This is a genomic window from Serratia sp. AXJ-M, from assembly GCF_046531865.1.
GTDB lineage: Bacteria > Pseudomonadota > Gammaproteobacteria > Enterobacterales > Enterobacteriaceae > Serratia > Serratia liquefaciens.
In genome coordinates this window covers 1610568-2533313 of record NZ_CP059394.1, presented here as the reverse complement: position 1 = coordinate 2533313, position 922746 = coordinate 1610568, and the positions used below count along the sequence as shown (strand labels likewise).

Genomic DNA, 922746 nt, shown 5'->3' with positions numbered 1-922746 from the left:
TCGCGCTGGGCAATGCGGCGCCCCCCTTTACCTATCACCACGGCCAGCTCGCCTTCATAGTCAAATTGAGACGACTCCGGCGGTGCCAGCAGCGGCTGCTGATGTCCGACCTGTGAAGAAGGCAGCCGCAAAAACAGCGTTGGCCGATCGGGTTCCTCCCGGCCGGTTTCCAGCAGGTGCGGGCGGTAATTCAGCCCCACGCAAATAATTTTGTCCGGGTTGGGCACCGGCGGCAACCAACTGACCTCGCTGGCTTTCAGGGTGGCAGGCGCATTCACAAACGGCAGGAACACGTTAAAACTGCCGGCGGTTAACGCGCTGCGCACGTCCGGATAGGGCAATGACTGGCTGCAGTCGACAATCTCGTCGTCACCGCGCAGCAGGCCATAACCTGCACGCCCCTGGCTAATAAAACTGACGATCTTCATTTGGCCTCCGGGGACGCAGCCGTGCCGTTGAATATGGTGCTGTCGACCTGGTTGATAATTCGCTGCACGGTGCTTTGATAATGCTGGCTAAGCAGCTCGACGGCGCGGTCGGCATCGCGCGCCAGCACCGCATCCATGATGGCCTGATGCTCACCGTCGACATCGCGTGGTGAATCCATCCCTTCCAGCTCATAACCGAACCGCAGGCGGCGATAGCGCTCCGACTGATCGAACAGCAAGTCGGAAAAGCGCAGCATCCACGGTGAATTGCAGGCCATCAGCAGGCTGCGATGAAAGCTGTAATGGAGCTGGCTCCAGTTTGCCGAGTGATCTTCGTCATCCATGCGCGGGCAGCGCGTCAGTCGGTGAAAGGCGGCGATAATCCCCGCTTCCCATTCGGCATCACCGTTGGCAATCGCTAACCGTAAAGCATGGGTTTCGATCAGTTGTCGATTGGCGGTAATGTCTTTCAGTTCGCTGAGTGATACCTCACTGGCACGAAAACCGCGTTGCTCGTGGGCGGTCACCAGCCCTTCCGTCACCAACCGCGACAGCGCCTCACGCACCAGCCCTGGGCTGATGTCCAATTCACCGGCGATATTGCCGATCACCAGTTTGCTGCCCGGCGAGTATTCACCGTTGATAATCCGACGGCGGATCAGCGCCACGGCGGCGCCGCTCAGGCTTTTGAAAGTCCCGTTCTGCAATTGCAGGTTTTCTGTTTGTTTGCTGTTCATTCGCTGTTTTATCTCGCTGTACGGTTATAACAACGCTGGATAGGCGCCGCCGTCCAGGTGCATGTTTTGCCCGGTAATAAATCCGCTCAGGTCGCTGCACAGGTAAACACAGGCCGCGCCGAATTCGGCAGGCTGGCCCATGCGACCGGCGGGGATCGAGTCAATCTGTCGTTGGCGCGCCTGTTCGAAGGTAATGCCGCTCTGTTTCATCGCCACCTGCGCCATCTGCTGCTGGCGAGGCGTATCAAAACGTTCCGGCAGCAAATTGTTAATGGTGACGTTATCGACAATGCATTCGCGGGACAACCCTTTACAGGCGGCCGTCAGACCGGCGCGCGACGCAGCGGAAAGCGTCATGTGCGCACGCGGCGTACTGACCATCGCCGAGGTGATATTGATGATGCGGCCAAATTTCCGCTCGCGCATCCCCGGTATCAAGGCGCGGATCAACATCAGCGGTGCCAGCAAATTCCCTTGCAGCGCCGACAGCCAGGTCTGCTCGTCAAAATCAAAGAAATTCCCCGGCGGTGGCCCGGCGTTATTATTGACCAGAATATCGGCATCCGGGCAGGCAGCCAGTAAGGCTTCGCGCCCTTGTAGGGTGGTTATGTCACCGGCGACAGTAAAAACGCGCCCGCCGGTCTCAGCCTTAAGCCGCTGCTGCGCGGCCAGCAGGCGCTCTTCGTCGCGGCCATTAATCCAGACGCTGACCCCTTCTCTAAGCAGGGCTGCGGCACAGGCATAACCCAAACCACTGCTGGAAGCGCATACCAGGGCGCGTTTATCAGCCAGTCTCACATCCATAACCGTTCTCTCCTTCTAGCGAGGCAGCTCATGACTGAGCCGTGCGATGTTGCATAAATGTCATGCTATCGACAAAAAATAGTGACATCAACAAAAAATATTCTTTATATTAAAAAATATATTTTTTCTTCCATCGCAAATTTTCCACCCTCATCTGCACGGAGAGAGCATGAAAGAGAATGAAAGGTACGACTACATTGTGGTCGGCGGTGGTTCTGCCGGTTGCGTGGTTGCCGGTTTGTTGGCGGAAAGAACCTCGGCGCGCATTTTGCTGCTGGAGGCCGGGCCAGAAGACAAAGGGATCTTCATCCGCATGCCGGCCGGATTTCCGGAAATTGTCGGCAAGCTGGTCTGGCCCTATCAAAGCGATGCCGAACCCCATATGGACAATCGGTCGATGAGCGTACCGCAGGGCCGTGTGCTGGGCGGTGGCAGCTCGGTGAATGGACAGCTCTACGTGCGTGGCAATGCCAGGGATTATGACGATTGGGAAACCCAGGACGGCTGTACCGGCTGGGGCTATCGCGATGTGCTGCCCTATTTTATCCGGTCGGAATGCAACCAAAGCCTGCACGACGACTATCACGGCGATAGCGGCCACCTGAAAGTCAGCGACTCCGGTTATCGCCATCCGCTCAGCTACGCCATCGTAAAAGCCGGTCAGGAGCTGGGTTATCCCTATCTCAATGACTTTAACGGCGCCAGCCAGCAAGGCATAGGCTTCTATCAAACTACCACCTATCAGGGGCACCGTTGCAGCACCTCGGTGGCCTATCTGGCACCGGTGCGCCAACACGCGAATCTCCAGGTGATGACCGGCGTGCTGGTTGAGCGCCTGTTGCTGGAGCAGGATCGTGCTACCGGCGTGGTATTTACCGACGCCGAGGGGAAACGCCAACAGGCGCTGGCCAGCCGGGAAGTGGTGTTATGCGCCGGCGCCATCGGAACCCCAAAACTGTTAATGCTGTCCGGCATCGGTCCAGCAGAGCATCTGCGCGAAGTCGGCATCAAACTCCAGGTTGACAGCCCTCTGGTCGGCCAACGCCTGCAGGATCATCTGCATTTTTCGCTGATTGCCAGCCTGCGAAAGCCGATTAGCCTGCTCGGGCAAGACAAAGGCCTGAAGGCGTTGGCGAACGGTCTGGAATGGCTGCTGTTCAAACGCGGTATCTGCGCCTCCAACCTGCTGGAGTGCGGCGGTTTTTTCGCCACCGGCGACGACGATCGGCCAGATGTGCAACTGATGGGGCTGGCGGCGTCGGATAACGTCGACGACAAGGGAAAACAGGCGCAAAACCAACATGCCCTATCCCTCAAGTTGGCGCACCTGCGGCCACAGGCCAGGGGTGAAGTCCGGTTGCGCGACGGTAATCCACGTTCATTACCGCGCATCAGCCTCAACTATATGGGGACAGCGGAAGATGTCGCTGCGCAGGTCAGAGCGGTACGTCTGGGCTTGCAGCTGTTCCAGGCCCCGGCGTTGGCGTCACTGATTGATCAGGTTCTGTTGCCCGCGCCAAATTTGAACAGCGATGAACAGTTGGCGTCGTTCGTGCGCGAGCATGGCAAAACGGAGTATCACCCTACCGGTACCTGCCGCATGGGGGCAGATCCCGCGACTTCCGTGGTGGATCTGGAACTTCGCCTGCGTGGCCTGGCGGGAGTGCGCATCGCTGATGCGTCGATTTTCCCGCGCATCCCGGCAGGCAATACCAATGCACCGACTATCATGGTGGCAGAGCGCGCAGTTGATTTGATGCTGGCCACTTCTCAGGAGCAGGAACATGCATAAAAAACTCACTTTGACCTTTGATAACGGTCCCCATCCCCAGGGAACCCCGCTGGTGCTGAAGACGCTGCAGGAGTTCCGCATTCTGGCCAACTTCTTCCCTATCGGCGAGAAGATCTCCGCGCCTGGCGGTGAAGCTCTGGTTAAATCGGTGAAAGACGCCGGTCACCGGGTCGGCATTCATACCCTGACCCACTCTCTGCCGCTGGGGCTGGGGGCTCCGGGTTTTGCCCGTCACGAAATTACCGAAGGCCAGGCCCGACTGGGTCAATACGCCGAGTCGCCGCCGCTGTTTCGCCCCTATGCCGGTAAAGGGATCCTCGGACCGCACGTGTTGAATCAAGAGGCGGTTGAGGTGCTGCAACAGCAAGGATTCAGTCTGGTGTTGTGGAACTCGGTACCGCGGGATTGGGAACTGCCGACCGACGCCTGGGTGGCGCGTGCGCTGGAAGATATCGCCAATCAGCCCTGGACGGTGATGGTGTTGCACGATGCCCGGCCCGAAGCGATGGAGCATCTGGCGCATTTTATTGAAAAAGCGGTGTTGATGGACGTGGAAATCACGCAGCAACTTCCCGATTGGGTAATGCCGATGCAGGCGGGCCAGATCCGGCATCCCTTTTCTGAGTTGATCGCCCCTGTGGCGGAGTAACCGGCAACGACAAGGAGAATCTTTATGCAACAAGAAAACGTGATTGGTGAATTCCGCTATCAACAATATGCGGTCAAGCTACCGTCGCTGCACGATAACCGCGAACAGCGTCGGCATCGGGTGGTGATTGTCGGCGGTGGACCGGTGGGCTTATCGCTGGCGCTGGCATTGGCGAAACAAGGCATCGCTTCGTTGATAGTGGAGAATGATACCCAGGTATGCACCGGCAGCCGGGCGGCGTGCATCTCCCGCCGCAGCCTGGAGATCCTCGACAAACTGGGGCTGGCAGACACCTTTGTCGGCAAGGGTCTCGCCTGGACCCGTGGACGCAGCTTTTATCAGGGCGAGATGGTGATGCAGTTCGACATGCTGGTGGATGATAACCAGCAGTTTCCGGCGATGATCAACCTGCAGCAGTATTATATCGAGCAATTTTTGCTGGACGAGGTGCTGCGCCATGAGGGTTTGATCGAACTGCGTTGGGGTACCGAGCTCCAGAGCCTGGTGCATCATGACGAAGGTGTGACATTGTCACTGAATGCTGTCGGGGTCGATTACCAGTTAGAAGCCGACTGGGTGATTGCCTGCGACGGCGGCCGCAGCCGGGTGCGGGAACAAATGGGCCTGCATCTGCAGGGGGACGTGCATCATGGACGCTTCGCCATCATAGATATTGAATTGGAAAGCGAGACCCCGGCAGAACGGCGCGTGTGGTTCGAAACCGCCCTGCGCCCTGGCCCAATGTGGATGCACCGCCAACCGGACAACATCTGGCGCATTGATTACCTGCTGGAAGACGGCGTCAGCGACGAAGAAGGACTGAAGCCGGAAAACGTGCTGCCGGTCGTCGAGAGTTTTCTCGATATGGTCGGTGAAAAAGGGAAATGGCGCCCGATTTGGATCAGCATGTACAACGCCAAAGCGCTGTCGCTGGACAACTATCATCACGACCGGGTGCTGTTCGTCGGCGATGCGGCGCACGTAGTGCCGATTTTCGGCGTACGTGGGCTTAACGGCGGGCTGGACGATGCCTATAACCTCGGCTGGAAGCTGGCCTACGTGCTGAAAGGATTGGCGCCACCGTCGCTATTGGCCAGTTACTCCAGCGAACGTCAGAAAGCCTGGCGTGAAAATGCCGGACAAGCCAGCCGCAGCGCCGAGTTTATGTGCCCGGCGACCCCGGCCGGCAGCACGCTGCGTAATGCGGTGCTGTCGCTGGCGGCTCGCCACCCGCAGTTTTCCGCGCTGATCAATCCCCGTCAGACCCACAGCATTTGTTACGCGGATTCGCCTTTGAATACCCCGTCGGTGACGGCCCCCGCGGCTGTAGGCCCCAAGCTCGGCGCGGTATTGCCGGAGTTCCCTCTGTTACTGAATGGTGAGCCAACCCACCTGACCCGATTGCTGGATGCGCGACTCTTCACCCTGCTGCGCTTCCCGGCGCAGGACGCTACCAGCGCTGTGGAAATCGGCGACCATCCGTTGCTGCGCGTGGTCACTCTGGGGCGGCCTGGACAACCGCAGGCCGGTGCTGCCGGGTGGGTGGAAGATCCAGATGGACAGGTGCACGCGGCCTACAGCGGGCCCGCCGGCGCGCTCTATCTGATCCGACCGGACGGGCACGTCTGCTGGCGCTGGACGCAGAGTGATGATGTGGACTTTGCCGTCATCGAACAGGCCATCTTGCGGTCCAGCGGCTGGCAGAACGATAACCAAGGAGCAAAAGATGCAGGCTAAATTGACCGAACAGCAGCTCGATGAGCTGTACAGCCAGTTCTATCTGGCCGCCGAGCCGTTTACCGGCGAACCTCTGGCGCTATTTTTGACTCGCCTTAATCTGCTGTTGCTGGACGCGTTGGCGAATGAAACGCTGGCGCGGGAACTGATAGCCGAAGCCGCGCGCTTTAAGTTCGACGCAGAGTAGCCCTGCGTTCAGGCCGCCGGCGGGGTGTCCGTGAGTTTCTGCCCCGGCGGTAACCTGGATTGCCGATAATACTCCGCGACAAAATCGACAAAACTGCGAATGTTAACCGGCAGATAACGCCGGTTAACATAGACCACGTACAGCGATCGATGGCTCCAGGTGTAATCCCTCATTAACCTGATCAACGCGCCGCTGGCCAACGCTTCTCTGACCACGAACTCCGGCTCAAGAATAATGCCTCTGCCCTCCAGCGCGCTGGCCAACAAGGCATCGCCACTGTTGGCTCGCAGCGATCCGCATACCGGCACCTCGATCAGACGCCCCTCCTCATCCAGATATTCCCATTGTTCCGCACGGGGCAACAGTGAGTAGACCAGACAATTGTGCTCACGCAACGCCTGTGGGTTGTCCGGGGTCCCGTGGTGCTTTAAATAATCGGGAGACGCACAAAGTATTCGGGGTATTTCACACAGCTTGCGCGCCACCAGAGACGAATCCGACAGATTGGCCACGCGGATCGCCACATCAATCCCCTGGTCGATCAGGTTGATCAACTGGTCGCTGAGGCAGAACTCCACCGACACCCGCGGATAACGACGCTGATAACCGGCCACTATGGTTGCCAGTTCAGCCCGACAATAGGGGTGTGGCGCACTGATACGCAAGGTGCCTGCGGGCTGCCCCTGGTTGCCCATATAGGCTTCCAACGCTTGGCATTCGCCGGCAATGCGCTGGCTGTATTCGTAACATTCCCGCCCGGCCTCCGTCAGCGTCATCGACCGCGTGGTACGGTGCAGCAAGCGCACGCCAAAATGCTGTTCCAACTCGGCAATACTCTTGCTCACACGCGGTCGGGAAAGGTCAAGCGCCTCTGAAGCCGCCGTAAAATTGCCGCCTTTTACCACCGCATTGAATATGCGTAATGCATTCATCATGTCCACATTCACGTCCTTTCAGCACGCTCGTCATTAGCACAATATACGTCATCCATTGGTGCCTGTTCGGCACCAGTGTGATACGGCAAGCCCTCTGGTTGTTCAGCCTGACCACAGCTAGTTTAGCTTTATCCCTCGAAAGAGGATCCCCACAGACTGAAACAAGGACTCCCTATGAGTAGCCAGACGAAAACCTTTAAACAATGGCAGCAGCAGGCAAACGCACTGCAGATCGAAGGGCGTGCCTATATCGACGGTCAGTATCAGGACTCTGCCGACGGTGCCACTTTTGCCGATATCAGCCCGATCGACGGTCGGCTGCTAGCGGCGGTTGCCGACTGCGACGCCGCCACCGTGGATCGAGCCGTTGCGGCGGCGGCCCGAACATTTGCATCCGGAATTTGGCGCGACCAATCGCCGGTACAGCGCAAAAACGCCCTGCTGCGCCTGGCCGATTTGGTCGGTCAGCATCAAGAGGAACTGGCGCTGCTGGAAAGCCTGGACACCGGCAAAACCATCCATGAGTCGCTGGATATGGATATGCAGGACGTGCAGATCGCTCTGCGTTATTACGCCGAAGCGATCGACAAGATTGCCGGTGAAATCGCCCCTACCAGCGACAGCTTCCACGGCATGATCACCTACCAGGCCTTGGGTGTGGTAGCGGTGATGACGCCGTGGAACAACCCGCTGATGATTGCCTGCTGGAAGATTGCGCCGGCGCTGGCGATGGGTAACTCGGTGGTGTTCAAACCTTCTGAAAAAGCGCCGTTAACCGGTATCCGCCTGGCGCAGCTGGCGCAACAGGCCGGTATCCCCGATGGCGTATTCAACGTGGTGACCGGCGGGGCTCAGGTCGGACAGGCACTGGCGCTGCACCCCACCGTGCGGGTGATGGCCTTTACCGGTTCCACCCAGGTGGCCAAACAGCTGCTGATTTATGCCGGCCAGTCAAACATGAAACGCACCTACCTCGAAGGCGGCGGTAAGAACGCGCATATCATTTTTGCCGACACGCCAGATCTGGCACGCGCAGCGCGTTTTGCCGCCTTGGGTTTTTGCGCCAACCAGGGTGCGGTCTGTGCCTCTGGGACTCGCCTGCTGGTGCAGTCATCCATCAAGGAGGAGTTTGTCGCGCTGCTGATTGAAGAAGTGAACCGCTGGCAGCCGGGGCATCCACTCGATCCCGCAACCATGATGGGGCCAATGATTGATGCCAGGCATCAGGCCAATGTCCTGCGTTATGTCGACTCCGCGCGTGATGAAGGCGCCAGCATCGTCTGTGGTGGCCATGCGGACGACAGCATCGTACCGGGTGGACATTTCTTCTGGCCAACGGTTATCGACAACGCCACCCCGACCATGACCGCCTCGCAAAACGAAATCTTCGGCCCGGTCGCTTCGGTCATCGCGTTTGAAGACGAAGCAGACGCCATCCGGTTGGCAAATGACAGCGAATACGGCTTAACCGCCGGCTTCTGGACGCCGGATATCGCCAAAGTTCACCGCGTTGCCCGCCAACTGGAGGCAGGAACCGTCTGGGTCAATCACTTCCTGACCCGCGATATTCTCTCGCCTTTCGGCGGTTTCAAACAGTCAGGCATCGGCCGCGACCTGTCGTTACATGCGATGCGGCAATACGGCGAAATGAAAGCCACCTGGATTGCACTGAAAGATGTCGACGCTCACTAAGCCCGCGCGTCCAAACCAATAAAAAGGGATCGTCATGAAACAAGATAAACTACAGACTGACGCCGGCCGCCGTCGGTTCATTGCCGCCAGTCTGGCAATGAGCGCTGCAGCCGCACTGCCTTTCTCCGGCTATGCCCGCCAGCCGGCCCCTCGCAGCACCGGGACCGGAAGCGACGACAAAAAATACGACTACATTATTATCGGCGCCGGTTCGGCCGGCTCGGTGGTGACCCGTCGGCTGGTTGATGCCGGATTAAAGGTCCTGCTGCTGGAAGCCGGGCCACGCGACGATATGCCGGCCATTCATAACCCGCCGGAGGCCATGGCGCTGTGGCATTCCGCCGTTGACTGGGGTTTTTCGACTCAACCGCAGATTTACGCCGGCAAACAGGATATTTACTGGCCACGCGGCAAGACCCTGGGCGGTTCCAGCGCTATTAACGGCATGATGTACGTTCGTGGCCTGCCCTCCGATTACGACAACTGGGCGGCGATGGGGGCCACCGGCTGGAGCTGGAAGGACGTGCTGCCTTATTTCCGCAAAGCGGAAAACTGCAATATCGATGGCTTGTCTAACCTGCATGCTACCGGAGGGCTGCTGCAGGTATCTCGTCCCGCCATGACGCCATTGGCCCACGCCTTTGTTGAGGCCGGACAACAGGCCGGATTGCGGCTGGTGCAGGATTACAACAACGGCCAGGATTCCACCGGCGTCAGTTTCCCGCAGTACACCATGACGCCAGACGGCAAACGGGCCAGCGCCTGGGTCTGTTACGGCGATGCCATCCGCGGAGCGGATAACCTGTCGGTGATCACCGAAGCTCGGGTATTGAAGCTGCTGAACCAGGGCGATCACATTACCGGCGTGCACTTTGTGCATCGTGGCACCGATTATCGCATCGAGGCGCGCCATGAGGTGCTGCTGTGCGCCGGTTCACTGATGAGCCCTTCCATTCTGCTGCACTCCGGTATCGGCCCGGCCGAGCAGCTGGAGAAAATGGGCATTAAGACCCTGGTCAACCTGCCAGGCGTGGGTGAAAACCTGCACGATCATCTGGTGTGTCCTATGGTTTGGTCTTCGCCGCAGCCGGTGGCTGTCGGTCTGGCCTCCGGCATCGAAGCGCAGATTTTCCATAAGTCAGCCCCGGAGCTTTCCGCGCCGGACACCCAGTCCCTGCTGTTCACCATGCCGTTCATGCCGGGCGTCACCCAGGGTTACACTGTCACTCCCGGTCTGGTCGCACCGAAAAGTCGTGGCCGTCTCTGGCTCAACTCACGTGACCCGCTGCAAGCCCCACTGATGGATCCGCGAGTCTATTCTGAAAACGAAGATCTTGAGGTCATGACCGACAAGGCCCTGCTGTTGCGCGAAGTGATGAAGCAAACCGCATTGGCACCGTGGCGCGGCAAAGAGATGGGCATGGAGGGTGTGAATAACCGCGATAAAATGCGCGATTACATTCGCCGAATGACGGCTTCCTACCACCATCAGGTCGGTACGGCGCGCATGGGGACCGACAACATGGCAGTGGTTGATCCGCAATTGCGCGTGCACGGTCTGTCTGGTCTGCGCGTGATCGACGCCTCGGTGATGCCGGTTATTCCTACCGGCAACACCAATGCTCCCAGCATTATGATCGGTGAAAAAGCCGCAGACATGATTTTGTCGAGCAAGGCATAACCATGACAACCACCGTATTGATTACGGGTGCCAACAGGGGCCTGGGTCATGAAACCGCCCGGCGTCTTGCCGGGTGCGGGTGGCACGTAGTCCTCGGCGCGCGGGATCCCCTGCGCGGCGAACAGGCCATTCAAGAGCTGGCGCAGCAGGGCCTGCATGCAGAATTGCTGATCATCGATGTGATTTCCGAGGAGTCAGTGCGTCAGGCGGCGGCGGATTTCAGCAAGGTGCACGATCGCCTTGATGTTCTGATCAATAACGCCGGCGTTTCTGGCCCCTGGGGACACCCAAGAGAAACCTGCGCCGTAGCCCTGACGGAAATCTACCAAACCCAGGTTTTTGGCGTAGTTCGCATGATGCAGGCCTTTCTCCCCCTGCTGCAAGCCGCCGCCAACCCCAGAGTGGTGATGGTGTCCAGCTCGCTGGGCTCGTTTCATACCATGACCGGCAAAAGCGGCACCTTCGAGTCCAGAATATTGCAACTGGCCTATCCCTCTTCAAAAGCGGCGCTCAACATGCTGGTAACGCAATACGCCAAGGCGTTGCCGAAAATCAAGATTAACGCCGTTAACCCGGGCTTTACCCAAACCGATCTCAACCCTCTGGGTTGCCAGACGATAACCGAGGGTACTGATGCGATCGTGGCCCTGGCCTCCATCGCAAACGATGGCCCAACGGGAGGATTTTTTGATCGTTATGGCGAAATTCCCTGGTAATGCGCCAATGGCACCCTTTTCCGCTAAAGTCCGTTAATGTCTAAGCAATGCCTTATTTATATTAAGACATTGTTTCAAAATTCCTTCCTCATGTTGCTGGCCTTTGTTTGAAAATTACCTTCAAAATAAACGTATTGGGCCGGTACCCTTACTTTTCTTGAGGAGGTTTTTTGTGCCGTGTCAAGCCCGCAATCGCCCTTAAATCGTGCCATTATTGGCCACAAAACAAGCAATTTATTGATTTTTATTAAAAAAACCATAAATCTCCCCCGGCCAAATAACTATTGAGCCGGGGGGTAAAAAGCCATATATTGGGCCCGTTTTTCTCACGGTAGTTAATTGTTCAATTCAATAATTCAACTAGGGCGTCATTGTTACCCCCAGTTGTAGGAGAGATATGATGACGGATAAAGTCCGTATTGATAATTTCGGTGTGAATTTAGAAAATGTAAATAACGAAACATATTTGGCGCGACAAGCTGAATTTGAATCGAATGTCAGGAGTTACCCCCGTAAATTGCCGTTGGCAATTGCGAAAGCCCAAGGCGTTTGGATCACTGATGTTGAGAATAATCAATATCTTGATTGCCTGGCTGGTGCGGGTACGCTGGCTCTGGGTCATAACCATCCTGACGTCCTCCAAAGCATCCAAAATGTCATTACCAGCGGCTTGCCGTTACATACCCTCGATCTTACAACACCGTTGAAAGATGAGTTTTCTGCCTATTTACTCTCTTTATTACCAGGTCAAGGCCAGGAATACTGCCTGCAGTTCTGTGGCCCTTCGGGCGCAGATGCGGTAGAAGCCGCACTGAAACTGGCGAAAAAGCATACCGGCCGTACCGGCGTGATCAGCTTCTCCGGCGGTTACCACGGCATGACCCATGGCGCACTGGCGGTCACGGGCAACCTGTCGCCAAAAGAAGCCATTAACGGCATGATGACGGAAGTCCAGTTTATGCCTTACCCGCACGAATACCGCTGCCCGCTCGGCATCGGTGGCGAAGCCGGGGTCAAGGCGCTGACTTACTATTTCGAAAACCTGATCAATGACGTCGAAAGCGGCGTGCGCAAACCTGCGGCGGTCATTCTGGAAGCCGTTCAGGGCGAAGGCGGCGTTAACCCGGCCCCGGTCGAGTGGCTGCAGCGTATTCGCAAAGTCACGCAGGAACACGGCATTTTGCTGATCATCGACGAAGTTCAGGCTGGTTTTGCCCGTACCGGCAAACTGTTCGCCTTTGAACACGCCGGTATTGAGCCGGATATCATCGTGATGTCCAAAGCGGTTGGCGGCGGTTTGCCTCTGGCAGTATTGGGTATCAAGAAACAGTTCGACGCCTGGGAACCTGGCCACCATACCGGTACTTTCCGCGGCAACCAACTGGCGATGGCTACCGGCCTGACCACCCTGCAACACCTCAAAGATAACCAGGTGGCCGAAAAGGTTGCCGCGCAAGGCGAATGGCTGAAAGCCAAGCTGGCCGAGCTGCAAAAACGTTATCCGGTGATTGGTCACGTGCGTGGTCTGGGTCTGATGATCGGTTTGGAAATTGTGAAACCGAACGAAGCGCAGGATCACATGGGCTGCTACCCGGCTGACGGCCAGCTCTCTGCCCTGCTGCAGAAGAAATGCTTCGAAGCCGGTCTGATCCTGGAGCGCGGCGGCCGTAACGGCTGCGTGCTGCGTCTGCTGCCTTCCCTGCTGATCACTAACGACGAACTGGCTATCTTCCTGGATAAATTTGAACAGGCCCTGTTAGCTGCCGGCATCAAGCCGGTGGATGTGGAGTGAAGTCGATGTCCCGGTTAAACCCGATTCTGGCCGCTTCTGCGCAAAGCACAGAGGCGTACCAGCAAGCGATCGAACAGAGCAGTCAGGCCGTGGTGCAGTGGCTGCAACAACCCGAGATGTATCAGGGGAAAACCGTTGCCGAGTTGCGTGAACGCATCAAGCTTGATTTTACCCCTCAGGGCCTGGGCAACCAGGTCGCTATCGAACGCGCCATTGAGTATTTTTTAAAAGACAGCCTGTCGGTGCATCATCCGCAGTGCGTCGCACATTTGCATTGCCCTAGCCTGGTGATCAGCCAGGCTGCCGAAGTGTTGATCAACGCCACTAACCAAAGCATGGACTCTTGGGATCAAAGCCCGTCAGCGACCCTCATCGAGATGAAGCTGATTGAATGGTTGCGTACCCAGGTAGGTTACCAGCCTGGCGACGCCGGGGTGTTCACCAGTGGCGGTACCCAGAGCAACCTGATGGGGCTGATGTTGGCGCGTGACGCCTTCTTCGCCAAACAGGGCCACTCTGTGCAGCAGGATGGTCTGGTTGGTAATCTGAGAAAGATTAAAGTGTTATGTTCTGAAAATGCCCACTTCTCGGTGCAAAAGAACATGGCTTTACTCGGCCTGGGTTACCAATCCGTGACGCTGGTGAAAACCGATCAATTCGCACGTATGGAACTGAACGATTTGGCCGAAAAACTGGCGCAGGCCAAGGCCAATGGCGAGCAGATCCTGGCGATCGTCGCCACCGCAGGTACCACGGATGCCGGGGCTATCGACCCGCTGCGCGGCATTGCGCAGTTGGCGGCGGAACATCAGATCTGGGTGCATGTCGATGCGGCCTGGGGCGGCGCCTTGCTGCTTTCCGAGAAGTACCGCGACTATCTGGATGGCATTGAATTGGTGGACTCCGTCACGCTGGACTTCCACAAACAATTCTTCCAGACCATCAGCTGCGGTGCTTTCTTGCTGAAAGAAGCCCGTCACTATGAACTGATGCGTTATCAGGCGGCCTACCTGAACTCCGAGTTCGATGAAGCTCAGGGCGTGCCTAACCTGGTGTCCAAATCCTTGCAGACCACCCGCCGTTTTGATGCGTTGAAACTGTGGATGGGCCTGGAAGCTTTGGGGCAGGAGCAATATGCGGCGATCATCGATCATGGCGTAACGCTGGCGCAACAGGTGGCTCACTACATCGGCGATCGGCCGGCGCTGGAACTGGTCATGCAGCCGCAGCTGGCCAGCGTGCTGTTCCGCTACCGTCCGCAGCAGTTAGCCGCCGCCGGCGATGCCGCCGTGGCACTGCTGAACCAACGGATCGGCGATGCGTTGCTGGAATCTGGCCGCGCCAACGTCGGGGTCACCGAGTTTAACGGCGTGACCTGCCTGAAAATGACGTTGTTGAACCCGACGGTCAGCCTGGACGATATCAAAGTCCTGCTGGCGCTGGTGGAAGAAACCGCGCAGCAGTTGCCTGCCGCCTAATCCGCGCGCTCTGCCCTAACTGGCAGCCAAAAGCCGATAACATTAGCTTGTTATCGGCTTTTTTGTTGGCAGAAGCAGCATTACCATCGTCCGCAGGAAAAGCACCTTCATGTCACCATCTCAACACGAACGGTGTCCGGCCAAAACCCATTAATGGCGCAGCGCATCGATCAACAAGGCAAACGCCGGGGGATGTTGCCTCCTGCTGGGATAATAGAGGTAGTAACCGGGAAATGTCGGACACCATTCATCCAGGATCTGGATAAGCTCCCCTGATTTGACTTCGTTTTGGATCATATCTTCGGGCACGCAGGCGATACCAAACCCTGACGACGCAGCGTCGATCCTCTCTGCCAACAGATTAAATGTCAGCTGCCCTTCCACTTTCACGCGCAACGGCTTACCGTCTTTCTCAAACTCCCAGTGGTATAGACCGCCGGCGGTAGGAAGCCGCATGTTGATGCAACGATGTTGCTGCAACTCGTGGGGCGTCTGCGGGATCCCGTGCTCTGCAAAGTAACTCGGCGCCCCCACAACCACCATTCGCATGTCCGGTCCGATTTTTACAGCAATCATGTCCTTATCTACGCTTTCCCCAAGGCGAATACCTGCATCGAAACGCCCTTCCACGATGTCAACGAAGCCATTATCCACCACCAGTTCGATATTGATTTCAGGGTATTCCCGGAGAAAAGGTTTTAGCTTCGGCCACAGCAGGCACCGCGCGGCATGCTCCCCGGCGGAAAGTCTGATATTGCCCGAAGCGGTGCCATTTGGTTGGAGCAGGATTCCAAGTTCATGCTCAAGCTCGGCAAGCCGTGGCTCGAGACAGGCGATTAACTTCTCCCCAACCTCCGTTGGGGCGACGCTGCGGGTGGTTCGGGTCAGAAGACGCGTATTTAAACGTTGTTCTAATGCCTTCACCGCATGGCTCAATGCCGACTGAGAAACCCCCAGCTTAGCCGCCGCTTTGGTAAAGCTTTTCTCTCTGGCAACCACCAGGAAAATTTGCAGCTCATTGAAGTTTTCTTTCAGCATGAGATATTTCCTTAACGCATTGAGTAATGGCAGATAAAACTAATGATAACGCGCGATCTACGCAATCATTTTAGCCCGAAATATCCAGCCAATTACCGGCAAGATGCGTGAGTCATCGCAACACCCAATCCCCGGTATGCGCCAATGAGCAGCATGGTCTGTTGCTGTTTTGGTGGTGTTTGCATGCATGAAAGTATTCCACTGTGTTTCCGTTGTCATGTGCGGTAAAAAATATAACTATGCTGAATAGATTGCGGAAGACGCAGCATTTGTACTAATCACCTGCATCGGACGCCGCTCCTATCAATAAACCAGGATCCCCGACATGTCAGAACCCGATCTCAATTTACTGATTGCGCTCGATGCGTTGCTTACGCTCGGCAGCGTGGCCGAAGCTGCACGCCGCCTAAACCTCAGCGCTTCGGCCATGAGCCGCACGCTTGGCCGCTTGCGGGCAGTCACCGGAGATCCTTTACTGGTAAGGGCCGGCCGCAATATGGTGCTCACTCCCTTTGCCGAAGAGATTCGTGAACGTACGCAAAACACCGTATTTGAGGCGCGTTCGATACTGCGCCCCTCGGTTTCAGAACTGAGTTTATCAACGTTGGAACGCACATTTACCCTGCGCGCCAACGAGGGATTTGTCGAAGCATTCGGCGCCGCACTGATCTCCGCCGTGGCAACGGCAGCCCCGTTGGTGAGACTCTGTTTTGCGCCCAAACCGGAAAAAAGCTCCCGCCATTTGCGTGAGGGACGGGTTGATTTGGAAATCGGCGTTTTGGGGGATATGGGGCCGGAAATTCGCTTGCAGGCGCTGTTCCGCGACCGATTTGTCGCGGTGGTCAGAAAGGGCCATCCGTTGGAGCAGAAAGCCGACATCACCGCGCGGGCCTATGCTGACTGTGGCCATGTGGTCGCATCACGCCGTGGGCTGGTCACCGGCCCGGTAGATCAGGGATTGGCTGAATTGGGGTTGGAACGAAAAATAGCCGCCGTGGTGCCGAGTTTTCCCGCCGCGCTGGCGGTGGCTCAGGCGTCCGATCTGGTGGCATTGGTCCCTGCTTCTTTCCTGATCAATCAACCGCTGGGCACTGCGCTTTATATGTTTGAACTGCCGGTAAAAACCCAAAGCATCACCGTTTCGCAGATGTGGCACCCGCGTTTGGAGGCCGATGCTGCCCACCGTTGGCTGCGGCAATGGGTGTTGAAGGTGGTTCAACAACGTTTTGCCACGCTAAATACCTGAAAGCACTGTGCCGGCAGATATTCCAGCCTTAATTTTCATCGCGTCGGAAGTTTGAGTCAGGTATCACGATAACCGCCCCCTTTCTTATGTATTCTTTGATAAGGAATCTATTTTATCGGGAGATTAGGTGACATGAAAAAAACAGTTATATTCACCATGATGGCGCTGGGCAGCCTTATCGCCAACGCGCAGGCGAGCGACAAACTAGCTGGTAATGAAATACTTGCCGTTCAAAAAGGCGGCGTGCCAGACAAGGTTTTCACGCAGGATAAACCGCATTTGAAGATAGCCACCTATAACATCGGTAAAAATGAAGCCTCCTCTGCCGTCTCCGATTTCACTGCACTTAATTCGGCCATTAAAAGAATAGATGCGGATATCATCGCCATCCAGGAAGTGGACAATAAGACCCAGCGCAGTCAAAAACTCGATCAGCTTAAAAAAATCGCTGATGCCAATAAAATGCATTATGCCTTTGGCAAAGCGCTTGATTTCGATGGCGGCGAGTATGGGGTAGGACTGCTTTCCAAATATAAAATTCTACATTCACAGGTGGTGAAATTACCCTCGGGTGATGCCGAACAGCGCGTCACATTACTGGCGCAAGTTGAGGTTCCCGGATTTGATTCAGCGCCAATCATCATGGTCACCCATCTCGACTGGCAAAAAGATCCGGCAATACGCACTGAACAAGCACGCTACCTGTTGGATTTGAGTATTGGCGATGCCGCATCTGATTTCAAAGATATGGCTTCCTCGATCAAGATCCTCGCCGGCGATTTCAACTCGACTCAAGATGAACAGCCATTGAAAGAAATACGCTATTTTTTCAATGAAGTTGCGAAAGATGGAGCCGATACTCGCAGTTGGCCAGCGGTTAATCCCGCTATTGATATAGACCATATCTTCACATTTAAGGGGCAAAAGTGGAACGTGAAGAATCTGGATATCCCACATAATTCGCCTGAATTTACCTGGTCAACGGCAAGTGATCACCTGCCGGTTATTGCCGAGCTTGAGCTTTCAGAACAGTAAGGCCAATGAGGAAGCCAGTCACAGGCTTCCTCACTGTTTTTTACCCATCATGGTCCTTGCTGGCCTCAGACGCGAACCACCAGTTTGCCTTGCGCACGGTCATTCTCGATCATGCGGTGAGCGTTGGCGACATCGTCAAAGTCGAAGGTTTTCACCCGCAGCGACGGCATGGTCTGGTCCGCTACCTGTTGAGCAATCCACTTCAGCGGCGAGTCGGCCAAAGGCAGCGCTGGGGTGCCAAGCAACCCGCTGCCAAAGAAGGCCAAGCGTGTTGCATTGGGAAGATCGTTCATCAGATGCAGATTATCCAACACCGGTGCCCCGCCCAGCAGGCCTATTACCACTGCGGTACCAAAAGGTTTGAGCGCATTGAGGCTATCGCGCACCGTGGCGGCGCCAACCACCTCAAGGGCCACATCTACGCCTTCCGGCGCTACACCCCGTATTTGTTCTGCAATTTCACCGGTATCAATCACCACCGCATCTGCGCCAATGGCGGTCAGCCGGGCTGCGTTACTGGCCGAGCGGGTGGTGGCGATAACCCGCTGTCCACGCGCCTTGGCATAGGCCACGGCAGCCTGCCCCACCGAAGAGGTCGCGCCGCGCACCAGCACCGTCTGCCCCGGTACGTTGTCAATTAAGCGGCCCAGAGCCCCCCATACGGTAAGATAGCTCTCCGGCAGTGCGGCAAGTTCTTCCCATGAAAGGCTGATGCCGTCCAAATCGATGACGTTGCTGCGTAACACCGTGACCTCCTCGGCGTAGCTGCCGTTGCGGGTGAACTGCAATCCCCCCATGGCAGTGGCCACATGCTGCCCTACGCGAAACAGGCCTGAAGCATCCTCAATCACTTCGCCTACGGCTTCAATCCCAGGCACAACCTGTCCGGCGATCGGGCCCATTTTACCGGCACGTCGGTAAATTTCGGCGCGGTTAAGACCAAACGCCCGTACCCGAATGCGAACTTCATCCGCCTTTGGCGCGACAGAAGGAATATCGCGCAGTTGCAAAACGTCCGGGCCGCCAACTTGTTCAATCACATAAGCTTTCATAACCGTTCTCCAGTTCAACAGTGAGTTAATCAACGAGCTATCTCGCCGATAGGTTGAACTGTATAGATTCCAATATTGATGTGGAATACACGAAAATGGTAACGTCAATCTCATAAATGATAGGGGTGTCGTATGGACTTTAACGCAACCAAAATGTTTGTCTCAGTAGTACAAGCAGGCAGTCTTTCGGCCGCCGCCGACAAGACCCATGTGCCGCTCCCTACCCTGAGCCGGCGCATACGTGAGCTGGAGCGCGAACTTGACGTGCAGTTGCTGGAGCGTTCGCCGCGCGGTATCAAGCTGACTGAAGCCGGCAGCCGTTTATATGAACATGCCAGCCGCGGGGTGGAAGCTCTGAATGAAGCTCAGCAGGCCGTGATGAACGATGAAACCCGGCTTAAAGGCCGCCTGCGTCTGTCGATGCCCCCCAACTTTGAGCCCTGGTGGGACTTGCTGGGGGCTTTCCAGCAACGGTTTCCCGAAATCAGCGTTAGCGTATTTTCAACGGAACGGCGGATCGATCTGGTACAGGATGGCATTGACGTTTCGCTCCGCGTCGGCACCATCGTGCATGAGTCTATGGTGGCACGACAAATGCTGAAGTATCGGCATCTACTGGTTGCTGCGCCGTCATTACTGGCGCAGTTTGGCCAACCTGCCAGCGTGGAGGATTTGCATCGCTACCCTTGCGCGAGCTGGGCGGCGGACTCCAGCGCCCGTGGCCTCTGGCGGCTGGGCCATCAGGTGTTTGAGCCGAAGTCGGTACTGGTGGCGAACGATTACGCACTTTTACGCAGCAGAGCCGTCGCGGGTCAGGCGGTCACTGAGTTACCGCCCTTTATGGCGAACAAGGAGATCGCCGCCGGCCGTTTGTGCGCAGTCTTACCTTCTCACCCGTTGCCAGAACAAACGCTTAGCTTGCTCTATCCATCACAACGGCATCCCTCGCGACTGGTGCGGGCGTATCTCGATTTCTGTCAGGAACAGCTGAAAACCTACCTGAGTGCGAATGTTGAATAAGCCAGATAACGGCGAGGTGGGACGATAAAATTCACAGGTGATTGATAGCGGGAAATTTAGCAGAGGACGGCGTTTTTTGGGATTTTCCGCTTTAAGATTAATAATGCTTTAATAGTGCCCACTATGCAGTACAGTAAAACGATGACGCCCAATCAATCGAAGCACTGCATAGTGGAATACTAATGTTAACGTAATGAATTAATTTCTATAACCTTATGTAACTAAAGAAACTGAAAAGTAACCTGATAATCCTTCACCGTAGGCTGGGCAAAAAATATAAAAGCGACTGGGTATATTCTCTCTGTATAACACTCGTCCTTTTTACTTCCAGCAAACGCCTCAGGATTTATCAATTAGTCAATAACCGCATCATTAACGCACAGCTTTGATCCAGAAAACGCGAGCGTATGCCCCACCCCATTCAACAATGATGCAGGGGCTATTAAAGGCTTTCGCCATTGCTTCTGTGTAAGGCGGTGCCTCATCTTCACGCAATAAATAATAACTGCGGCAGTTCACAGATACGGCTGGCGTATGTGGCTGCTACCTTCCTTTAAATAACCAGGCATCACAAATTTTGCGCGGGGGTACCTTGCGGGCTTGGGGAGTTGCTGGACGCCTAAGCCGCGTTCTCTCCAGAATGGAGCACGCTGCCCTGCAGTTGTTGCAATTCGGGCTAAGAATTTAGTTAGCAGGCAACATATCCTTAACTTTATAATGAATCAAATGGTACAATATCGACATTCCATCGTTTGATTTACGCTCTGCTTTCACTCCACCAGGGAACGGCATGGACGCGATCATTCGAGGTAAACATGAAGAAAAACATTATCTTGGAGTCTTTCAGACATGCCTGAATCAAATGCCCGTCCGGGTATAAAACTTAAACTATGGTGTTGTTTATTAGGGATAATCCTTACCGTTGTCGGCCTATTCTTCGCCATTGCCGGCGGTAAGCTGGTTTCGCTGGGGGGCAGCAGCTACTTTCTGATTGCCGGTATCGTTACCCTGCTTTCCGCCGTGCAATTCTTCCGTCGCAAATCTTCGGCCGTGCAGCTGTTCCTGCTGGTGTTTGTCGGCACGCTGGTTTGGTCGGTGGTTGATGCCGGTTTCGATTTCTGGCCATTGGTTTCGCGGCTGATGGTCCCTGCCGGTTTGATGCTGTTGGCCTTCCTGAGCTGGCCGGCACTGCGTAAGCCAGAAGGCAAAACGCCGTTGGCTAAATTGTCTTACCTGCTAAGTGCGGTATTGGCCGTTGGCATGGTCGGCACCTTTGTGCAGATGTTCCAGCCACACCCTACCGTGGCTTTCAGCGGTGAGCCGTTGCCGCTGATCCCAGTGGACAAAAGCAAACAACAAAAAGATTGGGATAACTACGGCAATACCCCGGGTGGCAGCCGCTTCGTGGCGCTGGACCAAATCACTCGCGACAACGTGAAAGACCTGAAGGTCGCCTGGACCTTCCACACCGGCGATACTCCGTTGAGTCCGGATGGCAACGGCGCTGAAGATCAGCAAACGCCGTTGCAAATCGGCAACCGTATCTTCCTGTGTACGCCGCATAACAACGTGATTGCCGTCGATGCCGACAGCGGTAAAGAGATCTGGAAACGTGAAATCAACGCGAAATCCCAGGTCTGGAACCGTTGCCGCGGCCTGGCCTACTTTGATGTTGCCAAGCCCCTGCAACAACCGACCGTACCCGGCTCTACGCCCGCTACACCGGTCACCCTGGCAGCGGGCGACAGTTGCCAGCGCCGTATTCTGATGAATACCATCGATGCGCGCCTGGTGGCAATCAACGCCGATAACGGTGAATTCTGTCAGAACTTTGGCAACCAGGGCGTGGTAGATCTGAAAGTCGGTCTGGGCGATGCGGCCGATCCGAAATATCAGCTGACTTCCGCACCCACCCTGGCGGGCACCACCGTTGTCGTCGGCGGCCGCGTAGCCGATAACGTACAAACGGATATGCCTGGCGGCGTGCTGCGCGGTTTCGACGTGATCACCGGCGCGATGCGCTGGGCGTTCGACCCGGGTAATCAGGATCCAAACTCGGCCTTAAAACCCGGCCAGACCTTTGTACGCAGCACCCCAAATTCCTGGGCACCGATGTCCTACGACCCGGCGATGAACACCGTGTTCCTGCCAATGGGCAGCTCCTCGGTGGATCTGTGGGGCGCTAACCGTAACGCGTTGGATCACAAATACGGCGCTTCCATCCTGGCGTTGGACGCCACCACCGGTAAAGAGAAATGGGTTTATCAGACCGTTCATAACGACCTGTGGGATTTCGACCTGCCGATGCAGCCTAGCCTGATCGACTTCCCAATGAAGGACGGTACCACCAAACCGGCCCTGGTCATTGGTGCCAAAACCGGTCAGATCTTCGTGTTGGATCGCCATACCGGTAAGCCTTTGACCGAAGTGAAAGAACTGCCGGTGAAAACCCGCACCATCCCCGGTGAGCAATACTCCGCCACTCAACCTTTCTCTGTCGGCATGCCACAAATTGGCGCTGAAAAACTGACTGAGTCCGACATGTGGGGTGCTACGCCGTTTGATCAGTTGATGTGTCGCATCAGCTTTAAATCCATGCGCTATGACGGCCTGTTTACCGCACCGGACACCGATATTTCACTCAGTTTCCCTGGCTCTCTGGGCGGCATGAACTGGGGTGGCCTGTCGACCGATCCGAATAATCATTACATCTTCGCCAACGACATGCGTTTGGGCCTGTGGGTACAGATGATCCCGCAAAAAACCGATGCCAATACCCCGGCCAGCAATGGTGGTGAATCGGTCAATGCCGGTATGGGTGCGGTGCCGTTAAAAGGCACGCCTTACGGCGTTAACAAAAATCGTTTCATGTCACCTCTGGGCATTCCTTGCCAGAAACCACCGTTTGGTACCCTGTCGGCGATCGACCTGAAAACGCAGAAAGTGGTGTGGCAAGTGCCGGCCGGTACGGTTCAGGATACCGGGCCTTTCGGTATCAAAATGCGCGCGCCAATGCCGGTAGGCATGCCGACGCTCGGCGGCACGCTGGCGACTCAGGGCGGCCTGGTATTCATTGCCGGTACTCAGGATTACTACCTGCGGGCCTTTGACTCCTCCACCGGTAAAGAAGTGTGGAAAGCGCGCTTGCCTGTCGGCAGCGGCGGCACGCCAATGAGTTATGTTTCACCGACAACCGGCAAACAGTACATCGTGATTTCCGCCGGTGGCGCTCGTCAGTCGCCGGACCGTGGCGATTACGTCATTGCCTATGCACTTGATAAATAAATCTAACCACAGGTTATGATCGCAGCCCCCGCCTCACCGCGGGGGCTTTTTTATATTCCCAGGCAACGGTCTAATAGCCGAGACTTCATTAAGCTGGCCCATTAAAAGGCGGAAATACGAGAGTATTCCTAATGTGTTAACCGACTTTATATCTCATTCTCTCTGGCGGCTTTTTATTGCGCAGAAACGGCTATTGAATATTTCCACCCGCAGGCTTTTTATTGGCTAGCATAAAAGACAGGTGGTTTTCAGAGGAAATGACGAATGAGTGTTCTACCCGAGCGCAGTGATGAAAAACCGCCTGTGGATATGGCTAATGAAATTTTTAATGGTTTACCTAATCTCATTGGCATGGGTAATAGCCTCGGGGGACATTTCAATAAGCTTTGGTGTGAATATACCGGCCTCTCCTCATTTGATAACCCAGGCGCTTGCTGGTTGAAAGCCCTGCACCCTGCCGAATATCCTCTTATCGAACCGCTATGGCAGCAGGCGATTGCCACGGCGACCTCTTTCGTTAATGAAGTTCGCCTGCGACAGTACAACGGCGAATACCGCTGGTTTTTACTGTCTTTCGGCGCGAAGAAAAAGCCTGATAGCGAAGAAACAGATTGGTATCTGAGCGGCACCGATATCCATGATTCCGTATTGGAAAAACAGCGAATTACCACCACGCTGGCCGCGCAGAAAAACATGCTTGATGCCAGCGTCGACTGCATCAAGGTCATCAATAATGACGGGACGCTGCTGCACATCAACAGAGCCGGCAGCGTCGCGCTGGGCATCGATGAGCACCAACCGCAATTTGGCATGCCCTGGCTGAATCTGCTGCAACCCGAAGTGCGCTCGCGCGGCAAAAAAGCGCTGCGTAAAGTGCTAACCGGTAAAAACGCCCGCTTCGCCGGCCTTAGCGCCACGCCTGACGGCAAGCTGCAGCACTGGGACAATATTCTCAGTCCGGTCTTCGATAACAAGGATCGAATAGAAAATATATTGTGCGTCTCGCGCGACGTTAGCTCTCAGCGAATAGCTGAAAAACGTTTGCTGATCGCCAGTCAGTATGACGAACTGACCGGTTTGCCCAACAGACGCTTATTCAAGAAAAGATTAAAGCAGGAAATGAAGCGAGCCCTGAGCACCCATAACTCGCTCGGGTTGATTTTGCTGGACCTGGACCATTTTAAGCTGGTTAACGACACCCTAGGGCACGCTGCCGGCGATCATCTGCTGCGCGTGTTGTCCCGCCGGCTGACGGCTTATTTAAATCCGAACTCGTTCGTTTCCCGCCTGGGCGGCGATGAGTTTGCGATTGTGATCGGCGACGTTGAAAACGAGCAGGATATTTACAAAATCGCCAATAACTTTCTGTTGCAGCTGGAGTCACCCATTACCCATGGCGGCAAGGCGTTGCATTGCGGCATGAGTATCGGCTGCGCCCTCTATCCTCAGGATGCCCGCGACGCCTCGGAATTGATGAAATGCGCCGATACCGCGTTGTACGAACTCAAGGACGGCGGCCGGGGCGGAGTGTACATGTTTAATCCACAGATGATGGATAAGGCCAAAGAGCGTGCCGCGCAGCTTAATCACGCACGGCAGATAGTTCGCGATAATCAAATCCGCCCCAGTTACCAACCCAAGGTCAGCCTGGCAACCGGTGCCATTGTGGGCTTTGAGGCGCTGCTGCGCTGGTATTGTCCGCATCATGGTATGAAGATGCCAGATACCGTCGTCGAAGCATTCAACGATTACGAATTGGCAACCAAGATCAGCGAAACCATGCAGATGAAGGTTTTTGCCGATATCGCCACTTGGATCGCGTCTGGCGTGGAGGTGTTGCCGGTGTCTTTGAACGCCGCACCTATCGAATTTTTACGTGATAACTACGCCGAAACTTTCCTGCGGCGTCTGCAAATGTTTCGCATCCCCCACCATCTTATCGAGCTGGAGGTCACTGAGCATGCCTTCAACAAACACGGGTCGAAGTATGTGCTGCGAGCCTTGCAAATGCTTAAGGAAATGGGGATCAGGATCGCGCTTGATGACTTTGGCACCGGCCATTCCTCCTTTACGCACCTGATGGACTACCCTCTGGACTGCATCAAGTTGGATCGGGATTTCATCCGCCGCATGAATAATGAACCGGCGATTTTGGGCATCGTGGAAAGCATGGGGATTTTGGGGCAGAAATTATCCATTGATATTATTGCGGAAGGCATTGAAACCGAGCTGCAGCGGCAAACGCTGCGTGATTCCGGCTATCACCTGGGGCAAGGGTTTCTGTTCAGCCAGGCCGTCGAAGCGACCCAAGTCATCAATATGCTACGAGAAAACGTCCCTTCAAACACCTGAACCGGTACAATACTTTCCGGGACTTCTTAAGGAAAGGCATGATGATTCGACAGTTCATCAAAGGCGATGAAATTGCGCTGTTTCGCGTTTTTTTCTCTGCGGTGCATGAGGTCGCATCACGCGACTACACCACTGAGCAGGTCAATGCCTGGGCTCCCGCCGATACTGATCCCCAGCTTTGGGCGGCTCGCATGAGAGATTTGCATCCCTTTGTCGTTGAGATTGATAAACAGATTGTCGGCTATGCCGATCTCCAGCCTGACGGCTATATCGACCATTTCTATGTATCCGGCGCCTGTCCCCGACAAGGCATTGGGACCTTATTGATGAATCGAATCCATGAAGAGGCCAGACTGTTAGGGCTTAAAGAGCTGACCTCAGACGTCAGTAAAACCGCAGAACCCTTCTTTATGCGCCAGGGATTTCAGGTCGTTGAGCGGAAAAGTCCGGTCCTGCGCGGCATCGTGCTGCAAAATGCTTTCATGCGTAAAAATCTCGACGTTTAAGCCCCTCACGCTCACCGAGCGCTCCCCCTTCTTTGCAACCTGACCGTTTGTAAAATTAGTTAGCCAATTTTGTTCGTTCACAGATTTAGCGGCTTGAAGGATAGTGAGTTGACCGCCTCAACAACATAATAATGCAGGTAATAATAATGATATATCGCGCAAAACTCACCGCAGCGGCGGCTCTTCTGAGCCTTTCCGCCCTGGCCCATGCCGCACCGGGGCTGGACCTGATCGCCAACGAAACCCCTATTCATACCCAGAAGGATCCCGAGGCTGCGGCCAAAATCCCCGCCGGGTTCAAATTCGTTGAACCGGGGACGCTGACCGTAGCCGTCGCGATCTTGGGCAGCGGCCCACCATTCGGTCTGTACGCGCGCGACAATAAAACGGTGATTGGCAGCGAGTCGGATATTGCCAGGCTGGTTGCCGACGGCCTGGGGTTGAAACTGAAACTGGTTCCGACCTCATGGGAAGACTGGCCGTTAGGCGTCACCTCGGGTAAATACGACGCCGCGGTTTACAACATTACCGTCACTCAGGAACGTAAAACCAAATTCGACTTCGCCACCTATCGCCAGGATACGTTGGGCTTCTACGTGAAATCCGACAGTAAGATCACCTCGATCAAATCGGCGCCGGACATTGCCGGCAAAAAGATCATCGTAGACTCCGGCACCAATCAGGAAGCCGTGCTGCTGGCCTGGGATAAAGAGAACCAGGCCAAAGGGTTACCGGCCCTTCAGCCGATTTATGTCACTGACAAGGCGGCGTCGACGCTGGCCATCCAGTCCGGCCGTGCGGATGCGACCTTCGGGCCGAACGTGTCCGGCGCTTATCAGGCAAAATTGACCGGTAAAACCCGGTTGGTCGGCATCGTGCCGGGCGGTTGGCCGCGCAGCGCCAACATTGCCGTTACGCTGAAGAAAGGCAATGGCTTGGTGGAAGCGGTGCAGGCGTCGCTCAATAGCGCTATTGCCAACGGCAGTTATCTGAAAGTGTTGGATCGCTGGGCGGAAAGCGACGAGAAAATCGAACGATCCGAAATCAACCCACAGGGATTGGGCGATAAATAATAACCACGCGGGGCCCTGAATGGGCCCCCGCTTTGTCAGCTCTCGGCGCGATGTTTCTCCATCTTGCGGTAAAGCGTGCTGCGCGAGATCCCTAATCGTTTTGCCGCCAGGCTGATATTGCCCTTGGCGTTTCGAATAGCCGTCAACATGTCTACCGATACGCTCTGCGGCGCTACGGGGCGAGCAAGCAGATGAAACTGCTCCGGCAGATCCTCAAGCCTGATCAGGTTACCGTCATCGGCCAACGCCAGCAGCACTTTCAAGGTGCTCAACAACTGCCGCACATTACCGGGCCAGGAATAACCGGCCAAGGCGGTGATAGCGTCCGGTGCCAGTCTGATGCCCCGCGCATCCCCCCCCAATTCGCTCCAGAGATTGAGGATAAAACGATCAACGTGTGCGCGCTGCCGCAGCGGCAAGATGCGCAGGCTGAATTCCTGAATGCGATACAGCAAATCTTCGCGGAATGCCCCTGCCGCGACCCGCTGTTCCAGATCCTGATGGGTGGCACAGATAAGCGAGAAATCGACCGCATAGCTGACGCGGCTGCCGAGCGGCGTGACCGTCTTTTCCTGCAGCACCCGCAATAAACGGGTCTGCAAACTCAATGGCATATCGCCAATCTCATCAAGGAACAGCACCCCGCCGTCGGCCTCTCTGATCTTGCCGACGTACCCTTTGGTGCTGGCGCCGGTAAACGCCCCTGGCGCATAGCCAAAAAGTTCGGACTCGATCAGACTTTCCGGCAGGGCTGCACAGTTGATAGCCACAAAATTGCCCTGTCGCCGGTGGCTTTCCTCGAACAAACGCTGGCTGAAATACTCTTTACCGCAGCCGGTTTCCCCGCTAATGCATAGCGCCAGCCCGGCATTAAGAATACGCAGGGCCTTCTGTCGGTCTGCTCCGTCACGATCATAAGGCTGCAGCTGCGGCCTGACGTGCTGCGATGGGCGTTCCGGCATCTGCAACAGTGAATAATAGTGACGATTATTCACCGCCAGAGTCTGTCGCGGCGCATTCATTGTCTGGAGGGACATTTCCGGAAACAGCGTGGCAAAGTCCATCGACCCAAAGGCCGCCGCGCTGAGATTGAATTCTTGCATCGCTAATCGGTTGGCCGCGGTGAGGATCTCATCGCGAAACACCAATATCATCTCATGGGCGCTGCCGAGAACCCGCGCATCGCTGTGCAGGCGCAGTGTCCAATGTCGGTCGGTGACACAGCTTTTCACCCATTGATGTTCAATGTGCCGGACAGCCTGCAGAATCAACGAACCTGCTTCGCTGTAAGGATGTTGGGCCGGCGTCGAGATATCCAATACGCCGGCGATCAGGCCGTCGGGGCGATAAATCGGCGCTGCGGAGCAGTAAAGCCCGGCATTCTGATTGAGAAAGTGCTCGTCGCCATTGACTTCGCACAGCGCCCCCATTGCCAAAGCGGTACCGATGGCATTGGTGCCACGCTCCTGCTCGCCCCACAGATTGCCCGGAGCCAGAGAAACCCGCGATGCCTTACGCAAAAAGTGCGTGTTGCCACAGGTTTCCAGCACCAGTCCACCGGCGTCGGACACCACTACAATGGAAGGTTGGCGGTTGATCTCACCACCCAAGCGCTCGATCAGCGGCCGCGCGAGCTGCGCAACCCAACCGTTTTGCCCCCGCACTTCTTTCAACAGGGTCGGCCGGATAAAAGGAACATGGTCGTCGCTTCGATTGAGGCCATAGTGCCGGCTGCGTAACCAGGATTCGGAAAGTGGGCCGGAGAGTGACAGGCGATCGTCGTCAGAGATACACCCGGTCTGGGTGGTCTGGTCTTTATGCAGCATACCCAACTCCCGCCAATTAAAGTGTTGCATTTTTGTATCATGAATGTGTCTCATACGTTGCGACATGGAACACAAAAAACAATAGAAATGAATAGTAAGCCAGGGGCTTTATTGGCATTGATAGCTATTATTATTTTTTAATTAGTTGATATTTTTATATTATTTATTTATGTGGCACAGCTTTCCATCAATGTGGCATGGGCAATGCTTAAGTGTCTGTAGAGTGCCGGCAATCAGGCACCACCCTTACAGTCTCCGTTCCCATGAGAGGTGTTACATGAAATACGTTCATCCCGGTTTGCCTGGTTCGTTGGTTTCTTTCAAACAGCGCTACGGCAACTACATTGGCGGCAAATTTGTCGAACCCGTTTCAGGCAACTACTTCACCGACACCTCCCCGATGACAGGTCAGACTGTCGCCGAATTCCCGCGCTCCGACGCGAAAGATATCGAACAAGCGCTGGATGCGGCGCATGCGGCAGCCGAAACCTGGGGGAAAGCCAGCGTTCAGGAAAGGTCTAATGTGCTGCTGGCGATCGCCGATCGTATGGAGTCAAAGCTCGAATTGCTGGCACTGACCGAAAGCTGGGATAACGGCAAACCGATCCGCGAAACGCTGAACGCGGACATTCCGCTGGCGATCGACCACTTCCGCTATTTCGCCGGCTGTTTGCGTGCGCAGGAAGGCACCGCCGCTGAGATCGATCAAAACACCGTGGCCTACCATATCTATGAGCCACTGGGCGTGGTTGGGCAGATTATTCCCTGGAACTTCCCGCTGTTGATGGCCGCATGGAAACTAGCCCCGGCGCTGGCCGCCGGCAACTGCGTGGTGCTTAAACCGGCGGAGCAAACCCCGCTCAGCATCTGCGTGCTGCTGGAAATGATTGGTGACTTGCTGCCGCCGGGCGTGCTCAATGTGGTTCACGGTTTCGGTAAAGAAGCCGGTGAGGCATTGGCAACCAGCAAGCGTATCGACAAAATCGCCTTTACCGGTTCAACCCCGGTAGGCCGCCATATTCTGGCCTGTGCGGCGGAAAATATCATTCCCAGCACCGTGGAGCTGGGCGGTAAATCGCCTAACATCTTCTTTGAAGACATCATGCAGGCGGAACCCGAATTCATCGACAAGGCGGTTGAGGGGCTGATTCTTGGCTTCTTCAACCAGGGTGAAGTCTGTACCTGCCCTTCGCGCGCCCTGATTCAGGAATCGATTTACCCGCAATTTATGGAAAAAGTGCTGGCGCGCATCACCACCATTCGCCAGGGTGACCCCTTTGACACCGACACCATGATCGGTGCTCAGGCGTCTCAGCAGCAGTTCGACAAGATCCTGTCTTACATCGAGATCGCTAAAAACGAAGGCGGCAAAATCATTGCCGGCGGCGAGCGCGCCAGCCATGAGCAAACTTTGCAAAGCGGTTTTTATCTGCAGCCCACCTTAATCACCGGCAATAACAGCATGCGTTTCTTCCGTGAAGAGATCTTCGGACCGGTGATCGGCGTGACCACCTTCAAAGACGAAGCCGAAGCACTGGCATTGGCCAACGACAGTGAGTTTGGGCTGGGTGCCGGTTTGTGGACTCGCGACGTAAATCGCGCCTATCGCATGGGGCGCGCCATCAAGGCCGGACGCGTGTGGACCAACTGTTATCACCTGTATCCGGCGCATGCTGCCTTCGGCGGCTACAAGAACTCCGGCGTCGGCCGCGAGACCCACAAGGTAGCGCTGTCGCATTACCAGCAGGTCAAAAACCTGTTGGTCAGTTACGACAGTAAACCGCTCGGGCTGTTTTGATTTTTAGCGTTACTGCAAACTAAGGCCACCTCGGTGGCCTTAGTTATTTGCGCGGGATTATGATGCGGAGAGATCGATAACCATGCGGCCACGGATAGTGCCCGACTTCATCTCTTCGAAGATCGCGTTGATGTCGCCCAACGGACGCTTGGTCACTTTCGGCGTCACTTTGCCTTCGGCGGCAAACTGGAAAGCTTCTTTAAGGTCTTCACGGGTTCCCACCAACGAGCCCACAACCTGAATACCGTCCAATACCAAGCGTGGAATGCTCAGATCCATACTCTCTGGCGGTAGCCCCACGGCGACCACTTTGCCCCCTGCGCGAACCGCATTGACCGCAGAATTAAAGGCTGAACGCGCCACCGCGGTGACTACGGCAGCATGCGCGCCACCGACTTTTTGCTGAATGATTTCTTCGGCGTTTTCAGTTTTGGAGTTGATGACCAGATCGGCGCCGATTTCTTTGGCGAAATCCAACTGCCCCTGATTGACGTCAATGGCGATCACTTTGGCGTTGAACACATTCTTGGCATACTGCAATGCCAGGTTGCCCAAGCCGCCCAGGCCGTAAATCGCGATCCACTGCCCCGGTTTGATGTCGGAAATTTTCACCGCCTTATAGGTAGTGACGCCGGCACAGGTAATGCTGCTGGCTGCAAAGGAGTCCAGGCCATCCGGCACCTTGACCGCATAGTCCGCCACTACGATGCACTCTTCCGCCATACCGCCGTCGACACTGTAACCGGCATTTTTCACCGAGCGGCACAGCGTTTCGTTACCATTAACGCAATATTCGCAATGGCCACATCCCTGATAGAACCAGGCGACGCTGGTGCGATCCCCGACTTTCAACGAAGTGACACCTTCACCTACGGCGGTGACTACCCCAATCCCTTCGTGCCCCAGGGTGATGCCGGGCACTTCGCCAAAATCGCCATTCTTGACGTGAAGATCGGTATGGCAAACGCCACAACACTCCATTTTCAGCGCGGCCTCACCGTGTTTCAGTGGACGAAGCTGTTTATCCTGAATATCGACACTGTGGTCTTTAGTCACTACGGCTGCTTTCATAGGATATTTCTCCTCAGGTGAGTTGAAGTACAGTTGTTAATGTAGTTACTCATAACCCTGAGGGCAAGAAATGTGGGGTTTTGTTTAAAAACAAATATTTAATATCAACCAGCACGATTACGGTTGTGAAACGAAAATAATGATTAACGCTTGGTTTTAGTGATTTTTGTCGCTTTGGCGGGGTTACCGGCAACGAACTCCAGCGTTGGCGAATAGTAAAAAGGCAACCAGGCATGGTAACTGCTTTCCCACTCCCATTTTACCGGGCAGGGCCACAGAATATCTTCATGCAGAATGTAGTAGACCCATCGGCCATGCGGGCGGCGTGGTTTGGTGGTGCGCATAGCGTCTGACTTCTTCGGGGCGGATCGGTTATCGCTGATATTCAATGGCCCGCAGTCGCAGAGCCACGTTGCAGGCCTTGGGGGCAACATCCTTCGTGATGGGATAAAAATGGCCGATCTTCATGTTAAATTCTCTTTGTCATCAGGGATACAGAGTTACCTGGCACAAATTTAACATGGACCGCGGTCCGCAAGCCATCTTTCCCGCCAGCATGCTCACTGCCTGAGACCGGTGGCTGCGGACTTGCTCGTGCTCTGCCTCAGCTGGCTTGCTTTAACGCCTCTTGCCGCAGAATCGATTGAATATAGGTATTATTGTTTTTTAACGTCACAAAGTCACCGCTGGCGACGATACCAATTCACGAATAAATCGACTCAGGACGCCAACTCACCACCACCCGCATAGGCAGTTTTACCGGCAATCTTCATCACTTCGGCTCCCAGGGTGACAAAAGGCGCTTGCCGACAGGCATAAATCAGCCCGCCTGCCTTGGCACGCACCGCTTTTACCGTATCGGTGATCGGGTCGATAATTTCGGCCACCGCCTCGTCGGCTTCCACCCATTCCCCCGGCTGGCGCAACAACAGCAGAATACCGCTGGCGGATGCGGTAACGATCTCCCCGGCGGCGAACGGCAGCATCGCCACTTCACATTGCGGTATCGCCGGAGAGGGTCCGGCCACGGCGCCTCGGTGCTGTAAATAACGGTACAAGCGTTCTGCGTCACCGCTGGCCAATTCATGGCTGACATCCCGCTGTCCGCGTAACTCCAGCGTAACCGCCATGCAGCCCGGTTTGAGCTGGCTTAGGTCAGGATGCTGTTGCGCCAGCCGAAGCCAGGGCAAACCGCAGGCTTCATCAAATGAGCCGCCACCGCTGTCTTGCGAAAGCAGTACCGCCGCTATGTTCATAAAGCGCGCCAGAATTTCGGCCTGCCGTTCCCAAGCCGGATCGGCGTACATATGCAAGATCGCCCGATCGTCACAGTGCAGATCCAGCACTACATCGGCATCACAGGCCAGTAGCAGCAATTGCCGCCGCAGCGCCGTGACTTCACTGCCCTCGGTCATGGCTTGCAAAACGGTACGCATGGCGGCCCGGACTTGCGGCTGAAGAGGTTCCGAGGCGGTAAAATCGTGGTTTTGCAGCAGACGCGCCAGGTCGGGAAAATCGCGGTTGAAGTTGCGACCGCTAACCAGGTCGAAGCGCCCTACGCCGCCGTTGAGCAGTACCTGCGCCAGCCCTGGAGGATTAGCCAGCGGCACCAGAATTATTTCGCTTTGCAGCTCACCACGCCGTTCCGCCTGGCTGAGTAATCTTTTAAGATAATGCAGCACCAGCATGCCGGGCAGTTCGTCGGCATGCAGACCGGCCTGCAGGTAAATTTTTTCGCCTTTGCCCGGCTGGCCGAAATGAAAACTGGTGAATTGGCGCTGCCCCCCCAGGGCATGTTCAGGTAACTTATGATGTTTACTTTTCATTGGACGCCCTATCTGTGGAAAAGAAAGCCCGGCTTGATCGCATCGACAAAAAAATCCTTGAAATACTGTGCCGGGATGGCCGCATTTCCTATCAAAAGCTGTCCGAGCAGGTCAATCTGACCGCACGCCCCTGTCTGGAGCGGGTACGTGGGCTGGAGCGCGACGGCATCATCCGCGGCTACAGTGCCATCATCGAGCTGCCGGAGCCGGAGCATGCGTTCGTGATCCAGGCTCAGATTGCGCTGGCCGACCACGGTCATTCTCAACCGGCGTTTGAGCAGGAGATGCGTAATACCCCGGAGGTGCTGGATTGCTGGCTGGTCAGCGGCAACTTCGATTTTCTGGTGCGCATTGGCTGTCGCAGCATGGAAAACTACCGGTTGCTGGCCGACAGCTGGCTGACCAGCAAGAAATTCCGGGTGGATAAAATCGTCACCCTGACCGAACTGCAATCCATCAAACGTTCCTGAACGGTCTCAATCACGACGTATAAAGCCCAACCAGCGTCGCTCTGCCCGCGAAAACAGGAATATCAGCAGGAAGGTACACAGCAGGTAGAGCGCCGCAGCCATCAAAAACGGGATAAATGGCGAATAGGTGGCGGCATAAAGTGCCCGTGCCACGCCGGTGATATCCAATAGCGTTACCGTGCTGGCCAGCGAAGTGGCATGCAGCAAAAACACCATCTCGTTGTTGAGTGCTGGAATGCCGCGTCGTAGCGTGGCCGGCAGCACCAGCCGGCGAATGATCTGCCGCTGGCTCATGCCATAGGCTTCACCGGCAATCCACTCCTGGCGCGGGAAGGTCTCCATCATGCCGGCCAGCAACTGCGCGACGTAGGCACTGGTATTGAGCACCAGCGCCAGCGTGGCGCAGAAGGTCGCGTCGCGAAACAGCAGCCAGAAAGGTTGGTCGTTCTGCCAACCCAACTGCACCACGTCAAACTGCGACAGGCCGTAATAAATCAGCATCAATTGCAGGTACAGCGGCGTACTGCGGAAAAAGTAGGTCACGCTGCGGATCAGATAAGACAGCGGACGCGGGCCGTAAACCTGACCGATCGCCATCAGCATCGCCAGCACTAAACCGGGGACGACCGACAACAAAAACAGTTTGGCAGTCATCGCTAGCCCGGTGACGTCGGACCCGTCACTCCACAGAAAACTCGGTGCGGCTTCCAGCATATTTTGCAGGTTCATCAGCGGGCTCCTGCATTTGAGGAAGCCAAGGCGTATCGCCGCGACAACCGGCTAAAGCCCCAACTGGAAATCGCCGTGATCGCCATATAGATCAGCGCCACCAGGAAATAAAACAGGAAAGGCTTTTGCGTTGCCCGCCCGGCCTGCTCGGCCAGCCAGACCATATCCTCCAGCCCGAGGATCGACACCAGCGCCGAGGCCTTCATCAGCCCAAGCCAGTTGTTGTTGATGCCGGGGATGGCAAAGCTCAGCATTTGGGGTAACAAAACACGGCGAAATACCTGGCCAGGGCTCATCCCATAGGCCATCGCGGCCTCCAGCTGGCCACGCTCCACGGTAAGAAACGCGCCACGGAAGGTTTCGGTATAGTAAGCGCCAAACACGAAGCCAATCGCCAACACCCCAGAGATAAAGGTGTTGAACCGAAGCGGCCCCAGCCCCAGCAGACCCAAGGCTCCGTTAACCAGCATCTCACCGCCAAAGAACAACAGCAGCATAATCACCAGTTCGGGGATACCGCGCACCAGCGTGGTGTAGCCGGTTGAAACCCAGCGCAGCCAGCGCGGACCAAAGAGTTTGATCAGCGCATTGACCAGTCCAAGCGCCAGCGCCACCGCCAGTGACACCAGCATGACGCACAGCGACAGCGCCGCCCCCTGCGCCAGCAACGGTAAATACTCTGTAACCATACCCGGCCTCCCATACTTGACAGATTGCCGGGCCAGCCGGCATTAGCGCGCCGGTTTAGTTACCGTAAATATCGAAGCTGAAATATTTTTTCTGGATGGCTTCGTAAGTGCCGTCGGCACGAATGGCCTTGATCGCACCGTTTAGCGCATCGCGCAGCGCCGGGTTGTCTTTGCCTACCGCGATGCCGACGTCGGAGGAAATGCTGCTGTCTTCAATCACCGGGCCAGCAAAGGCAAATTTCTGCCCGCGCGGGGTATCGATAAAGCTGCTGGCGGCCTGAGTATTGTCCTGCAACGACGCATTAATGCGGCCGGACATCAGATCCAGATAGACATTATCCTGGTTGGCGTAAGAAACAATTTTCACCCCTTTTCCGCCCCAATGTTGTTTCGCGTAGGCTTCATGTATCGAGCCGGTCTGCACGCCGACGGTTTTGCCTTTCAGGCTGGCAACGTCGGGCAGTAAAGCGCTGCCTTTACGCGCCACCAACTGGGCGGAACTGCGGTAATAGCGATCGGTGAAATCCACTTCCTTTTTGCGCTCATCGGTAATGGTCAGCGAAGCGATAATGGCGTCGAACTTATGGGCATTGAGCGCGGCAATCATGCTTTCGAAGGGTTGTTTGACGAACACGCATTTGGCATGCAGCTGCGTACACAGCGCATTGGCGATATCGATATCAAAACCGGTGATCTCACCGTTGGGCGCGAGCACGTCAAACGGCGGATAGCCACCGTCAACGCCAAAACTGATGGTGTCGAAGGCCTGAGCCGCCGCAGGACCGCCCAACGCCAGGCTGGTCAGTAAAACCGCTAATGTTTTTTTCATCGCTGAGATCCCCGGTAAAAGAAAAGATTAGAAACGAAGTGACAGGCAGGTCAGGCCGCCGTCCATTTTTTTAAATTCACTGGTGTCGAGCTGAACGATGGGCATGCCCAGCTTTTCGATTTGCGCAAGCGTGTACGGATAGCCCTGTGGCGTAATCAGCGTATCGTTGATCCACAGCGTATTGCCGGCGTAGGACTCCGCTTCGGGAATGACGATCGAACTGAAACCGCTAAAGGCAGGATGGTGCTGATAGTCTTCAGTCAGCAACAAGGTATTGCGGCCAACGTAATTAACAATGGACTTCAGGTGCAGACCGGCGCTGACTTCAATCGCCGTCACCCGATAGCCATAGGGTTCCACCGCCGCGGCGAACTCGCCAATACCAGCCTCATCGGTACGGGCCGTCAGGCCGACGAAAAACTGGCGATCGACCAGCAGCACATCCCCCCCGTCCAGATGACCGCGCTCGCTCATGCGCACCACTGGCCGTTCGCCTTCAAACAAGGGCGCAATGGTGGCCACCTCGCCCTGACGGCTGGGTGCGCCCGGATGGCTGATCACCGCCAGCTCAGGCATCACCACCGCCGTGTCTTCAACAAAGTGTGCATCCGGGAATGCGGGTGCTGCCGGTAACACGGTCACTTTTAGCCCCAGACGGAGCAAGGTGTCCACATAGGCCAAAAACTGACGGCCGGTGGCCGCGATATCGGGCGCGCCCAATTGGGCGGTAGTTTGTCCGCTGCCGCAGCTGTCGGCAGGGAGTCTGGCAATGGCTTGAGTAAAGTGCATGGCGATTCTCTCGATTGAAAGGGACGGTCACTGTTGCTTCGATTATCAAACAGATACCGCCGCCAATCAGGTTGAATCCGCGCGCCGACACTCTAGATTTGCGCTGTATATCGCTCCGCTAACGACAAATTCCGCTGTACGCGTTTTTAGGTCGTTGGCGCATTTGCGCCGGTGATGCGCGGCATCACCTCTTTCATCAGCTCGAGGAATTTTCGCAGCCGGGCGGGATAATAGCTGGCGTACGGATAAAGCAGATAAATCGGCAAGGGCGCGGCACACCAGGTTGGCATTAAAGGAATCAGAGCGCCCTGCTCCAGATCCTGTTTGACCACCCAGGAGGACAACATCGCCACCCCTACGCCGTTCAACGCGGCTTTACGCACCGCATAAAGACTGTCGGTGCTTAATCTGGGAGCAATGTCAAAACGATAGGCTTCACCGTTATCCCTGTGAGTCAGGGTGACTTCGTTACGGTAAAAGCTATTCAACGCCAGCCAGGGCAACTGCGCTAAATCACCGATCTGCTTCAGAGGATCATGACCTGCTAATAAGCTCGGTGCTGCCACCACAATGCGCGGCACTTCCGCCAGCAATACCGCCACCACCGTAGGATCGGTTACGGCCCCCACGTGGATCGCGCAGTCCACGCCTTCGGGGATAAAATCCGGAGAGTGGTCGTTAAGCGTCCACTCCACGCTGGTCTGGCGATAGCGTTGCAAATAGTCACCCAGCGGCCCAATCAGCTGATCCTGGCCGAAGGCATGCGGCGCACGTACCCGTAATACGCCGACCGGCTCATCGCGCACGCCGCGCAGCTCATCCTCCATGATTTGCCACTGCTCTATCAGCTTGCGCGCATGCTGATAACAACGTTCTCCGTCATCCGTCAGCTTCATACTGTGGGTGGTACGCTGGATTAATTTAACGCCCAGCAGTTGTTCCAGCACCTGCAGGCGCCGGCTAACGGTGGGTTGTGAGGTCTGCATTTGCGCCGCAGCGGCAGAAAGACTGCCGCTGTCTACGATGCGCACCAGCGTTTGCATCATGGCTATGCGATCGCCATTGGGAAATGAGTTTTTATTCATACGTATTACGTATAACAGTTCTACCCGTTCGGGGGCTACAGTTTGCGGCAAATACTGGCAAAAATAAGCGCACTTTACCTCTACGGGATAATTACCATGACCCTGATTTCACCAGCCAATCATACCGGCACCACACCGGCCCATGCGCTTTCCGCCAAAGTTGTCTTTCTGCTGGCGACCGGTGCCGGTCTTAGCGTGGCGTCCATTTACTATAGCCAGCCGATGCTGGGGATTATGGCGGATGCGTTCCATGCCGGAGTAAGTGACGCCGGCTGGGTCCCTACGCTCACCCAGGCAGGCTACGCGCTTGGGATCCTGCTGTTGGCCCCGCTGGGCGATCGTCACGATCGTCGCCAGATCATCCGTATAAAAGGCTTGCTGCTGGCTGTTACCCTGTTGTTCTGTGGTTTTTCATCCTCATTCCCGCTGTTGCTGCTCAGCAGCCTGGCGATCGGCCTAGCCGCTACGGTGGCGCAGGACATTATCCCGGCGGCTGCAACGCTGGCAACCGACGCCAATCGGGGCAAAACGGTGGGAACCGTGATGACCGGGCTACTGGCGGGGATTTTGCTTTCACGGGTGTTCAGCGGCGTGGTGGCGGAATATTTCGGCTGGCGCAGCGTTTACCTGCTGGCGGCCGTGGCGGTGTTGGCGATCAGTTTTGCCATCGGGGCCGTATTGCCCCGTTTAAAACCCAATACTTCCCTCAGCTACCCGGCGTTGTTGCGTTCATTGGGCCAATTGTGGGTCGATTACCCGGAGCTGCGGCGTGCAGCGCTGGCGCAAGGCTTGCTGTCGATCGCGTTCAGCGCTTTCTGGTCTACGCTGGCAGTGATGTTGGCGGAACGGTATCAGTTGGGTAGCGCCGTCGCCGGGGCTTTTGGTTTGGCCGGTGCGGCAGGCGCATTGGCTGCCCCCTTGGCAGGCATGCTGGCCGATCGTCACGGGCCGGACTATGTCACTAAGATTGGCGCTGCCATGGTGGTGGTTTCTTTTGCCCTGATGTTCCTGCTGCCGTTGCTGTCGCTCCCCGCGCAACTGGCGTTGATTGCCCTGAGCGCGGTAGGTTTTGATCTCGGCATTCAGGCCACGCTGGTCGCCCATCAAACCATTATTTACGCTATCAATCCGGCCGCCCGCAGCCGCCTCAACGCCATCATGTTTACGCTGGTGTTTATCGGCATGGCAGGCGGGGCCGCGCTGGGCAGCAAGATCCTGGAAGCTGCCGGCTGGCCTGGCGTAGTGACATTGGCCACGCTGACGGCTGCTGGTGGTCTGGCAATGAGGTTGTTCGGAAAAACCGCCCCGCGCGTGACGGCCTGAAAAGTACATCAACGATAGCCGCAGTCACTGCGGCTATGATGCCATCGCCTCACGGCCACCAAGGGCACTATATCTACTTCTGATTAACCGCCTGGAATTCTGCCAAATTCTGCTGTGTGATGGTTTTGTAAGGTATCCAGTTATAAGGCTCGACCTTTTGTTTTTCCAACAGCGCCTTGGTTACCTGCACCGCCCCGATGGCCTGCCCTTTGGCATCCTGGAAAATGGTCAACGTCATGCCGCCGTTTTTAATGAACTGCTGACCGTCCGGCGTGCCGTCGATGCCCGCCACCAGAATGGTTTTGTTTTTGGCCTGATTCAGCGCCATGATGGCACCAATCGCCATTTCATCGTTGTTAGCGGCAATCGCGTCAATCGGCCGGCCGTTCAGCAGCCAATCGGACACCACGTCCACCGCCTCGTTGCGCTGCCATTTGGCGGTCTGCTTCTCCAGCACCTTCATGTCTTTGTATTTGGCGATCACCGCTTCCACGGCGCGGGTGCGTTCGCGTGCTTCTTCATTGGACAACGCCCCCATCAGGATCGCCACGTTCCCACGGTAGTTCATCTTTTTCGCCAAGGCTTCCATCTGCATTTCACCGCCCACCGCAGAGTCAGAGCCTACGTAGGCCATGTCCTTGCCCAGTTTCACCTCCGGTTTGCGGTTGACGAAAATCAACGGAATATTGGCGCGTTCGGCGGCGTCCATCATCGGTTTCACCCCCTGAGTGTCAACCGGGTTGAGGATAATGGCGTCCACCCCGAGGTTGATAAAATCGTCCACCTGCTGCACCTGCAACGCCACGTCCCCTTTGGCATCGACAAACTGGCCGTCCATCCCCAACTGCTTAAGTTCGCTCACCATCTGTGAACGCAAAATAGAGACAAAGTTAAGGTCGAAATTGGCCAGCGCCACGCCGACCTTGTAGGTTTTCGCCTGGGCGCTGAAGCTCATGACGATGCTCAGCAGTATCAGTAGCAAGCTTTTGGTTTTCATGATGACATCCTGTAGGTTGAGGTTTATTTATTATTAAAATCAACGCATCATTTTGAATGCCGGGCAGCGGCCCTGCCCGGATGTGTTCAGGCTATCGGGTAAAATGGTCGCGGAACTGTAACAGCGCCTCGGTGCTGTCACCGGATGCCCACCCTTCCATCGCCACCACGCCCTGATAATCGATGTCTTCTAACGTGCGTGCGATGGCGCGGTAATTGATTTCACCGGTACCAGGCTGTTGCCGCCCCGGCACGTCCGCCACCTGGATTTCCCCTATTGCCGTGCCACAGCGACGGATCAGTTCGATAAGATCCCCTTCGCCAATCTGCGCATGGTAAAGATCGAGATTCATCTTCAGGCCCGGACGGTTTACCGCCTCCACCAGAGCCAGGGTGTCGCAGGCTTTGGCGAAGGGTGTGCCAGGGTGGTCGCGTGGCAAATTGAGGTTTTCCAGCGTGAAGACTTTCCCGGCCTGCTCCGCCATGTGCGCCAGCCGGCTTAGCGTATCGGCCGCCTTGAGCCACATCGCACCGGTTACCACCGCCACCGGTTTCACCGGTAATCCCTGAGGATCCAACCCGGTACCGTGAAGATTCAGGCTCGGGCAGTTCAAGCGTTGGGCAACGGCCAATGACTGCTCCGCGCTGTGCAACAGTTGGGCAATGTCTTCGTCGTCGGTCAGGTTGCCGGTCAGATAGCCGGTCATTGATGTAAAGCACGCCCCGCTGGCGGCCAAAGCATCAAGGTCTTTATTGGCCCAGTTCCACATTTCAACGCCAAAACCCAGCGCATCGATACGCGCCACGCGTTCGATAAACGGCAGATCGAGAAATACCATTTCTGCGCATACAGAGAGCTGATAACTGGCCATTATTGCCCCCCTAATTTGACCGGTTTGCCCTGCTGCACCGACTCGATACAGGCCAAGGCTATCGCCAGCGCATTGCGCGCATCTTGTCCGGTAGCACGCGGGCTGCAACCCTGCCGGATGCTCTGGGCGAATTCGGTCAACTCCGCCACGTAAGCGTCACGCAGCAGATCGGTGTCCTGCCGCGAGGTTTCTATGGCGATGCCTCCGGCGTGATAACGCACGCAGTTGTTCAGGTTGATATTGCCCGCCTGCAACATGCCTTTGCTGCCAAACACCTCACCGCGCACGTCGTAACCGTACACCGCCTGGAAATTGGCTTCGGCGGTGGCGATAGCCCCGTTGTCAAAGCGAATGGTGACCACTGCGGTGTCCAGCAGCCCTTTGTCTTTGAAGTCCGGCCGCACCAGGGCGTCCGCCAACGCATAAACCTCTACCGGCCTGGCGCCAGGGTTGAAATGCAGCAAGGTGTCGAAATCATGAATCAAGGTTTCAAGAAAGATGGTCCACGCCGGGATAGGCGCCGGATCCCGTAGCAAGGGATCGCGCGTCACCGAACGGGATAACTGCGTAGTGCCATTCTCACCCGCCTTTACGGCGGCGATAGCGGCGGCAAATCCGCTGACAAAACGGCGATTAAATCCGACCTGCAGAACCACGCCCGCCCGTTTTGCGGCGGCAATTGCGCTGTCTGCCTCATCCAGCGTGATGGCCATCGGCTTTTCGCAGAACACATGCTTACCGGCCTGTGCCGCTGCAATCACCCACTCCGCATGGGTGCGGGCCGGAGATGCTATTACCACCGCATCAATAGCCGGGTTGTCCAGCATCACCTGCAAATCGCTGTAGGCTTCAACGTCCAAACGTTCCGCCAGCCGTTGCGCCGCACCCGGCAGAGGATCGGCCACCGCCGCCAGCACCGCACCCGGCACGCGCCGTGCCAACGACTCCGCATGGAAAGTGCCCATTCTGCCAGCACCGATCAGACCAACACGCAGGGGTTGGGATGAATGACTCATAGTGATTCCTTATGTGAGGTAACGCCCTATTGGGCAACGGAGTTCACCTTGGGTATTGCAAAGGGGATGCCAGCTCAAAACACGCGGAATTTGTGAGACGTTGCACAGATAGGCATAACAAAGTGACAACTAAATTGACATGTCAATTTCACATGTCAATAAAATGAACATTACATTCCAAACAGCGGAGCGCACCATGCAGACAGCCGCCGGCCTGATGCCGATCAAAGACGAGAGCGATCCGATCTTCAGCCTGCCTGAAGGGGCGGAATCCGGTGAATGGGACAGCCTGTTTTGGCAAGGGTGGCAGGCGTTTAATGAAGGCGGCCAGCCCGGTTGGATACGCAAGTCGATCCTGCAATCCTGGCGACGCTCGCGTGAATACGGCATCGATCCCGATGAGTTTGTCTATCACGCGCCACCGCCTGACCAACTGCTGGCGATTCTGGCACACAATGCCGAGCTGATTGCCGTGGCGCGCAGCATCATGGAAAATTTGCTGGCCTATAATCCCGACGGTCACATCAACCTGACCGATGCCCATGGCGTCACCCTTCACTACTGTGGCGCGGACATGACGCCGATCGGCAGCATCTTGCGTGAAGAGGTTCAGGGCACTAACTGCACCGCACGCTGCCTGCTTGAACAGCGGCTGGTATATGTGCTCAGCGGTGAAAACTGGAAGATGGGCCTGCGGCAACGGCATCGCCAATGCGCCGCCGCGCCGGTGCGCAACGCCGAAGGTGTCATGATTGGCGTGCTGACGCTCACCGCCACGCCGGACAATTTCAATGCCCACACTCTGGGTACCGTGCAGGCGGCTGCGGAGGCCATCGGTCAACAGCTCAAGCTGCACCGGCTGTTGGCCGAGCAGCAGTCGATTTTGGAAACCCTGAATGAAGGCGTGATGGTCTGCGATAGGCACGGCCGGCTGAAAACGGTCAACCGCTATGCTCGCCAAATTTTTGGCGGGCTGGAACCCGGTGATACGCCGATCGATGAGCTGTTGTGCCCCCAATCCGGATCGTTGTTAACCATGCCGTTTTGCAACGATCGTGAAATGGTGTTTATGCCCGTCGGCAAGCCAGCCCTCTCCTGCGTGATTTCGCTGATGCCTGCGCCGGATAATGGCCGGGTGCTCTCCCTGCGCGAAAATCAGCGCATCCGTGCCATCACCCGACGAGTCATGGGCGTGAGCGCCAGCTACACCTTCGAGATGATTTTCGGTCATTCCAGCCGCATGCGGGAGGCGATCATGCAGGCGCGCACCTGCAGCCGCAGTGACAGCACGGTCTTGCTGACGGGGGAAAGCGGCACCGGCAAGGAGCTGTTCGCTCAGGCAATCCACAACGGCGGTGAGCGCTGCAACGAACCCTTTGTCGCGGTCAACTGCGGCGCCCTGCCGCGCGATCTGGTGCAAAGCGAGCTGTTTGGCTACGTCGATGGCGCCTTTACCGGATCGCGTCGCGGCGGTTCGGCAGGCAAATTCGAACTGGCAGACGGCGGCACGCTGTTGCTCGACGAAATCGGTGAAATGCCGTTGGATGCACAAACCAGCCTGCTGCGCGTATTGCAGGAAGGCGAAGTGTTGCGGATTGGCGCGGCGCATCCGGTCAAAGTGAATGTGCGAATTATTGCGGCTACCCATTGCGATTTGCTGCAGGCCGTGGAGAACGGCGCGTTTCGTCGTGACCTTTATTACCGCCTGAACGTCCTTTCCCTCCCCGTTCCGCCCCTGCGTGAACGTCGGGAAGATATCGCCGGACTGGTCAACGGCTTTATTCACAAGCTGAGTACGCGGATGAAAAAGATCCCGCCGCAGGTCTCACCGCAGGCCATGGTTTGCCTTAACGCCTGGCACTGGCCCGGCAACGTGCGCGAATTGGAAAACCTGGTGGAGCGGATGGTGAACCTGTGCGAAGGGTTGCTGATCGACGTGGATGATTTGCCCAGGGAGATCGCCCAGGCTTTTCCTGAACAGGAAGCCGTCCCCTCAAGCCGCCTGGAGGACAATGAGCGCGCCCATATCATTCAGATCATTGAATCCAGTAACGGTAATCTGCGACAGGCGGCTCGTCTGCTCGGGCTTTCGCGCACCACCTTGTACAATAAAATCAACAGGTGGCAGATTGATTTGACCTTGCTGCGTCCCTGAGGAAGTCGGCTTGACAGCACGACGGCGGCGTTCGATGATGCAGGCTCTCTCTCGCCGCTATGGTTCTGCCCATGAAAACATCCCCTGCTGTCACCATTCACTATTGTTCGCAATGCAACTGGCTGCTGCGTGCGGCGTGGATGGCGCAAGAGTTGCTCCACACCTTCAGCACCGATTTAGCCGCCGTCACCCTGGTACCCGGTACCGGCGGCATCTATGAAATCACCGTCGACGGCGTGGTACTTTGGGATCGTAAAATCGAGGGCGGCTTTCCGGATGCGGCGGCATTGAAACAGCGCTTACGCGATCGTTGTTTCCCCGAGCGCTCATTAGGGCACGTAGACAATAAAGGCACGAAAGCTTAAGGGGTTACGGCTTGAGCCGCCTGACGCAGTTGGCCAATGGCCGCCGGCATGGCCAGGCCAAAACTCAGCAGTGCATTATCATCAATCACCAACAGACGCCGTTGTTGACCCGCCGGGGTAAAAGCCAATCCCGGCAGCGCCCAGATATTCGCCTCACCGCCCATCCGTCGCAAACTGCCTTTGCCTATCACCAGCAGCTGGGGCGCAGCGGCCACCAGCCCCTCCTGGGTTAACGATTGATAACGTGCTACGCCGCCCATGGCATTTTGCAGCCCGGCGCTGCGAATGGCGCCATCGGCGGCGGTGCCGCTGCCGGCCCCCATGGCCGTGATCCCGGTGTGCGCCATGATAAACAGCACCCTGACCGGCAGAGGGTTCGTCGGCACCGCGGCGAGCTGGCGATCCAACTCTGCCTGCAGGGCTTTCCCTTCTTTTTCGCGGCCCAGGATAGCGGCGATCGCGGTTATTTTTTCGTCGATCGCGTTCAGTTCGGGTTTGCCTGTCACGGTGACGACTTTTACCCCGGCCTGTTCGACCTGCTGCAACGCCAACGAGGGTTGTGACAGCATGCTGGCGATCACCAGCGTGGGTTTCATCGCCAGCATCCCTTCGGCATTGAGCTGTCGCATATAACCGACATTGGGCAGCGCCGTGGCTTGCGGCGGTTGCAGGCTGGTGCTGTCGCGTGCGACCAACGTTTGCTGGGCGCCAAGCGCATAAACAATCTCCGTGACGTCTCCGCCAATCGAGATCACGCGTTCGGTGGCGAAGAGCGAAAACGGCAATGCCAGCAAGCCGATAATCCAAAGTTTCATGGGGTGTCTCCTTCAGCGGGCGATGGATGACCAAGCCGCCTTTCACTGGCGAAGGGCGGCATAAGGAACGTTATGGGTTCATCCACCGGATGAGCTTAGAAATCCACGTTTACGCCTAACTGGAAAGTTCTTCCCGGCATAACGGCCAACGCATTATCGTAAGCATCCTGTTGAGTCGAGTCCGTGAGTTCGCGGCTGCTCAGGTAGTCACGGTATTTTCTGTCGGTGATGTTATACACACCGCCACTAAGCTTCACATTGCGAGCCACCTGCCAGTACGCGGACATATCCACCAGGCCATAACCCGGCACGCGCAAATATTCCGTGGTTGCGTCGGTGAGCGTACTGCCGCTGGCGTTGTTGTAGCTTTCACGGTTGGTGGCCGTTGCCTGCTTGCCTTTAACGAAGGTCGCCGTCACCGCAGCGCCGTAGCGTTTTGCCGGATCGTCCCACGCCACGCCGACAATGGCCTTCATTGGCGCAACGCTGTCGATATCGACATATTTATCGCCGGAGTAACTGGACTTGGACTTGCCCTGGTTATACCCCAGGGCAAAGTTCGCGCTCAGGCCGTTAACCTGCTCAAACCAGGTGCCAAAATTCAGCCGGGTGCTGATTTCACCCCCGTAGATGTAGGCCTTGTCGCGGTTTTCCGCCTGATAAATGGTGTAGATATTGGACGGCACGTTAGCAAACTTGTCCGGACTGCTGGCGCGCTGGTAGCGGGTATAGGCAATGAAGTTTTTATAGGTGTTGTAGAACAGCGAGGTGCGCAGGGTCACGCCTTCGACAACCTCTCCCTTCACGCCCCATTCCAGGTTGTTGCTGGTCTCGGTATTCAGATCGGCGTTGCCGATCAACGCATACTGCGCGGTGCCTGCGTAGCTGGAGCCGAGGTTCCATGAGCCATAAAGTTGGCTGGCGTTCGGGAACTGCGCACCGCGTTTGTACTGGAGATAAGTCATCAACGTCGGCGTCAGATTGTACTGGAAGCTGAGTGACGGCAGGACCTGGGTATCGGTGTTGCTTTTGCCGTACAGCGTTTCCAACTCGGACTCCGTCAGCACCGTGCTGCCGGTAGTCAGGCTGCTCAGATTCTGCGGCTTGGTGCTTTGGTGAGCCACGCGCACGCCCGGCACCACGGCAAAGCCGTGCCCGTCGAGATCAAACTGGATCCTGTCCTGCACATAACCGCCCAGCACATAGCTGCGACTGTCGGACTCCGGCTGCATGATGGCGGTAAATGCACTGGGTGCAGGCTCTTCACGGAACGGTCGCTCGGTATCGGTCAACCTTGCATTGAGTCCCCCGCTCAGCGTGTGCCGTCCCCATGTTTTGGCTATCTGGGTTTCAAAACCATAGGTGTTGACGTTGTAGTCGGAATAAACCCGTTCCATGCTGCCAGTGCTGGTGGGCATATAGGTGTTGTCATGCGCCTGAGTCTGTTGGTAATAGACTTTTGAGGTCAGGGTATCGACAAAATCGTTGTACGGCGTCCATTCATCTTTCAGGCTCACTCCCCAACGGCGCGTATTGCTTTGCTGTTGGGCGGTCCCCAGAATGGCGCTGCCGGCCGAGTTCCAACTGTCGTAATGGGTGTGGTTGGTTTTGTCATAGTAATCCACCGTGCCCGTGAGTTTGTGTTCGTCGTTCGGTTGCCAGATACCGGAGGCCATCAGCGCATTGGTGTGCCAGTTGGCCGGATAGGCCTGGTGGGTGCCGCTGTTATTGCGCGTTTCCTGGCCGTCACGGCGACTGTAAACAAACACCCCGCGCAGTTGTTCATCGCCCGCAGCGGCGGTAATGCCATTGTGCCAGCTGCGATTGGATGAATCGTAATCGCTCTGGTAACCAAAGTAGGTCTGTTTGGTGGGGGAAAGGTACTGATCGGCTGATTTCGGTAAAAACGAAACGGCGCCGCCAATAGAAGTATTACTGCGTTCAATCGAGGTTGCGCCCGATTCGATCTCCACCTGGCCGTACATGTAAGGGTCGATATAGTCCCTGCCGATGCCAAAGGTATTGAGCCCGGCGCGGCTGACGTAGCTGCGTCCGGTGGCATCAGGCTGTGGAATGCCGTCGACGTCCAATCCGACGCGATTGCTCTCCAGGCCACGGATGTTATAACCGGTATACCCGCTGCGATCGAAACCGCTTTTCCCCGATGATGAGCCCCCGCTGACACCGGTGGCACTGATCAAGGGTTCGTAGCGCATAATCGAGCCGAAATCATTGCCCCCTTTTTTCTGCATGTCTTGCGCGGTAATAGTGGTGATTGTCCCCGATTTGTTTTCAATAACCGGCGCCACTACCGTTATTTCTTCTTCACTTTGCGTGGTCTTTTCTAATGATATTTTCTTAACTTCCGCATTGGCGTTAAAGGCACTGGCGATTAACGCACCCCATAAGGCGGAATGCCCGATAATTCCCCGGCAATTAAAAGTTCTGCACATGTGTTAGCCCTGCATTAATTATTAGTATTCGCTCGCAGTTGCTTCGCCACTCGGGTTTAACCGAGTTAAAGAGATTAAAGGAAATTAATAATGCTAAAATAAAGGTCTTTCTTCGCAGACTCAGTAAATTGATAATAATGACAATGCTTACCATAAGCAACGTCGTTATAACCTTATTAAATACATTGATGAGATACTTCCAAACCGCTTACGAAATCCTTACAAAGCGGCGACGGCAGCCGACGTGGCGAAGAGACATTGTGGGGCGCAGGGGAATAAAACCGTAATAAAACGGTGGGCATAACCCACCGTGACAGAATTAAACAATAAAATCAGTGGCGGTATTTGCCTGGCCTACGATATTCACCAGGAAGTCCGGTGTCACATGACCACTTATATTCAATGCCAATTCACTAAAATCACTTTGTGAATTATACGTCAACGTGGCCTCACCTGCCTGACCGCTGAAGCTGTCAACGAAATGAATAAAGTCGGTACCGTTATCGCCCTGATTAAAGAAAGACAGGTCAATCTTGTCGATACCGGTTTCAAAGTCGAGGATCTTATCCGGCGATTTGAACGGTGAATCGCTCACGGCGGAGAAAACAAAAATATCACTGCCGCTGCCACCGGATAACTGATCCTGCCCACCGCCACCGTAAATAACGTCGTTCCCCGCGCCGCCCTGAAGAATATTGGCGGCGTCGTTGCCGACAATGACATCATTCCCCGAACCGCCAATGGCGTTTTCGATGACAGCGCCTACGGCGATGGAAATATTGCCCTTCAACCCGCCAACGTCAGAGAACGAGCCTTCGGTCAGATTAATACGCTGGTCTTGCGAGTACCCTGAGAAATCAAGGGTGTCGTTACCGCCCGCATCCCAGACGGAGAAAATCAGTTTCTGGCTGCTGTCCGTCGCGGTGTAGAAATCTCTGCCGGAATTAGAGTTGAATCCATATACCGTGTCACCGGTGCGCGTGGTGGTATTGGCACCATATAAATACTGAATGGCAGCAATATCATCGACCAGCGGAGCCGCGGAATAATAACCGCCGTGATCGCCGCCGGTGACAGATTCATCCCAATAGCTCATCACGCTGAACTGGCGAGTATCTTCGGCGTAGGTAGCCTTGGCATAACTCGGGCTTTGTCCGGCATTGTAAACCCCTGGGTGATCCAACCCCAAAGTGTGCCCCAATTCATGGGTGATGCTCAGGCGGCCATAGTTGCCCAATTCAGGATGTAAATTGGCATAAACACCATCACGGGGATCTGCATAGTCGTAATTAATATTGAACCAGCTTTGACCGTCGGTATTATGCCCGCGATAATCCGTACCTGCGCCGGTAAAAGGTTTAATCGCATAAGCCTGACCGTCGCCCTCATAATTACCAAAGGTAATGTTGGACTTTTGCCCTGGGGCTACCTCGACGAAATTAAGGTTCGCCACATCGGCCCAAGACTGCAGGGAAAGCTTGGCCTGCGCTTTTTGATCGGCGGTAAAGGCGCTAAGGCCGGTGTCTTGGCTGGCAAAGCGACCATTTAAATTGCTTTGATTATAATCCCAATCCGGGAAGGAGTAAGTGACGGTGGCGCCTTGGCCGAGGACGTGAGTTCCATTCCAGGTTTGTTCACTGCGCGCTATTTGCTTGCCTGCCGCTGCTATATCAAAAGAAGGCTTATTATTAATGGTTAAACCATTTCCTCTATTATGGTAATTCAGCAAATCATTAACACTATCCCAACCGTTGGTTTTTCCATTTAGGGAATTATCCATATCCATCTCCATTAGGTTAATTCATTTCCGTTATATATAATTCGCTCGCAATATAAAAACCCACTGCGATGTCATTATGCAGCATTTAAAGGCTAGTCTGATTTTCGGATAGCTCAATATATATTGATAAAATATTTTTTTGCGGAGTAAATAGCTTAAAAACACGCAGTGATTAAAGGGGCTTATTTCTTTCGCATGGCATTCCCTCATCCCGGCGAAATCCCCTTTCAATCCTCGCGGGCTCTCTTGCCTTTTGACGGGCCTCTTGCGTTATACTGTATCCCACTTTTTGTAACGAACTCAGATGACTATGGAACGCTTTCTAGAAAATGCCATGTATGCCTCCCGTTGGCTACTTGCCCCGGTTTACTTCGGCCTGTCCCTGGCCTTGCTGGCGCTGTCGATTAAATTTTTCCAGGAGATATTCCATGTTCTGCCGAACATTTTCTCCATAGCCGAAGCGGATCTGGTTCTGACGCTGCTCTCGCTGGTCGATATGGCGCTGGTTGGCGGCCTGCTGGTGATGGTGATGTTCTCGGGCTATGAAAATTTTGTTTCGCAGCTGGATATCAGCGAAAACAAAGAGAAACTGAGCTGGCTGGGCAAGATGGATGCCACCTCTCTAAAGAACAAGGTGGCCGCTTCAATTGTCGCCATTTCCTCCATTCACCTGCTGCGGGTGTTTATGGACGCCAAAAACGTGCCGGACAACAAACTGATGTGGTATGTGATCATCCACCTGACCTTTGTCCTTTCGGCTTTTGTGATGGGCTACCTCGATAAGCTGACGCGCTACAAAAACTGATCCCCCTTAGCCGCCGCTCTCCTGCTGGCGGCTAACTTCCTCCCCCTCGAAACACGCAATATCTTCAACAAGTTGTAATTACTGGCGTTTGAATCGGCTGACGTTATTCGCTGTTTTTCAACCCAGAAGGCTTTCATTTGGTGCATCTGATGATAATAACATTATAATGTCATTACACTTCGACCGGCACAGAGGCCCACGCAAGCTGAGCTTTGCCCGCTGACAGGATCCGAAACACACATGCCGCTAAATGGTAATCCACTGCAGTACCAGGATGTTCAATCTATCCTGCCACACCGTTTTCCCTGTCTGCTGGTTGACCGCATCCTGCCTGCCGGCACTTGCATTGCCGAAGGCCGCCTTAGCGCCATCAAAAATATCACCGCCAACGAACCGACATTCTGGACCGGCCATCATCAGATGACGGTGTTTCCCGGCGTATTGATGGTGGAAGCGTTGGCGCAAACCACCGGTCTGTTGGCACATTATTTTCTCAGCCCGTTGCTGCCAGGCGAGCATTACTATTTTGCGGCCATCCATCGCGCCCGTTTCTATCGTTCGGCACGGCCCGGTGACCAACTCTGTATGGAAGTGACATTTGTCCGACAGCGCTCCGGCATTGCCCGATTCTCTGGCCGTGCGTCGGTCAATGGCCGCAGGATCTGTACCGCAGAATTTATGTGCGCCCGTAAGTAAGGCTGCCTTTTTAGGATGGAGGCTCGACGAAACTACTATGTCATTGGTTGATAAGCTGCTAAATAGCCTGGATTTCTCCCCTCGCGGTCAGGTGATTGCACGGGAGTTGGATCACTGCGGCGAAATTATCGTCTCCGATCACAAGGGTTACCGCACCCTGCGTTTTGACGGTATCTGCGAACAGAGCAAAATGTGCATCAGCGCGCCGCAGGTGCCGGTTCATAACTACATCAAAACCATGCTGATGGCGGTAGCCTGGCAGCCCCCCGCCTCGGCACTGATCCTGGGGCTGGGCGGCGGTGGCCTGGTGCGAGCGCTGCACGCCTATGATGCCAATATGCTGTTGGAAGTGGTGGAATTACGCCAGGCGGTGGTGTCCGTCGCCCGCCGATACTTCACTTTGCCTGCCGTTCATAACATCACCATGCACATCGCCGATGCCGCGGATTTCTTGCGAGCCCCCGCCCAGCGGCGCTATGACCTGATTTTTTCCGACCTCTACAGCGCCTTTACCATGGATCCGCAACAGGGCACACAGGCCTTTTTGGCGCAGTGCGCCGAGCGGCTTTCGGATCCGGGCTGGTTAGTACTGAACTACCATGAAGTGCCGGATGAGGGCTCACTGCTGTATCACAGCTTACACCGGGTGTTTAACACGGTTCTGTACTGCGTGGCACCCAGCGGCAACGTGATTATCTACGCTGCGCTTGCCAATACCGAAACGCCACTCAGCCTGCTGCGCCGCCTTTCCGCTGAGGTCGGGCCAAGCTTTAGCTGCGATCTTCGCTACCTGTCACGCAAAATTGAACGGCTGCACTTTAGCTGAGGCGGTATTGCCGCCCTGCTATTATCATTTGATTATCATCCTCTGGAGCAATCACCATGGAAAAGAAAACGGCGCGTCTGACCGTCCTCATCGACCCAGACAAGAAAAAAGCCCTGGAAGAACTCTGTCTGCAACAGGACGTGACCCCCTCTCAGGTGATCCGTCAGTTGATACGTGACTATCTGCACAAGCACCAGGTGGAGTATCCCAGCCAGCCGACCCACTCCAATCCTCGGGTGGACAACGCCTGACGTCAGATGACGCACACCCAGCGCCATCCGTACCCCTCAACGATGCTGTGACTCCACAAAGCTAAGCGCAGCGCGCAAGCTGGAATCGTCGATCGTGATCGGCAGCAGGTGAATCGACTCGCCCTGCTGCAGGGTGCGTTCGATCAGCCGTTTGATTTGCGCTTCATCGTGGATATCCACCTGCAGCGCTGCCAGACTGACCGGTAAATCCAATCGCCGGTAAAGCGCAATCAGTTGCGCCACGGTTTCCGGTTGCCCCAGCAGTGCGCTCTGCACCAGAATGCCGTACGCCACCTTGGTGCCATGCAAGAAGGCATCGGTTTGCGGTAGCGCGGTCAACCCGTTATGCACCGAATGCGCAGCGGCGATGCGGGTATAGCGATCGCCCAGTCCCCCCACCAAACCACCACCGGCGATAATCGCCTCCAGCACATTAAGGAAGTCCTGACTCAATTGTCCTTGCGCCTGTGCCTGCAACGCCGCCTCGCTTTGGTTGAGCAATACGTCGCGCAGCGTCAGTGCGGTATTGAGGCCCAGTTGTACGGTTAGCGGCAAACGTTCCGGCTGCGGGCTCAGCACCACCGCTTCATACCATTTCGCCAGGGTGTCGCCGATCCCAGCCAGCAAGTACTCCTTTGGAGCACGCAGGATAATTTCCGGCTCGACCAACACCAGATGGTTGGCATCATTGAAAATCTCATAGCGCAATGCTTGCCCCTGGTCGTTGTACCACACCGAGAGCGGCGTCCAGGCGGCACAGGTGGCGGCAATGGTCGGGATCGCCACCAGCGGCAGCCCTAAGCGACGGGCCACCACTTTGGCCGTGTCCAATACTGCACCGCCGCCAACGCCGATCACCACCTGCCGATCCGCGCCGGCCTGGCGCACGATATCCTGCACGGTGCTCTCGCTGCAGTGGCTGTTAAACAGCACCCGACGAGCATCGGCATCGTCGAATACCGCCGGTAACCAGGGTTTTGCCGCCGCCAATGCGCGCTCACCATACACCCAGAGCGCCTTGCTCAGCTGTTGCGGGGAATAAAACTGCGCCAGTTGGTCAATGGATCCGGGGAATGCAAAATAGTTGGCGGGGCCGGCGACCACGCGGATGGAGTTATCACTCATGCTCAAGTCCTTATTTTATCAGCTATTACCATCATAGGGGCGAGGACGCCAATCACTAATACTCTTTTGCATTAGCTTATGTTTTTTCGTTCATTGTCATCCGCCGGTCGGCCATGGAAACTGGCTGCCTCAATTCATCCTTTCAATAAAAAGCCATCCCAATGGTGACGATGAATTGTCCTCTCGCTTTTTAATGATGCTTAACCATGCAGGGTAAAACTCAATGAAATTGTTCAACACCTCACTTCTGGCGCTCAGCCTGTTCGCCGTGTTTCCGGCACTATCCGCCCCCACTGCCGCCCCAATCCCGGCAGCGATAGCGAATCATCAGGGACCGATCCGCATTGCGGTGATCCGCAATTTGGGTTCTGACGACAATACCACGCAGTTCGTATCCGGGGCGGTGCAGGAAGGCCGCAAGCTCGGCTTTCAGGTCAATACCTTCCTGACCAACGGCGACGACGCCAAATTCCAGGACTTCGTCAATCAGGCCATCAGCCAGAAGTACGACGGCATTATTCTGTCTCAGGGGCGCGATCCTTACTCAACCGCCCTGCTCAAACGCATCGCCGACAGCGGCATCGCGGTGGCCGCCTTTGATACCGCCGTGCAGGGCGAAATCCCGGGCGTGACCATTACCCAGCAGGACGACGCTTCGTTGACCGATCTTTCGTTTGGCCAACTGGTAAAAGATTTCAACGGTCAGGCGAATATCATCAAGCTATGGGTCGCGGGGTTCCCGCCCATGGAGCGACGTCAGGCGCAGTACCAGAAACTGCTTAAACAACAGCCCGGCATCAAAGAGCTGGAATCCATCGGTGCGGTGTCCTCCGACGTTCAGGGCGATACGGCCAACAAAATTGGCGCGATCCTGGCCAAATACCCGAAAGGCAAAATCGATGCCATCTGGGGTACCTGGGATGCGTTTAGCCAGGGGGCCTACAAGGCCCTGCAGGAGAATGGCCGTACCGAAATCAAACTCTACAGTATCGATATCTCCAACCAGGATCTGGCGCTGATGCGCGCTAAAGACAGCGCCTGGAAGCTCAGCGTGGCGGTGGATCCCAAGCTGATCGGCGCCGTTAACCTGCGCCTGGTGGCCAATAAAATTGGCGGCGAGAAAACCCCGGCAACCTATGAATTTAAAGCTGCGGCAATCCCGCAGGCCCTGCTGCTCAGCCATCCGGCGGCCACCAACGTCGCCTCGCTGGCGAAAGTGATCCCGAACTGGGGTAAATCAGACGATTTCATCGCCCCCTGGTTCGCCACGCTTGAAGCGCAACAGGCTAAGAAATAAGGAGCGGTGATGGCAACGCAACCCCTTGTGCAGCCCGAATACAGCCGCAATATGCGGCTGATCGGTCACAGCGATCAGGGCGGCAGGCCGGACGGCGTACAGGTGATGGTTCATCGGGGCTATGCCTATATCGGCCATATGGTTTCGCAGGGCTTTTCCATCGTCGACGTACGCGATGCGAAGGATCCGAAACCCGCCGGCTTTGTCCCTGCGCCACCCGGCACCTGGAATGTGCATTTACAGGCGCATGACGATTTGCTGCTGGTGATTAACGCCCGGGATTTATTTGCCGACGTCCGCTTTGCCGATGAAAAAGTCTATTACACCCGCGCCATCAGCCAGACGGTATCGAGCAGCGATCTCCGCGGCTGGAGCGCCGGGATGCGTATTTTCGATATTTCCACCCCGGACCGGCCACGGGAGATTGGTTTTCTGGCGCTGGAAGGGATCGGCGTACACCGCATCTGGTACGTGGGCGGCCGCTGGGCTTACGTTTCGGCGCTGATCGACGGCTACAGCGACTACATTTTTTTGACCGTCGATCTGGCCGACCCTCGTCATCCGCAAATCGCCGGGCGTTGGTGGCTACCGGGTATGCACAGCGCCGGGGGTGAAACGCCCAACTGGCCGGAGGGCAAGCGCTACGCTTTGCACCATGCGATCATCAGCGGCGATACCGCCTATGCCAGTTGGCGCGACGGGGGGCTAACCCTGTTGGATATCAAGGACCGCAGTCAACCGCAGTTAATTGCCCATCGCAACTGGAGCCCGCCGTTTGGCGGCGGCACCCACACCGCACTGCCGCTACCGGATCGGGACCTGCTGGTAGTATTGGATGAGGCGGTGCTCGACAACCAGCAGGACGGCGAAAAGTTGATCTGGCTGTTTGATATTCGCCAACAGACCAACCCGGTGAGCATCGCGACCTTCCCACAGCCGGATGAACGCGATTACGTCAGCAAAGGCGCACACTTCGGCCCCCATAATCTGCATGAGAACCGTCCGGGCAGCTTTATCAGTTCGACGCTGATTTTCGCCACTTACCAAAATGCCGGTGTTCGCGCTTACGACATCAGCAACCCTTATCAACCGAAGGAAACCGGCGCTTTGGTTCCCGCTGCGCCGCAGAGGATGATGGACACACGCCCCGATCGTCCGCAGGTTATTCAGTCGTGCGACGTATTTGTCGACGCTCAGGGGATCATTTACAGCACGGATTACAACGGCGGTTTATCGATCATTGAATATCTGGGCTGAAAATTCAGCGCCGCGTCGTTCCTTTTGGGGCTATTAGGCCTAAGCTGAAGGAACGTGTAAGCAGGGACAAATAAGGGAAACTATGTTTAGTCATATCACCGTAGGCGTCAGCGATCTGGACAAAGCCGCCGCATTTTACGATGCGATTTTGCTGCCACTGGGACTCAAGCAACGCCCGGTCACGCCCGATGGCGGCCCCGGGGCTCGTTGCTGGGTATTGCCTGACCGGACATTGCCGCGTTTTTACGCCTACCAACCTTATAACCGACAGCCGGCCAGTGCCGGTAACGGCAGTATGGTGGCGTTCACCGCCCAGAATGAACAACAGGTTCGGCAAGCTTATGCCGCCGGGCTGGCTGCGGGCGGCACATCGGAAGGTGAAGCCGGCGAGCGGACCCATTACGGCAAGGGATATTTTGGCGCTTATCTACGCGATCCGGACGGCAACAAAATTCATATCGCCTACCGGGGCGACCTGCTGTAATCATCCTCGTGCGGGCGGACGCCACCGTTTCTGGCAGCCATCACCAGCGCAAACGCCGCCAGCGCACCGGCGACCAGGTAGGTTATCTGCATGCCATTTGCAACGGCGTGCGACGAAGCCAACTTGATATCGCCGGTGTGGGTTGCCAGCATAAATAACGCCCCCATGGCCGAAGCGCCGGTGATCAACCCAAGGTTGCGCGAGAGGTTGATCATGCCCGAGATCACCCCACGCTGCTCGGGGGCGGCATGCTTCATCAAGGCCGTATTGTTGGCGACCTGAAAGAGCGCATAACCCAGCGTCATCAGGCACAGCGGTGCCACGTAGCCGAACACGCCCTGATTCAGCGACATCATCGACATGATGCCTGCCCCAACAGCCATGGTCGTCAGCCCCATCAAAGTGATCCTTTGCGCCCCGAAGCGATCCACCCACCGACCGGCCGGTACCCCGAGCAACGCGGCCACTATCGGCCCCGCCGACATCGCCAGTCCCGCTTGCCCAACCGCCAAACCCAGCCCATGCGTCAGATAATATGGCCCTACCACCAGCGTCGTCATCATGATGGTCATGACCAGCGCACTCATCGCCAACCCGACGCTCAGACCCGGTTGGCGGAACAACGCCAACTGGATCAGGGGAAGCGCCGTGCGCTTTTGCAACCGGACAAATAACCCCATCCCCAGCGCCGCGCCCAACAACAACGTCAGGTTAACGACGCCAAAGTCACCGCGCCCCAACGTCATCGACAGCGCATAGCAGGCCAGCGTTACCCCAAGCAGTAAGGTCCCTGCCCAGTCAAACCGACCGCGTTCTTTTTGCCGTTGCCGCTGTTCCTGCGGCAGGGAGCAATAAACCAGCAGAAAAGCCACTACGCCCACCGGTATGTTGACCAGAAACATCGCCCGCCAGCCGAAACCCAATATCAGTGCGCCCCCCAGCGAAGGGCCAAGCGCCGTGCCGATGGCCGACATGCTGCCCAGCAATCCCATGGCACGGCCGGTATTTTCTTTACCCACCGTCTCACCAACCAGCGCCATGGTCATTGCCATCATGACGGCCGCTCCCAAACCTTGCGCAACGCGCGCCACCAACAATAGCCAGATACCCGGCGCAATAGCACACAATCCGGACGCAAACGTGAACAGAGCAATCCCCGTCAGCAACAGGCGGCGGCGACCCATCCTGTCCCCCAAGCGGCCCATGGCAATAATCGACGTGGTAACGGCCAGCAGGTAGACGATAACTACCCATTGTACCGCCTGAAAAGAGCTGTTGAACGCCTGCGCCAGCGTCGGCAAGCCCACGTTGGCAATGCTGGCGCCCAGCGAGGAAACCAGCATCGACAAACAAAGGCTGGCAAGGATCCCACGCAAATTGACCGGCGGGCTGGCGTGTTGGGTTATTGACTTCATATTGCTGACTCCTGAAAGAACCTGTCAGTAGCCTATGCCGTCCAGAGAGCAGGCGGAAGGCGCAGCAAATGCAGTTTATTAGTGCATCAGACGCCATGTCACGGCGGACCTGTACCCGCATTAAGAAGCAAACGTCAAAACGGCTTCAGGTAGATGATGAGGGCACCCCCTCAAGGAGAGATAGATAATGAAAATCGACCTGCTGTTTGACGATCTGTCGATGCGCGCCGTGCAGTACAACGCCCGTGCCTCGGTAGAAGATTTTGACGCCTGTATGGCGCAATATGAACAACTGGCCGCGCAGGCCAAAGCGCAGACGCCGGGGATATACGATATCCACTACGGAATGGGCGTTGCCGAGCGCCTGGACTTGTTCCCTGCAGCCCGCCAGCCTTCCCCGCTGTTGGTGTTTATTCACGGCGGTTATTGGCACTCCCAGCGTAAGGAAGAAGCCTGTTCGATGGCGGCAAATTTCACCCAGCATGGCGTAGCGGTCGCTACGTTGGAATACACCTTGCAACCTGAAGCCACGCTGGCAGAAATCGTCCGCGAGGTTCGTAGCGCAATAGCCTGGCTTTACCACCACGCCGGCCAGTACGGCATCGACCCAGAACGCATCTTCGTCAGCGGCAGCTCGGCCGGCGGCCACCTGTGTGGCATGCTGATTGCCGATGACTGGCAGCACCGGTATCAGGTGCCCGTCAACGTGATCAAAGGGGCGCTGGCGCTGAGCGGCCTGTACGACATACGACCGCTGTGCGATATCTACATCAATGACTGGATGCGCCTGTCGCCTGAGCAGGCGGCAACCCTCAGCCCGCTGTTTATGCTGCCGGAAAAGGCACATGCGCCGCAGATCCTGCTCGACGTCGGCGCCAAAGAAACCCAGGGGTTCAGAAACCAGACGCTGGCTTACTTCGCCGCCTGCCGAGAAAAAGGGCTGAATGTGGCGCTGCTGGAAGATCGGCACAACAACCATTTCACGCTGGTTAACGAGTTGGCCAACCCCGACAGCATCCTGTTCCAACGCGTTATGGCAATGATTAAGTGACGCCGTGAGTCACTGCGGCGCCGATTCGAGGGTAGAGCCTGATTTTAAACGCGATCGTCACCGTCGCCAGCGCCGCGAACACCCCACCGGAGAGCATGATGCCCTGCAGCCCCACGGCATCAATAAAGCCGCCGCTGACCACCGAACCCAACGCCACCCCCAGATTGATAAAGGCAATATACAGCCCGGTGGCGAATTCCGGTGCCTGCGTCGCTTCGGCCGTCAGCCACATTTGTGTCACTATCAAACCGCTGGTATGCGCCGCCCCCCAAAACAGGCAAAGAACGATCATCGTGCCCAGATGGGTGCTGCCGTACAGATACAGCAACCCATAAGCCAGCGCCAGCACCACTGGGTGCAATAAGGTGGCCGCGAACCGGTGACGGTTTAGTAATTTCCCCGCCAGCAGATTGCCGGACACGCCGCCCAAGCCAAAAATCACCAGTAGCAAGCCAACCCTTGGTCCACTGATGCCGATTTCACCACTCAGGTATTCGGTGGCATAGGCATAAACGGAAAACATCGCAGCGAAGATCAGCACACAGGCAAGAATATTCAGCCACAGCGCACCGCTGCGCAATATTGCCAACTGCTTGCCATATCCCATTCGCTGGGGTGCACTATCAGGCAGGCAGAAAAATAAGCCGATACCCGCCAGCAGGTTAACCAGGGCACAAAACAGGAAAGAGGCCTCATAGCTGAACTGCCCGGCGATCCAATGCGTCAAGGGGATCCCCAGCACCATGCCCATACTGGTGCCGACAAAAGCATAAGCCGTTGCCCGCGTCACCTGCTGTTGGGGATACAACGAAGCCGCCGCCACCATCGCCAACGCGAAATATATCGGGTGGAACAGCGCCGGTAAAATGCGCAACACCAGCAGGGAGCCGAAACTGGCCGCATAAGCCGAGAGCACACTGGTCACGACAAATACGGCCAGTGAAATCAGCAGCATGCGCTTACGGTTAAACCGTGAGGCCAACAGCACCAACAGTGGCCCCAGCAAAGCAATCGTTATCGCGAAAACCCCCACCAGCCACCCTGCCTGCGAGGCTGAAATTGCGTAACGTTCCATGATCAGCGGTAATATGCCCACCACGCCAAATTCGATGCAGTACACACCGAACAGCCCCAGGGCAATGAAAAAAATCGGCGACAGGATTTTCATCATCATTGGTCTCCTGCGAGAAGCGGTAATCCGTCATATACCGCCTGGCAGAGATCCCCGACAAATGCTCCCGCCATCCCTTCCAGCGCGGTATTGGTAAAAGCCACGACGCTGAGCTGCCGGGCCGGATCGACAAACCAGGAATGGCCGTACGTCCCGCCCATACGCCAGGTACCTACCGATTCCGGCGTCTGGGCCGCCCGCGGATCTTTCAATACGGTGATCCCCAGCCCAAAACCGCGCCCCGGCCAGAATGGCATCGGCAAATCGCCGATCTGGTTGCTGGCCATGGCCGTTACCCACTCTTCGGGCAGCAATGGTGCGCCGCCCCGACGCAGGGTTTCCAGCAAACGCAGAAAATCTTCCGCCGAACCTACCATGCCGGCCCCGCCTGACGCATAGGCGCTGGCATCCAGCGCCCTGGCAGGTGAAAGCTTAAAACCGTCGGTGCCGTCAATAAACTCGATGCGATCCGGTTGTTGCAGAGGCCGGGGCTCGGGGTAATGGTTAGCGTAAGCCACTGTCAGCCGCTGCGCATCGTGGGTACTGAACCCGGTATCTCGCATCGCCATCGGTCCGGTCACCAGATGTGCCACCGCTTGTGCCAACGGCAAACCACTGGCTTGTTCAATCACCGCACCCAGCACATCGGTGGCAATCGAGTAGCGCCATTCGGTTCCTGGTGCTGCCTGCAGAGGAGCCGAGGCAATACGACGCACATTTTCCGCCAGGCTAAGCGGATCGTCATCCATACCGTCGGAAACTCCCGCCTGCGCATAGGATCCATGCTCTGGTTGGAAAAAACGGTAACTCAGCCCAGCGGTATGGGTCATCAGATGACGTACGGTCACTATGGGTTGCTGGCCGTCCGGCGTACGCGGCCGGAACGACGGCAGCCAGCGCACCACCGGGTCTTCAAGCCGTAAACGCCCTTGAGCCATCAGCACCAGCGCCGCCGTGGACAGGATCGGTTTGGAGACCGAAGCCAAGCGAAACAGCGCATCGATGCGCATCGGCTTGCCCGCCTCTCGATCCGCCATACCGGCCGCACGACGATAGACCTGCTCGCCGCCCAACGCCACCAACACCACTGCACCTACCAGCCGTTTTTGTTCCAGCGCCAGATCGATAGCCTTATCAATAGCCTTGGCATCAAGTTTGTATTTATTCATTAGCCATACCTCAGGTTGACAGCGAATTCTGTCAACCCCGAGGATAGGTTGTGGCGAAAAGAAGAAAAACAGGCTAGATTTCCTTTCATAACGGACATTAACGTCCGCAATAGGGGGCGCGAATGGATAATCTGGCCGGGGTCTCCGCCTTCGTTCAGGCGGCAGAAGCGCTCAGTTTTGTCGAGGCCGGACGCCTGTTGGGCGTATCCGCTTCGGCAATCGGTAAAAGCGTTGCCCGTTTGGAGGCCCGTCTGGGCGTGCGATTGTTCCATCGCAGTACCCGCAGCATGACTTTGACGGCCGAAGGTCGGCTTTTCTTGCAGCGTTGCCAGCGGATACTCGGAGAAATGGCAGCGGCGGAACAGGAACTCAGCGACACTCGCAGCGCCCCGCGTGGCAAACTTCGCGTCAGCTTGCCCCTGGTCGGCGGACTGCTCAACCCGGTGCTGGCGACGTTTATTCGTCGATATCCCGAAATTGAACTTGAACTGGACTTTTCCGACCGTCGTGTAGAGGTAATCGAGGAAGGATTCGACGCGGTGATCCGCGTTGGGGAAACGGAAGATTCAAGATTAATGAGCCGCCAACTGGGCAGTTTTCATCTGCAACTGGTCGCTTCGCCCGCCTATTTGCGTCAGGCCGGCACACCACAATGCCCGGACGATCTGCGTCAACACGCCTGCTTGCTGTACAAATTCCCCACCACCGGCAAAGTCGAAGCCTGGCCGGTAATGGACTGGGATAAAATGCTCGGCGACGGTCTGCATGCAAGCGCAGTGTGCAACAGCGTCGATACGCTGATCTATTTGGCAGAACAGGGCCAGGGCATTGCCTGCCTGCCCGACTTTGCGGTAAAGCAGTCGCTGGCTGAGCAACGCCTTCAGCAACTGCTCGGTGCGCATTGCCGGCACACTGGCAGCTTTAAAATTCTCTGGCCCTCCAGCAAACACCTGACGCCCCGACTGCGGGTGTTTATCGATCTGCTGAGTGAACAACTGTTCCCGCTTTAGCGCCCTTTTTTCTTAAGCCAAATGGCGACTTTGCTTTGCCTTAAAATGACTAAGCCCGATGCCATGCGGTATTGGGCCAGCTTTATTGCCGGAATCGGCATCCACCATATTCCATTTTGAAATATGAAATTTCCGTTCGTTCTTTCGGGGCTAATGAAATCGCCACACAATGAAATCTGAATCGCAGGCCGGCGCATAACCGCATAAAAAATCAGGTTTTATATCTTGTCATCGCTCATAACCGCTCAATTTGCCCATTTGGTGCTGGATAGCCGGCCCGAAGCATCAGCCCTGTCGGCCGCCCGCCTGGGGCTGATAGATTATTTTGCCTGCGCGTTGCCGATCGCCCAGGGCGTACTCACCGACAGCGGCCTGGCAGCGGTAAAAAAAGTGTTCCCGCCTGCCAGTGCCGAGAACCGTGCGCTCTATTTCGGCTATATCAGCCATTCGCTGGATTTTGACGATTATCACCCCGCGCTGCGCGGGCACCCCAGCACGGTGGTGCTCTCTGCGCTGCTGGCATTGACCGACGATAACCCCGACGTTGACGCGCTACTGGCCGCCTATGTCATTGGCGTAGAGGCAGCCGGGCGACTGGGGCTGGCTGCCGGTACTCAGCACTATCAGTTGGGATTTCACAGCACTGCCACCCTTGGCGCCGTTGCCGCCACTGCGGCGGCAGCACGCTATTTACACCTCACGCTGCACCAAACGCAGATCGCCCTTGGGCTGGCGGCCACCCAGGCTGCTGGGCTGCGCAGTCAGTTCGGGTCAGCCGCCAAGCCGTTGCACGCAGGGATCGCCGCTCGGGCGGCAGTCAATGCCGTGCTGCTGGCGCAGCTGGGTTTTGCCGGGCAGCCGGAAGGCGTGATAGACAGCCTGTTGAGCTCGCATGGCGACGGACGGCAGCGGCCCGAATTGTTGACGGCCGACTGGGGGGCGCCGTGGCGTATCCTGCAACCGGGGCTGGAATTTAAACGCTATCCCACCTGCGGCGGTACCCACAGCGCTGCGGAGGCCGCATTTATCCTGCGCGAACGCCTGCTCGAACAAGGCATTGCCGTCGAGGATATTTCCGCTGCCATCGCCAAGATCCAGGTCAGTTTTCCACCCGGTGCCGATACCGCTCCCTATATTCGCCGCCCGTCAAACGGCGTTGAGGCGCGTTTTAGCCTGGAATACGTCATCGCCGATGCGTTGTACAGCGGCAGCGTGCCGCTAATGCACTACGGTGAGGCCCCCGTTGACCCAAATATTTCAGCCCTGGCGGCACGGGTTGAACGCCATGCCGACCTGACGGCACCGCCAGACGAGCTGGATGCGGAGTTACGCTTCCACCGCGTCACGCTAACGCTGCACGACGGCCGTCAATTAAGTGACATCGTCACAAGAAAGCAAACCGCCGCCCGACAGACCGACGTCGGTGCGAAACTGCGCAGCATCCTGCTATTGCTGCCGCATTTGAACGGTGACCGCGTGATCGAGGACTGCGCGCTAACGCAGCCCGCCGCGCTGAGCCGTTTAATCGAATTATTAAACCAATAATAAATATAGGAATAATTATGAGTACTTCACCTTCAACACCATCGCGTCAATTACGTCTCGGCCTGTTTGTTCAGGCTCTGGGCCATCACGTCGGCGGCTGGCGTGCCGAAGGGGCCAGCGGCTCGCCTACGGACATTGACTGGTTCACCTGGATCGCCCAAAAGGCCGAAGAAGGCACCTTTGATATGTTCTTCGTCGGCGATGCGCTGGCGACCAGCGTGCACCGTCTGCCTTCCACCCTGTCCCGCCTGGAGCCTCTGACGCTGCTGGCGGCGCTGGCGGTCAGAACTCGACACATCGGCCTGGCGGCCACCGCCTCCACCACTTTCGACCAGCCTTTCCACCTGGCGCGCGCCATGGCCTCTATCGATCACATCAGCCACGGCCGCGCCGCCTGGAACGTGGTGACGTCATTCTCCAGTGACGCGGCACGTAACTTCAGCCGTGACGATCTGCCTTCGCACGCCGAGCGTTATGAAGTGGCACGAGAGTTTCTCGAAGCCAGCTACAAGCTGTGGGACGGCTGGGAGGAAGGGGCTATCGTACGTGACAAGCAAAGTGGCGTGTATGCCATTGACGAGAAAATCCACGCGGCCAACCACCAAGGCAAGCACTTCTCGGTGCAAGGCCCGCTGAACATTGCCCGTTCGCCACAGGGGCGCCCGGTGATCATCGAAGCCGGTTCTTCGCCGGCCGGACAACAGCTGGCCGCAGAAACCGCCGAGGTGGTGTTTACCGCCGCCGCCACGCTGGAAGAAGGCCAGGCCTTCTATCGCAGCCAGAAGAAATTTGTCGCCGATGCCGGCCGCAACCCGGATCACCTGCTGATCCTGCCGGGCGTGATGCCGATCGTGGGACGCACCAAAGCCGAGGCGCAGGAAACCTGGTATCAGCTCAATCAACTGGTGGATATCGATAACGGCATCGAACAGCTTTCCGCCCGCTTCGGCTTCGATCTTAGCGGCTTCCCGCTCGATGGCCCGGTACCGGACGTCGGCGCGACCGAAGGCGGCCAAAGCCGGGTGAAGCTGCTGACCGATCTTGCGGCACGCGAAAACCTGACGCTGCGTGAACTGGCGGCGGTTGCTGCCGGTTCGCGCGGGCATCGCGTGGTGGTGGGAACTGCCGAAGAGATCGCCGATGACTTCCAGCTGTGGCTGGAACAGCAAGGTGCCGACGGCTTTAACATCATGCCTGCGGTATTGCCGAATCAGTTGGAACTGTTCGTCGAACTGGTGATCCCGGAGCTACGCCGTCGCGGCCTGTTCCGCGAGGAATATCAGTATTCAACCCTGCGTGAAAACCTGGGCCTGCCGCAACCGGCAATCAACTTCGCTAACGTAAAATCGGCTTAATTCGCAGGGGAACATGATGAAAACCAACCTCAAACGCACCGTACTCTCCCTGCTGCTGGCTGGCGCTACCTTGGCTCCGCTGGCCGTCGGTTATGCCGCTGAAGGCGATGTGCCCTTCCGCGCCGCGGTAAAAGCCAGCGCCGATCCCGCACTGCACGACAGCCTGCCGGAAGCAATAAAAAAAGCCGGTTACATCGTGGCGGGCACCAACCCCAATACGCCCCCGACCACCTTCTATGAAGCGGACAACAAAACGCTGGCCGGGCGTGAAATCGACGTGATGAGCGCCATCGCCGATCGCCTCGGCGTGGCAATCCACTGGAAGGATACCGGCGGCTTCGACAATATCATCCCCGGCCTGAAATCCGGCCGTTATGACGTTGCCCTGGCCAATATCGACGCCAACAAGAAGCGCTTCCAACAGGTCGATTTTGTCGGCTATTACAACGCATCCAAGCTGGCGCTGATCGCCCGTAAAGATGCCGCCCTCGGCCCTTACACCGAGCTGGCGCAGCTTTGTGGACAAACCGTCGGCGCCGGGGCGGGCACTTCACAAATTACCCGCTTGCAGCAGGCCAGCGACAGCTGCGTCAGCGGCGGAAAACCGGCGATCACCATTCCGATTTTCCCCGACCGTCCGGCCGGTGTTCAGGCCGTAATCAGCGGACGCGTGCCGATGTTCTTTGGTCCGTATGAAGGCCTGCGTTATCAGGCTACCCACGTTAAACCGCTGGCGCTGGCAGGCGACATCAACATTGAAGGCACCACGGTCGCCATCGCCTTGCCGAAAGGTTCCGACCTGGTGAAACCGGTGCAGGCGGCGCTTAACTCGCTGATTGCCGACGGCAGCTACCAGAAAATCCTCGACGGTTGGGATATCGGCTTCGGCGCGGTGAAAACCGCCGGCATCAATGAAGAGATTGCAAAATGAATGGGCCACAAGCGACCGGTGATGCCGAACTGCGCATCGTCGGTCATCGGCATTATGGGCGCTGGTTCAGCGCCCTGTTGGTGCTGCTGATCGTCGGCATTATCGCCAATTCGATGCTGCATAACCCGCGCTTCGAATGGGCGGTGGTGGCAGAAAACTTTACCGAAGCGTCGATTATCAATGGCGTGATCATGACGCTGAAGCTCACCGTGATTTCGGTGATCTTCGGCTTCGCCGGGGGCGTGCTGCTGGCGTTGATGCGTCTGTCGGCCAACCCGGTGCTGGTGGCGGTGAGCTGGTTTTATACCTGGTTCTTCCGCGCGGTGCCGATGCTGGTGCAGCTTTTCCTGTGGTACAACATCGCCGCGCTTTACCCGCGCATCAGTCTGTGGATCCCCTTCCTGGGTGAAGTGGCCAGCGCCCCGACCAACACCATCATCAGTACCTTCAGCGCGGCGGTGATCGCCCTGGTGATGCATCAGTCGGCTTATGCGGCGGAGATTGTACGCGCCGGTATCCAAAGCGTCGGCAGTGGCCAGTTGGAGGCCGCCAAGGCCTTGGGGTATCGCCGTGGACAAATCCTGTGGCGCGTAGTTTTGCCGCAGGCCATGCGCACCATTTTGCCCCCTGCCGGCAATGAGGTGATCGGGCAGCTTAAAACCACCGCGGTGGTGTCGGTGATCGCCCTGCAGGACGTGCTCTATTCGGCGCAGATCATCTATCAGCGCACCTACGAGGTGATCCCGCTGCTGTTGGTCGCCACGTTGTGGTATCTGGTGATGACCTCGATTTTGTCGATCGGCCAGTACTATGTTGAGCGCTATTTTGGTCGAGGTAGCCAGGCGGTGCGCAGCAACTGGCTGTTCCGTCCCCGCAAAGCCGCATCCAGTCCGTCACAGGAGGCACAATCATGAGCGCCGCCATTCAGATCAACCAGGTGCGCAAGTCATTTTCCGGCACCGAAGTGTTGAAAAATATCAGCCTGCAGATCCCGGCAGGCTCGGTAACGGTGATCCTCGGCCCTTCCGGTTCGGGGAAGTCGACCTTGTTGCGCTGCATCAATCACCTGGAAAAACTCGACGGTGGAACCATTCGGGTGGGCGAGCAACTCATCGGTTACCGTCAAAAAGGCAACCAGCTGTATGAACTGAAGGAACGCGAAGTGGCCGAACAGCGTAAAAGCATCGGTATGGTGTTCCAACAGTTCAATTTATTCCCGCACCGCACAGTGCTGGAGAACGTCACTGAAGCCCCGCTGCTGGTCAAAAAGGAAAAGAAAAGTCTGGTGGTGGAACGGGCAAAAGCGCTGCTGGCCCGCGTCGGGCTGGAACATCGCATTCACGCCTGGCCACGCGAGCTTTCTGGTGGACAGCAACAGCGAGTGGCGATCGCCCGCGCCCTGGCGATGACGCCAGAGGTGCTACTGTTCGATGAGCCCACTTCTGCGCTCGATCCCGAATTGGTTGGCGAAGTGCTGCAGGTGATGAAAGGCCTGGCGCACTCTGGCATGACCATGGTGGTGGTGACGCATGAAATCGGTTTTGCCCGCGAAGTGGCGGACCAAATCATCTTTATGGATCAAGGAAAAGTGGTAGAAACGGGGACGGCAAAACAGGTGCTGGATGAACCGGTACATCAAAGAACGCGTGATTTCCTGGCAACGGTACTTTAAACCTGCATCGGGGGGCATTGCGCCCCTCGAACATTATTTCAGCGTCAGCTCTTTTTCCCGCCCACGGCAGAAAACAGATTAAACAGCTCACCCAAGCCATAAATCGAGCCAAGCAACAAGGCAATCATTACCGGCACCATGATCACCACGGTGGCCAAACTCTCTAGTATTTCTAACATCGTTGTCTCCTGGTTTTTAAGCAGCAAAAAGCCTGCCCAGAAAGGAAAATTTCCCTGGAATTTCTTAAGGTTATTTTTGCTTGATTTCAATCTGTGATGCAGATCACAACTCAATATCGCTAATGTAACTTACACAGTTGCATTACCGCAATGCAAAAAAATGCTCTCTGTCAGGGACAACCCGCACCAGAAGCAGTGGCGCCAACACCCAGCGGTATCCGTACGCCAATGCAGGCCGGAACGCGTCATAGCCCATAACCCTCGGCCTTAGGATTTTTAACGCGTTTTAAGGATTATCCAACCTGCCCCAAGAGATAACAGGCTGGCGATTTAATCATCACCCAAAAGTAAAATGGCGATTAAATAAAATCCGATGGCACAAAATTAAGAATATTTACCTGTTCTATTTTCTTTCGGCAGAATACATTCATCTCAACTTCTACCGGCCGATTAATCAGTGCTTTCTTTGTCTGTTAATTAGGCAATTTATCAGGAAACTCTTATGAACCTTAAACGTGCCGCAGGCGTGATGGTTATCATCATGGCAACACTTTCTGTCACCGCATGTGGGAATATGTCTCACCGTGATCGCAACACCGCTATCGGTGCCGGCGTTGGCGCCCTGGGTGGCGCAGTATTGACCGACGGCAGTACGCTGGGTACCTTGGGCGGCGCAGCGCTGGGCGGTATCATCGGCCACCAAACCAGCCGTTAATATTTTTAGGCCGGGTTGTTTTCAATTGAAAATACCCGGCCGAATTTATTTTATTCGCCACGCATTGGTGCGTCAGATTCTTTTTATTTTATAGAATTAATCAGATTGTCTTATCTATAAATATTCCCGCCCATACAAAGTATCGACGCTTAAAAAATATTCCCCTTTTTAATAAAACCGCCAGATTTATCTTAACTTCACTCGTGATGTCGAATGGGCACAGGCCCACCTTGCGACGTTGAAAAAGTGACTGGTTCCCCCTCCACAGAGGGGGAACATCAGGTTAGCCTTTAACCTGCGAAACGACGTTCAACGGCTGGGCATCAGGCAAGATATTCATATGTTCCAATACCTGCGCCATGATCTTGCCGAACACCGGGCCAGCCACCGAACCACCGAAGTGCTTGCCGGCTTTCGGGTTGTTGACCATCACCACCAGCGCCACCTGCGGATCGCTGGCGGGCGCCACGCCGGCGGTGTAGTTAATGTAACCACCGTCGTATTTGCCGTTGGTGCCCATTTTCTCTGCGGTACCGGTTTTAATCGCCAAACGGTAACCTGGTACCGCAGCGCTGACCCCGCTGCCCCCCGGTAAGGCATCGCTTTCCATCATATGCACCACGGTTTTTACCGTATCTTCCGGCAGAATGCGCTGCCCCATCACCGGTGGCGTCACTCGGGTGATCGACAATGGCCGATAAACGCCATAGGAACCGATAGCCGCGTATTCACGCGCCATCTGTAACGGGGTCACACGCAAACCATAACCAAAGGAGAAGGTTGCGCGTTCGATATCAGCCCAGCGTTCGCGGTGCTGCGGCAAATAACCGCTGCTTTCGTTGCCGATGCCCAGGTCGGTCGGTCTGCCCAAGCCAAAGCTCTTGTAAACCGCAGGCAGTACGGTGGCGGGCAGCGCCAGCGCAATATGTGAAACGGCAATGTCGCTGGATTTTTGCAGCACGCCGGTAATGGTCAATTTCGACCAGTGGCCTACGTCCTTGATCAAATGACCATTGACCCGGTAAGGCGTGGTGTCCAGTACGGTATCCGGCTTAATCAACCGGTGTTCCAGCCCGACCATCACCACCACCGGCTTCACGGTAGAACCCGGTTCGAAACTGTCGCTGCTGCACACGTTGCGGATATCTTTGGCCGGGGTATTGGCGTAGTTGTTCGGGTTGAATGACGGGTAGCTGGCCATCCCCAGCACTTCACCGGTATTCACTTTTACCAGCACCGCACAGCCGGAATCGGCCTGGTTTGCCACCACGCCGTCGCGAATTTGCGCGTACAGCACGTACTGGATGAATTTATCAATACTCAGCGTGACATTCGGCGGCGGCACGGGATCGACGTTCTTGATCACGCCAATCACCGCCCCGCTGCCGTCCTTCTGGTAAACCCGCAGGCCGTTCTTGCCTTGCAGCAGGTGGTTAAAGCCCAACTCGATACCTTCAAGACCCTGATTGTCCTGCCCGACAATACCGATCAGCCCGGCGGCATCCTGGCTCATCGGGTAGAAACGGCTGAAGTCCTGCAGGGTACTGACGCCGGTCAAACGCAGCTTGCTGATGTAATCGGCATTATCATCTTCGACTTTGCGCGCCAGATAGACAAAACGCTTGTGAGCATTAGCCTGGATCAGCTTTTGCACCTCGGGTAGCGGCATTTTCAGCACGTTGGCCAGGCTCTGCCAGCGTTCATTGCCGATATCGGTATGGGTGTCGAGAATATGCTTGGGATCCAACACAATATCTTTCGATGACACGCTGACGGCCAAGGCCTCGCCGTTACGGTCGGTGATCATCCCCCGGTTGGTGGGCAGCACCTGGGTGCGAATCGAACGCTGATCCGCCTGATCCGCCAACTGCTGATGCTCCAGCAACTGCAAATAGCCGACCCGAAAGGCCAGCAGGAAAAAGCAAACCAGGATCCCGCCGCAAATCCAGCCAAAGCGAAGGGTCGAATAATTTTTACCGCTTTTTTTTGTTAATGGTGCCACTGTTAACCCTGCGTTTTTATTAAAGTTATGTGATTATTTCAGTCTACCCTGACAGAAATAGTTAGAAGATTGCAGTTTGTAAGAAAGTAAAAACAAACGCGTTTACTGTTGCACATCCGCGCTGTCGTTTAACTCCGGTTTAACTTTCTGGTTATCCTCGGGCTGCGGGGCGTTGGCCGGGTCAAAAATATGGTCGAGGATCGCCCGGGCCGTCGGCCCCGCGACCACACCGTCACCACCGCCGTTTTCCAGAATTAATGCCATCGCCACCCGCGGATTTTTATAAGGCGCGAACAACGTATAGAAAATATGGTCGCGCAGCCGTACCGGGATCATTTTGGCGTTATAAGTCTGATTCTCTTTCAGACCAAACACCTGTGAAGTCCCGGACTTGGCGGCAATCTGATACGGCGCGGTATGGAACAGCTTATAACCGGTGCCGTTTGGCAGATTGGCCATGCCGTACATGCCATTGCGAACGATGCCCCAGTACGGCGATTTGGCATCACCAATCTGTGCACTCTCTACCGGTGGCTGGTAGCGACTCACCAGGTTGCCCTGCCGCATGGAGTACAACAAATGGGGCGTTTTCACCTTGCCGTTGTTGATCAGCGTCGTTAACGCCTTCACCATCTGGATCGGCGTAGCCACCCAATATCCCTGGCCGATGCCTACCGAGATGGTGTCCCCCTGATACCAGGCTTTTTTATGCACCCGCTGTTTCCATTCGCGGCTTGGCAGCACGCCGCGATACTCCTCGTTAAGGTCAATCCCGGTCGCCTGACCGTAACCAAACTGGCTTAGCCAGCTGTGAATACGGTCAATGCCCATTTCAAACGCCACCTGATAAAAGAAGGTATCGGCCGATTCTTCTATCGCCTTGGTCACGTTCAGCATGCCATGCCCGGTTTTAAGCCAGTCACGATAACGGCGCTGGGTGCCCGGTAAGGTCCAGGTCGGCGCGCCAAAGAAGGTGGTGTTGGGGGTGATCACTCCTGCAAACAGCGCGGAGGTGGCCATGTAAGGCTTAACCGTGGATGCCGGTGGGTAGAGCCCTTGCGTGACGCGGTTAATCAGCGGCAAATCGGGGTTGCTCAGCAGAGCTTTATACGCGGGGTAGCTGATGCCCTTCACAAAAGGGTTGGGATCGTAACTGGGGCTGGAGACCATGGCCAAAATGCCACCGTCGCGCGGGTCTTCCACCACCACTGCCGCCCGCTGCCCTTTAAGCACCGATTCGATATATTGCTGCAGCGGCAGATCGAGGGTCAGGTAAATGTTTTTGCCCGCCTGTGGCGGTTGTTCTTTCAGCAGGCGTATCACGCGACCGTGGTTATCCACTTCGACTTCCTGATAACCGGTGGTGCCATGCAACTCTGACTCATAATAAGCCTCGATGCCCTGCTTGCCGATATTGTGGTCGGCGGCATAGTTCTCGCTGAGGCCCGCCTTGTCCAGCCGCTTCAAATCGCCATCGTTGATTTTAGACACGTAACCCACCACGTGGGCCAGTTCGGCACCGTAGGGATATTCCCGCTGCTGATAGGTGTCAATCGTCACCCCGTCAAAACGGTATTGATTGACCGCGAAGCGCGCCACCTCGGTTTCCGTCAGTCCGCTTTTCAAGGTGACCGGCTTATAGCGGCCATTGTGGTGCATGTCATCGCGAAAAGCGGCGATGTCTTCGGGGGTCAGATCGACAATCGGCGTCAGCGCCTGCAGCAGCGCGGTCATATTGTCGATTTTGCTGGGGATAATCTGGATCTGATACAGCGTAATGTTACGCACCAGCGGAATGCCGTTGCGGTCGAAAATCAGCCCGCGACTGGGGGCAATCGGCACCATCTTGATGTCGTTTTGATTGGATCGCGTCTGGTAGAACGCATGCTGTTTTACCTGCAGGCGGTACAGGTTGAGGATCAACGCGCCAAAACAGGCGACAACCAACACCATTGCCACGCCGGCGCGGCGTATAAACAACATTTCTTCGGCGGAATGGTCTCGAATTTTATCTTTTAATAGGGCCATACGTGGCGAGTTACCTGTCAGACGTCACATTTTCCCAAGATAAATCAGGGCAGTGAAAAGTCGGCAAGCATAGCGTTATTGGTTTGCGCTCCCCATTAAAAGGTTGCTAATGAAATGGCATAAATGTTTCAGCATGTTGGAATGTTACCAAATGCCGATTTTTCTCCCGCTCAGGGATTGAGCAGCGATTTATCCCAGTGCTACAATGTGACACAGATCACACTATTTCACCCATTACCCTGACCTTCCGGCCGCTCGCCGGGAGCAGCTTTATCACCAAGGATCCCGTTCGATGAGTGCCATTGCCACAGGTTTTATTATGATGCGCTGGGAGTTGCTTAGCGCCGTTATGATGTTTATGGCCAGCCAGCTAAACGTCGTTTGCCGTAAGACCAGCCGCAACGGCATGGCATTTATGTTCAGCAGCCTCGGGTTGTTCACCACCTGCTGGTTCGTGATGGGCCTGATGGGCATTAGCTTCAGTCAGGAAGGCTTTACGCAATTCTGGTCCCACGCCTGGGACATGTATGTCGAGGTCGTCAGTAACACCCCTACCGATTGGCCACTGCCCTGAGTTATGGCATTCGCTGGCGACGGAATTGACCGTTGTCAGCCTGACCATTTTCAGCCCTGCAGAGCAAAGGGTTGAAATCGCCGGTGGTAACATCCCGTTATTACCCAAAGGTTCACAAAATAAATAAAATATAAGGTAGCGGTCTGAGGCAAATACCGGCTTATGCTGGCCGCAGACAAACCTTGTCACACCGACCGGAAGGCAAACTTCCTGCCCACGCGTCCCTGTTTCCCCCAATTAATCCAGAATCCGGCTTAATAATTAACCGATGACTGGCCTGGCTGATGGATAGCCACGCGCCGCCATCAGGAAACGTGATGATTTCTCCCTCTGCCCTTATTGCAGACAACAGCCTGATCGCGCCCGGCGCGATGATCGGTGCGCACGTGCGTATCGGGCCTTTTTGCGTCATCTCCGCCGGGGTTGAGATAGGCGAAGGCACCACTGTTGCCTCGCACTCGGTAATTAACGGCCTGACCCATATCGGCCGCGACAACGTTTTCGGCTCGTTTTCTTCGATCGGCGAAGCCGGCCAGGATTTGAAGTATGCCGATGAACCGACCTCGTTAATCATTGGCGATCGTAACCGTATAGGCCATTACGCCACCCTACATCGCGGCACGGTACAGGGGCGCCAGCGCACCGTCATCGGTAACGACAATCACCTGCGGGATAATGTGCATGTTGCCCACGACTGCGTCATCGGAAACGGTGCTTACGTCGGCGAGCACAGCGGCCTGGCCGGGCATGTTGAGATGGGCGATGCTGCATGGGTCGGCTCCCGGTGCGCGGTACACCAATTTTGCATTATCGGTGCCCATGCAAAAGTTGCCGACGGTGCCCTGCTGGTGCAGGATCTGCCGCCCTTTGTTCAGGCCGGCGGCCATCGCGCCAAACCTGACGGCCTGCATCTGGCAGCGCCGGCTTTTCTGGCCGCCGATCCGCAACAACAGCGAGTTATTCACGCTCTCTACGATATGCTGTATCACCGGTCGATGGCGTTGGAGGATGTACGGCAAGAGGTTATCCACCTGAGCGTGGAATACCCATTGCTACGCCTGTTCCTCGACTTCTTCACACGCTCGACGCGCGGCATTATCCGCTGAGCGTATCGCCGTCATCCTACCTTATGGCAACGCACCGCCGTGCCGCCCAAGTTGACTCTCAAACTTTGCGGTCGCTGGCACCCCTCGCCGGCGTAAGGGCAACGTTCGCGAAAAAAGCAGCCCTGCGGCAACTGACGGTTGCCCGGTAATTCCCCTTTGCGGTCTTCAATTGCGCTGTCGCTCAGTGAACGGCCGGTACGGGGCACCGAATCCAGCAGCAACCGGGTGTAAGGGTGCTGAGGCTGGCGCAACACCTGTGCGGTCGGCCCCAATTCGACAATCTGCCCCAGATACATCACCGCTACCCGATCGCTCATGTGCTGGATCACCGAGACGTTATGCGAGATCAGCACATAAGTCAGGTTGCGCTGGCGTTGCAGTTCCACCAGTAAATTGAGGATCTGCGCCTGCACCGAAATATCCAGCGCCGAAGTAGGTTCGTCCAGCACGATGATGTCAGGCTGCGACGACAGTGCGCGTGCAATGGAAATACGCTGTCGCTGTCCGCCGGAGAACTCGTGCGGCAACCGGTCAATCGCCTCCGGCCGCAGTCCCACCTGCTGAGCCAACTCCGCCGCCTGCGCCCGTCGTTCCGCCACGCTGTTGTGTTGCTGCACGTACACCGGCTCGGTGATAATTCGCCATACCGGCAGGCGCGGATCGAGCGATGACTGCGGATCCTGAAACACCATTTGCATGCCGCTACCAAACCAGGAGCCGGCATTGCGCGCCCGCAGCAGCTCGCCGCTGCTGGGCTTCAACAACCCCATCAGCAACTGCGCCAGGGTGCTTTTGCCGCAGCCGGACTCGCCAACGATGCCCAAGGTTTCGCCGCGCATAATGTTCAGATCCAACCCATTGAGCGCATGAACATACTCTCGCGGCTTGCCGCGCCAGTTATAGCTGGCGGGGAAACGTAATCGCACGTCGCGCAGTTCCAGCAGTGCCTCAACGTTCATTTTGCACCTCCAAATCGACAGACTGCGGATGCCAACAGGCTACCCTTTGACTCGGCTCTGCCACCAATGGCGTAAGTCTTGGCGTATGCCGACACTGAGCGTCAGCATGGCGGCAACGGTTGCTAAAAGCGCAGCCTGGCGGTAACGCACTCAGGTTGGGCACCGTACCGGGGATAGCCTGCAGCAGGCTGCGCGGTTCGGCGCGCTCCGGCGCCGCCAGCAATAACCCAATGGAATACGGATGACTGGGATGCTCAATCACCTTGGCGGTTGCGCCACTCTCAATCACGTGTCCTGCGTACATCACATACACCCGGTCGCAAAGTTGCGACACCACAGCCATATCGTGAGTGATAAATAGCACCGCCGTGCCGCTGGCTCGCGCCTTCTGCTGTAGCAAACGCAACACCTGACGCTGGACCGTGACGTCCAGCGCAGTGGTGGGTTCGTCAGCGATGATCAGTTCCGGTTCGCAGGAAAACGCCATGGCAATCAGCACCCGTTGGCGCATACCGCCGGACAGCTCAAACGGATAACGCTCCATCACCCGCTGTGCATCGGCAATCTGCATTTCCTGTAACAGCTGAATCGCCTTGTCGCGAGCCGCCGAGGCGGAAAGTCGCTGGTGCAGGCGGATCACCTCGCACATCTGGCGGCCGATCTTGCGCGTTGGATTAAGCGCGCTCATGGGCTCCTGAAAAATCATCGACACCCGCGCACCGCGCAACTGGCGCATTTGCCGCTCGCTGGCGTTAAGCACGTCGGTGCCCAGCATCTCCAGCGAACCGCCGGTCACGCGGTAACCCTCTTCCGCCAGCAGCCGTAACGTCATCATCGCAGTGACCGACTTGCCGGAGCCGGACTCGCCCACCACGCCGACGATTTCACCCGCCTTGACCTGCAACGAAACGCGATTGAGCGCCTTGACGCTGCCGCCGTAAACCGGAAACTCCAGCTGTAATTCATCGATTGATAAAACGGTGGTTTCACTCATCAGCGCCCCCGGGTTTTAGGATCCAGCAGGTCGCGCAGACCGTCGCCGAACAGGTTGAAACCGGTGGCGGTGATCAGGATCGCCGTGCCGGGAAAGGCCGAATACCACCATTGGTCGAGCACATAGTTGCGTCCATTGGCCACCATAGCGCCCCATTCGGCGGTCGGTTGCTGGGCACCCAGGCCGATGAAGCCCAGCGTAGCCGCCATCAGGATTGCGGTACCGATATCCAGCGACGCTTGCACCACCAACGGCGGCATCACATTGCGCAGCACGTGCCAGCCAATCAGATGCCAGCGCGAAGCGCCAAAGGTGCGCGCCGCTTGCATATACGCCTGATGACGCAGCGTTAACGTTTGGCCGCGCGCCAGCCGCACGTAGAAAGGAATGCGCACCACGGCAATCGCCAACATGGCGTTGAACAAACTGGGGCCCAACGCCGCCGCCAGCGCCATGGTCAACACCAGCGACGGCACCGACAGCATGATATCCATGCAGCGCATAATTAACGCATCAACCGTACCGCCCATCACGCCGGAGAAACAGCCGAGCAGCGAGCCAATGCTCCCCGCCAAGACCACCACCGCCAGCCCGGCGGCCACCGATTGACGGCTGCCAACCAGGACTCGGCTGAACAGGTCCCTGCCCACTTCGTCGGTACCGAACCAGTGCTCGGGCGAAGGCGGCAGTAAGCGGGCGGTTAGGTCAATGGCGTCCGGATTATGCGGCACCAGCCACGGCGAGAACAGCATCAGGAACAGCACGGCTATCATGATGGCAGCACCCAGCAGCGTCAGCGGACTCCGCCGAACCCGGTACCAGGCGCGGCGCAGGCTGAGATAGCGCAATACGGGTTCCGCGATCGGCGGTTGTTCGATTTGAGTCATTGTCATTATCCCTCGCGCCCCATTCTTGGGTCGATCCACAGGTAGAGCAGATCGACGATCAAATTAACCATCACGTAGGCAAAAGAGACCACCACGGCAAACCCCATCACCGCTGGAAAGTCCAGCGCCTGAATGGAATCCACCACGTAAGCGCCCATGCCCGGCCAAGCGAAGACCGTTTCGGTCAGCACCGCGCCATAGAGTAAGTCCCCCAAAGCCAGCCCCAACACCGTCACCGAGGGGATCAACGCGTTGGGCAACGCATGCCCAAGCACCACTCGCCAGTGCGAAAGGCCGTTGGCACGGGCCGTGCGGATATAGTCTTCCCCCAATTGTTCCAGCATCGCCGAGCGGATTTGGCGCGCCACTACCCCAAGATGAACAAAGGCTAACGTCAGCGCCGGCAGGATCAGGTGTTGCAGGCTGTTCCAGAACGCCTCGCCGTTGCCGGTCAGCAAGGAGTCCAGCAGGTAAAACCCGGTGATGTGGGTGGGAGGATCCAGCCAGTCGTCCAGTCTGCCGCCGCCGGGCAATAGATTCAGTTGCCCGTAGAACAGGATAATCACCCCCAACCCCAGCCAGAACGCCGGGGTGGAGATGCCGGTCACCGACAACAGCCGCACCAGATGATCGGGCCATTTATTACGATACACTGCCGACACCACCCCAAGCGGGACGCCAAACGCGATCGCCAACAGTAAAGCGCAAAAAGCCAGCTCCAGCGTGGCGGGAAAGAAGGCGCGCAGATCGTCCAGCACCGGCCGTCCGGTGCGAATGGAAGTCCCCAAATCGCCATGCAGCAAATCCAGCACGTAGCGACCAAATTGCACATACAGCGGCTGGTCCAGCCCCAGCTGTTGGCGAATATGCTGGACGATTTCCTCGCTGGCGCGGTCACCGGCCAGCAAGCGCGCCGGATCGCCGGGGATCAGGTGCGAGATGGTAAAGGTGATCACGCACACCCCGAACATCACCAGCACCAACCCCCAGCAGCGCTGACGGATAAGGCTCCAAACGTTCATAGCGGTTTCCCATGGTGCAGGGGCAGCCAAACGGCTGCCCGAAAAAAATTACTTGCTCATCTGCCCAACGTTGAACACCTGCTCCAGCATCGGGTTATACACAAAGCCCTTCACCTCTTTGTTCATCGCCACCTGATAGTTTTTTTGGAACAGATAGACGTAGGCCGCTTGGTCGATGACGATTTTCTGCGCCGCCTGGTAATCCGCGGTGCGAACCTGCTGATCGGACACCGATACCGCTTTCTTCAACAGGGCATCCACCTGCGGATCGCTGTAGAACGACCGGTTGCCCGGCAGCCCTTTCTTGTCGGATTCAAACCAGTAGTTCATGAACATATAGGGGTCGGCGAAATCCGGGCTCCAGTTGCCGATGGCGATATCGTAATTACCCTGACCGATGCGATCCCGCATGGTAGCGTTGGCCAGCTTCTCCAGTTTGACGTTGAGGCCGACCGTCGCCAGGCTGGCCTGCACCGACAGCGCAATCGCCTCCCAGTTAGGGTCACTGATCGAATACAGGAAGTTCAGCGAAGCGGGTTTGTCTTTCACCGCCGCCAGTGCTGCCTTGGCCTTGTCCGCATCCTGACTGTACTGCTGGGCATTGGCGTCATAACCCCACATGCCCTCCGGGATCGGGCCGCGCATCTGTTTGCCGTTCCCCCCGAGAATGCCCTTCACCATGCCCTGATAATCCACGGCGTAAGAAATGGCGCGACGCAGATCCACCTGGTTAAGCGGCGCTTTGCCGTTGTTAAGGTACAAATAGGTCACCCGTAGCGACGGGTACTCGTTGACCGCAACCTTGTTTTCACTTTTCAGCGCCGTGAGCTGGTCAATCGGCAGTGATTCGGCAATATCCAGGTCGCCTCGGGTCAGTTGCAGACGGCGGGTGGCGCTTTCGCCGATGATTTTCACCGTGACGCGTTTAAACGCCGGTTTGGCACCGCTGTAATGCGGGTTAGGCACCAACACCAACTGCTGGCCCTTCTGCCAGCGATCCAGTTTGTACGCCCCAGATCCGGCGCTATGGTTCGCCAACCAGGCCTTGCCCTCGTCCGCCGGATTCGCCTTGGCAATCGCCGGGTTAACGATGCCGGCACCGTCATTGGCCAGGGTGTACAGGAACGGCGCAAACGGCGTTTTCAGAGTGAAACGCACCGTCAGCGGATCCACCACCGTGACCTGCAGGTCTTTCGGGAAGGCCTCTGACGGCCCCTGACCAATCTTCATCAGACGCTCGAACGACCATTTGACCGCCTCGGCGTTCACGTCCGAACCGTCATCAAACTTGTTGCCGGGTTTTAGCTTAAAGGTCCAGACCAGTTGGTCGTCTGAACTGGTCCAGCTGTCGGCCAGCTCACCCTCCACCTGGGTCGAACCTTTTCCGCCTTCGGTCTTGTACTGCACCAGTCGCTGATAGGCCGGGTAGGTCACCGTCCAGTCGTTGTTATCGATAGTCACCGCCGGATCCAGCGTTTGCGGATCGGCCGCTTTGCCAATCACCAGCATGTCTTTGGGCACCGCCGCCTGTACCGGCCCGGTTACCGTCAGGCCCAACGTCACTGCAGCCGCCAGAGCGGCGTATTTGATCTGATTCATAAACAAAGCTCCTGATGCGTTGAATGTGTGTTGTTTTAGTCGTAAGAAAAACAGCCGAAGCGATCGGCCAGCAGCGGATAATCCCCGGCGTTGGGCAGTTCGAAGTGCCACCATTCGCTGGCGATCCCGCGAAAACCTCCGGCGGCCATCACCGCATTCAGCAGCAGCCGGTTGCGCTGCACCTCCGGAGGGAAATCGGGATAAAACGGGTGCGATTTTTCGCTCATTTCATCAAAGCCGGTGCCCATATCCAGAGCGATACCCTCGGCGTCCAACAGCGTCACGTCGATCGCGACACCCCGGCTATGATGCGATCCGGTCAAGGTGCTCGTGACATACTGCGGATCCGGACAGGCTTGCCACAGCAACGCCTGCGCCTGCTGCGGTCGATAAGCGTCAAATACCAGCAGGGAAAAACCGGCCAGCCGCGCCGCCAGCAGGCAACGCGTCAGCCCCTGCACCGCATCAGGATGCAGCAGGCAGCGGCTCTCGCGATAAATCGCCCGGCCCGTCAGGTTGTCGGCGCCGGCATATTTCAACTCAATCGGCAGACCAGGAAAGGCCTCGGCCAGATCGGTTAATGTTACATTGTCACTCATTGCGTTTTCCCATACGGTTAAGATTCAAATTGCCCCAGCTCTTTTTGCAGCATTCGGTTGCTTGCCAGCCGTTGCTCGACCGCTGTACCGCCCTGTTCCAGCACCGAAGACAGCAGCAGGTTGAACAGGCAACTGAGCGGGGCCAGCGAATCCCAAAACTGACCGGTGTCGGTTTTTACCTGCAGCAGGTCGATCGGGTAATCCCGAGCCCAGGGGCAGTAAATATCGGTAATCAGCGCCAGCCGCAGCCCACGCGCACAGGCCGCCTGGCAGTATTTTTGTGCGATGGTCGAATACGCGCGCGTGTCCGTCAGCACCAGATATGGCGCACTGAATTCCGAATTTAGCGACTCCACATAGGTGCCGGATAACCCGTCCGCGTAATAGACCTTGGGCCGCAGATATTCCAGATGGCTGTAAAAGGCATTGGCAATGCCGCGCGTAGACTGAATGCCCACGACAAACACCGCTTCCGCCTGCGCCAACTGACGGCTGACCTGCGCAAAGGCTTCGCCGCTGGCCAATTGGTAAACGTGTTCGATCGCTTCCAGCTCCAGCGTTAATGACTGACGTAATTTTTGGGGTTGCGGCTGTTCGCGCCGACGGCGGTAAGCCCCCAGGCGATCGGTCACGCCCCAGGGTTGATGCAAAGCCGTACCCTGCTCGCGCAAGGTCCGCTTTAAGTCCTCAAGGTTGCGGTAACCCAGGCTGCGCAGGTAGCGCCCGACCGAAATACCGCTGGTGGCGGTGCTACGAGCAATACTGTCGGCGGTCTCAAACGGCACCTGCGGCAAATTGGCCAGCAGATATCCGGCAATGCGTTTCCCGGTGGGGGTTTGCACCGCAAATGACGCTTCTATTTGTGCCATCACATCTGGATGCTCTGCCATAGTTCGCCCGCTGTTGTTGAGTTGTCACCAAACCCCACTTTGTTACTCAGATAACAAAGCGAGATGATGACAATGCATGGCCTGTGCCAATTGCGGATTACTGGGGAAATTTCACGCGCGACGGCGTACGGCGGCGCAGGAACGACAAAAACCTGCGGTTACAACATAGTCATCAGTTGATAACTATTGCACAACATTTGGGCAATGCATCGGGCGATGCACCACCCTGAACCCTTAATTTCAATTTTATGACCAGGCTTGCGAAACCAGTGAAAATGTCAGTGCAACGTCGCAATCCGGTCTATGGGGCACGCCACGCACCATAATGGTCGGCGTATCGACGCAGGGTAAACCGCGCTCGGCCAGCCAAGGGCTGAGGCCGCTGTCCAGGGGAGTATCCACCCGCACAAACTCGCCCTGACAAGGCAGGCATAAGGCGTCAACCATGGCAATGGCCCCCGTTAGCTCAGGCGCAACCACCGGGCCAATCATGTTGCCGTGACCAAAACGACGTCGGAAGGCAAATCCGACGGCAATCCCCTGCTGCTCCAGCACCAAAGCCTGTTCGGCGCTTGCCAACATTGCGGCCAACAGGGGTTGGCGGCTGAGGCCGCTGGCGGCCAAATCCAGCTCAACCAGGGTGGCAAGATCCTGCGGCAAGGCCGGCCGTAAACTTGCCCCCTTGGGCAAAGGTGCGGTATGGCCTGCCGGCATCTCCCGGCATTGGTGCTGCGCCAGTAATCCCTGATCGATAAACCCCAATTTTTGGTACAGCGGTTTGCCTTGATCGGTCGCTACCAGATGAAGCTGATAGTCGGGCAAAGGCGCTATCATCTGCTGCAACATGGCTCTGGCGATACCTTGCCCACGACATTGCTCTGCAACTATCACCAACCCTAGCGTGGCCCGTTGGTCGCCCCATAGCCAGCGCAGGGCGCAGCCAACCACGTCTCCCTCGACTTCAGCGATCACCCCGCCACCCAATGACCACGCTTGCTGCCAATCTTCCAGCCGATGCGGCCACTGTATTTTTTGCGACAGCACATGCGCGGGCGCTACATCGGCCGCCCCCATCTCTCGCAGCGTAAACGTCATTTTCCGCGTCTCCTGAACAATGCTGATTCCTTGCTATAGCACCATGACGGCATCGCCGATGGCAACCGGCAATCTTGCGTTACCGGTGATCATTTTACAGCAGCATTACGGCGCCATAGCGCGGAATACCGCCGTTACAGCCATCCGCCAACCGGCAGGTTTTACTTTTGTTCACTTATTTCATCCGGCAGGCCCTGGTAACCGGTGTTATTATTATCTTGCTCAATAATTCCCTCCTAATTCAAAGTGGTACGACAAGCTGATGGAAGCGTGGAAACTCAATCTGATTTCGGTCTGGCTCGGCTGTTTCTTCACCGGGCTGGCAATGAGCCAAATCCTCCCTTTTCTGCCGCTGTACGTCGAACAGCTCGGCGTCAGCGGTCACCAGTCGCTCAGCATTTGGTCGGGCCTGGTGTTCAGCGGCACTTTTTTGGTGTCTGCACTGGTGTCGCCGCTGTGGGGCAGCCTGGCGGACCGCAAAGGCCGCAAGCTGATGCTGTTGCGCGCCTCGCTGGGCATGGCTATTGTCATTGCACTGCAGGGCATGGTCACTAACGTTTATCAGCTGTTTGCGCTGCGTGCGTTGATGGGCCTGACCTCCGGCTATATCCCCAATGCAATGGCGCTGGTTGCCTCGCAGGTGCCGCGTGATAAAAGCGGTTGGGCGCTGGGCACCTTATCCACCGGTCAAATTTCCGGAGTGATCGCCGGCCCGCTGCTCGGCGGGCTGATGGCAGACCACTTGGGGTTGCGCGTGGTGTTTTTCGTTACCGCTGGGCTGATGTTCATCAGCTTTTTGATTACCTTGTTCCTGATAAAAGAGCGGCGTGTCGAGGTAAAAAAAGCCGACCGATTGAGCGGCAAGGCCGTTTTCCAGTCGCTGCCCTATCCTGCGCTGATTGTAACGCTGTTTATCAGCACTCTGATGATCCAACTTGCCAACTCCTCCATCAGCCCGATACTGACGCTGTTTATAAAAGAGTTGTCAGGTGATAGCGGTAATATCGCCTTTATTAGCGGCATGATTGCCGCCGTGCCTGGGGTGGCGGCGTTGATTTCCGCACCACGCCTCGGCCGGCTGGGCGATCGTATTGGCACCGCACGCATTCTGCTGGCGGCGCTGGGGCTAACCACCCTGCTGTTCGCCATCATGGCCTGGGTGGAAACACCGCTCCAGTTGGGGATCCTGCGTTTTCTGCTGGGCTTTGCCGACGGTGCCCTGATGCCTGCGGTACAGACGTTGTTGTTGAAGTACTCTTCCGATCAGGTCACCGGCCGTATCTTCGGTTACAACCAGTCGTTTATGTATCTTGGCAACGTGGTTGGTCCGTTGATTGGTTCTGGGGTTTCGGCGCTGATGGGGTTCCGCTGGGTGTTTGCCGTCACGGCGGTATTGGTGCTGCTCAATTGCTTACAGGTACGCAGGCAGTTCAAACAGGTCGAGAATGGGCGCAGATGAGTAACAGGGCCGCCAGAGCGGCCCTGTAGCGTTAGAACATGGTGTTGTCGTTGGCCGATTTCGCCGGCACTTCCTGATTGACGTCCCAGTGTTCGGTGATTTTTCCATGATTGTTCACCCGATAAATATCCACGCTGGCGGTACCGCGGTCTTGTGGATTGTTTTTATACAATACGTGGACATACACCAGGTCGCCGCTCACTGCACTGCGGTATATTTTCGCGCTGAACTGTGGATTATCTTTAAAATTCTGGCTGAAGAAATCCAGGAACGGTTTAATGCCATCGCCAACAAACGGATTATGTTGCTTGTAGTTTTCCACAATCAGCCGCTGCGCCACGCTGATATCATGCTTATTAAAGAAACCGGCGTACAGATCTTCCACTACCTTTAATTTCTTTTGATCCTGAATGTTTTTATTTCCAGCGACTTTATGAGGCTCGCTGTTTTTAACCGCCAATGCAGGGTAATTGGCCAGCATACTGCCGACGATAACCAAAGGGATAAATACCTTTTTCATTGTAGCTCCTTTATTTTCCTGAGTGACCTATGATTTTCAATTGCCCTTTCAGATGGGTGAAAGTCCCATCCTTGCTGGCGATATTGGTGTAGACCTCACCCCGCTGAAAATCCTCGACATGAGTGACATTATCGCCGGACTTGGGTTCGCTCCAGTAAACCATGTAGACCTTGGGACGTATCTCAACCGCCGTATACTGGACGGTGTCGGTAACGCCCTGAGAGGCCGCGCCAACCCCCGTAAAAGTCATGGTTTTGTCGTCGGTGAAATCCAGTTTGAAGGCAAAATCGCCGAAAGTAACCTGCACAACTTTTCCGGCCGCGATAAACGACGGCTGCGTTTGCTGGGCCGTAACATCCTTATTTGGCATATTGATATTCTCCGCCATTGCCGTAGGTAATATCATCGTCATTCCCAGGGATATTAATGCTGTCATCCCTACCCTTGCTAATTTACCCATAGTTCCCTCTTCCTTTCCTTGGTTGAAAACGAGAATCATTATTATTTTAGCGATGGGTATGGAATATAAGAATTATCTCTATTTAATTTTCCTTGGCGTGTAATTATGAGCACCCTAATTTTATTTTGGCTTCTAAAGAAAGGAAATAACGATCTATGGATGATGTTTTTATCTAACTGACAGGAATAACTATCACCAATCAAATGAAGAGCTCGAGAACAATAGGTTTATCAGTTGAGGTTTTGAATAAGCTAATAATCAATTTTTCTAAAAAACGATATATCCCCCACCAGCGGCGAGGGAATTAGACCAGTGAAAATCAATCACGCAACCAAGGGGTAAAGGTAACGCCAATCAATAGCCCTTCAGGGCTGAGCAACCGTGTGACACTCTGGCCCCAAGGCTCTTCGCGATTGGCAACCAGCAGACGGTAGCCACGGTCAATCAACCCCTGAGTTGCCAGCGCCATATCAGCGACGTCAAATTCCATCCAGGCTTGCGGCACCGGCAGGTCTGTCGGCCATTGATCGCTGCCAAAACACGACTGTGCGGCCTGCGCCAGCGGCCAGAGAGCAAAGTGCTTCACGCCTTCCAGCGCGCCGTGCTCGCTCAGCAGATAATCGGCATTGCCTTCCATCGGCTTCAACGGCAGCCCCAGGGCATCGACGTAAAATGCCTTGCTATGCTCTGTTTGTTGGGTAATAGGCCCAAATCCGGCGACAAACAACACGCCCAGTCCTGCGAACTGCTGTTCCATGTTCTCTCCTGTTGAGGTTAACGCCCCTGACGCCGCTGCGTTGGGGAACATCCATAGGCCACTTTGAAGCGATTGCTGAAATGACTGGCGGAGCTGAAACCGCACTCCAGCGCTATCTGCGTCAGCGGCAACTGACTGTGGCAAAGCAACTGCTCTGCCTGCTGTAGCCGTGCGCGCATGACAAACTGATGCGGCGCCAGACCGGTGTCATGTTTGAACATACGGGCGAAGTGGAACTCGCTCAGCCCCGCCTGCGCGGCCAAATCGGCCAATACCAGCGGCAGATCCAGATGCTGCTCGATATACTCTTTCACCCGTTTGGCAACGGCCGGAGCCAGACCGCCACGGACCTGCGGCAGCGTCCATTGCAGTTCACTGTAGCGCTGAACCAGACAGGTCATCAGCAGCGTTGTGGCACTGCTGAGGGACAGCTGATTGGCCCGTTCCTGCCAGTTGCAACTGAGTAGAAACTGGCGATACAGCAAGGTGATTTGCGGGTCTTCGGCAAACGCGTTGGGCACCAGATTTATCGACGCCGGGCTGCGATCCCAGATTTGTTCCGCCACCTGACGCAGGTGCTTATCGGTACAGTAAAGGTGGACGAAAGACAGATCGCTGCGCACGTCCCAGGTGGACTCATACTGGCGCGGCATAATGCAGAAACGGTCAGGTCCGCCGCCGTTTCTCCACCCTCCGGGCACTTTTTGATAGCACTCGTAACCGTCGGCGACGTACAGGCTCAGAGTATGGTGCTCCGCGCTTTCCTGGGTAATACGGTCGTCACAGTTGGACCAGGCGGCCAGCTCTACGCCGCAGCTTAATCGCACACTGTCGTGCAACTGCGCTTTATGTTCCCGCAGCGTTTCAAACGCCTTGTATCTGGACATTACCGACCCCGCTTTGCTCAATCTTTCCAGTTTAGAGAGTGGCGCGATGCCATACCAGCCATCAGCACGCGCTTTTGCCAAAAAAAGCGCAAGAATATGCAATTGCTCGCAAAGCGCTGAAAGCGCGGCGCCGTGCAGCGGCGGATACTGAGCCTATCCATTTTGCCGGAGTTAATTATGAACGTGCTGTTGTACCTTGCCGTGGTGCTGATTTGGGGCACCACCTGGATTGCCATTACCCTGCAGCAGGAAGGCCCGGTGGCCATTCCCGTTTCCATCAGTTACCGTTTTGTGGTTTCCGCAGTAGTGATGCTCGTCATTCTTTTATTGGCACGACGCCTGCGCCGTATCGCCCTGCGCGACCATCTGTTTTGCGTCCTGCAAGGCTGCTGCGTTTTCGGTTTTAACTTCTACTGTTTTTACCATGCCGCAGCCTACATCAGCAGCGGGCTGGAATCGGTGATTTTCTCGATGGCAGTGCTGTTCAATGCCGTTAACGGCATTATTTTCTTTCGCCAGCGCCCTAGCCCCAATCTGTTACCGGCTGCGGTGCTGGGCCTGACCGGGATCGTCGCCCTGTTCTGGCAAGATCTGGTGGCAACGCAAATGGCGCCGGACCTGTTGAAAGGCATCGGGCTGAGCGCTCTTGGCACCTACGGCTTCTCTTTGGGGAATATGATCAGCTCCCGCCACCAGCGGCATGGGCTGGACATTCTTTCCACCAATACCTATGCCATGAGCTACGGCGCAATCCTGATGGCGCTGATTGCGTTGGCCCAGGGTGCCTCATTCCAGATTGAGTTCAGCACCCGTTACATCGGCTCGTTGCTGTATCTGGCGATTTTCGGCTCGGTGATTGCCTTTGCGGCCTATTTCAGCCTGCTGGGGCGGATCGGCGCCGGGGCGGCTGCCTACAGCACCCTGCTGTTTCCTCTGGTGGCACTGACCATTTCAACCCTGTATGAAGGCTATCAGTGGCACACCAATGCGGTGATAGGCCTGTGCCTGATCCTGCTTGGCAATCTGGTGATGTTTGCCAAACCGGGCCGGTTTGCTGGGTTATGGCGGCGCCCGGTGGCATAAACATACGTCAAAAGCGCCTGAACCCAAGGCGCTTTATCCCAAAACTCCCCAATCTGACTCCGCCATTTACATCCCACTAAAAATTAACAATTAATGCTGAACGACAGACATAACCGTTGACATTAGCGGCTGCAGATCAATACATTGAATACTAAACCGTTACAGTATTTTTGTATCTTAACGCTATATATCACCATTTTGGTTTGGAAAACAAAGATGAGTAATAAAAAAACTCATTGGAGTATAAAGAGGCTGACCCGTTTCCTGGTCGTCGTGATGCCTTTATATTCTTCATTGAGTTACGCGCAAACTGCTGACGCAGAGAGTGATTTTGCACAGCACAAAGGCCGTTATTTAGCCATTGCTTCAGACTGTGTGGCCTGCCATACCGCGTCGGGTGGCAAGCCTTTTAGCGGGGGGTTGGCTATGCCATTGCCCATGGGCAATATTTACTCCACCAACATCACGCCAGATAAAACCTACGGCATTGGCGAATATACATTGGAAGATTTTAAGAAGGTATTACGGGAAGGGATTAGACGTGATGGTTCAAATCTTTATCCGGCAATGCCATTCCCCTCTTACACCAAGTTAACGGACGAAGACATTGCCAACCTGTATGCCTATTTTATGCATGGCGTTGAGCCTGTTAACCAACCGAATAAAAAGCCTGACTTCTCTTGGCCCCTTACCCTGCGCTGGCCGCTGATGGCCTGGAATACTCTATTTCTGGAGAAAGGGGCTTATCAATACAAATCAGACCGCAGCCCAGAGTGGAACCGTGGCGCTTATTTGGTGCAAGGCGCCGCACACTGCGGCTCTTGCCACACCCCCCGCGGATTGGGCATGCAAGAAAAAGCCTATGACGAAAGCCAGAAAGGCTTCCTGGCCGGCGCCAAGATTGGCGGCTGGGAGGCGTTTAACATCACCAGCGACAAAGCATCAGGTATCGGTAGCTGGACACAGCAAGAGATCGTTCAATATCTGAAAACAGGCAATGTCCCCTTTAAAGCTCAGGCAGCCGGTTCCATGGCGGAAGCCATTACCCACAGCTTCAGCAAAATGAATGATGCGGACCTGAACGCCATTGCAGGGTATTTGAAAGACATACAGGCCGTAGGTGATGAACAGACCCGACCGCGCTCATCTCAGGTGCAGCCGAGGCCGAACGACGAAATGCCGGGCGCCAACATTTATCTGAACAATTGTGCAAGCTGCCATGGCAGAGAAGGTGCCGGCACAACGGACGGTTATTACCCTTCAATGCTCGGCAACAGCGTGATCGGCGCGAACGACGCCAACAACCTGATTCAGGTCATTCTACACGGCGCCAACGTGAACAACGGTAAGGACCACTACTTTATGCCCGCGTTCTCAGATCAGTTGAGCAATCAACAAATCGCTCAACTGGCTGAATATCTGGTGGAAAGCTTCGGCGGACATGCACTCAACGTCACCCCCGATCAGGTTGAAAAACTGCGTGGTTCCAGCAATGAGGACGTCGTGCAATGAAAAAAGAGAGCAAAAGTAAAGCGAGCTACGGCTTTTCTCGTCGCCATCTGCTGAAAAGCACCCTCATCGCGGGGGCTGCCTTTCTGTCGGTCAATGCCGTTTCAACCCCGCTAAAACGGCTCGATGACAAACACACAGAGGGGCTTTTTAATCAGTTGGCTCAGTGGCTGACCCTCCGACAGAACCTCGATCCGGCATTTACCGCTGCCATGTATTCAACCATGGCGTCCCATACCGAGAAGTTTGGCGACAGGCTCGGCATGTTGGAAAAAAGGATAAGCGATAGTGGTGCACCCGATGTTCAATCCTTTATTTCTGCCCTGCCCGCAGAGGATGAAAATCGGAAATTAGCACTGCTAATTATAGAGAGCTTTTATACCGGTAATGTAGGGCGTGGCCGCCAGGCCGTAGTAGTGAATTACGAGAAAGCCTTGATGTTCCAGGCAACGAGTGATGTGACCGTGATCCCTACCTATATTCGCGCGCGACCCAATTACTGGATAGCCACGCCAAATTTAGAAAATTGAAGATCATTAGTGAGCAAATATGGCCATTGAATATGATTGCGACATTATCGTCGTGGGTGCCGGTATTTTAGGCGGTGCTATTGCGAACAGCCTTGCCAGGCAAGGAAGATCCGTCATCATTTTAGAAGCGGGCCCCCGCGTTAAGCGTGCGGAAATCCTTGAAGCATTTCGCCAATATGGGAATAAATCAGATTATAACGGCCCTTACCCAGACCTGCCCTGGGCGCCCAAATCGGCGACCGGCAAGTATTCTGACGACTATATTGAGAGCGTGGGCAATATTACCCAAAAGCCTTCTTTCTTGCGTCTGGTTGGGGGAACCACCTGGCACTGGGGCGGGGCAACCTGGCGTAATCTGCCTGCAGACTTCAAATTAAAAACGCTCTATGGGCACGGTCGTGACTGGCCTATTGACTACGACACGCTGGAACCCTGGTACCAATTGGCCGAAGAAGAAATTGGCGTGAGCGGCTCCGATACCGATGACCAGCGTGGCCATGGTGAACAACCCTATCCCCCACGCTCCAAACCTTATCCCATGGCGATGCAACCCTGGACCTATCTGACCCAGCAGGTAGCGGAAAAAGTCTCCAGTGCACATCACCACTTCGTCGATGAACCCAATGCACGTGCGACCCGCCCCTATCAAGGGCGACCAATATGCGCGGGTAACAACAACTGTGCCCCTATCTGCCCGATCGGTGCGCAGTTCTCTGGCGATAAGCCGGTCGTTTGGGCAGAGCATCGGGGGGCAAAGCTGCGGGTGAATGCGGTGGTTTACCGTATCGAAAAAGGCCCGGACAACAAAATCGTTGCCGTGCACTATAAAAATCCGCAGGGGGAAAGTACGCGCCTCACGGCTCGCTATTTCGTGCTGGCTGCCCATGGGGTAGAAACACCGAAATTGATGCTGATGTCGGACATAGGCAACTCGTCGGATCAGGTCGGACGTAACATGATGGGGCATACTGGGCGGGCTATCGCCATGCTGGCGAAAGATCCCGTTTGGGCAGGTCGTGGTCCGACGCAGCAGGGAAGCATCAACACCTGGCGCGACACGCCGCTGCGACACCAGCATGCGGCAATCCGCCACTTTCTCGATAATACCGTCCCTAACGAGTTGATCACCAAGCGTTTGCTGGACCAGGGTATCGTCGGCCCTGAGCTGGATCGTCTTATTCGTCACAATAGCGCACGCTACCTGAAAATTGCGTCCTACGTCGAGGTATTACCCGATCCCGCGAACCGCGTCACTTTGAGCAATAAGCGCGATGCGCTTAATTTGCCGACGCCGCGTATCAATTACGACATCGCACATGAATACACCCTGAACGCCATGGGCCAACTTTATAAAGACTATGAGCAGTTCAAGGCGTTATTTGGCGCCACTGAAGTGCTAAATGACATCCAGGCATGGGTACCCAGTTCCCATATCATGGGCACCACTATTATGGGCAGTGATCCACGGGACTCGGTGGTCAACCACGAGTGCCGCTCCTTCGATCATGCCAATCTCTTTATCACCAGCACCAGCGTCCACCCCAGCTCTACCGTGGTGAATCCAACCTTAACCGGCTATGCCATTGCCCTGCGCGTTGCCGATATCATCAATAAAGAGATTTAATAACCTATTGCCGTTAAAAAGAGCCCGTCACCAGGCTGATTTCCCCCCTTCGCCACCGGTTCGCCGGTGGCAAAAACCTTCGGCGTTAAACACCGGCAGAGGGTTCGTCGACCATTGAAAGATTAAACGGCGTCACCACGCTAACCCTTGAAAAGGCATGCGTGATGATATTGCCGGGAACAAAGCCGTGGTGTTGCAAAATGGCCTGGAAGGCATTGCGCGCGTCCCGTTGTAAATCGTGGTCGATCACCGCATCAATCCGCTCTTGTGCCAGCAGTTGGCGATTCTCCTGATCCAAATCGTGGCCGATAAACGCCGCCAGCGGCCGCTGTTGCCGGCTGAACGCCTCAACAATCGCGGAGTTCCCGCCACCGACGCTGTAAACCGCGTGAATGTCCGGATGACAGCGCAACGTTTCTGTCACTCGTGCCAGAGTCGGTGCATACACCCCCAGGCCGCCGCTAATGTCCACCACGCTCAGGTGCGGTGCCCTTTCCCGCAGCCATTGACGGAATCCACTCTCTCTTTCTTCTTCGCCGCGAAAACCCTGGCTGCTGATCACCACTGCCACCCGCTGTGGCTGGGGCGGTAACCAGCGTGCCATCAGATAAGCCGCTGTACGACCGGCGGCTCGGTTATCCATGCCGATATAGCTGATGCGCCGACTTTGTGGCAGATCGGTCACTATGGTCACCACCGGTATGCCCTGCTGCTGCAACAAACCGACGCTGTCATTGAGCAATTGCTCATCGCTCACCTTCAGGATCACCCCGTAGGAGCCCTGGCTACGGCAGCGCTCGAGCACCTGCTGCAGTTCAGCGGGACCGATCTGTTCGAAAATATGAAAGCGCAGCGTAATGCGAAACGGCACAAAAGCACTCAACTGGCTACACAGTGCATCCGTAACCAACTGACTGAAACGCTGCGGCGTGTGCATCACCACGTCAATCGGCAGCGTACGGCCGCTGGCCAGGCCGCTGCGCTGCTGATTTTCCAAATCCTGCAGCGCCTGCTCAATACGCCGCAAGGTTTGTTGATGCACCTTGCCCCGCTGATGCAGCGCGCGATCGACCGTTGCCTTGCTGACGCCCGCCTGCGCGGCAATTTGCTTGATAGAGAATTTCATGACGCCACCAAATTGAGGTCTTTTTGAGGTTTCAGTGAGGTTTTGTTAACAAAATGTAGATGCTAGGGTTAGCAATAGCAAGATGAAGATAAAAACAACCGATTGATTTTCAATATCAAAAATTATCTGAGGCTGACGCAATGCACGAGAATGTAAACACTATGTTTTCCGGAAACTATTACGTGGTCACAGGGGCAACCCAGGGTTTGGGCGCTGCGGTGGCGCAACTGCTGGCCGAGCGCGGAGCCGCCGGGCTGATGCTTTGCGGCCGCAATCAGAAAGCGGGGGCCACTCAGGCAGAGAAGTTACGCGCTACCGGCTGCGATGCCCGATTCGTCACCGCTGACATTGCCGATCCGGCAGCCTGCCGCAACGTCATTGCCGAAGCGGAAAACGCTTTCGGTACCCTGCATGGGTTGGTTAACTGCGCCGGCATGTCCGACCGCGGTACCATAATCGACACCACGCCAGAGCTGTTTGACGCCATTTTCGCCGTCAATATTCGCGCGCCCTTCTTCCTGATGCAGGAAGCCATCAAAGTGATGATCAAGCATCAGGTTGCGGGTTCCATCGTTAACATCATTACCATTACTGCGCACGGGGGTCAGTCGTTTCTCGCGCCTTATGCCGCGTCAAAAGGCGCACTGATCACCCTGACCAAAAACGTCGCCTTCAGCGCCATGCGCAACCGCATCCGGGTAAACGGCCTGAATATCGGTTGGATGGACACGCCACATGAGCATGAAATTCAGCGCCAGTATCACGACGCCGATGATAATTGGTTAGCGCAGGCGGAACGGCAACAGCCGTTTGGGCGCTTGTTGAAACCACGGGAAGTGGCGCGTGCGGTGGCGTTCTTGCTGTCTGAGGAGTCCGGAATGATGACCGGCGCGGTTGTCGACTTCGATCAGGGGGTGATTGGCTGCGGCGATGGCGGCTCACCTAAACCGGACCACCCGCTGAGCCTGAACTCGGGAGCACATCATGACTGAAACTCTTTTTTTACAGCCTGACCGGCTTTCGGTTGATGACTTTGGCCAGACATGTGAGCAGTCGCTCACATTGAGTGACTATCCACTGGCGGCCGACGCGCAAAAAAACGTGCTGATTTATCACGCCGCCACGCTGATTGAGTGTGCGCAAACCGATAAAACCTCGGTATTGAGTGAGCTGCACCGGGCACTTTCCACCGGCCCCGGCGTGCTGGTGATTAAAAATACCTATCCCGACAAGAGCATCATAGAGCGCCATAACCGGGTTTTCGAAGCCATTTTCCAGGAGGAGGCCGCCAGAGGGAACGCAGGCGATCACTTCTCTGCCGCCGGCAATAACGGCCGCATCTGGAATTCGCTGCAAAAGGCCGCCCAGCACGATCCCGATGCTTTTATTGATTACTACGCCAACCCTGTGCTGGCGTTGGTCAGCGAAGCCTGGCTCGGCCCCTGGTATCAAATGACGGCGCAGGTCAACGTAGTGCGCCCTGGGGGCAAAGCACAGCAACCGCACCGTGACTACCATCTGGGCTTTCAGGAAAATCAGGACGTACAACGTTTTCCGTTGCCGTTGCAACTGCTGTCCCAGTATCTGACGTTGCAAGGTGCGGTGGCGCATTCTGCGATGCCGCTGGAGTCCGGCCCAACCCAATTACTGCCGTTCTCACACCAGTATCCCGGCGGGTACCTGGCCTGGCGACGTCCGGAGTTTATCGACTATTTCCAGCAACATGCCGTACAGCTGCCGCTGGAGCTGGGAGACACGCTGTTCTTTAACCCGGCGCTGTTCCATGCTGCGGGCAACAATGTCACCCGCGACCATGTGCGCATCGCCAATCTGTTGCAGGTCTCATCGGCATTCGGCAAGCCGATGGAAACCGTGAACCGCTTGCGCCTGCTGCAGCAGATCTATCCGGCGTTGCTGCGGCGCTATCAAGCAGGAGAACTGCTGGGTGCGGAGTTGGCGGCGACCGTCGCGGCGGCGGCAGACGGCTACTCTTTCCCCACCAATCTGGACAGCGATCCGCCGCTGGCCGGACTGGCTCCGCAGACCCAGCAGCAGTTGCTGATGCAGGCGCTGCAGGCGGATTGGGCCCCCGCGCATTTCAACCAGCAGCTTGAGCGCCAACAACAGTTGCGCAGCGCCTAGCGTTTCATGCCTCCTTTTCATCAGGGAGGCATGGTCTTTACGGCTATACTCAGACTCTTGCCGATTTTCATAAGGACATCAGGATGCTGAGATTGACCCGTCGAGTCGCGCTGGCCGCTGCTCTGGCCGCCTTTTCTGCCAGCGTGGCTGCCGAAACACCCAAATACGGTCAGGAGCTACAGGGCTTTCACTACCCTTACCCGCTGCAACAATTCAGCTTCAGCTCTCAGGGGCAGCAGTTAAGCATGGGCTATATGGACGTGCCGCCAGAGGGCGATGCCAACGGCCATACTGTGGTGCTGATGCACGGCAAAAATTTCTGTGCCGCCACCTGGCAAGACACCATCAAAGCGCTAAGCAAGGCCGGTTATCGGGTGATCGCGCCCGATCAAATCGGCTTTTGCAGCTCCACCAAACCGCAGCACTACCAATACAGCTTTCAGCAGTTGGCGAACAATACCCACGCGCTATTGAATAACCTGAAAATCGCTAAAGCGGTGATCGTCGGCCATTCTACCGGTGGCATGCTGGCAACCCGCTATAGTCTGATGTACCCGCAGGCGGTGGAACGGCTGGTGATGGTCAATCCGATTGGGCTGGAAGACTGGAAAGCCAAAGGCGTGCCGTGGCGCAGCGTCGATCGGTGGTTCGAGCGTGAATTGAAAACCTCCGCTGCCGGTATTCGACAGTACGAACTGCAGACCTATTATGTTGGCCGCTGGAAGCCGGAATATGACCGCTGGGTCGATATGCTGGCCGGGCTGAACAATGGGCCTGGCCATCGCCTGGTGGCCTGGAACTCGGCGCTGATTTACGACATGATTTTCACCCAGCCGGTGTTCTACGAGTTCAAGGATCTGCAAACGCCGACCACCTTGATGATTGGCACCGCCGACACCACCGCCATCGGCAGCGATATCGCTCCCCCCGCCGTCAAGGCTCAGCTCGGGCACTATAATCTGCTGGGGAAACAGGTGGCGAAAATGATCCCGCACGCCAACCTGATCGAATTCCCTGGCCTGGGGCATGCGCCGCAAATGGAAGAGCCCGAACGGTTCAATCAGGCGCTGATCAGGGCTCTGCGCCCTTAAAGACCGGAGATGGCAGCTTGAGAAAAAGGGCCCTCGGGCCCTTATCAAGCGCGGCACTCAGGCAAACAGAATATCGCTTTGCTCCACCTGGCCTACGACCTGGATTTTGAAATCCGCCGCATAGCTGTCGTTATGGGTATTCAGCAATAAATCGGTCGTGCCGTTAAAGGTATCGAAGTTAAGTTTGAACTCGCCTTTCTGTCCGCTGAAGCTGTCGGCACTGTCGATCAACCGCAGTTCACTCAGGCTGTTGTTGAAACGCAGCCCGGAAAGGTCGATTTTGTCGACGCCGTGCTCGAAATCTTCGATCACATCGAATGCCGTCGTGGTGGACTCATTAGCATTGAGGTAAACGAAATAATCGGCGAAGTTATTGGCGTCTTTGCCGCCCCACAGATGATCCGCCCCCAACCCGCCATACAACATGTCCGAACCGGCATTGCCGGCCAGTAAATTGTCCTGTTCGTTGCCGATGAGCACATCACGACCACTGCCACCAATGGCGTTCTCGATCACCGCATTATTGGCGATCGATACGTTCTGCGTGCCACCGCCGACGCTGGAAAAGGCGCCGTCATTGAGATTAATCAACTGCTGCTGGCTGTAGCCGGAAAAATCAAGCGTGTCGTTGCCGCCCGCGTCCCACACCGCAAAGTTAACCGGCTTGCCGTTATCCGCCGTTGCGGTCAGGAAGTCACGCCCGGTATTGGAATTAAAGCCGTACACCGAATCCCCGGTGCGCGTTTCCATATTGGCACCGTACAGTTTCTGCATCGCGGCGATGTCGTCAATCATCGGGCCATAACCGTTGACCCCTTTGGTATCGGAGCCGGTGTTATTGCCGCTGAAGTAGCTCATTATCGAATATTGTACCGAATCCTGATAATACACGGCGTCATCGATATAAGTGGGGTCCTTGTCGTCGGAAGCATCATAATCGCCAGGGTGCATCAAGCCCAATGCATGGCCAATTTCATGGGTGAAGGTCTGGCTGCTGAAATCCCCCGGTACCGGCGCTTGATGAGTAAGAAAACCTTTATTAAACCAGACCGTACCGGCGTAGCTGTTATCATCCGCAGGATCAGAGGTGGCGGGATAGTAACCAAAGGCATTGTCATCCGCAGCGCTGCCATCGGCTTTCTGGGTGTAATAAGCGAAGGTGATGTCTGCCCGGTGGTTCAGATCCGTGGACTGCGCTTCGGTAAAGGTGACATTTGCCACGTCTGCCCAGGCCTGCATCGATTTTAACGCCTGACTTTTAGCCGCTTCGGTCAACGGCTCCAGCCCTTTATTGGCGTTGTTACCCGTTCCGGTTCTGCCGATAACATCCAACGCTTCCTGGGTCAGGAAGGAAAAGGTCAGATCTGCCGGCTGATGGAAAACGTTGTCGCCGTTGTGCGTATACCCGCTGCGAGTCAGCTGATCGGCAGCGCGCTCGGAGCTGTAGTTTTCGCGGGTCTTACCCCAGGTAGTCAGCGGGCCGGTGCCTCGCTGGTTGCTGTAGAGATTGGCATTATCCAACGTCAGATAAGCGCCATAGCCCAGTCCATTGTAGATGCTGCCGGTTTGGTGATAGTAGAATTGATAGTTGGGATCGTGGGGGGATGTGGCCGCCAGGCCGGTAAACGCTTCGTCATCTTGCAAAATTTCATTGTGATTGCGGTTCATCGCATTCTCCTTTACACAATAGGAATTCAGTCAATTGGTGAGGCATTCAATCAAAATAACTAATGGGAACATTCCAGTTCCGCAATCCAGCATAGGGAATTAGTCTGACGGCGCAACCATACAACAGTGGAATAATAAGCAGGCATTTCAAATCAAATAAAATCATTAAAGCAATTAAAAACAAATAATTGAAAAATATAGACCACAATAACATGAAGACTACTGGCTTTAATTGCTCGTCATTTATACTGCGGGTTATTCATTGATTCAGAATAAACGAGTATTAAAATCACTTATCCTTGGATCACCCAGTAACAAGGATCGTGCTATGGTATTAACGGATTTCAGTAAGGAGTGGCCGATGTCGAGATTTCTCTCTTTGCGCGCACTCAGGCGCGTTGCCCTGACAGGAGTTGTTATGAGCCTTATGTTAAGCAGCACTACCTTTGCCAGTTCACTGCCCCTGCTGGCCCCCTCTGCGCTGAAGGGGCACTGGCAGTTGAACGATGCCGAAGGCAAAGCCCCAGCCTGCAACGTTGAATTAAGCGATGAACTGATCGAAGGGACTAACGCCTACCGTTTCACCGCTTCAGAGCAGTGTCTGCAACCCTTGTCGCTCACCGAACTGCCGGTGGCCTGGCGCCCGACGCCGGACGGCATGACGCTGACCAATGCCGACGGCAGCATGGTAGCGTTTCTGGCGCTGACGGCCCCCAAACGCTATGAAGTGATGAACCATAACGGCAAGCCCCGCTTTTCGCTGACGCCGCGCCAGTAAATCACTCTGGCGGCAGCAGCCCCTGCCGCCAATATCGATTACGCCACCAACAGCCCCAGTATCGCCCCGCCCGCCAACACCCATAATGGGTGAATACGTTTGCTCATGCTCAGCACCGTTGCCAGCAGGATAATCATCGCCAACGGCCAATTCGGTGCGGAAGCTTCGGCAATCAGCACGCCACTGGCCGCCACCAAACCAACGGTCACCGGCACCAATCCACTTTGCACCCGACGCCGCCAGGGCTTGTCCTTGAAGCGTCGCCAGACGCCCATCACCAGCAGGGTAACAATCGACGACGGGCCGAACTTGGCGATGGAGGACACCAACAGCCCGGCCCACCCGGCCACGTGCCACCCCACCAGCGGCACAATCATCATATTCGGCCCCGGCGCGGCCTGCGCCATGGCGAACAGCGCACTGAACTCCTGCGCGCTCATCCATTGGTGAACTTCCACCACCTGACGCTGCATTTCCGGCAGAATGGTCATGCCGCCGCCAAAGGCCAGCAGTGACAGCTCGGTGAATATGATCGCCAGCGAGATCAATACCGCCATCATGAGCGATCCCTCCACCACATCAGCAGGATGCTCAGCGGCGCCAATGTCAGCATGGTCGGCAGTAAGGGCAAGCGTAGCCAGGCGATGGCGATCAGACACAGCGCCACAATGCCCAGTGCCAGCCATTTACCGCGCAGCGGCAGCAGCATCTTCACCCCGGTAGACAGCAACAAACCGGCCGCCGCGGCAGCCAGACCGGCAAATACGTGTTGTACATGCGCGTCATTTTGGAAGCGGGCATAAACCATACCCAAACCGACTACGATGGCCGTCGGTGCGCTGATCAGCCCCAGCAGGGCGCAAAAAGCCCCGCGCAGGCCGCGAAACTCCATGCCAACCGCTACCGAAAGGTTAATCACGTTGCCACCCGGCAAAAACTGGCACAGCCCCAGCAGCTCGGTAAACTGCTGACCACTGAGCCAGCGGCGGTCTTCCACCAGCATATTGCGCGCCAACGGCAGTACGCCGCCAAAGCCAATCAGCCCGAGCATCAGAAAGCCCAAAAACAACTCGCCGTTGCCCGGCGGTGCTGCCTGCGGGTCATTTTTTACCGCATCAGATTCCGACATTGTCCGTTCCACATCGCTTATTTTGATGGCTGGTATGATGCGCGTCGCCATGCCATGATGTCTAATGCATTTCACAAGCAACAAGGATACCTTCAAGGTATGTCAATGATCGAACTTCGCCGCCTGCGGGCTTTCGTTACCGTGGTGGAAGAAGGCAATATCACCCGCGCCGCCGAACGACTGTTTATACAACAACCGCCGTTGACCCGCCTGTTACAGGGGCTGGAAGAGGAATTGGGGGTAAAACTGCTGCAGCGCCTGCCCCGTGGCGTACGCGTTACCGAAGCCGGCAGCGTGTTGTTCAATGAAGCGCGGGCGCTACTGACGCGGGCAGAGCATCTGACCGAAGCGGTGCACCGCGCCGCGCGGGGTGAACAAGGGCATATCGCTATCGGCTTCACCAGCTCCGCCGCCTTGCATCCCTTCGTGCCCAATCTGCTGCGCCGCTACCGTGAGATCCTGCCTGGCATTACCACTCAGTTGGAAGAAGCAGGCAGCGGCGAACTGTTGGATGCCTTGGTGGATGAGCGGCTCGACGTGGCCTTTGTCCGCTCGCCGGTGGGCGCTATTCCCGGTTTGACAATTGAGCCGGTGCTGCGCGAACCGATGCTGATCGCCCTGCCCATCGGTCACCCGCTGGCCACCCATGACGACCAGCCGCTACCGCTGACTGCGTTAACCCAGGAGGCCTTTATTCTTTATCGTCGCCCGGCGGGCCAGGGCTTGTATGATGCGATTCTGGCGGCCTGCCACGGTGCCGGGTTCAGCCCACGCGTTATTCAGGAAGCCCCGCGCCTGCCCGCAACCCTTAGCCTGGTAGGTGCCGGTCTGGGGTTGTCGATCGTACCGGCCTCCATGCGGCGGTTGGGCGGGGACGGCATCGTTTACCGAACCATTGCCGAACAGGCCCAGCTCAGCGCGCCGCTTTATCTGGCGCTGCGCAGCAACCGGACGTCGGCCATCATCCAACGCTTTCGCGATCTGGTGGCCGAAGCCGTCAGCGAGCAGTCGCCCGGCTAATCAGACCGGTCGGCGATACGCGTCAGATGGATCACCAGATACAGCAGTTCATCGTTCGACATCTCCATCTGCAGCAGATTCTTCACGTAGTCGCGGATCAGCAGTGCGCCGCGATAGGCATGCGGATACTCCCTGGTCACCTGCGCAAAGATAAAGTCGTCTTTCGACGCCATTTGCTGCCCCTCGATCATTCGCTGAATAAAAAACTGCATATGCACCAAAAAACGCGAGTAGTTGAGCGAGTCAGTGTCGATCGTGATGCGAAAATGGTATTTGATGATATTGAAAATGTCTTTCAGCATCTTCACCGACAGCAGCGTGTGCTCCATGTTCTGCACGTCGGTTTGACCATTAACCAGATGAAAAGCGATATTGCCCGCCTCTTCTTCCGGCAGCGCAATGTTCAACCGCCGGTTGATGTGCGCCAGTGCCTGGGTCGCCACTGCGAACTCCTGCGGGTAAAAGCGCTTCACCTCGAACAACAGGCGATTTTGGATTGCGATACCCTTGTGATAGCGCTCAATGGCGAAACTGATGTGGTCCGCCAGGGTGAAGAAAATCTGCTCGTTAATTCGCCCGTTAAGCTGCCGATTAGCCTCCGCCAGGATCATCTGCACAATCTCGATGTGCTCTTCCGGCGTGGTTTCAATCAGCCGCAGATAATCGCGGCCCTTTTGACTGTTCTGCACCACATACACTTTCTCTATCGCGGCCGGGTCGAGAACGTCACCCACTTTGCTGTTAAAGCCAATACCCTTGCCCATCACGATAGCTTCATTGTTATCGTCATCCGCCGATAGCACCAGGCTATTATTGAGTACCTTAATGACTTTCATCGTCGCGGCCACACCCTCTGTTTTTATTATCGTTGCCGGCCATTGGAGACAATCAGCCGTTGGTACCAGTCAAAACTGCGCTTTTTGATCCGCCGCAGATCCTTCAGATCCTGCTCACCCCGGTTTACATAGATAAACCCGTAGCGCTTGGCATAGCCCTGATGGGTGCTGACCACGTCTATTGCCGCCCAAGGGCAATAGCCGATCAGTTCGACGCCGTCGTTGATGGCCAACTGCATCTGTTCGACGTGTTGTCGCATAAACTCGATGCGGTAATCGTCGTTGATTGTATCATCGGCCTGTAGCTGGTCCGGGGCGCCAATGCCGTTTTCAGTAATTAATATCGGTAAATGGTAACGCTCCGCGGTTTTACGTAGCGTCAGCCGCAATCCGACAGGATCGATCACCCAACCGTAGCGGGTTTTACCGACGAACGGGTTCTCCGCCGCACGATACACGCCCGGTTCCCCCAGCATGATTTGCTGATCGCCGGCCCGTGCGCTGATGTCCGACGCATCGCCTCGGCTGGCGGCAATGGTGGCGGTCGAGTAATAATTTATCGCCACGAAGTCCGGTTTGCCCTGCAGCAACAGCGCCGCATCACCGGGTTCCATCCGTGGCGCCAATTGACGATCCAGCAGGTAACGCCAGGCCAGCGGGTTATAACGACCCTGCACGGCCACGTCGAGGAAGCTCCAGCAACGCAGCGTTTCCCAGTTATGGGCGGCGATGGCATCCAGCGGATTGCAGGTTTCCTGATACATCGAGGTGGTATTAATCGCCGGGCCGATCTTCCCGGCCGGGCAGCGCTGATGATACAACGCCATCACCCTGGCCTGAGCCACCAACATATGGTGGCTTTGCTGATACAGCACTCGCCTGGATGGCAGTTCACCGCCCTTCGGCGTGCCAATGGCGCCCGGATGCAGGATCATGGTGTTCTGCTCGTTGATGGTCAGCCAATACTTTACCCGGTCACCGAATGCGTCAAACAACACTTCGGCATAATCGACAAAGGCATCGATGGTGGCGCGATTCGACCAACCGCCCTGCAGCTCAAGCACATAAGGCAGATCGAAGTGATAGAGCGTTACCACAGGCTCTATGCCATGGCTCAGCAATTCATCAATCAACTGGCGATAAAAATCCAGCCCTGCGGCGTTGACCTCACCGGTCCCCTGCGGCAGCACTCGCGTCCAGGCAATCGAGAAACGGTAGGCCTTTAATCCCAGCTCGGCAAACAGCTGCACATCCTCTCGGAAGCGGTGATAGTGATCGCTGGCGACCTTAAAATCAGCGGTTTCTGCCGGGTGATCAAGCATATCCACAATCGATGGACTTTTGCCGTCTTCGTTCCAGGCCCCCTCCACCTGATAGGCAGAGGTGGAAGCCCCCCACAGAAAATCTGCGGGGAAATCGTTCAGTCGTTGGTAAATCATGCCTGCTCCTGCTGCGCATTATTAAGGGTGATGATGGGCTGCCCAAAATCCACGGCTCCCGGTTGGCGGCAATTCAGCTGAGGAAAAGCTTCGCTGTTAACCACCAGTACCGGCGTGGTGATGTCGTAACCCAGCCCGACGATCGCCGCCAGATCAAAGCGCACCAGTTCATCTCCCACCTGGACGCGGTCGCCCACTTTAAGCTCGGAAGTAAAATGCTGTCCCGCCAGATTGACCGTATCAATGCCGATATGCACCAGCAGCTCGACGCCGTTGTCACCTTTGATACCGACCGCATGCATGGATGGCAGGAACGTCACTACTTCCCCCGTCAGCGGCGCGCGCAACACGCCTTCCTGCGGCCGTATTGCGACACCCTGACCCAATAGCCCCTGCGAGAACACGTCGTCGTTAACCTGCGCCAATGCCACCAGTTGACCGTTGAGCGGACTGACAATTTGCTGTTCGTCGCCACTGACGGCCTCCGAGACCCCAGATCCCGTTTCTTCAACCGGATCGTCGAACCCCAGCATCCAGGTCAGTGCAAAAGTCACCACAATAGCAATGGCGCAGGTGATCAGCGCATGGACAATGTTCATTGGGTTTTCGCCGATAAACGCCGGCAGCGCCGCTAATCCGGGAGAAACGAAGGCATAGCGCACCAGCCCACTCAGCCCGGCGTAAATACCGGCACAGCCGCCGCCGATCATTGCTGCAATCAGCGGTTTACGCAGTTTGAGCGTCACGCCGTACAACGAAGGCTCGGTGATACCCAGCAGCGCGGTGAAACCCGCAGAGGACGCCAGCTGGCGCAGATTTTTGTTTTTGGTGCGAAAGGCCACGCACAGCGTCGCAGCGCCCTGTGCAATGTTGGAAGCCAACATGCCTGGGCCGTTAATCATTTCGAAACCATTTTTACTCAGTTGACCGGTAGCAATCGGCGTCATTGCCCAGGCCGTACCGGTGATCACCAGAAACGGCTGGAGGCCGCCCATCAGCATCGGGATCAGCCAACTGGCTTTACCGTCGACGATAGCGGCACCGGCGGCCACTAGATCGTTGAGGAAAATACCGAACGGCCCTACCACCACCAACGCCAACGGGGCGGTCACCAACAGGATAATCATAGGTTTGGTGAAGAACTTGATCATCGTCGGCGACACTTTCTCGGCAAACCGTTCGATATAGGACATTAACCAGACGGTGAAAATGATCGGCAACACCGAGCCGGCGTAATCCGCCAGGCGCACCGGTATGCCGACGAAATCAATCACCGTGCCCGCCGCCAGCATTTGTGCCAAATTGGGGTGCAGCAACGCGCCGGCAAGGGTCATTGCCAGGATCGGGTTACATTCGAATTTGATTGCCGCGCCATAAGCCAGCAGCACCGGGAGGAAGAAAAAGGCCGCATCGGCGATGGTGTCCAGCAGATGGTAGGTCGGGCTGGCGGCATCTATCACTCCGGTCAGTTTGAGGATCGCCAGCAGCGCCTTAATCATCCCCGCACCGGTGATAGCAGGGATCACCGGTGTGAAAGTGGTTGAAATAACGCTGATAATCTGTGAAATCACCCCGCCCCGCGCCTGGGAATTTTTCTCACTCTGACGGCCACTGAGATCGCCGATTTCTTTTTGCATCGCGCGGAAGGTTTGCTGCACGTTGTTGCCGACCACGATCTGAAACTGGCCACCACGTTCCACCACGCTGATCACCCCAGGCAAGGACTCGATCGCTTTCGCTTGTACCTTGCTATCATCGTTAAACTCCATCCGCAGACGGGTGGCACAGTGCGTCAGTTTGCTGACGTTGTCCTTGCCCCCGACCTGCAGCAAAATTTCCAGGCCCAACTGTTTGTAATCCATCGAATATCCCCGGTAAAAAAGCAAAAAAAAAAGACCAAAATCAAAATGCGCCTCATCACAAGGAGAGGTGCATTCCTATTTTGGTCTTGCCTGCCTGAGCAGTAACACGCCGTAATAAAAATGTCTGGCGATCGCTAAGATCGCGGCGAAAGTATCGTCATAGTTGCCATTTTTCGGCAATAGTCTTAGTTACGCTTTGTGATTCACATCACTCTTTACCGAAAACGCACTTCAACGTTGCCCGCCGTACCCTGCCATGCCTTTTTTACTGATACCCATTTACTCAACCGCATAAAATAGCACCTGAAACACATTATCCACTTTAATTAAACTCACTTTGTTTACCTTTTATTTAATAATGGAATACATTTATTTGATACCGGTAGATAACTATTTTAAAGCGGATTTAAAAATCACAGCCGCACTCAATTAGTAACATAAATTAATATATTATTCGCGGCATCCTGTTTTTAACCCACTATGCTTTAACCGTTGCCGAATGCTTCCATTTCAGCAATAAACCCCCTGCACACAATAAAACAAAAGAATAAACCCAGTCAGCCGTATTCGCTGTGGGCCACTTTTATTTGGAGAAAGCCCTATGTTATCGCGTCGAGATATATTGAAAGTTTCCGCAGTCAGCGCCGCAGCCGCCGGTGTTATGGGCGGCATGATTAAATCCGCCAGCGCCGATGAACATCGAAATATAGTTCCCCCCAGCAATTTCCAACCCGCTGCCGATGCAAAAAATCTGTATAAATACGTCTTTAGCCACAGTAAGAAACGCAGTTTACCCAACGGCTGGGCCAGGGAGGCTACCGTTGAACAATTCCCGATTTCCGAGGGGGTTGCCGGGGTGGATATGACGCTGGAGCCGGGTGGCGTACGTGAACTGCACTGGCACGCCATCGCTGCCGAATGGGCATTTATGCTGGAGGGGCATGCCCGCATTACCATCATTGATCCTGAAGGCAAATGTGAGGTGGCAGATTTCGGCCCCGGCGACGTCTGGTATTTCCCCAAGGGTTACGGCCACTCGATTCAGGCGTTGGCAGACGGCGCACATTTTGTTCTGACCTTTGATAATGGTCACTTTTCCGAGTTCGGCACCTTCAGCATTACCGACTGGGTAACCCATATGCCCAAAGAAGTGTTGGAAAAAAGCGTGAATATGCCGGCGGCGGTATTTTCCAAGGCAAAACAAGGTGAGGCTTATATTGTCGGCGGCGCCATTCCGCCCGCACTGCCCTTACCAGCCCACGATGGCGGTTTAAATAATGCACCTTTGGCTCATCGCTATGAATTAATGAAACAAAAGCCTTTCTTCGAAAATGATGCCGGCAGCGTGCACTTGGTCTCTTCAAAAGAATTCCCTATTTCCACTACCATGACCGGCATTATAGAAATCGTTAAGCCTGGGGCGGTGCGGGAATTACACTGGCATCCCAATGCCAATGAGTGGCAATACTATATTTCCGGCAAGGGGCGCATGACGGTGTTCAGTTCGCACGGCCATGTGCAGACTGAAGAATATTCTCCTACCGACGTTGGCTATGTTCCACAGGGTTTTGGTCACTATATCGAAAATATGGGGGATGACGATCTTAAGGTATTAATCGTGTTGGATAATGGCATCTATCAGGACATTTCGCTGTCTGACTGGTTGGCGAAAACTCCAGCCTACCTGTTAGCGGATAACTTCAATAACGAGGTTGCCGATTGGCTGGATCGCCCCAAAGACAAACTGGTAATGTCCCGGCGCAGAAAATGACAGGTAGCGAGGGGGGCAGCCCCCCTCGCCGCCTCTTACTGTTTGCGTTGTTCAGCGACTTGTTTGGCCGTTACCTTGCCCTGTTTTTCGCCAAATTGGCCGACAACATAATTGGCAACCGCCGCCACTTCCTCGTCCGAGTATTGAGCACCGAAGTCCGGCATGAATTCATGCTGTTCGCCGATGCTGATGCGCGTCCCCTTCAGGATCGCCTGCACCACGCTGCGGCCCTGCGGATCGTTAACCGCCGTGCTGCCGACCAAGGAAGCATATTTGCTCTGGCGTCCCGTTCCGTTCCACTGGTGGCAACCGCTGCAGTCTCCGGCGAACAGTCGCCGTCCCAACGAGTCTTCCTGCCCGCCCGGCAATATCGCGCTGGACGACGTTGCCCCCTTCGGCTGCAGATTGACCGCGCTGGCACTGTCCGTGGCGATAGGCTCGATATTGCGCAGGTATTTCACCAGCGCCTGATTATCCTCCGGCGTCAGATACTGCAGGCTGTTTTCCACCGCCTCTGCCATCGGACCGGCTGCGCTGCTGCGCCCTTCTGCGTGGCCGGTCGCCAGATACTGCGACAGCTGTTGTTCGCTCCAGGCACCGATACCGGTCTGCGGATCGGGAGTAATGTTGGCTGCAAACCACCCCTGGATCACCTCACCGCTGAGGTTTTTACTCTGATTAATGCCAAACCCCAAATTGCGCGGCGTGTGGCATTCGCTGCAGTGTCCCAGCGCGGTGGCCAGATATGCGCCTCGGTTCCATTGCTCATCCTGATTCAGGTTCGGCTCGAAGCGTTTTTCGTTGAAGAACGCCAGGTTCCAAAACTTCATGCCCCAGCGCTGGTTAAACGGGAACGACAGCCCATTTTCCGGATTGGCCTGCTTCACCGGCGGCAGGCTGAACAGATACTCTTTGATCGCCAACACGTCGTCACGGCTCATGGCCGTGTATGAGGTGTACGGCATTGCCGGGTAAAGATTACCCTGCGGCCCAACGCCTTCACGCACCGCGCGCACAAACTGATCGTCACTCCAATTACCGATACCGGTGTCGGGATCGGCGGTTATATTGGTGCCGTAAATGGTGCCGAAAGGCAGTTTAAAGGCAAAACCGCCGGCGAAAGGTTTACCGCCGGGCGCAGTGTGGCAGGCCACGCAGTCCGCAGCCCGCGCCAGATATTCGCCACGCGCCAATTTATCGCTGATCCCGGCAGGGGCACCGGCGATCGGCGCAGCAGGTTCCGGGCCGACCGGCCGCAGCAGCGTATAGATCGCATAACCGCCGGCCAGCACCACGATTGCCACGATCAACCAAAATAGCCATCTCAGGGCGTTGCTCATGAGTTTCTCCCTTAATCCAACGCCTTGGCGGCCTGGTGGATGGCAGCGCGAATGCGCACATAGGTGGCGCAGCGACAGACGTTGCCGCTCATTGCCGCATCGATATCCGCATCGCTCGGATTTTTACTCTGGGCCAGCAGTGCACTGGCACTCATGATCTGACCGGACTGGCAGTAGCCGCATTGCACTACGTCCAGATTGACCCAGGCCGCCTGCACCGCTTTGCCCGCCGGCGTTTCGCCGATCGCTTCAATGGTGGTGATTTTCTTGCCTTCGGCGGCAGAGACCGGCGTCATGCAAGAACGCACCGGCACCCCATCCAGGTGGACGGTACAGGCCCCGCACATCGCGATGCCGCAGCCGAATTTGGTGCCGGTCAATCCGGCCTCATCACGCAAGAACCACAGCAGCGGCATATGGGGATCGCCATCAAACGTCAGCGGTTGGTCGTTTACAGTTAAAGTTATCATGCTGTTCTCCTTGCTCAGACGCTGGCGTCACGGTTGGGACGGTGTAAAGGCAGGCTAAGTGAACTGCGAGGTCTCCCGAGCAGTGCCAGTGCATTGCCGACGGCCGGAGCGATGGTCGGCACCCCCAACTCGCCAACGCCGGTAGGCGCTTCGCTTGAAGGTACGATAATCACCTCTATCTCCGGCATTTCGTCGATGCGCAGCGGACGGAAATTATTGAAGTTGGACTGCTCAACCACCCCGTCTTTCAGCGTAATGTTGCCGTACAGCGCAATACTCAGGCCATAACCTATGCCGCCCTCAATCTGCGCGCGGATCACATCCGGATTGACCGCCACACCACAATCCACCGCGCACCACACCTTGTGCACGCGCGGAATGCCACCTTCGCCGATTGACACCTCGGCTATCTGCGCCACCCGAGTATTAAACGCCTTGGCGACGCCTACGCCGCGTGCTCGTCCATCCACCACCTTCGCGCCCTGCCAGTTGGCGGCTTTGGCCACCGCCCGCAGCACGCCGGCCTCACTCGGTGCATCACCCATCAATGCCAGACGCCCCTCGACCGGATCCTGCCCGGTCTCCTGCAACAGCTGGTCAATAAAACTTTCGACGGCGTGACCGGTATGAGTACTGGCGACCGATCTTAATGAGGTGGTCGGCACTTTACCCGCGACGATATGCGCGTCGCAGAGGAAGTTTTCGAAGGTGTACGGCACTTCGCTGGCACCTTCGACCATCATCTGGTCGAGACCGTTAACCACCAGCGCCGTCATCGCGCTGTTAAGCGTCCAGGAATGACCAACGACGGTATCGCTCCAGCCCACGACTTTACCGTCGCGGATCGCCCCTCTCATCCGGTGGAGGATCATCGGACGATACCAGCCGTTGCGAATATCATCCTCTCGCGTCCACACCACTTTGACCCCGTGACCAGGACCAATAGCTTTGGCCGCCGCGGCCATGTCCGCCGCCAGGTCAGGCCCGAGCTTCGGGTTGCCCAGATCGATGCGGCGGCCAAAGCTGCCGCCGGCCAAAATGGTGTCGATTTGCACTTTTTCCGGCGGTAGCTGGAACAGATCGCACAGCTGTTTATGGTCGAGGGTTTGGATTTGGCAGCCATAGCGTGCCTTAACGCTCTCGCCATCCCAAAACAGATAGCCATCCAACGGCTCCATCGGCGCATGGGCCACATAGGGGAAGGTGTATTCCGCTTCGATCACCTTATCCGCCTTATCGAAAATCTCGCCCGGCTTGCCCTGGCTTTTCGCCACTACGCCGGGCTTTTGCGCCACCTGACGGAATTCGGCAAATATCTGCTCGGTGTCGCGCCGCTCTGCCTGCGAGTCGTCCCACTCCACCTGTAATTTTTCACGGCCCTGGATCGCCGCCCAGGTATTTTTGGCATATACCGCCACGCCGGTATCGGTCTGTTTCACATCCACCACGCCCGGCACCTTCAGCGCCCGGCTGGCGTCGAACGAGGCCACCTTGCCGCCAAAACGCGGCGGTTTTTTAATGGTAACGGTCAGCATATCCGGCTCATGAATATCCTGAGTGAACTGCGCCGACCCGTTGGTCTTCGCCAACGAGTCTACGCGGTGCAAGCCACTGACCTTACCGATCAGGGTGAAATGGCTCGGATCCTTCAGGGTCAGGCTGGCGGGGTCAGGCGGCGGCAGTTGGCTGGCCAGCGCCGCAAACTCACCGAACCCTGCTTCGCGGCCGCTTGCGGCATGGCGGATCTTGCCCGCCTGCACGGTGATTTCTTCCGCTGAGGTTTTCCAACTTTGGGCAGCGGCCTGAACCAGCATGGCGCGCGCCATCGCGCCCATGCGACGCATCTGCTCGTAGGCGTTGGCCACCGAGCTGGAGCCGCCGGTGCCCTGAAAACCGAACGCCAGATTCTTATAGACATTGGTATCCACCGGAGCGGCAACCACCCGCACCTGCGACCAGTCGGCATCCAGCTCTTCAGCGACCAGCGTTGCCATGCCGGTATAAACGCCCTGGCCCACTTCGGTGTGTTTACTGAGGACGGTGACAATGCCATTTTCGTCGATCTGCACGAAAGCATTGGCTTCATAAGCGGTGTTTTCTGGCGCCGTGGTCGTCGTTGTACGCGCCAGTGCGCCGGTTGACGGCAGATAGGCGCCGATCACCAATGCACTGGCGCCAACGATAAACCGCCGCCGGGTAAGCGGGACTTGAGGTAGTTTCATTGCTCATCGCTCCAAAATGCCGATCAACCTTAATCAATGCGGCGACATCGTTCTTTTTATCTGCGCCGTCTGCCTGCACTGACGCGACGGGCTAATAGTTAGCGTAGTCTATTATTTTGTCTGTTTAACATTTCATCAGGATTTTCCGTTACGGATTCGTGCTGTGCATTGAGCCGCTATTGCAACCCCTATGCTATAAATTAGACCTTTGTTTCATGACATTAATGAGTGTAAAAGCCATGCCGCAGCCCCATAAAAAGTTCCGTTTCTACCGTCCGTTGAAAAGCTTCACCCACACCTTTGGTGACGAATGGTTTGCGCTAAAAGCCGAAGCCTTCGCCCGTTTTTTCGGCACGCCAACCTTTCTGGTCGGCCAAACGGTGGTGGTCGCCGTCTGGATCTACCTTAACCTGGCGGGTTTCGCCAAATTTGACCCCTATCCCTTTATACTGCTGAATTTGGCGTTCAGCCTGCAGGCTGCTTATGCCGCCCCGCTGATTCTGCTGGCCCAAACTCGCCAGGCCGAACGCGATCAGGCACATGCCTTGACCGACGCTCAGCACCGCGAAGATTTGGATGAAGCCATGGCCCAACGCCAAACCCTCGCCGCGCAGTAATCTGAACAGTTACTGGAACTACTGAAGCAGAACACCGAATTAACCAACTTGACGAAACAAATGGCTGAACGCATCGAAAGTCTGGCCATCCAGTTGGCTAATCGCGATCGTGCCTGAGAAAGGATCTAGTCGTGAAAATATGCCCCGTCGCAGACCAGTGATTGCACCAAATTGCATCATAACGCTCCTGATAGCGCTCTGACCGCGTTGCCCGCTGAGCATACGCAGACTGGTACGGAAATTGCTTCTCCCCATCGTGGCTATGGAGGAGAAAAACATGAAAGCAATTATCATTGGCGGTGGTATTGGTGGGCTGTGTAGCGCCATCGCATTGCAGCGTTGCGGTATCGAAACCGAGGTTTTTGAAGCGGTCAAGGCGATCAAACCGGTTGGCGCGGCAATCTCGATCTGGCCTAACGGCGTCAAATGCCTCAACTATCTGGGGATGAAAGAACAACTGCGGGCGCTCGGGGGGCCGATGCATTTCATGGCCTATCAGGAATACCTGCACGGACAAACGCTGACGCGTTTTAGTCTGGATCCGTTAATCACCAGCGTCGGCGAACGCCCTTACCCGGTAGCGCGTGCCGAGCTGCAGGCCATGTTGCTGGACACCTACGGCCGCGACCAGGTGCGCTTCGGCAAACGGGTTAGCGGTATTGAAGAAACCCCGCAGGGCGTTACCGCCTGGTTTGAAGACGGCAGCCAGGCCAGCGGGGATTTTCTGATCGCCGCCGACGGCACCCATTCCGCTATTCGCCCTTATGTGCTGGGCCATGGCGTGGAGCGGCGCTATGCCGGATACGTCAACTGGAACGGGCTGGTCACCATCGATGAGTCCATCGCACCGGCCGACCAGTGGACCACCTTTGTCGGCGAAGGTAAGCGCGTGTCGCTGATGCCGGTCTCCGGCAACCGCTTCTACTTTTTCTTCGACGTTCCCTTGCCGACCGGGCTGGCGGAAGACCGCAGCACCGCGCGAGCCGACCTGCAACGTTACTTTGCCGGCTGGGCCGAACCGGTACAGAAACTGATTGCCGCAATTGATGCGGAAAGCGTCAACCGCATTGAGATCCACGATATCGAACCTTTCGAGCAATTGGTGCGGGGCCGCGTAGCCTTACTGGGCGATGCCGGGCACAGCACCACTCCGGACATCGGTCAGGGCGGCTGCGCGGCAATGGAGGACGCGGTGGTGCTGGCGATTGCCTTGCAGACCAATTCACTGGGTATTGAAGATGCGCTGCTACGCTATCAGGAAAAACGCAGCTATCGGGTGAAAGATTTGGTGCTGAAGGCACGTAAGCGCTGTGATGTCACACACGGCAAAGAGATGGACGTCACCCGCAGTTGGTACGAGGAGCTGAAAACCGAAACCGGTGAACGCATTCTTTCAGGCATGAAAGAAACGATTCTGGGTGGGCCGCTGGCCTGATCCGCCCCCTCTTCGAGTCGAAGAGGGTTGATTCACCCTTTGCGCCGGTGAAGACGCCCGGCCGCCAGTTCGACGACCCGATCCGCCGAGGCGATGGTTTCCGGGCGATGGGCAATCAGTAAAATCGGCAGGCCAAGCTGGCGCAGGGTATGGCTAATCAGCATTTCATTATTCACGTCCAAATGGCTGGTCGCCTCATCCAGGATCAACAGTCGTGGTTTTTTGTAAAGTGCCCGCGCCAACAACAAGCGCTGTTTTTGCCCGGCAGACAGGGTGCCTCCCATTTCACCGATTAACGTCTGGTAGCCCATCGGCAGGTTATCGATATCCTGATCCAACTGTGCCAGCCGCGCGCATTCAACGAGCTTGTCCTGATCAACCCGTGGCGTGAAAAATGACAGATTCTCGGCGATAGAACCGCGAAACAGCTGATCCTCCTGCAAGACTACGCCGATATGCTGACGTACCTGCGAATAATCCCCCTGTCGATGCTCAATGCCCAGCGTACGTATCACGCCGGCCGTGGGCGAATACAGCCCCAATACCAGTTTAGCCAATGTGGTTTTGCCGCTGCCGGACGCCCCTACCAGCGCCACTACCTCACCGGGCATAATGTCCAGCGAGACCTGCGACAGGATTTCGGATTCGGTGCCGGCATAGTGAAAACTGACCTGCTCCAAACTCAGCGCCGGCCGATCTTGGGGCCAGGCGCTGGCGGACAATAACAGCGTTGAGTTGCCCGCCGCCTGCGCCGCTGCGTCTTCACGCGCCGTCAGCACGATATCCGCCAGCCGTTGGTTATAAACATCCAGCATTTTGTAGGCAACGGCCTTGTCGATCAGGCCGCTGATACTGGCGGAAAACCGGCCCTGAAAAGACATGTAGGCCACCAGCATGCCGACTGAAAACTGCCCGGCCAACACCGCCCCGGCCCCCAGCCACAGCACCGCCGCCCCAACCAGACTGCCAATGACGGTTTGCATAATGCCGTAAACCATCATCAGCTTGCTTTCGCGCAGTTCAGCATTGCGCCGTGCGACATTGAGGTTACGCCAAACCGTTTCCCGCGGCGTAAGCGCCCCGTTGACCCGCAGGCTCAGCACGCCGCGCAGGCTTTCAAGAAAATGACTGGATTCCTGGGTGCCGGCAACCCAGGAGTCATCCGCCGCTTTACGCAACGTACTGAACCAAAACAGGCGCAACAGCCCATACACCATCGCGGCGGCCAAAGCGACCAGGGTTAACTTCACGCTGTAGAAAAACATCATGGTCAAGGTACCAAGGACCAAAAGCACATCCAAAAAGGCTTCAAGCAACGTGGTGGTGAGGGTGTCCTGAATGGTGTCGACGGCATCAAATTTCGCGCTGATATCGCCCATGTTGCGCGATTCGAACCAGTTGATAGGCAGCCGCAACAGGTGGTGAAAAACATTCGCCGTCCACTGCATATTGAAGTTGACCGCCATGGTGAGCGTCGCCCACTGGCGGGCCAGCTCCAGCAGCGTCTGGGTGGCGGCCATCAGCAGCATGGCAATGACGATCAACGTCAATAAGCTGGCGTCCAACGCCACCAGCACCTCATCAATCACCAGTTGGTTGATTAATGGGCCGATCAACGCAAACACTTCCAGCGCCAGCGCGAAACAGAAGATCCGGGCCAATGCCGTCTTCAGCCCCTGAGTTTTACCGATCAGCTCCCGCAGGCGGATCTTTTTTCGCCGATCTTTGACGACAAACTGATGGGTTGGCGTCAATTCCATCGCCACGCCGGTAAAGTGACGATTTGCCTCCTGCAGACTCATTTTAACCAGGCCCCGCGCAGGATCATGCAGCTCCAGAGTTTGCCCTCGCACCCGCTTGAGCACGGTAAAATTATTCATGTCCCAGTACAAAATACAGGGCAGCGACAACAGGTGCAGCTCTTCAAGCTCCAGCTGCACCGCTCGGCCGCTCAGGTGCAGCCGTTCGGCGCAGGCAATCAGCTGCGAGAAGGTCATGCCGAGCAGCGAAACTTTAAACTGCGCACGCAGCGTAGGCAGATCTACGCGATGCCCATACCAACCGGCAATCATCGCCAGGCACGCCACGCCGCATTCTGCGGACTCCGTTTGGCGTATCAACGGCAGGCGCTTTCGCCAGCCCCAGTTGAGCCCTTCTGTAACGTCCATGTTTATATCCTTCCTTGCAGACTCCATAACGGCTCCAGCAGCCACTCGTACAGGCGGCGGCGATCCAACTCCACGTCTGCGGACACGGTCATCCCGACGCGCAATGGTTCCTGGCGCCCATAGGCGGTAATGGTGGTTTTCTCCAGCGCAACGATGACGCGGTAATGCCCTTCGTTTTCCTTCCAGGTCATCGGATTTTGCTGCATGACGTCATTGGCGCTCAGGCTGGCATCGGTGATGGCGCGGGTGGCGCCATACTGCACGCCAAACTTTTCATAGGGGAAGGAGGCAAAGCGCAACCCGACCCGTTGGTGAGGTTTGATAAAGCCCACCGCTTTGCTGGGCGCAAAGAGTTCAACCTGCAGCTCGGCACCGTCAGCGACCATCATCAGTAAAGGATCGTTTTGCTTGACCGTCTGCCCCGCCCGGGCCAACACCACCGCGATGTGGCCGTTCACCGGCGCAGTGAGCGTGTGGTCACGCTGGGCAACCAGTTCTATTTCCTGTTGCCTGATGCCCTGCAACTGGCGTTCAAGTTCGGCGTCACGCCCTTGTTGCTGTTGCGCCAGCGTCCGCAGTTCCGAGGCCGCCGCGGCAAGCTCACGCTTTAACCGCAACTGCGCCTGACGCTGCATTTCTACTTTTTCCCGCGCCGTCGACAACGTCATTTTCTGCTGCTGAAACTCAAGTTCGGAAACGTAACCTTTGCCGATCAGCTTGCGGTAGCGCACCATCAGCGAATGCGATAATTCCGCCTGTTGCTTTACCTCCACCATTGCCGCCTCTGCGCTGGTCAGTTCATCCTGAAGTTGCGTCATGCGCTGGCGCACACCGGTTTGCTGTAAAATTCGAGTGGCCAGTTCTTGAGCGCGTTGGCGCTCCAGCATGTGATATTGCCGTTTTAACGAGTCGGAAACCGACGCCAGCGTCGCGATACCCTGACCATTGAAATATTCGCCGCTGAGCCGATAAAGTGCCTGGCCGGCTTTGACGGTCGCCCCCTCCGTCACTAAACGTTCTGTAACCTGTCCGGCGCCGCGGGCAACTACCTTGATCAAACCGCTGGATGGCATCACCACACCGTCCAAACGCGCTTTACGGGTATATTCACCCAGGATCAGAAATAGCCCGATAACCAACACCAGCAAGATGCTGGCCCAGGCATAGGCGGTCAGACTGAGGCTGGCAGGAATAATTACCTCACCCTCCGCTTTATTGACCTGCGCAGCGAAATAACCCTCACGATAAATCTGGGGAGAACGTTCTGACATGGGGGTTACACCTTTATCGGGATCTTGGGTCAATAATTATCTTACCGACCGCGACGCTTCCATTTGCGGACAAATTTTCGTGCCGAGGTATATATTAACCTCATAAAAGTCATTGTCCCTAGCAGCACAAGGAAATAAATCATCCATTTAGCCATTTCACAAGGGATGTTAAATCTAAATATACCGCTATATTGGCTAAGCCCCACAATAAAAAGCAAATTACGAGATAGCCCGACAGAAAGAGCGACCATAATAAAAGCCGACAAAAACGTCTTCATAAAAGATACCAGTTCAACATTAGCATGCGACCATGCCAATATCTGGCACAGTCGCATCACACTGGGTAATATATATTACTACCAGTTGCAGGTGCCGCCATTATAAGAGCCAGAGTTGCTTCTTGAAGCATTTTGTGAACCATTCCCACTACCAAAACAAGCACTCAACGAACCAATCGATGAACCGACCACACTGCCAAAAACAGCTCTAGCCCCTCGAGCAATGAGGCCACCCGCCAATCATCATAATTTCAGCTTTCGTTAGGGTCTTCATAATATTTCCTTATTTTTATAATATTCACATTTAAAATCCATTCTTGATCTGAACTCATAGATATAAACATACGCCGCCGCCATGTCAATATATAAAACCATTTCCGCCGATAGAGTCAAGTCAACTAAATAGAATGAATTATACGGAATATTTAATTTAACTTCTAATACAAACCAATTACTTCGCAACTGGGTGAAACATTATTTACTCGCATTTAATTAATGCCATTCCACACTATTTCAATTCCCAAAACTAACAGACCGATAAAAAAACAGCGACGAAATACCGCAGGGCGACAATGCCGGCGCAGCACACTCCCCAACCACATCCCCACCAGCGCAGGAAGCAATGCCAATAATGAGGTGCCTAGCAACGCGCCCGGCAATGCATGTTGCCACGCCAGGCCGGCGGCTAATGCCAACGTCGAAACGGTGAATGACAGCCCCAACGCCTGCACCAGATCGTCACGCGCCAATCCCAATGCATTTAAATAAGGAACCGCCGGGATCACGAATACCCCGGTAGCACCGGTAATCAGCCCGGTAAGTACACCGCATAGAGGGCCCAACCTGCGTTCAGCCCTGGGTGAAAGCCGCCACTGAAAACGGCTAAAACCCAACAGCGCGTAAACGACCAAACAGACCCCCAACGCTATCGGTGCCAACCGGTTTTGACCGGTGGTCAAGGTGCCCGTGGTCAGCATTGTGCCCATGGCGACACAGGCCATCATCGGCCACAACCTGCGGCAAAGTGCACGGACGTCCGGCCCGGTGAACAACTGCCAGAAGTTGGTCACCAGCGACGGCATCAGCAACAGCGCCGCAGCCTGTGCCGGAGACATCAGCAGGCTGAGTAACCCCATAGACACCGTGGGCAGCCCCAGGCCAATCACTCCCTTTACCGTGCCCGCCAGCATAAAGATGCCCAGCAGGGCTAAAATTTCAGGTAGCGTCAACGTCATAGGTCTATCCTTCCTCATTATCCCTTGGTGCATGGATTGTCCGCAGCCCTTGCCTGCCGCACAATGCGGCAATCACTGAGCCAACCTGAGGCAAATACGTAGGAGAAGCCGATGCATTTCGATTTTACCGACCTGCGGCTGTTTATCGCCGTGGCAGAGGCGGGCAGCATCACCGCCGGGGCCGATCGTGCCTGCCTGTCGCTGGCATCGGCCAGTGCCCGCATTCGCGGATTGGAGCAACAGGCTGGTATTCAGCTTTTGGCCCGCGGCGCGCGGGGAGTACAAACCACTCAGGCCGGTGAACGCCTGTTGGGCCATGCTCGTCTGTTGTTACAGCAAAGCGAACGGCTACGGGGGGATATGGCAGAGTTTTCCCCGGGCAATGCCTGCCATTTGCGTATTCTGGCCAATACCGTCGCCGCCAGCGCTTTTCTCCCGGAGCTGCTGGCCGACTATCTGCTGCTTAACCCACAGACGGACATTGCGTTGGAAGAGTTGCCCAGCACGGCGATCAGCCAGTCGATCCTCGATCAAACTGCGGATATCGGCATTGTCGCCAACCACGCCGACCTGCGCGGGCTGGAAAGCTACCCGTTCCGCCAGGATCGCCTGGTGCTGGCGCTACCGGTCGATCATCCGTTAGCCGGCCGCGCCAGCGTCAGCTTTAGCGAAACGCTGGCATATGACTTTATTGGCTTAAGCGACGACAGCGCGCTGCAGCAACATTTGGCGCAACACGCCCTACGCAACGGCGGCCCAATGCGTTTACGCGCCCGTGCAGGAAGCTTTGAAGTGGTGTGTCGGATGGTGACGCGTGGTGCCGGTATCGCCGTGGTACCGGAGGAGATCGCCCGGCAATGGCCGGGCATGCAAGTCAGAATTCTTGCGCTGGACGATACCTGGGCCACACGCCAGCTGTCTATCGTAGTGCGTCAGTTGGCCCAGTTACCGCTACCGGCGCAGCGGCTTATCGCTTTCCTGCAACCGCAATAGCGCCGTTTTTTAACCACAGTTAATGGCTGCCCGGATTGGCACGTAGCCTGGCAACCTGCGTTTCGACATCGCGCCATGCCGGTTTGTCCCCGGCATAATGCTGCCGTAGATAATTCACCAGATCAGCCACTTGGCGATCGGAAAAACTGTCTTTGAATCCAGGCATAAAGCCCAAATCAGCGGTAGCCGGTTTGGAAATCCCCTGCAAAATCACGTTAATCAGGTTATCCGGCCGCTCGCTGAATATATTGGTGTTATTCGCCAAGTCCGGGCTGACGCCAAACAGCTGCGGCCCGCCGCTGGCGGCGCTGTGACAGGCTTGGCAAGCGCCCTGAAACAGACGTTCTCCGCCCAATTGCCCTACGGCGGTCGAAAGAGTGGTAGCCGGTTTGGCCTGCGGTTCCAGGTTCAATCCGGTCGGGTTGCTCAATGAAATCAGGTAATTGGCCATCGCTCGAACGTCGGTTTCCGGCAGTGTGGCCAGTTCGGCGACCACCGGCCCCATCGGGCCGGCCGCGACGCCATGCTCGGCAGAATGACCGCTACGCAAATACTGGAATAGCTGCTCTTCGGTCCAGGATTTGTCCGCATTGGCCAATTGGTTTAATGCCGGCGCTTCCCAGCCATCCACCATCGCCCCCGCCAAAAAGTTGCTGCCGCCCTTTTCAGCGCCCATTAGATTGCGCGGGGAATGGCAGGCGGCACAATGGCCCAACCCGTTAACCAGGTAAGCGCCACGGTTCCACTGCGCGCTTTGCGTCGGATTTGACTGAAACTCGCCCTGGCGGAGAAACAGCGCATTCCAGCCGGCCATTAACGAGCGCATATTGAACGGGAAACGCATCTGATTAGCCGGGGTACTTTGCACCACCGCCGGTTGCGACATCATATAGGCATACAGCGCTTGCATGTCACCCTCGGTCATCTTACTGAACGCCGTATAGGGAAATGCCGGATACAAATGCCTGCCATCGCGGCTGATGCCCTGACGCATCGCCCGGTCGAACGCGGTAAACGACCAGTTGCCGATACCGGTTTCCACATCTGGGGTGATATTGGTGCTGTACAGGGTTCCAAACGGAGTTTCCATCGCCCGCCCCCCGGCATTGGTTAGCCCTTCCGAGGCGGTATGGCATACCGCGCAATCCCCGGCAGCGGCCAACTGACGCCCCCTTTCCAGGGTCGCGGCAGACCAGGTACCTGAGCCAGGGGTAGCCACCGGCGCAATTTCGGCACGCCATGGCAGTGCCGTCGTCGCAACACCCAGCGCGGCCCCTAAAATCCCGGCCACGCCACCAAACCACCATTTACTGCGTTTAGTTTTGACTGGCTGCGTTGACGGCTGCCGCTGACTATCCGGACCGTTCAACGCCTCGCGCAGTCGATCAGAGGTAATCGGCAACTCGCGAAACCGAATACCGGTGGCGTCAAACACCGCATTGGCGATGGCTGCCGCGCTGGGCACCGAGGCAGACTCACCGGCCCCCAATGGCGGATCGTAAGGGCGTGGCATCATCACGACATCCACCTCCGGCACCTCCGGGAAAGTCAGGATCGGGTAAGCCCCCCATTCTTTGCTGGAGATCGTGGATTCTTCGAAGGTCACTCGCTCTTTTAGCACCCGGCTGGTCGACTGGATAACGTTGCCGTGGATCTGGTGACGTACGCCGTCCGGATTGACCATCATGCCGGCGTCGTGCCCGACCACAATCCGCGTGACCGCCACTTCGCCACTGACTTTGTCGATGGCAACGTCGGCGACCCAGGCTGCCCACGCGGCACCGAAACCGGGAAACTTACTGTGAATATAACGCGCATAGGCAAAGCCTCGTCCACGCAGTACGCCGTCTTCCGCCGGGGTTTGCATAGGTTCGGTATGCGGCGTCCAGCCGGCACGTTCGGCGGTACTGCGCATCAGTTCGGTGGCACGTTGATCCTTGATATAACGCAGTCGATATTCAAGCGGATCGACGCCGGCGGCGATAGCCAGTTCATCAATATAGGACTCGTGCGCGAAGGTATTCGGCAGTGCCGATACGCCCCGCATCCAGGAAGCGCGGACAATCGGTGCCATATCCTCAATGCTGACGCGCAACGCCGGATATTCATAGGGCGGTACCGAAGTGCGATCCCCCATCTCATAAGCCACCGGCACCGGCTCCACCCTTCCGGTCAGCAACAGCGCCAGGGTGGGCGCACCGTTGGAAGGATAATAGGTGCGAAAATCATAGGCGACCGGATCACCGGCGGCGTCCAACCCACCGTCAACCTCCATCAGTTGCGCAGTGCCCTTCGGTTCCCACAGGTGTTCCTGCTCACGGGTTAGCTGCACCCGTACCGGACGGCCTACCGCTCGCGACAGCAGCGCCGCATCCGCACAGACATCATCGGCGCAGTTACGACCATAACAGCCGGCGGCCTCCATGCGGATGATTTCAATCTGATTTTCCGGGTACTCCAGCAGCCAGGCAAGATCGGCGCGCAACAAGTGCGGGTTCTGGCTGCCCGACCACACCCGCAGTTGCTGTGGTTGGTAATCTGCCAATGCGCAGGACGGGCCAATCGACGCATGCAGTTGATATGGCCAAAGATAACTGCGGGTAAAGCGTCGGTCGGCGGCAGCCAACGCTGTATCCACGTTGCCGGTATCATGCACCACCCGCGTCGAATGGGGATTATCGCGCAGCGCCTGAGCCACATCGGTCATCTGCGGCAGGTTACGCCGCCAGTCTTTCCAGCTCACCTGCAGCGCCTGTGCCGCCTTGATCGCCTGCTCCTCGCGCTCGGCAACAATGCCGATAAAGTCTTCTATCACCACCAGCTTGACGATGCCGGGAATATGGGCAATCGATCGTTCGTCCACCGCCAGCAGGCTGGTGCCGACAAACTCACCGCTGTCGTAGCCCGCATACGGCGGTCGCACCACCCGCCCGTGTAACATGTTCGGCAGCCGCATATCGTGCACATAGGTGGATTCGCCTGTGGCCTTGGCCGGGATATCGACACGTGCGGTGCTGGTACCCACCAAACGGTACTCGGCCTGCGGCTTAAGCGGCGCATCACCGCTTATCGTTAATGCAATATGTACACCAGCCACCAGTTCGCCATAGCTCAGCCTTTGCCCGTCAGGGCTAACAACGATGCCGTCGTCCAGCGTCAGTTGCTCTACTCTGAAGTCAAAACGTTGTGCCGCCTGCTGCAGCAACCAGCGGCGCGCTTCGGCGGCGGCATTACGCAGGGGTACCGCCGAAATCTGCAGGGTGGCACTGGCGATAGTCGCCCCCTGATTCGGCGTGCTTTCAGTGTCGCCCAGCACCATGCGCACCTGATCCATGCGCAGGTAAAGCTCTTCGGCGACAATCTGACCTAATGCGGTGCGCACGCCAGTGCCCAGATCGACATGGCCGTTGAAGGCATAAACCTCACCGCTGTCGCAAATGGCAATAAACAACCCTTGTTCTTTGGGTTTCAGGCTCGGCGTCTGACCTTTCGGTACCAGCCCTGGCGGCGGTTGGATCTGATCGACAATCAGCAATGTGCCCTGGCGCTGCAATAGCTCCGCCTGACTCGGCAATGAGGAATGGGTATCAGTCATGGGACGAGGTTTCCTCGTTGCGATACAGAGTGATAGCGCGCTGAACCGCACGCAGGATTTCGATATGGGTGCCGCAACGACACAGATTGCCGGACAGTGCCTGACGGATTTCTGTGTCGCTGGGCGAGGGATTTCGATCCAACAGGGCTTTGGTGGTCATGATCATGCCGTTCAGGCAATAACCGCACTGCGCCGCCTGTTCTTCAATAAAAGCGCGCTGCACCGGATGCAGATGTTGGCGATCGCCCAGCCCTTCCAGCGTGGTGACCTCACGGCCGGTCACACCCAGAGCCGGGATCACGCAGGAGCGTGCGGCAATGCCGTCAACCAATACGGTGCATGCGCCGCACTCTCCGAGGCCGCAGCCGTACTTTGGGCCATTGAGCGCCAAATCGTTGCGTAACACCAACAACAGAGGCGTATCCGCCATCACCCAGGTATGAATATTTTCGCCATTTACCGACAGCATCAATGGATGCTCCGTCAGCGTTTTTACCGCGCCTTCCCTGGGCGATTGCACTTCAGATATCGCCATTCTCGCGTCTCCGCCTGCGCTCTGGTGATACCCGTCATCTTTCACGCCGCTGCGTCGTTGCCGCACTTGCTCATCCCAGTTACTGACTTGAGAGTGGGCAAGCTGCCAGCCTGGCTGCAACTTGAAAGCTATAGGGTATGAATTGTGGGCCGTGACCTCGCCGCCACCGCACTCACCAGACAACAGCAGTTGCGCGGGGCGAATCAGCCGGGTGGCTGGTCTTCCAGCATTTTATTGAGCAGGAACATCAGTGCTATACGTTCGGCCGGATTGAGCGCGCCGAAGGTTAATTCTGTGATCTTCGCCGCATGCGGCACCGTTTCCCTCAACAGATCGGCACCGGTATCAGTCAGCCCGACCACCACTTTGCGCCGGTCGACAGGATCCGGCATAACGGTGATCAGTTCACGCGCTTTGAGGCGCTCGACAATGCCGCGAATGGTGGCCTGATCGACCGCCGTCACCTGCACCAGCTCAGTTAGCGAACTCGGGCCCATGTCACGCACCGCGCACAGGGTAATAAACTGCACCGCAGTCAGCTGCGAATCGCCAACGTTCTGCTGAAAGATGGCCACATGGCGCTGGTAAACCTTACGAAGCAGGTGCCCGACTTGTTCAGTAAAATGATAATTTTCGGTCTTGCCGTTTTCTGCAGCCGGGTATTCGGGGGGCGTCATTGCGTTACTCTCACCATCTATGGAAACCACCGAGAATAGTACAAACCCCCGCGTTTAGCAGCAAGGTTAGCCCTGGCTTACTCGGGACGCCGCAGGAGCCACCACTTCGCCATCCGCCACTACCGTCGTGCCATCCAGGCTAATGTCGCAATGGCGCAGCGCGATATCCATGTGGCACGGCGTTTTACGCGTACCACCGACTTCGGTATTCGGCCCGGTGGAAAAAAGGAAGTTGCCGTAGAAAGCACGTGCATCCATACACATCCCGTCGTTTTTGTCGTGCAGCCCCATCGCCGTCCACTGTGCACGTGGCTGTAAGCCCCAGCCGATGTGCGAGATGCCGTACACTTCCGGATCGTTGAAATATTTCATGTACTCCCGAAGATATTCCGCCTCAAACCCCCCGTGAATACACGTCACAAAGCCCTTGTCTATCTCCAGAGTGATCCGTTCCCGCGCATAGCTCTTGAACGGCAGCAGGATATCGCCCACATCCAGCACCAGTACCCCTTCGGCCTGTTCCTCATTCGGCCAGGTGAACAGGAAGCCGCTTGGCCAGTGATCCCAACGTCCCGGTTCGTCGGCGTAACCGTATTCGGTTACCGTGGGGTATTGCCCCAGCGGGGCGCGAAAATCGCTGCCGGCGACAGATTTCACCTGCATTAATTTTGCCTGTTCCAGCACGGCAGCCGCCGCCAACACTCGCGCTTTGTCTTCCGCATTAGGCAACATCCGTGCCAACACCTCCGGCGGCTCGACCGCCAGCAAAATACGCGTGCCGGTCTTAAGGATTTGCTCCTGCTCCGGCGAGTGCAGCAACATCATGGTGTCGACCACCAGATCGGCGGCTTCCAACGCGCGCTGAGCCGCATGGTTGCCGGTCAATGCCGTATCACCGCAATAAGCAGTCATGTCGTTGCCCATGGCGCGCGGATGGTTAAACGAGGGCAACTCCACCGCATAAACCTTAGCGCCCAATCGCAGTGCAGCATCGGTAGCTGCGCGTACCGTGCGCGTATCGGAATAGTGACTTTTCAGGATCGCCACGCTTTGCGAAGCATCAACCTTCGACAGCGTAAGCACCTGCTCGAACAGCTGAACCAACTGACTATCATTGACCGCCATGCGGTATCTCCTGTTTTGCCTAAAGGGGTCGACGCACCCGGCGTCAACGAGGTTATTTTGTACAAATTACAGTGAATACACTCTTTTAATTATCTAAGACTAAAAAACCACCGGAAGCAAGAAGCCCGAGACACCTATAAGCAAATCCTATTTTAAGCCCTCCCCATCCTGTGATTAACATAAGGTTAACAGAAACAGGCGGCCTATTAGCGTGAGCCAAGTCAAAATTAACACTTATGCAACTTTGCGTTATTTAGCGTATACACTATAAATCGATTATCCGTTATCGCAGCGGATAGCAGGTAAAAAAACCAACAGTCAGGGGAAAAATGATGAGCAAACAACAACGCATTGCCGTAGTCGGCGCCGGTTTGGGTGGCGCCGCCGCCGCCGGTCTGCTGCAAAAAGCGGGCTTTACCGTCGACCTGTACGAACAGAGTCCGGTGTTTTCACGATTGGGTGCCGGTATCCATATGGGGCCAAACGTATTGAAGATTTTCCGCCGTCTCGGCATTGAACAACCCTTGGAGCAAATGGCGTCTCACCCGGACTTCTGGTTCAGCCGCGACGCCGAAACGGGTGATTATCTATCTCGCATCGAACTGGGGGCATTTGCCCGCAAAGAATACGGTGCCGCTTACGTGACGGTACACCGCGGCGATCTGCAGGCCTTGCAGATGGCGGCACTGCAACCGGGCAGCGTGCATTTTGGCAAGCACCTGAGCAAGATTGAAGAGCGCGAAAACCATGTGGTGCTGAATTTTGCCGACGGTACTCAGGCCAGTGCAGACATCGTGATTGGCGCCGACGGCATCAATTCCCGCATTCGCGAACACCTGCTGGGCACTGAAGCCCCAACCTACAGTGGTTGGGTGGCGCACCGGGCGTTGATTCGCGGCGATAAACTGGCCAAATACAACCTGAGTTTTGAAGACTGCGTTAAATGGTGGTCGGCCGATCGTCACTTGATGGTCTATTACACCACCCAAAAGCGCGACGAATACTACTACGTCAGCGGCGTGCCGCACCCGGCATGGGATTTCCAGGGCAGCTTTATCGACAGCAGCCGCGAGGAAATGTACGAAACCTTCGCCGGTTATCACCCGATTGTGCAGGCATTGATCGAGTCCAGCGAACAGGTCACCAAATGGCCGTTGCTGAACCGTAAACCGCTGCCGTTGTGGAGCGAAGGCCGCATGGTACTGCTTGGCGATGCCTGCCACCCGATGAAGCCGCACATGGCTCAGGGCGCAGCCATGGCGATCGAAGACGCCGCCATGCTGGCGCGTTGTCTGCAGGAAACCGGCCTGACCGACTATCGCACCGCTTTCCAACTGTATGAAGCCAACCGCAAAGAGCGGGCTTCTCGCGTGCAGGCGGTATCCAATGCCAATACCTTCCTGCGCACGCAGGAAGATCCCGCCTGGGTTTACGGCTATGACCTGTACGCGCAAGCACTGAAATCGGAGAACGCCGCATGAGCCACTTTCTGTATGGCGCCAACGTGCAGGCCAACGGCATTCGCCAGCACTATCTGCGCTACGGCGGGCAAGGCCCGGTGGTGATCCTGATCCCCGGCATCACCAGCCCGGCGATCACCTGGGGCTTCGTCGCCGAACGACTGGCTGAAAAGTACGACACCTACGTGCTGGACGTGCGTGGGCGCGGTCTATCCGCCAGCGGACCGGACCTGGCTTATGACGCCGAAACCTGTGCCCAGGACATAACCTCTTTCGCTGGCGCTTTGCAATTGGAAAACTACGCCCTGCTCGGTCATTCAATGGGGGCGCGCTTTGCCTTACGCGCTGCCGCGCTCCATCCGGCAGGGGTGCGACGGCTGGTGCTGATCGACCCGCCAGTTTCCGGTCCCGGTCGTCGTGAATATCCGGGCAAGTGGCCCTGGTATGTCGATTCGATCCGTCAGTCACTGTTGGGCATGAACGCCGAACAGATGCGCACTTACTGCCCCAACTGGAGCGAATCGCAGCGCCAACTGCGTGCCGAATGGCTGCACACCTGCTATGAACCGGCCATCCAACGCGCCTATGAAGATTTCCATCAGGTCGATAGTCATCGCGATTATCCCGCGTTGAGCATGCCGACATTACTGATGGTCGCGGGCCTTGGCGGCGTGATCCAGCAGGAAGACGAGGCGGAGATCCGCGCATTGCAGCCAGAGATAACTCTCGCGCACGTTGAAAATGCCGGACATATGATCCCGTGGGACGACTTTGACGGTTTCTTCCGTGCTCTGGGCAATTTTCTGGATTAATTAAGGAGTGGTGTCATGACTAAAAATTACCGTATCGGCCAAATCGTCCCCAGCTCCAACACCACGATGGAAACCGAAATTCCGGCGATGCTGAACGCTCGTCAGCTAATCCGCCCGGAGCGTTTCACCTTTCACTCCAGCCGCATGCGCATGAAACACGTCAGCAAGGCGGAGTTGGCGGCGATGGACGCCGAATCCGACCGTTGTGCTCTGGAACTTTCCGACGCACAAGTCGACGTGCTCGGTTATGCCTGCCTGGTGGCAATCATGTCGATGGGGCTGGGCTATCACCGTGAGTCACAGGCCCGACTGGCACAGGTGACGCAAGATAATAACGCTGGCGCTCCGGTCATCAGCAGCGCCGGAGCGCTGGTCAACGGTCTGAAAGTGCTGGGGGCCAAACGCATTGCGTTAGTCGCCCCCTACATGAAACCCCTGACCCAAATGGTGGTGGACTATATCGAGCACGAGGGTATTGAGGTCAAGGTATGGCGGGCACTGGAGATTGCCGACAATCTGGCCGTGGGACGCCATGACCCGGCCAAACTGTCGGGCATTGTCGCCGAGATGGATCTGAGCGACGTTGACGCCATCGTGCTGTCCGCCTGCGTGCAAATGCCGTCCTTACCGGCGGTGGCTACCGTTGAAGCACAAACCGGCAAACCGGTATTGACCGCCGCCATCGCAACCACTTACGCCATGCTGACCGCGCTGGAGCTGGAGCCGATCGTTCCCGGCGCAGGTGCCCTGCTGTCCGGCGCCTATTAAGGAGCAACTATGGCATCCGCAGCCGATAACTCACTCACCGAGAATTACAGCGGCGTCTGGGGCAACCGCATCGGCTTCGGCCGACATCCGGCCCTGCTGATGATCGACTTTATGCAGGGCTACACAACCGAGGGTGCACCACTGTTCGCTCCCGGCGTGGTCAGCGCGGTCGACGAGAGCGTGGCGCTGTTGGCCACCGCTCGCCAAACGGGAATTCCGGTGATTCACACCAATATCCGCTATCATGCGGGGCATTTTGCCGATGGCGGCATTTGGGTGAAAAAAGCTCCGGTTATGAAGGACATGGTGGAAGGCAACCCGCTGGCGGCTTTTTGCACGCAGGTAACTCCTCTGGCCGCAGAAGTGGTATTAACCAAACAGTATGCCAGCGCCTTTTTCGGCACCTCTTTGGCCCCGATGTTGGTGGCGCTGGGCGTCGATACCCTGCTGTTGGCCGGTTGCTCCACTAGCGGCTGTATCCGTGCCAGCGCAGTGGACGCGGTACAGCACGGGTTCCGCACCATCGTCGTGCGGGAATGCGTAGGCGATCGTCACCCCGGGCCGCATGAGGCCAATCTGTTCGACATCGACAGTAAATACGGTGACGTCGTGACTAAAAAGGAGGCCCTCGATTATCTGAACCGGCTGTAACCCAGAGCTTCACCTGCACGGAGAGCTGAACAATAAAGAAGGCGCGGAAAGCGCCTCAAAAGCAAACACACAACGCTCCTCCTCCGGAGGCCACCATGCACCACCTGGAGACATCATCATGGCCATTGTTGAAACCCCGTTAACCGGGAAAGCGGGAGCAGAATCGCTTCTGTACCGCAAAATCACCTGGAAGCTGATCCCGTTCCTCTGTTTGTGCTATCTGGCCGCCTATCTCGACCGCATCAACGTCGGTTTGGCCAAGTTGCAGATGGCCGACCAATTGCAACTGAGCGAGGCCGCCTTCGGGCTGGGCGCCGGGCTGTTCTTTGTCGGCTATATCCTGTTTGAAGTGCCGAGTAACCTGATCCTGCAGCGCGTCGGCGCCAAGGTGTGGATTGCCCGCATCATGATCACCTGGGGCCTGCTTTCCGCCTGTACGATGTTTGTCACTACCCCCAACCAGTTTTACATCATCCGCTTTTTACTTGGCGTAGCGGAAGCCGGCTTCCTGCCAGGAGTACTGTATTATCTGACGCTGTGGTTCCCGACTTACCGTCGCGGCCGCATCATTGCGCTGTTCATGATCGGCCTGCCCCTGTCTAGCGTGCTTGGCGGCCCGCTGTCTGGCTGGATCATGGGACATTTTGATATGCGCCACGGGCTGCACGGCTGGCAATGGCTGTTTCTGCTGGAAGGCATTCCCAGCGTATTGTTGGGCGTACTCACGTTCTGGGTGCTGCCGAACAACTATCGACAGGCCAAATGGCTGTCCGAGGACGAAAAACAACGCATTGCAGACGATCTGGCCCAGGACGACGCCGAAGCCAGCCACAGCAAGCACAGTTTTCGCGACGGTTTCTTTAACCTCAAAGTGTGGATGTTGGGTGGCATTGACTTCTCGATCCTGCTTAGCGCCTATGCCATGGGCTTTTGGATGCCAACCTTTATCAAGACTGCCGGCGTGACCAACATCACTACCATCGGCCTGCTGACTGCGTTACCGAGCGTTGCTGCCCTGCTGGGGATGTTGCTGATCGGTACCAGTTCCGACCGCATGCGTGAGCGTCGCTGGCACATCATCGTGCCCTTTATTGTCGGCGCGATGGCGATGGCCGGCAGCACGTTCTTCACCCATAACGTGATCGCCACGGTGTTGCTGTTCTCTGTTGCGCAGGCCGCAATCATCGGTGCGGTACCGGTGTTTTTCAGCCTGCCGGCCACCTTTCTGCGCGGCACAGCAGCGGCAACCGGCTTCGCGCTGGCCTGTTCGCTGGCAAACATTGCCGGGTTAGTGAGTAACTCGCTGATGGGGCTGGCATTGGACCTGACCGGTAAAAGCGGCGGCGCTCTGTGGGCATTCGCCGGGTGTCTGCTGATCAGTTCATTGCTGGTAGTTGCATTGCCTGCCAAGGTGGTTAACCGCTGAGGACGTTGGGCCCCGCTCGCGGGGCCTGACTTATTGGCAACCACAGGATCGGTCTGCCATCTTTGTGCTTGATTGCTCACGGGCCAAAAATATCCGGCGCATGATAAATCCTCGTTTCGGCTATGTCCCGACGAAAAAAAGGACGCAAGAAACTTGCGCCCTTCTGGGAGTTTTGGGTTATGCCGCGAACTGTTATTCGTCTTTAAGACCGCGGTTGATCAACATCGGCTCGATACTCGGTTCTTTACCGCGCCACTCGACGTACAACTTCTCCAGATCCTGGCTGTTGCCGCGCGACAGCACCATATCGCGGAAACGCTGGCCGTTCTCCGCCGTCAGCCCACCGTGCTCGCTGAACCACTGGAAGGCGTCATCCGCCAGCATTTCAGTCCACAGATAGGCATAATAACCGGCGGCATAGCCGTTACCCCAGATGTGTTTGAAGTAGCTTGAGCGATAGCGTGGCGGCACGTAGCTGAGATCGATCTTGTCTTTCATCAGCGATTCGGCTTCGAATTTATCCACGTCCTGCTGCGGCTGATCGGCGCTCAGCATATGCCAGTGCATATCCAACAGTGCCGCAGACAGCAGCTCGGTCATGTCGTAGCCCTTGTTGAACTTGTCGGCTTTTTTGATTTTATCGACCAGTTCCTGCGGCATGGCTTCACCGGTTTTGTAGTGTTTGGCGTAATGCGCAAAGACTTTAGGATCGCTGGCCCAGTGCTCGTTGAACTGCGAGGGGAATTCGACAAAATCACGTGCGGTATTGGTACCTGAAAGGCTTGGGTATTCCTGATCGGCGAACATACCGTGCAACGCATGACCAAACTCGTGGAACATGGTGATCACGTCGTCGTAAGACAGCAATGCAGGCTGACCTGCTGCCGGTTTGGTAAAGTTGGCAACGTTGTAAATCACCGGTTTGGTGCCTTTCAACTTCGACTGTTCGACGAAGTTGCTCATCCAGGCGCCGCCGCCTTTGTTGTCGCGTTTAAAGAAGTCGGTATAGAACAGCGCCATCGATTTGCCGTCTTTATCGAACACCTCATACACGCGCACGTCCGACTGGTAAACCGGGATATCCTTACGTTCTTTGAAGCTGATGCCGTACAGCAGGTTGGCGGCATAGAACACGCCGTTGTTCAGCACGTTATCCAATTCGAAGTAAGGTTTGATCTGCGATTCATCCAGATCGTACTTCGCCTTGCGCACCTGTTCGGCATAGAACTGCCAATCCCAGGCGGCAACCTTGAAATCGCCTTTCTGCTGGTCGGAAGCCGCCTGAATGTCTTTGGCTTCTCGTTCGGCACGCGCAGTGGCTGCCGGGACGATATTACGCATAAAGCTCAGCGCCGCATCCGGCGTTTTGGCCATCTGGTTTTGCAGCTTCCAGGCGGCATAGTTCGGGAAGCCCAAGAGTTTGGCCTGTTCGGCACGAACTTTGGCCAGGCGGGCAATCGTCTGGCGAGTGTCGTTGCCGTCACCCTTTTCTGCCCGGTTCCACGAAGCGTCAAACAGCGCCTTGCGGGTGTCTCGATTTTTCAGGCTTTGCAAATCCGGCTGCTGGGTGGTGTTTTGCAATACCAGTAACCACTGCTTGTCCAGCTTACGCTCACCGGCGGCCTGAGCGGCAGCGGCCAGTTCGCTCTCAGACAATCCGTCCAACTTACCCTTGTCGGCGATAGCCAGCGCACCATCTTTGGTCGCCGCCAGCAGCTTGTTGGAGAACTGGGTACTCAGCGTCGCCGCTTCCTGGTTCAGCGCCTTCAGCTTGGTTTTATCGGCGTCGGAGAGATTGGCCCCCGCCAGCTCGAAGTTTTTGTAAGTCACTTCCACCAGGCGGCGAGATTCCGCATCCAGCTTCAGCGCATCACGCTGCTGATAAATCGTCTTGATACGCGCGAACAGTTTGCTGTTGAGCATGATGGCGTCGTCCAGCGCCGCCAGCTTCGGTGAGCTTTCTTCATCCAACTTTTGCAGCGCGTCGCTGGTGTTGGCCGAGGTCATGGCACCAAACACGTTCATCACGCGTGACAGCAACGCCCCAGACTGTTCCAGCGCCACGAAGGTATTTTTAAAATCAGGCTTGGCCGGGTTGTTGGCAATCTTCTCCACTTCCTCCAGCTTTTGCTTGATACCGGCATCAATTGCCGGGGCGTAGTCGCTCTCTTTAATCAAATTGAACGGCGGCGCCTGGAACGGCAGGCGACTTTGGTAGAAGAACGGGTTCTGGTTCTTTTTATTGTTGTGCTGGTTGGCTTCACCGGTCACGTTAGCCTCCTTCGCCTGACCACTCGGCAACGCGGTGTGGTCAGCGTGCGGGTTAGTTTCTGCTGCCTGTGCCTGCGAGCTCAGCGCCATGCCGATCGCCAACACCAATGTAGATAAACGCATCAAATCGAAACTCCTCCATGTTCACAGAATAAATTGCGCGGGAACCCCAGTTCCCAGGCCACATCCTAGCTTAGGCGCAGTTGGCAGTTTGAGCAAAAACAAGTGATTAGAATGTTGAGTTGGCCTAAGCATCAGGCTTTTTGGCCTTCGGTTGAATGAAAACCTTTTCAGCGTAAACCTTGTCCGTAGCAGGCAATAACCTCCCCGGCCACCGCCACCGCGATCTCCGCCGGCAGTTTGCCCTTCACGTCCGGCAGGCCCAGGGGGCAGCGCATGGCGGCGATCGCCGCTTCGCTGATGCCGCGTTGGCCGAGCTTGTATTCGAAGCGTTTGCGTTTGGTCAGCGATCCGATCAGGCCGAAGTACCCTGCGTCGCCGCGACGTAAAATACGCTCCGCCAGCGCCAGATCCAGCGCGTGATCGTGGGTCATGACGATAAAGAAACTGCCCGGCGGCATGGCGTCGACGATCTCCAGTGGCTCATCGCTGATTTCTTGCTGCACCCCGGCGGGAATAACCAGCGGGAATTCCGCCGCGCGGCCGTCCACCCAGCGCACCCGGCACGGCAGCGTGGCGAGGATATTCACCAGTGCGCGCCCGACGTGGCCGGCACCAAACAGAGCGATCTGCGGGCGCGGCGATATCATCGGCTCAAACAGCACGCTGGTGGTACCGCCGCAGCACTGGCCCAGTCGCGCCGCCAGCGGGAAACGTTCCAGCCGTAACTGGGGCGCAGCCTGTTGCAGCATTTCGCGGGCAATCGCCAATGCCTGAAACTCCAGATGGCCGCCGCCAATGGTATTCACCGCACGTTCGACGGTTACCAGCATTTTGCTACCCCGGTTGCGCGGCGTGGAGCCTCGTTCATCGACCAGCGTCACCAGCACGCAGGGCTCGCCGCGCCTGCGTGCCTCTGCCAGCGCCTCAATCCATTCGTCCATCGCCGTTCTCCCGCGTCAATTCAGTGACAATGTCACTTGCCAGCATCTGTTGCACGCCCCACAGCACCCGTTCCGGCGTGGCCGGTGCGTCAATGTTGGGTTGCAGGCGGTAATCCGCCAGGCTGGCGACCGCGTCTTTGATTGCGCACCATACCGAAATGCCCAGCATAAACGGCGGCTCGCCCACCGCTTTGGAATGAAACACCGTATCCTCGGGGTTTTTGCGGTTTTCCAGCAGCCTGACGCGCAAATCGGCAGGCACATCGCCGATAGCCGGGATTTTGTAGCTGGCAGGCCCGTTAGTCAGCAACTTCCCTTGTTCGTCCCACACCAGCTCTTCGCTGGTCAGCCAGCCCATGCCCTGCACAAAGCCCCCCTCGACCTGACCGACGTCGATTGCCGGGTTCAGCGAGTCGCCCACGTCGTGCAGGATGTCGGCGCGCAGCAGTTTGTACTCGCCGGTCAGGGTGTCGATCACCACCTCCGCGCAGGCCGCGCCGTAGGCGAAGTAATAGAACGGGTGGCCGCGGGCCTGGTCGCGATCGTAGAAAATTTTCGGCGTGCGGTAATAGCCGGTGCTGGCGAGCGAAACCTGATTGAAATAGGCCTGTTCGACCACCTGCTCGAAGCTGAAATAACGCTCGGCCACTTTGACCTGGCCGTTATTGAAAATAATCTGCTCCGCACTGACCTGATACTGTTTGCTCAGCATCTCGATCAGCCGCTGTTTAATGATCAGCGCGGCATTCTCCGCCGCCTTGCCGTTGAGATCCGTGCCGGATGACGCCGCCGTCGGCGAGGTATTCGGCACCTTGCCGGTATCGGTAGCGGTGATTTGAATACGTTCGATGTCCACCTGGAACACTTCGGCGACAATCTGCGCCACCTTGGTGTTTAGCCCCTGGCCCATTTCGGTGCCGCCGTGGTTAAGTTGAATGCTGCCGTCGGTGTACACCAGCACCAACGCACCGGCCTGGTTAAGGAAGCCGGCGGTGAAGGAAATACCAAACTTCACCGGCGTCAGCGCCAGCCCTTTTTTCAGGATTGGATTTTGCACGTTGAACTGCCGGATCGCCTGACGGCGGGCCTGATAATCGGCACTTTGCTCCAGCTCTGCGGTGATTTCCTGCAGCAGGTTCTGCTCCACCGGCTGGTGATAATGCGTAACGTTGCGTTGATCCTTGCCGTAATAGTTGGTTTTTCGCACCGCCAACGGATCGAGCGCCAGATAGCGTGCAATATGATCCATGACCTGCTCAATCGCCATCATGCCCTGCGGCCCGCCAAAGCCCCGGTAAGCAGTATTGGAAGCGGTATGCGTCTTACAGCGGTGGCCGGTAATCAGCACATCTTCCAGAAAATAGGCATTATCAGCGTGGAACATGGCGCGATCGACGATAGAACCCGAAAGGTCGAGCGAATAACCACAGTTGCCTGCCAGGCTGATTTTCACCCCGTGCAGCAGCCCGCTGTCGTCGAAACCTACGTCATATTGAATATAAAACGGGTGGCGCTTGCCAGTGATCAACATGTCATCGCGGCGGTTAAGGCGCATTTTGACCGGTCGCCCGGTGAGATACGCCATCACGGCGCACAAACACGCAGGACCGGCAGCCTGCGTTTCCTTACCGCCAAAACCACCGCCCATGCGCCGCGTATCAATTGTCACTCTGTGCATTGGCAGGTTGAGCACCGAGGCCACCAGCTTTTGGATCTCGGTTGGGTTCTGAGTCGAGGAATACACCAGCATGCCGCCGTCCTCGGCCGGCATCACCGACGCAATCTGGGTTTCCAGATAAAAGTGTTCCTGACCGCCGACATGCAGCTCCCCCTGAATGCGGTGTTTCGCCTGCGCCAACGCGCGGTCGGCGTCACCCCGTTGATGACGATGCGCCTCCTGCACCAGGAAGCCTTCCCGTAAAGATTGAGTGACGTCCAACCGTGCCGGTAAATCCTGATAGGTCACTTTAATCGCCTGAGCGGCACGCCAGGCAATTTCCGGATCTTCCGCCGCCACTACCGCAATGACCTGTCCGACGTATTCCACCTTATCTTTCGCCAGCAGCGGATCGCCGTGCGTTAAAGGGGCGATATCCAGTTCGCCCGGTACGTCCTGCCAGCTGATCACCCTTACCACGCCGGGAAAGTCGTAACATGCTGACAGGTCCAGCTTTTCGATCTGCGCATGTGCCCGTTCGCTCAGCCTGGCCGCCAGATGCAATTGGTTCGGAAACTCAAGCCTGTCGTCGATGTATTGCGCTTCACCGCTGACGTGCTTGTCGGCACTCTCGTGCTTGCGGCTGCGGCCTACGCCGCTGGTTAACGACTGGCGGAAACGTTCTGCCAGGTGTTCCTGGGTGTGTTCGGTCCCTTTGCGATTACTCATGAGCGGTCACCTCTATTGCCAGCTGCGGCGCTGTCAGCGCAATGAAGTAGCGGCGCAGCAGGTTTTGCGCCACCAGCAAACGGTAAGCGCTGCTGGCGCGGAAATCGCTCAGCGGCGTAAAGTCCTGCGCCAACGCCTGTGCCGCTTGCTCAAGGGTTTCTCGCCGCCAGGGCTGCCCCACCAGTTGCTGCTCACAGAGTTCGGCGCGTTTCGGGGTCGCCGCCATGCCGCCGAACGCCACGCGGGCGCTGCGGATAACGCCTTGATCAAAGGTCAAATTGAAAGCGCCGCACACGGCCGAAATGTCGTCTTCCAGGCGTTTGGAGACTTTCCAGGCACGAAAGTCCGCCGGTGCACTGGCAGGCAGTACGATACTTTCAATAAATTCCCCCGGCTGCAGTGCGGTTTGGCGGTAGCCAAGGAAGAAGTCGTTCAACGGCAGTTCACGCTGGGTAGCACCACAGCGCAGGATCAGCAGCGCGTCCAGCGCCAGCAATAAGGGCGCACCGTCGCCAATCGGTGAAGCATTGGCAATATTGCCCCCCAACGTGCCCTGATTGCGGATCTGCTGGGAAGCAAAACGCGCCAGCAGTTCACCAAAGGCCGGATGATAGTTGGCCAACATCGGATACAAATCACTCAACGCGGCGCCGGCGCCAATCACCAGACGATCGCCCTGCCAGCTTACCTGCCTGAGCGCCTCGATTTGGCCAATAGCGATGATCAGCGGGATATCCTGATGCCGCTGGGTGATTTCCAGCGCCAGATCGGTCCCGCCAGCCAGCAGTTTGGCCTGCGGGTGCTGTTGATAGAGCTGCGCCAGCTCATCGAGGCTCTGCGGCAGCAAACAGCGCTTGCCCTCAGCCTCCAGCGGCGTTGCGGCACGGATGGCCTGCAGCCGTTGCAGCGTTTGTGGCTGGTGGTGGTCGAAGCTGTCCGGCTTAGGGTTATCGCACGCCTGCTGCGCCGCCGCCAAAATCGGGCGATAGCCGGTACAGCGGCACAGGTTGCCAGCCAGTGCCTGCTGCGCCTGTTCGCGTTGATAGGACGCTGTGTTTTTTTGCAGGCAGAACAGCGACATCACGAAACCCGGTGTACAAAAACCGCACTGTGAGCCGTGGCAGTCGACCATAGCCTGCTGCACGCCGTGCAATTCCCCCTGCTGTTTCAGATCCTCTACGGTGATCAACTGTTTGCCGTGCAACGCGCTGACGAAGGTCAGACAGGCATTAACGCTGCGATAACGCAGCCGATCGCCTTCCGGCTCGGCCAACACCACGGTACAAGCGCCGCAATCGCCGGAGGCACAGCCCTCTTTGGTGCCGCAGCGGCCAAGGTCACGCCGCAGGTAGTTCAGCACCGTGGTGTTGGGATCGAGTGCGGTTTCTGTTTTCAGGGTTTGATTAATCAGAAACTGGATCATGCCGCCTCCTGGCACTTGGCCGCTCGGTACACCACTTTGCCGTCGACGTAAGTACGATAAACATTGCGATCGTCACCCAGGGTCATCAACACAAACAGTTGCTCCGCCAGTTCGCGGCTGTTTTCATGTCGCAACTTTTGCAGCGGTGACACGGCCGGATCCAGCACCACAAAATCCGCCTCTTTGCCCACGTCGAAGTTGCCGATTTTGTCGTCGAGCGACAGGGCTCGAGCTCCGCCCAGCGTCGCGTGGTAGAAGGCTTCACAGGCGGAAAGCTGATAGCGCTGCAGCTGAGCGACCTTGTAAGCCTCACCCAGCGTTTCCAGCATATTAAAGGTGGTCCCGGCCCCGACGTCGGTGCCGATACCCAGCCTGACCTGCTTCTGCCAGGCCTTTTGCAGGTTGAACAAACCGCTGCCCAGAAACAGATTCGAGGTTGGGCAAAAGGCGATCGCCGAACGGGTTTGGCACAGACAATCCCACTCTTGTTCTTCCAGATGCAAACAGTGGGCGAACACGCTTTTCTCTCCGGTCAGCCCGTACTGGTGGTAAACGTCCAGATAGCTGCGGCTGTCGGGGAACAACTCTTTTACCCAGGCCACTTCATCAAGATTTTCGCTCAGATGGGTGTGCAGGTAGGCGTCCGGAAATTCCTGGCGCAGGCGCTGCACCTGCTCAAGCAGCGCCGGGGTGCTGGTGGGCGCAAAGCGTGGCGTAATGGCGTAACTCAGCCGCTGTTTGCCGTGCCAGCGCTCAATCAGCGCTCGCGTTTGGCGGTAGCTCTGTTCCGGGCTTTCCAGCAAGGCTTCCGGCGCATGGCGATCCATCATCACCTTACCGGCAATCAAGCGCATGTTCAGCGCCGCCGCCTGGCGGAACAGCGCTTCAACCGACTGAGGATGCACGGTGCCAAATACCAGCGCCGTAGTGGTGCCGTTGCTTAACAGCTGCTGCAGAAAGAATGCCGACATTTTGTCTGAGTGCCGTTCGCAGCAAAATTGGCTTTCTGTCGGGAAGGTATAGTTTTTCAGCCAGGTCAGCAGTTGCTCGCCATAGGCGCCGATCATTTCGGTTTGCGGGTAGTGAATATGGGTGTCGATAAAACCCGGCACGATCAGTTTGTCCGGATAATGAGCGACCTCAAACCCCGGCGGCAACAGCGATTCGCCCTGCTGCCAGCTGCCGAACCAGGCAATCGCGCCTTCATGGAGCAGCATTAACCCGTCAGGAATATGTCGCAGCTGCTGACCTAATTGCTGCGGATGATCCACGCAGGCCGCGATGTCGAAAAAATTGCCACGGATCGCCGTGGTGAATGGCATGTTCATTTTGCTTTCCTTCTCTACCGACCAGCGCACAGCACCCGGCTGAGTCAATTCAGCCTGGAGAGCGATGGCGGTCTTTTTATCGATCGCAGATGTTGATTTAAGAATAGCAAGCCGCGTGCCAGATGGTTTTTTATTGACTATTTATGTTTAAAAACAGAAGGATAAAATTCACCGAACAATATTCCGAGCCAACGAAAAATAAGCAGAATATAAGCAAACGGTTGCCCTTAAATAGCAACCGTTTGCTTATATTGGATTAATGATTAGCCTGCACCATTATTGGGCAAGAATATAAATCGGAGGATGGGTTTTATGACTTCAATAACACTTCATAACGGGGATTGAATTCATCAAACAGCGGCAGAGCCGCCGCCCCCAATGCAGCGGTATCCGCACCGGTGGTGCCCAGCCGCACCCGCAGGCCGTCGAGGTATTTGCTGCGCACCGAGCGATGCAGCGGCGCCAACCGTTTAATCAGTTGCGCCACGAGGCTTTCCGGCATCAGGCCGCCGATAATCACGGCTTCAGCGTCAAACATGCATTCAACGATGTTGATCGCCTGACGTAACGCAGGCACCGCCGAATCCAGCCAGGTGTCAATCTGCGACTGCGGTAATGCCAGCAAGTCTTGTGGTCTGGCGCTCATCGGATCCAGCCCGCAGCTCTCGTAGGCCGCCTGCAGAGAGACATAACGCTCCAGGCAGCCCTGGTTACCGCAGTAGCAGGCTCGCCCGCCCGGTTGCACAATCATGTGGCCGACTTCACCAGCATTGTGCGCATGGCCGGTATAAATTCGGCCATCGGTGAAAATCCCCGCGCCAAGCCCGGTACCGAGATACAAATAAATAAACGAATTCAGCTGTCTGGCTACGCCGTGCAAACGCTCGCCGATGGCGGCGACGGTGGCATCGTTCTCCAGCGTCACCGGCAGGCCGCTTTGCGCGTTAAGTTCAGCCACCACATCGATATTTTCCCAACCGTTGAGCGTGGTCGGCCCCACCGATGAAATCCCTTCCACGCCAAACGGCCCCGGCATTACCACGCCGATCCCCAGCATTTTCCCCCAGGCCAGATCCGGCTGCTGGCGCATTTCTTGCAGTACATCACAAATCAGTTTCAAGGTCGCAGCAGGTTGCGGCTTTTGCACCATAATCAGCCGGTGGAAACGTACGCTGCCTGACAGATCAACCACGATCATCAGCAGGGACTGGTGATCCAGATGGATGCCGATGGAATACGCACTGTCTGGGTTAAGGGTCAACGGCGTGGCCGGCTGACCTCGCCCGCCGGCACGACGCGGCAGGTGCGAGGAGAGAATGCCGGCCTGTTCCAGCTCGGTTGCGATGTTTGAAACGGTTTGCGGCGTCAGTGAGGTCAGCCGGGCAATTTCGGCACGGGTCAGTTCTCCGTGCAGACGGATAGCCTCTATCACTACGCGCCGGTTGTGTGCGCGAGCATGTTCAAGGTTAGTGCCGGAAGTCGTCATAACTGCCTATGCAGAAAGGGAAATCGTCTTTGCAGTATGGTGCCCTCCAATAAAGCAATCAAATTGATTTAAAAATCTTTTTAACACCGGAGAACGCACAATGAAAAGCCATACCCTTGCCGCTACGGCAGTCTGTACTTTGTCTGCCCTGGCGCTCAGTCTCTCATCCGCCTATGCCGCCCCCACGCAAATTAGCGCGTTGTTTATGACCCAGGCGGCCTACAGTGAAAACGATATCCGCGCCATGACCGCGGACTTCAGCAAACAACACCCGGATATCACCGTTAATCTGGAGTTTGTCCCTTACGAGGCGCTGCACGATAAAATCGTCGCGGCACGCGGTGCCGGCAGCAATGGCTACGACGTGGTGCTGTTCGACGCCATCTGGCCGGCGGAATTCACCAAGTTCGGTCTGCTGCAAGACGTCACCGCGCGCATCAGCGCCGACGACAGCGCCAAAATCTTTGCCGGCGCCATGACCACCGTCACCTACAAAGACAAGCGCTGGGGCATGCCGTGGATCCTCGACACCAAATACCTGTATTACAACAAGGCCATGCTGGCCAAGGCCGGTATTGCCGCCCCGCCGAAAACCTGGCAGGAGCTGGAACAGCAGGCGGAAATTTTGAAGCAGAAAAACGTGGTCAAGTACCCGCTGGTGTGGAGCTGGTCACAGGCCGAAGCGCTGGTTTGCGACTACACCACGCTGGTGTCGGCCTTCAAGGGCCAGTTCATCCAGCAGGGCAAAATCACCTTCTCCAGCCCGGGTTCGCTGCAGGCCGCCAGCTACATGAAAGCGTCACTGGATAAGGGGCTCACCAACCCGAATTCTCGCGAGTATCTTGAGGAGGACGTGCGCAAGGCCTTCTCCAACGGGGATGCAGCCTTCGCACTGAACTGGACCTATATGTACAACATGGCCAACGATCCGAAGCAAAGCAAGGTGGCCGGCGACGTCGGTATCGTGCCTGCACCGGGCTCCGAGGCCGGTCAGGTTTCTGCGGTGAATGGCTCCATGGGTCTCGGCATTGCCAAGGCCAGCGCCCACCCCGATCAGGCCTGGCAGTACATCAGTTACATGACCTCGCAGCCGGTGCAGGACAAGTACGCCAAGCTTAGTCTGCCGATCTGGAAATCCTCCTATGAGGATCCCGCGGTGCAGAAAGGTCAGGAACCGCTGATCGCTGCCGCCAAACAGTCGTTGAACGTGATGCTTTCGCGCCCCGAAACCGCGGATTACTCACGGCTGTCCAACGGATTGCAGCAGGACCTGCAGCAAATCCTGCAGGGTAAAGTCACGCCGCAGGCCGGGCTGGATGCCGCGACCCAAAGCGCAGCACGGTTGCGTTAAGCGATGACGATGCTCACTCTGCCCCAACGTGAGCGTCGTCAGGCATGGGTGCTGCTGGCACCCATGCTGCTGATGATGCTGCTGCTCACCGCCTGGCCGCTGGGTCGTACCCTGTGGCTGAGTTTTACCGATGCGGCGCTGGTTGGCGACGGCGTAGCGCCGGCCTGGGTCGGTGCGGATAACTTTCTTTATGCCCTGACCGACCCGGATTTTCAGGCGGCTCTGGGGCGTACGCTGTATTTCACCCTGGTTTCGGTGGCGTTTGAAGGGGTGATTGGCGTGCTGGTGGCGCTGTTGCTCAATCAAAAATTCCACGGTCGCAATCTGCTGCGGGTGTTGGTGATTTTACCCTGGGCGCTACCGACCATCGTCAACGCCACGATGTGGCGACTGAATTTCAACCCGGATTACGGCAGCATCAACGCGCTGCTGACTCAGCTCGGCGTGATCGACCACTATCGCAGTTGGCTGGGAGACCCGGCTTCGGCACTCAACGCGGTAATGCTCGCGGACATTTGGAAGAACTATCCGCTGATCACCCTGCTGACGCTGGCGGCATTGCAAACCATCCCGGACGATTTGTACGAGGCGGCTCGGCTGGACGGCGCCTCTGCCTGGCGACGATTCCGCGCCATCACCCTGCCCGCCATTCTGGCGCCGCTGGCCGTGGCGTTGGTGCTGCGTACCATCGACGCGTTCAAAGTGTTCGACATCATTTACGTGATGACGCGCGGCGGGCCAATGGACAGCACCAAAACCCTGAGTTTCTTTGTCTATCAGGAATCGTTCAGCTATCTGCGCGCCGGCAGCGGTGCCGCCTACGCCGTGCTGATGACCTTGCTGTGCGGCGTGCTGATTGCGCTGTACATGCTGATGCTGTTCCGCCAGCGCAGAAGGAGCCTCGCCGATGAAGCCTAAACTCCGCCTGCTCTTGCGCTACGGCGCCGCGCTGCTGCTGGCAGTGTCGATCCTCGCACCGATGCTATGGCTGTTTCTGATGAGCGTCAGCTCTTCGGCCGATCTGACCCGCGTGCCGCTGGAATGGCTGCCGCGTCACTGGGATTTTTCGCGTTACGTCAGCCTGCTGTCGTTGCAACCCGGCCAACCCGGTGCGTTGTTTCTGCATGCGTTGTTCAACAGCCTGCTGGTTGCCTGCGGCGCGACGCTGATTTCGTTATTGCTGGCCATTCCTGCGGCGTTCAGCTTTTCCCGCTACCCCGGCCGCGACGGCTGGCTGTTTGCCAGCCTGGCGATCTACATGGTGCCGCCGGTGGCTTTCGTGCTGCCGCTGTACTTTATCCTGCAACAGTTGGCGCTGTTGAACACCCATATCGGTCTGGTGCTGGTCTACTGCTCGCTGATCCTGCCGTTTCTCACCTGGATGCTGAAAAACCAGTTTGATGCCCTGCCGATCGACATCGAGCAGGCCGCCCGGCTGGACGGGTTACGCCAGTGGCAAGTGCTGTTGCGCATTACCCTGCCGCTGGCCAAACCGGCATTGGGTGCCTCGGCGCTGTTCGGCTGGTTGCTGGCCTGGGACGAATTTTTCTACGCGCTGCTGTTTACCAGCAATATTCAGGCGCAGACCTTACCGGTGACCATAGCCGGTTTTACCGCCGGGCGCGCCACCGATGACGGGCTGATCGCCGCCGTCGGCATTCTGGCTGCCATTCCACCGCTGTTCATTGCCCTGTGGCTGCAAAAAACCCTGGTTAGCGGCTTAACCAGCGGCGGCAGCAAGGGCTAATTTATTCAGGGAAAATAGACATGATGAAGACCAACACCAAACCCACGCTGTACGTGGTGGGCAATATCAACGTCGATGTGATCATGAGCACCTTGCAGCAATGGCCGCAGAAAGGAACTGAAGCGATGCTCGATCACAGTGAACTGCGCCCCGGCGGTTCAGCAGGCAACTGCGCACTGGCGCTGGCGGCGCTGGAAACCCCTTACCGGCTGGTGGCCAATCAGGGCAATGACTATTTCAGCCCCTGGCTGGCGCAGCTGTTTCCGGACAGTTCGCCGTATTGGCCGATCTACAGCTGCGAAACTTCGCTGACTTTCGGCGTCACCCACCCCGACAATGAACGCACGTTTTTTAGCAATCAGGGGCATATTACCCGCCTCAGCCAGGACGATGTGCTGCATCAGATCCCGGTGTTGGCCGGCAGCGGCGACACCGTTTTGTTGTGCGGCACCTTCCTGTGCACCACCTTGTTGGCGGACTACCCGGCGTTGCTGAAGACCCTGCGCCAGCGCGGCTATCGCATTGCGGTTGATACCGGTTGGCCCCCACAGGGCTGGAGCGAACCGTTACGCACGCAAATCGCCGACTGGCTGCCGTTCTGTGATGTTTTGCTGCTCAATGAAGTGGAAACCTGTGGCATGGCGGGCAGTGAGGATCTGTACACCGCCGCTCGTACCCTGAATCGTCAACAGCCTGCCGACGCCGCCTGCGTGGTGAAATGTGGCCCGGACGGTGCGCGCATGTGGTGCGGCGAACGGTTATTGCAGGCGGCGGCACATCCGATCAAGGTGGTCGACACCATTGGTGCCGGCGACAGTTTCAATGCCGGTTTCCTGACCGCCTGCCTGCATGGCCACTCGTCAGCAGTGGCGCTGCGCTGGGGTATTCGTGCTGCCAGCCACGCTATCAGCAGCTCGCCGCGCCAATACCTGGACTGGAATACCCTGAAAACCTGCGCCGGAGAAATGGTCTGATGGCAAGTGTAGAACTGGTAAAAGTGGCCAAATACTATGGCAAACAGCGGGTATTGAACCCCCTGGATCTGGTGATCCCCGACGGCAGTTTTACCGTGCTGGTCGGCCCGTCAGGCTGCGGCAAGTCCACGCTGCTGCGCCTGTTGGCCGGGCTGGACAGCCTGACGGAAGGCACGATCCTGCTGGATAAAAAGAAGATCAACGATCTGGATCCTGCCGACCGCGACATCGCCATGGTGTTCCAGAGCTATGCGCTCTATCCGCACCTGACGGTGGCGGAAAACATGGCTTTTCACATGCAGGTGATGAAGGTAACCAAGGCTGAGCAGCAGGCCAAGGTTCAGCAAGCAGCGCGCATTTTGGCGATCGATCATCTTTTGCAGCGCTATCCAAAAGAACTCTCCGGCGGCCAACGGCAGCGGGTAGCGATGGGCCGCGCCATGGTGCGTAATCCCAAGGTATTTTTATTCGACGAACCGCTGTCCAATCTCGATGCCCAACTGCGTATGGAGCTGCGTGCCGAGATCAAGGCCCTGCATCAGCAGTTCAAAACCACCACGGTGTATGTCACCCACGATCAGATTGAAGCCATGACGCTGGCGGACCAAATCGTGGTGATGAAAGACGGCAATATCGTGCAGCAAGGCAAACCGTTGGAGATCTACGACGCTCCCGCCGATACCTTTGTGGCGCGCTTTATCGGCTCACCGCCAATGAACCTGTTGGACGGCGTCGTCACGCCGCGCGACGACCGGCCTGGCGTCGCCTGTGGCGAACTCTGGCTGCCATTGCCCGCGAAATGGCGGCATGTTGTGGCAGGCAGCAAGGTGATCCTCGGGCTGCGTCCCCATGACTTCCACCTGGTCGACACCAGCGAGCAACCTGCCGCCCAACTGCGACTGATGGAGATCACCGGCGATGTCAGCCTGCTGCATATCAACTGGGGCGGTTATCGCCTGCACGTACAGTTCAACGGACGAATTAACGCACAAAGCGACCAGCCGCTGTGGTTAGCGCCCAACCGTGACGCGATCCACCTGTTCGATGCCGCGACGGGACTGCGCTTGAGTGAAAGTTGAAAGTTCGCGTGGCCAGGGATGGCGTCAAACTTGAAACGATAACCATTCTCAATTATCATCCGCGCATCTTTTTTGACCGGCAGCGCGGAACCCATGTCAGCCACAGCCCCTACTTCCTCAGATGCGCTTACACACCTCTACGCAACCCATCACGGTTGGCTGCGGGGCTGGCTGCAACGTCGACTCGGTTGCGCTTTTGACGCCGACGACCTGGCACAGGACACCTTCATGCGGGTCCTGAAAAACGACTCCGCCGCCGCTATTCGCGAACCCAAAGATTTTTTGGTTACCCTCGCCAAGCGGGTGATGGTCGATTTCTTCCGCCGCAAAACGCTGGAGCGCGCTTATCTGGATATGCTGGCGCTGATGCCGGAGGCGCAGGCGCCCTCACCCGAACAGCGCCACAGCCTGCTTGAAAGTCTGCAACACATCGACAGCATGCTCGACGGGCTGGGGCCGAAGATCAAACAGGCCTTTTTGCTGTCGCAGCTCGAAGGACTGGGCTATGCCGAGATTGCACAACGCCTCGGCGTTTCGGTCAGTTCAGTAAAAAAATACATGGCCAAAGCCGCCGAGCACTGCCTGCTGTTCAGCCTGGAAACAGAATACCCGTAATGAGCCACACCCTCACCCCAGAGCAGCGCCAGGCGCTGAAAATGGCCGCCCAATGGTTTGCCCTGTTATGCGACGAAAACGTCACCGAGCACCAACGGCAACAGTGGCAGGCCTGGCACCAACAAAACGAAGATCACCGCTGGGCCTGGCAACGCGTTGAAGCACTGCAAAGTCAGTTGCAGGGCGTACCTGGAAAATTCAGCTATCGCACGCTCGACCAGGCCGGCCGCCAGTCCACGCTGGATCGCCGCACCCTGCTGAAAAGTCTGTTGCTGTTGCTGGGCGTCGGTGGCAGTTGGTTGGGCTTTCAGTCCCCGTTGGGTCGCGAGCTGCGCGCCGACTACCGCACCGCTACCGGTGAAATTAAACCCATCGTCCTCAGCGACGGCAGCCAGTTGGTACTCAATACCGCCAGCGCTGTCGATGTTCGCTACAGCGCTGAAAAACGGCTGATCCTGCTGCACAGCGGAGAAATCAGTTTGATTACCGGCCGCGACGACCGGCCGTTTTGGGTCGAAAGCCGGCAAGGTGCCATGCGCGCACTCGGCACCCATTTCCTGGTGCGAGAAAACGACGATCAAACGCAACTGACGGTGCTTGAACACGCCGTGGAAGCCCAACTGGCACAGTTCCCACAGGAAAAACGACGGGTCAACGCCGGGGAACAAATCAGCTTCAGCGCTGTGGCATTCGGCCAACAACAGGCTGCCAGCAACGGCGACAGCTGGACCCGCGGCGTGCTGAGCGTCAGTCAATGGCGCCTGGAACAGGTGCTTGCCGAACTGGCGCGTTACCGTCACGGCCGTTTGGATTGCGATCCGGCCATTGCCGGCCTACGCGTGAGCGGCAGTTTCCCACTGAAGGAGCCCGATCGCGCACTCCTGCTGCTCAGCCAAACGCTGCCGATCCGGCTGCAAAGCTTTACCCGTTATTGGTTAAAAGTGGTCCCCGCCTGATTTATTTAAATGAAAATGATAAAAAATCGCATTCTTGATTGTCCCTTTTTCGTTTTCATCCGACTCCAGTTAAAACACTGCAGCAAAAAATAGAATAATCAGGAGAAGGTATGAACAATTTTTGGGGAAAACCGCTTCAACCACTGGCGGTCGCCGTGGGTCTGGCATTCGCTTCACCCTTGCTGGCAGCGCAGACAGCACCGGTTGCCGCTACCGCTTATCAGATCCCCGCAGGCGATCTGGATGGCGCGTTAAATGCCTTTGCCGCCCATGCCGGCATTGCGCTGTCCGTTGACGGAAGTTTGACCGCCGGCAAGCGTTCACCAGGGTTGAAAGGCAACTACGACGTTAATCAGGGGCTGAACGCACTGCTGGCAGGCAGCGGCTTGCAGGCCAAGGCGTTGGGGGCTAATGGCTTTACGCTGGTCCAACAGCCGACGGTGCAGCAAGAACAAGACATCACCGTGGTCGGTGACTGGCTGGCTGAAGGCCGTCAGATTGACGTATTCGAACACGCCGGCGCGCGTGACGTGGTGCGCCGAGAAGAGTTCGCCAAAACCGGCGCCACCACCTTGCGAGAAGCGCTGAATCGCGTGCCGGGCGTGGTTGCTCCGGAAAATAACGGCACCGGCAGCCACGATATGGCACTCAATTTCGGCATTCGTGGTTTAAACCCACGCCTGGCCAGCCGTTCGACCGTGCTGATGGATGGCATTCCGGTGCCCTTTGCCCCTTATGGCCAGCCGCAGCTGTCGCTGGCGCCGGTATCCCTCGGCAATATGGATGCGGTAGACGTGGTCCGCGGCGGCGGTGCCGTACGTTACGGGCCGCAAAGCGTCGGTGGCGTAGTGAACTTTGTCACCAAGGCCATCCCGAAAACCTTCGGCATGGAAGCCGGCATGCAGGGCCAACTTAGCCCGACCTCCCGTCAGGATCACCCCAAAGGCACCGGCAACCTGATGATCGGTGGTACCGCCGACAACGGCTTTGGCAGCGCGTTGCTTTATTCCGGCACCCGCGGCAGCGACTGGCGCGAACACAGTTCGACCAAAATCGACGACGTGATGTTGAAAAGCCGCTATGCGCCAAACGAGGTGCACACCTTTAATAGCTTATTGCAATATTACGAAGGCCAGGCCGATATGCCGGGTGGATTAAGCCGGGCGGATTACAACGCCAATCCATTCCAGTCTACGCGTCCTTATGACAAATTCTGGGGCCGTCGCCAGTTGGCCAACTTCGGCTATCAATATCAGCCGGATCAGCAACACAAATTCGACGTGCAGAGTTTCTATACCTATACCCTGCGCAGCGGCTATCTCGATCAGGGCAAGAACCTGACGCTTTCGCCGCGCGAATATTGGGTACGCGGCGTGGAGCCACGCTACAGCCAAAGCTTCCGTTGGGGCCAGTCGGCGCATGAAGTCGGCGTAGGTTATCGCTACGTCAGTGAATCGACCCATGAGCTACGCTACTACAGCAAGGCCAGCAGCGGCGTATTACCTTCAACCAGCAGCCCTTACGATCGCGATACTCAGTCCGGCACTGACGCCCACGCCTTTTACATTGATGACCGCATAGATATCGGCGATTGGACCATCACGCCGGGCATGCGCTATGAGCATATCTCTTCCTATCAGAATAATTACATCAAGAATAATCGCCTCGACGTCAGCTACAACGCCCCGCTGCCTGCGCTGAATGTCATGTATCATCTGAACGAATATTGGAACCTGTACGCCAATACCGAAGGCTCGTTCGGCACGGTGCAATACAGCCAGATGGGTAAAGCGGTCGACAGCGGCAATATCGAACCGGAAAAAGCGCGAACCTGGGAACTGGGCACCCGCTATGAAGGCGATGCGCTGCAAGGTGAGATTGGCCTGTTCCTGATCAACTTCAATAATCAGTATGATTCGAACCAGGTCACCGACAGCGTCACCGCACGTGGCAAAACTCGACACGCCGGGCTGGAGGGCAACCTGCGTTACGATCTGTCGCAGTTGACTCCCAAACTGGACGACGTGACGGTTTACGCCAGCTATGCCTATGTCAACGCCACCATCCGTGAGGAAGGCGCCTACAAAGGCAACCAGGTGCCGTTCTCACCGAAGCATAAAGGTACGCTGGGGCTGGATTACACGCCGGGCAGTTGGACGTTCAACCTCAACAGTGAATTCCAGTCCAGCCAGTTCGCCGACAATGCCAACACCGTGGCGGAAAGTGCCGACGGCAGTACCGGCCGCATTCCTGGCTATATGCTGTGGGGCCTGCGCGCCGCCTATGATTTTGGACCGGAAATGGCCGGACTGAATCTGGGCGTCGGGGTTAAAAACCTGTTTAACCATGAATATTTCACCCGCGCTTACGACGACAACAACAAGGGGCTATACATCGGTCAGCCACGAACCCTGTATTTGCAAGGTTCGGTGAAGTTCTGATTTCCCTGTGCGGGCGCAAGCGCTGCGCCCGCTAATTATCACCCGCTCAACCTCTTTTTAACCTTGGCGCAATGAGTTATCCTCAAAAACTCTTCCGGCGTTAACATTTTTGAAACGGGGTTTCTGCCATGTCCGCATCCTGTCTGCGCTTCGCCCGGCGTGCTTTGCCATGAGTTTCTTTTCACGCGCCAGTGCGCTGCCACTGCTGGTGGCGGGTGCCTTTTTTATGGAAAACCTCGACGGGACAGTGATCGTCACCGCCATGCCGCAGATGGCGGCGGCTTTCGGCGTGCGACCGGTGGACATGAACATCGGTATTTCGGCCTATATTCTGACGCTGACGGTATTTATTCCTGCCAGCGGCTGGATTGCCAACCGCTTTGGCGCGCGCAATATCTTCGCGGCGGCAGTGCTGATTTTTACCCTGGCATCGGTGCTCTGTGCCGCCAGCGTTAACCTGCCGACGTTTACTGCTGCCCGAATTCTGCAGGGTTTCGGCGGAGCGTTGATGGTGCCGGTCGGGCGCCTGGTGGTACTGCGCAATACCGCCAAACCCGATTTGATCAAAGCCATCGCCACCATTACCTGGCCGGGCCTGGTGGCCCCGATCCTCGGCCCGCCGGTCGGGGGATTTATTACCACTTACGCCTCGTGGCACTGGATTTTTATTCTGAACGTGCCGCTGGGCATCGCCGCACTGTGGCTGGCCTGGCGACTGATCCCTCAGGAAGCGCCGCAGAAAGGCGTTCCCTTTGACGCCCTCGGCTTCGTGCTGACCGGCATTGCCTGCTTCGGCCTGATGTTCGGTTTGGATCTGATCAACCATCCGCAATTGTCCTGGCTGGTACCCGCGTTGTGCATTTTTGGCAGCCTGGCACTGGGTGCACTGGCGGTTCGCCATGCCAAGCGTACGGCACATCCTTTAATCAACCTGTGGGCGATGCGGATAAAAAGTTACGCCGTCACGATTTTGGGCGGTACGCTGTTCCGTATCGCCATCGGCGCCGTGCCCTTCTTGCTGCCGCTATTGTTCCAGATTGGGTTTGGCCTTAACGCCTTCGATGCCGGGCTGTTGGTGCTGGCGGTGTTCGCCGGCAACCTGGTGATGAAGCCCTTTACCTCGGCGGTGCTGTACCGTTTTCGCTTCCGTACTACGCTGGTGGTGAACGGTTTGCTCAATGCCGCTACCATTTTCGCCTGCGCGTTGTTGACGCCGCAGACGCCGACCTGGCTGATTCTGGGGCTGCTGTTCGTCAGTGGACTGACGCGCTCCATGCAGTTCACTGCGCTCAACACGTTAGCGTTTTCCGAAGTGCCGCAGCCGCAAATGAACGGCGCCAATACGTTGTTTAATGTCTCGCAGCAAATGGGCAGCGGGCTGGGTATCGCCATCGGCGCGTTGGCACTGCGCCTGGCGGAAATGCTGATGCCGCAGTCCACAGCGCGCATTCCATTGGTCGATTTCCAACTGGCGTTTGTGGTCATCGGCGTTATCGCGCTGCTGGCGGTGATTGACAGCTTTACCCTGGATCCGAACGCCGGCAGTGAGGTACGCCAGCGAAAACCGGCGGCCGAACCTTTGCCGCTCTCGCCTCAGCGATTGCAGAAATAAGTCGCATCTGTCGCCAATCAACGTAATATCGATGATCCGCCCCGTTTCACCGGTGCGGATTTTTTGCCGTTTTGGCCTGAAAAGCGAGGTAATAATAATGATCCACAGTGACCTTTCTCAGTGCCGCGTGAACACCGACCGGTTGTTGATTGCCCCTTTTACCGCAGCAGATGCCGACGATGTTTACCAGGCGATTACCCCTACACTGACGCGCTTTATGAATTTTGAGCCTGAAGAGTCGCCGGAGGCCTTCGCCAACGTTTGGCAAACCTGGCTGCCGCTGATCCGCGAAGGTGAGGAGCTGATTTTCGTCGCTCGCCTGCGCGACAGCAAAGAGTTTGTCGGCATGGGCGGCCTGCATGACTTGCACAACACCACCCCGGAGCTGGGTATCTGGGTAAAAGAGAGCCTGCACGGTAACGGCTACGGCCGCGAAATCGTTCATGCCATGGCGGTGTGGGCCAGCGAGCGCTACCGGCCGCGTCACTTTATCTATCCGGTGGCAGAACAAAACACCCCCAGCCGACGCATCGCCGAATCTCTGGGCGGCGTAGTGGCAGGCCGACGCGAAAATACCAAATATGACTGCGTGGTGTACCACGTACCGCCTCAGCTGTAGCAACATTGCAGAACGGGCACTTTCAGCCCGGCTTGCATAACCCTCTGACCAAAAAACCGCCCGTCTGGCAGCAGCGATGGCGGTTTTTTTATGTCGACGCCGATAACCACTGCCACTTAAACCGGGATTATGCTAATGCTATTAGCATGTGGTTAAAAACAGTTGAGGAACAGTAGCATGATCATTTTTGTCACGGGCGCCACCTCAGGGTTTGGTGAGTCCATCACACGACGTTTTATCCGCGAAGGCCATCAGGTGATCGCCTCCGGCCGCCGTATTGAACGTCTGGAAGAGTTGAAAGACGAATTGGGCGAGGCGCTGCATATCGTCCGTCTGGACGTACGTAATCGCGCGGCAATTCAGCAGGTGATTGATGAGCTGCCTGCGGCACTGCGCCAGATTGACGTGCTGGTGAACAACGCCGGCCTGGCGTTAGGTTTGGAGCCTGCACACAAGGCCAACGCCGATGATTGGGAAACCATGATCGACACCAATGCCAAAGGCCTGGTGAACATGACCCGCGCCCTGCTGCCGGCAATGGTTGAACGCAACGTCGGCCATGTGATCAATATCGGCTCCGTTGCTGCCAACTGGCCCTATGCCGGCGGTAACGTCTACGGCGCGACCAAGGCCTTCGTCAAGCAATTCAGCCTCGGCCTGCGCGCCGACCTACACGGCACCCGCATCCGCGTAACCGACATTGAGCCAGGCCTGGTGGGCGGCACGGAATTCTCTAACGTGCGCTTCAAAGGCGATGACGGCAAGGTGGATAAGGTCTACGACGGCGCCAATGCGTTGACGCCGGAAGATATTGCCGAGTCGGTGTTCTGGGTGGCGACTCTGCCGCCCCACGTTAACATCAACTCGCTGGAGATCATGCCGGTCAGCCAATCCTTTGCCGGATTGAATATCCACCGCGAAGCGTGATTTTATGCGGCAGGGCCAGCCCCTGCCGCCGCTTGTCAGGCCGCTCGCCAGCCCGAAACAATAATCAGCATCCCCGCCAGCGCCACCCCGGCGCCCAGCCAGTCCAACGCCGACAGTTTCACCCCGTCAACCACCCGTAGCCACAACAGTGCCGTCGCAACGTAGACTCCGCCATACGCCGCATATACACGCCCGCTGGCTGCAGGATGCAGCGTCAATAACCAAACAAACAGCATCAGGCTGGCCGCCGCCGGCAGCAGCAGCCAGGCGCTGGCGCCCTTTTTCAACCACAGATAAGGTAAGAAACAGCCGACGATCTCAGCCAGCGCAGTGGCGAAAAATAACAGGGTGGTCTTTAACATGGTGAAAGCTTTCTCTCTGTAAAGTAAACGATGCGGCGCTTAATTGGTGCACTCCAAGAGCAGGATGGTATATTTATCAGCACGCCCGAGGGCGCGTTAAAGCCAGTGCTGCCGCTATCAGGCAACACTAACTCATAAGGATGAAACGATGAAAACACTTTCTACTCAACGACTGCTGCGCGGGATGCTGCCGGTCGCCATGCTGATGCTAATGGGCGCCTGGCAGGCACCGGCACTGGCCGCCAGTTGCACTCAGGGCAGCACCTGCGTGACCGTCGACGGCAGTAACAGCGGCGCCATGAGTACCGAAGCGGCTCGTCAGAGCAAAGAACAGTTCAACGACACCAAATCCCTGCGCCATAAGGTCAACACCCGCGTGGAGAAAGAGTTCGACAAGGTAGACAAGGCGATTGATAACGAAGACCGCTGCAACGACAGCCTGAACGTTAATGCATATTGGGAACCCAATACTCGCAAGTGTCTGGATCGTCAGACCGGTCGTCAGATTAATCCTTAATCTTGCGGCAGCACGCGGCGGCCGTTACTCTCCGCCGCCGTTGCTGCTATTCTGACTAAGGAAGCCCATTCTCAAAAAGGACGAATTGATGAAAAAAGCGCTTATCTTGGGTGCAGTGCTGATGGCCGCAGCCCCCCTGGCCGCCCTGGCCTCGTGCGAGAGCGTGAAGGCGGACATTTCGCAGAAAATTATCAACAACGGCGTGCCGGAATCCGGCTTCAAGCTGGATATCGTGCCTAACGATCAGGCCCAACAGGCCGGCGGGCTGGTGGTTGGCCACTGCGAGAACGACACCCAAAAGATTGTATATACTCGCCTGAGCAACGGCGACGACAGCGGTGACGCGGCCCAGACCGGCACCAGTCAAGATACCAAAACCGCACAGTAATTCTGATCCAGGGCGCTATCGGCGCCCTTTCCTTTAGGCTTGTTCCGCCTCTTCTCCCTCACCCTGCGGCCGATGCCGGGCGGGGATCAACATCGCAGCCGCCAATGCCAACAGTGAAATGATGGCGGAGACCAAAAATACCCAATGCAGTGAGGCGGCAACCTGCTGCGTCATCTCTGCCAGCATTTCCGACCCCATTGCGCCACGCGTAGCCGGCTCCATCAACTGTTGGACCGGATCGGTCGTTTGCGGCAGACGCACCTGAAGGTTAATGTTCAGCGTGGCCCCCAAGATCGCGGTACCGATCGCCGAGCCCATCATACGGGTAAACACCGTGCAAGCAGTGGCGATGCCACGGATGCTGTGGTGCGCGGCGTTCTGCACCGAAACCAAAAACGTGGTGTTGCACAGCCCCATACCGGCGCCGATCATAAAGGCGGCCACTCTGCCCCACAGCAAACCGCCGCTCGGTTGCATCAGCAATAAGATCAGCCCGCCGGCCACCAGCAACAGCGCGCCCAGCAGCGCCGTCGTACGGTAGGACGTCATCAGCATCAGCCGTCCGCTGAAGGTGCTGGCCAGCGGCCAGCCAATCGACATCAGCGCCAGCGTGGTACCGGCTTCCAGCGGTGTCCCGCCCATCACGCCCTGAATAAAGGTCGGCAGGAAAGCGCTGATCCCCATCATCGCCGCACCAATCACCAGACCGCCAATATTGCCGGCCACAATCACCCGGCTTTGCCACAGCGCCAGCGGGAACAATGGCTCCGGCGCACGGCGTTCCTGTCGAACCAACAACATCAGCGCAACGGCCGCCACCCCTAACAGCGGCAGCACCCACCACCCGAGGTTTTCGGCCTGCAGCAGCGATAACAACAGCGCCGAAACAAACAGCGTCAGCCAAGCCGTGCCCGCCAGATCCAACGCATGCTTACGTAGCTGTTGGTGAGAAGGCAAATAGCGGCCAAGGAAAAACATCGCCAACAGGCCAATGGGTAAATTAACCCAGAACACCAACGCCCAAGGCAGATGCTGGACGATAAACGCGCCCAGCAGCGGGCCAACGATCGCCGAAACACCCCAGACGCTGGACAGATAACCCATTACCTTCGGCCGTTCGGTGGCGCTGTAAACATCCCCGATGATGGTGGTGGCTATCGGCATAATCGCCCCGGCCCCCAGGCCCTGCAGCAGCCGAAAACCGATCAGCCAGTACATATTGGGTGAGAAACCGCACAGTACCGAGCCCAGCAAAAACAGCGTGGCGCCAAAGAAAAATACCCGCTTGCGCCCGAGGAAGTCCGCCAGCCGGCCATAAATCGGAATGGTAATGGCCTGCGCCAATAAATACACTGCAAACACCCAGCCCAGCAGAGAAAACCCGCCCAGATCGCCGATAATTGTGGGCATCGCCGTGGCGACAATCGTCGCCTCAATGGCTGACATAAACATCGCCAACATGCAGGCAATCAGGATCAACGGACGATGAGGGAGTGGCGCTGGGGCTTCGTTATTTGTCATAGCGTGAATACAAACCTTGGATTCTCATTTTCATCCCATTATATCAGCCCGACGAGTCGCTGCCGTTACCGCTGTCTAGTTAGCTGTTTTCGCTGGCGAAAAACGCACCATTTGAACTTCAAGTGACATCGTCACAAAAATCAGGGTGAATCCCTGCCACCCCGCTAAACCATGAGCCCTCCGCCAATTCTGCAAAGATTCACTGGCCTTCGGCTGACACGGCAAGCACAATACTCCGCTGAACCTTTCATTTTTCTCCTGATTTTACTGACGCATGAAACGATGGGTCCACCTGCACCACTATCGCGCCCTGCTGCGCCGCCTGTTTATTGCCATCTTTCTTGGTATCGCCGCCGCGTTGGTGGTTTGGCTGTTTCACCGTGCGATGCTGGGCCTGGAATGGCTGTTGCTCGACCATGAGAGCGGCAGCCTTGTCGCTGCCGCCTCAGCTTTACCGGCCTGGCGAAGGGCGCTGACCCCGGCGTTAGGCGGCCTGGCGGCGGGCACGCTGCTGTGGGTTTACCAACGCTATCAACATCAACGACAGATAGCGCCAACCGATTATATGGAAGCGATCGAAACCGGCGACGGGCGGCTGGACGTCAGTGCCAGTCTGGTGAAATGCCTGGCTTCGCTGCTGGTGGTCTCCAGCGGCAGCGCCATCGGTCGCGAAGGTGCGATGATCCTGCTGGCCGCGCTGGTGGGTTCCGTGTTTGCTCAACGCTTCACCCACGAGAAAGAATGGAAACTGTGGGTCGCCTGCGCCGCGGCTGCCGGGATGGCCAGCGCTTACCACGCCCCGTTGGCAGGCAGCCTGTTTATTGCGGAAATCCTGTTTGGCACGCTGATGCTGGCCTCGCTGGGCCCGGTGGTGATTGCCGCCGTTTGCGCACTGTTGATGACCAACTTGCTTAACGGTGGCCAGGCGCCGCTGTATCTGGTTGAGCCTCTGCCCGCCCCCTGGCCGGTGCAATATCTGCTGATGGCGCTACTGGGCGTATTGGCCGGCATTTGCGGCCCGCTATTTTTATGGGCGATGCAGGCCACCGGCCATGCTTTCCGTTCGCTGCGCCTGAAGCCCCCTTTGCAATTGGCGCTCGGCGGGTTGATCGTGGGGTTGCTTTCGCTGCTGTTTCCTGAGGTGTGGGGCAATGGCTACAGCGTGGTGCAGTCACTGCTCAGTGCGCCGCCCGGCGTATTGCTGGTTGGTGCCATTCTGATTTGTAAACTGTTGGCGGTGCTCGCCAGCAGCGGTTCCGGAGCGCCCGGCGGCGTATTCACGCCAACGTTGTTTGTCGGGGCCGCTCTGGGTTCGGTGGTTGGGCAACTGTGCGCCACCTGGCCGGAACTGGGCAGCGCGGTGCCGCTGCTGATGGCGCTGACCGGTATGGCCACGCTGCTGGCCGCAACCACCCACGCGCCGATCATGGCTGCGTTGATGGTGTTCGAAATGACCGGTGAATACACCCTGCTGCCGGGCATTTTGCTGGCCTGCGTGATCGCCACTACCGTTTCACGGGGTTTGCGCTCGGTGTCGGTCTATCACAACGCCTAGCGGTTCAGCAGCGGTGAGATATCCAGGTAATGCGCCAATTCACGCTGCTCAGCCCGCGGCAGATAAGGAATTTCACCCAGCAACGGCGCAGGAATGCGCTGCTGCAACGCATCGATGGTTTCGGCATAGTGTGCCAGCCCCGGGTTAATGCGGTTTGCCACCCAGCCCAGCAAAGGTAAGCCGTCATTAATGATCGACTGAGCCGTTAACAACGCATGGCTGACACAGCCCAATTTAATCCCCACCACTAAAACTACCGGCAGCTGCTCCTGCACCACCCATTCGGCATAAGGCCGCATGTCGTTCATCAGCACGCGCCAGCCACCACTGCCCTCGACCACCACGGTATCGGCCTTGGCGGATAGATGCTGCAGTCCGCTGCTCATCACACCATAGTTGATATCGTCGGTAGGTTGCGCGTGAAACACTTCTTCCAGACAGGTGATGGGATTAATTTCCTGATATGACAGCGGCAGAGTTGAAGAGGCCTGCAGAACCAAAGCGTCTTTATTGCGAAGGCCTTCACTGGTTTCCTGACAGCGTGCAGCAACCGGCTTGTAGCCGGCCACTGAGCGGCCCTGTGCGGCAAAGGCCTGCAACAAAGCGCGAGAAACCACGGTTTTACCGACATCGGTATCCGTTCCTGTTACAAATAAACGCGTTAACATGACTTAATTGCCCCGAGATACACCGTTAACCAAAATATCGCCGGGTTTACGGCGAAAGAGTAGAACGGGGAAAAGTCTAGAGGATGCCGACAGGCACGAGCTTGAGGTAGCGCAACATTTTGGCGTTAAACGATAAGTATTACTGATTGGTGTTAGCCTTGCAGCAACTGAACCAATAGCGAACCGTTATATAACGCTTCTTTCACCAAAGCCGCACCGGGCATGGTGCCTTTGTTGAAGAACTGGGTGGACTCCACCTTAATATGCTCGCTGTAAGCCGGCAAAGATTGCTGACGAATGCAGGAGGCAATGGCCGGGTGCAGAATTTCCGCCGCGCGGTTTAGCGGGGAGCCGACCAGGATTTTTTCCGGATTGAACAGGTTGACCATGATAGCCAGGATACGGCCTACGCTGTGGCCCACGCCAAGGATGATATCTTTGGCCAGTTGGTCGCCTGCCAGCGCTGCATCACACAGCGATTCGACCGTCAGCGGCATGCCGTGCAGGCTGGAACTCATCGAGGTCCCGAGCCGCGTGCGGGCGATTTCCAACATATTCTCGATACTGGCTACGGTTTCCAGGCAGCCGTGGTTGCCGCAGTAACAGCGTTTGCCGTAAGGGTCGACCTGGGTATGACCAATCTCTACCACACTGCGGCTACCGGCATGCAGCACCCGACCACCGGTGATGACGCCGGCGCCGACGTTATGATCGATCACCACCTGAATGACGTTTTGACTGCCGCGTGAAGCGCCGTATAAGGCTTCGGCCATGGTCCAGGCGCTGATGTCGTGCTGCAGATACACCGGCAGACCGGTGCGCGTTTCCAACGCCGGCCCCAAGGGCATATCTTCCACGTCGTAAAACGGCATGCGATGCACCACGCCGGAAATCGCATCCACCATCCCCGGTAAGGTAATGGCAATGGCCGTCAACCGCTCCAGTTTGCTTTGATGGCGGATAAAGAACTGATCGACTTCGGTCAGAATGCGTTTCAGCAGCGGATCGGGGTGTTCGGCGGCCAGGGGGAGGATTTCCTCAACTACCAGCTTGCTGCTGATATCACGCAGCGCCAGCGTGATGGTGCCACGGCTGATGCGGGCGGAAAGGTAATGCCAGGCTTCGGTGTCCAACACCAGACCCACCGCCGGGCGGCCGCGGCTGCCCACTTCCTGATATTCGGTTTCTTTAACCAGATGGGCTTCCAACAGCTCCCGCACGATTTTGGTGATGCTGGCGGGCGCCAGCTGTGCTCGCTTTGACAGTTCGATGCGCGAAATTGGGCCCAGTTGATCGATTAACCGATAAACTGCCCCTGCATTTGTTTGCTTGATTTGATCAATATGCCCAGGCTGCCCAACAGCAATCACAAACCTGCTCCTACTATTTTTCGCGCTTCTAAATAAAGACTATCGGCTATGGTGGGGCTTTTGGAATACAGCGTCAACTATTTGATTCGTTATGTGATTTGCTGCACAAATTCACCCTGCTTTCGCTACGGATTGTGTTTTATTTACCCAGTTGCTCCGTCAGGGCAACAGTAACGCCATCAAGGATTTTGCTGCCGCCGTCAACGGCCGTTGACGATGGTGCACCAGCCAAACTTCAGTCATCGCCTCCGGCTCCGCCAGCGGCAAATATTGTACTCCGTCGATTTTAACCCGGGCGAAAGACGCCGGAAGTATAGAGATACCCAGGCCAGAAGACACCAGGCCAATGATGGTCATCGCCTCACCAACCTCCTGAGTGATATAGGGCGTGATCCCCGCCTTGGCCAGCAGCGACAAAATTTCGTCATGCAACGCGGTTCCCACCTCACGCGAGAAAAACACAAAGGGTTCTTCCGCCAAATGTTGGAAACGCAAGGTACCGGAAGCCACCTGGGTTAGCGGATGCCCTTCCGGCACCACCGCCACCAGAGGCTCACATAGCAGAAGTTGATGTTTCAACACGTCCGGCAAGCGGGTGTTACGCATCACGCCCAGATCGAGCTCGCCATTGAGCAAGGGTTCGATCTGCTGCTTGGTGTTCACTTCTCGCATCTTGATGTGCACCTGCGGGTGTTTCTGACGGAAAGCCCGCAGGCTGCGCGACACTACGCTGATAAAGGGTGCCGAAGAGGTGAAACCAATGGTCAGTTCGCCAAGTTCGCCGCGTTCCAATCGCGCTGCCTTTTCCGCCGCACGACTGACCTGATCGAGCACCTGATAGGCTTCTTTCAGGAACATCTCCCCCGCCTGAGTCAGGCTGACATTGCGGTTATTCCGCGCCAAAAGGCGAGCGCCAACCATTTCCTCCAGCGCCTGGATTTGTTGGCTGAGCGGCGGTTGTGAAATACGCAGCCGTTCCGCTGCACGGCCAAAATGCAACTCTTCCGCCACGGCGATAAAATAACGCAGATGCCTCAACTCAATATTCATACTTTAAACGTCTTAATTTTAATTATTAATATATTAGACAAAAAACTGACCTCTCCCTATCATTTTGTTAACTCATCAAGTGCTGTGTAAGGAAAGACTGTGACAACCCCTGTGCGTTCTGCGGCCGGTATGCCGTCGACGCTGGCCGCTAACGACGACGCGGCTGCTGCGCCAAAAACCCAACGTTCCACCCTTAACAAACTTCCCTACATCGAGCGCGGTACGCCGCAGTTTATGCGCGTGACCCTGGCGCTGTTTTCCGCCGGACTGGCTACCTTCGCCTTGCTGTATTGCGTGCAACCGATTCTGCCGGTTTTGTCGCAAGACTTTGGCATATCCCCGGCGGAAAGCAGCCTGTCGCTGTCGGTGTCTACCGGATTGCTGGCCCTGGGCCTGATGTTTACCGGCCCGCTGTCTGATGCCATCGGCCGTAAACCGGTGATGGTTGTGGCGCTGCTTCTGGCGGCAATTTGTACCCTGATTTGCGCCTTTATGACCAGTTGGCAAGGCATTCTGCTAATGCGTGCGCTGATCGGGCTTTCCCTGAGCGGAGTCGCCGCCGTTGGCATGACCTATTTGAGCGAAGAGATCCACCCCAGTTTTGTCGCTTTTTCCATGGGGCTGTATATCAGCGGGAATTCCATCGGCGGCATGAGCGGCCGATTGGTGACCGGGGTGCTGACCGACTTCTTCTCCTGGCGTGTGTCACTGGCGGTGATCGGGCTATTCGCTCTGGCCGCCGCCTGCATGTTCTGGCGTATTTTGCCCGCTTCAAAACATTTTCGCGCCAGTTCGTTGCGCCCACGTACCCTGCTGATCAACTTCCGTCTGCACTGGCACGATAAAGGCCTGCCGCTGCTGTTTGCCGAAGGCTTTCTGCTGATGGGCAGCTTTGTCACCATGTTCAACTATATTGGCTACCGCCTGCTGGCTGATCCTTACCACCTGAGCCAGGCGATTGTCGGCCTGTTGTCGGTGGTCTATCTGACAGGTTCATACAGTTCGCCGAAGGCCGGTGCCATGACGTCCCGCTTCGGCCGCGGGCCAGTGTTATTGGCTTCGACCCTGATTATGCTGATCGGGATACTGATTACTGCCCTGGCCCCGGTCGCGGTGATTTTTATCGGCATGATGCTGTTCACCGCCGGTTTCTTTGCCGCCCATTCGGTTGCCAGCAGTTGGATCGGACGTCGCGCCCGCCGCGCCAAAGGACAAGCATCCTCGCTGTATTTATTCTGCTATTACGTTGGCTCCAGCGTCGCCGGGACCCTCGGCGGTGTTTTCTGGCACAGCTTCGGTTGGAATGGCGTCGTGGCATTTATCAGCGTGATGTTGCTACTCGCCCTGCTGGTCGGGCATTACCTGAAAAAACTGCCGGAAGCAGCTCGCGTTTAACCCTCCCCCCTGTACCCACGGGTGCGGGGGGCCTTAACCCCTCTGGTTAGCCTGGACCACTCGGTGTCTCATTCCTCACCTTAGCCGATGCTGCCCTTCCGTTTGTTGCCCCCTTAATGTATGTTGTAACTAAAATGAGAGGTGCCAGATGGATAAATACGATTTAATTGGCAGGATGAATGGTTGTTTTAACCAACTGGAACAGGCGCTGACAGCCCTCCACCAGCAGGTCTTACCGTTACGTTTGTTAGCCGGCAGGGTGTTCAGCCTGCCGGAAATCGAGAAAGGCAAAGAGCATGCGACGGTAGAACAGATTGCCGTCGAGCAGCATGTCGGCCAGGCCGCACGCGACCTGGCGCTGGAGCATTATCAGCGGTTATTTATCCATCACAATAAACACAACGTCAGCAGCAAGGCTGCGGTACGCCTGCCCGGCGTTATTTGCCTGGCGGTAGAGCAGCCGGAATACCTGCAGATCCAGACGCAAATTGGCCTGATAAACCGGCTGAAAGCCGAGCTGGAACAGATTATTACCGTCGATTCCGGCCTGGCGCCGGAGCAACGCTTTGACTTCGTTCATACTCATCTGCACGGCCTGATTACTCTTAGCGCCTACCGTAGTTTGACCGTTGTGACGGATCCGGATTCGGTGCGTTTCGGTTGGGCCAACAAGCATATTATCAAGAACGTAAAGCGCGACGATATTCTGGCGCAACTGGAAAAGAGCCTGAAAGCCGGCAGAGCGGTACCGCCACATAACCGTGAACAGTGGGCAGAACTGGTCAGCCGTGAAATCGATGATGTCAGTCGCCTGCCCCAGCAGGCGGCGCTAAAAATCAAGCGGCCAGTGAAAGTTCAACCCATTGCCCGGGTATGGTATCAGCCGCAGCAAAAACAGGTACAGCACCCCTGCCCGCTGCCGCTGATTGCGCTATGCCAGGTGGAAAATGGCGCCCAGGTGCCGAAGATTGGCGAGTTGCTCAATTACGACGCGGCGACGGTCAAACATAAATATAAGCCGGACGCCAAGCCGTTGAGGTTGCTGATCAAACGGCTCCACCTGTATACCGACGCCCCTACTCGCTGAGGCTGTAAACCCGCAGACGGTGGCCGTCAGGATCGGTGGCGACGAAGCTATGACCGAAGTCCAGCGTCACCGGCGGCTGAATGATATTCAGCCCCCGATCGCGCCACTGCTGATAAAGCGCGTCCACCTGCTGCGGCAATTCGCACAGAAAACCGAGTTCACCACCGCCACCGGTCACCGTCGCGCCAGGTTGCACGGTATGCTTCGACCACATCGCCAATTTGAGGCCGTTACTCAACACAAACAGCGCAAAAGTGGGCGAAAGCTCCACCGGCTCCTGCCCCAGTAACTGACGGTAGAAGATGGCGCTTTTTTCTGGGTTATCGACATAGAGAAGGGTCATATTTGGGGTTGTCATCGCATTAACCTTTGGGTGAGGGAACCGGCTGGCTCCCGAGACCTTAAGACTAAGCGCCCCTACTGACAGTTTTTGGCAGCAGTGTGGGATTACTGCGTAGGGATGCCCTGCGATTGATGCCACTCTTTCATCAGCAGGCGGCGTCCTCGTGGATAGCGTTGCGCCAGCGGCGTAGCCAGCCGGATACGATCGAGACGAAAATGGCGGAATGACTGACGCAGTTCGCACCAGGCCACCAGCATCCTCGCCTGCTCAAAATAACCGAGGGCAAAAGGCCAGAGGATACGCTCGCTTTCATTGCCGTTGTTATCGCAGTAATGCACCTCGAGCTTGCGTTCCTGGCGAATGACTTCGCGGATCAACACCAGGGTTTCGTCCGCCACCTTGACCAAATCCAAGGGGCCAATCAACAACGTGCTGGCCTCTAGCTCGTCGCGTAAAGCTGCAGGCAGCACGTCGGCAATTTTTACCAGTGCATTATTGGCCGCTTCGGCTAACTGACTGTCGCCCCGGCGGCCTACCCAGCGCATGCCCAACACCAGTGCTTCAATTTCCTGCTGTGAAAACATCATCGGCGGCAGCATAAACCCCGGCCGCAGCACATATCCCACGCCCGCCTCCCCAACAATTTCGGCTCCCTGCTGCTGCAAGGTGGCAATATCGCGATACAGCGTGCGCATGCTGATATTCATTTCCTGCGCCAACGCGTGGCCGGCAACCGGGTAGCGATGCCGTCGCAAGATTTGCATCAGCTCGAGTAGACGCTCGGTGCGTGACATGCATTTTCTCCATAAAAAAGGCTTACCTCAGTAAGCCTTTTACAAGCCGAGCAATCAATTACTTCTTCATACTGCCAACCATGTCTTCCGGACGTACCCACAGGTCGAACTGCTCTTCGGTCAGGTAGCCCAGCTTCAGCGCGGAGGCTTTCAGCGTCAGGCCTTCCTTATGCGCTTTCTTGGCAATTTCGGCCGCCTTGTCATAGCCGATATGCGTGTTCAGCGCGGTAACCAGCATCAGCGACTCATTCAGCAACTGGCTGATGCGATCGCGATTAGGTTCAATGCCCACAGCACAATGCTCATTAAAGCCCTGCATGCCGTCAGCCAGCAGGCGGATCGACTGCAGATAGTTGTGGATCACCATAGGCCGGAACACGTTTAGCTCAAAGTTACCGGAGGCGCCGCCAATATTGACCGCCACATCATTACCCAGCACCTGAGCACACAGCATGGTCATCGCTTCACACTGGGTCGGGTTGACCTTGCCCGGCATAATGGAACTGCCCGGTTCGTTTTCGGGGATCGCGATCTCGCCAATGCCGCAACGTGGGCCAGAAGATAGCCAGCGCACGTCATTGGCAATTTTCATCAGCGAAGCCGCCAGCCCTTTCAACGCGCCGTGGCCGTGCACCAGTGCATCGCAGGTAGCCAGCGCTTCAAATTTGTTAGGGGCGGTGACAAACGGCTGCCGGGTCAGATCAGCCAGGGCCTTGGCTACGCGAACCGCGTATTCCGGATGAGTATTCAAGCCGGTGCCCACAGCGGTGCCGCCCAGCGCCAGTTCGCAAATATGTGGAATGCTGGCTTCAATATGCTGCAGGTTGTGCGCCAACATCGCCGCCCAGCCGGAAATCTCCTGCCCCAGGGTCAGCGGCGTGGCATCCTGTAAATGGGTGCGGCCAATTTTGACGATATCGCGATAGGCTTCCGCTTTGTCGCTCAGCGTTTTATGCAGCACTTTCAGTTCGGGAATCAGGTGTTCACGCACGGCGATCACCGCCGCCACGTGCATCGCCGTCGGAAACACGTCGTTGGAGCTTTGGCTCTTGTTAACGTCGTCGTTCGGATGGACTCGGCGCTCTTCCCCACGCACGCCACCCAACAGTTCACTGGCGCGGTTGGCCAGCACTTCATTCATATTCATGTTGGTCTGGGTGCCGGAGCCGGTTTGCCAGATAGACAGCGGGAACTCGTTCGTATGCTGGTCCGCCAGCACTTCATCGGCGGCGCTGATAATGGCGTTGGCCCGCTCCGCAGGCAGCAGCCCCAGGTCCATGTTCACGCTGGCAGCGGCGCGTTTGGTCAATGCCAGCGCATGAATCAACGCGGTCGGCATCTTTTCGGAAGAAATGCGGAAGTGCTCCAGGGAACGCTGCGTTTGTGCGCCCCATAGCCGGTCGGCCGGCACTTCGATGGGTCCCATAGAGTCTTTTTCAATACGAACGGCTGCCATCACTATCTCCTTAGTACAATTCCTAAAAATGTACGATTACGCCAGCGCGCGCGAGGCCGCCGGCACACCCATCCAGTATAGTGACATAATAACTATTCGCATTAAGAGAGTTGCCTCACAGCATTTTTCCTCCATTGTCATGGTTATTGTGCGGGTTTTATTTTCTAGCAACACGTCCTTGCCGTTTTCATCGGCCAATTGAATATCGACAATAGAAAAAGCGCCGTCTGGCGCTCTCTTTATTAATTTCTCACGAAGGAATTAATGGTGATGTTGATTATAAGCATTAATTCTTTGGTCCTGCAGATGGTTGATTTCATCGTAGGCATCCTGACGTTCATTATGGCGGTAAACGCCCATCCCCACCGCACCGGCCGCGGCGGCAACCGGGTGGGCGACCGGTGCTGTAGTTACTACGGGCGCCGTTGTCACCACCACCGGAGCCGGCGCAACAACCACCGGGCGAGGTACGACTACCACCGGGCGAGGTGCGACGACAACCGGGCGGACACCGTAGCCGTAAGCATGGGTCACCACCACGGCCGCATTGGCACCGGAAGTACACATCAGAAGAACCAGCAAAATTTTTTTCATTAGCGCCTCGGCGTTAGGAATAATCGGAGAATCATTTTATTGGCCTGCACTGTATAGCGGTGCTACAGGTTAATTTAAGCCATTTGTGTGGTTGGCAATTTAAACGGAGTCATTATGGTGATAGAGATATTCAGCAGGTAATAATTTGCGTCAAAAAACACAGCTTGAAATATAACGAACAAATAAAGCCAAAAATAACATTTATTTTTGCGCTTACGCCGTCTGAAATTTTGTTATTGCCACCGTCAACTTGCCCACAAACGAAAATGGCGTTTTTTAAGCCGTTCAGGCCAATGTTCAATGATATCTGGAGGGTGACAGAGGTCGTTATCTCGTTATACTTTACCCACCCTGAGCTGCGGCCCGGCGCGAATACCTTATACCGCCGACCACTGCGCCACTTGTTTGATCGCGCACCACTTTTTCGCCCTCTTTCGGGTGTAGGATAAGACGCACAAAATTTGTTTGTTTTACAGTCAGCCAATTACCGTCACCTGGCGGCGAATGCAAAGGACGTTTATCAAAATGCAAAAAATGACCAACGCAGTGCAAAACTATGCATGGGGCAGCCACGACGCGTTAACCCAGCTGTATGGCATTGCCAACCCACAAGGACTGCCGATGGCGGAACTGTGGATGGGGGCTCACCCGAAGAGCAGCTCTCGCGTAGCCGGTACCGACGGTAATTTGCGCTCGCTGCGCGATGTTATTGATGAAGATCAGCCTAAGCAGCTGGGTGCCGAAGTCGCACGTCGTTTCGGCGAGCTGCCGTTCTTGTTCAAAGTGCTGTGCGCCGATCAGCCGTTGTCGATTCAGGTGCATCCAAGCAAATCCGCCGCCGTAGCGGGCTTCGCCAAAGAGAACGCGGCCGGCATTCCGTTGGATGCTGCCGAGCGTAATTACAAGGATCCCAATCATAAGCCGGAACTTGTATTTGCCCTGACGCCTTTCCTGGCGATGAATGGCTTCCGCGAACTGTCCGACATTGTTTCCCTGCTGCAGCCGATCGCCGGTGCACACCACGATATCGCCGCCTTCCTGCAGCAACCGGATGTCAGCCATCTGTCCGCTCTGTTTGCCAGCCTGCTGGCGATGAGCGGCGAGCAGAAATCGCTGGCGCTGGGGGTGTTGAAAGCCGCGCTGAATAACCAACAGGGGGAAACCTGGGACACGGTGCGCTTCATTGCCGGTTTCTATCCGGATGACAGCGGTCTGTTCTCGCCGCTGCTGCTGAACGTCGTGCAGTTGCAACCTGGCGAAGCGATGTTCCTGTATGCCGAAACGCCACACGCTTACCTGAAAGGGGTGGCGCTGGAAGTGATGGCCAACTCGGACAACGTGCTGCGCGCCGGTCTGACGCCAAAATTCATCGATATCCCAGAACTGCTGGCCAACCTGCAGTTCCGCCCGCAACCAGCCTCAGGGCTGCTGACCCAGCCGCAAAAGCGCGGTGACGAACTGTTCTTCCCGATCCCGGTAGAGGACTTCGCCTTCTCGCTGCACGATCTTTCCGCCGCTCCACAGGCATTGGCGCAAGATAGCGCGGCCATTGTTTTCTGCGTTGAGGGTGAAGCGGTACTGAGTAAACAGGATCAGCAACTGGTGCTTAAGCCCGGTGAATCCTGCTTTATCGGCGCTTTCGAATCGCCGGTCAGCGTTAGCGGCACCGGTCGAATCGCGCGTGTTTATAATCTGTTGGCGTAAACACTCGGTAAATTTCCGCAAATTAGTTGCTGAAAGAGTAGCTTACCTTCACAATTAAACGCCTGCGGGCGTTTTTTTGTTGGCCCAAATTTGCCCATCCATCTGCGAGAGACAGATGGCTCAATAAGGATGAACAGAACTATGAAAAAATCGTTAGTCGCTGTTAGCGTCATTGTGGTTCTTGGCGCGGCATGGACCGGGGCTTCCTGGTACACCGGCAAACTGATCGAACAACGGATGGGTGAAGTGGTTGAGAACGCCAACAGCCAGCTGAAAGCCTACCTGCCGAAAGCCGGCGTTAAACTGGGTTATGAGAATTACCAACGCGGTATTTTCAGCAGTAAAATTCGCTATGTGCTGCGCGCCGACGGCAGCGTCACTACCGACGACGCTCCGCTGAAGCCGGGTGACGAAGTGGCGTTCCAGGAAACCATCGACCATGGTCCGTTCCCGTTTGCCCAGTTGAAGAAATTCAACCTGCTGCCAAGCATGGCATCGGTGCACACCGAGCTCGAAAACACCGCAGCGACCAAAGGCCTGTTTGATATCACCAAGGGCAAGTCTCTGTTTACCGCGGAATCGCGTATTTCCTACAGTGGCGACACCTCCTCCGCCATTGACGTGATCCCGCTGGATTACCAAAAGGACAAGTCGGCGCTGAAGTTTAGCGGTGCGACCATCAATGCCGATGTGTCACGCGACATGAAAGCCATCACCCTGGACGCCAACAGCGACAGCGCGGTGATCAGCGGCCCGAACCAGTTTGGTCAGACCGAGCAGGTTCAGTTGCTGGGTGTATCACTGAAGAGCCAGACCCATGCCGGGCAGTTCGATCTCAGCCTGGGTAATCAGAACCTGGTGTTGAAACAGATTAAGGTTGCCGTTGACGGCAAAGACACCCTGTTGTTGGACGGCTTTAAGCTGGCGAGCCAATTTGGCGAAAAAGACAGCAACCTGAACGGTCAAATTGATTACACCATCGATTCGCTGAAGGTGCAGAACAGCGACTTCGGCTCCGGCAAGCTGTTGCTGAAAATCGACAAACTGGATGCCAAATCACTGAAAGAGTTCGCCGACCGGTACAACCAGCAGGCGATGGCCATGCTGCAACAGGCGCAAACTATGGATCCGGTGGCTTACCAACAGCAGACCACCGACATCCTGCTGCAGAACCTGCCGCTGTTGTTGAAGGGCAATCCGTCCATCAGCATCGCGCCACTGAGCTGGAAAAACAGCAAGGGTGAAAGCACCTTTACGCTGAATCTGGATCTGACCGATCCAGCGCAGGCCGGCTCCCCGGCAGAATCTCCGGACCAGTTGATTGCTCGCTCGGTGAAAAAGATCGACGCCAACCTGAGTATTCCGGTGGCGATGGCGACGGAAACCACTTCGCAAACGGCCTTACTGCAAGGCTACAGTGCCGAAGAGTCGCAAAAACTGGCGGAACAACAGGTGCAAGGGTTAGCAGCCATGGGCCAGATGTTCAAACTGACCACCCTGAAAGAGGGTGTGATCGGCAGTAGCTTCCACTACGCTGATAACCAGGTTGATCTGAACGGCAACAAAATGTCGCTGCAGGAATTCATCGGCATGTTTGGCCTGTTGGGCGCCCCGGCCGAAGACAGCGCACCGGCACAGGACGCGGTACCCGCCCCTGCACAGTAAAAGCTAATTCACGCTCAAGAGGCCCGACGTTCGGGCCTCTTTTTTATCCCCCGCCCGCTATTTCCTGCTTTGCCTTTCTTTCCTGCCTGGCGTTAATCGTCATCTTGGTCAGGCCATATCGTTTTATACACGCTCAGCGCTGGTCGATCGCGCCAAAGCCGCAACCTTCCTTCATCGGCTTAAGCAGGAGATGCTTAGCGAGTGGGTGCGTTTGTCCCGTAGACGGCATCGCGGATTTGTTGCGGGTAAAGTCCGCTCATGCCTTCAAAGGCCGTATTGGTCAAGGCTACCACGCTGATCGCCGCTTGCGGATCGTAAAACCAACTGTGGCCATAGACACCGCCCCACTGCAAAGTGCCGTTATGCTGAGGCGTTGCCGCCAACTGCGCGTCCTCCAGTACCGCCCCGCCGAAACCAAACCCCCAGCCAGGCCCCTGAGTCTCGGCGTGCGACCCGACATGCGCTTGACGCATCAGCGCTGCGGTGGCCGGCTGTAAAATGCCTTCCTTGCCAGTGCGCAAGGTTTCCACCAACTGCAACACATCGTCTGCATCGCCGACCATGCCAGCGCCGCCAGAAGGATAGGCCTGAGCGTCCAGCGCACGCGAGGGTGCCATTTCAATCTCGAAGCCGAACCCTTCCGGCAGGGTGAGCAACATGCCATCTCGTATAGGTTCCGGCTGCGCGGCAGTGTCGTGATACGCCGTTGCCAGATTATCGGCATCGGCGGTGTAAAAACCGGTATTACGCAACCCCAAAGGTTGGGCAACCCAGTGGTTGAACACCTGCGGCAAGGGCTCGCCCGCCACCTGTTCCAGCACCGCCCCCAGCACATCGATTGCCAGTGAATAGCGAAACTCGCTGCCCGGCTCGGCCAACAGATCGGCCTGCGCCAACAGGCGCAGATTCTGCTCCAGCGTTAACGACGACAGTTCCATACCGTCTTTAATGCCGAGTCGATGATACGGTCCTTCCGCAGGCTGACTCAGACCATAATCCAGCCCGGCAGTATGGCTCAGCAAATGACGGATTTTAATTGGCGGGCGAACCCCATCGGCCAGCGCCGGAGTAAACCACGGCAACCAACGGCTGACGGTATCATCCAGCCCCAGCTTTTGCTGTTCGACCATGCGCATGGCCGCCAGCGTAATGTAAGGCTTGGACACCGACGACAGCCGAAATTGGGTCTCACGCCTCATAGGCTTCTTCTGTTCACGATCGGCATAGCCGCTGGCATTGGCGTAAACCACGCGACCGTGCCGAGCGACCAGCACCACGCTGCCAACGATACGCCCTTCATCAATCGCCCGTTGGCTAACGCCCTGCACTCTTTTTGCTAATGACTGATCCGCTATCGACATGTTTTGTTGCTCTCTGAGGATGATGAAATCAGTCTAAAGCGATTATTATAAAATTAAATGCCGCATTTCTTAACGGATCATTAAGCAGGAATTACTGATAGATGAGCTCACTGTTGCAGCTGCTGCCGTTTTTCGAGGCCGTCGCCCGATTGGGCAGTTTTACTCAGGCAGCCAATCAATTGGGCGTCACGCCTCCGGCTGTCTCGCAAAACATTCAGGCGTTGGAAACCCGCCTGGGCGTACGGTTGTTCAACCGCACCAGCCGCTCCGTGCGGCTAAGCGATGAAGGCCGCTTGTTTTATCAACGGGTGGCTCCGGCTATGGGTCAGATTGACGTGGCAGCCGAAGATCTGCGAACTTTGCGCGGCCGCCCTTCCGGGCTGTTACGCATCACTCTGCCACAGCTGGCGGCTTCGCTGCTGGTTATCCCGCATTTGGCCGAGTTTCAGGCGCGTTACCCCGAGATCCAACTTGAACTGTTTACTGACGACCATTTCTCCGATCTGGTGTTGGACAGCTTTGATGCCGGTATCCGTATGCACGCCATGCTGCAAAAAGACATGATTGCGGTTCCCATCGACAACGGTCAGAAACGGGTGGTGATCGCCGCCCCCGGCTATTTGGCGCAGCACGGTACGCCGCAAACACCGCAAGCGCTGAGCGATCACGACTGTCTGCGCTACCGCTTTCCCGGCAGCGGTAAATTCGAACCCTGGTACTTCAAGCAGGATGGTGCGCAGCTGACGCTGGAGGTCGGCGGCAGCCTAATATTTAACGAAGACAGACTGATTAAAGATGCCGCGCTGGCGGGATTGGGCATCACCCAGCGGTTTAGCGGCACGGTACACCGTGAACTGAGCAGTGGGCAACTGGTGGAAGTTCTGGCCGATTACGGCAGCGATGCTCCCGGGTTTTTCCTCTATTTTCCCGCCAGTCGACATATGCCGCTCAAGCTGCGCGTGTTTATTGATTTTATGCGCGAAAAACGAGCGCAACAGTCTCCTTTCGAAAACAGCCTTAGCGCGCCCTGAGTCTTTTTTGGCTGCACCGTGACCGGAAGTATCGTAATTAATTGATAAATATAAATATATTTTATTAGGCCATTCGATAAATAACCGAGGGGAAATTATTTGACTGATCGTTCCACAATCAATACTATACGGCCTCAACTCATTTAAAGCCCCCCAATCCGCCATGAGTGCTGAAAAACCTATCTATCCAGGTCGTCCGAGACAGTTCGAAGATGAGGATGTCATTGATGCCGCCGTGGCCGTTTTTAGCGTCAATGGCTATGCAGGCACCTCTGCGCAAGATTTATGCAACGGTACCGGGTTGGGGAGAGGAAGCCTATATAATGCCTTTGGTAGCAAGCAAGCTCTGTACGAGCAAGCGTTGTTGCGCAGCCATGAACACACCATGTCGGCGCAATTAGCCATTCTCACCCAGCCTGGCCTGGTGAAGGAGCGACTACGTACCCTGCTGCTGTGGGGAATTGCCGAAGATCTCTCGCAACCCGAGCAACATGACGCCATGGTCTTGTTCTCGGCACTGGAGCGAGGCAGCAAAGACCAGGCGGTCGCCAGTCTGAATCAGGAATATCGGCAACGTTTAGAACAAACCCTGGTCGCGGTGTTTACCGAAGGCCAACAAACAGGAGAACTCGGTAGCAAAGCATCCGCGATGGAAATGGCCAGAGGCTTTTTAGCCGGTTATTACGGTTTGCGCGTGCTGAATAAAAACATTTCAGATAGAAACACCCTCGAAGACGTCGTCGCAGGTCTGTTAATCAACTTATAAAACAAAGAAAAAATCTCACGCAGAGTATTAAATATTTTTGTAACGATCATTCAAAATCCAGGAGAGCAGTAAAGCTATGCCGTTAGCAGTGTATATATTGGGGTTGGCCATTTTTTCAATTGGCACAGCTGAATTAATGGTGGCGGGCATGATGTCTACTTTGTCCGAAGCCTTTAGCATCACCGTCGGGGAAGTTGGCCATTTAATTTCTTATTATGCCTTTGGCGTAATGTTGGGTGGCCCGGTATTAACCTATTTTTTCTTAAAATTTAAAGCCCCCTACCGAACCACCTTATTGTGGCTATTAGCTCTGTATGTGGTGGTACAAGGTTTGAGTGCCTTTATTTCCGACTATTCTATTCTGGTTGCTATCCGAATTGTGACGGGCATTTTATGCGCTGGATGTTTGAGCCTCTCGCTGGCAACCAGCATGGCGCTGGTTCCGATACAACACCGCCCGCGCGCCGCTTCAATAGTCATCGGCGGTTTCATGGTCTCTAACGTATTCGGCGTCCCTCTTGCGACTATCATCGATCAACACTGGGGCTGGCGCATCACCTTCGGTCTGGTCGCCGTGTTGGTCTTTATCTGTTTGCTTGCGCTGGTGCGCCTGTTACCCGCTATCGCCGCAGGCAGGACGCTCAAAATGGCAGAGGAAATCAAGGCGTTTAAAAACAAGGCCTATTGGAAAGCCTGCACCACCAGCTGCTTAATTCTGGGTGCCAGCTTCGCAGCCTTCAGCTATTTCGTTCCCGTTTTGGTCGACGTCAGCGGCTTTAGCATGCAGGCCGTGCCCTTTATTTTGATGCTTTACGGCCTGGCCAATATTGTCGGTAACATGATCACCGGGCGCTTGGCCTATCACCACAGTCTGGCGATTATGGTGGTGGGGCTGTCTATTCTCAGCCTGTCGTTGTTCGGCATGGCGTTATTTGCCGAATACCCGTTAATCGCCATTTGCGCGGTAATACTGATTGGCCTATCCGGTGTGCCAATGAACCCTGCCATGATGGCGAGAATTGTTAGCGTGGCGCATCCAGGGCCTATGGTTAATGCGGTTCATACCTCAGTGATTAATATTGGTTTAGGTGGCGGTTCTTATTTGGGGGGAATGGCGATCGCCTCCGGTTATGGCTTGCGTTCGGCGTTGTGGATCGGGATGGCATTGGCAGTATTGGCGCTGTTGTCAATTTTACCCTATTTGCGTCGCGGTCAGCAGGGCTGGCGTTAATTTATAACGAGTGAAGTCAGGGGCGCCGCAGCGCCCCTATTGGTATCAGCGTTTGTCCAGCGCCTGAACAATACGGTAAGTGGCTGCAACCCGGTCATCGTTCGGGAACCATTTATTGGCCAGCATCACCACCGCAATTTTTTGCGAAGGGATAAATACCGCATAAGTGGAGAAGCCGCCGGTCGAACCGGTTTTGTTGTACCAGGCCGCGCCCTGATCCTGTTTCGGCGGCGTTATCGCCGTGGCCGGCGCCCCGTTCATGATCATCCCGGCATTGTTGCCTTCCGTCAGCGTCGCCAACTTCTCTGGATACGCATAGCTTTCCCACATCAGATCCTGAGTAAACACCCCGGTGCGGTAATAACCGGTATGGGTGGCCGCCAGCGCCTTGCGCCACGGATCCCCGACCTTGACCACCTGCATGTTGGCGTCGAGGTAGCGGATCAGATCCTGGGCGTTGGATTTGATGCCGTAGGCTTCGGCATCCAATGGCCCCGGCGTGACGCGCACCGGTTGGTCTTTTTTATTGTAACCCTGGGCGTAATTCGCCATTTCTTCGGCCGGCACCTTAATATAAGTGTGATTCATCCCCAGAGCCGGCAGCAGCTGTTTTTCCATCGCCTGGGTAAAGGGCTGGTTCAGGCTCTTGGCGGTAATCATCCCCAGCATACCGATGCCCAGGTTGGAATAAACGCGGTAGCTGCCCACCGCATGCGGCGGCTGCCATTGTTGGTAATAGGCCATCAACTGCGCATCGTTGGTCACGTCATCCGGGACAAACAGCGGCAAACCGGAGGTGTGGGTCGCCAAATTCAACAAGGTGACATGGTCAAAGGCACTGCCGCGCAACGCCGGCAAATATCGACTGGCCGGATCGGCAAACGACATTTTGCCTTCACTGACCGCGTAGGTGGCCAAGGTCGCAGTGAAGGTTTTGCTCAATGAACCAATTTCAAACAGCGTCTGGTTGGTGATTGGTTTGCCGGTCTGCCTGGACGCCACGCCATAGTGATAAAACTGCTGTTTCCCCTCTACCGATACCGCAATTGCCATGCCTGGAACGGCATATTTCTGCATCAGCGGCTGAATAATGGCGTCAATGTCGGCTTTGTCGGCGGCATGGCCTGCCGGCAGGATCAGTGCGGCGAACAACGCGGCCGCCAAGCGATTTATTTTCGTCATAATGAAGCTCTTGAGTTTTAGGGTATCGGCCGAGGCTAAAAGATTTTGTTGTCATTCGACACAAAGACATCCCTGGTTGATGAAGGTATTCCTTTTCTGACTGCGTGATATCCGCACCAGCTGCGCAAAATATCGGGGTTTAGACATAGATTGACAAGCGATAATAATTTCAGCCAGCATAAAGAAAAACTTATGGCTTAGCTTATGCGCAATCGACTTCCTCTGAATGCTCTGCGGGCGTTTGAATCCTCCGCCCGCCACCTGAATTTTACCCGCGCCGGATTGGAACTGAGCGTTACCCAGGCCGCCGTCAGCCAACAGGTGCGAACGCTAGAACAACAGTTGGGTATTCAACTGTTCCGGCGGCTGCCACGTGGTCTGGATCTTACCGAAGAAGGACAGGCGTTGCTGCCAATATTGACCGACGCCTTCGACCGCATTGAATCGGTGCTACAGCAGTTCGAAGGCGGGCATTTCCATGAGGTGCTGACGGTGGCGGTGGTTGGTACCTTTGCCGTTGGGTGGCTAATGCCGCGTCTGGCGGCCTTCAGAGCATCGCATCCGTTTATCGATCTGCGTGTCTTGACCAACAATAACCTGGTTAACCTGTCCGCCGACGGAATGGATTTTGCTATCCGCTTTGGCGAAGGACGCTGGCCCGCTACCCACAACCTTAAATTGTTTGACGCCCCGCTGACGGTGCTGTGCCCGCCGGAAATCGCCCAACGCCTGCGCACGCCGCAGGATCTACAACACGAACTTCTGATGCGCAGCTATCGCAAAGACGAATGGGAGCGTTGGTTCACCGCGGCACAGGTCACGCCATGGCGGATAAACGGCCCGGTATTCGACTCTTCGCGGCTGATGGTGGAAGGTGCCATTCACAGCGGCGGCGTCGCCCTGGCACCGGCCCGCATGTTTGCTCGCGAATTACGCGAGGGGGTATTGCAGCGCCCCTTTGCCGCCGAAGCCAATCTTGGTGCTTACTGGCTCACCCACCTGAAATCACGCGATATGACACCCGCGATGAAGGTGTTTGTCGGGTGGATACAGCAACAGGCCAATGAAGAGTCGGCGTAAATTCAGGCAGAACCGCGTTTAATCAACATTGGTGGCAGGATAACGTTTTGCGGCGGCAACCCGGTATCAGCAATCCGCTGTAGCAAGCGTGAGGCCGCGCTGCGGCCCACTTCACGCGCAGAACTGGAAACCAGCGTCAAGGGCGGCTCGGTCAGTTCGGCTTCCGGAACGTCGCCAAAACCGATCAGGGCCACCTGCTGACCGTAATAGGTATCCACGCCTTCCGAGCCAATACTGCGCCCACTACGTACGATGCCAAAATAAGCCCCCAGCGCCACCGACGCCTTGTGGCACACCAGTGCGCTGATGTTCGGATACTGGCGCAGCAGATTTTCTGCCGCTTCCGCCGCCGCCCGTTGCTGACAGTCGCACTCGACAATCCATTCGGTGCGAAAAGGCAGGCCGTACTGTACCAACGTGGCGCAAAAGCCCCCCAGGCGCTCGGCGCGGGTCAACGAGCTGCTTTGCCCGCCGAGATAGGCGATTTGGCTGTGACCGCGTTTGATCAGAAATTCAGTGGCCAGTTTGGCGGCCTGCATATTGTCCGGCCGCACCACGTCTACCCCGTCCAAACCGTTGGAACGTGCCGCACAGACCAGCGGAACCCCCTGCTCTGCGGCTTTTTCCTTCAGCCCCTCGGCCATACGCACGCCGCCCGCCAGCACCATGCCGTCAACGCCGTGCTCCAGCAGGGTATCAAAACAACGCATCAACCCTTTGCCATCGCGACCGCTTTGGGTCAGGAACAGCACTTTGCCGTGTTCCTCCAGCACTTCACTCAGCCCGGCGGTCATTTCCGCATAAAACGGTTCGCAAATATCACGCAGGATCAGCCCAATCACGCCCGACTCTCCGCCACGCAGCGTCGCCGCCTGACGGTTACGCACGTAGCCCAGGCTTTCAATCGCCTGATTCACCCGCGTTACGGTGGTCGATGAAATGCGCCCTTTGCCACTCAGCACCAGCGAAACCGTGGTGACGGAGACGCCGGCCTGCTGCGCAACATCAGTGATGGTGATCTTTTTGATGGTCATGACCTCGGCGAGCCCGATCCTGGGCATTCTGTCCCCTGGCCACTCAAGGGTAGCAAGCCAGAGGGATGTCTCTTGAAGCAAATGGTATACCGAATCTGTTTGATCAGTAAAACGTTTTACTGGCTCATCCATTCTCACCGCAAAGCAGGCTTTGAAATTGTGATTAGCGGCGCATTTTTGCTAGGTAAAACGTTTTATCTTATTTTTACCTAACAGGGGTACACACCACTTTTGCACGCTTTTTCGCCAGGAGCCGCCGGTTATGCCAGCACCTAAAAAACAAAAAATTACGCTCTGGGAGTTTTTCCAGAGCCTGGGCAAAACATTCATGCTGCCCGTCGCCCTGCTGTCGTTCTGCGGCATCATGCTGGGGATCGGCAGTTCGCTAAGCAGCCGCGACGTCATCACCCTGATGCCGTTTATCGGCCACCCTGCCTTCCAGTTGTTGTTCACCTGGATGAGCAAGATTGGCTCATTCGCCTTCAGCTTCCTGCCGGTGATGTTTGCCATCGCCATTCCGCTGGGCATGGCGCGTGAAAACAAGGGTGTCGCCGCGTTCTCGGGCTTTGTCGGTTTTGCGGTGCTGAACCTGGCCACCAACTTCTATCTGACCACCGCTGGCATTTTGCCCACCACCGATCCGCTGGTGCTGAAAGCCAATAACATCCAGAACATCCTCGGCATTCAGTCGATCGATACCGGCATTCTGGGGGCGGTGATCGTCGGCATTATCGTTTACCTGCTGCATGAGCGTTTTAATACCATTCGACTGCCGGATGCGCTGGCGTTCTTTGGCGGCACCCGCTTCGTGCCGATCGTCACTACCCTGGTACTGGGCCTGTGTGGGCTGGTGATTCCTCTGATCTGGCCGTGGTTTGCCGCCGGCATCAACGGCCTGGGCTGGGTGATTAATGGTGCCGGTGCCTTTGGGCCGATGATTTTCGGTACCGGCGAACGCCTGCTGTTGCCGTTCGGCCTGCACCATATTCTGGTGGCGCTAATTCGCTTTACCGAGGCGGGCGGCACGCTGGACGTATGCGGCCATAGCGTCAGCGGCGCACTGACCATCTTCCAGGCTCAACTCTCCTGCCCGACCACCACCGGCTTTGCCGAAAGCGCCACCCGCTTCCTGTCACAGGGTAAAATGCCGGCATTCCTCGGCGGTCTGCCGGGAGCGGCGTTGGCAATGTATCACTGCGCCAAACCGGAAAACCGCCATAAGATTAAGGGCCTGCTGATCTCCGGCGTCGTGGCCTGCGTGGTCGGCGGGACTACCGAACCGATCGAGTTCCTGTTCCTGTTCGTCGCACCTTTCCTGTACTTCATTCACGCCATCCTGACCGGGCTGGGCTTCACCGTGATGGCGCTGCTGGGTGTGACCATCGGCAACACCGACGGCAACATCATCGACTTCGTGGTGTTCGGCATCCTGCACGGCACCGCCACCAAGTGGTATCTGGTGCCGATCGTTGCCGCCATCTGGTTCGCGGCCTACTACGCTATTTTCCGTTTCTCCATTCAGCGCTTTAATATCAAAACGCCGGGCCGTGAAAGCGAGACTGCCGGCAGCCAAAGCGCCCCTGTCGGTGCGGTAGGCAAATCCGGTTATAACGTGCCGGCAATCCTGGCGGCGCTGGGCGGTAGCGAGAACATCGTCTCATTGGATAACTGCATCACCCGTTTACGCTTGTCCGTTGATGATATGAGCAAAGTGGACGATGCCGCGCTGAAAGCCAACCGCGCGATTGGCGTGGTGCACCTTAACGAGCATAACCTGCAGGTGGTGATCGGCCCGCAGGTGCAATCGGTGAAAGATGAATTAGACTCACTGATAGCCGCCGCGCAACCTGCTGCGGCCCTGCAGGGAGCGTCTCATGTTTGATTTTTCTACCCCGGTCGATCGGCACGGTACCTGGTGCACGCAGTGGGATTACATTGCCGATCGCTTTGGCCATGACGATTTATTGCCTTTTACCATCTCCGATATGGATTTCGCCACCGCCCCCTGCATCCTCGAGGCGCTGCAACAGCGCCTGCAGCATGGCGTACTGGGTTACAGCCGCTGGCAGCATGAAGATTTTCTCGGAGCGGTACGCCACTGGTATCAACAGCGGTTTGCGACCGCCGTCGACACCAACATGGCCGTGTATGGCCCGTCGGTAATTTATATGGTGGCGCAACTGATTCGCCTGTGGTCGGCACCGGGTGAATACGTGGTCACCCATACCCCGGCCTATGACGCCTTTTATAAGGTGATCCTCGGTAATCAGCGCCAACTGTTGGCCTGCCCGCTGCATAAGCAGGGTAACGACTGGCTGTGCGATATGGCGCACCTGGAAGCCTTGCTGGCACGGCCACAGACCAAAATTCTGCTGCTGTGCAGCCCGCAGAACCCGACCGGCAAGGTATGGCGCGCGGAAGAATTACAGCAGATGGCCGAGCTGTGCGAACGCCACGACGTACGGGTGATCAGCGATGAGATCCACATGGATATGGTCTGGGGGGAAAACCGCCACACGCCGTGGAGCCAAGTCGCCACCACGCCCTGGGCATTGCTGACTTCAGGTTCGAAAACCTTCAATATCCCGGCGTTGACCGGCGCCTACGGTTTTATCAGTGACGATGCCAGCCGCGAGGCTTATTTCCAGCAGTTGAAAGCGCGCGACGGCTTATCTTCCCCGGCGGTGCTGGCGGTGGCGGCGCATATTGCCGCTTATCGCCATGGCGAACCCTGGTTGGATGCGCTGCGTGATTACCTGCAGGACAACCTGACGTACGTTGCCGAGCGGCTGAATCAGGCCTTTCCCGCCCTGGCCTGGCAGCCGCCGCAGTCTACCTATCTGGCCTGGATCGATCTGCGCCCACTGGGCATAGACGATCGCCAGCTACAGCAGGTTCTGATCGAACGCGAAAAGGTAGCGATTATGCCCGGTTTCACCTACGGCGAAGAAGGCCGTGGCTTCCTGCGGCTGAACGTAGGTTGCCCGCGCAGCAAGCTTGAGGCGGGCATGGACAAGCTGATAAATGGGTTGAAGTTTGTGTTGGACGAGGTTTGAACTGAGGGGCTGGAAGGCAGGCGAAAGCCTGCCTTTTTTCATTCTTACGGTGTCAACTGTGGGATATCATCCAGACGATAATACACCGGTATTCCCCACTCATTAGCCAAGCGCACGTCGTTATCCGCGCCGGCCGACGCCCCTTCGATGCGATAAATAGCCTGGCACTGGGCTATCAGTCGGTGGGCCACCGGATAGAGAAACGCTTCACTCACCGCATCCCCCAACTGGGTCGAACCGGCCGCCGCCGCCAGGGGCAGCGCCAACCATTCGCCGATCACCGGCACATGCCCACGCTGATAGACCGCCAGCGCGGCCTGCTCCAACCGGTGCAAGTTGTCGGCAATGCATTGTGCATCGCCATCGGTGCCGCTACGGTACGGGCCGGCAATCAGGATCAGTTGGGCGCTCATAAACGCTTCTCCAGAGTGTGGTTTAGGGCAACAAACTGCAGCAGCATGATGGTTTTGGCATCGACAATGGTGCCCTGGCTGACAGCGCGCAGTGCGTCTGCCAACGGCAGTTCCAGCACTTCGAGATCTTCACCTTCCGCTTCCACCCCACCGCCATTGCTGACCCGCTCATCGGCCTGATATTCTCCGACAAAAAAGTGCAGTTTCTCCGTCACCGAACCGGGGCTCATGTAAGCTTCAAACACCTTTTGCACATTTTGCACGATATAGCCGGTTTCTTCTTCCGCTTCGGCCCGGATGCGTTCTTCCGGCGACGCATTGTCCAGCAACCCGGCGGCAGCCTCTATCAGCATGCCGTCGTGCCCATTGACGAACGCCGGGAAGCGGAACTGACGCGTCAGCACTACCTTTTGCCTTTGCCGGTTAAACAGCAAAATGGTGGCTCCATCGCCGCGGTCGTAGGTTTCACGGCTTTGTCGCTGCCATACGCCATCGCGACGCAAAAAATCAAAGGTGGTTTTTTTCAGCAAATACCAGTCATCAGACAATACCCGGGTTTCGACAATGCGAACCCGATCTTGGGTAGCGATCATGGTGCTCAACTCCACAAGCAGGAAAGGAAATTGATACTATCGTGCATTTTCGTGTATGATCAAGATATTTCGTGCAGTGCAAATTTAACGGGAAAACGCCATGCTCACCAGCCAACGTAAAAAAATCATTCTGGAAAAACTGGCTCAGGACGGACAGGTTCTGGCCAAACAGCTCAGCGAGATGTTCGGGTTGTCCGAAGATACCCTGCGGCGCGATCTGCGCGAATTGGACAGTGAAGGCCTATTGCAACGAGTGCACGGCGGTGCGCTGCCGGTTTCCCCGGCCATTGCCACCTTTGCCGAAAGAAACGGGCAGGAATCAGCCGCCAAACGTGCGATTGCCAAAGCCGCGGCGGCAATGATTACCCCTGGGCAAGTGGTAATTCTGGATGGCGGCACGACTTCTGCCGAATTGGTCAGGCAGCTCCCGCCCACGCTGGAAGCCACCGTCGTCACCCACAGCCCCAGCGTGGCTGTCGGTCTGGTAGACCACCCGAAAGTCGAAGTGATCCTGATCGGCGGGCGTTTATATAAACATTCGATCGTCAGCGTTGGCGCAGCCGCAGTGGAAGCCATGTCTCATATTCGCGCCGATATTTATTTTATGGGCGTGACTGGCGTGCACCCTACCGCCGGCCTGAGCACCGGCGATCTCGAAGAGGCTTACATCAAGCGGGCACTGGCCGCACGGGCGGCAGAAACCGTGGTATTGGCCTCGGCCGCCAAGCTCAATGCCGCCTCGCAATATGCCATTGGCGATATTTCCATGGCGCAGAGTATTATCGTCGAGCGCTCCACCGATGCTGCACTGACGGGCCCGCTGGAACAGGCCGGTTTGACCGTGGTTAGAGCCTGAATAACCTCAATCATTAAATAACTTAATAAATACGTGGCTATTTCTTTTATCCGCGTATTTATTAACGTCACACTCAGCGTATCGAATAAAAATGCGAGAGTTATCACACTTCATTAAACTTATTTCTATGCTCCTCCTCATTGATGGCGGTAAAACCGGCCTTAACGCGACGTAAACGCAACTCGTTGATTATTAATAATCATCATCTAAAAATCTCGAAGCCGCCAAAAATAAAATGAGATCTCCTTCGCAAAATTAATCCTGCCGGCAAGCCTGTCAAGGTCATCTATAAAAATATTTGTGATAGTTTTGTGATGTCGCCTGCAAATTTTACCGATGCCAAAAATGACAATGAGCTCCACGGAATTGGCTGGAGACAGGTATATGAAGATTGGCGTAGTAATAAGCGGCGGCGATGTCACCGGGATCAATAACTTTATTTTCCAGGTCGCCAGGTTGGCGCAGGCAGATATCATTCTGTTTAACGGCGGCATCCCCGGATTATTGGCTAATCAGCACCATCCTATTGCCCAACGCGATTTGGTTGATTTCTCCATTTCATCAATGCCGATAATCTCTTCCGGTCGCACGGCCAAGAAATTGACGGCCGGAGAATATGAAACCATCAGCAAACAGCTTAAGGCCTTGCACATAGACGTGCTTATTATGGCCGGTGGTGACGGGTCGCTGCAGTTTTTAAATACGCTCAGTGAATTCGGTATTAACTGTTTTGGCGTGGGGATGACTATCGACAATGACGTTTTCGGCAGTCATTACAGCATTGGCTTTTCCACCGCCTGCGAACAGGTGATAAAAGAAGTTTCAAAACTGAGAAACACCGGACGCGCCCTGCCCGGACGCGTGTTCATGATTGAGCTGCTGGGCGGTTACTGCGGGGAGTTGACGCTGCAATCGGCCATCAAATCCAATGCGGATTTTGCCCTGATCCCGGAATGCCAATATGCCTTGAATCAGCTGGCAGAGAAAATAACTCAACGACTTGAGCAGCAAAATAGCGTGATTATTTTGTGCTCAGAGGGTTATACCAAAGAATACTCGCCCGGTTTTCAAGGCGCTATCGACACCATGATAAAACAATTGGAGCCAAAAATTGGCGTGCGTATTCGTAAAACGATTATGGGCTACGGTCTGCGCAATGGTGAACCGACCGGCGAAGAGATTTATCAGGGGACCATTATGGCCAGCGAAGTGGTTCGCTGTATTTATTCAGGAATGAAGAACAAGGCAATCATTATTAATGCCGGCAACCAACCTATTCCCATCGATTTAATCAGCATGCAGAAACGTTTGGTTGATACCGAAGGACACCATTACAAACTCGCCAGGCAATTAAATATAATCTGAGGAGATACCCATGCTTAAAATACTGTGCGTATGTGGCTGTGGCCTCGGCTCCAGCTTTGCCATCGAAATGAGCGCAAGAGCGGTGCTGAAGAAATTAGAGATTGAGGCAGATATTGATCATACTACTATCTCTGAGGCCAGCGCCTTTAAATCAGATATTATTCTTACCCAGAAAACCTTCGCCGATATTTTAAATGCCGACGCCAGCGAAGAGGAAAAGAAGCGGGTCATTATTCTGCATCGGCTTACCGATAAAGTGGAAATTGAGCAAAAGATCGTGGCCTTCCTGAAAGAACGTGACATGAAGGAAACCCGCCATGAATAGCCTGATTGACTTTATCGTCAAAGATCTGTTGGGCCAGGCTTCCATTCTGGTCGCTTTTATCGCCATGCTGGGGCTATTGCTGCAGAAGAAATCGATCGGCAAAGTGGCCGAAGGCACCTTCAAAACCCTGCTGGGTTTCCTGATCATGATGGCGGGCATCAACATTATTGTCGGTGCTTTGACCTATCTGAACAGTATATTCACCCAAGGGTTCGGCATGACCGGTTATATCACCGACGTCGCCGCCATCGCCGGCCTGGCCAACCGCGAGTTGGGTTCAGAAGTGGCGCTGACCCTGATGGTAATTTTCGCGGTGAATATCATCATTGCGCGCATTACTCCGTTCAAATACATCTTCCTGACCGGCCAGGCATTGCTGTGGATGGCCACCATAGGGGCGGTGATCGGCTACAAGGCCGGGCTGACCGGCATGCCGCTGATTCTGACCGGCGGCATATTCGGCGGCGTGATGGCGGTCTTGATGCCTGCACTGGCCCAGCCGGTGGTGCGCAAAATTACTGGTTCGGACGATGTGGCCCTGGGGCACTTCTGCACCATCGGCTATCTGGTACAGGCTGCCGTCGCTAAGGTGGTCGGTAAGGGCTCCCGCTCCACCGAAGACCTGGAGCTGCCCGATAACTTCAAGTTCCTGCAGGACACCTACCTGTCGATGGCGGTGGTGATGATCCCGATGTATCTGATCCCGGCGCTGGCTGCCAGTCCGCAGTACATCGCCCAGTATGCCGGCGGCATGAACTACCTGATGTATTCCTTTATGCAGGCCATCCAGTTTGTCGCCGGCGTATTTATCCTCTACAGCGGCGTACGCCTGCTACTCAATGAGCTGGTACCCGCCTTCCGCGGTATCGCCCTGCGCGTCGTGCCGGATGCCAAACCGGCGCTGGACTGCCCGGTGCTATTCCCTTACGCCCCCAACGCGGTGATCGTCGGCTTCCTCGCCACCACCCTTGGCTCAATCATCGGCATGATCGTTTTCCCAATGTTCGGTCTGGCGATGATCCTGCCCGGTCTGCTGACCAACTTCTTCGCCGGCGGCACCGCTGGCATCTTCGGTAATGCGCTCGGTGGCCGTCGCGGCGCCATGATTGGCGGGGTGGTTCACGGCCTGTTTATCACCTTCCTGCCGGCCATTCTGGTACCGATGCTGGAAAGTTACGGCTTTGTCGGGGTGACCTTCAGCGACTCCGACGTCATCAGCAGTGGGCTGGTGATGGGACATGCTTTCCAGGGCAACTGGCTGTTCATCGCCCTGTTCATCGCCTTCGTCACGCTGATTGCGTGGTTTGTTAACGGTAAATCAACCAAGCACCATGAGGAAAAAGTCCATGAAACTCTATAATTTCAACGAGCTGTTATCAGTGGCTAAAGCCCGAGATTTCAAGGCGATAGGTTCATTCAATCTCCACTGTCTGGAAATGTTACCGGCCTTTTTCAAAGCGGCCAAAAGTATGCACAGCCCGTTGATGATCCAGATTTCGACCGGTACTGCCGAATATTTGGGTTACAGGCTGCTGGTTGATTCGGTACGTTCTCTGGCCCAAAGCGAGGATGTTCCCACCTGCCTGCATTTGGATCACTGCTCTGACATTGCCTCCATCGAGACGGCGATTGACGCAGGCTTCAGTTCGGTAATGTATGACGGTTCGCACCTGGAAATGGATGAGAACATCGCCAATACCCGTCGAGTGATCGACATTGCTCGTCAACATAACGTGTCGGTAGAAGCCGAATTGGGTGCCATCGGCGGCTCCGAAGACGGTAAGGCGGTGGCGGAAGAGGATATCTGCTTTACCACGGTGGAAGATGCCAAACGCTTTGTCGATGAAACCGGGGTCGATATGCTGGCGGTCTCGGTAGGCACAGTCCACGGGCTCTATACCGGCAAGGCGCATATCCAGCACCAGCGTCTGGCCGAAATCACCGCCGCCACAGGTACCCCGCTGGTGCTGCATGGCGGTACCGGCGTCAGCGATGAAGATATGCGGCTCGCGGTAGCCGGTGGCATCGAAAAAGTGAACGTGGGCACCGAGATGAACGTGCAATGGGTAGACCGATGCAAACAAACCTTTGAAAAGGGCAAGGTCAATGACAGCGTGCGCAAATTCCTGATCCCCGCCAACAATGCCGTTACCCAGGTATTAACGGAAAAGATCGGCCTGTTTAAATAATCACTGCCCTATTTTCTTTTTTATAAAACCCACAACCCTGGTGCCCCGGCGCCCGTCGGGGCTGGAAAGTTCACGCTTAATTTGTGGAGAAGGTCATGTTTAATTTTATGAAAAGCCCGCGAAACAAAGAACTTGATCACGGCCAGCAGAATGCCGAAGCCAATGAAATATCAGCCGAAATTAATGTATTAGAACAGCAGTTGGCCACAACGCCGGCGGATGGCGAAATTCATAAGGCTTTAATGCTGGCTTATAATCGCGCATTAAAGATTTATGCCAAAAATAAAAGCTATCGTCAGCAGATCGATGGAATTTTTATTAAAATGGATGAGCTGCGCAATATTATCAGGAAGTCTCTGTGAGGGAATATGATGACGATTAAACAACTGCTGATAGAAGCCGGTGCGATACAGGTCGGCGTGCAGGAAACCGACTGGAAGAAGGTAATTGAGCTGGCAGCCCGGCCCCTGGTCGAAAACGGTTATATTCACGCATCCTATTATCAGGCGGTGATCAGCAACACGTTGGCCCATGGGGCTTATTACGTGTTCGACGAAGGCATTGCAATTCCCCATGCGCGCCCGGAATGCGGCGTGATCAAAAACTGTTTCAGCATGGTGCTGCTGGAGCAGCCGATCGCCTTCGAAGACAGTGAAGAGGCCGACATCGTGATCCTGTTCGGGGCGACCGACAGTAACAGCCACATTGAGGAAGGCATCCGCGCGATTGTGGATTTGCTGGATAACAAGCCGCGGCTCGAGCGGTTACGCGCCGCAAAACTCTGGCAAGAGGTGGTGGAAATATTATGACTTCGACAGATAGCGACGGTAAAACCGTTATTTTGGTCAATGGCGTTCCGGCTTCCGGTAAAAGCACCGTTGCCCGCGCGCTGGCGCACCATTTTGATCTGCCTTATCTCTCCCTCGACGGTATCAAAGAACCTTTTATGGCACGCCTGGATAACATAAACCGCGAACTGAACCGTCAGTTGGGTTATGCCGCATACCAGGCTATCTGGTCAATGGTGGCGCAGGCGCCCCTGCGCTGCATCTATGTCATCGACGCCTGGTTTGGCTTTCAGTCCAGAGAACAGCTACGCCAGTACCTGCGCGAGGCGGGCGTGACGCAAGTTTTGGAGGTGTGGAACCAAATATCCGGTGAACTGGCCGCAGAACGCTACGCCGCCCGTACCGGCCAGCGTCCCAAAGGCCACCCCGGTGCGGAGTACTTGCCCGAACTGCGGGCGCTGGCCGATCGCGCCATGCCGATGGCCCTGGGCCCGGTGCTGCGTATTGAGCAGGCACAACCGCTGGACATCGACAGGGTTAACCACTGGCTGGTGCAGCACGGCGTCGGCGATAACCAGGAAAAAAACATCGCAAAACTGAGGGTCGGATAGGCTCTGTTACCAACATCAATGCGGGAGTGGCACGCTCCCGCTTTAGCGCATAAATGCGGCAACCAGCAACATTAATGTGATTGTCGTCACTTTTTTATGCAACACAATGGCAATTTTCATCATTTTGTTTTTATACTGATCTGCACTTTACCTACAACAAAATAACGAGTGCACATCATGATTGACCCACGCCTCCCCTTGACCGACATCCACCGTCATCTTGACGGCAATATCCGTGCGCAAACCATTCTTGACCTGGGCCGTCAGTTTAACCTTGCCCTGCCCGCCAACGAACTGGAGGCGCTGCGCCCGCACGTGCAAATCACTCACGCCGAACCGGATCTGGTCAGCTTTCTGCAGAAGCTGGACTGGGGCGTAGCGGTGCTGGGCGATCTGGACGCCTGCCGCCGGGTCGCCTACGAAAACGTCGAGGATGCGGCCAATGCCGGTCTGCACTATGCCGAACTGCGCTTCTCGCCGTATTACATGGCGATGAAACATCAGTTGCCGGTGGCTGGGGTGGTGGAAGCCGTGATTGACGGCATTCGTTCCGGTTCGCGCGATTTGGGTATCGACGTACGCCTGATCGGCATCATGAGCCGTACCTTCGGCGAAGCGGCCTGTTTACAAGAGTTGGAAGGCCTGCTGGCGCACCGCGACGGTATTACCGCACTGGATCTGGCCGGCGACGAACTCGGCTTCCCTGGCAGCCTGTTCCTCAACCACTTCAACCGCGCCCGCGACGCTGGCCTGCGCATCACCGTACACGCAGGTGAAGCCGCGGGTCCGGAAAGCATCTGGCAGGCGATCCGCGAACTGGGTGCCGAACGTATTGGCCATGGCGTGAAAGCGATTGAGGATCCGGCACTGATGGACTTCCTGGCCGAACATGGCATCAGTATCGAATCTTGTCTGACGTCCAACATTCAGACCAGCACCGTGCCTTCTCTGGCGCAGCATCCGCTGGCGAAGTTCCTGCGCCACGGCGTTATGGCGTCGATCAATACCGATGACCCGGCCGTACAGGGCATTGAAATTGAACACGAATACCGCGTGGCGGCACCGCAAGCCGGCCTGACGCCAGCTGAAATCCGCACCGCCCAGGAAAACGGCCTGAAAATGGCGTTCCTCAGCGAACAGGAAAAACAGGCGCTGCGCGATAAAGTGCAGGGCTAAGTGAAAATGGGCGCGCCAAGCGCCCTTTTTATTTATTTCATTTCGCGGTCAACGCGCCTGCTTCTGCGCGCTGCTTGGCCGTTTTACGCGCGTAACGCTGCGCCAGTACGGCACACACCATTAACTGCACCTGATGGAAAATCATCAACGGCAGCACCATGGCACCCACCGCCGCCGCCGGGAACAGCACGTTGGCCATCGGGATGCCGTTCGCCAGGCTCTTTTTCGAACCACAGAACACGATGGTGATTTCGTCGGCAGTATTGAACCCCAGCCAGCGCGCGGCATAGGTGTTGATAATCAGCACCACCGTCAGCAACACCAGCGACATCACTAAAATGGTCAACAGCGACCAGCCGTCAATCTTGTGCCAAATCCCTTCCACCACCGCAGCGCTAAAAGCGGTATACACCACCAGCAGAATCGATGAACGGTCAGTGAGATTGATCAGCTTGCGATGACGATCGACCCATTTGCCGATTAACGGCCGAGCCAAATGCCCAACCACAAAGGGCACCATCAGTTTCAAAATGATCGAACCTATGGCGTGCAACACATCGGTATTACCGCCCTGGGTATGCATCAGCGCCCCGACCAGCAGCGGCGAGAGGAAAACACCGAGAATGCTGGATGCCGAAGCACTGCACACCGCGGCCGCCACGTTACCACCCGCCGCCGAAGTAAAGGCAATCGCCGACTGAACGGTCGCCGGCAGTGCGCACAGATACAGGAAGCCCAGATAAACCGTCGGTGTCATCAAACCCGGCACCATCAGGTTCATCGCCAGCCCCAGCAGCGGGAACAGCGCAAAGGTGCTGAGAAACACCACCAAATGCAGCTTCCAGTGCCCCATGCCGGCGATAATCGCCTCACGAGACAGCTTGGCACCGTGCATAAAGAACAACAGCGCGATAGCCGCGGTGGTCAGATGCTCAAAAAAGGTTGCCCATCTGCCTTCGCAGGGGAAAACCGAAGCGACAATCACCACCAGAATCAATACCAGCAAAAATTTATCAATGCGCAGACGCTGCAACCAGGACATGGGTCAGGATCCCTCGAGGAGTAAGACGGGTTCGGCACGCCGAACCCTGAGAATAAAACGCCGCGGTCAGACTACCGGCAACGCCTTTTGTTGTTTCGCAGATTCAATCCCCAGCTCGATCATTTCCATCACTTTGATGGCGTCAGCAGCCGTGACCGGATTTTCACCCTCACCGTTAATCGCATCGCGGACAGCCGCGTAATAGGCTGGGTAATTGCCTGGAATGCTGAGCAAAGGTTTTTCAGCCAGCACCCCATCACGTGACAATGTCACTACACCATCACGCATGTCGTAACCCCAGTCGGCCTGCGGCAGACGCTCGCCCGCTTTGAGGCGGTCTTCCTGCGGATCCAGCCCAAACTTGATAAAGCTACCCTGAGTCCCGTGCACGATATAACGTGCGGTTTCCGCCGCGGCCAGCACGGTACCATGCAGAACGACCCGGCGTTTGCCGTAGTTCAATATCGCGTGGAAATAGTCCACCGATTGTGCACCCGGACGCAGTTCACCCAGATCGACAAACAGCGTTTCCGGTTTGCCGAACAGTTGCAGTGCCTGATCGATCAGATGCGGCCCCAAATCGTACCAGATGCCGCTACCGGCACCGCCCAGCTCGCGCCAGCGCTGACGCACTTCCGGGCGGAAACGATCGAAATGAGACTCGAAATAAACCACCTCACCAAGCGCGCCTTCTTTCAACAATGCCTTGAGCGTCAGAAAATCGCTGTCCCAGCGGCGATTGTGGAACACCGACAGCAGCTTGCCGCTCTGCTGCGCTTGCTGCTCCAGCTGCTGCGCCTGTGACAACGTCACGGTGAAAGGCTTGTCCACCACCACGTGCTTGCCGGCCGCCATTGCCTGCTGCGCCAGAGGGAAATGGGTATCGTTGGGTGTAGGAATGACGATCAGATCGATAGAGGGGTCGTTAAACAGCGCCTGCGGATCGCTAACTACCGTCATCGATGGCCAGTCTGCGTGCACTTTGCCGGCATCGCTGCTGGAAACCGCAGCCAGCTCTACGCCTGGGGTGCCGACAATCAGCGGCGCATGAAAGGTTTTACTGGCATAGCCGTAACCGACCAGCCCAACCCGAATTTTTTCTGTCATGGTGTTTCCTCTTACTGGCTCGCAATAGACCAGTCAGATTTGACACCATGACGCTGGCGGGAACAAGAAGTAAATGTAATGTTAATTTGTAGCCACAGCATAAGGCGTCTCACGCTGATTCCTGGCCGGATAGTTTATCTCCAGACTACGGCGGCGAAAATCGCTCGGGCTGACCCCGACCCGTTTGCGGAATACGCGGGAAAAATAGAGCTGATCGTCATAACCCACCACCCGGCCGATGGTGGCAATCGACTCCTGAGTGGTCTGCAGCAGCAGCTTGGCGCGGATCACCCGCTGATCTTCGCGCCAGCGCAGAATATTGATACCCACCTGCTCACGGAACAGATGCGCCAGCCGCGAAGGCGACAGGCAGACGTGGCGTGCCACTTCGTCAATGCGCAACTCACCGGCCAGATTACCGGTAATAAACTGGCAGGCCTCTATCACCCGGGGATCCATGATTTTCTGTGGGCTGAGCGGATCCTCTTCCATCGCGCGCAGCAGCAAGCGCTCCAGCAGGTTCATCCCCAACTCTTCGGCGAAACGCCGGCCGGAACGCTGCGTTTGCTCGATATTGGCGAACAGCCGATCGAACTCCAACAGTAAATTATTGTTCGGTAAAGTTAAACGCCCGACCTCATGGGTTTTGCTGTGCCATTCCAGCCAGTCGGCCCAGTAGGCTCGCGGTCGGAAATACACCCAGCGGTGATACCAGCAGTCGCTGTCCGGCGAACGCCCATAGTAGTGCGCCGCCTTGGGGGGAAACAGCAGCAGATCGCCAGGATTGCAGTAAAGGGTGTCTTCGCCGTCGAACACCTTGCCCTGGCCCTTGATGGTCAGGTTGAGAATATAGCCCTTCATGCCGCCGGGGCGGTCGATAAAGAAATCCAGCGGGCCGTCCGCCATGATGGGCGTTAATCCCGCCACCAGATAGGCGTTAAAGGTGTAACCCGGCAACAGCGGGTTCGGCTGCGGTTCCTGTGCCATGCGATGGTACATCTGTCCTCCCGGAACGGCTGATAGAACTATCCTGAACAAGTGTATCGGCCCGGCAGAGAACTGCCTGAGCCGATAACAGAACTGTGAACGCGGTTGCCGATTTTCTAAATCCGACGTTTGGCCTGCTGCTTGTAACGGTCAAAAATCACCGCCGCCAGCAAGATCACGCCGCGCACCACATACTGCGAGAACGGTGAGATGTTCAGCAGGTTCATGGCGTTTTCCACCGTGCCGAGGATCAAGATGCCGGCGATGACGTAGGAGATTTTACCGATACCACCTTTCAACGAAACCCCACCCAGTACGCAGGCGGAGATCACGATCAGCTCATAGCCAATCGAGGTCATTGGCTGGCCGCTGGTCATACGCGAAGCCAGAATGATGCCGGCAGCGGCGGAAACCAGCCCGGACAGCATAAAGATCACAATCTTGGTGCGTACCACCGGCACCCCGGCCAGTCTGGCCGCCTCCTCGTTACCGCCAATCGCCAGCGTATTGCGGCCAAAGGTGGTTTTATTGAGCAGGAAGCCGAACAGGATCAGACAGGCTACGGTGATCCAAATGGGCGCAGGCAACCCCAGCCAGTTGGCATAACCCAACGTAAAGAAGCGCTCGTCCTCAATGCCTACCGCTTTCCCGTCGGAAATGATGTACGCCAACCCGCGGAATATCTGCATGGTGGCCAGGGTGGTGATCAGCGCGTTGATTTTCAGCCGGGCGATAACAAAACCGTTGATCAACCCGGAGACCATTCCCAGCAGCAAACCGGCGCCCACGCCGATCCACAGGCTTTCGGTCATATTGATCACCACCGCGGTAGTGACCCCGGCGCAGGCGATCACCGACGCGACTGACAGATCAAAGTCGCCGGAGGCCAGACAAAACAGCATGCCGCAGGCCACCATGCCGGACATGGATATCGCCAACCCCAGCCCTTTCATATTGATAAATGAGCCAAAATTAGGCACAAACAGCACGCAGGCGATAAACAGTACCGCGAACACCACCAGCATGCCGTAGCTGTCCCAAATCCGCGCCAGCCCCTGGCCGCTGCGGTTTTTCACAGAATCGGTCGTTATGGTCGACATCTCTTTCTCCTTCACTTTCAGGCCACCGCCGCAGCGGTATCGGGGGCAATCTCGGGGGTGCGCAGCATCGCCAGGCTGAGGGCTTTTTCCTCGCTGGCGTCATCATGGAGTAACTCACCGGACAGGGCCCCTTCCCGCATCACCAGGATACGGTCCGCCAGCCCCAGGACTTCGGGCAGATCGCTGGAAGCGAACAGCACCGCGATGCCGCGCTGCGCCAGTTGGTAAATGACGTTATAAATCTCGTGTTTAGCGCCAACGTCGATGCCGCGTGTCGGTTCATCCAGCAGGATCACCTTCATGTCTTCCGACAACCAACGCCCCAGAATCGCCTTCTGCTGGTTGCCGCCGGAAAGATTCATAATTAGCTGCTCGGCGCTTGGGGTTTTGATATTCAACGCACGTATATGATGCTCAGCGTTGCTGGCCTCCCAACCGTTGTCGATCAGACAACCCGCGCGGACACTGTTCCGCCGCGCGCTGATGTTGATATTGTCGCGTACCGAATGCACCGGGATAATACCGTCCGCCTTGCGGTCTTCCGGACACAGCATGATGCCGGCACGAATAGCGTCTATTGGCGAGCGAATGGCGAGCACCTGCCCATCCAGCATCAGTTGCCCGGCACTGACCCGCGTGGCGCCAAAGATCCCCTTCATCAGCTCGCTGCGGCCGGCGCCGACCAGGCCGAACAACCCGACGATCTCCCCGGCACGCACGCTCAGATCGATCGGCGTTTTCACGCCGGGCGCTTGCAACCCCTGGAGCGCCAAACGCACCGGCCCCAGTTCACGCGGTTGATAGCCGTAGACGTCACCGAGATCGCGCCCCACCATCGCCTGCACCAACTGGGCATTATCAACCTGACGCATATCGTCAAAGGTGCGCACATAGCGGCCATCTTTGAACACCGTGATGGCGTCGCTGAGGGCAAAAATCTCCTCCATGCGGTGTGAGACATACAGGATCACACGCCCTTCAGCGCGCAATTCGCGGATCACCCGGAACAGCTGTTCGATCTCCCGGGCGGACAGCGAACTGGTGGGCTCGTCAAACGCGATTACCTTGGCGTTGCGCGCCAGCGCTTTGGCGATTTCCACCATTTGCCACTGGCCGATCGACAGGTATTTCAATGGCGTATCCGGATCGATATCCAGCCCGAGATGCTCCAGTTGAAGCCGGGACTCGTAACGCAGCAGTTTGCGATCCACCAGCCCGCGCCTGGTCGGCAGTTGACCGAGATAAATGTTCTCCGCCACGGTCATTTCCGGCACCAGATGCAGCTCCTGGTAGATGATTGCCACCCCAGCATCCAGCGCGTCGGTAGTGTTGGCGAAGGTGACCGAACGCCCCTGCAGCTGAATTTCTCCCTGAGTAGGCGAATAGTTGCCGCTGAGGATTTTCAGCAGCGTGGATTTCCCGGCACCGTTTTCCCCCATCAGCGCGTGGATCTGCCCGGCCTGACAGCTGAAACTGATGTCATCCAGCGCCTTCACCCCTGGGAAAGTTTTACCTATGCCTTTAAACGCCAGATACGGCAGCGCGGTAGTCATAGTGTTTTCCTCCTGCAGTTAAAAATGCCGCCCGACAGCATGCTGTGGGCGGCCCGGTAATTACATCAGGCCTTTCTTCTGCAGTTCGGTTTTAAAGTTGTCGCGCGTGATCAGCACCACGTCGGTCACTTCGGTGAATTTTTGCGGTTCTACCCCTTTTTCGACCCAGTCATGCAGCATCTGGATGCTCTTGTAACCGTGAATGTCCGGGCTAGGCAGCAGCGAACCGTAGAAGCCGGTGGCCTGCGCCTTGGACAGCTCACTGACCGCATCCACCCCGTTGATCCCGATGCCAATCACGTTCGGCGCCTTAAACCCCTGGCCTTCGGTAGCGCGCACGCCGCCGAGCACGGTGTTGTCGTTCATGCCGACAATCAGCCAGTTTTTCACTTCAGGATGCTGCACCAGCATTGAGTTGGCGGCGTCGAACGCTCCTGGGATATCGTTGGATTTGGTCGGTACCCGGTAAATCTGCTTTTCCGGGAAACCGGCGGCTTTCAACGCGGCAATAGAACCGCCGGTGCGGCGACGGGCCGTGTCCAGTTCATCGGCGGTAATGGCCATCACCGCGGTATCCGGCAGCTTCCAGCCGCGCTTGTTCAGCTCTTTCCACAGCTCTTCCCCCTGGCGTTCGCCGATTTTGGTGGCGGCCATCATCACCAGCGGCACGCTGTCCATAGGCTTGCCTTTGGCGGTAACGAACTGGTCGTCCACCGCGATCACTTTCAGATTGTAACTGCGCGCCTTGGCGACGATCGCCGAGCCCAATTTCGGATCCGGCGTGCAGATGACAAACCCTTTGGCCCCGCTGGCCGCCAGGCTGTCGATGGCGTTCAGGGTCTTCTCGCCGTCCGGCACCGCGATTTTAATCACCTCAAAACCGAGATCCTTACCGGCCTTATCGGCAAATTTCCATTCGGTCTGGAACCAGGGTTCTTCCGGCTGCTTGACCAAAAAACCCAGCTTCATGGTCTCGGCGATAGCCGAATGTGACATAACGGCCGCCAGCCCCAGTGTCGCCAGCGCCTTAGTGAATTTATGCATGATGCTCTCCGCTATTTTGTTCTCTGTGGCGACGAAACCCGCTCGCGGTGAAAACGTTATCATTAGAGTAATGGCTGTAGGTGTAGCGCTTATCTCGCGGCATTGCCTTACAGCCGGGGTAAGACGGCTTAAGTTTTAGCGGGTATTTGTTGCTGAAATGTAGAGCGCTATCACATCCGTGGAATACAGCAGATATGTGCATATATTTAGCGAATTTCGCCAAGCGTTAACTTATGACAGCCGTCACAAAACCACTGTGGGAAGCAGAAAAGTGCATACTTCCAGCCAATGGCTCCTCACCCGCCCAGCGCTTCGGCTCCTATGGTTGTCACAGCGTATTAACACATCAGGAGTCAACATCATGACGGCAGGTGCTATTGCCCTGGGATTGGACTTCGGCAGCGACTCGGTGCGTGCGTTGGCGGTCGACTGCCAAAACGGTGCGGAGCTGGATACCGAAGTGGTTTATTACCCTCGCTGGCAGCGCGGTGAGTTTTGCAATGCGTCGGAGAATCGCTTTCGTCATCATCCGCTCGACTATATTGAAGCCATGGAACAGGCGATGGTCAGTCTGGTGCAGCGCATGACCCCGGCGCAACGGCTGCAGGTCGTGGGTATCGGCGTCGACTCGACCGGCTCCACCCCTGCGCCGATCGACCAGCAGGGCCAGGTGTTGGCGCTGCGGCCAGAATTTGCCGACAACCCAAACGCCATGTTTGTGCTGTGGAAAGATCACACGGCTCTTGAAGAAGCGGATGCCATCAATCGGCTCTGCCGCAGCGGCGAATTCCCCGATTATTCCCGCTATATCGGCGGCGTTTACTCTTCCGAATGGTTCTGGGCCAAAATTCTGCACGTCACGCGACGGGACGCAGAGGTACGTCAGGCGGCGGCTTCCTGGGTAGAGTTGTGCGACTGGGTGCCGGCGTTACTGTCCGGGACCACCGCCCCACAGCAGTTGAAACGCGGGCGTTGTAGCGTAGGCCACAAAACCTTGTGGCACCCCGACTGGGGCGGCCTGCCGCCAAAACCCTTTTTTGCCGCACTCGATCCCTTACTGGTTGAGCATTTGCCCTACCCGCTGTTTGACGACTGCCACACCGCCGAGCTGCCGGTCGGCACACTGAGTGCCGAATGGGCCGCACGCCTCGGATTGCCAACCACGGTGGTGCTGTCAGGCGGCGCCTTCGACTGCCATATGGGCGCAGTGGGGGCCGGAGCCCAGCCTTATACCCTGGTGAAAGTGATTGGCACCTCTACCTGCGACATCCTGATCGCCGATCGCCAGCGGGTGGACGGGCGCACCATCGAGGGCATTTGCGGCCAGGTTGACGGCAGCGTGGTGCCGGGATTAATCGGCATGGAAGCAGGACAGTCCGCCTTTGGCGATATGTACGCCTGGTTCGGCCGCCTGCTGAGCTGGCCGCTGCGCGAAGCGGTAAAAAGCCAACCGCAGCTGCAGCCGCAATTGCAACAGATAGAAGCCGGCATGCTGGCCGCGCTGACCGAGGCCTGGGCCGAAAAACCGTCACTGGATCATCTGCCGGTGGTGCTGGACTGGTTTAACGGCCGCCGCACGCCCTATGCCAATCAACGTCTGAAAGGCGTGATCGCCGATCTGAACCTCGGCACCGATGCGCCGACGCTGTTCGGTGGCTTTATCGCCGCTACCGCCTTCGGTGCCCGCGCCATTATGGAGTGTTTTGAGCAGCAGTCTATTCCGGTGGACAACGTACTGGCGCTGGGGGGGATTGCGCGTAAATCATCGGCGATCATGCAGGTCTGCGCCGACGTGATGAACCGACCGCTGCAGATCGTGGCTTCAGACCAGTGTTGCGCGCTGGGGGCGGCTATCTTCGCCGCCGTGGCGGCCGGTCATTTCCGCAGCGTGCCCGAAGCGCAACGCCACATGGCCTGCGGCATCGAACGCACTCTCCAGCCGGATCCGCAGCGCGTCGCCCGCTACCAACAGCTTTATCAACGCTATCAGCAATGGTGCCAGGCCGCCGAGCCGCGCTATGCCCCTAACGCCGGTTCAGCCTGCTGAACCCCCATTTCGACATGACAATTCAGGAGTCTCCATGGACGCATTCAAGCAGCGCGAAGTCTGGTTCGCCATCGGCAGCCAGCATCTGTACGGCCCGCACACCCTGCAACAGGTCAAGGCACACGCCGAGCAGGTGGTGGAAAATCTCAACCGTGAGGCCGGATTGCCGGTAAAACTGGTGCTGAAACCGCTGGTGACCACGCCGGATGAAATCACCGCCCTGTGCCGCGACGCCAACTATCAGCCACAGTGCATCGGCATCATGGCCTGGCTGCACACCTTTTCGCCGGCCAAAATGTGGATCGCCGGACTGTCGATCCTCCATAAGCCGCTGTTGCAATTCCATACCCAGTTCAACGCTGAGATCCCGTGGGACAGCATGGACATGGACTTTATGAACCTCAATCAGACCGCACACGGTGGCCGCGAATTTGGCTTTATTGGCGCCCGTATGCGTCAGCAGCACAGCGTGATAGCCGGCCATTGGCAAGACCCGGAAGCGCACCGGCGCATTGCTCAGTGGATGCGTGCAGCCAACGCCAAACAGGCCAGCCAGCAGTTGAAGGTGGCCCGCTTCGGCGACAACATGCGTGAGGTCGCCGTGACCGAAGGTGACAAAGTCGGGGCGCAGATCCAATTCGGCTATTCGGTGAATGCCTATGGCATCGGTGATTTGGTCAGCGTGATCAATGAGATCAGCCGTGGCGATGTGGATACGCTGATTGAAGAATACGAAACCCGCTACGTCTTGAGCGATGCGGCGCAAATCAACGGGGAAAAGCGTGAAAACCTGCTCGACGCGGCGCGAATCGAATTAGGCATGAAGCGCTTCCTCGAACAGGGTAACTTCCAGGCCTTCACCACCAATTTTGAAGACTTGCACGGCATGAAGCAGTTACCGGGGCTGGCGGTACAACGCCTGATGCAGCAGGGTTACGGCTTCGGCGGCGAAGGCGACTGGAAAACCGCCGCGCTGTTGCGCATCCTGAAAGTGATGGCGCAGGGACTGGAAGGCGGTACCTCATTCATGGAGGATTACACCTACCATTTCCAATCGGGCAACGATTTGGTGGTCGGTTCGCACATGCTGGAGGTTTGCCCATCGATCGCCAAAGAACAAAAACCGCTGTTGGATATACAACCGCTGGGTATCGGCGGCAAGGCGGATCCGGCACGGCTGATTTTCTCCACCCCGGCCGGTGCGGCGATCAATGCCAGCCTGATCGACCTGGGCGACCGATTCCGCCTGCTGGTCAATCAGGTGGACACCGTGGAACAACCGCATCCGTTGCCCAAACTGCCGGTGGCGCGCGCCATCTGGCGGGCTCAGCCAACGCTTGCTACCGCCGCCGAAGCCTGGATCCTGGCGGGTGGTGCACACCATACCGTGTTCTCACAGGCGTTGGATGCCGACCTGCTGCGACTTTACGCCGAGATGCATAACATCGAGTTTGTGACGATCGACCACAATACCAGCCTGCCGTCGTTCAAAAATGAGCTGCGCTGGAACGAAGCCTACTATCAGCTTAATCGCCGTTAATCGGCCTGCTACCGGCGGCTTATCATGCCGTCGGTAGCCAAACGTGCTGCACCGGCCTCCTGGCGCCGACCATCCGCTTGATATTGATGACGAAGCCCGCATTACCCGCTAAGCTATGCGGCTGTCACATTGAATCATGTCTTACCCAGGAAGCCGTTTATGTCTCAAGCTGATTACAACCGTATTGGCGGTTGGTTGCTGGCCCCGATGTCCTATCTGATCGTCACCCTGCTTAGCGCCAGCCTGATGCTGCTTCTGTATGCCATGGCGATTTTCATGCCGGAATCGCGCGAATACCTGCTGACCAACGCTCAGGCGTTTAGCCTACAGTGGTATTTTTCAGTGCTGACCACGATGGCAATGTGGTGCTTTACGCTGTGGCTGCTGTGGCTGTTCTGCCATCGTTCGCAACGCTTCCCCAAGTTTTTCCTGCTGTGGTTGCTGATTACCGTGCTGCTGGCGGTGAAAGCCTTTGCCTTTGCGCCGGTGCCGGATGAGCTGGCCGTACGCAGCCTGGGTTGGCCCCTGCTGATGGCGGCATTGTTAGTGCCTTATATGAAACGTTCCAAGCGGGTCAAAGGGACCTTTACCGAACGCTAGGCGCGTTGTGGCACGTTTTGTGCGTATGATTGTGTAAATTTTCGCCAAAAAAGGGCGAAAATAGCAATAACCTTGCTATCACTGTGTTGTGGTCAGGCCGCCAATTCCCGATAATAGGCGGCTTTTATTTTTTTAGGCATCGCAATGACCGAATACCTGCTCCTGTTTGTCGGCACCGTACTGGTGAACAACTTCGTCCTGGTGAAGTTCCTCGGCCTGTGCCCGTTCCTCGGCGTTTCCAAGAAACTGGAAAGCGCCATCGGCATGGGCATGGCTACTACCTTTGTCATGACGCTGGCCTCCGTCAGCGCCTGGGTGATCAACACCTTTATTCTGGTTCCGTTGGATCTGGTGTATCTGCGCACCCTGTCATTTATTTTAGTGATCGCCGTCGTGGTACAATTTACCGAGATGGTGGTACGCAAAACCAGCCCGGCATTGTATCGCTTGCTGGGCATCTTCCTGCCGCTGATCACCACCAACTGCGCGGTGCTTGGCGTTGCGTTGCTTAACGTTAACCTCGGCTACAACTTCCTGCAGTCTGCGGTTTATGGCTTCAGCGCCGCCGCTGGCTTCTCGCTGGTGATGGTGCTGTTCGCCGCGATCCGTGAGCGTCTGGCGGTTGCCGACGTGCCTGCGCCATTTCGTGGTTCTTCCATCGCGTTGATCACTGCCGGGTTGATGTCTCTGGCCTTTATGGGCTTTACCGGGCTGGTGAAATTCTAATGACCGCGTTATGGATTGCGATTGCTGCGCTCAGCGCCCTCGGCCTGTTGTTCGGGCTGGTGCTGGGCTTCGCCGCGCGCCGCTTTGAAGTGGAAGAAGATCCGGTGGCCGAGCAGGTCGACGAGATCCTGCCGCAGAGCCAATGCGGCCAGTGCGGTTACCCCGGTTGCCGTCCTTACGCCGAGGCGGTGGCCAACGGTGAGATGATCAACAAATGCGCCCCCGGCGGCGAGCAAGTGATGCTGAAATTGGCCGAACTGCTCAACGTCGAGCCGCAGCCGCTGGGCAGCGAAGCCGCCGCCGAGCCGGTGCGTCAGGTCGCTTATATCGATGAAGCCAACTGCATCGGCTGCACCAAGTGCATTCAGGCCTGTCCGGTGGACGCGATAGTGGGTGCCACGCGCGCCATGCACACCGTGATTACCGATCTTTGTACCGGCTGCGACCTGTGCGTCGCGCCGTGCCCTACCGATTGTATTGAAATGAAACCGGTCGCCACCACTACCGCCAACTGGAAGTGGGATATGAAGACGATCCCGGTGCAAGTGATCCACGTGGAGCAACATGCTTAATTTGTTCGCCGCCTTCAAAAAAGACCGGATTTGGGATTTCGACGGCGGGATCCATCCCCCGGAAATGAAAACCCAGTCCAGCGGCGTACCGCTGCGTACCGCCCCGCTGCCCGACACCTTTGTCATCCCCTTGCAACAGCATTTGGGACCGGAAGGCGAATTGTGCGTCAACGTCGGCGAGCACGTGCTGAAAGGCCAGCCGCTGACCGTCGGCCGTGGCCGTACCGTACCGGTGCATGCGCCGACCTCCGGCACCATCAGCGCCATCAAACCGCATATCACCGCTCACCCTTCAGGGCTGGCAGAGCTGTGCGTAATTATTCAGCCGGATGGCGAAGACCGTTGGTGCGAACGCGCACCGGTGGCGGATTACCGTCAACTGCCTACCGGCGAACTGATCCAGCGGATTCATCAGGCCGGCATCGCCGGGTTGGGTGGCGCAGGTTTCCCTACCGCCAGCAAGCTGCAGGGTGGCATGAACGGGGTAGAAACGCTGATCCTCAATGCCGCGGAATGCGAGCCTTATATCACCGCCGATGACCGTTTGATGCAGGAGCATGCCGACCAAGTGATCGAAGGCACGCAGATCCTGCGCCACCTGCTGCAGCCGAAAGTGACGCTGATCGGCATCGAGGACAATAAACCCGAAGCGATCGAAGCGTTAAAACTGGCGTTGCGCGATCAACCGGGCATCTCGCTGCGGGTGATCCCAACCAAATATCCTTCCGGCGGCGCCAAGCAGCTCACCAAGATCCTGATCGGCAAGGAAGTGCCGCACGGCAAACACTCCTCCGCTATCGGCGTGCTGATGCAAAACGTCGGGACTGCCTTTGCCATTAAGCGCGCCATTGTCGACGGCGAACCCTTGATCGAACGCGTGGTCACCCTTACCGGTGAAGCGCTCAGCCAACCGGGTAATCTGTGGGCGCGCATCGGCACCCCGGTGCAGCACCTGCTGAACTTTGCCGGTTTCCAGCCGCAGGCCCAACAAATGGTGGTCATGGGCGGCCCGCTGATGGGCTTCACCCTGCCCGCGCTGAACGTGCCGATCGTTAAGATCAGCAACTGTATTCTGGCCCCTTCCGTCAGTGAAATGGCGCCACAAGAACCTGAACAGTCTTGTATTCGCTGCGGTTTATGCGTTGATGCCTGCCCGGCGGGCCTGTTGCCACAGCAGCTTTACTGGTTCAGCCGTGGCGAAGAACACGAAAAAGCCCGCAAGCATAACCTGTTCGACTGCATTGAGTGCGGTGCCTGCGCCTTTGTATGCCCCAGCAATATTCCGCTGGTGCAGTACTACCGCCAGGAAAAGGCCGAAATCAAAGCCATCGATCAGGAAGCCGCGCGCACCGCCGAAGCCAAGGCCCGTTACGAAGCCAAATTGGCCCGTCTGGAACGTGAAAAACTGGCGCGCGAAGAGCGTCACAAGAAAGCGGCCGTCAAATTGACCGACGGCGATCAGGATGCGGTACAAGCCGCCTTGGCCCGCGTGCGCAGTAAAAATGCCGTGCCGGCAACCGGCACCATCAGCGGAGAGACACCGGACAATAGCGAGATGATCGCCGCCCGCGAAGCCCGCAAAGCGCAGGCGCGTGAACGTCGTGCTCAGCAAGACGCGGCTGCCACCCCAGCGACGTCTCCTGCTGTCGAGGGCGAAGATCCGCGTAAGGCTGCAGTTGCTGCTGCGTTAGCCCGGGTTAAAGCCAAGAAAGAAGCTCAGCAAGCCGACGCAGTTGGAACGCCTGCTGAACCGGTAGCTATGGCGCAGGAAGAAGATCCGCGCAAGGCAGCCGTGGCCGCTGCATTGGCACGGGTCAAAGCCAAGAAAGCTGCGCAGCAGGCCGAAACCGTTCAATCGTCGACGGAACCAGCCACTGCCGTACCGGAAGAAGATCCACGCAAGGCGGCGGTTGCTGCGGCCATTGCTCGCGCTAAAGCCAAGAAAGCCGCGCAGCAGGCCGAACCCATTGAATCGCCTACGGAACCAGCAGCTGCCGAGCAGGAAGAAGATCCACGCAAGGCGGCGGTTGCGGCGGCCATCGCTCGCGCTAAAGCCAAGAAAGCCGCGCAGCAGGCCGAAACCGTTGAATCGCCGGTAGAACCGGTAACTGCCGTACCGGAAGAAGATCCACGCAAGGCGGCGGTTGCGGCGGCTATTGCACGTGCTAAAGCCAAGAAAGCCGCGCAGCAGGCCGAAACTGTTGAATCGCCGGCAGAACCGGTAGCTGCCGTACAGGAAGAAGATCCGCGCAAGGCGGCGGTTGCGGCGGCTATTGCACGCGTCAAAGCTAAAAAGGCCGAGCAAAACCTGGCGACGGCGGAAAACGATAAAGAGTAGCGGAAGCGGCGCCTTGCAAAACGCAAGGCGGCCCTGGCTGTTTCACTCAATAATGCGTGAGCGCTGCTGGCGACCACTTGAGCACGCAGCAAGGCGTGAGATGTGAAGGTTGGTGGACCAAACAGGCGGTTCGTAATACAGGGCGCGTTCCAATGGTCTCAGACCTTGGGGTCACGCCCTAATCAATAGAAATCAGATAGGTATAATCAACGTCAATCTGGCGCATCTTCGAATCCTGATTCCGCTCCTTGGTTTGAATTATTTCCATCTCCACGCTCCCTTTCACTTCATTACGCAGCCCCGGCATCACGTGGGTGATCAGATAGGCAAAGAACTGCGAACACTCTTTCGCAGAGCCCAGATGGTTAATAGAAATATATTCACGCCCGGCGATCGGGATAGTGTCGATCTGGTAGCCCGACAAAATATCCTGTTTGTTCTCAGGATCCACTGCCATGATGTGGGTGGCCGAATACGCGTCATCATCTCGATTTCGCACGGAATGAATGCTGTAAACCCGATGACAATCCACACTCAGCCCACGGAAGAAATCGGTGAAGATTTCGTCCTTCATCGCCATACAAGATGAATGTTCGATCTCCGCTTCCGAGGCAAAATCCAACTGGCGCGAAAAACCCACCAGCTGCATATCCGGCAACGTCAGGCGTTTCACTTCTGGGTAATAATCGGCCGCGAAATTGGCATCGAAACTAAAGCGCGGCATCAGGTTTTTCACATCCCAGGTGTCCATCGAACGATAACGATTGGGCGTGGTGTCGAAACGCTGTTTGAACATGCGGGTAAAGGTTTGTTGGGAATCAAAGCCCAGTTCGTCTGAAATATCGATGATAGAACGGTGGGTGATACGTAACGCAACCGCTGCACGTGTCAGAATACGTGAGCGGATATAGGTGGCGAGCTGAATGCCGGTGATGCGTTTAAACTTGCGTTGCAGATGCCACTTGGAATAGCCGGAAATACGCGCGACTTCGTCCAGATTAGGCCGTTTCTCCAGATGTATCTCAACCCACTCAATCAGTTCTTCAATAAAAAATACATCTTCATTTGTCATTAATGTACATTCACTAACTTAATAATACACGGGATAATAACCCACATAGATTATGCAAAAGTTGTTATTTTGTGCGAAAAAAAGGCCCTAAAATACCCTGCAAATCCAGTGGTTATCGCCTGTTGTCGGCCAGTGATGCCGACGATTTTTGTTTTGACTGACCAAACTACCCCGCTTTTCTCGGCAAAAAAAATCTAATCGCGCCATTAGAAATTTCCCCCTCGCGTACACCCCGTGCTAAAAGCCGAATACCCGCACAATTAAGACGTATTACCCTCGCAGTGATTCAGGTAGAATGCAGCGCTATAATTTTTCCTGCGGCTCCTCTGAGAGGCGCGTTGAACCTGCCGATGCACGGCAAAGATAGGTGTAGTTATTCTATGAAGTTCAGGCCGGTACAACAAACAGCCGCCAAAGGCTTGCACATCGCCAGTTCTCCTTTCACCCATAACCAGCAAAGCACCAGTCGTATTATGCTGTGGGTCATGCTGGCTTGTATTCCCGGTGTCGCGGCGCAGGTGTGGTTCTTTGGCTACGGTACTCTGATTCAAGCCGCCCTGGCGATGCTGGTCGCCCTGCTGGCGGAAGGCGCTATCCTCGCCTTGCGCAAGCTGCCGGTTCGCACGCGTCTGGCAGATAATTCTGCCCTGCTGACCGCCTTGCTGTTGGGCATCAGCCTACCGCCACTGGCCCCCTGGTGGATGATTGTCATCGGCACTTTCTTTGCCATCGTCATCGCCAAGCAGCTGTACGGCGGCCTCGGGCAAAACCCGTTCAACCCGGCGATGGTCGGCTATGTGGTGCTGCTGATCGCCTTCCCGGTACAAATGACCAGTTGGCTGCCGCCGGATGAACTGCGAGCCACCGCGCTTTCATTCCAGGATACCCTGCTGGCGATCTTCAGCGGCCATACCGCGCAGGGCGCCACCATTCACGAATTGCAGATGGGGATTGACGGTATCAGCCAGGCCACCCCGCTGGACGGTTTCAAAACCGGGTTGCGCAGTGGCCATAGCGTCGAACAAGTGTTGCAACAGCCGCTGTTTGGTGGCGCTCTGGCCGGTATCGGTTGGCAATGGGTCAACCTCGGTTTCCTGGCCGGCGGACTGTTTATGCTGGCTCGCCGCCTGATCCACTGGCAGATCCCGTTCAGCATGCTGGCAGCTATCGCCGTGTGCTCCGGGCTGGCCTGGTGGCTTGACCCGCTGCAGCAGGCATCGCCGCTGATCCACCTGTTCTCCGGGGCCAGCATGTTGGGGGCGTTCTTTATTGCTACCGACCCGGTCAGCGCTTCCACCACGCCAAAAGGCCGCCTGATTTATGGCGCATTGATTGGCGTGCTGGTGTGGCTTATCCGTGTTTATGGCGGCTACCCCGACGGCGTTGCCTTCGCCGTTCTGCTGGCCAATATTACCGTACCGCTCATCGACCACTACACGCAGCCACGCGTGTACGGCCATCGCTAAGGAGCCATGATGCTGAATTCAATGAGAAAGCATGGCACCACGCTGGCGGTGTTTGCCGCAGTGACTACCGGTCTGACCGCGGTGGTGCATAGCCTGACGCAAAAAACCATCGCCCACCAGGCGGCATTGCAGCAAAAAGCCCTGCTTGATCAAGTAGTGCCCCCAGAACACTACGACAACGACATGCAGACCGAGTGCTTCCTGGTAAGCGATCCGGCGCTGGGCAACGGTGCCCCTCACCGCCTGTATCTGGCGCGTAAAAACGGTCAACCTACGGCAGCAGCGGTAGAAACCACCGCACCGGACGGCTATTCCGGCGCCATTCAGCTGCTGGTCGGCGCTGATTTCAGCGGCACCGTGCTGGGTACCCGCGTGGTCGAACACCATGAAACGCCTGGATTGGGCGATAAAATTGAGCTGCGTATCTCGAACTGGATTTCGTTCTTCAGCGGCAAGAAAATTGAAGGCCCGGACGATAAACGCTGGGCGGTGAAGAAAGACGGCGGTATGTTCGATCAATTCACCGGCGCCACCATCACACCGCGCGCGGTGGTCAACGCCGTTCGGCGCACGGCATTGTATATGGAAACGCTGCCGCCTAAACTTGATAGCTTACCTGTGTGTGGAGCCAGCGAATGAGTGAAGCCAAAGATCTTATTGTCCAGGGGTTGTGGAAGAACAACTCCGCACTGGTACAACTGCTGGGGATGTGCCCGCTGCTGGCAGTGACGTCCACCGTGACCAACGCCCTCGGGCTTGGGCTAGCGACCACCCTGGTATTGACGCTGACCAACGGATCCATTTCCGCGGTGCGCCGCTGGGTGCCGAATGAAGTGCGTATTCCCATTTACGTCATGATCATCGCGGCGGCGGTCAGCATCGTGCAGATGTTGATCAATGCCTATGCCTTTGGCCTGTATCAATCGCTGGGGATCTTTATTCCCCTGATCGTTACCAACTGTATCGTGGTGGGCCGCGCCGAAGCGGTAGCCTCTAAAAAACCCATCGGTTTGTCGGCGCTGGACGGCCTGGCAATAGGCCTGGGCGCTACCGGCGTAATGGTGACGCTTGGCGCGATGCGCGAGTTGCTGGGTAACGGCACCCTGTTCGACGGCGCCGATATGCTGCTGGGCAGCTGGGCCAAAGTATTGCGCATCGAAGTGGTTCACTTTGACAGCCCGTTCCTGCTGGCCATGCTGCCACCGGGGGCCTTTATCGGCCTGGGCCTGCTGTTGGCGTTGAAATACCTGATTGATGAACGGATGAAAGCGCGTACGGCCAAAGCCTTGCTGGCTGAACCGACGCTGGGACAAGGACAGACAGAGAAAGCCTGATGAATAAGCAAAAACGGCTGGAAATTCTTACCCGGCTGCGCGACAACAACCCGCAGCCGACCACGGAACTGGTGTACAGCACGCCGTTTGAACTGCTGATCTCCGTACTGCTCTCCGCGCAGGCGACCGACGTCAGCGTCAATAAGGCCACCGCCAAGCTTTATCCGGTGGCCAACACCCCGGCCGCCCTGCTGGCCCTGGGCGTCGACGGCGTCAAAGCCTACATCAAGACTATCGGTCTGTTTAACAGCAAAGCCGATAACGTGATCAAAACCTGTCGCATGCTGTTAGAACTGCACGGCGGCGAGGTACCGGAAGATCGTGCCGCGCTGGAGGCCCTGCCTGGCGTCGGTCGCAAGACCGCCAACGTGGTGCTCAATACCGCCTTTGGCTGGCCGACCATTGCCGTAGATACCCACATCTTCCGCGTTTGCAATCGCACCCGTTTCGCTCCGGGCAAAAATGTCGATCTGGTTGAAGAGAAGCTGCTCAAGGTGGTGCCGGCCGAGTTCAAGGTCGATTGCCACCACTGGTTTATCCTGCACGGCCGTTATACCTGCATCGCACGTAAACCGCGCTGCGGTTCCTGCATCATTGAAGATCTTTGCGAGTTTAACGAGAAGGTTTATCCCGACGCCTGATCACTGCCACCGGGCGCAACGCGCGCCCGTCTCTTCCTCATATCCCATTGAGCTATTTTTTATCGGAAATGTGATATCAAGCAGCAGTAACCTTGGTGTTCTCGCGGATTTCAGTAGAAAACCCAATTCCCGCTTATTTTCAAGCGAAAAATTAGTTAAAAATTGCGGTAAACCTCACGTTTTAAAGATCACATTACCGTCACAAGCGCCAGTCCCGTTTTCTTAAATTTCTATAATTTTACAAAATGCGTCATATGTACAACAATCCAATGGATTAATCACCCCACCTATTGATATGGACTAATAAAACTCCATTCAGCAGAATATATCACTGTTTAAATTCCGTATAGCTTTTAATCAAAACAAAAACTCGGCAAAGCAAATAAAGACGAACGTTAATGCTGCATAACATTTGCAACATGGTTGTTTCACTCCGCGAGCGTTATATGTAACAGGATATGACAAACGCCTTGCCTCGTTGACAAAGATAGTGAACATTAACCGCCGTCATCCCATCCTATAACAACGCAGAAGGATGCAGTCCTGCATCACCTTTTGCAATTTCTCGTCTCTCTGGGACGGGGCAGTGAAAAATCAGAGGTACCAGTGTCAACAGCAAACAACAACAGCGAACAACCTGAAAGCGTGAGTCTTAACGCCTTCAAACAACCCAAGGCGTTTTACCTGATCTTCTCTATCGAGCTGTGGGAACGTTTTGGCTATTACGGCCTGCAAGGCATCATGGCGGTTTATCTGGTCAAAATGCTTGGCCTGAGCGAAGCCGACTCGATTACCCTGTTCTCTTCCTTCAGCGCACTGGTGTACGGCTTTGTCGCCATCGGTGGCTGGCTCGGAGATAAAGTGCTGGGCTCCAAGCGCGTGATCGTGCTGGGCGCGCTGGTGCTGGCCGTCGGCTACGCCATGGTGGCCTACTCCGGCCATGAAATCTTCTGGGTGTACCTGGGTATGGCGACCATCGCCGTGGGTAGCGGCCTGTTCAAGGCTAACCCATCCTCCCTGCTGTCAACCTGCTATGAGAAAGACGATCCGCGTTTGGACGGTGCATTCACCATGTACTATATGTCCGTCAATATCGGTTCTTTCCTTTCCATGTTGGCCACACCGTGGCTGGCGGCGAAATACGGTTGGAGCGTCGCGTTCTCACTGAGCGTGGTGGGCATGCTGATCACCCTGGTCAACTTTATGGTGTGCCACAAGTGGGTTAAACAGCACGGTTCCAAGCCTGACTTCAAACCCCTGCAGGTGAAAAAGCTGCTGATGGTCCTGGTGGGCGTAGTCGCTCTGGTAGCCATTTCCAGCTGGTTGCTGCACAACCAGGTGATTGCCCGCTGGGCACTGGCGATTATCTCCATCGGTATCGTGATTGTGTTCGCCAAAGAAACCTTTGCGCTGCACGGTGCCGCGCGCCGCAAGATGATCGTCGCCTTCCTGTTGATGCTGGAAGCGGTCGTCTTCTTTGTGCTCTACAGCCAGATGCCGACCTCGCTGAACTTCTTCGCTATCCACAACGTGGAACACAGCATCCTCGGTATTGGTTTCGAACCCGAGCAATATCAGGCGTTGAACCCGTTCTGGATCATGCTGGCCAGCCCTATTCTGGCGGCGCTGTATAACAAGATGGGTGACCGTCTGCCGATGCCGCACAAGTTCGCTTTCGGAATGATCCTGTGTTCCGGTGCCTTCCTGGTGCTGCCGTGGGGTGCCAGCTTTGCCAACGAACAGGGTATCGTTTCGGTTAACTGGCTGATCCTGAGCTACGCGCTGCAGAGTATCGGCGAGCTGATGATCTCCGGTCTGGGCCTGGCTATGGTGGCGCAACTGGTACCACAACGCCTGATGGGCTTTATCATGGGTTCCTGGTTCCTGACCACCGCCGCTGCCGCGCTGATTGCCGGTAAGGTCGCCGGTCTGACCGCCGTGCCTAGCAACGTTAACGACGCGCACGCTTCGCTGGCTATCTACAGCCACGTGTTTATGCAAATCGGTATCGCTACTGCCGTGATCGCCATCCTGATGATGCTGACCGCGCCGAAGCTGTACCGCATGACGCTGGACACCGCTGAAGATACCAACAAGAAAGCACAGGCGGCCGCTGCGGCCAACTGATCGCCGTCGAGGTTTTCATCGCAATAAAAAGCCGGGGCAATCATTTGCCCCGGCTTTTTTATCTCTCGTCCTGCGAGATTCAGACCTTCGGTTTAGCGCTCAGGTTAGTCCACATGAACTCGCTGACCAACGCACCGTGGAACGCGGCCTGTTGTTTGTCTGCCGCCGCACTGTGCCCACCCTCGGTATTCTCATAGAAATAGGCCTGCAGGTACCCCATCTGCTGCATCCGCGCCGCCATTTTACGCGCGTGCGACGGGTTGACCCGATCATCACTGGTGGCGGTGTAAAACAGCACCGGCGGATAAGGTACATCGGCTTTGATGTTGTGATACGGCGAGAAAGTCTTGATGTACGCCCACTCTTCCGCTTTGCTCGGGTCGCCGTATTCGGCAATCCATGAAGCCCCGGCGGAAAGCTGGGTATAACGTTGCATATCCAGCAACGGCACTTCACAGACGATGCAACCGAACAGCTGCGGGTACAGCGTCAGCATGTTGCCTACCAGTAAGCCACCGTTGCTGCCGCCGCGGGCCCCCAGATGTTGTGACGATGTCACTTTTCGCGCAATCAAATCCTCCGCCACTGCGGCAAAGTCCTCATAGGCACGATGACGGTTTTGCTTAAGCGCCGCCTGGTGCCAGGCTGGACCATACTCACCACCGCCGCGAATATTGGCCACGACGTACACCCCGCCACGCTCCAGCCAGGCCGGCGCCTTGGCTCCCATGTAACCCGGTGTGAGCGACACCTCAAACCCGCCATAACCGTACAGCAGCGTAGGGTTGCTGCCGTCCAGCTTGATGTCCTTGGCCGATATTTGGAAATACGGCACCCGCGTACCGTCTTTTGAGGTAGCGAAATGCTGGCTGACCTGATAACCACTGGCGTCAAAATCCTGCGGCCCTTGCTTAAGCAGTTCCGGCTCCCCGCCGTCCAGATTGCCCATGTACAAAGAGGTCGGCTGCAGGAAGCCGCTGAGAGTCAGGAAGTAATCGTTGGTCTCTTCATCAATGCCGCCGGCGGACAGGGTGCTGATTGCCCCCGGTTTGCCCAGCGGCTTGCGCTGCCAGCCATTCTCTTGCGGCGTCAGCACTTCCAACCGGTTTACCACGTTGTCCATAATGCTGAGGATCAGGTGATCGCGCGTGGCGCTGTAGCCACTTAACGCCACCTGCGCGGTCGGGGTGAATAACACCGTAAATTCACGCTTGCCGGCCAGATAATCGTCAAAATGGGTCGCCAATAATGCACCGGAAGGATAGCGCGTCTCCCCCACCTGCCAGTCGCTGCTCGGCTTAACCAACAGCCACTCGCGGTGGGTGCTGAACTCGGCGTCGGCGGGAATATCAATTTTGATTTTCTGATCTTGTGCGGTCAGCAGATAGGTTTCGCGGCGATAGAAATCCAGGCTGCGGCCCACGTAGTTTCGCTCAAAGCCTGGCGTATGGTCATGATAGGCATACACCACCATATCCTGTGGTTGCGCTTCATACAGCGTTTGAGCCGCGCTCAACGGCGTGCCGCGCCGCCAGCGTTTGGCAATGCGCGCATAACCTGATTGAGTCATGGATCCCGCGCCAAAATCCGTGGCGACAAACAGCGTATCCTTATCAATCCACGAGGCCTGACTTTTCGCCACCGGCAGCGCAAAGCCGTCTTTAACAAACTGCTTGGTCACCAGATCGAATTCACGGATTTCGGTGGCGTCACCGCCGTCCGGCGACAGCTCCAGCAGGCAATAACGGTATTCGGGAGCCAGCGACTGCGAGCCATGGAACACCCAATCTTTGCCTTCGGCCTTGCCCAACGCGTCTATATCCAGCACCGTTTCCCAGTTCGGTTGATCCTTGCGATATTCCTGCAAGGTGGTCCGTCGCCACAGGCCGCGTGGATTGGTTTGATCCTGCCAAAAGTTGTAATAGTACTCACCCCGTTTGGTGACCCACGGAATTTGGCTCTCTTTATTCAGAATGGCCAGCACCTGCTTTTCCACCTGACGAAAACCTTCGCCCTGGGCAAAACGCGCGGTGGTGCGTTGGTTTTCCTGCTTGATCCATGCCTGTGCGGCTTTGCCCTGCAGCTCTTCCAGCCACAAGAATTGGTCGGCGGCGCTGGTGCCCCCGTCTGCCGCCATCGCCAGGCGGATACTGTTGGGTAATGAAGTCATCGCGAATACGGCTCCTGCGGTTTGTGCGCTGAGTTTAATAAACTGGCGTCGGTTGGTGACTGGCAAGTTCAATCTCCCTTTGAAAGTTAATAAGACTCATTTTCAACAAGGTAGGCGTTTGGCGGCGCAGAGTCAAAGCCTGCGGCCACGCCGTTGAATCAAAATTTAGGGTAATGGATCAGATCGTGAATGCGTACCGTCTGTTGGCTGGCATTGCGGTAAGCATGTGGCCGATCGGCCTGAAAGCGCATCGCCTCGCCGCTGCTCAGGTGATACCACTGCCCGTCGACGGCCAGCTCCAGCTCGCCGCTGATGACAATCACATGCTCGATCACCCCCGGCTCATGTGCAGAAGACTCGCTGAGCGCCCCTGGAGCCAGATCGATGACAAACATGTCGAACCCCAGTTGGCGATCGAAGGGAAACAACGGGACGACACGCATATCGGCGTTGTATTGATTAAACACTGGCGCATCGCCATAGCGGTGCAGCGTGGCCTGCTGTTGCAGCGGTGAGATCTCGAGAAACGCAGAGAACGCCACGTTAAACCCGGTAGCAATTTTCCACAGCGTTGCCACCGTTGGGCTGGATTCTCCGCGTTCGATCTGCCCCAGCATGGCCTTGCTGACGCCGGTATTTTCCGCCGCCTGATTCAGGCTCCAACCGCGCTGCACGCGCAAAGAACGAAGCGTTTGTGCCAGATGACCGGACAATTCCTGCATGTTTTTCTCCCTTGCTTTTCGGCTGATTATAGCCACTTGTGCGCTATAACGCACGGTGCTATGCTGCCGCTTCACTGTGCGTTATAACGCACGACCGTTGCCGGAGTCAGCCATGCGCCCAGCCCTCTCTTTGCGTCATCTGTCCCTGCCCGCCGTGATGGCCGGGTTCGTTGCGGTATTGGTCGGTTACACCAGCTCTGCCGCCATTATCTTTCAGGCGGCCGCGGCCGCCGGTGCGACACCAATGCAGATTGGCGGCTGGCTGACCATGTTGGGGCTGGGGATGGGCATCACCTCCCTCGGACTGTCGCTGTATTACCGCACGCCGATCCTGACCGCATGGTCGACGCCCGGCGCCGCGCTGCTGGTCACCAGTCTGCCAGGAACCCCACTCAACGAAGCGATTGGCGTTTTCATCTTTGCCTCCGGGCTGATCCTGCTGTGCGGCGTGACCGGGCTGTTTGCCCGGTTGATGGATTACATCCCTCAGGCAATTTCGGCGGCGATGCTGGCGGGGATCCTGCTGCGCTTTGGCCTGGATGCCTTTGCTTCGCTACAGGTGAATTTCGTACTCAGTGCCGGGATGGGGCTGGTGTACTTGATAACTCGCCGTTATCTGGCCCGCTACGCGATCGTCCTGACCTTGTTGACCGGCCTGCTGATTGCGGCGCTGCAGGGTAACATCCATCTTGCGCAGCAACCGTTGGCGTTCGCCATGCCGGAGTTTATTGCGCCACACTTTAGTGCGTCTACGCTGTTAGGGATTGGTGTGCCTTTCTTCGTGGTCACTATGGCGTCACAAAATGCCCCTGGCATCGCCACCCTCAAGGCCGCCGGCTACAGCGTTCCCACCTCGCCGTTGATGAGCTGGACGGCGCTGACTGCACTGTTGCTGGCGCCGTTCGGCGGGTTTTCGGTTTGTATCGCCGCTATAACCGCCGCGATCTGCATGGGGCCTGACGTGCATCCGAATCCGCAGCGCCGCTATATGGCCGCCGCTGCCGCCGGGGTATTTTACCTGCTGGCCGGTGCCTTCGGCGGCGTTATCGGCATGTTGTTCAGCGCATTGCCCGCCGCCTTGATCCACACCATTGCCGGGCTGGCGTTGCTGGGCACCATTGCCGGGAGTCTGCAACGCGCATTGCAAGATGAAAAGCAACGTGATGCCGCGCTGATCGCTTTCCTGATCACCGCGTCCGGCGTGACGCTGCTCGGCGTCGGCTCGGCTTTTTGGGGGATTATTGGGGGGGCCATCGCTCATATCATCCTTTCACTGCCACACCGCGCGAACCGCAGCGAGAATTAAGTCCGCAGGTTGAAAGGTGCTTTAGTCCCTCCGTCAATGTTCCCCCTTTAGCGATCTTCTGCTTAACTGATGGGGAACCATCGACGGTTTTTCTACTGCCATCGTCAATCACTAAGTGACATTGTCACGAGGATGTTTATGAATGAGCATGCCACGCTGTTAGCCCAGCGTCTGATCCGTAATTTCGACCAGGTCGAGAAATCACACGACAGCCGTCCACCGCTGTATGACAGCATCGGCGCCCGTTTGGGCACCGGTACCGCAGCCAAAAAACTGGGTGCTTCTATCGACGTGGTAGCCCCGGGCATGCGTTCATGCCCTTATCACTTCCACTATGCGCAGGAGGAGATGTTCATCGTGCTGGAGGGGATCGGCACCTTACGGGTTGCCGGGGAGCGGCTGCCGATCAAAAGCGGGGACGTTATTTTCATTCCGCCGGGCCCGGAATACCCGCATCAGATCATCAACACGTCGGATGCGCCGCTGAAATATCTGTCTGTCAGCACCCGCGAGCAGCCCGAACTGGTGGAATATCCTGACTCAGGCAAATTTCAGGCGATGGCCGTGGACCAAAATGGTGAAACGGTACGCTATTTACAGCGCCCTTCAGCGTCGCTCGATTATTGGCAGGATGAACCCTGAATCCCCTTCCGGTAATGACAGGCCCAGTGCGAGTGCCGCCTGCTCGGCGACACGGAAATCGATATCCGCCGCTTCGCCGTCCTCCATGAACCAGGCGGCGGACAGCCCTGCCCAGGCAAGGATCCACTGCAGCAGACGCTGGCGCTCCAGCCCGGCCAGTTGACAGATCTGCACGACTCGCCGCTGAAAAATGTCTGGGTCAGTAGCAATACCGTAGTTGGGGTTGCAGAAGATGTTGGCGTAGTCGAAGGCGCGTTCGCCATAAAGGCGTTTAGGGTCGATCACCAGCCAGCCACGCTCACCGAAATCCAGCACGTTGTCATGATGTATATCTCCGTGCAACACGGTCTGTTCACGCGGGCTGGTCAGCAATTCTGCGGCCACCCTGGCGCTGAGGCGCAGCATGCCACCGTGTGCCTGCGCCGCCGGCCACAGTGAGTTAAACCATTGGTGCAAAGGAATGAGTTCCGGTAAGGGTTCGGCACGTGGTGCATGCAGGCGGGCAACAACCTGGCAAAGAATTTCCGTCGCCTGACGATCGTCGCCATCGCGCACCATTTGCGGCAACGAGCGGCTGCCTTGCGCACGCTCCAGCAAGATCCCATCCTCATGCCAGGCCAGCACCCGCGCAGCACCTTCGCCCTGCCACCAGCACATCAATAAACCGCCGAACTTTTCTTCCTGTTCGCGGGCTATTTTCAACATGGCGGCGGCCCCCCGATAGCGAACGGGCATCAGCAGGCTGCTGTGAGTTTCAAACGCCTGGCCGTCGGGCTGTAGCTGCCAGCGTTGCATGTAAGGAATTAAGGCCGAATTCATTACCCTGAAACGTCCTTCACAGTTATAAATGAATGGTAGTGATATTATTAAAAATCAATACATCTCAGCGTACTTCCGATGTTCATCGCACTATCCTAACCAAGTTTGTTTACTTTTTTAATTAATCTCTCGGGGTTTTTACCATGACATCATTAAAGCGCATTAATTATCCGCATCTGCCTACGCCAGGGGGGCCCTATGTCCATGCCGTACGCCACGGGGATACGCTGTATGTTTCCGGCCTGACGGCATTTGCCACCGAGGCTCAGGGGCAAACGACCCAGCAACAGACACAGGCGGTTCTGGAGCAACTGGCAACCATCGCCGCCACAGAGGGTACGAATCTCAAAGCGCTGATTAAAATAACCGTGTTTCTAACCGATATCGGCGATTTACCGGCCATCCGGCCGGTGCTGTTTGACTATTGCGACGGCGCACTTCCGGCCTGCTCACTGGTCGCGGTCAGCGCCTTGTTCTCGCCACAGGTCAGCGTTGAGATCGAAGCCGTTCTGGCGCTGTGAACGTAAGGTGCCCGTAGGCATCGCGTGCGTTACCCTTTGCCGCCATTGGGACTATTCTGCTAATTTACAGCTAGGAACTTTATTACCGCCGAGACGTTAATGCAGCAAAAGCCGGTTATGCACGAAGCCAGACAATTAAAGCGCCTCAACGCCGCCACGCGTCGGCAATCCCACATGTATAAGTGGATTGCCTTTATCGCGGCGCTGGACGCCATACTGGTATTTTTTTATGACCGGGATATGCGCAACATTACCTTTTCAGGCGCCGTTGCGCTGGTGTGCGGATATTTGTGGATCCGCGATCGCAACAAAGCGCGCGGTTATCGGCGGGAGTACGATCGCAAATTTGGCAAGCACAGCGGCCTTTAGTCCTGCATTGCTTCCAGCACTTTTGCGCTGTCGACGATTTGCACGAACTTAACGATTTTTCCCGCACGCAGCTGGTAAATATGCGCAAAGGATGCGGTGAAGGACTTTCCGGTGGCCGCGTAGGTGCCATGGTAGAAACCCTGCGCAATCACGGTTTCGCCGGCATCATAGAAGTGGTCGACATCGGCGCGATAGCCCTGCCATTCCGTCCCCAAACGCTGGTGAACATTTTTGAATATCGCCTGCGGGCCGATATAGGTGCCGGCATAAGGAAACCCCGCCGCTTCGGTCCACTCGGCATCTGGCGCCAGCGCTGCCAGCAGGTTGCGGCCATTCTCTTCGGCACTGCCGCCCTCATAGGTGGCGCGTACAATTTCAAGATTCGTAGGCATGATCTTTCTCCGGTGGCGTCTGCAGGATATTCCGGCCATACCCCGCAGACACAGGTTTACACCAAGCGGAGATGACCGGAATGGCGTCATTGTAAGTTGCTTATTCCGGTATAAAAACCGCGATTGCGGCAATAGTCTGTTGCATTGTAGTAAACAATTAGAACATTGCGCTGTCATCACCGCCGCATCAAAGGGGGTTATGATTGAGGTTTTCCGCCCACAAGGAACAAAACACGTGCATTCTTCACCACTGACGCAAGCCTTGCTGCAGCCTTTCGCCCCCCATCAGGAACTGGCTCAGGCGTTGTTGCCGCTGACGCTCGATTCCGATGATGGCTCTCATGACGTGGCACATCTGCATCGCGTATGGAAAAACACCCGCAAAATCAGTCAACAAGAAGGTGGCAACCGTCGCATCCTGTGTGCGGCCGTGCTGTTGCATGACTGTGTGGCAGTGGAAAAAAACTCGCCACAGCGCCATCTGGCTTCGCGCATGGCGGCGGAGAAAGGCGCCCTGATGCTCAAACAGCTGGGCTGGGAGCCGCAGGACATTGCCGAAACCGCCCATGCCATCGAGGCCCACAGCTTCTCCGCAGCCATTACCCCGGAGAGCATGGAGGCAAAAATCATTCAGGACGCAGACCGTCTGGACGCTATCGGCATGATTGGCGTAGCGCGGTGTTTCTATATTGGTGGACGCATGCGCAGCGCGCTGTACGATGCCGCCGATCCGCTGGCGGAACAGCGCCAATATGACGACAAGCGTTTTTCCCTGGATCACTTCGAAACCAAGTTATTCAAACTGCAGGAAGGTTTCCAAACCGCCACCGGCAAGAAAATGGCGCTGGAACGTACCGAACGCATGCGGCGTTTCCTCAGCGAACTTCTGGAAGAGATGTAACGCGCCAGCGCCCTGCAAACTGGCATTTCCGTTACGGCAGCAGCATCTTCACACCGCTAATTGCTGTACACTGGATGCCAACTTCACTGACCAGGCTGCAAAAATGAAAAAACTGACGCTGAAAGACATGACGGAAAGCGAGCAACGTGAAGTAAAAACCGAGTTGGACAAGGCACGTAAAAGCCTCGGGCGCGCCCTGACCAATGGCGAGAATAACAAGATCAAGGATGAGGTGGTGGCTCGCATCACTGCCGCCCGCGAGAAAATTGAAAAAGCCACCCGGGCCGAACGCAAAGCCAATCGCGTTCAACCCACCGGGGAAACATTCAGTTGGTCGGCTTCGATCAACGGCGCACGCCGTCCCCGCTAATCAATTTCGCCCCGCCAAAGCGGGGTTTTCCTTTTCCCGGCTTATTAGCCAAACTCATCAGCGCGGTTTAATCATGAATAACCGTGTTATCAACCTGTTGCAAATTGACAGCATCATGCAGAATATTCATTATCATCGCATTACCCCTTTTCAAGAGACCGCCATGACTCACCTCAACCACAATGACGCTGCGAAAATATCGGCATTGCCGCTTGAAGGTTTGGTGGCAGTTTACTCGAAGAAACAGACGCTCATTTGATCGGGGCGCGCTGTCCCGTCAGATGAGCTGACTGGGCGGTGTACGACTCGTTTCCCCTCTTGTTATCTCATCTGGCTTCTTATTGTTCGCATTGAAGGAAATTACTATGGCCTCATTTTCCGGTATCTGGGTTGCGCTGGTGACCCCATTTAATCACAACGCCGTTGACCTGCCCGCCACCCAACGGCTGGCCCAACAACTGATCGCCTCTGGCGTCGATGGGTTGGTGGTTTGCGGTACCACCGGTGAGGCTGCCGCGTTAAGCAAGGAAGAACAGCTGGCGGTGCTCGATGCCGTGCTGGCCGTGACGCCTGCCCATCAGGTGGTGATGGGGCTGGCCGGCAATAACCTGATCGACACATTGCAAATGCAACAGGCGATCCAGCTGCGCGACGTCGCCGGCGTGCTGATCCCCGCGCCCTACTACATTCGCCCGTCGCAATGCGGTCTGGTGGACTATTTCACCCAGTTGGCCGACGCCTCAAGCGTGCCGGTGATCCTGTACAACATTCCGCAACGCACCGGCGTGGTGATGGAGCTGGCAACCCTGCGCCAGATTGCACGCCATCCGCAGGTGAAAGCCATCAAGGACTGCGGTGGTAATCCGGACACCACCATGGCGCTGATTAACGACGGTGAAATCGACGTACTGACCGGGGAAGATAACCTGATCCTGACGACGCTGTGCCTGGGCGGCACCGGGGCGATTTCTGCTTCCGCGCATATTCAGCCGCAGCGTTTTATGCAATTGGTGCAGCAGGTCGCCGACGGCGATTTGGTTGCCGCCCGCGCAAACTTCTATGGCCTGCTGCCAATGATCCAGCAGATGTTCAGCTTCCCGAACCCGGCCCCGGTCAAAGCCGCCTTGGCGCAGCAGGGTCTGATCCGTAACGAGCTGCGTTCGCCCATGCAAATCGCGCCGCAGGCATTGCAACAGCAAATTGCCGTCACCCTGGCGCAGTTACAGCCCGAAGCCGCGTTGATAAGTTAAATTTGTCGTTTAACCCGCTGTAATTTTGGCGTTATAGAGCTAGGATCAGAAGTTAAGCATGCCTGTCACTCATCATTATCAAGGAGCTTTCGATGAAACTGTTCTATAAAGCCGGTGCCTGTTCTCTGTCTCCACACATTGTACTGCGTGAGGCGGGCCTGGATTTCACGGCGGAAAAGGTCGATCTGGCGCTGAAGAAAACGGAAAGCGGTGCCGACTATCTGACCATCAACCCGAAAGGACAAGTGCCTGCGCTGCTGTTGGATGACGGCAGTCTGCTGACCGAAGGCGTCGCGATTGTGCAATACCTGGCCGATCGCGTGCCGGATCGCGCTCTGATCCCCGCAGCGGGCACGCTGTCGCGCTACCATGCGATTGAGTGGCTTAACTATATTGCCACCGAACTGCACAAGGGTTTCAGCCCGCTGTTTAACCCGAAAACGCCTGAAGAATACAAAGCCTTCACGCGGGAAAAACTGGAGAAACAGTTCAGCTATCTGGATTCAGTGCTGGCGAAGCAGCATTTCTTACTGGGGAACCGGTTTAGCGTGGCAGATGCCTATTTGTTTACCGTTCTGCGCTGGGCTATCGCCATGCAGTTTGATCTCAAAAAGCACGCCAACTTATCGGCCTATTTTGATCGCGTGGCCGCACGGCCGGCAGTAGATGCCACCTTGAACGCGGAAGGATTGAAATAATTTCCTGGCCCCGGCGCGGTAATCCGCCGGGGCACAGCGTCAGCTTAATTACAGCTTTACCGCTTTAAAATCACAATCTGGCTGCACGATACGATCCTGAGCCGCCACCACCTGTAGTTCGTACTGTCCCATTGCCTGAGTTGTCAGCATCACTTCATAAACCGCCGCCGTCACGTGCTCCAGCGCCTTATCAAGCGCCTCGCCCTTAAGCAGATTAACCAGCAACAGGCCGCTGGTCAGATCGCCCACGCCTACCGGTTGGCGGCTGCCAAAATCCACCAGCGGACGGCTGATGTGCCAGGCTTCATCCGCCGTAACCAACAGCATTTCGAAACAGTCCGGATGGTAGCCGGCGCGGCTCAGGTGCTTGACCAGCACCACTTTCGGCCCCTTGGTAATTAGCTCACGCGCAGCGCTTACCGCTTGATCAACATTCACGACGGTGCGCTGACTCAACAACTCCAGCTCCAGCAGGTTTGGCGCAATCATGTCGCTGCACGGCAATGCCTGCTGACAATGAAACTCCGCCACGCCCGGTGCCACGATGCAGCCTTTTTCAGGGTGACCCATGACCGGATCGCAAAAATACCAGGCGTGCGGATTGGCCTGTTTGACCTGACGCACGATCTCAAGAATATGGCTACCCTGCTCCGGCGAACCGATATAACCGCTCAGCACGGCATCGCAATGCTTGAGTTGATCGATATCCGCAATACCCTGGGCAATTTCCGTCAGGTGGCTGGCCGGCATCACGCAACCGGTCCACTTGCCGTACTGGGTGTGATTGGAGAACTGGACGGTGTTCAACGACCAGACGTTAACACCCATGCGGCGCATCGGAAATTCTGCCGCACTGTTGCCCGCGTGGCCAAACACCACATGAGACTGTATAGAAAGAATGTTTTTCATCAAAAATTTGCTCTGATGCCTTAAAAATAAAGGGGCCGCTGAGGGCCCCTTTGCTGCAATTTCGTTTACTGCCAATCTACCAGGCAGTAATGTTTTTTGCCGCGACGCAGCAGCGTGTAACGACCGAACAGGCGATCGGCGTCGCTGAAGGTATATTCGGCGTTAGACTGCTTCTCACCGTTGATGGTCACTGCATTGGAGCCAATCATGGTGCGAGCCTGGCCGCGTGAAGGTACCAGCTCGGCATTCACCAGCGCCTGTTGCAGATCGGCGTCGCCATCGAGCTTGATGGTCGGCATACCGTCCTGCGCCAACTGAGCGAAGTCAGCTTCAGTCATGTCGTGCAGCGCACCGGAGAACAGGCTCTGGGTGATGCGCTTGGCCGCAGCCAAACCTTCCGCACCATGCACCATGCCGGTCACTTCTTCTGCCAACACATACTGGGCACGCGGTGCCTTGCCGCTGTTCTTGTCTTCTTCTTCCAGCGCGTTGATTTCGGCCAGATCCATAAAGGTGAAGAACTTCAGGAAGCGGTACACGTCGGCGTCGGCGGTGTTGATCCAGAATTGGTAGAACTTGTACGGGCTGGTTTTTTCAGGTGCCAACCAGACTGCGCCACCTTCGGTTTTGCCGAATTTGGTGCCATCGGCTTTGGTGATCAACGGCACGGTCAGGCCGAACACCTGCTGCTGATGCATGCGGCGGGTCAGATCGATACCTGAGGTGATGTTGCCCCACTGGTCGGAGCCGCCGATCTGCAGCTCAACCTGATGACGGTTGTAGAGCTCGGCGAAGTCGAAGCCCTGCAGCAGATTGTAGGAGAACTCGGTGAACGAGATACCGGAATCGTCACGGTTCAAACGCTGCTTCACCGCTTCCTTGTTGATCATCTGGTTGACGGAGAAGTGTTTGCCGATATCACGCAGGAAGGTCAGCACGTTCATGCCGCCGAACCAGTCGTAGTTGTTGGCGGCTACCGCGCTGTTGTTGCCACAGTCGAAATCCAGGAACGGAGAAACCTGTTTGCGGATTTTTTCTACCCACTCGTTCACAGTATCGGTGGTGTTCAGCTTACGTTCAGCCGCTTTGAAGCTCGGATCGCCGATAAGTCCCGTGGCACCCCCCACCAGCGCGACCGGTTTGTGGCCGGCAAGCTGGAAACGCTTCAGGCACAACAGAGGAACCAGATGGCCCAAATGCAAGCTGTCAGCGGTCGGATCGAAACCGCAATACAGTGCAATTGGCCCTTGCGCCAGTCGCTCTGCTAACGCTTCCTCATCCGTAACCTGGGCAACGAGGCCCCGCTCTTGCAGTTGTTTAATCAAGTTGCTGCTTGCCATCAATGACTCCATGTATAAACGAATGCACCTTTGTCGGTACACGACCTTTCGCCCACTGGCGAAATATAAAATTCAGAATACCGCATAGAATAAAGCGCCGGCGACATCAGTGCCAGCGCTTAAGGGGGATTTTCGGTCTTCAGGGCGCCAGTCGGTCAATTTTCCAGTCATTCCCGTCCCGTTGGTACAGGAAACGGTCGTGCAAGCGGTTGGCACCGCCCTGCCAAAACTCGACGGAGTCGAAATTGACCCGGAATCCGCCCCAGAAACTCGGCAGCGGGACTTCGCCCTGTTGGAATTTTTGCTTCAGCTCGAGGAATTTGCTTTCCAGCACCCCGCGCGCGGAAATGCGCGATGACTGCTGCGACACCCAAGCGCCGATCTGGCTGTCTTTCGGGCGACTGGCGAAGTACTTCATTACTTCTAAAGTGGAAAGCCGCTCCGCCTTACCGAGGAAAATCACCTGGCGGTCAAGCATGTGCCACGGGAACAGCAGGCTGATATGCGGGTTATTCGCCAATTGCTGTGCTTTGCGGCTGCCCAGGTTGGTGTAGAACACCAACCCTTTTTCATCCACATGCTTAAGCAAAACAATACGCTGATAGGGTTGACCATTTTCATCCACGGTGGCCACACACATGGCAGTCGGATCGGCCAAACGAGCGTCGCAGGCCTGTTTAAGCCACTTTTCGAACAGCTCCAGCGGATTGGCGGTCAGATCGTTGCGACGCAGGCCACCCCGGGTATATTCACGGCGCAGGTCCGCAACATCAAATTCATTATTTTCAATCATTGGGTTATCAACCAACTGAAAAATCGTGATTCTATTCTGCGCCAGCGGCGTCAGGATCTCAATCGATCTGACGCCGCAACCGCCGGATCAATTCGCCAGCGTGCAGTCGCTCATGATCACTTTGCCATTACGCTCAAGGTAGGCGTTTTGGCCCTTGGACCAGAAGGTGTATTTACCGTCACTGTATTTTGCGCCGGTCATGGCCAGCACCTGCTTGAGTTTCAACTGCTCGCCGTCCATCAGCAGGCTGACGGTGCTCTCCTTGCCGTCCAGCGCCACCGTCAGCGGCGTGGTGCCACACTGATAGTGCAGAGTCTGGCTGCTTTGCGGCAGAACATAGCTGCAACCGGCCAACGCCAGCGCACCGGCGGCAATAATGATTTTTTTCATGCTGTTGCTCCTTAGGAAAATCTGTCGATTTCTATCCTAACAGAGCTAACGGCCCCCTAAAGGCAAAACCGGATAAATCCCACCCAGCAGGGTTTCACGGCTGGCGCCGGTGACCGAAGGCAGATTACCGGGCTGGCCAGACAAGGTACGAAACGCCAGCCAGGCGAAGGCCAGCGCTTCCATATCGTCGCCGCTGATGCCAAAATCGTCTGTCAGGCACACCTCGGTGCCGGGCAGTAGCGCCGACATTCGCGTCATCAGCAACGGGTTGCGCGCCCCGCCGCCACAAACCAGCAAACGCTCACAGCCGCCCGCCAACTGAACCTGCTCGCAAATGGTCACCGCCGTCAATTCTGCCAGCGTGGTTTGTACGTCAACCGGCTTGACCGCCGGCAGCCCCGAAAGCTGGTTCTCCAGCCAGGCGGCGTTGAAATATTCACGGCCGGTGCTTTTCGGCGCCGGCAGCGCAAAGTAAGGATCGGCCAGCATCTGCTGCAACAGAGGCAGACAGACACGGCCTTCCATCGCCCAGGCGCCGTCTTTATCGTAAGGCTGCGAGTGATGGCGCCAGATCCAGGCATCCATCAGCATATTGCCCGGCCCGGTATCGAAACCGCGCACCGGCGCCCCCGGCAACAGCATCGAAAGATTGGCGATACCGCCAATGTTCAGCACCATGCGACGTTCCACCGGATGCGCCAACAACGCCTGATGGAAGGCCGGCACCAGTGGCGCGCCCTGGCCCCCGTAGGCCATATCACGCCGCCGAAAATCCCCCACGGTGGTGATATTGGTCAGCGCGGCAATGCGATTGTTATCGCCCAATTGCATAGAGAAGCGCGCGTCACCTTCGGGCTCGTGCCATACCGTTTGGCCATGGCAACCGATAGCGGTGATGTCCTGGGCGGCAACGCCGGTTTGTTTCAGCAGGCCAAGCACCGCCTCACCAAACAAGGTGCCGAGCAGCGCATCGAGTCGCCCCACTGCAGCAAGCGTGGTTTGCTGCCCCTGGCACATACCGAGAATATCCTGCTTGAGCTGAATCGGCATCGGATGGCTGTAGCTGGCCTGCTGCGCCACCATTCGTCCGTCTATCGCGGCAAGCACCACGTCGACGCCATCCAGACTGGTGCCGGACATAACACCTATATAGCGGCCTGACTTCATAGCAACATCCTTTACCCTGCGCGGGGAAGCAAATTTTTGACCCAACAAATAAACCAGAATTAAAAAATTAACGCCATGAATTCTGATGTTTTTTTTCACCTCTGTGAACGATGCGCCTGTTTTATTGCCTGCTTTCTTGCTGAGGTGTCACCGCTAAACAATCGCTCAACGTGTAACGGAAATTCTCGCGGCACTGTTATAAAGCTAAACCACCGTTTATTATTGGTTGAACAGCGCAAAGTTAAGCTGCGTGCAGTAGCGGGTCATGGTGATGTACGTGCGTTTGAGCCATACTTTGTCTATCATTTTCATTGAATCTGGCCTGGAAAGGTTCCCCAGGTTATGGACTACTATCAACAGGAGTTTTATATGATCAAGCGTCTTCTCGTCGTTGCCATCGCCGCAGTTACGCTGGCAGGGTGCGCCAATGATTCCATGTCCGGCGACGTCTATTCCGCTTCACAGGCCAAGCAGGTTCAAACCGTGACTTATGGCACGCTGGTTTCTGTTCGCCCGGTCAAAATTCAGGGCAGTGAAACGTCGAATACCATTGGTGCCATTGGCGGGGCGGTACTGGGTGGCTTCCTCGGTAACACCGTTGGCGGCGGTACCGGTCGCAGTCTGGCAACCGCAGCCGGCGCAGTAGCCGGTGGCGTGGCGGGTAACAGCATCGGCGAAGCCGCCGGCCGTACCTCAGGCTACGAGCTGGAAATCAAGACCGACCAGAAAGAGAATATCGTGGTGGTTCAGAAGGCTGGCGCAACCAAGTTCAGCCCAGGTCAGCGCGTTCGTATGGCTCGCACCGGCGACACCATTACCGTATCGCCACTGTAAGCGCTACGCGTAGGGTAAAACCGGAGGCTTTAAGCCTCCGGTTTCATTTCCGATGCTGTGAAATCTAATCGAATAAAAAGAAATTCTTATTGTTTATTTTGTAGTTCAGTGATGTTTTGCTCAAGCTTGCCAATCAAACCAACCAACAGTTGTACTTCATCAGTAGTAATGCCGCTCAGAATTTCGCCCCGCGTAGAGCTGATGACGCTGTCCACTTCCCGGATGATGGGATCGGCCGCTTCAGTCAGTTTGATACGCTTTGCACGCCGGTCATTGGCGCAGGTATGGCGAGTAATCAACCCCTTCTCTTCCAGTTGGTCCAAAGTACGAACCAATGACGGTTGCTCAATGCCGATCGCTTTAGCCAGCTGGATCTGTGACTGCTCCGGCGGCAAACGATTGATACTGTGCAAAGTAACCCAATGCGTTTGCGTGAGCGCCAGCGGCTTGAGCCGATGATCGATGAGCGCGCGCCATACACGAACTAATCGTGCTAAATCTGAACCTAATGTTGACTCCACTTACCCCTCCTTATAATTAGCATGCTAACATACCCTCCCAGAGCTTAGACTATTTTGAGTAACTCACATTAAAAACACAAATGTATATAATGTATATTGTGGAAATAGCCACCATTTTGATCAGTTATTGTTTATTCTCTATGCAACCGCTCAACATATTCACTCACTGGGATTGTTAATGTGAATACTTCATGGCTTCATGCCTCGTCCCCGCTACCCGATTTGGTGCTGGGCGCCTCGCTTTATTTTCCGCCCCTATTTAAGGCTGTTTTGCTCGGCCTGATTTTATGGCTACTGGTACACCACCTGTTGCGAGACTGGATTTATTCCGGCGAAATTTGGCACCCTATGCTGATGGATTTGTCTATTTTCGTCATCGCCGTCAGCGGCTCCCTGTGGCTTTTAGCGAGTTGGTAACTCATGACGTATAAAACATTAAAATATTTTTCTACGGTAATCGTCTGTGCCATTGCCATCTGTGCCGGTTGGTGGTTATGGAATTACTATATGCAATCCCCCTGGACCCGCGATGGAAAGGTGCGCGCCGAACTCGTCAATATCACACCAGAAGTTTCTGGAAGATTAGAGAAAATAACCGTTCATGACAATCAGTTCATACCTGCGGGAAGTCTGATTTTTACGATCGACCCCGTGCCTTACCAGATTGCGCTGGACAATGCTGAGGCCGCGCTGGCAAAAGCGCAGTCTGATTTGGCTAAGGCCGATCATGAGGCGGCTCGCCGCCGCGGCCTGCCGAAAAATGTTATTTCAGCGGAAGATATGGATGAGTCAAATTTAGCGGCGCAGGCAATGAAAGCCGCGTATAAAGCCGCACAGGCTAATCTGGAACAGGCAAAATGGAATTTAAGTAAAACTAAAATTTATGCCCCTACCGATGGCTATATCACCAATTTACAAACCCGCGTGGGTAACTACGCCAGCGCCGGTTCTCCTCTGGTTGCGCTGGTCGACATGCACTCGTTTTATGTGCTCGGTTATTTTGAAGAAACCAAGTTAAAACATATAAAAGAGGGCAATAAAGCCGATATCGTTTTATATAATGGCAACATTCCGCTCCAGGGGCAGGTGGAGAGTATTGGCCGCGCCATTTACGATCAAAGCGTCGAAAGCAGCGCAGATTTATTAATGGATGTTAAACCCAATGTACCTTGGGTGCGCTTGGCTCAGCGTGTGCCAGTCCGGATAAAATTGCTGAATGTCCCGACTGATTTGCCGCTGGTCGCGGGCACCACCTGCACCATCTCGATTCATCAGTAAGGCTAACGTGTGAACCTGCCTTTTTTGGAATGGAACCGTACCCCTTGGGGAAAAGCCACCGGCGGACAATGGCGTTATGCACTGCGCAATTCGCTGGCCATGTGCTTGTCACTGTGGGTCGCGTTCGTTCTCAATCTTGACGAACCTTACTGGGCGCTGACATCGGCAGCGGTAGTCAGCTTCCCCACCGTTGGCGGTGTGATCAGTAAAAGCATCGGCCGTGTTTTCGGCAGCCTGGTCGGCGCTGCGGCATCGGTGGCCATCGCCGGGCACTGCCTGAACGATCCCTGGCTGTTCACGCTGTTTATCGCCGCCTGGATCGGCCTGTGCACTTATATTTCAAACCACTATCAGAACAACGTTTCCTACGCCTTCGCGCTGGCGGGCTACACCGCCGCCATCATCGCCTTCAGCACCGTCAACGTGACGGACACTCAGCAGATCTTTGATATTGCCCAAGCGCGCGTTTGTGAGGTTATCACCGGTATTCTGTGCGGCGGTCTGATGATGATGATCCTGCCCAGCACCTCTGACGGCGAAACCTTGTTAACCTCGTTGCGGCGCATGCATCTGCGATTATTGGAACATGCCGCGATGCTGTGGCAGCCGGAAATCACCGTGCAGATGCGTACCTCGCACGAAGGGGTTATCGGCCAAATACTGACCATGAATCTGCTGCGTATACAGGCCTTCTGGAGCCACTACCGGCTACGCCGACAGAATAATCTGCTCAACTATATGCTGCACCAGCAGCTACGCATAACCAGTGTGATCTCCAGCCTGCGCCGTATGCTGCTGAACTGGCCGGATCGCCCGGCCAATCTGGCCAGCGTGCTGGAGCAACTGCTCACCGAGCTGCGTAACCCCGAGACTGACAAGTACCGTTTGGCGCGTCTTTTGCTGCAAATCGCGCCGCAGGATCCCGCCGACTATCGTCATCGCGCCTTCTGGCTGCGTCTGCGCCATTTCTGCTGGCTGTATCTGGGCGCCAGCCGCTGGTTGCAGCGTCTGGAGAGCGCCACGCCGGTCAGCGATATTCAGCCACCGCGCGTCACCTCTTTGGCCCGTCACACCGACAGCTACGAAGCGGCGTATAACGGCCTGCGCACCTTTTTGTGCATTGTTATCGGTTGCGCTTACTGGATTAACACCCAATGGGACGCAGGCAGTTCGGCACTGACGCTGATTGCCATCAGCTGCGTGCTCTACTCTTCCACGCCGTCCCCCATCAACAGCATCACTACCCTGCTAAAGGCGGTGCTGCTGCTGTCGATTGTCTGCTTTGTGGTGAAATTTGGCCTGATGATTCAGATTGATGATTTTTGGCTGTTCTGTGCCTTTCTGTTCCCGGTGCTGGTAACGATGCAGATGATCAAGCTGCAGCACCCCTCCTACGCCGCACTCTGGGGGCAACTGATCGTATTCATGGGCTCTTTTCTTTCCGTCACCAATCCACCAAGCTACGACTATCAGTCGTTTATCAATGACAGCATCGGGAAGATTGTCGGGGTATTGCTGGCAGGTCTGGCATTCCAGATCTTGCGACCCAGCTCGGACAAACGCAAAAGTCGGCGCATTATCCGCGCCCTGCGGCGGGACTTTATCGATCAGTTAAGCAAAAAACCGCAGCAAAGCGAGAGCCAGTTTGAATCCCGAATCTATCATCGCATCAGCCAACTGAATCAAAGTCAGGATCAAGAAGCGCGCAGTTGGTTATTGCGCTGGGGCGTGGTGCTGCTCAACTGCAGCCATATCGTCTGGCAACTGCGTGACTGGCAAACCCGTTCCGATCCGCTTTCGGCGGTACGTGACGTCTGTATTCACTGCCTGCGGGGCATCATGACGGAGAAAGGCGTTCAGCACAGTTCGCTGGACGCCAGCTTGCAAGAACTGCAGCGCATGAGTACTGCGCTGGCGCATCACCCGGAACAGGCGGCGCGCGATCTGGCAGGCTTAATTTGGCGGCTTTATTGTTCGTTGCAGCAGCTACAGCAGGCGATTGTCCCTGTTGATAGCGCAGCGACGACATCCACCGCCCGCTAACCGTTGTTATGACTTAATCACGCCGCAGGCGAAGCGTTCGCCTCCGCCACCCAGCGGTTTGGGATGATCGGAGTGATTATCACCACCAGCGTGCACCATCAGTGCCTTGCCGCTGATTTCGCTGATTTTTTTCAGCCGAGGCGCCAGCACCGGGTAGCTGGCCATGCCGTCGTCGGTCACGTAAATAGCCGGCAAATCCCCCAAATGACCGTCGGCGTACGGCCCAAGGTGCTTACCGGTTTTTTGTGGATCAAGATGTCCGCCGGCCGCCAACGCCGCGACGGCCTTGCCGTCCTTCATTCCCGGTTCGCAACTGCCCTTCTCATGAACGTGAAAACCGTGCACACCGGCCGGCAAGGCTTTGAGCTGTGGCGTAAACAACAAGCCATAAGGCGTTTCGCTGATCGTCACCTTGCCAATATCCTGACCAATTCCCTGTCCGGTCACCAGATTCATGTCAACATCCACCGTCGCCGCCTGAGCAACGCCGCAGGCCATCAAACCAAAGGCCGCATACCAATAGTGTTTCATCAATCAATCTCCTTGAAGTCTCTGTGAGTGTTCAGTATAGGGGAAGCTGCCGCGTCACCGCACAAAACACGCACAATTTTGGCGATCAAATTCGCATTCTTAATAATTACTACTAATAATAATTCTACCGATGTCGGTCCTCTGACCAGACGCCGTGCGGCATACTCATTTCATTGCGACTCGCTGCAATAGCTATTCAAAGATTAACCCGGCAACGCAGCTAATTCATAAGGAACTGATATGGGAATCTTTAATTATCAAGGCCTCGATGAGGCGAAGTCCAAAGCGTTATTTACCGATGCCATGGCAATTTCCACCTACGCCTATCACAATATCGATAATGGTTTTGATGAAGGCTATCATAATACCGGCTTCGGGCTGGGCCTGCCCTTTACCCTGCTCACCGCGCTGATAGGCAGCTCTCAATCACAGGGCGGATTACCCGGTATTCCCTGGAACCCTGACTCGGAAAAGGCGGCGCTGGCGGCGGTAAATAATGCCGGCTGGTCATTGATTAGCGCAGATCAATTAGGCTATCAGGGCAAAACGGACGCGCGTGGCACCTATTACGGTGAAACTCTGGGCTATACCACTGCACAGGCCGAAGTACTGGGAAAATACGACAGCGAGGGTAATCTCACCGGCATCGGCATTGCTTTTCGCGGCACCAGCGGCCCGCGTGAATCGTTAATCACCGATACCATCGGCGATCTGGTCAATGACCTGCTGGCCGGTTTCGGTCCCAATGGTTATGCCGATAATTACAGCCTGAAAGCCTTCGGCACCCTGCTGGGGGATGTGGCCAAGTTCGCCCAGTCTCACGGGCTGAGTGGGGATGACATTACCATCAGTGGTCACAGCCTCGGCGGCCTGGCGGTAAACAGCATGGCGGCGCTCAGCGACGGCAATTGGGGTGGCTTCTACGCGCAGTCAAACTATGTCGCCTTCGCTTCTCCTACCCAATACGAAACCGGCGATAAAGTCATTAATATCGGCTACGAAAACGATCCGGTATTCCGCGCGTTGGATGGCACGACGCGCACTTCAGCAACGCTGGGTGTGCATGACGCACCACAAGAGTCCGCTACCAATAACATCGTTAATTTCAACGACCACTATGCCTCCACCGCCTGGAATATTCTGCCCTTCTCTATCCTCAATGTGCCAACCTGGTTATCTCACCTGCCGTTTTTTTATCAGGACGGATTGATGCGGGTATTGAATTCAGAGTTCTACTCGCTGACCAGCAAAGATTCGACGGTGATTGTCTCCAATCTTTCTGACGTTACCCGCGGCAATACCTGGGTGGAAGACCTCAACCGTAACGCCGAGCAACACAGCGGCCCAACCTTTATTGTCGGCAGTGACGGCAATGACCTTATCAAGGGCGGCGCGGGAAATGATTATCTCGAGGGCCGAGCCGGCAATGACACCTTCCGTGACGATGGCGGTTTTAATATTATTTCCGGCGGTGAAGGCCATAACACCCTGGATTTGCAACATGCATTGAAAAATACCGAGGTCGCGTACGACGGCAATACGCTCTATTTGCGCGATGCTGACGGTGGCATCACTCTGGCTAACTCGATTGGCACGCTGAAAAGCAAAGAGTCGTCACTGCTGATTTTCACCAAAGAGGTTGATCATCAGGTGACCGACAACGGATTACTTTCCACCAAGGGGTTGACCGCCTACGCCAGTTCGGCGAACGGCACCGCGGCCGATGACGTTCTGACCGCCAAGGATTCCGGCTCCTGGCTATTCGGTCTGGAGGGAAATGACCAGCTGTTTGGCGGCAAAGGCAATGACGTGTTCGTCGGAGGCGCGGGTAACGACGTTATGCACAGCCAGGGCGGCAACAATACCTTCCTGTTCAGCGGCGACTTCGGTCAGGATCTGATTTACGGCTATCAGGCCCGAGACAAACTGGTATTTATCGGTACCGACGGCAGCAGTACGGGCGGTAATTTCCGTGATTTTGCTTCCGAGGTGAACGACAATCTGGTGTTTAATTTTGGCGGCAATACGGTCACTTTAGTCGGGGTCGGGTTCGATAGCCTGTCGGACGGCCAGGTGGTACTGGCCTGAACACCGGGACATTAACGTTAAAAACGGGCGGCCGAGGCTGCCCGTTTTATTGTGCCGCTTAAGGTACGTCGTAACCCAGCGCCGCTTTGCGGATGCGGAACCACTGTTGACGATCCAGCGTCAATTGCTGCGCCTTCAATGCCGAACGCACGCGTTCAATCTTGCCTGAGCCGATAATCGGCAACGGTGCCGACGGCAGACGCATCACCCAGGCGTACACCACCTGCTCGATAGTCTCGGCCCCTATTTCCTGCGCCACCGCCTGCAACTCATCACGCAGCGGCTGGAACTCGGCGTCGCTGAACAGGCGGCCGCCCCCCAGACAAGACCAGGCCATCGGCTTGATGCGTAATTGCTGGCACTGATCCAGCGATCCATCCAGGATACTCGGCTGATGAATCGGTGAAATCTCCAGTTGATTGGTCACCAGCGAGAATGGCAGCCGCGATTGCAGCAACGTAAATTGCGCCGGTGTGAAGTTGGAAACGCCGAAGTGACGCACTTTGCCACTTTGGTGCAGAGACACAAAGGCCTCGGCGACCTCATCGGCATCCATCAGCGGATCCGGACGGTGGATCAACAACAGGTCAAGATAGTCGGTATGCAGATGCGCCAACGAACGTTCCGCGCTGTAAACAATATGCTCGCGGTCGGTGATGTAATGGCCGATGGCGTTGCCCGGTTTGGCCGTAGTGGCGATACCGCATTTGGACACCAACTCCATCGACTGGCGCAATGACGGCTTCAGCCGCATCGCTTCGCCAAAAGCCTGTTCGCAGGCATAGCCACCGTAAATATCCGCGTGATCGGCAGTGGTCACGCCCAGCTCGATATGCTGCTCAATGAACGCCAACAGCTGTTGCGGCGACATGCCCCACTCCATCAAACGCCAGTATCCGCAAATCATGCGGGAAAATTCAGGCCCCTGCGGCGCGAGTTGAATACGGTTTTCCATTATTGAAACCTCATGACAGTGTTTGATGCCAGCATACACAAGCGGGTAACGACGTGGAAAGGGGAAAGCCGCGCTAACGTGCGGCGGATCGGGTACCGGTCAAAATAGCGACGGCTGTTCGGGTAGCGGCTCATCGGGCTGTTTATTGGCTCGCTGAAGGCGCAGGAAGCGTTGGTGACACAGGCGCAGCACATCCCTTTTTTGCGCATCGCTCATTTGCATCCAGCCAAAGCGTTCTTCGCGGCTGCGCAGGCAGCCACGGCAAAAGCCTCGGTCATCGGCCTGGCAGATACCTCGGCACGGGCTGGGGATGTCAAAAAACTCAAGCTGCTGCGGCACGCGTCCTCCTGTTATCTCTTGCTAATTGAAGACGCCATCGGCGCCGCTGGCAAGTGACTTTTCGGTGTGGCGGCGAAAATAGTCGCGCAAGTAACGCAGCGCCTGGCGATTTTTCTCCGGCATCGCCCGCTCGAGCGTCATCGCATGCAGCCGTAACGGTGTCGGCCGCCATTCAGGCATCAGTTGGATTAACTCACCGCGTTGCAGCTCATCTTCTATTTCATACAGGGGTTGAATCGAGATCCCCAAACCATTGCGGGTGAAGGCGCGCATGACGGTCATGCTGTCGCTGACAATCTGCCCTTCCGCCAGACGCAATTTAAGCTGCTGGCCGCTCTGGTGATGCAAATCGAGATGCGCACCGCTGAAAGCCCCGGTGATCCATCGGTGTTGCACCAGGTCTTGTGGCGTCTCCGGCACGCCATGCTGGCTGAGATAGCGAGGAGCGGCACACAGCACCATCGGCCATTCGGCCAGCGGGTGGGCAATCATATTGGCGTCCGCCAGTTGACGATTAACTCGCAGCGCAATATCGATACGTTGATCAATCATATCGACAATCCGGTCGTCAGCCAGCACCTTCAGCGTCAGCTTGGGATGCGCCTGCAACAACGGCGCCATCGCCTCCGCTAACGGGCGACCACCGATACCGATGGTCGTCGCGATGCGCAACTCTCCCACCAGGGTATCGCGCAGTTCCGCCAGACGCTGTTCCGCCTGCTGTGCCTGAAACAACATCGCCTCACAACCGGGATAGAACGCCGCCCCCGCTTCGGTGAGCGCCAGGCGGCGTGTAGAACGGTGCAACAAGGGCACGCCAAGCGTTTTTTCCAGTGAGCGCAGGTGCTGGCTGACCGCTGACGGCGTCATTCCCAGTCGCCGGGCGGCTCCGGCTAGCGATCCTTCGGCCACCACGGTGGCGAATACCGCCATTCGATTCAGTTTATCCATGATTATGAAGTTTTACTTAATCAAGAAAGCATGAATATGGCACTAATCAACATCATTGTTAAGTACTACATTATCTATACCCGCTCGGGTCAATCTGAGCAGAAAGTTAATACTGACCCCTTTACTGACAGGAGCATAAAGATGAAAGTAGCCATTATTGGAGCAACAGGTTTTGTAGGCCGCCGCGTGCTGGATGAAGCTCTGGCACGTGGACTGCAAGTCACGGCGATTGCTCGTCAGCAAAAAGACCTGCCGGAAAACGCCAACCTGAGCATAGCGCTCGGCGACGTCGCCGACACCGAATGGCTGGCGAAACAGCTGGCCGGTCAGGATGCGGTGATCAGCGCCTATAACCCAGGCTGGGCGGAAGACAACCTTTACGAAAAAACCAGCCGCGGCGCACAGCAGATCCTGGACGCTGTTAAAAAAGCCGGCGTTAAACGCCTGCTGGTGGTGGGCGGTGCCGGCAGTCTGGAAGTCGCGCCGGGCGTTGAATTGGTGGACACGCCGGAATTCCCGGAAAATATCCGTCCAGGCGCACAAGCGGTACGCGATTTACGCAACAAACTGCGTAACGAGACTTCGCTCGACTGGACCTATTTGTCGCCAGCTGCCCTGTTGGAACCTGGCAAGCGCACCGGCCAGTTCCGCCTTGGCACCACCAAACTGTTGATGAATGGCCAGGCGCCAGCCGGTATCTCGGTGGAAGATCTGTCGGTCGCCATCATCGACGAAATTGAAAAACCGCAGTTTATCAAAGCGCAATTTACCGCCGCTTACTGATATCGCATCGCCAGACCATTCCCCGGTCTGGCGACCTTTTTTCTAAACCAAAACTAAACGACTTCGCCACCATTCTGAATCTCTAAGGTTTTCTTAAGTTTCATCCTGTAAATTTCAGCGCATTACTTAATAGCAGGACTTAGATTTGGCAATGTGGTTACGTCAACGCTTACAGTGCAACAGCCTGGGTTTTATCCTCGCCAGCGCCTTGTTCTTCACTCTGTTCCAGAATGCGTTATTCCTTCATAAGGCCTGGTCGTATATCAGCTTCGATAACGTCCACAGCGTTATTTTCGCCGCCACCATGCCGGTAGTGATTTTTTGCGCGTTGAATATCATTTTCAGCGTGCTGACCGTGCCCTTCCTGCGTAAACCGCTGATGATTTTCTTCCTGCTCGGCAGCGCGGCCGCCAACTACTTTATGTTCAGCTATGGCGTGGTCATCGACGGCAATATGATGCAGAACGCCTTCGAGACCAATCCGCAGGAGGCCACGGCCCTGCTGACACCCCGCATGGGGCTGTGGCTGGTGTTGCTCGGTATTCTTCCGGCGGTGGCGGTCTGCTTTACCGATATCCGAAAAACTCGCCCCTGGTGGTACATGGCCGGGCTGCGAGCCGCCAACGTGATGCTTTCCGTGGTGGTGATCCTGATTATCGCCGCGCTGTTTTATAAGGACTACGCTTCGCTGATCCGCAATAACAAAAGCGTAGTGAAAATGCTGACGCCTTCTAACTTCGTCGCCGGCACCATCAAGTTTACCCAGCAACGCTACTTCACCCGTAACCTGCCGCTGGTGAAAATTGGTGAAGATGCGCGCAAAGGGCCGCTGATAGCCTCACAGCAAAAGAAAACCCTGGTGATCCTGGTGGTGGGGGAAACGGCGCGCGCCGAGAATTTCTCGCTCGGGGGCTACGGCCGCGAAACCAACCCGCGCCTGAAACAAGACAATGTGACCTATTTTAAAAACGCCAGCTCGTGTGGCACTGAAACCGCCATATCCGTCCCCTGCATGTTCTCCAACATGCCGCGCAAGGATTACGATGCGACTCTGGCTACGCATCAGGAAGGTGTACTAGACGTACTGGCTCATGCCGGTGTTAACGTGCTGTGGCGTGAAAATGACGGCGGCTGCAAAGGCGCCTGCGATCGCGTACCGCACGTAGACATGACCAAGTTGAAACTGCCGCAGGATTGCGACGGCGATGTGTGCATGGATAATGTATTGCTGTACAAACTGAACGACTACATCAACAGCCTGAAAGACGACGGTGTGATCGTACTGCATCAGATGGGCAGCCACGGGCCGGCCTATTACCGCCGCAGTACGCCAGAGTTCCAGAAGTTCTCGCCGACCTGCGACAGCAATCAGATCCAGGATTGCACCCACGAGCAGTTGGTTAATACCTATGACAATTCGCTGCTTTATACCGACGCCATGCTGGACGACACCATAAAACTGCTGCAGCAGTACAGCGGGAAATTCAACACGGCGCTGGTGTACCTTTCCGACCACGGTGAATCATTGGGTGAAAACGGCATGTACCTGCACGGTACGCCCTATGTCTTCGCTCCAAGCCAGCAGACCCACGTTCCCTTCCTGATGTGGATGTCTGCAGACTATGAGCGCAACTTCAAGATCGATCGCCAGTGTCTGAACAATATGGCGGAAAAGGACGAAGTCTCGCAAGACAACCTGTTCCATACCCTGCTCGGCATGATGAACGTGCAAACTCGCGAGTATCAATCGCAGTTGGATATTCTGCAACGCTGCCGCAGCGGTTCATAACCGCTTAACATCTTCATCCCGCTCGGGCAAAATACCGCTCATCGCAACCGGCGTTCTTACGCCGGTTTTTTATTGCTATTGACCTAGACCGATTGGTCTATTATGCTGACAGCCATTATGACTAAACATGCGCATTGCCCGACAGACACCCGTGAACATTTGCTCGCTACCGGCGAGACGCTAAGCCTGCGCCTTGGTTTTACCGGCATGGGGCTGAGTGAACTGCTGAATACGGCCGGGGTGCCGAAAGGCTCGTTCTACCACTACTTCCGTTCGAAAGAAGCCTTTGGTGAAGCGATGCTGCAACGTTATTTCGAGCATTATGATGGGCAAATGAAACAGCTGTTTGCCGACGATAAAAGCGATGCGCGCCACCAGTTGCTGAGCTATTACGCCCAGGCAATCAGCTATCACTGCCGCAGCGAATGCCACAATGCCTGTCTGGCGGTGAAGCTTTCCGCCGAGGTGAGTGATCTGTCAGAACCGATGCGTCATGCATTGGAAACGGGAACCGCCCGGGTGATTGCTCACCTGCAGGACGCGATTGAACGCGGTATCCGCGAAGGCGCCTTGTCGATTGCCATGAGCCCGGCAGCAACGGCAGAAACGCTGTATTCACTGTGGCTTGGCGCTTCGCTGCGTGCCAAAATCCGCCGCTCGGTCGCGCCGTTGACCAGCGCGCTGGAAAGTATTGAATTGCTGTTGCGTCCGCCGCAACCTTAAACGAAACACCCTGGCTTTATCGAAACTTGCCCTGTGGGGCAGTTTTATTACATTACTAGTCGACCGGTCTATTAATATAGGATGCACTATGAAGATTGAAAAGTTGTTCTCCCCGTTGAAGGTTGGCGCTGTCACCCTGCCAAACCGCGTGTTTATGGCCCCACTGACGCGGCTGCGCAGCATTGAGCCCGGCGATATCCCTACTCCGTTAATGGGCGAATATTATGCTCAACGCGCCAGTGCCGGCCTGATCGTCACTGAAGCCACTCAGATTTCTTTCCAGGCGAAAGGCTATGCCGGCGCTCCGGGGCTGCACACTCCAGAGCAGATCGCCGCGTGGAAAAAAATCACCCAGGCTGTACACGATAAGAATGGCCATATCGCCGTTCAACTGTGGCACGTGGGCCGTATTTCCCACAACAGCCTGCAACCGGGCCAGCAGGCACCGGTGGCCCCTTCTGCGATCAATGCCGACACCCGCACCACCGTGCGTGACGAAACCGGCGCCTGGGTACGAGTGCCGACCTCTACCCCACGAGCGCTGGAAACCGACGAGATCCCAGGGATCATCAACGATTTCCGTCAGGCCACCGCCAACGCGCGTGAAGCCGGCTTTGATTTTATCGAGCTGCATGCAGCGCACGGCTATCTGCTGCACCAGTTTATGTCGCCAGCGTCTAACCAACGTACCGACCAATACGGCGGCAGCATCGAAAACCGCACTCGCCTGACGTTGGAAGTGGTTGACGCGAGCATCGCCGAATGGGGTTCAGAACACATTGGCATCCGTATTTCACCGCTGGGTCCGTTCAACGGCCTGGATAACGGGGAAGATCAGGAAGAAGCGGCGCTGTATCTGGTGGAAAAGCTGAACAAGCGCAATATCGCTTATCTGCACATTTCCGAACCCGACTGGGCCGGCGGCAAGCCTTATTCCGACGCCTTCCGTGACTCGGTACGCGCCCACTTTAAAGGCGTCATCGTCGGTGCCGGTGCTTATACCGCCGAGAAAGCAGAAGAGCTGATCAATAAAGGCTTTATCGATGCGGTGGCCTTCGGCCGCAGCTATATCGCCAACCCGGATCTGGTAGAGCGCTTCAAGCAGAATGCTGCGTTGAACGAGCCGCAGCCTGCCACCTTCTATGGCGGCGGTGCAGAAGGTTATACTGACTACCCGACGCTGTAATAACGCGGAATACCAGATAAGAAAGCCCGTCGGTATGCGAATGCCGGCGGGCTTTTGTCATTTTTCGGTTCAGGGGCAATTTAACGAAGACCCAGCTTTCCCCAACGTTCGATCTCAGCGGCGTCGATATTGTTCATTATGGTGCGGAACCAAACGGTAAATTTATCAGGATCGTTTTTTATCTCCTGGGCTAATTGCCGAATATCGACCCACAACCAGCTGTGGGCCTCTTCGGGATCCTCTTGCGGTTCACCGTCAAACAAGCCCACGTAAATATGATCGAATTCGTGCTCAATTAAATCGCCTGGCACTTCCGCGCGGTAGGTAAAACTCGATACCTGCAGTAGCTCAGTGCAAAAGCCCATCTCTTCCTGCAACCGCCGCTGTGCGGCTGCCTGCGTTGCCTCTCCCCAGCGCGGGTGACCACAGCACGTGTTGGTCCACAACCCGGCAGAATGGTATTTACCGTAAGCCCGCTGTTGCAGCAGCAGTCTGCCCTGGCTATTAAATATAAAAATTGAAAACGCCCGGTGCAGTAATCCCTGCTGGTGCACAAGCGTTTTGGTTTGCGACCCCACGGAATTATCTTCGGCGTCCACCAGAATCAGCATTTCGTCCATTAATGATCTCCTTCGGCAGTAGCCATCATTCCACACGGGTAAAAACAAAAAAGCATATTAACCAGATCCAAATGTATAAATTGAGGCCATTCACCCTGAGTCTGGATCGCTATCCGACCCTGCTGTTCCTTGCGAGGGGTATAGTACCTATTTCCATCAACCATAGGGCACATACTGTGCGATTGCTATTGATAAGGTGACAATGTCACCGAAACTCTGCCACTCCCGCCCCGGCATACATTGAAATCCCTTATGCGGCAACGCTATACTGAATTTCGCTTCAATCCATCCGCCATTGGCAACGGCACATCCAATCAGAGGAATTATGCGCTTACTCCATACCATGATCCGCGTCGGTGACCTGCAACGTTCCATCGACTTTTATACCAAGGTATTAGGCATGCGCTTGCTGCGTACCAGCGAGAACCCGGAATACAAATACTCGCTGGCGTTTGTAGGCTATACCGATGAAAGCGAAGGTGCGGTGATTGAACTGACCTATAACTGGGGCACCGACAGCTACGAAATGGGCAGCGCGTTTGGCCATTTGGCGCTGGGCGTCGACGATGTCGCTGCAACCTGTGACAGCATCCGTAACGCCGGCGGCAAGGTTACTCGCGAAGCCGGCCCGGTTAAAGGTGGCACCACGGTGATTGCCTTCGTTGAAGACCCGGACGGTTACAAGATCGAACTGATCGAGAACAAACATGCTGGGCATGGTCTGGGCCACTGAGGTCGATTAAGGGCGCTTCCTGCGCCCTTATTTTTATCTGCGTGATAACCGCCTGCAACCGGGCGCAAAATTTGCCATAATGCGCGCTGCATTCGATGAAGATAAGAAACTGATGGCCGAAAAAAGTGATCTTAACGCCCTGAGTGGCCGTTTTCGTGGGTTTTACCCCGTAGTCATAGACATAGAAACTGCCGGATTTAATGCCAAAACCGACGCACTGCTGGAAATTGCCGCCGTTACGTTAAAAATGGATGAAAACGGCTGGTTGCAGCAGGACGAGACCCTGCACTTCCACGTGGAGCCTTTTGAAGGTGCCAACCTGCAGCCGGAAGCGCTGGCCTTTAACGGCATAGACCCAAGTAACCCATTGCGCGGTGCGGTCAGTGAGCACGATGCGTTGCACGCTATTTTTAAAGCCGTGCGCAAGGGCATTAAGGATCGTGGCTGCAACCGGGCAATCATTGTGGCGCACAATGCCAATTTTGATCACAGCTTCCTGATGGCCGCCGCAGAGCGCGCCAGCCTGAAACGTAACCCCTTCCATCCATTCGCCACCTTTGATACTGCGGCGCTGAGTGGGCTGGTACTGGGGCAGACGGTGTTGGCCAAAGCCTGCATCGCCGCCAATATCCCGTTCGACAGTTCCCAGGCACATTCTGCCCTGTATGACACCGAGCAAACCGCGTTGCTGTTCTGTGAACTGGTTAACCGTTGGAAACGCTTGGGTGGCTGGCCACTGGCGGTTGAAAACACCGACTAAGACAAAAAAATCGGGCGGCCCAGTCTTCACTGGTGCCGCCCGATGTATCCCAACAATAAAACCGAGCCGATTATGGCTGCTGGTCTTCCTGCTGTTTGTACTTCTCTGCCGTTTCTTTGATCAGCTGCTGCAGTTCGCCGCGCTGATACATTTCGATGATGATATCGCAGCCGCCTACCAGCTCACCGTCGACCCACAGCTGTGGGAAAGTCGGCCAGTTGGCATATTTCGGCAACTCGGCACGGATGTCCGGGTTCTGCAGAATATCAACGTAGGCAAAGCGTTCGCCACAGGCAGACAGCGCCTGCACGGCTTGCGCAGAGAAACCGCAGTTTGGCAATTTCGGTGAACCTTTCATGTACAGCAGAATCGGGTTCTCAGCGATCTGGTGCTGAATTTTTTCAATCGTCGTCGTCATTGTATTGCTTCCTCAAGCCAAGTCTTATGGCTACAACATGCATCACACCGGCCATTGTAGCGGCTGGAACAGTCGCAAGAAAACGCCATCTTTTGCAAGGGCATTTCCCCGTAGTCAGTCGCGTCTTACCGGCAAAGCCTTTCCGGTCAAAACATATGCGCAGAATAACATTTTTAATCTGGCCATTTCACTAATATATTTTGCCATCAAAATGCGCCGTTAAATAATCCCGCCGACGGTGATTGTCGCTTTTTTATACATCAACGGATTGATTTTTCAGCAAAAAAAATGCCATTAACGTTTTCTCACAATATGGATTATCATTTATGAGTTCTTCGCTGTTTTATATGGCGAAATTCGGGAATACTGTCCTTCTTTCGATATCTGTTCCGGGGCCAAGGTTGGTAACGTCGACATGCGTTTAATTCTTACGCTTTTTGTGCTGTTGTTTACACAGCTATTCTTCAATCTGGCGCATGCTGCGCCACAGGCGCGTATTGCCGCCGAGCAACGCAAAAGCCATGTCAACGAAGCCCGGCCAGATGACCGCAAGAAAAAGAAAGCGGTAAAAGCCAGCAAAAAAGCAAAAACCACCACCCCGCAGAAAACCGCCAAGGTTTCCAAAGCCAAAACGGAAAAAACCGCTAAAAAGATCGTCAGCGCCAAATCGAAAGGCAAAACTCAGAAAATAGCCAAAATCAAAGTTACCCCGCCGAAAAAGGGTTACAAAAAAGGTTATGGTCGCCACCGCGAAGCCGGGATGGCCACCGCGAAACTGGTGCGTGATGATAAACCGTTGAAGCTGACTCCAGCGCACAAAAAACGCTATCAGCACGCCAAGCAAACCGCGATGGCCAAGCTGATGGACCAAATGGGCAAGCCTTACCGCTGGGGCGGTACTTCACCAAGAACCGGTTTCGACTGCAGCGGCCTGATTTACTACGCGTATAAAGACGTGGTGAAAATCAAAATGCCGCGCACCGCCAACGAAATGTATCACCTGCGAGACGCCGCGCCGATCAAGAGAAGCGAACTGGAAAGCGGTGACCTGGTGTTCTTCCGCATTAATAACCGCGGCGTGGCAGACCATGTTGGCGTTTATCTGGGCAACGGCAAATTTATTCAGTCACCGCGTACCGGTGAAGAAATTCGGATCAGCCAACTCGACAATGACTACTGGCAAAACCATTACATCGGCGCCCGCCGTGTAGTAACACCGAAAACCATTCGATAATTTCTTTGGCGGCTGGCTTGCCCAGCCGCTCTCCCCTGACTGATTTTCCTGCTGTTCCTAAAGCACCCAATCCTTTAGCCCGCCCCCACTGTATTTCATCGCGAAAATTGCTAAGCTAAATATCCACAATAAAAACAGGTCAATTTAAGGTCCGTTGCTTTAGCGGCGAGTTGACACTGTACAAGGAGGAAGCAATGTCGTTTGAACTGCCCGCACTACCTTATGAAAAAAATGCCCTCGAACCGCACATTTCGGCAGAAACCCTGGAATACCACTACGGCAAGCATCACAACGCCTATGTGGTCAACCTGAACAATTTGCTGAAAGGCAGCGAGTTTGAAGGATTATCCCTTGAAGCAATCATCAAGGCTTCCAGCGGCGGCATCTTCAACAATGCAGCTCAGGTATGGAATCACACCTTCTATTGGCACTGCCTGTCACCTCAGGGCGGTGGGGAACCTCAGGGCAAATTGGCTGCCGCGATCAACCAGGCTTTTGGTTCTTTTACCGCCTTCCGGGAACAATTCAGCGACGCCGCGGTGAAAAACTTTGGCGCAGGCTGGACCTGGTTAGTGAAAAAGCCGGATGGCTCGCTGGCGATTGTTAATACGTCGAATGCGGCCACGCCGTTGACTGGTGAAGACAAACCGTTGCTGACCGTCGACGTTTGGGAACACGCCTACTACATCGATTATCGCAACGCACGACCGGCCTACCTGGAAAACTTCTGGGCGCTGGTTAACTGGGCATTTGTGGAGGAAAATCTGGCGTAACGCGGGGAAAATACAACCAGGCGTAGCGAACTGCGCCTGGTTGACTGAAGAGTATCAGTTCAATGCTGCGGTGAAGCTAAAAGCGATAATCACAGCCAGCGCACCCAGGGTGGTGAACAGTGACATTTTCAAATCGGTATCCATTACAACTCCTTTTCAGATTGGGTTTCCCAAGGGTAAAAGGCACACAATTAATGTGTTAAACCATTTTCCCACAGTTGGCCGATAAAATCTTGTTATCATTTCCCAGTTTATAATACCGATTACCTCTTCCCCTTTTGCTCAATATGGGACAAAATTCGCAGTTCACAACTGTGTACCGGCAAAATGCCCCTCCTGACCAAGCGCTGACGACTTCAACACACTAAAAACTCAGTTTTCGCTTCTTTGGAGAAGGATCTACGCAGGCAAACGATTAACATCACACTTACATACTGCAACATGTGAGTTCAGGAGTCATTCTTTACATGGCAACGATTAAAGATGTGGCCAAACGCGCTGGCGTTTCCACCACCACCGTTTCGCACGTCATCAATAAGACTCGTTTCGTCGCCGAAGAAACAAAAGCGGCCGTTGGCGCCGCGATCAAAGAGCTGCACTATTCACCCAGCGCCGTGGCGCGCAGCCTTAAGGTCAATCACACCAAATCTATTGGTCTGCTGGCCACATCGAGCGAAGCACCCTACTTTGCCGAAGTGATCGAGGCGGTGGAAAACAGCTGCTACAGCAAAGGCTATACGCTGATCCTGTGCAACTCACATAACAATCTGGACAAACAACGCGCCTATCTGGCGATGTTGGCGCAAAAGCGCGTCGATGGCCTGTTAGTCATGTGTTCGGAATACCCGGACCAACTGCTCGGCATGCTGGAAGATTATCGCAATATCCCGATGGTCGTCATGGATTGGGGCGCCGCACGCGGTGACTTTACCGACACCATTATCGATAACGCCTTTGAAGGCGGCTATCTGGCCGGGCGTTACCTGATTGAACGCGGCCACCGCGATATCGGGGCCATTCCGGGTCAACTGGCGCGTAATACCGGTGGCGGACGCCATCAGGGCTTTTTAAAAGCCATGGAAGAAGCCAATATCGACGTGCGTGAAGAGTGGATTGTTCAGGGCGACTTTGAGCCGGAGTCCGGTTACAAGGCCATGCATCAGATACTGTCGCAGAAGCAACGCCCTACCGCAGTCTTCTGCGGTGGCGATATCATGGCCATGGGGGCGATCTGCGCCGCCGATGAACTTGGCCTGCGCGTACCACAAGACATATCGGTGATTGGCTACGATAACGTGCGAAACGCTCGCTACTTTACCCCGGCACTGACCACCATTCATCAGCCCAAAGAGCGTTTGGGCGAGATGGCCTTCACCATGCTGCTGGATCGCATCATCAGCAAGCGTGAAGAGTCGCAGGTGATTGAGGTTCATCCCAAGCTGGTTGAGCGCCGTTCGGTCGCTGACGGTCCGTTCATCGATTATCGCCGCTAATTATCTGCGCCGGAAACTCTCACGGTTTCCGGCGTTATTCTTCGCTTAGCCACTCCTGATTCAAGGTTTCACTGTCTCCCAGATAATCCAGCAACCAGGCCATAGCCGGAGACGGCGTATTTTGCTGCCAGGTCAGGCAACAAGGACTGGCGGGAAATGGCTGTTGCAACTGTAGCGCCACCAGCTCCCCGCGCTGCACCAAAGGCAATACCTGATGCGCAGGCATCATACCAACGCACAACCCGGCACACAGGCAGTCCACCGCAGAAGCCCAGTCCGGCACCACCAGGCGTCGCTGGTTGTCCAACGTCCAGGTCACGCGCTTGGGCAGGTTGCGCGAGGTATCTTCCAGGCACAGCGACGGAAAGGGCCGTAGTTGATCGTCGTTCAACAGCCCCTCTATCGCGGCCAGCGGGTGATGCGGACTGGCCACGCACAACCAACGCATATCTCCCATATCGCGAAAGGCGAAACCGCCGCCCACCGGCACCGCCCTTGTGGCGCCGATCGCCATATCGGCACGACCGTCCACCAGCGCATCCCATACGCCATTAAACACCTCCGGCTGAACCAGCAATTCGACGTCGGGGAAATGGCGGTAAAAATCCAGCACCAATTGGCGACTGCGTTGGGGTTTAACGATGATATCCACCGCTATTTTCAATTGGCCCCGCCAGCCGTTAGCGACCTGTTGGCACTGTCGGCGCGTGTCGAGCATTTTTTTGATGACACCACGCGCTTCCTGAATAAACAGCACGCCCGCCGGTGTCAGTTCCACGTCGCGATGACGGCGCTCAAACAGCGGTACCGCCAGCCATTGCTCCAACTGCCGCACCGTATAACTTACCGCCGACGGAACCCGATGCAGCTCCTGCGCCGCGGCGCTGAAACTGCCGGTGCGGGCCACCGCATCGACGACATCCAGGGAATATTCAGACCACATAGCTTTGCCTTCAATTTTTTTAACAGCACCTCGCAAATATTACCGTTTCACAAGCAGAGATCCAGCCGGATACACTTGCCGGCGCTAAAAACCTGCGACGATAAAATATTAACGAGAAATACCATGCGAAATTCCTTTGGTTTTATGTTCTACCTTGCCGGCCTGAGCATGCTGGGATACCTGGCCACCGATATGTACCTGCCCGCCTTCGGCATGATGCAGCAAGATCTGCAGATTTCCGCCGGGGCAATCAGCGCCAGCCTGAGCATCTTCCTGGCCGGGTTTGCCTTTGCACAACTGCTGTGGGGCCCGCTTTCCGATCGCCTCGGCCGTAAACCGGTGTTGCTGATCGGTCTGGCGCTGTTTGCCCTCGGCTGCCTTGGCATGCTGTGGGTACAAAATGCCGTGCAACTTTGGTCGCTGCGCTTTATCCAGGCGATTGGGGTTTGCTCCGCTGCCGTTACCTGGCAGGCCTTGGTAATTGACCGCTATCGCGAAGGCAAGGCTAACCGCGTGTTCGCCACCATTATGCCGCTGGTAGCCCTTTCACCGGCGCTGGCGCCATTGGTGGGTGCCTGGTTGCTGAATCACATGGGCTGGCGCGCCATTTTCGCCGTGTTGCTGGGCATTACCGTGCTTTTGCTATTGCCGACGCTGCTGCTGAAAGAAAGCGCCAAAACCGTGCCTTCCGACGACAATAAGAAAAGCGCGCTCAGTTTCTTCCATCTATTAAAGTCACGCATCTTCAGTGGCAACGTTATGATCTTTGCCGCCTGTTCTGCCGGCTTCTTCGCCTGGCTGACCGGTTCACCGTTTATTCTTGGTGATATGGGTTATAGCCCGAACGACATCGGTCTGAGCTATGTGCCGCAGACTCTGGCGTTCTTATTAGGGGGCTATGGCTGTCGTACCGCATTGAACCGCATGAATGGCAACACCTTGTTGCCTTGGCTGTTGGTAGTTTATGGCGTCAGTATGGTTGCATTATATCTGGTTGCCACCCTGACTCAGCCCACGCTCACTACGTTGTTAATTCCGTTCTGCGTGATGGCGTTGGTCAACGGAGCCATTTACCCTATCGTGGTAGCCAATGCGTTGACCCCGTTCCCGGAAGGAACCGGTAAAGCTGCCGCCTTGCAAAACACCCTGCAATTAGGCCTGTGTTTTGTCGCCAGCATGCTGGTTTCGGCCTTTATCGCCCAGCCTCTGTTGGCAACGGTCACGGTAATGGTGTCGACGGTGGTATTGGCCGCGTTGGGCTATCTGATGCAACGGAGAAAGGTAATGGACGATCAACAGGCGACACGTCAGGAACATGCTAACTCCGCGTCATAATTGCCAGTATTAATAATCACTTAAAGAATATTTTTGCCGAGTGCGATTTACAGTTGAGTAAGCGCCTCGGCAAGCCTATACTCAAAAACGACCTTTAAAAATAACACTTTTATAATTTCTTTATCACTAGCAACTGTTGTGTACGCGTATGGCGTCACAGTTTTTTAAGGATTGTCTTTCCCGCGTTTCTTGCGCTGGAACCTTCTTAAAATTTTCCTCTGTTCATAGTCGGATATCAGACGCCACGGGATTCTTACCGTAGGTAAACGTATGCACCCGCAGAATTTGTCTAAGCTATTTTTTGACGGGTCATAAGTCAGAAGAAGGTGATGGAGAAGCTATGAGTTCATCGTGTATAGAAGATGTGAGCATCCAGGACAACCAATGGTACCGTATCGCTCATGAAATGCTCAGCATGGCCGGTATTGAAATAAACGGCTCGCGCCCTTTCGATATTCAGGTTAAAAATCCTAATTTTTTTAAACGCGTGCTGCAGGAGGGTTCTCTCGGCCTGGGCGAAAGCTATATGGACGGCTGGTGGGAATGCGAACGGCTGGATATATTCTTTCATCACGTGGTCCGCGCCGGTCTGGAAAAGAAACTGCCCCGCCACCTCAAAGATACCCTGCGAATTGCCGCCGCGCGATTAACCAATCTGCAATCGAAGAAACGCGCCTGGATAGTCGGCAAAGAACATTACGATCTGGGGAACGATCTCTTTACCCTGATGCTGGACCCTTATATGCAATATTCCTGCGCCTACTGGAAAGAGGCGACCACGCTGGAAGAAGCGCAGGAAGCCAAATTACGGATGATTTGCGAAAAGCTGCAGCTGCAGCCGGGTATGAATTTGCTGGATATTGGCTGTGGCTGGGGCGGGCTTTCTGCCTATGCGGCGAAAAACTATGGCGTTTCGGTGGTGGGCGTGACCATTTCTGCCGAGCAGCAAAAGCTGGCACAGGAGCGCTGTGCCGGGCTGGATGTCGAGATCCTGCTGCAGGATTACCGTGATTTGCATCTGCAATTTGACCGTATTGTTTCCGTCGGTATGTTTGAGCACGTCGGTCCGAAAAATTACCGCACCTACTTCAACGTGGTGGAACGTAATTTAAAACCGGACGGCCTATTCCTGCTGCATACCATTGGTTCGAATCGGACAGATATGAATGTTGACCCGTGGATCAACAAATATATCTTCCCGAATGGCTGCCTGCCGTCGGTTACCCATATTGCCCAGGCCAGCGAAGGGCATTTTGTGATGGAAGATTGGCACAATATTGGCGCTGATTACGATCGCACCTTGATGGCGTGGTACGAAAGATTCAAACAGGCATGGCCGCAGTTGGCCCAACGTTATTCGGATCGTTTCGAACGCATGTTCAGTTATTACCTGAACGCCTGCGCTGGAGCATTTCGCGCCCGTGACATTCAACTCTGGCAGGTCGTCTTCAGCCCGAAAGGCGTAGAAGGCGGTATCCGCGTGACGCGCTAATTATCCCGCAGCGTAAACGACATATAACCTATGGATTTCGAGTTGCAGCTAGGCACCCAGCTAGCTCATCCCCAGGCGCTTACTTGAGTAAGTAACTGGGGTAAGCTAGTGCAGGTAACAACGCTGCAACTTGAAAGACGACGGGTATATCAGCCGCAATACACGCGAATGATCTTATCCTCGCTGTCGCCCAGGAAATTCAGGCGGCGCAGGTTGAAGTCCATCGTGACCGCAGAGTTATACGGAATCGCACGTACCTGCGACTCAATTCGTACGCCTTCCAGCGAAGACATCGGTTTACCGACATAATTCTGGTATTGCGCCGCACCACAGGTGTCGCTATCGGCATCCACTGTCGGGTTGGCCGCGCCCTGGTCCGGCGAACTGCTACAAGCACTCAGCGCCAGCAGCGCCGTTAACATCAACGTTTTCCCATAAAACTTCACGCGATTGCTCCTCTCTGGTGGGTCGTTTGTCAGATCTTCTGCGCCAGCGCGCTCGCTGCCGCCATTGCCGCTTCGCGGCTTGCCAACACCCGTTCAACGGTGTCTACCACCGCCTGCGTTTGCGGGTCGATCTCAATATTCACCTTATCACCCAGGCGTTTTTTGCCCAGCGTGGTACGTTCCAGCGTTTCCGGGATCAGATGCACGCAAAAACGGTTATTCACCACTTCACCGATGGTCAGGCTAATTCCGTCAATACCAATAAAACCTTTGTGCAGAACATATTTCATCAGTTCCGCATTCGGCATACGTAACCATACCTGACGATTATTCTCGGAGGTATAAATCTTGGCAACTTCCGCCGTGCAGATAATATGGCCGGACATCAGGTGACCGCCAATCTCATCATTAAACTTGGCCGCCCTTTCGATGTTAACCACATCGCCCAACGCCAGTTCACCAAGGTTGGTCAGGCGCAGCGTTTCTTTGATCAAATCAAAACTGACGCGGTTACCCTCTACCGCCGTGACGGTCAGGCAGCAGCCGTTATGCGCCACAGACGCACCGAGCTCCAATCCAGGCAGCAGCTCGGTAGGCATTTCTATGACGTGGGTACGGAAGTTGGATTTTTCATCAATGGCGACCAGCGGCGCGGTGCCTTGTACGATACCGGTGAACATGTGAGCCTCTTCTTTCTGAAAATGTTTAAAGCGCTTGGGGCAGTTTGCCCCAGTTGGCGAGGAAAACCAAACCCGTGGCGACAAAAAGTCTGTGCCTGCGCATTTAATAACTATTTCATCACAGCATTTGCTTAACCTCGCCGAGCGGGTACAATCTTTTTGACAAAATTCCGCTATTTTTAATTGTTGTCCTTTCGCGACGACCCTCCCCTCCATCATAAATAAATAGAAAAGGTGTATGCGTGCAGAAGTACTTCATTGAAGCGCGTAGTTTATTGGCCCTCGCAATCCCGGTAATCATCGCGCAAATATCACAAACCGCAATGGGTGTGGTAGACACCATTATGGCCGGTGCGTACAGCGCCACAGATATGGCGGCGGTTGCCGTCGGTACCTCTATTTGGCTGCCTGCCATTTTGTTCGGGCACGGCCTGTTGTTGGCGTTGACACCGGTCATCGCCCAGCTCAACGGCGCGGGCCGACGAGATCGCATTGCTCATCAGGTGCGTCAGGGCTTCTGGCTGGCGGGGGCAGTCTCGTTGCTGGTGATTATCGTGCTGTATAACAGCAAGTTCGTCATCGACTTGATGCATAATATCGACCCGCAATTGGCGGATAAAGCCGTGGGCTATCTGCACGCCATCATGTGGGGCGCGCCGGGCTATCTGTTCTTCCAGGTACTGCGCGGCCAGTGCGAAGGGCTGTCGAAAACCAAGCCGGGCATGGTGATTGGCTTCCTCGGTCTGCTGGTGAATATCCCGATCAACTACATCTTTATCTACGGTAAATTCGGCATGCCGGAATTGGGTGGCGTCGGTTGCGGCGTGGCGACCGGCAGCGTTTACTGGTTTATGTTCCTGGCGATGCGTTGGTACGTGAAGCGCGCCCCGTCGCAGCGCGATATTTTGCCACACGAAGGCAGCAGCCCGCGGCCCGACTGGCCGGCAATAAAACGCCTGTTCGGCATCGGTCTGCCGGTCGCGCTGGCGCTGTTCTTCGAGGTCACGCTGTTCGCCGTCGTCGCTCTGCTGGTCTCTCCATTGGGCATCGTTTCGGTGGCCGGGCATCAGATTGCCCTGAACTTCAGCGCGCTGATGTTCGTGTTGCCTATGTCGTTGGGCGTCAGCGCGACTATTCGCGTTGGCTATCGATTGGGTGAAGGATCGGTCGAAGGCGCGCGGATTGCCGCTTATTCGGCTATCGGCGTCGGTATTCTGATGGCCTGCTGCACCGCGCTGTTTACCGCCACCTTCCGCGAGCAAATCGCCCTGCTGTACAATGACAGCCCGGCGGTAGTGGCCATGGCGTCGCAGCTGATGCTGTTGGCAGCCATTTACCAGATCTCCGATTCTATTCAGGTGATTGGCAGCGGCGTTCTGCGGGGCTATAAAGATACCCGCTCGATTTTCTTCATCACCTTTATCGCCTATTGGGTGCTGGGTCTGCCGAGCGGGTATCTGTTGGCGTTGACCGACATTGTCGTCCCAGCGATGGGGCCTAGCGGCTTCTGGATTGGGTTTATTATCGGACTGACCTTCGCCGCCATCATGATGGCCTTGCGTATGCGTTGGCTGCAAAAACAGCCTGCGACACTGATCCTGCAGCGCTCTACCCGCTAACTATCACCACCGGTCGGTTACGCCGACCGGTGGCTTCAGCAGCATAGATTGCAGAAAAAACCGCCGCACTGCACACAAGCGCAGCAATCACGTGAAATACCGGATAAAATTACGTTTTTCTCCTTGCCAGCGCGCGGGTAGCTCGTTAATATTCGTCCCCGCTGTCAGCCATGACAGACAGGAAAAGATGCGTCCGTAGCTCAGTTGGTTAGAGCACCACCTTGACATGGTGGGGGTCGGTGGTTCGAGTCCACTCGGACGCACCAAATTCCTAAAGCAGTACAGTGCGTCCGTAGCTCAGTTGGTTAGAGCACCACCTTGACATGGTGGGGGTCGGTGGTTCGAGTCCACTCGGACGCACCAAAATTCTAAAGCAGTGCAGTGCGTCCGTAGCTCAGTTGGTTAGAGCACCACCTTGACATGGTGGGGGTCGGTGGTTCGAGTCCACTCGGACGCACCAAATCATAATATCCGCAGCTCCACCCTTTCGGCCCGACAGTTCCTCAAGCTTTAAAAACTTTGCTCCTGCTACCGCAAACCACATCAGGTATCATCAAGGCCAATACCCTATCAGGACAGATCCCATGCTGAAATTTACCGCAGAGACTGCGTTTGAAAAACTGGACACCGGCCTTACCCGCAGGCAAGGGGTAATGAGCGACGGCACCAGCGCCACGGAAGTAAAGTTCGACGCAGGAACCTTCGGTCAACTGCAAAAGCGGGCTTACGCTCTGCAGACGCGGGTGGTTTCCGGTGAGTTTGAATTCACCGTCGGCAATGATACCCAGGTGATCGTGGCCGGTGAAACTATCGCCATCCCCGCTAACATTGCCAGCGGCTGCTTCTGCCTGTCGGCCGGTACGCTGCTGGAAATTATCGTATCCGGCTAAAATCGGCCAATGACATGTTTACACTAAGGTTATTTGCGCAACAAACCGCAGCTGTCAGTTTGCATTTGCGCCACATTTGCTGCTGATTTGCCGGATCCGAGCGTTAGCACCGGTTTTTTATTTTGTTTCCCGCCGCTTAGCCTTTATAATGCGCAACGTCTTTCAGTTGAATGGTTTCAGCCCTTGATCTGCGAAAACGCAATAACAACACATTTTCATCTCATCACGTTGCGCAGCATCCCCGCATCCCGGCGCGGGCTGAATTTTTCCGCCCCATTTCGACTCCGGTCACCTATCCTTAACTATGTTTTGCACCACCAGGCACGACTCAAATCCCTTATCAGTGGCCTGACCGCTGGTTTTATTCGTTTTATTATCCATCACAACTTGTAGAAAACTCCGTCATGAAAAAGACCAAAATTGTTTGTACCATCGGTCCAAAAACCGAATCGGAAGAAATGCTGACCAACCTGCTGAACGCCGGCATGAACGTAATGCGCCTTAACTTCTCCCACGGCGATTACGAAGAGCACGGCAACCGCATCAAGAACATGCGCGCCGTGATGGCGAAAACCGGTCAGAACGCCGGTATCCTGTTGGATACCAAAGGCCCGGAAATCCGCACCATGAAACTGGAAGGCGGCAAAGATGCCTCTCTGGTTGCCGGCCAGACCTTTACTTTCACCACCGATCAGAGCGTTATCGGCAACAACGAACGCGTTGCAGTAACCTACGCCGGTTTTAGCGCAGATCTGAAAATCGGCAACACCGTACTGGTGGACGACGGCCTGATCGGCATGGAAGTCACCAACGTGACCGAAAACGAAGTAGTTTGTAAGGTGCTTAACAGTGGCGACCTGGGCGAAAACAAAGGCGTTAACCTGCCGGGCGTTTCCATCCAGTTGCCTGCATTGGCTGAAAAAGACAAGCGCGACCTGATCTTCGGCTGCGAACAGGGTGTGGACTTTGTTGCCGCTTCCTTTATCCGTAAGCGTTCCGACGTGCTGGAAATTCGTGAGCACCTGAAAGCCCACGGCGGCGAGCAGATCCAGATCATCTCCAAAATCGAAAACCAGGAAGGCCTGAACAACTTCGACGAAATCCTCGAAGCTTCTGACGGCATCATGGTCGCTCGTGGCGATCTGGGCGTAGAAATCCCGGTAGAAGAAGTGATCTTCGCGCAGAAGATGATGATCGAAAAATGTAACCGCGCACGTAAAGTGGTGATCACCGCCACCCAAATGCTCGATTCCATGATCAAGAACCCACGCCCTACCCGCGCAGAAGCCGGCGACGTTGCCAACGCCATTCTGGACGGTACAGACGCAGTGATGCTGTCAGGCGAAAGCGCCAAGGGTAAGTACCCGCTTGAAGCCGTTACCATCATGGCGACCATCTGTGAGCGCACTGACCGCGTGATGCCAAGCCGTATCGACAGCCTGAATGACAACCGCAAGCTCCGCATCACCGAAGCCGTATGCCGTGGCGCCGTTGAAACCGCAGAGAAACTGGATGCGCCACTGATCGTGGTTGCCACCAGCGGCGGCAAATCAGCCAAATCCGTGCGTAAATATTTCCCTAACGCCGTGATCCTGGCGCTGACCACCAATGAAGTCACCGCGCATCAGCTGATTCTGAGCAAAGGCGTGATCCCACAGATGGTCAAGGAAATTGCCTCTACCGACGACTTCTATCGCATCGGTAAAGAAGCGGCGCTGGCCAGCGGTCTGGCACAAAAAGGCGACGTTGTGGTGATGGTTTCCGGTGCTCTGGTTCCGAGCGGCACAACCAATACTGCCTCGGTTCACGTGCTTTAATATAAAACGTGACATAATTATTTTGATGAAAACGCCGCTTAGCGGCGTTTTTTTTAGCACTGGTAAACTGTTTTCTCAAAAACGCAACCGTGGATTGCTCATTATTTAGCTAATTATAAATCGGAGTTGTCCCATGGAATCCAGCTGTTTTCCCTACATTTTTTAACTATTTTTCAAAAGAAGCTGTAAGTTTGAGCGAACGATCAAAATAAAGCACTCCAATACAAAAAAATTATTCTCTTTCGAAAAAAGTTTGTGTAATACTTGTAACGCTACATGGAGATTAACTCAATCTAGAGGGTGTTATAATGAATCGTACTAAACTGGTACTGGGCGCGGTAATCCTGGGTTCCACTCTGCTGGCAGGCTGCTCTAGCAATGCTAAAATCGATCAACTGTCTTCTGACGTTCAGACTCTGAACGCTAAAGTTGACCAGCTGAGCAACGACGTGAACGCAATCCGTTCTGACGTTCAAGCAGCTAAAGACGACGCAGCACGTGCTAACCAGCGCCTGGACAACCAAGCTCACGCTTACAAAAAGTAAGATAGCTTCGGTTATTGAAAACGGCGCACATTGTGCGCCGTTTTTTTTGCCTGTCATTTCCGCATTTCCCCCCTTCCGTCTTTAGGCGAAAAAAAAGGGCTCAGCACGCTGAACCCATCGGTATTGACCGCTACTGCTACGTTTTAATTCACCGAACTGATAGGTGCGCCCTTGAACAGGCCCTTATTCGCTTCCTGCGAGGCTACAGGCGTTAAACTGACGTCAGAGGGGTTCTGCCCCACGTTAACCAGCACCGGCATGCCAGAGCGGCGTACAACCGCGCTATCGAACACGGCCTTATCGGTCTGTGCATCGCCGACAAAAGCCTTCTCGGCTTTGGACAACGTAATCGGCATGGTCTGCGGATCGTCGCTTTCAACTCTCGACAGCGGCTGATGCACTTCTACGTAACGTTTACCGTCCGGTTCAACCGAAATTTTCACCGGATCGTTAATGACCTGAACACGGGTACCGCGCGGTACCATGTTGAACAACGCCTCGATATCGGTTGGGCGCAGACGGATACAGCCAGAGCTGACGCGCATGCCGATACCGAAGTTGGCGTTGGTGCCGTGGATCAGATACTCACCGTGCCCCATAGCCAGACGCATAGCGAACAGGCCCATTGGGTTTTCAGGACCGGCCGGCACCACGCCCGGCAGCTTCACGCCTTTCTCCAGATAGCGCTTGCGGATATTGGCGGTCGGCGTCCAGGTCGGGTTCGGGATTTTTTGGCTTACGGAGGTCACCTGCAGCGGAGTGTGCATCCCGGTCTGGCCGATACCGATAGGATAAACGATGACCTTGTTCTCGCCTTTCGGGTAGTAATACAGACGCAGTTCGGCCAGGTTGACGACAATCCCCTCACGCTTGGTGTCCGGCAACAGCATTTGGGTCGGGATGGTCAACACCGAACCCGGCTTGGGCAGGAAGGGATCGGTACCCGGGTTGGCCTCAAGCATGCCCAGCAGACCAATTTTATAGTCGGCAGCAATCGCCTCCAGCGGACGCCCATCGTTCGGTACGGTATAGGTGGTGTTCTCGCCAATCAGACGGCTGTCCGGCGGCGGCAGCGGGTATTCGCTCGCGCTGGCGGCTTGCGTGCCGGTCAGTACGGTGGCAAATAGCATGCCCATTAAACTCAACGCACGTTTCATTATCATCCCTATATGCTTATTACGGTTCGGCCACAAGGCTATCTGGCACTTGGTGACCGGTAAATCAGACAAGACCTGATTAATACTAGCAATGCTGACGTCAAAGGCAATAAGTCCTCTAAAAATCAACATGTTATAACGTAATCGCTTTCTCCATTTGTCAGTATAACGTCAAGGGATAAGCTGCTGATATGTCACTGATTTGCGGGGTGAATGGCAGGGTTGGGCGGGTTTTGTAAAGACTCATTGACATAGCAAATATAAGCGCCTTATCAATGAGCCTTAGGAATATCAGAGTTTGGCGGCCTGACTGCGGATTGCGCGGATCATGGCTTCCAGCCCCTGAGAACGGGAAGGCGTCAGGTGCTGACTCAACGCCAGTTCGGCGAAAAACGGCCGCACGTCCAGCTCGACAATCTGCTGCGGCGTCATTTGGTGATAAAGAATAAACACCACCGCCAGCAGCCCTTTGACGATAGCCGCGTCGCTATCCCCGTGAAACTCGACCTGCCCTTGTTCATCGAGCCGCATCACAATCCACACCTGGCTCTGACAACCGGAAATCAGATTGCCCGCCTGACGCTCGCTATCGTCAAGCGCCGGCAGCTTCGCGCCCAGTTCGATGACATACAGGTACTTGTCTTCCCAGTTCAGGCAACGGGAAAAATTACGCACCAACTTTTCTTTATCCGGCAAGTTCGCCATGAGGTTCCTTTCAATAATTCAGGGGCCGGCATGCCGACCCCATGTCACTGGCCACCGGCGCTCAGCCAATAGCGCCAAGCCCGACAGTCTACCCTATCCCAGCAGTTTTTGAATTCGCTGCAACCCGGCCACCAGCCGGTCAACTTCTTCGCGGGTGTTGTACAACGCCAACGAGGCGCGGCACATGCTCGGCACATTATAGAACGCCATCAGCGGCATCGCGCAATGATGTCCGGTGCGAATAGCGATGCCGTACTGATCCAGGAAGCTGCCGACGTCATAGGCATGGTGTTCGCCCAGATTAAAGGCGATCACCCCTGCGCGATCCGCCGGACCATAGATCTTCAGCGTCGGTACCTGCTGCAGCGCTTCGAGCGCATAATGCATCAGCGAATGCTCATAATCAGCAATCGCCTCCAGCCCCAGCGCGTTCACGTAGTCAATCGCCGCCCCCAGTCCCATCATGCCTGCAGTATTGGGGGAACCGGCTTCAAAACGCCACGGTGGCTCGGCATAGGTGGTGCCGAGAGTAAGGCTCACCTGCTGAATCATTGAGCCGCCGCCTTCCCACGGTGGCATTTGCTGCAACAGCGCCTGACGACCGTAGAGAACGCCGATACCGGAAGGCCCATACAGCTTGTGACCGGAAAATACGTAGAAATCACAATCCAGCGCTTGCACATCAACCCGTTGGTGCATGACCGCCTGCGCACCGTCAATCAGCACCTTCAGACCGGCAGCTTTGGCCTGCGCCGTAATTTCCTGCACCGGATTGACCGTGCCCAACACGTTGGAAACCTGAGTCAACGCCAGCAGTTTGGTGGTGGCATCGATCAATCCAGGCAGCTGCGCCACATCCAACGTACCATCTTGCTGTAGCGGCCAGACGCGCAGGTTCAGCCCACGCTCTTGCGCCAGCATCTGCCAGGGCACGATGTTGGCATGGTGCTCCATCTCGGTGATGATGATGCTGTCACCGGGCTGCAGGAAGTGGCGACCGAAGCTGTTGGCCACCAGATTGATGCCTTCGGTGGTGCCTTTAACGAATACGATCTCTTCCGCCGAGCCGGCATTGATAAACGCCGCCACCTTTTCACGCACCGCTTCCATTTCCTGAGTCGCCTCGGCGCTCATGGTGTGGATGCCGCGATGCACCGCCGCATAACCGTGACGATAAAAATCCAGCTCGCGATCGATTACTGCCTGCGGCTTTTGCGCACTGGCCGCGCTGTCGAGGTAAGCCAGAGGCTGGCCGTTGACCTCACGCGACAGGATCGGGAAATCGCCGCGTACCCGTTCGATGGGAAAACTCATGCGGCCTCCCCCGGCTCCGGCAAGCGCCGTGCAATGCGCGCCAGCACCGATTCACGAATGGTTTCGTTACCGATCCCCTCAGTCAGCTCAGCGGCAAAGGCAAAAATAATCATCTGTTGCGCAGCGTGCTTGTCGATGCCCCGTGATTGCAGATAGAACAGCTGCTCTTCATCGATACGCCCGACGGTGGCGCCATGGCTACACTTCACGTCATCGGCATAGATTTCCAACTGCGGTTTGGTATCGACCTCAGCCACTTTGCCCAACAGCAGATTGTGGTTGGTCATCTGCCCATCGGTTTTTATCGCGTGCTTGGCCACTTTGATCATGCCATTGAACACGGCCTTGGCGCGGTCGCTAACCACCACTTTGTGCAATTGGCGGCTTTCGCAGTAACCCTTGTTGTGTTCCAGGTAAGTTCGGGTATCGCACACCTCTTTGCCGACCGGCAGCACCAGGCTGTTGATCACCAAATTAGATCCTTCACCGTTAAGCTGCGCGCTGGTGTTGTGGCGCGTCAGGCCCGCACCGAGCAGGAAGCTGTCACTCTTCACCTGCGCGTCGCGGCCAATCACCAAATCGTTATGGGCAAAGTGGTAACTTGGCTGGCTTTCAAACGCCAGTTTGCAGTGATGCAGTTGGGCATTGTCAGCCACATTGGCGGTCAGGCGTGCGCCGGTGAAATGCGCGGCATCGTTCAAACTGACGTAGTGCTCAATCACTTCGGCCTGGGCGCTGCGCCCAATCTCAAGATGATGACGGTGATGTACCGTATTCACTTCGCCTGCAGCACCGCGTCCGCTGCTGATATGCAACAGGTACAAAGGGCGTGAAGCGCTTTTACCGGCCGCCACGCGGATAATGCTGGTTTCCTGCGCCAGGCTTTCGGTCAGGTGCAGAAAAATTTCAGGCTGAATGGGCTCAGGCAGCGCCTGTGGCGTGCCGTAGGAGGCAACGTCAAACTGATAATCGCCCAGTTCGCCATCGCTCAGCGCCGCACTGAAACGGCCGTCGATAAACACTAACCGATATGCATCGATAGCCAACGCCAGTGCATCCACCTGAGCCGTGGTCACCTGCTCTACAGGCGGCTCCAGGAACTGCTGCTCCAGCAGGCCTTCCAGCGGCGTGTATTTCCAGTTCTCATGCTTGCGGGTCGGCCAGCCCAGGCGTAAAGCCTGCTGCCAGTGCGCCAGCGCATGCGCGGAATGCTCGCCGCCGCGCTCTTCGAACAGGCTGTAAAGCTGCTGCAGCGCGCGTGAGTTATTGTTCGTCGGTAAGCCAGCCATAGCCCTGCTCCTCCAACTGTTTCACCAGGGAGAAATCGCCGGATTTGACGATGCGCCCCTGGGAAAGAACATGAACGTAATCCGGTTTGATGTAATCCAGAATACGCTGGTAGTGCGTGACAATAATGAACGAGCGCTTGCCGTCGCGCAGCGAGTTAACGCCGTTGGCGACGATCTTCAGCGCATCGATATCCAAACCGGAGTCGGTTTCATCCAGAATGCACAGATCCGGCTCCAACGCCGCCATCTGCAGAATATCATTACGCTTTTTCTCCCCACCGGAGAAACCGACGTTGACCGAACGGGTCAGCAGATCGGGCGGCATGTTCAGCAGTTCAATCTTCTCTTCGATAAAATCAGCGAAATCGAAGCGATCGAGCGCCTCCTGCTGGCGGTATTTTCGCACCGCATTCACGGACGTCTGCAGGAAGAAATGGTTGCTGACGCCGGGAATTTCCACCGGGTACTGGAACGCCAGAAACACGCCTTCGCCGGCACGATCTTCCGGATCCAACTCGAGCAGGTCCTTACCTTTAAAGGTCACCTCGCCCTCAGTGACTTCATACTCTTCGCGCCCTGCGAGGGTCGCCGAAAGCGTGCTTTTGCCCGAGCCGTTCGGCCCCATGATGGCATGCACTTCACCGGGTTTGATCTCCAGGTCCAGACCCTTGAGGATCTCGTTGCCTTCCGCGCTGACTTTTAAATTCTTGATACTTAACATGCAGTGTCCTTAGGTCGCGCTTTCGCGCTGTAAATCCGGCGATTAGCCCACGCTGTGTTCCAGGCTGATGGCCAATAACTTCTGCGCCTCGACGGCGAACTCCAGCGGCAGCTCAGAGAACACGTCCTTACAGAATCCGTTGACGATCATCGAAATGGCATTGTCTTCACTGATGCCGCGTTGCAGGCAGTAAAACAGTTGGTCATCGCCAATTTTTGAGGTGGTGGCTTCATGCTCCAGCTGCGCGCTGTTGTTACGCGCCTCAACATAAGGGAACGTATGGGCGCCACTGTCCGGCCCGATCAGCATCGAGTCGCACTGGGTAAAGTTACGGGCGTTTTCCGCTCCCGGCAGGATCTTCACCAGGCCGCGATAGGTGTTCTCGCTGTGCCCGGCAGAGATGCCTTTAGCAATGATGGTCGAACGGGTGTTCTTGCCGATGTGGATCATTTTGGTGCCGGTGTCCGCCTGCTGATGGCCGCTGGTCAGCGCCACAGAGAAGAACTCACCGATAGAGTTGTCGCCCTGCAGTATCACGCTCGGGTACTTCCAGGTGATGGCCGAGCCGGTTTCCGACTGGGTCCAGGACATTTTCGACCCGGCGCCTTCGCACAGTGCGCGCTTGGTGACAAAGTTCAGGATCCCGCCCTTGCTGTCACCGCCGGAGAACCAGTTCTGTACGGTCGAGTATTTCACTTCGGCGTCTTTGTGCAGGATCACTTCCACCACCGCCGCATGCAGCTGATAGCTGTCGCGTACCGGAGCCGAGCAGCCTTCGATGTAGCTGACATAGCTGCCTTCGTCGGCGATCAGGATGGTGCGTTCGAACTGCCCGGTTTTGGCGGCGTTAATACGGAAATAGGTCGACAGTTCCATGGGGCAGCGTACGCCCTTCGGCACATAGACGAAGGTACCGTCAGAGGCCACCGCGGCGTTCAGGGCGGCGAAGAAGTTGTCGTTTGAGGGTACGACGCGGCCGAGGTATTTGCGTACCAGATCCGGGTATTCGTGGATCGCCTCGCCGAACGAACAGAAAATCACCCCGCTCTCGGCCAACTTCTCGCGATAGGTGGTGGAGACCGAGACGGAGTCAAAGATCGCGTCCACCGCCACTTCACTGCCTTCTCGCACCGGCACGCCGAGCTGGTTAAACGCCAGTTCAACCTCGCTGGTCAGGTAATTGTTGTCCGTGACCGCGCCGGGCTGCTGTTCTGCGCCGGGCTGCGAGCCGCAGGCGTCATCACAACTGCCGCAGGACGGCGCCGAGTAATAGCTGTAGTCCTGGTAATTCAGCCGGTCATAGTTGGCTTTCAGCCAGTGCGGCTCTTCCATTTGCAGCCAGGCACGGTAAGCCTCCAGGCGGAACTCCAGCATCCACTCAGGTTCGTTACGCTTGGCCGAGATGGCGCGCACCACGTCTTCGTTGATGCCTTTCGCTAACTCGTCGGTAGCCAGTTGGGTAAAAAAGCCTTCTTTATAGCGACCTTCGCTGACCCAAGCCTGCACTTCATTAGGCATTTCTACATTGCTTCGTGTCATGTTGATTGCATCGCTCAAACGCCAAAACTCTCGCCGCACCCGCAGGCATGCTGAGCTTTAGGGTTGTTAAATTTGAATATCTGATTCAGCCCTTCACGGACAAAATCCACCGTGGTGCCATCGATAAACGGCATGGCTTTTAACGGCACATACAGTTTGGCGCCATCGCGCTCAAACAGCAGGTCGTCGTCAGCGGGTTCACGGGTGAGATCCAGCACATAGGCAAACCCGGCGCAGCCTGACTGCTTCACCCCGAGCTGCAGCCCCTTCACCTGCGGATCCTGCTGCATTAATTTAGTAATTTGTTGTACGGCATTATCACTGAGCAAAATGCCTTGCCAGACATTTTCGTCCAGAGAAAAGGTGCCGACATTTTCCGTTTGCATATGGCCTACCTCACACTCGTGTTTTTCCACAGCCAATCTGGGTTGCTACTATGTTAGTGATAACAATTATCACTTCAACCGTTTGTTTTGCGGGGGTATCCGCCAAAAACCCGGATTTTCGTTTCGGCATGCGGCAAGCGCGCGGGACAGTCAGCGACACAATCGCTGCAGGTCGGCAAGGGGATCAATTTATCCCTATGAATTTACAGCACATCCTGTACTACCTTCGCGCTTGCCTATTGGCTCGAACGCTTTACAGATCCGGATTTTTATTTTGCTTTAAACATTCATAGAAAATACCTATTTCTGAATTTTGTCTGTCTTAAAAATGCGTTTATCGACAATAAGGGACTTTTCCCACTCTTTCGCGCTTCACTGCAGGCAGACAATTCGCACGCTCTATGACTAAAGTTTAGTCGTTACTGACCATATTGGGTCGCCACGCGCTCAATGCATCCCCCTGCCGCGATAAAAATTTCAACAGAATGATTGATCGTAAACGCGCCAGTAAATATGATAATGATTATCATTCAATTACAAATTGAGCGCGGGCAAATGAATATCTCGATGAATGCGTGGCTGCTGGGCAAAATTGATGACTATAAGTTCAGCGTGCGTGACGCCACGGTAGATTTCTACATGGCAGAAGCGTCGCTCAGGCGGCCGGAATGCAATATCAACCACCTGAAACGCTACAACAACGTCAGCCTCAATATGGCCAATCTGTGCCTGGAAAACGGCGATGATGAAAGCTATCTGCACGCGTTGAGCAAGCTGCATAATCGGCTGATCGTGGAAATCAACAATCCGCAGCGCTGCCAGCTGTTTCGGGTTCAGAGCTACCATTTTGCCCGCCATACCCTGACCCTAATCTGCCAGAAATACGCGATGGAAGGCACCTGGGAGAAAGCCAACGCCTTCCAGAAGGACTTCGTCAAGCGGGTGCCGTTTCAGCTGTAACCCCGCCGACTGACAAGAAACCCGCAGGTCGGAATGCCTGCGGGGGAAGGAAACTTAATCGATCACTGCGGTGGTTAAACGCGAAGTGCAGCAAAGGCGGTCGCGCGAATCGAAGATTTCAATCTGCCACACCTGATGCCGACGACCAACATGCAGTGCGCGACAAACTCCGCGTACCTGGCCTTCAAACACCGCTCGCAGGTGGTTGGCATTGATCTCCAGCCCTACTACTTTCTGATCGCCCTCGCTGCACAGGTAACCAGCCATCGATCCCATCGACTCCGCCAGCACCACCGAGGCCCCACCGTGCAACAAACCAAACGGCTGCCGCGTACGGTGGTCCACAGGCATGGTAGCCTCAAGGTAATCCTCTTCCATTCGAGTAAACTGGATCCCCACATGGCTGACCATACAGCCTTCACCAGCCTGGTTTAATTGTTCCAGCGTCGTTTCTCGTTTCCACAGTTTCACTCAATCATCTCCAGAAGTGCCTGTAATGGGTGCCGTACACCGTTACCCTCAATGCGTTTGACCTGGCTGCGACAGGAGTAACCGGTCGCCAGACAACGTTGCCGCGGCAAACGTTGCAATGCCTGGTGCCATGATAGCTCATAAATGCCGAGCGAATTCTGCAGGTTCTTCACTTCATGCCCGTAAGTACCCGCCATGCCGCAGCAGCCTACGCTGACATTTTCCAGCCTGGCGCCGAAGCGAGCAAAGATCGACGTCCAGTGCTGACCGCTGGCCGGTAAGGCGGTGGTTTCAGTACAGTGACCGAACAGATACCAGGCCTCACCGGTCGCAGGCTGTTCAGCCCGCTCGGCCAGCAGTTGCTGCAACCATTCGTGCACCAGTTGCACCTGGAAGTCCCCGCGGTTTTCCCCCAGGACCTCGTTATATTCATCGCGATAACACAGCACCAGCGCCGGATCGACCCCCACCAGCGGCATACCGAGTTTTGCCACCCGATTGAGGAAATCGGCGGTTTTGCGCGCAGTACGAGCAAAGCGCGTCAGGAATCCTTTGATATGTTGCGCCTTGCCATTCGGAGAAAACGGCAGCAGCACCGGCCGGTAGCCGAGCTTTTCCACCAGCCGTACAAAGTCCGCCACCACTTTGGCATCGTAATAGCTGGTGAAGGGATCCTGCACGATCAAAACGTGCTGCTCGCGTTGTTCGGTGTTCAGCGCTTCAAGCTGTTCCAGCGTCATGGTCGTGGCACCATGGCCGGAAAGCTGTTGACGCAGCGTCGGGCTGGAGAGCATCGGCAAATCAACCATGCCGACAGTATTGCGGCTTAGCTCACGCACCCAGGGCTGACGGAAGAAGAAGTTGAACACCTTGGGCGCTTTCGCCATCAGCGGCGTATAGCTCTCTACTCCGGCGACCATATAGTCACGCGCCGGCCGCAGATAACGCGTGTGGTAAAGCTGCAGGAAACGCGAACGGAAGCCCGGCACGTCAATCTTGATCGGGCATTGGGTAGAACAGGCTTTGCAGGCCAGACAGCCGGACATCGCCTCTTTCACCTCGTGCGAGAAATCATATTCGCCTTTGCCGGCGTACCAGCTGTTACGGGTTTTCTCGATCAGCGTTCGGAAACTGAGCCGCTGCTGTGGCAGTTGTTTTTCCAACGCCACGGGATCGACGCCCTGCTCGGACAGCAGACGCAGCCATTCACGCACCAGCGCGGCCCGGCCTTTTGGCGAATGGATACGATTGCCGGTGATTTTCATCGACGGGCACATCGGGCTACGCACGTCAAAGTTGAAGCACAGACCGTTGCCGTTACACTCCATCGCCCCCCGGAATGAAGTACGTACCTCGACAGGAATGCGGCGATCGAGGGTACCGCGCTTGACGGCGTCCACTTTCATCATTGGCGCATCGACGCCCAACGGCGAGCAAATTTTGCCAGGGTTGAGGCGGTTGTTCGGATCGAATGCGGCTTTGATGCGACGCAGTTCCAGATACAGCTGCTCGCCGAAAAACTCCGGGCTGTATTCGGCGCGGAAGCCTTTACCGTGTTCACCCCACAGCAAGCCGCCGTATTTGGCGGTCAGTGCCACCACCCGATCGGAGAGCTGTTTCATCAGCACTTCCTGCTGGGGATCGCACATGTCCAGCGCGGGACGCACATGCAGCACGCCGGCATCGACGTGACCGAACATGCCGTAGCTGAGGTTGTGGCTGTCCAGCAACTGACGGAATTCGACGATGTAATCGGCCAGATGCTGAGGCGGCACGCAGGTGTCTTCGGCAAAGGGAATCGGTTTGGCCCGCCCTTTGGCGTTACCCAATAACCCGACCGCCTTTTTGCGCATGTTATAAATGCGCTCGATGCCCACCAAATCACCACAGATCTGATAGCCAATCACGCCGCCCTGCCTCTCGGAGATCAGCTCGTCTAATCGCAGGCACAGGCTTTCCATCTGCTGGTCGATCAGGACCTGGTCGTCACCGGCAAATTCGACGATGTTCAGGCCCAGCATCTCTTTATCCGGCACGTTGGTGATCAGTTCGCTCACCGAATGCCAGACGATATCCTCACGCGCCAGGTTCAACACCTTGGAATCGATGGTTTCTACCGACAACGCCTTGGCTTCAACCATAAAGGGCGCATTACGCAGCGCGGAATCAAAGGAGTCGTATTTAACGTTCACCAGGCGGCGCACCTTCGGCAGCGGCGTAATGTCCAACCGCGCTTCGGTAATAAAGGCCAGAGTTCCTTCGGCGCCGGTCAGAATACGCGTCAAATCGAAGGTTTGCAGATCGTCGCTAAACACGTGCCGCAGATCGTAGCCGGTCAGGAAGCGGTTTAGCTTGGGGAATTTCTCCAGGATCAGCGCGCGTTGGTCACGGCAACTGTTGAGTACCGTTCGGTAAATCTGCCCCTCAAGGGTTTCCTCACAGGCAATCGTTTCCGCCAGTGGCGTCGGCATGGCGCGAGTGTCGATCATGTCGCCGCCCAGCAAAACCGCCCGCAGGCCCAGTACGTGATCGGAGGTTTTACCGTACACCAGCGACCCCTGGCCGGAAGCGTCGGTATTGATCATGCCGCCCAGCGTGGCGCGGTTACTGGTGGAAAGCTCCGGCGAGAAAAAATAACCCAAGGGCCGCAGGTACTGGTTAAGCTGGTCTTTGATCACCCCAGCCTCCACCTTGACCCACCCCTGCTCGACGTTGATGTCCAGAATACGGTTCATGTGGCGCGACATGTCCACCACGATGCCGCTGTTAAGCGACTGTCCGTTGGTGCCGGTTCCGCCGCCGCGGGGGCTAAAGGTCAGCGCGTTGAAACGCTCTTCAGCCGCCAGGCGTGCAATCAGCGCCACGTCTGCGGTGGAGCGGGGAAACACTACCGCGTCGGGCAGCAACTGATAGATACTGTTGTCGGTCGCCATCGTCAGCCGGTCGGCGTAGCTGGTGGCGATATCGCCATTGAATCCGTTTTGCTTTAAGGCTTCCAAAAAGTCGAGCACCCGTTGAACGAGGCCGGGTGCCTGAGAAATCTGTGGGATCATTCGCTTTTTGACCCTGTCTGTCTATTTTTTATGCGCTTATGCACGCTGAATCAGGCCTTTATTCAGACCCACCCTACTTTTTATTAGGCATAAAAACTAACATACTCGTTTAGTGAAGGCATGCACATTATTAGGTCGTCAGACGACGCGCGATAAAAGGTGCGGCGCATGATGAAAAGTGACGAAAATGCACCATGCTTAATCTAAACAAAGGAATTAACTTACCAGGATGAGAACCCATTCATGACAATCCCCCAGTCCCGATACGATTTGCCACGGATTATTTTTGGCGTGCTGTTTATCGCCATTATGATCGTCGCCTGTTTTTGGGTCATTCAACCGTTCATTCTCGGCTTCGCCTGGGCCGGCATGGTGGTTATCGCCACCTGGCCGCTGCTGATCAAGCTGCAAAAAATACTTTGGGGCCGCCGCTCGCTGGCCGTGTTGGTCATGACGTTGCTGTTGATCCTGCTGTTCATCCTGCCGATTTCTCTGCTGGTCAGCAGCGTGGTAGACAACAGCGCGCCCGTGGTTGCCTGGGCCAGTACCCCCGGCAAGCTGCATATTCCCGATCTGGCGTGGCTGCAATCGATCCCGATGATCGGCGATAAGATTTATAACAGCTACCATACGCTGGTAAGTGCCGGCGGCACCGCCCTGGTGGCGAAAGTGCAACCCTACTTCGGCCAAACCGCCACCTGGTTTGTGGCGCAGGCGGCGCATATTGGTCGCCTGTTGTTACATTGCACGCTGATGCTTTTGTTTAGCGTATTGCTCTATGCCCGTGGTGAGCAGGTTGCCCTGGGCATTCGCCACTTCGCAACGCGTCTTGGCGCCGAACGAGGCGATGCTGCCGTCGTGCTGGGTGGTCAGGCAATCCGTGCGGTGGCTTTGGGCGTGGTGGTGACGGCGCTGGTACAATCGGTATTGGGCGGTATTGGCCTGGCGGTGACTGGCATTCCAGCCGCCACCCTGCTGACGGTGCTGATCTTTATCTGCTGTGTCGCGCAATTGGGGCCGCTGTTGGTGCTGGTGCCGGCTATTATCTGGCTGTACTGGAGCGGTGATACCACCTGGGGCACCGTGCTGCTGGTCTGGAGCTGCGTGGTGGCTACGCTGGATAACGTATTGAGGCCGGTGCTGATCCGCATGGGTGCCGATCTGCCGATGCTGCTGATCTTGTCCGGTGTTATCGGCGGCCTATTGGCTTTCGGCATGATTGGCCTGTTTATCGGCCCCGTGGTGCTGGCGGTGTCTTATCGCTTGCTCACCGCCTGGATGAACGAAGCACCGGAACCGACGACCGATCTGGAAGAAGTCGCCAAAGACCTGGAACAGATGTAATCCGGATCTCTGCCCGGCTCCCCGGGCAGTATCCTTTCTTTATCCACACCCATTCTCATTTACTTCAATCCGTCGCGGCGATAATTAATAAAGTTCCCCTCAATGCCGGGCTAGCGTGCATTAATTAAACATACCGCATGAATACATCTTTTTAGCCTGAAGATAAAATTGAGCAAGGTTTAAAATAAATGGGAACCTGGATCTTGATTAGGATGATTCTTAATGACTAATTTCGTTTAAATATCTAGTATTATTGCCATCTTTTGCTTCAAACATCTGATTTAAAGCAAGATTTCCAAACAATGTAATGCCATACATGTGAATTGCTGTGTGTAGTCTTTGCCCGTCTCCTATGATGGGCTTTTTTTTATTCTTTTTTTGGCCAAGATTAATGCCGAAATCCATTCTATTTACATTCAGAAATAATAAAGCCGTAACCTGAGCTACGGCTTTAGAGTTAATGCGGAATCTGAAGAATTACTTTTTCTTCGACAGATTGACCCAGGTTTGCACCACGGTATCCGGGTTGAGCGACAGGCTGTCAATGCCCTGCTCCATCAACCACTCGGCGAAGTCCTCATGATCGGAAGGGCCCTGCCCGCAAATACCGACGTATTTGCCATGGCGTTTAGCCGCTTGAATCGCCATCGACAGCAGCGCTTTAACCGCCTCGTTACGCTCGTCAAACAGTTCAGACACCACGCCCGAATCGCGATCCAGCCCCAGCGTCAGCTGGGTCATGTCGTTGGAGCCGATAGAGAAGCCATCGAAGTGTTCCAGGAACTGATCGGCCAACAGGGCATTGGACGGAATTTCGCACATCATGATCACTTTCAGGCCGTTTTCGCCACGCTTCAGACCCTGACGCGCCAATTCGGCGACCACCGCTTCCGCCTGCGCTACGGTACGCACGAAAGGCACCATGATTTCGACGTTGGTCAGGCCCATTTCATTACGCACGCGTTTTACCGCGTCGCATTCCATCGCGAAGCAATCGCGGAAGCTGTCGGCGACGTAACGGCCGGCGCCACGGAAGCCCAACATCGGGTTCTCTTCATGCGGCTCGTATTTCTCACCGCCCACCAGGTTGGCATATTCATTGGATTTGAAGTCAGACAGGCGCACAATCACCCGCTTCGGCCAGAATGCCGCCCCCAGCGTGGCAATCCCTTCAGTCAGGCGGCCCACATAGAACTCGACCGGGTGGTCGTAGCCTTGCATCAGCGCCTTGATTTCCTGCTGCAGTTCTGGAGTCTGTTGATCAAACTCCAGCAATGCCCTCGGATGCACGCCAATCATGCGGTTGATGATAAATTCCAGCCGGGCCAGGCCCACGCCTTCGTTCGGCAAGCGCGCAAAGTCAAAGGCGCGGTCGGGGTTACCGACGTTCATCATGATTTTCAGCGGCAGTGACGGCAGCTCGGTCACTTCGGAACTCTGCACGCTGAAGTCGAGCATATCGCTGTACACAAAGCCGGTATCGCCTTCCGCACAAGAGACGGTGACCTTCTGGCCGGCATTCAGCAGATCGGTAGCGTTACCGCAACCGACCACGGCAGGAATGCCGAGCTCGCGCGCGATGATCGCCGCGTGGCAGGTACGGCCGCCACGGTTGGTGACGATTGCCGCGGCCTTTTTCATGATCGGTTCCCAGTCCGGGTCGGTCATGTCCGTCACCAGCACGTCGCCTGGCTCGATCAGGTCCATTTCGCTGATGTTGTGGATGACTTTTACCGGGCCTGCGCCAATGCGGTGGCCGATGGCGCGCCCTTCCACCAGCACCGGGCTGCTACCGTTAAGCTGGTAACGCTCCATCGTTTGTTCGTTGGAACGCACGGTTTCCGGACGAGCCTGAACAATCAGCAGCTTGCCGGTATGACCGTCTTTGGCCCACTCGATATCCATCGGACGACCGTAGTGTTTTTCGATCAGCAGTGCCTGATGCGCCAGACCCTGTACTTCTTCGTCGGTCAGAGAGAAACGATTGCGTTGCTGCTCTGGCACGTCTTCAATTTGTACCTGCTTGCCGTGATCCTGCGAAGGTGCGTACACCATGCGGATTTTCTTCGACCCGAGGTTACGACGCACGATAGCCGGCTTGCCTTTCAGCAGCGTCGGTTTATGCACGTAGAATTCGTCAGGGTTTACCGCGCCCTGCACCACCATTTCACCCAGGCCGAAGGCGGAAGTGATAAACACCACCTGGTCAAAACCGGATTCGGTATCGATGGTGAACATCACGCCGGAAGACGCCAGGTCAGAGCGAACCATGCGCTGCACGCCGGCCGACAAAGCAACGCCGCGGTGATCGTACCCCTGATGCACGCGGTAAGAGATGGCACGGTCGTTAAACAATGAGGCATATACGTGCTTGATCGCCACCATTACGGCGTCGATGCCCTGCACGTTGAGGAAGGTTTCCTGCTGGCCGGCAAAGGAAGCGTCCGGCATGTCTTCTGCGGTGGCGGAAGAACGCACGGCAAAAGAGGCTTCCGGCTCGCCGTCGGCCAGTTGCTGGTAAGCCAGGTTTATTTCGCGCTCGAACTCTGCATGGAACGGCGTGTCGATGATCCATTGACGGATTTGCGCGCCGGCCTTGGTCAGTTGGGCAATGTCGTCAACGTCAGTTTGATCCAGTAACTGATAGATGCGCTGGTTAACACCGCTTTGCTCGAGGAAATCGTTAAACGCCTGCGCGGTGGTGGCAAAACCGTTTGGCACGGCTACGCCCAAATCGGAAAGATTGGTGATCATTTCACCGAGGGAGGCATTTTTGCCGCCGACACGGTCAACGTCGTGCATGCCGAGCTGGTTGTACCAAAGCACATTACGCAAGTCTGGGCCATTGTTGGACATCGAGACAATCCTTATTGCTATCAGTAGGGTATAGACGGATTTAATTCGCTTGCTTTCTCAGCGCCGCTAAAACGGTGCCGAATCAGACTAGCACAATGATCCATAGGAAATGGAAAGGTGAATCGATCAACCCGGCGAAGAAAATGGATTTTAGGAAAACTTCCTGAAATGAAAAATGAGGATGGAATCGTTCCCTGTCGCACTAATAGCTTAAATCTCAACAAATTAAGTAATTTTTAAACTTGATTTTTAAAAACCATATTATCACTAATGACTTTGGTGAAAATAACATCGTTCTGTGGAACCATTCCTCAAGAAAAAGAAATCCCTGCTTTTCATAAAATTTAAAATAGCGTTTCAATCAATAACGCTCCGACGAAAGCTTATTCCTTGATCGGCGAAATTAATCGACGACTCTGCCCTCACTATCACATTTTTTTTGCCCGCCCCTTTACCGCTCGATCATCTCAAGCCCATGATAAGAGCAAGCAGATGCGATAACTGCATCACCGTTTCAGGTAAGGAGCCTCGGGTGGAAAGAAGCGTTTTTTATATTTCGGATGGCACGGCGATCACCGCCGAGGTTTTGGGCCACGCCGTGCTGTCTCAATTTCCGGTGAAGGCCACAACCTTTACGCTGCCCTTTGTCGAAACCGAGGCGCGCGCCCGTGGAGTCTGTCAGCAGATTAATGATATCTATCGAGATACCGGCGTGCGGCCCCTGGTGTTTTACTCGATCATTTCGCCGGAAGTGCGCAAAGTCATCACCCAGAGCGAAGGGTTTTGTCAGGATATTGTGCAAGCACTGGTCGGCCCGCTGCAGGGTGAGTTAGAGGTGGAGCCTACCCCGGTCCCTAATCGTACCCACGGCCTGACGGCCAGCAACCTCGGTAAATATGATGCCCGTATCGCGGCTATTGACTACACGTTAGCCCATGATGACGGCATTTCGCTGCGTAATCTCGACCAGGCCCAGGTGATTTTGCTCGGGGTTTCACGCTGTGGCAAAACCCCCACCAGCCTGTACCTGGCGATGCAGTTCGGCATCCGCGCCGCCAACTACCCGTTTACCGCCGATGATATGGACAATTTACACCTTCCCGCCGCGCTGAAGCCGTTTCAGCACAAGCTTTTCGGCCTGACTATCGATCCAGAGCGTTTAGCCGCTATCCGTGAAGAACGGCGCGAAAACAGCCGTTATGCCTCTATTCGCCAGTGTCGAATGGAGCTTGCCGAGGTGGAAGCGCTGTTCCGTAAAAATCAGATCCGTTATCTCAATACCACCAATTATTCGGTAGAGGAGATCTCGACCAAAATTCTGGACATTCTGGGCATGAGCCGCCGCATGTTCTAGTTTTCACGCGGTGGGCCGGTCCCCTGCCGCGTGCTGCTTATTTCTTCATTGGCGACGTTTTTTGTGCTTTTTTTAGCGATTCTGATCAACAGAACACAGTTTCTCCGGTTGAATTCATCGGTTTTTACGTTATTGTGATCGCCATCACTTCCCGGCACTCCTGCCGCAGCGAAGAAAAGTCTTTAGAGAAAATCATGCACAAAACAGATGAACTGCGGACCGCGCGCATCGACAGCCTTGTCACGCCGCAAGAACTGGCGGAGAAGTTGCCGATCTCGGCGGAAATCGCGGATAACGTGACGGCCTCCCGGCAACGCATTGAAAAAATCCTGACCGGTGAAGATCGCCGCCTGCTGGTGGTTATCGGCCCATGCTCGATACACGATCTCGACGCCGCCGTAGACTATGCCGGCCGCCTGAACCAACTGCGCATACGTTACCAGGATCGCCTGGAAATCGTGATGCGCACCTATTTTGAAAAACCGCGTACCGTGGTGGGCTGGAAAGGCCTGATCTCCGATCCGGCGCTGGATGGCAGCTTCCAGGTGAATCGTGGGATCGAAATGGCGCGTCGGCTGCTGCTGGAAGTGAACCAGCTCGGCCTGCCTACCGCTACCGAATTCCTCGATATGGTGGTCGGTCAATACATCGCCGACCTGATCAGTTGGGGCGCGATTGGCGCACGGACCACCGAAAGCCAGATCCACCGTGAGATGGCCTCGGCGCTCTCCTGCCCGGTGGGCTTCAAAAACGGTACCGACGGCAATACCCGCATCGCCATTGACGCCATTCGTGCGGCGCGCGCCGGGCACATGTTCCTGTCCCCGGACAAACACGGCCAGATGACTATCTATCAGACCAGCGGCAATCCTTATGGTCATATCATCATGCGCGGTGGCAAAACCCCGAACTACCATGCTACTGATATCGTTGCCGCTTGCGACAGCCTGCGTGAATTCGACCTGCCGGAACACCTGGTGATCGACTTCAGCCACGGCAACTGCCAGAAACTGCATCGCCGCCAGTTGGAAGTAGCAGAAAATGTTTGCCAGCAAATCCGTGCCGGTTCTGCTGCCGTGACCGGCGTGATGGCGGAAAGCTTCCTGGTGGAAGGCACCCAGAAAATCGTGGCCGGTCAACCGCTCACCTACGGTCAGTCAATTACCGATCCTTGCCTGAGCTGGGCCGACAGCGAACAGCTGCTGGCCATGCTGGCCGATGCGGTAGATACCCGCTTCTGATGCCAAAGCCGGGGCGCCCGTCCCGGCTTTTTCTCCTGTCATCCGCTCATCTATACTGTTAGCAATTCTCGCAGTCTCCCTGGAAAGGATTTGGAACCTCGACATGATCCACTCACTGTTATCCATCCCCTGCGTCACCCTGCAAGGGGAACACAAAACGCTGGGGGATTTCCCCGCCCGAGCCTATCTGGTGGTTAACACCGCCAGTAAATGCGGTTTTACGCCGCAATACCGTGGGCTGGAAAACCTGTGGCAGTATTACCGCGAACGGGGGCTGATGGTGCTGGGCTTTCCCTGCAATCAGTTCGGTTCCCAAGAGCCCGGTAATCCCCTGGAGATCGCCAACTTCTGCACTCTGAACTACGGCGTCAGCTTCCCGCTGTTCAGCAAGGTTGAGGTCAACGGTCCTGGGGCGCATCCGCTGTTCAATGAATTGAAACGCCTTGCCCCGGGCGTATTGGGCAGCCAGCGAATCAAATGGAACTTCACCAAATTCCTGCTGACCGCCGACGGTCAACGGGTGAAACGCTTCGCACCGATCACCAAACCCGAGCGCCTGTTCGACCGCATTGAAACCCTGCTGAAATAACCTTGTTTTAGACGGGCTGAGCCCCTTCAGCCCCTCTCACCTTCCCTTCCTACAAAAAGGTTCCATCGGTAAGAAAATTTTCCTTGATGTAACCTTTCGTTCACATGATAATGATTCTCACTTTGATATTAATTGCTATTTAACTGTCTGTTTTATAAACACATGACGATGGATAATCACAATCACGACTTACCTGCCAAAACCGTAAGCCCCGCGGTGAGTGGCCTGACCTCGCCTCCCTGCTACGACAGCGCTCAGCTGCTCGACGCCGAGGGCGTGGCGATCATCATCCATCAGGGCCAGCGCTACCAGCTGCGGCAGACCAAAGCCGGGAAATTGATCCTGACCAAATAACACCCATCCCTCAACGCCAGCCACCCCGATCGATATTGATCCAGGCAGCCAGCAAATCTATTGATATGTTAAAAACATACGGAGAGTTGCGACATGCCTCTGATCCCTTACACCCGGCTGCGTTTATCCGCATTGAGTCTGGCGATTGCCTGCGCTCTGCCGACGGTGACTTTTGCACAAACCAACCACACGGCTTCTTCTTCCAGCGATGTGTCGGCTAAAACAAGTAAAGCCAGCGATGAAACCCTGACCGTTGCCGCCACCGGCAATGCACGCAGCAGTTTTGAAGCGCCGATGATGGTCACCGTGATCGAAGGCAATAGCCCTGAAAGCCAGACCGCCACCAGCGCCGCTGATATGCTGCGCCGCGTGCCGGGCATAACCGTCAATGGCACCGGCCGTACCAATGGCCAAGATGTTTTCATGCGCGGCTACGGTAAAAACGGCGTACTGACGCTGGTAGACGGTATCCGTCAGGGCACCGATACCGGTCATCTTGGCGCCACCTTCCTGGATCCGGCACTGGTAAAACGCATTGAAGTGGTACGCGGCCCTTCGGCCCTGCTTTACGGCAGTGGCGCACTGGGCGGCGTAATTGCTTATGAAACCGTGGATGCCGCCGATCTGCTGCTGCCAGGTCATGACACCGGGTTCCGGGTTTACGGCACCGCGGGCAGTGGCGATCACAGCCTGGGTATGGGCGCCAGCGCCTATGGCAAGACCGACAACCTCGACGGCCTGCTGTCATTCGGCACTCGCGACGTTGGGGATTTGCGTCAGGGCAACGGTTTTGACGCGCCCAACGACGAGACCATCAGCAATGTGCTGGCCAAAGGCACCTGGAAGATTGATGAAAATCAATCATTAAGTGGTGACCTGCGCTACTACAACAATCGGGCGCAGGAACCGAAAAACCCGCAGGAGTCCGCTAGCAGCAGCGGTAACCTGATGACCGATCGTTCAAGCATCCAGCGTGACGGTCAACTCAGCTATAAACTTAAACCGGTGGGTCAGGATTGGCTCGACGCCGTAGCCAAAGTCTATTATTCCGAAGTGGAGATCAATGCCCACACTCATGGCAACGAAGACGAGGCGCGTAAACAAACTACCCGTGGCGCGAAACTGGAAAACCGCACCCGCCTGTTTGCTGATACCTTCGCTTCTCATCTGTTTACCTATGGCAGTGAAGCTTACAAGCAGGAACAAACGCCGGGCGGTGCAACAGAGAGCTTCCCCCAAGCGAAAATCAACTTTGCTTCCGGTTGGTTACAAGATGAAATTACCCTGCGAGACCTGCCGGTGACCCTGCTTGCCGGGACTCGTTACGATAACTACAAAGGCTCAAGCGAGGGCTATGCGGATGTGGATGCTGACAAGTGGTCATCTCGTGGCGCTATCAGCATTACGCCAACCGATTGGCTGATGTTGTTCGGTTCTTACTCGCAGGCATTTCGTGCGCCGACCATGGGTGAAATGTATAACGACTCTAAACATTTCTCTATTCCCATGGGACCTACCACCATCACCAACAATTGGGTACCCAATCCGAATCTGAAACCGGAAACTAATGCCACCCAAGAGTATGGTTTCGGGCTGCGCTTTGACGATCTGCTCTTAGCTGACGATAGTCTGCAATTCAAAGCCAGTTACTTCGACACCAAAGCCCGAGACTACATCACTACCGACGTCACCATGGAGTTGGGACGTGGTCCCCGTGGCCCTTATTGCATCAGTTGCACCACTTTCTCAACCAATATCGATCGTGCGAAGATCTGGGGTTGGGATGCCATGTTGAGCTATAAAACGCCAATTTTTGGCTGGGATTTGGCATACAACCGAACACGTGGAAAAAATGAAACCAGCGGCGAATGGTTAAACAGCATCAATCCAGACACCGTTACCAGCACGCTGGATATCCCGCTGGGTGAAACCGGTCTCTCTACCGGGTGGGTTGCGACGTTGGCCCAACGCGCCAGCCGTGTAGAAACCGGCACACCGGAGCAAGGCGGCTACGGCGTCAATGATTTCTACCTGAGCTATAAAGGCCGCGATCGTCTGCAGGGCGTTACCACCACCGTGGTGCTGGGCAACGCCTTCGACAAAGAATACTACTCGCCGCAGGGCATTCCGCAGGATGGCCGCAACGCCAAACTGTTGGTCAGCTACCAGTGGTAACGTTTTGAATCCGGCGGGCAACCCGAATGCCCGCCGATTGCACCTCTCACAGGAGAACTATCAATGAGCAATACCCTCTACCAACGCTACCAGCAGGCAAAAATTGATAACCCAGGCAAATACGCGCGCGATCTGGCCGAGCTGCTTGGCGTTAGCGAAGCAGAACTGACCCATGCTCGCGTCGGTCAGGATACTCGTCGTCTGCAGGCCGATGCCCGCACCCTGCTGACCGAGCTGGAGCAGGTTGGCGTCACCAAATCCATCACCCGTAACAGCTACGCGGTGCACGAGCAGATGGGGCGCTACCTCAACCAGCATCTGAACGGCCACGCGGGGCTGATCCTCAACCCACGCGAATTGGATTTGCGGCTGTTCCTCAATCAGTGGGCCAGCGCCTTCGCCATGAGCGAAACCAACAAGCGCGGTGTGCGTCACAGCATTCAGTTCTTCGATCATCAGGGTGATGCGTTGCATAAGGTGTACACCACCGACGAAACCGACCTGGCCGCCTGGATGGCGCTGGTGGAACGCCACCTGAGTGCAGAAAACCCGGCGTTGGCACTGAAAGCCCCGGACGCCACCGTCAGTAACGCTGCACCGGACAACGAAAAGATCGACCGCGAATGGCGTGAAATGACCGATGTTCACCAGTTCTTCCAGTTGTTAAGCCGCAATAAGCTGACGCGTCAGCAGGCCTTCAAGGCCGTCGGCAACGATTTGGCCTACCGGGTGGATAACAGCGCCCTGTCCCAGTTGCTCAACGCAGCGTTGGATCTGCAAAACGAAATCATGATTTTTGTCGGCAACCGCGGCTGCGTGCAGATCTTCACCGGTCAGATCGAGCGTCTGATGCCGCAGGAAGGCTGGATTAACGTGTTTAACCGTCGTTTCACCCTGCACCTGATCGAAGACGCAATTGCCGAAAGCTGGATCACCCGCAAGCCAACCAAAGACGGCTTTGTCACCAGCCTGGAGCTGTTTGCCGCGGACGGCACGCAAATCGCCCAGCTTTACGGCCAGCGTACCGAAGGCCAGCCGGAACAAACCCAGTGGCGTGAGCAGGTTGCCGCGCTTGAACCCAAGGACATTGCCGCATGAAACCCTCATTGACCCGTCGCCTGGCGTTGTGCATTGCGCTGGCGTTACCCTTCTCCGCTGCGGCGGCGGAACGTATTGTCTCGATAGGCGGTGACGTCACCGAAATTGCCTTCGCACTCGGCGCGGGCGATGAGGTGATTGCGCGCGACAGTACCAGTCTGCAACCGGAAGCCGTCAAAAAGCTGCCGGATGTCGGCTACATGCGTCAGCTTAATGCCGAAGGTATTCTGGCGTTGAAACCTTCGCTGGTGCTGACGACCGAACTGGCCGAACCGGCGCTGGTGCTCAAACAGCTGGAAGAAAGCGGCGTTAAGATCGTACGCATTCCGGGCGATACCACGTTGCAAAGCGTGCCGGAGAAAATCGAGGTAATCGCCAATGCGTTGCAGCGTACCGAGCAAGGCAAAAAGCTGAGCCAACGGTATCAGCAACAGCTGGCGGCGGTGAAAACCGATGCTCTGCCGGTCAAGGTCCTGTTCGTTATGAGCCACGGGGGGATTACGCCGATGGCCGCCGGGCAACACACCGCCGCCGACGCGGTCATCACGGCAGCAGGTTTGAAGAATGCGATGCAGGGATTCAGTCGCTATCGTCCCCTGTCGCAGGAAGGCGTGATCGCCAGCGCGCCCGATCTGCTGTTGGTCACCACTGACGGCATAAAAACGCTCGGTGGCCAACAACAATTGTGGAACTTGCCGGGCGTCGCACTCACGCCAGCGGGGAAAAACCACCGCGTGCTGGTGGTTGACGATATGGCGCTGCTGGGCTTTGGGCTGGAAACGCCGGCGGCGTTGGCCAAACTACGCCACGCGGCGGAGCAAAAGTAATGCGCAGTCGCACTTCCCCACGCGTGGCGATTGCCGGCCTGCTGGTGTTACTGGCGCTGCTGGCGCTGGGTGCCGCCAATATGGGGGCATTGCCCCTGTCGTTTCGCACTCTGTGGCAACAGCCGTTCAGCGACACCGCCTGGCATATCTGGCTAAACATCCGTCTGCCGCGCGTACTGCTGGCGGTGGTGATCGGCTGTGCATTAGCGGTATCTGGTGCCGTCATGCAAGGGTTGTTTCGCAACCCGCTGGCTGACCCGAGCCTGCTGGGCATCAGCAGCGGCGGCGCGCTGTTTGTCGCGCTGATTATCGTGATGCCTCTGGCGTTGCCTCCGGTGATTGCCCTGTATGGCCATATGCTGGCGGCGTTCCTCGGCAGCATGCTGGTGTCGCTGTTGATCTACGGTATCAGCCGCAGCGGCCACGGCAGCCTGTCGCGCCTGCTGCTGGCGGGGATTGCCATCAACGCCCTGTGCATGGCGGCGATTGGCGTGCTGTCTTACCTCAGCAACGACCAACAGCTGCGTCAGTTCTCGCTGTGGATGATGGGCAGCCTTAGCCAGTCGCAGTGGCCGACGCTGGTGGTGTGCGCTTCGCTGATCCTGCCGACCACCTTACTGACCCTGTTACAGGCGCGTCGCCTGAATCTGTTGCAACTGGGGGACGAAGAAGCGCATTACCTCGGGGTCAACGTCCAGCGCGCCAAGCTGCAACTGCTGTTGCTTAGCGCCTTGTTGATTGGCGCTTCGGTGGCGATGAGCGGCGTGATTGGCTTTATCGGTCTGGTGGTGCCGCACCTGGTACGCATGCGCCTCGGCGGCGACCACCGCTGGCTGTTGCCCTGCTCCGCGTTGGGCGGTGCCTGCCTGCTGTTGGTCAGCGATACGCTGGCACGCACCCTGGTAGCACCGGCGGAAATGCCGGTCGGGTTGATGACCAGCCTGATCGGCGGGCCTTACTTCTTATGGCTGGTGATGCGCCAGCGGGAGCGTGTGGGTGGATAACTCCTCAAGCCTGACGGCGCAGCAATTGCGTTACAGCCTGGGTTCACGTCGGCTGATAAACGACGTTTCGCTCAGTATCGCCAGCGGCGAAATGGTGGCAATAATCGGGCCAAACGGCGCAGGTAAGTCTACGTTGTTGCGCTTGTTAACCGGCTATCTGGCTCCGGGTTGCGGCGAATGTCAGCTACTGGGACGACCGTTAGAACAGTGGCAACCGCAGCAATTGGCGAAGGTACGCGCGGTGATGCGTCAACACAGTGATTTGGCCTTTCCTTTTACCGTGGAGGAAGTGGTCAGCATGGGACGGGCACCGCACGGCAAACGCGATGCACGGCATGCGGTGCAACAGGTGATGGCGCAAACCGACTGCCTTGAACTGGCCCAACGCGATTATCGCCAGCTTTCCGGCGGCGAGCAGCAACGGGTACAGTTGGCCCGCGTGCTGGCACAACTTTGGCAGCCACAGCCCACCCCGTCCTGGCTGTTCCTTGACGAACCGACTTCGGCACTGGATCTCTACCACCAGCAACATACGCTGAGGTTGCTGCGCACGCTTACGCGCCAACAGCCGATCGCGGTGTGCTGCGTGCTGCATGACCTCAACCTGGCCGCGCTGTATGCCGACCGCATTTTATTGCTGCATCAGGGGCAATTGGTCGCCTCGGGCACGCCGCAGGAGGTGTTGCAGACGGAAATACTCACCCGCTGGTATCAGGCAGATTTGGGGGTAGTACATCACCCGGAAGTGGCGTTACCGCAGGTGTATTTACGCCAGTAGTGGCAGTACCGGGCGCGGTACCCGCCGCGCCCGTCATCCTTTCATTTCAGTGCAGTTAACTCGAGCAGGATATCTCCAGATGCTTGCCCCAATCCGGCGGCAATGCGGCGAGATCGTCATATTCCGGCGCGTCAGCAAACGGCGTCAACAAGGCCTGATGCAGGCGCGCCAGTTTGCTGACATCATCCCGTTCGGCACTTTCAATCGCCTGCTGCGCCAGATAGTTGCGCAGGATCAGCTTCGGATTCACCGCCTTCATCGCCTGTTGACGCTCAGCGTCGCTCACCTGTTCTTGCTGCAAGCGCTGGCGGTATTGTTGGTACCAACCGTCGAACGCAGCGCGATCGATAAATTCATCACGCAGCGGCGACTGCGCCTGTTGCTGTTCGGTATGACTTAACAAGCGGAAAGTTCGGCTATAGTCCCGGCCTTCTTGCGCCATCAGGCTCAGCAACCCGGTGAGCAAATCGTTATCCTGCTGCGATTGGGTGAAGAAGCCGAGCTTGGCGCGCATCTGTTCCCCGTAAGCGCGCATCAGGGCCGGTTCATAGGCCGCCAGCGCCTGCTGCAGCTGTTCCGTACTCATCAGCCCGGACAGGGTCTGTGCCAGCCGATGGAGGTTCCACAGCGCCACCGCCGGTTGATTATCGAAGGCATAGCGCCCCTGATGATCAGAGTGGTTGCAAATATAGTCGGGCTTGTAGTCGTCGAGGAAGCCATAAGGGCCATAGTCGATGGTAAGCCCCAGAATCGACATGTTATCGGTGTTCATTACGCCGTGAGCGAAACCGACGGTCTGCCAATGGGCGATGAGCCGCGCAGTGCGCTCAACCACGTCGGTAAACCACAGTAAGTAACCCTCCGCCTGATCTTGCAACTGCGGCCAGTGACGGGCAATGACAAAATCGGCCAGCTGCTGCACCTGTTCCGGCTGCTTGCGGTAATAAAAATGCTCAAAGTGGCCGAAACGCACGTGGCTTTCCGCTACGCGTAGCAACATCGCTCCACGCTCAGGTTGCTCACGATAAACCGGCTCTTCACTGGTCACAATGGTCAGCGCACGGGTGGTTGGAATGCCCAGATGGTGCAGTGCCTCGGAGGCGAGGAACTCACGGATCGCCGAACGCAGTACCGCACGCCCGTCGCCCATGCGTGAATAAGGCGTCAATCCCGCCCCTTTCAGGTGCCAGTCCATGCTGCGGCCATCCGCCAGGCGTTGTTCACCCAGCAAAATGCCCCGGCCATCCCCCAACTGCCCGGCCCAAACGCCGAACTGATGGCCACTGTAAACCTGCGCCAGCGGTCGCATGCCCGGCAACAGTTTCTCACCCGCCCAAATCGGGGTTTTGTCCTGGGTAAACCAGCTTTCGTCCAGCCCCAGTTCGCGTGCCAGCGGTTCGCTGTGATACAGCAAACGAGCGCCTTTCAGCGGAGTGGGATTCAATTCGGTATAAAAACCGGCTAACTGATGTTGGTAAGCGTTTTCAAACTGCGGCATAGGCCCTCCGTTGCACCTAGTGTAGAGCTTGAACGGGGCGATTAACACAGAGGAAATGCAGGGAGAACGCATCTGCCTGATACCTGGGCAGATGCGGGGATCAGCGTTTATGCCGATACGGTTTGAATGCCTTTTTACGCTGAGCGGGAAAATACCCGATCGGCGAGAAAATCATAATGAATAACAGCGCCGGAATCACATCTGACATCATCCAGTCCATTATTGGCTCCGTTGTGTGTTGTACTCTCAATTATTGTTATTGAACTCATCGGGTGTTACCCGTAACGCTGCCAGATTGTCCACACCAACGCTGGGCCATAAAAAACCTTGCAGGCCAAAAACCCCGGCGTGTCTGAGCTTATTAAAATATTCCCTTTTCTCTATTCCTCCTACGATCACACCTTTGCACAGCAAATTGATATTTTTTAATAGCGAGTCAATGACCACGTCATATCCCTGATGGGTAAACAACTGCCAGTAAAAACGCTTGTCGATCTTGACGTAGTCGAACAACCCATCATACAAGGCGGTCAGGGTCGCCTGGCCGGAGCCGAAATCATCCAACCACAGCGAAAACAATTCGCTCAGCCGGAGGATCTTTGGATTGTTTTTGCCGGCCGAAAGATTCGGAAAACCCTCACTGATTTCGAAAGCAATAAATGGCCATTGCCTGATACGGTCACAGAGTTGGCCGTCAGCGAGAATCAAATCGACCAGGGTTTCTTCAATATTAAGCGTCAACAAAACGTCGTTTTCGACAAACCAGGCGGCATTCTGTTCTGCCAGTTTCAATTGCTCATTAAATAACTCAATCTTTTGCTCAGCGGTCAGTAAATTAATCCCAATGTCAGCCGGCATAGCCAAATCACCGTCCAGACTATTAAAGCGGTTCAAAATTTCTACCGCTAACAGCCTGCCCTCCATTGAGTAAACAGGTTGAAAAACATAGCTACTAATAAAGTCAGCTTCGAATTGTATTTTCATTTCAATGCCACAGGCTGAATGGCGAGCATCTCATCGTATATCAATATATTTTATCGATCAATCCCTCTGAGATTAATCGGAAATATCAATGCAATTAGTGATAACTTATCATTTAATTGATAGATTAAAGCTATGTTGCGTCCACTTGGCACGGTATCAAAAACAATTTGGCTTAAGACAGAGTTGGCGCAACCCCACTAAATTTAAGCCATATTTAGGTTAAGTAATATAGTCACACTGAAAATTTGGCTTATCGCTATTGTTTTCATTAAAGAAATTCTTAAACACATCTAAATATCAATTAAGCATGAAATCTGCACAAGCACAAGCCTATCGCCAACTGATTAAATTTAATAACACATCAATTCCGTACGTTATTCTTTGCATTGAAAATGCGAAAAAATGCCCACCTTGATTTTTAGGAAATTCATGCTACCTAGGATTTAGGTGGATTCCAGCCCCTAAGAATGGATAACAACAATAAAGCGCAGCCAACTTGAGATGTAAAAAAAGGATGAACACTGTCATCCTTTGATATTCAAAATTTGATTACTATTTGATCGTTTCTGCCAGCCATTGCCGCAGCTCGGCTAACTCGGTAGCCTGCTCCGGGAACTGAGCAATCAGCTTGTCGCAGCACTCAGCCAAGGCTTCACTGCGGTAAGCGCAACCCACCAGCATCTCTGCCAAACGCTGCAGCGGTGCCGGACTCAGGCTGTCGGTAAAAATCTGCGCCCGGCAGATCTGCCCCTTTTCTACGTCAAAGAAGATATCCACCCCACCCCAGACAAAGCGTTCGTTCAGTAAATGGCTAAATGCCGGCGCCTTGCCGAAATTCCATTCCCAACTGCTCTGTTTGGCAAACTGCGCGGCGAAATCCGGCAGGTCGGGATAGACATCCGGTGAGATGATTTCCGCCGTAGCGGTCTCGCCATAGTAGTCAAAGAATGCCTGAGTCACCGCATCGCAGACCTGCTGGTGGCTGATGTCAGGTTTAAATTCCACCAGGTTGGCCACCCGGGAGCGTACCGAGGTGATGCCCTTGGCCTGCAGCTTTTTGGGATCCGGATTAAGATAATCCGCCAGACGGTTAAGATCGGCATTCAGTAATAAGGTGCCATGGTGGAACCCGCGATCCTGGGTTTCCCGATAGGCCGAGCCGGAGATTTTACGCACGCCTTCCGGCGTTTCGATCACCAGATCATTGCGGCCCGATGCCGTGGCAGAAATACCCAACTGGGCCAACGCCTGCAGAATGATACCGGTGGAAAGAGTTTTGTCGTAACCCGGTTTGCCCGCCATAAAGGTAAAACAGGTGTTACCCAGATCGTGGAATACCGCTCCACCGCCGCTGCTACGACGCGCCAGGCGAATGCCGTCCTGCTCCATTCGCCGGGTGTTGCACTCTTTCCATGGGTTTTGTGACTGGCCTATGACCACCGTTTCGGCATTGCGCCATAAGAACAGGATTTTCTGCGTGGTCATTTCGCGGAAGATGCACTCTTCCACGGCCAGATTGAACCAGGGGTCGTAAGAATCGGAAATCAGTAAGCGTAAGTTATTCATGGCGGTCCCCGCTAAGCACGTGATGCCGCCATGATACACCAAATCAACAGCTTAAGATTAAATGCGCCGCGCCTGCCAGTAGGCTTTTTTCCAATACACATTGTCCAGCGAGGATCGCATCACGCCACGGCTGGTGGAGGCATGAATAAACTGATCGTTGGTATCATAAATGCCAACGTGCAAACCGTTCTCACCGCCGCCGGTTTTGAAAAACACCAGATCGCCCGGCATCAGCTCATCACGCGAGACTTTGGTTCCCAACGAGGTTTGTTCCACCGTCGAACGAGGTAGTTGCATATCGAAACGGTCGCGGAAGGTGCGATAAACGAAACCGGAACAGTCAACGCCGCCGCGGTCGACCCCACCGTAACGATAAGGTGCGCCGTACCATTGACGCAGTTGCTCATTCAACTGAGCCACCACCACGATAGAGTCCGCCAGCCGACCGCTGGGCGGCGGTGCATGACTGCTACAACCGGCAAGAATTAAACTGGCTAATAAAAACCAAATACGCATCCGCATAATATCCCTTCATTGAACACGTTGCCGCATCATGCCGTCCGGTAAAAGCATACCGCCTGCGAGGCAAAGCCGGCACCACGTAAGGAAAGCGCTATTTGGGGCTAATTTATCCCCCTGCAGGGGAAAAAGGCAAGCACGGTGAAGGAGATAATCGCATTGGCGCCACTTTTTGCGCTATTGAGGCGTTTTTACCTTGGCCTGGCTGTTAATCAGCCACACGCCAAACAGGATAAACAGCGTTCCCAACGTTTTCAACAGGGTGGCGGATTCGTTAAACCACGGCAGGATCACCGCGGCCAGGTACACCAGCGCATAGCTCACGCTCAGCAGTGGGTAAGCGCGGTTTAGTGGCAGATGGTGCAGCGCGAAGAACCAGCACAGCATGGACAACGCATAACCGAAGATACCACCGCTGACCGCCAGTAGCGGCACCCAATACTGGGCAAACAGGCTTAACGTAACGTCGGCAAACGACATCAGAGGGATCTGCGCCATACCCCACTTCATCAACAGTTGCGCCAGCGTGACCAGTAGCACGCTGGCCGCGCCCCAGGCGTAGCCCCTCATGGATTGATACTCATCAGCAGGATCCCCAACATGATCGACGCCACGCCGTACCAATGACGTGCGGTGGTGGGTTCGTTAAACAACCACCGGGCAGCTAATGTCACCAACACGAAATTCAGGCTGAGCGTCGGATAAGCCAGGCTGAGCGGCAAGCGCTGCAGCACGTTGAGCCAGACCGCCATGCCCAACCCCAGCAACAACACCGCCAGAAGCAGCCAGCGCAGCGTCACCCCCCGTCTGACGTCGGGGGGCAATTGCCAACTCTGGGCCGCTTGTTTCTGGCACAGCTGCCCACCGCAGGTGAGCAGGCTGACCACCAGCACCAGCAAGTAGCCGACTATCATGGCTGCTGTTGATACCAAAGCAGCGCTAAGCGGTTCATCTCAACCACTTTATCCGCTGCCGGTAAGGTTTGCGGCACGTGATCCCCTCTCGACAGTTGCAATACCAATGAGACGTCACCCTGTTTTCGCGCCTGGGCCAACCACTGCGGGAAATCGGCATCGCTGATGAAATGGCTGCGGGAATCCGGGTAGGCCAGGCCATAAGCCACCTCACCTTTCTCGCTGAACATCAGCACATCGCTGCGCTTCAACTCCCAGGCCAGCCCTGCCGCTACCCCTGCGCTGTCGGTCAATACGTAACGGCTATGGCCTAACTGCGCCATATTTACGCTGATAAAGTTTTGCGGCAGCTTGGAGTCAGTGACCTGCTGCGGAATGGCGTAACCCACCAGCAAGCACAGCAGTAGCGGACAAGCCGCTGCCCAGCGCCAGCGTTGCGCGTTATTACGCGCCGACACTATGGCAAAGAACAGCCAACCGCCGAACATAATAATGCCGATGACGATCTTCGGCCACTCTTGTGCCCCAAACAGCTTCACCTTCGGCAGCAATCCTGAACCCAGCACCAGCAGCGCCACCACGCAAATCAGACCAAATAAGCCGTTCAGCAATGCGTTGATCTTGAAAGTTTTGCTGCGTAGGCTTGCCGCATAATCCTCAGCGTAAGCGGCCATCAACAGCGCCAACGGCGCCATGCACGGCAAAATATAGGTCGGCAGTTTGCCTTTGGCGATGCTGAAAAAGATCAGCGGCATCATCACCCAACTCAGCAGGAAGAACAGCTCCGGCCGTTGGACGCGTTCACGCCAACCCTTAAGCAAAGATCCCGGCAACAACGCCAGCCACGGTAATACCGCCGCCATCAAAATCGGGATGTAATACCAGAACGGCGCTTTGTGCTGGGCGTTATCCTCGGCAAAACGCTGAATATGCTCCACCCAGAAGAAGTAGTTCCAGAAGTCCGGCTCACGTTGAGCAATAGCCAGCGCCCAAGGCAGGCTAAGCAATACCGCGGTCAGGATCGCCAACGGGCCGTAGATCAAGAGATCCTTGATCCGCCGCTGCTGAATGACTATCGGGATCACCGCAATCACCGGCACCGCCAGCGCCAGGAACCCCTTGGTCATAAAGCCCATGCCGCAGGCCAGCCCCAGCAACACGTAACCGCCGACTTTACCCTTGACCGTGGTGGCTTTCAGCGTCAGGTAATAACTGACCATGGCCGCCACCAGCCACAGGGAAATCATCGGATCCAGCACGCTGTACGTGCCGATGCTGAACACCAGCACCATCGACAGGAAAATCAACGTCGCCAGGCTGGCGCGGCGCGCGTTGCGCCACATCAGCATTGCCAGCGCGAACACCAGCACGGCGGTCATGCCGGTGCTGAATACCGAGCCAAAACGCACCGCGAAGTTGGTATCGCCAAACAGCCACTGGCTGATGTTGTTGAACCAATATCCGGCAACCGGTTTTTCAAAATAACGCAGCCCAAGCAGATGCGGCACTACCCAGTCGCCGCGTTGCAGCATTTCACGGCTGATCTCGGCGTAACGAGTTTCATCCGGTTGCCACAGCAGGCGACCATTGAGGGGGATCAGGTAAACCAGAGCAAAAAAAATGGCCAACACAATGGCCCAGGATCCTTTTAGCGCCTTCATGAATCGTCCTTCACATCGGTTTGACAACCCAGCCAACCTTCGCGGCCAGGGAAAGGAGCACGCTCGACGCGGCCCAATGGCAATGACGCCAAATCTTGTGGCAACAAGGTGCTTAACGGGCAGAATTCTATGCCCTGCCGTTGCGCCCGTTGCAGTAACTGCTCAAACATGGCGGCCTGAGACATACCTTCAACTTCGGTATGAATGGTATAAACCGGCACGCCGCGATCATTTTCAATCGCCCGTAAAATGTAATCGTTGAAGTCAGCCATGCTGACTTCACTGCCAATCACCTCATCAAAGGTCGGTAACGTCACCGGGATCTGCACGGTTCCCACACGGCCATCGCTTAACAGCGGACGGAACGGATGGGTACCACGACAATCGCTGTTGTAGTGAAAACCGAAGCGCTGCTTCACTTCCAGCACCCGTGTGTCCGCGCGCCAACCGGCAACGGCCGAGCATTTGACCGGCAGCCCGGTACTGGCAGTCAGCGCATCCACACCCAACTGCACCTGTTGCGTCAACTGCGCCTCAGACCAACGGCCGACCTTGGCCTGCCAGCCCTGATGATCCCAGGCGTGCAGGCCCACTTCATGCCCGGCCTGGGCGGTGAGTTTCATCAATGGCCCCAGGGCACGGGCGATATTACGCCCCGGCCAGGCGGTGCCGGCCAGCAGAATATCCCAGCCGTACAGCGACGCGGCGTTCGATCGCAGCATTTTCCACAGGAATTTCGGACGTAAAAGGCGCCACAGATGGCGCCCCATATTGTCCGGCCCTACGCTGAAGAAGAAACTGGCCTGAATGTTGTACTTGTCGAACAACTCCAGCAACTGCGGTACCCCTTCACGGGTACCGCTGAAAGTATCTACATCAACTCGCAGACCGACTTTCTTCATGCACCGTCACCTTCCTGAACGGTGGTGCGCAAGAAGTAGTCCAAGGTATCGGCAACGGTTTGCTGCATCGCGATGGTCGGCTGCCAATCCAGCAGGCGACGGGCATTTTTGATGCTTGGCGTACGGTGCTCAACGTCCTGATAACCCTTGCCGTAATAGCTGCTGCTTTCGACATCCTTAAAGCCGGCAAACGGCGGGAAGCGGTCGCGCAACGGGTGATTATTGAAGCTTTCGAGCAGCATTTCCGCCAGTTCGCGGATGCTGGCCTCGTTGGTCGGATTACCAATGTTGACGATTTGGCCATCGCACAAGCCGTCGCGGTTTTCGATGATGCGGAACAGCGCTTCAATACCGTCGTTGATATCGGTAAAGCAGCGTTTTTGCGCCCCGCCGTCCATCAGTTTGATCGGCGACCCTTCCACCAGATTGAGGATCAACTGGGTGATGGCACGGGAAGAACCGATACGCGCTGCATCCAGGTTATCCAGGCGCGGCCCCATCCAGTTAAACGGACGGAACAGCGTAAACTTCAGCCCTTCTTTGGCACCATAGGCCCAGATGACTCGGTCCAGCAGCTGCTTGGACACCGAGTAAATCCAGCGTTGTTTGTTGATTGGCCCGACGATCAGGCGGGAATGATCTTCGTCGAACTCTTTGTCGTCGCACATACCGTACACTTCGGATGTGGACGGGAAGATGATGCGCTTGTTGTATTTTACGCAGTCACGAACGATTTTCAGGTTTTCTTCAAAATCCAACTCGAACACGCGCAGTGGATTGCGGGTGTACTCGATCGGCGTGGCGATGGCCACCAGCGGCAGAACGACATCACATTTCTTGATGTGATACTCGATCCACTCGGAATGGATGCTGATATCCCCTTCCACAAAGTGGAAGCGCGGGTTATCCAGGAAACGGCTGATGGCATCAGAACCGATATCCAAACCGTAAATGTCGTAACGATCGTCACGCAGCAGACGTTCGGTCAGGTGGTTACCGATAAAGCCGTTAACGCCGAGGATCAGTACGCGGGTTCTGCGCTTCATCACTGCGTTGGGCTTGGCAGCCAGACGTACGTCGGTGACGATGCCCATTTCCTGCGCCAGACGGCTACCCTGTACGTACAGGCCGGCATCGTTTTGACCGGCAACGATTTCCAGTGCGCCTTCGCCGCAGGCAATGACCAGCGGAGAAGTACTGAGCACGGTGCCAGGCTGCTTGTCATGCTGCGCATCCAGCACGCGAGCACGCCAGACAATCAATTTACGCTGACCGAGATAGCTGAAGGCGCCAGGATAAGGTTCGGTCACTGCGCGGATCAGGTTGTTGATTTCCTGCGCCGATTTATGCCACAGGATCTCACCGTCTGCCGCATTCCGGCGGCCAAAGTAGCTGGCTTCGGCTTCGTTTTGCGCACTGAATGTCGCCGTGCCGTTTTTCAGCTTCGGCAGTTCGTCCTTCAGCAATGACTGTGCGGCTTCCAGCACTTTTTTGTGCAGCGTCAGCGCCGTGTCGTCAGCGGCGATTGCCACTTTGCGCTGACCAACGATATCGCCGGCGTCCGGACGCTTGACCATTTTATGCAGCGTAGCGCCGGTTTCTGTTTCGCCGTTCACCAGCGCCCAGTTCACCGGTGCGCGGCCACGGTAGCGAGGCAGCAGTGAACCATGGAGGTTGAAACCGCCAAGCGGCGCCAGCGACAGCAGCTCGTCGCTCAGCAGATTACGGTAATAGAAGGAGAAAATAATGTCCGGCTGCATCTGGCGAATGCGTTCGATCCACAGCGGGTGGTTAACGTCCTCCGGCGCATAGACCGGTAACTCCAATTCTGCACCCACACGGGCAACGGAGGAGAAGAAGTTGTTCTCACCAGGATCGTCGGTATGCGTGAATACTGCTTGAACGTCATAGCCTGCGTCAGTCAGCGCTTTCAGACCTGCGCAGCCAATATCATGGTAAGCAAATACAATAGCTTTCATCATTCTTCTTCCTGAGTATTGTGGTTCGGCTGTTCACCGACCACTTTCTGAACAAAATAACGAGGACGAGCACGCACGTCGGTATAAATACGACCGATGTACTCTCCCAACAGACCCATGCCGACAAATTGGGCGCCAATAAAGGAAAACAGCACGGCAAACAGGGTGAACACCCCGCCGCCCGCCCATTCAGGGCCCATGATCAAACGCAGGGCGATCAGCAATACCGCCAGCACGAAACCCGAAAGCGCAATCACGCTGCCCACTACGCTCAGCAAACGCAGCGGCGTGGTGGTCAAACAGGTGATCAGGTCGTACATCAGATTAATCAGCTTCATCAGGCTGTATTTAGAGTCACCAAACTCGCGTTCAGCGTGCAGCACGTCAATTTCAGTAGTACGACGGGCGAAGGTATTCGCCAGGATCGGGATAAAGGTGCTGCGCTCGTGGCAGTTCAGCATCGCTTCGATAATGTGGCGGCGATAGGCGCGCAACATGCAGCCATAGTCGCCCATCGATTTACCGGTAGCGCGCTGGATCATCATATTGATGATGCGGGAGGCGCTTTTACGGAACCAGGAGTCCTGACGGTTGGCGCGCACAGTGCCGACCACGTCGTAACCCTCTTCCGCCACCCGCACCAACCGCGGGATCTCTTCCGGCGGGTTTTGCAAGTCAGCATCCAGCGTGATCACCAGATCGCCGCTCACCTGATTGAAACCGGCCATGATTGCCGAGTGCTGCCCATAGTTGCGGTTCAGCAATACGGCAATGACGCAACTGCCGGGCTGTTCGGCGGCAGCGGTCAGCATATCGGCAGAATTGTCGCTGCTGCCGTCATCGACCAGGATAATTTCATAGGGCTGGGCCAGCTGTTTACAGGCGGCGGTGGTACGTTCAAGCAAGGCAGGTAGACTTTCCTGCTCGTTGTACACCGGGATCACCACCGAAACTTTTTTAATCGGTTCAACGCGAGACACGTAACGACTCCACAACAGAAGACAAGGCTTTGACCACGCGATCAACATCAGCGTCGGTCATATCAGGGAATAGCGGCAAGGTGCACAAACGCGCCGAGTTCCATTCGGTATTGGGTAAGGACAATTGCGGATAGCGGTCGCGATAAAACTTCTGGGTATGCGCGGCACGGAAATGCAGACCGGTACCAATGCCCACCTCTTTCAGGCGTTCCATCAGTTGGTCGCGATCGATACCGCAACGCTCGGCGTCAACGCGCACCATAAACAGGTGCCAGGCGTGGTCATGCGGATAATCAGGCAACCCCAGCGGCAGGAAAGGTGAACCTTCCAGCGCGGTGAGATAACGCTGTGCCAGCTCTTTACGGCGGGCGTTCAACTGCGGCAGGCGCGCCAGCTGTACGACGGCGATGGCCGCGTGGATATCCGAAAGGTTGTATTTGTAGCCCGGCTCCACCACTTCGGCCTGCGGCTTGCGCCCCAGTTGCTGACGGTCGAAAGCGTCAACGGCCAGACCGTGAAACTTCAGACAGCGCAGACGATCCGCCAGCACATCGTCGTCGGTGGCAATCAGGCCACCTTCGGCACAGGTCAGGTTTTTAATCGCGTGGAACGAGAAGATGGCCGTTCCTTGTGCGCCAACCCATTCACCGTTGTAACGGGAACCCACCGCATGAGCGGCGTCTTCAATCAGCGGCAGATTATGGCGTTTGGCCACGTCTCGCAATGCATCCATTTGCAGTGGCGCACCAGCGTAATGCACCGGGACAATAGCTTTGGTTTTGGTCGTAATGGCGGCTTCAACATCCCTGGCATTGACCATCAACGTATCGCGATCAACGTCGATCATTACCGGCGTGGCGCCGAGCAACTCAATCATGTTGAGGGTTGAAACCCAAGTTTGTGAGGGAGTGATGACTTCATCGCCGGGACCAATGCCCAGAGCCATCAGGGTGATATGCATGCCTGCAGTAGCGGAACAAACGGCAATCGCATGTTTGCAGCCGAAGGTGGCGCAAAACTCACTTTCCAACTGCTGATTTTGCGGTCCGGTGGTGATCCACCCTGAACGCAATACCTTTTCTACCGCCGCGATTTCTTCATCGCCGATCGCCGGGCGTGAGAAAGGTAAAAATTGATCCATAGTTAACCCCAAACGTATCAAATTTCTTTTAATGACACTGTAGATCTCTTTTATTTAACGAATATTAAACGCCAGAGAGAATCGTTCCCGGTGGATTAACTGCCAATGTACGGCCGCAAGCTTAACTAAACCTTAAGGCGAGATTAATTATCAGCGGACTATCTGATTTGCGAGGGCCATCATCATCATTTTATATTGATTTAAAAATCAATTAGTTATAGTTATTAATAATTATTTACTTATTTTATTCGAACTAAATCAGCGTAGCACGTCAGCGACGGTTTTCAAGATTTATGAGGTGATTTTTAGCGAAGAGTGAAATAAAGCCGATGCTTACTCGGCTATTTATATCGAGTCCGTTTAATTTTCGTTTAGGCCGCATTTTCAATACGCTAACGCACTAGGCGGTTTTGGTCATAATCCAGCGTTGATCGCCCACTGCCTGCAAATGAAAATCGACGTCATAAATTTGTGACAGCAGAACCGGCTCCATCACCTCCCGCGTGCTGCCCTGAGCAACTAAGCGCCCCGCATGCAGCAGCCAGACCCGATCGGCCTGCTGTAAGGTGTGGTTGAGATCGTGCGCGCAAACCAAGGCACTGCGCCCGCTCTGGCAAAACTCTCTTAATAGTCGGTCCAATGCCACCTTCTGCGCCACGTCCAGGCTGTTGGTCGGTTCATCCAACAGCAGCAATTGGCTGTACGGGTTAACCGTCGGCCAGACCTGCAGCAGCACCGCGGCCAGACGTACTCGCTGCCATTCCCCGCCGGATAACTGAGTCAGCATGCGCGGCAGCTTGTCCATCAGCTTTAAACGCTGGCACAGATAAAGAATGGTGCTTTCCAGCGCCTCTTCCGAAGCTCCCGCCGGTTGATGCAATGCCAGATACTGGAATACCGGCATCAACGCCACCGGGGGCTGCTGTTGGCTTAAATAACCACGACGCAGTGCCAGCTCATTGCCCTGAAAACTTTTCAGCGGATGGCCGTCCAGCAGGATCTCCCCGATACCGGGCAAGATACCCGCCAGGCGGGCCAACAGCGTGCTTTTACCGGCGCCGTTCGGGCCAATAAGGTGAAACTGCAACCCAGCATCAACCTGTGCTGAAAACGGGGCCAAGCGCCCTTCTACCCCAACCTGCCTGAGTTGCAGCATGATGTATTACCGCTCCTTCTTTAGTCGGCCAGCGCCTGTTTGACGGCGGCCAGCAACGCAGGATCTTCCGGCGTCGTATCCGGGGAAAAGCGTTCGATGACCTTGCCATCGCGGCCAATCAGGAATTTCTCGAAGTTCCACAGGATATCGCCAGTTTGCTTTGGTGCCCGCCCCTTGCTGCTCATACGCGCCAGGAACTCACTGCCCTGTGGCGCAACGGCGTGCGGTTTGGCCGCGGTCAACGCCTGATACAATGGATGGCGGTTTTCGCCGTTCACTTCCAGTTTGGCAAACATCGGGAACTGAACGCCAAAGGTACCCCGGCAAAACGCCAGGATCTCTTCGTTGCTGCCTGGCTCCTGCCCCAGAAATTCGTTGGAGGGGAATCCCAGCACCTCAAAACCTTGATCCCTGTAGGTTTCGTACAGGGCTTCCAGCCCTTCATATTGCTTGGTCAGGCCGCATTCCGACGCCACATTCACCACCAGCAACACGCGGCCTTTATATTGTGCCAGCGTGGTAGATTGATTTTCGATGGTGTTCAGCGGAATGTCATAAATAGCTTGAGTCATGGAGCTTATCCTCTTGTTTTACTTGCAGGTGAATAGAGAAACTACCTTACGCTTTTTACCCGAGTGAGCAACCAGATAAACAGAGGTGCCCCCAGGGTGGCTGTCACCACCCCGATGGGCAATTCAGCCGACAGCAACGTGATACGCGCCACCACGTCGGCCGCCAGCAAGACACCGGCACCGGCCAGTGCGCAACCCGGCAGTAAATAACGTTGATTGGTCAAACCGCTAAGGCGCAGCATATGCGGTATCACCAGCCCGACAAATCCGATCACCCCCGCCAACGCCACACTAACGCCTACCAGCCAGCCGATTGCCAGCACCAGCAGATTGCGCCACAAATGCAGTGAAAGCCCGAGCTGGCGGGCCTGTACCTCGCCCAGCGCCATAAAGTTCAGCGCCTTGCCCTGGCAACACAGCCACAGCACCACCGGCACCAGGGCCAGCACCAGCCATTTTTGGCGCCAGTCTACGCCGCCAAAGCCGCCCATCATCCAGTACATTAGCTGGCGCAGATCCAGGCTGGAACTGAAGTACACTGCCCAGGTCATCACTGCACTGCACACAATGCCCAAGGCAACGCCGACCAACAATAATCGCGCGTTGGTCAGACGCTTGCGACGAGCAAAGCTCAGCAGCATAAAGGTCATGATTAACGCACCCGCAATGGCGCTCAGGCTCATCAACGCCACCGGCAGCAGGCCGTTGCCCAGTAATACCATTAGCACCAGTGCAACCCCGGCACCATTAGCCACTCCCAATAAGCCAGGCTCCGCCAACGGGTTCTCAAACAAGGCCTGCATTACCGCACCGGCAATGGCCAGGCTGGCTCCGACCAACATCACCGCTAGCGCACGCGGCAGGCGTAATTGCCAGACAAACAGCTGCGCCGCATCACTTGACCACTGTGAGGGCCAAAGCCAGACATCACCCGCGCTGAGGCTAAAAACAAAAGCCACGGCAACGCCCAGCGCCAACAGCCATAAATGGCGTTTATCGCGATGACGCTGTTTGTGCAGTAATAAAGTAAAGGTCTGGCTGGTTGGCATAGGTGTGGCGATTCCCTGCGGGCCGCGAGCGGCGGTCGAATAATTGACGTCTGGGTCAAATATTAGGGGGTTAGCGCCAGAAGGGAAAGCCTTGCTTGAGGATTATGGCAGGAAAACAACGGCTGATGCTGCCCCCCTCCACTGAGGGGCAACACCAGACGTCGTACACTCAATTAGCGTCGCGGATCATTTCCGTTTTGTGGGTAGGGTTTACCGTGGTCATTGTCGTTGCCGCGGCCCTTACCGTGGTCATTATCATGACGGTTGCCATCGTTACGGTTATCGCGTTCACCGTGGAACGGATTGCCGCCCCGCTCTGGACTCCGGTGATCGTTGCCGCGCGGCGGTGAGGGTTGCCAGCGACCACCGTCCCAGTACAGACCACGGCTATTACGCTCACCCACGCCGCGTCCCTGATGGGCATGCCACCACTGTGGCGGACGCCAGTCATAGCCGTCCCAGTAGTAACCTCGCCGATCCTGATCCCCCAGATGGACCGAGACGCCCGGCACGTTGATATCAATGGAGACATCTGCCTGGGCAACGAGCGGCAGCAACAGCGGTAAACACAACAGCAACAGGATCTTTTTCATTTTGGCACTCTCACTTTATTTTTTGCTGAGCTGGTTATATCAGCGCGATTATTTTACGCCTATCGCCGCAATGCCTATTTTCAGATCGTTTTCACCTCGCTTACATAATCCATACACTCTCATTTTTCAGATTAAATAAAACAGCTGCTAACAACGTTTAACGAATAGCTGACATACCGGATGCCATGCCGCTATTTATAATGACGCTGACACTTATCAAAGAGATATTATTATGATTAAACGCATTGGAATGTTGTTCACGGTCGCCGTGCTGACCACCGCGCTCAGCGCCTGCTGCTTCGGCCCCCACGGTGGCGGTCATCGTGGCGGTGGTGGCCCGGGCCACTATTACAACCATTATTAAAAACCAGGAGCCTCGGCTCCTTGTTTTATTTCAGGTAAAGCAAGAAAATTAATATCCATAAGAAAAATCCGCAAAAATCTGGATGTCTTAAAATTAAACACCAACCTACTTTATTTAATCGCATAGGCTCTTACGGCCATAATTTAGGAATAAACCGAATTTTTCTTCAAAAAAAGAAAAAGGCCGCAAAAGCGGCCTTTTTTGGTTTCACGCAACTTACTCTTTCGGGCTTGCGTTCTCTACCCGACTTTTCAGTTTTTGCCCTGGACGGAAAGTGACCACGCGGCGCGCCGTAATCGGAATGTCCTCGCCGGTCTTCGGGTTACGCCCCGGACGTTGGTTCTTGTCACGCAAATCAAAATTGCCAAAACCTGACAGTTTCACCTGCTCACCGTTCTCAAGAGCACGACGTACCTCTTCGAAAAACAGTTCTACCAGGTCTTTGGCATCCCGTTTGCTAAGCCCAAGCTTTTCAAACAGGTGTTCTGACATTTCAGCTTTAGTAAGCGCCATAGGTTCAATCCCTCAAGGATGCTTGGAATCGCTGTTTTAGAGCCTCTACACATTTTGCAACGGTAACGGCTATCTCCTCTTCTTCCAGTGTACGAGCGGTATCCTGCAATACCAGACTGATAGCCAGGCTCTTATAACCCTCTGCCACGCCCTTGCCACGGTACACATCAAACAAGTTTACGCCAACTACCTGATTTGCGCCAACTTTCTTACACTCTGCCAAAATATCTTCTGCGGGGACGTTTTCAGCCACCACAACGGCGATATCTCGACGGTTTGCCGGGAAGCGAGAAATCTCCCGCGCCTGAGGCACGGCGCGGGTTGCGACCTTGTTCCACTCCAGTTCAAACACCACGGTACGGCCGTTAAGATCCAGTTTACGTTCAAGTTCCGGATGAACCACACCGATGAAACCGACACGTTCGCCCTGGAAATAAATAGCGGCGCTTTGCCCTGGATGCAGGGCTGGATTGGTCTCTGCCTTGAACTGAATTTCGGATAATTTACCGGTCAGCTCCAGGACAGACTCCAGATCCCCTTTCAAATCATAGAAGTCGACCGGCTTACGCGCCAGATCCCAATGTTCTTCATGCGTATGGCCTGCAATCACCCCTGCCAGCATGACATCCTGACGGATACCCAGATTTGCCGCAGTATCAGGCACAAAGCGCAGACCGCTTTCAAACAGGCGCAGACGAGTCTGCTGACGATTCTGGTTATATACCACCGCAGACAGCAAGCCGGTCCACAGCGACAGGCGCATAGCGGACATCTCTACCGAGATTGGGCTTGGCAGGATCAGCATTTCTTCGCCCGGGTGCAGCAAGGCCTGAACCTTAGGATCGACGAAGCTGTAAGTGATCGCTTCCTGGAAGCCGTGATCGACCAGCATGGTTTTCACACGCTTGAGCGTCAGATCCGCTTCGCGATGCTTGGTCATGATCAGGTCAGCACGTACCGGCACGTCAGGAATATTGTTGTAGCCGTAAACGCGTGCGACTTCTTCTACCAGGTCCTCTTCGATTTCCATATCGAAACGCCAGCTCGGCGCGACCGCCAGCCAGTTGTCGCCTTGCTCGGTCACCTGGCAACCCAAACGACGCAGAATATCGCTCACCTGCTCGCTCGGTACCACGTGGCCGATCAGACGGTCCAGCTTTTCGCGACGCAGGGTGATGGTGGCACGCTTCGGCAATTCGGCTTCAGCTGTCACATCGATGACCGGGCCAGCCTGACCGCCACAGATATCAATCAGCAGGCGGGTCGCACGCTCCATCGCTTTGTACTGCAATGCAGGATCAACGCCACGCTCGTAGCGATGTGAAGCGTCAGTGTGCAAACCATTACGGCGCGCACGACCGGTAATGGACAGCGGGCTGAAGAACGCGCATTCCAGCAGCACGTCCTGAGTAGTTTCATTCACGCCGGAGTGTTCACCACCGAAAATGCCGCCCATGGCCAGCGCTTTCTGGTGATCGGCGATCACTAAGGTATCGGCATTCAGTTTGGCTTCGTTGCCGTCCAGCAGCGTCAGGGTTTCGCCTTCGCTCGCCATACGCACCACGATACCGCCTTCAATACGGCTCAGATCGAAGGCGTGCATTGGCTGACCCAGTTCCAACAGTACGTAGTTGGTCACGTCAACCACCGCATCAATGGAGCGGATGCCGCAACGACGCAGCTTCTCGCGCATCCACAGCGGGCTTGCCGCTTTGACATCGATGCCTTTTACTACGCGGCCCAGGTAACGCGGGCACGCCTGCGGCGCGTCAACGCGAATTGGCAGCGTATCCGCAATAGTGGCGGCTACCGGGCTCATATCCGGCTCGGTCAGGGCAACCTGGTTCAGCACCCCAACGTCACGCGCTACACCGATAATGCCCAGGCAGTCGGCACGGTTTGGCGTTACGCTGATTTCGATGGTGTTGTCGTCAAGCGACAGGTATTCACGGATATCGGTGCCAATCGGCGCGTCTTCCGGCAGCTCAATGATACCGTCGTGATCGTCGGTAATGCCCAGCTCGGAGAACGAACACAGCATGCCTTCGGAAGGCTCGCCGCGCAGTTTGGCGGCTTTGATCTTGAAGTCACCCGGCAGTACTGCGCCTACGGTGGCAACCGCCACCTTCAGGCCGGTACGGCAATTTGGTGCGCCACAGACGATGTCCAGCAGGCGATCGCCACCCACGTTGACCTTGGTCACGCGCAATTTGTCTGCGTTCGGGTGCTGACCGCACTCAACCACATGGCCTACTACCACGCCGTTAAAGGCGCCGGCAACCGGCTCCACGCCGTCTACTTCCAGACCGGCCATGGTAATTTGATCGGATAATGCTTCGCTGCTGATGGCCGGGTTTACCCACTCGCGCAACCAGAGTTCACTGAATTTCATGTGATATTCCCGCCTTACTTAAACTGTTTGAGGAAACGCAGATCGTTTTCGAAGAACGCACGCAGGTCGGTGACGCCGTAACGCAGCATCGTCAGACGCTCCATACCCATACCGAAAGCGAAGCCGGAATAGATTTCCGGATCGATGCCCACATTGCGCAGAACGTTCGGGTGCACCATGCCGCAACCCAGAACTTCCAGCCACTTGCCGTTTTTACCCATCACATCCACCTCAGCAGAAGGTTCGGTAAACGGGAAGTAAGACGGACGGAAACGAACCTGCAAATCTTCTTCAAAGAAGTTGTTCAGGAAATCATGCAGTGTGCCCTTCAGATTGGTGAAGCTGATGTCTTTATCGACAATCAGCCCTTCCATCTGATGGAACATCGGGGTGTGCGTTTGGTCGTAGTCATTACGATAAACGCGGCCCGGCGCAATAATGCGGATTGGCGGCTGCTGGTTCTTCATGGTGCGGATTTGCACGCCGGAAGTTTGGGTGCGCAGCAAGCGCGTGGCGTCGAACCAGAAGGTATCGTGATCGGCACGCGCCGGGTGGTGACCCGGAATGTTCAACGCGTCGAAGTTATGATAGTCGTCTTCAATCTCAGGCCCGGTCTCAACGGAGAAACCCAGTTCGCCGAAGAAAGCTTCGATACGGTCGATGGTACGGGTGACCGGATGCAGCCCACCGTTTTCCATACGACGGCCCGGCAGGGAAACGTCGATGGTTTCTGCTGCCAGTCGCTCGTTCAGCGCAGCCGATTCCAGCGTATTTTTACGCGCGTTCAGCGCATCCTGCACTGCCTGTTTTGCCTGGTTGATTACCGCGCCTGCTGCCGGGCGATCTTCTGCCGGCACGTCACGCAGCGATTGCATCTGCAAGGTAAAATGGCCTTTCTTGCCTAAATATTCGACGCGCACCAAATCCAACGCGGCAACATCCTGGGCATCTTCTACGGCTGCCTTGGCATTGGCAACCAGCTCTGCGAGATGTGGCATTGCTTTCCTCTTCCTCTGGCCGATATGGCTCTAAGTAATTGTTATCTATTATTCGAACACGCCTTTAGCACATCTTCAAAGCATTTAACGCTTTAACCCGGCTCAGAAGACGGCCAAAAACAAAAAAGCCTCCACAGGGGAGGCTTAGGCGCTACTTTTCGTTTCTTTTCTTACGCGCAAAGCCTCCTGAGATCAGGCGCTAAAGTAAAAGAAGAAACGAAAAATAGCAGCGTGCATGATTGCGTTACCTTGTCGATGATTGTCCACCAGTGATAAAGCGGCGGGCAATAAAAGTCAATATTGTCTCTGAAAGCTAAAGATTAAAAGAGGGAGCAAGCTCCCTCTTCAACTGACTTACGCCAGTGCTGCTTTCGCTTTCTCAACCAGTGCAGAGAATGCCACTTTGTCGAAGACCGCGATGTCAGCCAAGATCTTACGGTCAATTTCAATAGAAGCTTTTTTCAAGCCGTTAATGAATTTGCTGTAAGACATGTCGTTCTGACGTGCAGCTGCGTTGATACGTGCAATCCACAGCTGACGGAACTGACGCTTACGTTGACGACGGTCACGGTAAGCGTACTGACCTGCTTTGATTACTGCCTGGAAGGCAACACGATAAACGCGCGAACGGGCACCGTAGTAACCTTTCGCTTGTTTTAAAATTTTCTTGTGACGTGCGCGTGCAATTACACCACGTTTTACGCGAGCCATATGCTCTCTCCTAAAGTCTTATTCTAGATTCAAAAAAAATGGCTTAAGCGTACGGCAGGCACGCGGTAACCAGGACCAGATCGTTTTTAGACACCATGCCTTTCGGACGCAGGTGACGTTTACGCTTGGTTGCTTTTTTGGTCAGAATATGACGCAGGTTAGCATGTTTACGCTTAAAACCACCGCTGCCGGTTTTTTTGAAGCGTTTGGCTGCACCACGTACAGTTTTAATCTTTGGCATTTTAATTAAATCCACTTCGCATTGTTAAACAACGAATCAGTGAGGCGAATAAAACCCACACAACGCAAGCGCTGCGCGGGTTCGATTACTTGGAAGCCTTACTGTCTCTTCTTCGGTGCGAGCACCATGATCATCTGACGGCCTTCGATCCTCGTAGGGAAGGATTCGACAATGGCCAAATCAGAATCTTCACACAGGTCTTTACGGACGCGGTTAAGCACTTCCATACCGATCTGTTGGTGCGCCATCTCACGCCCACGGAAACGCAGGGTGATTTTGGCTTTATCGCCATCTTCCAGAAAGCGAATCAGGTTGCGTAGTTTGACCTGATAGTCGCCATCATCGGTACCAGGACGGAATTTGATTTCCTTGACCTGAATAACTTTTTGCTTCTTCTTCTGTTCTTTTGTCGACTTGCTCTTCTCGTAGAGGAATTTGCCGTAATCCATGATTCGGCAAACTGGCGGTTCGGCATTTGGGCTGATTTCTACTAAATCAACGCCCGCTTCCTCAGCTTTTTCAAGAGCTTCATTCAGACTGACAATACCAATCTGCTCGCCATCGACGCCGGTTAGGCGAACTTCTTGCGCGCGAATTTCTCTGTTAATGCGATTAGGACGCGCCGGTTGAACTCGTTTTCCGCCTTTAATACTTTATTCCTCCAGTTGATGAAGACTACGGCTGCGAATCTCTTTTTGCAGCTTGTCTACGACTTCGTTTACGTCCAGGCTTCCCAGGTCTTTGCCACGGCGGGTACGAACGGCAACTTTGCCTGATTCGACCTCTTTATCACCGCAGACCAACATGTAAGGAACCCGTCGTAAAGTATGTTCGCGAATTTTAAAGCCAATCTTCTCATTTCTCAAGTCCGCTTTAACGCGAATCCCTGCGTCCTGCAGTTTTTTGGTCAATTGCTGGACATAATCAGACTGGCTGTCGGTGATATTCATCACCACCACCTGCACCGGAGCAATCCAGGTTGGGTAGAACCCTGCGTACTCTTCGGTAAGAATACCGATGAAACGCTCCATGGAGCCCAAAATAGCGCGGTGAATCATTACCGGGACCACGCGATCGTTGTTTTCGCCAACATACGATGCGCCTAAACGGCCAGGTAAGAAGAAATCGAGCTGCACGGTACCACATTGCCATGCACGATCCAAACAATCATGCAGAGTAAATTCAATTTTTGGTCCGTAGAAGGCACCCTCACCCGGCTGATATTCAAACGGAATCCCGTTTTCAGTCAGCGCCGCAGCCAGATCCTCTTCCGCACGGGTCCACATATCGTCAGTCCCGATACGCTTTTCAGGGCGAGTAGAAAGTTTTACTGCAATCTTGTCGAAGCCAAAGGTACCGTAGACATCATAGACCATACGGATACATTCGTTCACCTCGGCACGCACCTGCTCTTCTGTACAGAAGATATGGGCGTCATCCTGGGTGAACCCGCGTACGCGCATAAGGCCATGCAGAGAACCAGAAGGCTCGTTACGATGGCAGCTGCCGAACTCACCCATACGCAGCGGCAAATCACGGTAGGATTTCAGGCCCTGGTTGAAGATCTGCACGTGACCCGGGCAGTTCATCGGCTTGATGCAATACTCGCGGTTTTCCGAGGAGGTGGTGAACATGGCGTCTTTATAGTTTTCCCAGTGGCCGGTTTTTTCCCACAGCACACGGTCCATCATAAATGGCCCTTTCACTTCCTGGTACTGGTACTCTTTGAGCTTCATGCGCACAAAGGCTTCCAGCTCGCGGAAAATTGTCCAGCCATCGTTGTGCCAGAACACCATACCCGGCGCTTCTTCCTGCATATGGTACAGGTCAAGCTGCTTGCCGATCTTGCGGTGGTCACGCTTGGCGGCTTCTTCCAGACGCTGCAGATAGGCATTCAGCTGTTTCTTGTCTGCCCATGCGGTGCCGTAGATACGCTGCAGCATTTTATTTTTGCTATCGCCACGCCAGTAGGCGCCAGACGTTTTCTGCAGTTTGAAGTGATGGCAGAAACGCATGTTCGGCACGTGCGGACCGCGGCACATGTCGACATATTCTTCGTGGTGATACAGGCCAGGACGGTCGTCATGGCTGATGTTCTCATCCAGAATCGCCACTTTGTAGTTTTCACCACGCGCGGCAAAGGTGTCACGGGCTTCTTGCCAGCTAACCTTCTTCTTGATGACGTCATAATCTTTGTCGGCCAACTCATGCATCCGCTTTTCCAGCAGATCCAGGTCTTCCTGCGTCAGGGTACGGTCGATATCAACGTCATAATAGAAACCGTTGTCGATCACTGGGCCGATAGCCATTTTGGTGTCTGGCCACAGCTGCTTGATGGCATGACCCAACAGGTGCGCACAGGAGTGGCGCATGATTTCCAGGCCTTCGGCATCCTTGATGGTGATGATAGCCAACTGCGCGTCTGATTCGATCAGATCGCCGGCATCAACCAGTTCACCGTTCACACGGCCGGCAATACAGGCTTTCGCCAGGCCAGGGCCGATATCGCGGGCAACATCCAAAGGGGAAACAGGGTGATCGAAATGACGCTGACTTCCGTCAGGAAGAGTAATAACAGGCATTAATAATTCCTTATCTACAGTGGTGACCCACACGACAGATCACATGCAGTACGAAAATTGAGTTTGGGTTTAGTCAGCCAGGTTTCAGATCTCGCCCACAATTGCCAGATTGAAACCTAACTTGGTACACAGAATGGAAAGCATACCTTCACAGCCATATTGGCTAAGCGGATAGTATCACTAAAATTGTTCCGGATAAATAAACTGCGGCACAGGCCCGGCTTTAGCGGGAAGCTGGGCGGTCCTTCAGGTAACCCAACGCGGCAATCAGGCAGAAGGCGTAACCCAACAGCTCGCAGCCCTCTTCCACCATGTTCTTCACCACCCGGTTATAGCCATCCAGCATCAGCATTTGCCACAGAGAATTCATGCCAAACAAGCGTGAAAATACCAGAATGCACAGCAGGCCTGCGCACATCATGCCGTAGCTCGGATGCGTCACGAAATGCGCCAATCCCTGCACCGTGGCCTCAATGTGGCGTGACGCATACCACAGGCATCCAAGCGTCACCGCCAAGGCGAACCACAGCCAGGAACCGTGCCACAGCATATCGAAGGCAAAATCCATCTCGCGGATCAGCATGCAAAGGAAGAAACCTCCCGCCAGCACCCATGCGGGCCGGTAGGCAACTTGCCGGCGTGCAGCCACAAAGAATAAGCCTGAGATGGCGGCCAGCATCACTTCCTGCGCCGATTCGGTTAAGGAGGTTTCGTAGACAAAATTATGCAACCAGTGCACATCAATGAACATTAAGCCCATCAGCGCAGCCAAAAATGCGCTGTAAAGCAGAAAGGAGCCTATTTTTCCCAGTAAAATTTGCAGATCATGTTTCATAGTCATACTCGTTATTATTTAAAGCGCGACTATGGTATTCACCTGCGCAAGGGGATCGTAGCAATTGATGCGGAATAGGCTTACTTCGTGTCTGATTTGCCACTAAAGGGCCATAAAAAACAAAAATCCCCGGCAAATTGCCAGGGAGGATGCCAGTCTTTCCTGGCTGTCACTTCACCGTCGTGAAGATCCGGGCCTCTCATCCCGATATTGAGACGCGCAAGTAAGACCCGGCTAACTCCTTGTCGCCGTTATTCTCTCACCACCACGATACGGCTGTTGGTCTTAACGCCCCACAGGCCGGCCAACGCGCTGATGACTGCGCCAATCAGCAATGCGAAGAATGACCACAGGGCCGCATGAGACAAGGCCTTAGCCGCTTCCGCTGCCTGCTCGCGCGCTTTTTGCTTCAGCTCTGTATATTCCTGCTTAGCCTGATTAATTTTTACTTCCACGTCGTTCAAGCGCTGATTCACCAACTGCGCCGTTTTGTTTTTCGCATCCACCAGATTTTTGACGGTCTGGTCAACTTCCTGCGGTGTCATATCGGTATTCTCCGACAGCGCTTTCTTGAGCGAATCCTCATCGACGTCCTGCGAAATGGCCTCACCGTGTTTTTTCAATTTGGCAACCAGATCCTGAATAATTGCATCGCTATTGTCAGGCTGCAGCGCCAACGCTTTTACCGCGTCCCCCACTTCACTCTTGGCCGCGTCCAACTGTTGCTGCATAAACTCCGGCTGCAATGAAGGGATATCGCTTTTTTTCAGTGCCGCCACGACATTGTCTTGTAACTTTTCGGGTTCCAACTTGGTGTCGATACCCAACTTATCAAACACTTTGCCGCCGGCATCCGCGAGACCCGAAGCGCCTTTACCAATGGCTGACCCGGCACCGGAAAGCAGGCTACCGGAAGTTGAGGCAATAGCCCCCAGCGCGTTCCCGGTAGCTTTGACTGCAGACCCCACCAACAAAGCGCCCAACACGGCCGCCACAATCAGCGAGGTGGCCCAAACCAGGAAACCGTGGATTAACCCATCATTCGCTGCCAGACGACCGGCAATAAAGGCACCGGCAGCCAGGCTCAGGATGATCGAAATTGCAGACCAAACCACCACAGTCGTACCGGCCCCGTTGACCGGATCGTCAGAGGTCGGATCGACGATGGAAAACCCCAGACTGGTCCCCAGAGTAGACAGCAGCAGCGACACCGCCAAAACGGTGATAACCCCGCCAATTACGCTGCCCCACGATATTTTTTTAACCGTTGCCAATTCGTTTGCCACTTGCATAGTAAAACTCCTTTTAAGCTTTTCGATTAAGTAAAACTGCCCGAAAGCCCTATCAGTATAGAATCCAATAAAAAAAGGGGTGGCTTAATGATCAAAAATATAAAATTAACTAATGATACATGTACTCTTTGTCCGTGTTTAGCCGGCGTGTTGCTCCCTGCACATTGCGCAAATCAGCGATGGCGAACATCTCTGGCTCCCGCTATCCTGATGCCATTAACGGCAGAGTTGAGAAGCACCCCGCATCATGAACCGGTTATTGAAATTACTCGTTGGCGCCTGCCTGGTGCTGACGGCTCTTTTTGTCCTGCTCCATCTGGGAGCAGACCGTCATCCACGGGCCATCGCGGTGAATGAGCCGCCGATGGAATGTGAGGATACTCCGGAGATTACCAATGATTGCGTGAACGACGATGACGCTAATACCGACGCCGTTCTTGAACTGCTCCCCCCTGGCAGTCCAGGTTAATGGTGTGAGAACCTTTTATTAATTCATTGTATTTTAAGTCACTTATTGCGGAAGCAATTCGCATTTCATGGCAGGCGATCAGGTTGCGCTGTCGTGTTTTAACTGAAAACAGGGAGTTCGCTTTATGACAAGTATTCTGCAGTTATTCCAGGCCATCGGACTGGGTTTGGTACTGCTGTTGCCACTGGCCAACCCGCTGACCACCGTCGCGCTGTTGCTTGGCCTGTCGGGCAATATGACGCGCGAAGAACGCAATCAGCAGTCGCTGATGGCATCCATTTATGTATTCTTTATCATGACGGTGGCGTTCTACGCCGGCCAAGTAGTGATGAACACCTTCGGCATTTCCATTCCCGGTCTGCGTATTGCCGGTGGGTTGATTGTGGCATTTATCGGTTTCCGCATGTTGTTCCCGCAGCAAAGCGCAGAAGACGCGCCAGAAGTGGAAACCAAGTCAAACGAACTGCGTAAGAAAACCTCGGCCAATATCGCCTTTGTCCCCCTGGCAATGCCAAGCACCGCTGGCCCCGGGACTATCGCCATGATCATCAGCTCCGCATCGAGCATTCACGAAAATACGCTGGGTTTCGCCCATTGGGTGCTGCTGGTGGCCCCGGTGGCGATTTTCTTCTCGGTTGCCTTTATCCTGTGGGTCTGCCTGCGCAGTTCCGGCGCCATTATGCGCCTGGTGGGCAAAAGCGGCATCGAAGCCATTTCGCGTCTGATGGGGTTCTTGCTGGTGTGTATGGGCGTGCAGTTTATTATCAACGGCGTGTTGGAAATCATCTCCACCTACGTGCCTGCGGCCTGACAATAAGGGCGCGGTATCAGCCGCGCCCTTCACGATGTTTACTTTCCTGCCGGTGCCTGCGCACCCAATATCCCCTTACCTTCCGGCACTTCGGTAAAGCGGCTGAGGATTTCGCTGTAGGTTTTTGCCGGATCCAATTCCTTGAACTGATTCGGATAGATAAACTTCGCCAGATATTCCAGCCCGACGATGTTGTACGGGTGGTTATAGAAGTTATGGTAAATGCCGTAGAAGCGCCCCTCCTTCACCGCCGTAACCTGAGCGAAACCCGGGCGTTGCTTCATCCGATTAAAGGCGTCATCAACCTGCTGCTGCGTCACGCCGTAACCAAAGGGCACTGCGGCATTGGTTTTGGTCGCCCATTGAGAGCCGGACACGATATAGGCGTCAGGTTTCATGCTGATCACTTTTTCCAGGGAGACGTCGCCGGTTGCGCCAGGCAACAATGCGGAACCCAGGTTACGTGCGCCTACCGCCTCGATCATCCCACCCCAACCGACGTGAGAATGAGTGAAACAACAGGACTCAAGCCCGTTAAGACCGGCTTTTGCCTCGATAAATACCAACGGCTTTGGCTCGACGGCTTTGGTTTTATCCAGGATGTTCTGATAATGCTGCTGATAGAAGTCGGTGTACTGTTTCGCTTCGCTTTCACGGTTGAGGGTCTCACCCAGCAGCGTGATGCTTTTCGGGGTGTTTTCCACCGGCTTGAGCATGGTGTCGATAAACAGCACCGGAATGTTGAGCGCTTTCAGCTTATCCAACACGCCAGTCTGGCTCAGTGAAGGCTTGGAACGCAGTTGAGCCACCATCAGATCAGGCTGTTTGGCGATCACGCTTTCCAGGTTGACCTCGCCCTTATCACTAAAGCCCATATCGATAATGCCGCTGGCTTCCGGCCACTTGTTACGCAGGAACTTCCAGGTTTCACCGTCGCTTTTCTTGAGCAGGTTATTCCAGGCCACCAGCCGGGCGAAAGGATCGGCGCGGTCGAGCAAGGCCAGCGTCAGAATATCGCGCCCGTCCTGCACCACAATGCGCTTCGGCTCTTGCTTGATGGTCAGACTCTGGCCGGAGGTATCTGTCAGGGTTAACGGATAAGTGGTCGCCATCGCCTGAGCGGATAAACCGCAGGCGCAGGCCAAAGCCAACAGGGTGATTCGACGGTGCACGTAAAACTCCTTAGCGTAGGAAATCAGTGCGGAAATAATAATGAGAACCGCTCCCATTATCAAAGAGAACCCCAGGTGCGTTTTCGCTTAATTGAAAAGGGATGTGAACAGGGAAAAAGCAGCGCACCGAATCCGATGCGCTACTGAGGTCAAATCAGGCCGTAAATCAGCGCCGACAGCGCTATCAGGCCCATCACCAGGACAAAGACGTTGCTCAGCGCACGATAGCGGCGCATCGCGGGCACTGCACGCACAGCGTACATCGGCAGAATAAACAGGATCGCTGCAATCAGCGGACCGCTGATGGTTTCGATAATGTGCAGCGCACTTGGGTTCCACACCGTCGCCGCCCAGGTCAGCAGGAACAGCGATATCGCAGAAATCCGGTGCGTAATTCGCGAGCTCAAGGGTTTGCCAACCGCTCGCGTCAGGCCGTCGATCAGGCTGGTTGCCCCTTCGGTCACGCCCAGGGAAGTGCCGAGATAAGACTTGGCCATCGCCAGCATCGCCATCATTGGGCCAAGGTAGGCGATCAGCGGGTTGGAGAATTTGTTCGCCAGCGTGGTCAGCACGGTGATGTTTTGATCTTTCGCCTGCTGCATATCCTCATGTGACAGGCTCAGTACGCAGCTAAAGACAAAGAACAAGACGGTGACGCAGATCAGCACATAGCTGTAGCGCATGATACGCGCGCAGCGGCGTTCGGCCTTCTCACCGTACAGGCTCTTTTGCGTGGAGGCGAAGGACGAAATAATCGGCGCATGGCTGAAAGAAAACACCATCACCGGCACCGCCAGCCACAGTGAATGCCACAGGTCCGGGCTGCTGAACTGGGTGTTGGCCAGGCCGCTGACAAAGTTTGCCGTTTGCCAGGTGGGTACCAGATACAGCGAGATACCCATCAAAAACACCAGCAGCGGGAACACCAACATGCCCATCGCCGAAACGATAGCGTCTTTGCCGCGCAGCAACACCAGGTTCAGAACCACCACCACCGCCAGGCTCAGCCAGACACGCGGTAGCGGCGCCAGGTGAAACTGATGGATCAGGAAGCTGTCCAGCGCATTGGTGATCGAGATGCTGTACACCAGCACGATCGGGAAGAACGCCATCAGGTACAGCACCATGATGATTTTGCCGGCCAGCACGCCAAAGTGCTCCACCACCACATCATGGATATTGCCGTCACGGCTGGAGCCTGACAGCACAAAGCGGCTCAATGCGCGGTGCGGTAAATAAGTCAGCGGGAAAGCGAACAACGCCATCAACAACAGGACCAGCGGGCCATTCAGACCTGCATTGATCGGCAGGAACAGGGTTCCTGCGCCGACAGCGGTGGCATAGAGCCCAAACATCCACACGGTATCGGTTTTATTCCATTTGGCAGCCTGGGCGGTTGCCAGCGTGCCTGAATCGGGAGAAATCGTACTCATAAGAAAGCTTACCTTACTCTTCAGCGACAACGATTGCGCTCAACGGGATATCCTTCTCCGCGAATTTTTAATATTAATCAGTGGATTAACGCAGTATTTCACTCTTGTTCCTGCTAAAAGGACGGCAAAGGATAATGAAAAATGCGGCTCGGGTCTATGTTTTATCGGCTGACAGAGTGATTTACGAGCAGAAAATGCTGCCAAAATCAGCACGCCCGGCCAAAAGAAAAGGGCCTCGAACGAGGCCCTTTCAGATTTACTTGTTGGCGTCCGGATGTTCCGGCACGGCGGCGCTGCCCATCTCCTTCTCATCGCGGATCATCGAGCGGTCTTTACGCACGCTGGCCACGTCTGAGGCGTCGATTGGCTTGGCGCTGTTGCCCCAGCTTGAACGGATGAAGTTCACCACATCCGCTACCTGCTGGTCGTTCAGACGCCAGCCGAACGGCGGCATGGTGATGTTGGAAACCGCCCCTTTCACCGCCGGCGTGGTGTTACCTGTCAGCACGATATGAATCAGCGAAGTCGCGTCTTCGGTCTGTACCACCGGATTGCCCTTAAGCGCCGGGAAGGCGCGTTTATAGCCTACGCCATCGGTGCGGTGGCAGGCCGCGCAGTTATCGACGTACAGCGCCGCTCCGGGCTTGCTGTCGTTACCGCGCCACAGATCCTTGGCGACGCTGTCTTCGACCGGTGCCGCCTGCTGCTTGCCGTCTTTCGGCGGCAGCGTTTTCAGATAGCGCGAGATCGCCGTCAGATCCTCATCGCTGAGATACTGCAGGCTGTGCTCTACCACGTCGCTCATGCCACCAAACACGATAGACTTGTCGTTGCGTCCGGTTTTCAGGAACTCCGTCAGTTCGGCTTCGCTCCAGGTCCCCAACCCATCCTTGTTGTCACCGCGCAGGCTGGAAGCCACCCAACCGTCGATCGGCGCATTGCTGCCGGACAGATAGGTGTCGCCGTCGTTATTGCTCAGCGCTTTTTCCTGCATGGTAAGGCTACGTGGCGTATGGCAGGCGCCACAGTGACCCAGCCCTTCCACCAGATAGCGACCGCGTTCAATCACCGGATCCGCCTTGGTGTCAGCCACAAAGTCGGCCGGTGAAGGCGCAAACATGCCGCGCCAGATGCTCAACGGCCAACGCATCGACAGCGGCCAAGGAATGTCGGAATCCTTGTTGGCCTGCTCCACCGGTTGCACACCGTGCATGAAATAGGCGTACATGGCGCGCATGTCATCCTCTTTCACCAAGGCAAACGACGGATACGGCATCGCCGGGTACAGGGTGCTGCCGTTTTTGGCGACGCCTTTGCGTACCGCATTGTCAAAGTCTTCGAAGCTGTAATCACCGATACCGGTTTTCTTGTCCGGCGAAATATTGGTGGAGTAGATGGTGCCGATCGGCGTTTCCATCGCCAGACCGCCTGCAAACTCTTTACCGCTTTTGCCGTTGGTGTGGCAGGCCACGCAGTCACCGGCGCGCGCCAAATACTCACCGCGTTTGATCAGCTCGCTGCTGACGGTGGCGTCCTGCGCCCATACGGAAAAACTCAGTGCACTGAGAACCAGTGCGGGAACAAATGCTTTCATCAGTCGCCGTCCTTATGCCTGCACCAAAGGGCCTGGGTTTTTCAGATACTGCTCGCGAATGGCACGGGCAGACCAGTAAGCCAACGCGGCCACGGTGCCGGTCGGGTTGTAACCCAGACCCTGAGGGAAGGCCGACGCGCCGATCGAGAATACGTTATGCACGTCCCAGCTTTGCAGATAGCGGTTCACCGCGCTGGTTTTCGGATCTTCCCCCATCACCGCCCCGCCGTTCATATGGGTGGTCTGATAGCTGGTGGTATCAAAGTGGCTATTGGCGTTTTTCGGGCTGCCGGCGATCAGTTTAGGATTCATGGCCTTGGCGATAGGTGCCATTTTGTCGTACATGAACTGCGACATCTTGACGTCATTTTCCTGCCAGTCGAACGTCATGCGCAGCAAGGGCTGGCCGAAGACGTTCTTGTAGTTGGGATCGAGGTCCAGATAGTTGCTGCGGTACGACTGATGCGCACCGTGCGCATCCATCGACACATGGTGGGTATAAGCATCGGCCACTGCCGCTTTCCACTTGCTACCCCAGGCTGGCGTTCCTGGCGGCGTTGGCAAGCCGGAAATAGGCTTGGTCCCTGCCTGGTTGACCCAGAACGGCGAACCGCCGACGAAGCCTTCTTTGGCATGATCAAAGTTATCGGCGTTGAAGTCGTCAACGCCGACACCGTTACCGCCGGCGCCGATGAACGGGTTGGTGTATACGTCCTTGTCGAAGAACGCCTTGATGGTGGTCATGTTCTGATAGGCGAAGTTACGCCCTACCACACCTTCGCCGGTCACCGGATCGTAAGGTTTACCGATGCCGGACAGCAGCATCAGATGCACGTTGTGGAACTGGAACGCCCCCAGAATCACCAACTCCGCCGGCTGCTCGACTTCACGACCCTGCGCGTCAATGTAATTCACCCCGGTCGCACGGGATTTATCGGCGGTCAGATTCACTTTCAACACGTTAGCGTTGGTGCGCAGCTCAAAGCGTTTTTCCATACGCAGCGCCGGCAGAATGTTGACGTTCGGCGAAGCCTTGGAATACATGTAACAGGCATAACCGCTGCAGAAACCGCAGAAGTTGCACGGCCCCATCTGCGCACCGTACGGGTTGGTATAGGAATCGGAGGTGTTGGCGGAAGGCAGGTTATACGGGTGATAACCTACTTCCAGCGCCGCTTTCTCGAACAGCTGGGCAGAGAAGGTATTTTTCTGCGCCGGCAGCGGGAAGTCGTCCGAACGGTCACCGGCGAACGGGTTGCCGCCCTTTTGACCCACTTTCTGGCCTTTGATGGTCCAGGCGGTGCCCGAAGTGCCGAATACTTTCTCGGCCTTGTCGAAGAATGGCTCCAGCTCGGCGTAGCTCACGCCGAAATCCTGGATGGTCATGTCTTTCGGGATAAAGCTCTTGCCGTAGCGCTCTTCGTAATGGCTGCGCATACGCAACTCAATAGGATCGACCCGGAAATGGACGCCGGACCAGTGCAGGCCCGCGCCGCCCACGCCGGTACCCGGCAGGAACGCCGCCAACTGGCGGTAAGGCACCGCAGTCTGGCTGGTATTATGACGAATGGTCACGGTGCTTTTCGACAGATCCTGGAACAGCTTGCGGCGGATGTTATAGGTCAGTTCGTCGATCACCTGCGGATAGGAACCGTCCGGATAGGTATCGCGCATCGGGCCACGCTCCAGCGCCACCACGTTCAGGCCCGCTTCGGTCAGCTCTTTGGCCATAATCGCGCCCACCCAACCGAAACCGACGATCACCGCGTCTACTTTTTTCATTACCGTTGCCATTGTTACCCCCTCTCCCCACGAATCGAGACCGGAGGTAAGGGATAACGTTCCCCTCGCTCAACCCAGTCCATAAAGTCGGCGCGCGCGCCCGGAAAATTAATCAGCTTCCAGCCAACCATGTCTTTATTGCCGCCATGGATCGGGTCGCTGAAGAAACCTTCGCGGGTGTTTTGCAACAGGTAGGAGAAGAACAATTTTGCCGGCAACTGCGAGAATTCCGCCTCTCCGGACTCAAACTTCTGCAACAGCGCATCCTGCTGTGCAGCGTCAAGTTCAGCAAAGGGTTTACCGGCGGTTTTCTTGCAGTAGGCATCAGCATCTGCGATGCCAAGGTTATAGATCTGTTTTGGCACCAATGGCAGTTGATAACCCATTTCTTTCGGTGCATCCGGGTTAAACGGTCCCTGCATGTACCAAATAGAACCGGTGGCGTACGGGGTATTCATTTGACGATCGATAAACTCCGGCACGCCGGCCTCCAGCGCACCGGGGCCGCGTTCATCCGCCGGGATCAGTCGCGCCGCAGCGGCTTTAACGAAGGCCCACTCTTCCGGCGTAAAGAAAGTCGGTTGGTAATCTGGCTGTTTTGAGGTGTCTGTTGCCGCAACCGCCGGGATTGGAGCTGTCAGCGCACTCACGCCACTGCCGCCAATCACTGCTGCGGGAATTAAAGTCATCGATTTCAACAGGAAATCGCGCCGTGAATTGTTAGTTTTATCGTCCGACATATCACATTCCATCCAAAGATAATCACAACTATTTAACCTCAACCTTGCGGTCGATGCGGGTTTTAAACACAAATTGTTACTTATTTGTATATTTATTGAAGACCAAAATGTGAACAAAAGCCAAAATGTTACCGGTAACTTATTGAATAAACGTAAAGATTTGATGGGTAATGTAAAGTTAACGATTCGTGCGGTTTTTTAGGTAACAGGATGGGAAATAACGAAAAATGAGAGATGTGTCGCGAATTTAGCGTAAGCCAATAAAAAACCGGCTGCTGACGCGGCCGGTTTTACGAAAAAATCTTGGCTAGGGTGACATCGCCTGGTAGGCGGTGGTCACTTTCCAGAGATAGCGTGGTGCCTGCGGGGCAGGATGTTTTTTCTGGATGTGTTGATAAAACTCATCCGGGCTCATTTGGTTGATGCGGTTCACCGCCACACGCTTGTCCGATGAGAAAGTGCGAAGCATAGCGCCCGCCCCATTCACGTAGGAAACGATGGTGGCGTAACGCAACGTCTGTGGGTTGTTGATCCCGGCTAGCTGCTGGCTTTGAAGAATATTGATATAGGCCGTTCCCAGATCAATATTGACCGCCGGATCCTTCAACTCACGCGAGCTTGGTTGCCCGCTTCTTCCTTTTAAACGATAGGCATCACGCCCGGCGGTTGAAGGCTTCAGCTGCATTAATCCCACTGCGTTCGAGGTGCTGACTGCGTTCGGGTTAAACCCGGACTCCACCTGAATAATCGCTTTAATCAGCGTTTCGTCAACGCCATAGCTGCTGGCTGCCTGACGAATGTAATCGTTATAGGCTATCGGTGTCCCCGTGCGGTTAACCGGTGCCTGCGGGGGGGTTTTTAGCCAACCACCACGCGATGTGCCACTGCCTGAATTATTAGTTGCTGTTTGCGGGTCTTTGGCGCACCCCGACAAAAGCAAAATTGCCGTCAGGCAACCTATTTTTGTTTTCACAGAATCCCTCACTCCTTTCAATGAGTTGCGTAGCATATACAACTTGTAAGGACGCCTGTACGGTTTTTTTGGTCTATTCTCAAGCTACTCGTATACCAAGAGGTGATTTATGAGTCAATCTGCAACGACGTGTTTTGTGGTCACTTTTCGCTATCAGGAAGAAGGATTAGCTGATTTAGCCAAGCTGACAGGACAATTAACCCTGCAAGGATTTGTCACGTCGGTGGCCGACGAAAATGGCGTTCCGCACGAGCTGGGCAGCAACAGTTTTGCGTTAATAACCCCACTGGATCAAGAGGATGTACGGCAATTGGCCCAGAAGCTTGGTCAGGTGGCCTTGGGCAAGGCGCCGGAGGCCGACATCGTCACCTATGAGGACTACGTAAAGCGGTTACATACTGATACATAAAATGCTATAACTCACTGCTGGGTATTATTTCGCTTCGCTGTGGAAATAACCGGCAGTTTGCCTGCAGGTGACGCTTGACTTTGCTCTAATTGATATTGATAATCATTTTCATTTGAGCCAGGAGATGTCACCATGTTTTTGAAACAACGCGCTTTTCCCCGCCTATCCCTCGTTAAGAACAGGGCTTACTTCCGCCCTTTCACCCTGCTGTGTCTGTTGTTGACCGCCAGCCTTGCCAGCCATGCCGCGTTGGCGGAAAAGAAGCTGCGCGTGGTGACCACTTTCACCATTATTCAGGACATTGCCCAGAACGTAGCCGGTGACGCCGCCGTAGTGGAGTCGATCACCAAACCGGGTGCAGAGATCCATGATTACCAGCCTACACCACGCGACATCGTCAAAGCGCAGCACGCCGACCTGATCCTGTGGAACGGTATGAATCTGGAACGCTGGTTCCAACGCTTCTTCGAGAACATTAAACAGGTGCCTGCGGCCGTGGTCACCGAGGGCATCACCCCGCTGCCGATCCGCGAAGGGCCTTATAACGGCAACCCGAATCCACATGCCTGGATGTCTGCCAGCAATGCGCAGGTGTACATCGAAAATATCCGCAAAGCGCTGGTGCAGTACGACCCGGCCAATGCAGAAACCTACAATCGCAATGCTAAAGCCTACGCCGCCAAAATTGCCGCGCTGGATGCCCCGCTGCGCGAACGCCTGTCTCGCATTCCGGAAGCCCAGCGTTGGCTGGTGACCAGCGAGGGCGCCTTCAGCTATCTGGCCAAAGACTATCAGTTGAAAGAAGTCTATCTGTGGCCGATCAACGCCGATGAACAAGGTTCACCGCAGCAGGTTCGCCGGGTGATTGACGCCGTGCGTGCCAACCACATCCCGGTGGTGTTCAGCGAAAGCACTATTTCAGACAAACCGGCCAAGCAGGTCGCGAAAGAAACCGGCGCAAAATACGGCGGCGTGCTCTATGTCGACTCCCTGTCCACCCAGGATGGCCCGGTACCGACCTATATCGACCTGCTCAACGTCACCGTACAAACCATTGCCAAAGGATTTGATCAATGACAAGTGAGGTTTTTGTCCGCCCTGAGTTGAGCGTGGACGACGTTACCGTGACCTACAACAACGGCCATACCGCGATCCACAACGCCAGCTTTACCCTGAGCGGCGGTGCCATCTGCGCGCTGGTTGGCGTCAACGGCAGCGGTAAATCGACCTTGTTCAAAAGCATTATGGGCCTGGTGCGGCCCACCACGGGCCGCGTACAGCTCAACGAGCAGCCGGTCGCGCAGGCATTAAAGAAAAACGTTATTGCTTACGTGCCGCAAACCGAGGACGTTGACTGGAATTTCCCGGTGCTGGTGGAAGATGTCGTCATGATGGGCCGTTACGGCAAGATGAACTTCCTGCGTATTCCTTCAAAGGAAGACCGGCTGCGGGTGGACAAGGCGCTGGAGCGCGTTGGGCTGAGTGAGTTACGCACCCGCCAGATCGGCGAGCTTTCCGGCGGGCAGAAAAAACGCGTCTTTCTGGCGCGGGCGCTGGCGCAACAAGGCAGCGTTCTGCTGCTGGACGAGCCTTTCACCGGGGTCGACGTCAAAACCGAGAACGCCATTATCGACCTGCTGCGCGCACTGCGTGATGAAGGCCACCTGATCCTGGTTTCAACCCATAACCTGGGGAGCGTACCGGAATTTTGCGATCGGGTGATCCTGATTAACCGCACGGTGCTGGCTGCCGGCCCAACAGAAACCACCTTTACCCAAAGCAACCTGGAACAGGCGTTTGGCGGCGTACTGCGCCATATCAATCTGTCAGGCCCGGATCTGCACGACGACAACGATCCGCGCACGGTCACGGTATTGACCGATGACGAGCGGCCAGCGGTGTTCTACGGCCATACCAAGAGCGATCCGCCGGCGCAAAGCCAGCCGAAGGAGAAACAACCCTGATGCTGGAACTTCTGCTGCAACCCTTCAGTTACAACTACATGGTCAAAGCCATTTGGGTCAGCGCCATCGTCGGCGCCGCCTGCGCGTTCCTTTCGGCCTACCTGATGCTAAAGGGCTGGTCGCTGATGGGGGACGCACTGTCGCACTCGGTGGTACCCGGCGTTGCCGGGGCCTATGCGCTAGGCCTGCCCTACGCCGCCGGAGCCTTCTTCACCGGCATGCTGGCCGCGCTGGCAATGACGCTGGTGCGCCACGTGACTCGCCTGCGCGAAGACGCCATTATCGGCTTTATCTTTTCCACCTTCTTCGCCGTAGGCCTGTTGATTGTGTCGCTAAACCCGACCTCGGTTAACGTCCAGTCGATTATCTTCGGCAATATCCTCGGCATCGCCGATGAAGACGTATTGCAGGTCGAGATTATCATCGGCGTTTCGCTACTGATCTTGTGTCTGGTGTGGAAAGACTTACTGGCAGTGTTTTTTGACGAAAACCACGCCGTGTCTATCGGCCTGTCGCCGCTGCGGTTAAAGATCCTGTTCTTCACCTTGCTCAGCGCCTGCACCGTAGCGGCATTGCAAACCGTTGGCGCCATTTTGGTGATCGCCATGGTGATCACGCCGGGGGCTACCGCCTACCTGCTGACAGACCGCTTCAGCCGGTTGGTGATTATCGCCATCGTGATTGGCGCACTAACCAGCGGCCTTGGCGCTTACCTCAGCTTCTTCCTCGACGGGGCTACCGGCGGGGTGATCGTGACTCTGCAAACGCTGGTATTCCTGGCCGCCTTTTTCTTCGCCCCCAAACATGGGCTACTGGCGTCCAAACGCCGCGTGGCACGTGAACAGACCGGAGGCCACTGATGGAAACCCTGTATCAACTGCTCAGCGAGCCCTTCGCCTATCCCTTTATGCAGCGGGCAATCCTGGCCGCCATCGTGACCGGCGTGGTGTGTGCGGTGCTCTCTTGCTATCTGGTGCTCAAAGGCTGGTCGCTGATGGGTGACGCCATCTCGCATGCGGTGCTGCCCGGTATCGTGGTGGCGTTCGTGCTCGGCATTCCGGTGGTGATAGGTGCCTTCTTCTCCGGTATTTTCTGTGCGGTGGCCACCGGTTACCTGAAAGAAAACAGCCGGGTGAAAGAGGACACGGTAATGGGGATCGTTTTCTCCGGCATGTTTGCCTTTGGCCTGGTGCTGTTTTCCCGTATCGATACCGATCAGCACCTCAGCCACATTCTGTTCGGCAATATGCTGGGCATTACCGATGCAGAGCTGAAGCAGACGTTGCTGATGGCTGGCATTACGCTGCTGGTGGTGTTGCTGAAACGCAAAGATTTGATGCTCTACTGTTTTGATCCCAACCATGCCAGGGTGATTGGCCTGCCGGTGAAACTGTTGCACTACGGGCTGCTGTGCCTGCTGGCGCTGACAATTGTCGCCTCATTGCAGGCCGTCGGGGTCATTCTGGTGATTGCGATGTTGATTGCTCCAGGCATTATTGCCTTCATGCTGTGCCGCAGCTTCGACCGCATGCTGATAGTCGCCACGGTGGTGTCTGTGTTCTCCTGCGTACTCGGCACCTTGATCAGCTTCCACATTGACGGTGCCACCGGCCCCTGCATTGTGATAGTCCAGGCCATTCTGTTCGTGTTCGCCCTGCTCTACAGTAAATTTAAACCGTTACAACGTCACGAAAATGGAATGCTCGACGCAAAACCTTGAAACAGGCGGCGGTGCCTAATGGCCCCGCCGCTGCTCATTACGGCTGCTGATAGATATCCGGTCGGACAATATGCCAGACAAAATCCTCGCGGTTTATCGCTTCATAACCCACCTTTTGATACAACCACGGCGCAGTACCGGTCACCAGCATAATCCGCCGCAGCCGCTGCAACACCGGGTGTTCCAGCGTGCAATCCATCAACCAACGCGCTAACCCTTGTCCCTGGTAGTCCGGGGAGACAAACACATCGCACAGATAGCCAAAAGTGGCGTAATCCGTCACCAGACGCGCAAAACCAATCTGCTGGTGTTGATGGTACAGGCCAAAGCACAGGCTATTGTCGATAGACAACTGCACCGTCGGCAACGAAATGCCGCTCGCCCAGCTTGAAGTGGTCAAAAATGCGTGAGTAAAGGAGAGGTTCAGTTCACTTGTATCGCAGTTGATCCGGTATTCCCCTCGCTGCCACTGCCGGTTTTGCTCCATTGTTGTTCATCTCATTGATAATGATAGTTATCTGAATCCTGCCCTTGCCGTAATAGCTGACGACCTTATAAACATCGCTCTCACGCCGCCAAGTTGCAACAGACGTCGTACTTAAATTAATCAATAGCGTATATACTTTGAGCAAATGCGATGGCGATAAAATCGCCGGTTGTTGGTGCCAGCTGTGCGCCAGGTCGTGTTTTCACAGGGCTAAAGACGCTAACCTAATGAATTCGCAGGCAACACAGAGGGGGTGTACCATGTGGCAAGCCGTTAGCCGTCTGTTAAGTGAACATCTTGGCAGCGCAGAAATCCGCGAAAGGACCGAACTGCCCGGGGGAGAAATCCATCCGGCGTGGCGCGTGAGTTACGGTGACAATCAGGTGTTTGTCAAATGCGACGCTCGCGAACTGTTGCCCATCTTCACCGCCGAAGCCGACCAGCTGGCCTTGCTGGCGCGCAGTAAAACCGTGCGGGTTCCGCAGGTGTACGGCGTAGGCAGCGATCGCGATTACAGCTTCTTGCTGCTGGAATACCAAACCCTGAAACCTTTAGACGCCCATGGCGCTCACTGTCTCGGACAACAGCTGGCCCATTTACACAAGTGGAGCGAACAGCCGCAGTTTGGCCTCGACTTCGACAACGACCTGTCCACCACCCCACAGCCCAACGCCTGGCAGCGCCGCTGGTCAGAGTTTTTTGCCGAACAGCGCATTGGCTGGCAACTGCAGATGGCGGCAGAGAAAGGCATGACCTTTGGGGATATCGATGAGATTGTCGACATCGTGTATCTGCGTTTGCAGCATCATCAGCCGCAACCTTCTCTTCTGCACGGGGATTTGTGGCCGGCCAACTGCGCAATGACCGCCGACGGCCCACTGCTGTTCGATCCGGCCTGCTATTGGGGCGACAGAGAGTGTGATTTGGCCATGCTGCCGCTGTATCCGGAACTGCCGCCGCAGATTTACGACGGCTACCAGAGCGTCTGGCCGTTAGAGAGCGGCTTTATCGAACGTCAGCCGCTTTATCAACTGTATTATCTGCTCAACCGCAGTAACCTGTTCGGCGGGCAGCATCTGGTTCGGGCCCAACGCGCGGTGGAAGCGTTGCTGCATCCAGAGTCCCGATAAAATAAAGGCGCTGAAATCAGCGCCTTTTTAATGAGCAGCCGTTATCAGGCCGCCCCGGCCAGTTGGCCGAGCAGCTTGATCACAAACCAGCCAATCACCGCAATCACCACCGGCAAAATGTACAGCGGGAAGTATTGCAGCAAGATGGTATGGTGCGGCAACGTAATGCGTTCTTCCAACTGCGCACGCGTATGCCCTTCGCTGCCTTTAGCCTGTTCGAGGATCATCTGATCTTCCAGGCCTTCGCGGATAAACTTCACCTGACGTGACATACGTGCGCCAGAGGCCTGCAGCGCCAGCCCGACAAAAATCAGAATATAAATGATGATAAACATCAGGTTCGCGCCGCTGAACAGGCTTTTTTCTACGTCCGGTACCGGCGAGTTATACCAGAAGATATTCAGGAACGGGGTGTTAAAGCGCACCATATCTACCATTACGTGAACGAAATCCAGCATTACTGCGTTGATGCCTTTGGTCTTTTCGCTGTGTTGATACACAAACATCAGCAGCGAGATCAGCGTTGACAGTAACGCAGGGATGAAAACCACCCAGCCAAGAATACGTTTTAAAATGGCAATGCGCCCAGCCTGTTGATACGTCATGTGTTCCCCTTGTAAGCGACGTAACCGTAATGGGCTAAGTCTACCTGTAGTTATTGAAACTCGCCCACCGTTTTCTTCAGCACTGCTGTGCTACAAGCGTAGCCGGGATTATCCGAAATCAACAGCTTAACGGCGAGCGCGCGTTGCCAGTAAATAGTTATATAGTTAAATCAAACCGTTTAAACAGGGGCCTTCATGATTCGGCTGATTATCTTATTGCTGGGTGCGCAAGCGCTGCGGGGGCAACGCCGCCTGCTAATGCTGTTCGGCTGGGCGTGGATCACCGTAGGCGCGCTGATGCTGTTCGATGTACTTCAGGACGGGCGTTCCGTGCTGGCGTTGGATGCGCTGGCGGTACTGCTGGCGCTGGAGGGATTAGTGGCGATTTCCGCCGCATTGGTGATCGGCTCATCTGCCAGTCGCCCGGTGTTACTGAAGGGATTGGGCTTTTTGTTTCTGGCCTTTTTAGTTTGGGACGTGCCCGCCGACGACAACATCGTCGCCACGCTGGTGTTTGGCAGTGCGCTACTGCTTGACGGTGCGGTTCGCATTGCTTCTTCTACGGTGATCCAGCACAGCCGCTGGAAACCGGTCGCGCTGGCGGGCAGCGGCGAAATCTTGCTTTCGCTGATGATTTTTATTGGCTGGCCGGTGCCGCATCGGATGACGGTTCCTTTTTGTATCGGCGTGATGATCCTGCTTTCCGGCTGGGCACTGCTACGCATTGCCCGCAGGTTGGAAAGCTTCTCGCTAAATCAGAACCCGCAGTTAGCCACTCAGCCGCAAACCAATGACGCTAATCCGCTCAGGGTGTATGTCTGGACACCGACGGGATCGGCAAAAGATGCCCGCAGGCGTTACATCGTCGATCGCTACATCGCGGCGGTGGACGGCAGCGGCAATATATCCACTGGCCATGCCGCCCTGGCGTTGGCACCGGACGTGTATATCAGCCACTATCCGCTTAACGAAATCAGCCAGTCCGCACAAGATTTCCGCCGGCTATTGCACTCCGGTGAACAAAATAACGTCGACGGACGCTTTCTGCCCGATTTGCAACAGGAAGTGGCGGCCTGGTGCCCGCCGGACAAAAAAATACAGTTTCGCCGTTACAACCCGACGGCATTACGCGCGTTCTGGCAGCGTTATCGTCAGGATGCCACTTACAATCTGACTCGTCGCAACTGCTCCACCACGGTTATTCAGGCGCTCGATAGCGCGCTGGAAGGTGTACTGGGCGATAAACATCTGTGGCGGCGTTTCCTGTTGCTGATACTCGATCCCAACCTGTGGATGTTGGCGGTGCTGCGTAGCCGTGGCGAAAGCATGACCTGGACACCGGGGTTGGTGCTTGATTATGCCCGCATGCTGCAACAGGTCACCGAACGCCAGCATCAGCGCTGGTGGCTAAAAGTGCAGGAGATGTGGCGCATCCTGCGTTTTGGCAAGGCTCAGCCACGCAGGCAAAAATTTTAGTCTCAACGCCGGCGATGATAAAGTGTCGGGCACATTCACCGGCAGGAGTTAACCGATAATGGCCTATTCGCAACGCATTGAAACCGCTATTTTTGATATGGACGGTTTATTGATCGATTCAGAACCGCTGTGGCTACAGGCAGAACTGGATATCTTTGGCGCACTGGGGCTGGATTTGTCAGACCGCCACAAACTGCCGGATACCCTGGGTCTGCGCATCGATCTGGTGGTGAAGATGTGGTACCAGGCCATGCCGTGGCAAGGGGTGTCGCAAGAAGAAGTCTCTGCACGTATTATCGAGCGCGCCATCGAGCTGGTGCGTGAAAAACGCCCCCTGCTGCCTGGCGTACAACAGGCGCTGGAGCTGTGCCGCAGCCTGGATCTGAATATTGGCCTGGCCTCCGCCTCACCGCTGCACATGCAACAACAGGTGCTGCAGATGTTTGACCTCGAAGGCTACTTTGATCAACTTGTCTCCGCCGAGTACCTGCCTTACAGCAAGCCGCACCCGGAAGTGTACCTGATCGCCGCCGAGCGCCTGGGCAGCGATCCCCTGCGCTGTATAACGCTGGAAGACTCGTTCAACGGCATGATTGCCACCAAGGCCGCGAGGATGCGTTCTATCGTGATCCCTGCGCACGAGTATCGTCATGATGGCCGTTGGTCGCTGGCCGACCACAAGCTCGATTCCCTTGAGCAACTCACCTCCGATCATCTGGCCTGATTTTCACGGCATCGGCTTACTGCCGGTGCCGCTAATCTGACTTCTCCCGCCTTTTCGTTGCTTAAGTTCAAAATCTGGCTGCACGCTATAAAATAAATAAAACATTATTTCATTTTTATTGAGTTACTGTAGCGGCCTCATTATGCTGCAGTTCAAGAAAGTCGCCGGACGTTAGGCACAGGCTGTCACTGCCACGCAGCCTTACCCTGTCGTCCGGCGCTTTCTCCTTCGCCCATCCCCTTACCGCAGCAAAAGCGTACAGCACTTGACCATTTAAGTAACAAGCCGTTGTAAAACCGGGAAAAATAAACAATTGGTTACAGGGTAACTGCTTCCACTACTGGGAATTTTCCCATATACTGGATAAATTAACAGTTTATCAGCCGGAACAGCAGTATGACCGCGGAAGGACATCTTATTTTTTCTGTCGCTTGCGCGATTTTCGCCAAGAAGGCCGAGGTGACCCCAGAGCTGGCAACGGGCGACTGGTGGCACATCATCCCTGCCGCGCTGTTGACCTCACTGCTGCCCGATATCGATCACCCCAAGTCGGTACTGGGCCAACGGCTGCGTTGGATTGCTATTCCGATATCGCGCGCCTTCGGCCACCGCGGTTTTACCCATAGCCTGCTGGCGATCGCCGGCGGCATGGCGTTGTTCCAGCTTGACGTGCCGCGCAGTTGGCCGATTCCGGCCGACGTCTTGCATGCCATGATCATCGGTTACTTCAGCCATCTGCTGGCGGATATGCTCACTCCCGCCGGCGTCCCCCTACTCTGGCCATGCCGCTGGCGTTTTCGTCTGCCGCTGCTAAATTCTCAGAAAGGCAATCAGCTTGAGCGCGCCCTGTGCCTGTGCCTGGTGGCTTTCGCTATCTATTGGCAGGGCGGATGCACCATCCCAGTGCAGTCTTATTTTGAACAAATAAAAAATATCAGACTGTGATCACATAAAAACGGACACTTAATAACCGCAGAGTGCATAAATTAAACAAATTTACGCAATGAGTTATATCAAATTCCATTTGGATATAAGTGAGCCGTTAAGCAAACTGTTACGATATTTAGTATCGCTACGCCATGGTGCATAGCCATTTTCATATAAGAAAAAATTTTGGAGACATTGGGGATGAATTTTCCGCTGGTTATTAACGTGGTGATTTTTGTCGCCCTCCTTTTGCTGTTGGCGCAAAGCCGCCATAAGCAATGGAGCCTGGCGAAAAAGGTACTGGTCGGCCTGGTCATGGGTGTGGTGTTCGGTTTGGCACTGCAGCTGGTGTACGGTTCGGACAATCCGGTACTGAAAGAATCCATCAGCTGGTTCAACATCGTCGGTAACGGCTATGTGCAACTGCTGCAAATGATTGTCATGCCGCTGGTCTTCGCCTCGATTCTGAGCGCGGTCGCCAAGCTGCATAACGCCTCTTCCCTGGGGAAAATCAGCTTCCTGACTATCGGCACCCTGTTGTTCACCACGCTGATTTCGGCGCTGGTGGGCGTGCTGGTAACTAACCTGTTCGGTCTGACCGCTGAAGGCTTGGTGCAAGGGGCGCAGGAAAGTGCGCGTCTGTCCGCAATCCAAAGCAACTATGTGGGCAAACTGGCCGACCTGACCGTACCGCAGATGGTGCTGTCCTTCATTCCTAAAAACCCGTTCGCCGATCTGACCGGTGCCAGCCCTACCTCGATCATCAGCGTGGTAATCTTCGCAACCTTCCTGGGTGTGGCGTCGCTGCAGCTGCTGAAAGACGACAAGCCGAAAGGTGAGCGCGTGCTGGTCGCTATCGACACCCTGCAGGCCTGGGTGATGAAGCTGGTGCGTCTGGTGATGAAACTGACTCCGTATGGCGTTCTGGCGCTGATGACCAAAGTGGTTGCCGGCTCTAACGTTCACGACATCATCAAACTGGGTAGCTTCGTCGTGGCCTCTTATCTGGGTCTGGCGATCATGTTTGCGGTGCACGCTGCCCTGCTGGCCTTCACCGGCGTTAATCCGCTGAAGTTCTTCCGCAAGGTATGGCCGGTCATCACTTTCGCCTTTACCAGCCGCTCCAGCGCCGCCAGCATTCCGCTGAACGTGGAAGCGCAAACCCGCCGCCTGGGCGTACCAGAATCCATTGCCAGCTTCTCGGCCTCGTTCGGCGCCACCATTGGCCAGAACGGCTGTGCAGGCTTGTACCCAGCGATGCTGGCGGTGATGGTGGCCCCAACCGTCGGGATTAACCCGCTGGACCCGGTGTGGATCGCGACCCTGGTCGGTATCGTCACCATCAGCTCCGCCGGTGTAGCCGGCGTGGGTGGCGGCGCGACTTTCGCTGCGCTGATCGTGCTGCCGGCAATGGGTCTGCCAGTGACGCTGGTTGCCCTGCTGATCTCCGTTGAACCGCTGATCGACATGGGCCGTACCGCACTGAACGTCAACGGCTCTATGGCGGCGGGTACCATCACCAGCCAACTGATGAAGCAAACAGACAAGTCCATTATGGACAGTGAAGACGAAGTGGAACTGGCTCACCAGTAAATTTCGTCGGCAATAAAAAACCGGGGCTTGTTCGCAGCCCCGGTTTTTTATATCTGCAATCCACTCAGGGCCGTTCGCCCGCCGCCAGTCGCTGATTGATTTCAGCAATTACATCCGGCAGTTGTGCCAATGTATCAATCACGTAGTGCGCGCCGGCGGAATACAGTTTATCGGTTGCCAAAGCGCGCCGCTTGTTAACTTCCGACTCACTCATTTGTTGGTATTCCTGCCAGGTAGCACCAAACTCGTTACCCGACAGCGCCAGCCCGATGCTCCACATGCCTGCATTCAATCCTTCGCTGATACCCGGCACTGCATCATCCACTTTCACACAGTGCGCCACCGAATCGATACCCAGCGTAATCACGTTTTGCAGCGCCATCCACGGGCCTGGACGCCCACCAGCGGCCAAATCGTCAGTCGCAACCCAGTGATCCGGCGCGTAACCTCGCAGCGCCGCTGCCGGCGCCAGCACCTCCATCACCGCCCGCGGATAACCCGAACAGGAACCTATCTTGATGCCCTGCTCACGCAATGCAGCAATCACCTGTGGCACACCCTCAATCGGATCGGCAAAGTCGACCACCTTGGCGATTTGCAACGGCATAAAAGCCTGATACAGCGCGTCAATGTCCTGATGACTCATGGAGCGGCCCAACTGCTGCCGCCAACGCGCATCCACCTCGGGCAATTTGCCCAAAGCCTCAATGTGCTGCCATTTGCCCAACCCCATCGGAATGCGCGCCTCCGCCAGGCTGATGTCGATATCAAAGGTCTGCTTAAAGGCTTCAACAAAAATCTGCGTTGGCGCAAAGGAGCCGAAATCTACCGTGGTGCCGGCCCAGTCGAGTATCACTGCGTTAATCTGACTCATGCTCATCCTCATTGCTCCCAGTACATTGCCTGCCCGACCGCGGCCAGCAAACGTTCGATATCCTGCGGGTAAACTTCGCCGATATTGCCAATGCGGAAGCAGTCGCTCTGCGATACCTTGCCCGGATAGATGACAAAGCCCTGCTGTTTCAGGCGCTGATAGAACTCGGTAAAACGGTAAGTGTCGGCCTTCGGGGAATAGAACGCGGTGATGATCGGCGAGTGCAAATCATCCTCCAACAGGGTTTCGAACCCCAGCGCGCGCATCCCAGCCACCAGCCGCTGCTGGTTTGCCCGGTAACGAGCGTGGCGGGCCTCAATCCCCCCTTCTTGCTCCAGCTCGCGCAGCGCCTGAGCAAAAGCCAGCACCGTATGCGTCGGCGAGGTAAAGCGCCATTTTCCGGCGTTATCTTCCATACAGCGCCACTGAGCATACAGATCCAACGACAACGAACGCGAGCGCCCCGCGCACTTATCCAGTTCATTGCGGCGGGCAATAACAAAGGCGAAACCCGGCACGCCCTGAATGCATTTATTGGCCGAGCTGATCAGATAATCAATGCCGAGCGCATCGACATCCAGCGGGATACCGCCGAAACTGCTCATCGCATCCACGATCAGGGTTTTGCCATTTCGCGCCGCCAGGCCTGAGACGCGCTCCAGCGGATTCAGCATTCCCGTGGTAGTTTCACAATGCACCATGGCGATATGACTGATGCCTGCATCGCCTTTCAATACCGCCTCCATCGCCTCAACATCCGGCTCATTCACTTCGCCACAGTTGAACGCATGGTGGTTGATGTCCATCAACCGGGCCATTTCGATCATCCGCGCACCATAAGCGCCGTTATTGACGATCAGCAATTTGTCCTGCGGCCCCATTACCGTGCCCAATACCGCTTCAACCGCAAAACTGCCGCTGCCTTGCAACAACACTGAGGTGTAGCCGGTTGACCGAGTCGCCAGCGCCTCGAGCTTCTGACGAATGTTCTGCACCACGCCCAGGTTGTAATCTTCATCCCAGGTACAGCTATCGAACAGCATCGCTTCCTTCACCGTTTTTGAGGTGGTCAACGGGCCAGGGGTTAACAGCAAATAATCGTGCTCAGACATTTCATTCACCCAATTGGTCTATACCAGATGAGTATTATACTGACCGCAACCCGGCCTTCGGGTCAAACGCCAACCGCAGGTGAAACAAAAAATTCATCTGCGCATGTATACCCCAAATAATTCGAGTTGCTTGTAGGCGGCAACTGAGTGAATCCCCAGGAGCTTACTCAAGTAAGTGACTGGGGTGAGTGAAGGCAGCTAACACCCAAGCCACTTGAAGTATGACGGGTATATAATGAGCGCGTGCCGTAATGCCATAGCGAGATGAAATGAAAGAACATCTGGGTGAGTTGCCCCACTACCTGCAAATCAAGGAACAGCTTCAGGCGCGTATCACTCGCGGCGCGCTGCAGGCGGGCGATAAGCTGCCTTCCGAACGTGAGCTGTGCGCCATTTTCTCTACTACTCGTGTCACCGTACGGGAAAGCCTGGCGCAGTTGGAAGCCACCGGTGCCATCTACCGCGCCGACCGCAGGGGTTGGTTTGTTACGCCGGAAAGGTTGTGGTTGGATCCGACGCAGAACACCAACTTCCACCGGTTATGCCAGGAGCAGGGGCGCACGCCGCGCACTGAGCTGTTGTCCGCCGAAAAAACCGCGGTGCCACTCGACGTAATGCGACCATTAGCGCTGGAGCCGAATGACCCAATTTATCTGCTGCGCCGCGTACGCTATGCCGACGGCCGGGCTATTTGCTATTGCGAGAACCACTGCCTACCGCAGCGGGTGCCTGAATTGCTCAACCAGGATCTTAACGGCAGCCTGACCGAGATTTATCAGCAACGGTACAATTTGATTTACCACCGGATGCACCTGTCGTTTTACCCTACCGCCCTGCCATACGCCGCCGCTACTGCGTTGGGCGCGATGGTTGGCCTGCCCGCACTGCTGCTGCGCCGGTTAAACTACGACCAGCACGGGCGAATTCTCGATTTTGATATCGAATACTGGCGGCATGACAGCCTGCGCATTGAGGTCGATACGCTGTGATCTCTGCCCTGTGCCAAACAAAAAAGGGCGCCGCCGGTGAATGGCTGCGCCCTTGATTTGGTCAACTGACGGGATCAGTACGGGTAGTCGTGATAGCCCATTTGCTCAGAAATGTTGCGCGCGGCGGTGTGCAGACGTTTGACGTAATCTGCCCTGGCATCTTCAGAGTAACGAATCGACGGGAACGAAATGCTCAGGCCGGCGGTCACTACGCCAAAGCGGTCAAATACCGGCACCGCAATACAGCGCAGCCCTGCTTCTTGCTCTTCGATGTCCTCACCCACACCTTGCTCACGCACTTGATCCAACAGCGACAGCAGCGCCCCGGCATCGGTCAGGGTATTCGGCGTGCTGCGGGTAAATTCAATCTGCGACAGAATTTGCGCCACTTCCGCCCTATCGCGCCACGCCAACAACACTTTACCGATCGCGGTACTGTGCAACGGGTTACGCCGACCGATGCGTGAATACATGCGCAGGTTATATTGCGCGTCGATTTTATGGATATAAACAATGCTGTCTTCATCCAGCGCCCCAAGGTGAATGGCTTCCCGGGTGTGATTCGACAGTTCACGCATTTGAACATCTGCAATACGGATCAGATCGACGTTCTGCAACGACTTGGCACCCAGTTCAAACAGCTTGAGCGTCAGCGCATATTTTTCCGTTTCCCCTTCCTGCGACACATAGCCCAACGACTTCATGGTCTGAAGAAAACGGTATACGGTACTTTTGGACATCATCACCCGCTGGGAAAGCTCTGTAATGCCAATCTCACGCTCCTCGCCCAGCGCCTGCAAGATACCGAATACCTTCAGCACGGAGGAAACCGCATCCGGTTGTTTGTCTGGATCTGCGTTCACCATAGTCAAAATCCTACCCAGCTTTTGTGTTTTAAGAAATTTGAACAAGGGTTTCAGTATACGCGGTACCGCAGAAGCCACGCAATCGGCTGGGCTGAATGCACGCTGGGATCTCATCGGTTATTACAATTGAACGGAAAACTGTGGATGCAATCGCAGACGAACATGATTAGCATGGTAATACTCCCCCGGATTAATACCTTCGAGATCAACATGCGTTCTTGTACCGACGGCCTCCCCGTCCCGCAGCGCTATGGGGCAATCCTCGCCATTGCCCTCGGCATTACCGTTTCCGTGCTCGACGGCGCAATCGCCAACGTGGCGCTGCCGACTATCGCCCGCGATCTGAACGCCAGCCCAGCCAGCTCCATCTGGGTGGTGAACGCCTATCAGTTAGCCATCACCATTTCCCTGTTGTCGCTGGCCTCGCTCGGCGATCTGATTGGCTATCGCCGCATCTATCAGGCCGGTTTGCTGGTCTTCAGCGTGACTTCACTGTTTTGCGCACTGTCAGACTCGCTGACGACGCTGACTATTGCTCGCGTGCTTCAGGGGTTTGGCGCCGCCGCCATCATGAGCGTCAACACCGCACTGATCCGCATTATCTATCCGCAACGTTTTCTCGGACGCGGCATGGGCATCAACTCGCTGATTGTCGCCTTTTCTTCGGCTGCCGGGCCCACGGTGGCGGCGGCAATCCTCTCGGTTGCCTCGTGGCAATGGCTGTTTGCCATCAACTTGCCGATCGGCATTGTGGCGTTGCTGCTGGGGATGAAATATCTTCCCGCCAATAGTCAGAAGAGCACCAATCAGCGTTTCGACCCAACCAGTGCGGTGATGAACGCCCTGACTTTCGGGCTGCTGATCACCGCCATCAGCGGTTTTGCCCAGGGCCAGAGCCTGACGTTGATTTTCAGTGAAATCGCCGCGCTGCTGGTCATTGGCTTCTTCTTTGTCCGCCGCCAGCTGCGCCAGGAATTTCCGCTGCTGCCGGTAGACCTGCTGCGTATCCCGATTTTCGCCCTGTCGATGGGCACCTCAATTTGTTCCTTTACCGCACAAATGCTGGCGATGGTCTCGTTACCATTCTTTCTGCAAGGGACGCTGGGCCGCGATGAGGTCGCCACCGGGCTGTTGCTGACCCCCTGGCCGCTGGCGATTATCGTCATGGCACCATTGGCCGGGCGGCTGGTGGAGCGGATCCACGCCGGATTATTGGGTTGCATCGGCCTGGCGGTGTTTGCATTGGGGTTATTCTTGCTGGCATTGCTGCCGCATAACCCTTCCGATCTGGATATCATTTGGCGCATGGTGCTGTGCGGCGCCGGCTTCGGGCTGTTTCAATCGCCCAACAACCACACCATTATTTCCGCCGCCCCGCGCAACCGCAGCGGCGGCGCCAGCGGTATGTTGGGTACCGCCCGCTTATTGGGGCAGACTTCCGGTGCCGCACTGGTGGCACTGATGTTCAATTTGTTCCCCACTTCCGGTACCCACGCTTCGTTGATTCTGGCCGGTACCTTTGCCACGCTGGCGGCGGCAGTCAGCAGCCTGCGCATTACCCAACCGCGTGCGCAAGCGGTAGAAAGCCGTGAGCAAGCCAAATAGCAGGCATAAAAATGTTATCGGCCAGTAATTGCGTAGCGAAGATGACGTTGACGTTTTTTCCTGAGGTCTTGAGCCATTGCCGGATGCGGACCGTGAAAGACGGCTCATCAAGGAATAGCCACGCTTCCTTGAGAATCAGCAACGCGGGCACGCTGTCGAAACAGACGCGCGGTTCAGGCGTGTGCCGGGCGTGGTTCGTGCGAACGCACCATGCCCAGTTCTTAGGCTACGGCAAGCAACGGAAATGCCGCAGCGCCATCGTCATTCCCTCTTGGAGGGTTGCATTGTGCGAGGTTCGCCAAGAACCGCCAACGCCTTGAACACGAACAATCCGCCCACGCCTGCGACCAGGGCCAGCGCGATGGCGAACAGCGTGGCGCCGCCCGCCAGCCCAAGCCTGTCGATCAGATAGCCGGCCGCAACCGGCAGCAGCCCCGCCGGGATATAGCCGCCGATGTTGAACACTGCATTCGCCTCGGCGCGCCGTCCGTCGGGCACATGCAGACCAATCAGGGTCAGGCCACCCAACTGACCCAGGCCCTGCCCGGCCCCCGCCAGCAGCGCCGCAACCACCAGCATCGATGCGAGCGAGGCATGCACGGCGATGCCCAGACTCGTCATCGCCAATACCGTGGCCGTGGTGCTGGCCAGGAAGATCGAGCGTATCGGCCAGTGGCGCACCGCGAACTGCACGCCTGTGGCGGTCAGGAACATGGCGCAGGCCATGCCGCCGGCGATAATGGGGCTACGCACGTCGAGCAGCCGGGACAGCAGCGATGGCCCCAGCGCCAACACAAACGAGGTTGCAGTGATACCCGGCCCAAAAGTGGCGATGCCGCAGGCCAAATGCCGCCGATTGGCGACGGGCACCGTGGGTAGCCGAAGGCGCAATGGTTGGCCGCCGGATCGAGCCGGACGGCACAAAGGCAGCAAGCAGGCAACGGCCAGCGCACTGCCGAGGACGGCCAGTTCGGTGGCGAACACCGACAGGATCGGATGCGCCCGCGTTTGCGCCAAGCCCCCCGCGAGCAGCGGGCCCAGTCCGGCTCCGAACACCATCGACACCGAAGCCAGCAACGCCGCCTGGCGCCTGCGATCGCTGCCGCCCAGATCGCCGACGGCCGCCATGCCAGCCGATACCATGACGCCCACGGCGATGCCCGTCAGCAGTCGGGCAATGCCCAAAGCCAGCACTGACTGCGCACCGGCGAACAGCAGGCAGGCCGTCAGCGCGGCCAGCAGGCCCGGCAGCAGGATCGGCCTGCGGCCATAGCGGTCGGACAACTGCCCGGCGACCAGCAAGGTGCCCAGCAACCCGGCGATGTAGAGGGCGAAGATAACCGTCAGCATGCCGGTGGAGAATCCGATTTCCTGCTGCCAGTAGACGTACAGCGGCGTCGGCGAGTTGGACAGCATGAACACGGCCGTCACCAGCCATGCCGCACCCCACATGGACACCGTCGATGGGCGGCCGGTCATGGATGAGCCTCTCCGGCGTTCTGCATCGCTGCGTCGACCACCCCGATGGGAAACTCCGACAGCGCGTATTCCGCCAAAACTTCGGCGGTGGTACGCCGCAACGGTTTCAGATTCAACGCGACGAGGGCCACCCCTTGCGCCTGTTGCCGCATCCAAAGGGAGACCCGCGCATAGGCCCGATGCTGGGTAAGGTCGCTCGGTAAGGAACCTGTCCCGGCCTGGCTCATACCGCCGCTCCCACATCTTCATGGGCACGCGAACGGCCGAGCAAGGCAAACACCAGCAATGCCGTCAGTGCCGACGACGCGGCCAGGACGTACAAGACCCAGCGGAATGCGTGGTCGTAGGTTGCCAACAGCAAGGCGCGTTCACCGGGCACCAGCGCGGACGCCTGCGCCAGATCGCCCAGCGCCGCACGGTTGGCGGCCTCGATCACAACGGCTGGAGCAGCCGCGTCCAAGGCGCCGAGCAATCCAGCCTGGAGCAGGAACGACAACAGCGCACCCGCCACTGCAATGGCAATACCGTCAGCCGAGACGCGCACGCAGTTGAAGATCCCTGTCGCCATGCCCGCGCGTTCTTTCTCCACTACGCTCACGGCCATACCATCCATCAACCCCCACGGCAGGCCAATACCGATACCGATAAGCGCCAGCGGCACCACCAACGCGGCACCAGCCCCTCCCGCCAGCACCTGGCCCAGCCAGATCAGCCCGATCGCCACCAGCAGCAGCCCGACGCCGGACAATATGCCGGAGGTAAACCAGCGCGACAGTAGCGCGGCAAGGAACGGCACCACCAGCAGCGGCGCAGCCAGGGCAATCATCATTTGCCCCGCTTCGAGCGCGCCCAGCCCGTCGATACCGATGAAACGGCCTGGCAGCATCACGATCAGCGTGACGAAAAAGAAGGCCGGCGACGCGCCCAGCACCTGCACGCCGACGAAACGCGCACGGCTGAACAACGATAGGTCGAGCATAGGGCGGGCGACACGACGCTCGATCCGCACGAAGGCCACGAACAGCACGGTCGCCGCCAGCAGCGAGCCGATGACCGCGGCGCTGCGCCAGCCGTTCTCCGGCGCCAGCAGGATGCCGTAGGTGAACAAAGTTAGTGCGGCGGTGAAGCTGATAGCGCCCGGCCAGTCCAGGCCCTTGGCCTGCGGGTCACGGGACTCCGTGGCGCTGGCCCAAACCAGCCCGAAGCCGGCCACACCGATCAGTGCCGTCGCCAGGAACACCCAGCGCCAGCCGGCAATTTCCACCAACCCGCCCGCCGCCAGCGGCCCGAAGGCCAAACCGATGCCGAACGTGGTGCCAAGCAGGCTGAATACCCGTGTGCGGATCGAGCCATGGAAGGTCTGCGCCAGCGAAGACATGGCGCCGGCGAAGGCGGCTGCGCCACCCAGGCCTTGAGCCAGGCGCAGGCCGTCGATCCAGCCGACCGAGGGTGCCAGCGGAATGGCGAACGTCACCAGCACGAACAGCGCCAGCCCAACCAGCCACACGCGCTTGCGGCCATAGGTATCGGTCAGACTTCCGGCCGCCATCATGGCGCTGCCGTAGGTCAGGATGTAGCCATTAACCACCCAGTTCAATTGCACTGCCGTCCCGCCCAGCTCCTGACTGATGGACGGCAGCACGACGGCTGGCCCGGTGAAGCACAACGGGATCAGGATGCCGGTGAGGCAAGCGGCCAGCAGTTGCAGCCAGTCGCGGCCGTTAGTACCGCCAATGGCGGCCGAGGCGTGTGTCATGGAAAAACTCCGCTAAAGAATCCGTGAAGGGACAGGCAGACACCAAAGCCATAGCTCGAAAGACAAGACAGCCGCATCCAACCTGTGCAGCCGTCAGCGTATGCGTTCGCACGGTTAAGAAAAATAGGCTAAGGTTCCGAACATATCGGACAAATATTCCTAGATGGGCGACGCAATGGATTTCCTCAACGGCATCGAGTTCTTCGTGCAGGCGGCCGAAGCCCGCAGCTTTTCTGAGGCTGGGCGAGTGCTCGGCATCTCGTCTTCCGCCGTAGGCAAGAGCGTAGCGCGGCTTGAAGAACGGCTGGGTGTGCGCCTGTTCCATCGCAGCACGCGCAGCATCACACTAACGGCCGAAGGCGCTTTGTTCCTTGAGCGTTGCCGGCGTATCCTCTCCGAAGTCGAAGCCGCGGAGCTGGAACTGTCGGAAACCCGGCAGGCGCCCCGAGGCAAGCTGCGCGTGAGCCTGCCGTTGGTCAGCGGCCTGGTCATGCCGGCGCTGACGGCCTTCATGCACCGCTACCCGGCCATCGAGCTGGATGTGGATTTCTCGGATCGGATGGTCGATGTGATCGAGGATGGATTCGATGCCGTCATTCGCACCGGGGAGCCAGCGGACTCCCGGCTGATGTCGCGTCCACTGGGCACCTTTAAGCTGCTGCTGATCGGTGCGCCCCGGTACTTCGCCGCACGCGGCACGCCAAGTGTGCCGTCCGACCTCACGGGCCATTCCTGCCTGCAACACAAGTTCCCGAGCACCGGAAAGTTCGAGCCGTGGCCCTTGCGCATGCGGGAGGGCGAAGCGGAACCTGTCCTCCCGGCCTCGATGGTGTGCAATACCACCGAGGCCCTGGTTCACGTCGCCCGCGATGGCCTCGGGATCGCCTGCCTGCCGGACTTCATGGTGTGCGACGCGATCATGGCGGGCGAGCTGGTGACGGTGTTGGACGACTTCAACCAGCACCAGGGCACCTTCCGCATGCTCTGGCCGTCGAGCAAGCACCTGGCGCCGAAGCTGCGCGCGTTCATCGACTTCATGAGCGCGGAGCTTTTTAAGTCCTGATGGTTCACGATCGGCTCGAGGGAGATCGAATCAATCTTACCCAATGAACAGCGTGGCCTGCGCAGGCGTTCGCCTCTGTCTGCTTGTATGAAAGCTTCTCCATCAGCCCGGCGACGCCTGAAATAAAAAACCCCGGCAAGCCGGGGTTTTTTACGTTCTTTGGGTTACTTCAGGTACTGGCCTGAACGCAGCGCTTCGATACGCTTATCGAGCGGCGGGTGAGACATGAAGAGTTCGCTGAACGACTTGGATTTGCCGTTAATACAAAACGCCATCATGCTGCCTGCTTCCTGCGGTTCATAGCTGGTTTTCAGCCGTTGCAGCGCCGCGATCATCTTCTCGCGGCCCACCAGTTTGGCGGAGCCTGCGTCGGCGTAGAACTCACGGTGACGCGAGAACCACATGGTGATGATGCTGGCCAGGATACCGAACACCAGTTCCAACACCATCGACACGGCAAAATAGATCATCGGGTTGCCGTTACCTTCCCCTTCACCGTCACGGTTACCCAGGAAGCCGGCGGCCACCTGCGCAATCAGGCGCGAGATAAAGATCACGAAGGTGTTCACGATACCCTGAATCAGCGTCATGGTCACCATGTCACCGTTAGCGACGTGACTGATTTCATGGGCGATAACCGCCTCCGCTTCGTCACGGCTCATGCTCTGCAGCAGACCGGTACTGACGGCGACCAACGAAGCGTTGCGACGCGCGCCGGTGGCGAAGGCGTTAATGTCCGGTGCGTGATAAATAGCGACCTGCGGCATGGCAATGCCCGCCTGCTGCGACTGACGACGTACCGTTTCCAGCAGCCAGTTTTCGGTTTCGTTACGCGGCTGTTCAATCACTTCCCCGCCAACGGAGCGCAGCGCCATCCATTTGGACATCAGCAGTGAGACAAAAGAACCGCCGAAGCCGAACAGACCGGCCATGATCATCAGGCCCTGAACGCTACTGGATTGGATTCCTGTCAGGCTGAGCACCAGCCCGAAAACCAACATCACCGCCAGGTTGGTGAGCAGGAACAGAGCTATACGCATCATAAAATGTTTACTTCCTCATAAATGTTAACAAAACGCTGCCTTGGATACCCTAGATCGTATGGGCATTCATCACAGTTTCAAGAGTTGTACGCCATTAACCTACTAAAAATACGAAACTTTACAAAAACGGCGCTTCAGCAATACTCCCCAAATTGTAAACGATTGTTGCGTAAAGCGGCGAGTTTTTATGGGAATTTTATCTGCGACCCAATCCGATCAACCGAACAAAATTCCGTCCCCTGCACAGGAAGCAAAGTGTCCGCCAGCCCCAGCCGGTAAGATTTACGTCACAAAGCGCTACCCTTACCGTCGCTCCCTGATCTATTTCCTCGCCGGCGGCAACTGGGCTTACGTAATCGCAAGAAAGCGGGCTGCACACCGGCCTCGCACTTCGAGGGGGCGGTATTTTAACGCTGTGGTTTACGTCCCAGCCCGCCCAGATGGGTATCTGCAAAGCCGCTAGCGTATTTCAGCCCATAACCCAAGGCTCGATCAAAACCGATATGCGCGCCCCAAATCAACGCCGCCATCAACCAGTGTGGCTGTTGGGTTCCCGCAAATACCAGGCCGCACAACGCGGGTCCAATATAAGAGTGGGCAAGGTTATAGCCGATGGCCCCCGCTTTTTTACCCAATACATAGGCCAGAAAAGAGATGTCGGGGATCAGGAAACAGGCGGCAAACAATCCCCAACGGTAGTGTTGTCCGTGGTATATCACCACGGACAGTATCAACACCAGCACGGCCTCAAAACGTAGTACAGCGCGCATTGGCGGGCTTAAGTCGCTCATCGTGACCTCACAAAACGTTTAATTTCGACTCGGGGCCCTGACCGCGCCCATTAAAAAACGCACCCTAAGGTGCGTTTTTCTTTTTGGTGCTTGGCTGCGTTACTTCGCTGCCGCTGGCTGCGCCTGTTCAAGGTGCGCCAGATCCAGAGCGATATGCACGGTTTCATCCAGGTATGGGTCGGGCTCCTGGTAATCCTTCGGCAGATCCTCCAGCTTCTTCAACGGCTTTTTACCGGCGCGCTGCAGGCGGTCATTAATGCGCTGCAGACGGGTAGCGTCATCATCGTGGTTTTCTTTCTCGCGCTGGGCAAGATTGAGTGAAACGATGTTGCGCTTGTCCTTCAGCGCCTTGTAATGCGCGATATCCTGCGCGATGTACTGGAACTCAGGATCCTTGGCGATACGCTGCTCGTGATCTTTCAGCAATTCAGGATCGAAAGGCTTCAGATCGCCAGTTTTGGTGTAGGTCGCCGCATTAATACTGTCCCACGGCATCGCATTGTCTTCAAAGGCTTCACCGGTTTCCGCCGGATCAATGCCGCTCGGCATCAGGATATCCGGGGTTACGCCTTTACGCTGGGTACTGCCGCCATTCACGCGGTAGAACTTCTGAATGGTGTATTGCACCGAGCCCAACGCCGGCCATTCCGGACGCAGCATCTGGTCGTAAATGCGGTTCAGCGAACGGTACTGCTGGACGGTGCCTTTACCGAAGGTCGGTTCACCGACGATCAGCGCGCGGCCGTAGTCCTGCATCGCCGCAGCAAAGATCTCGGAAGCCGAGGCGCTGAAGCGGTCAACCAGCACCACCAGCGGCCCTTTGTAGTAGGTCACGCCGTCGGTGTCCGCGTCTTCACGCACCTTGCCGTTGTTGTCACGTACCTGCACCACCGGGCCGCTCGGAATGAACAGACCGGACAGTGATACCGCTTCGGTCAGCGCGCCGCCGCCGTTGGTGCGCAGATCGATGATCAGGCTCTTGACGTTCTGCTTGGCCATCTTCTGCAACTGAACTTTCACATCATCGGTCAGGCCAACGTAGAAGCCTGGGATGTCCATCACCGCGACTTTCTCTTTGCCGACGGTCTTGATGGTCATCTTCACCGCGCGATCTTCCAGACGAATACGCTCGCGGGTCAGTGTGACCACACGGGTTTTGGTACCTTTGCCCGCAGGCAGGATATCCAGGCGCACTTTGCTGCCCTTCGGCCCTTTGATCAGCGAAACCACATCGTCCAGACGCCAGCCGATAACATCAACCATAGGTTTACCCGCCTGGCCAACGCCGACAATACGGTCACCCACGGTGATCGCCTTGCTCTTCGCCGCTGGGCCACCCGGTACCATGGAATTGATCAGGGTGTAGTCGTCATCCATCTGCAGCACTGCACCGATGCCTTCCAATGACAGGCTCATTTCGGTGTTGAACTGTTCGGTATTGCGCGGAGACAGATAATTGGTATGCGGGTCGATTTCATGCGCAAAGGCATTCATCGCCAGTTGGAATACGTCTTCGCTGTTGCTTTGCGTCAGGCGCTTAATAGCGAACTGATAGCGTTTGGTCAGCGTTTCGCGAATTTCCTTGTCGGTCTTGCCGGTCAGTTTGAGGTTCAGCTCGTCATATTTGACTTTGGCATCCCACAGACTGTCCAGTTCGGCCTTGTCTTTCGGCCACGGCGCTTTGCTGCGGTCGAGATCGATAGTGTCGTTGCCGGTGAAGCTCATTGGCTTTTCCAGCAGCGACAAGGCATAGGTGTAACGCTCAAAACGGCGTTTTTGGGCCAGATTGTACAGCGCGTATGGCGTATCCAGCTTACCGCTTTTCAGCTCTTCGCCAAGCTGGTTGCGCTTGTCGGCGAATTGCGCCACGTCGGAGGCCAGCAACACGTTATGGTTGTAGTCCAGCATATTCAGGTAACGATCGAAGATCTTGCCTGAAAAGTCCGCATCGAGGGCAAACTGACGGTAATGAGAGCGAGTGAAGCGCGAGGTTACGCGCTCACTCACCGTTGCATGTTGCGGTTCCTGCTTAAGCTGGGGCAGTTGATCGATGCGGATGTTGGCTGTGTCCGCTCCGTAACTGACGCCCGCCCACAACAGACCCGCGACTGCTGTTAATCTGACAAATTTGTTCATGCCTTGGTTGGCCTCCGTATCAGAACTGCAAGTGTTCTGCGCGCACAATCATCGCCAGACCGGAAGAGAGCTGCACACGTACGCCATCTTTAGCGATTTCGAGTACGGTAGCATCCATCGCGCTCTTGCCTGCTCTGACTTTGATTTCTTGGCCAATTTGCAGTTTAGAGATATCCGTGACTGGCACATGGCGCTGCTGGCTTTCCTCTTTGACTTCACGAGGTTGACGAGCGGGCTGTGGGCGAGTTTGTGGGCGTGGCTTGCGGTTCTCCGGTGCGGCTCCGCCTTCGCGACGTGCAGCAGGTTTTTTACCGGCTGGACGTGGACGACGCGGTTGCGCATCGGCTGATTCGCCGGCAGCTTCACGTTTTTTGGCGTTTTGCTCGGCACGCTGTGCCTGAACGCGCGCTTTCGCTTCTTCAAGCTGTTGGCGGGCATGATCGACATGCTGCTGTTCGAGTTCACCGCACGGGTTGCCGTCTAAATCGACGCGCTGCGCGCCAACTTTGACGCCGTACAGGTAACGCCAGCTAGAGGTGTACAGGCGCAGGGCAGAACGCAATTGCGTTTTGCTGAGGTTCTCTTCCCCTTGAACACGCTCGACCAGATCCTGAAAAATACCGATTTTCAACGGGCGAGCTTCGCCCTCGGCGCTAAAGCAGAGCGGAAAACGCTCGGCAAGAAAAGCAATGACTTCTTTACTAGAGTTCAACTTAGGTTGATTTTCCATGAAATTTCCTGATTACAACGGGTTTGCCAACCAGCGCAGGCATGAACAGGCGTCATTATAATGACGCCATCGGTAAATGCCACGTTAACCGTAGATCAACTTGCTGCCACAGTGACATATTTCGCTCTATCACACTGTTCCAGCTGCGCACAAAGCCCCGCCACCACTGCTTCCAGGCCCCTTTCGTCCTGTTCGTCGAAACGTTGATAAACTGTGCTGTCGATATCAAGAACGCCGATAATCTGACCGCTAACATTCAGCGGCAGCACAATTTCTGCATTACTGGCTGCGTCACAGGCGATATGGCCTGGGAACGCATGGACATCACCAACACGTTGCACGCGGTTTTCCGCCACGGCAGTCCCGCACACGCCCTTGCCTACCGGAATACGTACGCAGGCGATTTTCCCCTGGAACGGACCGAGCACCAATTGCGCACCGTCCATCAGATAAAAACCTGCCCAATTGACGTCATCAAGGCGCTCGTTGATCAACGCACTGGCGTTGGACAACGCGGCGATAAAGTTGGTTTCCCCGTCAAGCAGCGCGCACAAATCACGTTTTAATTCCGCGTAGAATTGTTCTTTTGTCATGTGTTAACCATTAATACCGTGAAGATGGCCAGAAGCCCAAGTCTTAAGCCCTATAAAATAAGCATTAAATGCCTATAGCCACAAGGTTAATCATCTGTTGCTTCACAAAACCCTACCGGGCAAGGTATGTTTGCCGGTCTGAAACCCTGTTTTGCCGCCCGGCGCTTGAACCGATGAGCACGGACAGATTTATTTTTCAGCTACGCTAACTGTTGCGGCGAGCTATAGGGCAGCTTTTCTCATGATGAAAATACACGCTATCACCGGCCCACTTTCCAAAGCACGCCACCAGCGCTGTTGCGAATGCGACCTGCTGTTTGTGTTGCCGCCGCTAAGCGGTAAACAGGCAGCCTACTGCCCGCGTTGTGATGCGAAGGTGGTCAGCGGACGCGACTGGTCGATGACTCGACTGACCGCCATGGCGGTCACCATGTTGCTGCTGATGCCCTTCGCCTTCAGCGAACCGCTGATCAGCATCCGCTTGCTGGGCGTACGTATCGACGCCAGCCTGCTGGAAGGCATCTGGCAGATGAGTCGCCAGGGTGATCCTATCACCGCCAGCATGGTGGCGTTCTGCACCATAGGTGCTCCACTGACGTTGGCGCTGTCGCTTCTGTACCTGCGTTTCGGCCATGCGCTGGGCATGAACCTGCGCCCGGTGCTGCTGATGCTGGAACGGTTAAAAGAGTGGGTGATGCTCGATATTTATTTGATTGGTATGGCCGTGGCAACCATAAAGGTCAAAGAGTATGCCGATATCCAGGCCGGCAGCGCCCTGATCGCCTACCTGTCACTCACCCTGCTCAGCATCCTGACGCTGATCCACGTCAATCTGGAACAGCTGTGGGAACGCTACTACCCGCAAGAGCAACCTGAAGGCCCACCGACGGCACTGCATATTTGTCTGTCGTGCCATTTCACCGGTTATCCCGATGAGCGCGGACGCTGCCCGCGCTGCCATGTGCCCATGTGCCACCGTCAGCCCTACAGCCTGCAAAAAACCTGGGCGGCGCTGATTGCAGCAATGATTTTACTGATCCCGGCCAACCTGTTGCCGATATCGATCATTTACGCCAATGGCGCCCGGATGGAAGACACTATATTCTCCGGGGTGGTGTCACTGGCAAGCTCCGGCAATGTGCCGATCGCCGCCATCGTCTTCATCGCCAGCGTGCTGGTGCCCTTTACCAAGGTCATTGTGCTGATCACGATATTGTTCAGTATTCATTTCAAAACCTCGCACAGCCTGAAAACGCGCATTCGCTTGCTGCGGCTGGTGACCTGGATCGGCCGCTGGTCAATGCTCGATTTATTCGTTATTGCACTGATGATGTCGCTGGTGAACCGCGACCAGTTGTTATCTTTTACTATGGGACCGGCAGCCTTTTACTTTGGGTCTGCGGTTATTTTAACTATTCTTGCCGTAGAGTGGCTGGATAGCCGATTGATTTGGGATGCACATGCAACAGGAAACGCCGAATACACCGACTGAAGCGCGGGTCAAAAACAAGCGCCGCATTTCGCCATTCTGGTTACTGCCGTTTATTGCCCTGCTGATTGCGGGGTGGCTGGTCTACAGCAATTTCCAGGAACGCGGCACCACGGTGACCATTGATTTTCAGTCTGCGGCAGGCATCGTCGCTGGCCGTACCCCGGTGCGCTATCAAGGGGTAGAAGTCGGCACCGTGCAAAGCATCAGCCTAAGCAAGGATCTGCGCAGCATCGTGGTCGAAGCCAGCATCAAGAGCGATCTGGAAGACTCGTTGCGCGACGGCACCCAATTTTGGCTGGTTACGCCAAAAGCCTCATTGGCGGGTGTGTCAGGCCTGGATGCGCTGGTCGGCGGCAACTACATTGGCATGATGCCGGGCAGCGGGCAGCCGCAAACCCACTTCACCGCCCTCGATACTCAGCCCAAATACCGGCTGAACACCGGCGAGCTGATGATTCACCTGCATGCCGACGATCTGGGGTCGCTCAATACCGGCTCGCTGGTCTATTACCGCAAAATTCCGGTCGGCAAGGTGTATGACTACACCATCTCCGAAGGGAATAAAGGCGTCACTATCGATGTGCTGATCGATCGCCGCTTTGCCAATCTGGTGAAGGGCAACAGCCGTTTTTGGAACGTTTCCGGCTTTAAGGGCGATTTCAGCCTGTCGGGCGCCTCGGTGCAGATGGAAAGCCTGGCCGCGCTGGTTAACGGCGCCATCGCTTTTGATTCACCGCTCGACGGTCAACAGGCCAAGGCCGATCAAAGTTACACCCTCTATCCGGATCTGGCGCACAGCCAGCGTGGCGTTAACATTACGCTTGATTTGCCCAGCGGTAACAGCCTGAGTGAAAATCACACGCCGCTGATTTATCAGGGGCTGCAGGTAGGTACTTTGACCAAACTGACGCTGGAACAAGACAGTAAGGTCACCGGCGAACTGACCATCGATCCGTCGGTGGTGGATTTAATGCGCAGCGGTACGCGGATCGTCATGCGCAGCCCGCGCTTGAGCCTTAACGACGCTAAACTCAGCCAGCTGCTGACCGGCAATACGCTGGAGCTGGTGCCGGGCGAAGGCGAGCCGCAGCAGCACTTCAACGTGCTGGACAGCAGCGAAACCCTACTGCAACAGCCGGGCGTGCTGACCGTAACGCTTAACGCGCCGCAAAGTTACGGCATCGACGTTGGCCAGCCGCTAGTGGTTCATGGTGTTAAGGTCGGGCAGATAATGAGCCGCGCATTGACCGACAGCGGCGTGGTGTTCACCGCCGCCGTGGAAGCCCAATATCGCCGCCTGCTGCATAAAGACAGCAAGTTCGTGGTCAACAGCCGCGTCGACGTCAAGCTGGGGCTCGATGGCATGGAAGTGCTGGGTGCCAGCGCGCAGGAATGGCTGGACGGCGGCGTGCGCATCATCCCCGGCAGCAAAGGCGATCCAGTCGGCCAGTATCCACTGTACGGCAACAGCGAAAAGGCCGAAGCCGGCATCGTCGGTAACAGCCCAACGCCGACCCTGACGCTGAACGCCGTGAGCCTGCCTGACGTTCAGGCCGGTTCGGTGGTGCTGTACCGCAAATTCCAGGTGGGCGAAATTGTTAACGTGCGCCCCAAAGCCAACGAGTTTGAAGTCGATGTTTATATCAGCCCGGAATACCGCAAGCTGTTGACCAGTGAAAGCATCTTCTGGGCCGAAGGTGGCGCCAAGGTGCAGTTGAACGGCAACGGTCTGACGGTACAGGCATCCCCGCTTAACCGCGCGTTGAAAGGCGCCATAAGTTTCGACAACCTGCAGGGCGTGACGCTGGACAAAGGCGCCAAACGCGTACTGTACGCCACGGAAACCGCCGCCCGCGCGGTGGGTAGCCAGATCATCCTGAAAACCTACGACGCCAGCAAACTGTCGCCGGGTATGCCGCTGCGCTATCTCGGCATCGATATCGGCCAGGTGGATTCGTTGAAGCTGGCGCCAGAGCGAAATGAAGTGTTGGCCAAGGCGGTGCTGTATCCGGAATACGTCCAGACCTTCGCACGCCTGGGCAGCCGATTCTCGATTGTCTCGCCGGAGATTTCCGCCGCCGGAGTCAGCAACCTCGATACCCTGCTGCAACCTTATATCAACGTGGAACCGGGTCGCGGGCGCGAGCTGCGCAGCTTTGAGCTGCAGGAAGCCAGCATCACCGACTCGCGCTATCTGGACGGTCTGAGCGTGATCCTTGACGCGGCCGAAACCGGCTCGCTGCAGATTGGGACCCCGGTGCTGTTCCGCGGCGTGGAAGTGGGCACCGTCACCGGTTTCTATCTGGGGGCCATGTCCGATCGCATCCACGTGGCGCTGCGCATCAGCAAGAAATACCAATATCTGGTTCGCAACAACAGCGTGTTCTGGCAAGCCTCCGGCTATAACCTGCAGTTTGGCCTGACCGGCGGCGTGATCAAGAGCGGCACCTTCCAGCAGTTCATTCGCGGCGGCATTGCTTTCGCCACCCCGCCAAGTATTCCGCTGGCGCCTAAGGCCACGCCGCACAAGCACTTTATGCTGAATGCGGAGGAACCTAAGGACTGGAGAGACTGGGGCACCGCCATCCCTAAAGAGTAAATAAGTCACCTTCTCAGGGGCTCAGCAATGCTGGGCCCCTACTGTTTCCAGCTTTGTGGTAAACTTCCGCCCTTATTTTGACAGCTGCCAGAGAGCTCACCCCGTGGCCAAACCTGCCTCCGTTTATTTGCCGCCCGCCTTTCTTGACGCGACGCGTGCCATCATGCCCGCCGACCTGTCGATGGACGATTTTATTGCCGCCTGCCAACGCCCGCTGCGCCGCAGCCTGCGAGTGAATACGCTGAAGACCAGCGTTACCGACTTTTTGACGCTGGTGCAGGATTACGACTGGCAGTTGGAGCCAATCCCCTGGTGTACGGAAGGCTTTTGGATCGAACGCAAAGACGAGGAACTGCGGCTGGGTAGCGCGGCGGAACACTTGAGCGGCCTGTTCTACATTCAGGAAGCCAGCTCGATGCTGCCGGTCAGCGCACTGTTCGCCGCAGGGGAAGCGCCACGTCGGGTGCTGGACGTCGCCGCCGCGCCGGGTTCCAAAACCACTCAGATTGCGGCCTTGATGAACAACCAGGGTGGCATTGTGGCGAACGAATATTCCGCCAGCCGGGTCAAGGTGCTGCATGCCAACATCAGCCGCTGCGGGGTTAAAAACACGGCGCTCACCCACTTTGACGGGCGGGTATTCGGCGCCGCACTACCGGAAAGCTTCGACGCCATTCTGCTGGATGCACCCTGCTCCGGTGAAGGCGTAGTACGCAAAGATCCGGACGCCATGAGCAACTGGTCGCCGGAGAGCGTTGCCTCCATCGCCGAGACTCAGCGCGAGCTGATCGACAGCGCCTTCCATGCCCTGGCACCGGGTGGCGTCATGGTCTACTCCACCTGCACGCTCAACGCGCAGGAAAATCAGCAGATCGTCAACGGGTTGCTGGCGACCTATGGCGACGCGGTCAGCGTCGAACCATTGGGCGAACTGTTCCCAGGCGCCAAACAGGCCCTGACCGCCGAAGGCTTCCTGCACGTGTTCCCGCAGATCTACGACAGCGAAGGCTTCTTCGTGGCCCGCCTGCGCAAACATCACTCCGTGCCCGCGTTGGCGAAACCAAGCTATAAGCTGGGCAAATTCCCGTTCGCGCCGCTTTCCGCCAAGGACTCTGCTGAAATCGCCCAGGCCGCCGCTGCTTCCGGGTTGGTCTGGGATGAAACCAGCCGCCTGTGGGCGCGCGATAAAGAGATTTGGCTGTTCCCCGCCGAGCTGGAAACGTTAGTCAACAAAGTACGTTTTTCCCGCATTGGGCTAAAACTGGCCGAACGCTTCACCAAAGGCTATCGCTGGCAGCACGAAGCGGTGATCGCGCTGGCGGCGGCTGACGGTAAGCAGCGCTTTGAGCTGGATGCCACACTGGCGCAGGAGTGGTATCACGGCCGCGACCTGTACCCGGACTCACCGCCGCTGACCGATGAATGTATTGTGACCTATCAGCAACAGCCGCTGGGGATCGCCAAACGCATCGGCAGCCGGATAAAAAACAATCTGCCCCGCGAACTGGTTCGCGACGGCGCGTTGGATTTTCATCAGTAGCTACGCTGAAACTGGCCGGGAAATGCCGGCCAGTTAATGGCGCTAATAATATTCCGATAGGGGAATATTATTATTCTAATCATTTACCCTTTTCGGCATTATCCTCCCGACTTGCCAAATATACCGACGCCTTTCAAAAATAAAGATAATTTTTGGCTCCTGACCAAGACAATTCAGCATTCTTATTCTATTAATTAAACTGTAAATAAATTAATGCGTTTAACCCGGTTCCGGGCGGCGCTTTTGTGGGGTTTCTCCCTTACACAGCAAGGAAACTAATATGAAAAAAACTCTGATGGCATTGACCTCGGTAGCCACCCTGCTGTGCGCAAACGGCGCAGCTAACGCAGCAGGCACGATTCAGGGCAACCTGGGCGTAACCTTAACCATCGGCGCGGGTTGCGTAGTCGGCGGTGGAAACAGCGCGGGTAGCGCCAACGACTTTGGCGCCATTAGCTTCGGGACTTACTCTTCCCTGTCCAACATTATTGACGCCAGCGCAACCGGTTCCGGCGGTGCAGGTACCCTGTCGCTGACCTGTACCACAGGCACCGCCTATACCGTGGCGTTGAATAACGGTCTGCACGTGGGTGCCGGTAACCAACGCCAAATGGCCAGTACGGCCGGCGCGTTAATCAAATACAACCTCTATCAGGATTCGGCCCGCGCTACCGCCTGGTCCAGCGGCGCCAACGCCCTGACCGGCACCGGTACCGGCGCAGCGGTTCCATTAATTGTCTATGGTCGTGTCCCGGCGGCGGCCACTACGCCAGATCCTGATACCTACAACGATACCGTGACGATGACGGTAACCTGGTAACAGTGCGGCAAGCCCTTTTTGTTTTTGGGTTGCTGACGCTGAGCCTGGCGGTGAACGCGGATAGCAAAACCGCCACCATCGGCGTCAGTGCTACCTTGTTGAAGGCCTGTGAAGCAGGCAGCAACTCGGGCGGCAATGTCAGCTTTGGTTCGCTGGACTTTGGTACGGTCTATTTCCTCACTACCAACGTCAGTATTGCCGGGCAACAAAACGCGGGCGCCATTCGTGTCAAATGCAACAACGGCACCAGTTACAACGTCCTGCTGGGCGGCGGACAAAGCGGTAACACCGCGGCGCGTTACCTGAAAAGTGCCGCTGGCCAACAGGTGAACTACAACCTGTATACCACCAGCGCCCACAGCACCATTTGGGATAATTTGACCGGAGTATCGCAAACCGCCAACGGTCAGGATAACTGGTTACCGGTGTATGGCATGATCCCGGTGCAATCCACTCCTCCGATCGGCAGCTACACCGACACCGTGCAGGTCACCATCAATTGGTAAGGGTAATGCGTATTTTAAGCGGTGGTTTACTGCTCTGGATGATAACGCCGCCGGTACTGGGCGACACGGGCGTCAACGATCAGCAAAAAACCCAGGCGCTTACCGTCAACGCGACGGTAGTGAAAGGCTGTATTTTGGGCAGCGGCAGCAGCGATGTCACCACCTTCGGCAACCTCAACTTTGGACAAATCTCCTCGTTAGCCAGCAATATCAGCATAGTTTCCAGTTCGGGGGCCGGTTCCGTGCTGTTTCGCTGCAACCCAGGTCTGAGCGTCACGCTGGCGCTTGGCATCGGCAACAATGTCACCGGTTCTATCTCCGCCGGACGCAAATTGAAAAATACCCTGACCCCCGAGACCCTGATTTATCAGCTTTACCAGGACAGTAATTATTCCACCATTTGGGGCGATGGCAGTAACGGCGGCACCACAGAGGTCGTCGCCGCGACCGGTAGCACCCAGGAAATAAAAGTTTATGCCCGTTTGTTCTCGACCAGTACCCTGCCCACCAGTGGCACATACAGCGATACGGTCTTACTGACGGTCACTTATTAGTATTTTGAATAAGGATTTAGCCATGCGCATACCCTTCCGACTGCCACTGACGGCAGCGCTGCTGATTGTCGGCCAACAACAGGCTCTGGCCGCCGCGTCAATCCTGATTTGGCCCATCGATCCAGTGATTGAAGATCAACAACCCGCGACGGCGCTATGGTTGGAAAATCGGGACAGCAAGCCGGTCTATATGCAAGTGCGGGTGCTCGGCTGGAAACAGACCGCCGGTAAAGACGACTACAGCAACCAAAGCGAAGTCATCGCCAGCCCGCCGGTTGCCTCAATTGCACCAGGAAAACGCCAACTGATCCGGCTGGTTAAACAAACCCCGCCGCCCGCCGGGCAGGAGCGCGCCTACCGTATTCTGATTGATGAAGTCCCGGTAAAAGATTCAGGCAGTCAATCCGCGCCAGAAGGGGCGCAGATGGGGCTGAAATTCCAGATGCGCTATTCAGTCCCGTTGTTTGTCAGCGGTAAAGGGGTCTGGACCAAGCAAGACTCAGAAAAACCGCGCGATTACGCCACCGCCAACCAGCCGCAGCTCAGCTACCGTCTGTTGCAACAGAGTAGCCAACGTTGGCTGGAGGTGCGCAACCAGGGCATCGTGCATGCGCGTATCTCCAAAGTGACGATGCAGGGAAAAACGCTTAATGCCGGTCTGATGGGGTATGTGTTGCCCGGTTCGCAGATGCGCTTTGCCCTGCCGGCATCGGGCAGTTTCAGCAGCGGTCAGTTGCAAGCCACGGTCAACGATAACAAACAGCCGATAACCTTAACCGCTTATTGAGCTTGATGTGCCGTTAACCAGGATACCGTCCCCCAGGCGTAACGGGTTCGGGCTGAAGCCGTTAGCATTCGCCGTACTGTGCGCAGTGGCCACGCCGTGGCTACCGTACGCTTGCGCCGACGATTTGCCGCCGCCGCCCAGCGCCATCAGCATGCCGGATACCACCCTGTATCTGGAGCCGGTGGTTAATGGTCGTCAGACCGGGAAAGTGGTGCCAGTGACCTATCGCGGCGGCCACTATTACCTCACACCACAGCAGTTGCTCGACGCAGGCCTGCCGGTAGCGGATAAACAGGCGAAAGAAATTGCCGTCGACCAATTAGAGAAAGTGGACGTCACCTACAGCGGTGAAACCCAACAGTTGATGATCAACGTCCCCAACGACTGGCTACCCAATCAAAAATTCAACGCTCAGAACCCACTGGATCGCCTGCCGGCGCAGAGCAGCCTCGGCCTGCTGTTCAATTACGATTTGTACGCCAGCCAAAGCAGCGCCAACGGCCAGCCGGGCTCTCTTTCTGCCTGGACAGAACAACGGCTGTTCGATGGCTTTGGCGTGGTGTCGAACACCGGTATTTTCCGCGGCAGCTTTAACACCTCCGCCAACAGTGAGCAGGACAACCGTTATATCCGCTACGACAGTCAGTGGCGCTACAATGATGATGACCGCCTGCTTAGCTATACCGCCGGCGATCTCACCACCGGCGCCCTGACCTGGAGCAGTTCGGTGCGTATCGGCGGCGTCCAGCTGGCGCGTAATTTTGCTTCCCGGCCAGACCTGATCACCTATCCGCTACCGCAGTTCTCGGGCCAGGCGGCACTGCCCAGCAGCGTCGATCTGTATATCAACAGCTATAAAAACAGCAGCACCAGCGTTAACCCCGGTCCTTTCACCCTGGATACCGTGCCCTACATTAACGGCGCGGGCCAAGCCACCGTGGTCACCACCGATGCACTGGGCCGACAAGTCAGTACCGTGGTGCCGTTTTATGTCGCCAGTAACCTGTTGCAGACCGGCATGAGCGATTTCAGCCTGTCCGCCGGTGCCCTGCGACGCAATTATGGCATGAGCTCTGCCGATTATGGCCAGTGGGTGACCAGTGGCAGCGGACGTTACGGCGTCACTGACTGGTTGACTCTGGAAGGCCGCGCCGAAGGCGCAGCGGAATTGGCGGTGGGTGGCGCAGGTGCGAATATTCGCCTTGGTCAATGGGGCGTTTTCAATGCCTCGTACAGCTACAGCCAGGCCAGCGATAATGCCTTTAACGATTATCAACCTTCGCAACAACCCAACTACTACGATCCCCTGACCGGTCAACCTATCCCGCAGCCCGATCCGCAGCCGGTCTATCAATACAGCTCCAATCATGGCGATCAAAGCAGCATCAGCTACACCTACAGCAACCGCTATTACAGTCTGAATGCTCAGCGCATCCTGCGCAGCGCCGGCTTCGGTGATATTTCGGTGTATAAAAGTGACTATCGTCTGAGCCGCCGTACCGATCAACTGACCGGCAGTATCGGTCTGAACCGATTCGGTAGCATTGGCGCCGGCTATTTCGATGTCCGTGACGCCATTGGCCAACGCACTCGTCTGGCCAACTTCTCCTACAGCATCTCGCTGTGGCGCAATACCAGTCTGTATGCGTCAGTGAACCGTGAAATCGGCAGCAGCGGCTATAGCGCCCAACTGCAACTGTCCATTCCCTTCGACAGTTGGGGTACCGCCAGCGTCAGCGCCTCTCGTGACAACAACAATCGCTGGAACCAACGCGTCAGCTACAGCCGTGCCGCGCCGACCGACGGTGGTTTGGGCTGGAACCTGGCCTATGCGGACGGACAGAGCAGCGACAGCTATAGTCAGGCCGATATCACCTGGCGTACCCGCCTGCTCGAAGCCCGCGGCGGGATGTACGGCAACAGCAATGATTATACCCGCTGGGGCGAAGTGAGCGGCTCGCTGGTGGCAATGAAAGGCGATCTGTATGCCACTAACACCATCAATGACGCCTTCGCCCTGATCTCTACCGAGGGCTACCCGGACATCCCGGTCCGCTATGAAAATCAGTTAATCGGGGTGACCAACGCCAAAGGCTATTTGCTGGTGCCAACCGTCACTTCCTACTACCACGCCAAATTCCAAATCGATCCGCTCAACCTGCCTGCAGACGTGGCGGTTCCCACCGTAGAGAAAACCGTGGCAATCCGCGATCACAGCGGTTTTCTGGTCGATTTTCCCATCCAGCACATTTCCGCCGCCGACGTCAAACTGGTCGACGCCCAGGGCAAACCACTGGCTAATGGCAGTGAAGTGGCCGTTATCGGCAGCAAACAGCAAAGCTACGTCGGTTGGGATGGCATGGTGTATGTGGATCCGGTGCAATTGCAAAACCGGCTGAGCGTTATCCCGGCAGACGGCAGTGCCCCTTGCCAGGCGCAATTCAACCTGACAAAAACCCAGGGTATCCAAAGTATCGGGCCGATCGTTTGCCAGTAACTCATTATGGAGACAAATATGATCCGTGGAACCAAGGCGTTATTGCTGGCGCTGCTCTTGCTCACAGCCCGCCAGGCGCTCGCCGACTGTACCACCACCAACGGTACCGTGACGCTGCCCGGCAGCAGCTCTTTTGCCGTTTATAACGGTTCACTCAGCGCTCAGGGTACCGCCGGGCTCAACTGCAGCGGCCTTGGCCTGTCGCTGCTGACGCAAAACACCGTGACGGTTAAAATCAACTCGACCACCCACAATATGGCGCTGGCTAATACCGACGGTTCCGGCGATCAGATTCCTTATTTGATTTACCCCGATGCGAATTACCAATATCCCTACAGCGTCGGACAAACCATCGATTACAGTTCACTGAACCTGTTGACGCTGATCCTGATCTCGCCCAACGTCAATTTCCCGCTGTATATCAAAACTACCGCCGGGGCTAACGTGCGCGCAGGTACCTATACCGATACCGTCAACCTGGTGTGGAATTACCATATCTGCGGCCTGGGTCTGATTGGGCTTTGCATCTGGTGGGACGGCACCAATAAGCCCAGCACCGTGAACATCAGCCTGACGATCACCAAAGATTGTTTGCTGGGTACCGCGCAAAACGTCAATTTCGGCAGCATGGCATTAGTGGGTCAGTTTAATCCGGTGAACCAAAGCATCACCCTCACCTGCACTAAAACCGAGGGGTACAATACCTACTTTACCGATGGTAATAACCCCGTCACCGGATGGCGCCGAATGAAAAGTGGCACCAGCAACTATCTGCAGTATCAAATTTACCTGCCCAACACCACCACGGTGTGGAACAGCGCTAACAAGCAAGCAGGCTCTGGCACAGGGCTGGCACAAAGCATTCCCTACCTGGCGCAAATCAACCAGGCGCAAACCGAAGTGCCGGTGGGCACCTACCAGGACAACCTGAGTTTTGTCGTGGAGTATTAAGTCCCTGCGCTAGCCGCTGAATGCTCATGTTGCCAGTTTGTATTTTTTATGTGGCATTTTTTGCTCATTTAGCTATGCTGATTAAGATGACCCAACTGGTCACACCTCATACCAGAACAGCAAGCAAGGAGTTCCAATGGGCAAAACCGTGGTGAAAATAGGCAGTTTCGAGGTTGATGACGCACATTTGTCCTCCTCGCCCGAGCAGGTCAGTACACTGGCGATCCCTTGCAAGTCGGATCCCGATTTGTGCATGCAGTTAGACGGTTGGGATGAGCACACCAGCATCCCGGCAATACTCGATGGCAAGCAATCGCTGCTGTATAAGCAGCATTACGATCGCCAGACCGATGCCTGGGTAATGCGGTTGGATTGAATGATGGAATATCTGAGAACGCGCGCTGTTTCGCTGGGAACAACGCGCGTTTTTTTATGCTATTGCGATACCGCGCCCGGCGAAAAAGCGGGCAAAGCTGCCCAACGGTAAAGTGACCTGTTGGCGCGATTGCGGCCGATCGCCAGACGGATTGTGGAATGTCACGCTCTGTACCTCAGCGGCGGTAATCAACACCAGATGGCCGCCCCGCTGTGGCGGTGTCTGTTCGGGCCAGCGGATGCCAGGGTGCACCGAGGCCATAAAATAGCGTCGCTGCGCCAACAGCTGTGGCAGCGCTTGCGCCTCGATACCCACCTGAACCTCCGCCTCCAGGGCGAACTGCTCACGCACAAAGTCGACAAAGGGCGCATAAATCAGCCCCTTGATGCGCTCCCCCTCACGCACGTAAGCCCCATAAGGCAAACTGCGGCGCGCCAGCTCCAACAGCGGCGGCGCATCGCCGTCGCGGTGGCTCAACACCATTTTCAGGCAGGCCATACCGCAAACGTGATTCGCCCATTCGATATATTCAGCCCGGTCGCGCGCGCCGCTGAGCGCCCAGTTAGCGTCATCCGCCAGCGTCACGCGCCCGGCAATCAGGTCGGCCGCCAGCTCAGGCGTCGCCCATTGGCAGACGTAAGGCACGGGGGACGTCAAATCAGAAAGTCTCTGTGACTTTGAAATTCATCAGCACCAGCGTCATGTCCGGTGAGAACAGCTCATATTCTTCAAAGAAGCTCTGCAGCTCTTTACGCCAATAGGCCAGCGAACGGTCGCCTTCCCCTTCGGCAAAAGCGTGGGCCTCATCAACCTGATCGTAGGTTTTCATCTCTACCGACGTCAGTTCCACCGCGCAAACCGGCTGACCTTTACCATCCACCACCACAAATACGTCACCGGCCAGCGGGATGCCTTCGCCGTCCAGATTGGAGCAGGTTGCCGTCTTGGTGCCGTCCAGGATCAGCTTGGCCACGTCGTCGGCCTGCTGCTCGGTCTTGCCGAACGCCCAACGCTCGGTGTTTTCATATTTCTTCGGAATTTCGCTCGCCATTGCCATACCTTTTTAAATAAATCATTGTGCAGACAGAATAGTACAACGTATCCGGCGCTGCCTGCACTGCTGAATTCAGCCCGCAGCCGCCTTATTGGGCTCTTTTAACGGCTGTTTGGGGTAAACCCCTGTGCCTATGCCGGGACAACAGGCATACTGTGAACGCAATTCACTCAATGGCTCTCGGCCAGGCGGTAAAATGAAGAATGACGACAAAGACCCCGATGACACCTTCAGCGACCTGTTAAAAGTTCTGGCGGTCGCCGTGATTGTTATCTTTGTTATCGGCGGCTGGTATTTCAGCTGATCACTAAAACAGGAGGTCACATTGGCCACCAAACGCATGCGCAGCAAGCACTGGAAGATGTTTTTAATATTATTGCTGATCTGTCTCGCCCTACTGTTATTGCGCTGGGCGGCAATAGTTTTCGGCTAACGGCAAGGAGCAGGCCCCATGGCAAAACGAAATGGCAACGGCGTACAAATCGCCTTACTGCTGCTGGCGCTGGTTATTTTGGTCTGCGGTATTTTGATGATCACCACCGACCTGGGTCACCAGGTGCTTGAAGAGATCGAAGATATTCTCGAGTAACGCAGTCCGGCCGGATACTGACACGCCTTCTTTCAGTGTTCCCGCTTCGCGGGTTGCTTAGCCTCAGGCTCCAACAACTCGCGTAAATAGGTAATTCTCGCCTCCCCTTGCGGCAGCCATAAACGGTACAGCCAATGTTGCGCTTCAGCCCGCCGGCTCCGGCGATGGTACTCAGCCAGTTTATCGACCAGTCTCATCATTCACCCTCCAGATATTCGACACTGTTAGTATTGGACGAAAAAACCAGAAGAAATACTGATGGCTTGTTTTTTATGCATCCGGTTTTGGCATTGTGCGATCGGTACGGTGGCGCCCCCTGACCTCAACTGCTACATTGACCAAAAATCACCCAGCCGAGGTAACCCATGATGTTCTCGGAGCAGGAGATAAAAACCGTGTGGGATGAAGTGGCGCGTTTGATCGGCGACAGCGTGATGCAGTTGCGTCATCGCGGCGAGGTTTTATCGGTCGAAACGCTGGCAAAACACCTGGCGCAACAACTGGCCGAAAGCAACGACATTGAACGCCGGATCCTGATAAGCGCGGCGATCAACATGCTGAAAGATGGAAAATGAATCGCCAACCGGATTGGTTGGCGATTCGGCAGAAGCCCGAGGTATGCAAGCCCGGCCTTCTGTGCGCTACTATGTCAGGCTAACATGACGAAATTAATAGGAATTGTCGTGTTTTTCCCAATAAAGCACTATTTTTGTTGTACTACCACCGATCAACGGTAAGATTTTTGCCAACACAGGCTTACTAGTGACACATACTCGAAAAGAAATCATGTTACGAGGGGAAGATTGAAAGCCAATTACCCCAAGATGTAAAATGATCTGACCAGGTTGTTACAATAATTTTGCAACCTTACTTCCCAATTGTGAACTTCTGCCCAGGAGGTCAACCAGCATCGAAAATAGATAAGATGCAAGTAGAGTCGCGCCCGCCATCCCTAAAATGAAGATCAACGAATTCGAATGAGTCCAAACACCATCACCAACCATCGACAATAGAACATCAAGAATGAATGCGTGTATAAGATAAACTCGGAATGAATATTTTGATAAAAAAGCAAATGTCGGGCTAAAATTAATATCCAATGAGCGAACGAAGTTAAAGAAACCTATTGCCGAAATGATGGTAAAGATAGAAACGTAAGAGAAAAAATAGGAGTGATTAGCCGATAAATTATACGTCTTAGATGATAAAATAAGAATGCACATAGAGGAAAAAACATAAACACTCAGGCTCAAGTATCTTCTTGCTGGCTTGGGTTTTCTGGCTAAATACATACCAAAAATAAAATATCCAAGATAGGTAATGAAATCCAATGGCCAGAATTTTTTAACTTCAAAAACATAGTACCAAACAGATGAGACCACCGCCATCATCAAGAAATAACCTGAGGCATAGAGGATCACTTTATCTTCATATCCATCAAAGGCTTTGATAACAAAGGGAACCAGGAGATACAAACCTACAAGCATGTACATATACCATAGATGATAATATGGTTTCCCCATCACTAAGGAATATACAATTTCCTTTATCGAACCCTCATGCAAAGCCTTAACTTTATAAAGTGAAAACAAAAAATAAAAAACAGAATATGCAATGACCGGAACTACTATATTTAAAAATGATTTTTCGTAGAATTTTTTTATGTCAGTATTTCGTGAGTTATTAAGAACAAAATACCCAGAAATAATAACAAATAAAGGAACGCAAATTAAACTAAAGCTATTAATGAAATTACCTATTAAAAACTCAGACTCAGACGTGCTTCTAGGCATTACCCACTTCGAGACATGTACCAACACTACCATTACACAAGCACACACACGTAAAAGCTCTAGGTTGTTATTACGTTCCATTGCTTTTTCACCATAACGTACAATTGATACATGTTTTTTAGATAACCCCCGACAATAAGTCAAGATAATAAATACACTTTCAGAGAATCCCTTCATGGGGAGAACTTTATTTTTAAGCAACCTCAAAGCCGGTGCCCGATAAGTTGCACCGGCAGAATAGATTATCGAGAATGAAAAGTTACATTAACCAACCCAATAACAGCGTGGCGCCGATAACGGTAGAGGCACCGCCGATGCGCGTGGCGATTTGTGCGAACGGCATCAGCCCCATCCGGTTAGATGCGGAGAGAATGGCGACATCGCCGGTACCGCCTAAGCCACTGTGGCAGCAGGTAACAATCGCTGCTTCAACCGGGAACATTTTCAGGTAAGGCGCAATCAGGAAACTCACCAGCCCCATCGACAACACCACCGAACCGCATACCACCACATAACCGACCGAGAACACCGCCACGACGCTTTCCAGAGGAACATACAGCATGCCGAGGCCAATCATCAGCGGCCACACCAGCGCGGTGGAGACGAACTTATAAAAACTGTGCGCACCGGTTTCCATTGAGGTTGGGATCACCCGGCAATATTTGCACAGCACCGCAAACAGAATCATCAGCACCGGACCGGGAATATGCACGATATGTTCGAACAGGCCACCGACGATAAAGAAGGCACAAATCACCAGCAGGCCACCGCCCATCAGCTGGAAATCGACGTTGCCGCTGGTTTCCTTGATATCGAATACCGCGTTTTCCTCCGCCGAACGGATCAGCATGCCGTCACCGCTCAACGCCTTGCGTTTCATGCCCAGTCGCGCCAGCACTCCGGCCGCGACAATGGCAAAGATATTGCCCAGCACCGCCGCCGGCGCCAGTTGCGCCACATACACGTCGGGTGTCGACCCCAGAATGGCGGAATACGCCAGCGACAGCGGCAAAATGCCCTCGCCGATACCGCCACCGATGATCGGCACGATGATAAAGAAAAAGGTGTGATAGAAGGTAAAACCAAACAGCTTGCCCACCAGCAATCCGGTTGCCACCGCCGTTACCGTGCCCACCACCAGCGGGACGAACATACGGATCATGCCCTGGATCAGAATCACCCGGTTCATGCCAAGAATACTGCCGACCACCAGGCTGGCGATCACAAAGTACAGCAGATTGGCGTCTTTCATCAGCAGATGGACGGTACCCATCACGTTCGGCTGGAAAAAATTAAAGTACACCAGCACCGAAGGCACCATCAGGCACAGAATGGCCGGGCCGCCAATATCACGCAGTACCGGAATGCTTTTACCTAAATGCGCCAGCGCAAAGCCCAGCGTCATGATCACCGCCAGGCCGCCGATCATATTCTTTGGCAGGAAGTTGGCGTAGGCCGATACGGCGACAATCGCGCAAATAGTGATAAACAGCGCAACCGGCACGGCACCGATATCCATTTTCCGCAGGTGGTTAATCAATCCTGATGAATCAGGTTGCGGTATTTCTTTCTCACAGGTCATTTCTGCATTTATCTGTTTCATTATTCACCCTGCTGACAAGCGTTCAGTGTGGAGCGGATCGACTAATGGTATATAAAATAATTTATAAGCTTTAAAAGGTACGTTTCGGAATGGGCTTATTTATAATAAATAAAATAGTGGACAGCACTGACAATATGATAAAAAATAAAAATACAAAACCAAATTACCTCTTATTAACTCAATATTGTGAGCCCCCGCCAATGTTGGCTTTAATTAATTATCGTCAGCGTTTTGTAATTAAATTAATCAGGCGCTAATTCACTGCTATGCTATAGATGGAAGTAAAAATCCGTGCGTTTATTAATGAGAACCGGAGCGGTAAATAGCTGAATCCGGTCAGCTTGTACCCGAGCCTTGCTCTGCACGCGGCACCGTGCGGAAAGCAGGCACATAATATATGCCCTATCGCTTTCAAAGGCCGTGGTCAGAAAGGCGAAGGGCATAGAACTAATAAGGAAGTAGGATATGTCTTCAATCGCGATTACCCCACAAACGCTGGCCCGCTACGGTATCCACCAGGCTACCGAGATCGTCCATAATCCCAGCTATGAACAACTGTTTATCGAGGAAACCCGCGCCGACCTGCCGGCGCTGGAGCGCGGTACGTTAACGACGTTGGGCGCGGTCAACGTCGATACCGGCGAATTCACTGGCCGTTCTCCGAAAGACAAATACATCGTGCGTGACGACACCACGCGCGATACCGTTTGGTGGTCCGACAGCGGCACAGGCAAAAACGACAACCAGCCGCTGTCGCCGGAAGTGTGGCAACATCTGAAAACGCTGGTGGGTAACCAACTTTCCGGCAAGCGTCTGTTTGTGGTGGATGCCTTCTGTGGCGCCAACGCAGACACCCGCCTGAAAGTGCGTTTCATCACCGAGGTGGCCTGGCAGGCGCACTTTGTCAAAAACATGTTTATCCGCCCGTCGGATGAAGAGCTGCAGAATTTCGAGCCGGACTTTGTGGTGATGAACGGTGCCAAATGCACCAATCCTGACTGGAAACAGCAGGGGCTGCATTCGGAAAACTTCGTCGCCTTTAACCTGACCGAACGCATACAGCTGATCGGCGGGACCTGGTACGGCGGCGAAATGAAAAAGGGCCTGTTCTCGATCATGAACTACCTGCTGCCGCTTCAGGGTATTGCCTCGATGCACTGCTCAGCCAACGTGGGCGAACAGGGTGACGTGGCGGTCTTCTTCGGCCTGTCCGGCACCGGCAAAACTACCCTCTCCACCGATCCTAAACGCCAACTGATCGGCGATGACGAGCACGGCTGGGACGACGACGGCGTATTCAACTTCGAAGGCGGCTGTTATGCCAAGACCATCAAGTTGTCTCCTCAGGCTGAGCCGGAGATTTATCAGGCTATCCGCCGGGACGCGCTGTTGGAAAACGTGCAGGTGCTGGCCGACGGCAGCATCGATTTCGATGACGCCGGCAAGACCGAAAATACCCGAGTCTCTTACCCGATCAACCACATCGAAAACATCGTCAAACCCGTGTCCAAGGCGGGACATGCCAAGAAAATAATCTTCCTGACGGCGGATGCCTTCGGCGTATTGCCGCCGGTATCACGCCTGACACCGGAACAAACCCAATATCACTTCCTGTCCGGCTTCACTGCCAAGCTGGCCGGCACTGAGCGCGGCATTACCACCCCAACCCCGACCTTCTCCGCTTGTTTCGGCGCGGCGTTCCTGACGCTGCACCCGACGCAGTACGCAGAAGTGCTGGTAAAACGCATGGAAGCGGCCGGTGCACAGGCCTATCTGGTGAATACCGGCTGGAACGGCAGCGGCAAGCGTATTTCCATTAAGGACACCCGCGGCATCATCGACGCCATTTTAAACGGGGAGATCGAGCACGCCGACACCTTCAACCTGCCAATCTTTGGCTTGGCGGTACCGAAGGCATTGCCGGGGGTAGACCCTTCGATCCTCGATCCGCGTAAAACCTACGCCGACGAATCTCTGTGGCAGGAAAAAGCCCAGGATCTGGCCCAGCGCTTTATCGATAACTTTGCCAAATACACCGTCACCCCCGCAGGGGAAAAACTGGTGAGCGCCGGGCCTAAACTTTAAGCCACAGCGCGCGTTATCATCCTTACAGGGGCCAGCAGGCCCCTTTTTTATGCCAATTGCTTATCCAGATTGATCAACGCCTGCGCCAGCACCCTGGCCCCGTCCGCCAACTGTTGCTCGGTAACCGACTCCTCGGGACAATGGCTGCGCCCATTCAGACAGGGAATAAACACCATCCCCACCGGCCCGGTCGACGCCATATAAACCGCATCATGCCCGGCACCGCTCGGCAGCCGGCGTCCGGCCAACCCCAGCGAATGAGCTGCCCCCTCGATCGCCTGCATCACCGTTTCCGCGCAGGCGGTGGGCCGTGCACGGCTGACATGCTGCAATTGCGTCTGTAAATCCAGACTCTGCAAACGTGGCCGACAGTTTTCCAACAGCGCTTCCGGGAAAGTCTCCAACAGCGCCTGACTGTCGCTGCGCACCTCCAGCATCAGTTCTACCTGCCCTGGCACCGCATTGGGGACATTTGGCGTCATGGCGATGCGCCCTACGGTCGCCACCACATAATGTGGATTGCCGCTTTGCTGTAACGCCATCGCGTGCGCCTGCTCAATCACATGCGCTGCCCCGACCAAAGCATCGCGACGAATATCCATCGGCGTGGTACCGGAGTGATCCGGCTGCCCAAGCACCGTCACCAACACCCGGCGGATGCCGACGATGTGCGTCACCACGCCAATCGGCAGGTGCTGGCGCTCCAGCACTGGCCCCTGTTCAATGTGCAGCTCAACGTAAGCGGCGGTACCGCCCGGCAGGCGCAGCGGCCGGTTCAGTTTTTCCGGCTGAGCGCCAATACGCGTCATCGCCTCCGCCAGCGTTTCGCCTTGCGCGTTCCGGGAAGCCAGCATACCGCCGTCCAATTCACCGCTCATCGCCCGGCTGCCCACGCAGGAAATACCGTAATCGCTGGGTTCTTCGGACAGAAAGTCGATAACCTCAAACGGATGCTGCAAAACTATCCCCTGTTGATGCAGACAATGGGCGATTTCAATCCCCGCCAGCACGCCGATAATCCCGTCATAGCGGCCGCCGCCCACCACGGTATCGCAATGCGAACCGGTCACTATCGGCGGCAGATCGTTGCGCACCCCGGCGCGACGACCGATCAGATTGCCGCCTTCGTCCAGCGTTACCGTTAGCCCAGCCTGCTTCATTTGTTCCGCCAGCCAGGCTCGTGCCTCGCTGAACAATGGCGTAAAGGCCCGTCGTGTCCACGGCACATCCGGCAACGTCATTTGTGCCAGATGATTGACCCGCGCCCACAAACGTTCACTGTTGATTAACTCGATCATTGGCCTGCTCCGTTGGCAACGCGCGGGCGCAGAAACTGTCCCGACCCCGGCGAATTAAGAATACGGCCCTCGGCAAAGACTGCCTGGCCGCGACAATAGGTGGCTTCCACCCGTACGCTGAACTCCATGCCTTCGAAGGCGCTCCATTTCACCGCCGACAAACTGTTCGCGGGATCGAATCGGTAGCGCTCGGGCCGCAATACCACAAAGTCGGCGTCCATACCTGTGTCAAACCCCCCTTTGCGATCGTCGAGCAGAAAATGCCGCGCGGGATTGCGACACAGCAGTTGCGCGACGGTGGTCGGCGCAATACCGTGCTGCTCGCAGCCGGTCCACAACGCCGGTAACAGCGTCTCCAGCCCGGGGCCACCGGAGGCGTTTTTGAACACGTTGTCGTCCCCTTTACGCTCCAGACCCCAACTGACGTGATCGGAAGAAACGAAGGTGCAGTCGCCCTGCGCAATATGGCTCCACAACAGTTCGGTTTCCGCTTTAGGACGGATCGGCGGGTAGTGTTTGGTCCTGGCACCAAACTGGCGCGTATGTTGTTCATGGTTGAGCATCAAATACTGTACGCAGGTTTCAATGCTGACCGGGTAGCCAGCCTGCCGATACATCCGATAAAGTTCGAAACCGCGTGAAGTGGAAACATGCACCGCATGGGCGCGAGCCCCGCTTTCCGCCCCCATTTCATAAATTAGCGCCGTTGCCAGATTTTCAATCAGCGGCGTGTGAGCACGCATAAATGCATCCCAGCCAGTGTCGCCGGCCTCGACCATTCGCTGGATATTTTTACGCGTCAGCTCCTGCATCTGGTTGTGTACCGCACAGGCCAGCCCGGTCGGCGCAATAAGTTCAAAAGCATGCATCAGGTCGTCTTCGTCCACCCGAGGAAACCGGCCCGGCGTAGCTTCAAAGGTGGAAAATTTAAAGGCACATACCCCACCTTCGATCAGTCCGGCAGCGGCATCGAACCCGTAGGTTGCGTTCAGGGTACCAAACAACGCCACGTCGACATGACAGTCACGCTCCACCTCGGCAATTTTTGCTTCCAGCAGAGCGCGGCACGCCACCGGCTGCGGATCGTCATAAGGCATATCGACCATCACGGTGATCCCCCCCGCCGCCGCCGCCCGCGACGCCCAGCCCAATCCTTCCTGATTCGCCTGACTGCCGGAATGCACCTGACCGTCAATCACCCCCGGCAGGATCCACTTGCCGCCAGCGTCGATCACCTGTGGGGCCTCCGGTGCCTGACCGCTGCCGCTGCCGATGATTTTACCGCCTGCGATGGCCAGCCAGCCGTCCGGAGTCACCCGCTCGGCATCCACCAGATTGCCCTTGACCACCAGCTCTGGCCGTTGACTCAGATTCATAGCGCCCCTCCCCTAATTCCATTGCATACAATAAATGCATAAAAATGCATATATCTCAGGTTATCAATCGGTCGATTGTGCCGATAGTCAGGCCAGTGTAGGGTGAGGCTGTCTATTCTGTCTTATGCTTGTTTATCACTCATGCATAACAAAATGTTAACCATAGTGGAGGGGCTGTGCGTTTAAACCTCAAGCAAATCGAAGTGTTCCGCGCCATCATGCTGACCGGCTCGATCAGCGGTGCCGCCAAGCTGCTGCACGTTTCACAACCGGCGGTCTCACGGCTGATCGGCTACACCGAACAGCGGTTGGGTCTGACGCTGTTTGAACGCATCAAGGGGCGACTGTACCCGACCCCGGAGGCTCGTCACCTGTTTGTCGAGGTCAATTCGGTCTATCAGGGCGTTCAGCGGGTTAACGAAGTGGCTGAGGACCTGATCCAAAACCGTATGGGCCACCTGCGTATCGCCTGCAGCCCAAGTCTGGGGCAAGGCTTGATCCCCAGCGCCATCGCAAAATTCCACGCGCAATTGCCCGAAGCGCGGGTGATACTGCACACCATGATCCCGGACGTGCTGCTGCAGGCGGTGCTGACGCAACAGGTTGAACTGGGGGTCGCTTTTCTGCACGAAGGCCATCCCAACGTGCATTCGCGCCAGCTGTATGAAAACCGGCTGGTGGTGGCGTTGCCTGCTTCCCACCCATTAACCGCCAAAAATGTGATAGGTGTCGAGGATCTGATCGACCAGCCTTTTATTGGCTATGGCGCCGAGATCCCGATCGGTCAACTGGTGCGCAAACTGTTAAGCGACGCCGATATCATTTTGCGCCCTACCGTCGAGGTGCAGCAGATCCACGTCGCCTGCGCACTGGTACAGGCCGGGGTTGGCATCGCGCTGATCGATGAAATTACCGCCAACGGCCCGGTGTGGACCAAGGTGGTTTTCCGGCCCATCGCCCCCACTGCCAAAACCCCCATCAGCATCGTACACGGCATGTACGAGCCCCTTTCACGACTGGCTCAGGCGTTTATTGCCACCCTCGAATCAGTGCAGATCCACTGGTCGCGCTAACGCATTTCATCACCGCTCCCCAGGGTGCTCGCGACTGATTTTTTGCGCCTGAAGCATGGGTTAACATTGTGTTATACGCAGGTGATAAAAAGTAATGCGACATTTTGGTTAACCGCCCCCTAGTATCGAATTCCGGTAGCGCAACTATTCACAGATTATTCATTCAAGCGCAATCTCACCGATACTTTCAGGAGCACAGACCATGGGGCGTGTTTTAACACTTAACGATGTGGAGGCCGCGGTAAAAGGCGGTTCGGTATTTGCCTGCGGCGGTGGCGGTTGGGTTGCCCACGGCCTGGAGCTTGGGCGACTGGCGGTGACCATTGGCCGACCGGAACTGGTCAGCCTTGAGGAATTGAACGATAACGACTGGATTGCTACCGCGGCAGCGATTGGCGCCCCCGGCGGCCTGACCGACTGGCAAATGCTCGGCGTCGACTACGTTAAGGCCGTGCAGTTGGTGCAGCAGGCACTGGGCGCCCCTATCGCCGGATTGATGGTTGGGCAGAACGGCATGTCCAGCACCCTCAACGGCTGGTTGCCTGCCGCGATCCTCGGTTGCAAAGTCGTCGATGCGGTCGGCGATCTGCGTGCCCACCCGACTGGCGACATGGGCTCCATCGGCCTGGCCTCCAGTCCTGAACCGATGATCCAGGCTGCCGTCGGCGGCAATCGGGCCAAAAACGCCTATATCGAACTGGTGGTGAAAGGCGCCACGGCCAAGGTGTCGCCGGTGCTACGCAAAGCGGCAGACATGTCCGGCGGCTTTATCGCCAGCTGCCGCAACCCGATACCAGCCGGCTACGTGCGCCAACACGCTGCGCTGGGGGGCATCAGCCAGGCGATTGCCTTGGGCGAAAGCATTCTGGCGGCAAACGGCAACGGCATCGTCGAGACCATCTGTCGCCATACCGGCGGCAATATTATCGGCAGCGGCAAGGTTGCCGCCAACAGCCTGCGTTATACCGAAGAGGCGTTCGACGTCGGCATCGTGACTGTCGGCCAGGGCAAGGACCTGCGCCGTATCCATATCATGAATGAACATATGGCGGTGGAAGACGCCCACGGTGAGCGTCTCGCCAGTTATCCAGACGTGATCACTACCCTCGACAAGGCCGGCAACCCGGTAAGCGCCGGGCAGTTAAAGCCTGGCATGGAAGTGGTGATTTTCCATATGCATCATTCTCAGTTCCCGCTTTCCTCGTCGGTCACCGATCCGGCGGTTTATCCCCCGGTAGAAAAAACCCTCGGAATTGACTTACGCAGCTACCTGCCAACGGGAGATGCCGCATGAAAAGAGCCTTTAAAGTGACCTCGGGCACCGAGCTGCGCTGCCTGGGCTGGCGGCAAGAAGCGCTGTTGCGTCTATTGGAAAACGTGCTGGCCGTTGGCGAAAATCCCGACGAACTGGTGGTATATGCGGCATTGGGACGTGCGGCGCGCGACTGGCCGTCACACGATGCCATTGTTCATGCGTTAAAAACCATGCGTGAAGACCAAACCCTGCTGGTGCAATCCGGCAAGCCAATCGGCGTGCTGCAGACCCACGCTAATGCCCCGCTGGTGATCATGGCCAACTGCAATATGGTCGGCCAATGGGCGAAGGCGGAGAACTTCTACCGCTGGGAAAAAGAAAACCTGATCTGCTGGGGCGGACTGACCGCCGGCGACTGGCAATATATCGGTTCGCAGGGGGTGATCCAGGGGACTTATGAAATCTTCTCGCGTATCGCCGAACGGCATTTCGCTAACGATCTGCGCGGCCGCTTTATCCTCACCGCCGGGCTGGGCGGCATGGGCGGTGCGCAACCGCTGGCGGGGACCCTGGCCAACGCTGCGATTCTGACCGTCGAGGTCAATCAGGCCAGTATCGACAAACGGCTGAAAAACGGCTTTTTACAGCACCAGGCGAAAGATCTCGATCAGGCACTGGCGATGATCGCCGCCGCTCAGCAGCGCAAAGAGGCCTTGTCAGTCGCGCTGCTGGGCAATGCCGCCGAAGTCTACCCGGCGATTTTGTCCCGCGGCGTAGTTCCGGACATCGTTACCGACCAAACGGCGGCGCACGACCTGGTGTACGGTTATGTCCCCGCCGGTTACAGCCTTGAGCAGGTGGCAGCGCAACGCGAAGCGGATATCAATGCGCTGATGGACGCCAGCCGCCGCTCTATTGTGCAACACGTAGAAGCCATGATCGGCTTTATGGATCGCGGCGCAGTGGTGTTCGATAACGGGAATCTTATCCGCACCCACGCCCACCAGGGCGGCGTTGCACGCGCATTCGAGATCCCCATATTCACCGAGGCCTTCCTACGGCCGCTGTTTTGTCGCGCCATCGGTCCATTCCGCTGGATTGCGCTGTCCAACGACAGCAACGATATTCGGGTAATCGACGACTACCTGCTGCAGCGCTTTGCCGATAACCGCATCGTCAGCAACTGGATCACCCTGGCGCGCCAACATGTGCCCTTTGAGGGTCTGCCGGCGCGCATCGCCTGGCTCGGTCACGGGGAACGCACCGAGCTGGCGCTGGAAGTGAACCGCATGGTAGCGGACGGCCGTCTTTCCGGTCCTATCGCCTTCACCCGCGATCATCTCGACGCCGGGGCGATGGCTCACCCGAATATCATGACCGAAAAGATGAAGGACGGCTCCGATGCCATCGCCGACTGGCCGCTGCTCAATGCGTTGGTCAACTGCGCCTCCATGGCGGATTTGGTGGCAATCCACTCCGGCGGTGGCGGTTACAGCGGTTATATGACCAGCTCAGGCGTCACCACCATCGCCGATGGCAGCGCCGCTGCGGAGCAACGCCTGCAATTGTCGATGACCAACGACACCAGTACCGGCGTGATGCGATACGCCGACGCCGGTTATCAGGAGTCGCTCGACGAGATTGCCGAAAAATCCCTGCCCTATATCTCACTGCCTCGCGGAGAACAACGATGAATAAAAGCACGGTTCCGCCCATCTCCTCCCTGCTGGCTGCCGACGCCGCCGTTACGCCGCGCAAAAGCCGTGGGCGTAAAGCGATTGCCGCCGCTTCCATCGGCAACGCGCTGGAATGGTATGACTTCTCGGTGTACGCCTTTTTCGCCGTGTACATCGCGCAGAACTTCTTCCACCCCAACGATCCCGGCACCCAACTGTTTGAGGCCTTTCTTGCCTTCGGTCTCGGTTTCGTCATTCGCCCACTCGGCGCCCTGGTGATCGGCGCTTATGGTGATAGGGTTGGCCGCAAGGCCGCCCTGACGCTGACCATCATGACCATGGCCGTCGGCACGGCAATCATTGCCTTTGCACCGCCGTACAGCGCTATTGGCATAGGCGCACCTTTATTGATCCTGTGTGGCCGGGTGCTGCAAGGGTTTTCCGCCGGGGGAGAGGTGGGCGGCGCGGCCGCATTTTTAATCGAGCACGCCCCCGCACACCAGAAAGGCCAATACGCCTCCTGGCTGCAGGCCAGCATGGGGATCTCCAATATCCTGGGCGCATTGGTCGCCACCGCGGTCACCCTGACGCTCAGTCACGAACAGGTAGGTGACTGGGGATGGCGTATTCCATTCATCATCGGCTTATCGATCGCCCCGATTGGCCTGTGGATGCGTAAAACCCTGGAGGAAACGCCGCTGTTTGCCGAAGAGCAGGCCCGGCGTCAGCGGGAGCAATGCGCTCCGGAAAAGCCACTGAGACAGCTGTTCCGTACCCATCGTCAGGCCGTGCTGCTGGGCACCGGGCTGTCTATTCTGTGGGCAGTGAGCGTTTACGCGCTGATTATCTATATGCCGATTTACGTTCAGCGTGTGCTGCATTTCGAGAGTCATCAGGCGTTTTTGGCGGCACTGATCGGTAACTGCTTTATGGTGGTTTGCTGCGTAGCGGCAGGTGCCTGGTCCGATCGCATCGGTACCCTGAAAATCCTGCAGGCCGGTGCCGCCTTGTTACTGGTTGCCAGCTACCCCTTGTTATTGCTGCTTGACGCTTACCACACCACCGCAATGCTGATCCTGGTACAGACACTGTTTTGCATGCTGGTGTCGCTGTTCGTCGGCGTGGCCCCTGCGGCACTGTCCGATCTGTTTCCCACCCAGGTACGGGCCAGCGGAATGTCGGTGTCCTATAACCTGGCGGTGACGGTGTTCGGCGGCTTTGCGCCGGCGATCCTGACCTGGTTGACCCAGAATACCGGCACCCGCTTTGCGCCGGCCTGGTACGTGATGATCGCCAGCTTACTGGCGCTGATCACCCTGTATTTTATCGCCCGCCGTCCGGCGCAGCAGCCCTGAAACGAATAACGCTACAACAACATAAAAATCAATAATAAGGGTTTACTTATCATGCCAGGAAAATTCGCTTTATCGCTGTTGGCCGCGCTGACGCTCGGTTACAACCCGTTTGGCTTGGCCACCGTCACGCTCGATGGACACTCTATTACCCCGCACCTGATTGCTCAGGTCGCTGACGGTGAAACGGTGAGCGTCACGCCCGTCGCCATGGAGCGCGTGACACGGTCACATCAGGTGCTGATCGAAGCTGCGCAGAGCGGGCTGAAAATCTATGGGCTGACGGTGGGCGTCGGATTAAACAAGGACCGGCCGATGGTCGACGTCCACGGAAAGCTGACGCAGGAGGTGATCGACGCATCGAAAAAATTCAACGTCGGCCTGCTGCATGCCCACTCTGGCGGCATTGGCGAAGCCATGAGCGTCCGCGTCGCGCGGGCCACCATGGTCACCCGGCTCAATGCCCTGTTGAGCGGTGGCGGCGGTGTCCAACCGGCGATTGTCGACGCCTATGTCGCTTTTCTCAACAAAGGCATCACCCCGGTGATCCCGGCGGACGGTTCGGTGGGCGAAGGAGATATCACGGTGATCAGCCACATTGGGCTGGCGATGCTCGGCGAAGGTGAAGTTTATTATCAAGGTAAAAAAGTGGCGGCCAAAGCGGTGCTGCAAAGCAGTCAGACACCGGCCATTGCCCCTTATGCCAAAGACGCGCTGGCGATCCTCAGTTCCAATGCCTATTCCGCAGCTAGCGGTGCTCTGGCTCTGGATTCGCTGTCCCACCTGATGCAGGTTAATACCTTGACCTATGCGCTCAGCCTGCAGGCGCTGAACGGTAACCTTTCTCCGTTTCTCGCCAATACTCTGGCGCTACGCCCTTACCCGGAAGTGGCGGCCATGGGGAAAAACCTGCGCGAGTTGCTGATCGGCTCCAGCCTGTGGCAGCACGATGACAGCCGTCCCTTGCAGGATCCGCTGAGTTTTCGCTCCGGCGTCTATCTGCTGGCGGAGCTCCAGCGCAGCTATCAGCAGGCTTACGACCAGTTGCTGGTGCAGTTAAACAGCTCCGACGACAACCCAGGAGTGGCACTCGACGTTACGGCACCGTCGCAGCGGCCGCAGGAGGCGGTAGGCTACGTCAGCAAAGGCAGCCTGCAAGGTGCCGTGCTGCCAAGCGCCAACTTTGAACCGCTGCCATGGGTACTGGCCTTTGAGCAATTGGGATTGGCGCTGGCGCATAATTCGCTGGCCAGCGCTCAACAGGTGATCAAACTGAATAACCCGGCGTTTACCGGCCTGAGTCGTTTTCTCGGCACCGACCACACCGTGCACGCCTTTGGCGCGATGGAAAAGCCGGTCATGATGCTGGCGATGCGGAGCAAAGAACTCGCCATGCCGGTGTCGCTCGATTATTTCCCGGTCGCCGGCGATATTGAAGACATCGCCACCAATGCACCATCGGTGGTGGCTCGCGTTCAGCAGCAGGTGGACAACGGCTATCAATTGCTGGGGATCTTGTTGGTGCACGACGCTCAGGCAGTGGATTTGCGCCAGCAGCGACACAACGGCTTTACGCTATCCGCCCCTACCGCAGCACTCTATACCGCGGTGCGCAAGCAGGTGCCGTTTATCGAGGTTGACCGCCCGTTGGCGCCAGACTTCGCCGCGGCAGAACAGGTGCTGCGCCAGTACGGTAAAGAGTGACTTGACCACGATCAGCCTCAGGGCGCGGACGACGGCGCCCTGATCAACCCCGGCAACACCAGTGCCAACGCCGCCGCTATGCGAGTGTCGATATCGCTGCCCGGCGGCAACAGACCAAGCGCCATCTGGCGCAAAGGTTCTGCTATCACCATCGCCAGCAGCAGATCGCTGGTTTGCACGCAATCCAGTTCACGCAGCCAACCACGCCGTTGCTGTCGCTGCAGCCAGTCAGCCACAATCGTCCTGCCCCGTTCAATGCCGTTGCGCTGATAAGCCGCCAGCAAATCTTCACGCCCCGGAAATTCACTCTGCAGCAGGCGAAACATCCCCACCGCCTGCTCGCTCAGCACCTGTCGCGCAATGGCCTGCAAGCCCTGCGACAACAGCGTCGGCAACTCTGTCGCCCGCTGGGCGTCCGGTTCAAACACCGGCGCAAAAGCGTCGGTCCAGCTAGCGATCGCCTGCGTCACCAGCGCATCGCGGTTCTCGGCAAAGCGATACAGGGTTTTCTTCGCCATGCCCGCCCGCTTCGCCACCGCGTCCACGGTGGTGGCGGCATAGCCCTGCGTCAGTAACAGCGCCAGAGTGGCCTCCACTGCCGCCGCGCGTAACTCCCCTTCCGGAGCCGAGGGCCTTCCACGCGAACGGGGTTCGGCTTCCACTTTATTTACCATCACAGCTCCTCGAAATCGTTGACAGAGTCAGCATACCGGCATAGCCTTATTTAGGAAACAAATATCGTTTCCAAATAAAAAAGGATGAGCGTGATGACACATCAATCACTGATGCTGCCCTGGGGCGTAAATGATATCAACGAGTTGCTCAAACCTGAACCGCTGCGGCTGGAGATGGGGCTGACGCGCAATAGCGACGGGTGGTTGACCGTGGCAATCCGTACCGATCTGCACGGCTGCAAGGGCCGCATGCTGGATTGGTGGTTTACCTTTTTCGAAACCACCCAGCACATCCGTTGGTGGCATCCGCACGATCACGTCGAACATCGCGGCTGGGACCAGCACTGGAGAAAAGGCCAAAGCTACGTGGGTGCCAGCATCAACGCGGTGGAATGGTTAGCCGAATTGCCACCGGTTCCGGCCCGCCTCAAATTCCACGCGGCAGAAGACTTTTTTGCCCCACAAGCTTTGCAACAGGCGCGGGACGGTCAGGCGTTATCCGCCGCCGTATGCGCACGGATCGGCTTTGGTGAACAGGTGGCGCTGGACGATAACGGCGATCCACTCGACGGTGAAATGCTGCATCTGGCACGCGACACCTCCTATGGTTGCGTGCTACGCAGCCGTTTTCTGTTGGGGAAATCCTGTGCCAACGCACATGAAGAACTGCCGGACGAGGTTGGCTTTAATCTGATGCGCCATTGCTACAATGAATTCAGCTATCTGGCGCAATTCCTGCCTTCGCTGTACTACGCCGAAAACGGCCATGAGGCTGCCCCCTTACCCTGGTAATCATTCGCCCCGGCGTTTTATTTTTCACCGGGGCCGTTATAGTAAGCTCAGGCTACAGGCTACAACGATAAACGACAGGTGAAGCGATGGAAAAACGGCGGTATTCAGGTGGCTGTCTTTGCGGGCATATCCGTTTTCAGGCCGTTGGGCAGCCCGGTAATCCCCACAGTTGCTCATGCGAGTTCTGTCAGCGCCACTCCGGCGCGCCGACGTTGTGCTGGGTTGAGTTTCCGCGTGAAGCCGTCAGTTGGATCGGTACCGGCGGCATGCCTGCCCTGTACCGTTCTTCCGACTATTCCAGCCGCGCTTTTTGCCCACGTTGCGGCAGTACTCTGGGCGCTGTCGATGACGAACCGACCGTCGCGTTGGTCACCGGCAGTTTTGATCGCGGTGAGCTAGCGGCGCTGCGCCCCACTGCGCATTCCTTTTCCGATGGCTGCCCCGACTGGTGGAAAATCGACGACATCGTCTGAGGCCTTCACACTTCCCGCCTAAAATAATTGATTGTTTTGTCATAAGAATTTAGAACTGAATGACAATAATTCAAACATGGGAATGGGGATGGACACACAAACCACGGTTATCGACGCACGCCAGTCGCGTCAGGCCTTGCTGGCCGGATCGGTCGGCAACTTTATCGAATGGTACGAATTCGGCGTTTACGGTTTTCTCGCTACCGTGATCGCCGCCAATTTTTTCACCCTGCAGGGTGAAAGTGAAATTACCAGCCTGATCCTCACCTATGCCGCCTTTGCGCTGGCCTTTTTCTGTCGCCCGATAGGCGCCGTGATTTTCGGCCGCATCGGCGATCGCATTGGCCGCCGACCGACGCTGATCGCAGTCTTGTTGCTGATGACAGTGGCCACCGCCCTGATCGGCGTGATGCCGACCTATGCCTCCATCGGCGTTGCCGCCCCGCTGTTGCTGACCCTGTTGCGCATGTTCCAGGGGCTGTTCGCCGGCGGCGAATTCGGCGGTGCGGTTTCGCTGATGACCGAATTCGCGCCGAAGGGAAAACGTGGCCTGTTCGGGGCCTGGCAGTCGTTGACCGTGGCCTTCGGGCTGTTGGCGGGGGCCGGACTGGTAGCGCTGTTGGCTGCGCTTTTAACCCCTGAGCAGTTGCATGACTGGGGCTGGCGTATCCCCTTCCTACTGGCGTTGCCAATGGGCGCGGTAGCACTGTGGCTACGCTTAAAACTGCAAGAGACGCCGACCTTTACCCAGGCGCAACAAAACCTCGGCACCAAGGTGCATGCCCCCGAGCTGAAGTTAAGCGGCGTGGTGAAAACCATCGCGATTGGCATTGGGCGCATGATGGGCTGGTCCGCTGCCGGTTACACCTTTCTGGTGGTGATGCCGTCTTACCTGCAAACCTCGCTGCACGCCACCTTCCAGCAGGCGCTGGTGGCGACGGTACTGGCTAACGTCGGTTTCGCCCTGACCATTCTGCCCGCCGGCATCCTCAGCGATAAGCTGGGGCGCAAAACGGTGATGCTGACGGCGGTAGTGGCGGTGATCCTGTTCACCTTCCCGCTGCTGCACCTGCTGCAGGACCCTCAAAGTTCGCTGCTGGCCAAAGGCATCGCGGTGATGATCGCCGGTGCTGTCGTCGGTTTACTGGCCGGCCCCGGTCCGGCAATGTTGGCGGAGATGTTCCCGACCCAGGTGCGTTATACCGGTCTGGGACTGGCCTATTCGCTTTCCAACGCGGTGTTTTCCGGCTCTGCCGGGCTAATCATCACCGGTCTGATCAAACAGACCGGCAACCTCGATATCCCGGCTTACTATGTGGTCGCCACCTCGGTAGTCAGCCTGTTCGCGCTGATGACCCTGCGGCGCGACGACCATCTCCGTTCACTCAACGAACGTTAACCCTGCGGGGCGCACTGCGCCCCTGTTTTATTGACAGGTGATTTGGATCACACCAACAAAATGTTAACGTTAACTTTTGTGATTAACATCGCAATCCCTGGCTTTGGCGGCTTTATTTGATTTAAAGTTAACGTTAACAATAGAGCCAATTTCATCCATCAGGGCATTCCCCATGAACCGCGAAACAAAAAAATATTATGTGCTTCTCAGCGGCCTGTTGTTTTTCTTCTTCTTCACCTGGTCATCCAGTTTTTCTCTGATCTCCATCTGGCTGAACCAAAAGATCGGCCTGAAAGGCACGGAAACCGGCCTGATCTTCTCGGCGATGTCAATCATGGCGCTGTGCGCACAGCCCCTGTACGGTTTTATTCAGGACAAGCTCGGGCTGCGTAAGCATCTGCTGCTGTTTGTCGGCGTGCTGCTGCTGCTGACCGGCCCGTTTTTTATCTACGTCTACGCCCCGCTGCTGCAAACCAACCTGGTGGCCGGTGCGTTGGTGGGCGGCGTGTTCGTCAGCCTGGCGTTCAATGCCGGCATTGGCGCGCTGGAGTCCTATACCGAAAGGGTCAGCCGGATCGTCGGTTTTGAATTTGGCCGGGCCCGCATGTGGGGTTCACTGGGCTGGGCCAGCGCGACCTTCTTCGCCGGCTTCATCTACAACATCAATCCGAATATCAACTTCTGGATCGCCTCGGCCTCGGCGGCGGTATTTCTGCTGTTGCTGTGGCAGGTGCGCGAACTGAAACCCAACGCCATGGCCGGTCTGGAATACGGTAAACCGGAAAATCTGAAGCTGCAGGACGCGCTGGCGCTGCTGCGCCTGCCGGGTTTCTGGGCACTGGTGGTGTTCGTACTCGGTACCAGCATCTACGGCGTATTTGACCAGCAATTCCCGGTGTATTTTGCCTCGCAGTTCGCAACGCACGAAGAAGGCAACCGCATGTACGGTTTCCTCAATTCGCTGCAGGTGTTTCTGGAGGCTGGCGGCATGTTCCTGGCCCCCCTGCTGGTCAATCGCATCGGCATCAAACAGAGCTTGCTGCTGGCCAGCAGCGTGATGGCACTGCGCATGTTCGGTTCCGGCTTGGCCAGCGGCGCATTGATGATTTCCGCCATGAAACTGCTGCACGCCGTGGAGTTGCCTATCCTGCTGGTGGCAATGTTCAAATACATCACCACCCGCTTTGACAGCCGCCTGTCCTCGACGCTGTATCTGGTGGGCTTCCAGTTTATCAGCCAGATCGTCGCCGGCATCCTGGCGCCGCTCGCCGGTTACGGCTACGACCGTATCGGCTTTGCCGACACCTATTTGCTGATGGGCTGCGCAGTAGCCGGTACCACGCTGATTTCCTGCTTCCTGCTGCGCGGCGAAACCGTCGCCCGCACGCCCCAATTTCAATCAACGATAAAATCAAGTGAGCCAACCCAATGAAAAATGCTTTAGCTCAAGCCGATCACGCGGTCGAAGCGCTGCGCGCGCAACGTCAGGACGATTACTATCCGCAATTTCATCTGGCGGCGGCCGCCGGTTGGATCAACGACCCCAACGGTCTGGTGTACATTAACGGCGTCTACCATGCGTTCTATCAACATCATCCCTATGACCAAAACTGGGGCCCCATGCATTGGGGCCACGCCACCAGCAGGGATCTGGCGCATTGGCAGCATCAGCCGATCGCCCTGGCTCCCGGCGAAAGCTACGACAAAGACGGCTGTTTTTCCGGCTGTGCGGTGGATGACAACGGCGTATTGACGCTGCTCTACACCGGCCACGTCTGGCTGGGCAAAGAAGGCGATGACGACCAGGTACGCGAAGTGCAGTGCCTGGCCACCAGCGAAGATGGCGTAAATTTCGTCAAACACGGGCCGGTGTTGCTGCCGCCGGAAGGCATTCAGCACTTTCGCGATCCGAAAGTCTGGCGTGCAGCTGACCGCTGGTGGATGGTGGTCGGCGCCAAAGAAAACGGATTAGGCCAGGCTCGACTTTACCGTTCGAATGACCTGCGCGACTGGCAGTTCGATCGCCTCCTGGCGGGGGCACAATCGCCGCACCAGGGCTATATGTGGGAATGTCCGGATTTCTTCCCGCTCGGTGAAAAGCAGGTTCTGCTGTTCTCGCCGCAGGGACTGACAGCGCAGGGTTATCGCAATCGTAACCGCTTCCAGAGCGGCTATCTGCTCGGCCACTGGCGGCCCGATGAGGATTTCAGCGTCACCCAGTCATTCTGCGAGCTGGATGGCGGGCACGATTTCTACGCACCGCAAACCTTCACCGCCGCCGACGGTCGCCGCATGCTGTTCGCCTGGATGGACATGTGGGAATCGCCTATGCCGAGCAAACCCCACGGTTGGGCCGGTGCACTCACCCTGCCCCGTGAATTGACGCTGTCATGTGAAGGCAACGTACTGATGAATCCGGCGCGCGAGCTGACAGCGTTGCGCGGCGAGCAACAGTCATTTGACGCCGTGTCTGTACGTAACCAGCGGCAGGTGTTGACTGACGGGGTGCAAGAACTGACATTGACGCTAAACGTCGTCGCCAGCGATGCAGAGCGCTACGGCATCGTTATAGGCACCGCCGCACGGCTGTACGTCGATAATCAAACGCATCGATTGGTATTGGAACGTTTCAGTGAAGATCCGGGCCTGTGCGGCTGCCGCAGCGTGCCGTTGCCTGAGGCGGACATTTTGTCGCTGCGCGTCTTTATCGACCGCTCATCGCTGGAAGTGTTCGTTAATCATGGCGAGGCCTGCCTGACCAGCCGTATCTACCCGACCGACGGGCAACGCAGCGTCACCCTGTTCGCCGAAGGCGGACTGGCGCAGTTTGGCGCGGCACAGGCCTGGGAACTGGAAAGCATCTGGGAGTGATCTGAGACCAACTCAATGTGCAGGGCGCGGCGGTGAATAAACTGCGCCCTGTTGGGTTACAGCGACCCACGCAGTAATAACGGGCAGGCCACCTTCACCCTGTCGCTGTGATCCAATTGATTAATCAGATGCAGTGCCGCCTGTCGGCCCAGCTCATAATGCGGTAACTGCACCGTGGTCAGCGGCGGAAGGAACAGCTGGCCAATACCAACCATATTGTCGTAGCCCAGCACCCCGACCTGTTGCGGGATTTCCCAGCCCTGCGCCAGCAACACCTGATACACCAAAAACGCCACCCGATCGTTGCCGCACACCACCACATCGCAGTCGCGCCGCCCCGGCGAGAAGTGCCGTTCCAGCAATGCCACGCTGTCGCGGTAATGCTCGTCGCCTTCAGTCAGATCGAGATGATATTGCCGTAATTGATCGACGTCTCCACCCGCTTCACGCCAGGCACGTTCCAGCCCGCGACGGCGCAACCCGGCCGCCAGGGTCGTTTCCGGCAGGTGAATACACAGCGGTGCGCGATAGCCTTTGGCGATCAACGCGCGCATGGCGTCATACTGGCCCTGCTCATCATCGGGAATGTAACTGGCTACCGGGTGTTCCTGGCTGATGCAGTTGGCCAGCACCAGTTTTTTATCCAGTAACTTGGCCGGTATATCTACCTGGCGTAGCCCCATGGTAGTGAAGATCACCCCGTCAGGTCGGTGTGCCAGCAGCAGGTCTATGGTGTGCTCCGCGCTGTCGTCGGCAAACAGGTTGACCACGAAGCTGTTCCAGCCGTGTTCACGCGCCGTTTTTTCAATCGACAGGATCATCTCTACCGAGAAGGGGGTTGTCGCGGTATCCAGCGCCAGCACGCCGAGTGTCTGAACCCGACTGCTGTCGCCGCGAATGCGTCGCGCCGCAAGATCGGGCACGTATTCCAGTTGGTCGATCGCCAGTTTGACGCGTTGGTAGGTATCCGGCCGCAGCTTATCGGGCTCGTTGATGGCGCGGGATACCGTCATCAAGGATACCCCGGCAAGTTTTGCAACGTCTTTCAGCGAGGCCATGCGCCCTTCTCAATCTGGGATAAGTGTGGGATAGAAGTAGAGATCATCCCACAACTTAGCGCTGGACTCTAGCCCGGTTTAGCAGGCTGTGATGTCGGCCCACAGAATGACGCTATCTTCCTCCAGAGGGGCCAGCGTCCCGCTAAACTCGCCCGCCGGCCACCAACCGCCCTGGCGTGCTGTCAGGGTAACGCCATCCGCCAGCAACCAGCGTCCCTGCAGCACGTACAGCACACCAGCATGTGAAGCCGGCAGCTCGATTGCCTTCGTCACTCGCTGCACGTCGGCTGCCCAGCGGCCACGACGGGTCATGATATTGAAGTCCTGGCTACTGCCGCCCAACAAGGTCGCGCCCAACGCCACATCGCCGGAGAAGGCGAACGGTTCGCCAACCTGCGATAAATGATGATCAACGTGCCCGGCGCTGAACAAATGCACGCCATCGCCTTCCAACAGCGTTATCGAACGATCTATGCCGTTGAAGGCCGAGAACGGGCCGTCTTGCGCGATGGTGGCGATACTGGCACGCCAGTCGAAATCCTGGGTGCCCACAGGCCAACTGGCGATCTCTCGGGTTTCCCCACCACCGTTGCGCCACGGCGTGACCGGCAGAGAAGCAAAATCAAAACGCGTCAGGTTCATCACGCCTCCTGCTGGAAGGTTTTCAACACCTGCAAGAACTCGGCACTGCTGCGTTGCTGCAGTGCATGACGCCCTTGCTCGATCACCTGTCGTCCACCGACGAACACATCGCGGATCTGCTCTTTACCCCCGGCGAATAGCCAGCGGTTGAGGATGGAGGCGTCCGGCGCCGCTGCCAGGTACGGATCGTCGCCGTCCAGCACCAGCCAGTCGGCACGGTAGCCGCTTTGCAGCCGACCGATCGGTGCACCGCAGGCCTGTGCCCCACCCTGCAACGCCTGTTGGTAGAGGACGTCAGCCACGGCCGGTTGCTCCGGCGTGGTCAGCCGGTTACGGCGCTGATCGCGCAGGCGTTGACCGTATTCGAACCAGCGCAGCTCCTCCACCACATTGAGCGATACGTGGCTGTCAGAACCAATGCCCCAGCGCCCCTGATGTTGCAGATAGGCGTCGCCGGGGAAGATGCCGTCGCCCAGGTTGGCCTCGGTAGTCAGGCACAGGCCGGCTACCGCTTGGCTGCGTGCCAGCTGCTCTAGCTCGTCACGATCGAGGTGGGTGGCGTGTACCAGACACCAGCGCTGATCCACCGGCAGATGCTCGTACAGCCAGGCTACCGGGCGACGTCCGCTCCAGACCAGACAGTCGTTGACCTCTTTCTGCTGCTCGGCAATATGAATATGTACCGGCAGCGAACTGTCCGACGCCGCCAGGATCTGCTGCATCTGGCCCAGTTCCACCGCACGCAGCGAGTGGAAGCACAGGCCCTGATTCTGCAACGGTTGCTCTGCCAACTGACGCGCGATCGTCTGCTGTTGCTCCAGATAGCTGTCCGCATTTTGAATAAAACGCTTTTGCCCCGGCTGAGCGGGCTGGCCGCCAAATCCCGCATAGCTATACAGCACCGGCAGCAGGGTCATCCCGATCCCCGCCTGGGCCGCCGCCTGACTGAGTCGGCCGGTCATTTCGCCGCGATCGGCATAAGGGAGACCGTCGGCGCCGTGATGCAGATAGTGGAACTCGGCGACCTGGGTATAGCCCCCTTTCAGCATTTCGATATAGAGTTGGCGGGCAATCACCTCCACCTGCTCCGGCGTTAAGCGCTGCACCAGGCGGTACATCAGATCGCGCCAGGTCCAGAAACTGTCCTGCGGATTGCCCGCCACCTCCGCCAGCCCGGCCATCGCACGCTGGAAGGCGTGGGAGTGAAGGTTTGGCATGCCCGGCACCGCATCGCCGTGCAGACGGGTGCAACCTTCGGGATCGGCGTCGGCAGTCACCTGAGTCAGGTAACCTTGCGCATCCACGTCCAACCGGACGTTATGCGCCCAACCTTCAGGAAGCAGAGCGCGTGAGGCAAAATATGCAGGCATGGCAGTATTCCACTGTTAGTGTAACGGCTAATAACGCGCGATAATCGCGCATCCGAAAATATACGGGCCCAGCGCATTGCTGTGGCGGACCGGCCCTTAGTTGTATATACATATACATACGCCGACATCAACAGTAAACTGATGTTATTATTTTTTTATTTGACGAGGTTAACGTCGTGGTTGATCAACAGACCGTGCTGCAACTGGCTGCTGCAATGAGCGATACCCCCGCCCCAATATATCAACGGGTCAAGCAGGCGATCGTGAACCAAATCCGTGCAGGTCATTGGTTGCCGCACCAACGCGTCCCCTCGGAAAGTGAGCTGGTCGCCGAATTGGGCGTCAGCCGGATGACCATTAATCGCGCCTTGCGCGAACTGACCACCGAAGGTTATTTAATCCGCATGCAGGGTGTCGGCACCTTCGTCGCCGAAGCTAAAGCGCACACCGCGCTGCTGGAAGTGCATAACATCGCTGACGAAATCGCCGCCCGGGGTCATCGCCACAGCAGCAAAATCCTGCAGTTGAAAGCGCGACCGGCCAGCGAAGAAGAGGCACTGGCGCTGGGCATTCAACCGGGCCAGCAACTTTTCTATTCGCAGATTGTGCATTACGAAAACGATCTGCCGGTACAGGTGGAAGACCGCTGCGTGAATCCCCTGATCGCCCCCGACTACATGAAACAGGATTTCGACCGCGTTACGCCCTATATCTATCTGACGCAGGCCGCGCCGCTGACCGCAGGCGAACACATCGTCGAAGCGGTAGTGCCGACCCGCCAGGAGCGCGAACTGCTGCAGTTGGAAGACCACGAACCCGGCCTGTTGATCCACCGCCGCACCTGGTCCGGTAAAACCGTGGTCACGTCGGCACGCCTGCTGTACCCGGGCAGCCGTTATCAACTGTTCGGCCGTTTCACCAGCGAAGTCTGATCCCCTGCGGGTGCCGTTTTGGTACCCGCTCTTCCACAACGATCACATCCCGATAACAAATTTTTATCCCGCCCCTTGTGACAACCCGATGAATGCGCTAGGTTGTTTTTAATTGTATATACAACCATGTGGGAGCCACGGCTCCGGCGGAGAAAAGCCATGACCTCTGAGATTCACTGCGACAGCCTGTGGCACGGGGCCGACGTCGTCACCATGCGCGACGGTAAATATCACACCATCACCAACGGCGCGATCGCCGTGCGTGACGGCAAGATTGTCTGGCTGGGTGAACATGCGGCGTTACCGGCAAACTTGATAGCGGATGAAACCGTGAAATTCGACGGCGGTATCATCACGCCGGGCTTTGTCGACTGCCATACCCATCTGGTGTTCGGTGGCAACCGTAGCGGCGAATTCGAGCAGCGCCTCAACGGCGTAAGCTACGCCGATATCGCCGCCCAGGGCGGTGGCATCATTTCCACCGTCAAGGCCACCCGTGACGCCGACGAAGAACTGCTGCTGGAGCAGGCGCTGTTCCGGCTGCGACCGCTGCTGGCGGAAGGCGTGACCTGCGTGGAGATCAAATCCGGCTACGGGCTGACGCCGGAAAGCGAGCTGAAAATGCTGCGCGTGGCGCGCAAGCTGGGCGAACTGTTGCCGGTTGAAGTGAAAACCACCTGCCTGGCGGCGCACGCGCTGCCACCGGAATATGCTCATCGCGCCGACGACTATATCGATCTGGTGTGCAACACCATTATTCCTCAGGCTGCCGCTGCCGGATTGGCCGATGCGGTTGACGCCTTCTGCGAGCATCTGGCGTTCTCACCGGCGCAGGTGGCGCGAGTGTTCGCCGCAGCGGAAAAAGCCGGTCTGCCCGTTAAGCTGCACGCGGAACAACTTTCTGCCCTCGGCGGAAGTGAATTGGCAGCGCAGCACCATGCCCTTTCCGCCGACCATCTTGAATATGCTACCGAACAGGATGCGCGCGCAATGGGCGATGCGGGCACCGTTGCGGTGCTGCTGCCGGGCGCTTATTACCTGCTGCGTGAAACTCAATGCCCACCGGTAGACCTGTTCCGCAAACACGGCGTCGCCATGGCGATCGCCAGCGATGCGAATCCGGGTACCTCACCGGCGTTGTCCTTGCGTTTGATGATCAACATGGCCTGCACGCTGTTCCGCTTGACGCCGGAAGAAGCGTTGGCGGGCGTCACGGTACATGCGGCCAAGGCGCTGGGCCTGCAGGCAAGCCAGGGGACGCTGGAAGCCGGCAAGCTGGCGGATTTTGTGCACTGGCCGCTGTCCCGTCCGGCTGAACTGGCTTACTGGTTGGGCGGTCAACTGCCCTGTACGGTGATTTTCCGAGGAGAAGTACGTCAATGACCATTCGCGATGCTTTAGATTTCCACCCCGGCAGCCTGCCGCTGCTGATCAGTATTCCCCATGCCGGTACCCGATTGACACCGGCCGTCGAAGCCGGCTTGACCGACGATGCACGGCCGCTGCCCGATACCGACTGGCATATCCCACAGCTGTACGATTTCGCTCGAGCCATGGGTGCCAGCATATTGGTCGGCAATTATTCGCGCTTTGTTATCGACTTGAACCGTCCAGCCGACGACAAACCGCTTTATACTACCGCCACCACCGGTCTGTATCCTGACGTATTGTTTGACGGCCGACCGAGCTTCCTGCCGGGTAAAGCCCCCTCTGACCAGGAGCGCACCGGCTATCTGGAACAGATCTGGCAACCTTACCACCAACAGTTGCAAGACGAACTGACGCGCCTGAAAGCCAAGCACGGTTACGCGCTGCTGTTCGACGCCCATTCCATTGCCTCCGTTATCCCACGTCTGTTCGACGGTAAGCTGCCAGACCTCAACCTGGGCACCAACGGGGGCGAAAGCTGCGCCCCGGCGCTGAGCGATCGTCTGGTCGCCTGCTGTGAACAGCAACAGCAGTTCACGCATGTGCTTAACGGCCGTTTCAAAGGCGGTTACATCACTCGGGCTTATGGCCGTCCGCAAGAGCAGCAGCATGCCATTCAACTGGAGCTGGCGCAGGTGAACTACATGTCCGAACAGTATCCCTATGCGTTTGAGCCCGAGCGTGCCGCCTCTCTGCAACGCCTGCTAAAACAGATGATCGACAGCCTGCTGTCCGGTGGCGGTCAACTGCGTTGATCCTTTTCTCCTCCTGTCGTAGGGCAACGCTAATTGCCCTGCGACAATCAAGCCTTCAAGCAAGCACCCTCCCGCTTTAGTGCCCTGACGTTGCGGCACACAATTTGCCTCCTTGTTGCTTCCGTTTCAATTTGCGTACTGCATCGCAATTTTGACTGAAAATCAGTGAATCTGGTCGGAACAGCGCACAAAACAGCGGCCCGCCGTTTGCGCGGTACGCCACAATCTGGCGAAAAGCCCATCAAGGCACAAATAAATAAAAAATACTCTGGAGGCCCTCTATGTCCGAAATCCCGCTGAACTGGCGTGCCGCGCAGGCCGTCGCCAATAGACTGCTGGCTGATTGGCAGTCCGACAACCAACCCGGTGGCGCTATTACCCTGTTCGATGCCGCACAAGTACGCGCAACTGCCTATGCCGGGCGAGCCGATATGGCGCAAAATACCCCTTTTAACGCAGACACCGTGGTGCGCTACGCTTCCGTCACCAAACATATTTTCGCCACATTGGCGCTCAACGCTACGGATCAGGCCCTGAGCCTGAACGACCGCCTGGGTGACTTGCTGCCTGAGCTGCGAAAGCCGCTGGCAAATGTGACCGTCGGCCAGGCGCTGGATATGACCAGCGGGCTGCCTGACGTACGTGAAACACTGGGGCTGCTGGGCATTTCGGTGCATACCCGCAGCGAAGCGCAACCAGTCATGCAGTTTCTGCAGGGGCTAGAGGGTCTGAACTACCCGGCCGGCAGCGAAATCACCTATACCAACACTGGCTACCGGTTGGTTGAAGCGGCCCTACAGGCCAAAGGCTATGACTTCGACCAACTGGTTCAGCAGCACATTGCCCAGCCGCTGCAGGTGCAACTGCGGGCACCGGAAAGCTGGTATGACGTGGTGCCTGGGCTTGCCCCCGGTTACTGGCGTTCCGAACAGGGCTGGCAGTTGGCCTGCGCCGGTCTGCACCTTTCCGCCTCCGGCAGCCTGACCGGCAGCGCCAATGCCCTCACTCGCTGGCTGCAAACGCTGCTGGCCAATCAAGGCCCTGGCCGTGGCGTACTGGCGCAACTGAGTGCCCCGCGCCATCTCAACCAAGGGCAGGTCAGCGCTTACGGGCTGGGGCTGGCGCAAACGCCGCTCGGCGAACACCGTCTGCTGGGCCACGGCGGTTCGCATGCCGGCTACAAAACTTATTTCCTGCTGGCACCCGACCGGCAGGCCGGTGTCGTTGTGGTGGCTAACCGGGAGGACTGCGACAGTTTCGACATGGCACTGCAGGTGATGGCCGCCTTGCTGGGCGAAGCGTTGCCGAAACGCAGCACCGCCATTCCCGATGGCATTTACACCACGGTGGCAGATCCTTACTGGCTGGAAGTGAAAGACGGCAACGTCGCTTATCTGGGCAGTGAAGAGGCGCTATATCAGGCCGATGACGGCTACGCGGTGTCGCTTTCCGCTCATATGCCGATGCGGCTGAAATGGACCGGTGAAGCGGTAGAAGGTGAAGTGTGCCACGTGCCGCGCAGCTTTCTGCCCGTCACACCAAACCGCGATTGCCTGAAGCACGTGCAGGGCTTGTGGTACCACCCGCAGTACCGCACCGCCTTCGAGATCTGCGGCGATCGGGTGCACATTGGCGTGGGCCCATCATCGCAAACCGGGAAGATCAGTTCGCTGGGCCAGGGCCGCATGCTGGTCGAAAGCAGCGACGGCCCGTGGTTGAAACGCTTTTGCCTCTATTTCCGCGGCTACAGCGTAGATTTGATTGCCAATCGCAGCCGGGTGCTGACCTTCCAGCGCAGCAGCGTCGACCGCGATTAGCGGACGCCGGGATCATCCCGCCTTGGCGGCCCTGACGGCCAATAAGGCGGTGAACAGCCGCTGCTTGTCGGCCTCACTGAGGTTGTTCTGATCAATAGCCTGAATAAAATGACTGCGCGCACTCTCCGTCAGCGCCCCGGCTTTTAATGCCTGAGCCAGTCGCTGCAAAATGCGACTGCTGAGTTCGGCAATTTGCGGCCGCACCTGTTCCAACGGCCGTGGCTGCCAGCCGCTTTCCGGCTGCGCCAGCCAGTCCGCGCGGTAACGGTATTGAATCGCCTTGGCGGCGTCCATTTGCGCGATGATAAACGGTCGAACCGAAAGCGGATCCAGCCCTAAGCGCCCCGCCTCTGCCTGCGTGCTTGCCAGTACCTTCGCCTCCTGCGCCAAATCCTCGATCGGCAAATGCTGCTGCGCCTTATAGCCAGCAACGTCTTTCATATAACCCAGACGCTGATTGACCAGTTCACCCAGTGCCGTCCCTCCGTTGGCCAAAGCGGAAAAACTGACCAGGCAGCAGGCAATCAATAACATCCTGAACATCACAATTTCCTTATGCACCAAAATTACAGGAAAAGAGTTCACCACGATCCCCCGTTGCAGGCAAATAAAAAACCCCACCGAAGCGGGGCCTTAAAGCAGAGTCAGCGGGAATCAATCAAACACGCCGTTGATCACCGAGGCAACCAGTGCGGTACTCAACGCCACCAGCACCAGATCGTTACCGGCAATGCGCCACTCATAGCCTGGATAATAAGGCAGATCGTGCAGCATGGAGGATGGCACCATTTTTTTGGCGATGCCAGGAGGGAGAGGCTTGCCACGCGCCAGATTTTTGGCGATCCCCGGTGGCAAAGAACGGTAGCCGGTCAGACCGTAGTTCAAGGCCAGAGAACGTGCACGCTCATGAGAAATACTGACGGAAACCAGCCCGCGGTCGCCATCGTTATCTTTGGCTTTATTGCCATGCTTGCCATTATTGCCGTTATTACCGTGATTACCGTTATTACCGTTATTACCGTGATTGCCGCTGTTACCATGGCCGTTACCCCCGCCGTTACCGTTGCCGCCTTTATCGGCCAGCGCCGGTGCGGATGTCAGCCCCAGAGAAACAATCAGCGCCAATACGGTGAAAGTAGTACGACGTTTGCTCATTTTGTTACTTCCTGCATGGGTTATTACCTTCACTATAGGCGCAATTCTCCGCACAAAGCATGAGGAAAACTCTGAGAGTTAGGTGCCATACAGAGATCGGCATCAGGCCAAATGACAGAAGATTATCCCAGCGCAAAACTATTCGAAAAAACCGAATTCCGGCCTAAGATTTTTCTTGCAGCGAAATAAGCCATGCAGTAGTTTGGAATTGTCACAAAAAAGAGTTAGCCCGCTCTTTTTCGTCGCACCTCAAATCATCTTTTTATCACCCAAAGTGATAACACTGAACCCTTCCCGCCTCTCCGTGCGGGATTCTTTTTTACCGATAAATCGACATTGGATGCACCACCGCGGTGCTTTTTGTTGAGATTTGGTTGCCAATACTTTAAATTCGGCGTCTGAGAAACCTTAACCTCCCGCGGTGGCCAGTTGGCAACGGGTGGGCGTTCAGGAGCAAAAGACATGCAAATGACCCTCATGGAATACATCACACAGCACTTTAATGGCGATCTTCACCGCTACGCACAATCCGAAGGCGTTAGCCGTGAACAAATCATCAATTGGATCGATAATGAATGCCACGTAATCAAAGGACGATTATTTATGCCGGTGCGGCATCTGCCCGGTGAACAAGCGCAGTGATGACGAAAAAAAACCCCGCCAAAGCGGGGTTTTCTGTTTCTGATACCACGGAAAATCAGAAGTTATAACCGGCCACGATGTAGTAACCCCAGCCGGTGGATTTGATTGGGCCCTGTGGGGTGCCAATATCCACGCCGTCCTGCCACTGGCCGCCGTTATGGAAATAACGAGCCACGAACGAGTAGTGCCAGTGATCGTAGTTCAACGCCAGAATATGGCTGGAAGCGATCGAGTTGCTGGTGCGCGCCTGACGACCGTTCACGGTGAAGTCGTCTTTGCCCAGATCGGAACCAAAGTCAAAGTTGGTGAAACCGATGTAGCTCAGATTGCCGCCCCACACCTGGGTCAACGGCACAAAGTATTTCACTTTGAAGCGGTAACCGTCCCAGCTGTTTTCGTTGGCAGCCTGGTAGTTTTCCCACTGGTATTTGGCATAGATGTTCATCGACAGGCTCATTGGCAAACCGGTGTCGATGTCAGTACCCAGACCCATATACCAGGTGTTCTGGCGACCGTCGGCGTTGTGGCCCAGGTCATAGATGTAGTTGTTGGCGAAGTACCATTCTTTGAACGGGCCAAAGCTCAGATCGGTGCCGGTCAGTTTGTCGATGGAGAAGCGAGGTTCAATTTCCATAAACATCGGAGAACCTTTGTCCCAGATACCACGGTCAGGGGTGTTGCCCACGCCGAAGAATTTAGGCACGTCGATGTAGCCATAGAAGTCGAACCAATCTTTTTTGGCGAAGGCTTCATATTCCAGGTACAGATCGTTGTTCAACTGAGGTCCGAAACGGGTGTGGTAACTGCCCACCACGTTAACGCTTTGGTGCCACCAATCCGAGACGTATTGGCTGTCTTTGCTATCAGCCATTGAAGATGCACTGTAAGACGCTGCGAGCAGTACACCTGCTGCGAGAGCTATTTTTTTCATTTTATTACCACATGCTTAAAGGGCCATTTCCTGCCCGTTAGAAAAGATGACAATCAGTCTGACGACACCTGGCGTTGCCTCCGCTTACAAACTCTCGGGCGACGCGCGCATTATAGAAATCACTGGGTGTAAGAATCTGTGATCCAGTTATGCATTTCGCGAATAGGTAATCGATTGCGTTCACATTTGTCAAATTATGTTTCATGCAAATTCACGATCGCTGTGATTTTTGTCATGCCCGGTGATTTTTAAAGCATTTTTTGTGCCAATTGTAATCAATAAATAAAGTAACCGTCTCTGTCGCTGAAATGAAAATGCCGGCGCTAAAAGACGCCGGCATTTCTTGGAAATCTACTGCGGTCAATGGACGTGAAAACACCTCACATGGGGGAAGCTCAGCTCACCGAAGGCAGTGCTTTGGCAATATTTTCCTGGCGGAAAACCACCTCCTGCCCCGGAGCTATCTCCCACTCTTTGGGCGGGATATCCACTTTCGGTGCAGCGGCGATGACCGAGCCAAAAATCAGTTTGCCTTCCCGGCGTAAAATACTGACATCAAGCTGGTATTCGTGACGTAAATTTGCGGTGGTCAGGCGCACGGTATCACCGCGCATAAAACGTTCGTCGTCAATCACTGGCTGCTGAATGAATTGAATATCGTCTCTCATTTTTTATGTTCCTTCAGGCAGAATCGCTAGTTAAATTCTAGTTCAACATTGGGCGACAGGCAGATAATTTCCGTTAATTTCCTCGGGTTGCCCGCCAACAGATCAACGAACCTGCCGTGACCATCACCACACCCTGCCAAAAATTGGCGGTCAGTGCAGTATTCAGCACCAGCGCGGCAAACACCGCCGACAGCACCGGCGTAAAGTAAGACGCCGTCGCCAACAGCGTCATATTGCCGCGCAATATACCCACGTTCCACGCCGCATAGCCTGCTCCCATTGCCATGCCCGCGCACAGCAACGTCAGGGTTACCGGCAACGTGAATTGCATACCGCTTTCGCTGCTGAATGTATATTTCAACCACAGTGCCAGGGCGGTCAGCGTAATGAACAACACCACGCCGTTATGACCCTGGGCAATTTTCTTGGTCAGATTGCAATACAGCGCCCAAATCACCGCGCCGCCAAAAGCCAACGAATAACTCAGCGGATTGCTGCGCACGTTTTCCAGCATTTGCGCCGGCGACCAGCCGCCCTCGCCGCTCATGATCCAGCCAATGCCGAACAAGGACAGCAACAGCCCCGGCAGCAGCCACCACCTGGCTTTTTGCCCATTAAACACCAGGGCCATCAGCACGGTGAAACAGGGCCACAGGTAGTTGATCATTCCCACTTCAATCGCTTGCAGACGGGTATTGGCATAGCCCAAAGACAACGACAGGCAGATTTCATAGCTGACAAACAGCAGGCTGCCGAGGAGCAGGTAGGGGCGTGGGAACAGGCGTAAATTCGGCATGCGCAGCGCCAACAGCAAAAATACCGCGCTGACGCTGTAGATCATTGCTGCCCCGCCAATCGGCCCCAGCCCTTCGCTGACGCTGCGTATCAGGCCAACCACGCTGCTCCACAGCAGGATCGCCAACAGACCGAGCAAGGTGGCTTTATATTGGGCGGACAGAGAAGACATGAAAGCGTTCCAATCAGTTATTTTTTATCAGGATTTTCACTCTACTGCCCGGTGATAAAAAAAGAAAGGCGGGAAAGCCCGCCTCGGTGTACCTATCGTTTCCTGGTGGGGGCGCTGCATGCTGCGCCCTATAGCATAATCAATGAGTTGAATCGGGGCGAAGATGGCCGCCCCCCTACCGATTTACCCCTGGATGGGTTCATCAACAGCCTTGGCCTTATTGCTGCGGCTGCCGTTCAAACTGCGGCGGCGGCTGACGGAAACGCCGGGTGAGATATACCAGGTAGGCAAAACCCAGCCCGGCCCAGATCAGCCCCATGGTCAGCGAGCTTTTTTCCAGGTTCAGCCACAGCACGCCAACCGTTAACGCCCCCACCAACGGCAGGAACAGGTAGTTAAATCGGTCCTTCCAGCTTTTGTTGCGCCCCTCGCGAATGTAGAAATGGCTGATCACCGACAGGTTAACGAAGGTGAAGGCCACCAGCGCACCGAAGTTGATCAGCGCGGTCGCGGTGACCAGATCGAAAGACAGCGCCGACAGCGCCACCAGCCCAACCAGCAACACGTTCAATGAGGGGGTGCGCCATTTCGGGTGGATATAGCCGAAATACTTTTCCGGAAACACGTTGTCGCGCCCCATCACGTACAGCAGTCGCGAAACGCTGGCGTGCGAGGCCAGCCCCGATGCCAGGGTATTGATAAAGGTAATACAGAGGAAAATCGACTGGAACAGCTTGCCGCCCACGTACAGCGCGATTTCCGGCAGCGCCGCGTCCGGTTGATGGAAGCGCTGAATAGATGGGAAAAACAGCTGAATAAAGAAGGAAACGCTGATGAAGATTACCCCGCCGTACAGCGCAGTCAGGAAGATGGCCTTCGGGATCACCTTGGCGGCATCGGGCGTTTCCTCACACAGGGTGGTGACCGCGTCGAAGCCGAGAAACGAAAAGCACAAAATAGTGGCGCCGGTGATGATCGGCAGCAAATGCGCATTCTCATTGATGAAGGGTTGCAGACTCCACACCGTCCCCAGTCCTTCACCGTTATGCAGGCCGCGCACGACCAGGAAGATAAACACCACGATGATCGCTATCTGGGCCAAAACAAACAGGGTGTTAAAGTTAGCCACCAAATTGACGCTTTTCAGGTTGATGGCGGTAATGATGATCACAAAGCCTACCACCCACACCCACGGCGGCACCTCGGGGAACAGCGCGGTCAAATAAATCTTTGCCAACAGGGTGTTGATCATCGGCAGGAACAGGTAGTCGAGCAGCGAGGACCACCCCACCAAAAAACCGACGTGCGGGTTAATGGCCTTTTGCGCATAGGTATAGGCGGAACCGGCGGTCGGAAACTTGCGAACCAACTTGCCGTAGCTGATGGCGGTAAACAACACGCCGGCCAGCGCCAACAGATAAGCGGCCGGGACGTGGCCATCGGTCAGGCCGGAGACAATGCCGAAGGTGTCAAACACCGTCATGGGCGTCAGGTAAGCCAACCCCATCATCACCACTTGCCACAGCTTCAGGCTTTTACGCAGTTGCGGCTTGGCCGCCTCATTAACCTCGATCGCATTAATCGCCATGGCGTTTCCCCCCTTTGTCCTCTGCTGGTAACCGTTTAACGTCATTCAGAGAGGCCGCGGGGAAACTGCTGCTCAGGCGGCGGAAGGGACGATGCAAAGACAAAAAAACGCGGCCAGCGGAAGGCCCATATTTACTGCGGCACAGGCAAACGCCCGCGCAGGTTGATGGAACAGTTATGGCTGTCATGGTTCTTTCCTCGCCGGCGTCCTGTACGCCAAGTAGAAGAAATGCTTTACCGCTGCGCGCAGCTTCGCAGGCCACAGGATAGCCGGCGGAATGCGCCAGACGCGCGCGGTATCATCGAGGATGAGCGGGTTCAGGCGTTTTTCAGCATCCACTCGATTTCGGTATCGGTGATCAGGCGCTCAAACTGCACCAGCTCATCCGTTTTACAGGCCAGATAAACATGGCTGAACCTTTCACCCAGCAGCGCATTCAACACCGGCTGATGCTCGAATTCATACAGTGCATCGCTCTGGCGGATAGGGAATGGCAGTCCGTCCTGCTCCAGCCCGTTGCCGGTTACCGGCTCTTGCAGCGGCAGCGGTGTTTCCAGCCCGTAGACGATGCCCGCCAGGATGGTCGCCATCACCAGATAAGGGTTGGCATCGGCACCGGCCACGCGGTACTCCACCCGGTGGCTATCGCGGTCGCCGCAGGGGATACGCAGTGCCACTGTGCGGTTGTTATGGCCCCAGGATGCCTGAGTCGGCACGTACATGCCCGGTTGGAAGCGGCGGTAGGCGTTAACGTTCGGCGCCAACAGCGCAATAGAAGAAGGCATCAGGGCGATCATTCCCGCCAGAGCCTGTTTCAACAATGCAGAGTCTTCGCCGTCATCATCGGCGAGGACATTGTTGCCCTGACGGTCCAGCATGCTGATATGCACGTGCATGCCACTGCCGGCGTGCTCTTCATACGGCTTGGCCATGAAGGTGGCCTGCATGTTGTGTTTTTCTGCCACCATGCGGATCAGGCGTTTCAACGCCAGCGCATGGTCGCAGGCCTGCAGCACGTTGTCGGTATGGTGCAGATTGACTTCAAACTGACCGGGCGAGGCTTCGGCCACCGCACCGTCTGCCGGCAGCCCCTGCAGGCGTGCCAGTTCGTCGATCTCACTTAACACGTCGGCAAAGTTGTTAAGGTTGTCTACCGAATAGACCTGGCTTTGGGTGTTACGCTCCTGAGTACCCGGCGCACACGGCGGCTGCAGATACCCTTCCGAATCACGCTGACGATCGATGAGATAGAACTCCAACTCTACCGCTACTACGGGGGATAGCCCGCGCTGACGCAAACGCTGCCACACTCGGTTCAGCACATTGCGCGGTTCAACGTCAAAGGGAGTACCATCTTCATCCAGCATGGTGAGCAGTACCTGGCCGATATATTGTGGATCCGCCGCCGACGGCGTCAGCGTGCCCAACACCGGTACACAGATGTGGTCCGGCTCACCGAGCTCTTGCCCCAATCCGGCCTCTTCAACCACGTTGCCAAGAATATCCATCGCAAACACCGACGCCGGGAAGTAACAGCCCTTCTCCAGTTTGCTCAGCCCGCCAACCGGTATCCGTTTGCCGCGGAAGCTGCCGTTAAGGTCGGTCAACAGAACGTCAACGTGCTGAGTTAATGGATAACGTTCCAGATACTTCTTCACTTCACGTTGGAACGCGCTACTTCGCTTTTCTTCGTGGTGCTGAACAAAGTTTTCCACTTCTACTATGTTGGTCTGCATGATTCACCCGCCATGTATGTTTTTGTCTGTGGTTCTCACACTTATTGCCGTCGATGTTTTTTGACCATCTTGCTCAATATAATGTCCACCAATGAAACATAGATGCAACAAAATTGTTTTGCAAGTGTTACTTTTAGTTTGAATATTGCCCATCTCACTGCTAGATTTATAAAATATTGAACGGAAACGGCAGTGGAGAAGCTTATCGTTCATAATTTCGAACATACCAAGGGGACAGCATGGGCAATATATTTAACAGACCAATGGTCGGCGTAGTGATGTGCAGGTATAGGTTAAACGGGCACCTCACTCAGACCTTGCAAGAAAAGTACCTAAATGCCGTTATCGCTGCGGGCGGGTTGCCGATAGCCCTGCCACACGCGCTGGCAGAACCGAAACTGCTCGAAGAGTTACTGCCGCAACTCGATGGCATTCTGTTGCCAGGCAGCCCCAGTAATGTGCAGCCGCACCTTTATGGTGAAAACGGCGATGAGCCTGACGCCGATCCCGGGCGAGACGAATTGAGCCTGGCGCTGATCCGCCACTCGCTCGACAGGCGCATTCCCCTTTTCGCCATTTGCCGTGGCATGCAGGAAATGGTGGTCGCCACCCAGGGTGCCCTGCACCGCCGGCTGTATGAACTGCCCGAGCTGCTGGAACACCGTGAAGATCACGACCTGCCGCTCGAACAGCAATATGCCCCTGCCCACGAAGTCATCGTTCAGGAAGGGGGCTTACTCTCGCAACTGATACCGGATTGCAACAGATTCTGGGTGAACTCACTGCATGGCCAGGGCGCGAAGACGCTGGGATCCAGCGTACGTATCGAAGCTCACGCCGCCGACGGGTTGGTAGAAGCCATCAGCCTGCGCGATCAGCCCTTTGCGCTGGGCGTGCAATGGCATCCGGAATGGAACAGCGAGGAATATGCCCTGTCACGCCTGCTGTTTGAAGGTTTCATTAGCGCCTGCCGGAACTATCAAAAGGAAAAACGCCCATGAGCGATGTCAGCTTGGCACCGGGCAAACGTCTGTCGCAAATCCGCCAGCAATTGGGATTGTCGCAGCGCCGCGCGGCCGAACTGTCTGGGTTAACTCACAGCGCCATCAGCACCATCGAACAGGACAAGGTCAGTCCGGCCATCAGCACCTTACAAAAGCTGCTGACGGTGTACGGGCTGTCCCTGTCGGCATTTTTCGCCGAACCGGAGAAGCCGGCCGAGCCACGGATTGTTATCGACTACCAGGATCTGATCGAGATTGGCAGCCAGGGGGTTTCTATGAAACTGATCCACAACGGCGATCCTAATCGCACCCTGGCGATGATGATCGAAACCTATGAGCCGGGTACCACCACCGGTGAACGCATCAAGCATCAGGGGGAAGAGATTGGCACCCTGCTGGAAGGCGAAGTCGTGCTGCAGGTCAACGGGCAGGCTTATCCCCTGCTGGCCGGCCAGAGCTACGCCATCAACACCGGCATTCCCCACAGTTTCAGCAACACGTCGGCGCGGATTTGCCGGATTATCAGCGCCCATACGCCGACGACATTCTGATCAACGGAGCAAGGTATGGACTTCCACCACTTGCAGTATTGGCAACACCGGGCGCAAGCCCTGAATATTGAGAACCGACTGTTTATCAATGGCCGCTATCAGCAGGCGGCCGAAGGCGAAACCTTTGCCGTGGAGGATCCTGCCGGTCAGCGAGAGCTGACTCAGGTGGCCCGGGGAAGCAGCGTAGATATTGACCTGGCGGTCAGCGCCGCCCGCGAGGTGTTTGAGCGGGGCGACTGGTCGCGCGCGGCTCCGGCGCAACGCAAGGCGACGCTGCTCAAGCTGGCGACATTGATGGAACAACACCACGAAGAGCTGGCGCTGCTGGAAACGCTGGACACCGGCAAACCGATTCGTCATAGCCTGCGCGATGATGTGCCTGGCGCTATTCGTTGCCTGCGTTGGTATGCCGAAGCGATCGATAAGGTTTATGGCGAAATCGCCCCTACCGGCAGCGATGCGCTGGCGTTGATCGAACGCGAACCCATTGGCGTGGTCGGCGCCATCGTGCCGTGGAATTTCCCGTTATTGCTCGCCTGCTGGAAGCTCGGCCCGGCGCTGGCCACCGGCAACAGCGTGATCCTCAAACCTTCAGAGAAATCGCCACTGAGCGCGATCTATCTGGGGCAACTGGCGCAGCAGGCCGGGTTGCCGGACGGCGTGCTGAATATCGTTCCCGGTTATGGTCACGATGCCGGTAAAGCGCTGGCGCTGCATAACGACGTCGACGCGCTGACCTTCACCGGTTCAACCCAGGTTGCCAAACAACTGATGATCTATGCCGGCCAATCCAATATGAAACGGGTCTGGCTGGAAGCCGGCGGCAAAAGCGCCAATATCATCTTTGCCGACTGCCCGGATCTGGATAAGGCCGCACAAAGCGCCGCCGCCGGGATTTTTTATAACCAGGGGCAAGTGTGCATCGCCGGTACTCGGCTGTTGGTGGAAGAGAGCATACAGCAAGAATTTTTACAGGCGTTACGCCGCCATGCCGCAGCCTTTGCACCAGGCAATCCGCTCGATCCGGCAACGGTGATGGGCACGCTGATTGATCAGGGCCACTGCGAGAAAGTGGCCGACTATATCGAACAGGGTTTGACTCAGGGCGCTGCGCTGTTCCTCGACGGTCGCGATCATCCGCAAGGTGAACACGGCGGTTATCTCGGCCCAACCATTCTCACCCAGGTAGACAACGCCATGAGCGTGGCGCGCGACGAAATCTTCGGCCCGGTATTGGCGGTCACTTCATTTAGCGGCGAGCAGCAGGCCATGCAGTTGGCTAACGACAGCGACTACGGCCTGGGGGCTGCAATCTGGACCCGCGACCTGTCCCGTGCCCATCGTTTGGCGCGTCAGCTAAAAGCCGGCACGGTGTTCGTCAATAACTACAACGACGGGGACATGACCGTTCCTTTCGGTGGTTACAAACAAAGCGGTAACGGCCGCGACAAGTCACTGCACGCACTGGACAAATTCACCGAGCTGAAAACCACCTGGATTTCATTGGAATAAGGGCAGAGATCATGACTGAACACGTAAAAAGCTATTATGCGGCTTCGGCCAACAACCACGCGCCCTACCCGCAGCTGAATGAATCCATTGAATGCGACGTCTGTATCGTCGGCGGCGGCTACACCGGTTTGTCATCGGCGCTGTTTCTGGTAGAGGCGGGGTACAACGTGGTGGTGCTGGAGTCTGCCCGCATCGGTTTCGGTGCCAGCGGACGTAACGGCGGCCAATTGGTGAACTCCTACAGCCGCGATATCGACGTCATTGAACAGCGTTATGGCGCCGAAAGCGCCCGCCTGCTCGGCAGCATGATGTTTGAAGGCGCAGAGATCATTCGCAGCCGTATCCAAAGGTACGCCATCGAATGTGACTATCGCCCTGGCGGCATCTTCGCCGCGCTGAACAACCGGCAATATCATGCGTTGATCGAACAAAAACAGCACTGGGAGCGCTACGGCAATACCCAGCTTGAATTGCTGGACGCCGAGCGTATCCGCCAGGAGGTCGATAGCGAGCGCTATGTCGGCGCGCTGCTGGATCACAGCGGCGGCCATATTCACCCACTGAATCTGGCGCTCGGTGAAGCCGAAGCCATTCGCCTGCAGGGTGGACGGATCTTCGAACAGTCTGCGGTCACCCACATCCGTCATGGCGAACCGGCAATCGTCAGCACCGCCAACGGCCAGGTGACAGCACGTTATGTGATTGTCGCCGGCAACGCTTATCTGGGTGATAAGCTGGAACCGCGGCTGGCGAAACGTAGCATGCCGTGTGGCACCCAGGTAGTGGCTACCGAACCGCTGGCGCCGGAAGTGGCGCGATCGCTGATCCCACAAAATTACTGCGTCGAAGACTGTAACTACCTGCTCGATTATTACCGTATCACCGGCGATAACCGCCTGTTGTACGGCGGCGGCGTAGTGTATGGCGCCCGCGATCCGGACGATATCGACAATCTGATCCGGCCAAAGCTACTGAAAACCTTCCCGCAGCTCAAAGGCGTGCGTCTCGACTATCGCTGGACCGGTAATTTCCTGCTGACGCTGTCGCGCATGCCGCAGTTTGGTCGGCTGGAAAATAACGTGTATTACATGCAGGGCTACAGCGGCCACGGGGTGACCTGTACTCATTTGGCGGGCAAGCTGATTGCCGAGCTGATGCGCGGCGATGCGGAAAGATTCGATGCGTTTGCCAAGCTGCCGCACCTGCCGTTCTTCGGCGGTCGCAACCTGCAAATTCCTTTCACCGCGATTGGTGCAGCTTACTACCAGCTGCGGGATCGGATTGGGGTGTAACGCTATCGGGCCCGGTATACCACCGGGCCCGAAATTACCGCTTAAACAATCTTCGGCTGGCCGTCAGAGGCGGTCGCCCCGCCGTCTACCGGGATATTGGCGCCATTGATAAAACTGGCGTCGTCACTGGCCAGAAATGCCATTACTGCCGCCACCTCTTCCGGCTCTGCCGCTCGGCCTAACGCAATACGCTCGTTAAACTTGTCGCGGATCTCCTGCGGCCAGCCGTTGGTCATATTGGTTTTCACCAGGCTCGGACATACCGAGTTGACCCGCACACCGTCACCGCCATGATCCAGCGCCATGGCACGCGTCAGGTTAACCACCGCCCCTTTCGCCGCGCAGTAGTACGCCGCGCCCCAGTCACCACCCAGCCCGGAAACCGATGCGGTGTTAACGATGCAGCCTTTGGTTTTCAGCAGATACGGCATGGCGAATTTGGAACAGAACACCACGCCATCGATATCCACCCCGGCAATGCGTCGCCAGTCGGCAACGCTGGTTTCCAATACGCTGCCGGCCACGTGCACGCCTGCGTTATTGAGCAGCACGTCGATGCGGCCTAATTTTCCGGCCACCTCATTCATCATTCTTTCAACCGCAACGTGGTCGGAAACGTCAATATGTACCGCCAGTGCCTTGCCTTTTGGCAGCGAAGCGGCGACTTTGTCCACCGCCTCTTTCGCCCAGTCAGCCAATACCACGGTAGCCCCTTCGGCAGAAAAACGACGCGCTGCCGCCTCTCCCATCCCATTGCCTGCACCGGTGATCACTACCACTTTATTGTCAAAACGCATGAGACCTCCTCCATGTGAATGTGTTTCTATAAATCATACAAATCCTAATGGTTCGAGGATAAAACTCATGGACGACGAGTGACAGTCAAAATGTGCGGTTTATTAATCACAAAGAGGTATTCAGTGCGAATTCAATGCGCTAGGTCAGGCATTATCGGAATTAAGCCAAACATTTGATAGGGTTAATAAAATTCATATCAGTGACTATTGCCAACGCGCATTATCACCTATCAATAAGTCCCGTACCGTCGCGTTAGTGCAGTTGGCGAGGTTCATTACTTCGCAATGGGGATCACCAACAGGTCAACGTTAAGGTTATTGATCGCCTGCCGGGCCGAAGATATCCATCTGCTCCAGATATCGTGATGATGGCCAAAGATAATCAGATCAATGCCTTTCTCTTTCGCCGCCCGGTTCAATTCTTCCGTCAGTTCGCCGCGGCTGATAATCACCTCTTCAACCGGGTAAGACGACTGATCCTTGATCGCATTCAGCATGTTTTTGACACGCTCCGAAAAAGTTCTGTCGGTGTAGTTGTATTCACCCACGCCCAGCTCAGCGTAATAGCCGCCACGGTGGATATCGATATAAATTAGGGATAGCCGGGCATTCAGTGCGCTTGCTAACTTGGCGCCTTTGCCGAGCAAAAATTCAGCGTCTTCGCTGAGATCGGTTGCCACAACGATATGATGATAAGCCATGATTACAGCCCTCCGCATTGCGCTGGTGAACAAAGTGGCGCTCCCTGCCAGGGCCTTTCCGCATGTTTGTTATGCTGTTTAAGTTTAGTTCAGCGCTGAAATAATCGCCTGCCCCTGGCCTTATTGTTCTTTTTATAGAACGATGCATCCTGAGTTAGCCCTCTAGTGGATTTTTCCTCTGGCCCTACACTGTTAACAAGCACTGAGATTAACCCTCGGTTAAACAAAGTTAATTGTTGTCTACGTCCCGATCACAGAGGAAAGAAAGATGAGCTCTCCAGCAAACTTTAATGGCCAGCGTCCTGTTATTGATGCCAATGACGCGGTGATGTTGTTGATTGACCACCAGAGCGGCCTGTTCCAAACCGTCGGCGATATGCCGATGACTGAACTGCGCGCTCGCGCTGGCGCACTGGCCAGTATCGCTACGCTAAGCAAATTGCCGGTCATTACCACGGCTTCCGTTCCACAGGGTCCTAACGGCCCCTTGATCCCAGAAATCCACCAAAATGCACCGCATGCGCAATATGTGGCGCGCAAAGGCGAAATCAACGCCTGGGATAATCCAGATTTTGTTGCGGCCGTAAAAGCGACCGGGCGTAAAACCCTGATTATCGCCGGAACCATCACCAGCGTTTGCATGGCCTTCCCGTCGATCAGCGCCGTGGCAGAGGGTTATAAGGTCTTTGCCGTTATCGACGCCTCCGGCACCTACTCTAAAATGGCGCAGGAGATTACTATGGCGCGAGTGGTGCAGGCCGGAGTGGTACCGATCGATACCGCCGGCGTGGCCTCTGAACTGCAGGGCAGTTGGAACCGCGAGGATGCACAGCAATGGGCTGAGGTTTACACCAAAATCTTCCCGGCATATCAGTTGCTGATTGAAAGCTATGTTAAAGCTCAGGACGTGGTGAAGAATAACGAAGTGCTGGATTCCCGGCGCAGCTAACGGTCACGTCAGGCTGGCCTGCTTCATTCTGGGCCAGCCTGTTTACCGGGGCAACAGGCATAAAAAAACCCGGCTTTCGGCCAGGTCATCAATGTTTGTCGGTTACTTTCCCGACCGTCATGTTATGGCGTAAGCGTCCATCGAACACTCCAACCTTACGCAGCCTAAGCACAACTTTTTCACAACAGAAAAATAGACTGGATCGGACTTATAACTTTATGGGCCAATCTTCTTTTCTGTTGCCAATAACTTCGGTTATTGAAAATGGTGAAGCTAATTATTTTAGATAAACTCCGGGTAATCCCGGAGTTTATTCAGGCAATTATTTTATTTCTCATCTGCTCCGGCTTAAACCATCATCGCTATCGCAAGAAATAAAGCACTACCTTGAAATTATAAAACGACTACGTTGCCTGCAGACGGGCCTTTCATACCGTTTTCGACAGTGAACTCAACGCGCTGACCTTCATCAAGCGTTTTGAAATCATTGCTTTGGATAGCGGAGAAGTGTACGAACACGTCTTTGCTACCGTCTTCCGGAGAGATAAAACCAAAACCTTTACCTGCATCAAACCATTTTACCAAACCAGTCATTTTATTAGACATAGATATTTCCTTTATATTTTTGAGACGCCATAAGGCGATAGAGGTCTGTTTTTATTGGAAACTTATTGGGCACTAGAGAAGGAAATTCGCGGGAGAAGAGCTATCTATGGGATATCACTAATACTGAGAACTGCTTTACTAAAACTGCTTTCATAAGGTCTGTACTACAAACCGATGACGCTATTTACACATAGCTAGATTATTTAAGCAAGGAATATTTAACATTATATTTATACGCCCTGCTTATTATTTCCCAGATTCTGCAGCCCCACCCCCGCCCAGCAAGGCCTGATTGCCCTTTGCGGGATCGTCGCCTTAGCCGATAATGGCAATGCCCAGGCGTTCCATTAGCTGGAACACCTGGTAACTGTCCAACTTCACGCCCTGCAGATCGGTTCCGCGCAGATCCAACTCACCCAGTTCAGAGTTGGTCAGATCACAATGGGTAAAGTTGGCAGCACGCCAGTCGAAGGAGGAAAACTCGCCGCCGGACAGATCTGAACCGCTAAAGGTCGCACCGAGAATTTGCGCGCTGTTCCAGCGATTTTCCCACAGCTCACACTTTTCCAGCACCACTTTGGAAAAGTTGGCGTAACTCAGGTTGCTTTTGGTGATGTAGGCACTGCAAAACCAGGTGCGCGAGGTAATCATGTTCATAAAGCTGGCACCGCGGAAGTCTGCGCCCTGAGCCCGGCACTCACGAATTTCGATGCCTAAAGCATTGGCATGTCTAAAATCAGCCATCGACAGATCGCAATTCTTGAAGCTGGCGTCCTTGAGCACGGCGCGGCTGAAGTTACCGCCCTGTTGACTCTCGCGGTCGTAAAACTGGCAGTCGATAAATTCGGTGCCGGTCAGGTCGGCGCCAGAGAAATCGCAGTGAATAAAGCTGCCATTTTCGACTTTCTCACCGGTAAACCGGTTACGAGCAATCTTTTCACCCTTCAGAGCCAGCACCATTCCATTCACCTGTTTATTCGTACAGTTAATGGCGCAGTATAATCCTATTTACATGACAGATTAAACCGCTTTAACGGGGTTTATCTGCCTCTGAGCACGAAAAAATAATCCGTGGAATAGGTGAGTTTTAAGCCTGTTTGACCTGGATCCGGTTCATATTCAAACCGGCGTTCTGCGCCTGCACCACTCCTTGTTCAATCAGGGCATACAATCGGAAATTCAAAAAGGTATCCCCCACCGGATAAGGTGAATTTACCATCGCATCACCGACCACCCGGGAACCCTGGGTATAGTCATTCGGGCAAGCATCTAACAACGGACGGTCATGGAAATCGAGCGCTTGCCCCTGCACGCGGTTTTCCGCAAAAATCCGTACCAGTGAGTTTTCCGCCAACAGACGATGCCAATCGGCAATCAGCCTGGCTTTCTCTTTCGGAGACAGCTCGCGCCGCAAGATCCACAGTGGTTCCAGCATTTCTGCCGGGCACCAGTTGGTGGCAACCCGCCCGGTGTGTTCGGTTACGTTAACCACAAAAACGCGACGTTCCCCCAGCAACGGCAACAGTGCGCGCAGCATCAGTTGCTCGTCGGGATTAGCACCAGCCCACAACGTCACCTGCCCGGTTACAGCAGCGAGTTGCGTTTTTAACGTGGTCATCGCCAGCGGCAGCGCTTCAGAGGTATCCCACTCGGGAGCATGAACAGATTGGTGCAGATCGCGCAACCAGCGGCATCGGGTTTGCAGGGCCTGATCATCATCCAGCCCATACAGCGGCCCAAACGATAGGCTATCGGCAAAATCCAGTACGTTTTCTCCCGGGTAGGCTAACCGCACGCAGCCACCCGACAGTGCGATATGCACATCCTTCATCAATGCTTCTCCTTCGCTATTGCTTAAGTCAATCCTGAGCTGAATTTTGCCCCCTTTCCCCCTGCATCACCAGGCAAATAATCTGATTTTTTGCGTTTAAGCGACATAAAAAAACCGCCCTCGGGCGGTTGATGATAAGCATAAAGATTTACTTCAGCGCTTCCTGAATGGCATCGGCCAGCGGGCCAACGTGCTTTTCAGCGGCCTTAAGCTGGAAGTCTACGCCGTTGCCGTCGTTAGTGTCAGACAGCGTCGCCTTGATCAACTCCAGTGCCGCTTGCACTGCCACCAGCCTTTTATGCTGTTCGTCCGTGATAGGTTTGGAACTCATGGTGGCCGGGTAATATTGCTCTAACATCGTTCTCTCCTTGTGATTACGCTAACAAGTAACTTAACAGAATTTAAAGTTTTATCTAATGAAGCGAACCACAGAATCCCCCATTGCCGCTGAGGATAAGTTGCCGGTACATCGATATGGCAGAAAATACATCGGTCGAAATGATTAGCGGAACGCCACCCAACTGGCACCGGCATCGGCGGAGCGCACGCAGTTTTCCACCCAGCGTACCCCCATCGCGCCGGCATGCACGTCGGGGTACCAAAAGCCGGCCAGAAACGCCTCGTCTCGCCGGTCGGTGGCGTCCATCGCCAACGCAAAGCGCCGGTAAAGATTCGACCAGGCTTCGAACAGCCCTTCGGAATGACCGCCGCCAATGCGATCCTCCGCCAATGCCATAGGATCGAGGTAGGACATACCACGCTCCAGAATACGCACCGGCTCGCCCTGCACTTCAAAGCGCAGTTGGTTAGGCTGTTCGTCCCACCATTCCAGGCTGGCCTTTTCCCCCACAATACGCACCTTTTGGCCATGCATAGAACCGCTGTTAACTGCCGAACACCACATTGAACCGACAGCGCCATTATCGTACTCCATCAGTACATAGGCATTGTCTTCCAGCGGCGCACGAGTTTTGACAAAGCTCTGACGGCTGCACATCAACCGTTTGATCTTCAACTGCGGCACCATGGTTTCCGCCAGGAATAACGGGTGGGTGGCCAAATCACCCAATACATAGCTGGGGCCGACAAAACGCGGGTCCACCCGCCAACGCGTGCTGGGGTTGTCCAGTTCCACCGGCGCGGCATGGAACCCGTGAGAGAACTGCATGTTGATGATACGGATCTCACCCAGTTGGCCATCGGCAATCATCTGACGCGCCTGAAGGATCAGTTGATGCCCGGCATAGCCGTAGGTAACACCGATAATTTTATGCTGCCTTTGGCTCAGTTCCACCAGTGCTTGCGCCTCCTGCGTGGTGAAACAAAGGGGTTTTTCGCACACCACGTGCAGGCCGGCTTCCAGCGCCGCCTGGCAAATAGCGAAATGGGTATTGTTTGGCGTAGCGATGGAAACCGCCTCTATGCCGTCCGCCCTGGCGGCTTCTTCACGGAATAACGTGGCGTAATCCGGATAACAGCGCTCCGCTGCCACGCCCAGGCTTTGCCCAAAGCTGCGCCCGCGCGATGCGTCAATGTCAAACGCGCCGGCCAGTAGGGTGAAAGTGCCGTCGCGCAATGCCGCAGAACGATGGATATAACCGATCTGACTGGTACCCCCGCCGCCGACCATGCCCCACCGCAGAGATCTTTCCAGAGGTTTAATACCGTTAATCATCTCGTTGCTCCTGATTAAAAACCGACGCTGCGTAAATAAGTAAGGCTATCCGTTACGTCGCGCAGGCTGCCTTGCGCCTGACGCGGATCCCGTTCCTGCTCAATGGTGATCCACCCCTGATAGCCGCGCGCAGACAATAAGTCGCGCACGGCAGGGTAATCAATCGCTCCCTTCCCCAGCGGGCACATAACCCCTTGCGCGCAGGCGGTAAAGAAATCCAAACCACGCGCCAACACATTGCGGAACACCTGCGGGTTAACGTCTTTGAAATGCAGATAATCAATCCGGGAGAAGTAGCGCTCAAGCCAGATGAGCGGATCCATGCCGGAGTAGTACAGATGTCCGGTATCCAGACACAACCCCGCAGTGTGGTGCGGGATCTGCGCGGCCAGCAGTTCGATTTCATCAGCGAACTCAATACAACCTCCGGCGTGCGGGTGTACCACCGGTCGTACCCCATATTCCTGCCAGGCAATCTCGCTAACGGCAATAATGTGGCCGATCATCCTGTTCCAATCGGCTGTATCCAGCCGCGGTGCCTGCATTGATTGCCCGGCAAACCTGGCCCGTTGCGGATTGCCGAAGTCGATAATCACCAGATACGGCGGTGAAAAATGGCCTTCGCAAATGGGCTGTGCCTGGGGCGCCTGCGAGAGGTTGCGGCTTATGTTGTGGGTCAGTGCCAGTATGTGCTCGAAGTTATGCTCGCTGACCAAATCATCAAAAATGGTGCCCCCCACCAGCGACAACGAATGCCGTTGCAACTCTGCGGTCAGAGTTGCGGCATCGGTGGGCAGATAGCTCCAGGGCCCCAATTCAATGCTGTGATAACCTGCTGCGCTCGCTTCCTGCAGCACTTTGCTATAAGGCGGTAGGTCAGGATTTTTAGGATCATCCACTCCCCAGCTGCAGGGAGCGTTGGCAATAGGCAAAGTCATTTTTCAGTCCGTCTCTTGGTGTTGTGTAGCGCCAGTATCAAACGAAAATTTCGAAACGGACAATGATGGAATTTTCATTTTTTGATGGCGATCGCGTTATTTTTGATAGATCAAATGATGTTTTTCTATCAAATATAGGCAGGCCGTGACTTCACGGGAGTGCAATATTTTTAGCGAGGGAATTGGCTCCCATGCCGGGAGCCGATAATCAGATATTTTCTTTGGTGATCAGATCAAAACGGTTGATGCAGTGGGTAAAACCGGAAGCGTCGCCGCTGGCGGCAGAAATAAAGGTGTTGACGATCGAGGCGGCGAATTCCTGGATCCTGTGCCTCAACATCAGGTCCAAAGTGCCGTCAATCAACGCCATCTCGCCCCCCTCAACCGGGCCATGGCAAATCAGCATGACCTCATGCTGCCTGCCGCTCTCGCGCAATGCGGCAATGATTCCCTCCACGCCGCCGCAGGGGGCATACAGAGCGACCAGGTTCGGATGCTGCTCCAGCAGAGTATGAGTCACTTGCCTGGCACTTTCGGCCTGTTCATGACTGCGGACCGGCTCAAGCACCCGCTGCGTACTTAAATGCTCACGCAGATAAGAACGGAAGCTGCTTTCACAGGTTTCCTGACACTGAAAGCGGTTGTCACCGATGATCACCCCCACTTCGCCCTGCCGCCGGCACAGGCGCTCCACTGCCCAGGCGGCCGTACGGCCGGCCTGCTGATTATCCAGCCCGATATAACCGGCGCGGCAGTGTACCGACAGATCGGACAGCAGCGTGAACACCTTCACGCCCTGGCGAGTGGCTTCTTCAACCGCATAGCGGATCATCGGATTATCCAGCGCCAACACCCCGATAACATCCACGCTCTGGCTTAACTGCGTAATGGCGGCGGCGGTATCGCTGACCGCGCTAATATCATGAAAAATAAACTGCGGCGGACTCTCGCGATCGTGATAAGGCATAGCCTGCTCCAGCAAGTTTTCCGCCAGCTGCGAGTAGAATGAATGCTCCTTTTTCAACAGGATAAAACCCATTTTGAGGCGCACGGCAGGCTGTCTGGCGGCTTCAAACAGCCGGTGGGATTTCTCCAGCGCAAACCCCAGCTTTTGTGCCGCGGCTATGACTTTACGCTCCGTTTCCGGCCGCACCGGCGCGCGTTGGTTGATCACTCGATCGACCGTAGCGACACCGACGTGCGCCTCTCTGGCGATAGCTGCCAGCGTCGTTTTTTTGCCCGCCATAATCATTCCCATCACTGTTTTGATAGAAACTATCATGGCAGGCAGGTTGAAAGAAAGCCGATGCGGAGTTTGTGTGATCGGGCGCGTTAATCACCCAGCGCGGAGGAAACCTCAGCGGTAAACGGAGAATTTCTTCGTCAGCGGCTTAAGTTGTTCGCTATCCCCGTACAGCGCCACCCCAACGAACTCCAGCTTGTCATACTCGGTATTGGCGGTATCGGCAATTTGCTGTTCAGCGGAATGGGACAGCATGGTGGTGGTAAAGAAGTTGGCTAACACCCCTTCCTCCTTGCATTTGAGCATCAGATTGCTGAGCTGGCTGCTGTTTTTCGCCTGCAGGATCACGATCGGATAATGACTCATATTGGCGCTTACGCCTTCAATAGCGCTGGGATAATGGTCGAATTCACGCTGTTCGATCAGATCGGTAATGCCGGCGGTTAAATGGCAGGAAGCGTTAAATAAGGTGGCCGGTTCGTGGTTGCGGTTCAGGATGATATAGAACTTTTTCTCGTTGTCGCTGTACATCTTTTTCTCCTTGAATAGGGGCTCCAGTGTTATTCAGACGCGCAATCGCCTTCAATGATATTGATCATTGGCAAGCTACTTCCCGAGCGGCCAAGTCGTAGCCAGGCAGATTGCAGACATTGTTGCGAATGAATATCATATGCATCTTAGCAACAGGAGGTTGCCATGAAAATATATTGGTCGCGACGCCAAATCCCAGAGCTGCAGACACTACCCCGCAGGATACGAAATCGTAATTACCGCGATGCCTATTTTAGAACTTTTCGCCATTGGGAGGGCTGGGCTGGTTTGATGATCTACATCGCGTTGATTTGGCTATTTATTCACCTACCCCATTTTATTTACCCACATGTCGAGGGCGAAATGGGGCGTTTGCTGCAGATCCTGGTCACAGTCACGATCCCCGTCTTTATATGGAGCCAGATATCAATCCATCTGATGCGGAAATACTATCGGCATCTTCTTATACGCAGTACCTAAGCCAAGGCCATTCCCCGGCTTAAAGACGTGCCCCGATAAACAGCGGCTCTGCGATGGTGTACCAACGTTTCCAGTGCGATTGCGCAATTAAGCTCGAAATATGCGGTTGCGCCAAAAAACAGAGCAATAATTGAACTGCTACTAGTCGCGCCCAGGCGCATAGTCTGGTCTTTGTCGTCGCTGGAGACCGCCATGTCCGCCATCAAACCTGAAACGCTGAACGCAACCCTCGATACCCCGACCACTCACTGGCCGGCTATCGCCAATGTGGTGCTCGCCGGTATTGCCGTTGCCCTGCACGTGGGTAAAGCGACTATTGCCTTACCTGAGCTGCAACGCGAATTCGGCCGTTCGCTGGAGTCGCTGAGCTGGATCATTTCGGCCTTTCCCTTTATCGGCGTGTTCGGTGGCATCGCCGCCGGCCTGCTGGTGCGCCGTTGGGGCGACCGGCGTTTGTTGGGGCTGGGATTGGTGATCGTCAGCATAGCCAGCTTCGTTGGCGCGGCTCAGCACGATTTCATCGGTTTGATCGTCACCCGCGCGATTGAAGGGATAGGCTTCGTTATCGTCGTGGTCTCAGCGCCAACCGTGCTCACACGCGTGGTTTCAGCGCAAAAACGTAATCTGGTCTTCAGTATTTGGAGCACCTTTATGCCGGCGGGCATGGCCATTTCGCTGTTTTTCGGCCCGCATTTTAGCAACTGGCAACAAAGCTGGATCGCCGGCGGTATCCTCACCCTGCTGGCCGCGCTGCTGCTGCCATTCACCACTCCGCGAGCCGCTGTCACCACGTCTTCCGCTGTTGCCTTGAAACTGCGTCAGGCGTTGGTCAGCATCCTGCGCGCACGGCAGCCCCTGCTGCTGGCCTTGATATTTACTACCTATAACCTGCAGTTCTTCGCCGTGATGGCCTTTCTGCCGATTTTCCTGATGCAGCGTATAGGGCTGACGCTGGCTGTCGCCGGTGGGATCAGCGCGGCGGTGATAGCCGTCAATATCCTCGGCAATCTTGCCGCTGGGGTACTGCTTTCGCGCGGCCTGCGGGCTCGAAATCTGCTGGCCGTTGTCAGCCTGCTGATGGGGCTTGCCGGTACCGGCGTTTTCCTGTCCGTTACACCAAACGCTTTACTGATCCCACTGTGCTTAGTGTTTAGCGCCATTGGCGGCATGATGCCCGCCACCATTCTGGCCGCCACTCCGGCGGCGGCGCCAGAACCGGGTTTGATCCCGTTGAGCCTGGGGCTGGTGATGCAAGGCATTTATCTCGGTCAGGTGATCGGCCCCATCGTACTGAGTGCGCTTGTCGCCTATGCCGGTTGGTCCGCTCCCGCGGGTATGGTGCTGGCCGCCGCGCTGTTGGGCAGTATCCTGGCACTGGCGCTCGCATCGAAAACCAGAGCCTAGGCAATGCATGCCCTGCCACCACCTCATCAGCTTAATGTCCTCATAACATGAGGCACTATTAGTAAATTCTATTAACTGTTCACCGATAAAATCCGCTACCTGTTAACCGTTTGTGATGATAGGGTTTATTCTTCAAGAAGTGTCAATGCCGGTGAATACCGAGATCCACCGGCAAAATCTATCATCTGAGGGACGGGTATGATGTCTAAAGGTATTTCAAAGGGATTCTTTCTTCTGATCCTTTTTATCGTTACCGCTGCTTTTATGGACGTCTTGGGTCCCTACTACTCATCTGTGCTGTGGGCTATCATCCTGGCGGTGATTTTCCACCCTGTGAAACAAAAACTTAAACAGTATCTGGGCGACCGAAACGGCCTGGTTTCTTTGATAACGCTCGCGGTGATCTGTTTGATCGTCTTTACGCCGTTGGCGATCATCGCTTCTTCATTGGCGATTGAACTGAACGTCGTTTACACCAAGCTGCAGACCAATAACACGCAGTTCCCGGTTATTGTTGCCGACACCCTGAAATTGCTCCCCGGATGGGCACGGCATTTTCTGGCGGAACATAATCTGGATAGCGCCGCGGAAATACAGAAACAGCTTTCCGAAGTGGCACTCAAGGGCGGCCAATACCTGGCCGGCAGCGTCTTTTTGATTGGTAAAGGCACCTTCAACTTCGCCGTGGGTTTTGGCGTCATGCTGTATCTGCTGTTCTTCCTGCTCAAAGACGGCCCATACCTGGTCAATCTGACGCTCGAAGCCCTGCCGTTATCCCAGCACGTTAAACACCATTTGTTTGTGAAATTCGCTGCCGTGTCGCGCGCGACGGTGAAAGGCACGGTGGTCGTGGCCGTGGTGCAAGGTGCGCTTGGCGGTCTGGCATTTTACTTCACCGGGATCGACGGCAGCCTGCTGTGGGGCGCGTTGATGGCATTCCTGTCCATCATCCCTGCAGTGGGTTCCGCCATTATCTGGGTACCGGCAGCCATCTATTTCTTCGCCACCGGCATGCTGTGGAAAGGCCTGTTCCTGGTCGGTTTCTTCGTGGTGATCATCGGATTGGTCGACAATATTCTTCGCCCGCTGTTGGTCGGCAAAGACACCAAAATGCCGGACTACCTGATCCTGATTTCAACCCTGGGCGGCATGGAGATTTACGGTATCAACGGCTTCGTTATCGGCCCATTGATCGCCGCCCTGTTCATCGCCTGCTGGAATATTCTTTCCGGCCGCGACAGTGCAGAAACCACCGATGAGATCGACGAAGATTTTATCGAGGAAGGCAAGAATCACCCAGACGCCACCAAGGCGGAGTGAAAAAGTATTCTCTGTTAAAGGGCATTAGAAACTGCAACGCAAAACGGGAACCATGGGGTTCCCGTTTTTTTATCTCTTCATATCCCTTCCCTGGGCGATCGCTCCGTTTACCTTAGCATTAATTAATAAGTCATAAACGATGCAACTTTCTATTCTGTCATTTACAGAATCCGTTAGGCCGTTGCCTGCGATTAAATATTCATACCCAGCAACCAATGCATTAACCCTTCATTTTGAGCGGGTAATTCATTTATACTCTATTTCCTGAAAAATAAAAATTCACAACATTATGATAAAAAAATTAACAAATTTAGCTTCTGGATGGAAGCCAGGCACGGCAGCCGACTACAAGAAATGTTTTGATTTATATGGCGGGAATTTTATCACTCACCCCGAAGTATTGGCCTTCCTGCATAGCAGGCTCGATTGCCGCCCGCACTACTCTATCAAGAGAAATAGCAATGGTACTTTACTGGGTGCATTTTGCTCTTGGCGAAACAGCAACTTTGCCTGTGATGGCAAGACGGCGAAAGCGATAAAGCTCGGGCATTATCAGTTCAACAAAGATGAAATAACGCTCCCATTTCATCCTAAGCTCAGAATTGCATTGCCCTTTAAAACGAAAATACTCTCCTCTTTAAATAGAAGAAATGTTCTAAACTCAAGCTTCAAGCTAAACAGTCATCGCGCTGTTTGCCTGGCAAAAGGTTGTGGTAAAGACGGATTCTCTTCATCGACGAAAAACAGCAGAAAAAGAGAGCTAAACAAATTTATCAAGGCCGGTGGTGAAATTTTCGACCAAAGTCATTTTCCCCCACAGGAGCTCATCACAATATACTTCGATCTGTTTGAAAAACGCTGGGGGCACCGGCCGAGCCATTTTCTAGAAACCGTAGATATGTTTACATCCTTGCGGCAATTTCTCTTTGGCCATATTTTATTTCTAGCCGGAGAGCCGTGCGCATTTCAGCTCATAACCAAAGCAGAAAGCCCTAAATGGATTAATTTTGATTATGTTAATGGCGGATATGACCAGCGTCATGACTCATTCTGCCCAGGGACCATCGTCACCTGGCTAAATGTCAAATCCGCTTATGAGCTGTGCGAAGCCGTGGGAAAAACCATGCGTTACTCGTTTGGCAAACCGACCGCGGGTTATAAAGACCGTTGGTGTTATCAGGATCCGCTTGGCCGGGTGTTATCCCTTTAAAAATACCGGGCAATGCCCGGTATCAATCAAACGACACATCGTCCCTGCTAACCCTGCCAGACTATTAACCGCAGTTCCTGTCAACTGCATTAGCGCCACTGAGCCATCGGTTCAATGACAGACAGATGTGATTGTTTCAACTTTTAGACAGATAGGGACGCACAGGCAGAAAATGACACACTTTGACTACAGCAACTTTGGAGCTAATGATAAGATAGTAAGTAAATGTGTCCAAGAATGATAAATAGAGCGAATGCAAACCGAAGTTGATTCATTGCCTTACCAGTCCAAATAAAAAATTATAATCATACGTTCGTAACATTTACGCAACAGGAATATTCTTAGAACCGAGGGAAAACATGAATTTCAACAGGGTGTTGACCAGACTGGCAGCTGCAGTCTCGATTGCTTCGATAGCGACTGGATTCACTAAATGGCCGGATGTCATGTTCATCTCAAGCTGTGTGATGCTGATCATTTGGGCTCATGCCGAATGGGACTGGCGTAAACGGAAATAACAATAATCCGAATTTCAACTTGTTTAAGACGCCCATCAGATCACATATCGCGTAATGACTAACAAAAACGGGAACCATCAGGTTCCCGTTATCATTTAACGCTTAAACACCATTACATGTGTTTAACGATAGCGTCGCCAAACTCTGAACATTTCAGCAGCTTAGCGCCTTCCATCAGGCGTTCGAAGTCATAGGTCACGGTCTTGGCAGCGATTGCGCCTTCCATGCCCTTAACAATCAGGTCAGCCGCTTCGAACCAGCCCATGTGACGCAGCATCATTTCTGCAGACAGGATGATGGAACCTGGGTTCACTTTGTCCTGGCCGGCATACTTAGGTGCAGTACCGTGGGTGGCTTCGAACAGCGCGCAATCGGAACCGATGTTGGCGCCAGGTGCGATACCGATACCGCCAACCTGCGCGGCCAGGGCGTCGGAGATGTAGTCACCGTTCAGGTTCATACAGGCGATCACGTCGTATTCAGCCGGACGCAGCAGGATTTGCTGCAGGAAGGCATCGGCGATCACGTCTTTTACCACGATCTCTTTACCGGTGTTCGGGTTCTTGATTTTCAGCCATGGGCCGCCGTCGATCAGTTCGCCACCGAACTCTTCGCGCGCCAGTTCGTAGCCCCAATCCTTGAAGGCGCCTTCGGTGAACTTCATGATGTTGCCTTTGTGAACCAGGGTCACAGAGTCGCGGTCGTTGGTGATCGCGTATTCGATCGCCGCACGTACCAGACGTTTAGTCCCTTCTTCAGAACATGGCTTCACGCCGATACCACATTGCTCTGGGAAGCGGATTTTTTTCACGCCCATTTCGTCGCGCAGGAACTTGATCACTTTGTCTGCTTCTGCAGAACCGGCTTTCCACTCGATACCTGCGTAGATGTCTTCGGCGTTTTCGCGGAAGATCACCATGTCGGTCAGCTCTGGCTGTTTAACCGGGCTTGGAGTGCCCTGGTAGTAACGCACCGGACGCAGACACACGTACAGGTCCAGTTGCTGGCGCAGGGCCACGTTCAGGGAGCGAATACCGCCACCGACTGGGGTAGTCAGCGGGCCTTTGATGGCAACGCGGTAGTCACGGATCAGATCCAGGGTTTCTTCCGGCAGCCACACGTCTTTCCCGTAAACGTGAGTGGATTTTTCGCCGGTATAGATTTCCATCCAGGAGATTTTACGTTCGCCGTGGTAGGCCTTTTTCACTGCGGCATCAACCACGTGAATCATAGCAGGGGTAACGTCAACGCCAATGCCGTCGCCTTCGATAAACGGAATGATCGGGTTATTCGGAACAACCAGTTTACCCTGGGCATCGACCGTAATCTTTTTACCTTCTGCCGGAACAACTACTTTGCTTTCCATCAACCTCTCCTTCAAGCGCAATTTTTGTTAATGCTTTGTAAGATGCGTGTAGATACTACTGGAATTTTCAGTCCGCGCCAATCCGAAACGGATTCGGTTATAATGCGCCTATCATCCGTAATCTCAACTGTTATGAAAAAATTCTCTGTTAAAAATCACAAAGTTAAACGATTCAGCAAGCCTGCCCCCGCCAAACCCGCAGTCGCACAGGGGCCGCGTCGCGTGGTGTTATTCAATAAGCCGTTCGATGTGCTGCCGCAATTTACCGATGAAGCCGGCCGCACCACCCTGAAAGAATTCATTCCATTTCCCGATGTTTACGCCGCTGGGCGTTTGGATCGCGACAGCGAAGGTTTATTGGTGCTAACCAATGACGGCAAGCTGCAGGCGCAACTCACCCAGCCGGGCAAACGTACCGGAAAAGTCTATTACGTGCAGGTCGAAGGCGCCCCGCAGGAAAGCGATCTGGCCTCCTTGCGCAATGGCGTCACGCTCAAAGACGGCCCAACGTTGCCGGCAGGCGTTGAGCTGGTCGCAGAACCGCAATGGCTGTGGCCGCGCAATCCGCCCATTCGCGAACGCAAATCAATCCCCACCGCCTGGCTGAAAATCACCCTTTATGAAGGCCGAAATCGCCAGGTGCGTCGCATGACTGCACACATCGGCTTTCCTACCCTGCGGCTGATTCGCTACAGTATGGGTAATCTTTCATTGGGCGAATTGCAGCCCGGTGAATGGAAAACCCTGGACTCACTGTAACCAGCCCGAGGAGCAGCAACGATGAAAACATTAACCGCGCTACTGTTCACCGCCCTGCTTTCGGTTCCTGCCGTTCAGGCCGCCAGTTTTGATTGCGCCAAAGCCGTCAGCGCCGACGAAAAGGCCATCTGCGCCAGCCGTACGCTGAGTGACAAAGACGTGGAAATGGCGACCAAGTACCAGTTTTTACATGGCCTGTTCGCCATGGGAGTGCGCGGTGAGATGCAAGACCAGCAACAGCGCTGGCTGGCGCAGCGGAAATTGTGCGGCAGCGACGTCAGTTGTCTCTCAGGCAGCTATCAGGCCCGTATTACCGAACTGGATGACATCTATCAGCATATCAATAAGCCGCTGTAAGGGACCTTTATGTTTAAACCGCACGTCACCGTTGCCTGCGTGGTTCACGCCGCCGGCAAGTTTTTGATCGTCGAGGAGACGATTAATAACAAGGCGCTTTGGAATCAGCCGGCCGGGCACCTTGAAGCCGACGAAACGCTGGTGCAGGCCGCCGAGCGCGAGCTGTGGGAAGAAACCGGCATCCGCGCCACGCCACAGTCATTCCTCAAGCTGCACCAGTGGATCGCACCGGACAATACGCCGTTTCTGCGCTTCTGCTTTGTCATCGAGCTCGAACAGCAGTTGCCGACCGAACCGCACGACAGCGATATCGACCGCTGTTTGTGGCTGAGCGCCGACGAGATTTTGCAGGCCCCTAACCTGCGATCCGCACTGGTCGCGGAAAGCCTTCGTTGTTACCAACAGCCGGAACGTTACCCGCTATCGCTGGTCAGCAGCTATAACTGGCCGTTCTGAGATGAATAAGTGCCGTGCGCCGGCGCAGGCAACGTGGTAAAATCCTGCGCTTGTTTTTTATCAGCACGGTTCGTGTTCAAGTTCGTGAGATCCCCATGTCAGACAACAGCCAGAAAAAAGTAATCGTCGGTATGTCCGGCGGCGTCGACTCTTCCGTTACTGCCTATCTGTTACAGCAACAGGGCTATCAGGTCGCTGGGCTGTTTATGAAGAACTGGGAAGAAGACGATGATGAAGAGTACTGCTCCGCAGCGACCGATTTGGCCGATGCACAGGCGGTATGCGACAAACTCGGCATCGAACTGCATACGGTGAACTTCGCGGCAGAGTACTGGGACAACGTCTTTGAACTGTTCCTGGAAGAGTACAAGGCCGGCCGTACGCCGAATCCGGACATCCTGTGCAATAAAGAAATCAAATTCAAAGCCTTCCTGGAATTCGCCGCCGAAGATCTGGGGGCCGATTTTATCGCCACAGGCCACTACGTGCGCCGCCAGGACGTTGACGGCAAAAGCCGCCTGCTGCGCGGCGTAGACGGTAATAAAGACCAAAGCTATTTCCTCTACACCCTGAGCCACGAGCAGGTTGCGCAAAGCCTGTTCCCGGTCGGTGAGCTGGAAAAACCGGAGGTGCGCCGCATCGCCGAACAGCTGGATCTGGTCACCGCCAAGAAAAAAGACTCCACTGGCATCTGCTTTATCGGCGAACGCAAGTTCCGCGACTTCCTTGGCCGCTACCTGCCTGCACAGCCGGGCCCGATTGTCAGCGTTGACGGCCAGACCGTCGGTGAACATCAGGGCCTGATGTACCACACCCTGGGCCAGCGTAAAGGGCTCGGCATCGGTGGTATGAAGGACAGCAGTGAAGATCCGTGGTACGTGGTGGACAAAGACGTCGCCAACAACGTGCTGGTGGTTGCCCAGGGGCATGAGCATCCGCGCCTGATGTCCGTCGGTCTGGTAGCGCAGCAGCTGCATTGGGTCGATCGCCTGCCGCTGAGCGGCCCCTTCCGCTGTACGGTAAAAACCCGTTATCGCCAGCAGGACATTCCGTGCACCGTTACCCCGCTTGACGAAGAGCGTATTGAAGTGCGTTTCGACGAGCCGGTCGCTGCCGTGACCCCAGGCCAGTCTGCCGTGTTCTATCAGGATGAAATCTGCCTCGGTGGCGGCATTATCGAACAGCGTTTACAGGAGTAATCGTGGCGAAGAATTATTATGACATTACGCTGGCCATGGCTGGAATCAGCCAGGCGGCGCTTATGGTTCAGCAGTTGGCGCACGAAGGCCAATGCGACCGTGAAGCTTTCCATACTTCGCTGAACAGCCTGCTGCAGATGGACCCCTCTTCCACGCTGGCGGTGTTCGGCGGAGAAGAGCGCAATTTGAAAGTCGGCCTCGAGACGCTGATGAGCGTGCTCAACGCCAACAATAAAGGATTGGGTGCCGAACTGACCCGCTACACCATCAGCCTGATGGTGCTGGAGCGCAAGCTCAACGCCAATAAGCAGGCGATGAACCAGCTTGGCGAACGTCTCGGCCAGCTTGAGCGCCAACTGGCGCATTTTGATCTGGAATCAGACACCATTATCAGCGCGCTGGCCGGCATTTATGTCGACGTGGTCAGCCCGCTCGGGCCGCGCATCCAGGTGACCGGCTCGCCGGCTATTCTGCAGAATCCGCAGGTGCAGGCCAAGGTTCGTGCCACGCTACTGGCCGGCATCCGTGCCGCCGTACTGTGGCAACAGGTTGGCGGCAGCCGCCTGCAGTTAATGTTTTCCCGTAATCGTCTGTTTAAACAGGCGCAAAATATCGTTGCTCATTGTTAATCGATCCCAGGAGTTGCTACCGATGGAATTATCCTCACTGACCGCCGTCTCACCCGTTGATGGACGCTACGGTGATAAAGTCAGCGCACTGCGCGCCATTTTCAGCGAATACGGTCTGCTGAAATTCCGCGTGCAGGTTGAAGTACGTTGGCTGCAAAAACTGGCCACCTGTGCAGAAATCAAAGAAGTTCCGGCTTTTGACGCCGACGCAAACGCTTTCCTCGACAAGATCGTCGCGGAATTCAGCGAAGAAGACGCGCAGCGCATCAAGACCATCGAACGCACCACCAACCACGACGTCAAAGCGGTTGAGTATTTCCTGAAAGAAAAAGTGGACGCGATCCCTGCGCTGCAGGCGGTGTCCGAGTTTATCCACTTTGCCTGTACCTCAGAAGACATCAACAACCTGTCACATGCGCTGATGCTGCAAACTGCGCGTCAGGACGTGGTGCTGCCGTACTGGCGCAAAATCATCGATTCAATCAAGGGCCTGGCGCTGGAATACCGCGATATTCCGCTGCTGTCCCGTACCCACGGTCAGCCGGCAACCCCGTCAACCGTCGGTAAAGAATTCGCCAACGTGGCCTACCGTATGGAACGTCAGTTCCGTCAGCTGGAGCGCGTGGAGATCATGGGTAAAATCAACGGTGCAGTCGGCAACTATAACGCCCACATCGTGGCTTATCCGGAAGTGGACTGGCATGCGTTCAGCGAAGACTTCGTGACTTCACTGGGCATTACCTGGAACCCGTACACCACCCAAATCGAACCGCACGACTACATTGCCGAGCTGTTTGACTGCGTGGCGCGTTTCAACACCATTCTGATCGACTTCGACCGTGATATCTGGGGTTATATCGCCCTGAATCACTTTAAGCAGAAGACCATCGCCGGTGAAATCGGCTCTTCAACCATGCCACACAAGGTCAACCCGATCGACTTCGAGAACTCCGAAGGCAACCTGGGCCTGTCTAACGCGGTGCTGGGCCACCTGGCCAGCAAACTGCCGGTATCTCGCTGGCAGCGCGACCTGACCGACTCCACCGTGCTGCGTAACCTGGGCGTGGGTCTGGGCTATGCGTTGATCGCCTATCAGGCGACCATGAAAGGCATCAGCAAGCTCGAAGTCAATCAGGCACATCTGCTGGACGAGCTGGATCACAACTGGGAAGTCTTGGCCGAGCCGATCCAGACCGTGATGCGTCGTTACGGCATCGAAAAGCCGTATGAAAAGCTGAAAGAGCTGACCCGCGGCAAACGCGTGGATGCCGCCGGTATGCAGGCATTTATCGATGGTCTGGCGCTGCCGGAAGAAGAAAAAACCCGCCTGAAAGCCATGACCCCGGCGAACTACATTGGCCGCGCGGCGACCATGGTCGATGAGCTGAAGTAAGCGTTTTGTTCCGATAGCAAAGAGGCGGCCTTTTGGTCGCCTCTTTTATTTCTGTGGCATAAAATCCTGCAGGCGTTTTATCTGCTGCCCTTGCGCATTGAAATTATCGGGACTCAACCACTGCTCGAATCCCGCCTTGATTGCCGGCCAACGGTCAGCGGTTATGGCAAACCAGTCGGTATCCCGAGTGCGGCCCTTGGTGACCACCGCATAGCGGAAAATCCCCTCATGCAGAAAACCAAATCTCGCCGCCGCCTGTTTGGAGGGCGCGTTGTGACTGTCGCACTTCCATTCGCAACGGCGATAGCCCAAATCCTCAAACAGATGCCGCAGCATCAAATAAATTGCCTCGGTGGCACTGGAGCGCTGTTTCATCGCCGGTGACCAGCTGACATGTCCAATCTCAGCCACGCCATTACCTTCGTCGATGCGCATATAAGCTACCGTCCCAACCGGTGCCTGGCTGACAGCGTCGAACACCGTCAGATTCACCAGCGTAGCGTTCGCCTGCAAGGTGGTCAGGTGTTGTAACATCGCCGCAGAGCTTTCTGGTCGTTCTATCGATAAATAAGTCCAGTCCCGGCCATCAACCGCCTGCTGGAATGCGCTGAACAACGCCGCATAATCCCGCTGCGGATCGAGTTGCTTCAGACAGCAAAAACGGCCGTTAAGCGTCTCGCCACCAGGGCGCTTCGCCGCCCGCCAATCGGATAATGGCTCGCCCACCGGCTGCCCAAACTGATTGATCACCATACACTTCCTCGCAGCCTGTCGTTAACGGGTATAGACGATAAACGAACTTCTCTTGCCTATCTTGTCGTACAGCGACCGCGCCGGGGCGTTATATTCCTGCGTCATCCAATAAACTCTGTCGCTGCCCTTCTCATCCGCCAACTGATAGGCCTGTTCGAAGAGTTTTTCGGACACTTTCTTGCCGCGGCCCGCCGGTGAAACGTAAAGATCTTCAATATAACAATAGCCGGCCGAGCTCCAGGTTGAAGGATGGAAAATAAGATGCATGAACCCCAGCAGGTTGCCGTTTCTATCTTCCGCCACCAGGCCGTAGACCTGTTGATCTTCGCATAAACGCTCGAAGGTATGATCGGTAACCTGCGCCGAGACGTCCGCACGGTAAAAATGGAGGTACCCCTGCCACAGTTCCAACCACTGCGGCTTATCGGCGTTTTGTATTTTACGTACTGCTGCTTCATGAATTATTGGGAGCATGGTGCCTCTCTGGTATTAAGTAAGTGATCCCGCAGCCTTTAAGCCACCCTGAGGGTGATGGCGATCAAAGCGTCATCGGGGCTTTTCTGAGAAAAAATAACGTAATACCAGTAGGATACCTGCGCCATTGCGAACTGAATACAGACCAATTAATAACAGTGAACAGACCAATTTTGATGTACAACCGCAGTCAGATCTCAGCCGGCAGCTCGCTGAAAATAGCAGCTAACTTTTTGATGAATCTTACAATCTCATCAGGGGAATAAGCGGCAAAACCCAATACCAGCGCCCCCTCCGTGGGCTGCCCGGTATAAAAATCTATCAGGCCATAGACCTTTATCCCTTGCGCGGCGGCGGCCTGAATCAGGCGCCGCTCAGTTGCCGCGTCCACCAACGGACAAACCAGTTGCAACCCGCCCTGCGGCAAACGTGGCTGAGTCCAGGCGCCAAGATGCTGATGAACCGCTGCATGCAAAATCTCCAGCCGCGCCTGATAGGTTTTGCGCATGTTCCTTAAATGTTCGGTATGGAAATCTTCATGGATAAATTTGAATAACGTCATTTGCGGCAATGCGGAAGTATAACCATCCTGGAATTGCTTGGCGGCGACCATGGGTTTAATCAGCTGCGGCGGAACGATAATAAAACCGATGCGCAACCCCGGGAATAACGTCTTGCTAAAGGTGCCGATATACAAGGTTCGCTGGTACTGATCCAGCCCCTGCAGCGATGCCCTGGTCAGGCCGTCGTAATTGAACTCGGAATCGTAATCGTCTTCAATAATCCAGGCTTTTTCACGTTGCGCCCAGGCCAACAGCTTTAACCTCCGGTCGATGCTGAGCGAATGCCCCAACGGATAATGATGTGAGGGCGTGATGTAAACGCCCCGCCCGCCCCCGTCTGCCCGTATCAATGCATCAATATCCAAACCGGATTGATCTACCCCAATCGGTTGGGCGAGTATCCCTGCCGACTGAACCAATTTTTTGGCCCCCTGGTAGCCCGGCTCTTCCACGAACACCCGGTCGCCAGGATTAAACAACACCTGCGTACACAGCGATAGCGCCTGCTGTGAACTGGTTACCACGATCACCTGCTCCGCGCTGGCCTTAACGCCCCTTTCGCGCCTCAAATAGTCAATGATCTCCTCCCGCAGTTCCACCAGCCCCTGAGGATCGGCATACCCCATCAGGCGCTCGGCACCTTGTCGCACCGCCTGCCTTTCCAGCTGCAACCAGCTATCGATGGGAAACAGCCGCAAATCGGGCACGGAAGGGGTCAGCGAGTCGCTTCGACTGGTGTGCGGAGTGTGGGCTGCCAGCAGCAAGGAGCGGCCATGCACACTCAGTTCCGACTCCGCCAGTTGAGCGCTTTCGGTAGAGTTGTCAGTCAGCAGCTCGCGGCCAATCAGGGTATTTTGCTGGTAGCTGACAAAACTGCCGCGCCCCACCGCGCGGGCAATATAGCCTTCGGCCTCCAGTTGGGCATAAGTCAGTTCAACCGTATCGCGCGAAACCACCAGCCGGGCAGCCAGTACGCGGCTGGGCGGCAGTTTTGCCAGATAGTCCAGCTCCCCCGCCGTCACCAGTTGCTTGATGGTCAGATGCAGCGCGGCTTTGCGCGTCATGCCTTGACGTAGATGCCGACCAAAGGTGGCCTGGATGATATCCGGCCGGCTGTCACTACTGCTGTGCTTCATGCTGCTCCGGGTCGAAGGCCTGCCGAAGACAAACCCTCGGTATGTATGTTGATAAGTTGATCTAAATCAACTTAGTTGTGAACAAAATGTTTTGAAACAGATCATCGATTGTTTCATTCAGTTCGCCAGTCCTACACTAAAACAACCATACCAGTAGCTTGCTATTTATATGGTTGTTTACTATTCGTTTACCCATCCCCGCCTGTTTACCGCTGCTGGAGAGCCGCGGCGTAGGCCGCTATTGCCTGCGCAGGCATTAATTGTGAAGCATGTTCAAGGTGGAATTATGTCACAACAGCACGACGCTACGCCGCCCAGGCGTAACTTTCTAAAAAAGACATTGGCGTTAATCCCGCTGGCCGCCGCAGGCAGCAGCATTATGGCACTGGAAGCCAAGGCGGCACCCGCCCCCGGCGTATCGAGCCACTATGTCCCGGTCTATTTCAACGGTGACGAATGGCGTTTTCTGCTGGCCGCCTGCGATCGGCTGATCCCGACGGACGCTAACGGCCCCGGCGCGGTGGATCAGGGCGTACCGATATTTATCGACCGACAAATGGAAACGCCTTACGGCCACGGCGGACTGTGGTACATGCATCCGCCCTTCGTTCCCTCTCCGCCGGAACTGGGCTATCAGTCCAAGCTGACGCCGCGCGAGACTTACCGTATCGGTATCCGTGAAGTGAATGCGCACTGCCGTCGGCAGTTTCAAAAGGTGTTTGCCGAACTGGGCCACGCCGAGCAGGAACAGCTGCTGACGGCGCTGGAACATGGCCAATTGGACTCGGAAGCCCTGCCCGGCAAGGCGTTTTTCGACCAGTTGCTGACCAATACCAAAGAAGGCTATCTGGCCGATCCGGTGCATGGCGGTAACCAGACGTTAGCGTCCTGGAAACTGATTGGTTTCCCCGGCGCACGCGCGGATTACACCGATTGGGTCAATCGCCCCAATCAGCCTTATCCCCTCGGCCCGGTCAGTATTTCAAGCAAAAGGAATGCCTAAATGAGCACAATTAAAAAACCACCGGTAGACGTGGTTATCGTCGGGTTTGGCTGGACCGGCGCCATAATGGGGATGGAATTGACCGAAAGCGGCCTGAGCGTGCTGGCGCTGGAACGCGGTGAGCAGCGTGAAACCTACCCGGACTTTGCCTATCCGCGCATTGCCGACGAACTGACCTACGGCATTCGCCTGAAACTGGCACAGGAAATGGCGCATGAGACGGTCACGGTGCGCCACACGCCGGCAGATTTTGCCGTGCCCTACCGCCAGCTCGGGTCTTTTCTGCCCGGTAACGGCGTCGGCGGTGCCGGCGTGCACTGGAACGGCATGCACTGGCGTGCCTTGCCATCCGACTTGAAGCTGCACACCACCCTCAATGAAAAGTACGGGGCCAAATGGATCCCGGAGGGCATGACGCTACAGGATTATCCGCTGAGTTATCAGGAACTGGAGCCTTACTTCGACAAGTTCGAAAAAGTGTGCGGCACTTCCGGTCGAGCCGGCAATCTGCAGGGAAATATCATCAAGGGAGGCAATCCGTTTGAAGGGCCACGAGCCAGCGAATACCCGACGCCGGCGCTGAAACAGCTCTATTCCGGCTCGCTGTTCGGCAAGGCCGCGGAATCACTGGGCTATCACCCGTTCGCCATCCCCGCCGCCAACTGCTCCGAGCCCTATACCAATCCCTACGGCGTGCAGCTGGGTCCCTGTAATTTTTGCGGCTACTGCGAGCGCTTCGGCTGCTTTATGTACTCCAAGGCTTCGCCGCAAACCACCATTTTGCCGGTACTGACCCAGCGCAAAAACTTTGAGCTGCGCACCCAGTCGCAGGTAATCAAAGTGAATCTGGACAGCACCGGCAAGAAAGCCACCGGCGTCACCTACATCAACGCCCAGGGGCAAGAGGTGGAACAACCGGCCGATCTGGTGATCCTCAGTGCTTTCCAACTGCATAACGTTCGCCTGCTGCTGTTGTCCGGCATCGGCAAACCTTACGATCCGGTGACCGGTGAAGGCGTGGTCGGCAAGAACTACGCCTATCAGATGAACAGCGGTATATCGCTGTTTTACGACCAGAATACCCACTTCAATCCGTTTATCGGCGCAGGCGCGGCCGGCACGGTGATCGACGATCTTAACGGCGAGAACTTCGATCATGCCGATTTGGGTTTTATCGGCGGTGCCTACATCTCTGCCACCCGCACCGGCGGCCGACCTATCCAGCAAATGATGCTGCCGCCGGGTACGCCTGCCTGGGGCGGCGGCTGGAAACAGGGCATCAAGGATAACTACCCGCACTCAATGAGCATCGGCTCCGAAGGCTCGGTGATGCCGTACCGCGACTGCTATCTGGATCTCGACCCAACCTATAAGGACGGCTACGGCCTGCCGCTGTTACGCATGACGTTTGACTGGAAAGACAATGAAATCAAAATGACACAGCACATCACCAGCAAAATGGTGAATATCGCCAATGCCATGAAGCCCAAACAGATAGCGGTTTCGGTGAAAAAAACCGGCGATCATTACGATGTGCGCCCCTACCAGTCGACTCACACCACCGGCGGAGCCATTACCGGTGACAACCCTGCCACCAGCGTGGTGAATAAATACCTGCAGTGTTGGGATGTACCTAATGTGTTCGTCACCGGCGCCTGCGCCTTTCCGCAGAATCTGGCCTACAACCCCACCGGCATCGTCGGGGCGCTGGCCTATTATTCGGCCGAGGCGATCCGCACGCAGTATTTAAAAAACCCCGGTCCGCTGGTTCAGGCCTGAAAGCATAAGGAGCTTCATATGAAAGGATTTACTCCCTCGCTGCTGGCGCTGTTGATGCTGGGCACCGCGACGGTACAGGCGGCCGATGACCCGCAATTGGCCGCCCGGCTCCTGCACGGCGAATATCTGGCGCGTGCCGGTGACTGCGCCGCCTGCCATACTGCCCCTGGCGGTGCACCCTTTGCCGGCGGCCTGAAAATGACCACGCCGGTGGGGGCCATCTACTCCACTAACATCACCCCGGACAAACAGACTGGTATCGGCGAATACAGCCTGCAGGAGTTCAGCGACGCATTGCGCAAAGGTGTCACCCGCGACGGCACCCGACTCTACCCGGCGATGCCCTATCCCTCTTTTGCCAAAATCAGCGATGAGGATGTGCGCGATCTGTACCTGTATTTCACCCATCAGGTTCACCCCGTGTCGCAACAGAATAAAGACAGCGATATTTCCTGGCCACTGAATATGCGCTGGCCGCTGGCAATGTGGGATCTGGTGTTCCGAGAGGACGGAACTTATCAGCCGGATGCCACCCAAAGCGCCGAATGGAATCGTGGAGCCTATCTGGTGCAGGGGCTGGGCCATTGCGGGAGTTGTCATACGCCACGCGGTATTGGCTTCCAGGAGAAAGCGCTCAACCAAAGCGACAGCGCCTATCTGAGCGGCGGTACGCTGGAAGGCTGGCATGCCGCCAACCTGCGGGCGGACGCGGTAAGCGGTTTGGGCGGTTGGAACGCGGAAGATATCACCCGCTTTCTGAAAACCGGCCACAACAACCGATTTGCCGCTTTTGGCTCGATGGTTGACGTGGTTCAGGACAGCACGCAATACCTGAGTGATGAGGACCTACGCGCTATCGCCGGCTATCTGCAATCATTACAGGCAGATAATCAGGAGAAGCCATTGCCGCAAGACGGCAGCACAGCTGCTCTGCTGGCAAAAGGGGATGTCAGTCGCCCGGGCGCTCAAGCCTATCTGGATAATTGCGCCGCCTGCCATCGCAGCGACGGTAAGGGCTACCGTGATACCTTCCCGCAGTTGGCACACAATCCGGCGCTGTTAAGCGATGATCCTTCCTCACTGATCAGCATTGTTATCAATGGTTCCCGTACCCCCATAACCGTTGGTGCCCCTACAGGGTTGACCATGCCGGACTTTGGCTGGCGGTTGAACGACCAGCAAATTGCCGAACTCGCGACCTTTGTACGCAGCAGTTGGGGCAACCATGCGCCGCGAGTTACCGCCGCCGAAGTGCAGGAGATCCGTAAAAACAGCGTCAGCAAACCGACCCATCCTTAACATTTGCGGGCCCGGCATCCGGGTCCGGTTCTCTCATCGCAGCCTTTTCCGTTTAAGTTTGGTTTAACTTTCCCTCGCCATTGTTTATCCAACGTTTATTTGACCTTGTCGATAATGACAGCGAACTAAATATCGATAGCGCTTATTTCCTGCCAAGGTTCTGCGTCCCTTGCGGTAAGAGCCGGTTATACCTACCATAACGTCAAGATCACGATCGGATGGCTTAGGTTGTCGCACGCTATCCCTCACACGCTGCTGAGCGTGTTACCTTTACTGCGTGGGTGACAGGATGTTCACCCGCCGATCCACAGGAGTTCGCCATGCGAGTACTGGTTGTTGAAGATAACGGTTTATTACGCCACCACCTCTCCGTCCAGATGCGTGAAATGGGCCATCAGGTTGATGCGGCAGAGGATGCCAAAGAAGCCGATTATTTCCTGCAAGAGCATGCGCCTGACATCGCCATTGTCGATCTCGGCCTGCCGGGTGAAGACGGCCTGAGCCTGATCCGCCGCTGGCGCGCCCACCAGATGAAGCTGCCAATCCTGGTGCTCACCGCGCGTGAAAGCTGGCAGGACAAAGTGGCGGTGCTGGAAGCCGGTGCCGACGACTATGTGACCAAGCCGTTCCATCTGGAAGAAGTGATTGCCCGTATGCAGGCGCTGATGCGCCGTAACAGCGGTTTGGCCTCTCAGGTGATCGTATTGCCCCCGTTCCAAATCGACCTTTCGCGTCGCGAACTGAGCGTCAACGAACAGCAGATCAAACTGACTGCGTTCGAATACACCATCATCGAAACCTTAATCCGCAACGCCGGCAAGGTGGTCAGCAAAGACTCGCTGATGCTGCAGCTGTACCCGGATGCCGAACTGCGCGAGAGCCATACCATCGACGTACTGATGGGCCGTTTACGCAAAAAATTGCAGGCCGAATACCCTCAGGAAGTGATCACCACGGTTCGTGGTCAGGGCTATCGTTTTGATGCGAAATGATCGCCATGTTCAACAAGGGTAAAAAACCTTTCTCACTGCGCGCCCGCTTTTTGATGGCCACCGCTGGGGTGATCCTGGCGCTCTCGCTGTCCTATGGTCTGGTGGCGGTAGTCGGTTATATTGTCAGCTTCGACAAAACTGCCTTCCGCCTACTGCGCGGTGAAAGTAATCTGTTTTTCAGCCTGGCCCAGTGGAAAGATAACAAACTCACCATTGCCATTCCGCCCGATATCGATCTCAACTTCCCAACCCTGGTGTTTATTTACGACGATAAAGGCAATCTGCTGTGGAGCCAGCGCCAGGTACCTGAGCTGGAAAAACGCATCAATAAAGAGTGGCTGGAAGAGTCCGGCTTCTACGAAATCGATACCGATACCCGTATCAGTAGTGAAGTGTTGGGCAACAACCCCAAGGCGCAGGATCAGCTCAAAGACTATGACGACAACGATCAGAATGCCCTGACCCACTCAGTGGCGGTCAACACCTACGCAGCCACCGCGCGGCTGCCGGCTTTGAGTATCGTGGTAGTCGATACCATTCCGCAGGAATTACAACGCTCCGACGTGGTATGGGAATGGTTCAGCTACGTGTTGCTGGCCAACCTGCTGCTGGTGGTCCCCTTGCTGTGGCTGGCGGCCTACTGGAGCTTGCGTCCCATCAAGGCGCTGGTGAATCAGGTTGGTGAGTTGGAAAACGGCGAGCGAGAACAACTCGACGAAAATCCCCCCAGCGAGCTGCGTGGGCTGGTACGTAACCTGAATATTCTGGTGCGCAACGAGCGCCAGCGTTACACCAAATACCGCACCACGCTTTCCGATCTGACCCACAGCCTGAAGACGCCGTTGGCGGTGTTGCAAACGACGCTGCGTTCATTACGTACCGGTAAGCAGACCACGATCGAGGAAGTCGAGCCGATCATGTTGGACCAGATCAGCCGTATTTCTCAGCAAATCGGTTACTACCTGCACCGGGCCAGCATCAATTCGGGGCAAACGGTGCTGACGCGCGAGATCCACTCGGTCCCGGCGCTGCTCGACAGCCTGAACGTAGCACTGAACAAGGTGTATCAGCGCAAAGGTGTGGTGATCACGCTGGATATTTCGCCGGAAGTGACCTTTATGGGGGAGAAAAACGACTTTATGGAAGTGATGGGCAACGTGTTGGAAAATGCCTGTAAATACTGCCTGGAGTTCGTTGAGATCACCTCCCTGCACTCCGACAAATACCTTACTATCGTCATCGATGACGACGGGCCAGGCATTCCGGAAAGCAAGCGTGAATTGATCTTCCAGCGCGGCCAGCGGGTAGATACGCTGCGCCCTGGTCAAGGATTGGGATTGTCGGTGGCGGCGGAGATTATCGAACAGTACGACGGTTCCATTACCATCAGCGACAGCCCGCTTGGCGGCGCTCGCATGCAGGTCACTTTCGCCCGTCAGCACGATTCCCATCATCACGAGTAAATTCTGTCGCTCTGGCCCCGATCCACGGGGCCAAACTTCCGTTATAATCGCACTCAGGCTCACTCCTCTATCCTGGAATAGAACATGGATTATCAATTAGATCTGGACTGGAACGACTTTTTGCAGCGTTATTGGCAAAAGCGTCCGGTTATTCTGAAGCGCGGCTTCAAAAACTTTATCGATCCGATCTCCCCGGATGAGCTGGCCGGGCTGGCGATGGAGAACGAAGTGGACAGCCGTCTGGTCAGCCACCAGGACGGTCGCTGGCAGGTTGCGCACGGCCCTTTCGAGAGCTTTGATCACCTGAGCGAAAACAACTGGTCGCTGCTGGTGCAGGCTGTGAATCACTGGCATGAACCTTCCAGTGCGCTGATGATCCCGTTCCGTAAGCTGCCGGACTGGCGGATGGACGACCTGATGATCTCGTTCTCGGTCCCGGGTGGCGGCGTTGGCCCGCACCTCGATCAGTATGACGTCTTTATCATTCAGGGTACCGGCCGCCGTCGCTGGCGCGTGGGTGAAAAAGTGCCGATGAAACAGCACTGCCCGCACCCGGACCTGCTGCAAGTTGAGCCTTTCGACGCCATCATCGATGAAGAAATGGAACCGGGCGATATTCTGTATATCCCACCGGGCTTCCCGCATGAAGGCTACGCGCTGGAAAATGCGCTGAATTACTCGGTAGGTTTCCGCGCCCCGAACGGCCGCGAGTTGGTCAGTGGCTTTGCCGACTACGTGCTGGCCCGCGAACTGGGCAGTAAGCGCTACAGCGATCCGGATATTCAGTTGCGTGAGCATCCGGCAGAAGTGCTGCCGCAGGAAGTCGATGCGCTGCGCCAGATGATGGTGGATTTGGTTCAGCAACCTGAACACTTCCAGCAGTGGTTCGGCGAGTTTATCTCCCAGACCCGTCATGAGCTGGATGCTGCGCCGCCGGAGCCGCCTTATCAGGCCGGTGAAATCTACGAACTGCTGCAACAGGGCGAGCCTTTGCAGCGCCTGGGTGGCCTGCGCGTACTGCGCATTGGCGACCAGTGCTTTGCTAACGGTGAACTGATGGATACCGAGCATCAGCAGGCTGCCGATGCGATGTGCCAGAATTTCAGCGTGGATGCCGCCAAGCTGGGCGACGCGATCGAAGATCCTTCGTTCCTGGCACTGCTGACCTCGTTGGTCAACAGCGGTTACTGGTACTTCAAAGACTGAGGCATGGCCTTTAGCGACCAGAGCCACCCGCGTTTCGGCGGGTGGCTTTTTTATGCCCGCAACGCCCTGGTCTGATAACCATCCAATTCGGCGTCCGACATGCCAGCCTGGATTGCCGCAGCACAGATCTGCCGCCAGGTGTTGTCGTCTATCGGGATCCCCTGCCGCAACCGCGCTTCACGGTTGGCATCTTCCCACTCACCCGGCACTTCAATCGGTTGGCCGTCACTTGGCGGTGAAGCCTTCACCCAATCGATAAAGGCCTCGGCCTCGGTTTGCATCTCTGGCGCGTCGAAGGCTTCCGGATTGAGGATGATGGTGGTCATGCAGTTGAAAATAGCATCGCTGTTGGATTTCACCGTCGCCGCATGAGTAGTGCGGCCACCGGACAGCGCACCGCCGAGGATTTCGCATAACGTGGCTAACGCATAACCCTTATGGGCACCGAAAGGCAGCAACGAGCCATACGGCTGTTCGTGCATCACCTTGGGTTCCGTCGTTGGCTGGCCGTGTTGGTCGATCAGATAACCCGGCGCGACGCTCAAACCTTTGTTGTAGGCCACGCGGGTTTTACCAAACGCGATACCGCTGGTGGCAAAATCCAGCAGCAACGGTTTTTTATCCTTACGGGGAAAAATAACGCAGAAGGGGTTGGTGCCGAAACGACGGTCACTGCCGCCGAACGGTGCCACCATAGGATCGCCCACCACATTGACGAAATGGATAGAGATAAAACCGGCTCGCGCACATTGCTCGGCCCAGTGACCAATGCGGCCAATGTGATGTGAGTTGTGCAACGCCACCGCAGCCAGCCCCAACTGCCGGGCGCGCTCTATGCCTTTTTCCATCGCCTCACAGGCGACGACCTGACCAAAACCCTGTCCGCCGTCCACCGTCAGCACCGCTCCGGCATCGCGCACCACTTTGGCATGAACGTTAAGCTGCAAATGCCCCTGTGCCAATGACGACATATAGCTGGGGATCATGCCTACGCCGTGGGAATCGTGCCCGGCCAGATTCGCCTGAACCAGGTGATCCGCCACCCGCGCGGCCTCCTGCTCGGTACTGCCGGCGTGGCGCCAAATAGCCTGCACAAACTGCTCAAGACACTGGCGATCGATACGGTGCTCGGTACTGCTCATGATACGGCTCCTTGTGCTGGAAATATATCCTACACTAGGAGCAAATCATTGTTACGGCAAGCAATTATACTCAATCTCATCGAGGTTATTTGGCGCGTTCGGCGGTCAGCGCAGCGATGCGCATAATAACCGAAACCGCCTGTTCCATCCCTTCCAGCGACACAAACTCATGCTTGCAGTGGTAGTTATATCCGCCGGTGAACAGATTTGGGCAAGGCAAGCCGCGAAACGACAGCTGAGCACCGTCGGTACCGCCGCGAATCGGTTTCATGATCGGTTCGATATCACAATCACGCATTGCCTGCTGTGCCAATGCAATCACATGCGGATGCTCTGCCACCTGTTCCCGCATGTTGTAATAGCTGTCTTCAATCGTAACTTCAATATAACAATCGCGCGGCAGACCTTTGCCCACCTGTTGAGCGACCTCTATCATCCGGCGTTTACGTGCCTCAAAACCCTCACGCTCAAAATCACGCAGGATGTACTGCATCTCGGCGCGTTCAACGCTCCCCTTAAAGCTGCTGAGGTGGTAGAACCCCTGATAGCCGCTGGTGGTTTCCGGGGTTTCATCCGCCGGTAACGCCTGCTGAATACGCGTCGCCAACGACAAGGCATTCACCATCACCCCTTTGGCGCTGCCCGGGTGGACATTGTTACCGACAATTTTCACCGTCACCGATGCTGCGTTGAAGTTTTCGCACTCCAACTCACCCACGCCGCCACCGTCCACGGTATAGGCCCATTCGGCATCGAACTGCGCCACGTCAAACAACCGCGCCCCTTTCCCCACCTCTTCATCCGGTGTAAAGGCTACGCGGATATCGCCGTGTGGAATGTTGCGCTGCTGCAGTCGCACCATGGCGGTCAGGATTTCGGCGATGCCCGCCTTGTCATCGGCACCGAGCAGCGTTTTACCGTCGGTGGTGATCAGCGTCTGCCCCAACATCTGGTGCAGGATCGGGAACATCACTGGCGACAGCACTTCATCACCAATGCCCAAGGCAATATCGCCGCCGCGGTAATTTTCGACGATCTGCGGGTTGACGTGCTTACCGGTAAAATCCGGTGAAGTATCCAGGTGGGCAATAAAGCCTATCGCCGGCACGGGCCAGGTAACGTTCCCCGGCAAGGTGCCCATCACACAGCCATGCTCACTGAGCGACACCCGTTCAAACCCCAGTTCAATCATTTCCTGCTGCAACGCACGCGCCAGCTTCAATTGCCCGTCGGTGCTCGGCACATGTTTGACGTTCGCTTTAGATTGCGTGTCGAATGAGACGTAGTTAAAAAAGCGATCAAGTAGTTTATCCATGGTATCCGCCCTCAGAATTTCGCGTTTCATTATGCGGAACCGATCGAGATCAAATATTGAGACAGGTCATTTTTAACCAGATTTAACGGAAATCATTAATTCTTGTGGTGTTTGATATTTCGCCTCGTCCTTTGGTACACCGTCCATCTTACCTTTCACTACCCCCCTTATGTGATCCTCTTCACGCCTGGTACCGGTTGTCAGTCATTGACCACCGGTACCTTTTTCCGGCGGCTGATTGCATCGCTAAATCATTCCACCTATAACTGGTTTAAGGCAGGGGTTGCCGCATTCAAAATCATTTTTATTTCGCCATACCAGGGAGTATTACCAGCAACGTCGTTATCCACTAAAATATAAAAAAGGAACTGCCATGAAAGATATTATTGATAATATCTTAAGCAAGCTGCAGATTTTCTCCAAAGCCATGATGGGGCCAATATTCTTTCTGCCGGTAATTGGTCTGATTCTGGCATTAAGTTCTATTCTCACCAATGCCACGCTGGTGAATGAAAACTCCGGCGTATTTCATATCGGCAAAATGATCGGTGATACCTTTTGGCCGCTGTTTGGTAATCTCGGGCTGATTTTTTGCATCGGTATTACCTACGGCCTGGCGAAGGATAAAAAAAGCGAAGCGGCGCTGGTTGCCGTGATGTGCTTTATTATGTTCCTGGGCGCCAACTCATCCTATCTGCAATTAAGCGGTCACATAGCGCAGAAAATCAATGGGGAATATTACGGCACCGGACAAACCGAACTGCTGGGCTTTACCGTGGTGGATATGGGCATTTTCCTCGGCCTGATCCTCGGTGTCACTATCGCCTGGGTGCACAACAGATTGTGTAACGTGGAGCTGAACGGCGTACTTTCCGTCTATGGCGGTTCCAAGCTGGTGCTAATCGCCATGACGCCGGTGATCATGCTGTATGCCGTCGGTTTCAGCTACCTTTGGCCGGCCATTTCACACGGGCTGATTTCCCTGACCGGCTTTATGAAAAGCTCAGGCTCGCTCGGGGTCTTCGTCTATGGCTTTTTCGAAAAATTCCTGATCCCCACCGGTCTGCATCATTTTATCTGGTCGCCGTTTCAGTTGACCAGCATCGGCGGTTCAATTGTACAAGACGGCCATACGGTGTCGGGCTCGCAGGCCATTTTCCTCGCTTATATGCGCGACCCGAGCATCTCCCCGCTGATGAACGAGGCACTGCGCTTTTCGCAACAGGGCATGGTGACCATTTTCGGCCTGTCAGGCGCTGCGTTGGCGTTCTATCACACCGCCAAACCGGAGAAAAAAGTGCTGGCCAAGGCGATATTGATCCCGGCCATCACCACTTCCATTCTGGTAGGCATAACCGAACCGATCGAGTTCACCTTCCTGTTTATCTCACCGTTGCTGTGGGTGATACACGCAGTGCTGACCGCGCTTTCGCAAGTTGCGTGTAACCTGTTCGACGTTCGACCCTGGGGTGCCAGCGGCCTGATCGAATTCCTGGTTTACAACCTGCCGTTACCGGTCGCCCTCACCCGCTGGCCGCTGTACGTGGTGATTGGTCTGGTGCAGTTCGCGGTGTATTACCTGGTGTTCAAAACCCTGGTGCTGAAGCTTAATTTAAAAACGCCGGGCCGTGAGGATGACGACGCAGTCAAGCTCTATTCCAAACAGGATTATCAGAACAGCAAAAATACACCCAATGAGTTAAGCGGGATTATTATTCGTGCCCTGGGTGGCAAAGAAAACATTATTTCCGTCGACAACTGCTTCACCCGATTACGCGTCGAACTAAAAGACATGCAATTAATTGATGAGGCCGCATTAAAAAGTACCGGAGCAAAAGGCGTGGTGAAAAGCCGGCGTGAAGTCCAGGTGATTTATGGTGTCACCGTCGGAAAAGTGAAGAGTCAGGTCGAAAAATATTTAGCAGCATTATAACTTTATTTATTGGGAGAAAATTCATGAAATTAACCGTTCTGGGCGGCGGTGGCGTACGCTCACCGTTCCTGGCCAAGTCCATTGCCTATAACGCCCACCGCATCGGCGTCACCGAAGTGGTGTTTATGGATACCGATCGGGAGAAATTGGCGGTCTACGGCGCCATCGCACAGGGTGTCTTCGAGCGTATCCGCAGCGACATCAGGTTCAGCCTGAGCAGCGACGCCCATCAGGCGCTGAGCGGAGCCGATTATATCATCACCACCCTGCGTATCGGCGGTGAAGAAGGCCGCATTCATGACGAACGTATCGCACTCAATCATCAGGTTCTGGGGCAAGAAACCACCGGTGCCGGCGGCTTTGCCATGGCGATGCGTTCTATTCCGGCCATAGTGGAATATTGTCGGCTCATAGAGCAGGTATCATCACCGGACGCGGTACTGTTCAACTTTACCAACCCTTCCGGCATGGTGACCGAAGCCATCATCAAATCCGGCTTCAAACGCAAGGTGTACGGCATATGCGACGCCCCCAGCGAGTTTATCCGTGAGCTGGCGGAACTGCTGGGCTGTCGTGAGTCCGAGCTTAGCGTCGACTGCTTTGGGCTAAATCACCTGTCATGGTTCCGCAATGTGCGGGTCAACGGTCTGGAGGTGAGCGAGCAACTGCTGGCCGATCCACGCCTGTACCGTGATACCTGCATGAAATATTTCTCGCCAGAGCTGGTCGCGCTGTCCGATAACCTGATGCTCAATGAGTATCTGTATTACTACTATTACCGGGAACAGGCGATTGCCGCCATCGTCGATGCCGGAGAAACCCGTGGCGAACAGATTGCGCTGATAAACCAGCAAATGCTGGCCGACCTAGCCAGGCTGGATATTGCCACGCAGCTGGAGCAGGCTTTCAGCGTCTATTTCGCTCACTATCTGACGCGGGAAAACTCCTACATGCAGCGCGAATCCAGCCAGGGTAAAGTCAAAGAGCGTGAGATGCTGACGCTGCAGCAGTTTATCGAACAGCCTGACAGTGGCGGTTATGCCGGGGTGGCAATAGACATTTTGGAGGCGGTAAACAACGGCCAGCAAAAACGCGTGGTGGTGTCGATGCAGAACAACGGGACGCTCGACTTCCTGCACCCGGAAGACGTGATTGAAATCAGCTGCGAACTCAGCAACGCGGGCATTCACCCGGTAAAAATGAATGATATTCCCGACACCCAGAAAAACCTGATCTCCCAGGTCAAAGAGTACGAACGCCTGGCGGTTGCCGCCATTCTGGAAGGGAATCGTCAGAAGGCCATCAAGGCGCTGATGGTGCATCCGCTGGTCAACTCTTACTCGCTGGCAAAAACGCTGGTTGAAGAGTACCTGCAGGCTCATCACCAGTATGCCAAGCATTGGCATTAAGCAGGGCTGAAACGGCGCAGGCCTCAACGGCTGCGCCGTTCAAACCAGGCTTTGATCAGGTTCTCAAACCCCAGCAGGCAGTGGCCGAAAAACGGGTTGGGATAGTAAATATCGTGGTCGTACTTTTGCCGATCCTCGTAAATAAAGGTCATATCGGCCTGCTGCGCCAGCGGGCTGTTTCCGTCGCCACAAAACGCCGCCAGCCGGATATTATTGCGTTTCACCGCGTCGCTCCAACTCAGCGCCGAGCTGCTGTTGCCCGATTTTGAAATCACAATCACCATATCAAACCGGAAACGCATCTCTCGATCGAGGATCTCGAAATCCGGCCACAGCGACAGGTAGCTGTCGATGCCCAGCGTCATAAATTTGTTGTACATGTACTGCGCCACCAGCTGCGAGAAACCGCTGCCGTGGATCAGGATTTTGCCGCTGTCGAGCAGATCAAGGAATTGGGTCTGCTGTTTTAAGCTGGCCGGTGCCGTCGGCTGCGGCTGCTCCTGAAAAGCCGGTGCCATCACCAGGTTGAACTTGATGAAATACACCAGTTCCAGATAGCCGCGAAAGCCCAGCTTTTTCGCCAACCGCACCAGGGTCGAGGGTGAACTGTGGCAACGAACGGAAACCGCACGGATACCCTCGTCAATGCAGGCGTCCGGGTTGTCGAAGATAGCGTTGAGGATGGTGAGATCCGTTTTGCTCAGATCCGCCTGGCTGAATACCTGCTTGAAATTCACCGTCGCCCCTGCTCATTTAACCAAAGAAAGGCCGGCGTCAAACGGCCGGCCAGTTACCCGAGTCAGACAGCGCATTGACCTGGGCTTAAGGCCTATCAGCCCTTTCAACTTTCCCTACCAGGAATTTGTGCACAAAACGTGGTACCACCGCGCTGGCCTGGCCGTAGTGTTTTTCATCAAACTGACTTTCCACCTGGCTGGGCTCCAGGTTGAGCTCCATGGTATGCGCCCCACCCAGCCGCGCTTCATGCACAAAGCCCGCCGCCGGATAAACGTGGCCCGAGGTGCCGATAGCGACAAAGAAGTCGGCCTTGGCCAGCGCCTGATAAATTTCATCCATGCCCAGCGGCATTTCGCCGAACCACACCACGTGTGGGCGCAACGGGGCCGGGAATTGGCAACAATGGCAGCGGTCGTCCACGCTAAGGTCTTCGGGCCAGTCAAAGACCTGCCCGGAGCTGGTGCAGCGTACTTTCAACAGCTCACCGTGCATATGCAACACCCGCGAGCTGCCTGCGCGCTCATGCAGGTTATCGATATTTTGCGTTACCAGCAGGAAGTTATCCCCCAACCACGCTTCCAGATCCGCCAGGGCACGATGCGCAGCGTTAGGCGCAATGTCCGACGATTGCAGCTGACGACGGCGTTCATTGTAAAACGCCTGTACCAGCTGTGGATCGCGCTGATAACCTTCCGGCGTAGCAACATCCTCCACGCTATGCTCTTCCCACAACCCGTCCGCCGCCCGGAAGGTACGAATACCCGACTCAGCCGAGATCCCGGCGCCGGTCAACACCACGACAAACGGCTTTTTCAGCTCGGCCGCCGCCATGGTATCGCGATGAAAAATCCGCGAACGAAAGCGCTGATGCAGCACATGCTTACTCTTGCGAAACTGACACAGCCGATGACGAGTGTGCATTAACTCTCTCCTTACTTTTCCCTGTTAACCAAATTGAGGAACGCCGCCCCGCGTACGCCACCGGCGTCCCCGTAACGGGCTTTTTCAATTCGTGGCAGCTTGGCCACGCGCAACACATGCGCCGGCAAACGCTGCGGTAACGCCTGGTAAATAGCGTCAAAATTCGACAAGCCACCGCCAATCACCACCAGATGCGGATCGATGATAGTCAGCAGATTGCCCAGGCATATCGCCAGGACGTCCATGAAACGTTCGACATGAGCCACCGCCTGCGGCTCACCTGCCTGATAATGCGCAATGATCTGCTGCGCAGGCAAGTGCTGCTGGTAAAAGTGGCCGTACATCCACTCAAAACCGCGGCCAGAAATGTAATTTTCGATGCAACCCTGATGACCGCACCCGCAAGGAACGCGAGGTATATCACGTCCCAACACCTCCAGCGCATCCACCGGCAGACGGAAATGACCAAATTCACCGGCGATATAGTTACGCCCGGAGAGCACCTTACCGTCGACGATTAGCCCGCCGCCTACCCCGGTACCGAGGATAATGCCCAGCACCGTCGGATAGCGACGAAACTCCTCGTCCCAGGCCTCCGACAGCGCAAAGCAGTTGGCGTCGTTATCGATGCGTACGTCACGGCCAATCAACTCGGCCAGGTCATGCGGCAAGCGCTGGCCCATCGCCGCCGGGACGTTGGCGGTGAAAACCGTACCGTCATCGTCGTTGGGCAGGCCGGGAATACCGATACCTACCATGCCTTTTTGGCCACAAAACGCATCCGCTTCAAACGTCAGATCGCGCAGCGTCGTCAGCAGTTGTCGATAATCCTCACGTGGCGTCGGCACCCTTTTTTGCCAGATACGCTGCAGATCTGCATCGAACACGCCCAGCTCAATCTTGGTGCCGCCCATATCGAAACCGTAGTACATAACCCACCCTCAGGCTAAAAAAAGGGGCGGCATCTCTGCCTCCCCTGATTTTCATTATTGTCCGCTCAACACTCGCGCCGGATCGATACGGCTGGCGCGCCTGGCCGGATACCAGCTGGCCAACAGGCTGAGCACCAGCGCGGTCACCAGTACAATCACCACGTCCAGCCAGTGCAGCTCAGAAGGCAGGAAGTCGATGAAGTAGATATCTCCCGACAGGAACGAATGCCCCATCAGCTTTTCCAAGCCTTTGATGATATTGGTCAGCTGCAGTGAGGCGATAACCCCGACCACCACGCCGCTGAGGCTACCCACCAGCCCGGCCAGCAGGCCGTACCAGATAAATATGGCGCGGATAAAACCGTCTTTGGCCCCCAAGGTGCGCAGTACGGCGATATCACCACTCTTGTCCTTCACCGCCATCACCAGCGTGGAGACAATGTTAAAACAGGCCACGCCGATCACCAGCACCATCGCCAAATACATAATCGCGCGGATCATCTGGATATCGCGGTACATATAGCCGTAGGTGCCGATCCAACTCTTGATATACACGTAGGAATTGGTGACTTCACCAGCGTCACGCACCAGCTTGTTGGCGGCAAACACGTCGTTAACCTTGATGGCAATACCTGTGACGCTGTCACCCATGTCCAGATACTGTTGGGCATCGGCCAGTGGCACCATAGCCAGACTGTGATCGAGCTGACCGCTGAGCTGCAAAATCCCGGTGACGTGTAAACGAATGCGCTTCGGTTGCAACAGCTTCATCTGCGGGTCGCTGTTGGGGATCATCACCGTCACATAGCTGCCCTGCTTGACGCCCAAAGCGTCGGCGACGCCCTTGCCGAGGATCACCTGTTGCTCACCGCTTTTGAAATTGTCCCAGGCGTCGCCCTGCACATATTTCGGCAGTGCGCTAAGCTGGTTTTCCTGCTGAGGATCCACCCCTTTCACCCCGACCGCCCGCAGCTGTGCGCCGTTTTCCATCAGGCCGGTAAAGTTGATGTAGGGAGCGGCGGCCAAAATACCGGGCACTTTTTCCACCCGTTGCAAAATTGACGACCAGTCTTTGAACGGCTGCTTAACCGGCTCTATTTCACCGTGCGGCACCACCGCCAAAATGCGATTTTTCAGCTCGCGCTCAAAACCGTTCATGGCGCTCAGGCCGACGATCAGCACCGCCACGCCCAGCGCGATACCTATGGTGGAAATCACCGAGATCAGCGACACCATGCCGCCGCGCTTGCGCCCACGGCTGAAGCGCAGGGCCGTCAGAAACGAAAGTGACGCTCCCGCCATTACTCAGCCCCCAACAGCGTCAACTGGGCCTGCAGATGGCCATCGGCCATTTCCAACTGGCGGCTGAGGCGCTTGGCCAACTGCAAGTCATGAGTGACCACCAGAAACGCAGTGCCCTGGCGCACGTTCAATTCGCCGAGCAGATCGAAAATGCTGTCGGCAGTGCGTTTATCGAGGTTACCGGTAGGTTCGTCCGCCAATACCAGCGACGGGTTATTGACCAGCGCACGGGCAATCGCCACGCGCTGACGCTCACCGCCGGAGAGTTCTGACGGCCGGTGCTTGCTGCGCTTTGCCAGCCCGACCGCCGTCAGCATTTCCAGCGCCTTTTCCTGCGCCTGCGCCGGTTTCATCCCGCCGATCAGCAAAGGCATCGCGGCGTTTTCCAGCGCGGTAAAGTCAGGCAACAGATGATGGAACTGGTAGATAAAGCCCAACTGGCGGTTACGCAGCTCCGCCTTGGCGGCCGATGACAGGGTATTCAGAGACTGCCCTTTGTAAATCACCTCGCCGGAGGTTGGTGAGTCCAGCCCACCCAGCAGATGCAGCAAGGTACTTTTACCGGAACCCGAGCTGCCGACAATCGCCATCATCTCGCCCGGCTGCATGGCAAAGCTGACATTGCGCAGTACGTCGGTATGCAGGTTACCTTCCTTATAGGTCTTGCACAGGTTGTCGCACTGCAACAAAAGATGGTTACTCATAACGTAAAGCCTCAGCGGGTTGTACGGCGGCAGCGCGCCATGAAGGGTAAAGCGTGGACAACAGAGACACCGCCATCGCCGCTACGGCGATAATCGTCACCTGTAGCGGATCCACCGCCACCGGCAGCGATGCGCCGTCAATCAAAGCGCCGAGGATCGGCATCAGGTTATTCAGGTTGCTGGCCAGCAACACGCCCAACAGCGTACCGAGCAGCGAGCCGATAATGCCGGCGCTGGCGCCTTGCACCATAAATACCGACATGATCTGTCGACGCGTCAGGCCCTGGGTCTGCAGAATGGCAACTTCGCCCTGCTTCTCCATCACCAGCAGGCCGAGTGAAGTGATGATGTTAAAGGCCGCGACGGCCACGATCAGGCTAAGCAAAAGCCCCATCATGTTTTTCTCCATACGCACTGCCTGGAACAGCTCGCCCTTGCGCTCGCGCCAGTCTTTCCACTCGGTGCCCTGCGGCAATTTCTGTTGGCTGAGAGTATCGACCGTCAGCGGCTGCTGCAGGAACAGGCGCCATCCGGTGATATTGCCCGCCGGGTAGCGTAGCAGACGTGAGGCATCCTGCTGATTGACCAGCATCTGGGTGCCGTCCACTTCGCTGTTGGCATGGAAGGTGCCGACCACGGTAAACAGGCGTTGAATAGGGATGCGGCCCATCGGCGTGAACTGGCTGGCGCTGGGCACCATCACCCGCAGCGGATCGCCGCGTTTAACGCCAAGTTGCCCGGCCAACTGCTCGCCGATAATGATGTTGTACTGGCCCGGCTGCAACAGCTGCTGCTTGACGTTGACCAGGAACGGCGTCAAAGGATCGGCTTCGTCCGGATTGACCCCCAACATCACGCCGACCGCCACGCTGCGAGCGCTTTGCAGCACTACGTCACCGGTGGTCAGTGGCGCTACGCGGCTAACGCCCTGCAGGCTTTGTACCGCCGATGCCGGGATCTGCTGAGGGTTGATCGAGCCCTGTGGGCTGGTGATCAACGCCTGCGGCATCAGACCGAGTATGTTGTTTTCCAGATCCTTTTCAAAACCGTTCATCACCGACAAGACGGTGACCAACGCCATCACCCCCAGCGTAATGCCGATGGTGGAAAGCCAGGAAACAAACCGTCCGAAGCGGTCTGATGCCCGCCCGCGCATGTAGCGCAGGCCAATGAATAACGCGACAGGTTGATACATGAAATCCGTTTTGTTGCCGTAGCTTAAGCAAAGTGATCAAGGATAATAAAGGCTATACCCCGTTTAGGGAACCACCCTGACGCCTTTTATTCCGTCGATCGCGCCAGCAGCAGCACGTCACCCGGCATCGCGCTTTAACAGGTTGTAAACCGACACCCGGGAAATCCCCAGCGCCTCCGCCGCCATGGTGGCTGCCCCGCGCAGTTGCAGATAGCCCTGCTGCTTTAGTTGCTGGATCACCTGAACACGCTGCTCAGACGTAAGCGCGCGCGGTGCAGTGGCATGCGAAGCGGCAAAGTTGTTGATCACTGAAGCAATGTCGGACAGTGAGCGAGCCCCTTCATCCGCCGCCTGCGGCGTGCTCTGTACCACCGCGGTCAGTTGTTGCAGGATGGCGTTGACGCTGTTGAAGATTGAAACGTCCAGGTTAAGGCAGATTGCCGCCACGTAGACCCCCTGGCTGTTGCGCAGACCAATGGAGGTGCTCTTGGCCGGACGCCCATCCGGGAACGCATTGGCATAGTTTTGCACCACGTCCGGAAAATCCGGCGAGGCAATACGCTCAAGCCCCATTTCACTGGCGGCATCGCCGATACTGCGGTTCGACAGGTTATTGGCGATGCTGACGATGGCATGATTCGGTTGCGTCAGATCGTGCAATACCACTTCACAGCTGGGCGCAAACATCGCGCCCAGTGCCTGAACAATTTTTTCCGCTTCGCGCAACAGCAGCGCATTTTCCTGCCTGAGATCGCTCATAAACTTAACCATTTGACAATAACTTTACAAAGAGTAAATTAAAATAATCGGGTAATCAATCAACCTTTCACCAGACGAGGTCGCCATGAGTTCAACGCCCCACTGCATCACCGCCGCCGATATCTCTACCGCCGCCGAAATCCTGGCAGGACATGCCCTGCGCACACCGGTCATGACCTCGCAGCAGGCCGACAACATCGCCGGGGCGCAGCTGTTCTTCAAGTGCGAAAACTTCCAGCGTGTAGGCGCCTTCAAGTTTCGTGGCGCGTACAATTCTATTGCTCAATTGAGCCCGGCGCAGCGCCAGGCTGGCGTGATTGCCTTCTCTTCCGGCAACCATGCGCAGGCAATGGCATTGGCGGCACGGGAACTGGGGGTCAAGGTGACCATCGTGATGCCGCACGACGCACCGGCAACCAAGCTGGCAGCAACGCGCGGCTACGGCGCCAACGTCGTGATTTATCAGCGTCACAGTGAAGACCGTGCTGCCATAACTCAACGGCTGGCAGCAGAACAGGGGCTGACGATAGTGCCGCCTTATGATTACCCGCAGGTCATCGCCGGCCAAGGCACCGCTACCAAAGAGTTGATTGAGGAAGTCGGGCCGCTGGACGTTTTGTTGGTGTGCACCGGCGGCGGTGGTTTGCTGGCGGGCAGCGCGGTGGCGGCACACCACTGGTCGCCCGGGTGCCGCGTTTTCGGCGTTGAACCACAGGCCGGTAACGACGTTCAGCTGGCGTTCCGTAGCGGCCAGCCGGTCCAGATCCCGGTGCCAAAAACCATCGCCGACGGTGCGCAAACGCAGCAGGTGGGCACGTTGACGTTCCCGATCATTCAACAGTATGTAGAAGATATTTTAACGGTCAGCGACCAGCAGCTGTGCCGACAGATGCGTTTCTTTATGGAGCGGATGAAAATGGTGGTCGAGCCCACAGGCTGCCTGGCCGCGGCGGCGGCGATGAATTCACTGCTCGACCTGCGGGGCAAAAAGGTCGGGGTGATCGTCAGCGGCGGCAACGTCGACGTTGATAAAATCGCCGACTATCTTGCCATGGGCGCGCAGGAATAACGCCGCATTACGGGCACCACAACCTTCAATCTCTGGCCTATGGCTAAGTCATCGGGGCGAATTTATTCGCCCGCCAACGTTACTGGAGCGACTAATCTGCCTGCAGTACATTTGAAAGTCGCCGCTTGAAAGACGACGGGTTTCGCGCTTTTACCTATGTCAGTTTATGGCTCAGTGGGCTAGTATTACCGGGTAAAGGCGCGTTGTAATCTGTGCCGGGCGAAATTTAACACATTGATTAAAGATACCTTAATGAGCACCTCCGATAACCCTAACCGTTCTTCATCGTCATCCTCCCGTTATTCCCTGCCTGAACGCGCGGGCGATTTGCGCCAGTTGGGGCAGCTGACCGGCTCGGCCTGCGCCGTGGAGTGCGCCGAGATCGTCGAACGTCATAACGGGCCGGTGATGCTGATCGCCCCGGACATGCAAAATGCCCTGCGGCTGCGCGATGAAATTCAGCAGTTTACCGACCAGATGGTAACCACGCTGTCCGACTGGGAAACCCTGCCTTACGACAGCTTCTCGCCGCATCAGGAAATCATCTCTGCCCGTCTGTCGAGCCTGTACCATCTGCCGACCATGGCCCGTGGCGTAATTATTCTGCCGGTCAATACCTTAATGCAGCGCGTTTGCCCGCACGAGTTTCTGCACGGCCACGCGCTGGTGATGAAAAAAGGCCAGCGCCTGTCACGCGACAAACTGCGCGCCCAACTGGAACAGGCCGGCTACCGCAGCGTCGATCAGGTGATGGAGCACGGTGAGTTCGCCACCCGCGGCGCGCTGCTCGACCTGTTCCCCATGGGCAGCGAAGAACCTTACCGCATCGATTTCTTCGACGATGAGATCGACAGCCTGCGCACCTTTGATGTCGACAACCAGCGTACGCTGAACGAAGTCGAGGCCATCAATCTGCTGCCGGCCCATGAATTCCCTACCGACAAAAACGCCATCGAACTGTTCCGCAGCCAGTGGCGCGAGCAGTTTGAGGTGCGCCGCGACGCCGAACATATTTATCAGCAGGTCAGCAAAGGCACCTGGCCGGCCGGTATCGAATACTGGCAACCGCTGTTCTTCAGCCAACCGCTGCCGTCACTGTTCAGCTACCTGCCGGAGAACACGCTGATCGTCAATACCGGCAATCTGGAAAACGCAGCCGATCGTTTCTGGCTGGACGTTAACCAACGCTACGAGAGCCGCCGGGTCGATCCTATGCGCCCACTGCTGGCGCCGCCAAGCCTGTGGCTGCGGGTTGACGAGCTGTTTAGCGAATTGAAAGCCTGGCCACGTATGGCGCTGAAAACCGAAGAGCTGCCCGCCAAAGCCGGCAACACCAATCTGGATTATCGCACCCTGCCTGATCTGGCGGTGCAAGCCCAACAGAAAGCGCCGCTGGACAACCTGCGTCGTTTTACTGAAAGCTTCGACGGCAGCATCATTTTCTCGGTGGAAAGCGAAGGCCGCCGTGAAACGCTGCAGGATTTGCTCGGCCGCATCAAGCTCAGCACCGCCTTGATCCAGCATCTCGATCAGGCCGAGCCGGCGGGTCGCTACATGATGGTCGGCGCCTCCGAACGCGGCTTCCTCGACGGCATGCGCAACCGGGCGCTGATCTGCGAAAGCGATCTGCTCGGCGAACGCGTTAGCCGCCGTCGCCAGGACAACCGTCGCACCATTAATACCGATGTGCTGATCCGCAACCTGGCGGAGCTGCACCCTGGCCAGCCTGTGGTGCACCTGGAGCACGGCGTCGGGCGTTACGTTGGCCTGACCACGCTGGAAGCCGGCGGCATCAAGGCCGAATACCTGATCCTGGCCTACGCCGGCGAAGACAAACTCTACGTGCCGGTCTCTTCATTGCATCTGATCAGCCGCTACGCCGGCGGTGCGGACGAAAACGCCCCGCTGCACAAGTTGGGTGGAGACGCCTGGACGCGCGCACGGCAAAAAGCCGCCGAACGGGTGCGGGACGTTGCGGCGGAACTGCTGGATATTTACGCACAGCGCGCGGCCAAAACCGGCTTCGCCTTTAAACATAACCGTGAGCAGTATCAGCTGTTCTGCCAAAGTTTCCCGTTTGAAACCACCCCAGATCAAGAGCAGGCAATCAACGCCGTGCTGAGCGACATGTGCCAACCCCTGGCCATGGATCGTCTGGTCTGTGGCGACGTCGGCTTCGGCAAAACCGAAGTGGCGATGCGTGCCGCCTTCCTGGCGGTAGAAAACGGCAAGCAGGTGGCGGTGTTGGTGCCAACCACCCTGCTGGCGCAGCAGCATTTTGACAACTTCCGCGACCGCTTCGCCACCTGGCCGATCCGCATCGAAATGATGTCACGTTTCCGTAGCGCCAAAGAGCAGCAACAGGTGATGGACGATGCCGTCGACGGTAAGGTAGACATCATCATCGGTACCCACAAACTGCTGCAGAGCGATCTGCGCTGGAAAGATTTGGGGCTGCTGATCGTCGATGAAGAACACCGCTTCGGCGTTCGCCACAAAGAGCGCATCAAGGCGATGCGTGCCGATGTGGATATTCTGACGCTCACCGCGACGCCAATCCCGCGTACGTTGAATATGGCGATGAGCGGCATGCGTGACCTGTCGATTATCGCTACCCCACCGGCGCGTCGTTTGGCGGTGAAAACCTTCGTGCGCGAATACGACAGCCTGGTGGTGCGCGAGGCTATCCTGCGTGAAGTGCTGCGCGGCGGTCAGGTTTATTATCTGTATAACGACGTGGAAAATATCGAGAAGGCGGCGGAAAAACTGGCTGAGCTGGTGCCAGAAGCGCGTATAGCAATTGGCCACGGCCAGATGCGCGAACGCGATTTGGAACGGGTGATGAACGATTTCCACCACCAGCGCTTTAACGTACTGGTCTGTACCACCATTATCGAAACCGGTATCGATATTCCCAGCGCCAATACCATTATCATCGAACGCGCCGATCGTTTCGGGCTGGCGCAACTGCATCAGTTACGCGGTCGTGTCGGACGTTCTCACCATCAGGCCTATGCTTATTTGCTGACGCCAAATCCGAAAGCCATGAGCACCGACGCGCATAAGCGGCTGGAGGCCATCGCGTCGCTGGAAGACCTGGGCGCCGGTTTTGCCCTGGCTACCCACGATCTGGAGATCCGCGGCGCGGGCGAATTGCTGGGTGAAGATCAGAGCGGCCAGATGACCACCGTCGGCTTTTCGCTGTACATGGAACTGTTGGAAAGCGCGGTGGATGCACTCAAACACGGGCGCGAACCTTCGCTGGAAGATCTTACCAGCAACCAGACCGAGGTGGAGCTGCGCATGCCGGCCCTGCTGCCAGATGACTATATCCCAGACGTCAACACGCGCCTGTCGTTCTACAAACGCATCGCCAGCGCGAAAAACGACGCCGAGCTGGAAGAGTTGAAAGTGGAGTTGATCGACCGTTTCGGCCTGCTGCCTGATGCGGCGCGCAACCTGCTGCAAAGTGCGGCGCTGCGTCAACATGCACAAAAGCTGGGGATCAAGCGCATCGAAGGTAATGAGCGCGGTGGTTTTATCGAGTTTGGTGAGAAGAATCGGGTCGATCCGGGCTATTTGATTGGCCTGTTGCAAAGCAACCCGCAGATCTATCGCCTGGATGGGCCGACCAAGCTGAAGTTTATGCTGGACCTGACCGACCGCCAGAAACGCCTTAAGTTTACCGAGGAACTGCTGACCGCATTCCGCGAACATACTCTGGCGGCCTGACCTATCCCCCTCCTGAACCTTCAGGAGGGGTTATTCCTGCCGAAAACCAGCACCCAGCGGGGCAAGCTGCATCAGCCTGCTGCAGACCACCCGATTTTTCCCCTGCCGCTTGGCGTCATACAGCGCCTCATCCGTGACCTCTATTGCCTTGTCCAACGCCATGCCGGGCAGGTATAACGACGCACCGATAGAAACCGTGATACGTGCCTCGACGTCTTCATCCAGCAAAAATAACGTCGTTTCCACGCTGCGTCGTATGCGCTCCGCCACACCGCCAATCACCGTCGGATCATAACTGGCGGTGATCACGATAAATTCCTCACCGCCATAACGACCGACGAAATCCTCACTGCGCACGCTGCTTTGCAACAGTTGTCCGACGCGAGCCAGCAGCAGGTCGCCGGCCAAATGGCCGTAGGTGTCGTTGATTCGTTTGAAATTATCCAGATCGAGGATCATCAACCCGCAGGGGCTGCGCTCCGCCTGCTGCTGGATGAGTCGATAGTCTACACTGGCGCGATTATTGATATGGGTGAGGCTGTCGGTGGTGGCTTTATCACGCATAGAGAAATAAGCGTGGATATGGCGCTCTTTGAAATTCAGCCCGTGGAAGCATATTGCCAGACACAGGGCCGAGACCGCCTGATACAACAACACATCTCCCCATAGCGCGCGTATATCTGCCAATAACCAGACCACTCCGATACGGTACAGCGCAATGATGCCAATGGTGAGATAAAACACCCGATTCGACTTTCTCAACCACACACGCGACAACAGCAATGGAATGATGATCGAGCCGATAAACAGATTATCGACGGTCAAGCCTCCCGTAAATACCAGCGACATCAGGTAGCAGACCAGTCCACTGACCGCCCCGCCATAAAAGGTCACCAGTATCATCGGGATCATGGCAAAGCTGAAATGCAGGTAACCGCTCAACTCCAGCCGGTCCTGATTGAGAAACAGCACCGCCAGCCCGGCAAGCAGGCCAAAGACTATACGCCTCCATCCTTCGGACTGATAAGAAAAAGGCGCATTTTTACTGAGGGCAAAATAGCTGACGGACAGCGTGGCATAGGTAATGCAGGCGTCACTATACAGGGTGGGTATTGACGCGACGTAAGTCATAAATATTCGATAGGCTCCACGGAATCGACAGGGGGATTTAGCGACGAATTTTGAGCATTCCCTGTCTCATCCATTTCGGCATCGTACATATTATTACTCAGGTTAATAATAGATTAGCAGTTCTATGTTATTTCCAAGGTATCTATCCCATAAATTCTGTTCAGGATAATCTGTTGGCAACCAATAAAGGGGGCGACCATGAATATCGATGATGACTTGCATGTGCTTAGCGAACAAGAAACCGCGTTGACCTTCAGCCATTTTGACCATAACACCGCCTGGGAGCTGGGCTCTGCATTGAAATCAGCGGCCGAACAGCGCCGCCTGTCGATCGCCATTGAGATCCAGCTCGCGGGGCAAACGCTGTTTTATTACGCCATGCCCGGCACTACCCCCGATATCGCCGATTGGGTACGGCGCAAACGCAATGTGGTGAAGCACTTCCACAAGAGCTCTTACGCGATTGGCCTGCGCCTGCAGCAACGACAATCGACTCTGGAAGAACGCTATGGCCTGAGCGTCAGCGATTACTCGGCACACGGTGGCGCCTTCCCGATCAATCTTGGTGGCGTGGGCTGCATCGGCACCATCAGCATTTCCGGCTCACCCCAGTTGGAAGATCACAATCTGTTGGTCGGCACCCTGGCACATTTTCTCGGATTATCCCTACCGGCGGTTCACTAAGCGGTATAACCTGGCCTATTCTTTCTGCGCAGGCCGCCTGACCCGCGGCCTGTCTGTAACTTGTCATTTATCCCGTCCCTGAAAGAGTATAAGTCTGATTTTCCGAAGTGCATTGATGTATATCTAGGAATCGCCGTCACAACAGGCGTATGGTGTCTATCAGCTATTCGAGACGGACCGCATCCGGCCCGCCATTCCGTTCTCTTTTATAGACTTGGTTTACACCTCAGATGAAAACGCATGAAATTAACGGCATCAGGCCGTTCAGCGCGCTGATTGATGCCTGTTGGCGAGATCCTTATTCCCTGCAACGCCTGCTAAAAGATGCCATCGCCGGCGTCACCGTCGGTATTATCGCCATCCCGTTGGCAATGGCACTGGCAATTGCCAGCGGCGTTCCCCCCCAATATGGACTCTATACGTCGGCGGTTGCCGGGATTGTCATTGCCATCAGCGGCGGCTCGCGCTACAGCGTCTCCGGGCCTACCGCCGCGTTTGTGGTGATCCTCTATCCGGTGTCGCAGCAGTTCGGCCTTTCAGGCCTGCTGATCGCCACCCTGCTTTCCGGACTGTTTTTGGTCATCATGGGACTGGCGCGTTTCGGCCGCCTGATTGAGTACATTCCCCTGTCGGTGACGCTGGGCTTTACCTCCGGTATCGCCATCACCATTGCTACCATGCAGGTGAAGGATTTCTTTGGCCTGCAAATGGCGGTGGTGCCGGAACACTATGTGGGTAAGGTTTACGCCCTGCTGCAGGCGCTGCCGACGCTGGACGTCGGCGACACCCTGATCGGCGCAGTGACCCTATTGATCCTTATCTTCTGGCCCAAGCTCGGCCTGCGGGTACCGGGCCATTTACCCGCACTGCTGGCGGGTACCGCGGTTATGGGTATTCTGGCGCTGTTTGACCACCCGGTTGCGACCATCGGCTCGCGATTCAGCTATCTGCTGGCCGACGGCACCCACGGCCAGGGCATACCGCCCATTCTGCCGCAGCTGATGCTGCCGTGGGATTTACCGGCCGGTGACGGCAAGCCGATGGCGCTGAGCTGGCAAACACTCTCCGCCCTGCTGCCGGCTGCCTTCTCCATGGCGATGCTCGGGGCCATAGAATCCCTGCTGTGCGCGGTAGTACTGGACGGGATGACCGGCAAGAAGCACAACTCCAATACCGAACTTATCGGCCAGGGTGCGGGCAACATCATTGCGCCTTTCTTCGGCGGCATTACCGCCACCGCGGCCATTGCGCGCTCTGCCGCCAACGTACGCGCCGGTGCCACCTCCCCGGTCTCGGCCATCATCCATGCGTTGTTGGTACTGCTGGCGTTACTGGTGCTGGCGCCGTGGTTGTCCTGGCTGCCGCTGGCTGCAATGGCGTCGCTGTTGCTGATGGTGGCCTGGAATATGAGCGAGGCGCACAAGGTGGTTTATCTGCTGCGGCGAGCGCCGAAAGACGACATTCTGGTGATGCTGCTGTGCATGTCGCTAACGGTGCTGTTCGATATGGTGATCGCCATTACCGTAGGCATTGTACTGGCCTCGCTGCTGTTTATGCGCCGCATTGCGCGCATGACGCGCCTGAGCGAACTGAGTGCCGACAACGGCCGATTGGTGCTGCGGGTGAATGGCCCGCTGTTCTTCGCCGCCGCCGAGCGTATTTTTAACGAGCTACTGGTGCGCAGCGAAAGTTATGACGTGATCGTCTTGCAGTGGGATGCGGTGCCGGTATTGGATGCCGGGGGACTGGATGCCTTGCAACGCTTTATCGAAGCCCTGCCGGCCGGCAAACAGTTGGCAATCACCGACATGCCTTTCCAGCCGTTGAAAACGCTGGCAAGGGCACGGATACAGCCGATTGAGGGGAAACTGCATTTCTACGCGACGCTGCCTGAAGCGCTTGCAGCGCTCGATGCCTGAAAAACAAAAAGCCCGACGAATCGGGCTTTAAACCATAGCGGGCGCAGTATGCTGCGCCCCTACAAATAACAGCTGTGAAAATGTTTAGTTGCTGGTGTCCAGCTCTGGGAAGCTCTTCACCAGGTCGTCGATGGCTTTCATCTGCACCAGGAACGGCTCCAGCTTGTCCAGCGGCAACGCGGACGGGCCGTCACATTTGGCGCTGTTTGGCTCTGGGTGCGCTTCGATGAACAGACCTGCCAGGCCAACCGCCATACCGGCACGCGCCAGTTCGGCAACCTGCGCCCGACGGCCGCCAGAAGCTGCGCCGAAGGGATCGCGAGTCTGCAGAGCATGGGTCACGTCAAAGATCACCGGATGGCCGCCCGTCACGTTTTTCATAACGTTGATGCCAAGCATGTCGACCACCAGGTTATCGTAACCAAAGTTACTGCCGCGATCGCACAGGATCACCTGATCGTTACCGCCTTCCTTGAATTTGTCGACGATATTGCCCATTTGGCCCGGGCTGACGAACTGTGGCTTCTTGACGTTGATCACCGCACCGGTTTTCGCCATCGCTTCCACCAGATCGGTCTGACGCGCCAGGAATGCAGGCAGTTGGATCACGTCAACCACTTCGGACACCGGCTGAGCCTGTGACGCTTCGTGAACGTCGGTGATGATTTTCACGCCGAAGGTTTTTTTGATTTCTTCGAAGATCTTCATCCCCTCTTCCAGGCCTGGGCCGCGGTAGGAGTGGATAGAAGAACGGTTGGCTTTGTCAAAGGAGGCTTTGAAAACGTAAGGGATGCCCAGTTTTTGCGTCACGGTGACGTAGTGTTCACAGATGCGCATCGCCAGATCGCGCGATTCCAGCACGTTCATACCGCCAAACAGCACAAATGGCAGGTCGTTCGCTACGTCAATGTCACCAATGCTAACCACTTTCTGTTTCATGCTTTCGCCTTTATTGAAGTTACCCGTCGTGCCGCAAGCCTTGGCCTGTCGCGTACAGGGCATAGTAAATGAATTAATGCAGCGTGACCTGTTTCGGTTCAATCGAGTGGATCTGTACCTTGATCACTTCGCTGACCGGGTCTTCAGGACACTGTTCGACAAAATAGTTAAGATCGGAAATCGCGATATGGTTGCATTCCAACTGGGCGTAAATCAGCCCGCGGTCACGGATTTCGTAAGGGTCTTCCGGATCGAAGCACAACACCGTTTCGCTGGCGCGCAGCGCCATTTCCATCTGTTTTTCTTCCATCAGGGCGGCTTTGAGCGTATCCAACATCTTACGCACCACCATGACGTTTTCTGACTCATCGAGATCGTCGTCTTCCAGTTCGGCGCCCAGACCCAGGTTGCCCTTGATCCACACTTCCAACTGGTGTTCGTTCAGCGTCTCGCCGTTCAATGGATTGATCAACCACATCTCTTCATCCAGCCAGTCTGCCCGCAGGATCAGTTGAGTGGGGAAAATAACCGGCAGCAGCGGTAAATCCAGATGAGCGGCGATATGAAGGAAAATGGTGCCGAGCGAAACCGGCGTGCCCTGACGACCTTCCAGCACCTTGTCGAGCCAAATAGCGTCGGACAGGCGATACACGCCGCTGGCGCCGCCAAAACCCCAGGTTTTGAAGAACAATTCAATGAGTGCGTCCAGTTGCTGTTCCTGGCTGAGATCCTGCGGCACGGCCGCACGCGCTTCGTCGACCAGCTGTTGCAGCTTGCGTTCGACCTCAGCGGCGGGGAAATCACGCCGCACGGACTGCGATACCAGGATCACGCCCTCGCTCAGCAGCGAGGTGTTAAATTCAAAATCAGCAATACTACTCATAAGTATCCCATCAGAAAGGGTATTTTCGTCGTGGCAAGTTTAATTATCAGGTACAAACAGCCCAATGCCAGCACAAACGCCAGTGTGCGCAGGTTCTGGTTTTTGGTCTTCTTGCCCAATGCGACGTAGCCAAGCAGGATATAGATAATAACGCCAAACAGCTTCTCGGTCAGCCACGAGTCCATACCCAACAGCGGATATAACTTGAACATCACCACCAGCGCGATGCCGCTGACGAACAACACCGTATCATTTATATGCGGGGTTATCTTCACCCAACGTTTGTTCATCATAGCCGAATTGCGCCATTTCCAGAAGAAACGCAATACAAACAAGACAATACTGATGGTGACCGTCAACAAATGCAGATGTTTTAACGCCGAGTAGACTGCCATATCGCTTCCTTATTTAATCGCTGTGTGCTTCGTTATTGTTGGTTTTCAGTGATTGCTGCGGCCATTGGCCAAAGGTGACGCGATCGTTGCCACCATAATCGCGTCGGGTATCGATCGAAATAAAACCGGCGGCCTGCAGCAGTGCGCGTACGCTTTCTCCCTGCTGCCAGCCATGTTCAAGCAGCAGCCAGCCCTGTGATTGCAGGTGGTACGGCGCCTGCTGCACGATAGCGGACAAATCCGCCAGCCCCTGCTGTGGCGCCACCAGCGCGCTACTGGGCTCAAAACGAACGTCGCCCTGTGCCAAATGCGGGTCGGCGGCGTCGATATAAGGAGGGTTGCTGGCGATCAGAGCAAAAGTTTCTCCGACCAGTGGGGCAAACCAACTGCCCTGAAGGAACTGCGCGTTGCCGATCGACAGCTTCTGCGCATTGTGCTGGGCCAACGCCACCGCTTCCGGCTGTAAATCCACGCCGGTCACTTTGCAGTCTGGGCGTTCGCTGGCTAACGCCAGGGCGATGGCGCCGGTACCGGTACCGAGATCGAGAATGGCGCAAGGGGATGAGGGCAAAAGCTCCAGCGCCAACTCCACCAGGCATTCAGTGTCCGGACGCGGGATCAGGGTGGCGGGCGATACCGACAGCGGCAACGACCAAAATTCGCGCTCGCCAATCAGATAAGCTACCGGCTCACCGCGTTCACGGCGCGCCAACAATCTCTCCAACTGATCTTGCTCTTGCGGCGTCAGCACGGTTTCGCCAAACGCCATCAGGAAAGTTCTGGCCCGGCCGGTCACGAAACCCAGCAGGATTTCCGCATCGCGTCGGGCGCTTTCACTCTGCGTCAGGCGGGCAACCGCCGCCTTCAGCCAGGATTGATAGTCCATTACTCCTGCTCGGCGGACAGCGCAGCAAGCTGGTCGGCCTGGTATTCCTGCACAATCGGCTGGATCAGCATGTCGAGTTTGCCTTCCATCACCTCGTCCAGACGGTACAGCGTCAGGTTGATGCGGTGGTCAGTGACACGCCCCTGCGGGAAGTTATAGGTGCGGTTGCGGTCTGAACGATCGCCACTGCCCAGCAGGTTACGACGGGTTGAAGCTTCCGCCTGCTGGCGCTTGGCCATTTCTGCTGCACGGATACGCGCCCCCAACACCGCCATCGCTTTGGCTTTGTTCTTGTGCTGTGAGCGCTCGTCCTGACACTCCACCACAATGCCGGTCGGCAAGTGGGTAATACGGATCGCCGAGTCGGTGGTGTTAACGTGCTGACCACCTGCGCCTGAGGAACGGAAGGTGTCGATTTTCAGATCGCCCGCGTTGATCTCCGGCAGTTCAGCCTCCGGTATTTCCGGCATCACCGCCACGGTGCACGCGGAGGTATGAATACGCCCCTGCGACTCGGTTTCCGGCACGCGTTGTACGCGATGACCGCCGGATTCAAATTTGAGCTGGCCGTAAACACCGTCGCCAGAAACCTTGGCGATCACTTCTTTATAACCGCCATGCTCGCCTTCGTTGGCGCTCATGATCTCAACGCGCCAGCGGCGCATTTCGGCATAGCGGCTGTACATGCGGAACAGGTCGCCGGCGAAAATCGCCGCTTCGTCGCCGCCGGTCCCGGCGCGCACTTCCAGGAAACAACCGCGCTCGTCATCCGGATCTTTCGGCAACAGCAGCAGTTGCAGCTGCTGTTCCAGCTCTTCCGTCGCGGCCTTGGCCTGTTTCAACTCTTCCTGCGCCATTTCACGCATTTCCGGATCGTCCAGCATCACTTCCGCCGTAGCCAGATCGTCCTGCACCTGACGCCATTCCAGGAAACAGCGGCTGACATCGGTCAACTGTGCATATTCGCGCGACAGCGCACGGAACCGATCCTGCTCGGCAATAACGCCGGCATCGCCGAGCAGCGCCTGCACTTCTTCATGGCGCTCTTGTAACGCTTCCAGTTTGGCAACAATAGAAGGCTTCATGCGTGGTATTAAACCCTGTTAAAAGAGAAAACTAATGCTGATCCAGCCCGAGGCTGTCGCGTAATAATTGCAACCGCTCCACGTCGCCATCGCCGGCGGCCTGCTGGAGGGATTTGGTAGGGGCATGAATAAGACGATTGGTCAGCCGATGGGCCAGCTCGTGGATAACCTGCTCCACGTCGGCGCCCTGCGCAATCGCGGCCAGGGCTTTGGCTTCCATTTCCGCACGGATCTGATCGGCCTGCGAGCGGTAGTCGCGGATGGTTTCCACTGCGCCCTGTGAGCGCAGCCAGGCCATAAAGTTGGTGCTTTCCTGCTGAACGATCGATTCCGCCTGCACCGCCGCGGCTTTGCGCTGCGCCAGGTTGCTTTGAATGATGGCGTGCAGATCGTCCACGCTGTACAGATAGGCGTTGGCCAGCTTGCCCACTTCCGGTTCGATATCACGCGGTACGGCGATATCCACCAGCAGCATCGGCTGGTTGCGACGCGCTTTCAACGCGCGCTCCACCATCCCTTTACCGATGATCGGCAGCGGGCTGGCGGTAGAACTGATGATGATATCGGCGTCCGCCAGGCGTTCGTCGATTTCCGGTAATGTGATCACTTCCGCGCCAACTTCGTCCGCCAGCAGTTGCGCTCGTTCGCGGGTACGGTTGGCAATAATCATATGCCGTACCTTGTGCTCGCGCAGATGGCGCGCCACCAGTTCAATGGTTTCACCGGCGCCCACTAACAGCACGTTCAATTCGGCAAGTGATTCGAAGATTTGACGCGCCAACGTACAGGCTGCAAAGGCCACAGAGACCGCGCTGGCACCGATTTCTGTTTCGGTACGTACGCGTTTGGCGACAGAGAAGGATTTTTGGAACAGCCGTTCAAGCTCACCGGAAAGCGACTGGCCGCGTTGCGATTCGGCAAAGGCTTTTTTCACCTGGCCGAGGATCTGCGGTTCACCCAACACCAGCGAATCCAGCCCGCTGGCTACGCGCATCAGATGGCTGACGGCGTCGTTGCCATGGTGCCAATACAGGCTTTTGCTCACTTCTTCCGGGCGCAGATGGTGGTATTCACACAGCCAGGCAACCAGCTGTTCATGAATATGTTCCTGTTGTTCCACGCTAAGATAAAGTTCGGTGCGGTTACAGGTAGACAACACGACACCGCCCTGCACCAACGGTTGTTGGAGCAAGCTGGTTAGCGCCTGTTCGATCGACTCTGGGGAGAAGGTCACCCTTTCACGCAGAGAAACCGGAGCGGTTTTGTGATTTATACCTAACGCCAGCAGGGTCATTGCTTCGAGTAATACTTCTTTTGGTACGGGTTCTCGTTGAACGGCATTCTACTTGATGCGCGGGCTCAATAAAAGTAACAACCGCATCTTCCGTTCAATCGCTGAAATAGTCAGCATCAATCGATAAATCGCTAATAAATACAGCGGGATGACTATTAATTCGACGACATAACATACTGAATTTTAGTGCAGTATGCGATATTCCGCACAGTATTCAGCAATAACGACAACCCCTAAGCCGCCAGGCGGCGATCAAATATCCGGCGTTTACCAACCTAAAGTGCCGCAACGAAAGGTGGGATCCAAAAGAAAAGAGACCTGTTGGCAAAAAACATGCTTTGCCTGAAGATAAAAAAATGCCGCACCCGCGAAGCATAACAGCGAAATAACAATGCGTACTGACAGCTTCATGACCTTGTATTCTCCTCCGGCGATAAACTATTGCAGCATACCGCTAGCAACCTCAACTAAACGCCAACGGCCTCCGCCCTACCAGAGAGATATTCTTGTGCCCACAGCGGCAGGGTTGGGCGATTGTGTTAATCTTATCTGCAAACGCAGCGCATACCCCCGAGGCTAACCGCGGTGACAAAGCCGGGCAGATTCAAAGCGATGCAGCAAAAAATTGACGCGCCGGCGCTACCCCGCTAGCGTAAACGCTGATACCAAGGTCTCGCTGTGCGTGCCCGTAAGGACAAAAGGACAAGAGAAAGTTATGCCAATCCGCAAAGTTAGTTTGCTACGCCTGATCCCGCTGGCCAGCCTGGTGCTGGCTGCCTGTACCACCACCAAACCCAGCGGCCCGGCCACCAGCCCGACATCACCGCAATGGCGCGCCCATGAGCAAGCGGTGCAACAGCTTGAGCAGTATCAGACCCGGGGCTCTTTCGCCTACCTGTCCGATCAGAAAAAAGTCTACGCGCGCTTCTTCTGGCAGCAGTATTCGTCTGATCGTTACCGCCTGCTGCTGACCAACCCACTTGGCAGCACCGAGCTTGATCTCAACGTGCAGAAAAATGTGGTGCAGTTGACCGACAATCAGGGCAAGCGCTATGTCAGCGACAATGCCGAAGAGATGATCCGCAAACTGACCGGTATGGCAATCCCGCTGGATAACCTGCGCCAATGGATGCTCGGCCTGCCGGGTGAAGCCAACGACTTCAAGCTGGATGACCAGTATCGCCTGAACTCGCTGACCTACCAGCAAGGCGGACAGACCTGGACCGTTGACTACCAGGACTACAACAACAGCCTGCAACCGCAGTTGCCAAGCCGACTTGAGCTGAAACAGGGTGACCAGCGCATCAAACTGAAAATGGATAATTGGACGCTCAAATGATCCGTCAGTGGCCATCGCCAGCTAAACTTAATTTGTTTTTATACATTACCGGCCAACGTGAAGACGGCTATCACCTGTTGCAGACGCTGTTTCAGTTTCTGGATTACGGCGACACGCTGACCATCGATGTGCGACAGGATGACCGTATTCACCTGCTGACCCCGGTGGCGGGCGTGCCGGATGAAGAAAACCTGATTGTCCGCGCCGCACGTCTGCTGCAACAGTATTGCGAGCGCCATGGACTGGATACCGCGCCACGGGGTGCCGACATCAGCATCGAAAAGCGGCTGCCGATGGGCGGCGGGCTGGGTGGTGGCTCCTCCAACGCCGCTACGGTGCTGGTTGCGCTGAATGAACTGTGGCGCTGCGGTTTGAGCGACGACCAGCTTGCAGAACTGGGGCTGGCGCTCGGTGCCGACGTCCCTGTCTTCGTGCGTGGCCATGCAGCGTTCGCCGAAGGCATCGGTGAGCGTTTGCAGCCGGCCAACCCGCAGGAAAAATGGTATCTGGTGGCGCATCCGGGGGTCAGCATCCCTACCCCGGCAATTTTTGGCGATGCGGAATTAAAAAGAGACACCCCGGTTCGTCCGTTAAGTGTGCTGTTACAGGCAACTTACGCAAATGATTGCGAACCTATAGCAAGAAAACGTTTTCGCGAGGTTGAACAGCTTGTTTCTTGGCTGTTAGAATACGCGCCGTCACGCCTGACTGGCACAGGTGCTTGTGTGTTTGCTGAATTCGACACAGAAACCGCCGCCCGTCAGGTGTTAAATCAAGCCCCGGAGTGGATACGTGGTTTTGTAGCGCGTGGCGTTAACGTCTCTCCACTACATCGCATCCGTTCCGGGCAGATGAAACCGTAGTTCTCGTTTCGCTGCGCAGGGTCATTCACACCTGGCCCTGTAATCCCTGCGCCGCTTCGGTTTCACGTTGTTTTTTTACACACCCGTATGATATTGCGCCGGCGTCGCTAACTGCCCCGTAGCGAAGGCCGAATGACAATATCTTCTCTGGACGCATGCCTGAGGTTCTTCTCGTGCCTGATATGAAGCTTTTTGCTGGTAACGCCACCCCGGAACTAGCACAACGTATTGCCAACCGTTTGTACACCAGCCTTGGTGACGCCGCAGTAGGTCGTTTTAGCGACGGCGAAGTGAGCGTGCAAATCAACGAAAATGTACGCGGCGGTGATATTTTCATCATCCAGTCCACCTGTGCCCCTACCAACGACAACCTGATGGAACTGGTCGTTATGGTAGATGCCCTGCGTCGCGCCTCCGCAGGTCGTATTACTGCTGTTATCCCTTACTTCGGTTATGCCCGCCAGGATCGCCGCGTGCGTTCTGCTCGTGTGCCAATCACGGCCAAAGTTGTAGCCGATTTCCTCTCCAGTGTAGGGGTTGACCGCGTTTTGACGGTGGATCTGCACGCTGAACAGATCCAAGGCTTCTTCGATGTTCCGGTAGATAACGTGTTCGGTAGCCCGATCCTGCTGGAAGACATGCTGCAACAGAATCTGGAGAACCCAATCGTGGTTTCCCCAGACATCGGCGGCGTAGTGCGCGCCCGCGCAATCGCCAAACTGCTGAATGACACCGATATGGCTATCATCGATAAACGCCGCCCGCGCGCGAACGTTTCTCAGGTGATGCACATCATTGGTGACGTAGCAGGCCGTGACTGTGTACTGGTTGACGATATGATCGATACCGGCGGTACCTTATGTAAAGCGGCTGAAGCGTTGAAAGAACGCGGTGCCAAGCGCGTATTTGCCTACGCGACGCACCCGATCTTCTCCGGTAACGCCGTGGAAAACATCCGCAACTCGGTAATTGATGAAGTGATTGTCTGCGACACCATTCCGCTGTCTCCAGAAATCAAGGCCCTGAAAAACGTACGCACTCTGACGCTGTCTGGCATGCTGGCTGAAGCCATCCGCCGTATCAGCAACGAAGAGTCAATTTCTGCGATGTTCGAGCATTAATCAGTTCTCTTTTCGGTGCGGCGCCCTGCCGTACCGAAGGGATTGATGGCCCGAAAGCAGAAAAAGAAAAACCCGTTGGTGCATAGCAGCAACGGGTTTTCTACGGGTAGTCAAACATGACCTTAAGCCTTAATGCGCGGCAGATTTCCTTTGCCGTAACGCCTGTTCCCTTCTCTCTTTCTAATCAATGTGACGAACGATGATGATCGTTGCGGCAACGTTTATCAAAGTGTTTTACCCACCAGTAACGATCCGCTACCTGCTCACGACCGCCAATACGCGCACCTACCAGCCACAACAACGCACCCACGAAGATACTCATGATTGCGCCATGGGCGAAAAACTGCGGCAGGTTGAATTGCGAAACTTCAGCAACAATGGAGTATCCGACACCGCCGATCATCACGACCAGGCCCAGCCCCATAAAAAAGTTGCCCATTCTGTCCGCGTTTCTACGTTTCATATGCCACCTCCATAGTGCCATGTGCCAACCGGGATAACTCTCTAACTGGTTAACCCACTTTGATAAGTTAAGTATAGACCCTGGTTGGACAAGGTGATTGCGGAGAGGATCACAAATGGTAAAGAAAACATGACAAAACTTTACCGGAATGAGTCTATTAGCGATCAAATTGAATGATTCCGCTAATGAATTATTCTCTTTTCTGACTATAGTTTCGTCAATGCGCGACCGGGCATATCAGGATTTTGTCATTCGTGGCGTCGACAGGTAGACTATTGCCCTTTCCATTATATCGATCATAGCGAATCTCCCAGTGAGCAGTATTAAATTGATAGTCGGCCTGGCGAATCCGGGCGCTGAATACGCGCAGACGCGGCACAACGCCGGCGCCTGGTACGTCGATTTACTGGCCCAGCGCCATAACCAGCAGCTCAAAGAAGAGAGCAAGTTCTTCGGCTACACCGCCCGGCTGAACCTGGCCGGCAACGACGTGCGGCTGTTGGTGCCTACCACCTTTATGAATCTCAGCGGCAAAGCGGTATTGGCAATGGCCAATTTCTACCGCATCGAGCCGGACGAAATCCTGGTGGCGCATGACGAGCTGGATATTCCCCCCGGCGTTGCCAAGATCAAACTGGGCGGCGGCAACGGTGGCCACAACGGGCTGAAGGATATTCAGAACAAATTTGGCAATAACCCGAATTTCTATCGCTTGCGCATCGGCATCGGCCACCCGGGCGATAAAAACAAAGTGGTAGGTTTCGTGCTCGGCAAGCCGCCGGCCAGCGAACAAAAAATGATTGATGAAGCGATCGATGAAGCCGCACGCTGTACGGAAGTGCTGCTGACTGACGGGTTGGAAAAAACCGTTCGTCGCCTGCACAGCTTCAAGGCACAGGCCTGATCATCGTTGCAGCGGGCATCGCGCCCGCTGCAATCTGCCTTAGGTGCGCAGTTTAAAGGTTTCTTCGCCGACGTTAGCATTATCGGTTTGGTAACCCTCTTCCGCCACGTAATATTGCGGATCGTCCAGTTCATGGCTGCAAAACGGGCCGGCCTGTTTCAACAGGCGTACACAGTCACCGCTCAGATGACGTAGCCGAATGGTTTTCCCCGCCGACAGATAGCGTGCCGTCAGCTTATCAATCGCCTCCACGCCGCTGGAATCCATCACCCGGGTACCGGCAAAATCCAGCACCACATTTTGCGGATCGTTTTTCGGTTCGAACAGTTCGGCAAAGGCCGTGGTGGAGCCGAAGAACAGCGGCCCGTCCAGCTGATACACCGCCACCTCGCCTTCCACCCGATGCTGACGCACGCGAATACGTGCCTGCTGCCAGGCAAATACCAGCGCCGAGATGATCACCCCGCTGATCACCGCCATCGCCAGATCGGTAAAGATAGTAATCAGGGTCACCAGCAGCATCACCAGCGCATCCGCCTTCGGCATCCGGCGCAGACGGCGCAGCGAGCTCCACTCAAAGGTGTTGTAACACACCACCAGCATTACCCCGGCCAGCGCCGCCACCGGCAACAGGCCGATATAGCCCGACAGGCTGACCACAAACAGAATCAGCAGTATCGCGCCAACCACGCCGGAGATGCGCCCACGCCCGCCTGAAGTGAAGTTGATGATCGACTGGCCAATCATTGCGCAACCGGCGAAACAACCAAACAGGCCACAAACCGCGTTGCCTGCCCCCTGGGCGATGCTCTCGCGGTTGCCGTTGCCTTTCTTGCCGCCCATTTCATCCAGCACCGTCATGGTAAGCAGCGATTCGATCAGCCCCACCAGCGCGATTACCACTGCGTACGGCAACACCACTTTCAGCATCTCGAGGGTAAAAGGCGCCATCGGCAGGCTGAAGTGCGGTAATGCACCGGAAATGTCCGCCAAATCGCCGACCCGCAGCGTTTGCAGGTTAAACCCGATTGCCAGAGCAGAAACCACGATAAGCGCCGCCAGTGACGCGGGGATGACGCGCGTCAACCGTGGGAAGAACACCACCACCAAGATCGCCAGAGCCACCAGCCCATACATCAGCAGCCCCTGCCCGGCAATCATATGCAGTTGCGCCAGCATAATGACAATCGCCAGCCCGTTCACGAAGCCGTGAACCGCGGGCAGCGGCACCAGCCGGATAAACTTACCCAGGCGGAAAATGCCGATCAGGATTTGGATAACCCCGGCAAAAATCGTCGCCCACAGTACGTACCCCATGCCGTACTGCGCCGCCAGGCTCATCAGCACCACCACGATTGAACCGGCTGCACCCGACACCATGCCCGGCTTGCCGCCAAACAGCGCGGTGACCAGCCCGATAATAAAGGCGGTGTGCAACCCGACGATCGGAGAAAGCCCGGCGACCAGCGAAAAGCCGACCGCTTCCGGGATCATTGAAACCGCCACCACAAAGCCCGCCAGCACCTCGTTCTTGACGGCCGACAGCCTGAAATTGTTCAGGTTAAACATGGATTATTCACTTCTGACAGATAAAACACATTCCCGCAGCACGGGAACCAAGGCCGCAGGGCGCGGCAAACCTCAGGAGGGGGATAGCTTAGGGTGGACTGGGCAAGAAGGACATCCGGCACGTTTCCTGTAGGTTAATCAGAAGTGTCAGTATGTGTAAATGTGATCCAAATCTCAATCAAAAACCGGCACTGCCTCGGCATTTACCCATCACACACAGCCAGATCGAGAAAAACGGCCATTACGTGTATAATGGCGCCATTATTTCGTCCTTTATGCAGTGGGTTAAACCTAACCGGCTGATAGTTAAGATATTTAAGGTGATAACAACATGGGATTCAAATGCGGTATCGTCGGCCTGCCTAACGTAGGCAAATCCACCCTGTTCAACGCGTTGACCAAAGCGGGTATCGAAGCAGCCAACTTCCCGTTCTGCACCATTGAACCTAACACCGGTGTGGTGCCGATGCCCGATCCGCGTCTGGACCAGCTGGCCGAGATCGTCAAGCCACAGCGTATCCTGCCGACCACCATGGAATTCGTCGACATCGCCGGCCTGGTTAAGGGCGCGTCCAAAGGTGAAGGCTTGGGTAACCAATTCCTGACCAACATCCGCGAAACCGAAGCGATTGGCCACGTGGTTCGCTGCTTCGAAAACGACAACATCATCCACGTTAACAACAAAGTTGACCCGGCTGACGACATCGACGTCATCAACACCGAACTGGCCTTGTCGGATCTCGACACCTGCGAACGCGCGATCCACCGCGTGCAGAAGAAAGCCAAAGGCGGCGACAAAGACGCGAAAGCGGAACTGGCAGCCCTGGAAAAATGCCTGCCACAGCTGGAAAACGCCGGCATGCTGCGTGCGCTGGATCTGTCCGAAGAAGACAAGGCGGCAATCCGCTACCTGAGCTTCCTGACGCTGAAACCAACCATGTACATCGCCAACGTCAACGAAGACGGTTTCGAAAACAACCCGTACCTGGACAAAGTGCGTGAAATCGCTGCGGGCGAAGGCTCGGTTGTGGTTGCCGTGTGCGCCGCAGTAGAATCCGATATCGCCGAGCTGGAAGACGAAGACCGCGAAGAATTCATGGCGGAACTGGGCCTGGAAGAGCCGGGTCTGAACCGCGTGATCCGCGCCGGTTACGAGTTGCTGAACCTGCAGACCTACTTCACCGCCGGTGTGAAAGAAGTCCGCGCCTGGACCATCCCGGTTGGCGCTACCGCCCCGCAGGCAGCCGGCAAGATCCACACCGACTTCGAAAAAGGCTTTATCCGCGCCCAGACCATCGCTTTTGAAGACTTCATCACCTACAAGGGTGAGCAAGGTGCCAAAGAAGCCGGCAAGATGCGTTCAGAAGGTAAAGACTACATCGTTAAAGACGGCGACGTGATGAACTTCTTGTTCAACGTCTAAATAAAATTTGTTGTCTCGCGAGGTCTTAATTAACCTCATGAAAATCACAAAACACTATAAAATCCACGCAATTGCGTGGATTTTTCATTTCATAATGTCTCAACTCATCTCGTAAAAACGCTGTCAAAAATGAGTACATTGATGAGTACAACATTCTTCCATCTTCATTTTAAGTGAGTACAATAGCGGTATAAGAAATAGACAAGGACTCGCTATGCTCACTGATACGCAATGCCGCACTGCTAAGCCGAAAGAAAAACTCTATCGACTCAATGACTTCAATGGTCTCTACCTCGAAGTGAAACCCAACGGCAAAAAGGCATGGCGCTATCGGTTTAAACTCAACGGCAAATCCAGCATGTTCGCGTTGGGTGAGTACCCAACGGTCAAACTTGCCGAAGCTCGCGAAAAATGTGAGCAAGCGCGTAAACAAGTCGCGAATGGAGTTAGCCCGACACAGGCTCGCCAGTTAGATAAGATCCGCAAGGTCAACGACGCATCCAACACCTTTGAGCTGATCGCCAAAGAGTGGTTGCAGATGAAAGACTGGGCCGAAATCACCAAAACGCGGCGACTGGATATGCTTGAACGTGTGGTTTTTCCCGCCATCGGTAAGCTCCCTGTCAGAGAGATCACTCCACACCATATACTTAAAATTCTTCAGGAAACCGCTAAACGAGGAGCACCAACAGTTGCCGCTGAAGCCCGTCGCACCATTTCATCAGTTTTTGAGTTGGCAGTCGCGACGCTTAGAGCTGATAGCGATCCCGTATGGCCTGTGCGCAAGGCCCTTCCGGCTAATAAGACACAGCACAAACAGGCACTAAATCCTCAGCAAATCGGAAAGTTACTAAGCTGTTTTGACAATAGTCGTGGCTCGTATCAGGTTAACTATTGCATGTGGCTTATGTGGTGGACATTGGCGCGTCCTGCAGAAGCCACCGAAGCAGAATGGACAGAATTCGATCTTAATAACGCCCTATGGACCATTCCGGCAGCGCGAATGAAAGCCCGCAGAGAACACGTTATTCCCCTACCCTTCCAAGCTGTCAAAATGCTCAGAACACTACAGGGGTTAACCGGGCATCGGCAGCACCTTTTCCCGGGCAGAGATAATCCGCTAGGGCCAATGACATCGCACTCGCTGCGCCAGCTACTTAAAAGCCTCGGATGGAGTGGCATTTATAGTCCCCATGCTACCCGAACTACAGGAAGTACGCGTTTAAACGAAATGGGCTATCGACCTGATGCTATTGAGGCCCAACTTGCACACGCTGATACCAACAATGTTCGTCGCACATACAACCATGCAACTTATCTTGATGAGCGAAAGGCTATGATGCAGGAATGGGCAGATATGTTGGACAAATGGGTAGCAGAATTCGAGTAGAACTTACTGCACTTAGTGAACCACGAGGATAGAACTCATTCTTCAGGGTCCACTTTGTGCCAGGAGCGGACATTGCGCACATCGAACACTGTTAATTTATGGCTTACTGGTCAAATGTTTTTTCACTAAAATGTTCACTGAAATCTCCAGCTGACTTCGTAGCGTACACTAAGAGCGGGTTTTGTAGTTATAACATTAAAGGAACGCAGCATAATGAATAAACAAAGTGATATAATCACAACGATACCAACAACGATCTGATACGATGGAATATGCTTATGAAAGATCTTCGTTACTTCCTAAAGGAAAGTTATATCAATAGCAGGGCCTTAGTTATTGGTATAAACAAATATAAGAATGTATCCCCTCTCGCATATGCAGTTAATGATGCATTAGAAATAAAGAGTTTACTCATCAATGAATTCGATTTCGAGGAGAGTAATATATCATTTCTTCTTGATGAAAACGCTACCAAAGAAAATATATTAAGAGCATTTTCCAGACTTACAAGGGATGATGTCGAACTAGATGAGAGGATTTTCATTTTTTATGCTGGACATGGTGAAACACGAACTGGAATTTATGGTGAAGTTGGGTTTCTTGTGCCGCATGATGCAATCACAGATGATCTATCTACCTTTATACGCTGGGATGAACTTACCAAAAATGCAGAGTTGATAAGAGCTAAACATATACTTTTCGTCATGGATGCCTGCTATGGTGGGTTGGCATTAACACGAGGAATAGGTCCAGGAAGTACTCGCTTCTTAAATGATATGATGTTGCGGTATTCCAGACAAGTGCTGACAGCCGGTAAAGCCGATGAGACTGTCGCAGATTCTGGTGGTCCTTTGCCAAATCATTCTGTATTCACTGGCCATCTAATAGAAGGCCTTAAAGGAAAAGCATTAACCGAAAACGGCGTATTAACCGCCAATGGTTTGATGACTTATGTTTACAACAAAGTATCAAATGATAAATCTTCCAACCAAAGTCCGCATTACGGATATATTGATGGTGATGGGGATTTTATTTTCAAATCTCCTTCTTGGTCCAATGACAATTCAGAGGAAACAACGGATAATGATAGATTAATTTCGATTCCCTATTTTCAGACAGAATTCTCTCCTTTAAGGGCTGAAGATAAAATAAGAAAAACAAAACAATTACTGGCGAATGATTCATCCTCTATCGAGTTACATGACTTTGTGATTGATGAAGTTAAAAATTTTCTTTCTGAAACAAGTGAAGATTTTTTCTCAGTAAACGGGCAGTTTACTAAAGAAGAGCTCCTTGAGAGGATTTCTAAATATGAAAACACATCTAAAAATATAATACTAATAGTTTCTTGTGTTTCATATTGGGCTCGAACAATTCATATTCCATTATTAAGTAAAGCATTAGCTCGTGCAACCGACAGACTGGAAAGAGGAAGTGGTTTAACTATATGGTTAAATCTACGGTGGTATCCTTTAATAATGCAGTTTTATGCTTTGGGGATAGCTGCATTTGAAAATAAAAAATATGACACATTATTTAATATTTTCTTTATAAAATTAGACTCATCACTTTCGAGCAATGGTAAGCCGTTATATTTCTCTGAAGCCATTTCCAATGCCATTCTTGAGCTGACTAGGCAAGATGTGTTTAAGCAGCTCCCCGGTTTTGAAAGGCATTTCGTACCAATGAGTGAGCATCTCCATACCATCTTGCAACCATTAATTGATGATACCCTGTTTATTGGGAAGAATTACGAAAATGCTTTTGATGATTTTGAATGTTTCTTTGCACTTGTCATTGCAGATCTGCATCATCAGCAAGAGCGAACAGTATGGGGACCTATCGGTCGTTTTGGTTGGAAAGAAAAAAGATCGTACAATTCTCCATTATCTAATATGATCAAGGAAGCCAAAGAACAAGGCGTTAACTGGGAGCCATTAAAATGTGGGTTCTTTGGGGGGGATATTTCTAGGTTCTCTTTAGTTGCCGATGAATATTTAAAAGGAATATCAAACTTGCATTGGCATTAATTATTGGTTTAAGTGCCTTTATATAAACGATAAAGGCACTTAATATCATTCAGTTATCCACTCATCGCGCACCCTTAAGGTGGATGTGTACTTTGTTGCCTCTATATTATAATAGGAAGAAAGGTCTTGGCTTGATGTTATGTTTTTTATTTCATGAAAATATGTCTCTTTGAACATTGCTCTGTCAACTTTGCCATCAATATATTTTTTGCATGCTTCATCATATTGATTGAGAAGATCTTCAATACAAGAATCATAAGTTTTATATAATAAATCAAGAGAATAAGATTCCTCGACGCTCAATGAACCTGCTTGTTTTTTTGCTAAGTATGGTGTTAATATAGGTGTTAAGTTGTTTATTGTATTTCTTGCGTTAGTTATACCAGTTCGAATTTGAAGTTCAATTGTACCATGTTGCAATTTCAATGCTTCACTTGCATTCTCTTGTGCAAATTTAATATCTTTTCTTGATTTGAAGAACGTATACACTGACAGTAGCAATGCAAGACTAGACACGGCTAATGAATACATATTATAAGCACTATCACTCATTGACTTCTCCCTCTATTAAGCATTGCTATCAAATCCACTAAGTCATCATTACTAGCGCTAGCATTCCCTCGACTAATATTATCAGATGGGGATTTTTTCTCATCGAAATAAATTTCCCTTTCATCCGCAATGGCTCTCTTTATTTCATTAATGATCTCATATTTTTGGAGCTGCGTTATTTTCCTTAGTCTGATGCATATATCTAATTCAGATAGAATATTCTTTAGCTCATCTAACCTATCGTTTTCTCCCTTACTTAATAAACGTGAAACATATTGAGTTGATGATGTATTATTTGCCATGTATTCTCTCCCGTTGATAATGCTGAATTATACAACATTTGTTTTATAAAATGAATTAATTATATTTTAGTTAAAAAGCCTACAGCATTTAGCCTCAAAATTTGTTGTTCTTAACCGCACAATAATCCCTCCAGAGGGATTTAAAGAACAACATTACATCATCTCGTTGTTTACAGTGTTTCAAAATTCTGTCTTTCCATTCCGGCTCCCACATTTTCAGCCTTGTGCTTTTATCTGAATAGCAACTCTGCGTAAAGAATGATCATTACAACATAAGACTTGTTCGCAAGGATACCTATGGGTTTGGCAATGCTGCCCTCGTCGGAGAGCAAACTGATTGGTTAGCAAAGCGCTGGAAATGGTATACGTAAGTCGTGGTAAGCCTGTCAGAGTAATGTTCCACGGCGATTAGGCTAGTTTTTAAACGAGTAGACAGTTCCGACACCTAATGAATCGCTGCAACTTTTACTGGCATCTTATTGATAGATATAAGTGTCAACGTCTGCTCCTTGCGGACCTTGGGGGGGACTTCAGGAGGTCCGCTCCGTGTTAGTAGCGGACGTCTAGGTCGCTGAACCACAAAGAATAATTTCTAGCTATATTACTGGCTCATCAGTATCTTTATGCGATAATATTTCATACAAACTAAATTTATGGCGAGGGGAGTGCAAATGGCAATTACGGTCTATTCTCGTACATTCAAAAAGGAATTGGACATAGTTCAATTGCTAAACCTTTACTCATCAAATAACGTACTTAATTTTAGTGATTTCAAGGAATTTGTTGCGTTTGATGCAGAGTGCCCAATTTGCAATGTAAGCGGTGCAATTGTTGTTTCAGAAGGTTATTCGAAAACAACTAATAAAATAGTTAGCCAATCTCATTTTTCGTTTAGAACAAAAGACGGAACAGACGCGCACAAAATATTTTGCGATCATTACAATGGCGATGATAAGCAAATAGATTCTTCAAAGGATGGCTTTATAAAATTAGGCACTTCCGGCTCTGAGATTACAAGTATAATTCGAGAGCTTGTATGTAGAGGTATTGAACATGAAGAGTTCAATCAGGAAGATATTAGAAACATGCGACGGTGGTTTACTGAATTACGCCAATCGGGCACTTTTTCTGTTAACTACAGCCCTCACATGATCAACCTAGTAAGAGCCAGCATGTATTCCCGCAAAGGAGAAGATACATATATTGTCGATGAAGAGAGAAAAAATAAATCTTGGTTTGATATAAACGATGAAGTTTATCGTTCTTTAAGATTCAAATACCCATCATTGATGATCGATATGACCAATAAGAATAATGCTATTTTCTATAATCTTGTGAATAGCACCACATTTACTAAACAAGCATATCGGTTAGTAGCACGAGATCGAGGTTATCAGGTTTATGATAGAAGGTTGCTTAAAAATAAATATGAAGCAACGATAAGGATAGCACAAAAAATAACCAGACATCACGAGTTTCTTTTCAGAAAGATCAGGAGTTTATCCGCTGTTAAAAAAAACAATCCCCTTTTGGCTGTATCTGCCTTGCTTCTTTTTGTTTCTGACTGGGATGAAACAACTGCAATCAACAAATTCATCAAATTATGTGGTGTAGGAAAATCTAAAAATAATGATGAGGGAAACGTAATTGGCTTAAACCCCTTTATTCATTACGATGCCTGGAATGTTATTCATCAACTTAAGGATTTAATGGTTACACTTCCAGACTTCTCGAACCTTGATGAAGAATTTGCCAAAGAAAAAGCTAGATTAACTGAGCTTTATAAGCTCTAGCATAAATTAACAGGCTGTTTATACAGCCTGTTAATTTTCATAGTAAAGACTTCTTGTTTCGGTCTAGGGTCTGAACTAACCTGCACACATCAATCCGGCAATGCAGCCGAATTCTTCATGGGTGGGTAGAAAAGCTTGGCCTCGAAGATTCTCTTTAAAGCACACATTCCTTGAGAAGAACAACACCTAACCTGATCTATAAAAAAACCAAGAACCTCCAGGTGATCCAAACCCTGTTGGGCCATCAGAAACTGGAAAGTACAGTCCGTTATCTGGGCATTGAAGTCTGAGGTTAACAGGGCTGCAACAGCAGCTCTGTGCCAAGAGCGGACGTTACAATCATCAGCCTATCCATTAACTAATGGGAATAGGTCACGATAGTTGTTGAATGAGCCCTTGTATAGTTTCAAAAATTGCTTTGATTTAATACATTGATACTGTTAGATTCTGAAGGATCCTATCAGTTTTAACACAATAGGTTTGTATAAAAACATCCTGCAGCGTTTCAAATATTTTTCATGAGGTATTTATAAAATGATTACTAGTGGGTATTTAATAGGACAGATAATTGACGACCTATCAAATATAGCACAGCAAGCAAAAGTCAGAAACAAACTTGGACATACTGATTTATCTGTGTTTGCTGAGAATTTTTTCAAGGATATACTAAACGAGACACTGGAACTATCCTTAATAAACACTAACATAACAAGAGCTAACGAGCCTGGTATAGATCTTGCTGATATGGCAAAAAAAACAGCATTCCAGGTCACAACTGACAAAACAAGTAAAAAAGTAATAAACACTCTTGAAAAAATAACATCTGAACAAAGAAATAATTACCGCCACTTCAATATTTTGATAATAGGTGATAAACAAGATAAGTATGAGGCTGTAACGAAAGCTTTAGCTAATAGAAGTGATACCGAAGAATCTTATGATGAAAGTGAAGAAGAACAAAAAAGTAAAATTCATAAAGATATAGTATTTGATCCAAACGAAAACATTATGGATTTGACTGACTTATTCCGTAAAATAATTGGGTTAGATTTGGTTAATATCCAAAAAATCCATAGCATCATCCAAAAAGAAGGCGCGAAAGTCAAAATTGAGCTTCAGGTCCCTGATGAGAATGGTGAGTTTCAAACGAATGGTTATGATCTTTGGGAATCACGTCCAAAAAAACAACTTAGCGATGGGGTCATTTTCAGTAACTGGGAAGCTGCACAAGGCGGAGCAGTAGCCACACAAGAAGAAATTGATAAAACTAAGAAAGACATTGAGGAATTAGCGAGTCGCCTTTATTCCTTGCCACGAATAACACGCGAGTTTCTAGCAATGCTTTATGAGCGGGCTAACTATAAACGTGAACGATATGATGAGCATCCAAGTATTTTCTATAGTTTTGTTAAAAAAACTTACCCCAATGCAGACGAAGAGATAAAATTACTGCTATCTCATGAGTTAATCGATATGGACTCTGAACAAAAAGACACCGAAAGGTTTGTGGATACCGAGATTGGGTTATATTTTTCTCTTCCATACAAGTCTTACCTAAATTTAGGGTTCTATAACTTTGTAAATGAAAATGAAATTTCATTTCGTGACGTAATTGGAAAGGTGGATTTTTCATGCTTCTAAATCCAAAATGACATCCCACTATATTTCATTGTTCTAACTCCTTTTAACTGCATAATAAGTCATCGGTTATGTTAGCCGACTGACTTTATGTTATTTACATTTAAATGACACAGTTGGAATATAATAATCAGCTGAAACAATTACACATAATTTCAAAATATTCTTTCATGTAACACTTCTCCAGTAGAATTATCTCCGCTACCACATAATAAGCTTAAATCATATTAGAGTGTCTCTTGTTCTGGAGGCGAAAAATATATTTAATAAAGCTACAGCCTCCCAATTAGCATTGACCTAGTCACATGATGTCGCCAGTGGGCAAGATGAAGGGCCTTAATTGGTCTGTTGTTTTACTGTTCAGGTAAGCCTGTTGCCAGAGATAAGTTTGTTTTTTTATGAAAGTCAGCTCTTCGCTCATAACGGACCTTCTGCTCAGTTAGTCCGGCCGCTTCGTGCCCAAAGTGGACTAAATGGCTATTCGGTGACCTGTTTTAATCAACAAAGTCTTTTAGAGGGAAACTGGAATCTCGTCAGTCGAACTAACAGTTACGGAAGCAGGCCGGTTGACAACAACTCTAAATCATAGATAGTTGAGTTTAAAGGAAAGTGCCATCTTTAGACTTTATCTATGTAAAGTAAATAAATATGACCATATTTACTAATCTTTAAGATTAAATGATTGTAAAAAACGCAATAAAAGAAAATCCTCCGGGGCTACAAAATTGACGTATCCATCAGATTCAACATAACCTTGTGCTACTCTAGGGTGGCTTAGCGTCTCTTTAGGCAACGGATGCTTGGCAAATGGGTTATGTAAAATATACAACCCATCTGCCAGATGCTCTTGACCTGCTCCCCGTTGATTAACACACCCCGATGTTAGTAATGTCTTCATAAGCCACATGAGGACATCCCCATGAAGAAGCGTTTTTCCGACGAACAGATCATCAGTATTCTCCGCGAGGCTGAAGCCGGGGTTTCTGCCCGTGAGCTCTGCCGTAAGCACGCCATTTCCGACGCCACCTTTTACACCTGGCGCAAGAAGTATGGCGGTATGGAAGTGCCTGAAGTTAAGCGCCTGAAGTCGCTTGAGGAAGAGAACGCCAGACTTAAGAAGCTGCTTGCCGAAGCCATGCTGGATAAGGAGGCACTTCAGGTGGCTCTGGGGCGAAAGTACTGACGACAGACCAGAAGCGGGAAGCCGTTGAGTTTATGTGTGATGCGACCGGTCTGTCGCAACGTCGTGCCTGCAGGCTTACAGGCTTGTCTCTGTCGACCTGCCGCTACGAGGCTCAGCGTCTGGCAGCTGATGCGCATTTATCAGGGCGCATTATTGAGCTGGCACTTGAGCGCAGGCGTTTTGGCTACCGCCGTATCTGGCAGTTACTGCGCCGTGAAGGCCTTCATATTAATCACAAGCGCGTGTACCGCCTTTATCATCTCAGCGGGTTGGGCGTAAAACGCAGACGACGTCGTAAAGGACTGGCAACGGAACGTCTGCCGCTGCTCCGCCCGGCGGCGCCCAACCTGACCTGGTCGATGGATTTCGTCATGGACGCGCTGGCAGCCGGTCGCAGGATCAAGTGCCTGACCTGTGTGGACGACTTCACGAAGGAGTGTCTGACAATTACCACCGCATTCGGGATTTCAGGCGTTCAGGTCACGCGTATTCTGGACAGCATTGCACTGTTTCGAGGCTATCCGGCGTCGATCAGAACTGACCAGGGGCCGGAGTTCACTTGCCGCGCACTGGATCAATGGGCCTTTGAGCATGGTGTTGAGTTGCGCCTAATCCAGCCGGGCAAGCCAACGCAGAACGGATTTATTGAGAGCTTTAACGGACGATTTCGCGATGAATGTCTGAATGAGCACTGGTTCAGCGATATCGTTCACGCCAGGAAAATCATTAATGACTGGCGGCAGGATTATAACGAGTGTCGTCCACATTCGGCACTGAATTATCAGACGCCATCAGAGTTTGCAGCACGGTGGCGAAATGGAAAATGTGAAGGTAAACAAACCGACATTACTAACTGAAGGTTGTATCTAATCCTGGGGGCAGGTCACGACACCACGATCCCCTTTTCCCATCAGCGCATCATCAAAGTAAACAATGACATCCTCTTTGTTATAGAGAAGGCAATGTTCCCGCCGGGGCAATAGCCTGAAGAAAATTACTGATTTTTCAAGGAGATTACCTAATCGCCCCCTATTCAGCCTATTGGATCAGCGTCACAGATCAACTATGATTAACTACTGTAAAATCAATGGGTAAGTAGACTTTTTTACTTGTGGCGTATAAAATTTGACGAAATTATCATACAAGTATGATATTTAATCTTTGCATTCAAGAGGGCTGTAATTTGTATTTATCACATATTGAAATATCAAATTTTAGGCTGTTCCAGCATTTAAGCTTGAAGTTAAACCGAGGCCTTAATGTGTTGGTTGGCGAGAATGACTCAGGTAAAACTGCATTGATTGATGCAATTCGGTATACGCTAGGTACAAAATCCAATGACCGTGCTTATCTTACAGAGCAAGATTTTCACAACAATTCTGATGATTTAAAAATAAAACTAAAATTTTCTGAAGTAGGCCTCCATGCACATCGCTTTGTCGAACATATTTCTCACGAAGAATATGAAGATGATAACGGTGAAAAGAAAAACCGTTCCGTCCTTTACGTTCAGCTACACGCTCAAATTACAGGATTAGAGAAAAGAGGCTATCCCTATATAAAGACCGAATTACGTTCAGGTATCGATGGAAACGGTTTAGCCATTGAGTCTGAGATAAGAGACTTTCTAGCCTCAACGTATCTTAAACCGCTAAGAGATGCTGAAGTGGAACTTTCTAGTGGTAGAGCCTCTCGTTTATCTCAAATACTGAGCTCTTCAAAAGACATTATAGAAGGAATGGAGAGTATTCTTACTATCATCGCTAAGGCAAATGATGAGCTTCTTACTGATGATGCTGCCCTAAAAAAATCGGCTGAAAACATTCAGCAAAAATATCTTCATGAGCTTATTTTTGAGAAAGACAAATCAAAACTTGGTGCATTTATTGATATCGTAGGCATTAAAGAAGAAGACCTATCTAACCTACCAAAACACATCCAAAAGCGCCATTTACGCACTCTATTAGAGGGATTAACACTCTCCCTGACCAATGACCAACGATCACATGGACTCGGTTACCTCAACCTTCTTTTTATGGGGGCAGAATTACTACTCCTGGAACAAGAAGCAAACAACGAATTTCCTTTACTTCTCGTAGAAGAGCCCGAAGCACACCTTCACCCTCAGCTACAAATGAAACTCCTTCAGTTCATAAATAAAACAACTAAAACCGAGAAAAAACCTGATGGAGTACAGTGTATTCTGACAACTCATAGTCCTAACATAGCCTCTAAAGCAGACCCTGCTGAAATCATCATGCTATCTGAAGGGGGAGCTTGGCCGCTTGCTGTTGGTGAAACAGAACTTGCTAAAGATGATTACCAATTTTTAAGAAAATTTTTAGATTCAACTAAAGCGAATGTCTTTTTTGCTAAAGCAGTCCTACTTGTTGAAGGTGATGGTGAGAATATCCTGTTACCTGAATTGGCAAAGTTGTTGGGGCGCCCTTTAGAAAATTATGGCGTATCTATCGTCAAATATGACAATAGCGGCTCATGGAAGCGTTTTGCCAAGTTATTCTTAAGATCCGGCCAAGATGGGAACCCAAATGCATGGCATCCGACAAAAATATGCGTACTTAGGGACCTTGATCTTTGGCCTGATTGTGCTGAAGAAAAAGATGACGGCAGTAACCCATACGGGTTTAAAAAAGAAAATAGCAGAAATCAAGTCTATTGGCGAAGAAATTACCCCGACGACCAGCAGAGAAAAAATGAACATATCGATCAATTAAATAAGCAAAATGTTGTAGTCAAAATATCGGATGACTGGACTTTCGAGTACTGTCTGGCTAAATACGGTCTTTTTAGTGAGTGCTATGAAGCTATTGTTGGCTCCAATGTAGGAATCGATAATATCGTTGGCGATGATGATACCAAAGCGACATTCATTCTTAGCCAAGTTTCAAAAACAGACTTTGCCTATAAACTGTCTAGCATTCTTCAAAAGCAACAAGACCAAAAAATTGATGACACGATAGCTTCTCTTAGTGATGAGGATGCCAATAATAGCGATATTTCTAAGTCGGCCCAAACACAGGCAAAAAACGAGTTTGCAATCGAACTCAAACAGAGGCTTCCAAACTATCTAATTGAGGCTATTCAATATGTAACAGAGCCTATTGAAGAAAATATCGAAGAGGTGCAGAATGCCGCAGTCGTTTGAAGGCTTTATTACGCATGACGACATTACTGAGATAGCCGAATCTGAAAAGCTTATTCTACAGGATGATATGCGTATTTCAATTCTGAAAGCTATGCACTCTATTGATGTACAAGCTTGCCCGGGAAGTGGAAAAACAACATTGATTGCCACTAAGCTCATTCTTCTTGCTAAAAAGTGGAACTCTCCACACCGAGGGATATGCGTCCTGTCTCATACCAATGTGGCTAAAGATGAGATCATTAGCCGCCTTCAATGCTCAACATCAAAAGCTGCACAGCATTTACTGAAATATCCTCATTTTATTGGGACCATTCAGGAGTTTATACACCGCTTTTTAGCATTACCATATATCAGATCTCGTGGTATTCAAGATATCACAGTAGACAATGAGATATACGCTAAGCAAGCTATTAAACTGCTCGAATTAGCTCAATTTTCTTGGCTTAGAGGGACATTAAATGGATTAGGCAATACTATAGAACAAGAGGCTTTCTTCAGAGGTACATTCCGATATATTTCTCAGAATGGTGAAGAAATTAATCTTGATAAACAACCCAGAAGCTGGAATCAAGATAATAATCTTCAGAGGGCTAAACGCGACCTTGGCCGATTAAAAAATTATCTGGATGAACGAGGCGTGTTTCTTTTTCGTGATATGTATACGCACGCCGATAAAGCATGCACAAACAATCCTGAATTAGCTGAGGTCATTCGAGCAAGGTTTCCGTTTGTTTTAATTGATGAAATGCAGGATACACAAAAATTCCAAGATGTGCTTTTAAGTAAAGTCTTCCTGCATAATTCATCACTCATTGTTCAGCGTTTTGGAGATCCAGATCAATCTATTTTTAATAACATTGGAACAGAAGAGTCTAATCAAAGCTTTAACGGTAAGTTGCGAGACCAGATGGATTATGTAATTCATACATCTCATCGCTTTGATGGAGTTCTATCTAACAAAATTTGTAATTTAAGTTTCAATGAAATCCCATTGGAAACGGAGTTAACAGAAGCAAATTTATTAGATAGAGCACAAGCCCATACTACTCGAAATAGATTTTCCGATACTGTTATCATTTTCAATGACGATACTTGCGAAAAAGTCATTGAGCATTTTGCTCAAATTGTTTCAAATCAGTTTTCTGTAGAATATAAACAAAATAAAAAATTTACGGTAAAAGTTGTTGGTGCAGTCGGAGCTAAGATAGCACCCAATGAAGCACAATTTAGAATTGGCCATTATTGGCCTGATTTTGACAAAACCAAATCAAAAAGTCATTTCAAAGAAAATTATTTTATAGAAGCTGTTCGCCGGTGCCAAGAAAATTCAACTATCGATTTGGCAGATAATTATAAACTCTTACTAACGTGTATTCTTAAGCTTATGCGAATGTGCAATAAGATGGATGACAATGAGAAATATTTTTCCAGTACAACATTACGAGAATATTTAATCAAAATAGGAAGCTGGACTCGCTTTCGTAAAGGGTTATTTTATTTACTCACCGAGACTAAAGTTACAAAACAACAACATTGGGAAATTGCCTGCCGTACATTAATTTCCTTGCTAAGGTTAGAAAACATCCCCGCCGAGGCAACAGATTATATGGCATTTCATGAAGATACAAATCCAGATGAAGCTAGACAGGCTGAACACGCAAGCTCACTTACTCCCTTGAAAGATAACACTCTAATCCATGAGGATGGCTTTCATATTGAGCTATCAACAATACATGCTGTCAAAGGCGAGACCCATGATGCAACGCTAGTTATTGAGACCAAAAACCACACATTCGATCTACAAACTATGTTGCCATATTTGACTGGAGAGCTACCCAGCGTAGAGCATCCCAATGCCAGCCTACCAGAGAAACCAAATTCACTTAGGGCATTCAAACCCAATAAAGTTTTTATGCGGCAGTTTTATGTCGCAATGAGTCGTCCGAAACATTTACTTTGTCTAGCCCTTCACTCTGATCGAATATCTAGTGAACAAATTCAGTTGCTTCAGCAGCGTGGTTGGCAAGTAGACATCATCTAATCTATTGAAAAAATACACATGGTTGAGTAGATGATTATCAAGTCAATATTCACAAAACTTAAAGTGAGTACATAAATGAGTACAGAGATAGATTGTAAAAATAAAATACATACAAATCAATACAATGATTAAAAAATAACGGTTTAACGTCTAACTCCCGCCTCTGCAGCAAATTCCAAAATCCACGCCCCGGCGTGGATTTTTTGTTTTAACCGGTGACGTTGATTTTGGGCCATACCGACGCAATAATATACAGCGTATAAATATGGAGCATTCAATGGTCACTACACACGTTTTCATCGCCACCAGCCTGGATGGTTTTATCGCTCGGCAAGATGGCGACATCGACTGGTTATTGCAACGCGACGCCTCGGCCGAAGATCATGGCTTCGATACCTTTATCGCTGACAAAGACATGATCCTGATGGGGAGAGGGACTTATGAAAAGGTACTCACCTTCGATATCTGGCCTTATGACCTCCCGGTACTCGTACTGTCCAAACAACTGGCCAATGAGCCGGTCCCTCCTGCCCTGACAGGTAAAGTTCGGTTCGCCAACCTCACGCCAAAGTATGCGCTTGAGCAGTTGGCCGCGCAGAATGTGCACCGTGTCTATGTGGATGGCGGGCAATTAATACAGTCCTTTCTGCGCGAGGGGTTGGTTAGCGACATGGTGATCACCAAGGTTCCCGTACTGCTTGGTTCGGGCAGGCCTCTGTTCGGCTCGCTGCAACAGGACATTGATTTAAAATTACTGTCGAGCCGGAGCTTCCCTTCGGGCCTGGTGCAATCTCACTATCAGGTATTGCCCCAATGACTCGTCCACGCGGGCGTCCAACCAACGGAAAAGGAGTAACGCGGGATCACATTCTGGATTCCGCTCTTGGCCTGCTGGATGAAAGTGGCGGACAAGGGCTGACGATGCGCACCCTCGCCACTCGGCTGGGCGTCACGCCGATGAGCCTGTATCACCATATTGGTGATCTGGCCGGACTGTTGCGCGCTTTATCCGATCGCGTCTATGCCGAAGCCATGGAGGGATTGAACGGATTGGCTGATCCGCGGACAGAAATTCGAACATTGCTCACGCGCTATCATCGCGCAGTCGGCTATCACCCCCAGCTCACGCTGGCAATCTTTGCCACGCCTGAGGCCTTTGCCGGGGTCACCCGGCAGATTACCGATCGCCTTACGGCCTTACTGGCTGAGATGACGACAGAGCCCCTACAGTGGCGCGATATTTTGGTTGATCATGCCCATGGCAGCGGTTTGGCCCTTGTCGCGGTGCGGGGAGACTCTCTACGGGCGCAGAGCCTGCAAGAACAGTATCTACAGGCCCTTGATCGTCTGCTGAGCAGCGTATCATCGCGCCCGTAGCACCTTATCCACCAGCCCCCACTCTACCGCTTGGTCGGCGCTCATAAAGCGGTCGCGATCGAGTGCGCGCTCAACCTCTTCGTAGCGACGACCGCAGTGTTCGGCGTACAGGCGGATCACGGTGTGCTTGGTGCGTTTCATCTCTTCGGCGTGGATAAGGATATCTGACGCTTGCCCCTGAAAACCGCCCAGTGGCTGGTGCACGTGCAGGCTGGCATTGGGCAGCGCCATCCGGTGGCCTGCCTCACCCGCCATCAGCAGGAATGACCCCATCGAGCGAGCTGTGCCCATACACAGCGTATGCACCGGTGCGTTGATGTACTGCATAGTGTCGTAGATGGCAAAGCCACTGGTGATCACCCCGCCCGGTGAATTGATATATAAATTTATGGGTTTCTCCGGGTTCTCCGCTTCGAGAAACAGCAGTTGAGCACAGAGCATTTCTGCCACCTGATCGTTGACCTCGCCGTTCAGGAAAACGATGCGGTCGCGCAGCAGCCGCGAATAAATATCGAACGAACGTTCTCCCTGGCTGGTCTGTTCTACCACCGTCGGGACGAGCAGCATCGATTCACGCATCGGTGAACTCCTGTTTTCAGATTGGAATAATGAGTTGAGCGTCAGGCAGCGCGCATCAGCTGCAATCCACCGTCGTTCGCTGCCGTCAACCTGTCGTCGTCGAGTCGGTGAATGACGCGTAACAGGCTTCCGCCGTCGGCGGCGGGCAGAATTTGCAAGGTCACGGTACTTTCGAGGTACGGCGGTCGATCATCACGCATCCGGTAGCTGATTGCTTCGCCCGGCGTTATCACTACCGGTTCGGTATCGGCCAGTTCGGCATTCGGTAACCATTGTTCGCGCAATGCCGGGATCCCGATAGCCCGCCAGACTTTCTCTGGCGGCGCATCGAGTTGATACTCCAGCACCAGCGGCGGCTGCGTGGCGTCGGTTGGGGTCATTGATCCATGTCCTTTAGCAACACATTCAGCCTGTCGATGCGTGCCGGCCAGAAGGCACGGTATTTGTCCAGCCATTGCGCGATGACCGCCAACCCTTGCGGGTCAACCTGATAATTGACGAAACGGCCCTGGCGCGCCTCGCACACCAGCCCCGCCTGCCGCAACACGGCCAGGTGTTGAGACATCGCAGATTGGCTGATCGTCATGCCTTCACGCAGTGCGCTGGCATTCATGCCGCCAGCGGCCAGTTTTTCGAAGATGCTGCGCCGGGTGGGATCCGCCAGCGCTTTGAAGAGGTCATTTTCATTCATGACTACACATTAGTAGTCACTTATCTAATGCGCAAGTTTAGCGCGGAAAATAATCACGCTCACGCCAAAGAAAGGGCGTGATCATAATGCCACGCTCAAAGCACCGAGACCGATAAACAGCCCGGCGATGGTGGCGCTCATCAGATTAGACAAGGTAGCGGCCAGCAGCGCGCGCAAGCCCAGGCTGGCAATATCCGAAGCGCGTTCCGGTGCTACCGCGCTGAACGCCCCCACCACCACGGCTATCGAGCCGAAGTTGGCGAACCCGCACAGTGCGAAAGAGATGACGGCGATGGTTTTAGGATCGAGCACCGCGACGCTGTCTTTGAGATAGGCTGAAAAATTCACGTATGCGACAAATTCGTTTATCGCCAGCTTCTGGCCAATCAGCCCACCTACTACCCCAGCGTTATCCCAGCTAACCCCCATGATATAAGCCAAAGGCGAGAACACATATCCGAACAACCTTTCCAGGCTAAGCTGTTGCCAGCCAAACAGGCTGCCGACGCCGCCAATCAGGCCATTAATCAGCGCAATTAACGCCACAAAGGCCATTACCACGGTAGCGACGCCCACGGCTATTTTCAGCCCGAGCATCGCTCCACTGGCCGCGGCTTCGATAATGCTCGCCGGGCGTTTTTCACTGAACGCCATCTGGCTGAACTCGACCTGCGACGCCTCGGTTGCCGGGCTCAGCATACGTGCGAACAGAATACCACCGGGGATCGCCATCAACGATGCCGCCAGCAGATATTCAATCGATACGCCAAGGCCGGCATACCCCACCAACATCGAGCCGGCGATCGACGCCATTCCGCTGCAAATGACGGTAAACAGCTCATTGCGGCTCATCTTGTTAATAAAAGGCTTAAGCACCGCGGGCAGCTCGTTTTGCCCTAAAAAGATGGTGGTCACCGCGGCAAAAGCCTCAACCTTGCTGATGCTCAGCATCTTTTGGAATACGTAGCCCAACAGATTAATCACCCACCCCATCACGCCGAGGTAATAGAGAATCGAAATCAGTGCGGTAATAAAAATAATGGCCGGCAGAACATGAAAAGCGAAAACAAAACCTGCGCCGTCAAACAAGACATTCATTTTAGGGCCGACCAGTCCGCCAAAAATAAATGAGCTACCGGCATCGCTGTACGAAATGACTTTATTGACGCCACCGGCAATGGCATTAACCACCCATTTACCGGCGGGCACATATAACATAATTGCGCCCAACAGCACTTGCAGTATTAATGCGCTGAAAACTGTTCTCAGGCTGATTCGTTTACGGTTGTTGGAAAAAATAAAAGCAATAAGGAGAAGAATACAGATACCTGACAGGCTGCGTAGTAAGTCCATAAATCCGTCCCTTAATACCCGTCGTATTTCAGCCGTAGCGAAAAAGTCATTGGGTATGTAAATGTACCTGTCCTGAAAGGTGAAAAGGGCAAAGCACTCCCCTCCACCTTTCAGGCTGGCGTTTTTATTTAATGTTGTTTATAGGGTAAAACTTAAGGAATAACGCGTCGTCTTAGGCGGCGGCCTCCTGATAACAACAGGCAATTTGCGCGGCCAGCTTGGCGTTGTTGAACACCAATTGAATATTGGCGGTCAGGCTTTCGCCCCCGGTCAATTCAGCCACTCTGGCCAGCAAAAATGGCGTGCTGTCCTTGCCCTGAACGCCTTGTTCAACCGATTCCCGCACGGCACGCTCAATGGCGGCATTAATTTTTTCCTCCGGCACCGCATACTGCGCCGGGATCGGGTTGGCAATCACCATGCCGCCCTCCAGCCCGGTCTGCCACTTGGTGGCCATGGCGCGGGCGATCTCCGCCGGGGCATCTAGCTGAATGCTGACCCTGAAGGGGCTGGTACGGCAAAAGAATGCCGGCAGCGTTTGGGTCTGGTAGCCGATCAGCGGTACGCCGTGGGTTTCGAGGTATTCGGTGGTCAGCCCCAAATCCAAAATAGACTTGGCACCGGCGCAGATCACCGCGACATTGGTGCGTGCCAGCTCCTGCAGATCCGCCGAGATATCAAACGTGTGTTCTGCGCCGCGGTGCACGCCGCCGATGCCACCGGTGGCAAAGACGTGAATGCCCGCCATCTCGGCAATAATCATGGTTGAGGCCACGGTGGTCGCCCCGTGTTTACCGGCGGCGACGATGAACGGCAGATCGCGACGGCTCACTTTCGCCACCTTATGTCCCTCCTTGCCCAGCAGTTCTATTTCCTCACGGCTCAATCCCGCCTTCATGCGGCCGTTGATGATGGCGATGGTCGCGGGCACCGCGCCGTGATCGCGGATTTTTTGTTCCACTTCCAGCGCCGTCTGCGCGTTCTGTGGGTACGGCATGCCGTGAGAAATGATGGTGGATTCCAGAGCCACAACCGGGCGTTTGTGGGCCAAAGCCTCGGCCACCTCCGGCGAAATGTCCAGATAGTCATGGGAAATCATGTTATTTTTCATACTTGTAGCTCCAACAGTTTTTGTACGCTGCCATTCGACAGGTTCGGGTTATTGGTAAATTCGGATGCCAGCGTCAATGCCGAGCAGCCCTGCGCAAAACGAATGCTGTCCGCCAGCGTCATATCTTCCAGCCAGCAATGGGCCAGGCCCGCCATCATGGCGTCGCCGGCCCCAGTCACATTGACGATGTCGACGACCAGTGGCTGCGACCAGCCGTTTTGCCCATCAATTTCGCTGTAATAAACCCCGGCTGGCCCCATGCTGAGCGCCAGGCGTTGTACCCCTTGTTGATGGAACCAGCGGGCCACCGCTGGCGCATCCTGCGGCCCGTGGATCGCCATGCCGCTGAGGATCTCGGCTTCGAGGCGATTGGGCTTGAGAGTATGGATATGCGAGAGCCAACGGCGGATTTTGGGCGCTTTAAATGCCGATACGGTGTCAACAAACACCGGCACGCTGCCGGAGTGCCCGAATAGCCAGGCCAGTGCGTCCTCGGTCAGGTTGCAGTCAACCACCAGCACGCCCGCATGCAGGATCAACTCTTTAGACGTGGCCAATAACGCCGGCGTGAGTTTCTCGAGGATGCGCATGTCGTTAATCGCCACCAGCATTTCGCCATTGTTATCGAGTAAGGAGACATAGGTAGAAGTATTTTCACCGTGCAATTTATGGAAGCTGTCGACATGTACCCCCGCCAGCTTTGCCTGTTCGAATAAGGTTTCACCATAGAAGTCGTCACCGACGACGGAAATAAGGTGACATTCCCGGCCTAACAAGGCGACATTCTGCGCAATATTTCTGCCCACCCCACCTGGCGTGCATTTTATTTTTCCCGGGTTGGAATCTTCATACACTAATTTAGAGGAAGCATAACCGCAGACATCCATATTGGTGGAACCTACGGTTACCACATAGCTGTGCTCCGACAATATATAACCCTTACCCTTTATATATCCTTTATTCATTAAATTCATAATGTGTCCGGCGACACCAGAGCGGCTAATACCTAAAACATCGGCAATTTCCTGCTGTGGGATCAAAGGATCACGTCTCAGAAGATGCAATATCTGTTTTTCTCTGCTGGTCATATTGGACACTTGTTTGTTTTTAAACATACGTTTGTTTTATATCGGGCATGAAAAACAGTAAAGTGGGATTAAAGGCTTTAGCGAAGATTTGGGAAGAGGATCGTAAGATGAATGAACCGGGTTTCAGCGTTAATTCTGTGATGCCCATCAAATAATAAAGTCGGTCTGATCCTTCAAAAAGAGTCAAAAATAATCATTAGCCGAGACACAGCATTTTATTCTTATAATAATCTCAACAAAACAACCGGATAGAGTTTTCCGTGACGCAACCTAACATTTGTTGGGTTTACCGAACCTTACCCTTTTCTGATGGAGCTTGGGCAAGCCGTGTTGTCCCCGAAAAGAGATACCTTTCACATTTGTATTGAAATGAAGTCGCGTTCTGGAAACTTGGTGCCCCTCAGCGGATGCCGAGGGGGCGTGGATAAATCACTAATGCGCTTACAAAGGGGTACAGCCCAGATCGCCACTTGGGGTCTTTTTACCCTCCTGCGACTCCAGCGCAATCCTTGCTAATGGCGTGTCCTCATCATAGCGGGCTTGGGCGCCCAGGCTCTTCGAATAGCGGTTGTATTTCCACCAGGCGTAGCCGAGGAACACCACCAGGCCCCCTACGTTATAAAACACAATGGTCATGATACTGGCGCCGGTCGGGAAGGTTGACGCGATAAAGCCTACGGTGAAAATGACAATCAGCGTGCTGACAATCGCAATCCCCTGCAGCCGGGAGCCCATTTTAAAATCACGCTCCACGCGGTCGTACTTCAAACGCAGGTTCAGATAGGCCAGCATGATGAACAACGGCGGCAACATCGAAGCGGCGGCGGTCATGTTTATCAGCGTATTCATTAACTCCTGCACGCTGTCCGAACCCAACGTCGGGATCAGCATCAGCGGGATCACGATAAAGAACTGCAGCCAGGCGGCGCGGGTTGGCACGCCATGCTTATTCAACCGAATGGTCTTCTCGCCAAAGATGCCCTTGGGGATCTCGGTGAAGAAGATTTTGACCGGTGCGGCGGTCCACATCAGCAATGAGCCAAACATCGCGGTAAAGGAAACCAGCCCGACGAAACGGTTCATCAGCACCGCAGGCAGGCCAAAGTGCGCCGACAGGCCTTCGAATACCTGCACCGTGCCACCGGTAAAGTGCAAATCGGCACGGCTAACGAACACGTTAAGCAGCAAGGACGCTACCGAATACAGCACGCCAATCACCAGCCCGGAAATCACAATCACCTTAACAAAAGAGCGGCTGCCGCCCTTGACGTCGTTGACGTACACCGCAACCGACTCTGCCCCGCCCGCGGCCTGAAAAATCCAGGCGGTAATGCCGAGGAATGCCCAGCTAAAGCTTGGGGTCATGGCTTCTACGGTAATCGGGTTAGCCGGCTCTATACCGCCAATTACCGCCGCACCGGCCAGAATGATGTAGGAAAACGTCAGCAACAGCATCAACGATGAGGTCACAGAGGTCATCGGGCCCAGCAGTTTGGCACCGCTGTTTGAGATATAGGTCGAAAATGCGAACAGGAAAATACTGATGATCGCGGTAGTTAATGGCGTAAAGACGTAGTCATACCCCAAAAACGCGTAGGAGGCGTAAGCGATGACCCTCGGCAGCAGCGCGGTGAAGAAGAATAAATTCACGAACCAGTAGGTATAGGCGGTCATAAATGCCCAGCGTCCGCCTAACGCGCTTTTTACCCAAGCGTATACGCCCGCCTCGGAGTTTTTATTCAACGAGACGAACTCGGCAATGATCAGGCAGAAAGGAATAAAATAGATAATGGTCGCCACCAAAAATACCGGGGCGGATGCGATGCCAAGCTGGATATTATTATTTATCACATTATTGAAGCTGAACACTGCCGCGAACGTCATCGCCAGCAGGCCAAACTTGCCGATAGTATTTCTATTCGACACAGCCATAGACACTCTCCGAAATTTGTAGGGTACTTATACCCGTCATACTTCAAGCTACTTGGGTGTTGGCTGCACTATTCGGCCCATCCTTGGGCCTCACCCCTTACGGGGCCGCTGCAAGCAACGTTCAAATCTGCTCCCGGCAGATTTGCCACTCACCCCAGGATCGATCTTGAGTAAGCTCCTGGGGCTTCGCTCAGTTGCCGCCTACAAGCAACTCGAATTATTTGGGGTATATATTGGAATAAGAGATTGCCGCTATTTATTCATAAAATAGCTGTCTTCGACGGTCACTTTTAAAATGACTTTTTTTACCTGGTGGCTCTCTTTGAATCGGTGCGCCTGATGGTTCTCAAAAATAACCACGTTGCCCTCGCCTACGCGGTGTATTTCCCCCTGCCCGTTGAAAATTTCGCGGTCGGTTTCATCCTGATAGGCCACTACCGAAGTCAGTTCGCTTTTATCAGCAACCTCAATGTTCTCCTGGCCGGCCAGGTAATAGTGCAGATCAAAATAGCGGCGATTCCCCTCCAATCCACCATGCTGCTGCCCAGGGCCGGACGCCAGTCGGTAGACCAGCGAGTCGCCGACAGAATGAAAGACATTCGGCTCGATATTATTAATATTATTGATGGCCTCCATGCAGCGTAGCCATTTTTTCCCTGAGCGGTAAATGCGCTGAAACTCCGCTAATGATTCGACAATAATCATGAGTTCGCCTTTTCTGACTGAGCGTTATTATTGACCGGCGCGTAATTAAACTCGGCCAGCTTCTCTGCCTGGGTTTCCTGCCGATTGAAAGGCACCAGCGTAAAGCCGTAGCTGAACGGCGACAGATAAACCCGATACGAATCCAGCACCTCCGATCCCCAGGAGTTGGAACCAAGGCCCAGAATTTGATCGTCAAGGTTTAGCGTCAGGTAATCACTTTCTTGCAGCTCGTTAATGTGCTGAGCCTGATGCAGCATATCGGCGCTATAAGGCCACAGGCTGAAGTTGATCGGCCGTCGCGGCTGAATAAATATCCCTTTGCCTTCGCCATCCTGCAGGCTCAGCCAACGGACCTCTTGGCGGTTGCCGTTATCCTGCGGGAACGGGTAGTGTTCAAACAGCTCGCCCACCCGCTGCTGATAATGGCCGATCAGGTTGGCCTGGCAGCTGTCCTGATAGTTTTCACCCGGCCCACGGCCATAGTATTCCACCTGTTCAAAGCGGCGGCTGAGGCCGAAATCCAGCCCAATCTTCGGAATGACCTGTTGGAAGTCGCCATAAGGCGCGCCCGACAGATCCAGGCTGACATGCCCCTGCGGCGATATCTGCCAGCGGTAACGGCAGCGCATGCCGAAATCGAACACCGGCGGTGCAATCAGGGTGCAAACCTCAATCACCAGGTCGTCACCCTGATGCTCCCAGCGCAGACTGCGGAAGTGATGCTGCATAATCTGCAGGTGATGCGGATGCCAAATCCCTTCGTACTCTTGCTTATGGTTGTCGATCACCGGTTTGAAGAAGGAAAGGTGTGGCGCACGCCCCACCACTTCGTCCCCCGCCACCTGCCAAGAGAGCAGTTCACCGCTCAGACGTGAGAAGGCCAGGCTGAAATTGTCGCCGCTGACCACCAACCGGTGGTTTTCTTCATGGCATTGCAGCGGCGAAGCGCGTTTATCCCCCGGCGGCGCAATGAGTAGCGGCGCAGCGGGTTGCAACAGATGCTGATACTGTCCAAGCAAATCACCACTTTCGCTGTAACGGGTGGCGCTGTCCTTATACACGGCAACGTCAATAAAGGTTTCTTGCGTGCCTAGCGCCAACTCAGGAAAATGCAGTTCTTCAGACTCGCCCGGCTGCAGGTGCGGCAGTTTGATGTCATAGCTGGCCAGTTGACGCCCCCCGGCCTTCACGCTGACGACCAGCGTAATATCGGCCAGCGAACTGAACCAATAGCGGTTTTTAACTCGCAGCACCGGCGTCCTCTCGCCTGCGCCGTTGACCTCTACCGGACACAGCACCTGCTTATATTCACGCAGGCCAGGACCGGGGCGCTGATCCGGGTAGATCAGGCCATCCATGCAGAAGTTATAGTTATTCGGGTAATCGCCGTAATCACCACCGTACTGATAGCGTTCGCGTCCCTGCGCGTCATGACTGAGCAAACCGTGATCGCACCACTCCCAGATGTAATGCCCCTGAAGGCTGGCATGGCGGTTAAACACCGACTGATATTCGAACAGGCCTCCCGGCCCATTGCCCATGGCATGGGCGTATTCACACAAAATTCGCGGCTTGGCATGGGGATACTCGCCAAAGGCATTCATCATCGCCACGCGCGAATACATGGTGCTGATCACATCGACCACTTCCGCATCGCGGTCTTCTTCGTAATGCACCAGCCGAGTGGGATCCAGCGCCTTGCAGCGTTTAGCCATGGCGCGGATGTTGCAGCCATAACCGGACTCGTTGCCCAGGGACCAGATAATGATTGAGGGATGGTTTTTCTGCGCCATCACATGGCGCTCAATGCGCTCGACGTAGGCATTTTCCCAGCGAGGATCGTCGGTGATGCGGCTAATATCGCCAACGTTAGCGAAACCGTGGCTTTCCAGGTCGGTTTCCGCCATCACAAACAGGCCGTAGATATCACACAACTCGTAAAAGCGCGGATCGTTCGGGTAGTGGGCGGTTCGCACCGAGTTGATGTTGTGTTGCTTCATCAACACGATGTCGCGCTCAACCCGCGCCATGTCCACCGCGCGCCCTTTGCGATGATCGTGATCGTGGCGGTTCACGCCATGCAGCTTTAAATAGCGTCCGTTGACATAAAATAGCCCCTCACGCACGCCGATCTCACGGAACCCGACGCGCTGCGGCACCACCGACACCAGATTACCGGCGTGGTCATACAGGCTAAGCAGCAATTGATACAGATAAGGGTTTTCTGCATTCCACTGCTGCGGCTGGCTGACCGGGATCTCGAATCGGCAGCGGGCACTGGCCCCGATACAGAGCTCATTTTCCCAGCGTTCGGCGACGCAGGCTTCACCGTCAAAAAGCTGAGCCTGCAGGCGATAACCGCTTGCCACGGACAGGTTCAGGTTGCCAAGCTCGACATCCAGTGCCAGCACTGCGTCGCAATACTGTTCATCGAAACGCGTGACCAGCGTGAGATCATGAATATGGGTGCGTTGTTGACCGATCAGGTAAACGTCGCGGAAGATGCCGGCCATCCACCACATGTCCTGATCTTCAATATACGTCGAGTCAGCCCACTGCATGACGCGAACAGACAGCAGGTTTTCGCCCGCTTTCACATAGTCGCTAAGATCAAACTCGGCGGACAAACGGCTGCCTTTGCTGAAACCGACGTAGCGGCCGTTGAGATACACCTCAAAGTAGGTTTCCACGCCGTCAAACTTGATGATGACCTGCTGGTTTTCCCAGTCGCCGCCCAGCGTAAACTGGCGTTGATAGGCACCAGTCGGATTGTTGGTCGGCACGTAAGGCACGTCGATCGGGAAGGGATAGCCCTCATCGGTATACTGCAATTGGCCGTGACCTTCCATCTGCCACATGCCCGGCACGGTGATGTCGCCCCAGTCCACCATCAGTTGGCTATAGAACGCCGCCGGCACCCGATCAGGGTGTTCGAAGTAACGAAACTGCCAACGACCGCTCAGCAGTTGAAATGCCGCACTGGCGTTGCGATCGAAGCTTAATGCCTGCGTGGCATTACGATAGCTGAAGAAGCTCGCTCGCGGCGGTAAGCGATTCTCTGACTGTTTTTCTATGTTTTCCCAATGATTCACGTCACGTCTCCCGACAACTTTCAATGGGAGAACGATAGTAAATATTTAGTAAAAACTACAGATCATATTTACCTAATGACGACGGGATCACAATAAATATGAAATGTCTTTTTTAATCATGACGTTAATTTTTGGCCGTTCGGCCTCCCTGTGCTGCCGCAATCGGCATAGGGCACAGGGGACCTTTTCAGGCAACGGTGGTATCGCGTAACTGAAGCGAACTGGGAACAAAGATCGATAATGGAATGGTCCGTTCGTCACGAATACGCTCAGTCAACAGATTGACGGCCTGAGCGCCCATGGTTTCGGAGGGTATGCGAACGGTTGATAATGCAGGGAAAATAAAACGTGCCGTGGGGATATCGTTCACGCTGATCAGCGCAATCTGGCCAGGAACCTGAACCGAATGCTCGTGCAAGGCACGCAGTACCCCGATGGCGATAGAGTCGGTCGCGACCAACAGAGCTGGCGGATAACCGCCCTTCTTCTCCAGCATTTGCCTGGCACACTGGTAGCCCGCCTGGCTGCTGAAGTCGCCGGTGTAAATATCCTGCGGCCGCACCACGTTTTTCAAGCGGCCGTATTCCACAAAGGCTTGCTCACGCTGATCGGCCAGCGCCGGATCGTCACGTCCGCCGATAAACCCAATGCGCGAGTAACCGCATTCGATGAAATAGTCGATCACCTTCTGGCTGATCTTGGTGAGATCGACATTGACACAGTCGAACTGCGGATCGTCGATGACACCGTCCACGAACACCACCGGCACTCGCTGCTGGCTTAGCTGTTCGTAAAGCGCAGGCTGCGGCCGGCCAATGACCAGCAGCGCGTCAGCCGCAGGCAAGGGTTTTTCACCGTTGAAGTCGTAGCAGGCCACCAGCGAAACATCCAACTTTTCGCATTGAGTTTCAATGCCATAGCGCATCGCCAAATAGTAGGGGTCGTTAATCTCTATGGCTTGTTTATAGGTGAAAAGCGCGGCGAAAGTCAGCCGATGCCCGCTGTGACGTTTTGAGGGCTGGACTTTGTATTCGAGACGCTCCGCCGCTTCCAGGATTTTTTGCCGGGTTTGCGCCTTCACGCTCAGCGTGGGGTCGTCATTCAGCACCCGCGAAACGGTAGCGACAGACACGTTTGCAGCTTCTGCGATTTCTTTCAGTGTGGCCATAGAGTCTCAACGAATAGACAAAAACGCTAGCTTACCGGGACAGCTCAACGAGGTATACGCCTCGATACTCTCCCCCCTTTAAACCACCAGAAACGTCCTTTTACCTCCAGCGCGGCGGTAGCTGGTGCTATGCGTAGCTCTGCGGTTCGCAACGCCCGTAGCGAAGATACCCATTTCACCCTTTGTGATCAAGTTAACGATTTACTGATTTTCCAGTATTTTTTACTAAAACATTTACTAATATATTCTCCGTTTACCGCCGCTATGCGACGGTATTTTTATCTCCTCCCAGGGAATGGGGCCGGCCCACATGGCGTTAACGGTTCGAGTTGGCGGGTCCCCCCGCAGGCTCGCCATTGACCCAAACCCAATGCATGTCCAGATGAAAATTAAATCCAATAATAAAATATTGCCCACGTTACTGCTGATATTGCCGATGCCGCTGTTAGCTCAGGAATCCGTGGTGCCGGCGGAACATAACGTTCTGCCGCCCCCCGAACTGACAAATACCGGCCCGACCGCCCTGCGCTTTTACGGCGAGTTGGGTATCGGCGGCAGCGTCTATTTAAACGGGGAGCACCAACACAAATACAGCGATGGCACCTATATCGAAGGCGGACTGGAGATCAAGCACGGCCACTGGTTCGGCCTGCTCTACGGCGAAGGCTGGACGGTACAGGCCGACCATCAGGGTAATGCCTGGACGCCGGACCACAGTTGGGGCGGGTTTGAGGGCGGCATCAACCGCTTTTACGCTGGATACCGCACCGATGACGGCACCGAAATGATGCTTAGCCTGCGTAATGATTCTTCGCTGGACGATTTGCAATGGTGGGCAGACTTTACCCCGGAATACGGTTATGTGATCCCCAATACCCGCGATCTCACCTATGCAGCCAAGCTGCAGAACCTGACCGGTAAATTCCGCTACAGCCTGACTGCAGCGCCAGAAAGCCGCATCGACGAGAGCAAGGCGCTGTTGCACTTTGGCAAATATGACCGCTATTCGGATAAGTACCGCTACCGGGCTATGGTCAACGGCTATACGCAATACGATCTGCAGGAAGGCCTGACGTTGTTAAACGGTCTGGAAATCACCGACGGCATGGGGCAACTCTATTTGCTGGGGCTGAAAGGGAAAAATCTGGCCGGCCGGATCTGGCAGCACACCGGCAAGGGGGACGGCAATCACCCGGGCTCGGAGTCGGGCCTGATGCTGAGCGCCATGGTTGAGGCCGCCAAGGGACTGTATTTCTCGACGGCCTACAGCTACGCCCGCCACCGGCTGGACAATGCGCCGGACACCGCAACCTCTTACGCGCAGGCCGGAATCTGGTACGAATATGCCGGCGGCAAGCTGGCCACCGCGTTGGACAGCAAATTTTATATGACCAACGATAGCACCGACGCCAGCAACTCGGTGTTTCTGATGCAGTATTTTTATTGGTAACGCATAAAGGCAAACATAATGAAGATGATTAATAAACTGCCGTCTCTGGCCCTGGTTATCTCCGCGGCCCTGATGATACCAGGCTGCATCTCTCACCCGGGTAACGAAAGCCCCCTGCGGGCGGAAGCCTATAAAAACGTGATTAATCGCAGCGGTGCCCCACACTACATGCTCGATTACGATTTCGATGAACACCAACGCTTTAATCCGTTTTTTGATCTTGGCGCCTGGCATGGTCATTTGCTGCCAAACGGCCCGGAAGGCATGGGCGGCTTCCCGGGTCCGGCGTTGCTCACCGAAGAATACATTAACTTTATGGCCAATAACTTCGACCGGCTCAGCCTGTATAAAAACGGGGAGAAAGTCCGCTTTAGCATGACCGCCTACAGTATCCCCGGCGCGCTGATCCAGCGGCTTACCGCCCCAGGGATCACGGTTAAACTGACGCTGCGATTCGCTACTGCCCGCACTTCACTGCTCGAAACCCAAATCACTAGCGATACGCCGCTGGAACTGGTGTGGGATGGCGAACTGTTGGAAAAATACTATGCCAAAGAACAAAAACCGCAGTCCCCGCCAACCATCGAGCAGGCATTCCCCGACTATACGCGGCAGCTGTTGCCGACCAAGGACGGCCTGCGGGTTACCTTCGGCAGGGTGCGCGCGGCTTCACAACTGATGACCTCCGGCGAGTCCGAATACCAAATTCATAAATCGCTGCCGCAGCAAACGACGGTCAATGGCCATAGGTTTATCGCCAAAGCCACGATTTCCGGCTCCACCACCTTCTATACCACCTACTCTCACCTGCTCACCGCCGCCGAAGTCCAGCAGGAACAAAGCAAGATAGCTTCGATCCTCGCCGATCCCCAGCGCTACATGAGCGCATCGGCGCAGCGTTGGGAAAATTATCTCGACCAGGGACTGTCAAATCCGCATGCCACCCAGGCGCAGGCACGCGTGGCGGTCAAAGCGATAGAAACCTTAAACGCCAACTGGCGCGGGGCCGCCGGTGCGATGAAATTTGATTCGGTGACGCCTTCTGTCACCGGGCGTTGGTTCTCCGGCAACCAGACCTGGCCCTGGGATACCTGGAAGCAGGCGTACGCAATGGCGCATTTTAATCCCAACGTCGCCAAGGATAATATCCGTGCGGTGTTCGCTTTCCAGATCCAGCCTGACGACCCGCTTCGCCCGTGGGATGCCGGCTTTATTCCCGATTTGATCGCCTATAACCCCAGCCCGGAACGCGGCGGCGATGGCAGCAACTGGAATGAACGCAATACCAAACCCAGCCTGGCGGCCTGGGCGGTGATGGAGGTGTACAACACCACCGGCGATAAACAGTGGCTGGCAGAGATGTATCCGAAGCTGGTCGCCTATCACGACTGGTGGTTGCGCAACCGGGACCATAACGGCAACGGGGTGCCAGAGTATGGCGCCACGCGCGACAAGGCACACAACACGCCGGACGGTCAGATGCTGTTTACCGTTAAACGCGGGCAGCATCAGCAAAAGTTTGCCGGGTTGAACAACTATAATCGGGTGGTACGTTCCGGGCGTTTCGACAGTATTGAAATCCCGGCTCAGGTCGCCGCGTCCTGGGAGTCGGGCCGTGACGACGCCGCCGCCTTTGGCTTTATCGACCCGGATCAGTTGGCCCGTTACCTGGCGCAGGGCGGTAAACGGCAGGACTGGCAGGTGAAGTTTGCTGAAAATCGTGCGGCGGACGGTACTCTGCTCGGCTATTCGTTGCTGCAGGAATCTGTCGATCAGGCCAGCTACATGTACAGCGACAACAGATACCTGGCCGAGATGGCCGATATTCTGGGCCACAATGCCGAGGCCGCTACCTTCCGCAGCAAGGCCGATAAACTGGCGAATTACATTAATCACTGCATGTTCGATAGCACCAGCGGTTTCTTCTACGACATCCGCATCGAGGATAAACCGCTGCCCAATGGCTGTGCCGGTTACCCCATCGTAGAGCGAGGTAAAGGGCCTGAAGGTTGGTCTCCACTATTTAATGGCGCCGCCAGCCAACAACATGCCGACGCAGTGGTTAAAGTGATGAAGGATCCGCGTGAATTCAACACCTACGTCCCTCTCGGTACGGCAGCGCTGACCAATCCGGCGTTCGGTGCCGATATTTACTGGCGGGGGCGGGTCTGGGTAGATCAGTTGTATTTCGGGCTTAAAGGCATGGAGAGCTACGGCTATCGCGCCGACGCTGTCGCCATGGCCCAGGCTTTCTTCAACCATGCCGACGGGCTGATGACCGACGGTCCCATCCGCGAGAACTACAACCCGCTGACCGGCATGCAACAGGGCGCGCCGAATTTCTCCTGGAGCGCGGCGCACCTCTACATGTTGTATAACGACTTTTTCACCCGCTAATCTGTCCGTCACCCTGCCAGAGTGAATACTGGCAGGGTTAATCAACTGGCTACTGTTTGATCGGGATGACCAGTACGTCGACATTCAATTGGTTGATGGCATGCTGGGTTGAGGAAAACAGCTTGTTCCACAGGTCATGGTGATGGCCAAAAACCACCAGGTCGACACTTTTATCCACCACGGCATTCTTCAACTCTTCGATAAAATCACCGTGGCCGATGATCACCTCATTGATCGGGTAATTCACATTCTGGGTCAGCGGCTCCAGCTCTTTCTTGATCTTCTCTTCAAAAGGTACGCCGTCGTAGCTTCGCTCAGAAAAACCAATCGCCGCATGGTAAGTATCGTAGTGGATATCCACGTAGATCAGAGAGAGCCTGGCCTGCAGCGCCGCGGCCAATCTCGCGCTTTTTTCCACCAGCCGTTTTCCGTCATCACTCAGGTCGGTGGCAATCATAATATGTTGATAGCACATAGCGCCTCCTGTCATTGATTCATAGAGACCCCGGTTTGCACGGCAACATTTCTGTTGTCCCGTTATGGATAATTTTAGTTCAGAAACCGGAGGGACGAACGGGCATCTTGCCGTTGGAACAGCCCCGTTACCGGGGCTGGAGATACCATGATGACGCGGGCCGTCAGCCCGTTATTTCTGGCTTTGGGTGTAAGGGGTATATACGCCCGTCAGGCTCTCGAGGAAGGCAACAATATCATCGACATCCTGCTGCGGCAGTTCGGTACCCACCTGATAGCGCAGCATCAGTTTGACCGCCTCATCCAGCGTGGCGACATCCCCGCGATGGAAGTAAGGCGCCGTCAGTGCCACATTGCGCAGGCCGGGCACCTTCTGCCGTAGCCTGTCGCGCGCTTCGCTGGTGACGTTCATGCGCCCGATATCCGCGGCGGTAATTTCCCCAAAATTGAAGTCGCGTTTCAGCCCCAAAGGCTCGAAGGAACGCCCACCGAGAATGGTTCCTCCGTGGCAAGTGGCGCATTTGTTGTCCTTAAACAGTTGATAACCGTGTTTCTGCTGCATCGTCATGGCTTTGTCATCGCCGCGCAGCCAGTTATCGAAAGGCGAATCCGGCGTGATTAAGGTTTTTTCAAATTCGGCGATGGCATCCGTAATGGTCTCGCCGCTAAGGCCCTGCGGGTAGGCGGCGACAAAATCACGGGTTAGTACCGGATCCTTGTCCAGCTTGCCGATGATCTCCTCCCAGGATTTGGAAGCCATTTCGATAGGGTTGAGCGGCGGTCCACCGGCCTGTACCTGCAGCGTTGGCGCACGGCCGTCCCAGAACTGCTCGCTGTTGAACACGGAGTTGAATACCGTTGGCGCATTTATCGGCCCTACCGCGCCGCCAACGCCAATCGACGTTTTTCTGCCGTCTACGCCTCCGGTATTGAGCGAATGGCAGTGGGCACAAGAGAGAGTGCTGTCTCCGGAAAGGCGCGGGTCGTGATACAGTCGGAAACCCAGCGCCACTTTCTGTGCGTCGACAGGCAATGCCTTGGGGATCGGCTGAATCGGCTCATTACGGTGTTCCGCGGCAGCCTCGTTACTGGCGTAGTAACGCGCGCGCTGCTGCGCTATCCAGCCAAGCAAGGTCTCGCGCTCTTGCTCATCCACCTGCCCCGCCCAGTGCAAGGCGACATACCGTGTCGGCGGCATGGTCTTATGCTGCATTACCCATTCAATCTTGTTCAGATCGCTTTGTGATACCGCTTTATCTTCGATCAGGCTGGCACGTACAGGTTCCAGGTTAAAAGACTGATACCCGAGGCGGATATCGTATTCCATCAGCTGTTTGGCAATGGGAAATGAGGCATAGAAGGGAAGATCGGCAGAAGGTGTATGGCAATAATCGCAGCCCTTTTCTCTCAGCAATCCGAGAATCTGGTTATTCTTCTCCAGCGCAGATCGCGGTGCCTGACTGTACACCGTACGCTGAGTATCGTGATACCAAACATAGCCCGAAAGCCCCAGATAACATAAGACAATGCCGGTAAGGGACATCGCCGCAATACGGGTGACCTTTTTCATTTTCAATCCTTATCTTATAAGGTATTGCCCATCCAATAGACAGTCGCCCGGTAATAGTAGAGAGGAAGATGCGCTGCATAATTGATAACAATCAATGAATAACCCAGCCTGCGCCTATAGCTGTAATAGTGTTTGCCTATCAGCGTGCCGATATAAAATCGGCGGCTAATTTCTTGAAGCATCCCGGCATTGAAATATCCCCAGGATTTCAAACGCCCCTTTATTTTCCAAACCCGGATAGTGCTTTGATTTTATAAAAAATTAATTCGGTAAACGTGACGACAGAAATAAATTACCGGCTCTGCCCGCTCATTTTCATATTGAAACGCTTCTTTAGGGTTTATGCCCCTTCCCTTGTGCTCTGCTCTCAACCGGTCATTTTGGCTAAAAGCGCCGTTGACAGGATTTTCATCAAATGCGAGGATTATGGTATCGAATCGACACCAACATCACATTCAGATAAACAAGCAAAAGGATAAATAACTATGTATATCAATGTTTTTGACACTCATGTACATACCAGGGATGGTCGCTATCTGCATTTCGACGTGTTCACCGACAGCAACGATCTGGCTCAGGCAAGACACTATGCGCAACAGTTCCTCAAACAGAACAACATTGAGGAGGACAATATCAGCCAAAGCAGCTGTGCATTCTGCCACAGCGAGTCCTCCAGCCCTGAGGTGGAGCAGGCTATTGGCCAAACGGGCTATTACATTTTTAAAATGCAGGGTTGCCAGGGGATGTCATGACAGCTTACCGGCCGATAGACTGCGAATTGCATGATTATTTGGAAATTGCCTGCCTCTACGGTTACCGGCTGAACGTTGAATTGGTTAACGGGCAGTGTTTCCAGGCAACGGCGTTAACCACCCAGACGCTGGAGAATGAGGGAGAGTTTATTTATTTCGATAATCAACGGGTTTGCCGCCTGGATCAGCTTTCGGCCATTACCCCGCAAGGGAGTCATGCCCTCTTCGGTCGCATCGCGCTGACGCAATGAGGGCAGGACAAGATAAGCCGATGGCAGGGGTCACCGCACGCGCTGGGCTTCGAACCACACGTTGCACACCGACAGGATCAGCGTGTTGGCATCTTTTACCAGCACGTTATCCCCCGGTACGCCGTCGGTACCCTGATCGGTAATGCCTTTGATTGTGGTATCGGCATGCTGGATCATCACCCGTTCAACCGCCGGCGTGCTGATGCCCAGCATCGGGAAGTCGATATAAGAACTGCTGCCGGAGTTGTCCTCAACAAACTCCTGTGCTTCCACCGTGCTGAGGGTTGCCCCCTCGCTTTTCAACTCGGTACCGTTCCAGGTGAAACTCCCTGCTTTATAACCGATCTTGCCGCCGATCAGGCCTTTCGCCTGCTGTTCATCCCAGCAACCCACGGTTTGGGTCGGCAGGATCTTGCTGATATGCCAGTTGCCCAATAACGTTTTCGGGATCGGTTCCGCCACACTCTCCGCCGCCTGAACCTGAGCTGCTGATACGCAAGTCAAAACCACCAATGGCAGCAACGCCTTGCGCCACATGTTAAATCGCATTGTCTTTTCCTTTCGCTATTCGCGCCCCGGTTGGGCTTTCTGTCATCATAATAAGCAGGCGGATCCCCCGTCAAAACAAACTGTATACCAGGGCACAAACAGGATACGCCAGGCCGATTACCCCAGTGGCCACCCCCGGCGCCCCTCTTCCCCTTCAACCCACTGCGCTTCTCCCGCTAACGGTAAGCGCCGATCGTCCAGATAACGGTAGTGGCGGCGAGCCTGCTCTAACAGGGTAAAATCCAATGTGGCTGACAGCGCCCCTGCTTCGCGGCCCAATCCTGCGACTTCGCGTCCCAGCGGATCGACAATCAGGCTTTCGCCGGCAAACTGCAATCCATCACCCTCACCGCAGCGGTTGGTCATGGCGACAAACATCTGGTTATCCTGCGCGCGGGCCAGCGCGGCATTGCGGTGCACCGGGCCATAGGGATCCATATTGCCATTCGTCACCAGCAGCAATTGGCAGCCCATAACGGCTAACGCCCGGGCATTTTCCGCGAACTCAAGATCGTAGCAAATCAGCAGCCCGATACGCGTTCCACGCCAAACGCCGCATACCAACGTATCGCCGCGAAGAACGGTATTACGCTCATCCGGCCACAAATGGGTCTTGCGATAGTGCAGATAAATCCCCTGCTCCGGCGTGATCAGCACAGTACTGTTGAACACCCCCTTATCGGTGCGTTCAAGAAAGCCAATCACCAGCGCGACATCGTATTGGCGGCTGGCCTGAACCAGTTGCAGCAACTCCGCGCCGTCGCTTTGCAGGGCATAATCGGTGTCACCCTGCGCCGCTGCGAAACCGGTGAGCTGGGTTTCCGGGAACAGGATAAGGTTGCCGCCCTTGGCGTAACGCTCAATGAATGCCAGGGCCTGCGCCAGGTTGTCGGCAACGCAACCTTCACGACAGGGCAATTGGGCCAGGGTTATTTCCATTTTATCCTCCACGCGGAACACAGTAATAATAATGGTAGTATGCCCGAAACAGCCGTTCTGGCTATTCCATGACAGGGGTAACATCAGTGGGTAACAGCAGCCTTATTTCTCCCGAGACGCTGGCCTGGCATCGGGCATTCGGCCAACTGGTCGATAACCTCGACGGGGCGGATTTCTGGCTGAGCTGTGCGCGCCTGTTGAAGGGGCATATCCCGTTCGAAAACTGGGTGGCGCTGCTGTTTTCTCCCCAGCATCCACCACAGATCCTGGCTGCCAGCGACGAAAGCGACGGCAGTGACGAAGCGCTGTTTCACGATTACCAGAAAGGCCTCTATCTGCTCGATCCTTTCTACCTGGACGCCTGGGCGCGCCAACGCATCGGGCTGTTGCGCCTGGATGACGTCGCACCCGCCAATTTTGCGGCGACGGAATACTATCAACACTATTTCAACCATAACGTCGGCGGCGATGAGGTGCATTTCAACCTGCTGGTGGAGCCGCAGCGCATGCTTTGCCTGTCGTTGGGCGCCTCGCGGCGCTACAGCGATCGTCACCTCGGCATTCTGGCTCTGGTCGAAAGTTGGCTACTGCCATTGATGCGTCAGCGGATGCGTTTCGAAAACGCCAGCGATGATGGCGACAGCAACTTCTCACTGTCGTCGTTGCCCGGCGGCGCGCAATTGACGGAACGGGAAAACCAGGTCAGCCAACTGATGCTGGCAGGCTGTTCTACCAAGGAGATCGCCCGCCGCCTGCAGATTTCTATCGAGACGGTACGAGCGCATAAAAAGCACCTGTACTCGAAACTGGGCATCAACACGCAGTCCGAACTGTTTGCGCTATTTTGGCGCAGCCGCGGAGCCTGAAATCCCTCATAGCAAATCGCTATTAATCATAGAGAATCAGTATTTTATTTTAGCCAGCCGATTATCTAGAGTCAGTGCCACTCTTCAGCCTGCAATAACCAGCAGGCTATTTTGACAAGGACTCTGGGAAATGACATTTACGCTGAAAAAACTCGCCGCGGCGCTGGCGGTAACAAGCAGCCTGCTGCTGACTGCCTGTGGACCGACCGAACAAGATAAGCACCACATCAAAGTCGGCATCAGCTCCGGCATCGATCAGGCCATGTGGGCAACCGTACAGAAAATCGCCAAACAGAAATACGATCTGGATGTGGAAGTGGTGACCTTTAATGATTACGTGTTACCCAACGAAGCGCTGAATAATGGCGATCTCGACATCAACTCCTTCCAGCACAAGCCTTATCTGGAAAAACAGATCCAGGAGCGCGGCTACAAACTGGTGGCGGTAGGCAATACTTTCGTTTATCCCATCGCCGGTTATTCCAAAAAAATCACGTCGCTCAGCCAACTGCCTGACGGTGCCCAGGTTGCGGTGCCCAATGACCCGACCAACCTCGGCCGTTCGCTGCTGCTGTTGCAAAAACAGGGGCTGATTGTGCTGAAAGAGGGCGTCGGGCTGCTGCCTACCTCATTGGATATCGTCAGTAATCCGAAGAAATTGAAAATCGTCGAGATTGAAGCGCCTCAGTTGCCGCGTGCGTTAGACGACAAACAGATCGCCCTGGCGATCATCAACACCAACTACTCCAGCCAAATTGGTCTGTCGCCCGCCAAGAACGGGCTGTTTGTCGAAGACAAAGATTCGCCTTACGTCAATGTTTTCGCCACTCGGGTGGATAACCAAAACAACGAAAACGTGAAGGATCTGATCAAGGCCTATCAGACCGATGAAGTTGCCGCCAGCGCCGCCGAAATCTACAAGGGCGATGCCGTTAAAGGTTGGTAATCTGCATTTCCCCCGTGGCAACCGTCACGGGGTTATCCCATCCTTCCTCACATTTCCCGCCATTTTTTGAACGCTTTTCACCCACCTTGATCACAAATCAAACAATGCTTGTTAGGTGATAAAAGCTGCAATGTTGTATACAAGTTTGCGTAAATGTTTTCTATTTGTTTCAAAAACCTCGGGTGAAAATAATGAAAAATAGAAAAATCAAGCTGTTGCTGGCTGCGGGTGCTCTGGCTGCCGTCGCGGCGCTGGCGGTCGCCGGCAAGGTGGAGAATGCCGACAAGACCTTTCTTTCCGTAGCCACCGCCTCCACCGGCGGCACCTATTACCCGATGGGCGTCGGGCTGGCCAACGTCTGGAGCAACCGCCTGAAGCAAAACGGCATCCAGGTCAGCGGGCAATCCTCTGCGGGATCGATAGAGAATATCGATCTGCTGCAGAAAAACGAGGCGCAGCTGGCGATCCTGCAAAGCCTGATCGCCGTCGAAGCCTACCAGGGCGTACGCAACTTTGAAGGCCGCGCCTACGGCCATCTGCGTTCCATCTCGATGCTGTGGCCGAACGTAGAACACTTTGTGATGCTGGAAAACAAAGTCAAGGACGGCACCTTGAATGACATCGCCGGCAGCCGTTTCTCAGTTGGCCCACAGGCCAGCGGCACCGAGCAGTCCACGCTGATCATTTTGCAAGGGGTTAACCTGAGCAAGAAATCGCTGACGCCGGAATATCTGGGTTACGGCGACACCGTTTCAGCCATGCGTGACGGGCGACTCGACGGCGGCGCCCTGCCTGCCGGGGTACCGGCGGCAGCGGTAACCGACATGTTCGCCAGCGGCGTGCCCTCACGCATCCTCAACGTCACCGATGAACAGTTGGCCAACATCAACGCCATCGCCAATTCCTGGTTCCGTTTTGATATTAAAGCCGATACCTACCCACGGCAGAGTAAGGCGGTTTCCACTATCGCCCAGCCCAATATTTTGGTCGCGCTCAATGGCCTTGATGAAAAGCTGGTGTATGACCTGACCAAAACCCTGTTTGAAAACCTGCCGGAAGTGCATCAGGTCCACAGCGCCGCCAAATACATTTCGCTGGAGAATGCGCTGAAAGGCGTCTCTGTGCCGCTGCATATGGGCGCTTATAAATATTATCTCGAGGCCGGGGTCAGCGTGCCCGACTATCTGATCCCACCGGAAGCGGCAGCGCTTGCCGTCAATCGATAAGGAGGTCGTATGAGCACTAACAACCTGTCGCCGCAAAATGCCGTCGATCTGGACAAAGAAGCCGGGGCCGGTAGTCGCCCGCTGAGCGGTATCTATTTGCAGTTGGCCACGGTGCTGGCCATTGCGATTTCCGCTTACGCCATTTATGCCAATGCACTGTCGAATACCCAGGAGTTTTATCGCAATACCACGTTTCTCAGCGGTATCTTAATCCTGGGCTTCATACTGTTTCCGGTATCACGCCGCCACGCCACCAGCAAATTCAACCGCTGGGACTACCTGTTCATTATCCTGACGCTGGTCAGCTACGGCTATTTCTACGCCAGCTATCTGGACTTGCACGTGGTGCGCAAAAGCATTCCCAATACCACCGACTACGTGATGGCGGTGATCGGTATCGGCGTGCTGTTTGAAGCCGCACGCCGCACCACGGGGTATTTCATTCCCGGGCTGGCGACCTTCGCGATCGTCTATGCCCTGTTCGGCCAGTACTTCATGGGCATTTTCGGCCACGGCGGCTTCTCGTTCGAACGCCTGCTGTACCGGCTGTTTATGACCAGCGAAGGGATCTTCGGCATCACCCTGTCCACCGCCTCCACCGCTATCGTGGTATTTATCCTGTTTGGCGCGTTCCTCAGCGTCAGCGGGGCCACGGCATTGTTCAACGATTTGGCGCTGGCGATGGCCGGTCGGCGTCGCGGCGGCCCGGCGCAGGTCGCGGTGATCTCCTCGGCGCTGACCGGCTCCCTGAGCGGCAGCGCGGTGGCTAACGTCGCCACCACCGGCACCTTCACCATCCCGCTGATGAAAAGCATCGGCCTGTCGTCCCGCTTTGCCGGTGCGGTTGAAGCCACCGCCTCCACCGGCGGAATGATCATGCCGCCGATCATGGGCGCCGCCGCCTTTATCATGGCCGGCTTCCTCGGCATTTCGTATACCACCATCGTGATCGCCGCCATTATTCCCGCATTGCTCTATTACGCGGCGCTGATTATTGCCATCGATCTGGAGGCTAAAAAGCAGGGTCTGAAAGGCATCAGCAAAGAAAATATTCCCAAAGTGAAAGCGGTGCTGAAGGCGCGCGGCCTGCTGCTGCTGGCGTTGATCATCGTTATCGGCACCCTGTTGTTGGGCAAAACGCCGATCTATGCCGGGTTCCTCGGCATTCTTTCGATCATCCTCGCCAGTTGGCTCACCCCCGATACCACCGTACGCATGACGCCGAAAAAAATCGCTGAAGCACTGAACGAAGCGGCTCGCGGTTCTATTCAGGTGACGATAGCCTGCGCCGCCATCGGGGTAATCATCTGCGTGGTCACCATGACCGGTATCGGCTCCACGCTGGCGTTTAATATCGTCGCGATGACCAACAATACCCTGTGGATGATCCTGCTGGTGGTGATGCTGGTGTGTATCGTACTGAGTATGGGCCTGCCCTCTACCGCGCTGTACATCGTGGTGGCGGTCACCGTTTCGCCGATCCTGATCAAAGCCGGCGTGATGCCGCTGGCGGCGCACTTCTTTGTGTTCTGGTTTGGCGCCTTGTCCAACATCACGCCGCCGGTGGCGCTGGCCAGTTACACCGCCGCCAGCATCGCTCGCGCCGACCCGATGCAGACCTCATGGGATGCCGTACGCCTGGCGTTGCCGGGCTTTATCATCCCATTCATTCTGGTCTATAACCCGATGCTGCTGATGCAGGGCGACGACCTTAATGCGCTGTCGGTGATCCATATGGTGATCAGCGCATTGGTGGGGATTTATGCGCTGTCGATCGCCAGCGCCAATTTCTGGATGATGAAAACCCACTGGCTGGAGCGGATATTGTTTACCTTTGCGGCTATCCTGCTGATTAAACCGGGGCTGCTGACCGACTTGGGCGGCGCGGCGCTGATTGTTACTGCGGCGTCCATGCATCTGTTGCGTTTCAGGCGGAGTCATCCGCAGAGGGCTGTAAATGATCAATAAGGTTACGCGCCAGAAAGCTTCTCATCAGGTCCTGGCGCAATTGAAGGAAGGCATCAGTAACGGCACCTTCCCCGTCGGGGAAAAACTGCCGTCAGAGAACCTGCTGGCGGAGGCCTTTGGCGTCAGCCGGGTGCCCGTGCGTGAGGCGCTCGGCATTCTGGAGGTCAGCGGCATCATCTCCTCGCGGCAGGGGGGCGGCCATCGGGTGGAACAACATTCCCTGCTGAGCAAATACCAGCCGCTGGTGTTGGAAATAGCCGATCCGGGTGAAGTGGAAGCACTGCTGGAAATGCGTGAGGTGATTGAGCAACAGGCGGCGAGTATGGCCGCCGAACGCCATACCGAGCAGGAACTGCGGGCGATTGAATTGGCCCTTAACCACTTTAAACGCTGCACCCTCGACGAAGGTTTGATTGGTCATCGAGAGGATTACCTGTTCCACCGCGCCATTATGCAGGCCTCGCACAACCCGTTTTTCGTGCAGATCCTGGATAACATGCACGAATTGTATCTCGGCGTGCTGGTGTATTCACTCAGCAAGAACCTGGGCCGTCAGGCCGAACGCCAACGGGTGATCGACGAGCACCAACGGGTATTTATGGCAATCAAGGCTCGCGATCCGGCGGCAGCCACTGCCGCGATGCAAAACCATCTCAGCAACGTACGCGGCAAATTGCGCCGCCTGGACCATGAGGAGTTAGGATAACCATGCATGACGTGATCATTATCGGCGCAGGTCTGGTGGGGTTGGGCGTCGCCAACGCGCTGCAGGAAACGAACCCCATGCTGCGCATCCTGATCCTGGAAAAAGAAAATGGCCCGGCGGCCCACCAAAGTGGCCATAACAGCAACGTAGTGCATTCCGGCATTTACTACACACCCGGCAGCCTGAAGGCGCGGCTGGCAAAACTGGGCAACCAAAGCATGTTCGCCTTCTGCCGCGAGCATGACCTCTATCAGGATCAATGCGGCAAAGTGATTGTGGCCACCCAATTGAAGGAGCTGGCTTTACTGGAGAATATCTACCAGCGCGGGCGACAGAACGGGCTGGCGGTCAGCCGATTGTCGCAGGCACAGTTAAAGGAGCGTGAGCCGCACGTCAACGGTATTGAGGCACTGCTGGTGCCCGATGCCGGTATCGTCAACTACAGCCAGGTGGCTGCAAAGCTGGCGGAAGTGATCCAGCAACGCGGCGGCGAGATCCACTATGGACAACAGGTTGAGGGCATCGTTGAAAGCAGTGACGGCGTCAGCGTGCGCACCCCTCGCGCAGAATATCAGGGCAAGTGGCTGGTTAACTGCGCCGGTCTTTTCAGTGACCGCATCGCCGCCCTGGCCGGCTATCAGACCGGGATGAAGATCGTGCCGTTCCGGGGTGAATACTTTGTGCTGAACGACGAAAAAAACTATCTGGTGAACCACCTGATTTACCCGGTACCGAACCCGGATTTCCCTTTCCTCGGCGTGCATTTTACCCGTATGTACAACGGCAAGCGCGACGTTGGCCCCAATGCGGTGCTGGCATTCAAACGTGAAGGCTACCGCAAATGCGATTTCAGCCTGCAGGATCTGAGCGAGGTACTTGGCTATCGAGGATTCTGGAAAATCGCCGGCAATTATCTTGGCGAAGGGCTGGCAGAAGTTCGACGCTCCCTGTCACGCAAACTGTTTACCGAAAACGCACGCCAGCTTATCCCCGAGCTGCAACCGGAAGATATCCGGCCCGGCCCGGCCGGGGTTCGTGCCCAGGCGCTGACCGCCGACGGCAAACTGGTGGATGATTTTCATTTTGTGAAGGGCCGCCGCTCGCTGCACGTCTGCAATGCGCCCTCCCCGGCGGCGACCGCCTCACTGGAGATCGGCCGCGAGATCGTGCGACAACATCTTGCTGCGCTTTGATAGACCAAACCCCTTGCGACAGACGAATATAGCCAGCAGCAACTCATACGCTGCTGGCTATATGATGACGCGGCAAACAGCGCCTAAAGGTTTAGACTGCGTTATTACAGCGTGTAGACAATATCAAGCCCGGGAGGGTTACCACAGTAGCCGTCGGATTGATCAACGTAAAAGTCACCGTACCTGCCTCACTGACACATACCGTACTTTTCACTCGTTTTGGATTCTGGTTGAACTTCACGCCATTAGCGACAAAGGTTGGCAGTACCGCCGCCAGTTGCGCATCAATATCCATGCTCGCCCCCGGTGCCAATGTCACATCCTGAGACGTCGACGAGACAACAATATCGACAAAATCCCCCGCTACCCAAGCCGAACTCTCCCCCACCGTAACGTAACTGTATTTACGCGCCAGCCCCGGCACGGCTCTAAAGTTATACACTTCGTCTCCAGCTCGAGCGTCAATATCCGTCGGGGTTTGACCATCATAACGAAATTCGCGACGTCCATAAGCCGATGAGTCCATCTGAATACGACGAATGCTGGCGGCACCAATTTCGAATTTGGTTACCGGAACAAAAGCGGTATCAAACACGTTTTTACCGATCAGGGTGTTGGGTCCAAAATCAGTCCCCATGAAATACAACCCGGCAAAAGAAGAGTTAAGTTGCACAATATTATCCGCAAATACGAAGCTGCCAGGATTAGACAGGCGGATGTGCCCCTGGTTGGTGTCGGTTACCCGGTTTCCAACAAAACTACCACCCGACCCTAATTTAATGTAATTGCTGCCAGAACCGGCATTGGTGAACGTCGATCCTTCAAAGATGTTACCGCTGGTCACGCACCCATTGGCAGAAAGCCCCACCTTGCAGTTGAATACTCGATTACCGCTAATTGTAGCGTTGGTCGCGGAAATACCAGGAAACTCGGCCGTTGGACTGGTGCCACAAGTGTCCACCTGATTGTTGGCGATAAGCGCATACTGAACTTTAATGTCATTCAGCGTAGTGAAGCTGATGCCATTCTGAACCGTGTTTCGCACCGTGTTTCCAATACATTTACTGCGTTGGATCGGGTTCTTTTGCGGGTTATTACTGAGCTCACTGTCGACGATAATGCCGAAACGATCGATAACATCGACAAAGTTATCCGCCACCTCCCAATCTTCAATATTTGTGAATGCGATACCGTATGAGAGGTTGGTAACCGAATTGCCCTGAACCAGCAAATTCTGGAAGAAAGTCGTTGAACCGCCATTCTCATCATTGAGGGTGATCCCACCACCACGGTGCCCTTGGGCAGTATCCGGCGCACCAATAGCGTCGTACAGCCGATTATTGAGGATCTTGCCGTCAAAACTCGGGGTCGAAGAGGTCTTCAGCAAAATGCCATCGCCGTTATGGTGATAAATTTCGTTATCTCTCAATACCCAGCGGCGACTGCCACGCACCGCAATGCCTTCCTCACCCAGTTCATGGCACTTATTGCGATAAACCTCAAAACTTTCCGACTGCCTGATGCTGATGGCATCGGTGTGCATAAACAGATCGAGTTCGGACAATCGGAAACGCTGGCCGCCATCAATAAATAACGCAGTGGCCTGTTTTGACCACAGGCGAGTCGGATCACTGCCTTTACGGGTTAACGTCAGACCGTTGACTACGAAATCGCTCTTATTAACAAACTGCACCATGGTTAAGTTGGTTTTATCACTATCCAGATAAAGCTGCCCACCGCCGACAATAGTGCTAAAACCCGGAGCATCTAGTGTCACAAAGGGGGTATTAGCATCGACATCAGCCAAACGGTAACGCCCCTCGAGGATCATTTTTTGCGGCGTCTGCGCGCTGGCAACGCTAGCGGCGTAACTGAACATGCGTTTTACCGCCAGGTAATCATTGTTGGTTCCATCCCCCACTGCGCCGAACATTTCCGGATTTAATACTGAATCTGCGTCAAGCTTCCGCATCCAACAATAGGGTGAACTTGCAGGTTGAGTAACGTAGATACAGCCATCAAGGGTAATTCCACTGGCCGGGATCGAAACAAATATGCCGCCCCCGAGGGTACTACGGATTTGTTTATTCAATCGCGCGGCATCGAAGGCAGCAACCTCCATCAAGGTGCCAGTCGGTGCCGTTTTTTGGGCCAGAGCAACGATATCTATGCAGGTGTCAGTCATGGTACATCTCCAGGTGACGGCATGATTGCCGCCAATCAACTGTATATAAATCCAGTTAATTGCAAAATCTGCCAAGCGCTGACACAACCGAACGGCAAAAAAAACACTGCCTAAGCAGTGTCCTTTCAATATGGGTACAGTCTGTTACTTTGCCGCGTATTTTTGCATATTGGCCGGCGTGACCAGTTCAAATGGGATCCAATAATAGGGTTCCAGCTTTTCGCCCTTGATCATCCGCTGAGCCACGTCGACCGAGGCCTTGCCCTGGCCGACGGCGTCCTGGAAGACCGTGACCTGCATCTTGCCGGAAGATAATGCTTTCAGGCCGTCCGGGGTGGCGTCGATTCCGCCGATTAGCACTTTGTTGTCCTTTTTACCGGCCTGTTGCAATGCCATGATCGCGCCAATCGCCATCTCGTCGTTGTTGGCCGCGACGATATCAATGGACTCGCCGTTGGTTACCCAGTTCAGCATCAGATCCATACCCTCGCTGCGTGAGTAGTTGGCACTTTGCTTCTGCACCACTTTCATTTTCGGGTACTTCGCCACCACCTGCTCCACGTCTTTGGTGCGTTGCAGTGCACCGGCATCGGTCAGGTTACCGATCATGATGGCTACGTTGCCCTGGTAATTCGCCAGGCGCGCCAGCTCTTCCATCTGCAAGGTGCCGGACTGCTTCTCGTCGGAGCCGACAAACACCACGCCGGACGGCAGCGTGCTGTCGCCCGGTGTACGATTCACATACACCAGCGGAATACCCGCCCTGGTCACCAACTTGGTGATCGCAGGCGTGCCCGCCGAGTTGACCGGGTCGACGATAATCGCGTCCACCCCGGCGCTGATAAAGCTCTGCACCTGATCGGTCTGGCGACCAACGTCACCACGGGCATCTTCGAACTGCACGGTAATACCGCGCGCCTTGGCCTCTTTGTCGATCGAATGGCGGATGATGGTGAGGAAATTCTGGTCAAAATAGGCCATCGACACGCCGATAGTTTCCGCCAGTACCGAGGTGGAACAGCTAAGCGCCGCCACCAGCACGATTCTTTTTAGGTATTTCATGGTGATTCCCCTGAGGTAAAAAAAACCGCCGGGCAAGTCGCACCGGCGGAGATTTACGGCAATCAGTGTTTTTTGCGGTTACGGTGCATGTCGATAGACACCGCGGCGACGATAATCACGCCTTTGATAATGTCCTGAATATAGGAGTCCACGCCGATAAAGGTGAATCCGCTTTTAATCAGCCCGAGGATCACCGCACCGATCAGCGTGCCGGTAATGCGCCCAACGCCACCCATCAGGCTGCTACCGCCAATGACCGCGGCAGCAATCGCATCCAGCTCGTAGGACATCCCCATGCTCGACTGACCGCTGCTGACGCGCGCCGCCAGGACCACGCCCGCCAGTCCGGCCAGACCGCCGGCGATGGTATAGACCGTCACCAGGTATTTATTGACGTTGATACCGGAAACTCTGGCGGAGGTCATGTTGCCGCCGATGGCATAGATGTATTTGCCGTAGCGGGTATGCTTCAACGCGATGTGGAAGATCACCGCAATCACCAGGAAGATGATCACCGGCATCGCGCCCTGGCCGATTGAAGTGAAGCCGTCGGACAAGAAGCTGACCGGGTTGCCCTGGGTGTAATACTGCGCCAGACCACGTGCCGACACCATCATGCCCAGAGTGGCGATAAACGGTGGAATGCCGGTACGGGTGATCAGGAAGCCGTTGATAAACCCACAAACAATACCTACCCCGATCCCCGCGCCGATCGGGATCGCCGCCGGCAGGTCGAGGAGCGCCGGGTACATCGGCGAAATGCTGTCTGAGGTTTGCGCCAGGCTGGCCGCCACCACCGCCGTCAACGCAATCAGCGAGCCGGAAGAGAGATCGATACCGGTGGTGATAATGACCTGAGTCACGCCCACCGCGATGATGCCGATAATCGCTACCTGCAACACGATCAGCAGCAGCCGGTTAGGGTTCATCAGGAATGACTGGTCGCGGATGTACCAGCCGAGGATTTCAAAGACCAGCGCGATGCCGATCATCACGATAAAGATGCCGGTATCTTTCGGCATTTTGCCGCTCAGGCCAGAGAACAGGGGCGCTTTACCCGCAAGCGGCTTCTCAATTTTTACATTACTCATGGTGGTTCACCTTTGCGTTATTCAGAGGCCAGCGCCAGGATTTTTTCCTGATCCGCTTCTTCTTTATCCAAAATGCCGGTAATACGGCCGCCGTGCATCACCATCACCCGGTCGCTCATGCCGAGAATTTCCGGTAATTCCGATGACACCAAAATAATGGCGACGCCGCGGTTCGCCAGCTCGCTGATCAGGCGATAGATCTCCGCCTTGGCCCCGACGTCGATGCCACGCGTTGGCTCATCGAGGATCAATATTTTGGGCTGGGCCAGCAGCCAGCGGGCAATAAGCACCTTCTGCTGATTACCGCCGCTGAGGTTATTGATGATTTGGTCCATGGTCGGGGTTTTGATGTTGAGCTTTTTGATCTGCTCCATGCAGTCTTTGGCCATTTGCACATGGCTGACAAACCCGTTCTTTCCGATGTACTCCGACAGGTTGACGATGCTCATGTTCTCAACCACCGACAGCACCAAAAACAGCCCGGATTTTTTGCGATCTTCGGTGAGGAACGCCAGGCCGAGTTCAATAGCTTTTGAGGGTGAATCGACCTTTGCCGCTTTGCCCTCGATAAAGATGCTGCCACCGTCCGCCGGGTGCATGCCGAACAGGCTTTCCATTACTTCGCTGCGGCCGGCCCCCACCAGCCCGGCGACGCCGAGGATCTCGCCCCGTTTCACGCTGAACGAGACATCGTGGAACCAGTCCGAACGCCGCAGTCCTTCCACCCGCAGCACTTCCTCGCCGATATTGTTGTTGAATTTAGGGAACATCTGGGTCAGTTCGCGCCCTACCATCATGGTGATCAGCGACTGTTTGGTCAGGTTTTCGGTTTTATCGCTGGCAATAAAGGTGCCGTCGCGGAAGATGCTCACCTCGTCGGTGATGGCAAAAATCTCGTCCATCTTGTGGCTGATGTAGATAATGCCTTTGCCCTGCTCACGCAGCTCACGAATGATGGCAAACAGATGCACCACCTCGCCTTCGGTCAGGGCCGAGGTGGGTTCGTCCATGATCAGGACGTCCGCGTTGTAGGACACCGCCTTGGCGATCTCCACCATTTGTTGGCTGGCGATGCTCAGCTCACCCACCAGCGTTTCCGGCTTGAGTTTGATGTTCAGCCGTGCCAGCAGCTCGCGGGTTTTCTTGTTCAGTTGGTCATGATTTACGAAGCCCAGCTTCGCCGGCTCACGCCCCAGCCAGATATTTTCCGCCACCGTCATATAAGGCACCAGGTTGAGTTCCTGGTGAATCATGGAAATGCCCGAATGCAGCGCCTGCAGCGTGTCGCTGAAGGTCACCGGTTGGCCTTTTATTTTAATGGTGCCTTCATCGGGGTGATAAATACCGATTAAACATTTCATCAGCGTGGATTTTCCCGCGCCGTTTTCGCCCATTAAAGCGTGCACGCTGCCTGGTTTGATTTTAATTGAGACCTTATCCAGCGCCTTCACGCCGGGAAACTGCTTACTGATGCCTTCAGCCTCAAGAACATAAGGATACATACTGATAACCTCCGCCGTTCGTCAATGCATCCCTGCCGTATTTATCGTCGAGTATCGGATAAATACGGCAATGGATATAACCGCGCTGCTTTAACGCTTATTTTCTGTTCTTGTCGGCAAATTCCTGATAATTGGCCTTGGTGATCAGCTGATACGGGATCAGGACGTTGCTTTCCACCTTCTCGCCTTTAACCAGCTGAATGGCAGTTTGCACCGCGCCTTCGCCCTGGCCTTTAGCATCCTGGAATACGCTCAATGCCAGATCGCCCTTCTTGATGAATTCCAGCGCGTCCGGAGTCCCATCCACGCCGGCCACCAGCACGCCGCTCTTCTTCGCCTGTTTCAGCGCCAGGATCGCACCAATGGCCATTTCGTCATTGTTGGAGGCGATGGCATCAATCTGCTGACCGGTCAGCACCCAGTCGGTGGTAATGTCGACGGCTTCTTTGCGGCCCCACTTGGCGGTTTGCTTGTCGAGAATTTTGATGCCGGGATACTTGGCCGCCACCTCTTCCACGCCGCGGGTGCGGTCGCGGGTCGCTTCATTGGACAGTTCGCCCATCAGGATCATCACGTTGCCCTTGCCGTTCATCAGCTTGGCCAACTCTTCCATCTGCAGCTTACCGGCCAGTTTGGAATCTGAGCCTACGTAGGCCATGCCCGCAGGCAGCGTCACTTCCGGACGGCGGTTAACGAACACCAGCGGGATCTTGGCGCTTTCCGCCAGTTTGATCATCGGCTTCACGCCCTGGGTATCGACCGGGTTGAGGATAATGGCGTCGACGCCCTGGCTGACGAAGTTCTCAATCTGTTGGATCTGCTGGGCGATGTCCCCTTTGGCATCTTCAAATTGACCGCTGACGTTGCCGTCCTGTTTCATTTTGCTCTGCATGGACTGGCGTAGGATGGTGAGGAAATTGTCATCGAAATAAGCCATTGAAACGCCGATTTTGATGTCTTTTGCCAATACGCTGGCCGGCAGCATGCACATCAATACCGAGGTGGCGATCAGTTTCTTCAGCTTCATGTTCTGTACCCTTTAATCGTTAGAGTGAAGAGGCCTGTTGATTTGACAGCTAATGAAAAATATTTTTTACATTCAAACAACAATCCGGTCGGTGATATCCCTTTGATACGGCAGATTTACCGCTTTTCTTCCGTCTTCTGGCAGTGTGTGAAATTTTGATCAATGTCTCAAAATAGATTAAAAACAATCAATTGAAATAAAACCCTTGCCTAACTCGTTACGTCATATCGTAACTTTCAAATGTTTATTTCAAAATTGAGATTATTGAAACTTTTTAACCCAAACAAGCGAAACATGCGTTTTGGAATAACCAAGTAACAAAAACATGACACGGATCTAACAAATGGCGCAAAAGCCATCAGCGTACGCGTTCCTTTAGTGCGTTCAGCGACGAGAAACGATCTGCTGTGATGAAAAAACGCGAGGGGTTCTCTCAGTAAATATGCGAGCGAGCGCGCAGTTTGTGGATCCACGGTTTCATCCCGCGGTTTACTCGACAATACTGAATGGACATCTGTTTTCAGGAGGATCTGACATGCAGCTCAGCAGTAAGGTACGGATGAACCGGCTATTCAATAACGGCAAGTGCCTCGACGTGGCGATTGATCACGGCATTGCCAATGAACCGGATTTTTTAATCGGTCTGGAAGATATTGAACGGGTCATGAATAGCCTGATCGTCGCCCGCCCCGACGCCATTCAGGTGAACTACGGCCAGGCGGATTTGCTGCAATGCTCGACGCAACGCGATAAACCGGCCCTGGTGATGCGTACCGACGTCGGCAACGCTTATAACGCTGCGCGTCACCGTGAAATGTGGGCGGTGTTGCATAATCCGGAAGCGCCGATCCTCGCCGCGCTGCAGATGGATGCCGCGGCCGTGGTGGTGAATCTGTACCTGATCCCCGATGAACCGGGCATTTTCCGCCAGTGCGTGGAAAACATCGGCCGCCTGCGCCATGCCTGCGATCGCTATGGCATGCCGCTGATGGTCGAACCGCTGGTTATGGCGCCGGCCGGTCAAGGGTCGGCTTACGGCTCATTGGGCGACGTCGAAAAAATGGTGCCGCTGGTGCGCTTGGCGCGTGAACTGGGCGCCGACATCATCAAAGCCGACCCTACCGAACGGGTGGAAGATTTCCACCGCATTGTTGAAGCGGCGCGTTGCCCAACGCTGGTCCGCGGCGGCGGTAAAGGTGAACTGGGCGCGGTGCTGGAGAAATCTGCGGCGCTGATGGCACAGGGTGCATCCGGCATGGTGTACGGCCGCAATGTGTATCAACACGATAATCCGTCAAAAGTGGTGCGCGCGCTGATGGCGATCATCCATCAGGGAGCCAGCGGCCAACAAGGGCTGGAAATCTATCATCAACCCTGATCCCGGCTTTTGTAATTAAAATAATCCCTCCCCCGGCGGCAGCATGTTATAACCTGCTGCCGGTCGCTGCCCCGCGCCCCATTCCCCGCTAAAATCCTGATACGCCCATTCGGAGAACCGCCATGCCCAAACAACGGATACCGCTGAAACTCAGCACCACCCTCACGCTGATGGTGTCTGCCATTATTGCTTCGGTGCTGCTGGTGGTGTACGCGCTGTTTTTTGTGCAGATGAGTCACGAGGGGCAAGATCAGCAGCGTCAGAAGGCGATGGCAATTGCCGAAACGGTGGCGCTTTCCGGTAACGTCGTTGACGGCCTGCAGCGGGAAGATCACAGTGGTGCGATCCAGCGCTTCGCCGAGCAGGTGAGACATCAAAACGAGCTGCTGTTCGTCACCGTGGTGGACATGAAAGGCATCCGCTACTCGCACCCTAAACCCTGGCTGATCGGCAAGCATTTTATCGGCGACGATTTAGAACCGGCCCTGCACGGGAAAACCAACAGCGCCATCAACCGTGGCGCGCTGGCGCCTTCACTGCGCGTCTTTGCACCGGTCTACGACAGCGAGCGCCGACAGATAGGGGTAGTGGCGCTGGGCATCGCTCTCGATACCGTCCACCGGGTGGTGGCCGAAAGCCGCTGGATTATCTATTTAACCCTCGCGTTCGCCGCGCTGGTCGGCACGCTGGGTACCTTCTTCCTGGTGAAAGCGCTTAAGCGCATCATGCTCGGTTTTGAACCCTACGAAATCTCCAACCTGTTTGAACAGCGCAACGCCATGCTGCAATCGATTAAAGAAGGCGTCATCGCGGTCGATAACCAGTCACGTATCACCATTGTTAACGACGAGGCGAAACGCCTGCTGCGCCAAAGTGGCCCCTTCGAAAATCTGCTGCTGGAGTCCGCCAGTAAGTACTGGCCGGCCCAACTGCATCTGGCGGAAGTTTTGGCCAGCGGCAAACCGTTACGCGACCAGCAGATCAGTTTTAACGGCAGCGAGCTTTTGACCAATACCGTGCCGGTGATCGTCAAGGGCCAGGTGATTGGCGCCATCGCCACCTTCCGCGATAAAACCGAAATCAGCCAGTTGGTGCAGCGCCTGAGCGGTATGGCCCACTACGCCGACGCATTGCGCGTACAGTCGCACGAGTTTATGAACAAACTGCACGTAATCCTCGGCATGCTGCATATGAAGGCTTACCAGCAGTTGGAAAACTACATCATCAACACTGCCAGTAACTACCAGGAAGAGATCGGCGCGCTGCTACGCAAAATACAGTCGCCAGAGGTCGCCGGCTTCTTTATCGGCAAAATCAGCCGCGCCCATGAGGCCGGCATTGAGCTGACCATCGATGAGACCAGCCTGCTGCCGGAAACCGACGACGCGGAAACCACCCATGTGCTGATCAGCGTGCTGGGCAACCTGATTGAAAACGCCATTGACGCCATCGACGGCGTTGAGGGACACGAGATCAACCTGAGCTTTCATCACAATGAGAATCACTTACACTGTATAATCAGCGACGACGGCCCCGGCATCGATCCGGCTCTCGGCGCCCGTATCTTTGAGCAGGGTGTGTCCACCAAAGGGCCGGGGCGCGGTATCGGCCTGGCGTTGATCCGCAGCAGCCTGGAAAAACTGGGCGGCAGCATTGATTTTGAATCTGAACCGGGTGTACTGACCCAGTTCTTTGTCCATATTCCCTATCAGGCCAAGGGCTGACCCATGATTAACGTATTGATTATTGATGACGACCCGATGGTAGCGGAGTTGAACAAATACTACCTCAGCCAGGTAAGCGGCTTTCACTGTCAGGCCACCGTCGCTACGCTGGCGCAGGCACGCGAGTTGCTGGCCGATACCGATGTCAGTATCGATCTGGTCCTGCTCGATATCTATATGCAGCAGGAGAATGGTCTGGATCTGCTGCCTGGCCTGCGCGAATTGGGTGAAAAAACCGACGTCATTATCATTTCCTCCGCCAGCGACGTGGACACGGTGCAACGCGCCTTGCACTACGGCGTGGTGGATTATCTGATTAAACCCTTCCAGTTCGGCCGTTTCAAAGAGGCGCTGAGCAACTACCAGCAGCAGTCACAGATCCTGGCACAGCGCGAATTCTCACAGGCCGATGTCGACAGCCTGCTGCGGCGTCAGCCCAACAGCAGCGAAGGCAAGAAACTGCCGAAAGGGTTAACCAGCATTACGCTGAGTACGGTATGCGAATGGATCGAACAGCAGCACGATGGGGAGTTTTCGACCGACAACCTGGCCAACGCTATCGGCATTTCGCGCGTATCCTGCCGTAAATACCTTATCTATCTGGCGGAAAGTGGCATTCTGGGCACCCGCATCCTGTACGGCACCACCGGCAGACCGGTCTATCTTTACCAGTTAAAGCCGGACGCGGTCGCCATGCTGAAAGAGTATTGCCGCTAGACGATGCCCCCTGGGGGCTCATCACGCATCATTGCGTCCAGGGGCCACTCTTTTAATCTCACTACCTTTGCAGAAAGGTGCGCAGCGCGGCGACAAAATCCTCTTGGCGCGCCACGTTGGACAGATGCACCACCGGTAACACCAGCAATTCGGCTGCCGGGACGGTACGGGCCAGCAACTCACTATGCGACAGCGCCGTGACCGGTCTGGTGTGGCTCCCCAACTGGCTGTCGGCCCGTTACCTGCACAGCGGTGAACTGGTGCCGGTACTCAGCCAAATTCGCCTGCTGCCCAGTGAAATCCACGCCGTCTGGCCTCACAGCCGTTATTTACCGGCCAAAACGCGAGCGGCGGTCGACATCCTGCTGGCGCAGATGCCAAGCCAGTTGCTAGGGAACTAAGGGTGGCGTTTGTGCCCGGGAAAATCCGTCATCCCGCGCGGCAGGTTGCACAATTTGCGGTATTCTTGTTTCCGCCTGCCACAAGGGTAGTGGTACTCGCCATACAGCGTTTTAAGCTGCTGCCGGTTCGCCTGCTCGGCGGCGGCGCGTTGCCGTTCCAATTCAAGCGCCTTCTCATTGGCCAACGCCACGCCCTCGGCACTCCATACTTTATGTTTTAACCCGCTGCGCTTTTGCTGGTACTCCTCAGAGATTTTGTTATCCAGCGGCTGTGCGGCATGGTATTGCCAGTCAACCGACGCTTGCAATGAGAAGCAAGACCACTGCGCCACGCAGGCAAGAAAAATCCGTTTCACTGATAGACTCCCGATATTAAATTCACCTGTCGACTCACAAAACTATCTTCTGGCTATGGCGCTCTTCCCGACTAAAAACAGCGGCACAGGCGTTGCCCGACATACACGCGGCAACATCGCGGACTCCAGCGTTTTGCGCTCAAGGCGTATCACGGCAAGACGCACCTGTTCCGAACGTATTTGCTCTACGTACCACAGATGTTGCAACAGCCCGTTAAACCGTAATCGGTAATCCACACTGCTTTCCCCCGTCTCGAAACCGGCGCGCTGAGCGTGCTTGTCGACAAACGAATAGCAACAAGAAGATGCCAACAGGGCGAGTGCCGCTGTCATCAAAGAGGTCAATTTCAAAAGCAAAAACTCCATTAGTGCATGAGGCTAGCAACCGTTGATAAGCAGCAGTTGTTCTTCGCGCGGCAATGCCGATGGATGCGGTTCACTCGCGGCGGCAGCCTTGCCCCTCTGCCCTTTGCAGGCTTTACGCTGAGCCAGCGTATTGTCTTCACTTTGCGTCGATATCAGAGATCGCTGTTTATCGTTGCCCATCTCGTCCCAGAAGTCATGAGCCACCTCTTTGAGTTTCTTGCGAAACAGCACCGAAGAGACGCCTTCATGCTCCCGCTCATAACGCGCGGCGGCGGCCTGCTGGCACCAGGGCAACAATAGACATATGAAAATAACGGGGATGCCTTTTTCCACAATAAACTCCTGTAATAAAGCCCATAATGGCGCTCACTCCCATTAAATAATGAAAAGCACTTATTGCTGTTAAAATAAACAACGCGAGAAGAACAACATATTACCTGGCAAAGCGTAAACCTTAATTAAATGAGTGCCATTGGGTTTATAATTCGCAGGATAAATATATTTAGTGAATTAGCGATCCCACAATGTTGACCAATCGATGGTTCCACCGATACTCGGCCCTCTCTCGTTAAGCACCGCAGAAGCCGACTCTCCTGCGCTGATGCGCTGCCGTTGCTCACGTGTCGCCGGCTTTGGCTGTTCCCAGCCAGGGCTTGAAGACGAAAAACCGGGTTGAATATTGCTGCAACCGCTTAGCATGATTAACAATACCGGGATCCCTTGGTAAAATTTCATATATCCTCCTTTAAAATAAACGCTATCATTAGCAACGGTAAATAAAAAATGACTTATTTTAGTTTAATAACCCCCCTTCAAACGCGAGCAACGTCAAAACGACCTTATTAATTTTAAATAAGGTGACTAATGATTTAATTGACAATAAAAAGGCTTACAGTACCGACGATAATAATTAATCAATATATTGACGATATGGCGCGCAAAGCACGCCACCGCGCTAGCCTTGGTTATCCGGTTGCCAGGCCAGAAGATCGCCAGGCTGGCAATCGAGGATCCGGCAGATTTTATCTAACGTCTCCAGCCTGACGCCCTTCACCTTGCCGTTCTTCAGCAGGGACAGATTTTGTTCGGTGATCCCCACCTGTTCCGCCAGTTCCTTTGAACGCATCTTCCTTTTGGCCAACATGACATCAAGACTTACTATTATCGCCACTCTATTCTCACACGAAAGAAAGCTGTTCTTCATTCAGCCGCAACGCTTCCAGGAACACCCGGCTAAACACCAGGATTGCGCAGCCTACGATCAGCGAGCGTACCGATTCGCTGTTGATACCATAATAAATTATTAGCAGCATTTTTTCATTGGCCGTCAGTATCATCACCTGCAACATCCCGGCCAGCGAGGGGAAAAGCACATCGATAATCAACAGAATACCGATGATCTGTAACAGCAGCATATTGTTGCGGTGCCAAACGTTGCCGCGATAGAACTGGTAAAACAGCCCGGCGCCGCACAGTAATGCGCTGTAATAAGGCACGTAGGCGAACATGTCCAACAACAGGGTGGCCACTAAAGCCCAGCGTTGCTGCGGAACGGCATAGGCGTTCAGTTCTGGGTAATAGTCACGGTAGGACGCCACGATACTGTCGAACGCCTCGCCCTGCACCCAACCCTGGACAATCATAAACATCTCCACGCCGGTGCTGACAATCAGCATCGTCATGATCAACAAACACAAGCAACGTACATAAAGCGGAAGGTGGATCCGTGGCGCAGCGCCCATAGCGATTTCATCCTTAAAAACAGCAATAAGTTATCGTAAAACGATAACTTATTGCTGTCAACGATCAACTGGACTGATGAGCGGCTGGGTGACAGGCGTAAAAAAGGCCGGAAACCCGGCCTTTTCTCAATGCTCGATGGATTTAGACCAGCTCAATCACATCAAACTTAACTTCACCGCTGAGATCGGCTTCGTAATCAACGCCTTGCAGACCAAAACCGAACAGACGCAGGAACTCGGCCTTGTAGCCCAGGTAATCGGTCAGTTCGTTGATGTTGCTGTCGTCGATTTGTGCCCAGATTTCACGACAGGTATTCTGCACGTCGTCGCGCAGTTCCCAGTCGTCCAGACGCAGACGGTGCTTCTCATCGGTATCCGGTGCGGTGCCGCTGTACAGCTTGGTGGCGAACAGACGTTGGATCTGCTCGATACAGCCTTCGTGGATCCCCTGCGCTTTCATGATTTTGAAAACGATAGAGATATACAGTGGCATGACCGGGATAGCGGAGGAAGCCTGAGTCACTACCGACTTCAGTACGGCAACGTAAGCCGCGCCGCCTTTGGCCTTCAGTTTCTGATCGATGGCCTGCGCCGCGCGATCCAGGTCTTCTTTGGCTTTGCCCAGCGTACCGTGCCAGTAGATTGGCCAGGTCAGATCGGTACCGATGTAGGAGTAAGCGACTGCCTGCACGTTGTCCGCCAGCACGCCGGCTTCTTCCAGTGCGTCCATCCACAGCTGCCAGTCCTGGCCGCCCATCACTTTGACGGTATCGGCAATTTCCTGCTCGTTGGCCGGTTCAACCACGGCTTCAACCAGCACGTCTTTATTGGTGTCGAGCGCCACGGATTTGTACGGTTCGCCGATGGGTTTCAGCGCAGAGCGCACCACTTCACCGGTTTCCGGCATTTTACGCACCGGCGAAGCCAGTGAGTAAACCACCATGTCGATCTGGCCCAGATCCTGTTTGATCAGGTCAATGACCGTTTGGCGGCATTCGTTGGAGAACGCATCGCCGTTAACGCTTTTCGCGTACAGGCCTTCTTCTTTAGCTGCCTTGTCAAAACCGGCAGAGTTATACCAACCGGCAGAACCGGTTTTGCCTTCGCTGCCCGGCTTTTCAAAAAATACGCCGATAGTGGCCGCACCGCTGCCGAAAGCGGCATTGATACGTGACGCCAGGCCGTAACCGGTGGAAGCACCGATCACCAGCACTTTTTTCGGCCCGTTTTTCAGTTCGCCACGTGATTTAACGTAGGCGATTTGCTCACGGACATTGGCTTCACAACCTGCCGGGTGAGCGGTAGTGCAGATAAAACCACGAATTTTAGGTTTGATAATCATAGTAATTTTTTCTTGGTAGCTAAAAACCGAAGGACAATATACCTGATTTTATCAATATACTTAAGCTGGGTGCATGGCAGATTTGCAACAAGCCCAGTGAGCAGACCAGTCTCACTCGTTAAATCTCAGCCTTGAAGGAAGTGCGCACGTGAGTTTTATCGCCAAATTACACGCCGACGAAGTGGATATTGATCTCAACCTGGTGACTTCCATGCTCGCCGACCAGTTTCCGCAGTGGGCGGCGCTGGCGATAGCCCCGGTCGCTATCGCCGGTACCGATAACGTGATGCTGCGGCTGGGCGACGAGCTCTATATTCGTCTACCGCGCACGCGGTCTGCAGCGGCGGCGCTTGAGCGGGAAAACCGTTACCCGGCGTTGCTAGCCCGTTATCTGCCGGTCCCGGTTCCCGTTCCGCTGGCGCAAGGTCAGCCGCAAGCAGGCTACCCTTTCAACTGGTGCGTAGGCCGTTGGATCCAGGGGCAAATGCCGGTTTGCGGCGAAGGCAGCCATGGGCTGGCGCAACAGCTGGGGGAATTTGTCCACGCACTGCATACCATCCCTGTTACCGAGCCTGAGCTGCAAAAGAGCCTGACCTCCTATCGTGGCGGCCCGCTTGGCGCCAGAGACACCCTCACCCGCAACGCGATAGCGCAATGTGGTGACTATCTCGATACGGACATTCTGCTGCACGTATGGGAAACCGTTAGCCAGATACAGGAGCACAACGCTACCCCATGCTGGATCCACACCGATATCCAGCCGGGCAACCTGTTGGTCAACGAAGGTAAGTTAGCGGCGGTGATCGACTGGGGCGGTATGGCGATTGGCGATCCGGCGGTGGATTTGATTGTCGCGTGGAATTTATTGAGTCAGGACAACCGCGAGGATTTTAAACGCGCCGTGGATACCGATAAAGCCACCTGGCTGCGTGGCCGTGCCTGGGCATTGTCGATTGGCGTGATTGCGTATGCGTATTACGTTGAAAAAGAGCCTGCGTTGGCGCGGACTTCGCGCTATCAGATTGAGCAGGTAGCGGCGGACGTTGGGTTATCGCTTTGAGGTTATCAGGTCAGGACATTCAGCCCTGACCTGCATACGGCTATCAGACTTTGTTCTTTTCCAACTGCTCAACCAGCGTATAGCGCAGTGAAGAAGCGTCTGCCGGGACGTTTTCCAGTTCGGTCACTTTAACCTTCAGGCGGTAGCGGTAACCGGGCTCGAAGGTAAAACCTTCGATCTGGCTGTAAAACATTTCCCACTGCCCCTGCACAGAGTGGCGAACCTGCATGCATTTCATTGGGGCAACGCCCATGCAATCTACCAGCGCGCTGTTAACCAGCAACACTTCCGTATGATCTCCGTCTTTATTCACGGGTTGGCTCACTTTCGCTCCCTCCTGGCTGCAGCCGGCGAGGCCGACTAAGGCGATAAATAACAACGCTTTGATTTTCAACGTAATGCACCATTGAGACTTTAGGTGGGCCGATAGTAACAAAGCCACTGCCACCGCGGCCAGCAGCATGTTCTTAATTTTCAGTGAACGAGCCGAAACTCCGGCGTATCGCTACAGGTTTGGGTATCCGCGACCTGAATCCCCTGATGGCACATCCCTACGGAACAAAAATACGCCCGCTATTTCTGGCGCGGCCACTACGGGTTTTTCTAGTTCATACGGTACACACAACCCGCCCCTGCCAACCAGATTTGCCAAGCTCACCTTCTGGGGCTAAGTTTATGAAACTAATAATCCTACAGGGGTTTTCTATGCGTTCGCTTTCTTGCCTTTTGCTCGCAAGTTCCTTGGCTTTATTGTCGGGCTGCGCCAACCAGCCGCAGGTGACCAGCGACTATGACCACAGCACCAATTTTGGCCAATACCATACCTACGGCTTTGCTACAGAGGCCGAGGGGCAGTACTTAACGCTGACGGGTAAATATATTCATAGCGCCATAGCGCAACAGATGGAGCAGCGCGGCTATAAGCTGAGCGCATCCCCAGACCTGTTGGTTTACAGCAGCGCAATGAAACAAAACAAAGTGCAGGTAAATGACTCCCCCGCGCCGATTGGCCGCTGGGGCTATGCCGGCTGGGGCGGATACAATCAAACACTGTGGACCTACACCGAAGGCACCCTGACGGTGGATCTGGTGGACAGCAAGAAGAAACAGCTGGTCTGGCGCGGAACCGCCAGCGACACGCTCAACTCAGACGCGCAACCTGCCAGCCAGGCGCAGCTTCAACAGGCGGTAGCCGCGCTGTTTGCCGCTTATCCCTTCCGGGCGGGAGCTGCAAACCGCTGATGGTTTTGAGTCATTAACAGGAAAGTTTAGCCACCCGCGCAAGCCCTATTTCAGCCAATAGGGCTTGATGTATCTGTTGCACTGTTAAGCTGACAGATCACCACGTTATCCCCCCAATACCTCTCGTCCCCCTCGTAGCAATCATGCAGAAAAACGATCTTCCTCTGTAGCGCGTTTTATTACCGGAATTTGAGTCTGGGGAAAGCCGGGGTTGCAGCTTATTTTTTCTAATTTCTAAAATACGCTTATAAATCAAACACAAAAAAAGACCGAATACGATTCCTATATTCGGTCTAGGGAAATGGCTCTTGGGAGAGAGCCGTGCGCTAAAAGTTGGCATTTTGTGCAAGGCTTGTTCAGCCGTGCACTTTAAGAGTAGCTTACCGCGCTATTTTTGCCAGCCAGCCGCACGGCCGGTGATAGTTTCATTACGGAATTAATTTCGTGCAATTATCCATCACCGGTTAACCTCGCACTAAGCCATTGGGGGATAAGCGATTAGTTCGCGCAGAGCTTCTCGGCGCGTTCGCGGTACGGCTCAACACTCATCTTATGGCCCGGATTGGCGGCGTCATCGAGCAGGATCACGTCCAGCGGTTGAGCGCGTTGCTGCCCTGCTTTCACCTGCGCTTCTGCGGCCGCGTTAAGCGGGTACTGCATCAGCGTGCTGTTGTTGAGCACGAACAACGCACCGCCGCTGCGGCACTGCAGCGTCACTTCTTCTTTGGTGAACGCCCACTGCTTGCCGTATTCCAGCTTGGTGATGTTCACCAGTTGGTCTGCTGCCAAAGCACCGGTCGCGGTTGCCAGCAGCGTCATGCCAAGTAATACCGATTTCATGTTATGGCCTTAGGGTTGCTATTTGATTCAATTTTCCCGCAGTTTGGGGGCATCCGGCAAGCCGGAATGTTATACCGGCGCATAGGTTGCAAATAAACTGACCAACAGCAGCACCACCGCCCCTAACCCCAACTCCGCCCAGCAGGCAAGCACCAGCCCGCGCTGCGCCAGCCGTGGCATGCTGCTCATCGCCGGGACGACGGCGTAGCGGTTGGCTAATGCCACCATAACCATCAGCGCCACCAGCGCGGTTTTAAACAGCAGCAGGCGTTGGTACGGAGAATCTACGTCCAACGGCCAACTGCCGAGAATGATCAAACTGTTGATTACGCCGGTCAGCAGCACCAGCGCCACAGCCAGGTGTCCCCAGCGCGAGAAGCGTATCAATGTGGTCACCGCGTCGCTGCGCCACTGCGTTTGGGCCAGATAGCGCAAACAGACCAGCAGCGGCAACAGGCTGCCAAACCAGTACCCTGCCGCCAGCAGGTGCAGCGCGTGATTGAAACGATGCAGTGCGCCAAGCCCCCCGCCATGCATCGCCGCATGGCCGATAAACGCCATGCTGACCAACAGCAATGTGGAAAGCAGCGCCAGCAGTTGTGTACGACGTGGCTCGGCGAGCCACAGGCTCAGCAATGCCAGCATTGAAATGCCCAGGTGCCAGCGCCAAACCTCGCCAAAGGTGGTGCCCAGTACCGCCCACCACACGTCCAGCCGCCAGGTATCTGCCCAGCCGTCCCCCATCTGCCCGGCCTGAATAGCCAGCAACGCAATAGCGGAAAGCCCGGCAAGCCAGGTGCAAGAGACCAACAAAGGACGCACATCACGGGTGAGATACGGAGAAAGGCGCTGCGGCGACAATAAGGCGGTGAATAAGCTGGAGCCAAACATCAGCATCACCGCCGCAAAGTGCACAAAGCGACACAGGACAAACAGGGTCGCCAGACTCATGGGTCAGTTTACGGTGAAGCTGTATTGGCCCTTGGTTTTATGACCGTCGACCGACACCACATGCCAGCTGACGTTATATTTGCCTGCCGCCAGATCGCCTTCGATAGGCAGATTGACCTGGGTATTGTTGTTCGCATCGAGCTGCAGCTTGCCGGTTTTCACTTCGGCGTTGTCTGGGCCGGTGATTTTAATGCCGCTGAAGTTGGGCTCAATACCCTCGGAGAAATTGAGCGTCAGCACCTTGGGTGCCGGACTCACGCTGGCATCTGCCGCCGGCGTTTCAACTTTTAAATGGGCATGCGCTAGTGCCTGCTGCGAGGACAGCCCGACAAACAGCACGAAAATGGTGGAAAGCAGGCGATAAGAAGTCCGAATTTTACCGATCACAGTGATATCCCTTAAAGCAATAATCGAGGGTGATAAGGAGCCAGGCTAACCGCCAGGGCGATGTATCAGCAGCCCAACCCACCGCAGATGATTGCGCCACGGGTAAACAGAATTATGGGAGTAACCCCCTGTTTTGACTCTCAACCTTCCCTGTAGCGTATCGCGTCAAATGATAACGAGTGTCATTATGCAAGTCGAGCAGAACGCTGGCATTTTGCGATCCAGTAGCACATATCGCTGTAAAACCGCGATAAATGCAGGGCATAAAAAAACCGCGCACCGGCCAACGCCGACACGCGGTTTTCTACAAAAGGATTAGGCCTGGCCGTTACCGTTTTCGCCGGCCGCACCCATTTTCTTCAGATCTTTATCAATGAAGAACAGGGCATTGCCGCTGTTGCCCACCAGCGCCAGTTTATCCAGTACGGATTTGAACAGCTTCTCTTCTTCGTGCTGCTCGGCAACATACCACTGCAGGAAGTTGAAGGTTGAATAGTCATGAGCGGTCATTGCCGCGTGCGCCAGTTCATTAATCTGGCGGGTGATCAGTTGCTCATGTTCGTACGTCTGTTGGAACACCTCTGCCAGGGAACCAAACTCAACCGGCGGCGCGGCGATGGTGCCCAGCAGCGGCAGTGCACCGGTATCACTGAGGTATTCGAACAGGCGCTGCATGTGCTGCATCTCTTCCTGAGAGTGTTCTTTAAGGAATGCCGCGGCGCCTTCAAAGCCTTTATCGCTGCACCAGGCACTCATTTGCAGATACAGGTTGGCAGAGTAGAACTCCAGGTTCAGTTGCTCATTCAGCTTTTTGGTCATTTCAGGCGTCAGCATAATCATTCCTTTATTTTGCAGGTATCAACTTAATTTTTCCGCATTATGCCCTGACGAAAACAAAATAAACACACCTGATTTACATCATCGACGATTTAATTTTAAATTAAAATAAAATCAAATAGTTATGAAAAACACCAATTATTCATTTAAATAATTATGATAACTATTTCCATCTGTAAATTTAATCAAAAAGCGAATCATTCTTATTTATAATAATAAATGAATTGCATTGCTGAACGAATAATAAATAACCTTTTCCGTTACCGGTTATTGGTGACCATCCCCCCCTGCGCGCTTCAGGCTTGCCAAGCGCCGCCGGGTGGATTACCTTCTGCGCTGATCCAATGCGGTAACAGTAAGGAGAATACGGTGGGTTACAATTTGGCAGAGCTTTCCAAAGAAGAGATGGACAAAGTGAACGTTGATCTCGCAGCTTCCGGCGTGGCGTTCAAAGAGCGCTACAACATGCCGGTGATCCCCGAAATGGTTGAGCGTGAACAGCCCGAACACCTGCGTGATTATTTCCGCGAACGCGTGGCGCACTACCGTGCCGAATCGCACAAGTATTCGCGCCTGCCGTACGAACCGAAATCCAAATAATAAAAGCCCGCCGTAGTGGCGGGCTCGGTGTCATTTGCCGGCAAATTTGTCGGTCGCCAGCATTAACTGGTGCAGGATGCCGGGCTCATCGAATGAGTGTCCGGCCCCCTCGACAATATGCAGCTCCGCCTCCGGCCAAGCCTTCGCCAGATCCCAGGCGTTTTGTACCTGGCAAGCCATATCGTAACGGCCATGGATGATCACCGCCGGAATATGACGGATCAGCGGAACGTTGCGCAGCAGTTGATCGTCGCTGTCCAGGAAGCCCAGATGAGTAAAGTAGTGGTTTTCGATACGGGCGAACGCCAGCGCGAAATCGTCCTCGCCAAAAGAAGCCGACTCGCTGCTGGGCAGCAAGGTCACCGTCTCCCCTTCCCACACGCTCCACAGTTTGGCCGCTTCCAGCTGCACCTGCGGATCCGTTGAGGTCAGGCGCTGGCGGTAAGAAGCAATCACGTCCTTGCGTTCTTCCTCTGAAAGAATCGACAGCACACGTTCCCACTTCTCCGGGAAGAAGCGCGAAGCGCCGTCCTGATAGTACCAATGCAGCTCCTGCTTGCGCAGGGTAAAGATGCCGCGCAGCACCATTTCACTGACGCGCTGCGGATGAGTCTGTGCGTAGGCCAACGCCAACGTTGAGCCCCAGGAGCCGCCAAACACCAGCCACTGATCGACACCGGCCATTTCGCGCAGCCGTTCGATGTCCTGCACCAGGTGCCAGGTGGTGTTGTTGTCCAGGCTGGCATGCGGCTTGGAACGGCCACAGCCACGCTGATCGAACAGCAATACCTTGTAGCGCTGCGGATCGAACAGTTGCCGGTGGTAAGGGGAAATGCCGCCCCCCGGCCCACCGTGAATAAAGACTGCCGGTTTACCGTTCGGGTTACCGCTCAGTTCCCAGTAGATCCGGTGGCCATCCCCGGTGTCCAGCCAACCGCTGTCATATGCTGCTAACGGCGGGTACAAACCTCGTAATTGTTCCATGGCGCTTCCGTCTCTCTGTGGGTCATACCCTCATCAAAGCCGAAGCCACTCATTTGGTCAACGGTAAATCCTGAAAACTCCTACGCTCCCCAACAAGTTAAGGTTCGTTTGCTTAAAATGAATACGACTTGCCGGCAAAATACCGGCTGGCCGTTGGGAGCCAGCCGTAGAATCAACCTCGCTTACGCAGATGCGGTTCACGCATTTCCTGCGCGGTTTTGGCCTCAATGCTCAGTTCCGCCGTTGGCCGCAACAGCAAGCGCGCCAGGCCAATAGGCTCTCCGCTTTCACGGCAATAACCATAGTCGCCGTTATACAAACGCGTCAGCGCCGCGCTGATTTTCGGCAGCAAACGGCTTTCGCGATCCAACTGGCGAAACAGCAATCGCAAGTCTTCTTCACGCGCGGCCTTGTCCGCTTCGTCACCTGAAACTTCACCGCTGTCGATATCCCGCTTCAACGCATCGATGTGCTGCAGCAGTTTTTGCTGCTCCTCCAGCAAGCGCTGGCGAAAAAAAGCCCGCTGCGCCGGGTTCATGTAGTCAGACTCCGGCATGGCCAGGAGCTGTTGCTGGTTTAACATGGAAACGACTGTCATGGCGCTCTCCGGTTAGGATTTAATTGTTATATTATAACATATCAAATATTTTCAGCAGCCTTTCCTGAAAAACAAAATTCAACCTATAAACAATCGATTAACTAAAACACCTGCTTTCATGCTTGCATCCGACAGGCGTAAGGGGGTTAATGGCTGAGCAACCCACCCAACCATAGGTAACTGAGAGGCCATCATGAGTAAGGGAATGGATAGCAAAAAAAATGCGAAGAAGAAGCCGTTGAAAACCCCTGCTGAAAAACGCGCAGGCAAACGCGCCAAGAAAGGGCAAACGTCCGGCGAGTAAGCGAACTTCTAACCGTAGAGTTAAACCCGCCAAGGCGGGTTTTTTGTTGCCTGAAATAACGTCCCCGCTTTCAACGGTTGGCATTGCCGTAACGGCCCGTTAAGCTAAACCTGTACAGCCATCCTGAGGAAACCATGAATTTACGCGTAATAGACACTGAAACCTGCGGGCTGGAAGGCGGCGTGGTCGAAGTGGCCTCTGTCGATCTGATTGACGGGAAAATCACCAATCCCATGAGCGATTTGATCAGCCCTGACCGGCCAATTGGCATTGAAGCCATGGCCATTCACCACATTACCGAGCAGATGGTCGAAGGGAAACCGCGGATCGCGGTGGCGATCGGGCGTTATCTCGGCAGCCCCTACTATGTCGCTCACAATGCGGCTTTCGATCGCGGCGTACTGCCTGAAATGAACGGCGCCTGGATCTGCACCATGAAGCTGGCCCGTAACCTGTACCCGGACATCAAATACGGCAACCAATATCTGCGCTACGCGCTCAATCTGGATGTGCAATTGCCGCAGGGCACGACGCTGTATCCGCACCGCGCATTGTATGACTGCTACGTGACCGCCGCGCTGCTGCAACGCATCATCAAGGATTCAGGCTGGACGCCGGAGCAAATGGCGCAAATCACCGAGCAGCCGGTGCTGTTGAAGAAGTTTAAGTTCGGAAAATACCGTGGGCAGGAAATTGATCGCATTGCGCAGGAAGATCCCGGCTATTTGCGCTGGATGCTGAAATCCATTGAAGATCTCAGCCCGGACATGAAACACACGCTGAAATACTATCTGATCGGCTGAATAAAGCGGGCAGCGCCAGCCGCCCGCCAGAAGGTTACTCCGCCAGCGCCAAAATAAAGGCGTACTCCAGCGCGATATCCTCGTAGGCCTTGAAACGCCCGGACTTGCCGCCGTGGCCGGAATCCATATCGGTATACAGCAGCAGTTGGCGGTCGTCAGTTTTCAACTCACGCAATTTTGCTACCCACTTGGCCGGTTCCCAATACTGTACCTGCGAGTCGTGCAGGCCGGTGGTGACCAGCATATGCGGGTAATCCTGCGCCTTGACCTGATCGTACGGGCTGTACTGCAAAATGTAGTCGTAATAAGCTCGTTCGTTCGGGTTGCCCCACTCGTCATATTCACCGGTGGTCAGTGGAATGGACTCGTCAAGCATGGTGGTGACAACGTCGACAAACGGCACTTGCGCCACGATGCCGTTGAACAGCTGAGGTGCCTGGTTAATCACCGCGCCCATCAGCAAGCCGCCGGCGCTGCCACCCATGGCGAATACCCGTTTGGCATCGCCGTAGCCTTGAGCAATCAAGGTTTCCGTCACGTCGATAAAGTCGTTGAAGGTATTTTGCTTGTTGAACAGCTTGCCGTCTTCGTACCACAGCTGCCCCAATTCGCCGCCGCCGCGAATGTGCGCCAGCGCAAAGACAAAACCACGATCCAACAGGCTCAAGCGGCTGGCGCTAAAGGCCGGATCCATGCTGCTGCCGTAAGAGCCGTAGCCATACACCATCAGCGGGTTGCTGCCGTGCACGAAGCTATCCGGGCGATAAACCAGCGAAACCGGCACCTCGACACCGTCGCGCGCCTTCACCCAGACTCGCTCGCTGCGGTAATTTTCCGGGGTAAAGTTTTTCACTTCCTGCTGTTTAAGCATCACACGTTCGCCGCTGTCGAGATTCAACTCATACAGCGTAGTGGGCGTGGTCATCGAGGAGTAACCATAGCGCAGCAGCTCGGTTTCCGGCTCCGGATTGTATGCCAGCCAGGTGGTGTAGGTCGGATCGTCAAAGGCAATGCGCTTCACTTCACCGCTCTGCCAGTGAATTTGTCGCAGTTGGGTCAACCCCTCGCTGCGTTCCTCTACCACCAGCCAGTCGCGGAACAGGCTAAAGCCTTCCAGCATCACTTCCACGCGGGGAGCAATCAACGTCTGCCACTGCGCTTCGTCCGCCTGCTCGCTCTGATACAGGCCGAAGTTTTTGCCGTCCTTGTTGGAACGGATGTAGAAGTGCTGGTGATAGTGATCGATACCGTATTCATGATCCTTGCGGCGCGGCACAAACATCTGCGGCGTGCTGTCGGCGCGATCGGCGTCCAGCAGCAGAATTTCCGAGGTGGTGGTGCTGCTTAGGTGGATCAGAATGAAACGTTCGGAGGTGGTTTTTTCCAACCCGACGTAGAAGGTGTCATCCAGCTCTTCGTAGATCAATTCATCAAGCTGCGGATCGGTACCTACCACATGGCGATAGACCTGATACGGTAACAGCGTTTTAGCGTGTTTACGCACGTAATACACAGTGGCTGAATCATTGGCCCACTCGAAGTTGCCGGAGGTGTTTTCCAGCACTTCGTCGGTCCAGCTGTCGTCGCTGAGGTTTTTGAAACGAATATCGTATTGGCGACGGGAGAGGAAATCCTCCGCTACCGCCAGCCGTTGGTTGTCGGGGCTGACTTCCAGCCCGCCAAGGGTATAAAACTCTCGCTGCTCGGCGCGCTGGTTGCCGTCGATCAGGGTGTCCCAATGTTCGCTTTCTGTCTGCGGCTGACGCACATAAATCGCGTATTCATTGCCCGGTTCGAAGCGCGTCTGATAGCGGTAGCCGTTTCTGACATAGGGGACTGAATGTTCCTGCTGAGGAATGCGCGCTACCATTTCTTCATACAGCGTTTCGCGCAGGGCCTGCTGCGGTTTCAGCGCCGCATCGGTGAAGGCGTTTTCCGCCTGCAGGTAGTCCAACACCTGCGGGTCTGCGCGATCGTCGTCGCGCAGCCAATAGTAGTCGTCCACACGCGTGTCGCCGTGAACCGTAATGGGATAAGGACGTTTTTCTGCCTTAGGGGGGGTCATCATTGTTAAATCATCCGCTTACCTTGATTAAGGCAAGAGTGACACGATTCCCCCCGGCTTGCCAAGCGGCGCTATGCCAGCTCGCGTTTTTTCTCGTTCACGTCGTTTTCTATGCCCTGCTTGACGTCCGCCGGGATCTTCAACGACTGCGCCAGGGCATCAAGATAGCCACGCTCCATAAAGTGATCCACGTCGATCACCATGCAGCTCAGGTAATACACTTCCAGCGCTTCATCTTCATTCTTCACGCTCTGGGCGATCAAATCCGGGTTAAGCGGCTGGTCGATCGCCTCTTGCACCCATTTTTGCGCTTCTTCACCCACCTGCAGCTGTTCTAGGCTGTGGTCGATGGCGAGCTTTTCTTCCGCATCGATATGCCCGTCGCTTTTGGCGGCAAACACCAGCGCCTGCACCAGACGTTTGGCACGCAAGTCCACCGGCGTGGTCTGCAGGCCAAACTGTGGTTCGTTCTGGTGGGTTTCTTTCACCCGTTGTTTGTACTTATTCCACAGCACTGCACCAACCGCTGCGCTGCCGCCGATAATCAACGCATTCTTGCCGAATTTGCCGACCAGCTTGCGCGAAGACTTATTCGCCAGCAAAACGCCCACCAGGCCACCCAGCGCAGTCGGGGCCAGCAGCTTGCCGATACCTTCCGAACCGCCGATTGAACCGGCCTTTTGCCCAATCATCGATTGGATCTGCTGCATCCAGTTATTTTTCATGCTTTACCCTTTGCGTGAGGAAACAAGGCGTGCAGGCACAAAAAGGCCAGGCCGCCGGTAAAGCGTCAGATTAGGGGATTTTTTGTCAGTTTACGTATGGGGGATGAAAACCTGTGTAGCGGGGAACATTGATGGCGGGAAAAGGCCGACTTCGCCATCAGGCGCTAGCCGGCCACTCACGGATTAAGGCTGTTCGCCCTCTTCGCCCGGCTGGTCTTCTTCCTGTTCGTATTCCGCCAGTTCGTCACGCATTGCCTGAATCGACTCGCGAGCCAACAGCGCCAAAGTGCGGTAAAAACCGGTGGTGGCGTGAGCTTCTACTTTGCCGAGAAAACGGCCGCACCATGGCAGCAGATAGTCGTCAAACAGCGTGATTTGCGCCTGCGCTTCGTCTTCCTGAGACTGGTCTTCCAGCCAGGAGGCCGCCAGCAACAAAGAACCGAAATGATCGGCCGGCGCTTCTCCGAGCGGCATGCCGCGCTGCTGCAGGAAAGTACGCACTTCCGCTTCGGTTGCCCCTTCAACATAGGCCGAACGGAAAGGTGACACGCTGCATTCGCTGCCGACGAACATGGCGTTGAAGTCGCTGGACAGCAGGTTCACATCACAACCCTGCTGCAGGCGCACCAAGAGTTCATCCTGTTCCAGCGGCCAGTGCTGTTGCAGCTTGCCTTCTTTGATCAGCGTAAACAGCGGCACCAGCAACGGATCCTGCGGCTGGCGATAAAAAAGCGTACCCAGCACGCGGCAAACAACGGAAAACTCATTCATGATAATGCCTTATACAATACGGAAAAATTTGCCGGGACGATGTCACAAATCGGCCAATTCCGCAATCGCCGGCTTGCCGCGACGCTCGAGAAAATCGAGCAGGCGTCGTGGGCTCACGTTGAGAATACGCTCCTGCGGGAACTCCACCTCGGCAATGATGCGTTCGCAGTGCTCGAAACCGCCGAGCGAGAAAGCAATGTGTGAATCCGAGCCCAGCGCTAACCAGCCACCGGCATCACGCACCGCCGCGGCAATCGCCCGGCAATTATCCTCGCTGCCCTTGCGCGAATGGGTGAACGACGAATTGTTCAGTTCCAATGCCACGTCGTATTTGGCCGCGGCGGCAGCAACCGCCGCAATATCGATCGGATATCTTGGGTTGCCAGGGTGGCTGATTATGTGCACGTCACCTTGCGCCATCGCGGCGATCATCGCTTCGGTATTGGCCGCTTTATCCTGCGGTGCAAATACCGGCTCGTGGAAACCGGCAATAATTACGTCGATTTTATCCAGCATCGGGCCGGTGCAGTCGATATCGCCCTGCAGGTTTTTGATGTTGGCCTCGATGCCGCGCAATATGCCCACGCCGTCCACCAGACGTGGCCACACGTGCATGTTCATAAAATGCCAATAATGCGGCGCATCGGCCATATCCGGGCCATGGTCGGTGATGGCGAACAGTTTGATGCCCTTTTGCTGGGCTTCGACGATGTAGTCATGCAGCGTACTGTAGGCGTGGGTGCTGGCGACGGTGTGCATATGTAAATCAACGGGGTACATTACTTCTCCTTCTTGGCGGCCTGCCGTAAATACGGCGGCAGGCGCGGTTTATTATTCAATTAGCTTAGCAGGTGCATCACCGAAAGATCAGTAACCCAGTTGCACATCCACCACGCCGGCCGGTGTTTGGCCGGATTCAAGCGCACGGATGTTTGCCGCTATCTGATCCATCGCCGCTTCCGGCAAGGTGATGGCAGCAATATGCGGGGTAATGGTGACACGCGGATGACGCCAGAACGGATGCGCCTGTGGCAGCGGTTCCTCAACGAACACATCCAGCGTAGCGGCGGCGATTTGCCCCTGCTCCAGCGCCTGCAGTACATCGTCCTCAACCAGATGCGCGCCACGCGCCAGATTGATCAGATAAGCGCCAGGCGCCAGGTGCGTAAACAGTTGCTGATTGAGGATACCGGCGGTTTCCGGCGTATTGGGCAGCAGGTTGATCAGCAATTGCACGCCATCGAGAAATGCGGCGCGTTGCTCTACACCGGCAAAACTCTGCACGCCGGCAATCTGTTTAGGGCTGCGGCTCCAGCAACGCACGTTGAAACCAAACTCCGCCAGTTTCAGCGCCACGCTTTTCCCCAACACCCCCGCCCCCAAAATGCCAATGGTGAAATTCTCCTGCTGATGGGGATCGAGCGGTTGCCACTTCTGCTGCTGTTGCAGTAACTGATATTCATCAAAACGGCGGAAATAACGCAGCACATAGCTAAGCGCATATTCCTGCATCTGTTGCGCCATGCCGGTGTCCTCAAGGCGCACCAGCGGAACGCCTGCCGGCAGAGTGCCGGGATGCTGGCGCTCTTGTTCCAGGATGGCGTCAACGCCCGCACCGAGGGCAAAAACCCCTTTTAATTTGCCGCGATTCGCCAGCATCTCATAGGGCGGCCGCCACACCAGCGCATAATCCGCCGGACGATCGTCGCCAGGTTGCCAGGCACGTACCGTCGCCTGTGGCAGACGCTGCGACAGGCCTGTCAGCCAGTCCTGGGCGTTAAAGAAAGGGTGATAAAAAATGATGTTCATCTGTGCGGCTCCCGTCTGTTTTTATGCATTTGCATCCAGACTTCCGCGATTCGCCAGCAGATGCAAGCGCTAAAGCTCAAAATGAAAACAGCCCCGACCAGTGGGGCTGTTTTTAGACCGTGGGATCTCAGGCTGCGGCAGGAGCGTCATGCCGGATAAGCCTGCGCAACAGCGGGATCAAAATCAGCATCACCACGCCAACGCCCGCGGCGCCCCAACCCAGTACGCTGAACACCTCGCTGTAGCCAGGGTTAGTTTGCAACGGGGTACTGCCGCTGTTTTCCGGCATCAGGCCGGAGACATAGCCTGCCAGCACCGAAGCAACGCCGGTGACCATCATCCAGCAGCCCATCATGACGCCCTGATAACGCGGTGGCGCCAGTTTGCCGATCATCGCGTAACCGATAGGGGAAATCATCAGTTCGCCGATGCTCTGCAACACGTAACTGATCGCGATCCATTTGAACGCCACCAGCCCGTCGCCGCCGGCCAGGCTAATGCCCAACGGCAACACCAGCATGCCCAACCCGATGCAAAACAGCGAACCAGAGAACTGCATCGGAATATCGATATTGCAGCCACGAGCGCGCAGGCGATTGAACCACCAGGCCATCAGCGGGCCACCCACCACGATCACCAGCGTATTGATGTTCTGGATCCACTGCGGCGCCACCTGAATGCCATAAACGTTCAGATTGATATTGTGCTCGGAGAACAGCATCAGCCCCATTGGGGCCAGCTGATACAGCGCCCAAAACACCAGAGAGCCTAATGCCAGGATCAGGTAAGCCGTCATCCGGCGACGTTCATCACGTGGATGGTGGCGCAGCGTCACCACGCATAACATCAGGAAAATCAGTACTCCGAGGCCAATCACGAAGTGGCCGCTGAATTCGGCATGGGTCAGCATCACGCGGATAATGGGCACCAGTGCCACCAATACCGCCAGCCCGACCAGCATGCGCCAGCGGTATTGCGAACGGCTGGCATCGTGCAGCGGGGTGTTGAGATCGGCCAGAATGCGCCAGCGGCTGACGGCGACGATGATCGCCGCGGCATTGCCCAACGTGGCGAACAGGAACAAAGCGCGGTAGTTTTCGGTCAGTTGGAAATAGCCGGCCACGGTGAATCCGACAAAGAACCCCAGGTTCATCCCGGCGTAGTTCCACAAAAAGGCCGATTCGCGCCGATCGTCATCCGGTTTAAAGCGCTGGGTCAGCATCATATTAATGCAGGTGACGTTCAGCCCGCTGCCGGTCAGGAACATCGCCAGCCCCCAATAAAGCCCCCAAACGCCCGCAACGGCGATCAATGCACAACCGATCACCTGCAGCACCATGCCCAGCACGAACAGGTTGCGGTTGCTGAGGAAGCGCCCGCCCAGGTAACCGCCAAACATATGCAAACCGTAGTTGAACGCACCAAATACGCCCATCATGGCGTTAGCGCTGCCTTCGCTGAAGCCCAGGCGCTTGGTGGCGTACAGCACCAGCGTGGAATACAGCACGGCAAAACCCAGGGTGGCAAAGATTTGGATAAAGAACAGTGCCCCGGCGCCCGGGGGGATGGCATGGCGCTGCGGCGCTGCCGTTGTGGAGTCCGATGGAGTCAAAATGAACCTCTACTGCATTATTATTTAATAGGTCAGTCCCTGTCTGCGTTATCGCCGGCGTCTTGCCCGGCAACCTGCGCGGCGGTGTGATATTCCTTGCCAAAACCGCCGTGCCTGCACCAATCTATTTAGCGACACATATGACTAATAATCCAGTATTAATGCATATAACTGCACCATAGATAATCCCACTGCTGATATATTGAGCTAACCAACATCAAAATGTACAAATATTAACCTGCGAGGCAATTTAGCCCCATGAGGGTCCAGCGGATGTGTGTAGCGCGGTGGTCGATTGCTCGGGAAATCAGCAAATTGCTGCAAGTTTAGCTAAACAATCATGGTTATGTCACAAGAGGGTTGACGCTGGGATCAGATTCTCCTACATTAGCGCCCGTCGACAGCGCAACGCGTTGGCGATGAAGTAAAACGGTGAGGTGTCTGAGTGGCTGAAGGAGCACGCCTGGAAAGTGTGTATACGCGAAAGTGTATCGAGGGTTCGAACCCCTCTCTCACCGCCATATTTTAAAGAGAAAGCCTGGATTCGCGTCCAGGCTTTTTTTGCTTTTATAAAGCAGGATCCGAGAGGGTAAGAACCCTCGACAGGGTTTGACAAAACGCTACGTGTTTTGGACCGCCAAAGGCGGCCCGTAGGGTGAGCGCAGCGAATCAAGCCCTCTCTCACCGCCCTATTTAACGAGAAAGCCTGAACGCAAGTTCAGGCTTTTTTGTTGCCTGCGGCGCAGGAAACGCCCTGGCGAACTGCCTGTGCGTGCGGTTCGCCGTAGTTTTCAGCAAAGCGAACACAGGTTAACCGGACGCGTCGAAACCAAGAAATTCTGCTTGACCGGATCGCCCTCTCTCCCTATAGTAGCGCCCCGTTGCACCAGTGAGTACGCAACAACAAAATACGGTGAGGTGTCTGAGTGGCTGAAGGAGCACGCCTGGAAAGTGTGTATACGCGAAAGTGTATCGAGGGTTCGAACCCCTCCCTCACCGCCATATTTTAAAGAGAAAGTCTGGATTAACCTCCAGACTTTTTTTTTTGCATCTCATACCGACCGGGAGGCTGAACGCAGCGAATCAAACCCTCCCTCACCGCCCTATTTGACGAGAAAGCCTGAACGCGAGTTCAGGCTTTTTTGCTGTCTGCAACCCGCCTCAGTGCGGTCGGTTGGCCATCATATGCGGCTGCATTCCACCTCGGCGCCAGTCACCCGGGGTTTGGCCGTAATGGCGTTTAAAACTGCGATTGAAGGACTGTTGCGAATCGAAGCCGAGTGAGATCGCCACGCTGACGATCGGCTCGCCGCTGTTGGCCAGGCGCTCGGCTGAAAGCCTCAGCTTCTGCATACGAATATACTCCCCCAGCGCGTAGCCGGTCTGGCGTTTGAACATACGCTGCAGGTGCCATTTGGAATACCCCGCGCGCCCCGCCACGGTGTTGATATCCAGCTTCTCTTCCAGATTGTTGTCAATCCACTCAATCAAATCAGTAATAAAGCCCGTGCTATTCATGCTGACGCTCCCATGACGTTGGCAGGTAAATCCGCTGCCCGATGTCATTACGTTGCAGCAGTTTCGCACTAAATGCAATTTTTATTATTGCATTTAACGGAGGGGCACTTCTATAATCCACCCAATTAATGTAACCGATATTGATACATTAATGTGACAACAATGTGTTTCAAAACCTAACCGTTGCGCCGATGACGGTGCAACCGCACTGCCGTCGGCCCCAGGCCAGAGTCGTTACCCGGATAACAGGGCCGGGTGTATGGCCTGATCGTGCTTACCCACTGGAAATAAAAAGAATGCCAAGCCAGCCAAACTCATTGTTCCCCTCTCCAGACCGTCATAACGCCATCGGTTTCGGCGCACGCCTCTCGGCGATTGCGCTGCTGGTCACGTTGCTGGCCGGGTGTGATAACAGCGCCGCCAAGAATGCGGCCCCCCCGCCGCCTGCCGTCAGCGCCGCCGACGTGGTAATCAAACCCATCAGCCAATGGGATACCTTTAATGGCCGAATCGAAGCGGTGCAAAGCGTGCAGTTGCGTCCGCGGGTTTCCGGCTATATCGACAAGGTGAATTACACCGAAGGCGATGAAGTCAAGAAAGGTCAGGTGCTGTTTACCATAGACGATCGTACCTACCGCGCCGCGCGCGAACAGGCTCAGGCCGAACTGGTGCGGGCGCGCAACCAGGCCGCGCTGGCGCGCAGCGAATCCAGCCGTACCGAGAAGCTGATTGGCAGCCAGGCGATTTCGACCGAGGTATGGGAACAACGTCGCTCCTCCGCCGCACAGGCACAGAGCAACGTTTTAGCGGCCCAGGCCCAGTTCGACATGGCACAGCTAAATCTCGACTTTACCCGAGTGATCGCCCCGATCGACGGTCGCGCCAGCCGCGCCATGATCACTGCCGGTAATCTGGTCACCGCCGGCGACAGCGCCAGCGTGCTCACCACGCTGGTCTCGCTCGATAAGGTGTATGTCTATTTCGACGTCGATGAAGCCACCTTCCTGCGGTACCAAAACGATGGCCGACGCACGGCAAAACTGCCGGTGAAGGTCGGGCTGGTGGGCGAAGACGGCTATCCGCATCAGGGCGTGGTGGATTTCACCGATAACCAACTGAACGCCGGCACCGGCACCATTCGTATGCGAGCCCTGCTGGAAAACGCCGAGCGCCGCTTTACGCCAGGGCTGTTTGCACGGGTGCAGATGCCCGGCAGCGCCGTGTTCAACGCCATGCTGATTGACGACAAGTCGGTAATGACCGATCAGGACCGCAAGTTTGTTTATATCGTCGATAAAGACGGCAAGGCGCAGCGCCGAGACATCGAGGTCGGCCGCGTGGCTGACGGACTGCGCATTGTCCGCAAAGGCCTGTCTGCGGGCGATCGGGTGATCGTCGACGGTATGCAAAAAGTGTTTATGCCGGGCATGCCGGTTGCAGCAAAAACCGTGGCGATCAACGCCGATGCTTCCGCGCTTAACTAAGCCCCAGCAGGAATTCTGAGCCATGGACTTTTCCCGTTTTTTCATCGACCGACCGATTTTTGCCGCGGTGCTGTCGATCCTGATTTTTGTCGGCGGCGTGATTGCCATCCCGCTGTTGCCGATCAGCGAGTACCCTGACGTCGTGCCGCCCAGCGTGCAGGTGCGCGCAGAATACCCGGGCGCCAACCCGAAAGAGATTGCCGAAACGGTAGCAACGCCGCTGGAAGAAGCGATCAACGGCGTCGAAAATATGATGTACATGAAGTCGGTAGCCGGTTCCGACGGTGTCCTGGTAACCACCGTCACCTTCCGCCCGGGAACCGATCCTGACCAGGCACAGGTGCAGGTGCAAAACCGCGTGGCGCAGGCCGAAGCGCGCCTGCCGGAGGATGTGCGTCGCCAGGGGGTAACCACCCAGAAGCAATCGCCGGCCCTGACGCTGGTGGTGCATCTGGTCTCCCCTTCCGGCAAATACGATTCACTGTACCTGCGCAACTACGCCACCCTGAAGGTCAAGGATGAACTGGCTCGTCTGCCGGGGATCGGTCAGGTACAGATCTTCGGTGCGGGCGAATATGCGATGCGCATCTGGTTGGATCCGAACAAGGTCGCTTCACGCGGGCTGACGGCCTCTGACGTGGTTACCGCCATGCAGGAGCAAAACGTGCAGGTTTCCGCCGGCCAGTTGGGGGCGGAACCTATGCCGACCCGCAGCGATTACCTGCTGTCGATCAACGCGCAGGGCCGCCTGCAGACCGAGGAAGAGTTCGGTAATATCATTCTTAAAAGCGGCGACAACGGCGAGATCGTCCGCCTGCGTGACGTGGCGCGTATTGAAATGGGTTCCGGCAGCTATGCGTTGCGTGCCCAGCTCAATAATAAAGACGCGGTCGGGATTGGTATCTTCCAGGCACCGGGTGCCAATGCCATCGAACTGTCCAATGCGGTGCGGGCCAAAATGGCCGAGCTGTCGACCCGCTTTCCGGACGGCATGAGCTGGGAATCGCCGTACGACCCTACGGTGTTCGTGCGCGATTCTATCCGCTCGGTAATAGATACCCTGCTTGAAGCGGTGCTGCTGGTGGTTCTGGTGGTCATCCTGTTCCTGCAGACCTGGCGCGCGTCGATCATCCCGCTGCTGGCGGTTCCGATCTCCATTGTCGGCACCTTTGCTGCGCTCTATCTGTTGGGGTTCTCGCTCAATACGTTGAGTTTGTTCGGGCTGGTGCTGGCCATCGGTATCGTGGTCGACGATGCCATCGTGGTGGTGGAAAACGTCGAGCGTAATATTGAAGAAGGTCTGTCGCCGCTGGCGGCAGCGCATCAGGCAATGCGCGAAGTCTCCGGCCCGATTATTGCCATCGCCGTGGTGCTGTGCGCCGTGTTCGTCCCGATGGCGTTTCTTTCCGGCGTTACCGGCCAGTTTTATAAGCAGTTTGCCGTCACTATCGCCATTTCGACCGTGATTTCCGCCATCAACTCGCTGACCCTGTCACCCGCATTGGCAGCGCTGCTGCTCAAACCGCACGGTGCGCCGAAGGACATGCCGTCACGCCTGATTGATCGGTTATTCGGTTGGCTGTTCCGCCCGTTCAACCGCTTCTTTGCCAACAGTTCGCAACGTTATCAGCGTGGGGTTTCACGTGCGTTAGGCAAGCGTGGCGCGGTATTTGTGGTGTACGTGCTGTTGCTGTGTGCCGCCGGGGTGATGTTTAAAACCGTGCCGGGCGGATTTATCCCGACTCAGGACAAACTTTACCTGATTGGCGGGGTGAAAATGCCGGAAGGTTCGTCACTGGAGCGTACCGATGCGGTGATCCGCAAGATGAGCGCTATCGGCCTGAGCGTCGACGGCGTAACCGATGCAGTCTCCTTCCCCGGTTTGAATGCGTTGCAGTTCACCAATACGCCCAACACCGGTACCGTGTTCTTTGCGCTTGAATCGTTAAGCACCCGCACCCGCAGTGCGGCGCAGATTAACGCCGAAATTAACGCCAAGATTTCACAGATCCAGGAAGGCTTCGCCTTCTCGATCATGCCACCGCCCATTCTCGGCATCGGTCAGGGTTCCGGGTATTCGCTGTATATTCAGGATCGTGCCGGTCTGGGGTATGGCGCGCTGCAGACTGCGATCAATACGATGTCGGGTGCCATCATGCAAACGCCGGGCATGGGCTTCCCTATTTCGTCTTATCAGGCCAACGTGCCGCAGTTGGACGCAAAAATTGACCGCGACAAGGCCAAGGCGCAAGGCGTACCGCTTAACGCATTGTTCAGCACGCTGCAGACCTACCTTGGTTCGTCATACATCAATGACTTCAACCGCTACGGTCGCACCTGGAAAGTGATGGCCCAAGCTGATGGTCAGTTCCGCGACAGCGTGGAGGATATCGCCAACCTGCGCACCCGTAACGATAAGGGTGAAATGGTGCCAATTGGCAGCATGGTCAGCATCAGCACCACCTACGGCCCGGACCCGGTGATCCGCTACAACGGTTTCCCGGCGGCGGACCTGATTGGCGATGCCGATCCTCGAGTGTTGTCATCGTCACAGGCAATGAGTGAACTGACCAGCATGGCCAATAAGCTGTTACCGAACGGTATGAACATCCAATGGACCGACCTGAGCTACCAACAGTCAACCCAGGGCAATGCGGCGATTATTGTGTTCCCGGTGGCGGTACTGCTGGCCTTCCTGGCATTGGCGGCGCTGTACGAAAGCTGGACGCTGCCGCTGGCGGTGATCCTGATCGTGCCGATGACCATGCTGTCGGCGCTGTTCGGCGTCTGGCTGACCGGCGGCGACAACAACGTGTTCGTCCAGGTAGGGTTAGTGGTATTGATGGGGCTGGCCTGTAAAAACGCCATTTTGATTGTCGAGTTCGCCCGCGAACTTGAGCTACAGGGCAGAAGCATCATGGAAGCGGCGCTGGAAGCCTGCCGTCTGCGACTGCGGCCGATCGTGATGACCTCTATCGCCTTTATCGCCGGAACCATTCCCCTGATCCTGGGGCACGGCGCCGGGGCCGAAGTGCGCGGCGTCACCGGTATTACGGTGTTTGCCGGCATGCTGGGCGTCACGCTGTTCGGGTTGTTCCTGACCCCGGTGTTCTACGTGACCCTGCGTCGTATGGTCACACGTAAGGCACGTCAGCAAACGGCCTAATCTTCCGTTTGTATCAGCCATAAAAAAGCCCGGTTTAAACACCGGGCTTAGTCTGATGACAAACACCCGAAAAATGGGATTTTCGGATGTTTGAGGTAGTTCAGAAGACATAATTCTTTGTTTTTATTCGTCCCAAGAGCAGATTTTTTAACGGCAAAGGACTTTGTCAGCCATAAAAAAGCCCGGTTTAAACACCGGGCTTTTTCTTTGTTTTAGCGTTTAGCGTGATTTATTTTTCCGCTGTCTCTGCATCCTGACCGGCACGCGCCATATATTCCGCACAGGCACGCTTGTCGCCCCGCTCCAGCTCGGCCAACGCGTCGGCTACCGTATGGCGCGCCAGTACTTCCAGCGACGCTTCTTCCGCTTCGTTTACCACCGACTTGAAATACCAACAGGCATTGGCGCTGACCAGGCAGCGGGCCGGCACTTCCGGCCGGGCGGCCCAGATGCGCTTATCGTCAATCACGGACAGGTAAATATCTCGCAGGGTGATCTGCTCCACCGGGCGCCCCAGGTGAATCGAACCATTACGGCCGAGGGTAGAAACGATGATGCCATTTTTGGTCAAGGGCACCATCAGCTTGCGGATAAAACTGGGATTGGCTTCCAGACCGGCGGCAAGGACCGCGCTGGTCGAACGCACGCCCAGCTTTTCAGCCACGGCTACGCTAAGTACCATTTGCAACGCTGTCGGAAAGCGAAAATCTAACATGTTTTTATCTCTGTCTCCGGGAGACCCAATTCTCAGGTTTGGCCGGGGTGGCATCACGCCACAACACCCGCTCAATTGCACAATAATATAACAAACACTGTTGCACTATTGAAGTTATGCCCGGATAAATCGCACGGATACATTAGTGCGGGAAATAGCGTCAGTACTGGCCTGACGGCAAAACGGCGGGGAGTAAATAGACAGAAACCCGCGCCAATATTAATGCCGCTCGCTTAACTGAGTTAAACGATCAGAACTAACACTGTTCGCGGGTTTAATTCTTATCGGGCGATCAGGCTTTGTTCAGCACCAGCTGGCCGCTTTTATCCAGCGGGATCTGGGTGCCGGGATCGTGATCCATGCGGATCTTGCCCTGCTGATTGCCAATCTTGTAGGTCACGTCGTAACCCAGCATTTTCTGTGATTTGTCGTAGACCGTTTTACAACGCTGCTGCGTGCTGGTGGTGGTGTCGTTATTCTGCATCGCCCCCTGCACCTGGTTACCGGCATAGCCGCCGCCCAATGCGCCGACGACCGTCGCGACGTCACGTCCACGCCCCCCACCGAACTGATGACCGATGACGCCGCCGGCGACCGCACCCAGCACGGAGCCGGCAAGACGATTCTCGTCCTGTACTGGCGCACGGTGAGTGACGGTCACATTGCGACATTCCTGACGCGGGGTCTTGATGGTTTCTTTGATCGGCGTGGCAGCGAGTACCTGCGCGTATTGCGGACCGGAAGAGAAAACGTCAAGACTGGCAACCGCAGCAATACCCAGAGCGGCTGCAATACCAATACCCACACCGGCTAACATTGACTTGTTCACAGGAAATCCTCCTGAAAGTGTTACCACGCATTTGTACCGGGGACTTTACCGACATTGCACCGCGCTTATTATTTTGCGCATTGGCGGCACGTGGTATTCCGGTTTACGGCGTGCGCGACGCGCCGTCTGTAAACGAGAGAAAGTCTGCACAATGTTCCAGAACCTCGCAATAAGACAATGTGACCAAAAATGCCGGAAATCCCACTTACCCCCAGTGTTTAGGAGGATTCTTAAGACTTTTACCCATAACGACGGGACATTGTGCTGAATAATCAGCTGCTGCCTCCCCGTTCTTGCGGCTGTAGGCATAAAAAAACCCACGCGGGCGAACCGGCGTGGGTGGTCGATAACGGGGCGGTTAGTGCATTTTCAAACGCGGGCGGATCACCCGGTTAATGCCGCCAACCAGCATCATCAGGCCGGTTTTGATGTAGCCGTGCAAAGCGACCTGGTGCATACGGTACAGCGAGATGTAAACAAAGCGCGCAATGCGGCCTTCCACCATCATCGAACCGCGCATCAGGTTGCCCATCAGGCTGCCCACGGTGCTGAAGCGGGACAGAGACACCAACGAACCGTGGTCTTTATACACGTACGGCTTCAGCGTCTGGCCGTTCATCAGCGCCAGAATGTTGGTAAAGCAGCGTGATGCCATCTGGTGCGCCGACTGGGCGCGCGGCGGTACAAAACCACCGCCCTCTTTCGGGCAGGAAGCGCAGTCGCCGATGGCGAAAATGTTCGGATCGCGCGTGGTTTGCAACGTTGGCTCTACCACCAGCTGGTTGATGCGGTTGGTTTCCAGCCCGCCGATGTCCTTCATAAAGTCCGGCGCCTTGATACCGGCCGCCCACACCATCAGATCGGCATCGATAAATTCGCCGCCTTTGGTATTCAGGCCGTTGGCATCCGCGCTGGTGACCATGGTGTTGGTCAGCACGCGCACGCCCAATTTGTTCAGTTCCTGATGTGCAGCAGCCGAAATACGCGGCGGCAGCGCAGGCAGAATACGCTCGCCCGCTTCGACCAGCGTCACGTTCAGTGCACTGTTGTCCAGGCCTTCAAAACCATAGCTGTGCAGCTGTTTCACCGCATTATGCAGTTCGGCGGACAGCTCAACGCCAGTGGCACCGCCCCCAACAATAGCGATATTCACCCGCTCTTTTTGCCCCGGCTGCGCCGAGAACTTGAGGAACAGGTTCAGCATCTCGTTGTGGAAACGTCGCGCCTGGTGCGGGTTATCCAGGAAGATACAGTGATCTTTTACGCCAGGAGTGCCAAAGTCGTTCGAGGTACTGCCCAGCGCCATCACCAGAATATCGTAAGACAACTCGCGCTCAGGCACCAATTCGCCACCCTGCTCGTCGCAGATTTGCGCCAGGTGCAGCGTTTTGGTTTCACGATTGATGTTGGTCAGCGAACCCAGTTGGAAGCTGAAAGAGTGATTGCGCGCATGCGCCAGGTAGCTCAGCGCGTCAACGCCATCATCAAGGGAACCGGTTGCGACTTCATGCAGCAAAGGTTTCCACAGATGGCTGTGGTTACGGTCCACCAACGTGATTTCAGCTTTATGCTTACGACCGAGTTTATGGCCCAGGCTGGTCGCCAGTTCCAGACCACCGGCGCCACCACCCACGATGACGATTTTTTTCTTTGGCGTTGTCAAAATAACCCCCTAAATGTGAACCAATTGTTGCCCAAGGGTAAAGAAATAATATCCTTAGAATACATAGGGTTCGCGTAAATTAAACCTGCTATCTAAAGCCAGAATAGCATGGGGGGTTATTTGGTAATACCAAAATTGATGTACATCAAACTTTTTTGGTTAAAGGCTGGACGAAGGGAAATTTTGAGGATTGTGATTCAAATAGTTAGCGCTGGGTCACAGTTTCAAATTTTACCGTCCAACTGGCCAAACGGCGCTTTTTGACCACGAAATACCGCAATGTTTGCCTGTAAAAAGCAATCATTGCGGCGACATCGCGCGTTATAAAACTGTTAAACCAGGGTCTTGAACGCCTTGATACGCTGCAGGTGAGGCGAGATATTTTTGAACTTGTGCGTCTGCTGTTCATCCCAGACGATTTCATAGTATTTGTGCAGCAGTTCCGCACTGCGCTGGCTGTCCAACACCTCGTCGTGGCGGGAAAGCACCGCCAGACAGCGATCGCGATTTTTCTCGCGGAAGTCCTCGACACACTTGGTGGCGATGTCACGGTACTCTTCCGGCCGGTCGATTTTGCCCTGCATATGTTCTTCAGGATACAGATTGGGGTTGAAGATCACCTGTCGGATGCCGCACAGAAAGCCGATACGTTCGGCCCAAAAGCCCCCCAAACCCACCCCACAGATCAGCGGATGTTTATCCCCTTCCTGCTGAACCGCCTTGTCCACCTCTTTCAACAAATGCTGCATGTCATGGCGTGGATGCAAGGTGCTGTAGCTGATAAAGCGCACGTCCGGATCGATAAACTGGAGCTGTAACACCTTTTCATGATTGCCGGGACTGGTTGAATCGAAGCCATGTAGATAGATAATCATGTGGATCCTCGCAACAAGCTGAGGGCTGCGCCGCAGCCCTCATCGTTTACGCCGCATTACGACGCCCTGGGTTCACCCCGCATTACGCTGTTTGTGCTCCTCCCAGCGTTCGCTGAGCGCATTGAGTTCCTTATGCGCCTGCTGCCAGCGCGCAGAATCACGCAGCGCCTGACGGGTGAACTGACCGCGATGATATAACTGCTTCACCCTGTCTGCTTTGACCGGGGACAGGTTATCCAGCACGCTGACCGCCCCTGCGCGGTTATTGCACACCAGGATCATGTCACAGCCGGCATCCAGTGCCGCCTGGCCACGTTCGGCATAACTGCCCATGATCGCCGCCCCTTCCATTGACAGGTCGTCCGAGAAAATGACGCCGTCAAAGCCCAACTCCTGACGCAGGATCTGCTTTAACCAATAAGGGGAGCCGCTGGCCGGACGCGGGTCTGCTTCAGTATAGATGACGTGCGCCGGCATTACGGCGTCCAGCAGTTGACGGTTAATCAATTCGCGGAAGATCGCCATATCATGTTCGCGGATCTGCGCCAGTGGACGTGGATCGCGCGGCGTTTCTTTGTGCGAATCCGCGCTGACGGCACCGTGCCCCGGGAAATGCTTGCCGGTGGTTTTCATACCGGCACTGTGCATGCCCAAAATGAACTGCTCAGCCATCACCAACGCCTGCGTTGGATCGCTGTGGAACGAGCGTTCACCAATCGCGGCGCTGACATGGCCAATATCCAGCACCGGCGCGAAGCTGATGTCGATATCCTGCGCGATCATTTCCGCGGCCATCAGCCAACCGGCCTCCTGCGCCAGACGCTTGCCCTCATGGGCAGAATTCAGGGCGGCAAATGACTGTGCCGCCGGCAGGCGGGTAAAACCTTCGCGGAAACGCTGAACGCGGCCGCCTTCCTGATCCACCGCCACCACCAGCCGATCGTGGGAAGCCTCGCGGATCTGCCGCACCAGCTCACGCAGCTGCTGTGCATCGTGGAAATTGCGGGTGAAGAGGATCAGGCCGCCCACCAGCGGGTGTTTTAAGATCTCACGTTCTTCTGCGTCCAGCTCATAGCTGGCGACATCTAACATTACTGGGCCCACGGCCACCTCACTTCATTATTCATTTATACCTGTCTACTTGAAGCTGCCTCTTTGTTGGCTGCGCCTGCACACCCCAGTCACATAGTTATCTATGCTCCTGAGGACTTACAGACTGGCCGCCTCAATGCAACTCCAATTATTTTAGGTATAGAACATGGGATGTTAAACAAAAACGCCGGTGCAACACTGCGCCCCAGCGCAAAAATTCAGGATCGCCGGTCTGTTGCCAGCGCACTTCAAACCAGAGCAGCATCAGGTAATCCACCCACGGCAGCCAGCGCTGAACCTGCCTGCGCAGCAAGGGCAAATCAAGGTAACCGATGCGAGCATAATGCTGCAAAAATTGCTGTCGGCGCGCGGGTGACCAGGCGTTACTGCAAAACAGCGCGGCAATGTCTAACGCAATATCGCCGTCTGCCGCATACTCCCAGTCAATCAGCCGCAGATTTTCGCCCTGAACGATCAGATTACCCGGATGAACATCCATATGCAGCGGCGCCAGTTTCAACGGCGTTGGTGTGCGGCGGTGCTGAAAGTGTTGATGCAACCGCAGCCAGGCCGGCGTCAAACGCCGACCATCCAATTGCTGCCAATAACGGGCAAATTGCCAAGGCAGGTTCAACGGGTAGCCGCTGGGAGGTTGCCGATGCAAACCGGCCAGCAACGCCGCCAAATCGCCCTGCTCATTGAGGCGAGAAAAATCCGCATCTGTGACAACGTCACCATCAAGCCACTGCAGGATAATCCACTGATTATTTTGCACTAAAACCTGTGGCCCGATGTCCTTCCCACGGCGATGCAGCACTCGCGCCTCGCGCCGACGGCTGACGCCCAGCGCACTTTTCTCTGGGCTTTGCTGACGCGCCAACAGATGTACACCTTCGCCTTCAATACGCCAACTTTCACCGGTCAGGCCCTGCACCGGGCTGAAACGACAACCGGCGGTTTTCACCGCCGGCAGTTCGTTCTCAATCAGTGCTCGCAACGTGGCTTCAGTGTTTGACGGTGCCATTGCCTGACCAGACGATTTCACCGGTTTGCACCAGCATCAGTTGCATATCTAACGTTGGGGACTTCACGTCGCCACTGACGTCGCTGTACAACACGTACTGTGCACTGACGATCCGCGCCAGACCGATGGCTTTGCTGCGTGAACCCAGGCTGTCATCCGCCGACAGGCCCAGCGTCTGTTTGGCACTGACCAACTGCGCTTCCGGCACGATGGAGAAGGTTTGATTGGATACCAACGCCTTGTGCAGTGCCGAGGTCGCTTTCGCCGTCTGCAATGCACCGTTGGTGTTGTTCTTCACGCTGTCGAGCAACAGCACGCTGCCTGGATTGACGCCATCGGCTTTCAGCATCTGGTTCACCAGCGGCTGTACGCTGCCAAGCCAATCGAGCTGCTGAATTTTCGGCGGTTGCGGTACCGGCTCGCTAACCGGCGGTTGTGGCTGCTCGATCGGCGGCGTTACCGGCTCAACCGTCACCGGCGGCTGCGGTTGCTCCGGTTCCGGCGGACGCGATAAACAGCCGGTTAACGTCAACGCGGCCAGCGCCACAAATAGATACTTTTTCATTAATCCCTCTCCCACTGAACCAAGAGTTTACAAGAATAGGTACAGACGCACGCGTTTGGCATCGAGGTTGCCGTTAAGCGAGTAAATAGTGGCGTCTGAATTTGGCGCAATAGTGATGGTGCGCGGCGCCTCAAAAGGCCGGATATCCAGCCCCTGATCGTCATACCAGTAAAAACGATAGTGTACCGTTACCGGTGTGGATTGGCTGTTACTGAGTTCCGAGGTAGCCATCACGCGCCCGGAAGCGTCCGAAATCGACGGATTATCGGCCAGAATGCCCGCGGTCAGCACCGGCGAATCCATCACTACCGTCTGTCGGTCGTTGACCGCGATGCCTTTCGGGCTGCTGCAGCCCATTAAAATAACGGCGGGTAACGCCAGCGCCATCAGACAACGCAGGGATTTGCTATAGCGCATGATTGACCTCGGTTAGCGTGACAGCAGCGGCCCCAATGAACGGCCACCGACCAGATGCATATGAATATGATAGACCTCTTGGCCGGCATGGCGATTGCAATTGACTATCAGACGGTAGCCATCTTCGGCAATGCCTTCCTGCTCGGCAATTTTTGCCGCGGCGGTGATCATGCGGCCGAGAGCCGCTTCGTGCTCGACAGTCACGTCGTTAATCGTAGGGATCAGCACATTCGGGACGATCAAAATATGGGTCGGAGCCTGAGGTGAAATGTCGCGAAAAGCGGTGACCAGTTCATCCTGGTAGACCACATCAGCAGGGATTTCGCGGCGGATAATTTTACTGAAAATCGTTTCTTCGGCCATCTGGCGTTCCTTGTAGAGGGAAAAAAGCTGTACGCAGTATGAGTGACAAATTCTACTGCTTTCAACCTGATTGCGCACTTTCCGCGTTGAGTGATGCAGAATCAGGCAACCAGCCAGAATAATTACGCCGTTCCGGGCAGCGCATATCCGATTTTTTCACTTTGGTTATTCACTATTGTTGCTTTACTTGCCCGCGGCCGCCGCCAATAGTAACCCTATGATTAGCAACGGATAGAAATAACATGCAATTCAAAACACTGGCGCTGGGGGCGCTGTTGCTGTGCGGCCATGCCGTGGCTGAACCCCAAAGCATTATCGATCTGCAAGCCAACCAACAACATGTGCGAGCGGCGAAGAACCCGGCTGCCATCGCCTTGATCCCAGCCAATTACCCTTTTGCCGTGCCGGGCAAGTTAACCGTCGCAGTGGCGTCTGAAAATTCCCCGCCGCTGGCGCTGTTTGCCGAAGACAATAAAACGCTGATTGGCAGCGACCCGGATATTGCACAACTGGTGGCAGACAGCTTGGGGCTGGAATTAAATCTGGTGCCCACTTCCTGGGAGGATTGGCCACTCGGGATCAGTTCCGGCAAGTATGACGCCGCAATTTTCAATATTGCCGTGACCAAACTGCGCAAAACCAAGTTTGATTTCGCTACCTATCGGGTGGATACGCTGGGCTTTTACGTAAAATCCACCAGTAAAATCAATTCAATCAATCAACCCGCAGACGTTGCCGGGCTGCGAATCATTGTCGGTTCCGGCACCAATCAGGAAAACATCCTGCTCGGCTGGGACAAGCAGAACCGCGCCAACGGCCTGCCGCCGGTGCAACCGATTTATGTCACCGACGATGCTGCCGCCAACCTGAGCATTCAGTCCGGGCGCGTCGATGCCTACTTCGGCCCCCATTCCACCGGAGCCTACAAGGCGGCGCTGACCGGCAAAACCAAAATGGTTGGCATCGGCCCGAACGTGGCCTATGTGGCGGTCACCACTAAAAAAGACAATGGCCTGGTGGCGGCCATCAACGCCGCCATCAATGGGGTGATCGTCAGCGGCGAATACGCCCAGGTGCTGGATCGCTGGGGTGAGCACGATGAAAAGGTCCCGCGCTCAGCCATCAATCCGCCGGGTATCGGCGACTAATCCTCAATTAACTGGGGTGCGTGTGTCCGCATCCAGTTAGCCAAAGAGTCGAGCGTCGGGCGCAGCGTTTTGCCCAGCGACGTAATTTGATATTCAACACGCGGCGGGACCTCCGGAAACACCTGCCGCGTGACCAGACCGCGCTGCTCAAACTGTCGCAGTTGGCGCGTCAACTCTTTCTGAGCAATCGGCGCTACCGCACGTTGCAGTTCACTGAAACGCACCGGGCTGTCGATCAAGATCAATCGGTAAAGGATGGGAATCGCCCACTTCCCTGCAACCAGATTCACGAAGTCCACCATCGGACAAGGTTCGCCCGCTGTCGGCAACCCGGCTAAATTTTTTTCCGTAGCAGAAAGCCCAGCTTTGCTCATTTCATCCCTCTTCGCCCGTTAGTATCCAAAAGGTGCCTACTATGCAAAGGATACTATAGCGCAAATAATGGCCTTATCGACAATAAACAGGAGTGGGCTATGTCACGACTACAGGGCAAATACGCGTTGATCACCGGCGGCACCAGCGGCATTGGTTTGGAAACGGCGCGTCAGTTTATCGCTGAGGGTGCCACCGTGGCGATCACCGGCCGCAGCCAAAGCGGCCTCGCGGCAGCGGGAAAAGAACTGGGTGACGTGTTGCTGTTACGCAGCGACGCCGGAGATATCGCTGAACAACGCACATTGGCGCAGCAGTTGGCCAACCACTGGCCGCGCCTCGACGTGCTGTATATCAACGCCGGTGACGTCACGCACCATCCTTTGCAGGAGTGGGATGAACAAAGTTATCAGCGACTGATGGACATCAACCTGAAGGGGCCGTTCTTCCTGATCCAGGCGCTACTGCCACAGCTGGCTAATCCGGCGTCGATTATTTTGTGCGGCTCGGTCAGTGCACATATCGGGCTGCCATTAAGCAACGTTTACGCCGCCAGCAAGGCCGGGCTGTTATCGCTGGCCCGAACGCTTTCCGGCGAACTGCATCCGCGCGGCATCCGGGTTAACGGCCTCAGCCCCGGCCCGACAGAAACCCCGGCGCTGGGCAAGCTGGGGCTAAATGATGCCGATGAACAGGCCCTGCGCGACGAGATCCGCGCTCTGGTGCCTATCGGCCGCATGGGTACGGCATGGGAGCTGGCAAAGGCGGCAGTCTTCCTGGCATCGGATGAGTCCGCCTTTATGGTGGGCAGTGAGTTGCTGATCGACGGTGGCGTAGGGAATCTTTAGTCGTGTTGATAATCTGAAAATAAAGACCGCTCTCGCGGTCTTTATTTAATAATTACTCAGCCCACTCCCTGAATAGGGTTGGTATTAAATGTATAAACTACAATTTTCCAATGCCCCTGCTGTTTTTCTAAAATAAAGACTTCTCGATTCAAATCAATTAGCGTTGCGCCATCGCTAATTCGACTAACCGTCGCCCCACGGTGATGGTGAGTACGCACATAAGCCATATTGCCGTTAACGTGAACGCTGTCATAGGCGAATTCTGTTTCAAACTTCTCTTTCTTAAATAAGTCGTCATATTGCTGGCGGCGTTTTTCGCTAGTGTCCGCGGTTGGCTTTTCATTCCATTGTGAGTAACTCTCACTCGCGAACAACGATAAAATAGTGTTGGTATCACCCGCATTAAGCGCAGTCTGGTAGCGATTTATCGTATCGTAAACGGCTTTTTGTTCCGCCGCTATACCAGCATCAGCAGAAACCTTATAACTTTGATGCGCCAGATTATTTTCAGCCGCGTAGGCTTGAGTGAACAAACCTGGCCCCACCAGCAATAAAGCAGCGATTATTTTTTTCATTGAATATCCTTAACACATTATATTTAACCATGCGGTAAATTACGTCATCATTAAACGACAGATGATGAAAATAATTTAATCAACTTCGCACCTGATTGACAGTGGGCAAATTTAAAAATATTCTTTTAAAAATTTAAATAATGGACGTAGCCAAAATGAATGAATTGCACGCCCTGCGCGTTTTCTGTCAGGTAGTGGAAATGGAAGGGTTCAGCCAGGCTGCAACTAAACTGGGTTTATCACCCGCCAGCATCACTTACAGCATTAACCAGCTCGAGAAGCAGTTTCAACAGCCGCTTTTTAAACGCTCAACCCGCCGTTTTTCGCTGACTGCGGCCGGTGAGCGCTGCTATCGTTCGGCGCAAGAGATATTGCAGCAGTTTGATCGACTGAAGAACGATATGTCGGATGAATTTGAACAACCCCGCGGCCCCTTGCGCGTTGAGATTGCCTCGATGCTCAGCAGTATGCATATCGCCCCTGCACTGCCGGCATTTCTGGCACAGTATCCGGAAATACAGCTCAGCGTGTCGGTAAACGATCGGCTGGTCAATCCGGTAGAGGATCGTGCAGACGTGTTTATTCGAATCGGCGCCAACGATGTTCCGGATATGGTCAGCCGCAAACTATTCCAACCGCACTACCTGTGTTGCGGTTCAAGTGTCTATTTTGACCATTATGGCCGGCCGGAACACCCGCAACAGTTGCAACAACATGTGCGGCTTGGTTTTATCCGCTCAGGTGAAGCAATGGCAGATCCGTGGCAATTTATTCGTAACGAGCAAGTCTATCAACTGTCCCCCAGCCCACTGCTAAGTTTTAATCATTCGCAGTCTTTATGCGAAGTGGCCAAAAACCATCTCGGACTGGTCTATTTGCTGGATTGCACGTTAGAAAGTTACCTGCTGGCGGGGACACTGGAGCCGGTCTTACAGGAATGGGCTCCCGTTGGCGCCCCCGTCAATATCCTTTACCCACGGTTGCGCGACCGCAGCCATAAAATACGCGTATTCGTCGACTTTATCAGCACGCTTTTTTCCGGGAAGCAAGAAAAGGGATCGGCGTAATCTGAGGTGAAAAACTCAATGAGATGAGACGGATAACTACGCCAACCCTGCCTTTTCTACCTTAAATGAAAGGTTAGGCCATAAAACTGTTTGCAGGACCCCGAATATTATAAATATGCGAATTACTTCTCATGAAACAGTTTTACATGTCCGCTTAGAAATGAATGATTCCGTTTACATCAACGCCACCGCAGCCGCTGGAAGCCAGGCCTAAACTGTATGAACAGGGCGTATTGCGGATCCCAAACCGCCAGCCGTTAGTAGACTGACTTAAGGCTATCCCTCCCCCCTCAATTGTTTATCACTGATAACGCTATGGCCAAACCACCGTATGCCATACGCATTAAAGGACATTGAGATCATGAAAATGAAAGTCGTTACTCATGCCACACTGGTCATCCTGCCTCTGTTGTTAAGCGGGCTCGCGCGGGCCAACGATCAAACCATTCCCTGGGCGGAAAATACCGGCGGTGTGGAGTCTAATCATATTGCTGCCGTTGGCCAAAACCTGAATGCCGCTCACCAACAGGTCACCAAGACTCAGGAAGGCGTATGGGCGGCAAATACCGGCAGCATCTCCGACGATGAGAAGGCTCTGACCCAGGGACAAAACCCAACGCCAAAAACGACGCCTTAACGGGAGCTCGCCGTTGCCAGGCCGTGACACTGGGTTGCACGGCTTGGTATCAGCCCAGACCGGGAATGGCGACACCGAAAGTTTGCAGCAGCAGCACCATGTTGAGCAGAATAATAATCACCGTACCGATGATCGACACCAGGCTGGTCAGGCGGCTATTCACGAACTCGCCCATGATGTCGCGGCGACGCGTGAACATCACCAGGGCAATCATCGGCGCCGGCAGCGCCAGGCTCAATACGACCTGGCTGTAAACCAGTGCGTCGGTGGCGTTAACCCCCAGCGCTACCACGATGAACGCCGGCACCATGGTGACCATGCGGCGTACCCATACCGGGATACGGAAACCGACAAAGCCCTGCATGATCATCTGGCCTGCCATCGTCCCCACTACCGAGCTGGAAATGCCGGAAGCAATCAGCGACATCAGGAAGATACCCGCCGCCGCAGCGCCAAACAGCGGCGTCAGCGTATGGTAGGCGGTGCCAATCTCCGCCACGTCGCTGTTACCGGCATGGAAGGCGCTGGAGGCCATAATCACCATGGCAATATTCACCAGCCCGGCGACAGATAAGGCAATCACCACCTCAATATTGGAAAAGCGCAGCAGTTTACGCCTTTCACCACTGTCACTGGCTGGCGCACGGTGCTGAGTCAGCCCTGAGTGCAGGAAGATGGCATGCGGCATCACCGTGGCGCCGATAATCCCCACCGCGATGGTCAACGCCTGTGCATCCGGCAACTGCGGTGTAACCATGCCCATGCCCGCCGCAGCCCAGTCCACCGGTACAATGAACATCTCGACCAGGTAACACAGGGCAATAATCGCGACCAGGCCGCCGATCATCAGCTCTACCGGGCGGAACCCCTTTTTCTCCACCATCAGCAAAGCGTAGGTAATGACCGCGGTCACCCCCATTCCCGGCAACAGCGGCATATGGAACAGCAAGGCAAGCGCTATAGCCCCGCCGAGGAACTCCGCCAGATCGGTTGCCATCGCCGCCACTTCACTGAGCAGCCACATGCCGATCACCACCGGGCGCGAAAATTGATCGCGGCACATCTCTGCCAGATTGCGTTGAGTGACGATACCCAACTTGGCCGACAGCGCCTGGAACAGCATGGCGATCAGGTTGGCCATCACCACCACCCATAGCAGGCTATAGCCGTATTTCGAGCCGGCCTGAATATTGGTGGCGAAGTTACCGGGGTCCATATAAGCAATGGAGGCAATCACCGCAGGCCCGGCGAACAGCAGCGGCGTGAATGCGCCACGCTTGCGCCCGGCAAGCGCGTTACCTATCGCCGTATTGGTTCGTTCGGTTAACGATGTGGTGGTTGCCGCATCACGCATGGTTTACCCTCAATCTTTTTCTGGTTATTTTTCACCCAACACTCTCAGCAATGTAGCATCGGCTACACTTTATGCAAAATGGAAGATACTCTACCTTTGTGTACAAATATTTCTAATTTCCACCCAATGCGTCTGGCGAATTGATAATGCGTCGCCTTTGGACTAACGTATGGCGGAACTGCATTAATCTGCAACTCACTGGATTTACGTTTAAAGGACGTCTCAGAATATGGCAACAAGCGCACCAGATGACGCCGACCGCCCCGTCGTGGCCGAAATGCCAGACGAGGCTGAACATGCCCTGCGCTTCACCCGCGCTCGAGAGGCGCAGTCCAATGCGCTGATTGAAGATTATGTCGAGCTGATAGCCGACCTGCTGGTCACCACCCGCGAAGCAAGAACCACCGATATCGCCAAACGTTTCGGTGTGTCGCACCCGACCGCGATCAAGAACATTGCCCGGCTGAAGAGTGCAGGTCTGGTGGAGTCACGGCCTTATCGAGGGGTTTTCCTGACGGAGGAAGGTGAACAACTGGCGCAGAAGGTACGCCGTCGTCATCGGATAGTCGTCGACCTGCTGGTGTGCCTTGGGGTACCGAACGAAACGGCGGAGTTGGACAGCGAAGGGATCGAGCACCACATTTCCAGCGACACCCTGGCGGTGTTTGAACAGTTCCTGCAAAAACACGCGGAAAAATAGCGCCTCCCGGCTCTTGCTTTCTCTTCAGTCTTAAGGACCCCTGGCTGCGCCGGCGGCTTGAGACACAATAGGTCTTTCACCCAGTGAGAAAACGCTGGGTGAAATGCAGAGGCTGGAATACTCAACTTCTACATTTGACCAGCAGTGCTAAGGGGAAGTCATTGCATACATGACTACCGAACCAAGGGCATTGTTTCTCTTCTCTACAAAGATCTCGTTATCGAACGCATAGTTACCCGCGGGATGACATATTCTTATGTTCGTCCCCAGGTCCGGATCGTCAACATCGGCGCCAGCACAGCTTTTCCTGCTGCCTTCAGCATAAGAGTAAACCGCCGTGTAGGTCACGACCGGCCCTGGCAGCAGGTAGGTCATGGTGATTAATGCCATAGCAAAGACAAAGAACAAAACAATGCAGGCCCCGCCATAAAACTTGAGATAATCAATGTGCTTATTGCTTTTTACGGCGCCACGGCCAATAGCGTAAATTGAAATAAACAAAGCCAGTATCATCGCTGCAACGATCATATAGCGCGTTGTCGAGACACTGAGAAAAGTAATGCGGTAAACCTCTCTATGCCACCACATCACTCCATACACCAACCCTAAAAAAGCGATGGTCGCAGAAAAGAGAAAAGGATAAGAATACTTTTTCACGCTCCAAAATCCTTCTGGCAGATCACCTACTCATTGAAGTAAAACCATTATCTTTGTTGGCACTGCCACATGCAATCATCCCGACGGGTTGCACCACGTTAGTAGAAAGTGGCCTTCAGAGATTTATTTAAAAGCCGACAAAAAACCAATAAAAAAGGGAGGCTTTCGCCTCCCTTAAAACTCCCCTGCCTGACCTGAATTAATGGTTACGGATGTACTCGTCCATATCCGTTTTCAGGTTGTCAGATTTGGTGCCAAAGATAGCCTGAACACCCGAGCCTGCGACGACAACGCCGGCAGCACCCAGTTTTTTCAAGCCAGCCTGGTCAACCTTGCTCACGTCCGCCACGCTAACGCGCAGTCGAGTGATACAGGCATCCAGGTTGGTGATGTTCTCTTTACCACCGAAAGCCTGAACCAGTGCTGCAGACATTTCAGAACCGCCCTGGGCAACCTGCTCAGAAGCCGTGTCTTCGCGACCTGGTGTTTTCAGATCCAGTTTGGCAATCAGCACGCGGAAGATGGTGTAGTACACCAGACCGTAGATGATACCGACCACTGGGAACAGCCAGATTTTGCTGCTGTTACCGCTCAGTACGATAAAGTCGATCAGACCGTGCGAGAAGCTGGTGCCGTCACGCATCCCCAACAGGATACAGATCGGGAACGCCAGGCCAGCCAGAATGGCGTGGATTGCGTACAGGATCGGCGCAACGAACATGAAGGAGAACTCGATCGGTTCGGTGATACCGGTCAGGAACGAGGTCAGCGCAGCGGAGATCATGATACCGCCGACTTTTGCGCGGTTTTCCGGCTTGGCCGAGTGCCAGATGGCAATCGCAGCAGCAGGCAGACCGTACATTTTGAACAGGAAGCCACCGGACAGTTTACCCGCAGTCGGGTCACCCGCCATATAACGTGGGATGTCGCCGTGGAATACCTGGCCCGCCGCGTTGGTGTATTCACCAATCTGCATCTGGAAAGGTACGTTCCAGATGTGGTGCAGACCAAACGGCACCAGCGCACGTTCAACCACGCCGTAGATACCAAATGCCACTACCGGGTTTTGATACGCAGCCCACTGGGAGAAGGTCTGGATAGCCGTACCGATAGGAGGCCAGATGAAGGACAGCACAACGCCCAGAACGATTGCCGCCAGGCCGGAGATAATCGGCACAAAGCGCTTACCGGCAAAGAAGCCCAGGTATTCCGGCAATTGAATGCGGAAGAAGCGGTTAAACATATAGGCCGCGATGGAGCCGGAGATAATCCCCCCGAGCACACCGGTATCCGCCAGGTGTTTGGCCGCGATCTCTTCAGCCGGCAGGTGCAGCACCAAAGGCGCTACTACCGCCATGGTTTTCACCATGATGCCGTAAGCCACTACTGCGGCTAACGCGGAGACACCGTCGTTATTGGTGAAGCCCAGGGCAACACCGATGGCGAAGATCAGCGGCATGTTGGCGAAAACGGAACCGCCGGCTTCCGCCATCACGTGGGAGACTACCGCAGGTAGCCAGCTAAAGTTGGCGGAACCGACGCCCAGCAGGATACCTGCGATAGGCAATACGGACACCGGCAGCATTAGCGACTTACCTACTTTTTGCAGGTTTGCAAATGCGTTCTTGAACATAGTTGAGTGTGCTCCTGAGTAATAGTGCTTTGCTACTTTCCGCGATTCTTCGCGTTGCAAGGGGGGGAGAAAAAACCCCTGCAATTCAGGGTGTCTGAGCACCCCTTGAATTTTTACGCAGAGTAAAATAAATAGGCTGCGCAATGTTTGATGGCAGTCACGTTTCAATGAACAAAACCGGGTATTTTTCTTAAATCGCCTATTTTTTGTCAAAAAAGAGGAAAAAACGCCCGCACCTCGCCCTAAAACGGGTGGGAACATTACCCGTTTCGGCGATTAATTACGAGCTTAAAAAAAATTCCAGAATCGATGACTACAGCTATAGCCTAGGCCAAAGATCAGAGTTCGATGTGAAATAAGCGTGAAAAGTTGGCGGTGGTGGCTTCGGCCAGCGTTTCCAGGCTCACGCCCTTCAATACTGCCATGTATTCAGCCACATCGCGCACGTAGGCAGGTTGGTTTTCTTTGCCGCGGTGCGGCACCGGAGCCAGATACGGCGAGTCGGTTTCCACCAGAATGCGGTCCAGCGGCACATAACGCGCCACATCACGCAGCTGCTCGGCGTTGCGGAAGGTCAGGATGCCGGAAAAGGAAATGTAGAACCCCAAGTCCAACAGGGCTTCGGCCGTGGCGCGATCTTCGGTGAAGCAATGCAGTACACCGCCACAGTCCTGGGCATTTTCTTCCCGCAAGATCGCCAGCGTGTCTTCACGCGCATCACGGGTATGCACAATCACCGGTTTGTTCAGATCGCGACCGATGCGGATATGCTCACGAAACGAGGCTTGCTGCAGTTCAAGATTGTCTTTTTGATAGAAATAATCCAGCCCGGTTTCCCCCAGCGCCACCACCTGCTCTGCCGCCGCTAAACGGCGCAGTTCCGCATAGTCGTAGCCGCCTTCCAGATTGAGCGGATGCACACCGCAGGAGAAAGCCACGTCGTCGCGTTGGCCAATCAACTGCGTCATGGCCTGATAGCCCGGCAAGGTGGTAGCGACCGCCAGCACGTAACCGACATCGCACGCCTTGGCTTTGGCCAGTGCGTCATCCACGTTTTGGTGCAGGGTTTGGTAATCCAGGCCATCGAGGTGGCAATGAGAATCTACTAACAACATAATATTTAACTCTTTTACAGCGAATGAGGGTGAGAATAGCCGGTAGCGCCGAGCATCTGCTCCCAGCCAAGTAACTGTTCTGTCAGCAGCAGTTCACGGTTAACGCCGACCACGCTGAGCAACTGGTGGCGGCAATTAAGCCATTGTTGCACCACTTGCTGCAGCGAGTTGCTGCTCAAACGGCTGGCCAGTTGGTGCACCAAGGGTTGCTGATCTTGGTTGAGGGCAAAACTCGCCGCCCCCTGCTGCCATTTCATCGCGTCGACCAGCAATGCGCATAACCAGTGTAGCCGCTCGGCGACGTCTTCGTGATTCAACACCGGCAGCAAGGACAGCATGTCATGCTGCGGCAAAGCAGCGCTCAGGGCGGCACACAGCGCGCTACGCTGCTGCCAACGTTCCGGCTGCAACAACTGCTCGGCGGCCAGAGGAGCGCCATCATGCAGACGCAATGCGGTCAGCAGATCGACCTGATTACCCGACGTCTGTCGGTTTAACCACTGCAGGCTGAGCTGTTCGTCCGGGCTGGCGAGGTGCCAGTACAAACAGCGGCTGCGCAACGTCGCCAACAGGCGGGAAGGCTCACGGCAGCTCAGCAGGAAATAGGTTTTTTCCGGCGGCTCTTCCAATGTTTTCAACAACGCATTGGCGGCCGCCTCGGTCAGCAGCTCCGCCTGCGGCAACCAAATCACCTTGGCTCCGCCCTGCTGGGCATGGGAGTAAAGGATCTCAATCACCTGACGAATGGGCTCCACGCCCAGACTGCTTTTGCCCTTTTCCGGCGTCAGCACATGATAATCCGGGTGATTGCCCGCCAGCATTAACCGGCAGCTATGGCATTCACCGCAGCTTTTCTCTCCGTTACGGCGCTGGCAAATCAGCCAACGGCTCAGCCCATAGGCCAGCGCTTCTTCGCCATTGCCCGCCGCTGCGTGCAGCAGCAAGGCATGATGACCGCGATCGGCAGCATATTGCCCGACCAACTGCCGGTAAGGGGTATTCAGCCACGGGTACCAGTTCATTACGCGCCTTCCTGCTGCAGCCATTGGCTGACGCTGTGACGAATCGCTGCCGTCACCTGCTCCAGCGATTGGGCCGCGTCAACGGTGACAATGGACTCGTCCTGCGCCGCCAGTTCCAGGTAGCGCGCGCGGGTGCGTTCAAAGAACGGCAGCGCCTCTTGTTCGATGCGATCCAATTCGCCGCGTGCGCGGGCACGTTGCAACCCCACTAACGGCGGCAAATCCAGATACAGCGTCAGGTCCGGGTGAAAATCGCCCAGCACGGTGTCACGCAGCGAGGCCATAAGTTGCTGATCGACACCGCGACCGCCCCCCTGATAGGCCTGAGAAGACAAATCGTGACGATCGCCAACCACCCAGGCACCACGCGCCAACGCAGGTTTGATCACCGTTTCCACCAATTGCACGCGGGCTGCGTACAGCATCAGCACCTCGGCTTTGATGGTCGGCAGCTCACCGTCCACGCCGCGCTTGAACAGGTCGCGCAGCTTTTCTGCCAACGGCGTGCCACCGGGTTCACGGGTAAAGACAATATCGTTGATGCCGTGCTGGCGCAGTACGTCAACCACGGTATCGCGAGCGGTAGTTTTGCCCGCGCCCTCGAGCCCTTCGATAACCACAAATTTACTTTTCATTCTTTTCCTTCAACGCCTGGCGATAGGCGCGCACCGCCTGATTATGGCTGGCCAGGTTAGTGGTAAATTGATGCCCGCCTTTGCCGTCGGCAACAAAGTACAGATAAGGGGTTTTCGCCGGATTGGCGGCGGCGGCCAGCGAAGCCTTGCCAGGCATGGCAATCGGCGTTGGCGGCAGGCCGTTGATCACATAGGTGTTGTACGCCGTCGGCGTTTCCAAATCTTTGCGGGTGATATCGCCATTATAGCTATCGCCCATGCCGTAAATCACCGTTGGGTCGGTCTGCAAACGCATGCCAATGCGCAGGCGGTTAATAAAGACGGAAGCCACCTTGGTGCGTTCTTCCGGCACGGCGGTCTCTTTCTCAATGATCGAGGCCATGGTCAGCAGCTCTTCGGGCGTTTTGTACGGCAGGCTGGTGTCGCGACCTTGCCAGGCATCTTCCAGTGCCTTGGTCATTCGCAAATGAGCACGCTTTAGCAACGCAATGTCGCTCATGCCCGCCGTGTACAGGTAGGTATCGGGGTACAGGCGCCCTTCAGGATTAGTCCCCTCCGGTAAGCCCAACGCCACGGCAATTTCCGTTTCGCTTTTGCCCGCCAGCGTATGTTTGAGGTATTTGGACTGTTGCAGCACCGCCAGCCAGTCACGCAGGCGAGAGCCTTCGATAAAGCGCGCGCTGAACTGGGCTTCTTTGCCGCTGGCCAGCAGTTTGAGCATCTCGCGCACCGTCATGCCAGGTGTAAAGCGGTAGGTACCGGCCTTAAACTCCGCCAGCTGCGGCTCCACACGCAGCAGCCACGGGAACCACATGCCGTTGCGGATCAGCTTGTCACGAACCAGCAGCCCTTCCAGCGCTACCCGTCCGGTACCCGCCGGCAGTTTAAAAATGGCTTCCTGCTGGATCGCCAGAGGCGTATCCGCGAAGCGTTCAACCTTCTGATATCCCCACAACAGCAGGCCCAATACCAGAACAACAATAATAGAAACGAACTTCAGCTTTCTTTTCTTCATCAATCAGCCATCGTTAACAGTGTGGGCGCAAAAAATCATAGAGTTGGCGCGAAGAGTAATGCCAGGATTGCGCGATGTTCACCGGCAGCAATGGCATTAGCGCATTGCTCACCAGCACTTCTTCGGCGTCGGCCAGCGTCTCCAGTGGCTCACTGACGTAATGTAATGAGTACCGGCTGCCCGCGAGCAGCTCAATCACCCGGCGCCGCATCAGTCCAGCCACGCCCGCCTGGCTCAGATCCGGCGTGAAGACCGCTTTTCCCTTTCGCCAGAACAAATTAGCCGCACAGCATTCCACCAGCATACCGGCAGTGTCAAGCACCAGCGCCTCGTCGGCGGCCGTCTGGTCAAGATGCGCGCGGATCAACACCTGCTCCAAACGATTCAGGTGTTTCAACCCCGCCAGCAGCGGATGACGAGCCAGCGTTACCGGGCTAAGCGCCAGGCTGATGCCCTGCTCGCGCCATTGCAAATAGTGCATCGGGTAGGCGCTGCGAGAAACAATCCGCGTAGGATGCTCACATCCTTTTGGACTGTAACCTCGCCCACCGCTGCCGCGCGTCAGTATCGCTTTGACCACGCCCTGCGGGATAGATTCTGCCGCGCGCACCATTTCATATTCCAACGCATCCCAGTCACAGGCAGGCAGCATCAGCCGCTGTGCCGACTGCTGCAGACGTTCGATATGCCAGGGCAGCAGATCAATCTTGCCCTCAACCACTCGTGCGGTAGTGAAACAGCCGTCGCCAAACTGCAAGCCGCGATCGCTTGGCGCCAGCGCATCGTGTTGCTGCCCGTTTATCCAGTACATAGACTTCCCCTGACCGCTTTGGTTTCCACTACAGAATAACAGGCGCCGACGCCATTAGCAGCAGTTGGCCGCTCGACAAAAGCATCGCCTAGCCGGGCCCCGGCGGGTCAGCGCCATAAAAAAAGCCCGGTTTAAAAAACCGGGCTTTTTACCGTCCGCCAGCAGAGGTTATTACACCTTGCGGAAGATCAGAGAACCGTTGGTGCCGCCGAAACCGAAGGAGTTACACAGCGTGTACTGCATATCGCTTACCTGGCGTGCTTCGTGCGGAACGAAGTCCAGATCACAACCTTCATCCGGATTATCCAGGTTGATGGTTGGCGGAACGGCCTGGTCACGCAATGCCAGTACGGTGAAGATCGACTCAATCGCACCCGCCGCACCTAACAGGTGGCCGGTCATCGATTTGGTCGAGCTGACCATCACGCGCTGCGCATCGCTGCCAAATACCGACTTCACCGCCTGCGTTTCGGCTTTGTCGCCGGCCGGCGTTGAGGTGCCGTGCGCATTGATATAGCCGATTTGTGACGTGGTCACACCGGCATCTAGCAACGCATTTTCCATCGCCAGCGCAGCGCCCGCACCGTTTTCCGGTGGAGACGTCATGTGATAAGCATCACTGCTCATCCCAAAGCCAACAACTTCAGCATAAATCTTGGCGCCGCGTTTTTTGGCGTGCTCGTACTCTTCCAGCACCATCATGCCGGCACCGTCACCCAGAACAAAACCATCACGGTCCTTGTCCCAAGGGCGGCTGGCTGCCTGCGGATCTTCGTTGCGGGTCGACAACGCGCGTGCTGCGCCAAAGCCGCCGACGCCCAACGGGGTACTGGCTTTTTCTGCCCCACCGGCCAGCATGACGTCAGCATCATTGTAAGCAATGATACGCGCGGCGTGGCCGATGTTGTGCACACCTGAGGTACAGGCGGTGGCGATCGAAATGCTCGGGCCACGCATGCCGTACATGATAGTCAGGTGGCCTGCAATCATGTTTACTATGGTTGACGGCACAAAGAACGGACTGATTTTCCGTGGGCCACCGTTAACCAGTGAACTGTGGTTCTCTTCAATCAAACCCAGGCCGCCAATACCGGAGCCGATAGCGGCACCAATGCGGCTGGCGTTAGCCTCGGTGATATCCAGTTGTGCGTCCTGCATGGCTTGCATGCCGGCTGCGATACCGTACTGGATGAAGGCGTCCATCTTGCGCGCATCTTTGCGGGAGATGAAATCTTCTGAATTAAAATTCTTTACCAGGCCTGCAAACTTGGTCGCATAGGCAGAGGTATCGAAATGGTCGATCAGGCTGATGCCACTCTGACCGGCAAGAAGAGCGTTCCATGTGGACTCTACCGTATTGCCGACAGGAGACAACATGCCCAGTCCGGTCACAACTACTCGACGCTTAGACACGTTTGTCCTCCAAGGAGGGAAAAATATGACACTAGGGATAGAAAAAACTTAGGCGGTCGAGTGACCGCCTAGATATGTTCTCTTACTGCTGGCTGGCGTTGATGAAATCAATAGCTGCCTGAACAGTAGTGATTTTCTCAGCTTCTTCGTCTGGAATCTCGGTGTCGAACTCTTCTTCCAGAGCCATTACCAGCTCAACGGTGTCAAGAGAATCAGCACCCAGATCTTCAACGAAAGAAGCGTTATTTAAAACTTCTTCCTGTTTAACACCCAACTGCTCAACAATGATTTTCTTAACGCGTTCTTCGATAGTGCTCATACTCTTAAATTTCCTATCAAAACTCGCTTTCGCGATGGTTTTCGTAGTGTATAAAATGTTGAAAAAGATGCAACTAAATCCCGGCTGGTCAAACCACGATTTTACGCTATTTTGCGGTTTTTACCCCAAATAACGCAAATAGTTTTCGCATTTTTTAAATCATGTACATGCCGCCATTGACATGTAACGTTTCACCGGTGATGTAGCCAGCCTCATCAGAGGCTAAAAATGCAACAGCGCTGGCGATTTCTTTAGCATCCCCCAGCCGATTGGCTGGAACTGATGACAAAATGCCTGCGCGTTGATCATCTGTCAACGCCCGTGTCATGTCCGTCTCAATAAAGCCAGGTGCCACGACGTTGACCGTAATGCCACGCGAAGCAACTTCACGTGCCAAAGACTTACTAAAGCCAATCAGACCGGCTTTAGCCGCCGCGTAATTAGCCTGCCCTGCGTTCCCCATGGTACCGACAACGGAACCGATGGTGATGATCCGGCCAAACCGCTTTTTCATCATAGCTCGCATTACCGCTTTTGACAGACGGAATACGGAAGTCAGATTGGTGTTCAGGATATCCTGCCACTCGTCGTCCTTCATACGCATCAGGAGGTTATCACGCGTAATGCCGGCATTATTCACTAAAATGTCGATTTCGCCAAATTCAGCACGAATAGATGCCAGAACGCTGTCGATAGATTGAGCATCGACCACATTCAATGCAAACCCTTTGCCGTTCGCGCCCAGGTAGCTGCTGATAGCCTCAGCGCCGCTTTCACTGGTGGCGGTGCCGATCACTTTAGCGCCGCGTGCCACAAACGTTTCTGCAATAGCCCGGCCAATACCCCGGCTCGCGCCGGTGACCAGAACAACTTTACCTTCGAAGCTCATTGTTTTCCTCTTTATTGTTCAAGCGCCGCTGTCAGGCTGGCAGCGTCATTCACCGCCGCCGCCGTCAGGGTATCAACAATACGTTTAGTCAGACCGGTCAGAACCTTGCCCGGACCAACCTCTAGCAGCGACGTAACGCCCTGTGCTGCCATAAACTCAACGCTCTCGGTCCAACGTACCGGGCTGTACAACTGACGCACCAGCGCGCTGCGGATCGCTTCTGGATCGCTTTCAGCACGCACGTCGACGTTATTTACCACCGGCACCTGCGGAGCGCTGAAGGTGATGTCCTGCAACGCCACGGCCAGTTTGTCTGCAGCCGGCTTCATCAGTGCACAGTGCGAAGGCACGCTCACCGGCAACGGCAGCGCACGCTTGGCGCCAGCCGCTTTACAGGCTGCGCCTGCACGTTCAACCGCTTCTTTATTGCCGGCGATCACCACCTGGCCCGGGGAATTGAAGTTCACCGGGGAAACAACCTGCCCTTGGGCAGACTCTTCACAAGCCTTGGCGATAGCCGCATTGTCCAGACCAATGATGGCGGACATCGCGCCAGTGCCTTCCGGCACCGCTTCCTGCATCAGTTTGCCGCGCAGCTCAACCAGGCGGATTGCCGCCTGGAAATCCAGCACGCCCGCACAAACCAGCGCCGAGTACTCGCCCAGGCTGTGGCCGGCCATGATGGCCGGCATTTTGCCGCCCTGCTGCTGCCAAACGCGGAAAATCGCCACTGAGGCGGCCAGCAATGCCGGCTGCGTTTGCCAGGTTTTGTTCAGTTCTTCCGCCGGCCCTTGCTGCACCAGTTGCCACAGGTCGTAACCCAGAACGGAAGAGGCTTCGCTGAAAGTCGCTTCAACGATCGGATATTGAGCGGCCAAATCGGCCAGCATGCCCAGGGACTGTGAGCCCTGGCCTGGGAAAACAAAAGCAAATTGCGTCATTTTTTCTTCCTGTTAATCAGAAACGAACCAGCGCCGAGCCCCAGGTAAAGCCGCCGCCGAAGGCTTCCAGCAGCACCAGTTGGCCGCGCTGGATCCGCCCATCGCGCACCGCTTCATCGAGCGCTGCGGGGACCGAGGCGGCAGAGGTGTTACCGTGACGATCAAGCGTCACCACCACTTTATCCATCCCCATACCCAGTTTTTTTGCCGTTGCGCTGATAATGCGCAGGTTGGCCTGGTGCGGCACCAGCCAATCCAGCTGGCTGCGGTCCAGATCATTGGCCTGCAGCGTTTCGTCAACGATGTGAGCCAGTTCGGTAACCGCAACCTTGAAGACTTCATTGCCTGCCATGGTGACATAGGCCGGCTTTTCCTGGTCCTGACGATCCTTGAATGGCAACGTCAGCAGGCCGCCGTAGGTGCCGTCCGCATGCAGGTGAGTAGACAGAATGCCCGGCTCTTCAGAAGCGCCCAGCACCACTGCGCCAGCGCCATCACCAAACAGGATGATGGTACCGCGATCGTCAGGATCCAGCGTGCGAGAAAGCACGTCTGCACCAATCACCAGTGCACGCTTCACCGCGCCGTTCTTAACGTACTGATCGGCAACGCTCAACGCGTAGGTGAAACCGGCGCAGGCTGCAGCCAGATCGAAAGCCGCACAATCTTTAATTCCGAGCATCTGCTGCACCTGGCAGGCAGAACTTGGGAATGCGTGGCTCGAAGTGGTGGTCGCCACAACGATCAGCCCGATATCTTCTTTAGCCACACCTGCCATTTCCAGCGCTTTTTCAGCAGCATGGAAGCCCATCGTCGCCACTGTTTCATCAGCGGCGGCAATGCGGCGTTCACGGATACCGGTGCGAGTGACGATCCACTCGTCAGAGGTATCCACCATTTTTTCAAGGTCAGCGTTGGTGCGCACTTGTACGGGTAAATAACTCCCCGTACCGAGAATCTTTGTATACATGTACGATCAGTCACTCTTAGGTAATACAGCTTCAAGGCGCGCAGCAATCCTGTCAGGGACTTGCCGCTGCACCGCCTGCACAGCCTGTTCGATTGCAACTGCAAACGCGTGCGGGTTCGCAGCGCCGTGGCTCTTGATTACGGTGCTGCGCAATCCTAACAGACATGCGCCATTATACTGGTCGGGGTTCAGGTGGCCGAACCGCTTTACCACCCGTTTTTGCAACCAACGGCCCAACAATTTTAACCACCACGCCTGCTTGCCACCGTCTCCGGATGATTTCAGCAGCGATAAAAATACTCTTACCACCCCTTCCATGGTTTTCAGGGTGACGTTACCCACAAAGCCGTCGCAGACCATCACATCGGTTTTCCCGGTGAGAAGATCGTTGCCTTCCAGGTAACCAATATAGTTGATTGCCGGAGTATTTTTTAGCACGGCGGCCGCTTCGCGGATATTATCCAGACCTTTGGTTTCTTCTTCACCAATATTCAGCAGCGCCACGCGTGGTTGCGCAATCCCCACCACCTCTTCGGCCATCACCGCGCCCATCACCGCAAACTGCACCAGCATGGTGCTGTCGCATTCGACGTTGGCGCCCAGATCCAGCACCACGGTTTTACCGCCCAGCTGATTCGGGATCACCGTCATCAGCGCCGGACGTTCAATACCGTCCAACGGCTTAATCAGCATCTTCGCCAACCCCATCAGCGCACCGGTATTACCCGCGCTGACACAGCCCTGTGCATCACCGTTTTTGGTCAGTTCCAGCGCAATGCGCATGGAAGTGCCACGGCTGGCACGAATCGCTTGTGAGGGTTTGGCGTCGCCGGCAATCACAGATTCAGCGGGCACGACTTGCAAACGTTCCAGAAGAACCGGATCGGCTTTGGCAAGTAAAGGAGAGAGGGTGTCGGGATTGCCGACCAGCAGAAGATGAAGCTGTAAATTAGAGGCCAGTGCCTGCAATGAAGCAGGCACTGTGACGCAGGGACCGAAGTCCCCGCCCATTGCATCTAACGCCAGGGTTAGACGAGTCAAGGTACCGCTACTTAGCCGATAACCTTGCGACCGCGGTAGAAACCGTCGGCAGTGATGTGGTGACGACGATGAGTTTCACCAGAAGTCGCATCAACAGACAAAGTGGTGGTGGTCAGAGCATCGTGTGAACGACGCATGCCACGTTTGGAACGGGTTGGTTTATTTTGTTGTACGGCCATGGACCTTACTCCTTAATTACTTACGCTTTAAACTGGCTAATACGGCAAATGGGTTTGGTTTCTCCGCCTCTGGAGGCAGTTTGCCAAAGACCATGTCCGCTTCGGACACTTCACAGTGTTCAGATTCATGTACCGGGACGACAGGCAGTGAAAGAATAATTTCGTCTTCAATCATTGCCAGCAGATCAACTTCGCCAAACTCATCGACTTCGATCGGCTCGTACGCCCCCGGTAATGCCTCAGCCTGCTCATCATTGACGACCGGGCTAAAACAATATGTTGTGTGAACATGGTGTTCGAACGGGACTCCGCAGCGTTGGCACATCAGCATTACCTGGACGTCCGCATGCCCTGTTATCACCGCGAGGCGCTGGTTATCAATATCGAAAGATAACGAGACCTCAACATCACTGTCCACACTGACCACAGAGGCAGCAACACGTGTAACCTGCTCAGGCGCATAGGAACCAACATAGTCCAGGCGTTTCTGAGCGGTACGTACCGCATCAATGGTCAAGGGTAATTTTACCTTTTGCATAGGGCGCGCATATTAACTTTGTAACGACTTAGAGTCAAAGAAAAAGGCCGTAAAACGGCACCTTTCACCAATATTCGCTTCCTCAGCGGCGGACAGTTTAAAATGACCTCTCCATTTACGCTATGGTTTACGAAAAAAATTATGCAGAGACTACTCCTCGCCTCCACCTCGACCTACCGCAAGATGCTGTTGGAAAAACTGCATCTGCCTTTTACCTGTGACGCGCCGCAGGTCGATGAAACCCCATTGGCCGGGGAAACCGCCGAAGCGCTGGTCTTACGGCTGGCGACGGCGAAAGCCCAGGCATTGGCCATCGCCTATCCTGACCATTTGATTATCGGTTCCGACCAGGTCTGCGTGATCGACGGTAAAATAACCGGGAAACCGCATACCGAAGAGAACGCCTGTGCCCAATTGCGCCAGGCCAGCGGCCAAAGGGTGACGTTTTATACCGGTCTGGCGCTGTACAACAGCCGCAGCCATCACCTGCAGGCGCTTTGCGAGCCCTTCCATGTGCATTTCCGTGTGCTGAGCGACGCAGAAATCAGCGCTTATGTGCGCCTTGAACAGCCGCTCAACTGTGCGGGCAGTTTTAAAAGTGAAGGTCTGGGTATTGCGTTGTTCGAAAAACTGGAGGGGCGAGATCCGAATGGGTTGATCGGTCTGCCGCTGATAGCCCTGCTGGAGATGCTGCGGGCTGAAGGCATCAACCCGCTGATATAAAATACTTTTACTTACTGGCCTTTGGCCTGCTTGCGCAATACCTGCAGGCAGTGGCGCAACTCCTGGTCCATCGGCGCTTCGATACGCATGGTTTCGCCAGTACCCGGGTGTTCGAACCGCAGTGCCGCAGCATGCAAGAACAGGCGTTTGAGCCCGGTACCGGCCAACTGGCGATCGAATTCACGATCGCCATAGCGGTCATCGAAGGCTATCGGGTGCCCTGCGTGCAAGGTGTGAACGCGGATCTGGTGGGTGCGCCCGGTAATCGGGCTCGCCTTGACCAGCGTGGCATGCTCAAAGCGCTCTTCTACCTTGAAGCGGGTTTCCGACGGTTTACCTTCGCTATTGACGCGCACAATACGTTCGCCGCTTTGCAGAATGTTTTTCAGCAACGGTGCCTGCACGGCCTTGCAATGCGACTGCCATTGGCCACGTACCAGCGCCAGATAATCCTTCTGCATGCCTTTCAGCCGCAATTGCTCATGCAGCGAGCGCAGTGCAGAACGTTTTTTCGCCACCAGCAACACGCCGGAAGTATCGCGATCCAGCCGGTGCACCAGCTCCAGGAAACGGGCTTCCGGGCGCAGCGCGCGCAGGCCCTCAATCACGCCAAAGCTCAGGCCGCTGCCACCGTGCACCGCGGTGCCCGAAGGCTTGTTCAGCAGCAGCAAATGATCGTCTTCATACAAAATGCAATCGGCCAGTGCCGCCACTTTGTCCAGCTTGGCGGAAACCGGCGCGTCTTCACGTTCGGCAACGCGGACCGGCGGTACTCGCACCACGTCACCAGCCGCCAGCTTGTATTCAGCCTTGATGCGTCCTTTATTAACCCGTACCTCGCCTTTGCGTACGATGCGGTAAATCATGCTCTTCGGCACGCCTTTCAGGCGAGCAAGCAGAAAGTTGTCGATTCGCTGACCGGCTTCGTCGTCAGAAATCGTGATTAATTGTACTGCAGGAATGTTCGTTTTCATGGAGCGGGATTCTAAATAGAGCGCGTAAATAGCGCCACTTCTTTTTCTGTGCTTAACTGTCTCTCTGACTGCAGGAGAAACCCTGACGGACAATAAGGCAGCAAGCCGGTTTGAACGTTTGCGATTTCTTCCGCAGTTAAGGAAAAGTCACCTTGCTATAACAGTATCAGCAGTGGAATAATGCGTTTACTTTCCACGTTGATTCTCGTTAAACAGGGAAAACGGTGGAATTATAAAATTTGTCTGATGGCGCAAAAACGCAGCAATGGCGTAAGACGTAATGTGAAATCAAACAATTAGCGGGCTGCGGGTTGCAGCTTGGCCGGCAAATGGAATCAGATCTGTCGACGTAAATCAGAGGCTATTCCCCTAGTAAAAGTGCTGTTTTTCACAAAGAAATACAGGCTTACCGAGATAATGCGCCCCTATGCAGGCGACAACCGTGAGGTTGACGGCTTTGCGAGAAGACACGGGGTTTTCGGTTTTAATCCGGCCATGAGGTTATTTTGCCCGCAGCTTTGTCGATAATGTAAAAATAACGAGTAAGTTAAGATGAAAAGAATGTTGATTAACGCAACTCAGCAGGAAGAGTTGCGTGTTGCCCTCGTAGATGGACAGCGGCTGTATGATTTGGATATTGAAAGTCCGGGTCATGAACAGAAAAAAGCGAATATTTACAAAGGCAAAATCACTCGTATAGAACCAAGTCTTGAAGCAGCGTTCGTAGATTACGGCGCCGAACGACATGGTTTCCTCCCTCTTAAAGAAATCGCTCGCGAATACTTCCCAAGTAACTACTCCTCCCATGGTCGCCCGAACATCAAAGATGTGCTGCGCGAAGGCCAGGAAGTGATCGTTCAGGTTGATAAAGAAGAACGTGGCAACAAAGGCGCCGCCTTGACCACCTTCATCAGCCTGGCCGGCAGTTATTTGGTTCTGATGCCGAACAACCCACGTGCCGGTGGTATTTCACGCCGCATCGAAGGTGACGACCGCACTGAATTGAAAGAAGCGCTTTCTTCTCTGCAACTCCCGGATGGCATGGGCCTGATTGTTCGTACCGCAGGCGTTGGCAAATCGGCCGATGCATTGCAGTGGGATCTCTCTTTCCGCCTGAAGCACTGGGAAGCGATTAAAAAAGCCGCTGAAGGCCGCGCTGCGCCCTTCCTGATCCATCAGGAAAGCAACGTCATCGTACGTGCATTCCGCGACTATCTGCGCCCGGACATCGGCGAAATCCTGATCGACAATCCAAAAGTTCTCGATCTGGCCAAAGAGCACATCGCTGCCCTGGGCCGTCCGGATTTCAGCAGCAAAATCAAACTGTACAGCGGTGAAATCCCTCTGTTCAGCCACTACCAAATCGAATCTCAAATCGAATCCGCCTTCCAGCGTGAAGTTCGCCTGCCTTCCGGCGGTTCGATCGTTATCGACTCTACCGAAGCGCTGACCGCTATCGACATCAACTCCGCGCGTGCAACCCGCGGCGGCGATATCGAAGAAACCGCGTTCAACACCAACCTGGAAGCGGCAGACGAGATCGCTCGCCAGCTGCGCCTGCGTGACCTCGGCGGTCTGATCGTTATCGACTTTATCGATATGACCCCGGTTCGCCACCAGCGTGAAGTTGAAAACCGCCTGCGCGATGCCGTGCGTCAAGACCGTGCGCGTATCCAGATCGGCCGCATTTCCCGTTTCGGTCTGCTTGAGATGTCGCGTCAGCGCCTCAGCCCGTCACTGGGTGAATCCAGCCATCACGTTTGCCCACGCTGTAACGGCACCGGCACCATCCGTGATAACGAATCTCTGGCGCTGTCCATTCTTCGTTTGATCGAAGAAGAAGCGCTGAAAGAAAACACCAAAGAAGTTCACGCTATCGTGCCAGTTCAGGTGGCTTCTTACCTGTTGAACGAAAAACGTGAATCGGTGAGCGCGATCGAGAAACGTCAGGGTGGCGTGAAAGCGATCATCGTGCCGAACGATCAGATGCAAACCCCACACTACTCTGTGCTGCGCGTACGTAAGGGTGAAGAAACACCAACCCTGAGCTACCTGTTGCCGAAACTGCACGAAGAAGAGATGGCTCAGCCGTTGGAAGATGCGCCGATGGAGCGCAAACGCCCGGAACAGCCGGCTCTGGCCTCGTTCTCTCTGGCCGCCGATGCACCACCACCGGCTGAAGAAGCCGTTGCTACTCAGCCCGCCGTTGCGGCAACAGCAACCAAACAAGCTGCACCAGCCGCTGCCAAATCTGGTCTGTTGGGCCGTCTGTTTGGTGGTCTGAAAGCGCTGTTTGCCGGTGAAGAACAGCCGGTTGTCGAAGCCAAACCTGTGGTTGAAGCGCCTAAGACCGAAAGCAACGGTGAAAACCGTCGCCAGGATCGTCGCGGTCAACGTCGCCAGGGTACCGGTCGTAAAGACCGTGGTGAGCGCGGTGAACGTAGCGATCGTCCAGAACGTGGTGAACGCAAAGAGCGCGGTGAAGGCCGTGATAACCGCGATCGTGATAATCGTGAGCCGCGTGAAAATCGCGAACCGCGCGATAACCGCGAAGGCCGTGAAACACGTGAAGTGCGTGACGAGCAGCGCCGCAACCGTCGCAATGCGCAGCAAACCACTGCCACGGTTACCGATGAGCCGCAGTCTGAAGAAGCCGCCAAGGCACAGCGCGAAGAGCAGCAACAGCGCCGTGAGCAGCGTGCCGAGCGTCAACGCCGTCGTCAGGAAGAAAAGCGTCAGGCTCAGCAAGAAGTGGCCGCACTGGAAAGCACAGAAGCTGCCACAGCCAACACCGCCAGCGATGAAGATCACGAAGAACGTCAGATGCAGAATATGCAGCGTCGTCAACGTCGTCCTCTGTCGCAGAAGGTTCGTGTGCTGTCCGCGGAAGAAGAGCTGCATCGCGCAGCGGAAGAGCTGCTGGCACCTAAAACGCCGGTAGCAAAAGCTCAGGACGCGAAACCTGCTCAGGCCGAAGACAGCGTTAAACTGCTGCCGGAAACCGTTGAAGCGCAGGCCGAAGACGATGCACAGGGTGACAACCGCGCTAATGGCGAAAACGGCATGCCACGCCGCTCACGTCGTTCACCGCGCCACCTGCGCGTTAGCGGTCAGCGTCGTCGTCGTTACCGTGACGAGCGTTACCCAACTCAGTCGCCAATGCCACTGGCGGGGGCTTTTGCCTCACCAGAAATGGCGTCAGGCAAGGTCTGGGTGAGTTACCCTGTCACACAAGCTACGCAAGTGGTTGATGAAGCTGAAGTTCAGGCTGAAGCTAGCCAAATCGCTGCCGACAACGTCATGGCACCAGAAGCCGTCAGCGTGGCCGCTCCGGTGGTTGCCGCGGTCGCAGAGCAGGAAATCGCCCCGGTTAACCAGCAGGAAGCTGTGGCAGATACGGTTGAAACAGTTGTTGAAGAAGCCCAACCGGTTGTTGAAACCGCCGAGCCAATCATCGCTGCTCAGGCTGAAGACACTCCGGTAGCAGTTGAAACACCAGCGGTTGAAGAAACCGCAGTGGTTGAAGCAGCCGCTGCGGTCGAAAAAGCCCCAGCCGTTGAAGCGGCACCAGCGGTTGAAACTGCTCCTGAGGTTGAAGAAACCCCAGTAGCAGAGGCAACACCAGTCTTGGTGGTGGAAGAAACGGCAACAGTGGCAGAAGTCGTCACCGAGCCGGCTGCCGAGCCTGCTGCACCTGTCGTTGAAACTGCCCCGGTTCAGGAAACTGTAGCTCCGGCCGTTGTTGAAAAACAAGCGCCGGCAGTGCAACAGCAACCCGCACCGGTACAGGCTGGTACGCTGTACAAGCATATCGCTACGGCGCCAATGACCAAGGCCCCTGCTCCGGACTATGTGCCTGAGCAGCAGCAACACAGCGATTGGCAGCGTCCTTCCTTCGCCTTCGAAGGTAAAGGCTCAGCCGGTGGCCATGCGGCGGTAAATCAAGCTACCGCACCGGCAACCAAACCGCAGCCGGTTAACGAATAAGTTAATCTGCTTCGATAAAAAAACCCGCCATCAGGCGGGTTTTTTATTGCCGAAATAAACTCAGGCAATTTTTTTCAATTGTTTGATATCCAGCAAATCCAGCTTGCCGTCAATGCTGGCGACAAACCGCTTAAAATGCTCGGTGGCGTTGTGTTTCTCCAGCGCCTCCGCGCTTGCCCAGCGTTCAAAGAACACGAAAGTTCCTGGCTTCTCGAGATCGCGGTGCAGGTCATATTGCAGGTTGCCCAACTCCTGACGGCTTGGATCGATAATCTCATGCACCGCATCGCTGACGGCCGAAACAAACTCGGGTTTAGCCTGCAGGGTGGCAATAACTCGCACTTCCATTTTATTCTCCCATTCCAATGTGATTTATGTTGATAACCCGAGAGTTTTGACTCGGGGATCATTAGAATCCTTGTCACTATGCACCCGATAACCAATTGATTTCAACTTGCCGTGAACAAAGAGATGCATCGCAGGCACTTTCCGCTTATCCTTATGCCCCGGCGTGAATAAGCCCCATTATTCGCTTTTACTTAGACCCGAATCTAACCGCCGGAGCCTTGTAACATGACCGCACAGCCTCAAGCCCTGAAAATCCGCCGCCCTGACGACTGGCATATCCATTTGCGTGACGACGATATGCTGAAAACGGTTTTGCCCTATACCAGTCAGGTATTTGGCCGGGCGATTGTGATGCCCAACCTGGCTCCGCCAATTACTACCGTAGAAGCCGCCCGAGCGTATCGCGATCGCATTCTGGCAGCCGTCCCTCAGGGGCACAACTTTACCCCGCTGATGACCTGCTACCTGACCAATTCACTGGCCGCGGCAGAACTGGTTAATGGGTTTGAGCAAGGCGTTTTCACTGCGGCTAAGCTCTACCCTGCCAATGCCACGACCAACTCCAGCCATGGCGTCAGCGATGTGAAGGCCATCTACCCGCTGTTTGAGCAAATGCAAAAAATCGGCATGCCGCTGCTGATTCACGGTGAAGTGACCGATGCCGCCGTCGACATTTTCGATCGCGAGGCTCGCTTTATTGAACAGGTTATGGAACCGATTCGTCGTCAGTTCCCGGAGTTGAAAATTGTCTTCGAGCACATCACTACTAAAGAAGCGGCGCAGTACGTGCAAGAAGGCAATCGATTCCTTGGCGCGACTATCACCCCGCAGCATCTGATGTTTAACCGTAACCACATGCTGGTGGGTGGCATTCGTCCGCACCTGTTCTGCCTGCCGATCCTCAAGCGTAATATTCACCAGGATGCGCTGCGCAAAGCCGTTGCCAGCGGTTCGGATCGTTTCTTCCTCGGTACCGACTCCGCCCCTCATGCCAAACACCGTAAGGAATCGAGCTGCGGTTGTGCAGGCGTATTCAACGCGCCTAACGCTATTCCGGCCTATGCCAGCGTGTTCGAAGAACTGGGCGCATTAGAGCACCTGGAAGCTTTCTGTTCCCTGAACGGGCCAGGTTTCTATGGTCTGCCGGTCAATGCCGACTTCATCGAACTGCAGCGCGTGCCAACCACTCAAGCAGAAGAGATCGCCATGGGCAGCGAAACGGTGGTGCCCTTCCTTGCCGGAGAGACGCTGAAGTGGTCAGTGAAAGCATAATCTTCTTTTTTTAACGCAGCCTATTGCCCCCACGCGCGGTTAACTGTATAAATATCCAGTAAATCGCTTCGGGGGCAATTATGCGTGTTGAAGTCACTATAGATAAAACCAAACCGCTACCGGCAGGCGCCATTGAAGCGCTGACCGGCGAGCTGGGCAAACGGGTAAACCGCCAATTTCCAGATGCCGTGGTTCAGGTGCGTTATGCCGGTTCCAACGGGCTCTCAGTACTGGGCGGCCTGAAAACAGATAAAGACCTGATCGAGGAAATTCTCCAGGAAACCTGGGAAAGTGCCGACGATTGGTTTAGCGCAGAATAATACTGCAAGGTAGTTTTTGCCGGGGGTCGCTCTCCGGCTTTTTTGTATTTGAAGCCTGGCAACGCGCGGTTAAATTTCTGCTGGAAGAAAAGCCTTATCTGGTCTGTACTGAATGCTTTAACAGGAGATCTTTGACATGGCCCCGGACAAGGTTAAAACCGAAGAAACGATGACCTTTGGCGAACTGCTGGCGCTGATTGCCGATCAAAAACGCCGGCTGAGCGTACTTGAAGTGGCATTTTCCTACCTGGCCTTTGGTTTGGATGACAAAGCCAATCAACTATTGATTCACAGCCTGAAGCTGGAATCGCAGAATCAAAATCGTGATGCGGAAACGCAGAATCACTTTGCCCATCTGGCCGCAGAACTGGAAAAACGGTTACATGCCGCCCCGCCCCCTCCTGCTGTTGAATGACGGCGACGTCCCCATGCTGTATGTATTTTCATGGCGTGCTGCAGAATAATCACTCAAATAAATATTTATTTTACAAAATAAGCAGGGAAAAGCTCCACCCGCGAAACCAGATGCGTATACTGTAAAGGCCCACATGATGATGGGCCGCATTGATCCTCGTTAGTCACTCACGGTAGTTACTACTCAATAAGGGGTCTTTATGGACAGAAATGATGAAGTAATTCAGACGCACCCGCTTGTTGGTTGGGATATCAGTACTGTCGACGTTTATGACGCCATGATGATACGCCTTCATTACCTGTCTTCACTAGACCAGACGCCCGAAGACGCCCAAGTAGACAGAACGCTTTGGCTCACTACAGATGTCGCACGTCAATTAATCAATATCTTAGAAGCCGGCATCGCCAAGATTGAAGCAACGGATTACCAGGACCTTGATCGTAGAAAACACTAATTCACCGCACCAAAAAACCTAAGGCGCCAGCGATTTTCTCTGGCGCCTTTTTCTTTGCCGACAGGCAGCGCAACGGGTGCATTGCGGCGCTCAACCTTTTATCATAACGAAATAAGAAACGTATAACAGAGAGGTTACGGCACGTGGAATATGACTTAATTGTTGTGGGCAGCGGTTCGGTAGGTGCGGCGGCAGGCTACTATGCGACTCGAGCCGGCTTGAAAGTGTTAATGATAGACAGCGCCATGCCTCCACACCGTAACGGCAGCCACCACGGTGACACCCGCATCATCCGCCATGCCTATGGCGAAGGCGAAAAATATGTCCCGCTCATTCTCCGCGCCCAGGCCTTATGGAATGCGTTGATAAAACAAACCGGCGAAGAACTGTTTCAGGACTGCGGCGTGCTGAATATGGGTCCAGAGCCGTCTGAATTCATCCACAACGCGCAAAACAGCGCGAAGAAATTCCGCCTTAACACACAATTTCTGAGCGCAGAACAGATTAACCAACGCTGGCCGGAATTCAATGCACCGGAAGGTTACGTCGGCGTGTTTGAACCTGATGCCGGTTTCCTGCGTTCTGAAAAGGCGGTTGCCAGCCTGATCAAGCTTGCCAAAGAAGCCGGTTGCAGCCAGCTGTTCAATTGTCCGGTCACGGGGGTGCAACCTGTCGAGGGCGGTGTCGAAGTGGTCACCTCCGAAGGTCGCTTTCAGGGCCGTAAGGCCGTGGTCACCACCGGTACCTGGGTCAAGGCTTTGCTGCCGCAATTGCCGATTTCGCCGCTGCGCAAAGTATTTTCCTGGCATCAGGCCGACGGCCGCTACAGCATAAACAACCGTTTCCCGGCGTTCACCGTCGAAGCGCAAGACGGCAGCCATTATTACGGCTTCCCTGCCGATAACGACGGGCTGAAAATCGGCAAGCACGATGGCGGGCAACCGATGGAAACGCCGGATCAGCGCAAGCCCTTTGGCAGTTTCACCAGTGACGGAACCGAGGTTTTCCACTTCCTTCGTCAATTCTTGCCGGGTGTAGGGGTATGTTTACACGGTGAAGCATGCAGCTATGATATGAGTCCGGATGAAGATTTCATTATTGATACCCTGCCGGACTGCGATCGCTTGATGGTTATCAGCGGCCTGAGCGGCCACGGCTTCAAATTTGCCAGCGTGCTAGGCGAGATTGCCGCCCTGTTTGCCGAGGACAAAACCTTACCGATAGATATCTCTGCCTTTACGCTCAAACGCTTTAAATAACCCTCCTCAATGGACACAACCGCCCCCGTCAACACGTTCGGAGGCGGTTATGCCCCGCAGTTACACGCTGAATTTAGCGTATCAATTTGAAATATAGTGGGAATAATATTTCAACGGAAATTTCTGGCGCAAGTATCCGGATTTCCGAATTGATCCCCCGTGGTGTAAGTTCTATTTTACAGCTGATATGCCCCTGGTAATTTCTCGCTCAACAAGGACGTCACCATGAAACTGCTTGTCGTGGACGAATGCTGCTTCACCCGGGTCGGTATCGATAACTATTTTACGGACAATGTTTTCAGCCAGGTAAAATGTTGCCACAGCCTGGAACAAGCAACTCCGCTGCTGGATCACTACCGCCCAAGCCATATCCTGGTCAACCTTACCAAACACTGTCGTTACAGTGAGGATGATGCTCAATTGCAGGCTTTTATCGAGGCCACCCCATCCGCGCTGTTGTTTATTTATCTGGACACGCCGTACCCATACAGCGAAACACCGATGCGCATCGCTGACCACGCTTTCCTGTTCAACAAAGCCACATTACCCGTCACCCTGCGCATGATGCGGGAAAAGCCGGTCTCACTGATGGATTGCAGCGTGGAACACTCTCTGTTCAGCCCGCAGGAGCTGACGGTGATGAAACACTGGATGGCGGAAATGCCCAATTACCGCATCGCAAAAAAGCTGCAAATCAGCTCGCACACCGTTTATGTGCACAAACGCCACATCACAGAGAAAATCAACGCCCGTAATCGGCTAGAATTTTATTCGCTGTATAACGTGCTGCGCTATTTTTATCCGCCGAGCGTTCCCGTCAGCGCTATGTCACCTTCGTTGATGGCGGTATAACCGAAGCCTGCTGCAAAGCAGGCTGTTTTCACACGAAGATTCCCCCTGATACCCGACTTTACCTTCTCGGCAGTATTAACGCTGGCTGCAAAAATACTATAATCAGCCCGTCCTTATCTTTTGGCTGCTGAGAATGCTAAACAAAATACTGTCGGCGATCGTCAACAACGTCCGCGAACATCTGGTGCTGTATATCTGCCTGTGGCTGGTGCTGTTGGCGCTGGATGTCTATTTCTTCTTTATGCCTTAACCCCATGCCGCAGACTTTTCCCCGTTTGCGCTTTAGCCGATTCGGTTCACCGGAACAGGTGATTGCCCTTGAAGATGCCGTCATTCCGGCACTACAGCCCAATCAACTGCTAGTGCAGATGCGCTACGCACCAATAAATCCATCCGATTTGATTCCCATCTATGGTCAGTATGCACACCGTACTCTCCTGCCTCAGGTTCCTGGCTACGAAGGGGTTGGGGTCGCGGTTGATCCTCGCGGTCAACCTACCGACAGACGCGCGCTCACCGTCATGGGTAATGGCAGTTGGCAAAGCTTTGTCACGATCGATAGCGCCAAAGCCATTTGGGTACCGGACGACATCGACGACGCCACTGCGGCACAAATCTACATTAATCCACTGACCTGCTGGGTATTACTGACACAATGGTTGCAGCTAAACGCGGGGGACATCCTGATGATTAACGGCGGCGGTTCGGCGATCGGCCTGCTGTTTTGCCAGTTGGCGGCTTTGCGCGGTATCAGATTGGTGGTTGTGGTGCGTAATCCCACCCATCGCCAGGCGCTGCTGAATGCCGGTGCCTGGCGGGTTGTAGAAGGACAATTACTGCAGCAATATCGTTTGCAACAGCTCACGGGCCATGCGGCGCGTGCCGCGATCGACTGCGTCGGCGGTGAAGATGGCTTGCATCTGGCACTTTCGGTCAGCGTGACCGGCGATTTTGTCGCCCTGGGGTTGCTCGGCAACCGGCAGGTGGACTGGCAGTATATTTCTCGCCAACTCCGGCTTCGCACTTCCCTGTTTCACCTGCGCAAATGGAACGCACAGGCAACTGCGGTGCAGTGGCAGGCGGCATTCCAACAGCTGTTCAATCTGGTGAGACGCGGCCAATTGGTGTTGCAAAGCCCGGCGGCTATTTATCCGTTGCGGCATTATAAACTGGCACTGCAACACGCCGCCGACAGCAAAACCCAGGGGAAAGTCTTCTTTACTCCGGAGTAACCGGTTTGCCTGGCTGACCATCGCCGAGAATAACCGCCAATTTATGTCCCCCTTCGGTGGTCTCCAGGGCAATGCGGGTAATAATGGTCAGCGGCACCGACAGTAACATCCCTACCGGCCCCATCAGCCAGCCCCAGAAGATCAACGACAGGAAAACCACCAGCGTCGATAACCCAAGTCCTCGCCCCATGACGCGCGGCTCCAGCATATTGCCAATCACCAGATTGATCGCGATAAAACCTGTGGCTACCACCAGCGCATCACCAAAGCCGTTAAACAGCAGCGCCTGGATCAGTGGCGGAACCGCGGCGATCACCGAGCCGATGTTGGGAATATAATTCAGCAAAAACGCCAGCAGCCCCCAAATAAAGGCAAAGCGCACGTCGACCGCAGCCAAAAATCCCCAGACGATGACGCCGGTTGCCAGACTGATCGCCGTTTTGATCACCAGATAACGCGTGACGCCGTCTAACGCACGCCGAATATTGGCGATGCCTTCGCTAGGTTTATCCAGCGCCTGCTGCAGTTTGTAAGGCAACAGCTGCACTTCAAACAGCATAAATACCACGGTCATCAGCAGCAGGAAAATATTGGTCATGGCCCCCGAGAAACGGCTTAACAGGCGGGTGATCAAATTCATCGCCGAGCTGGGGTCAACATACTGCAGCATCGCTTCGGGGGATATGGTGATGTTGAGGCGATCGGCGTAATGCTGCAGCTCACTCAGTTTTTCCATCATCATGCCGCGGTACTGGGGGAGCGAACGGGCAAATTCGTTCAGCGATGCGCCCAATATGCCGATGAACAACATCAACGCCACCACGACCAGCACCACCAGTAAAGTCACACCGAGCACGCGCGGTATACGCCAGCGTTCTAGCTGCGTTACCAGCGGATTCAGTACCATAGCGAGAAACACCGCCAGTAAGAATGGCACCACGATATCCGCAGCCGCTTTGACGCCGGCGAGAATAATGACCAACATTGCCAGCAAGATTGCCAGCCGCAGGCTTCGATCGGTCAACAGGGTTCGGCCCATGACATTTCCTTTGTGTTAATGGTGTGACCCTGCGGGCCATCCGATGTGTCTTATGTTAGCAAACTCTGTTGTCCTGCCGCAGAGGTATTGCTGTATGAATAAACGTCCCACTTTTGCAGAACATTGACTGGAAATAATCGACAAACTTGACTAGCGATTTATTCGCCAGAACAACTCATGCTATTTACGTAAAATGACAAAAGCTGACAATAATAAATAAAACCATTATTTTTCAATCAATAACAATCCAACAATACACAATCACAATTATTACCTTCAACGATTTCACTGATTAACCTGACGCTATCTCAGCCAAATTCACTGATTAATATTTTAAAGAAGTAACATAGTTAAATTTATTATTGATTTTATGTTTCTTAAAGTTTAATTATTGCAGCCAGAAAATGTTGAAAGTAGGGAAACACCATGCTTTGGAAAAATACCGCCAACCGCTTTGGTCATATTTCAGTGTTGATCCACTGGTTGGTTGCGCTGACGGTGTACGGCATGTTCGCCCTGGGCCTATGGATGGTCACGTTGGGCTATTACGATGTCTGGTATCACCAGGCACCGGAAATTCATAAAAGTATCGGCACGCTGCTGTTCATCGTGATGGTGGTCCGGGTGATCTGGCGTTTTGTTTCGCCGCCGCCCAAACCGCTGGCCAGCTACGGTCGTTTTACGCGCGTCAGTGCGATTCTGGCCCATCTGGCGCTGTATGTGGTGCTGTTCAGTATCCTGATTAGCGGCTACCTGATTTCGACCGCCGACGGTCAACCAATCAGCGTATTCGGCTGGTTCGATATCCCTGCGACCGCCACAGGTATGGCGGAGCAGGCAGATACCGCCGGTACCATTCATCTTTACCTGGCTTGGGCCGTCGTGGTGCTGTCAGTACTGCACGGTCTGGCTGCGCTTAAACATCACTTCGTTGATCGTGATGTTACTTTGAAACGGATGCTGGGTAGCAGCGCCGATTAACCTTTGGACTTATGGAGATTGCTATGTTGAAGAAAACCGTACTGGGCTTGACCGCAGGTGCCCTGCTGCTGAGCGCTGGTTCCGCGCTGGCTGCCGACTACAAAATTGACAAACAGGGCCAGCACGCCTTTATCGAATTCCGCATCCAGCACCTGGGCTACAGCTGGCTGTACGGCACCTTTAAGGACTTTGACGGCGGCTTCACCTTCGACGAAAAAGATCCGTCCAAGGACAAGGTTAGCGTCACCATCAACACCGCCAGCGTCGACACCAACCACGCTGAGCGCGACAAACACCTGCGCAGCGCAGAATTCCTGAACGTCGAAAAGAACAAACAAGCCAAGTTTGAATCTACCGAAGTGAAAAAGAACGGTGAAGGTTATGCGGTTGTCGGTAACCTGACGCTGAACGGCGTGACCAAACCGGTAACGCTGGACGCTAAACTGATCGGTCAAGGCAATGACCCTTGGGGCGGCTACCGTGCCGGCTTCGAAGCCAACGGTAAAATCAAGCTTAAAGACTTCGGCATCACTACCGATCTCGGCCCGGCGTCTCAAGACGTTGAACTGATTATTTCCGTGGAAGGCGTTCGCGCGAAGTAATGCAAAAGCGCGGCAAGAACGCCGCGCTTATTTCAGGCTCAGTTGGCTGAGCCTTTATCTTCTTCCGGTGCCGGAATATGCATCGTGGTCTGCAATAACCCTTTCGACTTATTGAAAATCTTGATGCCATTCTCACGGCCGGCGCGGCGTGCACGCTGCTCTTCACGCGGCAGCTTCAGCTCTTCGCGGCAGATCTCGCTGCAGCAACCTTCAAACTTGGCGGCACAGCTCGGGCACTGAATAAACAGCAGGTGACAGCCGTCATTCTTGCAGTTGGTATGGGTATCGCAAGGTGCGCCGCACTGGTGACAATTGGCGATCACATCGTCAGAAATCCGCTCGCCCATGCGCTCGTCGAACACAAAGTTTTTGCCGACGAACTTCAGTGGCAGCCCCTGCTCTTTCGCCTTGCGCGCGTACTCAATAATGCCGCCTTCCACGTGATAGACGTTTTTGAAGCCGTTATGCAGCATATACGCACTGGCTTTTTCACAGCGAATACCGCCGGTGCAATACATGACAATATTTTTGTCTTTATTGTCCTGCAGCATCTCGACCGCCATCGGCAACTGGTCGCGGAAAGTATCTGAAGGCACTTCGATGGCGTTCTCGAAGTGGCCGACTTCATATTCGTAGTGGTTACGCATATCGACAAACAGCGTATCCGGATCGTCAATCATCTGGTTTACGCGATCGGCCTGTAAATACTCACCGACATTCGCTGGGTTGAAGCTTTCATCATCAATGCCATCTGCGACGATGCGATCGCGCACCTTCAGGCGCAGCACCCAGAAGGATTTGCCGTCGTCTTCCAATGCGATATTCAGACGCACCTGATCCAACGCCGGATGCGAGGCAAACAACGCGGCTTTAAACGCTTCGAACTTGTTCTGCGGTACGCTGATTTGCGCGTTGATGCCCTCTTTCGCCACATAAATGCGGCCAAACACCTTCAGCTTGTCGAACTGAACATAGAGGCTGTCGCGAAACGCTTTGGGATCGTCGAGGGTGAAGTATTTATAAAAAGAAACTGTGGTGCGCGGCTCGGTTTCCGCCAGCATGCGCGCCTTCAGTTCCTCGTTAGAAATTCGGTTATGTAACACTGGCATGGTGTACTTTCCTGTCTTTCGGAGGTGACTGATTTTGATGCGCGCCGGCCGCCGGCCCACGCGCGGCGCACATAATACCCGAAAATGTAGCTCAAAACAGCATTAACGCACCGGTGATAACAAAGGCTGGAAGCTTGACGTCGCTCACAAATCTCGATAAGCCTTAAGGGAGCTTATCCCATTTTTACCACGGACCTGGAGGACGTCATGAGTCAGCTATTTACCCCGATTACGCTGGGGAAACTGAGTTTGCCCAACCGTATAGTTATCGCACCGATGTGCCAATACTCCGCCGATAACGGCAAGGCCACCGAATGGCATACGATGCATCTCGGTCATCTGGCATTGTCCGGCGCAGGCCTGTTGATTGTCGAGGCCACGTCGGTCGCCCCCGAAGGACGCATCACCCCCAACGATCTCGGCCTGTGGGACGACGCGACGGAACAGGCGCTTGCAGAAGTGGTACAAGCGGTAAGAAAACACGCCACTTTGCCACTGGGCATTCAGCTCGGCCACGCCGGGCGCAAAGCATCCTGTGCCGTTCCCTGGGCCGGTGGGGGCCAACTGAACAGGGCAGACGGCGGCTGGCAGACGCTGTCCGCCTCGGACATCCCCTTCACCCAGCATGATGCCTCTCCGGCAGCAATGAGCCTGGAACAAATTGAACAATTGAAAGCGCAGTTCGTTACTGCGGCGAAACGCGCCGATCGGCTAGGTTTTGAACTGATTGAACTGCATGGCGCACACGGTTATCTGCTACACCAGTTCCTGTCACCGCTGTCTAACCAACGTAACGACCAGTACGGCGGTTCATTGCAAAACCGCATGCGTCTGCTGCTGGAGATTTACAATGAAGTGCGCGCCGTATTCCCGGCACCAAAAGCGGTTGGCGTGCGTATTTCCGCTAGCGACTGGGTCGAGGGCGGCTGGGATGAACAGCAGTCGGTAGCCTTGGCAAAAGCACTGAAGGAGCTGGGTTGCGACTACATCCATGTTTCCAGCGGTGGCCTTTCGCCATTGCAGAAAATCCCGGTGGGGCCGAATTACCAGGTGCCGTTCGCCGAGACCATCAAGCGGGAAAGTGGGCTGCCGACCATTGCCGTGGGGTTAATCACCGAGCCGGAACAGGCAGAAGCGATTGTCGCCACCGGGCAGGCGGATATGGTGGCGCTGGCGCGCGGTATCCTTTACAACCCACGTTGGCCATGGCACGCCGCCGCCAAATTGGGCGAGAAGGTCAGCGCGCCACCGCAATATTGGCGTTCTGAACCGCACGTATTGAAAGGGTTGTTCAAAAACGACTGATGATTCTGGGGTAGATGCTCAGCCTCTGCCCCGACATTCGGTAAAACCGGAAATCACGATACCTGCCAGCAATGCGACACCTGCCACCAGCAGTAACGGATTTAACTGCAGGTGTGCGCCAACGCTGCCCAACAGTGCTCCTGAGACTAATAAACCCGCACTTAACCATGAAGCCAACATACATCCCCCTAAAAATTTGGGCAAAATTATACGCCGCCCACGACTGCCAACCTTATCCTTTTGAGCGCATCAGCCCAATTAATCGCCAAATCATGTCCATTCATCACTAAAAATTATGTTTTAATGCGGTGTTTTTTCACGTTGCGTGATAAAAGTGCCACAATACTCGGTTATAAACGGCAGAAAATGGATAGACGGCCAAATCTCTTCTGGATGTCAGCCATACTATCACTCTGTTATTATCATTAAATGACTGCTTCTAAGCTGAGAACACATGACTCAAGTTCCCTCTTTTAATCGTTCTTTACTGCATCCGCGTTATTGGCTTACCTGGTTCGGTATCGGTTTGCTCTACTTATTGGTCTTGCTGCCTTACCCGATTATTTATCGTCTTGGCACTCGACTTGGCCGTTTTTCCATGCGTTTTCTCAAGCGCCGCGTGGCGATTGCCCAACGTAACCTGGTGTTGTGCTTCCCGGATATGCCACAGGCCGAGCGCGATGCGCTGGTGGTACAGAATTTTGAATCCGTCGGCATGGGGCTGTTTGAAACCGGCATGGCGTGGTTTTGGCCGAACTGGCGTATCGAACGGTGGTTCAAGGTCAGCGGGCTGGAGCATATTCAAAAAGCACGTGACAACCATCAGGGCGTTTTGTTGATCGGTCTGCACTTTCTGACGCTGGAACTGGGCGCCCGCATCTTTGGCATTCATAATCCGGGCATCGGCGTTTATCGGCCGCACGACAACAAGCTGATGGACTGGCTGCAAACCTGGGGCCGCATGCGCTCCAACAAATCCATGCTGGACCGCAAAGACGTGAAAGGCATGATCCGGGCCCTGAAACAGGGTGATATTATCTGGTACGCTCCGGATCACGACTACGGCCCGCGCAGCAGCGTGTTCGCCCCGTTGTTCGCCGTTGAAAAAGCCGCCACCACCACCGGCAGCTACGTGCTGGTACGAATGGGCAAACCGGCCATTATTCCCTTTACCCCACGCCGCTTGCCGGACGCTAAAGGGTATGAGCTGATTATGCAGCCGGCGGTGGAAAACTTCCCGCTGGATAATGAGCTCGAGGCCGCTGCGTTTATGAATAAAGTGGTCGAAAAAGAGATCCTGATGGCACCGGATCAATACATGTGGCTACACCGTCGCTTCAAGACCCGCCCAGAAGGCGAGCCTTCACTCTACTGACTTCTGACCCGCCGTTTGGCGGGTTAGTTTAATGACAAACACCCGAAAAACGTGGTTTTCGGATGTTTGGGGTAAAGCTGAAGACATAATCCTTCGTTTTTACCAGCAAACAAAACATAACGTTTAAGTACACAGAACTTTATCAACATCCTGACCCGCCGTTTGGCGGGTTAGTTTTTTATGCCGCAGATCTTGAGAAACGACGGCAACGGTGGGATGGTAAAGCCTTCGTCGTTCATCCTGGAGCCGTTATGTACATCGTTAGCCTGACCTACCATCGCCCGATAGAAGAAGTCGACAGCCACCTCGAGGGGCACATCGCCTGGTTGAAAAAATACTTCCAGGACGGCACCTTTATCGCCTCCGGTCGCAAAAACCCGCGCACTGGCGGTGTGATCCTGGTGAAAGGGATAGATCGTTCACAGCTGGATACCATCGTGGCGCAAGATCCCTTCAATGCCGTGGCTCACTATGAGATAACCGACGTAGCCCTCTCGACAACCTCCAGCGGTTTTGAACTGCTCGCCGGGCTTTAAGTAAGCTTTTTTCCGCGCGCACAGCGCGGAATACTGTCTATATTCAATTTTTAAAACTTTATTTCATTTTCAGAATATCCCCTGCCACATCGATTGATGCCGCCTATAATTAAGCGCATACTTACCAGGCTAACTTTTTTGCTTTGCCCCATTGCCTGTGCACACGCGCAAAGCGCTCCTCCTTTTGCAGCAGGAATTTATGGCTTCGGCACCAGAACCCATCAACTGGAAACGCAACCTTTTCGTCACCTGGCTGGGGTGCTTCCTGACCGGTGCCGCGTTCAGCCTGATCATGCCCTTCCTGCCACTCTATGTAGAAACCCTCGGTGTTACCGGTCACGAAGCCTTGAACATGTGGTCCGGTCTGGTATTCAGCATCACCTTCCTGTTTTCAGCAATTGCTTCCCCTTTCTGGGGCGGTCTGGCCGACCGCCGCGGGCGTAAGTTGATGCTGTTGCGATCGGCGCTGGGCATGTCGATTGTGATGCTTTTAATGGGTATGGCGCAGAATATCTGGCAGTTCTTGGCGTTGCGCGCGGTGTTGGGCCTGCTCGGCGGTTTTATTCCCAACGCCAACGCGCTGATTGCCACCCAGGTACCGCGCAATCGCAGCGGCTGGGCGCTGGGCACCCTGTCCACCGGCGGCGTCAGCGGGGCATTGATTGGCCCGTTGATCGGCGGTTTACTGGCCGACCAGTACGGCCTGCGACCGGTGTTCTACATCACCGCCGGCGTGCTGTTGGCCTGCTTTGTTTTAACGCTGCTGTACGTTAAAGAACAATTCACCCCGGTACAGAAGAAAGACATGCTGCATGCTCGCCAGGTTTTCGCGGCACTGAAAAGCCCCAAGCTTATCCTCAGCCTGTTTGTGACCACCATGATTATTCAGATTGCCACAGGATCCATTGCGCCGATTCTGACGCTGTACGTGCGCGATTTGGCCGGCAATATCCATAACCTGGCCTTTGTCAGCGGCCTGATCGCTTCTGTCCCCGGCGTCGCCGCGCTGATGAGCGCACCGCGGTTAGGCAAGCTGGGCGACCGGATAGGTCCGGAGCGCATTCTGGTGTTTATGCTAATCGTATCGGTGCTGTTGCTGATCCCCATGGCCTTTGTGCAAACCCCATGGCAGCTCGGCGTGTTGCGCTTCCTGCTTGGCGCCGCCGATGGCGCACTGCTGCCGGCCGTACAAACACTGTTGATTTATAACTGCACCAATCAGGTGGCCGGCCGGATCTTTAGCTATAACCAGTCATTCCGGGATATAGGCAACGTCAGCGGCCCGCTGATGGGCGCAGCGGTTTCTGCCAGTTACGGCTTCCGGGCGGTGTTCTGCGTGACCGCAATGGTGGTGCTGTTCAATGCAATTTATTCCTGGTGGTGTTTGCAACGACGCCCGACGCGAATGCGAGAAGACACCCTGCAAGAAGAGCAATAGCCGTATTTATCACCAGCTCTGTGCTCAAACAGAGCCGAGTCCCTGTTTACCTTACTTTTAGTATTGATACCCTCTGCGCCTCTCCACCCTATTCCCATAAGAACAATCACAATGTAATTTCATGTTTTTAAACAGATAATTAACTTTTAGCGCAATAAACCAGCTGTCAATAACAATCCCGCCTTAACCAACATAAAAACCAGGAAAGGAGATGTTTGTCGACTTTTCATCTAAAAAATGGGATACAGGGACTAGACAAAACCATCATCCAGTTATCAAATGGTTAAATAATATCACGCCAGTTGTAAATCATTGGCCAAGTGAAAAAAGGCTAACGCGCTTTCCACGGTTAACGGGCGCTGCAGCAACGGTTTTGTCGGGTAATCCACATTGGGTGGATCACCTTCCTTAAATACACATACATACCACAGTATAAGCTGCATCATTGCAGCGCATTTTATTGGGAAGACGTTATGCAATCCTCTGTTAATAAACAAGAAAGCCGGACCTTCTTCGGCCATCCTTATCCGCTCGGATCCCTGTTCTTTACCGAAATGTGGGAGCGGTTCTCGTTTTACGGCATTCGCCCATTACTGATCCTGTTCATGGCCGCCACCGTTTACGACGGCGGTATGGGGTTGGCACGTGAAAACGCCTCGGCGATTGTCGGCATTTTCGCCGGCAGCATGTACCTGGCTGCCCTGCCGGGCGGCTGGTTGGCGGATAACTGGCTTGGCCAGCAAAAAGCGGTGTGGTACGGCTCGATTCTGATCGCGCTGGGCCACCTGTCGATCGCCCTGTCTGCAGTCATGGGCAATAACCTGTTCTTCATCGGCCTGATGTTTATCGTGCTGGGATCTGGCCTGTTCAAGACCTGTATCTCGGTGATGGTCGGCACGCTGTATAAGAAAGGCGACAACCGCCGCGACGGTGGCTTCTCGCTGTTTTATATGGGTATCAACATGGGCTCGTTCATCGCCCCACTGATCTCCGGTTGGTTGATCCGTTCCCACGGTTGGCACTGGGGCTTCGGCATCGGCGGGATCGGGATGCTGGTGGCGCTGGTGATCTTCCGCGTCTTTGCGGTACCGGCGATGAAACGCTATGACAGCGAAGTCGGCCTGGACTCCACCTGGAACAGCCCGGTCGCCAAGAAAAACGGCGTCGGTCGCTGGCTGCTGGCGTTAGCCGTCGGCGTGGCGGTGGTTATCACCCTGATTGCCCAAGGCATCATCGTGATTAACCCGGTAGCGGTAGCCAGCATGCTGGTTTACGTGATTGCCGCCTCGGTGACCCTGTACTTTATTTATCTGTTCGTGTTTGCCGGCCTGAGCCGCAAAGAGCGTGCCCGCCTGCTGGTCTGCTTTATCCTGCTGGTGTCAGCCGCCTTCTTCTGGTCCGCATTCGAACAGAAACCGACCTCGTTCAACCTGTTCGCTAACGACTACACTAACCGTATGATCGGCGATTTCGAGATCCCGGCGGTGTGGTTCCAGTCAATCAACGCCCTGTTTATTATCCTGCTGGCACCGGTATTTAGCTGGGCATGGCCTGCGCTGGCACGTAACAAGGTACGCCTGAGCAGCATCACCAAGTTCGTTATCGGCATTCTGTTCGCCGCAGCAGGCTTTGGCCTGATGATGCTGGCCGCGCAGAACGTGCTGAGCAACGGCGGTGCCGGTGTGTCGCCGATGTGGCTGGTGGGCAGTATCCTGATGCTGACGCTGGGCGAACTCTGCCTTAGCCCAATCGGGTTGGCGACCATGACTCTGCTGGCCCCGGAAAGAATGCGCGGCCAGATGATGGGGCTGTGGTTCTGTGCCAGCGCGCTGGGTAACCTGGCTGCCGGCCTGATCGGTGGCCATGTTAAGGCCGACCAACTGGAAATGCTGCCTAACCTGTTCGCACGCTGCTCGATTGCGCTGCTGATTTGTGCCGCGGTATTGACCCTGTTGATCGTCCCTATCCGTCGCATGATGGAAAATACTCAGGGTAAAAGCGCGCAGAAACCGGCGACCAACGCCTGATAGCCTTTTCGCTTGACCCTTTCAGCCAGCGCCCGGTGCGCTGGCTTTTTTATTGCCCCCACACCTGCTGTTGCAACACTACCCGGTAACCGTCCGGATCTTCAAACGTCTGCCCATGGGAATCCCAGTAGGGATTGTAGGCCGCAACGCGCCGAAAACCGGCGGTCAGCATGCGTTTGCATCCTGTAACCCACTCCTGTTCATCCGGCAGATAAAACACCAGCAGATGATCCTGCGTCGGCGCCTGCCCCACCTCCACTCCCCGATGATGAGTAAACTCAAGGTGATAACCCCGTTGTGGGTGCCCGACCATTACGCCATCAAAACCCTGATGATCGCGGAACTCACCCAGCCGTTCAAAGCCCAAGCCCTGGCAGTACAGGGTCGCAATCTCCTGTAACCTGTCGGTCGGGCGGGCAATGCGCAACACCGCGTTAGCTATCGGCATTATTTTCTCCAAAACAGAATAACTTCATACAACGCCATTCCTGCCAGCATTGCCGCAACGAACTGCCAGCCGGCTGACGAGCCCGCTCCGGCCAGCACCCAGGCCGGGCCGGGACAGATGCCCGCCATTCCCCACCCGATGCCAAACAGCGCGCTGCCTGCCAATAAGCGGCGGTCGATGCGGCGGGAAGATGGGAGTTGTACTGTTTCACCCAACAAGGTACGTGGTCGGAGGCGAACCCAAAAGAACGCCGGTGCCGCCACCGCAATCGCTCCCACCATCACCAGGGCCAGTGACGGATCCCAGTGGCCGGTGACATCGAGAAAAGCCAGCACCTTGGCGGGATTGGCCATTCCGGCGACGATCAGACCAAGGCCAAAGATGGCGCCACTCAGTAAGGCAAACACGGATCGGTACATCACGTTAACCCCCCCACTGGCGGACGGCCCATACCGTAATAAACCCCAACAGCATAAATACCGCCGTGGCCAGTAATGAACGCGGAGACAATCTCGCCACGCCGCAAACACCGTGACCGCTGGTACAACCGCCGCCCAGGCGAGTACCCAGCCCGACCAATATCCCGGCGGCGATCAGCCATAAACTGCTGCCGTTAACCGGCATGTCCGGTAAAGGCCTGGCGATACGATACAGCCAGGGCGAAATCAGCAACCCGACAAGAAATGCGGCCCGCCAGCCTTTCTCTTTACCCTGCGGCGTCAGCAAGCCACCGGTAATGCCACTGATGCCGGCGACGCGGCCGTTAAACAGCAACAACAGCGCCACCGCACTGCCGATTATCCCCCCGCCGACCAGCGCGGACAGCGGGGTAAAATGCAACCAGTCGACGGTCATGGCCTCTCCTCCCGTGCCGGGCAAAAGAGTTGATATAAAGTATTAAGCAGCGCCAACGCCTTCCGATCGCAAACGGCATAGTAGATTTGTTTACCGTCGCGCCGCGTTGATACCAGCCCTTCCTGACGCAATACCCCAAGCTGTTGCGAAAGCGTCGGCTGGCGGATCTCCAGCGCCTGTGACAACTCCCCCACCGACATCTCGCCCTGGCTGAGTTGGCACAGCAGCAGTAAACGATCTTCATTGCCCAGCGCCCGCAGCAATGCCCCGGCCTGCGTTGCCGCCTGCCGCATACTGTCGATATCCATCTTCCCTCCAAACAATTTACTAAATTATATATTGTTTATTTATAGACTATAACGCCTCACCGTACCAGAGGCTGGTATGAAAGGTATCGGCGTGGCATGCTGCCATTATGATTTTCCGTGGACCGGGGATGCCCCAAGAAATGCTGCTTTTTCATGATGCTGTGCCCGCGAACCGCTCGATTGTGCCGGTCGCCAAAGATTATCAGCACGGCGAGTTCGAACCGCTCCATTACCACGACTGTGCACAGTTGATTCATAGCCTGAGCGGCGTAGTGCAGGTGAATACTCGTCTGGGCAGTTGGGTGGTCCCCCCAGGGCGTGGCGTTTGGCTGCCTGCGCGGGTAGAACACAGTCTGCAAATCACCGGTAAAGTGGCGGCAAGAGCGCTGTTAGTCGATCCGCTGGCACGAGCCGACCTGCCGGCAAGCTGCGAAGTGGTGCAAATATCCCCGTTGCTGCGTGAGCTGATTATCTGTGCGATGGACATTACGGCGGATTATCCGGCGGGAGGTCGTGAAGAGCGAATTATGGAGCTGATCCTGGATGAATTGCGTGTGTTGCCAATCCTGCCGCTGAATTTGCCCGAACCGCGCAGCGATGCCCTATTAAGGTTGTGCCGGCATATTCAGCAATCGCTGGCACACCCCTGGGAGTTAGAACAGGCCGCCAGCTACATCAACGTCAGCGGCCGCACGCTGTCACGACGTTTTCAACGAGAAACCGGGCTGCGTTTTGGCGACTGGGTGCGCCGCGCCCGTTTGCTGGCGGCATTGAATGCCCTGGCCGCCGGGCATTCGGTGCTGGAAGTGGCGCTGGACTTGGGCTATGACAGCCCCAGTGCTTTCAGCGCCATGTTCCGCCGCCAGCTGGGCGTTGCGCCCAGCACTTATTTCGCTAAATAACGCGCAGCCACGTTGAACAACGCCTGCAGGGAAGCGCTGGCAGAATCGACGTCGATGCCGACCCCGTAAGCCGCCTCACCGTGCGCCAGCGTACAGCGAATATAGGCCACGGCACGGCTTTGGCTCTGATGCCCCAACGTGTGTTCGTGGTAGTCCTCTATCGCCAAATTCAAGCCAAAGCGCTGGCGCAGCGCATCCACCGCGCTGGACAACAAACCGTTCCCTACCCCCAGCAGCCGTTGCTGTTGCCCTTCGAACAACACCCTGGCACTGAAACTATAAGCCTCGATGCTGTGGCTTTCGGTCTGATAGCTCAGCAACTGCAGCCGCGGTTGTTCCACCAATCCATAGCTGATTCTAAACAGCCGCCACAGCTCGGCGGTGGTCATCTCTTTGCCGCTGCCGTCGGTCGCCTGCTGCACCACCTTGCTGAAATCAATTTGCAGCCCACGCGGCAACGACAGCCCATGGTTCTGTTCCAGTAGCCAGGCAGCGCCGCTTTTGCCCGACTGGCTGTTAACCCGGATCACCGCCTCATAGCTGCAGCCGACGTCCGCCGGATCGAGCGGTAAATAAGGCACTTGCCACAGACCGTCCTGCCTCTGCTGTTGGGCGGCAAAGCCTTTTTTAATCGCATCCTGATGAGAGCCGGAAAAGGCGGTGAACACCAACTCACCGGCGTAAGGATGGCGCGGATGAACCGGCAGTTGGTTACACTGCTCAACCACCTCCACCACCTGCTTCAGTTGGCTGAAATCCAGCCCCGACGCAACGCCCTGGGTATACAGGTTGAGCGCCAGCGTCACCAGATCGACATTGCCGGTGCGTTCACCGTTGCCGAACAGACAACCTTCGACTCGGTCGGCACCGGCCAGCATTGCCAGCTCGGCGCAGGCCACTCCGGTACCACGATCGTTATGCGGATGCACGCTGATGGTCACCCGGTTGCGCTGACTGAAACGCCGGCAGAACCACTCAATCTGGTCGGCATAGACGTTCGGCGTACTGACCTCCACCGTGGCCGGCAGGTTGATGATCATCGGCCGCCCCGGCCCAGGCTGCCAGACATCGGCAACGGCTTCACAGATCTCCAGCGCAAACTCCAACTCGGTAAAGCAGAAAGTCTCCGGTGAATATTCGAAGGTCCATGCCGTTTCCGGCTGCTGCTCGCACTGCTGTCGAATACGCAGCGCGCCGTTAACCGCCAGCGCTACCGTTGCCGCCTTGTCCTGTTTGAAGACGATTTCACGAAACATCGGTGCGGTAGCGTTATACAGGTGCACGATGGCGCGTGGTGCACCACGCAACGCGTCGAAGGTACGGTCGATCAAATCGTCTCGCGATTGGGTCAGCACCTGAATACTGACGTCATCCGGGATCAACTGCTCATCAATCAGCGAGCGGACAAAATCGAAGTCCGTTTGCGAGGCAGAAGGAAACGCCACCTCAATCTCTTTGAACCCGCACGCCAGAAGCATCTGGTAGAACTGGTGTTTGCGGGCGTTATCCATAGGTTCCGCCAGCGCCTGATTGCCGTCACGCAGATCGCTGGAGCACCAGCGCGGTGCCTGCTGCAAAGTGCGGCCTGGCCACTGGCGATCCGGCAAGGTCACGGGCGGGAACGGACGGTATTTGATTGAAGGGTCGGTTAACATGGCACTCTCCTGGCGGTAATAAGCAATGCCCTATTATTTCCTGCCGTGATCCCTCCTGCTCCCGCTTAGCGGACAACTATCGTCGCGAAACGGACAACAAAAAAATTTGCATCCTGCGCCAGTGCGGCAACAATTACTTCTGACGTTTGTCATGGCGCTTCGGCGCACCCAGCCCTGAGCAATGCTTACCCTGACTGGAGAAAAATATGAGCCTGTATGCAACCCTGGAAGAAGCCGTTGAAGCGGCGCGCGAGGAGTTTATCGAGTCTGCCGAAGGCGGTAACGACGACGAACCGCCGGTGCCGCAACAGTTCAATCTGCAAAAATACGTGATGCTGGATGGTGATATCATGTGGCAGGCCGAATTCTTTGAACAAGAAGGCGAATCGGTCGAATGCCTGACGTTACGCAGCGGCGCTGCCGCTCAGGCTATTTTCGACGGGGATTATGACGAAGTCGAAATCAGCGCCGAATGGATTGAGGAAAATACGCTGCACGAGTGGGAAGAAGGAGACTTCCAGCTCGATCCGCCGTTGGATACCGAAGAGGGCCAAACAGCCGCCGACGAGTGGGATGAGCGTTGAATGATCACGGGCGGGAGCAGACAATCCCCCGCCCTTCACCCTATGATTTTCTGAGAGGCTGCATGATTATCCGCCAGGCGCGTCCCGAAGATTTCCCCGCGATTTTGCAACTGCAAACACAAAACACCCCGGCAAACTTGAGCGACAGCCAAAAGCGCCAGGGATTTATCGTCTCGCGCATGAATGAAGCGCAGCTCACAAGCATTAACCAGGGGCTGGGCATTCTGGTGGCGGTCGAAGGTGAAGCCCTGGCCGGATTTGTCTGCCTGATGCCGACGAATGCGCAACCGCACCCGCCGGTGGTGGATGCGATGCTGGACACGCTGGCCGGCCAATCATTCAAGGGACGGCCACTGAGTGAGCAGCGGGTGTTTCTGTATGGTCCGGTGTGCCTTGACAGCGCCTGGCGTGGCAAAGGCGTGCTGAAGCAGCTCTACGCCGCCGTCAAGGCGCGTACCCGCAAGGAGTTCGACGTTGGCGCGCTCTTTATTGACGACAGTAACCCGCATTCGTTGGCGGCCCATGTACAGGGCTTGCAGATGACGGCGCTGGCTCCGTTCCGCTGTGGTGATCAGGGTTACCAACTGGTGGTATTTGCCACCGGGGATTAGCTTATTCGTAGGGGCCGTGTTGGGCGTCAAACGGCAGCATAAAGGTATCTACCACCATCGACAGCGGCACATCAATGACCGTGATATACCGCCAGGGGCTATCGCGCAGATCCCACTGCACGCCCGGATAATATTGATGGCCGTGCCCGGCCCCCGGCACTGTGCGACTGATAATACTGCCGCAGCCGGTTAACGCCGTGACTCCTGCCACCAGCAATACCAGACGAAGAAGAGAAGAGAGATTCACCAAAATGATTTTTGCCCCGGGTTTGTTTTGTGGGGCCACAACGCCCGGCGCGAATTTTAACACAGTTTTTCACGCGAGTTTGTCGGCGTTGCGTAAGCCAAATACCAAAAAAAACGGGGAACACGCTATGCGTATTCCCCGTACAGGTCACCCGATCAGCCTTTAACGCTGCCCCACCGGATGAGCCCGCTCATTGTGCGGCAGTTGCTGATAAAACTCGCGCCAGGCGGCGCCCTGCGGCAGTAGCCAAACCCGCTGATGCAAACGCGACAGCGCGACAGGATCGCTCAGCAGCTCAAGACGTTTGCCTTTCACCAGCTTCTCCGGCCCCAGCTCCAACGCCTCGTTCACTCGCTCTTCACGATTACGCTCGATGGCACCGCGCAGATGGTGACGCGCAGTAGCCAGCGCCGTCGCCAATGCGTTGAATGACGGATTGACCACAGCGTGCATAAAGCCATTGCTCAGTGCGCGTTCACGGTTAAGCTGCAGATATTCTTCCGTTGCCACCAGTTCGCGAGGAGGAGAGTACTCTTCCGGGATCAGGAACAGCTTGGCGCGCTTGCTCTTGATACCTAACGTCGCACGGCTCGACAAGACCGAAACGAACGGCGACAGGATCAGCGAAAAGACGATTGGCGACAGCCACCACAGGAAGCGCAGATCCAGCCAGGCCATACCGCCAGCCCAGACCAGACCGAGCAGCATCTGTGAACCGTGGCGTTTAAAGGCTTCGCCCCAAGGGGTGTCATCGTCGTCACGCTGTGGCGAGTTCCATACCACTTCCCAACCCAAGAAGGCACTGACCACGAACACCGTGTGGAACAACATGCGCACCGGGGCCAGCAGCACCGAGAACAGCATTTCCATCAGCATCGACAGGAACAGGCGTATACCGCCGCCGTACTCCTTGGCACCCTTCGCCCAGATCAGCACAATGCTCAACAGTTTAGGCAAGAACAGCAGCACCAGCGTGGTAGAGAACAGCGCTATCGCCAGTTCAGGACGCCACTGCGGCCACACCGGGAACAGCTGGCGCGGTTGCAGGAAGTACTGCGGCTCCATCAGGGTATGCACCACCTGCAGCGCGGTAGACAGCGCCAGGAACATAAACCACAGCGGTGCCGACAGGTAGGACATCACACCGGTCAGGAACACCGCACGGTGTACCGGGTGCATGCCCTTGACCAGGAACAGGCGGAAGTTCATCAGGTTACCGTGGCACCAGCGACGGTCACGCTTCAACTCATCCAGCAGGTTCGGCGGCAGTTCTTCATAGCTGCCCGGCAGATCGTAAGCAATCCACACGCCCCAACCGGCACGGCGCATCAACGCGGCTTCCACAAAGTCATGCGACAAGATGGAGCCGGCAAAAGAGCCTTCGCCAGGCAATGGTGCCAGCGCACAGTGTTCGATAAACGGCTTCACGCGGATAATGGCGTTATGGCCCCAATAGTGCGATTCACCCAACTGCCAGAAATGCAGACCGGCAGTAAACAGCGGCCCGTAAACCCGGGTGGCAAACTGCTGCACGCGGGCATACAGCGTATCCATGCCTGATGCTTTCGGCGCAGACTGAATAATACCGGCGTTCGGGTTGGCTTCCATCAGGCGCACCAGACCGGTGAGACACTCACCGCTCATCACGCTGTCGGCATCCAGGATCACCATGTAGCTGTATTCGCCACCCCAGCGACGACAGAAGTCGTCGATGTTGCCGCTTTTGCGTTTCACGCGGCGACGGCGACGGCGATAGAAGATACGGCCATGGCCATCTACGTCGCGGCACAGTTCCATCCAGGCTTTCTGTTCCGCCATGCAGATATCCGGGTCGTAGCTGTCGCTCAGCACGTAGATATCGAAATGCTCGAGCTGGCCGGTGGCCGCGACGGACTCATAGGTCGCGCGCAGGCCAGCGAACACGCGTTCGACGTCTTCGTTACAGATTGGCATGATCAACGCGGTGCGATGCGCCGGGTCGATCGGCTCATCGCCTTTGATGGTGGAAGAAATACTGTATTTGTCTTTGCCGATCAGTAACTGCAGGAAGCCCATCAGCGCAGTCCAGAAACCGGCCGAGACCCAACAGAACAGGATCGCGAACAGGATCAAAATGCCGGTTTGCAACACATAAGGCAGCAGTTGCAGCACCGACTGCATCAGATCCTGATCCCACATGGCCATCGGGTCGATCAGCGCCCAGCCCTGATACGGCAGAATCGTTTTCATGTACCAGGTGGCGATGCCGGTCTGCACCAGCATCAGCACCAACAGCACATAACGACGCATCGAGCCGACCACGCGCCAGCGGTTTTCCGCCGCGGCTTCCTCTTTGGAGGCGTGACGGTTGTGTGGCGTGCGTCCCAGCAGAGAATCCCAGAAGCGCGCTACCGGGTTGGTTCGCCAGGCTTCCGGAAACATGCTGGTGCGTTTGATTGGCGGCGTAGCCTTGAGAATGCTGCGCCCTTCCACGTCGGTATCGAAATCTTTGTCGCTAACCGCATCCGGCCAGGCGTCTTCGATTCGTGTTTTGACCGAGGCCAGCGTGACGTCATCGGCAGACAGCGTATTGACGTTGGCATCATCAGCGCCCATCTTGCGATGCAGCGCCTCAAAAGCCTGGGCGTCATCCGCCCCCGGCTGTGGTTTAAGCGCCTCTGACCGCTCAGCGGTCAGAGGCATTGCCGCAAGATAATCCTGGGCAAGTTGAGTAGGCTTATTCATTGGCAGGTAGCTGATAGCTCCAGGTTTCCGACAGGGTCTTATCACCATTGACCAGCGCTGCGCGCATTTCTACCGGCTTCTTGTCGTCTTTCACTTTCAGACGCAGCGTCAGGCGCCAGCCTTTGGTCACTGGATTATAGCGGACATTGTTTTCTACCATTTCACCGTTGTCGCCGATGCTCACCTGAGAGGCAACCGGCGTAGCGCCGTCCAAGCCTTTCAGTACCGGGCCAACGAAGTCAACCAGGAATGCCACGCTGCCGTCTGGCTCGCGGATCAGGTTGGACTGCTTCACGTCACCGGTTGAACGCATGGTCTGGCTGACGTAGGCAATGTCCTGCGAATGCAGTTTGTCTTCGTCACGGGTGAAATGCAGGCGATAGCTCAACGCCAGCGGAGTTTTGGCGTCCGGCAGAACGTCTGGCGTCCAGAAAGCAACGATGTTGTCATTGGTTTCATCCGCTGTCGGGATCTCCACCAGCTCAACCTTGCCCTTGCCCCAGTCGCCGCGTGGCTCGATCCAGGCGCTTGGGCGCAGATCGTAGCGATCGTCCAGATCTTCGTAATCCTTGAAGTTACGGCCGCGCTGCAGCAGACCGAAACCTTTCGGGTTTTCGACCTGGTAAGTGCTGACGGACAGATGCTTCGGATTATTCAACGGACGCCAGATCCACTCGCCGTTACCGGCATGGATAGACAGACCGTTGGAGTCATGCAGCGCCGGACGGTAGTTCAGAGTTGGCGATGGCTGGCTCGGCCCGAACAGGTACATGCTGGTCAGCGGTGCCATACCCAGTTTGCCGACTTTGTCGCGCAGGAACACTTTGGACTCAACGTCCACGGTGGTGTCGCGGCCCGGATAAACCACAAAACGGTAAGCCCCGGTAGCACGCGGTGAATCCAGCAGCGCGTAAATCACCAGATGCTTGTCGCCCTGCTTCGGACGTTCAACCCAGAATTCGCGGAAACGCGGGAATTCTTCGCCGGACGGCAACGCAGTATCAATCGCCAGGCCACGTGCGGAAAGCCCGTAAACCTGCCCTTTACCTACCACGCGGAAGTAGCTCGCGCCCAGCAGGCTCATAATTTCGTCGTTCTTATCCGCACTGTTGATCGGATAAATCACCTTGAAACCGGCAAAACCGAGGTTTTTTACCGACTCCGGATCGTGTTTTACCGAACCGAAGTTAAAGTAGTCCGGGCTGTACTTGATCTGTTTTACGCTGGTCGCGGTGACTTCATTGATTTTCACCGGCGTATCGAAGTACATCCCCTGATGATAAAACTCAAGCTTGAAAGGGGTTTTCAGTTTGCTCCAATAGGCTTTATCGTGATTGAACTGAATCTGTTGGTAATCCGCGAATTTCATCTCACGGAATTGAGAAGGAAGGTTGCTCTTCGGGGCTTCGAAGCCTTTTCCTGCCAGATCCTGCGCCTGCTTGGCCACATCATCTATAGAAAAAGCCCATGCCGGCGAAGTAAACAGCGTGAACAATACGGTCGCACCTAACCAACGTACGCTCGCGGCGCGTGGTTTTTTGGATAATATATTAACTAGCACATCCCCCCCTATTCGTGTGCTCAAATCATTTAAATCCATATTAATGGATTATTCAGCTTTCCGACAACATGATAAATGGATGGTTCATGTTTATGGCTCATAGTTTAAGCAGCTGACTAAACACCAGCGTAGCAAGCCGCGCATCAAGACGCTATGGAAAAATGTGAAACGGTATAGTAGGGTTTGTGATTCGATTTAACCATTGCCGACTTATTAAGCGTGTTAATGACCACTCGATAAAATCACCAGCGGTAACCTATGACTAAAGGCAGCAACCAACGCGAGTTTTTCCTCGATTCGATCCGGGCTTATTTGATGTTGCTCGGCATCCCTTTTCATCTTTCTCTGATTTATTCCAGCCATAGCTGGGCGGTAAACAGCGCCAGCCCCTCCTTCTCGCTGACGGTGCTGAACGACTTCATCCATGCTTTCCGCATGCAGGTGTTCTTCGTGATTTCCGGCTACTTCTCTTACATGCTCTATGAGCGCTACGAACGCCACCAGTGGCTGAAGGTCAGGCTTGAGCGAGTGGCGATCCCCCTGCTGAGTTCGATTCCGTTAATAACGGTGCCGCAGTTTTTCATGCTGAAATACTTCACGGACAAATTAAACGGTTGGGAAAATTTTTCGCTCTATCAGAAAATAAATGTAACAGTTTGGGAACTGGTTTCTCACCTGTGGTTTTTATTAACCCTGTCATTGCTGACCACCCTATGTTTTTATCTGTTCAAAAAAATCAAGGCACTTAAAAATAATACCGTTCCCTACCCGATAAATAAAATGACCGGATTAGGAAACATCTCACTGCTCTTTCTTATTTATGCTTTATGCTATTCGGCCGCGCACCGTATTATTTTAATTTTTGCGCCAGCTTTACTCTCCAATGGTCTGTTCAATTTTGTGGTGATGGAGACGATGTTCTACCTGCCGTTCTTCATCCTGGGCGCCTATGCCTTTAAGTACGTGTGGCTGAAAGAGATTTTCCTCAAACCGTCCCTCGGCGCGCTGCTCGGTTCGCTGTTGCTGTTCATTGCCTATATGCTGAATCAGAAGTTTCTGGCTCACAGCAGCTATATGTTTGAGCTGGAAGTGCTGATCAAAACCCTGTTGGGGATCCTGATGGCCAACGTGATTTTCTCATTCGGACATAATCTGCTGAACTATCACTCACCGCGTATCACTTATCTGGTGAATGCATCGCTATTTATATATCTGGTGCACCATCCGTTGACCCTGATATATGGCGCTTTTGTGACTCCGCATATCAACAATAACCTGCTGGGTTTTCTGGCTGGCTTGGTGTTTGTCTTCTCTTGCGCCTTCCTGTTATATGAACTGCACAAGCGTATCCCGCTGTTCCGTTTTCTGTTCTCTGGTAAACCGCAATAATCCTACTGCCCGGCAGCCGTTTCGGCTTGCCGGGTAGCTCACTGTCATCGCTTCGTCTACCAGTACCTTTATCATTTACCTTCGCACCGGCAACGCGCCTGGTGATTCAAGCACTGAGCACAGATTGCTCACCCCTATGGCGAAAGTTAAGGCAAAGTTATGCTGGAGCATATTGCCGCGAGTTGTTATAACGGCAATGCATAAGTGGAAATCCACATCCCTGCCTTACGGTAGCGATTGGGCTCAATGAACCCTAAGGGACGGCCTTGTCACCATCGCGACAAGGCTTGCAGCATCTCCCTTCCGTCACGACAGAGAGGATTTTTAATGACTGATAAAGACACTTCGGCTCAGGAAGCCGTACCAGAGAACGCCACCCTACTGAAAATTCTTGGCCGGTTGCTTTCCGCACTGGATTCGTCGATCAGCGGCAAGGATCGCAGCATTCTGGTCGCCGAACTTTCCAGCCTTAACCTTGACGGTATTTCAGAGTCAGAAAGAAAACTGGCTGCCGAGCTGATCAGACGGGCCCTGCAGTCACTCGACCATTTATAACGCCTCGCCTGCAAACCATTAAGCCTCCTGGAGGGGGTTTAATGGTTTTTCCTTCTCCAGGCACGGCAACACCCACCATTTATTGCCTAAGCACGATCACAGCAAGCTGATAAATATAGATAAAAGAAAGAAGTTCACCGGTTTCTCCCCGCTTCCATATGGTTCTCCGCTTAAATGACAATAAAGGTCAAACTGTTTTATGAATCAGGCTTGGCGTTTTACCTGAAAAACAGGCTATCATCAGGGAGTATCTGCGCTAGCGCGCAACGCCCTTCCCCCCAGCCTGCAGGAGAACGTCATTTTGGATGCCAGCACCATTAACAGTTTGTTCATCATCGGTGCCGTGTTGGTGGGAGCAAGTATTCTTCTCAGTTCATTTTCGTCACGCCTGGGTATTCCTATTCTGGTGATCTTCCTGGCCATTGGCATGTTGGCGGGGGTCGATGGTCCGGGCGGTATCGTTTTCAGCAACTATCCGGTGGCCTATCTGGTCAGTAACCTGGCGCTGGCGGTGATCCTGCTGGACGGCGGGATGCGTACCCGAGTCAGCTCATTCCGCGTCGCGCTATGGCCGGCACTTTCGCTGGCAACTATCGGCGTGGTGATCACCGCCGGGCTGACCGGGCTGGCCGCCGCCTGGCTGTTCAACCTCGATCTGCTGCAGGGCATGCTGATTGGCGCCATTATCGGCTCCACCGACGCCGCGGCAGTCTTCTCGTTATTAGGCGGCAAAGGACTGAACGAACGCGTCAGCGCCACGCTGGAAATCGAATCCGGCAGCAACGATCCCATGGCGGTGTTCCTTACCATTACGCTGATTGCGATGATCTCCGCAGGCGAAACCACGCTGAGCTGGATGTTCCCTCTCCATCTGCTGCAGCAGTTCGGCATGGGGGTTGTCTTTGGTCTTGGCGGCGGTTGGCTGCTGCTGACGTTAATCAACCACATTAAACTGGCAGAAGGGCTGTATCCACTGCTGGCCGTCAGCGGCGGCATTCTGATTTTTGCCCTGACCACCGCACTGGACGGCAGCGGCATTCTGGCGGTATACCTGTGCGGCCTGATGCTGGGTAATCGCCCGATCCGCAACCGGCACGGCATCGTGCAAACCTTCGACGGCCTGGCATGGCTGAGCCAGATCGGCATGTTCTTGGTGCTGGGATTATTGCTGAATCCGCATGAGCTGCTGCCGATCGCCATCCCTGCCCTACTGCTTTCGCTGTGGATGATCTTATTTGCCCGACCGCTGTCGGTATTTATCGGGCTGTTGCCGTTCCGCAGTTTTACCCTGCGCGAGCGCAGCTTTATCTCCTGGGTCGGCCTGCGCGGGGCCGTACCGGTGATTCTGGCCGTCTTCCCGATGATGGCCGGCCTGCCCAATGCTCAGTTGTTCTTCAACGTGGCTTTCTTTGTGGTGTTGGTTTCCCTGTTGCTGCAGGGCACCACCCTGTCGTTCGCCGCGAAGAAAGCCAAGGTGATCGTTCCGCCGGCGCTGGCGCCGATTTCACGGGTTGGGCTGGATGTTCATCCTGAAAACCAGTGGGAGCAGTTTGTTTATCAGCTGTCGTCCGAAAACTGGTGCGTCGGTGCCGCGCTGCGTGAGCTGAAAATGCCACCGGGTACGCGCATTGCGGCATTGTTCCGAGGCAAAGAGCTGTTGCACCCCAGCGGCAGCACACGACTACGCGAAGATGACATTCTGTGCGTTATCGGTCACGAGCACGACCTGCCGGTACTGGGTAAGTTATTTAGCCAGGCGCCGGTGGTTACGCTGGATGAACGCTTCTTCGGTGATTTTATCCTGCAGTCGGACGCGCGCCTGAGCGATATTTCACAGGTTTATGGCCTGAATCTGCACGAAGGCGTGGATGAACAGCAAACGCTCGGCCAATTCGTCATTCAACTGATTGGCGGCGAACCGGTAGTGGGCGATCAGATCGAATGGGATGGCCTGACCTGGACCATCGCCGAAATGGATGGCAATGCGATCAGTAAAGTCGGCGTAAGAATTGTTACTGACTGATCCCTCCGCATAACCGGTCTGCTGCGCGGCCATGCCCGCAGCGGACCTTTCAAACAGACGGAACTTATAAGCCTGGGAAGGTTCTTAACCTCTGGAATAACCCAAACCGGGCATTCAGCTCCGGCGTTTTAACCTTTACTCTGGGAACATCGCATCGCGGTGATGGGTATCGATTTGAACAGTAAAATTCGATTTCTATCGGCCATGTTGGGGCTCGCACTGACTGTTATAGTGCTGGACCTGGGCGTCGCCGATTTGGTCCATAGACTCTTAATTGGATAACGTTAACGTGGCACAGCAGCAAGAAAAAGACATTCTGGGAAAGATACTGGTTACCGTCTCCGCACTCTGCGTGATTATTGTGGCGGTATTGCTGATATGGGGATTTGTACTGGATTAATCCCCAGCCAGGCGCAGTAACATAGCAACACTACAACTACCGTTTTGTTACAAAACACCGAAATCACTTACCGGCCATTGCGCGTAAGCTAGACGCAGAGAGTTATAAAAATAATCCCTCATACGACTTAAGTGTTGGCCCGCCTGAAACGGGCTTTTTTTTGCCCGCAACCCCAAATTTGGAGCATAAAAAAACCGCCGAAGCGGTTCTTTAAAGGCGATGGCGATCATATTTTACAGCCTTCGCAGTCCGCCTCGTCCTCAAGGATCTCGGGGAGTTCTTTCACTTTCTGCGCCGCTTTTTCTTCTGCTTGCGCCAATTCGGCATCGATATCAAAATCGAAAATATCATCACTCATCGTAAATTCCTCAGGCTTATCTGACTTCAATGCGTGAGTATAATCGACAACCGCGCGAGCGGAAACCCTCAGTTAAGCACGGCCACCTGCGGCTGTTCATCCTGCGGCTTCTTTGAGTACGCCAGATCGTAGACGTCGTAGAAATCGATCTCGCCTTTATTGGCGATAATTTCCTGCATGCGATTTTTCGTCGCGGCACCGATCGTCGGTTCATCCAGCAATGCCTTCACCGACTGCGGCGACAGCGCCCGGGTGAAATACCACTCGCCGTTATAACAAACGCGCAGATCCAGCACGCCAATATCTTCAAAGCGATAGACCGGTTTGATTTCAATCAACAGCATGGCGAACATGAACAGAACGAAGGCGGTGAAAGCCAAAAACGCGATGAAGCCCATGTAAGGAACCTGATACATCACGGCGATCACGGCAAAATAACCGGCAAACATGGCGAGACACAGATAGCGGTGATCGCGCGCAAATTCGCTATTGAAGCGCAACTTGCCGTCACGTCCTTCCTGTCGATTGATCCGTTCGATTTCTTTTACCAAGATGCTTTTAATCGCGTCCATAGCTACAACCTTATGCCTTGGGGGGACATTATTGCTATCAATAATCATTCCTCAAACTAACACAGGTACAGTTTGCCCAGGTAGATCAGTTATGCAATTTAATATCGGTAACTGTTATACCCTCTGCGGCTAGCGCTGCAGCGAGTTTTTGCCTTGCGCAAACATAAACATCCGCTGGGCGATATCGTCGGCCTGTTTGATTTTTTGCTTTTGCGGTTCGTTACAGCGCTGAATAGCGCGCGCATAAGCCAGTTCATGCGCCTGATCGATCATCGCAATAATCTTGTCGCGCTCCTGTTGAGCCAGGTTGCCCAGCATGGTGGTGATAATTGCCTGATAGGCGTTGGAGGCGGCGGTAAGCGACTTCTCTCTGGCTTCGAGCGCCACCACACGTTGCAATAACTCCTGCAGTTGATCGGACTCAGACATGGCGATCTCCTGTTGCCGGGCAGCGAACCTGCCTGATTAGAGTCTAGCAAAGATCGATTGCAACAGAGGAAGATTAAGAAAAGAACCGGTTAGGGTAAAGCACACCCGAAAATCCCAACAAGGAGCCGATAGTGCAAATCAACCCGGGTGCGCTTTATGATAACGGGTCCGTAAAGGAAGCTGGCGCGCTATGCAGGACTCGAACCCGCGTCTATCAATTTTGTAGCCAAAAAAGCATCATAAAACCAACCACTCTGCCAACTGAGTTAATAGCGCATTCCTTTGCTTCGGGGCGTTATTATCCATATTAATGCTATGGATTCAACACAAGTAACTATGAACAACTGAATTTTAAGAGAAATCTTGTTTTTTTCGCCTATTCCTCCCTCAGCCGCCAATTACTTTCATTCCGCGATAGTTAATCAGTGGCACTTTTCCCTCGCCGTCTGCGGCATGTTTATTGTTAGTTAAAGCGCTGGATGCCACTATAGCGGCTTCTGGGATCAACGTTGCTGTTACGGATAACATTATGAAAGTCACTCCGCGCCGTTTGGCGTTTACTCTGGTCGGCGTCCTGCTGGTCATTACTGCCGTCGTTACACTGATCTCACTGCGAAGCCCCTCACCGGCCCCCTATGTCACGGCGCCGGTTCGGCTTGGCGATATCGAAAACGCGGTATTGGCCACCGGTAAGCTGGATGCTTTCGAACGGGTCAACGTCGGCGCTCAAGTTTCAGGCCAGGTGAAGTCCCTGAAGGTCAAACTTGGCGACCGGGTGACCAAAGGCCAGCCGATTGCCGACATCGACGACCTGCCACAACGTAACGATCTGCGTAATGCCGAAGCGGCGCTGAACGTGGCAAAAGCGGATTTACAGGCCAAACAGGCGCTGTTGAAGCAGGCGGAGTCCCGTTTTAAACGCCAGAAACGCATGTTGAAAGACGAAGCCGGCTCGCGCGAGGATTTTGAAGCGGCCGAGGCCACGCTTGCCGCTACCCGCGCCGAACTGATTGCGCTGAATGCACGTATTGTGCAGGCGCAAATTGAGGTGGACAAGAAGAAGGTCGATCTGAGCTACACCCGCATCCTGGCACCGATGGACGGCATTGTCATTGCCGTCATTACCCAGCAAGGCCAAACGGTAAACGCCAATCAGAGCGCCCCTACCATCGTCAAACTGGCGCAGTTGGATGTGATGACCATCAAGGCGCAGATTTCCGAAGCCGACATTACCCGCGTTACCCAAGGGCAAAAAGCCTACTTCACCATTTTCTCCGAACCGGACAAAAAGTACGATGCCACGCTGCGCACCGTCGAATTGGCGCCTGAGTCCATCATGAAAGACGATTCGCTCAGCGGCGGCGGTTCCGCCTCAGGCTCCGGCAGCGCCAACGCTTCGGTGTATTACAACGCGCTGCTCGACGTGCCCAATCCGCAAAACCGGCTGCGCATTGCCATGACGGCTCAGGTTTCATTGCTACTGGGTGAGGCAAAAAACACGCTGTTGGTTCCGATTCAGGCAGTGCATAAAAACGCGGACAAAAAACAGCAGGTACAAGTGCTGACCGGGGATAACCGGGTGGAAATACGTGAGGTGACAACCGGTATTACCAATAACGTCGATATACAAATCCTCTCTGGATTAAAGGTGGGTGAACACGTAGTGCTGGTGCAAGAAAGCGCCAAGCCGGGCGAAGAAGGCCTGTTACTGTGAACACCATTATTGAACTGAAAGGGATTGGCCGCACCTATACCAACAGCAGCGAGCCGTTAACCGTACTGAAAAACATCAACCTCAAGATCGCCGCCGGTGAGTTGGTTGCCATTATCGGTGCCTCAGGCTCGGGCAAATCAACGCTGATGAACATCATCGGTTGTCTGGACGTGCCTGATCAGGGGAATTATCACATCGGCGGGCATAACGCCGCGCACCTGTCGCCGGACGAGTTGGCCAGGCTTCGTCGGGAACACATAGGTTTTATCTTCCAGCGTTATCATCTGATGCCGGACATCAGCGCGTTGGGCAATGTCGAGATCCCGGCGATCTACGCCAACAGTAAACGCGACCAACGTCGCCTGCGCGCGGCACAATTGTTGGCGCGCCTGGGGTTGGAGGGCCGTGAGCATCACAAGCCCGGTCAACTGTCCGGCGGCCAACAGCAACGCGTCAGCATTGCTCGTTCGTTAATCAACGGCGGTGAAATCATCCTTGCGGACGAACCGACCGGCGCGTTGGACTCCAAATCCGGGCAGGAAGTGCTGGAGATCCTCAGCGAACTGAACCAGCGTGGTCACACGGTGGTGATCGTCACCCACGACATGAAAGTCGCCCAGCACGCGCAGCGTATTATCGAACTGCAGGATGGCGAGATCGTCGCCGACAGCGGGTGTCAATCGCCGGTGCCTCCCCCGGTGATGAAAAAGAGCCCGCCAGTTGCACAAGGCTATTGGCAAAGCTTGCTCGACCGCACCCGGGAGTCACTGCAGATGGCGCTGAAAGCGATGAACGCCCACCGCTTGCGCACAGCGCTGACTATGACCGGCATCATTTTCGGCATCGCCGCCGTGGTTACGGTGGTCGCCCTGGGCGAAGGTGCAAAACAGCGCACGCTGGAGAGCATTAAAGATCTGGGCACTAACGTCGTCAGCATTTATCCCGGGCGTGATTTCTTTGACGACAGCATCGACAGCATCCGCACCCTGGTACCGGCGGACGCCGACGCGCTGGCCAGCCAGAGCTTTGTCGACAGCGTCAGCCCTGAAGTCAGCGCCTCAGAGAACATTCGCTTTCGCAGCAAATCGGCCAACGCATCGATCAGCGGCGTGGGCCGCGATAACCTGCGCGTTAGCGGCCTCAAGCTGATACAGGGTCGAAACTTCCTCGATGACCGCAATGCGCTGCAGGAAGTGATCATTGACGAAAACGCGCGGCAGGCTTTGTTCGGCGATTTCGGCGTTGAGCCTCTGGGCCAGATCGTGTTCCTCGGTGCGGTACCGGCCCGGGTGGTCGGCATAGTCCAAAGTAACCAGGATTCGGCCCCCAACCGCATCAGAGTATGGATGCCCTACTCCACCGTGATGTATCGCATGGTGGGCAAATCGACGCTGAGCAGCATTAATGTCCGGTTGAAAGAGGACGTCTCCAACGAAGCCGCCGTCGCCGCGATTAAACAGTTGCTGACTCAACGTCATGGCGTGAAGGATTTTATGCTGTTCAATCTCGACAAATACCGAAAATCGATTGAACACACCTCGATGACGCTGACCTTGCTGATCCTGATGGTCGCCTCGATCTCCCTGATTATTGGCAGCCTGGGCGTGATGAATATCATGCTGGTGTCAGTGACCGAACGCACGCACGAAATCGGCGTGCGCATGGCCGTCGGTGCCCGGCGTAGCGATATCATGCAGCAATTTATGATAGAAGCCGTGCTGGTTTGCCTGATCGGCGGTGTATTGGGCATATTGCTGTCATTCGCCGCTGGTTCGCTGTTTACCCTGTTAGCGGGGGGCATGCTCACCGCCATCTATTCCTGGCAGGCCGCCGCCGTGGCCTTCTGCTGCTCCACCCTGATTGGCATGATCTTCGGTTATCTCCCTGCCCGCAAAGCGGCGCGGATGGATCCGGTCATTTCTCTGGCCAGCGAGTAACTTATGAAAACCTTATCCCCTCTCGCGTTATGCCTCGCGGCCTTGCTCAGTACCGGCTGCGGGAATGCGCTGAAAAGCGAGTATCAGTCTCCAAAGGTGCAGTATCCGGCCGACTGGCAGCAAAACGCCGAAGCCGACACGTCAGAACCATTCAACTGGCGTGATTTCCGCGATCCCCAGTTGGACCGATGGCTGCAGCAGGTGATGGCGGCCAATAACGATTTGGCCGCCGCCGCACTGCGCGTCTACCGTGCCCAACTGGCGGCGCAGCGGGCTGATATCGGCACCGCGCCAAGTGTGAACGCAACGCTCAGCAGCGGAGCCAATACCGCCCTTTCCGACTCCTCGCCTTGGAACAAAAGCAGCAGCGCCAATCTCGGCGTCAGCTATGAGGTCGATCTATGGGGCAAACTGGCGCGGCAACGTGACGCCGCGGAATGGGCCAGCCAGGCCACGCAACAGGATTTGCAAAGTGCGCGTCTGGCTTTGCTCGCCAGCGCCAGCAAGAATTACTGGCGTATCGGCTTTATCAATCAGCGAATCCGCGTCAGTCAGCAAAGCATCGACTATTCCCAACAAACCCTGGGGCTGGTCAAGGCACGCTACCGCGCGGGCAGCGTCTCTTCATTGGACGTGGTGGATGCCGAACAGAACCTGATTAATCAGCAAAGCAGCCATCTGGCACTGCTGCGTGAGCGTCAACAGGCGCTGAACGAACAGACGGTACTGCTGGGTGCGCCGCCGGGAAACACGGTGGTTGAGCCCGAGAGCCTGCCGACCGGTCCATTGCCGCAAATCAATGCCGGCATCCCGGCCAGCGTGCTGCGCCATCGCCCGGATATCAGTGCCAAAGAGTGGCGACTGCGTGAAACTCTGGCTAACGTGGACATCAAACGCACCCAGTACTACCCGGCCTTCAGCCTGACGGGCTCATTAGGTGCCAGCAGCACCGCATTGCTGGAGTTTTTGCGTAATCCGCTGGCAACGGTAGGTGCCGGACTGTCGCTGCCGTTCCTCGAATGGCGGCAAATGGACGTCGATATCAAAATCGCCCGCAGCGACTATGAACTGCAGGTGCTGGAATTCAAGCAGGCGCTGTATAAAGCCATGGCCGACATTGATGATGCCCTATCGTTACGTACGCAACTGATGGCACAGGAGAAACACCTGCAGGCGGCATTGGCGCTGGCGCGTAAATCTGAACGATTGAATGAAAGCCGCTACCGGCAAGGCTCGGTGCCGATTAATTTCTGGCTGGATGCGCAAAATCGCCGTCGGTTGGCGGAGCTGGCCGTGGATGAAAACCGGTTCGCTCAATACCAAAACCTGGCGCAACTCTATCTGGAGTTTGGTGGATCTGCGCAGTAAGGCTGAGCCTGGCGATCGCGCCAGGCTTTTTCATCTGGAATGCATTAATTTTGCCCGTTTTTACTGCAGTTCTTTCTATACTTGTTTCATCCCTTCCCAGACAAAAAACCACCATTATGAACAATAATTAATCTATTTATGCGCTAAATCGGTGCAAATTGATAAGATAAACTGCTAAATTTGATCGCCGCAAGATATAACGCTAAGCTATAGATGCAAAATAATTAGTCACCTAAATGACATATTCCCGGTGAAAATTGACTTATTACGTGACTCGCATCACACAAAAAAGGCAGTGGCGAATCTGGCAACATCGCAATAAGATTAGCCACGCTGATAACTGGGCAGAAGAAGTGAACGAGGATTGCGAATTCACGTACGACTAAAATTGATTAAGGGATGATTATATGAAGTTAAGAAAAAAACGACATAAACCGATGCATATTAATGACATCACCATCATCGATGACAGCAAGCTGAAAAAAGCCATTACCGCGGCCGCATTAGGTAACGCAATGGAATGGTTTGACTTCGGTGTATATGGCTTTGTGGCCTACGCCCTTGGGCAAGTCTTTTTCCCTGGCGCCACCCCTGGCGTACAGATGATTGCCGCACTGGCGACCTTTTCCGTTCCCTTCCTGGTACGTCCATTAGGCGGTATCTTCTTTGGCGCGATGGGCGATAAATTCGGTCGCCAGAAAGTACTCTCCATCACCATTATTATCATGGCGGTCAGTACCTTCTGTATCGGCCTGATCCCTTCCTATGCCTCTATCGGCATCTGGGCACCGGTTCTGCTGTTGCTGGCCAAATTGGCACAGGGCTTCTCGGTAGGTGGCGAATACTCCGGCGCGGCTATCTTCGTAGCCGAATATTCACCGGACAGAAAACGCGGCTTTATGGGCAGCTGGCTTGATTTTGGCTCCATTGCCGGTTTCGTCCTGGGTGCTGGCGTGGTGGTACTGATCTCCAGCATTGTCGGTGAAACCAACTTCCTCGACTGGGGCTGGCGTATTCCGTTCTTTATCGCAGCGCCTTTGGGTCTGATCGGTTTGTACCTGCGCCATGCGCTGGAAGAAACACCGGCCTTCCAGCAGCACGTGGAAAAGATGGAGAAAGACGACCGCAACGCCATCGAAAACCCGCCGAAGACCTCTTTCAAAGAGATCGCGGCCAAGCACTGGAGAAGCCTGCTGGTCTGCGTCGGTATCGTGATTTCAACCAACGTGACCTATTACATGTTGCTGACTTACATGCCGAGCTACCTGTCGCATAACCTGCACTACTCGGAAGATCACGGCGTACTGATCATTATCGCCATCATGATCGGTATGTTGTTCGTGCAGCCGGTCATAGGCCTGGCCAGTGACCGCATCGGCCGTAAGCCGTTTATTATCGGCGGCAGCGTCGGTCTGTTGGCTCTGTCTATCCCCTGCTTTATTCTGATCAATAGTAACGTGATTGGTCTGATCTTCGTCGGTCTGTTGGTGCTGGCGGTGCTGCTGAACTCCTTCACCGGTGTGATGGCCTCCACCCTGCCGGCGATGTTCCCGACGCATATTCGTTACAGCGCGTTGGCGATTTCATTCAACATCTCGGTACTGGTTGCCGGTGCGACGCCGACGGTAGCCGCCTGGCTGGTCGAAGCGACCGGGAACCTGTATATGCCGGCTTATTATCTGATGGTCGTCGCCGTCATCGGTCTGATCACCGGCCTGTACATGAAAGAAACCGCCAATAAACCGCTGCGCGGTGCCACCCCGGCGGCTTCGGATCGTTCGGAAGCCAAAGAGCTGCTGCAAGAAAACTACGACAACATCGAACAGAAAGTCGAAGACATCAATGAGCAGATTGCCGAGTTGGAAAAGAAAAAACAGACGTTGATCGACCAGCATCCAAAACTGGACTAAACAGCGTTCTAACGACAAGCCACCTTCGGGTGGCTTTTTTATTGCCGTAATCCGGTCAACGTCCGAGCGTAAATTTGCACAACCTTCCTTCTGCGCCCCATGCGCGACCGCCGTTTTTCACCGGCAGTAATCATCGGGGTATAAGCGGCCACAGTGCGATTTCGGCAAACCGAATTTTGGCACTATTAGCCTGATATTTTATCCTGGCGAGGTTTGATGCTAGGCTTGAAATCAAGTTAACCCATTGAAGAAGATAGCCAATGAGTAGAATGGATATGCCGATCGTTATTGCCGTAGCCATCATGATTGCGATATGGATAGGCGCGTTATTTAACATTGGCGATATCACGCACGCCCTGGCGCGGATCTTCCACTGGATTGAGAGTCTTCGTTAAGGGGGCTTTCCGCCAGCTTAATGCATAAAAAAACCGCCTTTCGGCGGTTAGTCATACGGCTGGCAATTCAGTTGACCTGGCACCAGTTACGCTGCTTCACAATCCCGCCGTCCGGCGAGGTATAGCCGATACACCCCAGCACGCTGTCGAACAGCTTTTCATGAAACACCGGCGTTTTTGCCTTTTGCAGCGCCTTTAACTGATTAAATGCCGCCTGGTGATCGGGCTGACTGAGAAACTTGTCGGATGCCCAGACCATAATTGGCACGGTACGCTGTTCTTTCGGCGCGTGATCGCGCGGCGTGCCGTGAAAATGCATATTTTCCGAGATCGACTCACCGTGATCAGAGGCGTAAAACACGATAGCGTTACGGTTGCGCAACTGATTGAACACCTGCTCAAGAACATAGTCGGTGTACAACAGGCTGTTGTCGTAAGAGTTGATCATCGATTCCGTTGAACACGTATCGTCAATACCCTGGCATTCCGGCTGATAGCGAGCAAAAGCCCGCGGATAGCGTTCGGTGTACATATAGTGTGAGCCTTTGGTATGCAAAATCACCAAGTGTTTTCCCTGAGGATGGCGGTCCAGCGAATCCTGCAGTTCATCGATCAACGCAATATCATCAACGGGTTTACCGGCATTGCGTTTTTCCGCCTGAATGCTTTCTCGAAGAGCATAGCTGTCCGCCAGGGTCTTATTATAAAACCAGGCTTCGCTTTGCATAGAGAATAGCTCGGAGGAAAACCCCTGCTTCTTCAGCACCGAAAAGACGTTCATTTCCTTTAGCGTGCGCTGCGGCTCTTCCGATGCCCCGCCTTCTCTGACGAACATGCAACGCAGAGAGAGCTTGGTTGACGTATCGCAAGAATAGCCTTGCAGCACCGCCAGGTTGGCTTCCTTATCCAGATTCGGCGTATTGTCGCGCTGGTAACCGTAAACCCCCATATGATCGCGTCTGGCACTTTCACCAATCACGAATACCACATAAAGATCATTCACGTCTTTTGGCGGCTGGTAGGTGAAATGCGCCGCCGGATCAAACAGATTCCGGCTGTCCTCCGCCTGGCTGTAGGAACTGTAAGTCAGCAGCCCCAGGGCCGAAAGCCAGTTAGACGGTGAATAGCTGCCGGCCACTACTCCGCCATAGCTGGCCATCATCTGGTTATTTTCACGGTCGTGTTGATCCTGCACCTGGCCCATCAACTGAAGCGGTAGCCAGCAGAACAGGCCAGCGGCCAGCATAATCCCGCCTTTTTTGACCAACGCCAGCTGATTGCCGCGTTTGAATGCGGCTTCGTGCATCGGGGCCAGCCAAATCAACAGCAGCGGCAACAGACTCACCAGCACCATCCATACGCCAAAATGCCAGCCTACCGACTCTTTGGATAAATCAACGTCGGTGGTCATCACCGCCGCCAGAATGCCGTAGCCGATATCGACATGAAACAACACCATATAATAGCTGGCGGCAACCGAGCTCAGGACCAGCAGCGTGGCCAAAACACGAAACAACCGGCGTCCCAAAAAGGAAATAAGCAGCGTGATAAAGCATACGAGGCAAAAGGCCGCAACAATTTCAATGCCAATCGACAACAGGTTATCGTTATGAAGCTGTTGATAACGACGATAAAAAATAGGGATATTGAGTAATACACCGAGATAGAAAGCGATAAAAAAGGAGACCTGCAACTGGGTCCAACGTCGGAACTTCTGCATTATTGATACCATTCCTGCCAATGTGAGTTCATAGCCATCTGCCAGATACAGGTTGTTGTGAGAGTTTCTCTCCCCCTGCTACTGGGTGGTTATCTGACAGGTAATTTAGGCGGGCGTTGCCAGCGCGGAGAAAAATAACGTTGTTATGATGTAACAATTCGTGTGCAAAACGGCTTTTATCCTTCCTGCGGTAGCGGTTAGGTGCGCTGCCGCAGGAAGATGGTTTATCCCGCTATGGCGTCAGGGATTGTTCACCAACCGCAGCGCTGGGTGCCGATGCCGCAGCCTGATTTTCTTCGCGGTACTTCTGCTTATCCCAGGCACGGAAGAACGGGTAGTAAATTGCCATTGAAATCAGCAGATTGACCACCTGGATCACCGTTCCCGAAATATGGCCTCCGGTTGCCAGATAGCCGCTAATGAAAATCGGCGTGGTAAACGGTAAGGCTATACCAACCGGCGGCGTCACCAAACCGGTTGCCATCGCGGTGTAGGTCACGATCACCAGCACCACTGGTGTCAGGATAAACGGCAGGAAGAAGTACGGGTTCATCACCAACGGGATGCCAAACACCATGGGCTCACTGATATTAAACAGGCAACCCGGCGCGGCGATTTTCCCCAACTGCTTCATCTGCGCGCTACGGCTGCGCACCAGCATGAAGATCACCAACCCCAACAGGGCACCGGTTCCGCCGGGCGCTATCCATAAATCGTAAAATTGCTGGGTAATAATGTGTGGAATAGGCTGGTTGTTCTGAAACGCCACCAGGTTTTCCGACATATTCGCCAACCACACCGGCTGAATGAACACCAATACGATGGCATCACCGTGCAGCCCCAACGTCCACAACAGGCCAATCAGGATCACCGAGAAAATCATTCCCGGCAGCGTTCCGCCCACGTGATGCATCGGGATACCGATCAGCGTAGCGATCATGGTGTTGATATCGCCAAACGGCGTGGCTTCGACGATCAGGCGCAGCAGAAGGATCACTGCCAGTACGCAAAATCCCGGAATCAACGCCAGGAAGGATTTCGCCACCGCTGGCGGCACGCCTTCAGGCATATTGATCACCAGATTGCGGTTATGCACGAACCGGTAGATTTCCGTCGACAACAGCGCCACCACGATTGCCACGAACAATCCCTGGCTGCCGATAAAGTTCATCGGCAGCACGCCTTTGACAATCTGCTCCGCGGCACCTTTCACCGGGGCAAAAAGGGTGTGTTGAGGAATGGTCATGATAAACGCTACTAACGAAACCGCACCGGTACTGAGCGGGTCCATACCACGGTATTTTTCCGCCAGCCGGTAGGCAATGCCAAAGCTGGAGATAATCGCCATGATGTCGTAGGTCGCTTTGACCGGATACAACAGCTTGTCGCGCCAGGCCGCACCGAATACCTCCCCCATCAGGTTGGCATAGCTCGGGATCGGCAAGTAGGCGAAGATCAGGAAAAATGACCCGATCAACATAAACGGCATATTGAGAATTATGCCGTCGCGTACCGATAAAATGTGTTTTTGCCCGGCGATTTTTAACGCCGTCGGCAATACGTAACGTTCCAGAATGCTATTTAAACCCGCCATCATTCCCCCTGCCCGGCCAAGCCGGCATCGTGATTATTATTATGGAATATCGACTTAGTTGAACTGCGGCAAATAGGCTTGGTTAAGGTTCAGCACCTCATCCAGCAAAGGTTCTGCGATACCGACGCCACCAATCAGCGGATTCACCACCAGCGCCAACAGCGCACTGTGACGATCGCCATGCACCGCGGCCTCAATGGTCAAACGTTCGAAATCTTTCACCTGCTGAGTCAGCCCGTTCATGGCCAGCGGCAGCGGCCCGAAGCTCAGCGGGTGAGCGCCCTGTGCGTCGATCACGCAGTTGGTTTCAATCACTGCGTCATCCGGCAAGCCCTGAATCGCACCATTATTGCGGGTGTTCACCACCAGCACCTTGCCGCTGTTATTGTGAATGGCACGGATCAGCTCGACCGCCACTTCTGAATAGAAAGCACCGCCACGGAAGCTCAACTGCTCTGGTTTTTTATCCAGCGTTGGGTCGGCGTACAGTGCAAATAGCTCTGCCTCTACCTTCATCACCTGTTCAGCACGGGTTCCCTGGGCCGCAGCGGCTTCAAGCTCTTCTTCCAGCATGCCGGCGGTTTGGTAGAAATAGCGATGATATGGGCAAGGGATCGCACCCAGCGCCTGCAAAAACGCCGGCGGCCAAGGCAGATCCTTGATGTTGTTCATCGACAGCGTTTCGCCATTGCTCAGCATCTCCAACACCTGGGCGGTCACATCCCTGCCGCTTTGCGTTACCTGATGTACCCACACCATATGGTTCAGTCCAGCAAAACGGAGATCGACCTGATCATGAGGTGCCTTCAGCATGTCGGCGATCATGTGGTGCATGGTGATCGGTACGTTGCACAAGCCGATAATCTTCGCCTTGCTGTAACGGGAGACCGCTTCGGTGACAATACCGGCCGGATTGGTAAAATTGATGATCCAGGCGTCCGGCGCTACCGCTTCTACGGTACGCGCCACTTCCAGCATGACAGGAATGGTGCGCAATGCCTTGGCGAAACCACCGACACCGGTGGTCTCTTGACCCAGGCGCTGGTATTTCAAACCCAGGCGTTCATCGGCAGCACGGGCGGCCAGTTGCCCGACCCGCAGTTGAGTCAGTACAAAGCTGGCACCGCGAATGGCCGGTTCCAGCTCGAAATGTACCGACACCACCACCTGCTCCAGCCCGTTGCGCTTGAGCATTCTTTTGGTCAGTTCGGCAATGATGCCCACTTTCTCGCGGCCGGACTCTACATCTACCAACGCCAGTTCGGTTAACGGAACGTCCTGATAGTGGGCGATCAGCCCCTCGACCAACTCCGGCGTGTAGCTGCTGCCCCCGCCAATTACGGTTATCTTAGTCATTGCTTTGCCCCTGCGGTAAACGGCGATAAAGCTCGATCATGTCGGTGGCCAGATCTTGAATCAGCATGGCATTCATCAAATGATCCTGCGCATGCACCAGAATCAGACTGACCGGTATTTTCCCAACTCCCTCATCCATGCCAATCAGCTCCGTCTGCATGCCGTGCGCCCTCCCGATGCCGGCCTTCGCCTCTTCCAACTTAACCTCTGCGGCTGCGAACTGACCGCGACGTGCCAGTTGCAGCGCCGAAAGCAGCGAACTGCGAGCGCTGCCGGCATGAACCAGCAACTCCATAACGCTAGTTTCCAAATCCACCATCACCTCCCCGGCCTTATTTCAGGCGCAGCGATCCCGCCGAGAGTCATGAAATAACCCGCGGTCGATGAATAAATAAAGGATAAATGGGGCCAAGCCCCTCAGAGTGTTATCAGGCTAACAAGCCCAGCGCCTTATCCAGCACCTTGTCTCCACGCATAGTGCCGTAATCCATCATGTCGATCACCGCAACAGTTTTCCCCAAGGGCGCAGCAAGTTCGGAAAGACGTGCGTGTTCATATTTCACCTGCGGCCCCAGCAGTACAATGTCCGCACGCTCGACGATGCGCTCGAAATCCGCCACCGGCACGGCTTCAATCACGATATCCAGCGCCCGTTTTTGCGCCTCAGCTTTCATTTTTTGTACCAGCATGCTGGTCGACATGCCTGCTGCGCAACATAAGACGATGGTTTGCATTTTTAGTATCCCGGTTGTTAGCCACTTGGCGATGCAAATATAAAACAGTTCCGTAACACGCTTGTAAATACCTTGATTCCATACGATTTGATTATGACTTTTGGCTAATCGTTTAAAAACAATGCATTAAAGAATTTTCGTCGTGAAAATTTTTTTCAACACTGTGATCGGCGATCTAATTTTTCATAACCACAAAATTTAAAACCTGTCTTTAACGTTTAAAAACAAAGTGATAAATCACTACCTGATAAACAATGCGAAGAGCATCTCGTTTCAAATCTGTCCTGATTGAAAATTATTTTCATTAGCTTATTCTTCTGGTTATCGCTTTATGCCGTGTGAAAAACAGGCTAATTTGAAGCACAGATCGCCGGTTGGCATTACAGAAGGGACACTGCAGTCATGGATCTCGTTTACCACATTCAGTTTCGCCAGGATCCGTTCAGCCGCCAGGAAGCAAAAGTTGCCCGAGCCATACTGGACAACCCGGGGTTTACATCAACAGCAACCATTGAGCAATTGGCAGAGCGAGCAGGTGTCAGCACTGAGATCGTCGCTCATTTTGCCCAATCCCTTGGCTGTCAGGATCTTAACGACTTTATCGCGCTAATGCGCTCCCCGTCGACGGCAACACCTCCTCCTACTGAGGTAGCCCAACCCGTGCTCGGCAGCATGGATATCGCCTTTGCCTCCGCGGCCGGCATCGGCAAACTGCCTGGCGTCAGCTCCACCACCCTCAGCCGTTTTGCTAAATCCATCGGTTGTGAAGATATTGGCGACATCGTCTATCAGATCCGCGCACGACAAAATCAGTTCAGTCAGCAGGAGGCCAAAGTCGCACAGACCATTTTGGACGATATTGCCTTCGCCTCCTCCGCCACCATCGAATTGCTGGCCAGCCAGGCGGGAGTCAGCCCGGCCACCATCACCCGATTTGCCAAAACCATTGGCTGCGACGATATTCGCGATCTGCGCATGAAACTGGCTCAGGCCAGCGTGAGCGGCTCACGCTATTTGACCGCCCAAGCCACGCCTAATGGCCCACCGCGGCTGTGGCTACAGCGCGTCAACGACGTGGAAACCACCTTGCATCAACAGCTGCAGCAAGTAGAACATGCAGCGCTGATCGATGCTTGCCAACAGCTGAGCCAATCCAAGAGCGTGCATATTTTCGGCGTAAACAGCATGGCGCTTTATGCCAATGAGCTGCAACAGCGCCTGGTGGGCCTGGGTTACCCTGCATTTATCTGCCAGGACGCGGCGCTGATGCGCATGACGGCCTCCACGCTGAGCACACAACAGTGCGTGATCCTGCTGTCTATGAGTGGGGAAAACAGCGATTTGCTGAACGCGGCCAAACTGGCCGGCGCGACCGGTGCTTATCGCATCGCCCTAACCCCTGCGGGCACTACGCTGGCCGGGCTGGCGGATAAGGTGTTGCCGCTCAGCGGCGGCAGTACGGCACGCTATGGACTGATGCTGACTCTCGACCTGCTGCTGGCGCAGTTATTGCCCGAAAGCCTGGGGTCACAGACAGAAGATTGAGTCTCTGCCACCGCGCCGTTTGCCGGGCCTTCAACGGTAAATATCACCGCTGCGGCGCTGGCCTGAGGTTTTTCCTAATTAGCGGTTTGGGTTACAACTGCCTATTGATGGGAATATTCTTACTACGTTATCGTTAACATTCCACTTAGATATCACCCTAAGTGAAATTTGCACGACTTTATTTTTTTAATGGCTTCTCTGCCAGCTTCGGCTGGCACTTTAAATTTCACCAGCGGTAAAATTCTATGATCGATTACTCCCTTTACGGTCTCCACGATAGAGATATTGAGACATACCGTGAACAAATATACAGCCTGCTCGGCAAAGGCGTTATTCAGGTGCTTTCCGCGAACAAACCCATCAGCAAGCAAAACATTCTCGCCTATCTCATCGCTGAAATCGAAAGACAACCCGACGAGTACTGTCAGAAACTGCACAGAGCGGCAATTGAGGTTATTGGGATCAACGCTCGCTAAGGAGAAACATGCGCAAATCGGATCTGTGCGCGATCATTTCCATCGCCGTCGTCGTGGCCGTGATGTGGGTGGCAAACTGCAGTGCGAATAGTCTTCCGTTCCTGGGCAGCGGAGGTTAGGTTCTAAGGCCTGGAACAGGCAGTATCCGGCGATCGGCACAGCGATCAAACAGCCGGATATGGCTTGATTAGCTTGCCAGCCATAGTTTCAGGCTGGCCGCAGGGTTTAGGCCGACAAAAAGCCGATAATGCGAGCTAACGGCATTCGCCGGTAATCGCATTTTTCCCTTGTGGGCAAACATCGGAGCTTTGCGGGATCACGCCCAGAATCGATCCAAAAGACCCTGAACAGCCAGATAGCATGACAATCGCCAATAAAAATAATCCCCCTTTCATCCAACACTCCTTATCTATTGCACTCTCTGGTTATAGATCACTTCTTACCAAGCGTCTTGAAAAATAGTCCTTGCCCGACAACAAGATAACAGTGATAGCAGAAGAATATTATGATGTGATATGACGAAATGGAATTTCAGGCACAAAAAAACCGCCTTCCGGCGGTCACGACATTACTACTTATTGCTTTGATTATTCTGGAATTTATTTTCCTGGTACCCGGGGCGGGACTTGAACCCGCACAGCCATAAGCCGAGGGATTTTAAATCCCTTGTGTCTACCGATTTCACCACCCGGGCTCGGGAAAATTGGAGGCGCGTTCCGGAGTCGAACCGGACTAGACGGATTTGCAATCCGCTACATAACCGCTTTGTTAACGCGCCTAAATTCTTGTTTGCCTTTATCAGGCTAAAGCTCGTGAAACACCAGCTTCATCAAATTTGGAGCGGGAAACGAGACTCGAACTCGCGACCCCGACCTTGGCAAGGTCGTGCTCTACCAACTGAGCTATTCCCGCATTAATCAGAACTTACTGATTTTTTTGCTATCTTTCGGCAAATCACTGCTGCCGTCTGATGCGATGCATTCTACTTACCTGACGTAATGAGTCAATAAAATTGTTGTCTCATTACGTTCGTTTGACGATTTTTGCATCGCTTTGATCAGGGTTCCAGCAAATCTTTCCGCGCAGCGTTCAAATATTGGAACATTGACCAGAAAGTCAGCACCGCCGCGATGTACAGCAAACCAAAAGACACATACTCGACGGTGCGATCGGGACGCCACAGCAACCCGACCAGCGACATCATTTGCGCCATGGTTTTGACTTTGCCAATCCAGGACACCGCCACGCTGCTGCGCTTGCCGATCTCCGCCATCCACTCACGCAGCGACGAGATGATAATTTCACGGGCAATCATGGTTGCCGCAGGCAGGGTAATCCACCAGGTGTGATAGTGTTCCGCCACCAGCACCAGCGCTACCGCCACCATCACTTTGTCCGCCACCGGGTCAAGGAACGCCCCGAAACGGGTCGTTTGCTTCCAGCGACGGGCCAGGAAACCGTCAAACCAGTCGGTTATGGCAGCAAACACAAAGATGACGGCGCAAACCATCGGAGCCCAAGTGAACGGCAGGTAAAATGCCAGAACAAAGAATGGGATCAGAACTACGCGAAACAGAGTAAGCCAAGTCGGTATATTCAATTGCATAATGCTACGGTAACTATCTGGCTGGAGTGGGAATTAAGAGTATGTTGCTACATTGCCCTCAGTGTTTCAATGCATTGTAGATCTTTTCTGCCAATGCTTGTGAAATACCCGGCACTTTTGCAATTTCCTCAACGCTGGCGTTCAATAATGGTTGAAGTCCGCCCATATACTTCAACAGCACCTGTCGCCGTTTTGGCCCAACGCCGTCGATCAATTCCAACGCGCTGGTGTTTCTTACTTTTGCCCTTCTCTGCCGATGCCCGGTGATCGCATGGTTATGCGAATCATCGCGAATATGCTGGATCACATGCAGCGCCGGTGAATCCGACGGCAAGGCAATACCCTCGCCTTCCGGTACAAAGAACAGCGTTTCCAACCCGGCTTTGCGGTCGGCCCCTTTGGCGATGCCAATCAGCAAGGGTTTGTTTTTATCCCAGGTCACGTTCAGCGAGTTAAATACATCAATCGCCATACCGAGTTGCCCCTTGCCGCCGTCGATAAAGATAACGTCGGGGATTTTTTTCTCTTCGAGAGCCTTACCGTAACGGCGCTTCAATACCTGCGCCATCGCGGCATAATCATCCCCTGGCGTTATGCCGGTGATATTATAGCGCCGATATTCCGAACGTAGCGGACCATTCGAGTCAAATACCACACAGGAAGCCACGGTTTGCTCACCCATGGTGTGGCTGATGTCGAAACATTCCATGCGGTTAATTTCGGCAAGGTTGAGCACCTTCGCCAATTCGGCCAACCGCTGATGGATAGTCGACTGCTGTGAAAGCTTGGTGGTTAGCGCCGTCGCCGCGTTGGTACGAGCCAATTTAAGGTAGCGTGCGCGATCCCCTCGCGGTTTGCTCTGAATCTGAATTTTCCGGCCGGCAAGTTCTGAAAGCGACTCAGCCAGCAGGTCTTTCTCCGGCAGAGTAAAGTCCAATAGAATTTCCGCCGGCAAGGTGCGCATCTGGCTGCCCTGTAAATAGAACTGGCCGACAAAGGTTTGCACCACTTCGCTCATGTCGGTGCCGCCCGGTACTTTCGGGAAGTAACTGCGGCTACCCAATACCTTACCCTGACGGATAAACAGCACGTGCAGGCAAGCCATACCGGATTCGAAAGCCACGCCGATGACGTCCAGATCGTCGCTGTTGCCGGCAACGAACTGACGTTCGGTCACCCTTCGCACCGCCTGGATCTGGTCGCGAATGCGTGCCGCTTCTTCAAAGTTCAGTGTCTTGCTGGCGTTTTCCATCCTTTCGATCAACTGGTGTAATACCTGCTGATCTTTACCGGACAGGAACAGGCGCACGTAATCCACCTGCTGCCGGTACTCTTCCTCACTCACCAATCCGGCGACGCAAGGCCCCAGGCAACGCCCAATCTGATATTGCAGGCAGGGACGCGAACGGTTGCGATACACGCTGTTCTCGCACTGGCGTATCGGGAACAATTTCTGCAGCAGCGCCAGCGTTTCACGCACGGCATAAGAATTGGGGAACGGCCCGAAATATTCCCCTTTGGCGTGTTTAGCGCCGCGATGAACCGCCAGGCGTGGGTGGCTGTCCGCGCTCAGGAAGATCAACGGGTAAGATTTATCGTCTCGCAAAAGAACATTATATCGCGGTTGGTATAACTTTATGTAGTTATGTTCCAGTAGTAGCGCTTCTGTTTCGGTATGAGTAACAGTTACGTCTATTTGAGCGATATTTTTAACCAACGTCTCCGTTTTCCTGCTGCCAACCTGTTGGCGGAAGTAACTGGCGAGGCGTTTTTTCAGGTCTTTGGCTTTACCGACGTAGATAACCGTGCCAGTAGCGTCATACATACGGTAGACGCCAGGCTGGCTGGTTACGGTGCTGAGAAATGCTTTGGCATCAAAACGGTCACTCACTGCTTAACAACGTCTCCGCATTGAACAATCCGTGTCGGATAGCCAGGTGTGTCAGTTCAACATCACCGCTGATATTCAGCTTGCTGAACATACGGTAACGGTAACTGTTCACCGTTTTCGGGCTGAGACTCAACTGTTCCGAGATCTCATTAACTTTTTTGCCTTTGGTGATCATCAGCATAATCTGCAGCTCGCGCTCAGACAGGCAGCTGAACGGGGTTTCCGTCTGCGGCTCCAACTGGCTCAATGCCATCTGTTGTGCGATATCGGACGCGATATAACGCTGCCCGGCCTGCACCGTACGAATGGCATTCACCACATCCTGCGGTGCCGCACCTTTGCTCAGATAACCCGCGGCTCCGGCCTGCATCACTTTTGCCGGCAAGGGATTTTCAGTGTGAATAGTCAGCATGATGACTTTAACGTCGGGCGCATAGCGTACAATTTTGCGCGTGGCTTCCAGCCCGCCAATACCCGGCATGTTCATATCCATAAGAACGATATCTACAGCATTGCCACGGCACCATTTCACGGCGTCTTCACCGCACTGGGCCTCCCCGACAACTTTTATACCTTTGATATCTTCAAGAATGCGTCGTATCCCTGCGCGCACCAGTTCGTGGTCATCAACAAGAAGAACGCTAATCAAGGAAAAATCTCCAAAAAGAAGGGAGTAACGCAATCAGCCTCTGTTATAGCCTGAGATATTACTTGTTTTTTAGCCAAGAATGAACACAGATTAATACTTACTTCCGATTAACTTTGCGCAGTGGGCCTGATTTTCGAATTTTAGTCACTCAGGCTGCCCGATAAAACCCTTGTCTGCAGATAAAAAGCCGTCGATGTAAATATTACCCTGAGTGAACCGGGCCCCATGATACTGCGATAATCCAGAAGCGAAGGTAAAATCAGTGTAAGAAATCGCAACACGGATAATATTAACACCAATGCAACAAGATTGTAATCCATTGAAATAAAACAATATGACAGATTGCTTTTTATCTTCCCTCGCAAGAGTCATTGCGTAAAGAAATTACTCACCCCATACGTCAGCTCGCAGCCAGGGTTGATGATTTAAATAACTCTAACAAGTTAACAATAACCCGACGGACAAATACTTATTAACTCGAAAAAAATAACTTGGCTATTATTCCCCGGCGGCTCCGCTACCAAACTACCAACACTCCATTCAATAATCACTAGTGACTATGCACTATAAAGTGGAAGTTGATAAAACCACGATCGATGCCGCATTAGCCGCACCGACACGGATATCGCGCTATCGGTGCAGATGGATATCTGCATGCTATGCTATACTCCGCGCCCAGTTAAATACGCATCTGCACGTCTGATTGAATGAAATCGGTGCGGGTGTGCACCACAAAGCACATTGTTTCAGGCTTCGGCCTCAAAAATCAGGAGAGAAAATGAGCAACGTTGACTTCACTACGTCTGCAAACCCGGAAACGCTGGCAACGGAAGTCGCCTGCCTTAAAGCCACGCTAACGCTGATCCTGAAATCGATCGGCCAGGCCGACGCCGGGAAAGTCATTATCAACATGGAACGCTTTATCGCACAGATTGAAGATCCCACCCAGGCCGAGATCTTTAAAAACAGCATTCAGCAGATTAAGCACGCCTACCGCCAATAAGCTATCCCCTTCCGGCCTGCCGTAACCGCGGGCCCGTTTTCCCCCTGCCCCTGTGATTGATCACCCTGACACTTTCAGGCAATGTGTTTTTATTTACGTCAGAGAAACCTATGGGCATCGTGGTAAAAGCACTGATTGGCGCACTGGTGGTGGTACTCATTGGCCTGCTTGCCAAAAGTCGCAGCTACTATATCGCCGGTCTGGTACCGTTGTTCCCTACCTTCGCACTGATTGCCCATTACATCGTCGGCAGCGAACGCTCAATCGAAGCGTTGAGAACCACGCTGATATTCGGCATGTGGGCCGTTTTACCCTATCTGGTGTATCTGATCTCGCTGTATTTCTTTATCAACAGCATGAGATTGTCTTGGGCGCTGGCCGCTGCGGTATTATGTTGGATCGCGGCGGCCTGGCTTTTGATTACCCTGTGGGGATGGTGGCAGGGGCGTTGACTGCCCCGCCAGAATTACGGCCTGCCGGCCTGCAGAACAAATCCGCGTTGCATATCTCCTGCCACGCGGAAATAGCGACTTTCACCGGCACGCAACGTCATCGGTAGCCGGCCGCTGGTATCGCGCCAGATACACAGACTGTTTTCGATCATATCCTGCCCAATGCTGATTTCATTATTGCCGACCGGAACCCGGAACTCAGCCTTTTCTTTCGCCGCCAGCGACGCAGCAAACTCCCCGTTGATATAAACCCCGGTTCGGCAACTGCCTGCCAACATTCCGCTGTCACGTACTACCACCAGGGTCGCATAAGGCGTCTGCGGCATATTTTGATAAAGCAACAGTCGGCTAGGAGGCGGTAATTCGGCCTGCTGCAGCGGAACGGACTGCGTAGCGCAGCCAGACAACAGCAAGGTAGTAACAAATAACGCGGCGTAATGCTTCATCCTGAGCTCCTGGGAAAAACCAGTCTTTATAGTAGCAACAGAATAGGCTGCGGCTGTAGCGCTGGGGTAACATCAATACAAAAATAAGATAATTTCCAGTGATCTGAAGAACATCGGGAGCACAACGGATCGGTCCTCGCCAACCGCGATGTTTGTTAGACAACGCGGTCGATAGCATAAGAAAATTCCGTAGTTAGTATATTGAAATGAATAAGATTTTTATAATTCCCTTAAAGCTTGACCATACGTTTTTGAATGTCTTCGCGAAAGGCGTCACCCACAAAATTAAAACCATCCTCAGTCACATAAACGCGTGAGTAACCATTATCTGATAACGTCGTCACCATGTAACCCGCGCTTATCATCTCTGCTGAAGGCGCATTCATCAGCGTGAGAAAACCGCGTCCCCGGCACCATTGATAAAAACGAGTACGACCGTAACCCAATGAATCCCCAACATCGGAAAGGTTTCTTAACCCGTCACAATCTTCTGATAATGAAGGTAAATCAGCACTGTCTTTAGGTACTTCAGATTTATTCGCCAAAATAAAACTCCCTTTAACGTCTTCATCATCATGACAATCACTTCTCGATCCTGAATCTAAAAAATTTGCGCATGAATTGCAATCGTATTACCGGCAAATTTAATAATAGTTTTAATTTCGATAATTTATAAAAAGCAATAAAAAAGTCCCTATTCTAATTCACGGTTCTTCAAATACCTTTGTGTAACCAATAATAAGAATTAATCTTTAGGTAAATATCTTAAAAAATCACTCCCCATATATATCCAATGAAAGTTAGCAGGTACATTATAACAAGCGGGACTATTTCATGATTGGGAATAACGTTCTTAGCCCTGCACCGTCGGTATTACATCAACCTCGCCTAAACAATAACTATTATCATTTCCAATTTTAACATCAGTTTATTACACTCATGCCCTATCTCGCTTAGGAAGATTCTTAGCGTGTGAATACAGGACGAAAGGAAGAGTTAGGGATACCATGAAGACGTTTAGCTTTTTGATTATTTTGCCATTAATGACATTAACCGCCTGCACCCAGTGGGAGAAACCCGGTGCCGGCAATGCCACCCGCGACATGGAATATGCTGAATGCAAAGCTCGCGGTTACGAACGTTTCCCTCCCGATGTGGTGAGAGATTTTGAGTTTAGCTACGAAAACCAATACCAAAGCTGTAAGAAAGACAAAAAAGACTGCCCGGCAGGTTACCGCTACGAAAAACAGCCCTCGTTCAAGACAGTGCAGAACGATCGTAACGAAGATGCTCGCTCAGCGACCATAGAAGCCTGCATGTATGGTAAAGGCTGGCATGAGAAAACCTATTACTGGCCACAGTGAAGGTAATACCAACGGCGCGGTCGGCACACTGCCCCACGCGCCCGTAAGGATCACTCATCATCACCGTGCGGCATGCCGGTCCTGGGTTTAGGTTTACCCCCTTGCGGCTTTTTATCTTTTGCGGCCGATAGCGCCCGGCTAATCAACCACAACAAAAGCGGTATTAACAGCAGGCACAGCCCCAGCGTAATCAGTGCATTCGTCATCCGTTTTCCGCCCGATTTGTCCGGTCATCTGCCTGAGTGTAGCAGGCTTATTCGTCAGCCTCGATGTCGTTCAATCGGGCCAAGGTTTCGACCCTTACCGGCGTCAATGGTATCCGCGGTGCCGGTAGCGGCCAGCCAAGCAAATGACGCGCCGCCGTCGCGCAAATCTTCCCCTGACAAGCCCCCATGCCACAGCGGCTGCTCAGCTTGGCCGCCGTCCAGTCAGGAAAGCCGTTTAGCTGGCCTAAGGAAACATCTTCACAACGGCACACCAAAGTTTGCGGTTCTGCCAACGCTTTCAGCGCGGGATTCAAGGCAAAAGTCTGTGCCACAGCATCGGCGAATCGCCTCCATTTATCACGTTGCCGCATCAATCCCTTCGCCCGTTGTTGATTGCCGGTGGCGACATACCCGGCAATGGCTCCTTCCGTCAGCGCCAGTTCGCTGCCCCCTATTCCGGTACATTCACCGGCGGCATAAATTTTCGGCTGGCTGGTTTGCTGGTTCTCGTCCACGGCAACGGCGTCATCACGAAGGCGGCAGCCCAGCAGCATCGCCAATTCGACGTTCGCCACCAGGCCAAAACCGCAGGCCAAGCGTTCGCAGGCCAGCGTCGTCACGCGAGTGCCCGTCTGCAGCCGTATCGCCGTCAGCCGTTGCTCACCTATTGCCTCCAGCACAAAGCTGTCAGGACGATAATGGCGGTTGAACAGGGTAAATGACTGGCGTAATTTGACTGGCCAACGCCACAACCCGCCAGCAAATGCCGTCAGGCGCATGGCTGACGCCTGTTCTGCCACCCTCACCACTTCTCCCCCTGCTTTGATCACGCTGTCGGCCACCGCCATCAGTAACGGGCCACTGCCGGCAATCGCCACCCGCTCCCCTTTGATCGGCATTCCCTGTTTAATCTGCGCCTGCAACCCACCGACACCGGTGACGCCAGGCAACGTCCAACCGGGAAACGGCAATAGCAACTCACGTGCGCCACAGCACAAGATCAATGTTTGATAGTCCACCACTCCGCTGCCAGTCGCAGCTTCGTAGAGGATTTTCTGCGGCCCACAACAAGCGATGATTTTCACCCCGTTCAGCAGGGTCACGTTGCTCAGCGCTTCCACCGCCCGCCGATACTGCTGCGCCAGCGCCGGTAGCGCCACGTTGGGTCCGTCACGCCAGATCTGCCCGCCCGGGCGCAGGTTATCATCAAGCACCAGCACCGACTGGTCACTTTCTGCCGCCGCCCGGGCCGCCGCAAGCCCGGCCGGGCCCGCACCGATAACCAACACATCGCACACGAGGTCACTCATTCTCCGTCCTCTCAATCTGCATTCCCGGCTGGCAGAGGGTCTGACACGCCAGCCGCCGCAGGCCGTTCACGGTGACCCGGCACTCCTGGCAGACCCCCATGCCACAAAACGGCGTGCGCGCTTGCCCGCTGACCGAAACGCGACAACTGTCCTCGCCACTCAGACTGAGCGCCGCCGCCACGCTAACCCCTTCCGGAACCCAGAGGCTTTCACCGTTAAGGATCACATTCAGTTGATTCTGTTTTTGACTCATATCGCTAACACCTCCGTACTGAACATGCGCGCAGCCAGATAAGGCGTGTCGTCAATCGCCGGGCGATGATGATGGATCTGGGCGGAAATCAGCTCAGCACTGCCCAACGCGGTGGTGACGCCTAACCCTTCGTGCCCCAGCGCCAGCCACAGCCAACGGTGTTGCGGATGCGGGCCCAACAGCGGCAAACCGTCGGCGGAGGCGGCACGCTGGCCGGTCCAACAGCGAATGACGTTCATCTGTGCCAGCGTAGGCAGGAAAGCGTTGGCGCGCGCCAACATTGCGGCCAGCAACGGCAAATCGATATCTCTGCCTGGGGCGTCAAACTGGCGCGATGAGCCGATCAACAACTGGCCCGTTGGGCGCGCCTGAACGTTAAACGCCACCGAAGTCCCGTCGCTGGCATGGGCGCTGGCGCCATACCCCAATTCAACCAACTGATGATGGATCCTGTGCGGATAGCGATCGGTAATCGCCAACTGCCCTTTTTTGGCCCGCAGCATGGGCTGTTCCAGCAGCCTGTTGGCCTGCAGACCGCAGGCCAGAACCACAACCGGTGCCGTGAGACGCTCACCACTCGCCAGCACGATGGCCCGATCTTCCAACGCGCAAGCCTCTCCGGTAATGACTCTGATTGCCGATCCGACGTCGTTCACAAGCCAGCGGGCCACGTTAGGTGCATAAACAATGCCATCGCCCGGCACTCGCAGCCCGCCCGCCAAACCGGGGCGTAGCATAGGTTCCAGGCCTGCCACCTGTGCGGCACTTTGCATTTCGCTGGCCACGCCATACTCCGCCATACGTTGGCACTTGGCTTCGGCAATCGCCATTTCATCGTCCCGCTCTGCCAGCCACAGCGTACCGCAGCCACGCCAGGCGCAGTTTTCCGGCAGTCGTTCCACCAGGCTGCGCCACAGCTGCAGTGAGTAGGCGCTTAAGGCCAGCTCGGCAGGGTTGTCGTCCATACACACCAGGTGCCCCATACCTGCGGCGGTCGCACCGGCGTGCTGATTATCCACCAGCAGCACCTGCAGCCCTTGTTGCGCCAGGCGCCAGGCGCAGGCGGCACCAATAATGCCGGCCCCCACCACGATCGCTTCAGCACGCCTGTCGGCAGCCATCAGCGGATACCCCAAACGAAAGGATCGCGCTCATCCAACAGCAGTTGGCTGTCAGCGCACACATAGGCTTGCCCACGGATAAACGGCGTTACGCGATCGCCGTTACGTTGGTAATAACCGCTGAACTGGCTGCCGATCACGCTCACCTGGCGCCAGATCTCACCCGGTTGCAGTTTGCCGTCGGCCGCCAGACAGGCCAGTTTGGCGCTGGTGCCGGTCCCGCAGGGTGAGCGGTCATAGGCTTTGCCCGGGCAAAGCACGAAGTTACGGCTGTCCGCCTGCGGATCGGCGGCAAACAGTTCGATATGATCGATAACCTCGCCGTCTTCGCCATAAATCCCCGCAGACTCCAGAGCCACCCGCACCGCCCAACAAAAAGCGGTGAGCGCGTCCAGGTTTTGCGTATCGATCGCCAGGTGATGTTCACCGATAAGGAAAAACCAATTCCCGCCCCAGGCAATGTCACCCACCACCGGGCCATAGCCGCTCACCTCCACCCTTACCTGGCGGCGATAGCGATAGGCCGGTACGTTTTCCACCGTCACGCTGCCATCCTCATGCAGCCTGGCATTTACCGTGCCGACAGGCGTTTCAATCAGGTGATCTCCCACGCCAATTCGCCCCAAATAGGCCAATGAAGCCACCAGACCAATGGTGCCGTGGCCGCACATGCCCAAATAGCCGGCGTTGTTGAAGAAAATCACCCCGGCAGCGGCCTGCGGCGAACAGGGCTGGCAGAGCAAAGCCCCGACCAGGACATCATTGCCGCGCGGCTCCAGAATGATGGCGCTGCGCCAATCATCATAATCTTGGGCAAATCGGGCTTTGCGCTCCGCCATACTGCCGCTACCCAAATCGGGAAACCCTTCGATGATCAACCGGGTAGGTTCACCGGCAGTATGGGAATCAATCGCCCGCAGCGCGGTGAAATGCGAAGAAAGTGCCATCGGAGCCTCCTGAGTTAATGAAATGTTACCGTTGGCGTTAGACTGACCGAATATGTCAGCGGCGGCTTGATACATTTCGGCTCGGCACATGCAGAAATCAGCACAATCCTTAATTGGATATCCGGTTAACACCGAACAGAGAAAAGCGATGAGCCATAAGAATGAGTTATTTATCAAATCGTTACTTTTATGTTATTTCCAGGATTGTGCGAAAGAGGCGATTTTTTTCTGCGTGGAATGTGTCACGGAGGGAAAAAGTTTGCGGTGATCCGCATAATTGACGGCTGCGCTTGAAAAGTTACAAGAAAGTTAATATTGATGAGGCGCGTCAACATGGCCGGCCCGGCCACTCCAGATTCTGTGCCATCCAGCGGGGAAAGGTATTGCCATGCGATTAACTCAACGCCATCAGGTTATCACTGACACCAGGCCCGCTTTCGATGAACAGGAAGATGACGTTTTCGCCGTTGAGCAACTGTCCCGCTGGTGCGACGGCCTGGCACAGCAACGGCCGAATACTCTGCGCGACCTGCTTAATTCCCTGGCGTTGATCGCCCCGCTGTTCAATGCCATGCCCAACGTGGTGTTCTTCATCAAAGACGTGCAAGCCCGTTATCTGTTCGCCAATCTGACGCTGGCCAAACGCTGTGGGTTTAAAACCGTCGCGCCGCTGCTGGGCAAAACCTCGGCGGACGTTTTCCCCGCCCAGCTCGGATCGGGATATACCGAGCAGGATCTCCGCGTGCTGCGTCACGGGGAGCTGATCCAGGATCAGCTGGAAATGCACTTGTATAACGGACGTGAGACCGGTTGGTGCCTGACGCAAAAGCTGGCGCTGTACGACGCGCAGGGCAAAATCATCGGCATGGCCGGCATTTCGCACGATCTGCAGGAAGCCAAGGCCAATCACCCAGCCTATCAGCGGCTGGCTGCCATCGATGTCTACATTCGCCAGCATTACGCCCGGCCGATCGCACTTGAGGAACTGACGACGCTCACTGCACTTTCCGTGGCGCAGATTGAACGTTACTGCAAACGCATTTTTCATCTCACGCCGCGCCAGATGATCCACAAGGTGCGGCTGGAAAAAGCCACCGAACTGCTGGCCGGCGATATGCCGATTACCGACATCGCCTTGCAGTGCGGCTACACCGATCACAGCGCATTCAGCCGTCAATTCAAAGCCATGACCGGTTCAACGCCGCGCGACTTCCGCACCACCATAACCCTTTAATACACTGATTTATATTAGTAAAAAAATCGCTATGGTGCCTTGTGCATCAGGTTCCTTCTCGTCTGAAACCCCGCCACACTGTGCCAATTTCGTCATGGCATTCGGCGAAAACCGTCAAGCCCCTGCGAACAATACAGGTCAATCTGTGATTGGATTTCACCAATAATTCACCATTGATTAACAAACTTGGACGACAGGAAAAACACTATGAGCCATAAAGCCATTAGCTGGAGCGGCGTATTCCCGGCGGTCAGCACCCAGTTCCGCAGCGATTTTTCTCTGGATCTCGACGCCACCCACACGGTGATCAAAAACCTGGTCAAAGACGGCGTTTCGGGCCTGGTGGTGTGTGGCACCGTGGGTGAGAACACCTCGCTGACCGTTCAGGAAAAACTGTCGGTGATTGAAGTGGCACGCGACGCAGCTCAGGGTCAGGTCCCGGTGATTGCCGGTATCGCCGAGTTCACCACCGCCTTTGCGCGCAATATGGCGCGCGAAGCCCAGAAGGTCGGCGTCGACGGCATTATGGTAATGCCGGCGTTAGTCTATTCAGCCAAACCCCATGAAACCGCAACGCATTTTCGCAGCGTCGCTACCGCCACCGATCTGCCGATCATGGTCTACAACAACCCGCCGATTTATAAAAACGACGTGACGCCGGACATCCTGACGTCACTGGTCGATTGCGAGAATATCGTCTGCTTCAAGGATTCCTCTGGCGACACCCGTCGTTTTATCGATCTGCGCAACGAAGTGGGCGATCGCTTTGTGCTGTTCGCCGGGTTGGATGACGTGGTGCTGGAAAGCATCGCCGTCGGCGCCGAAGGCTGGATCTCCGGCATGTCTAACGCCTTCCCGCGTGAAGGCGAAACCTTGTTCCGTCTGGCGAAGCAAAAACGCTTCGAGGAAGCGCTGGCGCTGTACAGCTGGTTTATGCCGCTGCTGCATTTGGATGCGCGTCCCGATCTGGTGCAGTGCATCAAGCTATGTGAAGAGTTGGTGGGTCGCGGCAGCGCCATTACCCGTCCGCCACGTCTGGCATTGCAGGGCGATACCCTGGCCGAGGTCACCGCAGTGGTCAAAAAAGCGCTGGCCAACCGCCCTGCGCTGCCGGATGTCGGCCTCTGATCGCCTCCCACGCCCGGCGGCCTGCCGGGCTCTGTCACTGACCCAACGGGGGAACCCATGTCCAACGCCCATACCATTAGCGGCCAACAGTTTATCGGCGGTCAACGCCGTGCCAGCGGTGAGGCCCAGCTTGTCAGCCTGCGCGCCGACAACGGCCTGCCGACCGGCCACGTTTTTTTCTCGGCCAGTCACGAAGAAGCCGCCGCCGCCGCCGATGCCGCCGCACAAGCATTCACGGCCTATTCTCAGCTCAGCGCCGAGCGTCGAGCCGACTTTCTTGAGGCCATTGCCGACCAATTAGACGCTCTGGATGAGGATTTCTTCGGCTTCGCCATGCAGGAAACCGCCCTGCCATTAGCCCGACTGAGCGGCGAACGGGCCAGAACCAGCGGCCAAATGCGACTGTTTGCCACCCTGCTGCGCCGTGGGGATGTGCATGGCGTGCGCATAGACAGCGCATTGCCTCAACGAACGCCGGTGCCCCGCCCGGATCTGCGGCAGTATCGCACCGCCCTCGGGCCAGTGGCGGTGTTTGGTGCCAGCAATTTCCCATTGGCATTCTCCACCGCAGGCGGAGACACCGCGGCCGCGTTGGCCGCAGGCTGTCCGGTGGTGTTCAAGGCGCACAGCGGCCATATGATCACCGCAGAACTGACCGCGCTGGCCATCGAACGGGCAAGAGAACAACAGCAGATCCCGGCCGGAGTTTTCAACATGATTTACGGGGACCACATTGGCGCGGAACTGGTGCAGCATCCGGCCATTCAGGCGGTGGGTTTCACCGGATCGCTTCGGGGCGGCCGGGCCTTGTTCGATTTGGCCCAGCGGCGCGCCCAACCGATCCCGGTATTTGCCGAGATGTCGAGCATCAATCCGCTGATCGTTATGCCGCAGGCTTTAGCTCGCCGTGGGCAGCAGATTGCCCGCGAGCTGGTCGCATCCTTCACCCTCGGCTGCGGCCAGTTCTGCACCAAGCCTGGGCTGATCATCGGGCAACGCGGCCAAGCATTCAGCGAATTTGTGCGCGAACTGTCCGCACAGGTCAACGCCGCGCCTGCGCAAGCCATGCTCAATGCCGGCACGCTGGCCAATTACCGCCGCGGATTGGCTGTCCTTGATGAGCAAAACGGCATCCGTCACCTGGCCGGTCATCGCGAAGAGCGCCCGCATTTATCAACGGCACAGCTCTATCAGGCCGATTTCGATTTGCTGCTCAGCGGAAACCCGCTGCTGCAAGAGGAAGTGTTTGGCCCGGCAGCCATTCTGGTGGAAGTGGAAGATCGTCGACAGCTGACCGCCGCACTGGACAGCCTGCAGGGGCAACTGACCGCCACGCTGCTGACAGAAAACGAGGATCTGGCCGACGCAGAACCGCTGGCCCAACGGCTGGCCCAAAAAGCGGGGCGGGTATTGTTTAACGGTTATCCGACCGGGGTAGAAGTCTGCGATGCCATGGTGCATGGCGGCCCTTATCCGGCCACCAGCGACGCACGCGGTACGTCGGTGGGTACGCTGGCTATTGAACGTTTTCTGCGCCCGGTCTGCCTGCAGAATTACCCCCCTGCGTTGCTGCCCCCGCAGCTTCAGGACAGCAATCCACTGGGCCTGCTGCGGCTGGTTAACGGGATTTACACCCGTGAATCTCTCCGCTCACCAGCCAACGACTAACCAAATCGCATCTGTCTGCCACCTAATAACAAAAGGGTCATTCCATGACAACCCAAGGCAAATTCAAGAAGCAGCTTACGCTCACCGATCTGACGTTTATCGGCCTGGGCGCAATCTTTGGTTCCGGCTGGCTGTTCGCCGCCAGCCACGTCTCTTCCATTGCCGGCCCGGCCGGTATTTACTCCTGGCTGATCGGCGGCCTGGCGGTGTTGCTGCTCGGCATTGTCTATTGTGAGCTGGGCGCAGCGCTGCCGCGCGCCGGCGGTATTATCCGCTATCCGGTATTTTCCCACGGTGAACTGATGGGCTATCTGCTGGGCTTTATTACCCTGATCGCGTTCTCCAGCCTGATCTCCATTGAGATCGTGGCCGCCCGTCAGTACGCCGCCGCATGGTTTCCTTTTTTGAGCCAACCGGGCTCCGGCGATCCAACGCTGATCGGCTGGCTGGTCCAACTGTTGCTGCTGTGTTTTTTCTTCGCGCTGAACTACTACAGCGTCAAAACCTTTGCCAAATCCAACAACCTGATCAGCGTGATTAAATTTGTGGTGCCGCTGTTGGTGATCGTCGTGTTGTTCAGTTTCTTCAAACCCGAAAACCTGCACAGCCAGGGGTTTGCCCCCTTTGGCTCCGCCGGCGTCGAAGCCGCCATATCCGCCGGGGGGATTATTTTCGCCTATCTGGGCCTGACGCCGATTATCTCGGTTGCCAGCGAGGTGCAAAACCCGCAGCGCACCATTCCTATCGCGCTGATCCTGTCGGTGGTGTTGTCCACGCTCATTTACGTGCTGCTGCAGGTGGCTTTCCTCGGCAGTATTCCCAGCGAGATGCTGAGCGGCGGCTGGGCCGGGATCAGCCAGCAATTTTCGCTGCCCTACCGTGATATCGCCATCACCCTGGGCATGGGCTGGCTGGCTTTTCTGGTGGTGAGCGATGCGATTATCTCACCGAGCGGCACCGGCAACATTTATATGAACGCCACACCACGCGTGGTATACGGTTGGGCGCGCGCCGGCACCTTCTTTAAAATATTCACTCGCGTCGACGGCGAGTCCGGCATTCCGCGTCCTGCTCTCTGGCTGACTTTCGCCTTGTCGATTTTCTGGACGCTGCCCTTCCCTTCATGGGAGAAGCTGATCGGCGTGGTTTCCGCCGCGCTGGTCCTGAGTTACGCGATTGCGCCCGTCACCGCCGCCGGCCTGCGCCGCAATGCCCCTGAGCTGCCGCGACCATTTTTCGTGCGCGGCTTCTGCGTGCTCGGTCCGGTGTCATTTATCATCTCGGCGCTGATCGTCTACTGGTCCGGTTGGAATACCGTCTCCTGGCTGCTCGGCCTGCAAATCCTGATGTTTGTGGTCTATATCCTGTTCAAAAATAAGGTGCCGACCCACGCCGTCAGCCTCAAGCAGCAGATTTGGTCCTCGCTGTGGCTGATCGCCTTCTATGCGCTGATTATCATCGCTTCTTATCTCGGCAGTTTTGGCGGCATCAACGCTATCGGTCACCCATGGGACACCATCACCGTCGCAGTCATTGCGCTGGCGATCTACTACTGGGGCGCCTATACCTGTTTACCTCGGGCGAATTTTGCCGGTGATGAAGAAGAGTAAATCCAGAGGAGATATCTGATGACGCAAACCCAGAGGCTGACGTTGGAGCAAGCCTATGAGCTGGCGCTGAAGGCATTGCGCAGTAACGGATTCAGCGCCGAACACGCCGATGCCGTCGCCCAAAATGTGACGGCCGGTGAACGCGACGGCTGCGCTTCGCACGGTTTGTACCGAGTGCTTGGCTGCGTGCGTTCGCTATTGGCGGGCAAAGTTTCCGCCGATGCCCGTCCGACGCTGCTTGATCAGGCCCCGGCGATCTTGCGGGTCGACGCCCACGATGCTTTTTCGCTGCTGGCCTATCGCACGGCGCTGCCGGTTTTTGTCGAAAAGGTACGCACCAACGGCATTGCCGCGCTGGCCATTAACCACTGTGTGCATTACTCGGCATTATGGGCCGATATCGAACCTTTAACCGATCAAGGCCTGGTGGCGTTGGCCTGCACGCCCAGCCATGCCTGGGTTACGCCAGCAGGGGGAAGCCGGCCGTTGTTCGGTACCAACCCTATCGCCTTCGGCTGGCCGCGGCCGCAGCGGCCCCCCTTTATTTTTGATATGGCCACCAGCGCCGCCGCACGCGGCGAGATTGAACTGCATCGTCGTGCCGGTACCCCGTTGCCGCCAGGCTGGGGCATAGATCAACAGGGGAAACCCTCTACCGATGCCCAAAGCGTGTTGCAAGGTGCGATGCTGACCTTTGGCGGTCATAAAGGCTCGGCGCTGGCGGCGATGGTTGAACTGCTTGCCGGGCCGTTGATTGGCGATATGACCAGTAAGGAATCGCTGGCCTACGATCGCCAGACCGGCTCCTCCCCTTACGGCGGCGAGCTGATCATCGCCATGGATCCCGATCGTTTTCTGGGGTCGGATAAAGTGGCGCATTTGGCCAGGGCGGAAGCCTTGTTTGCTGATATGAGCGAGCAAGGGGCGCGCATTCCGGGTGAACGGCGCTTTCAACAGCGGCAATACAGCGAACAGCACGGCATCACCATCCCGCAGGCGTTGTATGAGGAGATTGCGGCTCTCTGTCGCTAACGTTTAATAATGAGGCAGGCCCACAGCGTTAAACTGCGGGCCTGATTTGAAAGGATTACCGGACAACCATCACCGAAATATTGGCATGGCGAACAATGGCCGCCGCATTGGAACCCAGCAGATAGGTTTTCACGCTCGGTCGGCGCGAGCCGATGATGATCAGATCGGCTTCGATTTCCTCCGCCAGTTCCAGTACCTGATCGCGCGGCGAACCGAAGCTGACGGTGTAATCCAGCCGCTCCAGCGGAAGGTCGATTTCCGCCATGATCTGCTTAAGCTTATCCACCGCCTTCACTTCCGCCTTGTTCTCAAACTCTTTGATGCCGAACGAGTAAGCGGTAACGAATGCCGAGGCGTCCGGCAGCGCATGGAAAAAGTGCACTTTGGCACCGGACATTTTCGCCAGGTACACCACATGCTCCAGCGCATGCTCGGTCAACAGGTCTTCTTCAATATCGATCGGCACTAATATGGTCTGATACATATCACATCCCTTCTATGTAACCGTGGTGCCCACAGGGTACTGCCGGGGAGGATAAGGGTGAACCGCTTTGTCGCGCTTTTGTGATCGGCGGTAAATACTGAGTGGGATATTTCCTTATTTAACAAAATATAAACACAACCCGTCTAACGGCTAGCCGAATAATTATTTCAAAGGCGGCTAAATCAGCTGTAAATACACCGCTTTTGCGGTAGCGGCGGTTTTATTGGCCACCGACAGCTTTTTAATCGAGTTACCGATGTGGAAATTTACGGTGCGCTCACTCAAGCCCATTAACAGCGCCGTTTCTTCCGAGGTTTTGCCTTCGCTGCACCAGCGTAAAATATCTTTCTCACGCAGCGTCAGCACATCCTTTATTGCCTCGTCGTTTACCGATATTAATGCTTCGCGCAGCGTCTTGTGGGCGGTCTGCGCCAGCCACAGAAAGAAAGTTTCGTTACGTGCCCCGGCCTGCGGGGACTGAGTGGGGATACTCTTACCGGCAAAAGTGAGGATGCCCAACCGGCCGTAGCAATCCTTGACGGACTGCGACCAGCCTTCACGAATGCCGTACTGCGCCATGCGCCACCACAGCTCCGGTTTATCCCGGTAGAACGGCTCGTCCCAATAGAATTGCAGCGTAGAGTGATGGGCCTGCTCGATCATCGGATCCTGCAGGTAGATCCGCAATTTGCGATAGTCCTCAAGATATTGCGCAGGATAATTGCCCTCTATCAGCATCTTGGGCCGGCTGGCCGGGTAGCAGGAAAAGACCGTATAAGAGAAGTACTCGAAGCCCAGCGCCTGAGCGCAAGGTGCCAGACGGTTTAAAAAAAGGTCGCGGTCAGACAGGCTGCCAAGCAGATCATCCATCAAAGGCTGAAAGTGAGTGTCCATAACACGGGTTCTCCAGAGCACAGCGCCGCAATCATTAAGTGAGGTTAACTATAGTGGAGGGCTCAGGGCGACAACAGCCGTTTCATATAATAAAAAATACCATGGCTATAACAAAAACAGCTATTCCCCTGCCATTATTAATAAATAACGACTTTATATTGCACCGGCGCTAAGAATTTCGCGAATAACATAAAGCCTATTTATTGTAAACCTGTCACTTCTACCGTTAGACAGTCACTTCGCCGCCAATTACCTTCGCCATAGGCACCTGGTGCTTTTTAAATTCAAATAAAATATAAGCATTTGCGAATTTTGCAAAGCAGAAGAATACTCACGGGGATTTTTATGGCAGAGAATAATACGGCAATAAATTCGGTCGCCGTGATTGGCGCCGGAACCATGGGCAGAGGTATTGCCTATCTTTTGGCACTGAACGGCATACGAACCCTGCTTTATAATCGCAGCGCTCATTCTTTGAATCAGGCACGTGATTATATTGTCGGTGACCTGAATAAAAAAATCGATAACGGAAAAATAAGCCAACAGAAAAAAGGCGAGATCTTGGCCAACCTGGTTTTCTCGCCTGTTTTCGACGCTATCGCCGACAGTGACCTGGTGATTGAAACCATTGCGGAACATGAACCCACCAAGCATGAGATCCTGGGGGCCATTGCCGCCACGGTAAAAAAAGAGGCGATTATCGCCACCAATACCTCTTCGCTGTCGCTGAATAAACTGGCCGCGGGCATCGAAAATAACTCGCGCTTTATCGGCCTGCATTTCTTCAACCCGGCACCGCTGATGAAGCTGATCGAAATTATCCCGTCCTATTTTACCGCCCGGGTCACAACCTTACGCTGCCAGCAGTTGGTCACGGCGATAGGCAAACAGTTTGTGGTCTGCAAAGCCACGCCGGGTTTTATCGTCAATCGCATGGCGCGGCCTTTTTATCTGGAAGGTTTTCGCCTGCTGGAAGAAAACGTGGCGCTGGCACCGCAAATCGACCGTGCGCTCAAGGCCGGAGGCCACTTTCGCATGGGGCCTTTGGAACTGACTGATTTTATCGGTCAGGACATTAATTATCAGGTCAGCAGCCAGATTTGGCAGGACATGCAGTATGACCCCCGCTACACCCCCGGCCATTTGCAACGTTCGCTGGTGGATGCCGGGCTGTTGGGGAAGAAAAACGGCCGCTCCTTTTTTTCTCCCTCGGCTGACACAGCCCCCCCACCGGCTGCCGGCGGCGGTACGCTGAGCTCGCTGCATTTTTTTGGCGAACATCCGCTGTTCGATCTGCTGCAACAGCATGCCCTCGCGACCTGGGCGCCCCTCCCAATAACACGTCAGCCGGAACACCCGGTGCTGGGACGGTTTATCCAGGTGAATGACAGTCTGGCAGTCAAAATCACCGATGGGCGAACGGCCAATCAGCTTGCCGACTTAGCGGGCCTCGATACCTTCGTGATCGACGTTGCACTGAACTACGCCAACACCGCTTTTCTGGTGGCGGCCCACAGCCAACAGGCTACCGAGACGAATAAAGCGCTGTTCCTCACGCTGCTGCAAGCGGTGATCCCGCAGGTGGAGTTTGTTAAAGATTCCCCAGGCCTGATCGTCGCGCGGGTTCTGAGCAGCCTGATCAATGAGTCGGTGATCATGGTGGAGAGCGGGGTTTGTAGCCGAGAAGACATCGATATCGCCGCCGTGGCCGGCGTCAACTATGCCGACGGTATTTTTGCCTGGCTGGCTCAGCTCGGGCAGAAAAACGTGAAATCGACGCTGGATAATATGGCGCAACTGCTGCATTCCGCCCGCTATTACCCGCATTACTCGTTGCTGCACACCACAAGGCCCGAGCTGGCCGTCGCGCCCTAAGGAAAAATGATGACGATTAAAGACGATGGGGTCTATTTGATTGACGGTACGCGCACGGCGATCGGCGCCTACGGCGGTAGTCTGGCATTAACCCGCCCGGACGATATGGCGGCCTCGATTATTCGGGCGTTGCTGCAACGACACCCGGAAAGCGAGGCGGATGTCGATGAGGTGGTGCTGGGCTGTGCCAATCAGGCCGGTGAAGACAACCGTAACGTTGCGCGCATGGCGGCGTTGTTGTCCGGTCTGGATCAGGGAGTACCGGCGATTACCCTTAACCGGCTGTGCGCCTCCGGGCTGGACGCCGTGATTTATGCCGGCGCAAAAATCAAAAGCGGCCTTAGCGATCTGGTGTTGGCTGGCGGTGTCGAAAGCATGAGCCGCGCGCCCTATGTGATGAGCAAAGGCGAAACGCCATTCGATAAGGGGATCAAACTGTTCGACACCACGCTGGGCTGGCGCTTTGTCAACCCGCAGCTGGCGCAACGCTATGGCAGCGATCCGTTGGGCATCACGGCCGAAAACGTCGCGCAGCAATACCGCATATCCCGCGAGGATCAGGATAATTTTGCCCTGGCGTCGCAGCAAAAGGCCTGGCGGGCTATCGAAAATGGCCGGTTGGCCAGGGAGATCACCGCGCTGGATGTTCAGGTCGATCGCAAAACCCGCCAATCCTTCGCGCAGGATGAGTTCCCGCGCCAGACCACGCTGCAAAAACTGCAGGCGCTGAAGCCGGCCTTCACCCCCGAAGGCTCGGTCACCGCCGGGAATGCCTCAGGTATCAATGACGGTGCCGCCGTGCTGTTGCTGGCCAGCGGTCGCTATGTCAAGCGCAAGTCACTCCAGCCGCTGGCGGAAATTGGCGACAGCGCCAGCGCCGGCGTTGCCCCCGCGTTGATGGGCATTGGGCCGATCGCCGCGACCGAGCGTCTGTTAGCACGTACCGGTTTTACGCTGAATGATTTCGACGTCATTGAAATTAATGAGGCATTTGCCGCGCAGGTGTTGGCGACGCTGCAAAATTGGCGCATCGACTTCGACGATACGCGAGTCAATCCGAACGGTGGTGCCATCGCCCTCGGGCATCCGCTGGGCATGTCCGGCGCGCGTCTGGTGCTTTCCAGCGCGCTGGAGCTGCATACCCGGCAATTAAGCAATGCGCTGGTGACGATGTGTGTCGGTGTCGGCCAGGGTGTTTCATTGGTGATTAAAGCCCTCTAATGTAAGGAATTCCGTATGAGCGTATTGAACATTCTTGAAGAAAAACTGGCCGAAACCAAAAAACAGGGCCGGTTCCGCGAGTTCCTCAACCTGGAACGCAGCGTGCTGGATAAACCCTGGGCCACCAGCCACGGGCAACAGGGTGAGCGCCGTCTGAACGTCTGGTGCTCCAATGACTATCTGGCGATGAGCCATCACCCCAAGGTGATTCTGGCCACCACCGAGGCGGTAAACCGTGTCGGGCTGGGTACCTGCGGGGCACGCAGTATTTCCGGCACTTCGATCTACCACAGCGAGTTGGAAAGCTTGCTGGCCAAAGCCTACGGCAAGGAGTCCGCGCTGTTGTTCACCACCGGCTTTGGGGCCAATGACGCCACGCTCTCGACGCTGTGCGACGCCATTCCCAATCTGATCGTCTTTTCTGATGAGCTGAACCATGCTTCGATGATTTACGGCATTCGCTACAGCAAGGCGGAGAAGAAAATCTTTCGCCACAATGACGTTGCGCACCTGGCCGAGCTGCTGCAGGAAGCCGATCCGCAGCGTCCCAAGCTGATCGCCTTCGAGTCGCTCTATTCGATGGACGGCGACTTTGCCCCGCTGGCACAGATTGTCGCGCTGGCGGAGAAACATCAGGCGCTGACCTATCTGGACGAAATCCACTCCGCCGGCGTTTACGGCCAGCGGGGCTTGGGTTATGCCGAGCAATTGGGCCTGCTGGACAAGATCACCATTATTCAGGGGGGCTTTGGTAAGTCCTACGGCGCTGCCGGTGGCTATATCGCCGCACCGCGCGCGGTGGTAGAAGCCGTACGCAGCTGGGCACCGGCGTTCGTCTTCAGCACCTCCTCCCCCGCGCCGGTGGTGGCGGCGGCGCTGGCCAGCTTCAAATACAACCTGGAACATGACAACCAACGCAAACATCTGCTGGCGATAATCGATCACCTGAAATCCGGCCTGCGCGCCGCCGGTATTCCTCTGGTCTCGGAGGACAGCCATATTCTGCCGCTGCTGGTCGGCGATCCACACCGCAACAAGCACATCAGCAAACAACTGCTCGATGAGTACGATATTTACGTGCAACCGGTCAATGCCCCGACGGTGCCGGTCGGCAGCGAACGTTTGCGGGTTACGCCGACCTCGGCCCATACTCATGAGGACGTGGAATATTTCCTGGCGGCGCTGAGCAAAATCTGGGCCGCCAATGCGTTACGGAGAGCGGGATGAAGTTGACGGACTACAACGGCCATTTTCTTACGCTGTGTCTGATGGCGACCGGCACCTTTGCCATCGGTACCGATGCGTTTATCGTCGCCGGCATACTTGACGAGATTTCCGGCACCTTTGCCGTCAGCCCTGCGCAAGCGGGGCAGTTAATCTCGGTCTTCGCCCTGGCCTATATGGTGTTCGCTCCGCTGACCGCCTGGCTGCTGGGCAACCTCAACCGCAAACATATCTTGCAGTTGGCTCTGGTGTTGTTTATCGCCGGTAACCTGGTTTGCGCCTATGCCGACAGCTTTTTGCAAATCTCCGCGGGACGCGTACTGGCGGCGCTGGGGGCGGCTTGCTACACGCCGCAGGCCGCCGCCGCCGCAGTCGGGCTGGTGGCGGAAAAACGCCGCGGGCTGGCGATATCGATTGTGTATGGCGGCATGACGCTGGCTATCGCGCTGGGCATTCCCTTTGGCACCTTCCTGGCCAAGCTGATCGGCTGGCGGGAGATCTTCCTGCTGATCGCCCTGTTAGGTGCCGTTGCGCTGCTGGGGCTTTCGCTGGCGCTGAACGCCATAGCCGCGCCGGGGAAACATTCGCTGAAAGAACGGTTGGCCCCACTGCGACAAAAGGCAGTGCTGACCACGCTGCTGATCACCTTCTTCGCCGTCTGCTCCGAACACATTGTTTACAGCTATGTGAGCATATTGCTGAAGAATACTCAGTTGGGCCCGGAGGCGATTTTGCCCATCGCACTGCTGATATTCGGTATAGGCGCCGTCATCGGCAATTTCGTTTCCGGTTTATTGACCGATACCTTCGGCAGTAAATTTGTCCTGCTGTTTTCCGTGTCGATTCAAACCCTTTCATTATTCCTGCTGGCCTTTTACATCACCTCACCCTGGTGGGTGCTGGCAATATTTCTGGTATGGGGGATTACCGGCTGGATGTATCTGGTACCCATTCAGCACCACTTGCTGTCGCTGTCCAAACGTTTTGGCGCGCTGACCGTGTCGCTGAACAGCTCGGTACTGTATGCCGGCATTGCGGCGGGGGGCATGCTCGGCGGCCTGACGCTGTATACCTTGCCCGCTTATTACCTGCCGCTGTTTTCGTTGCCGTTGGGCGCCATCGCCCTGCTGCTGACGCTGGTGTTCTTCCAGGGAGAAAAAAGCCATGACTGACCTGCCACCACCGGTGCTGTATGAACAACAGGACGGCATCGCCGTGATTACCCTGAACCGGCCGGAAAAAAAGAACGCCATCAATTTGGCGATGGCTCGCCTGATCCAACGCTACCTGCAACAGGCCGAGCAGGATGAAAAGGTTCGGGTGATCCTGTTGACCGGTCAGCCACAGGTGTTCTCGGCCGGGATGGACGTCAAAGCCTTTCTGCAGGGCGAACTTCCGGTGGTCGATCCGAATGGCTTTGCCGGCCTGGTGCATGCGCGACTCACCAAGGTGATTATCGCCGCCGTGGAGGGTATCGCCTTCGGCGGAGGGTTCGAGATAGCGCTGGCCTGTGACCTGATCGTCGCCGGGCGGGATGCGCAATTCAGTTTCCCGGAGACCGGGCTGGGGCTGATTGCGGCACAAGGCGGATGTTCACGCCTGCCGGCGCGCATCTCCCCCTATATCGCCCTCGACTGGTTACTGACCGGTCGCGTTTTAGGCGTGGAGGAAGCCTGGCGGCACGGTGTTATTTCACGGATCAGCGAGGGAAGCGCTCTGGAAGAGGCACGGCTGATCGCCGTGCAAATCGCCCAGAAGAACCCGCTGGCTACCCAGGCGGTAAAAGCCATCGTTCGTCATGGGATGACGCAACATGAGGCCCCCAGCTTTGATTACCAACAAAGCTGGGTAGATCAGGTGCGGTTGGCAGCAAAAGTCTTTTAAGAGCATTCTGAGGGAATGGCAATCATTCGCAGTCTAATTTTTAATCACTACAAGACCGCAATTGAGAAGCCATTGACCCCGCTCTGCGGGGATTTTTTTGCCTGGTTAACCCTCGTCTGAGGGAAAAGGCTGCATAAACAAAAAGGTACAAGGCTTGCTCTGGTGCTGATTGATTAAAGGCACCAAGCGCTTGAAATGCTCGGTTTGGCAATGCGTGTCCAACGCTGCCCGATCGGGCCACTCCTCGACGAAAATAAAATGCCCCGGATCCTGATGGTCAATCAACAACTCATAGGAGAGGCACAGCGCCTCCTGACGGGTTTTCTCTACCAATTCGCGATACAGCGGCAACACCGTTTCAATACGGTCGTGCTTGATAAAATCTTCAGCAATCACCTTTAGCATGGCGTCTTTTCTCTTTCAGTTTATCTGTCATGGGTGGCCACTCTACCCTCGAAGACCAGACTTTACCTTCATTAATCGCGGTGATAATTCAAAGCTTGTCATTCAGTGATTACGCGCACAGATATTCATCAGCAGGCTTGAATCACGACCGGCCATGTGTGAATTTCAGGTTAACCAATTGTCAATTTTTGGTTTCTATTAACAGATTTTCCGTGGCTGCACAGGCCAGGATAGCGTTCATTGCTGATTTTTTTTGCCCACAAAGGCCTGACCATTAGTCCTTTAGACCTTTGGGTGAAAACTGAAAACCGACGGTGAATGTTCCGCAGTGGCAATAGGTGCAGGCAAGCTGCCGGCGTTACACCGCCGGCCCCAGTCATTCAACCTGTTTGAGAGGGTAGCCCCGTGAGTAATACGACCAACACCAGTTCCGCGCTCAATTCAGCGATTAAAAAAACGTGGCGCAGATTAATCCCCCTGATGTTCTCTCTGTATTTCGTCGCCTTTATCGATCGGGTAAACGTAGGCTTTGCCAAGGAGGCAATGTCGGTGGATATTGGCCTGTCGCAATCCGCCTTCGCATTGGGTGCAGGGATTTTCTTCGCGGCTTACGCCATCTTCGGCATTCCAGCCAACCTGATGATGAACAAACTAGGGGCAAAAGTCTGGCTTAGCGCCACCACGGCAGTGTGGGGGGCCTTGTCCGCCTGCACCGGTTTCGTCAGCAACGAATATCAATTTATCGCCTTGCGCTTCCTGTTGGGGTTGGCCGAGGCTGGCTTCTACCCGGGTATCCTGTTGCTGGCTTCCCTTTATTTTCCCAATAAGGTTCGAGCCTCCGTGATAGGTATCTTTGTCCTCGGGGTTCCCGCGGCCTTGACCCTGGGCTCGCCCATTTCTGGCGCGTTGCTCGAAATGCACGGCGCGCTGGGGCAGCCAGGTTGGTTCTGGATGTTTGTTCTGGAAGGTTTACCGGCCGTCGTGTTGGGGATCTTCGCCTATTTCTATCTTGACGACAGCCCGGCCAAGGCGCGATTTCTTAACCCGGAAGAGAAGCAGGCGTTGGTGGCACAGTTGGCCCTGGAGCAAACAAATACCGAGGCCAGCAGCGTGAAAGAGGCGTTGAAAAATTCCAAGGTTTGGCACCTGGCTTTTATTTACGGCACCATTCAGGTCGGCGTGTATGGCCTGTTGTTTTTCCTGCCCTCGCAGGTGGCCTCGCTGATGGGCACCAATATCGGGTTTAAGGCATCGCTGGTAGCGGCAATTCCCTGGGCCGTTTCTGCATTTGGGGTCTATTACATCCCGCGTTATGCCGACCGCAAAACCTCCCGCCGCTTGCCCATCGCCATCGGCTGCATGGTGATTGCCGCACTGGGATTGGTTGTTTCGTCCTATGCCGGGCCGACTGTTGCCATTATTGCGTTGTGCTTTTGCGCCGTCAGCTTCCTGGCGGTGCAGCCGATATTCTGGACCTTACCGGCACAGATACTTTCAGGCCCGGCGCTGGCGGCCGGCATCGGTTTTTGCACCACGCTGGGTGCACTGTTCAGTTTCCTGGCGCCGCTAATCCGCACCGAGGCAGAACTGCGCTTCGATAGCCCGCATGCCGGTCTGATCGTACTGGCAATTTTCTCTTTGCTGTGCGCCGCGCTGATTTTTGCACTCAAAGGGTGGGCTACGCAGAGCACCGAGCGTCAGGCTCAGGTGAGTGGGTAAGCCTGGGCTGAAGCCCATTCGATTTAGCTTATATTGAAGCGGTGAATGAGACACTGACCCTACATTTTCTGGGGGTCATCCATGGAGACATTAACCGCTATTATCACCAAATACGGCCCGGAGCCCGGTCTCCTGTTGCTGCTTATTTTTCTGTTTGCATTGGGCAAGTCAGTCATTTTCATTTCTTCGGTTCTGCCGCCCGCATCGGTGACGTTGATGTTAGGCATTGTCGCCGGCAAGCCGGTGCTGGCCGATGCTCATGTCTGGGCGGCGATAACCCTGGGTGCCCTGCTCGGCTCCGTTTTGTCTTTCCATTGCGGCGCATGGCTTCAAAAGCGCCAAAGCGGGAACTGGCTGCCGGTCAGATACCGTGGCGCATTGAACAAGGCGCAATCCGCGTTACAGAACAACGGGATCCCGTTGCTGTTTGTATCGCGCTTTCTGGCCGTGATGCGCTATACCGTGCCATTGGTTGCCGGCATGATTGCCCTGCCGCGCAAGCAGGTCTATTGCGCCAGTGCGCTGTCTGCCGGGGTGTGGGCCGTGGCTCTGATGTCTGTCGGTCAGCTGTTTTAATGGCCGCTCTCGATTATTGAGGACGGAATTCCAACGCGGCATTCTTAACCACAGCGTAAACCGCCGGTGTCGGGGGTTTGGGAAAGCTGGCATTTGCGGTTGCCACTACAGCCGCACGGCAAAGTGCGGGATCACCGCCTTCAGCCCGGACATCTAACAGCATGCCATCCGGAGCCAACTTGAGTCGTAATGAGCATTCCTTGCCGGCGTAGACGCTGTCATATTGAAAATGACTTTGAATAGCCGCTGCGATCTGCGCGATATATCGGTTGATCTCTTGCCCAGGTGCTGGCGCCGTTTTACCTTCCAATCCAGCGAAAAGGTCATCGACTTCGCCTCCTGACACCACAGGTTTAGCCGCAGTGCCCGTCCCCGAGCAGCCCGCTAACAACAGCGTTGCGATAACGAGCAATACTGCCGACAGGCGAGTTTCCGATCCTGAATTAACTTTTCTCATGATTCCCTTCCTTTTAAAACCGCCCTATCCGCTGTTGACGGGGGCCTGTTCAGAATGCAAAAAGCCCACGCAAGTGGGCTTTATCGTAAATCAGTTCTGCCGGGTTACGCGCTTCATTTCTCGCTCGCCCGGCGATTGTGTTTTGACGGATAAAGGCGCGACGAACGCTTTCCACTCTTTGCCACCGGCCTGGTCTGCAGAGGCCTTGTTACGCGACTCGTCGTCGTCCTGTTGCCCCGCACAGCCTGACAGTACCATCACACCCAGAGCCATTATTAGCGCTTTACGCATCTCTATCTCCCTATAGAAAAAATTTTCGCAAATGATAACAAATCTCAACTCTTAGCGTTAGCTGAAAGCCGGCTGTGAATTATAATAAGAAAATATTATCATTGGCGTGATGCCCCACTTCCCTATAAGCAGTGAGTTTCTGATAGCCCATGTATCAATACCCTGAACATCTGACCGGTGAGGTCGCCAACCTGCCGCAGAGATGCGGGGTTTATTTTTTTCACGGCGACAACGGCACCTATCCCCTCTACATAGGCAAGAGCGTCAACATCCGCCGCCGCGTTCAGTCTCATCTACGCAATCCGCGCGAAGCTCGGTTGCTTGCCGCCACCCGCCGCATAACCTGCATCGAAACCGTGGGGGAGATTGGTGCGCTGCTGCTTGAATCCTCCCTGGTGAAACAGCAAAGCCCGCTCTACAACAAGCGGCTGCGTAAAATCCGCCGGCTATGCGCGCTGCAGGTACAGGACTCCCAAACGCGAATCGTATACAGCGATGCGCTAGACTTTTCCCGGACGCCTAACTTGTACGGCCTGTTTCTGCGGCGTGCGACGGCCGTCGATTTTCTGATCGACATTGCCGATCGGGAGCAGCTCTGTCTGACGTACCTGGATATTGAAAAAGGACGCCCCGGACAACCCTGCTTTCGCCATCAATTAGGCAAATGCGCGGGAGTATGCTGCGGTAAAGAGACCCCGCAAGCGCACCAAAGCAGGCTGCTTGGCGCCCTGGAGCAGGCCCAGGTGCGGCACTGGCCATTCCCCGGCAGGATCGCCATTGAGGAACGACAAGGGCCACTTAAAGCTTTTCATGTCATCAGCAACTGGTTCTACCTCGGTACGGCACCGTCGCTGGATGCAGCCGAAAAACTCAGTTTCCCGGCCGATGAGTTCGATCGAGACTGTTACCGTATTCTTTGTCGGCGGTTATTCCATGAAAGCCGTGAGCACATTCACTTGATTGATACGCCCTGACCCCTGCGTAAGCAGATTTATCCCTTTAAAAGTTCCATTATCAATTTTGCAGAAAATAAGCGCCGTGATGTCTCGATAAATGGATAGAGTCAGGCCTAACTTGCGCCAGATCACTCAACTGAACATTCAGGCTGAATTGATGTGATTTCTGCGAAGCGCGTCCCAAATCTGCCCTCACCGGAAAAGTCAGAAGATAAAAATCCTCGCTAACCGCATGATTTGTTGGCAGGTCGTACAGGCTTCGAACCTGTGCCCCATTGCTTAAGAGTCAACTGCTCTACCGACGGAGCTCACCACCCAACGGCGTAAATTATTCTCCCTTGCCCCCTCGACGTCAAACGCTTACACCCATTAGTTTTTCTCATGCGATATTTCCAAGACCCTGTTATATCAACAAGATAAGTCAGATCAGGGCTGTTAATCTGCTACGACGAGGAGTAATCTTCCGCCCCCAAGACGTCCGATTTGCCTCCTCGGTGTAAAGAACAATCGACTTTTATCCCTCGCATAAATGTTGTAAAAATGTTGCACAAAGGTGGCGTTATTGCACTACCTTACTAAAGCCGGGCCAACCGGATAATCGTATAAAAAAGAGCCACTTCAGAGCTCGCTATTTCACTCATGACAGGTAAAACAGGACATCATCAGATGGTAGATCACTCTAAAATAGCCACAGACGCCGCGCCTGCGTCAGAAGATCATCTACGGCGAAACCTAACTAACCGACATATTCAACTGATCGCCATCGGTGGCGCCATCGGTACGGGTCTGTTTATGGGGTCCGGCAAAACCATCAGTCTGGCCGGCCCCTCCATCATCTTCGTGTACATGATCATCGGCTTTATGCTGTTCTTCGTGATGCGCGCGATGGGCGAGCTGCTGCTCTCCAATCTGGAATACAAATCTTTCAGTGATTTCGCTGCCGACCTGCTCGGCCCCTGGGCCGGTTTCTTTACCGGCTGGACCTACTGGTTTTGCTGGGTGGTCACAGGCATTGCCGACGTGGTGGCGATCACCGCCTATGCCCAGTTCTGGTTCCCGGGATTGTCGCAATGGATCGCCTCGTTGCTGTGCGTCTTGCTGTTGCTGGGCCTTAACCTGGCGACGGTGAAGATGTTTGGCGAAATGGAGTTCTGGTTTGCGATGATCAAAATCGTTGCCATTGTCGGGCTGATCGTCGCCGGGCTGGTCATGATCGCCATGCAGTTCCAGTCGCCTACCGGTACCGTCGCGTCGTTCTCACACCTGTGGAATGACGGTGGCATGTTCCCGAAAGGCATCAGCGGTTTCTTCGCCGGTTTCCAGATTGCGGTGTTCGCCTTTGTCGGTATCGAACTGGTTGGTACCACCGCGGCTGAAACCAAAGATCCGGAAAAAGTGCTGCCCCGCGCCATCAACTCCATTCCGATCCGCATCATCATGTTCTACGTGTTCGCCCTGATCGTTATCATGTCGGTCACGCCATGGAGTTCTGTGGTTGCCGACAAGAGCCCGTTCGTGGAACTGTTCGTGCTGATTGGCCTGCCGGCGGCAGCCAGCGTGATTAACTTTGTGGTGCTGACCTCCGCCGCCTCTTCCGCCAACAGCGGGGTGTTTTCCACCAGCCGCATGCTGTTCGGTCTGGCGCAGGAGGGCGATGCGCCCAAGTCGTTCGCCAATCTGTCCAAGCGGGCAGTGCCGGCTAACGGGCTGACCTTCTCCTGTATCTGCCTGCTGGGCGGTGTGGTGTTGATTTACCTGATCCCGAACGTCATGACCGTGTTCACGCTGGTGACCACCGTCTCGGCGATCCTGTTCATGTTTGTCTGGACCATCATCCTGTGTTCGTACCTGGTTTATCGCAAGAAGCGTCCGGCGCTGCACCAGAAATCGATTTACAAGATGCCGGCCGGCAAACTGATGTGCTGGGTCTGTATGGCGTTCTTCGTGTTTGTGTTGGTGCTGTTGACGCTGCGCGATGACACCCGCCAGGCGCTGATCGTCACGCCGTTGTGGTTTGTGATCCTGGGTCTGTCTTACGTATTCCTGCGTAAGAAGAAAGCCGCCTAACGCCACAGGGGGATAGTTCGCTATCCCCCTGAATATCCCCTCTTTTGGCGCCTAGCGCGGCCGTATTCCGGCGATAATCACCCTCTGCACGTTCTCTACCGTCTGCTGAAAAAACGCCTCATCTTCTAACGTTTTACCGGTTACCGCTTCTATCTGGACCCAAAAATCGGCGTAGTGCTGAGTGGTCGCCCACAGCATAAAAATCAGGTGATGCGGCTCTGTCGGCGCGATATGACCTTCGTCAATCCAACGCTCGATCATGGCGGACTTCTCGTCCACCAGCATCTTCAACCCACCCTGCAACTCCTGTTTCAGCAACGGCGCACCCTGGATCATCTCCAGGCAAAACAGCCGTGAAGCCTGCGGATGATGGCGCGAGACCTCAAGCTTCAGCCGTATATATTCACGAATGGCCTGCAACGGCTCCTGATCGGCGCGCAGCGCTTTCAGCGGCGCCAGCCAGACATCGAGAATGCCTTTCAGCACCGCTACGTAGAGTTCTTCTTTGGAGGGGAAGTAGTACAACAGGTTGGTTTTGGAAACGTCGGCGCGCTCCGCCACCTGATCCAGACTGGTGCCGTGAATACCGTACAGCGAGAAGAACTCCAGCGCCGCATCCATGATGGTACTGCGTTTTGCAGCTACCGCACGCGAGCGGCGCGTGGGCGGTTTAACGGCTTGTGGCTTCACTGCGGCTCCTTGGCACAATCTGACTCCGGCCAGCATAGCAAAGCCCTGGTATGAAACCCACGCTTTTACCTACCCCTTCCGGGGGATCTTTTGCACCTTTAATGAGCATGCGCGCCTGTTTTTTGTGCAGATAATTTTGACCAAATGGTCTGTTTTGGACCATCCACTCAATAACTGGGCGCCTAATAAACCATAAAAATTTGATAAATAAACAATTTTAAAACATGGCATCGGGTTTGCTTTGGTTCAGGCAAGCAGCCTGTGATTGTCCCCTTCACTGACCCGAGGTATTCAAATGAAAATTGGCGTATTTATTCCGATCGGCAACAACGGCTGGCTGATTTCCAGCAATGCCCCACAGTACAAACCAACGTTTGAACTCAATAAAACCATCGTGCAGAAGGCCGAGCACTACAACTTTGATTTCGCCCTGTCGATGATCAAACTGCGCGGCTTCGGCGGCAAAACCGAATTCTGGGATCATAACCTGGAGTCCTTCACCCTGATGGCCGGGCTGGCTGCCGTAACCTCACGCATCAAGATCTACGCCACCGCCGCCACCCTTACCATGCCGCCGGCCATCGTCGCGCGTATGGCTTCCACCATTGATTCTATTTCCGGTGGGCGCTTTGGCCTGAACGTGGTGACCGGCTGGCAAAAACCGGAGTACGAGCAGATGGGCATGTGGCCGGGTGACGAGTACTTTGGTCGTCGCTACGACTATCTGGCGGAATACGTCAGGGTGCTGCGCGATCTGTGGGGCACCGGAAAATCCGATTTCAAGGGCGAGTTTTTCCAGATGGACGACTGTCGCGTCAGCCCGCAACCCCAAGCGGACATCAAGGTGATTTGCGCTGGTCAAAGCGATGCGGGCATGGCTTTCTCGGCCAAATACGCCGACTACAACTTCTGCTTCGGCAAAGGCGTCAACACCCCCACCGCTTTCGCACCGACGGCTGCCCGGTTGAAAACTGCCGCCGACGCCGAAGGCCGCAGCGTGGCCTGCTACGTGCTGTTTATGATCATTGCGGATGAAACCGACGAGGCTGCCCGCGCCAAATGGGAAAGCTATAAAGCCGGGGCCGATACCGAAGCCCTGGCCTGGCTCACCGAGCAGAGCGGCAAAGACACTAAATCCGGCGCCGACACCAATGTGCGCCAAATGGCCGACCCCACTTCCGCCGTCAACATCAACATGGGCACGCTGGTCGGCTCCTACGCCAACGTGGCGCGCATGATGGATGAAATCGCCACCGTGCCCGGCACCGAAGGCGTGCTGCTGACTTTCGACGACTTCGTGCAAGGCGTAGAAGACTTCGGCGAACGCATTCAACCCCTGATGAAAAGCCGGGCAGCCGTTTGCCCACAAACTGCAGCAAGCCGTGAGGTGGCATGATGAAAATTGTTGAAACCCAACCGGTGGTACGCCGCCAGTCACCGCAAGGCGGAGCGACGGTCACCCTGCCCGCCCGTCCTGAGGCCATCGCCTTTGCGCCGCAGGAAACCGCATTAATCGTGGTCGATATGCAAAATGCCTACGCCTCGCAGGGGGGATATTTGGATCTGGCCGGGTTCGACGTTTCGACCACCGCGCCGGTGATCGCCAACATCAAGCGTGCCATCACTGCCGCGCGCGCCGCGGGCATTAAGGTGATTTTTTTCCAGAACGGCTGGGACAATCAGTACGTCGAAGCCGGCGGCGAAGGCTCGCCTAACTGGCACAAGTCCAACGCGCTGAAAACCATGCGCCAGCGCCCGGAACTGATGGGCAAGCTGCTGGCCAAAGGCGATTGGGACTACGACCTGGTGGATGAACTGCAACCACAGCCGGGCGATATCGTGCTGCCGAAACCGCGCTACAGCGGCTTTTTCAACACCCAGCTCGACAGCCTGCTGCGCTCTTACGGCATTCACCATCTGGTGTTTACCGGCATCGCCACCAACGTTTGTGTGGAATCCACGCTGCGCGACGGCTTTTTCCTCGAGTATTTCGGCATTGTGCTGGCCGACGCCACCCACCAGGCCGGCCCGGCGTTCGCCCAACAGGCGGCGCTGTACAACATCGAAACCTTTTTCGGCTGGGTGTCGGACGTCGACAGTTTCTGTGACGTTCTCGCCGCTCCGCTTAGCCAGACGGCATGAATGTTGCCTGTTTAAACCCAAAAAAACCTTCACCAGGAGCGCGACAATGCCAAAAACAGTGATCACTCCACCGGGCAGCGGCAAACCGCTGGCTCCCTTTGTTCCGGGCACCCTGGCCGACGGCGTGGTGTATGTCTCGGGTACGCTGGCCTTCGATAAAGACAATAACGTCGTCCACGTCGGTGACGCCGCGGCACAAACACGCCACGTGCTGGAGACCATCAAAAGGGTGATCGAAACCGCCGGTGGAAGCATGGACGACGTGACCTTTAACTCGATCTTTCTCACCGACTGGCAAAACTATGCTGCCATCAATCAGGTATATGCCGAGTATTTTCCCGGCGATAAACCGGCCCGCTACTGCATTCAGTGCGGGCTGGTGAAGCCGGACGCATTGATTGAAATCGCCACAGTGGCCCATATCGGCCGCTGAGCCATTGAGGATCGAGCATGTACTTTGAGATTTTGGGAAAAGATACGCCACTGGCGCCGACGCTGGTGCTGTCCGCAGGCCTCGGTGGCTCGGGTAGCTTCTGGCAACCGCAGATTGACGCGCTAACCCGGCATTTCCGGGTGGTCATTTACGATCACTATGGCACCGGCCGCAGCAAAGGCGTGGTACCGGACGGCTATAGCATGGCCGATATGGCGGATGAAGTAGCGCAACTGCTGCGTTCGTTCAGTATCGAACGCTGTTATTTCGTCGGCCACGCACTGGGCGGCATGATTGGCCTGCAACTGGCGCTCACCCAGCCGCAGTTGCTGGAAAAACTGGTGGTGGTCAACGGCTGGCCGGCGCTGGACAGCCAGACCCGGCGCTGCTTCCACGTCCGACAGGATCTGCTGCTTAACAGCGGCGTTGAAGCCTATGTGCGCGCCCAGCCGCTGTTTCTGTTCCCCGCCGACTGGCTATCGCAGCACGAAGCCTTGCTAGGTGAAGAGTTGCAGCACCAAACCGCGCATTTTCAGGGCACAGAAAACCTGCTGCGCCGCCTGAATGCATTGATCAATACCGATTTCCGCCCTCACCTGGCGGACATCACCACACCAACCCTGGCCTTGTGCGCTCGCGACGATCTGCTGGTGCCCTATCTCTGTTCGCATCAGCTGGCAGCAAGCCTGCCCAACGGCGAGCTGGCGCAGATGACCTACGGCGGCCACGCGATGAGCGTGACCGACAGCGAAACTTTCAACCGCACCCTGCTGGACTGGCTATTGAAAACGCCGAACGCCAGCAGCAGCCTCGCCCTCTAGCCCGGAGACACCTTATGCAAAGCCAAACAGGGTTTGCCGATGCACCGCTGCAACCAGCGTACGTAGAAAAACAAGACTTCCGCGATGCCATGGCCCGCCTGGGATCGGCGGTGAATATCATTACCACCGACGGCCCCGCAGGCCGCGCCGGTTTTACCGCCTCTGCGGTATGCAGCGTCACCGACACGCCCCCCACGTTGCTGGTGTGCCTGAACCGCTCGGCGTCGGTGTATGCGGTGTTCAAGCAAAACCAAACGCTGTGCGTCAATACGCTGGCGGCAGAGCACGAATCGCTGTCGAATCTGTTCGGCGGCAAAACGCCGATGGACATGCGATTCTCCGCCGCTCGCTGGTCTACGCTGGTGACCGGCGCCCCGATTTTGCACGGCGCGCTGGCTTCTTTCGATTGCCAAATCAGCCAGATTGTCAGCGTCGGCACCCACGACATTCTGTTCTGTCAGGCGGTGGCGTTGGCCCGCAATGACCACAGCCACGGCCTGGCCTATTTTGACCGGCGTTATCACTCGCTGTTGAAACAATGATCGGCGCGTAGCCGCAACGCTCGCATCTGTAACCCTAACCTGCACCTCAATATTTTGGAGATGACGATGGCGAATACCTGGTTTCCCCAATGGCGGCTGAAGCAAGGCAATCTGGACGGTGCGGTTGTTGCGCCCGATGAACGGCTGCCAGTGACCCAGACGTTGGTGATGGGTTTGCAGCATGCGGTGGCGATGTTTGGTGCTACGGTGCTGATGCCTTTGCTGATGGGCTTTGACGCCAATCTGGCCATTCTGATGTCCGGTATCGGCACGCTGCTGTTTTTTCTGGTGGTCGGCGGTCGGGTACCGAGCTATCTCGGCTCGAGCGCGGCATTTGTCGGGCTGGTCATCACCCTGACCGGTTACAGCGGCCAGGGCGCCAACCCCAATATTGCCCTGGCGCTCGGTGGCATCATCGCCTGCGGGCTGGTGTATCTGCTGATCGGTTTCGTGGTGATGAGCGTTGGCACCCGTTGGATAGAGCGGCTGATGCCGCCGGTAGTGACAGGGGCGGTGGTCATGGCTATCGGCCTCAACCTGGCGCCCATTGCGGTGCGCAGCGTTTCAGCCTCCCATTTTGACAGTTGGATGGCGGTGGTCACTATCTTGTGTATCGGTTCGGTGGCGGTTTTTACCCGCGGGCTTATGCAGCGGTTGCTGATCCTGGTTGGCCTGATCGCCGCCTATTTGATTTACGTCGTGGCGACCAACGGTTTCGGCCTCGGCAAACCGGTAGATTACAGCGCACTGAGCCAGGCCCCTTGGTTCGGTCTGCCGCAATTCACCGCCCCGGTATTTAACCTGCATGCCATGCTGCTGATTGCCCCGGTGGCGATCATTTTGGTGGCGGAAAACCTCGGGCATGTGAAAGCGGTAGCGGGCATGACCGGCCGGGATCTTGACCCTTATATCGGTCGCGCCTTCGTCGGCGACGGGTTGGCGACAATGCTTTCCGGCTCGGTCGGGGGCACCGGAGTGACGACCTATGCCGAAAATATCGGGGTGATGGCGGTCACCAAAATCTACTCCACGCTGGTGTTTGTCGCCGCCGCAGCGGTAGCGATTGTGCTGGGGTTTTCACCCAAGTTCGGTGCATTGATCCACACTATTCCCGGGCCGGTGCTGGGTGGTGCTTCGATCGTGGTGTTCGGCTTGATTGCCGTCGCCGGCGCGCGCATCTGGGTGCAGAACAAGGTTGATCTGGGGGATAACGGCAACCTGATTATGGTGGCGGTAACGCTGGTGTTGGGTGCAGGGGACTTTGCGTTAACCCTCGGCAACTTCACCATGGGGGGCATTGGCACCGCCACTTTCGGTGCCATTATCCTCAATGCGCTATTGCGCAACCGTAAAATCTTGCCACTGGCGGACAGCGCTACCCGTTAGCACCGCGGCCCGGCTTGCCGGGCCTTATTCAACCAACGCCGCCTTTGCTTTACGTCGAATACGCATTTCGCTGACCAGCACGCCCAATACGATCAGCGCACAGCCCAATAGCGCTACGCCCGGCAAACGCTCGCCTGCAATGCGCCCCACCAGCCCGGCCCACACCGGCTCGCCGGCATAAATGACCGTGGCACGGGTCGGCGAAACGCTTCGTTGCGCCCAGTTCATCGTCACTTGAATGATGGCGCTGGCCAGCCCCAGACCGACTGCGCTGTAGAGCAGGTAATTGCTGTAAGGCGGTACCGACTCGCCGGTCGGTACCATCATCAGAAACGCAGCCAGCGAGGCCGTTGCCAATTGCACCACCGTCACCCGCTTAACGTTAACCTTGCCCGCATAGGCACCAATCAAAATGATCTCGGCAGCCATGCCCAGCGTGCCAATCAACGTCAGGATCTCGCCGATGCTAAGCGCCATATCGGCACTGCTTGGCGCGGCCAAGAGCATCAGGCCACTGAAGGCCAATAACACGCCGACCCAGGCCATAACGCCGGGGAAACGCCCGAGCACCAACCACTGCAATAACGGCACCATCGGCACATACATGGCGGTGATGAACGCCGACTGACTGCTGCTGATGGTTTGCAGCCCCACGGTTTGCAGGCCGTAACCGAACATGATGGCGATACCGATAAACACGCCCGCTTTCAGCTCATACCAGGTCAATCCGCGTAAGCTGCGCAGGGAGAATAACGTCAGCACCAGCGTAGCCGCAGCGAAGCGCAAACCCACGAAGAAGAACGGCCCGCTGACCTGCATCGCAAGATGGACCGCCAGAAAGGTTCCGCCCCAGATCATGGTGATGAAAATCAGCACCGCTTCCTGCCGCTTTATCGTGGGAATGAAAGTGAAAATAGAGGATTTTTTTACTGCAGACACCGGCTTGCCCTTCCTGCTGGGTGCAATATAATGCACAGATCCTGCCAGTATGAGGTAAAGCCCTGGGATGAGCAATACGGTGAACAGCGGTAAACATGAAGCGCCCAAGGTGTTGCAATACCTGAGCAGCAACCTGCGTGGCTATCGCCAGCAGGCGGGGCTAAGCCAGGTGATGCTGGCGGAAAAATCCGGCGTCAGCCGCCGCATGCTGGCCGGCATCGAGGCCGGTGACCGCAACGTCAGCCTGGCGGTGTTGGACAAATTGGCCGAAGCATTAAATATCGCCTTCACCGATCTGATCCAGGCTCCCGAAGCGCGCGGCAGCCATTTGGTCGGCGAATTGGCATGGCAAGGCGTACAGCCGGCAAGTCAGGCTTTGTTTGCCGCCAGCGTGCCTGCTCGTCAGCGGGTTGAGCTTTGGGAATGGACGCTGATGCCCGGCGAGCACTACGATTCTGTGCCGGATGCCGAAGGCTGGAGTGAAATAATCTACGTGATTACCGGCAGCCTGACGCTGGTGCTGGAACAGCAAACCCTGACGCTGGACGCCGGCCAAACCCAGGTGTTCAACAGCGATCAGCACTATGCCTACGCCAACCGCACCGATTTTCCGCTGCGCTTTATCCGTAACGTCACCTTCTAACCCGCATACTCAGCGGGTTGTCACCTGGCTGTCGTACAGATGTCATGCGCCTGTCGTGGCGGTCAACGGCCTCAACTCCTACACTTGGCCTCAATGAAGGTTCATTTTTGGAGCGTGCAATGCAAACTTACCGCATCCGGCAATTACGGCTGGAAAAAGGCTGGTCTCAGGAACAATTGGCCAGCATTGCCGGGCTTAGCACCCGTACCGTTCAGCGCCTTGAAAATGGCGAGCAGGCCAGCCTGGAAACCCTGACCGCGATAGCTGCGGCGCTGGAGTTACAGATTGGCGATCTCAACCAGCCGCCGCAACAGGAAAACAGCGACAGCAGCCAGGCCGAGCAGGCGATTCGCCGACAGGTGGAGGAAGAAGGCAGGCTGCTGCGCATGATAGTGAGGTTCGCATTTATCGCAGTGCTGTTGTTCGCCATTAACTGGTTTACTCATCCGCAATATCTGTGGTCGCTTTGGGCCATGGCCGGCATGAGTATCGCGGTGATTATGCGCGCGACGCGCACCCTGCTGTTACGCGACTTCTTCAGCCGTTGGCAACGCCAGCGCCTGGAGCAAAAGCTCAAGCGTCTGCACTGAGTTTCAGCCAGTCAGCCAGCCGGGCCAGCGCGCTGCCCGGCCTGATTTCTTGCGGTGTCAGCAGACAATAACCGCTACCGTCCGACGTAAAACCAAAGGGGGCGCTCAGTAGCCCACCGGCCACATCATCCCGCACCTGCTGCCAAGGGCCAATAGCGACGCCTATCCCCGCCACCGCCGCCTGCAAGCTGAAGTAAAAGTGATCGAAACGCTGCTCTGGACAGCCTTCCAGCGACACACTCTGCTGCTGAGCCCAATGCCGCCAGGCATCAGGCCGGGTGGCCGAATGTAACAGCACCGCATCGCGGCTCAACTGCGGCTGACCGGCGTGGAGAGCGATAAAACGCGGCAGCATTTCAGGCTTGCATACCGGCCCGACTTGCTCGTTGAACAGCCACTGGCTGTGCAGCTTATCGCCCCAGTCAAAATCGTTGCGCCGTAGGGCGGCGCTGATGCCGTCGTGAAACGAAAATGGCCCGCCGCCCGCGACCAACTGCAGATGGATGTCCGGATGCGCCAACTGAAACGCAGGCAGGCGGGGTATCAGCCAACGCATCAATAGCGTCGGCTCACAGGACAATACCAGCGGTGCGTCCTGTGCCTGCTGCCGCAGTTGTTGCGCAGTCTGCTCCAGGATGCCGAATGCCTGCTGCGACGCCTGAAACAACGTCCGCCCGGCGGCCGTCAGATACACCCGCCGATGACGACGTTCAAACAACGCAATACCCAGCTCATCCTCCAGCGCCCTGACCGCACGACTCACCGCCCCGTGCGTCAGGTTTAAACTGTTCGCCGCCTGGGTGAAACTTTCCAGCCTGGCCGCCGCTTCAAAGCATCGCAATCCGCCCAATGACAGTGGCCGGCTTATTTTGCGTGAGTTTTTCTCACCGAAATCGTCAGTTTTCATCGTTTGTCACCGTTGGCTATTCCCTTTATAAATCAGCCACTCTTTTCTGATTCATCTACAGGATTACTATGACCGAACTCATCGCTGTCGTCACCATCACTTTACTTGCCGTCATTAGCCCAGGGCCTGATTTCGCCATGGTGTCGCGCAACAGCCTGTTGCTTTCCCGTCGTGCCGGCGTGGTGACCGCTTGCGGCATTGGCGCCGGGGTGTTGATCCACGTGAGCTACACCCTGATCGGCGTCGGCGTGGTGATCCAGCAATCGCTGTGGCTATTCACCCTGTTGAAGATGATTGGCGCTGCCTACCTGATTTACCTGGGTGTCAGCATGCTGCGTAATGCCGGTGCTGCCAGGGTTTCTGGCGGCACGCCCCCCACCGCTGCCAGCGATTTCGCCGCGCTGAAAACCGGCTTTTTAACCAATGCGCTGAACCCGAAAACCACCATTTTTGTCGTCAGCCTGTTTATGCAGGTGGTTAATCCACAGACATCGTTGGCGGTGCAAATCGGCTACGGCTTGTTTATCGCCCTGGCCCATATCCTGTGGTTCAGCGCCGTTGCGCTGCTGTTTTCCGCGCCGAGCATCAATGCGCGACTGCTGCGCCTGCGCAAAGGCATAGACAGGGTATTCGGTGGCCTGCTGATTGCCTTCGGGGCGCTGCTGGCGATAGCCGGGATGAGATAAGGCCACAAGGCCAAGTTCCGCATTCACTCCTATGCTTAGGAAGCATCTCTTTCATCCACCACAGCGGAGAACGGAACATGGCGAAAATTTTGGTACTGTATTACTCAATGTACGGACATATTGAAACCCTGGCGAACGCGGTAGCGGAAGGCGCACGCAAGGTCAGTGGCGTAGAAGTTACCCTGAAACGCGTGCCGGAAACCATGCCGTCAGAAGCCTTTGCCAAAGCCGGCGGCAAGCAAGATCAACAGGCTCCTGTCGCCAGCCCGCAGGAACTGGCCGATTACGACGGCATCATCTTCGGTACCCCAACCCGCTTTGGCAACATGGCGGGCCAAATGCGGACCTTCCTCGATCAAACCGGCGGGCTCTGGGCTTCCGGCGCGCTGTACGGCAAGGTAGGCAGCGTATTTTCTTCCACCGGTACCGGCGGTGGTCAGGAGCACACCATCAGCTCAACCTGGACCACGCTGGCGCACCACGGTTTCATTATTGTGCCTATCGGTTACGGAGCACCCGAGCTGTTTGACGTTTCACAAACCCGCGGCGGCACCCCTTACGGAGCAACCACCATTGCCGGTGGCGACGGTTCGCGCCAGCCCAGTGCGGAAGAGCTGGCCATTGCCCGCTTCCAGGGTGAACACGTAGCGAAAATCACCGCCAAACTGAAAAGTTAAGCTATCACCTGCCCGATGGGGCCGCGGATTCCTGCGGCCCCATCTTGTTGCCAACCCCCGGCAAGGTTAAAATGCCGCTCAGCCTGCCATTCACTACCTGAACGTCACGGTCGAAATTCGTTCTGCCCGCCAATCACCGGCCTTTGCCCTGATGACGGGCGTTCTGTTTTTGCGCATAGCGAAGGGAAATAAGTCAGTGTCTAAAGATTTTGATGAACTAATAAGAGACATGGATCTTATTATTGAAAATGTAGACAGTTTCAAGGCTATGGCCCCGCGCGCACCCGAGCCCCCCGCAGCACCGCCTGCGGTTCATCACTACGATTCGTTCTGCGAGAATGTGGCGCTGAAAGTGGTGTTGAAGGTGCTGCTCTCGTCGGTGGATAAGATCGTCAAGGTACAGATTGCCAATAAGGTCGAGCAGGAAATTGCTCAAATAGAACAGCAGGTGGTACGTGCCGGCGGTGGGCCGGTGTCCCCCGAGGATCTGGCGCAAATGACGCAATACGTGCGTCGCACCGTAAACACCCTGTTGGAATAATCGCCATTGCGATTAAAAAACGTGCCAACCCTTTCAGGCGATATGAATTTTTACGTTATTTTTATATCGCCTGCCTTATTCTTTCAGGCTTAAAGAATAAATTGACTCATTGCCGTCAGGCAACTCGGGCGCAAGTATTATGGTCAAGAATAAGCAGATATTGGTCGTTATTCATCTTTGCAGTTTTTTAGTTTTCCTTTACAGCCTGTCAATGATTCCACCTCTGCTGGTGGCGCTGCTCTATAAAGAAAAAAGCGTTTTCTCCTTTTTCTATACCCTGGTGATTGCCGGATCGCTCGGTGGGTTAGGCTGGTTCAGCACCCGTCAGGCCAAAGTACAATTGCGTACCCAGGACGGTTTTCTGATTATCGTCATGTTCTGGCTGCTGTTTTCGATGATCAGCGCCCTGCCGCTGTGGCTCGATGACACGCTGAACGTCAGCCTGACGGACGCGATGTTCGAAGGCGTGTCCGGCATCACCACCACCGGCGCTTCGGTACTTAACGATGTCTCGGGCATACCTAAATCCTTTCTCTACTACCGTTCCCAGCTCAACTTTATCGGCGGTCTCGGCGTCATTGTGTTAGCCGTGGCCGTGCTGCCGCTGCTGGGTATCGGTGGCGCCAAGCTTTATCAGTCGGAAATGCCCGGGCCATTCAAAGAAGAGCGACTGACGCCACGGCTGGCTGATACCTCGAAAAACCTGTGGCTGATCTATCTCGGTCTGGGGCTGGCCTGTACGGTGGCTTTCCGCATTGCCGGCATGCCGTGGTTCGATGCCCTTTGCCATGGGATTTCCACCGTATCGCTTGGGGGATTTTCCACCCGCAATGAGAGCCTGGGCTATTACGACAGCTCGGCGGTCGAAATGGTCGGCGGCATTTTCTCCATTCTGGCGGCGGTGAACTTCACCCTGTATTTCGTTGCCGTAGGCCGCCGCAGCCTGAAACCATTGTATAAAAACCCGGAGCTGCGCTTCTTCCTGCTGGTGCTGTCGATTATCGTGGCGATTGTTTGCCTCGAGCTTTATCGTTCCGGCATGTACGGCGCCAAGGACTCCTTCGTGCATGGCTTCTTTCTCACCAGTTCGATGATGACCGATAACGGTTTGGCCACCGCCGACTATGCCAAAATGCCCTCTCACACCATTATGTTGTTATTGGCGGCGAGCTTTTTCGGTGGCTGCGTGGGCTCCACCTGCGGCGGCATCAAGGCGCTGCGTTTTCTGATCATGTACAAACAAAGCCGGCATGAGATCAACCAGTTGGTGCATCCCAATGCCGTTTACACCATCAAGGTCGGCAACGCGCCGATTCACGATCGGGTGTTACGGTCGGTCTGGAGCTTTTTCTTTCTGTACGTTTTTTTCAGCTGCTTCTTCATCTGGCTGCTGAACCTGATGGGCTATGATCTGGTGACCTCTTTCGCCACCGTGGCCGCCTGCATCAATAACATGGGGTTGGGCTTCGGCGAAACTGCCGCGGGGTTTGGTACGCTTAGCGATGCGGCGAAATGGTTGATGTGCGCGGCGATGCTGCTCGGCCGCCTTGAGATCTACCCCATGCTGATATTGTGCTCGCGTGCCTTTTGGCGTTTTTAAGGCTTTGTAGCCCGCCATTTACAGGCTGTTTTAATCCACCTTGCTGTACCAATGCTGACACATTCGTAACGTGAATGTGTTGCATTGTTGTATTCGTTTCACTGCGATAAGTTACAAACACTGTAAATACATACAGTATTATTGTAACTTATTGAGGATATGAATATGCGTTTTAACAAGATGTTAGCTCTGGTAACCGTCCTGTTTACCGCCCAGGCTTCCGCCGAGGCATTGGAATCTATCGACAACTGCGCGGTCGGTTGCCCCACCGGTGGCAGCAGTAACGTGTCCATCGTCCGCCATGCTTATACGCTGAACAACAACAGCACCACCAAGTTCGCCAACTGGGTGGCTTATCACATCACCAAAGACACGCCGGCCAGCGGGAAAACCCGTAACTGGAAGGCCGATCCGGCACTGAACCCGGCAGATACATTGGTACCGGCAGATTACACCGGTGCCAACGCGGCACTGAAAGTTGACCGCGGGCATCAGGCGCCGCTGGCCTCACTGGCGGGCGTCTCTGACTGGGAATCACTGAACTACCTTTCCAATATCACCCCGCAGATGGCCGATCTTAACCAGGGCTCCTGGGCACGGCTGGAAGATCAGGAACGCAAGCTGATTGACCGGGCGGACATCAGTTCGGTGTATACCGTGACCGGCCCACTGTACGAACGCAATATGGGAAAATTGCCGGGCACCCAGAAAGCGCACACCATTCCCAGCGCTTACTGGAAGGTCATCTTTATCAATAACAGCCCGGAAGTGAACCACTATGCGGCGTTTCTGTTTGACCAAAACACCCCGAAAAATGCCGATTTCTGCCAATATCGCGTCACGGTGAATGAAATCGAGAAACGCACCGGGCTGATTATTTGGGCTGGTCTGCCCGACGACGTACAGGCTTCGCTGAAAGCCAAACCGGGCGTGCTGCCAGAACTGATGGGTTGCAAGAGCTAAAATAATGACCAAAAACCCGCTACGGCGGGTTTTTATTGGTCAATATAATGACGGCACCTGTGATTTAAATATAAACATTACTTATTAATACCCCGTTTTAAACCCGTCCTAATAGCGGAAATAATGTTATTTACCGTCATTAATTATCTTTAAATACCCGCTACGGCACCGTTCACTCTCCCGCCAAGCGGCCACACCTCCGGTCTTTTTTATTCTTTCTGTGCTTTTTTATCAGGGCGTTTGAGCAAGTTTATTGCCGAAAAGTTATCGGCAAGTTAATATCCCGCCAAATTATTAGATACCGAACCGTAAACAATGCATTTATCCCATTGTTGATTATTTTTTATCTCTCTTTACCCCTTCTCTTTTGCCTGCTTTGGCAATAACACCTGTTTTGTGAGAAAAACACATGGAAAATTTGTTATCAGACGATGGTGAGTTACCGACCAAAAATGGAACCGGTTTCAGTCGACGGGAAGTGCTGCTGGGGCTGGCCTCAACCCTGCTGGCAACGTCATTGCTCAGTTACCCGTTCCTCAGCCTGGCTGAACAACATACCGCGGCGGCCAACCCGCTGCAGTTTGCTCGTTTCTTCAAAATATCCCAGACATTGAGCGAACATGAGGACATCGATCAGGGAATGTCGGCGCGTATTTTTACAGCCTTACATAATCAGAATGATCAGTTCGCCACGCAGGTTGAGCAGCTTGGTGGGCTGTTACAGTCGGGTCAAAGCGCAAAACAGCTGCAACAACTGGCCATTCAGGCCGGCTTGCAGGCCCTGGTGACCGCCATTATCACCGCCTGGTATACCGGCACCGTCGGCCACGGCCAAACGGCTGAGCTGATTGCCTATAAAGACGCGTTGATGTACCGCCCCGCCAGCGACGCACTGATCGTTCCCACCTACTGCGGCAATGGCCCGTTGTGGTGGACCGCTCCCCCTCCAGCGGTCAACGCTTCCCTGTGATCTGAGAGTCTTCTGATGAAAAAACCTGAATTTACTGCCGATGGCAACGCCTCGGCCGATATCGTGATCGTGGGCTCCGGCATTGTGGGCGGCATGATGGCCGATCAATTAGTCAGCCAGGGTTATTCTGTGCTGGTGCTGGAAGCAGGCCTGCGTATTGAACGCGCCCAGGCCGTAGAAAACTGGCGCAATATGCCTTTTGATAACCGCGCCGGCTCCGATTATCAAGGGTTGTACCCGCAATCAGAGTTTGCCACCGCTCCGCTCTATTTTCCTGAAAACAACTATGTCGCCCTGAGCGGCCCGAGCGCAGGCAGCTTCAAGCAAGGGTATCTGCGTACCGTCGGCGGCACCACCTGGCACTGGGCCGCGTCCTGCTGGCGCCACCTGCCCAGCGATTTCCAAATGAAAACCCTGTACGGCGTTGGCCGCGACTGGCCGATTTCCTATGATGAACTTGAGCCGTACTATTGCCGGGCCGAAGAGGAAATTGGCGTGGCGGGCCCTAACGATCCGCAGCAGCAGTCGCCGGTTGAACGCAGCAAACCCTACCCGATGGATATGGTGCCCTGGGCGCATGGCGATATTCGTTTTGCCGAAGTGGTTAACCCGCACGGCTACCGTTCAGTCCCGATCCCACAGGGGCGCAGTACCCACCCGTGGAAGGGCCGTCCAACCTGCTGCGGCAACAACAACTGTCAGCCCATTTGCCCCATCGGCGCCATGTACAACGGCATTCATCATGTTGAACGTGCTGAAATGAAAGGTGCGGTGGTGCTGGCGGAAGCGGTGGTCTACAAGATAGATACCGATGAACAAAATCGGGTCACTGCGGTGCATTGGCTTGACAACAAAAAGCAGTCTCACCAGGCCACGGCCAAGGCTTTCGCACTGGCCTGTAACGGCATAGAAACGCCGCGCCTGCTGCTGATGGCGGCCAACGATCGCAACCCGAACGGCATCGCCAACGCTTCCGACCAGGTCGGTCGCAACATGATGGATCACTCCGGTTTTCACTGTACTTTCCTGGCGAAAGAGCCGCTGTGGCTCGGGCGTGGCCCGGCGCAGAGCAGTTGCCTGGTCGGCCCACGTGACGGTGAGTTCCGCAAAGACTACTCGGCCAATAAGATGATCCTCAACAACATCAACCGGGTCGTGCCTGCCACCCAGAAGGCGCTGGAACAAGGCTTGGTCGGTAAAGAATTGGATGCCGAAATACGCCGCCGCGCCGCTTACGGCGTCGATTTATCCATCAGCCTGGAACCGTTACCAGACCCCAATAACCGCCTGACGCTGAGTAAAACCCGCAAGGATGCCCACGGTTTGCCTTGCCCGGACATCCACTACGATGTCGGCGATTACGTGCGTAAAGGCGCAGAGGCCGCACATAAGCAATTGGAACATATCGGCCAACTGTTCGACGCCGAAGAGTTCAACATCACCACCAGCCTGAATGCCAATAACCACATCATGGGCGGCACCATCATGGGCGATAACCCAGCAGACTCGGTGGTCGATGGCAACTGCCGCACCCATGACCATGCCAACCTTTGGTTGCCGGGCGGCGGCGCAATTCCTTCCGCCAGCGTGGTGAACAGCACCTTGACCATGGCAGCTCTGGGCATCAAGGCCGCCGATGACATTGCGCGGGCACTGGCGGTGAAACCATGAAAAAACAGGCGAAATTGACGCTATTATCCCTGCTGTTGCTCGGCGGCAGCGCCGTGCAGGCGGCGGATAACGGAGAGTTAAGCGGTGCGGCGTTGATTAAAAAAGGCGAGCAAATTGCTATCTCCTCGGACTGCCAGGCCTGCCACACCAAACCCGAAGGCGGTACCCCCTTTGCCGGCGGCTATGGTATCAGTTCCCCCATGGGCGTGATTTACGCAACCAACATCACCCCATCAAACGCGGAGGGCATTGGCAGTTATAGCGAAGAGCAGTTTGCTCGTGCCGTCAGGGACGGGATCCGTGCCGATGGCACCCACCTCTATCCCGCCATGCCCTATACCTCTTATACCAGGTTGAGCGATGAGGACATCAAGGCGCTGTATGCCTACTTTATGCACGGCGTGAAGCCGGTCGATCAGAAAAATACGCTGACCGACCTGCCCTTCCCGTTCAACCTGCGCTTTAGCATGGCCGCCTGGAATCTGCTGTTTCTCAAAGACGGCCGATTTGCACCCGATGCGGCCAAAAGCGCGCAATGGAACCGGGGGGCTTATCTGGTTAACGGACCTGGGCACTGCGACACCTGCCATACCCCGCGCAACCTGCTGATGGCTGAAGACAGCAGTCAGGCTCTTGCGGGTGGCATGGTCGGCAGCTGGTACGCTCCCAATATCACGTCAGACCCGATCAGCGGTATCGGCGGCTGGAGCAACCAGCAACTGGTGCAGTACCTGAAAACCGGTCGGGTGGTCGGCAAAAACCAGGCTGCGGGCGGCATGGCGGAAGCCATCGAAAACAGCCTGCAATATTTTTCCGATGACGATCTGGCGGCTATCGCCGTTTACCTGAAAAGCACCGCGCCTGTCAGAGATGCCAAGGATAGCCAGCCGGCCGACAGTTACGGCAAGCCGTTGAACGTTGAGCCTCAGCTGCGCGGGTTGCAGCCTGCCAATGCCAACAACACCGTTACCGACGGCGCAGCGTTATTCAGCGGCAACTGCGCCAGTTGCCACCAACCGGACGGCAGCGGCAGCAAAAACCAGGCTTATCCTTCGCTGTTCAATAATACCGCCACCGGTTCAAGCAATCCGGCCAACCTGATCTCGGCCATACTGTTCGGGGTCGAGCGAAAGGTGGGCGATCAGCACGTGCTGATGCCGAACTTTGGCCCGCTGTCGTACGTCAATCCGTTGAACGACCAGCAGATCGCCGCTATCAGCAATTATGTGCTGCAGCAGTACGGCAATCCCGCAGTGAAGGTCAGCGCTGCGGACGTGACCGTATTGCGCCTGGGTGGCCCGGTGCCACTGCTGGCGATGCTGCAGCCTTATATGGCCCCGGCAATCGGCATTGCGGTGGTGGCGTTGATCTTTATGGCATGGCTGTTGGGGAGAAAACGGCGCTGAATTGATGACTGCAGGCTGGGGAGCTATCCCCGGCTTGCAGGCATTGCCGCATTTCCACAGGGATAGTTCGCAGACCGAATCTGAAAAGAACGGGGGTTATTGCGTTTGATTTTCCACACGGGTAATACCGTGTTTCTTCATCACTTCTTCCATGGTCAGATTGTCATCATCCGGCGTTTCGTCAATCACAACATCCTGCGGGCGGACATAAGGCTTGGTTGCGCGTTTGAACATCCACCACCAAACGAACACCAGAAAGGCACCGGACTTCAGAAAGATCATGGTCCATAACGCTATTTGATACCAGCTCATCTTTATCTCCATGAAAACGTTAAACGCGAGCGAATGGATCTATTTTAACCCTTGGCTTGATCGGATCAATAGTAAACGGCAGATCCCTCCGGGTTCAGGCCACTGTTATAGGGATTTCTATCATGATCTGCTCTACCTGCCGCTAAAACCCCCTTGAACTGCCTCAGAAACCCTGCCCGCAGCCTGATCCTGTTTTTGCCCGCATTTTGTCATAGTGAAAGCCATGCAAGATCCTCTGCACCGGTTTTTCCCTGCAAAAAGAGTGAATTACCCTTTCTCATCGCAATGTTTTTATATAGCTAAAACGTCTAACCAAACCACTTAAAACAGCCTTTTTGACCATAAAAATGTAAATTGCCCCGATTTTTCTATATACTCGCGGAGTTTAATTTCTTGGGCAGCCTGTTTGCCCCTCTTTTTATGGAGTTGTTTTAACGGACTATCCCATTCCCTAACGGACTAGCAAGAAGGTATTCTATGAGCCAAAACGACACTGAAATTGTGGCACGTCGTAGCCATATCAATCCTCCGGTATTTTTTATATCTGCCGCTTTAATCATCGTCCTGGTGGCCTTTGCCGCCTTCTATCCTGAGTTAGCCGATCGTAAGTTCAAGGCGCTGCAACAGGGTATTTTCACTAACGCCAGCTGGTTTTACATTCTGGCGGTCGCCCTGATCCTGCTGAGCGTGACCTATCTGGGTTTATCGCGTTACGGCAATATCAAGCTCGGGCCGGATCACGCCCAGCCGGACTTCAGCTATGTTTCCTGGTTTGCCATGCTGTTTTCTGCCGGTATGGGCATTGGTCTGATGTTCTTTGGCGTTGCCGAACCGGTGATGCACTACCTTTCTCCCCCGACCGGGACACCGGAAACAGTGGAAGCGGCTAAACAGGCCATGCGCCTAACCTTCTTCCACTGGGGCCTGCATGCCTGGGCGATTTATGCCATCGTGGCGCTGATCCTGGCGTTCTTCAGCTACCGTCATGGCCTGCCCTTGACGCTGCGTTCCGCGCTTTATCCCATCATCGGCGATCGCATATACGGGCCGATTGGCCACGCAGTCGATATTTTTGCGGTAATAGGTACCGTGTTCGGCGTCGCGACCTCCCTGGGCTACGGCGTGTTGCAGGTTAACGCCGGGCTTAATCACCTGTTCGGCTTGCCGATCAATGCAACGGTGCAGGTGGTGCTGATCGTGGTGATCACCGGGCTGGCAACGCTGTCGGTGGTTTCCGGGTTGGATAAGGGCATCCGCATTCTTTCCGAACTGAACCTCGGCCTGGCGGTGCTGCTGCTGGTCCTGGTGGGTACACTCGGCCCGACCGTGCTGTTGCTGAAATCCTTTGTTGAAAATACCGGCGGCTATCTTTCCGATATCGTCAATAAAACCTTTAACCTTTACGCTTACGAGCCGAAATCCAGCAACTGGCTGGGAGGCTGGACACTGCTGTATTGGGGCTGGTGGCTATCCTGGTCACCGTTCGTCGGCATGTTTATCGCCCGCGTTTCACGCGGACGTACCATCCGTGAATTCGTTACCGGCGTGTTGTTCGTTCCGGCGGGCTTTACGTTGCTGTGGATGACCGTTTTCGGCAACAGCGCCATTAATTTGATCATGAACGAAGGGGCGCGCGATCTGGCCAATACGGTGCAAAACGACGTAGCCCTGGCGTTGTTCAACTTCCTGGAGCACTTCCCGTTCTCTAATATTCTGTCGTTTATCGCCATGGCGATGGTCGTGGTGTTCTTCGTCACGTCGGCAGACTCTGGGGCAATGGTGGTTGATACGCTGGCTTCGGGCGGTTCGGATCAAACACCCATATGGCAGCGGATCTTTTGGGCTTCCCTGATGGGTCTGGTGGCGATTGCGTTGTTGATTGCCGGCGGTTTAAGCGCATTGCAAACCGTGACTATTGCCAGCGCCCTGCCGTTTTCGATGATCCTGCTGGTCTCAATCTACGGGTTGTTAAAAGCCTTACGTATCGACGCCTACAAACGCGACAGCCAGATGATGACCACGATTGCGCCGACCGCCGCGCGCAACCCGATCTCATGGCAGCGGCGTTTGCGTAATATTGCCTATTTCCCGAAACGTTCTCAGGTAAAACGCTTTGTCGGTGAAGTGGTTCAACCGGCGATGGCGCTGGTGGAAGCCGAACTGGCCAAGCAAAATACCACCTCCTCGATTGACGATTCGCAAGACGATCGCATCCGTTTCGAAGTCGATTTAGGGGAAGATCTGAACTTTGTCTATGAAGTGCGCCTGCGCGCTTACATTCAACCGGCCTTTGCTCTGGCGGGGTTGAAAGATGAGGAACGCGACGAGGAACATAAATACTATCGCGGTGAGGTTCATCTGAAGGAAGGGGGCCAGGATTACGATGTGATGGGCTGGACGCAAGAACAGATCATTCACGATATTCTCGACCAGTACGAGAAGCACCTGCACTTCCTGCATTTGGTGCGTTAGTGGTTGCTTTGCCAGACAAACCGTCCCAGCCGGGGCGGTTTTTTTATGGGTCCACGACGGCGATTGCCGTTTTTTAAACCCAATAAAAAAACCCCGCGCTCAGAGAGCACGGGGTCATAATTTATGGCGGAGGAGCAGAGATTCGAACTCTGGAACGGTTTCCCGTCGACGGTTTTCAAGACCGTTGCCTTCAGCCACTCGGCCACCCCTCCGCAACGAGGCGAACTATAAACAGAGCTGATCCGCTTGTAAAGCCCAAGGCCGTTCAACCGAACGAAAAACCAGCACCTCACGCTTGAGCGTTGAAGAAACCGCCAACTCCGGCTCAAGGTTGCAGCAATGATAACTAAGGGTAAAGATTGGTAAACAAACTTTAATCAAACGCTTGCGCTGCCTATCATCGTCACTAATTTTGTGATGACCTGACTAAGAGAGATCATTATGGACCGTATTGTCGTCTCATCCTCCTCGCGCGACTCATTGCTGAGTACGCATAAGGTTCTGCGTAACACCTATTTTCTGCTTTCACTGACGCTGGCTTTCTCGGCACTCACCGCAACCGCCAGCACCATGCTGGGGCTGCCGGCACCGGGCCTGCTGCTGATGCTGGTCGGCTTCTACGGGCTGATGTTCCTGACCCACAAGCTGGCTAACAGCCCTGCGGGCATCCTGGCGGCATTCGCCCTGACCGGTTTTATGGGTTATGCCCTGGGCCCCATCCTCAGTTCATTTATTAATACCGGAGCCGGCGACCTGATCATGCTGGCGCTGGGAGGCACCGCAGTGGTGTTCTTCTGCTGTTCAGCCTACGTGCTGACCACCCGCAAGGATATGTCGTTCCTGTCCGGAATGATGATGGCCGGTTTTGTAGTACTGCTGGTGGCGGTGATCGCCAATCTGTTCCTGCAGATCCCTGCCCTGCACCTGGCGATTAGCGCACTGTTTATCCTGTTCTCCGCCGGCGCCATCCTGTGGGAAACCAGCAACATTATTCACGGCGGCGAGACTAACTACATTCGCGCCACCGTCAGCCTGTACGTATCGTTGTACAACATGTTCATCAGCCTGTTGAGCATTCTGGGCTTCGCGCGCAGCAACTGATTCGGCGTCTGAGTCATACCCAAAGCCCCGCTCCGGCGGGGCTTTATTTTTTGCGGCGGTAAAAGTTTGCTAAACTGGCGGCCGTTCTGAATTACCCGTTACCGAGGCAGTATGTTGGAGTATCAAGGTCAGGTTATTGAAACTGACGCACAAGGTTACCTGAAAAACAGCGCCGACTGGCACGAGGCCCTGGCGCCGCTGCTGGCCGAGCAGGAAGAAATCACGCTTACCGAAGCGCATTGGGAAGTGGTGCGCTTCGTGCGCGGCTTTTACCTGGAATTTAATACCTCACCGGCGATCCGCATGCTGGTCAAAGCTATGGCGCAGAAGTACGGGGAGGAGAAAGGCAACAGCCGCTACCTCTATCGCCTGTTCCCCAAAGGCCCGGCCAAACAGGCAACAAAAATCGCCGGTTTGCCGAAGCCGGTAAAATGCATCTGAGACGCTAATAGCGAATGCTGAAGCCTTGATAATCTGCCGTACCGCGCGGTTCCACCAGCACGCGATCGACACGTGCGCTACGCGGACCGCCGCTTTTCAGCCATTCCACCAGCTTATCCACCTGCGGTTGCTCGCCGCAGGCCACCACCTCGACGCTGCCGTCATCAAGATTGCGCGCATATCCGCTTAACCCCAACGCCGTCGCCTGATGCTGGGTGTTGTAGCGAAACCCTACCCCTTGCACCACGCCATAGACATACGCAGCAATACAAACTTGTGTCATAATCGGCCCCTTATCGAATTTCGTTTATGGCATTTTCTGTGCGTACGCACGGCAATGTCACTCTTTTTACCTAGCTGGCAGCATTCTTAATTATGACCGTACGCCTGTTTCTCGCCAAAGGACGTGAAAAGTCCTTACTCCGTCGCCACCCATGGGTCTTCTCCGGTGCCGTTCAACGTATTGAAGGTAAAGCCCTGTCCGGCGAAACCATCGATATTCACGACGCGCAGGGAAAATGGCTGGCGCGCGGCGCCTACTCGCCTGAATCGCAAATCCGTGCCCGTGTCTGGACTTTCCAGCAGGATGAAGACGTTAACATCGAATTCTTCATCCGCCGTTTACAGCAGGCACAAAGCTGGCGTGATTGGGTTGCGAAGCGCGACGGGTTGGACGGATACCGTCTGATCGCCGGTGAATCCGACGGCATGCCGGGCATCACCATCGATCGCTTCCAGAATTTCCTGGTGTTGCAATTGCTGTCTGCCGGCGCCGAGTATCAACGTGCTGCGCTGATTACCGCCTTGCAGCATTGCTACCCGGAATGCGCCATTTACGATCGCTCAGACGTCGCGGTGCGTAAGAAAGAAGGCCTGCCGTTGGCGCAAGGACCGGTATTAGGTGACCTGCCCCCTGCTCTGTTGCCAATCACCGAGCATGGCATGAAGCTGCTGGTGGACATTCAGCAGGGCCATAAGACCGGTTTTTACCTCGACCAGCGCGACAGCCGCCTGGCTGCCCGTAACTATTCCGCCGGCCGCCGCGTGCTTAACTGCTTCTCTTATACCGGCGCATTCGCGGTATCTGCATTGATGGGCGGTTGCTCACAGGTGATCAGCGTAGATACATCGCAAGCGGCGTTGGATATCGCCAAACAGAACGTTGAACTGAACCGGTTGGATCTGAGCAAGGCCGAGTTTGTGCGCGATGACGTGTTCCAACTGCTGCGCAACTACCGCACGCAGGGTGAAAAATTCGATCTGATCATTATGGATCCGCCGAAGTTCGTCGAGAATAAAAACCAGCTGGCCAGTGCCTGCCGCGGCTATAAAGATATCAACATGTTAGCGCTTCAGTTGTTGAATCCAGGCGGTATTTTGCTGAGCTTCTCCTGCTCCGGTCTGATGCCTACCGATTTGTTCCAGAAAATTTTGGCCGATGCCGCTGTAGATGCCGGGCGTGATGTACAATTTATAGAGCAGTATCGTCAGGCTGCCGATCACCCGGTAATTGCGACTTACCCTGAAGGGCTGTATTTGAAAGGGTTTGCGTGTCGGGTGATGTAACTTGAAATACGCTGTTTTGCCCTCATATAGAGAGCAAGGCACTGTTTCTCAGGAGGTCATCATGATTGCCAGCAAATTCGGTATCGGACAACAGGTTCGGCATAAGCTGCTGGGGTACTTGGGGGTGGTAATTGATATCGACCCTGAATACTCTATGGAACAGCCTAAAGCTGATGAAATAGCGGCGAATACCGATCTACGTTTCGCCCCTTGGTACCACGTGGTGATGGAGGACGAAGAAGGCCAACCGGTGCATACCTATCTGGCGGAAGCACAGCTGGATGGCGAAGCCCAGGATGCCCATCCTGAACAACCTTCACTGGACGAGTTGGCGGAATCTATCCGTCACCAGCTCCAAGCCCCGCGCCTGCGCAACTGATTAGCCAGGCCTGAGAAACACCCAATAAGGGCCTGGCATTTGTCAGGCCTTTTCTTTTACCGGCTTTCAGCGCTCCAGACCCAGGCGAGGAAGCTCGATTTTAGGACAACGGTCCATTACCACCTTCAATCCTGCCTCACGCGCCAACGCCTCGGCCTGTTCATTAATAACGCCAATTTGCAGCCATAACGCTTTGGCACCAATCGCAATCGCCTCTTGCGCTACGCCATACGCCGCCTCCGAATTACGGAACACATCAACCATGTCCACCGGGTGCGGAATATCTTTCAGCGTGGCATAGGCCTGCTGGCCAAGCAACGTTTGCCCTGACAGCTTGGGGCTGACCGGCGTTACCTGATATCCCTGTGACAGCAAATAAGCCATGACACCAAAGCTGGGCCGGGATGGATTATCACTGGCACCCACCAGCGCAATGGTTTTCACCTGCTTGAGCAGGTCGGCAATCTCGTGGTCTTGCATCTTCGGCTCCAATCATCAACGGGCGATTTCCCTGTTCCGAGTGTACTCTATCGGCTTTAAATCGGCTAAACGCAACCATGCGGAAACTCCCGGCCACTTTTGCGGTCTGATGCTGTCACTGCCAGCATATCCGGCTCAAATAAATGTCCAAATGAAAATAAATGTGTACATTTGTAAACCAAACCGTAATGCTGAAAAACTTTGACACAATCTATGGCGTGTTCAACACTAATAGCGATGCCACTTATAAGGAGATAACCATGAAATTTGGTCTGATGGTTGCGGGGCTGCTCAGCATCAGTATCAGCATGCCTGCCGTGGCTACGACCCTGAAACTCTCCCCGGACATCGATCTGCTGGTGGTCGACGGCAAGAAAATGACAGGAGCGTTGTTAAAAGGTGCCGACAGCCTGGAGCTGGATGGCGGGCAACATCAGTTGCTGTTTAAAGTGGCCAAGTCTGTACGTTCAGGACAGCACGAACAAACTGCCTATACCTCCCCTCCGCTGATCGCGACCTTCAGTACGCAGAATGTCAGCTCCGTTGCCATTGAGCTGCCGCGTATTGAAAATGTACGTGATGGCCAAAGATTCGATAAAACGCTCAACTATCAAGTGATTGATAAGAACGGTAACGCGCTGGCGATGAAACACGACGTGCTGCATGCCGATGGCGCCACGCTCAGCGTCGATTTGGAAAAAGTCATGGCGGACTACAACAGTCAAAACCGCCCGGCCTCGGTGCCGGCTTTCACCCAGGTGCGCGCGACTACGCCTTCCTCTCCGCTCGCCAGTGCCGCGCTGAACTCCCCCACGGTCACTTTGAAGGGTGAAAACGTTTCCGAACAGATGCTGCAATACTGGTTCCAGCAGGCGGACAAAGAGACGCAAAAGCGTTTCCTCCATTGGGCGAATAAACAGCCCGTGCGTTAAGATTACCGGCGCCTTTATTTAAAGGCGCGCTTTCTTCGCATTTTCAGGTGTAAACGCTAGGCAGTGAAAAACAGTTTCAGTAATCTGTCGCACATCCCCTGATTAGCGAAGGACATCGAGATGGAATTTACTACCCGCACTATCGCCGCGCGTAAACACATTGCGCTGGTGGCACACGATCACCGCAAACAAGCCCTGCTTGCCTGGGTTGAAGAAAACAAATCCGTCCTTGAGCATCATCAACTGTACGCCACCGGCACTACCGGTAACCTGATCCAGCGTGCCAGCGGCATTCCGGTGCAAAGCATGTTAAGCGGCCCGATGGGAGGCGATCAGCAGGTCGGCGCGCTGATTGCCGAAGGCAAAATAGATATGCTGATCTTCTTCTGGGATCCCCTCAATGCGGTTCCCCACGATCCGGATGTGAAAGCGCTGCTGCGTCTGGCGACGGTATGGAACATTCCCGTCGCCACCAACCGCTCAACGGCGGATTTCCTGATCGATTCTTCACTCTTCAAACGTGAAGTGGAAATTGCCATTCCTGATTATCAGCGCTATTTGCAGGATCGCCTGAAGTAACGCTCGCGGCCTGGTTTCCGCCAGGCCTTAATTTTAAGGCTTCTTCTGAGCAGGAACGCCGAGATCCTGCAGTTGTTCAACGAAGACCGACGGACGTTCACGATCCTGCAGTAACCAGACCTGGTGCTTGGCGCGAGTCAGCGCTACATACAGCAGTCGCCGCTCTTCGGCATCCGGGAAATCTTCCGGCTGCGGCAACAAAACATCCTCCAATACCGACTCACGCGCGACCGCCGGAAAACCGTCGCTGCCTTGGTGCAAACCGGCGATGATCACGTACTCCGCCTGCTGCCCTTTACTGGCGTGAATGGTCATAAACTCGAGGGTCAGTTTTGGCCAACGGGTCGCCGCTTTTGCCAGCGCCTGCGGTTTCAAATGGTGATAGCGTGCCAGCACCAGAATTCGCTCATCCGGCTTGGCATAACCGCTCAGCTTGTCCAACAGATTTTCAAGCTGCTCATTCGGTAATAAAATCACCGATTTCTTATTGCCCTTGCTCAGGCTGTTCAACGGTTTTTTCAGCTGATGCGGGTTCTGTTGCACAAAACGGTTCGCGATCTCGCCGATACGATCATTGAAACGGTAAGTGGTATCGAGCGCACACTGGGCACCTTCGCCAAAGTTCTCGGCAAAGGCGGTGGTCAACGTCAGCTCGGCCCCGCTGAAGCGGTAAATGGCCTGCCAGTCGTCACCTACCGCAAACAGGCAGGTTTGTTTATTTTGTTTACGCAACGCTGCCAGTAATTGCGCACGCTGGGGTGAAATGTCCTGGAACTCGTCCACCAGGATGTGTTTCCACGGGCTGACGAACCGACCTTTCTCCAAGATATTGACCGCCTGGTGGATCAGGCCTGAGAAGTCCACCGCCCCTTCCTCTTTCAACGCCCCTTTCCAGGCCTTGAGCAAAGGAGCCATTAAGCGAATGCGTTTTGAGAACAGGTCACGGATCTCTTCATCCGCCTGTTCGATCATTTCTGCCTGGCTACCGCCGTGCATGCGCATCAGGCCCAACCAGCGTTCGAGTCTGCCGGCTAACCGCTCCGCCAGGCGCTTGTCCTGCCAAAAATCGCCTTCGGGCACTTCCCATTCCAACTCTTCAATCAACCATTGGCGCCAGCCTTTAGCCTGGGCTTTTTTCTCTGCGCACTGCTGCTGCCAATGGGTAATCAGCAAAGCCCGGCGAGCCTTGCTGTCGGTTTCCAGCTTACTGATCGCCGGCACCTTGCGGTTGCCCTGTTGGATAATCTGTAGTGCCAGTGCATGGAAGGTTTTGGCCTGGATAGCCACGCCGCCCAGCCGTTCCTGAATGCGTTCGTTCATCTCTTCCGCCGCCTGGCGACCGAATGCCAGCAGCAGTATTTGCCCGGGTTCGGCCTCCTGACGGCGCAATAGCCAGCCCGCGCGCGCCACCAATACCGAGGTTTTTCCGCTGCCTGCTCCGGCCAATACCAATACCGAGTCTTCACCGTTAACTACGGCGCGACTTTGCGAGTCGTTCAGCGGTGAGCTTTCTATGCTCTGGAAGAAATCCTGGTGCGTCTCCAGCATCCGTTCGGTCCACTGCCGGTTACGCTGCTCCACGCTGTGCAACCCGTGCTGCAGCCATTGGCGGCAGAGTTGATAATCTTCCCGACAGTTGTCAAATTCCTCCAGCCGTGCAACCGGCATGGGCAAAGCACCGAAAGACTGGCGAATCTGTTGCTGCAACTTGCCCAGTTCGGATTTCTTAAACCACTTATCCTGCTGCTCAATTCGCTGAATATGTTCGACCTGTTGCTGCAAAACGCCGGCGCTGACCTCGCTCATCTCAGCGCTCCACTGCTGCCAGGCCTGCTGGAGGTAATGATAGAAACGCTGAGTTTCCTGCCATTCAGTCCCGTGCAGGCGCACCACTTTTTCATCCGGCAGCTCAAACTCCAGCTCGCCCCAGACGATGCCGCGCTTGCATCTAACCTGAATCAACTGATTGAAAGGAATAAGGTATTCATGCTTTTCACCGCTCACCTCGACCCCGGCGTGCAGCAACCGCACGCGGTTATAAGGATGCTGAGCCAGGTGTTTCCCCAGCGATGTCGCTTTAAGTTCCATATCTTCGCGCCATGACTATGTTGAGATTAAATAACGGATATCTGCCAGTTTACCTGCGATAAGCAGTGGCACTCTAGCGCTAAAAAAAGGGTAGAATAGATTTTGCGTTTTGATAGCAAACGCAACCGCATCGCGGTTTGGCCATCATTAGAGCAGAATGACGACTATGCGTACTGTACTGAATATTCTTAATTTTGTGTTGGGCGGTTTTGTCACTACCCTGGGCTGGCTGATCGCCACGGTATTTAGCGTGCTGTTGATCATCACCCTGCCACTGACTCGCTCCTGCTGGGAGATCACCAAGCTGTCGTTACTGCCGTTCGGTAATGAAGCTATTCACGTTAATGAGCTTTACCCGGAAAAAAGTAATGCGCTGCTTTCCGCTAGCGGCTCGCTGCTGAATATTGTCTGGCTGATCCTGTTCGGCTGGTGGCTCTGCCTGTCGCATATCGCCGCCGGTATTGTGCAGTGCGTAACTATTATTGGCATTCCGGTGGGCATTGCCAATTTCAAAATCGCCGCCATTGCCCTGTGGCCGGTTGGGCGTCGCGTGGTCTCAGTAGAAATGGCGCAACAGGCCAGAACTGAAAATGCCCGTCGTCAGTATCAGCAGCGTTAATTTTTTCTCCGCCCGAGGAGTTTTTTGTGCTCTCTTTTGCACCAGCAATACGCCGTTATGCCTACAACAGCAACCTGCTTTATGACCTGCGTATTTTTATTGCGCTGGCCGGCGCAGCCGCCGTCCCCTGGTGGCTCGGTATTCCGAAACTCACTATTCCCCTGACTCTGGGGGTGGTGGCGGCGGCGTTGACCGATTTGGACGACCGCCTGACCGGCAGACTACGCAACTTGCTGATTACGCTGGTGTGTTTCTTTGTTGCCTCCGCCTCCATTGAACTGCTGTTTCCCTACCCCTGGCTGTTCGCGCTTGGCCTGACGACCTCCACCTGCGGCTTTATTCTGTTAGGTGCTCTGGGGCAACGTTACGCCACCATTGCATTTGGTGCCTTGTTGATTGCGGTTTACACCATGCTCGGCACTTCGATGTATGACGCTTGGTATCAACAGCCTATGCTGCTGATCATTGGTGCTCTGTGGTACAACCTGCTGACGCTGATAGGTCATCTGATCTTCCCTATCCGTCCTCTACAGGAAAATCTGGCGCGTTGTTACGACCAGTTGGCGAATTATCTGGACGCCAAAGCCAACCTGTTTGATCCCGACGCCGAACAGGATGCAGACCTGCCCTGGATGGACGTTGCCATGGCCAACAGCACGCTGGTGACTATCCTCAACCAAACCAAGGCTTCATTGCTGACGCGGTTAAAAGGCGATCGCGGCCAACGAGGCACCCGCCGCACACTGCATTACTACTTCGTTGCGCAGGACATCCATGAACGCGCCAGCTCCGCGCACGTTCAATACCAGGCGCTAAGCCGACAATTCCGTCATAGCGATATCCTGTTCCGCTTTCAGCGCTTGCTCAGCATGCAGGCTCGTGCCTGCCAGCAGTTGGCCCAGTCGATTTTGATGCGGCAAAAGTATCAGCATAACGTTCGCTTCGAACCGGCCTTTGCCCGCATTGATGAAGCTTTGGCTCGCGTTACCCTTACCCCGGAAAATCGCGAGTTGACCAAGGCGCTGTCGCACCTGTTGAAAAATTTGCGCGCGATTGACGCACAGCTGGCAAATATTGAATCCGAACAGGCATTGGCCAACGGCCAGGTGGAAGAGAACAGCCTGTCGGATGACCGGCTCACCGGCTGGAGCGATATTCGCTTGCGCATCAGCCGCCATCTGACGCCGCAATCGGCCTTGTTCCGCCATGCCATTCGCATGTCTGTGGTGCTGTGTATTGGTTATGCCTTTATTCAATTTACTGGGATGCAGCATGGCTATTGGATCCTGTTAACCAGCCTGTTTGTCTGCCAACCCAACTACAACGCCACTCGTCGCAGGCTGGCATTGAGGATAATCGGCACACTGGCAGGTATTCTTGTCGGGCTGCCAATCCTCTATTTTGTGCCCTCGGTGGAAGGCCAACTCGTGCTGATTGTGATTAGCGGCGTTTTGTTTTTTGCTTTTCGCACCGTGCAGTACGCACATGCCACCATGTTTATCACCCTGTTGGTATTGCTGTGCTTTAACCTGCTGGGCGAAGGTTTCGAAGTCGCCGGGCCGCGCGTTTACGACACGCTGCTGGGTTGCGCCATCGCTTGGGCCGCAGTCAGCTTTATCTGGCCTGACTGGAAGTTCCGGCAATTACCCACGGTGGTCAGTAAGACGCTGAACGCCAACTGCCGTTATCTGGATGCCATTTTGGTGCAATACCATCAGGGAAAAGACAACGGCCTGTCCTACCGTATCGCTCGGCGGGATGCGCACAACAGTGACGCGGAGCTGGCATCGGTGATTTCAAATATGTCTGCCGATCCCAAAGCCAATAAAGACGTTCAGGATGCGGCCTTCCGTCTGCTGTGTTTGAACCACACCTTATTGAGTTATATCTCGGCGTTGGGGGCACACCGTGAACGCCTGAATAATCCTGCGACCCTGGATCTGCTGAATGATGCTGTCTGTTATGTCGATGGCGCCCTGCATCAAGAAGAGCAGGACAGTGGGCGCATCACTCAGGCGTTGGAAAGCCTGGCTGAACGAATTCAACACGCGGCGCCGGAACCGGAAAGCAAAGATCAATTGGTGTTGCAGCAGATTGGGCTGGTGATTGAGCTCTTGCCGGAACTCACGATGCTGAATGCGCAAATAGGTAAATCGGCATAATCATTCAGGGCCTTTCATAAGGCCCTGGACTCTTGGGTTATGGCCGTGGCTAAGCAACATCATGGTGCGGTCAAACCAGTGCGTCAGCTCGCTGCGTAATTCCGAAGGCAAAGCGGCGTGATGATAACCGGCGATGGCCCCGCCTAATGAAAGCAGCACCCGCAACCCCAAATTTTTTTGCTGCTGCAGTAGCCGAAGATAACTGCGCTTGGCCCCGTTTAACCGCAAATCATAAACATTACGAATACCGGCTCGCCACAGCAAACGTTCCATATTGATGTCGATATTCGGTAAGGTTTTTAACCGACTCTGGTTGTCCGCTTTAATCTCTTGCTCCCGACGCGCTTCGCGAATGGCCTGCCAGGCTAACCCAACCAGTTCATCCCTATCACGCCACAAGGTCTCATCTACCCAGTAATAGCGCATAGTGATAGGCACACCGCGTTTGGAGTAAACCATATTGACCATACCGCGTGAGCGAAAGACCGATTCCAGCCCCTCCGTAGCGCGAAGATAAAGCTCTCCTTCAGCGATAACCGCGAACATGATGCCGTCGGCCAGTACCCCGTAGCCCCCGAACTGCGAGCGAGTAGTGATAGTGCCCAATGCGCAAAAACAGGCCTTGGCCTGTGCGATCCTTCCCGTTGATTTCCCTTTCATAACGTCCTCCTGGTGTGGGTTAGCGTTCTATCATTTCCCGTATCAATGAAATAAAACTAACGTGAACAAGTAATTAGAAAAATACGCACTATCCATGGGCATGCCAATCACAAAACTCTGCCGTATAAAAAATGATCGCAATTATGCGAGGTGCTACGAAGATTTGGGTTGATCTTACTGACAACTGGATGTACTGTATAAACATACAGTGACACTACGGGCGGGATACTTTATGCGTACTCAATCACTCTACAAAACCCATTTCAGCCACACCTCTTTTGCGGTGAACAATGCTGCAGAAAACACAGATGCCGGCAACAAAAATGGCCTTATCAGTGAACTTGTTTACAACGAGCATCAGCCCGCAGTGGCGCAATTGTTGCTGCCTTTGCTACAGCAGTTGGGCATGCAGTCGCGCTGGTTGTTATGGCTGACTCCACAGCAAAAGCTGAGTAAAAGGTGGCTACAGCAGTCCGGCCTGCCGGTTGGGAAAGTGGTGCAGCTGAGCCAAATCAGTCCGCTGGACACGGTCGAAGCGATGGAAAAAGCGTTACTGACGGGAAATTACAGTGTCGTACTCGGCTGGTTACCCGATCTTACGGAAGAAGATCGTCTAAAATTAAGACGCGCGGCAGAATTAGGTAACGCTTATGGGTTCATTATGCGTCCTCAACGTGACATAAACCCGATTCACGGACAGTGTTCCACCCTAAAAATTCACTCTTCTTTGTATCATTAAGTAAATTTAGGATTTTTCCCATCATTTTCATCGTTCTTCAAGGGAACCTTTATGGGATCAGGGGAAAAGCGAGTGCGGCTGCGGTTCCGCGGCCCAAAACGAAGGCTGGATTGCTCGTTTTTTTGCCGGTTAATGTTAGTAAATATGTACGATTCCGCGTTTTTTTTTAGAGCTTTATCACATCACACTTGTAACTTTCGCGCCACGTTGTAGACTTTACATCGCCAAGGTTGCTCTATAACGCCAGATAAACTGGCCGAGTAACAAACGAGGGCTCAAACCTTGGCGAAGGAATTTAACCAAGGGCTTAAAACAGCTTTAAAGCTCATTGCCTATTTGGATGATAACGAGGCGCAAAATGAAAAAGACAGCTATCGCATTAGCAGTGGCACTGGCTGGTTTCGCTACCGTAGCGCAAGCCGCCCCAAAAGATAATACCTGGTACACCGGTGCTAAACTGGGCTGGTCCCAGTACCATGACACTGGTTTCTACGGCAACGGTTACCAGAATGGTATCGGCAATGGTCCGACCCATAAAGATCAACTGGGTGCTGGCGCGTTCCTGGGTTACCAGGCGAACCAATACCTGGGCTTCGAGCTGGGCTATGACTGGCTTGGCCGTATGCCTTACAAAGGCAGCGTGAACAACGGTGCTTTCAAAGCACAGGGCGTTCAACTGGCAGCTAAACTGAGCTACCCAATCATCGACGATCTGGACATCTACACTCGTCTGGGTGGTATGGTATGGCGTGCTGATTCCAAAGCTAACTACGGCAATGGCACTCGTCTGAGCGACCACGACACTGGCGTTTCTCCGCTGGCTGCAGTGGGTGTTGAGTACGCACTGACCAAAAACTGGGCTACTCGCCTGGACTACCAATTCGTTAGCAACATCGGTGATGCAGGTACTGTCGGCGCACGTCCAGACAACACCATGCTGAGCCTGGGTGTTTCTTACCGTTTCGGTCAGGATGATGTTGTTGCTCCAGCACCAGCTCCGGCTCCAGCTCCAGTTGTTGAAACCAAGCGTTTCACTCTGAAGTCTGACGTGCTGTTCAACTTCAACAAATCCACTCTGAAAGCAGAAGGCCAACAGGCTCTGGACCAGCTGTACACTCAGCTGAGCTCCATGGATCCTAAAGATGGTTCTGTTGTAGTTCTGGGTTACACCGACGCCGTTGGTTCTGACCAGTACAACCAGAAACTGTCTGAAAAACGCGCTCAAAGCGTTGTTGACTACCTGGTATCTAAAGGTATTCCTTCAGACAAAATCTCTGCACGTGGTATGGGCGAAGCTGATTCCGTCACTGGTAACACCTGTGGCTACAAAGCTGGCCGTGCTACCAAAGCACAGATCGATTGCCTGGCACCAGATCGTCGCGTAGAGATCGAAGTTAAAGGTATCAAAGACGTTGTAACTCAGCCACAAGGCTAAGCTACCACTCTTAGTAAAAAACCCCGCTATGCGGGGTTTTTTTTCGCTCAAAATCAGCGGAACTGGCTACGTGCACCCTTTCACGGAATCACGGAACGGGACTTACTGTTCGTCTTTACCGAGAATGGCTTTTAAATCCTGTTTCAGCGATGACATCTGACTGGCATACTTCTCTTTACGTTCCGCATCTTCAATCAGCTGGACCACGGTTTCTGACAAAGTCACGCCGCGGCGACGAGCCAGGCCGGCCAAACGCTGCCAAACCAAAAACTCCAGATCGATAGATTTTTTACGCGTATGTTGGTGTTCTGCGTTAAAATGACGTTTACGCCGTGCGCGGATCGTCTGCTTCATCCGGTTATCCAGTTCCGGATTCATATGGTGGCTAATCCACGTCAGCACTTTTACCGGCTCATTTTCCAGCTTCAGCAGCTCTTCAATGGCTTCCTGAGCAAGGCTGTTTTCAATGTGGCGGGTAATAGCTTCCCCTTCCCGATGCTTCTTCACCAGGTACTTCCATTTCCAACCGCTCTCCAGATTTTCCAGTTGCTGATATTTCATCATGAGCTCTTCAGTGACCGCGTAACTTTAATTAAGCATAACAGCTTTACGCCGAATTTCCCCGGCAATTACCCCTCTTTTAGACTGTTTTTTGCACAGTCATCGCGCGATGTCAAACTCCCTGACACCAACTACGACTCTGCATGTATCAAGCTGTCGTTATTCTTGTATAATCGCCCTTTCCCTTTTTGACGATTGCATCTAACACTTTGACCAATAACCGACTTGAATGGCAATCACTGTTGCCGGACGTTACGCCTTATCAAGCGATATTTGATACCGCCGCGCAGTTGGCGCCCGTGTCCTTTGCTTCCATTCAGCCTCGGCTGGAAAATGCACTGACGCTGTTTTGCCATCCACAGTCGCCACCGCGTTTCATGCTGTTGAAAGCGCAGGAAACGCGTGAGTATCTGGCATTGATAGCCCAGGCAGTTGAGCAACTGCAACCGCAGAATACCGCGTTTAAGGGCAGTCACTATGTGATCCAAGGCAGCAAAGTCAGCGTTGAACCCGCAAGCCAGGGTGATGAAGCCTTTGCGGCCGGTGGCGCCTGTGTGTTTCAGGAGTGGATTGAGCCGGAGCAGCTGTTTGGCTGCGTCAGGATCCACAACAATGAAATCAGCTTGCAACCCGGTCTGGTACATAAAGCCAACGGTGGCGTGCTGATCCTGTCGGCACGTTCCCTGCTGGCTCAGCCGTTACTGTGGCTGCGCTTGAAGCAAATGATCACCCAGCGCCAATTCCATTGGGTTTCCCCGGATGAAACGCGACCGCTGCCGATTGCCATTCCCCCGATGCCGTTGGAATTACGGCTAATCGTTGTGGGCGATCGCCACGGCCTGGCCGATTTCCATGATATCGAGCCGGAGCTGAGCGAGCAGGCGGTCTACGGCGAATACGAAGAAGATCTGCAACTCACCGAAATCGATGACATGGTGCAATGGTGTGGCTACGTCAATGCCCTTATCGACGAGAAGCAGCTACCACCGCTGGCCGCCGATGCCTGGTATCCGTTAATGGTTCAAGCCGTGCGTCACAGCGGCGATCAGGGCAATCTGCCGCTCTCCCCGCTGTGGATCAGCCAACAACTTTCTGAAGCGGCGCTGTATGCCGAGGAAGAGAGCATCACCGCCAAAGCATTCGAAGCCGCATTGAATGCCCGCGAGTGGCGTGAAAGCTACCTCGCAGAGCGGATGCAGGATGAAATTGAGCTGGGCCAAATCCTGATTGAAACCGAGGGGGAGGTCGTCGGCCAGATCAACGGCCTGTCGGTGTTGGAATATCCTGGCCACCCACGCAGCTTTGGCGAACCATCTCGCATCAGCTGTGTGGTGCATCTTGGCGATGGCGAATTTACCGACGTCGAGCGCAAAGCCGAACTTGGCGGTAATCTGCATGCTAAAGGCATGATGATTATGCAGGCGTTCCTGATTTCCGAACTGGAACTGGACCAGCCGCTGCCCTTCTCGGCTTCAATCGTGTTTGAGCAATCTTACGGCGAAGTGGATGGCGACAGCGCCTCACTGGCCGAGTTATGTGCGCTTATCAGTGCACTCTCGTCGCAGCCAATTACCCAGCAGATTGCGGTAACCGGCTCCGTCGACCAATTCGGCAATGTTCAGCCTATTGGCGGCGTCAACGAGAAGATCGAAGGCTTTTTCGAAGTTTGCCAACGTCGCGGTTTGACAGGCAAACAGGGCATCATCATGCCCGCTACCAACGTGCGCCACCTGTGTCTACGCCAGGACGTAGTCGATGCGGTGCGCGAGGGGCAATTCCATCTGTGGGCCGTCGACAGCGCCGCAGAGGCCTTGCCATTACTCACCGGTTATCCTTACTCTGATGAACAGCAACCTAATCTGTTAGCTGCGATTCAGGAACGGATTGCACAGGTGAATCCGCAGGAACGCCGGCGCTGGCCGTGGCCACTTCGTTGGCTCAACTGGTTCAACCACGGCTGATCGGACTTGTTCAGCGTACACGTGTAAGCTAATCTGCGCCCTTCATTAAAATAAGGTTTACTGAGAACATGGTAGAAAAACGCGACTCCTATACGAAAGAAGACCTCGAAGCATCCGGCCGTGGCGAGCTGTTTGGCGCCGGCGGCCCGCCGTTGCCGGCAGGTAATATGTTGATGATGGACCGCGTGGTCAAGATGACCGAAGACGGTGGTACCCACAACAAAGGCTATGTGGAAGCGGAACTGGATATCAATCCTGACCTGTGGTTCTTCGGTTGCCACTTTATCGGCGATCCAGTGATGCCAGGCTGCCTGGGTCTGGATGCCATGTGGCAGTTGGTAGGCTTCTACCTCGGCTGGCTGGGTGGCGAAGGCAAAGGTCGTGCGCTGGGCGTGGGTGAAGTTAAATTCACCGGCCAGGTATTGCCGACCGCGAAGAAAGTCACCTACCGCATCAACTTCAAACGCGTGATCATCCGTAAGCTGATTATGGGTGTGGCAGATGGTGAAGTTCTGGTCGACGGCCAGGTGATTTACACCGCCAGCGATCTTAAAGTGGGCCTGTTCAAGGACACTGCTGCGTTCTAATCGCAATCACGGCGGCCCTTCCCGGTCGCCGTTTTATTTCCCCGCCGCTATTATGCCCTGTGCTTTAAACCTCAGGTTCATGGCGGCTAAATAGTAACTACAATTATTGTAGTTACCAGGAGGTATGCCATGCAGAAAACCCGTTTTGACAACATGCCATGCCCAGTAGCCCGCTCACTGGACCGCGTGGGAGAATGGTGGAGCATCCTGATACTTCGCGATGCGTTCCATGGCCTATCGCGGTTTGATGAATTCCAGCAAAGCCTGGGGCTTTCGCCCACCATATTGACCCGCCGCCTGAGATACCTGGTGGAAAGCGGTATCCTGCATAAGCAGCGATATCAAACCCGGCCAGTACGGTATGAGTATCTGCTCACCGAACGCGGCAAAGATTTCTTCCCAGTGCTCGCGGCCCTGTTCCATTGGGGAAATACCCATCTGGCCGATGACGGCATTAGCGCGGAACTGGTCGACCGCCGTACCGGGCAGCCAATACGCGTAGAACTGATCGACAGCATTACCCGGCAGCCTATCGCGCTGCATAATATTACCTTAGCGCCAGGGCCGGCAGCGACCGACGGTATGCGCCAACGCGCGGCCCTGATGCAGCAGAACCTTTCTGCATTCCCCCCCGAATCATCCAAGGAGTCACTATGAACAGTCGTCGTATAGTCATTACCGGCATGGGCGCCGTTTCGCCACTGGGATGCGGCGTAGAGGCTATCTGGCAGCGTCTGCTGAATGGCCAGTCCGGTATTCGTCCTCTCCCGGAAGAGATCGTTGCCGACCTGCAGGTTAAAATCGGCGGGCAGGTGCCTTCACTGGAGCAGGACGCCGAGGCAGGTTTTGACCCCGACAGCTCCGTAGCGCCAAAAGACCAAAAGAAAATGGACCGCTTTATTCTGCTGGCGATGGCGGCGGCCGATGAGGCCATTCGTCAGGCAGGCTGGACAGCGGATACGGAAGATAAGCAGGAGCGCACCGCAACCGTGATTGCCTCCGGTATCGGTGGCTTTCCGGCGATTGCTCACGCGGTGCGTACCACCGACAGCCGGGGTGCCAAACGCCTTTCGCCATTTACCATTCCTTCGTTCCTGGTCAATCTGGCGGCCGGTCATGTGTCTATTAAGCACCAGTTCAAGGGCCCGATCGGCGCCCCCGTTACCGCTTGTGCAGCAGGCGTCCAGGCTATTGGTGACGCGGTGCGCATGATTCGTAACGATGAGGCCGATATCGCGCTGTGTGGCGGTACAGAAGCCGCAATCGACACCGTCAGCCTCGGGGGCTTTGCCGCAGCGCGCGCCATGTCCACGACGTCACCAGAAGAGGCAGAAAAAGCCTCTCGGCCATTCGACAGTGCCCGCAACGGTTTTGTCATGGGGGAAGGTGCCGGCATGTTGGTTATTGAAACGCTGGAACATGCGCTGGCGCGTGGTGCCACACCACTGGCAGAAATTGTCGGCTACGGTACCAGTGCCGATGCCTACCACATGACCTCCGGTGCTGAAGACGGTGATGGCGCCTATCGCGCAATGAAAATTGCGCTGAAACAGGCCGGTGTCGCACCGGAGCAAATTCAGCACCTGAATGCCCACGCGACCTCAACACCCGTCGGTGATTTGGGTGAGATCAACGCCATTAAACACCTGTTCGGTACCGGGGGCAGCGTAGCCATCACGTCGACCAAATCCGCTACGGGACATTTACTCGGGGCTGCAGGCGGGCTGGAAACCATATTTACGGCGCTGGCACTGCGCGATCAGATCGCACCAGCCACGCTGAATCTGGATAATCCAGACCCGGCGGCCGAGGGATTGCATTTGGTGGCCAATAAAGCGCAACCAATGACCATCAACTACGCGCTGTCGAACGGCTTTGGCTTTGGCGGCGTGAATGCGAGTATCTTGCTGAAACGCTGGCAGGAATAAGACGGTTTAAACAAAAACCTCCGCCCGGAGCGGAGGTTATTCCTTTTTTTTGACAGAGAGCCGCTTAAGCGGTCACAGCCCTGTCTTCCATGGCTTCTCGCCAACCTCCCAGCCATTGAGACCGGGCGTCCACAGATGATTGGTAGGGACAATATTCCCTAGAACGCCCTAAGATACCTGCCTGATAACCTCGTGAATGCGCCCTTTCCAGACGATCGCGTTTCTGTCTCTTCATGCCTCGTTTCCCTCATATTTGGTCTGGTGGAAAGAAAACAATGGCTGCTTTTTGTGCAGCCACGTATAAGCAATAGCGCTAAATGAAGGGAAGATCAATGCGCAAAATTCACGCCAATGTCATATTTGTGAGCTACACACGCAGAATTGGCTAAGTGGCTGATATGCCGAGGAAGAGGTTAACTGATTGAAATAAAATAAAAATCCCTCCCGACGAAAAGTTTTAATATTTTTCATCGGAAGGGATTAGACCTTTTTAGTCCAAATTATGACTAAAAACGACCGGCCTGCGAGGCGATGGACTGCGCCTCTTGCTGCCAGCCTTGCGCCAGGGTACGGACTAACGCATCGTAACCATCCTCGCCCTGTTTCAGCTCCAGGCTGAATGGCCGTTTGGTCAGCTTGCCTTGATGACTCAGCACCCATTCGCCACGAATAATCGCCTTGCCATCAAAACGACCATGGAAACCGCTGACCGTCACGTTCAACACATCCTGATCGCTGCTCATCGGCTGGGAGGAGACCACCCAGCCCGGCAATGCGCTGCTCAGGTTAGTGACCAGCGTTTGCTGCAGCTGCTGGTCGAGCGGGCTGGCCCACAGGTTATTCTGAGCAATAACGTACTGCACATCATTGGTTTGATAAACCACGCCGTTCTGCGCCAGATAATCCGCCACGGTGACGTGTTCCAACCACAGTTGGCGAGAAGTCTCACCGCCGCTCACCTGTGTCGGCACACCCAGCGCCGGCAGTTGGTAATAGGTTTTCTGTGGTGTGCTGCTACAGGCGCTGAGTACCAGCGCCAGGGCTATAGGAATCCATTTCATCATTTATTGGCCTTCTTCGGCTGAGGATCGTTACTGCCCGCGGCTTCAAATACCAGCGCGTTGCTCTTTTCATTCAGGGTGCGCAGCACTGGCTGCAACTCACGCAGCACCTGATCGAGACGTTGCATATCGCCGACCATCTTGTTGTAGGCCGGTGAACCTGGCTGGAAGCCTTTCATGCTGCGATTCAGCTCCTGCAGCGTTTTTTGCATATCCTGCGGCAGTGCCTTCATCTCTTTACTGGCGATGATGTCGTTCAACGATTTCATGGTCTGTTGCGTCGACTTCATGGTTTTCTGACTTTCCGCCAGGGTCTTGGTCGCTTCGTTGATCATCGGATTCAATGGCATCGCGTTGATCTTATCCAAGGTCTGCATCAGTTTCTGTTGGATCTGCGCCAAACCGCCGCTGGTGGTCGGCATCAACGGATAACCAAACAGCTCACGCGGCCCTTTCCACGGTTTCTCCTGCGGATAGAAATCCAGATCGATGTACAGTGAACCGGTTAGCAGGTTGGCAGATTTGAGCGCAGCACGCATGCCGCGAGATTCAGCATCTTTCAGATGGCCTTCAATATCGAAATTGCCGCCCAACTGTTTTTGGAAACGATCGGGTTCGATGCGGATCAGCACCGGGATCCGGTAATCGTTATCCAGACGCTGCATCATACCTTCTTTATAGAATGGTACTTGCGCCACGGTCCCCAAACGGATACCGCGGAACTCAACTGGCGCACCCGGCTGCAGGCCACGGATCGAGTCGGAGAAGAACATCAGGTAATCTTTGTGTACGGTGTACAACGAATCCTGGATGCTGCGTTGGTTATCGAACAGCTGATATTCGGTTTTCTCTTTTACCTGCTCACCGCGATCCCAACCGTCCGGCACGTCAAAGCTGACGCCACCGCTGAACAGCGTAGCCAGGGATCCCATTTCTACCCGCATCCCCTGCGCAGACATGTCGAAGGCCACGCCGCTGTCTTTCCAGAAGCGAACGTTGCTGGTCACCAGTTGGTCGTAAGGTGCGGAGATGAACAGCTGATAACGCATGGCGCGCATTTTCGGATCAAAATAGCTGGTCTCTACCGAGCCAACGCGGTAGCCGCGGAACAATACCGGATCGCCGGCATTCAACTGCCCCGATTTCTCACTGTCCAGTATGATGCGCAAACCTTTGGCGTCCGGAGAAGCCAACGGTGGTGCATCCAGCAGTTGATAATCGTTTTTCTCTTTACCTTTTTTGCCCGGCTGCAGCTCGATGTAAGCACCAGACAGCAACGTACCCAGACCGGAAATGCCTTCACGGCCAATCTGCGGTTTCACCACCCAGAAGGCGGTATCCTCGCGCAGCAATTTCTCCATGCCGGAGTTTAACCGAGCCTGCACCACCACCTTGCTCAGGTCATCGCTCAGGGTCACGGTTTCCACTACACCGACGTCAACGCTACGGCTGGTGATTTTGGTTTTACCCGCCTCCAAACCTTCAGCGGTTGTGGTGACCAGCGTCACCTGAGGCCCCTGGTGGCTGAAATGGTAAAACAGGATCCAGGCGCCGATCAGCGCAGTGACGATGGGGATAATCCACACCGGCGACCAGCGCTTGATCTTTTCAACGTCCGCGACGCTATGATTATTTTCCGTCACCTTGCGGCTCCTTTTTTATTGTTTCATTTACGCGATCCCAGGTCAGCCGGGGGTCAAACGTCATGGCAGCAAACATAGTGAGGATCACCACCATGGCGAACAGCAGTGCGCCAGTAGCAGGATAAATACTCATCAATTGTCCCATCCGTACCAATGCCGAAAGCACGGCAATCACAAACACGTCGATCATTGACCAGCGGCCAACGAATTCAACCACTTCATAAATCAGGTGCATCCGTTCGCTGTCAGCCCGGGGTTTATGCCTGCCGTTAGCATCCCAGCACAACCAGCCAATCGCCAACATTTTCAACGACGGCACCATGATGCTGGCGATGAAGATCACCATCGCCACCGGATAAGATCCCTCGCCCCACAGCAGGATCACCCCGGCCATGATGGTAGAGGTGATTTTGTTGCCCAGGGCTTCGGTAACCATAATAGGCAGCAGATTAGCCGGAATATACAGCATGATAGAGGTGACAAGCAGTGCCAATGTCCATTGCAAACTGTGGCGGCGACGGACATAACCTTTGGTGTGGCAGCGTGGGCAACGGGTCATCTCGGCCGGCAGAATCGCCGTACAGCATTGGCAAGAGCGCAGGCCCTGGCGCAACCCGATGTGCCCAACCTGCATTGGACGATCGAGCCGCGGTGCAGGTTCAATGTCATTCCATAACCAGCGGCGATCGACACATTGGAAGGCGCGCACCTGCAGCAGACAGAACAGGCAATAAGGCACAAAGCTGCTGCCGATACCGATATCGCCATAGGCCATCAGCTTGACGAAGCTGACCAACACCCCTGCGAGGAAAATCTCCACCATGCACCAGGTTTTAAACTGGAACAGCATCTTGGCCATCCACTCTTTCAGGCCAAGGGGGATACGCACTCGGGCACACAGCACAATGATCGCCACCATGCAGAATGCAGGGATCAACTGTACGAACACCATAAACAACGTGGCCATGCTGGCGTAGTCTTCCGCCACCATCACCTGCGGGATCTGGATCAGTTTGATTTCGTTACCGAGGCCGGCAACGCGCATATTGATAAACGGGAAAATATTCGCCAGCAGCAGCATGAACAATGCGCTGAGTGCATAGCCGATTGGCCGCTTGCGCGGTTCCTGCCAGCGGGAGCTGAGGGTCGTTTTACAACGCGGGCATACCGCTTTTGAACCATATGCCAGCGGCGGCAAGGCCACCAACATGTCGCATTGTGGACACAGCATCAGATTGTCCTGTTGCTGTTTTGCGTGTGTTGCGTGACTGTGCTGCTCGTGATTCTCGTGGGAACACACCATAATCCTCCTTAACAACGTCGCTCACCGGTACGGCAATACCGTCCGCAGCAGCGCGCGGACGGTATTCTCAACGGTTAGCCGTTTTTCATCGCTTCCAACTCTTCCCAACGGGCGAAGGCTTCTTCCAACGCTCCTTCGGCGGCGGCCAGCGCCGTCAACACCTGTTGTGTTTCGCTGTGGGGGCGCGTGAAGAAATCAGCATCGCTCATTTGCGCCTGCAGTGCTTCAATTTCCGCTTCCAGCTGTTCAAGGCGTTGCGGCAACTGTTCCAGTTCGCGTAACAAGTTATAGCTCAGTTTAGCCGCCGGTTTCTTGGGCTGTTCAGCCTTTTTCTCCGCCGCCGGCTTATTCTGTTCAGCCGCGACCTGGCGAATAGGTTTTGCCGTTGCGCGCTGGTGGTGCGCATCGTAATAACCGCCGACAAAGGTGCTGATCTCGCCGTTGCCTTCAAAGATCCAGCACTCGGTCACGGAGTTGTCGACGAATTGACGATCGTGGCTCACCAGCAGCACTGTGCCCTGATAGCCATCGATCAACTCTTCCAGCAGCTCCAGCGTTTCGACGTCAAGATCGTTGGTTGGTTCATCGAGAATCAATAAGTTGCTTGGCTTCAGGAACAGCTTGGCCAGCAACAGACGGTTACGCTCGCCGCCTGACAATGCTTTCACCGGCGTCATGGCGCGTTTCGGATGGAACAGGAAGTCCTGCAGATAGCCCAGTACGTGACGGGAACGGCCATTGACCATCACTTCCTGCTTGCCTTCTGCCAGGTTGTCCATCACCGTACGTTCCGGATCCAGTTCGGCGCGGTGCTGGTCGAAGTAGGCCACTTCAAGCTTGGTGCCGCAATGTACGCGACCGCTGTCGGCCTTCAACTGGCCAAGCATCAGCTTCAGCAAGGTCGTCTTGCCGCAGCCGTTCGGACCGACCAGGGCAATCTTGTCGCCGCGCTGCACCTGAGCGGAGAAATTGCGCACCAGCACTTTGCCGCCGACCTGATAGTTGACGTCTTCCATCTCGAACACGATCTTGCCGGAGCGTACCGCTTCTTCAACCTGCATTTTGGCGGTGCCCATCACTTCACGACGTTCTGAACGCTCGTTACGTAATGCCTTCAGCGCACGTACGCGGCCTTCGTTACGGGTACGACGCGCCTTGATGCCCTGACGGATCCACACTTCTTCCTGCGCCAGCTTGCGGTCGAATTCGGCGTTTTGCAGCTCTTCTACCCGCAGCGCTTCTTCTTTGCTCAGCAGATACAGATCATAATTGCCCGGCCAGGACACCAGCTTGCCACGGTCGAGATCGACAATGCGCGTCGCCATGTTGCGGATAAAGGAACGGTCGTGAGAAATGAACACGATGCTGCCCTGGAACTCTTTCAGGAAGCCTTCCAGCCAGTCGATGGTGGTAATGTCCAGGTGGTTGGTCGGTTCGTCCAGCAGCAATACGCGTGGAGAGCTGACCAGCGCACGCCCCAGCGCCGCTTTACGCAGCCAACCGCCGGACAGCGAGGAAAGCTCCGCGTCCCCGTTCAGGCCCAGCTGCAACAGCACTTCGCTGATGCGGCTGTCGAGCTGCCAAAGCCCCTGGTGATCGAGGATTTCCATAATCTGCGCCATACGCGTCAGGTTTTTTTCGCTCGGATCGGTTTCCACCAGGTGCGAAATCGCGTGATAGGCCTTCAGGTGTTCCGCCTGCTCGGCCACGCCTTCGGCCACGAAATCGAATACTGTCCCGCCGATATTGCGCGGGGGATCCTGTTGCAGACGCGCAACGATCAGATCTTGCTCGTAAATCACCCGGCCATCGTCCAGCGGAATTTCTTTACCGAGGATCTTCAACAGCGTGGATTTACCGGCGCCATTACGCCCAACCAGACAAACGCGTTCGTTGTCTTCAATATGAATTTCGGTGTTATCTAAAAGCGGCGCATCGCTGAATGACAGCCAGGCACCGGACATGCTGATTAACGACATAGTAATTATTTTCCTTCGCCGGCGTGGGTAACCAGCCAGCAGTTATGAATTTGACGGTTACGGGCAAAGTCCTGCGACTGCGTCTGGGCGGTAATTTCTTTCGCCTCCAGACCCAGGGCGCTCAGGCCGGCCATATCCATCTGGAAACCGCGCTTGTTGTTCGAGAACATGATGGTCCCGTTACGACGCAGCAACCGTTTCAAATCTTGCATCAGCACCAGGTGATCGCGCTGAACGTCAAAAGTGTTCTCCATCCGCTTGGAGTTGGAGAAGGTCGGCGGATCGATAAAGATCACGTCGAATTGTTCGTCGGCATTTTGCAGCCATGACAGGCAATCCGCATGGATCAATCTGTGCTGTTTGCCGGTCAGACCGTTAACGCGCAGGTTTTTCTCTGCCCATTCGAGATAGGTACGCGACATATCCACCGTGGTGGTACTGCGCGCGCCACCCAACCCGGCGTGTACGCTGGCAGTGCCGGTATAGGCGAACAGGTTGAGGAAGTCTTTGCCCTTGCTCATCTCACCCAGCATACGGCGAGCAATGCGGTGGTCGAGGAACAGGCCGGTATCGAGATAGTCAGTCAGGTTAACCCACAGCTTGGCGTTAAACTCTTCCACCAGCAGGAACTCGCCCTTCTGTGCCAGTTTTTCATACTGGTTTTTGCCTTTCTGGCGCTCACGGGTTTTCAGGATCAGCTGATTGGACGGCAATTCCAGCACCGCCAGCGTGGCATTGATCACATCGAACAGACGTTGACGCGCTTTCTGCGCATCGATGGTTTTCGGCGGCGCGTACTCTTGTACCACCACCTTGCTGCCGTAGCGGTCTACCGCCACGTTGTATTCCGGCAGGTCAGCATCATACAGGCGATAGCATTCAATGCCCTGCTGTTTGGCCCACTTGTCGAGCTTCTTCAGGTTCTTGCGCAGGCGGTTGGCAAAATCTTCCGCAACCTGAATACCGCCGGAGCCCTGTGGGTTCTCCGCCAGTTGGTAATTTTTCTGCACGCAGTCCAACGGGCCATTTTTGGCCTTGAACTGGCGTTCGGCACGCAGCTGCAGGCAGCTCAGCAGTTCCGGCGATGCGCTGAACAATGACAACTGCCAGCCGCCGAATGCGCTCTTCATGATACGGCCCAGCATATTATGCAGGGCGATCAGCGCCGGTTCACTTTCCAGACGCTCGCCGTACGGCGGGTTGCACACTACGGTGCCCGTCGGGCCTTCCGGCAGTGGATTGGTCAGTTTAGCGACGTCGTTGACGTTAAAGGTTATCAGTTCGGCAACGCCTGCACGACGGGCATTGCCGCGCGCCATTTCAATCACCCGACGATCGATATCAGAACCGAAGAAACGTGAGGTGGTTTCTTGCAAGCCACGGCGTGCACGCACCTGTGCTTCGGTGATCACTTCGCGCCACAGATCGACGTTATGGCCATTCCAGGCGGTAAAGCCCCAATGTTGACGGTGCAGACCCGGAGCGCGATCGGAAGCTATCATCGCCGCCTCAATCAATAGCGTCCCCGAGCCACACATAGGATCGAGCATCGGAGTCCCCGGTTGCCAGCCGGAGCGTTGCACAATCGCCGCCGCCAGGCTCTCTTTCAGCGGTGCCTGGCCGGTCAGATCACGGTAGCCACGTTGATGCAGGCCTTCACCGCTCAGATCGAGCGCTACGCTGGCCATATCGCGCTGCAGGAACACATTGACGCGAATATCCGGCTGCTGCTTCGCAACCGTCGGACGCTGGTCGAGTTTGCGAGTAAAGCTGTCGACGATGGCGTCCTTAACCTTCAACGCACCATATTGGCTGTTGCGGATCTCTTCGTTCACGCCGCTGAAATGCACGGCGAAGGTTTTATCCACGCCGAAAATGTTGGTCCAGTCGATCGCCTGCACACCCAGATACAGATCCAGATCGCTGTGCACGCGGAATTCATTCAGCGGCAGCAAAATACGTGAGGCCAGACGGCTCCACAGCAAGCTTTGGTACAGAAGACGATCGTCACCCTGAAAATGTACCCCACCCTGCACTACTTTACAGGCGTGAGCGCCCAGCGCTTCCAGTTCGCTTTTTAACAGTTCTTCCAGTCCACGCGCCGTGCTGGCAAACAGAGAGTTCATATCGTACTTATCACCAAAAAGAAAATTGTTGCGCATTATAGCTAATCCAGACCGCTTGTCATAAAGTTGCTCCCTTCTATTTAATAATCGCACGGGGATAAGGGTGATTACGCTTTCGAAAATTTACGTTCATCCGGTGAAATCGCTTCGTGGTTTGCAGCTTTCGCACGCGCAGGCTTCCAGCAGTGGATTGGCTTTCGACCGTACCTTTATGATCACCGAACCGGATGGCACCTTTATTACCGCGCGCCAATATCCGCAAATGGTGATGTTCACCCCGGCTCTGCTGCCCGATGGGCTATTCCTGACCGCGCCGGACGGAGAAAGCGCGGCCATCCGCTTCAGCGATTTCGCCCCTGAGGCGCAACCGACCGAAGTTTGGGGCAATCATTTCACCGCCCTGATTGCGCCGGCAGCGATTAACAGCTGGCTGAGCGGTTATTTCCAGCGTGAAGTGCAGCTGCGTTGGCTTGGCCCCGAGCTGACCCGCCGCGTGAAAAAACACCCGGAAATCCCCCTTTCTTTCGCCGACGGCTATCCTTATTTGCTGATCAACGAAGCCTCATTCAACGATTTGCAGCAGCGTTGCCCCGGCAGCATCAAGCTTGAGCAGTTCCGCCCCAATCTGGTGGTCACCGGCGCGAATGCCTGGGCCGAGGATGGTTGGCAGGTGATCCGCGTCGGTGACGTGATGTTTGATCTGGTCAAGCCCTGTAGCCGCTGCGTGTTGACCACCGTCAGCACCGAGCGGGGGCGCAAGCACTCAAGCGGCGAACCGCTGAGCACTCTGCAGAAATTCCGCACGGCTGATAACGGCGATATCGATTTTGGCCAGAATATGGTGGCGCGCAGCAGCGGTATTATCCGCGTCGGCGATAGAGTAGAAGTGTTATCCACCAAGCCGCCACGCCCTTATAGCGCAGGAAAAGTGGTTGAGAGCGTGCAGGCACCGCAGGACAGTGAACATAGCGTTACTATCGAATACGCGGGAACGGTGTTTACCGGCAATAATCAGCAGATCTTACTGGAGCAGTTGGAACAGCAAGGGCTCCGCGTGCCTTATTCATGCCGTGCGGGAATTTGCGGAAGTTGTCGCATAACCTTGGTCAGTGGCGAAGTGGCGCCGCTGAAGAAAAGTGCGGTAGCCAACAATGGCACCATCCTTTGCTGCAGCTGTATTCCAAAAAGCGATTTGACGCTGGCGTAATCGCCGTTATACCGCCCTGTCGTAAGCCGGGGCGGAGGTTTCATCTTGCGCGCAGGGTTTAAGGCGATCGTGCATCACTTTGATGGCGTCACCCAGAACCATAGTGCGACCAGCGACGGAGAGTTGGTTTTGCGCCAGCAGGCATAGGCTGGCGTTATCACCGGCTTCCACCACCAGCAGACGCGCTTCAACGCCGCTCTCCATCACCTTCACCGCCGCTAATTCGCCATTTTTCGGCTGCAACGGGTAATGCTGCTGCGAGAAATGCCAGCTTTTCGGCATCAGCGGTTTCAGGAAGCGATAGGCCACCAGGGCATTTAATACCAGTTCGGCGCGTTGTTCATGGCTGAGCTTTATCTGTTTGCACTGCTCTTCATAATTAAAATAAAGCGCCGCGTCATCCACACAGAAAGAACACTCATCAAAGGCATCCGGCGTTAACATTTTGGCAGGAAAACGCGAGCGGAAGATCATCCCATTGGCTAAATCCAGCATTAGCCGATCGTGTTCGGCGTCAAAATACCAACGCCAATTATCGTCAGGTTTTATCTTCATGTCTTATCCTTCTCGCTGCCCATGCCACGCCGTATTTACCCTAAAAGGTGATTTTATCACCACTCAAGTCGCTTAAACATCGGATAATTCCGCGAACGATATTTATGCTAGTGGACAAAATATAGACGAGCCGGGGGAAGAAATAAACCCCCGGCTGAAAATGAAAGGAAAAATATTAGATGTAGTTAACGATATCTTTAATCAGGCGCGGACCTTTGAAGATAAATCCGGAATAAATTTGTACCAGCGAAGCACCGGCCGCCATTTTTTCCCGTGCGGCCATCAGGGAATCAATTCCGCCAACGCCGATAATCGGTAAACGCCCTTGCAGCTCTAGCGACAAACGACGGATCACTTCGGTGCTGCTCGCCTGCAGCGGACGACCACTCAGGCCCCCCATTTGCTCGCAATAATTCAGCCCCTGGATCAATTTACGATCCAGCGTGGTATTGGTCGCGATCACACCATCAATATTATGGCGCACCAAACTGTCGGCTATTTGGATCAATTCTTCTTCTGAAAGATCCGGTGCGATCTTTACCGCCACCGGCACATATTTGTGATGGCGCGCATGCAATTCCTGCTGCTTATTTTTAATGGCGGCCAAAAGATCGTCTAACGCTTCGCCGTACTGTAAGGATCGTAACCCCGGCGTATTGGGTGACGAAATGTTAATCGCGATATAACCGGCATACGGATAAACTTTATCCATACAGATCAGATAATCGTCTTTTCCTTGCTCGACCGGGGTATCTTTATTCTTACCGATATTAATCCCCAGAATACCGCCGAAATGGGATTTCTTAACGTTTTCAACCAGATTATCCACGCCCTGGTTATTAAAGCCCATTCGGTTGATCAGGCCTTCCGCTTCCACGATGCGGAACAGACGCGGTTTATCATTGCCCGACTGCGGGCGTGGCGTCACGGTGCCAACTTCGACAAAGCCAAAGCCCATGGCACCAAATGCGTCGATGCACTCGCCGTCTTTATCCAGGCCGGCGGCCAAACCCAAAGGATTTTTAAAAGAGAGCCCCATGCAGCTTACTGGCTTGGTCGGCACAGACTGGCGAATAACAAATTCTAACGGGGTGCCGGTGATGCGGCGGAGCTGATGAAAAGTCAATTCATGCGCACGCTCGGGATCGAGCTGGAACAACGCTTTTCTGATGAGGGGGTAGTACATGTACTCTCCTGATTTCCCGGTTGCAAACCGGGGGCGTATTATCCGGTATCCCTTGGCCAATTGGAATTGATTAAAAGCAAAAAAAGCGTTTTTAACGCAATCGTTTCCCCTGACGGGGAGCCAATGCCCCGCCAATCCGCATTTACGCATATCAAAATCAAAAAATGAGATTTAAGTAACCCGCCCCTTTGCTGATAGGTTTAAAACACTTCTCGACGATTTTTTAATTAAACCTAACTTTTAGTTATAAGGAGTGGTAATGCGCGTTATATCACTGTCCGGGAGCCCTCGCATCCCATCACGTTCAGCGGCCCTGCTTTCCTTGAGTAAGAATTGGTTGCAGCAGCAAGGCGTAGAAGTGATCTCCTACACCCTGCACGACTTTGACGCAGAAGACTTGCTGTACGCCAATTTCAATAGCCCGGCGATAAAAGCCTTTACCGAGCAACTGGCTTTGGCCGACGGCCTGTTGGTCTCTACGCCGGTGTATAAGGCCTCGTTTTCCGGTGCGCTGAAAACCCTGCTGGATCTGCTGCCTGAGCGAGCGCTTGACCATAAGGTGGTGTTACCCCTGGCTACCGGCGGTTCTATTGGTCATATGTTGGCAGTGGACTATGCCCTCAAACCGGTGTTGGCGGCATTGAAAGCTCAGGAAGTGCTGCACGGGGTGTTCGCCGACGACAGCCAGGTGGTGTTGAGCGGTGAAGATATCACGCTGTCCGACGGGCTGGCATCGCGGTTGGAAGAAGCTCTGGAAAGCTTCTACCTGGCACTCGGTCGCCGTAAACCTCCCCAGGCAAAACTCTCCCCGTCTCTGTTTGCGCGTCAAACCGCCTGACAGCACGCTCTATATAAGGAAAGAGAATGACGCGACTTTCATCACTTGGCCGTTGGCTTGGCACTGGCGCTTTGGCCGGCATCATCTCACTGGCGTGGATCAATTCCGCCAGCGCACAGGATCCGGCGCAGTTTCGTATCGGTTATCAAAAAGGATCGGTCAGTCTGGTACTGGCAAAATCACACCGCCTGCTGGAACAGCGTTTCCCCACCACCAAAATCAGTTGGATCGAATTCCCCGCCGGCCCGCAGATGCTTGAGGCGTTGAACGTCGGCAGTATCGATCTGGGCAGCACCGGCGATATTCCGCCGATCTTTGCCCAGGCCGCCGGGGCGGATCTGCTGTATGTCGGCGTAGAGCCACCTAAACCCAAGGCGGAAGTGATCCTGGTGCCGGAAAATAGCCCGATCAAAACCGTCGCTGATTTGAAAGGCCACAAAGTCGCCTTCCAGAAAGGCTCCAGTTCCCACAACCTGCTGCTGCGTTCGCTGCAAAAAGCCGGACTGAAATTCACCGATATCCAACCGGTTTACCTGACGCCGGCAGATGCCCGCGCCGCATTCCAGCAGGGCAACGTCGATGCCTGGACCATTTGGGACCCGTACTATTCCGCAGCCTTGTTGCAGGGCGGCGTGCGGGTGCTGGGTGACGGCACCGATTTGAATCAAACCGGCTCCTTCTATCTGGCGGTGCGCACTTATACCGAAGCTAACGGGCCGTTTATTCAGCAGGTGCTCGATGAGTTGACCAAAGCGGATGCACTGACCCAAAGCGACCGGGCGCAAAGCGTCACGCTGCTGGCGAACGCCATGGGGCTGCCGGAAAAAGTGATCTCGTCTTATTTGGATCACCGCCCACCGACCGCCATCAAACCGCTGGACGCACGCACCATTGCCGCCCAGCAGCAAACCGCCGATCTGTTTTACGCCAACCGTCTGGTGCCCGTGAAGGTCGATATCTCGCAACGCATCTGGCGCCCGAGCGCACAATAATTTTGGAGAATAGACGATGAGCCTGAACGTATTCTGGTTTTTACCAACCCATGGCGACGGCCACTATCTCGGCAGCACCGAAGGCGCGCGTAGCGTCGATTACGGCTATTTGCAGCAAATTGCCCAAGCGGCCGATCGGCTGGGGTTCGGCGGCGTGTTGATCCCCACCGGCCGTTCTTGTGAAGACTCCTGGCTCGTGGCCGCATCGTTAATTCCTGTTACTCAGCGGCTGAAGTTCCTGGTGGCTTTGCGCCCCGGCATAATTTCGCCCACCCTGGCGGCTCGCCAGGCGGCGACGCTGGATCGTCTTTCCAATGGTCGAGCGTTGTTCAACCTGGTTACCGGCGGCGATCCCGAGGAGCTGGCGGCGGAAGGGCTGCATCTGAATCACGAAGAACGTTACGAGGCTTCGGCAGAGTTCACCCACGTTTGGCGAAAGGTGCTGGAAGGGGAAACCGTCGATTTCGATGGCAAGCATATTCAGGTAAAGGGGGCAAAGCTGCTGTACCCGCCGGTGCAACAACCACGTCCGCCGCTGTATTTCGGCGGATCCTCTGCCGCTGCGCAGGATCTGGCCGCCGAACAGGTTGAAATGTACCTCACCTGGGGAGAACCCCCGGCGCAGGTGAAAGAAAAAATTGCCGAGGTCCGCGCCAAAGCAGCGGCCAAAGGTCGCAAGGTGCGCTTCGGCATTCGCCTGCACGTGATCGTGCGTGAAACTACCGAAGAAGCCTGGCGTGCAGCAGACCGACTGATTGCCAATCTGGATGAAAAAACCATCGCCGATGCACAAAAGGCATTTGCCCGCTTTGACTCTGTAGGGCAACGACGCATGGCAGCCCTCCACGGCGGCAAAAAAGACAATCTGGAGATCAGCCCCAATCTGTGGGCCGGGGTGGGCCTGGTCCGTGGCGGGGCCGGTACTGCCCTGGTCGGCGACGGCCCGACGGTGGCGGCGCGCATGCAGGAATATGCCGATCTGGGCATCGATACCTTTATCCTGTCCGGCTACCCGCATCTGGAAGAAGCCTATCGCGTCGGCGAACTGCTGTTCCCCCATCTTGACCTGGTGGAAAACCAAATCCCCACGCAGCGCAAACCGGTCAAGGCCCAGGGAGAAGTGGTGGCCAATATCTATATTCCGCAAAAAGCGTCGCAAAGCTGAGGAGCCTCCTTATGGCTAAGGGTACACAACGCATATTGCACCGGCTGGCCCCCTGGGCATTGCCGGTAGCGCTGGTGGTTATCTGGCAAATCTCCGTCGAGGCGGGGTGGCTGTCGAACCGTATTCTGCCGGCACCGAGCGCGGTCGTCACCGCCTTCTGGACGCTAACCAAAAGCGGCGAGTTGTGGCAACACCTGACGATCAGCAGTTGGCGCGCACTGATCGGTTTTAGCATCGGCGGCAGCATTGGGCTGGTGCTGGGCTTTATCACCGGTCTGTCGCGTTGGGGCGAGCGCCTGTTGGACAGCTCCGTGCAGATGATCCGCAACGTGCCGCATCTGGCGCTGATCCCGCTGGTGATCCTGTGGTTCGGCATCGATGAATCCGCCAAGATTTTTCTGGTGGCGTTAGGCACGCTGTTCCCCATTTATTTGAATACCTATCACGGTATCAAGAATATCGATCACGGCCTGCTTGAAATGGCGCGCAGCTACGGCCTGAGCGGTTTCCAGCTCTTTGCTCAGGTGGTTTTGCCGGGCGCTCTGCCGTCGATTATGGTCGGCGTTCGTTTCGCGTTGGGCTTTATGTGGCTGACGCTGATCGTGGCCGAAACCATTTCCGCCAATTCGGGTATCGGTTATCTGGCGATGAACGCACGTGAATTCTTGCAGACCGACGTGGTGGTGGTGGCGATTGTGCTTTATGCCCTGCTCGGCAAGCTGGCGGACGTCAGCGCACAGTTGCTGGAACGCGTCTGGTTGCGCTGGCACCCGGCCTATCAACTGAAACAAGGAGAAGCGCTATGACGACTCCCGCTCGAATTCCCCAAGGGACGCCGGTCACGCTCGAGTCCATTGCCAAGCGCTACGGTAACCGCACCGTGCTGGACAATATTCAATTGCGCATCAGCGCGGGACAGTTTGTCGCCGTGGTCGGCCGCAGTGGCTGCGGTAAAAGCACGCTGCTGCGTCTAATGGCAGGACTGGAAAAAGCCACCAGCGGCGCCTTGCTGAGCGGGAATGCGCCCCTTGCCAGCGCCAGAGACGATACCCGCTTAATGTTTCAGGACGCCCGCCTGCTACCGTGGAAAAAGGTGATCGACAATGTGGGCCTTGGCCTGCGCGGTAACTGGCGTGCCGATGCGTTGCAAGCGCTGGAAGCCGTCGGGCTGGCCGACCGCGCCAACGAGTGGCCAGCGGCCTTGTCCGGAGGACAAAAACAACGAGTGGCTCTGGCACGTGCGCTGATCCACCGTCCACGCCTGTTGCTGTTGGACGAACCTTTGGGGGCGCTCGACGCCTTGACGCGGATTGAAATGCAGGGATTGATTGAAGGGTTGTGGCAACAGCACGGTTTCACCGTATTGCTGGTGACGCATGACGTCAGTGAAGCCATTGCGTTGGCGGATCGCGTCATTTTGATTGAGGAAGGCCGTATCGGCCTGGATCTGACCGTCGACCTGCCGCGCCCACGACGCAAAGGGTCAGTCAAACTGGCAGAGTTGGAGGCCGAGGTGCTGGACAGAGTATTGTCTCCGCCCTCCCCCTTAAGCCAGGCCACACGCCGCGCAGCAAATTAAAAAAGGGACGGCATGCCGTCCCTTCCTAGACTTACGCGTCGAGCGCCTTGGTGATTTTCTCGAACAGGTCGCCGGACAAATTCTCCAGCCCTTTCAACTGTTCAAGCGCTTTGCGCATTAATGCCTGACGTGAAGCATCGTAGCGTTTCAAGCGGATCAAAGGTTCGATCAGGCGAGCAGCAATCTGCGGGTTGCGCTGGTTCAAATCGCTGAGGATTTCCACCAGGAACTGATAGCCACTGCCGTCCGCTGCATGAAACGCCGCCGGGTTGGCAGAAGCAAAGCCCCCAATCAATGAGCGTGTGCGGTTTGGATTGCTCAGGCTGAATGAACGGTGTTTCAGCAACCCACGCACTTTGGTCAGCACGTCCGCCGCCGGGCTGGTCGCCTGCAGCACAAACCACTTGTCCATCACCAGACCATCCTGGTGCCAGCGTTCGTCAAAGGCCGCCAACAGCGCGTCGCGGCAAGGCAATTGCGCCGCCACCGCAGCGGCCAGAGCCGCCAGCGAATCGGTCATATTATCCGCCTGGCGATACTGCTCCGTCACCAATCGGTCGGCCAGCGCTTCATCGCCAAAGGCCAGGTAACCCAGGCACACGTTGCGCAGCGCACGTTTCGCGATGTCAGCATGTTCAACCCGGTAGCCGTCGGTCTTGTTAGCGTGATAAACCGCCAGCCACTCATCGGCCATTTCCTTCGCCAGACAGCGGACGATCGCTTCGTGCACCACGGCGATCGCTTCAGGATCGATAGTGGCAAACAGCTCGGCAATTTCACTTTCTGAAGGCAACGTCAGGATCTGTGCAGCCAACGCCGGATCCAACTTCTCGTCCAACAATACGGCGCGGAACGCATCAACAACGTGCAGCGGCAGCGACAACGGCTGTTGTTGCTGATGTTTGGCCACGTTCAGTTTGATGTAGGTCGCCAGCAGGCTCTGTGCCGCATCCCAACGGGCAAACTCATTGCGAGCATGCTGCATCAGGAAGGTCAATTGCTGATCGCTGTACGGATAATCCAGTTTAACCGGTGCAGAGAACTCACGTAGCAGGGACGGTACCGGCTTGTGCGCCACGCCATCAAACACGAAGGTCTGTTCCGCTTCGGTGACGTTAAGCACGTTATTGATCGGCGAGACGTTTCTCTGCAGGGCAATCACGTTGCCTTGTGCATCGTACAGTTCAATATCCAGCGGGATATGCAGCGGCAGTTTTTCCGGCTGATCGGCGGTCGGCGCGGTTTTCTGGCTGACGTGCAGACGGTACTGGTGGTGCTCGGCGTCGTATTCGTCACGAACCGTCAGTAACGGCGTACCAGACTGGCTGTACCAGCGGCGAAACAGCGACAGGTCAACGTTGGACGCATCTTCCATCGCCTGAACGAAATCGTCACAGGTCGCCGCACTGCCGTCGTGACGCTCGAAGTACAGCTGAATCCCCTTCTGGAACTGTTCTTCTCCCAGCAGCGTATGCATCATGCGGATCACTTCAGAACCTTTCTCGTACACCGTCAGGGTGTAAAAGTTGTTCATTTCGATCACTTTGTCCGGACGAATAGCATGCGCCATTGGGCTGGCATCTTCGGCGAACTGCGCACCGCGCATAACGCGCACATTATCGATACGGTTGACCGGACGTGAGCCCAAATCGGAGCTGAACTCCTGATCGCGGAATACCGTCAGCCCTTCCTTCAGGCTGAGCTGGAACCAGTCACGACAGGTCACGCGGTTGCCGGTCCAGTTGTGGAAATATTCGTGGCCGATCACCGCCTCGATATTCAGGTAATCCTTGTCGGTGGCGGTTTCGGCTTTCGCCAGCACGTATTTGGAGTTAAAAATATTTAACCCTTTGTTCTCCATCGCGCCCATATTGAAGAAGTCGACCGCGACGATCATATAAATGTCGAGATCGTACTCCAGGCCAAAACGGGTTTCGTCCCATTTCATCGAGTTCTTCAGCGAGGTCATTGCCCAATCGGCGCGATCCAGGTTGCCGCGGTCAACGAACAGCTCCAGCGCCACTTCGCGACCGGAACGGGTGGTAAAGCTGTCGCGCAGCACGTCGAAATCACCCGCCACCAGCGCAAACAGATAACAGGGTTTTGGGAAAGGATCTTGCCACTGCACCCAGTGACGCCCATCTTCCAGTTCGCCCTGCCCCACGCGGTTGCCGTTTGACAACAGGAACGGGTAACGCGCCTTGTCGGCCACGATGCGAGTGGTAAACCGCGCCAGCACGTCCGGGCGGTCGAGATAATAAGTAATGTGGCGGAAGCCTTCAGCTTCACATTGGGTACACAGCGCTTCGCCGGACAGATACAGTCCTTCCAGCGCGGTGTTTTTGGCCGGGTGGATATCATTGACAATAGTCATGGTAAATTGTGCTGGCAATTGCTCGATAACCAGTTTGTTATCCTGCAACTGATAGGCTGTCCACGGCTGACCGTCGATCTCAATACTCACCAGCGTCAGGTCTTCACCGTTCAGCACCAGCGCCGCATCGGCAGCGCCCTGGCGTTTGATTTTGCTGACGGCAGTGACGCGAGTGCTCTCTGCATCCAACTCAAAATTCAGGTCAATATCAGTGATGGTGTAATCTGGCGCGCGATAATCGTGGCGATACTTCGCCTGTGGCTGTTGTGTCATAAAAACCCTTTGACGTCTCAGTGAGTTACAGGTGCCAGGCTTTCATCATTCGCCTATTTCGCCGTCGGAAAAGAGCAGAAATTTCGATGAGCCTGATTGTAAATAAACTGTATCACAGCTACAAAAAAAACCCAGAGAGACCAGGCCACAGGAGCGGAGAAATCGGAGGTGGATCGTAATCCTGTCGAAGAATTGCCCACGCCATCAGGCTCCTTCACCTGATGCGGCATCAAAATCAGCATTAAATGCTAAAGATGCCCTGCGGAGTTGTACGTTTTCCAGATGAGAACATCGGCGTCAAAAGTGCGAACTTACCCTATCTCACGGGGCAGCCTTCCCGGCTCAACGGCACTTTGCAGGCAATCTTCCCTTATTGGGTATAGCCAAGACAGGCCGGGAGACTCAGTGATATAATTAGCGGATCGGGCTCAAGGACGCGTAGTGCATATGAAAGTAAAATATCTGATCTATTTTTTTACCTTTGCCCTGATGTCCTCATTTGCCCTGTTTATTTCCGATGAGTTGTCGGAAGCTGACACCGAGTATCGCGACAACCAACTCAATCTATACAAAATTACCCGAGCCAAAGAGATTTCAGAGGCTTTTCAGGCCACACTATTGGCACATCGCCTTAAACGTTTAAGCCTGATCGACCCACGTATCACTCCACATCAGTGGCAAGACGCCGATCGCGTAGCGCGGGAGAAAATTGCCCACTTCCGACCGCACATCGACAGCGAAATCTCGCAACGGCTCGGCATCAGGCAAAAAATTGCCGCGCTTTCCATGCTCAGTCTGATGGAACAATTGCTCAATAATGACAACCTGCAGCTTTCGCAGGTGACCGAAGCCAATGCCAATCTGTTCAATATCAATAGCGCTTACTATATTTCCCAGGCCAGTAAAAGTTACTACCGCTATAGCTACGATAACCGCATGGTCGATGGCGATTCATTTATGTTTCTTGAGGCAGTGCGATTAAATAACCGGCTGAACATGTCGGTGACCGAACTCATCGATCAGATTATTGACGTCAATACCAATCGACTGGCGCGCAAAGACGCTTATCTGAAAGCAATTCAGCTCACCGGCGTATTGAATGCGTTGAGCACTCGGCTGATTTTTATGAAACTTACCTATAACGACGTGAAAACTACTGCACTGGTGAATGAGATCCTGGGGCAGCTGTCAGCTCAGCAGATCAAGATCATTACCGAGGGATTATATACCGCCGTAAACACGCATACCGCCTACCCTACAGACGCTATTTATCCCTATGTTAAAAACCTGAGTGAGCTGTCACAACGGCTCTATCAGCGCAGTTTCGAAATGGAGACCGCCGCCTCGCAGAGCAAGATTTATGACAGCCAAACCGCCATTGACGGCATGATTTCGCTGGCGGGTCTGATTGCGCTATTTATCTTCCTGCCTACGCTGGTTTACTGTTCAAATATCAGCCGCTGGCTAACGAAAACGCATAATAATATTTTGCGCTTGTCCCACGGCGATATGAATATCGCTCGCAACGAAGTGTTCTACGGCCAGGAATTGATAGCCATCAGCGACGCTATCAAACAGCTAAAACAGTACCAGTTGGAAAAGGTAACGCTGGAAAATGAGAAACACCTGCTGATTAAAGAGTTGGAAGCCTCCTCCTATCTCGATCCTCTCACCAATATCTATAACCGGCGCAAATTCTTCCTGGAGTGCGAATCGCTGGCTGCCGGCAGCTACCCACTCGCTTTTTGTCTGATCGACATTGATAATTTCAAAAGCCTCAATGACACCTACGGCCATCACGTAGGCGACCTGGTGCTGGTGGCATTTGGCAAGCTGCTGCAAAGCACCTTCCGCTCCAGCGACATTTTCTGTCGCTATGGTGGTGAAGAATTTGCCGTGATCCTCGGTAACTGTACGCTGGAAAATGCGCAGGAAGTGATGTCCAAGCTACGCGAGCGTACGCACCAGTTCAGCCTGACACTAACCGATGGGCAAAACGTCCGCTTCACCACCAGTTGCGGCATTGCCCAGGTTCGCGATATCCGCTTGTTGCCGGCAGCAATCAAACAGGCGGATGAAGCGCTCTATTTTTGCAAGAAAAACGGCAAAGACCGGATAGGCATTCATACCCAGAACGGTTTTATCTGAATTGTTGTTTAAAATAATTAACATTATAATTTTTATGACTAATTAGGCTAAGTCATTCACCTTACAGACTTATCTGACTTTTCTGTCGGCATCCTGATGGCAAGCAGAGATAAAGGCACGTTTAATCCTCGACCGGCTCCGATGAATTGTGGTGTGATGCAGCTTCAATAACAGGATAATCCGGGTATACTCCCCCCACTTTTTTATGATTATCCGGATTTGGACACGCGCCTGACGAGGATGCAGTAACGCGATATGACTCAATACGCCTCCCCGATTTTGACATCACTGCTTGATACTGATGCTTATAAGCTTCATATGCAGCAAGCAGTGTTCCATCGCTATCCTGCTATCAGCGTGGCGGCGGAATTCCGCTGCCGCGGTGACGAGCTGCTTGGCGAATATGCCGACGAGATCCGTGCCCAGATCGCACTGATGAGCCAATTGGCGCTAACAGACGCTGAGTTCAACTATCTTTCCGGGCTGCCTTTCTTCCGCGAGGATTACCTGAACTGGCTGCGCGAGTTTCGTTACGATCCGCAACAGGTTCAGATCGAAGATCATGCGGGCAAATTGCACATCCGCATTGCCGGTCCCTGGCGTGAAGTGATCATGTGGGAAGTCCCACTGCTGGCAGTGATCAGTGAGGTGGTGCACCGTCACCGCTCCCCTGAAGTCACGCCTGAGATGGCCGTCGCTCATCTGCGCAGCAAACTCGAGCATTTTAAAGCCATGAGCGCTGACGTGGACATTTCTCGCTTCAAACTGATGGACTTTGGCACCCGCCGTCGTTTCTCGCAGAGTGTGCAGCAGGCGATTGTCAGCACCTTGAAAGACGAATTTCCTTATCTGGTCGGCACCAGCAACTACGATCTGGCCCACCAGCTTGCTCTGGCGCCCGTGGGTACTCAGGCTCATGAATGGTTCCAGGCGCATCAGCAAATCAGCCCGGTATTGGCCAACAGCCAACGTGCAGCTTTGCAAGCCTGGCTGGATGAATATCCGGACCAGCTCGGCATCGCGCTGACTGACTGCATCACCATGGACGCCTTCCTGCGTGATTTCGGTCCGCAGTTCGCCCAGCGTTATCAGGGCCTGCGCCATGATTCGGGTGATCCGTTCGAATGGGGCGAGAAAGCCATTGCGCATTATCAGAAGCTGGGCATCGACCCGATGAGCAAAACGCTGGTGTTCTCCGACAATCTGGATCTGGACAAGGCGATGGCGCTGTATCGCCGTTTCTACCAACGCGTCAATCTGGTGTTCGGCATAGGTACGCGTCTGACCTGCGATATCCCGGGGGTTAAACCGCTGAACATCGTGATCAAGCTGGTCGAATGCAAAGGCAAGCCGGTGGCTAAACTGTCCGACAGCCCGGGCAAGACCATCTGCCAGGATCAGGCCTTTGTGAAAGCGTTACGCAAGGCCTTCGATTTACCGCTGGTGAAGAAAGCCAGCTAAGCCACACCGCCCTGCCAACGCGAAAAAGCCGGCTGAAGACCTCACGCCGGCTTTTTTCTTCTTTATAAGAGACTTCGCCGTGCTCCCTTTTCGCCCAGAGCCAAGAAATGTTGCACCAATCCGGCGATTTCTGCTTGTGCTCTGCACCGCGGCAAGTAACATAGCAACATCCCCATATTCTTGGGTTGTAAGCTATTTCTAAACCAAATTATTAAGAGAGAAATCTATGAGCGTAGTGCCTGTAGTCGACGTACTGCAAGGCCGTGCTGCGGTTGACAGTGAAGTCACCGTGCGCGGTTGGGTGCGTACCCGGAGAGATTCTAAAGCTGGTATCTCCTTCCTGGCCGTCTATGACGGTTCCTGCTTTGATCCGTTACAGGCCGTCGTTAATAATTCTCTGCCGAATTATCAGGATGAAGTGTTGCATCTGACCACCGGCTGTTCGATTGAAGTGACCGGCAAAGTGGTCGCCTCTCCAGGCGAAGGTCAGAGTTTCGAACTGCAGGCGACCGAGATTAAAGTGGTCGGTTGGGTTGACGATCCGGACACGTACCCGATGGCGGCCAAACGCCACAGCATCGAATACCTGCGCGAAGTGGCGCACCTGCGCCCACGTACCAACCTGATCGGTGCCGTTGCCCGTGTTCGCCATACCCTGGCGCAGGCTATTCACCGCTTCTATCACGAGAATGGTTTCTTCTGGGTTTCCACCCCGCTGATCACCGCTTCCGATACCGAAGGCGCCGGCGAAATGTTCCGCGTTTCCACGCTGGATCTGGAAAACCTGCCGCGCACCGATAAAGGCGCTGTCGATTTCAGTCAGGACTTTTTCGGTAAAGAAGCGTTCCTGACCGTTTCCGGCCAGTTGAACGGCGAAACCTATGCCTGTGCGTTGTCGAAAATTTACACCTTCGGCCCGACTTTCCGCGCCGAAAACTCCAACACCAGCCGTCACCTGGCCGAGTTTTGGATGATCGAACCGGAAGTCGCCTTTGCTGACCTCGAGGATATCGCGGAACTGGCAGAGAAAATGCTGAAGTATGTGTTCCAGGCCGTCTTGAACGAGCGTATGGATGACATGCAGTTCTTCGCAGAACGCGTAGACAAAGATGCGATTGACCGCCTGAAGCGTTTTGTTTCTTCCGACTTCGCTCAGGTTGATTACACCGAAGCGGTGGAAATTCTGATCGCCTCTGGCCAGACTTTCGAGAACCCGGTTTCCTGGGGTATCGATCTGTCTTCCGAGCATGAGCGTTATCTGGCCGAGAAACACTTCAAAGCGCCGGTGGTGGTGAAAAACTACCCGAAAGACATCAAAGCTTTCTATATGCGTATGAACGACGACGGCAAAACCGTTGCGGCGATGGACGTGTTGGCTCCGGGCATCGGCGAGATCATCGGCGGTGCTCAGCGTGAAGAACGTCTGGACGTGCTGGATCAGCGTCTGGATGCCATGGGCCTGAATAAAGAAGATTATTGGTGGTATCGTGACCTGCGTCGTTACGGCACCGTGCCACACGCCGGCTTCGGTTTAGGTTTTGAGCGTTTAATCGCCTATGTCACCGGTGTGCAAAACGTGCGCGACGTAATTCCGTTCCCTCGCACACCACGTAATGCAACCTTTTAATTAATCAGATAATACATTTTCTAATTAATTTAGTTACAAAACCAAGGCCAGCTTAGCTGGCCTTTCGCATTTTTTAATATTGACGAGCGTCACAAAGTTCCGTGAATATTACATTTAGTTACAAATACTTTCTTTTTGAAACCTCATTAGGACATTGGTAGCATTTTCGTTCTAGATTAACCTGCCCGTGAATGGAACACTGCGTGCAGACACAGGACGACACCAATCTATCAACAATAGTTCCAAAAGAATTATTGGCGGCAGTGGCAAAGGTGTCCGAATAACACCAATGAGGGTAATATAATGATGAAGCGCAATATTCTTGCAGTGGTAATCCCAGCTCTGTTAGCCGCTGGTGCAGCTAACGCTGCTGAAATCTACAACAAAGACGGCAACAAACTGGATCTGTACGGTAAAGTTGACGGTCTGCACTACTTCTCAGACGACAAAGGCAATGATGGCGATCAGACCTATGTTCGTTTCGGCTTCAAAGGTGAAACCCAGATTACTGACCAACTGACCGGTTACGGCCAGTGGGAATACAACGTTCAGGCTAACCACTCTGAATCTCAAGGCACCGAAGGCACCAAGACTCGTCTGGGCTTCGCTGGTCTGAAATTTGCTGACTACGGTTCATTCGATTACGGCCGTAACTACGGCGTACTGTACGACGTAGAAGGCTGGACAGATATGCTGCCAGAGTTCGGTGGCGATACTTATACCTACACCGACAACTTCATGACTGGCCGTACCAACGGCGTTGCGACTTACCGTAACAACAACTTCTTCGGTCTGGTTGACGGTCTGAACTTCGCTGTTCAGTACCAAGGTAAAAACCAGAACGACGGCCGTGACGTTAAGAAACAAAACGGCGACGGCTGGGGCCTGTCTTCTACTTATGACATCGGCGAAGGCATCAGCGTAGGTGCAGCATACGCTTCTTCCAACCGTACCGATGATCAAAAACTGCGTTCTAACGAACGTGGCGACAAAGCTGATGCATGGACCGTTGGCGCGAAATACGACGCTAACAACGTTTACCTGGCAGCTATGTACGCAGAAACTCGTAACATGACTCCATTCGGCGGCGGCAACTTCAGCTCAACCTGTAATGCTTCTACCGATTGCGGCGGCTTCGCCAGCAAAACTCAGAACTTCGAAGTGACTGCACAGTACCAGTTCGACTTCGGTCTGCGTCCAGAAGTGTCTTACCTGCAGTCTAAAGGTAAAAACCTGAACGTCCCAGGCGTGGGTTCTGACCAGGATCTGGTTAAATATGTTTCTGTTGGTACCACTTACTACTTCAACAAAAACATGTCTACCTACGTTGATTACAAAATCAACCTGCTGGACGACAACGAGTTCACCAAAGCTACTGGCACCGCTACCGATGATATCGTAGGTGTTGGTCTGGTTTACCAGTTCTAAGTTGTCTCACTTAACGGCGGTTCACCGTCGGCTAAGTTAAAAAACAGGGCTTCGGCCCTGTTTTTGTTTTTGCGCTACGCGTAAATTTTTATCCTGCCAATGTCCCCTTCTTCCTCATTTTTTATGCTGAATCTGCGCCCTTCACAAGATCGCTGTGTTTTTCTCGCAAACGGTTGGCAAAGCGCATAACTGGCGCTACCCTGATGCTTCTGTCTGCTTAACTCCGAGCCATGGAAGCACCTGACATGTTTGAAAAAATCACTGCTGCACCTGCCGATCCGATTCTGGGTCTGACCGACATTTTCCGCGCCGACGCGCGCCCGAACAAAATCAATTTGGGCATTGGCGTCTACAAAGACGAAACCGGCAAAACGCCGGTGCTGACCAGCGTGAAAAAAGCTGAGCAGTATCTGCTGGAAAATGAAGCCACCAAAAACTATCTCGGCATTGAGGGCATCCCCGCTTTCGCCAACTGCACGCAAGAGCTGCTGTTCGGCAAACAAAGCCCAATCATTGCCGACAAGCGTGCGCGCACCGCGCAAACGCCTGGTGGCACCGGCGGCCTGCGTGTGGCAGCTGACTTCATCGCCAACCAGACCAGCGCTAAACGCATCTGGATCAGCAACCCAAGCTGGCCGAACCATAAAAATGTGTTTGGCGCCGTCGGCCTGGAAGTGCTGGAATATGCCTACTACGATGCGGCCAATCATGCGCTGGACTTCGATGGCCTGCTGAACAGCCTGAAACAGGCTCAGGCAGGCGATGTGGTCCTGTTCCATGGTTGCTGCCATAACCCAACCGGCATTGACCCTACGCCTGAGCAGTGGGCTCAGTTAGCCGAGCTGTCTGTGGCTAACGGCTGGCTGCCGCTGTTCGACTTTGCTTATCAGGGCTTCGCGAAAGGTCTGGAAGAAGATGCGCAGGGCCTGCGTATTTTCGCCGCCAAGCATCAGGAACTGATCGTAGCCAGCTCGTACTCGAAGAATTTCGGCCTATACAACGAACGCGTCGGCGCCTGTACTCTGGTGGCTGCAGATGCGGATACCGCTGACCGCGCCTTCAGCCAGGTGAAAGCCGCCATTCGCGCCAACTACTCCAACCCGCCGTCTCACGGTGCTGCGGTGGTTGCGACCATCCTGGGTGATGATGCGCTGCGCGCCCTGTGGGAGCAGGAGCTGACCGATATGCGTCAACGCATTCACCGCATGCGTCAGCTGTTCGTGAATACTCTGCAGGAGAAAGGCGCAGAGCAGGACTTCAGCTTTATCATTAATCAGAACGGCATGTTCTCGTTCAGCGGATTGACCAAAGAACAGGTGCTGCGCCTGCGTGACGAATTTGGCGTTTACGCCGTTAACTCCGGCCGGGTTAACGTCGCAGGCATGACGCCAGACAATATGGCGCCTCTGTGCGAAGCCATCGTCGCCGTGCTGTAAAGGTTACGGTTTCAAATAAGCAAAAGGGGCGCTCAATGCGCCCCTTAGTTATTTCTGCCGGGAAATAACCTTACCAGATGGCCGGTTCTTCTCGCAGGAACGGATTGGTTTCACGCTCTTGACCGAAGGTAGACATCGGTCCGTGCCCCGGGATAAACGCCATGTCATCCCCCTGTGGCAGGAGCTTGGTGCGGATCGAGTTGATTAATGCCTGGTGATCGCCGCGTGGGAAGTCGCTGCGACCCACGCCACCGTTAAACAATACGTCACCCACCAGCGCCAACCGCGCCTGCTCATTAATAAACACGATATGGCCAGGAGTATGACCCGGGCAATGCAGCACCTTGAGCGTCATTTCACCCACCTGCACGCTGTCCCCTTCTTCCAGCCAGCGAGTTGGCGTCAGAGGCGCACACTCTTCCAGACCAAACATCCGGCTCTGTGCAGGCAAACCATCCAACCAGAAAGCATCTTCCTTGTCCGGACCGTAGATCGGTACCTGATAGTGTTCCGCCAGCTCAGCCGCTGCCCCTACGTGATCGAGATGGCCGTGCGTCAGCAGGATCTGCGTGACCGTCACGCCCTGCCTGGCAATTTCGGCCTTTAATTTCTCCGCTTCGCCGCCGGGATCGACCAACGCCGCCTGTTGGGTACTCTCACACCAGATCAGGCTGCAATTCTGACTAAAAGCGGTAACGGGAATAATTTGGTATTTCATAAGGCTCCAACGACAACAGCGCCATACCCTGACGGGCTGGCGCTACTCACTTATGGTGCACAGCGATTACCAGGTCCGCACCGGGCCGGTATCGATGTGTACAAAGTTGCTACGTGGGTAATATCCTACACCACCGGCGCTCATTTTTAACGCCGCTTTGCGGATATTGCTCAACTGGATGCCTTCGATATGGAAGTCCATCGCCTGGCCCTTGGTATGATAGCTGTGCTTGGCCACACCGCGGCTGCGCTCACGCAGCTCATTGTTGGTATCCAGGGAACGATAACCTGAAACCAGCTGTACCGGTTTGTTGGTGCCCAACAGACCCTGCAGGCGATAGAGGTGATCAAATAGACGAGGATCGATCGACTTGACTTTATTGGCTCGATAATCACGGAAGAGATGATTAAGACGAACTAATTCGTCTTTATTATATCCCTTGCCGTCGAAGAATTCGGCTTTCAAGGATTCGCCCGTATGCATATTATTAACGACAAGAATACGCGGGCGCGAAGTAGAAAGACTGGCAAAGGCTTGCCCAGGGAGCAGCGCTATGCCCACAGCGGCGCTACCTAACGCCAGCCACTTACGGCGATGATGATCAATTTTGTCCATGTTTCTGTTAAACCCGGCAAGAATATCAAAATATATGCACAAAACAGCGCACTGCCTGAACCATAACCGCCCACACTGATTGAGTCAACCCGTGATACCCCGCGGTTTGCAGGCACTCACGGAATGAGTGCCTGCACCATGGCCCGATATTCTGACCGTTATTTATTTATAATTACTGCATTTATTGCATTAATTTTTCGGCCTGAGCCAAAATTTGTGCACCCGATCTCACCGTATCATCGTAATTGTAAATATCTGTACGGAATTGTGGCTTTCCATCATCAGAGACCCAGGCGGTTAAATAATACAATTTAACCGGAATATGCTGGCGGATATTTACGTAGGTGGTATTTCCCTGTTTTAGGGTGGAGGAAACACGGGTATTGTTCCAGCCCGCATCCTGCAACAGCATATTCGCCAAATCCGAAGCCTTGTTGACCCGCACGCAACCCGAGCTCAGGGCACGAATGTCTTTCTGGAACAGGTTATGGTTCGGCGTGTCGTGCAAATAGATGGCGTCCGAACTCGGCATGTTGAATTTAAAACGCCCCAGCGAGTTGGTCGCTCCCGGAGCCTGGCGGATCCGGTACGGGAAGTTGCGGGCCGACACCATATTCCAGTCGATCATTGCCGGGTTGATCACCTCAGCATCGTTGCTCCAGCCGGAAAGCACGGTATAACCGTGTTTTTGGAAGTAGCTGCCGTCACGCATCGCCTTCGGCACAATGTCTTCGCGCACCAGCGTGGTCGGCACGTTCCACGGCGGGTTAACTACCACATTGTTCAGCGCACTGTTCATCAACGGCGTCTTGCGGCTGGGCCGCCCTACGATCACCCGTGACGAAAGTACCTCATTGCCGTTCAGGTAATAGGTCAACGAGTAGTTAGGAATGTTGACCATAATTCCGGTGTCAACGCGGCCGGGAAGAATGCGTAAACGCTGGATGTTCAGGGCCAGCAGCGAAGCTCGCATTTGCGGCGTCACGTTAAGCCATTCGCGGGTGCGTACGCCAATCACGCCATCAGCGCTCAACCCTTGCCATTTCTGGAAGCGTTTAACGCCCTCAACCAAATCGGCAGTATAGCGATTGTCCGTGACCGTGACCGGACTCTCCTGCTGCTGACTGAACGGCGATTGCGGTGACGGCGCCAAGTCTTTTACCGGCGCGGCGGCCGGGCTGACTACCGCACTCTGGGCCTCGCGATTTTTCTCTTCATCTACCGATAAGCCACCATCGTCTGGCTCATTGCGCGAACCGGTCAATACCGCAGGCGGCTCCTGCGCCTCTGCCGGCGCGGCAGAAGTGGTCAGCATACCGTTGCGCGCCAGGATCTCGCGCAAGGCAGGAATATCATCGCTCAGTTGATCGGGGCGCAAACTCGGGCCATTGGCCATCTGCGGCCATGGGCGTCCATCAGCCAGCATGTCGCGTAATGCCTGATGCATCTTGGCGTATTGCGGGTGCTGTGGTGCCAGCGAGTTGACATACGGCACCGTTTTACCCTGACGCACCGCCAACTGCCACTGGTTAATCACCGTATTGGGTGGTAAACCGAGCTTGTAGGGAATGTTGCTGTACAGCCAGCTGTTGCCATTGGCGCCGATCGACGAAACGAACTGCAAATAGCCCAACATCGCATCAGACAAAACGACATCGCGCGCTACACCGGTAATAGCAGGGTTAGTCAATAATCTCACCCATTGGGTGAACTGCGGTTGCACACCGGACATTGCCAATTCAGCCAACTGCTGCTGAAATTGCTGTACCGCTTCGCGATCCTGCCACATCAGTTGCATCCGGTTCGCTGCGTACAAAGGAGCAAGCGTTGAAAGATAATGTGGCGTAATGCCCTTCGGCAACGCTGCGAGCAATTCCGAACGACTTTGCGCAACTGACATGCCGGAAGACGCCACCGGGAATGCAGGAACGGTTGCCCATACGGGTAGCGACGACGCAAGACCACATGCCATTGCACAACTCAACGCCAAACGTCGTACCTTGTTTCCATTTCTAAGCAACATCCATTGCCCCCTGTATGCTCACAAAAAATACAACCAAGACAGCTTATTAGTTTCAGTATACGAACAGAAAAGCCATTTTGCCCTTTGGCACTAATGAATAACTGTAATTCATTAAGCTACCCGTTTAAAAGCGGATAAAAAAGCAGGACTATCATCCATGCGTACAAAAAAATAGCCACCCCAGGGCGGCTATTTTCAGATTATTAGCGGGCTTTTTTGCGCTTACGGCGTTTCAGCCGCGGTGACACCCAGTGCCGCAGGCGGTTCGTTAGCGAAACCGCGCAGCCCCACAACGTGTACGTGTTCATGGTTCTGGAACACCTTACGCACCAGCTTATACGTGGTCCCTTTTTCCGGGCTGATGTTTTCCGGTGCGGCGATGATCAGCTGCATTTCCAGGCGGTCGCACAGCTCAAACAGGGTCGCGATGGATTTGGCATCCAGTCGAGCCGCTTCATCGAGGAACAGCAGACGGCATGGGGAGATATCTTTACCGCGCAGGCGGCGAGATTCCTCTTCCCAACTCTGTACCACCATCACCAGAATCGACATCCCGGTACCGATCGCTTCACCGGTAGACAACGCGCCGCTCTCGGCACGCAACCAGCCGTCGGAGCCGCGGAATACTTCTACTTCCAGCTCGAGGTAGTTACGGTAATCCAGCAGCTCTTCACCGATGGTCTGCGGCGTGCGCTGGCCCATATCAATCTGCGGATTCAGGCGCTGGTACAGCTTGGCCAGCGCTTCTGAGAAGGTCAGGCGGTTGCTGTTAAACAGATCCTGATGCTGTTCCTGCTGCTCAGAGAGCACGTCCAACAGGGTCGCATGCGCTTCACGCACGTTGACGTTCAATCGCACGCTTTTCACCTGACCGAAGGAAACCGCCTGCAAGCCCTGGTTGAGCATGCGGATACGGTTCTGTTCGCGCTGGATGGTTTTGCGAATGATGTTCGCCACGCTCTTGGAACTGATCGCCAACTTCTGCTCACGGGCGGTCAGTTCTTCGGTCAGACGGCCCAGCTCGATTTCCATCTGCTCGATAGCCTCAACCGGGTCATCAGTACGAATGATGTCCTGACGAATACGCTCGCGCAAATGCTGGTACACCGCGATATAGAACTGGATCTTGCGTTCAGGACGCTTAGGATCTTCCGACAGACGCAGCACGTCGCGCAGATGTTCGTTATCCGATACCGCCAGACGCAGCGCACCGAGCGCCTTATCCGACATCGAGCGCAGTTCGTCGCCGTCCATATAGGCCAATTCGCGACGGTGCAGACGACGTTCAACCCCGTTGTCTTTCACCATGCGCATCACTGCGCACCAGCCCGCCTTGGCGGTCACCACCTGCTCACGCAACTGATGGTAATCACGCTCAAGCTTACGCAGTTTCTTCTGCAGACCGTCCATTTCCGCTTCGCAGAAGGTCAGCTGTTTTTCCAACTGGTTGCGGCGCGCGCGGTTGTTGCTCAGGCCGGCGTGCAGTTCATCACGACGTGCGCGGGCACGGGCTTCAGCATTGGCATCCGCCTGTACGCCAATGTCGACCAGCTCCTGGCTCAGTTCTTTCAGCATGTCGCGCTTGGCGTCATAGGAGCTTTTCAGCGACGCCAACACTTGGCTGTACTGAGTAAACTGGGTCTGGTACTGACGTAACTGCTCGCGGGCACGGGTACGTTCCGCTTCCGCGTGTTCAAGACGTTGGCGCAGCTTGTCGTTCAAATCGTTGTTGGCGTTTTGCATACCGGCAGAGTCGGTATAACCGAAGTGCGCGCGGCGCTGCACCACTTCGATCAAGGCAAACGCCTGCTGTTTAGCCTGACGCTGTACGCTTTGCGCCTGGATGTAATCCTGCTGTAACTGCTCATGTTGCTGCGGATCGCTCTGCAGCACCGACAGCAACGGCTCCAGCTTGGTCAGGGAAACGCCGTGCTGCTGAATATGACGCGCGGCATCCTGCGCCTCTTCCAGCTCTTCACGGATTTCTTCTACGCGATCCTGCAAGGTTTCATCGTTTAACAATGAGACCAACGGCATCAGGCGGTTCAGCGCGGAGATGCCTTCTTTCGCCTGCTCATATTGCTGGCGTTGCTGCTGGTTCTGCGCTTCATGGTTGTTCAGCGCACGCTCTACTTCACCGCGACGGGAAGTGAGGCTGCGGATTTCCGCTTCCGGATCGGCGTCAAACGCCACCGCCAGATGAGAGCCGATGAAGCGGCTGAAGGCCTGATGCGAACGCTGGGTCTTTTGCACGTCGAATGACAGCGTGGCGTAACGCTCGGCCAGCGTTTCACGCTCGGCGTGCAGCACTTCCAGGCGGTTTTCGCGGGCAGCGCGACCAAATAGCGGCACTTCCGGATAACGGGAGTAACGCCATTGGCGATCGGCGGTTTTCACCAACACCGCGCGGTCTTGCTCTTCAACGGCGAACACGCTGTCATCGAATGACTGCGGATCCCCTTCGATCAGATAGAGATCTTCCGGACAATCTTCCAACCCTTCCAGCATTTCGCGGACCAGCGACAGATCCGGCACCACGATCGCGTGACGCGACGGGCCATACAATGCGGAGAAGTAAGGCGCATCGTCGATAGTGACATCGTCGTAAATTTCGGAGAGCAGCACGCCGCCAAAACGTTCGGCCAGCGTAACCAGGCGTTGATCTTCGGCCCCGCCCGGCTGGCTGAGACGTTCGATCTGCGCTTCAACCGCACGCTTGCTGGCAGCCACTTCGTCACGCTCAACGGTGGTTTCACGTTCGCGCTCCAGCAGTTGCTGCATGTACTCAGTCACCTGCTGGCTGCTTTCCAGCGGTTCGCCGCTCTGCTCACTGAGCTGGCTCAGGGCGTCCTGCGCCGCTAACCAGACAGGGGCGCGGGTGGTGAGCTCACGAATGCGTTGCTGAATTTGCTCCAGTTCCTGGCGCATTTCCATCCGGCGTTCGCCGGCCTCGCTGACGCTTTGCGACAGCGACTCCAGACGCTCTTCCAGCTCTTGTTGCAGAGCATCGAGTTCATCCGGCTGATACTGCTGACCATGGCGCTTGCAGAATTCCTGCAGCAGGCGTTCGGCATCCTGCTGGGAGCGCAGACGTTGTTCCAGCTCGCTCAGGCGCATGCGCAATGGCTGTACGCGTTCGGCAAGGTGTTGTTGCGATGGCCAGTCGCGCAGCAATTCGCGCGCGCACTGCCAGGCTTCGCTGCGGCTGACCTGACCGGCGATTTTCCCCACCAGCTGATAAGCCTGTTCAAACTGACCGTGCGCGGCATCGGCCACGCTCAGTTTCTGCTCGAGCATCAGCAAGGCTTCCGTCGCCTCTTGCTCGCGCGCCTGGAAAGTATCCAGCCACTGTTCGGCATTTTCGGCGGTCAGCTCCGGCAGTTGGCACAGTGCTCGCGCACGTTCCAACGCCTGCAACGCTTGCTGATATTGAATGGCGCGGGTCTGCTGCACGTCCAGCGCCTGCTGGTAGTCGGCGAGTTGGCTTTTCAGCTCATCCACTTCCAGTTCGGCCGCCTCGGCGCGCGCTTCGTTTTCCGCCTGCTGTTCGCTGGCCTCCGCAACCACTTCGTTCTGTTCTTCCAGACGGTAAGTCAGCTCTTCCAGATCGCCTTCATAGCGCTCGATCTTTTCCTGCTGACGCATCGCCGTCTGCACCAGGTTAAGGTGATCGCTGGCGGCCTGATAATCCGTTTCCAGATCGGATTCTGCGCCACTCTGCTCCGCCAGTTCGCGCGCCATTTCCACATGGCGATACTGCTCAGCAGCCAGCTGTTTGCGGCTGCCCAACAGATCGCTGCGCAATGCCAGCGCGCCGTCCAGATGAATACGCCGCTCATTGGCATGGCGCATATAGTCCGCCGCCACGTAGGAGGTGGCTTCTGAAATCAGGTGCTTGAACAGATCGCGATCGCTTTGGGTCACGCGGATCGCTTCCAGCGTCATGCGGTTTTCACGCAACGCCGCTTCCATGTCCTGGAAGGCCTTGCGCACGCCGCTGTTTTCCGGCAACAGATAGTCGCGCAATGAGCGGGTGATGGCGCTGGAAATACCGCCGTACAGTGAAGCTTCGATCAGGCGGTAGAACTTGCTGCGATCGGACGATGAACGCAAGCGTTTCGGGATCACGCCCAGATCGAACATTAATGAGTGGTAGTCGGTGATGGAGTTGAATTGCTTGAACTGCACGCCTTCCATCTCTTCAACGCGCTCTTTCAACTCCTGCAGTGTCAGCACGCGCGCCTGGCGCTCGCCCACCGTTTGGGTCAAAAGTTCGGTCGGCTGTACTGCCGTTGGCAGGCCCTGAATGGTGAATGGCTTGATGTCCACTTTACGGTCACGGCCGGCCACCTGTTGCAGGCGCACGCCCACCACCACACGCTGGTGGCGTGAGTTGATCACGTCGAGAGTGGAATAACACACCCCGGCACGCAGCTTACCGTGAAGACCTTTGTCGCGCGAGCCGCTGGTGGCGCCGGCTTCGGTGGTGTTACGAAAGTGCAACAGCGTCAAGTCGGGGATAAGCGCAGTGACGAAAGCCGCCATGGTGGTGGATTTCCCTGCCCCGTTACCGCCGGACAGCGTGGTCACCAACTCATCGAGATCAAAGGTGCGGGCGAAGAAGCCGTTCCAGTTGACCAGCGTCAGCGAGCGAAATTTACCGCGTTCAATCATTCCTGTTCATCCTCTGCACTGTCCGGTGTGGTATCAAGCTGCGAATCTTCAGCATCGCTTTCATCAGTCAGCGACAGACTGTTTTCAACCGGCATCGCTTCGCCGTCACGGATCATTCGTAACTGCGCTTCACGCGGATCGTCTCCGCTGCGCACATCGGCGCCAAAGCGGAACACCGCTTCAGTGATGCGGAACTTGCTGCTGTCATTGCCCATGAAGTAGATCATGCCCAGACGACGCAGGCGGTTCAGTGAAGTGCGCACTTTTTCGTGCAGCTTCTGGCGATCGAGATCCGAACCGGTAGAGCGCTGATTAACGAACTTCAGCAATTTGGTTTCGTCCGCCAGGCTCAGCAACTCGTCGTACAGCTCCTGATGGCTGAAGATCCCCTCATGCGCCAGACGCTCCGGGCTGAGGTAGAGATAGCACAGGATTTTCCCCACCATCATGTCCAGTTCGGATAAAACCGAACGCGGGATCAGGGTAGTGGACCGTGGACGCAGATAGAAGAACCCTTCTGGCGCGCGGATCAACTCCACGCTGTAGCGGGCGTAAAACTCTTCCAGTTCATCCTGGAAATCCATTAAGAAGGCGTGGTTGTCCAGCTCATCGATACCGATGTGACGACCTGCGCGCAGATGGCTGTCCAGCGCAGGGAACAGCGCGTTAGACAATGCCTTGGCCAGCTTGACTGGCATTACTTGTTCAATATTTGTCGATGACATGGGCCTGGACCTTGGCTCCGTAATCATTGATTGCCTGCCATTGTGCCGGCAACCCTGAAAAATCTGCTTCAGCCACACCAAGGCGCACTGCCTGGTCGACCACTATACGTGCCACATCGAAATGACGGGCACGCGGATATTGCGCCAGATAATCGCGCATCACCGCCCCTAAATTGAGCGGCATCTGTTGTTCCTGATAAATCTTCAACGCCTGTTCGATCATGGCCGCCAGTTGCTCGCGAATTTCGCTGAACTCCTCGAATTCCAGATCCGGCGGCAATTCCCCGGTCACTTCCTCGCTGCGCAAGGCCAGCTCTTCGTCACGCATATCCAGCAGGCGATCGGCGTTGGCATGGGTCAGTGTCCATGGATTGTCGAAATAGTTCTGCACCGACTGGCGCAAACGCTGGGCGAACACCCGGTTCTTGTCCATGTCGATCGCGGTACGGATAAATTTGTGCACGTGGCGGTCGTAGCCAATCCACAGGTCGATCGCCTGCTGGCCCCAACTGATGATGCGGTCGAGCTTGCTTTGCAAGTCGAACACCAGCTTATCGACGAAGCCCAGCTCCGCGCCACCCAGTGTAGCATCCTGAATGCGCAGCAGGTTGGCCTGCAGCTTGTCGCCTGCCGCTTCCAGAGTATCCTGCAGTTCACGCAGTGTGCCTGAGGTTTCGGACAACAGCATCTCACAGCTGGAAATGGCTGCCCGCCAGTCCTGGTTCAGCAGCGCAGCGATATCATCTTTTACGCCCTGCTGCTGTTCATCCATCACCCGTTGGGTCATGTCGATGCTGTCGAAGATTTCCGCTACCGAATATTTCAGCGGGGCAAATACGTTGCGGTGCCAGTGGAAATCGTCACCGCCCTCTTCGGCGGCGTCGGCGGCGCGTTTCAGCTCTTGCGCCACGATCGACAGCTGCATCGACAGACGCAGCGTGGAGAATTCGCGCTGACGAATATAGTAATCGGTAATGCCGATCCCCAGCGGCGTCAAACGGTAAATTGCGTTACCGTCCGCCAGTTCGCTGGTGAAGCGGTTTAACAGGCGCTGGCGCACCATGTCGTTAATCGCATTGTTGGCGCGGACCGCCACCGTTTCATGCGTCTGTTCGAAACCCTTGCTGACATGGCGAAATGCATCAACCAGCTCACCTTCGCTCATCTCGCCGTCCAGCCGCTCGCCGTTCAATGTGGCGATAGCAAGCAAAAACGCGAGACGCTCCGTAGGGAGCGAAATAGAGAAATCATTTTTCCGTGCCCAGGCGACCAGTTCGGGTACTGTCTGGGAAAATTCACTCATAGTTCGTCCTTCAGGTTTGGTTTATGCGCCATGACGTGAATATAGCGCCCCAAACTCACGTACGGCTCCTGCCGGCAATAGTGCTGTTCAAGCGCCAGTAACTCTTCAAATTTTTGCGTCTGTAACTGCCTGCTTTGCAGGTAATCGTGGAACACCCGCACGCCGGTTTTCCCGCTGATGCGCATGCCCAATTGTTCCAGCCAGCCGTATACCTGCGGCGGACTATGTGGATATTGCGGTGACAACGAACGCTTTCTGCGTCTTCGGACCTCGGGGTTCACCAGTTGGAAATTACCCAACACCACGTTACGCATCAAGAGGCCATTGGCATTAAAGAACATCAATGACAGTGCGCCACCTGGCAGCAGGCAGTCGAACAACGCCCGCAGTGCCGCTTCAGGTTCGGCAATCCATTCAAGCACAGCATGAAACAATACCAGATCAACCGGCTGTTCCAAATGTTGGCCAATATCCTGTGCTGAACTTTGTATGAATTGCATGTTCTGGCTCACACCTTTCTGCTCAGCCAGTAATGCGGCGCGTTGGATCATCTCACCAGAAAGATCGCACAACAACACCTGATGTCCTAATTCTGCCAATTGGCAGGCCATATGGCCTTCGCCGCCGCCGGCATCCAGAATGCGCAGCGGCCGCTGCGGCAACTGGGCCAACAGCGTGGTCAGATCCTGCCAGACTACCGCCTGACGGATTTTCCCTTTGGTGGTGCCGTAAATATTACGCGCAAACTTTTCAGCAATATCGTCAAAATTGCGATCCTGCATGGACAACGGCTCCGCTGATCTTATTCTGTTGGGGGCAAAGCGCCAGCCCATTCAAACCTGCTATTTTGGCACAGACTGGCTTAGAATGAATCTTCTTGCGGCCTGAATGTGCCCGGATGTCGTTTTTTCGCCCAAAAGGACCTGATTTTTGATGCTGTTTAACCTGAAAAAGTTCATTGGCGCCATTTTAATGCCGTTACCTGCGCTGCTGCTGTTGATGGGACTGGCGCTGTTGCTGCTGTGGTTCACCCGTTGGCAAAAAAGCGGCAGGGTCATTTTGACGTTGAGCTGGCTGTTTTTACTGCTTTTCAGCCTGCAGCCGGTGGCCGACAGGCTGCTACGCCCAATCGAATCGGAGTATGTCACCTATCGCGGCACTGACCCGGTAAAGTATATCGTGGTGCTGGGGGGCGGCTATACCTTTAATCCCGATTGGGCCCCCAGTTCCAACCTGATCGGTAACAGCCTGCCACGCGTCACGGAAGGCGTGCGCCTGTATCTCGCGCATCCCGGCGCAAAAATGGTGTTCACCGGAGCCGGGGGGCCCAATACTCTGAGTAACGCGGCGACGGCGGCGAAGGTAGCGGAAAGCCTGGGAGTGCCAGGCAGCGACATGGTGCTGTTGGATCGCCCGATGGATACCGAGCAAGAGGCGTTGCAGGTGTCGAAGCTGGTCGGGCAACAGCCCTTTATTCTGGTGACCTCGGCTAACCATTTGCCACGGGCGATGCGCTTCTTTGAAGCCAAGGGGCTGCACCCTATCCCGGCACCGGCCAACCAATTGGCCATCAGCTCACGTTTGAATATCTGGGATCGCGTGGTGCCATCGGCTATGTTCCTTGGCCACAGCGAACGCGCCTGGTATGAAACGCTCGGCAGCCTGTGGCAATGGCTTAAAGGGGCCGATGAGGTTTCTGTCGACTAAACAAGCTTAACCGGCAAGCCAAGGCAGCAGCTGTTTGGAAGCATAATCAAACGGTTGCCGATCCAGCTTGCCGGTATGAATCAACCGCCCCACCGCCTCCCACACCACATACAACCAGCGCCGCACCAGGAAAGATTCCGCCACCGGCGCACGTTGCAAATAATAAAACAGCAACTGACTGGGCATTCCTGCCTCACACAGCCTGAAAAGCTCATATTCCCGTGGCGCCCACAGCATCATTCCAGGGTTCAACATCGCCAGTAATTGATCGCTTTTGGGGTCTTTTAACATACTGCGTAGCGACAAGTTGCCGTGCACCAGCACGCAGGGATCGTCAAATCCGACAAAAAAATGGGTCAATGCTTCACGAGTGCGATACAGCAAGCGACGGTCTGCCATCGTCAGCTGCGGCGAATTAAGGTTGCTGACCGTTGACCACAGCACTTCCACCCGCTGTTGATACCAGCAGAACCAGTCGTTTTCCTGAGTGCTGTCGACCGTGCCGACGCAGCCGTGGCTGTCGATACGGTGCCAGGCTAATATGCCGTCGACCACCTGTTCCATCAACGAATTCCAGCGATCCGGTGTGCGCGTCGGCGCTTCTGCGGATACGCCCCGCAAACGTTCTATCAGCAAGATCTCTTTATAGGGTGATTGCTGGGTATAGACCACGCCATACACCGTCGGCAAACGAATATCGCCTTCGCGCGCCAGCATCGACAGCTTATAGGCCTCCTGCTGGGCAATCCCTTGGCAGACAAAGCTTTTCGCCATCAGCGGAATAGCGTGCCCCTGTTGGTCGTACAGTGAATACATGTGTGCATAAGGCTGCTCGCTGACGCGTTCCAGTCGGCTGATAGACTCACCCAGCACAATACTCAGTTCAGCGCGTAACTGCTCCATAAGGAAATAGCCTCAAGAGATAGGAAGAGACGCAGCTATCATCGAACGCTAAGCAGATAAATTCTTCAACGCAGATCAACAAAATGGGGATATAGGAAGGGAAATGATAATACCGCCGGTGCGCCGTGTGGCGCACCGGCGTTCAATGATCAGCTTTTCATGCTGTCACGGACACGCTGCAAGTCTTCCGGCGTATCAACCCCCACGCTCGGCATTGCCTTGGCAACCGCCACGTGGATTTTTTCGCCGTACCACAGCACCCGCAACTGCTCCAGCAACTCAATTTGTTCCAGTTGGCTTGGCGCCCAGGTGACATAACGGCGCACAAAGCCGGCGCGATAGGCGTAAATGCCGATATGCCGCAACAGGCTGTCGCCGATGCTCTCTTTGGATTGGGCGAAACGTTCACGATCCCACGGAATGGTGGCGCGTGAAAAGTAGAGCGCATAGCCCTGCGCATCCATCACCACTTTGACCGCATTGGGGTTGAAAGCTTCTTCCGCACTGTCGATCGGCACTGCCAAGGTAGCCATACCAGCCTGGCTGCCCGCCAGGTTTTCAGCCACCTGCCGCACAATGACCGGAGGGATAAGAGGTTCGTCACCCTGAACGTTAACGATGATTTCGTCATCATTAAAGCCATAATGCTCGATCACTTCAGCCAAACGTTCGGTGCCCGAATTGTGATCGGCCCGGGTCATGCAAACTTCACCACCGGCCGCTTTCACCGCTTCGGCGACGGCTGGGTGGTCGGTCGCCACAATGACGCGGCTGGCACCGGACTCGCGCGCACGTTCCATGACGTGCACCACCATCGGCTTACCGTGAATATCGGCCAGTGGTTTTCCAGGCAAACGGGTTGAAGCATAACGAGCTGGAATAATAGCGACGAAACTCATGCGTGTTTCTCATCCAATGAAAGCGCCCGCGCCTCATTTTCCAGCAGAACCGGAATGCCATCACGCAGCGGGTAGGCTAGGCCATCCACTTTACACACCAGTTCCTGGTTTTCTTTGTTGAAATAGAGCTTGCCGTTGCAGACCGGACAGGCAACGATTTCGAGTAAACGGTGGTCCATGCTTCCTCCAGGGTGGAGATCTTACGTAAGGAAAGTGGATGAGGATAGCACAACGCTATGCGCCAGGTTAATCACCGGCTGCCTTGCTGTTGCGTTTTAATCTGCTGCAGGGATTGAACTGGCAATGGCGCAGGTGTAGAATTTTGTGATTCAGATCACAAAAAGATATTTCTCATGATCAAACGTATTCATAAGATCATCGCCATGTTTGCCAACTTCAGCAACTGAGGCCACCCCCTTGTAACGAGCGGCGCTGGAATTCGTTTTACCCACGCCGACAACGCCGTTCGTTATTCCACATCCCAGCCCTCGCGCCATTCGGTCGCCAGCGGCGCCGGAATATCACCCAAAATAACCTGATTTGCACCGTGCCATTTTGCACTGCGGGTGATGGCTTGCCGAATGTCCTGCATACGCTGTTTACCAAAGTGAACCTTGGTCTGCGGATGGAAACTGATGATTTCAAACATGCCCTGCCGACGATGCATTTTTGCATCAATGCGACCAATCAGTTCTCCACGTTGCAACACGGGAAGGGTGAAATAGCCATACTGCCGTTTTTCTTTTGGCGTGTAACACTCCAACCGGTAATCGAAATCGAACAACTCCAGGGCGCGGCGGCGATCCCAAACCACTGGATCGAAGGGAGAAAGCAGAGTGGTTACGCTTGATTTCAGCTTTCCTTGCTCCGCCAGGTGCAGTTCTGCGGCCAGCGAATGGTGTACGTAAAATTCCCCGTCCAATCCGTCGATCAACACCGGCAGCACTTCCCCCTGCTGCTGTAACCCGGCCAGGAGTGCCTTCGGCGCCACTCGCTTCAGTCGGTAGTAATCTGCCAGCCATTCAGCCTTGAATATCCCAAGGAAGCGACAGGTACGCTTCAGCATCTCATGCCGCGCATGATCGGCCGCCAGCCCGTGTCGACTATCATCCCAATGGGGCATTAGCCTTTCCGTAAGATCATAAACGCGGTGGAAGTTGCGTCGCTCAGCCACCATAAGTTTGCCGGCGGTAAACAGGATCTCGAGATGCCGCTTTTCCGGCTTCCAATCCCACCAACCGCTGTTACCTTTCTTCTCGGCGCTAAAATCCGCCGAACGTACGGGGCCAGTGGCTTCAATATGTTGCAGCAGTGCATCAATTGCGGTGCGATGGTCCTGCATCCACTCTTCGGAATACTTCCAGCCCATACCCTGCGGCTGCAGCATACGATGTCGCAGCAGGCCAAAATCTTCAATGGGTAAAAAGCAGGCTTCATGTGCCCAGTACTCGAACACCTGTCTACCGGCCAGCGCCTGTTCCAGCCATTCGGGCTGATAATCACCCAAGCGGCTGAACAGCACCAAATAGGGGCTGCGAGCGACAACGCTGATGGTATCGATTTGCAGGAGGCCCATACGCTGAATGGCGGCAACCACATCGTCGGGCTTGGCTTTACGTTTTATCGGGGTTAACAACCCCTGTGCGGCAAGGTGGAGCGCACGGGCGGCAGTAAGAGAAATAACGGGGGTGTTCATCCTGATATCCGAAGTGACTGAACAATCGCTTGATAATAGTGGATATCGGGGAATTTATCTTCGCCAGTGCTTGGGGTGGCGGCACCGGCACTGGCGAGGAAGGGGTGGGTCAGAACGCGATAACGTCTGCCGCTGACAGCCCATGAGAGCTGCGATAGATCGAGAACTCAACGTTCTGACCTTCGTTCAATGATTTATTTTTAGTATTGGCGATAGAACGACGGCTTACATAGATTTCGTCGCTACCGTCTACCGGTGAAATAAAACCATAGCCTGCGGCCTGATCAAACCATTTCACACGGCCCATTTGTAACACAGTATTTTTAAACATAACTTATATCCTTTTACTTGAGCATCCTTAACAACGTCATTTTTATTATTGTTGGACGCTACCAGCCCATCCTAAAGTTTTTCGTAACAAACCTCTCGTGAGCAAAAAATAAAAAACCCGCACTACGGCGGGCTTGTTGAACTTAATATCTTCCGCAATGAATCAGCATTAACGCATCATCATGGTTGTATTAAGATCGTTTTACGCTATTCCCTGTTTTCTTACAGAGCAACAACGTTGGCGGCAGCCGGCCCGCGCGGGCTGTCCTGGATGGTATACTCAACACGCTGGCCTTCAGCCAGAGTTTTGAAACCGTCGGTCGCGATTGCAGAGAAATGTACGAATACATCTTTTCCACCGTCGTTCTGTTCAATAAAACCAAAACCTTTGCTTTCGTTGAACCACTTCACCTGACCAGTCTTCTTAGACATTACACATTTACCTTTTAAATATATATACAAAACCTGCCATAAGGCAATTTAGGCCGTTTTTAGAAACATTACTTATGGGAGGTACTTAGAAGGTTCGTCTTTGAAGCGGAATCAGATGATAACGTTTTTGGAGGAACTACTTAACTCTATACTCGAACATAAATAGGTCTGTATCACAGGCCGACTTGCATTTACTCATAAATCTATTCTTTGCACAAGAGGTTTATTGCCTTATTTTTATCATTACTTCGAATTTGTTTTTATGTCTATGATTGTGCATGAGTTAATTTATCTTTTTTTATGTAAAAACCTTGGCGTTATTGCCTTCTGGACGGCCAATGTTACCGCCCTGTGCTGTTCAAATGAGAGCTAACGCATAAAAATCTAATATGCTTGCCCAAGCTATAACAAAACCCAATCGACATGGCTAAACTTGAGGTGAAAACAAGGCAGATGGCCTTTCAGCCAGCACTTATGCCGTCAAAAATATAATTTTTCAGATTATACTGAATCAAGGAGCTATGCGCATGACCGCCCAGCAGTTCGTCTCACCGAATGAAATCCGCGCCAGATTCTCCCACGCCATGTCAGAGATGTACCAAAAAGAGGTACCTCTGTACGGCGATTTGCTCGAACTGGTAGCGGAAACTAACAGACAGGTCCTGCGCGAAGATGCCGCATTGGCTCATCAACTACAAATTACCGGCGAAATCGAACGGCTGGCCATGGAGCGTCACGGCGCTATCCGGGTGGGAACTGAGCAAGAACTGGCGACCCTGCGGCGGCTGTTTAACGTTATGGGCATGTCCCCGGTCGGTTATTACGATCTGGCCGTGGCAGGCGTTCCGGTCCACTCCACCGCATTTCGTGCGGTGCATGAAGACGCGCTGCAAATCAGCCCCTTTCGCGTGTTCACTTCGCTCTTGCGACTAGAGCTGATTGATAATCCGGAACTACGTCAACTGGCGCAACAACTGTTGGCGCGTCGTAGAATATTTACCGAGCGCGCACTGGAGCTGATCGCCTTGCAGGAAGCCCAGGGTGGGTTGGACGAGAACCAGGCCGACGAATTTGTCGAGCAAGCGCTGGAAACCTTCCGTTGGCACAGCAGGGCGACGGTCAGCGCAGCCGAATATCAGCAGTTGCACGACCAACACCGTTTGATTGCTGACGTGGTCGCGTTCAAAGGCCCGCACATTAACCACCTGACGCCGCGCACCCTTAATATCGATCTGGTTCAACAGGCAATGCCTGGCCGGGGCATCACTCCCAAAGCGGTGATTGAAGGGCCACCGCCGCGTCGACGCCCTATCCTGCTGCGCCAAACCAGCTTTAAAGCGCTGGAGGAAAACGTCGATTTCGTTGAGCATGACGGCAGCGCCGTTCACGGGCACCATACTGCCCGCTTCGGTGAAATAGAACAGCGCGGCGTTGCGTTGACGACGAAAGGCCGCGCACTCTACGATCGTCTGCTGCAGGCTACCAACGATGCACTGCAGGCACCGCCCAACGAGAAAAACGCAGACCGCTACAATCAACTGCTGGCGCAAAATTTTCAGGCGTTTCCGGATGATTATGCCACCCTGCGAGAGCAGCAGTTGGCCTGGTTCCGCTATTTCCCGACCGAATGCGGGCTGGCAGCCAAAGACTCATTGGATCAGCACAGCACGCTGGAACAGTTGATTGCCAAGGAATATATCCGCTTCCAGCCATTGGTGTATGAAGATTTCTTGCCGGTCAGCGCCGCGGGTATTTTCCAGTCGAATCTCGGCGATACCAGCCATGCGCAATACAACGCAACGTCCAGCAAAGCGGCGTTTGAACTGGCTTTGGGAGCCGAGGTGATCGATGAGCTATCGCTGTATCAGCAAACACAGCAACGCTCGATAGATGCCTGCGCGCAAGCCTTGGGGCTGCACGCGCTAGCGGTTTGAATTATTGCTTCAGCAGGGCTTCGATGTTTTGCAGCAGTTGCTCAGCCTGATCGGGGGGAAGTACCGCATCAACCGGTAAATACCACCAGTTAGACTGGGCAAAGGCACGGCATTTGACCGCATCTTTTTCAGTCATCAGCAGCGTTTGTCCAGGGGTTACCAGCGCCGCCAGCGGGTCATGTTGGTATTCCTGATGATCGGCAAACGCCACTTCTCTTTCAACATCCACACCCAGCTTTTCCAGCGTGGCGAAGAAGCGCGGCGGATGGCCAATGCCGGCCATCGCCACCACATGCGGCAATTCAACCGCGGGCCGGCGTTCGCCAGTGGCAACATTCACCGCTTCGCGCGCCTGCAATCGCATGGCAATTTCACCCGGTTGCGCCACGCCACCGTTGGTAATCAATGCATCAACGCTGTTCAAACGCGAAACGCGTTCGCGCATCGGGCCCGCAGGCAACCACCAACCGTTCCCGAAGCGGCGTACACCATCGATCACGACCAATTCAAAATCGCGCTGTAAGGCGTAATGCTGCAAACCGTCATCGGTAATCACAATATCAAGTCGGTGCTGCTTAAGCAGCGCCTGAACCGCTTCGGCACGGTTCGGCGAGATGGCAACCGGCGCGGCGGTACGTTGATATATCAGAACCGGCTCATCCCCGGCCTGCCGGGTAGTAGTACTCGCATTGAGTAACAGCGGATACGCCTCAGCTTTACCGCCATAACCGCGCGAAACGACACCCACCCGGTAACCACGCTGCTGCAACTGCTCAACCAGCCAGATCACCATCGGGGTTTTGCCATTGCCGCCAGCGGTGAGATTTCCCACCACCACTACCGGTACCGGCGCACGCCAGCTTTTACGCAGGCCGCAACGGTAGCTGAGCCGAATCAGTCCGCTGACCAGGCCATACAGCCAGGACAGCGGTAACAACAGCAAATAAACCAGCGAACTGCCTGACCAGATGCGTTCGATCATTATTGACCAAACTGCATACGGTGCAGCTGGGCATAGGCGCCCTGCTTTTCGATCAATACGGCATGCTCGCCACGCTCGACGATACGGCCATCCTCAACCACCAGGATTTCATCGGCTTTCTCAATCGTCGACAGACGGTGCGCAATCACTAATGAAGTACGGTTTTTCTGCAATTCATCCAACGCGGCCTGAATAGCACGCTCTGATTCGGTGTCCAGTGCCGAGGTGGCTTCATCGAGGATCAGAATCGGGCAATCGCGCAGCAAGGCACGGGCGATGGCGATACGCTGGCGCTGACCACCGGAAAGCATTACGCCATTCTCGCCAATTACCGTATCCAGACCATTTTCCATTTTCTCAATGAAATCCATGGCGTAAGCCATGCGCGCGGCCTTCTCTATCTCTTCGCGGGTATAGCGTTCCTCACGCGCGTAAGCGATGTTGTTGGCGATGGTGTCATTGAACAAATGCACATTTTGCGAAACCAGGGCTACCTGATCGCGCAACGACGCAAGCGTGTATTCGCGCAGATCGTGACCATCCATCAGGATCTCGCCTTCCTGAACGTCATAGAACCGGGTCAGCAAATTGGCGATGGTCGACTTGCCCGATCCTGAACGGCCCACCAACGCCACCGTTTTACCTTCTGAAATGCTCAGATTGATATCACGCAGCGCTGGGGTTTCTTTGCCTGGATAGTAGAAAGTAACATTGCGGAATTCGATGTCGCCTTTCGCACGAGTCACTTCGCGGGTACCGGTGTCTTTTTCCTGCTCCATGTCCAGAATCGAGAACAGGGTCTGGCACGCGGCCATCCCACGCTGGAACTGCGCGTTGACGTTAGTCAGTGACTTCAGCGGACGCATCAGAGCGATCATCGAAGAGAACACCACGGTGATGGTACCGGCAGTCAGGGTTTCCATCACGCTTGGGAAGCTGGCGGCATACAGCACAAAGGCCAGAGCCAGTGAAGCGATCAACTGAATGATAGGGTCAGAGATAGAGGAAGCGGAAACTAACTTCATGCCCTGTTGACGCATGCGGTTGCTGACCGAATTGAAGCGATCGGTTTCAACCTGCTGGCCGCCGAAAATCAGAACTTCCTTGTGGCCTTTCAGCATCTGCTCGGCGCTGGTAGTCACCTGCCCCATGGTGTTCTGCATGTTTTTACTGATATTACGGAAGCGCTTGGAAACGATGCGGATCGCAATAGAGACAATCGGGGCCAGGACGATCAGGATCACCGAAAGCTGCCAGCTGTAATAGAACATCATGGTGAACAGCGCGATGATCGACGCCCCTTCACGCACCACGGTCACCAGTGCACTGGACGAGGATGAAGCGACCTGCTCGGAATCATAAGTGATGCGAGACAGTAATGTACCGGTAGATTGCTGGTCGAAGAAGGACACCGGCATTCTCATCATGTGGCCAAACAGACGACGACGCATGTGCATCACCACCATGCCGGAAACCCATGAAATGCAATAGCTGGAAACAAAGCCCGTCGCCCCGCGCACCACCATCAGGCCAATAACGGCCAATGGCATCCACAGCAGGATAGTGCTTTCCGTTTTCCCAAAACCGTCATCCAATAAAGGTTTAAGCAAAGACAGCATAAAGGCGTCGCTGGCTGCGTTCATTACCAACGCAATGGCGGCCACGATCAGCCCGGTCTTAAAAGGTGTGATCATCGGCCAGAGGCGACGGAAAGTCTGCCAGGTGGAGAGATCTTTATCATTCATCATGCAAATACCAGCATCGGAAGAAATAGCGGCCCATTTTACTCATTATCACCCTCTACGCCAAACCGCTGATGGTACCAACGGGGCATTATTTGTTCACGAAAGCCTTTAATTTGCCAATCGTTGTCGAAAAAAAGTACGGATAACTGACCGGAGCGCGATGTATCGCGCCATATGATGCCATTTTCCCGATATCTGGCGACGACTTTAACCGCAGGTAATCGCCATTTATTGTAACGCGATGCGGAAGCTATTGCCGCTTCCGACGCTACAGCACGTAAAAATGGCGGAGTGGATGACGTTTTACTGCCATGATGGGGAACCTGTAATATCGTCGCGCGCAACAAATGGCGCTGATGCCGTACCAGCTGTGCTTCCGACCTTTTCTCTGCATCACCGGTCAGCAACAGGCTGTATTTGCCATCATCGATACGGATGACGCACGAGTCGTCATTTCCCGCGGTCTTTACTGCTTTCGGTGGCCACAGCACCTGGAATTGCAGCGATTGCCATTGCCAACTTTCCCCCGCGACGCAGGGTAAGTGGCCAGCGCCAAGCCGCGGACTTCTCACCGTCGCCAGCGGGAATGCCTGCTGCAATTCCTCAAGACCACCGATATGGTCCAAATGATCGTGGCTAATGACGATTTGATCCACCGGCAGCCCACGCCAGTAAAGAAAGGGGACGATATTGCGCGTGGCCGCGCTGCCCGTCCCCCAACGGGGTCCAGTATCGTACAATATCGCCCGGCCATTCTTTTCAACCACCATGGCCAAGCCATGACCAATATCGAGCATATCTACGCGCCAGCGATATGACGGGGCTTTCTCCCGCCACAGCTGGCAGCACACTGCCAGCGTTACCAGCACCGAGACATAGCGCAGCCACCAATGAAAGCGCCAGAAAATCACCATCAACCAGCCCATAATGCTGACAACCAGCGATGCTGCGCCAAGGTCAAGCCACCCGTTCTGCAGGTAGTGTAATGGGGTGAAGACCCACGCCAGCGTGAGGTCTGCTGCCCACCACAACCCGGTACTCAACGGAGGGAAAATCCCCAGTACCACGGCGAGAAGGATCAGCGGAACCGTCACCAGGGAAACCAAGGGTACGGCCCAAAGATTGGCCGGTATTGAGGTCATACTGAGGCCAAGAAACAAACCTGCTTGCATCGGCACCAGCAACAATGTGATACCAAACTGGATATGCAGCCAACGCAGCGGTGCCCAATACCATCCCACGCGAAAACGGGGACTGAGGGGGACCCATTCAAACCAAAATATCAGGCACAACACCGCCGTCGCCGAGAGCCAAAAGCTGTCGGACAACACCGCCAGCGGATCGCAAATCAGTATCAAGCCGATACACCACAACCAAACTTGCCAAGAAGAACAATGAATACCCCGTATGCGCAACAGCATCCAGAGCGTCAACGCCAGGCCGGTTCTTACCGCCGGCGGGTGCGCGCCAGCCAACCAGATATAACCTAGCGCCCCGAGCCAACTGGCAATCAGAGGGAAACGGTAGCCGATTCGGTGGGCAGGTAACCAAAACTGGATTACCCGCAGCAAAGACCAAATCAGAATGGCCACCATCGCCACATGCAGCCCTGAAATGGCCATCAGGTGAGCAATACCGGTTTTTAACATTAGCGAACGCAGTGAAGGCTCTAGTGCCCCGCGTTCACCAAATGCCAAAGCCAGTAAAACGGCCTGATAACGAACCGTACCAATATTGTTTTCGGCATGGCGGATAATACGCTGTCGCCAGCTACAGGCGGGATCCAAAAGTGTGGCGCTCTTTACCTGCGCCGTTAATGGTTGACGCTGCGAGATAGCCCAACGTTGGCTGTCGAAGCCCCCTTCATTTAAATTGCCATGCATCGGTCGCAGGCGCAGTTGCATCTGCCAACGCTGTCCGGCGCACAAAGGTTGCTCTTTGGGTTGCCACAGTGTGGAAAACGCAATGGATGGCACCAACCACCTGCCATTAATCTGTTCTATATGCATTACCGTCTGCTTGCGTGCCGTAGCCGCAAGCGCAATGCTGCTAACTTCGACCACGGCATGCACTACAGGCCCCTGGCTCAGGCGGTTGATTTGATCGACCAGGTTTCCGGCAGTGAATACCGCCCACAGAAAGCCCAAAGCCCCCCATGCCATAAATCGGCATAGGGAGCCCCTGCACCACAGGTAACAACAGATGGGCAAAATGACGCATAGCATTATTCGTGCGTCAGGCAGATGCGGCATGAAAAGCAGGGGCAGAGTGCCGCAGATAATCGCGATGATCGCCAAATCCAGCGAGGTCTTGATAGGGTTTCTCCCGGTTTGGGGCAGCTATTCAAGCCGCCAACATCACGGGATTGTTCACATCAAGACCAGGTTCCACCAGCCATAATCTAAAGACGTGCGCGAGGCGCCGCACAATAACGATGACCGTTACCTTCAGGGGCAACATGTTGCGACGTGGTAAGCAGAAAAGTGCAGAATCAACCGGTCAATCTCAGCGTTCAGGCCAAAAAAAAACGGCGCCCTGGGGGCGCCGTTTTATATTTCAGTACAAGCAACAACTCTATGGAAGTCAGTGACTAACCATAGATATTGGCGCGGTCACGCAGCTCTTTGCCTGGCTTGAAGTGAGGAACGTACTTGCCGTCCAACTCAACTTTATCACCAGTTTTCGGGTTGCGACCCACACGCGGAGCACGGTAGTGAAGAGAAAAACTGCCGAATCCGCGGATCTCAATGCGTTCACCATCGGCTAACGTAGCAGCCATATGTTCTAGCATCTCTTTCACTGCATCCTCAACGGCTTTCGCCGGTACATGAGATTGCTGGCCAGCAAGTCTTTCAATAAGTTCAGACTTGGTCATAGTTCCTCCAAGCTTTGCAGCTAAACTACCGTATCGGGGCGATTAAAAAACCGCCCCCCGTCATTACTCGCCTTTAGCCGCTTTGAAAGCTTCAGCCATAGCGTTAGAGAAGTTGCTCTCTTCCTGTTTGTTGTTAACAGTAGCGATTGCGTCTTTCTCGTCAGCTTCGTCCTTAGCACGTACGGACAGGCTTACTACGCGGTTCTTACGGTCAACGCCGGTGAATTTAGCTTCAACGTCGTCACCCACATTCAGAACCAGAGTTGCATCTTCAATGCGGTCGCGAGAGGCTTCAGATGCACGCAGGTAACCTTCTACGCCGCCTGCTAATTCAACTGTAGCACCTTTGGCGTCAACTGCAGTGACTTTACCAGTAACAATAGTACCTTTCTTGTTCATAGACAGGTAGTTATTGAACGGGTCTTCAGCCAGTTGCTTCACGCCCAGGGAGATACGCTCGCGCTCTGCGTCAACTTGCAGAACAACCGCTGCGATTTCGTCGCCTTTCTTGTATTCACGAACTGCTTCTTCGCCTGCAACGTTCCAGGAGATGTCAGACAGGTGAACCAGGCCGTCGATGCCGCCGTCCAGGCCGATGAAGATACCGAAGTCAGTGATAGACTTGATTTTACCTTCAACGCGGTCGCCCTTGTTGTGGGTTTCTGCAAACTGCTGCCATGGGTTGTTTTTGCACTGCTTCAGACCCAGGGAGATACGACGACGCTCTTCATCGATGTCCAGAACCATAACTTCCACTACATCGCCCACGTTAACAACTTTGGACGGATGGATGTTTTTGTTGGTCCAATCCATTTCAGAAACGTGTACCAGGCCTTCAACGCCTTCTTCGATTTCTACGAAGCAGCCGTAATCAGTCAGGTTGGTTACACGACCAGTCAGCTTGGTGCCTTCTGGGTAACGTTTCGCGATAGCGACCCATGGATCTTCGCCCAGTTGCTTCAGGCCCAGGGAAACACGAGTACGCTCGCGGTCGAACTTCAGCACTTTAACAGTGATTTCGTCGCCAACGTTGACGATTTCGCTCGGATGCTTAACGCGTTTCCAAGCCATATCAGTGATGTGCAGCAGGCCGTCTACGCCGCCCAGATCAACGAATGCACCGTAGTCAGTGAGGTTCTTAACGATACCTTTAACTTCCATGCCTTCCTGCAGGTTTTCCAGCAGTTGATCACGTTCTGCGCTGTTCTCTGATTCGATAACCGCACGGCGAGAAACTACAACGTTGTTGCGTTTCTGGTCCAGCTTGATGACTTTGAACTCAAGCTCTTTGCCTTCCAGGTGCAGAGTGTCACGTACTGGACGCACGTCAACCAGGGAACCTGGCAGGAACGCACGAATACCGTTCAGCTCTACAGTGAAGCCACCCTTAACTTTGCCGTTGATAACACCGACGACAGTTTCAGCTTCTTCGTAAGCTTTTTCCAGCGTGATCCAAGCTTCGTGACGCTTAGCTTTCTCACGGGACAGCAGAGTTTCACCGAAGCCATCTTCAACAGCGTCCAGCGCAACATCAACTTCGTCGCCTACCTGGATTTCCAGCTCGCCCTGTGCGTTTTTGAATTGCTCAGCCGGGATGGCAGACTCAGATTTCAGACCGGCGTCAACCAGTACTACGTCTTTGTCGATAGCAACTACAACGCCACGAACGATGGAACCCGGACGGGTTTCGATTGTTTTCAGGGATTCTTCAAAGAGTTGAGCGAAAGATTCAGTCATGTTTAATCTTCAGGGTTCTATAGTTTAACGTCCATTTAGCATCCCGCCGAATGGGGTTGTTTCACATACCCCGCCATTGGCTCCATGCCGACAGGGTTTAGGTTACAGGGGTAAAATTTTACCCGATATAGTTCGATACTGCCATGACAAATATGACAAAAAGCCAATAACGCCGCCGCGCTTACTGCTGCGGCAACGCTAAAACTTCATGTGCATATGTCAGCGCACGCTGGATGACTTCGTCGATCGACATGCTGGTTGAATCCAGCACGAGGGCGTCGGAGGCCGGCACCAGTGGCGCGATAGGCCGATTACGGTCACGGTCATCCCGTTCCTTTATCTCGGCTAAAAGACGTTCAAAGTTAACATTAAAGCCCTTTTCCTGCAACTGTAGCATGCGGCGGTGCGCACGCTCTTCAGAACTGGCATCCAGGAAAATTTTTACCGGCGCATCGGGGAATACCACGGTGCCCATGTCGCGCCCATCGGCAATCAGGCCCGGGGCCTCGCGGAATGCACGCTGGCGCCGCAACAAGGCTTCACGCACGCGCGGAAAAGCCGCTGCCTGCGAAGCGGTATTGCCGACGGTTTCAGTGCGGATTTCATTGCTGACATCCTCACCTTCCAAAATCACCTGCAGTTTGCCACCTTCGGCAACAAAGCGAACATCGAGATGTGCGGCCAGGGGAACCAGCGCCTCCTCAGAAGTGATATCAACCTGATGATGCAGTGCCGCCAGTGCCAGTACGCGATAGATCGCACCGGAATCCAGCAAACGCCAACCAAGGGATTCGGCCAGCGCCTTACACAAAGTACCTTTGCCTGCGCCACTTGGTCCATCAACGGTTATCACCGGAGCTGTAGCCGTCATTTCTCTCTCCTTCAGGTAGAAAACCTCACAGGGACATAACCTGCCGTCAGCACAATGCGAAAGCATAATTAAAAGCGTCCCTGCCGCCTGCCCAGTCGGGGCAGTCACGGTGGCGTATTATACGCTGCCAAACGACTAACTGTTACCCTGGAACTGTCTGGTTGTTGAAAATAAGCGTACGTCCGCGCAAAAGTATAGTGGACGCCCGCAGCCTGCGGGCGTTAAAAACGATAAAGGCCCAATTAAGGGCCTTAAAAAAAAGCATCTGACTGTGGAATTATGCCAATTGACTGATGCGCGCCAGCTGTTCGAAGTAATCCGGGAAGGTTTTCGCGGTACATTTCGGATCGAGAATGGTCACTGGGGTGTCCGATAACGCCACCAGCGAGAAGCACATCGCCATACGGTGGTCATTATAGGTGCCGATATCGGCAAATTTCAGCTTGGCCGGTGGCACTACGTGAATGTAGTCTTCCCCTTCATCCACCTCAGCCCCCACTTTACGCAGCTCCGTCGCCATCGCCGCCAGGCGATCGGTCTCTTTAACCCGCCAGTTGTAGATGTTGCGGATGGTGGTCGGGCCTTCGGCAAACAGGGCTGCGGTTGCGATGGTCATTGCCGCATCAGGAATATGGTTCATGTCCATGTCGATACCGCGCAGTTCACCGCGGCTGCATTCAATATAGTCATCGCCCCAGGTAATACGTGCACCCATTTTTTCCAGCACGTCGGCAAACTTGGTGTCGCCCTGAACGCTTTTTCTACCAATGCCGGTAACGCGGACAGTACCGCCTTTAATCGCCGCCGCCGCCAGGAAATAAGACGCGGAAGAGGCATCCCCTTCCACCAGATAATCACCCGGTGAGCGATAGGTTTGGCCACCGCTAATGTGGAACACGCGATAGTTGTCGTGGCTGACTTCAACGCCGAAAGTGCGCATCAGATGCAGGGTGATATCAATGTACGGCTTGGAAACCAGCTCGCCCTTGATATGGATATGGGTGTCCTGTTTGGCCAGCGGTGCCGTCATCAGCAATGCGGTCAGAAACTGACTGGATACGCTGCCGTCCACGGTCACATCACCGCCCTGGAAGCCACCGCGCAGGCGCAATGGCGGGTAATCGGTCTGCTCCAGATAATCAATCTGCGCGCCACCCTGACGCAGGGCATCCACCAGATGACCGATTGGGCGCTCTTTCATCCGTGGTTCGCCGGTCAACACCACATCATTGCTGCCCAGGCACAGCGCAGCCGCCAAAGGGCGCATCGCGGTGCCGGCATTGCCGAGGAACAGCTCAAGCGGTTGATTAGCCACCAGCGGGCCGGCAACACCTTCGACTGTACAGGTGGTACGATCGTCTGACAGTTGGTAACTCACCCCTAATGCCTGTAGCGCATTCAGCATATGGCGCACGTCATCGCTGTCCAGCAGATTGGTCAGCGTCGTCGTCCCCTCCGCCAGCGCAGCCAGCAGCAGAGCACGGTTGGACACGCTCTTTGAGCCAGGTAAGTTGACGGTGCCATTGACCAAGGCGACCGGTTGTAACGTCAGGGAATCCACCATGTGAACAAAAATCTCCAAAATCTGATAAACGAAACGGCCCCGGGATAATGCCGGAGCCGCTTTAACGCAAAAGGACAACAGCGAAGGCTACCTGCTCACGGCAGGCGCCGGACTTAACCGTGACGACGTTCGAAGTCGACCATAAAGTCGGTTAAGGTCTTCACCCCGGCCAACGGCATTGCATTGTAAATAGAAGCACGCATGCCGCCAACCACCCGGTGACCTTTTAACGCCTGCAGGCCAATGGCTTCTGCTTCGCTGAGGAAGACTTTATCCAGCGCAGAATCCGCCAGTTGGAACGGCACGTTCATCCAGGAGCGGTTGGCATGCGCCACCCGGCTACGGTAGAAGTCAGAGCTGTCGATGGTCGCGTACAGCAATTCGGCCTTGGCCTGATTGCGTTTGTGCATCTCTACCAGGCCGCCCTGCTCTTTCAGCCATTTGAACACCAGGCCGGACAGGTACCAGGCAAAGGTCGGCGGCGTGTTGAACATGGAATCGTTTTCGGCCAGCACGGTGTAATCGAGGATGGACGGGACTTCGCGACGCGCTTTGCCCAGCAGATCTTCACGTACGATCACCAGGGTCAGGCCGGCCGGCCCAATGTTTTTCTGCGCACCGGCGTAAATTACGCCGAAACGGCTGACGTCCAGCGGACCCGACAGAATGGTGGAGGAGTAATCGCCAATCACCACTTTATCGCCAAAGTCAGGTAACTCATCGATAGCTACGCCGTCGATGGTTTCATTCGGGCAATAGTGGACATAGGCCGCGTCATCGCTTAACTGCCACTCTTTCATCGGTTTGATGCCGAGCAGGCCGTCGACGTTGGTTTTCACGTCAATGGTGTTTGGCGAGCAGTATTTTTGCGCTTCGGTGATGGCGCTGTGCGCCCAATAACCGCCGTCGATATAGTCCGCGGTGGTTTTGTCACCCAGCAGGTTCAACGGCAACGCAGCAAACTGTGCGCGAGCGCCACCGTGGCAGAACAGCACTTTATAATTGGAGGGGATCTTCAGCAGATCGCGCAGATCCTGCTCGGACTGCTGGGCAACTTCGATAAACTCTTTACTGCGATGGCTAATTTCCATCACCGAGGTACCGAGGCCGTGCCAGTTGCACAGCTCCTGTTCTGCACGACGCAACACTTCAACCGGCAGCATTGCCGGGCCAGAGCTAAAATTATAAACCTGAGTCATTTCCCCTCACCACATTCACTATTCGCCAATGATACTGGCCTACCGAAATACGCCCGAAGTAACCCATCGGTTTTATCACTCACGCCCCCCGCCTGCAATGGTTATTCGCCCGATGCCGGGAAAGCCTTGAACGTGACGATAACAGGCTCTGCCAAATCACCGGTATTTTCTGCAATAAAACGCTGTGAAGGTGGCCAATTCAGTGGGTTAACGCGGTTTTTTATGCTGTATTCAGCCAACATGGCTAGGGGGCTCCAGGGCCCCCGAATGAGGAAAATGCACTCAGTATTGATTGAACATCTGCTGGATCTGTTTGGCGTCCTTAGTCTGCGTCAACGCCAGTTGAAGCAGGATCCGCGCCTTCTGCGGGTTCAGCGTACCGGAGGCGACAAAGCCGAACTTCGCGTCATCCACTTCAGCGTCTTCGGTGGTGGAGCCGGTGGGCACTCTGGAAGAACGCACCACGGCGACACCGTTATGTGCGGCCGTCGCCAGCGTATCGAACACCGTTTTATAAAGGTTGCCGTTACCGACCCCGGCACTGACGATGCCTTGATACCCTTCGGCGATCAAAGCCTTCGCAGGGGCATCGGAAGCATTGGCGTAATTGTAGATAATGCCTACCTTCGGCAACGCTGTCAGGTTAGACACGTCAAACGGGGTCTCGGTGGTGTGCTTGCGCTGCGGCGCACGCTGGTAATCAACCTTGCCGTTGTGGATGTAACCAAGCGGGCCGAAGTTAGGCGACTGGAAAGTCTGCACCGACGTAGTATTGGTTTTTGTCACATCGCGTGCATCCAACACGCTGTCGTTCATCGCCACCAACACCCCGCGTTTCGCCGATTGCGGATCTGCCGCCGTCACCACTGCGTTGTACAGATTGAACGGACCATCAGCGCTCATCGCCGTTGCCGGGCGCATTGCCCCGACGATCACCACCGGTTTGTCACATTTAACCGTGAGATCCAGAAAATAGGCGGTCTCTTCCAGCGTATCTGTGCCGTGGGTAACGACAAAGCCATCCGTTTTAGCGCAGTCGGCGTTGATTTTCTTCGCCAGCTTCAGCCACACCTCATCGTTCATGTCCTGCGACCCGATGTTCACCACCTGCTCGCCCTGCACGTTGGCGAGGTTTTTTAGCTCAGGCACAGCACTCACTAAAGCGTCAACGCCCAGTTTCCCCGCCGTATAGTTGGATTTCGTCGCCGATTCGCCACCGCCGGCAATGGTGCCGCCGGTCGCCAACAAGGTAATGGTAGGCAAAGCCAACGCCGAACCGCTCGCCCCCGCCAACAGTAGCGCCACGGCGCTCAGTTTCACTGATTTCATTGCGTTTCTCCATGATAGATAACCCGCTGAATTATGGCCCTTATCCCTAAAAAAACTGTGACTTTGCCACCGCTTTAGGAATACATGGAGCTTGAGCGTAAAACCCCGTATCATTGCGCGTTTTTAGTACGCTCAAAAAGTGAAGACAATGACGCAAACTTTTATCCCTGGCAAAGACGCCGCGCTGGAAGACTCTATCGCCCGTTTCCAACAGAAATTAAGCGACCTGGGTTTTAATATCGAAGAGGCCTCCTGGCTGAATCCGGTACCTCATGTATGGTCGGTTCATATCCGCGATCGCGATTGCCCGCTGTGCTTCACCAACGGCAAAGGCGCCAGCAAAAAAGCTGCTCTGGCCTCCGCTTTGGGCGAATACTTCGAACGCCTTTCCACCAACTACTTCTTTGCCGACTTCTATCTGGGGAAACAGATTGCCGAAGGTGACTTCGTGCATTACCCGAACGAGAAGTGGTTCCCGATCCCAGCCGATGACTCGCTGCCGGCCGGTATTCTCGATGAGCGTCTGCATGCTTTCTACAATCCGGATCAGGAAGTCAACGCAAGCGATCTGATCGATCTGCAGTCCGGTAATGGTGATCGCGGCATTTGCGCCCTGCCGTTCTCTCGCCAGTCTGACCAGCAGACCGTTTACATTCCGATGAACATCATCGGTAACCTGTACGTTTCCAACGGCATGTCCGCGGGTAATACCGCCAACGAAGCGCGCGTACAAGGCCTGTCCGAAGTGTTTGAGCGTTATGTGAAAAATCGCATCATCGCCGAATCCATCAGCCTGCCAGAGATCCCGGCCGAGGTGCTGAACCGCAATCCTGGCGTGGTAGAAGCCATCGCCAAGCTTGAAGAAGAAGGCTTCCCGATCCTGTCTTACGACGCGTCGCTGGGCGGTAATTATCCGGTGATCTGCGTGGTGCTGTTTAACCCGGCTAACGGCACCTGTTTTGCCTCGTTCGGTGCCCATCCTGATTTCGGCGTGGCGCTTGAGCGTACCGTCACTGAGCTGCTGCAGGGCCGTAGCCTGAAAGATCTGGACGTGTTCACCGCACCGACCTTCGACGACGAAGAAGTGGCGGAGCACACTAACCTGGAAACCCACTTTATCGACTCCAGCGGTTTGATCTCCTGGGATATGTTCAAACAGGACGCAGATTACCCGTTTGTCGACTGGAGCTTCAGCGGCAGCACGCAGGAAGAATTCGCGACGCTGATGAGCATCTTCGACAAAGAAGGCGCTGAAGTGTATATCGCCGACTATGAACATTTGGATGTCTACGCCTGCCGCATCATCGTACCGGGCATGTCCGACATCTACCCGGCGGAAGACCTGCTGCTGGCCAACAACAGCATGGGGGCGCACCTGCGCGATACGTTGCTGGCGCTGCCGGGCAGCGAGTGGGAGCCGCAAGAGTATCTGGCGCTGTTAGAGCGCCTGGACGACGAAGGCCTGGACGACTTCACCCGCGTGCGCGAGCTGCTGGGGATTGCTTCCGGCAAAGACAACGCCTGGTCTACCCTGCGTATAGGCGAGTTGAAGTCAATGCTGGCGCTGGCCGGCGGCGATCTGGATCAGGCGCTGATCTGGGCCGAATGGACACAGGACTTCAACTCTTCCGTATTGAGCCCGGCGCGCAGCAACTACTACCGTTGTTTGCAAACCCTGCTGCTGCTGACACAGGAGCCTGAACGCGATCCGGCGCAATACTATTCCGCCTTCGTGAAGATGTACGGCCAGGAAACGGTGGATGCCGCCTCTGCGGCCATCAGCGGTGAAGAACGCTTTAACGGCCTGTTCACTGTCGATAGCGATCTGAAAGCCTTACCGGCACATCAGGCGCTGCTAGCGGCCTATGAAAAACTGCAGACCGCCAAGCGTCGCCATTGGGCGCAGGCATAATCTCAGTATCTGTGCGCCGGCGGCCTTCTGCCGGCGCAACACCAAGATAGAAAAAATAACAAAGAATTATTTGACGGTTAAATAGCCGTTTTTTTTGTTTTATTTTTTTGCCTAATTACGCACTTAACGGTAAACAAGATAAATAAAACAGCAGTTGTTACGGACCGGTAAAATAATAATTAACCGATAATTAAACCTTGCCGCTCTGAAAGTGACAAAATGCGCTAAAATTTAACCTATTCAAGGTTGGCGCGGTCGCAAATTCAAAATTATTTGCAAACATTAAAAAAATGTTTTTATTTAAAAATCAATAAATTAACCAAATAAACCTTGCGATTTATCTTGTTTTTGGCCGTTTTAGTTTCCCGCCTTATGATCCAAATCAATTTTTACCCTATACTGCTTTGCTAGTATCTCATTGCGTTGTTTTAACCCTTAAAAGCGAGAGTTAGTGTGAAAGCTGACAACCCCTTCGATCTGATATTACCTGCAGCAACGGCGAAAATCGCTGAAGATGCAGGTGTGTATAAAGCCACCAAGCACCCGCTGAAAACGTTTTATTTGGCGATCACTGCCGGCGTCTTTATTTCAATCGCATTCGTATTTTATATCACTGCGACTACCGGCACTGCCGGTGTGCCTTTCGGCCTGGCAAAACTGGTCGGCGGCATCTGCTTCTCTCTGGGGTTAATGCTGGTCGTGGTTTCAGGCGCCGACCTGTTCACTTCCACCGTGCTGATTGTCATCGCCAAAGCCAGCGGCCGCATCAGCTGGTACCAGTTGGCTGCCAACTGGCTAAATGTCTATATCGGCAACCTGATCGGCGCCCTGTTCTTCGTCGCGCTCATCTGGTTCTCCGGCGAACACATGGTGGCCAACGGCCAATGGGGACTGAACGTCCTGCAAACCGCTGACCACAAGCTGCATCACACCTTTGTTGAGGCCGTCTGCCTCGGCATCCTGGCTAACCTGATGGTTTGCCTGGCCGTGTGGATGAGCTACTCAGGCCGCAGCCTGATGGACAAAATGTTCGCCATGATCCTGCCGGTCGGCATGTTCGTCGCCAGCGGTTTCGAACACAGCATCGCCAACATGTTTATGATCCCTATGGGTATCGTGGTTAAAAACTTCGCCACGCCGGAATTCTGGCAAGCCATAGGGGCAGCACCCGAGCAGTTTGCTCATCTGACCGTAAGCAACTTTATCATCGACAATCTGATCCCAGTCACCATTGGCAACATCATTGGCGGCGGTTTACTGGTTGGGTTGACTTACTGGGTAATTTATCTGCGCGGTGGTGAACAACAGCACTAAGCTGTTAGTTATCGCGCGCCGAGTTAGAACTCCACAATTAAAGGTAGGTGTATAATGACCGAACTTAACGAGAAGTTAGCCAAAGCTTGGGAAGGTTTCAGCAAAGGTGACTGGCAGAACGAAGTCAACGTTCGTGACTTCATCCAGAAAAACTACACTCCTTACGAGGGTGATGAATCCTTCCTGGCTGGCGCAACTCAGGCCACCTCCACCCTGTGGGAAAAGGTTATGGAAGGGATCAAACTGGAAAACCGCACCCATGCGCCAGTTGATTTCGACACCAACGTTGCCGCGACCATCACTTCCCATGACGCAGGCTACATCGCTAAAGAGCTGGAAACCATCGTAGGTCTGCAGACTGACGCCCCTCTGAAACGCGCGCTGATCCCATTCGGCGGCATCAAAATGGTCGAAGGTTCTTGTAAGGTCTATGGCCGCGAACTGGATCCACAGCTGAAAAAAGTGTTCACCGAATACCGCAAAACCCACAACCAGGGCGTATTCGATGTTTACACCAAAGACATCCTGAACTGCCGTAAATCCGGCGTGCTGACCGGTCTGCCAGATGCATACGGCCGTGGTCGTATCATCGGTGACTACCGCCGCGTAGCCCTGTACGGCATCGATTTCCTGATGGCCGACAAACTGAACCAGTTCAAGTCACTGCAGACCAAGCTGGAAAACGGCGAAGATCTGGAAATGACCATCCAGCTGCGTGAAGAAATTGCTGAACAGCATCGCGCTCTGGGTCAGATCAAAGAAATGGCTGCCAAATACGGCTGCGATATCTCCGGTCCTGCTACCACCGCACAAGAAGCTGTACAGTGGACTTACTTCGGCTACCTGGCCGCGGTGAAATCTCAGAACGGCGCAGCAATGTCCTTCGGCCGCGTGTCTACCTTCCTTGACGTGTTCATTCAACGCGACATCGATGCAGGCAAACTGACTGAAGAACAAGCGCAGGAACTGATTGACCACCTGGTAATGAAACTGCGTATGGTGCGCTTCCTGCGTACCCCTGAGTATGATGAGCTGTTCTCCGGTGACCCAATCTGGGCGACCGAGTCCCTGGCAGGTATGGGCGTTGACGGCCGTACTCTGGTAACCAAAAACAGCTTCCGCTTCCTGAACACCCTGTACACCATGGGGCCGTCTCCGGAACCAAACATGACCATCCTGTGGTCTGAAAAACTGCCTCTGAACTTCAAAAAATACGCGGCGAAAGTGTCTATCGACACCTCTTCCGTACAGTATGAAAATGACGACCTGATGCGCCCAGACTTCAACAACGATGACTATGCCATCGCCTGTTGCGTCAGCCCGATGATTGTCGGTAAACAAATGCAGTTCTTCGGTGCCCGTGCCAACCTGGCGAAAACCATGTTGTACGCAATCAACGGCGGCGTTGATGAAAAACTGAAAATGCAGGTAGGCCCGAAAGAAGCGCCAATGATGGACACCGTGCTGGACTATGACAAAGTCATGGAACGCATGGACCACTTTATGGATTGGCTGGCCAAACAGTACGTGACCGCGCTGAACATCATTCACTACATGCACGACAAGTACAGCTATGAAGCTGCGCTGATGGCACTGCACGACCGTGACGTTTATCGCACCATGGCCTGCGGCATCGCCGGTCTGTCGGTTGCGGCTGACTCCCTGTCCGCCATCAAGTACGCTAAAGTCTCCACCATCCGTGACGAAGACGGTCTGGCTATCGACTTCAAAATCGAAGGTGAATATCCGCAGTTCGGTAACAACGATGCTCGCGTTGATGACATCGCCTGTGACCTGGTAGAACGTTTCATGAAGAAAATTCAGAAACTGCGTACCTACCGTAATGCGGTACCGACTCAGTCCGTACTGACCATCACTTCTAACGTGGTCTACGGCAAGAAAACCGGTAACACTCCAGACGGTCGCCGCGCTGGTGCGCCATTCGGTCCAGGTGCTAACCCAATGCACGGTCGCGACCAGAAAGGTGCTGTAGCCTCCTTGACCTCCGTAGCCAAACTGCCGTTTGCTTACGCGAAAGACGGGATCTCCTACACCTTCTCCATCGTGCCAAACGCGCTGGGTAAAGACGACGACGTGCGTAAAGCCAACCTGGCGGGTCTGATGGACGGTTACTTCCACCACGAAGCGTCTATCGAAGGTGGTCAACACCTGAACGTTAACGTGATGAACCGTGAAATGCTGCTGGACGCGATGGAAAACCCTGAGAAATACCCTCAGCTGACCATCCGCGTATCTGGTTATGCCGTTCGCTTCAACTCGCTGACCAAAGAACAACAGCAAGACGTCATTACTCGTACTTTCACTCAGTCGATGTAATTGCCCCATCCGGGCGGGGTTTCCCGCCCGGTAGTCAAGCTGAAATTCGGGGCCGGATCTTTCCGGCCTTTTTAGCAAATGCACTACCCTGACTCACTCAGAGTCTGTTTTGCCAGATAGCTATACTGAATGGAATTGGTGGATATCCGGCAAAACAGTTATCCGGCGTAATAACCGGCCAACAGGCATCGTTTCACCCCAGTCGTCCGGCCTAGCCCGGTTGCTGCATCGCTGATCCCTGGCTGGCGGTTATGAGCCTACTTTTAGACTGCGTTTGACAGTCAATATTGGAGAAAACCCCGCAATGTCAGTGAAAGGTCGCATCCACTCCTTCGAATCCTGTGGCACCGTAGACGGTCCGGGGATCCGCTTTATCGTCTTCTTCCAGGGCTGCCTGATGCGCTGCCTGTATTGCCATAACCGTGACACCTGGGATACCCACGGCGGGAAAGAAGTGACCGTTGAAGAGTTGATGAAAGATGCCGTCTCTTATCGTCACTTTATGAATGCCTCCGGCGGTGGCGTAACGGCCTCCGGTGGTGAAGCCATACTGCAGGCAGAATTCGTCCGCGATTGGTTCCGCGCCTGCCATGAAGAAGGGATCAATACCTGTCTGGACACCAACGGTTTTGTGCGCCGCTACGATCCGGTGATCGATGAGCTGCTGGATGCCACCGATTTGGTGATGCTGGATCTCAAACAGATGAACGACGACATTCATCAGAATCTGGTCGGCGTTTCCAACCACCGCACGCTGGATTTCGCCCGCTATCTGGCGAAACGTAATCAACGCACCTGGATCCGTTATGTGGTAGTGCCGGGCTGGTCAGACGATGACAAGTCGACGCATATGCTGGGCGAGTTCACCAAAGACATGACCAACATCGAGAAAATCGAACTGCTGCCCTATCACGAACTGGGTAAGCACAAATGGGTGGCGATGGGTGAAGAGTACAAGCTGGACGGCGTCCATCCGCCGAAAGCGGAAACCATGGATCGCGTGAAAAGCATTCTGGAAAGCTACGGCCACAAAGTCATTTACTGAGCCCGTTAGCTACAACAAAAAAACCCGGCACACGATGGCCGGGTTTTTTATGCTCAGGCGGCAGCCAACGGAGTGTGGTGACGATCCGGCTTTCTCAGCAGCATCATCAGATAGACCAGGGCAACGGCGGCAATCATCACAAACAGCAGGCGGTCGGAATAATTTTGCATCAGCAGCGCCGTCATCGACGGGCCAAGCAGACTGCCAATGGTATAGCTCATCAACAATGCCTGGTTCATCGCCACCAGCTCATGCGGCAACGCCTTTTCACAAGCCCAGGACATCGCCACCGGATATAAGGTGAACCCGGCACAACCGAGAATAAACAACGCCGGTGCCATCGCATAGTTGCCAAGCATGGCGATGCTGGCAAGGATCACCACAAACACCTGAATGCGCAGCACCAGCAAACGACCATAGCGGTCTGCCAGACGCCCGACCGGCCATTGCCCGACAATGCCTGAGCTGACCAGCAATGCCATCCAGTAACCCACGTTGGCGTCACTCATGCCCTGATGGGACAGGTACAGCGGCATCAGGCCGTATAGCGAGCCGAGTACAATGCCGGAAATGACACAGCCATTAATCCCCAACCGCGCGCTACGGCGCTTCAACATTGGCCAAACCGCAGCCTGTTGGGGTTCGTCGTGCCGACTGTTAACCCGGGCAAACAGCATCGGCAGCGTGGCACTGAGCACGATGGCCGTGACCCATGGCACCACATTCAACAGTTCGGTCGATACCATACTTAACAGCAGTTGGCCGACAACCGTACCTAGGTAATAAACCATCATATAAGCCGCCAGCAATTGCCCACGGTTAGACAGATTACCGCTCCGCAGCAAGGCGCTTTCGACGATCACCCAGATCCAGGCGCAGCCGATGCCAGCAAAGAAACGCCAGCCCATCCAACTCCAAAAATCGAGCGACAATGCCATACCGGCAGTCGCCACGGCGAATACCACACAGGCAAGATGATAGCTGCGGGTAAAACCAATGCGCTGGATGAGTTTGCCCGCAATCAGCGTGCCGACCAGATTGCCGGTAAAGTAAGAGGAACTTACCATTCCTACCTGCCAGGTTGACAACTGAGCATGAGTCAACCAAAGAGGGACTAGCGTATTCAATACGGCGATAGAGACCGTGAGCAGCAACAAGCCACAGAGCAGCAGGAGCACTGGGCGGGAGTATGCGGACATAGTGAGATTGAAACCGAACGCGCAATGAGAGTGCGCGCATCATGCCACTGGCGATAAAAAAGTCAATCAGCTCTTATATGTATACCGCACAATTTGTATTACGCGGCCTATTTAACGGCGGAGTGGCCGCCGGCGCCTGCAATTTTAGGCACCTGACGGCCATTCATTTTTTATCAGAAATACAGTTCTAAAGATTCAACTTCAGTCGTACATTCCGCGCCCCAGGCACCCAGGGTGATTTGCGCTAATTGCGCCAGTCCCTGATAGAAAGGATGCTGAGCATTGGCTTCCAGCAGTTCCAGATAGCGTGGTGCCCATGGCAACAAATGTTTCGTCAGTAGTTGCTCGACCAACCCGCCCTGACGTTCTTCGGCCAGCCACGCCACCATCATCAGCAAAGTGCCAATATGATCTTCCGGCTCATTGCGATCGTGCTGAGCTTCAATGCCGTTGGCCCGTAACCACTTGCGCAACCGCAGGGTCGAATGACCAAACAGCACGTTCTCTTTGTCCAGATACACCGAACCCCATAATGGCGCCGGTAAGGTATCAGGCCCCACAAACAGACGTTGGTAAGCTTCCGCCAGGGATTCATCCTGTTGATCTTCAATACCGGTCGCAATCAGCGCAGCCGCCTTCTGTAACCGATCAGCATCGCCGTACGGCCACTCTTTGACCCACTCAGATTCAGACAGGGTTGCCAACAGCTGTTGGCCGTCTTCACTTTCTGGCGGCGCGTACAGCAACACACCCAGCACCCGCCCCGTTAAAGCGATATTTTCAAGCGTCATAAATCAAGGATCCTTTTAAGGGCGCAGTTTATCACTGCGCCTCACTACAATATTAACCGGCCACCGCCATGCCGACGGTCATATGCAGGCCGTAGAACACGCCCCGCCCGACCAGCTCACCGGCGATAACCAGAATCAAACCTAAAGCCATTCCCATCACGCTAGCGTTACCACGGCGCAACAGCGGGCAGATCCAGCAGCCTAACCCCAGCACCACCAGCACCAAACGCCCAACCATTAATTGGCCGTACTGTGGGATCAGCGCTGATGCCTGCTGTACCGAACTGCTGATGCTGGCCAGTTCGTAGCCTTGCATCATAACGGTCCCCAGACTGACCAACAGCGCCACCACGCTCAGAGTAGCCAGTGAATGCCGGGTTGTAACATCCAGCCCCGCAAAACGCAGCAACAAAACGCCCAGCATCGGCCCCCCGATCGGTACCGTCAGGAAAAAGCTCAGCGTAGTGTAACCGTTATGCCAGGTTGGCACCGTATCGATTTGATATACCCGCGTCATCATGTAAACAAAGACCAGGCCCAGTGCCATGGTCACCCACAACCACACGCGCCCCAATAACGGCGGTATTTTGCCCAATACCGCCAACAGCCAATAACAACCGCCGACGGCGAAGAACAAGGCGCCAGCGGCTATTTCGTTACTCAATGCCGAAGCGCCAATGCGGTTCAACGAGTTGAACGCCCGCCACGGCGAACCGAGGTGCAGCGTGGAAGCCATGAAAGCGATGCCCATCAACAACCACAGGAAGAACATCGCGCGGTGAACTGCCCTGCGCTGCTGTTCGTTCAGGTTACCGCCAATTATGGTGAGCCCCATGACGATAACCCCCCCTACCACACATTGTCCCAATACGGTAAACAACATCAGCGGCCATTCTTGCCATCCCATGCCCATATCAAACCTCCCTTGGATTGGCCAAATAGCCAGTGGTGTCGCCACTTGGGCGGCTGTTGGCATTGGGTTTTACCACCAGGCACGGTCGGGTAAAATGCGCCGCCGGCAAGGGGGCCACCTGCGCCAGAGAACCATGCTGCTGCCGCAGTTGCTCAATCGGGCCAAAATCCAGGGCCCGCAGTGGACAAGATTCCACGCAGATAGGTTTATGGCCTTCGGCTACCCGCTTATAACAGCCATCGCACTTGGTCATGTGGCCCTTGGTCGAATTGTACTGCGGTGCGCCGTATGGGCAGGCCATATGGCAGTAGCGACAGCCGATACACACCTCTTCATTCACCACCACAAAGCCGTCTTCCCGCTTGTGCATCGCGCCGGTCGGACACACTTTGGTGCAGGCGGGATCTTCACAGTGGTTGCAGGCAATCGACAAATAATAAGCGAATACATTTTGTTGCCAGCCGTCGCCATCCTGGAACCAATCTCCTCCGGCATATTCATAGATGCGGCGGAAACTGACGTCCGGCGTCAAATTTTTATAGTCTTTGCAGGCCAGTTCGCAGGTTTTGCAGCCAGTGCAACGACTTGAATCGATAAAGAATCCATATTGCTGAGTCATTTGGTCCTCCCTTACACCCGAGGTAGTTGGAGTTGCATCGCGGCGGCAACTAAGCGCATCCCCAGGATGCGTACAGGTAGTACGTGACTGGGGTAAGCGCAGGCGGCCAACAAAGATGCGGCTTCAAGTACGCAGGGTTATACCTTTTCGATTTGAATCAGGTTGGTATGCTGCGGATTACCCTTGGCCAACGGCGAAGGCCGGTGGGTGGTCAGGGTATTCATACAGGCACCATGGTCGACACGGTCACCGCGCATATCGGCCTGATGCCAGGCTCCCTGCCCCATCGCGACAACGCCAGGCATGATCCGCGGCGTCACTTTGGCTTCGACACGCACTTCGCCACGCCCATTAAATACCCGCACCTTGTCGCCGCCGATAATGCCGCGCGACTGGGCGTCCAGTGGGTTGATCCACACCTCCTGACGACAGGCCGCCTGCAACACATCGATGTTGCCGTAGGTCGAGTGGGTACGGGCCTTGTAATGGAAGCCAAACATTTGCAATGGGTAAGTGTTGCGCAGAGGATCGTCCCAACCTTCAAAAGTAGAGGCGTAAATTGGCAACGGGCTGATGGTTTCATCTTTTTCCAACTGCCAGCTGTCGGCGATCTCAGCCAGCCTGGAGGAATAGATTTCTATTTTGCCGGAAGGCGTTTTTAATGGATTCGCTTCGGGATCCTGACGGAATTTTTTGTAGGCGACAAAATGCCCATTGGGATCTTTGCGCTTATAAATCCCCATACTGCGCAACTCTTCATAACCCGGCAGCAGCGGATCCCTGTCTTGCATTTTGGCGTACAAATGTTGCAACCATTGTGCCTGGGTACGCCCTTCGGTGAACTTCTGATGCACCTCAGGCCCCAGCCGACGCGCCACTTCACTCAGCACCTCATAGATGCCCTTGCGTTCAAATTTGGCGGGGGTTGCAGGCTGGATAAAGATCAGGTACCCCATGTTGCCGGCATAGTCGTTGGGAATAATGTCTTCCTGTTCGACGGTCATCAGATCCGGCAGTAAAATGTCGGCATATTTGGCCGACGAGGTCATAAAGTTTTCGAGCACCACGATCATTTCGCACTGGGATTCGTCCTGCAAAATATCGTGGGTTTTATTGATGTCGGAATGCTGGTTGGTGATGGTGTTACCGGCATAGTTCCAGATGAACTTGATCGGCACATTCAGTTTGTCCTGCCCACGTACCCCGTCGCGTTTGGCGGTCATCTCCGGACCGCGCACTATGGCATCGGTCCAGCTAAAACAGGAGATTTGCGCTTTGACCGGGTTTGCCAATACCGGCATCCGCTCAATAGTAATGGTGTAGGTTGATTCACGCGCCCCGCTGTTGCCGCCATTGATGCCAACATTGCCGGTCAGGATAGGCAGCATGGCGATTGCACGCGAGGTCAGTTCGCCATTGGCCTGTCGCTGTGGCCCCCAGCCCTGGCAGATGTAGGCTGGTTTCGCCGTGCCTATTTCCCGCGCCAGTTTGATAATACGTTCGGCCGGAATGCCGGTAATTTTCGCCGCCCACTGCGGCGTTTTTTCAACGCCGTCTTCACCTTGCCCAAGAATGTAAGCCTTATAATGCCCATTTACCGGCGCATCGGCTGGCAAGGTTTTTTCGTCATAGCCGATGCAATACCGATCCAGAAACGGTTGGTCGACCAACTGTTCGCTGATCAATACATGCGCCAGCCCGGCAACCAATGCCGCATCCGTGCCGGGACGAATAGGGATCCATTCGTCCTCACGTCCGGCGGCCGTATCGGTGTAACGCGGATCGATAACGATCATGCGCGCATGGGAACGTTCACGCGCCTGCTCCAGATAATAGGTAATGCCGCCGCCGCTCATCCGCGTTTCCGCCGGGTTGTTACCGAACATCACCACCAGCTTGCTGTTTTCGATGTCAGACGTGCTGTTGCCTTCGTTGCTGCCATAGGTATAGGGCATGGCGCAGGCGATTTGCGCTGTGCTGTAGGTGCCATACTGGCTGAGGTAACCGCCATAGCAGTTCATCAGCCGAGCGACCAGCGACGCATTCGGTGACGAACGGGTAATGTTGCCGCCGACGATGCCCGAGGTGTAATTGATATATACTGCTTCGTTACCGTACTGTTCGACGATGCGTTTTAGGTTGTCGGCAATGCTATCAAAAGCTTCTTCCCAACTGATGCGCTTGAACTTGCCTTCACCCCGCTTGCCAACGCGTTTCATCGGGTAATTCAGACGATCGGGATGATTCATGCGGCGGCGAATAGAACGGCCACGCAAACAGGCCCGAACCTGGTGGTCGCCATATGCGTCCAGTCCGGTGTTATCGGTTTCGACCCAATAGACTTCGTTATCACGCACGTGCAAACGCAAGGCGCAGCGGCTGCCGCAGTTGACCGAGCAAGCCCCCCAAACCACTTTATCCTGCGCGGTTTTTTGCACACTTTCGCTGATTGAATCCGCCAATGCGCGGCGACTAAACGGTAAGGCTATACCCCCCACGGCCATAGCCAGCCCGACGATACCGCCGGACTTTACCAAGGCGCGACGGCTGACGCCTGCAGACACTTGGCTGTTTTCTTTGTTTTCCGACATAACTCACTCCACGTTTTACCCTGGTATTGATAAACGTCATGCCTTTGACTCAAGGCGGCGAGCAGAGGAGACAGAACTGATGTCTGCTGATGAGCTTGAGTAAAAACCCTCCTCTATACAGGGATATTACTCAGAAGTGGGTAGTGAACTTTGTCTGCTATCAATAAAGCGGGGGAAGGAGATGAAAGAAAAAGTCCTTTCGAACAAAAGGATAATAATTTTCTTATAAAAAAAGCGCCCGCAGGCGCTTTTCATAGAACTGGCAATAAGTTAGCCGATATATTCCAGGCCGCCCATATACGGACGTAATACTTCCGGCACCTGAACACGGCCATCGGCCAGCTGGTAGTTTTCCAGCACGGCAACCAGCGTACGACCGACTGCCAGACCAGAACCGTTCAGCGTATGCACCAGGCGCGGCTTCTTCTCGGTTTTGCTACGGCAGCGAGCCTGCATGCGGCGTGCCTGGTAATCCCACATGTTGGAACAAGATGAGATTTCACGGTAAGTGTTCTGCGCCGGCAGCCACACTTCCAGATCGTAGGTTTTGCATGAGCCTGCCCCCATGTCGCCGGTACACAGCAACATTTTACGGTACGGCAGGTTCAGCAGCTGCAGCACTTTCTCCGCATGACCGGTCAGCTCTTCCAGCGTAGCCATGGAGTCTTCCGGACGGACGATTTGCACCATCTCGACCTTGTCGAACTGGTGCATGCGGATCAGACCGCGGGTATCGCGACCATAAGAACCGGCTTCGGCACGGAAACATGGCGTATGCGCGGTCATCTTCAGCGGCAGTGATTCTTCTTCCAGGATCTCGTCGCGTACCAGGTTGGTCAACGGCACTTCTGCAGTTGGGATCAGCGCGTAGTTGCTGCTGTCGGATTCCTCTTCCAGCGGTTTGGTGTGGAACAGATCTTCACCAAACTTCGGCAACTGGCCGGTACCGTACAACGTGGCGTGGTTAACCAGGTAAGGCACGTAGGTTTCCTGGTAGCCGTGCTGTTCGGTATGCAGATCCAGCATGAACTGGGATAACGCACGGTGCATGCGGGCGATTTGCCCTTTCATCACCACAAAGCGTGAACCGGTCAGTTTTACGGCGGCGGCGAAGTCCAGACCACCGGCCATTTCGCCCAGATCCACATGATCGCGTACCTGAAAATCATACTGGCGCGGCTCGCCCCAGCGGCTGACTTCCTGGTTATCGCTATCGTCTTTGCCATCCGGCACTGCATCATCCGGCAGGTTCGGGATCGCCAACGCATAATCGCGGATTTCAGTCTGCAACTGATCCAGAGCGGCCTTGGCAATATCCAGCTTGTCACCCAGCTCGTTGACTTCGCGACGCAGCGGCTCAATGTCTTCCCCGCGCGCTTTAGCCGCGCCGATGGATTTCGATCGGGAGTTACGTTCTGCCTGCAGCATTTCAGTTTCTACCTGCAGAACTTTGCGACGCTCTTCTTGAGAACGCAGCAGATCCAGATCGAGTTTAAAGCCTCGGCGAGCCAGTTTGACGGCGACTGCGTCTAGCTCATTACGCAGCAGATTGGGATCGAGCATGCTAATCCTGTGCTTATTGTTATTGAAAGAAAATTTGTTGTTTTATGCGGCGGTTTAAAAGCCGCATAAAGGAAGAGTGGTACCCGCTAACCTTACCGCAACGGCAACGCTAGCGGTAGCGTTTTGTCTGGCTATTTTGATCCTGCTCAGCCAGCCATGCCAGCTTTTCGCCGATTTTACCTTCCAGCCCGCGTGAGGTTGGATGATAGTAACGCGTCCTGGCCATTTCAGCTGGGAAATAGTCCTCGCCGGCGGCATAGGCATTGGGTTCGTCGTGAGCGTAACGATACTCTGCACCCAGCCCCATTTCCTTCATCAGCTTGGTTGGCGCATTGCGCAGATGTTCGGGCACATCATAATCCGCCCGCTCTTTAGCATCGCGCATCGCCGCTTTGAAGGCGGTATAAACGGCATTACTTTTTGGCGCGCAGGCCAGGTAAACGATCGCTTGAGCAATCGCACGTTCACCTTCGGCCGGACCAACGCGGGTAAAGCAGTCCCAGGCAGCGATCGCCACCTGCATACCGCGCGGATCGGCATTGCCGACATCTTCCGAAGCAATGGCCAGCAGCCGGCGCGCCACATACAGCGGATCGCCTCCGGCGGTAATAATACGCGCATACCAGTACAGCGCAGCATCCGGGGCGGAACCTCGCACCGATTTATGCAGCGCCGAAATAAGATCGTAAAAACGGTCGCCTTTATTGTCGAAGCGCGCGCTGCGTTCGCCGGAGACTTCTTTCAGTAATTCCGGCGTCAGCACGCGAATGCCTTTGGCGTCGATCTCCGCCATGTCCGCCATCATCTCCAGGCTGTTCAACGCCCGGCGCGCATCGCCGCCCACCAGTTCCGACAGCATGCGGCGGGTCTCTTCCGGCAGCTCGATATTCTGGCCGCCAAACCCCCGGCTGTTGTCCTGCATCGCCTGATCAAGCACCTGGCTGATATCTTCTGCCGTCAACGCTTTCAGCAAATACACGCGGGCGCGGGACAACAGCGCCGAGTTAAGCTCAAAGGACGGGTTTTCGGTTGTCGCGCCGATAAAGGTAATGGTGCCGTCTTCAATGTGCGGCAGAAAGGCATCCTGCTGGCTTTTGTTGAAACGGTGTACTTCATCGACAAACAAAATGGTGCGACGACCGGCGTCACGATTCTGTCGTGCCCGCTCAATCGCCTCACGGATTTCTTTGATGCCCGATGTCACGGCGGAAATTCGCTCGACGTCCGCCTGGCCGTAGCGGCCGATCAGCTCCGCCAGCGTCGTTTTCCCGGTGCCCGGCGGCCCCCATAGAATCATCGAATGCAGTTGCCCCGCCTCGATGGCGCGCGGCAAAGGCTTACCGGCAGCCAGCAGGTGTTGCTGGCCGATGTATTGCGCCAGCGTGGTTGGCCGCATCCGCGCGGCCAATGGCTGGAATTCATTCTGGGAAAAATCGAGCGACATGTTACTCACGCAGACCTCACTGGCGCTGGTCGTCCAGCGTCACCCCCTTCGGCGGGGTAAATTTGAATTTGCTGGCATCAGCCGCAACGTTCTGCTGACTTTTCAGCGCGTAAGAACTGCGCTGACCATCCTGCTCAACCGCAGCAAAACTGCGGATAGTGCCGCTGTTGGTCACGGTAATGGCGAACTGCTTCAGGTTGCCGCTGCTGGATTTTGGCGTCAGCTCAAAATCATCGCCTTTCTGCTTAACGTTGTACTGTTTCCAGTCGTTGGCGTTATTGCGGGTAATCAGCATAAATGGCGTATTGCCGGTCGCATTTTTCAACCAGGTCGCGGTGACTTGCTCAACAAAAGGATTGTAGAACCATAAGGTTTGGCCATCCGACACCAGCACGCTCTCGTCCGGCGAGGTCATATGCCAATTAAACAGGTTCGGACGTTTCACCCAGAGTTCACCTTCCCCCTGCTGTACCGCAGCACCATCGCTGCTGGTCACGGTCTGGGCGAAGCTGGCGTGGAAACTGTTCACTTTCGCCAGGCGACTTTGCAAATCCTGCGCAGCGTCGGCCAGCACAGAGGTGGAAGCGAATCCCGAAAGCAGACAACAGGCAACTAACAGTTTTTTCATTATTCCAGATACCTTATGAAATGCGTTTACCGCAAGGCGGTGCCGTGCGGGTCAAATTAACCCTTAACACCCTTACTCTACCCGAAGCTATCCGCAGGCAGATAGGCCAATGTTCTGAGAAGCCGAGGGTTTACGCTTCTTTGCACAAGGGCCGCCAAGCGGCCCTTCAGAGTGCTGACAAAGTCCTCTGTACTCAAAAGTTAGGTTTTATGCACTAATAAAACAAAGGATTATGTCTTCAGGTTTATCCCAAACATCCGAAAACCACGTTTTTCGGGTGTTTGTCATCAGTCTAAAGGGCCGCTAAGCGGCCCTTTATTATTAAATAACAACGACTAAAGCTTCATCAGTCATGCCGTGGCGGTGCCAGCACCTCGCGGTTGCCGTTGTGCCCCTGCTCGCTGACAATGCCCTGCGCTTCCATCTGTTCGATGATGCGCGCGGCACGGTTATAGCCGATACGGAACTGACGCTGTACGCCGGAAATGGAGGCGCGGCGTTTATCCACCACAAACTCCACCGCCTGGTCAAACAGCGGATCCAGCTCTTCATCACCTTCCAGACCGCCGCCAGCACCACCCTCACTGTCGTCACCACCGTTGAGGATACCCTCTTTATATTGAGGTCGCTCACGCGCTTTCCAATCCTTAACTACCGCATGCACTTCCTGATCGCGCACAAATGCACCATGTACACGGACCGGAATGGAGGAGTTAGGAGCCAGATACAACATGTCGCCCATCCCCAGCAGCGATTCAGCACCGCCCTGATCGAGGATAGTGCGCGAGTCAATCTTGCTCGACACGGTAAAGGCGATACGGGTCGGGATGTTGGCCTTGATCAGGCCGGTGATCACATCCACCGAAGGACGCTGTGTTGCCAGCACCAGGTGGATACCCGCCGCACGCGCTTTCTGCGCCAGACGAGCAATCAGCTCCTCAACCTTTTTACCAACCGTCATGATCAGGTCAGCGAACTCGTCGACCATCACCACGATGTAAGGCTCTTTCTCCAGAACCGGCGGCGTGATGTCCATGCTGTCGGTCGGTTTCCAGAACGGATCCGGGATTGGACGTCCCATCGCCTCGGCCTGATCGACACGTTCGTTGTAACCTGCCAGGTTACGCACGCCGAGCGCAGACATCAGCTTGTAGCGACGCTCCATCTCGGCGACGCACCAACGCAAGGCATTGGCGGCGTCTTTCATGTCGGTAACCACGTCCGTCAGCAGGTGTGGAATACCTTCATAGACCGACAGCTCCAGCATTTTCGGGTCAATCATGATAAAGCGCACTTCTTTCGGCGTGGCCTTATACAGAATGCTCAGGATCATGGCATTGACCCCAACCGATTTACCGGAGCCGGTGGTCCCCGCCACCAGCAGGTGCGGCATTTTCGCCAAGTCGGCCACCACCGGTTCGCCGGAGATGTCTTTACCCAGAACGATCGCCAACGGCGATGGATTATCGCGGAATGCCGGGCAATCCAGCACTTCTCGCAGATAGACCGTCTGACGTTTAACGTTAGGCAACTCCAGGCCGACGTAGGGCTTGCCGGGGATCACTTCAACCACACGCACCGCGGAAGTTGACAGTGAACGCGCCAGGTCACGCGACAGGTTGGAAATACGCGCTGCTTTAACGCCCGGCGCCAGATCCAGTTCGAAACGGGTAATGACCGGGCCTGGCAAAATGTCTACCACATCGGCTTTCACCCGATAATCGGCCAGGCTGGCTTCGACCAAACGCGCCTTCTGTTCCAACGCGAAGGAATCCACCGGCTCAACCTCTTTCGGCGCTTCGGTCAGCAGATCAAGCGTCGGTAGAGGCGTGGTCGGTTTTTGCAACGGCATATCGTTACGCATCAGGAACGGGTGGATCAGGCTGTCCATTGCCGGCTGCTGCGGGGCCGTCGGCGCCGGTTGCGCTACAGGCTGCTGATAGGCCGGTGATTGCTGTTGCGCTGCCGGTTGCTGATAAGCAGGTTGAGCAGGCTGATATGCTTGTGCCGGCGGAGTCTGAGGTTGGGTTGGCGGCACATAAGCCGGCGCGGCTGGCTCAAACTGGCCGAAAGGCACATCATCCTCGCGTTCGCTTTGTTGCTCAATGCGATCTTCAAGCTGTGGCGACAGGGTGAACAATGGCTCAACCGGGCCATCGTCAACCAAATCATCCATCGGCGAGAAGCCGAACGCATTACGAGTATCTACTGGCGTAGTTGGCTGTACCGAAGGCGCAGCCTCTTGCTGCCCATAGCGCTGATTCTGCTGTTCGGCAAACGCCTGACGCAGTTCGGCCTCTTGCAGAGCAGCCTCATCATCCTGGTTATCCTGCGCGTACTCCTCGCCATAACGTTGGTTTTGCTGTTCGGCAAACGCCTGACGCAGCGCTGCTTCCTGCAAAGCTTCATCGTCTTGATCTGACGGAACAGCATTGGCATTCGGCAATGGCTCGTCGTCCCCACGGTTACGCTGTTCCTGTTCGGCCATTCGCTGCGAAGGCAGCTTGATGCCGTAAGAAGCCAGTTCACGTCGGGTTGGGATGCGCACCGGATTCGGACGCGGCAACTCAGGCCCCAGGCCTTGTTTGACCTGCGAGTTAGCGTCGCTGGTGGCCGTGAAGGCCGGCATAAAGGTATTGGCGGCAACAGCGCCGGCAACTGCCGTTGCTGCAGCCTGCGCCTGAGGTTTCACGCTGCCGAACGATGGCACTGCAGGCTCACCGGCACTGAAACCGGCCGGAGCAGTGATGTCAGCGCTATCGCGTTGAGCGGCGGAGAAATCAAACGGAGAACGATCGTGCGACGGTGATGCTGCTGGCGCGTCCCAGTTCCCCATACGCGGTTCGTCATCATCCTGGTAAGGATCGGCCGGACGCGTTACCTTCGGCGTCGGCGTCTCTTCAGGAATTTCAAATGAATACAGCGGTGGAGCACTGTTTTCCGCTGGCGTACTCATCGGACTCTGGTTCACCGAGGCCGGAGCCGTTGGAGCTACCGTAACCGACGGCGCCTGCGCCACAACCGGGGCTGCGGTAACAGGTTCACGAGCCACCGCTGGCGCGACAGGCGCGACATCGGCATCTTCGTCGTCATTCGCCCGCAGGCCGCTGAGCAACGGATCCTCAGCCTCTTCCGCCGCCATTTTGGCGGTTTCCGTCACCGAAGGTGCTGAGAACAAGACGTCGTCTTCCGCCGCGTTGGCCACAGCCGCCGTCGAGGCCGCAGCAAGCGCTGCTCCTTTCTCTGCCGATTCTGGCTGATCTTCGACGTAACGGTCGTCATCGTCGTGATAACGATCGTCACGGCGCGAACGGTTGGTCATAAAGGTGGCCGTCCCCAGCACCACGCCGCCGATCCTCTCGGCAATCACCAGCCATGACCAGCCGGTAAACAGCGTAAGGCCCGCCGCCCAAACGCAAAGCAGCGCCAAGGTTGCGCCAATGCCGTTGAACCAGGGGAGCATGGCGTTGCTCAGCAAACTGCCGATAACGCCGCCGGAGGCAAAGTAATAGAGATCGTCGACGTTCAGTGCCGCCAGGCCACACGAAGTGAGCACCAGCGCCAATGTGCCGATCAGGCGCAGTGAAAGCGCAAAGTAATCGATGTATTCGCCGCTGCCGCGCTGACGATAAGCCGCCCAGCACAACACCAGCATGATCGGCGGTATCGCATAGGCGAGTACCCCGAAGGTGAAGAACAGCGTGTCGGCCAACCAGGCCCCGACGCCACCGCCCAGATTATGAATAGGCTCATGCCACGCGGTCTGCGACCAGCTTGGGTCAGAGGGATTGAAACTGACCAAGGCAGCCATGAGGTAAATGGCAAATATGGCTACCACAATCAACACAGCTTCGAGCAAACGGCGACCGCTGCTGAGTTTTCTCAAGGTAACTTCTTTATCTTCTGTATATTCCTGGCTCAAGAAAGGCTCTCCAGGTTCCTGTTAGCTGACATAGCAACAGCGCCGAGAAGCTTCCCCGGCGCTGAAACTGTATGGATAAACAGGAGTGTAACCAATTTAATCAGGTTTTGCACCTGCACCCTACCGTGTTTTGATAACCAGACGGTTGCTCTGTTTCACTTCTTCCATTACCACGTACGTACGGGTGTCGTTAACCCCCGGCAGACGCAGCAAGGTTTCGCCAAGCAACTTACGGTAAGCGGACATATCCGGCACGCGGGTTTTCAACAGATAGTCGAAATCACCGGACACCAGATGACACTCCTGAATTTCTTCAAGCTTCTGAACTGCTGAGTTGAATTGCTCAAACACATCCGGCGCACCGCGGTTCAGCGTGATTTCCACGAAGACCAACAGGGACGCATCCAGATAATGCGGGTTGAGCAACGCGGTATAACCATGAATAAAACCCTGGCGCTCGAGGCGGCGCACGCGTTCTAAACATGGGGTTGGGGATAACCCCACGCGCTTCGAAAGTTCAACGTTCGAAATACGCCCATCCTTTTGCAGTTCGTTGAGGATGTTGCGGTCGATACGATCGAGATCTTTACCCGGGCGTTTCTTATTGTCTGCCATTATTATTGTCTCTCTTATTTTCTTCCCTGCACTTGCCACACCCTAGCCAACGTCAATGTGTAAGGGCTCGTTCCAAGCGAAGACCCGATGCCTGTCATATGCTTCACTACCATCATTCACCGCTGTGCAGCCTGTCTGTCAAACTCTGCACAAGGTGTTTTAAGCAAGAAGAAAGGTGCCATTCGCTTGCGCGATGTTCCTCCCCTGCCGTACGCAGATCCGGCAACGGCGCAAAATCCTGCGCCAACGCCGCAAATACGTACGATTTACTGCAGGTGGGAGGATAATTTCTTCTTCCTATGATGTTTTCGCAAATGCGCAGCGGATTGTCAAAGTAAAAGAAGCAAAATCAGAAGAACGTACCGTCATGAAAAGTTAGCACCCCGTTTTTAGTTATGAATCGCTGGCTTAAAAACGCCGTGGGCAAGGCACTTAAACCCGCTTGATGTGCTGTTTCCGGCCGTTTGAGTGCCAAACGCCCGCAAGCGGCTTCCATAAGTTAAATTGCTGCGTTTTGCGCTCGCTTAAGCAGCAAAACAATAATTAATAGGCAATGACTATCAAACAAATCGTTAACAACATCCCCTGACGCTTTTTTTAATGCCGCATTTTCCCTACAATCGAATCCATTGTCCGCCATTGTGGGAAAAGAGGTTATTCATGGGCACGGCTAAACACAGCAAATTATTGATTCTGGGCTCCGGCCCGGCTGGCTACACCGCCGCGGTTTACGCAGCGCGCGCCAACCTGAGCCCGGTGCTGATTACCGGTATGGAACAAGGGGGTCAGCTGACCACCACCACCGAAGTGGAGAACTGGCCGGGTGATGCCGAAGACCTGACCGGTCCGGCGCTGATGGAGCGTATGCGTGAGCATGCAGAAAAATTCCAGACCGAGATCGTGTTTGACCATATCACCAGCGTTGATCTGCAGAACCGTCCATTCCGTCTGTTTGGCGACAGTGGCGAATACACCTGTGATGCGCTGATTATCGCCACCGGCGCATCAGCCCGCTATCTTGGCCTGCCGACAGAAGAAGCCTTCAAAGGCAAAGGCGTTTCCGCCTGCGCTACCTGCGACGGTTTCTTCTACCGTAATCAGAAAGTCGCCGTTGTAGGTGGTGGCAATACGGCAGTAGAAGAAGCGCTGTATCTGTCCAACATCGCGGCCGAAGTTCACCTGATCCACCGTCGCGACAGCTTCCGTTCAGAGAAGATCCTGATCAACCGGCTGATGGAGAAAGTGAAAAACGGCAATATCGTGCTGCACACCGACCACACTCTGGACGAAGTTCTGGGTGACGAAATGGGCGTTACCGGCGTACGCATTCGCAGCACTAAAGCGGAAAATGAAACGCGTGAACTGGCGCTGGCCGGCGTATTTATTGCCATCGGCCACAGCCCGAACACCAGCATTTTCGGTGGCCAGCTGGAGCTGGAAAACGGCTATATCAAGGTGCAGTCCGGCATTCACGGCAATGCCACCCAAACCACCATTCCTGGCGTATTCGCCGCTGGCGACGTGATGGACCACATCTACCGCCAGGCGATCACTTCCGCCGGGACCGGTTGTATGGCTGCGCTGGACGCAGAGCGTTATCTGGACGGTATTGCCGACGCAGAAGTTCTGTAACGGCACAGACTGTCACCCTGAAAAGCGGCTATTTATTAGCCGCTTTTTTTGTATCTCAAACATCATCAGGCGGGTCTTCGATGCAGAATCTTCTCCACTGGCGTCTGTTGGTTGCCGTAGCCGACAGCGGCAAGATCACCCTGGCGGCAAGTCAATGCGGCATGACACAGTCTGGCGCCAGTCAGGCTATCGCTCAGTTGGAAGAGGCGTTGAACACTCCGTTGTTGGTTCGGCTACCGCACAGCGTTACGCTAACGCAAAGTGGTGAACAGATTGTCAGCCATGCCCGCGCCATGCTGGCCGAACTCAATGCAATCCAACACTGCGCGCAGCAGGCGCAAAGTTCACACGCCGGCAAAATACGCCTGGCCAGTTTCCCTTCAGCATTTGCGCTGTTGTTACCCCCGTTGCTACGCAAATTTCACCGCCGCTTTCCCGCCATTGAACTGGTGCAGTTGGAAGGCACCGATCTGGAGGTCGAAAACTGGCTGGCATTAGAAGCTGCCGACGTGGGCATAGTGTTGAATCCGAAACCGGAACGGCAAAGCCACCCGCTGGGAAAAGACCTATGGCTTGCCGTGACGGCCACTGCTCATAAGCTTGCCAGAAACCGCCAGCCGATAGATTTCAATGAACTGGTCAAACAGCCGTTTGTCTTGGCTACCGGAGGTTGCCAGCTCAATGCTCAGTTGCTGGCGCAGCAGGCAGGTTTGGCGCTGACGGATGTCCGCGTCACCGTCAGTGACTGGAACACCGCGCTGACGCTGGTACGTGAAGGGATCGGCGTATCGCTGGTGCCCGCATCGGTGATACCGGCCGATACGCCAGGCATTTGCGCCCTGCCGCTGAGCGCGCCACTTTATCGCCATTTTGGCCTGGTTTGTTCATTCGCCGGTGCAAGCTCCGCGCCAGTGCAAACTCTGTTGCACTTTCTACAGGATCATTTGCCGTTGCCCGTCAGTAGCTGAGCTGATACCGGGTTTCTGAGATTCTAATTTTTCTGCCGGCGGCGCCGACGGCATTCTGACGGCCAAGCGATGTCGCTTTTGCCTCAGGAATATGCCGATGAAACTCTATTTTGCGCCCGATACCTGCTCCCTCTCGCCACATATCGTGCTGCGGGAATTGGATTTGCCGTTCGAACTGATCCGCGTCAATAACCGCACCAAGCGCAGCGCCGACGGCGGAGACTTTTATCGGGTTAATCCCAAAGGTTACGTCGCCGCGCTGATGCTGGACGACGGGCAGGTGATCACCGAAGGCACTGCCATCGTGCAGTATCTGGCGGATTTGCGCCCTGAGGCCGGGCTGGCCCCACCAAACTCGACCTTCGAACGGGTGCGCTTGCAGGAGTGGCTGAACTTCATTACCAGCGAGATCCACGCGGGATCCAGCCCGCTGTTCAACTCAACCCTGCCGGAAGAGGTCAAAACGCTGTTTCGCGACAAGCTGCGACCCCGCCTCGATTTTGTTGCTCAGACGCTGGACGAACCGGCGTTTCTATTGGGAGAAACTTTCAGCGTCGCGGATGCCTATCTGTTTACCGTACTGCGCTGGATGGATCAGTTTTCCATCGACCTAAAATACTGGCCATCGATAACCCGTTATATGTCGCTGATTAGCCAGCGCAGATCCGTGCAAACCGCCCTGGCGGCGGAAGCAGCCAGTCAAGCGGTGCCCTAATCCTGCTGTCGCGGTCTGTTATAGCGATATTTGACCGCTTTATTATTTTCAGTCTGCCGGGTGAAGAGGTAACATTGGCCTTCACTTGTTCGCTTCAGGTTGGGGCAAACACTTTTTTTAACAGTACGTTAACCTTGCCTGTAACAATAGGCGCCGGCGACGCAGACTCATATCTGATGAAAAAAACCAGACAGCAGCAATTAACCCGTTGGCTCAAAACTCAGAGCACCCTGGCGCAGCGTTGGTTGCGCCTTTCCATGTTGTTGGGGCTAATCAGCGGCATGCTTATTGTCGCTCAAGCATGGCTGTTGGCCGCCCTGCTCCACGCCCTGATTATCGAACAGGCGCCACGTGAACAGTTGATTGCGTCGTTTATCTGGTTGGCTGCCACCTTCGCGCTGCGGGCCGTGCTGAGTTGGCTGCGTGAACGCGTCGGCTTTATCTGCGGACAAGTGATCCGCCAGCGCATGCGCCAGCAGGTGCTGGATAAACTGCAACAACTCGGCCCCGCCTGGATCCAGGGAAAACCGGCCGGCAGTTGGGCCAGCATCATCGTCGAACAGATCGAGGATATGCAGGACTACTATTCCCGTTATTTACCGCAGATGTATCTGGCGGTGTTTATCCCGCTGCTGATCCTGATCACCGTATTCCCGATCAACTGGGCCGCCGGTCTGATTCTGTTGACCACCGCGCCGCTGATCCCCATGTTTATGGCGCTGGTCGGCATGGGTGCCGCCGATGCCAACCGACGCAACTTCGTGGCGCTGGCACGCCTGAGTGGTAACTTCCTCGACCGCCTGCGTGGGTTAGACACGCTGCGCTTATTCAATCGGGCGCAGGCGGAAACCGAGCAGATTGCCAAATCGTCTGAAGACTTCCGTAGCCGCACCATGGAGGTGCTCCGTCTGGCTTTCCTGTCATCGGCGGTGCTGGAGTTCTTTGCCTCCATTTCTATCGCCGTGGTGGCGGTCTATTTTGGCTTCTCGTTCCTTGGCGAACTTAATTTCGGCAGTTATGGCACCGGCGTCACGCTGTTTGCCGGCTTCCTGGTGCTGATCCTGTCACCGGAGTTCTTCCAGCCGTTGCGCGATCTGGGGACTTTCTACCACGCCAAGGCGCAAGCCGTGGGTGCCGCCGAAGCGCTGGAAACCTTTCTCAGCGCCGAGGGCGAACAAATGGGCAATGGCACACAAATCCTCGACGCCAATGCGCCGCTGGAGCTGCAAGCGCAGGATCTGGAGATCCTGTCGCCCAATGGCGTGCTGCTGGCCGGGCCGCTGAGCTTCACTCTGCCCGCCAACCAGCGCATTGCCTTGGTCGGGTTAAGTGGTGCCGGGAAAAGTTCGTTGCTGAACCTGCTGCTCGGGTTTTTACCCTATCGCGGTTCTCTGCGGATTAATGGTATCGAACTGCGCGAACTGGCCGCCGAAGGCTGGCGCCAGCAACTCGGCTGGGTAGGACAAAATCCGCACCTACCGGCGCAAACGCTGCGCGCCAACATACTGTTGGGCAATCCGCAGGCCAGCGAAGCCCAACTGCAACAGGCCGTGGAGGACGCCTATGTCGGCGAGATCCTGCCGTATCTGCCGCTGGGTCTGGATACCGAAGTCGGCGATAACGCCGCGCGCCTGTCCGTCGGGCAAGCGCAACGTGTGGCAGTCGCCCGGGCGTTGATCAGCCCGCGCCGTTTGCTGCTGTTGGATGAACCGGCCGCAAGTCTCGACGCCCACAGCGAGCGGCAAGTCATGCAGGCGCTGAATGCGGCTTCGCATCAACAAACCACGCTGCTGGTGACTCACCAGTTGGAAGATACCGAAGATTACGACCAGATTTGGGTAATGGAAGGCGGACACATCGTCCAGCAAGGTGATTACGCCACGCTGAGCGCCCATCCGGGTCTGTTTGCCAACCTGATCGCTCACCGCCGCGGGGATCTATAATCATGCGCGTTTTGCTGCCGTTCCTGGCGCTGTACCGTCGTCACAGCCTGCTGATTTGTCTGGGCATTCTGCTGGCCATCATCACGCTGCTGGCCAGTATCGGCCTGCTGGCTCTGTCCGGTTGGTTCCTCGCCGCCTCCGCCCTGGCCGGGCTGGCGGGCCTGTTTACCTTCAACTACATGCTGCCGGCGGCCGGCGTGCGTGGTGCCGCCATTTTCCGCACCGCCGGGCGCTATGCCGAACGGGTCGTCAGCCACGACGCCACCTTCCGCGTGCTGTCTCATCTGCGGGTCTTCACCTTTAAAAAGATCCTGCCGCTGTCGCCGGGAGGCATTGCCCGCTTTCGACAGGCCGATTTGCTGAATCGACTGGTGGCGGATGTCGATACGCTGGATCATCTGTATCTGCGGGTAATTTCACCGCTGGTCAGCGCCGCCGTGGTGATTGTCGTGGTGACTTACGGCCTGAGCTGGCTGGACGTTTCACTGGCCCTGACGCTGGGCGGCATCCTGCTGTTGCTGTTGCTGCTGGTGCCGCCGGTATTTTACGGTGCCGGCAAGCCGATTGGCGGCCAGTTGACCGCCCTGCGCGGCCAGTACCGTACCGATCTGACTGCCTGGCTTCAGGGCCAGGCTGAGCTGGTGGTATTCGGTGCCGTGGATCAGTTCCGCGCGGCTCTGGATGCCACTGAAAAACAGTGGCAGCGCCGTCAGTGGCAGCAAGCTTCGTTGGGCGGCATGGCACAGGCTTTGATGATCCTGGCCAGCGGCCTGACCGTGACGTTGATGTTGTGGCTCACCGCTGCCGGTATCGGTGGCGACAGCCAACCCGGCGCGCTGATTGCGTTGTTCGTGTTTGCCGCCCTGGCTTCGTTTGAAGCCTTGATGCCGGTAGCCGGCGCCTTCCAGCACCTGGGACAGGTGATAGCTTCCGCCACGCGGGTGAAACAGGTCATCGATCGACAACCGGAAGTGACCTTCCCTGCCGGTGGCCCAGCTGCCGAAAACGGTGCCATGCTAAGTCTGCAACAGGTCACCTTTACCTATCCCGGCCAGCCGCAGCCGGTGTTGCAGGACGTCACGCTGGAGATTACCGCTGGTGAACATATTGCATTGCTCGGCCGCACCGGGTGCGGTAAATCGACCCTGCTACAGCTGCTCACCCGCGCCTGGAACGCCGACAGCGGGCAGATGCTGCTCAACGGCCATCCCTTGGCCGCTTACGATGAAACCACGCTGCGTCAGATGACCACCGTCGTCAGTCAGCGAGTACACATCTTTAGCGATACGCTGCGCGAAAACTTGCGCATCGCCGCCCCAACGGCGACCGACGAACAGTTGCGCGAAGTGTTGCAGCAGGTCGGGTTGGACAAGCTGCTGGAAAACGAGGGGCTCAACGCCTGGCTGGGAGACGGTGGCCGACAGCTTTCCGGCGGCGAGCAGCGCCGTCTGGGCATTGCTCGCGCATTGCTGCATCAGGCGCCGCTGTTGTTGCTCGATGAGCCGACCGAAGGTCTGGATGCCGAAACCGAACAGCAGATCCTGGCGCTGCTGCGCCGACATTGCCAGGGAAAAACGCTGATCCTGGTGACCCACCGCCTGTATGGATTGGAACACCTTGACCGAATTTGCGTGATGGACGGTGGGCGCATCGTTGAGCAAGGCGATCACCTCAGCCTGATGCGTCAGCAGGGGCGTTATGCCCAGTTCCGTCAACGTATCAGCGGTATACCGCTGTAAAAGGGCCTGTAGAGGACGCTGAGACCTTATATGCGCATTGTTAAGCTGTCATCGCAGTCGCTGGTGTTCCCCTCTCCTGAGGGCGCACTGCGCGATCCTAACGGTTTGCTGGCTATCGGCGGTGATTTGACAGCGCCTCGTCTATTGGCTGCCTATGAGCGCGGCATTTTTCCCTGGTTTTCCCCCGGGGAGGCCATTTTGTGGTGGTCGCCCGACCCACGGGCGGTGCTGTTTCCTGCCGAACGCCATATCAGCCGCAGTCTGAAACGCTTTTTGCGCAGCAACCCCTTCCGCGTCACGCTGAATCACGACTTTGCGGCGGTGATCGCCGCCTGTGCCGATCGGCCGGAGGAAGGCACCTGGATTGGCCCGGAGGTGCAGCGCGCTTATCTGCACCTGCACCGCCTCGGTTTCGCTCATTCGATAGAGGTGTGGCAGGATGACAAGCTGGTGGGGGGCATGTACGGCGTGGCCCAGGGCGCCCTGTTCTGCGGCGAATCGATGTTTAGCCGTACCCCCAACGCGTCCAAATGCGCTTTGATGGCTTTTTGCCGTCATTTTGCCGCTTATGGCGGAGAATTGATTGACTGTCAGGTGCTTAACGCTCACACTGCCACGCTGGGAGCGAAAGAGATCCCCCGAAGACAATTTTTGCAGCAGCTCAGCCAACTTCAGCGCAAGCCATTAGCGTCAGAGTGTTGGGCACCGCAAGTGTTACCCCCACAGCAGGTTGAACCACCCTCCCCAACAAACTAATTTTGCGGAAACGGTGCAATGTTCGCCGACACTTCTTTACATAATGTGGGTTTTTCGGCATTATCTTGCCGGTTAAAAACTAAGGTAGTTAGACCTAGAGGATTCGATGGCCAAAGAAGACAATATTGAAATGCAGGGCACCGTTCTTGATACGCTGCCGAACACCATGTTCCGCGTTGAATTGGAAAACGGGCACGTGGTAACCGCACATATCTCCGGTAAAATGCGTAAGAACTACATCCGCATCCTGACGGGCGACAAAGTCACTGTAGAGCTGACCCCGTACGACCTGAGCAAAGGCCGCATTGTCTTCCGTAGCCGTTAATCGGCTCACTCGTCGCCAGCCGATGGCGGCACCGAGGATGTAATGCCTCCGGAGCCCTTTCCGTTTACCCCCGTAGCAACGTTCAACATCGAGTTGCGAGAGCGCAGGTAAACTGAGAGGGCTCAATCATTTCTGTTGTGGTGAAATTCACCCATAAAAAAAGCGATGCCGAAGCATCGCTTTTTCTTTATCTGACCCGGCCTTAGTGCACCGCACCTTCATCCGCTTTACGCATCGACGCGCTGAGGAAGTGGTAAGTCAGTTTCTGATTGTCCTTGTCCAGCTCGACTTTCACCGAACCGCCGTCCACCAGTGAACCAAACAGCAATTCGTTGGCCAGCGGTTTCTTCAGGTTTTCCTGCATCACACGCGCCATCGGACGAGCGCCCATTGCACGGTCATAGCCTTTCACCGACAGCCAGTCACGCGCTTCATCGCTCACTTCCAACGACACGCCCTTCGCATCCAGCTGCGCCTGCAGTTCGACGATAAACTTATCGACAACCTGCTGGATCACCTCGGTCGACAGATGGTTGAACCAAAGAATGTTGTCCAGACGGTTACGGAATTCCGGCGTGAACACTTTCTTGATCTCTTCCATCGCATCGGTGCTGTTGTCCTGCTGCACCAGACCAATCGATTTACGTTCTGTTTCACGTACCCCGGCGTTAGTAGTCATCACCAGGATCACGTTGCGGAAGTCCGCTTTGCGGCCGTTGTTATCGGTCAGGGTACCGTTGTCCATAACCTGCAACAACAGGTTGAACACGTCCGGATGCGCCTTCTCGATTTCATCCAGCAGCACCACCGAGTGCGGATGCTTGAGCACCGCGTCGGTCAACAGACCGCCCTGATCGTAACCGACGTAGCCCGGAGGCGCGCCAATCAGACGGCTGACGGTATGACGTTCCATATACTCGGACATATCAAAACGCAGCAGCTGAATATCCATCGCCTTCGCCAGCTGCACCGTCACCTCGGTTTTCCCGACGCCGGTTGGCCCGGCAAACAGGAAGGAACCGACCGGCTTGCGATCGTGCCCCAAACCAGCACGGCTCATCTTGATCGCTTCAGTCAGCGCTTCAATCGCCTGATCCTGCCCGAATACCAGCATTTTCAGACGATCGCCCAGACTTCTCAGTACGTCGCGATCGCTCGCCGACACGGTTTTCTCCGGGATACGCGCAATACGCGCCACCACAGATTCGATGTCGGCCACGTTGACGGTTTTCTTGCGTTTGCTTACCGGCATTAACCGGCTGCGGGCGCCCGCCTCGTCAATCACGTCGATAGCCTTGTCCGGCAAATGACGGTCGTTGATGTATTTCACCGACAGCTCGACCGCCGCACGCACCGCTTTGGCGGTATAACGCACGTCGTGGTGCGCTTCGTACTTGGTCTTCAGGCCGTTGATGATCTGAATGGTCTCTTCCGGCGTCGGCTCGGTAATGTCGATTTTCTGGAAGCGACGAGCCAGCGCGCGGTCTTTTTCAAAAATGTTGCTGAATTCCTGGTAAGTAGTGGAACCGATAACCCGGATCTTGCCGCTGGAGAGCAGCGGTTTAATCAGGTTGGCGGCGTCTACCTGCCCACCGGAAGCCGCACCGGCGCCGATGATGGTGTGGATCTCATCGATAAACAGAATGCTGTTCTTATCCTGTTCCAACTGTTTCAGCAGCGCTTTAAAACGTTTTTCGAAGTCGCCACGGTATTTGGTACCGGCCAGCAATGAACCGATATCCAATGAATACAGCGTGCAGTCCGCCATCACTTCCGGAACGTCGCCCTGCACAATGCGCCAGGCCAGGCCTTCGGCAATCGCCGTTTTACCGACGCCAGACTCCCCCACCAGCAGCGGGTTGTTTTTGCGACGACGGCACAGTACCTGAATAGCACGCTCCAGTTCAGGGTCACGGCCAATCAAAGGATCGATGCCGCCTACCCGTGCCAACTGGTTGAGGTTGGTGGTGAAGTTTTCCATACGGTCTTCCCCTCCGGACTGCTCTTCATTCACCGGGTTTTCCGCATTCGGCGCTTGGCCCGGCTCGTCTTTACGTGTGCCATGTGAAATGAAGTTCACTACGTCGAGACGGCTGACGTCGTGTTTGCGCAGCAGGTAAGCCGCCTGCGACTCCTGCTCGCTGAAAATCGCCACCAGTACGTTGGCGCCGCTGACTTCGCTGCGGCCGGAAGATTGCACATGGAATACCGCACGCTGCAGTACGCGCTGGAAGCTGAGCGTCGGCTGAGTGTCGCGCTCTTCTTCGCTGGCGGGCAGCGTCGGCGTGGTTTGTTCAATAAAGGCTTCCAGCTCCTGGCGTAACGCGGCCAGATCCACCGTACATGCCTCTAGCGCTTCTCGCGCGGCAGGGTTGCTGAGTAACGCCAGCAACAGGTGCTCCACGGTCATAAACTCGTGTCTGTGCTCACGCGCTCTGGCGAAAGCCATGTTGAGACTGAGTTCCAGTTCTTGATTGAGCATAAGCACCTCCCCAATAGTTGCCTAAATCTAGGCTTTTTCTAGCGTACAAAGCAACGGATGCTCGTTCTCCCTCGCATAACGGTTCACATGGACGACCTTGGTTTCCGCCACCTCGGCGGTAAAGACACCGCAGATCGCCTTGCCTTGATAGTGGACCGTGAGCATCAGTTGCGTTGCGCGTTCAATATCATAAGAAAAGAACTTTTGCAGAACGTCAATCACAAATTCCATCGGTGTGTAATCGTCGTTGTTAAGTATAACTTTATACATAGACGGCGGTTTTACCGCATCGATTTGTTTTTCCTCGGCCAAATGTTCGAAATTTAGCCAACCGTTGTTATTGCCCATCGCTGCTCATCTTCTCTGCTCTGTCCTTTAATATGGGGACAGGTTCCGGTTATTCAAAGTGGGGTATCATTACTATTTTATCATCTTCGCCATCATCCCGCCGCACTGGAACGTGCGCAAAAATCTCTGACGAATTGTTACCAAACAATGTCAAGATCGTTACCTGCTTCAAACTTTGATGAACTGCTCCCTGCCGACAAAAGCCGATCCCTTGACGTGATGATCATTTGCTCTAGAGTGTAAATTCGTGAGCTGGTGGTGTTTTAACCACTTTCAGGCTCATCTGCTACCTGCTTCTGGCGGGTGCGAATTCAGTTATTCATCTCACCTAAAAATAGCGTTGCGAGGGATGTAAAAGCATGGAGACGGGTACTGTTAAATGGTTCAACAACGCCAAAGGGTTTGGGTTTATCTGTCCTGAAGGCGGCGGCGAAGACATATTCGCCCATTATTCTACGATTAAGATGGATGGGTACCGGACACTCAAAGCCGGCCAGCAGGTCAGTTTTGATGTGCACCAAGGGCCAAAAGGGAACCATGCGAGTCTTATTGTGCCACTGGAAAGCGAGGCCCTGGCCTAACGCGCATCCACAGAGTCAGTTTGAAACACCCCGCTAAAAAATGCCAGCCGCCGTGTGACTGGCATTTTTTATTCGCTGATTATTCGCGTGCCAGCGCGTCAATCGGGTTAAGCCGCGCCGCGCTGCGGGCCGGAAGATAACCGAACACCACGCCGATAGCGGTGGAACAGACAAACGCACTCAACAGGGCCGCCGGAGGGAAGCTGATTTGCCAACCCGGCAACACCAACTGCACCAACAGGCCGATGGCAAAGGACAGCGTAATCCCCAAAGCACCGCCGACCAGACACACCAGCACCGCTTCAATCAGAAACTGCTGTAGTACGTCGCCGGAGCGTGCCCCCACCGCCATGCGGATGCCTATCTCACGCGTGCGCTCCGTCACCGATACCAACATGATGTTCATCACGCCGATACCGCCGACCACCAGTGATATCACCGCCACCAGCGTCAAAAACAGCTGCAGCGTACGCGTAGTTTTTTCTGCGGTCTGCACCAGGCTGTCCATATTATAGGTGAAGACGTCTTTCTTGCCGTGGAGCAGCGTCAGCAAGCGCGTCAGCTGTTGCTCCGCCTCCTGGCTGTTGTAACCATCACGAATGCGCACGGTAATCGAATCAAAATAGGCGTTCCCCATCAGCCGATTGGCCATGGTGCTGTAGGGCACCCAGACGTTCAGCGTCTTGCTGCTGCCGAACATAGATTGCTTTTCCTTCGCTACCCCCACTACCGTCGCCGGCATATTGCCCACCAGGATCACCCGGCCTACCACCTCTTTCTGATTCGGGAACAGGCGGCGCTGGGTATTGGCGTCGATCACCACCGTCTGCGACTGTGATTGCACCTGCAGTTGATCAATGCCGACGCCCTCAGTAAAGGTCATGCCGTACACGCGGAAAAACTGTTCGCTGACGCCGTTAACGTTGGCTGCAACATCAACGTTACCCAGCCGCAGCCGCATACTGCTGGCGATGCTGGGCGACAATGCGCTGACGTAAGGCTGCTCGCGCAACGCGGCAAGATCGTCGTACTTCAATGCCTGGCGGAAAGTCGGATCGTCGTCACCAAAGTCCTTACCGGGATAGATATCTACCGTATTGGTGCCGATGGATTTGATATCTGCCAGCACCATCTGTTTGGCTGCGTCGCCGATCACCAGGATCGAAACCACCGAGGCGATGCCGATAATAATGCCGAGCATGGTCAGCGCAGTGCGCATTTTACTTGCCGCCATTGCCCGCCAGGCCATCACCAAGGCTTCGCGGAAACGACCGATAGTTTGCTGCCAGGACGGCGCCGGCGTAACCATCTCCAACGGTTTGGCGTTCGGGTTGCTCTGCCCATCAGGGCGTGAATCGGCAATGATTTCGCCGTCGCGGATTTCAATGATCCGCTCAGCCTGCTGGGCCACGGCCGGATCGTGGGTCACGATAATCACCGTATGCCCCTGCTCGCGCAGCTGCTTGAGGATGGTCATCACCTCTTCACCGGAATGGCTGTCGAGGGCACCCGTCGGTTCATCCGCCAGGATCACCTGACCGCCATTCATCAGCGCACGAGCGATACTGACCCGCTGCTGCTGGCCGCCGGAAAGCTGGCTCGGTCGGTAACTGACGCGCTCGCTTAGCCCCAGGCGCTGTAACAGCGCCACCGCACGCTCACGTCGTGCCGCCTTGCCCAGCCCGGCATATACCGCAGGCACTTCGACGTTATGGGCCGCGCTCAAATGCGGCAACAAATGATACCGCTGGAAAATAAAACCGAAATGTTCACGCCGCAGCCGAGCCAACGCGTCGCTATCGAGCGTCGCCACGTCCTGCCCTGCCACCCGATACACGCCGGCGCTGGGCTTATCCAGGCAGCCGAGAATATTCATCAGCGTCGATTTACCGGAGCCGGAGGCGCCCATAATGGCCACCATTTCGCCGGCCTCGATGCTCAGGCTCACGTTCTTCAGCACCGCCACCGTCTGATCGCCCGACTGATAGTTACGGCTGATGCCGCTCAGTTCCAACAATGCGGCCATCAGAGAGGCTCCGCGCCGCCGCGGCTGACGATCACTTCGTCGCCGATATTCAGTCCGCTGAGGATTTGCACGTCAATATTATTACGCAGGCCAATCGCCACTTCGCGCTTTTCCTCCTTGCCCTGCTTGAGGATCGAAACCTGATAGCGGTTATCCGCAATTTGATCGCCCAGGGCCGCCAAAGGGATAATTTGCGCCTGATTGACCCCCGCCAGTTGAATATGCACCTGCGCCGTCATTTGCAAACGCAGTAACCCCTCGGGGTTCGGCACTTCAAAGCGCGCGTAGTAGAAGATAGCGTTATTGACCTTTTCCGGCGTTGGTTGGATATCTTTCAACACGCCATCAAAGCGTCGATTAGGATCGCCCAGCACGGTAAACCAGGCTTTTTGCCCCGGCTTCAGGCTGATGACATCCGCTTCCGACACCTGGGCTTTTACCAACATGGTGCTGAGATCTGCCAGCGTCAAAATATTCGGCGCCTGTTGCGCCGCGATCACCGTCTGGCCTTGAAGCGTGGTGATTTGCACCACGTCGCCATCCATCGGCGCTTCAATGCGGGTAAAAGCCAGATTGATTTTTGCCGTGTCCAGGCTGGCCTGGTTTTTGGCGATTTGCGCATGAATGGTGCCTACCTGCGCCTTCTTCACTGCCAGCTGTGTGGCGGCCTGATCCAGATCCTGACGCGAGACGGCCTGCAGTTTGGCCAAAGCCTGATTGCGCTGCAGCGTAACCGCCGCCAGCTGTTGTTCCGCTTGCGCCTGCTGTAACTGGGCATGGAGCTCACGCAGCGTCGCTTCGCCCTCGCGGATGCTGTTTTTCGCCTGCTGCGGATCAATCACGCCGAGCAACTGGCCTTTCTTCACCCGGTCGCCAATTTCGACGTACAGGCTTTCCAACTGCCCGCTGACCTGCGCACCCACGTCCACCTTGCGAACCGCGTCGAGCTGACCGGTCGCCAGTACGTTTTGCTGCAGACTGCCCAGGGTGACCTTCACCGTTTTAAACTGGGTTGGCGTCGGGTGCCCAAAGTGCCAGACCGCCGACACAGCGATTACCGCCGCTACGATCAGCGCGATTATCCAGCGTCGTTTGTGTCCTTTAAACCACGTCAAAATAGGTTCCTGCCTGTTGCAATTCATACTGCCAATAGCGGCAGCGGGGCTAAATTATCACGCACGGTGCGGAATAACTAAACCTTAGCTCAACACAATGTGGAGACACGCTTGGTTACAGTTGGGCATTGACCTCTCGTTTAGTGAAGCCTTGATGAAATAGCACCATTCAATACAGTCAAGGATTTCATCATGTCACAGCTCAGCTACCCACTCGTATCTGCACGTCCGCTTAACGGCTGGCAACTGATGACGGCGCTGATCAATGGCGAAAAGACGCCGAGTAAAGCATGGAAAAAAACGTCATTCCGCTTGAAGTTTATCGGCCGTTCGTTATTTTGCTGGCGCACCACCAGCGGCCTGCTCAGCACGCTGGCGTCCAATCCCCTGCTGGATGAGATCCTGAACGCGCAACCCAATCTGCCGTGCAAACTGCATCGTCCGTATCTGGCAGCCAACATGAGTAAAATCGAGTGCTTATTTGCCCTGCGCGACCACTACGATCTCAGCACCCAACGCATGCCAATGAAAATGCTGCTCGGTCATCTGAAAAAGCCTTTTGTGCTCGCCAGTGCCGAAGGCAAGAGTGGCGCCGCGGTGTCACTCGAACTGGCGGCCATCGACAACCTGAACAAGGAAGGCGAAGCCACCCTGCTGCTGCGTAACGCCAACGGTATTATGTTGGCGGAAATCACCTTTTCGCTGATGCACTATCAGCAGAAACCGACGCTGTTTATCGGCGGGTTACAGGGAGCTAATCATCAGGTACCGCATGCTGAAATCCAGCAGGCCACCAAGGAGTGTCACGGATTGTTCCCCAAACGCCTGGCACTGGAAGGAGTTTGCGCTCTGGCCCACCATTTGGGCATTCAGCAAATCGTGGCGGTCGGCAACGCCACCCATATCTACCAGAACTGGCGTTATCACAGTAAAAAGAAAGACAAGCTGCATGCCGACTACGATCAGTTTTGGGTATCCATGGGCGGCCAGATGCTTGAAAGCGGCTATTTTTTATTGCCGAAGAACATCACCCGCAAACCGATAGAAGAAGTGGCCAGCAAGAAACGCGCTGAATACCGCCGTCGCTATCAACTGCTGGACCAGTTGGAACTGGGAATGGCAGAGCACTTTCGTGCCCAGTCCCGTTTTACTTCGGTCTAATCGGCGCGGCCACGCGCCAGCCAGGTCACACGCGAAAACATTTTCTTCAGCAGTGGCGGCACCGAGTCCGTGCCCCACTGGCCGGCTTGCATCGCTACTTCGATCGCCAAATCGGGTTTCGAGGAGTGATGCACCGCCTTGAGGATCACCTTACGCACCGGCATCTGCGTATTCTTCGGCACCGAGGCCACCCGGTAGTAGACCGGGCTGAAGCCTTCGCGGAACATAAAATGCTCCATATCCGGTGCCGGTAACGCGGTCAGTCGGTCACGCTCGTTATCGTCGTGGTTATCCAACATGCTGCGTACGGTATTGGCGTACTTTTTCCCCGCTTCATCACCGTCCACCAAAGCATGCCATTCAATGCCCATGCGACGGGCGAACTTCAGCAAAGGTTTTAATCCGCATTGGGCGAACTCGATCACGCGTACGCCCTCTGCCTCAAAGTGATATCCGCACTGGCGCGCCAGCTCGCTCAACAGCCAGACCTCGGTCTCGCCTTCCACCAGCAACCAGCAGCGGGCAAACAGCGAAGATGGCCGATTAAAACGAATATGAAAAGCAATGCGGCGCCCATCCTCCGGACTCAGCCCACGCGGTCCCAGGCGGTAAGTGGCGACGCGCCCGGACTCACGCACCAACCGACAAACATGCTCTACCGGCACCAGCGACACCAGTTCACTGGAGTTGGTGGTGGTGATCCGTTGCAACGGCAACTGGTTAAGCAGCCCCCAGGCCACCGACAGCATAATCGGATGCAGACGGGTTTCCGGGTCCTCCACCAGCAGCAGTGGCCGGGCGTGCGGATCCAGCTTGATGCTGCCCTTGGCCTGCAGCAGAGTAGAAAACATTCCCAGCAAGATAAGCCGCATGCTACGGCTGTTAGGTTCTGCCACCATACGGTTGATGCTGTCCAGGGAGCGCCATGCCTGCTGATCCTGATCTTGATCCAACCGTTGCCGACGCGGCCGGGAGACCTGCGAACCCTGCTCGGCAAAGTAATGCTCCAGCAGTTGCTGCATTGCTGCCAACCCCTGCCGCAGCTCGGCGTTAGTCAGCTTTTGCGGGTTGCGTACCAACTCTCGCGTCAACTGATCCAACTGCTGGGACAGGGCCTTATTGTCAGCCGGGTTTTCATCGTTCAACGTGCTGGGCCGCAGACGGCGGATGAAACGCGCATCGCGCAGGCGCAATACCGGATGGATGCGAATAATGGCATGTGCCAGTTGCTCAATATGATGCAACTGCATCGCGTTACCGTCGGCATCCAGGAAGCCGCGCCAGGTACAAACCGTGCCGTCATCGGCCAGTTCGCCTTCACAGCGGTAATAAATTCGGTTGAGGTTATCTTCGCCTTTGACCCACAGCGGCGAAAGGTGGCGGTAACGGGGGAGATGAGCATGGCCGATGTCTTTCTCACAGAAGGTAAAGACCACCTGTAAATGCCGTTCTTTGGCCTCTTCCTCGCCAGGAGGGAAATGAAAGTCATGCCCTTCAAAACGGTACAGCTTTTGCTCCGGCGCCAGCAGCAGGGTCAAGGCGTCCAACAAGCTGGATTTACCCCAGGCGTTTTCACCCAGCAGCAGCGTGTTGTCGTCCAACATCAGCGACAGCCGGTTAATGCCGCGAAAACCTGCAATCTCGATACGCTCTAAGAACATCTGTCGCCTCCCGTGCGCGCTGCCACCGTCCTTAATGGGGTGACCTTCTCTGAGCATGGTCAAAAAACCCCTTGCAGGTCAAGAGGACGACGTCAAATCTGCCGCTTTACTCCGGTCGCCGTTTTGGTTAGCGTGTGGTGCCTCGCCGGTCATCCTGGCGCCATCTGCCGAACAAAGGACGTAAGCTTCACCATGTATTCAGGACTGCTGATTATTCTCTTACCGCTGATTGCCGGTTACCTGGTTCCATTACGCAGCAGAACGTTACTGCAAACCATTAACCGTCTGCTGAGCTGGATGGTTTACGTGATCCTGTTTTTCATGGGTATCAGCCTGGCGTTTTTGGAAGATCTGAGCAGTAATCTGGTGCTGATTTTCCAGTATGCCTCGGTGTTCTTCCTGTGCATTCTCGCTGCCAGCCTGCTGATGCTGGCGCTGCTGGAACATAAAATGCCGTGGCGGAACAGCCATAAACAGGAAAAGCTGCCATCGCGCCTGCATATGGCGCTGGAATCGCTCAAACTCTGCGGTGTGGTACTCGGCGGCTTCCTGCTCGGCCTGACCCAGTGGCAATGGTTGCAGTTTGCCAATAAAGGCAGCGAATACGCGTTAATTTTCCTGCTGTTGCTGGTCGGCATCCAATTGCGCAACAGCGGCATGACCCTGCGCCAAATCGTACTTAACCGACGCGGCATGATGGTGGCCGTGGTGGTGACGGTCAGTGCACTGGCCGGCGGGGCGCTGGCAGCGCAGCTGCTGGGGTTGCCGATCAAAGCCGGGCTGGCCATGGCCTCCGGTTTTGGCTGGTATTCGCTTTCCGGCATTCTGATCACCGATGCCTACGGTCCGGTATTGGGCAGCGCAGCCTTCTTTAACGATCTGGCACGCGAGCTGGTGGCAATTATGCTGATCCCAAGCCTGGTACGACGCAGCCGTTCCTCTGCGCTGGGCCTGTGCGGTGCCACCTCCATGGACTTTACCCTGCCGGTGTTGCAGCGCAGCGGCGGGTTGGAAATGGTGCCACCGGCGATTGTGCATGGCTTCCTGCTAAGCCTGCTGGCACCGGTACTGATCGCCCTGTTCTCCTGACCTCTTTTCCGGGGGCACCGCCCCCGGAAAGCGTAATAATTCCCATCCGCACAGCGAAATTGCGCTAAATCAAACTTCCCTTTGGTTACGCCATAAAAACCTTTTTAAGCCTCGGTTGCCGATCTATGCTCTTAAACAAGCATTTAAAATGCAACTTTAAAAAAGGAAGCGATTATGTTCTGTGTGCAATGTGAACAAACCATTCGTACCCCGGCAGGCAACGGCTGCTCTTATGCCCAGGGCATGTGTGGTAAAACGGCGGAAACTTCGGACCTGCAGGATCTGCTGGTAGCGGCATTACAAGGGCTGTCAGCCTGGGCGCTGCAGGCACGGGCTCTCGGGATCGTCGATCATGATATCGACAGTTTTGCCCCGCGCGCCTTCTTCTCCACCCTGACCAACGTCAACTTCGATTCTGACCGCATCATCGGTTATGCACGCGAAACTATCACCCTGCGCGAATCACTGGCGGCACGTTGCCGCCTGCTGGATGCCGGCGTAAGCGTCGATCATCCACTAGCCACGTTGCAGTTGGCCGGTGACGATATGCCTACACTGCTGCAACAGGCGGCTCAGTTCGCTCTGAATACCGATAAAGCCGAGGTCGGCGACGACGTGCACGGCCTGCGCATGCTCTGCCTGTACGGCCTGAAAGGCGCGGCGGCCTATATGGAGCACGCCCACGTATTGGGTCAATATGACGACCAGATTTACGCCGACTATCACGCCTTTATGGCCTGGCTCGGCACCCAGCCGCGCGATGTGGATACCCTGCTCAACAACGCGATGGGCATCGGCAAGATGAACTTCAACGTGATGGCCATCCTCGACCACGGTGAAACGCAGGCCTATGGCGATCCACTACCCAGCGCGGTAAATGTCCGTCCGGTGGCGGGTAAAGCCATTTTGATCTCCGGTCACGATCTGAAAGATCTGCGCATGCTGCTCGAGCAAACCGAAGGGCAGGACGTGAACGTCTATACCCACGGCGAAATGTTGCCGGCACACGGCTACCCGGAGCTGAAAAAATTCAAACATCTGGTGGGGAACTACGGCAGCGGCTGGCAGAACCAGCAGACCGAGTTTGCCAAATTCCCCGGTCCTATCGTGATGACCTCCAACTGCATTATCGATCCTAACGTCGGCAACTACGGCGATCGCATCTGGACGCGCAGCATCGTCGGCTGGCCTGGCGTCAACCATCTGGAAGGAGATGACTTCACCCAAGTGATCGCCCAGGCTCAAGGCATGAAGGGGTTCCCGTATACCGAAATCGAACATATGATCACCGTCGGCTTTGGCCGTCAGACGCTGCTCAACGCTGCCGATACGGTGATCGATTTGGTGGCGCAAAAGAAACTGCGTCACGTCTTCCTGGTGGGAGGCTGTGACGGCAGCCGCGATGAACGCAGCTATTTCACCGATTTTGCCCGCAGCGTCCCGCAAGACTGCCTGATCATGACGTTGGCCTGCGGCAAATACCGCTTCAACAAACTGGATTTCGGCACCCTGGAAGGCTTGCCGCGCCTGCTGGATGTCGGCCAGTGCAACGACGCCTATTCTGCCATCATGCTGGCGGTCAAACTCGCCGATACGCTCGGTTGTACCGTCAACGAACTGCCACTCAGCCTGGTCCTGTCTTGGTTTGAACAGAAAGCGATCGTCATCCTGCTGACGCTGCTGTCGTTAGGGGTGAAAAATATTGTCACCGGCCCGACGGCACCGGGTTTCCTGACCGAGAACCTGATGGCGATCCTCAACGACAAGTTCGGCATGCGTCCGATTACTACCGTTGAGCAGGACCTGCACGCCCTGCTTGGTTGATCCCGTTTTTTGGGGCCGCAGATGCCGGCCCCTTTGCTTTTGAGGTGCCCTATGACCCAGCCCAGCCCACTTTGTCCTAACCGTATGCAGGTCCATTCGATCCAACAGGAAACCGCCGACGTCTGGACGTTAAACCTGATCTGCGACGTTTTTTACCCTTATCAAGCCGGCCAGTTTGCGCTGGTCAGCATTCGCAATAGCGAAGAGACGCTGCGCGCCTATACCTTGTCCTCTTCCCCCGGCCAAAGCCGTTTTCTCAGCATCAGCGTACGTTGCCTGCCGGACGGCATCGGCTCCCGTTGGCTGACGCGTGAGGTTAAACCCGGCAACACCCTGTGGCTGTCTGACGCCCAAGGCGAGTTCAGCTGTGAACAACACCCGGCCGACAGCTACCTGATGTTGGCTGCCGGCTGTGGCGTCACGCCAATCATCTCCATGTGTCGCTGGCTGGTGGCCAATCGTCCGACCTGTGATGTCGCCGTAATCTTTAACGTACGCACCCCTGCCGATACCATTTTCGCCGAGCAGTGGCGCGAGCTTTGTGCCGCTCATCCGCAACTGCGGCTGACGCTGATGGCCGAACAAGATATCCAGCCAGGGTATCTCAGCGGGCGGATCAGTGCCGAAGTGCTGCGCCATGTCGCGCCGGATATCACCGAACGCAGGGTGATGACCTGCGGTCCTGCGCCTTATATGACCCAGGCGGAGCAACTGTGCCTGCAGCTTGGCGTGCCGGCTTCCCGCTTCCATAAAGAACAGTTTCATACCCCGGCGGAAACCGATAGCGGGCAAGGTGCAACATTAATGCTACGCTCCGCCCGGCCATTGGGTGAATACCGCGTCCCGGTAGGCAGCACGCTGCTGGCAGCGATGGAAGCCAACGCGTTGCCGGTCAACGCGGCCTGTCGCGCCGGGGTATGCGGCTCGTGCAAAACGCGCATCCTCGAAGGCGACTACACCACCACCAGCAGCATGACGCTCACCCCGGCTGAAATCGCCCAGGGCTATGTGCTGGCCTGCAGTTGCCAACTGCAGGGCGACGTTACCCTCGCCTGACGCTTGCCGCCCCATCGCCAATGATGGGGCATTTATCGGCAAGCAGGCTTGGCACTCCCCTTCTACACTTTCCCGGTTGCGCGCTTTTATTACGTTCATCTGCTCAATAATCAATAAGCCATACCCGAGGAATTCAGACGATTGAAAATCAAGGGTATTTCTATCATGTTTGGGGGAAGTATGAAGCAAACCGTAGCCACGCTGATCGCCAAAACTCTGGAACAGGCCGGTGTGAAACGCATTTGGGGCGTCACCGGCGATTCACTTAACGGCCTCAGCGACAGCCTGCACCGTATGGGCACCATCGAATGGCTGGGCACGCGCCACGAAGAAGTCGCTGCCTTTGCCGCCGGTGCGGAAGCCCAGCTTACCGGCCAACTGGCGGTCTGCGCCGGATCTTGTGGGCCAGGTAACCTGCATCTGATCAACGGTCTGTTCGATTGTCACCGCAACCACGTACCGGTACTGGCCATTGCCGCCCATATTCCCTCCAGCGAGATTGGCAGCGGTTATTTCCAGGAAACTCACCCACAAGAACTGTTCCGCGAATGCAGCCACTACTGCGAGCTGGTTTCCAACCCGGAACAGCTGCCGCGGGTGCTGGAGATTGCCATGCGCAAAGCGATCCTCAATCGCGGGGTCTCGGTGATTGTGCTGCCGGGGGACGTGGCGCTGCGCATGGCACCGGAAGACGCCAGCATGGTGTGGCACACTCCGGCATTGCCGCTGGTGCAGCCGCCCATGAGCGAATTGAACAAGCTGGCTGCAACCCTTAACAAGGCAAAAAATATTACGCTGATGTGCGGCAGCGGCTGTGCCGGTTCTCATGATGAAGTGGTCAAGCTGGCCGAACTGTTGCAGGCACCGGTGGTGCATGCTTTGCGCGGTAAAGAGCATATCGAGTGGGACAACCCCTATAGCGTCGGCATGACCGGTCTGATCGGTTTCTCTTCCGGCTATCACGCCATGATGAACGCCGATACCCTGGTGCTGCTCGGCACCCAGTTCCCGTACCGCGCCTTCTATCCTACCAACGCCAATATCATTCAGATCGACATCAACCCAGGCAGTATCGGGGCGCACTGCCCGGTCAATATGGCGCTGGTGGGCGACATCAACACCACCCTGACCGCCCTGCTGCCGCAGTTGGAACCCAAGAGCGACAGTGCCTTTCTTGACAAGGCCCTGGAGCACTACCGCAACGCGCGCAAAGATCTGGACGGCCTGGCCACCGCCAATGACGATCAGCCTATTCACCCGCAGTATCTGGCGCAACAGCTCAGCCAGTACGCCAGCGACGACGCCATCTTCACCTGCGACGTCGGCACGCCGACGGTATGGGCGGCCCGCTATCTGAAAATGAACGGCAAGCGCCGCCTGCTCGGTTCGTTCAACCATGGTTCGATGGCCAACGCCATGCCGCAGGCGATTGGCGCACAGGCAACCGAACCGAACAAGCAGGTGATCGCCATGTGCGGAGACGGCGGTTTCACTATGCTGATGGGCGACTTCCTGTCGTTGGCCCAGCTAAAACTGCCGGTCAAGATTGTGATCTTCAACAACAGCGTTTTGGGCTTCGTGGCCATGGAAATGAAGGCCGGGGGCTACCTGACTGACGGCACTGACCTGCATAACCCTGATTTTGCGGCGATAGCCAATGCCGCCGGCATCAAGGGCATTCGCGTGGAGAAAGCGTCGGATCTGGACGGCGCACTGCAGGAAATGCTGGCGCACCCCGGCCCGGCATTGCTCGATGTCGTCACCGCCAAGCAGGAACTGGCGATGCCGCCGCAGATCAAATTCGAGCAGGCCAAGGGCTTTAGCCTGTATATGCTGCGGGCGATCATCAACGGCCGTGGCGACGAAGTGGTCGAACTGGCGAAAACCAACTGGTTGCGTTAATGACCCATCCCGGGAACAACGATCGCTGTTCCCGGTATTTTTTCTCTTTTGTCATCAGAAAATCTGGCTATGATGAAAACCGCATTCTCTTTCACATTAGCTATCCCCAATAGATTTCAAGTTGCAACCAACAACGCTGCGGCTTGAAAGATGAAGGGGATAAGGAATTTTTATGCTTATTGATCTACGCAGCGACACAGTAACCCGCCCCAGCGCCGCTATGCGTGAAGCCATGGCCCAGGCCGAAGTCGGTGATGACGTTTATGGCGATGACCCTACGGTCAACGCACTGGAGGCGGAAGCGGTTCGCCTGTCCGGTAAAGAGGCGGCGCTGTTCTTGCCAAGCGGCACCCAGGCAAACCTGGTAGCGCTGCTGAGCCATTGCCAGCGCGGTGACGAATACATCGTCGGCCAGCAGGCGCATAACTATAAATACGAAGCCGGCGGTGCCGCGGTACTGGGTAGCATCCAACCGCAGCCGATTGAAGCCAACCCGGACGGTACCCTGCCGCTGGACAAGGTCGCGGCGGCAATTAAACCCGATGATATTCACTTTGCCAGAACCCGTCTGCTGAGCCTGGAAAACACCATCAGCGGCCGCGTTTTACCGCTGGCGTACCTGCAACAGGCCTGGCAATTCAGCCGTGAACACAAGCTGGCACTGCATATCGACGGGGCGCGCATCTTCAACGCCGCAGTCGCGCTGAATGTGCCGCTGAAAGAGATCGTGCAGTATTGCGACACCTTCACCATTTGCCTGTCGAAAGGGCTGGGCGCACCGGTAGGCTCGTTGTTGTGCGGCAGCGAAGCCTTTATTCAGCAGGCGATACGCTGGCGCAAAATGACCGGCGGCGGCCTGCGTCAGGCCGGTATTCTGGCCGCCGCGGGACTCTATGCGCTGGAGCATAATGTCGAACGGTTGCGGGAAGATCACGATAACGCCAAGTGGCTGGAACAGCAGTTGCAAAACATTGGCGTGGAGATCGCCGAGCCGGGCGCGCAAACCAACGTGCTGTACCTGCGTCAGTCCCCTGAATTGGCGGCAAAACTGGGCCCCTGGATGCGCGAGCGCGGCGTGCTGATCAGCAGCGGGCCGCTGACGCGCATTTTGACCCACCTCGACGTCAGCCGTCAGGATTTACAGCACGTGGTCGATTTGTGGCAACAATTCCTCAAGCAGCACGCTTGATGCATGCCTCAACGGGGCGCTAACACGCCCCGTGTTTTAGAGGATCCAGCGGCCGTAAACCCAGTACCAGATCGCCAACGTCGCCACGACGTTCAACACCACGCTGAAGATAAACCAACTTTTGAACGGCTGTTTCTGGGTTTTGTGACGGAACAATTGCTGCGCAACGATCGCCCCAATCCAGCCACCCACCAGCCCGAACACCCATAGCGTGCTTTCAGGCACCCGACGCCACCCCTTGCGCGCGGCCAGTTTATCGACACCGTACACCAATAACGTCAGCAGGTTAGCCAACAGCCACCACATCCAAATCGGATGCAGGAAAAATAAACTGGCGATCAGCGCCAGACCTAACAGGGCATAACAAACGGCATTGAGTTTCATATTTTTTCGGCTTAGCACAGACAAACGGTGCGTAGTGTGACGCTGCCTTAAGGTGGATGCAATGCCCGCATAACCACACAAAAAGTGCATTTAAACCCTGAGTTTGGCATGCTGTCATCGACTTCCACTGCATAAGGCAGCGCTAATGACACCTCAACGCGTATTGGTTCTTGGAGCCAGCGGCTATATTGGCCAGAACCTGATCCCCCACCTGATCGAACAGGGACACAGCATTACCGCCGCCGCGCGCCGCCTTGAATGGCTTCAGGAGCAGCATTGGCCGCAGGTCAACTGCCAGTACGTGGATGTCTACCAACCAGAAACCCTGACCGCCGCGCTGTGGGAGATCGACGCCGTGTATTATCTGATCCACGGTATGGGCGACGGTGATGACTTTATCGAAAAAGAACGCCAGGCGGCGGAAAACCTGCGCGATGCGCTACGCAACGCCAGCGTAAAACAGGTCATTTTTCTCGGTGCGCTGCAACCGGAAGGCGAGAGTTCACCGCACCTGGTGGCACGCAAGCTGACCGGGGAGATCTTGCGCCAGAGCGGCGTACCGGTCACCGAACTGCGCGCCAGCATCATTGTCGGCCCCGGTTCGGCGGCCTTCGAAATTATGCGCGATATGGTCTACAACCTGCCGGTGCTAACCCCGCCGCGCTGGGTGCGTTCCAAATCTTCGCCGGTCGCGTTGGAAAACCTGCTGGTGTATCTGGCCGATCTGTTGGCGCACCCGGCGGAAGAAAACCGCATTTTTGACGTCGCCGGCCCGGAGTACATCAGTTATCAAACAATGTTTGAACGCTTCATTGCCATCAGCGGCAAAAAACGTTGGCTGATCCCCATCCCCTTGCCCACCCGGTTTATCTCGGTATGGTTCATCAGCATGATCACCTCGGTGCCCACCTCGATCGCCAATGCGTTGATCCAGGGGTTGAACCACGATCTTCCCGCCGACGGTAAACCGCTACAGGCTCTGATTCCGCAGACGCTGCAAACCTTCGATCAGGCGGTGGCGGCTACCCTGCGGCGCGAGGAAGAAGTGGTCGACTCCGCCGACTGGGGCTACGATCCGGAAGCGCGAGCCCGCTGGCGACCAGGCTATGGCTTCTACCCGAAACAGGCGGGCTGTTCGCTGGAAACCCCGGCCTCCAGCCAGGCGCTGTGGCACACGGTGCAACAACTGGGCGGGAAAGAGGGCTATTTTTACGCCAATATCCTGTGGAAAATCCGTGCCCGCATGGACGATATGATTGGCAATCGCGTAGTTTATGGCCGCCCCCAGCGTGAGACGTTAGCCATTGGCGACCTGGTCGATGGCTGGAAGGTCATCACCATTAAACCACTGCGGCAGTTGGCGTTGCTGTTCGGCATGAAAGCGCCGGGGCTGGGCCGGCTGGTGTTCACCATCAAAGATCATGGCGACCACCGCACCCTGGATGTGCGTGCCTGGTGGCACCCTGCCGGTTTTAGCGGACTGCTGTATTGGTTCGCCATGATGCCCGCTCACCTGTTCATTTTTCGCGGTATGGCGCGCCGTATCGCCAGGCTGGCCGAAGAGAACCCGCGCAATATGTCCTGACCATCGCTTATTTGTCGATCAACCGCACAGTTTACTGCTGCGGTTAGGGCCTTTCCGATTGCATAGCGCACGAAATAACGGAAGAATGGCATCTTATTTGCTGGAACGCCGCTGAAGGCCGTCAGCATTCTGATTTTTGGTGAGAATAGAGTTCGTTATGAAGGTATTGGTCACCGGTGCAACCAGTGGGTTAGGCCGTAACGCCGTTGAATATCTCCGCCGCCAGGGCATTAAAGTGCGTGCCACCGGCCGCAACCAGGCCATGGGCAGTCTGCTGGAAAAAATGGGCGCGGAATTCATTCATGCCGATCTCACCAACCTGATCTCATCGCAGGCCAAAGCCATGCTGGCCGACGTGGACGTGCTGTGGCACTGTTCCAGCTTCACCTCGCCATGGGGCACCGAAGAAGCCTTCGAACTGGCCAACGTGCGCGCTACCCGTCGCTTGGGCGAGTGGGCAGCGGCCTACGGCGTTTCACAGTTTATCCATATCTCTTCGCCGGCGATCTACTTCGATTACCATCACCATCGCAACATTACCGAAGACTTCCGCCCCGCGCGCTATGCCAACGAGTTTGCGCGCAGCAAAGCCGCCGGTGAACAGGTGATCCAGCAGTTGGCGATGTCCAACCCGCAAACCCACTTCACCATCCTGCGCCCTCAGGGGTTGTTCGGGCCGCATGACAAAGTGATGCTGCCGCGCCTGTTGCAGATGATCAAACGCTACGGCAACCTGCTGCTGCCACGCGGCGGCGCGGCACTGGTGGACATGACCTATCTGGAAAACGCGGTGCACGCCATGTGGCTGGCCACCCAGAAAGAAAATACCCCCTCCGGCCGCGCTTATAACATCACCAATCAGCAGCCACGTCAGTTGCACAGCGTGGTGCAGCAGTTAATTGACGAGTTGGGGATGAAGTGCCGGATCCGCTCTGTGCCCTATCCCATGCTCGATATGATGGCGCGCGGCATGGAGAAACTCGGCAGCAAAAGCGAGAAAGAGCCGGTACTGACCCACTATGGGGTCGCCAAGCTCAATTTTGATCTGACGCTGGACACCACTCGTGCCCAGCAGGAGTTGGATTACCGGCCGATAGTTTCGCTCGATGAAGGCATTTCCCGCACCGCTCGCTGGCTAAAAGAACACGGTAAACTGCACGGCCTTTAATTAGCGAGCTGCCCCGTACTTCAACAGCAAGGCATCAACGATCGCCTCCGTCTCCGCATCCGGCTCACCGCGATAATCGCTGGGCCGGAAATGCATCTGAAACGCCGCCAGCACGTTCTTCTGCTGCCTGACATCCCACCGAGCGTCAATACCATAACCGTAACGCGCCAGCTTTTCGATCAAGGGGGCCAGGGGCACGGCCGCCTGCTTGTCGCGGCCGGCCAGTAGCTTCTGCACCTGCTGCTCGTCCGGCCAGGCGCCAATGCCGGCCTGCGCCAGTTGCCGCCAGGGGAATAACGGACCCGGGTCCTGCTTGCGTTGGGGCGCTATATCGCTGTGCCCCACTACGTCTGTCGGCTGAATGCCATAGCGTTGGATGATATCGCGGCTCAGCGGGATCAACAGGGCTATTTGCTGTGGCGTGTAGGGCTGCCAATGGGTAAACAGCAGGGTGCGGTTGAACCCGCGATTGACTATTTCAATCCCTATCGAGGTATCGTTCAGGTTGGTTCTGCCGCGCCAGGTGCTGGCCCCGGCATGCCATGCGCGCAGGGCTTCAGGCACCAGTTGAAACGCCACCGGTTTGCCCTGTACCAATGGCGGGTGCGCGGGCAGCAGATAGTGCGCGCTGACGTGTTCATCCGTCAGGGTTTTAAGCGAGGAATGGAAATCTTCTGCGGTGTAATGCATCACCAGAAAACGAATGCGCTGGTCTGCTCCCTGCGCCTGATGCAGGGTTTCCAACTGATAGTCGCCCCGGTCTATGGTGGTGCTTTGCGGTGCGCTTTGGCAGCCGGCAAGCAATGCGGCAGCAAATATCCCTGGCCAAATTTTCACGAATCCCTCCTGCCGTCGAGCGGCTCAAATTTGTAACTCAAATTGATTAATCTGTATCCAATAATCAAGTTAATCAATAAATGATGACAGAGAGGCCAGATGTGCAAGTGAGTGTTGCGCCGCGCTGGCGGACTCCATGGCAGATGATAGCTTCATAGTATTACCTGCGCTGATAAAAGTGAGTCGCTCATGTTCAAGCTCAACCCTGTCGCCTGGCTGATCTGCATCGCCATGCTGCCGCTCAGCGGCTGTGACCAAAAAACGGTAGCCAATACCATGGGGGGAAGCGCGCCTGCTGTGGCCACGCCCGCGGCAGCATCAACCTATACGCCACTGAGTGCCGATCAATTGTATCAACTGGTCAGCCCGGTGGCGCTTTTTCCTGACAAACTGTTGGCGCAGGTGCTGGCCGGTGCGGGTTATCCCGATCAAATCAGCGCGGCGGATAACTGGCTGGCGCAAAACCGGGGGCTGCAACCGGCCGCGCTCACCGCAGCCGCTGGCGCTCAACCCTGGGACCCCAGCGTACGCGGTTTGGTACAATTTCCTGACGTGCTGGATCAGATGGCTAAAAATATTCCCTGGACCACCGCGCTGGGCAGCGCTTATCTCAACGACCCTACCGACGTGATGAACGCCATTCAGGTCATGCGCCAACGTGCCGCCGCCAAAGGCACGCTGAAAACGTCGCCGCAACAAAGGGTGGTCATCACGCCTGCAACCCGTTACGTGGAACCGCAACCCTATCCGCAAAGCGTCGTGGTTGCGCCAGCGCAAACCATTGTCATCGAACCCAGCCAACCGGATGTGGTTTACGTGCCGCGTTACGATCCCTGGGTGGCCTATGGCGAACCTGTCCCGGCCTACCCGAGCTATCACTATCAGAGTGCCTCAGGCTATAGCAGTGGCGATATGCTGGCGGCAGGCGTGATCAGTTTTGGCGTGGGTGTCGCGGTCGGGGCATTGATCAATCAGCATCATGACAACTGGCATAGCTGGGACGTGCGCTGGAATGATCGGCGTCAACCGGTGGTCTATAACAATGCGCCTTATATCTCGCACTCCACCACGGTGATTAACCGTGTCACCAATATCAACCAATACAATAATGTGAATCGCAGCACCACGGTGAATAACTATCACAATGCGCCAGTCAATCAGGTGCCGCATTTTGCCGCACCAACGCCTTATGCAGCCCCTAAGGTTGCCAACCTGCAACAGCCACATTTTACGCCGCCCGTCGCAGCCAATGAACGCCAGCCGATGACGGCGCCGAACTTTGCCCATGCAGCTACGCCAGCGCCCCATGCGATGACACCGGTCGCCCATGTTCAGCAGCCAATGACCCTGCCGAGTTTCGCTCATTCAACACCGGCAGCCGTGCGCCCGCACCCAGCGACAGTCACGGCCCCCGTTCATCAGGCCGAGATGCGACCGGCTCGTACGCCTGAACAACATCTACCGACACCTGTCAGCGTACAGCAAAGGGCGCAGTTGCCGGCCGTTAAACCTGTCGAACACGTCGCGCCCAAGGCTAACGTTATTCGCCCACAGCCGGTTCAACCACGGCCAAATGCCATGATGTCACATAGCGCACCAACGCCGTTCCATCAGCCACAGATTCAACAGGCACAGCATCACCCTGCTCCAGCGGCCAAACCGCAGGAACATCGCCCGCTAAAAGTGGAAGAACACAAGGTAGGATAAACGAATGCCCCCGGCCTTGGCCGGGGGCAAAGAAAGGATTAGCGGCTGACTTTCACCGCGGTACCGCTGACGGTCACCATTAACATGCTGCTGTCTTTACCCACGGTTTCGTAATCGATATCAATACCTACCACCGCATTGGCGCCCAATTCTTTCGCTTGCTCCTCCAACTCCCGGAAGGCAATCAGGCGCGCTTTACGCAGCTCTTTCTCATAAGCGCCTGAACGGCCGCCCACGATGTCGCGCACGCCGGCAAAAAAATCGCGGAAAATATTCGCGCCCAAAATGGCCTCGCCGGTGACAACGCCGCAGTACTCGGTAATAGTAAACCCTTCCAGGGTCGGGGTAGTGGAAAGCTGCATGAAAACTCCTTGCTTGATTGATTCATCGCACTTATCTGACCATTGATTTGGCATTATGTTCTGTATTGAAATGGCACGCAGTACGAATGCAAGGCCAGAAATCGCATTTATACTGTAGGCTAATGGTCTTCATGGTAGAGACTTTCACATAAGGTAATGAGATGAAAACAAAAACGATTGCGGCTGTTTTGCCCTTAGCGCTGTTACTGAGTGCCTGCACCACCGTCGAACCGGCATTCAAGGATATCGGCTCCCGTACCGGCGGTTGTGTGGAAGGCGGCCCGGATACGGTCGCACAGAAATTTTACGATCTGCGCCTGCAACAGGGCGCCGCTACCACCCTGCCCGACAGCAACCGTCTGGCGCAGTTGCAACCTTACCTGAGTAAAGTGCTGTATCAGGATCTGGTGACCGCCAACCAGAACCCGGGCAAACATCAGGTCACTGGCGATCTGTTTACCGGCAACGCGCAGGGACCGACCAGCGCCACCGTCGCCAGCGCTTCTACCATCCCGAATACCGACGCAAAAAATATTCCATTGCGCGTACAGCTCAGCTACCAGAAGGACGGCGGCAGCGCGGTCAACTGGCAGGATGAGGTGCTGATGGTGCGTGAAGGCACCTGTTGGGTGGTGGATGATATCCGCTATCTGAACGTGCCGCCGCATGCCGCCAGCGGCACGCTGCGTCAGGTATTGGAAAACCAGTAAGCTCACACGCCCCACCGTCATCTGCTTGATGCCGGTGGGTAAAAAAATGCCTTGATTCCGCTCAACATTCGTTCACTTTGAGAATTTTCGCTACATACCTCACAGCGTGCACGACAAATCCCCCCTTCGAACCTGACTCGCGGTATCTTGTGCTATTCTTTTACTATCCTGCCGCGCAGTAATAAATTTTAACGCACAAAGATTGCATAAGTATTCTGTGGAAGTTAACATTCGCGGCATCAATATCTATTCAATTCTGGCGCATGAGCATTCAACTTAACGGTATCAACTGCTATTACGGCGCACATCAGGCGCTGTTTGACATCACGCTGGATTGCCCAGCAGGGGAAACTTTAGTGCTGCTGGGTCCAAGCGGCGCGGGGAAAAGTTCATTGCTGCGGGTGTTGAACCTGCTGGAAATGCCGCGCTCGGGTCAGTTGCAGATCGCCGGCAATCAATTCGACTTCAAGCAGGCCCCTGGCGAGAAAGCCATTCGTGAGCTGCGTCAGAACGTCGGCATGGTATTCCAACAATATAATCTCTGGCCTCACCTTACCGTGGTGCAAAACCTGATCGAAGCGCCGTGTCGTGTGCTTGGCCTGACCAAGGCTCAGGCGATGGAGCGTGCCGACAAGTTGCTGAAGCGTTTGCGCCTGACCGATTTTGCCGACCGTTTCCCGCTGCACCTTTCCGGCGGCCAGCAGCAACGCGTGGCCATTGCCCGTGCGCTGATGATGGAGCCGCAGGTGCTGCTGTTCGACGAACCGACCGCCGCGCTGGATCCTGAAATCACCGCCCAAATCGTCAGCATCATTCGCGAGCTGGCCGGCACCGGGATCACCCAGGTGATCGTCACCCACGAAGTGGAAGTGGCGCGCAAAACCGCCAGCCGCGTGGTCTACATGGAAAACGGCCACGTAGTGGAACAAGGCGATGCCAGCCACTTTGCGCAGCCGCAGACCACCGAGTTTGCCAATTACTTATCACACTAACAATTTTACTTGCTGTAATTTGGGGAGTTTGCGATGAAAAAACTAATAATCGCCGCCGTTCTGGCTGGCATCAGCGTTTCCGCCTCTGCAGCCGAAACGATCCGTTTCGCTACCGAAGCTTCTTATCCTCCGTTTGAATTTATTGACGCCGGCAACAAGATCCAGGGGTTTGACGTCGATCTGGCCAATGCCCTGTGCAAAGAAATGCAGGCCGAGTGCAGCTTCACCAATCAGGCTTTTGACAGCCTGATCCCTAGCCTGAAGTTCAAGCGCTTTGACGCGGTCATGGCCGGTATGGACATCACGCCTGAGCGTGAAAAACAGGTGCTGTTTACCAAACCGTATTACGACAACTCCGCGCTGTTTGTCGCCCAGAAGGGCAAAGTTGCCGACGTAGCGGCGCTGAAAGGCAAAAAAGTGGGCGTGCAGAACGGCACGACACACCAGAAATACCTGACCGATAAGCACCCTGAAATCACCACCGTGCCTTACGACAGCTATCAGAACGCCATTTTGGATCTGAAGAATGGTCGCGTTGACGCGGTATTTGGTGACACCGCAGTGGTCAACGAATGGCTGAAACAGAATGCCGCTCTGGCCGCGGTAGGCGATAAGGTGACCGACAAAGACTACTTCGGTACCGGGCTGGGCATTGCCGTTCGCCAGAAAAATACCGATCTGCAGGGCAAGTTCAATGCCGCCCTCGACAAGATCAAACAGGATGGGACTTACGAAACCATCTACAAAAAATGGTTCCAGCAGTAATCTATCCCCATGAATGAAATTCAACCTCTAGCAAGCGCCGCCGGGATGACCGTCGGCCTTGCCGTTTGTGCCCTTATCCTCGGGTTGATCCTGGCGATGCTGTTTGCCGTCTGGGAGTCATCGCGCTGGAAAGTGGTCAGCTGGCTCGGCACCGCCTGGGTTACGCTGTTGCGCGGCCTGCCGGAAATTCTGGTGGTGCTGTTCATCTATTTCGGCTCATCACAGCTGCTTTTGATGCTGTCCGACGGCTTCACCCTGAACTTTGGCCTGTTCCAGCTGCCCGTCCAGCTGGCGATTGATAATTTTGAAGTCAGCCCGTTCCTGTGTGGCGTAATTGCCCTCGCCCTGCTCTATTCCGCCTATGCGTCACAAACATTGCGCGGGGCACTCAAAGCGGTGCCACAGGGGCAATGGGAATCCGGCCAGGCACTGGGGATGAGCACTGCAGCGATTTTCTTTCGCCTGATCATGCCGCAGATGTGGCGCCACGCCCTGCCAGGGCTGGGCAACCAGTGGCTGGTTTTACTGAAGGATACCGCGCTGGTGTCGCTGATCAGCGTTAACGATCTGATGCTGCAGACCAAGAGCATCGCCACTCGCACCCAGGAGCCTTTTACCTGGTATGTGATCGCGGCGGCCATCTATTTGGTGGTGACCCTGTTTAGCCAGTACATCATCAAACGCATTGAACTGCGCACCACGCGTTTTGAGCGGGGGCCAGCCTGATGTTTGAGTTCTTGCCGGAAATTATCAAAGGGCTGCACACCAGTCTGACGCTGACCGTTACCGCGCTGATCGTGGCACTGCTGCTGTCATTGGTGCTGACGGTGATCCTGACGCTGAAAACGCCGATCCTGACGCCGCTGGTGAAAATCTATATCACCCTGTTCACCGGTACGCCGCTGCTGGTGCAGATCTTCCTGATCTACTACGGCCCCGGCCAGTTCCCGGCGATCCGCGAATATCCGTGGTTGTGGGATCTGCTGTCGCAGCCGTGGCTGTGTGCGATGATCGCATTGGCGCTGAACAGCGCGGCCTACACTACCCAGCTGTTTTACGGTGCGGTGCGGGCGATCCCCGCCGGTCAGTGGCAATCTTGCGAAGCGCTTGGCATGTCGCGTGCCCAGTCGTTGCGTATCCTGCTGCCCTTTGCCTTCAAGCGTGCGCTGTCGTCTTACTCCAACGAAGTGGTGTTGGTGTTCAAGAGCACCTCGCTGGCCTACACCATTACCCTGATGGAAGTGATGGGATACAGCCAGCTGATGTATGGCCGTACCTACGACGTGATGGTGTTTGGTGCTGCCGGGTTGGTCTATCTGTGCGTCAACGGCCTGCTGACGTTGTTGATGCGCATGGTCGAGCGTCGGGCGCTGGCATTCGAGCGCCGCAACTGAGCCCGCCCCCTCAGGTTTCGGAGCCCTGCCATCGTGCAGGGCTTTTTTATTTTCGTCGTAATTTTTTAATCATTTATATTGCATATTAATGCATTAAATGTCAGGGTAAACGTCGATAAACAGCCGCCAAAACCTTTGGGTTATTGTCAGTAAAATCAAGCGGTGAAGAGATAAAAACACGCAGACTTGCAGACAGGAGCTTTACGCATGAAAAAACTATTACTTGCCGCTACGGTATTGGCGGGCATCGCCTTAAACGCCAGTGCAGCTGAGACCATTCGCTTCGCCTCTTCCGCCACCTATCCCCCCTTCGAATCGCTGGATGCCAGCAACAAGATTGTCGGGTTTGATATCGATCTGGCTACCGCGCTGTGCAAGCAAATGAAAGCCGAATGCACCTTTACCAATCAGGCGTTCGACAGCCTGATCGCCGCCCTGAAATTCAAAAAATACGACGCTGTGATTTCCGGTATGGACATCACGCCAGAGCGCAGCAAGCAGGTTTCCTTTACCCAGCCTTACTACGCCAACTCGGCGATCGTCATCGCGCAGAAAGGCAAATTCAGCTCGCTGGCGGATCTGAAAGGCAAAAAGATCGGCATGGAGAACGGCACCACCCATCAAAAATACATGCAGGATAAGCACCCGGAGATTAATACCGTCTCTTACGACAGCTACCAGAACGCCATTCTCGAACTGAAAAATGGCCGTATTGACGGCGTGTTCGGTGATACCGCAGTGGTCAACGAGTGGCTGAAGAGTAGCCCGCAATTGGCGCCGGTCGGCGAGCACGTTACCGATGCCCAATACTTCGGCACCGGCCTGGGCATTGCTGTGCGTCCGGACAACCAGGCGCTGCTGGCCAAGCTGAATGCCGCTCTGGACGCCATCAAGGCCGACGGCACCTACAAAGCCATCAACGACAAGTGGTTCCCGCAGTAAGTCTCTCCAGGGCGTGGTATGCACGCCCTATTTCAAACTGTATGCTTATTGCCGAAACGCCTTTAGTGGCGTACCAGCAGAGTCAGCACTTCGTAGTGGGCGGTATGAGGGAACATATCGAACAGTTGCACGCGTTCAATGCGGTAATCCGGCAACATCTCAATGTCTTTCGCCATCGTCTCGGCGTTACAACTCGAATAGAGAATATAGCCGGGCGCCATCTCATTCAGATAGTCGCACAAATCCTTGCCGATGCCGCGCCGTGGCGGATTAACCAGCACTAATTGGGGGACGCTACCCTCAGCGGTGGCAAATTTCGTGGAATCCAGCGCCTGGAAGTTAACCTGTTGCAGACCGAGCGTTTTCGCTGACTGACGCGCACAGGCAATCGCCTCGGCGCTGATCTCAATACCGGTCAGGCGGGTATCCGTCTGCGCACAGTGCAGGCCAAATCCCCCCACACCGCAGAACAGATCCCACATGCTTTCAATACCCAATGCACGAACCCAGTCACGAGCGGTAGCGTACAGTTCAGCCGCCACCTTTGGGTTGGTCTGGAAAAAACTTTGTGGGCGGATATACAACGGCACCTGATTAAATTGCTCTTCCAGCGCCTGCTGTTCGGTCAGTGGGATCTCCAGCTCTCCTTCCATAATCGCCATATGCACCGGCTGAATATTGGCGGAGATCACCCTGAGTTGTGGCAATTGCTGCTGTAACCACGGCAACGCCGCTCGCAGCTGTGCCAATTTACTCTCCGAGCGCAGTACAAAGCGCAGCATCACGCCGCCGCTGTGGGTGCTTTCGGTCAACAGCAGATACTTCAGTTCCCCGCGCTTACGCGCCACGTTATAGGGCGTCAAACCGGCGCGGGCGATAAAACTTTTCAACACCGCGAACATGGGCGCAAAACTGGCGGGGTACAGTGGACAGCCACTCAGATCAACCGGCGTGCCATCGCGGTGCAGCATGCCGAGCAACGGACGCTCTACGCTGCCGCTGACCACCATTTTGGCCTTATTGCGAAATGCGCTCTGCTCGCCGGCAATCGGCGCCAGCCAATGCGCGACGTCGCGTTCGGCCAGCAGGGATTGCAGGTGATGCTGTTTGTCTGCCAGCTGCTGCGGGTAAGGCTTTTCCAGCCACTGACAAGAACGGCAGGTGCCCGCCGTATACAAAACGCAATGCATTAAGTTGACTCTGAGTTCGAGGTGAATAATTAAGGGCGCAGAGTTTATCACTCTACGCCCTTAAAATCTCAATTGCGCGCGGCGAAATAGCGGCGGCTAGTGGCAGGAACGAACAATAAGGCCAGGATGACGACATCGGGGATTTTCTGCAGGATCAACACGTGCAGAATTTGGCCGCTGGTCTCGCCCTCCACGGTAAAGACTTCGGGCAAAAAGCTGCCGATGGTCGCCAACAGCAAATAACCGACCACCGCACACTGACAGGCCACATAGACCCAACGCCCCCAATTGCGACCGCGCATTACCGCAAAACCGCAGCTGATTTGCAGGCACAGCAGCACCAGACCAGCCAAAAATATCAGGGTGGAATCCCAGGCCTGGGCGCTGGTGCTGACAAACTCCTGAGCGCCATCGACGCCCAGTTCACCCAACAGCAACAGCACGCTGATGCATTTGATAGCCACCATCGCCGTACCGGCCACCATCACCGGTACTGGCGCATCTGAAGTCGTTCTCATTCCCTGCCTGCTGTTCAGCATGTCTGCCATGTCCATGTTCCGCAACGAAAACGCCGTCTATACCCTCATCTTTCAAGTTGCAGCGTGGTTACCTGCGCTCACACCCCAGTTACTTAAGTAAGCGCCTGGGGAAGAGCGAGCTGGCCGCCTGGCTGTAACTCTAAAGCTGTAGGGTATATTCAAACGAGATATATAAAGTCAGGTAATCAATTGCAATACCAATAATTGCAAAAATAGCAGGTTTAATCAGACTCAGCTACGGGCGGCCTTTTGTAATTCGCGCGATCGCTGTTTTTCCGAGCGAGCCATAAACCACCAGGCGATCAGACCGATAATCCCCACCACCAGCAGGATCAAACTGGCCAGGGCGTTGATTTCCGGATTAACCCCCATACGCACGCTGGAGAACACCAGCATCGGCAAGGTGGTCGCGCCCGGCCCGGCGACAAAGCTGGCAATCACCAGGTCATCCAGCGACAGTGTGAATGCCAGCATCCAGCCGGCAACCAGCGCCGGTGCAATCATTGGCAGCGTGATCACGAAAAACACCTTCAACGGCGTCGCGCCCAAATCCATCGCGGCCTCTTCGATCGAGCGATCCAATTCACGCAGGCGCGAACTGATCACCACTGAAACGTAGGCCGTACAGAAGGTGACATGCGCCAGCCAGATGGTGAACATGCCGCGTTCCGACGGCCAACCCAAGGTATGCCCCATCGCCACAAACAACAGCAGCAGCGACAAACCGGTAATCACATCCGGCATAACCAGCGGTGCAGTCAGCATAAAGGCAAAGCCGGTTGAACCACGAAAACGGCCAAAACGCACCATCACCACCGCAGCAATCGCGCCAAGCACTACGGCGGCGGTCGCTGAAGCGGCAGCAATGGTCAGGCTGAGCCCGACGGCGCTGATCATCGCCGAGTCGTGGAATAACGCGGTATACCAACGCGTCGACCAGCCCGCCCACACCGTCACCAGTTTTGAACTGTTGAACGAGTAAATCACCAGCATCAGCATCGGCGCATACAGGAAAGTGAAACCAAGCACCAAAATAGCGATACGCCACGGTGAGCGCACTACCGGCAAGTTGTTCATCCCTGCCCCCCCATTTCCTTGTTCTGGTGCTTGTGGAACCAGATAATCGGCAAAATCAACAGCAGCAGCATCACGGTGGCAACCGCCGAAGCTACCGGCCAATCGCGGTTATTAAAGAATTCCTGCCACAGTACCCGGCCAATCATAATACTGTCAGGCCCGCCCAGCAGTTCCGGGATCACGAACTCGCCGACCGCTGGAATAAACACCAGCATCGAACCGGCAATGATACCGCCGCGGGTCAGCGGCACAATCACGCTGAAGAAGGTTTTCAGCGGTTTGGCGCCCAGATCCAGCGAGGCCTCCACCAGCGAATAATCCAGCCGCGTCAAGGCGGTATAAATCGGCAGCACCATAAACGGCAGGTAGGAGTAAACCACGCCGATATAGACCGCCAGATTGGTATGCAGGATCACCAGCGGCTGATCGATAACCCCAAGCCACAGCAAGAAATTGTTAAGGATACCGTTGTTTTTCAATATGCCCATCCAGGCATAAACGCGGATCAAAAATGAGGTCCACGACGGCAGGATCACCAACAGCAGCAAAATATTGCGGGTTGATGCTTTGCTGTGCGCCACTGCCCAGGCCAACGGATAACCAATGATCAGGCAACATACTGTTGACACCGCCGCCACCTGCAGCGACTGCAGATAGGCGTCCAGATACAGCGGATCGTCGGTCAGTTGCAGGTAATTGGCGAAGTTGAGCGCGATGTCCAACTTGCCGTCAGCCCAACTCATCAGGTCAGTGTAGGGCGGGACCGCCAGCGCCAGCTCCGCCAGGCTGATCTTGAACACAATCAGGAACGGTAGCAGGAACAGCAACGTCAGCCACAGCAGCGGCACCGCAATCACCAGTTTGCGGCCGTGGGCCATTTGCAGGCGCTGGAAAAAAGCTTTCAGCGGGCCGGGCCCGTTGGCCGGCGGTTCCGGCGGCGTGCGTTCAGCAAGCATTGTCATAATGATTATTCCTCACCTTCGCCATTCACACCGTTAACACGACACAGCTGTCGGCTTCCCAACACAGCCGCACTTCGTCGCCCCAGGTCGGCATCCCTTTGCGGAAACGGTGACCGTTTTGCAATTGGGCGCTGAGCATCTGGCCGCTGAGCAGCTTCACGTGGTAGATCGACAAATCGCCAAGGTAGGCAATGTGCACCACCTCCCCCACGGCAAAGTTGCAGCCATCTTCCGGGATCTCTTCGCACAGCATGATTTTTTCCGGTCGCAACGCAACCTGGATCGGCACCCCGTCCACCACCGAGGCGTCGGAGTCTACCTTGATTGCATGACGCAAACCGGGGCTTTGCAGGATCAGGGCATCGTCCTGACGCTCTTGCAGCACGCAGTCAAATACGTTCACCGAACCGATAAACTCGGCGCTGAAACGGCTGTTCGGGTGTTCGTAGATCTCTTCCGGCTCGCCGATCTGCACAAACTTGCCGCGATTCATGATGGCGATACGGCCTGCCATGGTCATCGCCTCTTCCTGATCGTGGGTGACCATCACGCAGGTCACGCCGACGCGCTCAAGAATGTCCGTCACTTCCAGTTGCATGCGGTCACGCAGTTTTTTATCCAGCGCGCCCATCGGTTCATCCAGCAGCAGCAGCTTTGGCCGCTTGGCAAGGCTGCGCGCCAGCGCCACACGCTGGCGTTGGCCGCCGGAAAGCTGGTGTGGCTTGCGTTTGGCAAACTCCTGCATATGGACCAGCGACAGCATTTCCGCTACCCGCTCGGTGATTTCCCCACGCGGCATCTTGTCCTGTTTCAGGCCGAAAGCGATGTTTTGCTCCACCGTCATGTGCGGGAACAGGGCGTAGGACTGGAACATCATGTTAATCGGCCGCTGGTATGGCGGCACGTGCGACATGTCTTGCCCATCGAGCACGATTTGCCCTTCCGTCGGCTGTTCAAAACCGGCCAGCATGCGCAACAGCGTCGACTTGCCGCAGCCGGAGGGGCCCAGCAGGGCAAATATTTCGCCTTTGTAGATGGTCAGGCTAACGTCTTCGACCGCATTTTGGCCGTCAAAGGTTTTGGTGAGGTTACGGATTTCCAGCAGAGGGGTGAAGACCTTCTGCGACTTGGCTTGAGGACGAGGGATAGCGTCGTTCAATCGGGGTGCTCTCCGGTGCAAACAGTACAAAAAACCACGGCGATTGCCATGGCCCAAAATGGCAATGCAGGCGGGTAGCCCCGCCTGCTGGTCAAGACAACACTGAAAGCCGGGCCCGGCATTTTGGGCCCTGAGTACTAGCGTCCGCTTTTAACTTTAGTCCAGGCGCGGGTAATCACACGATCCAACTTCGGCGACTGCACGTTCAGCGTGAACAGCTTGGCACGCAGATCGGCCGGCGGGTAGACGTTCGGATTATCACGCACTTCCGCTTTCACCAGCGGAGTGGAGTCCTTCACCGCGTTGGCGTAATAGACGTAGTTGCTGATGCCGGCCATCACATCGGGCTTCATCAGGAAGTTCAGGAACTGGTAGGCGGCGTCCTTGTTTTTGGCATCTGCCGGCATGGCAAACATGTCAAAATAGGTCAGGGCCCCTTCTTTAGGAATGGCATAGGCCACGTTCACGCCGTTCTTCGCCTCTTTGGCGCGGTTGGCCGCCTGCATCACATCACCGGACCAGCCTATCGCTACGCAGATATCGCCGTTCGCCAGGTCATTGATGTATTGGGAAGAGTGGAAGTAACGGATGTTCGGCCGCAGCTTAAGCAGCAGATCGTTGGCCGCACCGGTGTAATCCGCTGCGTTGGTGCTGTTGGGATCCTTGCCCAGGTAGTGCAGTACGGTAGCGTAAACCTCGCTCGGCGCATCCAGGAAGGAAACACCACAGCTTTTAAGCTTCTCGAGGTTCTCTGGCTTGAGGATCAGATCCCAGCTGTCGACCGGCGCATCTTTGCCCAGCACCGCCTTCACCTTGTCGACGTTATAGCCGATGCCGGTGGTCACCATCAGGTAAGGGATACCGTACTTGTTGTCCTTGTCATTATGTGCCACCAACTGCAGCATTTCGGGATCAAGGTTTTTGTAGTTCGGCATCTTGCTCTTGTCGAGCGGCTCGAAAATACCGGCCTTCGACTGGCGCTCAAGGAAGTTGGATGAAGGCACTACCAGATCATAACCGGTGCTGCCCGCCATCAGTTTGCCTTCCAACACTTCATTGGAGTCAAAGACGTCGTACACCACTTTAATGCCGGTTTCTTTCTGGAATTTGGCTAAGGTGTCCGGCGCAATATAGTCGGACCAGTTATAGACGTGCAGCGTTTTTTCCTCGGCTGACGCCGTGACGGACGCGGCCATCAGCAGGCCGGCAACAACACCCGATAACCACTTTTTACGTTGGGTGACCATCCGTAACTTCCTCCAAAACAGGGGTGAATCATAGAATTGAACTTGTATCGCAAACTGATACAAAACCTTTCCTGATCGAGCGCAATCGTTGCAACCGCGGATTGAATAGCTATGCAGTTGATTGCAGACACCTTTTTCAACTGCCCAGCCCGCATGGTCACCTGGGGAATCGCAAGCCCTTAGCAGAATCAGCAGCATAACCGCTGTTGCCAAAACGCACCAGCCTCCGGGGGCAAAAACGGCTTTTATCGATTTTTTATGCAGTTTCTCTCTATGTGATACGCCATTAATGGCATAAACGGCGAGAAATATCGGGCAAAAGAGGGTAAAACGCAGAATATATTATCGTGGAAGGGAATAACGGCAGCATGCCGCCAGAAGGGCGACATGCATAATCTACAGCGGGGATCAGTGCAACATTGGCAGGCGTTCGGCGCTAGCCGGGTTCTCTTCTTCGTCACCCATAAACAGCAGATCGTTCGCCCGCGCCTCGAGGATCACCATGGAGATCTGCTCTTCGCCCTGCTGCATAAAGTGCGTGAACTGTTCCAGCGTGACGCCCACGGCGATACTTAGTGACTGACAGACGATCAGCTTCGGCAGGTTATCATCCTGGATATCGACAAAGGCTTTGATGGTCAGCGAACTGGCGTTGATCTGGCTGAGATCGGCCACCAGAGGGATCAGCGCGGTCGGCTTCACCTCGGCCAGGGCGGAAAACAGAATAACGTTGTCCACCAGATCGAGTTTGGCGTCAAATACGCCGTCGAAGTTTTGCATGTGCGGCAGGTGCAGCGCCTGACAGGAATCGCACTCAAAGAATGAAATGCCCGATTGATCCAGCCAGCGTCGCAACAACGCCAAATCAGGGACAATGAGTGAATCCATAATACCAGCCTCACAATATTCAAAACGCGAAAAGGCGCATAGCTTACGGAATATTCCCCCGCGATGCCACGATCAATGCGGCTTAATTCGCTATTTGGGCAAATATCGCCGGGAAAAAACCGCAAAGCTGGCGATTGCAAAGCCGATTTTGGTCGGGGACATCAGCCGCCCGACTTGAGACGAAATCCCGCTCTGGCGCGCGGCTCGATATACTCGATCATCATGCCGGCAATATCCAATCCCGTGGTGGTTTCCACCCCTTCAAGCCCCGGTGAGGCGTTCACTTCCATCACCAACGGGCCGCGAGTCGCTCGCAAAATATCTACCCCGGCGACGTCCAGTCCCAGCGTGGTGGCCGCCTTAACCGCAACAGCTCGCTCTTTGGCGGTGATGCTTACTTTGCGGGCGGTACCGCCACGGTGCAAATTGGACCGGAACTCCCCGGGCTTGGCCTGACGCTCAATCGCGGCCACTACCTTGCCGCCGACCACCAGACAACGCACGTCACTGCCCTGTGCCTCGCGAATATATTCCTGCACCAGGATATGGGCGTTAAGGCCGCGAAAGGCGTCAATCACGCTTTCCGCCGCCTGGCGGGTTTCCGCCAACACTACGCCGATACCCTGCGTCCCCTCCACCAGTTTCACCACCAGTGGCGCACCGCCGACCAGCTCAATCAAATCACCGGTATCGTCCGGCGAATGGGCGAAACCGGTGATTGGCAGATCGATCCCCTGGCGTGCCAGCAACTGCAGCGAACGCAGTTTGTCGCGTGCACGGGTGATCGCCACCGACTCATTCAGCGGGTAACTGCCCAGCAGCTCAAACTGGCGCAGTACGGCGGTACCATAAAAGGTGATGGCGGAGCCGATGCGCGGGATCACCGCATCGTAGCGTTCCAACTGACGGCCGCGATAATGAATGGTCGGCGCGGCCGGGTTAATGTTCATATAACAAGAAAGCGGATCGATAATATCCACGCTGTGGCCGCGCTGCTCTGCCGCCTCCACCAAACGCTTGCATGAGTACAGCGTTCCATCGCGCGAAAGAATGGCAATTTTCACTCGTCACCCCAAAAAGGCAATCACCTGCCAGGCAGGCCTGCACCGACGGCCATCACTCAGCCGCGCGGCTCACTGTCGTTTTTATCGACCGGCGAATGAGGCTTATGCCGATCGTTCTGCGGCGGCTGACCGCCGCGCATTAGCGGGCCGAATCCTTGCACCACGCGCCAAACCAAAAAAGCCGCCGCCGGGACCATCAGCGCCACGCCGAGGAAAATCATGCCCACCGCTGCCTGCTGGGAAGCCAACCAGCCTGGCAATTGAACGTGACCGTGAATGCTCAGATAAGCCAGCACTAATGACAGCATGCCCAGGCCTTCCAAAACCAACACCGTACGGGGTAAGTCACCGAATGAACGCATATTTTTCTTCTCCAGAAGCTCTGCCTCCAGTGTAGTGAATTCCCCCCGATGGCGACAGCCCCGGCGGCTTAATCGGTTAGATGAATCAGATTAACAGGTAATTCCTGCTTTTTTTTCGCTGACCCAACGGGCATAGTAGGCGCCATCAATGCGGGTAATGCTCAACCTTAAGTCTTTTTTGACTGACAGAATGTCATTGCAGTTGCGATTAAATTATTGAATATCAATCTAAGGAGTGTTGCATGTTTGCAGTTATCTTCGGGCGCCCAGGCTGTCCTTATTGTGTCCGTGCGAAAGAGTTGGCGGAAAAACTGACTGAAGAACGTGACGATTTCAACTTCCGTTATGTTGATATCCACGCTGAAGGCATCACCAAAGCCGATCTGGAAAAAACCGTTGGCAAACCGGTAGAAACCGTTCCGCAGATCTTCCTCGATGAGAAACACATCGGCGGCTGCACCGATTTCGAAGCTTATGCCAAAGAAAACCTGAACCTGTTCCAGTAAGTTTCAGGCAAGAACGACAAAAAGGCGCTCAAAGCGCCTTTTTTTATTGCCGTTCGCGGCGGTGACATTGCAGATAAGCCTGCAACAAGCCGCCGATAAACAGCGCCAGCAGCGCGCCAAACATGCACCAGAATACCGCGCTGGTGGCGTAAGCCAATTCCTGCCAGAACGAATAAGAGGGTGTTAACCAAAAGTGGCGGATGATCAGGCACAGCGGCAGTGCATAGAGCGCGCCCAGTAACGGGCAGAGAATGCGTTTTTTACTCGACAGATAACTGGCAACCACGCCGGGTATCACGAACAGCAACAGGCCGGTCTCCCCCCGATGCTCATGATCGGTACTGCCAAAGACTCCGCTCTGCTGGCCGAGATACACCAGGCTGAACAGCAGGAAACAGCTCAAAATACCCCACCAATACCGTTCGCTCGCCATACCCTACTCCCCCTTAATCTGTTACCACACCGTAGAAATCAGCCGTGTCACAAAGCCGGTGACGCCTTGCCGTAGAACGGCAACGCTGAACTGAACTTTTTCCTTGGCTACTAAAAGAGAGCTACCCCGCTAAATTTCAGGCTGCATATCCTCGGCACCGGCGGCTATGCCGTTGGGCAGAGCACGTCTCTGGCTGCAGACGACGGCGTTGCGGCTTGAAATACAACGAGTAAAAATGCGTTCGGCGGCGCAGGAACTCAGCTTTATGCTGGCTGTCATGCGCCATAGCGACTAGAATAAACGCCGCCGATCGATGGTTCGAATCGCCTTCCGCTGGTTAGTTATTTATGACGTCGATTTTTGACTGAATTTATATCTTATAGTTATCTATATCAAGCACTTACTGGTAAACAATAAGTTATCCTCCGTGAACATAAACGTCGCTAGTTTGTTAAACGGTAACTACATCCTGTTACTGTTCGTGGTACTCGCACTGGGGCTGTGCCTCGGTAAAGTCCGTCTGGGCTCCGTTCAACTCGGTAATTCCATTGGCGTTTTGGTGGTTTCGCTGCTGCTTGGCCAACAACATTTCGCCATTAACACCGAAGCGCTAAATCTCGGCTTTATGCTGTTTATTTTCTGCGTTGGCGTGGAAGCCGGGCCCAACTTTTTCTCGATATTTTTCCGCGACGGTAAAAATTACCTGATGCTGGCGCTGGTAATGGTCGGTTCCGCGATGGTGATCGCCATCGGTCTCGGCAAACTTTTCCACTGGGATATTGGCCTGACCGCAGGCATGCTCGCCGGATCCATGACCTCTACCCCAGTCCTGGTAGGCGCCGGCGATACGCTGCGCAATACCATCACCAACGGCCCGGCGCTGCTGGCGGCACAGGATCATCTGAGCCTCGGCTATGCCCTGACCTACCTGATTGGCCTGGTGAGTCTGATTTTCGGCGCACGTTACCTGCCTAAGTTGCAACACCAGGACCTTTCCACCTCCGCTCAGCAAATTGCCCGCGAACGTGGCCTGGACACGGACAGCCAACGCAAGGTTTATTTGCCGGTTATCCGCGCTTACCGCGTGGGACCGGAGCTGGTGGCCTGGGCCGATGGCAAAAACCTGCGCGAACTGGGCATCTATCGCCAGACCGGCTGCTATATCGAACGCATTCGTCGTAACGGTATTTTGGCAAACCCGGACGGTGACGCGGTGCTACAGGTAGGCGATGAAATCTCGCTGGTTGGCTACCCCGATGCCCATGCACGGCTGGATCCCAGCTTCCGCAACGGCAAAGAGGTCTTCGACCGCGATCTGCTGGACATGCGCATCGTAACCGAAGAGATTGTGGTCAAGAACAGCAATGCGGTGAACAAGCGCCTGAGCCAGCTGAAGCTGACCGATCACGGCTGCTTCCTCAACCGGGTGATCCGTAGCCAGATTGAAATGCCTATCGACGACAGTATCGTGCTCAACAAAGGCGATGTACTGCAGGTCAGCGGCGACGCTCGCCGGGTGAAAAGCGTCGCGGAGAAGATTGGCTTTATCTCGATCCACAGTCAGGTCACCGACCTGTTGGCATTCTGCGCCTTCTTTATCATCGGGCTATTGATTGGCCAGATCACCATCCAGTTCAGCAACTTCTCGTTCGGCATCGGTAACGCCGCCGGCTTGCTGATGTCCGGCATCATGCTCGGCTTCCTGCGTGCCAACCACCCGACCTTTGGCTACATTCCGCAGGGCGCGCTCAATATGGTTAAAGAGTTCGGCCTGATGGTGTTTATGGCCGGTGTTGGCCTGAGCGCCGGTGCCGGTATTGGCCACAGCCTGGGTGCCGTTGGCGGCCAGATGCTGATCGCCGGACTGATCGTCAGCCTGGTGCCGGTGGTGATCTGCTTCCTGTTCGGCGCTTACGTGCTGCGCATGAACCGTGCCCTGCTGTTTGGCGCCATTATGGGGGCCCGCACCTGTGCGCCAGCGATGGAGATTATCAGCGACACCGCACGCAGCAATATCCCTGCCCTGGGCTATGCCGGTACCTATGCTATCGCTAACGTATTGTTAACCCTGGCCGGTTCGCTGATTGTGGTGCTGTGGCCGGGGATCCTCGGCTAAACGATAAGCAATGAAGATGAATCAGTGGCAAAAATATTTTGAAATTTTTATCCCCAGTGAGAACTTTCCTTGCCGGGGGTAGTCTGAATTAGTGCCACTGCTTTTCTTTGATGTCCCCATTTTGTGGAGCCCGTTAGTCCCGCCTTTTTAGGTTCAAGACTATCGGGTTTTTTGTTGCCTGAAATAAAGTGAACCGGTGGTTCGGCCCAACAAAACCATTAAATTCATTGATGCTCAGACGTGACTTATAGGCAGCGTAACTCATCCGAAAATTGCGATGAACTCAAAGATTGCGCGAATAACTCACCCATTTCACCATGTCTTGATGGGATATATTCCCGCCGCACACCACCATCCCGATCACCGCATTGGCGGGCAGCTTGGGCGCAATGGCCAGCACAGCGGGAATGAGCGTTCCGGAAGCCAATTCGACCCACTGCTTAGCCTCTTCGCCAAAAGCGATCATCCCTTCGATGGCAGCCTTATCTGAAACAACCACTATGTCTTCGACATAAGCTTGAGCATGCGCAAGCATCATTTCATCAATGACGGGCACCCCCAGCGTGGAAATAATGGACGTGACCTCAATCTCGACAGGTTTCCCGGCGCCAAGCGCCTGATGCATTGAATTGGCGCCCGCAGTTTCAACACCCCAAATTCTGATCTCCGGCTTGATGGTTTTCAGCGCCGTCGCCACACCGGCCAGCATGCCACCGCCACCTACAGCAACAAAAACATCGGTTAAATCAGGACAATCGGCGATAAACTCAAGTGCCAGAGTGCCATGCCCTTCGGCTATCAGCGAATCGTTACAGTCATCGATAACTATATAACCTTCGGCTGCCAAGGCCTTCGCTCGCTCAAACGCCGCATGAACATCCGTTTCTATCATGATGCTACTGCCCAACTGACGGACCCGGTCGATAGCGGTGGAGGGTGCGCTGGGTGGCATAATAATGGTGACGTCAGCGCCAAAGATTTTCGCAGCCTCGGCGATCGCAATACCAAAATTACCGCCGCTCACCGCAACAAACCGGTTATCTTTAAGCTCATCCGCCAGTTTCAAAAATTTGTTAAGCACCCCTCGGGCTTTAAAAGAACCGCCAAGCTGGGTGTTTTCCAGCTTCAGGAAGACGGGCCGCAGGATTTTTTCAGCCAGTTTCGAACCGGGAATGGCCGGCGTGCGAATCACTTTCCCAGATAAACGCTCCGCTGCTTCAATGATGGCGTTAAATTCAATTAATTTTGTCATGTTGGCCCAGTTAGGTAGATTGCGTTGCTGTGTATCGACACCAAACTACATACTTTTACTGCCGTTTTCTATTGCTATACCCCACTGTGCGACACACAAAAAAAGCCCGTTTGGGGGGCTATGGCCAACGGCGCAATGCACTCCCCTAAACGGGCTTTTATCCGGTAATGACTTAGCCGTGCTAATGGTTAGCACGCATCGATATTATTTCTGCTCGACCTTGTTCACCGTCTCTTCGGCTTTCCACACGCGGTATTTCACTTCCACGTCTTTCGGCACGTAGACCACAATCGGCAAGCGGCTGTTGTAACGCTGCATGGACGCGTCACCCAAATTGGCAGCGATAAATTTCTGCTGTTTGCTATTGTCTGGGCACCCCATCAAGGTGGAGGCCGGATCGGACAGTTTTTCCAACACCAGATAGTCATAGCCCCAGCCGGAAAGGGTTTTGCTTTCCAGCGTGCCGCCGATCATGTGGTGGTTGCAGTCCACTTCCAGCGTTTTGCCGATCAGCAGTTCCACCTTGAAGTTCTCTTCGTGTTCCTGTTTAGGAAGGTAAATCACCTGACGGCTCATGCCTTTTTCCGCTTTAGGGTATGGCGCGACCTTTTCCAGCGGCTGTTTGCTGATATCGGTGTCTTCGGCAGAGGTGGCAGCAATGGCGCTGGCGGAAACGGCCATCAGCAGGCCGGAAAATACGACGGATGCCTTGTTCATGTTTTTATCCCTACAATGATTAAATGCTTCGCCCATAAGCTAATACACTCCTGACAAGCTCGCCAGCAGTTTAATCTTCTTTACAATGGACAATGGTCAGCAACAACAACCAGGATGCCGACCAAAAATCAGGATAAGCAATCAGCGAGATGCGTTTTCAGCGATATAAGCCTTCACCACCTGGTAGACATAATCCTGACACGCAAGCCCGGTCTGCGGATCGTATTTACCCTGGTTGGTAATATTGTTGGACAGGACGCGAATGCCGACAAAAGGAATATTGAAAGCCGCGGCTATCTGAGCGGCGGAAGCCGTTTCCATCTCTTCTACCGAGGTATGATATTTTTCGCGGAAGTCACGAATGCGATCCAGTTCGCTGTTCCAGACATCGGCGGAGCCAATCACTCCTTCAACGACCTTGCCCTGCGCGTAGCTGCCCTTAACGCTCTCCGCTATCGCTAACAGTTTAGCGTCTGCCGGGAATTGACGGATCGTATGGGGATTTTTATCCTCACCGGCGCTGCCTTTCGAAGCCAGCAAATCCATAGGTTGCCACTGCCGTGAATCACTGCCTTCACCCTGTGCTTTTTTCGGCGTTTTAAACGCGCCCAGGCTAACCGAATATTTTCCCAGCACGATGTCATACACTTTCAGCGCAGGATCGTGGCCGCCGGCAGTCCCCTGATTGATGATCGCCACCGGACGGAACTGGGTCGCGGCGATCGCCGTAGCCGCCGCCGCGTTAGACATGCCTTTCAACGTTTCCGACACCACTACCGGATAACCGTCCACGGTGCCGCGCCAGAAGCGCCAGCCGCCAATTTGTTCTTCACGCGGGTTGTCCAGACGTTGGGCGAAACGTTCCGCCTCCACCGGCATTGCGCCCTGAACCACAATCGGCCCGGGGACAACGCCCTGCTGCGCCACCGTCAGAGGAGAAAACAGCGCGCCACAGACCGCCAACAGCACAAGATTCAATTTTTTTGTCATCGCCACATCTTCCCAATAAAAAGCAAACGATTACCTTAACTGAAAGCCGATAGCTCGCCTATCCCTTTCTCGCAGCAGGCTTGCCTGGGCATTAAGGTTTTCTTAAGACAGAATTATTACAATGGGGCTCTCTATCACTCTGATTGAATCTGAGCCCTGCGTGAATCCAAAACCTTCACTAAATCAATCCTCAACAACACCCCAAATTCAGACTAACGCCCTTTACTCGCTGCCGGCATCCTTTTACCGTTGGCAGGTTTTTGGGTTGATAGCCAGTGGGTTGCTGTTCCTTTGGCTGTCGCGCAATGAACAGCTGGACTGGGCCATCAGCAATTACTGGTTCGACGCCGCCAGCGGGCATTTTCCGTGGCAGAACAATCACTGGCTGGACTTGATTAACCACCGCCTGCTGAAAATCGGCGTGATTACCGGTGCGGTGCTGGCGCTGTTCTGGGGCATTTATCGCCGTAACCCGCGCATGATTGTCACCATGCTGCTGATCGGCATTGGTCCCTTGGTGGTCGGGATTCTTAAAGCCACCAGCGCACATTCCTGCCCTTGGGATTTAATCGAATACGGCGGTAAAGCGATGTCCTACCCTCTGTTCGGCGCAATACCGGCAGTACCTGGACCGGGGCGCTGCTTCCCCGGCGGCCATGCCTCCAGCGGCTTTGCCGTGATGGCGCTGTTTTTCCTGTTTTATCCGCAACGCCCACGCCTGGCTTACTGGTGTTGGTTCGGCGGCATTGTGCTCGGCATGCTGATGGGTTTTGGTCAGGTCATGCGCGGCGCACATTTTCTTACCCATAACCTGTGGGCGGGTTGGTGGGTCTGGCTCAGCCAACTGGCTGTTTATTGTATGGCGAGCGGGTTTGTCCGCCGCAAGACGAGGTAACTATGATAGAGCAGTTGAATTATCTTCTTTTCGCCTGGATCAACGCGACCCCGGCGTCCCCCGAAGGATCGATCGATGTCGCCACCTTTCTGGCGCGCGATCTGATCGCTATCGTGCCGATGCTGATTATCGGACTATGGCTGTGGGGGCCGCAGAACCAATTGGTGTCGCAACGTGAAGTGGTGGCCAAGACGACAATTGCTCTGCTGTTTGCCATGCTTTCTGCCGCCACTATCGGCATGCTGCTGCCACATGAACGGCCATTCGTCGCCGGTGTGGGGTATACCTTCCTGGCGCATGCGCCGGACAGTTCATTCCCCAGCGATCACGGTACCGCCATCTTTACTTTCGCACTGGCTTTCCTGTTCTGGCACCGTGTCTGGTCAGGGATTTTATTGTTAATCGTGGCGGCTGGCATCGCCTGGTCCCGTGTCTATCTGGGTGTGCACTGGCCGTTGGACATGGTGGGTGGCTTCCTGCTCGGTCTGGTAGGCTGCCTGTTTGCCCAACTGGTGTGGAACCTGTTCGGCGACATCATTGCCGCCAAACTGACGCGCCTGTACCGTTTCCTGTTCGCCTTCCCGATCCGTAAAGGGTGGGTTAAAGAGTAATCTCTCTTCAGACAGGGGCGGCTCCGCCCCTGTTTCACACCACCCCGGTGGTGACACTGAAGGCTCTCATTTTCCCCGCCTCTATCACCATTGCAGGCAGTTTGTCGCCCTTACCGGTGGCCGGTTGGATAAACCTGAACAAACGCTGGCTGCCCTGTTGTGTGACGGGGCGCAGACCATAGTTAAATTGTGCGGTGGAAAAACGCGTGACGTATCGTCTGCCCTTTGAGGCCAACATAAAAAACTCGGCCTGATCGACATACAACGACAAATCGTCCGAACACAGCACGCCCCGATCGGCGATGCTCCCCGTTGGCATCAAGGCCGGTGCCGGTAAATTCTGTCGGAAAATGGCTGCTGGGATGCAGCCATAATTTAATTGGCAGACATAATTCAGCGGTAAAGGCGCTTCGGCGAGATTAGTGATTTGCATATCAATGGAAAATTGTGCGCTGTCCGCCGTCAAGCTCACCGCCGGGCGCAACCTGCACTGCCGATCGGCAAGTTCGCCACTGCCGTACAGCGTCAGGGTATTCCCCTCTAGCTGCAACGCTACACGCTGCATGTTTAATTCTGATGATGAACCATCCTCATACGGCCAGGGTGAATGGAAAGCAATGCCGCTATGAGGATGGCAACGGGCCGCCTTGACGCTACGACGGCCCGACTTCAGCGAGTAGCCATCAAAATCGGCATCCCAAATCGTCATCCCACTGTAGGGCAATACCCGCAGCGAGCCGCGGCTATTTTCCAACGTCAGCATCGGTCCTGCCTGAGCACAATCAACAACGGTAACCACAAAATCCGCATTGCGGAAAACTTCATCTGGTTGTGCCCCAAACCGCTGTGGCACCAGATTTATTAGCATATCCATAGTTTTTCCCCTGGGTGTTCTCGCAGGTCAAACCTGCATCCAGCACCAAAATGTTATTTAAATAACATATCATCACTGCCAATGTTATACACCACACAGCCTAAAAACGATGATCTGTGCTTCATTTTTAAAATCACGCTATCCTAATCGTCAGATGAATGTTATTATTCTAACATTATTCACATTGTGCTTTGATCAAACCTCAACAAGGAATCGAAATGACGACTGAAAACATTGATTACGCCCGCTATGTCGACCACACCCTGCTGGCGATGGATGCCACCGAAGAGCAAATCGCCAAACTCTGTGAAGAAGCGCAGCAGCACAACTTCTACGCCGTTTGCGTTAACTCCGGCTATGTGCCGCTGGCTGCGCATCTGCTGCAGGAAAGCGAAGTGAAAATCTGTTCGGTGATCGGCTTCCCTCTGGGTGCCGGCCTGACCGTAGCCAAAGCCTTCGAAGCCAAAGCGGCGATTGCAGCCGGCGCGCAGGAAATTGACATGGTGATCAACGTAGGCTGGCTGAAAAGCGGCCTGCTGGATGAAGTCAAAGCCGACATCGCCGCCGTGCGCGAGGTTTGCGCGGCGATCCCGTTGAAGGTAATATTGGAAACCTGCCTGCTCAGCGATGCGCAGATCGTTCAGGTTTGTGAAATGTGTCGCGAACTTGATGTGGCCTTCGTTAAAACCTCTACCGGCTTCAGCACCGGCGGTGCTCGTGAAGAGCACGTCAAGCTGATGCGTGCGACGGTAGGCAGTGAGATGGGGGTTAAAGCATCCGGCGCCGTGCGCGATCGCGCAACCGCCGAGAAGATGATCAAAGCAGGCGCTACTCGTATCGGCACCAGCTCTGGCGTAGCAATCGTTTCCGGTGATCAGGCTGCCGCCGGCAGCTACTGATAAACTGAGGCGCCTCAGTACCGGGCGCGCGCCGTGATAATCTGATGCGGGGTAATGTGTCCAGCCTTAGGCTGGTCAACTATTACCCCGCATTTGTGTGTTCGGCCCTGGAGAATGGCTCTTAACCCTGTGGGAAGACAGATGGAAACTCGGCGCGAAGAACGAATCAACCGGTTAGTCCAGGCGTTAAAGCGCTCTGACAAGATCCATTTAAAAGAAGCCGCCGTGCTGTTGGGCGTTTCAGAAATGACCATCCGCCGCGATCTCAGCGCGGAACCGGCCGCCGTGGTGCTGTTGGGTGGCTATGTGGTCGCCGATCCCCGCAGCAATGGCGTCACCAACTATTTTGTCTCCGATCAAAAGGCCAAACAGGTCACGGAAAAGCGTCGTATCGGCCTGCTGGCCGCAGCGTTGATCAACGAAAACGACACCGTATTTTTCGACTGCGGCACTACCACCCCGGCGATCATCGATGCCATTGCCGACGATCTGGTGTTCACCGCAGTATGCCACTCGCTAAATACCTTTCTGGCGCTCCAGGACAAACCGAACTGCAAAGTGATCCTGTGCGGCGGTGAATTCAAGCCGAACAACTACATTTTCACCGCCGTCGGCCAGCACAACGAGCTGGATCATATCTGCCCGAATATCGCCTTTATCTCCGCCGCCGGTCTGAGCCTGCAGCATGGCGCCACCTGCTTTAATTTTGACGAGCTGGAAATGAAGCACCGGGCAATGGCCATGGCACAGCAAAAAATCCTGGTGGCCGATCACAGCAAGTTCGGTAAAACCAAGCCCGCCTGCATTGGTCCGCTGACGCAGTTCGACCGGGTGATTACCGATCGTCAGCCCGAGCCGCAGTTTGCGGACTTTTTCAGTGAAAACGCGATCGCCATTCGTTTTTAAGCTGAATTTTACCGTCGGTTCCAGCCGACGGTGCCCTTCCCTGGTTCCCTTCTCTCTGCAAAAATTGAACAAATAATCTTCGATTGATGCGCAAATCTCTTTATCCACAGCCAATCTCAGGTTAATAAATTGCAACAGTTCTTCCTGCTTATTCCTTTAGCACGGATAAATCCCACACAATATTACTTTCACGCCCGGTATCTGCGGGGTTTTATATGATAAATCGCAATAACATCTACAAGATAAATATCAACAATTGCGCAACCAATTCGGTTTAAATATAACCAATTGGGTTTATTTATATGATGAATGGTTAAGCATTTTTATCCGCTATCCAGTTAAGTAGTTTACCTTCGTTATTAGCGGGATATTTTAAATAAAACCATATAAAACAATTAATTAAAAGTTAATTCACTTGAAATCACAATGTGATCTACGTCACTAAAACCGCTTATTCCGGGTTTTTAGCTAGATCCAAACCCACGCTTAAAATATATTGCTCGGCTTGCTGACAACGGCAGCGTTTTATCTGGTTACAGATCGTCCACACCGGATAAATCCTGAAACATCCATGAGAGCGTTTTCAGCATGAAATCTTACACAAGTGCGCAACATATGCATGAAAAACCAATAAAAAAGCAATTAACCGCACATATTACGCATTTGAGAGCATGATCACGGTTGTTTCTACTGTAAATCGTTATCTTGCCGCCAACGAAAATCGGCAGGCCATGACCTTCCGGCAGCAGTATCGATGTGAGGCCCTTCGGGAGCGGAATATCATTTGATTAATTATCCGCCACACTGGCCAACGGTAATTAGCATAATAAACAACCAGGGGGACGCCAATTATCCCCGCAAGCAACACCTGATTCTTACCGATGCCGCCATCTGCTCTTGCGACATTCGGTTTTAACCTTAAGTTTTGCCTTTAATTTTAAATTAACGTGTTCACTTCGGAGATATTTATGGACACTACACAGACCGGCACCATTGCCTCTGCGGCTTCTGGCTCTACCAGTACCTGGCGTAAAACCGACACCATGTGGATGTTGGGCCTGTACGGCACCGCGATCGGCGCAGGCGTTTTGTTCCTGCCAATCAACGCCGGTATCGGTGGTTTGATTCCCCTGATCATCATGGCCATCATCGCTTTCCCGATGACCTTCTTCGCCCACCGTGGCCTGTGCCGTTTCGTGCTCTCCGGTAAAAATGCCGGTGAAGACATCACCGAAGTAGTTGAAGAACACTTTGGTATCGGCGCCGGTAAGCTGATCACCCTGCTCTACTTCTTCGCCATCTACCCAATCCTGCTGGTTTACAGCGTGGCGATCACCAACACCGTCGACAGCTTCATTACTCACCAGTTGGGCATGACGTCGCCACCGCGCGCCATTCTGTCGCTGATCCTGATCGTGGGCCTGATGACCATCGTTCGTTTCGGTGAGCAAGCTATCGTGAAGACCATGAGCATCCTGGTGTTCCCGTTTGTTGGCGTGCTGATGCTGCTGGCTCTGTACCTGATCCCTAACTGGTCCACCGCCATCTTCGACAACGTTTCCCTGTCCGGCGCCGGTACCGGTATGGGCCACGGACTGATCATCACCCTGTGGCTGGCGATCCCGGTCATGGTGTTCTCCTTCAACCATTCGCCGATCATCTCCGCCTTTGCGGTAGCCAAACGTGAAGAATACGGCCAGGAAGAAGCCGAGAAGAAATGTTCTCGCATTCTGGGCTTCGCTCACATCATGATGGTGTTGACCGTTATGTTCTTCGTGTTCAGCTGCGTGCTGAGCCTGTCGCCGGAAAACCTGGCGGAAGCCAAGGCGCAGAACATCTCCATTCTGTCCTACCTGGCCAACCACTTTAACAACCCGATGATCGCCTACATCGCGCCGGTTATCGCCTTTATCGCCATCACCAAATCGTTCCTGGGCCACTACCTGGGCGCACGTGAAGGTTTTAACGGTCTGATCGCCAAATCGATGAAGAGCCGCGGTAAAACCATCAGCACCAACAAGCTGAACCGCATCACCGCCATCTTCATGCTGGTGACTACCTGGATTGTTGCGACCCTGAACCCAAGCATCCTCGGCATGATCGAGAACCTGGGTGGTCCAATCATCGCCATGCTGCTGTTCCTGATGCCGATGTACGCTATCCGTAAAGTGCCTGCCATGCGCAAGTACAGCGGCCACATCAGTAACGTGTTCGTGGTAGTGATGGGCCTGATCGCCATCTCCGCAATCCTGTACAGCCTCTAATCCAGCCCGGCCGGCGCCCTGTGCGCCGGCTTCTCTGCACGGCCCCCTTTCCTGCATTAACGCCTAACACCTGAAGAAGGAGGCGAAACCATGGTCAGCGTTTTCGATATTTTTAAAATTGGTATTGGCCCATCCAGCTCCCACACCGTCGGTCCGATGAAAGCCGGCAAGCTGTTCGCCGATGAGTTGATCGCCAGCCAGCAGTTGATGGATACCACCCGCGTCGTGGTGGACGTCTACGGTTCGCTGTCTCTGACCGGCAAAGGACACCACACCGATATCGCCATCATTATGGGCCTGGCGGGTAACCTGCCGCACGACGTGGATATCGACGGTATCGCCGGTTTTATCCGTGACGTTGAGCAACGCGGTCGCCTGCTGATGGCCAAGGGTCATCACGAAGTGGATTTTCCGCTGCAAACCAGCATGAACTTCCACAGCAATAATCTGCCGCTGCATGAAAACGGCATGCGCATCAGCGCCTTCGCCGACGAACGCCTGCTGCACAGCAAAACCTATTACTCTACCGGCGGCGGTTTTATCGTCGATGAGGAACATTTTGGCCTGTCGGAGGCGAATCCGGTTCAGGTGCCCTTCCCGTTCAATTCGGCGCGTGACTTACAACAGCACTGCAAGGACGCCGGCCTTTCGCTGTCCGGTCTGGTGATGCAAAACGAGCTGGCGTTGCACAGCAAGGCCGAGATCGACGCGCACTTCGCCGAAGTCTGGCAAGTGATGCGTGCCGGTATTGAACGCGGCATGAATACCGAAGGCCTGCTGCCCGGCCCAATGAAGGTTCAGCGCCGCGCCGCAGCTCTGCGCCGTATTCTGGTGACCGGCGACAAGAACAACATCGATCCGATGAACGTCGTTGATTGGATCAATATGTTCGCCTTCGCCGTGAATGAAGAAAACGCCGCCGGTGGCCGCGTGGTGACCGCCCCAACCAACGGTGCCTGCGGCATCATCCCGGCGGTACTGGCCTATTACGACCAGTTTATTCGCCCGGTGAACCCTAATTCCTATAGCCGTTACTTCCTGACCTCCGGCGTCATTGGCGCGCTGTACAAGATGAACGCCTCTATTTCGGGTGCAGAAGTGGGCTGTCAGGGGGAAGTGGGCGTCGCCTGCTCCATGGCGGCGGCCGGTCTGGCAGAATTGATGGGCGGCAGCCCAGCTCAGGTTTGCATCGCGGCGGAGATCGCCATGGAGCACCATCTGGGGCTGACCTGCGATCCATTGGCTGGCCAGGTTCAGGTGCCCTGTATCGAACGTAACGCGATTTCCGCGGTGAAAGCGGTCAATGCAGCACGTATGGCGCTGCGTCGTACCAGCGAGCCGCGGGTGTGCCTGGATAAGGTGATTGAAACCATGTATGAGACGGGCAAGGACATGAACGCCAAATACCGTGAGACGTCGCAGGGCGGTCTGGCGATCAAGGTGGTCGCCTGTAACTGATAAAAGCAGAGGGCGCCATCATGCGCCCTCTGTTTGATAACAACGTGGTCTTTGAACCCTCGTGATAACTAGCCGAACACGCTGCCGAACCACTGGGTCAGTTTCATCATCACCATATCCCAGATACGACTGAAGAAGTTCCCTTCTTTCACCTCTTGCATCGCCACCAGCGGATATTGCTCGATAGTTTTGCCGTCAAGCTGGAAATCGATGGTGCCAACCACCTGATTTTTTGCCAATGGCGCTTCCAGCGTCGGCTGGTTCAGCTTGTAACTGGCCTTCAGGTTTTTCATCTGCCCTTTCGGGATAGTGACCGCCGCATCTTTAGCTACGCCCAACGGCACCTCGCCAACGTCGCCAAACCACACTTTCTGGGTAACAAACGGCTTGTCGGTTTTGATAGGGGTGGCGGTTTCGTAGAAGCGGAAGCCCCAGGTCAGCAGCTTTTCACTTTCGCTAAAGCGGACGCGATCGCTCGGCGCGCCCAGCACTACCGAGATCAAACGCATCGGGCCATCAGTGGCCGAGGCCACCAGGTTATGACCGGCGCCACCGGTGTAACCGGTTTTAATGCCGTCAACGTTCAGGTTGGAGCTCCACAACAGACGGTTGCGGTTAACCTGGCGGATCTTGTTGAAGGTGAACTCTTTTTCTTTATGCAGCGCATATTCATCCGGCACGTCGCGGATCAGTGCCTGACTCAGCAGCGCCATATCACGTGCGGTGCTGTACTGCCCTTCCGCATCCAGCCCGTGCACCGTCAGGAAGTGGGTATTCTGCAGGCCCAGCGATTTGGCGTAGTTGTTCATCAGGCCGACAAACGAATCCTGGCTACCCGCGACATAATCGGCCAGCGCGATGCTGGCGTCGTTGCCCGACTGAATGACGATGCCTTTGTTGAGCTCCATCACTGGCACCTGGTCGCCCGGCTTGATAAACATCAGCGAGGAGCCACGCAACGCCGGGTTACCGGTTGCCCAGGCATCTTTACCTACGGTGACCATGTCTTCCGGCTTGATCTTGCCGGCCTTGATCGCCTGGCCAATCACGTAGCTGGACATGATCTTGGTCAGGCTGGCGGGATCGAGCCGGGTATCGGCATTGCCCTCCGTCAGAATTTTGCCGCTGTTGTAATCCATCAGCACAAAAGCTTTGGCATCGACCTGCGGGGCAGCCGGCGCTTCCGCCGCCTGTACGACAGGCGCAGCCAACAACAGGATGCTGACGCTAAAGGTTAATTTTTTCAGGGTAGTGGAAAAGTTTTTTTTCATCATGACGTCGCCAGAGTATCCATTCAAATCATTGAAATAGCGTTAACTTTCAAACATATTCACGTTTTCAGCCAACCAGCGAGAGTGGCCCGATACGCGTTTTCCAACCGCAAACTCCCTGCGGCCCCATGACGGGTTGAGCGGCGTACCGAAAATGCCCTTGCTGTGAGTTTATTAGATTCATCTTATTTTTGCAGGGTTTAGCGCGAATTTTCAGCATTTTTACATAACTGTACGCTGTTACGCGTAAATTGGATGAAAAGCCGACGGCGCGTCGTTTTTTTAAACGGCCCACGGCCATACGGCTGAACATCTGCACCGCTGAACATCCATGCCTCCATACGTCCAAATTGAATTAATATATTCCAAAAAAGCATATTGAGTGGTTATTTGTTCTTTTTAATGGGCTTATTGACAGCGCTATCATCCAGATAACGGCTTTAAACCGAATTATTCTGGAGATCCTCATGGCAATACCGCATTCCGTCATCGATATGATCGGTAACACCCCGATGCTGGAACTGACTCAGTTTGATACCGGCCCCTGCCGCCTGTTCGTCAAGCTTGAGAATCAAAACCCCGGCGGCTCCATCAAAGACCGCGTAGCGCTGTCGATGATCGAGCAAGCGGAACGCGACGGCAGCCTGCAGCCCGGCGGCACCATCATTGAAGCCACCGCCGGCAACACCGGCTTGGGCCTGGCGCTGGTGGCGGCCCTGAAGGGGTATAAGCTGTTGTTGGTGGTGCCGGACAAGATGAGCCGCGAGAAGATTTTCCATCTGCGCGCCCTGGGAGTAGAAGTGGTGCTGACCCGCTCCGACGTGGGCAAGGGGCACCCGGCTTACTATCAGGATTATGCCAAACGGCTGGCCGACGAAATCCCCGGTGCGTTTTATATCGATCAGTTTAACAACCCGGCCAACCCGGCGGCCCATACCCGCACCACCGCGCCGGAACTGTGGCAGCAGATGGAGCATCAGGTCGATGCCATCGTGGTTGGCGTCGGTTCCGGCGGCACACTCGGCGGCCTGAGCCACTATTTTGCCGAAGTCTCGCCACAAACCGAGTTCGTGTTGGCGGATCCGGCTGGCTCGATCCTGGCGGACTATCTTGATAACGGCCAGATCGGCGAGGCCGGCAGTTGGCTGGTGGAAGGGATCGGCGAAGATTTCATTCCGCCGCTGAGCGACTTTAACCAGGTGCGCAATGCCTATCGTATCGGCGATGCCGAAGCCTTCACCACCGCGCGCGATCTGCTGCGCAAAGAAGGCGTGTTGGCAGGCTCATCCACCGGCACCCTGTTGGCAGCAGCGCTGCGCTATTGCCAGGCACAAACAGAGCCGAAACGCGTGGTCACCTTCGTCTGCGACAGCGGCAACAAATACCTGTCTAAAATGTATAACGACCACTGGATGCTGGAACAAGGCCTGCTGAGCAAGCCGCAGCATCAGGATTTACGCGATTTGATCGCCTACCGTCATGACGAAGGGGCCGCCGTTTCGGTCGCACCGGAAGACACGCTGGCTATCGTTCATGCCCGCATGCGGCTGTATGACATCTCGCAGCTGCCGGTGCTGGAAGGCGATCGGGTTGTCGGCCTGATCGACGAGTGGGATCTGCTCAATGCCGTGCAGGCGGACGCCAGCCACTTCAGTCTGCCGGCCGCCCGCGCCATGACCCATTCGGTCAAGACGCTGCAAAAAGAAGCCAGCTATCAGGATTTACTGGCCACCTTCAATCACGGCCACGTAGCGGTCGTCCTCGACGGTGAGCGTTTCCTCGGTTTGATTACCCGCACAGACGTGCTTAACGTCTGGCGCCAAAAATTACGTTAATAAGGAATGATTGTATGGCCAAGTTTGATACGTTGACGGTTCATGCCGGTTACACGCCAGATGCCACCGGTGCGGTAATGCCGGCCATTTATGCGACCTCCACCTACGCCCAACCGGCGCCGGGGGAGCATACCGGTTATGAATATTCACGCAGTGCCAACCCAACGCGCACCGCGTTGGAGAGCGCCATTGCCGAACTGGAAGGCGGCAGCCGTGGGTATGCCTTTGCCTCTGGCCTGGCCGCCTGTTCAACGGTGCTGGAGCTGCTCGATCAGGGCAGCCATCTGGTGGCGGTCGACGATCTGTACGGCGGCACCTATCGCCTGCTGGAGAAGGTCCGCAGCCGTACCGCAGGCCTGCGCGTTACCTATGTTTCCCCGGCGGACCTAGCCGGGCTGGAACAGGCAATCGAACCGGATACCAAAATGATCTGGGTTGAAACGCCGACCAACCCACTGCTGAAATTGGCTGATCTGAGCGCCATCGCCACCATCGCTAAAAAACACGGTTTGATCAGCGTAGCGGACAACACCTTTGCCTCGCCTTATATCCAGCGTCCGCTGGATCTCGGCTTTGATGTGGTAGTGCATTCCGCCACCAAATACCTCAACGGCCATTCCGACGTGGTCGCCGGTGTCGCTGCGGTGGGGAATAACCCAGAGTTGGCCGAGCAGCTCGGCTTCCTGCAAAACGCGGTGGGCGGCATTCTCGATCCGTTCAGCAGCTTCCTGACGCTGCGCGGCATCCGCACCCTGGCATTGCGTATGGAGCGTCACAGCAATAGCGCCTTGCGTATTGCCCAGTGGCTGGAAGGCCAACCTCAGGTAGAAGAAGTCTACTACCCTGGTCTGCCGAGCCACCCGCAGCACGCGTTGGCGGCCAGGCAGATGAGCAGCTTTGGCGGCATGATTTCCGTACGGCTGAAAGGCGATGATGCCTATGCGCGCCGGGTGATCAAACGTTCACAGCTGTTTACCCTGGCAGAGAGCCTCGGCGGCGTGGAAAGCCTGATCAGTCAGCCGTTCAGCATGACTCACGCTTCTATCCCGCTGGAACAGCGGATGAAAACCGGTATTACGCCGCAATTGCTGCGCCTGTCGGTAGGGATTGAGGATGCGGAAGATTTGATCGCCGATCTGCAGCAGGCACTGGCTGAGTAATTCAAAACAATCGGGTCGAACATGTTCGACCCGACTCACCCGGTTGGGCGCGGTATGCGGCCTCCTCCCTTAAGCAACCACATCCTGGTAATAACGCTGCGCCACATCCGGATGGGAACGGATGCGTCCTTTCAGGTAGTTAAAGCCTACGTCGCGCAACAGCGGATTATGCGGATCGCTGGCTGGGCCATGGGCTTCCGCGGCCAGATATTCAGGCAGCTGATACACAGGCACCACCGCGTCCAGTCGCGCCCCGAGGAAGAAAGCAATCGACAGTCGATCGCTCCCCGCCGGCGGCGTCTCCACCCGATGTACCGTGGCGCGCAGGTAGCCGTTGGTTGCCAGCTCCAGCAATTCGCCAATGTTGACCACAAAGGTATCCTCAAGCGGTTCGGCGTCAACCCAGCGCCCTTCATCCACTTCAACCTGCAGACCTTTCTGCCGGTCCTGCAGCAGGAAGCTGAGAAAACCGGAGTCTTTATGGGCGCCAACCCCCTGCCCGCTCGCGGTCGCTTCACGCCCTGGATAACGGATCAGTTTGATATGTTCATTGGGTTTGTCGCCGTAGAGCGAATCAAATGCTTGTTCCGGCAGTGAAAGCGACAGGGCAAAGGCGCGCAACAGCCGCAGCGACATGGCGGTCATCGCCTGCTGCCATTGCAATAACAGCGGTTTCAGTTCGGGCAATGCCTCCGGCCATTGGTTCGGCCCTTGCAAACGCGCCCAGCGTGGGGTTGCTTCAGCCAACGGTAGCGCCGCTCGCTCTGCACCGATATCAAACTGTTCGCGCCAGTCCGGCTGGCCGCGGGTCAATTCAGCCGCCGCACGGTTATAGCCGCGAAAATGCGGCGAATGCACCATCTGCACCGCCAGTTTGTCGGCTTCCGGCAGGGCGAAAAACTGTCTCGCCAACCGTTGCAGCTGTGCATTCAGGGCACTATCAACGCCGTGGCCACGCAAATAGAAAAAGCCGACATCACGCGCCGCAATACGCAAACCGTCAAGAAACGCCTGCCGCTGCCCGGCGTCGCCATCAAGCTGCGAAAGATCCAGCAGCGGCAGCTTCTTCAGCGTCAGTGGGGGTGTCATCATCCTGTTCCTCTTCATCCCCGACAAAAATCGGGCCGGTATAAAGGCGAATTATCAGCATCTTCAACTCCTGGATAGCCAGCGTATTACCCCTATAGTTACCACTGCGGCTCAAGCGTCAGCCAATATTGTTGCGTTCTAAGTTATGCAAACCTTCAACAAAGCGTCGCAAAACTGTCATCAATGTGACTTATGCTCTGCGCAATTTCGTTGTCGCCACTGGCTGGCGACTAACGCTATCCGCTATTCTATAAACAGCCCCATTCCCCCTCCCTGCCTGCCGGAGAAATACTGATGGATTTAGCCTTATTCGACCTGGATGAAACCCTGATTGATGAAGACAGCGCCAGCCTATGGATGCGTTGGTTGGTCACTGAAGGGTTTGCACCGGCGGAACTGGAACAGCAGGAACAGCAACTGATGCAGCACTATTATCAGGGCAAGCTGTCCATGGAGGACTACATGCAGGCCACGCTGGCGCCGCTGGCCGGCCTGAGTACCGAAACGGTGGCCGGCTGGGTGCAGCGCTATATTCGCCGCGATATCCTGCCGCGAGTCTACCCTGCCGCCCGCGAGCGGCTGCTGTGGCACCGCGAGCGTGGTGATTGCATTCTGATCATTTCCGCCACGGGCGAGCACCTGGTGGCCCCCATTGCCGCCCAGCTTGGCGCCGACGGCGCGCTGGCCATCGGCGTCGAAGTGCAAGACGGCCGCTTCACCGGCAACACCTACGGCACCATGACCTACCAACAGGGCAAGGTTATCCGCCTGAAAAAGTGGTTGGCTGAACATCCGGAACTGAGCTTCGAGCACAGCCACGGCTACAGCGACTCCCTCAACGACAAGGCGATGCTGGAATACGTCGACAGCGCCACGGTAATCAACCCCGACAGCGAACTCAACGCGTTGGCGCTGGGGCAAGGCTGGGAGATCTGCCGCTGGGAGCGCTGAATGTGTCGCCCACGTCGGCAAAAAATGCCTTCCAGTGTGACAAGCGCTGAATTGTGGAGTAGGAATAATTAGTTAGGTTGATTAACCCACGTAAAAGAGGCGTTCTATGCTGACCATTTGGGGTCGTGAAAATTCGAACAACGTCAGGAAAGTGCTGTGGTGCGCCGCAGAGTTGGAGCTGAGTTACAGCCATATCAACGCCGGAGGCGCTTTCGGCAAGGTGAACGACGAACTCTACCGTTCATTGAACCCGAATGGCCTGGTGCCGCTGCTGCAAGACGATGACTTTGTGCTGTGGGAGTCCAACACCATAGTGCGCTATCTGGCCGCGAAGTTTGGTAGCGAACCTTTCTACCCGCAGGATCTGCAGGCGCGTGCCAGTGCCGAAAAATGGATGGACTGGACCACGGCCACCATTGTCAGTCACTTTAGCGTGGTGTTCTGGGGTTTGGTGCGTACCAAGCCGGAACTGCGCGATATGGCGAAGATCGAAGCGGCGATTGCCACACTGGAAAAGCATTTCGACATTGTGGAAGACACCCTGGGTCGTCAGCCTTACCTTTCCGGTGAAGACTTCGGCATCGGCGATATCCCGCTGGGCAGTTTCGCCTACGCCTGGTTCTCCATGCCGATCAAGCGCCAAGCTCGCCCGAACATGGAGCGCTGGTATAAGCAACTGACCGAGCGGCCAGCCTATCAGCGCGGTGTGATGAGTGAGTTAACCTGAGTTTCCTGCGCCCCGCATCCGCTGGGGCGCAATTCTCTCCTGGAGCCCTACCCGCAGCAGCTTGCCGTTGCTTGCATCGGTTAACAGGTAAAGATAGCCGTCAGGCCCGACCCGCACTTCGCGAATGCGTTCACCGCGATCCTCCAGCAGCCTTTCTTCAGAAACCACGTTGTCTCCCTGCAGCGTCAGGCGGATCAGCGCTTCTTGGGCCAGCGCACCAATAAACAGCGAATGCTTCCAGGCAGGGAAACGCGGCGAATCATAGAATGCCATGCCGCTGATACCCGGCGACACCGGCCAATAATGCAGGGGTTGTTCGGTGCCCGCGACCTTCTGCCCTTTCGCCTCCGGGATCGCCAGCCCGGAGTAATTGATGCCATAGGTGGCTATCGGCCAGCCGTAGTTTTTCCCTGCCTGCGGAATATTGACCTCATCGCCACCGCGTGGACCGTGTTCGTTCTCCCACATCACCCCGCTCCACGGATTCAACGCCAGCCCCTGAGGATTACGGTGGCCGTAGGACCAAATTTCCGGCCGCTTGCCGGCCTGGCCGACAAAAGGATTATCCGGCGGTACCGCGCCGTCGGCGGTTAAGCGCACCATTTTGCCCTGTAACTTGTCCAGATCCTGCGCCGTCGGCCGCTGATTATTCTCCCCGAGCGCGATAAACAGATTCCCCTGACGATCAAACGCCAGCTTGCCCCCAAAATGATTGCCGACCGACAGCTTGGGTTGCTGGCGGAAAATCACCTTGAAATTCTCCAGCCGTCGGTTGTCGGTGCTAAGTTGCCCGTAGCCTACCGCCGTCCCCGCTTTACCCTCATCGCCCGCTTCGGCGAAGCTGAGGTAAACTCGTCGGCTGGTGGAAAAATCGGGCGCCAGCAACACTTCCAGCAAACCGCCCTGGCCTTCTGCATATACCTGCGGCACACCGGCGATAGGCGCCGAAAGGCCCTGGCCCGGCAGCCAGAGCCGTAAACGCCCCGGCCGTTCGGTGATTAACATTCCCTGTTCGCCGGGCAGAAATGCCAGCGACCACGGGTGTTCCAACTTGTCCTGCAATTGCGTTACCGTCGGCGCGGCGTGCAGCAAGCCGCTGAACAACAGCAAAGCGGCTATCATAGTCAATCGGTGCATAGCGTCCTCCTGGACAAAAAACAACCTACTCAGTGTAGTCCAGCAGGCTGATTTTGACGTTTGTTTTAAATTTCAACGTGTTGCCTTTTAGTCAGACTGTGCTTAAGTTAAGGGTTCACCAAGGAGGAAAGATGAACATCACCGTAACCGAGACGCTCAATGAAGACACCCTCGACGTTATTCGTCAGGGGCTTAGAGCCCACAACAGCCCCTATGTGGATCCCAGCTTGCGTAAGCCGCTTGGCATTTACGCCCGGGACACCGCCGGCCAGGTGGTCGCCGGCCTGACCGGCGAGACCTGGGGCAACTGGCTGAGCGTTGAATGGCTATGGGTAGCGGACTCGCAACGCGGCAGCGGCCTGGGGCGTAAAGTATTGCTGGCGGCGGAACGGGAGGCGAAAGCACGCGGCTGCCGCTATGTTCGTTTGGATACCTTTAGTTTTCAGGCGCGGCCGTTCTACGAAAAACTCGGTTATCAACTGCAGATGACGCTGCAGAATTACCCGGTGGAACATGAATGTTACTTTCTCACCAAAACCCTAATTGAATAGCAGGTGACCTGATGGAAACCGCAACCATGGTTGTGAATTGCGTGGCATACAAGGCCGGTGAACGGCTGGGCGAAGTGACCATTGATGATATCAGCGAGGTGGTCAAACAGCCGGATACCTTCGTCTGGCTCGGGCTGTGGCAGCCGGAAGACGCCTTTATGCGCAAAGTGCAGGAGGAGTTCGGGCTGCACGATCTGGCGATTGAAGATGCGCTGTGCGCCCACCAGCGACCGAAGCTTGAAGCTTACGGTGACTCGCTGTTTATCGTGGTCAAAACCGCGCAATGGGGCAATGACGAAATTGAGTACGGCGAAACACACTTCTTCGTGGGCAAGAACTTCCTGATCACGGTACGCCACGGCAAATCACCGAGCTACGCCCCAATCCGCGCCAAGGCCGAAGAGAACCATAAGCAAATGTGCCGCGGCCCGGGCTTTGCCTTGTATTCGGTGTTGGACTTTGTAGTAGATAACTACCGTAGCGTGGTGGCGAAGTTCGAAGCGACCATTGAAGGCATTGAAGCCAACATGTTCAAATCGGAATTTGATCAGGCCGCCATCGAGAACGTCTACACCCTGCGGCGGCACCTGCTGGCGCTGCGCAATGCCGCGATGCCGATGGACGAAATCTGCAATCAGTTGATCCGCCTGCATGAAGAAGTGATCCCGAAAGAGCTGCGCGCCTACGTACGCGACGTGCAAGACCATGCGCATCAGGTGGTCAGCAATATCGACGATATGCGCGAAATGCTGACCAACGCGATGCACGTCAATCTGGCGCTGGTCACCGTAAAACAGAACGAAGTGGTGAAACGCCTGGCCGGTTGGGGGGCGATCCTGGCGATCCCTACGGTGATTTTCAGCCTGTACGGCATGAACTTCGCCGACATGCCAGAGCTGAAGTTCCCCTGGGCCTACCACGCCACGCTGGGGGTCACCGTCGTCGGCTGCTTCTTCCTCTACCAGAAGCTGAAGCGCTCCGGCTGGCTTTAAACGAGGATGGGGCTGCGCATGGCAGCCCCTGATTACCGGTTACTCGGGCTGTACCTGCGGCCGTGGGCTTGGCCGGGTCAGTAAGCTGCCCATCACGAAGGCCGCGCCGCCCGCCAGCAAGCCGCCGTAGATAGGGCTGTTGGCTTCAATACCCTGATAATACATCAGCCCCAAAACGCTCAGGCTGCCGGTCAGCATGCTGGCGATAGCGCCGGTGCTGGTGGCCCGTTGCCAGAAAATCGCACCAATCAGCGGGATCAGCATGCCGCCCACCAGCAGGTTATAAGCCAGCGTCAGCGCCGCCATCACGTCCCGCACCACAAACGCCAACCCCAGCATGATGCAGCCCATGATCAGCGTAGTAAATCGCCCGGCGGCCAGTCCGCCCGAGGGGCGCTTGCGAATCGCCGGCAATACGTCCTCCAGCGCGATGGTCGATGACGCCAGCAGGCAGGCGCTGGCGGTCGACATCAGCGCAGCCAGTGCGGCGGCGGCCACCAATCCGCTGACGCCCGGCGGCAGCACCGCCTGCGCAATGGCGGCAAAAGCCCCGTCGGTATTAGCCAACTGCGGCAGCACCAGCTTGCCGGCCATGCCGATCAACGCACCGGCTACGCCATACAGCACGCAATACACGCCGGCCCCTAATCCGGCATAACGAGCAATAGTGTTGCTGCGGGCGGTAAATACCCGCTGCCAGATATCCTGACCAATCAAAATGCCGAAGAAGTAGATCAGGAAGAACACCGCGATAGTATCCAGCCCGATGGATGATAGCCGGTAGTAGCTATCCGGCAGTTGGCTACTGAACGCCGTCCAACCCCCGGCTTTGACGATGCTCATCGGCATCAGCACCAACATCATGCCAACGGTCATGATGATAAACTGGATAATGTCGGTCAGCGTCAGTGACCACATGCCGCCCAACGTTGAATACAGCACCACCAAACCGCCACCGAGCAAAATCGACGTGATAAACGACAGATCGAACATCACCTGCATCACGCTGCCGATGGCAATGATCGACGTCACCGCCACCATCAGATCGTAGGCCAACATAATGGCGCCGCTGGTGACTCTGGCCGCTGGGTGATAACGACGCGACAGCACCTGGCTGACGGTGTAGAGCTTTAGCTTAAGCAACGGCTTTGCCAACACCATGCTCAGCACCACGATGCCCGCCCCCAGCGCACCGCACAGCCACACGCCAGAGATGCCGTAGGTATAACCCAGTTTGACGCTGCCGATGGTTGACGCCCCGCCCAGCACCACCGCAGACAGGGTGCCCAGATACAAACAGGGCCCCAGATTACGTCCGGCAACCAGATAATCCTCTTTGGTCGTCGCCCGGCGAACGCCTAACCAACCCACCGCTCCTATCACCAAAAAGTAAAACACCACTACCAGCAGATCGAGATTCATGAGTCACTCCGCATGTTTATTATTGTTATTGGATCCAGGCGCAACGGCTCCGCCGGTCAGGTATGGCGACGTCTTATCGCCCAGGCAGCACGCATAACATTTCAAACAGCAGGTTGGCCGCCAGCAGCGCGGTATTACCGGAACGATCGTAAGGCGGTGAGACCTCCACCACGTCGGCGCCGATCAGATTCAGCCCCCGGCATCCTCGGACAATTTCCAGGCCCTGCCATACCGACAACCCGCCAACTTCCGGCGTGCCGGTACCCGGAGCAAACGCCGGATCCAGCCCATCGATATCGAAGCTGAGATAAACCGGCCCACTGCCCATCTGCTCGCGCACTTCGGCCATCAGCGGCGCTAAAGAGCGATACCAACACTCTTCCGCCTGCACCACGCGAAACCCCTGCCGGCGCGACCAGTCGAAATCGGCAGCTTCATAGCCGCTGCCCCGCAGCCCAATCTGCACAACCCGCTGGGGTGCCAACAGCCCCTCTTCAAAAGCGCGACGGAAAGTGGTGCCGTGCGCCAGTTGCTCGCCAAACATCTCCTCATTGGTGTCTGAATGCGCATCCACGTGAATTAAACCGACCGGGCCATGACGGCCGGCGGCGGCACGCAGGATCGGCAACGTCAGCGTGTGATCGCCTCCCAGCGTCAGCGGGATGCAGCCATGGGCCAGAATGTCGCTATAGGCCAGTTCGATACGCCGAACGCTGTCCGCCAGACTGTAGGGATTGATGGCGACATCCCCCAGATCGGCAACCTGCAACCGTTCGAAAGGGGCAGCGCCGCTACCCATGTTGTACGGGCGGATCATCACCGACTCCTGACGGATCTGCCGAGGCCCATAGCGCGTGCCGCTGCGGTTTGAAGTGCCAATATCAAGAGGAATGCCAACGAAGGCCGCATCCAGACCGCGCGCATTTTCGGCAACGGGCAGGCGCATCATGGTAGGGATACCGGCAAACCGCGGCATGTCGTTGCCACTTTGGGGTTGATTAAGCATGTGTTTTCCTCGTTCTGGCATGATTTAATTTCAACATTTAGATAACAAATACAGGCTACCCCGATGGCCGACAGGTCTACCATTCCATCTTTGTGATGTAAGCATTGAAAACACCGATGTTTTGTAACGCGTTGAACTGTTGGTTTTATTTGTAATCTGTGACATAAAAAGAGTGATTTTGGCCCGTCAGGGTGACGCCATGGATGTTACCAATCGGTTAACAAGGGAAGTTTTGCGGAGGAAAAGATGCTCACTAATCTAAGCGACATCGATCTGCGGCTGCTGCGGGTGTTCGTCGCCGTCGCGGAGGCCCATGGCGTCAGCGCCGCCCAGGAGCCGCTGTTGATGAATCAGTCGACCATCAGCACCCATCTTGCGACGCTGGAGACCCGGCTGGGGTTTCGTCTGTGCCAGCGAGGGCGCTCCGGCTTTATGCTGACGCCCAAAGGGGAGCGCATATTGATCGCCTGCCGCACGCTGTTTAACGCCGCACGCGACTTCACCCGGGTCAGCCAGTCGCTGAACGGTCTGCTGACCGGCGATCTGCAAATCGGGCTGGTGGATAATCTGGTGTCGCTGCCGGGCAACCCCTTCAGCCGTGCTATCAAACAGTTTCAACGCCGCCATCAGGACGTGCAGTTGCAGTGCCGAATTTGCGCCCCCGGCGAAATTGAACAGGGGCTGCTGAATCAGCAGCTCGATTTGGGCATCGGTTATTTCGGCCAGCAGTTGGAAGCATTGCAGTATCAACCCTGGATAAGCGAAACGCAGGCGGTCTACTGCAGCAGCGATCATCCGCTGTTTACCGCAGAGCAACCGGGTCGCGAACAAATTGAAAATGCGCGTTGGGTCAAGCGAGGTTATCTGTTGGCGCAGCAGCTCTGCCCGTTGGCGCCGTTAAACCTCGGTGCCGTCGCCCACCATATGGAGGGGGTCGCCCATCTGGTGCTCAGCGGCGAATATCTCGGGTACCTGCCGACCCATTACGCCGCGCGCTGGGTTGAACAGGGGGCACTGCGGCAGTTAGGCGGGCAGGCGCTCTCCTACCAGGCAACCCTGAGCCTGGTGACCCGACCCGGAGCGCCAAAGGAGGCCTTGTTGGCGCTGATAGAGGATTTGAGCGGATTGGCGCGAGCGCCACAGACAAAAAACCCCGCAGGCGCGGGGTCAGATACTGATATTAATTGACCGGCATGCGCGCCGGATCCGGATACTGATATTCGAACCCCAGCTCATTGCAGATGCGGCTACCGTCCACCAGGCGCCCACCCTGCTCTGCCTCAATGGCGAATTGCGGCGGGGCCAGATGCAGCTGTTCGGCCAGCGCCGGGTAAAATTCACGCTTGGTGGGATGGGCCGGGGCGCAAAGGTTATAAACGTGACCGCCTTTCGGCAGTTTCAGCAACAGTTGAATCGCGGCGATCACATCGTCCTGATGCACCAGATTCACCCCTTGCGAACCGCCTTTGACGTCGACTTTGCCGGCCAGGAAACGACCGGGGTGACGATCCACACCCACCAGTCCCGCCAACCGCAAGATATCCACCGACGTGTTCGGCAGTTCATGCAGCCAACGCTCCAGTTCCACCAGCACTCGCCCCGAAGGCGAAACCGGCTGCAGCGGCGAATCCTCGCGTACCGTGCCGGTAGTTTCACCGTATACCGAAGTCGAACTGGTAAACAGAATACGCGGTACGCCAAAAGCCATCGCGCTGTCCACCAGCATGCGTACCGCATTGAAGTAGTTCTCGCTGCCCTCGACAGTGCGGCGCGCAGGCAATGTCACCACCAGCGCATCAACGCGCAGCAAAGACTCCAGATCCTCGGGTTCGCAAATCAGCTCCGGCGTCATTTCCAACTGATAACATTCAATGCCGCTCATCCGCGCGGCCTCAACGCCATCCGGCGTCGTTTTACTGCCAACGACGTCAAACCCACGGCTCATCAGCGACAGGGCCAACGGCATGCCCAGCCAGCCCAGACCAATAATGGCTACCTTTTTCATCACCTTCCTCTCCTGAAGATCGCAGCGCTTTACCCATTAAGGCTACGCCACTGCGTGAAGTGATACAATCCACCCAGTTTAAGCTTAGGTAAAGTCGCGTCCAGCTAATAACTCAACCTGTTTCAATAAATTAAATTTATGACCGTAAAAAAGGGTTGCGTGACAGACGGCGGATAGTTTAGGTTAATTAGCAATTGAGTTTGTAGCGACTTTATACAGAGAAAACACCATGACACGCATTCAGTTCAGCCACCATCATCACCATCATCCTGACTAGTCTTTCAGGCGATGTGTGCTGGAAGACGGTTTTTTAATCTTCCAGTGGCGCGCAGAATGCAAGAGAGAGCCCTCGGAAGATTTCTTCCGAGGGTTTTTTTTTGGCTCCGGACAGACAGAAAAAATAATTTTTAAAATAAATTCAAATATCCCAAATAATTCGAGTTGCTTGTAGGCGGCAACTGAGTGAATCCCCAGGAGCTTACTCAAGTAAGTGACTGGAGTGAATGAAGGCAGCCAACACCCAAGCCACTTGAAGTATGACGGGTATAAAATTACAGATTAAACAGAGGTTACCATGCTGGACAAAACACGTTTACGGATAGCAATGCAGAAGTCAGGCCGCCTGAGTGATGAATCCCAGGAGTTACTGGCGCGCTGCGGCATTAAAATCAACCTGCAGCAACAGCGCCTGATTGCCTTCGCGGAGAATATGCCGATTGATATCCTGCGCGTCCGTGATGACGATATCCCAGGGCTGGTGATGGACGGCGTGGTCGATCTGGGGATTATCGGTGAGAACGTGCTGGAAGAAGAGCTGCTCACCCGCCGCGCTCAGGGCGAAGATCCCCGTTACTTCACCCTGCGTCGCCTGGACTTCGGCGGTTGCCGTCTGTCGTTGGCTACCTCGCTCGACACGGAATACACCGGCCCGCAAAGCCTGCAAGACGCCCGCATCGCCACCTCTTATCCGCACCTGCTGAAACAATACCTCGATAAACAAGGCGTGCGCTTCAAATCCTGCCTGTTGAACGGTTCGGTGGAAGTGGCACCGCGTGCCGGTCTGGCCGACGCCATCTGTGACCTGGTCTCCACCGGTGCCACGCTGGAAGCCAACGGCCTGCGCGAAGTGGAAGTGATTTACCGCTCGAAAGCCTGCCTAATCCAACGTGACGGCGAAATGCCGGAAGCCAAACAGCAATTGATCGACCGCCTGATGACCCGTATTCAGGGCGTGATCCAGGCACGCGAATCCAAGTACATCATGCTGCACGCGCCGAGCGAGCGCCTCGACGAAATCGTTGCGCTGCTGCCGGGCGCGGAACGCCCAACCATACTGCCACTGGCCGGTGCGCAAAATCGCGTGGCAATGCACATGGTCAGCAGTGAAACCCTGTTCTGGGAAACCATGGAAAAGCTGAAAGCGCTCGGTGCCAGTTCGATTCTGGTGTTACCAATTGAGAAGATGATGGAGTAACGCCATGTCGACTTTCAATACTCCGGTCAATTGGGCAGGTTGCAGCGCCGAACAGCGCGCGGCACTGTTGATGCGCCCGGCGATCGCAGCCGAAGACAGCATCACCCGCACGGTGAGCGAGATCCTCGACAACGTGAAGGCCAACGGTGACCAGGCGCTGCGCGATTACAGCGCCAAATTTGATAAAACCGAGGTTGGCGCGCTGCGCATCACCGCCGACCAGATCGCCGCCGCCAGCGCTCGTCTGGGTGATGATATAAAACAGGCGATGGCAGTCGCGGTCGCTAACGTCGAAACCTTCCACAATGCACAAAAGCTGCCGCCGGTGGATGTGGAAACCCAGCCGGGCGTGCGTTGCCAACAGGTCACCCGCCCGATCGACTCGGTCGGGCTGTATATTCCCGGTGGCTCCGCGCCGCTGTTTTCTACCGTACTGATGCTGGCGACGCCGGCACGTATCGCCGGTTGCCGCCGCGTGGTGTTGTGCTCACCGCCGCCGATTGCCGATGAAATTCTCTATGCCGCGCAGCTGTGCGGGGTAAAGGAAGTGTTTCAGGTTGGCGGCGCACAGGCGATTGCCGCTATGGCATTCGGCACCGACTCCGTACCGCGCGTGGCGAAGATCTTCGGGCCGGGCAATGCCTTTGTCACCGAAGCCAAGCGCCAAATCAACCAACGGTTGGACGGCGCAGCGATCGATATGCCGGCCGGTCCTTCCGAGGTGTTGGTGATTGCCGATGCCGGTGCGACGCCGGCGTTTGTCGCCTCTGATTTGTTGTCGCAGGCGGAGCACGGCCCAGACTCGCAGGTGATTCTGCTGACGCCGGACGCCGTTATGGCACAGGCGGTAGCCGAAGCGGTCGAACAGCAACTGGCGCAACTGCCTCGCGCCGAAACCGCTCGTCAGGCGCTGGCCAGTAGCCGACTGATCGTCGCCAAAGATCTGGCCGAGTGCGTGGCGATCAGCAATCAGTATGGCCCGGAACACCTGATCATTCAGACCCGCGATGCCCGCGCCCTGGTCGACAGCATCACCAGCGCCGGTTCGGTATTTCTCGGTGACTGGTCGCCAGAGTCCGCCGGTGACTATGCGTCCGGCACCAACCACGTATTGCCGACCTACGGGTATACCGCGACCTGTTCCAGCCTGGGCCTGGCGGATTTCCAAAAACGCATGACGGTGCAGGAACTGACGCCGCAAGGCTTTATGAACCTGGCCGCCACCATTGAAACCCTGGCTGCCGCCGAGCAGTTGATTGCCCACAAAAACGCCGTCACCCTGCGCGTTGCCGCACTGAAGGAGCAAGCATGAGCATTGAAAACCTGGCGCGCGCCAACGTTCGCGAGCTGACCCCGTATCAATCGGCTCGCCGCCTGGGGGGCAATGGCGATGTGTGGCTGAACGCCAACGAATACCCGATCGCCCCGGAATTCCAACTGACCGCTCAAACCTTTAACCGCTATCCGGAGTGCCAGCCGGCACGGGTGATCGAGCGCTACGCCGATTACGCCGGGGTTAAAAAGGAACAGGTGCTGGTCAGTCGTGGGGCGGACGAAGGCATTGAACTGCTGATCCGCGCCTTCTGCGAGCCGGGCAAAGACGCCATCCTGTTCTGCCCGCCGACTTACGGCATGTACGCCGTCAGCGCTGAAACCTTTGGCGTGGAGCGTCGCACCGTGGCGGCCAAAAAGGACTGGCAATTGGATTTAGCTGCCATCGCCGACAGCCTGGATAACGTGAAACTGATATACGTCTGCAGCCCAAACAACCCAACCGGTAATCTGATCGATCCCAACGATCTGCGCACCCTGCTGGAAATGGCCAAAGGCAAGGCGATCGTCGCGGTTGATGAGGCCTATATCGAATTCTGCCCGCAGGCCAGCGTGGCCGCCTGGCTGAGCGACTATCCGCACCTGGCTGTCCTGCGCACTCTGTCAAAAGCCTTCGCGCTGGCTGGCCTGCGCTGTGGTTTTACTCTGGCCAACGAGGACTTGATCGCCCTGCTGCTGAAGGTGATCGCACCTTATCCGCTGTCTACTCCGGTCGCCGATATCGCTGCACAGGCGCTCAGCACCGAGGGGATCCGCGTGATGCGTCAGCGCGTTACCGAGATTGCCGCCAACCGCAGTTGGCTGCAGCAGGCGCTGCAAAACTGCGCTTGCGTTGAGCAGGTTTTCGCCAGCGACAGCAATTACCTGCTGGCTCGTTTCACTGCTTCCAGTAATGTGTTTAAAACCTTATGGGATCAGGGCATTATCTTAAGAGACCAAAATAAACAACCTGGGTTGTCCGGCTGCCTGCGCATCACCATCGGCACCCGTGACGAATGCCAGCGCGTGGTTGACGCGCTGTCTGCCCTGCCCGGTGCAACCGAGACTCGCCAGGAGCCAATGTGAGCCAGAAATTCCTCTTTATTGACCGTGACGGCACGCTGATTGCTGAACCCCCAGAAGACTTCCAGGTTGATCGCCTGGACAAGCTGGCGCTGGAGCCGGACGTCATTCCTTGCCTGCTTGAATTGCAGCAGTCAGGTTACCAACTGGTGATGATCACCAATCAGGATGGCCTGGGTACCGCCAGTTTTCCGCAGGAAACCTTCGATCCGCCGCACGGCCTGATGATGCAGATCCTCAGCTCCCAGGGCATTCACTTCGAAGATATCCTGATCTGCCCACACCTGCCGGCGGACAACTGCGATTGCCGCAAACCCAAAACCGCGCTGGTCAAAGGCTATCTGGAGCCCGGCGTGATGGATACCGCTCACAGCTACGTGATCGGCGATCGCCCCACCGACGTTCAACTGGCGGAAAACATGGGCATTCAGGGCTTGCGCTATCAGCGCGATACCCTGGGCTGGAAAGAGATCACCCGCCAACTGACCCAGCGCGATCGTCATGCGCAGGTTAACCGCGCCACCAAAGAAACCCAGATCGACGTCAACGTCTGGCTGGATCGCGAAGGCGGCAGCAAGATCAAAACCGGCGTGGGTTTCTTCGATCACATGCTGGATCAGATCGCCACCCACGGCGGCTTCCGCATGGACATCAATGTTAAGGGCGATCTGTATATCGACGATCACCACACGGTAGAAGACACCGGTCTGGCGCTGGGCGAAGCCCTGAACAAGGCGTTGGGCGACAAACGCGGCATCGCACGTTTCGGCTTTGTGCTGCCAATGGACGAGTGCCTGGCGCGCTGCGCGCTGGATATCTCCGGCCGCCCGCACCTGGAATACAAGGCTGAGTTTAACTATCAGCGCGTCGGCGATCTGAGCACCGAAATGGTCGAACACTTCTTCCGCTCGCTGTCTTACACCATGGGTTGCACGCTTCACCTGAAAACCAAAGGCAAAAACGACCATCACCGCGTCGAAAGCCTGTTCAAAGTGTTTGGCCGTACGCTACGCCAGGCGATCCGCGTTGAGGGCAATACCCTCCCGAGCTCGAAAGGAGTGCTGTGATGAACGTGGTGATTTTAGACACCGGCTGCGCCAACCTGTCTTCTGTCACCTACGCGGTGCAGCGACTGGGTTATCAGCCGCAGGTAAGCCGTGACCCGGAGATCGTGTTGCGCGCCGATAAGCTTTTCCTGCCGGGCGTCGGCACAGCGCAGGCGGCCATGGATCAGTTGAAGCAACGCGAGTTGATCGATTTGATCAAAGCCTGCACTCAGCCGGTGCTGGGTATTTGCCTCGGTATGCAGTTGCTGGCAAAAAGCAGCGAAGAGAATGGCGGTATCGACACGCTGGGCATTATCGAGACGCCGGTCACCCAGATGACCGACTTCGGTCTGCCGCTGCCGCACATGGGCTGGAACCAGGTGTCGGCACAGGCCGGCCACCATCTGTTCCGCGGCATTGAAGACGGTGCCTACTTCTACTTCGTTCACAGCTATGCGATGCCGATATGCCCAAGCACCATCGCCCAGGCGAACTACGGCGAGCCCTTCACCGCCGCCGTGCAAAAAGACAACTTCTTCGGCGTGCAGTTTCATCCAGAACGTTCTGGATCAGCCGGTGCGCAACTGTTGAAAAACTTTCTGGAGATGTAGGCAGCATGATTATTCCAGCTTTGGATTTGATCGACGGCAACGTGGTGCGTTTGCATCAGGGTGATTACGGCCAACAGCGCGACTACGGTAACGATCCGCGCTCACGCCTGCAGGACTATCAACAACAGGGTGCACAGGTATTGCATCTGGTCGATTTGACCGGTGCCAAAGATCCTGCTGCACGCCAGATCCCGCTGCTGCGCCAACTGCTCGCCGGGGTTAACGTGCCGGTACAGGTTGGCGGCGGCATTCGCAATGAGCAAGACGTTTCGGCACTGCTGGAAGCCGGTGCGACCCGCGTGGTCATCGGCTCCACCGCAGTGAAACAACCGCAGTTGGTGCAGGGCTGGTTTGAGCGCTATGGCGCAGAGGCCATGGTGCTGGCGCTGGACGTGCGTATCGACGCCGACGGCACCAAGCGCGTGGCGATCAGCGGCTGGCAAGAAAACTCAGACGCCACTTTGGAACAGGTGGTGGAGCAGTTCCTGCCCTACGGCCTCAAGCACGTGCTGTGCACCGATATTTCCCGCGATGGCACGCTGGCTGGCTCCAACGTGGCGCTGTACCAGGAAATCAGCCAACGCTATCCGCAGATTGACTTCCAGGCATCCGGTGGCATCGGCAACCTGGACGATATCGCCCAACTGCGTGGCAGTGGCGTTAAAGGTGTGATTGTGGGGCGTGCCCTGTTGGAAGGTAAGTTTAGCGTTGAGGAGGCAATCGCATGCTGGCAAAACGGATAATCCCGTGCCTGGATGTCAAAGACGGGCAAGTAGTGAAAGGCGTGCAGTTCCGCAACCATGAGATCATCGGTGACATCGTGCCGCTGGCGCAACGCTATGCGCAGGAAGGTGCGGACGAATTGGTGTTCTACGATATCACCGCCTCAAGCGATGGCCGTGTAGTGGACAAAAGCTGGGTGTCGCGAGTGGCGGAAGTGATTGATATCCCCTTCTGCGTCGCCGGCGGGATCAAAAGCCCGGAAGACGCCAGCCAGATCCTCTCTTTCGGCGCCGATAAGATTTCCATCAACTCTCCGGCGCTGGCCGACCCCGATCTAATTAGCCGTCTGGCAGATCGCTTTGGCGTACAGTGCATCGTGGTGGGTATTGATACCTGGTTCGAAGCCTCAACCGGCAAGTATCACGTTAACCAATACACCGGCGACGAAAGCCGCACCCGCGTCACTCAATGGGAAACCTTGGATTGGGTTAAAGAAGTGCAAAAACGCGGTGCCGGCGAGATTGTGTTGAACATGATGAACCAGGATGGCGTACGCAACGGTTACGATTTGGAACAGCTGCGGAAGGTCCGTGAGGTATGCAAGGTACCCCTGATTGCCTCCGGCGGCGCGGGCACCATGGAACACTTTCTGGAAGCGTTTCGTGATGCGGACGTTGACGGCGCCCTGGCCGCGTCGGTGTTCCACAAGCAAATCATTAATATCGGCGAACTGAAAAAGTTCCTGGCCGCCCAAGGTGTGGAGATCCGCCTGTGTTAACAGAACAACAAAGAAGCCAGCTCGACTGGGAAAAAACTGACCACCTGCTGCCGGCGATTGTGCAGCATGCCGTTTCCGGCGAAGTGCTGATGCTCGGCTACATGAACCAGGAAGCGCTGACCGCTACCGAGCAAAGCGGCAAGGTCACCTTCTTCTCTCGTACCAAGCAGCGCCTGTGGACCAAGGGCGAAAGCTCTGGCAACTTCCTCAACGTAGTGAGCATCACCCCAGACTGTGATAACGACACGCTGTTGATTTTGGTCAATCCGATTGGCCCGACCTGCCATCTGGGCAATACCAGCTGCTTCCACCCGGCCGCCAGCGATTGGGGTTTTCTGTATCAGTTGGAGCAACTGCTGGCGGAGCGTAAAAACGCCAGCCCCGACAGCTCTTACACCGCCAGCCTGTACGCCAGCGGCACCAAGCGTATCGCACAGAAAGTCGGTGAAGAAGGCGTGGAAACCGCATTGGCCGCAACGGTGAACGATCGCGAAGAGCTGACCAACGAAGCCTCCGATCTGATTTATCACCTGCTGGTGCTGTTGCAGGATCAGGATCTGGATTTGAGCAAGGTGATTGGTCGACTGCGTGAGCGCCACCAGAAATAGTCTTGCTTTGCAGGCATAAAAAAGCCGCCGGGCGTTAACCTCGGCGGCTTTTTTTATGCTTCAAACGTTGGGTTTATTCCATCCATTCGGTATGGAACACGCCTTCTTTGTCGATACGTTTGTAGGTGTGAGCACCGAAGTAGTCACGCTGCGCCTGGATCAGGTTGGCAGGCAGAACCGCTGAACGGTAGCTGTCGTAGTAGGAGATTGCCGCAGAGAAGGTCGGCGTAGGGATGCCGTTTTGCACCGCGTAGGACACCACGTCACGCAGCGCCTGCTGATATTCGTCAGCAATCTGCTTGAAGTAAGGTGCCAGCAACAGGTTAGCGATATCCGCGTCCTGTGCATAAGCGTCGGTGATTTTCTGCAGGAACTGTGCACGGATGATGCAGCCGGCGCGGAAGATCTTGGCAATGTCGCCGTAGTGCAGATCCCAGTTGTTTTCTTTGGAAGCCGCTTTCAGCTGAGAGAAGCCCTGCGCATAGGAAACGATTTTGCCCAGGTACAGCGCGCGGCGCACTTTCTCGACGAATTCGGCTTTGTCACCGCTGACTGGCGTCACTTTAGGACCGGTCAACACTTTAGATGCGGCAACGCGCTGGTCTTTCAGTGAGGACAGGTAACGTGCGAATACCGACTCGGTGATCAGCGACAGCGGCTCGCCCAGATCCAGAGAGCTCTGGCTGGTCCATTTGCCGGTACCTTTGTTGGCAGCTTCGTCCAGGATCACATCAACCAGGTATTTACCTTCTTCATCTTTCTTGGTGAAGATATCTTTGGTGATGTCGATCAGGTAGCTGTTCAGTTCGCCTTTGTTCCACTCGGCAAAGGTGTCAGCCAGTTCTTCATTGCTCAGGTTCAGCGCCTGCTTCAACAGGGAATAGGCTTCTGCAATCAGCTGCATGTCGCCGTATTCGATGCCGTTGTGCACCATCTTCACATAGTGACCGGCGCCATCAGCACCGATGTAGGTCACGCAAGGTTCGCCTTCCGCTACCGCAGCGATTTTCTCCAGGATTGGCGCCACCAGCTCGTAAGCTTCTTTCTGGCCGCCAGGCATGATTGAAGGCCCTTTCAGTGCGCCCTCTTCACCACCGGAAACACCGGTACCGATGAAGTTGAAGCCTTGATCAGACAGTTCGCGGTTACGACGGATGGTGTCCTGATAGTAGGTGTTGCCACCGTCGATCAGAATGTCACCTTTATCCAGGTGCGGAGTCAGGGAAGCAATGGTCTTGTCAGTCGCTTCACCCGCTTTCACCATCAGCAAGATGCGGCGTGGTTTTTCCAGCGATTCAACGAACTCTTCGACGGTGTAGTGCGGCACCAGATTTTTACCTGGATTCTCGGCAATAACTTCATCAGTTTTATCGCCTGAACGGTTAAAGATCGAAACGGTGTAACCACGGCTTTCGATGTTCAGTGCCAGATTGCGGCCCATTACCGCCATGCCGACAACGCCGATTTGTTGCTTGGACATTGAAGAACTCCTGTCTGAGGATGACCCTGTTAACAACTGTGGCCAACAGGTTTTGTGATGTGGCACACATGTTAACTCAGGATTGAGCCGCGTGGGTAGTGATTGGTGCGATAGGTCACGCTTTTGCGTATAACCTTACGTCAGAATGTAACAATATTTTTGTTTTACAATCAGTTGGCGATCAGTTGTTGATAAAGCTCTATGTAACTTTCCGCCATACGCTCCGAGGTAAACAGCGCCTGAAAACGTTTGGCTGCATTCTCACCATATCGCTGCGCCAGCTCAGGATCTTCCCATAATGTTGTCATCGCTGCGCGTAATGCTTGCGGATCGGATGGCGGCACAACCAAGCCGGTTTCCTGATCGATGTTGATATAGGTTGTTCCCGTACCAATTTCACTAGATATCAGTGATTTACCATACATCGCACCTTCTAGCAAAGTGATGCCAAAGGCCTCTGAACGCAAGTGGGAAGGGAATACCACGCTATAACATAGCTGCAGCAACGCCGCCTTATCTTCATCCGGCAGTGCTCCCAAGAAATGAATGTTTTTTAACCCCAGCTCCTGAGCCTGTTGTTTAAGTTCAACTTCGATTGGGCCAGCACCAATGATAACCAAAGGGAAATCAGTGCCCTGAATAGCCTCCAGCAAAATATGCAGGCCTTTGTAGTATCGAAATGCTCCCACAAACAGGAAGAAACGGTCGCCAACTTGTTGACGCCAGCGCTCAAGATGAGCTTCATCGGCAACCGGATAAGACTTTTTATCCAGGCCATAAGGGATCACTCTCACCTTCGGCAGATATTTTTGCAGCACCGGGCTGGTTTTCACATAGTTTGGCGATGCCGCGACGATGCAATCTACCGAACTCAAAAACTTGTTCATCAGGGGTGAGTACATTTTCAGAGCCAGTTTTTGCTTGACAATATCTGAGTGATAACTGACTACCGTCGGTTTTTTGACACCGACAATAAAATGCACCAAGTCCATATAGGGATACGGGAAATGATAATGAACAATATCCGCTTGGGCCACCAAGTCTTTGAATTTCCTTATGGCGCTTACCGAAAATGGCGTAGATGCCACTTCAAAATTAGTTGCGGCGTAGTAAGCCGGGTGCACACCTACCCGTGCATTATCAATATCGCCACGGGTGCTCAAAGAAAGTGTCGTCGACTCAATTTGGTGACAGACACCGGCTTCACTTAATTGAAAAATGACCTGCTCTATGCCACCAAAAGAATCCGGGTAGTATGTTTTATAAAAATGTAGAACTTTCAACATGAAAAATATCAAACCTGCTGGTAAGCGAGAATGGTTTCTTGCGCGCAACGTTGCCAAGAAAAATGTTTTGCCCGGTTTAAACCGTTTATCCTGGCTTGTTCGCGCCAGACTTCATCTTCAATACTTTTTTGAATCAGTTCCGTGAGTGTTTCAACATCCATTGCTGCACACATCAAGGCACAATTGCCCACGACCTCGGGCAATGAGGCACTGTCTGAGCAAACAACCGGCACCCCTGACGCCATCGCTTCCAACACGGGTAATCCAAACCCTTCATACAGTGACGGAAACAAGAAACTACGCGCACCAGCAAACAACAGAGGTAAATCAGCTGATTTAGTGTAGCCAAGGTAACGTAACCACCCTGCTTGTTGGCCCCGCTCAAAACGCTGATGCAACCCTTCGCTACTCCACCCTTTAAATCCGCTGATAACCAACGGAACGTTCAGGCGAAGAGTCAGTGGCAAGCGTTCGTAAGCATCCAGGAGCGTTTCAATATTTTTGCGAGGTTCGATCGAACCGGTAAATAAGCAGTACTGATTCGGTTTTAAATCGAGGGGGGATAAAACACGCGTAATTTCTTCTAGTTGACGCGGATAAAAATCCCCGCTGCTGGCTAACTGAGCCGCATAAACCTTGCTCAAAGGCAGATTGAAATACTCAGCCAATTCATGTCGAGTAAATTCAGAGTCCGTGATAAGAACATTGGCACGCTTAATAGTCAGCAGCAGTTCTTTCTGCATGAAACGAACCCGCTCTGCCGGATGGCATTGTGGCCAGGTGAATACCGAGAGGTCATGGAAAGTGGCCACGCAACGATCAATGTTGGGGGGCAAATAAAAATTAGGGCTGTGGTATAACGCATCCGGGTGTTTTCTGAGCGTATAAGTTTTTAACCACGGTGCCGTCAAGCGATACAATTCTGATGCAAAATGACTCTTTTGTACTCGTCGACGCAGCCCCTGAGCTGAGGAAGTAATTTCTCTGGCTGTAGGAATCTGCTGGCTTAAGCTGCGCCCGTTAAGGAATAAAAGCTCAGAAATTTCCGAGCTTTCTTTCAAACCGTTGGCTAACTCATAAGCATATCGACCAATCCCGGTTAAAGGGTACTTTATCGGGTCAGTACCAAATATAACTTTCATTCTCAGTTTTCCAACATCCAGCGTAACGTCTCTTCCAGTGGTGGTGTATCCCATTCGCCAACAGTGGAACGCAATTTACTTGCATCACCACATAGGCTTTTAACTTCGTTTGGGCGCACAAAAGCAGGGTTTACTCGGATCTCTAAAGAATGACCAGAGATCTTTTCACATAGTGCTACAGCTTCACGCAAGGAGTATGTTCTGCCAGAACAAACATTGATGGTTTCCCCCACAGGCTTAGCCTGGAGCAGCGCCACATAGGCCTTGCTTAAAGCACGTACATCGGTGAAATCCCGCCAAACATCAATATTACCCAATTCGATGATTGCGGCCTTCTCTTTATAGTGCTTCACAATCTTTGGTAATAAGAAATTCTCAGCCTGGCCAACGCCGGTATAATTAAAAGGTCTGGTAATAAATATTGGCAATTTATCCATCCAGAGCTTGGTCATATACTCCATCGCCAACTTACTTACCGCATAATCATTTGCTGGATTTGCTGCTGTGGACTCGTCCAGTTTTCCCTCGATGCTATTGCCATAAACATTGGCACTGCTCGCAATCAGGATAGCATCCAAGGATTTGCCACAATCATAAAGCGCCTGCAATAAATTACGGGTTCCTACTACGTTAACGCTGTAAAACGCACTGGTATCGCCGTGACCAACAAAGGCAATCGCGGCCAAATGGACCACGACATCAGGCTTAACCTGTGCAATAGCATCAGTCAGTTCATCCGCATTTAATAGGTTGACCTGCAAATAATCCTCTTGGGTTGAGGGTAATGACCCCAACCCAAACACCCGATACCCGGCAGCGGATAGTTCCGCTGCCACATAGCGGCCGGTAAACCCATTAATGCCTGTAATCAAGGCACGTTTGCCAGCGCCAAACATCAGAATGAGGATCCGTTCTGATTACGACGAATGTCTTGTTCGACCATCATCTGGCAAAGCTGTTCCAAAGTGGTTTTCGGCTCCCAGCCTAAAATTTCTTTAGCGCGTTCAGGATTACCAATCAGGAGCTCAACCTCGGCAGGACGGTAGAATTTCGGATTAACGCGAACCAAGATTTTACCCGTAGCAACATCAACACCAATTTCCTGCTCTTCTTTACCTTCAAAGCGCAAAGTGAAGCCCGCAGCTTTAAAGGCCATGGAGACGAAGTCACGCACGGTTTCGGTGCGATTGGTTGCCAGCACGAAAGTATCCGGTTGTTCAGCTTGAAGCATACGCCACATTCCTTCCACGTACTCCTTGGCAAACCCCCAATCGCGCTTCGCGTCCATATTGCCCAGCTCAAGCACGTCTAATTGGCCCAGTTTGATTTTGGCAACTGAGTCAGTGATTTTACGTGTAACAAACTCACGACCACGCAAAGGAGACTCATGGTTGAACAAAATACCGCTGGAAGCGAAAATGCCGTAGCTTTCACGATAGTTAATCGTCATCCAGTGAGCATATAATTTCGCAACACCGTAAGGGCTACGCGGATAGAAAGGTGTGTCCTCCTTCTGAGGAACAGCTTGCACCAAGCCGAACATTTCGGACGTTGAGGCTTGATAGAAGCGAATCTTCGGATTAACGATACGGATCGCTTCTAGCAGATTTACCGGACCCAATCCGGTAATTTCGGCGGTAGTAATAGGTTGCTCAAATGAAACACCCACAAAACTCTGCGCTGCCAGGTTATAGACCTCAGTAGCACCGGTTTGTTGAAGCAGACGAATGCTGGCGGAAAGATCGGTCAGATCGTATTCAACCAAATTCAGATTTGGGTGTTTATCAATACCCAATTCTTCAATACGCCAGAAATTGACAGAACTGGTACGACGATAGGTTCCATGAACCACGTAGCCTTTTTCTAACAGTAGTTCTGCAAGATAAGCGCCGTCTTGGCCAGTGATGCCAGTAATTACTGCAATTTTCATAATCATTGAATACCTAAGATCAAACGGTGATATAACTCTTCGGATTGTAACGCGGAACGGTTTGAGGATAAATCTTTGACTCGGGCTTTAGCACCGTCAGAAAGCGTTTTGTAGAACGCCTCATTATTACAAAGAATTGCCATTTTCTCAGCCAAATCCTGCTCTGAACCGTCCTTGAAAATGAGACCACACTGTTCACTCAATACCACTTCAGGTATTGCACCAGCACTACTGCCAATGACAGGTTTACCATGCACAAAAGCCTCAAGAGGCACAAGGCCAAAAGATTCGTATCGTGAAGGGAAAACAACCACATCGCAAAAAGCATACAGTTTTTCGCGATCCCAGTCCGACACTTCACCTAAGAGAGTAACATTATACTGTTTTCCAGCTAAGTGTTCCTCAAGCAGAGCTTGAACTCCAATACCATCATGACCAGCAAATACAAACATCACATCGCTAGCTTTTTCGTGGAATTGTTGATTAAATTGAGCAATTGCCTTAATAAAAACATCAACTCCTTTGCGTTTTTCCAATCTGCCCAAGAACAGATAAATCATTTTTCCATTTTCTTTGGCACTAATCAATTCTGGGAAATGGCTAATGTCACTATAACCACGCGACACATCGTAGCTAGGCCAATAGGCAATACCAGCATTGATAATGTTAAAACGCTCGTCTGCGTCAATCTTATATCGCTTAGTGAATGTATTTTGGATGGATTGGCTGATAGGTACAACAGCATCCGCGGCTCTCACCATAGAACGTTCGAACTCAACGAGCAAATCTTTATCAAGGGTTGGCATATTCCAGCCATTGGTCTCATCCGCAACTATTAATGGCGTGACCAAACGAACAACCAGAGGTATGTTTAGTTCTTCCTTTATCTGTTGGAAAGCGTAACATTCAGCGTCCCACAGGCAAGTATCAACTACAGAAATCGGAATCTCGTCATTCAACGCATCTATTGTAATTGCAACCTTTACTGCCCAAGATAAATTGACATTCGCAATAACTGAGTTCGTATAGTTTTCAGTGACCTCTGGTTTTGAGAGACTAATCAGGCGGAAATTACCACGTTCGAGCCTATCTTCATTCCCTTGGGTGATTACAGTAACATCATGCCCCTGTAATAAAAGCTCACTTGCTAGATGGTAATAAAGTGTTCCAATCCCACCCGACTTAGTAAATGGTGGGAACTCTTTGGTGACAAGAACTATATGCAGCTTGTTAAATCCTCCGCCATGGTTATTGACCTCAAACGGAAGCAGCTTCGTATTATTAGAAGTTAATTTAATCAATTTACGAGGATGACTTGCTGCAGCAATGCCCGCATCAAAACCATCCCAAACACTTTTAACAAGTAATTTAAAGTCTTCTTGTGATAACTCCCCTGACCGAGCCCCGCTCTCAAGATATGCTATACGTTCTTTTTCTACTATTTTTCTAGTCTGGGCGATAATAAAATCTTTATCGCCTTGGTTGAATCGCAAAGCAAAATATACTGTATTTTTAACAATGGAGAACCAATTGTATTTATACTTGCTTACCCGATTATCACTCTGCGCGAACTCATGCCGTAAATAAGCATCTGGACAATGATGAATTTTATAACCATTTTCAATAAGCCTAAAGCAGACATCAGTCTCATCGAGGAAATAATCATATTCTTCATCAAAAGATCCAGTAGACAATAAATAGTCCCGACGGAATGATGAGTTAGTTCCTAGCAACGTTCGATGATAATCAGTGTTAAAGTATAATTCCCTATCCGGATTTGTAACACCAGAACCAAAACTATCTACAAGAATATCAATGGCTTGAAACTGTAAAGTCCCAGCATAATATGTTGGACCACCTACGCCGGCAACAAAATTATGAGATGCATTATAGTAATCAAGAATGCGGTCACACCAATTGTAAAATGGCATAGCATCATCATCAATGAATGCTATAACATCGCCAGACGCTAGGTTACTGCCTATATTCCGAGAAACCGAAAGGTTACGAATTGGATTGTCTGCATAAACAATCTTATGACGCCACTTCTCGATAACCTTCGATGTATGGTCGGTTGATGGGCCATTCACAACAACGACTTCGAAATTACTGTTATAGCTTCTCGTTAAATAATCTAAACAGCGGTCAAGATAATCCGCACGGTTGAATGTACAAATAACAAAGCTGACTGATTTGAAGCGTCCCGGCCCACCAATAATTTTAGTTAGAAACTCAGACGCAACTTTCAGCCAAGCGCTATAACCGCACGAATGGAGAACCTTTCTTTGATGTTCTAATAATGTAACGACGAAATTATCATCATTGAGTATTTTTTCGAACTTATCAAATAGCTCTTCATCATTTTTAAAAATACCAGAAGAAGCATCTAAAGTTTCAGAGACTGCTGCTGCATCTAAAGCCAATACAGGAATATTATATAATGCAGCTTCAAGTAATGGAACGCCAAAACCTTCATGTTCACTGAAGCACAGTAAGCACATTGCGCTTTGGTAATATTCATCCAGCACTGACTGACTGACTTTCCCGGTAATGCACACATGATCCTGCAGACCAAGTTCATTGATAATGCGTACGATCCGCTTATAAAAAGAAGACGATGAATCATACCCACCCACGAGAATCAACTTTCCAATATTTGGAAACTTAATGCGCAACTTACCATAAACTTCTACAAGCCTATCTTGTCGCTTGTTCTCACAAATTCGACCAACGAAAAGAATATTTTTTTCTTTATTATTAGCGTTAGAAAACTTCTTCTCATCGATATCATCAATTATAATTGGAAGCTTAAATGTTTTAGCCGAGTCATAACCTAACTCTACGATCTCTTTAATATTATAATTACTTACACCAGCAACAAAATCAAATTTATTAACAATTTCCTTTAACTGCTCACGCCCACGCTTACAATATTTATAAAGCTGACTATTTTTATCAAAAAAATAATGAGGGGTAATATTGTGATATAACATCACTTTTAAACAATTTTGTTTAAGAACATAATCAGAACAAATTTCAGAGAACCCAGAGAAGTGATAAATGATAATATCTTCTTCATTAGCACTTAGTGAGCTAATATGATTGGTAATACCTTCTCTTTCGGGATGGAAATGTGAAACATAAACCTGAGAATCAATACAAAATATATCTTTCAATGCAGTATTAATGTTTACAACATGATTAGAACATGCGTCATAAACATCAAGTGATTCGATAACTTGAATCACCTTACCGTTAAAATGATTAAACATTGCTTACCTCTTATATTTTCTATATAGTTTCGTGGCAACATCCAATAATTTGGGGTTTTTCATTAACAATTTGATTGCAACAAATCGAGTTTTCCCCAAAATCTTAACCTTATTCTCAGGATGAAGCGAAAGCAAACTAATAAATATAAAGGGGCGCGTACGAAAACGGTCGATTATATGATAACCTTTAACATTCTCTCGTTTATCTTTCATTATTAATGCAACGATCAAATCACGATAGTCTTCTTTGCATAAAGAAATAAGTTCCTTTATATGATACAGCTTTGAAGACGCCCGGAACTGCAAGCTTTTCGGGATGGCCGATAAATAAGAGTCTTGAGATGTCAGTCTTACTTCTCTCTCCCGAAGAATCTCTTGTTTTATTTTAGCGTTAACTTCGTCAAGCATATTGATGCTCATAATTTTATCCTAGCATGTCAATCACACCTTCCGTGCAATCAACTCCATTTCACGACACAGTCCATTTTTTCTGTTATCTTCGACAACAGAAACACTATCAAAACCGGCTTCGATAAGCAGTTGTGTCAGGCTGTCTGTCGTAAACATAGTATAATGAAAATCACCTTCATAATCCTGTGCGCCATAAGTTACTTTACGTAAGTCTTCAAAGTTCATTTCACCTGCAATATAATCTTTTATCATGCTATGCGCATCAGGTACAACGATATGCAGTTGCCCCCCTTCCCGGATTTTACTGAACCAATGAGGGAGTATGATTCTTTTAAGCTCTAGCTCAGTAAAGTGCTCAGCTAAATGTGCGCAATAAATCTCCTCCAACTCACCATTGTTAAATGGCAATTCACTTGCGGAAGAAATTATATCAACACCAGGAATTTCCCTTGCATCAACATTAATGTAGCCTTCGATTTGAACGTGACCGCAACCTACGTTAATACGTCGTATTCCTGAATCGTATTTATCATTATTTAAAACTTTGCTTTCAATATTGGTAACTTCTGTTTTATCTTTAAATGAACCTGTTTTCACCCTGAGTTCAAACATCAGCTCTTCGCGAACAAACTCCAGTCTATCTGCAACTTTATGCACTGCGTTATCGATTTTGGAAATACCGTCTTTATGTTCAGCCAAATCATTCCGTAAAACAAACAGGTCATCAGGTGATTCAACAACAGGTTCAACTCCTTGTAACTCCTTTAATCCTTTAACTTCCTCTCCCAACGATTCAATTTTACTATTTAAATCATTCAAGGTCTCAAGTACAGCATTATTATGAGACGTTGAGTCATTAAGGTGTTTAGTTAAACGCTTAAAGTAATTTAAAATCAAAACTATTTCTCCAAGTTAACTATTTGGCAATCAGCATCCAGCCATGCACTACCAACAAAAATTCTCTCTGGCGCAACGACATGAAATGTACCCAAGCCATCAACCCAGTGATAACACTCTTCGTAATGATCGCGCTCTTTATGCAACGCAGCAGAGACTGAAAACTCACCAACGCCAATATTCATATTCAAGATAAACTTAACCAGCTTAGGTCCTAAGCTGGAAATATTCGCTTTCAATGCCAGAGTGTTAGTACCAAAAATAACATTCCCCAATCTGTCACGAATATGAAAACCAAGAGTCAATCCAGAACTAATTTCTTTATTGTCTATTTCAAAACAGAGTTCATATTTATTTGAAACTGTTAATGTTTCAACTTTATTACCATTGCTATCAATAATATAAAATCCATTTACAACTGCACGAAGGTCTCCTGATACCATTTTCCCTTCATGAAGTTTAACATCCATAGTATCTGACGTTTTTGAAAGCTTTGCATTATACAAATTCATGACATCGGTAGGCACAGTATCCGCTACGACCCTACCCTTTTCAATAAGAATTGCTCTACTGCATAGGTTTGCAATTGCAGCTTGATCATGAGATACAATCAATAAAGTTGTACCCCGTGATTTATATTCTTTTATGCGAGAAAAACATTTAGCTTGAAAATACGCATCTCCTACAGAAAGGGCTTCATCAACAATCAATACTTCTGGTCGCAAGGCAGTCGCAACACTGAAAGCAAGACGAACTTGCATCCCACTAGAATAAGTGCGTACAGGTTGGTCTATATATTGACCGATCTCTGCAAACTCTTCAATAAATGGCATGAGCTCTCTAATTTGCTCAAGTGACATGCCAAGTAGTTGCCCCGACATGAAAACATTGTCGCGACCAGTAAAGTCTGGGTGAAAGCCCATCCCTAATTCTAGCAATGCGGCAACGCGCCCGTTTATTTTTACACGTCCTTGTGTCGCTGCTGTGGTACCAGTAATGATCTTAAGCAACGTACTCTTGCCCGCACCATTTACCCCAATGATACCAACAGCCTCGCCAGGATTCACGGTGAAATTGATATCGTCTAGGATAGTGGTAACACTATGTCGACAACTATTAAATGGAGAAAACCACTCAATAAGACGGTCATAACGACTATTGTATTTTTTATAGGATTTACAAATACCCTCTACAATTATACTACTCATTATAATTCATCTACCATGTCACCGGAATGTTTCCGGAATAAGTGAAGGGCAACAATAAGCAGTATCATGGATAATGCTCCAACTAAGTATAGATTGCTCCAATCAGGCCATTTATTTTTCACAAATATATTCTGATAACCTACAATAAGACCTGTCATAGGATTCAGCATCAGCCATTTACTGGCCCATTTTGGTAGTATATCAATTATATAAATAATCGGTGTAAACCAGAACCAAAATTGAAGAAGTATATTCATAAATTGTGACACATCACGGAAAAATACATTTAACACTCCGAGAGTAACACCCAACCCCAATGAAAAAACAATTTGAACAATTAACAAAGGAATCATCCCCAAAATGTACACGCCGGGGAAATTCCCTGTAAAAGCAAGGAACAATATATAAAGTGAAAATATAATCAAAAAATTTATAAATGAAGCGCCCAGAGATATAACAGGAAGACATATTCTAGGGAAGTTTATTTTCTTTAAGAAGTTTGCGTTATCGACAAAAACAGTTTGTAGTCGTGTCACCAACTCAGCAAAAAAACCCCAAGTTAACAGTCCTGAACATATGTAAATGCTATATGCAAACGGTCCTGTATCGCCAGGCATTCTTGCTCTCATAACCTCAGCAAATATAACCGTATAGACTATTATCATTGCGAGCGGTTGTAATACCAACCATGCGGCACCAAGCATACTAGTCTTATATCTAGACTGAAAGTCTCGCTTAATGCTACTTCCAATAAACCCTCGATAATTATATATCGACATGAGTAAGTTCTTCATTTTTCCATCCCATCTAAAAGCACAAGTAGCTCTTCCGTTTTATTTTTCATTACACGTTCATCAGCTCTTGACTCAACATTAAGTCTTACTACAGGCTCAGTGTTCGACACCCGTATATTAAAACGCCAACTTTCTAATTCAATACTTAGACCATCTGTATAATCAAATTTTACAGCTGCAGCTTTATAGGTTTCTTGTATTTTATTAATTAACTTATCAACATTAGCAACCCTGCGATTAATTTCCCCTGAAACGGGGTAAGCCAGCATGCGGTAACCGACTAATTGACTGAGCTGTTTCTCTTTTGTAGACAGCAAACTTGCCACCAATAACCATGGAATCATGCCGCTATCACAATAAGCAAAGTCACGGAAATAATGATGTGCGCTCATCTCGCCGCCATAGATGGCATCTTCTTTTCGCATGCGTTCTTTGATAAAAGCATGCCCCGTTTTCGACATGACAGGAATACCACCGGCTTGATTAACAATATCGATGGTATTCCATGAAAGACGAGGATCATGAATAATCTTGGAGCCTGGATTGTTTTGCAAGAAAGCTTCGGCCAGAAGACCAACGATGTAGTAACCTTCGATAAAGTTCGCTTTCTCATCAAACAAGAAACAACGGTCGAAATCACCGTCGAAAGCTATCCCCATGTCAGCCTGATGCTCAAGTACTGCTTTCGCTGTGTCAGCACGACATTCCGGCAATAATGGATTAGGTATTCCATTAGGGAAATTACCATCCGGCAGATGGTTAACTTTGACAAAAGATACAGGGACATTATTTTGTTTAAATCGACGCTCTATCTCATCGATAACATGCCCTGCAGCACCATTACCGGAGTTAATCACCAACTTCGTTGGTTTCAGTGTTGCAGTATCAATATAGCCCAGTAAGTGATCAACATACTCGGTCAAGACAGATATCTGTTGATAGCTGCCACGCTTATTTTCTGTAACAGGCGTGAATGAATTTTCTTCCGCCAGTTGCTTAATTGCTAATAAGCCAGTATCACCGCTAATTGGCTGTGCGTTAGCACGGACCAGTTTCATGCCGTTGTAATCCATTGGATTATGGCTCGCCGTAACTTCGATACCACCATCCATACCAAGGTGGAAAGTCGCGAAGTACACTTCTTCGGTGCCACTCATACCAATGTCATATACATCAGCACCAGCATCTTGCAATCCGTTAGCCAAGGCCAGTTTGAGTGATTCACTGGTCAACCGCACGTCTCCACCAACGATAACGCGCTGCGGTTTAAGATACTCGCCATATGCACGGCCGATACGGTAGGCAATATCCTCATTTAGCTCTTCGCCAAGCTGCCCACGGATATCGTATGCTTTGAAACAAGTTAAGGTACTCATTAAAACCTCAAAAATTAGCAACGCCCGTAATGATCTTTAATACGAATAATATCATCATCCCCTAAATAAGACCCCGCTTGCACTTCTATCAGTTCCAACGGAATATTCCCTGGATTTTCTAAGCGGTGAATAACACCAATAGGAATAAACGTGGACTGATTTTCTGTCAGCAAAAAGGTTTTATCTCCGGTTGTTACTCTTGCCGTGCCCGCAAGCACCACCCAATGCTCAGTACGATGATGATGCATCTGCAAAGAGAAAGCTTCGCCAGGATTTACGGTGATGCGATTCACATTAAAACGTTTTTCATCCACCAGAAGATCGCAAATGCCCCATGGACGATACACTTCTCGATGTCTTCTGTATTCGCTACGTTTATGCTTTTTCAGGTGCTCTACGACTTTTTTGACATCTTGCACCTTGGATTTATCAACCACTAATACGGCGTCTTTAGTGTTCACAATCACCAGGTTATCTACGCCAACGGCAGCAACCAACTTTTCGTCAGTATTGATATAGCAATCACGAGTATTGTGAAGGAAGGTATCCCCCGTTAGCGCATTACCTGCTTCGTCCTTCTGACTGACTTCCCACAATGCCGACCATGACCCTACATCACTCCAACCGGCATCCAACGGGATCATGACGGCATCATGAGTTTTCTCCATAACCGCATAATCAACTGATTCGTCTGGGCAACTGGAAAATGCATCATAATTAACATTGATAAAGTTTTTATCGCACTCAGTATCCGCCAAGGAAAGACGGCATGCATCCAGAATATCCGGGCGGAACCGCTCCAACTCTTCCAGATAACGTTTGGCACGGAACATAAACATGCCGCTATTCCAGAAGTACTCTCCGGAATCTACATAAGATTGCGCTGTAGCAAGATCAGGTTTTTCAACAAAGCGTTTTACACTGGACGCTTCTGCATTTTCGCCAGTGCTTTCGCCACGTTGGATATAGCCATAGCCTGTTTCCGGTCCGCTAGGCACAATACCAAAGGTAACAAGGCTCTGTCCGGCGGCGTAAGGTATCGCGGCTTCAATGGCATGATGGAAAGTAGCAACGTCTTTTATAATATGATCCGCAGCCAACACCAGCATGATAGGATCATGCCCCTGCGCGATGGCATTCAGAGCAGCCAAAGCTATAGCCGGTGCCGTATTGCGGCCAATAGGTTCAAGAATGATGTTATGAGACAACATGTCAATTTGACGCAGTTGCTCAGCTACCATAAAGCGGTGATCTTCGTTACAGATTACGACAGGTTCGCTAACCTCAACTCCATCAAGACGTTTTAACGTTTCCTGCAGCATTGAATGCAAACTATGCAGACGCAAAAATTGTTTAGGATGAAGTTCGCGGGACATTGGCCATAAACGGCTACCTGTACCACCGGCCATAATTACTGGAAGTAACATTTTTTTTCCTTATAACACTTAGCTATATAGAACCATAAATTCAAAAAAACTTAAGAAAGTGCATCACGCTGGGAGGGAATTTCTACATATCGAATCTGACTGCGGGGAAGTAGTACACGACCCATCACAAGGGCTACAGTTTCACACTCTACGGAAGACATGATTTCACGGAGTTAACTTGAAACTTCCGGCTTCAGGCACTAAAAAGGGCACGCTACCGCCCTTGGCTCAACAGCTACCAATGGACTGATATTAAAGCAATTTATATCTTTTCTCTCGTTGTGCTCTGCCGCTAAAAATCAGCCATAACGCAAAATTTCATATCACTGTCATCTTGGTAGGCTAAGTATGACAACAGCACAATATTTTTGTTGCGTATGCTATCACCTTACCCATCAAAACACCTGTACATTATCCGTTCTTTCAGGCTTATCTGAAAATGAACGCTCATTAAACAGGCAGAATAAAAGGCTTATCTTACAATTACAATACGCATCAAATGGTTAGCTTGATTATGGTTTGAATGATGATGACAAATAGGGATATTCTTAGACACATGATCGCAACCTGTAGTCTACAAGCTGCAATCATGAGATGAGGGAAATGGGTAGATATTTTTAATAGAAATAGTTAGTTGCGGTAGCCTTGAGGATTATTTTTTTGCCAATTCCAAGTGTCGCGCATCATTTCATCAATGCCACGCCGCACTTCCCAGCCTAACTCCTGACGAGCCAGGTTGGCATCCGCCCAGAAGGCTGGTAAATCACCATCACGACGCGGCAAAACCTGGTACGGGATCGCCACGCCAGATGCCTTTTCAAAAGCCCTCACCATAGCAAGCACCGAATACCCTACCCCGGCCCCCAAATTGTAAGCTTTGAACCCTCCGATCTTTTCCAAATGGTCCATTGCCATCAAGTGGCCTTCGGCCAGATCCACTACGTGGATATAATCGCGCACACCGGTACCATCCTCTGTCGGATAGTCACCACCAAATACGCCAAGTTTATCAAGCTTGCCAATAGCCACCTGCGCAATATACGGCAGCAGATTATTCGGAATACCATTAGGATCTTCGCCAATCATCCCCGACTCATGTGCTCCGACCGGATTGAAGTAGCGCAAGGCAATGATAGAAAATTCAGGCTCAGCCTTGGCAAAATCCTGCAAAATCTGCTCAACCATCAATTTTGAAGTGCCATAGGGACTGGTAGTTCCGCCAATTGGCGTGGTTTCTACATAAGGAACCGGAGAATTTTCACCATAGACCGTTGCAGAAGAGCTGAAGATAAACTTGGTTACGTGAGCACGTCGCATCTCCTCCAGTAACACCAAAGTTCCTGCGACGTTGTTTTGATAGTATTCCAGCGGTTTACGAGTCGACTCACCTACAGCTTTCAAGCCAGCAAAATGAATAACGGAACTGATTTTATGCTCGCTGAAGATACCCTTTAGGCAGTGATTATCCTGAATATCGCCTTTGTAGAAGGTCGCGGCCTTACCCGCCAACTGTTCTACACGTTGCAAAGATTCTTCCGATGCGTTTGATAAGTTGTCCAGTACTACAACATCTTCACCACGCTCCAGCAGAGCTAAAACCGTATGAGAACCAATATAACCGGCACCACCTGTGACTAGAATCGCCATAAAACCCCCTTATTCACATCCGTAATTTGATACCAGCATGCATTTTACTTCAGAGCCGGAGACCATTTTTAAGTAAACCTTCTTTATCAAAAAGCCCACAAAAATCATAATCGGCCGTCCAAAACCCGAATGATATGCTCACTAAATCAAAAAATATTCTCGGTATTTTGAAAGAAGGGCGGCCATAGCCGCCCCACATAAACAGCGCATTATCACGGATGTTTTTTAGCGTGATAGCATTGCCAAAATTTCTTCAGTCTTCTCTTGCATCAACACCACATTCGCACGTGACTCAACATTGAGACGAACTACCGGCTCGGTGTTGGATGAACGCAAGTTAAAACGCCAATCGGCAAATTCCATGCTGATGCCATCGGTGTAGTCAACCTCACCGGCTTGCGCCAGATAATGTTGCTTGACGCTTTCAATTGACGCCGCCGGCTGTGCCAGTTTGATATTGATCTCCCCAGACGAAGGGTAAGCCGCAATGCGGTCCTGTACCAGTTGCCCCAGGGTTTGCCCTTTAACACAGACCAGTTCAGCCACCAGCAACCACGGGATCATACCGCTGTCACAATAGGCGAAATCGCGGAAGTAATGGTGCGCACTCATCTCGCCGCCATAAATAGCGTCTTCCAGACGCATGCGTTCCTTAATAAAAGCATGCCCGGTTTTCGACATTACCGGCACCCCGCCCGCTTCGCTCACCACATCAATGGTGTTCCAGCTCAAGCGTGGGTCATGAATGATTTTTGCGCCTGGCTGCTTTTGCAGGAAAGCTTCTGCCAGAAGGCCAACAATATAATACCCTTCAATAAAGTCGCCTTTTTCGTCAAACAGGAAGCAACGGTCAAAATCACCGTCGAAGGCAATCCCCATATCTGCGCCATGCTCGCGCACCGCATTGGCGGTATCTGCACGACATTCTGGCAATAGCGGATTAGGGATACCATTCGGGAAGGTACCGTCCGGCTGATGATGAACCTTGATAAACTCCAACGGAACGTTCAAAGCTTTAAGGGAGGCTTCAATCGCATCGATCACATGACCGGCGGCACCATTACCAGAGTTGATAACCAACTTCAGTGGTTTAAGGTTTGCAACATCGACATAAGACAGCACATGTTGAACATAATCGGCCAGCACATCCTGACGAACATAGCTGCCACGAGATACGGCCGGTGCAGGAAATTGGTTTTTCTCCGCCAGTTCCTGGATAGCGCGCAAGCCGGTATCACCGCTGATAGGGCGTGAGCCCTCACGAACCAGCTTCATTCCGTTGTAATCAATGGGGTTATGGCTGGCAGTCACTTCCACACCGCCATCCGCTTTCAGATGTGAGGTGGCAAAATAGACCTCTTCGGTACCGGTCATACCGATGTCGATCACGTCAGTGCCCGCATCTTGCAACCCCTTTGCCAAAGACAGCTTCAAGCTTTCACTGGTCAGACGTACATCGCTACCAAGGACGATAGTCTTCGGCTTCAGAAACTCACCATAAGCACGCCCAATACGATAGGCGATATCATCATTCAGTTCCTCACCCAACTTACCGCGCACATCATAAGCTTTAAAACAGGCTAACTTTTCCATTACCAACCCTTTATTAAACTCGGCCGTACCGATCATGTAAACGCTCAATATCATCTTCTTCCAGGTATAATCCAGATCTTACCTCAATGATTTCAAGATCGATTTTCCCTGGATTTTCCAACGTATGGACACTGCCTGCCGGAATAAATGTGGATTGGTTTTCTGATAAGAAGAATTCTTTATCCCCCACATTGACTTTGGCCGTGCCGCGGACAACCACCCAGTGTTCCGCACGATGAAGGTGCCGCTGTACAGACAATCCTTCCCCTGGGCGAACTATTATCTTTTTAACCTGGAAATGCTCTCCGCTATCGATATCGCATATTTTTCCCCACGGGCGATAGGAAGAGGAGTGCTGGCGGAAGTGATGAAGATTACGTTTTTTGAGCTCATCAACCACTTTCTTAACGTCCTGAACGCGATCCTTGGTCGAAATCAACAATGCATCATTGGTATTGATCACGATAAGGTCGTCCAATCCAATAGTCGCAACTAGCGCGGCTTCAGATGATATATAGTTGTTATTCGAATCAATGGAGATGATCTCGCCAACGTTGACATTCCCCAGAGCATCTTTTTCAGAAACATCCCACAGCGACGACCACGAACCCACATCACTCCAACCGGCATCGATAGGGATCACTACCGCATCGCACGTTTTTTCCATTACTGCATAGTCGATAGAGTCACTTGGGCAGTGCTTGAATATCTCTTGATCAACGCGGATAAAGTTCATGTCGCGTTGGCTGTCAGCGACTGACTGCTGTGTGGTTCTGAAGATGTCGGGGCTAAACCTTTGTAGCTCTTGCAAGAATTTGGCTGTTTTAAACATAAACATGCCGCTGTTCCAGCTATAGTCACCATTCGCAAGATACTCAACGGCTTTGTCTTTGCAAGGTTTCTCCACAAAAGAATCAACTATAAAACATTCTTCAGAGAGCGCGCTGCCACGCTTGATATATCCGTAACCCGTTTCCGGGTGTCCAGGAATAATACCGAAAGTTACCAAATTGTCAGCGGTAGCATGTTTAATGGCCGTTTTGATTGCCGAGTGGAAATTATCCACCCTTTTAATCAAATGATCAGCAGCCAATACCAACAGCATACTGTCTTCATCTTCTTCTGCTGCCAAATGGGCAGCCAACGCAACCGCAGGAGCGGTGTTACGCCCAACGGGCTCTAAAATAATATTGGTCGCAAGTTGATCAATTTCACGCAGCTGTTCCGCAACCAGAAAACGATGATTTTCATTGCAGATCACCAAAGGTGCCGCGACCTGTATTCCTTCCAGTCCAGACAAACGCTGCAATGTTTGCTGTAACAGACTGAATCCACTGTCATCAATAGATAAGAACTGTTTGGGAAACGATTCGCGCGACAGTGGCCACAAACGGCTGCCAGTACCACCAGCCATAACCACAGGAATTAGTTTTGACATTATTAACCCTTTACTCAGTTGCCTTTCTTATCAACGAGATCATGGCTTCGTAAGCCAACCCACCATTATAAGAATCATACACTTGCATACAAGATACTTCATCCATGTTAAAAGCGCGCTCAACCCTAAGCCAACAAGCGCCCAAAGGAAATATGCGGGTAACCTTAACCATTAATTGAACTCTTCCAGACACTGGCAGGAGCACTACTTGCCGATAACATAGCGTATTAAGATTGAAAAGAGCAGCACAAGGCTGCCCTTTCAGATAAATACTCATGACGAGTATCTAACCTATTTATCCACACTCGGCTCAACGATTCATAGAGAAATACTGCGCCACTCGTTTCACGTCCTTTTCGTCAAGCGTTCCAGAGTCGCTCAACAGGGTGATCCAGGACTTTATGTAGGTGTACTTAGCCGAAGCCAGGTCTCGCTGCGCGCTGTAAAGTTGTTGCTCGGCATTCAGCACATCGACGTTGACGCGCTGCCCTGCCAACACGCTCTGGCGGGTGGCCGTTACCTGCGTTGTCGCCGATTTTACCGCCAGTTCATACGCCGCTAATTTTGCACGACTACTGATGCAAAGATTGAACTGCTTACGCAGATCGTTCAGCGTGGTACCGACTTGTGCATCCATTTCATACATCGCCTGCCCATAGCGTGAAGCCGCCTGGCGAGTCGATGCTGATACCCCACCGCCGGCATAGATCGGCACGCTCACCTGCACGCCGATACTGTCGGTGCGGTATTTTTGGTTAACCGTGTTATCACTGCTGGAGTCATTTTCCGAATGGGAAGCATAGAGCTGAACCTGCGGCATGAAGCCCGCGCGGTTTCTCTCTACCTCATACTTGGCAGCATCAACGCCATGGCGAGAGGCAGCCAACATCGGGTTATTCTCCAGGGCAATTTTTTGCCACTCTTCAAATTTGGAAGGGATTAACGGTGCCACCTGGAATTTACCGGGGCGCAGTACCTGTAGCTCATCCAGTTGATCGAGCGGTACGCCAATAATCACCTCCAGCTCGCGTTGTGCCGCATCCAGGGCATCACGTGCCTCAATTTCCTGCGCCTCTGCCAGACTGTAGCGCGCCTGGGTCTCTGAAACGTCGGTAATGGTGCCTTCACCCGCGCTCATTAAGCGATCGTTCAGCGCCAATTGCTCTTTGTAAGCCGCCTTTTGCGCTGAGGCCAGCGCAATCTGGTCTTTGGAGTAAGCCACTTCAACATAGGCGGAGATCACCCGCACAGCCAGATCGAGATACTTACTGCGGTAACGCTCATCTGACATCAGCGTTTGCGCCACGCCGGCCTTGTAACGCGCATAGGCTTCGTAATCAAACAACGGTTGCGTCAGCGTTATCGAACTGGAATGGCTGCGATACTGCTGTCGTTTGGTCGCCTCACCAAGGCTGTTGCCAAAAATGTCACTCGCCGGATACTTTTGCGTCTGCCAGTTACGCGGTGAATTCTGGTAATTGGCCGACACCTTCGGCAGCAGCCCCGCCCTGCCGATATTTTCGTTTTCATCCCCCGCTTCTTTTTCTTTTATAGCCGCCCGAAAGGTCGGATCTTTTTCAAGTGCCAGCGAATATGCGTCTAGAATCCCTATCGAATGAACCGGCGCAGATATCGCAAACAAGAGGGTACTGATAGCAAGGCCAGCAACCTGTCGTTTAAATTGAATCAAAATTATTCCTCGGTTAATGAAGTATGAGCGCGATCCAAAATAGGTTTAAACAAATAGCTCAGCAGTGAGCGTGACCCTGTCTTCACGAACACCTCAACAGGCATACCCGGCTTAACATCCTCCCCACCCAGCATTTTCATGCCTTCTGGAGATACCGTGACCTGCATTTGGTAGTAGGGTTCGCCATTGGCCTTGTCAACCAAGCGGTCGGCAGAAACCAACGTCACCGTCCCCGGAATTTTCGGGGTTTTATTCTGGTTGAAAGCGGTAAACATCAAATCCACCGGCAACCCGTTGTACACCTTGTCAATCAGCTCTACCTTCAGGCGGGAATCCACCACCAGCGTAGCCTGACTGGGTACAACGTCCATCAGGTGGTCACCCGCTCCCACGACGCCCCCCTGAGTAAAGATATTCAATCCGACTACGGTGCCATCCACCGGCGAGGTGATAGCGGTGTTGCCGAGATCAAAATTCGCCATTTCCAGCTTGTTTCTGAATTCGCTGGCGTCCATCTGCGTTTGCGCCAGTTGAGTTCTGACCTCGCGCTGGTAGTCGGCAAAACGCTGATCGATCCGCTGCTGAGATTCCTGCAGCTGTTTCTGTACTTGGCCGATCCGCCCGACGGTTTCATCGATGCTGCTGTTAACTTCCGCAAATTGGCGCTGTACTTCAAGATAACGGTTACGCGGTAAATAGCCGTCGGCAGCCAGTTGTTTCATGCTGTTCATCTGCTCACGCAGGCTGGAAAGCTGGATCTGTTTATTGACCCTGGAATCCTGCAGGCCTTTTAACTGGAAGCGCATACCGTCCATCGACTGTTTATAACCGTCGACTTCGCTTTGCAGCCCCTGACGGCGCGAGGAGAAGAGCTGGGTTTGCAGCGCGATGATCTCGGCAACCCGCGGCTGAGCCTGAAGTTGTTCGAAGACCGGCGAGAAAGTCACTTTGCTTAAACCATCACGTTCAGCCAGCAGGCGGCCTTCGGTGGCCAGGGTGGTGTAGTATTGATCGCGCAGAGAATCAACCTGCGCCTGCGCCTGTACCTGACTGAGTTGCACCAATACTTCACCGGCTTTAACCCTGTCGCCTTCTTTTACGGTGATGCTTTTAATGATGCCGCTAGCCGGCGCCTGCACGGTCTTGCGGTTGCCGGAAACAATCACCGAGCCTGGCGAAGCAACCCCTTTATCCAAAGGTGCAAATGCAGCCCAGGCGAAAAAACCAAACAGGCCAAGCCCCACCACCAACCATCCCATGCGGGTAAAACGCCGCTCGTCTTGTGGGATCTCTTCTGAATACGAGTCTTGCGGCTCGCCAATGTGCGTAGACATACCAACTCCTTCGACTGCAGGCGGCGCTGTGGCCCCGCCCGGCAAGTTCACGGCTTAATTAATTTGAGTTTTTGGGATATTGCCTTCGTCCGGCTCGGAATTGACCGCACGCACGGCTTGCTGTGGAGTCTGCGCTTTTTGCGCATTGGCCAGGGCTTGCAGAACCTGCTGCGTTGGGCCAAACGCATTGACGCTACCGTTGACTAACAGCAGCAGCTTGGTGGTCATCGACAGCAGGTTGGTGCGATGGGTAATCAGAATCACCGTTTTATTACGCTGCTTGAGGAACAAAATGGCCTGATTCAGCGCTTTCTCACCGGCGTCATCCAAATTGGAGTTAGGCTCGTCCAACACGATCAGAGATGGATCGCCATACAGCGCACGCGCCAGGCCAATTCGCTGCTTCTGTCCGCCGGATAACCCTGCCCCGCCGTTACCGATGATCGAGTCGTAACCATTAGGGAAGCGCAGGATCAGTTCATGCACCCCGGCCAGCTTGGCGGCTTCAATAACTTTCTCGGAGTCGATATCGTTAAAGCGAGCGATGTTTTCAGCGATGGTGCCGGCAAAGAGTTCGATATCCTGCGGCAGGTAGCCAATGTACGGCCCCAGCTCATCTTTATTCCACTGGTAGATATCAGCATTATCAAGACGCACAATGCCTTCACTGACTGGCCAGATACCGACCAGTAAACGCGCCAGCGTAGACTTACCGGAAGCGCTTGGCCCGATAATCCCCAGCACGTCGCCCGGTTGAATAGCAAAGCTGACATTGTGCAACACCGCATCGGCTTTTGATCCCGGTGGGGTGGCGGTGACGCCTTCGACCGAGATGATCCCTTCAGGACGGGGAAGCGACATCCCCATTCCGCGCGGAGGATGCTTATCAAGCAGTTTGACCAAACGCTGATAGGACAGTTTGGCTGAGCTCCAGCTTTTCCAGACGTTAATCACCTGCTCGATGGGCGCCAGAGTACGCCCCATCAAAATAGAGCCCGCGATCATCATGCCGGGGGTGATATGCCCATCAATCGCCAACCATCCCCCTAACCCCAAGACCAATGACTGCAGAGAGAGACGAACAAATTTGGTGATGGAACTGACGGTAGTCGCGCGCTCGCTGGCAACACGCTGGCTATTGAGAAATCTCTGATGCAATCCAAACCAACGTCGTTTTAGATTAGGCAGCATGCCCAATGCTTCGATCACTTCAGCATTGCGTAAATTGGTACTTGCCAGGCTGCTGGACATGATCGATAACTTGCTCGCTTCGCCCAAGGGTTGCTTGGAAACCATTTCGTTGACCACCGCCAACGCAACCAGCAGCAATGAGCCAACCAGAGCAAACAAACCCAACCACGGGTTGAACAGGAAAATCACCAGCAGGTAAATCGGGAACCAGGGCGCATCGAAGAAAGCAAACAGTGCGCTGCCGGTCAGGAACTGCCGTACGGTAGTCAAATCACCCAGCATCTGCCCTGCATCGGAAGAACCATTCTTAAGGTTAGATTCGTACGCTGCCGTATAAACCCGCGTATTCAAACGCATATCCAATTGGCTACCGATACGGATCACCACCATGCTGCGCACATACTCCAGCAGCGCCATCATGCCGAACATTCCCAGCATAATCAGCGTCAGCATCAGTAAGGTGATTTCATTGCGCGAAGGAAGCACCCGGTCATAAACCTGGAGCATATAGATTGAAGGAACAAGCATTAACAAGTTAATAAATGCGGTGAATATGCCAACGGTCCAAAAAACTTTACTGCGTGTCCGTATAACATCCGCAATTTCATTGCGCGGTATAAATTGATTCACATTCTGCCCTTACATCATGTGCACTGTCAGTCCAATCCGCATTGATTTCTTCTAAGGAAATTCCTAAAAAAAACAAAAATAAAGAAAATCCGAAAGAAGCCTCCCCAAACATGCTCGAGACTGCAGATACTTTTTTTAACTATAGATAGGGAACGGCCATATCAGCAAGGTAATACGCAAAAAAAAGCCTGGAGGTCACTTCCTCGAAACGCAAGGAAAACAACAAGATGAAAGACATGGTGAAATATGAGGGAATTATGCAGAAAGGAATAAGCTAGAGATAATGACGCCGATCACAAAATAAAAAAATACGGGAAGTTTGACCTCCCCGTATTATTTAACCAATAACAGTTTCAATGGAAACTATTAACCTACAGAGCTTACCTTATGCGTAATGCAGAGTATCCAGCAGTTGCTGATGGTTTTGCCCTGTCAGGTAAACAACGCTGTCGCTAGTATCCAGCGTGTGGTTATTGTTGTTATCAATAATCACATAAGAGCTGGCATTATCGCCAGTACCGCCAAACACCACTGACGCCACACCCACTTTAGCCGTCAGTGCGTTGCTGCTACCGAGACCGAGGATACCGCCCAACAGGCCAATAACGCCGTTGGTCAGCCCGCCAACCAGAGTACCCAGCAGCGCATCCAGAGTATCAGAAGCACGAGTGCCGTAATCCGCCACCGCGGTGCCGCTGGTATTACCGGAGATGGTCAAAGCAGAGGCTGCATCAACGATCTTGTCTTTGGTGCTGTCAAAGTCGGTAATGGTAACACCGGCCTGAGTGGTACTGGACTTCAGCTCATAGGTATTCACACCGTTGCCACCGGCCAGGGTGGTGTTACCCAGGACGTTGAAGCTGTCAGCCGCGCCGGTCCCTTCTACAGTCAGTTGATAACCGTTCAGGCCTAAAGCGGTAAGTACCGGAGCCAACAGCCCTGTAGTCACGACACTCAACGGCAGGATGTTCAGCAGTTGAACGATAATGCCGTCACCGGTACCGGCATGGTTTGAGTTCAGATCCAAACCACCAGTATTAGCAGAAGCGTTAATATCACGCACGTTGCTAAAACCACTGCCCACAGTCAGATCCAGTAAGTGATCGCCAGTAACAGCAATGTTTTGCACCTGAGCATTGGTGCCAGTCAGTGACAAGATATTGTCAAAACTACCGGTACCGCCAGACGCAATGTTCAGCGTGCTCAGTACAGTTGGCAACACCAGACTGCTGCTGCTGTTCAGAGCCAGGGAACCGGCATTCACATCGGTTGAACTAACGGCATCGAAAGTGACGTTAAAGTGGTCAGTGGCATTCTGCAGGAAAGTAATTTCCACACTACTTGCCGCCGTCGCATTACCGGTCACTTCCAACTGCGCGGAGTTACCGCCGGCAGCATTAATCACTTTCACTGCCTCGGCCAAACCAGACAACACAAAACCTTGTGAACCAATAGTGGACGTTGCTGCCTGATTGACCGTGGTGCTAAGAGTCCCAGTAAGGCTTGATTCTGAGGTGGCGCGCCCAGTTAATACACCAAAGTCAAAGGTATGGTTGGCAGCCGTTGAACCACTGCTTACCGTCGCTTTGCCAATATAACCAGCCAGGTCAATTTTCTCAAAGTTAGAGAATTGTGAGGAGTTGGTGGTAATCGTCGCCGTACGGGCCAGAGCGTTACCTCCCATCACCACGTTTTTGGTAATAAAGTTGGCCGAAATGGTATCAACCCCATTACCACCGTTGGCCTGGATGTTGGCACTTACCGTGTTAGCACCACCAACCGCGGCATTGCCTAACCATTTCAGGCTGTCATTACCTTCGCCGAGGTTAAACTTGGCCGTCGAAGTTGCAAGGCCAACGTTTGCATCGGTAGTAACGAGAACATCATCAGCACCAGAACTGGCGTTAAGAATAACGTTGCCGTTATTCACAGTAATGTCCACACCCGGGTTAACGCCATTGTCTGACAGGTTAACCGTTGCTGCACTGGTGCCGTTAATGGTCAGGTTCGCCAGGTGATCGGCGTACTTCAGGTTAACTACACTGGCCGCGTTGGCGTTTAACAACACGTTTTGCAATACGGCGGTTTCAGCATTACTGATCTGGTGTGAAGAACCGGTGTTAACCGTGCCGGTGGCATTGCCGCCAGCCGCTGTTGCCGTGAGTGAAGCTGCTGTTTTATACAACAAGCTGGTGCCGATATCGAATTCAAACCCGTGTTGCTGAGTAACAGTAGCGGCATCGGTTGCGGTTGAAGTGCGCAGATCGTTGATAATTGCCTGAGTAATGGCCGATTTATTTGAACCTAAAGCAGCATATAAAGCTAGTTGGCCAGCATTAGCCGCCGAGCCATGCACCGCAGTATAGACATGTTGGATAAAATCATCGCCAGTCAGCTGTGCGCCTTTACGCTGGAACTCTTCCGAGGCAAGCAACCGAGAAATCAAGGTTGAATAAGTTAGGCTACCAGCAGCTAAGGGTTTGCTGTAGCCTTCCAACCCCGATGCATCAATACCCCGCTCTGGCACAGCTAAATAAATGGCCGCAACCTGCTCTTGAATACTTAAACTTGGCAAGTCTCCGGGTGCATATACTGCTGTTCTGTTGAGGAAAGTATCATGGGCAGCCTGATCCGTGCTTGCGACGGTCCCACGCAGTGATCCAATAATATCGAGAATCACCTGTGCACGTGAGGTACCAGAAGACAACTCCGTTAAGTAGCTGTTCAATTCGGCCGCGGACGGATCGCGCAAGAACCCTGCTTTAAACACATTGCTGACAAAAACACTATCTGTCGCTTTTACTAACGACGGACGATCTTGATAGAATTTATTGACTACGTCCAACAGTGTTTTGGTACCGGCATTCAAGGCCTCACCAAAAGATGTAATCGTTGCAGTAGTAACTTTTAAGTTCAGTAAATAGTTGATAGCAATAACATCGGTTGCGCCCGAGCCAGTACTGGCCGTTCCCGTACTAGGAAATAGAATTGTATCAACTGTATTAGAAAAGGAATTTTGTGCACTCAATAAAGTTGAATCAAAACCGTTGTAATCCAACAAGTCATCAACTATGGAAGCCAGATTGTCGGAAAGGCTGAGTCCATTACCAAGCAAACCTGAAAGTATAGAACCGCTTGGAGCAACACCATAAACATTAGTATAAATAATTGTCAGGACTGCTGAGTCGGTGAGCCCACCAAACAACGAAACTCCTGAAGAGGAACTCAGTAGGCTTTGTACGTAATTTCCAAAGCTGATATCCCCCCGTTCGACACTTGCTGCCACTTGATCGAAAGCAGATGGAGTCGCCTTCTGCCCTAACACAGCATAGAGTAAAGCTGCAGATTTCTGCTGAAGCGCTAAAGAAGCCATATAATCCCCTACAGATGTAAAATTGCGTTACGCACAAGGCCAAACTTGGCTAAATGCCAAGGCCAAGAAACAAGATCAGAAAGCCCAAACACATTTATGAGAAAATGAAAATTTCTACAAATGGAGTCTTGGACAATAAAAGTAAAGTTCAAGGCACCAATGCTGTCAAGGCAGGTAACGATAATCCGAAACCATAAATCACTTATTAAAATTACACTCTATTTTTCAAGGGGATTATTTACATTGCCACACTAAAATTTCAACCATAGGGCTTTACAAAAAAAGACTACCGACATTTAATTTTCAGACTATAAATAACCACTGAAACTAATCAACTATCTTACCATAGCCCTTCCAGTCACCTGGTTTGCCCTCTTTTACACATACCCACCCAATGAATTCTCCAGCTGAAGGATGCACGTTCGTCATCCTATCTCCCACAGCAAAAAACCCTTCTTTTGGTGGGGAAACACCTATCAGCTGCTTCGATGAGGAAAGAATAACTTTACAGCCACCACTAGCAACATGAAAAAGGCCTTTAATGTTATTGTTTAGCCACATTCCATTTTCTGAGCCGAATGAAACATCTTGACCGACGGTGCAATCATCGATCAGGACTGATTTGGTAGATAAGGGAATCTTCACCCCACCCTCAATATTACATGCAAGAATATATAGCTTAAGTGAATTACCTGACTGTTCAGAAGTAAAACCTTTGCGAATATTACATGATGAAAAACTTAAAAAACCATCGGGGTAGTGAAGACTTACTTCATTAATGGTACAGCCTTCGAATCTCTTTTCACCTGAGGTGGTCAAATTAGTTATTTTGTCAAGACTAACATCGCGAAAAGTCAAACGAGAGTTTGTCCCATCTTTAACCTTTATGTTTTTGGGGGGATTGCATCGATGCGATTCAACCCAAAACTCTCCCCAATCGATATCTACTAAATTTTTTATTTCATCTGAACCACCACCTTGCAGTTTAATTGTACCTTTTCGCTGCTTAAACAAAGTTCCTCCCGTGGTTCCTTCATTTTTCCAATGATGAGAGTACTCCGCATGAATATTAATGAAGTAATTTTCAATTCCACCGCTAAAATCACACACTGGGGAGACAGGATTGTCCTCCCATTGACAATTCGAAAATCGCAAATAATTACAATCATCCCTGGGGATTGAAGATGTCACAACAATAGGACTATCAATAGTCTTAGATTCATCAAAACCATCTGTTAACAGAGCTCGTTCACCAGAGGTTCGGCCACAATTAAAAACATCAACTTGTTCAAAAACAGAATCTTGGCATTTATCAATGTAGAGCCCTGCACCATCGAACTTTTCAATAGTTACTTGTTCTAGTCTCATCGCAAACTGATACTGAAGAAAAATTCCGCGGCAGCGACTTAGATTACCGATTAAATGAATGTTTTTAATACTAAGCGCTCGATATCCCGGTGAGGCGCGATCTTTTCCATGACGGCCTGCAAAATGTAAAGCTCCCATATCTTCATAACCAGGCCCAATTCTTACATCGATAATTGTACCGCCCTTTTTTCCTGCACCTTCAAGTTTCACACCAGAATCCAAGTCAAATATGATCGGTGTCTTTACAGTCAAAATACCACGCGGGAGTTCTACGATACGGTTACTGCTAAAGTTAACTGCAGCCTGCAATGCCGGACCATTATCATCCAAAAGTGGACTTACACCATAATATGCAGCTTGGATTTTATCATTGCCCGAAAGTTTGCGCTTCCAGCGCTTCCCCTCTCGAGTAACAACAACCATCCCACCATCATCCTTGCTCGTTTTATCAGTCGCATCATAATAAAAATCCCCCCCGCCTCCGTTAATTTTTTTAACGTTGACTTGCTCTTTGCCAAAAGAACTTGCCGAAAATGACAGTTGCTTAGCAGAGGGAGAAGGTAGAACAGAATAATAATTCTGTACTTTTATACTTTGGTTCGGAGATTGAGGTTCAATATTTCGTAATGCTGTGATATCTGAACAATCCTGATCAGCCAAAGATCCACTAGTGGTCTTCTCGTCAGCAGCTAAAGCCGAACGGTTTGACAACAATACTACAGGTAAAAGAGATGCGAGGACTCCACGAAACAAATAACGTTTAGACATGTTGGCTTTAGGTTTTTCAGCATCAAAAAGGTCCATGGTAACGTCTCCAGGGAAAGTTAGTTACAGGTGATGATATGTGATTTTTCAGCCAGAGGAGGGAATAATAGAAAGGAAATAAATATGACAATGGCAAGGGGTACCTTGCCATTCATTTTAAAGAAGGGTGGAGTATAATTCTTTTGTTTTTGAAATCATTTGAGTTGCAGTAAATTTACTCAAGAACAGCGCGCGTCCATTTTCCCCCATTAACTTCCAGTCATGGTCCGAAGTTGACTCAAGAAATTGTATGACCTGTTCAGGGTGGCCAAATGTAAACATTCTGCCAGTTTCCCCATCAACTACCATTTCGGGAAAAGAGGTACAATTCGACGCAATAACAGGTACTCCATAACTCATGGCCTCAAGAGGCACCATGGCAAACCCTTCCCATCTGCTGGGTATTATCAAAACATCAGCGTATTCAAAATAGGGTTTGAGTTCATCACTACTAAGCCAACCTGTAAAAGTTGTAGCTGGGAGTTTTTCTGGAATGAAATTACTGTCATGAACAGCCCCACCTACTGCAGTAAGATGGCAGTTATTATCCGCCAAAATAGGCATTATTTTTTCAAAAATATCGAAACCTTTTTGAAAATCAAAACGCCCAACGAATAGCAAATTAAACTTACCCTCCGGATAAGGGTTTGACATATTTTTGCTTAACGGCTCCGCTTCGGGAACACCGTTATAGACAACATGTAACTTCTCCGGAGTGAAGCCATACTCAACTGCTTTATCTTTTTCAAACTGGCTAACACAGATGACAGCGTCTGTAAACGGCAACAACAACCTCTCAACCTTTGAGAAGTAGTTATTATATCTAGAGCGACCTTGCATAAGAAATGAAAATGCATGAGGACAGTAAATTACTTTTGGACGTCGTAAGGGATACATCAAAAAAATAACTATGCGGCCAATGACGCCTGCGAACGTACTATGCAAATGGACAACATCTGGCTTTAATGTATAAACATTAGTAATGAGCTTTAAGGTTAGGGAGAAAAAAGACTTAATATTTCTTCCACTACGTCTAAAGATATCAATACAGTCGTCTGCAAGCGGCATTAACTCTTTAACCTGAGTATCGGGTACAATACACACGATTTTTTCAACCTGTGCATCCTGGCTTTGTTCAATAGCCAGTTGTCGAAGTACCGTCGCAACGCCACCTTTAATTGTTTCAGCAACATGCAAAATTTTCATTAACCATGTCCTGAGAGTTCGTCGAGAATAGCACTGATTTTCGTAGCAGACGCATCCCAAGAAAAACGTTTCACATTTTCTTGTCCAGCAGAAATAATATCTGCCCGCAGACTTTCATCGGCGATAATTTTCATCATAGCCTCTGCCATCATATCAGTATCTCCAGGTGAAAAATATACAACACTATCTGCAAGTACCTCAGGCATTGACGCTGCGTTTGACGAGATAACAGGACACCCACAAGCTTGCGCCTCCAGTGGCGGTATCCCAAACCCCTCATAAAACGAAGGGAATACAAAAGCTAAAGCATTCTGATAAAGTTGCACTAGCTGTTTATCGTCTACGCGCCCTAAAAACTCTATATCACTGGAATCTTTTAAAAGCTGCGTGTAATCTTGCGCAGCAAAACTAGTTGAAGCACTACCGATGACCTTCAGTTTGCAATTGGTATTCTTTAGTTTTAAAAACGCTTCAATCATACCATGAAAATTCTTATGGTAATTGGGTGATGATACCGCCAACAAGTATTTTTCAGTGTGCTTCTGAGATTCAGAATAAGAAAAATCCCCACTCACAGCATTATAAATTATCGATATTTTATTCTCATCAACGTTGTAAATGTCGCTTATTTCACCTTTTGAGAACTCGCTGACGGTCAATAGTCTATGAGAGTTTTTTAGCATTAATGGTACTAATATACCATAAAGCAATTTAAAGTTACGTGAAAAACTTTTTGGATATCTTTTATATGTCACATCGTGATGAGTGACTATTTGGTTTTTATAGAAAACAGGTGCCGTACTGCATAAATTCAAGAGTAACGGGCTACCTTGTTTTTTTAAATAAAATGGTAGTTCGAACTGTTCCCACGCGTGGCCATGTTTTTTACCGATAATTTTGACATTTAATCTATCTGCCACTGAATTTCTTATAATTCCATCAGGAGATATAAAAACAAGATCGTCTCGTAAGTTTATTAGCGATAACGAAAGTTGCTCTGCAAATCGCTGAACTCCCGTAAGCTCTTGCGTAAGAAAGCGAGCGTTAACATAAATCATAAATCCACCTCAAAAATAAACCTTCCCAACCCCTAATAAGCACCATCACGTTTTAGTACGACTGAAATAGTTTTGAACAAAATTGCAATATCATTCCATAACGCCCAGTTTTTTACATACCATGCATCAAAATAAACACGAGTTGCATAATCAATATCGTTACGACCGCTGACTTGCCATAGTCCTGTCATTCCAGGTTTAGCCATGAGATAGTAATCCACCTCCTCGGCATAACGTTCTAATTCAGCCTCGACAATTGGACGAGGACCAACCAAGCTCATTTCACCACGGAAAACATTCCATAACTGTGGTAGTTCATCCAGGCTAGTTTTACGTATAAAAGCACCTATTTTTGTAATACGAGGATCGTCTTTAAGTTTAAAGTCTTTCTCCCATTCCGCTCTCGCCTCAGGACTATTTTCCAGTAACTGTTGTAATACTTCCTGAGAGTTAGTCACCATAGAACGGAATTTCAAGCAATAAAATTTCTTCCCATTTTGGCCAACACGTTGATGTCCATAGATAGACTTACCGCCATCACGAGATACTTTATACGCCAAGAATAATAATACTGGTGCCAAAGCGCACATAATCAATAGTGAGCCAACAATATCGAAACTACGTTTAATAAAGCGTGATGAATGTTTTGCAAGATTATTATTAACACGAAGAATCATAACCTCGTGACTGAAGATAAATGACATTTCAGTGCCATATAGTGGAACTCCACGTAATGTCGGAATAACAGAGACTGAACGACAATTATGCTTTGCTAACCTCTTTAACCAGCTATCGCGGAGTGCGTGCTGTTCGAACTCCAAGGCCACAATAAATTGCGTATTCTCCACATTGACATTCGCCCACAACTCATCTTCATAATTTATGACCGGGATCCCAAAATAAGAAGAATCACAAACTTTATCAGTACACACAAAAGCCGACACTTCGAAACCAAGAATCTCTTCACTTTGAAGTGCTGCGTAAGCCTCAAATGCATTTTTACCTGTCCCGATAATAATCGTTTGCTTCTTCCACAGGCCGAACTTATCTAGCAAACGTTTTGTTATTGTCCGAGCCAGTGGAACTAAAACAATAATCAGTGTCCAGGAAAAAAACCAAACATAACGAGAAAAATTCCATTTAGAGAATGCAACAAGTGCCAGATCAAGGATAGCGAATATGAGCAGTGTTCTGACAGTTTCCTTTAGTTCAAACCAAAAAGGTTTTCTATAAGTATAGTGTCTTAGACGCACCCAGAACCAAACCACGCAAACCAATGATAATATAAACTGTGCGAGCCCGCGTATCGCCATTTCATCGCGCGGTATAAACTCGTCAATTCCGCCAAAAACATTGTAAATTATAAAGTAAGCCAAATAAACTGATGCATTTAAAAATATTATATCTGAAAGCGCCAACATGAACTTTGCGATAAGACCATCAAAAAGCCCTTTACTATTATTCATATCATATCCCGATCGTATTAAAACAAATCAACTTGCGATTTTTTATTAATAACTCAATGATTTCAATTGAAATTTAAAAACCAAGATTTATCTAGAATCAACTTAATTATTTAAATCGTCACTTCTACAGGGGTAAATTTTTAGAAAATAACCTTTTTATTTTCCGTGAATATATCCCATTTATTTTCTATAAGCTGGTAAAGAGACCTACGATGTATATCGTCACTGAATCGTAATGCATTCTCATGACAATAAGCAGGTAATATTTTGTCTTTTACACTAGAAAAAAGCATAACGGCATCAATGATTGATTGATAATTCTGCTCATTGAAAAATAAACCTGTTGGATTACTCATGCCATAAGGACGGATGGTTTCAAGGGCACCACCTTTGCCAAAAGCGATAACCGGGGTGCCACAAGCTTGAGCCTCAACGGGCGCAATCCCAAAATCCTCCTCAGCTGCAAATACAAACGCCGTAGCTTTTTGCATATACTTCAATAAAGACATTTGGCTTTGGTAGCCTAAAATTTCAGTATTTAGGCTTGCTTTTGCTTTAATCCTTTTCATTTCAGAACCATCTCCAATCACGATAAGTTTTTTATCGGGCATATGGGAGAAAGCTTCAACAATTAGATCTATTTTTTTATATGGCACTAGTCGCGATGCAGTCAAATAGTAACCATCCTTGTTCTCCACCATAGGGAAAGCCCCTACTTGGACCGGAGGATAAATAACTGTAGAATCGCGCCCATAAACCTTTTTTATCCGACGAGATATATAGTGAGAATTGGCAATAAAATGGTCAACACCAGCAGCAGTCCTGGCGTCCCAAATACGTAATTTATGCAGTAGCCACCTAAGACACAGTCCTCTAACACCGCGATCAAAACCCACCTGCTTTAAATATTGATTTTGCAGATCCCATGCATATCTCATTGGACTATGAACATAGCTGATATGTAATTGGTCGGGCCCAGTCAAAACACCTTTTGCCACTGCATGACTACTTGATAATACTAAGTCATACTCTGAAAGATCAAATTGCTCAATGGCCAGAGGCATTAAAGGTAAATATTTTGTATAGATATGTTTTGCCATCGGTAAGTTTTGTATAAACGTTGTGTGGCTCTTTTTCCCTAAAAGCAGATCACGATCGTTTTCATTTAAAAAATCGATGACGGAATACACGTCCGCTTTAGGAAATAAAGTGAAAATTTCTTTTAGCACACGTTCGGCACCAGCAAAAGAAATTAACCAATCCGCAACAACTCCTACACGACAGTCGTTAACTTTCATTATTATCTCTCAATGTAATTTAATTCTAATTATTATTTCTTCCATTTATAGAGAAACGCCCTCTATTCGTAATAATGTAATAGTAGGTTAGAATTATGAAACTATCCACTGTAAAAAACGTTACTGTCGATGTAAAACATACTAAAATGGCTGCATCATAACTATCCAGCCCTAAAAACATGAGGAAAAATACAATAACGATAAGCCCTATTATTCCCATATCCATAACCACGCCAGCCATGCCAACGTTAGGCTTAAATCCAAAACTGTTTAAATAATCAATAATAGGCTGAAAGTTAGTAAAGCAGCCATAGTCCTTATCACAGCCATAAATAAAATTGGGTATTTCCATATCAAGCATTAGATAGGATGCAGATAATCGGTGTGCTATAGACTGATTATCATAAAAATATGAAGGAAGACCGACATTCAAAAGCTGCGCTAAAAATATACATAAAACTATAAAACCCATGACACTTAATATCACAGGTACTTTTGCCATTATTTTTCTAATTGGATATAAAATAAAGAAAATAATAAGTAAGAAAGAGGCTTTGGATAAACTGAACAAATACCCGAGAATAAACAACAGATACTCAAACTTACTTAACTTATGATCTCGTATACGAATCATAAAAGAAATAATCAATAATGATACAAAAAAACCCGCCTCTCGTGAAAGTCCAGACATCCTGGGCAAGAAGAACACTTCATACTGGTTAGTGAATGTTTTCGTCGCATACGGGCCCCATATAAAAATAGAGATAGCTTTAGGCCCAATCAAAGCAGATGTAGATTGCCCCATGAATTGATACAGCAAAAATTGTAAAACACACCAACCCGCTGATATCAACATGCATATATAGATCTTTTCTAGCGCAGGCTTACCAAGTTTAACAATATATGCAACGCCCAAAATCAAAACAAATGATTTTATAGCTAAGTCAACCCTTCCAAATAAAAAACAAAGTGACATCCAAGACAATAAAAAAACACAAATATTAAGATTTAATTTTTTAAGTTTTGAAATAAATTGATAATCAAGAAAAACGAGTGGAATCCATAAGTAAATTGTCATTTCATTTACATATGGGTTGAACGGTGTGGCAATGAAGAAGAATGCGATACACCAACGTAAAAGGGAAAGATATAACCCTTCCCTTTCTTTATCCTGCTGGTAAGGTATCTCCAAAGCTTGACTCATACAATTATGCCCTTCATATATTATTAATTCTCAACATGCATTATAAGCATATTAGCAATAAGAGACTAAGCTATTCCATGAACATAAAAATAAAAACTCATAGAAAAATCAATTAAATATAGTTATTTTCATTACAGAATGCTAATCATCATATACATTCAAATATGATTTTGCTATCGCCGGTCTGCTAAATAGTTCGACTGTAGCCATTTTAACCGGTTCATGTGTCAACGCACTTAAATCCAAGGCAGATCCCTTTAATAGATATACATTTGGAAGCATTACTGCAAGTTCAGCAATCCCCCCAACATCATTAGTCAATACAATTTTATCAGCAAATACACATTCTACAACTACACGGCCAAAAGGTTCACGCCATTGTACTGGAAGTACAACAACATCTACGCAAGATAAAAAAGCACTCAGGTTGACAAACCCGAGGAGGGTAATACCATTATCAGCAGCAAGTTTTTTCAATTCATCTTGCTCATCTCCACTGTTAAAGCGTCCCGCAGCTACCCCTTGCATTCCTGGATTAATAGCTTTGAGATTGGCAATATAATGACAAAACGCATCAAAACCCTTATCTTTCGTCAAGCGCCCGATAAAACCCACACGAATAATTGACGATGTTGTTTTTTTAAATTCGATCTTCTCAACAGAGTTATATATATATTTAGACTTAGCATTTAAGAAGAACCCATTATCTTGATGAAAATTTTTAATAAAATCACTAATTCCAATATAAACATCTACATTTTTGCTTGCGCGTTTTTTGACGAAAGAACATAATTTGACGATTGTATTTCTTGGGGAAATATTACCAACATCAGAATACATGGTAGAATTAGGATGAAAAAGATAGTAATCACGACTAGTGTGAACTAATTTGACACCACTCTTTTTAATGACACGCCATATAGCAACAGAAAAACCGGCAATATTATTCGTATGAACCACATCCGGCCTAAAATAACTCAATTCTTCAGCAACGCTTTTAGCCATCGCAAAATTATAGTTATCAATAACATGCCAAATTAATCTCTTTAGCTTACCCTGCCTTTCTTCAGAAAATGGCCAGTACAGATTTCTAAGTGGTAAATAAATCACATCGACTCCATTCACCTGATCTACACGTCTGTATTTTTCATCATGAAGTGTCAGAACGCTAACGCTATGACCAGCTTTAACCAACTCTTCGGCGAGTAGCTGGACTGAGACCTCTGCACCTCCTACTTTATATGGAGAGTACAAAGTATTGATGAGCATAATTTTCATAGTTTATCGTGCCACCTAAAAAACTTTTATTATAGAGTCTGTACTATCTAACACTCCGATAATAACAATAACATCATCGTCTCAAAAAATTCTCATAAAGTTTTTTTATACTTTCTTGACTATATGTTCTTTGTATTTGTAAGTCGTTACCATTATTACCAACGTTAGTATTTACCAATGCCGAATCTTGCGTATCGGGTAACATAGAGAACATTTTCTGCCTCTTGAAAACTTGCCTGATTTTTATATTATTATTGACTGCTTGTGCATGTAACCATACATCATCTGCTCTTGGGCATTTATTAAGGTAACCACGCCCTTCTTTCTTCAAAATATCCAAGTAAAAAGCAGGATATAAAACACCAGAGCATCCAGTCGCAAAGTTTAGAAAACTAGCATCTGTAGTATTACACTTCCCCCAGTCATCATAAGGTTTGAGCATTCCATTTTCATTAAACACCATGCTATGAGCTCGAAAACAAACAACTACCTCAGGATTCTGCTCATGAACCGAAATAAGCTTTTTCAACCAATATTTGGGATAAATAATATCATCATCGGCAGTTACAAGAGTAACTTTAGTATCTTCACATTCGACATAAGGATAATACTTTTTATGGGGTCCAAGGTTCTCTGTTATTTTTATTTCCAGGCCACGAGCCTTCAAACGCTCTAGCTCTACAGGAATATTATTGAATGCTTTCTCTTCATCTAACCATAATATAACTCTCGAGGGCAGCACCTCCCCGCGGAATATAGATTCTATCGTTAGATATACAGAATCAAAACGTTTACCGTAAGTCGTCAGGCTAACAACAATACCATTCCCCTCTACGGGTAGACTTACTTTTGACTGGAGATTAAGTAGATTTAATCTATTACAACGCAGGTGCAAGATGGTATCTAAAAATTTTTTCTTAACTGGTTTAAGAAAAAACTTCAACAACTTAATCATCAAAATTCCTTTAATCTAAATTAATAAGTAACCATGGACATTTTGTCCATGGTTACTTCAATTACTATTTAGGCTTTATCGGCTGACCGATACTCATATTGGTAATATCCATAACCGCCGTAATAGCTACTTGCTCTTTTCTCGACGGCGTTGAGTATTACACCCTTAATATCGACACCATTCTGTTCAAAACGCCGAATACTAACTTCAATTTCTTTGACGGTATTCGTGGCGAAACGGGCAATCATTAAAGCAGTACCAGCATGATGTCCGATAATTGCAGCATCTGTGACAGCCAAAATAGGTGGTGTATCGATTAATACAATATCGTAGTTCTTACTAGCCCACTCAATGAGATCTTTAAAACGAGAGCTCATTAACAGCTCTGATGGATTTGGAGGTATTTGGCCACGAGGGATAAAATCCATTCCCTCAACAGTTGTACTTCTTACTGCTTTCTCAACAGAAGTTTGCAATGATAGAATATCTGAAAGACCATTTTCCCAACCAGTACCTAAAAGCTTGTGAGAATAACCTTTACGCATATCCGCATCAATTATTAGTACTTTCTGATTAGACTGTGAAATTACCGCAGCTAAGTTGGTACTGACAAAAGTTTTACCGATATTAGGGCTCGCACCAGAAATCATTAAAACGTTATTTTTGGCCTCTAACATAGCAAAATGTAAACTCGTCCTCAAACTTCTGACTGCTTCGATTGCCAAGTCTGCAGGGTTACCTGTTGCCAATAATGAAACAGAATCTACATTAGACTTTCTTTTTGTACGAAGGACACTTTCACGGTCGATTTTTTGCTGCCATTCAGATAGGGGTATACTCGCGTATACATTTATGCCTTCCTGTTCAAGCTCTTCAGGGCTCTCAATCCCCTTATGCATCATTGCTTTAATTAGCACAATAGTAACTGAAATCATGGCTCCTAATATTGTAGCCAGCAAAATGATTAGCGCTTTCCTTGGCTTTACTGGTTTCGGCTGAGTGATTGCCGGGTCAATTATTCTGACATTACCAACGGTGCTAGCTTTTGTAATACTAAGTTCTTGCTGCTTATTCAGTAATTGCATGTAAATCTCTTTACCTGCATCCACATCACGAGTCAGACGAATGATTTCCTGTTGCGTTTTAGGCATTGCACTAACGCGTTTATTTAACTTGTCTTTTTCTTGCTGTAAAGTTTTACGCTTTTCCAAAAGTGCACGATACGCTGGATGCTCTTTCGTATATAACTTGGATATCTCCGCCTCACGGAACGTTAACTCATTCAGTTGTGACTCTGTCGCTACAATAGTATCTAGTACCGACTTGGCCTCAAGTGAAAGATCTACTGAGTCATTTTGCTGACGGAAAAGATTAAGTTTATTTTCTGCTTCATCTAAAGCATTACGTACACTTGGCAATTGTTCCTTCAAGAAAGCCAAACTTCTAGCTGCTTCCTCGGACTTTCGCTCAACATTTTGTAATAGGTAGTTATTGCTTATACTGTCTAGCGTCTTTCGAACCAGTTTCGGGTCCTCACCTGTATAGCTCAGGTTTAATACTCCGCTATCCTTTCCTTTATCAACAACCGAAAGATTACCAAGCAAGCTATTGATTGTGTTAAGGAGGGGTTGTTTAGTTAATGTGAATTCAGTACCTGGAATAGCATTGAAATCACTAACTAGAAGAGTAACGCCTCCTTTAGAGGCTAACTGCCCAGCTTTCCCATTTAATAACTCTTCACCATCATAACTTAATATATAATTATTTTTATCTACAATGGTTAATACTATAGGTTGCCCTTGCATATACTCAGGAACACTGAAACGTGAAAGTGCCAGCTCAGATGGTTTCTGGCCATTCAGCCTTGCCCAACCCTTACCAAATATTGGAAAATACTTTTGTTCAACAACAGTATCCAAATTCAGGTCCTGAACCGTTTTTCCAGTCACCATACGTGATTGGATCAACTCCATTTCAGTCGTTGAGCCAGTCTCTCCCGCTGATAAGGTTTCGGAGAGATTATTAAGAATTGAGCTTCCAGCATTCTTTTCGACTTGAACCAAAGCATCAGATTGATAAATTGGAGTAGCAAATAACGAATACACGATACCCACGACGGCAAATAGAGATGTAACTCCTATTAATAACCAACGTTGATCGACAAGCGTTCCTAATAAATGACCGATATCTATATCATCATTTTTACCGCCAACGGCGGTAGCATTTTTTCTATTTTCAATCATTGTCATCTCTAATTAACGATTTAGCGCTTGTGCCCACTTCTGAGCCGCCTCTGAAAGCAATTTATATACGAACTCGAACGACTCTTGGCTTTTGCGATACGGATCTGGCACTTCACGTTGATTAAGCCAGTGAGCAAAAAGCATCGTCTTGCCTCGCACTTCTGGGGCTAGGGCACAGACAGCATCAACATGCCCCTTTTCCATGACAAGTATTAATGAATATTCTCTACACATTTCCTTTGTCAATTGCTTGGCAATATGTCCCTCTAAAGAGAGACCATTTACGCAGGCCACATTTTCAGCTGCTTTATCAGCCGCATGACCAACCAATGCTTGAATACCTGCAGAAGTAATTCGTTTGTTTGGCAAGTGCTGCTGGAGTAGCCGCTCTCCGGTTGGGGAGCGACAAATATTCCCAACACAAACCACAAGTATTGAATCAAACATAGTTTTTCCTATGGCCAATTACGAATACGTAACGTGCCTTCTGTCAAATCATTGAAACTAGTTATCGTCGGGGCCAACTGGGTGATCAAACGATTCCAACGAACGATAGGTGCAGCCGTTACATAAACAATATCATATGGTTGAAGATGGAACTCCGCCCCCATAACCATAGCGGTGGCATCAGCCATATTAAGCTGATAAATATTGGCTAACTTACTGCCTTCAGTACCATGCAGAGGGCGAATAACAAATACACCCGTCGCATCCGCGGCTGATTGGCTTAGCCCATTACTGTTACCCAAAGCCTCAGTCAATGTCATACCACTACGATCCATTTTCAACGTTGCAGGGGTTTTCACTTCTCCCATTACAAACACTTTAAGATCGTCGTTACGCGGTACATATAAAATATCGCCTGGATAAAGCAACTGGTTCTGTGTCAGATCACCATTTTGCATCAGCTTCTGTAATGAAAGACGTTGTTCTTTTCCATTATGAGTCAGAATGATATTTCGCCAATCTGCATTTTCAGTCAACCCACCAGCAACATTCACCGCATCGAGTACAGTCAGAGGCACATTAGTAATTGCTTGTTGACCGGATTTTGACACTTCACCTGAAATATAGGCTTTTTGAGAACGAAACGCCGCGATATTAACATCAACCTGAGGGCTTTCAATGTACTGTGCAAGCCTGTTGGCAATTTCAGTTCGCACCTGACCTGTAGTTTTGCCTACAACCTTCACTTTACCGATATATGGGTAAAAAATAGTACCATCGGACTGAACCCAGTTACCGGTATCACTTGCGCTACGATATTGACCTGCTGGTGTGGTAAGTTCAGGATGATCCCAGACTGTAACATTCAGTACATCGCCAATACCGATATAATATTCATAGCTACTCAATGCTTTTTCTAGTTTTGAGTTAGGCTGGGCAACGACTTTGACTGGACGTAGTTTTTCTATCAACCCAGGCGTGACAGGGTAAATATTGACCATCTTATTGATGTCAAAATCACTATCCTGTTGTTTTACTTCATCTTTATTACTTGTGCTCAAGTGCTGCCCAGGAAATACAGTGCAAGAGCTGAGCACAGTGATTGATACCAATATAGATATCAATTTCAATTGTCTTTTTGCCATCGAGTTATCATCACTTTCAAAGTAAATGTTTCGCAAGTCTACCAAACCAGCCAACCATGGTTGCACCACTGTGTAGCCCTGCCAATAGTTTGCTACTCTCCCTTGAGTACCATGATATTAAATTGCCTATCCAACTTAAAAGATAGTGAGGTTTAATCATCATTTAAACAAAGGAGTGTAATATCACTTATGTCTGGTGAGGTGCATCTCCAGTACTGCCGCATCAATTTGTCGCTTGCGCCACAAAACCGATGATATAACCTTAAACTCTCCCCTAGAAGGAGAGAGATTGTACCCATGCACGAAACGCTTCACCTTGCACAGGATGGCGCAAACCGTAGGTGACGAATGCCCGCAGGTACCCCATTTTTTCACCACAGTTAAAAGACTCGCCGACTAATCGCATTGCCTCAACGGGCTTTTGCTTCGCTAAAGTAGCAATAGCATCTGTTAACTGGATCCGACCCCATACGCCAGGAACCGTCCGCTCTAGAATTGGCCATATATCAGCAGACAGTACGTAACGCCCAACGGCAGAGTAATTGGACTTGAGTTGAATCCCCTTGTTCGGTTTTTCAATTATGGAGGTGATTTTAGATATATCTCCCTCAACCAAGTCCTGTTTCTCACATTCAACGACAGAATAATCATAAAGTACATTTGCAGCAACAGCCTGAACCAGTACCTGACTAAAGCCTGTCTCTTTGAAACGCGCGACCATATGAGGCAAATTATCACGCCTAAAATTAGCTTTGGCATCGTCCAACAAAACATCAGGAAGCAAAACGATGAACGGTGAATCACCTATCAGCGGTTTCGCACACAATACGGCATGCCCCAATCCTTTGGGTTGCCCCTGACGAATGTGCATCAAGGTAACGCCTTTGGGGCATATGGACTGAACCTCTTCCAACAATTGGCGCTTAACCCGGGCTTCGAGCATCGCTTCCAGTTCAAACGATGTATCAAAGTGGTTTTCAATGGCATTCTTGGACGAGTGGGTAACCAAGATGATTTCTTTAATTCCAGCAGCTACACACTCATTCACTACATACTGAATTAGTGGTTTATCGACAATAGGCAGCATTTCTTTAGGAATAGCTTTCGTCGCTGGTAGCATGCGCATCCCCAGCCCTGCAACTGGAATGACAGCTTTTAAGTTTGTCATATTACCCCTTAGCCCATATCAAGATTGCGATAATTGCATTCAAAACCTACTTGGCAGCAATTGTTTGCTGCAACCATTTGCTGAATTCTGCACCTTCGGAAGCATGTCTCAAGCCATACTGAACAAATGCCTTCATATAGCCAAGTTTGTCGCCACAGTCATGAGATTTACCACTCATATGGAAAGCCTCAACCACTTGCTGCTTCATCAGTAAAGCAATTGCGTCAGTCAATTGGATCTCATCCCCTGCTCCAGGAGGCGTCTGCTCCAGCAAGGGCCAAATATCAGCAGATAGTACATACCGCCCCACGACCGCCAAATTCGAAGGGGCCTCTTCGCGGGCGGGTTTCTCTACAACTTTCGTCATTGGTGCACTTTTTCCGGCTGAAAGTGCTACCCCGCCGCAGTCCACAATGCCATATTTTGAAACATCAGCAATAGGGACAGGCTCAACCATGATCTGACTGTGACCTGATTCGTCAAAGCGCTTGAGCATTTTTGCTAGGTTCTCTTTGCGGAGATCCGAAGTTGCATCATCAAGTAGCACATCCGGTAATAATACAACAAATGCGTCATCCCCCACCATTGGTTTAGCGCAAAGTACTGCATGACCTAATCCTTTAGCTTGTCCTTGTCTAACCTGCATAACGGTTACATCAGGAGGACAAATGGATTGTACTTCCTCTAATAATTGACGCTTCACGCGTGACTCAAGAACGGCCTCTAGCTCAAATGAAGTGTCAAAGTGATTTTCTATTGCATTTTTCGAAGAATGAGTAACCAAGACGATATCTTTAATTCCCGCAGCAACACACTCATTAACAATATATTGGATCAATGGCTTATCTACTACTGGCAACATTTCTTTAGGAATTGCTTTTGTCGCCGGCAGCATGCGAGTACCCAGTCCAGCCACAGGAATAACCGCCTTCAATTTATTACTCATAATTGACTCACTTATCTCTTTAATTAACATTTAATCGATATGAGGATAAAAATCACACTCAAAAAAAAATAGTTAAACTCATAATGACTCATCGACAATATTGTTTTCACTAGTTGCCATCGACTGTAGTGAGGCAATGAAAGACTCTATTATCGATAGCGAAAACCATATAGAAAAACTCGACATCTAATAAGAAGAGCCTTGACGAGATGAAGTTTAAAATAAGATTTAAGGAAAAATTTAATTTTTTTCTTGAATCCTTCACTATCGGGTTGCATAGGCTGTTTCAGCGCAATGGCCGCTAAACGCTCTTGCTCCAAGTGACTGCCTCCCAACTCTAATGGGTGGCCAACAAAATCTGCCAAGTACATACCTTCAATTAGACCTAAGCGATGAAAATATACCCACTCATCTGCAATATAATAGTCTTGTGCAAATAACCTTAGTAACTTTTCTGCCAACTCTTTACTCATCATGTAGCAACAAGTTCGAAAGAGATATCCTTCACTTTTAATTGCCCGCCGAAAAATGACACCGTTGCCTAAAACAATCTTGTTGCGTCGACTTAGCGCAACCTTAGGTTGATATGCGACACCTTCTTGCCCACCAAGTAGATACAATGCATTGGTGTCAAAGTTCTGGCTCAAAACCTGTTGGTTTAATGCGCGATAGAAAGTATTAAACCGCTCATCAATAATGGCATCATCTTCCAGAATAATACTCCATGCTTCATCACGCTGAACGATATCCTTATAAATCAGTTGATGACTCAATGAACAGCCAATTTCCCCATCAGTCGGCAATCGACCTTTGCGGCTATCGGTACCACTAAAATTAAGTTTAGCTCTCTCAGACTCTGAAACATCCTTACCCACTACAGCATCAATAAACTTAAAATCGATATCTAGTTTATCGAATGCAGCTTGCAGAACGCCTCTACGAGCCTCATCCTTTTTCATTGACACTACATAAATAGGTATCATTCTCACCCTTATTTTTCTCTATATCGAATCAATATCACTGTGATAATAGACGAGCATTTTTTATTGGGTAAGTCCACTCATTATAATATCCTTGATTTTTCCCATAAGAATTATCAACCAAAATATTATCGGTATCGACCAAACAAGATAAAATATGACCATGCATACGTGAAGTAATCACTTCCGAATAACCAGAAAATAATTTTGAATATTTATTTGTCATTCCCCACGTATTATAAACCCAGGCTTTAGCTACTAAATCCTTTAACGCTCCGGAGTTAGTCTTTATGCTCAAGCGCATTAACTTCGTCAGCACTTTACGAATAAAAATATCTTTCCCCGTCAGAACATCGATCCAATCCAACGTTTTTATTGATGAGTCTAAATTTAGCTTTTCCTGTTCGGGGCTAACTTCACAGTCTATGCGCAGAAAGTATAATTTTTCGTTTTTCTTATTTCCAGATCTTTCCAGCAAACCATACAAGTGATGAGCCATATCTGGCATCAGATAAACATTATCAGTGAATTTGTTAAAAACCTCAACACTTCGGGTGTCTCGAGAATAAATGACGACATTCTTGTTTTTTCTGAAGCATTTTGCAGATTCTTCTAATGCCTCATCGCTACTGAAAAATGCGGTTTGCGGCAAGATAATAATGCGATTATTTGGAAAATTAGCTACTACATCTTCTCGCATCGCCTGATGCAGGCGGTAAATATCACCAAAATTCCCACCACCATGACATAGAATAGTTGTTTTTGGCGTAATATGAGACGTCAACTCTGAAAGAGAGTAATCATGTGCATTACGCAATAACTTAAATGTAACATCACTTTCAGCAAAAAACTTAATTGCGCCCTGGTATATCAATAAGTCACCAACATTATGATGAAATGGGTAGTCTAGATAAATTACATCATTTTTATCCTCAATATACTCGAGAATCCCCTGCAATTTATCTTTAAGAGCAGTCATCGTATGATTCATATAGCACCAAAAATTAATTTTAAAATTAAAAATTATCTTATCGCAGTTGAAATTAGCTTCGATTTACTTAGTAAAAGGCAAATAATCGCATAACTAATCACACCTACCGTTATTTGTATTGCTGACATCATCAATGAACTATCGGTGTACTTTTCAACAATGAAGTTAGTCAATACGATGACACCGGCCATAATTAGACTAGAAACAAAAGGAACGATCACAGGTGATAGCTGTTCATATCCTGTCATTCCGAATATTTTATTCATCAGCCAAATACCAACTGGGATAGTGATTAACACTCTTGCTGCCGACCAAGCGCCTATCGTTTCTATCAAGGTCATGTCACGTGTAACAACTGCTGCAATCACTGTTGTTACAGCAGCAACTGCCGATAGATACAGAAATCGGCGTGATTCCCCGATCGCCTTCATCAGAGTACCTACGAAAGTTCGGCTGAACATAATGCCATTCATGACTGCAATTATTTGAATGACAGGAATTGCATCACGCCATTGCTCGCCCAAAACGATTGGCAACCAATATTCACAAGTCAAAGCTATACCGAAGAAAGCGGGCATTGAAACCAAATTAAAGATAAATGTCGCTTTTTTAAATGCCAACTTCAACTTATCAGAGTCATGTTGTACAGATGAGAACAATGGTAAAGCAATACGCCCAATCACCGTATTCAATATGGACAGTATCGCATCGGTCAACCGAGTTGCCATATTGAACAAGCCAAGCGCTGAAGTGCCATGAAAGTTAAAAATAAGCAAACTAAACACTCTAGACATAACACTCCAGAGTAAATTTTCAATCATGACAAATACCCCGAATGATGTTAGCTCTAAGAAATGAGCCTTACTGAAACGCCCCCATCCTGGCAAAAGATTTCTAGCTGCATAGAATACCAATACCGTTGCAATAATTACCTGAACCAAATTGGCAAATACTATGCTCCACAAACCAAAACCTTTTAACGCCATTGGCACAGCCACAGCAAAAAACATTAATCTCGAGAAAATCGTTCTCTTAGTAAATGCGCTCATTTCGAGATTACGTAATAACATTGCCGTAGGAAGCATAACAACAAGATTTAGGAAAACCCCGACACCTTCAAATATCAAAATGATAGGGATATTCTCATTCTGACTTGTTAAATGGAAGTATGCCGCAATACTCAAACAAACAAGGAAACCAACTATCGCGAGTCCTAGACTTCCCCAAAATGCAGAAAACAAATGTTCTTGCGTAAGCTCCTTCTTTTGAATTACGGCCTCTGTGAGGCCGAATCCCAATAGCATTAACACCAGTGCCGCAATAATCTGTGCGGTAGCAATCTGCCCATAGTCTTCAGGTATCAAGATCCGTGCCAAGAATATGATCGATATGACACTTAATAGTGAAGATGATAATGCCTCAAATGCCGACCATAATGCCGCTGATTTCACTTTATTATTAAGATTCAAATGTCCCGCCTCATAAATCCCCCGAAAATTCTACCCACCGCACATTCCGAGAGATTTTTATACCAAACCATATAAATACTGTTCAACTCAGCCCATACAAACCAGCTAGCACATTACTAATGATAATACAAGAACTTTTCACTCAAACAGACACGCTACCGCCCCTGGCTTTCAGCTACCAGTGCACTGTCATCGTTCTCTATGGGGTGATTGGGGGTTCCAATCTCACTTTGATGTAAATTAGGGGCCGTATTCGTTTGTTAAGCGATAGATAGATCACAGAAAAAACAAAATAAATACGCCCTTATAACCAAACGATGATACTTGTAAATGTTTATGTGGCTAAGATTCTTATACTATTACCTTATCGATACAAGCCTAAGATACCCGTTGGATGCCCTTTTCAGAATAAGACTACCCACTGGAGCAGACTGAACAAAGTGTAGCAGCCAGCCAAACCTATAACGGATTGATTTTTAAAATTTATACTAACGCTGATTTTATCATCAGGCGTCTGATGCCATGCTCCGGCCAGGGACTCTCTTTTCCGAAAACCACCTATTTCTCGCCACAGTTCATTCCGAATGCCCTTCAACGGGGTGATTTTTTATGCATTATTTTAGTGATTTCCGTCATGTTGCATCCTTAGCCTTCCAGGCCATGGTTTTAAAGTTGAATTTTCCCGGTGCAACACCCATCATTCACTGGCGGCATAAGCCGTCGAACTTACAGGTGAAATTGGGCGTATGGAATGGATCGCGGATCCAACAATTTGGGCCGGCCTGGCCACTCTGGTCGTGCTGGAAATCGTTCTGGGTATAGACAACCTTATCTTTATCGCCATTCTGGCGGAAAAATTACCTAAACATCAGAGAGATAAGGCTCGCGTCGTAGGCCTGTTACTGGCATTGCTGATGCGTTTGGCCCTGTTGGCCTCCATCTCATGGTTGGCTACGCTGACCCAACCGCTGTTTTTTGCCGCCGGACATCCGTTTAGCGGTCGCGACCTTATCATGCTGATTGGGGGGATCTTCCTGCTGTTCAAAGCCACGATGGAGCTTAACGAACGGCTGGAGGGTAAAGATGAAGAGCAACATGGCTCGCGCAAGGGTGCCCGTTTCTGGCCGGTGGTGGCGCAAATCGTGGTGTTGGATGCCGTATTCTCGCTCGACTCGGTGATCACTGCCGTCGGTATGGTTGATCACCTCGCCGTCATGATGATTGCGGTTTGTATCGCTATCGGCTTGATGTTGCTGGCCAGCAAGCCCTTAACACGCTTCGTCAACGCCCACCCGACAATCGTTATCCTGTGCCTGAGCTTCCTGCTGATGATCGGCTTTAGCCTGGTCGCCGAGGGCTTCGGCTACCATATTCCAAAAGGCTATTTGTACGCTGCAATTGGCTTCTCGGTGATGATCGAAGCGTTGAACCAGCTGTCGCAGTTCAATCGGCGCCGCTTTCTTTCCAAAGTGCGACCATTGCGCGAACGGACGGCAGAGGCCGTGCTGCGCATGCTGAGCGGCAAACATGAAGAAGCGGAAGTCGACAGCCACTCAGCCAACCTGCTGGCCGACAGCGACAGTGAGAGCGGCGAGATTTTCAATCAGCAAGAACGCCATATGATCGAACGCGTGTTGGGCATGGCCCAGCGTACGGTAAGCAGCATTATGACTTCCCGCCATGATGTGGAATACCTTGAGCTGAATGACCCACAGGAAAAGCTGACCCAACTGCTGGAAAAAAATCAGCATACACGCATCGTGGTGGTGGAAAACAGCGCCAGTGATGAACCGCTCGGCGTTATTCACACCATTGACGTGTTGAAACAACAGCTTACCCAGGCCCCGCTAGATTTACGCGCGCTGGTGCTGCAACCGCTGATCTTCCCCGAGCAGTTAACCCTGCTGAGCGCGCTGGAACAATTCCGTCAGGCGCAGACGCATTTTGCCTTTGTGGTCGATGAGTTCGGCTCGGTGGAAGGGATCGTCACGCTGACCGATGTGATGGAAACCATCGCCGGTAACCTGCCGGAAGCCGGTGAGGAAGTGGATGCCCGGCATGATATCCAGCAAAATGAGGATGGCAGTTGGACCGCCAACGGCTATATGCCACTGGAAGATTTGGTGTTGTATCTGCCGTTGCCGTTGGAAGAAAAGCGTGAGTATCACACGCTGGCCGGCCTGTTGATGGAGCACAGCCAGCGTATTCCTCAGGAAGGCGAGCAGTTGCGGATCGGTGACTACCTGTTCGAACCGCTGGAAGTCAGCAGCCACCGTATCTTGAAAGTGAAAATCACCCCGCTGTCGGTGCCCGAGCCGGACTACGAGGTGTAAAGCCTGGCCGGGTATGACCCGGCCCCTTTTATAAATGCTGGGGAACCAGCAGCTCCGTCGCCACAATCACCACGATTAACCCGACGATCACCGGCACCGAAGTGCGTTTTACCACCTCGAAAGGCGAGATCTTAGCCATGCCGGCCACCGCAACCACCACGCCAGATACCGGCGACAGGGTGCGCCCCAGATTTGAAGCCTGCAGCATCGGGATCACCAGATAAGCCGGATTAACCCCCATCTGCGCCGCCAACTTGGGAATGAGCTCAACGAAAGCATAGAAAGGTGCGTTCCCCGAACCGGTCGTCATGGCTGCCAGCATGGTAATCACCACCAGTACCAGCATCATGATAATGCCACCGGTACCGAACGACTGCGCCAGGCTGATCAGCCCACTGATAAATCCGACGGTGCTAAGCCCCTGTGCGAAAACGCCGGCTGCCACCAACAGCATCACGACGCTGGCAAAAGCATCCGCCATACCGCGATAAGCAACCTCCAATCCCGTGAACACCTGTTTGGCGCTAAAACTGCGCAGGAATTCGATTACCGCTGCCAGTAACATGCACCCGACCAACACGGTGATGATATGCAGTTCCGGCCCCCATTTACCGTCAAATACCAACACCCCGAGGATAGGGGTGAAAGGCAGCACGGCGTAGAACCCCGGTGCGTGAGTAGTGATTTCACTCACATCCATAATGTGATGCTGTTCGTTGCCCTTTTTGTCCAGATAGCGTTGCCAGAAGAAATGCGCGATGGCCATGCAGACAATGGCCGCAATGGAAATGGGCAAAGTGGTTTTAAAAGCAAAATCGACCAGCGGCATTTCCGCTGCCTTGGCGGCCAATACCACATCACCGGAGGTTGGCGCCAGGATAATCGCCGCAGGCGAAGCGCAGATAGCCGCCGCTGCACCGCGGCTGATGCCGACATTAACCATCAACGGGAATAGCGTTGCCATCAGCAATACGCCCAGGCCGGTAGCGGATGATACCGCCAGTGACATCAGGCAAGCGACAAAGTAGGCTGCCACCATTAAAAGATAAGGAGAGTTGATCATCTGCAATGGACGTGAGGCCAGCTTTACGACCACATCATTAGCACCAATGTGCGTCATATAAGCTGCAAAGCCACACAGCATCATAATCATCATGCCAAGATCGCCACCGCGACTCATCAGCAAGATTTTGACGTATTCGATGATGTCAGTCGCACGCCACCCGGTAGTGGCAGCACTGGCAGGCAACAGGCTTTTGCCCATCAGGGCGCTGATTGCCAACAGCAATAAGCCCCCCACCATCAACACTCCGGTAGCGGAGTAACCCTTGATGATGTAGCGGCCAACGCCCGCCGCGACGACCGCCCCAATCAGAAGCTCTATCATATTCCCTCAACTTATCATTATCGTTATTGACCATGCCAAAGCGTATAAATCGCCTTACTGCGCACACTCTGCACAAACTCAGTCAAATGCATCATGATGTTCGTCAATGTTACGGGAGGAAATTATTGGGGGGAGAAACACTTTACGGGGTTTATCAAAAATGCGGGCCGAGAACCGACCCGCATCGTTAAGATTAGAGTTTATCGAGCAGCTTTTTCAGATCCTGCCCTTCGCGTGAATCCTGGTTCTTTTCTGCCCATTTGTTCAGCGCGTCCTTCGCCCGGTCCTGCAGCGTTTTACGCAATATCTGATCGACCTGCAATTGGTAGTTAAGCTGGTTCCACGGGCCATAAACCCGCAGTGGGATCGGCGTTTTCTGCAGTTGTTGGATCAGATCGTCGCGTCCCTGCCAACCGCCGGTTACCCGGACATTAAGCGCCATATCGCACTGTTTGCCCGGCATATCCACGGTACCGCCGCCACTCAGGTTCAACAATGGGGAATCTGCGCCCAGCTCGGTAATTTTTACCGTGCCCCGGTTAAGGCTGGCCTTCGCCGACAGTTGTTTCACTTCGGTATAACGTTGATATTCGTCTTGCCCGCGTACGCTGCTGTCGTTACGCGCCACCGCTTGCTGAATCAACTGTTGAATATTCAGACCATGCAACTGCGCGTCCTGCATCGTCATCTGAGCCGTGCCCTGCCAGCGTCGTTCAAATGACTGTGAGGTAAAGCGATCGCCGGTTAAATCCCCCTGCATGCTGAATTTGCCGGTCAACACCTGTGGCATCTCGAACGCTTTCAAAACGGTGCCAAGTTCAACCTGTTTCACAACCGGCTGCACCGTGATGACCGGGCGGCTCCCCCGTGCGTCCAACGTCCCTGGCAACGCAAAATCACCGCCAGCCAACTGTCCAGAGAGCGAATGAGATGTCAACAACCCCTGCCGGTTATCCGCTTGCAGCACCAAATGGGCAATGTTCATGCCGCGATAAGTCAGTTGATCCACGCTTAAATTGAGTTGAGCATTAAAATCTCGCAGCACCTCAAGATTGTGCTGAGGATCGTCCATTTGGCTGGCTATGACCGGCGCTGAGGTCACAACCTGTGATAGCTGAGCTTGTGAACTGCTGGCTTGCCAACCGGTAAATGTATCCAAATTAAGCACAGTGGACGCCAGGTTAAGCGTGTAGGCCGGGATTTCACCGAACTTAATGTCGGCGTCACCGGTGAACGTGCTGTCATTTGCGCTAACGCTAAGCTGGCTTAGTGCGACTTGCTGTGGCGTTTGCTGATATACCACCTGAGCGCTGCCTTCGCCCTTAATACCGCCGGCCAGAATGTCAGCACCTTCCAGTTGATAACTGAACTGGCTCACATTGGCGGCAATGCGTCGTGGAAATTGCTGCAGATCGATATCCGCCGCCATACTGAAACTCAGATCGCGCTGATTGCGGTTCACCCGGCTGGAAAGTTCCATTTGCGCCTGGCGTTTGGCATTTTGCTGCAGGGTGAGGTTGATATCGCGAACGTTAATCTGCTCGTTGTTGGCACGCTGCCAGATCAGCAGACTGTCCACCACGCGAAGATTATCGATATCAAATTTCCACGGCGCCTCTGCCGACTCTTCGGAATGGCCCGCGGGGGCGATCGGTGCGTCAGGTTGGGTCTGCTCTTCACTGTCGGGCGTCAGGCGGATAACGGCGTTTTTCAACATCACCTGTTTCACAAACAGCTGATGCGATAACAACGGCAGCAGTTTGACATCCAGCCGCATGTTGTCGGCGCTCACCACCGGCGCAGTGGCTCCGGGGGCTGTCAGCGTCATGCGCCCTGCAAGGATACTGAGCTGTGGCCAGATGTGCCAGCGCAGCTCACCGTCCAACGTCAGATGATAACCGCTCTTTTGTTCGACCTTCGTGACCATATAGGCGCGAAAATCATTCGGATTAACCAACAGCACCAGCGCAGACATTCCCGCCACCAGCACCACCAGCAAAATCACCAAAGTCGTCAGTAATCTTCTCATGCCATCCTCTTGTCAACGCCCCACCGACAGTGCTTCCAGCGCTGTTAGTCCTTGTCGATTCGACTGGCTACCGCACCCTGCTGATCGCGGTATTTTGCATCCTGCCGGCTGTTGTAAGGACGTGCCGCCGGCCCAGAAAGCGGTTCAAAACTCAGCGCGCCAATCAGCATGCCCGGGCGTAATGCCAATGGCAGCTTACCTGAATTATAGAACTCCAGAACAATTCGGCCCTGCCAGCCTGGGTCGATACGGTGTGCGGTAACGTGCACCATTAAACCCAGGCGCGCCAGAGAAGAACGCCCGTCCAGCCACCCCACCAGATCGTTTGGCAGCGTTACCGACTCCAGCGTCACCGCAAGCGCCAGTTCGCCCGGATGCAGGAAGAAGGCTTCGCCTTCTGGCAGAACGATTTCATCACTCATCACGCGATCCAATGCGGCACTGACTTCGTCTTTCGGCCCACTGAGATCGATAAACGCGGCGGTGTGGCCGCGAAACACGCGGAACTGATTGCCTAAACGGACATCCACTGTGGCCCCGTTAATACGCTCAATCGGCGGACGCGGTGAAATCACCAGCTTTTCGCAATCCAGCCAGGCTTCTATATCACGGTCGCACAGTCTCATTTCTTTATCTCCATCAGGCGTGTCACTAAAACAAAAATTGCCACACAACGGGCGAAAGGTCTACGCCGCAGCGCAAATAGTTGCCCGCTGACCGGAAACACAGGTTTTCCGGCCATTGAACGGCATTATTCAAAGAATTGGCTGATTTTGGCTTTCAGAATATCGATCGCAATGCGGTTTTTGCCGCCACGAGGGACAATAATGTCGGCATATTGTTTGGAAGGTTCGATAAACTGCAGGAACATCGGACGAACGGTTTTCTGGTATTGCGCCATTACCGAATCCATTGAACGACCACGCTCATTCACGTCGCGCTTCATACGACGCATCAAGCAAATATCCAGCGGCGTATCGACAAAGATCGAGAAGTTCATTTCCTGACGTAAACGGATGTCCGTTAACAGCAGGATCCCTTCCAAAATAATCACCTTTTTCGGTTCCAGGTGAACAGTCTCTTTTTTGCGCGTGTGTTCGGTGTAGCTATACAAAGGTAACTCTATCGCCCTGCCCGATTTCAGCATTTGCAGATGCTGGAACAGCAGATTGTGATCCATGGCGCTCGGGTGGTCATAGTTTGTTTTGACCCGTTCTTCCATGGTCAGGTGTGTCTGGTCTTTGTAGTAACTGTCTTCAGGAATAACGCCGATATGTTCATCGCCAACCTGATCGCGAAGCTCACGATACAACGTACTGGCGATAAGGCTTTTTCCGGAGGCAGATGCGCCGGCGATACCAATAATGACGCACTGATGCGGCTTGTCAGTCATAAAATTAAAGACCTGATTTCGTAGTGTGAAGGGGGGGACTAAAACGCGACAATTATAGGGAGTTAGCGGGCATTGCGCCAGACTATATTGGCGCTGGTGGTTGCTATCTGCAGTTATTTCGCCACAACGGTGCTTGCAACGTTTTAAGATTATTGCGTCTAGGGCAATTGGGCGTCACGAGATAAACTCCCATGCTTGCTCATCATCCTACCCATGGGGTGCTGTATTTTATCGGAGTCTGACGTGCTGGATTGGTATTTTCTGACATTTTTTGGCGACAGCATGTTGCTGTTGCCATGTGCATTAATTCTCTTTGTCGCATTGGTCGTCCCGCGCGCCACCAGAACCGCCGGCTGGCAATGGGCGTTGATCTTCGGCAGCGCCGGCGCTGTGGTATGTGTGTCCAAGCTGGCCTTTATGGGCTGGGGGATTGGCATCGAAAGTTATGACTTTACCGGTTTTAGCGGTCATTCAGCCCTGGCCGCCAGCATCTGGCCAGTATTCCTCTGGACGCTGACCGGACGTTTTTCCCATGCCGTACGCAGCATGGCGTTAGTGTTCGGCTTGGTCCTGCCACTCACCATAGGGCTATCGCGGTTGGCCATTCAGGTGCATTCACCTTCGGAAGTGGTTAGCGGGCTAGTGCTTGGTTATCTGGCCAGTACCTTATTTCTGTTGCTGCAACGCGGTAAGGTGCGGCCACAGCTTTCATGGCCGAGAATTATCGCCGCTCTGGCCTTACCACTGGCGCTGATGGGCAATCGACAACCGGCGCCCACGCAAGGCCTGCTGGAACATATTGCTGTAACCCTCGCGCACATCGAACACCCTTATACCCGCGCCGATTTGCACAAACACGTCACAGCACCATAAGAAAAACCCCGGAGATAGCCGGGGTTTTTATTTTCCTGCCTGCGGCGATTACAGCGCGCGGAAAGAGATTTCCGTCGGGATCGCCTCGCCCTGCCAGTACATTTGCGCAGCAACCCGTCCGGCAAGTTGGCGATACAGTTCGGCAAACTCGCTGTCCGGTCGGCTTATCACCGTTGGCGCACCGCGATCCAAATCCTCGCGCAGAGAAATGTGCAGCGGCAGTTGCCCCAACAGGCGGCTGTGGTATTTCTTCACCAGCTTCTCCGCCCCGCCGGTACCGAAGATCGGCTCGTGATGTCCGCAGTTGCTGCAAATATGCACGCTCATGTTTTCCACGATACCCAAGACCGGCACATGCACTTTTTCAAACATCACAATGCCCTTGGCGGCATCGAGCAGCGCAATATCCTGCGGTGTTGTAACAACCAGAGCGCCAGTGACCGGAATATTTTGCGACAGCGTCAACTGGATGTCGCCGGTACCCGGCGGCATATCCAGCACCAAATAGTCCAGATCCGGCCACAGCGTGTCCTGCAGCAGTTGCATCAGCGCCTTGCTGGCCATTGGGCCACGCCAAACCATGGCGTTGTCATCGGTCACCAGATAACCGATCGAGTTGGTCGCTAACCCGTGGGCCACGATCGGCGCCATGTGCTGACCGTCCGGTGAGGTTGGTCGCTCGTTTTCCGTCCCCAGCATGTTCGGGATTGATGGACCGTAGATGTCGGCGTCCAAAATGCCGACCTTGGCGCCTTCTGCCGCCAGCGCTAACGCCAGGTTAACCGCTGTGGTGGATTTGCCCACCCCGCCCTTGCCGGAACTGATGGCGATAATATTGCGCACGCCCTTGATGCCGGCCTGATCGTTGGCGCGTTTCAGCGTGGTGATATCATGCTTCAGTTTCCAGTCAATCGCCTCGGCGCCGGTCACGCGCAGCAGTTCTGTGCTGACGCTGTCTTTGAGCGCCTCAAAACCACTTTGCCAGGCAAAGGGCATGGTCAATTCAATATGCAGCACATTATCCAGCAGCGCGCAGTGGTGAATTGCCTTCAGCGCAGTCAGATTGTTTTTTAACGTCGGGTGTTCAAAGGCGGCCAGTACACCGGTCACCAGGGCACGCAGAACTTCGGGGTTGGTCTGCTCGGGGGATTTTGCGTTCATCCCGGCTCCTTGATTTTGAATGGATAGCTTCCCGCTAAGCATATCAGAAGTGAGCGCCGGTCGGCGCATGTCCGCACAAAGAAACCGCCCTAGCCGTAGCGGGCGCGATCGGGTAACATCGAAGACCCTTTTTATTCATTACAGAAACCAAGTTCTCACTATGGCTCAAGTCGCGAAAAAATTATTGGTGACGTGCGCGCTACCGTACGCAAATGGTTCCATCCATCTCGGCCACATGCTCGAGCATATCCAGGCAGATATCTGGGTTCGTTACCAACGAATGCGCGGCAACGAGGTTCATTTCATCTGTGCGGACGACGCGCACGGCACGCCAATCATGCTGAAAGCTCAGCAGTTGGGCATCAAGCCGGAAGAAATGATTGCGGAGATGAGCCAGGAGCACCAACAGGATTTCGCCGGTTTTGGCATCAGCTATGATAACTATCATTCCACCCATAGCGATGAAAACCGTGAACTGTCGAGCCTGATTTACGGCCGCCTGAAAGAAAACGGCTTTATCAAGAACCGCACCATTTCACAGCTGTACGATCCGGAGAAAGGCATGTTCCTGCCCGACCGTTTCGTCAAAGGCACCTGCCCGAAATGTAAATCACCGGACCAATACGGCGACAACTGCGAAGTCTGCGGCGCGACCTACAGCCCGACCGAGTTGATCGAGCCGAAATCCGTAGTTTCCGGGGCAACGCCGGTATTGCGTGATTCAGAGCACTTCTTCTTTGATCTGCCGTCGTTCAGCGAAATGCTGCAGGCCTGGACCCGTTCCGGCGCGCTGCAAGAACAGGTGGCAAACAAGATGCAGGAGTGGTTCGAATCCGGCCTGCAACAGTGGGATATCTCCCGCGATGCGCCGTATTTCGGCTTTGAAATCCCGGACGCGCCGGGCAAATACTTCTACGTCTGGCTAGATGCGCCTATCGGTTACATGGGTTCATTCAAAAACCTGTGCGACAAACGCGGCAATCTGGATTTCGACGAGTTCTGGCGTAAGGACTCCACGACCGAGCTGTATCACTTTATCGGTAAAGACATCGTTTATTTCCACAGCCTGTTCTGGCCGGCGATGCTGGAAGGCAGTAACTTCCGCAAACCGACCAATCTGTTCGTGCACGGCTATGTGACGGTGAACGGCGCCAAGATGTCCAAATCTCGCGGCACTTTCATCAAGGCCGGCACCTACCTGCAACACCTGGATGCCGACTGCCTGCGTTATTACTACGCCGCCAAGCTGTCTTCACGCATTGACGATATCGACCTGAATCTGGAAGATTTCGTGCAGCGGGTGAACGCCGACATCGTCAATAAAGTGGTCAACCTGGCTTCGCGCAACGCCGGCTTTATCAGCAAGCGTTTCGGTGGCCAACTGGCCGACAAGCTGGCCGATCCGGCGCTGTACCAGACCTTCGTTAACGCAGCGCAAAGCATCGCCGATGCCTACGCCAGCCGTGAGTCGGGCCGTGCAATCCGTGAAATCATGGCGCTGGCCGATTTGGCTAACCGCTATGTGGACGAACAGGCTCCTTGGGTGGTGGCGAAGCAAGAAGGCCGCGATGCCGATCTGCAGGCCATCTGTTCCATGGGTATCAACCTGTTCCGCGTGCTGATGACCTATCTGAAACCGGTGCTGCCGTCACTGACCGAACGTACCGAAGCCTTCCTCAACTGCGAGCTTACCTGGGACAGCATCCAGCAACCGCTGTTGGGGCATCAGGTCAACGCATTCAAGGCGCTGTTCAACCGTATCGACCTGGATAAGGTCAATGAAATGGTTAGCGCCTCGAAAGAAGACATGGCGGCAACGAAAGTGGTCAGCGGGCCGTTGGCGGACGATCCTATTCAGGAAACCATCACCTTTGACGATTTCGCCAAGGTTGATATGCGCATTGCACTGATCAAGAGCGCCGACTTTGTTGAAGGTTCAGACAAGTTGCTGAAGCTGCAGCTGGATCTGGGCGGCGAATCACGTCAGATCTTCTCTGGCATTCGCTCCGCTTACCCGGATCCGAAAGCGCTTGAAGGCCGTCTGACCATCATGGTCGCCAACCTGGCACCGCGTAAGATGCGCTTCGGGATTTCTGAAGGCATGGTGATGGCTGCCGGCCCAGGAGGGAAAGAGATCTTCCTGCTGAGCCCGGACAGCGGTGCACAGCCAGGTATGCAGGTGAAATAACACCGGTTTTCCAACCTCTAAAGGGTCGAGCTTGCTCGGCCCTTTTTATGCGCTTAGTCCAGCAGTGGTTCGCCAGGCTACAGGCTAAAACCGGCAAGTAATCCCTCTCCAGGAGGTTACCGAGGTAACCTCTTTTTTTACATCGCCTCTTCCCAGACGGCCAAAATGAGCTATGTTATCCATACTGGTTTTATCACTGTATGCATAAACAGGTCTGATATGAAGGGATTCCCACCGCTGATTAACGCCTTGCTGGTCAGTTCGCTGGTACTGACCATTGGCCGCGGCGTAACGCTGCCGTTCATTACTATCTATCTGACCGGGCATTTTCATCTGCTGCCCAAAAGCGTCGGCATCATTCTGGGTATCAGCCTGGCGATCGGCATTTTCGCCAGCCTGTATGGCGGCTACCTGGTAGACAAATTCAACAAAAACACGCTGATCCTGATTTCCATTCTTTTGTTCGCCCTGAGTTTTTTCGCTATCCCTTGGATCCCGCGGCCGGGGGGTATCGTTGTGGTTTTGGCTATTTTACATACCGCCTATTCCGTATTGGGCATCACCATTAAAGCGTGCTTTGCCGACTGGCTGCCGGTCGCGCAGCGCATCAAAGCCTTTTCAATAAACTATACGCTGGTCAACGTCGGCTGGGCGGTTGGATCATCGTTGGGGGTACTGGTGGCAGGTCTGGATCCGCTGTTGCCGTTTTACCTTTCCGGTGGATTGGCTTTATTCACGGTGGCGACGCTGAACGTCATCCTGCGCAGGCAGTCCGCTACGGCCCCGGTCGCGCTGGATGCAACGCCCGCCGCGCGCCTTAATTTTCGCCAGACGCTGACCATCCTGCGTAACGATCGCCGGCTGATTTACTTTACCCTTGGCAGTACGCTGGGTGCGGTGGTTTTTGGCCAGTTCTCCGGCTATTTATCGCAATACCTGATCACCGTTTCTAATGCAGAGTTCGCTTATCAGGTCATTGGGGCGGTGATGATCGTCAATGCCTGTATCGTCATCGCCCTGCAGTATCTGCTCAGCCGCGGCATGCGTCAGGAAAATATGCTGCGCTGGCTGGCGCTGGGCACGCTATTTTTCATTCTCGGGCTGATCGGTTTTTGGCTGGCCGGGCAATCGCTCTGGCTCTGGATCCTTGCCATGGCGATATTCACCCTGGGCGAAATCATAGTGATCCCGGTGGAATATATGTTTATCGACTTCATCGCGCCACAGCATCTGAAAGGCAGCTATTACGGCGTACAAAACCTGAGCGCTCTGGGCGGCGCCATTAATCCGGTACTGTGCGGTTTTATTCTCAGCTACGCCGCGCCGCAAATGATGTTTCTGATGTTGATTGCTGCTGCGCTGCTCAGCCTGCTATTCTTTTTTCTCGGGCATCGCCTGGCGCAGAGGCAACAACAGAATGCCAACTTCGCCAGTGCAGAATAAACCTGCGTCCCTTTTCATCGCGGTTGTCAACCAGCCCCATCGGCATGGTAGCCATAGAGAGAATTCATGGTGTGATTTGTGGCGAAGATCACAGTTTAATTGTATGATGAATGCATCGGTTAAACGGGATTAAGTTATGGCCAAGCTACTCACTCTGTGCTGGAAATACCTGAGGGCATTCGTCCTTATCTACCTTTGTCTGTTCGCCGGCAATGCCATCGCGGCTCTGCTGCCGATCGCCATTCCGGGCAGCATTATCGGCATGCTGTTGCTGTTCGCCCTGCTCTCCACCCAAATTCTGCCGGCCAAATGGGTCAAACCCGGTTGCCACCTGCTGATCCGCTATATGGTGCTGTTGTTCGTGCCTATCGGCGTGGGAGTGATGAAATACTATGACCAAATTATCGAGCATCTGGGGCCGCTGGTGGTGTCCTGCATCGTCAGCACCCTGATGGTGTTGGTGGTGGTCGGCTACACCTCACATTATTTCCACAGGGAGCGCACCATCATCGGCAAGCCTGATGCCGCGGAGGGCGAAAAATGATCCATGAAATCTGGTGGTCATTACCGCTGACGCTGGCCATCTATTTTGCAGCGCGCAAACTGGCGCAATGGCTGAACATGCCGTTGCTGAACCCACTGCTGGTGTCGATGGCGGTAATCATTCCCCTGCTGTTGCTGACCGGTATTCCTTATGAGCGTTATTTTCAGGGCAGTAAAATCCTCAATGACTTGCTGCAACCGGCCGTAGTGGCACTGGCTTATCCGCTGTATGAACAGCTGCATCAGATCCGCGCGCGCTGGAAGTCCATTATCGCCGTCTGCTTTATCGGCAGCCTCACCGCGATGATCAGCGGCGGCGCCATCGCTTTATGGATGGGGGCTACGCCGGAAATTGCCGCTTCCATCATGCCAAAATCGGTCACCACGCCCATAGCCATGGCGGTCGCAGAGTCGCTCGGCGGCATTCCGGCAATCAGCGCCGTTTGCGTGATTTTCGTCGGTATTCTCGGCGCGGTTTTCGGGCATACGCTGTTCAAAGTATTGAAAATCACCACCCGCTCGGCACGCGGGTTGGCTATGGGGACCGCGTCACATGCGCTGGGCACGGCACGCTGTGCGGAAATGGACTATCAGGAAGGGGCATTTGGTTCACTGGCCCTGGTGATCTGCGGCATCATCACCTCGCTGCTGGCGCCGTTTCTGTTTCCGGTACTGTTGCACCTGTTTGCCTAAGGCCTAAAACTTGCGATACATCTCGCATTTATCGTTTTCATTGCATTGATTTCATCAATAAAGAGATTTGTATCACACTTTATTCGCGCCGGGCTGCCTAGAATGTTATCCCGTTAACCTGTAGAGAGAGTTTCTATGCACCCGCGTTTTCAAACCGCTTTTGCTGAACTGCCCGCCACATTGCAATCCGCCCTGCTGCCTTATTTTGATGCGCCTGATTTTCCGGCCATGCTCAAGGCGGAACAAGTGGATGCTATCAAGCAGCGCTGCGGGCTGGATGATGATGCTCTGGCATTCGCTCTGCTGCCGCTGGCGGCGGCCTGCTCGTTAGCGCCGATTTCGCAGTTTTATGTTGGCGCCATTGCTCGCGGGCAGAGCGGCAACCTGTATTTTGGCGCCAACATGGAGTTCAGCGGCGCGCCGATGCAACAAACCATTCATGCAGAGCAGTGTGCCGTGACTCATGCCTGGCTACGCGGCGAATCAGCGTTAGCCTCTATCACCGTTAACTACACGCCTTGTGGCCACTGCCGTCAGTTTATGAACGAACTCAACAGTGGTACCACGCTGAAAATTCGTCTGCCCGGTCGCGAACCGGCCACCCTGGGCGACTATCTGCCGGATGCCTTCGGCCCGAAAGACCTGAATATCGCCACGTTGCTGATGGACCGCGTCGATCATGGTTTCCAACTGACGCTGACCGACGAACTGGAGATGGCCGCGCTGGCTGCCGCCAATCAGAGTCACGCGCCCTACAGCAATGCTCACAGCGGCGTCGCACTGGAAGCCGAAGACGGGAGGATTTATAGCGGTCGTTATGCGGAAAACGCAGCCTTCAACCCCAGCCTGCCGCCGCTGCAGGCCGCGCTGATTCTGATGAACGTCTCCGGCGGCGACTGCCAAAAAGTGGTTCGAGCGGTGCTGGCCGAGCCCGACAGTGCCATCCTCACCCAATGGGATGCCACCCGCGCCACGTTGGCCGCGCTGGGTTGCCAAAATGTCAGTCGTATCACTTTCTAAATCTGCCCCCTGGCGGTGCTGCCCGGCACCGCTGTTACCAGCCCCGCCAGCCGATTACAATGGCATTCACGTCTTAAAACACTTTCTTTAGTTAAATTAGGACTTGATCGTCGATAATTACGCCAATTTACCTCATGATCCGATAACAATTGCTGTACATATTTCCCCGATCTTTTAGGATCTAGCCCATAAAGTTATCCGATACGTTGAAGAGCAAAAGCCATGGAACTTGAATACGAAAGCAAACGCCCTCTCTACATCCCTTATGCCGGCCCTATTCTGCTGGAATTTCCGCTGCTCAATAAAGGCAGCGCTTTCACCGAGGATGAACGCAGCCATTTCAACCTGCACGGGTTGCTGCCAGAAGCGGTAGAAACCATCGAAGAGCAGGCGGAACGTGCCTACCGCCAGTACCAGGATTTCAAAAACGACAGCGATAAACACATTTATCTGCGTAATATCCAGGACACCAACGAAACCCTGTTCTATCGCCTGCTGGAAGCGCACCTGAGCGAGATGATGCCGATCATCTACACGCCGACGGTGGGCGAGGCCTGTGAGCACTTCTCCGATATTTACCGCCGGGCGCGTGGGCTGTTTATCTCCTACCCTAATCGCGACCGCATTGACGACATGCTGCAAAACGCCACCAAGCAAAACGTTAAGGTGATCGTCGTCACCGACGGTGAGCGCATTCTCGGTCTGGGCGACCAGGGTATCGGCGGCATGGGCATTCCAATCGGTAAACTGTCGCTGTACACCGCCTGCGGCGGCATCAGCCCGGCCTATACCCTGCCGGTGGTGCTGGACGTCGGCACCAACAACCCGCAGCGCCTGAACGATCCGCTGTACATGGGCTGGCGTCACCCGCGTATTTCAGGCGACGAATACCACGCCTTTGTTGAAGAGTTTATCCAGGCGGTCAAGCGCCGCTGGCCGAACGTGCTGCTGCAGTTCGAAGATTTTGCGCAGAATAACGCCACCCCGCTGCTGAACCGCTACCGTGACGAAATCTGCTGCTTCAACGACGACATTCAGGGCACCGCAGCCGTCACGCTGGGCAGCCTGATCGCCGCCAGCCGCGCCGCCGGCAGCCAACTGCGCGATCAGACCGTCACCTTCCTGGGCGCCGGCTCTGCAGGTTGCGGTATTGCCGAGCAAATTATCGCGCAGATGAAATCCGAAGGCCTGAGCGAAGACGAAGCCCGCGCGCACGTCTTTATGGTCGACCGTTTCGGCCTGCTGACCGACAAACTGCCTAACCTGCTCGATTTCCAGAGCAAGCTGGTGCAAAAGAGCGAGCATCTGACCGCATGGCAGACAGAAAGCGATGCCATTTCCCTGCTGGACGTGGTGCGTAATGCCAAGCCAACCATTTTGATCGGCGTTTCGGGCCAGCCAGGCCTGTTTACCGAAGAACTGATCCGCGAAATGCACAAGCACTGCCCGCGCCCGATCGTCATGCCGCTGTCCAACCCAACCTCCCGCGTGGAAGCCCGCCCGGAAGACATCATTAACTGGACCGAAGGCGCTGCATTAGTAGCAACCGGCAGCCCGTTTGCGCCGGTGAGCTACAAAGATCAGGTATTCCCGATTGCCCAGTGCAACAACTCCTATATCTTCCCGGGGATTGGATTGGGCGTACTGGCCTCCGGCGCCACCCGCGTCACCGACGCGATGCTGATGGCCGCCAGCCGTGCGCTGGCCGACTGTTCGCCGCTGGCGACCGACGGGCATGGCGCACTGCTGCCGAATATCGACGATATTCAGGGCGTGTCCAAGTGCATTGCCATGGAAGTGGGTAAAGCGGCGCAGCTGCAAGGCGTGGCAGTGGTCACCTCAGAAGAAGCGCTGTCGAAAGGCATCGAACACAACTTCTGGCGCCCGCAATACCGCAGCTATAAGCGCACTTCATTCTGATTTGCGCAGTTAAACATCAGGCCCGGCTCGCCGGGCTTTTTTTATGCTCAAAACCGCCTAAAAATGCGGTGCAATGCTTGCTTGATAGGGCGTCAAGCTTGCGTCGGCCTGTCAGGTAAAGTAGCCTTGAGCCATCTTTTTTGGCCCCTGTGCGCGTAAGGCAATAACATGTGGAAACGCCTGATAATCAGCCTGTTCATCATCACTGCGCTGCTGATGCTTTCGGCTCTCGCGCTCGATCGTTGGATCAGCTGGAAAACCGCGCCTTACGTCTATGACGAACTGCAAGGCCTGCCTCATCGCCAGGTCGGCGTGGTACTGGGCACGGCCAAATATTACCGCACCGGCGTGATCAACCAATATTATCGCTACCGCATTCAGGGCGCGATTAATGCCTATAACAGCGGCAAAGTGAAATACCTGCTGCTGAGCGGCGACAATGCCCAGCAAAGCTACAACGAGCCGATGACCATGCGCCGCGATTTGATCGCCGCCGGCGTGGCGCCCAGCGATATCGTGCTGGATTATGCCGGTTTCCGTACTCTTGACTCTATCGTCCGCACCAGAAAAGTGTTCGACACCAACGACTTCATCATTATCACCCAGCGCTTCCATTGCGAGCGCGCGCTGTTTATCGCGCTGCATATGGGGATCCAGGCTCAGTGCTACGCAGTTCCTTCGCCAAAAGACATGATGACGGTACGGGCACGCGAGATCTTCGCCCGCCTTGGCGCACTGACCGATTTGTACATACTAAAACGCGAGCCGCGCTTCCTCGGGCCACTGATCCCCATTTCCGCCATGCATACCGTACCGGAAGATGCCCAAGGCTACCCGGCAGTTTCGCCAGAGCAATTGGTTGAGCTGGAACACAAGCTGGCTGCGGAAAAACAAAAGGCCAAATAAGCTTTATGCCGCCCTGGAAACAGCAACGGCCAGCATTTACTGGCCGTTTTCATAGCTGAGACACAACTATTTTTTCTTGGCGTATTTTAAGGAGTCCAACGCCACGGCGAAGATAATGATGCCGCCCTTGATGATGTACTGCCAGTAAGGGTTAACGCCAATGTAGGTCAGGCCGTAGTTGATAACCGTAAAGATGATGACCCCGGTCACGACCCCCAGCACCGTCCCGACGCCGCCGGCAAAGGACACCCCGCCCACCACGCACGCCGCAATGGCGTCCAGTTCATACATAAAGCCCAGGTTATTGGTGGCGCTGCCGATACGGCCCGCTTCCAGTAAGCCGCCGAAGGCGTAGAACACCCCGGACAGCGCATAAATCATGATCAGGTTCAGCGGCACGTTCACGCCGGAAACCTTGGCTGCCTCAGGGTTGCCGCCGATGGCGAAAATATTTTTGCCGAAGCGGGTTTTATTCCACAGGATCCAGACAAAAATAATCGCAATGATGGCGTAGAAGGTGATGTACGACAGCTTAAAGTCGCCAAAACGCAGGAACCCCTGGGCAAAGGTGGAAAACTTGGGATCAAACCCCGCCACTGGCGAGGCGCCAACGGAGTCGTAATACAGCGAGTTGATGCCGTAAACGATGATCATGGTGCCCAGCGTGGTAATAAACGGCGTCACATTGAGGTAAGCGATGATCAAACCGTTCACCAGACCGATCACCGCACCCACGGCGCACACCAGCAGGATCACCAGCGGGATCGACCAGGTTTCCATATGCGGGAATACCTTGTTCACGTTATCCATCGACTGCAACAACGTCGCCGCGATCACCGCCGCCAGGCCAACCTGGCGCCCGGCGGACAGGTCAGTCCCCTGGGTAACAATCAGCCCCGCCACGCCCAGTGCAATAATGATGCGCACCGAAGACTGGGTCAGGATATTGCTCAGGTTCATTAGACTGAGGAAGGTCGGGTCCTGGATAATAATAATTGCCAGCAGCACCAGCAACACTACGTAAATGCCACCTTCCTTGAAATAGGTGAACAAAGTTTTTTTATTCAGCGCGTTCATAATTCTGATCCTTAAAGGTGCAGGGATGCGAGACGTAAAATTTCATTTTGCGAGGTCTGTTTGGTGTTGACGATGCCCGCAACCTGACCATTACTCATCACCAGTATTCTGTCGGTAATTCCCAAAAGCTCCGGCATTTCAGACGAGACAATAATGATCCCCTTGCCCTTCTTCGCCAGTTCGGTCATCAGCTGATAAATTTCGAATTTGGCGCCGACGTCAATGCCGCGCGTCGGCTCATCCAGCATTAATATTTCCGGCTGAGTCAGCAGCCAACGGCCGATGATCACCTTCTGCTGATTACCGCCCGACAGCGAACCTATGTGGGTATGGTGGCCCGGGGTTTTGACCCGCATGGCATCGATCACCCACTGGGTATCGCTTTTCATGCGGGCGTTATCCAACAGGCCGATTTTATTTTTGTAGTTGCGAATATTGGAGATCAGCGAGTTGAACCCCACGTCCAGATAGGCATAAATCCCGGTGGAACGACGTTCTTCGGTGACCAGTGCGAAACCGTGGTTTATCGCCTCATTGGCGCTGTGGTTGTTGATGGTTTTACCGTGCAGCTTGATGGTACCCGCAATTTTTTCGCGGATGCCAAACAGGGTTTCGACGATGTCGGTACGTTTGGCCCCCACCAGCCCGGCGATGCCGAGGATCTCACCCTGATGCAGATCGAAAGAGACGTCGCGAATCGAAGGCTGGCGCAAGGAGGTCAGGTTCTTCACCTCCAGGATCACCTCGCCCGGCGTATTCTGTCGATCGGGGAAACGCTGGCTGAGCGAACGCCCCACCATCATCGAGATGATCTTGTCCATATCCAGCCCTTCCAGCGGCTGGGTGGCGATCCACTGGCCATCACGCAGAATGGTGATTTCGTCGCACAGCTGGAAGATCTCTTCCATCTTATGCGAGATATAGACGATGCCGCAGCCGCGTTCCTTCAGCTTGCGGATAATGGTGAATAGGTGGTTCACCTCTTTTTCCGTCAGCGATGAAGTGGGCTCATCCATAATGACAATCTTGGCGTCATAGGAGAAAGCCTTGGCGATTTCGATCATCTGCATTTGCGATACCGATAGCGTGCCCACTTTATCCCGCGGGTTAATATCAATATCCAGCTCGTCGAATATCGCCTGGGTATCTTTCAGCATCTTGTCCTGATCGACAAACATGCCCTTGGTCGGGTAGCGCCCCAACCACATGTTGTCCATCACGGTGCGCTGCAAGACCAGGTTTAATTCCTGATGCACCATGGACACGCCGTGTTCCAGCGCCTCTTTAGAGCTTTTGAAATCTATTTCCTGGCCCTGAAAAATAATACTGCCGGCATCCTTTTTATAAATGCCGAACAGGCATTTTAATAATGTCGACTTCCCCGCGCCGTTCTCTCCCATTAATGCATGAATGGAGTGCGGACGAACGCGCAGATTCACATTATCCAATGCCTTGACGCCGGGAAATGATTTACTGATATCAGTCATTTCCAGCAAAAATTCGCGTGGGCTGTCGGCCATAAATACACCTGGCTATGTGATTCGACACCTTCCAAACCACCGCCTAATTAGCTGCAGCTTGAAACTCATCGGATCTGGGCTGTGATTTTAAGAAAAATTACCCCGCCGGCGGCTTTCCTGGTGTTGGCGCTGGGCAGCGCACCGCAGGCGGGGCCATTCAGAACTTACTTAACAAATTTGGACAAATTGTCCTTATCTACGCCAACGTAAGGAATGCGCACCACTTTATTGTCGATTTTATATTGGGTGCCGTCGGCAGCAGGTTTGCCCGCCGCCAGGTTTTTCGCCAGCTCGAAGGTGGCTTTGGCCTGGTTGTCGGCATCGTTCAGCACCGTCCCCGCCATCGCGCCGGATTTCACCATCGCCAGAGCCTCTGGCAAGGCATCGACACCGAATACCGGAATGCTGGATTTGTTGTGCGCTTTCAGCGCTTCTACCGCCCCCATCGCCATGGCATCGTTGTTGGCGATAACCACTTCGATTTTGTTGGCGTTAGGGCCGGACAGCCAGGCATCCATCTTGTCTTTTGCCTGTGCGGTGTCCCACATCGCGGTGTCCATCTGCAGTTGCTGAGTTTTAATACCGTCGTCATTCAGCGTTTTCACCACGTAAGTGGTACGTGCTTCTGCATCCGGATGGCCCGGTTCACCTTTCAGCAACACGTACTGGATCTGGCCGTCTTTATTCAAATCCCAGTTCGGGTTGGCCTTCCAGTGTTTCTCAATCAGTTGGCCCTGGATCACGCCGGACTCTTTAGAGTCGGTGCCCACGTAATAGGCTTTGTCATAGCTGTCCAGCGCTTTGCGGGAAGGCTCTTTGTTGTAGAACACGATAGGGATATCGTTTGCGCGTGCCTTATCAATCACCACCGGGGCAGCCGCTGGATCCACCAGGTTAATCGCCAGCGCTTTTACGCCCTTGGCGATCAGCACGTCGATCTGGTCGTTTTGTTTGGATTGGTCGTTCTGCGAGTCATTCATCAGCAGGGTGACATCCGGAGAGGCCTTGGCGTCTTTCTCGATTGCCTTGCGCACCACCGACATAAAGTTGTCGTCATATTTATAAATCGTGACGCCAATACGGGTATCTGCGTGAGCTGCGGCGCCAAACATCATGGCTGCGGCCGTCGCGGCCAGGGTGAAAACCTTCTTATTCATTGTGTGTCTCCGGTTTATGTAGGGTCTTGCTCGGTATTAGGCCAAGGGCAACCGGCGGTGTCAGCACGACCGGGCCTGGCAGTTTCCCTGTCATCCGTGAATCATGTTATTCCTGAAAAATGTGGCGCCAGCGTGAGTTAAAACAGCAGCGGCAAGTGCCTTTACGCTGGAAAACGCCTAGAGCATAGACGGCGTGATGTTAATAATCTGTGAATTTTCTCACAGATTGAAAACGGTTACACAAGATTAAATGTTCAGAGAGTGACCGCCGCCTCACTTTGCCAAGGGGCCACAGAATGGCGTCGGACCAGGGTCGGCATAAACAAATGGCGGGCCTGCGGCTCCAGCTTGCCTGCCGCGCCCAGCAAGGCCAGTTCGGTGGCCAGCGTCGCCATGGTGACAATCGGGTAACGCACCGTGGTGAGCTTGGGGCTGGTGTAGCGAGCGATGGGGATGTCGTCGAACCCAACCAGCGAGAAGTTTTGCGGTACTGTGATACCGTTTTCTTTCAGCACCGCCATCGCCCCGGCGGCCATGGCGTCGTTGTAGGCGAATACCGCACTAAGATGCAGGTTGCGGCCAAGCAGTTCGATCATCGCCTCTTCCCCGCCCTGCAAATCTGGCGAACCATAGGCGCGCCAGCTGTCGGGCGTTGCCAGCCCGGCCGCCGCCATCGCCTGCGTGTAGCCTTGCTGGCGCAGCGGCCCGTCTTCGATTGGATGATTCGAGCCCAGATAACCAATACGCTGGTGGCCCTGCGACAGCAGCAAACGCATCGCCATCTCTGCACCACTGACGTTATCGAGCCCGACGCAGCGATGTTCATAGCCGGGTATGATTCTGTTGATCAGCACCATACCCGGCACCTGATCGAGAAAGGCGATCAGCTCGGCATCACACAGAGTTTTAGCATGAACAATCAAGGCGTTGCAGCGTTGGCGAATCAGCACCTCGATGGCGTGGCGCTCTTTATCCGCCTGGTGATAGCTGTTACCGATCAACAGGTATTTGTGGTGCTGTTGCGCCACGGTGTCTACCGCTTTCACCAGTGCGCCGAAGAAGGGATCGGAGACGTCCATCACCACCACCCCAAGGGTATCGCTGCTCTGGGTGGCCAGGGCTTGCGCATTGGCATTGGGTCGGTAGCCCAGTTCAGCCACCGCCTTCAATACCTGCTCGCGCGTCTCTTTGCTGGTCAGGGCGCTATGATTCAGCACGCGGGAGACGGTCGCCACAGACACGCCCGCACGCTTCGCCACGTCGCGAATGGTGGTTGGGTGAACAGAGGTCATGAAGGATCCTGAGGTCGGGGTAGTTGACAGTGGCGCTATCCTACCCCGTTTGTCATCCTCCTCTGCGTGAATTACGTCACAGGAAAGAAAACGTTTACATACATTTTTTTAACCTACCTGCGCCAGATCTCAATTCACCGCCTTGGGCTCTACCTTGCCGGTAGCCAGGGCGGTGAGTTTGCGCCACAGCCACTCCACCGGTCCCTGCTCGAAATAGCGCAGCCACAGGTTTGAAAACAACAGGTTAGCGAGCCAGACCAACGGAACGAAAGCCAAAAGTTGCAGGCGGTCAAACTGTTGATATAGGCCAAAGCGATAAAACAGCGTGGTGCAGATCAGCGTTTGCAGCAGGTAATTGCTCAGCGCCATGCGCCCGACCTGCGTCAACCAGTGCCCAATGCGCAAACGCGACAGCGTCGGCCAAAAACCGTAGCACAGCGCCAGATAGCCCATCGCCTGCAGGGGCGCCCCCAGCTCACGTGGCACCTGCAATAAAAAACCGCTCCAACGGTAGTCCCAGTGAAGATGCCATTGCAGCACCACTGCCGGCAGTTGGATCAGCAATGAAAGCGGTATCAGCCATGCTGCCTGCCGGCGGTAGTAACCCGGTGAGTAAGTGCCGCGTAGCCAGCCACTGCGCATTAAACCGGCGCCGAACAGCATCAGCCCCGCCAACTCCCAACCGTATTGCGCGCCAATCGCCAGCAGGCTGGAGGAGAGAAGATCGGTGCGGCTGCGCCAGGCTTCCATCCCGCCCTGCAGCTTCCAAAACTTCTCATACTGCAGCTCTGCCACGCCGGGTTGCCAGAAACTGCCAGGTTCACCGTGCGAAATGAAACCCAACAACAACAGCACCCCGACGCCAATCAGGTACAGCACCACGCCGGTTTTCAACAGTTGATAGGTTTCTTTCGCATCGCGGATCATCCGCCAGCACACCAGCCCGATCAGCCCATAGGCCAGCAGGATATCGCCGTCCCAAAGGAAAATGGCATGTCCCAGGCCAAACAGCACCAGCCACGACAGCCGTGCACGTATCCAGCCTTTGCCGCGGCGCAGCAGCATCTGCAGCCCGGCGCCAAATAACAGGGCGAACATCGCCAGGAATTTAGCCTGCGCGAAAATGTCCAGCAGCGCCCAGGTCCAGGCATCGCGCGTTGTAGGCAAGCCCAGATAGGCCGGATTGAGATAGGCCGCCTTCGGCAGGCCAAAGGCGCTAATATTCAGCAGCAAAATGCCAAGGATGGCGATACCGCGCACGCAGTCCAGCGTGGCGATGCGCGGCAAAGGAGCCGTTGGGCTAGTGTTCATTATTTTATCGCTGTATTCCGCTCATTAAAAAGGCGCCCGCAGGCGCCTGTTACCATTCTAGCGACCCATCACGACTGGTGATGGCGCACCGCGCGCAGGAATTCCTGACGGGTGTTCTGGCTGGACTTGAATAGCCCGCCCAGAGAGGTCGTGGTGGTGGCGCTGGTCGCGTCACGGATACCGCGCGCCTTAACACAATAATGGACCGCATCAATTGATACCGCCACATTATTGGTGCCCAGCAAGGTTTGCAATGCCACCAGGATCTGCTGAGTTAAGCGCTCCTGCACCTGTGGGCGCTGGGAGAAGAACTGCACGATACGGTTGATTTTCGACAGCCCAATCACCGCATCCTTGGGAATGTAGGCAACGGTCGCCTTGCCATCGATGGTGACAAAATGGTGTTCGCAGGTGCTGGTCAGCGTGATATCACGCACCGTCACCATTTCATCCACTTTCATCTTGTTTTCAATGACGGTGATTTTTGGGAAGTTGGCGTAGTCCAGGCCGGAGAAAATCTCATCGACATACATTTTGGCGATGCGGTGCGGGGTTTCCGCCAGGCTGTCGTCGGACAGATCGAGATTAAGCAGCTGCATGATTTCGGTCATGTGCTCTTTAATACGACGTTTACGCGTTTCGCGATCCAGCACTTCGCCGCGCAACGGAGTTTCCAGACCGCGCTCTTCGAGCGCCGCGTGAACCAATGCAGCTTCTTTACTTAATGATGATGTCATTTCTTCTCTCCAACGGACTTGAACTCACCCATCCGGCTGTTTTACCGAGCAGAGGGATGAATTGCATACTCTCCTGACGACAGAAGTTTCCGCAGTTAATAACGTGAACCCAGTCAAGATTTTGCCCCCACTCTAGATGAGAGCGAGGGGATTATCCAGTGATTGTGTTTCATCCGCAGGTGAAATATTCGCATTTAGCACAATCAGGCCGGCTGCGGCTATTCCACGTTTTTTGTACGGAATTTAATCACTGCGCCATCGGTTTTCGCGCCAACTCGCGAGCCGACGTATTAACCACCAGCAGACCGGCCACAATCAGCGCCGCCACGGCCACGTACAATGCCGGTTCCAGCCGGTGGGTCAATGAGGTTGACAACGCCGACAGCGTCGGGCCGACCAACTGACCAATCGCATAGCCGGTGGTCAGCAGTCCCGCCATATAACGGGCATGGTTGGGGGCCAGCTCACGGCCATGCTGGATCGACAGCTGCACCACGCTGAGGAAGCCGCCACCGGTCAGCAACGCGCCCAGTGCCAAGCCGGCAACTCCCGGTACGATTTCCGCGCTTAACACCCCCAATGCCTGTACCCATAGGGTGATAGCCAGCCGGGTTTGAGTAGTCAGCCGGTGACGGGTCAGAATACCGATGACAATCCCCAGCACCGCCGCCCCACCAAAGATCGGCCAGACAAATTGCGCGAACAGGCTGCCGGGAAAACGCGCCGCGGCCATTTGCGACAAAAAAGTGGCCGGCAGAATATAACCAAAGCCTGCGAGACTGTAGCTCCACACCAGACGTTTCAGCGCCGGGGTCAACAACAGCGGCTCAGGGGCCACGTCAGGACGATGCAATTCGCCGGTCTTCGGCAGATTAATGCTGATCGCGCCAATCAATACCAGCGCCAGTACGCCGTAGACCAGCCAGGCCTGTGACGCGGTCAACGCCAGGCTGTGGATCCCCACCGCCAGCATGCCGCTGATAAAAATCCCGGCTCCCGGGCCGGCAAATACCGCCGCGCTGAGCGCCGGTCGGCCATAGTGTGCCAACCGTTCGTTGGTCCAGGCCGCCACCAGTACCATCGACCAACCGCTGGCCCACCCGATGAAGAAACGCACCGCACCGTGCCACCACTCCCCCTGCACCCAGGCGGAAAGCAGCGTCAAGATCACCGCCCCCCACACGCCCAACCACAGCCGACGTTCAACGTGTCGGCTGGCACGCATGGCATCGTAAGCGCCGCACAGGTAGCCCAGGTAGTTGATGGCCGCCACCAACCCGGCGCCGGTCAGAGTAAACTGATGCTCAGCAATCATCAGCGGCACCTGCGGGGTAAAGGCGAAGCGGCCGATCCCCATGGCTACGATCAACGCGATAAAACCGCTCAGGGCAATTCTTAAGGCCATGTAGAGTTATCCATACTGTTAAAAGAAAGTTGCCAGTATCATGCAGCAGTATTACACTCACAAAAACTGAATAATACTCATCAAGTTCATCACGAAAAGAGAAGATAATGGATCTGACCCAGCTCCGCATGTTTTGCAGCGTCGCCGAAACCGGCTCCGTCGCCCGTGCCGCAGAGCAATTGCACCGCGTCCCCTCGAACCTGACCACACGCCTGCGTCAGCTCGAACAGGAACTGGGCACCGATCTGTTTATCCGTGAAAAACAGCGACTGCGCCTTTCGCCGATGGGCCATAACTTTCTCTGTTATGCCAACCGTATCCTGGCACTGAGCGAAGAAGCCATGAGCATCACCCATGCCGGTGAGCCGGCGGGTAACTTCGCCATCGGCTCGATGGAAAGCACCGCCGCCACCCGGTTGCCCACCCTGCTGGCGGCGTATCATCAGCGTTTTTCGCAGGTGTCGCTGTCGCTGACCACCGGCACCTCCGGCGAGATCACCGAGCGAGTCCGCGCAGGTACGCTGGCGGCCGCGCTGGTCGACGGGCCGGTACAGTATGACGAACTCAATGGCTGTATTGCCTTCCCCGAACATATGGTGGTGATCTCCTGTCTCGACCACCTGCCGATCCATAACGCCAAAGATGCCAAGGGCGAAACCCTGTTTGCCTTCCGCGCAAGCTGTTCTTACCGTCTGCGGTTGGAGTCCTGGTTCAAGCGCGAAGGTGCACTGCCAGGCCAGATTATGGAAATCCAGTCCTACCACGCCATGCTGGCCTGCGTCGCCAGCGGCGCCGGGCTGGCGATGATCCCGCATTCGGTACTCAGCCTGCTGCCCGGCCATGAGCGGGTGAAAGTACACACCCTGCCGGATGACATTGCCCAAACTGCCACCTGGCTACTGTGGCGACGCGACGCCTTTGGCCCGAACGTACGCGCCCTGAAAGAACTGATTATTGAACAGGCAGAAACCATTGCGGTTGAAAATACTGCCCATGACTTACCCGATGCTATCGACATAGCCTGATTTAAAAAATAGACCACTGGAGACTATGATGGAAATGATCAAAACCCGTGCCGCCGTTGCCTGGGGACCGAACCAGCCGCTGAAGATCGAAGAAGTCGATCTGATGCCACCGCAAAAAGGCGAAGTGCTGGTGCGGATCGTCGCCACCGGTGTCTGCCACACCGACGCCTACACCCTGTCCGGTGCCGATCCCGAAGGCGTGTTCCCGGCAATCCTCGGCCATGAAGGCGGCGGCGTGGTGGAAGCCATCGGCGAAGGCGTGACCAGCGTGGCGGTAGGCGATCACGTGATCCCGCTGTACACCCCGGAATGCGGCGAGTGCAAATTCTGTAAATCCGGCAAAACCAACCTGTGCCAGGCGATCCGCGCCACCCAAGGCAAGGGCCTGATGCCGGACGGCACTACCCGCTTCTTTAAGGACGGCAAGCCTATTTTCCACTACATGGGCACTTCAACCTTCTCCGAATACACCGTGGTACCGGAAATCTCACTGGCCAAAATCAGTAAAGAAGCACCGCTGGAAGAAGTCTGCCTGCTCGGCTGCGGCGTCACCACCGGCATGGGTGCGGTTATCAACACCGCCAAAGTACAAAAAGGCGATACCGTTGCCATCTTCGGCCTTGGCGGCATCGGTCTGTCAGCCATTATCGGCGCGCAGATGGCCGGTGCAGGTCGCATCATCGGCATCGACATCAACACCAGCAAGTTCGATCTGGCGCGCAAGCTGGGCGCGACCGATCTGATCAATCCGAAAGACTACGATAAGCCGATCCAGGACGTGATCGTTGAACTGACCGACGGCGGCGTAGATTTCTCCTTTGAGTGTATCGGCAACGTCAACGTAATGCGTTCAGCGCTGGAATGCTGCCATAAAGGCTGGGGCGAATCCGTAATCATCGGCGTCGCCGGTGCAGGTCAGGAAATCTCTACTCGTCCGTTCCAACTGGTGACCGGTCGCGTCTGGCGCGGCTCTGCCTTTGGCGGGGTGAAAGGCCGTTCGCAACTGCCGGGTATCGTCGAGCGTTATATGAACGGCGAATTCGCGCTGAGTGACTTTAT

The 922746-nt window shown here is 54.7% G+C and carries 844 protein-coding genes, 11 tRNA genes, 1 other RNA gene, 3 pseudogenes and 2 other annotated features (2 of these 861 running past the window's edge); of the genes and pseudogenes, 414 read left to right on the top strand and 445 right to left on the bottom strand.

The features are described from left to right. The 3 genes in view from H0S68_RS11895 to H0S68_RS11885 are tightly spaced (at most 24 nt apart) and all read right to left on the bottom strand, a layout consistent with a single transcriptional unit that may run on beyond the window. Positions 1 to 428, bottom strand: the 5' portion of a protein-coding gene (locus H0S68_RS11895) for a fumarylacetoacetate hydrolase family protein (RefSeq protein ID WP_410529423.1). It extends 427 nt beyond the left edge of the window; the window shows 428 of its 855 coding nt (coding positions 1–428); the start codon lies at positions 426 to 428; the stop codon falls past the left edge of the window. Beyond that, positions 425 to 1165: a GntR family transcriptional regulator gene (locus H0S68_RS11890; protein ID WP_410529422.1), complete on the bottom strand. Its 741-nt coding sequence runs from the start codon at positions 1163 to 1165 to the stop codon at positions 425 to 427. Before H0S68_RS11890 ends, H0S68_RS11895 begins: the two co-directional genes overlap by 4 nt. Positions 1166 to 1189: 24 nt before the next feature. After that, positions 1190 to 1969: an SDR family oxidoreductase gene (locus H0S68_RS11885; protein ID WP_142815209.1), complete on the bottom strand. Its 780-nt coding sequence runs from the start codon at positions 1967 to 1969 to the stop codon at positions 1190 to 1192. A gap of 169 nt (positions 1970 to 2138) precedes the next feature. On the opposite strand from H0S68_RS11885, the gene H0S68_RS11880 reads away from it, so the two are divergent. The 4 genes from H0S68_RS11880 to H0S68_RS11865 are packed head-to-tail and all read left to right on the top strand — an operon-like array spanning position 2139 to position 6334. Further along, complete coding sequence (locus tag H0S68_RS11880) at positions 2139 to 3761, top strand: GMC family oxidoreductase (protein WP_261107378.1); 1623 nt, start codon at positions 2139 to 2141, stop codon at positions 3759 to 3761. Further along, on the top strand, positions 3754 to 4410 hold the full coding sequence (locus H0S68_RS11875) for a polysaccharide deacetylase family protein (protein WP_020826890.1): 657 nt from the start codon (positions 3754 to 3756) through the stop codon (positions 4408 to 4410). The genes H0S68_RS11880 and H0S68_RS11875 overlap by 8 nt, the downstream gene beginning before the upstream one ends. 24 nt (positions 4411 to 4434) lie before the next feature. Then, complete coding sequence (locus H0S68_RS11870; protein ID WP_410529421.1) at positions 4435 to 6147, top strand: FAD-dependent monooxygenase; 1713 nt, start codon at positions 4435 to 4437, stop codon at positions 6145 to 6147. Next, positions 6137 to 6334, top strand: a complete 198-nt coding sequence (locus tag H0S68_RS11865; RefSeq protein ID WP_020826888.1) for a hypothetical protein — start codon at positions 6137 to 6139, stop codon at positions 6332 to 6334. Before H0S68_RS11870 ends, H0S68_RS11865 begins: the two co-directional genes overlap by 11 nt. 8 nt (positions 6335 to 6342) lie before the next feature. Here H0S68_RS11865 and H0S68_RS11860 read toward each other — a convergent pair whose 3' ends face one another. Next, on the bottom strand, positions 6343 to 7269 hold the full coding sequence (locus tag H0S68_RS11860) for a LysR family transcriptional regulator (protein ID WP_020826887.1): 927 nt from the start codon (positions 7267 to 7269) through the stop codon (positions 6343 to 6345). Positions 7270 to 7443: 174 nt separating this feature from the next. On the opposite strand from H0S68_RS11860, the gene H0S68_RS11855 reads away from it, so the two are divergent. The 5 genes from H0S68_RS11855 to H0S68_RS11835 all read left to right on the top strand — a co-directional run bounded on the left by H0S68_RS11855 (position 7444) and on the right by H0S68_RS11835 (position 14628). Continuing rightward, complete coding sequence (locus H0S68_RS11855) at positions 7444 to 8961, top strand: aldehyde dehydrogenase family protein (RefSeq protein ID WP_410529420.1); 1518 nt, start codon at positions 7444 to 7446, stop codon at positions 8959 to 8961. A 34-nt stretch (positions 8962 to 8995) separates the two neighbouring features. Next, positions 8996 to 10642: a GMC family oxidoreductase gene (locus H0S68_RS11850; RefSeq protein WP_115058827.1), complete on the top strand. Its 1647-nt coding sequence runs from the start codon at positions 8996 to 8998 to the stop codon at positions 10640 to 10642. Between the two features lie 2 nt (positions 10643 to 10644). Further along, complete coding sequence (locus tag H0S68_RS11845; protein WP_142815213.1) at positions 10645 to 11358, top strand: SDR family NAD(P)-dependent oxidoreductase; 714 nt, start codon at positions 10645 to 10647, stop codon at positions 11356 to 11358. A gap of 400 nt (positions 11359 to 11758) precedes the next feature. Then, positions 11759 to 13150: a diaminobutyrate--2-oxoglutarate transaminase gene (locus H0S68_RS11840; protein WP_337047672.1), complete on the top strand. Its 1392-nt coding sequence runs from the start codon at positions 11759 to 11761 to the stop codon at positions 13148 to 13150. Between the two features lie 5 nt (positions 13151 to 13155). After that, positions 13156 to 14628, top strand: a complete 1473-nt coding sequence (locus H0S68_RS11835) for a pyridoxal phosphate-dependent decarboxylase family protein (RefSeq protein ID WP_410529419.1) — start codon at positions 13156 to 13158, stop codon at positions 14626 to 14628. 150 nt (positions 14629 to 14778) lie between these two features. Here the strand turns inward: H0S68_RS11835 and H0S68_RS11830 are convergent, their stop codons facing one another. Continuing rightward, positions 14779 to 15666, bottom strand: a complete 888-nt coding sequence (locus H0S68_RS11830) for a LysR family transcriptional regulator (protein WP_201896395.1) — start codon at positions 15664 to 15666, stop codon at positions 14779 to 14781. Between the two features lie 325 nt (positions 15667 to 15991). Here H0S68_RS11830 and H0S68_RS11825 point away from each other — a divergent pair, with 325 nt between their 5' ends. Both H0S68_RS11825 and H0S68_RS11820 read left to right on the top strand, forming a co-directional pair. Beyond that, positions 15992 to 16912: a LysR family transcriptional regulator gene (locus H0S68_RS11825; RefSeq protein ID WP_048758946.1), complete on the top strand. Its 921-nt coding sequence runs from the start codon at positions 15992 to 15994 to the stop codon at positions 16910 to 16912. A gap of 132 nt (positions 16913 to 17044) precedes the next feature. Next, entirely contained in the window at positions 17045 to 17947 is a 903-nt protein-coding gene (locus H0S68_RS11820) for an endonuclease/exonuclease/phosphatase family protein (protein WP_048758948.1), read from the top strand. A gap of 65 nt (positions 17948 to 18012) precedes the next feature. Here the strand turns inward: H0S68_RS11820 and H0S68_RS11815 are convergent, their stop codons facing one another. Next, positions 18013 to 18999 carry a zinc-binding dehydrogenase gene (locus H0S68_RS11815; RefSeq protein ID WP_410529418.1) on the bottom strand — a complete coding sequence of 329 codons (987 nt, stop codon included), beginning with the start codon at positions 18997 to 18999 and terminating at the stop codon, positions 18013 to 18015. A gap of 132 nt (positions 19000 to 19131) precedes the next feature. Between H0S68_RS11815 and H0S68_RS11810 the strand changes: the two genes are divergently transcribed. The 5 genes from H0S68_RS11810 (at position 19132) to H0S68_RS11790 (ending at position 27235) form a co-directional block, all read left to right on the top strand. After that, positions 19132 to 20019, top strand: coding sequence for a LysR family transcriptional regulator (locus H0S68_RS11810; protein WP_201896398.1), 888 nt, complete (start codon positions 19132 to 19134; stop codon positions 20017 to 20019). An 849-nt stretch (positions 20020 to 20868) separates the two neighbouring features. Beyond that, positions 20869 to 23304: a glucose/quinate/shikimate family membrane-bound PQQ-dependent dehydrogenase gene (locus H0S68_RS11805; protein WP_410529417.1), complete on the top strand. Its 2436-nt coding sequence runs from the start codon at positions 20869 to 20871 to the stop codon at positions 23302 to 23304. Positions 23305 to 23568: 264 nt separating this feature from the next. Further along, entirely contained in the window at positions 23569 to 25656 is a 2088-nt protein-coding gene (locus H0S68_RS11800; protein WP_410529416.1) for an EAL domain-containing protein, read from the top strand. A gap of 38 nt (positions 25657 to 25694) precedes the next feature. Continuing rightward, complete coding sequence (locus tag H0S68_RS11795) at positions 25695 to 26162, top strand: GNAT family N-acetyltransferase (RefSeq protein WP_046373567.1); 468 nt, start codon at positions 25695 to 25697, stop codon at positions 26160 to 26162. A gap of 146 nt (positions 26163 to 26308) precedes the next feature. Continuing rightward, a complete protein-coding gene (locus H0S68_RS11790; RefSeq protein ID WP_142815219.1) occupies positions 26309 to 27235 on the top strand; it encodes an ABC transporter substrate-binding protein in 927 nt (308 codons plus the stop codon). Positions 27236 to 27270: 35 nt separating this feature from the next. Here H0S68_RS11790 and H0S68_RS11785 read toward each other — a convergent pair whose 3' ends face one another. After that, positions 27271 to 29061 carry a sigma-54-dependent Fis family transcriptional regulator gene (locus H0S68_RS11785; protein WP_410529415.1) on the bottom strand — a complete coding sequence of 597 codons (1791 nt, stop codon included), beginning with the start codon at positions 29059 to 29061 and terminating at the stop codon, positions 27271 to 27273. A gap of 277 nt (positions 29062 to 29338) precedes the next feature. Here H0S68_RS11785 and H0S68_RS11780 point away from each other — a divergent pair, with 277 nt between their 5' ends. Beyond that, on the top strand, positions 29339 to 30859 hold the full coding sequence (locus H0S68_RS11780; RefSeq protein WP_020826870.1) for an aldehyde dehydrogenase family protein: 1521 nt from the start codon (positions 29339 to 29341) through the stop codon (positions 30857 to 30859). Between the two features lie 57 nt (positions 30860 to 30916). Here the strand turns inward: H0S68_RS11780 and adhP are convergent, their stop codons facing one another. The 3 genes from adhP to H0S68_RS11765 form a co-directional block, all read right to left on the bottom strand. After that, positions 30917 to 31930: an alcohol dehydrogenase AdhP gene (gene adhP / locus H0S68_RS11775; RefSeq protein WP_020826869.1), complete on the bottom strand. Its 1014-nt coding sequence runs from the start codon at positions 31928 to 31930 to the stop codon at positions 30917 to 30919. 143 nt (positions 31931 to 32073) lie between these two features. Then, positions 32074 to 32274 (bottom strand): hypothetical protein, encoded by a 201-nt coding sequence (locus H0S68_RS11770; RefSeq protein ID WP_020826868.1) that lies wholly within the window; start codon positions 32272 to 32274, stop codon positions 32074 to 32076. Positions 32275 to 32649: 375 nt separating this feature from the next. Then, positions 32650 to 33756, bottom strand: coding sequence for a succinylglutamate desuccinylase/aspartoacylase family protein (locus H0S68_RS11765; RefSeq protein WP_122079311.1), 1107 nt, complete (start codon positions 33754 to 33756; stop codon positions 32650 to 32652). 14 nt (positions 33757 to 33770) lie between these two features. Here H0S68_RS11765 and H0S68_RS11760 point away from each other — a divergent pair, with 14 nt between their 5' ends. Then, complete coding sequence (locus H0S68_RS11760) at positions 33771 to 34226, top strand: Lrp/AsnC family transcriptional regulator (RefSeq protein WP_020826863.1); 456 nt, start codon at positions 33771 to 33773, stop codon at positions 34224 to 34226. 6 nt (positions 34227 to 34232) lie between these two features. On the opposite strand, the gene H0S68_RS11755 is transcribed toward H0S68_RS11760, so the two are convergent. From H0S68_RS11755 to H0S68_RS11735, 5 genes are all read right to left on the bottom strand, one after another. Next, a complete protein-coding gene (locus tag H0S68_RS11755; protein ID WP_046373569.1) occupies positions 34233 to 34955 on the bottom strand; it encodes an ABC transporter permease in 723 nt (240 codons plus the stop codon). Further along, the gene (locus H0S68_RS11750; RefSeq protein ID WP_020826861.1) at positions 34955 to 35644 is read right to left on the bottom strand and encodes an ABC transporter permease; all 690 of its coding nucleotides are present in this window, start codon (positions 35642 to 35644) and stop codon (positions 34955 to 34957) included. The genes H0S68_RS11755 and H0S68_RS11750 overlap by 1 nt, the downstream gene beginning before the upstream one ends. Before the next feature lie 55 nt (positions 35645 to 35699). Further along, the gene (locus H0S68_RS11745) at positions 35700 to 36473 is read right to left on the bottom strand and encodes an ABC transporter substrate-binding protein (protein WP_020826860.1); all 774 of its coding nucleotides are present in this window, start codon (positions 36471 to 36473) and stop codon (positions 35700 to 35702) included. A gap of 27 nt (positions 36474 to 36500) precedes the next feature. Beyond that, positions 36501 to 37262: a dimethylarginine dimethylaminohydrolase family protein gene (locus H0S68_RS11740; RefSeq protein ID WP_020826859.1), complete on the bottom strand. Its 762-nt coding sequence runs from the start codon at positions 37260 to 37262 to the stop codon at positions 36501 to 36503. 146 nt (positions 37263 to 37408) lie between these two features. Beyond that, positions 37409 to 38347 carry a LysR family transcriptional regulator gene (locus tag H0S68_RS11735; protein WP_410529414.1) on the bottom strand — a complete coding sequence of 313 codons (939 nt, stop codon included), beginning with the start codon at positions 38345 to 38347 and terminating at the stop codon, positions 37409 to 37411. A 96-nt stretch (positions 38348 to 38443) separates the two neighbouring features. On the opposite strand from H0S68_RS11735, the gene H0S68_RS11730 reads away from it, so the two are divergent. Next, a complete protein-coding gene (locus H0S68_RS11730) occupies positions 38444 to 39670 on the top strand; it encodes an MFS transporter (RefSeq protein WP_128864910.1) in 1227 nt (408 codons plus the stop codon). A gap of 73 nt (positions 39671 to 39743) precedes the next feature. On the opposite strand, the gene H0S68_RS11725 is transcribed toward H0S68_RS11730, so the two are convergent. From H0S68_RS11725 to H0S68_RS11715, 3 genes are all read right to left on the bottom strand, one after another. Next, complete coding sequence (locus H0S68_RS11725; protein WP_410529413.1) at positions 39744 to 40667, bottom strand: substrate-binding domain-containing protein; 924 nt, start codon at positions 40665 to 40667, stop codon at positions 39744 to 39746. 91 nt (positions 40668 to 40758) lie between these two features. Continuing rightward, the gene (locus H0S68_RS11720) at positions 40759 to 41538 is read right to left on the bottom strand and encodes a TIM barrel protein (RefSeq protein WP_410529412.1); all 780 of its coding nucleotides are present in this window, start codon (positions 41536 to 41538) and stop codon (positions 40759 to 40761) included. Beyond that, the gene (locus tag H0S68_RS11715; protein ID WP_046373575.1) at positions 41538 to 42554 is read right to left on the bottom strand and encodes a Gfo/Idh/MocA family oxidoreductase; all 1017 of its coding nucleotides are present in this window, start codon (positions 42552 to 42554) and stop codon (positions 41538 to 41540) included. Before H0S68_RS11715 ends, H0S68_RS11720 begins: the two co-directional genes overlap by 1 nt. Positions 42555 to 42750: 196 nt before the next feature. Between H0S68_RS11715 and H0S68_RS11710 the strand changes: the two genes are divergently transcribed. Together H0S68_RS11710 and H0S68_RS11705 are read left to right on the top strand one after the other, a co-directional pair. After that, entirely contained in the window at positions 42751 to 44709 is a 1959-nt protein-coding gene (locus H0S68_RS11710; RefSeq protein ID WP_128864912.1) for a sigma-54-dependent Fis family transcriptional regulator, read from the top strand. Between the two features lie 71 nt (positions 44710 to 44780). After that, positions 44781 to 45074 carry a SelT/SelW/SelH family protein gene (locus tag H0S68_RS11705; RefSeq protein ID WP_048758976.1) on the top strand — a complete coding sequence of 98 codons (294 nt, stop codon included), beginning with the start codon at positions 44781 to 44783 and terminating at the stop codon, positions 45072 to 45074. On the opposite strand, the gene H0S68_RS11700 is transcribed toward H0S68_RS11705, so the two are convergent. The 3 genes from H0S68_RS11700 to H0S68_RS11690 form a co-directional block, all read right to left on the bottom strand. Further along, a complete protein-coding gene (locus H0S68_RS11700) occupies positions 45071 to 45889 on the bottom strand; it encodes a hemin ABC transporter substrate-binding protein (RefSeq protein ID WP_410529411.1) in 819 nt (272 codons plus the stop codon). The genes H0S68_RS11705 and H0S68_RS11700 overlap by 4 nt on opposite strands. A gap of 95 nt (positions 45890 to 45984) precedes the next feature. Further along, positions 45985 to 48342 carry a TonB-dependent receptor domain-containing protein gene (locus tag H0S68_RS11695; protein ID WP_128864914.1) on the bottom strand — a complete coding sequence of 786 codons (2358 nt, stop codon included), beginning with the start codon at positions 48340 to 48342 and terminating at the stop codon, positions 45985 to 45987. 319 nt (positions 48343 to 48661) lie between these two features. Further along, entirely contained in the window at positions 48662 to 50122 is a 1461-nt protein-coding gene (locus H0S68_RS11690; protein ID WP_410529410.1) for a serralysin family metalloprotease, read from the bottom strand. A 310-nt stretch (positions 50123 to 50432) separates the two neighbouring features. Between H0S68_RS11690 and H0S68_RS11685 the strand changes: the two genes are divergently transcribed. The 4 genes from H0S68_RS11685 to H0S68_RS11670 all read left to right on the top strand — a co-directional run bounded on the left by H0S68_RS11685 (position 50433) and on the right by H0S68_RS11670 (position 52700). Further along, positions 50433 to 50927, top strand: coding sequence for a TIGR00645 family protein (locus H0S68_RS11685; RefSeq protein WP_041414553.1), 495 nt, complete (start codon positions 50433 to 50435; stop codon positions 50925 to 50927). 240 nt (positions 50928 to 51167) lie between these two features. Next, positions 51168 to 51623, top strand: a complete 456-nt coding sequence (gene fabZ, locus H0S68_RS11680) for a 3-hydroxyacyl-ACP dehydratase FabZ (RefSeq protein WP_020826847.1) — start codon at positions 51168 to 51170, stop codon at positions 51621 to 51623. A gap of 37 nt (positions 51624 to 51660) precedes the next feature. Further along, the gene (locus H0S68_RS11675) at positions 51661 to 52449 is read left to right on the top strand and encodes a spermidine synthase (RefSeq protein WP_116690495.1); all 789 of its coding nucleotides are present in this window, start codon (positions 51661 to 51663) and stop codon (positions 52447 to 52449) included. 56 nt (positions 52450 to 52505) lie between these two features. Continuing rightward, positions 52506 to 52700, top strand: coding sequence for a ribbon-helix-helix protein, CopG family (locus H0S68_RS11670; protein WP_012145111.1), 195 nt, complete (start codon positions 52506 to 52508; stop codon positions 52698 to 52700). A 36-nt stretch (positions 52701 to 52736) separates the two neighbouring features. Here the strand turns inward: H0S68_RS11670 and H0S68_RS11665 are convergent, their stop codons facing one another. Next, positions 52737 to 53825: an oxidoreductase gene (locus H0S68_RS11665; protein WP_410529409.1), complete on the bottom strand. Its 1089-nt coding sequence runs from the start codon at positions 53823 to 53825 to the stop codon at positions 52737 to 52739. 223 nt (positions 53826 to 54048) lie between these two features. On the opposite strand from H0S68_RS11665, the gene H0S68_RS11660 reads away from it, so the two are divergent. The 3 genes from H0S68_RS11660 (at position 54049) to H0S68_RS11650 (ending at position 56863) form a co-directional block, all read left to right on the top strand. Beyond that, positions 54049 to 55122: a sugar ABC transporter substrate-binding protein gene (locus H0S68_RS11660; RefSeq protein ID WP_020826844.1), complete on the top strand. Its 1074-nt coding sequence runs from the start codon at positions 54049 to 54051 to the stop codon at positions 55120 to 55122. A gap of 9 nt (positions 55123 to 55131) precedes the next feature. Next, positions 55132 to 56379, top strand: coding sequence for an LVIVD repeat-containing protein (locus H0S68_RS11655; protein WP_410529408.1), 1248 nt, complete (start codon positions 55132 to 55134; stop codon positions 56377 to 56379). An 82-nt stretch (positions 56380 to 56461) separates the two neighbouring features. Beyond that, positions 56462 to 56863, top strand: coding sequence for a VOC family protein (locus H0S68_RS11650; protein ID WP_020826842.1), 402 nt, complete (start codon positions 56462 to 56464; stop codon positions 56861 to 56863). On the opposite strand, the gene H0S68_RS11645 is transcribed toward H0S68_RS11650, so the two are convergent. Beyond that, entirely contained in the window at positions 56842 to 58278 is a 1437-nt protein-coding gene (locus H0S68_RS11645; RefSeq protein WP_410529407.1) for an MFS transporter, read from the bottom strand. The two genes, H0S68_RS11650 and H0S68_RS11645, sit on opposite strands and share 22 nt — an antisense overlap. A 187-nt stretch (positions 58279 to 58465) precedes the next feature. Here H0S68_RS11645 and H0S68_RS11640 point away from each other — a divergent pair, with 187 nt between their 5' ends. Then, positions 58466 to 59329, top strand: a complete 864-nt coding sequence (locus H0S68_RS11640) for an alpha/beta hydrolase (protein WP_410529406.1) — start codon at positions 58466 to 58468, stop codon at positions 59327 to 59329. Here H0S68_RS11640 and H0S68_RS11635 read toward each other — a convergent pair. Both H0S68_RS11635 and H0S68_RS11630 read right to left on the bottom strand, forming a co-directional pair. Continuing rightward, complete coding sequence (locus H0S68_RS11635; RefSeq protein WP_410529462.1) at positions 59322 to 60497, bottom strand: MFS transporter; 1176 nt, start codon at positions 60495 to 60497, stop codon at positions 59322 to 59324. The two genes, H0S68_RS11640 and H0S68_RS11635, sit on opposite strands and share 8 nt — an antisense overlap. Positions 60498 to 60499: 2 nt before the next feature. Beyond that, positions 60500 to 61669: a serine hydrolase domain-containing protein gene (locus H0S68_RS11630; protein WP_410529405.1), complete on the bottom strand. Its 1170-nt coding sequence runs from the start codon at positions 61667 to 61669 to the stop codon at positions 60500 to 60502. Positions 61670 to 61791: 122 nt separating this feature from the next. On the opposite strand from H0S68_RS11630, the gene H0S68_RS11625 reads away from it, so the two are divergent. From H0S68_RS11625 to H0S68_RS11600, 6 genes are all read left to right on the top strand, one after another. Further along, the gene (locus H0S68_RS11625; RefSeq protein WP_128864921.1) at positions 61792 to 62679 is read left to right on the top strand and encodes a LysR family transcriptional regulator; all 888 of its coding nucleotides are present in this window, start codon (positions 61792 to 61794) and stop codon (positions 62677 to 62679) included. Between the two features lie 225 nt (positions 62680 to 62904). After that, positions 62905 to 64224, top strand: coding sequence for an MmgE/PrpD family protein (locus H0S68_RS11620; protein WP_116690502.1), 1320 nt, complete (start codon positions 62905 to 62907; stop codon positions 64222 to 64224). 17 nt (positions 64225 to 64241) lie between these two features. Further along, positions 64242 to 65579: an LLM class flavin-dependent oxidoreductase gene (locus tag H0S68_RS11615; protein WP_116690503.1), complete on the top strand. Its 1338-nt coding sequence runs from the start codon at positions 64242 to 64244 to the stop codon at positions 65577 to 65579. A 16-nt stretch (positions 65580 to 65595) separates the two neighbouring features. Beyond that, positions 65596 to 66510 (top strand): ABC transporter substrate-binding protein, encoded by a 915-nt coding sequence (locus H0S68_RS11610; protein WP_048758998.1) that lies wholly within the window; start codon positions 65596 to 65598, stop codon positions 66508 to 66510. After that, positions 66507 to 67424 (top strand): amino acid ABC transporter permease, encoded by a 918-nt coding sequence (locus H0S68_RS11605; protein WP_020826836.1) that lies wholly within the window; start codon positions 66507 to 66509, stop codon positions 67422 to 67424. Before H0S68_RS11610 ends, H0S68_RS11605 begins: the two co-directional genes overlap by 4 nt. Further along, complete coding sequence (locus H0S68_RS11600; RefSeq protein WP_020826835.1) at positions 67421 to 68182, top strand: amino acid ABC transporter ATP-binding protein; 762 nt, start codon at positions 67421 to 67423, stop codon at positions 68180 to 68182. The genes H0S68_RS11605 and H0S68_RS11600 overlap by 4 nt, the downstream gene beginning before the upstream one ends. 44 nt (positions 68183 to 68226) lie before the next feature. On the opposite strand, the gene H0S68_RS11595 is transcribed toward H0S68_RS11600, so the two are convergent. Continuing rightward, positions 68227 to 68361, bottom strand: coding sequence for an AcrZ family multidrug efflux pump-associated protein (locus H0S68_RS11595; RefSeq protein WP_020826834.1), 135 nt, complete (start codon positions 68359 to 68361; stop codon positions 68227 to 68229). A 502-nt stretch (positions 68362 to 68863) separates the two neighbouring features. On the opposite strand from H0S68_RS11595, the gene osmB reads away from it, so the two are divergent. Next, positions 68864 to 69076 (top strand): osmotically-inducible lipoprotein OsmB, encoded by a 213-nt coding sequence (gene osmB / locus H0S68_RS11590; protein ID WP_020826833.1) that lies wholly within the window; start codon positions 68864 to 68866, stop codon positions 69074 to 69076. Positions 69077 to 69359: 283 nt separating this feature from the next. On the opposite strand, the gene H0S68_RS11585 is transcribed toward osmB, so the two are convergent. Beyond that, a complete protein-coding gene (locus tag H0S68_RS11585) occupies positions 69360 to 71078 on the bottom strand; it encodes a penicillin-binding transpeptidase domain-containing protein (RefSeq protein ID WP_115058856.1) in 1719 nt (572 codons plus the stop codon). A 102-nt stretch (positions 71079 to 71180) separates the two neighbouring features. Continuing rightward, the gene (mrdA, locus tag H0S68_RS11580) at positions 71181 to 73106 is read right to left on the bottom strand and encodes a penicillin-binding protein 2 (RefSeq protein WP_410529404.1); all 1926 of its coding nucleotides are present in this window, start codon (positions 73104 to 73106) and stop codon (positions 71181 to 71183) included. 292 nt (positions 73107 to 73398) lie between these two features. On the opposite strand from mrdA, the gene H0S68_RS11575 reads away from it, so the two are divergent. Beyond that, positions 73399 to 73680: a YjcB family protein gene (locus H0S68_RS11575; RefSeq protein WP_020826830.1), complete on the top strand. Its 282-nt coding sequence runs from the start codon at positions 73399 to 73401 to the stop codon at positions 73678 to 73680. Between the two features lie 317 nt (positions 73681 to 73997). Continuing rightward, positions 73998 to 74786, top strand: coding sequence for an acyl-ACP--UDP-N-acetylglucosamine O-acyltransferase (gene lpxA, locus H0S68_RS11570; RefSeq protein WP_400826473.1), 789 nt, complete (start codon positions 73998 to 74000; stop codon positions 74784 to 74786). Positions 74787 to 74797: 11 nt separating this feature from the next. Here lpxA and H0S68_RS11565 read toward each other — a convergent pair whose 3' ends face one another. From H0S68_RS11565 to H0S68_RS11530, 8 genes are all read right to left on the bottom strand, one after another. Then, the gene (locus tag H0S68_RS11565; RefSeq protein WP_020826828.1) at positions 74798 to 75745 is read right to left on the bottom strand and encodes an ABC transporter ATP-binding protein; all 948 of its coding nucleotides are present in this window, start codon (positions 75743 to 75745) and stop codon (positions 74798 to 74800) included. Then, positions 75735 to 76739 carry an ABC transporter ATP-binding protein gene (locus H0S68_RS11560; protein WP_128864924.1) on the bottom strand — a complete coding sequence of 335 codons (1005 nt, stop codon included), beginning with the start codon at positions 76737 to 76739 and terminating at the stop codon, positions 75735 to 75737. Before H0S68_RS11560 ends, H0S68_RS11565 begins: the two co-directional genes overlap by 11 nt. Next, positions 76739 to 77626 carry a D,D-dipeptide ABC transporter permease gene (gene ddpC, locus H0S68_RS11555; RefSeq protein WP_020826826.1) on the bottom strand — a complete coding sequence of 296 codons (888 nt, stop codon included), beginning with the start codon at positions 77624 to 77626 and terminating at the stop codon, positions 76739 to 76741. The genes H0S68_RS11560 and ddpC overlap by 1 nt, the downstream gene beginning before the upstream one ends. Before the next feature lie 5 nt (positions 77627 to 77631). After that, on the bottom strand, positions 77632 to 78648 hold the full coding sequence (locus H0S68_RS11550) for an ABC transporter permease (RefSeq protein WP_020826825.1): 1017 nt from the start codon (positions 78646 to 78648) through the stop codon (positions 77632 to 77634). A gap of 48 nt (positions 78649 to 78696) precedes the next feature. Next, positions 78697 to 80247, bottom strand: coding sequence for an ABC transporter substrate-binding protein (locus H0S68_RS11545; RefSeq protein ID WP_261135328.1), 1551 nt, complete (start codon positions 80245 to 80247; stop codon positions 78697 to 78699). Positions 80248 to 80282: 35 nt separating this feature from the next. Then, entirely contained in the window at positions 80283 to 80846 is a 564-nt protein-coding gene (ddpX, locus tag H0S68_RS11540) for a D-alanyl-D-alanine dipeptidase (RefSeq protein WP_046373595.1), read from the bottom strand. Positions 80847 to 80863: 17 nt separating this feature from the next. Beyond that, positions 80864 to 81736 (bottom strand): MurR/RpiR family transcriptional regulator, encoded by an 873-nt coding sequence (locus H0S68_RS11535; RefSeq protein ID WP_198639617.1) that lies wholly within the window; start codon positions 81734 to 81736, stop codon positions 80864 to 80866. A 246-nt stretch (positions 81737 to 81982) separates the two neighbouring features. Beyond that, positions 81983 to 82831 (bottom strand): GNAT family N-acetyltransferase, encoded by an 849-nt coding sequence (locus tag H0S68_RS11530; protein WP_410529403.1) that lies wholly within the window; start codon positions 82829 to 82831, stop codon positions 81983 to 81985. A gap of 58 nt (positions 82832 to 82889) precedes the next feature. Here H0S68_RS11530 and H0S68_RS11525 point away from each other — a divergent pair, with 58 nt between their 5' ends. Beyond that, entirely contained in the window at positions 82890 to 83060 is a 171-nt protein-coding gene (locus tag H0S68_RS11525) for a hypothetical protein (protein WP_410529402.1), read from the top strand. A 33-nt stretch (positions 83061 to 83093) separates the two neighbouring features. Next, entirely contained in the window at positions 83094 to 84290 is a 1197-nt protein-coding gene (locus tag H0S68_RS11520) for a multidrug efflux MFS transporter (RefSeq protein ID WP_130015712.1), read from the top strand. A gap of 31 nt (positions 84291 to 84321) precedes the next feature. On the opposite strand, the gene H0S68_RS11515 is transcribed toward H0S68_RS11520, so the two are convergent. The 4 genes from H0S68_RS11515 to H0S68_RS11500 all read right to left on the bottom strand — a co-directional run bounded on the left by H0S68_RS11515 (position 84322) and on the right by H0S68_RS11500 (position 86914). Then, on the bottom strand, positions 84322 to 84810 hold the full coding sequence (locus H0S68_RS11515) for an ester cyclase (protein WP_308531197.1): 489 nt from the start codon (positions 84808 to 84810) through the stop codon (positions 84322 to 84324). 10 nt (positions 84811 to 84820) lie between these two features. Continuing rightward, on the bottom strand, positions 84821 to 85270 hold the full coding sequence (locus H0S68_RS11510) for a MoaF-related domain-containing protein (RefSeq protein WP_046373600.1): 450 nt from the start codon (positions 85268 to 85270) through the stop codon (positions 84821 to 84823). A 319-nt stretch (positions 85271 to 85589) separates the two neighbouring features. Then, positions 85590 to 86027: a glyoxalase/bleomycin resistance/dioxygenase family protein gene (locus H0S68_RS11505; protein WP_020826817.1), complete on the bottom strand. Its 438-nt coding sequence runs from the start codon at positions 86025 to 86027 to the stop codon at positions 85590 to 85592. A gap of 17 nt (positions 86028 to 86044) precedes the next feature. Then, complete coding sequence (locus tag H0S68_RS11500; protein WP_020826816.1) at positions 86045 to 86914, bottom strand: helix-turn-helix domain-containing protein; 870 nt, start codon at positions 86912 to 86914, stop codon at positions 86045 to 86047. Positions 86915 to 87091: 177 nt separating this feature from the next. Here H0S68_RS11500 and H0S68_RS11495 point away from each other — a divergent pair, with 177 nt between their 5' ends. From H0S68_RS11495 to H0S68_RS11480, 4 genes are all read left to right on the top strand, one after another. Then, a complete protein-coding gene (locus H0S68_RS11495) occupies positions 87092 to 87997 on the top strand; it encodes a DMT family transporter (RefSeq protein ID WP_020826815.1) in 906 nt (301 codons plus the stop codon). A 216-nt stretch (positions 87998 to 88213) separates the two neighbouring features. Then, the gene (locus H0S68_RS11490; protein WP_130015709.1) at positions 88214 to 89509 is read left to right on the top strand and encodes a cytochrome c; all 1296 of its coding nucleotides are present in this window, start codon (positions 88214 to 88216) and stop codon (positions 89507 to 89509) included. Next, a complete protein-coding gene (locus H0S68_RS11485) occupies positions 89506 to 90036 on the top strand; it encodes a sugar dehydrogenase complex small subunit (protein WP_410529401.1) in 531 nt (176 codons plus the stop codon). The genes H0S68_RS11490 and H0S68_RS11485 overlap by 4 nt, the downstream gene beginning before the upstream one ends. A gap of 19 nt (positions 90037 to 90055) precedes the next feature. Then, complete coding sequence (locus H0S68_RS11480; RefSeq protein WP_128864932.1) at positions 90056 to 91660, top strand: GMC family oxidoreductase; 1605 nt, start codon at positions 90056 to 90058, stop codon at positions 91658 to 91660. 85 nt (positions 91661 to 91745) lie between these two features. Here the strand turns inward: H0S68_RS11480 and H0S68_RS11475 are convergent, their stop codons facing one another. Next, a complete protein-coding gene (locus H0S68_RS11475; RefSeq protein WP_410529400.1) occupies positions 91746 to 92786 on the bottom strand; it encodes a LacI family DNA-binding transcriptional regulator in 1041 nt (346 codons plus the stop codon). A gap of 161 nt (positions 92787 to 92947) precedes the next feature. On the opposite strand from H0S68_RS11475, the gene H0S68_RS11470 reads away from it, so the two are divergent. The 3 genes from H0S68_RS11470 to H0S68_RS11460 all read left to right on the top strand — a co-directional run bounded on the left by H0S68_RS11470 (position 92948) and on the right by H0S68_RS11460 (position 96019). Further along, positions 92948 to 93778 (top strand): SDR family oxidoreductase, encoded by an 831-nt coding sequence (locus tag H0S68_RS11470; RefSeq protein WP_410529399.1) that lies wholly within the window; start codon positions 92948 to 92950, stop codon positions 93776 to 93778. Then, positions 93771 to 94928, top strand: a complete 1158-nt coding sequence (locus H0S68_RS11465; protein ID WP_262255416.1) for a phytanoyl-CoA dioxygenase family protein — start codon at positions 93771 to 93773, stop codon at positions 94926 to 94928. The genes H0S68_RS11470 and H0S68_RS11465 overlap by 8 nt, the downstream gene beginning before the upstream one ends. Before the next feature lie 83 nt (positions 94929 to 95011). Further along, on the top strand, positions 95012 to 96019 hold the full coding sequence (locus H0S68_RS11460; RefSeq protein WP_130015705.1) for an alpha/beta fold hydrolase: 1008 nt from the start codon (positions 95012 to 95014) through the stop codon (positions 96017 to 96019). A gap of 57 nt (positions 96020 to 96076) precedes the next feature. Here the strand turns inward: H0S68_RS11460 and H0S68_RS11455 are convergent, their stop codons facing one another. Then, positions 96077 to 97687: a serralysin family metalloprotease gene (locus H0S68_RS11455; protein ID WP_128864934.1), complete on the bottom strand. Its 1611-nt coding sequence runs from the start codon at positions 97685 to 97687 to the stop codon at positions 96077 to 96079. Between the two features lie 418 nt (positions 97688 to 98105). On the opposite strand from H0S68_RS11455, the gene H0S68_RS11450 reads away from it, so the two are divergent. Next, a complete protein-coding gene (locus H0S68_RS11450; RefSeq protein ID WP_048759042.1) occupies positions 98106 to 98465 on the top strand; it encodes an AprI/Inh family metalloprotease inhibitor in 360 nt (119 codons plus the stop codon). 38 nt (positions 98466 to 98503) lie between these two features. On the opposite strand, the gene H0S68_RS11445 is transcribed toward H0S68_RS11450, so the two are convergent. Together H0S68_RS11445 and H0S68_RS11440 are read right to left on the bottom strand one after the other, a co-directional pair. Next, entirely contained in the window at positions 98504 to 99025 is a 522-nt protein-coding gene (locus H0S68_RS11445) for a chromate transporter (protein ID WP_020826805.1), read from the bottom strand. Beyond that, complete coding sequence (locus tag H0S68_RS11440) at positions 99022 to 99594, bottom strand: chromate transporter (RefSeq protein WP_020826804.1); 573 nt, start codon at positions 99592 to 99594, stop codon at positions 99022 to 99024. Before H0S68_RS11440 ends, H0S68_RS11445 begins: the two co-directional genes overlap by 4 nt. A gap of 99 nt (positions 99595 to 99693) precedes the next feature. On the opposite strand from H0S68_RS11440, the gene H0S68_RS11435 reads away from it, so the two are divergent. Beyond that, positions 99694 to 100614 carry a LysR family transcriptional regulator gene (locus tag H0S68_RS11435; protein WP_130015703.1) on the top strand — a complete coding sequence of 307 codons (921 nt, stop codon included), beginning with the start codon at positions 99694 to 99696 and terminating at the stop codon, positions 100612 to 100614. On the opposite strand, the gene licT is transcribed toward H0S68_RS11435, so the two are convergent. The 3 genes from licT to H0S68_RS11420 are packed head-to-tail and all read right to left on the bottom strand — an operon-like array spanning position 100611 to position 104751. After that, complete coding sequence (licT, locus tag H0S68_RS11430; RefSeq protein WP_129940566.1) at positions 100611 to 101450, bottom strand: BglG family transcription antiterminator LicT; 840 nt, start codon at positions 101448 to 101450, stop codon at positions 100611 to 100613. The genes H0S68_RS11435 and licT overlap by 4 nt on opposite strands. Positions 101451 to 101476: 26 nt before the next feature. Further along, positions 101477 to 102889, bottom strand: a complete 1413-nt coding sequence (locus tag H0S68_RS11425; RefSeq protein WP_130015701.1) for a glycoside hydrolase family 1 protein — start codon at positions 102887 to 102889, stop codon at positions 101477 to 101479. Further along, a complete protein-coding gene (locus H0S68_RS11420) occupies positions 102886 to 104751 on the bottom strand; it encodes a beta-glucoside-specific PTS transporter subunit IIABC (RefSeq protein WP_409324999.1) in 1866 nt (621 codons plus the stop codon). Before H0S68_RS11420 ends, H0S68_RS11425 begins: the two co-directional genes overlap by 4 nt. A 601-nt stretch (positions 104752 to 105352) precedes the next feature. Between H0S68_RS11420 and H0S68_RS11415 the strand changes: the two genes are divergently transcribed. Next, the gene (locus tag H0S68_RS11415) at positions 105353 to 106522 is read left to right on the top strand and encodes a cupin domain-containing protein (protein ID WP_261138171.1); all 1170 of its coding nucleotides are present in this window, start codon (positions 105353 to 105355) and stop codon (positions 106520 to 106522) included. A 35-nt stretch (positions 106523 to 106557) separates the two neighbouring features. Here the strand turns inward: H0S68_RS11415 and H0S68_RS11410 are convergent, their stop codons facing one another. The 3 genes from H0S68_RS11410 to H0S68_RS11400 are packed head-to-tail and all read right to left on the bottom strand — an operon-like array spanning position 106558 to position 110554. Continuing rightward, complete coding sequence (locus H0S68_RS11410) at positions 106558 to 107862, bottom strand: c-type cytochrome (RefSeq protein ID WP_048759055.1); 1305 nt, start codon at positions 107860 to 107862, stop codon at positions 106558 to 106560. Between the two features lie 11 nt (positions 107863 to 107873). After that, entirely contained in the window at positions 107874 to 108332 is a 459-nt protein-coding gene (locus H0S68_RS11405) for a (2Fe-2S)-binding protein (protein ID WP_020826797.1), read from the bottom strand. 14 nt (positions 108333 to 108346) lie between these two features. After that, on the bottom strand, positions 108347 to 110554 hold the full coding sequence (locus H0S68_RS11400; protein WP_410529398.1) for a molybdopterin cofactor-binding domain-containing protein: 2208 nt from the start codon (positions 110552 to 110554) through the stop codon (positions 108347 to 108349). A 224-nt stretch (positions 110555 to 110778) separates the two neighbouring features. Between H0S68_RS11400 and H0S68_RS11395 the strand changes: the two are divergent. After that, positions 110779 to 111288 (top strand): annotated as a pseudogene (locus tag H0S68_RS11395) (DUF1003 domain-containing protein). 160 nt (positions 111289 to 111448) lie between these two features. Beyond that, positions 111449 to 112606, top strand: coding sequence for an FAD-dependent urate hydroxylase HpxO (hpxO, locus tag H0S68_RS11390; RefSeq protein WP_410529397.1), 1158 nt, complete (start codon positions 111449 to 111451; stop codon positions 112604 to 112606). 32 nt (positions 112607 to 112638) lie between these two features. Here hpxO and H0S68_RS11385 read toward each other — a convergent pair whose 3' ends face one another. The 3 genes from H0S68_RS11385 to H0S68_RS11375 all read right to left on the bottom strand — a co-directional run bounded on the left by H0S68_RS11385 (position 112639) and on the right by H0S68_RS11375 (position 117558). Then, entirely contained in the window at positions 112639 to 114774 is a 2136-nt protein-coding gene (locus tag H0S68_RS11385) for a peptidase domain-containing ABC transporter (protein WP_410529396.1), read from the bottom strand. A gap of 2 nt (positions 114775 to 114776) precedes the next feature. Beyond that, entirely contained in the window at positions 114777 to 116045 is a 1269-nt protein-coding gene (locus H0S68_RS11380; RefSeq protein WP_410529395.1) for an HlyD family secretion protein, read from the bottom strand. 766 nt (positions 116046 to 116811) lie between these two features. Beyond that, on the bottom strand, positions 116812 to 117558 hold the full coding sequence (locus H0S68_RS11375; RefSeq protein ID WP_130015697.1) for a sulfite exporter TauE/SafE family protein: 747 nt from the start codon (positions 117556 to 117558) through the stop codon (positions 116812 to 116814). A gap of 111 nt (positions 117559 to 117669) precedes the next feature. On the opposite strand from H0S68_RS11375, the gene H0S68_RS11370 reads away from it, so the two are divergent. After that, positions 117670 to 118551: a LysR substrate-binding domain-containing protein gene (locus H0S68_RS11370; protein WP_128864944.1), complete on the top strand. Its 882-nt coding sequence runs from the start codon at positions 117670 to 117672 to the stop codon at positions 118549 to 118551. Between the two features lie 19 nt (positions 118552 to 118570). Here H0S68_RS11370 and H0S68_RS11365 read toward each other — a convergent pair whose 3' ends face one another. The 4 genes from H0S68_RS11365 to H0S68_RS11350 form a co-directional block, all read right to left on the bottom strand. Further along, positions 118571 to 122146, bottom strand: coding sequence for a molybdopterin-dependent oxidoreductase (locus H0S68_RS11365; RefSeq protein WP_262255410.1), 3576 nt, complete (start codon positions 122144 to 122146; stop codon positions 118571 to 118573). After that, a complete protein-coding gene (locus tag H0S68_RS11360; protein WP_020826788.1) occupies positions 122139 to 122681 on the bottom strand; it encodes a (2Fe-2S)-binding protein in 543 nt (180 codons plus the stop codon). The genes H0S68_RS11365 and H0S68_RS11360 overlap by 8 nt, the downstream gene beginning before the upstream one ends. Positions 122682 to 122884: 203 nt before the next feature. Next, complete coding sequence (locus H0S68_RS11355) at positions 122885 to 123358, bottom strand: MarR family winged helix-turn-helix transcriptional regulator (protein ID WP_142815246.1); 474 nt, start codon at positions 123356 to 123358, stop codon at positions 122885 to 122887. Between the two features lie 66 nt (positions 123359 to 123424). Then, positions 123425 to 124483 carry a 2,5-dihydroxypyridine 5,6-dioxygenase gene (locus H0S68_RS11350; RefSeq protein WP_410529394.1) on the bottom strand — a complete coding sequence of 353 codons (1059 nt, stop codon included), beginning with the start codon at positions 124481 to 124483 and terminating at the stop codon, positions 123425 to 123427. 329 nt (positions 124484 to 124812) lie between these two features. Here H0S68_RS11350 and H0S68_RS11345 point away from each other — a divergent pair, with 329 nt between their 5' ends. From H0S68_RS11345 to H0S68_RS11325, 5 genes are all read left to right on the top strand, one after another. Continuing rightward, positions 124813 to 125964, top strand: coding sequence for an FAD-dependent monooxygenase (locus H0S68_RS11345; RefSeq protein WP_041414542.1), 1152 nt, complete (start codon positions 124813 to 124815; stop codon positions 125962 to 125964). Continuing rightward, complete coding sequence (locus H0S68_RS11340; protein WP_198639606.1) at positions 125961 to 126755, top strand: alpha/beta fold hydrolase; 795 nt, start codon at positions 125961 to 125963, stop codon at positions 126753 to 126755. Before H0S68_RS11345 ends, H0S68_RS11340 begins: the two co-directional genes overlap by 4 nt. A 66-nt stretch (positions 126756 to 126821) precedes the next feature. Beyond that, complete coding sequence (locus tag H0S68_RS11335; RefSeq protein ID WP_410529461.1) at positions 126822 to 127523, top strand: Asp/Glu racemase; 702 nt, start codon at positions 126822 to 126824, stop codon at positions 127521 to 127523. 9 nt (positions 127524 to 127532) lie between these two features. Next, positions 127533 to 128174 (top strand): N-carbamoylsarcosine amidohydrolase, encoded by a 642-nt coding sequence (locus H0S68_RS11330; RefSeq protein WP_048759080.1) that lies wholly within the window; start codon positions 127533 to 127535, stop codon positions 128172 to 128174. A 118-nt stretch (positions 128175 to 128292) separates the two neighbouring features. After that, positions 128293 to 129600, top strand: coding sequence for an MFS transporter (locus tag H0S68_RS11325; RefSeq protein WP_130015692.1), 1308 nt, complete (start codon positions 128293 to 128295; stop codon positions 129598 to 129600). Between the two features lie 192 nt (positions 129601 to 129792). On the opposite strand, the gene dcp is transcribed toward H0S68_RS11325, so the two are convergent. The 6 genes from dcp to H0S68_RS11295 form a co-directional block, all read right to left on the bottom strand. Further along, positions 129793 to 131994, bottom strand: a complete 2202-nt coding sequence (gene dcp, locus H0S68_RS11320; RefSeq protein ID WP_262255407.1) for a peptidyl-dipeptidase Dcp — start codon at positions 131992 to 131994, stop codon at positions 129793 to 129795. A 167-nt stretch (positions 131995 to 132161) separates the two neighbouring features. Beyond that, positions 132162 to 132935 carry a xanthine dehydrogenase accessory protein XdhC gene (gene xdhC / locus H0S68_RS11315; RefSeq protein ID WP_410529393.1) on the bottom strand — a complete coding sequence of 258 codons (774 nt, stop codon included), beginning with the start codon at positions 132933 to 132935 and terminating at the stop codon, positions 132162 to 132164. After that, positions 132919 to 135321 (bottom strand): xanthine dehydrogenase molybdopterin binding subunit, encoded by a 2403-nt coding sequence (xdhB, locus tag H0S68_RS11310; RefSeq protein ID WP_410529392.1) that lies wholly within the window; start codon positions 135319 to 135321, stop codon positions 132919 to 132921. Before xdhB ends, xdhC begins: the two co-directional genes overlap by 17 nt. Then, entirely contained in the window at positions 135314 to 136744 is a 1431-nt protein-coding gene (gene xdhA, locus H0S68_RS11305) for a xanthine dehydrogenase small subunit (protein WP_410529391.1), read from the bottom strand. Before xdhA ends, xdhB begins: the two co-directional genes overlap by 8 nt. Beyond that, positions 136741 to 138072: a guanine deaminase gene (guaD, locus tag H0S68_RS11300; RefSeq protein WP_259218811.1), complete on the bottom strand. Its 1332-nt coding sequence runs from the start codon at positions 138070 to 138072 to the stop codon at positions 136741 to 136743. The genes xdhA and guaD overlap by 4 nt, the downstream gene beginning before the upstream one ends. A 310-nt stretch (positions 138073 to 138382) precedes the next feature. Continuing rightward, complete coding sequence (locus tag H0S68_RS11295) at positions 138383 to 139558, bottom strand: ROK family transcriptional regulator (protein WP_261135312.1); 1176 nt, start codon at positions 139556 to 139558, stop codon at positions 138383 to 138385. A 100-nt stretch (positions 139559 to 139658) separates the two neighbouring features. On the opposite strand from H0S68_RS11295, the gene H0S68_RS11290 reads away from it, so the two are divergent. The 11 genes from H0S68_RS11290 (at position 139659) to ydfG (ending at position 151879) form a co-directional block, all read left to right on the top strand. Next, a complete protein-coding gene (locus tag H0S68_RS11290; protein ID WP_020826774.1) occupies positions 139659 to 140909 on the top strand; it encodes an extracellular solute-binding protein in 1251 nt (416 codons plus the stop codon). Between the two features lie 9 nt (positions 140910 to 140918). Continuing rightward, a complete protein-coding gene (locus H0S68_RS11285) occupies positions 140919 to 141827 on the top strand; it encodes a carbohydrate ABC transporter permease (protein ID WP_020826773.1) in 909 nt (302 codons plus the stop codon). Further along, positions 141817 to 142656, top strand: a complete 840-nt coding sequence (locus tag H0S68_RS11280) for a carbohydrate ABC transporter permease (protein ID WP_046373635.1) — start codon at positions 141817 to 141819, stop codon at positions 142654 to 142656. The genes H0S68_RS11285 and H0S68_RS11280 overlap by 11 nt, the downstream gene beginning before the upstream one ends. 20 nt (positions 142657 to 142676) lie before the next feature. Then, entirely contained in the window at positions 142677 to 143630 is a 954-nt protein-coding gene (locus tag H0S68_RS11275) for a carbohydrate kinase family protein (protein WP_198639600.1), read from the top strand. Then, a complete protein-coding gene (locus H0S68_RS11270) occupies positions 143630 to 144709 on the top strand; it encodes an ABC transporter ATP-binding protein (protein ID WP_262255401.1) in 1080 nt (359 codons plus the stop codon). The genes H0S68_RS11275 and H0S68_RS11270 overlap by 1 nt, the downstream gene beginning before the upstream one ends. Before the next feature lie 93 nt (positions 144710 to 144802). Further along, positions 144803 to 145324 carry a ferric citrate uptake sigma factor FecI gene (gene fecI / locus H0S68_RS11265; RefSeq protein WP_262255400.1) on the top strand — a complete coding sequence of 174 codons (522 nt, stop codon included), beginning with the start codon at positions 144803 to 144805 and terminating at the stop codon, positions 145322 to 145324. After that, the gene (gene fecR, locus H0S68_RS11260) at positions 145324 to 146280 is read left to right on the top strand and encodes a ferric citrate uptake sigma factor regulator FecR (RefSeq protein WP_410529390.1); all 957 of its coding nucleotides are present in this window, start codon (positions 145324 to 145326) and stop codon (positions 146278 to 146280) included. The genes fecI and fecR overlap by 1 nt, the downstream gene beginning before the upstream one ends. Positions 146281 to 146390: 110 nt before the next feature. Beyond that, complete coding sequence (gene fecA, locus H0S68_RS11255; protein ID WP_130015683.1) at positions 146391 to 148721, top strand: TonB-dependent Fe(3+) dicitrate receptor FecA; 2331 nt, start codon at positions 146391 to 146393, stop codon at positions 148719 to 148721. Positions 148722 to 148890: 169 nt separating this feature from the next. Then, positions 148891 to 150333, top strand: coding sequence for an MFS transporter (locus H0S68_RS11250; RefSeq protein ID WP_410529389.1), 1443 nt, complete (start codon positions 148891 to 148893; stop codon positions 150331 to 150333). Positions 150334 to 150430: 97 nt separating this feature from the next. Then, positions 150431 to 150952, top strand: coding sequence for a GNAT family N-acetyltransferase (locus H0S68_RS11245; RefSeq protein WP_041414537.1), 522 nt, complete (start codon positions 150431 to 150433; stop codon positions 150950 to 150952). Between the two features lie 177 nt (positions 150953 to 151129). Next, a complete protein-coding gene (gene ydfG, locus H0S68_RS11240) occupies positions 151130 to 151879 on the top strand; it encodes a bifunctional NADP-dependent 3-hydroxy acid dehydrogenase/3-hydroxypropionate dehydrogenase YdfG (RefSeq protein WP_115058896.1) in 750 nt (249 codons plus the stop codon). A 35-nt stretch (positions 151880 to 151914) separates the two neighbouring features. Here ydfG and H0S68_RS11235 read toward each other — a convergent pair whose 3' ends face one another. After that, on the bottom strand, positions 151915 to 152241 hold the full coding sequence (locus tag H0S68_RS11235; protein ID WP_020826763.1) for a YnfA family protein: 327 nt from the start codon (positions 152239 to 152241) through the stop codon (positions 151915 to 151917). 148 nt (positions 152242 to 152389) lie between these two features. Here H0S68_RS11235 and H0S68_RS11230 point away from each other — a divergent pair, with 148 nt between their 5' ends. Continuing rightward, the gene (locus H0S68_RS11230) at positions 152390 to 152758 is read left to right on the top strand and encodes a DUF1283 family protein (protein WP_020826762.1); all 369 of its coding nucleotides are present in this window, start codon (positions 152390 to 152392) and stop codon (positions 152756 to 152758) included. Positions 152759 to 152846: 88 nt separating this feature from the next. After that, positions 152847 to 153146 (top strand): DUF1161 domain-containing protein, encoded by a 300-nt coding sequence (locus H0S68_RS11225; RefSeq protein WP_020826761.1) that lies wholly within the window; start codon positions 152847 to 152849, stop codon positions 153144 to 153146. Between the two features lie 33 nt (positions 153147 to 153179). On the opposite strand, the gene H0S68_RS11220 is transcribed toward H0S68_RS11225, so the two are convergent. Next, a complete protein-coding gene (locus H0S68_RS11220; RefSeq protein ID WP_122079218.1) occupies positions 153180 to 154667 on the bottom strand; it encodes an MDR family MFS transporter in 1488 nt (495 codons plus the stop codon). Positions 154668 to 154941: 274 nt separating this feature from the next. Between H0S68_RS11220 and clcB the strand changes: the two genes are divergently transcribed. Beyond that, complete coding sequence (clcB, locus tag H0S68_RS11215) at positions 154942 to 156222, top strand: voltage-gated ClC-type chloride channel ClcB (protein WP_046373643.1); 1281 nt, start codon at positions 154942 to 154944, stop codon at positions 156220 to 156222. Here the strand turns inward: clcB and bioD are convergent. From bioD to H0S68_RS11200, 3 genes are all read right to left on the bottom strand, one after another. After that, positions 156219 to 156890 carry a dethiobiotin synthase gene (gene bioD, locus H0S68_RS11210; RefSeq protein ID WP_020826758.1) on the bottom strand — a complete coding sequence of 224 codons (672 nt, stop codon included), beginning with the start codon at positions 156888 to 156890 and terminating at the stop codon, positions 156219 to 156221. The genes clcB and bioD overlap by 4 nt on opposite strands. A 152-nt stretch (positions 156891 to 157042) precedes the next feature. Beyond that, on the bottom strand, positions 157043 to 158260 hold the full coding sequence (locus H0S68_RS11205; protein WP_020826757.1) for an ROK family transcriptional regulator: 1218 nt from the start codon (positions 158258 to 158260) through the stop codon (positions 157043 to 157045). Positions 158261 to 158419: 159 nt separating this feature from the next. Next, positions 158420 to 159310, bottom strand: a complete 891-nt coding sequence (locus H0S68_RS11200) for a LysR family transcriptional regulator (protein WP_262244217.1) — start codon at positions 159308 to 159310, stop codon at positions 158420 to 158422. Positions 159311 to 159439: 129 nt separating this feature from the next. Between H0S68_RS11200 and H0S68_RS11195 the strand changes: the two genes are divergently transcribed. Together H0S68_RS11195 and tus are read left to right on the top strand one after the other, a co-directional pair. Continuing rightward, on the top strand, positions 159440 to 160705 hold the full coding sequence (locus H0S68_RS11195; protein WP_410529460.1) for an MFS transporter: 1266 nt from the start codon (positions 159440 to 159442) through the stop codon (positions 160703 to 160705). A 148-nt stretch (positions 160706 to 160853) separates the two neighbouring features. Further along, positions 160854 to 161792, top strand: coding sequence for a DNA replication terminus site-binding protein (gene tus, locus H0S68_RS11190; protein WP_234530147.1), 939 nt, complete (start codon positions 160854 to 160856; stop codon positions 161790 to 161792). On the opposite strand, the gene H0S68_RS11185 is transcribed toward tus, so the two are convergent. The 4 genes from H0S68_RS11185 to H0S68_RS11170 form a co-directional block, all read right to left on the bottom strand. After that, the gene (locus H0S68_RS11185; protein ID WP_130015679.1) at positions 161782 to 162150 is read right to left on the bottom strand and encodes a VOC family protein; all 369 of its coding nucleotides are present in this window, start codon (positions 162148 to 162150) and stop codon (positions 161782 to 161784) included. The genes tus and H0S68_RS11185 overlap by 11 nt on opposite strands. 89 nt (positions 162151 to 162239) lie before the next feature. Then, positions 162240 to 162929, bottom strand: a complete 690-nt coding sequence (locus H0S68_RS11180) for a helix-turn-helix transcriptional regulator (protein WP_142815260.1) — start codon at positions 162927 to 162929, stop codon at positions 162240 to 162242. Positions 162930 to 162987: 58 nt separating this feature from the next. Further along, positions 162988 to 164385 (bottom strand): class II fumarate hydratase, encoded by a 1398-nt coding sequence (gene fumC / locus H0S68_RS11175; RefSeq protein WP_116690548.1) that lies wholly within the window; start codon positions 164383 to 164385, stop codon positions 162988 to 162990. 261 nt (positions 164386 to 164646) lie between these two features. Continuing rightward, positions 164647 to 164979, bottom strand: coding sequence for a hypothetical protein (locus tag H0S68_RS11170; RefSeq protein ID WP_128864960.1), 333 nt, complete (start codon positions 164977 to 164979; stop codon positions 164647 to 164649). A 525-nt stretch (positions 164980 to 165504) separates the two neighbouring features. On the opposite strand from H0S68_RS11170, the gene manA reads away from it, so the two are divergent. After that, positions 165505 to 166683 carry a mannose-6-phosphate isomerase gene (gene manA / locus H0S68_RS11165; RefSeq protein ID WP_128864961.1) on the top strand — a complete coding sequence of 393 codons (1179 nt, stop codon included), beginning with the start codon at positions 165505 to 165507 and terminating at the stop codon, positions 166681 to 166683. A gap of 141 nt (positions 166684 to 166824) precedes the next feature. Beyond that, entirely contained in the window at positions 166825 to 168348 is a 1524-nt protein-coding gene (locus H0S68_RS11160; protein ID WP_122079201.1) for a YdgA family protein, read from the top strand. 194 nt (positions 168349 to 168542) lie between these two features. Here the strand turns inward: H0S68_RS11160 and H0S68_RS11155 are convergent, their stop codons facing one another. Next, entirely contained in the window at positions 168543 to 169709 is a 1167-nt protein-coding gene (locus tag H0S68_RS11155) for a serine hydrolase domain-containing protein (RefSeq protein ID WP_410529388.1), read from the bottom strand. 101 nt (positions 169710 to 169810) lie between these two features. Here H0S68_RS11155 and H0S68_RS11150 point away from each other — a divergent pair, with 101 nt between their 5' ends. The 3 genes from H0S68_RS11150 (at position 169811) to H0S68_RS11140 (ending at position 172737) form a co-directional block, all read left to right on the top strand. Beyond that, positions 169811 to 170740, top strand: a complete 930-nt coding sequence (locus tag H0S68_RS11150; protein WP_198639588.1) for a LysR family transcriptional regulator — start codon at positions 169811 to 169813, stop codon at positions 170738 to 170740. Between the two features lie 163 nt (positions 170741 to 170903). Continuing rightward, on the top strand, positions 170904 to 171506 hold the full coding sequence (locus H0S68_RS11145; protein ID WP_122079193.1) for a TetR/AcrR family transcriptional regulator: 603 nt from the start codon (positions 170904 to 170906) through the stop codon (positions 171504 to 171506). Between the two features lie 88 nt (positions 171507 to 171594). Beyond that, positions 171595 to 172737, top strand: coding sequence for an MFS transporter (locus H0S68_RS11140; protein ID WP_410529459.1), 1143 nt, complete (start codon positions 171595 to 171597; stop codon positions 172735 to 172737). Positions 172738 to 172782: 45 nt separating this feature from the next. Here the strand turns inward: H0S68_RS11140 and ampC are convergent, their stop codons facing one another. Continuing rightward, positions 172783 to 173919, bottom strand: a complete 1137-nt coding sequence (ampC, locus tag H0S68_RS11135; protein WP_130015675.1) for a cephalosporin-hydrolyzing class C beta-lactamase — start codon at positions 173917 to 173919, stop codon at positions 172783 to 172785. 204 nt (positions 173920 to 174123) lie between these two features. On the opposite strand from ampC, the gene H0S68_RS11130 reads away from it, so the two are divergent. Further along, a complete protein-coding gene (locus tag H0S68_RS11130; protein ID WP_020826740.1) occupies positions 174124 to 174999 on the top strand; it encodes a LysR family transcriptional regulator in 876 nt (291 codons plus the stop codon). Between the two features lie 2 nt (positions 175000 to 175001). On the opposite strand, the gene H0S68_RS11125 is transcribed toward H0S68_RS11130, so the two are convergent. After that, positions 175002 to 176033, bottom strand: a complete 1032-nt coding sequence (locus tag H0S68_RS11125) for a Mal regulon transcriptional regulator MalI (RefSeq protein WP_046373658.1) — start codon at positions 176031 to 176033, stop codon at positions 175002 to 175004. Positions 176034 to 176295: 262 nt separating this feature from the next. Here H0S68_RS11125 and malX point away from each other — a divergent pair, with 262 nt between their 5' ends. Then, the gene (malX, locus tag H0S68_RS11120) at positions 176296 to 177915 is read left to right on the top strand and encodes a maltose/glucose-specific PTS transporter subunit IIBC (RefSeq protein ID WP_048760927.1); all 1620 of its coding nucleotides are present in this window, start codon (positions 176296 to 176298) and stop codon (positions 177913 to 177915) included. Beyond that, a complete protein-coding gene (locus H0S68_RS11115) occupies positions 177908 to 179089 on the top strand; it encodes a MalY/PatB family protein (protein ID WP_128864965.1) in 1182 nt (393 codons plus the stop codon). The genes malX and H0S68_RS11115 overlap by 8 nt, the downstream gene beginning before the upstream one ends. A gap of 44 nt (positions 179090 to 179133) precedes the next feature. Here the strand turns inward: H0S68_RS11115 and H0S68_RS11110 are convergent, their stop codons facing one another. Both H0S68_RS11110 and H0S68_RS11105 read right to left on the bottom strand, forming a co-directional pair. Continuing rightward, positions 179134 to 179502 carry an NUDIX hydrolase gene (locus H0S68_RS11110; RefSeq protein WP_130015672.1) on the bottom strand — a complete coding sequence of 123 codons (369 nt, stop codon included), beginning with the start codon at positions 179500 to 179502 and terminating at the stop codon, positions 179134 to 179136. Next, positions 179499 to 180095 carry an NUDIX domain-containing protein gene (locus tag H0S68_RS11105; RefSeq protein ID WP_130015671.1) on the bottom strand — a complete coding sequence of 199 codons (597 nt, stop codon included), beginning with the start codon at positions 180093 to 180095 and terminating at the stop codon, positions 179499 to 179501. The genes H0S68_RS11110 and H0S68_RS11105 overlap by 4 nt, the downstream gene beginning before the upstream one ends. A 100-nt stretch (positions 180096 to 180195) precedes the next feature. On the opposite strand from H0S68_RS11105, the gene H0S68_RS11100 reads away from it, so the two are divergent. From H0S68_RS11100 to add, 9 genes are all read left to right on the top strand, one after another. Further along, positions 180196 to 180951, top strand: a complete 756-nt coding sequence (locus tag H0S68_RS11100) for a DeoR/GlpR family DNA-binding transcription regulator (protein ID WP_044550769.1) — start codon at positions 180196 to 180198, stop codon at positions 180949 to 180951. A 384-nt stretch (positions 180952 to 181335) separates the two neighbouring features. After that, entirely contained in the window at positions 181336 to 182316 is a 981-nt protein-coding gene (locus H0S68_RS11095) for a 6-phosphofructokinase (protein ID WP_048760914.1), read from the top strand. Positions 182317 to 182326: 10 nt separating this feature from the next. Next, entirely contained in the window at positions 182327 to 182641 is a 315-nt protein-coding gene (locus H0S68_RS11090) for a PTS sugar transporter subunit IIB (protein WP_020826731.1), read from the top strand. Beyond that, a complete protein-coding gene (locus H0S68_RS11085; protein WP_410529387.1) occupies positions 182634 to 184001 on the top strand; it encodes a PTS sugar transporter subunit IIC in 1368 nt (455 codons plus the stop codon). Before H0S68_RS11090 ends, H0S68_RS11085 begins: the two co-directional genes overlap by 8 nt. Continuing rightward, positions 183988 to 184830: a ketose-bisphosphate aldolase gene (locus H0S68_RS11080; protein ID WP_048760913.1), complete on the top strand. Its 843-nt coding sequence runs from the start codon at positions 183988 to 183990 to the stop codon at positions 184828 to 184830. The genes H0S68_RS11085 and H0S68_RS11080 overlap by 14 nt, the downstream gene beginning before the upstream one ends. A gap of 95 nt (positions 184831 to 184925) precedes the next feature. Next, the gene (locus H0S68_RS11075) at positions 184926 to 185192 is read left to right on the top strand and encodes a hypothetical protein (RefSeq protein WP_046373665.1); all 267 of its coding nucleotides are present in this window, start codon (positions 184926 to 184928) and stop codon (positions 185190 to 185192) included. Between the two features lie 9 nt (positions 185193 to 185201). Further along, on the top strand, positions 185202 to 185639 hold the full coding sequence (locus H0S68_RS11070) for a PTS sugar transporter subunit IIA (RefSeq protein WP_041415363.1): 438 nt from the start codon (positions 185202 to 185204) through the stop codon (positions 185637 to 185639). Continuing rightward, positions 185636 to 186229: an AAA family ATPase gene (locus H0S68_RS11065; protein WP_128864967.1), complete on the top strand. Its 594-nt coding sequence runs from the start codon at positions 185636 to 185638 to the stop codon at positions 186227 to 186229. Before H0S68_RS11070 ends, H0S68_RS11065 begins: the two co-directional genes overlap by 4 nt. A gap of 177 nt (positions 186230 to 186406) precedes the next feature. Beyond that, positions 186407 to 187405, top strand: a complete 999-nt coding sequence (add, locus tag H0S68_RS11060) for an adenosine deaminase (RefSeq protein WP_410529386.1) — start codon at positions 186407 to 186409, stop codon at positions 187403 to 187405. Between the two features lie 37 nt (positions 187406 to 187442). On the opposite strand, the gene H0S68_RS11055 is transcribed toward add, so the two are convergent. From H0S68_RS11055 to H0S68_RS11030, 6 genes are all read right to left on the bottom strand, one after another. Further along, positions 187443 to 188447, bottom strand: a complete 1005-nt coding sequence (locus H0S68_RS11055) for a bile acid:sodium symporter family protein (protein ID WP_115058920.1) — start codon at positions 188445 to 188447, stop codon at positions 187443 to 187445. A gap of 66 nt (positions 188448 to 188513) precedes the next feature. Beyond that, complete coding sequence (locus H0S68_RS11050) at positions 188514 to 189554, bottom strand: oxidoreductase (protein WP_410529385.1); 1041 nt, start codon at positions 189552 to 189554, stop codon at positions 188514 to 188516. 81 nt (positions 189555 to 189635) lie between these two features. Further along, entirely contained in the window at positions 189636 to 190553 is a 918-nt protein-coding gene (gene araC, locus H0S68_RS11045; RefSeq protein WP_020826722.1) for an arabinose operon transcriptional regulator AraC, read from the bottom strand. Between the two features lie 104 nt (positions 190554 to 190657). Further along, positions 190658 to 191641 carry an L-arabinose ABC transporter permease AraH gene (gene araH, locus H0S68_RS11040; protein ID WP_020826721.1) on the bottom strand — a complete coding sequence of 328 codons (984 nt, stop codon included), beginning with the start codon at positions 191639 to 191641 and terminating at the stop codon, positions 190658 to 190660. Positions 191642 to 191658: 17 nt separating this feature from the next. After that, positions 191659 to 193194, bottom strand: a complete 1536-nt coding sequence (araG, locus tag H0S68_RS11035) for an L-arabinose ABC transporter ATP-binding protein AraG (protein WP_128864970.1) — start codon at positions 193192 to 193194, stop codon at positions 191659 to 191661. A gap of 60 nt (positions 193195 to 193254) precedes the next feature. After that, positions 193255 to 194238, bottom strand: coding sequence for an arabinose ABC transporter substrate-binding protein (locus tag H0S68_RS11030; protein WP_020826719.1), 984 nt, complete (start codon positions 194236 to 194238; stop codon positions 193255 to 193257). A 361-nt stretch (positions 194239 to 194599) separates the two neighbouring features. On the opposite strand from H0S68_RS11030, the gene H0S68_RS11025 reads away from it, so the two are divergent. From H0S68_RS11025 to rsxC, 6 genes are all read left to right on the top strand, one after another. Next, positions 194600 to 196285, top strand: a complete 1686-nt coding sequence (locus H0S68_RS11025) for a ribulokinase (RefSeq protein WP_410529384.1) — start codon at positions 194600 to 194602, stop codon at positions 196283 to 196285. 34 nt (positions 196286 to 196319) lie between these two features. Then, positions 196320 to 197825, top strand: a complete 1506-nt coding sequence (araA, locus tag H0S68_RS11020) for an L-arabinose isomerase (RefSeq protein WP_410529383.1) — start codon at positions 196320 to 196322, stop codon at positions 197823 to 197825. Between the two features lie 159 nt (positions 197826 to 197984). After that, a complete protein-coding gene (locus H0S68_RS11015) occupies positions 197985 to 198425 on the top strand; it encodes a DUF2569 domain-containing protein (protein ID WP_020826716.1) in 441 nt (146 codons plus the stop codon). 144 nt (positions 198426 to 198569) lie between these two features. Beyond that, the gene (gene rsxA / locus H0S68_RS11010) at positions 198570 to 199151 is read left to right on the top strand and encodes an electron transport complex subunit RsxA (protein WP_004938443.1); all 582 of its coding nucleotides are present in this window, start codon (positions 198570 to 198572) and stop codon (positions 199149 to 199151) included. Then, positions 199151 to 199723, top strand: coding sequence for an electron transport complex subunit RsxB (gene rsxB, locus H0S68_RS11005; protein ID WP_004943888.1), 573 nt, complete (start codon positions 199151 to 199153; stop codon positions 199721 to 199723). Before rsxA ends, rsxB begins: the two co-directional genes overlap by 1 nt. After that, a complete protein-coding gene (gene rsxC / locus H0S68_RS11000; RefSeq protein WP_410529382.1) occupies positions 199716 to 202061 on the top strand; it encodes an electron transport complex subunit RsxC in 2346 nt (781 codons plus the stop codon). The genes rsxB and rsxC overlap by 8 nt, the downstream gene beginning before the upstream one ends. Positions 202062 to 202239: 178 nt before the next feature. Here the strand turns inward: rsxC and H0S68_RS10995 are convergent, their stop codons facing one another. Next, positions 202240 to 203133, bottom strand: a complete 894-nt coding sequence (locus tag H0S68_RS10995; protein ID WP_020826714.1) for a helix-turn-helix domain-containing protein — start codon at positions 203131 to 203133, stop codon at positions 202240 to 202242. Positions 203134 to 203513: 380 nt separating this feature from the next. Here H0S68_RS10995 and rsxD point away from each other — a divergent pair, with 380 nt between their 5' ends. The 5 genes from rsxD (at position 203514) to dtpA (ending at position 208701) form a co-directional block, all read left to right on the top strand. Beyond that, positions 203514 to 204599 (top strand): electron transport complex subunit RsxD, encoded by a 1086-nt coding sequence (gene rsxD / locus H0S68_RS10990; protein WP_410529381.1) that lies wholly within the window; start codon positions 203514 to 203516, stop codon positions 204597 to 204599. 9 nt (positions 204600 to 204608) lie between these two features. After that, positions 204609 to 205238, top strand: a complete 630-nt coding sequence (gene rsxG / locus H0S68_RS10985; protein WP_020826712.1) for an electron transport complex subunit RsxG — start codon at positions 204609 to 204611, stop codon at positions 205236 to 205238. Further along, positions 205235 to 205933 (top strand): electron transport complex subunit E, encoded by a 699-nt coding sequence (locus tag H0S68_RS10980; RefSeq protein ID WP_020826711.1) that lies wholly within the window; start codon positions 205235 to 205237, stop codon positions 205931 to 205933. The genes rsxG and H0S68_RS10980 overlap by 4 nt, the downstream gene beginning before the upstream one ends. After that, positions 205933 to 206574: an endonuclease III gene (gene nth / locus H0S68_RS10975; RefSeq protein WP_410529380.1), complete on the top strand. Its 642-nt coding sequence runs from the start codon at positions 205933 to 205935 to the stop codon at positions 206572 to 206574. Before H0S68_RS10980 ends, nth begins: the two co-directional genes overlap by 1 nt. 606 nt (positions 206575 to 207180) lie before the next feature. After that, positions 207181 to 208701 carry a dipeptide/tripeptide permease DtpA gene (gene dtpA, locus H0S68_RS10970; RefSeq protein ID WP_046373676.1) on the top strand — a complete coding sequence of 507 codons (1521 nt, stop codon included), beginning with the start codon at positions 207181 to 207183 and terminating at the stop codon, positions 208699 to 208701. 79 nt (positions 208702 to 208780) lie between these two features. Here dtpA and H0S68_RS10965 read toward each other — a convergent pair whose 3' ends face one another. Both H0S68_RS10965 and H0S68_RS10960 read right to left on the bottom strand, forming a co-directional pair. Then, positions 208781 to 210871 carry a prolyl oligopeptidase family serine peptidase gene (locus H0S68_RS10965; RefSeq protein WP_410529379.1) on the bottom strand — a complete coding sequence of 697 codons (2091 nt, stop codon included), beginning with the start codon at positions 210869 to 210871 and terminating at the stop codon, positions 208781 to 208783. 158 nt (positions 210872 to 211029) lie between these two features. Continuing rightward, complete coding sequence (locus tag H0S68_RS10960; protein ID WP_020826707.1) at positions 211030 to 211593, bottom strand: helix-turn-helix domain-containing protein; 564 nt, start codon at positions 211591 to 211593, stop codon at positions 211030 to 211032. A 112-nt stretch (positions 211594 to 211705) separates the two neighbouring features. On the opposite strand from H0S68_RS10960, the gene H0S68_RS10955 reads away from it, so the two are divergent. Together H0S68_RS10955 and H0S68_RS10950 are read left to right on the top strand one after the other, a co-directional pair. Further along, complete coding sequence (locus H0S68_RS10955) at positions 211706 to 212899, top strand: benzoate/H(+) symporter BenE family transporter (RefSeq protein WP_410529378.1); 1194 nt, start codon at positions 211706 to 211708, stop codon at positions 212897 to 212899. Positions 212900 to 213037: 138 nt separating this feature from the next. After that, positions 213038 to 213541 (top strand): cupin domain-containing protein, encoded by a 504-nt coding sequence (locus H0S68_RS10950; RefSeq protein WP_046373679.1) that lies wholly within the window; start codon positions 213038 to 213040, stop codon positions 213539 to 213541. On the opposite strand, the gene H0S68_RS10945 is transcribed toward H0S68_RS10950, so the two are convergent. Next, on the bottom strand, positions 213506 to 214360 hold the full coding sequence (locus tag H0S68_RS10945) for an aminoglycoside phosphotransferase family protein (RefSeq protein WP_115058930.1): 855 nt from the start codon (positions 214358 to 214360) through the stop codon (positions 213506 to 213508). The genes H0S68_RS10950 and H0S68_RS10945 overlap by 36 nt on opposite strands. A 143-nt stretch (positions 214361 to 214503) precedes the next feature. On the opposite strand from H0S68_RS10945, the gene H0S68_RS10940 reads away from it, so the two are divergent. Continuing rightward, the gene (locus tag H0S68_RS10940; RefSeq protein WP_046373680.1) at positions 214504 to 214881 is read left to right on the top strand and encodes a RidA family protein; all 378 of its coding nucleotides are present in this window, start codon (positions 214504 to 214506) and stop codon (positions 214879 to 214881) included. A gap of 99 nt (positions 214882 to 214980) precedes the next feature. Next, positions 214981 to 215250, top strand: a complete 270-nt coding sequence (locus tag H0S68_RS10935; protein ID WP_044550680.1) for a hypothetical protein — start codon at positions 214981 to 214983, stop codon at positions 215248 to 215250. Here the strand turns inward: H0S68_RS10935 and H0S68_RS10930 are convergent. Continuing rightward, the gene (locus tag H0S68_RS10930) at positions 215247 to 215642 is read right to left on the bottom strand and encodes a nuclear transport factor 2 family protein (protein WP_046373681.1); all 396 of its coding nucleotides are present in this window, start codon (positions 215640 to 215642) and stop codon (positions 215247 to 215249) included. The genes H0S68_RS10935 and H0S68_RS10930 overlap by 4 nt on opposite strands. Positions 215643 to 215877: 235 nt before the next feature. Between H0S68_RS10930 and H0S68_RS10925 the strand changes: the two genes are divergently transcribed. The 5 genes from H0S68_RS10925 (at position 215878) to gstA (H0S68_RS10905) (ending at position 218861) form a co-directional block, all read left to right on the top strand. Beyond that, the gene (locus tag H0S68_RS10925) at positions 215878 to 216543 is read left to right on the top strand and encodes an HD domain-containing protein (protein WP_185959396.1); all 666 of its coding nucleotides are present in this window, start codon (positions 215878 to 215880) and stop codon (positions 216541 to 216543) included. Positions 216544 to 216646: 103 nt separating this feature from the next. Beyond that, entirely contained in the window at positions 216647 to 216913 is a 267-nt protein-coding gene (locus H0S68_RS10920; protein WP_020826699.1) for a DUF3811 domain-containing protein, read from the top strand. Positions 216914 to 216986: 73 nt separating this feature from the next. Beyond that, complete coding sequence (locus H0S68_RS10915; RefSeq protein WP_217331193.1) at positions 216987 to 217172, top strand: hypothetical protein; 186 nt, start codon at positions 216987 to 216989, stop codon at positions 217170 to 217172. Positions 217173 to 217278: 106 nt separating this feature from the next. Further along, positions 217279 to 218163 carry a 4-hydroxy-tetrahydrodipicolinate synthase gene (dapA, locus tag H0S68_RS10910; protein WP_410529377.1) on the top strand — a complete coding sequence of 295 codons (885 nt, stop codon included), beginning with the start codon at positions 217279 to 217281 and terminating at the stop codon, positions 218161 to 218163. A gap of 92 nt (positions 218164 to 218255) precedes the next feature. Next, positions 218256 to 218861, top strand: coding sequence for a glutathione transferase GstA (gstA, locus tag H0S68_RS10905; RefSeq protein WP_020826696.1), 606 nt, complete (start codon positions 218256 to 218258; stop codon positions 218859 to 218861). Between the two features lie 48 nt (positions 218862 to 218909). Here the strand turns inward: gstA (H0S68_RS10905) and pdxY are convergent, their stop codons facing one another. From pdxY to anmK, 5 genes are all read right to left on the bottom strand, one after another. Continuing rightward, complete coding sequence (pdxY, locus tag H0S68_RS10900) at positions 218910 to 219770, bottom strand: pyridoxal kinase PdxY (RefSeq protein ID WP_217331191.1); 861 nt, start codon at positions 219768 to 219770, stop codon at positions 218910 to 218912. A 65-nt stretch (positions 219771 to 219835) separates the two neighbouring features. Then, positions 219836 to 221110, bottom strand: a complete 1275-nt coding sequence (tyrS, locus tag H0S68_RS10895; RefSeq protein WP_020826694.1) for a tyrosine--tRNA ligase — start codon at positions 221108 to 221110, stop codon at positions 219836 to 219838. 139 nt (positions 221111 to 221249) lie between these two features. Then, positions 221250 to 221903, bottom strand: coding sequence for a pyridoxamine 5'-phosphate oxidase (gene pdxH, locus H0S68_RS10890; protein WP_046373687.1), 654 nt, complete (start codon positions 221901 to 221903; stop codon positions 221250 to 221252). 87 nt (positions 221904 to 221990) lie between these two features. Then, complete coding sequence (locus tag H0S68_RS10885; RefSeq protein ID WP_122079141.1) at positions 221991 to 222293, bottom strand: MliC family protein; 303 nt, start codon at positions 222291 to 222293, stop codon at positions 221991 to 221993. 45 nt (positions 222294 to 222338) lie between these two features. Beyond that, on the bottom strand, positions 222339 to 223460 hold the full coding sequence (anmK, locus tag H0S68_RS10880; RefSeq protein ID WP_410529376.1) for an anhydro-N-acetylmuramic acid kinase: 1122 nt from the start codon (positions 223458 to 223460) through the stop codon (positions 222339 to 222341). A 369-nt stretch (positions 223461 to 223829) separates the two neighbouring features. Here anmK and H0S68_RS10875 point away from each other — a divergent pair, with 369 nt between their 5' ends. Next, positions 223830 to 224294, top strand: coding sequence for a glycine zipper 2TM domain-containing protein (locus H0S68_RS10875; protein WP_044552917.1), 465 nt, complete (start codon positions 223830 to 223832; stop codon positions 224292 to 224294). Positions 224295 to 224380: 86 nt separating this feature from the next. On the opposite strand, the gene slyA is transcribed toward H0S68_RS10875, so the two are convergent. After that, positions 224381 to 224815 carry a transcriptional regulator SlyA gene (gene slyA / locus H0S68_RS10870; RefSeq protein WP_012144945.1) on the bottom strand — a complete coding sequence of 145 codons (435 nt, stop codon included), beginning with the start codon at positions 224813 to 224815 and terminating at the stop codon, positions 224381 to 224383. Positions 224816 to 224995: 180 nt separating this feature from the next. On the opposite strand from slyA, the gene H0S68_RS10865 reads away from it, so the two are divergent. Genes H0S68_RS10865 through H0S68_RS10855 form a run of 3 tightly spaced genes read left to right on the top strand, consistent with a single transcriptional unit; the run spans position 224996 to position 228136 of the window. Further along, complete coding sequence (locus tag H0S68_RS10865) at positions 224996 to 225232, top strand: DUF1656 domain-containing protein (RefSeq protein WP_104410897.1); 237 nt, start codon at positions 224996 to 224998, stop codon at positions 225230 to 225232. A gap of 3 nt (positions 225233 to 225235) precedes the next feature. Then, the gene (locus tag H0S68_RS10860) at positions 225236 to 226093 is read left to right on the top strand and encodes an HlyD family secretion protein (protein WP_041414529.1); all 858 of its coding nucleotides are present in this window, start codon (positions 225236 to 225238) and stop codon (positions 226091 to 226093) included. A 9-nt stretch (positions 226094 to 226102) separates the two neighbouring features. Next, the gene (locus H0S68_RS10855) at positions 226103 to 228136 is read left to right on the top strand and encodes an FUSC family protein (RefSeq protein WP_410529375.1); all 2034 of its coding nucleotides are present in this window, start codon (positions 226103 to 226105) and stop codon (positions 228134 to 228136) included. A 6-nt stretch (positions 228137 to 228142) separates the two neighbouring features. Here the strand turns inward: H0S68_RS10855 and sodC are convergent, their stop codons facing one another. Further along, the gene (sodC, locus tag H0S68_RS10850) at positions 228143 to 228667 is read right to left on the bottom strand and encodes a superoxide dismutase family protein (RefSeq protein WP_020826685.1); all 525 of its coding nucleotides are present in this window, start codon (positions 228665 to 228667) and stop codon (positions 228143 to 228145) included. Positions 228668 to 228907: 240 nt separating this feature from the next. On the opposite strand from sodC, the gene H0S68_RS10845 reads away from it, so the two are divergent. Beyond that, complete coding sequence (locus H0S68_RS10845; RefSeq protein WP_410529374.1) at positions 228908 to 230755, top strand: polyurethanase; 1848 nt, start codon at positions 228908 to 228910, stop codon at positions 230753 to 230755. Positions 230756 to 230813: 58 nt separating this feature from the next. Here H0S68_RS10845 and H0S68_RS10840 read toward each other — a convergent pair whose 3' ends face one another. The 3 genes from H0S68_RS10840 to H0S68_RS10830 form a co-directional block, all read right to left on the bottom strand. Then, complete coding sequence (locus tag H0S68_RS10840; protein ID WP_020826683.1) at positions 230814 to 231710, bottom strand: aldo/keto reductase family oxidoreductase; 897 nt, start codon at positions 231708 to 231710, stop codon at positions 230814 to 230816. 99 nt (positions 231711 to 231809) lie between these two features. Beyond that, entirely contained in the window at positions 231810 to 232049 is a 240-nt protein-coding gene (locus tag H0S68_RS10835; protein ID WP_115058942.1) for a DUF1289 domain-containing protein, read from the bottom strand. Between the two features lie 21 nt (positions 232050 to 232070). After that, positions 232071 to 233000, bottom strand: a complete 930-nt coding sequence (locus H0S68_RS10830; RefSeq protein ID WP_041414527.1) for a LysR substrate-binding domain-containing protein — start codon at positions 232998 to 233000, stop codon at positions 232071 to 232073. Positions 233001 to 233141: 141 nt separating this feature from the next. Here H0S68_RS10830 and H0S68_RS10825 point away from each other — a divergent pair, with 141 nt between their 5' ends. From H0S68_RS10825 to H0S68_RS10810, 4 genes are all read left to right on the top strand, one after another. Next, positions 233142 to 233783 carry an NAD(P)-dependent oxidoreductase gene (locus H0S68_RS10825; RefSeq protein WP_020826680.1) on the top strand — a complete coding sequence of 214 codons (642 nt, stop codon included), beginning with the start codon at positions 233142 to 233144 and terminating at the stop codon, positions 233781 to 233783. A gap of 151 nt (positions 233784 to 233934) precedes the next feature. After that, positions 233935 to 235572: a phosphoethanolamine transferase EptA gene (gene eptA, locus H0S68_RS10820; RefSeq protein WP_201895323.1), complete on the top strand. Its 1638-nt coding sequence runs from the start codon at positions 233935 to 233937 to the stop codon at positions 235570 to 235572. A gap of 102 nt (positions 235573 to 235674) precedes the next feature. After that, the gene (locus H0S68_RS10815) at positions 235675 to 236295 is read left to right on the top strand and encodes a TetR/AcrR family transcriptional regulator (protein ID WP_020826678.1); all 621 of its coding nucleotides are present in this window, start codon (positions 235675 to 235677) and stop codon (positions 236293 to 236295) included. An 88-nt stretch (positions 236296 to 236383) separates the two neighbouring features. Next, complete coding sequence (locus tag H0S68_RS10810) at positions 236384 to 237481, top strand: alkene reductase (protein WP_410529373.1); 1098 nt, start codon at positions 236384 to 236386, stop codon at positions 237479 to 237481. 80 nt (positions 237482 to 237561) lie between these two features. On the opposite strand, the gene idi is transcribed toward H0S68_RS10810, so the two are convergent. Continuing rightward, a complete protein-coding gene (gene idi / locus H0S68_RS10805) occupies positions 237562 to 238101 on the bottom strand; it encodes an isopentenyl-diphosphate Delta-isomerase (protein ID WP_187962798.1) in 540 nt (179 codons plus the stop codon). 325 nt (positions 238102 to 238426) lie between these two features. Here idi and gloA point away from each other — a divergent pair, with 325 nt between their 5' ends. Together gloA and rnt are read left to right on the top strand one after the other, a co-directional pair. After that, a complete protein-coding gene (gene gloA / locus H0S68_RS10800) occupies positions 238427 to 238834 on the top strand; it encodes a lactoylglutathione lyase (RefSeq protein ID WP_041414525.1) in 408 nt (135 codons plus the stop codon). 79 nt (positions 238835 to 238913) lie between these two features. Then, positions 238914 to 239594: a ribonuclease T gene (gene rnt, locus H0S68_RS10795; protein ID WP_020826674.1), complete on the top strand. Its 681-nt coding sequence runs from the start codon at positions 238914 to 238916 to the stop codon at positions 239592 to 239594. Positions 239595 to 239664: 70 nt separating this feature from the next. On the opposite strand, the gene H0S68_RS10790 is transcribed toward rnt, so the two are convergent. After that, a complete protein-coding gene (locus tag H0S68_RS10790; protein WP_020826673.1) occupies positions 239665 to 240012 on the bottom strand; it encodes a Grx4 family monothiol glutaredoxin in 348 nt (115 codons plus the stop codon). Between the two features lie 415 nt (positions 240013 to 240427). Between H0S68_RS10790 and H0S68_RS10785 the strand changes: the two genes are divergently transcribed. Further along, entirely contained in the window at positions 240428 to 241246 is an 819-nt protein-coding gene (locus H0S68_RS10785; protein WP_020826672.1) for a C40 family peptidase, read from the top strand. A gap of 194 nt (positions 241247 to 241440) precedes the next feature. Then, a complete protein-coding gene (gene sodB, locus H0S68_RS10780; RefSeq protein WP_020826671.1) occupies positions 241441 to 242019 on the top strand; it encodes a superoxide dismutase [Fe] in 579 nt (192 codons plus the stop codon). 54 nt (positions 242020 to 242073) lie between these two features. On the opposite strand, the gene H0S68_RS10775 is transcribed toward sodB, so the two are convergent. Next, complete coding sequence (locus H0S68_RS10775; protein ID WP_020826670.1) at positions 242074 to 242163, bottom strand: YnhF family membrane protein; 90 nt, start codon at positions 242161 to 242163, stop codon at positions 242074 to 242076. A gap of 323 nt (positions 242164 to 242486) precedes the next feature. Between H0S68_RS10775 and purR the strand changes: the two genes are divergently transcribed. Next, on the top strand, positions 242487 to 243512 hold the full coding sequence (gene purR / locus H0S68_RS10770) for an HTH-type transcriptional repressor PurR (RefSeq protein WP_020826669.1): 1026 nt from the start codon (positions 242487 to 242489) through the stop codon (positions 243510 to 243512). Between the two features lie 34 nt (positions 243513 to 243546). Here purR and punR read toward each other — a convergent pair whose 3' ends face one another. Continuing rightward, on the bottom strand, positions 243547 to 244455 hold the full coding sequence (punR, locus tag H0S68_RS10765; protein ID WP_122079117.1) for a DNA-binding transcriptional activator PunR: 909 nt from the start codon (positions 244453 to 244455) through the stop codon (positions 243547 to 243549). 123 nt (positions 244456 to 244578) lie between these two features. Between punR and punC the strand changes: the two genes are divergently transcribed. Continuing rightward, positions 244579 to 245790 carry a purine nucleoside transporter PunC gene (gene punC, locus H0S68_RS10760; protein WP_201895327.1) on the top strand — a complete coding sequence of 404 codons (1212 nt, stop codon included), beginning with the start codon at positions 244579 to 244581 and terminating at the stop codon, positions 245788 to 245790. A gap of 340 nt (positions 245791 to 246130) precedes the next feature. Beyond that, complete coding sequence (gene cfa, locus H0S68_RS10755) at positions 246131 to 247282, top strand: cyclopropane fatty acyl phospholipid synthase (RefSeq protein ID WP_046373697.1); 1152 nt, start codon at positions 246131 to 246133, stop codon at positions 247280 to 247282. Positions 247283 to 247431: 149 nt separating this feature from the next. Here cfa and H0S68_RS10750 read toward each other — a convergent pair whose 3' ends face one another. Continuing rightward, positions 247432 to 247728, bottom strand: coding sequence for an I78 family peptidase inhibitor (locus tag H0S68_RS10750; protein ID WP_020826665.1), 297 nt, complete (start codon positions 247726 to 247728; stop codon positions 247432 to 247434). Between the two features lie 29 nt (positions 247729 to 247757). Next, the gene (locus H0S68_RS10745; protein ID WP_020826664.1) at positions 247758 to 248408 is read right to left on the bottom strand and encodes a riboflavin synthase; all 651 of its coding nucleotides are present in this window, start codon (positions 248406 to 248408) and stop codon (positions 247758 to 247760) included. A gap of 242 nt (positions 248409 to 248650) precedes the next feature. On the opposite strand from H0S68_RS10745, the gene H0S68_RS10740 reads away from it, so the two are divergent. The 7 genes from H0S68_RS10740 (at position 248651) to H0S68_RS10710 (ending at position 253279) form a co-directional block, all read left to right on the top strand. Continuing rightward, positions 248651 to 250027, top strand: coding sequence for an MATE family efflux transporter (locus tag H0S68_RS10740; protein WP_122079113.1), 1377 nt, complete (start codon positions 248651 to 248653; stop codon positions 250025 to 250027). A 189-nt stretch (positions 250028 to 250216) separates the two neighbouring features. Then, positions 250217 to 250293, top strand: a tRNA-Val gene (locus H0S68_RS10735). A gap of 20 nt (positions 250294 to 250313) precedes the next feature. Next, a tRNA-Val gene (locus H0S68_RS10730) sits at positions 250314 to 250390 on the top strand. A gap of 20 nt (positions 250391 to 250410) precedes the next feature. After that, positions 250411 to 250487, top strand: a tRNA-Val gene (locus H0S68_RS10725). A 124-nt stretch (positions 250488 to 250611) separates the two neighbouring features. Next, positions 250612 to 250917 (top strand): cupin, encoded by a 306-nt coding sequence (locus H0S68_RS10720; RefSeq protein WP_020826662.1) that lies wholly within the window; start codon positions 250612 to 250614, stop codon positions 250915 to 250917. A 404-nt stretch (positions 250918 to 251321) separates the two neighbouring features. After that, positions 251322 to 252734: a pyruvate kinase PykF gene (pykF, locus tag H0S68_RS10715; RefSeq protein ID WP_020826661.1), complete on the top strand. Its 1413-nt coding sequence runs from the start codon at positions 251322 to 251324 to the stop codon at positions 252732 to 252734. Between the two features lie 308 nt (positions 252735 to 253042). Beyond that, positions 253043 to 253279 carry a major outer membrane lipoprotein gene (locus tag H0S68_RS10710; RefSeq protein WP_004943717.1) on the top strand — a complete coding sequence of 79 codons (237 nt, stop codon included), beginning with the start codon at positions 253043 to 253045 and terminating at the stop codon, positions 253277 to 253279. Between the two features lie 143 nt (positions 253280 to 253422). On the opposite strand, the gene H0S68_RS10705 is transcribed toward H0S68_RS10710, so the two are convergent. The 7 genes from H0S68_RS10705 to sufA all read right to left on the bottom strand — a co-directional run bounded on the left by H0S68_RS10705 (position 253423) and on the right by sufA (position 260390). Then, positions 253423 to 254436 (bottom strand): L,D-transpeptidase family protein, encoded by a 1014-nt coding sequence (locus H0S68_RS10705; RefSeq protein ID WP_142815289.1) that lies wholly within the window; start codon positions 254434 to 254436, stop codon positions 253423 to 253425. 291 nt (positions 254437 to 254727) lie between these two features. Further along, entirely contained in the window at positions 254728 to 255141 is a 414-nt protein-coding gene (sufE, locus tag H0S68_RS10700; RefSeq protein ID WP_020826659.1) for a cysteine desulfuration protein SufE, read from the bottom strand. Positions 255142 to 255234: 93 nt separating this feature from the next. Then, positions 255235 to 256455 carry a cysteine desulfurase SufS gene (sufS, locus tag H0S68_RS10695; protein WP_020826658.1) on the bottom strand — a complete coding sequence of 407 codons (1221 nt, stop codon included), beginning with the start codon at positions 256453 to 256455 and terminating at the stop codon, positions 255235 to 255237. Further along, positions 256452 to 257744 carry a Fe-S cluster assembly protein SufD gene (gene sufD / locus H0S68_RS10690; RefSeq protein ID WP_115058947.1) on the bottom strand — a complete coding sequence of 431 codons (1293 nt, stop codon included), beginning with the start codon at positions 257742 to 257744 and terminating at the stop codon, positions 256452 to 256454. The genes sufS and sufD overlap by 4 nt, the downstream gene beginning before the upstream one ends. Next, positions 257719 to 258465 carry a Fe-S cluster assembly ATPase SufC gene (sufC, locus tag H0S68_RS10685; RefSeq protein ID WP_020826656.1) on the bottom strand — a complete coding sequence of 249 codons (747 nt, stop codon included), beginning with the start codon at positions 258463 to 258465 and terminating at the stop codon, positions 257719 to 257721. Before sufC ends, sufD begins: the two co-directional genes overlap by 26 nt. A gap of 42 nt (positions 258466 to 258507) precedes the next feature. Continuing rightward, positions 258508 to 260004, bottom strand: a complete 1497-nt coding sequence (gene sufB, locus H0S68_RS10680) for a Fe-S cluster assembly protein SufB (protein ID WP_041414521.1) — start codon at positions 260002 to 260004, stop codon at positions 258508 to 258510. A gap of 14 nt (positions 260005 to 260018) precedes the next feature. Next, on the bottom strand, positions 260019 to 260390 hold the full coding sequence (gene sufA / locus H0S68_RS10675; RefSeq protein WP_020826654.1) for a Fe-S cluster assembly scaffold SufA: 372 nt from the start codon (positions 260388 to 260390) through the stop codon (positions 260019 to 260021). A 555-nt stretch (positions 260391 to 260945) separates the two neighbouring features. On the opposite strand from sufA, the gene H0S68_RS10670 reads away from it, so the two are divergent. After that, positions 260946 to 261350 carry a hypothetical protein gene (locus tag H0S68_RS10670; RefSeq protein ID WP_004943694.1) on the top strand — a complete coding sequence of 135 codons (405 nt, stop codon included), beginning with the start codon at positions 260946 to 260948 and terminating at the stop codon, positions 261348 to 261350. Between the two features lie 54 nt (positions 261351 to 261404). Here the strand turns inward: H0S68_RS10670 and menI are convergent, their stop codons facing one another. Both menI and H0S68_RS10660 read right to left on the bottom strand, forming a co-directional pair. Beyond that, positions 261405 to 261821 carry a 1,4-dihydroxy-2-naphthoyl-CoA hydrolase gene (gene menI / locus H0S68_RS10665; protein ID WP_020826652.1) on the bottom strand — a complete coding sequence of 139 codons (417 nt, stop codon included), beginning with the start codon at positions 261819 to 261821 and terminating at the stop codon, positions 261405 to 261407. Further along, the gene (locus H0S68_RS10660) at positions 261818 to 264874 is read right to left on the bottom strand and encodes an FAD-binding and (Fe-S)-binding domain-containing protein (RefSeq protein WP_262244245.1); all 3057 of its coding nucleotides are present in this window, start codon (positions 264872 to 264874) and stop codon (positions 261818 to 261820) included. Before H0S68_RS10660 ends, menI begins: the two co-directional genes overlap by 4 nt. 243 nt (positions 264875 to 265117) lie before the next feature. Here H0S68_RS10660 and ydiK point away from each other — a divergent pair, with 243 nt between their 5' ends. Together ydiK and rprA are read left to right on the top strand one after the other, a co-directional pair. Then, a complete protein-coding gene (gene ydiK / locus H0S68_RS10655; RefSeq protein ID WP_020826650.1) occupies positions 265118 to 266218 on the top strand; it encodes an AI-2E family transporter YdiK in 1101 nt (366 codons plus the stop codon). Between the two features lie 260 nt (positions 266219 to 266478). Continuing rightward, positions 266479 to 266589: antisense sRNA RprA (gene rprA, locus H0S68_RS10650), an RNA gene on the top strand. Positions 266590 to 266695: 106 nt separating this feature from the next. Here the strand turns inward: rprA and ppsA are convergent. Then, a complete protein-coding gene (ppsA, locus tag H0S68_RS10645) occupies positions 266696 to 269074 on the bottom strand; it encodes a phosphoenolpyruvate synthase (RefSeq protein WP_046373702.1) in 2379 nt (792 codons plus the stop codon). A gap of 532 nt (positions 269075 to 269606) precedes the next feature. On the opposite strand from ppsA, the gene H0S68_RS10640 reads away from it, so the two are divergent. From H0S68_RS10640 to H0S68_RS10600, 9 genes are all read left to right on the top strand, one after another. Further along, on the top strand, positions 269607 to 270428 hold the full coding sequence (locus tag H0S68_RS10640) for a pyruvate, water dikinase regulatory protein (protein WP_017892646.1): 822 nt from the start codon (positions 269607 to 269609) through the stop codon (positions 270426 to 270428). A gap of 194 nt (positions 270429 to 270622) precedes the next feature. Continuing rightward, a complete protein-coding gene (locus tag H0S68_RS10635) occupies positions 270623 to 271669 on the top strand; it encodes a 3-deoxy-7-phosphoheptulonate synthase (protein WP_046373703.1) in 1047 nt (348 codons plus the stop codon). Positions 271670 to 271772: 103 nt separating this feature from the next. Next, positions 271773 to 272258: a glutathione peroxidase gene (locus tag H0S68_RS10630; protein ID WP_020826646.1), complete on the top strand. Its 486-nt coding sequence runs from the start codon at positions 271773 to 271775 to the stop codon at positions 272256 to 272258. Between the two features lie 162 nt (positions 272259 to 272420). After that, positions 272421 to 272612, top strand: coding sequence for a hemin uptake protein HemP (hemP, locus tag H0S68_RS10625; protein WP_170868563.1), 192 nt, complete (start codon positions 272421 to 272423; stop codon positions 272610 to 272612). Between the two features lie 93 nt (positions 272613 to 272705). Next, positions 272706 to 274787 (top strand): TonB-dependent hemoglobin/transferrin/lactoferrin family receptor, encoded by a 2082-nt coding sequence (locus H0S68_RS10620; protein WP_142815291.1) that lies wholly within the window; start codon positions 272706 to 272708, stop codon positions 274785 to 274787. Between the two features lie 63 nt (positions 274788 to 274850). Beyond that, positions 274851 to 275885 carry a hemin-degrading factor gene (locus tag H0S68_RS10615; protein WP_262244246.1) on the top strand — a complete coding sequence of 345 codons (1035 nt, stop codon included), beginning with the start codon at positions 274851 to 274853 and terminating at the stop codon, positions 275883 to 275885. Beyond that, positions 275882 to 276712 carry a hemin ABC transporter substrate-binding protein gene (locus tag H0S68_RS10610; RefSeq protein ID WP_046373706.1) on the top strand — a complete coding sequence of 277 codons (831 nt, stop codon included), beginning with the start codon at positions 275882 to 275884 and terminating at the stop codon, positions 276710 to 276712. The genes H0S68_RS10615 and H0S68_RS10610 overlap by 4 nt, the downstream gene beginning before the upstream one ends. Next, positions 276712 to 277716: a FecCD family ABC transporter permease gene (locus tag H0S68_RS10605; protein ID WP_122079087.1), complete on the top strand. Its 1005-nt coding sequence runs from the start codon at positions 276712 to 276714 to the stop codon at positions 277714 to 277716. The genes H0S68_RS10610 and H0S68_RS10605 overlap by 1 nt, the downstream gene beginning before the upstream one ends. Then, positions 277709 to 278494: a heme ABC transporter ATP-binding protein gene (locus tag H0S68_RS10600; RefSeq protein ID WP_142815294.1), complete on the top strand. Its 786-nt coding sequence runs from the start codon at positions 277709 to 277711 to the stop codon at positions 278492 to 278494. Before H0S68_RS10605 ends, H0S68_RS10600 begins: the two co-directional genes overlap by 8 nt. A 55-nt stretch (positions 278495 to 278549) precedes the next feature. Here the strand turns inward: H0S68_RS10600 and H0S68_RS10595 are convergent, their stop codons facing one another. The 15 genes from H0S68_RS10595 to H0S68_RS10525 all read right to left on the bottom strand — a co-directional run bounded on the left by H0S68_RS10595 (position 278550) and on the right by H0S68_RS10525 (position 294008). After that, complete coding sequence (locus H0S68_RS10595; protein ID WP_046373708.1) at positions 278550 to 279992, bottom strand: protein adenylyltransferase SelO; 1443 nt, start codon at positions 279990 to 279992, stop codon at positions 278550 to 278552. A gap of 246 nt (positions 279993 to 280238) precedes the next feature. Next, complete coding sequence (locus tag H0S68_RS10590; protein WP_122079080.1) at positions 280239 to 280976, bottom strand: EAL domain-containing protein; 738 nt, start codon at positions 280974 to 280976, stop codon at positions 280239 to 280241. 552 nt (positions 280977 to 281528) lie between these two features. Further along, on the bottom strand, positions 281529 to 282542 hold the full coding sequence (locus H0S68_RS10585) for a lipoate--protein ligase A (protein ID WP_128865393.1): 1014 nt from the start codon (positions 282540 to 282542) through the stop codon (positions 281529 to 281531). A 57-nt stretch (positions 282543 to 282599) separates the two neighbouring features. Beyond that, on the bottom strand, positions 282600 to 283064 hold the full coding sequence (locus H0S68_RS10580; protein ID WP_041414519.1) for an NlpC/P60 family protein: 465 nt from the start codon (positions 283062 to 283064) through the stop codon (positions 282600 to 282602). Positions 283065 to 283238: 174 nt separating this feature from the next. Further along, positions 283239 to 283631: a 4-amino-4-deoxy-L-arabinose-phosphoundecaprenol flippase subunit ArnF gene (arnF, locus tag H0S68_RS10575; RefSeq protein ID WP_020826634.1), complete on the bottom strand. Its 393-nt coding sequence runs from the start codon at positions 283629 to 283631 to the stop codon at positions 283239 to 283241. After that, on the bottom strand, positions 283628 to 283975 hold the full coding sequence (arnE, locus tag H0S68_RS10570; protein ID WP_048762677.1) for a 4-amino-4-deoxy-L-arabinose-phosphoundecaprenol flippase subunit ArnE: 348 nt from the start codon (positions 283973 to 283975) through the stop codon (positions 283628 to 283630). The genes arnF and arnE overlap by 4 nt, the downstream gene beginning before the upstream one ends. Continuing rightward, entirely contained in the window at positions 283972 to 285636 is a 1665-nt protein-coding gene (gene arnT, locus H0S68_RS10565; RefSeq protein WP_128865392.1) for a lipid IV(A) 4-amino-4-deoxy-L-arabinosyltransferase, read from the bottom strand. Before arnT ends, arnE begins: the two co-directional genes overlap by 4 nt. After that, positions 285633 to 286538: a 4-deoxy-4-formamido-L-arabinose-phosphoundecaprenol deformylase gene (gene arnD, locus H0S68_RS10560; RefSeq protein WP_020826631.1), complete on the bottom strand. Its 906-nt coding sequence runs from the start codon at positions 286536 to 286538 to the stop codon at positions 285633 to 285635. The genes arnT and arnD overlap by 4 nt, the downstream gene beginning before the upstream one ends. Beyond that, a complete protein-coding gene (gene arnA, locus H0S68_RS10555; RefSeq protein WP_217331451.1) occupies positions 286535 to 288517 on the bottom strand; it encodes a bifunctional UDP-4-amino-4-deoxy-L-arabinose formyltransferase/UDP-glucuronic acid oxidase ArnA in 1983 nt (660 codons plus the stop codon). Before arnA ends, arnD begins: the two co-directional genes overlap by 4 nt. Then, a complete protein-coding gene (gene arnC / locus H0S68_RS10550) occupies positions 288517 to 289497 on the bottom strand; it encodes an undecaprenyl-phosphate 4-deoxy-4-formamido-L-arabinose transferase (RefSeq protein ID WP_020826629.1) in 981 nt (326 codons plus the stop codon). The genes arnA and arnC overlap by 1 nt, the downstream gene beginning before the upstream one ends. Beyond that, entirely contained in the window at positions 289484 to 290638 is a 1155-nt protein-coding gene (gene arnB / locus H0S68_RS10545) for a UDP-4-amino-4-deoxy-L-arabinose aminotransferase (protein WP_128865391.1), read from the bottom strand. Before arnB ends, arnC begins: the two co-directional genes overlap by 14 nt. A gap of 400 nt (positions 290639 to 291038) precedes the next feature. Continuing rightward, a complete protein-coding gene (btuD, locus tag H0S68_RS10540) occupies positions 291039 to 291794 on the bottom strand; it encodes a vitamin B12 ABC transporter ATP-binding protein BtuD (protein WP_261159719.1) in 756 nt (251 codons plus the stop codon). Positions 291795 to 291814: 20 nt separating this feature from the next. Then, positions 291815 to 292366: a glutathione peroxidase gene (locus tag H0S68_RS10535; RefSeq protein ID WP_020826626.1), complete on the bottom strand. Its 552-nt coding sequence runs from the start codon at positions 292364 to 292366 to the stop codon at positions 291815 to 291817. 41 nt (positions 292367 to 292407) lie between these two features. After that, positions 292408 to 293415 (bottom strand): vitamin B12 ABC transporter permease BtuC, encoded by a 1008-nt coding sequence (gene btuC, locus H0S68_RS10530; RefSeq protein ID WP_020826625.1) that lies wholly within the window; start codon positions 293413 to 293415, stop codon positions 292408 to 292410. A 173-nt stretch (positions 293416 to 293588) separates the two neighbouring features. Further along, positions 293589 to 294008 carry a DUF2502 domain-containing protein gene (locus H0S68_RS10525; RefSeq protein WP_142815298.1) on the bottom strand — a complete coding sequence of 140 codons (420 nt, stop codon included), beginning with the start codon at positions 294006 to 294008 and terminating at the stop codon, positions 293589 to 293591. Positions 294009 to 294240: 232 nt separating this feature from the next. Here H0S68_RS10525 and H0S68_RS10520 point away from each other — a divergent pair, with 232 nt between their 5' ends. After that, a complete protein-coding gene (locus H0S68_RS10520; protein WP_020826623.1) occupies positions 294241 to 294372 on the top strand; it encodes a hypothetical protein in 132 nt (43 codons plus the stop codon). 216 nt (positions 294373 to 294588) lie between these two features. On the opposite strand, the gene ihfA is transcribed toward H0S68_RS10520, so the two are convergent. The 10 genes from ihfA to H0S68_RS10470 form a co-directional block, all read right to left on the bottom strand. Then, positions 294589 to 294885, bottom strand: coding sequence for an integration host factor subunit alpha (gene ihfA, locus H0S68_RS10515; RefSeq protein ID WP_004943604.1), 297 nt, complete (start codon positions 294883 to 294885; stop codon positions 294589 to 294591). Positions 294886 to 294889: 4 nt separating this feature from the next. Continuing rightward, positions 294890 to 297277, bottom strand: coding sequence for a phenylalanine--tRNA ligase subunit beta (gene pheT, locus H0S68_RS10510; protein WP_201895330.1), 2388 nt, complete (start codon positions 297275 to 297277; stop codon positions 294890 to 294892). Positions 297278 to 297291: 14 nt separating this feature from the next. After that, positions 297292 to 298275: a phenylalanine--tRNA ligase subunit alpha gene (gene pheS / locus H0S68_RS10505; RefSeq protein WP_020826621.1), complete on the bottom strand. Its 984-nt coding sequence runs from the start codon at positions 298273 to 298275 to the stop codon at positions 297292 to 297294. 118 nt (positions 298276 to 298393) lie between these two features. After that, positions 298394 to 298516 (bottom strand) — a sequence feature (Phe leader region). Further along, positions 298468 to 298512 (bottom strand): pheST operon leader peptide PheM, encoded by a 45-nt coding sequence (gene pheM, locus H0S68_RS10500; RefSeq protein WP_121626058.1) that lies wholly within the window; start codon positions 298510 to 298512, stop codon positions 298468 to 298470. Its footprint overlaps the feature before it by 45 nt. 113 nt (positions 298517 to 298629) lie before the next feature. Then, positions 298630 to 298986, bottom strand: coding sequence for a 50S ribosomal protein L20 (gene rplT, locus H0S68_RS10495; RefSeq protein WP_020826620.1), 357 nt, complete (start codon positions 298984 to 298986; stop codon positions 298630 to 298632). A 43-nt stretch (positions 298987 to 299029) separates the two neighbouring features. Beyond that, entirely contained in the window at positions 299030 to 299227 is a 198-nt protein-coding gene (gene rpmI / locus H0S68_RS10490; protein WP_004931418.1) for a 50S ribosomal protein L35, read from the bottom strand. Positions 299228 to 299325: 98 nt separating this feature from the next. Beyond that, positions 299326 to 299877 carry a translation initiation factor IF-3 gene (gene infC / locus H0S68_RS10485; RefSeq protein ID WP_013812633.1) on the bottom strand — a complete coding sequence of 184 codons (552 nt, stop codon included), beginning with the start codon at positions 299875 to 299877 and terminating at the stop codon, positions 299326 to 299328. A gap of 3 nt (positions 299878 to 299880) precedes the next feature. Then, on the bottom strand, positions 299881 to 301809 hold the full coding sequence (gene thrS / locus H0S68_RS10480; protein WP_041414516.1) for a threonine--tRNA ligase: 1929 nt from the start codon (positions 301807 to 301809) through the stop codon (positions 299881 to 299883). 223 nt (positions 301810 to 302032) lie between these two features. Beyond that, positions 302033 to 302644: a hypothetical protein gene (locus H0S68_RS10475; RefSeq protein ID WP_041415338.1), complete on the bottom strand. Its 612-nt coding sequence runs from the start codon at positions 302642 to 302644 to the stop codon at positions 302033 to 302035. 251 nt (positions 302645 to 302895) lie between these two features. Continuing rightward, on the bottom strand, positions 302896 to 303936 hold the full coding sequence (locus H0S68_RS10470) for a PspA/IM30 family protein (protein WP_130015635.1): 1041 nt from the start codon (positions 303934 to 303936) through the stop codon (positions 302896 to 302898). 247 nt (positions 303937 to 304183) lie between these two features. Between H0S68_RS10470 and H0S68_RS10465 the strand changes: the two genes are divergently transcribed. Together H0S68_RS10465 and H0S68_RS10460 are read left to right on the top strand one after the other, a co-directional pair. Next, on the top strand, positions 304184 to 304405 hold the full coding sequence (locus tag H0S68_RS10465) for a hypothetical protein (RefSeq protein ID WP_122079060.1): 222 nt from the start codon (positions 304184 to 304186) through the stop codon (positions 304403 to 304405). Positions 304406 to 304529: 124 nt separating this feature from the next. Further along, positions 304530 to 305216 (top strand): MarC family NAAT transporter, encoded by a 687-nt coding sequence (locus tag H0S68_RS10460; protein WP_020826577.1) that lies wholly within the window; start codon positions 304530 to 304532, stop codon positions 305214 to 305216. Between the two features lie 38 nt (positions 305217 to 305254). Here H0S68_RS10460 and H0S68_RS10455 read toward each other — a convergent pair whose 3' ends face one another. From H0S68_RS10455 to H0S68_RS10430, 6 genes are all read right to left on the bottom strand, one after another. Beyond that, positions 305255 to 306388 carry an ABC transporter substrate-binding protein gene (locus H0S68_RS10455; RefSeq protein WP_410529372.1) on the bottom strand — a complete coding sequence of 378 codons (1134 nt, stop codon included), beginning with the start codon at positions 306386 to 306388 and terminating at the stop codon, positions 305255 to 305257. 149 nt (positions 306389 to 306537) lie between these two features. Further along, positions 306538 to 307821, bottom strand: a complete 1284-nt coding sequence (locus tag H0S68_RS10450; protein ID WP_020826575.1) for a septum site-determining protein — start codon at positions 307819 to 307821, stop codon at positions 306538 to 306540. A 256-nt stretch (positions 307822 to 308077) separates the two neighbouring features. Continuing rightward, positions 308078 to 309415 carry a c-type cytochrome gene (locus tag H0S68_RS10445; protein WP_048762668.1) on the bottom strand — a complete coding sequence of 446 codons (1338 nt, stop codon included), beginning with the start codon at positions 309413 to 309415 and terminating at the stop codon, positions 308078 to 308080. A gap of 12 nt (positions 309416 to 309427) precedes the next feature. Beyond that, entirely contained in the window at positions 309428 to 311209 is a 1782-nt protein-coding gene (locus H0S68_RS10440; protein WP_041414502.1) for a GMC family oxidoreductase, read from the bottom strand. Between the two features lie 2 nt (positions 311210 to 311211). Then, the gene (locus H0S68_RS10435; protein WP_020826572.1) at positions 311212 to 311937 is read right to left on the bottom strand and encodes a gluconate 2-dehydrogenase subunit 3 family protein; all 726 of its coding nucleotides are present in this window, start codon (positions 311935 to 311937) and stop codon (positions 311212 to 311214) included. Positions 311938 to 312244: 307 nt separating this feature from the next. Further along, positions 312245 to 312910, bottom strand: coding sequence for a transglycosylase SLT domain-containing protein (locus H0S68_RS10430; RefSeq protein WP_020826571.1), 666 nt, complete (start codon positions 312908 to 312910; stop codon positions 312245 to 312247). Between the two features lie 109 nt (positions 312911 to 313019). On the opposite strand from H0S68_RS10430, the gene ghoS reads away from it, so the two are divergent. The 5 genes from ghoS (at position 313020) to H0S68_RS10405 (ending at position 317003) form a co-directional block, all read left to right on the top strand. Next, the gene (ghoS, locus tag H0S68_RS10425) at positions 313020 to 313319 is read left to right on the top strand and encodes a type V toxin-antitoxin system endoribonuclease antitoxin GhoS (protein WP_116690645.1); all 300 of its coding nucleotides are present in this window, start codon (positions 313020 to 313022) and stop codon (positions 313317 to 313319) included. Positions 313320 to 313451: 132 nt separating this feature from the next. Beyond that, entirely contained in the window at positions 313452 to 314396 is a 945-nt protein-coding gene (locus tag H0S68_RS10420; protein ID WP_046373757.1) for a metal ABC transporter substrate-binding protein, read from the top strand. Next, positions 314393 to 315283, top strand: a complete 891-nt coding sequence (locus H0S68_RS10415) for a manganese/iron ABC transporter ATP-binding protein (protein WP_020826568.1) — start codon at positions 314393 to 314395, stop codon at positions 315281 to 315283. Before H0S68_RS10420 ends, H0S68_RS10415 begins: the two co-directional genes overlap by 4 nt. Continuing rightward, positions 315283 to 316143, top strand: a complete 861-nt coding sequence (gene yfeC, locus H0S68_RS10410) for an iron/manganese ABC transporter permease subunit YfeC (RefSeq protein WP_046373759.1) — start codon at positions 315283 to 315285, stop codon at positions 316141 to 316143. Before H0S68_RS10415 ends, yfeC begins: the two co-directional genes overlap by 1 nt. Beyond that, the gene (locus tag H0S68_RS10405; protein WP_020826566.1) at positions 316143 to 317003 is read left to right on the top strand and encodes a metal ABC transporter permease; all 861 of its coding nucleotides are present in this window, start codon (positions 316143 to 316145) and stop codon (positions 317001 to 317003) included. Before yfeC ends, H0S68_RS10405 begins: the two co-directional genes overlap by 1 nt. A 37-nt stretch (positions 317004 to 317040) precedes the next feature. On the opposite strand, the gene H0S68_RS10400 is transcribed toward H0S68_RS10405, so the two are convergent. Then, a complete protein-coding gene (locus H0S68_RS10400) occupies positions 317041 to 317490 on the bottom strand; it encodes a GNAT family N-acetyltransferase (RefSeq protein ID WP_176983977.1) in 450 nt (149 codons plus the stop codon). 260 nt (positions 317491 to 317750) lie between these two features. Here H0S68_RS10400 and H0S68_RS10395 point away from each other — a divergent pair, with 260 nt between their 5' ends. Beyond that, on the top strand, positions 317751 to 318620 hold the full coding sequence (locus tag H0S68_RS10395; RefSeq protein WP_020826564.1) for a fructosamine kinase family protein: 870 nt from the start codon (positions 317751 to 317753) through the stop codon (positions 318618 to 318620). A 44-nt stretch (positions 318621 to 318664) separates the two neighbouring features. Here H0S68_RS10395 and H0S68_RS10390 read toward each other — a convergent pair whose 3' ends face one another. Then, a complete protein-coding gene (locus tag H0S68_RS10390) occupies positions 318665 to 319225 on the bottom strand; it encodes a YniB family protein (RefSeq protein ID WP_020826563.1) in 561 nt (186 codons plus the stop codon). Between the two features lie 195 nt (positions 319226 to 319420). On the opposite strand from H0S68_RS10390, the gene H0S68_RS10385 reads away from it, so the two are divergent. The 4 genes from H0S68_RS10385 (at position 319421) to H0S68_RS10370 (ending at position 323945) form a co-directional block, all read left to right on the top strand. Further along, positions 319421 to 320701 (top strand): protease, encoded by a 1281-nt coding sequence (locus tag H0S68_RS10385; RefSeq protein ID WP_410529371.1) that lies wholly within the window; start codon positions 319421 to 319423, stop codon positions 320699 to 320701. A gap of 58 nt (positions 320702 to 320759) precedes the next feature. Then, complete coding sequence (hxpB, locus tag H0S68_RS10380) at positions 320760 to 321425, top strand: hexitol phosphatase HxpB (protein WP_262255358.1); 666 nt, start codon at positions 320760 to 320762, stop codon at positions 321423 to 321425. 396 nt (positions 321426 to 321821) lie between these two features. Continuing rightward, complete coding sequence (locus H0S68_RS10375) at positions 321822 to 322370, top strand: metal-dependent hydrolase (protein ID WP_020826560.1); 549 nt, start codon at positions 321822 to 321824, stop codon at positions 322368 to 322370. A gap of 183 nt (positions 322371 to 322553) precedes the next feature. After that, positions 322554 to 323945, top strand: a complete 1392-nt coding sequence (locus H0S68_RS10370; RefSeq protein WP_020826559.1) for an L-cystine transporter — start codon at positions 322554 to 322556, stop codon at positions 323943 to 323945. A 64-nt stretch (positions 323946 to 324009) separates the two neighbouring features. Here H0S68_RS10370 and phnX read toward each other — a convergent pair whose 3' ends face one another. Together phnX and phnW are read right to left on the bottom strand one after the other, a co-directional pair. Beyond that, a complete protein-coding gene (gene phnX, locus H0S68_RS10365) occupies positions 324010 to 324819 on the bottom strand; it encodes a phosphonoacetaldehyde hydrolase (protein ID WP_020826558.1) in 810 nt (269 codons plus the stop codon). 8 nt (positions 324820 to 324827) lie between these two features. Beyond that, the gene (phnW, locus tag H0S68_RS10360; RefSeq protein WP_122079033.1) at positions 324828 to 325931 is read right to left on the bottom strand and encodes a 2-aminoethylphosphonate--pyruvate transaminase; all 1104 of its coding nucleotides are present in this window, start codon (positions 325929 to 325931) and stop codon (positions 324828 to 324830) included. A 269-nt stretch (positions 325932 to 326200) separates the two neighbouring features. Between phnW and phnR the strand changes: the two genes are divergently transcribed. Continuing rightward, a complete protein-coding gene (gene phnR / locus H0S68_RS10355; RefSeq protein ID WP_122079031.1) occupies positions 326201 to 326920 on the top strand; it encodes a phosphonate utilization transcriptional regulator PhnR in 720 nt (239 codons plus the stop codon). A 74-nt stretch (positions 326921 to 326994) separates the two neighbouring features. Here the strand turns inward: phnR and kdgR are convergent, their stop codons facing one another. Next, positions 326995 to 327786, bottom strand: a complete 792-nt coding sequence (gene kdgR, locus H0S68_RS10350) for a DNA-binding transcriptional regulator KdgR (RefSeq protein ID WP_122079028.1) — start codon at positions 327784 to 327786, stop codon at positions 326995 to 326997. A 210-nt stretch (positions 327787 to 327996) separates the two neighbouring features. Here kdgR and H0S68_RS10345 point away from each other — a divergent pair, with 210 nt between their 5' ends. After that, positions 327997 to 329391: an MFS transporter gene (locus H0S68_RS10345; RefSeq protein ID WP_142816421.1), complete on the top strand. Its 1395-nt coding sequence runs from the start codon at positions 327997 to 327999 to the stop codon at positions 329389 to 329391. A 261-nt stretch (positions 329392 to 329652) separates the two neighbouring features. On the opposite strand, the gene H0S68_RS10340 is transcribed toward H0S68_RS10345, so the two are convergent. From H0S68_RS10340 to H0S68_RS10330, 3 genes are read right to left on the bottom strand one after another with little or no spacing between them, the layout of a single operon-like run. Continuing rightward, positions 329653 to 330870 (bottom strand): MFS transporter, encoded by a 1218-nt coding sequence (locus H0S68_RS10340; RefSeq protein ID WP_217331172.1) that lies wholly within the window; start codon positions 330868 to 330870, stop codon positions 329653 to 329655. After that, the gene (locus tag H0S68_RS10335; protein ID WP_217331171.1) at positions 330867 to 331097 is read right to left on the bottom strand and encodes a hypothetical protein; all 231 of its coding nucleotides are present in this window, start codon (positions 331095 to 331097) and stop codon (positions 330867 to 330869) included. The genes H0S68_RS10340 and H0S68_RS10335 overlap by 4 nt, the downstream gene beginning before the upstream one ends. Then, the gene (locus tag H0S68_RS10330; RefSeq protein WP_410529370.1) at positions 331094 to 332626 is read right to left on the bottom strand and encodes an MFS transporter; all 1533 of its coding nucleotides are present in this window, start codon (positions 332624 to 332626) and stop codon (positions 331094 to 331096) included. The genes H0S68_RS10335 and H0S68_RS10330 overlap by 4 nt, the downstream gene beginning before the upstream one ends. Before the next feature lie 175 nt (positions 332627 to 332801). On the opposite strand from H0S68_RS10330, the gene H0S68_RS10325 reads away from it, so the two are divergent. Further along, complete coding sequence (locus tag H0S68_RS10325; protein WP_046373767.1) at positions 332802 to 333689, top strand: LysR family transcriptional regulator; 888 nt, start codon at positions 332802 to 332804, stop codon at positions 333687 to 333689. Positions 333690 to 333853: 164 nt separating this feature from the next. On the opposite strand, the gene htpX is transcribed toward H0S68_RS10325, so the two are convergent. The 5 genes from htpX to H0S68_RS10300 form a co-directional block, all read right to left on the bottom strand. Continuing rightward, on the bottom strand, positions 333854 to 334732 hold the full coding sequence (gene htpX / locus H0S68_RS10320) for a protease HtpX (protein WP_020826553.1): 879 nt from the start codon (positions 334730 to 334732) through the stop codon (positions 333854 to 333856). Between the two features lie 407 nt (positions 334733 to 335139). Further along, positions 335140 to 335523, bottom strand: a complete 384-nt coding sequence (locus H0S68_RS10315; RefSeq protein ID WP_273854645.1) for a DUF4260 domain-containing protein — start codon at positions 335521 to 335523, stop codon at positions 335140 to 335142. A 99-nt stretch (positions 335524 to 335622) separates the two neighbouring features. Then, complete coding sequence (gene prc, locus H0S68_RS10310) at positions 335623 to 337659, bottom strand: carboxy terminal-processing peptidase (protein ID WP_020826551.1); 2037 nt, start codon at positions 337657 to 337659, stop codon at positions 335623 to 335625. A gap of 19 nt (positions 337660 to 337678) precedes the next feature. Then, the gene (proQ, locus tag H0S68_RS10305) at positions 337679 to 338389 is read right to left on the bottom strand and encodes an RNA chaperone ProQ (protein ID WP_020826550.1); all 711 of its coding nucleotides are present in this window, start codon (positions 338387 to 338389) and stop codon (positions 337679 to 337681) included. Positions 338390 to 338484: 95 nt separating this feature from the next. After that, a complete protein-coding gene (locus H0S68_RS10300) occupies positions 338485 to 338982 on the bottom strand; it encodes a GAF domain-containing protein (RefSeq protein WP_410529369.1) in 498 nt (165 codons plus the stop codon). Positions 338983 to 339226: 244 nt separating this feature from the next. Here H0S68_RS10300 and yebS point away from each other — a divergent pair, with 244 nt between their 5' ends. From yebS to H0S68_RS10265, 7 genes are all read left to right on the top strand, one after another. Continuing rightward, a complete protein-coding gene (yebS, locus tag H0S68_RS10295; RefSeq protein WP_048762701.1) occupies positions 339227 to 340474 on the top strand; it encodes a membrane integrity lipid transport subunit YebS in 1248 nt (415 codons plus the stop codon). Continuing rightward, positions 340443 to 343073, top strand: a complete 2631-nt coding sequence (locus tag H0S68_RS10290; protein WP_020826547.1) for a PqiB family protein — start codon at positions 340443 to 340445, stop codon at positions 343071 to 343073. The genes yebS and H0S68_RS10290 overlap by 32 nt, the downstream gene beginning before the upstream one ends. A 103-nt stretch (positions 343074 to 343176) precedes the next feature. After that, positions 343177 to 344613 (top strand): 16S rRNA (cytosine(1407)-C(5))-methyltransferase RsmF, encoded by a 1437-nt coding sequence (gene rsmF, locus H0S68_RS10285; protein ID WP_410529368.1) that lies wholly within the window; start codon positions 343177 to 343179, stop codon positions 344611 to 344613. Positions 344614 to 344893: 280 nt separating this feature from the next. Further along, positions 344894 to 345433 (top strand): spore coat U domain-containing protein, encoded by a 540-nt coding sequence (locus H0S68_RS10280; protein ID WP_020826545.1) that lies wholly within the window; start codon positions 344894 to 344896, stop codon positions 345431 to 345433. Between the two features lie 2 nt (positions 345434 to 345435). Next, positions 345436 to 345939 carry a spore coat U domain-containing protein gene (locus tag H0S68_RS10275; protein WP_020826544.1) on the top strand — a complete coding sequence of 168 codons (504 nt, stop codon included), beginning with the start codon at positions 345436 to 345438 and terminating at the stop codon, positions 345937 to 345939. 5 nt (positions 345940 to 345944) lie between these two features. Then, on the top strand, positions 345945 to 346493 hold the full coding sequence (locus tag H0S68_RS10270; RefSeq protein ID WP_020826543.1) for a spore coat U domain-containing protein: 549 nt from the start codon (positions 345945 to 345947) through the stop codon (positions 346491 to 346493). Positions 346494 to 346515: 22 nt separating this feature from the next. Beyond that, positions 346516 to 347280 (top strand): molecular chaperone, encoded by a 765-nt coding sequence (locus H0S68_RS10265; RefSeq protein ID WP_020826542.1) that lies wholly within the window; start codon positions 346516 to 346518, stop codon positions 347278 to 347280. Here H0S68_RS10265 and H0S68_RS10260 read toward each other — a convergent pair. After that, positions 347266 to 347433: a hypothetical protein gene (locus H0S68_RS10260; RefSeq protein WP_020826541.1), complete on the bottom strand. Its 168-nt coding sequence runs from the start codon at positions 347431 to 347433 to the stop codon at positions 347266 to 347268. The genes H0S68_RS10265 and H0S68_RS10260 overlap by 15 nt on opposite strands. Between H0S68_RS10260 and H0S68_RS10255 the strand changes: the two genes are divergently transcribed. From H0S68_RS10255 to H0S68_RS10245, 3 genes are all read left to right on the top strand, one after another. After that, a complete protein-coding gene (locus tag H0S68_RS10255; RefSeq protein ID WP_217331167.1) occupies positions 347432 to 349777 on the top strand; it encodes a fimbria/pilus outer membrane usher protein in 2346 nt (781 codons plus the stop codon). The genes H0S68_RS10260 and H0S68_RS10255 overlap by 2 nt on opposite strands. Positions 349778 to 349795: 18 nt before the next feature. Continuing rightward, positions 349796 to 350728, top strand: coding sequence for a spore coat protein U domain-containing protein (locus H0S68_RS10250; RefSeq protein ID WP_217331166.1), 933 nt, complete (start codon positions 349796 to 349798; stop codon positions 350726 to 350728). Positions 350729 to 350864: 136 nt separating this feature from the next. Next, entirely contained in the window at positions 350865 to 351104 is a 240-nt protein-coding gene (locus tag H0S68_RS10245; RefSeq protein ID WP_044550237.1) for a DUF1480 family protein, read from the top strand. Between the two features lie 54 nt (positions 351105 to 351158). Here H0S68_RS10245 and H0S68_RS10240 read toward each other — a convergent pair whose 3' ends face one another. Together H0S68_RS10240 and H0S68_RS10235 are read right to left on the bottom strand one after the other, a co-directional pair. After that, positions 351159 to 351761 (bottom strand): hypothetical protein, encoded by a 603-nt coding sequence (locus H0S68_RS10240; RefSeq protein WP_122079001.1) that lies wholly within the window; start codon positions 351759 to 351761, stop codon positions 351159 to 351161. A 1-nt stretch (position 351762) separates the two neighbouring features. Further along, positions 351763 to 352155, bottom strand: a complete 393-nt coding sequence (locus H0S68_RS10235) for an ASCH domain-containing protein (RefSeq protein ID WP_020826536.1) — start codon at positions 352153 to 352155, stop codon at positions 351763 to 351765. A gap of 343 nt (positions 352156 to 352498) precedes the next feature. Between H0S68_RS10235 and yniD the strand changes: the two genes are divergently transcribed. From yniD to H0S68_RS10220, 3 genes are all read left to right on the top strand, one after another. Next, a complete protein-coding gene (yniD, locus tag H0S68_RS10230; RefSeq protein ID WP_369982358.1) occupies positions 352499 to 352591 on the top strand; it encodes a small membrane protein YniD in 93 nt (30 codons plus the stop codon). A gap of 18 nt (positions 352592 to 352609) precedes the next feature. Then, the gene (locus H0S68_RS10225; RefSeq protein ID WP_153263172.1) at positions 352610 to 352747 is read left to right on the top strand and encodes a hypothetical protein; all 138 of its coding nucleotides are present in this window, start codon (positions 352610 to 352612) and stop codon (positions 352745 to 352747) included. A 365-nt stretch (positions 352748 to 353112) separates the two neighbouring features. After that, a complete protein-coding gene (locus tag H0S68_RS10220; protein ID WP_041414492.1) occupies positions 353113 to 353322 on the top strand; it encodes a hypothetical protein in 210 nt (69 codons plus the stop codon). A gap of 273 nt (positions 353323 to 353595) precedes the next feature. Here H0S68_RS10220 and H0S68_RS10215 read toward each other — a convergent pair whose 3' ends face one another. Both H0S68_RS10215 and H0S68_RS10210 read right to left on the bottom strand, forming a co-directional pair. Further along, positions 353596 to 354621, bottom strand: coding sequence for an acyltransferase (locus tag H0S68_RS10215; RefSeq protein ID WP_185959400.1), 1026 nt, complete (start codon positions 354619 to 354621; stop codon positions 353596 to 353598). Positions 354622 to 354799: 178 nt separating this feature from the next. Further along, positions 354800 to 356143 carry a 2-hydroxycarboxylate transporter family protein gene (locus H0S68_RS10210; protein WP_130015620.1) on the bottom strand — a complete coding sequence of 448 codons (1344 nt, stop codon included), beginning with the start codon at positions 356141 to 356143 and terminating at the stop codon, positions 354800 to 354802. A gap of 465 nt (positions 356144 to 356608) precedes the next feature. Between H0S68_RS10210 and pckA the strand changes: the two genes are divergently transcribed. After that, positions 356609 to 358228 carry a phosphoenolpyruvate carboxykinase (ATP) gene (gene pckA, locus H0S68_RS10205; protein ID WP_122078997.1) on the top strand — a complete coding sequence of 540 codons (1620 nt, stop codon included), beginning with the start codon at positions 356609 to 356611 and terminating at the stop codon, positions 358226 to 358228. 47 nt (positions 358229 to 358275) lie between these two features. Here pckA and H0S68_RS10200 read toward each other — a convergent pair whose 3' ends face one another. Together H0S68_RS10200 and H0S68_RS10195 are read right to left on the bottom strand one after the other, a co-directional pair. Next, positions 358276 to 359526, bottom strand: a complete 1251-nt coding sequence (locus H0S68_RS10200) for a Zn-dependent hydrolase (protein WP_410529367.1) — start codon at positions 359524 to 359526, stop codon at positions 358276 to 358278. After that, on the bottom strand, positions 359523 to 360902 hold the full coding sequence (locus tag H0S68_RS10195) for a dihydroorotase (protein ID WP_142815372.1): 1380 nt from the start codon (positions 360900 to 360902) through the stop codon (positions 359523 to 359525). Before H0S68_RS10195 ends, H0S68_RS10200 begins: the two co-directional genes overlap by 4 nt. Before the next feature lie 176 nt (positions 360903 to 361078). Here H0S68_RS10195 and H0S68_RS10190 point away from each other — a divergent pair, with 176 nt between their 5' ends. The 5 genes from H0S68_RS10190 to hutH all read left to right on the top strand — a co-directional run bounded on the left by H0S68_RS10190 (position 361079) and on the right by hutH (position 367962). Next, on the top strand, positions 361079 to 361975 hold the full coding sequence (locus H0S68_RS10190) for a LysR family transcriptional regulator (protein WP_261107682.1): 897 nt from the start codon (positions 361079 to 361081) through the stop codon (positions 361973 to 361975). A 202-nt stretch (positions 361976 to 362177) separates the two neighbouring features. Further along, on the top strand, positions 362178 to 363269 hold the full coding sequence (locus H0S68_RS10185) for a DUF917 domain-containing protein (RefSeq protein WP_201895344.1): 1092 nt from the start codon (positions 362178 to 362180) through the stop codon (positions 363267 to 363269). Beyond that, positions 363266 to 364924, top strand: coding sequence for a urocanate hydratase (locus H0S68_RS10180; RefSeq protein ID WP_020826525.1), 1659 nt, complete (start codon positions 363266 to 363268; stop codon positions 364922 to 364924). Before H0S68_RS10185 ends, H0S68_RS10180 begins: the two co-directional genes overlap by 4 nt. After that, positions 364921 to 366261 (top strand): MFS transporter, encoded by a 1341-nt coding sequence (locus H0S68_RS10175; RefSeq protein ID WP_261279181.1) that lies wholly within the window; start codon positions 364921 to 364923, stop codon positions 366259 to 366261. The genes H0S68_RS10180 and H0S68_RS10175 overlap by 4 nt, the downstream gene beginning before the upstream one ends. A gap of 51 nt (positions 366262 to 366312) precedes the next feature. Next, positions 366313 to 367962: a histidine ammonia-lyase gene (hutH, locus tag H0S68_RS10170; protein WP_122078985.1), complete on the top strand. Its 1650-nt coding sequence runs from the start codon at positions 366313 to 366315 to the stop codon at positions 367960 to 367962. A gap of 17 nt (positions 367963 to 367979) precedes the next feature. On the opposite strand, the gene H0S68_RS10165 is transcribed toward hutH, so the two are convergent. Beyond that, a complete protein-coding gene (locus H0S68_RS10165) occupies positions 367980 to 368636 on the bottom strand; it encodes a TetR/AcrR family transcriptional regulator (protein ID WP_410529366.1) in 657 nt (218 codons plus the stop codon). 93 nt (positions 368637 to 368729) lie between these two features. Between H0S68_RS10165 and H0S68_RS10160 the strand changes: the two genes are divergently transcribed. From H0S68_RS10160 to H0S68_RS10140, 5 genes are all read left to right on the top strand, one after another. Next, entirely contained in the window at positions 368730 to 369428 is a 699-nt protein-coding gene (locus H0S68_RS10160) for a DAPG hydrolase family protein (RefSeq protein ID WP_122078980.1), read from the top strand. Positions 369429 to 369514: 86 nt separating this feature from the next. Beyond that, positions 369515 to 369901 (top strand): GFA family protein, encoded by a 387-nt coding sequence (locus H0S68_RS10155; RefSeq protein WP_046373780.1) that lies wholly within the window; start codon positions 369515 to 369517, stop codon positions 369899 to 369901. Between the two features lie 88 nt (positions 369902 to 369989). After that, on the top strand, positions 369990 to 371300 hold the full coding sequence (locus tag H0S68_RS10150) for an MFS transporter (RefSeq protein ID WP_187962765.1): 1311 nt from the start codon (positions 369990 to 369992) through the stop codon (positions 371298 to 371300). A gap of 172 nt (positions 371301 to 371472) precedes the next feature. After that, the gene (locus H0S68_RS10145) at positions 371473 to 372732 is read left to right on the top strand and encodes an MFS transporter (protein WP_262244322.1); all 1260 of its coding nucleotides are present in this window, start codon (positions 371473 to 371475) and stop codon (positions 372730 to 372732) included. After that, the gene (locus H0S68_RS10140; protein ID WP_410529365.1) at positions 372729 to 374171 is read left to right on the top strand and encodes a glycoside hydrolase family 32 protein; all 1443 of its coding nucleotides are present in this window, start codon (positions 372729 to 372731) and stop codon (positions 374169 to 374171) included. Before H0S68_RS10145 ends, H0S68_RS10140 begins: the two co-directional genes overlap by 4 nt. Before the next feature lie 56 nt (positions 374172 to 374227). Here the strand turns inward: H0S68_RS10140 and H0S68_RS10135 are convergent, their stop codons facing one another. The 3 genes from H0S68_RS10135 to H0S68_RS10125 all read right to left on the bottom strand — a co-directional run bounded on the left by H0S68_RS10135 (position 374228) and on the right by H0S68_RS10125 (position 377241). Next, a complete protein-coding gene (locus H0S68_RS10135) occupies positions 374228 to 375229 on the bottom strand; it encodes a LacI family DNA-binding transcriptional regulator (RefSeq protein ID WP_201895349.1) in 1002 nt (333 codons plus the stop codon). A 78-nt stretch (positions 375230 to 375307) separates the two neighbouring features. Continuing rightward, positions 375308 to 375871, bottom strand: coding sequence for a HutD family protein (locus H0S68_RS10130; RefSeq protein ID WP_410529364.1), 564 nt, complete (start codon positions 375869 to 375871; stop codon positions 375308 to 375310). Continuing rightward, positions 375871 to 377241 carry a formimidoylglutamate deiminase gene (locus H0S68_RS10125; protein ID WP_410529363.1) on the bottom strand — a complete coding sequence of 457 codons (1371 nt, stop codon included), beginning with the start codon at positions 377239 to 377241 and terminating at the stop codon, positions 375871 to 375873. The genes H0S68_RS10130 and H0S68_RS10125 overlap by 1 nt, the downstream gene beginning before the upstream one ends. 176 nt (positions 377242 to 377417) lie before the next feature. Here H0S68_RS10125 and hutC point away from each other — a divergent pair, with 176 nt between their 5' ends. The 4 genes from hutC (at position 377418) to H0S68_RS10105 (ending at position 382173) form a co-directional block, all read left to right on the top strand. Further along, on the top strand, positions 377418 to 378173 hold the full coding sequence (gene hutC / locus H0S68_RS10120) for a histidine utilization repressor (RefSeq protein WP_020826513.1): 756 nt from the start codon (positions 377418 to 377420) through the stop codon (positions 378171 to 378173). Positions 378174 to 378332: 159 nt separating this feature from the next. Further along, positions 378333 to 379556 carry an imidazolonepropionase gene (gene hutI, locus H0S68_RS10115; protein ID WP_115059044.1) on the top strand — a complete coding sequence of 408 codons (1224 nt, stop codon included), beginning with the start codon at positions 378333 to 378335 and terminating at the stop codon, positions 379554 to 379556. Continuing rightward, positions 379553 to 380356: an N-formylglutamate deformylase gene (hutG, locus tag H0S68_RS10110; protein WP_020826511.1), complete on the top strand. Its 804-nt coding sequence runs from the start codon at positions 379553 to 379555 to the stop codon at positions 380354 to 380356. The genes hutI and hutG overlap by 4 nt, the downstream gene beginning before the upstream one ends. Before the next feature lie 281 nt (positions 380357 to 380637). Beyond that, on the top strand, positions 380638 to 382173 hold the full coding sequence (locus H0S68_RS10105) for a serine hydrolase domain-containing protein (protein WP_410529362.1): 1536 nt from the start codon (positions 380638 to 380640) through the stop codon (positions 382171 to 382173). A gap of 12 nt (positions 382174 to 382185) precedes the next feature. On the opposite strand, the gene H0S68_RS10100 is transcribed toward H0S68_RS10105, so the two are convergent. Together H0S68_RS10100 and H0S68_RS10095 are read right to left on the bottom strand one after the other, a co-directional pair. Further along, a complete protein-coding gene (locus tag H0S68_RS10100; RefSeq protein ID WP_262255344.1) occupies positions 382186 to 382716 on the bottom strand; it encodes a chorismate mutase in 531 nt (176 codons plus the stop codon). A gap of 111 nt (positions 382717 to 382827) precedes the next feature. Beyond that, the gene (locus H0S68_RS10095; protein WP_410529361.1) at positions 382828 to 383328 is read right to left on the bottom strand and encodes an anti-virulence regulator CigR family protein; all 501 of its coding nucleotides are present in this window, start codon (positions 383326 to 383328) and stop codon (positions 382828 to 382830) included. A 462-nt stretch (positions 383329 to 383790) separates the two neighbouring features. Between H0S68_RS10095 and H0S68_RS10090 the strand changes: the two genes are divergently transcribed. After that, on the top strand, positions 383791 to 383970 hold the full coding sequence (locus H0S68_RS10090; RefSeq protein ID WP_020826507.1) for a hypothetical protein: 180 nt from the start codon (positions 383791 to 383793) through the stop codon (positions 383968 to 383970). 55 nt (positions 383971 to 384025) lie between these two features. Here H0S68_RS10090 and H0S68_RS10085 read toward each other — a convergent pair whose 3' ends face one another. From H0S68_RS10085 to H0S68_RS10065, 5 genes are all read right to left on the bottom strand, one after another. Beyond that, on the bottom strand, positions 384026 to 384901 hold the full coding sequence (locus H0S68_RS10085) for a nucleoside-specific channel-forming protein Tsx (protein ID WP_041414482.1): 876 nt from the start codon (positions 384899 to 384901) through the stop codon (positions 384026 to 384028). A gap of 395 nt (positions 384902 to 385296) precedes the next feature. After that, positions 385297 to 385569, bottom strand: a complete 273-nt coding sequence (locus H0S68_RS10080; protein ID WP_020826505.1) for a hypothetical protein — start codon at positions 385567 to 385569, stop codon at positions 385297 to 385299. Positions 385570 to 385642: 73 nt separating this feature from the next. Further along, the gene (gene yddG, locus H0S68_RS10075) at positions 385643 to 386536 is read right to left on the bottom strand and encodes an aromatic amino acid DMT transporter YddG (RefSeq protein ID WP_410529360.1); all 894 of its coding nucleotides are present in this window, start codon (positions 386534 to 386536) and stop codon (positions 385643 to 385645) included. 217 nt (positions 386537 to 386753) lie between these two features. Continuing rightward, entirely contained in the window at positions 386754 to 388124 is a 1371-nt protein-coding gene (locus H0S68_RS10070) for an APC family permease (protein WP_020826503.1), read from the bottom strand. Positions 388125 to 388441: 317 nt separating this feature from the next. Beyond that, the gene (locus tag H0S68_RS10065) at positions 388442 to 389860 is read right to left on the bottom strand and encodes a glutamine synthetase family protein (protein ID WP_020826502.1); all 1419 of its coding nucleotides are present in this window, start codon (positions 389858 to 389860) and stop codon (positions 388442 to 388444) included. A 239-nt stretch (positions 389861 to 390099) separates the two neighbouring features. Here H0S68_RS10065 and puuD point away from each other — a divergent pair, with 239 nt between their 5' ends. Genes puuD through H0S68_RS10045 form a run of 4 tightly spaced genes read left to right on the top strand, consistent with a single transcriptional unit; the run spans position 390100 to position 394219 of the window. After that, positions 390100 to 390861 (top strand): gamma-glutamyl-gamma-aminobutyrate hydrolase, encoded by a 762-nt coding sequence (gene puuD, locus H0S68_RS10060; protein ID WP_410529359.1) that lies wholly within the window; start codon positions 390100 to 390102, stop codon positions 390859 to 390861. Then, positions 390858 to 391415: an HTH-type transcriptional regulator PuuR gene (puuR, locus tag H0S68_RS10055; RefSeq protein WP_020826500.1), complete on the top strand. Its 558-nt coding sequence runs from the start codon at positions 390858 to 390860 to the stop codon at positions 391413 to 391415. Before puuD ends, puuR begins: the two co-directional genes overlap by 4 nt. Positions 391416 to 391430: 15 nt before the next feature. Continuing rightward, entirely contained in the window at positions 391431 to 392927 is a 1497-nt protein-coding gene (puuC, locus tag H0S68_RS10050; RefSeq protein ID WP_128864305.1) for an aldehyde dehydrogenase PuuC, read from the top strand. Positions 392928 to 392938: 11 nt separating this feature from the next. Then, entirely contained in the window at positions 392939 to 394219 is a 1281-nt protein-coding gene (locus H0S68_RS10045; RefSeq protein WP_020826498.1) for an NAD(P)/FAD-dependent oxidoreductase, read from the top strand. 41 nt (positions 394220 to 394260) lie between these two features. Here H0S68_RS10045 and H0S68_RS10040 read toward each other — a convergent pair whose 3' ends face one another. Next, positions 394261 to 395016: an SDR family NAD(P)-dependent oxidoreductase gene (locus H0S68_RS10040; protein WP_410529358.1), complete on the bottom strand. Its 756-nt coding sequence runs from the start codon at positions 395014 to 395016 to the stop codon at positions 394261 to 394263. Between the two features lie 275 nt (positions 395017 to 395291). After that, on the bottom strand, positions 395292 to 395717 hold the full coding sequence (locus H0S68_RS10035) for a universal stress protein (protein WP_020826496.1): 426 nt from the start codon (positions 395715 to 395717) through the stop codon (positions 395292 to 395294). A gap of 268 nt (positions 395718 to 395985) precedes the next feature. Between H0S68_RS10035 and H0S68_RS10030 the strand changes: the two genes are divergently transcribed. Continuing rightward, positions 395986 to 396666: a hydrolase gene (locus tag H0S68_RS10030; protein ID WP_122078849.1), complete on the top strand. Its 681-nt coding sequence runs from the start codon at positions 395986 to 395988 to the stop codon at positions 396664 to 396666. Between the two features lie 393 nt (positions 396667 to 397059). Here the strand turns inward: H0S68_RS10030 and cspA are convergent, their stop codons facing one another. From cspA to H0S68_RS09990, 8 genes are all read right to left on the bottom strand, one after another. Continuing rightward, on the bottom strand, positions 397060 to 397272 hold the full coding sequence (gene cspA, locus H0S68_RS10025) for an RNA chaperone/antiterminator CspA (RefSeq protein ID WP_020826494.1): 213 nt from the start codon (positions 397270 to 397272) through the stop codon (positions 397060 to 397062). A gap of 315 nt (positions 397273 to 397587) precedes the next feature. Beyond that, a complete protein-coding gene (locus tag H0S68_RS10020) occupies positions 397588 to 398232 on the bottom strand; it encodes a Qnr family pentapeptide repeat protein (RefSeq protein WP_142815386.1) in 645 nt (214 codons plus the stop codon). Positions 398233 to 398359: 127 nt separating this feature from the next. After that, positions 398360 to 399103: a DUF3658 domain-containing protein gene (locus H0S68_RS10015; RefSeq protein WP_410529357.1), complete on the bottom strand. Its 744-nt coding sequence runs from the start codon at positions 399101 to 399103 to the stop codon at positions 398360 to 398362. A 148-nt stretch (positions 399104 to 399251) separates the two neighbouring features. Continuing rightward, the gene (locus tag H0S68_RS10010) at positions 399252 to 399461 is read right to left on the bottom strand and encodes a hypothetical protein (RefSeq protein ID WP_020826491.1); all 210 of its coding nucleotides are present in this window, start codon (positions 399459 to 399461) and stop codon (positions 399252 to 399254) included. A gap of 144 nt (positions 399462 to 399605) precedes the next feature. Next, positions 399606 to 400778 carry a Gfo/Idh/MocA family protein gene (locus tag H0S68_RS10005; protein ID WP_187962753.1) on the bottom strand — a complete coding sequence of 391 codons (1173 nt, stop codon included), beginning with the start codon at positions 400776 to 400778 and terminating at the stop codon, positions 399606 to 399608. Positions 400779 to 400792: 14 nt separating this feature from the next. Continuing rightward, the gene (locus tag H0S68_RS10000; protein WP_410529356.1) at positions 400793 to 401716 is read right to left on the bottom strand and encodes a TIM barrel protein; all 924 of its coding nucleotides are present in this window, start codon (positions 401714 to 401716) and stop codon (positions 400793 to 400795) included. Between the two features lie 208 nt (positions 401717 to 401924). Beyond that, a complete protein-coding gene (locus tag H0S68_RS09995) occupies positions 401925 to 402962 on the bottom strand; it encodes a LacI family DNA-binding transcriptional regulator (RefSeq protein ID WP_401422551.1) in 1038 nt (345 codons plus the stop codon). Positions 402963 to 403073: 111 nt separating this feature from the next. After that, positions 403074 to 403490, bottom strand: coding sequence for a DUF2000 domain-containing protein (locus tag H0S68_RS09990; RefSeq protein ID WP_020826487.1), 417 nt, complete (start codon positions 403488 to 403490; stop codon positions 403074 to 403076). Between the two features lie 672 nt (positions 403491 to 404162). On the opposite strand from H0S68_RS09990, the gene H0S68_RS09985 reads away from it, so the two are divergent. The 3 genes from H0S68_RS09985 (at position 404163) to H0S68_RS09975 (ending at position 407904) form a co-directional block, all read left to right on the top strand. After that, positions 404163 to 405374, top strand: a complete 1212-nt coding sequence (locus H0S68_RS09985; protein ID WP_410529355.1) for a CynX/NimT family MFS transporter — start codon at positions 404163 to 404165, stop codon at positions 405372 to 405374. A 198-nt stretch (positions 405375 to 405572) separates the two neighbouring features. Beyond that, positions 405573 to 406694, top strand: coding sequence for an AI-2E family transporter (locus H0S68_RS09980; protein ID WP_020826483.1), 1122 nt, complete (start codon positions 405573 to 405575; stop codon positions 406692 to 406694). A gap of 289 nt (positions 406695 to 406983) precedes the next feature. Beyond that, the gene (locus tag H0S68_RS09975; protein WP_122078833.1) at positions 406984 to 407904 is read left to right on the top strand and encodes a GNAT family N-acetyltransferase; all 921 of its coding nucleotides are present in this window, start codon (positions 406984 to 406986) and stop codon (positions 407902 to 407904) included. A gap of 322 nt (positions 407905 to 408226) precedes the next feature. Here the strand turns inward: H0S68_RS09975 and H0S68_RS09970 are convergent, their stop codons facing one another. Then, positions 408227 to 408382 carry a hypothetical protein gene (locus H0S68_RS09970; RefSeq protein ID WP_162302881.1) on the bottom strand — a complete coding sequence of 52 codons (156 nt, stop codon included), beginning with the start codon at positions 408380 to 408382 and terminating at the stop codon, positions 408227 to 408229. 152 nt (positions 408383 to 408534) lie between these two features. After that, entirely contained in the window at positions 408535 to 409788 is a 1254-nt protein-coding gene (gene icd / locus H0S68_RS09965) for an NADP-dependent isocitrate dehydrogenase (RefSeq protein ID WP_012006449.1), read from the bottom strand. A 132-nt stretch (positions 409789 to 409920) separates the two neighbouring features. On the opposite strand from icd, the gene rluE reads away from it, so the two are divergent. The 6 genes from rluE (at position 409921) to purB (ending at position 414581) form a co-directional block, all read left to right on the top strand. After that, positions 409921 to 410547 (top strand): 23S rRNA pseudouridine(2457) synthase RluE, encoded by a 627-nt coding sequence (gene rluE, locus H0S68_RS09960; protein ID WP_410529354.1) that lies wholly within the window; start codon positions 409921 to 409923, stop codon positions 410545 to 410547. 21 nt (positions 410548 to 410568) lie between these two features. Then, positions 410569 to 410904: a lysozyme inhibitor LprI family protein gene (locus H0S68_RS09955; protein WP_020826480.1), complete on the top strand. Its 336-nt coding sequence runs from the start codon at positions 410569 to 410571 to the stop codon at positions 410902 to 410904. A 9-nt stretch (positions 410905 to 410913) separates the two neighbouring features. Continuing rightward, positions 410914 to 411360: an NUDIX hydrolase gene (locus tag H0S68_RS09950; RefSeq protein ID WP_048760698.1), complete on the top strand. Its 447-nt coding sequence runs from the start codon at positions 410914 to 410916 to the stop codon at positions 411358 to 411360. Between the two features lie 95 nt (positions 411361 to 411455). Further along, the gene (mnmA, locus tag H0S68_RS09945) at positions 411456 to 412559 is read left to right on the top strand and encodes a tRNA 2-thiouridine(34) synthase MnmA (RefSeq protein ID WP_041415331.1); all 1104 of its coding nucleotides are present in this window, start codon (positions 411456 to 411458) and stop codon (positions 412557 to 412559) included. 2 nt (positions 412560 to 412561) lie between these two features. Continuing rightward, positions 412562 to 413188: a high frequency lysogenization protein HflD gene (hflD, locus tag H0S68_RS09940; protein WP_020826477.1), complete on the top strand. Its 627-nt coding sequence runs from the start codon at positions 412562 to 412564 to the stop codon at positions 413186 to 413188. A gap of 22 nt (positions 413189 to 413210) precedes the next feature. Continuing rightward, the gene (purB, locus tag H0S68_RS09935) at positions 413211 to 414581 is read left to right on the top strand and encodes an adenylosuccinate lyase (protein WP_020826476.1); all 1371 of its coding nucleotides are present in this window, start codon (positions 413211 to 413213) and stop codon (positions 414579 to 414581) included. A gap of 45 nt (positions 414582 to 414626) precedes the next feature. On the opposite strand, the gene H0S68_RS09930 is transcribed toward purB, so the two are convergent. The 3 genes from H0S68_RS09930 to H0S68_RS09920 form a co-directional block, all read right to left on the bottom strand. After that, positions 414627 to 415334, bottom strand: a complete 708-nt coding sequence (locus H0S68_RS09930; RefSeq protein WP_410529353.1) for a GNAT family N-acetyltransferase — start codon at positions 415332 to 415334, stop codon at positions 414627 to 414629. 21 nt (positions 415335 to 415355) lie between these two features. Then, on the bottom strand, positions 415356 to 415808 hold the full coding sequence (locus tag H0S68_RS09925) for a GNAT family N-acetyltransferase (protein ID WP_130015588.1): 453 nt from the start codon (positions 415806 to 415808) through the stop codon (positions 415356 to 415358). 190 nt (positions 415809 to 415998) lie between these two features. After that, positions 415999 to 417507, bottom strand: a complete 1509-nt coding sequence (locus H0S68_RS09920) for a PLP-dependent aminotransferase family protein (RefSeq protein ID WP_410529352.1) — start codon at positions 417505 to 417507, stop codon at positions 415999 to 416001. Between the two features lie 286 nt (positions 417508 to 417793). Here H0S68_RS09920 and H0S68_RS09915 point away from each other — a divergent pair, with 286 nt between their 5' ends. The 6 genes from H0S68_RS09915 to H0S68_RS09890 all read left to right on the top strand — a co-directional run bounded on the left by H0S68_RS09915 (position 417794) and on the right by H0S68_RS09890 (position 425249). Next, on the top strand, positions 417794 to 418510 hold the full coding sequence (locus H0S68_RS09915) for a gluconate 2-dehydrogenase subunit 3 family protein (RefSeq protein ID WP_128864292.1): 717 nt from the start codon (positions 417794 to 417796) through the stop codon (positions 418508 to 418510). Beyond that, positions 418511 to 420289, top strand: coding sequence for a GMC family oxidoreductase (locus H0S68_RS09910; RefSeq protein ID WP_020826471.1), 1779 nt, complete (start codon positions 418511 to 418513; stop codon positions 420287 to 420289). An 18-nt stretch (positions 420290 to 420307) separates the two neighbouring features. Beyond that, the gene (locus H0S68_RS09905; protein ID WP_142815394.1) at positions 420308 to 421588 is read left to right on the top strand and encodes a c-type cytochrome; all 1281 of its coding nucleotides are present in this window, start codon (positions 420308 to 420310) and stop codon (positions 421586 to 421588) included. A gap of 320 nt (positions 421589 to 421908) precedes the next feature. After that, positions 421909 to 422580 (top strand): two-component system response regulator PhoP, encoded by a 672-nt coding sequence (gene phoP, locus H0S68_RS09900; RefSeq protein ID WP_020826469.1) that lies wholly within the window; start codon positions 421909 to 421911, stop codon positions 422578 to 422580. A 5-nt stretch (positions 422581 to 422585) separates the two neighbouring features. Further along, positions 422586 to 424043: a two-component system sensor histidine kinase PhoQ gene (phoQ, locus tag H0S68_RS09895; protein WP_041415330.1), complete on the top strand. Its 1458-nt coding sequence runs from the start codon at positions 422586 to 422588 to the stop codon at positions 424041 to 424043. 84 nt (positions 424044 to 424127) lie between these two features. Next, a complete protein-coding gene (locus H0S68_RS09890) occupies positions 424128 to 425249 on the top strand; it encodes a JmjC domain-containing protein (RefSeq protein WP_410529351.1) in 1122 nt (373 codons plus the stop codon). Between the two features lie 50 nt (positions 425250 to 425299). On the opposite strand, the gene H0S68_RS09885 is transcribed toward H0S68_RS09890, so the two are convergent. Continuing rightward, positions 425300 to 426391 (bottom strand): malate/lactate/ureidoglycolate dehydrogenase, encoded by a 1092-nt coding sequence (locus H0S68_RS09885; protein ID WP_130015583.1) that lies wholly within the window; start codon positions 426389 to 426391, stop codon positions 425300 to 425302. 85 nt (positions 426392 to 426476) lie between these two features. Next, positions 426477 to 427706, bottom strand: coding sequence for a peptidase T (pepT, locus tag H0S68_RS09880; protein WP_046375051.1), 1230 nt, complete (start codon positions 427704 to 427706; stop codon positions 426477 to 426479). 373 nt (positions 427707 to 428079) lie between these two features. Between pepT and H0S68_RS09875 the strand changes: the two genes are divergently transcribed. After that, on the top strand, positions 428080 to 429639 hold the full coding sequence (locus tag H0S68_RS09875; protein WP_128864288.1) for a PTS transporter subunit EIIC: 1560 nt from the start codon (positions 428080 to 428082) through the stop codon (positions 429637 to 429639). Between the two features lie 23 nt (positions 429640 to 429662). After that, on the top strand, positions 429663 to 431048 hold the full coding sequence (locus tag H0S68_RS09870; RefSeq protein WP_130015580.1) for a glycoside hydrolase: 1386 nt from the start codon (positions 429663 to 429665) through the stop codon (positions 431046 to 431048). A 23-nt stretch (positions 431049 to 431071) separates the two neighbouring features. Here the strand turns inward: H0S68_RS09870 and H0S68_RS09865 are convergent, their stop codons facing one another. The 7 genes from H0S68_RS09865 to H0S68_RS09835 all read right to left on the bottom strand — a co-directional run bounded on the left by H0S68_RS09865 (position 431072) and on the right by H0S68_RS09835 (position 437599). Continuing rightward, on the bottom strand, positions 431072 to 431785 hold the full coding sequence (locus H0S68_RS09865; protein ID WP_116690697.1) for a MurR/RpiR family transcriptional regulator: 714 nt from the start codon (positions 431783 to 431785) through the stop codon (positions 431072 to 431074). An 85-nt stretch (positions 431786 to 431870) separates the two neighbouring features. After that, complete coding sequence (gene cobB, locus H0S68_RS09860) at positions 431871 to 432707, bottom strand: Sir2 family NAD+-dependent deacetylase (RefSeq protein ID WP_048760671.1); 837 nt, start codon at positions 432705 to 432707, stop codon at positions 431871 to 431873. A gap of 11 nt (positions 432708 to 432718) precedes the next feature. Next, complete coding sequence (nagK, locus tag H0S68_RS09855; protein ID WP_020826460.1) at positions 432719 to 433639, bottom strand: N-acetylglucosamine kinase; 921 nt, start codon at positions 433637 to 433639, stop codon at positions 432719 to 432721. Positions 433640 to 433693: 54 nt separating this feature from the next. Further along, on the bottom strand, positions 433694 to 434941 hold the full coding sequence (lolE, locus tag H0S68_RS09850; RefSeq protein WP_174574092.1) for a lipoprotein-releasing ABC transporter permease subunit LolE: 1248 nt from the start codon (positions 434939 to 434941) through the stop codon (positions 433694 to 433696). After that, positions 434941 to 435645: a lipoprotein-releasing ABC transporter ATP-binding protein LolD gene (gene lolD / locus H0S68_RS09845; protein WP_410529350.1), complete on the bottom strand. Its 705-nt coding sequence runs from the start codon at positions 435643 to 435645 to the stop codon at positions 434941 to 434943. The genes lolE and lolD overlap by 1 nt, the downstream gene beginning before the upstream one ends. Continuing rightward, positions 435638 to 436840 carry a lipoprotein-releasing ABC transporter permease subunit LolC gene (lolC, locus tag H0S68_RS09840; RefSeq protein WP_044549980.1) on the bottom strand — a complete coding sequence of 401 codons (1203 nt, stop codon included), beginning with the start codon at positions 436838 to 436840 and terminating at the stop codon, positions 435638 to 435640. The genes lolD and lolC overlap by 8 nt, the downstream gene beginning before the upstream one ends. Positions 436841 to 436957: 117 nt before the next feature. Continuing rightward, positions 436958 to 437599: a transcriptional regulator gene (locus H0S68_RS09835; RefSeq protein WP_048760668.1), complete on the bottom strand. Its 642-nt coding sequence runs from the start codon at positions 437597 to 437599 to the stop codon at positions 436958 to 436960. 85 nt (positions 437600 to 437684) lie between these two features. Here H0S68_RS09835 and H0S68_RS09830 point away from each other — a divergent pair, with 85 nt between their 5' ends. Together H0S68_RS09830 and mfd are read left to right on the top strand one after the other, a co-directional pair. Beyond that, positions 437685 to 438668: a threo-3-hydroxy-L-aspartate ammonia-lyase gene (locus tag H0S68_RS09830; protein WP_116690699.1), complete on the top strand. Its 984-nt coding sequence runs from the start codon at positions 437685 to 437687 to the stop codon at positions 438666 to 438668. Positions 438669 to 438920: 252 nt separating this feature from the next. Then, positions 438921 to 442400, top strand: a complete 3480-nt coding sequence (gene mfd, locus H0S68_RS09825) for a transcription-repair coupling factor (protein WP_046373825.1) — start codon at positions 438921 to 438923, stop codon at positions 442398 to 442400. Between the two features lie 30 nt (positions 442401 to 442430). On the opposite strand, the gene H0S68_RS09820 is transcribed toward mfd, so the two are convergent. Continuing rightward, on the bottom strand, positions 442431 to 443531 hold the full coding sequence (locus H0S68_RS09820; protein ID WP_142815396.1) for a GGDEF domain-containing protein: 1101 nt from the start codon (positions 443529 to 443531) through the stop codon (positions 442431 to 442433). Between the two features lie 198 nt (positions 443532 to 443729). On the opposite strand from H0S68_RS09820, the gene H0S68_RS09815 reads away from it, so the two are divergent. Together H0S68_RS09815 and dauA are read left to right on the top strand one after the other, a co-directional pair. Beyond that, complete coding sequence (locus H0S68_RS09815; protein WP_116690702.1) at positions 443730 to 444215, top strand: heme-degrading domain-containing protein; 486 nt, start codon at positions 443730 to 443732, stop codon at positions 444213 to 444215. A gap of 230 nt (positions 444216 to 444445) precedes the next feature. Beyond that, positions 444446 to 446134, top strand: coding sequence for a C4-dicarboxylic acid transporter DauA (dauA, locus tag H0S68_RS09810; protein WP_130015575.1), 1689 nt, complete (start codon positions 444446 to 444448; stop codon positions 446132 to 446134). A gap of 84 nt (positions 446135 to 446218) precedes the next feature. Here dauA and kdsA read toward each other — a convergent pair whose 3' ends face one another. The 6 genes from kdsA to hemA (H0S68_RS09780) all read right to left on the bottom strand — a co-directional run bounded on the left by kdsA (position 446219) and on the right by hemA (H0S68_RS09780) (position 451616). Next, positions 446219 to 447073, bottom strand: a complete 855-nt coding sequence (gene kdsA / locus H0S68_RS09805; RefSeq protein ID WP_020826450.1) for a 3-deoxy-8-phosphooctulonate synthase — start codon at positions 447071 to 447073, stop codon at positions 446219 to 446221. 73 nt (positions 447074 to 447146) lie between these two features. Further along, positions 447147 to 447956, bottom strand: a complete 810-nt coding sequence (gene sirB1, locus H0S68_RS09800; protein WP_020826449.1) for an invasion regulator SirB1 — start codon at positions 447954 to 447956, stop codon at positions 447147 to 447149. Next, positions 447953 to 448351 carry a SirB2 family protein gene (locus H0S68_RS09795; protein WP_046373829.1) on the bottom strand — a complete coding sequence of 133 codons (399 nt, stop codon included), beginning with the start codon at positions 448349 to 448351 and terminating at the stop codon, positions 447953 to 447955. The genes sirB1 and H0S68_RS09795 overlap by 4 nt, the downstream gene beginning before the upstream one ends. A 13-nt stretch (positions 448352 to 448364) precedes the next feature. Then, a complete protein-coding gene (gene prmC, locus H0S68_RS09790) occupies positions 448365 to 449237 on the bottom strand; it encodes a peptide chain release factor N(5)-glutamine methyltransferase (RefSeq protein WP_142815397.1) in 873 nt (290 codons plus the stop codon). Next, complete coding sequence (gene prfA / locus H0S68_RS09785) at positions 449237 to 450322, bottom strand: peptide chain release factor 1 (RefSeq protein WP_048760652.1); 1086 nt, start codon at positions 450320 to 450322, stop codon at positions 449237 to 449239. Before prfA ends, prmC begins: the two co-directional genes overlap by 1 nt. A 31-nt stretch (positions 450323 to 450353) precedes the next feature. Then, entirely contained in the window at positions 450354 to 451616 is a 1263-nt protein-coding gene (hemA, locus tag H0S68_RS09780) for a glutamyl-tRNA reductase (RefSeq protein WP_037420462.1), read from the bottom strand. A gap of 715 nt (positions 451617 to 452331) precedes the next feature. Between hemA (H0S68_RS09780) and lolB the strand changes: the two genes are divergently transcribed. The 3 genes from lolB to prs all read left to right on the top strand — a co-directional run bounded on the left by lolB (position 452332) and on the right by prs (position 454939). After that, positions 452332 to 452955, top strand: coding sequence for a lipoprotein insertase outer membrane protein LolB (gene lolB / locus H0S68_RS09775; protein WP_020826445.1), 624 nt, complete (start codon positions 452332 to 452334; stop codon positions 452953 to 452955). Beyond that, positions 452952 to 453818: a 4-(cytidine 5'-diphospho)-2-C-methyl-D-erythritol kinase gene (gene ispE, locus H0S68_RS09770; RefSeq protein ID WP_259216914.1), complete on the top strand. Its 867-nt coding sequence runs from the start codon at positions 452952 to 452954 to the stop codon at positions 453816 to 453818. The genes lolB and ispE overlap by 4 nt, the downstream gene beginning before the upstream one ends. A 173-nt stretch (positions 453819 to 453991) precedes the next feature. Further along, the gene (gene prs, locus H0S68_RS09765; protein ID WP_041414469.1) at positions 453992 to 454939 is read left to right on the top strand and encodes a ribose-phosphate diphosphokinase; all 948 of its coding nucleotides are present in this window, start codon (positions 453992 to 453994) and stop codon (positions 454937 to 454939) included. A 184-nt stretch (positions 454940 to 455123) separates the two neighbouring features. On the opposite strand, the gene ychH is transcribed toward prs, so the two are convergent. Then, positions 455124 to 455402, bottom strand: a complete 279-nt coding sequence (gene ychH, locus H0S68_RS09760; protein WP_041414467.1) for a stress-induced protein YchH — start codon at positions 455400 to 455402, stop codon at positions 455124 to 455126. A gap of 313 nt (positions 455403 to 455715) precedes the next feature. Between ychH and pth the strand changes: the two genes are divergently transcribed. Then, positions 455716 to 456306 carry an aminoacyl-tRNA hydrolase gene (gene pth, locus H0S68_RS09755; RefSeq protein WP_020826441.1) on the top strand — a complete coding sequence of 197 codons (591 nt, stop codon included), beginning with the start codon at positions 455716 to 455718 and terminating at the stop codon, positions 456304 to 456306. Between the two features lie 39 nt (positions 456307 to 456345). On the opposite strand, the gene H0S68_RS09750 is transcribed toward pth, so the two are convergent. Then, positions 456346 to 457875: a SulP family inorganic anion transporter gene (locus H0S68_RS09750; protein WP_410529349.1), complete on the bottom strand. Its 1530-nt coding sequence runs from the start codon at positions 457873 to 457875 to the stop codon at positions 456346 to 456348. Positions 457876 to 458206: 331 nt separating this feature from the next. On the opposite strand from H0S68_RS09750, the gene ychF reads away from it, so the two are divergent. The 3 genes from ychF (at position 458207) to H0S68_RS09735 (ending at position 462718) form a co-directional block, all read left to right on the top strand. Continuing rightward, positions 458207 to 459298 (top strand): redox-regulated ATPase YchF, encoded by a 1092-nt coding sequence (gene ychF / locus H0S68_RS09745; protein ID WP_020826439.1) that lies wholly within the window; start codon positions 458207 to 458209, stop codon positions 459296 to 459298. Positions 459299 to 459512: 214 nt separating this feature from the next. Continuing rightward, positions 459513 to 460688: a tyrosine-type recombinase/integrase gene (locus tag H0S68_RS09740; RefSeq protein WP_273832452.1), complete on the top strand. Its 1176-nt coding sequence runs from the start codon at positions 459513 to 459515 to the stop codon at positions 460686 to 460688. Positions 460689 to 460966: 278 nt separating this feature from the next. Then, positions 460967 to 462718, top strand: coding sequence for a caspase domain-containing protein (locus H0S68_RS09735; RefSeq protein ID WP_410529348.1), 1752 nt, complete (start codon positions 460967 to 460969; stop codon positions 462716 to 462718). 45 nt (positions 462719 to 462763) lie between these two features. On the opposite strand, the gene H0S68_RS09730 is transcribed toward H0S68_RS09735, so the two are convergent. Together H0S68_RS09730 and H0S68_RS09725 are read right to left on the bottom strand one after the other, a co-directional pair. Continuing rightward, entirely contained in the window at positions 462764 to 463270 is a 507-nt protein-coding gene (locus H0S68_RS09730) for a hypothetical protein (protein ID WP_044068564.1), read from the bottom strand. After that, on the bottom strand, positions 463267 to 463572 hold the full coding sequence (locus H0S68_RS09725) for a hypothetical protein (protein WP_410529347.1): 306 nt from the start codon (positions 463570 to 463572) through the stop codon (positions 463267 to 463269). Before H0S68_RS09725 ends, H0S68_RS09730 begins: the two co-directional genes overlap by 4 nt. Positions 463573 to 463848: 276 nt before the next feature. On the opposite strand from H0S68_RS09725, the pseudogene H0S68_RS09720 reads away from it, so the two are divergent. The 9 genes and pseudogenes from H0S68_RS09720 to H0S68_RS09680 all read left to right on the top strand — a co-directional run. Then, positions 463849 to 463981, top strand: a pseudogene (locus tag H0S68_RS09720) (IS3 family transposase); the annotation flags it as partial. Between the two features lie 262 nt (positions 463982 to 464243). Then, positions 464244 to 465365, top strand: coding sequence for a hypothetical protein (locus H0S68_RS09715; RefSeq protein ID WP_410529346.1), 1122 nt, complete (start codon positions 464244 to 464246; stop codon positions 465363 to 465365). A 32-nt stretch (positions 465366 to 465397) separates the two neighbouring features. After that, positions 465398 to 465655: pseudogene (locus H0S68_RS09710) on the top strand (tyrosine-type recombinase/integrase); the annotation flags it as partial. A gap of 244 nt (positions 465656 to 465899) precedes the next feature. After that, positions 465900 to 467006 (top strand): SMEK domain-containing protein, encoded by a 1107-nt coding sequence (locus H0S68_RS09705; protein WP_044068560.1) that lies wholly within the window; start codon positions 465900 to 465902, stop codon positions 467004 to 467006. A 916-nt stretch (positions 467007 to 467922) separates the two neighbouring features. Continuing rightward, a protein-coding gene (locus H0S68_RS09700; RefSeq protein ID WP_089184586.1) for an IS3 family transposase occupies positions 467923 to 469043 on the top strand; the annotation gives its coding sequence in 2 pieces (ribosomal slippage) (positions 467923 to 468181 and positions 468181 to 469043; 1122 coding nt in all). A 380-nt stretch (positions 469044 to 469423) separates the two neighbouring features. Beyond that, on the top strand, positions 469424 to 471352 hold the full coding sequence (locus H0S68_RS09695; RefSeq protein ID WP_410529345.1) for an ATP-dependent nuclease: 1929 nt from the start codon (positions 469424 to 469426) through the stop codon (positions 471350 to 471352). Then, complete coding sequence (locus H0S68_RS09690; RefSeq protein WP_410529344.1) at positions 471336 to 473393, top strand: UvrD-helicase domain-containing protein; 2058 nt, start codon at positions 471336 to 471338, stop codon at positions 473391 to 473393. Before H0S68_RS09695 ends, H0S68_RS09690 begins: the two co-directional genes overlap by 17 nt. A 277-nt stretch (positions 473394 to 473670) precedes the next feature. Further along, positions 473671 to 474210 (top strand): dihydrofolate reductase family protein, encoded by a 540-nt coding sequence (locus tag H0S68_RS09685; RefSeq protein WP_201895368.1) that lies wholly within the window; start codon positions 473671 to 473673, stop codon positions 474208 to 474210. Then, positions 474207 to 474770 carry a TetR/AcrR family transcriptional regulator gene (locus H0S68_RS09680; RefSeq protein WP_410529343.1) on the top strand — a complete coding sequence of 188 codons (564 nt, stop codon included), beginning with the start codon at positions 474207 to 474209 and terminating at the stop codon, positions 474768 to 474770. Before H0S68_RS09685 ends, H0S68_RS09680 begins: the two co-directional genes overlap by 4 nt. On the opposite strand, the gene H0S68_RS09675 is transcribed toward H0S68_RS09680, so the two are convergent. The 10 genes from H0S68_RS09675 to ebgR all read right to left on the bottom strand — a co-directional run bounded on the left by H0S68_RS09675 (position 474756) and on the right by ebgR (position 486489). Continuing rightward, on the bottom strand, positions 474756 to 475349 hold the full coding sequence (locus H0S68_RS09675; protein WP_314725647.1) for an ATP-dependent Clp protease proteolytic subunit: 594 nt from the start codon (positions 475347 to 475349) through the stop codon (positions 474756 to 474758). The genes H0S68_RS09680 and H0S68_RS09675 overlap by 15 nt on opposite strands. Positions 475350 to 475390: 41 nt before the next feature. Continuing rightward, on the bottom strand, positions 475391 to 475729 hold the full coding sequence (locus H0S68_RS09670; protein WP_130015565.1) for an SRPBCC domain-containing protein: 339 nt from the start codon (positions 475727 to 475729) through the stop codon (positions 475391 to 475393). Then, positions 475726 to 476040 (bottom strand): ArsR/SmtB family transcription factor, encoded by a 315-nt coding sequence (locus H0S68_RS09665; protein ID WP_046373836.1) that lies wholly within the window; start codon positions 476038 to 476040, stop codon positions 475726 to 475728. Before H0S68_RS09665 ends, H0S68_RS09670 begins: the two co-directional genes overlap by 4 nt. An 81-nt stretch (positions 476041 to 476121) precedes the next feature. Then, on the bottom strand, positions 476122 to 477393 hold the full coding sequence (locus H0S68_RS09660; protein WP_410529342.1) for a NupC/NupG family nucleoside CNT transporter: 1272 nt from the start codon (positions 477391 to 477393) through the stop codon (positions 476122 to 476124). Between the two features lie 172 nt (positions 477394 to 477565). Continuing rightward, complete coding sequence (locus tag H0S68_RS09655) at positions 477566 to 478504, bottom strand: pseudouridine-5'-phosphate glycosidase (protein ID WP_262255327.1); 939 nt, start codon at positions 478502 to 478504, stop codon at positions 477566 to 477568. After that, on the bottom strand, positions 478501 to 479619 hold the full coding sequence (locus tag H0S68_RS09650) for a PfkB family carbohydrate kinase (protein ID WP_142815406.1): 1119 nt from the start codon (positions 479617 to 479619) through the stop codon (positions 478501 to 478503). Before H0S68_RS09650 ends, H0S68_RS09655 begins: the two co-directional genes overlap by 4 nt. Positions 479620 to 480033: 414 nt before the next feature. After that, complete coding sequence (locus H0S68_RS09645) at positions 480034 to 481524, bottom strand: amino acid permease (RefSeq protein WP_122078658.1); 1491 nt, start codon at positions 481522 to 481524, stop codon at positions 480034 to 480036. Positions 481525 to 481776: 252 nt separating this feature from the next. Next, positions 481777 to 482229, bottom strand: coding sequence for a beta-galactosidase subunit beta (locus H0S68_RS09640; RefSeq protein WP_116690717.1), 453 nt, complete (start codon positions 482227 to 482229; stop codon positions 481777 to 481779). Further along, positions 482226 to 485321 (bottom strand): beta-galactosidase subunit alpha, encoded by a 3096-nt coding sequence (gene ebgA, locus H0S68_RS09635; protein ID WP_410529341.1) that lies wholly within the window; start codon positions 485319 to 485321, stop codon positions 482226 to 482228. Before ebgA ends, H0S68_RS09640 begins: the two co-directional genes overlap by 4 nt. Positions 485322 to 485508: 187 nt before the next feature. Next, entirely contained in the window at positions 485509 to 486489 is a 981-nt protein-coding gene (gene ebgR / locus H0S68_RS09630; RefSeq protein WP_048760622.1) for a transcriptional regulator EbgR, read from the bottom strand. 436 nt (positions 486490 to 486925) lie between these two features. Here ebgR and ygjJ point away from each other — a divergent pair, with 436 nt between their 5' ends. Continuing rightward, a complete protein-coding gene (ygjJ, locus tag H0S68_RS09625; RefSeq protein WP_410529458.1) occupies positions 486926 to 487939 on the top strand; it encodes a protein YgjJ in 1014 nt (337 codons plus the stop codon). Between the two features lie 72 nt (positions 487940 to 488011). After that, positions 488012 to 490336, top strand: coding sequence for an alpha-glucosidase (gene ygjK / locus H0S68_RS09620; RefSeq protein WP_410529457.1), 2325 nt, complete (start codon positions 488012 to 488014; stop codon positions 490334 to 490336). A 49-nt stretch (positions 490337 to 490385) separates the two neighbouring features. Here ygjK and H0S68_RS09615 read toward each other — a convergent pair whose 3' ends face one another. Together H0S68_RS09615 and H0S68_RS09610 are read right to left on the bottom strand one after the other, a co-directional pair. Beyond that, the gene (locus H0S68_RS09615; RefSeq protein ID WP_046373839.1) at positions 490386 to 490811 is read right to left on the bottom strand and encodes a universal stress protein; all 426 of its coding nucleotides are present in this window, start codon (positions 490809 to 490811) and stop codon (positions 490386 to 490388) included. 171 nt (positions 490812 to 490982) lie between these two features. Further along, on the bottom strand, positions 490983 to 492380 hold the full coding sequence (locus H0S68_RS09610; RefSeq protein WP_128864271.1) for a cytochrome-c peroxidase: 1398 nt from the start codon (positions 492378 to 492380) through the stop codon (positions 490983 to 490985). Between the two features lie 485 nt (positions 492381 to 492865). Between H0S68_RS09610 and H0S68_RS09605 the strand changes: the two genes are divergently transcribed. After that, positions 492866 to 493132: a DUF2024 family protein gene (locus H0S68_RS09605; RefSeq protein ID WP_020826410.1), complete on the top strand. Its 267-nt coding sequence runs from the start codon at positions 492866 to 492868 to the stop codon at positions 493130 to 493132. Then, positions 493129 to 493383, top strand: coding sequence for a Rho-binding antiterminator (locus tag H0S68_RS09600; RefSeq protein ID WP_020826409.1), 255 nt, complete (start codon positions 493129 to 493131; stop codon positions 493381 to 493383). The genes H0S68_RS09605 and H0S68_RS09600 overlap by 4 nt, the downstream gene beginning before the upstream one ends. A gap of 30 nt (positions 493384 to 493413) precedes the next feature. Here the strand turns inward: H0S68_RS09600 and H0S68_RS09595 are convergent, their stop codons facing one another. Further along, complete coding sequence (locus H0S68_RS09595; RefSeq protein ID WP_116690723.1) at positions 493414 to 493932, bottom strand: hypothetical protein; 519 nt, start codon at positions 493930 to 493932, stop codon at positions 493414 to 493416. A 117-nt stretch (positions 493933 to 494049) separates the two neighbouring features. After that, on the bottom strand, positions 494050 to 494871 hold the full coding sequence (locus tag H0S68_RS09590) for a carbon-nitrogen hydrolase family protein (protein WP_142815414.1): 822 nt from the start codon (positions 494869 to 494871) through the stop codon (positions 494050 to 494052). 86 nt (positions 494872 to 494957) lie between these two features. Here H0S68_RS09590 and H0S68_RS09585 point away from each other — a divergent pair, with 86 nt between their 5' ends. The 6 genes from H0S68_RS09585 to lhgO all read left to right on the top strand — a co-directional run bounded on the left by H0S68_RS09585 (position 494958) and on the right by lhgO (position 501776). Further along, entirely contained in the window at positions 494958 to 495737 is a 780-nt protein-coding gene (locus H0S68_RS09585; protein WP_020826406.1) for a helix-turn-helix transcriptional regulator, read from the top strand. A gap of 130 nt (positions 495738 to 495867) precedes the next feature. After that, a complete protein-coding gene (metQ, locus tag H0S68_RS09580) occupies positions 495868 to 496683 on the top strand; it encodes a methionine ABC transporter substrate-binding lipoprotein MetQ (protein ID WP_187962721.1) in 816 nt (271 codons plus the stop codon). Between the two features lie 191 nt (positions 496684 to 496874). Next, the gene (locus H0S68_RS09575; protein ID WP_116690726.1) at positions 496875 to 497909 is read left to right on the top strand and encodes a TAXI family TRAP transporter solute-binding subunit; all 1035 of its coding nucleotides are present in this window, start codon (positions 496875 to 496877) and stop codon (positions 497907 to 497909) included. 9 nt (positions 497910 to 497918) lie between these two features. Further along, positions 497919 to 499877: a TRAP transporter permease gene (locus H0S68_RS09570; protein ID WP_410529340.1), complete on the top strand. Its 1959-nt coding sequence runs from the start codon at positions 497919 to 497921 to the stop codon at positions 499875 to 499877. Further along, positions 499867 to 500583, top strand: a complete 717-nt coding sequence (locus tag H0S68_RS09565) for a FadR/GntR family transcriptional regulator (RefSeq protein WP_410529339.1) — start codon at positions 499867 to 499869, stop codon at positions 500581 to 500583. Before H0S68_RS09570 ends, H0S68_RS09565 begins: the two co-directional genes overlap by 11 nt. A 2-nt stretch (positions 500584 to 500585) precedes the next feature. Beyond that, the gene (gene lhgO, locus H0S68_RS09560) at positions 500586 to 501776 is read left to right on the top strand and encodes an L-2-hydroxyglutarate oxidase (RefSeq protein WP_217331086.1); all 1191 of its coding nucleotides are present in this window, start codon (positions 500586 to 500588) and stop codon (positions 501774 to 501776) included. 91 nt (positions 501777 to 501867) lie between these two features. Here the strand turns inward: lhgO and H0S68_RS09555 are convergent, their stop codons facing one another. The 5 genes from H0S68_RS09555 to H0S68_RS09535 form a co-directional block, all read right to left on the bottom strand. Continuing rightward, positions 501868 to 503961, bottom strand: a complete 2094-nt coding sequence (locus H0S68_RS09555) for a right-handed parallel beta-helix repeat-containing protein (protein WP_410529338.1) — start codon at positions 503959 to 503961, stop codon at positions 501868 to 501870. Positions 503962 to 504105: 144 nt separating this feature from the next. Further along, positions 504106 to 505023, bottom strand: a complete 918-nt coding sequence (locus H0S68_RS09550) for a sugar ABC transporter substrate-binding protein (RefSeq protein ID WP_020826400.1) — start codon at positions 505021 to 505023, stop codon at positions 504106 to 504108. A gap of 62 nt (positions 505024 to 505085) precedes the next feature. Then, positions 505086 to 506114 carry an ABC transporter permease gene (locus tag H0S68_RS09545; protein WP_020826399.1) on the bottom strand — a complete coding sequence of 343 codons (1029 nt, stop codon included), beginning with the start codon at positions 506112 to 506114 and terminating at the stop codon, positions 505086 to 505088. A gap of 17 nt (positions 506115 to 506131) precedes the next feature. Further along, positions 506132 to 507616, bottom strand: coding sequence for a sugar ABC transporter ATP-binding protein (locus H0S68_RS09540; RefSeq protein WP_020826398.1), 1485 nt, complete (start codon positions 507614 to 507616; stop codon positions 506132 to 506134). Between the two features lie 97 nt (positions 507617 to 507713). Next, on the bottom strand, positions 507714 to 508643 hold the full coding sequence (locus H0S68_RS09535) for a sugar ABC transporter substrate-binding protein (protein WP_410529337.1): 930 nt from the start codon (positions 508641 to 508643) through the stop codon (positions 507714 to 507716). A gap of 535 nt (positions 508644 to 509178) precedes the next feature. Here H0S68_RS09535 and H0S68_RS09530 point away from each other — a divergent pair. The 4 genes from H0S68_RS09530 (at position 509179) to H0S68_RS09515 (ending at position 512863) form a co-directional block, all read left to right on the top strand. After that, a complete protein-coding gene (locus H0S68_RS09530) occupies positions 509179 to 510021 on the top strand; it encodes a class I fructose-bisphosphate aldolase (protein WP_020826396.1) in 843 nt (280 codons plus the stop codon). Positions 510022 to 510143: 122 nt separating this feature from the next. Continuing rightward, entirely contained in the window at positions 510144 to 511745 is a 1602-nt protein-coding gene (locus H0S68_RS09525) for a sensor histidine kinase (RefSeq protein ID WP_130015556.1), read from the top strand. A gap of 3 nt (positions 511746 to 511748) precedes the next feature. Beyond that, positions 511749 to 512462 (top strand): two-component system response regulator DcuR, encoded by a 714-nt coding sequence (gene dcuR, locus H0S68_RS09520; RefSeq protein WP_048760591.1) that lies wholly within the window; start codon positions 511749 to 511751, stop codon positions 512460 to 512462. 116 nt (positions 512463 to 512578) lie between these two features. Then, positions 512579 to 512863, top strand: a complete 285-nt coding sequence (locus tag H0S68_RS09515) for a LysR substrate-binding domain-containing protein (protein WP_410529336.1) — start codon at positions 512579 to 512581, stop codon at positions 512861 to 512863. Here H0S68_RS09515 and H0S68_RS09510 read toward each other — a convergent pair. From H0S68_RS09510 to fabV, 7 genes are all read right to left on the bottom strand, one after another. Further along, complete coding sequence (locus H0S68_RS09510; RefSeq protein WP_142815420.1) at positions 512860 to 513219, bottom strand: hypothetical protein; 360 nt, start codon at positions 513217 to 513219, stop codon at positions 512860 to 512862. The two genes, H0S68_RS09515 and H0S68_RS09510, sit on opposite strands and share 4 nt — an antisense overlap. 42 nt (positions 513220 to 513261) lie before the next feature. After that, a complete protein-coding gene (locus tag H0S68_RS09505; protein WP_409325093.1) occupies positions 513262 to 513570 on the bottom strand; it encodes a hypothetical protein in 309 nt (102 codons plus the stop codon). A 27-nt stretch (positions 513571 to 513597) separates the two neighbouring features. Next, complete coding sequence (locus tag H0S68_RS09500) at positions 513598 to 513918, bottom strand: hypothetical protein (protein WP_410529335.1); 321 nt, start codon at positions 513916 to 513918, stop codon at positions 513598 to 513600. Positions 513919 to 514095: 177 nt separating this feature from the next. Then, positions 514096 to 514320: a hypothetical protein gene (locus tag H0S68_RS09495; RefSeq protein WP_122078620.1), complete on the bottom strand. Its 225-nt coding sequence runs from the start codon at positions 514318 to 514320 to the stop codon at positions 514096 to 514098. A gap of 220 nt (positions 514321 to 514540) precedes the next feature. After that, positions 514541 to 514756: a helix-turn-helix domain-containing protein gene (locus tag H0S68_RS09490; protein ID WP_128864264.1), complete on the bottom strand. Its 216-nt coding sequence runs from the start codon at positions 514754 to 514756 to the stop codon at positions 514541 to 514543. Positions 514757 to 514763: 7 nt separating this feature from the next. Beyond that, positions 514764 to 515327 carry a DUF2975 domain-containing protein gene (locus tag H0S68_RS09485; protein WP_410529334.1) on the bottom strand — a complete coding sequence of 188 codons (564 nt, stop codon included), beginning with the start codon at positions 515325 to 515327 and terminating at the stop codon, positions 514764 to 514766. Between the two features lie 142 nt (positions 515328 to 515469). Further along, complete coding sequence (gene fabV, locus H0S68_RS09480) at positions 515470 to 516669, bottom strand: enoyl-ACP reductase FabV (protein WP_020826387.1); 1200 nt, start codon at positions 516667 to 516669, stop codon at positions 515470 to 515472. Positions 516670 to 516817: 148 nt separating this feature from the next. On the opposite strand from fabV, the gene H0S68_RS09475 reads away from it, so the two are divergent. Further along, on the top strand, positions 516818 to 517729 hold the full coding sequence (locus H0S68_RS09475) for an aminoglycoside phosphotransferase family protein (RefSeq protein WP_410529333.1): 912 nt from the start codon (positions 516818 to 516820) through the stop codon (positions 517727 to 517729). Between the two features lie 43 nt (positions 517730 to 517772). Here the strand turns inward: H0S68_RS09475 and H0S68_RS09470 are convergent, their stop codons facing one another. Then, complete coding sequence (locus tag H0S68_RS09470) at positions 517773 to 518123, bottom strand: DUF4377 domain-containing protein (protein ID WP_041415315.1); 351 nt, start codon at positions 518121 to 518123, stop codon at positions 517773 to 517775. 311 nt (positions 518124 to 518434) lie between these two features. Here H0S68_RS09470 and H0S68_RS09465 point away from each other — a divergent pair, with 311 nt between their 5' ends. Further along, complete coding sequence (locus H0S68_RS09465) at positions 518435 to 518971, top strand: DUF4136 domain-containing protein (RefSeq protein WP_230090231.1); 537 nt, start codon at positions 518435 to 518437, stop codon at positions 518969 to 518971. A gap of 498 nt (positions 518972 to 519469) precedes the next feature. Here the strand turns inward: H0S68_RS09465 and H0S68_RS09460 are convergent, their stop codons facing one another. From H0S68_RS09460 to ftnA, 4 genes are all read right to left on the bottom strand, one after another. Further along, positions 519470 to 519811, bottom strand: coding sequence for a YebY family protein (locus tag H0S68_RS09460; RefSeq protein WP_020826380.1), 342 nt, complete (start codon positions 519809 to 519811; stop codon positions 519470 to 519472). A 69-nt stretch (positions 519812 to 519880) separates the two neighbouring features. Further along, positions 519881 to 520762, bottom strand: coding sequence for a copper homeostasis membrane protein CopD (gene copD, locus H0S68_RS09455; protein ID WP_046373898.1), 882 nt, complete (start codon positions 520760 to 520762; stop codon positions 519881 to 519883). A gap of 3 nt (positions 520763 to 520765) precedes the next feature. After that, entirely contained in the window at positions 520766 to 521149 is a 384-nt protein-coding gene (gene yobA / locus H0S68_RS09450; protein ID WP_020826378.1) for a CopC domain-containing protein YobA, read from the bottom strand. A 315-nt stretch (positions 521150 to 521464) separates the two neighbouring features. Next, positions 521465 to 521983, bottom strand: a complete 519-nt coding sequence (gene ftnA / locus H0S68_RS09445; RefSeq protein ID WP_020826377.1) for a non-heme ferritin — start codon at positions 521981 to 521983, stop codon at positions 521465 to 521467. 372 nt (positions 521984 to 522355) lie between these two features. Here ftnA and H0S68_RS09440 point away from each other — a divergent pair, with 372 nt between their 5' ends. Then, positions 522356 to 522586, top strand: coding sequence for a DNA polymerase III subunit theta (locus tag H0S68_RS09440; protein ID WP_020826376.1), 231 nt, complete (start codon positions 522356 to 522358; stop codon positions 522584 to 522586). A gap of 30 nt (positions 522587 to 522616) precedes the next feature. On the opposite strand, the gene pip is transcribed toward H0S68_RS09440, so the two are convergent. Then, positions 522617 to 523570: a prolyl aminopeptidase gene (pip, locus tag H0S68_RS09435; protein ID WP_020826375.1), complete on the bottom strand. Its 954-nt coding sequence runs from the start codon at positions 523568 to 523570 to the stop codon at positions 522617 to 522619. Positions 523571 to 523742: 172 nt separating this feature from the next. After that, a complete protein-coding gene (gene dksA, locus H0S68_RS09430; RefSeq protein WP_020826374.1) occupies positions 523743 to 524168 on the bottom strand; it encodes an RNA polymerase-binding protein DksA in 426 nt (141 codons plus the stop codon). Between the two features lie 438 nt (positions 524169 to 524606). Between dksA and exoX the strand changes: the two genes are divergently transcribed. After that, complete coding sequence (gene exoX / locus H0S68_RS09425; protein ID WP_410529332.1) at positions 524607 to 525275, top strand: exodeoxyribonuclease X; 669 nt, start codon at positions 524607 to 524609, stop codon at positions 525273 to 525275. A 34-nt stretch (positions 525276 to 525309) separates the two neighbouring features. Here the strand turns inward: exoX and H0S68_RS09420 are convergent, their stop codons facing one another. From H0S68_RS09420 to H0S68_RS09395, 6 genes are all read right to left on the bottom strand, one after another. Next, a complete protein-coding gene (locus H0S68_RS09420; RefSeq protein ID WP_116690740.1) occupies positions 525310 to 527343 on the bottom strand; it encodes a S9 family peptidase in 2034 nt (677 codons plus the stop codon). 68 nt (positions 527344 to 527411) lie between these two features. Then, the gene (locus H0S68_RS09415) at positions 527412 to 528065 is read right to left on the bottom strand and encodes a tellurite resistance TerB family protein (protein ID WP_020826371.1); all 654 of its coding nucleotides are present in this window, start codon (positions 528063 to 528065) and stop codon (positions 527412 to 527414) included. Positions 528066 to 528248: 183 nt separating this feature from the next. Next, on the bottom strand, positions 528249 to 528836 hold the full coding sequence (locus H0S68_RS09410; RefSeq protein ID WP_020826370.1) for a molecular chaperone: 588 nt from the start codon (positions 528834 to 528836) through the stop codon (positions 528249 to 528251). Between the two features lie 42 nt (positions 528837 to 528878). Continuing rightward, positions 528879 to 529616 (bottom strand): phosphatase, encoded by a 738-nt coding sequence (locus H0S68_RS09405; RefSeq protein WP_020826369.1) that lies wholly within the window; start codon positions 529614 to 529616, stop codon positions 528879 to 528881. 87 nt (positions 529617 to 529703) lie between these two features. Next, positions 529704 to 530645, bottom strand: a complete 942-nt coding sequence (gene ghrA / locus H0S68_RS09400) for a glyoxylate/hydroxypyruvate reductase GhrA (RefSeq protein ID WP_410529331.1) — start codon at positions 530643 to 530645, stop codon at positions 529704 to 529706. A 127-nt stretch (positions 530646 to 530772) separates the two neighbouring features. Beyond that, positions 530773 to 532257: a peptide MFS transporter gene (locus H0S68_RS09395; protein WP_048762105.1), complete on the bottom strand. Its 1485-nt coding sequence runs from the start codon at positions 532255 to 532257 to the stop codon at positions 530773 to 530775. Between the two features lie 431 nt (positions 532258 to 532688). On the opposite strand from H0S68_RS09395, the gene H0S68_RS09390 reads away from it, so the two are divergent. Beyond that, positions 532689 to 532778 (top strand) — tRNA-Ser (locus H0S68_RS09390). Positions 532779 to 533169: 391 nt separating this feature from the next. Next, positions 533170 to 533259: transfer RNA gene (locus H0S68_RS09385), tRNA-Ser, on the top strand. A 159-nt stretch (positions 533260 to 533418) separates the two neighbouring features. On the opposite strand, the gene H0S68_RS09380 is transcribed toward H0S68_RS09385, so the two are convergent. Further along, a complete protein-coding gene (locus H0S68_RS09380; protein ID WP_020826366.1) occupies positions 533419 to 533775 on the bottom strand; it encodes a helix-turn-helix domain-containing protein in 357 nt (118 codons plus the stop codon). A 296-nt stretch (positions 533776 to 534071) separates the two neighbouring features. On the opposite strand from H0S68_RS09380, the gene H0S68_RS09375 reads away from it, so the two are divergent. Together H0S68_RS09375 and sdeB are read left to right on the top strand one after the other, a co-directional pair. After that, on the top strand, positions 534072 to 535259 hold the full coding sequence (locus H0S68_RS09375; RefSeq protein ID WP_262032821.1) for an efflux RND transporter periplasmic adaptor subunit: 1188 nt from the start codon (positions 534072 to 534074) through the stop codon (positions 535257 to 535259). 22 nt (positions 535260 to 535281) lie between these two features. Further along, the gene (sdeB, locus tag H0S68_RS09370; RefSeq protein WP_116690743.1) at positions 535282 to 538425 is read left to right on the top strand and encodes a multidrug efflux RND transporter permease subunit SdeB; all 3144 of its coding nucleotides are present in this window, start codon (positions 535282 to 535284) and stop codon (positions 538423 to 538425) included. Between the two features lie 229 nt (positions 538426 to 538654). On the opposite strand, the gene H0S68_RS09365 is transcribed toward sdeB, so the two are convergent. The 9 genes from H0S68_RS09365 to hinT form a co-directional block, all read right to left on the bottom strand. Then, positions 538655 to 539140, bottom strand: a complete 486-nt coding sequence (locus tag H0S68_RS09365; protein ID WP_020826363.1) for an RrF2 family transcriptional regulator — start codon at positions 539138 to 539140, stop codon at positions 538655 to 538657. A gap of 292 nt (positions 539141 to 539432) precedes the next feature. Then, positions 539433 to 539969 carry a glycine zipper 2TM domain-containing protein gene (locus H0S68_RS09360; protein WP_169534192.1) on the bottom strand — a complete coding sequence of 179 codons (537 nt, stop codon included), beginning with the start codon at positions 539967 to 539969 and terminating at the stop codon, positions 539433 to 539435. Positions 539970 to 540327: 358 nt separating this feature from the next. Then, the gene (locus tag H0S68_RS09355) at positions 540328 to 541632 is read right to left on the bottom strand and encodes an NAD(P)/FAD-dependent oxidoreductase (RefSeq protein ID WP_020826361.1); all 1305 of its coding nucleotides are present in this window, start codon (positions 541630 to 541632) and stop codon (positions 540328 to 540330) included. A gap of 332 nt (positions 541633 to 541964) precedes the next feature. Further along, positions 541965 to 542507, bottom strand: a complete 543-nt coding sequence (ycfP, locus tag H0S68_RS09350) for an alpha/beta hydrolase YcfP (RefSeq protein WP_044549850.1) — start codon at positions 542505 to 542507, stop codon at positions 541965 to 541967. A 72-nt stretch (positions 542508 to 542579) separates the two neighbouring features. After that, positions 542580 to 543599 (bottom strand): beta-N-acetylhexosaminidase, encoded by a 1020-nt coding sequence (gene nagZ, locus H0S68_RS09345; protein WP_046373903.1) that lies wholly within the window; start codon positions 543597 to 543599, stop codon positions 542580 to 542582. Between the two features lie 148 nt (positions 543600 to 543747). Next, a complete protein-coding gene (gene thiK, locus H0S68_RS09340; RefSeq protein ID WP_410529330.1) occupies positions 543748 to 544623 on the bottom strand; it encodes a thiamine kinase in 876 nt (291 codons plus the stop codon). After that, positions 544604 to 545188 (bottom strand): penicillin-binding protein activator LpoB, encoded by a 585-nt coding sequence (gene lpoB, locus H0S68_RS09335; RefSeq protein WP_201895389.1) that lies wholly within the window; start codon positions 545186 to 545188, stop codon positions 544604 to 544606. Before lpoB ends, thiK begins: the two co-directional genes overlap by 20 nt. Positions 545189 to 545215: 27 nt before the next feature. Continuing rightward, a complete protein-coding gene (locus tag H0S68_RS09330) occupies positions 545216 to 545605 on the bottom strand; it encodes a YcfL family protein (RefSeq protein ID WP_020826356.1) in 390 nt (129 codons plus the stop codon). Between the two features lie 12 nt (positions 545606 to 545617). Then, positions 545618 to 545968, bottom strand: a complete 351-nt coding sequence (gene hinT / locus H0S68_RS09325; protein ID WP_020826355.1) for a purine nucleoside phosphoramidase — start codon at positions 545966 to 545968, stop codon at positions 545618 to 545620. A gap of 242 nt (positions 545969 to 546210) precedes the next feature. Here hinT and H0S68_RS09320 point away from each other — a divergent pair, with 242 nt between their 5' ends. Continuing rightward, positions 546211 to 547116, top strand: coding sequence for an ABC transporter substrate-binding protein (locus H0S68_RS09320; protein ID WP_020826354.1), 906 nt, complete (start codon positions 546211 to 546213; stop codon positions 547114 to 547116). Here H0S68_RS09320 and H0S68_RS09315 read toward each other — a convergent pair. Continuing rightward, a complete protein-coding gene (locus H0S68_RS09315; protein WP_075207786.1) occupies positions 547113 to 547490 on the bottom strand; it encodes a winged helix-turn-helix transcriptional regulator in 378 nt (125 codons plus the stop codon). The two genes, H0S68_RS09320 and H0S68_RS09315, sit on opposite strands and share 4 nt — an antisense overlap. A gap of 99 nt (positions 547491 to 547589) precedes the next feature. Between H0S68_RS09315 and H0S68_RS09310 the strand changes: the two genes are divergently transcribed. Next, entirely contained in the window at positions 547590 to 548336 is a 747-nt protein-coding gene (locus tag H0S68_RS09310) for an SDR family oxidoreductase (protein ID WP_201895390.1), read from the top strand. Between the two features lie 56 nt (positions 548337 to 548392). Here H0S68_RS09310 and H0S68_RS09305 read toward each other — a convergent pair whose 3' ends face one another. After that, positions 548393 to 548911, bottom strand: a complete 519-nt coding sequence (locus H0S68_RS09305) for a YybH family protein (RefSeq protein ID WP_201895391.1) — start codon at positions 548909 to 548911, stop codon at positions 548393 to 548395. A 155-nt stretch (positions 548912 to 549066) separates the two neighbouring features. Between H0S68_RS09305 and H0S68_RS09300 the strand changes: the two genes are divergently transcribed. Together H0S68_RS09300 and H0S68_RS09295 are read left to right on the top strand one after the other, a co-directional pair. Next, entirely contained in the window at positions 549067 to 549978 is a 912-nt protein-coding gene (locus tag H0S68_RS09300; protein WP_201895392.1) for a LysR family transcriptional regulator, read from the top strand. 361 nt (positions 549979 to 550339) lie between these two features. Continuing rightward, entirely contained in the window at positions 550340 to 550615 is a 276-nt protein-coding gene (locus H0S68_RS09295) for a hypothetical protein (protein ID WP_116690748.1), read from the top strand. A gap of 49 nt (positions 550616 to 550664) precedes the next feature. Here the strand turns inward: H0S68_RS09295 and H0S68_RS09290 are convergent, their stop codons facing one another. Next, complete coding sequence (locus H0S68_RS09290) at positions 550665 to 551969, bottom strand: Nramp family divalent metal transporter (protein WP_020826348.1); 1305 nt, start codon at positions 551967 to 551969, stop codon at positions 550665 to 550667. Positions 551970 to 552198: 229 nt separating this feature from the next. Here H0S68_RS09290 and mntR point away from each other — a divergent pair, with 229 nt between their 5' ends. After that, positions 552199 to 552669, top strand: coding sequence for a manganese-binding transcriptional regulator MntR (gene mntR, locus H0S68_RS09285; RefSeq protein ID WP_020826347.1), 471 nt, complete (start codon positions 552199 to 552201; stop codon positions 552667 to 552669). Positions 552670 to 552816: 147 nt separating this feature from the next. On the opposite strand, the gene H0S68_RS09280 is transcribed toward mntR, so the two are convergent. The 15 genes from H0S68_RS09280 to yceD all read right to left on the bottom strand — a co-directional run bounded on the left by H0S68_RS09280 (position 552817) and on the right by yceD (position 565847). Next, complete coding sequence (locus H0S68_RS09280) at positions 552817 to 553326, bottom strand: hypothetical protein (RefSeq protein WP_130015541.1); 510 nt, start codon at positions 553324 to 553326, stop codon at positions 552817 to 552819. A gap of 199 nt (positions 553327 to 553525) precedes the next feature. Further along, positions 553526 to 554959, bottom strand: coding sequence for a PTS glucose transporter subunit IIBC (ptsG, locus tag H0S68_RS09275; protein WP_020826345.1), 1434 nt, complete (start codon positions 554957 to 554959; stop codon positions 553526 to 553528). 338 nt (positions 554960 to 555297) lie between these two features. Further along, positions 555298 to 556074: a metal-dependent hydrolase gene (locus tag H0S68_RS09270; protein WP_128864214.1), complete on the bottom strand. Its 777-nt coding sequence runs from the start codon at positions 556072 to 556074 to the stop codon at positions 555298 to 555300. 14 nt (positions 556075 to 556088) lie between these two features. Further along, positions 556089 to 557096: a DNA polymerase III subunit delta' gene (holB, locus tag H0S68_RS09265; RefSeq protein WP_048762083.1), complete on the bottom strand. Its 1008-nt coding sequence runs from the start codon at positions 557094 to 557096 to the stop codon at positions 556089 to 556091. Further along, positions 557096 to 557731 (bottom strand): dTMP kinase, encoded by a 636-nt coding sequence (gene tmk / locus H0S68_RS09260; protein WP_020826342.1) that lies wholly within the window; start codon positions 557729 to 557731, stop codon positions 557096 to 557098. Before tmk ends, holB begins: the two co-directional genes overlap by 1 nt. Beyond that, positions 557721 to 558746 carry an endolytic transglycosylase MltG gene (mltG, locus tag H0S68_RS09255; protein WP_020826341.1) on the bottom strand — a complete coding sequence of 342 codons (1026 nt, stop codon included), beginning with the start codon at positions 558744 to 558746 and terminating at the stop codon, positions 557721 to 557723. Before mltG ends, tmk begins: the two co-directional genes overlap by 11 nt. A 13-nt stretch (positions 558747 to 558759) precedes the next feature. Continuing rightward, positions 558760 to 559557, bottom strand: a complete 798-nt coding sequence (gene pabC / locus H0S68_RS09250; RefSeq protein WP_020826340.1) for an aminodeoxychorismate lyase — start codon at positions 559555 to 559557, stop codon at positions 558760 to 558762. A 171-nt stretch (positions 559558 to 559728) separates the two neighbouring features. Beyond that, positions 559729 to 560970 (bottom strand): beta-ketoacyl-ACP synthase II, encoded by a 1242-nt coding sequence (gene fabF, locus H0S68_RS09245; protein WP_041414447.1) that lies wholly within the window; start codon positions 560968 to 560970, stop codon positions 559729 to 559731. Positions 560971 to 561052: 82 nt separating this feature from the next. Beyond that, a complete protein-coding gene (acpP, locus tag H0S68_RS09240) occupies positions 561053 to 561289 on the bottom strand; it encodes an acyl carrier protein (RefSeq protein WP_004719003.1) in 237 nt (78 codons plus the stop codon). A gap of 154 nt (positions 561290 to 561443) precedes the next feature. Continuing rightward, the gene (gene fabG, locus H0S68_RS09235; protein ID WP_020826338.1) at positions 561444 to 562178 is read right to left on the bottom strand and encodes a 3-oxoacyl-ACP reductase FabG; all 735 of its coding nucleotides are present in this window, start codon (positions 562176 to 562178) and stop codon (positions 561444 to 561446) included. Positions 562179 to 562189: 11 nt separating this feature from the next. Then, positions 562190 to 563119: an ACP S-malonyltransferase gene (gene fabD / locus H0S68_RS09230; protein ID WP_020826337.1), complete on the bottom strand. Its 930-nt coding sequence runs from the start codon at positions 563117 to 563119 to the stop codon at positions 562190 to 562192. 16 nt (positions 563120 to 563135) lie between these two features. Then, entirely contained in the window at positions 563136 to 564089 is a 954-nt protein-coding gene (locus H0S68_RS09225) for a beta-ketoacyl-ACP synthase III (RefSeq protein WP_041414443.1), read from the bottom strand. 6 nt (positions 564090 to 564095) lie between these two features. Further along, positions 564096 to 565130 (bottom strand): phosphate acyltransferase PlsX, encoded by a 1035-nt coding sequence (gene plsX / locus H0S68_RS09220; protein WP_071827011.1) that lies wholly within the window; start codon positions 565128 to 565130, stop codon positions 564096 to 564098. 11 nt (positions 565131 to 565141) lie between these two features. After that, the gene (gene rpmF / locus H0S68_RS09215) at positions 565142 to 565309 is read right to left on the bottom strand and encodes a 50S ribosomal protein L32 (RefSeq protein ID WP_004943042.1); all 168 of its coding nucleotides are present in this window, start codon (positions 565307 to 565309) and stop codon (positions 565142 to 565144) included. Positions 565310 to 565325: 16 nt separating this feature from the next. Then, positions 565326 to 565847: a 23S rRNA accumulation protein YceD gene (yceD, locus tag H0S68_RS09210; RefSeq protein WP_020826334.1), complete on the bottom strand. Its 522-nt coding sequence runs from the start codon at positions 565845 to 565847 to the stop codon at positions 565326 to 565328. 141 nt (positions 565848 to 565988) lie between these two features. Between yceD and H0S68_RS09205 the strand changes: the two genes are divergently transcribed. Then, positions 565989 to 566570 carry a Maf family protein gene (locus H0S68_RS09205; protein WP_201895394.1) on the top strand — a complete coding sequence of 194 codons (582 nt, stop codon included), beginning with the start codon at positions 565989 to 565991 and terminating at the stop codon, positions 566568 to 566570. An 11-nt stretch (positions 566571 to 566581) separates the two neighbouring features. On the opposite strand, the gene rluC is transcribed toward H0S68_RS09205, so the two are convergent. Continuing rightward, positions 566582 to 567544, bottom strand: a complete 963-nt coding sequence (gene rluC / locus H0S68_RS09200) for a 23S rRNA pseudouridine(955/2504/2580) synthase RluC (protein WP_020826332.1) — start codon at positions 567542 to 567544, stop codon at positions 566582 to 566584. A 552-nt stretch (positions 567545 to 568096) separates the two neighbouring features. On the opposite strand from rluC, the gene rne reads away from it, so the two are divergent. Then, positions 568097 to 571531: a ribonuclease E gene (gene rne / locus H0S68_RS09195; RefSeq protein WP_410529329.1), complete on the top strand. Its 3435-nt coding sequence runs from the start codon at positions 568097 to 568099 to the stop codon at positions 571529 to 571531. A 60-nt stretch (positions 571532 to 571591) separates the two neighbouring features. Here rne and H0S68_RS09190 read toward each other — a convergent pair whose 3' ends face one another. Beyond that, entirely contained in the window at positions 571592 to 571879 is a 288-nt protein-coding gene (locus H0S68_RS09190) for a putative quinol monooxygenase (RefSeq protein WP_020826330.1), read from the bottom strand. 225 nt (positions 571880 to 572104) lie between these two features. Here H0S68_RS09190 and pyrC point away from each other — a divergent pair, with 225 nt between their 5' ends. The 8 genes from pyrC to H0S68_RS09150 all read left to right on the top strand — a co-directional run bounded on the left by pyrC (position 572105) and on the right by H0S68_RS09150 (position 577683). Further along, positions 572105 to 573151: a dihydroorotase gene (pyrC, locus tag H0S68_RS09185; protein WP_176983845.1), complete on the top strand. Its 1047-nt coding sequence runs from the start codon at positions 572105 to 572107 to the stop codon at positions 573149 to 573151. A gap of 80 nt (positions 573152 to 573231) precedes the next feature. Beyond that, positions 573232 to 573471, top strand: coding sequence for a DNA damage-inducible protein I (dinI, locus tag H0S68_RS09180; RefSeq protein WP_020826328.1), 240 nt, complete (start codon positions 573232 to 573234; stop codon positions 573469 to 573471). A 136-nt stretch (positions 573472 to 573607) separates the two neighbouring features. After that, on the top strand, positions 573608 to 573886 hold the full coding sequence (locus H0S68_RS09175; protein WP_020826327.1) for a hypothetical protein: 279 nt from the start codon (positions 573608 to 573610) through the stop codon (positions 573884 to 573886). Positions 573887 to 574085: 199 nt separating this feature from the next. Next, entirely contained in the window at positions 574086 to 574340 is a 255-nt protein-coding gene (gene bssS, locus H0S68_RS09170; RefSeq protein ID WP_020826326.1) for a biofilm formation regulator BssS, read from the top strand. 143 nt (positions 574341 to 574483) lie between these two features. Next, positions 574484 to 575599 (top strand): N-methyl-L-tryptophan oxidase, encoded by a 1116-nt coding sequence (gene solA, locus H0S68_RS09165; protein ID WP_020826325.1) that lies wholly within the window; start codon positions 574484 to 574486, stop codon positions 575597 to 575599. Positions 575600 to 575824: 225 nt separating this feature from the next. After that, entirely contained in the window at positions 575825 to 576451 is a 627-nt protein-coding gene (locus tag H0S68_RS09160; RefSeq protein ID WP_020826324.1) for a LuxR C-terminal-related transcriptional regulator, read from the top strand. 133 nt (positions 576452 to 576584) lie between these two features. Continuing rightward, positions 576585 to 576701, top strand: coding sequence for a DUF2770 family protein (locus H0S68_RS09155; RefSeq protein WP_012006315.1), 117 nt, complete (start codon positions 576585 to 576587; stop codon positions 576699 to 576701). Continuing rightward, positions 576676 to 577683: a zinc-dependent alcohol dehydrogenase family protein gene (locus tag H0S68_RS09150; protein WP_236591359.1), complete on the top strand. Its 1008-nt coding sequence runs from the start codon at positions 576676 to 576678 to the stop codon at positions 577681 to 577683. The genes H0S68_RS09155 and H0S68_RS09150 overlap by 26 nt, the downstream gene beginning before the upstream one ends. On the opposite strand, the gene H0S68_RS09145 is transcribed toward H0S68_RS09150, so the two are convergent. Further along, complete coding sequence (locus H0S68_RS09145) at positions 577670 to 578722, bottom strand: AI-2E family transporter (RefSeq protein WP_201895396.1); 1053 nt, start codon at positions 578720 to 578722, stop codon at positions 577670 to 577672. The genes H0S68_RS09150 and H0S68_RS09145 overlap by 14 nt on opposite strands. Before the next feature lie 426 nt (positions 578723 to 579148). Here H0S68_RS09145 and H0S68_RS09140 point away from each other — a divergent pair, with 426 nt between their 5' ends. Both H0S68_RS09140 and H0S68_RS09135 read left to right on the top strand, forming a co-directional pair. Beyond that, on the top strand, positions 579149 to 579703 hold the full coding sequence (locus H0S68_RS09140) for a cytochrome b (RefSeq protein WP_130015532.1): 555 nt from the start codon (positions 579149 to 579151) through the stop codon (positions 579701 to 579703). 23 nt (positions 579704 to 579726) lie between these two features. Then, on the top strand, positions 579727 to 580305 hold the full coding sequence (locus H0S68_RS09135; RefSeq protein WP_020826320.1) for a YceI family protein: 579 nt from the start codon (positions 579727 to 579729) through the stop codon (positions 580303 to 580305). Positions 580306 to 580343: 38 nt separating this feature from the next. Here the strand turns inward: H0S68_RS09135 and H0S68_RS09130 are convergent, their stop codons facing one another. Beyond that, on the bottom strand, positions 580344 to 581414 hold the full coding sequence (locus tag H0S68_RS09130) for a rhodanese-related sulfurtransferase (RefSeq protein ID WP_020826319.1): 1071 nt from the start codon (positions 581412 to 581414) through the stop codon (positions 580344 to 580346). Between the two features lie 207 nt (positions 581415 to 581621). Between H0S68_RS09130 and H0S68_RS09125 the strand changes: the two genes are divergently transcribed. Then, a complete protein-coding gene (locus H0S68_RS09125; RefSeq protein ID WP_201895397.1) occupies positions 581622 to 582719 on the top strand; it encodes an NADH:flavin oxidoreductase/NADH oxidase in 1098 nt (365 codons plus the stop codon). Between the two features lie 18 nt (positions 582720 to 582737). On the opposite strand, the gene H0S68_RS09120 is transcribed toward H0S68_RS09125, so the two are convergent. After that, positions 582738 to 582899, bottom strand: coding sequence for a histidine kinase (locus H0S68_RS09120; RefSeq protein WP_122078576.1), 162 nt, complete (start codon positions 582897 to 582899; stop codon positions 582738 to 582740). Positions 582900 to 583173: 274 nt separating this feature from the next. Here H0S68_RS09120 and H0S68_RS09115 point away from each other — a divergent pair, with 274 nt between their 5' ends. From H0S68_RS09115 to H0S68_RS09100, 4 genes are all read left to right on the top strand, one after another. Beyond that, positions 583174 to 584094, top strand: a complete 921-nt coding sequence (locus tag H0S68_RS09115) for a Kdo(2)-lipid IV(A) acyltransferase (protein WP_044549768.1) — start codon at positions 583174 to 583176, stop codon at positions 584092 to 584094. A gap of 251 nt (positions 584095 to 584345) precedes the next feature. Further along, positions 584346 to 584630: a YciI family protein gene (locus tag H0S68_RS09110; RefSeq protein WP_020826315.1), complete on the top strand. Its 285-nt coding sequence runs from the start codon at positions 584346 to 584348 to the stop codon at positions 584628 to 584630. A 199-nt stretch (positions 584631 to 584829) separates the two neighbouring features. Then, positions 584830 to 586068 (top strand): multidrug efflux MFS transporter MdtG, encoded by a 1239-nt coding sequence (mdtG, locus tag H0S68_RS09105; protein ID WP_046373921.1) that lies wholly within the window; start codon positions 584830 to 584832, stop codon positions 586066 to 586068. 473 nt (positions 586069 to 586541) lie between these two features. After that, complete coding sequence (locus H0S68_RS09100; protein WP_020826313.1) at positions 586542 to 588095, top strand: peptide MFS transporter; 1554 nt, start codon at positions 586542 to 586544, stop codon at positions 588093 to 588095. Positions 588096 to 588144: 49 nt separating this feature from the next. Here H0S68_RS09100 and H0S68_RS09095 read toward each other — a convergent pair whose 3' ends face one another. Genes H0S68_RS09095 through H0S68_RS09080 form a run of 4 tightly spaced genes read right to left on the bottom strand, consistent with a single transcriptional unit; the run spans position 588145 to position 589706 of the window. After that, the gene (locus H0S68_RS09095) at positions 588145 to 588543 is read right to left on the bottom strand and encodes a VOC family protein (RefSeq protein WP_122078570.1); all 399 of its coding nucleotides are present in this window, start codon (positions 588541 to 588543) and stop codon (positions 588145 to 588147) included. Further along, the gene (locus tag H0S68_RS09090; RefSeq protein ID WP_261104061.1) at positions 588543 to 588962 is read right to left on the bottom strand and encodes a YeeE/YedE family protein; all 420 of its coding nucleotides are present in this window, start codon (positions 588960 to 588962) and stop codon (positions 588543 to 588545) included. The genes H0S68_RS09095 and H0S68_RS09090 overlap by 1 nt, the downstream gene beginning before the upstream one ends. A gap of 4 nt (positions 588963 to 588966) precedes the next feature. Further along, positions 588967 to 589398, bottom strand: a complete 432-nt coding sequence (locus H0S68_RS09085) for a YeeE/YedE family protein (RefSeq protein WP_261135199.1) — start codon at positions 589396 to 589398, stop codon at positions 588967 to 588969. After that, entirely contained in the window at positions 589395 to 589706 is a 312-nt protein-coding gene (locus H0S68_RS09080; RefSeq protein WP_128864206.1) for an ArsR/SmtB family transcription factor, read from the bottom strand. The genes H0S68_RS09085 and H0S68_RS09080 overlap by 4 nt, the downstream gene beginning before the upstream one ends. 140 nt (positions 589707 to 589846) lie before the next feature. Between H0S68_RS09080 and H0S68_RS09075 the strand changes: the two genes are divergently transcribed. Further along, positions 589847 to 590608, top strand: coding sequence for an AraC family transcriptional regulator (locus H0S68_RS09075; protein ID WP_116690763.1), 762 nt, complete (start codon positions 589847 to 589849; stop codon positions 590606 to 590608). Here H0S68_RS09075 and leuA read toward each other — a convergent pair. Next, the gene (leuA, locus tag H0S68_RS09070) at positions 590593 to 592263 is read right to left on the bottom strand and encodes a 2-isopropylmalate synthase (protein ID WP_410529328.1); all 1671 of its coding nucleotides are present in this window, start codon (positions 592261 to 592263) and stop codon (positions 590593 to 590595) included. The two genes, H0S68_RS09075 and leuA, sit on opposite strands and share 16 nt — an antisense overlap. A 206-nt stretch (positions 592264 to 592469) precedes the next feature. Here leuA and H0S68_RS09065 point away from each other — a divergent pair, with 206 nt between their 5' ends. Then, positions 592470 to 592847 (top strand): MysB family protein, encoded by a 378-nt coding sequence (locus H0S68_RS09065; RefSeq protein WP_020826306.1) that lies wholly within the window; start codon positions 592470 to 592472, stop codon positions 592845 to 592847. A gap of 62 nt (positions 592848 to 592909) precedes the next feature. After that, positions 592910 to 593458 carry a GNAT family N-acetyltransferase gene (locus H0S68_RS09060; RefSeq protein WP_115059163.1) on the top strand — a complete coding sequence of 183 codons (549 nt, stop codon included), beginning with the start codon at positions 592910 to 592912 and terminating at the stop codon, positions 593456 to 593458. Position 593459: 1 nt separating this feature from the next. Here the strand turns inward: H0S68_RS09060 and H0S68_RS09055 are convergent, their stop codons facing one another. From H0S68_RS09055 to H0S68_RS09045, 3 genes are all read right to left on the bottom strand, one after another. Next, a complete protein-coding gene (locus H0S68_RS09055) occupies positions 593460 to 593705 on the bottom strand; it encodes a YceK/YidQ family lipoprotein (RefSeq protein ID WP_104410961.1) in 246 nt (81 codons plus the stop codon). Between the two features lie 162 nt (positions 593706 to 593867). Continuing rightward, a complete protein-coding gene (gene mdoH, locus H0S68_RS09050; RefSeq protein WP_187962690.1) occupies positions 593868 to 596429 on the bottom strand; it encodes a glucans biosynthesis glucosyltransferase MdoH in 2562 nt (853 codons plus the stop codon). Continuing rightward, positions 596422 to 597990 carry a glucan biosynthesis protein G gene (locus H0S68_RS09045; RefSeq protein WP_020826302.1) on the bottom strand — a complete coding sequence of 523 codons (1569 nt, stop codon included), beginning with the start codon at positions 597988 to 597990 and terminating at the stop codon, positions 596422 to 596424. Before H0S68_RS09045 ends, mdoH begins: the two co-directional genes overlap by 8 nt. A gap of 258 nt (positions 597991 to 598248) precedes the next feature. Here H0S68_RS09045 and mdoC point away from each other — a divergent pair, with 258 nt between their 5' ends. From mdoC to H0S68_RS09025, 4 genes are all read left to right on the top strand, one after another. Then, complete coding sequence (gene mdoC / locus H0S68_RS09040; RefSeq protein ID WP_187962689.1) at positions 598249 to 599379, top strand: glucans biosynthesis protein MdoC; 1131 nt, start codon at positions 598249 to 598251, stop codon at positions 599377 to 599379. A 327-nt stretch (positions 599380 to 599706) separates the two neighbouring features. Beyond that, positions 599707 to 599934, top strand: coding sequence for a hypothetical protein (locus tag H0S68_RS09035; RefSeq protein WP_020826300.1), 228 nt, complete (start codon positions 599707 to 599709; stop codon positions 599932 to 599934). Between the two features lie 301 nt (positions 599935 to 600235). Then, positions 600236 to 601957, top strand: coding sequence for a potassium/proton antiporter (locus H0S68_RS09030; RefSeq protein WP_128864202.1), 1722 nt, complete (start codon positions 600236 to 600238; stop codon positions 601955 to 601957). A gap of 274 nt (positions 601958 to 602231) precedes the next feature. Beyond that, positions 602232 to 602357, top strand: coding sequence for a hypothetical protein (locus H0S68_RS09025; RefSeq protein ID WP_255417459.1), 126 nt, complete (start codon positions 602232 to 602234; stop codon positions 602355 to 602357). Between the two features lie 47 nt (positions 602358 to 602404). Here H0S68_RS09025 and H0S68_RS09020 read toward each other — a convergent pair whose 3' ends face one another. From H0S68_RS09020 to H0S68_RS09000, 5 genes are all read right to left on the bottom strand, one after another. Further along, a complete protein-coding gene (locus tag H0S68_RS09020) occupies positions 602405 to 602587 on the bottom strand; it encodes a hypothetical protein (protein WP_410529327.1) in 183 nt (60 codons plus the stop codon). Then, complete coding sequence (locus tag H0S68_RS09015) at positions 602584 to 602715, bottom strand: hypothetical protein (protein WP_012006291.1); 132 nt, start codon at positions 602713 to 602715, stop codon at positions 602584 to 602586. The genes H0S68_RS09020 and H0S68_RS09015 overlap by 4 nt, the downstream gene beginning before the upstream one ends. 68 nt (positions 602716 to 602783) lie before the next feature. After that, on the bottom strand, positions 602784 to 603287 hold the full coding sequence (locus H0S68_RS09010) for a YlaC family protein (protein ID WP_020826298.1): 504 nt from the start codon (positions 603285 to 603287) through the stop codon (positions 602784 to 602786). Positions 603288 to 603416: 129 nt separating this feature from the next. Then, the gene (locus tag H0S68_RS09005; protein WP_128864201.1) at positions 603417 to 603716 is read right to left on the bottom strand and encodes a hypothetical protein; all 300 of its coding nucleotides are present in this window, start codon (positions 603714 to 603716) and stop codon (positions 603417 to 603419) included. A gap of 181 nt (positions 603717 to 603897) precedes the next feature. Next, positions 603898 to 603992: transfer RNA gene (locus H0S68_RS09000), tRNA-OTHER, on the bottom strand. Positions 603993 to 604245: 253 nt separating this feature from the next. On the opposite strand from H0S68_RS09000, the gene H0S68_RS08995 reads away from it, so the two are divergent. From H0S68_RS08995 to H0S68_RS08975, 5 genes are all read left to right on the top strand, one after another. Continuing rightward, positions 604246 to 605430 carry an efflux RND transporter periplasmic adaptor subunit gene (locus H0S68_RS08995; RefSeq protein WP_128864200.1) on the top strand — a complete coding sequence of 395 codons (1185 nt, stop codon included), beginning with the start codon at positions 604246 to 604248 and terminating at the stop codon, positions 605428 to 605430. After that, positions 605427 to 607367: a MacB family efflux pump subunit gene (locus H0S68_RS08990; RefSeq protein ID WP_273854740.1), complete on the top strand. Its 1941-nt coding sequence runs from the start codon at positions 605427 to 605429 to the stop codon at positions 607365 to 607367. The genes H0S68_RS08995 and H0S68_RS08990 overlap by 4 nt, the downstream gene beginning before the upstream one ends. Positions 607368 to 607370: 3 nt before the next feature. Further along, on the top strand, positions 607371 to 608735 hold the full coding sequence (locus tag H0S68_RS08985) for a TolC family protein (RefSeq protein WP_198639802.1): 1365 nt from the start codon (positions 607371 to 607373) through the stop codon (positions 608733 to 608735). 407 nt (positions 608736 to 609142) lie between these two features. Beyond that, complete coding sequence (gene proP / locus H0S68_RS08980) at positions 609143 to 610645, top strand: glycine betaine/L-proline transporter ProP (protein WP_020826248.1); 1503 nt, start codon at positions 609143 to 609145, stop codon at positions 610643 to 610645. 260 nt (positions 610646 to 610905) lie between these two features. Continuing rightward, a complete protein-coding gene (locus H0S68_RS08975) occupies positions 610906 to 611040 on the top strand; it encodes a hypothetical protein (RefSeq protein ID WP_020826247.1) in 135 nt (44 codons plus the stop codon). A 67-nt stretch (positions 611041 to 611107) separates the two neighbouring features. Here the strand turns inward: H0S68_RS08975 and eptB are convergent, their stop codons facing one another. From eptB to H0S68_RS08950, 5 genes are all read right to left on the bottom strand, one after another. Beyond that, positions 611108 to 612760 carry a kdo(2)-lipid A phosphoethanolamine 7''-transferase gene (gene eptB / locus H0S68_RS08970; RefSeq protein WP_410529326.1) on the bottom strand — a complete coding sequence of 551 codons (1653 nt, stop codon included), beginning with the start codon at positions 612758 to 612760 and terminating at the stop codon, positions 611108 to 611110. Positions 612761 to 612992: 232 nt separating this feature from the next. Next, positions 612993 to 614354, bottom strand: a complete 1362-nt coding sequence (gene celB / locus H0S68_RS08965) for a PTS cellobiose transporter subunit IIC (protein WP_115059173.1) — start codon at positions 614352 to 614354, stop codon at positions 612993 to 612995. A gap of 54 nt (positions 614355 to 614408) precedes the next feature. Continuing rightward, on the bottom strand, positions 614409 to 615710 hold the full coding sequence (locus H0S68_RS08960; RefSeq protein WP_130015522.1) for a 6-phospho-beta-glucosidase: 1302 nt from the start codon (positions 615708 to 615710) through the stop codon (positions 614409 to 614411). Continuing rightward, the gene (locus H0S68_RS08955) at positions 615703 to 616029 is read right to left on the bottom strand and encodes a PTS lactose/cellobiose transporter subunit IIA (protein ID WP_115059177.1); all 327 of its coding nucleotides are present in this window, start codon (positions 616027 to 616029) and stop codon (positions 615703 to 615705) included. Before H0S68_RS08955 ends, H0S68_RS08960 begins: the two co-directional genes overlap by 8 nt. Positions 616030 to 616138: 109 nt before the next feature. Further along, positions 616139 to 616444: a PTS sugar transporter subunit IIB gene (locus H0S68_RS08950; RefSeq protein ID WP_020826242.1), complete on the bottom strand. Its 306-nt coding sequence runs from the start codon at positions 616442 to 616444 to the stop codon at positions 616139 to 616141. A 402-nt stretch (positions 616445 to 616846) separates the two neighbouring features. Here H0S68_RS08950 and H0S68_RS08945 point away from each other — a divergent pair, with 402 nt between their 5' ends. Both H0S68_RS08945 and H0S68_RS08940 read left to right on the top strand, forming a co-directional pair. Beyond that, the gene (locus H0S68_RS08945; RefSeq protein ID WP_128864194.1) at positions 616847 to 617989 is read left to right on the top strand and encodes a MurR/RpiR family transcriptional regulator; all 1143 of its coding nucleotides are present in this window, start codon (positions 616847 to 616849) and stop codon (positions 617987 to 617989) included. 245 nt (positions 617990 to 618234) lie between these two features. Continuing rightward, the gene (locus H0S68_RS08940) at positions 618235 to 618465 is read left to right on the top strand and encodes a biofilm development regulator YmgB/AriR family protein (protein WP_020826240.1); all 231 of its coding nucleotides are present in this window, start codon (positions 618235 to 618237) and stop codon (positions 618463 to 618465) included. A gap of 608 nt (positions 618466 to 619073) precedes the next feature. On the opposite strand, the gene H0S68_RS08935 is transcribed toward H0S68_RS08940, so the two are convergent. From H0S68_RS08935 to uvrY, 6 genes are all read right to left on the bottom strand, one after another. Beyond that, positions 619074 to 619159 (bottom strand) — tRNA-Leu (locus H0S68_RS08935). A gap of 10 nt (positions 619160 to 619169) precedes the next feature. Continuing rightward, positions 619170 to 619243 (bottom strand) — tRNA-Cys (locus H0S68_RS08930). A gap of 58 nt (positions 619244 to 619301) precedes the next feature. Then, positions 619302 to 619377, bottom strand: a tRNA-Gly gene (locus tag H0S68_RS08925). Between the two features lie 145 nt (positions 619378 to 619522). Further along, positions 619523 to 620071, bottom strand: coding sequence for a CDP-diacylglycerol--glycerol-3-phosphate 3-phosphatidyltransferase (gene pgsA / locus H0S68_RS08920; RefSeq protein ID WP_020826238.1), 549 nt, complete (start codon positions 620069 to 620071; stop codon positions 619523 to 619525). Between the two features lie 58 nt (positions 620072 to 620129). Further along, complete coding sequence (gene uvrC / locus H0S68_RS08915; RefSeq protein ID WP_410529325.1) at positions 620130 to 621962, bottom strand: excinuclease ABC subunit UvrC; 1833 nt, start codon at positions 621960 to 621962, stop codon at positions 620130 to 620132. Next, positions 621955 to 622611, bottom strand: coding sequence for a UvrY/SirA/GacA family response regulator transcription factor (uvrY, locus tag H0S68_RS08910; protein ID WP_041414407.1), 657 nt, complete (start codon positions 622609 to 622611; stop codon positions 621955 to 621957). The genes uvrC and uvrY overlap by 8 nt, the downstream gene beginning before the upstream one ends. Positions 622612 to 623389: 778 nt before the next feature. On the opposite strand from uvrY, the gene H0S68_RS08905 reads away from it, so the two are divergent. Together H0S68_RS08905 and H0S68_RS08900 are read left to right on the top strand one after the other, a co-directional pair. Further along, complete coding sequence (locus tag H0S68_RS08905) at positions 623390 to 623614, top strand: DUF2594 family protein (protein ID WP_020826235.1); 225 nt, start codon at positions 623390 to 623392, stop codon at positions 623612 to 623614. 110 nt (positions 623615 to 623724) lie between these two features. Then, positions 623725 to 624066, top strand: a complete 342-nt coding sequence (locus H0S68_RS08900) for a GlpM family protein (protein WP_044549716.1) — start codon at positions 623725 to 623727, stop codon at positions 624064 to 624066. Positions 624067 to 624080: 14 nt separating this feature from the next. Here H0S68_RS08900 and H0S68_RS08895 read toward each other — a convergent pair whose 3' ends face one another. Both H0S68_RS08895 and H0S68_RS08890 read right to left on the bottom strand, forming a co-directional pair. Beyond that, positions 624081 to 624512 carry a hypothetical protein gene (locus tag H0S68_RS08895; RefSeq protein WP_046373938.1) on the bottom strand — a complete coding sequence of 144 codons (432 nt, stop codon included), beginning with the start codon at positions 624510 to 624512 and terminating at the stop codon, positions 624081 to 624083. 230 nt (positions 624513 to 624742) lie between these two features. After that, positions 624743 to 625057 (bottom strand): hypothetical protein, encoded by a 315-nt coding sequence (locus H0S68_RS08890; protein WP_410529324.1) that lies wholly within the window; start codon positions 625055 to 625057, stop codon positions 624743 to 624745. Positions 625058 to 625519: 462 nt separating this feature from the next. On the opposite strand from H0S68_RS08890, the gene H0S68_RS08885 reads away from it, so the two are divergent. Beyond that, positions 625520 to 625876 (top strand): hypothetical protein, encoded by a 357-nt coding sequence (locus H0S68_RS08885; RefSeq protein WP_020826230.1) that lies wholly within the window; start codon positions 625520 to 625522, stop codon positions 625874 to 625876. A 253-nt stretch (positions 625877 to 626129) separates the two neighbouring features. Here the strand turns inward: H0S68_RS08885 and H0S68_RS08880 are convergent, their stop codons facing one another. From H0S68_RS08880 to H0S68_RS08865, 4 genes are read right to left on the bottom strand one after another with little or no spacing between them, the layout of a single operon-like run. After that, on the bottom strand, positions 626130 to 627392 hold the full coding sequence (locus H0S68_RS08880) for an FAD/NAD(P)-binding oxidoreductase (RefSeq protein ID WP_201895459.1): 1263 nt from the start codon (positions 627390 to 627392) through the stop codon (positions 626130 to 626132). Further along, positions 627385 to 627645 carry a (2Fe-2S)-binding protein gene (locus H0S68_RS08875; protein ID WP_130015518.1) on the bottom strand — a complete coding sequence of 87 codons (261 nt, stop codon included), beginning with the start codon at positions 627643 to 627645 and terminating at the stop codon, positions 627385 to 627387. Before H0S68_RS08875 ends, H0S68_RS08880 begins: the two co-directional genes overlap by 8 nt. Next, on the bottom strand, positions 627642 to 628766 hold the full coding sequence (locus H0S68_RS08870; protein WP_410529323.1) for an NAD(P)/FAD-dependent oxidoreductase: 1125 nt from the start codon (positions 628764 to 628766) through the stop codon (positions 627642 to 627644). The genes H0S68_RS08875 and H0S68_RS08870 overlap by 4 nt, the downstream gene beginning before the upstream one ends. Continuing rightward, a complete protein-coding gene (locus H0S68_RS08865) occupies positions 628766 to 629713 on the bottom strand; it encodes a 4-hydroxyproline epimerase (RefSeq protein WP_410529322.1) in 948 nt (315 codons plus the stop codon). Before H0S68_RS08865 ends, H0S68_RS08870 begins: the two co-directional genes overlap by 1 nt. A gap of 388 nt (positions 629714 to 630101) precedes the next feature. Here H0S68_RS08865 and H0S68_RS08860 point away from each other — a divergent pair, with 388 nt between their 5' ends. The 5 genes from H0S68_RS08860 to H0S68_RS08840 all read left to right on the top strand — a co-directional run bounded on the left by H0S68_RS08860 (position 630102) and on the right by H0S68_RS08840 (position 636385). Further along, positions 630102 to 630947, top strand: coding sequence for an AraC family transcriptional regulator (locus H0S68_RS08860; protein ID WP_020826224.1), 846 nt, complete (start codon positions 630102 to 630104; stop codon positions 630945 to 630947). Positions 630948 to 631154: 207 nt separating this feature from the next. Continuing rightward, entirely contained in the window at positions 631155 to 632075 is a 921-nt protein-coding gene (locus H0S68_RS08855) for a dihydrodipicolinate synthase family protein (protein WP_020826223.1), read from the top strand. Between the two features lie 57 nt (positions 632076 to 632132). Further along, complete coding sequence (locus tag H0S68_RS08850) at positions 632133 to 633743, top strand: aldehyde dehydrogenase (NADP(+)) (RefSeq protein WP_410529321.1); 1611 nt, start codon at positions 632133 to 632135, stop codon at positions 633741 to 633743. 44 nt (positions 633744 to 633787) lie between these two features. Next, positions 633788 to 635353, top strand: a complete 1566-nt coding sequence (locus tag H0S68_RS08845) for an APC family permease (RefSeq protein ID WP_122078409.1) — start codon at positions 633788 to 633790, stop codon at positions 635351 to 635353. A gap of 18 nt (positions 635354 to 635371) precedes the next feature. Then, a complete protein-coding gene (locus H0S68_RS08840) occupies positions 635372 to 636385 on the top strand; it encodes an Ldh family oxidoreductase (RefSeq protein WP_410529320.1) in 1014 nt (337 codons plus the stop codon). Positions 636386 to 636440: 55 nt separating this feature from the next. On the opposite strand, the gene H0S68_RS08835 is transcribed toward H0S68_RS08840, so the two are convergent. Continuing rightward, on the bottom strand, positions 636441 to 636869 hold the full coding sequence (locus H0S68_RS08835; protein WP_410529319.1) for a universal stress protein: 429 nt from the start codon (positions 636867 to 636869) through the stop codon (positions 636441 to 636443). 177 nt (positions 636870 to 637046) lie between these two features. Beyond that, a complete protein-coding gene (locus H0S68_RS08830) occupies positions 637047 to 637763 on the bottom strand; it encodes an autoinducer binding domain-containing protein (RefSeq protein WP_020826218.1) in 717 nt (238 codons plus the stop codon). 345 nt (positions 637764 to 638108) lie between these two features. Here H0S68_RS08830 and H0S68_RS08825 point away from each other — a divergent pair, with 345 nt between their 5' ends. The 5 genes from H0S68_RS08825 to H0S68_RS08805 are packed head-to-tail and all read left to right on the top strand — an operon-like array spanning position 638109 to position 643967. Then, on the top strand, positions 638109 to 639638 hold the full coding sequence (locus H0S68_RS08825; protein ID WP_201895462.1) for a 3-hydroxyacyl-CoA dehydrogenase NAD-binding domain-containing protein: 1530 nt from the start codon (positions 638109 to 638111) through the stop codon (positions 639636 to 639638). A gap of 9 nt (positions 639639 to 639647) precedes the next feature. After that, the gene (locus H0S68_RS08820) at positions 639648 to 640859 is read left to right on the top strand and encodes an acetyl-CoA C-acyltransferase (RefSeq protein ID WP_410529456.1); all 1212 of its coding nucleotides are present in this window, start codon (positions 639648 to 639650) and stop codon (positions 640857 to 640859) included. A gap of 15 nt (positions 640860 to 640874) precedes the next feature. Beyond that, complete coding sequence (gene hemA / locus H0S68_RS08815; RefSeq protein WP_410529318.1) at positions 640875 to 642086, top strand: 5-aminolevulinate synthase; 1212 nt, start codon at positions 640875 to 640877, stop codon at positions 642084 to 642086. Further along, positions 642083 to 643255 carry an MFS transporter gene (locus tag H0S68_RS08810; protein WP_410529317.1) on the top strand — a complete coding sequence of 391 codons (1173 nt, stop codon included), beginning with the start codon at positions 642083 to 642085 and terminating at the stop codon, positions 643253 to 643255. The genes hemA (H0S68_RS08815) and H0S68_RS08810 overlap by 4 nt, the downstream gene beginning before the upstream one ends. Continuing rightward, positions 643248 to 643967 (top strand): enoyl-CoA hydratase-related protein, encoded by a 720-nt coding sequence (locus H0S68_RS08805; RefSeq protein WP_410529316.1) that lies wholly within the window; start codon positions 643248 to 643250, stop codon positions 643965 to 643967. The genes H0S68_RS08810 and H0S68_RS08805 overlap by 8 nt, the downstream gene beginning before the upstream one ends. A 105-nt stretch (positions 643968 to 644072) precedes the next feature. Here H0S68_RS08805 and H0S68_RS08800 read toward each other — a convergent pair whose 3' ends face one another. After that, entirely contained in the window at positions 644073 to 644372 is a 300-nt protein-coding gene (locus H0S68_RS08800) for a putative quinol monooxygenase (RefSeq protein WP_046373950.1), read from the bottom strand. A gap of 480 nt (positions 644373 to 644852) precedes the next feature. Between H0S68_RS08800 and H0S68_RS08795 the strand changes: the two genes are divergently transcribed. Both H0S68_RS08795 and H0S68_RS08790 read left to right on the top strand, forming a co-directional pair. Continuing rightward, on the top strand, positions 644853 to 646091 hold the full coding sequence (locus tag H0S68_RS08795) for an MFS transporter (RefSeq protein WP_410529455.1): 1239 nt from the start codon (positions 644853 to 644855) through the stop codon (positions 646089 to 646091). 81 nt (positions 646092 to 646172) lie between these two features. Further along, positions 646173 to 646667 carry a DedA family protein gene (locus H0S68_RS08790; RefSeq protein WP_122078397.1) on the top strand — a complete coding sequence of 165 codons (495 nt, stop codon included), beginning with the start codon at positions 646173 to 646175 and terminating at the stop codon, positions 646665 to 646667. A 13-nt stretch (positions 646668 to 646680) separates the two neighbouring features. Here the strand turns inward: H0S68_RS08790 and tolA are convergent, their stop codons facing one another. Next, positions 646681 to 647124 (bottom strand): cell envelope integrity protein TolA, encoded by a 444-nt coding sequence (gene tolA, locus H0S68_RS08785; protein WP_198639815.1) that lies wholly within the window; start codon positions 647122 to 647124, stop codon positions 646681 to 646683. 90 nt (positions 647125 to 647214) lie between these two features. After that, entirely contained in the window at positions 647215 to 647415 is a 201-nt protein-coding gene (locus tag H0S68_RS08780) for a hypothetical protein (RefSeq protein WP_122078393.1), read from the bottom strand. A 149-nt stretch (positions 647416 to 647564) separates the two neighbouring features. Between H0S68_RS08780 and H0S68_RS08775 the strand changes: the two genes are divergently transcribed. Further along, positions 647565 to 648389, top strand: coding sequence for an endonuclease (locus H0S68_RS08775; protein WP_410529315.1), 825 nt, complete (start codon positions 647565 to 647567; stop codon positions 648387 to 648389). Between the two features lie 223 nt (positions 648390 to 648612). Here the strand turns inward: H0S68_RS08775 and H0S68_RS08770 are convergent. After that, a tRNA-Lys gene (locus H0S68_RS08770) sits at positions 648613 to 648688 on the bottom strand. Between the two features lie 349 nt (positions 648689 to 649037). Here H0S68_RS08770 and cycA point away from each other — a divergent pair. Next, positions 649038 to 650438: a D-serine/D-alanine/glycine transporter gene (cycA, locus tag H0S68_RS08765; RefSeq protein WP_020826206.1), complete on the top strand. Its 1401-nt coding sequence runs from the start codon at positions 649038 to 649040 to the stop codon at positions 650436 to 650438. 51 nt (positions 650439 to 650489) lie between these two features. On the opposite strand, the gene rutR is transcribed toward cycA, so the two are convergent. Next, on the bottom strand, positions 650490 to 651164 hold the full coding sequence (rutR, locus tag H0S68_RS08760) for an HTH-type transcriptional regulator RutR (RefSeq protein ID WP_410529314.1): 675 nt from the start codon (positions 651162 to 651164) through the stop codon (positions 650490 to 650492). A 259-nt stretch (positions 651165 to 651423) separates the two neighbouring features. Between rutR and rutA the strand changes: the two genes are divergently transcribed. The 6 genes from rutA to rutG all read left to right on the top strand — a co-directional run bounded on the left by rutA (position 651424) and on the right by rutG (position 656452). Beyond that, on the top strand, positions 651424 to 652524 hold the full coding sequence (rutA, locus tag H0S68_RS08755) for a pyrimidine utilization protein A (RefSeq protein WP_130015509.1): 1101 nt from the start codon (positions 651424 to 651426) through the stop codon (positions 652522 to 652524). Beyond that, positions 652524 to 653270 carry a pyrimidine utilization protein B gene (gene rutB / locus H0S68_RS08750; RefSeq protein ID WP_020826203.1) on the top strand — a complete coding sequence of 249 codons (747 nt, stop codon included), beginning with the start codon at positions 652524 to 652526 and terminating at the stop codon, positions 653268 to 653270. The genes rutA and rutB overlap by 1 nt, the downstream gene beginning before the upstream one ends. 46 nt (positions 653271 to 653316) lie before the next feature. Further along, positions 653317 to 653703 (top strand): pyrimidine utilization protein C, encoded by a 387-nt coding sequence (gene rutC / locus H0S68_RS08745; protein ID WP_020826202.1) that lies wholly within the window; start codon positions 653317 to 653319, stop codon positions 653701 to 653703. A 17-nt stretch (positions 653704 to 653720) separates the two neighbouring features. Next, positions 653721 to 654524 carry a pyrimidine utilization protein D gene (rutD, locus tag H0S68_RS08740; RefSeq protein WP_129940252.1) on the top strand — a complete coding sequence of 268 codons (804 nt, stop codon included), beginning with the start codon at positions 653721 to 653723 and terminating at the stop codon, positions 654522 to 654524. A 14-nt stretch (positions 654525 to 654538) separates the two neighbouring features. Next, positions 654539 to 655066, top strand: coding sequence for an NADH-dependent FMN reductase RutF (gene rutF, locus H0S68_RS08735; RefSeq protein ID WP_020826200.1), 528 nt, complete (start codon positions 654539 to 654541; stop codon positions 655064 to 655066). Positions 655067 to 655132: 66 nt separating this feature from the next. Beyond that, positions 655133 to 656452: a pyrimidine utilization transport protein G gene (rutG, locus tag H0S68_RS08730; protein WP_130015507.1), complete on the top strand. Its 1320-nt coding sequence runs from the start codon at positions 655133 to 655135 to the stop codon at positions 656450 to 656452. Positions 656453 to 656476: 24 nt separating this feature from the next. Here the strand turns inward: rutG and H0S68_RS08725 are convergent, their stop codons facing one another. Further along, positions 656477 to 657391 carry a DMT family transporter gene (locus H0S68_RS08725; RefSeq protein ID WP_046373961.1) on the bottom strand — a complete coding sequence of 305 codons (915 nt, stop codon included), beginning with the start codon at positions 657389 to 657391 and terminating at the stop codon, positions 656477 to 656479. A 67-nt stretch (positions 657392 to 657458) separates the two neighbouring features. Between H0S68_RS08725 and H0S68_RS08720 the strand changes: the two genes are divergently transcribed. Both H0S68_RS08720 and H0S68_RS08715 read left to right on the top strand, forming a co-directional pair. Further along, on the top strand, positions 657459 to 658034 hold the full coding sequence (locus H0S68_RS08720; protein ID WP_020826197.1) for a helix-turn-helix domain-containing protein: 576 nt from the start codon (positions 657459 to 657461) through the stop codon (positions 658032 to 658034). A 119-nt stretch (positions 658035 to 658153) separates the two neighbouring features. Then, entirely contained in the window at positions 658154 to 658624 is a 471-nt protein-coding gene (locus H0S68_RS08715) for a helix-turn-helix domain-containing protein (RefSeq protein ID WP_020826196.1), read from the top strand. Here H0S68_RS08715 and H0S68_RS08710 read toward each other — a convergent pair. Further along, complete coding sequence (locus H0S68_RS08710; RefSeq protein ID WP_130015506.1) at positions 658608 to 659531, bottom strand: LysR family transcriptional regulator; 924 nt, start codon at positions 659529 to 659531, stop codon at positions 658608 to 658610. The genes H0S68_RS08715 and H0S68_RS08710 overlap by 17 nt on opposite strands. A 68-nt stretch (positions 659532 to 659599) precedes the next feature. Here H0S68_RS08710 and H0S68_RS08705 point away from each other — a divergent pair, with 68 nt between their 5' ends. The 8 genes from H0S68_RS08705 to H0S68_RS08670 all read left to right on the top strand — a co-directional run bounded on the left by H0S68_RS08705 (position 659600) and on the right by H0S68_RS08670 (position 668045). Continuing rightward, a complete protein-coding gene (locus tag H0S68_RS08705) occupies positions 659600 to 660217 on the top strand; it encodes a LysE family transporter (RefSeq protein ID WP_410529313.1) in 618 nt (205 codons plus the stop codon). 77 nt (positions 660218 to 660294) lie between these two features. Beyond that, positions 660295 to 660894 carry an NAD(P)H:quinone oxidoreductase gene (gene wrbA, locus H0S68_RS08700; protein WP_128864171.1) on the top strand — a complete coding sequence of 200 codons (600 nt, stop codon included), beginning with the start codon at positions 660295 to 660297 and terminating at the stop codon, positions 660892 to 660894. Positions 660895 to 661123: 229 nt separating this feature from the next. After that, entirely contained in the window at positions 661124 to 661435 is a 312-nt protein-coding gene (locus H0S68_RS08695) for a hypothetical protein (RefSeq protein ID WP_020826192.1), read from the top strand. Positions 661436 to 661574: 139 nt separating this feature from the next. Next, positions 661575 to 663035, top strand: a complete 1461-nt coding sequence (locus tag H0S68_RS08690) for a TrkH family potassium uptake protein (RefSeq protein WP_020826191.1) — start codon at positions 661575 to 661577, stop codon at positions 663033 to 663035. A 165-nt stretch (positions 663036 to 663200) separates the two neighbouring features. After that, positions 663201 to 663998 (top strand): DNA/RNA non-specific endonuclease, encoded by a 798-nt coding sequence (locus H0S68_RS08685; RefSeq protein WP_044549633.1) that lies wholly within the window; start codon positions 663201 to 663203, stop codon positions 663996 to 663998. Between the two features lie 409 nt (positions 663999 to 664407). Further along, entirely contained in the window at positions 664408 to 664968 is a 561-nt protein-coding gene (locus H0S68_RS08680; protein ID WP_048761961.1) for a sorbitol dehydrogenase family protein, read from the top strand. A gap of 15 nt (positions 664969 to 664983) precedes the next feature. Beyond that, positions 664984 to 666639, top strand: coding sequence for a GMC family oxidoreductase (locus H0S68_RS08675; RefSeq protein ID WP_046373969.1), 1656 nt, complete (start codon positions 664984 to 664986; stop codon positions 666637 to 666639). Next, positions 666636 to 668045 carry a c-type cytochrome gene (locus H0S68_RS08670; protein WP_410529312.1) on the top strand — a complete coding sequence of 470 codons (1410 nt, stop codon included), beginning with the start codon at positions 666636 to 666638 and terminating at the stop codon, positions 668043 to 668045. The genes H0S68_RS08675 and H0S68_RS08670 overlap by 4 nt, the downstream gene beginning before the upstream one ends. A gap of 96 nt (positions 668046 to 668141) precedes the next feature. Here the strand turns inward: H0S68_RS08670 and H0S68_RS08665 are convergent, their stop codons facing one another. After that, a complete protein-coding gene (locus tag H0S68_RS08665) occupies positions 668142 to 668357 on the bottom strand; it encodes a hypothetical protein (RefSeq protein ID WP_020826186.1) in 216 nt (71 codons plus the stop codon). Positions 668358 to 668834: 477 nt separating this feature from the next. On the opposite strand from H0S68_RS08665, the gene H0S68_RS08660 reads away from it, so the two are divergent. Then, positions 668835 to 670829: a BCCT family transporter gene (locus H0S68_RS08660; protein ID WP_020826185.1), complete on the top strand. Its 1995-nt coding sequence runs from the start codon at positions 668835 to 668837 to the stop codon at positions 670827 to 670829. Between the two features lie 124 nt (positions 670830 to 670953). Here the strand turns inward: H0S68_RS08660 and H0S68_RS08655 are convergent. After that, positions 670954 to 671041 (bottom strand) — tRNA-Ser (locus H0S68_RS08655). 229 nt (positions 671042 to 671270) lie between these two features. Between H0S68_RS08655 and yccA the strand changes: the two genes are divergently transcribed. Further along, the gene (gene yccA / locus H0S68_RS08650) at positions 671271 to 671930 is read left to right on the top strand and encodes an FtsH protease modulator YccA (protein ID WP_004942825.1); all 660 of its coding nucleotides are present in this window, start codon (positions 671271 to 671273) and stop codon (positions 671928 to 671930) included. Between the two features lie 111 nt (positions 671931 to 672041). Then, positions 672042 to 672371, top strand: a complete 330-nt coding sequence (tusE, locus tag H0S68_RS08645) for a sulfurtransferase TusE (RefSeq protein WP_020826184.1) — start codon at positions 672042 to 672044, stop codon at positions 672369 to 672371. Between the two features lie 4 nt (positions 672372 to 672375). On the opposite strand, the gene yccX is transcribed toward tusE, so the two are convergent. Further along, the gene (gene yccX / locus H0S68_RS08640) at positions 672376 to 672654 is read right to left on the bottom strand and encodes an acylphosphatase (protein ID WP_020826183.1); all 279 of its coding nucleotides are present in this window, start codon (positions 672652 to 672654) and stop codon (positions 672376 to 672378) included. A gap of 92 nt (positions 672655 to 672746) precedes the next feature. On the opposite strand from yccX, the gene rlmI reads away from it, so the two are divergent. Further along, the gene (rlmI, locus tag H0S68_RS08635) at positions 672747 to 673937 is read left to right on the top strand and encodes a 23S rRNA (cytosine(1962)-C(5))-methyltransferase RlmI (protein WP_044549619.1); all 1191 of its coding nucleotides are present in this window, start codon (positions 672747 to 672749) and stop codon (positions 673935 to 673937) included. Positions 673938 to 673998: 61 nt separating this feature from the next. Further along, complete coding sequence (gene hspQ / locus H0S68_RS08630; protein WP_020826181.1) at positions 673999 to 674316, top strand: heat shock protein HspQ; 318 nt, start codon at positions 673999 to 674001, stop codon at positions 674314 to 674316. A gap of 66 nt (positions 674317 to 674382) precedes the next feature. Here hspQ and H0S68_RS08625 read toward each other — a convergent pair whose 3' ends face one another. Then, entirely contained in the window at positions 674383 to 674796 is a 414-nt protein-coding gene (locus tag H0S68_RS08625) for a CoA-binding protein (protein WP_046373973.1), read from the bottom strand. Positions 674797 to 675056: 260 nt separating this feature from the next. Between H0S68_RS08625 and H0S68_RS08620 the strand changes: the two genes are divergently transcribed. Then, complete coding sequence (locus H0S68_RS08620; protein WP_122078283.1) at positions 675057 to 675728, top strand: DUF2057 family protein; 672 nt, start codon at positions 675057 to 675059, stop codon at positions 675726 to 675728. A gap of 120 nt (positions 675729 to 675848) precedes the next feature. Further along, positions 675849 to 676307 (top strand): methylglyoxal synthase, encoded by a 459-nt coding sequence (locus H0S68_RS08615; protein ID WP_020826178.1) that lies wholly within the window; start codon positions 675849 to 675851, stop codon positions 676305 to 676307. A 33-nt stretch (positions 676308 to 676340) separates the two neighbouring features. Here the strand turns inward: H0S68_RS08615 and helD are convergent, their stop codons facing one another. Continuing rightward, the gene (gene helD / locus H0S68_RS08610) at positions 676341 to 678395 is read right to left on the bottom strand and encodes a DNA helicase IV (RefSeq protein ID WP_198639823.1); all 2055 of its coding nucleotides are present in this window, start codon (positions 678393 to 678395) and stop codon (positions 676341 to 676343) included. A 166-nt stretch (positions 678396 to 678561) separates the two neighbouring features. On the opposite strand from helD, the gene H0S68_RS08605 reads away from it, so the two are divergent. Together H0S68_RS08605 and yccS are read left to right on the top strand one after the other, a co-directional pair. Further along, positions 678562 to 679014 carry a YccF domain-containing protein gene (locus tag H0S68_RS08605; RefSeq protein WP_020826176.1) on the top strand — a complete coding sequence of 151 codons (453 nt, stop codon included), beginning with the start codon at positions 678562 to 678564 and terminating at the stop codon, positions 679012 to 679014. A 26-nt stretch (positions 679015 to 679040) separates the two neighbouring features. After that, positions 679041 to 681176, top strand: coding sequence for a YccS family putative transporter (gene yccS, locus H0S68_RS08600; RefSeq protein WP_410529311.1), 2136 nt, complete (start codon positions 679041 to 679043; stop codon positions 681174 to 681176). Here yccS and H0S68_RS08595 read toward each other — a convergent pair whose 3' ends face one another. After that, positions 681177 to 681836: a TfoX/Sxy family DNA transformation protein gene (locus H0S68_RS08595; RefSeq protein WP_122078274.1), complete on the bottom strand. Its 660-nt coding sequence runs from the start codon at positions 681834 to 681836 to the stop codon at positions 681177 to 681179. 232 nt (positions 681837 to 682068) lie between these two features. Between H0S68_RS08595 and sulA the strand changes: the two genes are divergently transcribed. Together sulA and ompA are read left to right on the top strand one after the other, a co-directional pair. Continuing rightward, positions 682069 to 682575, top strand: a complete 507-nt coding sequence (sulA, locus tag H0S68_RS08590) for an SOS-induced cell division inhibitor SulA (protein ID WP_044549608.1) — start codon at positions 682069 to 682071, stop codon at positions 682573 to 682575. A gap of 358 nt (positions 682576 to 682933) precedes the next feature. Continuing rightward, a complete protein-coding gene (ompA, locus tag H0S68_RS08585) occupies positions 682934 to 684010 on the top strand; it encodes a porin OmpA (RefSeq protein WP_020826172.1) in 1077 nt (358 codons plus the stop codon). 102 nt (positions 684011 to 684112) lie between these two features. On the opposite strand, the gene matP is transcribed toward ompA, so the two are convergent. Next, positions 684113 to 684571 carry a macrodomain Ter protein MatP gene (gene matP, locus H0S68_RS08580; RefSeq protein WP_122080598.1) on the bottom strand — a complete coding sequence of 153 codons (459 nt, stop codon included), beginning with the start codon at positions 684569 to 684571 and terminating at the stop codon, positions 684113 to 684115. 209 nt (positions 684572 to 684780) lie between these two features. Here matP and H0S68_RS08575 point away from each other — a divergent pair, with 209 nt between their 5' ends. From H0S68_RS08575 to fabF (H0S68_RS08560), 4 genes are all read left to right on the top strand, one after another. After that, complete coding sequence (locus H0S68_RS08575; protein WP_170868509.1) at positions 684781 to 686532, top strand: Lon protease family protein; 1752 nt, start codon at positions 684781 to 684783, stop codon at positions 686530 to 686532. A gap of 68 nt (positions 686533 to 686600) precedes the next feature. Then, on the top strand, positions 686601 to 687119 hold the full coding sequence (fabA, locus tag H0S68_RS08570) for a bifunctional 3-hydroxydecanoyl-ACP dehydratase/trans-2-decenoyl-ACP isomerase (protein WP_012006178.1): 519 nt from the start codon (positions 686601 to 686603) through the stop codon (positions 687117 to 687119). Between the two features lie 129 nt (positions 687120 to 687248). Further along, complete coding sequence (locus H0S68_RS08565) at positions 687249 to 687776, top strand: winged helix-turn-helix transcriptional regulator (protein ID WP_048761943.1); 528 nt, start codon at positions 687249 to 687251, stop codon at positions 687774 to 687776. After that, the gene (gene fabF / locus H0S68_RS08560; protein ID WP_410529310.1) at positions 687773 to 689047 is read left to right on the top strand and encodes a beta-ketoacyl-ACP synthase II; all 1275 of its coding nucleotides are present in this window, start codon (positions 687773 to 687775) and stop codon (positions 689045 to 689047) included. Before H0S68_RS08565 ends, fabF (H0S68_RS08560) begins: the two co-directional genes overlap by 4 nt. A gap of 64 nt (positions 689048 to 689111) precedes the next feature. Here fabF (H0S68_RS08560) and rmf read toward each other — a convergent pair whose 3' ends face one another. The 6 genes from rmf to rlmKL all read right to left on the bottom strand — a co-directional run bounded on the left by rmf (position 689112) and on the right by rlmKL (position 697159). Further along, positions 689112 to 689282, bottom strand: coding sequence for a ribosome modulation factor (rmf, locus tag H0S68_RS08555; RefSeq protein WP_071827009.1), 171 nt, complete (start codon positions 689280 to 689282; stop codon positions 689112 to 689114). A 271-nt stretch (positions 689283 to 689553) separates the two neighbouring features. Then, on the bottom strand, positions 689554 to 690111 hold the full coding sequence (gene pqiC / locus H0S68_RS08550; protein WP_262244447.1) for a membrane integrity-associated transporter subunit PqiC: 558 nt from the start codon (positions 690109 to 690111) through the stop codon (positions 689554 to 689556). Beyond that, on the bottom strand, positions 690108 to 691751 hold the full coding sequence (gene pqiB / locus H0S68_RS08545) for an intermembrane transport protein PqiB (RefSeq protein WP_116690804.1): 1644 nt from the start codon (positions 691749 to 691751) through the stop codon (positions 690108 to 690110). The genes pqiC and pqiB overlap by 4 nt, the downstream gene beginning before the upstream one ends. Continuing rightward, complete coding sequence (gene pqiA, locus H0S68_RS08540) at positions 691738 to 693054, bottom strand: membrane integrity-associated transporter subunit PqiA (RefSeq protein WP_020826165.1); 1317 nt, start codon at positions 693052 to 693054, stop codon at positions 691738 to 691740. Before pqiA ends, pqiB begins: the two co-directional genes overlap by 14 nt. Before the next feature lie 74 nt (positions 693055 to 693128). After that, complete coding sequence (locus H0S68_RS08535; RefSeq protein ID WP_046373980.1) at positions 693129 to 695033, bottom strand: ABC transporter ATP-binding protein; 1905 nt, start codon at positions 695031 to 695033, stop codon at positions 693129 to 693131. 5 nt (positions 695034 to 695038) lie between these two features. Then, positions 695039 to 697159: a bifunctional 23S rRNA (guanine(2069)-N(7))-methyltransferase RlmK/23S rRNA (guanine(2445)-N(2))-methyltransferase RlmL gene (rlmKL, locus tag H0S68_RS08530; RefSeq protein WP_104410963.1), complete on the bottom strand. Its 2121-nt coding sequence runs from the start codon at positions 697157 to 697159 to the stop codon at positions 695039 to 695041. A gap of 103 nt (positions 697160 to 697262) precedes the next feature. On the opposite strand from rlmKL, the gene H0S68_RS08525 reads away from it, so the two are divergent. Beyond that, positions 697263 to 698366: a YcbX family protein gene (locus H0S68_RS08525; RefSeq protein ID WP_410529309.1), complete on the top strand. Its 1104-nt coding sequence runs from the start codon at positions 697263 to 697265 to the stop codon at positions 698364 to 698366. Positions 698367 to 698372: 6 nt separating this feature from the next. Here H0S68_RS08525 and H0S68_RS08520 read toward each other — a convergent pair whose 3' ends face one another. Further along, positions 698373 to 698921: a cell division protein ZapC gene (locus H0S68_RS08520; protein WP_020826161.1), complete on the bottom strand. Its 549-nt coding sequence runs from the start codon at positions 698919 to 698921 to the stop codon at positions 698373 to 698375. 175 nt (positions 698922 to 699096) lie between these two features. Continuing rightward, complete coding sequence (gene pyrD / locus H0S68_RS08515; RefSeq protein ID WP_410529308.1) at positions 699097 to 700107, bottom strand: quinone-dependent dihydroorotate dehydrogenase; 1011 nt, start codon at positions 700105 to 700107, stop codon at positions 699097 to 699099. A 259-nt stretch (positions 700108 to 700366) separates the two neighbouring features. Between pyrD and ssuE the strand changes: the two genes are divergently transcribed. The 5 genes from ssuE to ssuB are packed head-to-tail and all read left to right on the top strand — an operon-like array spanning position 700367 to position 704681. Beyond that, positions 700367 to 700945: an NADPH-dependent FMN reductase gene (gene ssuE / locus H0S68_RS08510; RefSeq protein WP_020826159.1), complete on the top strand. Its 579-nt coding sequence runs from the start codon at positions 700367 to 700369 to the stop codon at positions 700943 to 700945. Between the two features lie 26 nt (positions 700946 to 700971). Continuing rightward, a complete protein-coding gene (locus H0S68_RS08505) occupies positions 700972 to 701937 on the top strand; it encodes a sulfonate ABC transporter substrate-binding protein (protein ID WP_020826158.1) in 966 nt (321 codons plus the stop codon). 16 nt (positions 701938 to 701953) lie between these two features. Beyond that, on the top strand, positions 701954 to 703102 hold the full coding sequence (ssuD, locus tag H0S68_RS08500) for an FMNH2-dependent alkanesulfonate monooxygenase (RefSeq protein ID WP_020826157.1): 1149 nt from the start codon (positions 701954 to 701956) through the stop codon (positions 703100 to 703102). An 11-nt stretch (positions 703103 to 703113) separates the two neighbouring features. Then, the gene (gene ssuC / locus H0S68_RS08495) at positions 703114 to 703908 is read left to right on the top strand and encodes an aliphatic sulfonate ABC transporter permease SsuC (protein ID WP_020826156.1); all 795 of its coding nucleotides are present in this window, start codon (positions 703114 to 703116) and stop codon (positions 703906 to 703908) included. Beyond that, entirely contained in the window at positions 703905 to 704681 is a 777-nt protein-coding gene (gene ssuB, locus H0S68_RS08490; protein WP_020826155.1) for an aliphatic sulfonates ABC transporter ATP-binding protein, read from the top strand. Before ssuC ends, ssuB begins: the two co-directional genes overlap by 4 nt. A 31-nt stretch (positions 704682 to 704712) precedes the next feature. Here ssuB and pepN read toward each other — a convergent pair whose 3' ends face one another. Beyond that, the gene (pepN, locus tag H0S68_RS08485) at positions 704713 to 707328 is read right to left on the bottom strand and encodes an aminopeptidase N (RefSeq protein WP_410529307.1); all 2616 of its coding nucleotides are present in this window, start codon (positions 707326 to 707328) and stop codon (positions 704713 to 704715) included. Between the two features lie 447 nt (positions 707329 to 707775). Here pepN and H0S68_RS08480 point away from each other — a divergent pair, with 447 nt between their 5' ends. From H0S68_RS08480 to H0S68_RS08460, 5 genes are all read left to right on the top strand, one after another. Then, positions 707776 to 709476, top strand: a complete 1701-nt coding sequence (locus H0S68_RS08480) for a GGDEF domain-containing protein (protein ID WP_128864124.1) — start codon at positions 707776 to 707778, stop codon at positions 709474 to 709476. 255 nt (positions 709477 to 709731) lie between these two features. Next, a complete protein-coding gene (pncB, locus tag H0S68_RS08475; RefSeq protein WP_020826152.1) occupies positions 709732 to 710937 on the top strand; it encodes a nicotinate phosphoribosyltransferase in 1206 nt (401 codons plus the stop codon). A 226-nt stretch (positions 710938 to 711163) separates the two neighbouring features. After that, on the top strand, positions 711164 to 712564 hold the full coding sequence (gene asnS / locus H0S68_RS08470) for an asparagine--tRNA ligase (RefSeq protein WP_020826151.1): 1401 nt from the start codon (positions 711164 to 711166) through the stop codon (positions 712562 to 712564). A gap of 303 nt (positions 712565 to 712867) precedes the next feature. Further along, a complete protein-coding gene (gene ompC, locus H0S68_RS08465; RefSeq protein WP_044549566.1) occupies positions 712868 to 713992 on the top strand; it encodes a porin OmpC in 1125 nt (374 codons plus the stop codon). A 245-nt stretch (positions 713993 to 714237) separates the two neighbouring features. After that, positions 714238 to 715428 carry an amino acid aminotransferase gene (locus tag H0S68_RS08460; protein WP_044549564.1) on the top strand — a complete coding sequence of 397 codons (1191 nt, stop codon included), beginning with the start codon at positions 714238 to 714240 and terminating at the stop codon, positions 715426 to 715428. Positions 715429 to 715498: 70 nt separating this feature from the next. Here H0S68_RS08460 and H0S68_RS08455 read toward each other — a convergent pair whose 3' ends face one another. The 7 genes from H0S68_RS08455 to cmoM all read right to left on the bottom strand — a co-directional run bounded on the left by H0S68_RS08455 (position 715499) and on the right by cmoM (position 726268). Next, on the bottom strand, positions 715499 to 716146 hold the full coding sequence (locus tag H0S68_RS08455) for an MBL fold metallo-hydrolase (protein ID WP_048761915.1): 648 nt from the start codon (positions 716144 to 716146) through the stop codon (positions 715499 to 715501). A gap of 66 nt (positions 716147 to 716212) precedes the next feature. Beyond that, complete coding sequence (locus H0S68_RS08450) at positions 716213 to 716761, bottom strand: YcbK family protein (protein WP_020826147.1); 549 nt, start codon at positions 716759 to 716761, stop codon at positions 716213 to 716215. Positions 716762 to 716942: 181 nt separating this feature from the next. Beyond that, entirely contained in the window at positions 716943 to 718784 is a 1842-nt protein-coding gene (gene ldtD / locus H0S68_RS08445; protein WP_130015494.1) for a L,D-transpeptidase, read from the bottom strand. Between the two features lie 222 nt (positions 718785 to 719006). Next, positions 719007 to 723458: a chromosome partition protein MukB gene (mukB, locus tag H0S68_RS08440; protein WP_020826145.1), complete on the bottom strand. Its 4452-nt coding sequence runs from the start codon at positions 723456 to 723458 to the stop codon at positions 719007 to 719009. Further along, the gene (mukE, locus tag H0S68_RS08435; RefSeq protein ID WP_041414390.1) at positions 723455 to 724183 is read right to left on the bottom strand and encodes a chromosome partition protein MukE; all 729 of its coding nucleotides are present in this window, start codon (positions 724181 to 724183) and stop codon (positions 723455 to 723457) included. Before mukE ends, mukB begins: the two co-directional genes overlap by 4 nt. Then, positions 724164 to 725486 (bottom strand): chromosome partition protein MukF, encoded by a 1323-nt coding sequence (gene mukF, locus H0S68_RS08430; RefSeq protein ID WP_020826143.1) that lies wholly within the window; start codon positions 725484 to 725486, stop codon positions 724164 to 724166. The genes mukE and mukF overlap by 20 nt, the downstream gene beginning before the upstream one ends. Next, positions 725483 to 726268 (bottom strand): tRNA uridine 5-oxyacetic acid(34) methyltransferase CmoM, encoded by a 786-nt coding sequence (cmoM, locus tag H0S68_RS08425; protein WP_020826142.1) that lies wholly within the window; start codon positions 726266 to 726268, stop codon positions 725483 to 725485. Before cmoM ends, mukF begins: the two co-directional genes overlap by 4 nt. A gap of 151 nt (positions 726269 to 726419) precedes the next feature. Between cmoM and elyC the strand changes: the two genes are divergently transcribed. After that, positions 726420 to 727193, top strand: coding sequence for an envelope biogenesis factor ElyC (gene elyC / locus H0S68_RS08420; RefSeq protein WP_046373991.1), 774 nt, complete (start codon positions 726420 to 726422; stop codon positions 727191 to 727193). Between the two features lie 6 nt (positions 727194 to 727199). Here the strand turns inward: elyC and H0S68_RS08415 are convergent, their stop codons facing one another. The 6 genes from H0S68_RS08415 to H0S68_RS08390 form a co-directional block, all read right to left on the bottom strand. Further along, on the bottom strand, positions 727200 to 728096 hold the full coding sequence (locus H0S68_RS08415; protein WP_128864121.1) for a YcbJ family phosphotransferase: 897 nt from the start codon (positions 728094 to 728096) through the stop codon (positions 727200 to 727202). Between the two features lie 149 nt (positions 728097 to 728245). Further along, positions 728246 to 728995 (bottom strand): 3-deoxy-manno-octulosonate cytidylyltransferase, encoded by a 750-nt coding sequence (gene kdsB, locus H0S68_RS08410; RefSeq protein ID WP_142815551.1) that lies wholly within the window; start codon positions 728993 to 728995, stop codon positions 728246 to 728248. Next, complete coding sequence (locus H0S68_RS08405; protein WP_006320791.1) at positions 728992 to 729174, bottom strand: Trm112 family protein; 183 nt, start codon at positions 729172 to 729174, stop codon at positions 728992 to 728994. Before H0S68_RS08405 ends, kdsB begins: the two co-directional genes overlap by 4 nt. Before the next feature lie 290 nt (positions 729175 to 729464). Then, positions 729465 to 730691 carry a winged helix-turn-helix domain-containing protein gene (locus H0S68_RS08400; RefSeq protein ID WP_217331006.1) on the bottom strand — a complete coding sequence of 409 codons (1227 nt, stop codon included), beginning with the start codon at positions 730689 to 730691 and terminating at the stop codon, positions 729465 to 729467. A 109-nt stretch (positions 730692 to 730800) separates the two neighbouring features. Beyond that, a complete protein-coding gene (locus tag H0S68_RS08395; protein ID WP_006320799.1) occupies positions 730801 to 731022 on the bottom strand; it encodes a cold-shock protein in 222 nt (73 codons plus the stop codon). A 221-nt stretch (positions 731023 to 731243) separates the two neighbouring features. Continuing rightward, positions 731244 to 731453 (bottom strand): cold-shock protein, encoded by a 210-nt coding sequence (locus H0S68_RS08390; protein ID WP_020826136.1) that lies wholly within the window; start codon positions 731451 to 731453, stop codon positions 731244 to 731246. A 527-nt stretch (positions 731454 to 731980) separates the two neighbouring features. On the opposite strand from H0S68_RS08390, the gene H0S68_RS08385 reads away from it, so the two are divergent. After that, a complete protein-coding gene (locus tag H0S68_RS08385) occupies positions 731981 to 733387 on the top strand; it encodes a VOC family protein (RefSeq protein ID WP_020826135.1) in 1407 nt (468 codons plus the stop codon). Position 733388: 1 nt separating this feature from the next. Here the strand turns inward: H0S68_RS08385 and lpxK are convergent, their stop codons facing one another. The 9 genes from lpxK to ansB form a co-directional block, all read right to left on the bottom strand. Then, positions 733389 to 734369: a tetraacyldisaccharide 4'-kinase gene (gene lpxK, locus H0S68_RS08380; RefSeq protein ID WP_128864119.1), complete on the bottom strand. Its 981-nt coding sequence runs from the start codon at positions 734367 to 734369 to the stop codon at positions 733389 to 733391. Then, positions 734369 to 736117, bottom strand: coding sequence for a lipid A ABC transporter ATP-binding protein/permease MsbA (msbA, locus tag H0S68_RS08375; protein ID WP_128864118.1), 1749 nt, complete (start codon positions 736115 to 736117; stop codon positions 734369 to 734371). Before msbA ends, lpxK begins: the two co-directional genes overlap by 1 nt. Before the next feature lie 35 nt (positions 736118 to 736152). Beyond that, a complete protein-coding gene (locus tag H0S68_RS08370; RefSeq protein ID WP_410529454.1) occupies positions 736153 to 738366 on the bottom strand; it encodes a ComEC family protein in 2214 nt (737 codons plus the stop codon). 338 nt (positions 738367 to 738704) lie between these two features. After that, a complete protein-coding gene (ihfB, locus tag H0S68_RS08365) occupies positions 738705 to 738989 on the bottom strand; it encodes an integration host factor subunit beta (RefSeq protein WP_004942652.1) in 285 nt (94 codons plus the stop codon). Between the two features lie 63 nt (positions 738990 to 739052). Beyond that, positions 739053 to 740726, bottom strand: coding sequence for a 30S ribosomal protein S1 (rpsA, locus tag H0S68_RS08360; RefSeq protein ID WP_020826130.1), 1674 nt, complete (start codon positions 740724 to 740726; stop codon positions 739053 to 739055). Positions 740727 to 740907: 181 nt separating this feature from the next. Then, positions 740908 to 741597, bottom strand: a complete 690-nt coding sequence (gene cmk / locus H0S68_RS08355) for a (d)CMP kinase (RefSeq protein ID WP_020826129.1) — start codon at positions 741595 to 741597, stop codon at positions 740908 to 740910. Between the two features lie 277 nt (positions 741598 to 741874). Beyond that, positions 741875 to 743161, bottom strand: a complete 1287-nt coding sequence (gene aroA, locus H0S68_RS08350) for a 3-phosphoshikimate 1-carboxyvinyltransferase (protein WP_128864116.1) — start codon at positions 743159 to 743161, stop codon at positions 741875 to 741877. 113 nt (positions 743162 to 743274) lie between these two features. Continuing rightward, positions 743275 to 744360: a 3-phosphoserine/phosphohydroxythreonine transaminase gene (gene serC / locus H0S68_RS08345; protein WP_020826127.1), complete on the bottom strand. Its 1086-nt coding sequence runs from the start codon at positions 744358 to 744360 to the stop codon at positions 743275 to 743277. 282 nt (positions 744361 to 744642) lie between these two features. Then, positions 744643 to 745689: an L-asparaginase 2 gene (ansB, locus tag H0S68_RS08340; protein ID WP_020826125.1), complete on the bottom strand. Its 1047-nt coding sequence runs from the start codon at positions 745687 to 745689 to the stop codon at positions 744643 to 744645. Positions 745690 to 745837: 148 nt separating this feature from the next. Between ansB and ycaO the strand changes: the two genes are divergently transcribed. The 4 genes from ycaO to pflA all read left to right on the top strand — a co-directional run bounded on the left by ycaO (position 745838) and on the right by pflA (position 752297). Further along, positions 745838 to 747601 (top strand): 30S ribosomal protein S12 methylthiotransferase accessory factor YcaO, encoded by a 1764-nt coding sequence (gene ycaO, locus H0S68_RS08335; RefSeq protein ID WP_410529306.1) that lies wholly within the window; start codon positions 745838 to 745840, stop codon positions 747599 to 747601. 453 nt (positions 747602 to 748054) lie between these two features. Then, positions 748055 to 748915: a formate transporter FocA gene (gene focA, locus H0S68_RS08330; protein WP_020826123.1), complete on the top strand. Its 861-nt coding sequence runs from the start codon at positions 748055 to 748057 to the stop codon at positions 748913 to 748915. 54 nt (positions 748916 to 748969) lie between these two features. Further along, on the top strand, positions 748970 to 751252 hold the full coding sequence (gene pflB / locus H0S68_RS08325; RefSeq protein ID WP_020826122.1) for a formate C-acetyltransferase: 2283 nt from the start codon (positions 748970 to 748972) through the stop codon (positions 751250 to 751252). Positions 751253 to 751556: 304 nt separating this feature from the next. Continuing rightward, entirely contained in the window at positions 751557 to 752297 is a 741-nt protein-coding gene (gene pflA / locus H0S68_RS08320; protein WP_020826121.1) for a pyruvate formate lyase 1-activating protein, read from the top strand. A gap of 53 nt (positions 752298 to 752350) precedes the next feature. Here pflA and H0S68_RS08315 read toward each other — a convergent pair whose 3' ends face one another. From H0S68_RS08315 to lrp, 10 genes are all read right to left on the bottom strand, one after another. Further along, positions 752351 to 753496 (bottom strand): MFS transporter, encoded by a 1146-nt coding sequence (locus H0S68_RS08315; RefSeq protein WP_122078121.1) that lies wholly within the window; start codon positions 753494 to 753496, stop codon positions 752351 to 752353. A 173-nt stretch (positions 753497 to 753669) separates the two neighbouring features. After that, a complete protein-coding gene (gene dmsD, locus H0S68_RS08310; protein ID WP_259216746.1) occupies positions 753670 to 754287 on the bottom strand; it encodes a Tat proofreading chaperone DmsD in 618 nt (205 codons plus the stop codon). Between the two features lie 52 nt (positions 754288 to 754339). Further along, on the bottom strand, positions 754340 to 755200 hold the full coding sequence (locus H0S68_RS08305) for a dimethyl sulfoxide reductase anchor subunit family protein (protein WP_259216744.1): 861 nt from the start codon (positions 755198 to 755200) through the stop codon (positions 754340 to 754342). Position 755201: 1 nt separating this feature from the next. Next, positions 755202 to 755819 carry a DMSO/selenate family reductase complex B subunit gene (locus tag H0S68_RS08300; protein WP_259216743.1) on the bottom strand — a complete coding sequence of 206 codons (618 nt, stop codon included), beginning with the start codon at positions 755817 to 755819 and terminating at the stop codon, positions 755202 to 755204. Positions 755820 to 755956: 137 nt separating this feature from the next. Then, positions 755957 to 758410 (bottom strand): selenate/tellurate reductase subunit YnfE, encoded by a 2454-nt coding sequence (ynfE, locus tag H0S68_RS08295; RefSeq protein WP_198639828.1) that lies wholly within the window; start codon positions 758408 to 758410, stop codon positions 755957 to 755959. 270 nt (positions 758411 to 758680) lie between these two features. Continuing rightward, on the bottom strand, positions 758681 to 759973 hold the full coding sequence (gene serS / locus H0S68_RS08290) for a serine--tRNA ligase (protein WP_020826116.1): 1293 nt from the start codon (positions 759971 to 759973) through the stop codon (positions 758681 to 758683). Positions 759974 to 760082: 109 nt separating this feature from the next. Next, the gene (locus H0S68_RS08285) at positions 760083 to 761426 is read right to left on the bottom strand and encodes a replication-associated recombination protein A (RefSeq protein WP_041414384.1); all 1344 of its coding nucleotides are present in this window, start codon (positions 761424 to 761426) and stop codon (positions 760083 to 760085) included. Positions 761427 to 761433: 7 nt separating this feature from the next. After that, the gene (gene lolA, locus H0S68_RS08280; RefSeq protein WP_020826114.1) at positions 761434 to 762045 is read right to left on the bottom strand and encodes an outer membrane lipoprotein chaperone LolA; all 612 of its coding nucleotides are present in this window, start codon (positions 762043 to 762045) and stop codon (positions 761434 to 761436) included. A 346-nt stretch (positions 762046 to 762391) separates the two neighbouring features. Further along, positions 762392 to 765967, bottom strand: a complete 3576-nt coding sequence (locus tag H0S68_RS08275) for a DNA translocase FtsK 4TM domain-containing protein (RefSeq protein WP_410529305.1) — start codon at positions 765965 to 765967, stop codon at positions 762392 to 762394. Between the two features lie 120 nt (positions 765968 to 766087). Continuing rightward, the gene (gene lrp / locus H0S68_RS08270; protein WP_004928318.1) at positions 766088 to 766582 is read right to left on the bottom strand and encodes a leucine-responsive transcriptional regulator Lrp; all 495 of its coding nucleotides are present in this window, start codon (positions 766580 to 766582) and stop codon (positions 766088 to 766090) included. 660 nt (positions 766583 to 767242) lie between these two features. Between lrp and trxB the strand changes: the two genes are divergently transcribed. From trxB to infA, 7 genes are all read left to right on the top strand, one after another. Continuing rightward, the gene (trxB, locus tag H0S68_RS08265) at positions 767243 to 768214 is read left to right on the top strand and encodes a thioredoxin-disulfide reductase (protein ID WP_020826112.1); all 972 of its coding nucleotides are present in this window, start codon (positions 767243 to 767245) and stop codon (positions 768212 to 768214) included. Between the two features lie 80 nt (positions 768215 to 768294). Beyond that, a complete protein-coding gene (locus tag H0S68_RS08260) occupies positions 768295 to 769182 on the top strand; it encodes a LysR family transcriptional regulator (protein WP_259216740.1) in 888 nt (295 codons plus the stop codon). 97 nt (positions 769183 to 769279) lie between these two features. Further along, positions 769280 to 769897, top strand: a complete 618-nt coding sequence (gene gstA / locus H0S68_RS08255; protein ID WP_187962600.1) for a glutathione transferase GstA — start codon at positions 769280 to 769282, stop codon at positions 769895 to 769897. 176 nt (positions 769898 to 770073) lie between these two features. Then, positions 770074 to 771840: a heme ABC transporter permease/ATP-binding protein CydD gene (gene cydD / locus H0S68_RS08250; protein WP_128864111.1), complete on the top strand. Its 1767-nt coding sequence runs from the start codon at positions 770074 to 770076 to the stop codon at positions 771838 to 771840. Positions 771841 to 771842: 2 nt separating this feature from the next. Further along, the gene (gene cydC / locus H0S68_RS08245) at positions 771843 to 773579 is read left to right on the top strand and encodes a heme ABC transporter ATP-binding protein/permease CydC (protein ID WP_410529304.1); all 1737 of its coding nucleotides are present in this window, start codon (positions 771843 to 771845) and stop codon (positions 773577 to 773579) included. Positions 773580 to 773609: 30 nt separating this feature from the next. Next, on the top strand, positions 773610 to 774335 hold the full coding sequence (gene aat / locus H0S68_RS08240; RefSeq protein WP_410529303.1) for a leucyl/phenylalanyl-tRNA--protein transferase: 726 nt from the start codon (positions 773610 to 773612) through the stop codon (positions 774333 to 774335). A gap of 106 nt (positions 774336 to 774441) precedes the next feature. After that, the gene (gene infA / locus H0S68_RS08235; protein ID WP_002211347.1) at positions 774442 to 774660 is read left to right on the top strand and encodes a translation initiation factor IF-1; all 219 of its coding nucleotides are present in this window, start codon (positions 774442 to 774444) and stop codon (positions 774658 to 774660) included. A 202-nt stretch (positions 774661 to 774862) separates the two neighbouring features. Here the strand turns inward: infA and clpA are convergent, their stop codons facing one another. Both clpA and clpS read right to left on the bottom strand, forming a co-directional pair. Continuing rightward, positions 774863 to 777142 carry an ATP-dependent Clp protease ATP-binding subunit ClpA gene (gene clpA / locus H0S68_RS08230; protein WP_020826106.1) on the bottom strand — a complete coding sequence of 760 codons (2280 nt, stop codon included), beginning with the start codon at positions 777140 to 777142 and terminating at the stop codon, positions 774863 to 774865. Between the two features lie 27 nt (positions 777143 to 777169). Next, on the bottom strand, positions 777170 to 777490 hold the full coding sequence (gene clpS, locus H0S68_RS08225) for an ATP-dependent Clp protease adapter ClpS (protein WP_020826105.1): 321 nt from the start codon (positions 777488 to 777490) through the stop codon (positions 777170 to 777172). Positions 777491 to 777849: 359 nt separating this feature from the next. Here clpS and cspD point away from each other — a divergent pair, with 359 nt between their 5' ends. Further along, positions 777850 to 778071, top strand: coding sequence for a cold shock-like protein CspD (gene cspD / locus H0S68_RS08220; RefSeq protein WP_004942590.1), 222 nt, complete (start codon positions 777850 to 777852; stop codon positions 778069 to 778071). Between the two features lie 79 nt (positions 778072 to 778150). Here the strand turns inward: cspD and macB are convergent, their stop codons facing one another. Both macB and macA read right to left on the bottom strand, forming a co-directional pair. Beyond that, positions 778151 to 780097: a macrolide ABC transporter ATP-binding protein/permease MacB gene (gene macB, locus H0S68_RS08215; protein WP_273854751.1), complete on the bottom strand. Its 1947-nt coding sequence runs from the start codon at positions 780095 to 780097 to the stop codon at positions 778151 to 778153. Next, positions 780097 to 781152, bottom strand: a complete 1056-nt coding sequence (gene macA / locus H0S68_RS08210; protein ID WP_240504854.1) for a macrolide transporter subunit MacA — start codon at positions 781150 to 781152, stop codon at positions 780097 to 780099. Before macA ends, macB begins: the two co-directional genes overlap by 1 nt. Positions 781153 to 781404: 252 nt before the next feature. Between macA and H0S68_RS08205 the strand changes: the two genes are divergently transcribed. After that, positions 781405 to 782373 (top strand): VirK/YbjX family protein, encoded by a 969-nt coding sequence (locus tag H0S68_RS08205; protein ID WP_273854752.1) that lies wholly within the window; start codon positions 781405 to 781407, stop codon positions 782371 to 782373. On the opposite strand, the gene H0S68_RS08200 is transcribed toward H0S68_RS08205, so the two are convergent. Then, positions 782370 to 784034: an ATP-dependent endonuclease gene (locus tag H0S68_RS08200; protein WP_020826101.1), complete on the bottom strand. Its 1665-nt coding sequence runs from the start codon at positions 784032 to 784034 to the stop codon at positions 782370 to 782372. The genes H0S68_RS08205 and H0S68_RS08200 overlap by 4 nt on opposite strands. 192 nt (positions 784035 to 784226) lie before the next feature. On the opposite strand from H0S68_RS08200, the gene H0S68_RS08195 reads away from it, so the two are divergent. From H0S68_RS08195 to ltaE, 5 genes are all read left to right on the top strand, one after another. Next, the gene (locus tag H0S68_RS08195) at positions 784227 to 785123 is read left to right on the top strand and encodes a lysine exporter LysO family protein (RefSeq protein WP_048761828.1); all 897 of its coding nucleotides are present in this window, start codon (positions 784227 to 784229) and stop codon (positions 785121 to 785123) included. A gap of 174 nt (positions 785124 to 785297) precedes the next feature. Further along, positions 785298 to 786947: a hydroxylamine reductase gene (gene hcp / locus H0S68_RS08190; protein ID WP_116690829.1), complete on the top strand. Its 1650-nt coding sequence runs from the start codon at positions 785298 to 785300 to the stop codon at positions 786945 to 786947. A 51-nt stretch (positions 786948 to 786998) separates the two neighbouring features. Further along, positions 786999 to 788003, top strand: coding sequence for an NADH oxidoreductase (hcr, locus tag H0S68_RS08185; protein ID WP_410529302.1), 1005 nt, complete (start codon positions 786999 to 787001; stop codon positions 788001 to 788003). Positions 788004 to 788183: 180 nt separating this feature from the next. Beyond that, entirely contained in the window at positions 788184 to 789905 is a 1722-nt protein-coding gene (gene poxB / locus H0S68_RS08180) for a ubiquinone-dependent pyruvate dehydrogenase (protein WP_020826097.1), read from the top strand. Between the two features lie 172 nt (positions 789906 to 790077). After that, positions 790078 to 791094, top strand: coding sequence for a low-specificity L-threonine aldolase (gene ltaE / locus H0S68_RS08175; RefSeq protein WP_020826096.1), 1017 nt, complete (start codon positions 790078 to 790080; stop codon positions 791092 to 791094). Between the two features lie 36 nt (positions 791095 to 791130). Here ltaE and H0S68_RS08170 read toward each other — a convergent pair whose 3' ends face one another. Then, positions 791131 to 791478: a DUF1294 domain-containing protein gene (locus H0S68_RS08170; protein WP_122078084.1), complete on the bottom strand. Its 348-nt coding sequence runs from the start codon at positions 791476 to 791478 to the stop codon at positions 791131 to 791133. A gap of 145 nt (positions 791479 to 791623) precedes the next feature. Here H0S68_RS08170 and H0S68_RS08165 point away from each other — a divergent pair, with 145 nt between their 5' ends. Both H0S68_RS08165 and H0S68_RS08160 read left to right on the top strand, forming a co-directional pair. After that, complete coding sequence (locus H0S68_RS08165) at positions 791624 to 793063, top strand: DUF2867 domain-containing protein (protein ID WP_410529301.1); 1440 nt, start codon at positions 791624 to 791626, stop codon at positions 793061 to 793063. Positions 793064 to 793220: 157 nt separating this feature from the next. Continuing rightward, positions 793221 to 794231: an NAD-dependent epimerase/dehydratase family protein gene (locus tag H0S68_RS08160; RefSeq protein ID WP_020826093.1), complete on the top strand. Its 1011-nt coding sequence runs from the start codon at positions 793221 to 793223 to the stop codon at positions 794229 to 794231. Here H0S68_RS08160 and H0S68_RS08155 read toward each other — a convergent pair whose 3' ends face one another. Next, on the bottom strand, positions 794232 to 795068 hold the full coding sequence (locus H0S68_RS08155) for an N-acetylmuramoyl-L-alanine amidase (protein WP_046374018.1): 837 nt from the start codon (positions 795066 to 795068) through the stop codon (positions 794232 to 794234). A 189-nt stretch (positions 795069 to 795257) separates the two neighbouring features. Here H0S68_RS08155 and H0S68_RS08150 point away from each other — a divergent pair, with 189 nt between their 5' ends. Continuing rightward, positions 795258 to 796775, top strand: a complete 1518-nt coding sequence (locus tag H0S68_RS08150) for a DUF3300 domain-containing protein (RefSeq protein WP_201895546.1) — start codon at positions 795258 to 795260, stop codon at positions 796773 to 796775. 38 nt (positions 796776 to 796813) lie between these two features. Here H0S68_RS08150 and H0S68_RS08145 read toward each other — a convergent pair whose 3' ends face one another. After that, positions 796814 to 797137 carry a heavy metal-binding domain-containing protein gene (locus H0S68_RS08145; protein WP_020826090.1) on the bottom strand — a complete coding sequence of 108 codons (324 nt, stop codon included), beginning with the start codon at positions 797135 to 797137 and terminating at the stop codon, positions 796814 to 796816. A 161-nt stretch (positions 797138 to 797298) separates the two neighbouring features. Between H0S68_RS08145 and H0S68_RS08140 the strand changes: the two genes are divergently transcribed. From H0S68_RS08140 to artJ (H0S68_RS08115), 6 genes are all read left to right on the top strand, one after another. Beyond that, a complete protein-coding gene (locus H0S68_RS08140; protein WP_020826089.1) occupies positions 797299 to 797847 on the top strand; it encodes a lipoprotein in 549 nt (182 codons plus the stop codon). A 263-nt stretch (positions 797848 to 798110) separates the two neighbouring features. Continuing rightward, complete coding sequence (gene artP / locus H0S68_RS08135; protein ID WP_020826088.1) at positions 798111 to 798839, top strand: arginine ABC transporter ATP-binding protein ArtP; 729 nt, start codon at positions 798111 to 798113, stop codon at positions 798837 to 798839. Between the two features lie 33 nt (positions 798840 to 798872). Continuing rightward, complete coding sequence (gene artJ, locus H0S68_RS08130; RefSeq protein ID WP_020826087.1) at positions 798873 to 799604, top strand: arginine ABC transporter substrate-binding protein; 732 nt, start codon at positions 798873 to 798875, stop codon at positions 799602 to 799604. Between the two features lie 9 nt (positions 799605 to 799613). After that, positions 799614 to 800330 carry an arginine ABC transporter permease ArtQ gene (artQ, locus tag H0S68_RS08125; protein WP_041414381.1) on the top strand — a complete coding sequence of 239 codons (717 nt, stop codon included), beginning with the start codon at positions 799614 to 799616 and terminating at the stop codon, positions 800328 to 800330. Beyond that, complete coding sequence (gene artM, locus H0S68_RS08120) at positions 800330 to 800998, top strand: arginine ABC transporter permease ArtM (RefSeq protein ID WP_129940212.1); 669 nt, start codon at positions 800330 to 800332, stop codon at positions 800996 to 800998. The genes artQ and artM overlap by 1 nt, the downstream gene beginning before the upstream one ends. 207 nt (positions 800999 to 801205) lie before the next feature. After that, entirely contained in the window at positions 801206 to 801940 is a 735-nt protein-coding gene (gene artJ, locus H0S68_RS08115) for an arginine ABC transporter substrate-binding protein (RefSeq protein ID WP_201895547.1), read from the top strand. 62 nt (positions 801941 to 802002) lie between these two features. On the opposite strand, the gene rlmC is transcribed toward artJ (H0S68_RS08115), so the two are convergent. The 9 genes from rlmC to H0S68_RS08070 all read right to left on the bottom strand — a co-directional run bounded on the left by rlmC (position 802003) and on the right by H0S68_RS08070 (position 810428). Continuing rightward, positions 802003 to 803130 (bottom strand): 23S rRNA (uracil(747)-C(5))-methyltransferase RlmC, encoded by a 1128-nt coding sequence (gene rlmC, locus H0S68_RS08110; protein WP_410529300.1) that lies wholly within the window; start codon positions 803128 to 803130, stop codon positions 802003 to 802005. A 68-nt stretch (positions 803131 to 803198) separates the two neighbouring features. Continuing rightward, the gene (locus tag H0S68_RS08105) at positions 803199 to 803678 is read right to left on the bottom strand and encodes a YbjO family protein (protein WP_116691166.1); all 480 of its coding nucleotides are present in this window, start codon (positions 803676 to 803678) and stop codon (positions 803199 to 803201) included. A gap of 222 nt (positions 803679 to 803900) precedes the next feature. Next, positions 803901 to 804746 carry a putrescine ABC transporter permease PotI gene (gene potI, locus H0S68_RS08100; protein ID WP_020826081.1) on the bottom strand — a complete coding sequence of 282 codons (846 nt, stop codon included), beginning with the start codon at positions 804744 to 804746 and terminating at the stop codon, positions 803901 to 803903. Then, positions 804743 to 805708 (bottom strand): putrescine ABC transporter permease PotH, encoded by a 966-nt coding sequence (gene potH, locus H0S68_RS08095; RefSeq protein ID WP_020826080.1) that lies wholly within the window; start codon positions 805706 to 805708, stop codon positions 804743 to 804745. The genes potI and potH overlap by 4 nt, the downstream gene beginning before the upstream one ends. A gap of 25 nt (positions 805709 to 805733) precedes the next feature. Further along, the gene (potG, locus tag H0S68_RS08090; protein WP_020826079.1) at positions 805734 to 806867 is read right to left on the bottom strand and encodes a putrescine ABC transporter ATP-binding subunit PotG; all 1134 of its coding nucleotides are present in this window, start codon (positions 806865 to 806867) and stop codon (positions 805734 to 805736) included. A 137-nt stretch (positions 806868 to 807004) separates the two neighbouring features. Continuing rightward, a complete protein-coding gene (gene potF / locus H0S68_RS08085) occupies positions 807005 to 808114 on the bottom strand; it encodes a spermidine/putrescine ABC transporter substrate-binding protein PotF (protein WP_020826078.1) in 1110 nt (369 codons plus the stop codon). 408 nt (positions 808115 to 808522) lie between these two features. Further along, a complete protein-coding gene (locus H0S68_RS08080) occupies positions 808523 to 809002 on the bottom strand; it encodes a YbjN domain-containing protein (RefSeq protein WP_020826077.1) in 480 nt (159 codons plus the stop codon). 161 nt (positions 809003 to 809163) lie between these two features. Then, positions 809164 to 810066: a 30S ribosomal protein S6--L-glutamate ligase gene (gene rimK / locus H0S68_RS08075; protein WP_046374023.1), complete on the bottom strand. Its 903-nt coding sequence runs from the start codon at positions 810064 to 810066 to the stop codon at positions 809164 to 809166. A gap of 56 nt (positions 810067 to 810122) precedes the next feature. After that, positions 810123 to 810428, bottom strand: coding sequence for a YbjC family protein (locus H0S68_RS08070; protein WP_044549449.1), 306 nt, complete (start codon positions 810426 to 810428; stop codon positions 810123 to 810125). A gap of 242 nt (positions 810429 to 810670) precedes the next feature. On the opposite strand from H0S68_RS08070, the gene H0S68_RS08065 reads away from it, so the two are divergent. Next, positions 810671 to 810934, top strand: coding sequence for a GrxA family glutaredoxin (locus H0S68_RS08065; protein WP_012006074.1), 264 nt, complete (start codon positions 810671 to 810673; stop codon positions 810932 to 810934). Between the two features lie 43 nt (positions 810935 to 810977). Here the strand turns inward: H0S68_RS08065 and H0S68_RS08060 are convergent, their stop codons facing one another. Next, a complete protein-coding gene (locus tag H0S68_RS08060; RefSeq protein WP_048761796.1) occupies positions 810978 to 811367 on the bottom strand; it encodes an inner membrane protein YbjM in 390 nt (129 codons plus the stop codon). A gap of 427 nt (positions 811368 to 811794) precedes the next feature. Here H0S68_RS08060 and H0S68_RS08055 point away from each other — a divergent pair, with 427 nt between their 5' ends. Next, positions 811795 to 813483, top strand: coding sequence for an aspartate:alanine antiporter (locus tag H0S68_RS08055; protein ID WP_041414378.1), 1689 nt, complete (start codon positions 811795 to 811797; stop codon positions 813481 to 813483). Between the two features lie 283 nt (positions 813484 to 813766). On the opposite strand, the gene H0S68_RS08050 is transcribed toward H0S68_RS08055, so the two are convergent. The 3 genes from H0S68_RS08050 to H0S68_RS08040 form a co-directional block, all read right to left on the bottom strand. After that, positions 813767 to 814735 (bottom strand): threonine/serine dehydratase, encoded by a 969-nt coding sequence (locus H0S68_RS08050; protein WP_410529299.1) that lies wholly within the window; start codon positions 814733 to 814735, stop codon positions 813767 to 813769. A gap of 204 nt (positions 814736 to 814939) precedes the next feature. After that, the gene (eco, locus tag H0S68_RS08045; RefSeq protein ID WP_410529298.1) at positions 814940 to 815452 is read right to left on the bottom strand and encodes a serine protease inhibitor ecotin; all 513 of its coding nucleotides are present in this window, start codon (positions 815450 to 815452) and stop codon (positions 814940 to 814942) included. A 141-nt stretch (positions 815453 to 815593) separates the two neighbouring features. Continuing rightward, on the bottom strand, positions 815594 to 816442 hold the full coding sequence (locus tag H0S68_RS08040) for a 5'-methylthioadenosine/S-adenosylhomocysteine nucleosidase (RefSeq protein ID WP_115059319.1): 849 nt from the start codon (positions 816440 to 816442) through the stop codon (positions 815594 to 815596). Positions 816443 to 816563: 121 nt separating this feature from the next. Between H0S68_RS08040 and H0S68_RS08035 the strand changes: the two genes are divergently transcribed. Together H0S68_RS08035 and ybjG are read left to right on the top strand one after the other, a co-directional pair. Beyond that, complete coding sequence (locus tag H0S68_RS08035; RefSeq protein ID WP_410529297.1) at positions 816564 to 817337, top strand: phosphatase PAP2 family protein; 774 nt, start codon at positions 816564 to 816566, stop codon at positions 817335 to 817337. Between the two features lie 5 nt (positions 817338 to 817342). Next, positions 817343 to 817948: an undecaprenyl-diphosphate phosphatase gene (gene ybjG / locus H0S68_RS08030; RefSeq protein ID WP_041415284.1), complete on the top strand. Its 606-nt coding sequence runs from the start codon at positions 817343 to 817345 to the stop codon at positions 817946 to 817948. Between the two features lie 34 nt (positions 817949 to 817982). On the opposite strand, the gene H0S68_RS08025 is transcribed toward ybjG, so the two are convergent. After that, positions 817983 to 818822, bottom strand: a complete 840-nt coding sequence (locus H0S68_RS08025; protein ID WP_410529296.1) for a hypothetical protein — start codon at positions 818820 to 818822, stop codon at positions 817983 to 817985. A 218-nt stretch (positions 818823 to 819040) separates the two neighbouring features. On the opposite strand from H0S68_RS08025, the gene deoC reads away from it, so the two are divergent. From deoC to H0S68_RS08005, 4 genes are all read left to right on the top strand, one after another. Next, positions 819041 to 819721: a deoxyribose-phosphate aldolase gene (deoC, locus tag H0S68_RS08020; protein ID WP_020826066.1), complete on the top strand. Its 681-nt coding sequence runs from the start codon at positions 819041 to 819043 to the stop codon at positions 819719 to 819721. 141 nt (positions 819722 to 819862) lie between these two features. Further along, entirely contained in the window at positions 819863 to 820627 is a 765-nt protein-coding gene (gene deoR / locus H0S68_RS08015) for a DNA-binding transcriptional repressor DeoR (protein ID WP_046374028.1), read from the top strand. A 968-nt stretch (positions 820628 to 821595) separates the two neighbouring features. Next, a complete protein-coding gene (locus H0S68_RS08010; protein WP_020826064.1) occupies positions 821596 to 822891 on the top strand; it encodes an HAAAP family serine/threonine permease in 1296 nt (431 codons plus the stop codon). Between the two features lie 90 nt (positions 822892 to 822981). After that, entirely contained in the window at positions 822982 to 824349 is a 1368-nt protein-coding gene (locus H0S68_RS08005) for an L-serine ammonia-lyase (RefSeq protein WP_020826063.1), read from the top strand. A 68-nt stretch (positions 824350 to 824417) separates the two neighbouring features. On the opposite strand, the gene H0S68_RS08000 is transcribed toward H0S68_RS08005, so the two are convergent. Further along, positions 824418 to 825623 carry a serine hydrolase gene (locus tag H0S68_RS08000; RefSeq protein ID WP_020826062.1) on the bottom strand — a complete coding sequence of 402 codons (1206 nt, stop codon included), beginning with the start codon at positions 825621 to 825623 and terminating at the stop codon, positions 824418 to 824420. A gap of 464 nt (positions 825624 to 826087) precedes the next feature. On the opposite strand from H0S68_RS08000, the gene H0S68_RS07995 reads away from it, so the two are divergent. Beyond that, a complete protein-coding gene (locus tag H0S68_RS07995) occupies positions 826088 to 827455 on the top strand; it encodes a pyridoxal-phosphate dependent enzyme (RefSeq protein WP_410529295.1) in 1368 nt (455 codons plus the stop codon). A gap of 14 nt (positions 827456 to 827469) precedes the next feature. Then, the gene (locus tag H0S68_RS07990; RefSeq protein ID WP_046374031.1) at positions 827470 to 828615 is read left to right on the top strand and encodes a trans-sulfuration enzyme family protein; all 1146 of its coding nucleotides are present in this window, start codon (positions 827470 to 827472) and stop codon (positions 828613 to 828615) included. Between the two features lie 69 nt (positions 828616 to 828684). Here the strand turns inward: H0S68_RS07990 and H0S68_RS07985 are convergent, their stop codons facing one another. Continuing rightward, positions 828685 to 829704, bottom strand: a complete 1020-nt coding sequence (locus tag H0S68_RS07985) for an isopenicillin N synthase family dioxygenase (protein WP_217331441.1) — start codon at positions 829702 to 829704, stop codon at positions 828685 to 828687. 294 nt (positions 829705 to 829998) lie between these two features. Here H0S68_RS07985 and H0S68_RS07980 point away from each other — a divergent pair, with 294 nt between their 5' ends. Next, positions 829999 to 830655, top strand: a complete 657-nt coding sequence (locus H0S68_RS07980; protein WP_410529294.1) for an HAD family hydrolase — start codon at positions 829999 to 830001, stop codon at positions 830653 to 830655. Between the two features lie 106 nt (positions 830656 to 830761). After that, positions 830762 to 831382 carry a glutathione S-transferase family protein gene (locus H0S68_RS07975; protein WP_020826056.1) on the top strand — a complete coding sequence of 207 codons (621 nt, stop codon included), beginning with the start codon at positions 830762 to 830764 and terminating at the stop codon, positions 831380 to 831382. On the opposite strand, the gene H0S68_RS07970 is transcribed toward H0S68_RS07975, so the two are convergent. Next, positions 831374 to 832519, bottom strand: coding sequence for a PQQ-dependent sugar dehydrogenase (locus H0S68_RS07970; RefSeq protein WP_217330991.1), 1146 nt, complete (start codon positions 832517 to 832519; stop codon positions 831374 to 831376). The genes H0S68_RS07975 and H0S68_RS07970 overlap by 9 nt on opposite strands. A gap of 131 nt (positions 832520 to 832650) precedes the next feature. Here H0S68_RS07970 and H0S68_RS07965 point away from each other — a divergent pair, with 131 nt between their 5' ends. Beyond that, positions 832651 to 833070 (top strand): GNAT family N-acetyltransferase, encoded by a 420-nt coding sequence (locus H0S68_RS07965; protein ID WP_115059333.1) that lies wholly within the window; start codon positions 832651 to 832653, stop codon positions 833068 to 833070. Positions 833071 to 833081: 11 nt separating this feature from the next. After that, the gene (gene corA / locus H0S68_RS07960) at positions 833082 to 834062 is read left to right on the top strand and encodes a magnesium/cobalt transporter CorA (protein WP_410529293.1); all 981 of its coding nucleotides are present in this window, start codon (positions 833082 to 833084) and stop codon (positions 834060 to 834062) included. Between the two features lie 39 nt (positions 834063 to 834101). On the opposite strand, the gene H0S68_RS07955 is transcribed toward corA, so the two are convergent. Together H0S68_RS07955 and speB are read right to left on the bottom strand one after the other, a co-directional pair. Beyond that, positions 834102 to 835484 (bottom strand): sodium:solute symporter, encoded by a 1383-nt coding sequence (locus H0S68_RS07955; protein ID WP_410529292.1) that lies wholly within the window; start codon positions 835482 to 835484, stop codon positions 834102 to 834104. A gap of 73 nt (positions 835485 to 835557) precedes the next feature. Next, positions 835558 to 836490, bottom strand: coding sequence for an agmatinase (gene speB / locus H0S68_RS07950; protein ID WP_128864056.1), 933 nt, complete (start codon positions 836488 to 836490; stop codon positions 835558 to 835560). 246 nt (positions 836491 to 836736) lie between these two features. Between speB and H0S68_RS07945 the strand changes: the two genes are divergently transcribed. Then, positions 836737 to 837678 carry a LysR family transcriptional regulator gene (locus tag H0S68_RS07945; RefSeq protein WP_020826050.1) on the top strand — a complete coding sequence of 314 codons (942 nt, stop codon included), beginning with the start codon at positions 836737 to 836739 and terminating at the stop codon, positions 837676 to 837678. On the opposite strand, the gene H0S68_RS07940 is transcribed toward H0S68_RS07945, so the two are convergent. Continuing rightward, positions 837671 to 838495, bottom strand: coding sequence for an SDR family oxidoreductase (locus H0S68_RS07940; protein ID WP_020826049.1), 825 nt, complete (start codon positions 838493 to 838495; stop codon positions 837671 to 837673). The genes H0S68_RS07945 and H0S68_RS07940 overlap by 8 nt on opposite strands. A 229-nt stretch (positions 838496 to 838724) precedes the next feature. On the opposite strand from H0S68_RS07940, the gene hisL reads away from it, so the two are divergent. The 9 genes from hisL to hisIE all read left to right on the top strand — a co-directional run bounded on the left by hisL (position 838725) and on the right by hisIE (position 846129). Next, positions 838725 to 838772, top strand: coding sequence for a his operon leader peptide (gene hisL, locus H0S68_RS07935; protein ID WP_101495319.1), 48 nt, complete (start codon positions 838725 to 838727; stop codon positions 838770 to 838772). Beyond that, positions 838748 to 838874: a sequence feature (His leader region), on the top strand. It overlaps the preceding gene by 25 nt. A gap of 195 nt (positions 838875 to 839069) precedes the next feature. After that, positions 839070 to 839969, top strand: a complete 900-nt coding sequence (gene hisG, locus H0S68_RS07930) for an ATP phosphoribosyltransferase (RefSeq protein WP_041414374.1) — start codon at positions 839070 to 839072, stop codon at positions 839967 to 839969. Between the two features lie 4 nt (positions 839970 to 839973). After that, positions 839974 to 841281 (top strand): histidinol dehydrogenase, encoded by a 1308-nt coding sequence (hisD, locus tag H0S68_RS07925; protein ID WP_122077964.1) that lies wholly within the window; start codon positions 839974 to 839976, stop codon positions 841279 to 841281. Further along, positions 841278 to 842366 carry a histidinol-phosphate transaminase gene (gene hisC / locus H0S68_RS07920; protein WP_187962584.1) on the top strand — a complete coding sequence of 363 codons (1089 nt, stop codon included), beginning with the start codon at positions 841278 to 841280 and terminating at the stop codon, positions 842364 to 842366. The genes hisD and hisC overlap by 4 nt, the downstream gene beginning before the upstream one ends. Next, the gene (gene hisB / locus H0S68_RS07915) at positions 842363 to 843430 is read left to right on the top strand and encodes a bifunctional histidinol-phosphatase/imidazoleglycerol-phosphate dehydratase HisB (RefSeq protein ID WP_128864053.1); all 1068 of its coding nucleotides are present in this window, start codon (positions 842363 to 842365) and stop codon (positions 843428 to 843430) included. The genes hisC and hisB overlap by 4 nt, the downstream gene beginning before the upstream one ends. Then, positions 843430 to 844020, top strand: a complete 591-nt coding sequence (gene hisH, locus H0S68_RS07910; protein WP_187962583.1) for an imidazole glycerol phosphate synthase subunit HisH — start codon at positions 843430 to 843432, stop codon at positions 844018 to 844020. Before hisB ends, hisH begins: the two co-directional genes overlap by 1 nt. A gap of 5 nt (positions 844021 to 844025) precedes the next feature. After that, entirely contained in the window at positions 844026 to 844763 is a 738-nt protein-coding gene (hisA, locus tag H0S68_RS07905; RefSeq protein ID WP_020826043.1) for a 1-(5-phosphoribosyl)-5-[(5-phosphoribosylamino)methylideneamino]imidazole-4-carboxamide isomerase, read from the top strand. Further along, positions 844745 to 845521 carry an imidazole glycerol phosphate synthase subunit HisF gene (hisF, locus tag H0S68_RS07900; RefSeq protein WP_046374042.1) on the top strand — a complete coding sequence of 259 codons (777 nt, stop codon included), beginning with the start codon at positions 844745 to 844747 and terminating at the stop codon, positions 845519 to 845521. Before hisA ends, hisF begins: the two co-directional genes overlap by 19 nt. After that, positions 845515 to 846129 carry a bifunctional phosphoribosyl-AMP cyclohydrolase/phosphoribosyl-ATP diphosphatase HisIE gene (gene hisIE / locus H0S68_RS07895; protein ID WP_048761750.1) on the top strand — a complete coding sequence of 205 codons (615 nt, stop codon included), beginning with the start codon at positions 845515 to 845517 and terminating at the stop codon, positions 846127 to 846129. The genes hisF and hisIE overlap by 7 nt, the downstream gene beginning before the upstream one ends. A gap of 73 nt (positions 846130 to 846202) precedes the next feature. Here the strand turns inward: hisIE and gndA are convergent, their stop codons facing one another. From gndA to H0S68_RS07720, 35 genes are all read right to left on the bottom strand, one after another. Continuing rightward, a complete protein-coding gene (gndA, locus tag H0S68_RS07890) occupies positions 846203 to 847609 on the bottom strand; it encodes an NADP-dependent phosphogluconate dehydrogenase (RefSeq protein WP_020826040.1) in 1407 nt (468 codons plus the stop codon). A 170-nt stretch (positions 847610 to 847779) separates the two neighbouring features. Next, a complete protein-coding gene (locus H0S68_RS07885; RefSeq protein WP_142815591.1) occupies positions 847780 to 848895 on the bottom strand; it encodes a glycosyltransferase family 4 protein in 1116 nt (371 codons plus the stop codon). 8 nt (positions 848896 to 848903) lie between these two features. Further along, complete coding sequence (locus tag H0S68_RS07880; RefSeq protein WP_198640283.1) at positions 848904 to 850037, bottom strand: glycosyltransferase family 4 protein; 1134 nt, start codon at positions 850035 to 850037, stop codon at positions 848904 to 848906. Positions 850038 to 850039: 2 nt separating this feature from the next. Further along, positions 850040 to 850933, bottom strand: a complete 894-nt coding sequence (locus tag H0S68_RS07875) for a GDP-mannose 4,6-dehydratase (RefSeq protein WP_142815593.1) — start codon at positions 850931 to 850933, stop codon at positions 850040 to 850042. Continuing rightward, on the bottom strand, positions 850933 to 851967 hold the full coding sequence (gene gmd / locus H0S68_RS07870; protein WP_198640282.1) for a GDP-mannose 4,6-dehydratase: 1035 nt from the start codon (positions 851965 to 851967) through the stop codon (positions 850933 to 850935). The genes H0S68_RS07875 and gmd overlap by 1 nt, the downstream gene beginning before the upstream one ends. Before the next feature lie 2 nt (positions 851968 to 851969). Then, entirely contained in the window at positions 851970 to 855239 is a 3270-nt protein-coding gene (locus H0S68_RS07865) for a glycosyltransferase (RefSeq protein ID WP_217330987.1), read from the bottom strand. A 3-nt stretch (positions 855240 to 855242) separates the two neighbouring features. Beyond that, positions 855243 to 855659, bottom strand: coding sequence for a hypothetical protein (locus H0S68_RS07860; RefSeq protein WP_198640280.1), 417 nt, complete (start codon positions 855657 to 855659; stop codon positions 855243 to 855245). A 21-nt stretch (positions 855660 to 855680) separates the two neighbouring features. Continuing rightward, on the bottom strand, positions 855681 to 856547 hold the full coding sequence (locus H0S68_RS07855) for a class I SAM-dependent methyltransferase (protein WP_198640279.1): 867 nt from the start codon (positions 856545 to 856547) through the stop codon (positions 855681 to 855683). Between the two features lie 2 nt (positions 856548 to 856549). Beyond that, on the bottom strand, positions 856550 to 857755 hold the full coding sequence (locus tag H0S68_RS07850) for an ABC transporter ATP-binding protein (protein ID WP_198640278.1): 1206 nt from the start codon (positions 857753 to 857755) through the stop codon (positions 856550 to 856552). Then, positions 857755 to 858549: an ABC transporter permease gene (locus tag H0S68_RS07845; protein WP_198640277.1), complete on the bottom strand. Its 795-nt coding sequence runs from the start codon at positions 858547 to 858549 to the stop codon at positions 857755 to 857757. The genes H0S68_RS07850 and H0S68_RS07845 overlap by 1 nt, the downstream gene beginning before the upstream one ends. Continuing rightward, complete coding sequence (cpsG, locus tag H0S68_RS07840; protein WP_198640276.1) at positions 858546 to 859925, bottom strand: phosphomannomutase CpsG; 1380 nt, start codon at positions 859923 to 859925, stop codon at positions 858546 to 858548. The genes H0S68_RS07845 and cpsG (H0S68_RS07840) overlap by 4 nt, the downstream gene beginning before the upstream one ends. Before the next feature lie 14 nt (positions 859926 to 859939). Next, positions 859940 to 861352 (bottom strand): mannose-1-phosphate guanylyltransferase/mannose-6-phosphate isomerase, encoded by a 1413-nt coding sequence (locus H0S68_RS07835; protein ID WP_142815600.1) that lies wholly within the window; start codon positions 861350 to 861352, stop codon positions 859940 to 859942. A 630-nt stretch (positions 861353 to 861982) separates the two neighbouring features. Beyond that, entirely contained in the window at positions 861983 to 862999 is a 1017-nt protein-coding gene (gene galE, locus H0S68_RS07830) for a UDP-glucose 4-epimerase GalE (protein WP_198640275.1), read from the bottom strand. A 225-nt stretch (positions 863000 to 863224) separates the two neighbouring features. Further along, positions 863225 to 864592 (bottom strand): phosphomannomutase CpsG, encoded by a 1368-nt coding sequence (gene cpsG, locus H0S68_RS07825; protein ID WP_198640284.1) that lies wholly within the window; start codon positions 864590 to 864592, stop codon positions 863225 to 863227. Between the two features lie 13 nt (positions 864593 to 864605). Then, positions 864606 to 866030: a mannose-1-phosphate guanylyltransferase/mannose-6-phosphate isomerase gene (locus H0S68_RS07820; RefSeq protein WP_142815603.1), complete on the bottom strand. Its 1425-nt coding sequence runs from the start codon at positions 866028 to 866030 to the stop codon at positions 864606 to 864608. Positions 866031 to 866340: 310 nt separating this feature from the next. Continuing rightward, positions 866341 to 867720 (bottom strand): TolC family outer membrane protein, encoded by a 1380-nt coding sequence (locus H0S68_RS07815; protein WP_044549370.1) that lies wholly within the window; start codon positions 867718 to 867720, stop codon positions 866341 to 866343. 2 nt (positions 867721 to 867722) lie between these two features. Beyond that, the gene (locus tag H0S68_RS07810) at positions 867723 to 869054 is read right to left on the bottom strand and encodes an HlyD family type I secretion periplasmic adaptor subunit (protein WP_020826026.1); all 1332 of its coding nucleotides are present in this window, start codon (positions 869052 to 869054) and stop codon (positions 867723 to 867725) included. Between the two features lie 54 nt (positions 869055 to 869108). Further along, the gene (locus tag H0S68_RS07805; RefSeq protein WP_020826025.1) at positions 869109 to 870875 is read right to left on the bottom strand and encodes a type I secretion system permease/ATPase; all 1767 of its coding nucleotides are present in this window, start codon (positions 870873 to 870875) and stop codon (positions 869109 to 869111) included. Between the two features lie 385 nt (positions 870876 to 871260). After that, the gene (locus H0S68_RS07800) at positions 871261 to 874248 is read right to left on the bottom strand and encodes a beta strand repeat-containing protein (protein WP_142815604.1); all 2988 of its coding nucleotides are present in this window, start codon (positions 874246 to 874248) and stop codon (positions 871261 to 871263) included. A gap of 327 nt (positions 874249 to 874575) precedes the next feature. After that, positions 874576 to 876420, bottom strand: coding sequence for a hypothetical protein (locus tag H0S68_RS07795; RefSeq protein ID WP_142815605.1), 1845 nt, complete (start codon positions 876418 to 876420; stop codon positions 874576 to 874578). A 117-nt stretch (positions 876421 to 876537) separates the two neighbouring features. Next, positions 876538 to 877626, bottom strand: a complete 1089-nt coding sequence (locus tag H0S68_RS07790) for a glycosyltransferase (RefSeq protein ID WP_142815606.1) — start codon at positions 877624 to 877626, stop codon at positions 876538 to 876540. Then, the gene (locus H0S68_RS07785; RefSeq protein ID WP_198640147.1) at positions 877626 to 878684 is read right to left on the bottom strand and encodes a glycosyltransferase family 4 protein; all 1059 of its coding nucleotides are present in this window, start codon (positions 878682 to 878684) and stop codon (positions 877626 to 877628) included. The genes H0S68_RS07790 and H0S68_RS07785 overlap by 1 nt, the downstream gene beginning before the upstream one ends. Positions 878685 to 878716: 32 nt before the next feature. After that, a complete protein-coding gene (gene wbaP / locus H0S68_RS07780; RefSeq protein WP_142815608.1) occupies positions 878717 to 880150 on the bottom strand; it encodes an undecaprenyl-phosphate galactose phosphotransferase WbaP in 1434 nt (477 codons plus the stop codon). 140 nt (positions 880151 to 880290) lie between these two features. Continuing rightward, positions 880291 to 881448 (bottom strand): glycosyltransferase family 4 protein, encoded by a 1158-nt coding sequence (locus H0S68_RS07775; protein ID WP_142815609.1) that lies wholly within the window; start codon positions 881446 to 881448, stop codon positions 880291 to 880293. A gap of 25 nt (positions 881449 to 881473) precedes the next feature. After that, the gene (locus H0S68_RS07770; RefSeq protein WP_142815610.1) at positions 881474 to 882652 is read right to left on the bottom strand and encodes a hypothetical protein; all 1179 of its coding nucleotides are present in this window, start codon (positions 882650 to 882652) and stop codon (positions 881474 to 881476) included. Between the two features lie 141 nt (positions 882653 to 882793). Next, the gene (locus H0S68_RS07765) at positions 882794 to 883930 is read right to left on the bottom strand and encodes a glycosyltransferase family 4 protein (protein ID WP_142815611.1); all 1137 of its coding nucleotides are present in this window, start codon (positions 883928 to 883930) and stop codon (positions 882794 to 882796) included. Between the two features lie 73 nt (positions 883931 to 884003). Next, the gene (locus tag H0S68_RS07760; RefSeq protein WP_142815612.1) at positions 884004 to 884885 is read right to left on the bottom strand and encodes a glycosyltransferase family A protein; all 882 of its coding nucleotides are present in this window, start codon (positions 884883 to 884885) and stop codon (positions 884004 to 884006) included. Positions 884886 to 884953: 68 nt separating this feature from the next. Beyond that, positions 884954 to 887128: a tyrosine-protein kinase Wzc gene (wzc, locus tag H0S68_RS07755; RefSeq protein WP_142815613.1), complete on the bottom strand. Its 2175-nt coding sequence runs from the start codon at positions 887126 to 887128 to the stop codon at positions 884954 to 884956. A gap of 12 nt (positions 887129 to 887140) precedes the next feature. Continuing rightward, positions 887141 to 887575, bottom strand: a complete 435-nt coding sequence (locus tag H0S68_RS07750; protein WP_142815614.1) for a protein tyrosine phosphatase — start codon at positions 887573 to 887575, stop codon at positions 887141 to 887143. 8 nt (positions 887576 to 887583) lie between these two features. Beyond that, complete coding sequence (locus H0S68_RS07745) at positions 887584 to 888720, bottom strand: polysaccharide export protein (RefSeq protein WP_142816433.1); 1137 nt, start codon at positions 888718 to 888720, stop codon at positions 887584 to 887586. Positions 888721 to 888994: 274 nt separating this feature from the next. After that, positions 888995 to 889888, bottom strand: coding sequence for a UTP--glucose-1-phosphate uridylyltransferase GalU (galU, locus tag H0S68_RS07740; RefSeq protein WP_142815615.1), 894 nt, complete (start codon positions 889886 to 889888; stop codon positions 888995 to 888997). Between the two features lie 46 nt (positions 889889 to 889934). After that, a complete protein-coding gene (gene galU / locus H0S68_RS07735) occupies positions 889935 to 890834 on the bottom strand; it encodes a UTP--glucose-1-phosphate uridylyltransferase GalU (RefSeq protein ID WP_142815616.1) in 900 nt (299 codons plus the stop codon). A 149-nt stretch (positions 890835 to 890983) separates the two neighbouring features. Continuing rightward, entirely contained in the window at positions 890984 to 891793 is an 810-nt protein-coding gene (locus tag H0S68_RS07730; protein WP_185959337.1) for a glycosyltransferase family 25 protein, read from the bottom strand. Between the two features lie 58 nt (positions 891794 to 891851). Next, on the bottom strand, positions 891852 to 892793 hold the full coding sequence (locus H0S68_RS07725) for a polysaccharide pyruvyl transferase family protein (RefSeq protein ID WP_185959338.1): 942 nt from the start codon (positions 892791 to 892793) through the stop codon (positions 891852 to 891854). A gap of 44 nt (positions 892794 to 892837) precedes the next feature. After that, the gene (locus H0S68_RS07720) at positions 892838 to 894274 is read right to left on the bottom strand and encodes an oligosaccharide flippase family protein (RefSeq protein WP_185959339.1); all 1437 of its coding nucleotides are present in this window, start codon (positions 894272 to 894274) and stop codon (positions 892838 to 892840) included. Positions 894275 to 895020: 746 nt separating this feature from the next. Between H0S68_RS07720 and H0S68_RS07715 the strand changes: the two genes are divergently transcribed. Further along, positions 895021 to 896607: a TerC family protein gene (locus H0S68_RS07715; protein WP_198640149.1), complete on the top strand. Its 1587-nt coding sequence runs from the start codon at positions 895021 to 895023 to the stop codon at positions 896605 to 896607. A 28-nt stretch (positions 896608 to 896635) separates the two neighbouring features. Here the strand turns inward: H0S68_RS07715 and dcuC are convergent, their stop codons facing one another. From dcuC to udk, 4 genes are all read right to left on the bottom strand, one after another. Next, the gene (dcuC, locus tag H0S68_RS07710) at positions 896636 to 897994 is read right to left on the bottom strand and encodes an anaerobic C4-dicarboxylate transporter DcuC (protein ID WP_128864036.1); all 1359 of its coding nucleotides are present in this window, start codon (positions 897992 to 897994) and stop codon (positions 896636 to 896638) included. Positions 897995 to 898187: 193 nt separating this feature from the next. Then, positions 898188 to 900023, bottom strand: a complete 1836-nt coding sequence (gene asmA / locus H0S68_RS07705) for an outer membrane assembly protein AsmA (protein WP_217330984.1) — start codon at positions 900021 to 900023, stop codon at positions 898188 to 898190. Between the two features lie 44 nt (positions 900024 to 900067). Beyond that, entirely contained in the window at positions 900068 to 900649 is a 582-nt protein-coding gene (gene dcd / locus H0S68_RS07700; RefSeq protein ID WP_012006010.1) for a dCTP deaminase, read from the bottom strand. Between the two features lie 125 nt (positions 900650 to 900774). After that, complete coding sequence (udk, locus tag H0S68_RS07695) at positions 900775 to 901416, bottom strand: uridine kinase (RefSeq protein ID WP_020826003.1); 642 nt, start codon at positions 901414 to 901416, stop codon at positions 900775 to 900777. Between the two features lie 243 nt (positions 901417 to 901659). Here udk and H0S68_RS07690 point away from each other — a divergent pair, with 243 nt between their 5' ends. Then, the gene (locus H0S68_RS07690; protein ID WP_217330983.1) at positions 901660 to 902289 is read left to right on the top strand and encodes a phosphatase PAP2 family protein; all 630 of its coding nucleotides are present in this window, start codon (positions 901660 to 901662) and stop codon (positions 902287 to 902289) included. A gap of 48 nt (positions 902290 to 902337) precedes the next feature. On the opposite strand, the gene apbC is transcribed toward H0S68_RS07690, so the two are convergent. Next, positions 902338 to 903450, bottom strand: a complete 1113-nt coding sequence (gene apbC, locus H0S68_RS07685; RefSeq protein ID WP_217330982.1) for an iron-sulfur cluster carrier protein ApbC — start codon at positions 903448 to 903450, stop codon at positions 902338 to 902340. A 160-nt stretch (positions 903451 to 903610) separates the two neighbouring features. Between apbC and metG the strand changes: the two genes are divergently transcribed. The 7 genes from metG (at position 903611) to sanA (ending at position 912163) form a co-directional block, all read left to right on the top strand. Beyond that, positions 903611 to 905638 carry a methionine--tRNA ligase gene (gene metG, locus H0S68_RS07680; protein ID WP_142815622.1) on the top strand — a complete coding sequence of 676 codons (2028 nt, stop codon included), beginning with the start codon at positions 903611 to 903613 and terminating at the stop codon, positions 905636 to 905638. A 219-nt stretch (positions 905639 to 905857) separates the two neighbouring features. After that, complete coding sequence (locus H0S68_RS07675) at positions 905858 to 907081, top strand: MFS transporter (protein ID WP_122077894.1); 1224 nt, start codon at positions 905858 to 905860, stop codon at positions 907079 to 907081. Positions 907082 to 907217: 136 nt separating this feature from the next. Beyond that, complete coding sequence (locus tag H0S68_RS07670; protein WP_020825998.1) at positions 907218 to 907625, top strand: CidA/LrgA family protein; 408 nt, start codon at positions 907218 to 907220, stop codon at positions 907623 to 907625. Then, positions 907622 to 908317 (top strand): CidB/LrgB family autolysis modulator, encoded by a 696-nt coding sequence (locus tag H0S68_RS07665; protein WP_020825997.1) that lies wholly within the window; start codon positions 907622 to 907624, stop codon positions 908315 to 908317. Before H0S68_RS07670 ends, H0S68_RS07665 begins: the two co-directional genes overlap by 4 nt. A gap of 135 nt (positions 908318 to 908452) precedes the next feature. After that, positions 908453 to 909337 (top strand): cytidine deaminase, encoded by an 885-nt coding sequence (gene cdd, locus H0S68_RS07660; protein ID WP_410529291.1) that lies wholly within the window; start codon positions 908453 to 908455, stop codon positions 909335 to 909337. A 222-nt stretch (positions 909338 to 909559) separates the two neighbouring features. Further along, positions 909560 to 911257, top strand: a complete 1698-nt coding sequence (locus H0S68_RS07655) for an NAD-dependent malic enzyme (RefSeq protein WP_410529290.1) — start codon at positions 909560 to 909562, stop codon at positions 911255 to 911257. A 168-nt stretch (positions 911258 to 911425) separates the two neighbouring features. Continuing rightward, positions 911426 to 912163: an outer membrane permeability protein SanA gene (gene sanA, locus H0S68_RS07650; RefSeq protein WP_020825994.1), complete on the top strand. Its 738-nt coding sequence runs from the start codon at positions 911426 to 911428 to the stop codon at positions 912161 to 912163. 66 nt (positions 912164 to 912229) lie between these two features. Here the strand turns inward: sanA and mglC are convergent, their stop codons facing one another. The 7 genes from mglC to H0S68_RS07615 all read right to left on the bottom strand — a co-directional run bounded on the left by mglC (position 912230) and on the right by H0S68_RS07615 (position 920662). Next, entirely contained in the window at positions 912230 to 913240 is a 1011-nt protein-coding gene (gene mglC, locus H0S68_RS07645; RefSeq protein WP_012005998.1) for a galactose/methyl galactoside ABC transporter permease MglC, read from the bottom strand. A gap of 11 nt (positions 913241 to 913251) precedes the next feature. After that, positions 913252 to 914760, bottom strand: coding sequence for a galactose/methyl galactoside ABC transporter ATP-binding protein MglA (mglA, locus tag H0S68_RS07640; protein WP_020825993.1), 1509 nt, complete (start codon positions 914758 to 914760; stop codon positions 913252 to 913254). A gap of 164 nt (positions 914761 to 914924) precedes the next feature. Then, positions 914925 to 915917: a galactose/glucose ABC transporter substrate-binding protein MglB gene (gene mglB, locus H0S68_RS07635; RefSeq protein WP_020825992.1), complete on the bottom strand. Its 993-nt coding sequence runs from the start codon at positions 915915 to 915917 to the stop codon at positions 914925 to 914927. A 254-nt stretch (positions 915918 to 916171) separates the two neighbouring features. Continuing rightward, complete coding sequence (gene galS / locus H0S68_RS07630; RefSeq protein ID WP_048761671.1) at positions 916172 to 917209, bottom strand: HTH-type transcriptional regulator GalS; 1038 nt, start codon at positions 917207 to 917209, stop codon at positions 916172 to 916174. 129 nt (positions 917210 to 917338) lie between these two features. Next, positions 917339 to 918520 (bottom strand): DUF418 domain-containing protein YeiB, encoded by a 1182-nt coding sequence (yeiB, locus tag H0S68_RS07625; RefSeq protein ID WP_048761668.1) that lies wholly within the window; start codon positions 918518 to 918520, stop codon positions 917339 to 917341. A 68-nt stretch (positions 918521 to 918588) separates the two neighbouring features. Continuing rightward, positions 918589 to 919257: a GTP cyclohydrolase I FolE gene (folE, locus tag H0S68_RS07620; RefSeq protein WP_041414357.1), complete on the bottom strand. Its 669-nt coding sequence runs from the start codon at positions 919255 to 919257 to the stop codon at positions 918589 to 918591. Between the two features lie 247 nt (positions 919258 to 919504). Then, positions 919505 to 920662 carry a YbfB/YjiJ family MFS transporter gene (locus H0S68_RS07615; protein WP_410529289.1) on the bottom strand — a complete coding sequence of 386 codons (1158 nt, stop codon included), beginning with the start codon at positions 920660 to 920662 and terminating at the stop codon, positions 919505 to 919507. 107 nt (positions 920663 to 920769) lie between these two features. Between H0S68_RS07615 and ptrR the strand changes: the two genes are divergently transcribed. Both ptrR and H0S68_RS07605 read left to right on the top strand, forming a co-directional pair. Beyond that, positions 920770 to 921687 (top strand): putrescine utilization regulator PtrR, encoded by a 918-nt coding sequence (gene ptrR / locus H0S68_RS07610; protein WP_410529288.1) that lies wholly within the window; start codon positions 920770 to 920772, stop codon positions 921685 to 921687. A 28-nt stretch (positions 921688 to 921715) separates the two neighbouring features. Then, on the top strand, positions 921716 to 922746 hold the 5' portion of the coding sequence (locus H0S68_RS07605; RefSeq protein WP_410529453.1) for an S-(hydroxymethyl)glutathione dehydrogenase/class III alcohol dehydrogenase. Its footprint extends 97 nt past the window's final position; the window shows 1031 of its 1128 coding nt (coding positions 1–1031); its start codon is at positions 921716 to 921718; its stop codon lies beyond the right edge, outside the window.

Coding starts and splice junctions, on each gene's coding strand:
- H0S68_RS09735 (WP_410529348.1), top strand. CDS start 460,967: ATGAAAGATCTTCGTTACTTCCTAAAGGAAAGTTATATCAATAGCAGG.
- fabV (WP_020826387.1), bottom strand. CDS start 516,669: ATGATTATCAAACCTAAAATTCGTGGTTTTATCTGCACTACCGCTCAC.
- H0S68_RS07665 (WP_020825997.1), top strand. CDS start 907,622: ATGATCCATGAAATCTGGTGGTCATTACCGCTGACGCTGGCCATCTAT.
- H0S68_RS08405 (WP_006320791.1), bottom strand. CDS start 729,174: ATGGACCACCGTTTACTCGAAATCGTTGCCTGTCCGGTCTGCAACGGC.
- punR (WP_122079117.1), bottom strand. CDS start 244,455: ATGTGGTCTGAATATTCCCTGGATGTCGTCGATGCGGTGGCCCGCACC.
- rutR (WP_410529314.1), bottom strand. CDS start 651,164: ATGCTGGCCGGAGTCAGATTGTGCCAAGGAGCCGCAGTGAAGCCACAA.
- H0S68_RS10845 (WP_410529374.1), top strand. CDS start 228,908: ATGGGAATCTTTAATTATCAAGGCCTCGATGAGGCGAAGTCCAAAGCG.
- artJ (WP_201895547.1), top strand. CDS start 801,206: ATGAAAAAACTATTACTTGCCGCTACGGTATTGGCGGGCATCGCCTTA.
- H0S68_RS11745 (WP_020826860.1), bottom strand. CDS start 36,473: ATGAAAAAAACATTAGCGGTTTTACTGACCAGCCTGGCGTTGGGCGGT.
- dksA (WP_020826374.1), bottom strand. CDS start 524,168: ATGACAGTCGTTTCCATGTTAAACCAGCAACAGCTCCTGGCCATGCCG.
- H0S68_RS11330 (WP_048759080.1), top strand. CDS start 127,533: ATGGCATCCGCAGCCGATAACTCACTCACCGAGAATTACAGCGGCGTC.
- H0S68_RS08260 (WP_259216740.1), top strand. CDS start 768,295: ATGCAGAATCTTCTCCACTGGCGTCTGTTGGTTGCCGTAGCCGACAGC.
- tyrS (WP_020826694.1), bottom strand. CDS start 221,110: ATGGCAAGCAGCAACTTGATTAAACAACTGCAAGAGCGGGGCCTCGTT.
- H0S68_RS08880 (WP_201895459.1), bottom strand. CDS start 627,392: ATGAGTGACCTCGTGTGCGATGTGTTGGTTATCGGTGCGGGCCCGGCC.
- deoR (WP_046374028.1), top strand. CDS start 819,863: ATGGAAACTCGGCGCGAAGAACGAATCAACCGGTTAGTCCAGGCGTTA.
- H0S68_RS10465 (WP_122079060.1), top strand. CDS start 304,184: ATGAACCGGTTATTGAAATTACTCGTTGGCGCCTGCCTGGTGCTGACG.
- H0S68_RS08975 (WP_020826247.1), top strand. CDS start 610,906: ATGAGTAGAATGGATATGCCGATCGTTATTGCCGTAGCCATCATGATT.
- H0S68_RS10260 (WP_020826541.1), bottom strand. CDS start 347,433: ATGCTGATGGCGCTGGGCGGCGGCGGCAAATCGTCGGCGCAAGCGTAC.
- H0S68_RS11535 (WP_198639617.1), bottom strand. CDS start 81,736: ATGGCAGAGCATCCAGATGTGATGGCACAAATAGAAGCGTCATTTGCG.
- H0S68_RS07980 (WP_410529294.1), top strand. CDS start 829,999: ATGGATTTAGCCTTATTCGACCTGGATGAAACCCTGATTGATGAAGAC.
- H0S68_RS11030 (WP_020826719.1), bottom strand. CDS start 194,238: ATGCATAAATTCACTAAGGCGCTGGCGACACTGGGGCTGGCGGCCGTT.
- asnS (WP_020826151.1), top strand. CDS start 711,164: ATGAGCGTAGTGCCTGTAGTCGACGTACTGCAAGGCCGTGCTGCGGTT.
- H0S68_RS10710 (WP_004943717.1), top strand. CDS start 253,043: ATGAATCGTACTAAACTGGTACTGGGCGCGGTAATCCTGGGTTCCACT.
- H0S68_RS09320 (WP_020826354.1), top strand. CDS start 546,211: ATGCAATTCAAAACACTGGCGCTGGGGGCGCTGTTGCTGTGCGGCCAT.
- sufS (WP_020826658.1), bottom strand. CDS start 256,455: ATGAGTTTTCCCATCGAACGGGTACGCGGCGATTTCCCGATCCTGTCG.
- H0S68_RS07775 (WP_142815609.1), bottom strand. CDS start 881,448: ATGAAAGTTAACGACTGTCGTGTAGGAGTTGTTGCGGATTGGTTAATT.
- H0S68_RS10790 (WP_020826673.1), bottom strand. CDS start 240,012: ATGACGACGACGATTGAAAAAATTCAGCACCAGATCGCTGAGAACCCG.
- H0S68_RS09110 (WP_020826315.1), top strand. CDS start 584,346: ATGTACATCGTTAGCCTGACCTACCATCGCCCGATAGAAGAAGTCGAC.
- ptsG (WP_020826345.1), bottom strand. CDS start 554,959: ATGTTCAAGAACGCATTTGCAAACCTGCAAAAAGTAGGTAAGTCGCTA.
- H0S68_RS11380 (WP_410529395.1), bottom strand. CDS start 116,045: ATGTCAGAACGTTCTCCCCAGATTTATCGTGAGGGTTATTTCGCTGCG.
- rutF (WP_020826200.1), top strand. CDS start 654,539: ATGCAAAGCCAAACAGGGTTTGCCGATGCACCGCTGCAACCAGCGTAC.
- H0S68_RS10345 (WP_142816421.1), top strand. CDS start 327,997: ATGCGTTCTTGTACCGACGGCCTCCCCGTCCCGCAGCGCTATGGGGCA.
- H0S68_RS07765 (WP_142815611.1), bottom strand. CDS start 883,930: ATGAAAATTATGCTCATCAATACTTTGTACTCTCCATATAAAGTAGGA.
- H0S68_RS11370 (WP_128864944.1), top strand. CDS start 117,670: ATGCATTTCGATTTTACCGACCTGCGGCTGTTTATCGCCGTGGCAGAG.
- H0S68_RS10255 (WP_217331167.1), top strand. CDS start 347,432: ATGCCGGATACCACCCTGTATCTGGAGCCGGTGGTTAATGGTCGTCAG.
- hxpB (WP_262255358.1), top strand. CDS start 320,760: ATGGCCTATTCGCAACGCATTGAAACCGCTATTTTTGATATGGACGGT.
- H0S68_RS10235 (WP_020826536.1), bottom strand. CDS start 352,155: ATGGCGAGCGAAATTCCGAAGAAATATGAAAACACCGAGCGTTGGGCG.
- gstA (WP_020826696.1), top strand. CDS start 218,256: ATGAAACTGTTCTATAAAGCCGGTGCCTGTTCTCTGTCTCCACACATT.
- macB (WP_273854751.1), bottom strand. CDS start 780,097: ATGGCCGCATTGTTGGAACTGAGCGGCATCAGCCGTAACTATCAGTCG.
- H0S68_RS11660 (WP_020826844.1), top strand. CDS start 54,049: ATGAAATTGTTCAACACCTCACTTCTGGCGCTCAGCCTGTTCGCCGTG.
- H0S68_RS09205 (WP_201895394.1), top strand. CDS start 565,989: ATGCAGAGACTACTCCTCGCCTCCACCTCGACCTACCGCAAGATGCTG.
- H0S68_RS11220 (WP_122079218.1), bottom strand. CDS start 154,667: ATGACAAATAACGAAGCCCCAGCGCCACTCCCTCATCGTCCGTTGATC.
- H0S68_RS09080 (WP_128864206.1), bottom strand. CDS start 589,706: ATGGATATCGACAGTATGCGGCAGGCGGCAACGCAGGCCGGGGCATTG.
- H0S68_RS08150 (WP_201895546.1), top strand. CDS start 795,258: ATGTTCAAGCTCAACCCTGTCGCCTGGCTGATCTGCATCGCCATGCTG.
- H0S68_RS07945 (WP_020826050.1), top strand. CDS start 836,737: ATGCTCACTAATCTAAGCGACATCGATCTGCGGCTGCTGCGGGTGTTC.
- H0S68_RS11690 (WP_410529410.1), bottom strand. CDS start 50,122: ATGGATAATTCCCTAAATGGAAAAACCAACGGTTGGGATAGTGTTAAT.
- H0S68_RS08715 (WP_020826196.1), top strand. CDS start 658,154: ATGCAAACTTACCGCATCCGGCAATTACGGCTGGAAAAAGGCTGGTCT.
- H0S68_RS11805 (WP_410529417.1), top strand. CDS start 20,869: ATGCCTGAATCAAATGCCCGTCCGGGTATAAAACTTAAACTATGGTGT.
- H0S68_RS10080 (WP_020826505.1), bottom strand. CDS start 385,569: ATGAGAGACGATATTCAATTCATTCAGCAGCCAGTGATTGACGACGAA.
- H0S68_RS10200 (WP_410529367.1), bottom strand. CDS start 359,526: ATGATCGAGTTAATCAACAGTGAACGTTTGTGGGCGCGGGTCAATCAT.
- ydiK (WP_020826650.1), top strand. CDS start 265,118: ATGACAATCCCCCAGTCCCGATACGATTTGCCACGGATTATTTTTGGC.
- lolD (WP_410529350.1), bottom strand. CDS start 435,645: ATGAGTAACCATCTTTTGTTGCAGTGCGACAACCTGTGCAAGACCTAT.
- H0S68_RS11465 (WP_262255416.1), top strand. CDS start 93,771: ATGACTGAAACTCTTTTTTTACAGCCTGACCGGCTTTCGGTTGATGAC.
- dinI (WP_020826328.1), top strand. CDS start 573,232: ATGCGTGTTGAAGTCACTATAGATAAAACCAAACCGCTACCGGCAGGC.
- H0S68_RS09655 (WP_262255327.1), bottom strand. CDS start 478,504: ATGAAAAATAACATGATTTCCCATGACTATCTGGACATTTCGCCGGAG.
- H0S68_RS11875 (WP_020826890.1), top strand. CDS start 3,754: ATGCATAAAAAACTCACTTTGACCTTTGATAACGGTCCCCATCCCCAG.
- H0S68_RS10620 (WP_142815291.1), top strand. CDS start 272,706: ATGCCTCTGATCCCTTACACCCGGCTGCGTTTATCCGCATTGAGTCTG.
- hisA (WP_020826043.1), top strand. CDS start 844,026: ATGATTATTCCAGCTTTGGATTTGATCGACGGCAACGTGGTGCGTTTG.
- yddG (WP_410529360.1), bottom strand. CDS start 386,536: ATGTCTTCTCTGTCCGCCCAATATAAAGCCACCTTGCTCGGTCTGTTG.
- H0S68_RS11670 (WP_012145111.1), top strand. CDS start 52,506: ATGGAAAAGAAAACGGCGCGTCTGACCGTCCTCATCGACCCAGACAAG.
- H0S68_RS09590 (WP_142815414.1), bottom strand. CDS start 494,871: ATGGAAATAACCCTGGCCCAATTGCCCTGTCGTGAAGGTTGCGTTGCC.
- H0S68_RS10590 (WP_122079080.1), bottom strand. CDS start 280,976: ATGAAAATACAATTCGAAGCTGACTTTATTAGTAGCTATGTTTTTCAA.
- H0S68_RS10395 (WP_020826564.1), top strand. CDS start 317,751: ATGTGGCAAGCCGTTAGCCGTCTGTTAAGTGAACATCTTGGCAGCGCA.
- gloA (WP_041414525.1), top strand. CDS start 238,427: ATGCGCTTACTCCATACCATGATCCGCGTCGGTGACCTGCAACGTTCC.
- H0S68_RS11425 (WP_130015701.1), bottom strand. CDS start 102,889: ATGATTTACCAACGACTGAACGATTTCCCCGCAGATTTTCTGTGGGGG.
- rutA (WP_130015509.1), top strand. CDS start 651,424: ATGAAAATTGGCGTATTTATTCCGATCGGCAACAACGGCTGGCTGATT.
- H0S68_RS11635 (WP_410529462.1), bottom strand. CDS start 60,497: ATGAAAATCCTGTCGCCGATTTTTTTCATTGCCCTGGGGCTGTTCGGT.
- mukE (WP_041414390.1), bottom strand. CDS start 724,183: ATGTCATCGACAAATATTGAACAAGTAATGCCAGTCAAGCTGGCCAAG.
- adhP (WP_020826869.1), bottom strand. CDS start 31,930: ATGAAAGCAGCCGTAGTGACTAAAGACCACAGTGTCGATATTCAGGAT.
- H0S68_RS08865 (WP_410529322.1), bottom strand. CDS start 629,713: ATGGCACTTTCTTCGCATTTCACCGCGCTGCGGGCGATTGATTCCCAT.
- H0S68_RS07850 (WP_198640278.1), bottom strand. CDS start 857,755: ATGAGTAGTATAATTGTAGAGGGTATTTGTAAATCCTATAAAAAATAC.
- celB (WP_115059173.1), bottom strand. CDS start 614,354: ATGGCGGGTTTAAATAGCATTCTGGAACGTTACGTATTGCCGACGGCG.
- H0S68_RS10250 (WP_217331166.1), top strand. CDS start 349,796: ATGATCCGTGGAACCAAGGCGTTATTGCTGGCGCTGCTCTTGCTCACA.
- H0S68_RS07675 (WP_122077894.1), top strand. CDS start 905,858: ATGAAGGGATTCCCACCGCTGATTAACGCCTTGCTGGTCAGTTCGCTG.
- H0S68_RS11110 (WP_130015672.1), bottom strand. CDS start 179,502: ATGAGCGCCCAACTGATCCTGATTGCCGGCCCGTACCGTAGCGGCACC.
- H0S68_RS11100 (WP_044550769.1), top strand. CDS start 180,196: ATGCTCACCAGCCAACGTAAAAAAATCATTCTGGAAAAACTGGCTCAG.
- H0S68_RS11025 (WP_410529384.1), top strand. CDS start 194,600: ATGACGGCAGGTGCTATTGCCCTGGGATTGGACTTCGGCAGCGACTCG.
- ispE (WP_259216914.1), top strand. CDS start 452,952: ATGATCCGTCAGTGGCCATCGCCAGCTAAACTTAATTTGTTTTTATAC.
- thiK (WP_410529330.1), bottom strand. CDS start 544,623: ATGGCACCGTCAAACACTGAAGCCACGTTGCGAGCACTGATTGAGAAC.
- kdsA (WP_020826450.1), bottom strand. CDS start 447,073: ATGAAACAGAAAGTGGTTAGCATTGGTGACATTGACGTAGCGAACGAC.
- poxB (WP_020826097.1), top strand. CDS start 788,184: ATGAAGCAAACCGTAGCCACGCTGATCGCCAAAACTCTGGAACAGGCC.
- H0S68_RS09065 (WP_020826306.1), top strand. CDS start 592,470: ATGAGCCTGTATGCAACCCTGGAAGAAGCCGTTGAAGCGGCGCGCGAG.
- H0S68_RS10265 (WP_020826542.1), top strand. CDS start 346,516: ATGCGCATACCCTTCCGACTGCCACTGACGGCAGCGCTGCTGATTGTC.
- hinT (WP_020826355.1), bottom strand. CDS start 545,968: ATGGCCGAAGAAACGATTTTCAGTAAAATTATCCGCCGCGAAATCCCT.
- H0S68_RS11155 (WP_410529388.1), bottom strand. CDS start 169,709: ATGTCGATAGCGGATCAGTCATTAGCAAAAAGAGTGCAGGGCGTTAGC.
- H0S68_RS09465 (WP_230090231.1), top strand. CDS start 518,435: ATGCGTTCGCTTTCTTGCCTTTTGCTCGCAAGTTCCTTGGCTTTATTG.
- H0S68_RS11090 (WP_020826731.1), top strand. CDS start 182,327: ATGCTTAAAATACTGTGCGTATGTGGCTGTGGCCTCGGCTCCAGCTTT.
- hisC (WP_187962584.1), top strand. CDS start 841,278: ATGAGCATTGAAAACCTGGCGCGCGCCAACGTTCGCGAGCTGACCCCG.
- H0S68_RS09740 (WP_273832452.1), top strand. CDS start 459,513: ATGCTCACTGATACGCAATGCCGCACTGCTAAGCCGAAAGAAAAACTC.
- H0S68_RS08820 (WP_410529456.1), top strand. CDS start 639,648: ATGACGATTAAAGACGATGGGGTCTATTTGATTGACGGTACGCGCACG.
- nth (WP_410529380.1), top strand. CDS start 205,933: ATGAATAAGCAAAAACGGCTGGAAATTCTTACCCGGCTGCGCGACAAC.
- H0S68_RS10370 (WP_020826559.1), top strand. CDS start 322,554: ATGAATTTTCCGCTGGTTATTAACGTGGTGATTTTTGTCGCCCTCCTT.
- rlmKL (WP_104410963.1), bottom strand. CDS start 697,159: ATGAACTCTCTGTTTGCCAGCACGGCGCGTGGACTGGAAGAACTGTTA.
- H0S68_RS09375 (WP_262032821.1), top strand. CDS start 534,072: ATGCCAAGCCAGCCAAACTCATTGTTCCCCTCTCCAGACCGTCATAAC.
- H0S68_RS08875 (WP_130015518.1), bottom strand. CDS start 627,645: ATGAGTCAAAAACAGAATCAACTGAATGTGATCCTTAACGGTGAAAGC.
- btuC (WP_020826625.1), bottom strand. CDS start 293,415: ATGCCAACCAGCCAGACCTTTACTTTATTACTGCACAAACAGCGTCAT.
- H0S68_RS09120 (WP_122078576.1), bottom strand. CDS start 582,899: ATGTTGGCTTCATGGTTAAGTGCGGGTTTATTAGTCTCAGGAGCACTG.
- H0S68_RS09555 (WP_410529338.1), bottom strand. CDS start 503,961: ATGACTGACACCTGCATAGATATCGTTGCTCTGGCCCAAAAAACGGCA.
- H0S68_RS09565 (WP_410529339.1), top strand. CDS start 499,867: ATGATCAATAAGGTTACGCGCCAGAAAGCTTCTCATCAGGTCCTGGCG.
- H0S68_RS07745 (WP_142816433.1), bottom strand. CDS start 888,720: ATGGCAAAAAGACAATTGAAATTGATATCTATATTGGTATCAATCACT.
- H0S68_RS09660 (WP_410529342.1), bottom strand. CDS start 477,393: ATGGACTTACTACGCAGCCTGTCAGGTATCTGTATTCTTCTCCTTATT.
- H0S68_RS11070 (WP_041415363.1), top strand. CDS start 185,202: ATGACGATTAAACAACTGCTGATAGAAGCCGGTGCGATACAGGTCGGC.
- H0S68_RS11290 (WP_020826774.1), top strand. CDS start 139,659: ATGAAAAGCCATACCCTTGCCGCTACGGCAGTCTGTACTTTGTCTGCC.
- H0S68_RS09830 (WP_116690699.1), top strand. CDS start 437,685: ATGAGTTCAACGCCCCACTGCATCACCGCCGCCGATATCTCTACCGCC.
- H0S68_RS11510 (WP_046373600.1), bottom strand. CDS start 85,270: ATGGGTAAATTAGCAAGGGTAGGGATGACAGCATTAATATCCCTGGGA.
- H0S68_RS09155 (WP_012006315.1), top strand. CDS start 576,585: ATGCTAAACAAAATACTGTCGGCGATCGTCAACAACGTCCGCGAACAT.
- phoQ (WP_041415330.1), top strand. CDS start 422,586: ATGTTCAACAAGGGTAAAAAACCTTTCTCACTGCGCGCCCGCTTTTTG.
- H0S68_RS11145 (WP_122079193.1), top strand. CDS start 170,904: ATGAGTGCTGAAAAACCTATCTATCCAGGTCGTCCGAGACAGTTCGAA.
- osmB (WP_020826833.1), top strand. CDS start 68,864: ATGAACCTTAAACGTGCCGCAGGCGTGATGGTTATCATCATGGCAACA.
- H0S68_RS09090 (WP_261104061.1), bottom strand. CDS start 588,962: ATGTACCGATCCGTGTTTGCCTTACTGAGTGGCGCCATCTTTGGCCTT.
- dcp (WP_262255407.1), bottom strand. CDS start 131,994: ATGCGTTTATCTACATTGGTGTTGGCGATCGGCATGGCGCTGAGCTCG.
- H0S68_RS09130 (WP_020826319.1), bottom strand. CDS start 581,414: ATGCCAGTGTTACATAACCGAATTTCTAACGAGGAACTGAAGGCGCGC.
- H0S68_RS07615 (WP_410529289.1), bottom strand. CDS start 920,662: ATGGCCTTAAGAATTGCCCTGAGCGGTTTTATCGCGTTGATCGTAGCC.
- H0S68_RS11625 (WP_128864921.1), top strand. CDS start 61,792: ATGGATAATCTGGCCGGGGTCTCCGCCTTCGTTCAGGCGGCAGAAGCG.
- H0S68_RS11750 (WP_020826861.1), bottom strand. CDS start 35,644: ATGGTTACAGAGTATTTACCGTTGCTGGCGCAGGGGGCGGCGCTGTCG.
- H0S68_RS10415 (WP_020826568.1), top strand. CDS start 314,393: ATGACAAGTGAGGTTTTTGTCCGCCCTGAGTTGAGCGTGGACGACGTT.
- H0S68_RS07995 (WP_410529295.1), top strand. CDS start 826,088: ATGGCAATACCGCATTCCGTCATCGATATGATCGGTAACACCCCGATG.
- H0S68_RS11115 (WP_128864965.1), top strand. CDS start 177,908: ATGTTTGATTTTTCTACCCCGGTCGATCGGCACGGTACCTGGTGCACG.
- H0S68_RS09890 (WP_410529351.1), top strand. CDS start 424,128: ATGGATTATCAATTAGATCTGGACTGGAACGACTTTTTGCAGCGTTAT.
- anmK (WP_410529376.1), bottom strand. CDS start 223,460: ATGAAGTCAGGCCGCTATATAGGTGTTATGTCCGGCACCAGTCTGGAT.
- rutD (WP_129940252.1), top strand. CDS start 653,721: ATGTACTTTGAGATTTTGGGAAAAGATACGCCACTGGCGCCGACGCTG.
- apbC (WP_217330982.1), bottom strand. CDS start 903,450: ATGAACGCAAAATCCCCCGAGCAGACCAACCCCGAAGTTCTGCGTGCC.
- H0S68_RS11375 (WP_130015697.1), bottom strand. CDS start 117,558: ATGACGTTGACGCTACCTGAAATTTTAGCCCTGCTGGGCATCTTTATG.
- artP (WP_020826088.1), top strand. CDS start 798,111: ATGAGCATTCAACTTAACGGTATCAACTGCTATTACGGCGCACATCAG.
- lrp (WP_004928318.1), bottom strand. CDS start 766,582: ATGGCAGACAATAAGAAACGCCCGGGTAAAGATCTCGATCGTATCGAC.
- H0S68_RS11250 (WP_410529389.1), top strand. CDS start 148,891: ATGAGTTTCTTTTCACGCGCCAGTGCGCTGCCACTGCTGGTGGCGGGT.
- H0S68_RS08685 (WP_044549633.1), top strand. CDS start 663,201: ATGCGTTTTAACAAGATGTTAGCTCTGGTAACCGTCCTGTTTACCGCC.
- H0S68_RS09150 (WP_236591359.1), top strand. CDS start 576,676: ATGTCTATTTCTTCTTTATGCCTTAACCCCATGCCGCAGACTTTTCCC.
- H0S68_RS10390 (WP_020826563.1), bottom strand. CDS start 319,225: ATGACGTATCAACAGGCTGGGCGCATTGCCATTTTAAAACGTATTCTT.
- hutI (WP_115059044.1), top strand. CDS start 378,333: ATGACCTCTGAGATTCACTGCGACAGCCTGTGGCACGGGGCCGACGTC.
- potI (WP_020826081.1), bottom strand. CDS start 804,746: ATGAACAACTTGCCGGTAGTGCGCTCACCGTGGCGTATCGCTATTTTG.
- lpxK (WP_128864119.1), bottom strand. CDS start 734,369: ATGATCGAACGCATCTGGTCAGGCAGTTCGCTGGTTTATTTGCTGTTG.
- exoX (WP_410529332.1), top strand. CDS start 524,607: ATGAATTTACGCGTAATAGACACTGAAACCTGCGGGCTGGAAGGCGGC.
- hisH (WP_187962583.1), top strand. CDS start 843,430: ATGAACGTGGTGATTTTAGACACCGGCTGCGCCAACCTGTCTTCTGTC.
- ansB (WP_020826125.1), bottom strand. CDS start 745,689: ATGAAATCAGTGAAACTGAGCGCCGTGGCGCTACTGTTGGCGGGGGCG.
- yccX (WP_020826183.1), bottom strand. CDS start 672,654: ATGACACAAGTTTGTATTGCTGCGTATGTCTATGGCGTGGTGCAAGGG.
- copD (WP_046373898.1), bottom strand. CDS start 520,762: ATGAGTCTGGCGACCCTGTTTGTCCTGTGTCGCTTTGTGCACTTTGCG.
- ychH (WP_041414467.1), bottom strand. CDS start 455,402: ATGAAACGTAGAAACGCGGACAGAATGGGCAACTTTTTTATGGGGCTG.
- fecR (WP_410529390.1), top strand. CDS start 145,324: ATGAGCCACACCCTCACCCCAGAGCAGCGCCAGGCGCTGAAAATGGCC.
- H0S68_RS09330 (WP_020826356.1), bottom strand. CDS start 545,605: ATGCGCTATAGCAAATCCCTGCGTTGTCTGATGGCGCTGGCGTTACCC.
- H0S68_RS09005 (WP_128864201.1), bottom strand. CDS start 603,716: ATGTCTGAGTCCGATCAACTGCAGGAGTTATTGCAACGTGTGGTGGCG.
- H0S68_RS07985 (WP_217331441.1), bottom strand. CDS start 829,704: ATGACACCCCCACTGACGCTGAAGAAGCTGCCGCTGCTGGATCTTTCG.
- H0S68_RS09990 (WP_020826487.1), bottom strand. CDS start 403,490: ATGTACAGCGACAACGAGAAAAAGTTCTATATCATCCTGAACCGCAAC.
- hemA (WP_410529318.1), top strand. CDS start 640,875: ATGAGCGTATTGAACATTCTTGAAGAAAAACTGGCCGAAACCAAAAAA.
- H0S68_RS07955 (WP_410529292.1), bottom strand. CDS start 835,484: ATGAATCTCGATCTGCTGGTAGTGGTGTTTTACTTTTTGGTGATAGGA.
- H0S68_RS09725 (WP_410529347.1), bottom strand. CDS start 463,572: ATGGCAAATAATACATCATCAACTCAATATGTTTCACGTTTATTAAGT.
- H0S68_RS10860 (WP_041414529.1), top strand. CDS start 225,236: ATGACGTATAAAACATTAAAATATTTTTCTACGGTAATCGTCTGTGCC.
- H0S68_RS08170 (WP_122078084.1), bottom strand. CDS start 791,478: ATGAAACTCAATGCCGTTTGTTATGCCCTGTTAGGTCTGGCGCTGATC.
- H0S68_RS10445 (WP_048762668.1), bottom strand. CDS start 309,415: ATGAAAGCATTTGTTCCCGCACTGGTTCTCAGTGCACTGAGTTTTTCC.
- H0S68_RS07990 (WP_046374031.1), top strand. CDS start 827,470: ATGGCCAAGTTTGATACGTTGACGGTTCATGCCGGTTACACGCCAGAT.
- proP (WP_020826248.1), top strand. CDS start 609,143: ATGAAGTTAAGAAAAAAACGACATAAACCGATGCATATTAATGACATC.
- H0S68_RS11470 (WP_410529399.1), top strand. CDS start 92,948: ATGTTTTCCGGAAACTATTACGTGGTCACAGGGGCAACCCAGGGTTTG.
- ssuC (WP_020826156.1), top strand. CDS start 703,114: ATGGCTAAGGGTACACAACGCATATTGCACCGGCTGGCCCCCTGGGCA.
- H0S68_RS10325 (WP_046373767.1), top strand. CDS start 332,802: ATGGATTTCCTCAACGGCATCGAGTTCTTCGTGCAGGCGGCCGAAGCC.
- H0S68_RS09365 (WP_020826363.1), bottom strand. CDS start 539,140: ATGTTAGATTTTCGCTTTCCGACAGCGTTGCAAATGGTACTTAGCGTA.
- lpoB (WP_201895389.1), bottom strand. CDS start 545,188: ATGAAAAAGTATCTATTTGTGGCGCTGGCCGCGTTGACGTTAACCGGC.
- ygjK (WP_410529457.1), top strand. CDS start 488,012: ATGATACCAGGCTGCATCTCTCACCCGGGTAACGAAAGCCCCCTGCGG.
- add (WP_410529386.1), top strand. CDS start 186,407: ATGATTGACCCACGCCTCCCCTTGACCGACATCCACCGTCATCTTGAC.
- H0S68_RS10630 (WP_020826646.1), top strand. CDS start 271,773: ATGATCCACTCACTGTTATCCATCCCCTGCGTCACCCTGCAAGGGGAA.
- sufE (WP_020826659.1), bottom strand. CDS start 255,141: ATGGCGAACTTGCCGGATAAAGAAAAGTTGGTGCGTAATTTTTCCCGT.
- hcp (WP_116690829.1), top strand. CDS start 785,298: ATGTTCTGTGTGCAATGTGAACAAACCATTCGTACCCCGGCAGGCAAC.
- H0S68_RS08790 (WP_122078397.1), top strand. CDS start 646,173: ATGGAGACATTAACCGCTATTATCACCAAATACGGCCCGGAGCCCGGT.
- H0S68_RS11890 (WP_410529422.1), bottom strand. CDS start 1,165: ATGAACAGCAAACAAACAGAAAACCTGCAATTGCAGAACGGGACTTTC.
- H0S68_RS07820 (WP_142815603.1), bottom strand. CDS start 866,030: ATGTCAAAACTAATTCCTGTGGTTATGGCTGGTGGTACTGGCAGCCGT.
- H0S68_RS08305 (WP_259216744.1), bottom strand. CDS start 755,200: ATGGGCATGGGATGGCAAGAATGGCCGCTGATGTTGTTTACCGTATTG.
- H0S68_RS07790 (WP_142815606.1), bottom strand. CDS start 877,626: ATGAAAATTTTGCATGTTGCTGAAACAATTAAAGGTGGCGTTGCGACG.
- H0S68_RS11735 (WP_410529414.1), bottom strand. CDS start 38,347: ATGAATAAAAACTCATTTCCCAATGGCGATCGCATAGCCATGATGCAA.
- H0S68_RS09310 (WP_201895390.1), top strand. CDS start 547,590: ATGTCACGACTACAGGGCAAATACGCGTTGATCACCGGCGGCACCAGC.
- galU (WP_142815615.1), bottom strand. CDS start 889,888: ATGACAAACTTAAAAGCTGTCATTCCAGTTGCAGGGCTGGGGATGCGC.
- H0S68_RS10660 (WP_262244245.1), bottom strand. CDS start 264,874: ATGATCCCACAGATTTCTCAGGCACCCGGCCTCGTTCAACGGGTGCTC.
- H0S68_RS07835 (WP_142815600.1), bottom strand. CDS start 861,352: ATGTTACTTCCAGTAATTATGGCCGGTGGTACAGGTAGCCGTTTATGG.
- hemP (WP_170868563.1), top strand. CDS start 272,421: ATGACGATGGATAATCACAATCACGACTTACCTGCCAAAACCGTAAGC.
- H0S68_RS11725 (WP_410529413.1), bottom strand. CDS start 40,667: ATGAAAACCAAAAGCTTGCTACTGATACTGCTGAGCATCGTCATGAGC.
- H0S68_RS07965 (WP_115059333.1), top strand. CDS start 832,651: ATGAACATCACCGTAACCGAGACGCTCAATGAAGACACCCTCGACGTT.
- H0S68_RS08720 (WP_020826197.1), top strand. CDS start 657,459: ATGAGCAATACGGTGAACAGCGGTAAACATGAAGCGCCCAAGGTGTTG.
- H0S68_RS09545 (WP_020826399.1), bottom strand. CDS start 506,114: ATGAGTAATGTAAAAATTGAGAAGCCGCTTGCGGGTAAAGCGCCCCTG.
- wrbA (WP_128864171.1), top strand. CDS start 660,295: ATGGCGAAAATTTTGGTACTGTATTACTCAATGTACGGACATATTGAA.
- H0S68_RS09405 (WP_020826369.1), bottom strand. CDS start 529,616: ATGTACCCCGTTGATTTACATATGCACACCGTCGCCAGCACCCACGCC.
- H0S68_RS10460 (WP_020826577.1), top strand. CDS start 304,530: ATGACAAGTATTCTGCAGTTATTCCAGGCCATCGGACTGGGTTTGGTA.
- lpxA (WP_400826473.1), top strand. CDS start 73,998: ATGATTTCTCCCTCTGCCCTTATTGCAGACAACAGCCTGATCGCGCCC.
- H0S68_RS10840 (WP_020826683.1), bottom strand. CDS start 231,710: ATGGAAAACCGTATTCAACTCGCGCCGCAGGGGCCTGAATTTTCCCGC.
- H0S68_RS10160 (WP_122078980.1), top strand. CDS start 368,730: ATGACACATCAATCACTGATGCTGCCCTGGGGCGTAAATGATATCAAC.
- H0S68_RS07795 (WP_142815605.1), bottom strand. CDS start 876,420: ATGGACCTTTTTGATGCTGAAAAACCTAAAGCCAACATGTCTAAACGT.
- cobB (WP_048760671.1), bottom strand. CDS start 432,707: ATGCACACTCGTCATCGGCTGTGTCAGTTTCGCAAGAGTAAGCATGTG.
- H0S68_RS11685 (WP_041414553.1), top strand. CDS start 50,433: ATGGAACGCTTTCTAGAAAATGCCATGTATGCCTCCCGTTGGCTACTT.
- H0S68_RS08710 (WP_130015506.1), bottom strand. CDS start 659,531: ATGAAAACTGACGATTTCGGTGAGAAAAACTCACGCAAAATAAGCCGG.
- pdxY (WP_217331191.1), bottom strand. CDS start 219,770: ATGAAAAACATTCTTTCTATACAGTCTCATGTGGTGTTTGGCCACGCG.
- H0S68_RS10940 (WP_046373680.1), top strand. CDS start 214,504: ATGACATCATTAAAGCGCATTAATTATCCGCATCTGCCTACGCCAGGG.
- H0S68_RS08415 (WP_128864121.1), bottom strand. CDS start 728,096: ATGGAGCAGTTACGCGCTGAACTGAGTATTGTGCTGGGTGAGTCTATC.
- H0S68_RS09550 (WP_020826400.1), bottom strand. CDS start 505,023: ATGAAATACCTAAAAAGAATCGTGCTGGTGGCGGCGCTTAGCTGTTCC.
- H0S68_RS08625 (WP_046373973.1), bottom strand. CDS start 674,796: ATGCAAGACCACGAGATTGCCGACCTGCTCAAGCAGGTGAAAACCATT.
- H0S68_RS08985 (WP_198639802.1), top strand. CDS start 607,371: ATGAAAACCTTATCCCCTCTCGCGTTATGCCTCGCGGCCTTGCTCAGT.
- H0S68_RS10595 (WP_046373708.1), bottom strand. CDS start 279,992: ATGCCGCAGTTTGAAAACGCTTACCAACATCAGTTAGCCGGTTTTTAT.
- sodC (WP_020826685.1), bottom strand. CDS start 228,667: ATGAAACACTATTGGTATGCGGCCTTTGGTTTGATGGCCTGCGGCGTT.
- H0S68_RS10270 (WP_020826543.1), top strand. CDS start 345,945: ATGCGTATTTTAAGCGGTGGTTTACTGCTCTGGATGATAACGCCGCCG.
- rluE (WP_410529354.1), top strand. CDS start 409,921: ATGAAAAAATTCTCTGTTAAAAATCACAAAGTTAAACGATTCAGCAAG.
- H0S68_RS07715 (WP_198640149.1), top strand. CDS start 895,021: ATGGAATGGATCGCGGATCCAACAATTTGGGCCGGCCTGGCCACTCTG.
- rpmI (WP_004931418.1), bottom strand. CDS start 299,227: ATGCCAAAGATTAAAACTGTACGTGGTGCAGCCAAACGCTTCAAAAAA.
- clpA (WP_020826106.1), bottom strand. CDS start 777,142: ATGCTCAATCAAGAACTGGAACTCAGTCTCAACATGGCTTTCGCCAGA.
- H0S68_RS10400 (WP_176983977.1), bottom strand. CDS start 317,490: ATGGAGCAAAACCGGCAGTGGCAGCGAGGGGAATACCGGATCAACTGC.
- H0S68_RS10330 (WP_410529370.1), bottom strand. CDS start 332,626: ATGACACACGCCTCGGCCGCCATTGGCGGTACTAACGGCCGCGACTGG.
- H0S68_RS10070 (WP_020826503.1), bottom strand. CDS start 388,124: ATGGCGATTAATGCGATCGAGGTTAATGAGGCGGCCAAGCCGCAACTG.
- H0S68_RS08140 (WP_020826089.1), top strand. CDS start 797,299: ATGAAAACAAAAACGATTGCGGCTGTTTTGCCCTTAGCGCTGTTACTG.
- H0S68_RS09795 (WP_046373829.1), bottom strand. CDS start 448,351: ATGGCAGTCTACTCGGCGTTAAAACATCTGCATTTGTTGACGGTCACC.
- yebS (WP_048762701.1), top strand. CDS start 339,227: ATGAAAATACACGCTATCACCGGCCCACTTTCCAAAGCACGCCACCAG.
- H0S68_RS10015 (WP_410529357.1), bottom strand. CDS start 399,103: ATGAAGGATGTGCATATCGCACTGTCGGGTGGCTGCGTGCGGTTAGCC.
- H0S68_RS10815 (WP_020826678.1), top strand. CDS start 235,675: ATGCTGACAGCCATTATGACTAAACATGCGCATTGCCCGACAGACACC.
- araG (WP_128864970.1), bottom strand. CDS start 193,194: ATGACTACCGCGCTGCCGTATCTGGCGTTTAAAGGCATAGGTAAAACT.
- pncB (WP_020826152.1), top strand. CDS start 709,732: ATGACTCAATACGCCTCCCCGATTTTGACATCACTGCTTGATACTGAT.
- H0S68_RS11850 (WP_115058827.1), top strand. CDS start 8,996: ATGAAACAAGATAAACTACAGACTGACGCCGGCCGCCGTCGGTTCATT.
- ycfP (WP_044549850.1), bottom strand. CDS start 542,507: ATGATTATCTATCTACATGGCTTCGATTCAACCAGTCCCGGCAATCAT.
- H0S68_RS11325 (WP_130015692.1), top strand. CDS start 128,293: ATGGCCATTGTTGAAACCCCGTTAACCGGGAAAGCGGGAGCAGAATCG.
- punC (WP_201895327.1), top strand. CDS start 244,579: ATGCGAAATTCCTTTGGTTTTATGTTCTACCTTGCCGGCCTGAGCATG.
- H0S68_RS08565 (WP_048761943.1), top strand. CDS start 687,249: ATGCAGAAAACCCGTTTTGACAACATGCCATGCCCAGTAGCCCGCTCA.
- arnA (WP_217331451.1), bottom strand. CDS start 288,517: ATGAAAGCTATTGTATTTGCTTACCATGATATTGGCTGCGCAGGTCTG.
- lolC (WP_044549980.1), bottom strand. CDS start 436,840: ATGTATCAACCTGTCGCGTTATTCATTGGCCTGCGCTACATGCGCGGG.
- H0S68_RS08080 (WP_020826077.1), bottom strand. CDS start 809,002: ATGGATTCACTCATTGTCCCTGATTTGGCGTTGTTGCGACGCTGGCTG.
- pflB (WP_020826122.1), top strand. CDS start 748,970: ATGACCGAACTTAACGAGAAGTTAGCCAAAGCTTGGGAAGGTTTCAGC.
- H0S68_RS08160 (WP_020826093.1), top strand. CDS start 793,221: ATGAAGGTATTGGTCACCGGTGCAACCAGTGGGTTAGGCCGTAACGCC.
- asmA (WP_217330984.1), bottom strand. CDS start 900,023: ATGAGAAGATTACTGACGACTTTGGTGATTTTGCTGGTGGTGCTGGTG.
- H0S68_RS10930 (WP_046373681.1), bottom strand. CDS start 215,642: ATGCCTACGAATCTTGAAATTGTACGCGCCACCTATGAGGGCGGCAGT.
- elyC (WP_046373991.1), top strand. CDS start 726,420: ATGCTGTTTAACCTGAAAAAGTTCATTGGCGCCATTTTAATGCCGTTA.
- H0S68_RS09645 (WP_122078658.1), bottom strand. CDS start 481,524: ATGGCTGTGTCGAATAGAAATACTATCGGCAAGTTTGGCCTGCTGGCG.
- H0S68_RS10475 (WP_041415338.1), bottom strand. CDS start 302,644: ATGAAACATGATCTGCAAATTTTACTGGGAAAAATAGGCTCCTTTCTG.
- H0S68_RS11435 (WP_130015703.1), top strand. CDS start 99,694: ATGTCAATGATCGAACTTCGCCGCCTGCGGGCTTTCGTTACCGTGGTG.
- sufC (WP_020826656.1), bottom strand. CDS start 258,465: ATGTTAAGTATCAAGAATTTAAAAGTCAGCGCGGAAGGCAACGAGATC.
- H0S68_RS09815 (WP_116690702.1), top strand. CDS start 443,730: ATGAATATCGATGATGACTTGCATGTGCTTAGCGAACAAGAAACCGCG.
- H0S68_RS10300 (WP_410529369.1), bottom strand. CDS start 338,982: ATGACAAAAGAACAATTCTACGCGGAATTAAAACGTGATTTGTGCGCG.
- H0S68_RS10130 (WP_410529364.1), bottom strand. CDS start 375,871: ATGAACCTGACGCGTTTTGATTTTGCTTCTCTGCCGGTCACGCCGTGG.
- lolB (WP_020826445.1), top strand. CDS start 452,332: ATGCCAATCCGCAAAGTTAGTTTGCTACGCCTGATCCCGCTGGCCAGC.
- H0S68_RS10045 (WP_020826498.1), top strand. CDS start 392,939: ATGACTGAACACGTAAAAAGCTATTATGCGGCTTCGGCCAACAACCAC.
- H0S68_RS08850 (WP_410529321.1), top strand. CDS start 632,133: ATGTCCAACGCCCATACCATTAGCGGCCAACAGTTTATCGGCGGTCAA.
- H0S68_RS08955 (WP_115059177.1), bottom strand. CDS start 616,029: ATGGTGGATTTGGAAACTAGCGTTATGGAGTTGCTGGTTCATGCCGGC.
- ompA (WP_020826172.1), top strand. CDS start 682,934: ATGAAAAAGACAGCTATCGCATTAGCAGTGGCACTGGCTGGTTTCGCT.
- H0S68_RS10385 (WP_410529371.1), top strand. CDS start 319,421: ATGATTCGGCTGATTATCTTATTGCTGGGTGCGCAAGCGCTGCGGGGG.
- H0S68_RS09930 (WP_410529353.1), bottom strand. CDS start 415,334: ATGGTGATCAATCAGTTTGGGCAGCCGGTGGGCGAGCCATTATCCGAT.
- H0S68_RS10150 (WP_187962765.1), top strand. CDS start 369,990: ATGGACACACAAACCACGGTTATCGACGCACGCCAGTCGCGTCAGGCC.
- rplT (WP_020826620.1), bottom strand. CDS start 298,986: ATGGCTCGCGTAAAACGTGGTGTAATTGCACGCGCACGTCACAAGAAA.
- ssuB (WP_020826155.1), top strand. CDS start 703,905: ATGACGACTCCCGCTCGAATTCCCCAAGGGACGCCGGTCACGCTCGAG.
- cmk (WP_020826129.1), bottom strand. CDS start 741,597: ATGACGGCTACAGCTCCGGTGATAACCGTTGATGGACCAAGTGGCGCA.
- H0S68_RS08940 (WP_020826240.1), top strand. CDS start 618,235: ATGATCGATTACTCCCTTTACGGTCTCCACGATAGAGATATTGAGACA.
- H0S68_RS10580 (WP_041414519.1), bottom strand. CDS start 283,064: ATGCGGATGCGTATTTGGTTTTTATTAGCCAGTTTAATTCTTGCCGGT.
- sufB (WP_041414521.1), bottom strand. CDS start 260,004: ATGACACGAAGCAATGTAGAAATGCCTAATGAAGTGCAGGCTTGGGTC.
- H0S68_RS08995 (WP_128864200.1), top strand. CDS start 604,246: ATGAAAGTCACTCCGCGCCGTTTGGCGTTTACTCTGGTCGGCGTCCTG.
- H0S68_RS08845 (WP_122078409.1), top strand. CDS start 633,788: ATGACAACCCAAGGCAAATTCAAGAAGCAGCTTACGCTCACCGATCTG.
- H0S68_RS09955 (WP_020826480.1), top strand. CDS start 410,569: ATGAAAACATTAACCGCGCTACTGTTCACCGCCCTGCTTTCGGTTCCT.
- H0S68_RS08620 (WP_122078283.1), top strand. CDS start 675,057: ATGAAATTTGGTCTGATGGTTGCGGGGCTGCTCAGCATCAGTATCAGC.
- H0S68_RS09420 (WP_116690740.1), bottom strand. CDS start 527,343: ATGATGACCCCCCCTAAGGCAGAAAAACGTCCTTATCCCATTACGGTT.
- pykF (WP_020826661.1), top strand. CDS start 251,322: ATGAAAAAGACCAAAATTGTTTGTACCATCGGTCCAAAAACCGAATCG.
- H0S68_RS10085 (WP_041414482.1), bottom strand. CDS start 384,901: ATGAAAAAAATAGCTCTCGCAGCAGGTGTACTGCTCGCAGCGTCTTAC.
- H0S68_RS10010 (WP_020826491.1), bottom strand. CDS start 399,461: ATGTTAGAGCAATATTACCCGGCCACCATGAGTTCCAAACCTATCACG.
- H0S68_RS10315 (WP_273854645.1), bottom strand. CDS start 335,523: ATGAGCGACTTAAGCCCGCCAATGCGCGCTGTACTACGTTTTGAGGCC.
- cfa (WP_046373697.1), top strand. CDS start 246,131: ATGAGTTCATCGTGTATAGAAGATGTGAGCATCCAGGACAACCAATGG.
- btuD (WP_261159719.1), bottom strand. CDS start 291,794: ATGCTGCAACTCAGGCAGGTTGGGGTAGAAGGGCGCTTGGCCCCGTTT.
- H0S68_RS11415 (WP_261138171.1), top strand. CDS start 105,353: ATGTTATCGCGTCGAGATATATTGAAAGTTTCCGCAGTCAGCGCCGCA.
- H0S68_RS09690 (WP_410529344.1), top strand. CDS start 471,336: ATGCCGCAGTCGTTTGAAGGCTTTATTACGCATGACGACATTACTGAG.
- H0S68_RS08945 (WP_128864194.1), top strand. CDS start 616,847: ATGGATCTCGTTTACCACATTCAGTTTCGCCAGGATCCGTTCAGCCGC.
- rluC (WP_020826332.1), bottom strand. CDS start 567,544: ATGAAAACGAACATTCCTGCAGTACAATTAATCACGATTTCTGACGAC.
- H0S68_RS11640 (WP_410529406.1), top strand. CDS start 58,466: ATGAAAATCGACCTGCTGTTTGACGATCTGTCGATGCGCGCCGTGCAG.
- H0S68_RS10000 (WP_410529356.1), bottom strand. CDS start 401,716: ATGACTTTGCCTATTGCCAACGCTCCCTGCAGCTGGGGAGTGGATGAT.
- ssuE (WP_020826159.1), top strand. CDS start 700,367: ATGCGCGTTATATCACTGTCCGGGAGCCCTCGCATCCCATCACGTTCA.
- H0S68_RS11515 (WP_308531197.1), bottom strand. CDS start 84,810: ATGAAAAAGGTATTTATCCCTTTGGTTATCGTCGGCAGTATGCTGGCC.
- H0S68_RS10945 (WP_115058930.1), bottom strand. CDS start 214,360: ATGAATTCGGCCTTAATTCCTTACATGCAACGCTGGCAGCTACAGCCC.
- potF (WP_020826078.1), bottom strand. CDS start 808,114: ATGGTCACCCAACGTAAAAAGTGGTTATCGGGTGTTGTTGCCGGCCTG.
- H0S68_RS10785 (WP_020826672.1), top strand. CDS start 240,428: ATGCGTTTAATTCTTACGCTTTTTGTGCTGTTGTTTACACAGCTATTC.
- ddpC (WP_020826826.1), bottom strand. CDS start 77,626: ATGACTCAAATCGAACAACCGCCGATCGCGGAACCCGTATTGCGCTAT.
- rsxG (WP_020826712.1), top strand. CDS start 204,609: ATGCTGAATTCAATGAGAAAGCATGGCACCACGCTGGCGGTGTTTGCC.
- H0S68_RS10165 (WP_410529366.1), bottom strand. CDS start 368,636: ATGGTAAATAAAGTGGAAGCCGAACCCCGTTCGCGTGGAAGGCCCTCG.
- H0S68_RS08315 (WP_122078121.1), bottom strand. CDS start 753,496: ATGTCCGCATACTCCCGCCCAGTGCTCCTGCTGCTCTGTGGCTTGTTG.
- H0S68_RS10955 (WP_410529378.1), top strand. CDS start 211,706: ATGCGCCCAGCCCTCTCTTTGCGTCATCTGTCCCTGCCCGCCGTGATG.
- H0S68_RS11245 (WP_041414537.1), top strand. CDS start 150,431: ATGATCCACAGTGACCTTTCTCAGTGCCGCGTGAACACCGACCGGTTG.
- H0S68_RS10535 (WP_020826626.1), bottom strand. CDS start 292,366: ATGACTCAAGCTATTTATGACATTCCGCTGAACACCATCGAAAATCAA.
- H0S68_RS07670 (WP_020825998.1), top strand. CDS start 907,218: ATGGCCAAGCTACTCACTCTGTGCTGGAAATACCTGAGGGCATTCGTC.
- H0S68_RS09870 (WP_130015580.1), top strand. CDS start 429,663: ATGAAATTAACCGTTCTGGGCGGCGGTGGCGTACGCTCACCGTTCCTG.
- H0S68_RS11340 (WP_198639606.1), top strand. CDS start 125,961: ATGAGCCACTTTCTGTATGGCGCCAACGTGCAGGCCAACGGCATTCGC.
- H0S68_RS11225 (WP_020826761.1), top strand. CDS start 152,847: ATGAAAAAAGCGCTTATCTTGGGTGCAGTGCTGATGGCCGCAGCCCCC.
- pepN (WP_410529307.1), bottom strand. CDS start 707,328: ATGACACAACAGCCACAGGCGAAGTATCGCCACGATTATCGCGCGCCA.
- aat (WP_410529303.1), top strand. CDS start 773,610: ATGCGCATTGTTAAGCTGTCATCGCAGTCGCTGGTGTTCCCCTCTCCT.
- H0S68_RS09020 (WP_410529327.1), bottom strand. CDS start 602,587: ATGATCGCCATCGCCTTTAAAGAACCGCTTCGGCGGTTTTTTTATGCT.
- yeiB (WP_048761668.1), bottom strand. CDS start 918,520: ATGAACACTAGCCCAACGGCTCCTTTGCCGCGCATCGCCACGCTGGAC.
- H0S68_RS11420 (WP_409324999.1), bottom strand. CDS start 104,751: ATGGATTACAAACAGTTGGGCCTGGAAATTTTGCTGCAGGTCGGGGGC.
- H0S68_RS09535 (WP_410529337.1), bottom strand. CDS start 508,643: ATGAAGCTGAAGAAACTGATCGCCACCTCGGTATTGATGTGCATGCTG.
- H0S68_RS09315 (WP_075207786.1), bottom strand. CDS start 547,490: ATGAGCAAAGCTGGGCTTTCTGCTACGGAAAAAAATTTAGCCGGGTTG.
- bioD (WP_020826758.1), bottom strand. CDS start 156,890: ATGTTAACGCGTTTATTTGTAACAGGAACGGATACCGATGTCGGTAAA.
- H0S68_RS11360 (WP_020826788.1), bottom strand. CDS start 122,681: ATGGCGATATCTGAAGTGCAATCGCCCAGGGAAGGCGCGGTAAAAACG.
- cydD (WP_128864111.1), top strand. CDS start 770,074: ATGAAAAAAACCAGACAGCAGCAATTAACCCGTTGGCTCAAAACTCAG.
- H0S68_RS09670 (WP_130015565.1), bottom strand. CDS start 475,729: ATGACCCCAACCGACGCCACGCAGCCGCCGCTGGTGCTGGAGTATCAA.
- H0S68_RS07750 (WP_142815614.1), bottom strand. CDS start 887,575: ATGTTTGATTCAATACTTGTGGTTTGTGTTGGGAATATTTGTCGCTCC.
- H0S68_RS08810 (WP_410529317.1), top strand. CDS start 642,083: ATGAAGTTGACGGACTACAACGGCCATTTTCTTACGCTGTGTCTGATG.
- mglC (WP_012005998.1), bottom strand. CDS start 913,240: ATGAACGCGCTGAATAAAAAAACTTTGTTCACCTATTTCAAGGAAGGT.
- H0S68_RS07875 (WP_142815593.1), bottom strand. CDS start 850,933: ATGTTTGGCGCTGGCAAACGTGCCTTGATTACAGGCATTAATGGGTTT.
- wbaP (WP_142815608.1), bottom strand. CDS start 880,150: ATGAATAATAGTAAAGGGCTTTTTGATGGTCTTATCGCAAAGTTCATG.
- rpsA (WP_020826130.1), bottom strand. CDS start 740,726: ATGACTGAATCTTTCGCTCAACTCTTTGAAGAATCCCTGAAAACAATC.
- H0S68_RS09650 (WP_142815406.1), bottom strand. CDS start 479,619: ATGTTTAAAAACAAACAAGTGTCCAATATGACCAGCAGAGAAAAACAG.
- dmsD (WP_259216746.1), bottom strand. CDS start 754,287: ATGACGCTTGAAAATATCGCTTTAACGGGGCGGGTGCTGGGTGTGTTG.
- udk (WP_020826003.1), bottom strand. CDS start 901,416: ATGACTGACAAGCCGCATCAGTGCGTCATTATTGGTATCGCCGGCGCA.
- H0S68_RS08830 (WP_020826218.1), bottom strand. CDS start 637,763: ATGGACACTCACTTTCAGCCTTTGATGGATGATCTGCTTGGCAGCCTG.
- H0S68_RS11200 (WP_262244217.1), bottom strand. CDS start 159,310: ATGAATATTGAGTTGAGGCATCTGCGTTATTTTATCGCCGTGGCGGAA.
- H0S68_RS07865 (WP_217330987.1), bottom strand. CDS start 855,239: ATGTTTAATCATTTTAACGGTAAGGTGATTCAAGTTATCGAATCACTT.
- H0S68_RS11705 (WP_048758976.1), top strand. CDS start 44,781: ATGAAAACATCCCCTGCTGTCACCATTCACTATTGTTCGCAATGCAAC.
- H0S68_RS08395 (WP_006320799.1), bottom strand. CDS start 731,022: ATGTTTAAAAATACTGTGTTACAAATGGGCCGTGTGAAATGGTTTGAT.
- H0S68_RS08145 (WP_020826090.1), bottom strand. CDS start 797,137: ATGCAGCTTTCCACTACCCCGACCCTGGAAGGGTTTACTATTACCGAG.
- arnT (WP_128865392.1), bottom strand. CDS start 285,636: ATGAAGGCGCTAAAAGGATCCTGGGCCATTGTGTTGGCCATTTTTTTT.
- fabG (WP_020826338.1), bottom strand. CDS start 562,178: ATGAGCTTCGAAGGTAAAGTTGTTCTGGTCACCGGCGCGAGCCGGGGT.
- galS (WP_048761671.1), bottom strand. CDS start 917,209: ATGACCTCTGTTCACCCAACCACCATTCGCGACGTGGCGAAGCGTGCG.
- H0S68_RS09415 (WP_020826371.1), bottom strand. CDS start 528,065: ATGAAAAATAACTGGATGCAGCAGATCCAATCGATGATTGGGCAAAAG.
- H0S68_RS09980 (WP_020826483.1), top strand. CDS start 405,573: ATGATGTCTAAAGGTATTTCAAAGGGATTCTTTCTTCTGATCCTTTTT.
- H0S68_RS09595 (WP_116690723.1), bottom strand. CDS start 493,932: ATGCGATTTAACATGTGGCGCAAGGCGTTGCTGCCATTGGTGGTTTTG.
- H0S68_RS10185 (WP_201895344.1), top strand. CDS start 362,178: ATGGGGCGTGTTTTAACACTTAACGATGTGGAGGCCGCGGTAAAAGGC.
- H0S68_RS10180 (WP_020826525.1), top strand. CDS start 363,266: ATGAAAAGAGCCTTTAAAGTGACCTCGGGCACCGAGCTGCGCTGCCTG.
- H0S68_RS11105 (WP_130015671.1), bottom strand. CDS start 180,095: ATGATCGCTACCCAAGATCGGGTTCGCATTGTCGAAACCCGGGTATTG.
- icd (WP_012006449.1), bottom strand. CDS start 409,788: ATGGAAAGCAAAGTAGTTGTTCCGGCAGAAGGTAAAAAGATTACGGTC.
- H0S68_RS09910 (WP_020826471.1), top strand. CDS start 418,511: ATGAGCACAATTAAAAAACCACCGGTAGACGTGGTTATCGTCGGGTTT.
- H0S68_RS11130 (WP_020826740.1), top strand. CDS start 174,124: ATGCGCAATCGACTTCCTCTGAATGCTCTGCGGGCGTTTGAATCCTCC.
- H0S68_RS11445 (WP_020826805.1), bottom strand. CDS start 99,025: ATGATGGCGGTATTGATCTCGCTGGCGATCATATTCACCGAGCTGTCA.
- H0S68_RS11630 (WP_410529405.1), bottom strand. CDS start 61,669: ATGAATAAATACAAACTTGATGCCAAGGCTATTGATAAGGCTATCGAT.
- H0S68_RS08065 (WP_012006074.1), top strand. CDS start 810,671: ATGTTTGCAGTTATCTTCGGGCGCCCAGGCTGTCCTTATTGTGTCCGT.
- H0S68_RS09640 (WP_116690717.1), bottom strand. CDS start 482,229: ATGATTATTGTCGAATCATTAGCGGAGTTTCAGCGCATTTACCGCTCA.
- pckA (WP_122078997.1), top strand. CDS start 356,609: ATGTCTTCAATCGCGATTACCCCACAAACGCTGGCCCGCTACGGTATC.
- H0S68_RS10450 (WP_020826575.1), bottom strand. CDS start 307,821: ATGAGTACGATTTCTCCCGATTCAGGCACGCTGGCAACCGCCCAGGCT.
- H0S68_RS07885 (WP_142815591.1), bottom strand. CDS start 848,895: ATGTTGAAAGTTCTACATTTTTATAAAACATACTACCCGGATTCTTTT.
- H0S68_RS08480 (WP_128864124.1), top strand. CDS start 707,776: ATGAAAGTAAAATATCTGATCTATTTTTTTACCTTTGCCCTGATGTCC.
- H0S68_RS09140 (WP_130015532.1), top strand. CDS start 579,149: ATGCTTTGGAAAAATACCGCCAACCGCTTTGGTCATATTTCAGTGTTG.
- fabA (WP_012006178.1), top strand. CDS start 686,601: ATGGTAGAAAAACGCGACTCCTATACGAAAGAAGACCTCGAAGCATCC.
- H0S68_RS11790 (WP_142815219.1), top strand. CDS start 26,309: ATGATATATCGCGCAAAACTCACCGCAGCGGCGGCTCTTCTGAGCCTT.
- hspQ (WP_020826181.1), top strand. CDS start 673,999: ATGATTGCCAGCAAATTCGGTATCGGACAACAGGTTCGGCATAAGCTG.
- H0S68_RS08660 (WP_020826185.1), top strand. CDS start 668,835: ATGAGCCAAAACGACACTGAAATTGTGGCACGTCGTAGCCATATCAAT.
- H0S68_RS08300 (WP_259216743.1), bottom strand. CDS start 755,819: ATGACTCAGCAATATGGATTCTTTATCGATTCAAGTCGTTGCACTGGC.
- H0S68_RS08165 (WP_410529301.1), top strand. CDS start 791,624: ATGACACCTCAACGCGTATTGGTTCTTGGAGCCAGCGGCTATATTGGC.
- pabC (WP_020826340.1), bottom strand. CDS start 559,557: ATGTACTGGATAAACGGGCAGCAACACGATGCGCTGGCGCCAAGCGAT.
- H0S68_RS09885 (WP_130015583.1), bottom strand. CDS start 426,391: ATGAGCAGTACCGAGCACCGTATCGATCGCCAGTGTCTTGAGCAGTTT.
- H0S68_RS09995 (WP_401422551.1), bottom strand. CDS start 402,962: ATGGCGGGCAAAAAAACGACGCTGGCAGCTATCGCCAGAGAGGCGCAC.
- H0S68_RS08690 (WP_020826191.1), top strand. CDS start 661,575: ATGGTCAAGAATAAGCAGATATTGGTCGTTATTCATCTTTGCAGTTTT.
- H0S68_RS08805 (WP_410529316.1), top strand. CDS start 643,248: ATGACTGACCTGCCACCACCGGTGCTGTATGAACAACAGGACGGCATC.
- H0S68_RS07655 (WP_410529290.1), top strand. CDS start 909,560: ATGGAACTTGAATACGAAAGCAAACGCCCTCTCTACATCCCTTATGCC.
- yfeC (WP_046373759.1), top strand. CDS start 315,283: ATGCTGGAACTTCTGCTGCAACCCTTCAGTTACAACTACATGGTCAAA.
- tusE (WP_020826184.1), top strand. CDS start 672,042: ATGTTGGAGTATCAAGGTCAGGTTATTGAAACTGACGCACAAGGTTAC.
- H0S68_RS08025 (WP_410529296.1), bottom strand. CDS start 818,822: ATGGATATGCTAATAAATCTGGTGCCACAGCGGTTTGGGGCACAACCA.
- H0S68_RS08800 (WP_046373950.1), bottom strand. CDS start 644,372: ATGCTAAAGGTGATTGCTGAAGATTTTATCAAGCACGACCGTATTGAA.
- ppsA (WP_046373702.1), bottom strand. CDS start 269,074: ATGTCCAACAATGGCCCAGACTTGCGTAATGTGCTTTGGTACAACCAG.
- gndA (WP_020826040.1), bottom strand. CDS start 847,609: ATGTCCAAGCAACAAATCGGCGTTGTCGGCATGGCGGTAATGGGCCGC.
- H0S68_RS10810 (WP_410529373.1), top strand. CDS start 236,384: ATGAAGATTGAAAAGTTGTTCTCCCCGTTGAAGGTTGGCGCTGTCACC.
- ynfE (WP_198639828.1), bottom strand. CDS start 758,410: ATGTCGGAAAACAAAGAAAACAGCCAAGTGTCTGCAGGCGTCAGCCGT.
- H0S68_RS08860 (WP_020826224.1), top strand. CDS start 630,102: ATGCGATTAACTCAACGCCATCAGGTTATCACTGACACCAGGCCCGCT.
- H0S68_RS09615 (WP_046373839.1), bottom strand. CDS start 490,811: ATGTGCTATCAACATATTATGATTGCCACCGACCTGAGTGATGACGGA.
- pheT (WP_201895330.1), bottom strand. CDS start 297,277: ATGAAATTCAGTGAACTCTGGTTGCGCGAGTGGGTAAACCCGGCCATC.
- H0S68_RS11770 (WP_020826868.1), bottom strand. CDS start 32,274: ATGCGCACCACCAAACCACGCCGCCCGCATGGCCGATGGGTCTACTAC.
- H0S68_RS09970 (WP_162302881.1), bottom strand. CDS start 408,382: ATGATCAGCATCACACAGCTTGAGATGAACATGACATCCGGCCATTTA.
- mglA (WP_020825993.1), bottom strand. CDS start 914,760: ATGGCCGACAGCCCACGCGAATTTTTGCTGGAAATGACTGATATCAGT.
- H0S68_RS11710 (WP_128864912.1), top strand. CDS start 42,751: ATGCAGACAGCCGCCGGCCTGATGCCGATCAAAGACGAGAGCGATCCG.
- mdtG (WP_046373921.1), top strand. CDS start 584,830: ATGGCTTCGGCACCAGAACCCATCAACTGGAAACGCAACCTTTTCGTC.
- cdd (WP_410529291.1), top strand. CDS start 908,453: ATGCACCCGCGTTTTCAAACCGCTTTTGCTGAACTGCCCGCCACATTG.
- nagK (WP_020826460.1), bottom strand. CDS start 433,639: ATGTACTACGGTTTCGATATGGGCGGCACCAAGATTGAGCTGGGCGTG.
- H0S68_RS10830 (WP_041414527.1), bottom strand. CDS start 233,000: ATGGATAAACTGAATCGAATGGCGGTATTCGCCACCGTGGTGGCCGAA.
- H0S68_RS11600 (WP_020826835.1), top strand. CDS start 67,421: ATGAGCGCCGCCATTCAGATCAACCAGGTGCGCAAGTCATTTTCCGGC.
- H0S68_RS11235 (WP_020826763.1), bottom strand. CDS start 152,241: ATGTTAAAGACCACCCTGTTATTTTTCGCCACTGCGCTGGCTGAGATC.
- mdoC (WP_187962689.1), top strand. CDS start 598,249: ATGACTAAAGGCAGCAACCAACGCGAGTTTTTCCTCGATTCGATCCGG.
- H0S68_RS08000 (WP_020826062.1), bottom strand. CDS start 825,623: ATGATGAAAAAAAACTTTTCCACTACCCTGAAAAAATTAACCTTTAGC.
- H0S68_RS11880 (WP_261107378.1), top strand. CDS start 2,139: ATGAAAGAGAATGAAAGGTACGACTACATTGTGGTCGGCGGTGGTTCT.
- H0S68_RS09035 (WP_020826300.1), top strand. CDS start 599,707: ATGACTGATAAAGACACTTCGGCTCAGGAAGCCGTACCAGAGAACGCC.
- H0S68_RS07785 (WP_198640147.1), bottom strand. CDS start 878,684: ATGATTTATGTTAACGCTCGCTTTCTTACGCAAGAGCTTACGGGAGTT.
- H0S68_RS08695 (WP_020826192.1), top strand. CDS start 661,124: ATGGATCTTATTATTGAAAATGTAGACAGTTTCAAGGCTATGGCCCCG.
- acpP (WP_004719003.1), bottom strand. CDS start 561,289: ATGAGCACTATCGAAGAACGCGTTAAGAAAATCATTGTTGAGCAGTTG.
- H0S68_RS11085 (WP_410529387.1), top strand. CDS start 182,634: ATGAATAGCCTGATTGACTTTATCGTCAAAGATCTGTTGGGCCAGGCT.
- H0S68_RS11530 (WP_410529403.1), bottom strand. CDS start 82,831: ATGACGTTTACGCTGCGAGAGATGGGGGCGGCCGATGTAGCGCCCGCG.
- H0S68_RS08825 (WP_201895462.1), top strand. CDS start 638,109: ATGGCAGAGAATAATACGGCAATAAATTCGGTCGCCGTGATTGGCGCC.
- gmd (WP_198640282.1), bottom strand. CDS start 851,967: ATGAAAATTGCAGTAATTACTGGCATCACTGGCCAAGACGGCGCTTAT.
- pip (WP_020826375.1), bottom strand. CDS start 523,570: ATGGAACAATTACGAGGTTTGTACCCGCCGTTAGCAGCATATGACAGC.
- H0S68_RS08050 (WP_410529299.1), bottom strand. CDS start 814,735: ATGACAAAATTAATTGAATTTAACGCCATCATTGAAGCAGCGGAGCGT.
- H0S68_RS08680 (WP_048761961.1), top strand. CDS start 664,408: ATGGAAAATTTGTTATCAGACGATGGTGAGTTACCGACCAAAAATGGA.
- H0S68_RS11475 (WP_410529400.1), bottom strand. CDS start 92,786: ATGAAATTCTCTATCAAGCAAATTGCCGCGCAGGCGGGCGTCAGCAAG.
- yniD (WP_369982358.1), top strand. CDS start 352,499: ATGCGCAGCAAGCACTGGAAGATGTTTTTAATATTATTGCTGATCTGT.
- H0S68_RS10065 (WP_020826502.1), bottom strand. CDS start 389,860: ATGCAGACCAACATAGTAGAAGTGGAAAACTTTGTTCAGCACCACGAA.
- phnR (WP_122079031.1), top strand. CDS start 326,201: ATGAAAGAACATCTGGGTGAGTTGCCCCACTACCTGCAAATCAAGGAA.
- H0S68_RS10140 (WP_410529365.1), top strand. CDS start 372,729: ATGAAAAATGCTTTAGCTCAAGCCGATCACGCGGTCGAAGCGCTGCGC.
- H0S68_RS11800 (WP_410529416.1), top strand. CDS start 23,569: ATGAGTGTTCTACCCGAGCGCAGTGATGAAAAACCGCCTGTGGATATG.
- arnB (WP_128865391.1), bottom strand. CDS start 290,638: ATGGATCAATTTTTACCTTTCTCACGCCCGGCGATCGGCGATGAAGAA.
- kdsB (WP_142815551.1), bottom strand. CDS start 728,995: ATGAGTTTCGTCGCTATTATTCCAGCTCGTTATGCTTCAACCCGTTTG.
- H0S68_RS10980 (WP_020826711.1), top strand. CDS start 205,235: ATGAGTGAAGCCAAAGATCTTATTGTCCAGGGGTTGTGGAAGAACAAC.
- H0S68_RS09175 (WP_020826327.1), top strand. CDS start 573,608: ATGGCCCCGGACAAGGTTAAAACCGAAGAAACGATGACCTTTGGCGAA.
- H0S68_RS09730 (WP_044068564.1), bottom strand. CDS start 463,270: ATGAGTGATAGTGCTTATAATATGTATTCATTAGCCGTGTCTAGTCTT.
- H0S68_RS11595 (WP_020826834.1), bottom strand. CDS start 68,361: ATGTTAGAAATACTAGAGAGTTTGGCCACCGTGGTGATCATGGTGCCG.
- H0S68_RS10290 (WP_020826547.1), top strand. CDS start 340,443: ATGCAACAGGAAACGCCGAATACACCGACTGAAGCGCGGGTCAAAAAC.
- H0S68_RS09300 (WP_201895392.1), top strand. CDS start 549,067: ATGAATGAATTGCACGCCCTGCGCGTTTTCTGTCAGGTAGTGGAAATG.
- H0S68_RS11065 (WP_128864967.1), top strand. CDS start 185,636: ATGACTTCGACAGATAGCGACGGTAAAACCGTTATTTTGGTCAATGGC.
- rsxC (WP_410529382.1), top strand. CDS start 199,716: ATGCTTAATTTGTTCGCCGCCTTCAAAAAAGACCGGATTTGGGATTTC.
- H0S68_RS09380 (WP_020826366.1), bottom strand. CDS start 533,775: ATGAATAGCACGGGCTTTATTACTGATTTGATTGAGTGGATTGACAAC.
- H0S68_RS09125 (WP_201895397.1), top strand. CDS start 581,622: ATGAGTCAGCTATTTACCCCGATTACGCTGGGGAAACTGAGTTTGCCC.
- cpsG (WP_198640276.1), bottom strand. CDS start 859,925: ATGAGTACCTTAACTTGTTTCAAAGCATACGATATCCGTGGGCAGCTT.
- H0S68_RS10340 (WP_217331172.1), bottom strand. CDS start 330,870: ATGACCGGCCGCCCATCGACGGTGTCCATGTGGGGTGCGGCATGGCTG.
- H0S68_RS11050 (WP_410529385.1), bottom strand. CDS start 189,554: ATGACAGAAAAAATTCGGGTTGGGCTGGTCGGTTACGGCTATGCCAGT.
- H0S68_RS09095 (WP_122078570.1), bottom strand. CDS start 588,543: ATGCCGATAGCTAACGCGGTGTTGCGCATTGCCCGCCCGACCGACAGG.
- H0S68_RS11125 (WP_046373658.1), bottom strand. CDS start 176,033: ATGACCATCAAAAAGATCACCATCACTGATGTTGCGCAGCAGGCCGGC.
- H0S68_RS10040 (WP_410529358.1), bottom strand. CDS start 395,016: ATGCGTTTTGACAATAAAGTGGTAGTGATCACCGGTGCAGGCAATGGG.
- H0S68_RS11075 (WP_046373665.1), top strand. CDS start 184,926: ATGTTTAATTTTATGAAAAGCCCGCGAAACAAAGAACTTGATCACGGC.
- serS (WP_020826116.1), bottom strand. CDS start 759,973: ATGCTCGATCCCAATCTGCTGCGTAATGAGCTAGACGCAGTCGCCGTC.
- H0S68_RS11355 (WP_142815246.1), bottom strand. CDS start 123,358: ATGACGCCCCCCGAATACCCGGCTGCAGAAAACGGCAAGACCGAAAAT.
- H0S68_RS10915 (WP_217331193.1), top strand. CDS start 216,987: ATGAATAACCGTGTTATCAACCTGTTGCAAATTGACAGCATCATGCAG.
- H0S68_RS08385 (WP_020826135.1), top strand. CDS start 731,981: ATGACCGCCCAGCAGTTCGTCTCACCGAATGAAATCCGCGCCAGATTC.
- H0S68_RS09115 (WP_044549768.1), top strand. CDS start 583,174: ATGACTCAAGTTCCCTCTTTTAATCGTTCTTTACTGCATCCGCGTTAT.
- H0S68_RS10225 (WP_153263172.1), top strand. CDS start 352,610: ATGGCAAAACGAAATGGCAACGGCGTACAAATCGCCTTACTGCTGCTG.
- hcr (WP_410529302.1), top strand. CDS start 786,999: ATGACCCAGCCCAGCCCACTTTGTCCTAACCGTATGCAGGTCCATTCG.
- H0S68_RS11185 (WP_130015679.1), bottom strand. CDS start 162,150: ATGACAACCCCAAATATGACCCTTCTCTATGTCGATAACCCAGAAAAA.
- thrS (WP_041414516.1), bottom strand. CDS start 301,809: ATGCCTGTTATTACTCTTCCTGACGGAAGTCAGCGTCATTTCGATCAC.
- H0S68_RS10220 (WP_041414492.1), top strand. CDS start 353,113: ATGATGTTCTCGGAGCAGGAGATAAAAACCGTGTGGGATGAAGTGGCG.
- dauA (WP_130015575.1), top strand. CDS start 444,446: ATGAAAACGCATGAAATTAACGGCATCAGGCCGTTCAGCGCGCTGATT.
- rsxD (WP_410529381.1), top strand. CDS start 203,514: ATGAAGTTCAGGCCGGTACAACAAACAGCCGCCAAAGGCTTGCACATC.
- clpS (WP_020826105.1), bottom strand. CDS start 777,490: ATGGGCAATAACAACGGTTGGCTAAATTTCGAACATTTGGCCGAGGAA.
- H0S68_RS08665 (WP_020826186.1), bottom strand. CDS start 668,357: ATGAGCTGGTATCAAATAGCGTTATGGACCATGATCTTTCTGAAGTCC.
- H0S68_RS11700 (WP_410529411.1), bottom strand. CDS start 45,889: ATGAAACTTTGGATTATCGGCTTGCTGGCATTGCCGTTTTCGCTCTTC.
- xdhB (WP_410529392.1), bottom strand. CDS start 135,321: ATGAGTAATCGCAAAGGGACCGAACACACCCAGGAACACCTGGCAGAA.
- ebgR (WP_048760622.1), bottom strand. CDS start 486,489: ATGGCCACACTGAAAGAAATCGCAGAAGCTGCAAACGTGTCTGTCGCT.
- H0S68_RS08705 (WP_410529313.1), top strand. CDS start 659,600: ATGACCGAACTCATCGCTGTCGTCACCATCACTTTACTTGCCGTCATT.
- H0S68_RS08675 (WP_046373969.1), top strand. CDS start 664,984: ATGAAAAAACCTGAATTTACTGCCGATGGCAACGCCTCGGCCGATATC.
- H0S68_RS10440 (WP_041414502.1), bottom strand. CDS start 311,209: ATGGCAACGGTAATGAAAAAAGTAGACGCGGTGATCGTCGGTTTCGGT.
- gstA (WP_187962600.1), top strand. CDS start 769,280: ATGAAACTCTATTTTGCGCCCGATACCTGCTCCCTCTCGCCACATATC.
- H0S68_RS11855 (WP_410529420.1), top strand. CDS start 7,444: ATGAGTAGCCAGACGAAAACCTTTAAACAATGGCAGCAGCAGGCAAAC.
- H0S68_RS11385 (WP_410529396.1), bottom strand. CDS start 114,774: ATGGACGTTACAGAAGGGCTCAACTGGGGCTGGCGAAAGCGCCTGCCG.
- pdxH (WP_046373687.1), bottom strand. CDS start 221,903: ATGATTGAAAATAATGAATTTGATGTTGCGGACCTGCGCCGTGAATAT.
- phnW (WP_122079033.1), bottom strand. CDS start 325,931: ATGTCTGAGCACGATTATTTGCTGTTAACCCCTGGCCCGTTGACCACC.
- H0S68_RS08390 (WP_020826136.1), bottom strand. CDS start 731,453: ATGTCTAAGAAGACTGGTCAGGTGAAGTGGTTCAACGAAAGCAAAGGT.
- H0S68_RS11485 (WP_410529401.1), top strand. CDS start 89,506: ATGAAAAAAGAGAGCAAAAGTAAAGCGAGCTACGGCTTTTCTCGTCGC.
- cspA (WP_020826494.1), bottom strand. CDS start 397,272: ATGTCTAATAAAATGACTGGTTTGGTAAAATGGTTTGATGCAGGTAAA.
- manA (WP_128864961.1), top strand. CDS start 165,505: ATGCAAAAAATGACCAACGCAGTGCAAAACTATGCATGGGGCAGCCAC.
- H0S68_RS11820 (WP_048758948.1), top strand. CDS start 17,045: ATGAAAAAAACAGTTATATTCACCATGATGGCGCTGGGCAGCCTTATC.
- H0S68_RS11195 (WP_410529460.1), top strand. CDS start 159,440: ATGCCGTCGACGCTGGCCGCTAACGACGACGCGGCTGCTGCGCCAAAA.
- H0S68_RS10100 (WP_262255344.1), bottom strand. CDS start 382,716: ATGTTCAGGATGTTATTGATTGCCTGCTGCCTGGTCAGTTTTTCCGCT.
- H0S68_RS09750 (WP_410529349.1), bottom strand. CDS start 457,875: ATGTTTAACCTGAACAATTTCAGGCTGTCGGCCGTCAAGAACGAGGTG.
- H0S68_RS10920 (WP_020826699.1), top strand. CDS start 216,647: ATGAAAAAACTGACGCTGAAAGACATGACGGAAAGCGAGCAACGTGAA.
- H0S68_RS11810 (WP_201896398.1), top strand. CDS start 19,132: ATGGACTTTAACGCAACCAAAATGTTTGTCTCAGTAGTACAAGCAGGC.
- H0S68_RS09495 (WP_122078620.1), bottom strand. CDS start 514,320: ATGAAATTTTACCAAGGGATCCCGGTATTGTTAATCATGCTAAGCGGT.
- mrdA (WP_410529404.1), bottom strand. CDS start 73,106: ATGGCCCTATTAAAAGATAAAATTCGAGACCATTCCGCCGAAGAAATG.
- H0S68_RS09190 (WP_020826330.1), bottom strand. CDS start 571,879: ATGGAAGTGCGAGTTATTGCCACCCTGCAGGCTAAACCCGAGTTTGTT.
- H0S68_RS08535 (WP_046373980.1), bottom strand. CDS start 695,033: ATGTCGTTAATCAGCATGTCCGGTGCCTGGCTGTCATTCAGCGATGCG.
- H0S68_RS10950 (WP_046373679.1), top strand. CDS start 213,038: ATGAATGAGCATGCCACGCTGTTAGCCCAGCGTCTGATCCGTAATTTC.
- sufA (WP_020826654.1), bottom strand. CDS start 260,390: ATGCAAACGGAAAATGTCGGCACCTTTTCTCTGGACGAAAATGTCTGG.
- artJ (WP_020826087.1), top strand. CDS start 798,873: ATGAAAAAACTAATAATCGCCGCCGTTCTGGCTGGCATCAGCGTTTCC.
- msbA (WP_128864118.1), bottom strand. CDS start 736,117: ATGATGAATGATAAAGATCTCTCCACCTGGCAGACTTTCCGTCGCCTC.
- H0S68_RS07760 (WP_142815612.1), bottom strand. CDS start 884,885: ATGATTAAGTTGTTGAAGTTTTTTCTTAAACCAGTTAAGAAAAAATTT.
- cpsG (WP_198640284.1), bottom strand. CDS start 864,592: ATGGAAAAGTTAGCCTGTTTTAAAGCTTATGATGTGCGCGGTAAGTTG.
- dcuR (WP_048760591.1), top strand. CDS start 511,749: ATGATTAACGTATTGATTATTGATGACGACCCGATGGTAGCGGAGTTG.
- H0S68_RS11845 (WP_142815213.1), top strand. CDS start 10,645: ATGACAACCACCGTATTGATTACGGGTGCCAACAGGGGCCTGGGTCAT.
- H0S68_RS10635 (WP_046373703.1), top strand. CDS start 270,623: ATGCACAAAACAGATGAACTGCGGACCGCGCGCATCGACAGCCTTGTC.
- H0S68_RS11350 (WP_410529394.1), bottom strand. CDS start 124,483: ATGGCGGTCAATGATAGTCAGTTGGTTCAGCTGTTCGAGCAGGTGCTT.
- H0S68_RS10105 (WP_410529362.1), top strand. CDS start 380,638: ATGTCCGAAATCCCGCTGAACTGGCGTGCCGCGCAGGCCGTCGCCAAT.
- prmC (WP_142815397.1), bottom strand. CDS start 449,237: ATGGACTATCAATCCTGGCTGAAGGCGGCGGTTGCCCGCCTGACGCAG.
- H0S68_RS11785 (WP_410529415.1), bottom strand. CDS start 29,061: ATGCTGCATAAAGACCAGACCACCCAGACCGGGTGTATCTCTGACGAC.
- rutG (WP_130015507.1), top strand. CDS start 655,133: ATGGCGAATACCTGGTTTCCCCAATGGCGGCTGAAGCAAGGCAATCTG.
- H0S68_RS09925 (WP_130015588.1), bottom strand. CDS start 415,808: ATGCTCCCAATAATTCATGAAGCAGCAGTACGTAAAATACAAAACGCC.
- H0S68_RS10435 (WP_020826572.1), bottom strand. CDS start 311,937: ATGTCGGACGATAAAACTAACAATTCACGGCGCGATTTCCTGTTGAAA.
- lhgO (WP_217331086.1), top strand. CDS start 500,586: ATGCATGACGTGATCATTATCGGCGCAGGTCTGGTGGGGTTGGGCGTC.
- ampC (WP_130015675.1), bottom strand. CDS start 173,919: ATGACGAAAATAAATCGCTTGGCGGCCGCGTTGTTCGCCGCACTGATC.
- H0S68_RS11410 (WP_048759055.1), bottom strand. CDS start 107,862: ATGAGCAACGCCCTGAGATGGCTATTTTGGTTGATCGTGGCAATCGTG.
- H0S68_RS10875 (WP_044552917.1), top strand. CDS start 223,830: ATGATCAAGCGTCTTCTCGTCGTTGCCATCGCCGCAGTTACGCTGGCA.
- H0S68_RS09460 (WP_020826380.1), bottom strand. CDS start 519,811: ATGAAATCGGTATTACTTGGCATGACGCTGCTGGCAACCGCGACCGGT.
- H0S68_RS10935 (WP_044550680.1), top strand. CDS start 214,981: ATGCAGCAAAAGCCGGTTATGCACGAAGCCAGACAATTAAAGCGCCTC.
- H0S68_RS09135 (WP_020826320.1), top strand. CDS start 579,727: ATGTTGAAGAAAACCGTACTGGGCTTGACCGCAGGTGCCCTGCTGCTG.
- H0S68_RS08840 (WP_410529320.1), top strand. CDS start 635,372: ATGACGCAAACCCAGAGGCTGACGTTGGAGCAAGCCTATGAGCTGGCG.
- H0S68_RS09705 (WP_044068560.1), top strand. CDS start 465,900: ATGATTACTAGTGGGTATTTAATAGGACAGATAATTGACGACCTATCA.
- H0S68_RS09160 (WP_020826324.1), top strand. CDS start 575,825: ATGAAACTGCTTGTCGTGGACGAATGCTGCTTCACCCGGGTCGGTATC.
- H0S68_RS10155 (WP_046373780.1), top strand. CDS start 369,515: ATGGAAAAACGGCGGTATTCAGGTGGCTGTCTTTGCGGGCATATCCGT.
- H0S68_RS11150 (WP_198639588.1), top strand. CDS start 169,811: ATGAGCTCACTGTTGCAGCTGCTGCCGTTTTTCGAGGCCGTCGCCCGA.
- H0S68_RS10175 (WP_261279181.1), top strand. CDS start 364,921: ATGAATAAAAGCACGGTTCCGCCCATCTCCTCCCTGCTGGCTGCCGAC.
- H0S68_RS11740 (WP_020826859.1), bottom strand. CDS start 37,262: ATGCACTTTACTCAAGCCATTGCCAGACTCCCTGCCGACAGCTGCGGC.
- H0S68_RS11565 (WP_020826828.1), bottom strand. CDS start 75,745: ATGAACGTTGAGGCACTGCTGGAACTGCGCGACGTGCGATTACGTTTC.
- H0S68_RS11400 (WP_410529398.1), bottom strand. CDS start 110,554: ATGAAACTACCTCAAGTCCCGCTTACCCGGCGGCGGTTTATCGTTGGC.
- H0S68_RS11815 (WP_410529418.1), bottom strand. CDS start 18,999: ATGAAAGCTTATGTGATTGAACAAGTTGGCGGCCCGGACGTTTTGCAA.
- H0S68_RS09270 (WP_128864214.1), bottom strand. CDS start 556,074: ATGTTGTTAGTAGATTCTCATTGCCACCTCGATGGCCTGGATTACCAA.
- araC (WP_020826722.1), bottom strand. CDS start 190,553: ATGTACCATCGCATGGCACAGGAACCGCAGCCGAACCCGCTGTTGCCG.
- mfd (WP_046373825.1), top strand. CDS start 438,921: ATGAGCACCTCCGATAACCCTAACCGTTCTTCATCGTCATCCTCCCGT.
- H0S68_RS10095 (WP_410529361.1), bottom strand. CDS start 383,328: ATGAGCAAACGTCGTACTACTTTCACCGTATTGGCGCTGATTGTTTCT.
- leuA (WP_410529328.1), bottom strand. CDS start 592,263: ATGTTAACCGACCCTTCAATCAAATACCGTCCGTTCCCGCCCGTGACC.
- htpX (WP_020826553.1), bottom strand. CDS start 334,732: ATGATGCGTATAGCTCTGTTCCTGCTCACCAACCTGGCGGTGATGTTG.
- dcd (WP_012006010.1), bottom strand. CDS start 900,649: ATGAGACTGTGCGACCGTGATATAGAAGCCTGGCTGGATTGCGAAAAG.
- ydfG (WP_115058896.1), top strand. CDS start 151,130: ATGATCATTTTTGTCACGGGCGCCACCTCAGGGTTTGGTGAGTCCATC.
- H0S68_RS08505 (WP_020826158.1), top strand. CDS start 700,972: ATGACGCGACTTTCATCACTTGGCCGTTGGCTTGGCACTGGCGCTTTG.
- H0S68_RS10035 (WP_020826496.1), bottom strand. CDS start 395,717: ATGGCTTATCATCATATCGTTGTGGCAACCGATCTCAGCGAAGACGCT.
- H0S68_RS11365 (WP_262255410.1), bottom strand. CDS start 122,146: ATGACTGATACCCATTCCTCATTGCCGAGTCAGGCGGAGCTATTGCAG.
- H0S68_RS08775 (WP_410529315.1), top strand. CDS start 647,565: ATGTATCAATACCCTGAACATCTGACCGGTGAGGTCGCCAACCTGCCG.
- H0S68_RS09605 (WP_020826410.1), top strand. CDS start 492,866: ATGTATATCAATGTTTTTGACACTCATGTACATACCAGGGATGGTCGC.
- H0S68_RS09665 (WP_046373836.1), bottom strand. CDS start 476,040: ATGAATGAAAATGACCTCTTCAAAGCGCTGGCGGATCCCACCCGGCGC.
- H0S68_RS08895 (WP_046373938.1), bottom strand. CDS start 624,512: ATGAAGCATTACGCCGCGTTATTTGTTACTACCTTGCTGTTGTCTGGC.
- H0S68_RS11715 (WP_046373575.1), bottom strand. CDS start 42,554: ATGAGTCATTCATCCCAACCCCTGCGTGTTGGTCTGATCGGTGCTGGC.
- H0S68_RS11015 (WP_020826716.1), top strand. CDS start 197,985: ATGTCTCAAGCTGATTACAACCGTATTGGCGGTTGGTTGCTGGCCCCG.
- rutB (WP_020826203.1), top strand. CDS start 652,524: ATGAAAATTGTTGAAACCCAACCGGTGGTACGCCGCCAGTCACCGCAA.
- H0S68_RS10470 (WP_130015635.1), bottom strand. CDS start 303,936: ATGCAAGTGGCAAACGAATTGGCAACGGTTAAAAAAATATCGTGGGGC.
- fabF (WP_410529310.1), top strand. CDS start 687,773: ATGAACAGTCGTCGTATAGTCATTACCGGCATGGGCGCCGTTTCGCCA.
- fabZ (WP_020826847.1), top strand. CDS start 51,168: ATGCCGCTAAATGGTAATCCACTGCAGTACCAGGATGTTCAATCTATC.
- H0S68_RS10960 (WP_020826707.1), bottom strand. CDS start 211,593: ATGCAGGAATTGTCCGGTCATCTGGCACAAACGCTTCGTTCTTTGCGC.
- H0S68_RS11885 (WP_142815209.1), bottom strand. CDS start 1,969: ATGGATGTGAGACTGGCTGATAAACGCGCCCTGGTATGCGCTTCCAGC.
- H0S68_RS11835 (WP_410529419.1), top strand. CDS start 13,156: ATGTCCCGGTTAAACCCGATTCTGGCCGCTTCTGCGCAAAGCACAGAG.
- prfA (WP_048760652.1), bottom strand. CDS start 450,322: ATGAAGCCTTCTATTGTTGCCAAACTGGAAGCGTTACAAGAGCGCCAT.
- H0S68_RS08950 (WP_020826242.1), bottom strand. CDS start 616,444: ATGCAAACCATCGTCTTATGTTGCGCAGCAGGCATGTCGACCAGCATG.
- mglB (WP_020825992.1), bottom strand. CDS start 915,917: ATGAATAAGAAGGTTTTCACCCTGGCCGCGACGGCCGCAGCCATGATG.
- malX (WP_048760927.1), top strand. CDS start 176,296: ATGCCAGCACCTAAAAAACAAAAAATTACGCTCTGGGAGTTTTTCCAG.
- deoC (WP_020826066.1), top strand. CDS start 819,041: ATGACGACTGAAAACATTGATTACGCCCGCTATGTCGACCACACCCTG.
- H0S68_RS07940 (WP_020826049.1), bottom strand. CDS start 838,495: ATGAAAAAGGTAGCCATTATTGGTCTGGGCTGGCTGGGCATGCCGTTG.
- H0S68_RS11095 (WP_048760914.1), top strand. CDS start 181,336: ATGAAGATTGGCGTAGTAATAAGCGGCGGCGATGTCACCGGGATCAAT.
- H0S68_RS08060 (WP_048761796.1), bottom strand. CDS start 811,367: ATGGCGAGCGAACGGTATTGGTGGGGTATTTTGAGCTGTTTCCTGCTG.
- mltG (WP_020826341.1), bottom strand. CDS start 558,746: ATGAAGAAAAGAAAGCTGAAGTTCGTTTCTATTATTGTTGTTCTGGTA.
- H0S68_RS11455 (WP_128864934.1), bottom strand. CDS start 97,687: ATGAACCGCAATCACAATGAAATTTTGCAAGATGACGAAGCGTTTACC.
- H0S68_RS09600 (WP_020826409.1), top strand. CDS start 493,129: ATGACAGCTTACCGGCCGATAGACTGCGAATTGCATGATTATTTGGAA.
- clcB (WP_046373643.1), top strand. CDS start 154,942: ATGAAACGATGGGTCCACCTGCACCACTATCGCGCCCTGCTGCGCCGC.
- trxB (WP_020826112.1), top strand. CDS start 767,243: ATGGGCACGGCTAAACACAGCAAATTATTGATTCTGGGCTCCGGCCCG.
- H0S68_RS09950 (WP_048760698.1), top strand. CDS start 410,914: ATGTTTAAACCGCACGTCACCGTTGCCTGCGTGGTTCACGCCGCCGGC.
- H0S68_RS10420 (WP_046373757.1), top strand. CDS start 313,452: ATGTTTTTGAAACAACGCGCTTTTCCCCGCCTATCCCTCGTTAAGAAC.
- H0S68_RS09295 (WP_116690748.1), top strand. CDS start 550,340: ATGAAAATGAAAGTCGTTACTCATGCCACACTGGTCATCCTGCCTCTG.
- H0S68_RS09875 (WP_128864288.1), top strand. CDS start 428,080: ATGAAAGATATTATTGATAATATCTTAAGCAAGCTGCAGATTTTCTCC.
- H0S68_RS11080 (WP_048760913.1), top strand. CDS start 183,988: ATGAAACTCTATAATTTCAACGAGCTGTTATCAGTGGCTAAAGCCCGA.
- pepT (WP_046375051.1), bottom strand. CDS start 427,706: ATGGATAAACTACTTGATCGCTTTTTTAACTACGTCTCATTCGACACG.
- corA (WP_410529293.1), top strand. CDS start 833,082: ATGGAAACCGCAACCATGGTTGTGAATTGCGTGGCATACAAGGCCGGT.
- ssuD (WP_020826157.1), top strand. CDS start 701,954: ATGAGCCTGAACGTATTCTGGTTTTTACCAACCCATGGCGACGGCCAC.
- rutC (WP_020826202.1), top strand. CDS start 653,317: ATGCCAAAAACAGTGATCACTCCACCGGGCAGCGGCAAACCGCTGGCT.
- hemA (WP_037420462.1), bottom strand. CDS start 451,616: ATGACCCTGCTGGCGTTAGGTATAAATCACAAAACCGCTCCGGTTTCT.
- H0S68_RS11730 (WP_128864910.1), top strand. CDS start 38,444: ATGACCCTGATTTCACCAGCCAATCATACCGGCACCACACCGGCCCAT.
- H0S68_RS09485 (WP_410529334.1), bottom strand. CDS start 515,327: ATGGGCGCTGCGCCACGGATCCACCTTCCGCTTTATGTACGTTGCTTG.
- H0S68_RS09975 (WP_122078833.1), top strand. CDS start 406,984: ATGATAAAAAAATTAACAAATTTAGCTTCTGGATGGAAGCCAGGCACG.
- guaD (WP_259218811.1), bottom strand. CDS start 138,072: ATGAACATGCCATTCACCACGGCGATCCGTGGCAATTTTTTCGACATC.
- H0S68_RS09835 (WP_048760668.1), bottom strand. CDS start 437,599: ATGAGCGATCTCAGGCAGGAAAATGCGCTGCTGTTGCGCGAAGCGGAA.
- metQ (WP_187962721.1), top strand. CDS start 495,868: ATGACATTTACGCTGAAAAAACTCGCCGCGGCGCTGGCGGTAACAAGC.
- xdhC (WP_410529393.1), bottom strand. CDS start 132,935: ATGGACGAATGGATTGAGGCGCTGGCAGAGGCACGCAGGCGCGGCGAG.
- phnX (WP_020826558.1), bottom strand. CDS start 324,819: ATGAGTCAGATTAACGCAGTGATACTCGACTGGGCCGGCACCACGGTA.
- tolA (WP_198639815.1), bottom strand. CDS start 647,124: ATGAGAAAAGTTAATTCAGGATCGGAAACTCGCCTGTCGGCAGTATTG.
- H0S68_RS09685 (WP_201895368.1), top strand. CDS start 473,671: ATGGTCACTACACACGTTTTCATCGCCACCAGCCTGGATGGTTTTATC.
- H0S68_RS10995 (WP_020826714.1), bottom strand. CDS start 203,133: ATGACAAATGAAGATGTATTTTTTATTGAAGAACTGATTGAGTGGGTT.
- fabD (WP_020826337.1), bottom strand. CDS start 563,119: ATGACGCAATTTGCTTTTGTTTTCCCAGGCCAGGGCTCACAGTCCCTG.
- H0S68_RS10825 (WP_020826680.1), top strand. CDS start 233,142: ATGAAAGTAGCCATTATTGGAGCAACAGGTTTTGTAGGCCGCCGCGTG.
- H0S68_RS08670 (WP_410529312.1), top strand. CDS start 666,636: ATGAAAAAACAGGCGAAATTGACGCTATTATCCCTGCTGTTGCTCGGC.
- proQ (WP_020826550.1), bottom strand. CDS start 338,389: ATGGAAAATCAACCTAAGTTGAACTCTAGTAAAGAAGTCATTGCTTTT.
- H0S68_RS10525 (WP_142815298.1), bottom strand. CDS start 294,008: ATGAAAAAGATCCTGTTGCTGTTGTGTTTACCGCTGTTGCTGCCGCTC.
- H0S68_RS10090 (WP_020826507.1), top strand. CDS start 383,791: ATGCAAATGACCCTCATGGAATACATCACACAGCACTTTAATGGCGAT.
- helD (WP_198639823.1), bottom strand. CDS start 678,395: ATGGAACTTAAAGCGACATCGCTGGGGAAACACCTGGCTCAGCATCCT.
- idi (WP_187962798.1), bottom strand. CDS start 238,101: ATGGACGAAATGCTGATTCTGGTGGACGCCGAAGATAATTCCGTGGGG.
- H0S68_RS08905 (WP_020826235.1), top strand. CDS start 623,390: ATGAGCAACGTTGACTTCACTACGTCTGCAAACCCGGAAACGCTGGCA.
- H0S68_RS09525 (WP_130015556.1), top strand. CDS start 510,144: ATGCCCAAACAACGGATACCGCTGAAACTCAGCACCACCCTCACGCTG.
- rsxA (WP_004938443.1), top strand. CDS start 198,570: ATGACCGAATACCTGCTCCTGTTTGTCGGCACCGTACTGGTGAACAAC.
- H0S68_RS08105 (WP_116691166.1), bottom strand. CDS start 803,678: ATGGCAGACATGCTGAACAGCAGGCAGGGAATGAGAACGACTTCAGAT.
- lolA (WP_020826114.1), bottom strand. CDS start 762,045: ATGAAAAAACTGTTAGTTGCCTGTTGTCTGCTTTCGGGATTCGCTTCC.
- H0S68_RS10885 (WP_122079141.1), bottom strand. CDS start 222,293: ATGAAAAAAATCATTATTGCCGCCGGTGCGCTGGCGTTGGCCGGTTGC.
- H0S68_RS08400 (WP_217331006.1), bottom strand. CDS start 730,691: ATGAACACCCCCGTTATTTCTCTTACTGCCGCCCGTGCGCTCCACCTT.
- sdeB (WP_116690743.1), top strand. CDS start 535,282: ATGGACTTTTCCCGTTTTTTCATCGACCGACCGATTTTTGCCGCGGTG.
- H0S68_RS11550 (WP_020826825.1), bottom strand. CDS start 78,648: ATGAACGTTTGGAGCCTTATCCGTCAGCGCTGCTGGGGGTTGGTGCTG.
- H0S68_RS08870 (WP_410529323.1), bottom strand. CDS start 628,766: ATGGCTGCCGACAGGCGTGCTGAAGCGATCGTGGTGGGGGCCGGCATT.
- H0S68_RS11840 (WP_337047672.1), top strand. CDS start 11,759: ATGACGGATAAAGTCCGTATTGATAATTTCGGTGTGAATTTAGAAAAT.
- H0S68_RS09530 (WP_020826396.1), top strand. CDS start 509,179: ATGCAGCTCAGCAGTAAGGTACGGATGAACCGGCTATTCAATAACGGC.
- speB (WP_128864056.1), bottom strand. CDS start 836,490: ATGCTTAATCAACCCCAAAGTGGCAACGACATGCCGCGGTTTGCCGGT.
- H0S68_RS08005 (WP_020826063.1), top strand. CDS start 822,982: ATGGTCAGCGTTTTCGATATTTTTAAAATTGGTATTGGCCCATCCAGC.
- xdhA (WP_410529391.1), bottom strand. CDS start 136,744: ATGATCCAGTTTCTGATTAATCAAACCCTGAAAACAGAAACCGCACTC.
- arnD (WP_020826631.1), bottom strand. CDS start 286,538: ATGAAGAAAGTCGGTCTGCGAGTTGATGTAGATACTTTCAGCGGTACC.
- holB (WP_048762083.1), bottom strand. CDS start 557,096: ATGAACTGGTACCCGTGGCTGAATACCCCTTACCGGCAGTTGGTCGGG.
- H0S68_RS07860 (WP_198640280.1), bottom strand. CDS start 855,659: ATGAGCATCAATATGCTTGACGAAGTTAACGCTAAAATAAAACAAGAG.
- H0S68_RS10520 (WP_020826623.1), top strand. CDS start 294,241: ATGATTAAACGCATTGGAATGTTGTTCACGGTCGCCGTGCTGACCACC.
- H0S68_RS09715 (WP_410529346.1), top strand. CDS start 464,244: ATGGCAATTACGGTCTATTCTCGTACATTCAAAAAGGAATTGGACATA.
- metG (WP_142815622.1), top strand. CDS start 903,611: ATGGCTCAAGTCGCGAAAAAATTATTGGTGACGTGCGCGCTACCGTAC.
- H0S68_RS11605 (WP_020826836.1), top strand. CDS start 66,507: ATGAATGGGCCACAAGCGACCGGTGATGCCGAACTGCGCATCGTCGGT.
- H0S68_RS11335 (WP_410529461.1), top strand. CDS start 126,822: ATGGAAACCGAAATTCCGGCGATGCTGAACGCTCGTCAGCTAATCCGC.
- nagZ (WP_046373903.1), bottom strand. CDS start 543,599: ATGTTAGATGTCGCCAGCTATGAGCTGGACGCAGAAGAACGTGAGATC.
- H0S68_RS10405 (WP_020826566.1), top strand. CDS start 316,143: ATGGAAACCCTGTATCAACTGCTCAGCGAGCCCTTCGCCTATCCCTTT.
- dapA (WP_410529377.1), top strand. CDS start 217,279: ATGGCCTCATTTTCCGGTATCTGGGTTGCGCTGGTGACCCCATTTAAT.
- mukF (WP_020826143.1), bottom strand. CDS start 725,486: ATGAGTGAATTTTCCCAGACAGTACCCGAACTGGTCGCCTGGGCACGG.
- H0S68_RS10125 (WP_410529363.1), bottom strand. CDS start 377,241: ATGCCTGCATATTTTGCCTCACGCGCTCTGCTTCCTGAAGGTTGGGCG.
- araA (WP_410529383.1), top strand. CDS start 196,320: ATGGACGCATTCAAGCAGCGCGAAGTCTGGTTCGCCATCGGCAGCCAG.
- H0S68_RS09915 (WP_128864292.1), top strand. CDS start 417,794: ATGTCACAACAGCACGACGCTACGCCGCCCAGGCGTAACTTTCTAAAA.
- ptrR (WP_410529288.1), top strand. CDS start 920,770: ATGGATCTGACCCAGCTCCGCATGTTTTGCAGCGTCGCCGAAACCGGC.
- H0S68_RS11560 (WP_128864924.1), bottom strand. CDS start 76,739: ATGAGTGAAACCACCGTTTTATCAATCGATGAATTACAGCTGGAGTTT.
- yceD (WP_020826334.1), bottom strand. CDS start 565,847: ATGCAAAAGGTAAAATTACCCTTGACCATTGATGCGGTACGTACCGCT.
- rlmC (WP_410529300.1), bottom strand. CDS start 803,130: ATGCATTGCGTTTTGTATACGGCGGGCACCTGCCGTTCTTGTCAGTGG.
- fecI (WP_262255400.1), top strand. CDS start 144,803: ATGTCAGCCACAGCCCCTACTTCCTCAGATGCGCTTACACACCTCTAC.
- H0S68_RS08070 (WP_044549449.1), bottom strand. CDS start 810,428: ATGCGTTCATTCGGTGACTTACCCCGTACGGTGTTGGTTTTGGAAGGC.
- H0S68_RS08040 (WP_115059319.1), bottom strand. CDS start 816,442: ATGACAAAAAAATTGAATCTTGTGCTGTTGGCGGTCTGTGGCGCGCTG.
- H0S68_RS09540 (WP_020826398.1), bottom strand. CDS start 507,616: ATGTATCCTTATGTTCTTGAGGCTGAAGGCATCAGTAAGCAGTTTCCC.
- H0S68_RS09015 (WP_012006291.1), bottom strand. CDS start 602,715: ATGAGTGATGATATTTTCGATTTTGATATCGATGCCGAATTGGCGCAA.
- pyrD (WP_410529308.1), bottom strand. CDS start 700,107: ATGTACTACCCCCTCATCAGAAAAGCGTTGTTCCAGCTCGATCCCGAG.
- arnE (WP_048762677.1), bottom strand. CDS start 283,975: ATGATAGTCGGCTACTTGCTGGTGCTGGTGGTCAGCCTGCTCACCTGC.
- H0S68_RS11545 (WP_261135328.1), bottom strand. CDS start 80,247: ATGAATCAGATCAAATACGCCGCTCTGGCGGCTGCAGTGACGTTGGGC.
- rmf (WP_071827009.1), bottom strand. CDS start 689,282: ATGAAGAGACAGAAACGCGATCGTCTGGAAAGGGCGCATTCACGAGGT.
- H0S68_RS08795 (WP_410529455.1), top strand. CDS start 644,853: ATGTTCTCTCTGTATTTCGTCGCCTTTATCGATCGGGTAAACGTAGGC.
- H0S68_RS11830 (WP_201896395.1), bottom strand. CDS start 15,666: ATGCTGAAAGAAAACTTCAATGAGCTGCAAATTTTCCTGGTGGTTGCC.
- galE (WP_198640275.1), bottom strand. CDS start 862,999: ATGGCGATTCTAGTCACAGGTGGTGCCGGTTATATTGGTTCTCATACG.
- H0S68_RS11665 (WP_410529409.1), bottom strand. CDS start 53,825: ATGAGTGATAACTCCATCCGCGTGGTCGCCGGCCCCGCCAACTATTTT.
- pgsA (WP_020826238.1), bottom strand. CDS start 620,071: ATGCAATTGAATATACCGACTTGGCTTACTCTGTTTCGCGTAGTTCTG.
- H0S68_RS08595 (WP_122078274.1), bottom strand. CDS start 681,836: ATGAAAGGGAAATCAACGGGAAGGATCGCACAGGCCAAGGCCTGTTTT.
- serC (WP_020826127.1), bottom strand. CDS start 744,360: ATGACTCAGGTTTATAATTTTAGCTCTGGCCCGGCAATGCTGCCGGTT.
- ftnA (WP_020826377.1), bottom strand. CDS start 521,983: ATGCTGACGCCTGAAATGACCAAAAAGCTGAATGAGCAACTGAACCTG.
- mdoH (WP_187962690.1), bottom strand. CDS start 596,429: ATGAATAAGCCTACTCAACTTGCCCAGGATTATCTTGCGGCAATGCCT.
- H0S68_RS11055 (WP_115058920.1), bottom strand. CDS start 188,447: ATGTCCTGGTTGCAGCGTCTGCGCATTGATAAATTTTTGCTGGTATTG.
- H0S68_RS07880 (WP_198640283.1), bottom strand. CDS start 850,037: ATGAAAGTTATATTTGGTACTGACCCGATAAAGTACCCTTTAACCGGG.
- pyrC (WP_176983845.1), top strand. CDS start 572,105: ATGACCGCACAGCCTCAAGCCCTGAAAATCCGCCGCCCTGACGACTGG.
- H0S68_RS08960 (WP_130015522.1), bottom strand. CDS start 615,710: ATGACTAAGATAACCGTAATTGGCGGGGGCAGCAGCTACACGCCGGAG.
- H0S68_RS09820 (WP_142815396.1), bottom strand. CDS start 443,531: ATGACTTACGTCGCGTCAATACCCACCCTGTATAGTGACGCCTGCATT.
- H0S68_RS07800 (WP_142815604.1), bottom strand. CDS start 874,248: ATGGCTTCTTTAGCGCTTCAGCAGAAATCTGCAGCTTTACTCTATGCT.
- H0S68_RS09225 (WP_041414443.1), bottom strand. CDS start 564,089: ATGTATACAAAGATTCTCGGTACGGGGAGTTATTTACCCGTACAAGTG.
- H0S68_RS09075 (WP_116690763.1), top strand. CDS start 589,847: ATGCTGCTTTTTCATGATGCTGTGCCCGCGAACCGCTCGATTGTGCCG.
- H0S68_RS09305 (WP_201895391.1), bottom strand. CDS start 548,911: ATGAAAAAAATAATCGCTGCTTTATTGCTGGTGGGGCCAGGTTTGTTC.
- H0S68_RS07845 (WP_198640277.1), bottom strand. CDS start 858,549: ATGAAGAACTTACTCATGTCGATATATAATTATCGAGGGTTTATTGGA.
- H0S68_RS11405 (WP_020826797.1), bottom strand. CDS start 108,332: ATGATAACTTTAACTGTAAACGACCAACCGCTGACGTTTGATGGCGAT.
- H0S68_RS11520 (WP_130015712.1), top strand. CDS start 83,094: ATGGAAGCGTGGAAACTCAATCTGATTTCGGTCTGGCTCGGCTGTTTC.
- ycaO (WP_410529306.1), top strand. CDS start 745,838: ATGACGCAAACTTTTATCCCTGGCAAAGACGCCGCGCTGGAAGACTCT.
- H0S68_RS07725 (WP_185959338.1), bottom strand. CDS start 892,793: ATGACTGCTCTTAAAGATAAATTGCAGGGGATTCTCGAGTATATTGAG.
- H0S68_RS08520 (WP_020826161.1), bottom strand. CDS start 698,921: ATGAAGATAAAACCTGACGATAATTGGCGTTGGTATTTTGACGCCGAA.
- artM (WP_129940212.1), top strand. CDS start 800,330: ATGTTTGAGTTCTTGCCGGAAATTATCAAAGGGCTGCACACCAGTCTG.
- H0S68_RS11860 (WP_020826887.1), bottom strand. CDS start 7,269: ATGATGAATGCATTACGCATATTCAATGCGGTGGTAAAAGGCGGCAAT.
- yccA (WP_004942825.1), top strand. CDS start 671,271: ATGGACCGTATTGTCGTCTCATCCTCCTCGCGCGACTCATTGCTGAGT.
- puuC (WP_128864305.1), top strand. CDS start 391,431: ATGGACTTCCACCACTTGCAGTATTGGCAACACCGGGCGCAAGCCCTG.
- ddpX (WP_046373595.1), bottom strand. CDS start 80,846: ATGAGTGACAATGTAACATTAACCGATCTGGCCGAGGCCTTTCCTGGT.
- H0S68_RS10215 (WP_185959400.1), bottom strand. CDS start 354,621: ATGGAACGTAATAACAACCTAGAGCTTTTACGTGTGTGTGCTTGTGTA.
- H0S68_RS08035 (WP_410529297.1), top strand. CDS start 816,564: ATGGGGCTCTCTATCACTCTGATTGAATCTGAGCCCTGCGTGAATCCA.
- H0S68_RS09010 (WP_020826298.1), bottom strand. CDS start 603,287: ATGGACGCGATTAAAAGCATCTTGGTAAAAGAAATCGAACGGATCAAT.
- araH (WP_020826721.1), bottom strand. CDS start 191,641: ATGTCGACCATAACGACCGATTCTGTGAAAAACCGCAGCGGCCAGGGG.
- hutH (WP_122078985.1), top strand. CDS start 366,313: ATGCCAGGAAAATTCGCTTTATCGCTGTTGGCCGCGCTGACGCTCGGT.
- H0S68_RS11450 (WP_048759042.1), top strand. CDS start 98,106: ATGAGCCTTATGTTAAGCAGCACTACCTTTGCCAGTTCACTGCCCCTG.
- H0S68_RS11755 (WP_046373569.1), bottom strand. CDS start 34,955: ATGAACCTGCAAAATATGCTGGAAGCCGCACCGAGTTTTCTGTGGAGT.
- H0S68_RS11495 (WP_020826815.1), top strand. CDS start 87,092: ATGAACGTGCTGTTGTACCTTGCCGTGGTGCTGATTTGGGGCACCACC.
- H0S68_RS08450 (WP_020826147.1), bottom strand. CDS start 716,761: ATGGACAAAATTGATCATCATCGCCGTAAGTGGCTGGCGTTAGGTAGC.
- hisD (WP_122077964.1), top strand. CDS start 839,974: ATGTCGACTTTCAATACTCCGGTCAATTGGGCAGGTTGCAGCGCCGAA.
- lolE (WP_174574092.1), bottom strand. CDS start 434,941: ATGGCGGGAGCGTCACTTTCGTTTCTGACGGCCCTGCGCTTCAGCCGT.
- H0S68_RS08010 (WP_020826064.1), top strand. CDS start 821,596: ATGGACACTACACAGACCGGCACCATTGCCTCTGCGGCTTCTGGCTCT.
- pflA (WP_020826121.1), top strand. CDS start 751,557: ATGTCAGTGAAAGGTCGCATCCACTCCTTCGAATCCTGTGGCACCGTA.
- dcuC (WP_128864036.1), bottom strand. CDS start 897,994: ATGATAGAGCTTCTGATTGGGGCGGTCGTCGCGGCGGGCGTTGGCCGC.
- sodB (WP_020826671.1), top strand. CDS start 241,441: ATGTCGTTTGAACTGCCCGCACTACCTTATGAAAAAAATGCCCTCGAA.
- H0S68_RS11500 (WP_020826816.1), bottom strand. CDS start 86,914: ATGTCCAGATACAAGGCGTTTGAAACGCTGCGGGAACATAAAGCGCAG.
- purR (WP_020826669.1), top strand. CDS start 242,487: ATGGCAACGATTAAAGATGTGGCCAAACGCGCTGGCGTTTCCACCACC.
- H0S68_RS10020 (WP_142815386.1), bottom strand. CDS start 398,232: ATGGTGCTGGCTCTGAAGGGTGAAAAGATTGCTCGTAACCGGTTTACC.
- tmk (WP_020826342.1), bottom strand. CDS start 557,731: ATGAAAAGTAAATTTGTGGTTATCGAAGGGCTCGAGGGCGCGGGCAAA.
- H0S68_RS10335 (WP_217331171.1), bottom strand. CDS start 331,097: ATGAGCCAGGCCGGGACAGGTTCCTTACCGAGCGACCTTACCCAGCAT.
- H0S68_RS11795 (WP_046373567.1), top strand. CDS start 25,695: ATGATGATTCGACAGTTCATCAAAGGCGATGAAATTGCGCTGTTTCGC.
- H0S68_RS09610 (WP_128864271.1), bottom strand. CDS start 492,380: ATGAAAAAGGTCACCCGTATTGCGGCGATGTCCCTTACCGGCATTGTC.
- H0S68_RS11650 (WP_020826842.1), top strand. CDS start 56,462: ATGTTTAGTCATATCACCGTAGGCGTCAGCGATCTGGACAAAGCCGCC.
- mnmA (WP_041415331.1), top strand. CDS start 411,456: ATGTCAGACAACAGCCAGAAAAAAGTAATCGTCGGTATGTCCGGCGGC.
- H0S68_RS11295 (WP_261135312.1), bottom strand. CDS start 139,558: ATGACGACTTCCGGCACTAACCTTGAACATGCTCGCGCACACAACCGG.
- hisG (WP_041414374.1), top strand. CDS start 839,070: ATGCTGGACAAAACACGTTTACGGATAGCAATGCAGAAGTCAGGCCGC.
- H0S68_RS07810 (WP_020826026.1), bottom strand. CDS start 869,054: ATGTCTACGCACATTGGCGAGCCGCAAGACTCGTATTCAGAAGAGATC.
- H0S68_RS11280 (WP_046373635.1), top strand. CDS start 141,817: ATGAAGCCTAAACTCCGCCTGCTCTTGCGCTACGGCGCCGCGCTGCTG.
- H0S68_RS11655 (WP_410529408.1), top strand. CDS start 55,132: ATGGCAACGCAACCCCTTGTGCAGCCCGAATACAGCCGCAATATGCGG.
- H0S68_RS11505 (WP_020826817.1), bottom strand. CDS start 86,027: ATGGAACAGCAGTTCGCAGGACTGGGCGTGTTGTTTGTCGCCGGATTT.
- H0S68_RS10005 (WP_187962753.1), bottom strand. CDS start 400,778: ATGATTAACGGTATTAAACCTCTGGAAAGATCTCTGCGGTGGGGCATG.
- H0S68_RS10775 (WP_020826670.1), bottom strand. CDS start 242,163: ATGGATACCGATTTGAAAATGTCACTGTTCACCACCCTGGGTGCGCTG.
- H0S68_RS11720 (WP_410529412.1), bottom strand. CDS start 41,538: ATGGCCAGTTATCAGCTCTCTGTATGCGCAGAAATGGTATTTCTCGAT.
- H0S68_RS09920 (WP_410529352.1), bottom strand. CDS start 417,507: ATGAAGCACAGCAGTAGTGACAGCCGGCCGGATATCATCCAGGCCACC.
- H0S68_RS08455 (WP_048761915.1), bottom strand. CDS start 716,146: ATGAAATACCAAATTATTCCCGTTACCGCTTTTAGTCAGAATTGCAGC.
- artQ (WP_041414381.1), top strand. CDS start 799,614: ATGAATGAAATTCAACCTCTAGCAAGCGCCGCCGGGATGACCGTCGGC.
- H0S68_RS11825 (WP_048758946.1), top strand. CDS start 15,992: ATGTCAGAACCCGATCTCAATTTACTGATTGCGCTCGATGCGTTGCTT.
- H0S68_RS09060 (WP_115059163.1), top strand. CDS start 592,910: ATGATTATCCGCCAGGCGCGTCCCGAAGATTTCCCCGCGATTTTGCAA.
- ihfB (WP_004942652.1), bottom strand. CDS start 738,989: ATGACCAAGTCTGAACTTATTGAAAGACTTGCTGGCCAGCAATCTCAT.
- H0S68_RS08900 (WP_044549716.1), top strand. CDS start 623,725: ATGGGCATCGTGGTAAAAGCACTGATTGGCGCACTGGTGGTGGTACTC.
- H0S68_RS08370 (WP_410529454.1), bottom strand. CDS start 738,366: ATGCCGCATCTGCCTGACGCACGAATAATGCTATGCGTCATTTTGCCC.
- folE (WP_041414357.1), bottom strand. CDS start 919,257: ATGACATCATCATTAAGTAAAGAAGCTGCATTGGTTCACGCGGCGCTC.
- H0S68_RS08780 (WP_122078393.1), bottom strand. CDS start 647,415: ATGCGTAAAGCGCTAATAATGGCTCTGGGTGTGATGGTACTGTCAGGC.
- ihfA (WP_004943604.1), bottom strand. CDS start 294,885: ATGGCGCTTACTAAAGCTGAAATGTCAGAACACCTGTTTGAAAAGCTT.
- H0S68_RS11490 (WP_130015709.1), top strand. CDS start 88,214: ATGAGTAATAAAAAAACTCATTGGAGTATAAAGAGGCTGACCCGTTTC.
- H0S68_RS07730 (WP_185959337.1), bottom strand. CDS start 891,793: ATGAAAAAGGATGAGGCTCGTAGAGGCGTTCTGCAAGCTGCATTCGAT.
- H0S68_RS10135 (WP_201895349.1), bottom strand. CDS start 375,229: ATGGCCTCGCTGAAAGACGTTGCAAAACTTGCCGGGGTATCCTTGATG.
- H0S68_RS11480 (WP_128864932.1), top strand. CDS start 90,056: ATGGCCATTGAATATGATTGCGACATTATCGTCGTGGGTGCCGGTATT.
- H0S68_RS11270 (WP_262255401.1), top strand. CDS start 143,630: ATGGCAAGTGTAGAACTGGTAAAAGTGGCCAAATACTATGGCAAACAG.
- rnt (WP_020826674.1), top strand. CDS start 238,914: ATGCGCGCTGCATTCGATGAAGATAAGAAACTGATGGCCGAAAAAAGT.
- puuD (WP_410529359.1), top strand. CDS start 390,100: ATGGGCAATATATTTAACAGACCAATGGTCGGCGTAGTGATGTGCAGG.
- H0S68_RS10375 (WP_020826560.1), top strand. CDS start 321,822: ATGACCGCGGAAGGACATCTTATTTTTTCTGTCGCTTGCGCGATTTTC.
- ltaE (WP_020826096.1), top strand. CDS start 790,078: ATGCTTATTGATCTACGCAGCGACACAGTAACCCGCCCCAGCGCCGCT.
- H0S68_RS10610 (WP_046373706.1), top strand. CDS start 275,882: ATGAAACCCTCATTGACCCGTCGCCTGGCGTTGTGCATTGCGCTGGCG.
- ygjJ (WP_410529458.1), top strand. CDS start 486,926: ATGCCGCTGTTAGCTCAGGAATCCGTGGTGCCGGCGGAACATAACGTT.
- rsxB (WP_004943888.1), top strand. CDS start 199,151: ATGACCGCGTTATGGATTGCGATTGCTGCGCTCAGCGCCCTCGGCCTG.
- H0S68_RS11695 (WP_128864914.1), bottom strand. CDS start 48,342: ATGTGCAGAACTTTTAATTGCCGGGGAATTATCGGGCATTCCGCCTTA.
- sufD (WP_115058947.1), bottom strand. CDS start 257,744: ATGGCTGGCTTACCGACGAACAATAACTCACGCGCGCTGCAGCAGCTT.
- H0S68_RS11440 (WP_020826804.1), bottom strand. CDS start 99,594: ATGTCGGAATCTGATGCGGTAAAAAATGACCCGCAGGCAGCACCGCCG.
- H0S68_RS09410 (WP_020826370.1), bottom strand. CDS start 528,836: ATGAATGAGTTTTCCGTTGTTTGCCGCGTGCTGGGTACGCTTTTTTAT.
- H0S68_RS11285 (WP_020826773.1), top strand. CDS start 140,919: ATGCTCACTCTGCCCCAACGTGAGCGTCGTCAGGCATGGGTGCTGCTG.
- H0S68_RS11865 (WP_020826888.1), top strand. CDS start 6,137: ATGCAGGCTAAATTGACCGAACAGCAGCTCGATGAGCTGTACAGCCAG.
- H0S68_RS11460 (WP_130015705.1), top strand. CDS start 95,012: ATGCTGAGATTGACCCGTCGAGTCGCGCTGGCCGCTGCTCTGGCCGCC.
- sulA (WP_044549608.1), top strand. CDS start 682,069: ATGCGTACTCAATCACTCTACAAAACCCATTTCAGCCACACCTCTTTT.
- H0S68_RS10745 (WP_020826664.1), bottom strand. CDS start 248,408: ATGTTCACCGGTATCGTACAAGGCACCGCGCCGCTGGTCGCCATTGAT.
- H0S68_RS09675 (WP_314725647.1), bottom strand. CDS start 475,349: ATGCGTGAATCGATGCTGCTCGTCCCGACGGTGGTAGAACAGACCAGC.
- H0S68_RS10705 (WP_142815289.1), bottom strand. CDS start 254,436: ATGAAACGTGCGTTGAGTTTAATGGGCATGCTATTTGCCACCGTACTG.
- sanA (WP_020825994.1), top strand. CDS start 911,426: ATGTGGAAACGCCTGATAATCAGCCTGTTCATCATCACTGCGCTGCTG.
- H0S68_RS09100 (WP_020826313.1), top strand. CDS start 586,542: ATGCAATCCTCTGTTAATAAACAAGAAAGCCGGACCTTCTTCGGCCAT.
- H0S68_RS09145 (WP_201895396.1), bottom strand. CDS start 578,722: ATGGGCCGAACCCTGTTGACCGATCGAAGCCTGCGGCTGGCAATCTTG.
- H0S68_RS11610 (WP_048758998.1), top strand. CDS start 65,596: ATGAAAACCAACCTCAAACGCACCGTACTCTCCCTGCTGCTGGCTGGC.
- purB (WP_020826476.1), top strand. CDS start 413,211: ATGGAATTATCCTCACTGACCGCCGTCTCACCCGTTGATGGACGCTAC.
- tus (WP_234530147.1), top strand. CDS start 160,854: ATGGATAAATACGATTTAATTGGCAGGATGAATGGTTGTTTTAACCAA.
- ychF (WP_020826439.1), top strand. CDS start 458,207: ATGGGATTCAAATGCGGTATCGTCGGCCTGCCTAACGTAGGCAAATCC.
- H0S68_RS08855 (WP_020826223.1), top strand. CDS start 631,155: ATGAGCCATAAAGCCATTAGCTGGAGCGGCGTATTCCCGGCGGTCAGC.
- fumC (WP_116690548.1), bottom strand. CDS start 164,385: ATGGCAGCCGTTCGTATTGAAAAAGACTCTATGGGACCCATCGAAGTG.
- eco (WP_410529298.1), bottom strand. CDS start 815,452: ATGAACAAGGCATCCGTCGTATTTTCCGGCCTGCTGATGGCCGTTTCC.
- wzc (WP_142815613.1), bottom strand. CDS start 887,128: ATGATTGAAAATAGAAAAAATGCTACCGCCGTTGGCGGTAAAAATGAT.
- H0S68_RS10965 (WP_410529379.1), bottom strand. CDS start 210,871: ATGACTTCATTACCCAACAGTATCCGCCTGGCGATGGCGGCAGACGGG.
- potH (WP_020826080.1), bottom strand. CDS start 805,708: ATGACAATGCTTGCTGAACGCACGCCGCCGGAACCGCCGGCCAACGGG.
- H0S68_RS10210 (WP_130015620.1), bottom strand. CDS start 356,143: ATGAAACAGATAAATGCAGAAATGACCTGTGAGAAAGAAATACCGCAA.
- prc (WP_020826551.1), bottom strand. CDS start 337,659: ATGAACAAATTTGTCAGATTAACAGCAGTCGCGGGTCTGTTGTGGGCG.
- H0S68_RS09905 (WP_142815394.1), top strand. CDS start 420,308: ATGAAAGGATTTACTCCCTCGCTGCTGGCGCTGTTGATGCTGGGCACC.
- rpmF (WP_004943042.1), bottom strand. CDS start 565,309: ATGGCCGTACAACAAAATAAACCAACCCGTTCCAAACGTGGCATGCGT.
- ldtD (WP_130015494.1), bottom strand. CDS start 718,784: ATGTTGCTTAGAAATGGAAACAAGGTACGACGTTTGGCGTTGAGTTGT.
- H0S68_RS07975 (WP_020826056.1), top strand. CDS start 830,762: ATGCTGACCATTTGGGGTCGTGAAAATTCGAACAACGTCAGGAAAGTG.
- H0S68_RS09290 (WP_020826348.1), bottom strand. CDS start 551,969: ATGCGTGATGCGGCAACCACCACATCGTTAACCGAACGAACCAATACG.
- eptA (WP_201895323.1), top strand. CDS start 233,935: ATGTGGTTACGTCAACGCTTACAGTGCAACAGCCTGGGTTTTATCCTC.
- fecA (WP_130015683.1), top strand. CDS start 146,391: ATGAACAATTTTTGGGGAAAACCGCTTCAACCACTGGCGGTCGCCGTG.
- pqiA (WP_020826165.1), bottom strand. CDS start 693,054: ATGGTGTGTTCCCACGAGAATCACGAGCAGCACAGTCACGCAACACAC.
- infA (WP_002211347.1), top strand. CDS start 774,442: ATGGCCAAAGAAGACAATATTGAAATGCAGGGCACCGTTCTTGATACG.
- H0S68_RS08605 (WP_020826176.1), top strand. CDS start 678,562: ATGCGTACTGTACTGAATATTCTTAATTTTGTGTTGGGCGGTTTTGTC.
- H0S68_RS11780 (WP_020826870.1), top strand. CDS start 29,339: ATGAAATACGTTCATCCCGGTTTGCCTGGTTCGTTGGTTTCTTTCAAA.
- H0S68_RS10195 (WP_142815372.1), bottom strand. CDS start 360,902: ATGAATCTGAGTCAACGGCCAGAGCTGGTGGTCAAGGGCAATCTGGTG.
- H0S68_RS11645 (WP_410529407.1), bottom strand. CDS start 58,278: ATGAAGTCAATAACCCAACACGCCAGCCCGCCGGTCAATTTGCGTGGG.
- H0S68_RS11525 (WP_410529402.1), top strand. CDS start 82,890: ATGGCAACCGGCAATCTTGCGTTACCGGTGATCATTTTACAGCAGCAT.
- H0S68_RS11160 (WP_122079201.1), top strand. CDS start 166,825: ATGAAAAAATCGTTAGTCGCTGTTAGCGTCATTGTGGTTCTTGGCGCG.
- H0S68_RS10615 (WP_262244246.1), top strand. CDS start 274,851: ATGAGCAATACCCTCTACCAACGCTACCAGCAGGCAAAAATTGATAAC.
- H0S68_RS09680 (WP_410529343.1), top strand. CDS start 474,207: ATGACTCGTCCACGCGGGCGTCCAACCAACGGAAAAGGAGTAACGCGG.
- H0S68_RS11275 (WP_198639600.1), top strand. CDS start 142,677: ATGATGAAGACCAACACCAAACCCACGCTGTACGTGGTGGGCAATATC.
- H0S68_RS11180 (WP_142815260.1), bottom strand. CDS start 162,929: ATGTCACGCACCGAGCGTCTACTCGAGCTGATGCAAATCTTGCGACGG.
- cycA (WP_020826206.1), top strand. CDS start 649,038: ATGGTAGATCACTCTAAAATAGCCACAGACGCCGCGCCTGCGTCAGAA.
- H0S68_RS10280 (WP_020826545.1), top strand. CDS start 344,894: ATGAAAAAAACTCTGATGGCATTGACCTCGGTAGCCACCCTGCTGTGC.
- H0S68_RS11345 (WP_041414542.1), top strand. CDS start 124,813: ATGATGAGCAAACAACAACGCATTGCCGTAGTCGGCGCCGGTTTGGGT.
- hutG (WP_020826511.1), top strand. CDS start 379,553: ATGACCATTCGCGATGCTTTAGATTTCCACCCCGGCAGCCTGCCGCTG.
- H0S68_RS08200 (WP_020826101.1), bottom strand. CDS start 784,034: ATGTTCTTAGAGCGTATCGAGATTGCAGGTTTTCGCGGCATTAACCGG.
- rlmI (WP_044549619.1), top strand. CDS start 672,747: ATGACCGTACGCCTGTTTCTCGCCAAAGGACGTGAAAAGTCCTTACTC.
- mntR (WP_020826347.1), top strand. CDS start 552,199: ATGGCAACAAGCGCACCAGATGACGCCGACCGCCCCGTCGTGGCCGAA.
- H0S68_RS09985 (WP_410529355.1), top strand. CDS start 404,163: ATGTCCGCCATCAAACCTGAAACGCTGAACGCAACCCTCGATACCCCG.
- H0S68_RS08460 (WP_044549564.1), top strand. CDS start 714,238: ATGTTTGAAAAAATCACTGCTGCACCTGCCGATCCGATTCTGGGTCTG.
- H0S68_RS11575 (WP_020826830.1), top strand. CDS start 73,399: ATGAGTGCCATTGCCACAGGTTTTATTATGATGCGCTGGGAGTTGCTT.
- H0S68_RS08835 (WP_410529319.1), bottom strand. CDS start 636,869: ATGTATCAGACCATATTAGTGCCGATCGATATTGAAGAAGACCTGTTG.
- kdgR (WP_122079028.1), bottom strand. CDS start 327,786: ATGGTGAACGCAGATCCAGACAAACAACCGGATGCGGTTTCCTCCGTG.
- ghoS (WP_116690645.1), top strand. CDS start 313,020: ATGAGTCAATCTGCAACGACGTGTTTTGTGGTCACTTTTCGCTATCAG.
- H0S68_RS10245 (WP_044550237.1), top strand. CDS start 350,865: ATGGGCAAAACCGTGGTGAAAATAGGCAGTTTCGAGGTTGATGACGCA.
- phoP (WP_020826469.1), top strand. CDS start 421,909: ATGCGAGTACTGGTTGTTGAAGATAACGGTTTATTACGCCACCACCTC.
- cspD (WP_004942590.1), top strand. CDS start 777,850: ATGGAGACGGGTACTGTTAAATGGTTCAACAACGCCAAAGGGTTTGGG.
- H0S68_RS09085 (WP_261135199.1), bottom strand. CDS start 589,398: ATGACCGTCGACTGGTTGCATTTTACCCCGCTGTCCGCGCTGGTCGGC.
- galU (WP_142815616.1), bottom strand. CDS start 890,834: ATGAGTAATAAATTGAAGGCGGTTATTCCTGTGGCTGGACTGGGTACT.
- H0S68_RS11675 (WP_116690495.1), top strand. CDS start 51,661: ATGTCATTGGTTGATAAGCTGCTAAATAGCCTGGATTTCTCCCCTCGC.
- H0S68_RS10670 (WP_004943694.1), top strand. CDS start 260,946: ATGAATATCTCGATGAATGCGTGGCTGCTGGGCAAAATTGATGACTAT.
- arnF (WP_020826634.1), bottom strand. CDS start 283,631: ATGAGGGGCTACGCCTGGGGCGCGGCCAGCGTGCTACTGGTCACGCTG.
- H0S68_RS08205 (WP_273854752.1), top strand. CDS start 781,405: ATGTCACAGCTCAGCTACCCACTCGTATCTGCACGTCCGCTTAACGGC.
- H0S68_RS08615 (WP_020826178.1), top strand. CDS start 675,849: ATGGAATTTACTACCCGCACTATCGCCGCGCGTAAACACATTGCGCTG.
- H0S68_RS11170 (WP_128864960.1), bottom strand. CDS start 164,979: ATGAAAAAAATTTTGCTGGTTCTTCTGATGTGTACTTCCGGTGCCAAT.
- cmoM (WP_020826142.1), bottom strand. CDS start 726,268: ATGCAGGATCGCAATTTTGACGATATTGCTGAAAAGTTTGCGCGTAAT.
- bssS (WP_020826326.1), top strand. CDS start 574,086: ATGGACAGAAATGATGAAGTAATTCAGACGCACCCGCTTGTTGGTTGG.
- H0S68_RS11765 (WP_122079311.1), bottom strand. CDS start 33,756: ATGAAAAGTAAACATCATAAGTTACCTGAACATGCCCTGGGGGGGCAG.
- matP (WP_122080598.1), bottom strand. CDS start 684,571: ATGAAATATCAGCAACTGGAAAATCTGGAGAGCGGTTGGAAATGGAAG.
- mukB (WP_020826145.1), bottom strand. CDS start 723,458: ATGATTGAACGCGGTAAATTTCGCTCGCTGACGCTGGTCAACTGGAAC.
- H0S68_RS11615 (WP_116690503.1), top strand. CDS start 64,242: ATGAGTACTTCACCTTCAACACCATCGCGTCAATTACGTCTCGGCCTG.
- ompC (WP_044549566.1), top strand. CDS start 712,868: ATGATGAAGCGCAATATTCTTGCAGTGGTAATCCCAGCTCTGTTAGCC.
- H0S68_RS08195 (WP_048761828.1), top strand. CDS start 784,227: ATGTATTCAGGACTGCTGATTATTCTCTTACCGCTGATTGCCGGTTAC.
- pheS (WP_020826621.1), bottom strand. CDS start 298,275: ATGCCACATCTCGCAGAGCTGGTTGCCAATGCCAAGGCAGCCGTAGAA.
- H0S68_RS10605 (WP_122079087.1), top strand. CDS start 276,712: ATGCGCAGTCGCACTTCCCCACGCGTGGCGATTGCCGGCCTGCTGGTG.
- hpxO (WP_410529397.1), top strand. CDS start 111,449: ATGAAAGCAATTATCATTGGCGGTGGTATTGGTGGGCTGTGTAGCGCC.
- puuR (WP_020826500.1), top strand. CDS start 390,858: ATGAGCGATGTCAGCTTGGCACCGGGCAAACGTCTGTCGCAAATCCGC.
- H0S68_RS08885 (WP_020826230.1), top strand. CDS start 625,520: ATGAAGACGTTTAGCTTTTTGATTATTTTGCCATTAATGACATTAACC.
- H0S68_RS09575 (WP_116690726.1), top strand. CDS start 496,875: ATGAAAAATAGAAAAATCAAGCTGTTGCTGGCTGCGGGTGCTCTGGCT.
- H0S68_RS07770 (WP_142815610.1), bottom strand. CDS start 882,652: ATGAGTCAAGCTTTGGAGATACCTTACCAGCAGGATAAAGAAAGGGAA.
- cydC (WP_410529304.1), top strand. CDS start 771,843: ATGCGCGTTTTGCTGCCGTTCCTGGCGCTGTACCGTCGTCACAGCCTG.
- hisF (WP_046374042.1), top strand. CDS start 844,745: ATGCTGGCAAAACGGATAATCCCGTGCCTGGATGTCAAAGACGGGCAA.
- rne (WP_410529329.1), top strand. CDS start 568,097: ATGAAAAGAATGTTGATTAACGCAACTCAGCAGGAAGAGTTGCGTGTT.
- licT (WP_129940566.1), bottom strand. CDS start 101,450: ATGAAAGTCATTAAGGTACTCAATAATAGCCTGGTGCTATCGGCGGAT.
- ghrA (WP_410529331.1), bottom strand. CDS start 530,645: ATGAACATCATTTTTTATCACCCTTTCTTTAACGCCCAGGACTGGCTG.
- H0S68_RS10030 (WP_122078849.1), top strand. CDS start 395,986: ATGAGCTCTCCAGCAAACTTTAATGGCCAGCGTCCTGTTATTGATGCC.
- H0S68_RS11870 (WP_410529421.1), top strand. CDS start 4,435: ATGCAACAAGAAAACGTGATTGGTGAATTCCGCTATCAACAATATGCG.
- H0S68_RS07970 (WP_217330991.1), bottom strand. CDS start 832,519: ATGCACCGATTGACTATGATAGCCGCTTTGCTGTTGTTCAGCGGCTTG.
- eptB (WP_410529326.1), bottom strand. CDS start 612,760: ATGCAGAAGTTCCGACGTTGGACCCAGTTGCAGGTCTCCTTTTTTATC.
- H0S68_RS10720 (WP_020826662.1), top strand. CDS start 250,612: ATGCTGAAATTTACCGCAGAGACTGCGTTTGAAAAACTGGACACCGGC.
- H0S68_RS10585 (WP_128865393.1), bottom strand. CDS start 282,542: ATGAATAACTTACGCTTACTGATTTCCGATTCTTACGACCCCTGGTTC.
- H0S68_RS09570 (WP_410529340.1), top strand. CDS start 497,919: ATGAGCACTAACAACCTGTCGCCGCAAAATGCCGTCGATCTGGACAAA.
- pqiC (WP_262244447.1), bottom strand. CDS start 690,111: ATGATGAAATGGATTCCTATAGCCCTGGCGCTGGTACTCAGCGCCTGT.
- sirB1 (WP_020826449.1), bottom strand. CDS start 447,956: ATGAGTAGTATTGCTGATTTTGAATTTAACACCTCGCTGCTGAGCGAG.
- H0S68_RS11230 (WP_020826762.1), top strand. CDS start 152,390: ATGAAAACACTTTCTACTCAACGACTGCTGCGCGGGATGCTGCCGGTC.
- H0S68_RS10145 (WP_262244322.1), top strand. CDS start 371,473: ATGAACCGCGAAACAAAAAAATATTATGTGCTTCTCAGCGGCCTGTTG.
- aroA (WP_128864116.1), bottom strand. CDS start 743,161: ATGGTGGATTCCCTGACGTTACAACCGGTCGCCTTGGTCAATGGCACC.